This window comes from Streptomyces sp. MMBL 11-1, from assembly GCF_028622875.1.
Taxonomy (GTDB): Bacteria; Actinomycetota; Actinomycetes; order Streptomycetales; family Streptomycetaceae; genus Streptomyces.
In genome coordinates, this window is record NZ_CP117709.1 from 5,511,611 (window position 1) to 6,434,356 (window position 922,746).

750 protein-coding genes, 9 tRNA genes, 3 rRNA genes, 8 pseudogenes and 3 riboswitches (2 of these 773 only partly in view) are annotated in these 922,746 nt (G+C 71.8%); of the genes and pseudogenes, 490 read left to right on the forward strand and 280 right to left on the reverse strand.

Annotated features, from left to right (window positions below; genetic code table 11):
- The 4 genes from PSQ21_RS24750 to moeZ form a co-directional block, all read left to right on the forward strand.
- Positions 1 to 183, forward strand: the final stretch of a protein-coding gene (locus tag PSQ21_RS24750) for a hypothetical protein (protein WP_443334430.1). 1,011 nt of this gene lie to the left of the window's left edge; 183 of the gene's 1,194 nt are visible here — the last part of the coding sequence; the start codon falls outside the window, past its left edge; its stop codon occupies positions 181 to 183.
- 210 nt (positions 184 to 393) lie between these two features.
- Positions 394 to 1,359, forward strand: a complete 966-nt coding sequence (locus tag PSQ21_RS24755) for an NAD-dependent epimerase/dehydratase family protein (RefSeq protein ID WP_030580443.1) — start codon at positions 394 to 396, stop codon at positions 1,357 to 1,359.
- The gene (locus PSQ21_RS24760; protein WP_274033092.1) at positions 1,347 to 2,171 is read left to right on the forward strand and encodes a spherulation-specific family 4 protein; all 825 of its coding nucleotides are present in this window, start codon (positions 1,347 to 1,349) and stop codon (positions 2,169 to 2,171) included. The genes PSQ21_RS24755 and PSQ21_RS24760 overlap by 13 nt, the downstream gene beginning before the upstream one ends.
- A gap of 99 nt (positions 2,172 to 2,270) precedes the next feature.
- Entirely contained in the window at positions 2,271 to 3,449 is a 1,179-nt protein-coding gene (moeZ, locus tag PSQ21_RS24765; protein ID WP_274033094.1) for an adenylyltransferase/sulfurtransferase MoeZ, read from the forward strand.
- A 136-nt stretch (positions 3,450 to 3,585) separates the two neighbouring features.
- Here moeZ and PSQ21_RS24770 read toward each other — a convergent pair whose 3' ends face one another.
- The 3 genes from PSQ21_RS24770 to PSQ21_RS24780 all read right to left on the reverse strand — a co-directional run bounded on the left by PSQ21_RS24770 (position 3,586) and on the right by PSQ21_RS24780 (position 9,800).
- Positions 3,586 to 5,181 carry an alpha/beta hydrolase gene (locus PSQ21_RS24770; RefSeq protein ID WP_274033096.1) on the reverse strand — a complete coding sequence of 532 codons (1,596 nt, stop codon included), beginning with the start codon at positions 5,179 to 5,181 and terminating at the stop codon, positions 3,586 to 3,588.
- A gap of 101 nt (positions 5,182 to 5,282) precedes the next feature.
- Positions 5,283 to 6,875 carry an alpha/beta hydrolase gene (locus tag PSQ21_RS24775; protein WP_274033097.1) on the reverse strand — a complete coding sequence of 531 codons (1,593 nt, stop codon included), beginning with the start codon at positions 6,873 to 6,875 and terminating at the stop codon, positions 5,283 to 5,285.
- A gap of 90 nt (positions 6,876 to 6,965) precedes the next feature.
- The gene (locus PSQ21_RS24780; protein ID WP_274033099.1) at positions 6,966 to 9,800 is read right to left on the reverse strand and encodes a lysylphosphatidylglycerol synthase transmembrane domain-containing protein; all 2,835 of its coding nucleotides are present in this window, start codon (positions 9,798 to 9,800) and stop codon (positions 6,966 to 6,968) included.
- A gap of 221 nt (positions 9,801 to 10,021) precedes the next feature.
- On the opposite strand from PSQ21_RS24780, the gene PSQ21_RS24785 reads away from it, so the two are divergent.
- The 5 genes from PSQ21_RS24785 (at position 10,022) to nudC (ending at position 20,580) form a co-directional block, all read left to right on the forward strand.
- Positions 10,022 to 10,612 carry an MGMT family protein gene (locus PSQ21_RS24785; protein WP_274033101.1) on the forward strand — a complete coding sequence of 197 codons (591 nt, stop codon included), beginning with the start codon at positions 10,022 to 10,024 and terminating at the stop codon, positions 10,610 to 10,612.
- Positions 10,613 to 10,831: 219 nt separating this feature from the next.
- Positions 10,832 to 14,401, forward strand: coding sequence for an ATP-dependent helicase (locus PSQ21_RS24790; RefSeq protein WP_274033103.1), 3,570 nt, complete (start codon positions 10,832 to 10,834; stop codon positions 14,399 to 14,401).
- A gap of 176 nt (positions 14,402 to 14,577) precedes the next feature.
- A complete protein-coding gene (locus tag PSQ21_RS24795; RefSeq protein ID WP_274033105.1) occupies positions 14,578 to 18,111 on the forward strand; it encodes an ATP-dependent DNA helicase in 3,534 nt (1,177 codons plus the stop codon).
- 10 nt (positions 18,112 to 18,121) lie between these two features.
- The gene (locus PSQ21_RS24800; protein ID WP_274033107.1) at positions 18,122 to 19,516 is read left to right on the forward strand and encodes a dipeptidase; all 1,395 of its coding nucleotides are present in this window, start codon (positions 18,122 to 18,124) and stop codon (positions 19,514 to 19,516) included.
- 107 nt (positions 19,517 to 19,623) lie between these two features.
- Positions 19,624 to 20,580, forward strand: coding sequence for an NAD(+) diphosphatase (nudC, locus tag PSQ21_RS24805; protein ID WP_274033108.1), 957 nt, complete (start codon positions 19,624 to 19,626; stop codon positions 20,578 to 20,580).
- A gap of 79 nt (positions 20,581 to 20,659) precedes the next feature.
- Here the strand turns inward: nudC and PSQ21_RS24810 are convergent, their stop codons facing one another.
- The gene (locus PSQ21_RS24810; protein ID WP_274033109.1) at positions 20,660 to 20,914 is read right to left on the reverse strand and encodes a glutaredoxin domain-containing protein; all 255 of its coding nucleotides are present in this window, start codon (positions 20,912 to 20,914) and stop codon (positions 20,660 to 20,662) included.
- A 307-nt stretch (positions 20,915 to 21,221) separates the two neighbouring features.
- On the opposite strand from PSQ21_RS24810, the gene PSQ21_RS24815 reads away from it, so the two are divergent.
- From PSQ21_RS24815 to PSQ21_RS24835, 5 genes are all read left to right on the forward strand, one after another.
- Complete coding sequence (locus PSQ21_RS24815) at positions 21,222 to 23,441, forward strand: ATP-dependent DNA helicase UvrD2 (RefSeq protein WP_274033110.1); 2,220 nt, start codon at positions 21,222 to 21,224, stop codon at positions 23,439 to 23,441.
- Positions 23,442 to 23,608: 167 nt separating this feature from the next.
- Positions 23,609 to 23,938: a hypothetical protein gene (locus tag PSQ21_RS24820; protein ID WP_274033112.1), complete on the forward strand. Its 330-nt coding sequence runs from the start codon at positions 23,609 to 23,611 to the stop codon at positions 23,936 to 23,938.
- Positions 23,939 to 24,114: 176 nt separating this feature from the next.
- A complete protein-coding gene (locus tag PSQ21_RS24825; protein ID WP_007460056.1) occupies positions 24,115 to 24,483 on the forward strand; it encodes a WhiB family transcriptional regulator in 369 nt (122 codons plus the stop codon).
- Positions 24,480 to 24,839, forward strand: a complete 360-nt coding sequence (locus tag PSQ21_RS24830) for a hypothetical protein (RefSeq protein ID WP_274033115.1) — start codon at positions 24,480 to 24,482, stop codon at positions 24,837 to 24,839. The genes PSQ21_RS24825 and PSQ21_RS24830 overlap by 4 nt, the downstream gene beginning before the upstream one ends.
- Positions 24,840 to 24,937: 98 nt before the next feature.
- Positions 24,938 to 25,141, forward strand: a complete 204-nt coding sequence (locus tag PSQ21_RS24835; protein WP_274033116.1) for a hypothetical protein — start codon at positions 24,938 to 24,940, stop codon at positions 25,139 to 25,141.
- Between the two features lie 25 nt (positions 25,142 to 25,166).
- Here the strand turns inward: PSQ21_RS24835 and PSQ21_RS24840 are convergent, their stop codons facing one another.
- Both PSQ21_RS24840 and PSQ21_RS24845 read right to left on the reverse strand, forming a co-directional pair.
- A complete protein-coding gene (locus tag PSQ21_RS24840; RefSeq protein WP_274033117.1) occupies positions 25,167 to 26,645 on the reverse strand; it encodes an ABC1 kinase family protein in 1,479 nt (492 codons plus the stop codon).
- Positions 26,646 to 26,710: 65 nt separating this feature from the next.
- Entirely contained in the window at positions 26,711 to 27,871 is a 1,161-nt protein-coding gene (locus tag PSQ21_RS24845; protein WP_274033118.1) for a ThiF family adenylyltransferase, read from the reverse strand.
- A 259-nt stretch (positions 27,872 to 28,130) separates the two neighbouring features.
- On the opposite strand from PSQ21_RS24845, the gene PSQ21_RS24850 reads away from it, so the two are divergent.
- From PSQ21_RS24850 to PSQ21_RS24865, 4 genes are all read left to right on the forward strand, one after another.
- A complete protein-coding gene (locus PSQ21_RS24850) occupies positions 28,131 to 28,754 on the forward strand; it encodes a M48 metallopeptidase family protein (RefSeq protein WP_274033120.1) in 624 nt (207 codons plus the stop codon).
- Positions 28,755 to 28,874: 120 nt separating this feature from the next.
- Positions 28,875 to 30,554 carry a TerD family protein gene (locus PSQ21_RS24855; protein WP_274033122.1) on the forward strand — a complete coding sequence of 560 codons (1,680 nt, stop codon included), beginning with the start codon at positions 28,875 to 28,877 and terminating at the stop codon, positions 30,552 to 30,554.
- Between the two features lie 11 nt (positions 30,555 to 30,565).
- Positions 30,566 to 31,246, forward strand: coding sequence for an AIM24 family protein (locus PSQ21_RS24860; protein WP_097870404.1), 681 nt, complete (start codon positions 30,566 to 30,568; stop codon positions 31,244 to 31,246).
- A gap of 19 nt (positions 31,247 to 31,265) precedes the next feature.
- Entirely contained in the window at positions 31,266 to 32,021 is a 756-nt protein-coding gene (locus PSQ21_RS24865) for an AIM24 family protein (protein WP_097870405.1), read from the forward strand.
- 79 nt (positions 32,022 to 32,100) lie between these two features.
- Here PSQ21_RS24865 and PSQ21_RS24870 read toward each other — a convergent pair whose 3' ends face one another.
- Positions 32,101 to 32,640, reverse strand: coding sequence for an NUDIX hydrolase (locus PSQ21_RS24870; RefSeq protein ID WP_274033123.1), 540 nt, complete (start codon positions 32,638 to 32,640; stop codon positions 32,101 to 32,103).
- Complete coding sequence (locus PSQ21_RS24875; RefSeq protein ID WP_274033125.1) at positions 32,637 to 34,109, reverse strand: zinc-dependent metalloprotease; 1,473 nt, start codon at positions 34,107 to 34,109, stop codon at positions 32,637 to 32,639. Before PSQ21_RS24875 ends, PSQ21_RS24870 begins: the two co-directional genes overlap by 4 nt.
- A 190-nt stretch (positions 34,110 to 34,299) precedes the next feature.
- On the opposite strand from PSQ21_RS24875, the gene PSQ21_RS24880 reads away from it, so the two are divergent.
- The 3 genes from PSQ21_RS24880 to PSQ21_RS24890 all read left to right on the forward strand — a co-directional run bounded on the left by PSQ21_RS24880 (position 34,300) and on the right by PSQ21_RS24890 (position 37,534).
- A complete protein-coding gene (locus PSQ21_RS24880; RefSeq protein ID WP_274033127.1) occupies positions 34,300 to 35,451 on the forward strand; it encodes an SDR family oxidoreductase in 1,152 nt (383 codons plus the stop codon).
- 106 nt (positions 35,452 to 35,557) lie between these two features.
- A complete protein-coding gene (locus PSQ21_RS24885; RefSeq protein WP_047178695.1) occupies positions 35,558 to 36,019 on the forward strand; it encodes a molybdenum cofactor biosynthesis protein MoaE in 462 nt (153 codons plus the stop codon).
- 399 nt (positions 36,020 to 36,418) lie between these two features.
- Positions 36,419 to 37,534 (forward strand): YlbL family protein, encoded by a 1,116-nt coding sequence (locus PSQ21_RS24890; RefSeq protein ID WP_274033131.1) that lies wholly within the window; start codon positions 36,419 to 36,421, stop codon positions 37,532 to 37,534.
- Between the two features lie 48 nt (positions 37,535 to 37,582).
- On the opposite strand, the gene PSQ21_RS24895 is transcribed toward PSQ21_RS24890, so the two are convergent.
- Positions 37,583 to 38,143 carry a PPA1309 family protein gene (locus tag PSQ21_RS24895; protein ID WP_274033132.1) on the reverse strand — a complete coding sequence of 187 codons (561 nt, stop codon included), beginning with the start codon at positions 38,141 to 38,143 and terminating at the stop codon, positions 37,583 to 37,585.
- A gap of 135 nt (positions 38,144 to 38,278) precedes the next feature.
- On the opposite strand from PSQ21_RS24895, the gene PSQ21_RS24900 reads away from it, so the two are divergent.
- From PSQ21_RS24900 to PSQ21_RS24915, 4 genes are all read left to right on the forward strand, one after another.
- Positions 38,279 to 41,314 carry a UPF0182 family protein gene (locus PSQ21_RS24900; RefSeq protein WP_274035924.1) on the forward strand — a complete coding sequence of 1,012 codons (3,036 nt, stop codon included), beginning with the start codon at positions 38,279 to 38,281 and terminating at the stop codon, positions 41,312 to 41,314.
- Positions 41,315 to 41,356: 42 nt separating this feature from the next.
- A tRNA-Met gene (locus PSQ21_RS24905) sits at positions 41,357 to 41,430 on the forward strand.
- Between the two features lie 225 nt (positions 41,431 to 41,655).
- Positions 41,656 to 43,728: a tetratricopeptide repeat protein gene (locus PSQ21_RS24910; RefSeq protein ID WP_274033134.1), complete on the forward strand. Its 2,073-nt coding sequence runs from the start codon at positions 41,656 to 41,658 to the stop codon at positions 43,726 to 43,728.
- A 76-nt stretch (positions 43,729 to 43,804) separates the two neighbouring features.
- Positions 43,805 to 43,878, forward strand: a tRNA-Met gene (locus PSQ21_RS24915).
- Positions 43,879 to 43,979: 101 nt separating this feature from the next.
- Here the strand turns inward: PSQ21_RS24915 and PSQ21_RS24920 are convergent.
- Positions 43,980 to 44,399 (reverse strand): Fur family transcriptional regulator, encoded by a 420-nt coding sequence (locus PSQ21_RS24920; protein ID WP_097866100.1) that lies wholly within the window; start codon positions 44,397 to 44,399, stop codon positions 43,980 to 43,982.
- Positions 44,400 to 44,569: 170 nt separating this feature from the next.
- On the opposite strand from PSQ21_RS24920, the gene PSQ21_RS24925 reads away from it, so the two are divergent.
- Positions 44,570 to 46,039, forward strand: a complete 1,470-nt coding sequence (locus PSQ21_RS24925; RefSeq protein WP_274033136.1) for a catalase — start codon at positions 44,570 to 44,572, stop codon at positions 46,037 to 46,039.
- A gap of 89 nt (positions 46,040 to 46,128) precedes the next feature.
- On the opposite strand, the gene PSQ21_RS24930 is transcribed toward PSQ21_RS24925, so the two are convergent.
- On the reverse strand, positions 46,129 to 46,527 hold the full coding sequence (locus tag PSQ21_RS24930; protein WP_274033138.1) for a CBS domain-containing protein: 399 nt from the start codon (positions 46,525 to 46,527) through the stop codon (positions 46,129 to 46,131).
- Positions 46,528 to 46,729: 202 nt separating this feature from the next.
- A complete protein-coding gene (gene hisN, locus PSQ21_RS24935) occupies positions 46,730 to 47,530 on the reverse strand; it encodes a histidinol-phosphatase (RefSeq protein WP_274033139.1) in 801 nt (266 codons plus the stop codon).
- A 125-nt stretch (positions 47,531 to 47,655) separates the two neighbouring features.
- On the opposite strand from hisN, the gene PSQ21_RS24940 reads away from it, so the two are divergent.
- Complete coding sequence (locus PSQ21_RS24940) at positions 47,656 to 48,273, forward strand: TetR/AcrR family transcriptional regulator (RefSeq protein ID WP_274033141.1); 618 nt, start codon at positions 47,656 to 47,658, stop codon at positions 48,271 to 48,273.
- Here PSQ21_RS24940 and PSQ21_RS24945 read toward each other — a convergent pair.
- The 4 genes from PSQ21_RS24945 to PSQ21_RS24960 all read right to left on the reverse strand — a co-directional run bounded on the left by PSQ21_RS24945 (position 48,230) and on the right by PSQ21_RS24960 (position 51,879).
- Positions 48,230 to 48,553, reverse strand: coding sequence for a DMT family transporter (locus tag PSQ21_RS24945; RefSeq protein ID WP_097866095.1), 324 nt, complete (start codon positions 48,551 to 48,553; stop codon positions 48,230 to 48,232). The genes PSQ21_RS24940 and PSQ21_RS24945 overlap by 44 nt on opposite strands.
- A 132-nt stretch (positions 48,554 to 48,685) precedes the next feature.
- The gene (gene rsgA / locus PSQ21_RS24950) at positions 48,686 to 49,702 is read right to left on the reverse strand and encodes a ribosome small subunit-dependent GTPase A (protein WP_274033143.1); all 1,017 of its coding nucleotides are present in this window, start codon (positions 49,700 to 49,702) and stop codon (positions 48,686 to 48,688) included.
- Positions 49,703 to 49,707: 5 nt separating this feature from the next.
- The gene (gene aroA, locus PSQ21_RS24955) at positions 49,708 to 51,060 is read right to left on the reverse strand and encodes a 3-phosphoshikimate 1-carboxyvinyltransferase (protein WP_274033144.1); all 1,353 of its coding nucleotides are present in this window, start codon (positions 51,058 to 51,060) and stop codon (positions 49,708 to 49,710) included.
- Positions 51,061 to 51,165: 105 nt separating this feature from the next.
- Positions 51,166 to 51,879 (reverse strand): M50 family metallopeptidase, encoded by a 714-nt coding sequence (locus PSQ21_RS24960; protein WP_274033146.1) that lies wholly within the window; start codon positions 51,877 to 51,879, stop codon positions 51,166 to 51,168.
- A 53-nt stretch (positions 51,880 to 51,932) separates the two neighbouring features.
- On the opposite strand from PSQ21_RS24960, the gene PSQ21_RS24965 reads away from it, so the two are divergent.
- The 7 genes from PSQ21_RS24965 to PSQ21_RS24995 all read left to right on the forward strand — a co-directional run bounded on the left by PSQ21_RS24965 (position 51,933) and on the right by PSQ21_RS24995 (position 57,706).
- A complete protein-coding gene (locus PSQ21_RS24965; RefSeq protein ID WP_274033147.1) occupies positions 51,933 to 52,748 on the forward strand; it encodes an SOS response-associated peptidase in 816 nt (271 codons plus the stop codon).
- Between the two features lie 45 nt (positions 52,749 to 52,793).
- Positions 52,794 to 53,435, forward strand: coding sequence for an alpha/beta hydrolase family protein (locus PSQ21_RS24970; protein WP_274033148.1), 642 nt, complete (start codon positions 52,794 to 52,796; stop codon positions 53,433 to 53,435).
- Positions 53,436 to 53,760: 325 nt separating this feature from the next.
- Positions 53,761 to 54,417: a sigma-70 family RNA polymerase sigma factor gene (locus PSQ21_RS24975; RefSeq protein WP_274033149.1), complete on the forward strand. Its 657-nt coding sequence runs from the start codon at positions 53,761 to 53,763 to the stop codon at positions 54,415 to 54,417.
- On the forward strand, positions 54,414 to 54,734 hold the full coding sequence (rsrA, locus tag PSQ21_RS24980) for a mycothiol system anti-sigma-R factor (protein ID WP_274033150.1): 321 nt from the start codon (positions 54,414 to 54,416) through the stop codon (positions 54,732 to 54,734). Before PSQ21_RS24975 ends, rsrA begins: the two co-directional genes overlap by 4 nt.
- 297 nt (positions 54,735 to 55,031) lie before the next feature.
- Positions 55,032 to 56,027 (forward strand): tetratricopeptide repeat protein, encoded by a 996-nt coding sequence (locus tag PSQ21_RS24985; RefSeq protein ID WP_097866087.1) that lies wholly within the window; start codon positions 55,032 to 55,034, stop codon positions 56,025 to 56,027.
- Positions 56,028 to 56,147: 120 nt separating this feature from the next.
- A complete protein-coding gene (gene def, locus PSQ21_RS24990) occupies positions 56,148 to 56,786 on the forward strand; it encodes a peptide deformylase (protein WP_274033151.1) in 639 nt (212 codons plus the stop codon).
- A gap of 182 nt (positions 56,787 to 56,968) precedes the next feature.
- Entirely contained in the window at positions 56,969 to 57,706 is a 738-nt protein-coding gene (locus PSQ21_RS24995) for a D-Ala-D-Ala carboxypeptidase family metallohydrolase (protein WP_097866085.1), read from the forward strand.
- Between the two features lie 47 nt (positions 57,707 to 57,753).
- On the opposite strand, the gene PSQ21_RS25000 is transcribed toward PSQ21_RS24995, so the two are convergent.
- The gene (locus PSQ21_RS25000) at positions 57,754 to 58,734 is read right to left on the reverse strand and encodes a GlxA family transcriptional regulator (protein WP_274033152.1); all 981 of its coding nucleotides are present in this window, start codon (positions 58,732 to 58,734) and stop codon (positions 57,754 to 57,756) included.
- 81 nt (positions 58,735 to 58,815) lie between these two features.
- Here PSQ21_RS25000 and PSQ21_RS25005 point away from each other — a divergent pair, with 81 nt between their 5' ends.
- Positions 58,816 to 59,031, forward strand: a complete 216-nt coding sequence (locus PSQ21_RS25005; protein ID WP_274033154.1) for a hypothetical protein — start codon at positions 58,816 to 58,818, stop codon at positions 59,029 to 59,031.
- Between the two features lie 189 nt (positions 59,032 to 59,220).
- On the opposite strand, the gene PSQ21_RS25010 is transcribed toward PSQ21_RS25005, so the two are convergent.
- The 6 genes from PSQ21_RS25010 to PSQ21_RS25035 all read right to left on the reverse strand — a co-directional run bounded on the left by PSQ21_RS25010 (position 59,221) and on the right by PSQ21_RS25035 (position 67,701).
- Complete coding sequence (locus PSQ21_RS25010) at positions 59,221 to 60,237, reverse strand: ribonucleotide-diphosphate reductase subunit beta (RefSeq protein ID WP_274033156.1); 1,017 nt, start codon at positions 60,235 to 60,237, stop codon at positions 59,221 to 59,223.
- Positions 60,237 to 62,651 (reverse strand): ribonucleoside-diphosphate reductase subunit alpha, encoded by a 2,415-nt coding sequence (locus tag PSQ21_RS25015; RefSeq protein WP_274033157.1) that lies wholly within the window; start codon positions 62,649 to 62,651, stop codon positions 60,237 to 60,239. Before PSQ21_RS25015 ends, PSQ21_RS25010 begins: the two co-directional genes overlap by 1 nt.
- A 136-nt stretch (positions 62,652 to 62,787) precedes the next feature.
- Positions 62,788 to 62,911: riboswitch (cobalamin riboswitch) on the reverse strand.
- Between the two features lie 341 nt (positions 62,912 to 63,252).
- Complete coding sequence (locus PSQ21_RS25020; RefSeq protein ID WP_274033159.1) at positions 63,253 to 63,972, reverse strand: hypothetical protein; 720 nt, start codon at positions 63,970 to 63,972, stop codon at positions 63,253 to 63,255.
- Between the two features lie 137 nt (positions 63,973 to 64,109).
- Positions 64,110 to 64,313: a YbdD/YjiX family protein gene (locus tag PSQ21_RS25025; RefSeq protein WP_274033161.1), complete on the reverse strand. Its 204-nt coding sequence runs from the start codon at positions 64,311 to 64,313 to the stop codon at positions 64,110 to 64,112.
- Positions 64,310 to 66,535, reverse strand: a complete 2,226-nt coding sequence (locus PSQ21_RS25030; protein WP_274033163.1) for a carbon starvation CstA family protein — start codon at positions 66,533 to 66,535, stop codon at positions 64,310 to 64,312. Before PSQ21_RS25030 ends, PSQ21_RS25025 begins: the two co-directional genes overlap by 4 nt.
- A gap of 173 nt (positions 66,536 to 66,708) precedes the next feature.
- Entirely contained in the window at positions 66,709 to 67,701 is a 993-nt protein-coding gene (locus tag PSQ21_RS25035) for a helix-turn-helix transcriptional regulator (RefSeq protein ID WP_274033165.1), read from the reverse strand.
- Positions 67,702 to 68,205: 504 nt separating this feature from the next.
- Between PSQ21_RS25035 and PSQ21_RS25040 the strand changes: the two genes are divergently transcribed.
- From PSQ21_RS25040 to PSQ21_RS25090, 11 genes are all read left to right on the forward strand, one after another.
- Positions 68,206 to 68,589 (forward strand): hypothetical protein, encoded by a 384-nt coding sequence (locus PSQ21_RS25040; protein ID WP_274033167.1) that lies wholly within the window; start codon positions 68,206 to 68,208, stop codon positions 68,587 to 68,589.
- Positions 68,586 to 69,587, forward strand: a complete 1,002-nt coding sequence (locus PSQ21_RS25045) for a glycosyltransferase family 2 protein (protein ID WP_274035925.1) — start codon at positions 68,586 to 68,588, stop codon at positions 69,585 to 69,587. Before PSQ21_RS25040 ends, PSQ21_RS25045 begins: the two co-directional genes overlap by 4 nt.
- A 155-nt stretch (positions 69,588 to 69,742) precedes the next feature.
- Positions 69,743 to 70,729, forward strand: coding sequence for a lysylphosphatidylglycerol synthase domain-containing protein (locus PSQ21_RS25050; protein WP_274033169.1), 987 nt, complete (start codon positions 69,743 to 69,745; stop codon positions 70,727 to 70,729).
- Positions 70,726 to 72,174 carry an aspartate aminotransferase family protein gene (locus PSQ21_RS25055; protein ID WP_274033171.1) on the forward strand — a complete coding sequence of 483 codons (1,449 nt, stop codon included), beginning with the start codon at positions 70,726 to 70,728 and terminating at the stop codon, positions 72,172 to 72,174. Before PSQ21_RS25050 ends, PSQ21_RS25055 begins: the two co-directional genes overlap by 4 nt.
- On the forward strand, positions 72,162 to 73,208 hold the full coding sequence (locus PSQ21_RS25060; RefSeq protein WP_274033172.1) for an NAD-dependent epimerase/dehydratase family protein: 1,047 nt from the start codon (positions 72,162 to 72,164) through the stop codon (positions 73,206 to 73,208). Before PSQ21_RS25055 ends, PSQ21_RS25060 begins: the two co-directional genes overlap by 13 nt.
- Before the next feature lie 17 nt (positions 73,209 to 73,225).
- Positions 73,226 to 74,311, forward strand: a complete 1,086-nt coding sequence (locus PSQ21_RS25065; RefSeq protein ID WP_274033174.1) for a UbiA prenyltransferase family protein — start codon at positions 73,226 to 73,228, stop codon at positions 74,309 to 74,311.
- A gap of 28 nt (positions 74,312 to 74,339) precedes the next feature.
- The gene (locus PSQ21_RS25070) at positions 74,340 to 75,371 is read left to right on the forward strand and encodes a glycosyltransferase family 2 protein (protein WP_274033176.1); all 1,032 of its coding nucleotides are present in this window, start codon (positions 74,340 to 74,342) and stop codon (positions 75,369 to 75,371) included.
- Positions 75,368 to 76,516 carry an endonuclease/exonuclease/phosphatase family protein gene (locus PSQ21_RS25075; protein ID WP_274033177.1) on the forward strand — a complete coding sequence of 383 codons (1,149 nt, stop codon included), beginning with the start codon at positions 75,368 to 75,370 and terminating at the stop codon, positions 76,514 to 76,516. Before PSQ21_RS25070 ends, PSQ21_RS25075 begins: the two co-directional genes overlap by 4 nt.
- Positions 76,513 to 77,670, forward strand: coding sequence for a glycosyltransferase family 4 protein (locus PSQ21_RS25080; RefSeq protein WP_274033179.1), 1,158 nt, complete (start codon positions 76,513 to 76,515; stop codon positions 77,668 to 77,670). Before PSQ21_RS25075 ends, PSQ21_RS25080 begins: the two co-directional genes overlap by 4 nt.
- Positions 77,667 to 78,818: an endonuclease/exonuclease/phosphatase family protein gene (locus PSQ21_RS25085; RefSeq protein ID WP_274033181.1), complete on the forward strand. Its 1,152-nt coding sequence runs from the start codon at positions 77,667 to 77,669 to the stop codon at positions 78,816 to 78,818. Before PSQ21_RS25080 ends, PSQ21_RS25085 begins: the two co-directional genes overlap by 4 nt.
- Positions 78,775 to 79,785, forward strand: a complete 1,011-nt coding sequence (locus tag PSQ21_RS25090) for an aldo/keto reductase (protein WP_274033182.1) — start codon at positions 78,775 to 78,777, stop codon at positions 79,783 to 79,785. The genes PSQ21_RS25085 and PSQ21_RS25090 overlap by 44 nt, the downstream gene beginning before the upstream one ends.
- Positions 79,786 to 79,876: 91 nt before the next feature.
- Here PSQ21_RS25090 and PSQ21_RS25095 read toward each other — a convergent pair whose 3' ends face one another.
- Positions 79,877 to 80,641: a GntR family transcriptional regulator gene (locus tag PSQ21_RS25095; protein WP_097866079.1), complete on the reverse strand. Its 765-nt coding sequence runs from the start codon at positions 80,639 to 80,641 to the stop codon at positions 79,877 to 79,879.
- A gap of 279 nt (positions 80,642 to 80,920) precedes the next feature.
- On the opposite strand from PSQ21_RS25095, the gene PSQ21_RS25100 reads away from it, so the two are divergent.
- The 4 genes from PSQ21_RS25100 to PSQ21_RS25115 all read left to right on the forward strand — a co-directional run bounded on the left by PSQ21_RS25100 (position 80,921) and on the right by PSQ21_RS25115 (position 85,741).
- Positions 80,921 to 82,219: a sugar ABC transporter substrate-binding protein gene (locus PSQ21_RS25100; protein ID WP_274033183.1), complete on the forward strand. Its 1,299-nt coding sequence runs from the start codon at positions 80,921 to 80,923 to the stop codon at positions 82,217 to 82,219.
- A gap of 115 nt (positions 82,220 to 82,334) precedes the next feature.
- Entirely contained in the window at positions 82,335 to 83,342 is a 1,008-nt protein-coding gene (locus PSQ21_RS25105) for a carbohydrate ABC transporter permease (protein WP_274033185.1), read from the forward strand.
- Positions 83,339 to 84,202, forward strand: coding sequence for a carbohydrate ABC transporter permease (locus tag PSQ21_RS25110; RefSeq protein WP_274033186.1), 864 nt, complete (start codon positions 83,339 to 83,341; stop codon positions 84,200 to 84,202). The genes PSQ21_RS25105 and PSQ21_RS25110 overlap by 4 nt, the downstream gene beginning before the upstream one ends.
- 9 nt (positions 84,203 to 84,211) lie before the next feature.
- Complete coding sequence (locus PSQ21_RS25115) at positions 84,212 to 85,741, forward strand: glycoside hydrolase family 3 protein (RefSeq protein ID WP_274033187.1); 1,530 nt, start codon at positions 84,212 to 84,214, stop codon at positions 85,739 to 85,741.
- 131 nt (positions 85,742 to 85,872) lie between these two features.
- On the opposite strand, the gene nagB is transcribed toward PSQ21_RS25115, so the two are convergent.
- On the reverse strand, positions 85,873 to 86,658 hold the full coding sequence (gene nagB / locus PSQ21_RS25120; protein ID WP_274033189.1) for a glucosamine-6-phosphate deaminase: 786 nt from the start codon (positions 86,656 to 86,658) through the stop codon (positions 85,873 to 85,875).
- 221 nt (positions 86,659 to 86,879) lie between these two features.
- On the opposite strand from nagB, the gene PSQ21_RS25125 reads away from it, so the two are divergent.
- Positions 86,880 to 87,962: an SIS domain-containing protein gene (locus tag PSQ21_RS25125; RefSeq protein ID WP_097866073.1), complete on the forward strand. Its 1,083-nt coding sequence runs from the start codon at positions 86,880 to 86,882 to the stop codon at positions 87,960 to 87,962.
- Positions 87,963 to 88,340: 378 nt separating this feature from the next.
- Positions 88,341 to 89,807: a sensor histidine kinase gene (locus tag PSQ21_RS25130; RefSeq protein ID WP_274035927.1), complete on the forward strand. Its 1,467-nt coding sequence runs from the start codon at positions 88,341 to 88,343 to the stop codon at positions 89,805 to 89,807.
- A 170-nt stretch (positions 89,808 to 89,977) separates the two neighbouring features.
- Here PSQ21_RS25130 and PSQ21_RS25135 read toward each other — a convergent pair whose 3' ends face one another.
- Together PSQ21_RS25135 and PSQ21_RS25140 are read right to left on the reverse strand one after the other, a co-directional pair.
- Complete coding sequence (locus PSQ21_RS25135) at positions 89,978 to 90,235, reverse strand: WhiB family transcriptional regulator (RefSeq protein ID WP_003953983.1); 258 nt, start codon at positions 90,233 to 90,235, stop codon at positions 89,978 to 89,980.
- 319 nt (positions 90,236 to 90,554) lie between these two features.
- Positions 90,555 to 91,523, reverse strand: coding sequence for a diacylglycerol/lipid kinase family protein (locus PSQ21_RS25140; protein WP_274033205.1), 969 nt, complete (start codon positions 91,521 to 91,523; stop codon positions 90,555 to 90,557).
- A gap of 166 nt (positions 91,524 to 91,689) precedes the next feature.
- Here PSQ21_RS25140 and PSQ21_RS25145 point away from each other — a divergent pair, with 166 nt between their 5' ends.
- Positions 91,690 to 92,139, forward strand: coding sequence for a hypothetical protein (locus PSQ21_RS25145; RefSeq protein WP_274033207.1), 450 nt, complete (start codon positions 91,690 to 91,692; stop codon positions 92,137 to 92,139).
- A gap of 66 nt (positions 92,140 to 92,205) precedes the next feature.
- On the opposite strand, the gene PSQ21_RS25150 is transcribed toward PSQ21_RS25145, so the two are convergent.
- From PSQ21_RS25150 to PSQ21_RS25170, 5 genes are all read right to left on the reverse strand, one after another.
- Entirely contained in the window at positions 92,206 to 93,162 is a 957-nt protein-coding gene (locus tag PSQ21_RS25150; protein ID WP_397992456.1) for an RNA polymerase sigma factor SigF, read from the reverse strand.
- Positions 93,159 to 93,572: an anti-sigma regulatory factor gene (locus PSQ21_RS25155; RefSeq protein ID WP_003966375.1), complete on the reverse strand. Its 414-nt coding sequence runs from the start codon at positions 93,570 to 93,572 to the stop codon at positions 93,159 to 93,161. The genes PSQ21_RS25150 and PSQ21_RS25155 overlap by 4 nt, the downstream gene beginning before the upstream one ends.
- A 324-nt stretch (positions 93,573 to 93,896) precedes the next feature.
- Positions 93,897 to 94,826, reverse strand: coding sequence for a 1-aminocyclopropane-1-carboxylate deaminase/D-cysteine desulfhydrase (locus PSQ21_RS25160; protein ID WP_274033211.1), 930 nt, complete (start codon positions 94,824 to 94,826; stop codon positions 93,897 to 93,899).
- 58 nt (positions 94,827 to 94,884) lie between these two features.
- Positions 94,885 to 96,081 (reverse strand): globin domain-containing protein, encoded by a 1,197-nt coding sequence (locus tag PSQ21_RS25165; RefSeq protein ID WP_274033213.1) that lies wholly within the window; start codon positions 96,079 to 96,081, stop codon positions 94,885 to 94,887.
- Positions 96,082 to 96,284: 203 nt separating this feature from the next.
- Entirely contained in the window at positions 96,285 to 96,731 is a 447-nt protein-coding gene (locus PSQ21_RS25170) for an RrF2 family transcriptional regulator (RefSeq protein ID WP_274033214.1), read from the reverse strand.
- Between the two features lie 176 nt (positions 96,732 to 96,907).
- Between PSQ21_RS25170 and PSQ21_RS25175 the strand changes: the two genes are divergently transcribed.
- From PSQ21_RS25175 to PSQ21_RS25200, 6 genes are all read left to right on the forward strand, one after another.
- Positions 96,908 to 98,314 carry a family 2B encapsulin nanocompartment shell protein gene (locus PSQ21_RS25175; protein ID WP_274033216.1) on the forward strand — a complete coding sequence of 469 codons (1,407 nt, stop codon included), beginning with the start codon at positions 96,908 to 96,910 and terminating at the stop codon, positions 98,312 to 98,314.
- A gap of 85 nt (positions 98,315 to 98,399) precedes the next feature.
- A complete protein-coding gene (locus PSQ21_RS25180; RefSeq protein WP_274033217.1) occupies positions 98,400 to 99,443 on the forward strand; it encodes a family 2 encapsulin nanocompartment cargo protein polyprenyl transferase in 1,044 nt (347 codons plus the stop codon).
- An 89-nt stretch (positions 99,444 to 99,532) separates the two neighbouring features.
- Positions 99,533 to 100,129 carry a GNAT family N-acetyltransferase gene (locus tag PSQ21_RS25185; RefSeq protein WP_274033218.1) on the forward strand — a complete coding sequence of 199 codons (597 nt, stop codon included), beginning with the start codon at positions 99,533 to 99,535 and terminating at the stop codon, positions 100,127 to 100,129.
- A gap of 56 nt (positions 100,130 to 100,185) precedes the next feature.
- A complete protein-coding gene (locus tag PSQ21_RS25190; RefSeq protein ID WP_274033220.1) occupies positions 100,186 to 100,854 on the forward strand; it encodes a DUF6304 family protein in 669 nt (222 codons plus the stop codon).
- 263 nt (positions 100,855 to 101,117) lie between these two features.
- Entirely contained in the window at positions 101,118 to 102,086 is a 969-nt protein-coding gene (locus PSQ21_RS25195; RefSeq protein ID WP_274033221.1) for a DUF1648 domain-containing protein, read from the forward strand.
- Between the two features lie 2 nt (positions 102,087 to 102,088).
- On the forward strand, positions 102,089 to 102,445 hold the full coding sequence (locus PSQ21_RS25200; RefSeq protein WP_274033222.1) for a GntR family transcriptional regulator: 357 nt from the start codon (positions 102,089 to 102,091) through the stop codon (positions 102,443 to 102,445).
- 143 nt (positions 102,446 to 102,588) lie between these two features.
- Here the strand turns inward: PSQ21_RS25200 and snpA are convergent, their stop codons facing one another.
- Positions 102,589 to 103,251, reverse strand: a complete 663-nt coding sequence (gene snpA, locus PSQ21_RS25205) for a snapalysin (protein ID WP_274033223.1) — start codon at positions 103,249 to 103,251, stop codon at positions 102,589 to 102,591.
- A 258-nt stretch (positions 103,252 to 103,509) separates the two neighbouring features.
- On the opposite strand from snpA, the gene PSQ21_RS25210 reads away from it, so the two are divergent.
- From PSQ21_RS25210 to PSQ21_RS25225, 4 genes are all read left to right on the forward strand, one after another.
- Complete coding sequence (locus PSQ21_RS25210) at positions 103,510 to 104,463, forward strand: LysR family transcriptional regulator (protein ID WP_274033224.1); 954 nt, start codon at positions 103,510 to 103,512, stop codon at positions 104,461 to 104,463.
- A 128-nt stretch (positions 104,464 to 104,591) separates the two neighbouring features.
- A complete protein-coding gene (locus tag PSQ21_RS25215; protein WP_274033226.1) occupies positions 104,592 to 105,590 on the forward strand; it encodes an NAD-dependent epimerase/dehydratase family protein in 999 nt (332 codons plus the stop codon).
- A 114-nt stretch (positions 105,591 to 105,704) separates the two neighbouring features.
- Positions 105,705 to 107,381: a choice-of-anchor A family protein gene (locus PSQ21_RS25220; protein ID WP_274033228.1), complete on the forward strand. Its 1,677-nt coding sequence runs from the start codon at positions 105,705 to 105,707 to the stop codon at positions 107,379 to 107,381.
- A 216-nt stretch (positions 107,382 to 107,597) separates the two neighbouring features.
- Complete coding sequence (locus PSQ21_RS25225; RefSeq protein WP_274033231.1) at positions 107,598 to 108,479, forward strand: SDR family oxidoreductase; 882 nt, start codon at positions 107,598 to 107,600, stop codon at positions 108,477 to 108,479.
- Between the two features lie 15 nt (positions 108,480 to 108,494).
- Here PSQ21_RS25225 and PSQ21_RS25230 read toward each other — a convergent pair.
- The 8 genes and pseudogenes from PSQ21_RS25230 to sodN form a co-directional block, all read right to left on the reverse strand.
- Positions 108,495 to 109,411 (reverse strand): annotated as a pseudogene (locus tag PSQ21_RS25230) (DUF1266 domain-containing protein).
- Complete coding sequence (locus tag PSQ21_RS25235) at positions 109,408 to 110,679, reverse strand: DUF1266 domain-containing protein (RefSeq protein ID WP_443334403.1); 1,272 nt, start codon at positions 110,677 to 110,679, stop codon at positions 109,408 to 109,410. The pseudogene PSQ21_RS25230 and the gene PSQ21_RS25235 overlap by 4 nt, the downstream one beginning before the upstream one ends.
- Before the next feature lie 89 nt (positions 110,680 to 110,768).
- Positions 110,769 to 111,443 carry a response regulator gene (locus tag PSQ21_RS25240; RefSeq protein WP_274033233.1) on the reverse strand — a complete coding sequence of 225 codons (675 nt, stop codon included), beginning with the start codon at positions 111,441 to 111,443 and terminating at the stop codon, positions 110,769 to 110,771.
- Positions 111,440 to 112,771, reverse strand: coding sequence for a sensor histidine kinase (locus tag PSQ21_RS25245; protein WP_274035930.1), 1,332 nt, complete (start codon positions 112,769 to 112,771; stop codon positions 111,440 to 111,442). Before PSQ21_RS25245 ends, PSQ21_RS25240 begins: the two co-directional genes overlap by 4 nt.
- A 28-nt stretch (positions 112,772 to 112,799) precedes the next feature.
- Complete coding sequence (locus PSQ21_RS25250; RefSeq protein ID WP_274033235.1) at positions 112,800 to 113,984, reverse strand: acyltransferase family protein; 1,185 nt, start codon at positions 113,982 to 113,984, stop codon at positions 112,800 to 112,802.
- Positions 113,981 to 114,946 (reverse strand): alpha/beta hydrolase, encoded by a 966-nt coding sequence (locus PSQ21_RS25255; protein WP_274033237.1) that lies wholly within the window; start codon positions 114,944 to 114,946, stop codon positions 113,981 to 113,983. The genes PSQ21_RS25250 and PSQ21_RS25255 overlap by 4 nt, the downstream gene beginning before the upstream one ends.
- A gap of 258 nt (positions 114,947 to 115,204) precedes the next feature.
- On the reverse strand, positions 115,205 to 116,077 hold the full coding sequence (locus PSQ21_RS25260; RefSeq protein ID WP_274033238.1) for an alpha/beta fold hydrolase: 873 nt from the start codon (positions 116,075 to 116,077) through the stop codon (positions 115,205 to 115,207).
- Between the two features lie 179 nt (positions 116,078 to 116,256).
- A complete protein-coding gene (sodN, locus tag PSQ21_RS25265) occupies positions 116,257 to 116,652 on the reverse strand; it encodes a superoxide dismutase, Ni (RefSeq protein ID WP_032794992.1) in 396 nt (131 codons plus the stop codon).
- A 188-nt stretch (positions 116,653 to 116,840) separates the two neighbouring features.
- On the opposite strand from sodN, the gene sodX reads away from it, so the two are divergent.
- Positions 116,841 to 117,269 carry a nickel-type superoxide dismutase maturation protease gene (gene sodX / locus PSQ21_RS25270; RefSeq protein WP_003966341.1) on the forward strand — a complete coding sequence of 143 codons (429 nt, stop codon included), beginning with the start codon at positions 116,841 to 116,843 and terminating at the stop codon, positions 117,267 to 117,269.
- Here sodX and PSQ21_RS25275 read toward each other — a convergent pair.
- A complete protein-coding gene (locus tag PSQ21_RS25275; RefSeq protein WP_003966340.1) occupies positions 117,182 to 117,802 on the reverse strand; it encodes a CGNR zinc finger domain-containing protein in 621 nt (206 codons plus the stop codon). The two genes, sodX and PSQ21_RS25275, sit on opposite strands and share 88 nt — an antisense overlap.
- A 98-nt stretch (positions 117,803 to 117,900) precedes the next feature.
- Between PSQ21_RS25275 and PSQ21_RS25280 the strand changes: the two genes are divergently transcribed.
- From PSQ21_RS25280 to PSQ21_RS25290, 3 genes are all read left to right on the forward strand, one after another.
- A complete protein-coding gene (locus PSQ21_RS25280; RefSeq protein ID WP_274033242.1) occupies positions 117,901 to 118,662 on the forward strand; it encodes a class I SAM-dependent methyltransferase in 762 nt (253 codons plus the stop codon).
- A gap of 200 nt (positions 118,663 to 118,862) precedes the next feature.
- Positions 118,863 to 119,351 carry a SigE family RNA polymerase sigma factor gene (locus tag PSQ21_RS25285; protein WP_274033245.1) on the forward strand — a complete coding sequence of 163 codons (489 nt, stop codon included), beginning with the start codon at positions 118,863 to 118,865 and terminating at the stop codon, positions 119,349 to 119,351.
- On the forward strand, positions 119,348 to 120,154 hold the full coding sequence (locus tag PSQ21_RS25290; protein ID WP_274033246.1) for a hypothetical protein: 807 nt from the start codon (positions 119,348 to 119,350) through the stop codon (positions 120,152 to 120,154). Before PSQ21_RS25285 ends, PSQ21_RS25290 begins: the two co-directional genes overlap by 4 nt.
- A gap of 99 nt (positions 120,155 to 120,253) precedes the next feature.
- Here PSQ21_RS25290 and PSQ21_RS25295 read toward each other — a convergent pair whose 3' ends face one another.
- Genes PSQ21_RS25295 through PSQ21_RS25305 form a run of 3 tightly spaced genes read right to left on the reverse strand, consistent with a single transcriptional unit; the run spans position 120,254 to position 122,974 of the window.
- The gene (locus tag PSQ21_RS25295; protein WP_274033248.1) at positions 120,254 to 121,018 is read right to left on the reverse strand and encodes an amino acid ABC transporter ATP-binding protein; all 765 of its coding nucleotides are present in this window, start codon (positions 121,016 to 121,018) and stop codon (positions 120,254 to 120,256) included.
- Positions 121,015 to 121,983: an amino acid ABC transporter permease gene (locus PSQ21_RS25300; RefSeq protein ID WP_274033249.1), complete on the reverse strand. Its 969-nt coding sequence runs from the start codon at positions 121,981 to 121,983 to the stop codon at positions 121,015 to 121,017. The genes PSQ21_RS25295 and PSQ21_RS25300 overlap by 4 nt, the downstream gene beginning before the upstream one ends.
- A 28-nt stretch (positions 121,984 to 122,011) precedes the next feature.
- Positions 122,012 to 122,974, reverse strand: coding sequence for an ABC transporter substrate-binding protein (locus PSQ21_RS25305; protein ID WP_274033250.1), 963 nt, complete (start codon positions 122,972 to 122,974; stop codon positions 122,012 to 122,014).
- A 527-nt stretch (positions 122,975 to 123,501) separates the two neighbouring features.
- Here PSQ21_RS25305 and PSQ21_RS25310 point away from each other — a divergent pair.
- From PSQ21_RS25310 to PSQ21_RS25335, 6 genes are all read left to right on the forward strand, one after another.
- Positions 123,502 to 124,743 carry an NAD(P)-dependent malic enzyme gene (locus tag PSQ21_RS25310; RefSeq protein WP_274033251.1) on the forward strand — a complete coding sequence of 414 codons (1,242 nt, stop codon included), beginning with the start codon at positions 123,502 to 123,504 and terminating at the stop codon, positions 124,741 to 124,743.
- 278 nt (positions 124,744 to 125,021) lie between these two features.
- The gene (locus tag PSQ21_RS25315; RefSeq protein ID WP_274033252.1) at positions 125,022 to 125,990 is read left to right on the forward strand and encodes a zinc-binding dehydrogenase; all 969 of its coding nucleotides are present in this window, start codon (positions 125,022 to 125,024) and stop codon (positions 125,988 to 125,990) included.
- A 77-nt stretch (positions 125,991 to 126,067) separates the two neighbouring features.
- The gene (locus tag PSQ21_RS25320; protein ID WP_274033253.1) at positions 126,068 to 127,477 is read left to right on the forward strand and encodes a cellulase family glycosylhydrolase; all 1,410 of its coding nucleotides are present in this window, start codon (positions 126,068 to 126,070) and stop codon (positions 127,475 to 127,477) included.
- Positions 127,455 to 127,994, forward strand: coding sequence for a GNAT family N-acetyltransferase (locus PSQ21_RS25325; RefSeq protein WP_274033255.1), 540 nt, complete (start codon positions 127,455 to 127,457; stop codon positions 127,992 to 127,994). The genes PSQ21_RS25320 and PSQ21_RS25325 overlap by 23 nt, the downstream gene beginning before the upstream one ends.
- A 31-nt stretch (positions 127,995 to 128,025) precedes the next feature.
- Positions 128,026 to 128,235, forward strand: a complete 210-nt coding sequence (locus tag PSQ21_RS25330) for a sigma factor-like helix-turn-helix DNA-binding protein (RefSeq protein WP_006127526.1) — start codon at positions 128,026 to 128,028, stop codon at positions 128,233 to 128,235.
- Complete coding sequence (locus PSQ21_RS25335) at positions 128,235 to 128,819, forward strand: Clp protease N-terminal domain-containing protein (protein WP_274033258.1); 585 nt, start codon at positions 128,235 to 128,237, stop codon at positions 128,817 to 128,819. Before PSQ21_RS25330 ends, PSQ21_RS25335 begins: the two co-directional genes overlap by 1 nt.
- Before the next feature lie 121 nt (positions 128,820 to 128,940).
- Here PSQ21_RS25335 and PSQ21_RS25340 read toward each other — a convergent pair whose 3' ends face one another.
- The gene (locus PSQ21_RS25340) at positions 128,941 to 129,990 is read right to left on the reverse strand and encodes a PadR family transcriptional regulator (protein ID WP_274033259.1); all 1,050 of its coding nucleotides are present in this window, start codon (positions 129,988 to 129,990) and stop codon (positions 128,941 to 128,943) included.
- 1 nt (position 129,991) lies between these two features.
- Positions 129,992 to 130,849, reverse strand: coding sequence for a DUF4097 family beta strand repeat-containing protein (locus PSQ21_RS25345; protein ID WP_274033260.1), 858 nt, complete (start codon positions 130,847 to 130,849; stop codon positions 129,992 to 129,994).
- Positions 130,850 to 131,207: 358 nt separating this feature from the next.
- Between PSQ21_RS25345 and PSQ21_RS25350 the strand changes: the two genes are divergently transcribed.
- Entirely contained in the window at positions 131,208 to 132,050 is an 843-nt protein-coding gene (locus PSQ21_RS25350; RefSeq protein WP_274033262.1) for a hypothetical protein, read from the forward strand.
- Positions 132,051 to 132,058: 8 nt separating this feature from the next.
- Here the strand turns inward: PSQ21_RS25350 and PSQ21_RS25355 are convergent, their stop codons facing one another.
- From PSQ21_RS25355 to PSQ21_RS25375, 5 genes are all read right to left on the reverse strand, one after another.
- A complete protein-coding gene (locus PSQ21_RS25355; protein WP_003966321.1) occupies positions 132,059 to 132,244 on the reverse strand; it encodes a DUF6104 family protein in 186 nt (61 codons plus the stop codon).
- Positions 132,245 to 132,396: 152 nt separating this feature from the next.
- Entirely contained in the window at positions 132,397 to 136,230 is a 3,834-nt protein-coding gene (locus tag PSQ21_RS25360; RefSeq protein ID WP_274033265.1) for a multifunctional oxoglutarate decarboxylase/oxoglutarate dehydrogenase thiamine pyrophosphate-binding subunit/dihydrolipoyllysine-residue succinyltransferase subunit, read from the reverse strand.
- A gap of 282 nt (positions 136,231 to 136,512) precedes the next feature.
- The gene (locus tag PSQ21_RS25365) at positions 136,513 to 137,589 is read right to left on the reverse strand and encodes a HAMP domain-containing sensor histidine kinase (RefSeq protein ID WP_274033267.1); all 1,077 of its coding nucleotides are present in this window, start codon (positions 137,587 to 137,589) and stop codon (positions 136,513 to 136,515) included.
- A complete protein-coding gene (locus tag PSQ21_RS25370) occupies positions 137,586 to 138,323 on the reverse strand; it encodes a response regulator transcription factor (RefSeq protein WP_030079431.1) in 738 nt (245 codons plus the stop codon). The genes PSQ21_RS25365 and PSQ21_RS25370 overlap by 4 nt, the downstream gene beginning before the upstream one ends.
- 233 nt (positions 138,324 to 138,556) lie before the next feature.
- Positions 138,557 to 139,276 (reverse strand): spermidine synthase, encoded by a 720-nt coding sequence (locus PSQ21_RS25375; RefSeq protein WP_274033270.1) that lies wholly within the window; start codon positions 139,274 to 139,276, stop codon positions 138,557 to 138,559.
- Positions 139,277 to 139,613: 337 nt separating this feature from the next.
- On the opposite strand from PSQ21_RS25375, the gene lon reads away from it, so the two are divergent.
- The gene (gene lon / locus PSQ21_RS25380; protein ID WP_274033272.1) at positions 139,614 to 142,046 is read left to right on the forward strand and encodes an endopeptidase La; all 2,433 of its coding nucleotides are present in this window, start codon (positions 139,614 to 139,616) and stop codon (positions 142,044 to 142,046) included.
- Between the two features lie 123 nt (positions 142,047 to 142,169).
- On the opposite strand, the gene PSQ21_RS25385 is transcribed toward lon, so the two are convergent.
- Positions 142,170 to 142,922, reverse strand: coding sequence for a polysaccharide deacetylase family protein (locus PSQ21_RS25385; RefSeq protein WP_274035932.1), 753 nt, complete (start codon positions 142,920 to 142,922; stop codon positions 142,170 to 142,172).
- Between the two features lie 332 nt (positions 142,923 to 143,254).
- Between PSQ21_RS25385 and PSQ21_RS25390 the strand changes: the two genes are divergently transcribed.
- Positions 143,255 to 143,737: a MarR family winged helix-turn-helix transcriptional regulator gene (locus PSQ21_RS25390; protein ID WP_274033274.1), complete on the forward strand. Its 483-nt coding sequence runs from the start codon at positions 143,255 to 143,257 to the stop codon at positions 143,735 to 143,737.
- A 40-nt stretch (positions 143,738 to 143,777) separates the two neighbouring features.
- Here PSQ21_RS25390 and PSQ21_RS25395 read toward each other — a convergent pair whose 3' ends face one another.
- On the reverse strand, positions 143,778 to 144,572 hold the full coding sequence (locus PSQ21_RS25395; protein WP_274033275.1) for a protein phosphatase 2C domain-containing protein: 795 nt from the start codon (positions 144,570 to 144,572) through the stop codon (positions 143,778 to 143,780).
- Positions 144,573 to 144,935: 363 nt separating this feature from the next.
- Here PSQ21_RS25395 and PSQ21_RS25400 point away from each other — a divergent pair, with 363 nt between their 5' ends.
- Genes PSQ21_RS25400 through PSQ21_RS25420 form a run of 5 tightly spaced genes read left to right on the forward strand, consistent with a single transcriptional unit; the run spans position 144,936 to position 151,017 of the window.
- Entirely contained in the window at positions 144,936 to 148,202 is a 3,267-nt protein-coding gene (locus PSQ21_RS25400; RefSeq protein WP_274033277.1) for a sensor histidine kinase, read from the forward strand.
- Complete coding sequence (locus PSQ21_RS25405; protein WP_274033278.1) at positions 148,199 to 148,690, forward strand: roadblock/LC7 domain-containing protein; 492 nt, start codon at positions 148,199 to 148,201, stop codon at positions 148,688 to 148,690. Before PSQ21_RS25400 ends, PSQ21_RS25405 begins: the two co-directional genes overlap by 4 nt.
- On the forward strand, positions 148,687 to 149,103 hold the full coding sequence (locus tag PSQ21_RS25410) for a DUF742 domain-containing protein (protein ID WP_274033280.1): 417 nt from the start codon (positions 148,687 to 148,689) through the stop codon (positions 149,101 to 149,103). Before PSQ21_RS25405 ends, PSQ21_RS25410 begins: the two co-directional genes overlap by 4 nt.
- Positions 149,084 to 149,734: a GTP-binding protein gene (locus PSQ21_RS25415; protein WP_274033281.1), complete on the forward strand. Its 651-nt coding sequence runs from the start codon at positions 149,084 to 149,086 to the stop codon at positions 149,732 to 149,734. The genes PSQ21_RS25410 and PSQ21_RS25415 overlap by 20 nt, the downstream gene beginning before the upstream one ends.
- A 47-nt stretch (positions 149,735 to 149,781) precedes the next feature.
- Positions 149,782 to 151,017 carry a styrene monooxygenase/indole monooxygenase family protein gene (locus PSQ21_RS25420; protein ID WP_274033282.1) on the forward strand — a complete coding sequence of 412 codons (1,236 nt, stop codon included), beginning with the start codon at positions 149,782 to 149,784 and terminating at the stop codon, positions 151,015 to 151,017.
- A gap of 71 nt (positions 151,018 to 151,088) precedes the next feature.
- On the opposite strand, the gene PSQ21_RS25425 is transcribed toward PSQ21_RS25420, so the two are convergent.
- The 5 genes from PSQ21_RS25425 to PSQ21_RS25445 all read right to left on the reverse strand — a co-directional run bounded on the left by PSQ21_RS25425 (position 151,089) and on the right by PSQ21_RS25445 (position 157,587).
- Positions 151,089 to 152,396 carry a C40 family peptidase gene (locus tag PSQ21_RS25425; RefSeq protein WP_274033284.1) on the reverse strand — a complete coding sequence of 436 codons (1,308 nt, stop codon included), beginning with the start codon at positions 152,394 to 152,396 and terminating at the stop codon, positions 151,089 to 151,091.
- Between the two features lie 165 nt (positions 152,397 to 152,561).
- Positions 152,562 to 155,423 carry an outer membrane protein assembly factor BamB family protein gene (locus PSQ21_RS25430; RefSeq protein WP_274033286.1) on the reverse strand — a complete coding sequence of 954 codons (2,862 nt, stop codon included), beginning with the start codon at positions 155,421 to 155,423 and terminating at the stop codon, positions 152,562 to 152,564.
- 103 nt (positions 155,424 to 155,526) lie between these two features.
- The gene (locus tag PSQ21_RS25435; protein ID WP_274033302.1) at positions 155,527 to 155,814 is read right to left on the reverse strand and encodes a hypothetical protein; all 288 of its coding nucleotides are present in this window, start codon (positions 155,812 to 155,814) and stop codon (positions 155,527 to 155,529) included.
- Positions 155,815 to 155,818: 4 nt separating this feature from the next.
- Positions 155,819 to 156,595, reverse strand: a complete 777-nt coding sequence (locus PSQ21_RS25440; RefSeq protein ID WP_274033304.1) for a TetR/AcrR family transcriptional regulator — start codon at positions 156,593 to 156,595, stop codon at positions 155,819 to 155,821.
- A gap of 38 nt (positions 156,596 to 156,633) precedes the next feature.
- Positions 156,634 to 157,587, reverse strand: a complete 954-nt coding sequence (locus PSQ21_RS25445) for an AurF N-oxygenase family protein (protein WP_274033305.1) — start codon at positions 157,585 to 157,587, stop codon at positions 156,634 to 156,636.
- Positions 157,588 to 157,822: 235 nt separating this feature from the next.
- On the opposite strand from PSQ21_RS25445, the gene PSQ21_RS25450 reads away from it, so the two are divergent.
- Positions 157,823 to 158,935, forward strand: coding sequence for a ferritin-like domain-containing protein (locus PSQ21_RS25450; RefSeq protein ID WP_274033307.1), 1,113 nt, complete (start codon positions 157,823 to 157,825; stop codon positions 158,933 to 158,935).
- A 114-nt stretch (positions 158,936 to 159,049) separates the two neighbouring features.
- Positions 159,050 to 159,919, forward strand: a complete 870-nt coding sequence (locus PSQ21_RS25455; RefSeq protein WP_274033310.1) for a hypothetical protein — start codon at positions 159,050 to 159,052, stop codon at positions 159,917 to 159,919.
- Between the two features lie 133 nt (positions 159,920 to 160,052).
- Here the strand turns inward: PSQ21_RS25455 and PSQ21_RS25460 are convergent, their stop codons facing one another.
- The 9 genes from PSQ21_RS25460 to ligD all read right to left on the reverse strand — a co-directional run bounded on the left by PSQ21_RS25460 (position 160,053) and on the right by ligD (position 170,644).
- A complete protein-coding gene (locus PSQ21_RS25460) occupies positions 160,053 to 161,156 on the reverse strand; it encodes an amidase family protein (protein ID WP_274033312.1) in 1,104 nt (367 codons plus the stop codon).
- Between the two features lie 37 nt (positions 161,157 to 161,193).
- A complete protein-coding gene (locus PSQ21_RS25465) occupies positions 161,194 to 162,651 on the reverse strand; it encodes a penicillin-binding transpeptidase domain-containing protein (RefSeq protein WP_274033314.1) in 1,458 nt (485 codons plus the stop codon).
- Entirely contained in the window at positions 162,648 to 164,027 is a 1,380-nt protein-coding gene (locus PSQ21_RS25470) for an FtsW/RodA/SpoVE family cell cycle protein (RefSeq protein ID WP_274033316.1), read from the reverse strand. The genes PSQ21_RS25465 and PSQ21_RS25470 overlap by 4 nt, the downstream gene beginning before the upstream one ends.
- A gap of 177 nt (positions 164,028 to 164,204) precedes the next feature.
- Positions 164,205 to 164,693 (reverse strand): SH3 domain-containing protein, encoded by a 489-nt coding sequence (locus PSQ21_RS25475; protein WP_274033318.1) that lies wholly within the window; start codon positions 164,691 to 164,693, stop codon positions 164,205 to 164,207.
- Between the two features lie 92 nt (positions 164,694 to 164,785).
- Positions 164,786 to 166,156: a sensor histidine kinase gene (locus tag PSQ21_RS25480; protein WP_274033320.1), complete on the reverse strand. Its 1,371-nt coding sequence runs from the start codon at positions 166,154 to 166,156 to the stop codon at positions 164,786 to 164,788.
- Positions 166,153 to 166,878 (reverse strand): hypothetical protein, encoded by a 726-nt coding sequence (locus PSQ21_RS25485; protein WP_274033321.1) that lies wholly within the window; start codon positions 166,876 to 166,878, stop codon positions 166,153 to 166,155. Before PSQ21_RS25485 ends, PSQ21_RS25480 begins: the two co-directional genes overlap by 4 nt.
- A 156-nt stretch (positions 166,879 to 167,034) precedes the next feature.
- Positions 167,035 to 167,352: a zinc-ribbon domain-containing protein gene (locus PSQ21_RS25490; RefSeq protein ID WP_274033322.1), complete on the reverse strand. Its 318-nt coding sequence runs from the start codon at positions 167,350 to 167,352 to the stop codon at positions 167,035 to 167,037.
- Positions 167,349 to 169,532 carry a HEAT repeat domain-containing protein gene (locus PSQ21_RS25495; RefSeq protein WP_274033324.1) on the reverse strand — a complete coding sequence of 728 codons (2,184 nt, stop codon included), beginning with the start codon at positions 169,530 to 169,532 and terminating at the stop codon, positions 167,349 to 167,351. Before PSQ21_RS25495 ends, PSQ21_RS25490 begins: the two co-directional genes overlap by 4 nt.
- 221 nt (positions 169,533 to 169,753) lie before the next feature.
- Positions 169,754 to 170,644 carry a non-homologous end-joining DNA ligase gene (gene ligD, locus PSQ21_RS25500; protein WP_274033326.1) on the reverse strand — a complete coding sequence of 297 codons (891 nt, stop codon included), beginning with the start codon at positions 170,642 to 170,644 and terminating at the stop codon, positions 169,754 to 169,756.
- 78 nt (positions 170,645 to 170,722) lie between these two features.
- Here ligD and ku point away from each other — a divergent pair, with 78 nt between their 5' ends.
- Together ku and PSQ21_RS25510 are read left to right on the forward strand one after the other, a co-directional pair.
- Entirely contained in the window at positions 170,723 to 171,730 is a 1,008-nt protein-coding gene (gene ku, locus PSQ21_RS25505; protein WP_274033328.1) for a non-homologous end joining protein Ku, read from the forward strand.
- Positions 171,731 to 171,786: 56 nt separating this feature from the next.
- Positions 171,787 to 173,550, forward strand: a complete 1,764-nt coding sequence (locus PSQ21_RS25510) for a serine/threonine-protein kinase (RefSeq protein WP_274033330.1) — start codon at positions 171,787 to 171,789, stop codon at positions 173,548 to 173,550.
- Here the strand turns inward: PSQ21_RS25510 and PSQ21_RS25515 are convergent.
- Complete coding sequence (locus PSQ21_RS25515; protein WP_274033331.1) at positions 173,519 to 175,147, reverse strand: hypothetical protein; 1,629 nt, start codon at positions 175,145 to 175,147, stop codon at positions 173,519 to 173,521. The two genes, PSQ21_RS25510 and PSQ21_RS25515, sit on opposite strands and share 32 nt — an antisense overlap.
- Positions 175,148 to 175,556: 409 nt before the next feature.
- Positions 175,557 to 178,790 (reverse strand): AfsR/SARP family transcriptional regulator, encoded by a 3,234-nt coding sequence (locus PSQ21_RS25520; RefSeq protein WP_274033332.1) that lies wholly within the window; start codon positions 178,788 to 178,790, stop codon positions 175,557 to 175,559.
- A 275-nt stretch (positions 178,791 to 179,065) separates the two neighbouring features.
- Here PSQ21_RS25520 and PSQ21_RS25525 point away from each other — a divergent pair, with 275 nt between their 5' ends.
- On the forward strand, positions 179,066 to 180,316 hold the full coding sequence (locus PSQ21_RS25525) for a hypothetical protein (protein WP_274033334.1): 1,251 nt from the start codon (positions 179,066 to 179,068) through the stop codon (positions 180,314 to 180,316).
- A gap of 445 nt (positions 180,317 to 180,761) precedes the next feature.
- Here the strand turns inward: PSQ21_RS25525 and PSQ21_RS25530 are convergent, their stop codons facing one another.
- Entirely contained in the window at positions 180,762 to 183,155 is a 2,394-nt protein-coding gene (locus tag PSQ21_RS25530) for an ATP-binding protein (protein ID WP_274033335.1), read from the reverse strand.
- A gap of 287 nt (positions 183,156 to 183,442) precedes the next feature.
- Here PSQ21_RS25530 and PSQ21_RS25535 point away from each other — a divergent pair, with 287 nt between their 5' ends.
- Positions 183,443 to 183,763 carry a hypothetical protein gene (locus PSQ21_RS25535; protein WP_274033336.1) on the forward strand — a complete coding sequence of 107 codons (321 nt, stop codon included), beginning with the start codon at positions 183,443 to 183,445 and terminating at the stop codon, positions 183,761 to 183,763.
- A gap of 234 nt (positions 183,764 to 183,997) precedes the next feature.
- A complete protein-coding gene (locus tag PSQ21_RS25540) occupies positions 183,998 to 184,624 on the forward strand; it encodes a hypothetical protein (protein ID WP_274033337.1) in 627 nt (208 codons plus the stop codon).
- 143 nt (positions 184,625 to 184,767) lie between these two features.
- Here PSQ21_RS25540 and PSQ21_RS25545 read toward each other — a convergent pair.
- Positions 184,768 to 184,839 (reverse strand) — tRNA-Arg (locus tag PSQ21_RS25545).
- 188 nt (positions 184,840 to 185,027) lie between these two features.
- Between PSQ21_RS25545 and PSQ21_RS25550 the strand changes: the two genes are divergently transcribed.
- From PSQ21_RS25550 to PSQ21_RS25670, 25 genes are all read left to right on the forward strand, one after another.
- Positions 185,028 to 185,462, forward strand: coding sequence for a response regulator (locus PSQ21_RS25550; RefSeq protein WP_274033338.1), 435 nt, complete (start codon positions 185,028 to 185,030; stop codon positions 185,460 to 185,462).
- An 81-nt stretch (positions 185,463 to 185,543) separates the two neighbouring features.
- A complete protein-coding gene (nrtL, locus tag PSQ21_RS25555; protein ID WP_274033339.1) occupies positions 185,544 to 186,683 on the forward strand; it encodes an ArgS-related anticodon-binding protein NrtL in 1,140 nt (379 codons plus the stop codon).
- A gap of 32 nt (positions 186,684 to 186,715) precedes the next feature.
- On the forward strand, positions 186,716 to 188,107 hold the full coding sequence (lysA, locus tag PSQ21_RS25560; RefSeq protein ID WP_274033341.1) for a diaminopimelate decarboxylase: 1,392 nt from the start codon (positions 186,716 to 186,718) through the stop codon (positions 188,105 to 188,107).
- A gap of 99 nt (positions 188,108 to 188,206) precedes the next feature.
- The gene (locus PSQ21_RS25565; RefSeq protein WP_274035934.1) at positions 188,207 to 189,496 is read left to right on the forward strand and encodes a homoserine dehydrogenase; all 1,290 of its coding nucleotides are present in this window, start codon (positions 188,207 to 188,209) and stop codon (positions 189,494 to 189,496) included.
- 7 nt (positions 189,497 to 189,503) lie between these two features.
- Positions 189,504 to 190,574 carry a threonine synthase gene (gene thrC, locus PSQ21_RS25570; RefSeq protein WP_274033343.1) on the forward strand — a complete coding sequence of 357 codons (1,071 nt, stop codon included), beginning with the start codon at positions 189,504 to 189,506 and terminating at the stop codon, positions 190,572 to 190,574.
- A gap of 389 nt (positions 190,575 to 190,963) precedes the next feature.
- Entirely contained in the window at positions 190,964 to 191,881 is a 918-nt protein-coding gene (gene thrB, locus PSQ21_RS25575; protein ID WP_097867616.1) for a homoserine kinase, read from the forward strand.
- Positions 191,882 to 192,272: 391 nt separating this feature from the next.
- Positions 192,273 to 194,330 (forward strand): transcription termination factor Rho, encoded by a 2,058-nt coding sequence (gene rho / locus PSQ21_RS25580; protein WP_274033345.1) that lies wholly within the window; start codon positions 192,273 to 192,275, stop codon positions 194,328 to 194,330.
- A gap of 435 nt (positions 194,331 to 194,765) precedes the next feature.
- Positions 194,766 to 195,869, forward strand: a complete 1,104-nt coding sequence (locus tag PSQ21_RS25585) for an LCP family protein (protein ID WP_274033346.1) — start codon at positions 194,766 to 194,768, stop codon at positions 195,867 to 195,869.
- A 165-nt stretch (positions 195,870 to 196,034) separates the two neighbouring features.
- Positions 196,035 to 196,259 (forward strand): 50S ribosomal protein L31, encoded by a 225-nt coding sequence (gene rpmE, locus PSQ21_RS25590; RefSeq protein WP_018958997.1) that lies wholly within the window; start codon positions 196,035 to 196,037, stop codon positions 196,257 to 196,259.
- Between the two features lie 157 nt (positions 196,260 to 196,416).
- Positions 196,417 to 197,493: a peptide chain release factor 1 gene (prfA, locus tag PSQ21_RS25595; RefSeq protein WP_274033348.1), complete on the forward strand. Its 1,077-nt coding sequence runs from the start codon at positions 196,417 to 196,419 to the stop codon at positions 197,491 to 197,493.
- A gap of 46 nt (positions 197,494 to 197,539) precedes the next feature.
- Positions 197,540 to 198,385 (forward strand): peptide chain release factor N(5)-glutamine methyltransferase, encoded by an 846-nt coding sequence (prmC, locus tag PSQ21_RS25600; RefSeq protein ID WP_073878327.1) that lies wholly within the window; start codon positions 197,540 to 197,542, stop codon positions 198,383 to 198,385.
- Positions 198,386 to 198,437: 52 nt separating this feature from the next.
- Positions 198,438 to 199,085: an L-threonylcarbamoyladenylate synthase gene (locus PSQ21_RS25605; protein WP_097867620.1), complete on the forward strand. Its 648-nt coding sequence runs from the start codon at positions 198,438 to 198,440 to the stop codon at positions 199,083 to 199,085.
- A complete protein-coding gene (locus tag PSQ21_RS25610) occupies positions 199,082 to 199,723 on the forward strand; it encodes an arsenate reductase/protein-tyrosine-phosphatase family protein (RefSeq protein ID WP_274033351.1) in 642 nt (213 codons plus the stop codon). The genes PSQ21_RS25605 and PSQ21_RS25610 overlap by 4 nt, the downstream gene beginning before the upstream one ends.
- 150 nt (positions 199,724 to 199,873) lie before the next feature.
- A complete protein-coding gene (gene glyA / locus PSQ21_RS25615) occupies positions 199,874 to 201,154 on the forward strand; it encodes a serine hydroxymethyltransferase (RefSeq protein WP_274033353.1) in 1,281 nt (426 codons plus the stop codon).
- A gap of 132 nt (positions 201,155 to 201,286) precedes the next feature.
- Positions 201,287 to 202,675, forward strand: a complete 1,389-nt coding sequence (locus tag PSQ21_RS25620; RefSeq protein ID WP_274033354.1) for an MraY family glycosyltransferase — start codon at positions 201,287 to 201,289, stop codon at positions 202,673 to 202,675.
- Positions 202,676 to 202,942: 267 nt separating this feature from the next.
- Positions 202,943 to 203,383 (forward strand): hypothetical protein, encoded by a 441-nt coding sequence (locus PSQ21_RS25625; RefSeq protein ID WP_097867623.1) that lies wholly within the window; start codon positions 202,943 to 202,945, stop codon positions 203,381 to 203,383.
- A gap of 200 nt (positions 203,384 to 203,583) precedes the next feature.
- Positions 203,584 to 204,411, forward strand: coding sequence for a F0F1 ATP synthase subunit A (gene atpB, locus PSQ21_RS25630; RefSeq protein WP_003966255.1), 828 nt, complete (start codon positions 203,584 to 203,586; stop codon positions 204,409 to 204,411).
- A 94-nt stretch (positions 204,412 to 204,505) separates the two neighbouring features.
- Entirely contained in the window at positions 204,506 to 204,742 is a 237-nt protein-coding gene (atpE, locus tag PSQ21_RS25635) for an ATP synthase F0 subunit C (protein ID WP_003966254.1), read from the forward strand.
- A 37-nt stretch (positions 204,743 to 204,779) separates the two neighbouring features.
- Positions 204,780 to 205,316 (forward strand): F0F1 ATP synthase subunit B, encoded by a 537-nt coding sequence (locus tag PSQ21_RS25640; RefSeq protein ID WP_214960095.1) that lies wholly within the window; start codon positions 204,780 to 204,782, stop codon positions 205,314 to 205,316.
- Positions 205,313 to 206,128: a F0F1 ATP synthase subunit delta gene (locus PSQ21_RS25645; protein WP_274033359.1), complete on the forward strand. Its 816-nt coding sequence runs from the start codon at positions 205,313 to 205,315 to the stop codon at positions 206,126 to 206,128. The genes PSQ21_RS25640 and PSQ21_RS25645 overlap by 4 nt, the downstream gene beginning before the upstream one ends.
- A 128-nt stretch (positions 206,129 to 206,256) precedes the next feature.
- Positions 206,257 to 207,828, forward strand: coding sequence for a F0F1 ATP synthase subunit alpha (gene atpA / locus PSQ21_RS25650; protein WP_274033360.1), 1,572 nt, complete (start codon positions 206,257 to 206,259; stop codon positions 207,826 to 207,828).
- A 3-nt stretch (positions 207,829 to 207,831) separates the two neighbouring features.
- Positions 207,832 to 208,749 (forward strand): F0F1 ATP synthase subunit gamma, encoded by a 918-nt coding sequence (locus PSQ21_RS25655; RefSeq protein WP_274033361.1) that lies wholly within the window; start codon positions 207,832 to 207,834, stop codon positions 208,747 to 208,749.
- Positions 208,749 to 210,191 carry a F0F1 ATP synthase subunit beta gene (atpD, locus tag PSQ21_RS25660; protein WP_274033363.1) on the forward strand — a complete coding sequence of 481 codons (1,443 nt, stop codon included), beginning with the start codon at positions 208,749 to 208,751 and terminating at the stop codon, positions 210,189 to 210,191. Before PSQ21_RS25655 ends, atpD begins: the two co-directional genes overlap by 1 nt.
- A 109-nt stretch (positions 210,192 to 210,300) precedes the next feature.
- A complete protein-coding gene (locus PSQ21_RS25665) occupies positions 210,301 to 210,675 on the forward strand; it encodes a F0F1 ATP synthase subunit epsilon (protein ID WP_030579816.1) in 375 nt (124 codons plus the stop codon).
- A 133-nt stretch (positions 210,676 to 210,808) separates the two neighbouring features.
- Positions 210,809 to 211,255 carry a DUF2550 domain-containing protein gene (locus PSQ21_RS25670; protein WP_030580933.1) on the forward strand — a complete coding sequence of 149 codons (447 nt, stop codon included), beginning with the start codon at positions 210,809 to 210,811 and terminating at the stop codon, positions 211,253 to 211,255.
- Positions 211,256 to 211,543: 288 nt separating this feature from the next.
- On the opposite strand, the gene PSQ21_RS25675 is transcribed toward PSQ21_RS25670, so the two are convergent.
- The 3 genes from PSQ21_RS25675 to PSQ21_RS25685 form a co-directional block, all read right to left on the reverse strand.
- The gene (locus PSQ21_RS25675) at positions 211,544 to 213,418 is read right to left on the reverse strand and encodes a glycoside hydrolase family 18 chitinase (RefSeq protein WP_274033366.1); all 1,875 of its coding nucleotides are present in this window, start codon (positions 213,416 to 213,418) and stop codon (positions 211,544 to 211,546) included.
- A 165-nt stretch (positions 213,419 to 213,583) separates the two neighbouring features.
- Positions 213,584 to 214,234, reverse strand: coding sequence for a response regulator (locus tag PSQ21_RS25680; protein WP_274033368.1), 651 nt, complete (start codon positions 214,232 to 214,234; stop codon positions 213,584 to 213,586).
- On the reverse strand, positions 214,231 to 215,430 hold the full coding sequence (locus PSQ21_RS25685) for a sensor histidine kinase (RefSeq protein WP_274033369.1): 1,200 nt from the start codon (positions 215,428 to 215,430) through the stop codon (positions 214,231 to 214,233). The genes PSQ21_RS25680 and PSQ21_RS25685 overlap by 4 nt, the downstream gene beginning before the upstream one ends.
- 151 nt (positions 215,431 to 215,581) lie before the next feature.
- Between PSQ21_RS25685 and PSQ21_RS25690 the strand changes: the two genes are divergently transcribed.
- Entirely contained in the window at positions 215,582 to 216,160 is a 579-nt protein-coding gene (locus tag PSQ21_RS25690) for a hypothetical protein (RefSeq protein ID WP_274033371.1), read from the forward strand.
- Positions 216,161 to 216,162: 2 nt separating this feature from the next.
- On the opposite strand, the gene PSQ21_RS25695 is transcribed toward PSQ21_RS25690, so the two are convergent.
- On the reverse strand, positions 216,163 to 216,735 hold the full coding sequence (locus PSQ21_RS25695; protein WP_097867633.1) for a cob(I)yrinic acid a,c-diamide adenosyltransferase: 573 nt from the start codon (positions 216,733 to 216,735) through the stop codon (positions 216,163 to 216,165).
- 369 nt (positions 216,736 to 217,104) lie between these two features.
- Between PSQ21_RS25695 and PSQ21_RS25700 the strand changes: the two genes are divergently transcribed.
- The 3 genes from PSQ21_RS25700 (at position 217,105) to PSQ21_RS25710 (ending at position 221,407) form a co-directional block, all read left to right on the forward strand.
- On the forward strand, positions 217,105 to 217,953 hold the full coding sequence (locus tag PSQ21_RS25700) for a 3-hydroxyacyl-CoA dehydrogenase family protein (protein WP_274033373.1): 849 nt from the start codon (positions 217,105 to 217,107) through the stop codon (positions 217,951 to 217,953).
- A gap of 280 nt (positions 217,954 to 218,233) precedes the next feature.
- Positions 218,234 to 218,557, forward strand: coding sequence for an STAS domain-containing protein (locus PSQ21_RS25705; RefSeq protein WP_003966237.1), 324 nt, complete (start codon positions 218,234 to 218,236; stop codon positions 218,555 to 218,557).
- 336 nt (positions 218,558 to 218,893) lie between these two features.
- A complete protein-coding gene (locus PSQ21_RS25710) occupies positions 218,894 to 221,407 on the forward strand; it encodes an ATP-binding protein (RefSeq protein WP_274033376.1) in 2,514 nt (837 codons plus the stop codon).
- Between the two features lie 110 nt (positions 221,408 to 221,517).
- Here the strand turns inward: PSQ21_RS25710 and nucS are convergent, their stop codons facing one another.
- A complete protein-coding gene (gene nucS, locus PSQ21_RS25715) occupies positions 221,518 to 222,189 on the reverse strand; it encodes an endonuclease NucS (protein ID WP_097870781.1) in 672 nt (223 codons plus the stop codon).
- Between the two features lie 273 nt (positions 222,190 to 222,462).
- Here nucS and PSQ21_RS25720 point away from each other — a divergent pair, with 273 nt between their 5' ends.
- Complete coding sequence (locus tag PSQ21_RS25720) at positions 222,463 to 222,855, forward strand: SCO5389 family protein (RefSeq protein WP_003966234.1); 393 nt, start codon at positions 222,463 to 222,465, stop codon at positions 222,853 to 222,855.
- A 127-nt stretch (positions 222,856 to 222,982) separates the two neighbouring features.
- On the opposite strand, the gene PSQ21_RS25725 is transcribed toward PSQ21_RS25720, so the two are convergent.
- Positions 222,983 to 224,032, reverse strand: coding sequence for an LLM class flavin-dependent oxidoreductase (locus PSQ21_RS25725; protein ID WP_274033378.1), 1,050 nt, complete (start codon positions 224,030 to 224,032; stop codon positions 222,983 to 222,985).
- Between the two features lie 209 nt (positions 224,033 to 224,241).
- On the opposite strand from PSQ21_RS25725, the gene PSQ21_RS25730 reads away from it, so the two are divergent.
- Entirely contained in the window at positions 224,242 to 224,571 is a 330-nt protein-coding gene (locus tag PSQ21_RS25730) for an ATP/GTP-binding protein (protein ID WP_274033379.1), read from the forward strand.
- Positions 224,572 to 224,642: 71 nt separating this feature from the next.
- Here the strand turns inward: PSQ21_RS25730 and PSQ21_RS25735 are convergent, their stop codons facing one another.
- From PSQ21_RS25735 to mce, 7 genes are all read right to left on the reverse strand, one after another.
- Positions 224,643 to 225,494: an ABC transporter permease subunit gene (locus PSQ21_RS25735; RefSeq protein WP_274033381.1), complete on the reverse strand. Its 852-nt coding sequence runs from the start codon at positions 225,492 to 225,494 to the stop codon at positions 224,643 to 224,645.
- Entirely contained in the window at positions 225,491 to 226,678 is a 1,188-nt protein-coding gene (locus tag PSQ21_RS25740) for an ABC transporter ATP-binding protein (protein ID WP_274033382.1), read from the reverse strand. The genes PSQ21_RS25735 and PSQ21_RS25740 overlap by 4 nt, the downstream gene beginning before the upstream one ends.
- Before the next feature lie 149 nt (positions 226,679 to 226,827).
- A complete protein-coding gene (locus tag PSQ21_RS25745; RefSeq protein ID WP_274033384.1) occupies positions 226,828 to 227,607 on the reverse strand; it encodes an ABC transporter permease subunit in 780 nt (259 codons plus the stop codon).
- Positions 227,608 to 227,611: 4 nt separating this feature from the next.
- The gene (locus PSQ21_RS25750) at positions 227,612 to 228,607 is read right to left on the reverse strand and encodes an ABC transporter ATP-binding protein (RefSeq protein WP_274033385.1); all 996 of its coding nucleotides are present in this window, start codon (positions 228,605 to 228,607) and stop codon (positions 227,612 to 227,614) included.
- Between the two features lie 84 nt (positions 228,608 to 228,691).
- Positions 228,692 to 229,630, reverse strand: a complete 939-nt coding sequence (locus PSQ21_RS25755; protein ID WP_274033387.1) for a cellulose-binding protein — start codon at positions 229,628 to 229,630, stop codon at positions 228,692 to 228,694.
- Positions 229,631 to 229,811: 181 nt separating this feature from the next.
- Positions 229,812 to 233,705, reverse strand: coding sequence for a polarized growth protein Scy (scy, locus tag PSQ21_RS25760; RefSeq protein ID WP_274033389.1), 3,894 nt, complete (start codon positions 233,703 to 233,705; stop codon positions 229,812 to 229,814).
- A gap of 205 nt (positions 233,706 to 233,910) precedes the next feature.
- Positions 233,911 to 234,339 (reverse strand): methylmalonyl-CoA epimerase, encoded by a 429-nt coding sequence (gene mce / locus PSQ21_RS25765; RefSeq protein WP_274033391.1) that lies wholly within the window; start codon positions 234,337 to 234,339, stop codon positions 233,911 to 233,913.
- A gap of 175 nt (positions 234,340 to 234,514) precedes the next feature.
- Between mce and PSQ21_RS25770 the strand changes: the two genes are divergently transcribed.
- Both PSQ21_RS25770 and meaB read left to right on the forward strand, forming a co-directional pair.
- The gene (locus PSQ21_RS25770) at positions 234,515 to 235,690 is read left to right on the forward strand and encodes an acetyl-CoA C-acetyltransferase (RefSeq protein ID WP_274035938.1); all 1,176 of its coding nucleotides are present in this window, start codon (positions 234,515 to 234,517) and stop codon (positions 235,688 to 235,690) included.
- 56 nt (positions 235,691 to 235,746) lie between these two features.
- Positions 235,747 to 236,715 (forward strand): methylmalonyl Co-A mutase-associated GTPase MeaB, encoded by a 969-nt coding sequence (gene meaB, locus PSQ21_RS25775; protein WP_274033392.1) that lies wholly within the window; start codon positions 235,747 to 235,749, stop codon positions 236,713 to 236,715.
- A gap of 83 nt (positions 236,716 to 236,798) precedes the next feature.
- Here meaB and PSQ21_RS25780 read toward each other — a convergent pair whose 3' ends face one another.
- The gene (locus PSQ21_RS25780; protein ID WP_274033394.1) at positions 236,799 to 237,485 is read right to left on the reverse strand and encodes a PepSY domain-containing protein; all 687 of its coding nucleotides are present in this window, start codon (positions 237,483 to 237,485) and stop codon (positions 236,799 to 236,801) included.
- A 119-nt stretch (positions 237,486 to 237,604) separates the two neighbouring features.
- On the opposite strand from PSQ21_RS25780, the gene PSQ21_RS25785 reads away from it, so the two are divergent.
- Complete coding sequence (locus PSQ21_RS25785; protein WP_274033396.1) at positions 237,605 to 238,267, forward strand: response regulator transcription factor; 663 nt, start codon at positions 237,605 to 237,607, stop codon at positions 238,265 to 238,267.
- Positions 238,264 to 239,727: a sensor histidine kinase gene (locus PSQ21_RS25790; protein WP_274033398.1), complete on the forward strand. Its 1,464-nt coding sequence runs from the start codon at positions 238,264 to 238,266 to the stop codon at positions 239,725 to 239,727. Before PSQ21_RS25785 ends, PSQ21_RS25790 begins: the two co-directional genes overlap by 4 nt.
- A 6-nt stretch (positions 239,728 to 239,733) precedes the next feature.
- Here PSQ21_RS25790 and PSQ21_RS25795 read toward each other — a convergent pair whose 3' ends face one another.
- The 4 genes from PSQ21_RS25795 to PSQ21_RS25810 all read right to left on the reverse strand — a co-directional run bounded on the left by PSQ21_RS25795 (position 239,734) and on the right by PSQ21_RS25810 (position 242,398).
- On the reverse strand, positions 239,734 to 240,210 hold the full coding sequence (locus tag PSQ21_RS25795) for a MarR family winged helix-turn-helix transcriptional regulator (RefSeq protein WP_274033399.1): 477 nt from the start codon (positions 240,208 to 240,210) through the stop codon (positions 239,734 to 239,736).
- Between the two features lie 144 nt (positions 240,211 to 240,354).
- Entirely contained in the window at positions 240,355 to 241,119 is a 765-nt protein-coding gene (locus PSQ21_RS25800; protein WP_274033400.1) for an AIM24 family protein, read from the reverse strand.
- A complete protein-coding gene (locus tag PSQ21_RS25805; protein ID WP_274033402.1) occupies positions 241,116 to 241,766 on the reverse strand; it encodes an AIM24 family protein in 651 nt (216 codons plus the stop codon). The genes PSQ21_RS25800 and PSQ21_RS25805 overlap by 4 nt, the downstream gene beginning before the upstream one ends.
- Positions 241,766 to 242,398: an AIM24 family protein gene (locus PSQ21_RS25810; RefSeq protein WP_274035940.1), complete on the reverse strand. Its 633-nt coding sequence runs from the start codon at positions 242,396 to 242,398 to the stop codon at positions 241,766 to 241,768. Before PSQ21_RS25810 ends, PSQ21_RS25805 begins: the two co-directional genes overlap by 1 nt.
- 222 nt (positions 242,399 to 242,620) lie before the next feature.
- Between PSQ21_RS25810 and PSQ21_RS25815 the strand changes: the two genes are divergently transcribed.
- The 4 genes from PSQ21_RS25815 to PSQ21_RS25830 all read left to right on the forward strand — a co-directional run bounded on the left by PSQ21_RS25815 (position 242,621) and on the right by PSQ21_RS25830 (position 247,206).
- On the forward strand, positions 242,621 to 242,971 hold the full coding sequence (locus PSQ21_RS25815) for a DUF3817 domain-containing protein (RefSeq protein WP_274033404.1): 351 nt from the start codon (positions 242,621 to 242,623) through the stop codon (positions 242,969 to 242,971).
- Positions 242,968 to 243,261 (forward strand): MTH1187 family thiamine-binding protein, encoded by a 294-nt coding sequence (locus PSQ21_RS25820; RefSeq protein WP_030079249.1) that lies wholly within the window; start codon positions 242,968 to 242,970, stop codon positions 243,259 to 243,261. Before PSQ21_RS25815 ends, PSQ21_RS25820 begins: the two co-directional genes overlap by 4 nt.
- A 171-nt stretch (positions 243,262 to 243,432) precedes the next feature.
- Complete coding sequence (locus PSQ21_RS25825) at positions 243,433 to 245,247, forward strand: glycosyltransferase family 2 protein (RefSeq protein ID WP_274033406.1); 1,815 nt, start codon at positions 243,433 to 243,435, stop codon at positions 245,245 to 245,247.
- Between the two features lie 3 nt (positions 245,248 to 245,250).
- A complete protein-coding gene (locus PSQ21_RS25830) occupies positions 245,251 to 247,206 on the forward strand; it encodes a galactose oxidase-like domain-containing protein (RefSeq protein WP_274033408.1) in 1,956 nt (651 codons plus the stop codon).
- 18 nt (positions 247,207 to 247,224) lie between these two features.
- Here the strand turns inward: PSQ21_RS25830 and PSQ21_RS25835 are convergent, their stop codons facing one another.
- Positions 247,225 to 248,274, reverse strand: a complete 1,050-nt coding sequence (locus PSQ21_RS25835) for a glycoside hydrolase family 6 protein (protein ID WP_274033409.1) — start codon at positions 248,272 to 248,274, stop codon at positions 247,225 to 247,227.
- A 132-nt stretch (positions 248,275 to 248,406) separates the two neighbouring features.
- Positions 248,407 to 249,390 (reverse strand): ArsR/SmtB family transcription factor, encoded by a 984-nt coding sequence (locus PSQ21_RS25840; protein ID WP_274033410.1) that lies wholly within the window; start codon positions 249,388 to 249,390, stop codon positions 248,407 to 248,409.
- A gap of 82 nt (positions 249,391 to 249,472) precedes the next feature.
- Here PSQ21_RS25840 and PSQ21_RS25845 point away from each other — a divergent pair, with 82 nt between their 5' ends.
- The 5 genes and pseudogenes from PSQ21_RS25845 to PSQ21_RS25865 all read left to right on the forward strand — a co-directional run.
- Positions 249,473 to 250,894, forward strand: a complete 1,422-nt coding sequence (locus tag PSQ21_RS25845) for an MFS transporter (protein ID WP_274033411.1) — start codon at positions 249,473 to 249,475, stop codon at positions 250,892 to 250,894.
- A gap of 10 nt (positions 250,895 to 250,904) precedes the next feature.
- Positions 250,905 to 251,414, forward strand: coding sequence for a MarR family winged helix-turn-helix transcriptional regulator (locus tag PSQ21_RS25850; protein ID WP_274033412.1), 510 nt, complete (start codon positions 250,905 to 250,907; stop codon positions 251,412 to 251,414).
- A 66-nt stretch (positions 251,415 to 251,480) separates the two neighbouring features.
- Positions 251,481 to 251,807 carry a DUF3817 domain-containing protein gene (locus PSQ21_RS25855; RefSeq protein ID WP_026290710.1) on the forward strand — a complete coding sequence of 109 codons (327 nt, stop codon included), beginning with the start codon at positions 251,481 to 251,483 and terminating at the stop codon, positions 251,805 to 251,807.
- Between the two features lie 97 nt (positions 251,808 to 251,904).
- Entirely contained in the window at positions 251,905 to 253,605 is a 1,701-nt protein-coding gene (locus PSQ21_RS25860) for an acyl-CoA mutase large subunit family protein (protein WP_274033413.1), read from the forward strand.
- A gap of 136 nt (positions 253,606 to 253,741) precedes the next feature.
- A pseudogene (locus tag PSQ21_RS25865) lies at positions 253,742 to 254,199 on the forward strand (transposase); the annotation flags it as partial.
- 49 nt (positions 254,200 to 254,248) lie between these two features.
- Here PSQ21_RS25865 and PSQ21_RS25870 read toward each other — a convergent pair.
- Entirely contained in the window at positions 254,249 to 255,031 is a 783-nt protein-coding gene (locus tag PSQ21_RS25870) for a phosphotransferase enzyme family protein (protein ID WP_274033415.1), read from the reverse strand.
- 101 nt (positions 255,032 to 255,132) lie between these two features.
- Positions 255,133 to 255,759, reverse strand: a complete 627-nt coding sequence (locus PSQ21_RS25875) for a TetR/AcrR family transcriptional regulator (RefSeq protein WP_274033416.1) — start codon at positions 255,757 to 255,759, stop codon at positions 255,133 to 255,135.
- A gap of 453 nt (positions 255,760 to 256,212) precedes the next feature.
- Here PSQ21_RS25875 and PSQ21_RS25880 point away from each other — a divergent pair, with 453 nt between their 5' ends.
- The 4 genes from PSQ21_RS25880 to PSQ21_RS25895 all read left to right on the forward strand — a co-directional run bounded on the left by PSQ21_RS25880 (position 256,213) and on the right by PSQ21_RS25895 (position 260,460).
- Positions 256,213 to 257,184, forward strand: a complete 972-nt coding sequence (locus PSQ21_RS25880; RefSeq protein ID WP_274033417.1) for a tetratricopeptide repeat protein — start codon at positions 256,213 to 256,215, stop codon at positions 257,182 to 257,184.
- Between the two features lie 667 nt (positions 257,185 to 257,851).
- Positions 257,852 to 258,505 (forward strand): DUF6230 family protein, encoded by a 654-nt coding sequence (locus PSQ21_RS25885; protein WP_274033419.1) that lies wholly within the window; start codon positions 257,852 to 257,854, stop codon positions 258,503 to 258,505.
- Between the two features lie 97 nt (positions 258,506 to 258,602).
- The gene (locus PSQ21_RS25890; protein ID WP_274033421.1) at positions 258,603 to 259,148 is read left to right on the forward strand and encodes a DUF6114 domain-containing protein; all 546 of its coding nucleotides are present in this window, start codon (positions 258,603 to 258,605) and stop codon (positions 259,146 to 259,148) included.
- The gene (locus PSQ21_RS25895) at positions 259,138 to 260,460 is read left to right on the forward strand and encodes a hypothetical protein (RefSeq protein WP_274033423.1); all 1,323 of its coding nucleotides are present in this window, start codon (positions 259,138 to 259,140) and stop codon (positions 260,458 to 260,460) included. Before PSQ21_RS25890 ends, PSQ21_RS25895 begins: the two co-directional genes overlap by 11 nt.
- 102 nt (positions 260,461 to 260,562) lie before the next feature.
- Here the strand turns inward: PSQ21_RS25895 and pyk are convergent, their stop codons facing one another.
- The 3 genes from pyk to pta all read right to left on the reverse strand — a co-directional run bounded on the left by pyk (position 260,563) and on the right by pta (position 265,444).
- A complete protein-coding gene (pyk, locus tag PSQ21_RS25900) occupies positions 260,563 to 261,993 on the reverse strand; it encodes a pyruvate kinase (protein ID WP_274033425.1) in 1,431 nt (476 codons plus the stop codon).
- A 74-nt stretch (positions 261,994 to 262,067) separates the two neighbouring features.
- Positions 262,068 to 263,309, reverse strand: coding sequence for an acetate kinase (locus PSQ21_RS25905; RefSeq protein ID WP_274033427.1), 1,242 nt, complete (start codon positions 263,307 to 263,309; stop codon positions 262,068 to 262,070).
- Positions 263,310 to 263,362: 53 nt separating this feature from the next.
- Positions 263,363 to 265,444 carry a phosphate acetyltransferase gene (gene pta, locus PSQ21_RS25910; protein WP_274033429.1) on the reverse strand — a complete coding sequence of 694 codons (2,082 nt, stop codon included), beginning with the start codon at positions 265,442 to 265,444 and terminating at the stop codon, positions 263,363 to 263,365.
- Between the two features lie 332 nt (positions 265,445 to 265,776).
- On the opposite strand from pta, the gene PSQ21_RS25915 reads away from it, so the two are divergent.
- A complete protein-coding gene (locus PSQ21_RS25915) occupies positions 265,777 to 266,802 on the forward strand; it encodes an ATP-dependent 6-phosphofructokinase (RefSeq protein WP_274033431.1) in 1,026 nt (341 codons plus the stop codon).
- Positions 266,803 to 266,936: 134 nt separating this feature from the next.
- On the opposite strand, the gene PSQ21_RS25920 is transcribed toward PSQ21_RS25915, so the two are convergent.
- The 3 genes from PSQ21_RS25920 to PSQ21_RS25930 form a co-directional block, all read right to left on the reverse strand.
- The gene (locus PSQ21_RS25920; RefSeq protein WP_274033433.1) at positions 266,937 to 267,641 is read right to left on the reverse strand and encodes a helix-turn-helix domain-containing protein; all 705 of its coding nucleotides are present in this window, start codon (positions 267,639 to 267,641) and stop codon (positions 266,937 to 266,939) included.
- Between the two features lie 181 nt (positions 267,642 to 267,822).
- Complete coding sequence (locus PSQ21_RS25925) at positions 267,823 to 268,497, reverse strand: response regulator (RefSeq protein WP_274033434.1); 675 nt, start codon at positions 268,495 to 268,497, stop codon at positions 267,823 to 267,825.
- The gene (locus PSQ21_RS25930; protein ID WP_274033435.1) at positions 268,494 to 270,203 is read right to left on the reverse strand and encodes a sensor histidine kinase; all 1,710 of its coding nucleotides are present in this window, start codon (positions 270,201 to 270,203) and stop codon (positions 268,494 to 268,496) included. Before PSQ21_RS25930 ends, PSQ21_RS25925 begins: the two co-directional genes overlap by 4 nt.
- A gap of 159 nt (positions 270,204 to 270,362) precedes the next feature.
- On the opposite strand from PSQ21_RS25930, the gene PSQ21_RS25935 reads away from it, so the two are divergent.
- From PSQ21_RS25935 to PSQ21_RS25955, 5 genes are all read left to right on the forward strand, one after another.
- Entirely contained in the window at positions 270,363 to 271,736 is a 1,374-nt protein-coding gene (locus PSQ21_RS25935) for a cation:dicarboxylate symporter family transporter (RefSeq protein ID WP_274033436.1), read from the forward strand.
- A gap of 208 nt (positions 271,737 to 271,944) precedes the next feature.
- Positions 271,945 to 273,261 (forward strand): LAETG motif-containing sortase-dependent surface protein, encoded by a 1,317-nt coding sequence (locus PSQ21_RS25940; protein ID WP_274033437.1) that lies wholly within the window; start codon positions 271,945 to 271,947, stop codon positions 273,259 to 273,261.
- A gap of 105 nt (positions 273,262 to 273,366) precedes the next feature.
- Positions 273,367 to 273,777, forward strand: coding sequence for a MerR family transcriptional regulator (locus PSQ21_RS25945; RefSeq protein WP_274033438.1), 411 nt, complete (start codon positions 273,367 to 273,369; stop codon positions 273,775 to 273,777).
- Entirely contained in the window at positions 273,774 to 274,145 is a 372-nt protein-coding gene (trxA, locus tag PSQ21_RS25950) for a thioredoxin (protein ID WP_274033440.1), read from the forward strand. Before PSQ21_RS25945 ends, trxA begins: the two co-directional genes overlap by 4 nt.
- Before the next feature lie 132 nt (positions 274,146 to 274,277).
- Positions 274,278 to 275,207, forward strand: a complete 930-nt coding sequence (locus PSQ21_RS25955) for an NAD(P)-dependent oxidoreductase (RefSeq protein WP_337961687.1) — start codon at positions 274,278 to 274,280, stop codon at positions 275,205 to 275,207.
- A 79-nt stretch (positions 275,208 to 275,286) separates the two neighbouring features.
- Here PSQ21_RS25955 and glgB read toward each other — a convergent pair whose 3' ends face one another.
- The 4 genes from glgB to PSQ21_RS25975 all read right to left on the reverse strand — a co-directional run bounded on the left by glgB (position 275,287) and on the right by PSQ21_RS25975 (position 283,220).
- Positions 275,287 to 277,695 carry a 1,4-alpha-glucan branching enzyme gene (glgB, locus tag PSQ21_RS25960; protein ID WP_274033443.1) on the reverse strand — a complete coding sequence of 803 codons (2,409 nt, stop codon included), beginning with the start codon at positions 277,693 to 277,695 and terminating at the stop codon, positions 275,287 to 275,289.
- Between the two features lie 127 nt (positions 277,696 to 277,822).
- Entirely contained in the window at positions 277,823 to 279,244 is a 1,422-nt protein-coding gene (locus tag PSQ21_RS25965; protein WP_274033445.1) for a maltokinase N-terminal cap-like domain-containing protein, read from the reverse strand.
- Positions 279,245 to 279,498: 254 nt separating this feature from the next.
- On the reverse strand, positions 279,499 to 281,205 hold the full coding sequence (gene treS / locus PSQ21_RS25970; protein ID WP_274033446.1) for a maltose alpha-D-glucosyltransferase: 1,707 nt from the start codon (positions 281,203 to 281,205) through the stop codon (positions 279,499 to 279,501).
- Positions 281,202 to 283,220 (reverse strand): alpha-1,4-glucan--maltose-1-phosphate maltosyltransferase, encoded by a 2,019-nt coding sequence (locus tag PSQ21_RS25975; RefSeq protein ID WP_274033448.1) that lies wholly within the window; start codon positions 283,218 to 283,220, stop codon positions 281,202 to 281,204. Before PSQ21_RS25975 ends, treS begins: the two co-directional genes overlap by 4 nt.
- Positions 283,221 to 283,896: 676 nt before the next feature.
- Between PSQ21_RS25975 and glgP the strand changes: the two genes are divergently transcribed.
- Positions 283,897 to 286,569 (forward strand): alpha-glucan family phosphorylase, encoded by a 2,673-nt coding sequence (glgP, locus tag PSQ21_RS25980; protein ID WP_274033449.1) that lies wholly within the window; start codon positions 283,897 to 283,899, stop codon positions 286,567 to 286,569.
- A gap of 92 nt (positions 286,570 to 286,661) precedes the next feature.
- Here the strand turns inward: glgP and PSQ21_RS25985 are convergent, their stop codons facing one another.
- Both PSQ21_RS25985 and PSQ21_RS25990 read right to left on the reverse strand, forming a co-directional pair.
- Positions 286,662 to 288,707: a M4 family metallopeptidase gene (locus tag PSQ21_RS25985; RefSeq protein ID WP_274033451.1), complete on the reverse strand. Its 2,046-nt coding sequence runs from the start codon at positions 288,705 to 288,707 to the stop codon at positions 286,662 to 286,664.
- Positions 288,708 to 289,161: 454 nt separating this feature from the next.
- A complete protein-coding gene (locus PSQ21_RS25990) occupies positions 289,162 to 289,752 on the reverse strand; it encodes a TetR/AcrR family transcriptional regulator (RefSeq protein ID WP_274033453.1) in 591 nt (196 codons plus the stop codon).
- 138 nt (positions 289,753 to 289,890) lie between these two features.
- Here PSQ21_RS25990 and PSQ21_RS25995 point away from each other — a divergent pair, with 138 nt between their 5' ends.
- On the forward strand, positions 289,891 to 290,982 hold the full coding sequence (locus PSQ21_RS25995; protein ID WP_274033455.1) for an FAD-dependent oxidoreductase: 1,092 nt from the start codon (positions 289,891 to 289,893) through the stop codon (positions 290,980 to 290,982).
- Between the two features lie 240 nt (positions 290,983 to 291,222).
- Here the strand turns inward: PSQ21_RS25995 and PSQ21_RS26000 are convergent, their stop codons facing one another.
- Complete coding sequence (locus PSQ21_RS26000) at positions 291,223 to 291,762, reverse strand: ATP nucleotide 3'-pyrophosphokinase (RefSeq protein WP_274033457.1); 540 nt, start codon at positions 291,760 to 291,762, stop codon at positions 291,223 to 291,225.
- A gap of 585 nt (positions 291,763 to 292,347) precedes the next feature.
- Here PSQ21_RS26000 and PSQ21_RS26005 point away from each other — a divergent pair.
- Positions 292,348 to 292,443: pseudogene (locus PSQ21_RS26005) on the forward strand (cysteine hydrolase); the annotation flags it as partial.
- 160 nt (positions 292,444 to 292,603) lie between these two features.
- On the opposite strand, the gene PSQ21_RS26010 reads toward PSQ21_RS26005, so the two are convergent.
- Together PSQ21_RS26010 and PSQ21_RS26015 are read right to left on the reverse strand one after the other, a co-directional pair.
- Entirely contained in the window at positions 292,604 to 294,487 is a 1,884-nt protein-coding gene (locus tag PSQ21_RS26010) for an ABC transporter ATP-binding protein (RefSeq protein WP_274033459.1), read from the reverse strand.
- Positions 294,484 to 296,490 carry an ABC transporter transmembrane domain-containing protein gene (locus PSQ21_RS26015; protein WP_274033460.1) on the reverse strand — a complete coding sequence of 669 codons (2,007 nt, stop codon included), beginning with the start codon at positions 296,488 to 296,490 and terminating at the stop codon, positions 294,484 to 294,486. The genes PSQ21_RS26010 and PSQ21_RS26015 overlap by 4 nt, the downstream gene beginning before the upstream one ends.
- Positions 296,491 to 296,679: 189 nt before the next feature.
- Between PSQ21_RS26015 and PSQ21_RS26020 the strand changes: the two genes are divergently transcribed.
- From PSQ21_RS26020 to PSQ21_RS26035, 4 genes are read left to right on the forward strand one after another with little or no spacing between them, the layout of a single operon-like run.
- Positions 296,680 to 297,597, forward strand: coding sequence for an ABC transporter ATP-binding protein (locus tag PSQ21_RS26020; RefSeq protein WP_274033461.1), 918 nt, complete (start codon positions 296,680 to 296,682; stop codon positions 297,595 to 297,597).
- Between the two features lies 1 nt (position 297,598).
- Entirely contained in the window at positions 297,599 to 298,402 is an 804-nt protein-coding gene (locus PSQ21_RS26025; protein ID WP_274033462.1) for an ABC transporter permease, read from the forward strand.
- Between the two features lie 14 nt (positions 298,403 to 298,416).
- Complete coding sequence (locus PSQ21_RS26030) at positions 298,417 to 299,706, forward strand: sensor histidine kinase (RefSeq protein ID WP_274033463.1); 1,290 nt, start codon at positions 298,417 to 298,419, stop codon at positions 299,704 to 299,706.
- A gap of 55 nt (positions 299,707 to 299,761) precedes the next feature.
- Positions 299,762 to 300,415, forward strand: a complete 654-nt coding sequence (locus PSQ21_RS26035) for a response regulator (protein ID WP_274033464.1) — start codon at positions 299,762 to 299,764, stop codon at positions 300,413 to 300,415.
- Between the two features lie 17 nt (positions 300,416 to 300,432).
- Here the strand turns inward: PSQ21_RS26035 and glgX are convergent, their stop codons facing one another.
- Positions 300,433 to 302,730 carry a glycogen debranching protein GlgX gene (gene glgX / locus PSQ21_RS26040; protein WP_274033466.1) on the reverse strand — a complete coding sequence of 766 codons (2,298 nt, stop codon included), beginning with the start codon at positions 302,728 to 302,730 and terminating at the stop codon, positions 300,433 to 300,435.
- Between the two features lie 152 nt (positions 302,731 to 302,882).
- On the opposite strand from glgX, the gene PSQ21_RS26045 reads away from it, so the two are divergent.
- The 6 genes from PSQ21_RS26045 to PSQ21_RS26070 all read left to right on the forward strand — a co-directional run bounded on the left by PSQ21_RS26045 (position 302,883) and on the right by PSQ21_RS26070 (position 308,813).
- Positions 302,883 to 304,118, forward strand: a complete 1,236-nt coding sequence (locus PSQ21_RS26045) for a L,D-transpeptidase (protein WP_274033467.1) — start codon at positions 302,883 to 302,885, stop codon at positions 304,116 to 304,118.
- 245 nt (positions 304,119 to 304,363) lie between these two features.
- Positions 304,364 to 305,611, forward strand: coding sequence for a L,D-transpeptidase (locus PSQ21_RS26050; RefSeq protein WP_274033469.1), 1,248 nt, complete (start codon positions 304,364 to 304,366; stop codon positions 305,609 to 305,611).
- Positions 305,612 to 305,704: 93 nt separating this feature from the next.
- Complete coding sequence (locus tag PSQ21_RS26055; RefSeq protein ID WP_274033470.1) at positions 305,705 to 306,472, forward strand: enoyl-CoA hydratase/isomerase family protein; 768 nt, start codon at positions 305,705 to 305,707, stop codon at positions 306,470 to 306,472.
- 274 nt (positions 306,473 to 306,746) lie between these two features.
- A complete protein-coding gene (locus PSQ21_RS26060; RefSeq protein ID WP_274033471.1) occupies positions 306,747 to 307,262 on the forward strand; it encodes an ATP-binding protein in 516 nt (171 codons plus the stop codon).
- 402 nt (positions 307,263 to 307,664) lie between these two features.
- The gene (locus PSQ21_RS26065) at positions 307,665 to 308,558 is read left to right on the forward strand and encodes a polysaccharide deacetylase family protein (protein ID WP_274033473.1); all 894 of its coding nucleotides are present in this window, start codon (positions 307,665 to 307,667) and stop codon (positions 308,556 to 308,558) included.
- Positions 308,559 to 308,597: 39 nt separating this feature from the next.
- The gene (locus PSQ21_RS26070; protein ID WP_274033474.1) at positions 308,598 to 308,813 is read left to right on the forward strand and encodes an EF-hand domain-containing protein; all 216 of its coding nucleotides are present in this window, start codon (positions 308,598 to 308,600) and stop codon (positions 308,811 to 308,813) included.
- Between the two features lie 154 nt (positions 308,814 to 308,967).
- Here the strand turns inward: PSQ21_RS26070 and PSQ21_RS26075 are convergent, their stop codons facing one another.
- From PSQ21_RS26075 to PSQ21_RS26090, 4 genes are all read right to left on the reverse strand, one after another.
- A complete protein-coding gene (locus PSQ21_RS26075) occupies positions 308,968 to 310,461 on the reverse strand; it encodes a carboxylesterase/lipase family protein (RefSeq protein ID WP_274033475.1) in 1,494 nt (497 codons plus the stop codon).
- A gap of 41 nt (positions 310,462 to 310,502) precedes the next feature.
- Positions 310,503 to 312,797: a peptidoglycan recognition protein family protein gene (locus tag PSQ21_RS26080; protein WP_274033477.1), complete on the reverse strand. Its 2,295-nt coding sequence runs from the start codon at positions 312,795 to 312,797 to the stop codon at positions 310,503 to 310,505.
- Between the two features lie 418 nt (positions 312,798 to 313,215).
- Positions 313,216 to 314,193: a terpene synthase family protein gene (locus PSQ21_RS26085; protein ID WP_274033479.1), complete on the reverse strand. Its 978-nt coding sequence runs from the start codon at positions 314,191 to 314,193 to the stop codon at positions 313,216 to 313,218.
- Between the two features lie 445 nt (positions 314,194 to 314,638).
- Positions 314,639 to 315,433: a zinc ribbon domain-containing protein gene (locus PSQ21_RS26090; RefSeq protein ID WP_274033481.1), complete on the reverse strand. Its 795-nt coding sequence runs from the start codon at positions 315,431 to 315,433 to the stop codon at positions 314,639 to 314,641.
- 310 nt (positions 315,434 to 315,743) lie between these two features.
- On the opposite strand from PSQ21_RS26090, the gene PSQ21_RS26095 reads away from it, so the two are divergent.
- Positions 315,744 to 316,043 carry a hypothetical protein gene (locus PSQ21_RS26095; protein WP_274033482.1) on the forward strand — a complete coding sequence of 100 codons (300 nt, stop codon included), beginning with the start codon at positions 315,744 to 315,746 and terminating at the stop codon, positions 316,041 to 316,043.
- Positions 316,044 to 316,115: 72 nt separating this feature from the next.
- Here the strand turns inward: PSQ21_RS26095 and PSQ21_RS26100 are convergent, their stop codons facing one another.
- The 8 genes from PSQ21_RS26100 to PSQ21_RS26135 form a co-directional block, all read right to left on the reverse strand.
- Positions 316,116 to 316,691 (reverse strand): phage tail protein I, encoded by a 576-nt coding sequence (locus PSQ21_RS26100; RefSeq protein WP_274033483.1) that lies wholly within the window; start codon positions 316,689 to 316,691, stop codon positions 316,116 to 316,118.
- A complete protein-coding gene (locus PSQ21_RS26105; protein WP_274033484.1) occupies positions 316,688 to 318,649 on the reverse strand; it encodes a putative baseplate assembly protein in 1,962 nt (653 codons plus the stop codon). The genes PSQ21_RS26100 and PSQ21_RS26105 overlap by 4 nt, the downstream gene beginning before the upstream one ends.
- Positions 318,649 to 319,098, reverse strand: a complete 450-nt coding sequence (locus PSQ21_RS26110) for a GPW/gp25 family protein (protein WP_274033486.1) — start codon at positions 319,096 to 319,098, stop codon at positions 318,649 to 318,651. Before PSQ21_RS26110 ends, PSQ21_RS26105 begins: the two co-directional genes overlap by 1 nt.
- Positions 319,095 to 319,412, reverse strand: coding sequence for a PAAR domain-containing protein (locus tag PSQ21_RS26115; RefSeq protein WP_274033488.1), 318 nt, complete (start codon positions 319,410 to 319,412; stop codon positions 319,095 to 319,097). The genes PSQ21_RS26110 and PSQ21_RS26115 overlap by 4 nt, the downstream gene beginning before the upstream one ends.
- A gap of 165 nt (positions 319,413 to 319,577) precedes the next feature.
- Positions 319,578 to 321,359, reverse strand: coding sequence for a VgrG-related protein (locus PSQ21_RS26120; protein ID WP_274033491.1), 1,782 nt, complete (start codon positions 321,357 to 321,359; stop codon positions 319,578 to 319,580).
- Positions 321,356 to 322,078 carry a CIS tube protein gene (locus PSQ21_RS26125; protein WP_274033492.1) on the reverse strand — a complete coding sequence of 241 codons (723 nt, stop codon included), beginning with the start codon at positions 322,076 to 322,078 and terminating at the stop codon, positions 321,356 to 321,358. The genes PSQ21_RS26120 and PSQ21_RS26125 overlap by 4 nt, the downstream gene beginning before the upstream one ends.
- Positions 322,079 to 322,146: 68 nt before the next feature.
- On the reverse strand, positions 322,147 to 322,572 hold the full coding sequence (locus tag PSQ21_RS26130) for a phage tail protein (protein ID WP_274033493.1): 426 nt from the start codon (positions 322,570 to 322,572) through the stop codon (positions 322,147 to 322,149).
- 76 nt (positions 322,573 to 322,648) lie between these two features.
- Positions 322,649 to 323,062: a hypothetical protein gene (locus tag PSQ21_RS26135; RefSeq protein ID WP_274033494.1), complete on the reverse strand. Its 414-nt coding sequence runs from the start codon at positions 323,060 to 323,062 to the stop codon at positions 322,649 to 322,651.
- Between the two features lie 682 nt (positions 323,063 to 323,744).
- On the opposite strand from PSQ21_RS26135, the gene PSQ21_RS26140 reads away from it, so the two are divergent.
- On the forward strand, positions 323,745 to 324,653 hold the full coding sequence (locus tag PSQ21_RS26140) for a hypothetical protein (RefSeq protein ID WP_274033496.1): 909 nt from the start codon (positions 323,745 to 323,747) through the stop codon (positions 324,651 to 324,653).
- A gap of 1,200 nt (positions 324,654 to 325,853) precedes the next feature.
- Here PSQ21_RS26140 and PSQ21_RS26145 read toward each other — a convergent pair.
- The 5 genes from PSQ21_RS26145 to PSQ21_RS26165 form a co-directional block, all read right to left on the reverse strand.
- Positions 325,854 to 326,012, reverse strand: coding sequence for a DUF6760 family protein (locus PSQ21_RS26145; protein ID WP_003966147.1), 159 nt, complete (start codon positions 326,010 to 326,012; stop codon positions 325,854 to 325,856).
- Complete coding sequence (locus PSQ21_RS26150; protein ID WP_274033498.1) at positions 326,009 to 326,509, reverse strand: hypothetical protein; 501 nt, start codon at positions 326,507 to 326,509, stop codon at positions 326,009 to 326,011. The genes PSQ21_RS26145 and PSQ21_RS26150 overlap by 4 nt, the downstream gene beginning before the upstream one ends.
- A complete protein-coding gene (locus PSQ21_RS26155; protein WP_010060032.1) occupies positions 326,506 to 326,946 on the reverse strand; it encodes a phage tail protein in 441 nt (146 codons plus the stop codon). The genes PSQ21_RS26150 and PSQ21_RS26155 overlap by 4 nt, the downstream gene beginning before the upstream one ends.
- 62 nt (positions 326,947 to 327,008) lie before the next feature.
- Positions 327,009 to 328,550 carry a phage tail sheath family protein gene (locus PSQ21_RS26160; protein ID WP_274033500.1) on the reverse strand — a complete coding sequence of 514 codons (1,542 nt, stop codon included), beginning with the start codon at positions 328,548 to 328,550 and terminating at the stop codon, positions 327,009 to 327,011.
- A 706-nt stretch (positions 328,551 to 329,256) separates the two neighbouring features.
- A complete protein-coding gene (locus tag PSQ21_RS26165) occupies positions 329,257 to 330,558 on the reverse strand; it encodes a COG1470 family protein (RefSeq protein ID WP_274035942.1) in 1,302 nt (433 codons plus the stop codon).
- Between the two features lie 239 nt (positions 330,559 to 330,797).
- Between PSQ21_RS26165 and PSQ21_RS26170 the strand changes: the two genes are divergently transcribed.
- The 5 genes from PSQ21_RS26170 to PSQ21_RS26190 all read left to right on the forward strand — a co-directional run bounded on the left by PSQ21_RS26170 (position 330,798) and on the right by PSQ21_RS26190 (position 339,082).
- Complete coding sequence (locus PSQ21_RS26170) at positions 330,798 to 331,523, forward strand: helix-turn-helix transcriptional regulator (RefSeq protein ID WP_274033502.1); 726 nt, start codon at positions 330,798 to 330,800, stop codon at positions 331,521 to 331,523.
- A 348-nt stretch (positions 331,524 to 331,871) separates the two neighbouring features.
- Complete coding sequence (locus PSQ21_RS26175) at positions 331,872 to 335,156, forward strand: hypothetical protein (RefSeq protein ID WP_274033504.1); 3,285 nt, start codon at positions 331,872 to 331,874, stop codon at positions 335,154 to 335,156.
- Positions 335,153 to 335,857 carry a DUF4255 domain-containing protein gene (locus PSQ21_RS26180; RefSeq protein ID WP_274033506.1) on the forward strand — a complete coding sequence of 235 codons (705 nt, stop codon included), beginning with the start codon at positions 335,153 to 335,155 and terminating at the stop codon, positions 335,855 to 335,857. The genes PSQ21_RS26175 and PSQ21_RS26180 overlap by 4 nt, the downstream gene beginning before the upstream one ends.
- The gene (locus PSQ21_RS26185) at positions 335,854 to 337,977 is read left to right on the forward strand and encodes an ATP-binding protein (RefSeq protein WP_274033507.1); all 2,124 of its coding nucleotides are present in this window, start codon (positions 335,854 to 335,856) and stop codon (positions 337,975 to 337,977) included. Before PSQ21_RS26180 ends, PSQ21_RS26185 begins: the two co-directional genes overlap by 4 nt.
- A 112-nt stretch (positions 337,978 to 338,089) precedes the next feature.
- Complete coding sequence (locus tag PSQ21_RS26190; RefSeq protein WP_274033509.1) at positions 338,090 to 339,082, forward strand: DUF389 domain-containing protein; 993 nt, start codon at positions 338,090 to 338,092, stop codon at positions 339,080 to 339,082.
- Positions 339,083 to 339,132: 50 nt separating this feature from the next.
- Here PSQ21_RS26190 and PSQ21_RS26195 read toward each other — a convergent pair whose 3' ends face one another.
- Together PSQ21_RS26195 and PSQ21_RS26200 are read right to left on the reverse strand one after the other, a co-directional pair.
- Entirely contained in the window at positions 339,133 to 340,650 is a 1,518-nt protein-coding gene (locus PSQ21_RS26195) for an alpha/beta hydrolase (protein ID WP_274033511.1), read from the reverse strand.
- A 231-nt stretch (positions 340,651 to 340,881) separates the two neighbouring features.
- A complete protein-coding gene (locus tag PSQ21_RS26200) occupies positions 340,882 to 342,867 on the reverse strand; it encodes a heavy metal translocating P-type ATPase (protein ID WP_274033513.1) in 1,986 nt (661 codons plus the stop codon).
- A gap of 95 nt (positions 342,868 to 342,962) precedes the next feature.
- Between PSQ21_RS26200 and PSQ21_RS26205 the strand changes: the two genes are divergently transcribed.
- Positions 342,963 to 343,349, forward strand: coding sequence for an ArsR/SmtB family transcription factor (locus PSQ21_RS26205; protein WP_274033515.1), 387 nt, complete (start codon positions 342,963 to 342,965; stop codon positions 343,347 to 343,349).
- 183 nt (positions 343,350 to 343,532) lie between these two features.
- Positions 343,533 to 343,751 (forward strand): hypothetical protein, encoded by a 219-nt coding sequence (locus tag PSQ21_RS26210; protein ID WP_274033517.1) that lies wholly within the window; start codon positions 343,533 to 343,535, stop codon positions 343,749 to 343,751.
- A 92-nt stretch (positions 343,752 to 343,843) separates the two neighbouring features.
- On the opposite strand, the gene PSQ21_RS26215 is transcribed toward PSQ21_RS26210, so the two are convergent.
- The 5 genes from PSQ21_RS26215 to PSQ21_RS26235 all read right to left on the reverse strand — a co-directional run bounded on the left by PSQ21_RS26215 (position 343,844) and on the right by PSQ21_RS26235 (position 351,180).
- The gene (locus PSQ21_RS26215; RefSeq protein WP_274033519.1) at positions 343,844 to 346,894 is read right to left on the reverse strand and encodes a TIR-like protein FxsC; all 3,051 of its coding nucleotides are present in this window, start codon (positions 346,892 to 346,894) and stop codon (positions 343,844 to 343,846) included.
- Positions 346,887 to 347,843, reverse strand: coding sequence for an AAA family ATPase (locus tag PSQ21_RS26220; RefSeq protein WP_274033520.1), 957 nt, complete (start codon positions 347,841 to 347,843; stop codon positions 346,887 to 346,889). The genes PSQ21_RS26215 and PSQ21_RS26220 overlap by 8 nt, the downstream gene beginning before the upstream one ends.
- Positions 347,840 to 349,873, reverse strand: coding sequence for a hypothetical protein (locus PSQ21_RS26225; protein WP_274033522.1), 2,034 nt, complete (start codon positions 349,871 to 349,873; stop codon positions 347,840 to 347,842). The genes PSQ21_RS26220 and PSQ21_RS26225 overlap by 4 nt, the downstream gene beginning before the upstream one ends.
- A 26-nt stretch (positions 349,874 to 349,899) precedes the next feature.
- Positions 349,900 to 350,892 carry a hypothetical protein gene (locus PSQ21_RS26230; RefSeq protein WP_274033524.1) on the reverse strand — a complete coding sequence of 331 codons (993 nt, stop codon included), beginning with the start codon at positions 350,890 to 350,892 and terminating at the stop codon, positions 349,900 to 349,902.
- Between the two features lie 96 nt (positions 350,893 to 350,988).
- Positions 350,989 to 351,180 (reverse strand): hypothetical protein, encoded by a 192-nt coding sequence (locus tag PSQ21_RS26235; protein ID WP_274033525.1) that lies wholly within the window; start codon positions 351,178 to 351,180, stop codon positions 350,989 to 350,991.
- A 943-nt stretch (positions 351,181 to 352,123) separates the two neighbouring features.
- Between PSQ21_RS26235 and PSQ21_RS26240 the strand changes: the two genes are divergently transcribed.
- Entirely contained in the window at positions 352,124 to 352,831 is a 708-nt protein-coding gene (locus PSQ21_RS26240) for a hypothetical protein (protein WP_274033527.1), read from the forward strand.
- A gap of 292 nt (positions 352,832 to 353,123) precedes the next feature.
- Here PSQ21_RS26240 and PSQ21_RS26245 read toward each other — a convergent pair whose 3' ends face one another.
- The 6 genes from PSQ21_RS26245 to gcvT all read right to left on the reverse strand — a co-directional run bounded on the left by PSQ21_RS26245 (position 353,124) and on the right by gcvT (position 358,566).
- A complete protein-coding gene (locus PSQ21_RS26245; RefSeq protein WP_274033529.1) occupies positions 353,124 to 353,516 on the reverse strand; it encodes a type II toxin-antitoxin system VapC family toxin in 393 nt (130 codons plus the stop codon).
- Positions 353,513 to 353,785, reverse strand: coding sequence for a hypothetical protein (locus PSQ21_RS26250; RefSeq protein WP_274033530.1), 273 nt, complete (start codon positions 353,783 to 353,785; stop codon positions 353,513 to 353,515). Before PSQ21_RS26250 ends, PSQ21_RS26245 begins: the two co-directional genes overlap by 4 nt.
- Positions 353,786 to 354,065: 280 nt before the next feature.
- Positions 354,066 to 355,451, reverse strand: coding sequence for an L-serine ammonia-lyase (locus tag PSQ21_RS26255; RefSeq protein ID WP_274033531.1), 1,386 nt, complete (start codon positions 355,449 to 355,451; stop codon positions 354,066 to 354,068).
- 202 nt (positions 355,452 to 355,653) lie between these two features.
- The gene (gene glyA / locus PSQ21_RS26260) at positions 355,654 to 356,913 is read right to left on the reverse strand and encodes a serine hydroxymethyltransferase (RefSeq protein WP_274033533.1); all 1,260 of its coding nucleotides are present in this window, start codon (positions 356,911 to 356,913) and stop codon (positions 355,654 to 355,656) included.
- A 19-nt stretch (positions 356,914 to 356,932) separates the two neighbouring features.
- Positions 356,933 to 357,310 (reverse strand): glycine cleavage system protein GcvH, encoded by a 378-nt coding sequence (gene gcvH, locus PSQ21_RS26265; protein ID WP_274033534.1) that lies wholly within the window; start codon positions 357,308 to 357,310, stop codon positions 356,933 to 356,935.
- A gap of 131 nt (positions 357,311 to 357,441) precedes the next feature.
- The gene (gene gcvT, locus PSQ21_RS26270; protein ID WP_274033535.1) at positions 357,442 to 358,566 is read right to left on the reverse strand and encodes a glycine cleavage system aminomethyltransferase GcvT; all 1,125 of its coding nucleotides are present in this window, start codon (positions 358,564 to 358,566) and stop codon (positions 357,442 to 357,444) included.
- 174 nt (positions 358,567 to 358,740) lie between these two features.
- Positions 358,741 to 358,838: riboswitch (glycine riboswitch) on the reverse strand.
- Positions 358,839 to 359,013: 175 nt separating this feature from the next.
- Here gcvT and PSQ21_RS26275 point away from each other — a divergent pair.
- From PSQ21_RS26275 to PSQ21_RS26320, 10 genes are all read left to right on the forward strand, one after another.
- Positions 359,014 to 359,706, forward strand: coding sequence for an AAA family ATPase (locus PSQ21_RS26275; protein WP_274033538.1), 693 nt, complete (start codon positions 359,014 to 359,016; stop codon positions 359,704 to 359,706).
- Between the two features lie 72 nt (positions 359,707 to 359,778).
- Positions 359,779 to 360,549, forward strand: a complete 771-nt coding sequence (locus tag PSQ21_RS26280; RefSeq protein WP_274033540.1) for an enhanced serine sensitivity protein SseB — start codon at positions 359,779 to 359,781, stop codon at positions 360,547 to 360,549.
- 155 nt (positions 360,550 to 360,704) lie between these two features.
- On the forward strand, positions 360,705 to 361,532 hold the full coding sequence (locus tag PSQ21_RS26285; RefSeq protein ID WP_397990705.1) for an enhanced serine sensitivity protein SseB C-terminal domain-containing protein: 828 nt from the start codon (positions 360,705 to 360,707) through the stop codon (positions 361,530 to 361,532).
- A 413-nt stretch (positions 361,533 to 361,945) separates the two neighbouring features.
- The gene (locus PSQ21_RS26290; protein ID WP_274033541.1) at positions 361,946 to 363,616 is read left to right on the forward strand and encodes an ABC transporter substrate-binding protein; all 1,671 of its coding nucleotides are present in this window, start codon (positions 361,946 to 361,948) and stop codon (positions 363,614 to 363,616) included.
- Positions 363,617 to 363,701: 85 nt separating this feature from the next.
- A complete protein-coding gene (locus tag PSQ21_RS26295; protein ID WP_274033543.1) occupies positions 363,702 to 364,706 on the forward strand; it encodes an ABC transporter permease in 1,005 nt (334 codons plus the stop codon).
- A gap of 1 nt (position 364,707) precedes the next feature.
- Positions 364,708 to 365,670 carry an ABC transporter permease gene (locus PSQ21_RS26300; RefSeq protein WP_274033544.1) on the forward strand — a complete coding sequence of 321 codons (963 nt, stop codon included), beginning with the start codon at positions 364,708 to 364,710 and terminating at the stop codon, positions 365,668 to 365,670.
- A gap of 6 nt (positions 365,671 to 365,676) precedes the next feature.
- Positions 365,677 to 366,669, forward strand: a complete 993-nt coding sequence (locus PSQ21_RS26305) for an ABC transporter ATP-binding protein (RefSeq protein ID WP_274033546.1) — start codon at positions 365,677 to 365,679, stop codon at positions 366,667 to 366,669.
- Positions 366,666 to 367,850 (forward strand): ABC transporter ATP-binding protein, encoded by a 1,185-nt coding sequence (locus PSQ21_RS26310; RefSeq protein ID WP_274033548.1) that lies wholly within the window; start codon positions 366,666 to 366,668, stop codon positions 367,848 to 367,850. Before PSQ21_RS26305 ends, PSQ21_RS26310 begins: the two co-directional genes overlap by 4 nt.
- Before the next feature lie 29 nt (positions 367,851 to 367,879).
- Positions 367,880 to 368,551 (forward strand): trimeric intracellular cation channel family protein, encoded by a 672-nt coding sequence (locus PSQ21_RS26315; protein ID WP_097868510.1) that lies wholly within the window; start codon positions 367,880 to 367,882, stop codon positions 368,549 to 368,551.
- A 64-nt stretch (positions 368,552 to 368,615) separates the two neighbouring features.
- Positions 368,616 to 369,485, forward strand: coding sequence for a thioesterase family protein (locus PSQ21_RS26320; protein ID WP_274033551.1), 870 nt, complete (start codon positions 368,616 to 368,618; stop codon positions 369,483 to 369,485).
- Positions 369,486 to 369,706: 221 nt separating this feature from the next.
- On the opposite strand, the gene PSQ21_RS26325 is transcribed toward PSQ21_RS26320, so the two are convergent.
- Entirely contained in the window at positions 369,707 to 370,333 is a 627-nt protein-coding gene (locus PSQ21_RS26325; protein WP_274033553.1) for a TetR family transcriptional regulator, read from the reverse strand.
- Between the two features lie 139 nt (positions 370,334 to 370,472).
- Between PSQ21_RS26325 and PSQ21_RS26330 the strand changes: the two genes are divergently transcribed.
- From PSQ21_RS26330 to PSQ21_RS26340, 3 genes are all read left to right on the forward strand, one after another.
- Positions 370,473 to 370,628, forward strand: a complete 156-nt coding sequence (locus tag PSQ21_RS26330) for a hypothetical protein (RefSeq protein WP_274033554.1) — start codon at positions 370,473 to 370,475, stop codon at positions 370,626 to 370,628.
- Positions 370,629 to 370,733: 105 nt separating this feature from the next.
- Positions 370,734 to 371,129 carry a hypothetical protein gene (locus PSQ21_RS26335; RefSeq protein WP_274033555.1) on the forward strand — a complete coding sequence of 132 codons (396 nt, stop codon included), beginning with the start codon at positions 370,734 to 370,736 and terminating at the stop codon, positions 371,127 to 371,129.
- A gap of 233 nt (positions 371,130 to 371,362) precedes the next feature.
- On the forward strand, positions 371,363 to 372,532 hold the full coding sequence (locus PSQ21_RS26340; protein WP_274033557.1) for a cysteine desulfurase family protein: 1,170 nt from the start codon (positions 371,363 to 371,365) through the stop codon (positions 372,530 to 372,532).
- A 40-nt stretch (positions 372,533 to 372,572) separates the two neighbouring features.
- Here PSQ21_RS26340 and PSQ21_RS26345 read toward each other — a convergent pair whose 3' ends face one another.
- A complete protein-coding gene (locus PSQ21_RS26345; protein WP_274033559.1) occupies positions 372,573 to 373,334 on the reverse strand; it encodes an N-acetylmuramoyl-L-alanine amidase in 762 nt (253 codons plus the stop codon).
- A gap of 61 nt (positions 373,335 to 373,395) precedes the next feature.
- Here PSQ21_RS26345 and mnmA point away from each other — a divergent pair, with 61 nt between their 5' ends.
- Positions 373,396 to 374,532, forward strand: a complete 1,137-nt coding sequence (mnmA, locus tag PSQ21_RS26350; RefSeq protein WP_274033561.1) for a tRNA 2-thiouridine(34) synthase MnmA — start codon at positions 373,396 to 373,398, stop codon at positions 374,530 to 374,532.
- A 3-nt stretch (positions 374,533 to 374,535) separates the two neighbouring features.
- Here the strand turns inward: mnmA and PSQ21_RS26355 are convergent, their stop codons facing one another.
- The 4 genes and pseudogenes from PSQ21_RS26355 to PSQ21_RS37895 all read right to left on the reverse strand — a co-directional run.
- On the reverse strand, positions 374,536 to 375,339 hold the full coding sequence (locus PSQ21_RS26355; RefSeq protein ID WP_274033563.1) for an alpha/beta fold hydrolase: 804 nt from the start codon (positions 375,337 to 375,339) through the stop codon (positions 374,536 to 374,538).
- A 75-nt stretch (positions 375,340 to 375,414) separates the two neighbouring features.
- Positions 375,415 to 375,679: pseudogene (locus tag PSQ21_RS26360) on the reverse strand (DUF427 domain-containing protein); the annotation flags it as partial.
- Between the two features lie 58 nt (positions 375,680 to 375,737).
- Positions 375,738 to 376,967, reverse strand: a complete 1,230-nt coding sequence (locus PSQ21_RS26365; RefSeq protein WP_274033564.1) for an RNA-guided endonuclease InsQ/TnpB family protein — start codon at positions 376,965 to 376,967, stop codon at positions 375,738 to 375,740.
- Positions 376,968 to 377,127: 160 nt separating this feature from the next.
- A pseudogene (locus tag PSQ21_RS37895) lies at positions 377,128 to 377,262 on the reverse strand (DUF427 domain-containing protein); the annotation flags it as partial.
- Positions 377,263 to 377,381: 119 nt separating this feature from the next.
- On the opposite strand from PSQ21_RS37895, the gene PSQ21_RS26370 reads away from it, so the two are divergent.
- The 14 genes from PSQ21_RS26370 to PSQ21_RS26435 all read left to right on the forward strand — a co-directional run bounded on the left by PSQ21_RS26370 (position 377,382) and on the right by PSQ21_RS26435 (position 397,578).
- Positions 377,382 to 377,921, forward strand: a complete 540-nt coding sequence (locus PSQ21_RS26370) for a TIGR00730 family Rossman fold protein (RefSeq protein ID WP_274033566.1) — start codon at positions 377,382 to 377,384, stop codon at positions 377,919 to 377,921.
- A 60-nt stretch (positions 377,922 to 377,981) separates the two neighbouring features.
- A complete protein-coding gene (locus PSQ21_RS26375) occupies positions 377,982 to 378,671 on the forward strand; it encodes an SDR family oxidoreductase (protein WP_274033568.1) in 690 nt (229 codons plus the stop codon).
- Between the two features lie 45 nt (positions 378,672 to 378,716).
- Positions 378,717 to 379,745, forward strand: coding sequence for a methionine synthase (locus tag PSQ21_RS26380; RefSeq protein ID WP_274033569.1), 1,029 nt, complete (start codon positions 378,717 to 378,719; stop codon positions 379,743 to 379,745).
- A 32-nt stretch (positions 379,746 to 379,777) separates the two neighbouring features.
- Positions 379,778 to 382,009: an NAD-dependent DNA ligase LigA gene (gene ligA, locus PSQ21_RS26385; protein WP_274033570.1), complete on the forward strand. Its 2,232-nt coding sequence runs from the start codon at positions 379,778 to 379,780 to the stop codon at positions 382,007 to 382,009.
- A 348-nt stretch (positions 382,010 to 382,357) separates the two neighbouring features.
- Complete coding sequence (locus tag PSQ21_RS26390; protein ID WP_274033571.1) at positions 382,358 to 384,616, forward strand: putative bifunctional diguanylate cyclase/phosphodiesterase; 2,259 nt, start codon at positions 382,358 to 382,360, stop codon at positions 384,614 to 384,616.
- Between the two features lie 171 nt (positions 384,617 to 384,787).
- Positions 384,788 to 385,084: an Asp-tRNA(Asn)/Glu-tRNA(Gln) amidotransferase subunit GatC gene (gatC, locus tag PSQ21_RS26395; protein ID WP_003966094.1), complete on the forward strand. Its 297-nt coding sequence runs from the start codon at positions 384,788 to 384,790 to the stop codon at positions 385,082 to 385,084.
- Between the two features lie 5 nt (positions 385,085 to 385,089).
- Positions 385,090 to 386,592, forward strand: coding sequence for an Asp-tRNA(Asn)/Glu-tRNA(Gln) amidotransferase subunit GatA (gene gatA / locus PSQ21_RS26400; protein WP_274033576.1), 1,503 nt, complete (start codon positions 385,090 to 385,092; stop codon positions 386,590 to 386,592).
- Positions 386,593 to 386,597: 5 nt separating this feature from the next.
- The gene (locus PSQ21_RS26405) at positions 386,598 to 386,831 is read left to right on the forward strand and encodes a hypothetical protein (protein ID WP_047178948.1); all 234 of its coding nucleotides are present in this window, start codon (positions 386,598 to 386,600) and stop codon (positions 386,829 to 386,831) included.
- Positions 386,832 to 386,848: 17 nt separating this feature from the next.
- Positions 386,849 to 388,357, forward strand: coding sequence for an Asp-tRNA(Asn)/Glu-tRNA(Gln) amidotransferase subunit GatB (gene gatB / locus PSQ21_RS26410; RefSeq protein ID WP_274033578.1), 1,509 nt, complete (start codon positions 386,849 to 386,851; stop codon positions 388,355 to 388,357).
- Between the two features lie 197 nt (positions 388,358 to 388,554).
- Complete coding sequence (locus PSQ21_RS26415; protein ID WP_274033579.1) at positions 388,555 to 390,663, forward strand: phosphocholine-specific phospholipase C; 2,109 nt, start codon at positions 388,555 to 388,557, stop codon at positions 390,661 to 390,663.
- Positions 390,664 to 390,852: 189 nt separating this feature from the next.
- Positions 390,853 to 393,114 carry an MMPL family transporter gene (locus tag PSQ21_RS26420; protein ID WP_274033580.1) on the forward strand — a complete coding sequence of 754 codons (2,262 nt, stop codon included), beginning with the start codon at positions 390,853 to 390,855 and terminating at the stop codon, positions 393,112 to 393,114.
- A gap of 123 nt (positions 393,115 to 393,237) precedes the next feature.
- Positions 393,238 to 393,933: a hypothetical protein gene (locus PSQ21_RS26425; protein ID WP_274033581.1), complete on the forward strand. Its 696-nt coding sequence runs from the start codon at positions 393,238 to 393,240 to the stop codon at positions 393,931 to 393,933.
- A gap of 223 nt (positions 393,934 to 394,156) precedes the next feature.
- Complete coding sequence (locus tag PSQ21_RS26430; RefSeq protein WP_274033583.1) at positions 394,157 to 394,333, forward strand: hypothetical protein; 177 nt, start codon at positions 394,157 to 394,159, stop codon at positions 394,331 to 394,333.
- Between the two features lie 95 nt (positions 394,334 to 394,428).
- The gene (locus tag PSQ21_RS26435) at positions 394,429 to 397,578 is read left to right on the forward strand and encodes a helix-turn-helix transcriptional regulator (RefSeq protein ID WP_274035948.1); all 3,150 of its coding nucleotides are present in this window, start codon (positions 394,429 to 394,431) and stop codon (positions 397,576 to 397,578) included.
- Between the two features lie 21 nt (positions 397,579 to 397,599).
- Here PSQ21_RS26435 and PSQ21_RS26440 read toward each other — a convergent pair whose 3' ends face one another.
- From PSQ21_RS26440 to PSQ21_RS26450, 3 genes are all read right to left on the reverse strand, one after another.
- Positions 397,600 to 397,920: a DUF6191 domain-containing protein gene (locus tag PSQ21_RS26440; RefSeq protein WP_274033585.1), complete on the reverse strand. Its 321-nt coding sequence runs from the start codon at positions 397,918 to 397,920 to the stop codon at positions 397,600 to 397,602.
- 38 nt (positions 397,921 to 397,958) lie between these two features.
- On the reverse strand, positions 397,959 to 399,167 hold the full coding sequence (locus tag PSQ21_RS26445; protein ID WP_274033587.1) for a PQQ-dependent sugar dehydrogenase: 1,209 nt from the start codon (positions 399,165 to 399,167) through the stop codon (positions 397,959 to 397,961).
- A 278-nt stretch (positions 399,168 to 399,445) separates the two neighbouring features.
- Positions 399,446 to 400,402, reverse strand: coding sequence for an aldo/keto reductase (locus tag PSQ21_RS26450; protein WP_274035950.1), 957 nt, complete (start codon positions 400,400 to 400,402; stop codon positions 399,446 to 399,448).
- Positions 400,403 to 400,724: 322 nt separating this feature from the next.
- Between PSQ21_RS26450 and PSQ21_RS26455 the strand changes: the two genes are divergently transcribed.
- The 10 genes from PSQ21_RS26455 (at position 400,725) to PSQ21_RS26500 (ending at position 415,644) form a co-directional block, all read left to right on the forward strand.
- The gene (locus tag PSQ21_RS26455; protein ID WP_274033588.1) at positions 400,725 to 401,672 is read left to right on the forward strand and encodes a 2-hydroxyacid dehydrogenase; all 948 of its coding nucleotides are present in this window, start codon (positions 400,725 to 400,727) and stop codon (positions 401,670 to 401,672) included.
- A 410-nt stretch (positions 401,673 to 402,082) separates the two neighbouring features.
- Positions 402,083 to 404,905 carry a putative bifunctional diguanylate cyclase/phosphodiesterase gene (locus PSQ21_RS26460; RefSeq protein WP_274035952.1) on the forward strand — a complete coding sequence of 941 codons (2,823 nt, stop codon included), beginning with the start codon at positions 402,083 to 402,085 and terminating at the stop codon, positions 404,903 to 404,905.
- Positions 404,906 to 405,123: 218 nt separating this feature from the next.
- Positions 405,124 to 406,980 carry an acetolactate synthase large subunit gene (locus PSQ21_RS26465; protein ID WP_274033590.1) on the forward strand — a complete coding sequence of 619 codons (1,857 nt, stop codon included), beginning with the start codon at positions 405,124 to 405,126 and terminating at the stop codon, positions 406,978 to 406,980.
- A gap of 22 nt (positions 406,981 to 407,002) precedes the next feature.
- The gene (gene ilvN / locus PSQ21_RS26470; protein ID WP_274033591.1) at positions 407,003 to 407,530 is read left to right on the forward strand and encodes an acetolactate synthase small subunit; all 528 of its coding nucleotides are present in this window, start codon (positions 407,003 to 407,005) and stop codon (positions 407,528 to 407,530) included.
- A 116-nt stretch (positions 407,531 to 407,646) separates the two neighbouring features.
- Positions 407,647 to 408,648 (forward strand): ketol-acid reductoisomerase, encoded by a 1,002-nt coding sequence (ilvC, locus tag PSQ21_RS26475; protein WP_097867380.1) that lies wholly within the window; start codon positions 407,647 to 407,649, stop codon positions 408,646 to 408,648.
- Positions 408,649 to 408,989: 341 nt separating this feature from the next.
- The gene (gene serA / locus PSQ21_RS26480; protein WP_274033593.1) at positions 408,990 to 410,582 is read left to right on the forward strand and encodes a phosphoglycerate dehydrogenase; all 1,593 of its coding nucleotides are present in this window, start codon (positions 408,990 to 408,992) and stop codon (positions 410,580 to 410,582) included.
- 355 nt (positions 410,583 to 410,937) lie between these two features.
- Entirely contained in the window at positions 410,938 to 413,430 is a 2,493-nt protein-coding gene (locus PSQ21_RS26485) for a Tox-REase-5 domain-containing protein (RefSeq protein ID WP_274033595.1), read from the forward strand.
- A gap of 123 nt (positions 413,431 to 413,553) precedes the next feature.
- On the forward strand, positions 413,554 to 414,252 hold the full coding sequence (locus PSQ21_RS26490) for a hypothetical protein (protein WP_274033597.1): 699 nt from the start codon (positions 413,554 to 413,556) through the stop codon (positions 414,250 to 414,252).
- The gene (locus PSQ21_RS26495) at positions 414,249 to 414,779 is read left to right on the forward strand and encodes a hypothetical protein (protein ID WP_274033599.1); all 531 of its coding nucleotides are present in this window, start codon (positions 414,249 to 414,251) and stop codon (positions 414,777 to 414,779) included. Before PSQ21_RS26490 ends, PSQ21_RS26495 begins: the two co-directional genes overlap by 4 nt.
- A gap of 82 nt (positions 414,780 to 414,861) precedes the next feature.
- Positions 414,862 to 415,644: an isoprenyl transferase gene (locus PSQ21_RS26500; protein WP_274033601.1), complete on the forward strand. Its 783-nt coding sequence runs from the start codon at positions 414,862 to 414,864 to the stop codon at positions 415,642 to 415,644.
- 15 nt (positions 415,645 to 415,659) lie between these two features.
- On the opposite strand, the gene PSQ21_RS26505 is transcribed toward PSQ21_RS26500, so the two are convergent.
- On the reverse strand, positions 415,660 to 416,808 hold the full coding sequence (locus PSQ21_RS26505; RefSeq protein ID WP_274033603.1) for a PucR family transcriptional regulator: 1,149 nt from the start codon (positions 416,806 to 416,808) through the stop codon (positions 415,660 to 415,662).
- Between the two features lie 191 nt (positions 416,809 to 416,999).
- Here PSQ21_RS26505 and PSQ21_RS26510 point away from each other — a divergent pair, with 191 nt between their 5' ends.
- On the forward strand, positions 417,000 to 417,926 hold the full coding sequence (locus tag PSQ21_RS26510) for a proline dehydrogenase family protein (protein WP_274033604.1): 927 nt from the start codon (positions 417,000 to 417,002) through the stop codon (positions 417,924 to 417,926).
- Between the two features lie 80 nt (positions 417,927 to 418,006).
- Positions 418,007 to 419,638 (forward strand): L-glutamate gamma-semialdehyde dehydrogenase, encoded by a 1,632-nt coding sequence (gene pruA / locus PSQ21_RS26515; RefSeq protein ID WP_274033605.1) that lies wholly within the window; start codon positions 418,007 to 418,009, stop codon positions 419,636 to 419,638.
- A gap of 136 nt (positions 419,639 to 419,774) precedes the next feature.
- On the opposite strand, the gene PSQ21_RS26520 is transcribed toward pruA, so the two are convergent.
- Positions 419,775 to 420,485, reverse strand: coding sequence for a nitroreductase family protein (locus PSQ21_RS26520; RefSeq protein ID WP_274033607.1), 711 nt, complete (start codon positions 420,483 to 420,485; stop codon positions 419,775 to 419,777).
- Between the two features lie 202 nt (positions 420,486 to 420,687).
- On the opposite strand from PSQ21_RS26520, the gene PSQ21_RS26525 reads away from it, so the two are divergent.
- From PSQ21_RS26525 to PSQ21_RS26570, 10 genes are all read left to right on the forward strand, one after another.
- Positions 420,688 to 421,755, forward strand: a complete 1,068-nt coding sequence (locus tag PSQ21_RS26525) for a S1 family peptidase (RefSeq protein WP_274033609.1) — start codon at positions 420,688 to 420,690, stop codon at positions 421,753 to 421,755.
- A gap of 172 nt (positions 421,756 to 421,927) precedes the next feature.
- The gene (locus PSQ21_RS26530; RefSeq protein WP_274033611.1) at positions 421,928 to 422,479 is read left to right on the forward strand and encodes a GNAT family N-acetyltransferase; all 552 of its coding nucleotides are present in this window, start codon (positions 421,928 to 421,930) and stop codon (positions 422,477 to 422,479) included.
- Positions 422,480 to 422,854: 375 nt separating this feature from the next.
- Complete coding sequence (locus PSQ21_RS26535) at positions 422,855 to 422,983, forward strand: hypothetical protein (RefSeq protein WP_097867998.1); 129 nt, start codon at positions 422,855 to 422,857, stop codon at positions 422,981 to 422,983.
- Positions 422,984 to 423,126: 143 nt separating this feature from the next.
- Positions 423,127 to 424,173, forward strand: a complete 1,047-nt coding sequence (locus PSQ21_RS26540; RefSeq protein WP_274033613.1) for a 3-isopropylmalate dehydrogenase — start codon at positions 423,127 to 423,129, stop codon at positions 424,171 to 424,173.
- A 256-nt stretch (positions 424,174 to 424,429) separates the two neighbouring features.
- Positions 424,430 to 425,533: a branched-chain amino acid aminotransferase gene (locus tag PSQ21_RS26545; protein ID WP_274033614.1), complete on the forward strand. Its 1,104-nt coding sequence runs from the start codon at positions 424,430 to 424,432 to the stop codon at positions 425,531 to 425,533.
- A 161-nt stretch (positions 425,534 to 425,694) separates the two neighbouring features.
- The gene (locus tag PSQ21_RS26550; RefSeq protein WP_274033616.1) at positions 425,695 to 426,717 is read left to right on the forward strand and encodes an agmatine deiminase family protein; all 1,023 of its coding nucleotides are present in this window, start codon (positions 425,695 to 425,697) and stop codon (positions 426,715 to 426,717) included.
- A 75-nt stretch (positions 426,718 to 426,792) separates the two neighbouring features.
- Positions 426,793 to 427,407 carry a TetR/AcrR family transcriptional regulator gene (locus tag PSQ21_RS26555; RefSeq protein ID WP_274033618.1) on the forward strand — a complete coding sequence of 205 codons (615 nt, stop codon included), beginning with the start codon at positions 426,793 to 426,795 and terminating at the stop codon, positions 427,405 to 427,407.
- Between the two features lie 458 nt (positions 427,408 to 427,865).
- Entirely contained in the window at positions 427,866 to 429,473 is a 1,608-nt protein-coding gene (gene cimA / locus PSQ21_RS26560; RefSeq protein ID WP_274033620.1) for a citramalate synthase, read from the forward strand.
- Positions 429,474 to 429,835: 362 nt separating this feature from the next.
- Positions 429,836 to 432,412 (forward strand): glycoside hydrolase family 3 N-terminal domain-containing protein, encoded by a 2,577-nt coding sequence (locus PSQ21_RS26565; protein WP_274033621.1) that lies wholly within the window; start codon positions 429,836 to 429,838, stop codon positions 432,410 to 432,412.
- Positions 432,413 to 432,501: 89 nt separating this feature from the next.
- On the forward strand, positions 432,502 to 433,887 hold the full coding sequence (locus PSQ21_RS26570) for a hypothetical protein (RefSeq protein ID WP_274033622.1): 1,386 nt from the start codon (positions 432,502 to 432,504) through the stop codon (positions 433,885 to 433,887).
- A 117-nt stretch (positions 433,888 to 434,004) separates the two neighbouring features.
- On the opposite strand, the gene PSQ21_RS26575 is transcribed toward PSQ21_RS26570, so the two are convergent.
- Entirely contained in the window at positions 434,005 to 436,305 is a 2,301-nt protein-coding gene (locus PSQ21_RS26575; protein ID WP_274033623.1) for a FlgD immunoglobulin-like domain containing protein, read from the reverse strand.
- A 120-nt stretch (positions 436,306 to 436,425) separates the two neighbouring features.
- Entirely contained in the window at positions 436,426 to 437,436 is a 1,011-nt protein-coding gene (locus tag PSQ21_RS26580) for a YdcF family protein (protein WP_274033625.1), read from the reverse strand.
- Positions 437,437 to 437,543: 107 nt separating this feature from the next.
- On the opposite strand from PSQ21_RS26580, the gene PSQ21_RS26585 reads away from it, so the two are divergent.
- Positions 437,544 to 438,083 carry a hypothetical protein gene (locus PSQ21_RS26585; RefSeq protein ID WP_274033626.1) on the forward strand — a complete coding sequence of 180 codons (540 nt, stop codon included), beginning with the start codon at positions 437,544 to 437,546 and terminating at the stop codon, positions 438,081 to 438,083.
- A gap of 61 nt (positions 438,084 to 438,144) precedes the next feature.
- A complete protein-coding gene (locus PSQ21_RS26590; RefSeq protein WP_274033628.1) occupies positions 438,145 to 438,378 on the forward strand; it encodes a hypothetical protein in 234 nt (77 codons plus the stop codon).
- 159 nt (positions 438,379 to 438,537) lie between these two features.
- Here the strand turns inward: PSQ21_RS26590 and PSQ21_RS26595 are convergent, their stop codons facing one another.
- A complete protein-coding gene (locus PSQ21_RS26595) occupies positions 438,538 to 439,125 on the reverse strand; it encodes a TetR/AcrR family transcriptional regulator (RefSeq protein WP_274033630.1) in 588 nt (195 codons plus the stop codon).
- A gap of 139 nt (positions 439,126 to 439,264) precedes the next feature.
- On the opposite strand from PSQ21_RS26595, the gene PSQ21_RS26600 reads away from it, so the two are divergent.
- The 3 genes from PSQ21_RS26600 to PSQ21_RS26610 all read left to right on the forward strand — a co-directional run bounded on the left by PSQ21_RS26600 (position 439,265) and on the right by PSQ21_RS26610 (position 441,549).
- Positions 439,265 to 440,215, forward strand: a complete 951-nt coding sequence (locus PSQ21_RS26600; RefSeq protein ID WP_274033632.1) for an NAD(P)-dependent oxidoreductase — start codon at positions 439,265 to 439,267, stop codon at positions 440,213 to 440,215.
- A 24-nt stretch (positions 440,216 to 440,239) separates the two neighbouring features.
- Positions 440,240 to 441,112 (forward strand): AraC family transcriptional regulator, encoded by an 873-nt coding sequence (locus tag PSQ21_RS26605; protein ID WP_274033634.1) that lies wholly within the window; start codon positions 440,240 to 440,242, stop codon positions 441,110 to 441,112.
- A gap of 194 nt (positions 441,113 to 441,306) precedes the next feature.
- Positions 441,307 to 441,549: a hypothetical protein gene (locus PSQ21_RS26610; RefSeq protein ID WP_274033635.1), complete on the forward strand. Its 243-nt coding sequence runs from the start codon at positions 441,307 to 441,309 to the stop codon at positions 441,547 to 441,549.
- Positions 441,550 to 441,637: 88 nt separating this feature from the next.
- On the opposite strand, the gene PSQ21_RS26615 is transcribed toward PSQ21_RS26610, so the two are convergent.
- Entirely contained in the window at positions 441,638 to 441,901 is a 264-nt protein-coding gene (locus PSQ21_RS26615; protein WP_274033636.1) for a DUF397 domain-containing protein, read from the reverse strand.
- 41 nt (positions 441,902 to 441,942) lie between these two features.
- Positions 441,943 to 442,737 (reverse strand): annotated as a pseudogene (locus PSQ21_RS26620) (helix-turn-helix domain-containing protein); the annotation flags it as partial.
- Positions 442,738 to 442,850: 113 nt separating this feature from the next.
- Between PSQ21_RS26620 and PSQ21_RS26625 the strand changes: the two are divergent.
- Positions 442,851 to 443,264 carry an ATP-binding protein gene (locus PSQ21_RS26625; RefSeq protein ID WP_274033638.1) on the forward strand — a complete coding sequence of 138 codons (414 nt, stop codon included), beginning with the start codon at positions 442,851 to 442,853 and terminating at the stop codon, positions 443,262 to 443,264.
- Positions 443,265 to 443,340: 76 nt separating this feature from the next.
- Positions 443,341 to 444,324, forward strand: coding sequence for an NAD(P)/FAD-dependent oxidoreductase (locus tag PSQ21_RS26630; RefSeq protein ID WP_274033641.1), 984 nt, complete (start codon positions 443,341 to 443,343; stop codon positions 444,322 to 444,324).
- Positions 444,325 to 444,372: 48 nt separating this feature from the next.
- On the opposite strand, the gene PSQ21_RS26635 is transcribed toward PSQ21_RS26630, so the two are convergent.
- Positions 444,373 to 444,543 (reverse strand): hypothetical protein, encoded by a 171-nt coding sequence (locus PSQ21_RS26635; protein WP_274033642.1) that lies wholly within the window; start codon positions 444,541 to 444,543, stop codon positions 444,373 to 444,375.
- Positions 444,544 to 444,964: 421 nt separating this feature from the next.
- Between PSQ21_RS26635 and PSQ21_RS26640 the strand changes: the two genes are divergently transcribed.
- From PSQ21_RS26640 to PSQ21_RS26650, 3 genes are all read left to right on the forward strand, one after another.
- Entirely contained in the window at positions 444,965 to 445,231 is a 267-nt protein-coding gene (locus tag PSQ21_RS26640; protein WP_274033643.1) for a GlsB/YeaQ/YmgE family stress response membrane protein, read from the forward strand.
- 144 nt (positions 445,232 to 445,375) lie between these two features.
- Positions 445,376 to 446,899 (forward strand): catalase, encoded by a 1,524-nt coding sequence (locus PSQ21_RS26645; protein ID WP_274033645.1) that lies wholly within the window; start codon positions 445,376 to 445,378, stop codon positions 446,897 to 446,899.
- 201 nt (positions 446,900 to 447,100) lie between these two features.
- Positions 447,101 to 447,298 carry a hypothetical protein gene (locus PSQ21_RS26650; RefSeq protein ID WP_274033646.1) on the forward strand — a complete coding sequence of 66 codons (198 nt, stop codon included), beginning with the start codon at positions 447,101 to 447,103 and terminating at the stop codon, positions 447,296 to 447,298.
- Between the two features lie 83 nt (positions 447,299 to 447,381).
- Here PSQ21_RS26650 and PSQ21_RS26655 read toward each other — a convergent pair whose 3' ends face one another.
- Entirely contained in the window at positions 447,382 to 447,855 is a 474-nt protein-coding gene (locus PSQ21_RS26655; RefSeq protein ID WP_274033648.1) for an NUDIX hydrolase, read from the reverse strand.
- A 62-nt stretch (positions 447,856 to 447,917) separates the two neighbouring features.
- On the opposite strand from PSQ21_RS26655, the gene PSQ21_RS26660 reads away from it, so the two are divergent.
- A complete protein-coding gene (locus PSQ21_RS26660; RefSeq protein ID WP_274033650.1) occupies positions 447,918 to 448,532 on the forward strand; it encodes a GNAT family N-acetyltransferase in 615 nt (204 codons plus the stop codon).
- A 122-nt stretch (positions 448,533 to 448,654) separates the two neighbouring features.
- Here PSQ21_RS26660 and PSQ21_RS26665 read toward each other — a convergent pair whose 3' ends face one another.
- Both PSQ21_RS26665 and PSQ21_RS26670 read right to left on the reverse strand, forming a co-directional pair.
- Positions 448,655 to 449,110, reverse strand: coding sequence for a hypothetical protein (locus tag PSQ21_RS26665; protein WP_274033651.1), 456 nt, complete (start codon positions 449,108 to 449,110; stop codon positions 448,655 to 448,657).
- A 186-nt stretch (positions 449,111 to 449,296) separates the two neighbouring features.
- The gene (locus PSQ21_RS26670; RefSeq protein WP_274033653.1) at positions 449,297 to 449,854 is read right to left on the reverse strand and encodes an MSMEG_1061 family FMN-dependent PPOX-type flavoprotein; all 558 of its coding nucleotides are present in this window, start codon (positions 449,852 to 449,854) and stop codon (positions 449,297 to 449,299) included.
- A 214-nt stretch (positions 449,855 to 450,068) separates the two neighbouring features.
- Here PSQ21_RS26670 and PSQ21_RS26675 point away from each other — a divergent pair, with 214 nt between their 5' ends.
- The 4 genes from PSQ21_RS26675 (at position 450,069) to PSQ21_RS26690 (ending at position 454,192) form a co-directional block, all read left to right on the forward strand.
- Complete coding sequence (locus PSQ21_RS26675; protein ID WP_274033654.1) at positions 450,069 to 451,136, forward strand: FecCD family ABC transporter permease; 1,068 nt, start codon at positions 450,069 to 450,071, stop codon at positions 451,134 to 451,136.
- Positions 451,133 to 452,221 carry a FecCD family ABC transporter permease gene (locus tag PSQ21_RS26680; protein ID WP_274033656.1) on the forward strand — a complete coding sequence of 363 codons (1,089 nt, stop codon included), beginning with the start codon at positions 451,133 to 451,135 and terminating at the stop codon, positions 452,219 to 452,221. Before PSQ21_RS26675 ends, PSQ21_RS26680 begins: the two co-directional genes overlap by 4 nt.
- Before the next feature lie 19 nt (positions 452,222 to 452,240).
- Positions 452,241 to 453,095: an ABC transporter ATP-binding protein gene (locus PSQ21_RS26685; RefSeq protein ID WP_274033657.1), complete on the forward strand. Its 855-nt coding sequence runs from the start codon at positions 452,241 to 452,243 to the stop codon at positions 453,093 to 453,095.
- Positions 453,096 to 453,163: 68 nt separating this feature from the next.
- Positions 453,164 to 454,192, forward strand: coding sequence for an iron-siderophore ABC transporter substrate-binding protein (locus PSQ21_RS26690; RefSeq protein WP_274033659.1), 1,029 nt, complete (start codon positions 453,164 to 453,166; stop codon positions 454,190 to 454,192).
- A gap of 89 nt (positions 454,193 to 454,281) precedes the next feature.
- Here the strand turns inward: PSQ21_RS26690 and PSQ21_RS26695 are convergent, their stop codons facing one another.
- Positions 454,282 to 454,902 (reverse strand): YceI family protein, encoded by a 621-nt coding sequence (locus PSQ21_RS26695; protein WP_274033661.1) that lies wholly within the window; start codon positions 454,900 to 454,902, stop codon positions 454,282 to 454,284.
- A gap of 286 nt (positions 454,903 to 455,188) precedes the next feature.
- On the opposite strand from PSQ21_RS26695, the gene PSQ21_RS26700 reads away from it, so the two are divergent.
- A complete protein-coding gene (locus tag PSQ21_RS26700; RefSeq protein ID WP_097871475.1) occupies positions 455,189 to 455,713 on the forward strand; it encodes a hypothetical protein in 525 nt (174 codons plus the stop codon).
- 55 nt (positions 455,714 to 455,768) lie between these two features.
- On the opposite strand, the gene PSQ21_RS26705 is transcribed toward PSQ21_RS26700, so the two are convergent.
- Together PSQ21_RS26705 and PSQ21_RS26710 are read right to left on the reverse strand one after the other, a co-directional pair.
- Positions 455,769 to 456,440, reverse strand: coding sequence for a peptidoglycan-binding domain-containing protein (locus PSQ21_RS26705; protein ID WP_397990634.1), 672 nt, complete (start codon positions 456,438 to 456,440; stop codon positions 455,769 to 455,771).
- A gap of 170 nt (positions 456,441 to 456,610) precedes the next feature.
- Positions 456,611 to 457,822: a glycoside hydrolase family 64 protein gene (locus tag PSQ21_RS26710; protein ID WP_274035954.1), complete on the reverse strand. Its 1,212-nt coding sequence runs from the start codon at positions 457,820 to 457,822 to the stop codon at positions 456,611 to 456,613.
- Between the two features lie 388 nt (positions 457,823 to 458,210).
- Here PSQ21_RS26710 and PSQ21_RS26715 point away from each other — a divergent pair, with 388 nt between their 5' ends.
- The 3 genes from PSQ21_RS26715 (at position 458,211) to PSQ21_RS26725 (ending at position 464,247) form a co-directional block, all read left to right on the forward strand.
- Complete coding sequence (locus tag PSQ21_RS26715; RefSeq protein ID WP_274033667.1) at positions 458,211 to 462,080, forward strand: endo-alpha-N-acetylgalactosaminidase family protein; 3,870 nt, start codon at positions 458,211 to 458,213, stop codon at positions 462,078 to 462,080.
- Positions 462,081 to 462,388: 308 nt separating this feature from the next.
- Positions 462,389 to 463,972 carry an acyl-CoA carboxylase subunit beta gene (locus tag PSQ21_RS26720; RefSeq protein ID WP_274033669.1) on the forward strand — a complete coding sequence of 528 codons (1,584 nt, stop codon included), beginning with the start codon at positions 462,389 to 462,391 and terminating at the stop codon, positions 463,970 to 463,972.
- 71 nt (positions 463,973 to 464,043) lie between these two features.
- Entirely contained in the window at positions 464,044 to 464,247 is a 204-nt protein-coding gene (locus tag PSQ21_RS26725; protein ID WP_030076048.1) for an acyl-CoA carboxylase subunit epsilon, read from the forward strand.
- 74 nt (positions 464,248 to 464,321) lie between these two features.
- Here PSQ21_RS26725 and PSQ21_RS26730 read toward each other — a convergent pair whose 3' ends face one another.
- The 8 genes from PSQ21_RS26730 to PSQ21_RS26765 form a co-directional block, all read right to left on the reverse strand.
- Positions 464,322 to 464,903 (reverse strand): GTP-binding protein, encoded by a 582-nt coding sequence (locus PSQ21_RS26730; RefSeq protein WP_014048542.1) that lies wholly within the window; start codon positions 464,901 to 464,903, stop codon positions 464,322 to 464,324.
- A complete protein-coding gene (locus PSQ21_RS26735; protein WP_274033676.1) occupies positions 464,884 to 465,522 on the reverse strand; it encodes a DUF742 domain-containing protein in 639 nt (212 codons plus the stop codon). Before PSQ21_RS26735 ends, PSQ21_RS26730 begins: the two co-directional genes overlap by 20 nt.
- Before the next feature lie 90 nt (positions 465,523 to 465,612).
- Positions 465,613 to 466,026, reverse strand: a complete 414-nt coding sequence (locus tag PSQ21_RS26740) for a roadblock/LC7 domain-containing protein (protein WP_006127847.1) — start codon at positions 466,024 to 466,026, stop codon at positions 465,613 to 465,615.
- Positions 466,027 to 466,036: 10 nt separating this feature from the next.
- Complete coding sequence (locus PSQ21_RS26745) at positions 466,037 to 469,282, reverse strand: sensor histidine kinase (RefSeq protein ID WP_274033677.1); 3,246 nt, start codon at positions 469,280 to 469,282, stop codon at positions 466,037 to 466,039.
- Positions 469,283 to 469,643: 361 nt separating this feature from the next.
- Positions 469,644 to 470,225 carry a GTP-binding protein gene (locus tag PSQ21_RS26750; RefSeq protein WP_003966011.1) on the reverse strand — a complete coding sequence of 194 codons (582 nt, stop codon included), beginning with the start codon at positions 470,223 to 470,225 and terminating at the stop codon, positions 469,644 to 469,646.
- A complete protein-coding gene (locus tag PSQ21_RS26755) occupies positions 470,206 to 470,613 on the reverse strand; it encodes a DUF742 domain-containing protein (protein ID WP_003966010.1) in 408 nt (135 codons plus the stop codon). The genes PSQ21_RS26750 and PSQ21_RS26755 overlap by 20 nt, the downstream gene beginning before the upstream one ends.
- 135 nt (positions 470,614 to 470,748) lie before the next feature.
- Positions 470,749 to 471,162 carry a roadblock/LC7 domain-containing protein gene (locus PSQ21_RS26760; RefSeq protein WP_006127850.1) on the reverse strand — a complete coding sequence of 138 codons (414 nt, stop codon included), beginning with the start codon at positions 471,160 to 471,162 and terminating at the stop codon, positions 470,749 to 470,751.
- A 9-nt stretch (positions 471,163 to 471,171) separates the two neighbouring features.
- A complete protein-coding gene (locus PSQ21_RS26765) occupies positions 471,172 to 474,936 on the reverse strand; it encodes a sensor histidine kinase (RefSeq protein WP_274033679.1) in 3,765 nt (1,254 codons plus the stop codon).
- 586 nt (positions 474,937 to 475,522) lie between these two features.
- Here PSQ21_RS26765 and PSQ21_RS26770 point away from each other — a divergent pair.
- The 9 genes from PSQ21_RS26770 to PSQ21_RS26810 all read left to right on the forward strand — a co-directional run bounded on the left by PSQ21_RS26770 (position 475,523) and on the right by PSQ21_RS26810 (position 479,493).
- Entirely contained in the window at positions 475,523 to 475,705 is a 183-nt protein-coding gene (locus tag PSQ21_RS26770) for a hypothetical protein (RefSeq protein ID WP_274033680.1), read from the forward strand.
- A gap of 92 nt (positions 475,706 to 475,797) precedes the next feature.
- The gene (locus PSQ21_RS26775) at positions 475,798 to 476,583 is read left to right on the forward strand and encodes a fumarylacetoacetate hydrolase family protein (RefSeq protein WP_274033681.1); all 786 of its coding nucleotides are present in this window, start codon (positions 475,798 to 475,800) and stop codon (positions 476,581 to 476,583) included.
- Entirely contained in the window at positions 476,576 to 478,090 is a 1,515-nt protein-coding gene (gltX, locus tag PSQ21_RS26780; protein ID WP_274033683.1) for a glutamate--tRNA ligase, read from the forward strand. The genes PSQ21_RS26775 and gltX overlap by 8 nt, the downstream gene beginning before the upstream one ends.
- A gap of 100 nt (positions 478,091 to 478,190) precedes the next feature.
- The gene (locus PSQ21_RS26785; RefSeq protein WP_274033685.1) at positions 478,191 to 478,910 is read left to right on the forward strand and encodes an HAD family hydrolase; all 720 of its coding nucleotides are present in this window, start codon (positions 478,191 to 478,193) and stop codon (positions 478,908 to 478,910) included.
- 88 nt (positions 478,911 to 478,998) lie between these two features.
- Positions 478,999 to 479,070: transfer RNA gene (locus tag PSQ21_RS26790), tRNA-Gln, on the forward strand.
- A 38-nt stretch (positions 479,071 to 479,108) separates the two neighbouring features.
- Positions 479,109 to 479,181 (forward strand) — tRNA-Glu (locus tag PSQ21_RS26795).
- Between the two features lie 62 nt (positions 479,182 to 479,243).
- Positions 479,244 to 479,316, forward strand: a tRNA-Glu gene (locus PSQ21_RS26800).
- 12 nt (positions 479,317 to 479,328) lie between these two features.
- Positions 479,329 to 479,400, forward strand: a tRNA-Gln gene (locus PSQ21_RS26805).
- Positions 479,401 to 479,420: 20 nt separating this feature from the next.
- Positions 479,421 to 479,493: transfer RNA gene (locus PSQ21_RS26810), tRNA-Glu, on the forward strand.
- Between the two features lie 206 nt (positions 479,494 to 479,699).
- On the opposite strand, the gene ndgR is transcribed toward PSQ21_RS26810, so the two are convergent.
- Complete coding sequence (ndgR, locus tag PSQ21_RS26815; RefSeq protein WP_003966003.1) at positions 479,700 to 480,416, reverse strand: IclR family transcriptional regulator NdgR; 717 nt, start codon at positions 480,414 to 480,416, stop codon at positions 479,700 to 479,702.
- Between the two features lie 174 nt (positions 480,417 to 480,590).
- Between ndgR and leuC the strand changes: the two genes are divergently transcribed.
- The 4 genes from leuC (at position 480,591) to PSQ21_RS26835 (ending at position 483,763) form a co-directional block, all read left to right on the forward strand.
- Positions 480,591 to 482,018, forward strand: a complete 1,428-nt coding sequence (gene leuC, locus PSQ21_RS26820) for a 3-isopropylmalate dehydratase large subunit (protein ID WP_274033689.1) — start codon at positions 480,591 to 480,593, stop codon at positions 482,016 to 482,018.
- 2 nt (positions 482,019 to 482,020) lie between these two features.
- Positions 482,021 to 482,614: a 3-isopropylmalate dehydratase small subunit gene (leuD, locus tag PSQ21_RS26825; protein WP_274033690.1), complete on the forward strand. Its 594-nt coding sequence runs from the start codon at positions 482,021 to 482,023 to the stop codon at positions 482,612 to 482,614.
- Between the two features lie 104 nt (positions 482,615 to 482,718).
- Entirely contained in the window at positions 482,719 to 482,946 is a 228-nt protein-coding gene (locus PSQ21_RS26830; protein WP_032790676.1) for a hypothetical protein, read from the forward strand.
- Between the two features lie 142 nt (positions 482,947 to 483,088).
- Positions 483,089 to 483,763: an HU family DNA-binding protein gene (locus PSQ21_RS26835; RefSeq protein WP_274033693.1), complete on the forward strand. Its 675-nt coding sequence runs from the start codon at positions 483,089 to 483,091 to the stop codon at positions 483,761 to 483,763.
- 119 nt (positions 483,764 to 483,882) lie between these two features.
- Here PSQ21_RS26835 and PSQ21_RS26840 read toward each other — a convergent pair whose 3' ends face one another.
- Both PSQ21_RS26840 and cofC read right to left on the reverse strand, forming a co-directional pair.
- Complete coding sequence (locus tag PSQ21_RS26840) at positions 483,883 to 484,086, reverse strand: hypothetical protein (protein ID WP_097867893.1); 204 nt, start codon at positions 484,084 to 484,086, stop codon at positions 483,883 to 483,885.
- A gap of 10 nt (positions 484,087 to 484,096) precedes the next feature.
- Entirely contained in the window at positions 484,097 to 484,783 is a 687-nt protein-coding gene (gene cofC, locus PSQ21_RS26845; RefSeq protein ID WP_274035960.1) for a 2-phospho-L-lactate guanylyltransferase, read from the reverse strand.
- 147 nt (positions 484,784 to 484,930) lie between these two features.
- On the opposite strand from cofC, the gene PSQ21_RS26850 reads away from it, so the two are divergent.
- The 3 genes from PSQ21_RS26850 to PSQ21_RS26860 are packed head-to-tail and all read left to right on the forward strand — an operon-like array spanning position 484,931 to position 487,900.
- Complete coding sequence (locus tag PSQ21_RS26850; RefSeq protein ID WP_274033696.1) at positions 484,931 to 485,683, forward strand: lysophospholipid acyltransferase family protein; 753 nt, start codon at positions 484,931 to 484,933, stop codon at positions 485,681 to 485,683.
- Complete coding sequence (locus tag PSQ21_RS26855) at positions 485,680 to 486,690, forward strand: NAD(P)H-dependent glycerol-3-phosphate dehydrogenase (RefSeq protein ID WP_274033697.1); 1,011 nt, start codon at positions 485,680 to 485,682, stop codon at positions 486,688 to 486,690. Before PSQ21_RS26850 ends, PSQ21_RS26855 begins: the two co-directional genes overlap by 4 nt.
- Before the next feature lie 34 nt (positions 486,691 to 486,724).
- Complete coding sequence (locus PSQ21_RS26860) at positions 486,725 to 487,900, forward strand: D-alanine--D-alanine ligase family protein (protein ID WP_274033699.1); 1,176 nt, start codon at positions 486,725 to 486,727, stop codon at positions 487,898 to 487,900.
- Positions 487,901 to 487,955: 55 nt separating this feature from the next.
- Here PSQ21_RS26860 and PSQ21_RS26865 read toward each other — a convergent pair whose 3' ends face one another.
- Complete coding sequence (locus PSQ21_RS26865; protein WP_274033700.1) at positions 487,956 to 488,450, reverse strand: DUF3515 domain-containing protein; 495 nt, start codon at positions 488,448 to 488,450, stop codon at positions 487,956 to 487,958.
- A gap of 20 nt (positions 488,451 to 488,470) precedes the next feature.
- The gene (locus PSQ21_RS26870; protein WP_274033703.1) at positions 488,471 to 488,704 is read right to left on the reverse strand and encodes an Lrp/AsnC ligand binding domain-containing protein; all 234 of its coding nucleotides are present in this window, start codon (positions 488,702 to 488,704) and stop codon (positions 488,471 to 488,473) included.
- Positions 488,705 to 488,923: 219 nt separating this feature from the next.
- On the opposite strand from PSQ21_RS26870, the gene PSQ21_RS26875 reads away from it, so the two are divergent.
- Together PSQ21_RS26875 and thiD are read left to right on the forward strand one after the other, a co-directional pair.
- Positions 488,924 to 489,904, forward strand: coding sequence for a thiamine-phosphate kinase (locus PSQ21_RS26875; RefSeq protein ID WP_274033707.1), 981 nt, complete (start codon positions 488,924 to 488,926; stop codon positions 489,902 to 489,904).
- Positions 489,905 to 489,940: 36 nt separating this feature from the next.
- Positions 489,941 to 490,771, forward strand: a complete 831-nt coding sequence (gene thiD, locus PSQ21_RS26880) for a bifunctional hydroxymethylpyrimidine kinase/phosphomethylpyrimidine kinase (protein WP_274033709.1) — start codon at positions 489,941 to 489,943, stop codon at positions 490,769 to 490,771.
- Between the two features lie 86 nt (positions 490,772 to 490,857).
- On the opposite strand, the gene rpmB is transcribed toward thiD, so the two are convergent.
- Positions 490,858 to 491,043 carry a 50S ribosomal protein L28 gene (gene rpmB, locus PSQ21_RS26885; RefSeq protein ID WP_003965989.1) on the reverse strand — a complete coding sequence of 62 codons (186 nt, stop codon included), beginning with the start codon at positions 491,041 to 491,043 and terminating at the stop codon, positions 490,858 to 490,860.
- A 256-nt stretch (positions 491,044 to 491,299) separates the two neighbouring features.
- On the opposite strand from rpmB, the gene PSQ21_RS26890 reads away from it, so the two are divergent.
- From PSQ21_RS26890 to mutM, 9 genes are all read left to right on the forward strand, one after another.
- Positions 491,300 to 492,997, forward strand: coding sequence for a DAK2 domain-containing protein (locus tag PSQ21_RS26890; RefSeq protein WP_274033712.1), 1,698 nt, complete (start codon positions 491,300 to 491,302; stop codon positions 492,995 to 492,997).
- Between the two features lie 57 nt (positions 492,998 to 493,054).
- Positions 493,055 to 495,331 carry an ATP-dependent DNA helicase RecG gene (gene recG / locus PSQ21_RS26895; protein ID WP_274033714.1) on the forward strand — a complete coding sequence of 759 codons (2,277 nt, stop codon included), beginning with the start codon at positions 493,055 to 493,057 and terminating at the stop codon, positions 495,329 to 495,331.
- Positions 495,332 to 495,473: 142 nt separating this feature from the next.
- Entirely contained in the window at positions 495,474 to 496,058 is a 585-nt protein-coding gene (rsmD, locus tag PSQ21_RS26900) for a 16S rRNA (guanine(966)-N(2))-methyltransferase RsmD (protein WP_274033716.1), read from the forward strand.
- Between the two features lie 26 nt (positions 496,059 to 496,084).
- Entirely contained in the window at positions 496,085 to 496,564 is a 480-nt protein-coding gene (gene coaD, locus PSQ21_RS26905; protein ID WP_179892251.1) for a pantetheine-phosphate adenylyltransferase, read from the forward strand.
- Positions 496,565 to 496,680: 116 nt separating this feature from the next.
- Positions 496,681 to 497,781 (forward strand): ATP synthase F0 subunit B, encoded by a 1,101-nt coding sequence (locus PSQ21_RS26910; protein ID WP_274033717.1) that lies wholly within the window; start codon positions 496,681 to 496,683, stop codon positions 497,779 to 497,781.
- A gap of 216 nt (positions 497,782 to 497,997) precedes the next feature.
- Complete coding sequence (locus PSQ21_RS26915) at positions 497,998 to 498,612, forward strand: YceD family protein (protein ID WP_274033719.1); 615 nt, start codon at positions 497,998 to 498,000, stop codon at positions 498,610 to 498,612.
- Positions 498,613 to 498,614: 2 nt separating this feature from the next.
- Complete coding sequence (rpmF, locus tag PSQ21_RS26920; RefSeq protein WP_003965982.1) at positions 498,615 to 498,788, forward strand: 50S ribosomal protein L32; 174 nt, start codon at positions 498,615 to 498,617, stop codon at positions 498,786 to 498,788.
- A gap of 19 nt (positions 498,789 to 498,807) precedes the next feature.
- Positions 498,808 to 499,632 carry a ribonuclease III gene (rnc, locus tag PSQ21_RS26925; RefSeq protein ID WP_274033728.1) on the forward strand — a complete coding sequence of 275 codons (825 nt, stop codon included), beginning with the start codon at positions 498,808 to 498,810 and terminating at the stop codon, positions 499,630 to 499,632.
- A gap of 141 nt (positions 499,633 to 499,773) precedes the next feature.
- Positions 499,774 to 500,634, forward strand: a complete 861-nt coding sequence (gene mutM, locus PSQ21_RS26930; protein WP_274033730.1) for a bifunctional DNA-formamidopyrimidine glycosylase/DNA-(apurinic or apyrimidinic site) lyase — start codon at positions 499,774 to 499,776, stop codon at positions 500,632 to 500,634.
- A gap of 201 nt (positions 500,635 to 500,835) precedes the next feature.
- Here mutM and PSQ21_RS26935 read toward each other — a convergent pair whose 3' ends face one another.
- A complete protein-coding gene (locus PSQ21_RS26935) occupies positions 500,836 to 501,792 on the reverse strand; it encodes a CAP domain-containing protein (RefSeq protein ID WP_274033731.1) in 957 nt (318 codons plus the stop codon).
- 217 nt (positions 501,793 to 502,009) lie between these two features.
- Here PSQ21_RS26935 and PSQ21_RS26940 point away from each other — a divergent pair, with 217 nt between their 5' ends.
- The 5 genes from PSQ21_RS26940 to ftsY all read left to right on the forward strand — a co-directional run bounded on the left by PSQ21_RS26940 (position 502,010) and on the right by ftsY (position 510,214).
- Positions 502,010 to 502,291, forward strand: coding sequence for an acylphosphatase (locus PSQ21_RS26940; RefSeq protein ID WP_026291025.1), 282 nt, complete (start codon positions 502,010 to 502,012; stop codon positions 502,289 to 502,291).
- A 438-nt stretch (positions 502,292 to 502,729) separates the two neighbouring features.
- The gene (locus PSQ21_RS26945) at positions 502,730 to 502,942 is read left to right on the forward strand and encodes a hypothetical protein (RefSeq protein WP_003965973.1); all 213 of its coding nucleotides are present in this window, start codon (positions 502,730 to 502,732) and stop codon (positions 502,940 to 502,942) included.
- Between the two features lie 322 nt (positions 502,943 to 503,264).
- Positions 503,265 to 507,086, forward strand: coding sequence for an AAA family ATPase (locus PSQ21_RS26950; protein WP_274033734.1), 3,822 nt, complete (start codon positions 503,265 to 503,267; stop codon positions 507,084 to 507,086).
- A 216-nt stretch (positions 507,087 to 507,302) separates the two neighbouring features.
- Positions 507,303 to 508,721: a sugar porter family MFS transporter gene (locus PSQ21_RS26955; RefSeq protein ID WP_274033737.1), complete on the forward strand. Its 1,419-nt coding sequence runs from the start codon at positions 507,303 to 507,305 to the stop codon at positions 508,719 to 508,721.
- 281 nt (positions 508,722 to 509,002) lie between these two features.
- Positions 509,003 to 510,214, forward strand: a complete 1,212-nt coding sequence (gene ftsY / locus PSQ21_RS26960) for a signal recognition particle-docking protein FtsY (protein WP_097867067.1) — start codon at positions 509,003 to 509,005, stop codon at positions 510,212 to 510,214.
- 88 nt (positions 510,215 to 510,302) lie between these two features.
- On the opposite strand, the gene PSQ21_RS26965 is transcribed toward ftsY, so the two are convergent.
- Complete coding sequence (locus PSQ21_RS26965) at positions 510,303 to 510,950, reverse strand: bifunctional DNA primase/polymerase (protein WP_274033739.1); 648 nt, start codon at positions 510,948 to 510,950, stop codon at positions 510,303 to 510,305.
- Between the two features lie 457 nt (positions 510,951 to 511,407).
- Between PSQ21_RS26965 and nsdA the strand changes: the two genes are divergently transcribed.
- The 5 genes and pseudogenes from nsdA (at position 511,408) to ffh (ending at position 519,098) form a co-directional block, all read left to right on the forward strand.
- The gene (nsdA, locus tag PSQ21_RS26970) at positions 511,408 to 512,883 is read left to right on the forward strand and encodes a transcriptional repressor NsdA (protein WP_274033741.1); all 1,476 of its coding nucleotides are present in this window, start codon (positions 511,408 to 511,410) and stop codon (positions 512,881 to 512,883) included.
- A 354-nt stretch (positions 512,884 to 513,237) separates the two neighbouring features.
- Entirely contained in the window at positions 513,238 to 514,602 is a 1,365-nt protein-coding gene (locus tag PSQ21_RS26975; protein WP_274033742.1) for an ammonium transporter, read from the forward strand.
- Entirely contained in the window at positions 514,599 to 514,937 is a 339-nt protein-coding gene (locus PSQ21_RS26980) for a P-II family nitrogen regulator (RefSeq protein WP_007452846.1), read from the forward strand. Before PSQ21_RS26975 ends, PSQ21_RS26980 begins: the two co-directional genes overlap by 4 nt.
- Positions 514,938 to 514,966: 29 nt before the next feature.
- Positions 514,967 to 517,423 (forward strand): annotated as a pseudogene (locus tag PSQ21_RS26985) ([protein-PII] uridylyltransferase); the annotation flags it as partial.
- A gap of 124 nt (positions 517,424 to 517,547) precedes the next feature.
- A complete protein-coding gene (ffh, locus tag PSQ21_RS26990) occupies positions 517,548 to 519,098 on the forward strand; it encodes a signal recognition particle protein (protein ID WP_274033743.1) in 1,551 nt (516 codons plus the stop codon).
- A gap of 82 nt (positions 519,099 to 519,180) precedes the next feature.
- Here ffh and PSQ21_RS26995 read toward each other — a convergent pair whose 3' ends face one another.
- A complete protein-coding gene (locus PSQ21_RS26995) occupies positions 519,181 to 520,065 on the reverse strand; it encodes a methyltransferase domain-containing protein (RefSeq protein WP_274033745.1) in 885 nt (294 codons plus the stop codon).
- Positions 520,066 to 520,517: 452 nt separating this feature from the next.
- Between PSQ21_RS26995 and PSQ21_RS27000 the strand changes: the two genes are divergently transcribed.
- From PSQ21_RS27000 to PSQ21_RS27080, 17 genes are all read left to right on the forward strand, one after another.
- On the forward strand, positions 520,518 to 521,111 hold the full coding sequence (locus tag PSQ21_RS27000; protein WP_274033747.1) for a hypothetical protein: 594 nt from the start codon (positions 520,518 to 520,520) through the stop codon (positions 521,109 to 521,111).
- A 157-nt stretch (positions 521,112 to 521,268) separates the two neighbouring features.
- Positions 521,269 to 521,709, forward strand: a complete 441-nt coding sequence (rpsP, locus tag PSQ21_RS27005; RefSeq protein WP_274033749.1) for a 30S ribosomal protein S16 — start codon at positions 521,269 to 521,271, stop codon at positions 521,707 to 521,709.
- A gap of 2 nt (positions 521,710 to 521,711) precedes the next feature.
- On the forward strand, positions 521,712 to 521,951 hold the full coding sequence (locus tag PSQ21_RS27010) for an RNA-binding protein (RefSeq protein ID WP_003965959.1): 240 nt from the start codon (positions 521,712 to 521,714) through the stop codon (positions 521,949 to 521,951).
- Between the two features lie 124 nt (positions 521,952 to 522,075).
- Entirely contained in the window at positions 522,076 to 522,666 is a 591-nt protein-coding gene (gene rimM / locus PSQ21_RS27015; RefSeq protein WP_274033750.1) for a ribosome maturation factor RimM, read from the forward strand.
- Positions 522,666 to 523,487 carry a tRNA (guanosine(37)-N1)-methyltransferase TrmD gene (gene trmD / locus PSQ21_RS27020; RefSeq protein ID WP_274033751.1) on the forward strand — a complete coding sequence of 274 codons (822 nt, stop codon included), beginning with the start codon at positions 522,666 to 522,668 and terminating at the stop codon, positions 523,485 to 523,487. The genes rimM and trmD overlap by 1 nt, the downstream gene beginning before the upstream one ends.
- A 129-nt stretch (positions 523,488 to 523,616) precedes the next feature.
- Positions 523,617 to 523,967 carry a 50S ribosomal protein L19 gene (rplS, locus tag PSQ21_RS27025; protein ID WP_265599056.1) on the forward strand — a complete coding sequence of 117 codons (351 nt, stop codon included), beginning with the start codon at positions 523,617 to 523,619 and terminating at the stop codon, positions 523,965 to 523,967.
- A 63-nt stretch (positions 523,968 to 524,030) separates the two neighbouring features.
- Positions 524,031 to 524,801, forward strand: coding sequence for a signal peptidase I (gene lepB / locus PSQ21_RS27030; protein WP_274033755.1), 771 nt, complete (start codon positions 524,031 to 524,033; stop codon positions 524,799 to 524,801).
- Complete coding sequence (gene lepB / locus PSQ21_RS27035) at positions 524,794 to 525,870, forward strand: signal peptidase I (RefSeq protein WP_274033756.1); 1,077 nt, start codon at positions 524,794 to 524,796, stop codon at positions 525,868 to 525,870. Before lepB (PSQ21_RS27030) ends, lepB (PSQ21_RS27035) begins: the two co-directional genes overlap by 8 nt.
- Positions 525,773 to 526,672 (forward strand): signal peptidase I, encoded by a 900-nt coding sequence (gene lepB, locus PSQ21_RS27040; protein ID WP_274035962.1) that lies wholly within the window; start codon positions 525,773 to 525,775, stop codon positions 526,670 to 526,672. The genes lepB (PSQ21_RS27035) and lepB (PSQ21_RS27040) overlap by 98 nt, the downstream gene beginning before the upstream one ends.
- 50 nt (positions 526,673 to 526,722) lie before the next feature.
- Positions 526,723 to 527,478: a signal peptidase I gene (gene lepB, locus PSQ21_RS27045; RefSeq protein ID WP_274033758.1), complete on the forward strand. Its 756-nt coding sequence runs from the start codon at positions 526,723 to 526,725 to the stop codon at positions 527,476 to 527,478.
- Positions 527,475 to 527,963: an NUDIX hydrolase gene (locus PSQ21_RS27050; protein ID WP_274033760.1), complete on the forward strand. Its 489-nt coding sequence runs from the start codon at positions 527,475 to 527,477 to the stop codon at positions 527,961 to 527,963. The genes lepB (PSQ21_RS27045) and PSQ21_RS27050 overlap by 4 nt, the downstream gene beginning before the upstream one ends.
- Before the next feature lie 64 nt (positions 527,964 to 528,027).
- Positions 528,028 to 528,336 (forward strand): DUF2469 domain-containing protein, encoded by a 309-nt coding sequence (locus PSQ21_RS27055; protein WP_003965949.1) that lies wholly within the window; start codon positions 528,028 to 528,030, stop codon positions 528,334 to 528,336.
- Between the two features lie 158 nt (positions 528,337 to 528,494).
- Complete coding sequence (locus PSQ21_RS27060; RefSeq protein ID WP_274033783.1) at positions 528,495 to 528,854, forward strand: YraN family protein; 360 nt, start codon at positions 528,495 to 528,497, stop codon at positions 528,852 to 528,854.
- A complete protein-coding gene (locus PSQ21_RS27065; protein ID WP_274033786.1) occupies positions 528,854 to 530,476 on the forward strand; it encodes a YifB family Mg chelatase-like AAA ATPase in 1,623 nt (540 codons plus the stop codon). Before PSQ21_RS27060 ends, PSQ21_RS27065 begins: the two co-directional genes overlap by 1 nt.
- A gap of 140 nt (positions 530,477 to 530,616) precedes the next feature.
- Positions 530,617 to 531,729: a DNA-processing protein DprA gene (gene dprA / locus PSQ21_RS27070; RefSeq protein ID WP_443334431.1), complete on the forward strand. Its 1,113-nt coding sequence runs from the start codon at positions 530,617 to 530,619 to the stop codon at positions 531,727 to 531,729.
- 254 nt (positions 531,730 to 531,983) lie between these two features.
- Complete coding sequence (gene whiG, locus PSQ21_RS27075; protein ID WP_003965944.1) at positions 531,984 to 532,820, forward strand: RNA polymerase sigma factor WhiG; 837 nt, start codon at positions 531,984 to 531,986, stop codon at positions 532,818 to 532,820.
- Positions 532,821 to 532,925: 105 nt separating this feature from the next.
- A complete protein-coding gene (locus PSQ21_RS27080; protein WP_097867052.1) occupies positions 532,926 to 533,483 on the forward strand; it encodes a TetR/AcrR family transcriptional regulator in 558 nt (185 codons plus the stop codon).
- Here PSQ21_RS27080 and PSQ21_RS27085 read toward each other — a convergent pair.
- Complete coding sequence (locus PSQ21_RS27085) at positions 533,368 to 534,213, reverse strand: murein hydrolase activator EnvC family protein (protein ID WP_274033788.1); 846 nt, start codon at positions 534,211 to 534,213, stop codon at positions 533,368 to 533,370. The two genes, PSQ21_RS27080 and PSQ21_RS27085, sit on opposite strands and share 116 nt — an antisense overlap.
- 343 nt (positions 534,214 to 534,556) lie before the next feature.
- Here PSQ21_RS27085 and rpsB point away from each other — a divergent pair, with 343 nt between their 5' ends.
- The 9 genes from rpsB (at position 534,557) to PSQ21_RS27130 (ending at position 544,485) form a co-directional block, all read left to right on the forward strand.
- The gene (gene rpsB / locus PSQ21_RS27090) at positions 534,557 to 535,465 is read left to right on the forward strand and encodes a 30S ribosomal protein S2 (RefSeq protein ID WP_274033789.1); all 909 of its coding nucleotides are present in this window, start codon (positions 534,557 to 534,559) and stop codon (positions 535,463 to 535,465) included.
- 99 nt (positions 535,466 to 535,564) lie between these two features.
- Complete coding sequence (tsf, locus tag PSQ21_RS27095) at positions 535,565 to 536,401, forward strand: translation elongation factor Ts (RefSeq protein ID WP_274033791.1); 837 nt, start codon at positions 535,565 to 535,567, stop codon at positions 536,399 to 536,401.
- A 161-nt stretch (positions 536,402 to 536,562) separates the two neighbouring features.
- Positions 536,563 to 537,339 carry a UMP kinase gene (gene pyrH / locus PSQ21_RS27100; protein ID WP_274033793.1) on the forward strand — a complete coding sequence of 259 codons (777 nt, stop codon included), beginning with the start codon at positions 536,563 to 536,565 and terminating at the stop codon, positions 537,337 to 537,339.
- Positions 537,340 to 537,460: 121 nt separating this feature from the next.
- Complete coding sequence (frr, locus tag PSQ21_RS27105; protein WP_018960718.1) at positions 537,461 to 538,018, forward strand: ribosome recycling factor; 558 nt, start codon at positions 537,461 to 537,463, stop codon at positions 538,016 to 538,018.
- The gene (locus PSQ21_RS27110) at positions 538,018 to 539,103 is read left to right on the forward strand and encodes a phosphatidate cytidylyltransferase (protein ID WP_274033795.1); all 1,086 of its coding nucleotides are present in this window, start codon (positions 538,018 to 538,020) and stop codon (positions 539,101 to 539,103) included. The genes frr and PSQ21_RS27110 overlap by 1 nt, the downstream gene beginning before the upstream one ends.
- Positions 539,104 to 539,212: 109 nt before the next feature.
- Entirely contained in the window at positions 539,213 to 540,319 is a 1,107-nt protein-coding gene (gene rlmN, locus PSQ21_RS27115; protein ID WP_274033797.1) for a 23S rRNA (adenine(2503)-C(2))-methyltransferase RlmN, read from the forward strand.
- A 337-nt stretch (positions 540,320 to 540,656) separates the two neighbouring features.
- The gene (locus PSQ21_RS27120; RefSeq protein ID WP_274033799.1) at positions 540,657 to 541,751 is read left to right on the forward strand and encodes a thiamine ABC transporter substrate-binding protein; all 1,095 of its coding nucleotides are present in this window, start codon (positions 540,657 to 540,659) and stop codon (positions 541,749 to 541,751) included.
- An 80-nt stretch (positions 541,752 to 541,831) separates the two neighbouring features.
- Entirely contained in the window at positions 541,832 to 543,457 is a 1,626-nt protein-coding gene (locus PSQ21_RS27125; protein ID WP_274035967.1) for an ABC transporter permease, read from the forward strand.
- Between the two features lie 5 nt (positions 543,458 to 543,462).
- A complete protein-coding gene (locus PSQ21_RS27130; protein ID WP_274033800.1) occupies positions 543,463 to 544,485 on the forward strand; it encodes an ABC transporter ATP-binding protein in 1,023 nt (340 codons plus the stop codon).
- Positions 544,486 to 544,555: 70 nt separating this feature from the next.
- Here PSQ21_RS27130 and PSQ21_RS27135 read toward each other — a convergent pair whose 3' ends face one another.
- Both PSQ21_RS27135 and PSQ21_RS27140 read right to left on the reverse strand, forming a co-directional pair.
- Complete coding sequence (locus PSQ21_RS27135; RefSeq protein ID WP_274033801.1) at positions 544,556 to 545,224, reverse strand: response regulator; 669 nt, start codon at positions 545,222 to 545,224, stop codon at positions 544,556 to 544,558.
- Positions 545,218 to 546,501: a sensor histidine kinase gene (locus tag PSQ21_RS27140; RefSeq protein ID WP_274033803.1), complete on the reverse strand. Its 1,284-nt coding sequence runs from the start codon at positions 546,499 to 546,501 to the stop codon at positions 545,218 to 545,220. Before PSQ21_RS27140 ends, PSQ21_RS27135 begins: the two co-directional genes overlap by 7 nt.
- Positions 546,502 to 546,642: 141 nt before the next feature.
- Here PSQ21_RS27140 and PSQ21_RS27145 point away from each other — a divergent pair, with 141 nt between their 5' ends.
- Positions 546,643 to 547,965: a hypothetical protein gene (locus PSQ21_RS27145; RefSeq protein WP_274033805.1), complete on the forward strand. Its 1,323-nt coding sequence runs from the start codon at positions 546,643 to 546,645 to the stop codon at positions 547,963 to 547,965.
- A gap of 222 nt (positions 547,966 to 548,187) precedes the next feature.
- Positions 548,188 to 548,643, forward strand: coding sequence for an SRPBCC family protein (locus PSQ21_RS27150; protein WP_274033807.1), 456 nt, complete (start codon positions 548,188 to 548,190; stop codon positions 548,641 to 548,643).
- A 48-nt stretch (positions 548,644 to 548,691) separates the two neighbouring features.
- On the opposite strand, the gene PSQ21_RS27155 is transcribed toward PSQ21_RS27150, so the two are convergent.
- From PSQ21_RS27155 to PSQ21_RS27170, 4 genes are all read right to left on the reverse strand, one after another.
- On the reverse strand, positions 548,692 to 549,852 hold the full coding sequence (locus PSQ21_RS27155; protein WP_274033808.1) for a hypothetical protein: 1,161 nt from the start codon (positions 549,850 to 549,852) through the stop codon (positions 548,692 to 548,694).
- Entirely contained in the window at positions 549,834 to 550,571 is a 738-nt protein-coding gene (locus PSQ21_RS27160; RefSeq protein WP_274033810.1) for an ABC transporter ATP-binding protein, read from the reverse strand. Before PSQ21_RS27160 ends, PSQ21_RS27155 begins: the two co-directional genes overlap by 19 nt.
- A 216-nt stretch (positions 550,572 to 550,787) precedes the next feature.
- Positions 550,788 to 552,167 (reverse strand): aspartate aminotransferase family protein, encoded by a 1,380-nt coding sequence (locus PSQ21_RS27165; RefSeq protein WP_274033812.1) that lies wholly within the window; start codon positions 552,165 to 552,167, stop codon positions 550,788 to 550,790.
- Positions 552,152 to 552,643 carry an Lrp/AsnC family transcriptional regulator gene (locus PSQ21_RS27170; protein WP_007452460.1) on the reverse strand — a complete coding sequence of 164 codons (492 nt, stop codon included), beginning with the start codon at positions 552,641 to 552,643 and terminating at the stop codon, positions 552,152 to 552,154. The genes PSQ21_RS27165 and PSQ21_RS27170 overlap by 16 nt, the downstream gene beginning before the upstream one ends.
- A 177-nt stretch (positions 552,644 to 552,820) precedes the next feature.
- On the opposite strand from PSQ21_RS27170, the gene PSQ21_RS27175 reads away from it, so the two are divergent.
- Together PSQ21_RS27175 and PSQ21_RS27180 are read left to right on the forward strand one after the other, a co-directional pair.
- Positions 552,821 to 554,260 carry a gamma-aminobutyraldehyde dehydrogenase gene (locus tag PSQ21_RS27175; RefSeq protein WP_274033816.1) on the forward strand — a complete coding sequence of 480 codons (1,440 nt, stop codon included), beginning with the start codon at positions 552,821 to 552,823 and terminating at the stop codon, positions 554,258 to 554,260.
- Between the two features lie 191 nt (positions 554,261 to 554,451).
- Positions 554,452 to 555,612: a polyamine ABC transporter substrate-binding protein gene (locus PSQ21_RS27180; RefSeq protein ID WP_274033817.1), complete on the forward strand. Its 1,161-nt coding sequence runs from the start codon at positions 554,452 to 554,454 to the stop codon at positions 555,610 to 555,612.
- Positions 555,613 to 555,735: 123 nt separating this feature from the next.
- Here the strand turns inward: PSQ21_RS27180 and PSQ21_RS27185 are convergent, their stop codons facing one another.
- The 3 genes from PSQ21_RS27185 to PSQ21_RS27195 form a co-directional block, all read right to left on the reverse strand.
- Complete coding sequence (locus PSQ21_RS27185) at positions 555,736 to 556,533, reverse strand: SAM-dependent methyltransferase (protein WP_274033818.1); 798 nt, start codon at positions 556,531 to 556,533, stop codon at positions 555,736 to 555,738.
- An 83-nt stretch (positions 556,534 to 556,616) separates the two neighbouring features.
- Positions 556,617 to 557,330 (reverse strand): glycerophosphodiester phosphodiesterase, encoded by a 714-nt coding sequence (locus tag PSQ21_RS27190; RefSeq protein WP_274033820.1) that lies wholly within the window; start codon positions 557,328 to 557,330, stop codon positions 556,617 to 556,619.
- A gap of 22 nt (positions 557,331 to 557,352) precedes the next feature.
- Positions 557,353 to 558,387, reverse strand: coding sequence for an adenosine deaminase (locus PSQ21_RS27195; RefSeq protein ID WP_274033822.1), 1,035 nt, complete (start codon positions 558,385 to 558,387; stop codon positions 557,353 to 557,355).
- A 120-nt stretch (positions 558,388 to 558,507) separates the two neighbouring features.
- On the opposite strand from PSQ21_RS27195, the gene PSQ21_RS27200 reads away from it, so the two are divergent.
- Positions 558,508 to 559,218, forward strand: a complete 711-nt coding sequence (locus PSQ21_RS27200) for a DUF4190 domain-containing protein (RefSeq protein WP_274033824.1) — start codon at positions 558,508 to 558,510, stop codon at positions 559,216 to 559,218.
- Positions 559,219 to 559,362: 144 nt separating this feature from the next.
- Here the strand turns inward: PSQ21_RS27200 and PSQ21_RS27205 are convergent, their stop codons facing one another.
- Positions 559,363 to 559,911: an NADAR family protein gene (locus PSQ21_RS27205; protein ID WP_274033825.1), complete on the reverse strand. Its 549-nt coding sequence runs from the start codon at positions 559,909 to 559,911 to the stop codon at positions 559,363 to 559,365.
- A 206-nt stretch (positions 559,912 to 560,117) separates the two neighbouring features.
- Between PSQ21_RS27205 and PSQ21_RS27210 the strand changes: the two genes are divergently transcribed.
- The 8 genes from PSQ21_RS27210 (at position 560,118) to PSQ21_RS27245 (ending at position 569,918) form a co-directional block, all read left to right on the forward strand.
- Positions 560,118 to 561,632, forward strand: coding sequence for a gamma-aminobutyraldehyde dehydrogenase (locus PSQ21_RS27210; protein ID WP_274033826.1), 1,515 nt, complete (start codon positions 560,118 to 560,120; stop codon positions 561,630 to 561,632).
- Between the two features lie 62 nt (positions 561,633 to 561,694).
- Positions 561,695 to 562,942 carry an ABC transporter substrate-binding protein gene (locus PSQ21_RS27215; protein ID WP_274033828.1) on the forward strand — a complete coding sequence of 416 codons (1,248 nt, stop codon included), beginning with the start codon at positions 561,695 to 561,697 and terminating at the stop codon, positions 562,940 to 562,942.
- 116 nt (positions 562,943 to 563,058) lie between these two features.
- Positions 563,059 to 564,210: an ABC transporter ATP-binding protein gene (locus tag PSQ21_RS27220; protein ID WP_274033830.1), complete on the forward strand. Its 1,152-nt coding sequence runs from the start codon at positions 563,059 to 563,061 to the stop codon at positions 564,208 to 564,210.
- Entirely contained in the window at positions 564,207 to 565,139 is a 933-nt protein-coding gene (locus tag PSQ21_RS27225) for an ABC transporter permease (protein ID WP_274033832.1), read from the forward strand. Before PSQ21_RS27220 ends, PSQ21_RS27225 begins: the two co-directional genes overlap by 4 nt.
- Positions 565,139 to 565,942, forward strand: a complete 804-nt coding sequence (locus PSQ21_RS27230; RefSeq protein WP_274033834.1) for an ABC transporter permease — start codon at positions 565,139 to 565,141, stop codon at positions 565,940 to 565,942. The genes PSQ21_RS27225 and PSQ21_RS27230 overlap by 1 nt, the downstream gene beginning before the upstream one ends.
- A gap of 23 nt (positions 565,943 to 565,965) precedes the next feature.
- Complete coding sequence (locus PSQ21_RS27235) at positions 565,966 to 567,384, forward strand: NAD(P)/FAD-dependent oxidoreductase (RefSeq protein WP_274033837.1); 1,419 nt, start codon at positions 565,966 to 565,968, stop codon at positions 567,382 to 567,384.
- Positions 567,385 to 567,532: 148 nt separating this feature from the next.
- The gene (locus PSQ21_RS27240; RefSeq protein WP_274033839.1) at positions 567,533 to 568,006 is read left to right on the forward strand and encodes a hypothetical protein; all 474 of its coding nucleotides are present in this window, start codon (positions 567,533 to 567,535) and stop codon (positions 568,004 to 568,006) included.
- A gap of 88 nt (positions 568,007 to 568,094) precedes the next feature.
- Positions 568,095 to 569,918 (forward strand): chitinase, encoded by a 1,824-nt coding sequence (locus PSQ21_RS27245; RefSeq protein ID WP_274033840.1) that lies wholly within the window; start codon positions 568,095 to 568,097, stop codon positions 569,916 to 569,918.
- Here PSQ21_RS27245 and PSQ21_RS27250 read toward each other — a convergent pair.
- The gene (locus PSQ21_RS27250) at positions 569,884 to 570,723 is read right to left on the reverse strand and encodes a phosphatase PAP2 family protein (RefSeq protein WP_274033842.1); all 840 of its coding nucleotides are present in this window, start codon (positions 570,721 to 570,723) and stop codon (positions 569,884 to 569,886) included. The two genes, PSQ21_RS27245 and PSQ21_RS27250, sit on opposite strands and share 35 nt — an antisense overlap.
- 148 nt (positions 570,724 to 570,871) lie before the next feature.
- Positions 570,872 to 572,212 (reverse strand): 4-aminobutyrate--2-oxoglutarate transaminase, encoded by a 1,341-nt coding sequence (gene gabT, locus PSQ21_RS27255; RefSeq protein WP_274033844.1) that lies wholly within the window; start codon positions 572,210 to 572,212, stop codon positions 570,872 to 570,874.
- A gap of 265 nt (positions 572,213 to 572,477) precedes the next feature.
- Here gabT and PSQ21_RS27260 point away from each other — a divergent pair, with 265 nt between their 5' ends.
- From PSQ21_RS27260 to PSQ21_RS27315, 12 genes are all read left to right on the forward strand, one after another.
- On the forward strand, positions 572,478 to 574,922 hold the full coding sequence (locus PSQ21_RS27260) for an ATP/GTP-binding protein (protein WP_274033846.1): 2,445 nt from the start codon (positions 572,478 to 572,480) through the stop codon (positions 574,920 to 574,922).
- Positions 574,923 to 575,179: 257 nt separating this feature from the next.
- A complete protein-coding gene (locus PSQ21_RS27265; RefSeq protein ID WP_274033847.1) occupies positions 575,180 to 576,754 on the forward strand; it encodes a PucR family transcriptional regulator in 1,575 nt (524 codons plus the stop codon).
- A 55-nt stretch (positions 576,755 to 576,809) separates the two neighbouring features.
- Positions 576,810 to 577,406 (forward strand): TetR/AcrR family transcriptional regulator, encoded by a 597-nt coding sequence (locus PSQ21_RS27270; RefSeq protein WP_274033849.1) that lies wholly within the window; start codon positions 576,810 to 576,812, stop codon positions 577,404 to 577,406.
- 103 nt (positions 577,407 to 577,509) lie between these two features.
- Positions 577,510 to 578,745: an MFS transporter gene (locus PSQ21_RS27275; RefSeq protein WP_274033851.1), complete on the forward strand. Its 1,236-nt coding sequence runs from the start codon at positions 577,510 to 577,512 to the stop codon at positions 578,743 to 578,745.
- A 145-nt stretch (positions 578,746 to 578,890) separates the two neighbouring features.
- Positions 578,891 to 580,336, forward strand: a complete 1,446-nt coding sequence (locus PSQ21_RS27280) for an aldehyde dehydrogenase family protein (RefSeq protein ID WP_274033853.1) — start codon at positions 578,891 to 578,893, stop codon at positions 580,334 to 580,336.
- 244 nt (positions 580,337 to 580,580) lie between these two features.
- Positions 580,581 to 582,536, forward strand: coding sequence for an acyl-CoA dehydrogenase family protein (locus tag PSQ21_RS27285; protein WP_274033856.1), 1,956 nt, complete (start codon positions 580,581 to 580,583; stop codon positions 582,534 to 582,536).
- A gap of 172 nt (positions 582,537 to 582,708) precedes the next feature.
- Positions 582,709 to 583,962 carry a 1-deoxy-D-xylulose-5-phosphate reductoisomerase gene (dxr, locus tag PSQ21_RS27290; RefSeq protein ID WP_274033857.1) on the forward strand — a complete coding sequence of 418 codons (1,254 nt, stop codon included), beginning with the start codon at positions 582,709 to 582,711 and terminating at the stop codon, positions 583,960 to 583,962.
- A complete protein-coding gene (locus tag PSQ21_RS27295) occupies positions 583,959 to 585,269 on the forward strand; it encodes a M50 family metallopeptidase (protein WP_274033858.1) in 1,311 nt (436 codons plus the stop codon). The genes dxr and PSQ21_RS27295 overlap by 4 nt, the downstream gene beginning before the upstream one ends.
- 172 nt (positions 585,270 to 585,441) lie before the next feature.
- Entirely contained in the window at positions 585,442 to 586,596 is a 1,155-nt protein-coding gene (gene ispG / locus PSQ21_RS27300; RefSeq protein ID WP_097870019.1) for a flavodoxin-dependent (E)-4-hydroxy-3-methylbut-2-enyl-diphosphate synthase, read from the forward strand.
- Between the two features lie 189 nt (positions 586,597 to 586,785).
- Positions 586,786 to 587,631 carry a GNAT family N-acetyltransferase gene (locus tag PSQ21_RS27305; protein ID WP_274033859.1) on the forward strand — a complete coding sequence of 282 codons (846 nt, stop codon included), beginning with the start codon at positions 586,786 to 586,788 and terminating at the stop codon, positions 587,629 to 587,631.
- A 136-nt stretch (positions 587,632 to 587,767) separates the two neighbouring features.
- Complete coding sequence (locus PSQ21_RS27310) at positions 587,768 to 588,349, forward strand: GNAT family N-acetyltransferase (protein ID WP_274033860.1); 582 nt, start codon at positions 587,768 to 587,770, stop codon at positions 588,347 to 588,349.
- A 69-nt stretch (positions 588,350 to 588,418) separates the two neighbouring features.
- Entirely contained in the window at positions 588,419 to 590,122 is a 1,704-nt protein-coding gene (locus PSQ21_RS27315) for a proline--tRNA ligase (RefSeq protein ID WP_274033861.1), read from the forward strand.
- A 61-nt stretch (positions 590,123 to 590,183) separates the two neighbouring features.
- Here the strand turns inward: PSQ21_RS27315 and PSQ21_RS27320 are convergent, their stop codons facing one another.
- Genes PSQ21_RS27320 through PSQ21_RS27330 form a run of 3 tightly spaced genes read right to left on the reverse strand, consistent with a single transcriptional unit; the run spans position 590,184 to position 592,203 of the window.
- On the reverse strand, positions 590,184 to 591,098 hold the full coding sequence (locus tag PSQ21_RS27320) for an aminoglycoside phosphotransferase family protein (RefSeq protein WP_274033863.1): 915 nt from the start codon (positions 591,096 to 591,098) through the stop codon (positions 590,184 to 590,186).
- A 50-nt stretch (positions 591,099 to 591,148) separates the two neighbouring features.
- Positions 591,149 to 591,667, reverse strand: coding sequence for a ferritin-like domain-containing protein (locus PSQ21_RS27325; protein ID WP_274033865.1), 519 nt, complete (start codon positions 591,665 to 591,667; stop codon positions 591,149 to 591,151).
- The gene (locus PSQ21_RS27330; protein WP_274033866.1) at positions 591,664 to 592,203 is read right to left on the reverse strand and encodes a hypothetical protein; all 540 of its coding nucleotides are present in this window, start codon (positions 592,201 to 592,203) and stop codon (positions 591,664 to 591,666) included. The genes PSQ21_RS27325 and PSQ21_RS27330 overlap by 4 nt, the downstream gene beginning before the upstream one ends.
- Positions 592,204 to 592,379: 176 nt before the next feature.
- Here PSQ21_RS27330 and rimP point away from each other — a divergent pair, with 176 nt between their 5' ends.
- The 10 genes from rimP (at position 592,380) to PSQ21_RS27380 (ending at position 605,553) form a co-directional block, all read left to right on the forward strand.
- The gene (gene rimP / locus PSQ21_RS27335; protein ID WP_274033867.1) at positions 592,380 to 592,883 is read left to right on the forward strand and encodes a ribosome maturation factor RimP; all 504 of its coding nucleotides are present in this window, start codon (positions 592,380 to 592,382) and stop codon (positions 592,881 to 592,883) included.
- Between the two features lie 2 nt (positions 592,884 to 592,885).
- Positions 592,886 to 593,926, forward strand: a complete 1,041-nt coding sequence (gene nusA, locus PSQ21_RS27340; RefSeq protein ID WP_097872049.1) for a transcription termination factor NusA — start codon at positions 592,886 to 592,888, stop codon at positions 593,924 to 593,926.
- 113 nt (positions 593,927 to 594,039) lie between these two features.
- Entirely contained in the window at positions 594,040 to 594,327 is a 288-nt protein-coding gene (locus tag PSQ21_RS27345; protein WP_179892505.1) for a YlxR family protein, read from the forward strand.
- Positions 594,328 to 594,467: 140 nt separating this feature from the next.
- On the forward strand, positions 594,468 to 597,599 hold the full coding sequence (gene infB, locus PSQ21_RS27350) for a translation initiation factor IF-2 (protein ID WP_274033870.1): 3,132 nt from the start codon (positions 594,468 to 594,470) through the stop codon (positions 597,597 to 597,599).
- A 199-nt stretch (positions 597,600 to 597,798) separates the two neighbouring features.
- On the forward strand, positions 597,799 to 598,092 hold the full coding sequence (locus PSQ21_RS27355) for a DUF503 domain-containing protein (RefSeq protein WP_018960670.1): 294 nt from the start codon (positions 597,799 to 597,801) through the stop codon (positions 598,090 to 598,092).
- Between the two features lie 36 nt (positions 598,093 to 598,128).
- Positions 598,129 to 598,617 (forward strand): 30S ribosome-binding factor RbfA, encoded by a 489-nt coding sequence (gene rbfA / locus PSQ21_RS27360; protein WP_274033872.1) that lies wholly within the window; start codon positions 598,129 to 598,131, stop codon positions 598,615 to 598,617.
- A complete protein-coding gene (gene truB / locus PSQ21_RS27365) occupies positions 598,614 to 599,513 on the forward strand; it encodes a tRNA pseudouridine(55) synthase TruB (protein WP_274033874.1) in 900 nt (299 codons plus the stop codon). The genes rbfA and truB overlap by 4 nt, the downstream gene beginning before the upstream one ends.
- A 329-nt stretch (positions 599,514 to 599,842) precedes the next feature.
- Positions 599,843 to 603,394 (forward strand): trypsin-like peptidase domain-containing protein, encoded by a 3,552-nt coding sequence (locus tag PSQ21_RS27370; protein WP_274033876.1) that lies wholly within the window; start codon positions 599,843 to 599,845, stop codon positions 603,392 to 603,394.
- 43 nt (positions 603,395 to 603,437) lie between these two features.
- Positions 603,438 to 604,394 carry a bifunctional riboflavin kinase/FAD synthetase gene (locus PSQ21_RS27375; protein WP_274033878.1) on the forward strand — a complete coding sequence of 319 codons (957 nt, stop codon included), beginning with the start codon at positions 603,438 to 603,440 and terminating at the stop codon, positions 604,392 to 604,394.
- A 49-nt stretch (positions 604,395 to 604,443) separates the two neighbouring features.
- A complete protein-coding gene (locus PSQ21_RS27380) occupies positions 604,444 to 605,553 on the forward strand; it encodes an XdhC family protein (RefSeq protein ID WP_274033879.1) in 1,110 nt (369 codons plus the stop codon).
- 172 nt (positions 605,554 to 605,725) lie between these two features.
- Here the strand turns inward: PSQ21_RS27380 and PSQ21_RS27385 are convergent, their stop codons facing one another.
- The 9 genes from PSQ21_RS27385 to eccE form a co-directional block, all read right to left on the reverse strand.
- Positions 605,726 to 606,763, reverse strand: coding sequence for an oligopeptide/dipeptide ABC transporter ATP-binding protein (locus tag PSQ21_RS27385; RefSeq protein WP_274033880.1), 1,038 nt, complete (start codon positions 606,761 to 606,763; stop codon positions 605,726 to 605,728).
- Positions 606,760 to 607,887: an ABC transporter ATP-binding protein gene (locus PSQ21_RS27390; RefSeq protein ID WP_443334404.1), complete on the reverse strand. Its 1,128-nt coding sequence runs from the start codon at positions 607,885 to 607,887 to the stop codon at positions 606,760 to 606,762. Before PSQ21_RS27390 ends, PSQ21_RS27385 begins: the two co-directional genes overlap by 4 nt.
- A complete protein-coding gene (locus tag PSQ21_RS27395; protein WP_274033882.1) occupies positions 607,833 to 608,807 on the reverse strand; it encodes an ABC transporter permease in 975 nt (324 codons plus the stop codon). The genes PSQ21_RS27390 and PSQ21_RS27395 overlap by 55 nt, the downstream gene beginning before the upstream one ends.
- The gene (locus PSQ21_RS27400) at positions 608,804 to 609,895 is read right to left on the reverse strand and encodes an ABC transporter permease (protein WP_274033884.1); all 1,092 of its coding nucleotides are present in this window, start codon (positions 609,893 to 609,895) and stop codon (positions 608,804 to 608,806) included. The genes PSQ21_RS27395 and PSQ21_RS27400 overlap by 4 nt, the downstream gene beginning before the upstream one ends.
- A 3-nt stretch (positions 609,896 to 609,898) precedes the next feature.
- A complete protein-coding gene (locus PSQ21_RS27405; RefSeq protein WP_274033886.1) occupies positions 609,899 to 611,776 on the reverse strand; it encodes an ABC transporter substrate-binding protein in 1,878 nt (625 codons plus the stop codon).
- 218 nt (positions 611,777 to 611,994) lie between these two features.
- The gene (locus PSQ21_RS27410) at positions 611,995 to 615,222 is read right to left on the reverse strand and encodes an SCO5717 family growth-regulating ATPase (protein ID WP_274033888.1); all 3,228 of its coding nucleotides are present in this window, start codon (positions 615,220 to 615,222) and stop codon (positions 611,995 to 611,997) included.
- A 359-nt stretch (positions 615,223 to 615,581) separates the two neighbouring features.
- Positions 615,582 to 615,815, reverse strand: coding sequence for a DUF397 domain-containing protein (locus tag PSQ21_RS27415; RefSeq protein ID WP_032792700.1), 234 nt, complete (start codon positions 615,813 to 615,815; stop codon positions 615,582 to 615,584).
- An 86-nt stretch (positions 615,816 to 615,901) separates the two neighbouring features.
- Entirely contained in the window at positions 615,902 to 616,612 is a 711-nt protein-coding gene (locus PSQ21_RS27420; RefSeq protein ID WP_215102984.1) for a hypothetical protein, read from the reverse strand.
- Positions 616,609 to 617,964 (reverse strand): type VII secretion protein EccE, encoded by a 1,356-nt coding sequence (eccE, locus tag PSQ21_RS27425; protein WP_274033890.1) that lies wholly within the window; start codon positions 617,962 to 617,964, stop codon positions 616,609 to 616,611. Before eccE ends, PSQ21_RS27420 begins: the two co-directional genes overlap by 4 nt.
- 184 nt (positions 617,965 to 618,148) lie before the next feature.
- Between eccE and eccB the strand changes: the two genes are divergently transcribed.
- The 7 genes from eccB (at position 618,149) to PSQ21_RS27460 (ending at position 625,302) form a co-directional block, all read left to right on the forward strand.
- Positions 618,149 to 619,681 carry a type VII secretion protein EccB gene (eccB, locus tag PSQ21_RS27430; RefSeq protein ID WP_274033891.1) on the forward strand — a complete coding sequence of 511 codons (1,533 nt, stop codon included), beginning with the start codon at positions 618,149 to 618,151 and terminating at the stop codon, positions 619,679 to 619,681.
- Between the two features lie 13 nt (positions 619,682 to 619,694).
- On the forward strand, positions 619,695 to 620,957 hold the full coding sequence (gene mycP / locus PSQ21_RS27435) for a type VII secretion-associated serine protease mycosin (RefSeq protein ID WP_274033892.1): 1,263 nt from the start codon (positions 619,695 to 619,697) through the stop codon (positions 620,955 to 620,957).
- A 169-nt stretch (positions 620,958 to 621,126) separates the two neighbouring features.
- Positions 621,127 to 621,609: a hypothetical protein gene (locus PSQ21_RS27440; protein WP_274033893.1), complete on the forward strand. Its 483-nt coding sequence runs from the start codon at positions 621,127 to 621,129 to the stop codon at positions 621,607 to 621,609.
- The gene (locus PSQ21_RS27445) at positions 621,606 to 623,276 is read left to right on the forward strand and encodes a hypothetical protein (protein WP_274033894.1); all 1,671 of its coding nucleotides are present in this window, start codon (positions 621,606 to 621,608) and stop codon (positions 623,274 to 623,276) included. The genes PSQ21_RS27440 and PSQ21_RS27445 overlap by 4 nt, the downstream gene beginning before the upstream one ends.
- A 28-nt stretch (positions 623,277 to 623,304) precedes the next feature.
- The gene (locus PSQ21_RS27450) at positions 623,305 to 624,537 is read left to right on the forward strand and encodes a S8 family serine peptidase (protein ID WP_274033895.1); all 1,233 of its coding nucleotides are present in this window, start codon (positions 623,305 to 623,307) and stop codon (positions 624,535 to 624,537) included.
- A 78-nt stretch (positions 624,538 to 624,615) separates the two neighbouring features.
- Complete coding sequence (locus PSQ21_RS27455; protein ID WP_274033897.1) at positions 624,616 to 624,969, forward strand: WXG100 family type VII secretion target; 354 nt, start codon at positions 624,616 to 624,618, stop codon at positions 624,967 to 624,969.
- Between the two features lie 36 nt (positions 624,970 to 625,005).
- Complete coding sequence (locus tag PSQ21_RS27460) at positions 625,006 to 625,302, forward strand: WXG100 family type VII secretion target (RefSeq protein ID WP_274033898.1); 297 nt, start codon at positions 625,006 to 625,008, stop codon at positions 625,300 to 625,302.
- 257 nt (positions 625,303 to 625,559) lie between these two features.
- Here PSQ21_RS27460 and eccCa read toward each other — a convergent pair whose 3' ends face one another.
- Positions 625,560 to 629,528 carry a type VII secretion protein EccCa gene (gene eccCa, locus PSQ21_RS27465; RefSeq protein ID WP_274033899.1) on the reverse strand — a complete coding sequence of 1,323 codons (3,969 nt, stop codon included), beginning with the start codon at positions 629,526 to 629,528 and terminating at the stop codon, positions 625,560 to 625,562.
- Positions 629,529 to 629,804: 276 nt separating this feature from the next.
- Here eccCa and eccD point away from each other — a divergent pair, with 276 nt between their 5' ends.
- The 6 genes from eccD to PSQ21_RS27495 all read left to right on the forward strand — a co-directional run bounded on the left by eccD (position 629,805) and on the right by PSQ21_RS27495 (position 637,145).
- Positions 629,805 to 631,313, forward strand: coding sequence for a type VII secretion integral membrane protein EccD (eccD, locus tag PSQ21_RS27470; protein WP_274033900.1), 1,509 nt, complete (start codon positions 629,805 to 629,807; stop codon positions 631,311 to 631,313).
- Positions 631,314 to 631,664: 351 nt separating this feature from the next.
- Entirely contained in the window at positions 631,665 to 631,955 is a 291-nt protein-coding gene (rpsO, locus tag PSQ21_RS27475) for a 30S ribosomal protein S15 (RefSeq protein WP_003965855.1), read from the forward strand.
- A gap of 322 nt (positions 631,956 to 632,277) precedes the next feature.
- Positions 632,278 to 634,494 (forward strand): polyribonucleotide nucleotidyltransferase, encoded by a 2,217-nt coding sequence (locus PSQ21_RS27480; RefSeq protein WP_274035969.1) that lies wholly within the window; start codon positions 632,278 to 632,280, stop codon positions 634,492 to 634,494.
- Entirely contained in the window at positions 634,491 to 635,870 is a 1,380-nt protein-coding gene (locus tag PSQ21_RS27485) for a M16 family metallopeptidase (RefSeq protein WP_274033901.1), read from the forward strand. Before PSQ21_RS27480 ends, PSQ21_RS27485 begins: the two co-directional genes overlap by 4 nt.
- 17 nt (positions 635,871 to 635,887) lie before the next feature.
- Positions 635,888 to 636,640 (forward strand): 4-hydroxy-tetrahydrodipicolinate reductase, encoded by a 753-nt coding sequence (dapB, locus tag PSQ21_RS27490; protein WP_274033903.1) that lies wholly within the window; start codon positions 635,888 to 635,890, stop codon positions 636,638 to 636,640.
- 10 nt (positions 636,641 to 636,650) lie between these two features.
- Positions 636,651 to 637,145, forward strand: coding sequence for a hypothetical protein (locus tag PSQ21_RS27495; RefSeq protein WP_274033904.1), 495 nt, complete (start codon positions 636,651 to 636,653; stop codon positions 637,143 to 637,145).
- Between the two features lie 77 nt (positions 637,146 to 637,222).
- On the opposite strand, the gene PSQ21_RS27500 is transcribed toward PSQ21_RS27495, so the two are convergent.
- Entirely contained in the window at positions 637,223 to 637,774 is a 552-nt protein-coding gene (locus PSQ21_RS27500; RefSeq protein ID WP_274033905.1) for a hypothetical protein, read from the reverse strand.
- A gap of 94 nt (positions 637,775 to 637,868) precedes the next feature.
- Positions 637,869 to 638,108, reverse strand: a complete 240-nt coding sequence (locus PSQ21_RS27505; RefSeq protein WP_274033906.1) for a hypothetical protein — start codon at positions 638,106 to 638,108, stop codon at positions 637,869 to 637,871.
- A 198-nt stretch (positions 638,109 to 638,306) separates the two neighbouring features.
- Between PSQ21_RS27505 and thyX the strand changes: the two genes are divergently transcribed.
- The 7 genes from thyX (at position 638,307) to PSQ21_RS27540 (ending at position 648,069) form a co-directional block, all read left to right on the forward strand.
- Positions 638,307 to 639,044, forward strand: a complete 738-nt coding sequence (gene thyX, locus PSQ21_RS27510; protein WP_274033907.1) for an FAD-dependent thymidylate synthase — start codon at positions 638,307 to 638,309, stop codon at positions 639,042 to 639,044.
- A 152-nt stretch (positions 639,045 to 639,196) separates the two neighbouring features.
- Entirely contained in the window at positions 639,197 to 640,096 is a 900-nt protein-coding gene (dapA, locus tag PSQ21_RS27515; RefSeq protein WP_274033908.1) for a 4-hydroxy-tetrahydrodipicolinate synthase, read from the forward strand.
- A gap of 144 nt (positions 640,097 to 640,240) precedes the next feature.
- Positions 640,241 to 641,926: a ribonuclease J gene (locus tag PSQ21_RS27520; RefSeq protein ID WP_210936229.1), complete on the forward strand. Its 1,686-nt coding sequence runs from the start codon at positions 640,241 to 640,243 to the stop codon at positions 641,924 to 641,926.
- 658 nt (positions 641,927 to 642,584) lie between these two features.
- Positions 642,585 to 644,110 (forward strand): 16S ribosomal RNA (locus PSQ21_RS27525).
- Positions 644,111 to 644,415: 305 nt separating this feature from the next.
- Positions 644,416 to 647,538: ribosomal RNA gene (locus PSQ21_RS27530) — 23S ribosomal RNA — on the forward strand.
- Between the two features lie 78 nt (positions 647,539 to 647,616).
- Positions 647,617 to 647,733: ribosomal RNA gene (gene rrf, locus PSQ21_RS27535) — 5S ribosomal RNA — on the forward strand.
- The 16S, 23S and 5S rRNA genes sit together here with 1 tRNA gene alongside, the layout of an rRNA operon.
- 263 nt (positions 647,734 to 647,996) lie before the next feature.
- Positions 647,997 to 648,069, forward strand: a tRNA-Thr gene (locus PSQ21_RS27540).
- Positions 648,070 to 648,119: 50 nt separating this feature from the next.
- Here the strand turns inward: PSQ21_RS27540 and PSQ21_RS27545 are convergent.
- Positions 648,120 to 650,747, reverse strand: coding sequence for a SpoIIE family protein phosphatase (locus tag PSQ21_RS27545; protein ID WP_274033910.1), 2,628 nt, complete (start codon positions 650,745 to 650,747; stop codon positions 648,120 to 648,122).
- Positions 650,748 to 651,147: 400 nt separating this feature from the next.
- On the opposite strand from PSQ21_RS27545, the gene PSQ21_RS27550 reads away from it, so the two are divergent.
- The 11 genes from PSQ21_RS27550 to PSQ21_RS27600 all read left to right on the forward strand — a co-directional run bounded on the left by PSQ21_RS27550 (position 651,148) and on the right by PSQ21_RS27600 (position 666,577).
- A complete protein-coding gene (locus tag PSQ21_RS27550; protein WP_274033912.1) occupies positions 651,148 to 656,607 on the forward strand; it encodes a HAMP domain-containing protein in 5,460 nt (1,819 codons plus the stop codon).
- 244 nt (positions 656,608 to 656,851) lie between these two features.
- The gene (locus PSQ21_RS27555; RefSeq protein WP_097868171.1) at positions 656,852 to 657,535 is read left to right on the forward strand and encodes a response regulator; all 684 of its coding nucleotides are present in this window, start codon (positions 656,852 to 656,854) and stop codon (positions 657,533 to 657,535) included.
- A gap of 139 nt (positions 657,536 to 657,674) precedes the next feature.
- Positions 657,675 to 660,509 (forward strand): DNA translocase FtsK, encoded by a 2,835-nt coding sequence (locus PSQ21_RS27560; RefSeq protein ID WP_274033916.1) that lies wholly within the window; start codon positions 657,675 to 657,677, stop codon positions 660,507 to 660,509.
- 303 nt (positions 660,510 to 660,812) lie between these two features.
- On the forward strand, positions 660,813 to 661,613 hold the full coding sequence (locus PSQ21_RS27565; RefSeq protein ID WP_274033917.1) for a helix-turn-helix domain-containing protein: 801 nt from the start codon (positions 660,813 to 660,815) through the stop codon (positions 661,611 to 661,613).
- Positions 661,614 to 661,788: 175 nt separating this feature from the next.
- On the forward strand, positions 661,789 to 663,270 hold the full coding sequence (gene rimO / locus PSQ21_RS27570; protein ID WP_274033918.1) for a 30S ribosomal protein S12 methylthiotransferase RimO: 1,482 nt from the start codon (positions 661,789 to 661,791) through the stop codon (positions 663,268 to 663,270).
- A complete protein-coding gene (gene pgsA, locus PSQ21_RS27575) occupies positions 663,267 to 664,085 on the forward strand; it encodes a CDP-diacylglycerol--glycerol-3-phosphate 3-phosphatidyltransferase (RefSeq protein WP_274033919.1) in 819 nt (272 codons plus the stop codon). The genes rimO and pgsA overlap by 4 nt, the downstream gene beginning before the upstream one ends.
- Positions 664,082 to 664,591, forward strand: a complete 510-nt coding sequence (locus PSQ21_RS27580; RefSeq protein WP_274033920.1) for a CinA family protein — start codon at positions 664,082 to 664,084, stop codon at positions 664,589 to 664,591. The genes pgsA and PSQ21_RS27580 overlap by 4 nt, the downstream gene beginning before the upstream one ends.
- 109 nt (positions 664,592 to 664,700) lie before the next feature.
- Positions 664,701 to 665,090 (forward strand): helix-turn-helix domain-containing protein, encoded by a 390-nt coding sequence (locus tag PSQ21_RS27585; RefSeq protein WP_274033922.1) that lies wholly within the window; start codon positions 664,701 to 664,703, stop codon positions 665,088 to 665,090.
- 311 nt (positions 665,091 to 665,401) lie between these two features.
- A complete protein-coding gene (locus PSQ21_RS27590; protein WP_032794264.1) occupies positions 665,402 to 665,872 on the forward strand; it encodes a Dps family protein in 471 nt (156 codons plus the stop codon).
- A gap of 58 nt (positions 665,873 to 665,930) precedes the next feature.
- Positions 665,931 to 666,110 carry a CsbD family protein gene (locus PSQ21_RS27595; protein ID WP_274035971.1) on the forward strand — a complete coding sequence of 60 codons (180 nt, stop codon included), beginning with the start codon at positions 665,931 to 665,933 and terminating at the stop codon, positions 666,108 to 666,110.
- 170 nt (positions 666,111 to 666,280) lie between these two features.
- Positions 666,281 to 666,577, forward strand: coding sequence for a hypothetical protein (locus PSQ21_RS27600; RefSeq protein WP_274033923.1), 297 nt, complete (start codon positions 666,281 to 666,283; stop codon positions 666,575 to 666,577).
- On the opposite strand, the pseudogene PSQ21_RS27605 reads toward PSQ21_RS27600, so the two are convergent.
- The 3 genes and pseudogenes from PSQ21_RS27605 to PSQ21_RS27615 all read right to left on the reverse strand — a co-directional run.
- Positions 666,510 to 666,830 (reverse strand): annotated as a pseudogene (locus PSQ21_RS27605) (SDR family NAD(P)-dependent oxidoreductase); the annotation flags it as partial. The gene PSQ21_RS27600 and the pseudogene PSQ21_RS27605 sit on opposite strands and share 68 nt — an antisense overlap.
- A gap of 44 nt (positions 666,831 to 666,874) precedes the next feature.
- Positions 666,875 to 667,786 (reverse strand): Fpg/Nei family DNA glycosylase, encoded by a 912-nt coding sequence (locus tag PSQ21_RS27610; protein WP_274033924.1) that lies wholly within the window; start codon positions 667,784 to 667,786, stop codon positions 666,875 to 666,877.
- A gap of 229 nt (positions 667,787 to 668,015) precedes the next feature.
- On the reverse strand, positions 668,016 to 672,692 hold the full coding sequence (locus PSQ21_RS27615) for an Lhr family ATP-dependent helicase (RefSeq protein ID WP_274033925.1): 4,677 nt from the start codon (positions 672,690 to 672,692) through the stop codon (positions 668,016 to 668,018).
- Between the two features lie 102 nt (positions 672,693 to 672,794).
- Between PSQ21_RS27615 and PSQ21_RS27620 the strand changes: the two genes are divergently transcribed.
- The 3 genes from PSQ21_RS27620 to PSQ21_RS27630 all read left to right on the forward strand — a co-directional run bounded on the left by PSQ21_RS27620 (position 672,795) and on the right by PSQ21_RS27630 (position 674,962).
- Positions 672,795 to 673,643 (forward strand): AraC family transcriptional regulator, encoded by an 849-nt coding sequence (locus PSQ21_RS27620; RefSeq protein ID WP_274033926.1) that lies wholly within the window; start codon positions 672,795 to 672,797, stop codon positions 673,641 to 673,643.
- Between the two features lie 138 nt (positions 673,644 to 673,781).
- Positions 673,782 to 674,660 (forward strand): AzlC family ABC transporter permease, encoded by an 879-nt coding sequence (locus tag PSQ21_RS27625; protein ID WP_274033927.1) that lies wholly within the window; start codon positions 673,782 to 673,784, stop codon positions 674,658 to 674,660.
- Positions 674,657 to 674,962 carry an AzlD domain-containing protein gene (locus tag PSQ21_RS27630; protein ID WP_097870705.1) on the forward strand — a complete coding sequence of 102 codons (306 nt, stop codon included), beginning with the start codon at positions 674,657 to 674,659 and terminating at the stop codon, positions 674,960 to 674,962. Before PSQ21_RS27625 ends, PSQ21_RS27630 begins: the two co-directional genes overlap by 4 nt.
- Before the next feature lie 127 nt (positions 674,963 to 675,089).
- Here PSQ21_RS27630 and PSQ21_RS27635 read toward each other — a convergent pair whose 3' ends face one another.
- A complete protein-coding gene (locus PSQ21_RS27635; RefSeq protein WP_274033929.1) occupies positions 675,090 to 676,004 on the reverse strand; it encodes a hypothetical protein in 915 nt (304 codons plus the stop codon).
- A 79-nt stretch (positions 676,005 to 676,083) separates the two neighbouring features.
- Here PSQ21_RS27635 and PSQ21_RS27640 point away from each other — a divergent pair, with 79 nt between their 5' ends.
- Together PSQ21_RS27640 and PSQ21_RS27645 are read left to right on the forward strand one after the other, a co-directional pair.
- Positions 676,084 to 676,278, forward strand: coding sequence for a DUF3046 domain-containing protein (locus PSQ21_RS27640; protein ID WP_274033931.1), 195 nt, complete (start codon positions 676,084 to 676,086; stop codon positions 676,276 to 676,278).
- Positions 676,279 to 676,571: 293 nt separating this feature from the next.
- Positions 676,572 to 677,738 carry an AI-2E family transporter gene (locus PSQ21_RS27645; protein ID WP_274035973.1) on the forward strand — a complete coding sequence of 389 codons (1,167 nt, stop codon included), beginning with the start codon at positions 676,572 to 676,574 and terminating at the stop codon, positions 677,736 to 677,738.
- Positions 677,739 to 677,793: 55 nt separating this feature from the next.
- On the opposite strand, the gene PSQ21_RS27650 is transcribed toward PSQ21_RS27645, so the two are convergent.
- Positions 677,794 to 678,747, reverse strand: coding sequence for an SDR family oxidoreductase (locus PSQ21_RS27650; RefSeq protein ID WP_274033933.1), 954 nt, complete (start codon positions 678,745 to 678,747; stop codon positions 677,794 to 677,796).
- A 148-nt stretch (positions 678,748 to 678,895) separates the two neighbouring features.
- Positions 678,896 to 679,621 (reverse strand): class I SAM-dependent methyltransferase, encoded by a 726-nt coding sequence (locus PSQ21_RS27655; RefSeq protein ID WP_274033934.1) that lies wholly within the window; start codon positions 679,619 to 679,621, stop codon positions 678,896 to 678,898.
- A gap of 385 nt (positions 679,622 to 680,006) precedes the next feature.
- On the opposite strand from PSQ21_RS27655, the gene recA reads away from it, so the two are divergent.
- On the forward strand, positions 680,007 to 681,131 hold the full coding sequence (gene recA / locus PSQ21_RS27660; protein WP_274033936.1) for a recombinase RecA: 1,125 nt from the start codon (positions 680,007 to 680,009) through the stop codon (positions 681,129 to 681,131).
- 3 nt (positions 681,132 to 681,134) lie between these two features.
- Positions 681,135 to 681,860 (forward strand): recombination regulator RecX, encoded by a 726-nt coding sequence (gene recX / locus PSQ21_RS27665; protein ID WP_274033937.1) that lies wholly within the window; start codon positions 681,135 to 681,137, stop codon positions 681,858 to 681,860.
- Positions 681,861 to 682,071: 211 nt separating this feature from the next.
- Here the strand turns inward: recX and PSQ21_RS27670 are convergent, their stop codons facing one another.
- From PSQ21_RS27670 to PSQ21_RS27705, 9 genes are all read right to left on the reverse strand, one after another.
- Positions 682,072 to 682,707: a DUF6197 family protein gene (locus tag PSQ21_RS27670; protein WP_274033939.1), complete on the reverse strand. Its 636-nt coding sequence runs from the start codon at positions 682,705 to 682,707 to the stop codon at positions 682,072 to 682,074.
- Between the two features lie 193 nt (positions 682,708 to 682,900).
- Positions 682,901 to 683,335, reverse strand: coding sequence for a rhodanese-like domain-containing protein (locus PSQ21_RS27675; RefSeq protein ID WP_274033941.1), 435 nt, complete (start codon positions 683,333 to 683,335; stop codon positions 682,901 to 682,903).
- On the reverse strand, positions 683,332 to 683,934 hold the full coding sequence (locus PSQ21_RS27680) for a cysteine dioxygenase (RefSeq protein WP_274033943.1): 603 nt from the start codon (positions 683,932 to 683,934) through the stop codon (positions 683,332 to 683,334). The genes PSQ21_RS27675 and PSQ21_RS27680 overlap by 4 nt, the downstream gene beginning before the upstream one ends.
- Positions 683,935 to 684,008: 74 nt before the next feature.
- On the reverse strand, positions 684,009 to 684,218 hold the full coding sequence (locus tag PSQ21_RS37900; protein WP_443334405.1) for a putative leader peptide: 210 nt from the start codon (positions 684,216 to 684,218) through the stop codon (positions 684,009 to 684,011).
- A complete protein-coding gene (locus PSQ21_RS27685; protein WP_274033945.1) occupies positions 684,136 to 685,839 on the reverse strand; it encodes an FAD-dependent monooxygenase in 1,704 nt (567 codons plus the stop codon). The genes PSQ21_RS37900 and PSQ21_RS27685 overlap by 83 nt, the downstream gene beginning before the upstream one ends.
- A gap of 176 nt (positions 685,840 to 686,015) precedes the next feature.
- The gene (locus PSQ21_RS27690; protein ID WP_274033947.1) at positions 686,016 to 686,957 is read right to left on the reverse strand and encodes an amino acid ABC transporter permease; all 942 of its coding nucleotides are present in this window, start codon (positions 686,955 to 686,957) and stop codon (positions 686,016 to 686,018) included.
- Positions 686,954 to 687,601: an amino acid ABC transporter permease gene (locus PSQ21_RS27695; RefSeq protein WP_097870537.1), complete on the reverse strand. Its 648-nt coding sequence runs from the start codon at positions 687,599 to 687,601 to the stop codon at positions 686,954 to 686,956. The genes PSQ21_RS27690 and PSQ21_RS27695 overlap by 4 nt, the downstream gene beginning before the upstream one ends.
- A 194-nt stretch (positions 687,602 to 687,795) precedes the next feature.
- Positions 687,796 to 688,719, reverse strand: a complete 924-nt coding sequence (locus PSQ21_RS27700; protein WP_274033949.1) for a glutamate ABC transporter substrate-binding protein — start codon at positions 688,717 to 688,719, stop codon at positions 687,796 to 687,798.
- A 33-nt stretch (positions 688,720 to 688,752) separates the two neighbouring features.
- On the reverse strand, positions 688,753 to 689,538 hold the full coding sequence (locus tag PSQ21_RS27705; RefSeq protein ID WP_274033950.1) for an amino acid ABC transporter ATP-binding protein: 786 nt from the start codon (positions 689,536 to 689,538) through the stop codon (positions 688,753 to 688,755).
- A 428-nt stretch (positions 689,539 to 689,966) separates the two neighbouring features.
- Between PSQ21_RS27705 and PSQ21_RS27710 the strand changes: the two genes are divergently transcribed.
- Both PSQ21_RS27710 and PSQ21_RS27715 read left to right on the forward strand, forming a co-directional pair.
- Positions 689,967 to 690,659 (forward strand): response regulator transcription factor, encoded by a 693-nt coding sequence (locus PSQ21_RS27710; RefSeq protein WP_274033951.1) that lies wholly within the window; start codon positions 689,967 to 689,969, stop codon positions 690,657 to 690,659.
- A gap of 19 nt (positions 690,660 to 690,678) precedes the next feature.
- On the forward strand, positions 690,679 to 692,073 hold the full coding sequence (locus PSQ21_RS27715) for a sensor histidine kinase (protein ID WP_274033952.1): 1,395 nt from the start codon (positions 690,679 to 690,681) through the stop codon (positions 692,071 to 692,073).
- 119 nt (positions 692,074 to 692,192) lie between these two features.
- On the opposite strand, the gene PSQ21_RS27720 is transcribed toward PSQ21_RS27715, so the two are convergent.
- A complete protein-coding gene (locus PSQ21_RS27720; RefSeq protein ID WP_274033953.1) occupies positions 692,193 to 693,194 on the reverse strand; it encodes a TAXI family TRAP transporter solute-binding subunit in 1,002 nt (333 codons plus the stop codon).
- 133 nt (positions 693,195 to 693,327) lie between these two features.
- On the opposite strand from PSQ21_RS27720, the gene miaB reads away from it, so the two are divergent.
- Positions 693,328 to 694,848, forward strand: a complete 1,521-nt coding sequence (gene miaB, locus PSQ21_RS27725) for a tRNA (N6-isopentenyl adenosine(37)-C2)-methylthiotransferase MiaB (RefSeq protein WP_274033955.1) — start codon at positions 693,328 to 693,330, stop codon at positions 694,846 to 694,848.
- A 248-nt stretch (positions 694,849 to 695,096) separates the two neighbouring features.
- Positions 695,097 to 695,813: a class III extradiol dioxygenase subunit B-like domain-containing protein gene (locus PSQ21_RS27730; RefSeq protein WP_274033957.1), complete on the forward strand. Its 717-nt coding sequence runs from the start codon at positions 695,097 to 695,099 to the stop codon at positions 695,811 to 695,813.
- A gap of 64 nt (positions 695,814 to 695,877) precedes the next feature.
- On the opposite strand, the gene PSQ21_RS27735 is transcribed toward PSQ21_RS27730, so the two are convergent.
- Positions 695,878 to 696,180 carry an antitoxin gene (locus PSQ21_RS27735; protein ID WP_274033960.1) on the reverse strand — a complete coding sequence of 101 codons (303 nt, stop codon included), beginning with the start codon at positions 696,178 to 696,180 and terminating at the stop codon, positions 695,878 to 695,880.
- A gap of 211 nt (positions 696,181 to 696,391) precedes the next feature.
- Between PSQ21_RS27735 and miaA the strand changes: the two genes are divergently transcribed.
- From miaA to hflX, 6 genes are all read left to right on the forward strand, one after another.
- Positions 696,392 to 697,330, forward strand: coding sequence for a tRNA (adenosine(37)-N6)-dimethylallyltransferase MiaA (miaA, locus tag PSQ21_RS27740; RefSeq protein ID WP_274033962.1), 939 nt, complete (start codon positions 696,392 to 696,394; stop codon positions 697,328 to 697,330).
- A 107-nt stretch (positions 697,331 to 697,437) separates the two neighbouring features.
- Positions 697,438 to 697,890: a hypothetical protein gene (locus tag PSQ21_RS27745; RefSeq protein ID WP_274035975.1), complete on the forward strand. Its 453-nt coding sequence runs from the start codon at positions 697,438 to 697,440 to the stop codon at positions 697,888 to 697,890.
- A 100-nt stretch (positions 697,891 to 697,990) separates the two neighbouring features.
- Positions 697,991 to 698,857: a diaminopimelate epimerase gene (gene dapF / locus PSQ21_RS27750; protein ID WP_274033964.1), complete on the forward strand. Its 867-nt coding sequence runs from the start codon at positions 697,991 to 697,993 to the stop codon at positions 698,855 to 698,857.
- A 171-nt stretch (positions 698,858 to 699,028) separates the two neighbouring features.
- A complete protein-coding gene (locus PSQ21_RS27755) occupies positions 699,029 to 701,194 on the forward strand; it encodes a RelA/SpoT family protein (protein ID WP_274033966.1) in 2,166 nt (721 codons plus the stop codon).
- Between the two features lie 141 nt (positions 701,195 to 701,335).
- Positions 701,336 to 702,781 carry a M1 family metallopeptidase gene (locus PSQ21_RS27760; protein WP_274033967.1) on the forward strand — a complete coding sequence of 482 codons (1,446 nt, stop codon included), beginning with the start codon at positions 701,336 to 701,338 and terminating at the stop codon, positions 702,779 to 702,781.
- Positions 702,782 to 702,912: 131 nt separating this feature from the next.
- On the forward strand, positions 702,913 to 704,430 hold the full coding sequence (gene hflX / locus PSQ21_RS27765) for a GTPase HflX (protein ID WP_274033969.1): 1,518 nt from the start codon (positions 702,913 to 702,915) through the stop codon (positions 704,428 to 704,430).
- 91 nt (positions 704,431 to 704,521) lie between these two features.
- Here the strand turns inward: hflX and PSQ21_RS27770 are convergent, their stop codons facing one another.
- Both PSQ21_RS27770 and PSQ21_RS27775 read right to left on the reverse strand, forming a co-directional pair.
- The gene (locus PSQ21_RS27770; protein ID WP_274033971.1) at positions 704,522 to 705,694 is read right to left on the reverse strand and encodes a trypsin-like serine peptidase; all 1,173 of its coding nucleotides are present in this window, start codon (positions 705,692 to 705,694) and stop codon (positions 704,522 to 704,524) included.
- Positions 705,695 to 705,950: 256 nt separating this feature from the next.
- The gene (locus PSQ21_RS27775; protein WP_274033972.1) at positions 705,951 to 707,120 is read right to left on the reverse strand and encodes a trypsin-like serine peptidase; all 1,170 of its coding nucleotides are present in this window, start codon (positions 707,118 to 707,120) and stop codon (positions 705,951 to 705,953) included.
- A 355-nt stretch (positions 707,121 to 707,475) separates the two neighbouring features.
- Between PSQ21_RS27775 and PSQ21_RS27780 the strand changes: the two genes are divergently transcribed.
- From PSQ21_RS27780 to PSQ21_RS27800, 5 genes are all read left to right on the forward strand, one after another.
- On the forward strand, positions 707,476 to 708,870 hold the full coding sequence (locus PSQ21_RS27780) for a diaminobutyrate--2-oxoglutarate transaminase family protein (RefSeq protein ID WP_274033973.1): 1,395 nt from the start codon (positions 707,476 to 707,478) through the stop codon (positions 708,868 to 708,870).
- A gap of 28 nt (positions 708,871 to 708,898) precedes the next feature.
- Entirely contained in the window at positions 708,899 to 710,809 is a 1,911-nt protein-coding gene (locus PSQ21_RS27785; protein WP_274033974.1) for an IucA/IucC family protein, read from the forward strand.
- Between the two features lie 86 nt (positions 710,810 to 710,895).
- Positions 710,896 to 711,657, forward strand: a complete 762-nt coding sequence (locus PSQ21_RS27790) for a GNAT family N-acetyltransferase (RefSeq protein ID WP_274033976.1) — start codon at positions 710,896 to 710,898, stop codon at positions 711,655 to 711,657.
- A 60-nt stretch (positions 711,658 to 711,717) separates the two neighbouring features.
- The gene (locus PSQ21_RS27795; protein ID WP_274033977.1) at positions 711,718 to 713,622 is read left to right on the forward strand and encodes an IucA/IucC family protein; all 1,905 of its coding nucleotides are present in this window, start codon (positions 711,718 to 711,720) and stop codon (positions 713,620 to 713,622) included.
- A gap of 38 nt (positions 713,623 to 713,660) precedes the next feature.
- A complete protein-coding gene (locus PSQ21_RS27800) occupies positions 713,661 to 715,631 on the forward strand; it encodes an ATP-dependent DNA helicase (protein WP_274033978.1) in 1,971 nt (656 codons plus the stop codon).
- A gap of 143 nt (positions 715,632 to 715,774) precedes the next feature.
- Here PSQ21_RS27800 and lexA read toward each other — a convergent pair whose 3' ends face one another.
- Positions 715,775 to 716,572: a transcriptional repressor LexA gene (gene lexA, locus PSQ21_RS27805; RefSeq protein WP_274033980.1), complete on the reverse strand. Its 798-nt coding sequence runs from the start codon at positions 716,570 to 716,572 to the stop codon at positions 715,775 to 715,777.
- A gap of 489 nt (positions 716,573 to 717,061) precedes the next feature.
- On the opposite strand from lexA, the gene nrdR reads away from it, so the two are divergent.
- Both nrdR and PSQ21_RS27815 read left to right on the forward strand, forming a co-directional pair.
- Complete coding sequence (gene nrdR / locus PSQ21_RS27810; RefSeq protein WP_274033982.1) at positions 717,062 to 717,574, forward strand: transcriptional regulator NrdR; 513 nt, start codon at positions 717,062 to 717,064, stop codon at positions 717,572 to 717,574.
- 173 nt (positions 717,575 to 717,747) lie between these two features.
- Positions 717,748 to 720,645 carry a vitamin B12-dependent ribonucleotide reductase gene (locus PSQ21_RS27815; protein ID WP_274033984.1) on the forward strand — a complete coding sequence of 966 codons (2,898 nt, stop codon included), beginning with the start codon at positions 717,748 to 717,750 and terminating at the stop codon, positions 720,643 to 720,645.
- A 149-nt stretch (positions 720,646 to 720,794) separates the two neighbouring features.
- Here PSQ21_RS27815 and PSQ21_RS27820 read toward each other — a convergent pair whose 3' ends face one another.
- Positions 720,795 to 721,331, reverse strand: coding sequence for a TerD family protein (locus PSQ21_RS27820; protein ID WP_274033987.1), 537 nt, complete (start codon positions 721,329 to 721,331; stop codon positions 720,795 to 720,797).
- A gap of 286 nt (positions 721,332 to 721,617) precedes the next feature.
- Here PSQ21_RS27820 and PSQ21_RS27825 point away from each other — a divergent pair, with 286 nt between their 5' ends.
- The 6 genes from PSQ21_RS27825 (at position 721,618) to PSQ21_RS27850 (ending at position 727,533) form a co-directional block, all read left to right on the forward strand.
- Complete coding sequence (locus PSQ21_RS27825; protein WP_274033989.1) at positions 721,618 to 722,223, forward strand: YdbC family protein; 606 nt, start codon at positions 721,618 to 721,620, stop codon at positions 722,221 to 722,223.
- 66 nt (positions 722,224 to 722,289) lie between these two features.
- Complete coding sequence (locus tag PSQ21_RS27830) at positions 722,290 to 722,949, forward strand: histidine phosphatase family protein (protein ID WP_274033991.1); 660 nt, start codon at positions 722,290 to 722,292, stop codon at positions 722,947 to 722,949.
- 12 nt (positions 722,950 to 722,961) lie between these two features.
- Positions 722,962 to 723,870 carry an ADP-ribosylglycohydrolase family protein gene (locus PSQ21_RS27835; protein WP_274033992.1) on the forward strand — a complete coding sequence of 303 codons (909 nt, stop codon included), beginning with the start codon at positions 722,962 to 722,964 and terminating at the stop codon, positions 723,868 to 723,870.
- A gap of 236 nt (positions 723,871 to 724,106) precedes the next feature.
- Positions 724,107 to 725,945: a DUF4153 domain-containing protein gene (locus tag PSQ21_RS27840; RefSeq protein ID WP_274033995.1), complete on the forward strand. Its 1,839-nt coding sequence runs from the start codon at positions 724,107 to 724,109 to the stop codon at positions 725,943 to 725,945.
- Between the two features lie 188 nt (positions 725,946 to 726,133).
- Positions 726,134 to 726,844, forward strand: a complete 711-nt coding sequence (locus tag PSQ21_RS27845; protein WP_274033997.1) for a ribonuclease HII — start codon at positions 726,134 to 726,136, stop codon at positions 726,842 to 726,844.
- Positions 726,845 to 726,906: 62 nt separating this feature from the next.
- Positions 726,907 to 727,533 (forward strand): hypothetical protein, encoded by a 627-nt coding sequence (locus PSQ21_RS27850; RefSeq protein ID WP_274033998.1) that lies wholly within the window; start codon positions 726,907 to 726,909, stop codon positions 727,531 to 727,533.
- A gap of 145 nt (positions 727,534 to 727,678) precedes the next feature.
- Here PSQ21_RS27850 and PSQ21_RS27855 read toward each other — a convergent pair whose 3' ends face one another.
- Positions 727,679 to 728,320: a hypothetical protein gene (locus tag PSQ21_RS27855; RefSeq protein WP_274033999.1), complete on the reverse strand. Its 642-nt coding sequence runs from the start codon at positions 728,318 to 728,320 to the stop codon at positions 727,679 to 727,681.
- 315 nt (positions 728,321 to 728,635) lie between these two features.
- Here PSQ21_RS27855 and PSQ21_RS27860 point away from each other — a divergent pair, with 315 nt between their 5' ends.
- Entirely contained in the window at positions 728,636 to 730,795 is a 2,160-nt protein-coding gene (locus PSQ21_RS27860; RefSeq protein WP_274034001.1) for a RecQ family ATP-dependent DNA helicase, read from the forward strand.
- Positions 730,796 to 730,894: 99 nt separating this feature from the next.
- Here PSQ21_RS27860 and PSQ21_RS27865 read toward each other — a convergent pair whose 3' ends face one another.
- Positions 730,895 to 731,182, reverse strand: coding sequence for a hypothetical protein (locus PSQ21_RS27865; RefSeq protein ID WP_274034002.1), 288 nt, complete (start codon positions 731,180 to 731,182; stop codon positions 730,895 to 730,897).
- Between the two features lie 475 nt (positions 731,183 to 731,657).
- Between PSQ21_RS27865 and PSQ21_RS27870 the strand changes: the two genes are divergently transcribed.
- From PSQ21_RS27870 to PSQ21_RS27895, 6 genes are all read left to right on the forward strand, one after another.
- Positions 731,658 to 733,037, forward strand: coding sequence for a DUF4192 domain-containing protein (locus tag PSQ21_RS27870; protein ID WP_274034003.1), 1,380 nt, complete (start codon positions 731,658 to 731,660; stop codon positions 733,035 to 733,037).
- Positions 733,038 to 733,206: 169 nt separating this feature from the next.
- Positions 733,207 to 733,965, forward strand: coding sequence for an NUDIX hydrolase (locus PSQ21_RS27875; protein ID WP_274034004.1), 759 nt, complete (start codon positions 733,207 to 733,209; stop codon positions 733,963 to 733,965).
- A gap of 144 nt (positions 733,966 to 734,109) precedes the next feature.
- Positions 734,110 to 735,846, forward strand: coding sequence for an ABC transporter ATP-binding protein (locus PSQ21_RS27880; protein WP_274034006.1), 1,737 nt, complete (start codon positions 734,110 to 734,112; stop codon positions 735,844 to 735,846).
- Between the two features lie 106 nt (positions 735,847 to 735,952).
- Entirely contained in the window at positions 735,953 to 736,894 is a 942-nt protein-coding gene (locus tag PSQ21_RS27885) for a FadR/GntR family transcriptional regulator (RefSeq protein ID WP_274034008.1), read from the forward strand.
- Between the two features lie 323 nt (positions 736,895 to 737,217).
- Positions 737,218 to 738,765 (forward strand): RNA polymerase sigma factor, encoded by a 1,548-nt coding sequence (locus tag PSQ21_RS27890; protein WP_274034009.1) that lies wholly within the window; start codon positions 737,218 to 737,220, stop codon positions 738,763 to 738,765.
- Between the two features lie 134 nt (positions 738,766 to 738,899).
- The gene (locus PSQ21_RS27895; RefSeq protein ID WP_274034010.1) at positions 738,900 to 739,730 is read left to right on the forward strand and encodes a S1 family peptidase; all 831 of its coding nucleotides are present in this window, start codon (positions 738,900 to 738,902) and stop codon (positions 739,728 to 739,730) included.
- A 122-nt stretch (positions 739,731 to 739,852) separates the two neighbouring features.
- On the opposite strand, the gene PSQ21_RS27900 is transcribed toward PSQ21_RS27895, so the two are convergent.
- Complete coding sequence (locus tag PSQ21_RS27900; RefSeq protein WP_018957087.1) at positions 739,853 to 740,086, reverse strand: DUF7455 domain-containing protein; 234 nt, start codon at positions 740,084 to 740,086, stop codon at positions 739,853 to 739,855.
- Positions 740,087 to 740,533: 447 nt separating this feature from the next.
- Between PSQ21_RS27900 and PSQ21_RS27905 the strand changes: the two genes are divergently transcribed.
- A complete protein-coding gene (locus PSQ21_RS27905) occupies positions 740,534 to 742,660 on the forward strand; it encodes a DNA gyrase/topoisomerase IV subunit B (protein ID WP_274034012.1) in 2,127 nt (708 codons plus the stop codon).
- Between the two features lie 129 nt (positions 742,661 to 742,789).
- Here the strand turns inward: PSQ21_RS27905 and PSQ21_RS27910 are convergent, their stop codons facing one another.
- A complete protein-coding gene (locus PSQ21_RS27910) occupies positions 742,790 to 743,464 on the reverse strand; it encodes a response regulator (protein WP_274034013.1) in 675 nt (224 codons plus the stop codon).
- Complete coding sequence (locus PSQ21_RS27915; RefSeq protein WP_274034014.1) at positions 743,461 to 745,167, reverse strand: ATP-binding protein; 1,707 nt, start codon at positions 745,165 to 745,167, stop codon at positions 743,461 to 743,463. Before PSQ21_RS27915 ends, PSQ21_RS27910 begins: the two co-directional genes overlap by 4 nt.
- 183 nt (positions 745,168 to 745,350) lie before the next feature.
- On the opposite strand from PSQ21_RS27915, the gene PSQ21_RS27920 reads away from it, so the two are divergent.
- Entirely contained in the window at positions 745,351 to 746,370 is a 1,020-nt protein-coding gene (locus tag PSQ21_RS27920) for a LacI family DNA-binding transcriptional regulator (protein WP_274034016.1), read from the forward strand.
- Between the two features lie 35 nt (positions 746,371 to 746,405).
- On the opposite strand, the gene PSQ21_RS27925 is transcribed toward PSQ21_RS27920, so the two are convergent.
- Complete coding sequence (locus tag PSQ21_RS27925; RefSeq protein ID WP_274034018.1) at positions 746,406 to 747,677, reverse strand: citrate synthase; 1,272 nt, start codon at positions 747,675 to 747,677, stop codon at positions 746,406 to 746,408.
- A gap of 139 nt (positions 747,678 to 747,816) precedes the next feature.
- Here PSQ21_RS27925 and PSQ21_RS27930 point away from each other — a divergent pair, with 139 nt between their 5' ends.
- Both PSQ21_RS27930 and PSQ21_RS27935 read left to right on the forward strand, forming a co-directional pair.
- Complete coding sequence (locus tag PSQ21_RS27930; RefSeq protein ID WP_274034020.1) at positions 747,817 to 748,962, forward strand: citrate synthase/methylcitrate synthase; 1,146 nt, start codon at positions 747,817 to 747,819, stop codon at positions 748,960 to 748,962.
- Between the two features lie 23 nt (positions 748,963 to 748,985).
- The gene (locus PSQ21_RS27935; protein WP_274034021.1) at positions 748,986 to 750,101 is read left to right on the forward strand and encodes a CobW family GTP-binding protein; all 1,116 of its coding nucleotides are present in this window, start codon (positions 748,986 to 748,988) and stop codon (positions 750,099 to 750,101) included.
- A 40-nt stretch (positions 750,102 to 750,141) separates the two neighbouring features.
- On the opposite strand, the gene PSQ21_RS27940 is transcribed toward PSQ21_RS27935, so the two are convergent.
- Positions 750,142 to 752,595 carry a DNA gyrase/topoisomerase IV subunit A gene (locus PSQ21_RS27940; protein WP_274034022.1) on the reverse strand — a complete coding sequence of 818 codons (2,454 nt, stop codon included), beginning with the start codon at positions 752,593 to 752,595 and terminating at the stop codon, positions 750,142 to 750,144.
- A 268-nt stretch (positions 752,596 to 752,863) separates the two neighbouring features.
- Here PSQ21_RS27940 and PSQ21_RS27945 point away from each other — a divergent pair, with 268 nt between their 5' ends.
- The 4 genes from PSQ21_RS27945 to PSQ21_RS27960 all read left to right on the forward strand — a co-directional run bounded on the left by PSQ21_RS27945 (position 752,864) and on the right by PSQ21_RS27960 (position 757,747).
- Positions 752,864 to 754,246: a M16 family metallopeptidase gene (locus PSQ21_RS27945; protein WP_274034023.1), complete on the forward strand. Its 1,383-nt coding sequence runs from the start codon at positions 752,864 to 752,866 to the stop codon at positions 754,244 to 754,246.
- A gap of 26 nt (positions 754,247 to 754,272) precedes the next feature.
- On the forward strand, positions 754,273 to 755,643 hold the full coding sequence (locus PSQ21_RS27950; RefSeq protein WP_274034025.1) for a M16 family metallopeptidase: 1,371 nt from the start codon (positions 754,273 to 754,275) through the stop codon (positions 755,641 to 755,643).
- 222 nt (positions 755,644 to 755,865) lie between these two features.
- Positions 755,866 to 756,033: riboswitch (cyclic di-AMP (ydaO/yuaA leader) on the forward strand.
- A gap of 13 nt (positions 756,034 to 756,046) precedes the next feature.
- Positions 756,047 to 756,862 (forward strand): M23 family metallopeptidase, encoded by an 816-nt coding sequence (locus PSQ21_RS27955; RefSeq protein ID WP_274034027.1) that lies wholly within the window; start codon positions 756,047 to 756,049, stop codon positions 756,860 to 756,862.
- A gap of 177 nt (positions 756,863 to 757,039) precedes the next feature.
- A complete protein-coding gene (locus PSQ21_RS27960) occupies positions 757,040 to 757,747 on the forward strand; it encodes a GntR family transcriptional regulator (RefSeq protein WP_274034028.1) in 708 nt (235 codons plus the stop codon).
- A 182-nt stretch (positions 757,748 to 757,929) separates the two neighbouring features.
- Here the strand turns inward: PSQ21_RS27960 and PSQ21_RS27965 are convergent, their stop codons facing one another.
- The gene (locus PSQ21_RS27965) at positions 757,930 to 758,211 is read right to left on the reverse strand and encodes an HPr family phosphocarrier protein (RefSeq protein WP_274034029.1); all 282 of its coding nucleotides are present in this window, start codon (positions 758,209 to 758,211) and stop codon (positions 757,930 to 757,932) included.
- 199 nt (positions 758,212 to 758,410) lie between these two features.
- Here PSQ21_RS27965 and PSQ21_RS27970 point away from each other — a divergent pair, with 199 nt between their 5' ends.
- From PSQ21_RS27970 to PSQ21_RS27985, 4 genes are all read left to right on the forward strand, one after another.
- Positions 758,411 to 761,392: a bifunctional acetate--CoA ligase family protein/GNAT family N-acetyltransferase gene (locus PSQ21_RS27970; RefSeq protein ID WP_274034030.1), complete on the forward strand. Its 2,982-nt coding sequence runs from the start codon at positions 758,411 to 758,413 to the stop codon at positions 761,390 to 761,392.
- A gap of 75 nt (positions 761,393 to 761,467) precedes the next feature.
- Positions 761,468 to 762,064: a DUF5998 family protein gene (locus PSQ21_RS27975; RefSeq protein ID WP_274034031.1), complete on the forward strand. Its 597-nt coding sequence runs from the start codon at positions 761,468 to 761,470 to the stop codon at positions 762,062 to 762,064.
- Positions 762,064 to 763,251 carry an alkaline phosphatase family protein gene (locus PSQ21_RS27980; RefSeq protein ID WP_274034032.1) on the forward strand — a complete coding sequence of 396 codons (1,188 nt, stop codon included), beginning with the start codon at positions 762,064 to 762,066 and terminating at the stop codon, positions 763,249 to 763,251. The genes PSQ21_RS27975 and PSQ21_RS27980 overlap by 1 nt, the downstream gene beginning before the upstream one ends.
- A 45-nt stretch (positions 763,252 to 763,296) precedes the next feature.
- Complete coding sequence (locus PSQ21_RS27985; protein ID WP_274034033.1) at positions 763,297 to 763,947, forward strand: thymidine kinase; 651 nt, start codon at positions 763,297 to 763,299, stop codon at positions 763,945 to 763,947.
- Positions 763,948 to 764,016: 69 nt separating this feature from the next.
- Here the strand turns inward: PSQ21_RS27985 and PSQ21_RS27990 are convergent, their stop codons facing one another.
- Positions 764,017 to 764,823, reverse strand: a complete 807-nt coding sequence (locus PSQ21_RS27990) for a VOC family protein (protein WP_274034034.1) — start codon at positions 764,821 to 764,823, stop codon at positions 764,017 to 764,019.
- A gap of 233 nt (positions 764,824 to 765,056) precedes the next feature.
- Here PSQ21_RS27990 and PSQ21_RS27995 point away from each other — a divergent pair, with 233 nt between their 5' ends.
- A complete protein-coding gene (locus tag PSQ21_RS27995) occupies positions 765,057 to 765,887 on the forward strand; it encodes a sulfurtransferase (protein WP_274034035.1) in 831 nt (276 codons plus the stop codon).
- 108 nt (positions 765,888 to 765,995) lie between these two features.
- Here PSQ21_RS27995 and sepH read toward each other — a convergent pair whose 3' ends face one another.
- Complete coding sequence (sepH, locus tag PSQ21_RS28000; protein WP_274034036.1) at positions 765,996 to 767,093, reverse strand: septation protein SepH; 1,098 nt, start codon at positions 767,091 to 767,093, stop codon at positions 765,996 to 765,998.
- A gap of 577 nt (positions 767,094 to 767,670) precedes the next feature.
- On the opposite strand from sepH, the gene PSQ21_RS28005 reads away from it, so the two are divergent.
- Positions 767,671 to 768,732 (forward strand): hypothetical protein, encoded by a 1,062-nt coding sequence (locus PSQ21_RS28005; protein WP_397988820.1) that lies wholly within the window; start codon positions 767,671 to 767,673, stop codon positions 768,730 to 768,732.
- A 90-nt stretch (positions 768,733 to 768,822) separates the two neighbouring features.
- Here PSQ21_RS28005 and PSQ21_RS28010 read toward each other — a convergent pair whose 3' ends face one another.
- Both PSQ21_RS28010 and PSQ21_RS28015 read right to left on the reverse strand, forming a co-directional pair.
- On the reverse strand, positions 768,823 to 770,145 hold the full coding sequence (locus PSQ21_RS28010) for a D-arabinono-1,4-lactone oxidase (RefSeq protein ID WP_274034038.1): 1,323 nt from the start codon (positions 770,143 to 770,145) through the stop codon (positions 768,823 to 768,825).
- Complete coding sequence (locus PSQ21_RS28015) at positions 770,102 to 771,349, reverse strand: MFS transporter (protein WP_274034039.1); 1,248 nt, start codon at positions 771,347 to 771,349, stop codon at positions 770,102 to 770,104. The genes PSQ21_RS28010 and PSQ21_RS28015 overlap by 44 nt, the downstream gene beginning before the upstream one ends.
- Before the next feature lie 206 nt (positions 771,350 to 771,555).
- Between PSQ21_RS28015 and PSQ21_RS28020 the strand changes: the two genes are divergently transcribed.
- Positions 771,556 to 772,683 (forward strand): ferrochelatase, encoded by a 1,128-nt coding sequence (locus PSQ21_RS28020; RefSeq protein ID WP_274034040.1) that lies wholly within the window; start codon positions 771,556 to 771,558, stop codon positions 772,681 to 772,683.
- Between the two features lie 30 nt (positions 772,684 to 772,713).
- The gene (locus PSQ21_RS28025) at positions 772,714 to 773,514 is read left to right on the forward strand and encodes an inositol monophosphatase family protein (protein ID WP_274034041.1); all 801 of its coding nucleotides are present in this window, start codon (positions 772,714 to 772,716) and stop codon (positions 773,512 to 773,514) included.
- A gap of 110 nt (positions 773,515 to 773,624) precedes the next feature.
- Here the strand turns inward: PSQ21_RS28025 and PSQ21_RS28030 are convergent, their stop codons facing one another.
- Positions 773,625 to 773,798 carry a hypothetical protein gene (locus PSQ21_RS28030; protein ID WP_018957059.1) on the reverse strand — a complete coding sequence of 58 codons (174 nt, stop codon included), beginning with the start codon at positions 773,796 to 773,798 and terminating at the stop codon, positions 773,625 to 773,627.
- Positions 773,799 to 774,180: 382 nt separating this feature from the next.
- Here PSQ21_RS28030 and PSQ21_RS28035 point away from each other — a divergent pair, with 382 nt between their 5' ends.
- From PSQ21_RS28035 to PSQ21_RS28050, 4 genes are all read left to right on the forward strand, one after another.
- Positions 774,181 to 774,834 (forward strand): response regulator transcription factor, encoded by a 654-nt coding sequence (locus PSQ21_RS28035; protein WP_003965735.1) that lies wholly within the window; start codon positions 774,181 to 774,183, stop codon positions 774,832 to 774,834.
- 5 nt (positions 774,835 to 774,839) lie between these two features.
- Positions 774,840 to 776,084 (forward strand): sensor histidine kinase, encoded by a 1,245-nt coding sequence (locus PSQ21_RS28040; protein WP_274034044.1) that lies wholly within the window; start codon positions 774,840 to 774,842, stop codon positions 776,082 to 776,084.
- 405 nt (positions 776,085 to 776,489) lie between these two features.
- The gene (locus tag PSQ21_RS28045) at positions 776,490 to 776,786 is read left to right on the forward strand and encodes a DUF4193 domain-containing protein (protein WP_003965732.1); all 297 of its coding nucleotides are present in this window, start codon (positions 776,490 to 776,492) and stop codon (positions 776,784 to 776,786) included.
- 13 nt (positions 776,787 to 776,799) lie between these two features.
- Positions 776,800 to 777,762 carry a hypothetical protein gene (locus PSQ21_RS28050; protein ID WP_274034052.1) on the forward strand — a complete coding sequence of 321 codons (963 nt, stop codon included), beginning with the start codon at positions 776,800 to 776,802 and terminating at the stop codon, positions 777,760 to 777,762.
- Between the two features lie 58 nt (positions 777,763 to 777,820).
- Here the strand turns inward: PSQ21_RS28050 and PSQ21_RS28055 are convergent, their stop codons facing one another.
- Positions 777,821 to 778,279 (reverse strand): DUF3093 domain-containing protein, encoded by a 459-nt coding sequence (locus PSQ21_RS28055; protein WP_274034054.1) that lies wholly within the window; start codon positions 778,277 to 778,279, stop codon positions 777,821 to 777,823.
- A gap of 58 nt (positions 778,280 to 778,337) precedes the next feature.
- Between PSQ21_RS28055 and PSQ21_RS28060 the strand changes: the two genes are divergently transcribed.
- From PSQ21_RS28060 to PSQ21_RS28095, 8 genes are all read left to right on the forward strand, one after another.
- Complete coding sequence (locus tag PSQ21_RS28060; RefSeq protein ID WP_274034056.1) at positions 778,338 to 778,922, forward strand: PaaI family thioesterase; 585 nt, start codon at positions 778,338 to 778,340, stop codon at positions 778,920 to 778,922.
- Positions 778,919 to 779,449, forward strand: a complete 531-nt coding sequence (gene dut, locus PSQ21_RS28065; protein ID WP_274034058.1) for a dUTP diphosphatase — start codon at positions 778,919 to 778,921, stop codon at positions 779,447 to 779,449. The genes PSQ21_RS28060 and dut overlap by 4 nt, the downstream gene beginning before the upstream one ends.
- A 1-nt stretch (position 779,450) precedes the next feature.
- A complete protein-coding gene (locus tag PSQ21_RS28070) occupies positions 779,451 to 780,221 on the forward strand; it encodes a DUF3710 domain-containing protein (protein WP_274034059.1) in 771 nt (256 codons plus the stop codon).
- Positions 780,222 to 780,373: 152 nt separating this feature from the next.
- Complete coding sequence (locus PSQ21_RS28075) at positions 780,374 to 781,108, forward strand: ABC transporter ATP-binding protein (RefSeq protein WP_274034061.1); 735 nt, start codon at positions 780,374 to 780,376, stop codon at positions 781,106 to 781,108.
- Positions 781,109 to 781,288: 180 nt separating this feature from the next.
- The gene (locus tag PSQ21_RS28080; protein WP_274034063.1) at positions 781,289 to 783,832 is read left to right on the forward strand and encodes a sensor histidine kinase; all 2,544 of its coding nucleotides are present in this window, start codon (positions 781,289 to 781,291) and stop codon (positions 783,830 to 783,832) included.
- Between the two features lie 238 nt (positions 783,833 to 784,070).
- Complete coding sequence (locus tag PSQ21_RS28085; protein ID WP_097866189.1) at positions 784,071 to 784,766, forward strand: response regulator; 696 nt, start codon at positions 784,071 to 784,073, stop codon at positions 784,764 to 784,766.
- Between the two features lie 75 nt (positions 784,767 to 784,841).
- Positions 784,842 to 785,267 (forward strand): OB-fold nucleic acid binding domain-containing protein, encoded by a 426-nt coding sequence (locus tag PSQ21_RS28090; protein WP_170757205.1) that lies wholly within the window; start codon positions 784,842 to 784,844, stop codon positions 785,265 to 785,267.
- Positions 785,268 to 785,270: 3 nt separating this feature from the next.
- Positions 785,271 to 786,059, forward strand: coding sequence for a DUF3159 domain-containing protein (locus PSQ21_RS28095; protein ID WP_274034066.1), 789 nt, complete (start codon positions 785,271 to 785,273; stop codon positions 786,057 to 786,059).
- Between the two features lie 77 nt (positions 786,060 to 786,136).
- On the opposite strand, the gene PSQ21_RS28100 is transcribed toward PSQ21_RS28095, so the two are convergent.
- Both PSQ21_RS28100 and PSQ21_RS28105 read right to left on the reverse strand, forming a co-directional pair.
- Entirely contained in the window at positions 786,137 to 786,814 is a 678-nt protein-coding gene (locus PSQ21_RS28100) for a potassium channel family protein (RefSeq protein WP_097866186.1), read from the reverse strand.
- On the reverse strand, positions 786,814 to 787,482 hold the full coding sequence (locus tag PSQ21_RS28105; protein ID WP_164614791.1) for a potassium channel family protein: 669 nt from the start codon (positions 787,480 to 787,482) through the stop codon (positions 786,814 to 786,816). The genes PSQ21_RS28100 and PSQ21_RS28105 overlap by 1 nt, the downstream gene beginning before the upstream one ends.
- A gap of 322 nt (positions 787,483 to 787,804) precedes the next feature.
- Here PSQ21_RS28105 and PSQ21_RS28110 point away from each other — a divergent pair, with 322 nt between their 5' ends.
- Together PSQ21_RS28110 and PSQ21_RS28115 are read left to right on the forward strand one after the other, a co-directional pair.
- A complete protein-coding gene (locus PSQ21_RS28110; RefSeq protein ID WP_274034068.1) occupies positions 787,805 to 789,853 on the forward strand; it encodes an APC family permease in 2,049 nt (682 codons plus the stop codon).
- A gap of 280 nt (positions 789,854 to 790,133) precedes the next feature.
- Complete coding sequence (locus PSQ21_RS28115) at positions 790,134 to 791,462, forward strand: class I SAM-dependent RNA methyltransferase (protein WP_274034070.1); 1,329 nt, start codon at positions 790,134 to 790,136, stop codon at positions 791,460 to 791,462.
- A 293-nt stretch (positions 791,463 to 791,755) separates the two neighbouring features.
- Here PSQ21_RS28115 and PSQ21_RS28120 read toward each other — a convergent pair whose 3' ends face one another.
- Together PSQ21_RS28120 and PSQ21_RS28125 are read right to left on the reverse strand one after the other, a co-directional pair.
- On the reverse strand, positions 791,756 to 792,646 hold the full coding sequence (locus PSQ21_RS28120) for a hypothetical protein (protein WP_274034071.1): 891 nt from the start codon (positions 792,644 to 792,646) through the stop codon (positions 791,756 to 791,758).
- Positions 792,647 to 793,652: 1,006 nt separating this feature from the next.
- Positions 793,653 to 794,324, reverse strand: a complete 672-nt coding sequence (locus tag PSQ21_RS28125) for a hypothetical protein (RefSeq protein ID WP_056557577.1) — start codon at positions 794,322 to 794,324, stop codon at positions 793,653 to 793,655.
- A gap of 281 nt (positions 794,325 to 794,605) precedes the next feature.
- Here PSQ21_RS28125 and PSQ21_RS28130 point away from each other — a divergent pair, with 281 nt between their 5' ends.
- From PSQ21_RS28130 to PSQ21_RS28175, 10 genes are all read left to right on the forward strand, one after another.
- Complete coding sequence (locus PSQ21_RS28130; RefSeq protein ID WP_274034074.1) at positions 794,606 to 796,279, forward strand: SWIM zinc finger family protein; 1,674 nt, start codon at positions 794,606 to 794,608, stop codon at positions 796,277 to 796,279.
- 182 nt (positions 796,280 to 796,461) lie between these two features.
- Positions 796,462 to 802,761, forward strand: a complete 6,300-nt coding sequence (locus PSQ21_RS28135; protein WP_162638857.1) for a protein kinase domain-containing protein — start codon at positions 796,462 to 796,464, stop codon at positions 802,759 to 802,761.
- A 44-nt stretch (positions 802,762 to 802,805) separates the two neighbouring features.
- Positions 802,806 to 805,715: a DEAD/DEAH box helicase gene (locus PSQ21_RS28140; RefSeq protein WP_030770725.1), complete on the forward strand. Its 2,910-nt coding sequence runs from the start codon at positions 802,806 to 802,808 to the stop codon at positions 805,713 to 805,715.
- Positions 805,715 to 809,788, forward strand: a complete 4,074-nt coding sequence (locus PSQ21_RS28145; protein WP_274034076.1) for an Eco57I restriction-modification methylase domain-containing protein — start codon at positions 805,715 to 805,717, stop codon at positions 809,786 to 809,788. Before PSQ21_RS28140 ends, PSQ21_RS28145 begins: the two co-directional genes overlap by 1 nt.
- Positions 809,785 to 811,443, forward strand: a complete 1,659-nt coding sequence (locus PSQ21_RS28150) for a hypothetical protein (RefSeq protein ID WP_274034078.1) — start codon at positions 809,785 to 809,787, stop codon at positions 811,441 to 811,443. The genes PSQ21_RS28145 and PSQ21_RS28150 overlap by 4 nt, the downstream gene beginning before the upstream one ends.
- Before the next feature lie 197 nt (positions 811,444 to 811,640).
- Positions 811,641 to 812,087 (forward strand): hypothetical protein, encoded by a 447-nt coding sequence (locus PSQ21_RS28155; RefSeq protein ID WP_051722254.1) that lies wholly within the window; start codon positions 811,641 to 811,643, stop codon positions 812,085 to 812,087.
- A complete protein-coding gene (locus PSQ21_RS28160) occupies positions 812,084 to 814,180 on the forward strand; it encodes an Hsp70 family protein (RefSeq protein ID WP_274034080.1) in 2,097 nt (698 codons plus the stop codon). Before PSQ21_RS28155 ends, PSQ21_RS28160 begins: the two co-directional genes overlap by 4 nt.
- A 2-nt stretch (positions 814,181 to 814,182) precedes the next feature.
- The gene (locus PSQ21_RS28165; RefSeq protein ID WP_274034082.1) at positions 814,183 to 817,149 is read left to right on the forward strand and encodes a GTPase; all 2,967 of its coding nucleotides are present in this window, start codon (positions 814,183 to 814,185) and stop codon (positions 817,147 to 817,149) included.
- Positions 817,142 to 818,884, forward strand: coding sequence for a GTPase (locus tag PSQ21_RS28170; protein WP_274034084.1), 1,743 nt, complete (start codon positions 817,142 to 817,144; stop codon positions 818,882 to 818,884). Before PSQ21_RS28165 ends, PSQ21_RS28170 begins: the two co-directional genes overlap by 8 nt.
- Positions 818,885 to 819,039: 155 nt before the next feature.
- On the forward strand, positions 819,040 to 820,392 hold the full coding sequence (locus PSQ21_RS28175; protein WP_274034086.1) for an endonuclease domain-containing protein: 1,353 nt from the start codon (positions 819,040 to 819,042) through the stop codon (positions 820,390 to 820,392).
- 66 nt (positions 820,393 to 820,458) lie between these two features.
- Here PSQ21_RS28175 and PSQ21_RS28180 read toward each other — a convergent pair whose 3' ends face one another.
- Both PSQ21_RS28180 and PSQ21_RS28185 read right to left on the reverse strand, forming a co-directional pair.
- Entirely contained in the window at positions 820,459 to 820,644 is a 186-nt protein-coding gene (locus tag PSQ21_RS28180) for a DUF397 domain-containing protein (RefSeq protein ID WP_274034087.1), read from the reverse strand.
- Positions 820,641 to 821,510: a helix-turn-helix domain-containing protein gene (locus PSQ21_RS28185; RefSeq protein ID WP_274034088.1), complete on the reverse strand. Its 870-nt coding sequence runs from the start codon at positions 821,508 to 821,510 to the stop codon at positions 820,641 to 820,643. The genes PSQ21_RS28180 and PSQ21_RS28185 overlap by 4 nt, the downstream gene beginning before the upstream one ends.
- 169 nt (positions 821,511 to 821,679) lie before the next feature.
- On the opposite strand from PSQ21_RS28185, the gene PSQ21_RS28190 reads away from it, so the two are divergent.
- From PSQ21_RS28190 to PSQ21_RS28200, 3 genes are all read left to right on the forward strand, one after another.
- Positions 821,680 to 822,159: an ATP-binding protein gene (locus tag PSQ21_RS28190; RefSeq protein ID WP_112490082.1), complete on the forward strand. Its 480-nt coding sequence runs from the start codon at positions 821,680 to 821,682 to the stop codon at positions 822,157 to 822,159.
- 141 nt (positions 822,160 to 822,300) lie between these two features.
- A complete protein-coding gene (locus PSQ21_RS28195) occupies positions 822,301 to 822,957 on the forward strand; it encodes a DUF433 domain-containing protein (RefSeq protein WP_112490081.1) in 657 nt (218 codons plus the stop codon).
- Complete coding sequence (locus PSQ21_RS28200) at positions 822,947 to 823,333, forward strand: toxin PIN (RefSeq protein WP_030026459.1); 387 nt, start codon at positions 822,947 to 822,949, stop codon at positions 823,331 to 823,333. The genes PSQ21_RS28195 and PSQ21_RS28200 overlap by 11 nt, the downstream gene beginning before the upstream one ends.
- 164 nt (positions 823,334 to 823,497) lie before the next feature.
- Here the strand turns inward: PSQ21_RS28200 and PSQ21_RS28205 are convergent, their stop codons facing one another.
- Together PSQ21_RS28205 and PSQ21_RS28210 are read right to left on the reverse strand one after the other, a co-directional pair.
- Positions 823,498 to 824,127, reverse strand: coding sequence for a uracil-DNA glycosylase (locus tag PSQ21_RS28205; protein ID WP_274034090.1), 630 nt, complete (start codon positions 824,125 to 824,127; stop codon positions 823,498 to 823,500).
- 105 nt (positions 824,128 to 824,232) lie between these two features.
- Positions 824,233 to 824,847, reverse strand: a complete 615-nt coding sequence (locus PSQ21_RS28210; protein WP_274034091.1) for a hypothetical protein — start codon at positions 824,845 to 824,847, stop codon at positions 824,233 to 824,235.
- A 205-nt stretch (positions 824,848 to 825,052) separates the two neighbouring features.
- Between PSQ21_RS28210 and PSQ21_RS28215 the strand changes: the two genes are divergently transcribed.
- The 6 genes from PSQ21_RS28215 (at position 825,053) to PSQ21_RS28240 (ending at position 834,883) form a co-directional block, all read left to right on the forward strand.
- Positions 825,053 to 827,437, forward strand: a complete 2,385-nt coding sequence (locus tag PSQ21_RS28215) for an AAA family ATPase (RefSeq protein WP_274034092.1) — start codon at positions 825,053 to 825,055, stop codon at positions 827,435 to 827,437.
- Positions 827,434 to 827,826, forward strand: a complete 393-nt coding sequence (locus tag PSQ21_RS28220; RefSeq protein ID WP_112490078.1) for a hypothetical protein — start codon at positions 827,434 to 827,436, stop codon at positions 827,824 to 827,826. The genes PSQ21_RS28215 and PSQ21_RS28220 overlap by 4 nt, the downstream gene beginning before the upstream one ends.
- A 24-nt stretch (positions 827,827 to 827,850) precedes the next feature.
- Positions 827,851 to 829,500, forward strand: coding sequence for a hypothetical protein (locus PSQ21_RS28225; protein WP_274034093.1), 1,650 nt, complete (start codon positions 827,851 to 827,853; stop codon positions 829,498 to 829,500).
- A 108-nt stretch (positions 829,501 to 829,608) separates the two neighbouring features.
- Positions 829,609 to 831,471, forward strand: coding sequence for a DUF4357 domain-containing protein (locus PSQ21_RS28230; protein ID WP_112490076.1), 1,863 nt, complete (start codon positions 829,609 to 829,611; stop codon positions 831,469 to 831,471).
- Positions 831,468 to 832,682 (forward strand): McrC family protein, encoded by a 1,215-nt coding sequence (locus PSQ21_RS28235; protein ID WP_103419644.1) that lies wholly within the window; start codon positions 831,468 to 831,470, stop codon positions 832,680 to 832,682. Before PSQ21_RS28230 ends, PSQ21_RS28235 begins: the two co-directional genes overlap by 4 nt.
- A 44-nt stretch (positions 832,683 to 832,726) precedes the next feature.
- The gene (locus tag PSQ21_RS28240) at positions 832,727 to 834,883 is read left to right on the forward strand and encodes a UvrD-helicase domain-containing protein (protein WP_103419645.1); all 2,157 of its coding nucleotides are present in this window, start codon (positions 832,727 to 832,729) and stop codon (positions 834,881 to 834,883) included.
- 12 nt (positions 834,884 to 834,895) lie between these two features.
- On the opposite strand, the gene PSQ21_RS28245 is transcribed toward PSQ21_RS28240, so the two are convergent.
- From PSQ21_RS28245 to PSQ21_RS28265, 5 genes are all read right to left on the reverse strand, one after another.
- On the reverse strand, positions 834,896 to 836,641 hold the full coding sequence (locus tag PSQ21_RS28245; protein ID WP_337961688.1) for an N-6 DNA methylase: 1,746 nt from the start codon (positions 836,639 to 836,641) through the stop codon (positions 834,896 to 834,898).
- A 33-nt stretch (positions 836,642 to 836,674) separates the two neighbouring features.
- On the reverse strand, positions 836,675 to 837,034 hold the full coding sequence (locus PSQ21_RS28250; RefSeq protein WP_274034094.1) for a type II toxin-antitoxin system VapC family toxin: 360 nt from the start codon (positions 837,032 to 837,034) through the stop codon (positions 836,675 to 836,677).
- Between the two features lie 412 nt (positions 837,035 to 837,446).
- Positions 837,447 to 837,620: a hypothetical protein gene (locus tag PSQ21_RS28255; RefSeq protein ID WP_274034095.1), complete on the reverse strand. Its 174-nt coding sequence runs from the start codon at positions 837,618 to 837,620 to the stop codon at positions 837,447 to 837,449.
- A 116-nt stretch (positions 837,621 to 837,736) separates the two neighbouring features.
- Positions 837,737 to 838,657: an MBL fold metallo-hydrolase gene (locus PSQ21_RS28260; RefSeq protein ID WP_274035979.1), complete on the reverse strand. Its 921-nt coding sequence runs from the start codon at positions 838,655 to 838,657 to the stop codon at positions 837,737 to 837,739.
- A 29-nt stretch (positions 838,658 to 838,686) separates the two neighbouring features.
- Positions 838,687 to 840,021 carry an MFS transporter gene (locus tag PSQ21_RS28265; RefSeq protein ID WP_274034096.1) on the reverse strand — a complete coding sequence of 445 codons (1,335 nt, stop codon included), beginning with the start codon at positions 840,019 to 840,021 and terminating at the stop codon, positions 838,687 to 838,689.
- Positions 840,022 to 840,168: 147 nt separating this feature from the next.
- Here PSQ21_RS28265 and PSQ21_RS28270 point away from each other — a divergent pair, with 147 nt between their 5' ends.
- The 3 genes from PSQ21_RS28270 to PSQ21_RS28280 all read left to right on the forward strand — a co-directional run bounded on the left by PSQ21_RS28270 (position 840,169) and on the right by PSQ21_RS28280 (position 842,482).
- Entirely contained in the window at positions 840,169 to 840,375 is a 207-nt protein-coding gene (locus PSQ21_RS28270; RefSeq protein ID WP_274034097.1) for a hypothetical protein, read from the forward strand.
- Positions 840,362 to 841,753 (forward strand): amidase, encoded by a 1,392-nt coding sequence (locus PSQ21_RS28275; protein WP_274034098.1) that lies wholly within the window; start codon positions 840,362 to 840,364, stop codon positions 841,751 to 841,753. The genes PSQ21_RS28270 and PSQ21_RS28275 overlap by 14 nt, the downstream gene beginning before the upstream one ends.
- A 144-nt stretch (positions 841,754 to 841,897) precedes the next feature.
- Positions 841,898 to 842,482 carry a TetR/AcrR family transcriptional regulator gene (locus PSQ21_RS28280; RefSeq protein ID WP_274034099.1) on the forward strand — a complete coding sequence of 195 codons (585 nt, stop codon included), beginning with the start codon at positions 841,898 to 841,900 and terminating at the stop codon, positions 842,480 to 842,482.
- A 608-nt stretch (positions 842,483 to 843,090) separates the two neighbouring features.
- Here PSQ21_RS28280 and PSQ21_RS28285 read toward each other — a convergent pair.
- A complete protein-coding gene (locus PSQ21_RS28285) occupies positions 843,091 to 844,524 on the reverse strand; it encodes an endo-1,4-beta-xylanase (RefSeq protein ID WP_274034100.1) in 1,434 nt (477 codons plus the stop codon).
- 540 nt (positions 844,525 to 845,064) lie between these two features.
- Between PSQ21_RS28285 and PSQ21_RS28290 the strand changes: the two genes are divergently transcribed.
- Both PSQ21_RS28290 and yicI read left to right on the forward strand, forming a co-directional pair.
- A complete protein-coding gene (locus PSQ21_RS28290; RefSeq protein ID WP_274034101.1) occupies positions 845,065 to 846,531 on the forward strand; it encodes a non-reducing end alpha-L-arabinofuranosidase family hydrolase in 1,467 nt (488 codons plus the stop codon).
- A gap of 602 nt (positions 846,532 to 847,133) precedes the next feature.
- On the forward strand, positions 847,134 to 849,413 hold the full coding sequence (gene yicI / locus PSQ21_RS28295) for an alpha-xylosidase (protein ID WP_274034102.1): 2,280 nt from the start codon (positions 847,134 to 847,136) through the stop codon (positions 849,411 to 849,413).
- A 108-nt stretch (positions 849,414 to 849,521) separates the two neighbouring features.
- On the opposite strand, the gene PSQ21_RS28300 is transcribed toward yicI, so the two are convergent.
- Positions 849,522 to 852,338 carry a glycoside hydrolase family 3 C-terminal domain-containing protein gene (locus tag PSQ21_RS28300; protein ID WP_274035982.1) on the reverse strand — a complete coding sequence of 939 codons (2,817 nt, stop codon included), beginning with the start codon at positions 852,336 to 852,338 and terminating at the stop codon, positions 849,522 to 849,524.
- Between the two features lie 389 nt (positions 852,339 to 852,727).
- Here PSQ21_RS28300 and PSQ21_RS28305 point away from each other — a divergent pair, with 389 nt between their 5' ends.
- The 6 genes from PSQ21_RS28305 (at position 852,728) to PSQ21_RS28330 (ending at position 863,183) form a co-directional block, all read left to right on the forward strand.
- Positions 852,728 to 854,395, forward strand: a complete 1,668-nt coding sequence (locus tag PSQ21_RS28305) for an extracellular solute-binding protein (protein ID WP_274034103.1) — start codon at positions 852,728 to 852,730, stop codon at positions 854,393 to 854,395.
- Positions 854,396 to 854,430: 35 nt separating this feature from the next.
- Positions 854,431 to 855,486 carry an ABC transporter permease gene (locus PSQ21_RS28310; RefSeq protein ID WP_274034104.1) on the forward strand — a complete coding sequence of 352 codons (1,056 nt, stop codon included), beginning with the start codon at positions 854,431 to 854,433 and terminating at the stop codon, positions 855,484 to 855,486.
- Positions 855,483 to 856,412 (forward strand): carbohydrate ABC transporter permease, encoded by a 930-nt coding sequence (locus tag PSQ21_RS28315; protein WP_274034105.1) that lies wholly within the window; start codon positions 855,483 to 855,485, stop codon positions 856,410 to 856,412. Before PSQ21_RS28310 ends, PSQ21_RS28315 begins: the two co-directional genes overlap by 4 nt.
- Positions 856,413 to 856,639: 227 nt before the next feature.
- Positions 856,640 to 858,880, forward strand: coding sequence for a 1,4-beta-glucanase (locus PSQ21_RS28320; protein ID WP_397988800.1), 2,241 nt, complete (start codon positions 856,640 to 856,642; stop codon positions 858,878 to 858,880).
- 44 nt (positions 858,881 to 858,924) lie between these two features.
- A complete protein-coding gene (locus PSQ21_RS28325) occupies positions 858,925 to 860,904 on the forward strand; it encodes a beta-galactosidase (RefSeq protein ID WP_274034106.1) in 1,980 nt (659 codons plus the stop codon).
- Positions 860,901 to 863,183 (forward strand): glycosyl hydrolase family 95 catalytic domain-containing protein, encoded by a 2,283-nt coding sequence (locus tag PSQ21_RS28330; RefSeq protein ID WP_274034107.1) that lies wholly within the window; start codon positions 860,901 to 860,903, stop codon positions 863,181 to 863,183. Before PSQ21_RS28325 ends, PSQ21_RS28330 begins: the two co-directional genes overlap by 4 nt.
- 161 nt (positions 863,184 to 863,344) lie before the next feature.
- On the opposite strand, the gene PSQ21_RS28335 is transcribed toward PSQ21_RS28330, so the two are convergent.
- Together PSQ21_RS28335 and PSQ21_RS28340 are read right to left on the reverse strand one after the other, a co-directional pair.
- Positions 863,345 to 864,358 carry a LacI family DNA-binding transcriptional regulator gene (locus PSQ21_RS28335; protein ID WP_274034108.1) on the reverse strand — a complete coding sequence of 338 codons (1,014 nt, stop codon included), beginning with the start codon at positions 864,356 to 864,358 and terminating at the stop codon, positions 863,345 to 863,347.
- Positions 864,359 to 864,576: 218 nt separating this feature from the next.
- On the reverse strand, positions 864,577 to 865,671 hold the full coding sequence (locus PSQ21_RS28340; RefSeq protein WP_274034109.1) for a lytic polysaccharide monooxygenase: 1,095 nt from the start codon (positions 865,669 to 865,671) through the stop codon (positions 864,577 to 864,579).
- 532 nt (positions 865,672 to 866,203) lie between these two features.
- Here PSQ21_RS28340 and PSQ21_RS28345 point away from each other — a divergent pair.
- A complete protein-coding gene (locus PSQ21_RS28345; protein ID WP_443334432.1) occupies positions 866,204 to 868,795 on the forward strand; it encodes a glycoside hydrolase family 9 protein in 2,592 nt (863 codons plus the stop codon).
- 47 nt (positions 868,796 to 868,842) lie between these two features.
- Complete coding sequence (locus PSQ21_RS28350; RefSeq protein ID WP_274034110.1) at positions 868,843 to 870,225, forward strand: cellulase family glycosylhydrolase; 1,383 nt, start codon at positions 868,843 to 868,845, stop codon at positions 870,223 to 870,225.
- A 131-nt stretch (positions 870,226 to 870,356) separates the two neighbouring features.
- On the opposite strand, the gene PSQ21_RS28355 is transcribed toward PSQ21_RS28350, so the two are convergent.
- A complete protein-coding gene (locus PSQ21_RS28355; protein WP_274034111.1) occupies positions 870,357 to 871,388 on the reverse strand; it encodes a LacI family DNA-binding transcriptional regulator in 1,032 nt (343 codons plus the stop codon).
- Positions 871,389 to 871,528: 140 nt separating this feature from the next.
- On the opposite strand from PSQ21_RS28355, the gene PSQ21_RS28360 reads away from it, so the two are divergent.
- From PSQ21_RS28360 to PSQ21_RS28375, 4 genes are all read left to right on the forward strand, one after another.
- The gene (locus PSQ21_RS28360) at positions 871,529 to 872,830 is read left to right on the forward strand and encodes an ABC transporter substrate-binding protein (RefSeq protein WP_274034112.1); all 1,302 of its coding nucleotides are present in this window, start codon (positions 871,529 to 871,531) and stop codon (positions 872,828 to 872,830) included.
- A gap of 32 nt (positions 872,831 to 872,862) precedes the next feature.
- The gene (locus tag PSQ21_RS28365) at positions 872,863 to 873,798 is read left to right on the forward strand and encodes a carbohydrate ABC transporter permease (RefSeq protein ID WP_274034113.1); all 936 of its coding nucleotides are present in this window, start codon (positions 872,863 to 872,865) and stop codon (positions 873,796 to 873,798) included.
- Positions 873,795 to 874,616 (forward strand): carbohydrate ABC transporter permease, encoded by an 822-nt coding sequence (locus PSQ21_RS28370; protein WP_274034114.1) that lies wholly within the window; start codon positions 873,795 to 873,797, stop codon positions 874,614 to 874,616. The genes PSQ21_RS28365 and PSQ21_RS28370 overlap by 4 nt, the downstream gene beginning before the upstream one ends.
- Positions 874,617 to 874,687: 71 nt before the next feature.
- A complete protein-coding gene (locus PSQ21_RS28375) occupies positions 874,688 to 877,138 on the forward strand; it encodes a beta-glucosidase (protein ID WP_443334433.1) in 2,451 nt (816 codons plus the stop codon).
- A gap of 52 nt (positions 877,139 to 877,190) precedes the next feature.
- Here the strand turns inward: PSQ21_RS28375 and PSQ21_RS28380 are convergent, their stop codons facing one another.
- Positions 877,191 to 878,048, reverse strand: a complete 858-nt coding sequence (locus tag PSQ21_RS28380; RefSeq protein ID WP_274034115.1) for a helix-turn-helix transcriptional regulator — start codon at positions 878,046 to 878,048, stop codon at positions 877,191 to 877,193.
- A gap of 102 nt (positions 878,049 to 878,150) precedes the next feature.
- Between PSQ21_RS28380 and PSQ21_RS28385 the strand changes: the two genes are divergently transcribed.
- The gene (locus PSQ21_RS28385) at positions 878,151 to 879,653 is read left to right on the forward strand and encodes an MFS transporter (protein WP_274034116.1); all 1,503 of its coding nucleotides are present in this window, start codon (positions 878,151 to 878,153) and stop codon (positions 879,651 to 879,653) included.
- A gap of 183 nt (positions 879,654 to 879,836) precedes the next feature.
- Positions 879,837 to 880,325 (forward strand): nuclear transport factor 2 family protein, encoded by a 489-nt coding sequence (locus PSQ21_RS28390; RefSeq protein WP_274034117.1) that lies wholly within the window; start codon positions 879,837 to 879,839, stop codon positions 880,323 to 880,325.
- A gap of 59 nt (positions 880,326 to 880,384) precedes the next feature.
- Here PSQ21_RS28390 and PSQ21_RS28395 read toward each other — a convergent pair whose 3' ends face one another.
- Together PSQ21_RS28395 and PSQ21_RS28400 are read right to left on the reverse strand one after the other, a co-directional pair.
- The gene (locus PSQ21_RS28395) at positions 880,385 to 881,341 is read right to left on the reverse strand and encodes an MBL fold metallo-hydrolase (RefSeq protein WP_274034118.1); all 957 of its coding nucleotides are present in this window, start codon (positions 881,339 to 881,341) and stop codon (positions 880,385 to 880,387) included.
- Between the two features lie 122 nt (positions 881,342 to 881,463).
- Entirely contained in the window at positions 881,464 to 882,258 is a 795-nt protein-coding gene (locus PSQ21_RS28400) for an SDR family NAD(P)-dependent oxidoreductase (RefSeq protein WP_274034119.1), read from the reverse strand.
- A 189-nt stretch (positions 882,259 to 882,447) separates the two neighbouring features.
- Here PSQ21_RS28400 and PSQ21_RS28405 point away from each other — a divergent pair, with 189 nt between their 5' ends.
- A complete protein-coding gene (locus PSQ21_RS28405; RefSeq protein WP_274034120.1) occupies positions 882,448 to 882,918 on the forward strand; it encodes an SRPBCC family protein in 471 nt (156 codons plus the stop codon).
- 258 nt (positions 882,919 to 883,176) lie between these two features.
- Complete coding sequence (locus PSQ21_RS28410) at positions 883,177 to 884,301, forward strand: epoxide hydrolase family protein (RefSeq protein WP_274034121.1); 1,125 nt, start codon at positions 883,177 to 883,179, stop codon at positions 884,299 to 884,301.
- Positions 884,302 to 884,426: 125 nt separating this feature from the next.
- Here PSQ21_RS28410 and PSQ21_RS28415 read toward each other — a convergent pair whose 3' ends face one another.
- A complete protein-coding gene (locus tag PSQ21_RS28415; protein WP_274034123.1) occupies positions 884,427 to 885,899 on the reverse strand; it encodes an alpha/beta fold hydrolase in 1,473 nt (490 codons plus the stop codon).
- 257 nt (positions 885,900 to 886,156) lie between these two features.
- Here PSQ21_RS28415 and PSQ21_RS28420 point away from each other — a divergent pair, with 257 nt between their 5' ends.
- Together PSQ21_RS28420 and PSQ21_RS28425 are read left to right on the forward strand one after the other, a co-directional pair.
- Positions 886,157 to 886,480, forward strand: coding sequence for a 2Fe-2S iron-sulfur cluster-binding protein (locus PSQ21_RS28420; protein ID WP_274034124.1), 324 nt, complete (start codon positions 886,157 to 886,159; stop codon positions 886,478 to 886,480).
- A 48-nt stretch (positions 886,481 to 886,528) separates the two neighbouring features.
- Positions 886,529 to 887,755, forward strand: coding sequence for a cytochrome P450 (locus PSQ21_RS28425; RefSeq protein WP_274034125.1), 1,227 nt, complete (start codon positions 886,529 to 886,531; stop codon positions 887,753 to 887,755).
- 78 nt (positions 887,756 to 887,833) lie between these two features.
- Here PSQ21_RS28425 and PSQ21_RS28430 read toward each other — a convergent pair whose 3' ends face one another.
- Complete coding sequence (locus PSQ21_RS28430) at positions 887,834 to 888,322, reverse strand: hypothetical protein (protein WP_274034126.1); 489 nt, start codon at positions 888,320 to 888,322, stop codon at positions 887,834 to 887,836.
- Between the two features lie 213 nt (positions 888,323 to 888,535).
- Between PSQ21_RS28430 and PSQ21_RS28435 the strand changes: the two genes are divergently transcribed.
- The 4 genes from PSQ21_RS28435 (at position 888,536) to PSQ21_RS28450 (ending at position 893,281) form a co-directional block, all read left to right on the forward strand.
- Positions 888,536 to 889,723 carry an acyltransferase family protein gene (locus tag PSQ21_RS28435; RefSeq protein ID WP_274034127.1) on the forward strand — a complete coding sequence of 396 codons (1,188 nt, stop codon included), beginning with the start codon at positions 888,536 to 888,538 and terminating at the stop codon, positions 889,721 to 889,723.
- A gap of 88 nt (positions 889,724 to 889,811) precedes the next feature.
- Positions 889,812 to 890,318 carry a nuclear transport factor 2 family protein gene (locus tag PSQ21_RS28440; protein WP_274034128.1) on the forward strand — a complete coding sequence of 169 codons (507 nt, stop codon included), beginning with the start codon at positions 889,812 to 889,814 and terminating at the stop codon, positions 890,316 to 890,318.
- Positions 890,319 to 890,413: 95 nt separating this feature from the next.
- Positions 890,414 to 892,012 carry an MFS transporter gene (locus tag PSQ21_RS28445; protein WP_274034129.1) on the forward strand — a complete coding sequence of 533 codons (1,599 nt, stop codon included), beginning with the start codon at positions 890,414 to 890,416 and terminating at the stop codon, positions 892,010 to 892,012.
- A 48-nt stretch (positions 892,013 to 892,060) separates the two neighbouring features.
- Positions 892,061 to 893,281, forward strand: a complete 1,221-nt coding sequence (locus tag PSQ21_RS28450) for a cytochrome P450 (RefSeq protein WP_274034130.1) — start codon at positions 892,061 to 892,063, stop codon at positions 893,279 to 893,281.
- A gap of 193 nt (positions 893,282 to 893,474) precedes the next feature.
- On the opposite strand, the gene PSQ21_RS28455 is transcribed toward PSQ21_RS28450, so the two are convergent.
- Positions 893,475 to 894,740 (reverse strand): nucleotide disphospho-sugar-binding domain-containing protein, encoded by a 1,266-nt coding sequence (locus PSQ21_RS28455; RefSeq protein WP_274034131.1) that lies wholly within the window; start codon positions 894,738 to 894,740, stop codon positions 893,475 to 893,477.
- A 212-nt stretch (positions 894,741 to 894,952) separates the two neighbouring features.
- Here PSQ21_RS28455 and PSQ21_RS28460 point away from each other — a divergent pair, with 212 nt between their 5' ends.
- Entirely contained in the window at positions 894,953 to 896,128 is a 1,176-nt protein-coding gene (locus PSQ21_RS28460) for a winged helix DNA-binding domain-containing protein (protein WP_274034133.1), read from the forward strand.
- Between the two features lie 69 nt (positions 896,129 to 896,197).
- On the opposite strand, the gene PSQ21_RS28465 is transcribed toward PSQ21_RS28460, so the two are convergent.
- The 5 genes from PSQ21_RS28465 to PSQ21_RS28485 form a co-directional block, all read right to left on the reverse strand.
- Positions 896,198 to 897,181 carry an NAD-dependent epimerase/dehydratase family protein gene (locus PSQ21_RS28465; RefSeq protein ID WP_274034134.1) on the reverse strand — a complete coding sequence of 328 codons (984 nt, stop codon included), beginning with the start codon at positions 897,179 to 897,181 and terminating at the stop codon, positions 896,198 to 896,200.
- Positions 897,178 to 897,795: a dTDP-4-dehydrorhamnose 3,5-epimerase family protein gene (locus tag PSQ21_RS28470; RefSeq protein WP_274034135.1), complete on the reverse strand. Its 618-nt coding sequence runs from the start codon at positions 897,793 to 897,795 to the stop codon at positions 897,178 to 897,180. Before PSQ21_RS28470 ends, PSQ21_RS28465 begins: the two co-directional genes overlap by 4 nt.
- Before the next feature lie 10 nt (positions 897,796 to 897,805).
- The gene (locus PSQ21_RS28475; protein ID WP_274034136.1) at positions 897,806 to 898,573 is read right to left on the reverse strand and encodes a class I SAM-dependent methyltransferase; all 768 of its coding nucleotides are present in this window, start codon (positions 898,571 to 898,573) and stop codon (positions 897,806 to 897,808) included.
- Between the two features lie 120 nt (positions 898,574 to 898,693).
- On the reverse strand, positions 898,694 to 899,779 hold the full coding sequence (locus PSQ21_RS28480; protein ID WP_274034137.1) for a winged helix DNA-binding domain-containing protein: 1,086 nt from the start codon (positions 899,777 to 899,779) through the stop codon (positions 898,694 to 898,696).
- Positions 899,776 to 900,813 (reverse strand): MDR family NADP-dependent oxidoreductase, encoded by a 1,038-nt coding sequence (locus PSQ21_RS28485; RefSeq protein WP_274034138.1) that lies wholly within the window; start codon positions 900,811 to 900,813, stop codon positions 899,776 to 899,778. Before PSQ21_RS28485 ends, PSQ21_RS28480 begins: the two co-directional genes overlap by 4 nt.
- A 185-nt stretch (positions 900,814 to 900,998) precedes the next feature.
- Here PSQ21_RS28485 and PSQ21_RS28490 point away from each other — a divergent pair, with 185 nt between their 5' ends.
- Both PSQ21_RS28490 and PSQ21_RS28495 read left to right on the forward strand, forming a co-directional pair.
- Entirely contained in the window at positions 900,999 to 901,397 is a 399-nt protein-coding gene (locus PSQ21_RS28490; protein WP_274034139.1) for a hypothetical protein, read from the forward strand.
- 75 nt (positions 901,398 to 901,472) lie between these two features.
- Positions 901,473 to 902,618 carry a glycosyltransferase gene (locus PSQ21_RS28495; RefSeq protein WP_274034140.1) on the forward strand — a complete coding sequence of 382 codons (1,146 nt, stop codon included), beginning with the start codon at positions 901,473 to 901,475 and terminating at the stop codon, positions 902,616 to 902,618.
- 69 nt (positions 902,619 to 902,687) lie between these two features.
- Here PSQ21_RS28495 and PSQ21_RS28500 read toward each other — a convergent pair whose 3' ends face one another.
- The 3 genes from PSQ21_RS28500 to PSQ21_RS28510 form a co-directional block, all read right to left on the reverse strand.
- Entirely contained in the window at positions 902,688 to 903,557 is an 870-nt protein-coding gene (locus tag PSQ21_RS28500; protein ID WP_274034141.1) for an SDR family oxidoreductase, read from the reverse strand.
- A 171-nt stretch (positions 903,558 to 903,728) separates the two neighbouring features.
- Positions 903,729 to 904,490, reverse strand: a complete 762-nt coding sequence (locus PSQ21_RS28505) for an SDR family NAD(P)-dependent oxidoreductase (RefSeq protein WP_274034142.1) — start codon at positions 904,488 to 904,490, stop codon at positions 903,729 to 903,731.
- Positions 904,487 to 905,740 carry a class I SAM-dependent methyltransferase gene (locus tag PSQ21_RS28510; RefSeq protein WP_274034143.1) on the reverse strand — a complete coding sequence of 418 codons (1,254 nt, stop codon included), beginning with the start codon at positions 905,738 to 905,740 and terminating at the stop codon, positions 904,487 to 904,489. The genes PSQ21_RS28505 and PSQ21_RS28510 overlap by 4 nt, the downstream gene beginning before the upstream one ends.
- Positions 905,741 to 905,940: 200 nt before the next feature.
- Here PSQ21_RS28510 and PSQ21_RS28515 point away from each other — a divergent pair, with 200 nt between their 5' ends.
- The 9 genes from PSQ21_RS28515 to PSQ21_RS28555 all read left to right on the forward strand — a co-directional run bounded on the left by PSQ21_RS28515 (position 905,941) and on the right by PSQ21_RS28555 (position 916,757).
- Entirely contained in the window at positions 905,941 to 907,215 is a 1,275-nt protein-coding gene (locus PSQ21_RS28515) for a CaiB/BaiF CoA transferase family protein (protein ID WP_274034144.1), read from the forward strand.
- Positions 907,216 to 907,238: 23 nt separating this feature from the next.
- On the forward strand, positions 907,239 to 908,375 hold the full coding sequence (locus PSQ21_RS28520; RefSeq protein WP_274034145.1) for a DegT/DnrJ/EryC1/StrS family aminotransferase: 1,137 nt from the start codon (positions 907,239 to 907,241) through the stop codon (positions 908,373 to 908,375).
- Positions 908,372 to 909,436: a glucose-1-phosphate thymidylyltransferase gene (locus tag PSQ21_RS28525; RefSeq protein ID WP_274034146.1), complete on the forward strand. Its 1,065-nt coding sequence runs from the start codon at positions 908,372 to 908,374 to the stop codon at positions 909,434 to 909,436. Before PSQ21_RS28520 ends, PSQ21_RS28525 begins: the two co-directional genes overlap by 4 nt.
- The gene (gene rfbB, locus PSQ21_RS28530; protein WP_274034147.1) at positions 909,433 to 910,467 is read left to right on the forward strand and encodes a dTDP-glucose 4,6-dehydratase; all 1,035 of its coding nucleotides are present in this window, start codon (positions 909,433 to 909,435) and stop codon (positions 910,465 to 910,467) included. The genes PSQ21_RS28525 and rfbB overlap by 4 nt, the downstream gene beginning before the upstream one ends.
- A 7-nt stretch (positions 910,468 to 910,474) precedes the next feature.
- Positions 910,475 to 912,094, forward strand: a complete 1,620-nt coding sequence (gene cimA / locus PSQ21_RS28535) for a citramalate synthase (protein ID WP_274034148.1) — start codon at positions 910,475 to 910,477, stop codon at positions 912,092 to 912,094.
- 2 nt (positions 912,095 to 912,096) lie between these two features.
- Positions 912,097 to 913,134 carry a ketoacyl-ACP synthase III family protein gene (locus PSQ21_RS28540; RefSeq protein WP_274034149.1) on the forward strand — a complete coding sequence of 346 codons (1,038 nt, stop codon included), beginning with the start codon at positions 912,097 to 912,099 and terminating at the stop codon, positions 913,132 to 913,134.
- 106 nt (positions 913,135 to 913,240) lie between these two features.
- Positions 913,241 to 914,266 (forward strand): aromatase/cyclase, encoded by a 1,026-nt coding sequence (locus PSQ21_RS28545; protein WP_274034150.1) that lies wholly within the window; start codon positions 913,241 to 913,243, stop codon positions 914,264 to 914,266.
- Positions 914,253 to 914,903 (forward strand): antibiotic biosynthesis monooxygenase, encoded by a 651-nt coding sequence (locus PSQ21_RS28550; protein WP_274034151.1) that lies wholly within the window; start codon positions 914,253 to 914,255, stop codon positions 914,901 to 914,903. Before PSQ21_RS28545 ends, PSQ21_RS28550 begins: the two co-directional genes overlap by 14 nt.
- Positions 914,904 to 915,014: 111 nt before the next feature.
- Positions 915,015 to 916,757: a fatty acyl-AMP ligase gene (locus PSQ21_RS28555; RefSeq protein ID WP_274034152.1), complete on the forward strand. Its 1,743-nt coding sequence runs from the start codon at positions 915,015 to 915,017 to the stop codon at positions 916,755 to 916,757.
- Positions 916,758 to 916,790: 33 nt separating this feature from the next.
- On the opposite strand, the gene PSQ21_RS28560 is transcribed toward PSQ21_RS28555, so the two are convergent.
- The 4 genes from PSQ21_RS28560 to PSQ21_RS28575 all read right to left on the reverse strand — a co-directional run bounded on the left by PSQ21_RS28560 (position 916,791) and on the right by PSQ21_RS28575 (position 921,278).
- Positions 916,791 to 917,405, reverse strand: a complete 615-nt coding sequence (locus PSQ21_RS28560) for a response regulator transcription factor (RefSeq protein WP_274034153.1) — start codon at positions 917,403 to 917,405, stop codon at positions 916,791 to 916,793.
- A 45-nt stretch (positions 917,406 to 917,450) separates the two neighbouring features.
- Positions 917,451 to 918,692, reverse strand: coding sequence for a sensor histidine kinase (locus PSQ21_RS28565; RefSeq protein ID WP_274034154.1), 1,242 nt, complete (start codon positions 918,690 to 918,692; stop codon positions 917,451 to 917,453).
- 82 nt (positions 918,693 to 918,774) lie between these two features.
- The gene (locus PSQ21_RS28570) at positions 918,775 to 921,087 is read right to left on the reverse strand and encodes a TOMM precursor leader peptide-binding protein (protein WP_274034155.1); all 2,313 of its coding nucleotides are present in this window, start codon (positions 921,085 to 921,087) and stop codon (positions 918,775 to 918,777) included.
- A gap of 2 nt (positions 921,088 to 921,089) precedes the next feature.
- Positions 921,090 to 921,278, reverse strand: a complete 189-nt coding sequence (locus tag PSQ21_RS28575) for a hypothetical protein (protein WP_274034156.1) — start codon at positions 921,276 to 921,278, stop codon at positions 921,090 to 921,092.
- Between the two features lie 232 nt (positions 921,279 to 921,510).
- On the opposite strand from PSQ21_RS28575, the gene PSQ21_RS28580 reads away from it, so the two are divergent.
- Positions 921,511 to 922,305, forward strand: coding sequence for an AfsR/SARP family transcriptional regulator (locus PSQ21_RS28580; RefSeq protein WP_274034157.1), 795 nt, complete (start codon positions 921,511 to 921,513; stop codon positions 922,303 to 922,305).
- A gap of 263 nt (positions 922,306 to 922,568) precedes the next feature.
- Positions 922,569 to 922,746: the beginning of a beta-ketoacyl-[acyl-carrier-protein] synthase family protein gene (locus PSQ21_RS28585; RefSeq protein ID WP_274034158.1), read on the forward strand. It continues 1,088 nt past the right edge of the window; 178 of the gene's 1,266 nt are visible here — the first part of the coding sequence; its start codon is at positions 922,569 to 922,571; its stop codon lies beyond the right edge, outside the window.

Here is a 922,746-nt window from a genome sequence, read left to right on the forward strand (position 1 = left end):
ATGGCACTTGTCCTCTCGGCCCGGCTCCCCGGACTCGAACCCCTGGCCCAGCCTGTGGACGCCCTCGTCTCGGCAGGCGGGACCGGTGCCGTGCCCGCCCTCGCCTGTGGCGGGGCCGCCGTCGGCCTGCTGCTGCACGCGGCCTTCGCGCTCTCCCGAGCCGCCGCCCCCACCCGGACCTGAGCCGGCCCCACCGACGTACAACCGCCGCCTCACCGACCTGCCACCGCACGACCCACCCACGTTCCACCGCTTCACCGACCCACTTCCGCGGAGCCGACGCCGCGGACTCGTCCAGCACCGCACGACCGACCCGACGACCTAGGAGAAACCCGCCATGACCCCCCAGTCCCCCGCACCGGCAGTGAGCCGTCGGCACCGAGGCGGTGCGCGATGAGGGTGCTGCTGCTCGGAGCCAACGGATTCCTCGGCCGCTTCGTCGCCGACCGTCTGCTCGCGGATCCGGCCGTCCATCTCACGGCCCTCGGCCGCGGCGACGACGCCGACGTCCGCTTCGACCTCGCGGGCGGCAGTCCCGGGGCGCTCACCCGCTTCCTGGACGCCGTCCACCCCGGAGTCGTCGTCAACTGCGCGGGCGCCACGCGGGGTGGGGCCCGCGACCTGACCCGGCACAACACCGTCGCCGTCGCCACCGTCTGCGAGGCGCTGCGCCGCAGCGGCTGCGGGGCGCGGCTCGTCCAGGTCGGCTGCGCCTCGGAGTACGGGCCCTCGCAGCCCGGGTCCTCCACCGCGGAGGACGCGGTCCCGCGGCCCGGCGGCCCGTACGGCGTGAGCAAGCTCGCCGCCACCGAACTGGTCCTCGGCTCCGGCCTCGACGCCGTCGTCCTCCGGGTCTTCTCGCCCGTCGGCCCCGGCACCCCCGCCGGTTCCCCGCTCGGCCGGCTCGCCGAGGCGATGCGCCGGGCCATGCAGTCCGGCGACGGCGAGCTGAAGCTCAGCGGCCTCGGCGTACAGCGGGACTTCGTCGACGTACGGGACGTCGCGCGTGCCGTCCACGCCGCCTCGCTCTCCGCCGCCCAGGGCGTCGTCAACATCGGCACCGGGCGGGCCGTCCGCCTGCGCGACGCCGCCGCCGTCCTGGCGAGGGTCGCCGGGTACGCGGGCGCGCTCCACGAGCTGGACACGCCCCCCGCGCGCCTGCCCATCGGGGCCCCGCGCACCTCCGCCGAGTCCGTCATGGAACACCTCTCCGCCACCCCGTCCCCGTATCCCGACGGCTGCGGCGCCTGGCAGCAGGCGGACGTCCGCACCGCGCGGGACCGGCTGGGCTGGCGGCCCCGGATCAATCTGGAGGAGTCCCTGGCGGACATCTGGATGGAGGCGGCGTGCCGTATCTGACCGCGCCCACCGACGCCCGCCGCACCGCCGGTGGCGAGCCGCTCGGCTTCGGCGTCCCCGGCTACGCCCATCCGCTGCTGGCCCCCGCCGAATGGGCCGAGCTGGCCCGCCCCGGCACCCCGCTCCACTGGGCCGTCCTCAACATCGCGGACGGCCCCGGCTCCCGGCCCGACCCGCACTGCCTGGAGGCGGCGGGCAGGCTGCGCAACGCCCGCGAGCGCGCCCTGCACGGCGGCTCTCCGGACGACACGGTCCGGGCCTCCGGCGGCAGGCTGCTCGGCCACCTCGACCTGGCCTGGGGCGAGCGGCCGTTCGAGGAGCTGATCGCGGACGCCCGGTCCTTCATCGACTGGTACCGGACCGGCGGCTTCTATCTCGCCCGGTGCCCCGCCGAGCGGGCCGGACTGCCCGCCGTCCGTCGTCTCACCGGCACGCTCCACGCCCTGCTGGCGGAGAGCGACAGCGCCGACGCGGGGGGCCGCCTGGTGCTGGGCCACGGCACGCACCCGTATCCCGGGTACGCGGAGGCCGCCGACCAGCTGGTCACCTTCCAGGGCCCCTGGACCGATTACCGCTGGTCACAGGTGGCCGAGTGGACGGCCGACTACCCACCGGAGCGGTTCGCCCACTTCGTCCACGGTGTCCCGCGCACCCATCTGGAGGAGGCCATGCGGATCGCCCGCTGGCAGGGCGCCGGGACGATCTTCTTCACCGACCGGGACGGCCGGAGCGGACAAAGTGACCCATTCGCCGCGCTGCCCAGGTACTGGGACGAAATCGTCTCGCGGGTCGGACCGGGTATCTCGGAATGAGAAGGGGCGTGGCAGTGTTACGGGGAGAACAACCGTACGTAGTCGACCGTAAGAAGCCGGTCTACGTAGAATCCGACCACCTGCATTGTTGAGGTTCCTGTGTCGCTGCCACCCCTGGTCGAGCCAGCTGCTGAGCTCACCGTCGACGAGGTCCGCAGGTACTCCCGCCACCTGATCATCCCGGATGTCGGGATGGACGGACAGAAGCGTCTGAAGAACGCCAAGGTGCTGTGTGTCGGCGCCGGCGGCCTCGGCTCGCCGGCCCTGATGTATCTGGCCGCGGCCGGTGTCGGCACGCTCGGCATCGTGGAGTTCGACGAGGTCGACGAGTCGAACCTGCAGCGCCAGATCATCCACAGCCAGGCCGACATCGGCCGGTCCAAGGCGGAGTCCGCCAAGGACTCGGTGCTGGGCATCAACCCGTACGTCAACGTGGTCCTTCACGAAGAGCGGCTCGAAGCCGAGAACGTGATGGAGATCTTCGCGCAGTACGACCTGATCGTGGACGGCACGGACAACTTCGCCACCCGCTATCTCGTCAACGACGCCGCGGTGCTGCTGAACAAGCCGTACGTCTGGGGCTCGATCTACCGCTTCGACGGCCAGGCCTCCGTGTTCTGGTCCGAGCACGGGCCCTGCTACCGCTGCCTCTACCCGGAGCCCCCGCCGCCGGGCATGGTCCCCTCCTGCGCCGAGGGCGGCGTGCTGGGCGTGCTCTGCGCGTCCGTCGGCTCCATCCAGGTCACCGAGGCCATCAAGCTGCTCGCCGGCGTCGGCGACCCGCTGGTCGGCCGCCTGATGATCTACGACGCCCTGGAGATGCAGTACCGCCAGGTCAAGGTCCGCAAGGACCCCGACTGCGCGGTCTGCGGCGAGAACCCCACCGTCACCGAACTCATCGACTACGAGGCCTTCTGCGGTGTCGTGTCCGAAGAGGCGCAGGAGGCGGCGCTCGGCGCGACGATCACTCCCAAGCAGCTCAAGGAGTGGATCGACGGCGACGAGAAGATCGAGATCATCGACGTCCGCGAGAAGAACGAGTACGAGATCGTCTCGATCCCCGGCGCGAGGCTGATCCCGAAGAACGAGTTCCTCATGGGCACCGCCCTCCAGGACCTCCCGCAGGACAAGCGCATCGTCCTCCACTGCAAGACGGGCGTCCGCAGCGCCGAGGTCCTCGCGGTCCTCAAGTCCGCGGGCTTCGCCGACGCGGTGCACGTGGGCGGCGGTGTGATCGGCTGGGTCCACCAGATCGAGCCCGATAAGCCGGTGTACTAGAAGCACCCCGCACGGGGCTCTGTACGAGAACCTCCGTACGAGACCGTACGAGAAGCTCTGTACGGGAAAGGGGCCCGGTCCGCGCGCTGCGGACCGGGCCCCTTTCCCGTAGGACCGGCCTCCCGGGGGCGTCCCGCTACGAGCAGGTCCTGCCGTCCTCCGGGACCTTCCCGTCCAGGAAGTAGGCGTCGATCGTCGAGGTCACACAGTCGTTGCCGCCGTAGGCCCCGTGTCCCTCGCCCTTGTTGGTCAGCAGGATGCCGACGTCCTTGCCCAGCTCGTCCGCCATCCGCCGCGCTCCCTCGTACGGGGTCGCGGGGTCGCCGGTCGTCCCGACGACCAGGATCGGGCCCGCGCCCGGCGCGCTGGTCTCCGGCGTCTCGTGCTCCCCCTCGACCGGCCACTGGGCGCACCAGCCGGCGGTGTCCCAGGCCAGGAACGGGCCGAAGACCGGTGACAGCTTCCGGAACTCGGGCAGCAGCGCACGGGCCTCGTCCACGGTGGGACGGGAGATCGAGTCGGCGCAGGAGATCGCCCGCTGGGAGTGGCTCTGGGTGTCGTAACGCCCCTTCTCGTCCCGCCCGTTGTACGAGTCGGCGAGCCGGAGCAGACCATTGCCCGTGCCGTTGTTCTCCGCCTCGTCGAGCGCGGCCGTCAGGGCGGGCCAGCTCGACTCGGAGTACAGCGGGGTGACGATGCCGGTGATGGCGAGCGACTCGCTCAGCTCCCGGCCCGAGTCGGTCGGCAGCGGACTGCGGTCTATACGGGCCAGCAGCCGGGCGATGCGTTCGGAGCCCGCCTTCGGGTCCTGGCCGCGGTCCTTGAGGTAGTTGTCCAGGGCGCGCTGGAAGCCCAGGGTCTGGTTCCGGGCGTGCCCGGTCCCGTCGGCCGTCGGGTCGACGACCGCGTCCAGCACGGTGCGTCCCACCCTGTGCGGGAAGATGTGCGCGTACGTTCCGCCCAGCTGCGTACCGTAGGAGAAGCCGAAGTAGGACAGCTTCTCGTCGCCCAGGACCTCGCGGATCAGGTCCAGGTCGCGGGCGGCGTTGACCGTCCCGACATGCGGCAGGACCGCGCCCGAGCGGCGCTCGCAGCCGGCGCCGAAGTCCGCGGCGTCCTCGATGAACGCGGTCTCCTCGGCCGGGGTGTCCGGAGTCAGGTCGACGCTCCGGTGGGCCTGCTCCTGCTCCTTGTCGGTACGGCAGCGCACCCCGGAGCTGGCCGCGACCCCGCGCGGATCGAAACTCACCAGGTCGTAGCGGGAGTTGAGCTTCGCGTACGCGTCGGCCGAGCGCGGCAGCGTCCCGACGCCGGATCCGCCCGGCCCGCCGAAGTTGAACAGCAGCGAGCCGAGCCGCCGCTCCTGGTCACGGGCCTGCTTGCGGACCAGCGCCACGGAGAGCGTCTCCCCCGCCGGCTTCGCGTAGTCCAGTGGTACGTCCACGCTCGCGCAACGCCACACGGAGCCGGGCGCCTCGCCGCCCCGCGGGGCCTGGCAGCGCTGCCAGTCGAGGCGCTGCGAGGTGAGGGCGGAGGGCAGCTCCGGCGTCTTGGGGGAGTCCTTGAGCCCCGTCGGCGCGGGGGCGGCGGAGGCGTCGCCGGGGCGGCCGTGGGCCGGCTCGCTCACGTCCGGCTCCGTGCTCAACAGGCCGCAGCCGGCGAGCAGTCCCGCCGCGAGGAGGGCCGATCCTGTCGAGGCGACGGCCCGACGGACGCGACGATGCGCACGCATGATCCGGATTCCCTCCCCAGGGGGTGTCATGCCGGTCATGCTAACCGCCGTGCGCGGCAGGGGAGTCGGGGGCCCGTGTCACCCGCGTTCGGGGGTCGGTGTCACCCGCACACGGTGCCGGACTTCGGCACCGTACCGTTCAACAGATAGCCGTCCACCGCCCGTTGCACACAGGCGTCCTTGCTGTTGTACGCCCCGTGTCCCTCGCCCTTGTAGGTGAGCTCGACGCCGACGCCCTCCCCGAGCTTCTCCGCCATCGCCTTCGCGCCCGCGTACGGGGTCGCCGGGTCGCCGGTGTTGCCGATGACCAGGATCGGGGCGGAGCCCGGGGCGCTGACGTCCGGGGTCTTCCAGGCGCCCGCCACCGGCCAGCCGGTGCAGCTCATCAGCCCCCAGCCCAGATAGTCCCCGAACAGCGGGGACGCCTTGCGGAACGCGGGGAGTGCCGCCTTCGTCTGTTCCAGGGAGAACCGCTGCTTGCTGTCGGCGCAGTTGATGGAGATGTTGGCGGCGTTGGAGTTGTCGTACCGGCCGTCCTCCGAGCGGCCGTTGAGCGAATCGGCCAGGGCGAGGAGCAGCCCGCCGTTCCCGCCGCCCGCCTCGTCCAGGCCCTGTTCCAGCAGCGGCCAGGTCTCCTTGGAGTAGAGCGCGGAGGCGATGCCGGTGGTGGCCAGCGTCTGCGTCAGCGCCCGGTCGCCGAGCCCGTCGACGGGCTCCTTCTCCAGCTCGGCCAGCAGATCGGCGATGGCCTGCTCGACCTCCCGCTGGGTGGCCCCCGGCAGCGCGCAGTCGTCGCGTTCCGCGCAGTCCTTCGTGAAGTTGTCCAGGGCGAGCTGGAAGCCCTGGGCCTGGCCGATGGAGGACTGCTCGGCGTCCTTCGTGGGGTCGACCACCGCGTCGAAGACCGCCCGGCCGACCTTGTCCGGGAAGAGGTGGGCGTAGACGCCGCCCAGCTCCGTGCCGTACGAGATGCCGAAGTAGTGCAGCTTGTCGTCGCCCAGTACCGTGCGCATCAGGTCCATGTCGCGGGCCGCGTTCGTCGTGCCCACGAAGGGGAGTTCGGGGCCGGAGTTCTCCTCGCAGTCCGCGATGAAGTCCTTCTGACCCTGGACGAACTGCTTCTCCTCGGCCGCGTCGTCCGGGGTGGAGTCCTCCTGGTAGAACGCGTCGAGCTCGGCGTCGTCCGAGCACTGGACGCCCTCGCTGCGGCCGACCCCGCGGGGGTCGAAGCTCACCAGGTCGTACCGGGTGCGGAGCGTGTCGTACTCGGTTCCGAACGCGGGCAGCGTCGCGACGCCGGACGCGCCGGGCCCGCCGAAGTTGAACACCAGCGAGCCGATCCGCCGCTTCTGCTCCTTGGCCTTCGCCCGTACCAGCGCCAGCTCGATCGTGCGGCCGTCCGGCTCCGCGTAGTCGAGGGGGACGTCCATGAAGGAGCACTCCCACACCACGCCGCCCGGCAGCGGGGACGGCGACTCGCCGCCGCCCTGGGCCTCGTTCGGAGGCGGGCACGGGGACCAGCTGAGCTTCTGCGACGCCAGGTCGTCGGCGGTGGAGGACGGCGAGGCGGTCGACGCCCCGGTGGGCGTCGAGGACCCCTCCCCGTCGCCGTCGTCCGAACAGGCGGTCAGCGGCAGCAGCACGGTGGCGGTGGCGGCGAGGGCGGCGGCGCGCAGAGCGGGGGAAGTCCTCATGTCCCCATCGTGCGGCGGGGCACCGGGGAGCGCGGCCGGGCGCGGTCCATGCGGGTGGCGGAGCCGCTGCAGCCGCCGGGCCCCGCTCGGCTACAGCTCGCCCTTGCGGGTGAGCTGGTTGAAGCAGATCCACCCCGGCAGCACCGGCAGCCACAGCGTCATCACGCGGTACAGGACCACCGCGGGCGCCGCGACCTCCTTCGGCAGCCCGACCGCGATCAGGCCCAGCGTCAGGGCGCCCTCGACCGCGCCCACCCCGCCCGGCGTCGGGGCCGCCGAGCCGAGCGCGTTTCCGGCGAGGAAGACCACCGCGATGCTCGCGTAGCTCAGCTGGGGCACGTCCGGGCCGCTGAACGCCCGGATCGAGGCGTCCAGGCAGAGCACGAACAGGCCGGTCAGCAGCAGCATGCCGCCGATGCCGGTGAGCAGCTTCTGCGGCCGCTGCACCACGTCCAGCATGCGCGGCACCACTCCGGCGAACAGCGAGCGCACCCGCGTCACCACGAACTTGCGCAGGAAGGGGACCGCCGTCACCACCAGCACCAGCACCGCGACCGTGAGCAGGCCGGCGATCACCGTCCGGGACGGGGTCAGCGAGTCCGGGGTCCGCTCCGTGCCGGTGAGATAGCCGAACAGCGCCAGCAGCAGGATGTGCGCGCCGAGCCCGAACAGCTGCGAGGCCCCGACGCTCGCCACCGCGAGACCAGGGCGCACCCCGGCCCGCTGGAGGAAGCGGGTGTTCAGCGCCACGCCCCCGACCGCCGCGGGCGCGACGATCTTCACGAACGAGCCGGCCACCTGCGCCTTCACGGTCTTGCGGAACGGCACCCGCTCCGGTACGAAGCCCAGCAGGCTCATCGCCGCCGCCACGTAGCTCAGCGCCGAGAAGCCGAGGGCGGCCGCCACCCAGCCCCACTCCGCCTGCTCCACGACCGTCCCGAAGTCGGCCTGGGTGACCTGGGAGATCAGGTAGTACGCGGCGATGGCCCCGGCGATGAAGCTGAACAGGGTGCGGGGCTTGATGCGCTCCAGACGGACCGGTTCGACCGGGGCCTGCGGGCGGATCAGCAGCACCTGACGGCGGATCTGGGCGAGCAGATCCTCCTCGCGGGCCTCCTCCAGCGCGTCGTCGATGGCGCGCTTCTCGGCCTGCTTCTCGGTGCGCAGCGACTTGCGCTCCGCCTTCTGGTCCGCCTTGGGCACCGTCCTGGGGCCCGTCCGCCGTTCGCCCTTCCGGTCCGCGCCGTGCTCCGGGAGGGCCTCCCCGGCGGACTCCGCCGCGTCCCGCGCCTTCGCCTGCTTGGCCGCCTGCGAGGCCTCCACCACCGCCTCCCGCTCGCGCTGCGAACGTTCGCGGGCGATCCGGCGCAGCGTCGCCCGGGTGGAGCGGCTCAGCGCGATCGGCTGGAGCAGCGGCAGACAGTCCGCCACCGCGTCCGGGCCGAGTACGGCCAGCGCCCCGGCGACGGACCGCTCGGCGCCCACCCGCAGCCCCAGCGTGGTCAGCAGCTGGGCCACGTCCATCCGCAGCACCAGATCGCCCGCGGCGATCTCGCCGCCGCGCAGATCCGTTACGAACGCCCTGCCGGAACGATCCACGAGCAGCGCGTCACCGGTCAGCCTGCGGTGTGCGATCCGCCGTGACTGGAGGGCCTTCACCTGACGCCAGGTGCCGCGCACCAGCTCGTCGGTGATCTCCTCGTCCTCCATCGAGTCCAGCGTCCGGCCGCCGATGTGCTCGTAGACGAGCATCACCGCGTCGGGGCCCAGCTCCGAGGTGGCGATCAGCTTCGGCGCGTTCGCCCCGGCGGCGATGGCCGCGTACGCGAGCAGCGCCTCCTGCTCCAGCGCCTGGCGCAACGACTGGATCGAGCGCCGCTGGGTGATCCCGCGCAGCGTGAGCCGCCGCCAGGCCCGGTAGAAGAATCCCTGGGCCTGCTGTTCCCGGTCGACGACGGTGACGTCCAGCGGCGGGCCGTCCTCCAGGGTGACCAGATAGCGCCGCCCCCGGTCGTTCTGGTCGGCGTGGTCCGGGGCGTCCTCGGTGCGCATCGCCGCGACCGGGCGGAAGCCCACGTGACGCAGACCCGCCATCAGGTGCTGGCCGGTGGGGCGGACGTTCGGCGAGCCGACCGCGTACAGCGTCCCGTACGCCACGGTCCAGCCGATCAGCACGGTGAGGATGATCGAGAACGGGGTGGTGTACCCGCCGACGAGCATCGCGAACGCGTCGAGCAGCAGCACCACCCAGAGCACCACGCGCCAGCGCGGCCGCCGTGCCATCCCGACCGCCGTCATGTACGCGATGACCGGGGCGAGATAGCCGTGTACCGGGTCGGTCAGCCCGCCGGCCGTCTGGGGCTGGGTCAGCGCGTCCTGGATGGTGCCCGGAGCGGACCGCGAGACCCAGAGGTCGGTGGCGAGCGTCACCCCGTGGGCGAGCACGGCGGCGAGCACGCCGTCCGCGATGCGGAGCCCGTCGCGTTTGATGAGGCGCTCGATGGCGAAGGCGACCGGCACCAGCAGTACGGCGATGCTGGACACCAGACCGGCGATCTTGATCAACAGGTCGGGCGCCTGCTCGGTGCCCTTGGAGATGTCGTCCTCAAGACCGGTGGTGGTGCCCTGGGCGAACGCCGAGATCGAGAACAGGACCGCGATCGCCAGCACCCCGATGAGCAGCCGCACCAGGTCGGAGGGGCGGTGCACCCGGGCGGGGAGCAGCGGCTCGTCGCCGGAGACGTGGTCGGTCGAAGCGGCCTCGGCGGAGGCCAGGGTCGAGCCGGCCAGATGTCCGGTGGTGGATGTCGTGGGGCCGTCGGCACGGGGGGCCCCGGTGGCGGAGCGGGCCGCTCCGGAGGACTCGGAATCGCCCTGCGGGCGCTCCCCGGCATCGGAGGCGTCCGCCGCCTTCGGTGGCTGCACGCCCTGCTCCTTCGTCGCCTCTGGTTCGTCTTCGTGTTCTGGTATCACCGGTCACCGCTCGCATGATGGTGGCACGGCCGGTAGACAGAGGAGGGCATCAGGGTGCATTGCGCGGGCGCGGGAAGCGCAACATACGCTCCTTTCCACCCGTGTGCACGTCGGGTGCCCGGACGGTCACCGGCGCGGCCGGGCTGTCGGTGGCGTACGGCAGGATGGGACGGATGAGCCAGGACCAGACGGGCAGGGGCGGGTCCGGCACCGCCCCGGCCGGCGCCGAACTGCCGGAGTACGCGGAGCGCGTCCTCGACGTGACCGATCTCATCCCGCCCGGCCGGGTGATGACGTACGGCGACATCGCGGAGTGGCTGGGCGAGGGAGGACCCCGCCAGGTCGGCCGGGTCATGGCGCTGTACGGATCGGCCGTGCCGTGGTGGCGCGTCGTCCGCTCCGACGGGACGCTGCTCCCCGCCCACGAGCTGCGGGCGCTGGACCACTACCGCGCCGAGGGCACCCCGCTGCGCGAGGCGTCGCGCCAGACGGAGGGGCACATTCCGCGTATCGACATGCGGCGCGCCCGCTGGGACGGCGGCGCAGACGGCGGGCGGGCGGATGCCGCGCCCGATGACGGGCACGGTCCGGGGGGCGCGGTCGGTCGGGGTGGCTCGGGCAGTCCGGGCGGCCGGGGTGGTGTGCGTGGCCAGGGTGGTTCGGGCGACCGGGGTGGTCCGGGCGGTCGGGGTGGCGCGGGTGGTCCGGGCGACCGGGGTGGCGCGGGTGGTCCGGGCGGCGCGGGCGAGATAGCTCACATCTGACAGCTTCCGCCATCGGCCTCCGGCGGGTACGGCCCGGCGCGGCAGAGCACGTGACGAGGGACGCGGCACAGCCGCTGCCTCCCGCGCCGTCGCTGGCGTAGCGTCGTCATCACGCGGCACGCTCCGCCCCTCCCTCTTCCCCGGCTGCACCGACCCCGCCCTCCATCACCCGTACACCCGCGCACACCCCGCGTACACCCACCAGGACCGGCGATCCACGTGAGTTCCTCCACCACCCGGCACAGTCCGCACCGTGAGTCACGGCCGCGGACCACGGGTGCGTACCGTCTGGTGCGCACTCCGCCGGGCTCCGTGGATCCCCCCCTCCTGGACGCAGGCCAGCGCGCGGTGGTTGACCACCCCGGCGGCCCGCTGCTGGTCCTCGCCGGGCCCGGCACCGGCAAGACCACCACCCTCGTCGAATCCGTCGCCGCACGGGTGAACCGCGGCGCCGACCCGGCCCGCATCCTCGTCCTCACCTTCAGCCGCAAGGCCGCCGTCGAGCTGCGCGACCGGATGGCCGCCCGCCTCGGGGCGGCCCGGGGCCCGCAGGCCACCACGTTCCACTCGTACTGCTACGCCCTGGTCCGGGCCCACCAGGACGCCGATCTGTTCGCCGATCCACTGCGTCTGCTGTCCGGACCCGAGCAGGACGTCACCGTCCGCGAGCTGCTCGCGGGCCAGCTCGACCTGGAGAAGGAGGGCCTGGCCCACGTCCGCTGGCCGGACGAGCTGCGGTCCTGCCTGACCACCCGCGGCTTCGCCGACGAGGTGCGCGCCGTGCTGGCCCGCAGCCGTGAACTGGGTCTCGGCCCGGACGCGCTGGCCGCCTTCGCCCGCCGCACCGGCCGCCCGGACTGGACGGCGGCGGCCCAGTTCCTCGCCGAGTACCTCGACATCCTCGACGCCCAGGGAGTCCTGGACTACGCGGAGCTGGTGCACCGCGCGGTCCTCCTCGCCGAGCGCCCCGAGGTCGCGGAGCGGCTGGCCGGGAGCTACGACGCGGTGTACGTCGACGAGTACCAGGACACCGACCCGGCCCAGGTGCGCCTGCTCCACGCGCTGGCGGGCAACCGGGGGCGCGCGCCGTACGACCGGGGGCGCGGTGCGGATGCGCGCGGCGGGCGGACCCTGATCGCCTTCGGCGACCCCGACCAGTCGATCTACACGTTCCGGGGCGCCGATGTGAACGGCATCCTCGACTTCCCGGACACCTTCCGCCGGGCGGACGGGGGCCCCGCGCCCGTGGGCGTCCTCACCACCTCCCGCCGCTCCGGGGCCGGACTGCTCGCGGCGACCCGGCTGCTCACCCGCCGGATGCCCCTGACCCGGCTGCCCGCAGAAACGGTCCGCGCCCACCGCGACCCGGCTGCCGTCCGGGACGGCGGCCAGGTCGAGACGTACACCTACCCGACCGCGTCCACGGAGCTGGAGAACATCGCGGACCTGCTGCGACGCGCCCATCTGGAGGACGGGGTGCCGTGGCAGGAGATGGCCGTGCTGGTACGGGCCGGAGGCCGCTCGCTGCCCGCCGTCCGCCGCGCCCTCACCTCCGCCGGCGTCCCCCTGGAGGTCGACGGAGACGATCTGCCGCTGCGCCACGAACCGGCCGTCGCCCCCCTGCTGACGGCGCTGCGGACGGTGGCCGCGGCGGCGCTGCGCCACGGCCCCGCCGAAGCGGAAGCGGAAGCGGAGGATCAGGCCGAGGAGGGAGCCGCCGCTGAGCGGGCCGATGAGGCAGCAGACCAGAGGGCCGATGAGGGAGCTGAGGAGGCAGCCGGGAGGCGGGCCGAGGAGGCAGCGGGAGAGGGAGCCGAGAAGAGGGCCGAGCAGGGAGCGGGAGAGGGAGCCGAGAAGGGGGCCGAGGAGGGACCGGGGGCGGCAGCCGAGGAGGGCGCGGAGGAGGGTTCCGTTCCCTGGATCGACACCGAGACCGCCCTCACCCTCCTCGCCTCGCCGCTCGGCTCCATGGACGCCGCCGACCTGCGCCGCCTCGGCCGGGCCCTGCGCGACGAGGAGCGCGCCGCCGGGATCCGGGTCCCCGCCCCCTCCGACGCCCTGCTGGCCCGCGCCCTCGCCGAGCCCGAACGGCTCGTCACGCACGACCCGGCGTACGCCCGCGGAGCGCAGCGCCTCGGTGCGCTCCTGCGCAAGGCCCGCGAGCTCCTCGAAGGCGGCGGCACCGCTGAGGAGGCCCTGTGGGCCCTGTGGAACGGCACCCCCTGGCCCGGCCGGCTGGAGCGGGCCGCGCTGCGCGGCGGGGCGGGCGGGCGCAACGCCGACCGCGATCTCGACGCGGTGTGCGCCCTGTTCGACACGGCCGCCCGCGCCGAGGAGCGCACCGGCGGGCGCGGGGCCCTCAACTTCCTCGAAGAGGTCGACGCCCAGGACATCGCCGCGGACACCCTCTCGCGGCGGACCGCCCGCCCCGACGCCGTACGCCTGATGACCGCCCACCGCTCCAAGGGCCTGGAGTGGCGGCTCGTCGTCGTCGCCGGGGTCCAGGAAGGCGTCTGGCCCGACCTGCGCCGCCGGGGTTCCCTCCTGGAGGCCGACCGGATCGGCCGCGACGGACTCGCCGAACCGCTCACACCCGGGGCCCTCCTCGCCGAGGAGCGCCGGCTCTTCTACGTCGCCGCCACCCGCGCCCGCGACCGCCTCGTCGTCACCGCCGTGAAGGCCCCCGCCGACGACGGCGACCAGCCCTCCCGCTTCCTGAGCGAGCTGGGCGTCGAACCCCGCGACGTCACCGGCCGCCCCCGCCGACCCCTCGCCGTCGCCGCGCTCGTCGCCGAGCTGCGCGCCACCACGGTCGACCCGGCCGCCTCCGAAGCGCTGCGCGAGGCCGCCGCCCACCGCCTCGCCCGGCTCGCCGCGCTCACCGACGACGAGGGGCAGCCGCTGGTGCCCGCGGCCCACCCCTACCGCTGGTGGGGCCTGGAGGAGCCGACCCGCTCCGCCGTCCCGCTGCGCGACCGCGACCGGCCCGTCACCCTCTCCGGCAGCGCGCTGGACCAGCTCGCCAACACCTGCGCCCTCCAGTGGTTCCTGGGCCGCGAGGTGAAGGCCGACGCCCCGGCCACCGCCGCCCAGGGGTTCGGCAACGTCGTCCACGTACTCGCCGACGAGGTCGCCTCCAGCCGCACCCCCGCCGACCTGGACGTCCTCATGGAACGCCTGGACTCCGTGTGGAACGGCCTCGCCTTCGACGCCCCCTGGAAGTCCGAGCAGGAGAAGGAGCACGCCCGCGCCGCCCTGGAGCGCTTCCTGCACTGGCACGTCCTGGACCGGGGCGGCCGCACCCCCACCGCGAGCGAGCACGACTTCGACGTGACGCTGGAGGCGGGCGAGTACGCCGTCCGCGTCCGGGGCTCCATGGACCGGGTCGAACAGGACGCCGAGGGCCGGGCGTACGTCGTCGACTTCAAGACCGGCAAGGGCGCGCCCACCAAGGACGAGGTCGCCGCCCACCCCCAGCTCGCCGTGTACCAGCTCGCCGTCCGTGAGGGCGCGGTCGACGACCTCTTCGACGGCCGCCGCCCCGAACCGGGCGGCGCCGAACTGGTCCAGCTCCGCCAGCCCGCCCCCAAGAAGGAGGGCGGCGACGCCTTCCCCAAGGTCCAGGCCCAGGAACCCCTGGCGGGGGAGTGGGTCTCCGGCCTGCTCGCCACCGCCGCCGGAAAGGTCCTGGACGAACGCTTCACACCCACCACCGGCGCCCACTGCGCCCACTGCACCTTCCGCGCCTCGTGCAGCGCGCAGCCGGAGGGCCGTCAGGTGGTCGATTAGCCGATCACAGGCCCTTGACCGATCAGAGGCCGTCGGCCGATCAAAGGCCGTTGACCGGTCAGGGGCCCTCGACCGGTCAGAGGCCGCCGGGTGGCCAGAGGCCGTCGGTGGCCGAGCGGTCGGCCGGGCATCCGGTTCGTGCCGGGTTGTCGGTGGGGCCGGTTACCGTTGCTCGGGTGTCCTCACGCATCACCGATCCCGAGCAGCTCAAGGAGCTCCTCGGGATCCCGTTCACCCCGGAGCAGATGGCCTGCGTCACCGCGCCGCCCGCCCCGCAGGTGATCGTGGCCGGAGCCGGGTCGGGCAAGACCACCGTGATGGCCGCCCGTGTCGTCTGGCTGGTGGGCACCGGACAGGTCGCGCCGGAGCAGGTCCTCGGCCTCACCTTCACCAACAAGGCGGCGGGCGAGCTGGCCGAGCGCGTCCGCAGGGCACTGATCGCCGCCGGGGTCACCGACCCCGACGTCATCGACCCGGACAACCCCCCGGGCGAGCCCACCATCTCCACGTACCACGCCTTCGCCGGCCGCCTCCTCACCGAGCACGGCCTGCGCATCGGCCTGGAGCCCTCCACCCGCCTCCTCGCCGACGCCACCCGCTACCAGCTCGCCGCGAAGGTGCTGCGCGAGGCCCCGGGACCGTACCCGGCGCTCACCCGGTCCTTCCCCACCCTGGTCAGCGATCTCCTGGCGCTCGACGGGGAGCTGTCCGAACACCTCGTACGCCCGGGCGCTCTGCACACGTACGACACCGGGCTGCTGAGCGCCCTGGAGCACACGAAACTCAGCAACGCCGACCTGCGGAAGATCCCCGAGGCCGCCGAGGCCCGCCGCTCCCTCCTCGCCCTCACCGAGCGCTACCGGGCCGCCAAGCGCAGCCGGGACCTGGTGGACTTCGGCGACCAGATCGCCCTCTCCGCCGAGCTGGCCCTGACCCGGCCCGAGGTCGGGAGGATCCTGCGTGAGGAGTTCCGGGTGGTCCTCCTCGACGAGTACCAGGACACGTCGGTGGCCCAGCGGCTGCTGCTCTCCGCCCTGTTCGGAGCCGGTACGGACGCCGCCGCCACCGGCCACGCGGTGACCGCCGTGGGCGACCCCTGTCAGGCGATCTACGGCTGGCGCGGCGCGTCCGTCGCCAACCTCGACGACTTCCCCGAGCACTTCCCCCACGCCGACGGCGCCCCCGCCACCCGCTACAGCCTCAGTGAGAACCGGCGCAGCGGCGGCCGTCTCCTCCAGCTCGCCAACGGCCTCGCCGAACCCCTGCGGGCGATGCACGAGGGCGTCGAGGCGCTGCGCCCCGCCCCGGGGGCCGAGCGGGACGGCATGGTCCGCTGCGCCCTGCTGACCACGCACACCGAGGAGATCGACTGGCTCGCCGACTCCCTCGCCCACCTCGTGCGCACCGGCACCCCGCCGGGCGAGATCGCCGTCCTGTGCCGCACGGCCGGGGACTTCCCCGCGATCCAGGCGGCGCTGGTCGCCCGGGACGTCCCGGTCGAGGTCGTCGGCCTCGCCGGGCTGCTGCACCTGCCGGAGGTGGCGGACCTGGTCGCCGTCTGCGAGGTCCTCCAGGACCCGGGGGCCAACGCCTCCCTGGTCCGCCTCCTCACCGGACCGCGCTGGCGCATCGGCCCCCGTGACCTCGCGCTCCTGGGCCGCCGCGCCCGCCTCCTCGTGCACCGGGCGGGCCACGCGGACGACGCCGACGCGGACCAGCGGCTCGCGGAGGCGGTCGAGGGCACGGACCCGGCCGAGGTGATATCGCTCGCGGACGCGCTGGACACCTTCCTGGTCGTGGGGGACGCGGCCGACGACGGGCTGCCGTTCTCCGCCGAGGCCCGCGTCCGCTTCGCCCGCCTCGCCCGGGAGCTGCGCGACCTGCGCCGCTCCCTCGCGGACCCCCTGATGGACGTCCTGCACCGCGTCCTGGCCACCACAGGACTGGAGGTCGAGCTGTCCGCGTCCCCGCAGGCGCTGGCCGCCCGCCGCCGCGAGACCCTCGCCAACTTCCTGGACATCGCGGCCCGGTTCGCCTCCCTGGACGGCGAGGCGACTCTGCTCGCCTTCCTCGGCTTCCTGCGGACCGCCGCGCAGTACGAGAAGGGCCTCGACAACGCGCTGCCCGGCGGCGAGAACACCGTCAAGGTGCTCACCGCCCACAAGTCCAAGGGCCTGGAGTGGGACGTCGTCGCCGTGCCCGGACTGGTCACGGGCCAGTTCCCGAGCGACCGTGCCCGGGAGGCGTGGACCGCCCAGCCCCAGGTGCTCCCGCACGCCTTGCGCGGAGACGCGGAGACCCTCCCGGCCCTCGACACGCGCGACGGCCTCGACGCCAAGGGGATCAAGGCGTTCAAGGCGGAGATGAAGGAGCACCAGCACACGGAGGAACTGCGCCTCGGCTACGTCACCTTCACCCGCCCCCGCTCCCTTCTCCTCGGCTCCGGCCACTGGTGGGGTCCGTCGCAGAAGAAGACCCGCGGCCCGTCCGCCTTCCTCGACGCGCTGTACGAGCACTGCGCCGCGGGCCACGGCGAGATCGAGGCCTGGGCGGACGAGCCCGCCGACGACGAGGAGAACCCGGCCCTCGTGGAGCGGGACGCCGACCTGGCCTGGCCGCTCCCGCTCGACGTCGACGCGCTCGCCCGCCGCCGCGCCGCCCGGGACACCGTGCTGGCCCACCTGGAACGGCTGGCCACAGGCGAGCCTTCGGACGAGCCCGATGACGTACCGGTCGACGAGGCGCTGTTCGAGGAGGGACCGGTCGAGGAGGGTCCGGTCGAGGAGGGTCCGGTCGACGAGGACTGGGACTGGGACTGGGACGCACTCCCCACCGAACGGCCCCCGGGCTCACCGGGCGCACCGGGCGCGGCACCGGCCACCGCACCGCGGACCGCGCAGGACACCCCACCGGAGACCGCACCTGACACGGGACAGGTCAGCGCACCGCCCCCGCCCCCGCACATCCCGGCCGCCCGCCACCCCCAGGAGGCGGGTACCCCGCAGCGGCTCACGCCCGAGGAGGCCCGCACCCTCGCCTCCTGGGACCGGGACCTGGACTCCCTGGCCGGGGAGCTGCGCCGCGCCCGCGCCACCGTGCGCGAGGTTCTCGTGCCCGCCGCGCTCTCCGCCACCCAGCTGCTGCGCCTGGCCGAGGACCCCGACGCCTTCGCCAAGGAGCTGGCCCGGCCCATGCCCCGCCCGCCCCAGCCCGCCGCCCGCCGGGGCACCCGGTTCCACGCCTGGGTGGAATCGCGGTACGAGGAACTGCCGCTGCCCATGCTCGGCCCCGACGAACTGCCCGGGGGCGACGAGAGCGACGCGGAGATCGCCGACGAGCGGGACCTCGCCGAACTGAAGGAGGCGTTCGAGCGCACCGCCTACGCCCGGCGTACGCCGTACCGCGTGGAGACCCCGTTCCAGATCACCCTGGCGGGTCGCGTGATCCGGGGCCGGATCGACGCCGTCTACCGCACGGGCGACCGGTACGAGATCGTCGACTGGAAGACCACCCGCCACCGCACCGCCGACCCGCTCCAGCTCGCCGTCTACCGGCTGGCCTGGGCCGAGCTGCACGATCTGCCGCTCGAAGCGGTCACCGCGACCTTCCTCTACGTACGCAGCGGGGAGACCGTTCATCCGCAGGACCTGCCGGGCCGGGCCGAACTGGAGCGGATCCTGCTGGACGAGCCGGCCCCCGAGGACGGATAGGCTCAAGAGCATGAGCGAGACCCCGGACAGCGCCGTCCGTACGTACACCGAACAGCACCGCGCAGCCTTCCTCGACGACCTCGCGGAGTGGCTGCGTATCCCGTCCGTGTCCGCGCAGCCGGAGCGCGACGGGGACGTACGGCGCAGCGCGGAGTGGCTGAGCGCCAAGCTCAAGGAGACCGGCTTCCCGGTCACCGAGATCTGGGAGACCCCCGGAGCCCCGGCGGTCTTCGCCGAGTGGCCCAGCGAGGACCCGGACGCCCCGACCGTCCTGGTCTACGGCCACCACGACGTACAGCCCGCCGCCCGCGAGGACGGCTGGGCCACCGACCCGTTCGAGCCGGTGATCCGGGACGGCCGGATGTACGGACGCGGCGCGGCCGACGACAAGGGCCAGGTGTTCTTCCACACCCTGGGCGTCCGCGCGCACCTTGCCGCGACCGGCCGCACCACCCCCGCCGTGAACCTCAAGCTGCTGGTCGAGGGCGAGGAGGAGTCGGGCTCCCCGCACTTCCGCGCCCTGGCCGAGCAGCGGGCGGCCAGGCTCGCCGCCGACGCGGTGATCGTCTCGGACACCGGCATGTGGGACGAGGACACCCCGACCGTCTGCACCGGCATGCGCGGCCTCGCCGAGTGCGAGATCGAGCTGTACGGCCCCGCCCAGGACATCCACTCCGGATCGTTCGGCGGAGCCGTCCCCAACCCGGCCACCGAGATCGCCCGCCTCGTCGCCGCCCTCCACGACGAGGACGGCAAGGTCGCCGTCCCCGGCTTCTACGACGGGGTCACCGACCTCACCGACACCGAGCGGGCCCTCTTCGCGGAGCTGCCCTTCGACGAGGCCACCTGGCTGCGCACCGCGAAGTCGGGGGCCGCGGCCGGCGAGGCCGGATACTCCACGCTGGAGCGCGTCTGGGCCCGCCCCACCGCCGAGGTCAACGGCATCGGCGGCGGCTACCAGGGCGCCGGCAGCAAGACGATCATCCCCTCGTCGGCCCTGGTGAAGATCAGCTTCCGGCTGGTCGACGGCCAGGACCCCGACCACGTCCAGCAGGCCGTCCGGGCGTGGGCCGAGGCCCGGATCCCGGCGGGCGTCCGCCACCGGATCGCCTTCCAGCCGGCCACCCGCCCCTGCCTGACCCCGCTGGACCACCCCGCCCTGAAGGCGGTGGCCCGCGCGATGGGCCGGGCCTTCGGGAAGAAGATCCTCTTCACCCGCGAAGGAGGCTCCGGCCCCGCCGCCGATCTCAGGGACGTGCTCGGCGCACCCGTCCTCTTCCTCGGTATCTCCGTGCCCTCCGACGGCTGGCACGCCCCCGACGAGAAGGTCGAGCTCGACCTGCTGTTCAAGGGTGTGGAGACGACCGCCCACCTGTGGGGCGAGCTGGCCACGGCACTGCGCTGAACGCCCGGGACTGCTGAACGCCCGGAACCGGAACTCCGCTGAATCCTCTGCACACCCTCCACGTACCTGTGCACACCCGATCCACCCAGGGGGAGTAGGAAGCACCTGTGAGCACCTTCGACAACGCCACCGCAGACCGCCCGATCGGCCTCACCGCCCCGAGCGGCATCGACCGCGCGGCACACCACCGCCTCGACGAGGCGTGGCTGGCCGTGGCGTGGAGCCACCCGACGACCCGCGTCTTCGTCGTCTCCGGCGGCCAGGTGCTGATCGACGACACCCCCGACGGGGGCACGGAGATCGTCATGACCCAGGCCTTCGAGGCCCCGGTCACCGAGACCCACCGGTATTTCCTCGGCACCGACGAGGGTGGCGTCAGCTACTTCGCGCTCCAGAAGGACGCGCTGCCCGGCCGCATGGACCAGTCGGCCCGGCCCGCGGGACTCCGCGAGGCGGGTCTTCTCCTCGGCCCCCGTGACGCGGGCCTGATGGCGCACGCGGTCGCCCTGGAGAACTGGCAGCGGCTGCACCGCTTCTGCTCCCGCTGCGGCGAGCGCACCGTCATCGCGGCGGCCGGCCACATCCGCCGCTGCCAGGCCTGCGGCGCCGAGCACTACCCGCGTACCGACCCGGCGGTCATCATGCTGGTCACCGACGACCAGGACCGGGCCCTGCTGGGCCGCCAGGTGCACTGGCCGGAGGGCCGCTTCTCCACGCTCGCCGGGTTCGTCGAGCCGGGGGAGTCGATCGAGCAGTCCGTGGCCCGTGAGGTGTACGAGGAGGCCGGGATCACCGTCGGCGAGGTCGAGTACATCGCCAGCCAGCCGTGGCCGTTCCCCTCCAGCCTGATGCTCGGCTTCATGGCGCGGGCGACGTCCTTCGACATCACCGTCGACGGCGAGGAGATCGAGGAGGCCCGCTGGTTCTCCCGCGAGGACCTCACCGCCGCCTTCGAGTCCGGCGAGGTCATGCCGCCGTTCGGTATCTCGATCGCGGCGCGCCTGATCGAGCTCTGGTACGGCAAGCTGCTCCCGAGGCCCGGCAGCGTGCAGCGGAACGGCTGAGCGACCCCGGACACAGCCCTGCCCCCGGCGCCGCCGGGGGCAGTCGTGCGCGTGACGGGCGGTGCTTCCCTCGGCCGGATCAGGCGGCGAGCGCCTGCTTCACCTGGGCGAGAGACGGGTTCGTCATGACCGACTCGGTGCCCGAGGGGGCCACGATCAGCAGCGTGGGGACCGTCTGGTTTCCGCCATTCGCCTTCTCGACGAACACGGCCGACTCCGGGTCGTGCTCGATGTTGACCTCGGTGTAGGCGATGCCCTCGCGGTCCATCTGGCTCTTCAGCCGGCGGCAGTAGCCGCACCAGGTGGTGCTGTACATCGTCACAGTGCCCGCCATGTCGCTGGCGCTCCTTCGTCTCGTCCGTACGCTGCGCGGCCCGCAGCGTCACTCGTGGTCCGGCCGCTGTCCGCGGCCTTCCCCAACCTTGAGGAACGTACGGGACTCGGCCACCATTCCCATCACGCCCCCGCGCCGTCGTCACACTGCCCTCGCACCGACCCCGCGCCGCCCTCGCACCGGTCTTGCTCCGTCCTCGCACCGGTCTCCGTACCGGCCCCCCGGGCCGCAGGGGCCGGTACGACGAATACCTCACCCCTGTGGACAACCGCCGCGCCCGCCCCGTGGGACCTGGCAGCATGGCGGTGTGACAGCAGCAACGCACTCCACCCTCTTCCCACAGGTCCCCGAGACCCCGGACGCCGTGCTCGACGGGCTCGACCCCGAGCAGCGCGAGGTGGCCCTGGCCCTGCACGGACCGGTGTGCGTGCTGGCCGGGGCCGGCACGGGCAAGACCCGCGCGATCACCCACCGCATCGCCTACGGGGTGCGGGCGGGCATCCTCCAGCCGGCCACCGTGCTCGCCGTCACCTTCACCAACCGGGCCGCCGGAGAGATGCGCGGCCGCCTGCGACAGCTCGGCGCGACCGGCGTCCAGGCACGGACGTTCCACTCCGCCGCCCTCCGGCAGCTTCAGTACTTCTGGCCGAAAGCAGTCGGTGGTGAGCTGCCCCGGCTGCTGGAGCGGAAGGTGCAGCTGGTAGCCGAGGCCGCCGCCCGCTGTCAGCTCCGGCTCGACCGCAACGAGCTCCGGGACGTCACCAGCGAGATCGAGTGGGCCAAGGTCACCCAGACCGTCCCCGCCGACTATCCGGCGGCGGTCGAGAAGAACCGGCGGGACGCCCCCCGCGACCCGGCGGAGCTCTCCCAGGTCTACTCGATGTACGAGCAGCTCAAGCGCGACCGGTCGGTGATCGACTTCGAGGACGTGCTGCTGCTCACCGTCGGCATCCTCCAGGACCGCGGCGACATCGCCGAGCACGTGCGCGGCCAGTACCAGCACTTCGTCGTCGACGAGTACCAGGACGTGAGCCCGCTCCAGCAGCGGCTGCTCGACCTCTGGGTCGGCGACCGGGACGATCTCTGCGTCGTCGGCGACGCCAGCCAGACGATCTACTCCTTCACCGGGGCCACCCCCGACCACCTGCTGAACTTCCGCACCCGCCACCCGGGGGCGACCGTGGTCAAGCTGGTGCGGGACTACCGCTCCACCCCCCAGGTCGTCCACCTCGCCAACGGCCTGCTGAGCCAGGCCCACGGCAGGGCCGCCGAGCACCGGCTGGAGCTGGTCTCGCAGCGCGACAAGGGGCCCGAGCCCGTCTACACCGAGTATTCCGACGAGCCCACCGAGGCCGAGGGCACCGCCCGGCGCATCCGCGATCTCGTCGCCGCGGGCGTGCCGGCCGGTGAGATCGCCGTGCTCTACCGCGTCAACTCCCAGTCCGAGGTCTACGAGCAGGCCCTCGCGGACGCCGGGGTGCCCTACCAGCTGCGCGGCGCCGAGCGCTTCTTCGAGCGGGCCGAGGTCCGCGAGGCGGGCACCGCCCTGCGCGGCGCGGCCCGCGCCGGGCGCAACGACTCCCTGCTCGACGACGCGGAGGGGCTGCCGTCCCAGGTGCGGGCGGTGCTCTCCACCAAGGGCTGGACCAGCCGGCCGCCCGCCGGATCGGGGGCCGTGCGCGACCGCTGGGAGTCGCTGGCCGCGCTGGTGCGCCTCGCGGAGGACTTCGAGACGGCGAAGCCCGGGGCGACCCTCACCGACCTGGTCCGTGAGCTGGACGAACGGGCGGCCGCCCAGCACGCCCCGACGGTCCAGGGAGTGACCCTGGCATCGCTGCACTCGGCGAAGGGCCTGGAATGGGACGCCGTGTTCCTGGTCGGCCTGACCGAGGGCATGATGCCGATCGCCTACGCCAGGACCGACGAGCAGGTGGAGGAGGAGCGGCGCCTGATGTACGTCGGGATCACCCGCGCCCGCGTCCATCTCTCGCTCTCCTGGGCGCTGTCCCGGTCGCCTGGCGGCCGGGCGAGCCGTCGGCCGACCCGCTTCCTGAACGGGCTGCGCCCGGGCTCGGCGGCCCCGGGCGCGCGGAGCGGGGCCGGGGGCGGCGGGGGCATCGACCGGGGCACCGGCCGGGCCGCGGGGGCGAGCCGGGCTCCGGCGGTCGAGCGGAAGCACCGGGGCCCGGTGCGGTGCCGGGTCTGCGGACGCACGCTCACCGACGCGGGCGAGATGAAGCTGATGCGTTGCGAGGAGTGCCCCTCGGACATGGACGAGGGGCTGTACGGGCGGCTGTACGACTGGCGCTCCGCCCAGGCGGCCCTGCTGGGCCAGCCCGACTTCTGCGTGTTCACCGAGAAGACCCTCATGGCGATCGCCGAGGCCGTTCCGTCCACCGAGGGCGAGCTGGTCGTCATCGCCGGCGTCGGCAATCGGAAGTTGAACCGCTTCGGCGCCGACGTTCTGGCTATCTGTGCAGGTGAGACGGTTGACGGTGAGCCCGAGGAGGGTGTCGACGAGAGCTGAGGAAAACTCGTGCAGAAAATAGTTTGCGCCCGCCCCAGTCGTCACCATAGGTTCTTAACCACGGGAACAGCGACTTCTCTGAAGCCCTGATTCCGTGCTGTACTTATCCGAATACGCAGGATCGGCCCTGGCCGGTCCCCCTGAGACGCCGAGAGGAGGCGATTGAAGTGATCAGCATCATCGAAACCCAGAAAATGACCGATCTCTCGGTCGTCTCCACCTGCTCGCTCGGCCTCACCCGCTCCTCGGCTGCCTCGCTTCGCGCCACCGGTCTGTCCGGCGTCTCCGCCGTCCGTCCGCTGTCCCTGGCGAGCCTCCCCGTGACGCGGGAGCGCAATGAGCGACCGATCGAGGCACCGGCGGCAGCAGTAGCGAAGGCAGCGCAGGCTCAGGCCTATGCCTTTGCGGCAGCCGGTGCCGGAGCCAAGAAGCAGACGCAGCAGCACCACACGATGTGGGCCTTCCGTGGGCCTGAACCCTGGAGTGATCCAGCCTGATCCAGTATCAGGCCGGCGCCTTCAGGGCCGCGGAACCCCACTCGGGATCCGCGGCCCTTTTGTTTTGTCCGAACGGACGAGACGGAACGAAGGAGCCTCGGGACAAGCAGGACTTGGTACCAGCAGCCGCCAACCGGCCAACAGGCCGGCACGACCAGACGAGGACACCACCCACCGTGCACATCGAAACGCACGCCCCGTCAGTACCGCTTTCCACCCCGATCTCGCCGCCCGGCTCCACGGAGGACTCCGCCTTGACCCCGCTCACCACGCTCACCGCGCTCGACGACGCCATCGAGAACCTCGGCGTGCCCGTTCCCTGCCGTTCCTACGACCCGGAGGTCTTCTTCGCCGAGTCGCCCGCCGATGTCGAGTACGCCAAGTCCCTCTGCCGCACCTGCCCGCTCGTCGAGGCCTGCCTCGCCGGGGCGAAGGACCGCCGCGAGCCGTGGGGTGTCTGGGGCGGCGAGCTCTTCGTCCAGGGCGTCGTCGTGGCCCGCAAGCGTCCGCGTGGCCGTCCGCGCAAGAACCCGGTCGCAGCGTGACCGCGACCTGTGGGGTCCCCGCCCCCACACGCAGGCTCCGCCTCGGAACGATCGACCGTCCCCAGACCCATGACCCCCGGAATCAGGCACCGATGATCACCCCCACGAAGGAGCCCGTCGGCTCCGCAACCCCCGACGTCACCATCATCGGCGCGAACGACTCGCGCCAGAACAGGACCCGCGAAATGCAACTCATCCCAGAAGCCATGGCTCGTGCGCATATGCACGACCGCCTGCGGGAGGCCCAGGTGGACCGCCAGTCGGCCCGCCTGATCGCCGCCCGCCGGATGCAGCGCCGAGCGGAGCGCGCCTCGCTGCGCGCCCGCCGCGCGCTGGCCATGGCGGTCATGCACTGACCGAGCACCCATCACCTCACCGCGGGGCCGTCCGGACAAGGGCGGCCCCGCGGTGCGTTGTGCGGACGCCCGTCCGGTCACGGGGATATCGTCAGGAGGTGGACGAGGAGACCCATCCCCCCGGACAACCCGCTGAGCACAGCGTGGTGTGCGCCCGCTGCGGCACCGCCGCCGAAGGCGACACAGCCCCTCCGACCTGGCTCTGCTCCGTGGAGGACGGACGCCGTCTCCTCTTCTGCGAGGGCTGCGCCCGCCTCCACATCCGCGCGATCGAGAGCCGACTCGATTCGCTCTGGTGGTGACCGAGGCCTCCCGGCCCGGCCTCCCTTACGCCTGGACGGGCTCCCCTTCCGGCTCGCCCTCCTCCTCGGTGTACTCCGAGTCCGCCGCCCCCGAGCCCGCGGCCCCCGTGTCCACCGTCTCCGTGTCTTCCGTCTCCGTGCCTTCCGAGAGGAACCCCGGCAGCCACGCTTCGAGCTCGTCGCGCAGCCGGACCGTCGCGCCGAGCTGGCTCAGTACCCCGATCGTGCTGAGCGTGACCCGGTGTATGAGGACATAGGACGGGGGGAGATTCAGCTGCTTGCCGAGCTGATGGGCGGGGGAGCGCGGATCGGCTATCCGGGCCGCCTGTTCACGGATCCAGCCCCGGCTGAAGGTGAACTCCTCCACCCGCGTGGGCTCGATGATCGGGAGCAGGTAGTCGAGCACCGCGTCCGGGTCCAGTTCGATCGACTCCTTCACGAAGCCCTCTTCGCGCAGCAGCCCGTACACCCTCGCCGCGTCGCCCTCCAGCGTCAGCCGCAGGCAGTCGCCGATGTTCCGCGGCAGGCCGCCCGGCAGCCGGTCGACCGTGCCGAAGTCCAGCACTCCCAGCCGCCACGACCCGACCGGACCGCCGTCCCCCTCCGTATGCCCCGCGTCCTGCGCCGCCGGGGGCAGCAGCCGGAAGTTGCCCGGATGCGGGTCGGCGTGCAGCAGCCCGGTGCGTGCCGGGCCGGAGAAGAGGAAGCGGGCCAGCAACTGCCCCGCGCGGTCCCGCTGTTCCGTCGTCCCCTCCGCGATGACCTCGGACAGCGGGATCCCGTCGATCCACTCCGTCACCAGCACCTGGTCGGACTGGTGCACCACCTGAGGGATCACCACATCCGGGTCGTCCTCGAACTCCGCCGCGTGCTCCTGTTGGGCCCGCGCCTCCAGCTCGTAGTCCAACTCCTCCGCTACCCGGTCCCGCAACTCCTTGATCAGCGGTTTGACGTCCATCCCCGGGACCAGCGGGCCGAGCAGCCGGGCGAAACGGCTGAGTTGGGCGAGGTCGGAGAGCAATGCCTCGCCCGCGCCGGGGTACTGCACCTTCACGGCGACCTCGCGGCCGTCGTGCCACACCGCCCGGTGCACCTGCCCGATCGAGGCGGCAGCCGCCGGCGTGTCCTCGAACTCCAGGAAGAAGTCCCGCCAGTCCTCCCCGATCCGTGTTGCGAGAACCCCGTGGACCGTGCGCGCGGGCAGCGGCGGCGCGGCCTCCTGGAGCTTGGTCAGCGCGGCCCGGTAGGGTCCGGCGACCTCCTCGGGCAGAGCCGACTCGAAGACGGAGAGGGCCTGGCCCAGCTTCATGGCCCCGCCCTTCAGCTCGCCCAGGGTCTTGAACAGCTGGTCCGCCGTGCGCTGCTGCACCTCGCGGGCGACCAGCTCGGCCGACTTGCCGCCGATCCGCTTGCCCAGCCCCCATGTGGCACGGCCGGCGAAGCCGAGCGGAAGCGCGGCCAGCTTGGCCGTACGCGTAACCGCCTTCCGGGGAAGATCAGACATGTGCCCCTCCAGTTCCCAGACTGCCGTGCCGCTCGTGCCTCCGGGATTTCTCCGGCGTACGGCGGTCACCCCGCCATTGTGTCCTGCGCCGGAAGAGCACCGGAGGGCCGTTCCCTCATAGTGCTCCCGGCCGCCCCGCAGGAGCAGTCCGGGTGCGGGCCGATCGGCTCGGAACGCCAGTCCAGCAACGGGAGAGCGGCCTCCCAGCGAGCTCCGGTACTGGCAGGGAGGTCCCCGTCCAGAAACGCGAGGGCATGTGCCGCGGCGAGACCGGCGACCGCCGTCGCGAGCCCCAGATCGCAGGCGGGCACCGCTCCCCGCCGCCCGGATCGCCACTGCGCCAGCATCCGGGGCCACTGCGGATCCCGGTCCGCACGGTGCAGCTCCAGGCACCCCGCGCAGCCCGTGCCCCCGGGCAGGACGAGAGGCCCGACCACCCCGGTGGCCTCGATCACTCCGGCGTAGAGGTGAGGAGTGCCCGACGCGATCCAGGGGCCGGCCGTGTCCGCGACGGGTGCGTACACCGCGAGGCCGTCCCGGGGCGCGACGACGATCAGGGACAGGACGGGCTGTCCGGCGCTCCCCGGCAGGCCGGCCTCCGCTCCGTCCGCCGTCGCTCGCCGGGGAGCCGGTCCCGGTGCGGACCGGCGGACGAGTCGGCGGGCCGCCACGTCGCGCCGTTCCCCCACGGCTGCCGGGGGGAGCCCCGCGGGCGCCACGTCCCAGGGCTCGGCCCGGCCCCCGTCGAGCACTTCCACATGCCCCACCCCCGCACCCGAGAGCACCGAGGCGATGGACGCCCCGACCCGGCCGGCTCCCCGTACCTGGACCCGCATCGCCCGCCGGGCCGCCATCCGGCGCGTGCCGCCCCCCGGCTCGGGGCGGACGACCGACAGGGAGGCCACATCGGGGCGCTGGCGGTCCATCACCTCGGCGCGACGACACAGGACATCGGAACCCGGACCGGCCGACCTCGGGTCGTCCAGGAGCCCAGCCTCCGCCAACCGGGTCAGCAGGGTGTCCACCTGATGTTCCGACAGGTCCAGAGCGCGGGCCTCCTCGTGCAGGAGCCGCAGCCCGCGCGTGCCGTCGAGCAGTTCCAGAAAGCTCCCCGTGGCGAGGTCCACCGGTCCGAGCGCCACAGCATGTGCGGGTGTCACACCGAATTGCACGGTGTTCCGTCCGCGCCAGGCGCGACGCAGTGCGGGCTTCAGCATCGGATACATGATTTCTCCCCCGAGCGGTGTGGCGGGCACAGGTGTGCTCGCAGACCGGTTGATCCACGGGTCTTTCCGCAGGACCTCCGCCAGAATGCGGGGCCGCGCCGAACCGTGCCCGGAGTTGTCCACAGGTACCGGCCATCGATCATTCAAGCCCTTGATCGTTCAATCCTGTGGTCGTTCATATGCTGCATGCCGTGTGTGAATCGCCGCGGGAGCGTTCCCGGGCGGGACTTCCCCCACCGACAGCGGGTAACGTCGTGGCGTGCCCGCCGACCCGTCGCCCGGCTTCGCCGGGGAGCCCCCCGCGCCCAGCGCCGGAAGCCATCAGCGCAGCGCGGCAGCCCATCCGGCCCGCGCTTCGGCGACGAGCGCGGTCGAGGTCCGCCGGAGCACCCGACGCAGGAAGTCGGTCTCCGCGTACCGGGAGGGCGACCGCACGATCGTGCTCATCCCGGCCCGGATGTCGGAGGCGGAGGAGCGGCGCTGGGTGGGGGTGATGCTGGACAGGCTCGCCGCCCAGGAGAGCAAGCGCGTCCTGGGCGACACTGAACTCGCGGAGCGTGCCGGGCGCTTGTCCGCCCAGTATTTCGACGGTCGCGCCCGGCCCGTCTCGGTGCGCTGGGTGACCAACCAGAACACCCGCTGGGGCTCCTGCACGCCTGCCGAGGGCAGCATCAGGCTCTCGCACCGGCTGCAGGGCATGCCGGAGTACGTGGTCGACTACGTACTCCTCCACGAGCTGGCACATCTGCTCGTTCCCGGACACGGTCCGCGGTTCTGGCGGCTGCTGGAGGCGTACCCGCGCACCGAGCGCGCCCGTGGGTATCTGGAGGGTGTCGTGGCTGCCGACCGGCTGCCCCACCTGCCCGCCGCCCGCGAGGAGTGACCGGGGCCGGGCGCGTGCGCCGATTCTGTACCGGGTGTGTACCGGCTTGGCCCGATGTCGTCGTTTGCGGTTAGCCTGACGCGACGCATTTACCTTCGGGATGGGGGACGGTCGTTACGCATGGCCAGGGAATTCCAACGCGGCCACAAGGCCAAGATCAGTGATCTCACGCCAGGGACGGATCTGTACGTAGGTGTGCAGATCGCGGCCCCGGGGCTGACTTTCGACATCAGCTGCTTCGGCCTCGACGCCCATGAGCAGCTCTCCGACGACCGGTACTTCATCTTCTTCAACCAGCCGAAATCGCCCGAGGAGTCCATCCAGCTCCTCGGCGCCCAGTCCGGTGACACCGAGTCCTTCCGCGTCACGCTCGACCGCGTTCCGGCAGCCATCCAGAAGCTCTCCTTCACCGCGACGCTCGACGGTCCCGGCCAGATGTCCCAGATCGGCCCGGGATACATCCGCATCGTCGCGGGCGGCGAGGAAGTGGTGAGGTACTCCTTCACCGGGTCGGAGTTCACCACCGAGCGCGCCGTGATGCTCGGCGACTTCTACCTGAAGGACGTCTGGCGCTTCGCCGCCGTCGGCCAGGGCTTCGACGGTGGTCTCGACGCGCTCCTGAAGAACTTCGGCGGCGAGGTCGCCGAGGAAGAGGCGCCGGCCGCCGCCGCACCGGCCGCCGTGCCGGGCTTCGCCCCGCCGGCCCAGGCCGCCGCGCCCCCGGCCTTCGGTGCGCCGCCCGCGCCCCAGGCCCCGCAGCCCGCTCCGTCCTTCGGAGCCCCGCCCGCGCCCACGCCGCCGCCCGCACCGCAGCAGCCGGTGCACGCGGCGCCGACGATCGCGTCCCCCCTTGCTCCCCAGATGCCCCAGGCCCCCGTGGCTCCCCAGGCCCCGGTGGCTCCGCAGGCACCCCAGGCACCCCAGGCCCCTTCCCCGTACGGCCAGCCGCCGCAGCCGCAGCCGCACCCGTCCCCGTTCGGCCAGGTCCCGGGTCAGGGCGCCCCGCCCGCCGCTCCCTTCGGCCAGCAGGCCCCCGCTCCCTACGGGCAGCCCGCGCCGGCCCCGTACGGTCAGCAGCCCCCCGTCGGCATGCCGCCGGGTGTCCCGCAGGGCGTGCCCCAGGGAGCGCCGGCCACGGGCGCGGGCCTCCAGGCGGCCCTGCAGCCGTACAAGGAGACCGCCACCGGACAGCGCTGGACCCCGCAGAACCAGCAGCTCATGCGGGTCGACCTGACCATGGGGGGAGGCGGGGTCCTGGCCCGTCAGGGCAGCATGGTGATGTACCAGGGCAAGGTGGACTTCGGGTACAAGAGTGCCGGGTTCGTCGGCCGTGCTGTGGGCAACGCCACCGGCCAGGAAATGCAGCTGATGCGCTGTACCGGACGCGGCCAGGTCTTCCTCGCCGAGGAGGGTTCGTACCTGCATCCGATCGAGCTGCAGGGTGATGCCATCTGCGTCTCCGCCGAGAACGTCCTCGCCTTCGACGAGTCGCTCCAGTACGAGGTCCGCAGGGTCGAAGGGCACGGCATCCCCGGCGGCGCCCTGTTCACCATGCAGTTCCAGGGCACCGGCACCGTGATCGTGAAGACGCACGGCACCCCGGTCGTCCTGCCGGTCACGCCCACCACGTTCGCCGACTGCAACGCGGTGGTCGCCTGGTCGGCCGCCTCCCAGGTGATCGTCTCCAGCCAGGTCCGGCTGCGCCGCAACGCGTACCCCGGACACAGCGGGGAGACCGTGAACCTCCAGTTCCGGGGAGCCCCCGGCAACTTCATCGTCGTCCAGCCCTACGAGGTCTGAGGGAGCCCGTCATGAATCAGCAACTCGCGGGCTTCGCCCCGACCCCGGTCACGGCCCGTATGGAGAACCACGGCAAGACCATGCTCAAGGTCGCCATGGCCTCCGGGCAGGACCTCTTCGCGCGCACCGGCTCGATGGTGGCGTACGAGGGCTTCATCCAGTACGAGCCCAACCCGCCCGCCGCCCGTCAGATCGCCTCCCAGTGGATCACCGGCGAGGGCGCACCCGTCATGAAGTGCTCCGGCGACGGACTGCTCTACCTCGCCGACTACGGCGCCGACGTGGTCGTCGTCAACCTCAACAACGACTCGATCTCCGTCAACGGCACCAACCTCCTCGCCTTCGACGCCCACCTCACCTGGGGCGTCGAGAAGGTCAAGGGGCTCGCCAAGTTCGCCGGACAGGGCCTGTGGAACGTCGTCGTCCAGGGCACCGGGTGGGTCGCCATCACCTCGCGCGGCACCCCGATCGTCGTCGACTGCGGACGCGGCGAGGACGAGACGTACGTCGACCCGGACGCGCTCGTCGCCTGGTCCCCGAACCTCAAGGTGAAGGGCAAGCGGAGCTTCAAGGCCGGCTCGCTGATCGGCCGCGGCAGCGGCGAGGCGTACCAGATGGGCTTCTCCGGCCAGGGCATCGTCGTCGTCCAGCCGAGCGAGGACAGCACGGACCGTCTGCGGATCCGGAACTGACGGGGAGGGAGAACACATCATGCAGAGTCCGCTTTTCAGCCACACCGAGCAGCAGACCCAGGACCGCTACGCGATCCAGAACCCGCAGCTCCTGCGGGTCTCGCTGACCGGCCACGACGACGTCCTCGCCCGCAAGGGCGCGATGGTCGCCTACCAGGGCCTGATGGACTTCGACGGGGAATACCAGTCCCAGGGCCAGCGCCGCGCCCGCGCGAACACCGGCGAGGGCCTCGACCTGATGCGCGTGTCCGGCCAGGGCACCGTCTACCTCGCCAACCTCGCCCAGTACATCCACGTCGTGGACGTCGACCGCGAGGGGATGACCGTGGACAGCTCCTACGTCCTCGCGCTCGACTCCTCGCTGCACACCGAGGTCATCGCGGTGGACAGCCAGTACGGGATCTCCGGCAGCGGCAAGTACCAGCTCAACATCTCCGGCTCGGGCAAGGTCGCCCTCATGACCTCGGGCCGGCCCCTGATGATGCAGGTCACGCCCGAGAAGTACGTCAACGCCGATGCCGACGCGATCGTCGCCTGGTCCAGCTCCCTGCGTGTGCAGATGCAGGCCCAGACGCACTCCGCCGGTGTCTTCCGGCGTCGCGGCAACACCGGGGAGGGCTGGGAGCTGAGCTTCCTCGGCCAGGGCTTCGCCCTGGTCCAGCCGAGCGAGGTCATGCCTCCGCAGAGCGCCCAGATCGGTCAGGGCGCCCGAGCCCAGTTCGGCATGGGCCAGCAGGGCTCCCACGGCCAGAACCAGAACAACGCCTGGAACTGACCAGCGCCCATGGAGCACAGCGGTAAGGGGCGGCCTCCCGGAGGCCGCCCCTTACGCAACTATCCTGCGATCCCTGCCGCTACAGCCGGGACCGCGCCGCCTTCAGCAGGCGTTCGACGGAGGCGTCGGCCACACCGGGCACGTCCTCGTAGTCGAACCAGCGCAGCTCCAGGGACTCCTCGCTGATCCGCTCCGCCGCTCCGGCCGGGGCCAGCGCCGCGTACTGCACGTCGAGGTGCCAGTTGCAGGGAGCCGGAATCGGGTGCCGGTCCAGCCGGACCGGTCCACCGGGCAGCAGGGTGAGCCCCGTGATGCCGGACTCCTCCGTCGCCTCACGGAGCGCCGCCGCCTCCAGGCCGCCGTCCTGCGGTTCGCAGTGACCGCCCATCTGGAGCCACATCCGGAGCTTGCGGTGCAGGGTCAGCAGAACCTTCCCCCGCACCGGATCGATCACCAGGGCGCTGGCGGTCAGATGCCCGGCACCGCACGCCTTCCACATGCCGTCGTCGTGTTGGGCCAGGTGGTCCAGATAGGCCTGACGCAGCTCCGCCTGGTCACCGTGCTCGTCCCCGGGGGCATACCCCTTCAGTACGAGAACGGCGTCGTCGTGCAGGGTCACTGGTCGTGGCCACCCTTGCCCTCGTCCTTGCCGTCGCCCTCGTCCCCGCCGTCGTCCTTGCCCTCGACGGACTTCGGCTTCGGCTCGTCCTCCGCGGGCTTCCGCGAGTCCTTCGCCGCCTCGCCGAGCATCTTGTCCAGCTCGGAGAAGTCGGCCTGCTCGTGATGGACGAAGCCGTCCGGGTCGTCCAGGTCGTGGGCGGTCGGCAGCATGTCCGGGTGGGACCAGAGCGCGTCCCGGCCCTCCAGACCCCGGGCGTCCGTGAGCGATGCCCACAGGCGCGAGGCGTCCCGGAGCCGGCGCGGGCGCAGCTGGAGACCGATGAGCGTGGCGAACGTCTGCTCGGCCGGTCCACCGGAGGCACGGCGCCTGCGCATCGTCTCGCGCAGCGCGTCGGACGAGGTCAGCCGGGACTTCGCGGCCTCGTGGACCACCGCGTCCACCCAGCCCTCCACCAGGGCGAGAGCCGTCTCCAGACGGGCCAGGGACGCCTTCTGCTCGGGCGTGTCCTCCGGCTGGAACATGCCCTGCTGAAGGGCGTCCTGCAGCTGCTCCGGCTGCGAGGGGTCGAACTGGCCGACGACGTCCTCCAGCTTGCTGGTGTCGACCTTGATGCCGCGGGCGTACGCCTCGACGGCGCCGAACAGATGCGAACGCAGCCACGGCACGTGGGCGAAGAGCCGCTGGTGAGCGGCCTCGCGCAGGGCCAGATACAGCCGCACCTCGTCCTGCGGGACGCTGAGGTCCTTGCCGAACTTCTCCACGTTCAGCGGAAGCAGCGCGGCCTTGCCCGCCGGTCCCAGCGGCAGCCCGATGTCGGTGGAACCGACCACCTCACCGGCCAGCACGCCCACGGCCTGCCCGATCTGCTGGCCGAACATGGCGCCGCCCATCGACCGCATCATGCCGATCAGCGGGCCCGCCATGGCCTGCATCTCCTCGGGCAGCACATCGCCCATCGCCAGGCCCACCCGCTCGGCCACCGGGTCGACCAGCTGCTGCCACGCCGGCAGCGAGGCCTCGACCCACTCCGCGCGGCTCCACGCCACGGTGGAGACCGAACCGGACGGCAGCGACGTCACGCCGTCCAGCCACAGGTCCGCCAGCCGCAGCGCCTCGTCGACCGCCGTGCGCTCGGACGGGCCGACACTGGCGTCCTTGGAGCCGTCCGGGGCGCCCTGCGAGACCGTCTGGCGGGCGATCTGCTTGGCCATGTCCCAGTTCACGGGACCGCCCTCGTAGCTCAGCATCTGACCGAGCTGCTGGAAGGCGGCGCCGAGATCGTTCGGATTCATCGAGCCGAACATCGCGGCGAACGGGTTGTCCCCGCCCGCTCCCGGCCCGAATCCGAACGGGCCCCCGGGCCCGCCCGCGCTCTGCCCACCATCGGTGGGGTCCTTCTTCTTGCCCTCGTCGCCGTTCTCCGGCTCCTCCGGCGGAAGGCCGAATCCGAATGGGGTGTCACTCACGGGTTTCCTCGGCTCCTAGGGCCGCCGGCTCGAACCGACGGCGACTGCCCGACATCACCATCCAGCGTAGACACCACGCCCGCTTCGGGCCTCAGTGCTCCGCCGACTCCCGGCCTGCGGCAGGATGGACGCCACCTGGTACGTACGCGTCATTCGGGTACGTACTGAAGACAACCGCTGGAGACGCCCGGTGAGTTCCCCAGATCCGCAGGTTCGCGCAGCGCGAAACCTGACCGACCCCTCGCCCGCGAGCACACCCGAAACGAAACGCCCCAGGGCCCCCAGAAACCGGGGTCCCGTCGTCGCGGTCACCGGCGCCGCCACCGGCATCGGCGAACTGCTGACCGCCCACCTCGCCGCATCCGACGCGATCAAGCAGGTCATCGCGATCGACGAACGCCGGGGAGAGGTCTCCGAGGCGACCTGGCACATCCTGGACGTACGGGATCCGGCGATCGCCGAGAAGCTGCGCGGCGCGGACGTCGTCGTCCACCTGGCCCTCGATCTCGACCTGGAGACCGACCCCGCCGCCCGTACTGCGTACAACGTACGTGGCACCCAGACCGTGCTCACCGCCGCGGCGGCCGTCGGGGTCCACCGGGTCGTGCTCTGCACCTCGGCGATGGTCTACGGGGCGCTCGCCGACAACGATGTGCCGCTCTCCGAGGACGCCGAGCTGCGTGCCACCGCCGAGGCCACCGGCGTCGGCGACCTCCTGGAGATCGAGCGGCTCGGCCGCCGGGCCCCGCGCGCCCACCCCGGGCTCAACGTCACCGTCGTGCGCCCCACCGTCCTGGTCGGCGGCACCGACACCGCCCTGACCCGCTACTTCGAGTCCCCGCGCCTCCTGGTCGTCGCCGGATCGCGCCCCACCTGGCAGTTCTGTCACGTGGAGGACCTGGTGACGGCGCTGGAGTACGCCGCCCTGGAGAAGATCGACGGGGAGTTCGCGGTCGGCTGCGACGGCTGGCTGGAGCAGGAGGAGGTCGAGGAGCTCAGCGGCGTACGCCGGATGGAGCTGCCCTCCGCCGTCGCGCTCGGGGCCGCCGCCCGGCTGCACCGGATCGGCCTCACCCCGTCCCCGGCCGGTGACCTGGCGTACACGATGCACCCCTGGGTGGTCAGCGTCAGCAGGCTGCACGACGCGGGCTGGCGGCCGAAATGGACGAACGAGGAGGTGCTCGGAGCCCTCCTCGAAGAGGTCGAGGGCCGCCACACGCTCGCCGGACGCCGTCTCGGCCGCAAGGACGCCACCGCCGCCGGAGCCGCCGGAGCGACCGTCGCCCTGCTCGGCGCCGCCGCCGTGGTGCGCCGGGCACGCAAGGCCCGCCGCCGCATCTGACCGCCCACCGGCGCCCGAGGCCCTGTAGGAGGCTCCAAACCGGCCGGCCGGCCGCCGGAAGATCAGGCAATTCCGGGATGTCGGAGCCGTACGGCACGATGGGAGCATGGCACCCACCCACGACCATCCCGGCGAGCACGCGGCGGCCGACCCCATCCGGCTGCTGGCGATCCGGGACTCCCCGCTCTCCGTCGACGAGGTCTTCCGCGCCGTCGGCGACGACGCGGCGGGCGGTATCGCGCTCTTCGTCGGCACCGTGCGCAACCACGACGCGGGACAGGACGTCGGCGCGCTCGGCTATTCCTGTCACCCCTCGGCCGAGGACGAGCTGCGCCGAGTGGCGGAGAAGGTCGTCGCCGACTTCCCGGTCCGCGCACTGGCGGCCGTCCACCGAGTGGGTGAACTGGAGGTGGGCGACCTGGCCGTGGTCGTCGCCGTCGCCTGCCCGCACCGCGCCGAGGCCTTCGAGGCCTGCCGCAAGCTCATCGACGACCTCAAGCACGAGGTGCCGATCTGGAAGCACCAGCGTTTCTCGGACGGCACGGAGGAGTGGGTCGGAGCCTGCTGAGCGCAAACCGGACCGGGGCGCATCGGCCCCGATTTGCGTAACCGCACCCCCGCCATGAGCGTTGGTCTTCCGGATCGTTAATCTGCTGATCGGGCATCCGGTCGCTCATGGGGTAGGGAGGTCGTGATGGCGGCACTCGCTTGGCTGTTGATTCCACTTTTCGCTGCTGTCGGTGGTGCGATATGGGCGGGTTGGGCTGCCCGCAATCGCACGACCGGCGATGTCACCGAACTCGCCGGCTACGCCAGGTTCCGTGACGCGATGGAGAAGTCGCACTCCGGTTCCGGGGCTCTCTGACGACCGACGCACGCCGCGTGACCACCTTCCGCCGCGTTCCGGTCTCCTCGTACGGACCGGCCCCGGCGGTGCACTGACAGGCCCTTCCCGTACTGTCGTTCCATGCCACGCCGCACCGCGACGATGCTCGCCTCCGCCTTCGTCCTCATCGCGCTGCTCTGCGCAGGCGTGCTGATCAAAGTGCCGTATGCGGAGATGTCCCCCGGACCGACGGTGAACACGCTGGGCGAGGCGCGCGGCGAGCCCGTCCTGCAGATCTCCGGTCGCAAGACGTACCCGGCCTCCGGGCATCTCAACATGACGACGGTCCGCGTCACCGGGGCGGACTACCGGATGAACGTCTTCGGAGCCGTCTACGGCTGGCTGGCCCACGACAGCGTCGTGGTGCCGCACGAGACGCTCTACCCGAACGGCAAGACCGAGGAGCAGTCCACCCAGGAGAACGCCGAGGAGTTCAGCCAGTCCCAGGAGAGCGCCAAGGTGGCCGCCCTGAAGGAGCTGGACATCCCGGTCGCCACACAGGTCGTGGTCTCCACGGTGGTCAAGGGCAGCCCGTCCGAGGACAAGCTGCACGCGGGCGACGTGATCAAGGCCGTCGACGGCACCGTCGTCAAGGAGCCCGGAGACGTGGCGAAGCTCGTCACCGAGCACCGCCCCGGCGAGGACGTCACCTTCACCATCGTCCCGGCGAAGGCCGCCGCCGCGGCCGAGAAGGCCGGGCGCGCCCCCGAGGGCGACGAGAAGATCACCATCACGACCGCGAAGGCTCCCGCCGCCGAGGGCGACGGCGAGGAGGGCGCGAAGGACCGGGCGATCGTCGGGATCAGGGCCGGGACGGACCACACGTTCCCGTTCGATATCGACATCAAGCTCGCGGACGTCGGCGGGCCGAGCGCCGGGCTGATGTTCTCCCTCGGCATCATCGACAAGCTCACCCCGGGAGACCTGACCGGCGGCAGGTTCGTGGCGGGCACCGGCACCATCGACGAGGCGGGCAAGGTCGGCCCGATCGGCGGCATCAACATGAAGCTGGTCGGCGCCCGGAACGCCGGCGCCCGCTATTTCCTCACACCCGACGAGAACTGCGCGTCGGCCGCGGCGGACACCCCCAGCGGCCTCACCCTGGTGCGGGTCAAGACCATCGAGGACGCCACGAAGTCGCTGGAGCGGATCCGCGCGGGGAAGACCGCCGGCCTGCCGAGCTGCTCGACCGGCTGACGGCCGCGCCGCCCGGGAACCGTACGAGGGCCCCGGGCAGCGGCCGGATCAGGACTCGAACGTCGCCGCGAGCGCCTCGGCGAGGCCGGGCACCAGACCGGCTCCGGTCAGCACCTCGGTGGGGGAGTCCTTCTCGCGCAGCCGTACGGCGGACTCGCGGGCCCCGTCCCGCAGGACGGCCACGGTCATCCGCACCTCCTGCCGGTCGGCGTGCTTGGCGACCCACTGGGCCAGCTGCTTGTCGTTCAGACCGTCCGGCACGGAGGCCTCGGCGGACGGCGGCAGCATCAGCCGCTCCACCGTCATGGCGCAGCCGACCACGGCGTCGGGCCAGGCGATCGTGCCGAGGAAGTCGTCGAGCGCGGTGCCCGGGGGAAGTTCGTCCTGCTCGATCGGGGTGAGCGCGGCGACGGAGGAGCTGGGGTCCTCAAGGCCCAGCTGAGCGGCGAGAGAGGGCTCCTGGACCCGCAGCTGCGCGGTGTCGACCAGGGCGAACAGCCGGGCGGGCTGGTCCCAGCCGAGGTTGGAGGCATAGGCGTCGATTTCGAGGACGGCGACGGTGAGCGGACTCGCGGCCATCGGGGGTCCTGCGGGGGAAACGTTGGGCATGGGCAATATCCTGCCTCCTTCCACCCCGGGAACGGGAACTAGGTAAAGCCTCAGTAAGTTGCATAGGTGGGCTCTAGGATCGCTGGGCCTGTTCACACGACCGCGAACTACGAGGTGCGCACGTTGGCTTTCCAGATGCCGGACCGCGGCGGAGGCCCGACCGGGCCACGGATCAGAGTCGGCCGCCCGTCCCGGCGCGCCCGTACCCTGCTCATGACTTTGGGTGTCCTGGCGGTTCTCGCCATGGTCTTCGTCATGTTCGCCGGGTTCTGGACGGACTGGCTCTGGTACAGGTCGGTCGCGTATTCATCCGTCTTCACCACCACCCTGTGGACCAAGATCGGGCTGTTCCTCGTCTTCGGACTGCTGATGGCGATCGCCATCGGTGTGAACATCTGGCTCGCGCACCGGCTCAGGCCGCCGCTGAGCGCGATGTCGCTGGAGCAGCAGAGCCTGGACCGCTACCGGATGAGTATCGCCCCCTACAAGAAGTGGGTGCTGCTCGCCGTCACGGCGCTCGTCGCGCTGATCGGCGGAGCTTCCGCCTCCGGCCAGTGGCGCACGTGGCTGCTGTACGTCAACGGCGTGCCGTTCGGCCAGAAGGACCCCCAGTTCGGACTGGACGTCGCCTTCTTCGCCTTCGACCTGCCGTTCTACCGCTTCCTGCTGGGCTTCGGCTTCGCGGCGACCGTGCTCTCGCTGATCGCCGCCGCGCTGACCCACTACCTGTACGGCGGGCTGCGCATCACGAGCCCCGGCGCCCGCGCCACCGGGGCGGCCACCGGCCACCTCTCGGTGCTGCTCGGCATCTTCGTCTCCCTGAAGGCCGTGGCCTACTGGCTCGACCGGTACGGGCTGGCGGTGAAGTCCAGTGACTTCAAGGCCGCGGACAACTGGACGGGCCTGCGCTACGTCGACGCCAACGCCTACCTCCCGGCGAAGACCATCCTGTTCTGCATCGCGGCCATCTGCGCCGTGCTGTTCTTCGCGACGCTGTGGCGCCGTACCTGGCAGCTCCCGGTCATCGGCTTCGGCCTGATGGTGCTCTCGGCGATCCTGATCGGCGGGCTCTACCCGGCGATCGTGCAGAAGTTCCAGGTCCAGCCGAACGAGCAGGCCAAGGAAGCGGAGTTCATCCGGAAGAACATCGATGCCACACGCGACGCGTACGACATCGATGACGCCACGGTGGACGACTACGAGGGCCAGGCGACGACGGAGGACGACACCAAGCTGCGGGCGGCGGCCAGCACGGCCGCCAGCTACCGGGTGATGGACCCCAACGTCGTCTCCCCGGCCTTCCAGCAGCTTCAGCAGCGGAGGAACTACTACCAGTTCCCCAAGACGCTGGACGTCGACCGCTACAAGGACAAGGACGGCAAGGAGCAGGACACCGTCATCGGTCTGCGTGAGCTGAACATCCAGGGTCTGCCCAAGCGGAACTGGATCAACGACCACTTCACGTACACCCACGGCTACGGCGCCATCGCGGCCAAGGGCACCACCACCGGGACGAACCCGACGGGGTCTCCGGACTTCAGCGAGTCGGGGCTGCCCACCACCGGTGAGTTCGGCAAGTACGAGCAGCGGATCTACTACGGCGAGAACACCCAGCAGTACTCCATCGTCGGCGGGCCCCAGAAGGAGCTCGACTACGAGGAGGACGGCGAGAAGACCACCAGCTACAAGGGCGACAGCGGGGTCAGTCTCTCCAACACCTTCAACCGTGCCGCGTACGCGGTCTCCTTCAGCGAGCCGCAGATCATGTACTCGGGAGCCATCGGTGAGGGCTCGCGGATCCTGTACAACCGCACGCCCAAGGAGCGCGTCGAGGCGGTCGCCCCCTGGCTGACCATCGACGGCGACGCCTACCCGGCGGTGGTCGACGGCCGGATCCAGTGGATCGTCGACGCCTACACCACGAGCAACGGCTATCCGTACGCGTCCCGGACCACGCTCGGCGACACCACGGCCGACTCGCTGACCACCAACCAGCGCGCGGTCGTCGCCCAGCAGAACCAGGTCAACTACATCCGCAACTCGGTGAAGGCCACCGTCGACGCCTATGACGGCAAGGTCAAGCTCTACGAGTGGGACACCAAGGACCCGGTCCTCAAGACCTGGCGCAAGGCGTTCCCGGGGACGGTCGAGGCCCGCGGCGAGATCCCGCAGGAGCTCATGGAGCACCTGCGGTATCCGCAGGACCTCTTCAAGGTCCAGCGCGAGCTGCTGACCCGCTATCACGTCGAGGACCCCGCGCAGTTCTACAGCGGCAGTGACGCCTGGCAGGTGCCGGACGACCCGACCAACAAGGAGCCGGGCTCCGTTCCGCCGTACTACCTGAGCATGAAGATGCCGGGCCAGACCGAGCAGCAGTTCTCGCTGACCACGACGTTCACCCCCCGAGGGCGCCCCAACCTGGGAGCCTTCATGGCGGTGAACGCGGACGCGGCCAGCAAGGACTACGGCGAGAAGCGGCTGCTGCGGGTCACCTCCACGGTGAAGGGCCCGGGCCAGGTACAGAGTGAGCTCAACGGCAACGACGACGTCGCCGAGTTCGTGAGGAACCTCAAGGGCACCGACTCGGACATCGAGTACGGCAACCTGCTGACGGTTCCGCTGGAGGGCGGGTTCCTCTACATCGAGCCGGTCTACACGCGCGGTGGCAACCAGAACTACCCGCTGCTGCGCAAGGTGGCCGCCTCGTACGGTTCGAAGATCGTCTTCGAGAACAGCCTCGGGGAGGCGCTCAACGCCGTCTTCGGGGTCGAGGACGACGGGGCCACGACACCGCCCGACACCAGTGAGCCGCCGGGCGAGACCGAGGAGCCCCCGGCCACCGGCAGCGCGGCGCTCAAGAAGGCCATCGCGGACGCCCAGAAGGCGTACTCCGACGGCGAGAAGGCGCTGCAGGAGCAGGACTGGCCGGCCTACGGCAAGGCCCAGGAGGCTCTTCAGGACGCTCTGGAGCGAGCCGCCGCCGCGCAGCCCAAGACGGGCGGCGAGGGGGACAAGGCCGACAGCGCCGACAAGCCGGCGGGCGACGCCAAGCCGGACAGCTCGGCGGAGCCCGCGAGCGCCGGGAAACCGGCGGACGCGGACAAGGCGGATCCGGCGAGGAAGCCGGATGCCGCCGAAGGAGCCGAGAAGGGCTCCGACCAGGGCAGCTGAGAAAAGTCCACCCCGCGTCGTGGTACGGTTTGAACACAACGACGCGGGGTGGAGCAGCTCGGTAGCTCGCTGGGCTCATAACCCAGAGGTCGCAGGTTCAAATCCTGTCCCCGCTACGAAAAGACGAAGGCCCGGATCCCAAGGGATCCGGGCCTTCGTCGTGCCTGTTGTGCGCGCAGGCCGTGTCGGTCCCAAGCTGTGGGCGTGAAGTGCGGTTCGCTGGGCAGCAGTTGCTTCCAGACGTGTTTGACTTGTCTCTCTGTGGGCAAGTCGACAAAACGCTGTAGTGACCTCACTGTCCGCGATATACCAGGTGTACGCGGGTTACAGGTGGTGCGACGATGGTATTTATGGGGGACAGGGCAACTCTGTTGGAGACAGGGCGGTTTGTGCAGCAGCGCGGCCAAGATGTTGAAAGCGCGGTAGACGCGGCTTTCGCCGCTGCCATCGTCGGGACGGGCGCACCGGTCCAGCGGACCGGCGCCGTCGACGCGAGCACCGCCGCGAGCACGGCCGACGAGGACACCACGGACGCGGTCGACGCCGCGGACAGCGCCGAGAGCGAGGCACGCCACCGGCGCGCCGCCGAGGCGGGGGACACCGCGTCCATGAGCGTCCTGGGCGCGCTGCTGCTGCGCCGGGGGGAGCTGGACGGCGCCGAGCGGTATCTGCGCGCCGCCACCGCCGACGGGGACCGGGCCGCCGCCAACAACCTGGGCGTCCTGCTGCACCAGCGCGGCTACCCGGACGAGGCCGCCGGCTGGTGGCGCATCGCCGCCGTGGCCGGCTCCGCCGCCGCCGCGCACGCGCTCGGCCGGCATTTCCGCGAGCGCGGCGACGAGCCCGGCGCGGAGTACTGGCTGCGCCAGTCCGCCGAGCAGGGCCACGCGCTGGGCGCGTATGCGCTGGCCGACCTGCTGGAGCACCGCAGCGACGTCGGCGCCGAGCGCTGGCTGCGCGCCGCCGCCGAGCAGGGGCACCGTGAGGCCGCCTACCGGCTGGCCCGCGCCCTGGAGCGGAAGACCGTCGAGGACCCGCATGACGCCTTCGGCCTGGGCCGGGGCGTCGCTTCCGGGCGAACCGGAACGGGCCTCGGCCTCCCCGGCGACCCGCCCGCACCCGGCCATGACGTACGGGCGACGGGGTCCGCGCGTGCCGCGAGCGCGGCCGACGGCGACAGCCCCGTGGCGGGACCTGCCGCCGGCCGGGTCGGCGAGGCCGAGCAGTGGTACCGCCAGGCCGCCGCCCGGGGGCACCGGCGTGCCGCCCTGCACCTCGGCGCGATCCTGGAGCAGCGCGGCGAGCTCAAGGAGGCCGGGCGCTGGTATCTCACCTCCGCCAAGGACGGCGAGCCGCGTGCCGCCTGCGCGCTGGGCTTCCTGCTGCGCGACGCGGGCGACGAGGAGAGCGCCGCCGTGTGGTGGCTGCGCGCCGCCCAGGAAGGTGACGGCAACGCCGCCAACGCGCTCGGCGCGCTGCACGCCGCGCGCGGTGAGCAGCAGACCGCCGAGCGCTGGTACCGGGCCGCCATGGACGCGGGCGACGTCAACGGGGCGTACAACCTCGGGCTGCTCTGCGCCGCCCAGGACCGCACCCCGCAGGCCGAGCAGTGGTACCGCCGCGCCGCGTACGCCGGACACCGCGAGGCGGCCAACGCGCTCGCGGTGCTGCTGCTCCAGGCGGGCGACCACACCGGGGCCGAGCCCTGGTTCTCCAAGGCCGCCGAGGCGGGCAGCGTCGACGCGGCCTTCAACCTCGGCATCCTGCACGCCGGGCGCGACGAGGACCGTACGGCGCTGGGCTGGTACGAGCGCGCCGCGGCGGCCGGGCACACCGACGCCGCGCTCCAGGTCGGCATGGCCCTGCTGCGCGACGGCGAGGACCGGGAGGCCGAGCGGCACCTGCGCTGCGCCGCGGGCGGCGGCAGTGCCGAGGCGGCGTTCCGGCTGGCCGGGGTGCTGGACGCCCGCCAGCCACCGCCGGGAGCGCCCGCGCTGGGCGAGCCGATGCCGGAGAAGACCGAGTGCGAGGAGTGGTACGAGCGAGCCGCCCAGCAGGGCCACCGCCGTGCCCAGGTCCGGGTCGGCATGCTCGCCGCCGCCCGCGGCGACGTGGAGAGCGCCGCCCACTGGTACCGGGAGGCCGCCGAGGCGGGCAGCCGCAACGGCGCCTTCAACCTCGGGCTGCTGCTGGCCCGGGAGGGCAGTGAGCGCGAGGCCGCCCTGTGGTGGAGCCGCGCCGCCGCCGCCGGACACGGCCGAGCCGCGCTGCGCCTGGCGCTCCTCGCCGCCCGCCGGGGCGAGCTCACCGAGGGGCAGCGCTGGTGCGCGCGAGCGGTGGAGCTGGGCCCGGCCGAGGTGGCCGAGCGCGCTGCGCGGCTCCGCGAGGCGCTGCACCAGGAGCTGACCGCGTAGACCCTGTCGGGCACCCCAGGCCGGCGTGAATGGATTTGCGCCGCCCGACCCGCTGACGTAATGTTGCATTCACCGACGCGGGGTGGAGCAGCTCGGTAGCTCGCTGGGCTCATAACCCAGAGGTCGCAGGTTCAAATCCTGTCCCCGCTACTGAAGAGACGAAGGCCCGGATCCCCAGGATCCGGGCCTTCGTCATGTCCGGAGACACGGCGACTGCGGGCCCGCCCGGAGACGGGCCCGATTCGGCCGGGTCAGGCGGTGGCGGCGCAGTTCGGGCAGATGCCGCGGTACGTCACCTCGACGCCGGAGACCATGAAGCCGTAGCGCTCGTCCGTCGGCAGGTCCGCCAGCGGGTTGCCCGCGGGGTGCACGTCCCTGATGGCGCCGCACCGGGCGCACACCAGGTGGTGGTGCGGCTGGTGCGCGTTCGGGTCGTAGCGCTTGGCCCGGCGGTCGGTGGAGACCTCCAGCACCTCACCGAGGGACACCATCTCGCCGAGGGTGTTGTAGACGGTGGCGCGCGAGATCTCGGGCAGCCGGGAAACGGCCCTCGCGTGGACCTCGTCCGCCGTCAGGTGTACGTGGTCCCCGTCGAGGACCTCGGCCACGACACGCCGCTGCGCCGTCATACGCCAGCCGCGTCCACGAAGTCGTTCCAGCAGGTCGCTCATGCAGCCCAGCCTAACAGTGGAGGGATTGAGTCCCGATCGGGTGTGACTTTGGATGTTTGCTTGACTTAGACATTGTCCATTGTAGGATCGAGAACGGCATACGCCAAGGGACAGGCTGTGCGGAACATCGGACCGGCGACCGCGGCCGGCCGATCACGGAAGTGCAGGACATGACGCAGGAGGCGCACGTGACGCAGGGACCGCTCACCACGGAGGCCGGCGCGCCGGTCGCCGACAACCAGAACAGCGAGACCGCCGGCGCCGGCGGTCCGGTTCTTGTCCAGGACCAGGCGCTGCTGGAGAAGCTCGCCCACTTCAACCGCGAGCGCATTCCGGAGCGGATCGTGCACGCCCGCGGCGCCGGTGCGTACGGCACCTTCACGCTGACCCGCGATGTCTCGCAGTGGACCCGGGCGAAGTTCCTCTCCGAGGTCGGCAAGCAGACCGAGACCTTCCTGCGCTTCTCCACCGTCGCGGGCAACCTCGGCTCCGCCGACGCCGTGCGCGACCCGCGCGGCTTCGCGCTGAAGTTCTACACCGAAGAGGGCAACTACGACCTCGTCGGCAACAACACCCCGGTGTTCTTCATCAAGGACGCCATCAAGTTCCCCGACTTCATCCACACCCAGAAGCGCGACCCGTACACCGGCTCGCAGGAGGCGGACAACGTCTGGGACTTCTGGGGGCTGTCGCCCGAGTCGACGCACCAGGTGACCTGGCTCTTCGGCGACCGCGGCATCCCGGCCACGCTGCGCCACATGAACGGGTACGGCTCGCACACCTACCAGTGGAACAACGAGGCCGGCGAGGTCTTCTGGGTCAAGTACCACTTCAAGACCGACCAGGGCATCAAGAACCTCACTCAGGACGAGGCCAACAAGCTCGCCGGTGAGGACCCCGACAGCCACCAGCGCGATCTGCGCGAGTCGATCGAGCGCGGTGACTTCCCGTCCTGGACGGTGCAGGTCCAGATCATGCCCGCGGCGGAGGCGGCCGGCTACCGCTTCAACCCGTTCGACCTCACCAAGGTGTGGCCGCACGCGGACTACCCGCCGATCGAGATCGGCAAGCTGGAGCTCAACCGCAACCCGGAGAACATCTTCGCCGAGGTCGAGCAGTCGATCTTCAGCCCCGCGCACTTCGTGCCGGGCATCGGGCCGTCCCCGGACAAGATGCTCCAGGGCCGCCTCTTCGCGTACGGCGACGCCCACCGCTACCGCGTCGGCATCAACGCCGACCACCTGCCGGTGAACCGCCCGCACGCCACCGAGGCGCGGACCAACAGCCGGGACGGCTTCCTCTACGACGGCCGTCACAAGGGCGCCAAGAACTACGAGCCGAACAGCTTCGGCGGCCCGTTCCAGACGGACCGCCCGCTGTGGCAGCCGGTCCCGGTCACCGGCACCACCGGCAACACCGAGGCCCCCGTCCACGCCGAGGACAACGACTTCGTGCAGGCGGGCAACCTCTACCGGCTCTACTCGGAGGACGAGAAGACCCGGCTGATCGAGAACCTCGCCGGGTTCATCGCCAAGGTCTCGCGCGACGACATCGCCGAGCGCGCGATCAACAACTTCCGCCAGGCGGACGGAGACTTCGGCAAGCGGCTGGAAGCCGCGGTCCAGGCCCTTCGCGGCTGACCGGACGCTTGTCGTCGACGGTGGGCCGGATCCCTCGCGGGGTCCGGCCCACCGGTCGTTCCGGCGCCGGCCCGTGTGCCGGGCGGGCGTCAGCCGGCGGCCGCGACCGCACGCCGGGCGGGCGTCCAGCAACGAATGATGTCGCGCACCGACACGATGCCCACCGGGCCGTTGCCGTCCAGCACGATCAGATGCCGGAACCCGCCGTGCGTCATGGCTTCCGCGGCCTCCTCCAGGGTCCAGGCCGGGGCGGCGAACACCACGTCGGTGGTGGTGTGGGCGGACGCGGCCTCCCGGTCGGGGTCCAGCCCCGATCCGACCGCGTCGAGGATGTCGCGCTCGGTGATGATGCCGAGCCCGCAGGTGTCCGGATCGTGGACGACAGCGGCTCCGATGCGGCGGGCCGACATCAGCCGCGCCGCCTGGCGGAGCGTATGGGTGGGGCCGATGGTGAGGACCACCGTGCTCATGGCGTCACGTACGAGCATGAAACGAGCCACCTCCTCGGCGAGCCGACTCCGTGAGTCGATTCACAAATGCACAAGCGGGGGGACTCTCAGAGTCGCACCCTTGGGGCGGGCCGACAAGGGGTGGGCGAAGCGCACCGGAGGGCGTGCGTTAAACACACCGCACGCCCCCTGGGCGCCTCGCGGACCGTACGGTTTCGGACAGGCCCGGAAGGGGGGGCGGTCAGTAGCGCTGGTTGAGATAGCCCAGCAGCTCGTCGTGGAGCGGCCCGTTGGAGGCCGCCGCGTTTCCGCCGCCCGGACCGTCCACCCCGTCCAGCGAGGTGAACCGGCCGCCGGCCTCCTGCACGATGATCGCGGTCGCCGCCATGTCCCACAGCGACAGCTCCGGCTCGGCGCAGATGTCCACGGAACCCTCGGCGACCATCATGTACGGCCAGAAATCCCCGTACCCCCGCGTCCGCCAGCAGGCCCGGGTGAGGTCCAGGAGGCCGTCGAGGCGGCCCTGCTGCTCCCAGCCGGACAACGAGGAGAACGCGAACGAGGCGTCGGCGATCCGCTCCACCTTCGACACGTGCATCCGGGTCGCGGAGGTGAGGCTGCGGCCGGTGAACGCGCCCGCGCCCTTCGCCGCCCACCAGCGCCGGTTCAGCGCCGGCGCGGAGACCACGCCCATCACCGGCTGGAAACCGTTCTCCCCGGCCTCCATCAGCGAGATCAGCGTCGCCCACACCGGCACGCCGCGCACGTAGTTCTTGGTGCCGTCGATCGGGTCGATCACCCACCGTCGCGGTCCGCTGCCCTCGACCCCGTACTCCTCGCCCAGGATCGCGTCCCTCGGGCGCGCCCGATGCAGATGGCCCCGGATCAGCTCCTCGGCGGCCTTGTCGGCCTCGCTCACCGGCGTCATGTCCGGCTTGGTCTCCACCTTCAGGTCGAGAGCCTTGAACCGGTCCATCGTCGCCGCGTCGGCGGCGTCCGCCAGTACGTGGGCCAGGCGCAGATCATCGTGGTAGTCGGGCATGCCGTCACAGTATCCAGCGCCGCCGGGCGCGGGCTACAGCGCCCCCGCCGCCTGCCGGGGCCCTTGACACCCCCCGGGAGCGCGTCAACTCTGAACCGCAGGGTCCCGGGGCGGGGGAGGCGACGATGCCGACAGCGCGGCAGGCACTGCTGGACGCCGCTCACAGGGCACTGGACGACGGGCCCTGGCGCACGGTGCGCATGGTCGACGTCGCGGCCCGGGCCGGCGTCTCGCGGCAGACCCTCTACAACGAGTTCGGGACCAAGGGCGGACTGGCCGGGGCTCTGCTGCGACGGGCCGCCGACGGCTATCTCGCCGGGGTGGACCGCGCCCTGACCGCCTCCGCGCCCGACCGTCCCGTCGCCGTCGCGCTCTGGACCATGCGGGCCGCCCGCCAGGACGTGCTGGTCAGGGCGCTGCTCACGGGCCACTGGCCGGACGCACTGCCCCGCCCCGACCGCGGGCCCGGCGCCCGGGGGCGTACGGGAGGGACGCCGCCGCCTGCCCCCGCAGAGCTGCTCGCCCTGGTACGGGACCGGATGGTGGCCGTGTCGCCCGAGGCCACCGCCGGGCGCTGCGAGATCGCGTTGCGCCTCGCGCTGTCCTGTGTGACCGTGCCGGTGCCGGGCGACGACGCCGCGGACAGCCGCGCGCTCGGGCTCGTACGGGAAGGGACGCGGGCGGCGGTTCCGGCGCGCCTCAGTGGGCCGAGCCGGACAGCTGGAGGCCGATCACCCCGATGATCACCAGCGAGATCGACACCAGCTTCAGCGTGGAGACCACGTCGCCGAGGAAGACCATGCCGTAGATCGCCGTCCCGGCCGCCCCGATGCCGGTCCACACCGCGTACGCGGGGCCGACGTCGAGCTTCTTCAGCGCCAGGGTCAGCAGGCCGAAGCTGCCGAGCGCGAAGGCGGCGAACGCGATCGTCGGCCAGAGCCGGGTGAATCCGTGGGAGAGCTTCAGACACACGGCGAAGCCGGTCTCCAGCAGTCCTGCGACCACGACCAGCAGCCAGGGCATCGTCAGTTGCCTCCCACGTAGGTGACGGCTCGTCCCGCTCGGTGCGATTATGCCTTTACCAGTCGTTGAAGCCCGCAAACATGCCCGCGGACATGGCCGTGCCGTCCCGGCCGGTTCCGGCCGGACGCTCCGTCAGTCGCCCTCGCGCCGTTCCCGGGTCGCGAGCAGCCGGTGCAGGGAGTCCAGCCGGGCCGGGTCGGCGTGACCCTCCGCGACCCAGGCCCCCAGCGCGCACTCCGGCTGGTTCGCGTCGTGGGTGCAGCCGCGCGGGCAGTTCTCGGTGCCCGGCTCCAGGTCCGGGAAGGCGTGGATGACCCGCGACGGGTCGACGTGGTGCAGCCCGAAGGAGCGCACGCCCGGGGTGTCGACCACCCAGCCCCGGTCGCCGGGCAGCGGCAGCGCGAGGGCGGAGGTGGTGGTGTGCCGCCCTCGGCCGGTGACCGCGTTGACGATGCCCGTGGTCCGCCGCCGGTCCGCCGGCACCAGGGCGTTGACCAGCGTCGTCTTGCCGACCCCGGAGTGCCCGACGAACGCGGTGACGCGGTCGTTCAGGAACGCGCGCACCCGGTCCGCCGCGTCCCCGTTCTCCAGCTCATCACGGCTGGTCACGATGTACGGGACGCCGAGCGGCGTGTACGCCTCCAGCAGCTTGTCCGGGGACGCGAGGTCGGACTTGGTCAGCACCAGGAACGGGGTGAGCCCGCCGTCGTACGCCGCCACCAGACAGCGGTCGATCATGCGCGGGCGGGGTTCGGGGTCGGCCAGCGCGGTGACGATCGCCAGCTGGTCCGCGTTGGCGACGACGACGCGCTCGTACGGGTCGTCGTCGTCCGCCGTGCGGCGCAGCACCGTGCGGCGCGGGGCGATGCGCACGATCCGGGCCAGGGTGTCCTTCTCGCCGGAGAGGTCACCGACGATGGAGACGGTGTCGCCCACCACGGCGGCCTTGCGGCCCAGCTCGCGGGCCTTCATCGCCACCACGGTCCGGCCCTCGACGAGGCAGGTGAGCCTGCCCCGGTCGACGGTGAGGACCATGCCGTCCTCGGCGTCCTCGTGCTTGGGCCGGATGTGCGTACGCGGGCGGTTGCCCTTGCGGTTGGGGCGGACGCGGATGTCGTCCTCGTCGGGGTTCTTCCCGTAGCGGCGCATGATTCCTAAGCCCCGAGCATTCCGGTCCACATGTCCGGGAAGTCGGGCAGGGTCTTGGCGGTCGTGCCCACGTTCTCGATCTCCACGCCCTTCACCGCCAGGCCGATGATCGCCCCGGCGGTGGCCATGCGGTGGTCGTCGTACGTGTGGAAGACGCCGCCGCGCAGCGGGCGCGGGCGGATGTGCAGCCCGTCGGCCGTCTCGGTGACGTCGCCGCCCAGTTCGTTGATCTCCTTGGTCAGCGCGGCCAGCCGGTCCGTCTCGTGCAGCCGCAGATGGGCGACGCCGCTCAGCGTGGAGGGGGAGTCGGCCAGCGCGGCGACCGCCGCGATGCCCGGGGTCAGCTCACCGACCTCGCCGAGGTCCACGTCGATGCCGTGGATACGGCCCGTGCCGGTGAAGGTCAGCCCGTGCTCGGTCAGCTCGCAGCTGCCGCCCATCGCGGTGAAGATCTCGCGCAGCGCGTCACCCGGCTGGGTGGTGCGCTCGGGCCAGTCGGGGATCGTGACCCGGCCGCCGGTCACCAGTGCGGCGGCCAGGAACGGCTGGGCGTTGGACAGGTCCGGCTCGATCGTGAGGTCCCGGCCGAGCAGCGCGGAGGGGGAGACCCGCCACACGTTGGGCTCGCCGCCGGTCTCCGGCTCGTCGACCTGTGCCCCGACGGCGCGCAGCATGTCGACGGTCATCCGGATGTGCGGCATCGAGGGAAGGGTCGAGCCGGTGTGCCGGACCTCCACGCCCTGGTTGAAGCGCGGTCCCGACAGCAGCAGCGCCGAGACGAACTGTGAGGAGGACGAGGCGTCGATCGCCACCGGGCCCCCCTCCAGCGCCCCGCCGCCGTGCACGGTCAGCGGCAGCGCCCCGCGCCCCTCGTCGTCGATCCGCGCGCCGAGCGCCCGCAGCCCCTCGATCACGCCGGTCAGCGGGCGCTCGTAGGACCGGGGGTCGCCGTCGAAGCGGACCGGGCCGTCGGCGAGCGTGGCGACGGGCGGCAGGAAGCGCATGACCGTGCCGGCGTTGCCCACGTCGACCGTCGCCGGGCCGTGCAGCCCCGCCGGGATGACCCGCCAGGCCTCGCCCGAACTGTCCGGGGAGGCCGCGGCGGACGGGCTGGAGGCGGACGAGGAGGAGACGGTCTCCTCGATCCCGACACCCATGGCGCGCAGCGCGTCGGCCATGAGCAGGGTGTCGCGGGAGCGCAGCGGGCGGCGCAGCCAGCCCGGCTCGGCGGCCAGCGAGGCCAGCACGAGCGCGCGGTTGGTGACCGATTTGGATCCGGGCACGGTGACGGTCGCGTCGACGGCTCCACTCGCGTGGGGGGCGGGCCAGAGGGCGGGGTGCACGGAACTCTCGGTCATGGCCATTACTTTAGTGGCTCCGCGCCGACCTGGATCCTGACCAAAAGGGCGGAAACCGGCCCGTAAGGAAGGAGTGCTACGGACCGGTGCGGGCCGTCCCGGCCTCTACCGCCCCAGCAGCCATCGCCCGCCGCCGATCAGCGAGCACAGCGACACCGCGTGGAAGAGGAACAGCCACAGCACGGCCGGGGCGTGGGTCAGCCGGGCCAGCTGGTCCGCGTCGGAGTCCGGGGCGCCTCCGTGGCGCCGCTTGGACTGGAGCTCGAACGGCGGCCGCACGCCGCCCAGCAGCAGGAACCACACCACCGCGTACGCGAACGCCGACTGGACGTCCGACGAGGCCAGCCAGGACACCAGCAGGAAGGCGGTGCCGGTCAGGATGACGGTGAGGGCCCCGTACACGTTGCGGATCATCACCAGCATCACCGCGAGCAGCGCCGTCGCCACCCACAACAGCAGGGTGATCCTGCCGTCACTCAGCAGCCAGGCGCCGCCCAGGCCCAGCAGTGAGGGGGCCGTGTAGCCCGCCGCCGCCGTGAGGATCATGCCGATGCCCGTCGGCTTCCCGCGGCTCACGGTCAGTCCGCTGGTGTCCGAGTGCAGCCGGATACCCGAGAGCTGCCGCCCGGTGAGCAGGGCGACCAGGCCGTGGCCGCCCTCGTGCGCGATGGTGATGGTGTTGCGCGCGAGCCGCCATATCGGGTCGGGCACGACGGCGACGAGCGCCAGGGTGGCCGTCACCACCACCAGCCACTGCTCGGGAGCGGACTGGGTTCCGGTGACGCGATCCCACAGATCGCCCAATTCGGTGCTGTTCATCGGCCGGGCGGCTCCTTGCGGTCGGGGCGGGCGGTCGTGGCAGTCTGGCACTTATGTGCGGACGGTTTGCAGCGAGTCGGAAGCCCGAGGACCTGACCGGACTCTTCGACGTCGAGAAGTGGGAACCCACCGAGGCCCTGGAGCCGGACTGGAACGTGGCGCCGACCAAGGAGGTCTACGCGGTTCTGGAGCGTCCTGTTAAGGACGCCGACGACCAGCGTCCGGTTCGCCAGCTGCGTGCCCTGAAATGGGGACTCGTACCGTCCTGGTCGAAGACGCCCGAGGGCGCCGCCCGGATGATCAACGCCCGCGCGGAGACCGTGCACGAGAAGCCCTCCTTCCGCCGCGCCTTCGCCCAGCGCCGCTGCGTCCTCCCCGCCGACGGCTACTACGAGTGGGTCACCGGCCCGGAGGAACGGCGGCTGGAGGAGAAGAAGGGCAAGAAGCGGGCCCGCAAGCAGCCGTACTTCGTGACCCCGGCCGACGGGTCGGTCTTCGCGATGGCCGGGCTGTACGAGTTCTGGCGCGACGCGACCCTGCCCGGCGACCACGAGAACGCCTGGTGGGTGACCTGCTCGGTGATCACCACCGAGGCGGAGACCACACCGCTGGCCGTCGCCCCGGCCGAGGGGCCGGGCGCGCTCGCCGACATCCACCCCCGGATGCCGCTGATGCTCACCCCCGACCGCTGGGACACCTGGCTGGACCCCACGCACACGGACGTCGAGGAGCTGCGCGCGCTGCTCGATCCGCCGCCCGGCGGGCTGATGCGCGCCTATCCGGTCGCCACCACCGTCAGCAACGTCCGCAACAACGGGCCCGGACTGCTGGAGGAGCTGGCCGCGCCGGAGGAGTCGACCCTGTTCTGAGCGGCGTGGCCGGGATCCGGACGGCGCGCGGGAGAGGATGGGGCGGTGAGCCGTCAACCACGTACGCAGAACGTCGCCACCGACGCCGGTGAGGCCCGGATCACCTGGGTGCCCTCGCCCGCGCCCCGCCTCGTCCTGGCCGTGAGCCACGGGGCGGGCGGCGGCATCGAGGCCCGCGATCTGCGGGCCCTGGCCGCGACGCTGCCCGGGCACGGTGTCACCGTCGCCCTGGTGGAGCAGCCCTGGCGGGTGGCCGGCAAGAAGGTGGCCCCCGCCCCGAAGACCCTGGACACCGGCTGGCGCGGCCTGTGGCCCGCCCTGACGGCTCCCGGACTTCCCGTCGTCTCCGGGGGCCGCAGCGCCGGGGCCCGGGTCGCCTGCCGTACGGCGACGGAGCTGGGCGCGGCCGCCGTCCTCGCGCTCGGCTTCCCGCTGCATCCCCCGGGCAGGCCCGAGAAGTCCCGCGCCGCCGAACTGCTCGGCGCCGGAGTGCCCACCCTGGTGGTGCAGGGCGGCAACGATCCGTTCGGCCGTCCCGGCGAGTTCCCGCCCGGCTCCTACGAGCTGGCCGAAGTGCCCCACGGCGACCACGGGTTCGCGGTGCCGAAGAGGTCCGGGGTGACCGAGGAGCAGACGATGCGCGTCCTCACCGACGCGGTGGCCGGGTGGATCGCGTCACTCGGCTGACCGGGTCCGCCCCGGGGTGACCCGGGCCTCACGCGCGTGGCGCGGGCCCCGGGAATGCGCCGCCCGGGGGCGCTGTTGTTCGGGACGTCGGTACAGACATACGTGGTACCCCGAACAACGTGGAGAGGGAGTCCGTCGCATGGGTTCGACCATCTGCCCCAGCCGCTCGAACGCCGCTGACCTGGAGTGGACCGTGCTGCCCGCGGCGAGGACCAGCCACGAGCGGCCGCAGGGGGGCGCTGATCGACAGCCCGTCCCGAAGCAAGGTCGACTATTCTCCGATGCGAGCGGGTCCGGTTTCGGCTCCGCCAGATCGTTGGAGGAGGTGGGTCCGGTCACTGGGACCGACACAGGGACCGACGACGGCCGTGCACCGGAGACGTCCGCCGAGCGCAACGCGCGCTTCGAGCGGGACGCCCTCGGTTTTCTCGACCAGATGTACTCGGCCGCGCTGCGCATGACGCGTAACCCGGCCGATGCCGAGGACCTGGTCCAGGAGACCTACGCGAAGGCGTACGGCTCCTTCCACCAGTTCCGTGAGGGGACGAACCTCAAGGCGTGGATGTACCGCATTCTGACCAACACCTTCATCAACTCGTACCGCAAGAAGCAGCGGGAGCCCCAGCGCAGCGCCGCCGAGGAGATCGAGGACTGGCAGCTGGCACGGGCCGAGTCGCACATGTCGACCGGCCTGCGCTCGGCGGAGTCCCAGGCGCTCGACCATCTCCCGGACTCCGACGTGAAGTCGGCGCTCCAGGCGATCCCCGAGGAGTTCCGCATCGCCGTGTATCTCGCCGATGTCGAGGGCTTTGCCTACAAGGAGATCGCGGACATCATGGGGACTCCCATCGGTACGGTGATGTCCCGGCTGCACCGCGGCCGCCGCCAGCTGCGCGGCATGCTGGAGGACTACGCCCGTGAGCGCGGGCTCGTCGCGGCCGGCGCCGGTGGCTCGGACGATCGGAAGGGCTCGGCCTCATGAGCTGCGGAGAGCCGCACGAGACGGATTGCTCGGAGGTCCTCGACCATCTCTACGAGTTTCTCGACCGGGAGATGCCCGAGGGCGACTGCACCAAGTTCGAGGTGCACTTCGAGGAGTGCTCCCCGTGCCTGGAGAAGTACGGCCTCGAACAGGCCGTGAAGAAGCTGGTCAAGCGCTGCTGCGGGCAGGACGACGTCCCGACCGACCTGCGCTCCAAGGTGATGGGCCGGATCGACCTGATCCGGGCCGGCGAGACCGTGCCCGAGCGGGATCTGACCGCGCAGGACACCGGCCGGCCGACGACCGCCGCCGAGTAGTCACCCGCAGATGCTCCGCCGGATCCCCGAGGTCCGCGGGACGGCCGCTGTGACCCGATCGACCGGGGCACGGCGGCCCACGCATGTCCGGGGCCGCGCTGGAGCCGCTCGGGCCCGGCGCCCGGCCCGGGCACCGGCCGCCGGTGGGGGAAGCGCCGGGACGAGTCCTGGCGCGGGCGGTCTGACACCGGCCGCCGCTGGGTAACCGATGGGTAATGAGCGGGCGTCCGGCCGGGCATGGTTGGATGCGAAAGCAGAGCGGAAGACGAGGGCGTCCAGTCGGGACAGGCGGGAATCGTGAGGATCTTCGGGAAGGTACGGCATCGGCCGTCCGCCTCTTGGCGGCAGGCCACGGACCGCGCGTTCACGCTGATCGGCGACGGCCGGTACGAGGACGCGGGGGCGCTGCTGACGCGCGCGGTGGATCTGGAGCCCTGGCTCTCGGAGTCCTGGTTCAATCTGGCGCTGCTGCACAAGTTCCGGCACGACTGGGAGCAGGCGAGGGCGGCGGGGCTGCGGGCCGTCGCGCTGCTCGACCGGGAGTCGGGCGCCCCGGACTGGTGGAACGTCGGGATCGCGGCCACCGCCCTCCAGGACTGGCCGCTGGCGCGGCGGGCCTGGCAGGCGTACGGACTGAAGGTCCCCGGCGGCGGTCAGCACAGCGCGGCCACCACCGAGCCGACCGGTATGGAGCTGGGCAGCGCCGCCGTGCGGCTCTCGCCGGAGGGTGAGGCCGAGGTGGTCTGGGGCCGCCGGCTCGACCCGGCCCGGATCGAGGTGCTCTCGATCCCGCTGCCGTCCTCGGGACGGCGCTGGGGCGAGGTCGTCCTGCACGACGGGGTGCCCAACGGCGAGCGGGTCACCGCGGCCGGTCCCTCGTATCCGGTGTTCGACGAGATCGAGCTGTGGGCCCCCTCGCCGGTGCCGACCTGGGTGGTGCTGCTGGAGGCGGCGACCGAGGACGACCGGGACGCGCTGGAGAAGCTGGCCTCGGACGCCGGGTTCGCCGCCGAGGACTGGTCCTCCTCCGTCCGGCTGCTGTGCCGGGCCTGCTCGGAGAGCCGGATGGAGAGCGACGAGGGCGACGGGGAGCACCTGGACCCGCACGATCACAGTGAGCCGGGCCACCCCGGGCCGCTGGGCCACCGCACGGCGGGCGCCGGAGACCTGTGGGTCCCGGAGCGCGAATGCGGTCTCGCGGCGCCGGCCGGGCTGGTGCGCGGGCTGCTGGACGGCTGGGTCGCCGACAGCCCGGACAGCCGTGAGTGGCGGGATCTCGAAGAAGTCTGCTGATCGGTGCCCGTAGGCTGTACGCGCACCGATCGCGGTGCTGTTCCACTCGCGGTTCCCGTGCTCTGACGGGATGCGGCGGGGTCACCGAGTTCAGGTTTCGCAGGAAGGCGTACGGCGGACATGTCGCAGCAGGAGACGGACGGGCGGATCGGCGTGGACGACGAGGGGTTCCTCGTCGACACGGAGGACTGCGAGGAGCGCGAGGCGGCCTACCGCGCGCGCGGCACCTCTCGTCCGATCACGGTCGTGGGCAACCCGGTGCTGCACAAGGAGTGCAAGGACGTCACCGCCTTCGACGACGAGCTGGCGCGGCTGATCGACGACATGTTCGCCAGCCAGAAGACGGCCGAGGGCGTCGGTCTGGCCGCCAACCAGATCGGCGTGGACCTGAAGGTCTTCGTCTACGACTGCCCCGACGACGACGGGGTGCGCCACACCGGCGTCATCTGCAACCCGGTCCTGGAGGAGCTGGCGCCCGAGGCGCGGGTGCTGGACGACTCCAACGAGGGCTGTCTCTCGGTCCCGACCGCGTACGCCTCGCTCGCCCGCCCCGACTACGCGGTGGTGCGCGGTCAGGACGCGCAGGGCAACCCGGTCAAGGTGCGGGGCAGCGGCTACTTCGCGCGGTGCCTCCAGCACGAGACGGACCACCTGTACGGCTATCTGTACATCGACCGGCTCTCCAAGCGGGAGCGCAAGGACGCGCTGCGGCAGATGGACGAGGGCACTCCGCGCTACGAGGTCGTCCCGAACGACTGAGGCCGCCCGCCCGCCGGGAGGCCCCCGCAGGGACCCGGTACCGGTTCGCCGGTGCCGGGTCCCTGCCTGTTCTCGATGTATCCCTGGCAGATAACTGCAGTTTCCCCAGGGGGAGTTGACGCGCGTAGCTAACTGGGCCAGGCTCGCGTGCACATCGACCGGACGTTCAGAGGGAGGCCCCTGTGCTGAGACGCACCGCACGCGTTCTGCTCGGACTTGTCATGACCATTACCTTCGCTTTGGGCGGTGCGGTGCTGACCGCCGGCACCGCGCAGGCCGACGGCTGCTACACCTGGACCCGCACCCTGAAGGCCGGCGCCACCGGCAACGATGTCACCCAGCTCCAGATCAGGGTGGCCGGCTACCCGGGCTACAACACGGTGCTCGCCATCGACGGCTCCTACGGCCCCGCCACCACCGCCGCCGTCAAGCGGTTCCAGGCGGCCTACGGCCTGGCCGCCGACGGGATCGCCGGGCCGGCCACCCAGTCCAAGCTCTACGCGCTCCAGGACAACGACTGCACGCCGATCCACTTCACGTACCCCGAGCTGAACAAGTGCAACAGCACCTGGGCCGGCGGGAAGGTCTCGGCGGGCACGGCCAAGGCCAACGCGCTGAGCAGCATGTGGAAGCTGGAGGCGCTGCGCCACGCGCTGGGTGACCAGTCCATCCGGGTCACCAGCGGCTTCCGCTCCGTCTCCTGCAACGCGGCCGTGGGCGGAGCCTCCAACAGCCGTCATATGTACGGCGACGCGGTCGACCTCGGCGCCTCCCCGCACTCGCTGTGCACGCTGGCCAAGCAGGCCCGCTACCACGGCTTTCGGGGAATCCTCGGCCCGGGCTACAGCGGCCACAACGACCACGTGCACGTCAACGCGGGCCCCAACCGCTTCTGGTCGGCGCCCAGCTGCGGTATCTGACCTCCCCGTACCACCACCGTAGGACCCCCCTCCGTGCCCGGCGGCGCTCAGGCGACGTCGGGCACGGTGGTGGCCGACGGGCCCCGGAAGGTGCGGCGGTAGGCGTTCGGCGTGGTGCCCAGTGACCGCACGAACTGGTGTCGCAGGGTCGCCGCCGTACCGAAGCCCGTCCGCCCCGCGATCGTGTCGATCGTCAGGTCGGACGTCTCCAGCAGATGCTGGGCCACCAGCACCCGCTGCCGCAGCAGCCAGCGGTAGGGCGTGGTCCCGGTCTCCTGCTGGAACCGCCGGGCGAAGGTGCGCGGCGACATGTGCGCCAGCGCCGCCAGCTGCTCCACGGTCATCTCCTGGTCGAGGTGCGCCTCCATCCAGGCCAGGGTCGAGCCGACCGTGTCGCAGGCGCTCCGGGGCAGCGGGCGGCTGATGTACTGCGCCTGCCCGCCGTCCCGGTGCGGCGGCACCACCATGCGCCGGGCGAGGGTGTTGGCCGCCTCCTGGCCGTACTCCTGCCGGATCAGGTGCAGACACGCGTCGATCCCGGCGGCGGTGCCCGCCGAACTGATCACCTGGCCCTCGTCCACGTACAGCACGTCCGGCTCGACGATCGCCTTCGGGAAGCGCCGCGACAGCTCCGCCGCGTGCCGCCAGTGGGTGGTGCAGCGGCGGCCGTCCAGCAGCCCGGCCGCGCCGAGGACGTACGCCCCCGAGCAGACGCTCAGCACCCGCGAGCCGCGCTCCACGGCCCGGCGCAGTGCGTCGAGGACCTCCTCGGGATACTCCCGCCGCATGAAGTCGCTCCCCGCCGGCACGGCGATGAGGTCGGCCTCCTCCAGCCGCTCCAGGCCGTGCGGCGTGGTGATGGTGAATCCCGCGTGCGTGTTCAGGACGGGGCCCTCGGCGGACACGACCGCGAAATCGTGCGCCGGCAGGCTCTCGTCGCTGCGGTCCAGGCCGAAGACCTCGCACAGGACACCGAGTTCGAAGGGGTGGACCTCGTCGAGGAGGAGGGCGGCGACATTGGTCAGCATGGAGCGAGTGTGGCAGCTATTTGATGCCGCATGGCAGTCCTGCCACTGATGTTTCTCGTCCCGGCGGGCCAGAGTAGAGGCATGAACACATTCCTGAACTACCTGGTCGTAGCGGCACTTTTCGCCTTCGTCCTCGCACCTGTGGCCCTCGGCGTCGCCCGCGATCGCCGTATCGACCGCCAGCTGCGGGAGGCGGAACGAGGGCGGCGGGAAGCCGGACCCCCGGAGACGCGGAGCGCCGCGCGACCGGTGACGGCCACGCGGCGCCCCTGCCTCGGGAACGGGGCGAGGGTCTGAGGGCCCCGCGTCCTAGGGCGTGTTTCGAAAGTCTCGCCTGCTCGGCGACGCCTGGCACGCACGCTCGCCGCGTTGTCGGGATCGCCCCGATACATCCAGTATCGGGGTGACCCTCCGCCTTGCGATCGCACGCACCAGACGCCGCCGAGCCCGCCCTCCGGGCGGACGACGATACTTTCGAAACACGCCCTAGAAGTCGTCGTCGAAGCCGACCGAGCCCTCCACGGCCACCTGATAGGCGGACGGGCGGCGCTCGAAGAAGTTCGTCAGCTCCTGGACGCCCTGGAGCTCCATGAAGGAGAACGGGTTCTCCGAGCCGTACACCGTCGGGAAGCCGAGGCGGGCGAGCCGCTGGTCGGCGACGCACTCCAGGTACTGGCGCATCGACTCGGTGTTCATGCCCGGCAGGCCCTCGCCGCACAGGTCGCGGCCGAACTGCAGCTCCGCCTCCACCGCTTCCCTCAGCATGTCGGTGACCTGCTGCTGGAGCGCGTCGTCGAAGAGGTCCGGCTCCTCCTTGCGGACGGTGTCCACGACCTCGAACGCGAAGTTCATGTGCATCGTCTCGTCACGGAACACCCAGTTGGTGCCCGTGGCGAGACCGTGCAGCAGGCCCCGCGAACGGAACCAGTACACGTACGCGAAGGCGCCGTAGAAGAACAGCCCCTCGATGCACGCCGCGAAGCAGATCAGGTTCAGCAGGAAGCGGCGGCGGTCCGCCTTCGTCTCCAGCCGCTCGATCTTCTCGACCGAGTCCATCCACCTGAAGCAGAACTGCGCCTTCTCCCGGATCGAGGGGATCTCCTCGACCGCGTCGAACGCCGCCGCCCGGTCGTCCGGGTCGGGCAGGTAGGTGTCCAGCAGCGTCAGATAGAACTGGACGTGCACGGCCTCCTCGAAGAGCTGCCGCGACAGGTACAGCCGCGCCTCGGGGGAGTTGATGTGCTTGTACAGCGTCAGCACGAGGTTGTTGGAGACGATCGAGTCACCGGTCGCGAAGAACGCCACCAGCCGGCCGATCATGTGCTGCTCACCCGGCGACAGCTTGGCGAGGTCGGAGACGTCCGAGTGGAGGTCGACCTCCTCCACGGTCCAGGTGTTCTTGATCGCGTCCCGGTAGCGCTCGTAGAAGTCCGGGTAGCGCATGGGACGCAGGGTCAGCTCGAAGCCCGGGTCGAGCAGGTTCTTGTCGTCGTTGGTGCTCATTACTGGCAGGCCTCGCAGGACTCGGGGTTTTCCAGGGAGCAGGCGATGGCGTCCGCGTCGGGAGCCGACGCCTGCTGTACGGGAACGGGGGCGGCGGCCGACGCCCGGCCGGACGCGGCACGGGCGATCCGGGTCGCCGGACGCGAACGCAGGTAGTACGTCGTCTTCAGCCCCTGCTTCCAGGCGTACGCGTACATCGAGGAGAGTTTGCCGATCGTCGGCGTCTCCAGGAACAGGTTGAGCGACTGGCTCTGGTCGAGGAACGGCGTACGGGCCGCCGCCATGTCGATCAGGCCGCGCTGCGGGATCTCCCACGCGGTGCGGTACAGCGCCCGCACGTCGTCGGGGATCCAGGCGAAGCCCTGCACGGAGCCGCTCGCCTCGCGCAGCGCCTCGCGGGTGCGGGCGTCCCACACGCCGAGCCGCTTCAGCTCGTCCACCAGGTAGGCGTTGACCTGGAGGAACTCACCGCTGAGCGTCTCACGCTTGAACAGGTTGGACACCTGCGGCTCGATGCACTCGTACACCCCGGCGATCGAGGCGATCGTGGCGGTCGGCGCGATGGCCAGCAGCAGCGAGTTGCGCATCCCGGTCTTCGCGACCCGGGCGCGCAGCGCGTCCCAGCGCTCCGGCCAGTTCAGCTCGGTGTCGTAGTGGTCGGGGTGCAGCACCCCGCGCGCGGCCCGGGTCTCGGACCAGGCGGGCAGGGGGCCGGAGCGCTCGGCGAGGTCGCAGGACGCCTCGTACGCGGCCAGCATGATCCGCTCGGAGATCTTCGTGGAGAGCGCGCGGGCCCCGGGGGAGTCGAACGGCAGCCGCAGCTGGAAGAAGACGTCCTGGAGGCCCATCGCGCCCAGGCCCACCGGCCGCCAGCGGGAGTTGGAGCGCCCGGCCTGCTCGGTCGGGTAGAAGTTGATGTCGACGACCCGGTCCAGGAAGGTCACGGCGGTGCGGACCGTGGCGTCCAGGCGGTCCCAGTCGATCGAGCCGTCCGCCACGAACGCGCCGAGGTTGACCGAGCCCAGGTTGCAGACGGCCGTCTCGCCGTCGTCGGTGACTTCGAGGATCTCGGTGCACAGGTTCGAGGAGTGGACGACCCGGCCCGGCTCGGCGGTCTGGTTCGCGGTCCGGTTGGAGGCGTCCTTGAACGTCATCCAGCCCTGGCCGGTCTGCGCGAGCGTCCGCATCATCCGGCCGTACAGCTCACGCGCGGGGATCGTCCTGCGGGCCAGGCCCTTGGCCTCGGCCGCCCGGTAGGCCGCGTCGAACGCGTCGCCCCACAGGTCGACCAGCTCGGGCACGTCGGCCGGGGAGAACAGCGACCACTCGGTGTCCGCGTCGACCCGGCGCATGAACTCGTCCGGGATCCAGTGCGCCAGGTTGAGGTTGTGCGTACGCCGCTGGTCCTCGCCCGTGTTGTCGCGGAGCTCCAGGAACTCCTCGATGTCCGCGTGCCAGGTCTCCAAGTAGACCGCCGCCGCGCCCTTGCGCCGGCCGCCCTGGTTCACCGCCGCGACGGAGGCGTCCAGCGTCTTGAGGAACGGCACGATGCCGTTGGAGTGCCCGTTGGTGCCCCGGATCAGCGAACCCCGTGCGCGGATGCGGGAGTACGACAGACCGATGCCGCCCGCGTGCTTGGAGAGCCGCGCCACCTGGTGGTAGCGGTCGTAGATCGAGTCGAGCTCGTCCTTCGGCGAGTCCAGCAGATAGCAGGAGGACATCTGCGGGTGCCGGGTGCCGGAGTTGAAGAGCGTGGGGGAGGAGGGGAGGTAGTCCAGCCGGCTCATCAGCCCGTACAGCGCGGCGACCTCGTCCAGCGCCCGCGCCGAGTCGTCCTCGGCGAGACCGGCGGCCACGCGCAGCATGAAGTGCTGCGGGGTCTCGATGACCTGGCGGGTGATCGGGTGGCGCAGCAGGTAGCGGCTGTGCAGCGTCCGCAGGCCGAAGTAGCCGAAGCGGTCGTCGGCGGCGTCCGCCAGGGCCTGCTCGACCAGCCGGTCGAGGGCGGCGGAGTGGAGCGCGACGAACGCGGCGGTGCGCTCCGCGATCAGGCCCTCGCGGTGGCCCACGGCGACCGAGGCGGAGAAGGACGTCGCGCCCTGGCCCGCCGCCTCGTCCGCGATCGTGCGGGTCAGCAGCCGGGCGGCCAGCCGGGAGTACGCCGGGTCCTCGGAGATCAGCCCGGCGGCGGCCTCGGTGGCCAGCGAGCGCAGCTCGGCCTCGTCGGAACGGGCGTTGCGCCCGCGCAGCGCGGCGGCGGCGACCCGGCCGGGGTCGGTGTCGGGAAGATCGACGGTGAGGTCGGTCAGGGTCCGCAGCAGGGCGGTCCCGGGTCCGTCGTTCGTGCCTTCGCCGGACGTGGTGGAGGCAGCGGATCCGGTGGCTGAAACCGGATCGGCGGGCGCGATGGTCACTGGGCTTTCCCTCGCTCGGCAGGGGCCGGCGGAAGGCAGGGGAGCCGGGCAGCGCGAGACCCGGGGCAGGGCAGCACGGCTGACGGCGTCCACCGGCCTATCCGCGAGACCCGGACGTCTGGCGTCCGGTTCGGTCGAGCCGGACGCGCTGTCGACAGGTCTTCGGACTTGTGGGTGCGCAAAAGCACACCGATCACACCGTTGCGGGACAGTTCCGGATTCGCACCGGATTCCCCTGCGGCGACAGCGAGGTCGAGCATACATGTGGGGGCCGCCGGATGAAGCGGCCCCCACATGTTGTGTCGCGGGGATTCAGGGCGTCTCTCAGGCGGGCGCCCCCGGCTTCGGCCGGAAGGCCATGGGCCGTGGTCCCGGCACCGGTTCCCCGACCCCTTCGAGGGGCCGCGCGAACGGTCCGAGGGGCTGTGCGAACCGTCCTAGGGGCTGCGCGAAGCCGGGCCGACGGTAGATCCTATGGGCTCCGGGCACGGCCGGCCGTGTCGGCGGCGCCGGCGCCCGTACGCCGTCGGCGGACCGGGCGCACTCGACGCGCGCGTCCGCACGAGGGCATCTCCCGCGCCCGCCCTGACCGGCAGATCCGTCAGCCGCTCGCTCCCACATCGTTGTTGGGGGCGCCGTCGCCCACCGGCGGCAGGTCGCCGCGCTCGACCGGCTGCTCCCCGGGAGCCTCCCCGGCCGGCCGGTCCCCGGGGACCTCCCCGGCCGGCCGTTGACCGGGAGCCTCCCCGGCCGGCGGCAGGACCTGGTCCAGCTCGTGGTCGTCGGCGCGGTGGGCGGCCCGCGCCGCCGACCGCAGGGTCGCCCGGTCCACCTCTTCGCGCGCCCCGCTCACGGTGACCACGAGTCCGCCCTTCTCCCGGGCGTAGGCGTGGCCCGACTCCGTGGCCCGGTACCACTGTCCGCCGTCCCGCTCGCACGTCACCAGGGGCCCCTCGTCGCCGGCGGGCGCGGGGTCCTTCCTGCAGTCGGCCCCGGCGTGGGCCCGGCGTTCCACCCGCAGGTGGAGCTGCCCGCCGTCGGGCGTGGTGTAGACGCTGCCGAACCCGTCGTCGCCGATCACCCCCACCGACTGGCGGGCCAGGGTGTACCCCGGGACCTCGGTCACCCACACATGCTCAGCGACGGTCTGTACGGCCAGGGCCCGCGCCTCCAGCTCCGCCCGGTCGGGCACCGGGGCCGCCGAGGCGCTCCCCGTCGCCCGCGCGTCGGACGCCACCTCGGTGCCGCAGCCCGTCGCGGCCAGGGTGAGTGTCAGTGCCAGGGCCGTGAGCGCGGGCCGGAGCCGGGGGTGCGAGGTCATGGGCGCATCCTTTCGTACGGTGAGGTCTCCGCGCATCGGGAGACCGAGCGGGTCCCGGGCCCGCGCGTGGGCGCGAAAAGGGGCCGCCGCACCTTCTGGAAGGGGTGCGGCGGCCCGGTGCGCCGGTGGTGCGGTGTTCAGCAGCAGCGGAAGCCTTCGCGGGGGTCCGCCTCGCGGGCGTCCGTGCGGCTGCGTTCGAAGGCGCGACGGTCCATCACCGGGGCGTCCGGATCGTGGGCCCTCGCGTGCGCCACATAGCGGTCGTACGTGGACTCGCCGGTCAGCTCACGGACGTACCAACGGATCCGGGCAGCCACCCGGCGTACGTCCGCGACCGTCATGTCCGGCTCCCCGTCCCCGCCGCCTCCTTGCGGATGCCGCCCTCGGGGCCGACGCCGGCGGAGGCGAGTTCGGCCTTCTCCTCCTTGGTCGCGAAGAGCGAGGCCGGGGCGACGAGCTTGGACTCGACGTACGGCGCCTCGTGGAGCTTGACGCTCTCCGGGTCGCGGATGGCCTTGTAGCAGACCCGCCCGGCGTCCACGAGCACCACGATGATGAGGAGCGCGAAGAGCGCGCTCAGCACCCCGTCGACGGTGGAGTTGGTGACGACGGTCCGCATGTCGTCCATGCTCTTGGCGGGGGCCAGCACCTCGCCCGCGTCGATGCCCGCCTGGTACTTGTCGCGCTGGGCGAAGAAGCCGATCTTGACGTCGTCGGAGAAGATCTTCTGCCAGCTCGCGGTGAGGGTGACCGCCACGTCCCAGGCGAGCGGGACCGCGGTGACCCACGCCCACTTCAGGCGGCCGGACTTGACGAGCAGGGTGGTGCAGACGGCCAGGGCGACGGCGGCCAGCAACTGGTTGGCGATGCCGAAGAGCGGGAAGAGCTGGTTGATGCCGCCCAGCGGGTCGTGCACGCCGACCCAGAGGAAGTAGCCCCAGCCGCCGACCACGACGGCGCTGGCGAACCAGACACCCGGCTTCCAGCTCACCTCACGGAACGGCTTGTGGACGTTGCCCAGCATGTCCTGGAGCATGAAGCGTCCGACCCGGGTCCCGGCGTCCACGGTGGTGAGGATGAAGAGCGCCTCGAACATGATGGCGAAGTGGTACCAGAACGCCTTCATCGCGGTCCCGCCGACCACCGCGGAGAAGATCTCCGCCATGCCGAGCGCGAACGTGGGCGCGCCCCCGGTCCGGGAGAGCAGGCTCGCCTCCTCGACGTCCTTGGCGGCCTGGGCCAGGGCGTCCGGGGTGATGGTGAAGCCGAAGTTGGCCACGGCCTGGGAGGCGGACTGGACGCTGTCGCCGATCACGCCGGCGGGTGCGTTGATGGCGAAGTAGAGGCCGGGGTCGATGATGCAGGCGGCGATCATCGCCATGATCGCCACGAACGACTCGACCAGCATGGCGCCGTAGCCGATCATCCGGATCTGCGTCTCCTTCTGGACCATCTTCGGCGTGGTGCCGGAGGAGACCAGGGAGTGGAAGCCGGAGAGCGCGCCGCAGGCGATGGTGATGAAGACGAACGGGAACATCGAGCCGGCGAAGACCGGGCCCGAGCCGCTGGAGGCGAAGTCGGTGACCGCGGGCATCTTCAGGGTCGGCAGGGCGACGACCACACCCAGGGCCAGGAGCCCGATCGTGCCGACCTTCATGAAGGTGGAGAGGTAGTCGCGCGGAGCCAGCAGCAGCCACACGGGGAGCACGGAGGCGAAGAACCCGTACACGATCATCCAGATGACCAGCGTGCCCGGCTCCAGCGTGAAGAAGTCCGCCCACGACGACTCGGCGACCCAGCCGCCCGAGACGATCGCGAGGAGCAGCAGCGCGACGCCGATGAAGGAGACCTCGCTGACCCTGCCGGGCCGCAGAGTGCGCAGGTAGACACCCATGAAGAGGGCGATCGGGATCGTCATGCCGATGGAGAAGACGCCCCACGGCGAGTGCGCGAGCGCGTTCACGATGACCAGCGCGAGGACCGCGAGCAGGATGATCATGATGATGAAGACCGCGACCAGGGCGGCGATCCCGCCGACCGGTCCGATCTCGTCGCGCGCCATCTGCCCGAGCGAACGGCCGTTGCGACGGGTGGAGAAGAAGAGCGTCACCATGTCCTGGACGGCGCCGGCGAAGATGACGCCGACGACGAGCCAGATGGTGCCGGGCAGATAACCCATCTGCGCGGCGAGCACCGGGCCGACCAGGGGCCCCGCCCCGGCGATGGCGGCGAAGTGGTGGCCGAACAGGACCCGGCGGTCGGTGGGGTGGAAGTCGACACCGTTGTCCAGCCGTTCGGCGGGGGTCGCACGGTTCTTGTCGGCCTTCAGGACCCGGTTGGCGATGAACCGGGAGTAGAAGCGGTACGCGATGGCGTACGAGCCGAGGGCCGCCGCCAGCATCCAGGCGGCGGACACCTCCTCGCCCCGCGAGAGCGCGAGGGTGGCCCAGCCGATGGCGCCGACCAGGGCGACCAGGCTCCAGACCACGATGGACCGGGGGGAGAGGCTCCGTTTCCCCGGCGCCTGCGGTGCCGATGGTGCTGGTGCGGGTGATTCCGCCATGTGGTGACTCCGTCCCCTCGCTGATCACCGGTGCAGTGGGCAGGAAATCTAAGGGACGCGTCCGCCCAGCGTCACCCCCTGTCCGCATTGCGGTCCGGCAACGGTGATGTATCGCACGGGGGCACGGGTGGCGACGCGATTCGGTTCACCCGGGAACGCCGGCGCTCCGGCCGTCAGACCCAGCCCCGGCGCGCCGCCTCCGCGCCCGCCTGGAACCTGCTGCGGGCCTGCATCCGGGCCGTCAGCTCCGCGTTCATCCGGCGCACCGTGCGCAGGGACACCCCCAGCCTGCGGGCGGCCGTCGCGTCCGTGTGCCCCTTCGCGAGCAGGGACAGCAGCTCGTCCTCCTGCGGGGTCAGCCCGTTGCCGTCGCGGCGGGGAGCGGAACCGAGCGGGGTGGCGGCGGCCCACAGCTGCTCGAACAGGAGCCGGGCCACCGCCACGGCCCCCTTGCTCCGCAACTCCAGCGCGCCCGCCCGGCCGTCGTCGGGGTCCAGCGGCACCAGGGCCACCTCCCCGTCGACCACGACCATGACCAGCGGCAGGGTGGGCAGCGTACGGCTCTCCGCGCCGAGCAGGCTCAGCCGGTTCACATAGCGCAGGGTCGAAGGATCGTTGCGGAAGCTGTCCTGATAGATGCTGCGGAGCCGCACGCCGCGCTCCAGCGCCCGCAGGTCCAGCGGCCCGCTCGCCTCCAGCGTGTCCGGGGACTGCGCGCCGCCGGGCAGCAGCGAGAGGCACTCCGTCCGGGCCAGCTCGGCCAGTTCGGTCAGCCGCTCCCGTACCGCGTCGAGCCCCTCCAGCCGTTTGATGACGTCGAAGCCGCCGCCCGCCCGCCGCCCCCGGTCCGTCGTGAGCGCCGACATTGCGTCCCGCGCGATCTCAAGACCCCGTTGCTGCCGGGCCAGTTCGGCTTCCCGGCGGGAGAGGAGAAACGGCAGGCTGGCGGCCGGGTCCAGCGCGCGGAAGACCGGCGGGCCCTGCTCCGTACCGCGGGGGCCGTCATCCAGCAGGCACAGCTCGGCCAGTTGGTCGAGAGCCCGGCGCACATCGTCCTCGCTCCGCCCGAGCCGCGCCACGATCTCGTCCAGCCGCAGCTCCGGCTCCTCCAGAACGAGCCGGTACACCAGCTCCGTCCGTGCTTCCAGCCCCAGTACCTCTAACATCTCTGGCTCCCCCGCAGATGTCACGCCGTCCCCGCACTCCCGTACGGGACGCCACTTCAGCACCGGGCGCGAGTGTAGGGCCGACGTGTTGTGAAGGTATAGACCAGGTCCACGGGATGGATGGGTCCCGAGAGGCCGCACGTGGCCAAAAAGGCCGAGGCGGGCGACGGCCGGGGCGGGTGCCGGTTGCGCCGCGAATGGCCGCATGGTGTCTGGCAGTTGCCTGCCACCACCGCATCGTCCCAGGCAGCGGGGCCCTTCCGGCCGCCCTCGGAGCTGGCACCCTGCTGCCCCGCAACTCCCGGCCACCCGGAGACCGTGGCTTCCGGGGAGGCGATGGGGACAGGATCAGGCCGTCACAAGCCATTCACACACCGCTACATCTTCGAGGAGTTCCCGATGCGCGCGTTCCGTTCTCCGACCCGCCGCCCCTCGCCGGCCGCCCTCGCCGCCACGGGCCGGGAGGGCTTCTCCTGGGGGTGACCCCGGGAGAGGGACGCCTCCGTGTTCCTGGTGACCGCGCTCCTGGTGCGCACCGAACCCCCGCACCCCGGGCGGTGGACGGCACGGGACCTGGCCGGGCGGCTGCGCGCCCACCGCGTCGGCGCGTGCGTCCGCGGTGCCGGACCGCACCCCGGGGGCCCGGTCCATGTGTACGTCTCCGAGAGCCCGGACGGCTCGGTCCGCGCCGCGCTCTACATGGAGAGCCCCGACTCCGTGCACGCCGAACTGGCCGCGCTGGGCTTCCTCCTGGCCCTCCTGAGCGCCGCGCGCCCGGCCTCCCTCGGCTGGCGGCCCGCGGCCCTGGGAGGCCCGGACCCGCACCGACTCCCCGAACCGAAAGGACCGGACCCGCCATGCCACGGGAGCGCCCCTCCGTGTCAGTGATCATCCCCAACCACAACTACGAGAAGACCCTGCGGGCCTGCCTGGAATCCGTCTACGCCCAGACCCTGCGCCCTCGGGACGTGGTCGTCGTGGACGACGCCAGCACCGACCGCTCGCGCGACATCGCCCGCGAGTTCCCCTGTGTGCTCGTCGCCCGCCCCGACAACGCGGGGGTCTCCGCCGCCCGCAACCTCGGCGTCGCCGCCTCCGCCGGGCAGGTGCTGTTCTTCCTCGACTCCGACATCGCGCTGGCCCCCGACGCGATCGAGAACGCCGTCGACCTGCTCATGGACGACCCGGGGACCGGCTGCGTCCACGGCGTCCTGGACCCCGAACCGCTCTTCGACGACGGCCCGGTGGAGGTCTACCACTGCCTGCACGCCCACTTCTGGCGACACCGCAGTGCCGGAGTCGTCGGCACCGCCTTCTTCGCGCTGGCCGCGATCGAGCGCAGCGTGTTCGAGGCGACCGGGCCCTTCGACGAGAACCTCCGCGACTCCGAGGACGTCGAGTACAGCGACCGCCTCGCCGCCACCCACCGCATCCGTCTCAGCGAGCGGGTGACCGGCCGTCACGACGACGTGGACCGGCTGCTGCCGATGCTCGCCGAGCAGTACCGCCGCTCCCAGCTGCTCGTCCCCGTCGCCGCCGTCGAGCGCCGGCGCGGCGGTGGGCTGCGCGCCAACCGCACCGGCGGCGTCCTGGCCGCCGGTCTGGTCCCGCTCACCCTCCCGCTCGCCCTGCTCACCCCCTGGCTGCTCGCCGTACCGCTGGTCTGCGCCGTGGCCTTCGCGCTGGCGGACCCCGGGCTGTCGCGCTTCGTGGTCCGCCGCAAGGGGTGGCCCTTCCTGCTCCGCTTCACCGCGCTGCACTTCGCGGTGCACCTGGCGCTCGTCCTCGGCGCGGTGGTCGGCGGGGTGCGCTGGCTGGTCGACCCCCGCTTCGGCCCCTCCGTCCGGGGCCGCCGCGACCGGCCCGCCCCGGTGGCCGCCCCGTGAGCGCCGGGGTGGGCCAGGGGCGCGGGACCGCCGCCGGGGCGGGGGCGCCCGAGGCAGGGTCAGGAACGGGGCCGAGGGTGCCCGGGGCCGGGCCCGAGGCGCCCGGGGCCGGGCCCGCGGCGGAGGCCGCGGTGGGCCCTGAGGCCGGAGCGGGGGTGCCCGGGCCCGAGGCGCCCGGGGCCGCCGCCCGTCCCTCCCGCCGCGCCCGGCTGCTGCGCACGGCCGCCGCCCTCGTGCTCATCGCGGCGACCGCCTACGCCGTGGGCGGATCGCTGCGCGGCGCCGGTACGGAGATGGCCGAGGCCGCCGCGCGGCCCGGGGGAGTGCTCCTGCTCATCGCCGCCCTCCTCGCCAACGCGGCCGGGCTCGTCCTGTCGATGCTGTCGTGGCGCGTCCTCGTCGTGGACGGCGGCTCCACGGCCCGTACCAGCGACACCGCCCGGATCTTCTTCATCGGCGTCATCAGCAAATTCGTCCCCGGCCGCATCTGGGGCGTCCTCGCCCACATCCAGCTCGGCAAGGCCGTCGGCATCGCCCCCGAGCGGATGATCGCCGCCTTCGGCCTCGGCCTCGTCATCGGGATGACCACCGGGGCCGCCGCCGGACTCCTCGTCGCACCGGCCGTGTTCGGCACGGGCGCCTGGGTCTTCGCCCCGCTCGTCCTGCTCGCCGCCGCCGCCGTGGCCCGGCCCGGCTGGGTGGGCCGCCTCGTCGCGTGGACGATGCGGCTGGCCCGCCGCCCGGACGGAGCCGCCGAGGGCTCGCCCCGGGCCCTGCGGCTCTCCATCGGCTGGGCCTGCGCCTCCTGGGCCGTCTCCGGACTCCACCTGTGGGCGATCGTCGTCCTCCTCGGCGCCCCGCCGCTGCTCTCCCTGCCGGTCTGCGTCGGCGGCTTCGCCCTGGCCACCGTCGCCGGAAGCCTCGCCTTTGTCCTGCCCGACGGCTGGGGCGCCCGTGAACTCGTCCTCCTCGCGCCCCTCGGCGCGGTCATGCCGCTGTCCGCCGCCACCGCGGCCGTCATCGCCAGCCGGCTGGTCTGCGTGCTCAGCGAGGTGGCCGCCACCGGCGCCGCACTCGCCTGGGCCCGCGCCGCCGGCCCCCTGCCCACCCCCCGACCCGCGCTCCAGGAAGGAGCCGCATGACCTCCGCCGCAACCCCCCTGCTCACCGTGGACGACTGCGAACAACTGTCGACGAGCCAGGTGCACGAGCTGTACCGGGCCCACGTCAACAAGAGCCAGGTCTCCCTGATGACCTCCTTCGGCTTCGGCCGGGAACTCGTCGACCACGCCGAGGGATCCTGGATTTACACCCGCGACGGCCGCCGCGTCCTCGACTTCACCGGCGGCGTCGGCGTCCTCAACCACGGCCACAACCACCCGCGGATCCTCGCCGCCCGCCGCCGCTTCCAGGAACAGCGCCGGATGGAGGTCCACAAGACCTACTTCTCGCCCTACATCGCCGCCCTCGGCCACAACCTCGCCCAGCTCCTCCCCGGCGACCTGAACCTCTCGTTCTTCCCCAACTCGGGGGCCGAGGCCGTCGAGGGCGCGGTGAAACTCGCGTACAAGTACCACGGCGGCCGCCGGCAGCGGATCCTGCACGCCGACATCAGCTTCCACGGCAAGCTGCTGGGCTCCGGCAGCCTCACCGGCAGCGCCCAGAACGCGTTCGCCTTCCCCGGCATCCCCGGCGTCTCCGCCTTCCGCTACGGCGACCTCGGCTCCGTACGGGAAGCGGTCGCCGGGGCCCGGGACGCCAAGGGCCGCTGCGACGTCTACGCGATCCTCATCGAGCCCTTCTCCGCCTCCACGATGACGGAGTGCTCCGAGGAGTTCCTGCGCGGCCTGCGGGAGTTGTGCACCGAGGAGAAGATCGTGCTGATCTTCGACGAGATCTACACCGGCTGGGGCAAGACCGGCAGCCTCTTCCACTTCATGCGCTACCCCGGGCTCGTCCCGGACGTGGTGACCACCTCGAAGTCCTTCGGCGGCGGCAAGTCCTCGATCTCCGCCTTCGTCGCCCGCGAACCCGTCTTCCGCAAGGCCTACGACAGCCTCGGCGACGCCATGCTCCAGTCCACCAGCACCACCTACTACGGCTTCGGCGAGGAGACCGCCACCGCGCTGGAGGCCGTGAACATCGCGGTCGAGGACGACTATCCGGCCCGTGCCCGCGCCATCGAACGCGTCCTCGCCCCGGGCCTGGAGCGGCTGCGCAAGCAGTACCCCGACATCATCGCGGACGTCCGGGGAGCCGGGGCGCTGTACGGGATCTTCCTCGACGGCGGCCCCCGCCTCCTGGACCTCGCCGCGAAGATCGCCCCCGGCGGACTGGCCCGCGACCCGCTGCTGCGCACCAAGGTCATCACCTGCGCGGTCGTCAACGCGATGTACCACGACCACGACGTGTACATGTACTACACGCTCAACGGCCGCAGCCCCCTGGTGGCCGCACCCTGTCTGGTCGCCGGAGCCGACGAGGTGGAGATCTTCCTCGACGCCTTCGAGAAGACCCTGGCCAAGGGCATGAACCGGCTCCTCACCGCCTTCCTCAAGGACAAGGCGGTGTCCCGATGGGCGGCCTGACCATCGCCGTGACCGGAGCCGCCGGCATGCTCGGCTCCCACCTCGTGACCCGGCTCGCCGCCGACGGCCACGACGTCGTCGGCGTCGACCTGCGCGACGAACCCCACCCGGCCGCCGGCGCCCGGCACGTCGTCGCCGACATCCGCGACGCGGCGGCGCTCGCCCGCGCCTTCGACGGGGCCCACGCGCTGGTGCACTGCGCCGCCGCCCTGCCCAGCTACCCCGTCGACCAGATCCGCTCCATCACCGTCGACGGCACCCGCACCGTCCTGACCGCCGCGCACCGCGCCCGGGTCGACCGGGTCGTGCACATCTCCTCCACCGCCGTCTACGGACTGCCCAAGCGGGTCCCCACCCCGGAGGAGCACCCCCGTGAACCCGTCGACCCGTACAGCAGGGCGAAGGCGGAGGCCGAGGAGGTCTGCGAGGAGTTCCGGGCGCGCGGGATGTGCCTGCCGGTGCTGCGCCCCAAGACCTTCCTCGGGCCGGGACGCATGGGCCTGTTCTCGATGCTCTTCGAATGGGCCGAGGAGCGCCGCAACTTCCCGGTCCTCGGCCGGGGCGACGTCCGCATCCAGATGTTCGGCATGGCCGACCTCGTCGACGCCGTGGTGCTCGCCCTCGAAGCGCCGCCCGAGACCGCCAACGACGTCTACAACCTGGGGGCCGCCGAGTTCGGCACCCTGCGCGAGGACTTCCAGGCCGTGCTGGACGCGGCCGGACACGGCAAACGCGTGGTCCCGCTGCCGGCAGCACCGGCACTCGCGGTCCTGCGCCTGCTGGAGCGCACCAAGCTCTCCCCGGTCTACGGGCGGCTGCTCTTCAAGCTCCTCGACGACAGTTACGTGGACATCGGCCGGGCCACCGAACGGCTCGGCTTCCGTCCCGCGCTCTCCAACCAGGACGCCATCCTCGGCACGTACGCGTGGTGGCGGACCCAGCGGGGGGCCGGCACACCCGCTCCCGGAGCCGGCCGGACCAGCCGGGACCCGTGGCGCCAAGGGGCGCTCGGCCTGGCCAAGGTCTTCTTCTGATCCCCTGGAGCCCTGCCGTGGACATCACCCGGTCCTCACCCGCGCCCGTGCGCGTGGTGGCAGTCCCGCCCGAACCCGAACCCGCCGACCTCACCGCGCCGCCCGAACCCACCGCCGTAGAGCCGCTTCAGCCTCATCCGACCGCGACTGCCACCGCGTCCGCGAGCGCGAGCGTCGGCGTGACCGTGGCCGCGACCGCCACCGACGTACGGGGGCGTCGCCGCCGCAACCGCCCCCGCGACCTCCTCGCCCTCCTGCGCCCCGGCCAGTGGGTGAAGAACCTGGCCGTCGTCCCGCTGGCCCTGCTCGACACCTCCTGGGGGACCGAGGCCTTCCTGCGCACCGGCTGGGCCGTCCTCGGCTTCACCCTCGCCTCCGCGCTCGTCTACGTCGTCAACGACCTCGCCGACCGGGAGCGGGACCGGCTGCACCCGGACAAACGCCACCGCCCGATCGCCTCCGGCCGGGTGTCCACCGCCGCCGCCGGGGCGCTGACCTGCGTCCTCGCCCTGTCGCTGACCGGCTGGGCGGTGGCCGGGCCCGCCTGGCTGTGGTGGCCCACCGCCCTCTACCTGGCGCTGAGCCTCGCCTACTCCCAGGGGCTCAAACACATACCGCTGGTGGACGCGTTCATCGTGGCGACCGGCTTCGTGCTGCGGCTCGTCCAGGGGTCGCTGCTCATCGGCGCCCGGATGTCCGAGTGGCTGGCGCTGTGCGTCTTCTCGTTCTGCCTGATGCTGGCGCTCGGCAAACGCCGGCACGAGATGACGGCGGCGGGCCGCGCCCACCGCCCCGCCCTGCGCGGCTACACGCTCGCCTTCCTCGACCATCTCGTCGTCCTGGTCGCCGTGCTGACGGCCGTCAGTTACGTGCTCTACCTGCGCGACGACGCGGCCCTCGCCGCCGGGGCCTCCCTCGTCACCCTGCTCTCCGCCCCCTGCGCCGTCTTCGGCCTCGCCCGCTACCTCCAGCTCCTCCTCGTCGAGGAGGGCGGCGGCAACCCCGTCCACGTCCTCTTCCGGGACCGCGCCACGCTCGTCAACGCGGCGCTGTGGGCGGTGCTCGTCGCCCTCGCCCTCCTCCTCCCGCAAGCGTCCGCATGACCCACCGACCGCCCGAAGGCGCCGCCCCATGAACCGGAAGCAACCCCTCGTCTCCGTCGTCATCCCCAACTACAACTACGGCCGCGCACTGGAGCTCTGCCTGCGCGCCGCGCTCGCCCAGACCTACGAACCGCTGGAGGTGCTGCTGATCGACGACTGCTCCACCGACGACTCGGTCGCCGTCGCCGAGGCCTGCGGCGTCCGGGTGATCAGCACCGGCGTCAACAGCGGAGTGGCCACCACCCGCAACACCGGCGCGGCCCATGCCCGGGGCGAGATCATCGTGTTCGTCGACTCCGACGTGGCGATGGAACCGGACGCCGTCGCAGGCGCCGTCGCCCTGCTCGACTCCGACCCCCGCATCGGCGCGGTCTGCGGCACCTACGACGCCGAACCCCTCATCCGGGACAGCCTGATCGAGGAGTACCGCTGCCTCCACCAGTTCTACTGGCTCGCCGAGACCGAGGGCCGCATCGGCACCCTGCACACCGCGATCTGCGCCATGCCCGCCCGGGTCTTCGCCGAGATCGGCCCCTTCAACCCCCGGCTGCGGCACACCGAGGACGGCGACTACGCCGCCCGGATCTGCCGGAGCTACGAGGTCCACAGCTCCACCACCGTGCGCGGCCGGCACGACCACGACGACACCTGGCGCGTGGTGCTGCGCAAGGTCTTCCACCGCACCCGGCTGCACATCCCGCTGTACGTCCGCCGCGGCGACCTCCCCGGCGGCATCGCCACCGGGCCGCGCGCCGGGGCCAGCGTCGCGGCCCTGCTCGCCCTGCTGACCCTGCCGCTCGGCCTGATCGCCCTGCCCTGGCTGCTCGCCCCCGCCGGCCTGCTGGCGTTCACCCTGCTCGCCGACACCGCCCTCCACCGCTTCGTCCTGCGCCGCCGGGGCCCCCTGTTCGCCGCCTACTTCGCCTTCACGCACACCGTGGTCAACGCGGTCATCGCGGCGGGCGCGGGCGTCGGCGTCCTCCAGTGGCTGACCTCCCGCCGCTTCCGCCGGCTGTACGAGCCGGGGGAGCACCTCGCGCCGGTGCGGGCCGCCACATGACCGGGACCCTCGCGGCGGGCGCCGTGGCGGACCCGGCCACGCCGGCCGAGCGGGAAGGGCCGTCCCGCCGCTGGCCCGGCCGGCTGCTGCTCACCGTCGCCGTCCTGTGGGCCCTGTTCGTCGCCGCCCGCGCCCTCCTCAGCGGCCGGTGGTGGGCGTGGAACGGCCTCGGCCTCGCCCCGCCCGTCCTCCATCTGCTGTTCCCGCTCGCCCTGCTGATCCCGGCCGCCCTGATCCGGCACGGCAGGCGGGCGGCGGTGGGCGTCGTCCTGCTCTCGCTGCTGCTCGGCTCCTGGCAGACCGGGCTGCACCCCGGGGCCCTCCTGCGCGGGCAGCCCACCGTGCCCGCCGGAGCGCTGAAGGTGGTCAGCTGGAACACCTTCTTCTGGGACCAGGACAGCGACACCGACGCCTTCTACGCCTACCTGAAGTCCCGCTCCGCCGACGTCTACCTCCTCCAGGAGTACCAGAACGCCCGGGGCGACGAACCCGCGCCGATCGACGACCTGGCCAGGATCCGCAAGGAGTTCCCCGGCTTCCACATCGCCACCGAGGGCGAGTTCCTCACGCTGTCCCGCTTCCCGATCACCTCGGCGCGGGCCCTGCGCCCCGACGGGCTCGCCCCGCCCGACACCTCCTGGGCCGACTACTGGAACGTCCGTGTCCTGCGCACCGACATCGACGTCGACGGCGAGACCCTGTCCCTCTACAACACCCACCTGCCCGATCTGCTGAACGTCGACCGCAACCCGCTGACCCCCGCCTACCACCGCTCCGTACGACAACTCTCCGAGCGCCGCGACCGCCACTTCGAGGCGCTGCGCGAGGACCTCGACGCCAACGGCCACCCGGTGGTCCTCGCCGGGGACCTCAACGTGCTGCCCGGCACCGGGGACCTGCGGTGGTTCGACGGGCTGCGGGACGCCGCCGACGCGGGGGACGAGGTCTACCCGGCGACCTTCCCGGTGAGCGGCCCGGCGCTCTGGCGGCTCGACTGGGCGTTCGTCTCGCCCCGGATCGACCTGCACCGGCAGTCCGTCCAGGACCCGCCCGCCGCGCTCTCCACCCACCGGCTGATCGATCTCCGCCTCTCCCTGCCCGCCCCCGGGGCGCCCGCCCCGGCCACCGAGAAGGACCGGTCATGACCCGGCGCTCCGCGCGCTCGCCCCGCTTCGACGCGACGATCGTGCTCACCTACTACCTCCCGTACACCAGCGGCCTCACCGAAGTGGCCCGCACGGTCGCCGAGGGGCTGGCCGCGCGGGGCCGCCGCGTGGCCGTCGTCGCCTGCCGGCACGATCCGGACCGTCCCGCACGGGAGACCGTGAACGGGGTCGAGGTGTTCCGCGCCCCGGTCGCCGCCAGGATCGGACGCGGGGTGCTCAGTCCCGGGTTCGCCCCTCTCGCCGGGCGGATCGCCCGTGCCTCACGGGCCGTCAACCTCCATCTGCCGATGCTGGAGGCGGGGCTCGTCGCCCGCCTCGCCGGGGACACCCCGGTGGTCGCCACGCACCACGACGACGTCTGGCTCGCCGGGGGCGCGCTCGCCCCGCTCCAGGTGAAGGCCGTCGACGCCTCGGTGGCCGGGGCGCTGCGCCGCTCGGCCGCGGTGGTCGTCAACAACGTGGACCACGCGGAGCATTCGCGCCACTGGCCCCTGATGCGCGGACGCCGGCTGCTGGCCATCGCCCCGCCCTGCCGTGAACGCGAGCCCGCCCCGGCCGCCTTCCGCGAGACGGCGGGCCCGCACTTCGGCTTCCTCGGCCGGATCGCCCCCGAGAAGGGGCTGCACCACCTCGTCGACGCGTTCCGGACGATCCCCGACCCCGAGGCCCGGCTGCTGATCGCCGGCGACTACTCCAAGGTCGCGGGCGGCAGCGTCGTCGGCGCCCTGCGCGCCCGGGCCGGCGACGACACCCGTATCCGGTTCACCGGCTTCCTCGCCGACGACCGGGTGGCCGCCTTCTACGCCTCGCTGGACGCCTTCGCCCTGCCGTCCGTCGCCGAGGAGTCCTTCGGCATCTCCCAGGCCGAGGCGATGATGCTCGGCGTCCCCTCCGTCGCGAGCGACGCGCCGGGCATGCGCGTGCCGGTCTCGGAGACCGGTTTCGGCCGTCTCTTCCCGCCCGGCGACGCCCGCGCCCTGGCCGGGGCCCTCCTGGAGGTGGCCGCCTACGCCCCGGAACGCCGCGCAGAGGGAGGCCGGGAGGCCCGCGCCCGGTACGGGACGGACAGCTGCCTGGACGCCTACGACGCGCTGTTCCAGGAGGCCGGGGCCGTACAGGGAGCTCCCGCGTGAGAACGGCCGGAGCCCTGGCGGCGGACGGCGGGGCCAACGCCGCCTGGCCGGGCGGCGGATGGGTGCTCTGGGCCGCCGGGGCCTGGGCGGTCTTCCTGGCCGCGCACCTCGTCCTCAACGGCCGCTGGTGGTTCTGGCTGCTGCCCTCGCTGCTCCCGCCGCCCGTGTTCGTCGCCCTGCCCGCCCTGCTCCTGCCGCTCTCCTGGGCGGCGGGGGACCTCCCGGCCGCCGTCGTGGCGGGCGCGGCCCTGCTGCTCGGGGCCCGGCAGTCCGGCCTCGTGCCCGGCGCGCTCGTACGGCGCGGGCGCCGCCCGCCACCGCCGCCGGAGGGGGCGGTGCGCGTGGTGTCCTGGAACACCCAGCACTGGTGCCAGTCCACCGAACCGGAGCCCTTCTACGCCTTTCTGCGCGGGCTCGACGCCGATGTCTACCTCCTCCAGGAGTACCACCACGACGAGTTCGACGGCACGTACCGCCTGATCGACGACGAGCGGCGGCTGCGCGAGACCTTCCCCGGCCACCGGGCCGTCATCGCCCGCGGTCTGATCACGCTGTCCCGGCTGCCGGTCGCCGCGACCGTCGAGACGGCCGCCCGCCGGACCCTGCGGGTGGATCTGGAGATGCCGGGCGACGGTCGGATTCTCGCCACCTTCAACGTCCACATCCCGGTACAGCTCCGACTGATCAGCCCGTTGCGCGCAGACTTCTACCGCGCGGTCCGCACCCGGGCCGCCGACCGGGCACGGGAGTACCGGGGCCTGGCCGGGGACGTCGCGGGCTGCCCCCATCCGGCCCTGATCGCCGGGGACTTCAACACCACCGCCGCGATCGGGGACGCCCGCCGCATCGCCCGGCTGGGCTCCGACGCGGTCGCCCTCTCCGGACGCCTCTGCCCCACCTCGTGGCAGGTCCGTCCGGGCCTGCGCTGGTGGCGGCTGGACTGGGTGCTCACCACCCCGGGCGCCCGGGTCCACCGCTACCGCTTCCGCGATCCGCGCGGACTGTCCGACCACAGCGTCCAGGAGGTGTCCGTGTCGCTCGCCGAACCGGACCACCGGCCGCCGGCCGGCCTCCGCGTCCATCACCACGACGAAGGAACTCACCATGCGTTACCGCTACCTGGGAAAGACCGGCCTGCGGGTCAGTGAACTCTGCCTCGGCGCCATGACGTTCGGCCGCGAGGCCGACGAGACCACCAGCCACGCCCTGCTGGACCGCTTCACCGAGGCGGGCGGCACCTTCGTGGACACCGCCGACATCTACTCCGCCGGAGCCTCCGAGGAGATCCTCGGCCGCTGGCTGAAGAGACAGCGCCGCGACGACGTGGTGATCGCCACCAAGGTGCGGTACGGCACGGGGGAGGGCCCCAACGACCGCGGCCTGGGCCGCAATCACCTGATCGCCGGGGTCGAGTCGAGTCTGCGCCGGCTGGGCACCGACCACATCGACCTCTACCAGGTGCACGCCTGGGACCCGGGCACCCCGCTGGAGGAGACCCTCGCCACCCTGGACGCGCTGGTCACCTCCGGGAAGGTGCGCTACATCGGGGCCAGCAACTTCTCCGGCTGGCAGCTCCAGAAGGCGATCGACCTGAGCCGGGGACACGGCTGGGAGCCCTTCACGGCCCTCCAGCCGCTCTACAACCTGCTGGACCGGTCCGCCGAGTGGGAGCTGATGGAGGTCAGCCGCAACGAGGGCCTGGGCGTCATCCCGTGGAGCCCGCTGCGCGGCGGCTGGCTGAGCGGCGCGATCCGGCGCGGTGCGGAGCGGCCGCCGACGGGCACCCGGGTGGAGACCGCCGAGCGGCTCGGCTGGGGCGAGTCGTGGAGCGCGTACGAGGGGGACGAGCGCACCTGGCGGGTGCTGGACGCCCTGCACGAGACCGCCGGACGCACGGGCCTCGCGGTGCCGGTGCTGGCCCTCGCCTGGCTGCTCGGCCGGCCCGGGGTCACCGCCCCCATCGTGGGCGCCCGCACCCTGGAGCAGCTGGAGACCAACCTGGGCGCGGCGGACCTGGACCTCGACCCGGCCGACGCCGCCCTGCTGACCGCGGCGAGCGACCGGACGCTCCCGTACCCGTACAGCGTCATCGAGACCGACCCCGAACTGCGCTGACGCGCCCCGCGTGGCCGAAAACGGGCGGTGGCCCGGGGAGTTCGTCCCCGGGCCACCGCCCTGTGCGTACCGCGCCGTGCCGTGGTGGTGATCAGTCCGTCGGCCGCTTCAGGCGGGCCACGAACTTGTACCGGTCGCCCCGGTACACCGATCGCACCCACTCCACCGGTTCGCCCTGGCCGTCCACCGAATGGCGGGACAGCATGAGCATCGGCAGCCCCACGTCGGTGCCCAGCAGCCCCGCCTCGCGCGGGGTGGCGAGCGAGGTCTCGATGGTCTCCTCCGCCTCGGCGAGGCGGACGTCGTACACCTCGGCGAGCGCGGTGTAGAGCGAGGTGTACTTCACCAGCGAACGGCGCAGCGCCGGGAAGCGTTTGGCCGAAAGGTGTGTGGTCTCGATGGCCATCGGCTCCCCGCTGGCGAGCCGCAGCCGCTCGATGCGCAGCACCCGGCCGCCCGTCGAGATCTCCAGCAGACCGGCGAGCGTGTCGTCCGCCGTCACATAGCCGATGTCCAGCAGCTGGGACGTCGGCTCCAGCCCCTGGGCACGCATGTCCTCGGTGTACGAGGTGAGCTGGAGGGCCTGGGACACCTTCGGCTTGGCCACGAAGGTGCCCTTGCCCTGGATGCGTTCCAGCCGGCCCTCGACGACCAGTTCCTGGAGCGCCTGGCGCACGGTGGTGCGCGAGGTGTCGAATTCGGCCGCCAGGGTGCGTTCGGGCGGCACCGGGGTGCCGGGCGGCAGGGTGTCCGTCATGTCGAGGAGATGCCGCTTGAGCCGGTAGTACTTCGGTACGCGCGCTGTGCGCGTACCGGCACCCGTCTCGCTCCCCGTACTGCCCCCGTCGGCGCCCATGGCCCGCCTTCCCGACTGCTGCGTTGCTGCCGTCACCGGCTCCTCCGTCTGTCGCGGCTCACATGGTGGCACGGTCCGGTCACGGGTCGTCGCCCTCCCTTAGGTGTCGGTCCTATAACGGACGCGAGTGCACTTCTTATACACCCTTGACACCCCTAAAGGTCTAGGCCAAGCTCCCGGTACTGGTCTAAACCATTAAAGACCAGGTCCAGCCCCAGCAGAACTCGTCGAATGTCTTCGCGGTGGGTGGGGTTGCAGCATCCCTGAGGAGGGTTTGACGTGAAGCGCAAGCTCATCGCGGCTATCGGTGTCGCGGGCATGTTGGTTTCGGTCGCGGCGTGCGGATCGGACGACAAGAAGTCGTCGGCGGACCCGAAGGACCGTAAGGAAACCCTGACCGTCTGGCTCATGGGCGAGGCCCAGTCCACCTGGCCGGAGCTGGTCAAGGACGTCAACGCCGAGTTCAACAAGAAGTACCCGGGCGTCAAGGTCAAGGTTCAGTACCAGCAGTGGGCCGACAAGGTCAAGAAGCTGGACACCTCCCTCGGTGGCGACAAATTCCCGGACGTCGTGGAACTCGGCAATACCGAGACCATGCAGTACATCCTCAATGGTGCGCTCGGAGAAATCGACCCCAAGAAGTACGAGAACTCGGACACCTGGATCAAGGGTCTGAAGGACACGTGCACCTTCGAGGGCAAGACGTACTGCGTTCCTTACTACGCCAGCGCCCGTCTGGCCGTGTACAACAAGGACATGCTGAAGGCCGGCACCGGCAGCGACGTCCTCCCGCAGACCGAGACCGAGTTCCTCGCCGCGATGGACAAGGTCTCCGCCGAGCTGGGCAAGAAGGACAAGCGCGCCTCCTCCCTCTACTTCCCGGGCCGCTACTGGTACGCCGCGATGTCCTACGTCGCCGCCTACGGTGGCCAGATAGCCACGTACGACGAGGGCAGCAAGGAGTGGAAGGCCGCTCTGTCCACCCCGGAGGCCCAGAAGGGCATCCAGCACTTCGTCGACCTGGTCAAGAAGTACAACAAGGCCGACGTGACGAAGGACGAGCAGGACCACGCCAACGTCATGGCCAACGAGAAGGCCGCGGTCATCTACGGCCAGGCCTGGGAGGCCGGCAGCGTCACCACGGGCGAGAACGGCAACCCGAAGCTCGAGGGCAAGATCGCCACGGCCGGTATGCCCGGCCCCGAGGGCAAGGCCCTCCCGTCCTTCATCGGCGGCTCCGACCTCGCCACGATCTCCAAGTCCAAGGTCCAGGACCTCGGTGAGGAGTGGATCTCCCTCTTCACCAACGCGAAGTCCATGGAGGTCCTCGCGTCGAAGAACGTCCTCCCCAGCAACGAGAAGCAGCTTGAGCCGCTGAAGAGCAAGCCGGAGACCGCCGCTGTCGCCAACGCGGTGCCGGACGCCTGGTTCACGCCGATCGCGCCGGGCTGGGCCTCCGTGGAGAAGGAGGAGATCCTCCAGAACATGCTCCTGGAGATCGTCAAGGGCGCCTCCGTCGCCGACGCCACCAAGAAGGCCGACGAGAAGATCAACGCGCTGATCAACAAGGAATCCTGACCTTCCGATCGCCAGGCGGGGGCCCGGCGCCAGCGCCGGGCCCCCGTTCCTTTCCCGCAAGTGAACGCCGTGAATTCCGGGGTCCGCCCCGGACCCGCGATGGAAGGTCAGCCACGTGTCTGCCGCTGATACCAAGGCCGCCGGGCCGCCGGTCCCCGTACCACCCGACCCGCAGGTGACCGGGAAGTCGTCCTCCCACGACGACGCGCCCCGGGTACAGAAGAGGAAGCGGAAGAAGGGGGAGCTGCTCCCCTACCTCCTGATCCTCCCGGCGATCGTGGCGATCGCCGCCGTCTACCTCTACCCGCTCGGCAAGACGGTCGTCATGTCCTTCCAGGACATGGGCCGCCGTGAGCTGTGGTCCGGAGAGCCGGCCCCCTGGGTCGGCTTCGAGCAGTTCACCAACATCCTCGGAGACTCCGAGTTCTGGTGGGTCACCTTCCGTACCGTCGTCTTCATGGTCATCTGCGTCACGCTGACCATGGGGATCGGGCTGCTGGTCGCCCTCCTGATGCGCAAGCTCTCCACCTGGGTCCGGCTGGTGCTCACCGCCTGCCTCATCGCCGCGTGGTCGATGCCGCTGATGGTCGCCGCCTCGATCTTCCGGTTCATGGCCGACTCCGACTACGGCCTGATCAACACCCTGATCGCCAAGGTCGTCGGCGAGGACTGGCTCGGACACAACTGGTACCTCAACCCCATCCAGGGCTTCGGCATCATCACCCTGCTGGTCGTCTGGGGCGCCATCCCGTTCGTCGTCGTCACCCTGTACGCCGCCCTCACCCAGGTCCCCAAGGAGCTGGAGGAGGCCGCCGCCCTCGACGGGGCCAGCGCCTACGGCATCTACAAGTTCGTCACCTGGCCGGTCATCAAGCCGGTCTTCACCATGGTCGCCACTCTCTCGGTGATCTGGGACTTCAACGTCTTCGGCCAGATCTGGCTGCTGCGTGGCAACAAGCCCGAGCCGGAGTACGAGACCCTCGGCCTCTACTCCTACTCCAAGGCGTTCGAGTCCACCTCCTTCAGCCAGGGCACCGCGATCGCCCTGATCACGGTGCTGCTGCTGTCCGGCGTGGCCGTGTACTACCTGCGCCAGCTCATGAAGACGGGAGAGGTCGAATGAGCAGCTCGACCCAGATGACACAGGCGCTGCGGCCCGACCGCAAGAAGAGCCGGCTCCACCTCGACCTCATCGGCCTCGGCATCGCCCTGGTCATGGTCTTCCCGGTCTACTGGCTGGTCATCAGCGCCCTGCGGCCCAACCGGGAGATCCGCAGCTACGACCAGACGCTCTGGCCCACGTCGATCACCTTCGACAACTTCGTCCGGGCCACCGAGCAGCCGAACTTCGTCACCGCCATCCAGTCCAGCCTGATCGTCGCGGTCACCGCGGTGGTCGGCGGCATGATCATCGCGACCCTGGCGGCGCTGGCCATCGGCCGGTTCCGGTTCTTCGGCCGCAAGGCCCTGGTCCTGATCATGATCCTGGTCCAGATGCTGCCGCCGACGGCGATGCTCATCCCCATCTACGCCCAGCTCAACGCCATGGGCGGGATCGACGAGTACTGGGGCCTGATCGTCGTCTACCTGGTCTCCACGCTGCCCTTCGCCACCATCATGATCCGCGGCTTCGTCGTGAACATCCCGGTGGAGCTGGAGGAGTCCGCGATGGTGGACGGCTGCACCCGCTTCCAGGCCTTCCGCCGGGTGATCTTCCCGCTGCTCGCCCCCGGGCTCGCCGCCGCTTCGATCTTCGCCCTGGTGAACGCGTGGAACGAGTACCTCTTCGCGTACATCCTGATCAACGACAACTCCAAGTACACGCTGAACGTATGGCTGATGACGTTCACGACCGAGCGCGGAACGGACTACGGAGCCCTCATGGCGGCGTCGACCATGATCGCCATCCCCGTCGTCGTGTTCTTCATGATCATCCAGAAGAAGATGGCCGCAGGCCTCACTTCCGGCGCTGTGAAGGGATAGTGCGGGCCCATGACCACCCTCGTTTCCACCACGGACACCGTGACGCGCGACGCGCTCGCCGTGCTCCAGCCCGGGTTCACCGGCACCACCGCACCGGACTGGCTGCTGCGCCGAGTCGGTGAGGGCCTGGCCTCCGTCGGGCTGTTCGGCCGCAACATCACCTCGCCCGAACAGCTCACCGCCCTCACCGAGCGGCTGCGCTCCGAGCGGGAGGACGTCCTCGTCGCCATCGACGAGGAGGGCGGCGACGTGACCCGCCTGGAGGTCACGCACGGCTCCTCCTTCCCCGGCAACTTCGCCCTCGGTACGGTGGACGACGTCCACCTCACCCGGGCCGTCGCCCAGGAGCTCGGCCGCCGGCTCGCCGAGTGCGGCGTCAACCTCAACTGGGCGCCGTCCGCCGACGTCAACTCCAACCCGGGCAACCCGGTCATCGGTGTGCGCTCCTTCGGCGCCGACACCCGCCTGGCCGCCCGGCACACCGCCGCGTACATCGAGGGGCTCCAGGCCGCCGGCGTCGCCGCCTGCACCAAGCACTTCCCCGGGCACGGCGACACCGCGGTCGACTCCCACCTGGCGATGCCCCGCATCGATGTGGACCTCGACACCCTGCACGCCCGTGAGCTGGTGCCCTTCCGGGCGGCCATCGCCGCGGGTTCCAAATCGGTGATGAGCGCGCATATCCTGCTTCCCGCACTCGACCCGGACCGTCCGGCGACCCTGAGCCCGCAGATCCTCACCGGTCTGCTGCGCCAGGAGCTGGGCTACGACGGCCTGATCGTCACCGACGCGGTGGAGATGGACGCCATCGCCGGTACGTACGGCATCGAGCGCGGGTCCGTCCTCGCCCTCGCGGCGGGCGCCGACGCCATCTGTGTGGGCGGCGGCCTGGCCGACGAGGAGACGGTGCTGCGGCTGCGCGACGCCCTCGTCGCGGCCGTGCGCGCCGGGGAACTGACCGAGGAGCGGCTCGCCGACGCGGCCGCCCGTGTACGAGCCCTGGCGTCCTGGACGCAGAGGGTCCGGGGGGACATCCGGGAGTCGGGCGCGGCAGTGCAGGAGGGGACCGCGCCCGGCACCGGAGTCAGCTCCGACATCGGTCTGACCGCCGCCCGCCGCGCGGTCCGCGTGACCGGCTCCGGCGACCGGCTGACCGGGGCGGCGTACGTCGCCTCGTTCAGCGCGGTGGCGAACATCGCGGTCGGCGACGAGACCCCGTGGGGCATCGCCGCCGAGCTGGACAGGATCCTGCCCGGCACCGGCACGGACACCTACACCGACCAGGCGGCCGCCCCGGCGGACGCGATCCTGGCGGCGGCGGGGGAGCGGCGCATCGTCGCCGTCGTCCGCGACGAGCACCGGCACGCCTGGATGGGCGCCGCGCTCGACGCGCTGCTGGCGGCCCGCCCGGACACGATCGTGGTCGAGATGGGCCTGCCCCAGTCGGACCCGCGGGGCTCGCTGCACATAGCGACCCACGGCGCGGCCCGCGTCTGCGGCCTGGCGGCGGCGGAAGCGATCACGGGCACGAAGGCCTGACGCACTCCTGCCGAGCCCGTCCGGCGATCGAGGACAAGACCTCACGCCGGACGGGCGGCAACGAACACGCACGGCGAAGGGCCGGGACACCGCAAGGCGTCCCGGCCCTCAGCCGTGCGAGGGGGCGGGCCCTACAGCCCCTGCCACCCCGGCTTCGCCGCATATGTGGCCCGGAAGTAGTCCGCCAGCTTCAGCTTCGACGCCGCCGCCTCGTCCACGACCACCGTGGCGTGCGGATGCAGCTGGAGCGCCGAGGCCGGCACGATCGAGGCGACGGGCCCCTCCACCGTCTGCGCGACGGCCTCCGCCTTGCCCTCACCGGTGGCCAGCAGGATCGGGTGGCGGGAGTCCAGGATCGTCCCGATGCCCTGCGTGATCACGTGGTGCGGCACCTGCTCGATGTCGTCGTCGAAGAAGCGCGCGTTGTCGATCCGGGTCTGCTGCGTCAGCGTCTTGATCCGGGTACGGGAGGCGAGCGAGGAGCACGGCTCGTTGAAGCCGATGTGCCCGTCCGTGCCGATGCCCAGGAGCTGGAGGTCGACCCCGCCGGCCTCGGCCAGCGCCCGGTCGTACGCCTCGCAGGCCGCCTGGACGTCCTCCGCCGACCCGTCGGGGCCCATGAAGGACGCCTCGGAGAGCCCGAGCGGCTCGATGACCTCGCGCAGCACCACGGAGCGGTACGACTCCGGGTGGCCCGCGGGCAGCCCGACGTACTCGTCGAGCTGGCAGATCCGGGCGCGCGACGCGTCGACCGCACCGGAGGCGACCTTCGCCGCGAGCGCGCGGTAGATGGGCAGCGGGGTCGAGCCGGTGGCAACGCCGAGCAGGGCGTCGGGCTTGCGGCCGATCAGCGCGGCGATGGCCTCCGCGATCAGTTCGCCGCCTGCCGTGGCGTCCGGGACGATGACAACTTCCACGCTGTGCCTGCCGATCTGACTAGGGGAGGGTGTGGTATAGACCAATCAAGTTCCCAATTTAGCAGAATCGAGCAGCCGTACGGTGAACGGTCCGCCCACCGGCGCGCACGCCCCGGCCCGCTGGCGGCGCACGGCATTGCCTGGTCGACTGGTCCGCAACGGCGCGGATCGTCGTACCCGCACGCGCCGTCCCGTACGCCGACAGCGCAGGAGGCCCCCACATGTCCGCCACCCCTCCGGCCGACCCGGGCGGTCAGGGCGACGAGCCCGGCCGCATCATGTCCGGCGAGATGGCCGAGCAGCCCGCGATGCTGCGCCGCATCCTCGAACAGGGCGCGCCCCGCATCCGTGAGGTCGCCGCCGAGATCGCCGCCCGGAAGCCCCGGTTCGTGCTGCTCACCGCCCGGGGTACGTCGGACAACGCGGCGCTGTACGCCAAGTACCTGCTGGAGATCCGGCTCGGACTGCCCTGCGGACTGGCCTCGATGTCCACCACGACGGCCTACGGCGCCCGGCCGGACCTGCGGGACGTCCTGGTGGTCACCGTCAGCCAGTCGGGCGGCTCGCCGGACCTGGTGGCCTCCACGCGGGCCGCCCGGGAGGCCGGGGCCGTCACCCTCGCCGTCACCAACAACCCGGACTCCGCGCTGGCGGCGGTCTCCGAGTACCACATCGACATCCTGGCGGGCCCGGAGAAGGCGCTTCCCGCCACCAAGACGTACACCGCCTCCCTCCTCTCCCTCTACCTCTTCGTGGAGGGGCTGGGCGGCAACGACGGCACGACGGCCGCCGCGGGCCTGCCCGACCTCGCGGGCGCGATCCTCGGCCGCCGGGCCGAGGTCAAGGCGCTGGCCTCGCGCTACCGCTTCGCCGAGCGCATGGTGATCACGTCCCGCGGCTACGGCTATCCGACGGCCAAGGAAGCGGCCCTGAAGCTGATGGAGACCAGCTACATCCCCGCCCTCTCCTACTCCGGCGCGGATCTGCTGCACGGGCCGCTGGCGATGGTCGACAACATCTCCCCGGTGATCGCCGTGGTCACCGACGGCCGGGGCGGCGAGGCCCTCCAGCCGGTGCTGGACCGGCTGCGCGGACGCGGCGCGGACCTCTTCGTGGTCGGCCCCAAAGCCCAGGTGGAGGCGGCCTCGGCCGGTTTCTCGCTGCCCACGGCGGGCGTCCCGGAGGAGTTGCAGCCGATCCTGGAGATCCTGCCGCTGCAGCTGCTGGCGTACGAGGTGACGATCGCCCGGGGTCAGGACCCGGACGCGCCCCGCGCCCTGGCCAAGGTCACCGAGACCCGCTGAGTCCCGGGGCCGGACGGCCCCGGGAACACCCGCGGGCCGCGGCGCCGGGATGGGACCCTCAGCCCATCCGGCACCGCAGCCCGGAGCTACCTGGCCGGCGGTGTGCGGTGCCTCCGGCCACTGGAGGCACCGGCGCAGTCAGGGCAGAGAGTGCCGGAGCCTCGGTCCGCTCTCCTGTGCGGGGAGAGCGGAGGTCGTGATGAATATTGTGGACTAGACCAATTGCCCGTGTCCATCCATGTGCACGACATTCTCGGGCGGGTCCGCGTTCTCGGGCGGGGTCCGCGCCCGCCCGTCGTCGTACCCATGGCACGGCCCACCACGCCGATCGGTTCGAACGCCTCCGGTAACCCCAGGTACGCTCCACCCGTGCCCTCCATGAACGACCTCGTCCGCCAGCACACCGCTCTGAGCGACACCGACCTCGAGTGGCTCCATCTGCTGGTCTCGGAGTGGCAACTGCTCTCCGACCTCTCCTTCGCCGACCTCGTGCTGTGGGTCCCCACCCGCGACGGCACGCGGTACGTCTCCGTCGCCCAGATGCGCCCCAACACCGGGCCCACCTCCTACCAGGACGACATGGTCGGCCACCTGGTGCCGCGTGGCCGCCGCCCGCTGCTGGACGCGGCCCTGGACGAGGGCCGGATCGTGCGCGAGGGCGATCCGGAGTGGCGCGAGGAGGTGCCCGTACGGGTCGAGTCCATCCCCGTACGCCGTGAGGGCCGGGTGCTCGGCGTCATCGCGCGCAACACCAACCTGCTCACCGTGCGCACCCCCTCCCGGCTGGAGCTCACCTACCTCCAGTCCGCCTCCGACCTGGCGCAGATGATCGCCGCCGGGTCGTTCCCCTTCCCCGGCCAGCAGGTCGACATGGACGCCTCCCCGCGCGTGGGTGACGGCCTGATCCGCCTCGACGCCGACGGAATCGTCCAGTACGCCAGCCCCAACGGCCTCTCCGCCTACCACCGCCTCGGCCTCGCCTCCGACCTGGTCGGCCACCACCTCGGCACCACCACCGCCGAACTGGCCCCGTCCCGGGGGCCGGTGGACGAGGCTCTGGTCAAGGTGGCCAGCGGTTACGCGCCCCGCGAGTTCGAGGTCGAGTGCGCGGGCGGGGTGATCCAGCTGCGGGCCATCCCGCTCAAGCCCAAGGGCGTCCGCATCGGCTCGCTGGTCCTGCTCCGGGACGTCACCGAACTGCGCCGCCGCGAACGCGAGTTGATCACCAAGGACGCGACCATCCGGGAGATCCACCACCGGGTGAAGAACAACCTCCAGACAGTGGCGGCCCTGTTGCGCCTCCAGGCCCGCCGGATGGACTCCGAGCAGGGCCGCGAGGCGCTCAACGAGGCGGTACGGCGCGTCGGTTCGATCGCCATCGTCCATGAGACGCTGTCCCAGAATCTGGACGAGCGGGTCGAGTTCGACGAGATCGCCGACCGGGTCATCGCGATGGTCTCGGAGATCTCCCCGGGCAAGGTGACCTGTCGGCGCACCGGACGCTTCGGCATCCTCGACGCCGAGGTCGCCACCCCCCTCTCCATGGTGCTGACCGAGGTTCTGCAGAACGCCCTGGAGCACGCCTTCGCCGTGGCCGACCACGGGACGGTGGAGGTGTCCGCCGTGCGGGGCGGACCGCCCACCGGGCGGCGGCTGCTGATCACCGTCACCGACGACGGGCGCGGGCTGCCCGAGGGGTTCGACCCGAAGCGGGCCGGCAACCTCGGGCTCCAGATCGTACGGACGCTGGTCGAGGGCGAGTTGGGCGGGACGTTCGGCATGGTCCCGGCGCCCGAACGCGGCACCCAGGTGGTGCTGGACCTCCCGGTCAGCGGCGAGAAGTAGAACAGCGCGAGCACACAGCAGAGCGGGCCCGGACCGTGGTGACGGTCCGGGCCCGCTCCGTGGTGCTCACGATGCGATGCGCTTCGGGGTACTGCGCGCTGCGACTCGAAGGCGGGGCTGTGCGTACGCTCTGTACGCGCCGCCGGGCTGAGGCTTGGTGCGGTTCTCGCTCAGGCGCTTGCGTTGCGCGCCCGGTTGCGAGCGGCACGGCGCTTCATCGCGCGGCGCTCGTCCTCGCTGAGGCCACCCCAGACGCCGGAGTCCTGGCCGGACTCGAGCGCCCACTGCAGGCACTGCTCCATGACGGGGCAGCGGCGGCAGACAGCCTTGGCTTCCTCGATCTGCAGCAGCGCAGGACCGGTGTTGCCGATGGGGAAGAACAGCTCGGGGTCTTCCTCACGACAAACGGCGTTGTGACGCCAGTCCATGGCTGCTACCTCTCCTTGGTATTACACGCTGTTGCTTGTGAATGTGAACGCTTTCACGAATCCCCCCGCAGATGACGGGCCGACCCCCAGAAGGACTGGGTGTGGTCTGTGATGGTGAGGAGGGGTTCTGGCTCTCAGTGGAGGCCGGTGTTGCGGGCCGTCTCGATCGCCATGTAGAGATTCGCAAACCTCGGCGGCGGATACAACCCCTTCTGGAAAGTTTTTTTTGATTCCTCGGTGTCGACTAGGTCACAGGCGCACTTCTTAGGGGTGGGACCCAGTCCAAACGTTCGAGTTAAAGGACTTTAGGCCCTTCCACTCACACAATCACACGCAGTGCACGGCGTACGCCTGTGAACGTCACGCTCGTACGCAGTCCCAGGTGGTCGCCGTCCATCTGGAAGGGCAGCGGGACCTTTGAATGCAAGGTGAAGTCCGTGAGGTCGTGCTGTGAAACGGCGTGCTTGCCGCGCGGCCCCTTCTCGGGGCTCGAAGTGAGCAGCTGGGTGCCGTAGCGGGCCACCGCCGGGGTCGACAGACGCTTCAGTCCGAGGACGTCCAGCGCAGTGTCGAAAGAGGCCTTGGGGGAGGCGTAGACCGGACGATTGCCCAGGTAGGTCCAGGGCGCGGTGTTGCAGACTATGGAGAGCGCGAGGTCGGTCACCGGGTCCTGGCCGGGCACGTCGAGCGTGATCGTCCCGTGTCTGCGGTGGGCCTCGTTCAGGAACTGCCGCACCACCTGGCGCACATACAGGGCGTGCGTCGAACGCTTCCCGCTCTCGCGCTTCTGTTCGACCCTGCCGACGACTCCGGCGTCGAATCCGAGACCGGCGCAGAAAGTGAACCAGCGTTCGGGAACGGACTCGTCCTCGGTTCCGGGGGTGCCGGCCGCCAGGCCGAGCCCGACCGTGCGTTCGGTCCGGTTCTCCAGGGCGTCCAGGATCGCGCCGGTCGCCTCCACCGCGTCGTTCGGCAGCCCCAGGGCGCGCGCGAAGACATTGGTGGACCCGCCGGGGACCACGGCGAGCTTCGGGAGGCCGTCCACGTCCGGGCCCCGGTGCAGCAGCCCGTTCACCACCTCGTTGACCGTGCCGTCGCCGCCGAGGGCGACCACCAGGTCGATGTCGTCGCTGTCCGCGGCCCGCCGTCCCAGGTCCCGTGCGTGCCCCCGGTACTCGGTGGTCACCGCCTCCAGCTTCATCTCGCTGGCCAGCGCGTGGATGAGCACGTCACGGGTGCGGGCACTGGTGGTGGTAGCAGCTGGGTTGACCACGAGGAGTGCGCGCATGACGGCCAGCCTACCTACCGGGCGGTTCGGGGCTGTAGTCCCGGTTCGTTGCGCTCCGGACCGGTGACGGAACGTGACCGGCCTCCCCGGCCGTGCGCCCGAACGGGGGAGGCCCCTCCGTACCCCGGCTTCACTTCCGGGCCCCGGGGATGCCAACCTGAAAGGCGTGAGCACTCAAGAGACCCCCTCCACACCGTCACCCTCCGCGGCGGAGCGCCCGACCAGGATCACCGTCCTCGCCGGGGTCAACGCCCTCGAAGGCCTGGCGCTCGCCGTCGGCGGGGTCTACATGGTGGTCATGGGGGTGCTCGGGAGGCTGGAGAGCACGCAGCAGGCGGAGACGGTCGGGATCACGCTGGTCGCGCTCGGCGCGATCCCGCTGATCGCCGCCCGTGGGCTGCTGCTGCTGCGCAGCTGGAGCCGGGGGCCCGCGCTGATCACCCAGATCATGGCGCTGCCGGTGGCCTGGACGCTGCTGCGCTCGCAGGGCGCGCTGATCCCCACCGGGATCGTCCTGGCCGTGGTCGCCGTCACCGGCCTCGTGCTCGTCCTCAAGCCGGCGACCACCCAGGACCTGGGCATCCGCCGGGGAGCGAGGGCGACCCCCGAGGCCTGAGCGCGCCGGGTGACCTCGGCCCGAGGTCACCCGACAGCCTCCGGGCCGGCGGCCCGTCCTTCCCGTCTACTCCTCGACGAGCAGGCGCTCGCGCAGCTGCGCGAGCGTGCGGGCGAGCAGCCGTGAGACGTGCATCTGCGAGATGCCGACCTCCTGGGCGATCTGCGACTGGGTCATGTTCCCGAAGAAGCGCAGCAGCAGGATGCGCTTCTCGCGCGGCGGGAGGTCCTCCAGGAGCGGCTTGAGCGACTCCCGGTACTCCACGCCCTCCAGCGCCTCGTCCTCCGAGCCCAGCGTGTCCGCCACCGCCGGTGACTCGTCGTCCGTGTCCGGCACGTCCAGCGAGAGCGTGCTGTACGCGTTGGCCGACTCCAGGCCCTCCAGCACCTCCTCCTCGGAGATGCCCAGCCGCTCGGCCAGCTCGTGCACCGTCGGCGAGCGGCCGTGCTGCTGGGAGAGCTCGGCGGTGGCCGTGGTCAGCGACAGCCGCAGCTCCTGGAGGCGGCGCGGCACCCGCACCGCCCAGCCCTTGTCCCGGAAGTGGCGTTTGATCTCGCCGACCACGGTGGGGGTGGCGTACGTCGAGAACTCCACGCCCCGGTCCGGGTCGAACCGGTCCACGGACTTGATCAGCCCGATCGTGGCGACCTGGGTCAGGTCGTCCAGCGGCTCCCCGCGGTTACGGAAGCGGCGGGCCAGGTGCTCCACCAGCGGCAGGTGCATCCGCACCAGCCTGTTGCGCAGCTCGGCCTTCTCCGCCGAACCGTCGGGCAGCTCCCGCAGCTCGAAGAACAGGGCCCGGGCCCCGCTGCGGTCGTGTGGATCGTGGTGCCCGTGCTCGCTCATCTGGCCCGCCCGCTCTGCCTGCGACTGCTGCTCCACCGCGACGTCGAGGCTCTCGGCCCCGTCCGCTCCGTCCACCGGATGCGGCCGGGCCGGCTGCTCCGGGATGCCTGCTGGGCGCGCCACCCCGGATCGGATCGTCTCGTCCCGCACAGGACCGTCCCCGTTCCCGTCGCTCACGCCGGCCCGGGGCCCGCGCCGCGCTGTTTGTAGAGGCTGATGCTGACCGTACGGTCGTCGGCGACCGTGGAGTCGACCTTTCCGGCCAGTGCGGAGAGCACCGTCCAGGCGAAGGTGTCGCGCTCGGGCGCCCGGCCGTCCGTGGTGGGCGCCGACACCGTCACTTCGAGGGAGTCGTCGACGAGACGGAAGACGCAGCTGAGGACGGAGCCCGGCACGGCCTGCTGGAGCAGGATCGCGCAGGCCTCGTCGACCGCGATACGGAGATCCTCGATCTCGTCGAGAGTGAAGTCCAAACGCGCTGCGAGACCGGCCGTGGCCGTTCGCAGCACCGACAGGTAGGCACCCGCAGCGGGCAGTCGGACTTCTACGAAGTCCTGATTCCCGGGCTCGCCTGCGATCTGGGACACCCTCACCTCCAAGGTGGCACAAACTCTTTCGAGGTTCCGGGAAGGGTGGCCCGGAGCCATACGGTCCGTCGACGGTTCTTCGGCTCGGCGACGTTATCGGATCCATGATGCCGTGTCGTACGGACCCCATACCCCCATCGTCACTCATGGTAAGCCTATGCGTACACACAGTGGCTAGGGGTCTGCGGTGTCCAATTGCGAAGAACCGGCGCCGCATTGACGTACCCAGGCGTCAGGCGATCGAACCGTCCTCGAAGCACCGGCGCCGCCCCCCCCGCCCGCCGGAGGCGCCGCGTCGGGGAGTGACCGGCCGTCGGCGGGCGCCTACCGGGAGGCGGGTGACTCCTGGAGGGGTCGCGTGTCGGGGGTGCCGGTGATCACGGCGCTCACCCGCGTGCCCGGCGGGAACGCCCCCTCCCCGGTCAGCGTGGCCAGCGCGAACAGCAGCTTGGCCACGTAGACGCGTTCCACGGGCAGCCCGTGCCGGTCCTCGAAGTCCGCGGCGAAGGCCTCCAGCTCCGGGGTGGAGCGGGCGTAGCCGCCGAAGGCGAAGCGCTCGTCCAGCGACCAGTTCCCGGACGGGCCGCCGAACGCCTCGCGCTGGAGCCGCTCCACGGACGGCCCGAGGAAGCCGCCGCGCAGCACCGGGACGCCCAGGGCCCGCTGTCCGGGGGCCAGGCCGGCGGCGAGTCCGGCGAGGGTGCCGCCGGTGCCGCAGGCCACGGCCGCCACATCGCACGCCCCGGCCAGCTCGCGCCCCAGCGCCGTACAGCCCTGTGCGGCCAGCGCGTTGCTGCCGCCCTCCGGGATGACCTCCGCGTCCCCGAACAGGCTCAGCAGCCCCTTCAGGACCTCGCAGGAGGCCTTCGCCCGGTACGTCGTACGGTCCACGAAGTGCAGGCGCATGCCGTCGGCCGCGCACCGGGCGAGCGACGGGTTGAGCGGCCGGTGCGCCAGCTCGTCGCCGCGGACGACGCCGACGGTGGGAAAGCCGAGCAGCCGCCCTGCCGCCGCGGTGGCCCGGAGGTGGTTGGAGTACGCGCCGCCGAACGTGAGCACGGTGCGCCCGGCGGCGTTCTCCAGGTTGAGGGCGAGTTTGCGCCACTTGTTGCCCGGCAGGTCGGGGTGGATCAGGTCGTCCCGCTTGAGGAGCAGTCGCACCCCGTGGCGCGCGAAGCGTTCGTCGTGGACCTCCCGCAGCGGGGAGGGCACCCGGGGCCGCAGGAGGGCGTCGAGGCGGGGCGGGCTGTTCACCCGCCCATTGTCGCCTCTCCGTCGTTATCCCCGCCGTTTCCCCGTCGTCTCCGTCGCTTCAGGAGGAGGCCAGCCAGAGGTCCGGGCCGAACACCTCGTAGTGGATGTCGGCGGGCCGGACGCCCGCCTCCAGCAGCTGGGCCCTGACGGCCCGCATGAAGGGGAGCGGGCCGCACAGATAGGCGTGCGTCCCCGGCCGTACGGTGATGCCGTCCAGGTCGACGAGGCCGGTGCGGTTCGCCGGCTGCCCGGCCTCCGGGGTCTCGTACCAGAAGTGCGCCTCGGCGTCGGCCAGCTTCTCCGTCAGCCGGACGTGGTCGTTCCGCAGGGCGTGGTCGGCCGGTGAGCGGTCGCCGTGCACGACGGTGACCGGGCCGCGGTGGCCCTCCTGGGCGAGGTACTCCAGCATCGACAGCATGGGGGTGCAGCCGATGCCCGCCGAGGCCAGCAGCAGGGGCGCGTCCAGCTGGTCGAGCACCAGGTCCCCGTAGGGGACGGAGACGCGCAGCAGGTCGCCCGCGCGGGTCTGCTCGTGCAGGTGCCGGGAGACCTCGCCGTCGGGTGAGCCCTCGCCGCGCACGCGCTTCACGGTGATCGACCGCAGCCGGGAGCCGGGGGCGCTGGAGAGGCTGTACTGGCGTATCTGGCGGGCTCCGTCCGGGAGCCCGACCTGTACGGAGACGTACTGGCCGGGCCGGAAGGAGGGCGGGGGCGTGTCCCCGGCGGGGCGCAGCAGGAAGGTGGCGACGTCCTCGGTCTCCTCGACCCGGGCGGCCACCTCCCAGGTGTGCCACACCTCGCCCGCCAGGACGCCCTGCTGCGCGTAGAGGCGCTCCTCGACGGCGATGAGGGAGCCCGCCATCAGCCAGTAGACCTCATCCCAGGCGGCGGCGACCTCCGGGGTGACGGCGTCGCCCAGGACGTCGGCGATGGCCGCGAACAGATGGGTGTGCACCACCTCGTACTGCTCCGGGGTCACCCCGAGCGAGGCGTGCTTGTGGGCGATGCGGTCCAGCATCACGTCGGGCCGGGTGCCGGGGTGCTCGACCAGTGCGGTCGCGAACGCGGCGATGGACCCGGCCAGGGCCCTGCGCTGGTCGCCGGAGGCCTGGTTGCCCCGGTTGAACAGGTCCCGCAGCAGCTCGGGGTGGGCGGCGAAGAGCTTCTCGTAGAAGAGGTCGGCGATGTCCCCGATGGCCGCGCCGACGGCGGGAAGGGTGGCGCGGACGGTGGCGGTGGACCGGTCGGAGAGCATGAAGGGTGGCTCCTCTGGGGTGGGACGTGCTGCCGGACGGGCGTCGGGCAGGTAATTGGTATGGACGATGCGCATTTTCGGGCGGGCAGCGTTCCGTCGGTGCGGTGCGGTGCGGTGCGGTGCGGTGCGGTGCGGTGGCGGGCGGCCCGGCGTGGGGCCTGGGCCTGGGCCCGGGCCGGGATCGGGTCAGGGCGGGGCGGGGCTCAGTCGGGCGGCGGGCCGCTGCCGATGCCCAGGAGCAGCGGGCCGGTGGGGGAGGCGACGAGGTCGGTGACGGTGATCGGGTCCAGCGTGGCGTAGAAGGCATCCTGGGCCGCGCGCAGGGCCCCGCGCAGCCGGCAGGCGGAGCGGAGCGGGCAGGGGGTGTCGCCCTCGCACTCGACCACTTCCTCCGGCCCCTCCAGCTCCCGCACCAGTGAGCCGATCGACGCGGAGCGGCCGGCCGAGGTCAGGGTGAGTCCGCCGCCGCGGCCTCGACGGGCGTCGAGGAGGCCGAGGTGCTGGAGCCGGGCGACGACCTTCGCGGTGTGGGTGTACGGGACCCGCATGGTTTCCGCCACCTCGCGGGTGGTCGGCGGCTCCTGGCCCTCGGCGACCGCCAGCCGCATGAGGACGCGGAGCGCCACGTCGGTGAATCTCGTCAGCCGCATGGGGTCACCGTAGATAAGTTGCATCGGGGATGCAAATTAAGCGGGGCGCCGGGCGACGAGGAGCAACGTGCCCCGACCGAAGGCGGATTAGTCGCACTCTTTTGTGTAATGGCGACCCGGCCCTCCTGCTGAAAGGCTTTTGCACGCAGGTCAGCCCAAGATCGAAAGGACGTCAGATGTCCGTTGGTGAAGAGGTTCGCGACACGCAGGCGCCGCCGCAGCAGAGTCTGGGGACGGCGGCTGCGCGGAACCTCGCGACGACCACCAAATCCGCGCCGCAGATGCAGGAGATCACCTCACGGTGGCTGCTGAAGATGCTGCCGTGGGTGCAGGTACAGGGCGGTACGTACCGGGTGAACCGTCGGCTCAGCTATGCGGTCGGCGACGGCCGGGTGACCTTCGTCCAGACCGGGGAGCGGGTGGCCGTGATCCCCGCGGAGCTGGGGGAGCTGCCCGCCCTGCGGGAGTTCGGCGACGAGGAGGTGCTCGCCGAGCTCGCCCGCAGGTGCGAGCAGCGGGACGTGGCCGCGGGGGAGGTGCTCGCCGCCTCGGGGGACGCGGCGGACCGGGTCTTCCTGCTGGCGCACGGCAAGGTGGCGAAGGTCGGATCGGGCCCCTACGGGGACGAGACGGAGCTCGGGGTCCTCGCGGACGGCTCGTACTTCGGCGACCAGAGCCTGATCGACGGCGACGCCGTCTGGGAGTACACCGCCCGCGCGCTCACCCCCTGCACGCTCCTCACCCTGAGCCGTGCCGACGTGTACAACCTCGCGGAGCGCGCGGCATCCCTGCAGGACCATCTCGCGAATCTGCTCTCCATTCCGCAGCAGCGGACCAACCGCTACGGCGAGGCGGCGATCGACCTCTCCGCCGGCCATGTGGGGGAGGCGGTCGTCCCGCACACCTTCGTCGACTACGACGCGGCGCCGCGCGAGTACGAACTGAGCGTCGCCCAGACAGTGCTGAAGGTGCACAGCAGGGTCGCCGATCTCTACAACCAGCCGATGAACCAGACCGAGCAGCAGTTGCGGCTCACGGTCGAGGCGCTGCGTGAGCGCCAGGAGCACGAGCTGATCAACAACAAGGAGTTCGGACTGCTCAACAACTGCGACTACGGGCAGCGGCTCCAGCCGCACGACGGGGCGCCCAGCCCGGACGACATGGACGAACTGCTCTCGCGGCGCCGCGGATCCAAGCTCTTCCTCGCCCACCCGAAGGCCATCGCCGCCTTCGGCCGCGAGTGCAACCGGCGTGGACTCGTCCCGGAGAGCGTCGACATCGGCGGCCACCACGTGCCCGCCTGGCGCGGGGTGCCGATCTTCCCGTCCAACAAGATCCCCATCTCCGACGCCCGCACCACGTCCATCATCTGCATGAGGACGGGCGAGGCCGAGCAGGGCGTCATCGGCCTCCAGCAGACCGGTATCCCCGACGAGATCGAGCCGAGTCTCTCGGTCCGCTTCATGGGCATCGACGAGCAGGCGATCATCTCCTACCTCGTGACGGCGTACTACTCCGCCGCGATCCTGGTACCGGACGCCCTCGGAGTGCTGGAGAACGTCGAGGTCAGCCGCTGGCACTGACCTGGTTCACCCCGGGGGTCCGGGTGGCGGCCGCCACCCGGACCCCCGGCCCCGCACCCCATCGCCCCAGGGAGTCACCGTGACCATGACCAGTACGGACGCAGCGACGGAAGGGCACGAGGCCGCGGCGCTCCTGGAGCGCACCCGTGCCGTCGTCGACCCGCATCTGCGATCGGCCGTGGAGTCGCTGCCCGGCGGCATACGCCGCATCGCGATGTACCACTTCGGCTGGCAGAACGCCGACGGAACCCCTGCCACCGGCCAGGCGGGCAAGGCCATCAGACCGGCCCTCGTGCTGGCCGCCGCCAGCGCGCTGGGCGGCGATCCGGAACGCGCCGTCCGGGCCGCCGTCGCCGTCGAACTCGCCCACAACTTCACCCTGCTCCACGACGACGTCATCGACGAGGACACCACCCGCAGGCACCGGCCCACCGCCTGGGCGGTCTTCGGCGTCCCGGACGCCATCATCACCGGCGACGCCATGCTCGCCCTCGCCCAGCGGCTGCTGGCCGAGGACGGACACCCGGCCGCCGCCCGCGCCGCCGCCCGCCTCTCCTCCTGCGTCATCGAGCTGTGCGCGGGCCAGCAGGCGGACTGCGCCTTCGAGGAGCGCGGCCCCGACGAGGTCACGCTCGACGAATGCCTCGCCATGGCCACCGCCAAGACCGGCGCGCTGCTCGGCTGCGCCTGTGCGCTCGGAGCCCTCTACGCCGGGGCGGAGGACCGGGCGGTCCGAGCGATGGACGGTTTCGGGCGGGAGGCGGGCCTCTCGTTCCAGCTCATCGACGACCTGATCGGCATCTGGGGCGACCCGGACCGGACCGGCAAGCCCGTCGGGGCCGACCTCTCGGCCCACAAGAAGTCCCTGCCCGTGGTCGCCGCCCTCACCTCGGGCACCCCGGCCGCCACCGAGCTCGCCACGCTCTACCGGGGGCCCATGACCACCTTGGGCGAGGTGAACCGGGCGGCCGACGCGGTGGACAGGGCCGGCGGCCGGGACTGGGCCCAGGTCTGCGCGGCCGACCGGATGGCCCGAGCGGTCCACCACCTCTCCCGCGCGGTCCCCGACCCGAGCGCGGCCGGCGACCTGCTGGCCCTGGCCGAATTCGTCACCCGCAGGACCAGCTGATCCCTCTCACGTGACCGGCGCCGCCTCATCAACCCTAGGATCCCGGTGGTTGGTTGAGCGAAAGCGGCACGGAAGGGCGGCGGCCGGTCATGGGCATACGGATTCAGCGGGCGGAGCAGCACGACCGGGAGCTGGTCGTCTCGGTCATGGAGGAAGCGTTCCACCACGACCCGGTCAGCAGCTGGGTGTTCCCCGACGAGAGGCACCGGCGTGCGGTCCACGGCAGGTTCCTCGGCGTCTTCGTCGACGTCGCCCTCGCCGAGGGCCGTATCGACATCGCCGAGGACGGCGCCGCGGTGGCGCTCTGGCTCCCGGTGCCCGCCGGGGCGCCCGACGCGGAGGACCCCACGCCCGCCCTGATGCGACGGACCGCCGACCCCGACAACGAGCGCTGCGAGCTGGTGGGCAGGCTCACCGGGGCCGTGCACCCGCACGACCGTGCGCACGCCTATCTGCTGATGATCGGCGTCACCCCCGACCGCCAGGGGGAGGGCATCGGCGCGGAGCTGATCGGAGCGGAGCTGGAGCGCTGCGACCGGGAGGGGCTGCCGGCCTATCTGGAGGCGAGCAGCGCCCGGAGCCGGACACTGTACGAGCGGCTCGGATTCCGCTTCCTCGGCCGTGCCGTCGACCTGCCGGACGGCCCGCCGATGTACCCCATGTGGCGGGAACCGCAAGCAGGTTGACCCTCGGTGGAGGGTGGTAGGGAAGCCGTCCGGGGCAGGGGCTACAGTCCCTGCTCATGACAGATGAGTCGTGGGCCGGCTGGTACCGGGACACCAAGGGTTCCGACGCCGTCGTTCTCACCACGGACGGGCGGCAGCTCCGGATCCGCATCAGAGGGGTCGACTTCGAGGGCGAGAGCTTCGACGACCTGGGGCCGGTCGCCGGTATGCCGCCGGAGAGCGGGATGTTCGCTCTCGCGGACGGCGTCCTCACCGACTGCGTGCTGGAGTGGGACCTGCCGCTGCCCGTCGTCGTCGCGGGCGCGCTCCGCCACGCCACGCTCAGTTGCCTGCTCTCCCTGCGCCGCGCCGACCCCGACCTCCACCTCGCGCTCCATCTGGACGGCGCGGTGTACGAATCGGCGCGCGCCGAGCGCGACTTCAACGCCGCCCTGACCGCCGTCCAGCGGACCCTTCCGGACGGCGTCCGGATCCAGACCTGTATAGCCTGCGCCTTCTCCGACTACTTCCCGGCCCCCGGCCGGGGCCTCTCCGGCGGTCTCGCCTGCTTCCGGGGGGCCAAGGACGCCTATCGGGGCTCGGCGGGCGAGGACGACGTGCTGGATCTGTGGGACCAGCGGTCCGGGTTCGTCCAGGAGGTCTGGAGCTGCCGCGAGTTCGAGGTGCGCCCGGCAGACGGCGCGGGCACCGGCCACCGGGGAGCCTTCCCGCTGGAACTCGCCTGACCCGACCGGAACCACCCGCCCCCACGGAGACCCCCCGTCACCACGCGGACCCCCGCCACCACGCGGACCCCGCCGCCACGGGGTCACCCGCCACCGCCGGGGCCGCCCACCTCCGCTGAGCCGCCCGCATCCCCCCCCGTACCGCATCCATCCCGTAACGCGTCCGCCCCGTACCCATCCGGTACGGGGCGGACGCGCGTCGTCCCGTGCCCTGTTGCCCATGCCTCATTGTTCTACTAGCATGCGAACAACGGAGGTTTTCCATGACAAGTAAGAACCTTGGCCGCGCAACGCTCGCGGCCCTGCCCTTTGTGCTCGCTCTCCTCGTGGACCTCGTCCTCCACGTCACCGTCAAGGACCGTCTGCCCGCCCGGCTGGCCGTCCACTTCGACGCCGGCGGCTCCGCCGACGGATACATGGGCATCACCGCCCATCTCCTCTACACGCTCACCTCGCTGTCCGTGCTCGGCGCGGCGTGGGCCTTCATCGCGGTCAACGGCAAGCTCCACGGACGTGCCCACCGGTGGTTCACCGGCGGAGGCTTCGCCGTCGCCGCGTTCCTCGGATACCTGCTGATCGCCGTCCTGCTCGTCAACGTGGACGCTCCCGAGAACGGCCCGGCGGACGGCTTCCCGCTCCGGCACATCGCCGTGGCCCTGGGGGTGGCCGTCCTCGCCGGGGCGCTCGGTCTGCTGGCGTCCCGGCTCGTCCCCGTACCGGACGACCCCCGCGACGGGGACCCGGCGAGCAGGGAACGGATCGCGCTGGCCGACGGCGAGGTGGCCGGCTGGGCGCGCGGGATCGGCGCGTGGTGGGCGCCGATCGCCGTGCTGGTGTTCCTGGCGGCCGGTGCCACCGTCGGCCTGGAGCAGAGCTGGTTCATCGGGGCGCCGCTGCTTGCCCTCGCTCTGGTAGCGGCCACCTTCTGCCGCCCTCACGTCACCGTGGACCGCCGGGGCCTCACCGTCTCCGGCCTGCTGCCCCGGCCCCGGGTGCGGGTGCCGCTGGAACGGATGGAGGGGGCGGACAGCCGCCGCGTCAACGCGCTCGCGGAGTACGGCGGGTGGGGCTACCGCATCCGCCCCGAGCGCAGCGGTGTCATCACCCGCTCCGGCGAGGCCATTGTCGTCAGCCTGACGAGCGGCCGCGAGTTCGCCGTCACCGTCGACGACTCGGCGACCGGCGCGGCTCTGCTGAACACGCTGCTCGACCGGCGGCGGACGGGGCGCTGACCATGCTCTTCCGGGTCGATCCGACCTCCACCGTCCCTCTCGGCGACCAGGTCGCCGCCTCGGTCCGGCGCGCGGTCGCCGAGGGCGCGGTGGCCCCGGGCGAGCGACTGCCCGCCGCCCGGGTGCTCGCCGAATCCCTCGGCGTGAACGTCCACACGGTGCTGCGCGGCTACCAGCGGCTGCGCGAGGAGGGGCTCATCGAGCTGCGCCGCGGCCGGGGTGCGGCGATCACCGCCGGCGCCTCGCCGCAACGTGCCCGGCTGCTGGAGCGCGTCCGCGAAGCCGTCGCGGACGCCCGGGACCTCGGCCTGACCGAGGACGAACTGCTGGCCCTCGTCCGCAGCGAACTCGACGCCTGACCGGCGCGCACGGGCGAACCCCGTGAGGAGGGCCCTTCCGCGAGCGGAACGGCCCTCCTCCGTGGGCGCTGCCGAACTGCCGAACTGCCGAACTGCCGAACTGCCGGACCGTCGGCGTCACGTGCGTCCCGTGCGTCCCGGTGTCAGGAGGCGGAGCGGGCGAGCGCGGCCAGGCCGTTCTGCCACAGCTGGTTCACCCGGGCCCGCTCGGTGGCGTTCGGGATGGCGTTGGTGCACGACGGGCCGGGGCCACCGCCGGACATCAACTCGCTGCACGGGCCCCGGTAGTTGTCCGGAAGGCCGAGCACGTGCCCGGTCTCGTGCGTGGTGACGCGGGTCGAGTTGTACTGCTGGTTCTGCCGGTAGTCCAGGAAGATGTAGCCGCGACCGTGCCCGTCGGTGCTCGCGTAGGAGCCCCGGGAGTCGTTGCCCTCGTAGTACCGGAAGTCGGCGTTGGAGCCTTCCTGGAGGCGGACGTTGGAGACCGAGCTGTTCCAGATCTGGGTACTGCGGGCTATCTGGCTGCGGAAGGTCGGAGCGCTGGACGCGTTGTAGGTGACCGTGACCGCCAGCGTGCCCGGATTGGCGGCCCGCTTCTCGGCGACCGACTTCATGACCGCGGCGTGGAAGGCCCGGGTGGCCGCGGCGTTCTCGCCCGATCCGGTGTACGCGGCGATGGTGGCGGGGGTGGAGGCGGAGGGCGCGGCGGGGACCGGCGCGGCGGCGGCGGAGGGCGCGGCGCCCAGCGCCGCGACGAGGCCGAGCCCGGCGAGGGCGGAGGCGAAGGTGGTCCTGAGGTGTCTCATGGGGGGTCTCCTACCTGTCCGATGAACCCACGCCCTGGGGGTGCCCGAGGCAGGGGCCGGCGTGGGGGGTGGTACGGGGAGAGTGTGAGGGAGCCGGCACCCGCCGGGGATGATGCCAAACGGGGATAGGGCCGCCCTATCCCCGTCCGCCGGGGTGCACGACACGGGTCCTGCTGGCCAACTCCCGGCGAAATGAAGACGTTTGGCCGGGTTGCGACGTCTGGTGCTGTGGCGGGCGGCGGTCATAGTCTCCGCTGCATGGAGCTGGAGGTGAGACACCTCAGGGCGCTGTGCGCCATCGCCGAAGCGGGCAGCCTGCATCAGGCGGCCCGGCGCCTCGGCGTGAGCCAGCCCTCCCTGACCACCCAGCTCCGGCGGATCGAGAACGTGCTCGGCGCCGAACTGTTCAGCCGCGAACGGACCGGCTGCCGGCCGACCTCCCTGGGGCGGGCCGTCCTGAGCAGGGCCCGGCCCCTCGTGGACGGCATGAGCGACCTGGTCGCCGAGGCGCTGGCGGAGGCCGAGGCCGCCCGGCCGCGCGGATCCCGCCTGCGCATCGGCTCCACCGCGAGCCGGGTGATCGGCGGCTGGCTGCGCGGGCTGCGGGGCGCCCTGCCCGGCACCGACATCTCGCTGCGGGTCGACGTCTCCGCCCACGCGCTGCTGCGCTCCGTCGAGGCGGGCCGCCTGGACGTCGCCTTCGTGCACGAGGTGGAGGGCTCCCCGCTCGCCGTCCCGGAGGGCCTGGAGCAGCGCGTACTCGTGGACCGGGAGCCGCAGTTCATCTCGCTCTCCCGGGACCACCCCGCCGCCCGCCGCCGTGTGGTGGAGCTCGGGGACCTGGCGGGCGACCCGTGGATGGTCGATCCGACGGTGGACGGCGAGTGGGACGGGGTGCGCCGGGTGCTCGGCGCCGCCGGCCTGAACCCGCCGGTCCTGCACGGCGACTACCTCACCGCCGCCTCCCTCGTCGTGCTCGGCGAGGCCGTCGCGCCCTGCCAGCCGACGTCGGGCCCGCGCGACGACATGGTGATCCGCCCGCTGCTGGGTGACCCGCTCGCGGTGCGGCTGTTCCTGGTCTCCCGGCCGGGGACGGACATCGCGGTGGTGTACGCGCAGTTGGAGGCCGCCTACCGGGACGCGGCGCGCCGGGCGAGCGGCTACCACGAGTGGCTGCTGCGCCACCGCTCCCCGCTGGCCCGCACACCCTGATCCCGGCCGGTCCGCCCGCGCCGGTGAGCCCGCCCGGCCCGCGCACCGGCCCCGCGACGGTGAGTTCCCCGTTCTGCTGACAGCGTGCTCGTGTCCCTCGCCGTCTTCCGGTGCGGCAGAGTCGTCCCATGAGGCTTCTGATGCTGGGCGGTACGGAGTTCGTCGGACGGGCCGTCACCGACGCCGCACTGGAGCGGGGCTGGGACGTCACGGTGTTCCACCGGGGCCGGCACGCGCCCCCGCCCGGCGTGAGCGCGCTGACCGGCGACCGGACCGCGGGCGAGCGCGGACTCGCGGCGCTGGCGGAGGGCGGGCGGGAATGGGACCTGGTCGTCGACACCTGGAGCGGTGCGCCCGCCGCCGTCCGGGACGCCGCCCGGCTGCTGTCCGGCCGGGCGCGGCACTTCAGTTACGTCTCCAGCCGCTCGGTCTACGCGTACCCGGCCGCCCCGGGGCTCGACGAGGACGGCCCGCTGGTGGCCGGCGCCTCGCCCGACGACGGCGGGGACGTGCCGTACGACCGGGCCAAGCGCGGCGGTGAGCTGGCCGCCCTCGACGCCTTCGGGGACCGGGCCCTGCTGGCGAGGGCCGGGCTGATCATCGGTCCCGGGGAGAACATCGGCCGGCTGCCCTGGTGGCTGTCGCGGATCGCCCGGGGCGGACCGGTGATCGCCCCCGGCGCTCCCGAGACGGAGCTCCAGTACGTTGACGCCCGGGACCTGGCGGAGTGGATCCTGGACGCGGCGGCGGGCGGGCTGCACGGTGCGTACAACACCGTCAGCCGCCCCGGCCACACGACCATGGGCGAGCTGCTGGAGGCCTGCGTACGCGTCACCGGTTCCGACGCCGAGCTGCGCTGGACCGCTCCGGAGGTCCTGCTGGCCGCCGGGGCCGAGCCCTGGAGCGACCTGCCGATCTGGCTGCCGCCGGGCGAGCTGTACGACACGCTGTACCGGGGCGACGCCACCAGGGCGTACGCCGCGGGGCTGCGCTGCCGCCCGGCCGGGGAGACCGTCGCGGACACCTGGGCCTGGCTGCGCGCCCTCGGAGGGACGGCGCCCCAGCGCCCCGACCGTCCGGCCGTCGGTCTCGATCCCCGGCTGGAGGCGAAACTGCTGGCTCTCTGACGTACCGCTTCGTGTGCGTGTCGCGGCGAAGAAACCTCCTATAGGCCTACGTAAAGGGGCAAGCGCGGCGTGTCATACAAAGTGACTAAGTGTTAACCATGCATATTGCGCGGCATGGAACAGAAGGCGCGCAGGCGCGGCAACGCAATCCGGGCAGCAGTGACAGTGGCCACGGCCGCGGCGATGGTGGGCGTGCTGGCCCCGGCCGCGGGTGCCGATCCGCTGCCGGGCGGACTGGGACCCTGCCTCGGCAGCTCCTGCCCGTCCAGCTGGAACGACCCGAACAACGGCCCGGTCACCAACTTCGACAGCAACATCAACGTCTACGTCGGCGGGGACTTCCTGGTCCGGGAGGCGGCGGCCGAGGCGGAGGGGAAGGTCGTCACCCTCGGACAGTTCGACATGGACAAGCGGGACGGGGTCTCGCAGATCTACAACGTCGGGATCGCGGGCGTGGGTTCGCGGGTGCCGCCGCCGGACGGCTCCGACTACCTCACGGCGGGCGGCGACGTGACCATCGCCGCCGGCGAGCGCCTGCTCGCCGAGGAGGGCACGCACTCCGGCCGCGTCGCGTACGCGGGTGAGCTCACGGGCACGGTGAACCCCACCACCGCCCCCCGTTTCGACCCGGACGCGGCCGCCCCGTACACGGAGCTGCGCCCGCAGCTCACCGAGGCCAGCCGCTGCTACGCGTATGAGGGCGACGAGCACCGGGAGGCGACGGGCACCTGGGTGAAGACCGGTGACGTCATGACGTTCACCGGTGACGGCTCGTCCGCGATCCAGATCTTCGACGTGGACGCGGACCTGGAGTCGGAGGCCGGCGGCAACACGGGGTTCGTGTTCAACGGTATCCCCGAGGGCGCGACCGTCCTCGTCAACGTCTACGGCTCCACCCGCAGCGTCGCCACGTTCATGGGCTCGTTCCCCAACGAGGGCCTCCGCGAGAACCTGTTGTGGAACTTCCCGGACGCCACCGACCTCTCCTTGACCGGCCCGGCCCAGTTCGAGGGCAGCGTGCTGGTGGGCCAGCCGACGAGCACCACCGTGCTCAGCATGAGCGGCACCAACGGCCGTTTCTACACGGCGGGTTCGCTCACCCACACCTCGGCGGGGTCGTCGGGCGGCCAGGAGATCCACGCGTACCCCTTCGACGGCGACCTGCCGACCTGCTCGCCCGACCCGACGCCGACGCCGACGGACCCGACGCCGACTCCCACGGACCCGACGCCGACTCCCACGGACCCGACGCCGACTCCCACGGACCCGACGCCGACTCCCACGGACCCGACGCCGACGCCGACGGATCCGACGCCGACTCCCACGGACCCGACGCCGACCCCCACCGACCCGACGCCGACTCCCACGGATCCCACGCCGACCCCGACGGACCCGACGCCGACCCCGACGGACCCGACGCCGACCCCCACGGACCCGACGCCGACGCCGACGGATCCCACGCCGACTCCCACGGACCCCACGCCGACCCCCACCGACCCGACGCCGACGCCGACGGACCCGACGCCGACGCCGACGGACCCGACGCCGACGCCGACGGACCCGACGCCGACCCCCACCGACCCCACGCCGACCCCGACACACCCCACTCCCACTCCCACCCCCACCGGCCACACGCCGCATCCCACGCACTCGCCGAGCCATCCGGGTGAGCTGCCCGACACCGGCTCGCGGGGCGGCGAGTGGATCATCGGGTCCATCGCGGCCGCGCTGGTCGCCGCGGGCGGCACGGTGCTCGTGGCCACGCGCAGGGCTCGTCGCCGCACCTACTAGCAGGCACGGAACACCGCCCGTCGGCGTGGTTCGACGACCGGACCGTTGACGCGCCCGGGGCGTGTCCGGGGCGACGGCCGGGACCTCGTGGTCCCGGCCGTCGCCCCGCCGGGCTTCTTCGCCCCGTACGGTACGGGGCGAAGAAGCCCGGCGGCAGGGCCGGGCCCGGAGAACATCCGGCACGGTGAACGACGAGACGAGAGGAAGACGAATCCAGTGATCGGCCCCCTCATCGCGGTGACCGGAGCGACCGGAGCGGTCGGCGGCCGGGTCGCCCGGCGGCTGGCCCGGACCGGTGCGCCCGTACGGCTCCTCGGCCGCGACCCCGCCCGGCTCCCCGACCTGCCCGGCGCCGACCACGCGCCCGCCGCCCGCTACGGCGACGCGGAGGCCATGCGCCGGGCCCTCGACGGGGCCCACACGCTGTTCCTGGTCTCCGCCCACGAAAGCCTCCACCGGGTGCGCGAGCACACCACGGCGATCGACGCCGCCGTGGCGGTGGGCGTCGAGCGGATCGTGTACGTGTCCTTCCAGGGGGCCGCGCCCGACGCCACGTTCACCTTCGCCCGCGACCACTGGGACACCGAGGCCCACATCCGTACGGCGGAGATCCGCCACACCTTCCTGCGGGACAACTGGTATCTGGCGGGGCTGCCCGCGATGACCGGGACCGACGGGGTGCTGCGAGGGCCCGGCGGCGACGGACGGGTGGCGGCCGTCGCCCACGAGGACATCGCCGACGCGGCGGCTGCCGTGCTGCTGGACGAAAGCACGGACCACGACGACCGGGTCTACGACCTCACCGGCCCCGAGGCGTTCACCCTCGCCGAGGCGGCCGACGAACTGACCCGGGTCACCGGGCGCCCCGTCGTCTACGTCCCCGAGACCCGCGAGGAGGCCTACGCCTCCCGGGCCGGCTACGGGGCCGAGGACTGGGAGGTGGCCGGCTGGGTCACCTCGTACGAGGCCATCGCCGCCGGAGAGCTGGCCGCCGTCTCCGACGCGGTGCCCACGCTCACCGGGCACCCGGCCAAGAGCTTCGCGCGGTTCCTGGTGGAGAACCCGGACAGCTACCGTCACCTGCTGCCCGGCGGCTGACCGGGAGGCCCCGGTTCAGCGCCACGGGATGTGCCGCCACGGGCTGCCCCCGCTCTCCGCCAGCAGCCGGTGGGCGAGGACGTTCTTCTCGTAGAACGGCCCGTACTGCTCCTCGTCGAACCGCAGCACCCGCCCCAGCGAGTAGCCCGCCGAGAACTCCTCCCAGGAGCGGTGGGCCGACTTGCTCAGCGCCCCGGCGTAGACGATCGCCTGCTCCGCGTCGGCGGGGGCGCAGTAGCGTGCCGACAGCCCCCAGCGCGCCAGGTTCACCGCCCGCCCGTAGTCGTAGGCGACCGTCGTGCGGACCCGGCCGTCCGGCGGCAGCAGCCCGTCCGCGCGGAACCGGGCCTCGTAGCGCATGATCCGGCGCACCAGCTCCTCGATGCCCTTGACCGCGCCGGAGTCCGCCCCTGCGCCCCGCAGGCCAGCCCGTACGCCAGCGGCCCGTGCAGCGCGCCGTGGCGCAGCGCGAGCAGCCGGTTCTCCGGGAGACGGTCGTTCTCCGCGTACGCGCGCTGCCACAGCGCCAGATCCGTCGGGCCCGTCGGCAGCAGCAGCTGTCCGGGCGTCCCCACGTTCACCCCGAGGAACACGCGCGGGTCGGACCAGCCGAACTCGGCGGCCCACCGCAGCGAGACACCGTGGAAGACCCAGTCCGGATGCCAGGCGGGCAGCATGCCCCGGGTGAGCACCGGCCGGCAGACGAAGCCGGCCGGGTCGTGGTGTGCGCGCCAGGTGATGGTGTCCGGCTTCGCGTCCGCCTCGGCGCGCGGGGCCGGGATGTACAGCTGGGCCCCGGCGAGTGCCGCCAGTTGGGCCCGGGCGTCGCCGCGCAGCGCCGCCTCGTGGAGGAGCTGCTCGGTCTCGGACGGCGGGGTCCAGGGGGCGGGCGGCCAGGGGGCCGGGGGCGAGGTGGGGGGATGCGGGTTCATGACCAGGGGATGTTCCGGTAAGGGCTGGTGGGGTCCTCGGTCAGCATGCGGTGCTCGGCGAGTGACTGCAGGTACGTGGGCTCCGCGGCCTCCGGGCCGTCGTCCTCCGCCCCGTGGACCACCCGGGCCATGAGGTAGCCGAGGGAGAAGTCCGCCCACGAGGAGTAGGCGGCCCGGGCGAGTTCGCCGAGCCGCAGGACGTCCTGCCCGGCCTCGTGCGGATCGCCGTACCGGGCGCCGAGCGCGAGCCGTACGACGTTGACCGCCCGGCCGAGGTCGAAGGCGGCCAGGGTGTCGACACGGCCGTCCGGGGCGAGTACGCCGTCGGCCCGGAACTTCTCCTCGTACAGGGTGACGTGACGCAACGCCCGGTCCGCCGCCGCCCGGTCCTCCGCGTCGCGCGCGGCGAACGCCCGGGCCACCGCGTCGGACCACTCCTCGCGCGTCGGCGTGCGCCCCAACCGGTGCGCCAGGGTGTGCCGGGTGCGCAGGACGGCTTCCTGGGCGCGCCCGACCAGCTGGTTCTTCATCAGCGACGCGAGGCGGTCGCGGTACTCGGCGCGGTGCGGGATGCCCCACGGGCTGCGCAGCCGGGCCCGGTCGGCCGCGTAGTTCTCGTAGGCGGCGCCGAGCCGGTTCCAGATCAGGCCGTTGGCGACGGCCAGATGGGCGCCGAGCGCGAGTCCGTGGGCGAGCGGCCCCCGCAGCGGCCCGCCGCCGTCGGTGAGCAGGACGCCCCGCTGCGCCCCGCCGGAGTGCTCGTCGGCCCTCACCCAGGCCTTCAGGCGCCTGGGCCGGGCGTCGACCATCGCCGCGTACGGGGTGCCGTGGTTCACCGCGAGGCGGCGCACGTCGTACGGCCAGATCCGGGCCAGCTCGCCGATGCTCACCTCGCGGAAGACCCACTCCGGGTGCCAGGGCGGCAGCATCCCCTGGGTCAGGACCGGGACGCAGGTCCGCCCGGAGGCCTCGTCCCGGATCGCGGGCAGGGGGGCCGTCCAGCCGGGGATGTCCGCGTGCAGCCGGGCGACCAGCACGTACAGCCGGGTCCGCGCGAGCAGCTCCACGACCGCGTCGGCGCTGCCGCCCGCCACGGCCGCGGACAGCGCGCGCTCGATCTCCGTGGGCGGCGCGGACGGCGGAGGCGGCGGGTGGCCCGGTGGGTGCGGCGCTGGTCGCCCGTACGGCGACGGCTCCGGCCCGTACCCTCCGCGCGCGGCGGCCACTGCTCGGCCGCTCTCTGTTTCTGCCCCGTTCCCCGTTGTCACGGTGAGATCCTACGGAACGGGCCCGGCGGTGTGCCGGGGGAGGCCCCGGGGCCCGGGGACGGGCCTCGCGGACGGGGTTTCGTCGCGGGTCAGAGCCCGGCCGGGCGCACCAGCCCCGACTCGTACGCGAAGACCGCCGCCTGGGTCCGGTCGCGGACGCCCAACTTGACCAGGATCCGGCCCACATGGGTCTTCACCGTCTGCTCCGCCACGATGAGCTGCCGGGCGATCTCCGCGTTCGACAGGCCGCCCGCGATCAGCGTCAGCACCTCCGTCTCACGCTCCGTCAGATCCCCGACCCGCGCCTTGAGCGGCGGACGCGGGGCCCCGGCCGTCCGCGAGAACTCCACGATGAGCCGCTTGGTGATGTTCGGGGAGAGCAGGGCGTCACCCGCCGCCACCACCCTTACCGCGTGCGCGAGTTCGTCGGCCGAGGCGTCCTTCAGCAGGAAGCCCGAAGCGCCCGCGCGCAGCGCCTCGTAGACGTACTCGTCGAGATCGAAGGTGGTCAGCACGAGCACCTTCACCGCCGAGCCCTCCGCGGAGGTGATCCGCCGGGTGGCCTCGATACCGCCCAGCTCCGGCATCCGGATATCCATCAGGACGACGTCCGGGGCGAGTTCGGCGACCATGCCGACGGCGTCGAGCCCGTTGACGGCCTGACCGACGACCTCGATGTCCGGCTCGGCGTTCAGCAGGACCGTGAAGCCCTGGCGGACCATCATCTGGTCGTCGGCGATCACGGCGCGGATGGGCGGAGTCATGGGGCGTCCTCGGTCGTCTCGGTGCGGGTGGGCAGGATCGCGGTGACTTCCCAGCCGCCGTCGGGCGTGGGGCCGGTGGCCAGCTCACCGCCGAGCATCGCCGCGCGTTCGCGCATCCCGAGCAGGCCGTGGCGTACGCCCGGGGAGGGTGCCGCCGGGTGGTCCGGCGGCGAGTTGACGACCCGGACGGTCAGCCCGGCGGGCCGGTGGCCGATCACCACCTCGGCGCTCGCGCTGGGCGCGTGGCGCATCACGTTGCTCAGCGCCTCCTGCACGATGCGGTACGCGGACAGCTCGACGCCCGGCGGGAGGGGGCGGGGGTCGCCGGTCGTGGACCGGGTGACGGCGAGACCGGCCGAGCGCACCGTGGCGAGCAGGCCGTCGAGGCCGTCGAGGCCCGGCTGCGGGGCGTGCCGCGCACTCTGCGACGGGGCCTCCTCCGAGCGCAGGACGCCCAGCACCCTGCGCAGCTCGGTGAGGGCTTCCAGGGCGTTCTCCCGGATGCCGGTCAGATTCTCCCGCAGCTCCTCGGTGGGGTGCTCCACCAGGTGCGGGGCGACCTGCGCCTGGATGGAGATCACGGACATGTGGTGGGCGACCACGTCGTGCAGCTCGCGGGCGATCCGGTTGCGCTCCTCCAGCAGAGTGCGCCGGGCCCGCTCCTCGGCGGTCAGCTCCGCCTGCACGACGAGGTCCTTGCGGGCCAGGCGCAGGCTGCGCAGCGCGGTGCCGAGGGCCAGGGCGGTGACGAGCACGAGTACGGCCACCGCCGGGCTCACATGCGGCAGCGGCGGCGTGCGCAGGGCGACGAACAGCGCCAGAGCCAGCGAGATCGCCAGCGCGGCCGACGCGCGGCGGGGCCGGACCCGCAGCGCCAGCAGGAACAACGCACCGCCCTGGAGCGCCGCCCCCGCGAACGGGGCGGGGTACGCGGCCACGGGGCCCGGGTACACGGGGTGGTACGAGGGGAAGGAGGCCACGGTGACGAGCACGGCCACGAACGCCAGCGCGGTCGCCGCCCACCAGGCGCCCACCGGACGGATCATCCCGGCCACCAGCGCCGCGGACTGGGCAACGGCCACCAGTACCGCCAGGCCGCTCACCGAGGCGCCGTACGGGGTGAGTTCGACGGTACGGATCACCGCGACGCCGACCGCGGTGATCACCAGCAGTACCAGGAACACCGGGCGCCACACCGGCGCGCTCGGCTCTCCCATGCGGGGCACCCGGTCGACCGGCGCGGCCCACAGCTCCTCGTACAGGGCGCGCGGCAGACGGCGCACCGCCGCCCGCAGCCGTACCGCCCTCGATGACGTCACCGCCCCCACCGCCCCCTCGGCTCCACTCCTGCTCAGACTAGGCACGACGTGCGTGTCCCTTCCGCTCGGGGGAGGTCTCCCGCAGGGACTCCCGTACGACGAGGGAGCCCCCGCCGGGGGGCCGCCCGTTCTGCTCGTAACCCCGGAACGCGGCCCAGCACACCAGCAGGGCCAGCGCGAACACCGGCAGCCACAGCAACCGGGCGAGCACCCACCCGGCGCCGTCGGGCACGGTGTGCAGCCCCGCCAGCGGGGCGTCCGCGATCAGCGACGCACCCGTCGTCACGATGATCATCGCGGTCTGGTGCCACAGGAAGACGGTCATCGCCGACAGGTTCACCACCGCCACCACCGCCCAGACCGCGGGCCTCCGCAGCGCCCGGCGCAGGGGCCCGAGCAGCAGCAGCGCCGCCCCGCACTGCGCCAGGCCGAACGCCACGGCGGCCAGGCTCGGCGGATCCAGATTGGACATCCGGCCTCCCGGAACGCCGACCATGGCAGCCGGATACCCGGCCCACCGCACGAGCGCGACGGCCGCCCCCGCGCCGGCGAGCAGCAGCGCCCAGCGGCCCGCCCGGCCGCGCATCCCGCCCCGGGCCACCAGCGCCCCCAGGCAGTAGGGCACCAGCCAGCCCGCGACCACGTTGATCCACTCCAGCTCACGGGGACCGCCGAGACCCAGACGTACGAGGTCGACGTGGAGCACCACCACGAGCGGCCACAGCGGGTGGAGCCGCGCCACCAGGGGAGTCAGCGCGGTCAGCGCGGCGAAGACCAGCAGGAACCACAGCGGGGACCAGACCAGCTTGACCAGCGCGCGGACCGTCGCGTCACCCACCCCGGCCACCAGCATCGAGGCCGCCGCGAGCGCCCACACCACGAGGACCGCCGCCACCGGCCGGAACAGGCGCCCCAGCCGGCCGCGCACCCACCGCCCGTACGGCACGCCGCGCTGCCGGGCCGAGGCCCAACTCCCCGCCGCCACCTGCCCGCCCACCAGGAAGAACACCGCGAGGGTCTGGAACACCCAGGAGACCGGGTGGAGTTCGGGCAGATACGTCAGCGGGCTCGCCCCGCGCACCGTGCCGCTGTCGGTGACCAGCGCGGTCACCAGCCAGTGCCCGCCCACCACGCCGAGGATCGCCAGGGCCCGCAGGGCGTCGACGGCGCGGTCGCGGCCGGGCGGGGTGGCGGCCTCGATCCGTGCGACCAGACCGGTCATCGGGAGGCTCCCAGCGGTTCGGCGCCCGCCGCGATCCGGGCCAGGTTGGTCAAGGAGCGCGAACCGGGCAGCAGATAGTCGCTGTGGCCGCCGTCGCCCGCGTCGAACACCTCGGCCCCGAAGCGGTCCGCCACCGGATCGGTCCCGAAGCCGACCGTCGCGACGAACGGCACCCGCACCCGGACATGGGGCACCCGGGCGATCCAGTCCCCGCCGCCCCGGCCCGCCCACACCCGCGCCCCGGTGCGCAGCGCGGCGGCGTCCCGGGCTCCGACCCCGGGGCTGCCGTAGAGGACGAGGGCGTCGGCCGCCGTCCCCGGCGCGGACCGGGCGCAGATCACCGAACCGTACGAGTGGCACAGCAGGCTGATCCGGGCGGCGGGCCGCACCGCGCGCAGCCCGTCCACCAGTGTGCGCAGCCCCGGCGCGGCCCCGTCGGCCCGCCCGGTGGTCAGCGCGGCCGGGCTCACGGCCGCGGGCGTACGGTAGCCGAGCCAGGCGACGACGGCCGCGCCCTCGCCCAACTCCCGGTGCAGAGCCCTGGCATCGCGCCGCAGCCGCCAGTACGCGTCCAGCCCGACGCCCGCACCGGGCACCAGCACCGCGATCCGCCGGGCCGCGGACAACTCCCCGACGACCTCCGTGGTCCGGCCGCCGTCCCGCCCGTCGAACGCGAGGAACTGCCTCCCCGGCGCGGCCATCTCCCGCAGCGAGGCCGCCCGGCCGAGATCCCCGTGCCCCCGGGCCTCCCGCTCGGCCGCCCGGATGTCCTGCCGGCTCACCGCGTACCGCCGGGCGAGCGCCGCCTGCCCCGCGTCCCGCAGCGGCCCGTGAGCGGTCGGCGCGGGGGCGGGCACGGCGGCGGGCCGGGCCGCTCCGGACACCGGCACGGCCACCGCGAAGGTGACGAGGGCGGCGAGCAGGGCGCGGAGCCGACGAGGTCTGCGCGGGCGGTCGGGCATGGGGCGGGGTCCTTCCGTACCAGGGGCGACGTGTGCTTCCGGTACAGAAGTTATGGACGGGGGACGGTAGTCGGCGTCCCGCCGGAGAGGGCACCTGCGGGGTGGCTCTCAGGTATGACGTGGGGGACGCGGCAGGTGGCCGCCTCCGGCCGGCGAGGTGCGGCGAACGGCTTCGGTTCCGGCCGGCGAGTGCGGCGAGGTGCGGTGTCGGCCCTCGCCCCGTGAGGTGGGTCTCGGCCGGTGCGACGCGGTGTGGCGTCAGGCGCGGCCGGTGTGCTCCAGGACGGCGGCGGCGAGCGGGGCGAGAACCTCGCGGGGGAGCGCGTGGCCCATGCCCGGGATCTCGACGAGCCGCGCGCCGCGGATCGCCTGGACGAGGTGTTCGGCGTGCGGGGGCGGGAAGACGGGTTCGGCGAGGGCCGAGACGACCAGGGCGGGCACGCGGGTCCGGGCGAGCTGCTCGGTGCGGTCCATCCCGGAGTAGTCGGCGCGGGCGTGCGCGGAGCCGGCACGGTGATGCCCGGTGTGCTCGATGATCCGGCGCTCCAGGGCCCGGGCGTGGTCGGCGTCGAAGGGGATCAGGCCGCCCCCGAGCGCCCGCCAGTGCTCCACGCGCCGCTCCAACTCGGCCTCAGGACCCAGCTCCTCGACCGGCCGGGACCACAGCTCCAGCAGTGCGGGCGCGACGCCGGGGAGCTGCTCGGGCGGAACGCGGACGCCGTCCGGGGCGGTGTACGGGACGGAGCTGAGCGCTCTCGTCCCGAACACCGTCGCGCTCAGGAGCCGTTCGGGGTGGTCGGCGATCAGGAGCTGGGTGAGCATGCCGCCCAGAGACATCCCCACGACATGCGCCCGCTCCACGCCGAACGCGTCGAGCACGGCGACGGCGTCCTCGGCCAGCGTGGTGAGCGGGTAGGGCCGCTCGTCGAAGGCCCAGGTGGACCGGCCGGTGTCCCGGTGGTCGTAACGGATCACACGGTGCCGGGCGGCGAGCAGCTCCACCAGCTCGTCGGGCCAGCCGAGCCCGGACGCCTGCGCGCCCATGACCAGCAGCAGGGCGGGGGCGTCGGGAGCACCGTGTTCCTCCGCCCAGAGGCGTACGCCGGGGGCGACTTCGACGAAGCGTTCCATGGTGGACCTCGCTGTCCTGGTGAGCCGACAGATGAGACGAAACGGATAGTGAGACGGAACGGTTCGTCTCGCTTGGAGCGTAACGCATCGCCGGGCATGGGGCCAGCGGGTACGAGAACGGCCCCGGCCCGCGCGCGATGGACGCGCGGGCCGGGGCCGCCGAAGCGTTGATCCTGAGATCAAGCCTTCTTGGTCTCCCAGAAGATCCGGTCGACCTCGGCGATGAGGTCCAGGGCCTTCTGGCCCGTCTTCGGGTCGTTCGAGCCCTTGGCCGCGGAGAGCGCCTTCAGGGTGTCGTTGACCAGCTGGTGCAGCTCCGGGTACTTCTCGAAGTGCGGGGGCTTGAAGTAGTCGCTCCAGAGCACCGAGATGTGGTGCTTCGCGAGCTCGGCGCGCTGTTCCTTGATCAGGACCGCGCGGGTGCGGAAGTCCGCGTCCTCGTTGGCCTGGTACTTCTCCTGGACGGCCTTGACCGACTCGGCCTCGATGCGGGCCTGGGCCGGGTCGTACACGCCGCAGGGCAGGTCGCAGTGGGCGCTGACCTTCACCTTGGGGGCAAACAGGCGGGAAAGCATGGAGCTGTCCTCCTCGTGATCGTCTTCTCAGGTGGGACATTACTCCGTGGAGCGCCGGTTTCCGTGGCTGCCCCAGGGGCTTAGGTCAAAAGTCCGGTGTGAGAATCGGGCCGTCGGCCGAATGTACGGAGCCGTGCGGGGGCGATGTGCTGACGATGTGCTGGAGGAGGAACCGGGAGGTGCCGGAGATGCCGGAGAGGCGACAGGTGTCCGGAGGCGGGCGGGTGACGCGGCGTCCGCTGCGGGTGGTGGAGGTGACGGGTCCCTCGATGGTGCCCACGCTCTACCACGGCGACCTGCTGCTCGTGCAGTACGGGGCGCCCGTGAGCCCCGGTGACGTGGTGATCCTGCGGCACCCCTTCCAGCAGGACCTGCTGGTGGTCAAGCGGGCCACCGAGCGGCGGCCCGGCGGCTGGTGGGTGCGGGGCGACAACACCTTCGCGGGCGGGGACAGCACCGACTACGGGACCGTGCCGGAGGAGCTGGTGCTGGCCCGGGTACGGGCCCGCTACCGGCCCCTGGCGAAGGGTCAGCGGTCGGTGACGGCGGTGCTGGGCTGGGCGGTCTCCGCGCTGCGGCCGGTGCGCTCGGCCTCCTCGCGCTTGCGGGCCCGGTAGGCGGCCACGTTGGCGCGGGTCGCGCAGCGGTCCGAGCAGTAGCGCCTGGAGCGGTTGGTGGAGGTGTCCAGGTAGGCGTTGCGGCACGGCGCCGCCTCGCACAGGCCGAGGCGGTCCACGCCGTGCTCGGTGAGGTGGAAGGCCAGGCCCATCGCCGCGATGGCCGCGTAGCCGGCGGTCGCGTTCGACGGGTGGTCGGCCAGGTGCATGTGCCAGTCCGGCCTGCCGTCCTGGTCGCGTACGTCGTGCCCGGAGATCTGCGGGCTCACCGGGAACTCCAGCAGCAGCGAGTTCAGCAGGTCGACCGCGAGCGTCTCGTCGCCGCCGTCCGCCGCGTCGAAGACCGCCCGCAGCCGCGCCCGTACGGAACGGAACCGGGTCACGTCCGCGTCCGTCGTCCGCCGCGCCGCCTGCTGATTCGCTCCGAACAGCTCCCGGACCGCCTCGACGGAGGTGAGGGCGTCCTTGTTGCGGGCCGGCTCCTCGGTGTTGACCAGGCGCACGGCGTAGTCCGAGTAATAGGCCAGTTCCACTTGTAGTCCTTACGGTGTCGGTCTAAAGTCGGGGCATCGGCCAGTGTAATAGTCGATCTGGGTGAACAGGCATTACGAGGTAGAACGTGGAGGCTGACGTGACGGAGACGGCTACGGGCACCGACTGGCAGTCCTGGCAGGAGAGCTGGGACCGCCAACAGGAGTGGTACATGCCCGACCGCGAGGAGCGGTTCCGGGTGATGCTGGACATGGTCGAGGCGGTCGTCGGACCGGAACCGCGGGTGCTCGACCTCGCGTGCGGTACGGGAAGTATTACGGACCGGCTCCTCAAGCGGTTCCCGAACGCCACGAGCACCGGAGTCGATCTCGATCCCGCGCTCCTGGCGATCGCCCGCGGCACCTTCGACGGCGACGACCGGGTCTCCTTCGTCACCGCCGATCTCAAGGACCCCGACTGGACGGCGCGCCTGCCCCACACCTCGTACGACGCCGTCCTCACCGCCACCGCCCTGCACTGGCTGCACACCGGTCCGCTCGCCACGCTGTACGGGCAGATCGGCGGCCTTGTCCGGGACGGCGGGGTGTTCATGAACGCCGACCACATGATCGACCCGGCCACGCCCCGCATCAACGCCGCCGAACGCGCCCACCGGCACGCCGCGATGGACCGGGCCAAGGCCGCCGGGGCGCTGGACTGGGCCGACTGGTGGGCCGTCGCCGCGAAGGACCCCGTCCTGGCCGCGCCCACCGCCGAGCGGTTCGCGATCTACGGCGAGCACGCGGACGGCGACATGCCCTCCGCCGACTGGCACGCCCGCACCCTGCTGGCCTCCGGCTTCGGTGAGGCCCGCGCGGTCTGGGCGTCCCCCTCGGACACCCTGGTCCTCGCCGTGAAGTAGGCGCCCGCGAACGGCGGCAGCCGTACAGGGGCGAGACGAGGGGCGGTACGGGCGTCGGGCCCGTACCGCCCCCTTTTTCTTGTCGCCGCCCGCAACCTCCGCACGCCCCCGGCGCACTGGAAGGGTGAGACGGTCCGCCTCCGCGGGCCGGGAGCGGGAAGAGAAGGGGGCGGGAATGCGGATTCCGGAGAGGGGCCCGGATGCGGGCCGATGACGACGCCGCACTGCACGACTTCGTGGAGGGCAGACGTACCGCGCTGTTCCGCAGCGCCTACCTGCTCTGTGGCGACCGGCACGAGGCCGAGGACCTCGTCCAGAGCACCCTGGTCAAGGTCGTCCTCGGCGGCCGGCGGCACGGACGGCTCGACAACATCGAGGCGTACGCCCGTAAGACGCTGGTCAACACGTTCATCGCGAGCCGGCGGCGGTTCTGGCGGCGGGAGCGGGCGTACGGCGAACTGCCCGACCGCCCGGGGAGCGCGGCCGACACGGACACCGGCCTGGTCGTCAGAGAGGCGCTCGCCCGGCTCACGGTCAGGCAGCGGGCGGTGCTGGTGCTCCGCTACTGGGAGGACCTGAGCGTGGAGGCCACGGCCGAGGCGCTCGGGATGCGGACGAACACGGTCAAGAGCCACACGGCTCGGGGCCTGGCGGCGCTGCGCGCCGGGATGGCGGAGGAATTGGTATGAACGACGTCCGTGAACTGCTCGACCGGGCCGCCGAGGGAGCGGGGAAGCCCGCGTTCTCCGCCGGGGCCGTGTACGCGAAGGCCGCCCGGATCCGCAGGCGCCGCCGCGCCGCCGCCTCCGCCGCCGTCCTCGCGGTGGTCGCCGCCGGGGCGTTCGCCCTGCCCCGGACGGGCGGCGACGAGGACCCCGCGCGCACCTCGGTGGCGTCGGCCGGGCCGTCCGCCTCCCCGACGTCGTCGGCCTCGGCTTCGTCTTCCGCGTCGGCCAGGGCCGAACGGCTGGCCGCGCTCCTGCCCGCGGACGTGGGGGAGATCGAAGCGGTCTCGCTCGCCGTGCTCATCAAGAAGGCGACGCCCGAACAGGCGCGGACCACCTACCTCGGTCCGCTGGACGGGCACTACGCGTTCCGCCGGGACGGCGGTGTGGGCTACCTGGTGCTCACCCTGGAGGACCGGGAGGCGGTGGAGAAGAAGATGGGCCGCCCGGCCGATCCGGACGAGGACCTCTGCGTCCTGGTGGACCGGGAGCCGTCCCGCTCGGACTGTGAGCGGGAGGTGCTTCCCGACGGCCGGACCCTGACGACGTGGCACGACACGATGGACGTCGAGGGTGAGGACAGCGTCGGCTGGGGGCCCGAGCTGGTCGGCCGGCTCAACCAGCGGGACGGCTCGCAGCTCCTCGTACGCTCCAGCACCGGCTTCGAGGGTTCCGGCACCCAGGGACCGCTGCTGCCGGAGCCTCCGCTCTCCCGCCAGCAGGTGAAGGAGCTGCTCACCGGCACCGAGGTGCTGCCGAAGGGCTGAGGGCGCGGGGGAGCACACCGGGCGCGGCCCGGAAGCGCGGGAGGGCGGTGCGGACCGTGGTCGTCCGTACCGCCCTCCCGTGTGCGACGGGGCCCCGCCCTACAGCACCTTGGACAGGAACGACTTCGTCCGGTCGTGCTGCGGGTCGGTCAGCACGTCGCGCGGGTGGCCCGACTCGACCACCACGCCGTCGTCCATGAAGACCAGCGCGTCGCCCACCTCGCGGGCGAAGCCCATCTCGTGGGTGACGACGATCATTGTCATGCCGTCCTCGGCCAGGCCGCGCATGACGTCGAGGACGTCGCCGACCAGCTCCGGGTCGAGCGCGGACGTCGGCTCGTCGAAGAGCATCAGCTTCGGCTCCATCGCCAGCGCACGGGCGATGGCCACCCGCTGCTGCTGCCCGCCGGAGAGCTGGGTGGGATAGTTCCCCGCCTTGTCGGAGAGGCCCACCCGGTCCAGCAGCTTCTCGGCGCGGGCCCGGGCCACGGCCTTGGCCTCGCCCTTGACCTGGACCGGTGCCTCCATGACGTTCTCGATGGCCGTCATGTGCGGGAAGAGGTTGAAGCGCTGGAACACCATGCCGATGTCCCGGCGCTGGAGGGCGACCTCGCTGTCCCGCAGCTCGTAGAGCTTGTCGCCCTTCTGCCGGTAGCCGACCAGTTCGCCGTCGACCGAGAGCCGGCCGGCGTTGATCTTCTCCAGGTGGTTGATGCACCGCAGGAAGGTCGACTTGCCGGAGCCGGACGGGCCGATGAGGCAGAACACCTCACGCGGGGCGACCTCCAGGTCGATGCCCTTGAGGATGTGGGCGGCGCCGAAGGACTTGTGGACGCCCTCGGCCTTCACCATGGGGGTGGTCATGCGGAGACACCTCCGGAGGGCCGGTTGCTGAACGCGGCGAGGTTGACCTTGACGCGCTGCAACGGCGTGAGCGGCAGCGAGCGCAGCGAACCGCGGGCGAAGCGGCGCTCCAGGTAGTACTGGCCGACGCTGAACACGCTGGTCATGACGATGTACCAGATGGACGCGACGAACAGCATCTCCATCACCGCGTACGACGTGGAGCCGATCTGCGAGGTGGAGCGGAGCAGTTCGTTGTACGTGACGGCGTAGACGAGCGACGAGGTCTTCAGCATGTTGATGAACTCGTTGCCGGTCGGCGGGATGATCACGCGCAGCGCCTGCGGGAGGACCACGCGGCGCATGGTCTTGCCCTGGGTCATGCCCAGCGCGTGCGAGGCCTCGGTCTGGCCCTCGTCGACCGACTGGATGCCGGCCCGGCAGATCTCCGCCATGTAGGCGGCCTCGTTCAGCGCGAGCCCCAGCAGGGCGCACATGAACGGGGTCATGACGTCCGTCATCTCGTCCTTGTAGATGAACGGGATGTTCAGGACCGGGAAGATCAGCGCCAGGTTGAACCAGAGCAGCAGCTGTACGTAGACCGGGGTGCCGCGGAAGAACCAGATGTACAGCCAGGCCACCCAGCTGGTGACCGGGTTCTTCGACAACCGCATCACGGCCAGTACGACGCCGAGGATCACGCCGAGCACCATCGCGAGGACGCTGATCAGCAGAGTGCGACCCGCACCGGCGACGACCGTGCTGTCGAACAGCTTGTCGCCCACGGCGTGCCACTGGATGTTGCCCTGCGAGAAGGCGTACCCGAGGGCGACGAGGAGGCCGATGACCACGACGCCGCTGATCCAGCGGCCGGCGTGGCGGACCGGGATGGCCTTGATGTTCTCCGGGGCCGGGGTGGCGCCCTTGGAGACGGACACCGGGCCGGCCGGTGAACCGGCGGGTGTCTTGTCGAACTTGTCAGTCATGGTGACTGCCCTTCAGTGGAGCGTCCGGTCACTTGCCGCCGTTGATGGCGGCCTTGTCGATCGCTCCGGTGCCGGCGCCCCACTTGTCGAGCACCTTCTGGTACGAACCGTCGGCGATGATCGCGTCGACGGCCTCCTTCAGGGCGTCGCGCAGCCCGGTGTTGTCCTTCTTGACGGCGATGCCGAACGGGCCGGCGTCGATCTGCTCGCCCACGACCTCGAACGCCTTGCCGCCGTCGGCCTTGCGGGCCAGGTCGACCGCGACCGGGTAGTCGTTGACGCCGGCGACCGCACCGCCGGACTTGACCCGGGTCTGCGCCTCGGTGTCGTTCTCGAACGACTCGATCTTGATGGCCTTCTCGCCGGCCTCCGTACAGGCCTTCGACTGCGTCTTGAGGGCCTTCTCGTACGTGGTGCCGCGCTGCACGGCCGCGGCCTTCCCGCAGAGGTCCTCGATGGACTTGATGTTCTGCGGGTTGCCCTTCTTCGTGTACACGGCGGTGCCGGCGAGGAAGTAGTCGACGAAGTCGACGCCCTCGCCCAGCTTCTTGCCCGACTCGTCCAGGCCCTCCTGGCGCTGCTTGTTGTCCGTGATCGACGACATCGCGATGTCGTGACGCCCACTGTTCAGGGCGGTGATCAGGCCGTCGAAGGAACCGGAGGTGAACTCGAACTTCACCCCGAGCTGCTTGCCGAGGGCTGCGGCCAGATCGGGGTCGACCCCCACGATCTTTCCGTTCTCGACGGACTCCATCGGGGCGTATTCGGCATTCGTGCCAACCTTGATCACACCGGACTTCTGGTACTTCTCCGGCAGCTTCGAGAAGAGCGGCGCGCCGCTCTTGGTCTCCTTGCCGCTGCCCCCCTCCTGGGAGGAGCTGTCGGTCTGGTCGCCACAGGCGGTGAGCAGCAGGGAGCCGGCGACCGCGATGGCGCCGATCGCCGCAATCCGGGACTTGGCGGTCGTACGACGCGTGGTGCTTGCGGTCATGTCGGGATCCTCCGGCAGGTGAGGGTGAGGTGCTGGTGGGCGGCTTGGCACGCACCTTCGAGTGTCGCCACCTTGTGTGATGACGGCATCCTGCCATTTGGACTGGCCCATTCAGGGGTCCCGCCATGTCAAAATCGGATAACGGGCGACCCCCGAACATCAACGGCCGGTCCGCGAGGACCGGACCATCTGTGGGCATTCATTCCCTCTGCCGGAGAATCTTCGGCATGTCTCGGCCAGTGGACGGCATTTATGCCGGTTTGCCGACTTGTCCAGATATTCGACTATGAGTCACGTCACCGCGTTGTTATGGACTCGTCCGTAACACCGTTCGTCCGGTAAGAAAGACGTTTACACCCCTCATCCGGGGCTCAGGGCGCGTGTGCGGCGCGCCCGCGCGTACGTACCACCCATCCCCGCCGGGACGGGCCGACCGCCCGGTGCGGGGCGCGTACGCGGTGCCCGCCCACCTCTCCTCAACCAGGAGTGGCCACCCTCAAACGATGAAGACTTAAGGGGTCAACACCATGGCAGCGGAGATCGTCAATCCTCGCAGCGACAGCACCACCGACAGCGGCATCCAGCGCACGAGCGCAGCGGACACCGGGGCCGACGAGCCCTTCGACGCGGCCTTCGCCCTCCATCGGGGCGGGAAGATGGCCGTGCAGTCCACCGTCCCGATCCGGGACAAGGACGACCTTTCCCTGGCGTACACGCCCGGCGTGGCGAAGGTGTGCAGCGCCATCGCCGACAACCCCGAACTCGTCCACGACTACACCTGGAAGTCGCAGGTCGTGGCCGTCGTGACGGACGGCACCGCCGTGCTCGGCCTCGGCGACATCGGGCCCGAGGCGTCCCTCCCCGTCATGGAGGGCAAGGCCATTCTCTTCAAGCAGTTCGGCGGCGTCGACGCGGTGCCGATCGCGCTCGCGACCACCGACGCCGACGAGATCGTCGACACCGTCGTCCGGCTCGCCCCCTCGTTCGGCGGGGTGAACCTGGAGGACATCTCGGCGCCCCGGTGCTTCGAGATCGAGCGCAAGCTCCAGGAGCGCCTGGACATCCCGGTCTTCCACGACGACCAGCACGGCACCGCGGTCGTCACCCTCGCCGCCCTGCGCAACGCCGCGAAGCTCTCCGGGCGGACGCTCGGCGATCTGCGCGGCGTCATCTCCGGCGCCGGCGCGGCGGGCGTGGCCATCGCCAAGTTCCTGCTGGAGGCCGGGATCGGCGACATCGCCGTGGCCGACCGCAAGGGCATCGTCAGCCGCGACCGCGACGACCTCACCGAGGTCAAGCGCGAGCTGGCGGAGCTGACCAACCGGGCCGGCCTGACCGGTTCGCTGGAGCAGGCGCTCGCCGGCGCGGACGTCTTCATCGGCGTCTCCGGCGGTACGGTCCCGGAGGCGGCGGTGGCCTCGATGGCCCCCGGCGCGTACGTCTTCGCGATGGCCAACCCGAACCCGGAGGTCCACCCGGAGGTCGCGCACAAGTACGCGGCGGTCGTGGCGACCGGGCGGTCCGACTTCCCGAACCAGATCAACAACGTGCTGGCGTTCCCGGGCATCTTCGCGGGCGCGCTCCAGGTCCGGGCCTCCCGGATCACCGAGGGCATGAAGATCGCCGCGGCGACCGCGTTGGCCGACGTGGTCGGCGACGAGCTGGCGGCGGACTACGTGATCCCGTCGCCGTTCGACGAGCGGGTCGCCCCGGCGGTCACCGCGGCGGTGGCGGCGGCGGCCCGTGCGGAGGGTGTGGCCCGGCGCTGATGTCGCGTTGAGCGGTTGTGGGTGGGCGGGGCCTGCAGGTGTACGGGCCCCGCCCACCTTTGCCCCGGGGGCTCCGCCCCCAGACCCCCGCTGCTCAATCGCCGCAGGGGCTTGATCGGTGCGGCCTCCCGCTGCTCAATCGCCGCAGAGGCTTGATTGGTGCGGGCCCCGCCGGGCAAGCGCGAGAGGGGCTCGATGGCGCGCGGGTCCACCCCGGTTGGTGCGCGTCACACACGCAGGCGGTTACGCGGTCGCCCCGCCCCGCCTATCGTCGAGCCATGTTCGCCGCCTACGCAGCCCGCATCGATCCCGATCATCCCCTCGACGGTCTGGAGCTGGGTGACCGCCCGGCCCCCGAGGCGCGTCCCGGGTGGACCACCGTCACCGTCCGGGCCGCCTCCCTCAACCACCACGACCTCTGGTCCCTGCGGGGCGTGGGCCTGCCGCAGGACCGGCTGCCGATGATCCTGGGCTGCGACGCGGCCGGCGTCGACCAGGACGGCAACGAGGTCGTCCTGCACTCCGTCATCGGGCAGTCGGGGCACGGCGTCGGGCCGAAGGAGCCGCGCTCCATCCTCACCGAGCGCTACCAGGGCACCTTCGCCGAGCAGGTCACCGTACCCACCTGGAACGTCCTGCCCAAGCCGAAGGAGCTCAGCTTCGAGGAGGCCGCCTGCCTGCCGACCGCCTGGCTCACCGCGTACCGGATGCTGTTCACCAACGCCGGGGTCCGGCCCGGCGACTCCGTGCTCGTCCAGGGCGCCGGCGGCGGGGTCGCCACCGCCGCGATCGTGCTCGGGAAGGCCGCCGGGCTGCGGGTCTTCGCCACCAGCCGGGACAAGGCCAAGCGTGAGCGGGCGGTCGAACTCGGCGCGTCGGAGGCGTACGAGCCCGGCGCCCGGCTGCCCCAGCGGGTGGACGCGGTCATCGAGACCGTGGGAGCCGCCACCTGGTCCCACTCCGTGAAGTCGCTGCGGCCCGGAGGCACCCTCGTCATCTCCGGGGCCACCAGCGGCGACCGGCCCGCCCACGCCGAGCTGACCCGGATCTTCTTCCTGGAACTGAAGGTCGTCGGCTCCACCATGGGGTCCAAGGACGAGCTGGAGGACCTGCTCGCGTTCTGCGCGACCACCGGGGTGCGGCCGGTCATCGACGAGGTGCTGCCGCTGGACCGGGCCCGGGAAGGGTTCCGGCGACTGGAGTCGGGCGACCTCTTCGGGAAGATCGTGCTGAACCCCACCACCTGAGAGCGTCCGGCACCGCACCCTTGATGGATCGTCAGCTCTCCTGATGTGCTCGGCCCATGCGATTGGGCAGAGCACTCATGGCAGTCGTCGTCGCGTCCGTGCTCGCGGCGGGGGCACTCGCCCCCGCCGCCACGGCACGCCCCGCACCCGTACAAGCCTCCGGGCACGGCATCCCGCCCCTGACCGACGGTCAGGGGCGCGCCATCACCCTGCGCGGCTGGAACGTCGAGGACAAGGCGAACCGCGGCGAGGCCGCCCTCACCGCCATCACCGAACGGCACTTCCGCGACCTGCGCGGACACGGCTTCAACTTCGCCCGGCTGCTGGTCTTCTGGGACGATCTGGAGCCCCGGCGCGGCCAGTACAGCGAGCGCTACCTCCGGCGCATCGAACGCGTTCTGGACTGGGCGCGCGAGCATCGCGTCCACGTCCTCATCGACGCCCACCAGGACGTCTTCGGGCCCGCGTTCGGGCACCGGGGCATCCCCGCCTGGGCCACCAGGACCGACGGGCTGCCGTTCACCCCGAACCCCGACGACTGGTTCTCCGAGTATTTCCAGCCCGCCGTCCAGCGGGCCTTCACCCACCTCTACGAGGACCCCGACCTCCAGCGCGCCCAGGCCGCCATGTGGCAGGTCCTCGCGGCCCGGTTCCGCGACCACCCGGCCGTGATCGGCTACGACCTGATCAACGAACCGATGGGGGAGCTGCGCGAGGGCGAGGACCTGCCGACCGCCGCCCGCCGGATCGAGGCCCAGCACCTCACCCCGATGTACAACCGGCTCGCCCGCGCCGTCCGGGCGAAGGACCGCGACACCTGGCTCTTCGTCGAGCCGACGCCCATCGTCGGCGAGGGCGTCCCCACCGGGCTCGGCCGGATCGATGACCGCCGGACCGTGTACGCCCCGCACTTCTACAACACCGCCATGGAGGCGGGCGCGGACTACGATCCCTCGGCCGGCTGGATCGAGGCGTACGAGGCCGCCGTCACCGCGTACCCGGCCCGCCACCGGATGCCCGTGGTCGTCGGCGAATGGGGGCCCCTGAACAACGCCCTTCCCCACATGGGCCGCTTCTACCGCGAGGCCGTCGACTCCCTGAACCGCTACAGCTCCGGCTGGGCGGGGTACGTCTGGTGCTACGGCGGCGGCTACTGCGCGGTCGACGAGCACGGCCGCTTCCGTACGAACAAGGAGCGGACCGCCACCCCGTACGCCCCGGCCGTCGCGGGAACCGTCCGCTCGCAGACGTACGACGCGGACACCCGCTCCTACCGCCTCGCCTACCGTGCCGCCGCCCGCCCGGGGGTGACGGAGCTGTCCCTCCCGCCCTCGCCCCGGGGCTGGCGCGTCTCCGTCACCGGCCCGGCCCGCCTCCTCGGGAAGTTGCCGCGCGGAGGGTGGCCGGTGGTACGGGCGTGGCCCGGGAGCGAGGTGGTGGTGACCGTGCGGGAAGGTGGCCCGTATGGACGAACTGACCACCCCTGAAGGGTTTCTGCTGCGCCCCTGGAAGCCCGCCGACGCCTCGGCGGTGCTCCGGGCCTTCGCCCCGGCCGAGATGGGACGCCAGACGGACCGGCCGGTGTTCGACCGGTCCGGGGCGCTGGCCTGGATCGCGGACCGCACGCGCGAACGGGGAGCGCGTACCGGCTACTCCTGGGCCGTCGTGGGGGAGGCGGGCGAGGCCCTCGGCTGTGTTGCCGTCGGCGCCGTCAACCCGGCCCATGACACCGGCTGGGTCTCCTACTGGACCACCGAGGAGGCGCGCGGCCGGGGTGTCGCCCCGGCCGGGGTGCGGGCCCTGGCGCGCTGGGCGTTCGACGAACTCGGGCTGTATCGGCTGGAGCTGGGGCACCGCACCGACAACCCGGCCTCCTGCCGGGTCGCGACCCGGTCGGGCTTCGCCCCCGAGGGCATCGAGCGGGCCAAGCTGCGCTACGGCGATGTCCGGTACGACGTCGAGCGGCACGCGCGCCTGGCCGACGATGATGTCAACTTTGATTGACGGTGAGGTGATGTCAATGTAGGTTGACGCCATGACCGAAGCAACGGATCTGGCCGCACGCGCCGGTGACCGCGACCCGCGCGTCGGGTTGCGGGCGGTGGCCGCGCTGCGGCGGCTGCTGGAGCAGCTCGAAGCCGTACAAGTCAGAAGCGCCCGTGTCCAGGGCTGGTCGTGGCAGGAGATCGCCGCCGAGCTGGGCGTCAGCCGGCAGGCCGTGCACAAGAAGTACGGGAGGCGTTGATGTTCGAGCGATTCACCCGAGGGGCCCGCGCGACCGTGAAGGGCGCCGTGGCCCAGGCCGAGCGCGTCGGGGCCGACTCGGTCACCGAGGAACATCTGCTGCTCGCGCTGCTGGAGCAGGAGGGCGGCCGGGCCTCGTTCGCGGTCACCGCACTCGGTCTCCACGACCGCCGCGGCTCCCTGGACGCCGCCTTCGCCGAGGCCCGCCGTCGTGGCGGCCTGACCAAGGCCGACACCGACGCCCTCGCCGGCATCGGGATCGACATCGGCGCGATCGTCTCCCGGGTCGAAGGGGCCCATGGCGAGGGGGCCCTGGCCGCCGGCCGCGGCAGCCGCCGGTGGTGGTGGTCCGGGCACCGCCCCTTCACCCCAGGCGCGAAGACCGTCCTGGAGAACTCGCTGCGGGTCGCCCTGGGGCGCGGCGACCGCTTCATCGGCGAGGAGCATCTGCTCCTGGCCCTCACGGCGAAGCCCGGAGTCGTCGCCGACGTCCTCGCCGAGCACGGCGCGACCTACGCGAACGTGCGGCGCGCGCTGTACGGCCCCGAGGCCGACGAGGGCCAGGGACACGCCAAGGCCGGGTGAGGCGGGCGTACGGGGCGGGGTGTACGGAACGGGGGCGGGCGTACGGGGCGGGGTGTACGGAACGGGGGCGGGCGCCCGTCACTCCGGGCGCCCGCCCCCTTTCCTCCTGGGCCGCGTCGGCTCAGGCCTTCCCCTCGGCGTCCCTCGTCAGCAGCGCCTCGATCCGCGCCGTCGCCGCGCCCAGGTGGCGGCGGGCCTCCGCGAGCTGGGTCTCCGTCACTCCGTGATCGCGGGCCGCGTCCCGGATGCCGTCACGGAAATGGTCCAGCAGGCGGTCCAGGTCACGCACCGGGTCGCCCGTGGCCGGCGCGTCCTCGCCCCAGCCGAAGCCGTCGTCGGGAACCGGGGCGGCCGGGGCGGCGTCGGCGTCCGGCTCGGGCTTGCCGAACGGGGGCCAGGCGCCGGAGCGTGCGAACCCGCCGAGCTGGCCGGTGATCTCCGCGAGGCCTTCCCGTACGCCGGAGGGCCAGTCGCCCCGCGCGAAGTGCTCCTGGACCTGGCGGGCGGCGGTCTGCATCTGCTCGCGCGCCTTCTCCTGGGCCTCCTTGGCCTGACGGCGGGCCTGCTGGGCGTCCTCGCGGGCGCGCCGGGACTCGTCCTTCGCCCGGCGTGCCTGCTCCTTCCACTCCTGACCGGCCCGGCGCAGCTCCTCCTTGGCCGTGCGCCATGCCTCGCTGTCGCCGAGGTCGCCCAGGCCGCCGAAGTCGCGGAAGTCACCGAAGGGGGAGGAAGGTTCACCCTTCCCCCTGTCCTTGCCGTTTCCGGCCCCCGCCTTCGCGCCGTGCCGCGACTCCGACGCCGCCGCCCGCATGTCGCTGCGGAGCCGGCCCGCCGCGCCCCTCACGTCGTCGCGTATCTCGGCGGCCAGTTCGGAGACCGAATCGCGGATCTCCAGCTCCAGGTCGGCCAGTTCGCCGCCGCGGCCCGCCAGCTCCTCGCGCCCCGCCGCGGTGATCGAGTAGACCTTGCGGCCACCCTCGGTCGCGTGGGTGACGAGGCCCTCGGCCTCCAGCTTGGCCAGCCGCGGGTAGACCGTGCCGGCGGACGGGGCGTACAGACCCTGGAAGCGCTCCTCCAGCAGGCGGATGACCTCGTAGCCGTGGCGGGGAGCCTCGTCCAGGAGCTTGAGGAGGTACAGCCGCAGACGGCCGTGGGCGAATACGGGAGGCATGTCAGAGAACCTTTCCGGTCGGCTCGGTGGCGTACGCGTCGTCCTCGGCGGGCGGCCTGCGCAACAGGGCGATCGAACCGGACACGGTCGTCGCCCGCAGGGTCCCCGTCCCGGCGCCCAGCGTGCCGGTGATCTTCTTCGCCCCCCACTGCCCGCCGACCCGCAGGTCCTCGAAGGCGTTGGAGACGGCCCCGCTCGCGGTGTTCGCCTCGACCCTGGCGTCGGACGGGTGGGGCAGCCGGATCGCGATCTCGCCGGACACCGTGGTCAGCCGGATGTCCGTGGGCTTCCCGGACGGGTCGACGTCCAGCACCATGGCGCCGCTGACCGACTCGGCCCGGACCGAGGTCCCGGCCCCGTCGACCACCGTCAGGTCGCCGGACACGGAGTGGAAGCGCAGGTCCCCCGTGACGCTCTGGGCCTCCAGGCTGCCCGACACGGACTCCCCGCGCACCGCGCCGGTCAGCCCGACGAGCGTGGAGTCCCCGGTGATGCCGCGGACCTCGGTGCGGCCGCTGATGCCGGAGACGACGGCCCCGGCGCCGATCACGCCGACCTCGACCGAGGAAGCGGCCGGCACGACGAGCGTGACCACGGCGCTGCGGCGGCGGCCCTTGGGGTCGAACCAGCGCAGCAAGTCCTGCCAGGGCAGGTCCTCGTAGGCCACGGTGAGCCGGCCGTCCTCCTGGGTCACGATCAGCGGCGGGCCCTCGATCGCGGAGATCTCCAGCCGGGCGTCCGGCCCGTCGGTCCCGACCACGTTGACCGTGCCGTCGACGATGCGCACGTGCAGCGCCGCCACCGGATCCTCGAAGGCGAGCTTCCGCGGCTCGGCGATGGTCCATGTCGACACAGGCATGGATGTGACCTCCCGGAAAGCGTGGCAACGCAACATATCGCGTCTCGTCCAGAACACGATATATCGCGGATAGGGGAAGTCAAGGGGAGTCGGAGAAGGGTGGCGGGCTAGGGCCTTTCGTTGGGATCAGGTCGGGTCAGGGAGCGTGGTCCGGTGCGTGCAGCTGCAAGGCGGAGGACTGAGGCAACGCGGAGCGTTGGTGATGGACGACAACGCCGCAGATGTGCGTGCCGGACCACGCGAGCCCGGCATGATCCGAACGAAAGGCCCTAGGTGGGGAGACGGTGGGTGATGCCGACGGGGGGTGAACCGCGCGCAGCAACGTCAAACCGGGGCATATTGCCCTAGCGTGTGAGCCATGAACGCGACATCCACCGGGGCCCTCCTGCTGTGCCGGGCCGACCCGGAGACCGTACGGCCGCTCGCCCACCTGCTGCGCGAGCAGATGCTGCTGGCCCGGGCGGGCGAGGAATGGAGCGTGCTCGTCCCGGAGGGGAAGCCCTGGCGGAGCGGGGGCGAGGGGAGGGGCACGGAGCAGGAGGCGGAGCCGGTGGAACGGGTCGTCGGCGGCTGGGCCACCGCGCTCGCCGTCGGCTCCGCCTGGCCGGCGCTCGCCCTGTGGTGGGACGCCGACCGGGCCGGATTCACGCTCGCCGCCGGATTCCGCCGCCCCGTGGGCTACATCTGGCTGACCGACGGCACCCCGGTGGGCGAGGACGAGGCCATGCGCACCTTCGCGGTCCGGCTCGGCCTCGACCCGGTGCTGGACGTACAGGCGCTGGAGGAGCTGACCCGCCCCGATCCGGACGCCGACGCGGACGCCCGGCTGCGCGGACTGCTCGCCGTTCTCACCCGCACCGGACTGACCCTGCCCGCCGGGCTCTCACCGGGCGAGAGCGCGGACCGGCTGCGGAGCGTCGCGGCGGTGCAGCGCGGGGTGGAACGCGTGGAGTGGGCCGGCTGGCGCGATGCCGTACGCGTGGAACTGGACGCGGTCGAGAGCAGCCGGATCGGCCCGTGGGTACGCGGCCCCCGCGCCCGTGCCGTCGCCGCCGCCCAGATCGCGGCCGGGCTTCCGCTCCTGCTGTGGGGCGCCCGCCGCCGCAGCGGTGGCTGGGTGGCCGCCGGAGCCGTGCTCCTGGCCCAGGGCGCTCTGGGACTGGCGTACGAACGGGCCAGGGCGTCCGCGGACGCCCTCTAGGGCACGCTTCAGGCGTCCTCGTCGTCCTCGTCGTCCAGCCGTGCCAGCCAGGTCGCGAGGCGCTCCACCGGCACCTCGAAGTCGGGGTTGAGGTCGACGAACGTCCGCAGCTGCTCGGCGAGCCACTCGAAGGTGACCTCCTCCTCGCCGCGCCGCTTCTCCAGTTCCTCGATGCCACGGTCCGTGAAGTACATGCGCTCAGGATATCGAGGCCCGGACGCCCGCCTGAACACCGGATACGCCGGAGACACCGCGTACACCGGACACGCCGGGGGCCCGGCTTCGCGACAAGCGCGGAACCGGGCCCCGGTGGCGTACGGACAGCTCGTACGGCTGCAGCGTGGTTCTAGGCCTCGAAGACCTCGTCGACCAGCTGCGCCTGCTCCGCCTGGTGACGCTTGGCCGAGCCGACCGCCGGGGACGAGCCGTGCGGCCGCGAGATGCGGCGCAGGCGCTCGCCGTGCGGCACGTCCGAACCGACCGCGAGGTCCAGGTGGTCGATCAGGTTGAGCGCGATGAACGGCCACGCGCCCTGGTTCGCCGGCTCCTCCTGCGCCCACAGGTACTTCTCGGCGTTCGGGTACTTCGCGATCTCGGCCTGGATCTCCGCACCCGGCAGCGGGTACAGGCGCTCCAGCCGGATGATCGCCGTCTCCGTGTCGCCGCGCTTCTCCCGCTCGGCGTCCAGGTCGTAGTACAGCTTGCCCGCGCAGAAGACGACCTTGCGGACGTCCTCGGGCTTGACCGACGCGTCGCCGATCACCGGGCGGAAGCCGCCGGTGGTGAACTCCTCGATGGACGAGGCCGCGGCCTTCAGACGCAGCATCGACTTCGGGGTGAAGACGATCAGCGGCTTGTGGTGCGGGTTGTGCACCTGCCAGCGCAGCAGGTGGAAGTAGTTCGACGGCAGGGTCGGCATCGCGACCGTCATGTTGTCCTGCGCGCACATCTGGAGGAAGCGCTCGGGGCGGGCGGAGCTGTGGTCCGGGCCCTGGCCCTCGTAGCCGTGCGGCAGCAGCAGCGTGACGCCGGAGGTCTGGCCCCACTTCTGCTCGGCCGAGGAGATGAACTCGTCCACGACGGTCTGCGCGCCGTTGACGAAGTCACCGAACTGGGCCTCCCAGATGACCAGCGACTCCGGACGGGCCAGCGAGTAGCCGTACTCGAAGCCCATCGCCGCGTACTCCGAGAGCAGCGAGTCGTAGACGTTGTACCGGGCCTGGTCGTCGGCCAGGTACAGCAGCGGGGTGTAGTCCTCGCCGGTGACCTGGTCGACCAGGACCGCGTGGCGCTGGCCGAACGTGCCGCGGCGGGTGTCCTGGCCGGCGAGCCGGACCGGGGTGCCCTCCATCAGCAGCGAACCGATGGCCAGCGTCTCGCCCATGCCCCAGTCGATCGTGGCGTTGTCCACCGAGGCCGCGCGGCGCTGCATCTGCGGCATCAGGCGGGGGTGGACGGTGATCGAGTCGGGGATGTTGACCTGCGATTCGGCGATCCGCTTGACGACCTCGGCGGAGACGGCCGTCTCCACGGCCACCGGGAACGCGGCCTGCGGCTCGGGGACGTGCGGGGCGGCCGGCTGCGAGGTGGCCTCGCGGACCTCGGCGAACACCTTCTCCAGCTGACCCTGGAAGTCCTGGAGCGCCTGCTCCGCCTCTTCCAGCGTGATGTCGCCACGACCGATGAGGGACTCGGTGTAGAGCTTGCGCACCGAGCGCTTCTTGTCGATCAGGGTGTACATCTGCGGGTTGGTGAACTCCGGGTTGTCGCCCTCGTTGTGACCGCGGCGGCGGTAGCAGATGAGGTCGATCACGACGTCCTTGTTGAACGCCTGCCGGAACTCGAAGGCGAGCCGCGCGACGCGGACCACGGCCTCCGGGTCGTCGCCGTTGACGTGGATGATCGGCGCCTCGATCATGCGTGCCACGTCGGTGGCGTACATCGAGGAGCGCGAGGACTCCGGGGCGGCGGTGAAACCGACCTGGTTGTTGATCACCACGTGCACGGTGCCGCCGGTGCGGTAGCCGCGCAGCTGCGACATGTTGAGCGTCTCGGCGACGACGCCCTGGCCCGCGAAGGCCGCGTCGCCGTGGAGCGCGACGGGCAGGACCGTGAAGTCCGTGCCGCCCTTGTTGATGATGTCCTGCTTGGCGCGGGCGATGCCTTCCAGGACCGGGTCGACCGCCTCCAGGTGCGAGGGGTTGGCGGCCAGCGAGACCTTGATCTGCTCGCCGTCCAGACCGGTGAAGGTGCCCTCGGCGCCCAGGTGGTACTTGACGTCGCCGGAGCCGTGCATCGAGCGCGGGTCGAGGTTGCCCTCGAACTCGCGGAAGATCTGCGCGTACGACTTGCCGACGATGTTCGCCAGGACGTTCAGCCGGCCGCGGTGGGCCATGCCGATGACGACCTCGTCGAGGCGGGCCTCGGCGGCGGAGTCGAGAACGGCGTCGAGCAGCGGGATGACGGACTCGCCGCCCTCCAGCGAGAACCGCTTCTGGCCGACGTACTTCGTCTGCAGGAACGTCTCGAACGCCTCCGCGGCGTTCAGCCGGCGCAGGATGCGCAGCTGCTCCTCGCGCTCGGGCTTCGGGCGCGGGCGCTCCACCCGGTCCTGGAGCCACTTGCGCTGCTTCGGGTCCTGGATGTGCATGAACTCGATGCCGGTGGTGCGGCAGTACGACTCACGGAGCACGCCGAGGATGTCGCGGAGTTTCATCATCGTCTTGCCGGCGAACCCGCCGACCGCGAACTCCCGCTCCAGGTCCCACAGGGTGAGGCCGTGCTCGGTGATGTCGAGGTCGGGGTGCTTGCGCTGGTGGTACTCCAGCGGGTCGGTGTCGGCCATGACGTGGCCGCGGACCCGGTAGGAGTGGATCAGCTCGAAGACCCGTGCGGCCTTGGTGACGTCGTCGTCGTGCGAGGCGTCGATGTCCTTGAGCCAGCGGACCGGCTCGTAGGGGATCCGGAGCGCCTTGAAGATCTCGTCGTAGAACTCGTTCTCGCCGAGCAGCAGCTGGGACAGGACCCGCAGGAACTCGCCGGAGGCGGCGCCCTGGATGACCCGGTGGTCGTACGTCGAGGTCAGCGTCATGACCTTCGAGATGCCGAGCTTGTTCAGGGTGTCCTGCGAGGTGCCCTGGAACTCCGCCGGGTAGTCCATCGCGCCGACGCCCATGATGAGGCCCTGACCGGGCATCAGGCGGGGCACCGAGTGGACGGTGCCGATGCCGCCGGGGTTGGTCAGCGAGGCCGTGACGCCGGTGAAGTCGTCCATGCCGAGCTTGCCGATGCGGGCGCGCCGGACGATGTCCTCGTACGCCTGCCAGAACTCGAAGAAGTTGAGCGTCTCGGCCTTCTTGATGGCCGCGACGACCAGCTGGCGGTCACCGTTCGGCTTCACCAGGTCGATGGCCAGACCCAGGTTGATGTGCTCCGGCTTGACCAGGGTCGGCTTGCCGTCCCTCGTAGCGAAGGAGTAGTTCATCGACGGCATGGCCTTGAGGGCCTGCACCATCGCGTACCCGATGAGGTGCGTGAAGGAGATCTTCCCGCCGCGGGCGCGCTTGAGGTGGTTGTTGATGACGATGCGGTTGTCGAAGAGCAGCTTCACCGGGACCGCGCGGACGGAGGTGGCCGTCGGCAGTTCCAGCGAGGCGTTCATGTTCTTCGCGACGGCGGCCGAGGGGCCGCGCAGCGTCACGTACTCCGGGCCGGCCGGGGCCTCGGTGGAGTCGTCGGCCTTGGCCTTGGCCTTCGCCGGGGCGGGCGCGGCGGCGGGCTTCTTCTCCGCCGCGGGCTTCGCCGGGGCCGGGGCCGGTGCGGCCTTGGCCGGGGCCGGCTGCGCGGGAGCCGCCGGAGCGGCTGCGGGCGCGGCCTTCGTCGGAGCGGCCGGAGCGGCCGCCGGGGCGGGCGCTGCCGGAGCGGGCGCTGCCGGGGCGGCGGGCGCCTCGGTCACCGGTGCGACGCCGGGAACGGGCTTTTCCGCCGTGCCGGACGCACCCGGCTTGTAGTCGGCGAAGAAGTCCCACCAGGCGCGATCGACGGAACTGGGATCCTGGAGGTACTGCTGGTAGATCTCGTCGACGAGCCATTCATTGGCACCGAACGCGGCGGCCGGGTTCGTACCCGGGCCGGCTTGATCGGTCGAGATGCTCGAGTTACTGGGGGACTGAGACGACACGGCGGCAACCGCCCTCTTCCGCTTCACAAGGTGATGGACAGCGGAAATCAAGGCTACGCCCCCCGAACCGTTCCTTGCAGACCGGGCCGGTGCTTCGTTGTGCACATCACATCGGAAGGCGGGTTTCGGCGCAGGAAATGGCGGGAAACAAGCGAGGTTCCACTGCACTTCGGGTACGCGGGGCCGTGGACACGGTCGTCCGACCGGATCCCTTTGAGGCCCCTCGCAGGCAGGACACCATTGAACGTGCCCTTCCGGTTCGACCCTATGTCAACCGCGCCGTCAACTGCGCGGCTCGGAGATTCCCGGGAGGGTGACCTGGATGCGGCAGCCCTTCGCGGATTCGGCCACTCCGATCCGGCCGCCGTGCAGATCGACCGCCCACCGGGCGATGGCCAGCCCCAGTCCCGTGCCGCCGTCGCTTCCCGGGCCGTGCGGGGAGGGCGCCTGGCCCCGGTTGAAGCGCTCGAACACCCGGTGGCGCTCCGCCTCCGGGATGCCGGGCCCCTCGTCGACGACCTCCAGCTCCAGCGACTCCGGAGAGGCGCCGCGCCGCGCGAGCACCGTCACCCGGCCGTGCGGCGGGCTGTGCTTGACCGCGTTGTCGATGAGGTTGGCGACCACCTGGTGCAGTCGCTCGGCGTCCGCGTGCGCGGTGAGCTCCGGCGGCGAGACGTCCAGATGCAGATGGACATCCGTACGGGAGTGATTGCCCGACCCCGACGACAGACGTCGGTGGGAGGCGGCGAGATTGGCCTCTTTCAGTACGCCCGACAGATACGGCCACACCTCGAAGCGGCGGGCCTTGAGCTCCACCACTCCGTTGTCCAGCCGCGACAGGTCCAGCAGCGTCTCGACCAGCCGGCCGAGCCGCTCCGTCTGCTGCAGCGCCGTGCGCATCGTCTCCGGATCGGCGGCGGACACCCCGTCCACCACGTTCTCCAGCACGGCTCTCAGCGCCGCGATGGGTGTGCGCAGCTCATGGCTGACATTGGCGACCAGCTCTTTTCGATGCCGGTCCTCCGCCTCCAGATCGTCCGCCATGCGGTTGATCGTCTGCGCCAGGTCCCCCAGCTCGTCCCGCCGCCCGGCACCGCTCACCCGGCGGGTGTAGTCGCCGTGGGAGATGGACCGGGCCACCGCTCTCATCTCGTCCAGCGGCGCGGTCAGACCGTGCGCCACGAACTGGGTGATCAGCAGCGTGGCGATCACCGAGAACACGGTGATGAAGCGGAACTCCGTACGGGTCCGCAACGCGACGATCAGCAGCCCCGTGGTGATGAACACCGAGATCACGACGAGCGTGCCGAGCTTGGCCTTGATCGAGAAGGGCCGCAGTCCGGACCCTGGCCGCGTCATGGCGCGGGGGTCTCCAGGGCGTAACCCACGCCGTGCACGGTACGGATCCGCTCCGCGCCGATCTTCCGGCGCAGCGCCTTGATGTGGCTGTCGACCGTGCGCGTGCCCGAGGCGTCCGCCCAGTCCCACACCTCGGCCAGCAGCTGCTCCCGGGAGAGCACCGCGCGCGGGGTGTTGGCGAGACAGACCAGCAGGTCGAACTCGGTGGGCGTGAGGTGGACGTCCTCGGCGCGCACCCGGACCCGGCGCTGCGCGTGGTCGATCTCCAGCTCACCCAGACGCAGTATCCCGCTCCGCGGGGTGACGGCGGCCAGCGCGGCCCGCTCCACCCGGCGCAGCAGCACGTGCACCCGGGCGGCCAGCTCCCGCATGGAGAACGGCTTGGTCATGTAGTCGTCGGCGCCGACCCCGAGGCCGACCAGCATGTCGGTCTCGTCGTCCCGTGCGGTGAGCATCAGCACCGGTACCGGGCGCTGCGCCTGCACCCGGCGGCAGACCTCCAGGCCGTCGAAGCCGGGAAGCATGATGTCGAGCACCATCAGGTCGGGCTGCCAGGCCTCGGCCGCGTCCACGGCCGCGGGGCCGTCCAGCGCGGTCTGCACGAGGAAACCCTCCGCCCGCAGCCGGGCGGAGATGGCGTCGACGATCGTGGCGTCGTCCTCGACCACCAGCACCCGGCGCTGAGCCCCCGGGGTGGCCGCGACGCCGTTGTGGGTGGTGTGTGTCTGTTCCATCGCCCCGCCCCTGCCCGTTCTCGCGGGAGCCATTCTCCCGGAGGCACGGTTTTCGCTCGTGGATTTCGTGGGTGATCCCGTGTGCCGCTCAGCAGCGTAAAGGCAGCGGAGGGCTTCCGGCTACGCAGGGTGTTGCCCGGAGGGGCGCGTTCACGCCGACCGGGCGGCCGGATCGTCGGCCTTGTGCCGGTTGCCCCGGGGCGCCGCCGGTCCACGCATACCGGGAGGGGGGTTCAGGCCGCCCGAAGTGCGAGATGGACCACGTCGGGCACACCTCGGGCAACGGCCACCTCTTCCGTCCTAACCCCGCTGAACCCGGCATTCCGCAACGCCTGTTCGAAGTCCGGCGACGGCTGCGCGGACCAGACGGCGAGCACTCCGCCCGGGGTCAGCCGGTCGTGGCAGTGCGCCAGGCCGGCGGGGGAGTAGAGGCTTCCGTTGTCCTCCGTGACGGTCCAGTCCGGCCCGTTGTCGATGTCCAGGCACAGCGCGTCGTAACGCTCCGTGGTGGTACGGAGGTGGGTGACGAGGTCCGTGTGCGCGATCCCGGTCCGGGGGTCGGCCAGCGCCGGACCGGAGATCCCCTCCAGCGGCCCGGCCAGGTGCCAGTCCACGATCGCCTGCTCCCGCTCCACGACCACGATCCGGCCCCAGCGCTCCTCCTCGGCGGCCCGTACCAGCGAGAAGCCGACACCCAGGCCGCCGATCAGCACCGTGGGCGCGGTCCGCGCGGCGGGCAGGGCGGCCAGCGCGGCGTCGATCAGCAGCCGCTCGGAACGCCCGTCCGAGGTGTCCATCAGGAAGCAGCCGTTGGCGATGATCTCGAAGTGCTCCCCGCGCGCCCGCAGCACGACTTCGCCGAAGGGTCCCTCGCGGCGGTCGAGGACGACGGGGGCGGCGGCGGAACGCGTCGGCATCGGGTCGGGGGCGGGCGTCGCGGGCATGGCGGGCATCGGGTGGCTCTCGTCTCCGGTCGTGGCGGTTCGGTGTCCCTCATCCTGTCCCGCCGCCCGGGTCGAGGGCCAGCCGGTTCCCCCCCCGCCGGGGGCGGGGAACAACGGTCCGCCCCGCGGCGCTCCCGTACACGGGACCGCCCCGGCACCCACCGCCCCACCGGGAGGGAGCGGACCCCATCGGGAGGGCGCGGACCCCACCCGGAGGGAGCGGGGGACGGCCCGGAGCATCGGGTCGTCGCGTCTGATCGCTCAGAGCGAACAAGGGTTGGGGAACATTCGGCGGCTCAGGAGCATTGAGTCCACGTAGCTCAACTTGCCTGCCGAAGGGGAGATCATGACTAACGAGTCCGAGGCGTTCACACCGATCGACCTGCCCGTGCTGCCGCTCGACGACGAGGTCGTCCTGCCCGGCATGGTGGTGCCGCTCGACCTGTCCGACACCGAGGTGCGCGCCGCCGTGGAGGCCGCGCAGGCCGCCGCCCGTCCCGGCGGGGGCAAGCCCCAGGTGCTGCTGGTCCCGCGGATCGACGGTACGTACACGGGGACCGGTGTCCTCGGCACCGTCGAGCAGGTCGGACGCCTGTCGGACGGCGACCCGGGCGCACTCATCCGGGCCCGTGACCGGGTGCGCATCGGCGCGGGGACCAGTGGGCCCGGCCGGGCGCTCTGGGTCGAGGGGACCGTGCTCGAAACCGCTGCCCCCGACCCCCTGCCCGGGTCCGCCGCCGAACTCGTCCGGGAGTACAAGGCACTCGCCACCAGCTGGCTGAAGAAGCGTGGAGCCTGGCAGGTCGTGGACCGGGTCCAGCAGATCGACGACGTTTCCGCGCTCGCCGACAACTCGGGGTACTCGCCGTTCCTCAGCACCGCCCAGAAGGTCCAGCTCCTGGAGACCGCGGACCCGATCGCCCGGCTGAAGCTCGCCATCCAGTGGCTGAGCGAGCACCTCGCCGAGCAGGACGTTGCCGAATCCATCGCCAAGGACGTCCAGGACGGCGTCGACAAGCAGCAGCGCGAATTCCTGCTGCGCCGCCAGCTGGACGCCGTACGCAAGGAGCTCTCCGAGCTCAACGGCGACCCGGAGGGCGAGTCCGACGACTACCGGGCCCGCGTCGAGGCCGCCGACCTCCCCGAGCACGTCCGGGAGGCCGCGCTCAAGGAGGTCGAGAAGCTGGAGCGGTCCAGCGACCAGTCGCCCGAGGGCTCCTGGATCCGCACCTGGCTGGACACCGTCCTCGAACTGCCCTGGACCGAGCGGACCGAGGACGCCTACGACATCCGCGGCGCCCAGGAGGTCCTGGACGCCGAGCACGCCGGCCTCGCCGACGTGAAGGAACGCATCACCGAGTACCTCGCGGTGCGCAAGCGCCGTGCCGACCGGGGGCTGGGGGTGGTGGGCGGCCGCCGAGGCGGCGCGGTGCTGGCCCTCGTCGGCCCGCCCGGCGTCGGCAAGACCTCCCTCGGCGAGTCCGTCGCGCACGCCATGGGCCGTAAGTTCGTCCGTGTCGCGCTCGGCGGTGTCCGGGACGAGGCGGAGATCCGCGGCCACCGGCGTACGTACGTGGGCGCGCTCCCCGGCCGTATCGTGCGGGCCATCAAGGAGGCCGGTTCGATGAACCCGGTCGTCCTGCTCGACGAGATCGACAAGGTCGGCTCCGACTTCCGGGGCGACCCGGCCGCCGCCCTCCTCGAAGTCCTCGACCCGGCCCAGAACCACACCTTCCGCGACCACTACCTGGAGGTCGAGCTCGACCTCAGCGATGTCGTCTTCCTCGCCACCGCCAACGTGCTCGAAGCCATCCCGGAGCCCCTGCTCGACCGCATGGAGCTGGTCCGCCTCGACGGTTACACCGAGGACGAGAAGGTCGTCATCGCCCGGGACCACCTGCTCCCGCGCCAGCTGGAGCGGGCCGGACTGGAGAAGGACGAGGTCGCCCTGGAGGAGTCGGCGCTGCGCAAGCTGGCCGGCGAGTACACCCGCGAGGCGGGCGTCAGGAATCTGGAGCGGGCGGTGGCCCGCCTGCTCCGCAAGGTCGCGGCCCAGCACGAGCTGGGCGACCGCGAGCTGCCGTTCGCGGTGACCGACGCGGATCTGCGCGGCCTCATCGGCCGCCCGCACCACGTGCCCGAGTCCGCCCAGGACCCGGCCGAGCGCCGCACCGCGGTGCCGGGCGTGGCCACCGGGCTCGCGGTGACCGGGGCGGGCGGTGACGTCCTCTTCGTCGAGGCGTCGCTCGCCGACCCGGAGACCGGGGCGTCGGGACTGACCCTGACCGGTCAGCTCGGGGAGGTCATGAAGGAGTCGGCGCAGATCGCGCTGAGCTTCCTGCGGTCGCACGGCGCGGAGCTGGAGCTGCCGGTCGCGGACCTCAAGGACCGGGGTGTACACATCCACTTCCCGGCGGGCGCGGTCCCCAAGGACGGCCCGAGCGCGGGCATCACCCTGACGACCGCCCTGGCCTCGCTGCTCTCCGGTCGGCTGGTCCGTACGGATGTGGCGATGACCGGCGAGGTGTCGCTGACCGGACGGGTGCTGCCGATCGGCGGCCTCAAGCAGAAGCTGCTGGCCGCGCACCGGGCGGGCATCACCACCGTGGTGATCCCCCAGCGCAACGAGGCCGACCTGGACGACGTCCCGGCCGAGGTGCTGGAGAAGCTGGAGGTCCACCCGGTCACCGACGTCCGCCAGGTGCTGGAGATCGCCCTCGCCCCGGCCTCGGCCGGTCGCGAGGCCAGGACCGGGGAGAGGATCCCGGCCGCCGCCTGACCGCCGCGCGAGTGACGGGCGCGGCATCAGGTGCGCGACCGGTACGGACGGCCCGCTTCCCGAGTCGACGGGAGCGGGCCGTTCCATGTGCCGGCAGCCCGGCCGGTCGGGGGCGGCAGCCGGTCAGGGGCGGTAGATCGTGCCCGGCTCCGGCACGGCCGGGGCCATCAGCTCGGGGACGGTCACGAAGGTGTAGCCGTCCTTCTGGAGCGCGTCGATGATCCCGGGCACGGCGGGGACGGTGCCCTTGTAGATGTCGTGCAGCAGGATGACGCCGTCCTTGCTCGCCTGGTCCAGGATCCGCTTCTTGATCAGCGCGGAGTCGTTCGTCGAGTAGTCCTTGGCGGTGGCGCTCCACAGCACCTGGGAGAGCCCCAGGTCCTTGCTGATCTCCGAGACCGTGTCGTCGGTGCGGCCCTGCGGCGGGCGCATCAGCCGGGGCTTCTTGCCGGTGATCTTCTCGATGGCGAGCTGCGTCTTCTCCAGCTCGGCGCGTATCTTGTCCGGCCCCTGGTCGGTCAGGATCTTGTGGGTCCAGGTGTGGTTGGCGACCTCGTGGCCCTCGTCCTCGATGCGCCGCACCGTGTCGGGGTGCTTGATGACGTGGTGCTTGCCGAGCAGGAAGAACGTGGCGTGCACCTTCTTCTCCTTGAGGATGTCCAGCAGCCTCGGCGTGTCCTTGCCCGGCCCCGCGTCGAAGGTCAGGGCGATGCACTTGGCCTTGCGGCAGTCCACCGGCCCGAACGAGCCCTTGGCGTCGGACGCCGCCTCCTCGCGTGCCGAGCCCGGCGCCGTGGTGTCCATCGAGCAGCCGCTCACCGCCAGTGTGAGCGCCGTCACCAGCGCCGCGGTCAACCCCACTCTGGACAACGGCATCTTTCTGGGCACGACACATCACTCCTCTGTGCGGGAAATCCGCACAGATGTGCGGTACGCCGAGGACTATACACAGTGCGTATACATGGTGTGTATAGCGGTGGGTCCGAGGGTGCCGCGGGCCCGGGGGTCAGGCCCCGAGGGGGGCGAGGGTCCTCCGCCGGCCGGCCGCGGTGCGGGTCACGGCGTGCCGACGGCACCCGCCCGGCAGGGCCTGCGGAGGGGCGGGCTGCCGCCCTGGGCCCATTCCTGCGAAATACTGGCTGAACTGCGGCGTCGACCGGTCGCGGAAGAAACTTTCATCGGCAGGAAACCGTACGAGGGGTACTGACGTGCGCGGGATCGACAGCGAGCCGGAGCCGGGCGCGACGGACGGAAGTGGCGTGGACCACGCATTTCTGGCGCTGGAGCGTGAGTTGGCCGTGTTCCTGCGGCGGGCGCGCGCCACCTCGGGCGACATGGCCCGGGAGGTCCACCCCGAACTGGAGCCCGCCGCCTACGGCCTGCTCGTCCGCCTGGAGGCGGCGGGCCGGCAGCGGGCCACCGAACTGGCCGCCTACTTCGGCGTCGGCAAGGCCACCATGAGCCGCCAGCTGCACTCGCTGGAGAACCTCGGGCTGGTGGCCCGCGAACCCGACCCGGCCGACGGGCGGGCCTGGCTCGTCCGCCTCACCGGTGACGGCCTGGCCCGCTTCCGCAGCGTCCGGGACGCCCGCCGGGGGCGCTATGTGCGCAAACTGGCCGACTGGGACCGGGCCGAGGTCGCAGAACTGGCCAGGCTCCTGCACCAGCTGAACGCCCGCGCCGAGAGCTGAGCGCGGGGGCGGGGCGCCCGCCGGGGAGCCGCGCGGAGGCTCAGTCCAGCTCCACCAGAAGCGCGGTGGCGTCGTCGTGCGTCTTGCCACGCCGCAGCCGTACGCGCCCGGCCGCCGCGTCGGCGCCCTCCAGCTCCCGCACCCGGTCGATCAGGCCCTGCGGCCCCGCCTTCCGCAGCAGCCCCAGCGCATCCGTCCAGTCGCCCTCACCGAACACCTCCGTCCAGCGGGCCGCGCCGTCCGTGAGCGCGGCGAGGGCCCGGACGCCGGCCACCGGGGTGCTGCCCGTCACCGCGCGCGCCGCCACCGACGGATCGGCGGCGGCGGTGAAGAAACCGCCCTCCTTGTTGCGAACCGTGGAATCGGCGATCTCGTCCGAGGCGAGCGAGCCGGGCGGCAGCAGGTCCAGCCGGTCGTCGAGGACCGCCCGGACCGTGCCGTCGAGGGACTCCAGCAGCAGGACCGAGTCGGAGAGCACCAGGTGGTCGATCGCGTGTTCGTCCCAGCGCGCCAGGACCACGGTCGCCTGAGGCGTACGTACGTGAGAAAGGTCACAGGTGGATCGGTGCGTGTCGGCTGTACGGGAGATGGCCTCGGCCAGGACCTCGGTCAGGGTCAGGTCGGGGCGGGAACCGGACAGTTCCACCAGCGCGCCGCCCAGCCGTGCGGTGAACCACGGGACCGCATGCACACAACCGTCGTCCCCCCGCGGAGGGGTGACGCCATCGAGCAGGACCAGCACACCGCCCTGGCCGGACGCGGGAAGGGCCCCGGAGGCCCAGTCCTCGTTGGGGCGTTCGCGGCTGCCGGGCGCGGTGGCGAGTTCGATGCGCATGCAGCCAGTCTGCACGAGCCCTTCACTTCCTCCGCACGCGGCCGGGAATGGCCTGTACCAGCAGGTCAACGCGGGCGCACGGAACGGAAGGGGCGGCTCCGGACCGATGCGGGCGGGCATCCTGCCAAAGGCGGGGCGGAAGTTCCACCCCATGGTCCACGCATGGTCAGGGGCGCACCGGGGGAGACTTGTTCGCCAACTCAAGAGTGATGTTCACTCCTTCGAGTGGCGGAGCGGTTGATGCGCGCCCCCCTCTCAAAAGCGCTGGAATGGTCAGAAGCCGTACCAGGAGCGGGGCGCCCTTCCATGTGACCGTGCGTCACCTCTGCTTCAAGGGTGGACGAGTCAAGATTGCGAGCACCGGTGCAGATGAAGCGGCCGCGGAGCAAGGGCACGACGCGCGACGGTTCCGGGGCGACGCCTCCGGCGCCCGGCACGGACAAGCGGACCGTGCGGGTGCGCAGCCGACTGGTCGCCGGTGTCGCGGTCGTCGGCGTCATCGTCATAGCGGCGGGCGCCCCCGCCGTGCTCGGGGCCTCCGCCGATCTGACCGAGTCCCAGCGGCTGGTCACGCTCGCGGAGCTGAACCGGCAGGCGGTCACCCTCGGGCACTCCCTCGCCGACGAGCGTGACGCCATCACCGCGTACATCGCCGACGGCAGGGACGAGAAAGCCGACGACGACGGCGCGAAGAACCGCACCGCCCGCACCACCCGCGTCGACCAGCAGATCGACGAGATCCACGAGGCGGCCCCGGCGGCCCTGCGCCGCGACCTCTCGACGGTTTCCTCGCTGCGCCGTGAGGCGCTGACCGGCAAGGGCTCGGCCCTGGAGGCGCACCAGGCGTACTCCGACGTCATCGCCAAGCTGCACGGCATCGCCGCCGAACTGGCGGGGAAGACCCCGCCGCGCGCCGCCGACGCCACCCGGGCCCCGCTCACCCTCGGCGGCGCGGCCGAGCAGGCCTCCGCCACCCGCGGGCTCCTCCTCGCCGCGCTCGCCGTACCGAGCCCCGAGGCCGAGACGGATCCCTTCACCGGGCTGCCGGTGGCGACCCAGGACGAGGGCGGCACCCGGGCCGACCGCGAACGCGACGAGCTGAGCGCCGCCGCCCAGCAGGCCCGCGTCCGGGAGCTGGCCGCGCTGGCCGACTTCGACCAGGCGGCGGACCCGGAGGCCCGCGACAAGCTCTCCGCCACCGTCACCGGATCCGAGGTCAACGACGCGGAGAAGTACCTCACCCGCCTCACCGACCGCCCCGAGCTGTCGGAGGCGGAGCGCAGGATCAGCCCCAAGAAGCTGGAGGCCGCGCTCTCCGCCCGCGTCGACCGGATGCGCAGCGTCGAGTCGGCCCTGACCACCGGCCAGGTCCAGCACCTGGAAGGCCTCCGCGACGACGACGTCACCGCCCTCGAACTGAGCATCGCCCTGCTCGGCGGCTGCTTCCTCCTCGCCGTGGGCGTCTCCACCGCCGTCGCCCGCACCCTCACCCAGCCGCTCGCCGTCCTGCGCATCGGCGCCGCGCGCCTCGCCGAGGACCCCGAGAGCGCCGAACCGGTCCGCTACACCGGCCGCAACGACGAATTCGCCCAGGTCGTACGGTCGATGAACGCGCTGCACGGCAGGCTCACCACCCTGCACCAGGACCTCGGCGGACGCGTCGAGAGCCTGACCGGCGAACGGACCAAGCTGGTCGCGGGCCGCGAGACCCTCGTGGCCCAGCGCGCCGAACTCCAGACGCGGGCCGCCGAGCTGGCCACCCAGCTGGAGCAGCTGAAGAACACGGTCAACCACACCTTCGTCAACCTCTCCCTGCGCACGCTCGGACTGGTCGAGCGGCAGCTCGGGGTCATCGAGGGCCTGGAGGAGCGCGAGCAGGACGCGGAACGCCTGGCCACCCTGTTCAAGCTGGACCACATGGCCACGGTCATGCGCCGCCACAGCGAGAACATGCTCGTCCTCGCGGGCGCCGAGCACGGCCACGGCCACGCCGGGCCGATCCCGCTGGTCGACGTGGCGCGCGCGGCCGTGAGCGAGATCGAGCGGTACGAGCGGGTCACCATCCAGTCCCTGCCGCCGCACGCCCAGATCGCCGGGTTCGCCGCCGACGACCTCAGCCATCTCCTCGCCGAACTCCTGGAGAACGCGACATCCTTCTCGCCGCCCGACTCCCAGGTCGAGCTGTCCGGCTGGCTGTTGGAGAGCGGCGAGGTGATGCTCTCCGTGTCGGACGCGGGCATCGGCATGTCGACGGTCCGGATGGGCGAACTCAATGCCAGGCTGGCCGACCCGGCCTCGTTCGAGCCGGGGGAGCGGCACATCGACATGACCGGGGCCGGACTCGGCCTCCAGGTCACGTCGTTGCTGGCCGCCCGGCACGGGGTGCGGGTCCAGCTCCGCGAGCAGAAGGGGAGTGGTGTGACGGCCGTCGTCGTCCTGCCGGACGCCCTGCTGCCCAACTCCCTGCCCGCCTCCTCGCCGCCCGCCGTACAGCTTCCCGGTGACGCGCCCACGCTCAACCTCCCGGGCTCGGTGGCGGAGGCGAACTCCAACTCCCTGCCCAGCCGTTCACCGCTCCCGTCCTCGGGGCCCGAGCCCGGGACCACCACCGAAGCGGAGCCGGTGCCGGACCCGGCACCGACCTCGGAGCCCGGGGCGGCGGCGGGCCCGGAAGCGGGGAACGCCCCCGAGACGCCCGCCGAGCCCCTGCCCGCCGTCGACCCCTTGATCGTCGCCGCCGAGCGGACGATCCGCGAGAACGCGGCGGCCGAGAACGTGGCAGCCGAGGAGACGGCGGCCGAAAGCGCGGTGCCCGACGAGGGCCCGGACGCCACCGCCGTACCGCCGCGGGAGCAGGACACGCGGCAGCCGGGCGCGGCCCCCGAGGCCGAAAGCGGAAGCGGAACCGATAGCGGAAGCGGAACCGATGCCGGGGCCGGCACCGACGCCGGGCACGGGGCCGATTCCGGAGCCGAGTCGGATTCCGAGATCACCCTGCAGGTCCGGCTCCCGAAGCCTCCCCCGGCAGACCCGGTGGCCCCCGCGGCCCCCGACGCCCCGGCGGCAGTGGACTCCCCGGCCCTGCCGGGCACCGCCGGCCCGTACGCGATCGGCCCCGACCGCCATGAGCGCCCGGCCGAGACCGGCCCGGGGGGCCAGGACCCGGACGGGCCCGCATTCCGCCCCGCGCCCCACGCCGAAGCGGCCTCCGCACCCGCCCCCGCCGACACCGTCCCGGGCCCCCGCCGGCCCGAGGCCGGACGGATCACCGACAAGGGGCTGCCCAAGCGCACCCCCAAGGTGGTCCGGCCCGACTCGACCCCCGCCCCCGGGCGCACCGGCAGCCTCGACCGGGATGCCCTGCGCCGTCGGCTCGGCAGCTTCCACCAGGCGGCGAAGGAGGGCAGGCGCGACGTCGAGGCGGAGATCGCCGAGACCGGTGGCATCGCCGTCGCCGGCCCCGGGGGCGTACCCGCCGGGCGTACGGGGCACGAGAGCACCACCGCACACGCCACAGGGGCCGCACAGGACACACGGAACGCAAGGACCGCACGGACCGCCGGGACCGGCGGCCGGGCGGACGGCCGGAACGAAGAGACGGGGGACACAGTCGAGGAGGCACGCAGTTGACTGCGCCCAGCACATGCGGGCTGAGTACCGAAGCCCGGAACCTTCACTGGTTGCTGAGCAATCTCGTGGAGGAGGTGCCAGGGGTCCGCTCGGTCACCGTCGTCTCGTCCGACGGCCTGATGCTGCTCTCCTCCGACCCCGGCCATCTGACCGCGAAGGCGGCCGGACCGGCCGCCGGGAAGCCGGACGGGCCGAGGGGTTCCAGCGCCGACCTGGCCACGATCGTCTCCGGCATCGGCTCGCTGACCGTCGGAGCCGCGAAGCTGATGGACGGCGGCGGCATCAAGCAGACGATGGTCGCCATGGACGAGGGCAGCGTCTTCGTCATGTCGATCAGCGACGGCTCCCTCCTCGGCGTCCACGCCACCCCGGACTGCGACATGAGCGTCGTCGCCTACCACATGGCCCTCTTCGTCGGCCGGGCCGGACACGTACTCACCCCCGAACTCCGCAGTGAGCTGCGCACATCGATGGAGAGCGCCCTGTGACCACCGCCGCCGCGGAACCCGCCCCCCGGCTCCCCGTCCGAGGGGCGGACAAACGCCCCGCCCGGGTCCGCCCGTACTCCCTCACCGGCGGTCGCACCCGCTTCGGGCACGTCCTGCTGGTCGAGACGTTCGTCGCGGCCCTCGATCCACCCGACGAGCGCCGGGAGCTCACAGGAGGCAACCTCGCCTCGCGCGTGATGCCGGAGCTCAGGGCCATCGTCGAACTCTGCCGCCGGATGCGTACGGTCGCGGAGGTCTCGGCCCTGTTGAAGATGCCGCTCGGAGTCGTCCGGGTGCTGCTCAGCGACCTGGCCGACCAGGGAAAGATCCGCGTGTACGGAACCGGTCACGGTGCCGGCCAGCCCGACCGCGCACTGCTCGAAAGGGTGCTCAATGGACTCCGCCGTCTCTGAGGCGCCGCTCTTCGCCCCGCGCCAGCCGGGGCCCCGGGAGCAGGCCGAGGAGTCCCTCCAGGCCTGGCAGCTCGACCACACCCGCGCGCCCACCGCTACCAAGATCGTGGTGGCGGGCGGATTCGGCGTCGGCAAGACGACGTTCGTCGGCTCGGTCTCCGAGATCACGCCGTTGCAGACCGAAGCGCTGATGACCCAGGCCAGCGAGGAGACCGACGACCTCTCCGCGACACCGGAGAAGACCACGACCACCGTGGCCATGGACTTCGGCCGGCTCACGCTGGAGGACGACCTCGTCCTGTACGTCTTCGGCACCCCGGGCCAGCAGCGCTTCTGGTTCATGTGGGACGACCTGGTGCGCGGGGCGATCGGCGCGGTCGTCCTCGCCGACACCCGGCGGCTGGAGGACTGCTTCCCCGCGCTCGACTACTTCGAGAGCTGCGGGCTGCCGTACATCGTGGCCGTCAACCACTTCGAGGGGACGCCCGGTTACGAGGCGGAGGACGTCAGGGAGGCCCTGACCGTACCCCCGCAGGTCCCGGTAGTGATCATGGACGCTCGTAACAGGATCACGGTCGTCGAGTCGCTGCTCGCCCTGGTGGGCCACGCTCTCGACGTCACCCCCGTCTGAGGGCCGTCCCTCGGACCTCCTCGAAACAGAGACAACGGAGAGCCGCGATGCGGAAGATACTCATAGTCGGAGCCGGCCAGTCCGGGCTCCAGCTGGCCCTGGGACTGCAGTCCAGGGGCTACGAAGTCACCCTGATGTCCAACCGCACCGCCGACGAGATCCGCACCGGCCGGGTCATGTCGACGCAGTGCATGTTCCACACCGCGCTCCAGCACGAGCGGGACTACCAGCTGAACTTCTGGGAGTCCCAGGCCCCGAAGATCGAGGGACTCGGCGTCTCCGTCGCCGCCCCCGACTCCTCCCGCGCCATCGACTGGGTCGGCAAACTGGACGGCTTCGCCCAGTCCGTCGACCAGCGCGTGAAGATGGCCGGCTGGATGGAGACCTTCGCCCAGCGCGGCGGGCAGCTCGTCATCCACGGGGCCGCTGTCTCCGACCTGGACTACTTCTCCCGCACCTACGACCTGGTGATGGTCTCGGCCGGCAAGGGTGAGCTGGTCTCCATGTTCGGCCGGGACGCGGCCCGTTCGCCGTTCGACGCCCCGCAGCGCGCGCTGGCCGTGGCGTACGTCCACGGCATGGGACCCCGCCCCGAGCACCCGGAGTTCGACGCGGTCCGCTGCAACCTGGTGCCGGGCGTCGGCGAGCTGTTCGTGATGCCGACGCTCACCACCTCCGGCCGCGCCGACATCCTCTTCTGGGAGGGCATCCCCGGCGGCCCGCTCGATGCCTTCCAGGGCATCAAGGACCCCTCCGAGCACCTCGCGAAGACGCTGGAACTCATGGAGCGGTTCACGCCGTGGGAGTACGCCCGCGCCACCAAGGTCGAGCTGACCGACGCCAACGGCACCCTCGCCGGCCGCTACGCCCCCACGGTCCGCAAGCCGATCGGCCGGCTGCCCGGCGGCGGCCTGGTCCTCGGCGTCGCGGACGTCGTCGTCGCCAACGACCCGATCACCGGCCAGGGCTCCAACTCCGCCTCCAAGTGCGCTAACGCGTACCTCGACGCGATCATCGAGCACGGCGGGAAGGAGTTCGACGCGGCGTGGATGCAGTCCACGTTCGACCGCTACTGGGAGACAGCGCAGCACGTCACGAAGTGGACCAACGCGATGCTCGGCGTCCCGCCGGAGCACGTGCTGAACCTGATCGGCGCGGCCGGTCAGCTCCAGCCCGTCGCGGACCGCTTCGCCAACGGGTTCAACAACCCGGCGGACTTCGAGAACTTCTTCTACGAGCCGGAGAAGACCAACGCGTACCTGGCCTCGGTCTCCGGAGCCTGAGCGGCCCGCCCACCGCTTCGGCGGCCGGACCCGCACCGTCGGTCCGGCCGCCGAGGTCTGTCCGTACCGGTCTACGGGGTGGCGTCCGGAGCGGCCTCCGTGCCGTACCCGGTGTCCGCGCCGTCGCGCGCGCCCTCCGGCAGCTCCGGGAGCGTGTACGTGGACAGCGGGGTGCCGTCGGGGTCGGGCCGGACGGCGCCCAGCAGCGGGTTCGACGCCAGGGGTGAGACCTTGACCTTCGTGCCGGGGCGCGGCGCCTGCACCACCAGGCCGTCGCCGATGTACAGCGCCACGTGGGTCGCCTTCGGGAAGTAGATCACCAGGTCTCCGGGGCGCAGCGCGGAGACCGGCACCTTCGGGAGCTGCTTCCACTGCTCCTGCGAGGTGCGCGGGATCGTCCGCCCCGCCGCCGACCAGGCCTGGGAGGTGAGCCCGGAGCAGTCGAAGGAGTCGGGGCCCTCGGCCCCCCACACGTACGGCTTGCCGATCTGCCGGACCGCGTACGCGACGGCGTCGCCGCCCTGCCGGGTGGGCGGCCGGGCGGAGCTGAGCGCGCCGGAGGCCACCAGTTCGCGCTGCGCCTCGTCCACGCCCCGCTGTTCGAGACCGGCGAGCTGGGTCATCTGCTCCTCGGAGAGCGTGGCCAGCAGCCCCTCGACCTCCTTGAGCCTGTCGCGCACGGCGTCACGCTGCTTCTTCTGCCGGGCGGCCAGCTCCTTCTGCTGGTCCAGCGCCTTGCGGGAGGCGGTGGCCAGCGCGTCGGCCCGCCGGGCGTCCTCGGTCAGCCGGTCCACGGCCGCCGCGCGGTTCGCGGCCAGCCGCCGCACGACGTGCGTCTGGTCCAGGGCCCGCAGGGGATCACGGGACAGCAGCAGCCGGAGGTACGCGGAGAACTCGGTCCGCCCCTGGTACTGCTCCCGGGCCAGCCGGCCGGCGTCCCCGCGGCTGAGCTTCAGCGCGGCCCGCGCCTTCGCCAGGTCCGCGTTCACCTTCTTCACCTGAGCGGTCCGCTGCTTCAGCTTCTCCGCGGTGGCGTTGTAGGTCTCGCTCGCCTCCTCCGCCGCCTGGTAGCGGGTCTGCAGCTCGCGCAGCAGGGCGGCGACGCTCCTGGGCGCCCCGGGCGCACCGAGAGCGGTCTCGGCGTCGACCTCCGTCGCGTCGGACCCGCCGGAGTCCTCCGGCGCCTCGGAACCGCCGGGGTCCTCCGGGTCCTCTGCCGCGTCGGGCTCCTCCGCGTCCGTCGCGTCCGGATCGGCCGTTCCGGAGGGCTCCTCGGACGGTACGGGGCCGGGTGCGGCCGACGCGGCGGTGGCGGGGGAGACGGTGAGCACCGCGGCCAGCGCGGTCGTGCAGACCACGCGCAGGAGTCTGCCTGACACGACATCACCTCCGTGACGGAGACGTAGCCCGGCATCGGGCCCGTCCATACATGGGCGAATCCGATAATCCGGTCACGTGGTGTCAGGTGATGCAAGCACCGAGCGGCGCGCCGTCCGGGGAACCCCCGGACGGCGGTGGTGAGGGAAAGGGAAGGGGACCGGGTCTCAGGCCACCGGGAAGGCGTAGAAGGACCTGTCCCGCTGAACGACGACGGTCTCCCCGGCGGCGAGTACGCGGTACGGCGCGCTCACCGTCGCCCCCTTCGGGTCGGCCGACCCGATGTCCTGGAACTTCCACAGCCGCTCGCCGTCGGCCGCCGAGAACGCCGTGACCTGGACGGCGTCGGCGGCGAGCAGAGTCTTCTCGCTGCCGCTGAGCGTGAGCGACGGGGCGTCCCCGACGCCCGGCACCTCGGTGGAGCGCCGCCACCTGAGCCGGCCGCTGGCCCGGTCCACCGCGCCGACCAGCCGGCTGCGCTCGGTGGTGTGGATCAGCGGCCCGGCGACCAGCGGGGTGCCGAACACCGAGCCGTCGCTGCCCTCGACGCGCCACAGCGGCTTCGCCGTGTCCGCCTCGAAGGCCTGGAGGTCCTTGCCGACCGCCGCGTACAGCGATCCGTCCTCGTCGCCCGCGGTGGCCGCCTCGGGGGAGGCCGCGCCGTACTGCTTGATCCACAGCAGCTTGCCGTTCTCCTGGTCGAACGAGCGGATGGAGCCCTTCCCCTTGGCCGCCTTGGACTCGGCCGCCGTCAGGCTGACCGCGTCCTGCCGTACGAGGACGTCGGCGGAGCGTTCCGCGACCACCCGGTAGGCGGGGGTGCCCGGGGCGCGGCCCGCGGGCACGGGAGTCCGCCACAGCTCCTTGCGCCGCACGATGTCGTACGCGAAGAAGTAGGCCTGGACGACCTCCTTGTCCTTGCCCTTCTTCTTGCCCTTCTTCGGCTTAGGCGCCTTCACCGTGACCGTGTGCGAACCGGTGAACCGGATCACCGGCCCGGAGTTCCCGGCCAGCCGCCCGAGAGTGAGGCCCGGCAGGTCGCCGAAGGCGTCCGAGTAGCGCACGCGGTGCACGACCTTGCCGTTCTTCGGCGACAGCCACAGGAACTCCGTCGGGCTCGCCACGAAGACCAGGTCGGCGCCCGCCGCCAGCGCGGCCTGCCCCTTCGCCGCGTCCGCGCGCTGCCACAGCCGCTTGCCGGTGCGCAGGTCCACGGCGCTGGCCTGGCTCTCGCTGGTCACCACGAGGAGCTTGTCCCGCCATACGGCGGTGGTGAGCGGGGACGACTCGGAGGCCGGGTGCGTGTAGATCCAGCGCGGCTCGGGGGGCTGCCCGGGGAGCGTGCGGCGGGGCTTCGGCGCGGGCTTGTCGTCCGTCGCCACCGCGGTGTCCCCGGACCCGAGAGCGGCGACCGAACCGCCGCCCACGACCAGCCCGCCGACGGCCGCCGCCGCGATGGTCAGCAGGGTCCGGCGGCTCGCGGCGGGGTCGGGCGCCGGGGCCGGTGCGGGAGGCAGCGGCAACGACACCATCGGCCCCCCGCCGGGGCCGCCGGGACCGGCGGGACCGGCCGGGAGCGGCGCCGCGGGGTACGGGGCGGGGCCACCGTACGGAGGGGCCGGCTGCCGCGGTGCGCCGGAGCCGGAAGCGGCGGGCGGCGCGGGCGGCATCGGGTGGGCCCCCGGGGCGGGGGCGGCGCCCGAGGGTGCGGGTCGTTCGTGGGGGAGCGCGAGCTGGGCCGTCGGGTGGTCGTTCCGCGGCGGCCGGGGCCCGGTGTCGAGGAACCGGGTGGTGCCCCGGCCCTCACCCGTCTCCCCGCCGCCCCCGGCCACCGCCTGGGGGCCGGGGGCGTCCGCCGGCGGCGTGTCCACCGGTGACGCGGGCAGCTGCCGGGCGTCCTCGGGCTCCTGGGCCGTACGTGCGTCCTTCGGCTCGGGGGCGGCGCCGGAGCCCTCGGACCGGGAGTCCTCGGACCGGGCGTCCTCGGGCGTCCGGGGCGCGGGCGCGTCCGCCGACCGGGCGTCCTCGGGCGCCTCCGCCGCAGACGCGGGCGTCTTCCGCGACCCCGGCTCCGGCGTCCCCGCCGCCTCGACCGCCCCGGCCCCCTCCTCCGGCGCCTCCAGGGCCAGCACCCGCGCCTCCTGGTCCGCGACCGCCGCCGCGAGCCGTTCGGGGAGCCAGCCGCCCCGGGCGAGCCCCGCCGCGCCCTCCAGAGCCAGTTCGGCGGCGACCGTGCCGGCGGTGGGCCGCTCGGCCGGGTCCTTCGCCAGGCAGCTCGTGATCAGCTCGCGCAACGCCTCCGGTACGGCGTCGAGTTCGGGCTCGTCCCCGGCGATCCGGCGGGCCGCCTCCTCGGCCGGGCCCTCCGTGAACGGGGTCGCCCCCGTAGCCGCGTAAGCCAGCAGCAGCCCCAGCACGAACAGGTCGGAGGCGGCGGAGACCTCCTCGCCCTCGATCTGCTCGGGCGTCAGATAACCGAGCCGCACCGAGAGCTGGCCGCCCGGCCGGGCCTGGGCCGAGGCCGCCGCGCCCAGCGGGCCGAAGGCGGTGAGGCGGGGGCCGTCGGCGGCCAGCAGCACCGTACCGGGGGCCAGCCCCTGGAGCACGGCCCCGGCGGCGTGCACCCGGGAGAGGATCTCGGCGATGCCCGCGCCCAGTATCCGCAGGGCCCGCTCGTCCAGCGGCCCGGCGATCCCGATCGCCTCGGCCAGCGGCAGCGCGGGGACGTAACCCGCCGCCGTCCACAGCGGCGCCGGCCCGTCCGCCGGGGCCTCCGGCTCCTCGCCGGTGTCCAGGGGCGGGGCCACCCAGCCGCCCGCGAGGCGTTCGGCGGTGCGCGCCTCGGCCTGGAAGCGGCGGCGGTACGCCGGTACGCCGGCCAGCTCGGGCCGCGCGGCGGTGATGAGGGCCACCTCGCCGGACGCGGTGTCCCGGGCCACGTACCGCACGGCGCTCGCGCCTTCGTGGAAGCGGGCCAGCGTGGTGAAGCGGCCGAAGCGGCGTGGATCGTCCTGACGCAGCGCCTCCATGGCGCACCCCCCTTGTGACCGTCTCTCGGCGACCGGGTGACCCGTCCTCCGGCGCCTGACCGTCGATCTTAGGGCCTGTGCCCCACGGGCAGCCGCCCGCCGCTCATTCGCGGCCCGGGGAGCTCGGGGGAGTCCTGGACCAGGGCCACTTGAGGGTGCGGTGCTCGCGGCCCCCGGGGGCGTACTCGTACACCCAGCCGCGCTGGAGCCCGAGCCGCTTGGTGTAGCCGGCCGGGACCCGCTGGTAGGCGTACACGGTGGCGGGGCCGCCGTCGGGGGAGGGCACCGGGACCTCGTACCACTTCGGCGGATGGCCGGTCGGGCCGAGCAGGACCGGCAGGACCCGGCCGTCCAGGGGGCCGCCGCGGAAAGGGGTGTTCTCGCTCTTCACCCGGTCAGTCTGACGCAGCGGCGGCGGGCAGCAGGTGCGCCGCCTCCGCGACGACCGGAATAACCCGTTCCGCCAGTCGGCCGGCCGGGCCGTCGGCCCCCTCCAGGGCCAGCAGGTCGCTCACCACCGCCGCGGTCTCCGGGTCCGTGGCGGCGGTCGCGGCGAGCAGCGCGAGGAGATGGTCGACCAGCCAGCCGCGCAGCTCGGCCGCGGCCGGCCGCTTCCCGTCGTCCAGCCAGATCAGCGAGGCGGCCTCCACGGCGGCGATCCAGCTGCGCACCATCATCCGCAGCCGCGGCCCGGCGGGCTGCTCCCCGGCCCCGCCCATCCGGCCGAGGTGGCGCAGGATCTCGTCGGCCGCCGCCCGTCGCACCCCGTCCACGATCGTCGTCGTGCGGGAGGTCTCCACGACGCTGCCGCCCCGCAGCAGGGCGCTGAACCCGGTGTCGTGCTCGTCGACGAAGCGCAGATAGCGGTCCAGCACCCGGGCGACCCGCTCGGTGGGCGGCCCCACCGGCGGTTCGGTGAAGCACAGCGTCAGCTCATCGGCGGCCGAGCCGAGCGCGGCCTCGTACAACTGCTGCCGTCCGCCCGGGAAGTAGCGGTAGACCAGCGGCCGGGACACCCCGGCGGCCACCGCCACCTCGTCGAGCGAGACCTCGTCGGGCGCCCGGTGGGCGAAGAGGCCGAGCGCGGCGAGCAGCAGCTGGGCGCGGCGCTCCTCGACGCTGAGCCTGCGGTACGTCGCCCGGGGCGGCGGGACTGCGGCGGTGGAGGTCATGCCTCCGAGCCTAAGGGCTGTCCCCTTCCGCACGGCTTTCAGGCCAGCAGGCCGGAGCTTCGCCACAGTCGGCGGCCGACGCCGTTCAGCAGCCCGATGTCGTCGAAGAAGTCGGTGAGCCGTTTCGCGCCGGACTGCATGACTTCCGCACGGTGGCCGCTCGCCTTCACCTGGGCGACGGCCTCGCGGCGGTCCAGGCCGACGTTCTCGTACACCCGCGGGTTCACGAAGCAGACGGAGAAGACCCGGGCCGCCTCGCCGCAGCTGACCTTGGTCAGCTCCCGCTCCCAGCGCGGGGCGGTCACCATCTGGCGGCGCAGCTCCTCCCGGGCGTACCGGACATGCCGGGCCTCCTCGATCACATGGATCCGGGTCACGCCGCGCACCAGCGTCTGCACGCGCTCGTCCGGGAAGGTCAGGCGCTGCATCCAGTCGAGGATCTCCTCGCCGAGCAGGGTCGCGGCGAACGAACCGGGGGTGGTGGAGACGGTCTTCAGGACGCGCGCCAGATTGTGGTAGATGCGCGGCACCGGGTACGTCGGCGCGCCGCCCCAGTCGATCATGCGGCCGAACATCATCGAGTGCCGGCACTCGTCGGCTATCTCGGTGAGCGCGTAGCGGACGTGGTTGCTGGTCACCGGCTTGTCGTAGACGTGCCGGACCAGCAGCTGCATCAGGATGATCTCGAACCAGATGCCGAGCGAGGCGAGCGCGGCCGCCTCGTGCCGGGAGAGGTCCAGCCGCTGTTCCTCGGACATGCGGTCCCACATCGGGGTCCCGTACAGCGAGAGCAGCTCCGGCGGCCAGAACCACCGGCCCTCCTCGACGGCCGCGTCCCAGTCGAGTTCGGTGTCGGGGTCGAAGGAGTGCCGGGCCGAGGATTCGAGCAGCCGCAGGGCGACCTGCTCGCGGTCGCGGAGAGGGCCGAGTGCGTCGCGCAGCACGGTGACATCGGGAGCGGTGGTGACATCGCGAGCGGTGACGGGCGTCATGGCGGGAGCACCTCACACAGGGGTTACCGGAAACGGGAGTTACCGGCGGTCACCTCTTATGAGACTGCTTGTCAGTAAGGCCGTCAATCCCTTGGCGCGACTCCGTACGACTTGTTGACTGGCTGTCTACCAACGTGTGAACCTGCCGGGAGGCGGCCGACGAGCGCGTCCAACTGCCCTCGGCCTCAAGCAACTTGTCGATCACGTCGAGCCGTTCGAGGCGAAGGAGCCGCCCGTGTCCACCCATGACCTCTACACCACCCCGCCCGCGGAGCCGATCTGGCAGGTCCCCGCCGCCGGAGCCGCCCGGTTCAGCTGGGACTACGACGACGGCCGCGAACGCCTGCTCGCCCTCTACCAGAAGGGCAAGGACAAGCAGTGGGACGGCGCCAAGCGCATCGACTGGTCGCTGGAGGTCGACCCCGCCGACCCGCTCGGCACCCCCGACGAGGCGCTCACCCTGTACGGCACCCCGCACTGGGCGAAGATGACGGAGAAGGACCGGGGCGAGCTGCGCAAGCACTACACCTCCTGGCAGTTCAGCCAGTTCCTGCACGGCGAGCAGGGCGCGATGGTCTGCGCGGCGCGCATCGTGGAGTCCGTCCCCGACCTGGACGCCAAGTTCTACTCCGCCACGCAGACCATGGACGAGGCCCGGCACGCCGAGATCTACGGCCGCTTCCTGCACGAGAAGATCGGCATGCTCTACCCGGTCAACGACAGCCTCCAGGGGCTGCTGGGCGACACCCTGCGCGACTCCCGCTGGGACATGCCCTACCTCGGGATGCAGGTCCTCATAGAAGGCCTGGCGCTGGCCGCCTTCGGAATGATCCGCGACACCACGACCAAGCCACTGCCCCAGCAGATCCTGGCGTACGTCATGCAGGACGAGGCCCGGCACGTCGCCTTCGGGCGGATGGCGCTGCGCGACTACTACAAGCAGCTGAGCGACGCCGAACTCCGTGAGCGCGAGGAGTTCGTCATCGAGGGCTGCTACCTGATGCGCGACCGGCTCAGCGGCGTCGAGGTCCTGGAGAACTTCGGCATCGGCAAGCAGGAGGCGAAGGACCTCTCGGAGCACTCCGAGTTCCTCCAGCTCTTCCGCAAGCTCCTGTTCAGCCGGATCGTCCCGTGCGTCAAGGACATCGGCCTGTGGGGCCCACGGCTCCAGCGGGCGTACGTCGACATGGGCGTCCTCGAACTCGGCGACTCCAACCTCGACCTGCTGATGGCCCAGGACGAGGAGATAGCCGAGGAACTGGACCGCGAACGCTTCGCCGTCGAGGAGCGCGCCCGGGTGGCGGAGGTCGCGGAGGCGATCGGGGAGGGCGCGGCCGACGCCGCCTGAGAAAAAAACGCGGCGCGGCGACGGGCGGCGGCCACTCACGGCCGATGCTCTCGACCTGATACCGATATCGGACGCGTCGAAATTCCGTTCGCAAACGTGTCGTACGGTGAGCGCATGACCACCCCGCCGCACCCGCCGCCGGGCCCGTACGGGCCGCCGCCCCCGCAGAACCCCTACGGCCAGAACCCTTACGGCGCTCCGCCGGCCGCGCCGGGCCCCGCGCCGCAGCAGCCCTACGGCTACCCGCAGCAGCCCCCGCCGCCCCAGCAGGGTGGCTGGGGTCAGCCCGGCATACCCGGTGGAGGCGGCCCGGGCGCGCCCGGCGGCTGGCCGCCCCAGAACCAGCGGCCGCCGCGCGGTAAGCGGACCGGACTCATCGTCGGCATCGCGGTCGGCGCGGTCGTGGTGGCGGGCTCGATCGCCTTCGGCGTCACCCAGCTCGCCGACAAGGGCACCGACCTGGCGTACCCGAAGGCGGAGTACCGCCTCCTCGTGCAGCAGAAGCTGCTGGACGGCGAGTTCAGCCTGGGCCGGGACCTGTCGGAGACCGAGGGCAAGGAGATCGAGGACACTCCCGACCCCAGCATCCGGGACGGCGAGGCGGTCGTCGCGCACTACGCGTCGGACAAGGGCGGTGCCCTGGTGCTCTCGGGGATGTACGGGCGGCTGGCCAGCCCCGCATTCATGCGCGGCAAGATCATGGAGGGGGCGGCGGAGGCCGACGGCGCGAAGCTCGTCGTGCCCGCCAAGGAGTTCAGGCCCGAGGGATACGGCATCACGATCGAGTGCCAGATCGTGCAGTCGAACGAGGGCGGTGGCGTCGCGAACATCCCCATGTGCGCCTGGGGCGACGAGAACACCGCCGCGATGATCGCGCTGATCCGTCCGGAGAGCGTGCTCAAGGACGCCAAGTCCATCGACCTGGCGGCGGTCGCGGAGGAGACGGCCAAGGTCCGCGAAGAGGCCCGCGCGCCGATCGGCTGACCGGAGACCGGAGAGCAGCGGCCGGAGACCGGAGACCGGAGACCGGCGGCCGGAGGGCCCACCCGTCGGCCGGAGAGCCCACCCGCTCCCGGGAGGGCGACGGGCCGTCAGGGGGTCGTGCCCGCCCCGCCCGTCAGCGCCGCCCGGCGGTGGGCGGCATCGGTGCGGCGGGCAGGGCGTCCTCCACCGCGCGGGCCGCGGCGAGCAGCCGGACGTCCGCGCCCCGCGCCGCCGCCAACTGGAGCCCCACCGGGCAGCCGTCCCCGGTGAACCCGGCGGGCAGGCTCGCCGCAGGGTGCCCGCTCAGGTTGAACGCCCAGGTCAACGCCGTGGAGTAGAGGTCCCCCGGGCCCTCGTGGCCGTGCGGACGGTTCGGGGTGGCCGGGGTCAGCAGCAGGGCCCCGCCGGCGAGGAGCGCCTCCAGCCGCTCGTCGTTCGTCCGCCGCACCCGCACCGCCTCCGGGTCGTCGGGCGACCCGCCCCGTACAGCCGTCCAGGCCCCCACCGGGTCGAGCAGCGCGGCCTCGCGCCCCAGGAGGCGTACGGTCCCCGTCGCGACGAGCCGGTCCACCGCCGCCCGGACGACGGCCGCCACCGCCGGGTCAACCTCCGCGAAGCCGAGGTCCTCGCTGTACACGGCGGGCAGCGGCAGGACGGGAGCGGCGACCGGTTCGTACGCGTCCAGCACATGGCGCAGATACGGCTCCGCCGCCGCGGCCGACCGGGCCAGCACCCCGGCCGAGGCCAGCCCCGACCGGTCGGGGGAGGGGAGCAGTCCGTTGGTCGTCTTCAGCCCGAACACCCCGCACCAGGCGGCCGGGATACGCACCGACCCGGCCCCGTCGCTGCCCGTCGCCAGCTCCGCCATCCCCGTCGCCACCGCGACCGCCGACCCGGCCGACGATCCGCCCGGGGTACGGTCCGCCCGCCACGGGTTGACCGTACGGCCGTGCGCGCCCAGGCCCCAGGTCTGCCAGTGGGTGCCGGGGCCGGGCACCGAGGTCGCGCCGACGGGGGAGCCGCCCGCCGCGATCAGCCGACGGGCCGCGAAGGACCGGATCCCGGCGGGGCCCTTCACCGCGAACGGCAGCCCGCCCAGGGGGAGCCGGCCCGCCACGGCCTCCCGTTCCCGGGCGAGCGCCTCCTCCGGCCAGACCTCGATGAACGCGTGCAGCGCCGGGTCCAGCCGGCCGATCCGCTCCAGGGCCCGCGCCACCGCGGAGTTCGTCCGTGTCATGGGCCCAGTCTGCCGGTGCGCCCTCCCCGTGCCCCGGCTACTCCTCCAACGCCGCCTCCATCACGGCCCGGGCGATCGGGGCCGCGCTGCCGCCCCCGCTGATGTCGCCCCGGTCCGCGGCGGCGTCCTCCACGACCACCGCCACCGCGACGGCCGGGCGGCCGGAGCCGGGGTCCTGGGCCCAGGAGATGAACCAGGCGTACGGCAGCCCGGAGTTGTCGACTCCGTGCTGGGCGGTACCGGTCTTGCCGCCGACCTTCACCCCGTCGATCGCCGCGTTCGACCCGGTGCCGTTCTCCACCACGTCGACCATCATCCGCTGGAGCCGCACGGCCGTCGACGGGCTCATCGGCCGCTGTGACGGGGCGGACCTCTCCTGCCGGACGGTGTCCCCGTCGTTCGTGGTCACCCGGTCCACCAGATGGGGGCGGCGCAGATCCCCGCCGTTGGCCACCGCCGAGGCGACCATCGCCATCTGGAGCGGGGTCGCCGTCGTGTTGAACTGCCCGATCGACGAGAGCGCGAGCTGGTCGTCGCTCATGTCCGTGTCGAAGTTGCTCCTCGCCACCCCGGACGGGATGCGCAGTCCGGTGTCGTTGAAGCCGAACTTCTCCGCCGCCTCCACCATCCCCTCCAGCCCGACCTCCACCCCGAGATGGGCCATCACGGTGTTGCAGGAGACCCGGATCGCCTCCGCCAGGGACGCCTGGTCGCAGCCGCTCGCCTCGTCCGGCAGGGTCGTGCTCGTACCGGGCAGGACGTACGGCGACGGGGTGTCCGTGGGCGCGTCGGCGTCCGTCACCGCCCGGGCGTCCAGGGCCGCCGCCGCCGTCACGATCTTGAAGGTGGAGCCCGGCGGATAGGTCTGCCGGATGGCCCGGTTGAGCATCGGCAGACTCTCGGCCGCGTTCAGCCGGGCCCACGCGTCGGTCACCGCGGAACCGGTCCCGGACAGCCGCTCGGGGTCGTACGACGGGGTCGAGACCAGCGCCAGGATCGCGCCCGTCGACGGATCCAGCGCCGCGACCGCGCCCCGCCGCCCGCTCAGCCCGTCGTACGCGGCCCGCTGCATCGACGCCCTGATGGTGGTGACGACATCGCCGCCCGGCTGCCGGCCCCGCGTGAACTCGTTCCAGAAGGGCAGCGGCGCCAGCAGGGAGTCCGTACCGGACAGGACGGAGTCCTCGGCGTTCTCGATGAGCGTGGTGCCGTACGTCTGCGAGGCGTATCCGGTCACCGGCGCGTACAGCGGGCCGTGCAGATAGGTGCGCTCGAAGCTGAGCCGCTCACCGGTCTCCTTGCTGCCGGTCACGGGCCGGTCGCCGACCAGGATGTTGCCGCGCGGCTGGTCGTAACGGGCGATGGTGTTCCGGCGGTTGGCCGGGTTGCCGTCCAGCTCGTCGGCCTCGAAGACCTGGATCCGGGCCGCGTTGACGAGCAGCGCCACCAGCAGCAGCAGACAGAGGGCGGCGGCGCGCCGGATGTAGCGGATCACCGGTCCTCCTCCGTGGCCGCCGCGATGACGCCGGTCTCGGCCTGACCGGAGTGGGGTCTGCGCGAGACGTCGCTGACCCGGATCAGCAGCGCCACGATGATCCAGTTGGTGACGACGGAGGAACCACCCTGCGCGAGGAACGGCATCGCCATCCCGGTCAGCGGGATCAGCCCCATCACCCCGCCCGCGATCACGAACACCTGGAGCGCCAGGATCGACGCCAGGCCGATGGAGAGCAGCCGGCCGAACGGGTCGCGCAGGGCGAGCCCGGCCCGGTAACCGCGCGCCACGAGCAGCGCGTAAAGCAGGAAGACCGCGGTCAGCCCGCTCAGCCCCAGCTCCTCGCCCGCGGTCGCCAGGATGAAGTCCGACTTCGCGGCGAAACCGATCAGGATGGAATGGCCCGCGCCGAGCCCGGTCCCGAGCATCCCGCCCGCCGCGAAGGCGAACAGCGACTGGGCGAGCTGACTCGGCCCCTGCCCCGCGTCGATCGACGCGAACGGGTCCAGCCAGTCCTGCACCCGGCTGTGGACGTGCGGTTCGAAGGAGCCGACGACGAAGGCGCCGACGGCGGCCAGGAGCAACCCGACCGCGATCCAGCCGGTCCGGCCGGTCGCCACGTACAGCATGATGACGAAGAGCCCGAAGAACAGCAGCGAGGTGCCCAGATCGCGCTCCAGCACCAGCACCCCGACGCTCAGCAGCCAGATCGCCACGATCGGCCCGAGCACCCGGCCGGCGGGCAGCTGCAGCCTCCACACCGTGCGGCCGGTGTACGCGAGCGCGTTGCGGTTGGCGGCCAGATAGGCGGCGAAGAACACCGCGAGCAGGATCTTGGCGAACTCGCCCGGCTGGAAGGAGAGTCCGCCGACCCGGATCCAGATCTTCGCGCCGTTCACCGCCGGGAAGAAGATCGGCACGGTCATGAGGACGAGCGCCGAGGCCACCGACAGATACGCGTACCGCTGGAGCACCCGGTGGTCGCGCAGCAGCACCACCACGGCCGCGAACAGGGCGACGCCCAGGGTGGACCAGACGAGCTGGGTGGGCGCGGCCTGGTCCCTCGGGGTCTCCAGGTCGAGCCGGTAGATCAGCACCAGGCCGAGCCCGTTGAGCAGGACGGCGATCGGCAGCAGCAGCGGATCGGCGTACGGGGCCCGGAAGCGGACCGCGACATGGGCGAGCAGCGCGAGCGTGCCGAGCCCGGCGCCGTACCCGGCGACGTCGGGGGGCACGGCGCCGTCGTGGGCGAGGCCGACCGCCGCGTAGCCGAGGACGGAGATCAGGACGCCCCCGACGAGGAGGGTGAGCTCCACCCCGCGACGCTTGGGCAGGCGTAGCTCGGGCGGGGGAGCGTCCGCCGTCGTTGCGGTCATGCCCCGCAACGTAGCAAGAGGCGCGCGGTATTTCCCTTATGTCACACCTTTCGGTGCCCTTCCACGTCCCTCCGCGCCTTCGTTCATGTCGGCGCCCACCGGACAGGCGTCCGCCCGTGGAGCCGGCGGCGACACGGCCGGGCTCCACGGGCGGGCGTTCGTGCGGGTGACGCGAGGTCAGCACCACTTCGGCGCGGCGCCGATGTTCTCGATGTAGCGGGCCGAACCCCAGGCCCAGGTGCCATCGGTCAGCAGGTACCAGCGGTTGTTGCCGTCGACGTTGTCGCCCGTGGTCTTGCAGAAGATGTTGACGGTCTTTCCGTACTCGACCGAGCCGACGATGCGGCTACTGCGGGTCGGCTTGTCACGGAGCAGCAGGTACGGCTTGGCGATGACACGTCCCTTGTAGGTCCGCTTCGGCGCCTGGGGGCGCGCCTGGCCCTCCTGGCGGGCCTCGTTCTGCCGCGCCTCGTGCTCGCGCTGCAGGGCCGAGGCGGAGAGCTCGTCGGACGTCGGGTCCGGAGCGGCTGCCTCCGCGCGCTGTCCGACGGGCTGGGGGTCGGCCGCCAGTGCGGCGGGAGCGGCGGCGGTGAGCGCCGCGAGCGTGCCGGTGGCGACGCAGAGGCCGAGCCGGCGGAGCCGCGAGGGGCGGGACAGGGGGGACATGCTGCCTCCATGCGATGAGGAAGGGACCGTGGGGGACACGAGCTGGGCTCGTGCCGGTCACGCTAGATTCGCCACACACGGTCCGCAACGCGTCACGTTGCGTGAGAGGCGCTCCGGGTTGGGCCGTCCGGGTCGTCCGTTCCGCCCCGGCGCCCGTCATCACCGGGGTTCCCGCCGGAATCACCGTCGTCCAGGTGCACGTACTCCGGCAGGGTCATCCGGACGAGCGCCCCGCCGTCCGGCGGATTGCCGAAGTCCAGCCGCGCGCCGATGACCTCAGCCTGGCCCAGGGCGATGGTCAGCCCCAGACCGTGCCCCTTGCCCGCACCGTCCGTGCGGAACCGCTGCGGCCCGCCGTCCAGCAGATACGCCGGGAACCCCGGGCCGTGGTCCCGTACGGAGACCACCGTGCCGTCCACGCTCAGCACCACCGGGGGGCGCCCGTGCCGATGGGCGTTGGCCACCAGATTGCCGATCACCCGCTCCAGGCGCCGCCGGTCGGTCTCCACCCGGGCCGTGCCCGTCACGCGCACCTCGGTGTCGGTGCCCGAGGCCCGGACGACCCGCTCCGCCAGCGGCGCGAGCTCGTGGACGGCGAGGTCGACCTGCTCGGTACGGGCGTCGAGCCGGGAGATCTCCAGCAGGTCCTCCGTCAGCGCCCGCATCGCCCGTACCCGGTCGCGCACCAGCTCCGCCGGGCGGCCCGGCGGCAGCAGTTCGGCGGCGGCCGACAGACCGGTCAGCGGGGTGCGCAGCTCGTGCGCCACGTCGGCGGTGAACCGCTGCTCGGTCTGGAGCTTGCGCTGGAGGGTCGAGGCCATGGTGTCGAGCGCGCCCGCCACGATCGCCACCTCGTCCTGGGCGCGGACCGGGCGCGCGGTCCGGGGGTCGTGCACCCGGGCATCGAGATCGCCCGCGCTGATCCGGCGGGCCACCCGGGCGCTCTGGTGGAGCCTGCGGGTCACCCGGCCGACGGCGAACAGGCCGACGAGCAGGGTGGCGGCGATGGCCAGCAGCGAGGAGCCGACGATCGCCCGGTCCAGGCCGCCGATGGCGCGGGCGCTGTGGCTGTAGTCCGTCCAGGTCGCCAGCGCCCGCCCGTCCGCCGGGCCCGCCGCCCACATGGCGGGTCCGCTCCGCGCGCCCGGCCGCTTCGGTCCGTCCGCGACCACGGTGCCCCGCTCACCGCCCGAGGCCAGGGCGCGCAGCGAGGCGGGCAGGCCCGGCGGGTCGATGCCGGACCTCGGGGGCAGCGGCTCCCCGGCCTCGTACGCGTCGGTGACCACCTCCAGCCGGCTCAGCGTCTTCTCCCGGGCCTGTTCGACCGTCTGCCGGGTGAACGCGGTGTGCACCAGGAAGCCGAGGAGGGCGGCCAGGGTGCAGCACATGACGGTCAGGAAGACCGCGGACTTCCAGGTGAGGCTCGCGGTCCAGGAGAGCGAGCGGAACCGGCGCCGCCTCATCGCGTGCCCGGGGAGGACGCGGAGGATTCCGGGGAGGGCCTCGGGGCCTTCCGGTGCTCGGGCGTCCGCAGGATCTCGTCCCGGGTGGGCAGCATCGCGCGCTGCCGGTCGTCCCACGACCACGCGGTGCGGTACTCGTACCCCGGGATCACCGAGGGGGCCCGCATGATCAGGTCCCGGCCCGCCAGCTCCACGCTGATGACGGCGTCGTAGGTGGACATGATCCGGGTCAGCCGGCCCTCGTCCGGCATGTAGACGCGCAGGGCGAGCTGCCGCTCGGGCAGCCGTATGCCGAGGACCAGTTCGTCCCTGCCGTCGCCGGTCAGGTCGCGGTAGTACGGCGGGAGGACCGGGCAGTCGTCCGGGGCGGTCCGGCACGCCTCGATCTGCCGGACCGTGGCGTCCGGCAGATCGTCCAGGCCGCTGTCCCGGTCCGTCTTCGCCCTCAGTCCGGCCTGCGCCACGGTCACCGGGTCCAGCCGCCGCACATCGCCGCCGGTCACCCGGATCCCCGGGATGCGCGCGGTCTCGCCCTCGCCGTAGTCGTACGGGGCGGCGGAGGCGGGCGGCAGATCCGGCCACAGGCTCTTGGGCTCGACGGCCGACGGCGCGTCGCCCGCGCTCTCCAGCCCGCCCGCCGCGCCGCAGCCGGACAGCAGGATGAGCGCGGCGAGGGCGAGCGCGGCGGTACGGGGCGCCGCCGGGACGCGGTGCGGGCGCACGGCTCGCCTCCTCTCCGACGACGGACGACACAGCGGTCTCACCCTAATCGGACGACCGTGCGCAATGCCGACTTCGTACCCGGGGTGACGCACCTCGGCCCGGCGGCCCCGCGTTCGGCGGGGGCGGGGGCCGGGGCGGTCAGGAGGGCCGCGGGATCAGCGCTGGTACGGGTTCTGCCCCGGAGGCGTGAAACCGGGCTGCTGCGGGGCCTGGCCGTGGACGTTGCCGTCCTGACCGGCCGCGGCCTGGGCGAGCAGCCGGTCGGCCTCCTCCTGGGGTATCTGCCGCTCCCCGCCGCAGAACGTGCACTGCGTGGCGTACTTGGTCGAGAACGGGAACAGCGGCACGAAGAACAACGTGAACTTCGTGACCCGCTTGCGCAGGGTGTGCGCCGCCGGATTGCCGCACCAGCCGCACACCATCGTCAGGATGGCCAGCTGGTGGAGGTAGCCCTTGGTGCCGAAAATGATCATGCCGTGCTTCCTTTCCCCGTCCCCCGGAGTGCCCGTCGGCACAGCGCCAGGAGCTTCTCGTCCTCATGGATGTCGTGACTGCCGTACCCGCCGTCCATCGCGTTGTGACGGCGTACGGAGGCGAGTTCGCTCCGCAGGACGTGTGCTGCGGCCGACCCCTCCGGGACCGGCCCCATCCGTGCCACGCATTCTGCCACCCGGACCCGCACATGACGGCTCCGCTCCCAGTCGGCGAGCAGGGCCTCGGTGGTCTCGGACGACCGGCCGGTCACCTCCCACAGCGCGATCGCCGCGTCGACCCGCAGCCACAGCTCCTCGTGCGCGAGCAGCCCGCGCAGCCGGGGCGCGGCCACCGCGGCGCGCGGCCCGAGCGCCCCCAGCGCCACCACCGCCGCCCGCCGGTCGTGCACCTGGTGCGACTGGAGGCCCTCGATCAGCACCGGCAGCACCGCCCCGGTGTCCCCGGAGACCGCCCACAGCGCCTCGGCCGCCTCGGTCGCGGAGGCCGTCCCCGGACGGCGGATCAGCGCCCGCAGCTCCGGGACGGCCTCCCGGGCCGCGGGCCCGAACGAACCCAGCGCCCGCAGCGCCGCCGTACGCAGCCACTCGCCCCGGTACTCCGGCGCCCCGCGCAGCACCCGCAGCACCTCCGGCGTCGCCTCGCCCGCCCGCAGCCCGGTCAGCCCGGCCAGCAGCGGGCTCGCCCGGTCGTAGGCCGCCTCGTCCAGCTCCACCTCCCCGAGCCTGCGCCGCAGCGCCCCGGCGAGCGGCCGGGCCGCCGCCCCCAGGTGGCCCACCGCGAACCCCACGTCGTGCGCCACCCGCGGCAGCTCCAGCGCCGCCGCCAGCGCGGGCACCGCCCGGGCGTCGCCGAGGCGCGCCAGGGCCTTCACGGTGGAACCGAGTCCGGGCGGACCGCTGGCCCAGGCCTTCACCCAGTCCCCGGGACGGTCGGCCACCCGGGCGGCCAGGGCGTCGGCGGCGGGCGCGGCGAGACCGAACAGCTCCTCCAGCACATGGGACGCGGCCTCGGCGAGCCGGGGCTCGGGGTCGGACAGCTGCTCGCCGACGAGCGCCACCAACTCCTCGTAGGGGCCGCGCCAGGCCCGTATCAGCCCGCCGCTCATCCGCACGGCGTCGATGCGCTGGCGGCGGTCGGGGCTGCGCAACTGGTCGGCGAGGAGCGCCGTGCGGTCGCCCACCCGGTCGTCGAGGCCGACGTGCAGGGTGCGCAGCAGGTCCGCGGCCCAGGGAGCGCCGCGCCCCGCGTTCTCCTGCGCGGAGAGCGGCCGCAGCTGCCCCACGAGCGTCGGCGCCGCGACCTGCTCGCCCCGACAGGCCTCCGCGGCCACCGGCTCCGGGTCCACCGGATCCGCGTCGGGGTCCACCGGCTCCGCGTCCGGTTCCCGCTCGGGGTCCGGCTCGTCCTTCTCCGGGGCGGGCTCCTCCGGCGGGGAACGCATCTCGCGCAGCAGCCCCGCGACCACCGGCACCACATCACCGGGCAGCCCGTCGGGCGCACAGCGCGCCAGCTGGGCCAGGGCCGCGAGCCGCAGCCCCGGGGAGTGCGCCGGGGACGCCAGCCGGCCCAGCCACTCCGCGACCCGCCCCGCCAGCGGCCGGTGCCGCAGCGCGACCCGCCCGGCGGCCTCCACGAGCGCGAGCCGCACCTCCTCGTCGGGCTCCACCGGCAGCCGCTCCCGCAGCAGTGTGAGCACCCGCACGGGGTGCCGGTGCAGCGTGGCGAGCGCGAGCGGGGCCGCGAGCCGCACCCCGGGGTCCTCGTCGGCGATCAGCTCGAAGAACACCCCCGCGCCCGCGGTGACCGCCGCCGCCGCCATCGCGTAGTTCGCGGCGCCCTCGATCTCGTCCTCGTCGATCTCCGCCTCGTCGTCCTCGTCGAGGTCGAAGCCGCCGATGCTGGTGAGCAGTTCGACCACGCTGCCGCGGTCCTGCACCCCCGGGTCCACGGCCAGCTCGAACAGGAACGGGATGCACGCGAGCGTGCACGCGTACACATCGCCCTGGTGGTGCACCGCGCCGTACATGCCGTCGAGCGCCGCCTCCCGCTCCGCCGGATCGTCGGAGGCGAGCCCGCGCAGGAGCTCCGGCACATCGTCGGCAGGCCCGTAGGCATGCTCCATCGAGGCCCAGTCGACCTCGTCGATCCCCGAGAACACGCCATCCCCTCCCCACGATCACGACAGCGCCCGGACCGGCGCGCCCGTGGCGCACCCGTCCGTCACACCCCTCCCGGCGCGCCCCGGAGAAAGCGCCTGCGCAGAGTGTGCACCACGGGTCCGACAATCCACCCGCCACTTGTGGCCTTTCCTCGCGCCGTAACGAGGTCATGACCCGGTCAAGACGAACCGGCTGTGGATTCCTGTGAACCGGGAGCGTGTCAGGCGGGCAGCGGACGCGCTTGCCCCGGGTCGTTCAGCGGGGCGAGCAGGTCGCCGTGCCGGTCCAGCCGGGCGGCCATGTCCTCGGCACGGAACACCAGGGCGCCGGCCTCCTCGCACCCCGCGATCTCCTCCCAGGTGACCGGGGCCGACACGGTGGGCTCGGACCGGGCGCGCAGGGTGTAGGGCGTGGCGGTCGTCTTCGCCGCGGCGTTCTGGCTGAAGTCGACGAAGACCTTCCCCGGCCGCAGGGAGCGCTTCATCCGGTGCAGGGCCAGCCCCGGAAGCTCCGCCTCCGCCTCCACGGCGAGCCGCTTCGCGTACGCGGACGCCTCGCCGGACGGGACGGGCTCCAGCGGGACCAGCAGGTGCATCCCCTTGGACCCGGACGTCTTCGCGTACGCGGCGAGACCGTCGGCCGCGAGGCGCTCCCGCAGCCAGAGCGCCACCGCGCAGCACTCCACGACGGTCGCGGGGGAGCCGGGGTCCAGGTCGAAGACCATGCGGTCGGCGATCTCCGGCGCGTCCGCGCGCCACTGCGGGGTGTGGAACTCCACCACCAGGTTGGCCGCCCACATCAGGGAGGCCAGGTCCCGCACGACCACCTGCCGGGCACCGGGGTCCTCGCTGCGCGGAACGGAGGTGGTCTCCACCCAGGCGGGCGTACCGGGCGGCGGATTCTTGGTGAAGAAGACCTGGCCGTCCGGCCCGTCCGGGTAGCGCAGGAAGGACACGGGGCGATCGCGCAGATGGGGCAGGATCACGCTGCCCGCGGTGGCCGCGTAGTAGTGCAGCACCTCGCCCTTGGTCGTCCCGGTGGCCGGATACAGGACTTTGTCGAGATTGCTGAGCGAAACCCGTCGCCCCTCCACCTCGGTGATCGGCGTCATACGATAAGAATCACATGAAATCAGGCCAAAGCGTCTTCAATGCCTCAAGGATGCTCAACGGTCGGCAAGGGGTGAACGGTGAGGTCCATATGGAACGGCGCGATCTCCTTCGGGCTGGTCAGCATCCCGATCAAGCTGGTCAACGCCACCGAGAACCACGCGATCAGCTTCCGGCAGATCCACCTCGCCGACGGTGGCCGGATCCGGTACCGCAAGGTCTGTGAACTGGACGAGGAGGAGGTCTCCGGCGGCGAGATCGGCAAGGCCTACGAGGACGCCGACGGCACGATGATCCCGATCACCGACGAGGACCTCGCCCAGCTCCCGCTGCCCACGGCGAAGACCATCGAGATCGTCGCCTTCGTGCCCGCCGACCGGATCGACCCGCTCCAGATGGAGGCGGCGTACTACCTCTCCGCCAACGGGGTCCCGGCCGCCAAGCCGTACACCCTGCTCCGTGAGGCCCTCAAGCGCAGCAACAAGGTCGCCGTCGCCAAGTACGCCCTGCGCGGCCGTGAACGGCTCGGCATGCTCCGCGTCGTGGACGACGTGATCGCCATGCACGGACTCCTGTGGCCCGACGAGATCCGTGCGCCGGAGGAGGCCGCGCCGGACGGTGACGTCACGGTCCGGGACGCCGAACTCGACCTGGCGGACGCTCTGATGGACACCCTCGGCGAGGTGGACATGGACAGCCTCCACGACGACTACCGGGAGGCGGTGGAGGAACTCGTCGCCGCGAAGGCCGCCGGCGAGAGCGTGCTCCCGGCGGAACCCGAGGACACCGGCGGCGGCAAGGTCATCGACCTGATCGCGGCCCTGGAGAAGAGTGTCCGGGCGGCCAAGGGCTCCGGGGACGACGAGGGCGACGGCGACATGGCCGACGTCCACCCCATCGAGAAGGCGTCGTCGTCGAAGACGTCCGGGAAGACCGCGCGGACCACCGGAACCGCGAAGAAGAGCACGGCGAAGAAGAAGACCACCGCGAAGAAGGCCACGGCTAAGAAGGCCACGGCTAAGAAGGCCACGGCGAAGAAGACCGCGGCGAAGAAGACGACATCATCCCGCAAACGCACCTCGGCCTGACGGAGAGCCGCGGCCCCGCGGCCCCGCTGCCGTACGCCCCCCGTACGCTACGGCCCATGAGCGCAGAGGCCCCCTCGGGACGGGTGATCGACGGCCGTTTCACGCTGCTGGAGCGGCTCGGCAGCGGTGGCATGGGCATGGTCTGGCGGGCCCGCGACGAGGCGCTCCACCGCGAGGTCGCGCTCAAGGAGGTGCGGCCCCCGGACCCGGCGCTCGCGGAGTACGACCCCGAGGGCGCCCGCACCCTGCGCGCCCGGGTGCTGCGTGAGGCGCGTGCCCTGGCCCGGGTCGACCATCCTTGCGTGGTCACCGTCCACCACATCGTCGACCCCGGCGAGGACGGCTATCCGTGGATCGTGATGGAGCTGGTGGCCGGCCCGTCCCTGCACGACCGGCTCGCCGACGGGCCCATGGCGCCCGCCGAGGCCGCCGAACTGGGACGCGGCATCCTCTCCGCCCTCCGCGCCGCCCACGCCTCCGGCATCCAGCACCGCGACGTCAAGCCCGCCAACGTGCTGCTGCGCCCCGACGGCCGCCCCGTCCTCACGGACTTCGGCATCGCCGCCATCCGCGAGTCGACCAGCCTCACCATGACGGGCGCCCTCATCGGCTCGCCCGACTACATAGCCCCCGAGCGGATCCGGGGCACCGAGGGCGACCCGTCCTCCGACCTCTGGTCCCTCGGGATGATGCTGTACGTCGCCGTCGAGGGCCGCCACCCGCTGCGCCGGGCCACCACCCTCGCCACGCTGGCCGCCGTGCTCGACGAGGAGATCCCGCCGCCGGTACGGGCCGGGTCCCTCGCCCCGGTGCTGAAAGCGCTCCTCACCAGGGACCTCCCGGCCCGCCCGGACGCCGAGGCCCTCGACCGCCTGCTGGCCGAGGCCGCGCGCCCGGCCGGGGGCCCGGTCCCGACACCCACGGAGCCCGTACGGGAACGGCCCGCCTCCGCACCGCCCGGGTCCGTGCACGCCACGCCCACGCGGTCGGCCTCCGCGCCCCCGCCCGGTCCCGGGCCGGCCCACCCCTACCAGTCGGCCGCCCCCGCCCCCTCCCTCACCCCGCAAGAGCGCCGGAGCCGGGGCGTGCGCCGCGTCCGGATGATCAGCGTCGCCTCGTCCGTCGTCTCGGCCGCGGTGATCGCGGGCGTCGTCCTCTGGACGGTCGACCCGTTCTCCTCCCAGGGCTCCGACGGCGACGACCGCCCCCGCGACACGGCGAGCGCGCCCCGGGCCTCCGTTCCCGCACCGGACCCGGCAGCCGACGGCTCCGACCCCTCCGGTGCCTCCGACCCCACCGGGGCGTCCGGCTCTTCCGGAGCGTCCGACCCCACCGGGGCGTCCGGCGAGAAGGGCCTGCCGGAGGCCGAGGACCTGCTGACCCCGGACGGGGCGCGGGCGGCGGTCAAGGCGATGAAGCCGCTCATGGGCGGGACGAAGGTCACCGCCTTCACTCTCTACGGTGAGCACGCGTACGCCGACGCGCCGCTGAAGTCCAACGCAGCGCTGTACGACCGCTTCAGCTACCGCGACGGCCGGGCCAAGAACGACGACATGGGCGGCACCCTGACGTCCCGGACCACGACGGTCGACCTGAACTCCGTCGACTGGGACGCGCTGCCCGCCCTGCTGAGAGCGGCGGAGCGGACGCTCAACATCCCGGAGCCGGAGAGCCGTTACGTGATCGTGGATCCCTCGTCGCCCTTCCACGACGACCGCCCGGTGCTGCGCGTCTACGTCTCCGACTCGCACGGCGGCGCCCACCTCACCGCGGAACTGGACGGACGGGTCATCGAGAGGAGCCCGCGCCCCAAGGGCTGAGCACCGGCTCCACCGGATCCGGGAGCAGGGGCAGGTCCAGCCCGAGCGGATTCCGCTCGATGACGTAGGTGCAGCTGGTGTACGTGTAGCCCGGCTGGACCTTCGACCCCGAGGTGTAGCTGTCCACCCGGGCGGTCGCGCCCGTGCCGTGCTTGTAGAGGAAGTGGTACTCCCCGGCCGGAAGCCGAAGCCGTGCCTTCGGGTAGCTCCTGCCGCTCGCCTTGCAGGCCCGCCGCGCTCCGACGGAGGCGCTGTACCGCTCACAGCCCGCGCAGGCCTTCAGCGTGACGGTGCCGGTGACCGGACCGGTGTAGAGCACCTCGACCGCGTTCGGCGCGTCATTGCTGATGACCAGCTCCATCCGGGCCCCGCCGGGCCGCTTCGACGGCGGCAGCCGCTTGCCCGCCGCCGGCCGGTCGTCGGCGATCTCCGCGGCTATGGCGATGTTCCGCGCCTGCCGCACCCGCCCGTCGCTCTTGTACGTCCGCGCGAAGTCGGTCAGCGTCGTGCGCGCGTCGCCGAACCTCTCGTCCTCGAACTGGTCGACCCCGCAGGCGTACACGCCGTTCACGACACCCTTGTCGGCATCGGCGCGCAGCGCCTTCACGTCCTCGGCGGGCAGGCCGGACGCGGTGGCGCCGAGGCCCCGCAGCACCTCGGTGGCCGCACACGGCTCGGCCCCCTTCAACGCGGCGACCTGCTCCTTGATCCGCTTCCCGATCGCCGGGCCCACCTGCCGCGCGGAGGCGGAGTCGGGGAACGTGCGCAACAGCTCGCCCAGCTCCGCGCCACCCCCGCCCGGCCCGCCCAGCCGCGACACACCACACCCGTACAACGACGTGGCGAGCGGTTCGTCGGGCCAGGCGGCGAGCGCGCCCAGCAGCTTCTCGTCGACCGAGTCCGGAAGCGTCCGCAGGTAGGTCAGCGGCGCGACCGCTTCACAGAGCCGCTTCTCGGCGTACGGGGCGGAGACGGCGTCGTAGTACGTCTTCAGGCGGTCCGGGACGAGCTTCGCGGCCCGGGAGCCGGGATGGTCCTCGCCGAGCGCGCGATAGACGTCGAGCGCCCGCTCGTACTCGCCCTTCGCCGGGCCGAACGGCTGCCGCGAGGCGGCCGAGACCCGCTCGTCCCCGGCCGCCAGCCGGTCCAGCAACATCTGTTCCCGTGCCTCGTCCCGTGCGGAGCCGTACACCACCGTCCCGCCCGCCGGCACGGCCAGCAGCACCACGCCGAGACCGACCGCCAGGACGGGCCGCCACGCCCCGCCCAGCGCCGAGCGCCGGGCGATCCGCGCCCCGTCGGCGGCGGCGAGCACCAGTACGAGCAGATACCCGGCGAGGACGGCTCCGGGCACCCCGTCCGGATCGGCGGGCAACGCCGCCCACAGCAGCACCGCCGTGGCGCCCCAGCACACCCCGGCCCGCACCCAGCGCCCCAACAGGGCGTAACCGAGCCCGAGTCCGGTCAGATTGAGCAGCGCGGCACCGGTCGCACGCAGGGGAGCGCCGGGCGGCGGCGGCCCGGCCGCCGGCGCGTGGGAGGGCGGCGGCGGGACGGTCCCGTACCCCTCGAAGCCGTAACGATCACCGGACTCCATAACGGTCCCCCCACCGTCGAGCCGTAAAAGTCACCCCCAATCTGCCCAGGGACGTCCTGATTCACACACCGTCGAACGGGCGTATGCCGACCGGTCGGAGGCGAGGAAGGTGACCAGACATGATCGCCCCAATGTGCTCCCGAGGTCACGAAAAATCGTTGAACCTCACCCGAACTGATGACTAGTTCGACATGAGAGCGAAGAGCGTGCAAGATCGCTCATGTTCGCTCCCTCAGGGGAGTGGCCAACCCTCAATGCAACGGCCCGAGCCAGTAACTCGGCTTGAGAAGAAAGCAGTTACCAACCGATGAAGCTCCTGCAGTGGATGTGGGGCGCTCCCAGCGCCTGATCAGCCCTCGTCGGCAGCGCATCCTGCCGTCGATCGAACGGACCGGCACCCGGGCGAGGCTCAGGAGCCGGTCCTTCTCGTCTCCTCCCGCAACAGGTCCCACAGGCTCTCCGCCTCGGCCTCGGAGCCCAGGCTCCGGTACACCTCGACCGCCCTCTTCGCGTACACCCGGGCCAGGTCGCCCCGGTGCAGACGCAGACCCGTGCGCGCCAGGCCCGCCAGCGCCCGTGCCGCCGCGGGACGGGAGCCGGTGCGCTCGGCCAGCTCCAGGGCCTGCTCGTACACCCCCTCCGCCATCTCCGGCCGGTCTTCCGCCTCGTGCACGTCGGCCACGCCGAGCAGCGCCCGGGTGCGCTCGTAGGCGCTGTCGATCCTCCGGGCCACCTCCTCCGCGGCGGTGAAGCGGAGCAGCGCCTCACCGGTGTTGCCGTTCTCGGCGTACGCGGTGCCCATGCTGATCAGCGCGTTCGCCTCGCCCAGCGCGTCCCCCCGGGCCCGGTGGCTCTCCAGTGCCCTGCGGAAGCCGTCCAGCGCCCGTGACGTGTCCCCCATGGCCTGGTGCACCGCACCCATGTTCGTCTCCAGAATGGCCAGTTCGCGGGCACCGCTGTGCAGCCGGGCCAGCACCCGCGACTTCTCGAGGTGGTCGCGGGCCTGCCCGATGCGCCCCTGGAGGTGGTGGATCTCGCCGATGTTGTTGAGTGCGCGGATCTGTCCCAGCAGATCCCCCGTCCCCTCGTGGATGTGCAGCGTGAGCCGCGCCCGGCCGAGCGCCTCGTCGTACCGGCCCTCGTAATACAGCGCCGCCCCCTCGACGTTGAGACAGTCCGCCTCGCCGTGCAGGTCGCCCAGACCGCGGTAGAGCGCCAGCGCCCGCGCCACCATGCGCAGCGTCGGACCGGTGTGCCCGGCGGCCAGGTGCGCGCGGCTCGCCTGGAGCGAGCTGTCGGCGCACCCGGCGGGGTCCTTCAAGTCCTGGAACAGGGTCAGCGCCTCGCCCGCGCAGCTCAGCGCCTCCCCGGGCCCCGTCTGCGCCAGCACCTCCGCCGCCTCCACCAGCGTCTGCGCCAGCAGCAGCGGGTTGCCCCGGGAGCGCAGCGCCTCCACGGCCGCGCCGTACAGCTCGTTGGTCACCGCCCAGCTGCCCCAGATCCTGAGCGAGGGGGCGAGCGCGTGCGGGAAGAGCGCCGCGTGGTCCCGGTGCTCCGAGGCGGCCGTGCGGGCCGCGGCCAGCAGGTTGGCGCGCTCGGCGTCCAGCCAGGCCGCCGCCTCCTGGGCGTCGCCGAACTCGGCCGCGTACACCGACATGTGCTCGGGCTCCAGCGCCCTGCGGCGCGGGTGGGTGAGGCGGTGGGCGCGGTGCGCGGAGGTGAGGCAGTATCCGAGGAGCCGGCCGACGGCGGCGCCGCGCGCTTCCTCCGGCTCCTCGGCGGTGGCTACGCGCAGGGCGAACGCCCGGGTGAGGTCGTGCAGTTGGTAGCGGCCGAGCACCGGCTCCGCCAGCAGATGGCAGTCCAACAGCTCTTCGATGCTGCGCCGCACGCCCTCGGCCCCGCCCCCCGGCCCGAGCCCGTTGCCCCGCCCCGACAGAGCCGCCGCGGCCGCCGCCGTGATGTCGGGCCCGGGATGCAGCGCGAGCAGACGCATCAATCGGCGCGTGCCGGGCGTCAGCTCCGCGTACGAGAAGCGGAACGCCGAGACGAACACCTCCTCGTCGAGTTCGTCCAGCGGATCGCTCGACTGGGCCAGGCGCTCCAGGAGATGCCGCAGGTCCCAGATCTCCCGGTGCCGGAAGCGGCCCGCGAGCAGCGTCGTGGCCAGCGGATGCCGGCCGCAGGCGTCCACCAGCAGCCCCAGCGCCTCCGGATCGCGGGCCGTGCGGGCGGTGCCCGCGATCCGGGTGAACAGGGCCGCCGCCTCCCGCGCCGACAGCGCGTCCACCGCCAGGGACGTGGCCCCGTCCAGTGCGGAGAGCCGGTTGCGGCTCGTCACGATCGCCAGGCACCCGGCCGAACCGGGCAGCAGCGGGCGTACCTGAGCGGCGTCCCGTGCGTTGTCGAGCACCACCAGCACCCGGTTGCGCGCGGTCCACTCCCGCCACGCGGCCGCCCGCCCGTCGAGGGTGTCCGGCAACGCACCGCCCTCTCCTGCGGCATGCAGCAGGAAGGCCAGCGCCTCGGCCGGGTCCAGGGGCCGCCGCCCGCTGAACCCGTGCAGATCGACGTACAGCTGACCGGCCGGATAGTCCCCGGCCAGCCGGTGCGCGGCGTGCACCGCCAGCGCGGTCTTGCCGATGCCGGGCATCCCGTGGAGCACGGCGACCGGCAGCGCGTATCCGTCGGCGCCGGCGACCCCTTCCCGCAGCAGCGTCAACTCCCGGGCCCGGCCGGTGAAGTCCCGGGTGTCGCGGGGGAGGTTGTTGCGGGCCGCGAGGGCGGGCGGAGGGCCCGGGGCCGCGGCGGCGGGGGGCGCCGGAGGAGCGGGCGCGGGCGCGGTGGGGGCGAGGGACCTGATGGTGACCGCCTCCGCCCGGGGGCCCGTCAGCCCCAGGTCCTGTTCCAGGATCCGCTGGTGCAGCGCCCGCAGATCGGCCCCCGGCTCCATGCCGAGGCCCTCCCGCAGGCGGGTGTGCGTCGTGCGGTAGAGCTCCAGCGCCTCACTGTGCCGCCCGCTGCGGTGAAGTGCCAGCATCAGCGAGGCCACCACCCCTTCCGCCAGCGGGCTCTCCGCCGCCAACTCGCGCAGCTCACCGATGAGATCGGCGTGCCGGCCTAGCTCCAGCTCCAGCCGGATGCGCTCCTCCCGGACATGGCGGTGGTCCTCCACCAGCCGCGTACGCACCGACGCGGCCCACTCGCCGGCGCTCTCGGTCAGCGGCTCGCCCCGCCACATGCTCTCGGCGGTCCGCAGCAGCCCGATCGCCCAGTCCGTGCGGCCCTGCTCCGCCGCCACGGCCGCCTCGGCGCGGAACCGCTGGAAGCGGACCAGGTCCAGATCGTTCTGGTCGCTCATCCGGAGCCGGTACAGCCGGGGCGGCATGTGGTCCAGCCGGACGAGCGGCCCCACCGCGTCGCGCAGGTGTCTGCGCAGCTTGGAGAGGTACGTCTGGAGCGTGGCCGGGCCCTTGGGGGGAGGCTCGTCCCCCCAGACACGTTCCATCAGCGTGTCCACGGCGACGGGCTCCCCGCGCGCGTGTACCAGAACCGCGAGCACGCAGCGGTGTTTCACCGAACCGAGCATGTGCTGCTGGTCCCCGTGCCACAGTTCCAGAGGTCCCAGAGCAAGAAGGTCCACATCGCCCCCCGATGGGTGCGCCACTTCCTGCCGCCACCGGCAGCCTCCGCACGTGTGTGCGGAACCGTCCACTGTTCCCTGAGCCACCGGTCCGGACCAGAGCGCATGGGGGCGTGAGCGGGGCGCATGCCGCAGCGCTTTCCGGCGCGCAGCTGGAACGCAGGATTCCTGCAAGCCGCCTGTCCACATCCGTGGGCAGATGCGTCCCGGGCCGCCACCAGCCGCGGCCTCCGCGGGCCCCCGGGTCCGCGGCGACGGAAACGGGGACTGATCAGATGAGCCTGACCATGCCGGACGCGTACCGGCCCCTTGTACCGGTGCGCCTGGACGTCGAACGCTGGGCCACCCGGCGGACCCGCAGGAAGGTCCTGGCCGTGGTGCACACGGTCACGGCCGGACAGCGGCTGCTCGAAGCCCTGACGCTGCTGGAGGGAGACGCACGGGTGCAGGTGTTCTTCACCCAGGCGCCCGACGTGTTCAGCCACGGGGTGGAGGACTTCCTGGAACGGCTGGGCGGCCTGGTCCTGCCCTGGCACCAGGCGGTCCAGATGCCCTTCGACCTGGCGGTGGCGGCCGCCCACGGCGGACTCCAGGAACTGCACGCCCCGGTGATCGTGCTGCCGCACGGCGCCGGGCACAACAAGCTGATCCCCGCCGGGCAGCGCGGCCGCCCGGTCGCCGGGCGCGGGATCTACGGGCTCGACCGGCAGGGGCTGATCCAGGACGGCCGGCTGGTACCCGAAACGATCGTGCTGGCCCACCACGAGGACCTGACCCGCCTCGGCCGCGCATGCCCCGAGGCGCTGGCCGCCGCCGAGGTGGTCGGCGACCCCTGCTCCGACCGGATCACGGCGAGCCTGCCGCAACGGGCCCTCTACCGCGACGCCCTGGGGGCCGGAGCACGGCAGCAGCTGGTCACCGTCTGCTCCACCTGGGGGCCGGGATCCCTCCTGGGCCGCCAGTGGGAGCTGCTGGAACGGCTGGTCGACGAGCTGCCCCGGGAGGACTTCCGGGTCGCGCTCCTGCTCCACCCGCACGTCTGGAACGCCCACGGCGAATGGCAGATACGCAGCTGGCTCGCCGGACTCGTGCGCTCCGGGCTCCTGGTGATCAGCCAGCACGCCGACTGGGTCGGGGCGCTCGTCGCCGCCGACCACATCGTCGGCGACCACGGCTCCGTATCGCTGTACGGGGCGATGACCGGGGCCCCGGTCCTCATGGGCAACGTCCCCGACGGGGACCTGGACCCCGGCTCGCCCGCCGCCGAACTGGCGTCCTTCGCCCCGCGGTTGCACGCCGGCCGCCCCCTGGACCGTCAGCTCGCCCGCGCCGCCGCGGCCTACCGCGCGGAGCGGTACGCACAGGTGGCGGCCCGGATCACCTCGGAGCCCGGACGGTTCGCCGTCAGGATGCGGGCGCTGATCTACCGCAAGCTCCGGCTGCGCGCCCCCGCCGCCCGGCCGCGTACCGACCACGCGCCGCTGCCGGTGACAGTGCGCCACGACGAACGGAGGCCCGCCCGATGACCGCGACGACCGTACGACTCACCGAGGTCGCCCCGCAGCGCGGAGTCCGCCGGACCGGAGCCGCTCTCCTGCGTCCCGGCCGCCCGCCGCGGGTCGTCGACGAGCATCTGCGCGTCCGGCTCCCGGCCGCGCACCCGATGCCGCTGCTGGCGGACGTCCTGGTGGCGGAGTTCCCGTCCGAGGCACGGCCGCCGTACGAGGACCCCGCCCGGTACGCCGCCGAACTGGGCGACTGCCACCCCGGCGCCCTGGTGGTGGCCGTGTACCGGGGCCCACGCTGCTGGCTGCGGCTCGGCGGCCGGTCACGGCTGCTCGTCCGCGAGCCGGGCCGGTCGGCGCAGCCCTGGGCGGTCTGGGCCTCGGTCGCGCACGTCTGGCTGGTGGCGGGCCTGGACCCGGACGCGTTCGACCCGGTCGCCGTACGGGTCGTCAGGACCGTGCGCGACTACGCGCCGGCCTCGTCCCGGCCGTCCCCGGACGGGGCCGGCCCCGGGGGCGCGGGCGGGGATGGCGGTGCTCCCGGCGTTTGTGCCGCTTTCGGCGCTGCCGCTGCTCCCGGCGTTTCCGGCGCTCTCGGCGCGTCCGCCGCGTCCGGCGTTTCCGGTGCTTCTGCTGCGTCCGCCGCGTCCGGAGTTTCCGGTGCTCCTGGCGCTTCTGCTGCCTCCGCCGCTTCCGGCGGCTCCAGCGCGTCGAGCCGGGCCTTCGCCCCGACCGCCTCCGCCGACCCCGACCGGCCGACGGAGCCGTACAGGGACACCGCCTCCCGGTAGAACTGCCGGGCCTGCCGTGGCTGTCCGCGCCGCTCGGAGAGCTGAGCCAGGCCTCCGAGGACGTGGGCGGCCTCGAACCCGGCCGCCTCCGCCCGCAACGCGGACAGCGCCGCCGACAGCTCCGCCTCCGCCCGGTCGAGCCTGCCCAGGCCCACGCAGGCCCGCCCGGTCAGGCCGGCGGCCCGCGCGGCGTTGTACGTGTCGCCGGCCGCCTCCAGGGTGAGACGGGCGGCCTCGGCTTCGACGGCGGCACTCTCGTACCGCCCCTGGGCCAGCGCGATGGCGGCCAGATTGAACCGGGCCAGCGCACCGGCCCGGAGGTCACCGCGGGCGGGCAGCTCGGCGGCAGCGAGGGCGAAGAGGTCGGCCGCGCGGTCCGGCTGCCCGAGGCGCTGATGGGCCAGCCCCCGGTAGTTCAGCGTCCGGGCGTGCCCGAGGGCGTCGCCGCGCTCCAGGAAGGAGGCGGCGGCCCGCTCGAACATGGCCAGCCCCTCGGCGTGATCGCCCGTGGCGAGCCGTCCCAGAGCGCCGGAGGTCAGCATCCGGCAGGCCGCCTCGCCGTTCCCCGCCTCCTCGGCGGCCAGCAGCCCCTCCTGGTGCGCCTCGACCCACTCGCGGTACAGCTTGCGACGCGGGAACAGCGGCCACAACGCGTCGGTCAGTTGCCAGGCGAGCTCCGGGGCGCCCATCGGGCGCGCGCGACGGACCACCGCCATCAGGTTGGGCAGCTCCCGCTCCATCCAGTCCAGCGCCGCTTCCGCCGCCGTCTGCCCGCCGACGGGGCCGAAGTCCTCCTCCGCGACGGACCCCGGCTCGACGCCCCGCCCGAACTCCCGCTCCAGACAGGCGCGTCCGGGCTCGATGATCTCCTCGGCCCGGCCGGCGTTGGCGAGGTAGTGGTGGCCGACGCGGAACAGCGCCGCAGCCCGATCGTCGCCGCTCTCGTCCTGAGCGGCCCGTTCGGCGGCGTGCAGCCGCACCAGATCGTGGAACCGGTAGCGCTCGCCGCCCGAGGCCTCGGCGACATCGACGAGCAGATTGGCGTCGTGCAACGCGTCGAGCGCCTCGACGGCGTCCGCGCCCAGAAGCGTCCGCGCCACCGGGACGCCGAACTCCCGGCCCGGGTGGAGCCCCAGCAGCCGGTAGAGGCGCGCCGCCGTGGGCGGCAGGCCCTGGTAGGAGAGGTCCAGCGCCGCCCGCACGTCGTGATCACCCTCTATGGCCAGTGCCTCCAGCCGTTCGTGCTCCTCGGACAGGGCCCGGACCATCGAGGTGATGCCCTGCCGTGGCCGGGCCGCCAGCCGTGCCCCGGCGATGCGCACCGCGAGCGGCAGCCCCGCGCAGAGCAGGACGAGCGCCCGCGCCTCCTCGGGCTGGGCGGCGACCCGGCCGTCGGCGAGCGTCGCGTCGAGCAGCTCGACCGCCGCCTCGGGGGAGAGGGGTTCCAGATGGATCACATGGCCTCCGTCGAGGCTCAGTCCCGGCATCCGCCGGCGGCTGGTCACCGCTGTCACACACCGCCCCGCCGGTAACAGGGGTCGCACCTGGGCCGCGGTCGCCGCGTCGTCCAGCAGGACCACGAGCCGCCGGCCGGCCGTCAACGACCGGTAGAGCGCGACCCGTTCCCCCAGCGCCGAAGGCACCTGACCGCTCGGGACGCCCAGCGCGCGCAGGAACCGGGCCACCACCTCACCGGGATCGGCGGGACCGTCCGGCGCCTGCGCGCCCAGATCGGCGTACAGCTGGCCGCCGGGGAAGTGCGGACGCAGGGTGTGCAGCCAGGCCAGCGCGACCGCGGTCTTCCCCACTCCGCCCAGCCCGCTCACCGCCGCCAGCGTGGGGTGCCCGTCCTCCGAGGCCCGGTCCCGGTACGCCTCCAGGGCGCGGAGCTCGTCCGTGCGGTCGGTGATCCGGACCGAGGGCGGTAACTGCCAGGGCGGCGGCACCTCCTCCCGCGCCACGGCCCCGGACACGTGGATGCCGCCGTGCACGCTTCCCGCCTGCACCACGAAGCCGTGCACCGTGCCGCTCAGGTCGTTGGCGTTCGTGCTGTGCTCGTGCCCCCGCATGCGTCCCCCTCCGGACAGCCGAGTACCAGCTCCCGCAGACATCCTTTCCGTACAGGCGCTCGATACCCGGGCCCACGGCGATCGGCTGCGGTTGGCCGAATTCTCTCTGGGGACCAGATATCTGTCTGGCATATGCCAATCGGATATGTGGTCCGTGCGCACGACCCTACGCACCGCGCACACCAACCCGGCCTTTTCACACGTTCTCCGCCTGCGGTACCGCACGGTGTGGCACCGTGGATCAACTGACGACCCGGATGTCCGGGCGTCCGCGTAGGGGGATCCTCATGCGAATGCGCACCGCCGCGGTCTCGGCCGCCCTCGTCCTGTGTGCCATGGCGGGCGCAGCGGCCTGTTCATCCTCACCGGACGCCTCCGACGCCACCCGCCCCGCCGGCCCCGCGACGCCTGTCCCCGTGGACGGCAAGGCGGGCTACGTGGAGACGGGAGAGCGGCAGGGCGGGCCGCCCGGGACGGACGGGCGTGTCGGAGCGGGCCCCGCGGAGTGCGAGACGTCCGCCGCCGCGATCCCGGCGGAGTGCGCCCTCGGTATCCCGTTCCACGACATCGCCGAGGCGGAGCCGGCCGGGGGACATCCCGTGCGGTGACACCGGTACGCGGGAGGGGCGGGCACACGCAGGTGGAGGTGTGTCCGCCCCTCTTTCTGTGCCCGCGGCTTTCTGTGCCCGCGGCGCGCCTGCCGCGTGTGCGTCGTCCGCACCAGGGGCCCCCTGCGTCACAGAAGCCCCTTCCATCCGTCACGACGATCTCTTAGTCTCACACTCTGTTCACATATTGATATTTGACTTCGCAACAGAGGTCAGGCGCGGGGGTAGGGAAACATGCGTGGAAACTGGCGCTCGACGTTGAGCGTGGTCGCTGGTGCGTCAGCGCTCGCGCTCTCGGCGGTCACCGCGACGCCGGCGCTGGCCTACGACGCGCCGGTGGGGCCCCGGGAAGTGCGGATGCCGGCGGACGTGGCGATCGTCGAGGGCGGGGCCGCGGAGCCGGGGGCGACTGTTCCCTTCCCGGTGGAGCCGGTGGAGCCGGTGGAGCCGGTGGAACTGGTCGAGCCGGTGGAGCTGGTGGGACCGGCCGGGACCCCGGCACCGGGCGGCCAGGCGGAAGCCGTGGGAGCGGCCAAGGCCGCTCCGTCGTCGAGCACGTGCCTCGCTTCGACCGCCGCCTACGGCTCCAGCGGGTGCTTCCAGCACAGCGGCGACATCATCTGGGCGGGCGATACGAAGAAGGACGGCATGTCCGCGGCCGTCGGCGTCTACACCGACTACGGGCGCGCCGAGGAGGTCTGCGTCAACAAGCTCGGCGTGGACACCTGGGCGACCTGCGACAAGGACTACCGCGAGGACGGGAACATACGTCTCCGGGTCCTGCGCTACGACGGCGACACCGGCAAGTTCTACCAGCCCGAGACCTGGTCCGGCTGGATCCCGGTCGACGGGAAGTTCTGACCCCCACTGCACGGGGGCGAGCCGGACCACACTCCGCTCGCCCTCGCGAGGGCGCGGCGCACGTGCGGCTCACGCGGGCCGCACACCGGCACACACGAAAAAACCGGACCAGCCTCTGCTGGTCCGGTTCTTCAATCCGGAAGTGCCCCCGGCAGGATTCGAACCTGCGCACCCGGCTCCGGAGGCCGATGCTCTATCCCCTGAGCTACGGGGGCGTATCGCGGTGTTGCTCTGCGACGGGTGAAACACTACCAGCTTCCACGGGGTGCCCGTGAACAGGTACTCCGCCGTGCCTCCGCGCCCCTCCGTCCCGGCCGGAAGCCCCGCGACCGGGGGCCACCCGTCCGGGGCGGAAGTGGACAAAACCCGGACGCCGCCCCTCCGGCCGACCTACTCTCGAAGGGTGTCAGGGGCGTACGGCCGCGTGCTTGTTGTCGACGACAACAAGGTCATCCGGCAGCTGATCAGGGTCAATCTCGAGCTGGAGGGCTTCGAGGTCGTGACCGCGGCCGATGGTGTCGAGTGCCTGGACCTGGTCGAGCGGGTCCGCCCCGACGCGATCACCCTTGATGTCGTGATGCCCCGGATGGGCGGTCTGGAGACCGCGACCCGCCTGCGCTCGGACCCCCGCACCCGCCGTCTTCCCATCGTCGTCATCAGCGCCTGTACGCCCTACGAGGTCGACGCGGGCGTGGCGGCCGGGGTCGACGCGTTCCTGGCCAAGCCGTTCGAGCCGAGTGAGCTGGTGCGGATCATGCGCCGGCTGGTGACGGGGGAGGAAGAGCCCTCGGTGGACGGCCGACGCGGTGCCGGGCGGGCGGGGACCGCCACCGGCTGACCCGGCGCCGGACCGGGTCCGGCTGACCGGATGGCGAAACCGGGTCGCGAAGTGCCCCCCTTTCTCACCTACGCTTGACCCGTGACCCCCGCCGACCTCTCCCGGACCGTGCTGCGCGCCGTGCGCCGCGCGGTCGACGAGGATGCGTTGCGCGCACCCGTGCCCGCGCGCGTGCGGGTGGAGAGGACCCGGCCGGGCGGCAGCGGGGACTACGCCTGCGCCGTCGCGCTCCAGCTGGCCCGGCCCGCCGCGCTGCCCGCCCTGGAGGTCGCCCGCATCCTGCGGGAACGCGTCGCCTCCGAGCCCGGTGTCGGACGGGTCGAGATCACCGGACCGGGGTTCCTGAGCTTCACCCTCGACGCCCCGGCCGAGAGCGACCGCGCCGTGCTCGACGCCGTACGGGAACAGGGCCTCGATTACGGGCACGGGGACGCGCTCCGGGACGAGACTCTCCGGTTCCACCACGCGCGGGAGGTCCGCGCCGCCGTCACCGCCGACGTCGTCCGCCGGCTTGTCATCGCCCAGGGCGCCCGCGCCCGGGTCAGCTGCGAGGAGGCGTCCGACCCGGACTGGGCCCGCCTCGGCGTCACCGTCGACGCGCACGGGACGCCCCCCGCGCCGCTCACCGGGATCCGGCCCGTGCCCGCCGGAGCCACCGCGGGGGAGCTGCTGGAGCGGCTCGGGCCGGACGCGGCCCGCTGGGGTCTCCTGCGGCCCGCCGGGCACGACCGCGCCGTCCTCGGCCCCGAGCTGCTCGTGCAGGGCGAGGCCAACCCGCTCTTCCGGGTCCGGTACGCCCACGCCAGGGCCCGTGCCCTCACCCGCGGGGCCGCCCTCCTCGGCTTCACCGCCGAGCCCGCCGCGTACGGCGACCCCACCCCGTACGGCGAAGGCCCCGCCCCGTACGGCGACCCCACCCCGTACGGCGCAGGCCCCGTTCCCCGCGACGGCGCGGCCCGCCCCCTCCTCGACCTCATCGCCGACCACCCCGGCGCTCTGCTCTCCGCGGCCCGTCACCGTGCGCCCGACCGGGTCGCCCGGCAGCTGGAAGCCGTCGCGCACGCGTTCTTCGGCTTCCACGACTCCTGCCCGCCCCTGCCCGCCGGTGACGAGAAACCCTCGGCCGCCCACCGCGCCCGGCTGGCTCTCGCCGAAGCCGCCGGGACGGTGCTGGCAGGCGGCCTGTCCCTGCTCGGCATCCGTGCGCCCGAACACCTCTGACGCGATCAGAAGAGACCCGAGAGAACTTCACGATGAGCCGCTCCGCACACCCCGCAGGCCCCCGTCACGCCGACGTCCTCACCGAGGGGCACTACTCCGCGCCCGCCGCCGACCTCAACGCCCTCGACGAGAAGGTCTGGTCGCGCACCGTCACCCGTGACGCCGACGGCGCGCTCACCGTCGGCGGGATGAGTGTCGCCCGGCTCGCGGAGGAGTTCGGCACGCCCGCCTACTTCCTCGACGAGAGCGACTTCCGTGCCCGCTGCCGCGCCTGGGCGGACGCCTTCGGCCCGGACGCCGACGTCTTCTACGCCGGGAAGGCCTTCCTCTCCCGCGCCGTCGTGCGCTGGCTGAAGGAAGAGGGGCTGAACCTCGACGTCTGCTCCGGGGGGGAGCTGACCACCGCCCTCGAAGCCGGCATGCCCGCCGAGCGCATCGCCTTCCACGGCAACAACAAGACCGTCGCCGAGATCGAGCGGGCCGTCGGGGCGGGTGTCGGGCGGATCGTGCTCGACTCCTTCCAGGAGATCGTCCGCGTCGCCCACATCGCCCAGCGGCACGGTGTCCGCCAGCGGGTGCAGATCCGGGTCACCGTCGGCGTCGAGGCCCACACCCACGAGTTCATCGCCACCGCGCACGAGGACCAGAAGTTCGGCATCGCGCTCGCCGACGGGCAGGCCGCCGAGGCGGTGCGCCGCGCCCTGACCCTCGACGGCCTCGAACTCATCGGCGTCCACTCGCACATCGGCTCGCAGATCTTCGACATGGCCGGCTTCGAGGTGTCCGCCCGGCGCGTGGTGCAGCTGCTCGCCGAGATCCGCGACGAGCACGGAGTCGAACTGCCCGAGATCGACCTCGGCGGCGGCCTCGGCATCGCGTACACCTCCGAGGACGACCCCCGCGAACCGCACGAGATCGCCAAGGCGCTCAGCGACATCGTCACCCGCGAGTGCGAGTCGGCGAAGCTGCGCACTCCCCGGATCTCGGTCGAGCCCGGGCGCGCCATCGTCGGCCCCACCGCGTTCACGCTGTACGAGGTCGGCACGATCAAGCCCCTGGAGGGGCTGCGGACCTACGTCAGCGTCGACGGCGGCATGTCGGACAACATCCGCACCGCGCTGTACGACGCCGAGTACAGTGTCGCGCTCGTCTCCCGCACCTCCGACGCCGAACCCATGCTGGTCCGGGTCGTCGGCAAGCACTGCGAGAGTGGCGACATCGTGGTCAAGGACGCGTTCCTGCCCGCCGACCTGGCCCCCGGCGACCTGATCGCCGTCCCCGCCACCGGCGCGTACTGCCGATCCATGGCCAGCAACTACAACCACGCACTGCGCCCGCCGGTCGTCGCGGTCCGCGACGGAGAGGCACGCGCCATCGTCCGGCGCGAGACGGAGGAAGATCTCCTGAGCCTCGATGTCGGCTGATGAAATAGTTATCTCAGGATCCGGACAGGGGGGGAGGAACCCCCGTCCGGTGAGTGAGACTGGTCCCCAATGAGCATGTATGAGAAACGAGGTCGGATGATGCGTACGCGTCCGCTGAAGGTGGCGCTGCTGGGCTGTGGTGTGGTCGGCTCAGAGGTGGCGCGCATCATGACGACGCACGCCGACGACCTCGCGGCGCGCATCGGCGCGCCCGTCGAGCTCGCCGGCGTGGCCGTCCGCCGGCCCTCGAAGGTGCGTGAGGGCATCGATCCCGCACTGATCACCACCGACGCCACCGCGCTCGTGCGGCGCGGCGACATCGACGTCGTCATCGAGGTCATCGGGGGCATCGAACCGGCCCGGGCACTCATCACCACCGCCTTCGAGAACGGCGCGAGCGTCGTCTCCGCCAACAAGGCGCTGCTCGCCGAGGACGGTGCGGCCCTGCACGCCGCCGCCGAGAAGTACGGCCGCGACCTGTATTACGAGGCCGCCGTCGCCGGGGCCATCCCGCTCGTGCGGCCGCTGCGCGAGTCGCTCGCCGGGGACAAGGTCAACCGGGTGCTCGGCATCGTGAACGGCACGACCAACTTCATCCTCGACAAGATGGACACCAGCGGCGCCGGCTACTCCGAGGCGCTCGACGAGGCCACCGCACTCGGCTACGCCGAGGCCGACCCGACCGCCGACGTCGAGGGCTTCGACGCCGCCGCGAAGGCCGCGATCCTCGCCGGGATCGCCTTCCACACGCGCGTGAAGATCGGCGACGTGCACCGCGAGGGCATCACCGAGGTCACCGCCGCCGACATCGCGTCCGCCCGCCGGATGGGCTGCACGGTCAAGCTGCTGGCCATCTGCGAGCGCGCCGCCGACGGGGCCTCCGTCACCGCCCGCGTCCACCCCGCGATGATCCCGCTCAGCCACCCGCTGGCCTCGGTCCGCGAGGCGTACAACGCGGTCTTCATCGAGGCCGACGCGGCCGGGCAGCTCATGTTCTACGGGCCCGGCGCCGGCGGTTCGCCGACCGCCTCCGCGGTCCTCGGCGACCTGGTCGCGGTCTGCCGCAACAAACTGGGCGAGGCCACCGGTCCCGGTGAGTCCGCCTACACGCGCCTGCCGGTCAGCCCCATGGGCGAGGTCGTCACGCGCTACCACATCAGCCTCGACGTGGCCGACAAGCCGGGCGTGCTCGCCCAGGTCGCGACGGTCTTCGCCGAGCAGGGCGTATCGATCGATACCGTCCGCCAGCAGGGAAAGGACGGCGAGGCGTCCCTCGTCGTTGTCACCCACCGCGCGCCCGACGCCGCCCTCTCCGGGACCGTCGAAGCGCTGCGCAAGCTCGACACCGTGCGCGGTGTCGCCAGCATCATGCGTGTTGAAGGGGAGTAAAGGACCCATGACCAGCAAGGGCACCCACCAGTGGCGCGGCATCATCGAGGAGTACCGGGACCGCCTTCCGGTCACGGCTACGACGCAGGTCGTCACGCTTCGTGAGGGCGGTACGCCGCTCGTTCCGGCGCAGGTCCTCTCCGAGCGCACGGGCTGCGAGGTGCACCTCAAGGTCGAGGGCGCCAACCCCACCGGTTCGTTCAAGGACCGGGGCATGACCATGGCCATCACCCGGGCCAAGGAGGAGGGGGCGAAGGCCGTCATCTGCGCCTCCACCGGCAACACCTCGGCCTCCGCCGCGGCGTACGCCGTGCGCGCGGGGATGGTCTGCGCCGTCCTCGTACCGCAGGGCAAGATCGCGCTCGGCAAGATGGGCCAGGCGCTCGTGCACGGCGCCAAGATCCTCCAGGTCGACGGCAACTTCGACGACTGCCTGACCCTGGCCCGCTCGCTCTCGGACAACTACCCGGTGGCTCTGGTCAATTCGGTCAACCCGGTCCGTATCGAAGGCCAGAAGACCGCCGCGTTCGAGATCGTCGACGCGCTCGGCGACGCCCCCGACATCCACGTACTGCCGGTCGGCAACGCGGGCAACATCACCGCGTACTGGAAGGGGTACACCGAGTACGCCGGTGACGCCGTCTCGACCCGTTCCCCGCGCATGTGGGGCTTCCAGGCCTCCGGCTCCGCGCCCATCGTGCGCGGCGAGGTCGTCAAGGACCCGTCGACCATCGCCACCGCGATCCGCATCGGCAACCCGGCCTCCTGGGACTACGCCCTCGCCGCACGCGACGAGTCGGGCGGCTGCATCGACGAGGTGACGGACCGGCAGATCCTGTCGGCGTACCGGCTGTTGGCCTCCCAGGAGGGCGTCTTCGTGGAGCCCGCCTCGGCCGCGTCCGTCGCCGGCCTGCTCAAGGCCGCCGAAGAGGGCAAGGTCGACCCCGGTCAGCGCATCGTCTGCACGGTCACCGGCAACGGCCTCAAAGATCCCGACTGGGCCGTCGCGGGCGCGCCGCAGCCGGTCACGGTCCCGGTCGACGCGGTCGCCGCCGCCGAGAAGCTCGGACTCGTCTGACCCGGTCCCGGGCCGGCCGCGGCCGAGCGCCGCGGCCGGCCCGGGCAACCACGACAACCGGCTCAACCAGCCCCTTTCCGGGGCGGAGAGCGCATGAGAGGCAGGCGACACGCATCGTGCGCCTCCTGTGCGCCCTATGTCGCCACAGAACCTTCCTTCGATAAGCTGTACCCCATCCGCCCGGCATCCGCCCGCCGGACCGCCAGGCCTGCGGTCCCCGTCGTGGCCGTCGGGCCGGCCGCCGGACTCCCGCACCGTCTCGGAGTCCTCCGCCCGCACCGCCGCGACCCCGCCGTCCGCACCCGCCCATCACCCCCGCCCCCAACGCCCCGCCGCCGCAGAGCCACCCGCACTGCATCCCCGCCGCCTTACAAGGAGTGGTCCGACCGATGGCCGGTCCCGCGTTCCGAGCCGCCGCCGTCAGGGTGCGCGTCCCCGCAACCAGCGCCAACCTGGGCCCGGGTTTCGACGCCCTCGGCCTCTCGCTGGGGCTGTACGACGACGTCGTCGTCCGGGTCGCCGACTCCGGGCTGCACATCGACATCGCAGGTGAGGGCAGCCAGACGCTGCCCCGCGACGAGAGTCACCTGCTCGTCCGCTCCCTGCGCACCGCGTTCGACCTGCTCGGCGGCCAGCCCCGCGGGCTGGAGATCGTCTGCGCCAACCGCATCCCGCACGGCCGCGGCCTCGGTTCCTCCTCCGCGGCCATCTGCGCCGGAATCGTCGCCGCCCGCGCCGTGACGACCGGTGGCGACGCCCGCCTCGACGACGCGGCCCTGCTGGAGCTGGCGACCGAGATCGAGGGACACCCCGACAACGTCGCGGCCTGTCTGCTCGGCGGATTCACCCTCGCCTGGATGGACGGCGGCGCGGCCCGGGCGATCAGGATGGACCCCGCGGAATCCGTCGTCCCGGTGGTCTTCGTCCCCGGGCGCCCGGTGCTCACCGAGACGGCGCGCGGCCTGCTCCCGCGCACCGTCCCGCACGTCGACGCGGCCCTCAACGCCGGCCGGGCGGCCCTGCTCGTCGAGGCCCTGACCCGCCGCCCGGAGCTGCTGCTCGCCGCCACCGAGGACCGGATCCACCAGGAATACCGGGGTCCCGCCATGCCGGAGAGCGTGGAACTGGTCAACCGTCTGCGCGCCGACGGCGTGCCCGCGGTCATCTCCGGTGCGGGGCCCACGGTTCTCGCGCTGACGGAGGAAGGCTCGGCCGACAAGGTCGCCCGACTGGCGGGGGAGGGCTGGGCGGCGAACCGGCTGGCCCTCGACGCGACGGGCGCCAGTGTGCTGCCGCTGGCCGCGTAACCGCATGTGATTACCGGTGAGCGAGAGGGGGAATGTTTGTTGGAGCCGGTAGTGTTAACCTCAAGTCTGCAATCGACGTCGTTGAGGCGCGTTGCTTCGTGTCCCCCTCCGGGACCACCATTCTTCCGGGAGCCTCCCCAACTGCCTGAGCAGCCTGCCTGAGCAGTTTCGAGCACGCTCCGGAACCGGCACGACACCCCTCGCTCGTCCAGGAGTGGGCCGAGCAGGGGGATCTCGCGCCGGACCCCGCACGTTCATCTCTCCGCCGTACACCCGGCGGACCACCGCCCCGGCAAGGTCCGCGATCCAGCAAGATCAACAGACCGCTGTCGGACAGCACAACCGGTCGCCGAGCCAGAAGGCCGACGTCCGCTCCAGGGAAGGACCCTTCGTGAGCGACACCACCGATCTGATGGGCGTGACTGCCGACAAGAGCGTCGACAGCGCCGCGCCCGCCGAAGGTGCTGCCACTGGCACCACCGCACGGCGCCGCCGCTCCGGCACCGGCCTCGAGGGCATGGTCCTGGCCGAGCTGCAGCAGGTCGCGTCCGGCCTCGGCATCAGGGGCACTGCGCGGATGCGCAAGAGTCAGCTGATCGAGGTCATCAAGGAGGCGCAGGCGGGTGGCGGATCCGCCGCCCCCAAGACCTCCTCCAAGGCCGCAGAGGCCCCCGCCGAGGCGGAGAGCAAGCCGAAGCGCCGCGCGACCTCGAAGGCGCGCACCGGGGACGAGGCCGCCGCCGGCGCCGCCGAGAAGGACGCGGCCCAGCAGCAGATCGACATCCCCGGCCAGCCGGCCAGCGACGACCAGCCCGCGGGCGAGCGTCGTCGCCGTCGTGCGACCGCGCAGGCGGGCAGCCCCGACACCAAGACCGAGGCGAAGACCGAGGTCAAGGCCAAGGCGGAGCCCCAGGCCGAGCAGAAGACCGAGGAGCGGGCCGAGCCCAAGGGTGACGCCAAGGGCGACGCGAAGGGCGACGCCAAGGCCGAGGCCGCCGCCGACACGGCCGAGGGCCGTCGCGGTGACCGTCGCGACCGCGGTGAGCGGGGCGACCGGGGTGAGCGCGGCGAGCGCCGTGAGCGTCAGCGCGACCGCCGCGGCAAGGGCGACGACCAGGGCCAGCAGGGCGGCGGCGGGCAGCGCCCGCAGCGCCAGGGCCAGGGCCAGCAGAACCGTGACAACGGTCCGCAGGACGACTTCGACGACGAGGCGGGCGGCCGTCGCGGCCGTCGGGGCCGCTACCGCGACCGCCGCGGCCGTCGCGGGCGCGACGACTTCGCCAGCGATGTGCAGGTCGCCGACGACGACGTCCTGATCCCCGTCGCGGGCATCCTGGACATCCTCGACAACTACGCGTTCATCCGGACCTCCGGCTACCTGCCGGGCCCGAACGACGTGTACGTCTCGCTCGCCCAGGTCCGCAAGAACGGCCTGCGCAAGGGCGACCACGTCACCGGCGCGGTGCGCCAGCCCAAGGACGGCGAGCGGCGCGAGAAGTTCAACGCGCTGGTCCGCCTCGACTCGGTCAACGGCATGGCCCCGGAGTCGGGCCGCGGCCGCCCCGAGTTCCAGAAGCTGACGCCGCTCTACCCGCAGGACCGGCTCCGCCTGGAGACCGACTCCAACATCCTGACGACGCGGATCATCGACCTGGTGGCCCCGATCGGCAAGGGGCAGCGCGGGCTCATCGTGGCTCCGCCGAAGACCGGCAAGACCATGATCCTGCAGGCCATCGCCAACGCGATCACGGTCAACAGCCCCGAGTGCCACCTGATGGTCGTCCTGGTCGACGAGCGTCCGGAAGAGGTCACCGACATGCAGCGGTCGGTGAAGGGCGAGGTCATCTCCTCGACCTTCGACCGTCCCGCCGAGGACCACACCACCGTCGCCGAGCTGGCCATCGAGCGCGCCAAGCGCCTCGTCGAGCTGGGTCACGACGTGGTCGTCCTGCTCGACTCGATCACCCGCCTGGGCCGCGCGTACAACCTCGCGGCGCCGGCCTCCGGCCGTATCCTCTCCGGTGGTGTCGACTCGACCGCGCTCTACCCCCCGAAGCGCTTCTTCGGCGCCGCGCGCAACATCGAGGACGGCGGCTCGCTGACCATCCTGGCCACCGCGCTCGTCGAGACCGGCTCGCGCATGGACGAGGTGATCTTCGAGGAGTTCAAGGGCACCGGCAACATGGAGCTCAAGCTCGACCGGAAGCTCTCGGACAAGCGCATCTTCCCGGCGGTGGACGTCGACGCGTCCTCCACCCGTAAGGAAGAGATCCTGCTCGGCACCGACGAGCTGGCGGTCGTCTGGAAGCTGCGCCGGGTGCTGCACGCGCTCGACCAGCAGCAGGCGATCGAGCTCCTCCTGGACCGGATGAAGAAGACCCAGTCCAACGCGGAGTTCCTGCTCCAGATCCAGAAGACGACGCCGGGCAGCGGAAACGGCAACGACTGACCGGCCGGACATCGGCACAGTCCCTCTCGGAGGACTCCGTTTCGCCGTCTCCGAGTGCTCCGTCTCCGAGGGCTTCTGTCTCCGAGGACTGCGCCCCCTCACTCCGGTGAGGGGGCGCAGTCCTTTTCCGCGACCCGTCCGTCACCACGACGCACCGCCGCCGCCCCGGCCGCCGCCGGCCGGCCCGAGACCTTGACCACACCGGACCCGGCCTCCACCGCGTCGGCCGCACCGCGGCACCGAGCACGAAACCCCAGGTGAACGCCGCCTCGCGACCCGTTCGCCCGAGCGTCCTGTGGCCCCCGTCCTCCGACCGGGGCCACAGACGCGTGTGCAACCCTTCTTGCTGCTTCGGCCGTCCCTCCGGAGGAGGCCGACCGCGCGTGGAAGACCACGGCAGGGGGCACACGGGCAACAGGAGTGACGAGGAGACGCGTGAGCGAGCAGAGCAGGAGCACGGGCCGCCTGCGCGGCACCGGCAGCCGACGGAGGAAGCCGACCCGCCGGCACCGTGCCAAGGTCGTCGCGGCCTGGGCGGCGGCGGGAGTCGTGGTCGTCGGCGGGGCCGGACTCGGATACGCGTACCTGGCGCTCGACGGCAACCTCTCCAGCATCGACATCGACGCCAGGCTCGGCGCCGACCGCCCCGACGACGTGGACGACGGCTCGCAGGACATCCTGGTGCTGGGCTCCGACTCGCGCTCCGGCGACAACGGGAAGTACGGCGAGGACGAGGGCGCGGCCCGCTCCGACACGGCGATGGTCGTGCACGTCGACAAGGGCCACAAGTCCGCGAGCGTCGTCTCGATACCCCGCGACACCCTGATAGAGCGCCCCAGCTGCGCCAGTGACACGACGGGCGACCCGGTCGGCGCCGAACACCGGGCGATGTTCAACACCGCCTACGAAGTCGGTGGCCCCGCCTGCGCGGTGAAGACCGTCGAGTCGATGTCCGGCATCCGCATGGACCACTACCTGGAAGTCGACTTCACCGGCTTCAAGGAGCTCATCGACGAGCTCGGCGGCGTCGAGATCACCACGAAGACCGCGATCGACGACTCCAAGAGCCACCTCGACCTGGAGCCGGGCACCCACACGCTGAACGGCGAGGAGTCCCTCGGCCTCGTCCGTACGCGCAAGAGCGTCGGCGACGGCAGTGACCTCGGGCGCATCCAGCTCCAGCAGGCGTTCATCAAGGCGCTGATGGACCAGGCGAAGGACGTCGGGGTGTTCACCAGTCCCACCAAGCTCTACGGTCTCGCGGACGCCGCCACCAAGGCCGTCACCACCGACTCCGGACTCGGCTCCGTCAAGAAGCTCACCGGTTTCGCGGGCGGCCTCAAGGGTCTCGACGCCAAGAACGTCCACATGGTGACCCTGCCCGTGGAGTACGACCCGGCCGACCCGAACCGGGTCCTGCCGCAGGAGGAGGCCGGCCGGCAGGTCTGGGCCGCCCTCAAGCACGACCGGCCGATCCCCGCCTCCGCCACCGAGGAGTCGGCGGGCGACAAGGGCGACGCCGCGGAGATCGTCGAGTAGCCCGCCCCTCACGCTCCGTGCGCGCGCCGTAGGGGGGGAATACCTGCGCTCCGCCCCCGGTTTTGGGAGATACGGCCGGTCCTGGCAGACTGGTACGTCGGCCCCGGTTCACGGCCGCGCAATCCGCGCGGACGACCCGGCGCCCTCCCGAAACTAGGAGACACCTTGAAGCGCGACATCCACCCCGAGTACGTCGAGACGCAGGTCAGCTGCACCTGCGGTGCGTCGTTCACCACCCGGAGCACCATCGACAGCGGCAACATCCGCGCCGACGTCTGCTCCGAGTGCCACCCGTTCTACACGGGCAAGCAGAAGATCCTCGACACCGGCGGCCGCGTGGCCCGCTTCGAGGCCCGCTTCGGCAAGGCTGCCGGCTCCGCCAGCAAGTAGCGAGCCACTGCGCCGGTTCACGGCGCCCTCTTCCCGGGGGGCGTCGGAACCGGCGTTTTTTCCGGTCGGGTGCCCGGGGGAGCCCCCGCCGGACGCCCCACCGGGCAGTACGCCCTCCAGCAGGCCCGCAGACGCACACCCAACCAGGAGCCCCCGAATGTTCGAGGCGGTCGAGGAACTGATCGGTGAACACACCGGTCTTGAGAAGAAGCTCGCCGACCCGTCGGTCCACGCCGACCAGGCCAACGCGCGCAAGCTGAACAAGCGCTACGCGGAGCTGACCCCGATCGTCTCCACGTACCGGACCTGGAAGCAGACCGGCGAGGACATCGAGACCGCCCGCGAGTACGCCGCGGACGACCCCGACTTCGCCGCCGAGGTCAAGGACCTGGAGAAGCAGCGCGAAGAGCTCACCGAGAAGCTCCGCCTCCTCCTCGTCCCCCGCGACCCCAGCGACGACAAGGACGTGCTCCTGGAGATCAAGGCGGGCGCCGGAGGCGACGAGTCCGCCCTGTTCGCGGGCGACCTGCTGCGCATGTACCTGCGCTACGCCGAGCGCGTCGGCTGGAAGACCGAGATCATCGACTCCACCGAGTCCGAGCTCGGCGGCTACAAGGACGTCCAGGTCGCCGTGAAGACCAAGGGCGGCAACGGCGCCACCGAGCCCGGCCAGGGCGTCTGGGCCCGGATGAAGTACGAGGGCGGCGTGCACCGTGTGCAGCGCGTGCCCTCCACCGAGTCCCAGGGCCGCATCCACACCTCCGCCGCGGGCGTGCTCGTCACCCCCGAGGCCGAGGAGGTCGACGTCGAGATCCACGCCAACGACCTGCGCATCGACGTCTACCGCTCCTCGGGCCCCGGCGGCCAGTCCGTCAACACGACCGACTCCGCCGTCCGCATCACGCACCTGCCCACCGGCGTCGTCGCCTCCTGCCAGAACGAGAAGAGCCAGCTCCAGAACAAGGAGCAGGCCATGCGCATCCTGCGCTCCCGGCTGCTGGCCGCCGCCCAGGAGGCCGCCGAGCAGGAGGCCTCCGACGTACGCCGCAGCCAGGTCCGCACCGTCGACCGCTCCGAGAAGATCCGGACGTACAACTTCCCCGAAAACCGCATCTCGGACCACCGCGTCGGCTTCAAGGCGTACAACTTGGACCAGGTGCTCGACGGAGAGCTGGACGCCGTCATCCAGGCATGCGTCGACGCCGACTCCGCCGCCAAGCTCGCCAACGCGTAAGCGACCCGCCCGCCCCGCACACCCGTAACCCGTACGGAGAACCGCGATGAACCTGCTGCTCGCCGAGGTGGCCCAGGCCACCCAGCGGCTGGCCGACGCCGGTGTCCCCTCACCGCGATTCGACGCCGAGGAACTCGCGGCCTTCGTCCACGGGGTGAAGCGGGGCGCGCTGCACACGGTGCCCGACACGGACTTCGACGCCCGGTACTGGGAGACGATCGCCCGCCGCGAGGCCCGCGAACCGCTCCAGCACATCACCGGCCGCGCCTTCTTCCGCTACCTGGAGCTCCAGGTCGGACCCGGCGTCTTCGTGCCCCGCCCGGAGACCGAGTCCGTCGTCGGCTGGGCCATAGACGCGGTGCGCGCGATGGACGTCGTCGAACCCGTCGTCGTCGACCTGTGCACGGGGTCGGGCGCCATCGCGCTCGCCATGGCGCAGGAGGTCCCCCGCTCCCGTGTGCACGCCGTGGAGCTGTCCGAGGACGCGCTCAGGTGGACGCGGAAGAACGCCGAGGGGTCCAGGGTCACCGTGCACAAGGGAGACGCCCTGAGCGCCCTTCCCGAGCTCGACGGCCAGGTCGACCTGGTCATCTCCAACCCGCCGTACATCCCGCTCACCGAGTGGGAGTACGTCGCCCCCGAGGCCCGCGACCACGACCCGGAGATGGCCCTGTTCTCCGGCGAGGACGGCCTCGACACCATCCGCGGCATCGAACGCACCGCCCACCGTCTGCTGCGCCCCGGCGGCCTCGTCGTCATCGAGCACGCCGACACCCAGGGCGGCCAGGTGCCGTGGATCTTCACCGAGGAGCGGGGCTGGGCGGACGCCGCCGACCACCCCGACCTCAACAAGCGGCCCCGGTTCGCGACCGCCCGCAAGGCCATGCCGTGACCGGCGCCCGGCACCACCACCCGTACCCGTACCCGCTCCAGGAGGCCGGCTGATGGCTCGGCGATACGACTGCAACGACGCCACCGACCGGACCACGGGTCTGCGCGAGGCCGCATCGGCCGTCCGCCGGGGCGAACTGGTCGTGCTGCCCACCGACACCGTGTACGGGATCGGTGCGGACGCCTTCACCTCGGAGGCCGTCGCGGACCTGCTGGACGCCAAGGGCCGGGGCCGCAACATGCCCACCCCCGTCCTCATCGGCTCGCCCAACACCCTGCACGGCCTGGTCACCGACTTCTCCGAGGACGCCTGGGAGCTCGTCGACGCCTTCTGGCCCGGCGCCCTCACCCTCGTCGCCAAGCACCAGCCCTCCCTCCAGTGGGACCTCGGCGACACCCGCGGCACCGTCGCCATCCGGATGCCCCTGCACCCGGTCGCCATCGAGCTGCTGACCGAGGTCGGCCCGATGGCCGTCTCCAGCGCCAACCTCACCGGGCACCCCTCGCCCGAGGACTGCGACGCCGCCCAGGGCATGCTCGGCGACTCCGTCTCCGTCTACCTCGACGGCGGCCCGACGCCCGGCATCGTGCCGTCCTCGATCGTCGACGTCACCGGTGCCACCCCGGTCCTGCTGCGCGCCGGCGCCCTCTCCGCGGAGGAGCTGCGCAAGGTGGTCCCCGACCTCGAGGTGGCCAATTGACCGCCCCCGAGGGGCGTGGCATAGCGGGGCGGACCGACACCTTCCGCATCCTCCACGTCAGCACCGGCAACGTCTGCCGCTCACCGATCACCGAGCGGCTGACCCGCCATGCCCTGGTGGACCGGCTCGGCGACCCGCTCAGTGGCGGCCTCGTCGTGGAGAGCGCGGGCACCTGGGGCCACGAGGGCGCGCCCATGGAGGCCAACGCCGAGATCGTCCTCGCCGACTTCGGCGCGGACGCCACCGGCTTCGTCGGCCGCGAGCTGCTGGACGAGCACGTGATCCGCGCCGACCTGGTCCTCACCGCCACCCGCGACCACCGCGCCCAGGTCATCTCCATGGGCCACTCCGCGGGCCTGCGCACCTTCACGCTCAAGGAGTTCACCCGGCTGGTGCGCGCCATCGACCCGGCCACCCTGCCGGACCCGCGTGACGAGGGTGTCGTCGAGCGCGCCCGCGCCCTGGTGCGCGCCGCCGCCGCGCTGCGCGGCTGGCTGCTGGCCCCGACCGCCGACGCGGACGAGGTCTACGACCCCTACGGCGCCCCCATCACCTTCTTCCGCTCCATCGGCGACGAGATCAACCAGGCGCTCGACCCCGTCGTCACCGCGCTCACCGGCGTACGCGCCCCGCACTGACGGGGCGTGCGCACGCCCTGCCTGGCGCGGGTGCGCCGACCGGCGTACGGCGCCCCGTGACAGCGGGCACGGCGCCCGGCCCCGGCCTACATTGGAGCTGACACCGGCACCCCTCGCCGGCGCACCCACCTCCAGGCCCGGAGCCTTCCCATGCCGGTCACCTCTCCCGCCGCACCCGCAGCCGTGCCGCCCGCGCCCGACGCCCTGCCCCAGGACCCCGGCGCCCTGCTCCGCGGGGACCCGGAGGTCGCGGGGGTGCTGCTGGCGGAGACCCGCAGACAGGCCACCACCCTCCAGCTGATCGCCGCCGAGAACTTCCAGTCGCCCGCGGTCCTCGCGGCCCTGGGCTCCCCGCTCGCCAACAAGTACGCCGAGGGGTACCCGGGCGCCCGCCACCACGGCGGCTGCGAGCAGGCGGACGCCGCCGAACGCATCGCGGTCCGCCGGGCCACCGCCCTCTTCGGCGCCGAACACGCCAACGTGCAGCCGCACTCCGGCTCCTCGGCCGTCCTCGCCGCCTACGCCGCGCTGCTGCGCCCGGGCGACACGGTGCTCGCGATGGGACTCCCGTACGGGGGACACCTCACCCATGGGGCGCCGGGCAACTTCTCCGGCCGCTGGTTCGACTTCGCCGGTTACGGGGTGGACCCCGACACCGGGCTCATCGACTACACCCGGCTCCGCGCCCTGGCCCGCGCCCGCCGCCCCAAGGCGATCGTCTGCGGCTCGATCTCCTACCCCCGACACCCCGACTACGAGCTGTTCCGGGAGATCGCCGACGAGGCGGGCGCGTACCTGATCGTGGACGCCGCCCACCCGATGGGGCTGATCGCCGGAGGAGCAGCGCCGAGCCCGGTCCCGTACGCCGACGTGGTCTGCGCCACCACGCACAAGGTGCTGCGCGGGCCGCGCGGCGGCATGATCCTGTGCGGCGCGGAGTTGGCCGGGCGGATCGACCGGGCGGTGTTCCCGTTCACGCAGGGCGGTGCGCAGATGCACACGGTGGCGGCGAAGGCGGTCGCGTTCGGGGAGGCGGCCACCCCGGCGTACGCCCTCTACGCCCACCAGGTCGTCGACCGTGCCCGGGTGCTCGCCGCCGGCCTGGCGGCGGAGGGCTTCGAGGTGACCACGGGCGGCACGGACACCCACATCGTCGTCGCGGACCCGGCCCCGCTCGGCGTCGACGGCCACACCGCCCGGGAGCGGCTGGCGGCGGCCGGTATGGTCCTGGACACCTGCGCACTGCCGTACGGGGACGGCCGGGGCATCCGCCTGGGCACCGCCGCCGTCACCACGCAGGGGATGGACGACGGGGACATGGCCCGTATCGCGGCCCTGTTCGGAGCGGCCGTGCGGGAGCCGGGCGATGTGAGCCCGATCGCGGCGGAGGTCCGTGCACTGGCCGCGCGCAATCCGCCGTACCGGGGGTAGCGGAGCCCGCGGTACCCGGAGCGTCGGACTCCGCGGTATCCGGGGCACACGAACCCTGTGCAACCATCACCCGTACCGTGGAGTCCTTGTTTCAGAGACTAGGGTGTGGTTTTTGGATGGCCGGCGAGTTCTGTGGGGCAGCCCGTGCGTGATTACCTGCTGACGCTCTGTGTTACGGCGGCGGTGACCTATCTGCTGACCGGACCGGTGCGTAAGTTCGCCATCGCGGTCGGGGCGATGCCCGCGATCCGTGCGCGTGACGTCCACCGCGAGCCGACACCCCGGCTCGGTGGGATCGCCATGTTCGGCGGACTGTGCGCGGGGCTCATCGTCGCCGACCACCTCTACAACCTGAACAGCGTCTTCGAACTCTCCAACGAGCCGAGAGCCCTGCTCTCCGGCGCCGCGCTCATCTGGCTGATCGGCGTCCTGGACGACAAGTTCGAGATCGACGCCCTGATCAAGCTCGGCGGCCAGATGATCGCCGCCGCCGTCATGGTGATCCAGGGTCTGACGATCCTGTGGTTGCCGATCCCCGGCGTCGGCACGGTCGCCCTGACCCAGTGGCAGGGCACGCTGCTCACGGTGGCGCTGGTCGTCATCACGATCAACGCGGTCAACTTCGTCGACGGCCTGGACGGGCTCGCGGCGGGCATGGTGTGCATCGCGTCGGCGGCGTTCTTCCTGTACGCGTACCGCCTCTGGTACGGGTACGGGATCGAGGCGGCGGCCCCCGCGACCCTGTTCGCGGCGATCCTGATGGGCATGTGCCTCGGCTTCCTGCCGCACAACATGCACCCCGCGCGGATCTTCATGGGCGACTCGGGCTCGATGCTGATCGGCCTGGTGCTGTCGGCGGGCGCGATCTCGATCACGGGGCAGGTCGACCCGGACCTCATGAAGCTCTTCGAGGGCAGCGAGCGCGAGGCCACCCACGCCCTGCTGCCGGTCTTCATCCCGCTGGTGCTGCCGCTGACGATCATCGCGATCCCGGCCGCCGACCTGGTCCTCGCCATCGTCCGGCGCACCTGGAACGGCCAGTCGCCGTTCGCCGCCGACCGGGGCCACCTGCACCACCGGCTGCTGGAGATCGGCCACTCGCACAGCCGGGCCGTGCTGATCATGTACTTCTGGTCGGCTCTCATCGCCTTCGGCGCCGTCGGCTACTCGGTGCACTCGGCCTCGATGTGGATCGTCTTCGTCATCATGGCGTCGAGCGCGGTGGGCCTCGTCCTGCTGCTGATGCCGCGCTTCACCCCGCGCGCCCCGCACTGGGCCAACCGCTTCGTGCCGCCCCGCTACCGCCACCGGTCGGCGGAGGAGGATTCCACCCTCCCGTACGGGGAGGAGCCGGCGACCGTGACCTCCGGAGCCCAACTGGGCCCGGGGGACGCCAGGATGGACGAGGAGGCCGACGAGCGGGCTCCCGTGGCGGTCGGAGTGTCCGGCGTCAACGGCGCTACCGCGATCGGCGCTCGTTCGCGGTTCCCTGATCACCACTCGATCGACTCCTCGCGCTGAAGATTCGGAACTCAGGGCGCATTACCAGACATTGCGACCTCTTGTCGTGCTCACACGCACGGATTAGCTCTCATGTGTGACAGTTGGCACACCTTTGAGGTAAAGACCTCATCAAATAGTTTGTGATACCGTTCACGAGACCCGGTGACGGAGCCGAAGGACCCTGGTAGGACGGTCCATTGGCCCGAAAATCCGCCTCGCGGACCGGGCCTACGCTCGTCCATGACGACGCCCCATTCCTCCCCTCAGACCAGTGGAGCTGCCGCCATGCAGTCCGACATGCGCGAAGTGCTGCGCATCGCCGTCCCCACCGCCGCGGTGGGCGCCATCGCCACGCTTGTCGGCGGGCTGCTCGCCGGTGGCGAGGGGGCGATCGGTGCCGCGGTGGGCTGCGTGGTCGTGATCGTCTTCATGGCGCTCGGGCTGCTGGCGCTCAACTGGGTCGGCAAGACCATGCCTCACCTGTTCCAGGGTATGGGGCTGATGATTTACTCGGCTCAGCTCGTGCTCCTGCTCATCTTCATCCTGAGCATCAGGAACACCTCGCTCTTCGACCTTCAGGTCTTCGCCCTCTCGCTGGTCGCGGCCGTCATCACGTGGATCACCACGCAGGCCGTGCTGCACTCCCGGAGCAAGACCCTCTACGTCGACCCCGAGGCGGACGCCCGGAACCGTCCGGGCGGACCTGGGGGAGATCGTGATGAGTAGGGGCGGAATAAAGCCATGTTCGACGTGCTGCTATCGTCCGATCTCGGTTGCGGTAGTGCGAGCGCGGGCAACAAGGCGGTCGCTTGATTCATCGCGAGGCTTCGGGCCCGGCCGCCGCCTCCTCACCGTAAGAACCAGTCCGGTGCCGACCTGCGGCCACCCGCCGCTCCGACACAACGAGGTAGCCGCATCCATGCGCCATGCAGAAGGAGCTCTTGGTGACTGACGCCCAGACGCTCGCCTTCGAGACGAACTGCCACCTGTTCAAGGACTGCGGGTTCCAAGCTCCCAGTGTGTGGTCGTTCATCTTCGACCCGCTCTTCACTGTCGGGTCTGTCGAGTTCAACAAGCCCATGTTGCTCGCGATCATCGGAACCTTCGCGATCCTGGCCTTCTTCTGGGCCGGCTTCTCGAAGCCGAAGGTCGTCCCGGGCAAGCTGCAGATGGTCGCCGAGGCGCTGTACGACTTCGTCCACCGAGGTATCGCCAAGGAGGTCATCGGCAAGAAGGGCGAGCCCTTCGTTCCGCTGCTGGTCTCCCTGTTCTTCTTCGTCTGGATCCTGAACCTCTGGGCCCTCATCCCGCTCGCCCAGTTCCCGGTCAGCTCCGTCATCGCCTACCCCGTCGGCCTCGCGCTGGTGGTCTGGGTCACGTACATGACGGTGACGTTCCGGTCGAACGGATTCGTCGGAGGCATCCGCAACCTCTGCGTCCCGAGCGGTCTGCCCAAGCCGATCTACGTGCTGCTGACGCCGCTGGAGTTCATCTCCAACGTCATCGTCCGCCCGTTCACGCTTGCTGTCCGACTCTTCGCGAACATGTTCGCGGGCCACATCCTGATCCTGATCTTCACGATCGCCACCTGGTACATGCTCGGCACCGTCCTGGGCACGGTCTACGCCGGCGCGTCGTTCATCATGACGCTCGTCATCACCGTGTTCGAGATGTTCATCCAGGCCCTTCAGGCCTACGTGTTCACCGTGCTGACCGCCACGTACCTCTCCCAGGCGCTCGAAGAAGCCCACTGAGGACCTGCCGGCCCCCGGCTCCCGCCCTCAGATCCCCAGTCGCCCGGTGCGAAGACCATTTCCACCGGACCCACCAAGAGAAGGAACCACAGACATGTCTGCTGCTTTCGAGACCCTCGCGGCCGTGAACGGCAACGTCGGCACCATCGGCTACGGCCTCGCCGCGATCGGCCCCGGCATCGGCATCGGCATCATCTTCGGTAACGGTGTGCAGGCCATCGCCCGCCAGCCCGAGGCTGCCGGCCTCATCCGCCAGAACATGCTGCTCGGCTTCGCCGTCGTCGAGGCCCTGGCCCTGATCGGCTTCGTCGTTCCGTTCATCGTCAAGTGACGTTGTGGCTGTAGCCCCATTCGACGAAAGGTCCACCATGATGTACCTGGCAGCCGAGGAACCGCAGATGCCTCTGCTCCCGGTCTGGCCTGAAGTCGTCATCGGCTTGATCTGCTTCGGCATCGTCTTCTTCGTCTTCTCGAAGAAGCTGCTTCCGGTGATCAACAAGACCCTGGAAGAGCGCCGCGAGGCGATCGAGGGTGGCATCGAGAAGGCCGAAGCGGCTCAGACCGAGGCCCAGAGCGTCCTTGAGCAGTACAAGGCTCAGCTCGCCGAAGCCCGCCACGAGGCCGCCCGTCTGCGCCAGGAGGCGCAGGAGCAGGGTGCCGTCATCATCCAGGAGATGAAGGCGGAAGGTCAGCGGCAGCGCGAGGAGATCATCGCCGCCGGCCACACCCAGATCGAGGCCGACCGCAAGGCCGCTGCCTCGGCGCTGCGCCAGGACGTGGGCAAGCTCGCCACCGACCTGGCCGGCAAGCTCGTCGGCGAGTCCCTCCAGGACCACGCCCGGCAGAGTGGCACCGTCGACCGATTCCTCGACGAGCTCGAGGCGAAGGCCGAGGCCGCCCGATGAACAGCGCGAGCCGCGAAGCACTGGCTGCCGCACGCGAGCGTCTCGACGCGCTGACCGACAACACGTCGGTCGACGCGGCGAAGCTCGCCGAGGAGCTGGCATCGGTCACCGCGCTGCTCCACCGCGAAGTGTCCCTGCGCCGGGTCCTCACCGACCCGGCCCAGAGCGGCGAGAGCAAGGCCGAGCTGGCCGCGCGTCTGCTCGGCGGACAGGTCGGCGGCGAGACCATCGACCTGGTCTCCGGACTGGTGCGGTCCCGCTGGTCGCAGTCGCGTGACCTGGTGGACTCGGTCGAGGAACTGGCGAACACCGCAGACCTCACCGCGGCCCAGCGCGGCGGCCGCCTCGACGACGTCGAGGACGAGCTGTTCCGGTTCGGCCGGATCGTCGGCTCCGACAAGGAGCTGCGCTCCGCGCTCACCAGCCGTACGGCCACGGCGTCCGCCAAGGGCGAGCTGCTGCGCAGCCTGCTCGGCGGCAAGGCGCAGCCGGTCACCGAGCGGATCATCGTCCGCCTGGTCACCCAGCCCCGTGGACGTAGCCTGGAAGCAGGGCTGGACTCGCTGTCCAAGCTCGCCGCGGAGCGCCGGGACCGCATGGTCGCCGTCGTCACCTCGGCGGTGCCGCTCAGCGACCGGCAGAAGCAGCGCCTCGGCGACGCCCTGGCGAAGCTCTACGGCCGGCAGATGCACCTGAACCTGGACGTGGACCCCGCGGTCCTCGGCGGGATCTCGGTGCGCGTCGGTGACGAGATCATCAACGGCACCGTCGCGGAGCGCCTCGAAGAGGCGACCCGGCGCATGGCCGGCTGACACAGCGCAAGAACAAGCAAGACCAGCGGCCCGGTTGGGCCGTGCAGAAATTGCAGAAGATTCCTGGGGGTCGGCCCCCAGACCCCCTTAAGAAACTTCGGGCCCAACAAGGAGAGCAGGGAACCCAGATGGCGGAGCTCACGATCCGGCCGGAGGAGATCCGGGACGCACTGGATAACTTTGTCCAGTCGTACCAGCCGGACGCGGCCTCGCGCGAGGAGGTCGGTACGGTCAGCGTTGCCGGCGACGGCATCGCGAAGGTGGAGGGTCTTCCCTCCGCCATGGCGAACGAGCTGCTGAAGTTCGAGGACGGCACCCTCGGTCTCGCCCTCAACCTCGAGGAGCGCGAGATCGGTGCGATCGTCCTCGGCGAGTTCAGCGGTATCGAGGAGGGCCAGCCGGTGCAGCGCACCGGTGAGGTGCTCTCCGTCGGCGTCGGCGAGGGTTACCTCGGCCGCGTCGTCGACCCGCTCGGCAACCCGATCGACGGTCTCGGCGAGATCGAGACCGACAGCCGCCGCGCCCTCGAGCTGCAGGCCCCTGGCGTCATGGTCCGTAAGTCGGTGCACGAGCCGATGCAGACCGGCTACAAGGCCGTCGACGCCATGGTGCCGATCGGCCGCGGCCAGCGTCAGCTGATCATCGGCGACCGTCAGACGGGTAAGACCGCGCTGGCCGTCGACACGATCATCAACCAGCGCGACAACTGGCGCTCGGGCGACGTGAACAAGCAGGTGCGCTGCATCTACGTCGCCATCGGTCAGAAGGGTTCCACCATCGCCTCCGTGCGTGGTGCGCTCGAAGAGGCCGGTGCGCTGGAGTACACGACCATCGTCGCCGCCCCGGCGTCCGACCCGGCCGGCTTCAAGTACCTGGCCCCGTACACCGGTTCGGCCATCGGCCAGCACTGGATGTACGACGGCAAGCACGTCCTGATCATCTTCGACGACCTCTCGAAGCAGGCCGACGCCTACCGCGCCGTGTCCCTGCTGCTGCGCCGCCCGCCGGGCCGCGAGGCCTACCCGGGTGACGTCTTCTACCTGCACTCGCGTCTGCTGGAGCGCTGCGCCAAGCTCTCCGACGAGATGGGCGCCGGTTCGATGACGGGCCTCCCGATCGTCGAGACCAAGGCGAACGACGTGTCGGCGTTCATTCCGACCAACGTCATCTCCATCACCGACGGCCAGTGCTTCCTGGAGTCCGACCTGTTCAACGCGGGTCAGCGTCCGGCGCTCAACGTCGGTATCTCGGTCTCCCGAGTCGGTGGCTCCGCCCAGCACAAGGCCATGAAGCAGGTCTCCGGCCGGCTTCGCGTGGACCTCGCCCAGTACCGCGAGCTGGAGGCGTTCGCCGCCTTCGGTTCCGACCTGGACGCGGCCTCGAAGGCCTCGCTGGAGCGCGGTAAGCGCATGGTCGAGCTGCTGAAGCAGCCGCAGTACGCCCCGTTCCCGATGGAGGAGCAGGTCGTCTCGGTCTGGGCCGGCACCACGGGCAAGATGGACGACGTCCCGGTCGAGGACATCCGTCGCTTCGAGAGCGAGCTGCTGGAGTTCCTGCGCCGTGAGCGCAAGGACCTCCTGACCAGCATCGCCGAGGGCGGCAAGATGTCCGACGACACGCTGCAGTCGATCGCCGACGCGATCGCCGCCTTCAAGCAGCAGTTCGAGACCTCGGACGGCAAGCTCCTGGGCGAGGGCTGATCGATGGGCGCTCAGCTTCGCGTTTACAAGCGCCGCATCCAAGCCGTCACCGCGACCAAGAAGATCACCAAGGCGATGGAGATGATCGCCGCCTCGCGCATCGTCAAGGCGCAGCGCAAGGTGGCGGCGTCCCAGCCGTACGCGACCGAGCTCACCCGTGCGGTGACCGCGGTGGCGACCGGCTCCAACGCCAAGCACCCGCTCACCACCGAGGTCGAGGTCCCGACCCGGGCCGCGGTCCTGCTCGTCACGAGCGACCGCGGTCTGGCCGGCGGCTACTCCTCCAACGCCATCAAGGCCGCGGAGCGACTGCGGGAGCGCCTTGCCTCCGAGGGCAAGGAGGTCGACACCTACATCGTCGGCCGCAAGGGTGTCGCGTACTACGGCTTCCGCGAGCGCAAGGTCGAGGACTCCTGGACCGGCTTCACCGACAACCCGGCGTACTCCGATGCCAAGAGCATCGCCGCCCCGTTGATCGCGGCCATCCAGAAGGACACGGCCGAGGGCGGCGTCGACGAGCTGCACATCGTCTTCACGGAATTCGTGTCGATGATGACGCAGAACGCGGTCGACGACCGGATGCTGCCGCTTTCGCTCGACGAGGTGGCGAAGGAGAGCACCCGCAAGGGTGAGATCCTTCCGCTGTTCGACTTCGAGCCGTCGGCCGAGGACGTCCTCGACGCCCTTCTGCCGCGCTACGTCGAGAGCCGCATCTACAACGCTCTGCTGCAGGCAGCCGCTTCCGAGCACGCTGCCCGCCGCCGCGCGATGAAGTCGGCCACCGACAACGCCGGGGACCTCATCAAGAGTCTGTCCCGGCTTGCCAACGCGGCCCGACAGGCCGAAATCACCCAGGAAATCAGCGAGATCGTCGGCGGTGCCAGTGCTCTGGCCGACGCGACCGCGGGGAGTGACAAGTAATGACGACGACAGTTGAGACGGCCGCTGCCACGGGCCGCGTCGCCCGGGTCATCGGCCCGGTCGTCGACGTGGAGTTCCCCGTCGACGCGATGCCGGAGATCTACAACGCCCTCCACGTCGAGGTCGCCGACCCGGCCGAGGACGGCGCCCGCAAGACGCTGACCCTGGAAGTCGCCCAGCACCTGGGCGACGGCGTGGTCCGCGCGATCTCGATGCAGCCCACCGACGGTCTGGTCCGCCAGGCCGCGGTGACCGACACGGGCACGGGCATCACCGTCCCCGTCGGTGACGTGACCAAGGGCAAGGTGTTCAACACCCTCGGTCAGATCCTGAACGAGCCGGAGGCCGAGGCGCAGATCACCGAGCGCTGGCCGATCCACCGCAAGGCCCCGGCCTTCGACCAGCTCGAGTCGAAGACCGAGATGTTCGAGACCGGCCTGAAGGTCGTCGACCTGCTGACCCCGTACGTCAAGGGCGGCAAGATCGGTCTGTTCGGTGGTGCGGGCGTCGGCAAGACGGTCCTCATCCAGGAAATGATCATGCGTGTGGCGAAGCTGCACGACGGTGTGTCGGTGTTCGCCGGTGTCGGTGAGCGCACCCGTGAGGGCAACGACCTCATCGACGAGATGACCGAGTCGGGCGTTCTGGACAAGACCGCGCTCGTCTTCGGCCAGATGGACGAGCCGCCGGGGACGCGTCTGCGCGTGGCCCTGTCCGCCCTGACCATGGCGGAGTACTTCCGCGATGTGCAGAAGCAGGACGTGCTGCTCTTCATCGACAACATCTTCCGCTTCACGCAGGCCGGCTCCGAGGTCTCCACGCTGCTCGGCCGCATGCCGTCCGCGGTGGGTTACCAGCCGACCCTGGCCGACGAGATGGGTGTGCTCCAGGAGCGCATCACCTCGACGCGTGGTCACTCGATCACCTCGATGCAGGCGATCTACGTCCCCGCGGACGACCTGACCGACCCGGCCCCGGCCACCACGTTCGCCCACCTCGACGCGACGACGGTTCTCTCCCGTCCGATCTCCGAGAAGGGCATCTACCCGGCCGTGGACCCGCTGGACTCCACGTCCCGCATCCTGGACCCGCGCTACATCTCGCAGGACCACTACGCCGCGGCCAGCCGCGTCAAGGGGATCCTCCAGAAGTACAAGGACCTCCAGGACATCATCGCGATCCTCGGTATCGACGAGCTGGGCGAGGAGGACAAGCTCGTTGTCCACCGTGCCCGTCGCGTCGAGCGCTTCCTGTCGCAGAACACCCACGCCGCCAAGCAGTTCACCGGCCTGGACGGTTCGGACGTGCCGCTCGACGAGTCGATCGCCGCGTTCAACGCGATCTGCGACGGGGACTACGACCACTTCCCCGAGCAGGCGTTCTTCATGTGCGGTGGCCTGGACGACCTCAAGGCCAAGGCCAAGGAGCTCGGCGTCTCCTGAGCCTCCGGCTCACCGAGGGGGGTGGGTGTGTCCCGCCCCCCTCACCACGCCCCGTAGAATTGAACCGACACCCGGCCGGGCGGCCGGGTGGTGACCCGAGGAGCCACCCTTGGCTGCTGAGCTGCATGTCGAGCTGGTCGCCGCCGACCGAAGTGTCTGGTCCGGCGAGGCCACCCTGGTAGTCGCGCGCACCACGTCCGGCGACATCGGCGTCATGCCCGGTCACCAGCCGCTTCTCGGTGTGCTGGAATCGGGCCCGGTGACGATCCGCACGAGTGAGGGCGGCACCGTCGTCGCCGCTGTGCACGGTGGATTCATCTCGTTCGCGGACGACAAGCTGTCGCTGCTGGCCGAGATCGCCGAGCTGGCCGACGAGATCGATGTCGAGCGCGCCGAGCGGGCGCTGGAACTCGCGAAGTCGGACGCGGACGCCGCTGCCCAGCGGCGCGCCGACGTACGACTGCGCGCGGTGGCGGTGCGCTAGCACCCCCACTGACAGATGTCTTTACTCAGCCGCGGCCCGAGCTGGAGCGATCCAGCCGTGTCGCGGCTGAGGCGATGCAGGTGCAATACGGTTTCGGTGTTCGTTACTCGACGATGCGAGGAGGTCGGTGGAGATGGTCCTCGCGTTGTGGGTGGGCGCGTCCGTCGTCGTCACGGTCCTGTTGGGACTGTTCGTCTTCGGCCTGCGCCGGAGGCTGATCCAGCGGTCCGGAGGGACCTTCGACTGCAGCCTGCGCTGGGACGTGTCGGAGGAACCCGATGCGCTCGGCAAGGGCTGGGTGTACGGGGTCGCCCGCTACAGCGGTGACCGCGTCGACTGGTTCCGGGTCTTCTCCTACGCTCCTCGCCCCCGCCGGGGCCTGGAGCGTTCTGCGATCGAGGTGATCGCCCGCCGGCTGCCGGAGGGCGAGGAGGAGCTCGCGCTCCTGTCCGACTCCGTCGTGCTCGGCTGTCTCCACCGCGGGACGCGCCTGGAGCTGGCGATGAGCGAGGACGCCCTGACCGGCTTCCTCGCCTGGCTGGAGGCGGCACCGCCCGGCCAGCGGGTCAACGTGGCGTAGGAGTCGGCCCCGCTGGTAGGGGGTCCCCCCGGACGAAGTTCTGGGGGAGGGTCAACGTGGCCTGACGAGAAGCCCCGCTGGAGGCCGACGAGAAGCCCCGCTGGACGTTGGCCCTCCTCCGGACGGACTCCGGGGGAGGGCCAACGTCGCGCGGCCGGCGTACGCGGCCGACGGGAGAACGTACACAGCGAAAAACCGGGGAGACGGGGGGCGGACCCGTCTCCCCGGTGTTTTCCGGGGGTGGTGCTTGCCGTTCGTGCCGCTACGGCGTGGGGAGCACCGTTGTCGCTACTTGAGACCGCTGTGGATCGCGGTCACCAGCTCCCCGTTGCTGGTGTCACCGGAGAGCTCCCAGAAGAACGCGCCTCCCAGGCCCTGGTTCTTCGCCCAGGTCATCTTCGAGCCGATGGTGGCCGGGGTGTCGTAGCTCCACCAGTTGGTGCCGCAGTGGGCGTACGCGGTGCCGCCGACGGTGCCGGTGGCCGGGCAGGTGTTCTTGAGGACCTTGTAGTCCTCGAAGCCCGTCTCGTACGTGCCGGCTGCCGGGCCGGTCGCCGTGCCGCCGGGGGCGGACTGGGTGACGCCGGTCCAGCCGCGGCCGTAGAAGCCGATGCCGAGCAGCAGCTTCTTGGCCGGCACGCCCTGTGCCTTGAGCTTGGCGATGGCGTCGGCGGAGTTGAAGCCCTGCTGCGGGATGCCGGGGTAGGAGGTCAGCGGCGAGTGCGGGGCCGTCGGGCCCTGCTTCGCCCAGGCGCCGAAGAAGTCGTACGTCATCACGTTGTACCAGTCCATGGACTGGGCCGCGCCGGCGTAGTCGGTGGCGTCGATCTTGCCGCCGGCCGAGGCGTCCGCGGTGATGGCGGCGGTGACCAGGTAGTTCGGGCCGAACTTCGCCCGGGTGGCGTCGGAGATCTTCTTCAGCGCGCCCGGACCGCTGCTGTCACAGGTCAGACCACAGGCGTTGGGGTACTCCCAGTCCAGGTCGATGCCGTCGAAGACATCGGCCCAGCGGGGGTCCTCGACCAGGTCGTAGCAGGACTGCGCGAACGCGGCGGGGTTCTGCGCGGCCTGGGTGAAGCCGCCGGACCAGGTCCAGCCACCGAAGGAGTAGAGGACCTTGATGTGCGGGTACTTGGCCTTCAGCTTGCGCAGCTGGTTGAAGTTGCCGCGCAGCGGCTGGTCCCAGGTGTCGGCGACACCGTCGACGGACTGGTCGGCCGTGTACGCCTTGTCGTAGTCGGCGTAGGCGTCACCGATCGTGCACTTGCCGTTCTGCACGTTGCCGAACGCGTAGTTGATGTGCGTCATCTTCGCGGCCGAACCGGACGTCACCAGGTTCTTGACGTGGTAGTTGCGCCCGTAGACGCCCCAGTTGGTGAAGTACCCCATGTGGACCTTGTCACCGCCGGGGCCGGGCTCCTGGCCGCCGCCGGTGGTGCGCACGGAGACGGAGCCGGAGGCCGGGCCGGTCTGGTCGGCGGTGTCCCGGGCCTGTACGGCGTAGGAGTAGTCGGTGCCCGCGGTCAGACCGGTGTTGGTGTACGTCGTGCCGGTGACCGTGGCGACCTTCGCGCCGTCCCGCAGCACGTCGTAGTTCTTGACGCCCTTGTCGTCGGTCGCGGCGCTCCAGCTGAGCGTCACCGAGGTGTCGGTGACGTTGCTGGTGGTGGGGGTGCCGGGGGCCGAGGGCGGGTTGTCGCCGGGGACGGAGCCGCCGTCACAGGAGGCGCCGTTCAGCTTGCAGCCCGTGGGGGCGCCGGAGCCGGTGCCGTTGAAGCCGAAGCTGACGCTGGCGCCGGGCGCCACGGAACCGTTCCAGGAGAGGTTCTTGGCGGTGTAGTGGTTGCCGCTCTTGGTGAGGTTGGCGTCCCAGGCGGAGCCGGCCGAGGTACCCGAGGGGAAGTCCCACTCGATGGTCCAGGAGGAGAGCGCGGTGGTGCCGGTGTTCTTCACCGTCCACTGACCCTCGAAGCCGCTGCCCCAGTCCGACTTCTTGGTGTACGTGGCGGTGGCCGACGTGGCAGCCGTGGCGGGGGAGGCGAGCCCCACCATCGCGGCCAGCGGCACGACCAGCGCGGTCAGGCCCGCTATGACCTTGGACCGGCCGCTCCGGGCGGGGGCCCATCGGAATCTGGATCGGCGTTGGGGGGATTCTGTGCTCAACGGTGCTCCTCGGGTGAGGTCCAACAAACGGGGGTGATTCGTGGACTGCAAACCCTGCGCCGCCCTGAGTACGGTTGCTCCCGTACTCACCGCAGTGTGTTTCGGTGACAGTAGGAAGGTCTGGACCAATCGTCAAGAGGTCTGGACCAAAGATCGGATCGCCGCTCAGATCCCCAACTCCTGTGCCAGGACCGCCGCCTGAACCCGGCTGCGCAGCTCCAGCTTGCCCAGCACCCTGCTGACGTGCGTCTTCACCGTGGCCTCGGCCATCGAGAGACGCAGCGCGATCTCCGCGTTCGACAAGCCCCCGCCCAGGCACCCCAGCACTTCGAGCTCGCGTCGCGTGAGCGCGTCCAGCACCGCGCGATCGGCCGTCCCCCGTCCGCGTACGGGGGACGCCCCGGCGAACTCCGCGATCAGCCGACGGGTCACGGCCGGAGCGATGAGCCCCTCGCCGCGCGCCACCGTCCGTACCGCCTCCAGCAGATCGCGGGCATCGGTGTTCTTCAGCAGGAAGCCGGAGGCCCCCGCGCGCAGCGCCCCGAAGACGTACTCGTCCAGATCGAACGTGGTCAGCACCAGGACGTCCGCGAGCTCCTCCGACACCACCTGCCGGGTCGCCGACACCCCGTCGAGGCGCGGCATCTGCACATCCATCAGCACCAGGTCCGGGCGGAGTTCACGCGCCAGGCGCACCGCCGCCTCGCCGTCCGCCGCCTCCCCGACGACCTCGATGTCCGGCGCGCTGGAGAGGATCAGCACCAGCCCGGCGCGCACCGCCGCCTGGTCCTCCGCGACCAGTACCCGGATCGTCATTCCCGCACCGTCCTTTCCTCCACGGGCAGTTCGGCCCGTACCCGCCAGATCTTGGTTCCGTCGCCGTCCGGCTCGGCCCCCGCGGTGATCCTCCCGCCGAGCAGGGCCACCCGCTCCCGCATGCCCACCAGGCCAGCCTCCGATCCGGGCGCCGTGGGACCGGGGCGGCTGCCGAACACACTGGTCACCTCGATCGTCAGCACCCCGCCGGTGTGGCCGAGCCGCACGGTGACCGGGCCCGGCGCCGCGTGCTTGAGAGCGTTGGTCAGGGACTCCTGCACAATCCGGTAGGCGGCCAGCTCGACCGGCGTCGGCAGCGCTTCGGGCACCGCGTCCCCGGCGCCCTCCAGGGTGCAGACCAGCCCGCTGGACGCCCCGTTGACGTTCGTCTGCTCGACGAGCGCGTCCAGGGAAGCGAGCGTCGGGGCCGCCTCCGGGGCGTCGTCCTCGCCGCCCTCCCGCAGCAGCCCGATCAGCCGGCGCATCTCCGCCAGCCCCTCGACACTGTTCTCCCGGATCACCTTCAGGGCGTTCCGGGAGGTCTCCGGGTCGTCGATGGACAGGGCCGCCGTGGAGTGGATCGCCACGGCGGAGAGGTGGTTGGCCACCATGTCGTGCAGCTCCCGTCCCATCCGGGCGCGCTCGGCGACCACCGCCTGCGTCCGGTCCATCTCGGCCAGCCGCGCGGTCTGCGCGGCGGCCAGCCGGGCGCTGTCGGCGGCGGAGCGATGGCTGCGGACACTGACCCCGGTCAGCGCGGGGCCGAAGGAGACCAGCCCGATGACCAGGCCGATCAGCAGCGCCTCCGGCTTGTGGAACCAGGCCAGGAAGCCGATCGTGGACGCGACGGTGATCAGGAGTGTGGCCACCGGGAGGCGGCGGGCGGCGGCCGGGGTCCCGTACAGCACGGCCGCGTACATGACGTCCGTGAACATCAGGACGGTGGCGAGGTTGCCCCGGGTGAACTGGTCCGCCACCAGCGCGAGCGTGCCGGTCATCAGCGCCGTGCGCGGGGCGGCGCGGCGCAGCAGCTCGGCGGCGGCCATCGCGGTCAGCGGTACGAGGGCGACCCAGGGGGCGGCGAAGGGCCGGCCGCCCTGGGTGTGCAGGCCCAGCAGCCACAGGAGCAGCCCCCCGAGCAGCCCGGAGGCGGCCAGGGTCACCGCGTCGCGGTCGGGGCGGATCGAGGTGGGCACCCCTCCATCCAACACGCACCGCCGCCTTCGGACCTCCCTTCGTGGGCCGATCCCCGACTACATCGAACGATGCAGTCCCGTTTCGTCACTGCCGACGACGTATCCGCGCCCGGCGGCCGGGAGGCTGGGAGAGAACGGGAGGAGAGACGTCGTGATCGCTCTACTGGTCGTGGCCTGCGAGGTCGCGTTCTGGGTTCTGCTGGCCGCCGGACTCGCCCTGCGGTACGTCGCGAGGAAACCGAAGCTCGGCGCGGCCGTGCTGCTGTGCGAGCCGCTGCTGGAGGTCGTCCTGCTGGTGGTGACCGCCATCGACCTGAAGAACGGGGCCGAGCCGGACTGGAAGCACGGCCTGGCCGCCGTCTACATCGGCTTCACCGTGGGCCTGGGCCACTCCACCATCAAGTGGGTCGACGCCCGCGTCGCCCACCGCTGGTTCGGCGGCCCGCCGCCGGTGAAGCCGCCGAAGTACGGCATGGCCCGCGCCGCCCACGAGTGGCGCACCGCCGCCCGCTGGATCCTCGCCGCCGTGGTCGCGCTGGGTCTGCTCCAGGCAGCGGTCTGGTACGTCGGCCCCGGCGGGGAGACCGGTTCGCTGCGGATGTGGCAGCAGAAGATGGGCTGGGTGATCGGGATCAACCTGATCCTCGCGGCCGGCTACACGGTGTTCCCGAAGCAGGCGCCGAAGGACACGGACAAGGTGGCGGAGCGGGAGCGGGCCGACCGGCTGTAGGCCTACCGCTCGCCGCCCGGCACCCACAGCACGTCCCCGACCTCCTTGTTCGCGCTCCGCGCCAGGATGAACAGGAGGTCGGAGAGGCGGTTGAGGTAGGTGGCGGTCAGGGTGTTCATCGACTCCCCGTGCACCTCCAGCGCCGCCCAGGTGGACCGCTCGGCGCGCCGGACCACGGTGCACGCCTGGTGCAGCAGGGCCGCGCCGGGCGTACCGCCGGGGAGGATGAAGCTGCGCAGCTTCTCCAGCTCCTCCAGGAAGGTGTCGCAGTCCGCCTCCAGCTTGTCGATGTAGGACTGCTCCACCCGCAGCGGAGGGTACTTCGGGTCCTCGACCACCGGGGTGCACAGGTCCGCGCCCACGTCGAAGAGGTCGTTCTGGACCCGTACGAGGACCTTCACCAGCGCCTCGGGCAGCTGCCCCAGCGCGATGGCCGCGCCGATCGCCGCGTTGGCCTCGTTGGCGTCCGCGTACGCCGAGATCCGCAGATCGGTCTTGGCGGTGCGGCTCATGTCGCCGAGGGCCGTGGTGCCCTGGTCGCCGGTCCGGGTGTAGATGCGCGTCAGATTGACCATGGGTCCAGCGTAGTTACGCTCCGGCCCGCCGGGAGACCCGTGTGCCCACGGTCACGGCCGCGGCGGCGCGGGCCGGGGCGACGAGGGCCGGGGGCGCCCGCTCCCGCGACCCGGGCGGGTCGGCCGCCGAGGCCGTCCCGCGCGAGGCCGGCCCCCTGCCGCTTCTCGTCGGCCGCCCGGCGACCAGGTCCTCAACTCCGCGCGGCGCGGAGCCGAATGACGTGTCCCGGTGTGATGTCCGTCATCTGAGACGTGACGCGCATCTCTTCACCGCCCCAGCGCGCCCGACGGGTACTAATCTCCGCCGGAGAGCATGTGAACCGCCGTGAACAGAAGCGCACGGGCGAACAGAGACCAAGGGGTGCGAACGTGGCCAGGAAGCTTGCCGTCATCGGGGCCGGACTCATGGGATCCGGGATCGCGCAGGTCTCCGCCCAGGCGGGCTGGGACGTCGTGCTGCGGGACGTCACCGACGCCGCGCTGACCCGGGGCCGTGACGGGATCAGGGCCTCGTACGACAGGTTCGTCTCCAAGGGCAAGCTGGACGCGGCCGACGCCGAGTCCGCGCTCGCCCGCATCACCACGACCACCGACCTCGACGCCGTGGCGGACGCGGACGTGGTCGTGGAAGCCGTCTTCGAGAAGCTGGAAGTCAAGCACGAGATCTTCCGGGCCCTGGACAAGGTCGTCGGCGAGAACACCGTTCTCGCGTCCAACACCTCCGCCATCCCGATCACCAAGATCGCGGCCGTGACGGAGCGTCCGGAACGCGTCGTCGGCGTGCACTTCTTCTCGCCGGTCCCGATGATGCAGCTCTGCGAGCTGGTGCGCGGCTACAAGACCAGCGACGAAACCCTCGCCACCGCCCGGGAGTTCGCCGAGTCGGTCGGCAAGACCTGCATCGTCGTCAACCGCGATGTGGCGGGCTTCGTCACCACCCGGCTGATCTCGGCGCTCGTCGTCGAGGCCGCCAAGCTGTACGAGTCGGGCGTCGCCTCGGCCGAGGACATCGACACCGCCTGCAAGCTGGGCTTCGGCCACGCCATGGGCCCGCTCGCCACCGCGGACCTGACCGGCGTCGACATCCTGCTGCACGCCACGAGCAACATCTACACCGAGTCGCAGGACGAGAAGTTCGCCGCCCCGGAACTGATGCGCCGGATGGTCGACGCAGGTGACATCGGGCGCAAGAGCGGGCAGGGCTTCTACACGTACTGACCGGATCCATCCCCGGATCCATTCCCTCGGCCCGCCGGTCCGCCGCCGCCCGGGCCGGGGAAGTCGGGGATCCTACCGGGCAGGGGCCTGCCTTCGGCGAACCGGAGTCACTCCACCGAGTGAATTCGATGTCGGTTCGCCCACAGACGGCAACTTCCCCGTCGTCACGACAGTCAGTGGTGGCAGGGGCTGGGCCACGCGTGGCGGAGACACGGCCATGGCGGAGCCGACGGCGGACCAGACAGACCGACCTTCTACGGAGCACGACCGGGGAGCGCATATGCACATCAGGGGCGACCACGCCGAGCTGGTCGTCGGGGGCCGCCTCGACGTCCGAAGCGCGGCGGACGCCCGTACGGTCCTGCACTCGGCCGTGGACGACGGCGTCGGCGACCTCGTGCTGGACCTGACCGAGCTGGACTCCTGGGACGCCACCGGACTCGGCGTCATCATGGGAGCCCACCGCCGCGCCGGACGGGCCGGACGCCGCCTCGTGCTGCGCGGCGTGCCGCCGCAGATGCAGCGCCTCCTGGTGGCCACCCGGCTGCACCGCATCCTGGCCATCGAGGGCGGCATCGCCGCGGAGTCGCTGCCGCGCGTCTGACGGACGTGCGCGCCGCCGCCGGCCTCGCCGGGACCCGGGGCGCCGCCGGCCTCGCCGGATCCGGGCCGCCGCGCGCCTCCCGCCGGGATCCCGGCAGCCGGGGCCGAGGGCCGGAGGGACCGAACCCGGCGGCAGAAGTCACGCAATCCTCACCGGAACGTGACGTCCTGGACGGCGTGGTACCCCGGCGGTTCGTGAATACTGTGCCAAGGTCTAGGGTTCGGCCGTCCGCCGAATGACAACGAACCCATGGGCGGACACCGGACCGGAAGCGACAGCGGGCGCGTGTGAGGCCGGGAGGGGCAACCGCGCACGACGCGTCTGGGGGACTTTGCGATGGACCCGACACACCGGGAGCCCGAGGAGTACGGGCAGGGCCACGACCGCTCCGGCGGCGAGCCGGGCCACCGCCGGCCGTCCCGCGACTCCGGCGGCGCCGACTTCGGCCCGGGGACACCGCAGCAGGTCCGCGTCGTCCAGCTGACCGTCGGCGACCTGCTGCTCACGGTCAACCCCGTCGACGGCAGCGAGGTCGAGTCCTGCCCGCCCGGCTCGGGCCCCGACGCCCCGGTCCGCCGCACCTCCGCCGAACGGGCCGACCACGAACGCGCCGGCGCACCCCCGGTGCCCCCCGGCCCGCCCGCCCCGCAGCCGCCGCTCCTGGAGCGCCAGGAGGAGCGCGAGCGCCTGGTCCGCCTGCTGGCCCGCGGCCGCAGCGTCCGCCTCACCGGCCAGGCCGGTTCCGGCCGCACCGCGCTGCTGGACGCCGTCGCCGACGACTGCGCGGACCTCGCCCCCGACGGAGTCGTCCGCCTCAACGGCCGGGGCCGCACCGGCGCCGATCTCCTGCACGCCCTCTTCGACACCGTCTACAAGGCCCCGAACCACCGCCCCGACCGCGATGAACTGCTCGCGCTCGTCCGGTCCATCGGCGCCGTCGTCACCATCGACGACCTGGAGATCGGCGGAGCGGCCCTCGACGAACTGCTCGCCGCCACTCCCGAGTGCGCCTTCCTGGTCGCCGCCACCCCCGACGCCGCCACCCCTGGCGTCACCGCTCCCGGGGGCGACGCCCACCTGGAGGAGGTGCTCCTCGCAGGCCTCGGGCGCGGTGCCTCGCTGGACCTCCTGGAGAAGGTCGTCGAGCGCCCCCTCACGGAGGAGGAGCGGAACTGGGCGGGCGACCTCTGGTTCGAGTCCGAGGGCCTGCCGCTCCGCTTCGTCCAGGCCGGATCCCTCCTCGTGCAGCGCGACCGGCTGCGCGCCGGCCCCGAAGCCTTCGACGAGTACGACTACTTCGAGCCACGCGCGGGCGACGCGCCGCCGGCCCCCGCCGCGCCCGCCGCCGAAGCCCTCGACGTCCCGCTGCCGAGCCTCGGCGAGGGGGCCGCGCCCGCCGTGCTGCTCGCCTCCCGGCTCAGCGAGGCGGCCCGCGCCACCCTGCGCTTCGCCGTCGCCCTCGGCGGCGAGGTGCCCCACCAGGCCCATCTGCCGGCGCTCGTGGGCGACACCCACGCGGACGCCGCGCTCGGCGAGCTCGCGGGCTGCGGCCTGCTCTCCCCGGCCGGCCCCCGTTACCGCCTCGCCGCCGGAGTCCTCGCCCAGCTGGCGGCGGCCGGCTACGAGGACGACGCCGCCGCCCACGCCCGTACCGCCGCCCAGCACTACGCCTGGTGGGCCTCGCACCCCTCGGTCACCCCGGAACGGGCCGTCGCCGAGGCCGACGCGATCGTCGCCTCCCTGGCCCGGCTGGTCCCGGGCGACGAGGCGGGAGCGGCCAGCGCGGCCGTCCTGCTGGCCCGCAGCGCCTCCCCGGCCTTCGCCGCGGGGCTGGGCTGGGGAGCCTGGGAGCGGGCCCTCAGAATCGGCCAGGAGGCCGCCAGGATCGCCGGCGAGGTCGCCGAGGAGGCCTACTTCCACCACGAGTTGGGCGTCCTCGCGCTCTGCACCGGCAATCCGGACCGGGCCCGGACCGAGCTGGAGACCTCGATCGGGATGCGCGGCGCGCTCGCCGACAGGTCCGGGGCCGTGGCCGGACGCCGGGCGCTCGCCCTGGTCGCGGACCGCTCGGGCGACTTCGCCCCGCTCGGCCGCACCTCATCGGTCGACGAGGTGCCCATGGTGCGCCAGGACGCTCCGGGCACGCCGCCCGGCGGGTTCCCCGGTGCGCCGGTGTTCATGCGGCAGCCGGCCGAGGAGGAGCCCACGGTCGTCTCCTCGCTGCCGCCCGCCCCCGCCGCGCGCAGAAGCCCCGGCCGGGCCGTCCTGGGCGGCGCCCGGCGCAACCTGGCCGCCGCGGGCGCGGGCGCCGTGCTGATCGCGGTGCTCGGCACCGTCGTCACGCTCGGCGTCACCGCGGGCGACGGCGACGGCGACGAGCCGGGCAGCCGCAACGTCACCACCGAGCAGACGGACACCGCGGACCCGACCGACGACGGCACGGTCACGGACGGGCCCACGGGCGATTCCGCCCCGGCCGGTGAGACAGCCGGAGCCGCGACGGCCACGACCCCCGGCCCCTCGGGTTCGGCGAGCCCCAGCACGTCCGGCTCCCCGTCCCCGAGCGCCTCCACGTCGAGCGGTACGTCGCCGGGGACGGAGGAGCCGACGGACGGCGGGAGCAGCAGCTCCCCGAGCGAGCCGACGCCGACGAAGACCTCGCCCACGCCCACGGCGAGCGAGAGCGACAGCGAGAGCCCGGACCCCACGCCGTCCGGGTCGGAGAGCGGAAAGCCGACCGAGACGCCCACCGACGAGCCCTCGCCCGTCCAGGGCTCCTCCTCCGCGATCGGTCCCGTCGAGCCGGCGGGCGACCCCGAGTCCGACGCCGCCACCGAACCGGCGTTCTGAGCCCGCCCGGCGGCTGGACCGACGAGGGCCGGGCGGCTCACGCTTCTTCCGCGTGAGCCGCCCGGCCCTCGTTGACGCCGCCGCTCGGACCGGCCGCGGCCGGTCGTCGCTCAGAACAGCCGCAGCTTGTCGTCCTCGATGCCCCGCATCGCGTCGTAGTCCAGGACCAGGCAGCCGATGCCGCGGTCCGTCGCCAGCACCCGGGCCTGCGGCTTGATCTCCTGCGCGGCGAAGACGCCCCGGACCGGCGCGAGGTGCGGGTCGCGGTTCAGCAGCTCCAGATAGCGCGTCAGCTGCTCGACTCCGTCGATGTCACCGCGCCGCTTCAGCTCCACGGCCACCGTCTGGCCGTTCGCGTCCCGGCACAGGATGTCCACCGGCCCGATGGCGGTGGGGTATTCGCGGCGGATCAGGGTGTGGCCCTCGCCGAGGATCTCCATCCGGTCCGCGAGCAGCTCCTGGAGGTGCGCTTCCACGCCGTCCTTGATGAGCCCCGGGTCGACGCCCAGCTCGTACGACGAGTCGTGGAGGACTTCCTCCATCGTGATGATCAGTTTTTCGCCCGCCTTGTTCACCACGGTCCAGACGCCTTCCTCACCGTCGGCGCCCTCCTTCAGGGTGCACGGCGGGGACATCCAGTTGAGCGGTTTGTACGCCCGGTCGTCGGCGTGGATGGAGACGCTTCCGTCCGCCTTCACCAGGATCAGTCGGGGGGCGGAGGGCAGGTGGGCTGTGAGCCGGCCCGCGTAGTCCACGGAGCAACGGGCGATGACGAGACGCATGGTCGGCAACGCTACTCGACGACGGGGGCTCCGCGCGATTTCCCCACCCGTCGCCCCTGCCCCTCGGTGCACACCGCCCCGGGCCGATGCGGGCTTGCCCCTCTTTGCGACCCTTCGTTATTGGCCGGTTGTGTTCCCAATCTCCTGGTGCGGCCCCGACCGCGCGCTTACCGTGGAAGCAGGAGGTCGCCGCCCGTGCACGCTGCGTCGTCGCCGCCCCCTTCCCTGCCCGTAAGGCCCCGGCCACCGTCCGGGGTCGCGAGAGGAGAACCCATGTCGCTCGACGTCTCACCGGCGCTGTTGGAACAGGCCGAGCGAGGCGAGGTCGACGAAGCCGACTTCGTCGACTGCGTCCGGACCTCCCTGCCCTTCGCATGGGAGATGATCAGCTCGCTGGTGGCTCAGCTGAAGGTCGACGGTGGACAGTTCGCCGACAACCAGACGCCGCCGCCGGACGAGCAGGCACGTGGTCAGCTGCTGCGCGCGCTCGCGAGTGATGCGATACGCGGCGCGCTCCAGCGGCACTTCGGAGTGCGCATCGCCTTCCAGAACTGCCACCGCGTCGCGGTGTTCCCGCTGGACGCCTCGGTCGACGACCGGCTGGCCAAGTTCACCTCGGTGAGGGGCCAGTTGCTCAACCAGTCGCCCGAACTACGGGACTGCTGAACGCTTCTGCTGCCGCCCCGGGCCACGGGAGGTGCAACTGGCTCCGGGGCGGCAGCTCCTGCCCCTCCATACACACACCACAGGTTCCACAGCGGTCTCCGGGGAAACAGCGGCAGGCCGGGGCAGGTCAGGTGAGCAGCGGCAGCACATCGGCGCCCAGCCGCCGGACGTTCTCCTCGGTCGCCGCGAGATCGCCCGACCCCTCCACCAGGAGGGCGAAGCGCGTGATCCCGGTGCGCTCGGCCGTGGCCGCCAGCCGGTCGGCCGCCAGCCGCGGCGGGCCCACCGGGTGCAGCCCGCAGAGCAGTTCCGTGTACGCGACGGGGTCCCGCATCACGCGGTGCCTGCCGTCGACCGTGACATGGGCGTCGAGCCCCTGGCGCAGCCAGCCGGGCATCGACTTGACCAGCATCTCCGTGGCCTCCCCGGCGCCGTCCTCGATCTGCGCCACCCCGGCGGACACATGCGCGGCCCCCTCCACCACCTCGGGCGGATGGCCGGCCTCCCGGGCGGCCGTGCGCCACAGAGCGGTCATCTCCACCTTCTCCTCGTCCCCGCAGTGCATGCCCAGCAGCATCGGGAGCGCCTGCCGAGCCGCGAGCCGCACGCTCTTCGGCGAGGTGCACGCCACGACGACCTCGGGTCCCGTGGCACCCGGCCCCGCGTCCGCCGGGCCCTCCAGCAGCTCGTCCGCGCGCGGCACCACCGCCACCTCGCGGAAGCCGAACCGCTCGCCGCGCCCCGCGACGCGCGGCTCCCGCAGCCAGTCGAGCACCAGGCCGAGCGCCTCGGGGAAGCCGTTCTCGTACGCGTCGAGACCGCCGCCGAACACTTCCAGGTCCACCCACGGACCGCCCCGGCCCACCCCGAGCGAGAAGCGGCCGCCACTGGTCAGATGCAGCAGCGCGGCCTGCTCGGCGAGCGCGACCGGATGGTGGTTGGGCAGCACGCTGACCGCCGTGCCGACCCGGATTCTGCGGGTGCGGCCCAGCAGCAGCGCTGCCAGCGTGGTCGCGGACGGGCAGACCCCGTACGGCACGAAGTGGTGCTCGGCCAGCCAGGCCGAGTCGAGACCGCTCTCCTCCGCGACCTCGGTGGACCGGACGGCCCGGTGCAGGGCCTCACCCGGCCCCTGTCCCGGGAACTGGGCTGCCAGAACGAACGTTCCGATGCGCATCGCCTATTGCCTCCTCGCGGCCGACGCGTTCTCCCCCACCGGCAACAACGTCTGACACGTGCCAAAGGCACGGTCCAGGAGGAAGTTGTTGCGATTTTCCGCTAACTCACCCCACTGCCGAACCGGGCCGCCGGACCGTCCGACCGCTGCCCCCGGCGCCAGGCTCTAGGCTGGGGAGACCGTGTCCGATCCGCCCCGTGAGGTGTCCTGTGTCCCCGCGCCGTAACCGTCCCCGTGGCGGCGAGATGTCCGACGAACGTCCCGGCTCGGCGCCCGGCAGGTACGGCGGGGGAGGGGTCACCGAGAGCTGGCAGGGCGAGGAGTGGTCGGTGCGCCCGGTCAGCGGCGCGAGCGCCCAGGGCAAGCGGTACCGCTGCCCCGGCTGCGACCAGGAGATCCCCTCCGGGGTCCCGCACCTCGTGACCTGGCCCGAGTTCGGCGGCATCGACGACCGCAGGCACTGGCACAAGGCGTGCTGGAACGCGAGGGACCGCCGCACCACCAGGGTGCAGCGGTCCCGGAACGCTCCGCGCTACTGAGGGCGACCGGCCCTCGGACTCCGCGCGATCCCCTTGGGCCCCGCTCGGTCCCTCCAGCCCCGCTCAATCCCTCAGACGTCGCGCCGGTTCAGTAGCGCGACGGCCCCGCACAGAACCGCGGCGGCCAGGGCCAGCATCAGCAGCGGCGGCTCCCAGCCGGTCGGACCGGTACTGGTCATCGTCGTGCCGTATATCCCGCCGATCTGGTTGGGGATCGAGTAGTCGATCAGGAAGTGCCGAAGGTCCCGCAGGCTGTCGTCGAACATGAACAGCGCGAGGACCAGGGGCGCCAGCACCACGCCGATCATGATGGTGATCGCACCCGCCGAGTGCCGCACGATCGCGCCGACCCCGAGCGACAGCAGGCCGAGTGCCGCGAGATAGAGCCCGACACCGGCCGTGGCGAGCACCCAGTCGCCGCCGGACGCGGCGGGGCCGTCCAGGATCAGGCTCTGGAGCCCCGCCACGACCGCGGAGGTCACCGTCGTGACGGCGAAGGACAGCGCGGCGAAGACGATCGCCTTCGCCGCGAGCACCCGGCCCCGGCTCGGACAGGCCGTCAGCGTCGTACGGATCATGCCGGTGCTGTACTCGGACCCGATGGTCAGCACACCGAGCGTGATCACACAGATCGATCCCAGCAGCACCCCGAAGAAGCCGAGGGCCAGGACCGGCTCGTCCGGCATACCGCCGCCGCTGTCCGCCGCCAGCAGCAGCGCGGTGCCCGGCCCGACCGTCAGCATCAGCGCGACCATCACGCCGAGTGTCCAGATCGTGGCGCGCACGGAACGGATCTTGGTCCACTCCGAGGCGACCGCGTCGCCGAGGGTGGCGGCCCGGATCGGGATCGGCGACTCGTAGGAGCCCGGCGGGCCGGCGTCGGGCGCCTGCTGGTGGGCCTGGGGGGTGGCCGGCGTGGTCATCGGAGGTCCTTGCTCGTCTGCTCTCCGGCCGACGCGGCGGGAGAGGGCTCGGCCGGCGCGGCGGGAGAGGGCTCGGCCGGCGCGGCGGGAGAGGGCTCGGCCGGCGCGGGGGAGGGTACGGCGGGTACGGGGCTCCGGCCCGGCCCGGGCGGCGGCGGGGCGTACCAGCCCTCCTGCGGCACCTCCACCGGCTCGGGGTACACGAAGCCGTCGGCGCTCCCGTACGCCTCCTGGGGGAGCGGCTCCATGAGATGCGCCTTGGCGTCGTCCGTCGAGCGGTAGTCCACCAGGCCCTGCGTGAGGCGCATGTACGCCTCCTCCAGGGAGGCCTGGTGCGGCGACAGCTCCCAGAGCCGTACGTCGCACCCGTGGGCCAGGTCGCTGATCCGCGGCAGCGGCAGCCCGGTGACCCGCAGCGCCCCGCCCGGCTCCGTCATGACCCGGCCGCCCGCCTCGATGAGCGCGGCCGTCAGCTTCTGCCGCTCCTCGGGGCCGTCGTCCGGCACCCGGACCCGGGCGAAGTCGGCGGAGTTGGCGGAGATGAAGTCCGTGACGCTCATGTCGGAGAGCAGCCGGCCGCGCCCGATCACGATCAGACGGTCGGCGGTGAGGGCCATCTCGCTCATCAGGTGCGAGGAGACGAAGACCGTACGCCCTTCGGCGGCGAGCGCCTTCATCAGATTGCGGACCCAGTGGATGCCCTCCGGATCGAGACCGTTGACCGGCTCGTCGAACAGCAGCACCTGCGGATCGCCGAGCAGCGCGGCCGCGATCCCGAGCCGCTGCCCCATCCCGAGCGAGAAGCCCCGGGAGCGCTGCTTGGCGACGTCCTGGAGGCCGACGACGCCCAGCACCTCATCGACCCGGGCCGCCGGGATGCCGGCCAGCTGGGCCAGGGACAGCAGGTGGTTGCGGGCGGTGCGGCCGCCGTGCACGCCCTTGGCGTCCAGCAGCGCGCCCACCTGGCGCGGGGCGTTCGGCAGGTTGCGGTAGGGGTGGCCGCCGATCGTGACGTGACCTGCGGTGGGGCGGTCCAGGCCGAGGATCATGCGCATGGTCGTGGACTTGCCCGACCCGTTGGGACCGAGGAAGCCGGTGACGGCCCCCGGCCGCACCTGGAAGGAAAGGTCGTCCACGGCCGTCTTCGCGCCGTAGCGCTTGGTCAGGCCGACTGCCTCGATCATTCTCCAGCCCCATCGACTCACTCTGTCGTCCGGGGCCCGGGCACCCGCCACGCACCCCCGTTGGAATTAGGAGGATAACCAGGCGCTGACGGTTCCGGCCAAGTTGAGCACAGCCCGCTACCGGGCCGTCACCGGTACCGGGGCGCCTCTCACGCGTCCCGGTTCTTCAGGACCAGCACGCCGCCGACCACCGCCGCCAGCACCCAGAGTGCCATGATCCCGAGCCCCGCCCAGGGGCCGTACGGGGCCGGATCGCTGTTCAGCGCCTCCGGGACGACCTGCATGATCTTCGAACCGGCCTGGTCGGGGAAGTACCGGGCGACGCTCTTGGCGCCCGGCACCGCCGCGAGGATCTGCGAGACCAGGAAGAAGAACGGCATCAGGATGCCGAGCGACAGCATGGAACTGCGCAGCATCGCCGCCACCCCCATGGAGAAGATCGCGATCAGCCCCATGTAGAGCCCGCCGCCCACCACCGCCCGCAGCACGTTCTCCGCGCCGAGGTCGGTGCCCCGGTCGCCGAGCATGGCCTGTCCGAGGAAGAACGAGACGAAGCTGGTGAGCAGCCCCACGACGAGGGCCAGCACCCCGGCGACCGTGATCTTGCCGAGGAGGAACGTCGCGCGCTGGGGCACCGCCGCCAGCGAGGTGCGGATCATGCCGGAGCTGTACTCGGTGCCGACGACGAGGACCCCGAACACCACCATGGCGAGCTGGCCGAGAACGGTCCCGGAGAAGCTGATGAAGGTCGGGTCGAACGTGGCCTGCTCGGCCTCGGAGAGGTCGTCGAACGTGGCGTTCAGCAGGGCGGCGAGCGCCGCGCCCATCGCGACCGTGACGACGAACGCGGAGATGAGGGTCCAGATGGTCGAGGAGACCGACCGGATCTTGGTCCATTCCGAGGTGAGAACCGCGGGTACCGATGCCATGTCGTCACGCCCCCTTGCCGTCGGTGCCGTCGGGCTTGTTCCAGTTCTCGCCCCAGCCGGCCCCCACCGGTGGCGGTTCGGCCGCCGGGCCCGGCTCCCCATGGGCGTGGTACTCCACCGAACCGGCGGTCATCTGCATGAACGCCTCTTCCAGGGAGGCCCGCTGGGAGCTCAGCTCGTGCAGCACCAGGTGGTGCCGGGCGGCCAGCTCGCCCAACTCCTCGGTGGTGGCGCCGTCGATCTCCAGGACGCCGCCCGCCGTCTCCACGGCGGTGTAACCCTCCTGGTGCAGCACGTCCCGCAGCCGCTCCTGCTGCGGGGAGCGCAGCCGCGCGTAGCTGCGGGAGTTCTCGTGGATGAAGTCCGCCATCGAGGTGTCGGCGAGCAGCTTGCCCTGGCCGATCACGATCAAATGGTCGGCGGTCAGCGCCATTTCGCTCATCAGGTGGGAGGAGACGAAGATCGTCCGGCCCTCCGAGGCGAGCGCCTTCATCAGATTGCGGATCCAGTGGATGCCCTCGGGGTCCAGCCCGTTGACCGGCTCGTCGAACATCAGGATCTCGGGATCGCCCAGCAGCGCCGACGCGATGCCGAGCCGCTGGCCCATGCCGAGGGAGAAGCCCTTGGACTTCTTCCTCGCCACCGCGCTCAGGCCGACCATGTCGAGGACCTCGTCGACCCGGCTGCTGGGGATGCGGTTGCTCTGCGCCAGGCACAGCAGGTTGTTGTACGCGCTGCGGCCGCCGTGCATCGCCTTGGCGTCGAGGAGCGCCCCGATGTACTTCAGCGGTTCCTGGAGATCGCGGTAGTGCTTGCCGTCGATGCGCACCGTACCGCTGGTCGGGTTGTCGAGATCGAGCATCATCCGCATCGTGGTGGACTTACCTGCCCCGTTCGGGCCGAGGAAGCCGGTCACGATGCCCGGTCTGACCTGGCACGACAGATGATCGACGGCGACCTTGCTGCCGAATCGTTTGGTGAGTCCCTCGAGCTCGATCATGCGTTCACGCTAGAACGCCCGAGCGCCCGGCGCCACCACAAAGGCGGAACCGGGCGCACGCGGGGGCCCTACACGCGCCGGGGGTCAGCGGGTCTGCTGGGCCGGGACGCCGCGGGTGGCGGAATCGTCCTCCGCCGGGGAACCGGCCGCGGCCACGGCGGCGCCGGTCAGCGTCGCCAGCATCTCGCGGACGTTGGTGAGCTGCGCGTTGATCGAGTCGCGGCGGTTGGTGAGCGCCGCCAGCTCGCGCTCCGATTCGCTGCGGATCCGGTCGGCCTTGGCGTTGGCGTCGGCGACGATGTCCTCGGCCTGGCGCTGCGCGGTCTCCACCGTCTGGCGGGCCCGGCGCTCGGCGTCCGTGCGGAGCTTCTCGGCCTCCAGGCGGAGCTGCTCGGCACGGTGCTCGATCTCGGCGAGACGCTTCTCGGCCTTGGCCTGACGGGACGCGAGGTCGCGCTCCGACTGCTCGCGGCGCTTGGCGAGGTTGGTCTCGAAGTCGGCCGCGGCCTGGGCGGCCTTGGCGCGGGTCTCCTCGAAGAGGGCGTCGGCCTCCTCGCGCTTCTGCTGGGCGTCCTTCTGGGCGTCGGTGCGCAGCGTGTTCGCCTCGCCCTGGGCCTTCTCGACGATGCGGACGCCCTCGTCCTCGGCCTTCGCCTTGCGCTCGGCGGCGAACGACTCGGCGTCGTTGCGCACCTGCTGGGCCGCCGACTCGGCCAGCTCACGGTGCTGCTCGGCCGCGCGACGGGCCTCCTCGCGCAGGTCCTTGGCCTCCTCCTCGGCGAGGCGGAGAATCTTCTCGACACGGGCACCGAGACCGGCGTACGACGGCTCGGCGTCGTTTACCTGGGCCTGGGCGTTCTGCGTCTCGAGGTGAAGCTCCTCGATGCGCTTTTCCAGAGAGGTGATTCGGGCCAGAGCGCTGTCACGGTCGGCGACGAGCTTGCTGATGCGGTCGTCCACCTGACCGCGGTCGTAGCCACGTCGCACGAGCTCGAAGCCGAAGGGGGAGGAAGGGTCACTCATGAGGTTCCTGTCGAATGAGACCGGTGAGGTGATAGAGGGAATCCTAGGGGCCATGGCGGCGTGTCAGCGTGCAGATGCCGGTTTGATCTGGAGAATGACACCCCTTTTGAGTGGCTGACCCCCGGCGCGCTTGCCACTGAGGGTTGAATGTCCATGACGAAGCGCGGCGCACGCGGACCGGCTACCGCTCGGACGACTTACCCCCCGATCGCGTGCCCGCCGCCGCCGGAGTCTTGGCGCTCCCCGCGGCGCCGCCGGCCGGTTTCCCGCCCCCGGTCGGGGACTCGAAAGACTCCAACGCCTCCAGCACGTCCTGGACACGGGAGATCTCCGCGTTGATGTCCTCGCGCCTGCGCACCAGGACGTCCAGCTCGCGCTTGCCCTCGTCGACCGTCTGCTCGGCCTCGGCCTCGGCGTCGGCGCGCAGCTTCTCCGCCTCGCGGATCAGCCCGGCCTTCTTGGCCTCGGCCTCCTTCAGCAGCGACTCGGCCCGTTTCACCGCGGCGATACGAACCTTGCTCGCCTCCGAATTGGCCTGGGCCATCAGCTCCTTGGCCTTCGCCTCGGCCTCGTCGCGCTGCTCGGTCGCCGCCTTCATCAGGTTGTCGACGCGCTCGCCGGCGGTCTTCATCTGCTCGGACGTCTCCCGGCGAGCCCGCTCGTGCAGCTCCTCGATCTCGCTCTCCAGCCGGGCCCGCAGCTCCTCGGCCCGGTCCCGGATCGCCGTCGCGTCGCGCCGCGCGCCGACGAGCAGTTCGTCGGCGTCGGCACGGGCGCGCTCGACCAGGGTGTTGCCCTCGACGGTCGCCTCCGAGGTGATGCGCACGGCCTCCTTGCGGGCCGCGCCCACCATCGTGTCGGCCTGCCCCTCGGCCTCGGTGGCCGTACGCAGCGCCTCTTCCCGCGCCTTGTTGATGAGCTGGTCCGCCTGCTCGGCCGCGTCCGCCCGGCGCTTGGCCGCCGCCTCGCGGGCCTCGTCCAGCACCCGGTCCGCCTCCTGGCGCGCCTCCGAACGCAGCTCCTCGGCCGCCGACTCCGCCTCCGCGCGCAGCCGTTCCGTCTCCTCGCGGGTACGGGCCGCGTGTTCCTGCGCGGAGCCGAGCCGCTCGGCCGCCTCCGCGCGCAGCCGCTCGGCCTCGTCGGTCGCCTCGGCCAGCATCCGGTCCGCCTGCTCGGTGGACTCGGCCCGGCGGCGGTTGGCCTCCGTGGTGGCCTCGACGACGAGCTGCTCGGAGGCCTGGGCCGCCTCGTTGCGGATGCGTTCGCTCTCGTTGGCCGCCTCGGCCATCAGCCGGTCCGACTGGGCCGCCGCCTCCGAACGGATCCGGTTGGCGTCCTGCCGGGCCTCGGCACGGGCCTTCGACGCGTCCTGCTCCGCCGACGCCAGCGCGTCGGACGCCTCGGTGCGCATCCGCTGGCTGTACTCGGAGGTGTCCGCGCGCAGCCGCTCCGACTCGCTGATCGCCTCGGAGACCGTACGTTCGGCCAGTGCCTTCGCAGCGTCGGTCTCCTCCTCGGCCTCCCGGCGGAGACGGGCCGCCTCCTCGTTCGCCTCGCCGCGCAGCCGGACCGCGTCCTCGGAGGCACGCTCCCGCTCCGCGTGCGCGTCGGCGCGGACCCGGTCCGCCTCCTCCTGCGCCTCGCTCCGGGTGCGCTCCGCGACATGCTCCGCCGTCGAACGCAGCCCGGCGATCTCCTCCTCGGCCTGCTCCTGCAGACCCGCGACGGAGTCCCGTACCTGCTGGGCCGTCTGCTCCGCCGTCGAGACCAGCTCGGCCGCCCGGGCGTCCGCCTCCTCGACGAGCCGGTCCGCCTCGGCCTGGGCCTCCTCGACCCGCTTGCGGGCGGAGGCGAGCAGCTCCTCGCTCTGCTCGCGGGCCCGCTCGCGCTCCTGCTCCGCCTCGGTCCGGGCCGCGCCGAGGATCTCCTCGGCCTCCCGGCGGCGGCGCGTGGCCTCCTCCTGGGCGGCGGCCAGCGCCTCGGCGGCCTCGGCGGCGACCCGCTCGGCGGCGGCCGCGGCCTCCGCGCGCACCCGGTCGGCGCTCTCCTGCGCCTCGGACCTGAGCCGCTCCGCCTCGGCGGCGGCCTCGCCGCGCAGCCGGACGGCGACGCTCTCGCCCTCGGCACGGGACTGGGCGGCGTCGGCGGCGGCCTCGTCGCGCAGCCGCTCGGCCTCCGCCACGGCCTGCTCGGTCAGTGCCTGGGCCCGCTCGGCGGCCTCCGCGCGCTGCCGCTCGGACTCCTCGCTCGTCTCGCGACGGATCCGCTCGGCCTGGGTCCGGGCCTCGCCGAGCGCCTCCTCGGCGGCGGCGAGCTTCGCCTCGGCCTCGGTGTGCAGCCGGGTCAGCTCGTCGGCCGCCTCGGCCTGCCGGGCGGCGACGCCGCGCTCGGTCTCCTCGCGCAGCTCGGTCGCGGCCCGCTCGGCCGCCTCCGTGACGGCCGCCGCCTGCTCCTCGGCGTCGGCCCGCAGCTTGTCGGCCTCGGTCCGGGTGCGCTCCAGCGTCTCCTCGGCCTGCTTGCGCAGGGTCGCGGCCCGCTCGGCGGCCTCGGTGCGGATGCGCTCGCTCTCGCCGTTCGCCTTGGTGCGCAGCTCGTCCGCGTCGGAGCGGGCCTCGGTCAGCAGCTCCTCCGCGGTGCGGGCCCCCTCCTCCAGCTGCTGGACCGCCTCGCGGCGGGCCTCGCCCCGGATCCGCTCGCCCTCGGCGACCGCCTCGGAGCGCAGCGTCTCGGCCTCGCCGCGCAGCCGGCGGGCCTCCTCCTGGAGCTCGACCGTCTTGGCCCGGTACTCCTTGGTGTCGTCCTTGGCCGCGCCCTTGAGCTCGTCGGCCTGCTCGGCGGCCTCGCCGCGCAGGCGGTCCGCCTCGGCCTCCGCCTCGCGGCGGATCCGCTCGGCCTCCTCGCTCGCCGCCTTCGTGGTCGACTTCGCGTCCTCGGCGGCCTTGGTGAGCACCTCCTCGGCGCTGCGGGCCGCCTTCGCCAGCTGGGCGGCGGCGTCCTCGGCGGCGACCGTACGGGCCTTCTCGCCCGCCTCGGCGACCAGCCGCTCCGCCTCGGCGCGGGCGTCGACGAGGGCCTGTTCGGCCTCCTCCTTCAGCGCCTCGGTGCTCTTGGTGGCCTCGCCGACCAGCCGGGCGATCTCCGACTTGGCCGTACGGGTGCGCTGTTCGTTCTGCGACTCGGCGGCGGCCAGCTGCTTGGCGGCGGCGTCCTTGGCCTCGGAGAGGAGCTTCTCGGCCTCCAGACGGGACTCGCGCAGCCGGGTCTCGGCCTCCGAGAGGCGCTGCTCGGCGGACCGGTTCAGCTCGGCGGTCCGCTGGCGGGCCTGGTCGGTCTCCGCGGTCGTGCTGGAACGCAGCTGCTCCGCGTGGCTGGTGGCCTCCTGCGCCTGGGCGGTGGCGGCACCGAGGAGACGCTCGGCGTCCTTGCGGGCGCGCAGCAGGATCGCCTCGGCCTCGGCCCTGGCGGTCTCGGTCTCCGAGCCGGTACGCCGACGGGTCTCCTCGGCCAGCCGGGCGGCCTCGTCGCGGGCGGCGGCCAGCGCCTGCTCCGCCTCGGCGCGGGACTCCTCCAGCAGCCGGCGGGCCTGCGACTCGGTGCGGGCGCGCAGCTGTTCGGCCCAGGCGACGTTCTCGTTGACGTGGGACTCGACGGTCTGGCGGCGTTCCGCCAGCTCCTGGTCGAGCCGCTGTCTGCGCTGGACGGCCTCGGCGTGCAACTCGGCCTGCAGGCGCGCCTGGTGCTCGGCGTGCTCCTGCAGGATCCGCTGCGTCTGGGCGCGGGCCTCGCGCAGCTCGCGCTCGGCGTCACTGCGCATCTGCTCGGCCTGGACCTGCGCGTTCCGCAGCATCTGCTCGGCCTGGTAGCCGAGGTCAGCGCTGTCGTAGGCGGGGCGGGTGGCGAGATTGCGCCGGGCCTCGTGCAGCTTCGCACGCAAGACCTCGACCTGGTAACCGAGGTCCTCGGCGTGCTGGACGGCCTTCTCCCGGTCGGTCCTCAGCCGGTCCATCTCGGCCTCGAACCGCGAGAGATGGTCGTCTTCAGCCCGGTGGCTCTCCTGGCGTTCGTAGCCCCGCACTGCGCGGTCCCATCCTTCCCCGAGCTCTCAACTTCTTTCGAGCAGGGGAGACCCCAACCCTGGTCGCAACTCTCCGCACGCACACTGTCTCGTCGACGCGCGGTCCCCCGGGGAAATGGTGACAGACGAACGACGAGGACGCGGTACGGCCCCGACCCGGCCCCGGCCCGGAAACGCCCACTCTACCGGGCCGGGTATGCGGTGGTCAGTGCTCCGCCCTGCTCGTGACCAGTTCGGTGAGGACGCCGTGGCAGTCCTTGGGGTGCAGGAACGTGATCCGGGACCCCATCGACCCCGTCCTGGGCTCGTCGTACAGCACCCGGACGCCCTTCTCGCGGATGTCCGCCGCGTCCCCGTCCACGTCCTCCGTGCCGAAGGCGATGTGGTGCACGCCCTCCCCGTTCTTCGCCAGCCACTTGCCGACCGCCGAATCCTCCCGGGTGGGCTCCAGCAACTGGAGGTACGAAGCACCGCCGTCCGAGGTCTCGTTGATCTTGAGCATGGCCTCCCGGACCCCCTGCTCCTCGTTGGTCTCGCTGTGGAACACCTCGAATCCGTACGTGGCACGGTAGAACTCCACCGTCTTGTCCAGGTCGAAACAGGCGATACCGATGTGGTCGATGCGCGTCAGCATGGATTCAGCATGGCCGCGCTCCGACGCTCCCGCCACGGTTACCCAACGTGCGCGCCGTCACACCGGTTGCCGGATGACGGGCGCGGTACCTCTCAGTACATTCATGTAAACCCTCGTTCACATCCGATCCCAAGGGGCCGTGCCCATGCCAGCAACGACCGGTACCACCACCTCAGTGATCGTCGCGGGCGCCCGGACGCCCATGGGCCGCCTCCTCGGCTCCCTCAAGAGCTTCTCCGGCGCCGACCTCGGCGGCTTCGCCATCAAGGCCGCCCTGGACCGGGCCGGCATCGGCGGCGACCAGGTCCAGTACGTGATCATGGGTCAGGTCCTCACGGCGGGCGCGGGCCAGATTCCCGCCCGGCAGGCCGCGGTCAAGGCCGGCATCCCGATGAACGTCCCCGCGCTCACCGTCAACAAGGTGTGCCTGTCCGGGCTCGACGCCATCGCGCTGGCCGACCAGCTCATCCGCGCCGGGGAGTTCGACGTGGTGGTCGCGGGCGGCCAGGAGTCCATGACCAACGCCCCGCACCTGCTCCCCAAGTCCCGTGAGGGCCACAAGTACGGTGCGATCGGGATGCTGGACTCGATGGCGCACGACGGCCTCACCGACGCGTACGAGAACATCCCGATGGGAGAGTCCACCGAGAAGCACAACGGCCGCCTCGGACTCGGCCGCGCCGCCCAGGACGAGATCGGCGCGCAGTCCCACCAGCGGGCCGCCGCCGCCCAGAAGAACGGCCTCTTCGAGGCCGAGATCACCCCGGTCGAGATCCCGCAGCGCAAGGGCGACCCGGTCCTCTTCGCCCGGGACGAGGGCATCCGCGCCGAGACGACCGCGGAGACCCTCGGCAAGCTGCGCCCCGCCTTCGCCAAGGACGGCACGATCACCGCCGGTACCTCCTCGCAGATCTCCGACGGCGCCGCCGCGGTCGTTGTGATGAGCAAGGCCAGGGCCGAGGAGCTGGGCCTCGACTGGATCGCCGAGATCGGCGCCCACGGAAACGTCGCGGGCCCCGACAACTCCCTCCAGTCGCAGCCCTCGGGCGCCATCCGGCACGCCCTGGAGAAGGAGGGCCTCGGCGTCGAGGACCTCGACCTGATCGAGATCAACGAGGCGTTCGCGGCCGTCGCCGTCCAGTCCATGAAGGACCTCGGCGTCACCTCGGACAAGGTCAACGTCAACGGCGGCGCCATCGCGCTCGGCCACCCCATCGGCATGTCCGGCGCCCGGATCGTCCTGCACCTGGCCCTGGAGCTGAAGCGGCGCGGCGGCGGCACGGGCGCCGCGGCGCTGTGCGGCGGCGGTGGTCAGGGCGACGCGCTGATCATCCGCGTCCCGGGCAAGTAGGACCCGTCACGATTCCGGACCCGGACGGGTCCGGGCAGAGCAACGGATACGGAGCGGTGAACGTGGACGTGGACGTCCCCACGCTGGTCGAACAGGCGCGAGCAGGCAGGCCGCGTGCGGTGGCCCGGCTGATCTCGCTGGTGGAGGGGGCGTCCCCGCAGCTGCGGGAGGTGATGGCCGCGCTGGCGCCGCTGGCGGGCCACGCCTACGTCGTCGGGCTCACGGGCTCGCCGGGCGTCGGCAAGTCCACCTCCACCTCGGCCCTGGTCTCCGCCTACCGCCGGGCGGGCAAGCGGGTCGGCGTCCTCGCCGTCGACCCGTCCTCGCCGTTCTCCGGCGGGGCGCTGCTGGGCGACCGGATCCGGATGGCGGACCACGTCTCCGACCCGGGCGTCTACATCCGCTCGATGGCGACCCGGGGCCACCTGGGCGGCCTCGCCTGGTCCGCGCCGCAGGCCATCCGGGTGCTGGACGCGGCGGGCTGCGACGTGGTCCTCGTCGAGACGGTCGGCGTCGGCCAGTCCGAGGTGGAGATCGCCTCCCAGGCGGACACGTCCGTCGTGCTGCTCGCCCCGGGCATGGGCGACGGCATCCAGGCGGCCAAGGCCGGGATCCTGGAGATCGGCGATGTGTACGTGGTCAACAAGGCGGACCGGGAGGGCGCGGACGCCACCGCCCGCGAGCTGAACCACATGCTGGGCCTGGGGGAGTCCCGGGGCCCCGGCGACTGGCGCCCCCCGATCGTGAAGACGGTCGCCGCCCGGGGCCAGGGCACCGACGAGGTCGTCGAGGCCCTGGAGAAGCACCGGGCCTGGATGGAGGAGCACGGCGTCCTGGCCGCGCGCCGCACCGCCCGCGCCGCGCACGAGGTCGAGACGATCGCCGTCACCGCGCTCCGCGAGCGGATCGCCGACCTGCGCGGCGACCGCCGCCTGCAGGCGCTGGCCGAGCGCATCGTGGCGGGGACCCTGGACCCGTACGCGGCGGCGGACGAGCTGGTGGCGGGGCTGACGGGAAGCTCCTGAGCGGTGGGGCGAGGGCCCTGGGAGCGGCGTGTGCCGCTCCCAGGGCCCTCGCCCGGTTCGCCGTGTGCCCGCCCGGGCCCCGGTCAGCTGTCGTCGCCGTCCCGGTCGTCGTCCCGGTCGTCCGCGCGGTCGTCCCGGTCGTCGTCACCGTCGTCGTCGTGGTCCACGGTGACCTTGCCGGTCTTCGCGTCGACGCGCAGCTCGTGCTGCCGGCCGTCCTTGCCCGCGATGTCGATGTCCCAGCGCAGGACGCCGCCCCGGCCGCTGTCGTCGTCATCGTCGTCGTCCAGGTCGATCGACGTGACGCTGCCCGGCGCGGTCTTCAGGGCCGCGGCCGCCGCCGCGTCCAGGGTGACGGTGGAGGAGCGGGGCGCGTACCGGTCGCGGTCGTCGTTGTCGTCGTCGCGGGTCTTCAGGACCTTGCCGTTGCCGCCGTCCACCGTGACATCGTGCCACCGCTTGTCGGACCCGCGGACGTCCAGCTCCCAGACCGCCCGGCCGTCGTGGTCGTCGTCATCGTCCAGCTCGGCCTCGGTGACCGTGCCCGGGACGCTCTTCAGGGCGGCGGCGACGGCCCGGTCGAGGGTGATCCGGGTGGTCTTCGCGGCGGCCGGGGCACCGTCGTCGCGGGCGTCGTCGGCGAGGCTCACGGCGCTCGCGCTCCTGGCGGGCGTACGGTCGCCGTTGTCCGCGAAGGCGACGGTGGCGGCGGTGGTGCCGCCGATCAGAACGGCCGCGGTGATCGCCGCGATGGTGACGTTGCGCTTCATGAGGTTCCTCCCCGAGAGCTGCTGTGCTGTTCGACGTGACCCACACTGCCGGGACGATGCTGAACGCAGCCTGAAGCCACCTGAAGGCGTCTTCAGGTGGAGTTTGCGAGGCTGTGCGCATGCGCCTGTTGATCGTGGAGGACGAGAAGCGCCTCGCGGTGTCCCTGGCCAGGGGACTGACCGCCGAGGGTTTCGCCGTGGATGTCGTGCACGACGGGCTCGAAGGGCTGCACCGGGCGAGTGAGGGCGCCTACGACCTGGTGATCCTCGACATCATGCTGCCCGGCATGAACGGCTACCGCGTCTGCGCGAACCTGCGCGCCGCCGGACACGAGGTGCCGATCCTCATGCTGACCGCCAAGGACGGCGAGTACGACGAGGCCGAGGGCCTGGACACCGGCGCCGACGACTACCTGACCAAGCCCTTCAGCTACGTCGTCCTCGTCGCCCGGGTCCGCGCCCTGCTGCGCCGCCGGGGAGCCGGCACCGCCGCGCCCGTCCTGACCGTCGGGTCCCTGCGCATCGACACCGCCGCCCGCCGGGTGATCCGCGGCGAGGACGAGATCGCCCTCACCGCCAAGGAGTTCGCGGTGCTGGAGCAACTCGCCCTGCGCGCGGGCCAGGTGGTCAGCAAGGCGGAGATCCTGGAGCACGTCTGGGACTTCGCCTACGACGGCGACCCGAACATCGTCGAGGTCTACATCTCCACCCTGCGCCGCAAGCTCGGCGCGAGTGCCATCCGTACCGTGCGCGGCGCGGGCTACCGGCTGGAGGCGAGGTGAGGTCCGTACGGGCCAGGGCCGCCCTCGGGGCCACCCTGGTCGTCGCCGTCGCCCTGGTGGCGGCCGGGCTCGCCGTGCTCCTGGTGCTGCGGGCCAACCTGATCGACCAGGCGGACCTCCAGGCCGAGGTGGCGGCCCGCGAGGTGGCCGGACAGCTGGCCACGGACACCCCGTACGACGAACTGGACATGGACGACGAGGAGGACCACCCGGTCCAGGTGACCGACGAGGAGGGCCGGGTCGTCGTCGTCTCCAAGGACCTGCGGGCCGTCACCGGCACTGGCACGAGCGGGGTCACCCCGGTGCCGTCGGCCTCGGCGGGGGCCTCCCCGTCGCCCGGTGAAAGGGACGGGGAGGCGGACGACGACGACAGCGCCGACGACGACGATGACGGCAGCTCTCCCGGCCGCGGCGAGGTCTCCTCCGACGACCCGGACTTCTCCGACGGCACCGCCACCGTCGACCGCACCACCGCCGACTACCGTTTCGCCGCCGTCGAGGCGACCACCCCCGACGGAGTCACCCTGACCGTGCACGCGGGCGCGCCGCTCGCCGCCGAGCAGGAGGCGGTGAACACGGTGCGCGGGGCGATGCTCACCGGGCTGCCGCTGCTCCTGGTCGTCGTCGCCGGGGTGACCTGGCTGGTGACCCGCCGCGCCCTGCGGCCCGTCGAGGGCATCCGCCGCGAGATGGCGGCGATCACCGCCTCCGAGGACCTGGCCCGCCGGGTGCCGGAGCCCGGTTCGCGGGACGAGATCGCGGCGCTGGCCCGGACGACGAACGAGACCCTCACCGTGCTGGAGGCGTCCGTGGAGCGGCAGCGGCGGTTCGTCGCGGACGCCTCGCACGAGCTGCGCTCCCCGATCGCCTCGCTGCGCACCCAGCTGGAGGTGGCCGAGGCCCATCCGGAGCTGCTGGACCTCCCGGGGGCGGTCGCCGACACCGTACGGCTCCAGGTGCTGGCGGCGGATCTGCTGCTGCTGGCCCGGCTGGACGCGGGGGAGAAGCCCGGCAGCGCGACGGTGGAGCTGGGCGCGCTGGTGCGGGAGGAGGTGTCGCAGCGGACCGGGGACCGGATCGCGGTGGGCGTCGAGGCGCCGGAGAGCGGGGCGTTCGAGGTGAGCGGGTCGCGCGGGCAGCTGGCCCGGGTGGTCGGCAATCTGCTGGACAACGCCCAGCGGCACGCCGAGGGACGCGTCGCGGTCTCGGTGGCGGCCGACGGGCGCGGCGTGCGGGTCGAGGTCAGGGACGACGGGGCGGGCGTTCCCGAGGACGAGCGGGAGCGGATCTTCGAGCGGTTCGTCCGGCTCGACGACGCCCGCAGCCGGGACGACGGCGGTGCCGGACTGGGTCTGGCCATCGCCCGGGACGTCGCGACGCGCCACGGCGGGACGCTGACGGTGCACCGGGCGGCCGAGGGCGGTGCGGCCTTCCGGCTGTGGCTGCCCCGCCCGGCCTGACGGCTCCTACAGCTTGCCGCGCTTACCGCGCAGGTGTTCCGCGATCGGGGTCAGCGCCGCGTGCAGGTCGGCGAGCGCCTCGGGGGACAGCAGGTCCATGAAGTGCTGCCGCACCGAGGCGACGTGGTGCGGGGCGACCTTGCGCATGGTCTCCGCGCCGTGCTCGGTGAGGACCGCGAACAGTCCGCGCCGGTCCGATTCGCAGTGGGTGCGGCGGACCAGTCCGGCGGTCTCCATACGGGTGATCTGGTGCGAGAGCCGGCTCTTGGACTGGAGGGTGGCGGCGGCGAGGTCGCTCATCCGCATGCGCTGGTCGTCCGATTCGGAGAGGTTGACCAGGATCTCGTAGTCGTTCATGGTCAGGCCGAACGGCTGGAGGTCCTTCTCCAGTTGGTGCATCAGCAGCCTGCTGACGTCCAGGTGGGTGCGCCAGGCGCACTGTTCCGTGTCGTTCAGCCAGCGGGTGGCCGTCTCGGTCTCCATATATGGATTCTACCTAAGAAGTTGAAAGCCGGACGAAATTGGCGGATGTTGTGACGAGCGGCACCCCCGGACCGCGGAGGGGCCGCTCGGCAAGCACCGACGGCTGGGCGCAGGCGTTCGACGTCACACTCCGCAGACTACCGCTCACCACCCGAAGCGACGCTGGAGGTCCCCCAGCTGGCCGGGCATGCGCGGGGCGGATCCGTGGTGACCTCCGCCGCCCGGAACACCCGGTTCGCCCGGCACCACGCCGGCCGCCCGCTCCGCCATCAGCGCCTCGCTCGACTGGAGCAGCACCGTGCCCGCCCCGACGAACTCGAACTGATGCTCCTCGCCCGACGTCCCGCCGACCCCCGTGAGCGACCGGATACCGCCCATCACGCCCGTCATGTACCCGTGGTCGTAGTGGTGGCACGGGGAGGGGCAGTCGGCCCAGCCCACCAGCGCCTGCGGGTCCACCCGCAGCGGTGGCTCCATGAACACCACCGGGCCGTTCGACGCGGCCACGAACTTCCCCGTGCCGATCAGCGTCACGAACCCCGGCACGATCGACTGCTTCAGCGCCATCGTCGGCTGGTACGCCAGCAGGTTCCCGGACCGGATGGTGAGGTTGCCGTCCTCCAGGTCGAAGGAGTTCACATCGAACGCCCGGTCCGCCAGCAGCATCTTCCCGCTGCCCTCGGCCACCACCCAGTCGCTCGCGTGCAGCGGCGAGTGGAAGGCGGCGCGCACCAGCCGCTCGAACCGGCCGTGCCCGATGCCGTCGAACTGGATCTGCCCGTAGTAGGCGATCATCTTGCCCTTCTGCAGGAACCACCGGCTCCCCTTGAGGTCCACGCAGAAGGTGTAGGAGTTGACGTTGTCGTCCGACGGCAGCGTCATCGGGTCGAGGACCACGGGCGTGCTCACAGCTTCTCCTCCGATGCCTGGACGTACACCGCGCCACTGCCGCTCAGCTCCAGCTGGAACGCCTCGCCGGAGCCCCGCCCCACCATGTCCCGCCAGCCGACCGCCGTGGACAGCTTGTTGCGCACCTCGCCGTGGTGGGCGACGTACGCCTGCGGGTCGACATGAACGTCCCGGCCCGGGGTGATCGGCAGTTCGATCACCCCGCCGTGCGCCATCACCGCGACCGCGCCGTGCCCCTTCAGGGTGGTGGTGAACAGGCCCTGGCCGGTCACCTGGCCGCGCACCATGCCCATCACCCCGCCCTGCGATCCCATGAACATCGTGCCCTGCTGGAGGGTCCCGTCGAACGCGAGCAGCCGGTCCGCCTCCACGTACAGGGTGTCGCCCGCCAGGTTGATCACCTCGATGTGGTGGCCGCCGTGGCCGAACATCACCGTGCCCGAGCCCTCGACCGTCATCAGCGGCGTCGACTCGCCCGCCACCCGGCGGCCGATCATCGACGCGACGCCGCCCTGGCCGCCCTGGATGTTCGGGGTGAAGGACACCTCGCCCCGGTACGCCAGCATCGCGCCGCGCTGGCTGAACAGCTTCTGGCCCGGGGCGAGGGTGGCCTCGACCATCTTGGAGTTGATCTCCCGGAACGGCATCAGACATCGCCCCCGACGGTGTTGCGCTCGCTCGGCTGCACATAGACCAGGCCGTCGCCCTCGAAGCGGATCTGGAACGCCTCGCCGGAGCCCTCGCCCATCAGCGTCCGGAAGTTCACCCCCGCCTGGAAGTCCTGGCGCAGCCGGCCCTGGTGGGCGATGTACGCGCCGGGGTCGACCATCAGCGGATACTGCGGCGACACCCGCAGCAGCACCGCCGTACCGTCCGACATGATCGCCGCCTGCCCGGTGCCCTCCACCGTGGTGGTGAACAGGCCGTTGCCGCTCGCCCCGCCGCGCAGCCCGGTGAACGTCGTGCCCGTGCGCAGCCCGGCGTCGGTGGCCAGCAGATTGCTCGCCTCCACGTACAGGGTGTCCCCGCTCAGCGAGACCAGGTTGATCTCGCTCGCCCGGTCGGCGAAGTAGCAGGTGCCCTGCCCGGACACCTCCATCACCGTCATCTGTTCGCCGGTCAGCCGGCGGGTCACCATGCCGCGCACGCCCTCACCGCCGCCGGACATCTTCTTGAAGGTCATCCGGCCGTCGTACGCGACCATCGAACCGTTCTTCGCCTTGACTGCGTCGCCGGCCAGATCGACGGCGAGCGTCTTGCTGCCTTGGAGTCGGAACATCGCCACGCGACGACGGTAGCCGTCCGCGCCGCACCCCGGCCAGAGGCTCCGCAACCGTTACGTCCCTGATGCGTGCGGGGACCGGCCCTGATATGCGGCGCTATGCGCCCCGGCGGCGGGGCGGCCCCCGCCGCCGGGGCCATCCCGGCGCGATGCCACAATGGGGGCGGCTTGTGCGTGTCTTCACAAGCTCACGCGACCCTCCCACTCGAAGGTGCCCTCGTGGACATCAAGACCGCTTCCGCCCTGCACCGGCTGCGCCTCATCTCGCTTCCCGAGGCGCTCTCCTTCCCGGCGCTGCTCATCTTCGGCTCGCTCCTCATGCGGGTCTCGGACATCGACTTCCTGATGCCGCCGCTCGGCATGATCCACGGCGTGCTCTTCACGATCTACGTGGTGTTCCTGCTGGACGTCTGGGTCAAGGCCAAGTGGCCGCTCAAGCGTGTCGCGCTCTTCTTCGTCCTCGCGGTCATCCCCTTCGGCGGGCTCTACGGCGACAAGCTCCTGAAGAAGTACGAGGCCGACGGCGTCATCGCCGCCCGCGCCCGCCGCGAGGGCACGGTCAGCGCATGATCGTCGCGTTCTCCGTCTCCCCGCTCGGTGTCGGCGAGGACGTCGGGGAGTACGTCGCCGACGCCGTACGGGTCGTCCGCGAGTCCGGGCTCCCCAACCGCACCGACGCCATGTTCACCTCCATCGAGGGGGAGTGGGACGAGGTCATGGACGTCGTCAAGCGCGCCGTGGCCGCCGTCGAGGCCCGCGCCGGACGCGTCTCCCTGGTACTGAAGGCCGACATCCGGCCCGGCGTCACCGACGGCCTCACCTCGAAGGTCGAGACCGTGGAGCGCCATCTCGCCTCCTGACGGCCCGTCCGTACGCCCGTCCCGCGTTCACCCGAAAAGCCCCCAGCGCCACACGGCCGGGGGCTTTTCCGGCTCCGGATCCAAAACCGCTCACTCGGACCTGCCAAGTCGACACACCGTTAGCTGTCCCCTTCTGTGGGGATATCAACCCGTTCGACAGTGGGAGGCACGGTGCGGTCGGAGGGCTACGACTACGACACCTACAGCCGGCTCGCGGGTCCGCTCACGGAGCCGGAGCCGACGGGGTACCGGGTGCGGTACAAGAGCCTGCTCTCGACGGAGAAGCACCGAATAAGAGCCGTCCTGCTGATGACCCTCGCACCGGTGCTCACCGGCGTCCTGCTGCTGTACCTGGTCTGGCCCACGCACTGGACCGAGCGGGAGAACGGGGAGCGCTGGCTGGTCGTCGCCGACACCGTGATGCTGGTGTCGATCGCCCTGATCGAGCTGTTCATGCTGGTCAACGTGGTCTCCATCGCGCACGCCACGCTCGTCGCGCGGGACCCCGTCCCGGTGACCCCCGAGCCCGGCACCCGGGTCGCGTTCCTGACCACGTACGTCCCCGGCAAGGAACCGCTCTCCATGGTCCGCGCCACCCTCAAGGGCGCCGTACGCATGAGGCACTCCGGCCCGCTGGACGTCTGGCTGCTCGACGAAGGCGACGACCCCGGGGCCCGGATGCTCTGCGCCGAACTGGGCGTCCACCACTTCACCCGGCGCGGGGTCCCCGAGTGGAACCGTGACAGGGGCGTCCACAAGGCGAAGACGAAGCACGGCAACTACAACGCCTGGATCGCCCTGCACGGCGTCGACTACGACTTCTTCGCCTCCGTCGACACCGACCACGTGCCCATGCCCAACTTCCTGGAGCGGATGATGGGCTACTTCCGCGACCCGGACGTCGCCTTCGTCGTCGGACCGCAGGTCTACGGGAACTACGAGTCGGCCGTCACCAAGGCCGCCGAGTCGCAGCAGTTCCTCTTCCACGCCCTGATCCAGCGCGCGGGCAACCGCTACGGCGCCCCGATGTTCGTCGGCACCAACAACGTCGTGCGCATCGCCGCGCTGCGGCAGGTCGGCGGCCTGTACGACTCGATCACCGAGGACATGGCCACCGGCTTCGAGATCCACCGCCGCCGCAACCCGCACACCGGCCACTACTGGCGTTCCGTCTACACCCCCGACGTGCTGGCCGTGGGCGAGGGCCCCGCCTCCTGGACGGACTTCTTCACCCAGCAGCTGCGCTGGTCCCGGGGAACGTACGAGACGCTGTTCAAGCAGTACGGCAAGGCGCTGTTCCGGGTGCCGCCCGGCCGCCTCCTCAGCTACACGCTGATGCTCGTCTACTACCCGATGACCGCGGTCAACTGGCTCCTCGGTGTCCTCAGCTGCGTGCTGTTCCTCTGGTTCGGGGCGTCCGGCACCCAGGTCGCCGCCTCCATCTGGCTGATGCTCTACAGCGACGCCGCCGCCCTCCAGATCGGGCTCTACCTCTGGAACCGCCGGCACAACGTCTCCCCGCACGAGCCCGAGGGCTCCGGCGGCCTCGCCGGTATGGCCATGTCCGCGCTCTCCGCCCCGATCTACCTGAAGTCGCTGGGCTCGGCCGTGCTGCGCACCGACGGCCGGTTCGTCGTCACGCCCAAGGGCGGCCAGGCCTCCCCGGACCGGCTGCTCACCTTCCGTATCCACCTCTCCTGGGCGGCGGTCCTGCTCTCCTCGCTCGCCGCGTCGGTGTACCTGGACCACACCCACGTGGCGATGCGGACCTGGGCGGCGCTGGGCCTGGCGATCTCGCTCTCCCCGGTCGCCGCCTGGGCCTGGACCGTCCGGCAGGACAAGCGCGCCGAGAACGCGCGCGCCGTCCCCGTTCCGGCGTCCCCGCCGCCCCGGCCGGCGTACGTCACGACCACCACCACAGCCCCGCCGGCGACCACCACGGCGAGCGCGGGCACCACTGCCACCACCACAGCAGGAGGGAACTGACCCATGTCCTACCGGCCCTCGAAGCAGATGAGGAAGACGCTCCTGGGGGGCGGCGCGGTGCTGCTGCTCGCCGGGCTCAACGCTCCCGCGGCCCTGTCCTTCGCCGAGGACAGATATCACGCGTACAAGATCGACCAGCCGGAGTACAAGGCGGAGTACGGCTCCTGGGAGAAGGTGGACATCCCGAAGGAGTACCGGACCAACGCGATCCACGCGGCGCTCCTGCACACCGGGAAGGTGCTGATCGTCGCGGGCTCCGGCAACGACGAGGCGCACTTCGACGCGGGCACCTTCGACACGGTGCTGTGGGACCCGGCCGAGAACACCTTCCAGAAGATCCCCACCCCCGAGGACTTCTTCTGCGGCGGCCACGCCCAGCTCCCCGACGGCCGCCTCCTGATCGCCGGCGGCACCGCCCGCTACGAGGTGCTCGACGACAAGGTGAAGCGGGCCGGCGGCGGTATGCGGGTCAAGAACGAGAACCCGGACAAGCCGCTGAAGCTCAAGAAGGGCACGGTCTTCCGGTCGCCCTCCGGCGTCGAGTACGTGGCCAAGTTCGACGTCACCGTCCCCAAGGCCAAGCGCGAGTTCGAGGTCGACTACTTCGAGAGCGGCCAGATGAAGCCGTGGAAGACCAAGGTGACCGCCGCCGAGCAGCGGGTGTTCGTCGAGGCGGTGGAGGACGGTCCCGAGGCGGTGGCGACGGACGCCGCCCAGTACGAGATCGTCGGGCTGAAGGGCAAGGCGGCCGACAACGCCTACGGCCTCGCCGAGAAGATCACCATGGACAAGCAGGACTTCCAGGGGATCCGCGCCGCCTACGAGTTCGACCCGACGGCGGAGAAGTACATCAAGGTCGACCCGATGAAGGAGGCCCGCTGGTACCCGACGCTCGTCGGGCTGGAGGACGGCCGGGTGCTCTCCGTCTCCGGCCTCGACGACGTCGGCGCGATCCTCCCGGGCGACAACGAGGTCTACGACCCGAAGACGAAGAAGTGGTCCGAGGGCCCCTTCCAGTACTTCCCGACCTACCCGGCGCTCTTCCTGACCAAGGGAGGCAAGCTCTTCTACCCGGGCGCCAACGCCGGCTACGGCCCGGAGGACAAGGGGCGCGAGCCGGGGATCTGGGACATCAAGAAGAACACCTTCACCAAGGTCCCCGGGCTGACCGACACCGACCAGCTGGAGACGGCGGCCTCGCTGCTGCTGCCGCCCGTGCAGGACCAGAAGGTGATGGTGCTCGGCGGCGGCGGGGTCGGCGAGTCCAAGAAGTCCACCGCCCGCACGGCGGTCATCGACCTCAAGAAGGAGAACCCCGCCTTCGAGCCGGGCCCCGACCTGCCGCAGGGCACGCGCTATCTGAACAGCGTGATCATGCCCGACGACACCGTCTTCACCAGCGGCGGATCGGAGGACTACCGGGGCCGCGGGAACAGCAACATCCTGAAGGCGCAGTCCTACGACCCGAAGACCAACACCTTCAAGGAGGCGGCCGAGCCGACCGTGGGGCGCAACTACCACTCTGAGGCGCTGCTCCTGCCCGACGGGCGGGTGGCCACCTTCGGCTCCGACCCGCTCTACGGCGACAAGGACAACACCAAGCTCGGCAAGTTCGAGCAGCGTATGGAGGTCTACACCCCGCCCGCCCTGCACCGCGGCAAGGACGACCGCCCGGTGATCGGGGACGGTCCGGAGGCCACCGAGCGCGGCGCGACGGTGACGTACGAGAGCGCCGACGCGGACCGGATCGCCACCGCCCGGCTGATGCGGCCGAGCGCCGTCACCCACACCACCGACGTGGAGCAGCGCTCCATCGAGCTCGGCCTGAAGAAGGGCGACGGCGAACTGAGCGTGACCGTGCCGGACGACCCCACACTGGTGCCGCCCGGCTGGTACATGCTCTTCGTCACGGACGCCGACGGCGTTCCCTCCGAGGCGAAGTGGGTCAAGGTCGCCTGAGGGCCGGGGCGCGCGGTCTCAGGACGCCGCGCGCCTGGCCAGGCCGAGCGCGTACTCCGGCCACCAGTCGCCGGCCGGCGGGCCGCCCCGGCAGGTGCCGTCGGAGTCGCCCGGCCGTTTGATCCACAGATAGGCGTCGAGCCGGTCCTCGCCGGTGTCGGTGGTCGGCGGCGTGCCGAGCCCCCGGCCCGGCGGATTGCACCAGGCCTCCTCAGGGCCCCCCGACAGGGGGCCCTTGCCGTTGCGGCTGGTGTCGATCACGAAGTGCGAGCCGCCCACGGCGTCGGAGAGCCGGCCGGCGTACTCCTTCACGGTCTCGTTCGACTGGAAGTTGGAGACGTTCAGGGAGAAGCCGTCGGCCCGTTCGATGCCGGCCTGCCGCAGCGGCTGCGCCATCTTGGCCGGTTTGTCGATCCAGTCCGGGTTGCCCGCGTCCAGGTAGACCCGGGTCCTCGGCAGGGCCTTGAGCGTGTCCACCGCCTCGGAGAGGAGCTGGTAGCGCTCGGCGTGGTGCTCGGGCGGGGTGCAGCCGTCCACGATGTGGGGAAGGGCGTCCGGCTCCAGGATCACGGTCGCGGGGGCCTCTCCGATGGCGGCGGCGAACTCCCCGATCCAGGAACGGTAGGAGTCCGCGTCCTTCGCGCCGCCCGCGGAGTAGAGCCCGCAGTCGCGGTGCGGGATGTTGTACGCCACCAGCAGGATGGTCTTCTTCGTGCGGGCGGCGGACTTCGCGGCGGCCCGGATCCCCGGGGCCGGGTCGTCCCACGCGGGCCAGTCGGCCACCGGCCGGCCGGAGATCCGCCGCAGAATCTTCGCCTCCGCCTCGCGGCCCTCCTTCTCCCAGGTGCGCACCTGGCGGGCCGCGTCGCTGTTCGGGTCGACCCAGTACGGGGAGGCGGCGCTCGGGGCGGGCTCACCCCGGACGAGGTCGTCCGCCGCGTCGGCGGTCCGGGTGACACGCGGTTCCGGTGTCGAGCAGCCCGTGGTGAGGACGGTCGCCAGGGTGAGGGCCGCCAGGACGGGGACGGTACGGGGGAGAGCGCGGGGGACGATTCTGCGGCCGGACATCCAGACCCCTCGGACGGCGGTGACTCACGGATACGGAACACAGGGAAACGTGAGCAATCGTGACACAACGGTTACGTGGAGTGGTGACGCCACACCCTGAGTAACCGTTGTGTCGCTGTGTCCCGGCGCGCGTCAGCCGGTGGCGGCCAGCGTGATCCCCAGCGGCGTGCGCTCGTACAGCACCTGGTGCCCGTAACGCCGCGAGGTCAGCAGCCCCGCCCCGCGCAGCACGGAGAGATGGGCCGAGACGGACGAGGGGGCGAGGGCCAGCCGGTGTGCCAGCGCGGTCGTCCCGGCCGGTTCGTCCAGCGCGCACAGCACATCGGCCCGGACCCGGCCGAGCAGCCGGGCGAGGGTGTCCGAGGTCCGCTCGCCGGACTCGCTCCACAGCCCGCCGATGCCTCGCACCGGGTAGATGAGCCCGGGCCGCCACGGTTCCTCGTGGCCGCCCACCACCTCCGGCCAGACGAAGACGCTCGGCATCAGCACCAGCCCCTGCCCGCCCAGCACCCGCTCGTGGTCGCCCTGGGTCCCGGTCACGGTGAGCGTCGAGCCGTTCCAGCTCAGCCGGGGGCTCAGCTCGCCCAGCAGCTGTTCGAGCCCGCTGTCCGCGAGCCGCCGCGAGTGGTAGGTGATGTCCGCCTCCAGCAGGGCGCGCAGCCGGGGCCAGTACGGCTCGATCAGCGCCTCCCAGGCCTGCTCCAGCAGATCGGCGAGTTCCCGCACCGCCCGCACCGGATCGGCCAGCAGCCGGCGGCCCGTCGCCGACGCGGTCCCGCCGGGCCGGTCCGCCAGGGCCAGCGCCATGTCGGCGCGCGCCACCTCCGGATCGACCGCCCGGACGGCCGCGATCTCCTCCTCGAACGTCGCGAGCGGCCCGATCGGCGGAGGGCAGATGAAGTCCGGGTTGTGGCCGACGGCCGGCATCAGCAGCCACAGCGGCTCCAGGTCCAGCGCCCCGGACGCCTCCCGGATCCGGCGGAGCCACGGCAGGTGGTAGCCGTGGCGGCCCGTGCGGTGCAGGGTGCGCACCGCCTCCTGGGTCTCGAACAGGGGTGACAGCGCGAACCGGCAGCGCAGCAGATCGCTCTCGCCGAAGTGCAGCTGGAACGGCATGCGTTTCCCTCGCGTCGGCCCGGACATTCGTCTCCAGCCGAAAGTCTAGAGTCGACCGCGCCCCGGCGGCAGGCTCGTCCGCATGGAGACCGACAGCCCCGCCCCGGCGGACACACCCCGTACCCCGTCCGCCCAGGCAGTGGCCCCGTCTCCGCCCCCGGAGCGTGCGGCCCACCCCGACCCGGGCCCCGGGCCCATGCTCCGGGAGCCCGCCGTCCCCGGCCCCGACGCCCCGCCGCCCGTGCCCGCCGCGCGCGGCTACCGGGCCGTCTTCGCCGTCACCGAGTTCCGGGCCGTCTTCGCCGCGCACCTGCTCTCGCTGCTCGGCGTCGTGGTCAGTGAGCTGGCGCTCACCGTGCTCGTCTACGACCTCACCGGCTCCCCGCTGCTCAGTGCGCTGACGTGCGCGCTGGGGCTGCTTCCGTACATGATCGGCGGCACCCTGTTCGCGGGGGTCGCCGACCGCTACCCGGCCCGCCGCGTGCTGGTCGTCTGCGACCTGCTCTGCGCGGCCTGCGTCGCCGTGATGCTGGTGCCCGCCACCCCGGTCGCGGGACTCCTCGCCCTGCGCTGCCTGGTCGCCGCCGTCGCGCCCGTCTTCACCGGGACCCGGATGGCGGCGCTCACCGACATCCTCGGCGAGGGCGACCTCTATGTGCTCGGCCGTTCGCTGCTGCGGATCGTCTCGCAGAGCGCGATGCTCATCGGGTTCGGCGCCGGAGGGGTGCTGCTCACCGTGCTGTCCCCGCGCGGCGCGATCTCCGTCACCGTGGTGACCTTCCTGTGCTCGGCCGCCCTGCTCCGCTTCGGCACCCGCGACCGCCCCGCCCGTCACGCCACCGGCGACGGCGGCGGAACGCTGCTGAAGGAGTCGCTCTCCGGAGCCCGCCTGGTGCTGGGCGACCGCCGCGTCCGGGCGCTGATGCTGCTGTTCTGGCTGCCCGCGATGTTCGTGGTGGCCCCGGAGGCGCTCGCCGCCCCGTACGCCGACGCGATCGGGGCCCCGCCCGCCGCGCTCGGGCTGCTGCTCTGCGCGATGGCCGCCGGGCACATCGGGGCCGAGCTGTTCGTGGGCTCCGCGCTCAGCCCCCGTAACCGCTCCCGGATCGTCCTGCCGGTCGCCGCCGCCGGTCTGCTCCCGCTCCTCGTGTACGTGGTCCGCCCCGGGCTGCCGCTCGCCCTGGCGGCCCTCGCGCTGGCCGGCGCGGGCGCCGCGTACGTGATCGGGCTCGACCAGTGGTTCGTCGACGCCGTGCCCCGGGAGCTGCGCGGCCGGGCCATGACGCTGCTCACCGCCGGGCTGATGACCGTCCAGGGCCTCGGGATGGCGCTGGCGGGGCTCGCGGCCGAGTTCTTCCCCGTGCACCAGGTGGTCGCCGGATCCGGAATCATCGGTACCGTCCTCACGCTCCTGCTCGTCGCCGAGGTCCGCCGGACAGCCTCCGGACGGATGTCCGATACCGAAGGACGAGACGGGGCTGACCGGAATGTGACCAGTCGGTAAGGTCGTTGCCGTGCCGAAGCCGCTCCGTCTTCCCTTCGATCCGATCGCCCGCGCCGACGAACTCTGGCAGCAGCGCTGGGGACCCGTGCCCTCGATGGGGGCGATCACCTCGATCATGCGGGCCCAGCAGATCCTGCTCGCCGAGGTCGACGCCGTCGTCAAGCCGTACGGGCTGACCTTCGCCCGGTACGAGGCGCTGGTGCTGCTCGCCTTCTCCAAGGCCGGTGAGCTGCCGATGTCCAAGATCGGGGAGCGGCTGATGGTGCACCCGACCTCGGTCACCAACACCGTGGACCGGCTGGTCCGGTCGGGTCTCGTCGACAAACGGCCGAACCCGAACGACGGCCGCGGGACGCTGGCGTCCATCACCGACAAGGGCCGCGACGTCGTCGAGGCGGCCACCCGGGACCTGGTCGCGATCGACTTCGGGCTCGGGGCGTACGACTCCGAGGAATGCGCCGAGATCTTCGCCATGCTGCGTCCGCTGCGGGTGGCTGCCCAGGACTTCGAGGAGAAGTGAACTCGGGCTTCCGGTGAGGCGGGGTCGCGCGAAGATCGCCCCGGTCGTCCCGTTACGCTCGTAGCCATGAAACAGAACGTGCTCACCCGCTACCGGGTGATGGCCTACGTCACCGCCATCTGGCTGCTCGTCTTCACCGTGGCGATCATCGCGAAGTACGGCTTCGAGACCGGCGACACCATGCTGATCTCGCAGATCCACGGCGTGCTGTTCATCGTCTACGTCGTCTTCGCCTTCGATCTCGGCTCCAAGGCGAAGTGGCCCTTCGGCAAGCTCCTGTGGGTGCTGGCCGCCGGCTGCATCCCCTTCGCCTCGTTCTTCGTCGAACCGAAGGTCAGCCGCGAGGCCCGCGCCCTGGTCACCGACCCCGCACCGGTGACCGCCAAGGCCTGAGCCGAGGGGCTCCGGACCACCCCGAACCGCCCCGCGCGAAAAGCGCCGGGCGGTTTGCCATCGACATTTAGTAGGACGTCCTAGTAAATTCGAAGGTATGGACGCTGACGCGATCGAGGAAGGCCGCCTCCGCTGGCAGGCCCGTTACGACAAGGCCCGCAAGCGTGACGCGGACTTCACCACGCTCTCCGGGGACCCGGTCGAGCCCGCGTACGGGCCACGCCCCGGTGACACGTACGAGGGATTCGAGCGGATCGGCTGGCCGGGGGAGTACCCCTTCACCCGGGGGCTGCACCCCACCGGCTACCGGGGTCGCACCTGGACGATCCGCCAGTTCGCCGGCTTCGGCAACGCCCAGCAGACCAACGAGCGCTACAAGATGATCCTCGCGGCGGGCGGCGGCGGCCTCAGCGTCGCCTTCGACATGCCGACGCTGATGGGCCGCGACTCCGACGACCCGCGCTCGCTCGGCGAGGTCGGCCACTGCGGCGTCGCCATCGACTCGGCGGCCGACATGGAGGTCCTCTTCGGGGACATCCCCCTCGGCGACGTCACCACCTCGATGACGATCAGCGGCCCGGCCGTGCCCGTCTTCTGCATGTACCTGGTCGCCGCCGAGCGCCAGGGCGTCGACCCGGGCGTGCTCAACGGCACGCTCCAGACCGACATCTTCAAGGAGTACATCGCGCAGAAGGAGTGGCTCTTCCAGCCCGAGCCCCACCTGCGCCTCATCGGCGACCTGATGGAGCACTGCGCCCGCGACATCCCCGCCTACAAGCCGCTCTCCGTCTCCGGCTACCACATCCGCGAGGCCGGGGCGACGGCCGCGCAGGAGCTGGCGTACACCCTCGCGGACGGCTTCGGCTACGTGGAGCTGGGCCTCTCGCGCGGCCTGGACGTCGACGCCTTCGCCTCCGGGCTCTCCTTCTTCTTCGACGCGCACCTGGACTTCTTCGAGGAGATCGCCAAGTTCCGTGCCGCCCGCCGCATCTGGGCCCGCTGGATGAAGGAGACGTACGGCGCGAAGACCGACAAGGCGCAGTGGCTGCGCTTCCACACCCAGACCGCCGGGGTCTCCCTCACCGCGCAGCAGCCGTACAACAACGTGGTGCGGACGGCCGTGGAGGCGCTCTCCGCCGTCCTCGGCGGCACCAACTCGCTGCACACCAACGCCCTCGACGAGACCCTCGCACTCCCCTCCGAGCAGGCCGCCGAGATCGCCCTGCGCACCCAGCAGGTGCTGATGGAGGAGACCGGCGTCGCCAATGTGGCCGACCCGCTGGGCGGCTCCTGGTACGTCGAGCAGCTCACCGACCGGATCGAGGCCGAGGCCGAGAAGATCTTCGACCAGATCAAGGAGCGCGGCACCCGGGCCCACCCCGACGGGCAGCACCCCATCGGGCCGATGACCTCCGGCATCCTGCGCGGCATCGAGGACGGCTGGTTCACCGGCGAGATCGCCGAGTCCGCGTTCCAGTACCAGCGGGCCCTGGAGAAGGGCGACAAGCGGGTCGTCGGCGTCAACGTCCACCACGGCTCGGTCACCGGCGACCTGGAGATCCTCCGGGTCAGCCACGAGGTCGAGCGCGACCAGGTCAGCCAGCTCGCGGACCGCAAGGCCCACCGCGACGACGCCAAGGTGACCGCCGCCCTCGACGCGATGCTCGCCTCGGCCCGCGACGGCTCCAACATGATCGCGCCGATGCTGGACGCGGTACGGGCCGAGGCCACGCTCGGCGAGATCTGCGGAGTGCTGCGCGAGGAGTGGGGCACCTACACGGAGCCGCCGGGGTTCTGAGCTTGTTCTTTTAACCGTCTTGCCGTGCAACTGAGTTGATCGCTGCTGTTCTGCGAGGGCTGATGCGACAGCAGTGCGGCCTTGGTGTGATCATGTGTGTCGTCGAGACGCTGTTGATCATGCCAAGGCCGCGAGGGTGAGTCTGCCGCACGACGCTGTTCGTATCGAGTCCTTGACCGTGTCGCCCCGGGTCCGGACCGACTTCTACGACTGCCTGACCGCTCGCGCGGATGCGGTGCTGTGCACCGACGGGTCGGTGCGGTCGCCGGTCGACCTCGCGCTGGCGCCAGAGCACCGCCGCGGTCGCGGCGCCCTCTACGTCGGCCTCAACCGCGGACGGGTGGACATCCCCCGGCTGCGGCGGGTCCTGGCCGGGCGCCGCTGCCGAGGGCCGCGGACGGTCGGTTGGTGTTGGCGGTGGACGTCTCACCGTGGCTTCGCCCGGACGCCGGGACCGTGCCGGACCGCTCGTTCTGCCATACCTACGGTCGCGGCAGCGCCAAGCACCGGATGTTGCCCGGCTGGCCGTACTCGGTCGTCGTTGCCCTGGAGAGTGGCCGCACCTCCTGGTCGGCGTTTCTGGTCGCGGTCCGCCGGGCGCGATTCGGGGCCCGACTTCGACCTCGGACCATGAAGAACAAGCTCACCCGGCGAGCAGGGATCGCACCCAATGGTCTTCGCGTTGCTCGATGTACTCGGCGTCGTTTCGCCAGGCATCACCGTGACCTTCAGCCCACAGCCTTTCCCAGGGCTGGACACCTTGGGCTGCCTGGTCTCGCAGGAAGTCATGCATGGAACGCGTACGGCGCCCCAACATAGGGACCAACCGGCGACGTTCGGACTCGTCGAGACCGTAGGCGTCGGCGAAGACCCGCAGTCGGCTCGCCGCGTCCGGGCGCTGCCAGTCCGGATGCGCGGACAACGGGATGAACCCGTGAATGGCGTAGGCGACATCCCACAGGCACGAGCCGGGACCTGCACCGTCCCAGTCGATGAAGGCCCACCGCGCCTCGTCTGCGACCACGAGGTTCCAGGGGGCCAGGTCGTTATGGGCGATGATGTCACTGCCCTCAGCGGGGATCGGAGTCTGCCACCGCGCATCGGAAGGCGGCGTGAAGTCCCGCACGGCATCGTGGAAGCCCCGGATCAGCCGTGCGACGCGAGCCAGCTGTCGAGCGGGGTCCATCAGCGAGAACCGGTCGGGCCAGACCACGTCTCCCGGCATGAAGCTCAGGACCTCACGCCCCTGATCGTCAATGCCGAGCGGACGAGGTGCCGCGCCGAATCCCACCTCGCGCAGGTGGGCAAGCAGGTTATGCACAGCGGGAGTCCATGGTCCGGCCGGACGGCGAACGGTGTCCCCGACGCGAACGACGCCCTGACTGACGTTGCCACCGGACAAAGGCTGCTCATCATCGTGCCGCATCGAACCAGTGTGTCGAACCAGCTTGCCGTGGTCACCCCAATATGGGGGAGCGTCAGCGTAGGCGGCGCGGGGACGGACATTGAAGAACAAGCTGGGCCCGGCTATCCGGCCTGCGCGCCCGCCAGCCCCAGCAGCAGCAGTGAGGTGAAGCCGGTCGCCCAGTCGGAGTCCACCGGCTCCGCGCTCACCAGGGTGCGGTGCACCACGGCTCCGGCGATCACGTCGAAGATCAGGTCCGCGTTGCGGGCGGCCGTCGAGGCGTCGTCCTCGTACCGCAGCTCGCCGCGGGCCTGGGCGCGTTCCCGGCCCAGCAGCACCAGCCGCTTCTGCCGGTCCACGATGGCCGAGCGGATCCGCCGGCGCAGCGAGTCGTCCCGAGTGGCCTCGGCGACCACCGCCATCAGCGCCGTACGGGCCTCCGGCCGCTCCAGCAGGGCGGCGAACTGGAGCACGACGCCCCGCACATCGGCGGCCAGGCTGCCCCGGTCGGGCAGCTCCAGCTCGTCGAACAGGACGGCGACCGCGTCCACGACCAGCTCGTTCTTGCCCGCCCAGCGGCGGTAGAGGGTCGTCTTGGCGACACCGGCCCGGGTCGCCACGTCACCCATCGTCAGCTTCGACCAGCCGAGATCGACCAGGGAGGCCCGCGTCGCTTCGAGGATCGCGGCATCGGCGGCGGTGCTCCGCGGACGTCCTGTCCGGGTGGTTCTGGGGTCGCTGTCGTTCATGATGCGGCGACCATACCGGCCGGTAGGGGAAACGGTTGTGCTCCGGTGCCCGTGAGACAGATCACCGGGATCACCTGTCCGGGCGGGGGGATCGACAGTTACGCTACGGGTCGTAGCGTAAGGAAGGCGGCCGGATCGCCCCCTTAGGCCACGGAACGAACGAGCGACAGCCACCGGGGTCTCCAGGGAGATCCCAGGCGCCGGGTGGGGACCCGGGGCCGCACGGACCGGCCGGATGGGGATCCGGAAGGTCCAGCCGGGTCTTTCGGGGCCCGGTCAGTTCCAGCCAGGGTCTTTCAGGGGCCCGACCGGTCTCACCGGGGCCTTTCGAGGCTTCGGGGAGCCAGGGCCGCCTCGGTCCGTCCGCCCCCGCATGCCGGTGGGGGCGGACGGACCGGTCCGGTTCTCGCACTCGCTTTCCGGAACGGTGTGCTCAGGGGGGAGGATGTACGTATGCAGCCTAGGAACATGTCCATGAGCGGCGTTGTCGACCTCGCCGCTGTCAAGGCGGCCGGTGAGGCCAAGGCCAAGGCGGAGCAGGCCCGCGCGGAGGCCGCCCGTACCGGAGGCGCCGGCACCGTCGCGCCCGCCGCCCTGGTGATCGACGTCGATGAAGCCGGATTCGAGCGCGAGGTCCTCCAGCGCTCCGCCGAGGTCCCCGTCGTCATCGACTTCTGGGCCGAGTGGTGCCAGCCGTGCAAGCAGCTGGGCCCCCTGCTGGAGCGCCTGGCCGTCGAGTACAACGGCCGCTTCCTGCTGGCCAAGGTCGATGTCGACGCCAACCAGATGCTGATGCAGCAGTTCGGCATCCAGGGCATCCCGGCGGTCTTCGCCGTCGTCGCCGGGCAGGCCCTCCCGCTCTTCCAGGGCGCGGCCCCCGAGGCCCAGATCCGCGAGACGCTGGACCAGCTGATCCAGGTCGGCGAGGAGCGCTTCGGGCTGACCGGGATCGCCGTCGACCCGGCCGCCGCCACGGAGGACGCCGTCCCGGCCGAGGTTCCCGCAGGCCCGTACGACGCCCTGCTGGAGGCCGCCGCGTCCGCGCTCGACGCCAACGACTTCGGCGGCGCGGTCCAGGCCTACAAGAACGTCCTCGCGGACGACCCGGGCAACCCGGAGGCCAAGCTCGGCCTGGCCCAGGCGGAGCTGCTCGGCCGCGTCCAGAACGTGGACCCGCAGGCGGTCCGCAAGGAAGCCGCGGAGAACCCGGGCGATGTGAACGCCCAGCTCGCCGCCGCCGATCTCGACCTGGTCGGCGGACACGTCGAGGACGCCTTCGGCCGGCTCGTCGAGGCGGTCCGCCGCACCGCGGGAGACGACCGCGACGCCGCCCGGCTGCGGCTCCTGGAGCTGTTCGAGGTGATCGGTCCGGAGGACCCCAGGGTCACCGCCGCGCGCACCGCGCTGGCCCGCGTCCTGTTCTGATCCGAACGAGAGGCCCGAGGACCGCCGTCCGCTCCGGACGAGCCCGATTGTGCCGATGTGACAAGACGGCCGCACCGCCCTCCGGGCGGCGCGGCCGTTTTTCCGTCCCGATGCGAAAGACGAGCGCGAGAAGCCTTCGCTTTACCAAATCTTGACAAAGATGCGAGCTGTTACTCGCAGTAAGGCGGGTCGGTGGTTCTGCCCCGTTTCCATGGCGTTTCCCGTCATTTCGATGTCCCTTTCGTGCCACCCTGTGTCGCCGCGTGATGCCGCCCTGTCGCCCTCCGGTCATCGATCCGCTACTAGCCAGTAACGATCCCCCTTGTGTCACGGCCGTGAATGCACCACGATCGGCCACGCTCGGTCCCCTGCCTTCGGCCCGGTCTCCAGCCGGTGCCCGAGGGTCTGTTGGGTCCCCACCGAGTGGTCGGCGGCAGTGGCGCCGACCGCGGACAGGGGGGTTCCCGCCCATGGGCGGGGCCTGTCCGACCGGCCGCGCGGAAAGCGCGGCCAGTGGTTGTCGCTCGGGGGTGAACGCCGGTGGATCGGATGCGGGACACGTCTCCGAGCGCGGGCGCTCTCCTTCCCGAGGACGTAGCACTTCTCCCATCCCAGGACGGGCACGACGCCCGGACCGGAGATGTACGTCCGAGAAGAAGGAGCAAGTATGAGTTCCCAGGTTCGCGGTGGGACGAGATGGAAGCGGTTCGCTCTGGTCATGGTGCCGAGCGTCGCCGCGACGGCCGCGGTGGGCATCGGTCTGGCACAGGGTGCGCTGGCCGCGTCGTTCAGCGTTTCCGGCCAGAGCTTCAAGGTCAGCACCGACAAGCTGGACGGCCACGACTTCGTCCAGTACGGCAGTGTCGCGGTCGGCAAGGACCTCAAGGGCAGGAAAGCCGCGCACCCCGTCGCGGTGTCGGGCTTCAGCAGCGCCACGATCACCAACATGTGCCAGTCGGTGGTCACGCCGAAGGTCCCCTTCATCGGCAAGAGCGTCAGTCTTGAGCTGACGGCGGGCACCGACCCGGACCGGCCGGTCGAGGCCACCAACCTCTACCTGGACGTCGCACAGCTGGACGCCGACGCCGACTTCGAGAACATCGACATCGGTGTCGCGGCCGGATCGCTGAAGAAGGAGCACAGGCCGAACGGGATAGGCATCCAGCCCGGTACCGAGGCCAACAAGGCGGGCTTCGCGCAGCGAGCCGACAGGGCCATCCTGACCAACGTGAAGCAGACGGCGTGGGCGACCACCGCCGGCACCTTCAAGCTCAGCGACCTGAAGCTGAAGCTGCACACGGGCGTCAAGGAGTGCTTCTAGCCTCCGGCTCGGGTGGCCGGAACGTCCCCTCGGGTTCTCTTCCGGCCACCCACCCTCCCCATCTCACGGCAGTACCGGTTCCAGGGAGCTGTTTTCCATGAGCCCCGAGTCCACAGGGCAGAACGAGCACTACATCCGCGTCCTTCGGCGACGCTTCCGCGCCTGGCGGGGTACCCGGCCGTTCTGGGCCGGACTGCTCACCATGGCCGGTGGGGTCCCCATCGCCTACTTCCCGTACGCCAGCATGACGCTCGGCAATATGACGCTGGCCATGTCCACCACGGCCGGCGCCGGGTCCCTGATCATCGGGGTCCTGCTGATCACGCTCGGCCTGACGATGTGGTACCACAGCATCGTGCGGGTCTTCGCCGGTGTCGCAGCCATCCTGCTCGCACTGATCTCCATCCCCGTCGCCAACATCGGCGGCTTCGTCGTCGGATTCCTCCTCTCCCTTGTCGGCGGAGCCCTGTCCATTTCCTGGGCCCCGGGTGATCCGAAGGGCGCCGACGAGGCCCCGCTCGCCGGGCACCCGGACGAGCAGCGCTCCGAGGGTGAGATCCACGCCGCGGCCGTCCCGCAGCAGCAGGGCGCCGGGTACGACCTGGCAGCCGACGCAGACGGCGGGAGGCGCAGTGCGGGGTGACGACGGACAGCGGATCAACTCCTACCCCGGCGACGACCTCCGCGAGCGCAAGGGCCCCCGCCACGCGGCCCCCAGGAAGTCGCTGCTGACCAAACTCCACCTGCCCAGCGGCAAGAAGGCGCTGGCGCTCGCCGCGATGCCGACGGCGGTCTTCGTGGGCATGGGGCTGACGCCCAAGCTGGCCCTGGCCGACGACCGTGCCGACATCCCGTTCGCGCCCGGACCGTGCGTCACCCGGTCCGACGAGCCGAGCGAGTCCGAGTCGCCGAAGGCCACTCCGTCCCCGTCGGCCACGGCGAAGGACGAGAAGGGCGACGCGTCCGGCAAGGACGACGCCGCGACCCCGAAGCCCTCAGCGAGCGGTTCTGCCTCCGACACCGACAAGGACGACCCCGCGCCCGGCACGGACGCGGACAAGTCGACGCGGACCGCCGGGGAGACACCCGCCGGGGAGACGCCCGCCGAGTCGCCCTCCGCGACCCCGACGCCCACGAAGTCGAAGAACCCGCTCGACCCGCTCGGGGTCGGCGACGCGCTCAAGGACCTCTTCGGGGGACCCGGCCAGAAGACCGAGCAGCCGGCGAGCCCGTCCCCGAGCCCCACGGCCGAGGCCCCGAAGCCGTCCGGCGGGCCCTCCGACGAGCCGAAGGACCCGGCCGGGAGCGCGGCGGACCAGGCGAAGGAGACGTCGGACAGGACGGCCGAGGCCATCCGCGAGGCGGCCGAGAAGGCGGGCAGGGACGTCGAGGAACTCGACGAGGACGTCAAGGGACTCGACCCCAGGAAGGACGAGGACATCCCGGACGGCGCCAAGCCCCGCTTCCCGTGCCCCGAGCCCGACCCGGACGCGCTCGCCGCGGCCGAACTGGAGCCCGGCCTCCCGCTGCTCCCGTCCGACCCGTGGATCCTGAAGTCGACGCTGCTCACCCTCAACGGCCTGGATTACCACGGCATCGTCGAGGTGAAGAAGGGGGACGGCAGCATCAAGAAGGTCCTGAAGTTCACCGCCGGCTCCATCGACATCAAGGACCTGCACCAGCTGACCGTCGGCCCCGCGGGGACGACCGGACATGTGAAGTCGCGGCCCGGATCCACGTCGACGATCCGCGACGGCGAGGTGACGATGTACACGGAGGAGCTGAAGGGCAACCTCTTCGGCATCATCCCGATCACCTTCAGCCCCGAGACCCCGCCTCCGCTGAACGTCCCCTTCGCCTTCTTCACCAAGGTGACGGTGGTCCAGGCCGGCCAGTTCGGCGGCACGCTCACCATCCCGGGACTGAAGAACTACCTCGACGCCGGCACGAGCTAGCGACAGCCGCCGCCCCGGACCCGTCCGGGAGCCGCACAGCACCGTGGGCCGTACTCCTCACCAGGAGTACGGCCCACGGTCATGCGGTGGTGCGGGTGCGGGTCAGTCCCGCTCGCCGCCGCCCAGGTGGTGCACCCGGACCATGTTGGTGGTGCCGGGGATGCCGGGGGGCGACCCGGCGGTGATGATCATCGTGTCGCCGTCGCTGTAGCGGTTCAGCTTCAGCAGCTCCGCGTCGACCAGGTCGACCATCGCGTCGGTGTTGTCCACGTGCGGCACGACATGGGCCTCGACGCCCCAGCTCAGCGCGAGCTGGTTGCGGGTGGCCTCGTCCGTGGTGAAGGCCAGGATCGGCTGGGCCGTGCGGTAGCGGGAGAGGCGGCGCGCGGTGTCGCCGGACTTGGTGAAGGCGACCAGGGCCTTGCCGTCCAGGAAGTCCGCGATCTCGCAGGCGGCGCGGGCCACCGAACCGCCCTGCGTACGGGGCTTCTTGCCGGGGACCAGCGGCTGGAGGCCCTTGGAGAGCAGCTCCTCCTCCGCGGCGACGACGATCTTCGCCATCGTCTTGACCGTCTCGATCGGGTACGCGCCCACCGAGGACTCGGCGGACAGCATGACCGCGTCCGCGCCGTCCAGGATCGCGTTGGCGACGTCGGACGCCTCGGCGCGGGTCGGCCGCGAGTTGGTGATCATCGACTCCATCATCTGGGTCGCCACGATCACCGGCTTGGCGTTGCGCCGGCACAGCTCCACCAGGCGCTTCTGCACCATCGGGACCTTCTCCAGCGGATACTCGACGGCCAGGTCGCCGCGGGCCACCATCACACCGTCGAACGCCGCGACGACGCCCTCCATGTGCTCGACGGCCTGCGGCTTCTCCACCTTGGCGATGACGGGGACCCGGCGGCCCTCCTCGTCCATCACCTTGTGGACGTCCTTGACGTCCTCGGCGTCCCGGACGAAGGAGAGGGCGACCAGGTCGCAGCCCATCCGCAGCGCGAAGCGCAGGTCCTCGACGTCCTTCCCGGACAGGGCGGGGACGTTGACCGCCGCGCCGGGCAGGTTGATGCCCTTGTGGTCGGAGATGACACCGCCCTCGATGACGATGGTCCTCACCCGGGGGCCCTCGACCGCGACGACCTTCAGTTCGACGTTGCCGTCGTTGATCAGGATCGGGTCGCCCTTGGTGACGTCGCCGGGCAGACCCTTGTAGGTCGTGCCGCAGATCGACTTGTCGCCCGGGACGTCCTCGGAGGTGATGGTGAACTCGTCCCCGCGGACCAGCTCGACCGGGCCCTCGGCGAACTTCGCCAGCCGGATCTTCGGGCCCTGGAGGTCGGCGAGCACGCCCACCGCGCGGCCGGTCTCGGCGGCCGCCTTGCGGACACGGTCGTAACGGCCCTGGTGTTCCTCGTGGGAGCCGTGGCTGAAGTTGAAACGGGCCACGCTCATGCCGGCCTCGATCAGAGCGACGAGCTGCTCATGGGAGTCGACGGCGGGACCGAGGGTGCAGACGATTTTGGAACGGCGCATGAGGCGGATCCTATCGGTTTGTTTCGCTGCGGAATATTCCGTCTGGTGGAAGGTACAAAGGGGCGCGGGGGCGCTCAGTTGTCGACCTCTCCGATCCCCGCGGGTCCCGGTCGGCCGACGAGGGCGAACGTCTGGTCGGCGATCTCCAGCTCCTCGTCCGTCGGCACCACGGCCACCGCTACCCGCGCGTACTCCGGCGAGATCAGCCGCGGCTCTCCGGACCGTACGGCGTTGAGCGAGGCGTCCACCGCCATGCCCAGCTCCTCCAGGCCCGCGATGGCAGCTTCCCGCACCGGGGCCGCGTTCTCCCCGACCCCCGCCGTGAACGCCACCGCGTCCACCCGGCCGAGCACCGCCGTATAGGCGCCGATGTACTTCTTCAGCCGGTGGATGTAGATGTCGAAGGCCAGCGCGGCCCGCTCGTCGCCCTCGTCGATCCGGCGGCGGATCACCCGCATGTCGTTGTCGCCGCACAGGCCGACCAGCCCGCTCTTCTTGTTGAGCAGGACGTCGATGGCGTCGGCCGACATGCCCGCCACCCGCTTCAGGTGGAAGGTGACCGCCGGATCGATGTCCCCGGAGCGCGTACCCATCACGAGCCCTTCCAAGGGCGTCAGCCCCATGGAGGTGTCCACGCACCGCCCGCCCGCGACCGCCGAGGCCGACGCCCCGTTGCCCAGGTGCAGCACGATGACGTTCACGTCCTCGGGGGCCCGGCCCAGCAGCTCGGCCGTCTTCCGGGAGACGTACGCGTGCGAGGTGCCGTGGAAGCCGTAGCGGCGGATGCGGTGCGCGTCGGCGGTCTCCACGTCGATCGCGTACCGCGCGGCCGCCTCCGGCATCGTCGTGTGGAACGCCGTGTCGAAGACCGCGACCTGCGGCAGGTCCGGCCGCAGCGCCCGCGCCGTGACGATGCCCGTGATGTTCGCCGGGTTGTGCAGCGGGGCGACCGGGACGAGGCGCTCGATCTCCTTCAGCACCTCGTCGGTGATCACGGTCGGCGCGCTGAACCTCAGCCCGCCGTGCACCACCCGGTGCCCGATCGCGGCCAGTTCGGGGGAGTCGAGGCCGAGGCCGTCCGCCGCCAGCTCCTCGGCCGCCGCCTTGAGCGCCGCTTCGTGGTCCGCGATCCGGCCCGTACGCTCACGGGGCTCGGCACCGTCGCCGGTCAGCGGCGTGTGCACCAGGCGCGAGGTCTCCTCGCCGATCCGCTCGACCAGGCCCGAGGCGAGCCGGGAGCGGTCGCTCATGTCGAGGAGCTGGTACTTCACCGACGAGGAGCCGGAGTTGAGGACGAGTACGCGATGCGGTTCCACAGGGGCTGCCGTGCTTTCGTTTCCGGGGTCAGGGGCCGGGGGAGTGGGTGTCGTCACGCGGGGCGCTCCTCGCCCTGCGCCTGGATCGCCGTGATCGCCACGGTGTTGACGATGTCCTGGACGAGCGCGCCGCGCGACAGGTCGTTGACCGGCTTGCGGAGACCCTGGAGCACCGGGCCGACCGCCACCGCGCCCGCCGAGCGCTGCACCGCCTTGTAGGTGTTGTTGCCGGTGTTCAGGTCCGGGAAGATCAGCACGGTCGCCTGGCCCGCCACCTCGGAGCCGGGCAGCTTCGTCGCCGCGACGGACGGCTCGACCGCCGCGTCGTACTGGATCGGCCCCTCCACCCGCAGCTCGGGCCGCTCCGCCCGCACCCGCTCGGTGGCCTCGCGCACCTTGTCGACGTCAGCGCCGGAGCCGGAGGTCCCGGTGGAGTACGACAGCATCGCGATCCGGGGCTCCACGCCGAACCGGGCCGCCGTCACCGCCGACTGCACCGCGATGTCCGCGAGCTGCGCCGCGTCCGGGTCCGGGTTGACCGCGCAGTCGCCGTACACGAGGACCTTGTCGGCCAGGCACATGAAGAAGACGGACGACACGATCCTGGCGTCGGGCTTCGTCTTGATGATCTCGAAGGCGGGGCGGATCGTGGCCGCCGTGGAGTGCACCGACCCGGACACCATCCCGTCGGCGAGACCCTCCCGCACCATCAGCGTCCCGAAGTAGTTCACGTCCGCCACCACGTCGACGGCCAGCTCCACCGTCACCCCGCGGTGGGCGCGCAGTTCGGCGTACCGCTCGGCGAAGACGCCCCGCAGCTCCGAGGTGTGCGGGTCGATCAGCTGGGTGTCCGCGAGGTCGATGCCGAGGTCGGCGGCCTTCTTGCGGATCACGTCCACGTCGCCGAGCAGCGTGAGGTCGCAGACGTCCCGGCGCAGCAGTACGTCGGCGGCGCGCAGCACCCGCTCCTCGGTGCCCTCCGGCAGCACCACGCGCTTGCGGTCGGAGCGGGCCTGCTCCAGCAGCTCGTGCTCGAACATCATCGGCGTGACCCGCCCGCTGCGGGCCACCGAGATCCGGTCGAGGAGGGCGGCGGTGTCGACGTGGCGCTCGAACAGACCGAGGGCGGTCTCCGCCTTGCGGGGCGTCGCCGCGTTCAACTTCCCCTCAAGGGCGAAGAGTTCCCCGGCGGTGGGGAAGGAGCCGCCGGCCACCGACACGACCGGGGTCCCCGGTGCGAGCCGGGCCGCCAGCGTGAGTATCTCCTCGCCGGGGCGCTCGTTCAGGGTCAGCAGCACGCCCGCGATGGGCGGGGTGCCCGCGCTGTGCGCGGCCAGCGAACCCACCACCAGATCCGCCCGGTCCCCGGGGGTGACCACCAGACAGCCGGGCGTCAGCGCGTTGAGCAGGTTCGGCAGCATGGCCCCGCCGAACACGAAGTCCAGAGCGTCGCGCGCGAGCCCCGAGTCGTCGCCGAGCAGCACCGTGCCGTCCAGCGCCGCGGTGATCTGGGCGACCGTGGGCGCCGAGAGCGCCGGGTCGTCCGGCAGGACGGAGACGGGCACCGGCAGCCGTGCCGCGAGCCGCTCCGCGATCGTCGCGCGGTCCTCGGCGGCGACCCGGTTCACCACCATGGCCAGCACATCGCAGCCGAGGCCCGCGTAGGCGCGGTAGGCGTTACGGGTCTCGGCGCGGACGGACTCCGCGTTCTGCCCCTTGCCGCCGACCACCGCGATCACCGAGGCCCCGAACTCGTTGGCCAGCCGGGCGTTCAGCGCCAGCTCGTCGGGGAGCTGGGTGGCGGCGAAGTCGCTGCCCAGGACCAGGACCACCTCGTACTCACGGGCCACCTGGTGGAAGCGTTCGACGAGCCGGGAGACCAGCTCGTCCGTGCCCTTCTCCGCCTGCACGGCGGAGGCCTCGTGGTAGTCCAGGCCGTAGACGGAGGCCGGGCTCTGCGAGAGCCGGTAGCGGGCCCGGAGCAGCTCGTAGAGCCGGTCGGGTCCGTCATGGACCAGCGGACGGAAGACGCCGACCCGGTCCACCTGACGCGTCAGAAGCTCCATGACTCCCAGCTCGACGACCTGGCGGCCGTCCCCCCGGTCGATCCCGGTCACGTACACGCTGCGCGCCACGCGTGCTCTCCCGTCCTTGTGTTCGGTGCCGCGACCCGTCGGGCGTCCGGACGTGCGGTGATGCCCCCGTGCCCGCCCGGTGATCCGCCGGGTGCGGTATTGGCCTGCATTGCCTCTTGACGATACCTGCGGGGGTCGCTATGCCGCCCGCCGGAGAGCCCGCCCCGGCGGGGGCCCGGGCTCCCCGCCCGAAGGGGCCTCCTACCCCCTGCGCCCGGCCGAAAGCGCGGGTCCCGTGCCGGGCGTGGGACAATCGTCCTGGTTCAGGGCACGGGGGCCGCCACGGTCGGCCCCCCGGAAAAGCGCGACTAACGAGCAGGAGACATACCTCGATGCGCATCGGAATTCTCACCGCGGGCGGCGACTGCCCCGGCCTGAACGCAGTGATCCGGTCGGTCGTCCACCGGGCCGTGGTCGGCCACGGCGACGAGGTCATCGGCTTCGAGGACGGCTTCAAGGGGCTGCTCGACGGCCACTTCCGCCCCCTCGACCTCAACGCGGTCAGCGGCATCCTCGCCCGCGGCGGCACCATCCTCGGCTCGGCCCGTCTGGAGCGCGACCGGCTGCGCGAGGCCGCCGAGAACTGCGAGGAACTGTCCCGCCGCTACGGCATCGACGCGCTCATCCCGATCGGCGGCGAGGGCACGCTCACCGCGGCCCGCATGCTCGCCGACGCGGGCATGCCGGTCGTCGGCGTCCCGAAGACCATCGACAACGACATCTCCTCCACCGACCGGACCTTCGGGTTCGACACGGCGGTGGGCGTCGCGACCGAGGCCATAGACCGTCTGAAGACCACCGCGGAGTCCCATCAGCGCGTGATGGTCGTCGAGGTCATGGGCCGGCACGCGGGCTGGATCGCGCTGGAGTCCGGGATGGCCGGCGGCGCCCACGGCATCTGCCTGCCCGAGCGCCCCTTCGAGGTCGACGACCTGGTCAGGATGGTCGAGGAGCGGTTCGCGCGCGGCAAGAAGTTCGCCGTCATCTGCGTCGCCGAGGGCGCGCACCCGGCGGAGGGCTCCATGCCGTACGCCAAGGGCGCGATCGACCAGTACGGCCACGAGCGCTTCCAGGGCATCGGCAACCGCCTGGCCATCGAGCTGGAGACCCGGCTCGGCAAGGAGGCCCGGCCGGTCATCCTCGGCCACGTCCAGCGCGGCGGCACGCCGACCGCGTACGACCGGGTGCTCGCCACCCGCTTCGGCTGGAACGCCGTGGAGGCCGTGCACCGCGGCGACTTCGGCCGGATGACCGCCCTGCGCGGCAACGACATCGCCATGGTCCCGCTCGCCGACGCCGTCACCCAGCTGAAAAGGGTGCCCGCCGAGCGGATGTACGAGGCCGAGTCCGTCTTCTAGAACCTTCCGGCAGGGCCGCACGGACCTGGGGAACCGCACGGGCCTGGGAACCCGCACGGGCACGGGCCCGGGGAACCGCACGGGCCGCACGGACCTGGGGAACCGCACGGGCCGCACGGGCGGCCCGTGCGGGGTCACGCCCCGGCGGTCCGCCAGAACTGCTCCACCACCCGGGCCAGGAACGCCCGGCCCGCGTCGCCCGTCGACCCGGCGCGTTCCTGACCGGTGCTGCTCCAGCTCAGCGTGGAGACCATCAGGGCCTGGTAGTCGGCGTGCAGCTGTTCCAGCACGTCCTGGACCCGCGCCCGGTCCAGCGGGACGATCTTGGCCACCGGGCGGACGTACGCCTGCCAGCGTGTGGTGACCGCGCTGCTCAGCAGCTCCGCCAGCTCCGCGTCACGGCCCGTCGCCGTCAGGAACTGCGCGGCCGTCAGCCCCAGCGCCCGGCACAGGGCCGCCGACTGCTTCTCGTTGCCCCGCCAGCGCCCCGACTCCTCCATCCGCAGGTACGAGGCGCCGCTCATCCCCAGCAGGCGGGCCAGGTCGTCCACGGTCAGTTCCCGCGTCATCCGGTGCTCGCGCAGCGTGGCGGCGGCCGCCAGCAGCTCCCCGGGGGCGCACCAGAGGACGCCGGCGAGGGCGGTCAGCTCACGCTCCCCGGGCGTCGCGAGGCCGCGCTCCCAGGCGATGACGGTCTCTGCGCTGATCCGGAGTCCGTACTGGGCGGCGAGCCCGTAGGCGACATGGCCGGGAGCCATCCCCAGAGCCTCGCGGAGACGGCGCGCGGCGGGGGCGTTGAATGGCGGGGAGGGGTGCACGGGCCCACCGTAGAAGTCCATTTCCGCCCTGGCTACGGTACGTTCCCCACAGATCACGCTTCGTAGGAACCTCCAGCCACGAACCGGGCGGGCGGTACGCGAACACCATCCCACCAGCGCTTTCTTTTGCCGCTCCGAAGGGGCCCGCCCCGGGCGTGAAACCGACCGGCAAGCGCTTGTCGGCCTCTTCCGCGTTGACCGGTCAGCGCCCCGAGGCCAGCCAGCGGTAGTGCAGCTCCGGTCGGCCGACCTGCCCATAATGCGGACGCCTCGTGGCGCTGCCGACGGTCACGAGGTGCTCCAGATACCGCCGGGCCGTGATCCGCGACATGCCCAGCCGCTCTCCGGCCGCGGCCGCCGTCACCCCTTCCGGCGACTCCTTCAGCACCCGGGTCACGGACTCCAGCGTCGGGCCGCTGAGCCCCTTGGGGAGCGCGGCCGGATGCGCGACCCGCAGCGCGCCCAGCGCCCGGTCCACCTCCTCCTGCCCGCTCGCCTCCCCGGCGACGCCCCGGAACTCCGCGTACCGCACCAGCCGGTCCCGCAGCGTGGGGTACGTGAACGGCTTCAGCACGTACTGCACGACGCCGAGCGACACCCCCTCCCGGACCACCGCGAGATCCCGCGCCGAGGTCACCGCGATCACGTCCGCCCCGTGGCCGGAGGCCCGCAGCGAGCGCAGCAGCCCGAGCCCGTGCCCGTCGGGCAGATAGAGGTCGAGCAGCAGCAGATCCACCGGCGTCCGCTCCAGCGCCCGCACCGCCGCCGCCCGGGTGTGCGCCACCGCCGTCACCGTGAAGCCCTCCACCCGCTCCACGTACATCTGGTGGGCGTCGGCGGCCACCGGATCGTCCTCCACCACCAGGACCCGGATCATGCGGAGACCTCCTCGTGCGCGGACCCGGGCTCGGACCCGGGTGCGGGTCGCGAACCCGCCGTACGGGCCGGCAGCGGCAACCGCACGGTGAACCGCGCGCCGCCGTCCGGGCCCGTGTCCAGCTCCACCGTGCCCCCGTTGCGGTACGCCGCCTGCCGCACCAGCGCCAGCCCGAGCCCGCGGCCCGCCCCGTGCGTGGACCAGCCGCGCCGGAACACCTCGTCCGCCTCCTCCGGGCCGATGCCCGCCCCGTTGTCCGCGACCCGCAGCAGCAGCTCCCGCTCGTCCGCGAGCGCGGTCACGGTGACCCGGGCCCGCCCCGCCGGGCCCCCGGGCCCCCGGGGCGCGGGCACCGCCCCGGAGCCGTCGTCGGCGCCGTCCGAAGCCGCTTCCACCGCGTTGTCGATCAGATTCCCCAGGATCGTCACCAGATCACGCTGGGCCAGCGAGGGCGGCAGCGCCCCGTCGTCGATCAGGCTGTCCTCCGCGAGCACCAGCTCCACGCCGCGCTCGTGCCCCTGGGCCGCCTTCCCCAGCAGCAGCGCCGCCAGCACCGGCTCCTCCACCGCCCCCACCACCCGGTCGGTCAGCGCCTGGGCCAGCTCCAGCTCCGCCGTCGCGAAGTCCACCGCCTCCTCCACCCGGTCCAGCTCGATCAGCGACACCACGGTGTGCAGCCGGTTCGCCGCCTCGTGGGCCTGGGAGCGCAGCGCCTGCGTGAAACCGCGCTCGGAGTCCAGCTCACCGGTCAGCGCCTGCAACTCGGTGTGGTCCCGCAGGGTCACCACCGTGCCGCGCCGCTCACCGCCCACCACCGGACGGGTGTTCACCACCACGACCCGCTCCGCCGTCAGGTGCAGCTCGTCCACCCGCGCCTCCGACGCCAGCAGAGCCCCGGTCAGCGGCGCGGGCAGGGCCAGCTCGTCGACCGTACGGCCGACCGCCTCCGCGTCCGGACCCAGGCCCAGCAGCTCCCGCCCGGCGTCGTTGATCAGCGCGATCCGCCGCTGCCCGTCCAGCATCAGCAGCCCCTCGCGCACCGCGTGCAGGGTGGCCTGGTGGTAGTCGTGCAGCCGGCTCAGCTCGGCCGCGTTCATCCCGTGGGTGTGCCGCCGCAGCCGGGCGTTGATCACGTACGTGCCGATCCCGCCGAGCGCCAGCGCCCCGCCGGCCGCCAGCGCGAGCGCGCCGAGCTGTTCCCGTACCTGCGAGGAGACCCGGTCCACGGTGATGCCCGCGCTGACCAGGCCGACGATCCGCCCGTCGTCGCGGATCGGGGTCACCACCCGTATCGAGGGGCCCAGCGTGCCGGTGTACGTCTCGGTGAAGGTCTGCCCGCGCAGGGCCTTCGCGGTGTTCCCGAGGAAGACGTCCCCGATCTGCTCCGTGTCCGGATGCGTCCAGCGCACCCGCCCGGGGTCCATGATCGTGATGAAGGTGATCCCGGTGTCCTCGCGCACCCGCTCCGCGTACGGCTGGAGTGCGGCGGACGGGTCCGGGGTACGGATGGCCTCCCGTACGGAAGGGGAGTCGGCCACCGCCAGCGCGGCCACCCGCACCTGCCGGGCGGCCGTCTCCTCGGCCTGCGCGCTGCCCGAGACGTACGCGAAGACGGCGCACCCCGCCACCACCGCGGCGATGAGCACGACCTGCATGGCGAACAGCTGGCCCGCCAGGGACCGGGGGCGGGTACGGGGGAGGCGCATACCCCACAGTCTGCCTCGCGGCCGCCGGGCCTTCCCGGGGCGGCCGGAAGCGACCGTGAACGATATGAACGCAAGGGTGACCGGGGTCACAGGGAGGTGGATAGTCACCGAAGCCCCCAGGGACGGGGGCGCGAGCCCACCGAGCCCAGGAGCCCCACCATGGCTGTGGCAGCCAAACAACGGGACCGAACCCACTACCTGTACATCGCCGTGATCGCCGCCGTGGCGCTCGGCATCCTGGTGGGCTTCGCCGCCCCCGGGGTGGCCGTCGAGCTGAAGCCCATCGGCGCCGGCTTCGTGAACCTGATCAAGATGATGATCTCGCCGATCATCTTCTGCACGATCGTCCTGGGCGTCGGCTCGGTGCGCAAGGCCGCCAAGGTCGGCGCGGTCGGCGGCCTGGCGCTGGGCTACTTCCTGGTCATGTCGACCGTGGCCCTCGCCATCGGCCTGCTCGTCGGCAACGTCCTGGAGCCCGGCTCCACCCTCCACATCACCGAGCAGGCGCGGGCCGCGGGCGAGGCGCAGGCATCGGGCGCGAGCGAGTCCACCGTGGACTTCCTGCTCGGCATCATCCCGACCACCATCGTCTCCGCCTTCACCGCGGGCGAGGTCCTCCAGACCCTGCTCGTCGCGCTGCTCGCGGGCTTCGCACTCCAGGCGATGGGCTCGACGGGCGAGCCGATCATCCGGGGCATCACCCACATCCAGCGCCTCGTCTTCCGCATCCTCGCCATGATCATGTGGGCCGCCCCGGTCGGCGCGTTCGGCGCGATCGCCGCGGTGGTCGGCGAGACCGGCCTCGACGCCCTGAAGTCCCTGGCGATCATCATGATCGGGTTCTACGTCACCTGCGCGCTGTTCGTCTTCGTGGTGCTCGGCGTGATCCTGCGCCTGGTCGCGGGGGTCAACCTGTTCTCGCTGCTGAAGTACCTGGGCCGTGAGTTCCTGCTCATCCTGTCCACCTCCTCCTCCGAGTCGGCCCTGCCGCGGCTGATCGCGAAGATGGAGCACCTGGGCGTCAGCAAGCCCGTGGTCGGCATCACCGTGCCGACCGGCTACTCCTTCAACCTCGACGGCACCGCGATCTACCTCACGATGTCCTCGTTGTTCATCGCCAACGCGATGGGGGACCCGCTGACCGCGAGCGAGCAGATCTCGCTTCTGATCTTCATGATCATCGCCTCGAAGGGCGCGGCGGGCGTGACCGGCGCGGGTCTGGCGACCCTGGCCGGCGGGCTCCAGTCCCACCGCCCCGAACTCGTCGACGGCGTCGGCCTGATCGTCGGCATCGACCGCTTCATGAGCGAGGCCCGCGCGCTGACGAACTTCGCGGGCAACGCGGTCGCCACGGTGCTGGTCGGCCACTGGACCAAGGAGATCGACAAGGACCGGGTGGGCGAGGTGCTGGCCGGCCGGGTCCCGTTCGACGAGAAGACCCTCGTCGACGACCATGCCCCGGCAGGCGGCTCCGGCGACTCCGGCGAGGTCCCCGGGCAGCGGGACGCCGCGGAGCAGCCCGCGAAGGTCTGACCCGACTGCCCCGGCACCGCGCCCTCACCACCCTCACAGCCACCGCGGCGCCCCCACACGAGGACACCCGTACCGCCCCGGTGCGGGTGTCCTCGCTTCCCGCTCGCGTCACGGTCCGGCCGAACGGTGCAACCCTCCTTGCCCCGCACGGGTCTTGAGAGGTGAAGGACCGCAGTCCGCCAGCGAGCCCCACGACCGAAGGACTTCCATGCGCATCACCCCTGCCCGCCGCCGTACCCTGCGTGGCGGGACCGCCGCCATGGCCGCCACCGCGCTGGTGGCGCTGGGCGCCTCGCCGGCGGCCGCGGAGCCGGAGCCGGACCTCGGCGTCGGAACGATCGCACCGATCAAGGGGGTTCAGGCCGGAAGCGCGTTCTCCACCCCCCTGACCTTCCTCAACAAGGGGACGGCGGAGGTGCCCGTCTCCTACGTGACGTACGTCGTGTCGCCCGGTCTCCGGGCGGACGAGATGTACAAGAACTGCAGCTACTACACGATCCCCTCCCACGACGAGATGCCCGACTCCCACGTCGCCGCCTGCAGGATCGACCAGCCGCTGAAGCCGGGCGTCGTCTACGGGACGGAGAAGCCGCTCTCCCTCAAGGCGCTCGACTCCGCGCTCAACGACGACCTGCGGGTGAGGATCGGCGTCGTCGAGCCGGACCCGGACGAGGGCGACAGCGGCTCCACCGACCCCGTACAGGGCACCGGTGACCCGCTCACGCTGGTCGAGAAGGGCCCGGCCACCGACGCGGACCGGGAGAACCACCCCGAACCGGCCGCTTCGGCCGACGTCACCGCGGCGAACACCGCCGACTTCGGCCTGACCGGAGCGGAGCTGGAGGGCGAGGCCGGCGACGAGGTCACCGCGACGGTGGAGTTCGCCAACAAGGGCCCCGCCCGGGTGCAGGGGGAGATGGGCCGGAGCGTGGCCACCGTCGACATCCGGATCCCGAAGGGCACGTCCGTCGTCAAGGCGCACGGATACTGCGACGCGGTCACCAAGACGCACTACCGCTGCGGGACCTCGCAGTCCTGGGTGGACGCGGGCGGCGGCGAGAGCTACCCGTTTGTCCTGCGCATCGACAAGGCGGTCGGCCGCACCACCGGCGAGGTCTCCTTCAGCGGGCAGGAGCGCCCCTTCGACCGGAACGCGGCCAATGACACCGCACAGATCGTGATCGACACCGGCAAGGCCCCGGGCACCTCCGGCTCCTCCGGTTCCACGGGCGGTACCGGCGGTACGGGGGGTACGGGCGGCTCCTCGTCCACCGGAGGCTCCGGTTCCGCCGGCTCCACGAGCGGTACCGGAGGTACCGGAGGGACCGGCACCACCGGCGGCTCCGCCGACGCGGGCGGTTCGGCGACCGGTGGCGCGACCCCGCAGACGGCCGGCGGCGGCAACCTCGCCGCAACCGGCTCGGACTCCACCGTGCCGCTCGCCGGCATGGCGGCCGCGGCGGTCGCGGCGGGCGGCGGCATCGTCTGGGCCGTGCGCCGGCGGTCGGCGGCCCACGCCAACTGACGGCCTTCCCCTCCCAGCCCTTCCCCTCCGAGCCCTCCCCTCCCGGCCCGACGCCGACGCCGACGCCCTTGCGTTGACCTCGGCGTCAAGGAATACGTTCGTCCCATGCGAATCGGGGAGCTGGCGAGACGGGCCGGGACGACGACGCGGACACTCCGCTACTACGAGTCGCGCGGACTGCTGCCCGCGCGGCGCGCGGAGAACGGCTACCGCAACTACGACGAGGGCGACCTGCGTCTCCTCCTCCAGATCCGGACCCTGCAGGACTTCGGGTTCGACCTGGAGGAGACCAGGCCCTTCGTCGACTGCCTGCGCGCCGGTCACCCGGCCGGGGACTCCTGTCCCGCCTCGCTCGCCGGCTACCGGCGCAAGCTCGACGAGCTGGACGCCCTGATCGGCCAGCTCACGTCGGTGCGCGCCGAGGTCGGCACACAGCTCGCCCGAGCCGAACTGGAGGCGTCGGCCGCCCTGCCCGGTGGACCGGAGCCCCGCTGCGAACTGGGAGGACACCCATGATCCGGACCGAAGACGTCACCGATGTCACCGACGTCACCGACGTCACCGAGGAGACCTTCGAGGCGGAGGTGCTGGAGTCGGCGCTGCCCGTCCTGGTCCAGTTCACCGCCGACTGGTGCGGACCCTGCCGCCAACTCGCGCCCGTGCTGCGAGAGATCGCCCGCGAGGAGGCCGGCCGGATCAGGATCGTCCAGCTCGACGTCGACCGCGAACCCGGGATCACCATCCGGTACGGCGTGCTGGCGACACCCACTCTGATGGTCTTCAGGGCGGGCGAGCCCGTGAAGTCGATCGTCGGCGCCCGGCCGAAGCGGAGGCTTCTCCAGGAGGTGGAGGACGTCCTCGCCCCGATCGCCCCGCCGACCTGAACCGTCCCTGACCGCACCGCACCGAACCGCACCGGGCTGAACCGCACTGACCTGGACGCTTTCCCGGAAGTGCGTATCTGACAGTCAAGTGGGTTCTGGTCAGACGCTGTTCGCCCGCCCAGCATGATCCCCATGACGCGAGCGAACACGACCACCGGCACGACCACCAGCCCGACCTCCGCCCCCACGCCCGGCCCCACCGCCGTCACCGTCCTCGGCCTCGGCGACATGGGCCGCTCCCTGGCCCGCGCCTTCGTGGCCGCCGGCCACCCCACCACCGTCTGGAACCGTTCCCCCGGGAAGGGCGAGGACGTCGTCTCCCTGGGGGCGGTGAGGGCCGCGTCCGCCGAGGAGGCCGTTCGGGCGAGTGGGCTCGTCGTGGTCTGTCTCGTCGACTACGACGCCTCCGACGCGGTCCTGGAACCGCTGGCCGGGGCGCTGGAGGGGCGCGTCCTGGTCAACCTCACCTCGGACACCCCGGCCCGTTCGCGGCAGACCGCCGCGTGGGCCGAGAAGCACTCCCTGGCCTACCTCGACGGGGCGATCATGGTGCCGGTCGACGTGGTCGGCTCGGCGGCGGCGCTGGTGTTCCACTCCGGCGACCGGGCCGCGTTCGAGGCGCACGAGGCGACCCTCAAGGCGCTCGGCGAGCCCGCCACCTTCCTCGGCGAGGACCACGGGCTCGCCGCCGCCTACGACATGGCGATGCTGGACTTCTTCTACGGGGCCATGGGCGGTCTCGTCCACGCCTTCGCGCTGGCCCGTGCGGAGGGCATCGACGGCGCGTCGCTCGCCCCGTACCTCAACACGATCGCGGGCATCCTGCCGCCGATCGCCGCGTACACGGCGACCGACATCGACACGCGTACGTACGCGGGCGAGGGCGCGAACCTCGCCATGATGGCGGCCAGTGTCGACCACATCCTGCACACCGCGGAGGACCGCGGCCTGGACGTCTCGCAGCTGGCCGCCCTCAAGGGGCTCACCGACCGGGCCATCGCCCAGGGCCACGGCCCCGAATCCTGGTCGAGCATCGTCGAGGTGATGGCCGCCGGCCGCTGACCCGCCGCACACGGGGGAGGGGCCCGTACCGCGTCCACCACCGATGCGGTACGGGCCCCGGTCCTGCACGCCGGGCGGACTACGCCGGGCGGAACCACATCGTCGCCAGCGGCGGCAGCGTCAGCGAGACGCTGCGCGGGCGGCCGTGCGCGGGCACCGCCTCCGCCTTCAGCGGCTCCTCGTTGCGCACGTCGCCGCCGCCGTAACGGCCCGCGTCGGTGTTCAGGACCTCCACCCAGCCCTCCGCGCCGGTCTCCGGCACCCCGAGGCGGTAGTCGTGCCGGACCGCCGGGGAGAAGTGGGAGACCGCGAGCAGCGGAGAGCCGTCCGCGTCGTACCGCAGGAACGCGAACACGTTGTCCTCGGCCGCGCCGCCGTCCACCCAGCTGAACCCCTCCGGCACCGTGTCGCGCTGCCACAGCGCGGGCACCGCCCCGTACACCGCGTTCAGGTCGCCGACCAGGGTCCGCACCCCGCGGTGGTCGCCGGACGCCCCGTACGAGGGGTCCAGCAGCCACCAGTCCGGGCCGTGACCCTCGGACCACTCGGCACCCTGGGCGAACTCCTGGCCCATGAACAGCAGTTGCTTGCCGGGGTGGGCCCACATGAAGCCCAGATAGGCGCGGTGGTTGGCGCGCTGCTGCCACCAGTCGCCGGGCATCTTCGCCACCAGCGCCTGCTTGCCGTGCACCACCTCGTCGTGCGAGATCGGCAGCACGTAGTTCTCGCTGTACGCGTACACCATCGAGAACGTCATCTCGTTGTGGTGGTACTTGCGGTGGACCGGCTCCTTGGCCATGTACTGGAGCGAGTCGTGCATCCAGCCCATGTTCCACTTCAGCCCGAAGCCCAGGCCCCCGCCGTCGGTGGGCCGGGTGACGCCGTCCCAGGCGGTGGACTCCTCGGCGATGGTGACGACACCGGGGTTGCGGCGGTAGACCGTCGCGTTCATCTCCTGGAGGAAGGCGACCGCGTCCAGGTTCTCCCGGCCGCCGAACTCGTTGGGCGACCACTGGCCGTCCTCGCGGGAGTAGTCGAGGTAGAGCATCGAGGCCACCGCGTCGACCCGGAGCCCGTCGATGTGGAACTCCTCGCACCAGTACGTGGCGTTGGCGACCAGGAAGTTGCGGACCTCGGTACGGCCGTAGTCGAACTCCAGCGTCCCCCAGTCCGGATGCGCCGCGCGCCTCGGGTCGGCGTGCTCGTACAGCGGGCGTCCGTCGAACTCGGCCAGCGCCCAGTCGTCGCGCGGGAAGTGCGCCGGAACCCAGTCCATGATCACGCCGATGCCCGCCCGGTGCAGCGCGTCCACCAGGAAGCGGAAGTCGTCCGGGGTCCCCATCCGCGAGGTCGGCGCATAGAACCCGGTGACCTGATAGCCCCAGGAGCCGCCGAAGGGATGCTCGGAGACCGGCATCAGCTCCACGTGCGTGAAGCCCAGGTCCTTGACGTACGCCGGGAGCTGCTCGGCGAGCTGCCGGTACGTCAGTCCGGGTCGCCAGGACGCGAGATGGACCTCGTACACCGAGAACGGGGCTTCGTGGACCGGCCGGTCGCCCCGGTGCTCCATCCAGTCCGCGTCCTGCCACACATGGTGCGACGCGGTGACGATCGAGGCGGTCGCGGGCGGCACCTCGGTGCGCCGGGCCATCGGGTCGGCCCGCACCGTGTGCGAACCGTCCGGGCGGCAGATGTCGTACTTGTACAGCGTGCCCTCGCCGACCCCGGGCAGGAACAGCTCCCACACCCCGGTCGAGCCGAGGGAACGCATCGGGAAGCCGGTGCCGTCCCAGAAGTTGAAGTCACCCTTGATCCGTACGCCGCGCGCGTTCGGCGCCCACAGGGTGAACCGGGTCCCGGTCACCCCCTGGTGGACCATCGGCTGCGCGCCGAGCGCCCGCCACAGTTCCTCGTGGCGGCCCTCGCCGATCAGGTGCAGATCGAGTTCGCCGATCGCGGGCCAGAAGCGGTACGGGTCCTCCACCTCGATGGTGGTGTCGTCGTACGCCACTTCGAGCCGGTACGCGGGGGCCTCCGGCACCGGCAGCACCCCGGAGAAGAAGCCGTCGCCGTCGTCGTGCAGCTCGGCCCGCAGGCCGGGCGCCAGCACCGTGACGGACCGCGCGAACGGCCGCAGCGCCCGTACCAGCACCCCGCCGGGGACCGGGTGCGCGCCGAGCACGTCGTGCGGAGCGTGGTGGTCGCCGGCGAGCAGCCGGCCCCGGTCCGCGCCGTCCAGGGCCGGTGCGGGGCGGGCGCCCTGGGCGTCCCCGGCCTGCCGCGGGCGCGGCGGGCCCGCGTCGGCGCGCCGGGGCCGGGCGCGCTTGGCGGTCGCGACGCCGGTGGCGGGCGCGGGCGGCGGCGCGGACGCCACGTCGACGGCGGCCTCGGTTTCGGCCGCGGCTTCGACGGGGGCCTCGGCCGCGACCTCGACGGGGACTTCGACGGTCTTGCGGGATGCCTTGCGGGATGGCTTGCGGGCGGTCACGGGGACTGCCTCCTCGAAGGGTGAAGGGGAGAACGCGAGAGGGAAGAGGGAGAAGCGGGGAGGGAGGGAGGGCAGGGCGGTGACGGAAGCGGGGAGAGGGCGGTGACGGGGGCGGGAAGAGGTCGGTTCACGCCGCCGCCGACCGGGCCAGCCGCTGGATGGCCGCCATCGGAACCGGCAGCCAGTCGGGGCGGTGCCGGGCCTCGTACAGCACCTCGTACACGGCCTTGTCGGTCTCATGGGCGCGCAGCAGCTCCGGTTCGCCGCGCGGGTCGCTGCCCGACGTCTGCGCGTAGCCCTCGCAGTAGGCGGCACGGCAGCGGGCCGCCCACTCCGGGTTCCACGGGCGGTGCGAGCGGGCCGCGTAGTCGAAGGACCGCAGCATGCCCGCGACGTCGCGGACCGGGGGCGCGGGCATACGGCGCTCGGGCAGGGGGCGGGCCGGTTCGCCCTCGAAGTCGATCAGCGACCAGAAGCCGTCGGCGGCCCGCAGCGTCTGTCCGAGGTGGAGGTCGCCGTGCACCCGCTGCTGGGCCCAGCCGCTGCCCCGGACCCCGAGGTCCGTCACCGCCTCGAACGCGGCGCGCAGTCCGGGGACGTACGGGACGAGCGCCGGGACCGCTTGGGCGGCGGCCTCAAGACGCTGGGTCATCCGGGAGACGAGCTGCCGGGTCTGGGTGCCTCGCAGCGCCGGGGTCGGCAGCGCGGCGGCGAGCGCGGTGTGGACCTCGGCGGTGGCCCGGCCCAGCGCCCGCGCCTCCGGCAGGAAGTCGCGGCCCGCGGCGAGCGCCGCCAGCGCGAGCTGCCAGCCGTCGCGCGCGCCGTGCAGGAAGGGCTGGAGGACGCCGAGGGTGAGCGGCTCGGGGCCGGGCGCCTCGAACCAGGCGACCGGGACCGGCACCCGGTCGCACCCCTCGCCGCCGAGGGCGAGCGGCAGTTCCAGGTCCGGGTTGGTGCCCGGGAAGACGCGCCGGAAGATCTTGAGGATGAACGCGTCCCCGTAGACGAGCGAGGAGTTGGACTGTTCGGCGTCCAGTACCCGGGGCGCGAGACCGGCCGGGATCACGGCGGTCCGCTCGAAGCGCAGCGGGCCGAGGCTCCCGGGGCGGCGGAAGCGTTCCAGCAGCAGACTGGCCAGCCGGGGGTCGCACAGCGCGTCGTAGACGGTCCGGCCGGCGAGCGGGCCCCGTTCCACCCGGCCGATCAGGGCGCCCGCGAGGAGCGGTGGCAGTGACGTATCTGCACCGAGGAGCAGTTGGTAGCAGTCCTCGGCGGGGCGGTTCTGCCGCGAGGGCTGTTCGACCCGCAGCAGCAGGTGCAGCAGCCCCGGTCCCGCCGTGCCGTCCAGCGGCAGCATCTCGGTGGCCGAGACCAGGGAGAAGCCGGTGACCGGCCGGCCCTTGCCGGCGAACCACCGTTGCCGGGGCAGCCAGGCGTGGAGCAGCGGGGCGAGGGAGGGGAGCAGGGTCCCGTCCGCCGTGCTGCTGGGCGTTGCGCTGTTCCTCGTGCTCTTCGCCAGGGCGACGTGAGTGGATGCAGCCTCCGACATGGCATCGCGTCCTTTCCCCGGGCACACCACAGGATGCGAAGAGTGTCCCGGATTGCGGCAATGGCTGTCCGGCTGTGCGGGACGTGTCGGGAGAGGAGAGCCCTTACGGACTCGAACGGCGGAACGGTGAAGGCCGAAGGCGCCGGAGAGGTAAGGCCCAAGGCCCCGGAGAGGTAAAGGCCCAAGGCCCTTCCATGGCGTCAGGGTGCCCCGTGCGGGCCGGTGGAAACCGGCCCGCACGGGCGGGACCGGCATCAGGCCGGCGGCGCGTCCTTGCGCAGCCGGAACCAGTAGAAGCCGTGCCCCGCAAGGGTCAGCAGGTAGGGCCACTGGCCGATGGCCGGGAAGCGTACCCCGCCGATCAGTTCCACCGGATGGCGTCCGTTGAACGATCGCAGGTCCAACTCCGTCGGCTGGGCGAACCGCGAGAAGTTGTGCACGCACAGGACGAGATCGTCCCCGTACTCGCGGGTGAACGCCAGGACCGCCGGGTTGGACGAGGGCAGTTCGGTGTACTCGCCGAGACCGAAGGCCGGATTCTGCTTACGGATCTCGATCATCCGCCGGGTCCAGTGCAGCAGCGAGGACGGCGAGGCCATCGACGCCTCGACGTTGGTGACCTGGTAGCCGTAGACCGGGTCCATGATCGTGGGGAGGTAGAGCCGCCCCGGGTCGCTGGAGGAGAACCCGGCGTTGCGGTCGGGCGTCCACTGCATCGGGGTGCGCACCGCGTCCCGGTCGCCCAGCCAGATGTTGTCGCCCATCCCGATCTCGTCCCCGTAGTAGAGGATCGGGGAGCCGGGCAGCGACAGCAGCAGGGCGGTGAACAGCTCGATCTGGTTGCGGTCGTTGTCCAGCAGCGGGGCCAGCCGCCGGCGGATGCCGATGTTGGCGCGCATCCGCGGGTCCTTGGCGTACTCCGCGTACATGTAGTCGCGCTCTTCGTCCGTGACCATTTCGAGGGTCAGCTCGTCGTGGTTGCGCAGGAAGATGCCCCACTGGCAGTTCTTCGGGATCGCCGGGGTCTTGGCCAGGATCTCGGAGACCGGGTAGCGGCTCTCGCGGCGCACCGCCATGAAGATCCGCGGCATCACGGGGAAGTGGAACGCCATGTGGCACTCGTCGCCGCCCTGCTCGTAGTCGCCGAAGTAGTCGACGACGTCCTCCGGCCACTGGTTGGCCTCGGCGAGGAGCACGGTGTCCGGGTAGTTGGCGTCGATCTCCTTGCGGACCCGCTTGAGGAAGTGGTGGGTCTCGGGGAGGTTCTCGCAGTTGGTGCCCTCGCGCTGGTAGAGGTAGGGCACCGCGTCGACCCGGAAGCCGTCGATGCCCAGGTCCAGCCAGAAGCGCAGGGCCGCCAGGATCTCCTCCTGCACCGCCGGGTTCTCGTAGTTGAGGTCCGGCTGGTGCGAGAAGAAGCGGTGCCAGTAGTACTGCTTGCGCACCGGGTCGAAGGTCCAGTTGGACGTCTCGGTGTCGACGAAGATGATCCGGGCGTCCTGGAACTGCTTGTCGTCGTCCGCCCAGACGTAGTAGTCGCCGTACGGCCCGTCCGGGTCGGTGCGGGACTGCTGGAACCAATCGTGCTGATCGCTCGTGTGGTTCATGACGAAGTCGATGATGACGCGCATGCCCCGCTGGTGCGAGGCGTCCACGAACTCCACGAAGTCGGCGAGGTCGCCGAACTCCGGCAGTACGGCGGTGTAGTCGGAGACGTCGTAGCCCCCGTCGCGCAGCGGCGACTTGAAGAACGGCGGCAGCCAGAGGCAGTCGACACCGAGCCACTGGAGATAGTCCAGCTTGGCGGTGATGCCCTTGAGGTCGCCGATTCCGTCGCCGTTGGAGTCCTGGAAGGACCGGACGAGCACCTCGTAGAAGACGGCGCGCTTGAACCAGTCGGGATCGCGGTCCTTGGCGGGAGTGTCCTCGAACGTGTCGGGGACAGGCTCATTGACGATCATGGTGTGGGTGACCCTCCGGTCGGCGGGGACGGTCGCAGGACGGCGATGTGCGCGGGCGTGACGCCTGGCTCCAGACGCACATAGAAGGCCCTGCCCCAGTGGTAGGTATCGCCGGTGAGCTCGTCGCGCACCGGTACGCGCTCGTGCCATGACAGGCCGAGCCGCTCCATGTCCAACGAGACCGTGGCCTCCTGGGTGTGGTGCGGGTCGAGGTTCACGACCACCAGAACGGTGTTCGTTCCGGAGCGCTTGCTGTAGGCGATCAGCGCTTCGTTGTCGGTGTGGTGGAAGTGGACGTCGCGCAGCTGCCGCAGAGCGGGGTTACGCCGGCGGATCCGGTTCAGCGAGGTGATCAGGGGGGTCAGCGTGCGGCCTTCGCGTTCCGCCGACTCCCAGTCCCTCGGGCGCAGTTCGTACTTCTCCGAGTGCAGGTACTCCTCGCTCCCCGGCGCGGCCGGGGTGTTCTCGCACAGCTCGAATCCCGCGTACACGCCCCAGGACGGGGAGAGTGTCGCGGCCAGGACCGCCCGTGCCTCGAAGGCCGGGCGGCCGCCCTCCTGGAGGTAGCCGGGAAGGATGTCGGGGGTGTTCACGAAGAAGTTGGGCCGCATGTGGGAAGCGGCGTCACCGGCCAGCTCCGTGACGTAGTCGGTCAGCTCCTGCTTGGTGTTGCGCCAGGTGAAGTACGTGTACGACTGCTGGAAGCCGACCGCGCCCAGGGTGTGCATCATCGCCGGGCGGGTGAACGCCTCCGCCAGGAAGATGACATCGGGGTCGGCGCCGTTGATCTCCTCGATCACCTTCTCCCAGAAGACCACCGGCTTGGTGTGCGGGTTGTCGACCCGGAAGATCCGCACCCCGCGGTCCATCCAGAAGCGCAGGACGCGCACCGTCTCCGCCACGAGACCGCGCATGTCCTTGTCGAAGGCGATCGGATAGATGTCCTGGTACTTCTTCGGCGGGTTCTCGGCGTACGCGATCGAACCGTCGGGGCGGTGGTGGAACCAGTCCGGGTGCTCCTTGACCCACGGGTGGTCCGGCGAGCACTGGAGCGCGAAGTCCAGCGCGATCTCCATCCGCAGAGTGCGGGCCACCGAGACGAAGTGGTCGAAGTCCTCCAGCGTGCCCAGCTCCGGGTGGACCGCGTCGTGCCCGCCGTCCGGCGAACCGATCGCCCACGGCACGCCCGGGTCGTGCTCCCCGGGCGTCAGGCTGTTGTCCGGGCCCTTGCGGTGCGTCGTCCCGATCGGGTGGACCGGCGGCAGATACACCACGTCGAACCCCATCGCGGCGACCGCCGGAAGCCGCTCGGCGGCCGTCCGGAAGGTGCCGCTGACCAGCCGCGTCTCCGCGTCCGGCGAGGTGTCCGCCGGGTCCACCGGCACCCGCTTCGCGCCCTCCGAGCGGGGGAACAGCTCGTACCACGACCCGAACAGCGCCCGCTCGCGCTCCACCCGCAGCGCCAGCGGCTTGGAGCGGGTGACCAGTTCGCGCAGCGGGTACCGGGCCAGGACCGTCTCGGCGGCCGGGGTCAGGGCGGCGGCCAGCCGGGCGGCCGGCGGGTGGGCCGTGTCGCGCAGCGCGTCCACCGCGGCCAGCACCGCCTCGCGGCCGTGCTTCTTCGGGACACCCGCCGCGGCCCGCTCCAGCAGAGCCGCGCCCTCCGCCAGCACCAGGTCCGTGTCGATGCCCGCCGGGATCTTGATCGCGGCGTGGTGCCGCCAGGTGGTGACCGGATCGCTCCAGGCCTCCACCGTGTATGTCCAGCGGCCCTCGGAGGTCGGAGTGACATCGGCCCCCCACCGGTCCGTGCCCTGCGCCAGCTCGCGCATCGGGGTCCACGGCCCGACCCGTCCGCCCGGATCGCGCAGCACGACGTTGGCGGCCACCGCGTCATGGCCTTCGCGGAAGACGGTGGCACTGACCTGGAAGGTCTCACCGATGACGGCCTTCGCCGCCCGTCTGCCGCAGTCGACGAGAGGACGGACGTCCAGGACGGGGATACGACCGATCATGGAATCACCTGGGGGCTGGAGGAGCTCGGCGTGCACGGGGGACGGCACGGGCGCGGAGGACCGACCGCGTGTGCCGCGAAGACGGGGATCTGTCCTTTGTAGCTGCTCGGCTGCCTGCTGACGGGCTGTGGGCATGGCCGCTCCTGTCCGCGTTCACTCGAATGGCACTCGAATGGGTGGGTCGCGGGGGTTTCGTGCATGTTTCCGGAGGCACGGAGAAGGTCTGCCGGCCGGGTCGTGCCGCGTGCCGGGAAGCCTCCCCCGCGTCCGCGGGTGGGAAATCCGGCGCTGTGTCGACTACGCGGCCGCAGCCGACCGGCTCGGGCCCCGCCGGGAATCGCGGGACAGTCCTCGGGGGAGCCCGAAGCGCCCCACGGGTTCCGGATACCCGCTCTGCGGCGCCACACGGCAGCCTTCCCTGTGGCAGGGCGGCCCACAAGGCTGCGTACGGGGTGAAATCGGCCAAACCCCCAGGTGAGCGAAGTGACGGGGGATCACGGGCGGGGCGGGAGGTGCCCCTGGGGGAAGGTGCGCGACGCCGTGCCCGGGCCTCGCGCGCCGTCCGCGCGCCGTGGCGGGGCCGCCACGGACGGCCGCTGCCTCCAGGGGTGACGGAAGGGACGCACACCGTGGTGCGTCCGCCCGGATGCGCACGTCCCCTGTAAAGGTGGAGCACGTGAAGGCCATCCGTCGATTCACCGTGCGCCCTGTCCTCCCCGAACCCCTCCGACCCCTCCACCACCTCGCGCACAACCTGCGCTGGTCGTGGCACACCGAGACCCGCGAGCTCTTCCGGTCCGCCGACCCCGAGGGCTGGCGTCCCGCGGACGCCGACCCCGTACGCCTGCTCGGCTCGCTGTCCGCCGGGCGGCTGGCCGAACTGGCCGGGGACGAGGAATACCTCGCCCGCCTCGCCGCGGTCTCCGCCGACCTGGCCGAGTACCTCGACGGTCCCCGCTGGTACCAGCAACAGCGGGCCGCCGGAGCCGAACTCCCTTCCGCCGTCGCGTACTTCTCACCCGAATTCGGCGTCACCGCGGCGCTGCCCCAGTACAGCGGCGGCCTGGGCATCCTGGCCGGCGACCACCTCAAGGCGGCCAGCGACCTCGGCGTCCCGCTCATCGGCGTCGGCCTGCTCTACCGGCACGGCTACTTCCGCCAGACCCTCTCGCGCGAGGGCTGGCAGCAGGAGCACTATCCCGTCCTCGACCCCAACGAACTCCCGCTCGACCTGGTCCGCGAGGCCGACGGCACCCCCGCCCGGGTGGTACTCGCCCTGCCCGGCGGACGCTCGCTGCACGCCTGCGTCTGGCTGGCCCGGGTCGGCCGGGTGCCGCTGCTCCTGCTCGACTCCGACGTCGAGGAGAACGCCCCGGGCGAACGGGACGTCACCGACCGGCTGTACGGCGGCGGCAGCGACCACCGGCTGCTCCAGGAGATGCTGCTCGGCATCGGCGGGGTGCGCGCGGTGCGCACCTGGTGCCGGCTGACCGGCACGCCGGAGCCGGAGGTGTTCCACACCAACGAGGGCCACGCCGGCTTCCTCGGCCTGGAGCGCATCCGTGAACTGATCCCCACCGGGCTCGACTTCGACGCCGCCCTCGAAGTGGTCCGGGCCGGGACCGTCTTCACCACCCACACCCCGGTGCCCGCCGGGATGGACCGTTTCGACCGGGGGCTCGTCGCCCGCCACTTCGGTGAGGACGGCGAGCTGCCCGGCGTGGGCGTCGAGAAGATCCTTAGGCTCGGCACCGAGACCTACCCCGGCGGTGAGCCGGAGCTGTTCAACATGGCGGTGATGGGTCTGAGGCTCGCCCAGCGCGCCAACGGCGTCTCCACCCTGCACGGTGCCGTCAGCCGGGAGATGTTCTCCGGGCTCTGGCCGGGCTTCGACCCGGCCGAGGTGCCGATCACCTCCGTCACCAACGGGGTCCACGCACCGACCTGGGTCGCCCCCGAGGTGTTCCGGCTCGGCGCGAGCCAGGTCGGCGAGGGCCGCGCCCACCAGGTGCTGGCGGGCGGCGCGGTGGACGACGAGGCCGCCTCGCGGAGTGGCACCCCACGCCGCTGGGACGCGGTGACCGGCATCGGCGACCAGGAGATCTGGGACCTGCGCCGGGACCTGCGCGGCCAGCTGGTCACCGAGGTCCGTCGCAGGCTCTACGCCTCGTGGCGCCGGCGCGGCGCGGGCACCGCCGAGCTGGGCTGGATCGACGGCGTCCTCGACCCGGACGTCCTGACGATCGGCTTCGCCCGGCGCGTCCCCTCGTACAAGCGGCTCACGCTGATGCTCCGCGACCGCGACCGGCTGCGGGCGCTGCTGCTGCACCCGACCCGCCCGATCCAGATCGTCGTCGCGGGCAAGGCCCATCCCGCCGACGACGGCGGCAAGCGGCTGGTGCAGGAACTGGTGCGGTTCGCGGACGACGCGGGGGTCCGCCACCGCATCGTCTTCCTCCCGGACTACGGGATGGGCATGGCCCAGAAGCTCTACCCGGGCTGTGACGTCTGGCTCAACAACCCGCTGCGCCCGCTGGAGGCGTGCGGCACCAGCGGGATGAAGGCGGCGCTGAACGGCTGCCTCAACCTGTCCGTGCGCGACGGCTGGTGGGACGAGTGGTTCGACCCGGACTTCGGCTGGGAGATCCCCACCGCCGACGGCTCGGCGACCGACGAGGACCGCCGCGACGAGCTGGAGGCGAACGCCCTGTACGCCCTGATCGAGGACCGGGTCGCCCCGCTCTTCTACGACCGGGGGACCGGCGGTCTGCCCGACCGCTGGATCGAGATGGTCCGCTCCACCCTGGTCAACCTGGGACCGCGGGTGCTCGCGGGCCGGATGGTGCGCGAGTACGTGGAGCGCCTGTACACCCCCGCCGCGCAGTCCCGGCGGGCCCTGGACCCGGCGGCCGCGCGGGATCTCGCCCGGTGGAAGGCCAGGGTCCGGGAGGCCTGGCGCGGGGTCTCCGTCGACCATGTGGAGTCGGTGACCGGCACCGCGGCGGGCGGCTCGGCGGAGCTCGGCGCCACCCTGGCGCTGCGGGTGCGGGTCGCGCTCGGCGGCCTGGACCCGGACGACGTGGAGGTCCAGGTCGTCGCGGGCCGGGTCGATTCGGGCGACGCCATCGCGGACGCCCAGGTCTTCCCGCTGAAGCCGGCGGGCGGCCAGGACATGGAGGACCGCTGGCTGTACGAGGGGCCGCTCGCGCTGGACCGGACGGGACCGTACGGATACACCGTGCGCGTTTTGCCCGCCCACCCGTTGCTGGCCGGCGGCGCCGAACTGGGCCTGGTCGCGCTGCCGGCCGAGGCGGCGGCGGGGGAGGGCGCGGGCGTGCTGCTGCGCTGAGCGCGCCCCGGCGGAAGGGAGGGACCCGGCACCGGTGCGGTGCCGGGTCCCTGTGCTTCCCGGGGGCGTCGGGCCCGGTGGGCCCGGTGGGATCAGAAGGTGAGCTTGAAGCTGTTGATCCGCCCGGTGTCCTGGCGTGCGACATCCTGGACCTTCAGCTTCCAGACCCCGTTGGCCACCTCGGACGAGGCGTTGACCGTGTAGGTCGCCACCACGTTGTCCGCGGAGTCGCCGGAGGAGGAGTTCTTCAGCCGGTAGGCGGTGCCGTCCGGGGCCACCAGGTCGATGACCAGGTCACCACGCCAGGTGTGCGTGATGTTCACGTCCGCCTTGAGGGTGCTCGGCGCGTTGCCGGCCACACCGGAGACGGTGACCGAGCTGGTGACGGCCGCACCGGCGTCCGGGATGTTCACCGGGGTGGTGTTCTCGAACACCTTGCCGCCCGGGTCGGGGTCGCCGCCGCCGGGGCGGGCGCCCACGTTGATACCGGCCCAGGCGTGGGCCACGGCCGCGTACTCGGGGCTGGTGGCCCCGTACAGCTCACTGGCGACCGCGAGCGTGCCGGTGCGGGCAGCCGCGTAGTTGGTCGTCGAGGTGAACTTCGTGGTCAGCGCCTTGAACCAGATCTGCAGCGCCTTGTCCCGGCCGATGCCGGTCACCGGGAGGCCGTCGGAGGTCGGCGAGTCGTAGTTGACGCCGTTGACGGTCTTGGCGCCGCTGCCCTCGGAGAGCAGGTAGAACCAGTGGTTCGCCGGGCCCGAGGAGTAGTGGACGTCGACGTTGCCGATGCCCGAGTACCAGTAGTCCTTGGACGAGCCGTCCTTGGAGGGCTTGTCCATGTAGCGCAGCGGGGTGCCGTTGCCGCGGATGTCGATCTTCTCGCCGACCAGGTAGTCACCCGGGTCCGCGCTGGTGTTGGAGTAGAACTCCACGCCCGCGGCGAAGATGTCGGAGGTGGCCTCGTTCAGGCCGCCGGACTCGCCGCTGTAGACCAGCCTGGCCGTGACCGAGGTCAGACCGTGCGTCATCTCGTGGGCGGCCACGTCCAGGGAGGTCAGCGGCTTGACGTTGCCGTCGCCGTCGCCGTACGTCATGCAGAAGCAGCTGTCCTGCCAGAACGCGTTGACGTAGTTGTTGCCGTAGTGGACGCGGGAGTACGCGCCGACGCCGTCACCGCGGATGCCGGAACGGCCGTGCACGTTCTTGTAGTAGTCCCACGTCTCGGCCGCGCCGTAGTGGGCGTCCGCGCCGGCCGTCTCGGCGTTCTGCGGCGTGCCGTCGCCCCAGATGTCGTCCGGGCCGGAGAACAGCGTGCCGGTGCCGGAGCTGCCCCGGTTCAGGTTGTACGTCTTGTGGTTGCCGCGCGTCGTGTCGGTCAGGGTGTACGAGGGCGCGGTGCCCAGGGTGACCTGGCCGTTGTACTGCGTGTTGCCCGTGCCGTTGTGGACGGCCTGCCACTCGTAGAGCTTCTCGCCGGAGGCGGCGTCCGTGAGGACGTGCAGCTCGTTCGGGGTGCCGTCGTGCTGGAGTCCGCCAACGACGGTCTCGTACGCGAGCTGCGGGGATCCGCTGCCCAGCCACACCACCTTGCGCGGGGCCTCGCTGGCCTTCTTCGCCTTCGAGCCCTCGGCCTTCGCCGCGGCGAGCGCCTGCTGCTCGGCCGCTGCCGGGGCCACGTCGGCGGTGAGGCCGACGGCCTTCAGCTGCGCGCTGGTCGCCTTCGACGCCTTGCTGACGCCCTCGGTCGTCCCGGCCGCGGACTCCTTGACCACGAGGTCGCCGCCGAGGACGGGAAGCCCGTTCAGGGTGCGCTCGTAGCGGGTGTGCGTCGTGCCGTCGCGGTCCTGGACGACATCGCGGACCACGAGCTTCTCCGTGGACCCGAGGCCGAGCTCCTTGGCGGTGGCCGCCCTGGTGGCGTTCGCCTCGCTGAGCAGCTCGGCGCGCTGGGCGGGGGAGAGCTTGGCGGGCAGGGCGCCCGGGTCGGCCTTCGTGCCGACGGTGATGCCGCCGAGCGGGGCCGAGGCGGGAGCGGGGGTGGCGGTCGCGGCGCCGGACGGGACGGCGACGGCGATGAGGGCCGCTGCGGCTATCAGAGCGCCGGTCGCGGTGGCGCGGCGGTTGGGCGTGGATCTCACGCGGACTCCTTCTGCGAGGGGGGTACCGGCGGCGCTGGACGGGCCGTCCGGACGGTGCAGGCGGTGCGCGGAACGGGGTGAAGAGTGTCAGCAGATGACCGCACCTGTCAGGACCGCGTCAACAAGTTGGCCGGTTTTCGTTCGTTGCCGGAAAGGTCATGTTCGTTAAGCGGACGTTTCACCGATCATTGCCACGGTGTTACCGGGCGTTGCGGAGCCCGGTATTCACAGGGTGGCCACAGGTTTCGCGCGCGACGCGCACCGTGGTCTCGCGGGCGGGAAGGGCCGCGATGACCGCCTGATGAGACAGCGTCGGGTTCTGGCCAGATTCGCGCACTGGAATGCGCCGGTCCGCCAGGAGGCGGTGCGGGGGCGGACGGACGGTCGTGCGGTTGTGGCGCTCGGGCGGCCGGGGCGGCCGGGGCGGCGGGGGCGGCGGGGGCAGTCGTGGTGCTCAGCCGCTCGCGTCCGTCGGATACACCGCGTCCAGGAGGTCGCGCACGAAGCGGTCCACGTCGTCCAGCCCCGCCGCCGCGAGCGTGGCCGGGCCGTTCGTCAGCAGATGCGGGATCGCCGCGTGCAGCGCGAGGGTGACGACGGCGGCGCGCTCCGGGGTGACGGGCAGTCCGGCGGAGCGCTGGGCCAGCTCCATGCCCAGGAAATCGCCGCTCGCCATCGGGTCGAGGATGCCGGACAGCCAGGGGCGCCGGGTCGCCTCGGCCTGCAGCTCCAGCACCGCCAGCAGCCGGGAGCGGCCGGGCCCCGCGACGTTCTCCAGGAGGGAGCGGAAGAGGATCACCAGGCCCTCGCGGTCCGCCGGGCCGGGGCCGGCCGCCAGCTGCCCGGTGAGCGCGAGGTACTGCTCCAGGCATCGTTCCGCCGCCGCGCGGAGCACCGCGTCCCGGGTCGGGAAGTAGTTCTTGGTGGTGCCCGGAGGCACCTCGGCCGCCCGGTCCACGGCCCGGTGGGTCAGCCCGCGCCCGCCTTCCCCGGCCAGCACCTCGACGGCCGCGTCCCGCAGTCGGTCCCGCCGGTCCGGATTCACGCGCGCTCCCTCGCTCCCGTACGGCTGCCGCCCCCTCGGCCTGTCCTTGTCGATGCTACCCCAGCCGTGGTACCACAGATGTGGTGGTTGCCTGTACGGTGCTCCTCCGTACGGTCCGAACGAGCTCGGGAGTGCGACATGACAGGAACGGCGACCGTGGTGGGCGCGGGCATCGGCGGTCTGGCGACCGCGATCGGACTCCGCCGCGCGGGCTGGACGGTCACGGTGCTGGAGCGGCGCGCCGAACTGGAGCGGCACGGCGGGGCCTTCGGCATCCACCCCACCGCACAGTCCGCGCTCGACCGGCTCGGCGTGGGCGACGTGCTGCGCGACCACGCCGTGCCCTACCGCGACGCGCACATCCGCACCCCGGACGGGACGTCGATCGCCCGCCTCCCGCTGGAGCGCATCGAGCGCAAGGCGGGCCGCCCCGAACTCCTCATCCCCCGCTTCCGCCTGCTCGACGCCCTGGTCGCCGCCCTCGACACCTTCGGCGACGTCCCGCTCAACCTGGGTGAGAGGGTCACCGACGTGGACGCCGTCGCCGCCGGACAGGACCTGGTGGTCGGCGCCGACGGCATCCGCAGCGCCGTGCGCACCGCCCGCTTCGGCGACCGCAGCGGCCCGCGCGGCATCGGCACCGTCGCGTGGATCGGCACCGCCGGCCTCGAGAGCCCGGTGTACGGCGAGACCTGGGGCAGCGGCCGGTTCTTCGGGATGACCCCGGTCGAACCGGGCCGCACCAACTGGTACGCCACCGTGCCCGAGGCCACCACCGCCGAGGAGCTGCGCGCCGCCTTCGCCGGCTGGCACGACCCGGTCCCGCGCATCCTGGACACCACCGACCCGGCCACCTGGATCCGCTACGACATGCTCCACCTGTACCCGGCGCTGCCCGCCTTCGTCTCCACCGGCGGCCGGCCCGCCTCCCGTGCCGCCGCCGTCGTCCGGCCCGCACCCGTCGCCCTGGTCGGCGACGCGGCCCACGCCATGACGCCCAACCTCGGCCAGGGTGCCTGCACCGCGATCCTGGACGCGGACGCCCTGACCCGCGCGCTCGCCGCGGCGCCCCCCGGCCCCGCGGGCGTCGCCGGGGCCCTGCGCGCCTACGACGCCGAACGCCGCCGCAGCGCCCAGCGGACCGCCCTCGCCTCCCGGACCCTGCACCGCTTCATGAGCACGGAGCGCACCCGGCTGCGGGACGCGGCGGTGCGCCTGCTGCCCGGGTGAGCTTCACGGGCCTGGCCCGCGCCTGCCCCGTCCGCGGGTTCGCGCCCGTCGGCAGGGGCGGTCGTGGCGCGGACGCCCGGGGCCGGCCTCGACACGTGCCCGGAGAGGCTGCCGCGCGGGGGCCGACCGCCAGGCCGTGCCGGGGCCGACCCCGGGCGCGTGCCGGGGCCGGCCGCCGGGCCGTGCCGGGGCTGACCCCGGGCCGTGCCGATGGTGCCGCCGTGCTGCCGCTGTGGTCCGCTACCCCAGCGGTACGGGGACCCGGGCCGGGAGAGGCGCGGTCAGCCGGTCCGCGCCCGCCGGGACGGGAACGGCGGCGAAGAGAGCGTTCTGCTGTTCCTGGAGCTGCTTCTTCCGCTCCGGGCCGGTGCCGGGGAGGCGCTGTTCCTCGTACAGCTTGTGGGTGGCTTCCTGGGCCTGCTTGCTGGCGGGGGTGTGGAACTGGACCTCGAAGAGCTGCGCCGAACGGGGGGCGCGCCAGACGGTGTTGAGCCCCTTGTGCCCCTGGGAGCGGCCCCATGTGTTGGACCACTTGGTGCTGTCGTTGCCCCATGCGGAGAGCGTCCGCGCGGCGGTCGTGACGCCGTCCGTGTACTGGTCGTCGCGCAACTGGAGGGTGTAGCGGACCGCGTCGCTGAGCGTGGCGAGCGCGTCCTCGGCGCTCTGTCCGGGGTGCTCCTTCAGCGAGGTGGCGACCTTCCGCTTGAGGGAGTCCGGGGACTTCAGCCGGTTCTCGAAGCCGATCACCTCGGCGCCGGCGATCCAGGCCGCGGCCCGCACCTGGGGGCTGATGTCCCGCTCGGCGCGCCGGGCCGCCTCGATGTAGTCGTCGACCCGCTGGTTGTCGGCCGGGCCGAGGGAGAGCCCGCCCTCCCCGGTCCACCCGTCCCCCGGCTGCTGGGCGACAGCCGTCCCCGCCGGCCCTGTCCGGTCCGGCGGGGACGGCCACGGCGGTGGAGGTGATGCCGAGGGAGAGCGCGGTGGCCAGTGCGGCCGTGATCGCGCCCCGGGTGACGGTACGGGTGGTGGTCATCCGAGTGATTCCTGCCTTCGCGTAGGGGGCGTTACGCGCGGCACAACTGGCACACCGGGACGGAGGTGTCGTCCGGAGGGCCAACGAGGTGATCTTCGGCCGGATCGGCTCACGGCAGGTGTCCGGCCGGTGCGACGCCGGGTGACGGGCAGGTGGTCACGGCGGGGCGTCGGGTTCCCCTGTTTCGGCATGTCGGCCGTCGGGTTCCCCGTTCCGGCATGCCGGCCGTCGGAAGATACGCGTTCGCTTCCGGCTCGGTCGATCCATCAGACGTGCGCGTGTTTCCCGACGCGGAAGGGGTGGCGAGCACGGTGAACAGCGCACTTCTGGTGATGGACGTCCAACGGGACGTCGTGGCCATCGCCGACGACGGTTCCGGATATCTGCCGCGCCTGCGCGGGGCGATCGACGGCGCCAGGGCTGCCGGCGGGGTTCCATCCGGGCTGTGAGGCCGCGGATCCCCACGAGACCTCGGGGCGGAGGACGCCGACGGGCCGACGATCGCGCGGTGCTCGCCGCGCGCATCTTCGTCAGCATGTCACAGCGCCCCCGGCGGTAGCCGCCGCCGGCCCGAGCAGCATCCCCGGCTCAGGCCAGACTGTCCTTCCACGTCCGGTGCAGCCCCGCGAACCGGCCCGTACCGCCGATCAGTTCGGCGGGTGCGCCGTCCTCCACGATGCGGCCGTGCTCCATCACCAGCACCCGGTCAGCGATCTCCACCGTGGAGAGCCGGTGGGCGATCACCACCGCCGTGCGGCCGTGCAGCACCGTGTCCATGGCCCGCTGCACCGCCCGCTCGCCGGGGACGTCCAGGGAACTGGTCGCCTCGTCCAGGATCAGCACCGCCGGGTTCGCCAGCAGGGCCCGGGCGAACGCCACCAACTGCCGCTGGCCCGCCGAGATACGCCCGCCCCGCTTGCGTACGTCCGTGTCGTAGCCGTCCGGGAGGGCGGCGATGAAGTCGTGCGCGCCGATCGCCTTCGCGGCCTGCTCGATCTCCTCGCGGGTGGCGTCCGGGCGGCCGATCGCGATGTTCTCCGCGACCGTCCCGGAGAACAGGAACGCCTCCTGCGTCACCATCACCACGCCCCGTCGCAGCTCGGCGGTGTCCAGGTCGCGCAGGTCGGTGCCGTCCAGCAGGACCCGGCCCCCGGTCGGGTCGTAGAAGCGGGCCAGCAGCCTGGCCAGCGTCGACTTGCCCGCGCCCGTCGACCCGACGACCGCCACCGTCAGGCCGGCCGGGATGTGCAGGTCGAAGGTGGGCAGCACCTCGCCGCCCGTACGGTAGGCGAACCGCACACCGTCGAACGTGACCTCCCGGCCCGGGAGCCCGCCCGAGCGCGGTGGCAGTTCCTTCGGCCGGTCGGTCTCCGGGACGCTCGGGGTCTGGGCCAGCAGCCCGGCGATCTTCGTCAGCGAGGCCGCCGCCGACTCGTAGGAGTTGAGGAACATCCCCAGCCGGTCGATCGGGTCGTACAGCCGCCGTATGTACAGCACCGCCGCCGCCAGCACGCCGAGTGCCAGCGTGCCGTCCGCCACCCGGTAGGCGCCCCACAGCACCATTCCGGCCACCGCCGTGTTCGCGATCAGCCGCGAACCGATGACATAGCGGGCCATTTCCAGTATCGCGTCGCCGTTCGCCCGCTCGTGGCGGGTGTTCAGCGCGGTGAAGACCGTGTCGTTGCTCCGCTCGCGGCGGAACGCCTGGACCGGACGGATGCCGTTCATCGTCTCCGCGAACTTCACGATCACCGCCGCGATCGCCGTCGACCGCGCCGTGAACGCGACGGACGCCCGCCGCCGGTACACGCGGACCAGCAGGTACAGCGGTACGAAGGAGAGCGTGGCGATCGAGCCGATCCCCAGGTCCAGCCAGAGCAGCACCAACGCGATCGACACGAACGACAGGACCACGCCGATCAGTTCCTGGAGCCCCTCGCTCAGCAGTTCCCGCAGCGATTCCACATCCGTCGTGGAGCGCGAGATGAGCCGGCCCGAGGTGTAGCGCTCGTGGAAGTCGACGCTGAGGGCCTGCGCGTGGCGGAAGATCCGGCCGCGCAGATCGAGCAGCACGTCCTGGTTGATCCGCGCGGCGGCCCGGACGAAGCCGTACTGGAGGACACCCGCGCCGACGGAACAGAGCGCGTAGGCGATCGCGACCGCGACCAGCGGCCCGTAGTCGTGCTCGCGGAACGCCGGAACCCCGCTGTCGATCGCGTACGCCACGAGCAGCGGGCCCGCCTGCATCGCGACCTGCTGGACCAGCAGGAGCAGGGCCGACACCGCGACCCGGCCGCGCATCGGTGCCAGCAGCGAGAACAGCAGCGCCTTGGTCGCCCCGGGCGGCGCGGGCAGGTCGTCCCGGTCGAACGGGTCGTCGGCGGGCCCGCGCGCGGGCGCGACCCGGTTCCTCGGCGTGCTGTCGTCGTCGTCGGCGGCCGGGAGCGACGCGTCGTCGGTGGTCGTGGTCATCGGGCACTGCCCTCCTCGGCGGGGACCTGCTGGGCGGGGGCGCTCACCGAAGTCGCGGAGAGCTGTGCGGCGGGCGCGTCCACCGGGCCGCTGGGCTTGTCCACCGGTGCGGCGGGCTTTTCCACCAGGCCGGCGGGCGCGTCCACCGCGCCGCTGGGCTTGTCCACCGGGCCGCTGGGCTTGTCCACCGGGCCGCCGGGGCTGTCCACCGGGCCGGCGGGAGGCCGTGCGGCGGGCTCGTTCCCGGCGCCCGACATCAGCCAGGCGTACTCCGCGTTGTCGCGCAGCAGCTCCTGATGGGTGCCGACCGCGGCGATCCGCCCCCCGGACAGCAGCGCCACCCGGTCGGCCAGCATCACGGTGGAGGGGCGGTGCGCCACCACCACCGCGGTCGTCCGCTCCAGGACCCGCCGCAGCGCGGCCTCCACCAGCGCCTCCGTGTGCACGTCCAGCGCTGAGAGCGGGTCGTCCAGCACCAGGAAGCGCGGCTCCCCGACCACGGCCCGGGCCAGCGCGAGGCGCTGGCGCTGGCCGCCGGACAGGCTCAGGCCCTGCTCGCCGACCTCGGTGTCCAGCCCCTGCGGCAGCTCGTGCACGAAATCGGCCTGGGCGACCGACAGCGCCCGGCGCACCTGCTTCTCGTCGGCGTCCGCCGCGCCCATCGTCACGTTCTCGCCGACCGTCGCGGAGAACAGCGTCGGCTCCTCGAACGCCACCGAGACCAGCTCCCGCAGCCGCGAACGCTCCATCGTGGCGATGTCCTCGCCGTCCAGCGTGATCCGGCCGCCGGTCACCTCGTGCAGCCGGGGCACCAGAGCGGTGAGCGTCGTCTTGCCCGACCCCGTCCCCCCGACGAGGGCCAGCGTCTCACCGGGCCGGATGTGCAGATCGATCCCGGCGAGGACCGGCGGCGATCCCGGATCCGCGTCCGGGTAGCGGAACTCGACGCCCTCGAACACCATCCCCGGGGCGGTGTCCGGCGCGCCCTCGCGGACCGGCGCGGCCCCGGGCTCCTCCGCCGCGTCCATCACCTCGAAGTACCGGTCGGTCGCGGTCGCCGACTCCTGGCTCATCGCCAGCAGGAAGCCGATCGACTCCACCGGCCAGCGCAGGGCGAGCGCCGTGGACAGGAACGCCACCAGCGTGCCCGCGGACAGCGTCCCGTCCGCCACCTGGATCGTGCCGAGCACCAGCGCCGCGCCGATCGCCAGCTCCGGGAGGGCGGTGATCAGCCCCCAGATCCCGGCGAGCAGCCGGGCCTTGCCCAGCTCCGTGGTGCGCAGCCGGTGCGACAGCGTCCGGAACGCCCGCGCCTGGCTGCGGTGCCGGCCGAAGCCCTTGACGACGCGGATGCCCAGCACACTCTCCTCGACGACCGTGGTGAGGTCGCCGACCTGGTCCTGGGCCCGGCGCGTGACCACCGAATACTTCGTCTCGAACAGCGAGCACAGGACCATCAGCGGCACCGCGGGCGCCAGCAGCACCAGTCCCAGCGTCCAGTCCTGGGCGAACAGGAGGACGAACCCGACCAGGATCGTGGTCGCGTTGACGACCAGGAAGGTCAGCGGGAACGCCAGGAACATCCGCAGGAGCATCAGATCCGTCGTCCCGCGCGACAGCAGCTGACCCGAGGCCCAGCGGTCGTGGAACGCGACCGGCAGCCGCTGCAGATGGCGGTAGAGATCCGCCCGCATCGCCGCCTCGACCCCGGCCAGCGGACGCGCCACCAGCCACCGCCGGAACCCGAACAGCAGCGCCTCCGCGATACCGAGCAGCAGCAGATACAGCGCCCCCAGCCACACCCCGCCCGGATCACGGTCGGCGACCGGACCGTCCACCATCCACTTCAGGACCAGCGGGATCACCAGGCCCAGACAGGACGCCAGGATCGCCACGAAGGCGGCCGTGAACAGGCGCACCCGCACGGGTCGGACATAGGGCCACAGGCGCAGGAGGGAGCGCACGGCGGACCGGTCCGTGTGCTCTGCAGGCTTTTTGGGCATCAGGGGCGACCTTACGTTTCACCACTGACATCGGTCCTGCCAATTTCCTGCCCTGCCCTGCCCTGCCCTGCCTTGCCCTGCCGGGCCGGCCGGCAGCGACAGTCGTACCCCGGGTCAACCGATCGGCTGATGCGCCGTCGAGCGGGACGGCGGATACCGCCCGGGCCCGCCCGCCGGAACCCTGGGGGCATGGCAATCATCGAAGTCAACGGGGTGCGCAAGAGCTACGCCGGCCGGGCCGTGGTCGACGGCGTCTCCTTCTCCGTCGACGAGGGGGAGATCTTCGGCATCCTCGGCCCCAACGGGGCGGGCAAGACCACCACCGTCGAATGCGTGGAGGGCCTGCGCGTCCCCGACGCGGGCACCATCAGGGTCGCCGGGCTCGACCCCGTCGCCGACCACGACCGGGTGACGCGGCTGCTCGGCGCCCAGCTCCAGGAGAGCGAGCTCCAGGCCAAGCTGACCGTACGGGAGGCGCTGGAGCTGTACACCGCCTTCTACCCGGCCCCCGCCGACTGGCGGCCGCTCGCCGACCGGCTCGGTCTGGCTGACCGGCTCACCACCCGCTTCGCCAAGCTCTCCGGAGGCCAGAAGCAGCGCCTGTTCATCGCCCTCGCCCTGATCGGCAACCCGAAGGTCGTCGTGCTCGACGAGCTGACCACCGGCCTCGACCCGCGAGCCCGCCGCGACACCTGGAAGCTCATCGAGGAGATCCGCGACGGCGGGGTGACCGTCCTGCTCGTCACCCACTTCATGGAGGAGGCCCAGCGCCTCTGCGACCGGATCGCCGTCATCGACCGGGGCAGGGTCGTCGCCCTGGACACCCCGGCCGGGCTGATCCGGCGGACCACCGGCTCCACCGTGGTCTCCTTCGTCCCCTCCCGCACCCCGACCGGACCCGAACTCGACCGGCTCGCCGCGCTTCCGGGGGTCGCCTCGGTGACCCCGCCCGACGCCACCGGCGTCCTCGTCCTGGCCGCCACCGACGACACCATCACCCCGCTCATCTCCCTGCTCGCCGAACTCGGCGTCACCGCCCAGCGGCTGCGGATCACCGAGACCAGCCTCGACGAAGCCTTCCTCGACCTCACCGGACAGGACGTCTGACATGACCCCCGACACCGCCGCCCCCCAGGCCGCCGCCCCCGCCACCTCGGCGCCCGCCCGCCGGCGGGGCCCCATGGGGGCCGTGCTGCTCACCGAGACCCGGCTCTTCCTCCGCGAACCCGGCAGCCTCTTCTGGATCCTCGTCTTCCCGACCGTCCTCCTGGTGATCCTCGGCTTCGTCCCGGCGTTCAAGGAGCCCGACGACACCTTCGGCGGACGCCGGGTCATCGACCTGTACGTCCCCGTCTCGGTCCTGCTCGCCATGATCATGGCCGGGCTCCAGGCGATGCCGCCGGTCCTCACCGCCTACCGGGAACGCGGCATCCTGCGCCGCATGTCCACCACCCCGGTGCGTCCCTCGGCCCTCCTCACCGCCCAGATCACCCTGCACGGCGCCGCCGCCCTCGGCTCGGCGCTCCTGGTCGTCACCGTCGGACGCGTCGTCTACGCGGTCGCGCTGCCCGGTCACCTGCTCGGCTACGCCCTGGCGTTGCTGCTCGCGGTCGGCGCCGTGCTCGCCCTGGGCGCGACGATCTGCGCCCTGTCCCGTACGACGAAGGCGGCCACCGCGGTCGGCTCCGTCGCCTACCTCACGATGATGTTCACCGCCGGCGTCTGGGTACCCGTCCAGGCGATGCCCGACACCCTGCGCCGCATCGTGCAGGTCACCCCGTTCGGCGCCGTGTCCCAGGCCCTGGACCAGGCCGCCTCCGGCCACTGGCCGAGCTGGGCGTACCTCGGGGTCGTCACACTGTGGACCGCGCTGCTCGGCCTCGCCGCCGCTCGACTCTTCCGCTGGCAGTGACGGAGACTGCCCGTATGACGCAGCCGCTCCGCCCCCCGGGCCTGTCCGGTGCGGCGGGTCCGCGCACGATCGAACAGCGCTGGGAGCAGTTCTACCGGTACGGGCCCTACGCCGTCCTCACCCTCTCCGTCCTCGTCGGGGGCGTCGCCGCCGACCTGATCATGACCCGTACCGAGATGTACGTGGCCGGGGCCCTGGCCGTCGCGGCGTACGGGCTCCAGCTCTGGTGGGGCCGGGCCCGCCCGCGTACCGCCCGGGGCGGCCCGGCCGGGGTGGCCTACTACGCCGCCCGGACCGTCCTCGCCTTCGCCCTGTCGTGGCTCAACCCGTTCTTCTCGATCTACGCGGCCCTCGGCTACTTCGACGTCGAACCGCTGCTGCCCAAGCGGGCCGTGCGGATCGGGCTGCTCTGCACCGCCGTCACCCTGGCCGGTTCGCAGAGCGGGGGACTGCCGCCCGCCTCGCTGATGAACTGGGTCGCCTTCGGCGCGCTGTACCTCATCAACTCCGCCCTCGCCCTCTTCTTCTGGTACGTCGGGATGCGGGAGGAGGAGAAGGCCCGCGTCCAGGTCGAGACCATCGCCGAGCTGGAGCGCACCAACCTCCGGCTGGAGGAGGCCATGGCGGAGAACGCGGCCCTGCACGCCCAACTCCTCGTACAGGCGCGGGAGGCGGGGGTCGACGACGAGCGGCGCCGGCTCGCCGCCGAGATCCACGACACCCTCGCCCAGGGGCTCACCGGGATCATCGCCCAGCTCCAGGTCGTCACCTCCCTGACGGACCGCGATCCGGAGACCGCCCGCGTCCACCTGGAGCGGGCCGCCGCGCTCGCCCGCCACAGCCTCGGCGAGGCCCGCCGCTCCGTGCACAACCTCGCCCCCGCCGCCCTGGAGCACGACGAGCTGGCCGGAGCGCTGAAGAAGACCGTCGCCGACTGGGCCGAACAGCACCGCGTCCGGGCCGACTTCACCGTCACCGGCACCGTCGAACCGGTCCACGACGAGATCGCCGCCACCCTGCTGCGCATCGCGGGCGAGGCCCTCGCCAACGCCGGGCGGCACTCCGGGGCCTCCCGGGTCGGGGTGACGCTGTCGTTCATGGACGACGAACTGACCCTGGACGTACGGGACGACGGGCGCGGCTTCGACCCCGCGGCCGCCGCCCCGGCCGGCCGCACCGGCGGCTTCGGCCTCGGCGGGATGCGGGCCCGCGCGGAGCGCATCGCGGGCGCGGTCGAGGTGGAGTCGGAACCGGGCGGCGGCACGGCGGTGTCGGCCAGGGTCCCCCTGGTCAGGCACCCCTGAGCAGCACTGCGGTCGCCCCTGGTCAGGTACCCGCGAGTCCCCGTACGGTGCCGTCATGACCGAGACCACCGCCCGCGCCATCAGTCTCGTCGTCGTCGACGACCACCCGGTCGTCCGGGACGGGCTGCGGGGCATGTTCGCCGCCGCCCCCGGATTCGAGGTCCTCGGCGAGGCGGCGAACGGCAGGGACGCCCTTGCGGTCGTCGAGGACCTCGACCCGGACGTCGTCCTGATGGACCTGCGGATGCCCGGAGGCGGGGGAGTGGCGGCCATCGCCGAGCTGACCCGGCGCGGTTCCCGCTCGAAGGTCCTGGTGCTGACCACGTACGACACCGACTCCGACACCCTGCCCGCGATCGAGGCGGGCGCGACCGGATACCTCCTCAAGGACGCCCCGCGCGAGGAACTGTTCGCGGCCGTCCGGGCCGCCGCCGACGGGCGCGGCGTCCTGTCGCCCGCCGTCGCCTCCCGGCTGATGACCCGGGTCCGCACCCCCGCCGCCGACCCCGCCGGGGCCGCCCTGTCGGCGCGCGAGCGCGAGGTGCTCGTCCTGGTGGCGCGGGGCACCACCAACCGGGAGATCGCCGCCGAGCTGTTCATCAGCGAGGCGACCGTGAAGACCCACCTCACCCATGTCTTCGCCAAGCTGGGCGCCAAGGACCGGGCCGCGGCCGTCGCCGTGGGCTACGACCGGGGCATCCTCGGCTGAAGCCGCGCCCCGCCCGGTCAGGCCGTCACCCGCAGCAGTAGCACCGAGCGGGCCGGCACCGTCATCTCCGTACCGCCGTGCAGGACCGTGCCGGGAGCCTCGGCCTGCTCCTCCCGCGAGGTGTCCAGGACCAGTGCGTAGCGGGTCGCCCACGGCGCTCCCGGCAGGGCGAAGGACGTCGGCTCCGCGCCCGCGTGCAGGACCGTCAGGAAGCTGTCGTCGGTGACCGGCTCGCCCCGCGCGTCCCGCCCGGGGATGTCCCGGCCCGAGAGGTAGAGGCCGAGCGTGGCGGCGGGTGCGTACCAGTCGCCCTCCGTCATCTCCCGGCCGTCCCGGGCGAACCAGGCCAGGTCCCGCAGTCCGTCCGGGGCCTGCGCCCGGCCGGAGAAGAACGCGCGCCGCCGCAGCACCGGATGGGTGCGGCGCAGCGTCAGCAACCGGGCCGTCAGCTCGGTCAGCTCCCGCCACTCCGGCTGCTCCAGCAGCGACCAATCCACCCAGCCGGTCTCGTTGTCCTGGCAGTAGGCGTTGTTGTTGCCGCCCTGCGTCCGGCCCATCTCGTCACCCGCCACCAGCATCGGCACCCCGGTGGACAGCAGCAGGGTGGTCAGCAGGTTACGGAGCTGACGGCGGCGCAGCGCGTTGATCTCCGGGTCGTCGCTCTCGCCCTCCGCCCCGCAGTTCCACGCCCGGTTGTCGCTCGTCCCGTCCCGGTTGCCCTCCCCGTTGGCCTCGTTGTGCTTCTGCTCGTAGCTCACCAGGTCGCGCAGGGTGAAGCCGTCGTGCGCGGTGACGAAGTTGACCGAGGCGTAGGGGCGGCGGCCGCCCCAGGCGTACAGGTCGCTGGAGCCGGTCAGCCGGTAGCCGAGATCCCGTACGTCGGGGAGCGCGCCGCGCCAGAAGTCGCGCACCGCGTCGCGGTAGCGGTCGTTCCACTCGGTCCACAGGGGAGGGAACGCCCCGACCTGGTAGCCGCCGTTGCCGACGTCCCACGGCTCGGCGATGAGCTTGACCCGGCGCAGCACCGGGTCCTGGGCGATCACCGCGAGGAACGGGGAGAGCATGTCGACGTCGTGCATCGAGCGGGCCAGTGCCGCCGCCAGGTCGAAGCGGAAGCCGTCGACGCCCATCTCGGTGACCCAGTAGCGCAGCGAGTCGGTGATGAGCCGCAGCACCTGGGGCTGCACCACGTGCAGGGTGTTGCCGCAGCCGGTGTAGTCGGCGTAGCGGCGCGGGTCGTCCCTCAGCCGGTAGTAGCCCCGGTTGTCGATGCCGCGCAGCGACAGCATGGGGCCCAGTTCGCCCGCCTCCGCGGTGTGGTTGTAGACGACGTCGAGGATCACCTCGATCCCGGCCTCGTGCAGCGCGTGGACCATGCGCTTGAACTCGCCGACCTGCTGGCCCGCCGTCCCGGAGGCGGAGTAACCGGCGTGCGGGGCGAAGTAGCCGATGGAGTTGTAGCCCCAGTGGTTGCGCAGCCCCCGCCGCAGCAGGTGGTCCTCGTGGGCGAACTGGTGCACCGGGAGCAGTTCGACGGCGCTCACCCCGAGCCGGGTCAGGTGCTCGACCGCGGCCGGGTGCGCGAGACCCGCGTACGTGCCGCGCAGCTCGGGCGGGATGTCCGGGTGCAGCTTGGTGAAGCCCCGCACATGCAGTTCGTAGATGACGGAGTCGGCCCACGGGGTCTTGGGGCGCCGGTCCTCCACCCAGTCGTCGTCGTCGCGCACGACCACGCCCTTGGGCACGGAGGGCGCCGAGTCCCTGTCGTCCCGCACGGTGTCGGCCACCTGCTGGTCCGGCCAGTCCCGTACGTGCCCGTAGACCTCGGGCGGCAGGGTGAAGGTCCCGTCGACCGCACGGGCGTACGGGTCCAGCAGCAGCTTCGCCGCGTTCCAGCGGGCCCCCGTCCACGGGTCCCAGCGGCCGTGCACGCGGTAGCCGTAACGCTGACCGGGGCGCACCCCGGGGACGAAGCCGTGCCAGATCTCATGGGTCAGCTCGGTCAGCGGACAGCGGGTCTCCGTGCCCCGCTCGTCGAACAGACACAGCTCGACCGCCTCGGCCCCGCCCGCCCACAGCGCGAAATTGGTCCCCGCCACCCCGTCCGGGCCGACCCGGAAGCGGGCCCCCAGCGGCATCGGGGCCCCGGGCCAGACGGCGGGGGCCGCCGCCCGCGCCCGCGCGCCCCCGGCGCGGTGGGATTCCACGGCCTCCGTCCGGGCGCTCGCGGCGCGGTCGGGTTCCGCGGTCTCCGTCCCGGCGCCGGCCACCGCGTCGGGATCCTGTACTGCCTCCTGCTCGGCTGCGCTGGACACCGTGTCGCCTCCCGCGGCTCGTGGGACGGGCACCTACGAGCGGCGCGCGGCGTCCCGGCCGCGGCCCTGTTCAGGTAGTCCTCCCCTCTGTTCTGCCCACCGGACGGCCCGCATTCACGTTTCCCCCGACCGGCCCTGGTCGTTGGGGGAGCGTGAACCAGACAGCGAAGAGCGCACGGGCCGGCTCGGCCGCCGTGCTGACATGGGCAGGACTGCTGACCGTGCTGGCCCTTCTGACCGGCTGCACCGACGCCCGGGAGGCCGTGTTCAACGGGAAGGGGCGATCCTCCGGCGACACGATCAGCGTCTTCCCCGAGGACGGCGCGAAGGACGTCGACGAGAAGACCCGCGTCGCGGTGAAGGTCCCCGACGGGCGGCTGGAGAGCGTGAAGGTCAGGCGGATCGAGGACGCGCGGCAGCAGACGGTGGCCGGGCGCCTCTCCGACGACGGGAGGTCCTGGAAGCCCGCCGCGGGGCGGCTCGCCCTCGCCGCGAAGTACAGCATCGACGCGGTGGCCGTGGACGGGGCCGGACGCCGCTCCGCCCGGCACACCACGTTCACCACACTCGTCCCCGAGCACCGCTTCATCGGGTACTTCAAACCGGAGAACCGGTCCACGGTGGGCACCGGCATGATCGTCTCCTTCTCCTTCAACCGCCCGATCGCCGACCGGGCCGCGGTGGAGAAGGCCATCCGGGTGACGTCCGATCCGGTGGTGGAGGTGTCCGGCCACTGGTTCGGCAAGGACCGGCTCGACTTCCGCCCGAAGGCGTACTGGAAGCCCGGTACGGAGGTCACCGTCGACATCGGGCTGCGCGACGTCGAGGGCGCCCCGGGGGTCTACGGCGGCCAGGACAAGACCGTCGTCTTCACGGTCGGCCGCTCCCAGGTCTCCCGGGTCGACGCCGAGGACAAGACCATGGAGGTGCGCCGGGACGGAGAGCTCGTGGACACGATCCCGATCACCGCGGGGGCCCCGAAGACGACCACGTACAACGGGAAGATGGTGGTCTCCGAGATGCACGAGGTGACCCGGATGAACGGCGCCACGGTCGGCTTCACGGACAAGAAGGGCAAGGGCGAGTACGACATCAAGGATGTGCCGCACGCGATCCGGCTCACCGAGTCCGGCACCTTCCTGCACGGCAACTACTGGGCCGACGAGTCCGTCTTCGGCGAGGAGAACGTCAGCCACGGCTGCGTCGGACTGCGCGACGCCAAGGGCGGCAGCGGCTCCACGCCCGGCGGCTGGTTCTTCGACCGGACCCTGATCGGCGACGTGGTCGAGGTGGTCAACTCCCGGGACAAGAAGGTCGCGCCGGACAACGGACTCAGCGGCTGGAACCTCGGCTGGAAGAAGTGGAAGGCCGGGTCCGCCCTGCGGTGAGGCCCCGGGCCCGGACCGCGGACCCCGGGCCCGTGTCCCCGCCCCTCCTTCCCCCGGGCCCCGCCCCTCCTCCCGGCCCCCCGCGCCACCTGCGCGGCTCCCCGGACCACTGGTACGGAACGGTGACATTCCGGAGGGAGTTCACCCCGCTCGCGATGTGATTATCTTGCGGCGGGCGCGCATGTTCGGCGCGCGGGGGTGCGGGCCATGGCGGGAGCCGGGCCCTGCGAGGGGAGACGACCACAGTGAACGGGCAGCCGATATCGGGGGCATCGGCCGGGGCGAGCGGGAAGCGGCGCGGCGGAACGGGGCTCCTGGCCCTGGTTCTGGGCGCATTGCTGTTGCTGGTGACGGCGTGCGGCGGCGGCGACGCCGGCGCGGGGGACGAGAAGGGGCCGGCGGGCAGCGCGAAGAGTGAGGACACGACCGCTTCGCAGGCGGTGGTGACCATCGCGCCCGAGGACGGCGCGGAGTCCGTGGCGACCAGCGGTGCGCTGAAGATCGGCGCCACGCAGGGCAAGCTGACCACGGTGAAGGTCTCCGACCCCAAGGGCAACGAGGTCGAGGGGGAGATCGCGGCCGACGGCGCGAGCTGGACGCCCGAACGGCACCTCGCCGCCGCCACGAAGTACGCGGTGCACGCGGTGGCGAAGGACGCGGAGGGACGTGAGTCGGCGAAGGACACCACCTTCACCACGCTCGTCCCGGCGAACACCTTCATCGGCCACTACACGCCCGAGGACGGTTCCACCGTCGGGGTCGGCATGCCGGTCTCCATCAACTTCACCCGGGGCATCACCGACCCCGACGCGGTGGAGCGGGCGATCAAGGTGACGGCCGAGCCGGCCGTCGAGATCGAGGGCCACTGGTTCGGGAACGACCGTCTCGACTTCCGCCCGGAGAAGTACTGGGCGGCGGGCACCAAGGTGACCGTCGACCTCAACCTCGACGGCGTCGAGGGCCGGCCGGGCGTCTACGGCAAGCAGGCCAAGAAGGTGTCGTTCACCATCGGCCGCAGCCAGATCTCGACCGTCGACGCGAGCGCGAAGCGGATGAAGGTGGTCCGCGACGGCAAGCAGATCAAGGACATCCCGATCTCCGCGGGCGCACCGGCGACGACCACGTACAACGGTCAGATGGTCATCAGCGAGAAGCTGAAGGTGACCCGGATGAACGGCGACACCGTGGGCTTCGGCGGCGAGTACGACATCAAGGACGTGCCGCACGCCATGCGGCTGTCGACGTCGGGCACCTTCCTGCACGGCAACTACTGGGGCGCGTCCTCCATCTTCGGCAACTCCAACACCAGCCACGGCTGTGTCGGTCTGCGGGATGTGCGCGGCGGCTACGACAACCAGACGCCGGCGGCCTGGTTCTACAACAAGTCGCTGATCGGCGACGTGGTCATCGTGAAGAACTCGAAGGACAAGCAGATCGCCCCGGACAACGGCCTCAACGGCTGGAACATGGACTGGGAGGAGTGGAAGAAGTAGGGCTTCCTTCCGCTCCCCGATCGACCGGGCGGGCCCGGTGCTGTGACCAACGGCACCGGGCCCGTCGGCGTTAGCGGTGGTTAACCTCTTGGCATGACTGTGACTCTCGAAGTACGCGACGGTGTCGGCACGATCCTCCTGGACCGGCCGCCCATGAACGCCCTGGACGTGGCGATCCAGGACCGGCTGCGGGAACTGGCCGAGGAGGCGACCCGGCGCGAGGACGTGCGGTCGGTGATCCTCTACGGCGGCGAGAAGGTGTTCGCGGCGGGCGCGGACATCAAGGAGATGCAGGCGATGGACCACACGGCGATGGTTCTGAGGTCCAAGGGCCTCCAGGACGCCTTCACCGCCGTCGCCCGCATCCCCAAGCCGGTCGTCGCCGCCGTCACCGGTTACGCGCTCGGCGGCGGCTGCGAACTGGCGCTCTGCGCCGACTTCCGGATCGCCGCGGACAACGCCAAGCTCGGCCAGCCGGAGATCCTCCTCGGACTCATCCCGGGCGCGGGCGGCACCCAGCGGCTCGCCCGGCTGATCGGCCCCTCCCGCGCCAAGGACCTCATCTTCACCGGCCGCATGGTCAAGGCGGAGGAAGCCCTCACGCTCGGGCTCGTCGACCGGGTGGTCCCGGCCGCCGAGGTCTACGAGCAGGCGCACGCCTGGGCCGCCGCGCTGGCCAAGGGGCCGGCGCTGGCACTGCGCGCGGCCAAGGAGTCGATCGACGCCGGACTGGAGACGGACCTCGACACCGGGCTCACCATCGAGCGGAACTGGTTCTCCGGCCTGTTCGCGACCGAGGACCGCGAGCGGGGGATGCGCAGCTTCGTGGAGGAGGGGCCGGGCAAGGCCACATTCGGCTGACGGGTAGTCGGAACGGGTGGCCCGGTAGTCGGGTCGGATGGTCCTGCGCGGGGAGTTCATCCGTCAGAGCGGATTATCCGGGCCTTAAGGCAACCTTAAGGCCCGGTAGCGTCTCCGGCCGGGTCGTCCTCCCGAGGTAGGGCATCGTCGCAGCTCAGCAGGGCCGTCCGAGGTGTTGCCCTGCCAGAGGCATATGCCAAAAGCCTTCCGTGGGGCGGGTCGTCCCGGGGTGCGGATTCCCCCGGAACGGCCCCGGGGGGCGATCCGTGCGGCCATGATGGTGGGCATGGCGGGCTTGGAGGGTGTGGATCAGCCGCGACCGCGCAGCAGCGCGACCGCGGCACGCTGGACATCGACCATGGATGACGAACAGGCGTTCAAGGCGCTGGAGTTGTTCGGAAATCCGACGGAGGGGGAGGTCCGGCTGCCGTCCCGTCCGGAGTCGGCGGCGACGGCACGGCGCATCACCTCCTGCGTCGTCCTCCGCCAGTGGGCGCTCTCGCCCCAGACCGCCGAGTACGCGGTGCTCCTCGTCTCCGAACTCGTGGGCAACGCGGTGCGCCACACCGGGGCCCGGGTCTTCGGGTTACGGATGGTCCGCCGCCGGGGCTGGATCCGCGTCGAGGTGCGCGACCCCTCGCGCGGACTGCCGTGTCTGATGCCGGTGCGGGAGATGGACATCAGCGGGCGGGGGCTCATGCTCGTCGACAAGCTCTCCGACCGCTGGGGTGTGGATCTGCTGCCGCGCGGCAAGACCACCTGGTTCGAGATGCGCATCTCCGACCGCTGACCGGCCACCCCGCCCCCCTGCTCCGGATGCGCAGAAGCCCCCGGTCGGCCGTGGTGCGGCGCTGCGGGGGGCTTCTGTCGGGGGCCGCGGAATGGGGGGTGTGTCCACGGCCGCTCATGACGACCGGTGCCCGGGTCAATGGGGGTCGTGGCTCCGACTATGGCAGACGGGCGACCCCGGTGCCAAAGCGACTTGTCGGGATATACATGGAACAAGCGGGCATTCGCCGGTTGAATCGCAGGTGTGCTCGGTCACTCGCCTGGCATTCAATGCATTCTTATGGCACCGCTTGAATGATTCATTGATCATCTGCTGAAGTGCCCAATCACCCCAATTCGCTCGGCGCGCCCCTACTGTGTCCCCGGAAACCGGTGGAACCCGTGGAACGCGAGGTGGTCGGGCATGGACGGACACAGGGCCCCGATGGGCCGCCGAAACGCGCTGGGAGCCGGGGCCGGGGCGCTGGCCGCCGCCCTCGCCGCAGGGTGCGCCCGGAGCGACGGGGCGGGCGGAGCCGGCGGGCCCGCGGCCGTCACCCGCCCACCCGGCACATCGTCCGCCACCACCGCCTCCGGCACCCCGGGCCCGACCGTCACCGCCGCCGTGACTCCGTCCCCCGCCGCCTCCCGGGCCGCCGCCCCCGCTCCCCGCGCCTTCCCCGGGCTGCCCTTCCGGATCGCGCACGGCCCCCGGGACCGGCCCCGCGTCGCCCTCACCTTCGACGGGCGGGGCGATCCGGACCTCGCCCGCGCCGCACTCGCCCGGTGCGAACAGGCCGGGGCGCACGTCACGGTGCTCGTGGTCGGCGCCTGGCTCGCCGACCACCCCGGCCTGGCCCGCCGGATCCTCGACGGGGGCCACGAGATCGGCAACCACACCGAGCACCACCTCGACCTCGCCTCCCTGGACGAGCGCGCGGCGTACGAGGAGATCGCCGCGTGCGCCCGGCGGCTGCGCCGGCTCACCGGGTCCATCGGTGCCTGGTTCCGCCCGTCGCCCACCGCGTACGCCTCCCCGCTCCTCCAGCGCCTCGCCCAGCGGGCCGGCTACCCCCATGTCCTCGGCTGCGACGTGGAGTCGCTCGACCACGCGGCCACCCGCGTCGCCACGGTCACCCGGAAGGTCGCGGGGGAGCTGCGCAACGGTTCGGTGGTGGAGCTGAGTCTCGGCCGCCCGGTCACCGTCGACGCGCTGCCGCTGCTTCTCGCCGAGATCGGCCGCCGCGGGCTGCGCGCGGTGACGGCCACGGAGCTGCTGGGCCGACCGGCCGCCGATGTCACCCGGACGGCCCGATAATCTGACCCCTGACATTCGGCATCACGAAGGGGCGGAACAGTGGCGGACATCGAGTCGGCGCGGACGGCATTCGAGCGGTTCGACAGGGACGGCGACGGGCTCATCACGGCCAACGAGTACAAGAGCGCGATGGCCCAGTTGGGCGACCCCTTCGTCACCGAGACGGTGGCGCAGGCGATCATCAACTCCCACGACGGCAACGGTGACGGCATGCTCACCTTCGACGAGTTCTGGGCCTCGCAGAACAAGGCCTGAGCCGGCGGGCAAGGCCTGAGCCCCCGGGCAAGGCCTGATCCGCCTCGGCGGCCGGTCCCGTGCCTTCGGGGTCCGGCCGCCGCCATGTCGTGTCCGTGTCCACCGGCGAGGACCGGGCCGTGACGTTCACCGGCCCCCTCCCGGCCCGACCGCGCTATCGGGCCTCGCGGCGGCCTGTGCGGTACGGCTTCCAGCCGCGCAACTCGTCGTCGCGCGGGGCCAGGACCAGCTCCGGCGCCCCCGGGCCGAAGACCGTCACGGGCCGCCGCGCGTCCCAGGACGGCCACCCGGGGTCCCCGTCGGTCACGAAATCGACCCACGCCCGGTGCATCGCGTCCGCCAGTTCCTGCGGGGCGTCGGGGCCGGTCAGGGCCATCGTGTCGGGGTGGGCGAGCGTGTCGAAGACGAAGCCCAGCTCCAGCGCGTGACAGGCGCCGAGGCGCTGTACGGGGGTGGGCCAGCCGAACTCGTACACGTACGTGGCACCCGGCGCGTGCGTCCGGGCATCGGCCAGCCGGTTGAGCGGGACCCGCAGCAGCAGGTCCGTCGCGAGCGCGCCGAGGAGCTCGCCGGGGGTGGCGTCCGGGCGGTTGGCGCGGTAGGTGCGGGCCGTGGCGCCCGGCACCCTGAACCTCAGCAGGGCGAGGCGGAGCCGCGGCTCGCTGATCTTCTCGGTGAGGCCGCCGGGTACGAACCAGAGCCGGTACTCCTCGGTGTTCGAGCCCAGCAGCAGATCGATCCCGGCGGACGCGCCCGCGTGCAGCGCCTCCACGGGGTCGTGGGGCAGCAGTTCGCCGTCCACGACCACCTGGAAGGAGCTGCGGCCGGTCAGCGGGTTCCCGCCGCTGGTGACCTCTGTCTGCGCGGTCAGCAGCGCCTCGGGGTCCACGGCGGCCAGCGCGGCGGCTGTCGCGGGCACCCCGAGCCGCTTCGCGATCAGCTCGGTCGTCCCGCGCGCACCGTCGGCCGGCAGCGCGGCGGGCGCCCCGCTCTGGAGCACCGCCCGCCGCAGCAGCCCCGCCGAACGGGGCGAGGCCAGCAGGGCGGCGACGCCGACCGCCCCCGCCGACTCCCCGGCCACCGTCACCCGGCCCGGGTCGCCGCCGAACGCCGCGATGTTGTCGCGCACCCACTCCAGGGCGGCCAGCTGGTCCAGGAGCCCCCGGTTGGCGGGCGCGTCCGGGAGGACCCCGAAGCCCTCGACGCCCAGGCGGTAGTTGACCGAGACGAGGACCACCCCGTCCCGGGCGAACGCGGACCCGTCGTACACCGGCACCGCCGAGGAGCCGTGTATCAGCGAGCCGCCGTGGATCCAGACGAGCACCGGCAGCCCGGCCGTGCTCCGCTCCGGCGACGGCGTCCACACATTGAGGTTCAGGCAGCCGTCGCCCGGCACCGCCGGATCCGGCAGCAGCCGGTCCAGCGGCGGGGCGTAGGGCCGCTTCGGGGCGGTCGGACCGAACGCCACGGCCTCGCGCACCCCCGTCCACGGCTCGGGGGGAGCGGGCGCGCGGAACCTGCGCGCGCCCACCGGCGGAGCCGCGTACGGGATGCCGCGGAAGACCGCGACGCCCCGCTCCACCGCACCGCGCACGGTGCCGTGCACGGTCCGCACCAACGGGGGAGTCCCCGCCACGATGTCGGACATGACGCGTGCCCACCCCTCTCGCGGTGCGGTGGCCCGGGCGGCTACTTCAGGTAGACCAGCCCGTCCGTGGTCAGCGCCGGGCGGCCCTTGGTTCCGACGACCACGATCTTGACCGTGTGCTTGGCGCTGGAGGACCAGGACTTCGTCCAGATCGCCTGCCGGTACTTCGTGGCGGAGGACTTCAGGTCCACCGTGGCGGCCTTCTTCCCGTCGACGTAGACGTATGCCTGCCCCGAGGTGGCGGCCCGCGACACCACCCACGCGGCTGACCGCCCGGTGAACGTCCAGGTCAGACTGGCGCCCTTGGTGCTGCTGGAGTACGACTTGCCGCCCAGGTAGCTGCCGGAGGACTTCGTGGTCCACTTACCGCTCTTCTTGGCGGCGGACTCCTGGAGGATCACCGGGGTGCGGGTGACCGAGGCGGCGGCCGTGTTGCCCGCGCGGTCGTACGCCGTCATCTTCCAGGCGGTCGCCTTGGCGGACTTCGCGGTGTGCGAGGCGCTGCTCGTGGTCGGGCCGTAGGTCTTCCCGACGGGGGCGGTGAGCCGGACCTCCTTGAGGGAGGCGGCGTCGGTGGCCTTCCACTTCAGGGTGAGCGGGACCGCGCTGGTGTTCACCGTGCCGGTGCGCAGGGTGAGGGCCGGCTTGGTGGAGAAGACCGGCGCCGCGATGTCGGCGACCACGGTCGCCGCCGGCGACAGGGTGGTCTTCCCCGACTGGTGGGTGGCCCGGACCTGCACGGAGTGCTTGCCGGCGGCGAGGGTGGCCGGGGCGGAGGTGACGTTGCCCTTGACCGAGGCCACCGGCTTTCCGCCGACGAGCAGCTCGTATCCCTTGACGAAGGAGGACGGCGTGGCCGCCTTCCAGCCGACGGTGATCTTCGACCGGGTGTAGTACGTGGAACCGGAGGCGTTCGCGCCGGTCACCGAGGTGATGCTGAGCCCGGTGACGGGGCCGGCGGCCAGGGAGCGGATGGCGGGGAGCTGCTGGTAGAGGGAGAGGCCGGGGCACTCGGTGGCGAACCCGTCCCGGTGCCCGGAGATCCGGGGGAAGGCGTACTGCTGTCCGGCGACGAACGCCTTGTGGGCCAGGTTCTTGCCGTTCGCCCCGGCGGTGAGCTGGACGGTACCGGCCGGGTCACCCTTGTACTGGCCGAGCTTCCACGCGGCGACACGGGCGACCGAGGTGGTCGCGGCGGTCGCGGCCTTGGTGTCGGTGTACATGCCGATCACGGCGATGCCGGTGGTGTCCCGGTTGAACCCGTAGGTGTGCGCTCCCATCACGGGCCGGTCCACACCGCCCTTGCGGCCCTCGAAGACCGTGCCGCACTTGTCGACGATGAAGTTGTAGCCGAGGTCCTTCCAGCCGTTCGACTTCACGTGGTACGTGTGCAGACCGCGCACGATGGCCGCGGAGTCGGCGCAGGAGTACGCGTTCGTCTGCGCCGTGTGGTGGACGAAGACGGCCTTGACCTGGGCCAGGTAGTCGGGCGCCTCGGTGCTGAGCGACTCGTCCGCCTTCCAGGCCGCCCGGGAGACGATCGGCGGCTGCGGAGCGGTGGACGGCGGCGCGGGCGGGAGCGTCGGCGACGGTGAGCCGGTGGGCGTCGTCGGCGAAGCGGACGGCGCCGGGCTTTCGGTGCTCGGGCTCGGTGTGGGGCTCGGCGGCGCCGGGGTCTCGGTGGTCGGGGTGGGCGACGGCTCGTCCGTGGGCTCCTCGACCGGCTCCTCCGTGGGCGGGGTGGCCGACGGCTCCTGGCCGGGCGTGGGTTCCCCGGAGGGGGTCTCCTCCACGGCGAACGCGGCCGGTTCGGCGGCGAGCGGGGCGGGGTCGCCGCCCGGGTCGACGGTGTCGAGCCGCAGCCCCTCGGGCAGCCCGGCCCGGACGCCGTCACCGGCCCGGACGCGGACCTCGACGCCGTTGGAGGGGCCGACCCAGCGGGGTTCGGTGGTGCCGCGGACGCCGGACCGGCCGGTCTCGGTGCGCCCGTCGATCTCGGTGTCCAGGGGCAGCCAGCCGGTCCATTCGCCGGTGGCGGCGGACCGGGTACGGGCCTCGACGCTCCCCGTCACCCGGGCGGCGGGATCGGTCCAGGTGACGCCGAGCAGACTGAACGGCTCGGTGTCGCGCCGCGCGAGCGACGCGGAGCCGCCGTCGGCCGAGGTCTTCAGCGCGGTCCGGTGCACATCGGCCTTCACCGGGGCGGACTTGGCGTCCGCCGCCCGCCCGTCGCGGTCGGAGTCGGAGGTGCCGGTCACGCCCTGGAACACCAGGACACCTGCCACGGCCGCCGTGGTGACGGCGGCCGTGGTCCACATTCTTCGTTGTGCTCTCACGTGTGATTCCCCGGGGACGACGCTGACTGGAGGGCAGGGCATTCCGACCGGTCAGTCGCTGACCGGGGGCACGGCGTTTCCGTCGGCCCGGTCGGTGGGGCGACCCGGGACATGCTTGCGGGCCTCAGTCTTCCATGCGACCGGACCGGACATCACCCCACCCGCCCGGTCCGGCGCGAACGTTCGGGACCGGTCGGGGACCGGTTGGGGACCGGTTCGGGGCTGGTTAGGGACCGGTTGAGGGACGTTCGGGAACGGTTGGGGAAGCGTTCGGGGCCGGGCCGGGAACGTTCGACCGGTCACGACGGCCCGGGGGACCGGCTCTCCCGTGCCCCCGTGCCCCCGTGCCCCCGGGCCGGGAGAGCCGATCCCCGGGCCGTTGGAGCCGCGCGGGGGCGGTCCTCGCCGGGCGGGTCGTTCAGGCGGCGAAGTACTGGGACAGCGAGTCCCGTTCGTCCAGCTCCACCAGATCCGGGCGGGTGTAGCGCTCGGCGCGCGCGTGGTAGTCGAAGTCGCCCCGTACGAGTCCCCGGTAGTCCTTCATGCACCGCTCCAGAGCTGCCCGGGTCGGGCCGTCGATGCCCGCCGCCTCGATTTCCTCGACCAGTTCCTTTTCCGCCCGTTGCACCCGCTCGGCAATCCGTGCCAGTTGAATACCGGCCTCGTCGACGGCCTCCTGCAGGGCGCAGCCCCGGTCGCGCTGAATCAGCCGTACGGCGTTGTGCTCGTAGCCGAGAGCGGCTTCCTTCTCGAAGGAGCAGATGTCGTTGCAGAGCCCGGAATGATCGGTGACCGCGTTCCGCAGGGCGATATAGGCGGGGAGGCTCCGGGCGGAATCCGGGAGGTCGATTCCGGCGGCGATCTCGTGCAGGCAGAGAAAGGGCTGCATGGCGACCGAATCCCGCCGGTGCTTGGCGAATTCGGCCCGGCTCGGCACCTGCCCGGCGGCGCGCTCGACGGCCTCGGCGTAGTAGGTCCACAGCCAGGCGGCGGTGTCCCGCCGGAACTGCCGGTTCCACTGCGGCGACCGCCCGCGGCAGGTGCGGTCCCGCAGCCCGGCGAGCGACCGCTCCATCGGCCCGTGCGGTGCGGCGCCGTCGAGGACGTCCACCAGACGGGTGATCGCCCTCTCGCACATCAGCGGATCGCGTCCGGCCGGGCCGTCGTCGAACTCGTCGTCCACCAGGAAGGCCCAGAAGAGCCATTGACAGAACAGGTCGAGATGTTCCTGCGTGGCCTGCGGGAAGATGAGGGAGATCCATAGTTCCGGGCGGGTCCGGATCATTTTCTTACGGGCCGGTACGGAGAGGTCGAGCCCTTCGGCTTCGGCCCATTCCCAGGCGGCCGCACGGGTTTCCGCCAGGCCTGGATTGCATCCAGCGCTCTGGAACGGCATGTGAAACGCAGGTAACGTGATCTGGCTCATTGCTGCCCCTCGTCTGATGAATACGGGCGGACGATATGAACGACGCGTTCCGGGTGACCGGGCAGGGGACGGGCCCGTCGGCCGGCGTCGACCGAAAGCCCGGAGACCGGGCGACGGACGACGTACGAGGTGGGAGGGCCATCGCTGTCCTCCTTCCTCCGCCGGGAGCCGGGGCGCCGGGGCAGGGTCGGCGAGCCGGTGGGTGGGCGCGTCACCTTGGGTGATGCCCAGTCAACCCCGGGTGGGGGTGCGGAGGGAAGCCATATGTGACCGAAAATGTTTGATCGTCAATAACTCTCCGGTCGCTGAAGGGTAGTTGGTGAACTCGCGGGGCCCTCGGCGTGGCGGCGGCCGAACGGGGCCGGGCGTGTCGAGTGAAGGGCGGAATGACGGCTTCCGGCTCGGGCGCGCCTGCTCACGTGCGCTTGAAGAACTCGATCTCGCCGACCGCGATCGGCCGCCCCTCGCCCTGCCCGACCGCCTCCCGCAGCACCAGCCGGACGGAGACGACGTCGCTGATGCCCAACCGTGTCTCCTGCTTGCCGGGCTTGTCGTTGAAGGTCACCGTCTTCTTGTGGACCTTGTCGTCCTTCGTGGTGACGATCAGCTCCGCCCGGGTCGGCCGCGCGCCCCGCCGGAACTCCTGGGGCTCCTTCGACACACCGGTGTGCACCACGACGCCGACCAGCCGGAACGGCGTCCCGAACGAGGAGGTCAGCGACGCGCCGAGTGCGGGGGCGCCCCAGTACTTGTTCGTCAGGCTGTCGAACGCCGCGCTCGCCGGGTGACCGGGGGCCGAGGCGCTGGCGGTCACCCCGGTGGGGCTGATCTCCCGCGTGCCGCCGAGCTTGTCCCGGACGTCCTCGTAGACGTAGCGCCCCAGGGGGAAGAACAGGAAGCCCGCGACCAGCAGTCCGGCCACGACCAGGACCAGGAGCGTCCGCCGCAGCGCCCGGCCCGAGCCCCCGCGCACCCGGCGGCGGAACGGCCACACGGTGCGCCACCACGGCAGGGCGGCGGGCTGTTCCCGGGTCCGGAGCGGAGCGGCGCACCGCCGGCAGAACTGCCGCCCCGGGAGGTTCGGCGTGCCGCAGGCCGGGCAGGGCGGACCGTCCGGCGTCTCGTCCGCCTCCACCGGCCGCACGACGGGCCGCCGGGCCACGGGCTTGGCCGGCCGGACCGCCCCGACCGGTTCGTTCTCCTCGTCCACCTCGGGCGTACTCCGGGAAGCCGGTGCGGAAAGCGGGACTCCGGGGCGTACGGGAGCGGGAGCGGGCCGCACCGGAGGCACGGGCGGCGTCGCCGGTACGGGGGCGGGAGCGGCGGGCCGCGCGGGCGCGGGAGTCGGCCGGGGCGGCGTCGGCGGCTGCTCGGGGCGTGCGGGAGGTTCGGGGCGTTCCGGGGACGCCGGTCCGGGGCGCGGCGGCTGTTCGCGCTGGTCCGGGGCGTCGGGGGCGGGGCGCGCCGGTGGGCCGGACCGCTGCGAAGGCGGAGCCGACGGCGCGGGTGCCGGAGTGGGCGTGGGTGAGGACGTGGGCGCGGGCGCGGGAGTGGGGCGCGCCGGCCGTGCGGGCGGGCCCGGGTCCGGTGCGGGCGTCGTCGTCGGTGACGGCGACGGTCCGGCCGGTTCCGGCTGCGGCACGGGCCCGCCCTCCGCGACCGGTGCCTCCGCCTCCACCGGCCCGGGGACCGGCTTCGGGACCGGCCCAGCCTTCGGCTCCGGCTCCGGCTCCGGGACCGGGACCGGTCCAGCCTCCGGCTCCGGCTCCGGAGCAGCCGTTCGCGTCGGCCGCGCGGGCTGGGAGGACCAGCCCAGGTAGCCGCCGCAGTTGCCGCAGAAGTCGTCACTCTCGCCGTTGGCCGTACCGCACGCCGGGCACGAACGCATCACGTCAGCTTCCTGTCTGTTCGGGCTCTCCGGGCGGGCCCGGCAGGACCTCCACCCGGCAGGTGAGGTGGACGGGGCACGAAGCGGCTGCGACGTCCAGGACGCGCCGGGCGTCCACCGCGACGCCCTCGCGCACCGGCCAGACCCGGACGAGCAGTTCACCGGTGGGCGGCGGCGGGAGCGTCGTGCCCGGCTCGGCCGACCAGGTGGCGCCCCCGCCGTCCCGGACGTCCGCGTGCACACCGCAGCAGAGCCGCAGCCGCTCGATCAGACCCCGCCGCGTGCCGCGCCACCGGTGCAGCTCCACGGCGCGCGCGACGACGGCCCGGCGCAGCTCGACCGGCCACGCCGGATCGGCCTCGACGCCCACCCAGGACGCCAGCCAGGGCAGGAAGTCGGCCGGGGCCAGCGACGGGTCGAAGTACGCGGGCAGGTTGTCCAGGGTGGACAGGACCGGGGCCAGCACCGTGTCCAGGCCCGCCGTGAACCGCTGGGCCAGGTCGTCGTCCGCGTAGAGGGCGGGCAGCAGCTCGCCGATCGGGTACCGGCTGGGCAGCCCGGGTATCGCGGCCCGCGTCATACGCCCTCACCGGCCCCGTTCGCGGTGACCACCACCTGGTGCTGGTGCGAGAAGACCAGGGCTCCGGGCGCCACGTCGATACGGTCCACCGCCGCCCCGCGCCGTCCGGTGATCGGGTCGGCCGGGAACAGCCGGACGTCCTCGACCAGACCGGCTCCCTCCACACTCTGGAGCACGGCGAAGACCTCCCCGTACTGCACGGGCCTGCCGAACGGCCACCCCCGGCCGTCCGCCCCGCCCCGCAACGGGTCGATGTGCCGGAACAGCGCCTCCAGCGCCTGGGTCCGGACCCGGTCCACGTCGCCGGGCGCGGCCACCAGCCGGGCGACGACGGTGACGCCCTGGTAGGCGGGCGGTTCCACGACCAGCCGGGTGCCGACCAGCCGCCGTTCGTCGAGCCGTTCGGTGACCGCCGCGAGCACCGGGTCCGAGGGGATCAGCTGCTCGAACCGCAGCTGCCCGTCCTCGTCGGCGACCGCGTCGGGCACCACCAGCACCCGTACCGCACCGGCCTCGCCCGCCACGGCCGGCAGGCACCGCACCCGGCGCAGCGACGGCGCGGCCTCCCGGGCGATGACCTCGTAGTCCTCGGCCGTCACGGCCCGCTCCTGCACCCGCAGGATGTTGGGCGCGCGCACCTTCGCGTTCTCCACGGTCTCCCCGTCGACCCCGCCGGTCGCCGCCTCACGGTTGTTGACGCCCGCGACGTACGGCACCGAACTGCGCAGCACGGAGATCGCGCCCCGCGCGACGTTGCCCGCCGCGCCGCCGCCCGTCCGGTAGCGCGGGACGCGGAGCTGGGCGCCCTTCTCCGGCACCGCGCCGTACGCGCGCATCGTGCCGTCCGGCTCCCGCACCTCCGGCGGGAACGCGAACTCCCCGGCCACGGCGTCGATCCGCACGTGCCGGTCACCGGGGCCGGACGCGCCGAAGTGCTCGACCGGGGTCCACACCTGCCAGCCCTCGTCGGTCGAGACCTGGACGACCGGCGGCTCCCCGTCCAGCAGCAGCGGCGCCCGGCTCACCGAGAACCGCTGCCCGGCGACGCCCTCGGACACCCCGAGGGGCACGTCGAGGACGGTCTCCGCGTGCTCCGCCGCCGCCGTGCCGCCGACCGTGAACACCTCGGCCTCCCGGATCGTCGGCGACTCCGAGTAGAACGGCTGGCCCGGCTCCGGAGCGGTGACCCGGCAGCGCAGCCACCCCGCCCGGGTCCCCGCCACGACGGAGGGCGTGTGCCCGGCCGGGACGAACACGACGACCTCACCGGGCCTGTTCAGCCCGCCGGTGCTGTCGGTGCCGGTCGCACACGTCACCCAGCGGGCCCCGTCCCACGCCTCCCACACCAGCGGCGGCTGACGCGGGTCGACGCCCACGCCCTCCACCCGGCTGTCGAGGCGGACGGCGACGATGCACCGGGGCACGGCCGTCGGCAGCCCGAACAGCAGGGCGTCGCCGGGCTCCGGCCGGGCCTGGAAGCACGGGATGTCCTTGCCCGCGCCGAGCGGCCCGGTCCGGTCCGTCTGGTCGCCCGACACCGGCGCGGTCACCAGCCGGACCAGCGAACTCGGCACGATCGGCAGATCCTCGGAGGTGGAGAACACCACCGGCTCCTCGGCCTCCCCACGGGCGGTGGCGACCTCGGTGCCCGCGAGGAGGTGCACGGTCTCCGGCTGCGGCGCGGACAGCCAGAAGTCGATCTCGGCCCGCGCCACGGCAGGCGGGAACAGGGTCACGCCCAGCAGGTCGAGGAAGGCCGCGTAGTTCTTGTCCGGCACCCGGTTCAGCCGGTACAGCAACTGGTCGACCAAGTACGCGAACGTCTCGATCAGCGTGACCCCGGGGTCCGACACATTGTGGTCGGTCCACTCGGGGGAGCGCTGCTGGACGTACCGCTTGGCCTCGTCGACGAGCTGCTGGAAACGCCGGTCGTCCAGGTTGGGCGAAGGCAGGGCCATCAGCGCACTCCCGCTTCCCGGGCGGCCCCGGAGGAGCCCTCGGACGAGCCCTCCGACGACGGGATCGTGTAGAAGGGAAAGACGAGGTTGCGCAGGTCGTTGGTGGCCCGCACGGTGTAGTGCACGTCGATGTAGAGCGTGCCCTCCTCGATGGCGTCGAACGCGATCGCCACGTCCGTCACCTCGATGCGCGGCTCCCACCGCTCCAGCGAGGTGCGGACCTCCTGGGCGATCCGCCCGGCCGTCGCTCCGTCGCCGGGCGCGAAGACGTAGTCGTGGATGCCGCAGCCGAACTCCGGACGCATCGGCCGCTCGCCCGGCGCGGTGCCGAGGATCAGGCCGATCGCCTCCTCGATCTCCCGGTCCCGCTCGACCAGGGCGATCCCGCCCGTCGGACCGACCCGCAGCGGGAAGCCCCAGCCGCGCCCGATGAATCCGCCGCCGCTCACATCGGGCCCCCGATCAGGACGTTCGGCGCACCGCTGATGATGGGCGCGCCGCAGCTCGTCCTGTCCGTCATCCGGGCGGCGGGCAGCCCGCCGATGAGCACCTGACCGGTGAGCGCGCCGGCCGGGTTGGGCATGATCACGTTGCCCGGCCCGAGCAGGGCGTGCGGAGGGATGACGCACACATGGAGGCTCCCGGTGACGGCCGCAGGCCGGCCGCCGATGAACACGGTGGCCACGGCCACCGCACCCGGGGGCGGGGTGCCGATGAGGCCGCCGTGGGCGGTGCTGTCGCCCGTGCGGGCTGCGGGGGGCATGGCCGGGGTTCTCCTTGCTGTGAAAGGGACTTCGGGGCAATCGGACGTCGGGACGGTCGGGCTTCGGCGCCATCGGTCGTCGGGGCGGTCAGGGTCCGGGGGATCGGACGGTGAGACGGTCGGGATTCGGGGTGATCGGGCCGCGGGCGGGCGACGGGCGGGCGGTCAGTTGATCCTGATGAGCTTGGCCTTGAGGACCGCGAGCAGCCCGCCGTCGACCGTGACCCCCGTCTTGCCGTTGACGGTCACCGAGCGGCCCTTGATGTTCACGTCGCCCGTGGCTCCCGCGTCGAGCGTGATACCCGAGGCGGACAGTGTCACCGAGCTGAGTTCCCGGGTGCCGCCCCGGGCCTTCACCGTCAGTGTGATCTCGCCCTTCTTCTCGTCGAGCATCACGTCGAGCCGTTTGTCACCGCTGGCGATGCGCACCCCGGACGGGCCGCGCGGGGCGTCGAGCAGCTCCAGCCGGTTGCCCGAACGGGAGACCAGGGAGCGGCGGTTGACCTTCCCGCTCGTCGGGTCGACCAGCGGGACATCGTGCGGCGAGGGCTTGTCGACCCCGTTGTAGAGACCGCCGAGCACATACGGGCTGTCCAGCAGTCCCTGCTCGAACCCGACCAGCACCTCGTCGTTGACCTCGGGGCTGAACACCCCGCCGCCGCCCTGGCCGCCCCACTGCACCGTACGGACCCAGTCGGTGACGTACGTGTCGTCGAGCCACGGGAACTTCAGCCGCACCCAGCCGCGTTGGCCCCGGCCCTCCTCGCGGATGTCGGTGACCACCCCGATCGCCAGGCCCGGCATGCGCGGGCCGCGCGAGGGGGCGTTGCCGCCGGAGGCCAGGCCGGAGAGCGACCGGTCCGGTGAGGCGCTGACGATCACCGTCGTGCGGTAGCCGGTGTCCGGTTCGAGGACGTGGTGCGCGGCGGTCGCGGTGTAGCGGCCGGAGAAGGCGGGCCCCACGTTGCCGAGGGCCACCGGCATGCCCGCCCGCAGCTGCGGGTTCCCGTAGGCGACCGCCTCGACCTCCCCGAAGCCGGCGCTGACCGAGGCGGCCAGCGCACCGGCCACGGCCCGGGTCTCCGCCTGGGTGCGGTACGGGGTGTCGGCGATCGTCGTCCGGGAGCCCGAGCCGAACATCCTGGCCGCCGTCGACGGACTCATCCCCGGGGTGACGGTGTCGCTGCGGACGGACTGCTGCCGGGCCACCAGCCGGGTCTTGGTCTCGACGTTCCAGCCGCGCACCTCGACGCTGTCCGCCCCGTCCGCACCCGTCAGCACCGCACGCAGGGCCAGCAGGTTGTTCCCGTACTCCAGGACCATCGGGTCGCGCGTGGCGGAGGTCGTGGGCGAAGGGGCCGAGGAGGCGGGATCCGGCTTGGTGAACTGCAGCCGGCCCTTGTCGTCCACCCGCACGGTGGCCCCGCTCTCGGCCGCGAGGTGCTGGAGGAACTCCCAGTCCGACACGTTCGGCTGGGTCACCTGCTTGTACGTGACCGGCGGGGCCTCGATCCGCCCGCAGGCCAGACCGGCGCCGGCGGCGACCTTGCGGACGATGTCCGCCGTCTTCATGTTCCGGTACGCCATGACCTTCCGGCCGCGCTGGAGCCGGTGGGCCTTGGAGAACGCCCGCACGACGGTGAACGATCCGGTGGTGTCGGTGTCCAGCTCGACCGCGGTGACCTCCCCGGTGAACAGCCGCTCGCGCGCCCGGTCCTGGACGGTGACCACCGAGATCTTCAGCGGGGTGCCCATGCCGATGCCGGTCTTGGCGAGGAAGGTGTGGTCGGGGTCCCGGTACATCAGTACGGCCGTGTCGGGCAGGCCCACGTTCTCGTCGACCACACAGCTCACCAGCTGGGTGGCCCAGGCGGCGGGCAGCTCGGCGGGCGCCTCGACGATCGGATCGGCGGCGAAGGAGCGCCCGGGGGATTCCGTCCCGCTCACCGGCTCTCCTCCGCCAGATGGTCTTCCCGCCCGGGCACGAGGAGCTCCCTGCCGGGGGTCAACTGCATCGGGTCGTCGATGTCGTTGGCGTGCGCGATGGTCCGCCAGGCGGTGGCGTCGCCGTACTCCCGCCAGGCCAGCAGCGGCAGGCTGTCCCCGGCCACGACCCGGTGGGTGCGCCGCGCGTCCTTCGAACCCGAGGTGGGGTTCTGGCCGGCCGGGTCGACGCTCGCCTCCTCGATCGACAGGGAGCAGGTGGCGCGCAGCGGCTTCCCGTCGACGTCGAACAGGGTGTACGAGACCGAGAGGTTGGAGAGCACCCCGTCGAACGAGGTCGTCTTGGACGTCCCCCAGTCGAAGCGCACCCAGGGGCTGGCGGGCGTCTTGCGGGCCAGGCTCTGGGGGGTGGGGACACACGCGGACATCAACTGCTCCACCGCCTTCTCCACGGAGTTGTCGTGCGTGGCGGTGGCGTCCAGGAAGACCTCCAGCGACAGGGCCCGGGGCCCGCTGCCGACGAACTCGGGCAGCGCGGACTGCCCGGCCATCCGGGACGGAGTGCGCCGCCACTCGGTGCTCTTGCTCAGCGACAGCTTCGCGGGGTTGAACTGCAACGTGAGACGGGCGAGTGCTCCGCCGGGCTTCGCGCCGACCGTCGACGGCGGTTCCATGATGGTCAGCTGGGCGCGAGCGCGGCTCGCGCGGAGAGCGGGTGACATTGCGTTCCTCCTTCCTTCGTCGTGGTCCTGGTGTCCGGTCGTCCCGTTTCCGGCTGCGTTGTCTCAGGTCAGGAGGGCTCCAGACCCTCGTGCGCGATCTCCAGCGTCTCGATCGCCGCCTGGGAACTGGCCGGATCGAAGGACGGCCCCTGCCAGCGCACCGGCACGATGCCGTGCACCTGCCAGCTGACGATCCGGCTGAGGTCGGGACGCAGCGCGACGATCTCGCCGTCCTTGGGCTCGACCCGCTGGATCGTCTCGTTCAGCCAGCGCGCGATCTTGAGGGTGTCGGCGGTCACCGGGCGGGTCAGTGTGATGTTCGTCCAGGTGATCCGCCCCGGGAGCTGCCAGGTGAATCCGTTGTTGCCGCCCTCGGCGTACGTCTCCATCTCCACCTCGGCGCCCATGCCGGAGCAGGTGTGGAACGCGCCCAGGTCGCTGCCGCCGATCGCGAGCTTGAAGAACACGCTCGTCGCGAAGATGTTGTCCGTCATGCGTCTCTCGTCTTCTCTGCTGTCTCTCGTGCGGGTCGTACGGGTCGTGCGGGGGCAGACCGGGGCGATCGTGTCGTCAGCGGCGGCCGTCGTGCAGCCGCCCGCTGCGTTCCCGGCCCCGGCGCAGATCGGCACGGATGAGCCGGCTCACCGGGTCGAGGAGCCGGCGGGCCAGCTCCTCGATCTCCGTTCCGCTCAGCCGGTTCGCCGGAGGAGCGTCGGAAGCGTCGTCGGAACGGGTGGCCGCCCCTGCCGCCCCCGCCGCGGGCTTCGGCGGGGCGGCCTGCACGGGAACCCCGGTGATCCCGGCGTTCGCCGCCGCCCGTTGGACCGCCTGCGCCCTGCTCTCCGGGCGACCCGCCCCGGTGGCCTGCGCGGGCGCGCGGGGCGGCACCCGTACGGAGAGACCCGGCGGCCCGCCGGGAGCGGCGCCGTCCGCCGGGGCCGGTCCGGCGGCCGGAGGACCGGCGCTGTCCGGCACCACCGGCATCGCCAGCCGCTGTACGGGTACGGCGGCTTCCGGACGCGCCGCCGCGGGCGGATGCGGGCGGACGACGGGAACGGGGCGCGTGCCGGGGGCGGCTGCGGACGCCGGAAGCGCGGAAGCGGCCGACGGCATCCCCGGCCGGGAGGGCGGAGCGTGCGGGAGGGGCACGGCGCGTTGAACAAAAGGAGAAGGAGCAGGAACAGAGGCAGGAGCAGGGGCTGCGGGCCGGCCGGAGGCCTGGGAGGCGTGCGGTGCGGAACCCTGCTGCGGAGCCCGGCGGGCCGTCGGCCCGGAAGTCGGGAACGGCGGCGGCGTCCCGGGCGACACGGGCGACAGGGGAGGCGAGGGCTTCGTGGCGCGCCCGGGCCGCCGTACGAGTCGCTGGAGCACCCCACCGGCGGACGGACCGTCTCCGGCGAGGGAGGCTGTGGTCCCCGGGGCGTGGCCCGGTTCGTTTCCGCCGCGCCGGCCCGTGGGTCCGGCGCTTCGGGGCGCGGCACCCGGGGCCGGGTCCGTGAGGGCGGCGCCGCCCCGGGGTGCGGGGGCCGAGCGCTGGACCACGGCCCCCGGAGCCGTACCGGAGGACGCCGGCTGCCGGGGACCGGCGCTCGGTCCGCCACCGGTCCGCCCGGCAGGGCCCGGTGACGGGGTGCCGGTGCCCGGCGGAGGCACATCACGCCGCCAGGTGGCCGCAACGACCGGGCGTGCGGTGCTGCCACCCGCCGCCGTCGTCGTCGGAGGCGCCGAGAACCCCTCGGCGGAACCGGTGTTCACGGTCAGGGCGCGGCCGGAGAGCAGAGTCCGTGACCGCTGGACGGTGGGCGACGGCGTCGCACTGCTCAAGCCCTGCGACGCTGTACGGCCCCGAGCGATCGGCCGGACGCGCACGGGCGGCAGGGGGGCGGCGGAGGACGGACCGGCCGGGGTACGGGCGGGGCCCGCCGCACGCTGCACGGCAGCGGTTCCGGGCGACGACGCGGAGGCCGTCGTGGGTACGGCGGGCGCTCCGGGCGCGGCGGAAGCCGACCGTACCGGCATCGCGGGGTGCGCCCCCGGCGACGGGGAAGTTTGGGCCGGAACAGCCGGAACAGCCGGAACAGCCGGAACAGCCGGGTGCGCGGGCCCGGGGCCCTGCGCCCGGCCCGGAGTCGGCCGCGTCCCGGCGGACGCCCGGTCACCGAGCAGCGGTGCGTCGCCGCCGGGCCGGGCGGTGGGCGGCAGCGAGGGAAGCGGCGCGCCGATCCCGCCCCGCACACGGGCCCGTGAGCTGCCGGAAGCGTCGGACCGCGGTGCGGGCTGTACGGAGGGGGAGGGCCCCGATGGCGTCGAGGAACCGGGCGGCCGGGTGGGCTGGTGCTGCTGGGGCGACTGGGGCGTACGAGACCGGGCATCCGGCGACGGGGACGGCGGCTGCTGCTGCCGAGCAGGCGCAGGCGCAGGGGGCGGAGCAGACGCGGGCACCGACGCCTTCGGCGAGCCGGTCGAGCCGGTCGAACGGGTCGTGGGCGTCGCGGGAGTCGTGGCCGTAAGGCCCGGAGTGCCCGGCGGGTCGGATGCCTGGCGCTGGAGCACCGGCATGTCCGCCGCCGGGTGAGCCGTCGCCGGGGCGGACGGTACGACGCCCGCCCGCCCGTCGGCCCCGGCCGGCCTGGCTCCGGCGGGCATCTCGCGCAGAGGCTTGCCCAGGGCCGGGCGGACCACATCGGCGGCGGGGCGGCCGGAGACATGGTCGGGCGACGGGGCGGTGCGCTCCGGAACCGTACGGTCCGGACCGCTCCGCCGCTCGGTCACGGCCCGCTGAACGGCGGCGGCAGCATCCGGTGCGGACGGCGCGGCCGACGAAGAAGGGGAGGAGGAGACGGAAGGGGTGGCGGGGGAGGCGGGCACGAGCCCGGCGATCTGCCGCAGCGGCATCGCCGGACGCCGGGCGACGATCAGCGGCGGGGCGATCCGCTGCGGACGTACGGCGGCGGGGGTGGGCGCACTGGAGGACGCGGACGTCCGGGACGGGGACGTGGAGTGGGACGGGCTGGATGATCCCGACGCACCCGACGCACCCGACGCACCCGACGCACCCGACGCACCCGACGCACCCGACGCACCCGACGCACCCGACGCACCCGACCTACCCGATCCGCCCGACGTAGCCGAGGCACCCGACGCACCCGATCCGCCCGAAGGCGACCGGTTCGTGGTGGACGGGGCCGGACCACGTGCCGCGCCCGACCGCTGGACCGGCGGCGATCCAGGGTCCGGCTTCGCCGTTCCCGTAACGCCGTTCGTCCCGCTGCCCCTGGCCGCGGCCCGGTTCACCGAGGCGGGCGGCAGGTCGGTCGTGGGAGTGGCGGGGTCGTCGGCGCCCGGGGGCCGGACCGCGCGCAGCAGCAGCGGCCCCCCGGGGGACGTGGTCCTCGCGCCGCCCGGGCGCGCGACGCCGTGGATGAGGCCGACCGGGGCCGACGGCAGGACGGAGTGGCCGAGTTCCCCGCCGAGGGCCGGGTTCTGCCAGGAGGCCAGCCGCGAACGGAACCGCAGCCCGTCGCTCACTCCGATCGAGGACCGGGCGACGGTCACCGTCGGCGGGGCCACCCGCCGCCAGCCGCCGTCCCAGCCCCCGCCCTCTCCGCCGGAAGCCGCCGAGGAACCGGACGCCGAACCGGATGCGGATGCGGGGCCGGAATCCGGGCCGGGTGTGGGTGCGGCCGACACGTCGGCGTGCCCGCCGCCCTCTCGCGAAGGCGCGCCGGAGCGCTGCCGGTCCGCCCGGCGCAGCCAGTCCCCGAGCCCCACACGATCACCCGCCTTCGTTGACGCGGGTGTTGATCCGCGCTATCTCCCTCACCCACTGCTGACGTTCGCCGTGGGTGAGGTCGAGAATGTCCTCACGCTGCCAATGGAAGTGGTAGGCGACGTACGCGATCTCCTCCCGCAGCCGGGGAAGCGCGTACGTCACGATTCCCCCAGGCGCCCACCCGAGAGGTCCACCTCGAACGACCCGTGGCACAGCGGGCAGGTCACCGCGGCATGCGTGTGGCCCTCGCTGTTGATCCGGCGGTAGAAGTCCTGGAGGAACGCCACATCGGTCGCGTACATCCGCTCGACGATCCCGGCGTGCACATCGGTGACCGTGCCGAGCTGGGTGATCACCTGGCTCAGCAGGACCACGGACAGATACGCCGGGTTCTCCTTCACCCGCAGGTCGATCTGCGGGCGCAGCTCGTCCCGGGCCGTCGCGAGCCGCATGGTGCCGCTGCGGTGCACACGGCCCTCGTCGTCGACGTACCCGCGCGGCAGTTCGAAGGCGAACTCCGTCTGGAGCGTGTCCCGTTCCCGTTCCCGGGGGCGGGCGGGCGCGGGAGCGGCGGCCTCCTCGCGTGCGGCGGGCGCCGTCGCGAGGTTGTCCAGGACCTCTTCGAGGCCGCTGCCCGGCGTAACGGTCCGGCGCCTCATTCGACCACGATCTCCTCGAAGGTGATGGTCACCGTCTCGGTCGCCGCGCTGGACTCGCCGGCCTTGAGGGAGGGGCCCTCCCACTTGGAGGCCCAGCCCTGCATCAGCTGGATGCGGCGGACGGTCTCACCGGTCGAGTCCTTGATCTCGATCGTGAGGTTCTGCCGCGCCGTGTCGACGGCCCCGTTGTTGAGGGTCTCCTTGATCCAGGTGGTGAACTCGCTGCTCTTGTCGAGCCCGCGGGTGATCGTCACCTCGCCCGCCTGCCGGGCGCCCGGCTGCTTGCGGATGATCTGTTTGCCGTCGGCCGTCACCTGACGGACCTCGACGACTTCTTCCTCGACGGTCATGCCGCTGATCTCCTGGATGGACTCCACGAGATAGCCACCGAGCTGTACGCCGAAGATATGGGTGGAAAGAGCGTCGCCCTCTGCCATGACTCTGTGTCACCTGTTCTGATCGATGGAGAAAGTGAAGGGGTGGGGGAGGACCGCGCGGGTCACTCGTCGACGAGGCTGGTGCTGTCGGAGAACTGCGAGAGACGGAAGATCACGAACTCCGCGGGCTTCACCGGGGCCACCCCGATCTCGCAGACGACCTGACCGAGATCGATCGACTCCTGCGGGTTGTTGCTCCGGTCGCACCGGACGTAGAACGCCTCCTCGGCGGTGCGGCCGAACAGCGCCCCGCGCCGCCACTCCTCGGTGAGGAACGCGGTGACGTTGCGCCGGATGCTCGACCAGAGGCGGTCGTCGTTCGGCTCGAACACCACCCACTGGGTGCCCAGGAGGATGGACTCCTCCAGGTAGTTGAAGAGGCGGCGCACGTTGAGGTAGCGCCAGGCCGGGTCGGACGAGAGGGTCCGCGCGCCCCAGATGCGGATGCCACGGCCCGGGAAGGCACGTACGCAGTTCACGCCGATCGGGTTGAGGAGGTCCTGCTCGCCCTTGCTGAGGCGGATCTCCAGGTCCACCGCGCCCCGGATGACCTCGTTGGCGGGGGCCTTGTGGACACCGCGCTCGTTGTCGCTGCGCGCCCAGACGCCGGCCACGTGACCGCTCGGCGGGACCAGGGAGTTGCGGCCGCTCGCCGGGTCGAAGACCTTGACCCACGGGTAGTACAGGGTCGCGTAACGCGAGTCGTAGCCGGCGTCCTCGTTGCGCCAGGTGCGCACACGCTGGGCGTTCATGCCCGGCGGGGTGTCCAGGACGGCGACCCGGTCGCCCATCTGCTCGCAGTGCGAGATGACCGCCAGCTGCACGGTCTTGACGCCCTCGGCGTCGATGTCGCCGCGCTGGAAGGCGCTCATCAGGTCCGGGACAGCGACCATCGTGATCTCGTCGATCGCTTCGAGGCCGGAGAAACCGGTACGCGCGGAGGCGTCGCCCACGTACTCCGAGGCGTCGAGCCGTGCCACACCGGAACCGGGGGCGCCCGCCGCGGCGGGGGCGAGGGCGACGGTCTGCTTCTCGGGGCGGCTCTGCGCCGTGCCCGGCTGCTCGGTGACCTGGACGAACTTGGAGTCGCGGGCCTGGGTGACCAGGTAGCCCTTGACGTTCTTGCGGGTGGAGACGTCGTACGTCTCCACGGCCTTGCCGGCCTGGCGCACCAGCAGCCGGAAGCGGTCCTCCGGGGGGTTGTCGCCCTCGGCGTCGGCGATCTCCACGGAGAGGTCGGCGCCCGTGCCGGGCTTCGCGGCGACCAGGAACCCGCCGAGCGCGACCGGGGCGGGGGCCTGGGCGACCGCGCCCTGCGCCGCGCTCTCCGCGCCCTGCGCGGGGCCGCCGATGCGCACGATGTAGGCCGCGCCCCCGCCGTTGGCGAAGAAGCCGTAGACGGCGTGCGCCAGATAGGTGTCGGCGGTGAAGGTGCCGAACGTCTGTACGTACTGGTCCCAGTTGGTCACCAGCGTCGGCTGGTGGAAGGGGCCCGTCCCGGCGAAGCCGACGAAGGCTGCGACCGCGGTGCCGACACCTTCGATGGGCCGCGCTCCGGACTGCACCTCCTCCACGTATACACCGGGGGTGAGGTACGACGGCATGCTCGCTCCTTCTGGACGGTCACTCGATCACTGTCCAGTCTTGACCGTCCGGCCGGGCGGGGAGTAGGCCCCAGAGTCCTGGACGCGGGGCAACGAGACTGCCTTTCCGGGCCCCCGTACGCCGGGTAACCCTGCCCTTGGCGGGCCGGGCGGAACGGCCGGCGCATTCGCGGGGAGCCGGCCCGCATTCCCCGGTCGGCATGAAGAGAACGAGAACAACGTGTTACGGCACAGCCCGACATCGCCGCCCCTGCCGGGGGATTGGGCGAAAGGGCGGACATCGGCACCGCGACCCGATGTGTTTGGTATCTCTTTTTCCCGGTAAACCCCGGCAGTCCGATCGCCGTCCGCGGTCACGGGGGCAAGCGCTCCGAGGCGACGCGATTCGGCCAGAATGAGCCGAGAAGGCAGGCGGAATCGGTCACCTTCGGAAGGGTGAAGCGGTCGCGAGGACGTTCCGAACGGGCACCCGTCGACCGGCATCATGCCGTCAGGACCGTTCCTGAGCAGGCCTGTTAGTGCCCGCGGCCATCGGAAGCGGATATTCTTCCGAAGCTGTCGTTGCCGCGGGCGACCGAACCGGCGGAGACGTCCGGTGTTCCGGGAGGGCGAATCCGCCACTGCCCGGCACGCCGGGTTTCCTCTCGACCGGGTTTCTGCTGTTGTCTCGTCGGCAGGCGAAGCAGAACGCTCGGCGTCGCTGTTTCTATCGTGCGAGATCGCTCAGCACGCCGCTGACATTCAGAACCTGATGGCACCCGGAAGCCTGCCTACCGGTGGCCGGAGTGCCGGGCTTGGCACAGGTGACGGAAGCGGTGACGGTGGCGTTCTCCGGAACCTGAATGGGGGTGACCCAGTGATAGTCCTGGTTGCGGAAGGTTTCCAGAGCGATCGTCGTGATCTTGCGCTCACCGAAGGAGATCGTCACGACGCCCTCGTCGCCCTGGAAGTTCGCCACCACGATGTCGGTGACGCCGAACACCTTCCCGGCCGGAACCTTGTAGGCCCTTTCCTCGGTGGTACCCGCCCGGGCCTGCACATCGATGGTCTCGGACGTCTGCTGGCCGCCCCCGCCCCCGCCCCCGCCGCTGCCGTTGCCCCCGCCTCCGCCGGAACCGCTCGGGCCGGAGCCGCCCGTACCGGGCCCCGATCCGTCCGGGCCGGTTCCCTCTCCCTGACCGCCCGCCGGGTTGTCCGCACCGCCGGGCGGCGTCGACCTCTGCTCCTTGCCGCGCTGGGTCTCCTCCTGCGCCGCCTTCGTCCCCGCCTGCTCGGCCGTGCTCTTCACCGCGGGCCGCACCAGGGCGAACCACGCGAGCAGCAGCGCCAGCAGCGCCGCCAGCACGATCAGCAGCCACTTGGGCAGCACGGGCATCTGGGCGAACTCCCCGGGCAGCGGCTCGGGTCCGCCGGGGTGCTCGTCCTCGGCCTCCCCCTCGCCGCTCTCGGTCGCCCGGACCTCGAACGGCCAGGTGACGGGCTCGCCGAACCAGATCAGCGCCCGGGCCCGGACCTTCAGCCGGGCCTCCGCCGACTCGCCCGGCTCCAGCCGCTTCTTGTCCGGCGTGAAGACCAGTCGCAGATCCTCCCCCGCCTGCTGGCCCGCGAGGACCACGTCGACCGGGGTGTTCCCCTTGTTCTGCACCGCGGTGCGGAAGCTGGCGCCCAGCCAGCCACGACGGCGGCGTGGTTCCAGCTCCGTGCGGAGCTCGTGGAAGGGCTCCACGGTCACCGTGCCCTCGGGGACCACCACCGACTCGGGCCGCTCCGCCGGCAGGACCCGTACGGCCAGGGGGGTCTCGCCCGCCCGGACCTCGTGGGAGCGGGGCGGGGCGAAGGTCAGGGTCACCGTCTCGGAGGTGCCCGGGTACAGAGACACACGCGCCGGCTCGACGGTGCTCCAGGCGGCGCAGTCGCCGGCCACCTCAAGTGTGTAGGCCTCGACGATGTCGCCGTCGTTGCGCACGGTCAGGGTGGTCGTCGCGGTACCGCCGGGCGACACCGTCACCGTGGGGTTCTCGAGTTCGGCAGATGTGGTCACTCTGCGACGTTAGGCCGCCCGCACCGCCCGGCAGCAGAGACGCGAGGGCAACGAGCGGGCAGGGGTGGTGCCCCGCGGGCCCCCCGGCACGGTGCCCCCGTGCCCCCTCCGCGGGCACGCGCGCCATGCCCCCGGCCGGCGGGGGGCGACATGAGGACCAGCAGGCAAATCGGGCTGAAGCAGCTGAGGAAGACAGGCACGCAACGATGACGACGATCACGGACACGACGAACAGCGCGGCGGCGCGGGGGCACTACCGCAGGCCGGACGCGGCGCAGCGCCGCACGGCCGGATCCGGGCGGGCGCCCGGGGGCAGGGTCTCCGTGGCGGTGTACGCGGAGGACCTGATCCTGCAGACCGGCATGATCCACCAACTGCGGGTGCGGCCCGAGATAGAACTGCTCCCGGAGGACGAGGCGGACCGGGCACAGGTCTCCCTGGTGGTGGTGGACATGGTGGACGAGCCCACCATCCAGCTCCTGCACCGTCTTCAGCGCAACACCTCCACCCGCACCGGACTGGTCGTCGGATTCTTCGAGTCGGGCGCCCTCCAGACCATGATCGAGTGCGGGGTCGCCGCCGTCCTCCGGCGCGGCGAGGCCGACCAGGACCGGCTCGTCCACCTGGTCCGGGCGATGGCCAACGGCGAAGGCGTCCTGCCGGGCGACCTGCTCGGCAAGCTCCTCGACCACGTCAGCTCCCTCCAGCGGACGGTCCTCGACCCCCGGGGGCTCACGCTCTCCACCCTCACCGCGCGCGAGGCGGAGATGATCCGGCTGGTGTCGGAGGGCTGCGACACCGCGGAGATCGCGCAGAAGACCTCGTACTCCGAACGCACCGTCAAGAACGTGCTGCACGAGGTCGCGACCCGGCTCGAACTGCGCAACCGGGCCCACGCGGTGGGGTACGCGATGCGGCACGGGTTGATCTGAGGAACCGTCACCCCGGAGCCAAGCCAAGCCGGGCCGGGCCGGGCCAAGCCGGGCCAAGCCAAGCCAAGCCAAGCCGGAGACCTGGCCCGGTTCCGGGAGACCCGGCCCCGGATTGGCTCCGGGAGACCCGGCCCCCGGCCGTCGTCAGCCCCGGTCGGCCCGTACGGCGCGCCTGCCTCCGGCCCGAGTCCGGCTTCCCACCGGTGCGGTGCCCCCGGCACGGTGCGCCCGCCGCCGCAAAGGGCAGCGATCCCTTCCCTCGTCCCGGGTACTCGCGGCCTGTCCTTCGCCCCCGCGCGGGGGCGAAGCTGGCCGGTGGAGAGTCATCGACAGACTGTGAGGTGGGCCGTGACCGGCACCGCTGGCCCGGCAAAGCATTCCCGTCTGGGCCGACTGACCGGTGCGGTGGTGCTGTTGGCGCCGCTGCTGCTGGTCGGATCGGCCACCGCCCCGCACGGAGCCGCCGAGGCCGTCGCCGCCCCGGCGGACGCGGAACCGCTCCAGGCGGGACGCGTCGCCTTCGCCGGCACCGAACACCGCAGCCTTGGGGTGGCCAACGACAAGGACACCACCGACCCGCTGTTCGGCGACGGCCCCACCCACTACGACCAGGACCCCTCCGCCCGGGGAGACGTCCTGGTCTTCACCAGCCTGCGTGACAGCGCCCGGCCCCAGGTGTACGTGCGCGACCCGGACGGATCGGTGCGCCGCCTCACCACCGACAAGGACGCGGCCCACCCCGAACTCTCCCCGGACGGAAGGACCGTGGTCTTCGACTCCGCGGAGACCGAACCCGACGGCACGGTCCAGCGCGACCTGTGGACGATCGGCGTCGACGGCAAGGACCTGCGCCGGATCAGCGACACCCGGGACAACGAGGAGTCCCCGACCTGGTCCCCGGACGGCACGAGGATCGCGTACGCCTGCGACGGCGACGCCCTGCGGGGGTGGCAGATATTCGAGCAGGCCGTCGCCGGCGGCCCGCGCACCCGGATCAGCGACGGACCGGCCGGAGACGCCACCGAGCCGTCCTGGAACCCGGTGGAGGACGACGCCCGCCGGGGCCTCGTCGCGTACACCCTCACCACGAACCCCGACCCGGCCGTCGACGACGGCACCGAACTGCGGGCCACCCAGGGCCTCGGGACCGACCGGCCGCTGCTGGCCGGCACCCACGCCGAGTGGGGCACCCGCTCTGCCTCCTGGCTGCCCGACGGCAAGGACATCGTCTTCCTCAGCCCGTACCACACCTGCGGCTGCGACGACTTCGACCACGCCTACCGGGTGACCGCGTTCCAGGGCGACGTGCCGCCGGACCAACTGGTCAACGAGAACCGCGAGTTGGGGCCGCCCACCTGGTTCGCCCCGGCCGGGACCGTCATCGTGCCCCGGATCACCCCGGAACCGGATACCGTCAAGAAGCCGGACGCGCCGGACGAGCCGCTGGCCGCCGCGCAGATCGTGACGCTCCAGGACGTCCGCCAGGACGGCTCCGACCCCCGCGACCTGGGCCTCACCATCCTCAAGGAGGACCCGGCGGCCCGCACGAACACGGACCACACCAAGAACCCCCTGTTCCGGCCGGCCGACGGCTACGACCCGTGGCACGAGCGGCAGAACTACACGCCCGACGGCCGGCGCATCGTCGTCACCCGCTTCGAGGACGGCGCCGAAGGGCGGATCGAGCGGATCTGGATGGCCGACGCCGACGGCAGGAACGCGGAGGTGCTGGAGCTCGACGGGCGCGGCCCCAAGGACTGGGACACCGACCCCACCTTCTCGCCCGACGGCACCAAGCTCGCCTTCACCCGGACCTCGCCCGGCGGGGTCGGTGACAAGGGGGGCCGGAGCCGCATCTTCATCGCGGACGTCGCCACCGGTGCGATCCTCGACGAGATCCCGTCGCCCCAGGGCCAGGAGGCGAGCGACGTCGCCCAGCCGACCTGGTCCTCCGACGGCGTCAACCTCGCCTTCACCCGCAGGCAGGTCATCAACGACAACGGCGGCAACAAGCACATCTGGGTCGCACCGGTGGCGGACCTCGACCGTCAGCGGGATCTGAGCGCCACCATCTGCCCCGGCGACTGCGAGGTCATCGACGACAGCCCGGCGTTCTCCCCGGACGGCAAGAAGGTGGCCTTCAACCGCAAGGACGGCGGAGGCAGGGTCAACCAGCGGGCCGGGGTCCTCATCAAGCCCCTGCGCGGCGGCGGCTGCCGGGTCGTGCTCCCCTCCGCCCAGAAGGACAACCCCGACGGCTGCGACCTGCCGGTCCCCGACACCTCCGTGACCGGCCCCCACCAGCCCCGTGACGTGGCCTGGTCCCCCGACGGCAGCAAGCTTCTCTTCACCTCGCGCCGTGAGCTCCCGGCCAACTCCATGGAGCAGCTCTCCGTACTCGACATCGCGTCCGGCGACGTGGCACCCCTCGACAACACGCACAACGGACGGCAGAAGGAGCCCGCCTTCCAGCAGTCGGTCGACCTGTCGCTGACCGCACCGCCCACCGGAGACCCGGTGGAGGTCGGCGCGTCCACCGAGGTGGCGATCACCGTCACCAACCGGGGCCCCTCACCCTCGCCCGGCACCCTCCTCACCGTCGACGCCCCGCCCGGCATACGGCTGGAGGAACTGACCACCGACACCGGGACCTGCGCCGCCGGTTCACCCCAGTGCGACCTCGGCATCCTCCCGCCCGGGGCCCGCGTGACGGTCACGGCACGGCTGACCGGCGTGACCACCGGCGACCAGCGGATCAACTGGTCCGTCACCGGGGCCGTCCTCGACCCGAACCCCACGGACAACGCCACCGGAACGACCGTCCCGGTCGAGGACGTGCCGCCGCCGACCCCGACCCCCACTCCGACCCCGACCCCCACTCCCACTCCCACGACGCCGTCCCCGACTCCGACGACGCCCACGCCCGCCCCGCCGCCGACGACCACGCCACCCCCGCCCCCAGCCCCCGCACCGCCGCCCCCCGCGCCCGAGGCCGGCCCCGGCGTCACCGTGCGGGCCCAGCCCAGCCCCGGCTACGTCGGCGGCAAGGTCGTGGTGACGTACACCGTGCGCAACGGCCGGAACGCGCTCGCCACCGGGCTCCGGCTGAAGCTCGGACTGCCCGGAAACATCCCCGCCGGACCGCTCCCCGCGGGCTGCGCCGGCGGCACGTGCATGCTCCCCGACCTCGCACCCGGCGCGTCCACGGTCCTCAGCGTCGTCCTGTCGCCCGACAAGGCCCTGCGTACGACGATCACGGCGTCGCTCACCACCACGGGCACCGACGCCAACCTCCGCGACAACGTCTCCCGGATCCCGCTGCGCATCCTCCAGCCCCGCATCATCGCGGTGCCCGCCGTCGGCAAGCCCGGCTTCGTCACCTCCGTACGTGGCAAGGACTTCCCGCCCGGCGCACCCGTCACCCTCAGCTGGAAGCCCGGGATCACGGCTGCCGCGGCCCCGACCCGGCCGCTGGGCGACGGCACGTTCATCGCACAGCTGCTCATCCTCGCCAAGGACCGGACCGGGCCGCGCACGATCACCGCGAAGGGCCCCGGCTTCAGCCCCGTGAAGACCGACTTCCTCGTGGTGCTCGGCACCATCACCCCGCCGGACGAGGTGATCCGCCGATGATCCACGAGGTCGACGAGGGGCTGCGGCTGCTGCTGGTCGACGCCGGGCTGGAGGACAGCGGCGTCGACCTGGTCTTCGACGCCCCGACGAAGGACTGGTCCGCCCGCCGCAACGCCCCGACCATCAGCGTCTTCCTGCACGGCATCCGCGAGGACGCGGGCAGGCGGCGCTCCGGCACGGCCGAGACGCACGACGAGGACGGCGTGGTCACCGGCTGGCAGGCCCTGCCGCGCTGGTTCGAGCTGACCTATCTGGTTACCGCCTGGACCAACCGCCCGCAGGACGAACACCGGCTGCTCTCCGAGGTGTTGCGCGCCTTCGTCCGCTCCGACGTGCTGCCCGCCCGGATGCACACCGGAAGCCTCGCCGAACTCGGCCTGACCGTGGAGCTGGAGGCGGCGGGGCCGGGAGCCGGCGGACCGTCCGCCTCGGACGTCTGGTCCGCGCTCGGCGGCGAGCTGAAGGCCGCGATCGACCTGCGGGTCCTCGCGCCCCTGGCCGGCGAGCGCACCCCCGCAGGCCCGCCCGTCACCGAAGGACTCGTCATGAAGGCCGCGCCCCACCTGGACGGCGACGACGGCGGCCCCGGCCGGCGCCTGCGCTACGACGGAGCGTCCGACCCGGGCGGGCAGGGCTTCGCCGCGCCTCGCGAGCGGCAGTTGCCGCCCGGCCGGCGCAAGCGGGGGAACGCCGCACGATGACCCTGGCACCCCAACAGCTCGACGGTCACCTGCCCCTGTCCGGCGTCGAGGAACTCTGGGAGCGGCTCGGCCGCGTCGAACAGCGGGTCCGGGAGGCCGTCGCGGCACGCCGGGCCGTCGACCCGGACCCCGACGACCCCTACCGGGGGCAGTACCTCACCCCCGAGGGCGCGGCACGCATTCTGGAGGCCCGCGACGCGTTCACGCCCGTACCGGAGTACGGGGACGGAGCCCCGCCGGAAGCCCCGGCCGGGAGCCGGCTCGGCCGGCTGGCCGAGCGCTTCGGTCTCGCCCCGCCGGACGTCGAACTCCTGCTGGTCGCCCTGGCCCCGGACATCGACCCCCGGTTCGAGCGGCTCTACGGCTACCTCAACGACGACCTCACCCGCCGCCGGCCCACCATCGGCCTCGCCCTGGAACTCTGCGGGCTGCCCGCCGCCGGCTCCGGGCGCTTCCGGTTCTCGCCGTCCGCCCCGCTCGTCGCGGGCGGGCTGCTGGATATCGTGGACGGCGAGCGACCGCTGCTCTCCCGGACCCTGCGCGTACCGGACCGGGTCACCGCGCATCTCCTCGGCGACGACGGGACCGACGGCCGGCTGCGCGGGATCGTCCAGGAGGCCGCGCGGCCCCGCGAGCCCGACGAGCGCCCCGAGGTCTCCCGGATCGCGGCGGCCCTCGGCACGGGCAGCGGCCTGGTGCACCTCCTCGACCGGGGCGGCGACCCGTGCGGGCTCGCGATCGGGGCACTGGCCGCCGCCGGCCGGCGCCCGCTGGTCGTCGACATCGCGGCACTCGCCACCGCCCCCGAACAGGCCTCGCTCGTACGGGCCCTGGCGACCGAGGCCCGCCTCGGCCGCGCCGGGGTGGTCCTCGGCCCGCTCGAAGCGCTCGCCCCCGAACGCCCCGAAGGGGCCCGGGTGCTCGGTTCCCTGTGCGCGGCCCTCGGCTCCACCCCTCTGATCGCGTACGGGAAGAAGAACTGGGACCCGCTGTGGACGGCGGAGAGCCCGGTGCCCGTCACCGTCCTGCCCCCCGGCCCCGACGACGCCGGGCGCCAGTGGCGGCGCGCGCTCGCCGACGCGGGCCGGTCGGTCGGCCTGTCCGCCGCGCACGCCTCGCCCGACGACGCCCTCATCGAGTCCGCCGCCGCCTACCGGCTCGACTCCGGCCAACTGCGCCGGGCGGCGACCGTCGCGTCCCGGCTGGCCCTCCTCGGGCAGCGGCCGGTGACCCCGGAGGACCTGCGTGCGGCGGTCCGCGCCCAGAACGGCGCGGGCCTGGAACGGCTCGCCCGCCGCATCGATCCCGCGGTCGGCTGGGACGACCTGGTGCTGCCCCCGGCGACCCGCACCCAGCTCGCCGAACTCGCCCTGCGCGCCCGCCACCGCGAGACGGTGCTCGGACAGTGGCGGATGCGGCCGGGCGGCGGCCGGGGGAGGGGCGTCATCGCCCTGTTCGCCGGGGAGTCCGGCACCGGCAAGACCATGTCCGCCGAGGTGATCGCCGCCGAACTGGGCATGGAGCTCTACGTCGTGGACCTGTCCACGGTGGTGGACAAGTACATCGGGGAGACCGAGAAGAACCTGGAGCGGATCTTCGTCGAGGCGTCCGACGTCAACGGCATCCTCCTGTTCGACGAGGCCGACGCGATCTTCGGCAAGCGGTCCCAGGTCAAGGACGCGCACGACAAGCACGCCAACGTGGAGTCGGCCTACCTCCTCCAGCGCATGGAGTCCTTCGACGGCATCGCCGTGCTCACCACCAATCTGCGGGCCAACCTCGACGAGGCGTTCACCCGCCGCATCGACGTGATCGCCGAGTTCCCGATGCCCGACGCCCGGCAGCGCCTGGCCCTGTGGGACCGCTGTCTGGGCCCGGCGATCCCGCGCGACGCGGCGCTCGACCTGGAGTTCTGCGCGGACCGGTTCGAGCTGGCCGGCGGTTCGATCCGGGCCTGCGCGGTGACCGCCGCCTACTTCGCCGCCGAGTCGGGGAAGCCGCTGGACATGGACCAGCTCGTCACGGCGGTGCTCCAGGAGTACCGCAAGCTCGGACGGCTGGTGCTGGAGAGCGAGTTCGGGCCGTGGCTGGCGAAGGAGCGGGGGCGCGGCCTGCGGTAGTGGCCCGGCCGTGACCGGCGGGACGGTCGGAGAGGTGCCGCGCTGAGCCGATCGGATGACGCCACGCGGGTGGCTACGGGCCCCGCCGACGCCCGGCTCCGATACTGATCCGATGATCACAGGGCTGCGTGCGTGGGTGCTTCCGGAGCGTCAACGGAGGTCCCAGGCCGAACTCGCCGAGGACCTGGACCTCACGTGCGGGGACGCCCGCGCCAAGCAGTCGGCCTTCTGGACCATGCTGTTCTTCTCCGCGGTGATCGCGGCCGGCGGTGTCCTGACCGATTCCACGGCCACCGTGATCGGCGCGATGATCATCGCGCCGCTGTCCACCCCGATCATGGGCATCGCCATCGGCGCCGTACAGGGCCGGCGCGGCTCGGCGGGCCGCTTCGTGCTCGCCGGGGTGCTCCTCGTGGTGGCGGTCGGCGCCGTGGGTTCGCTGGCCGTGCCGTCCCACTACGACCTGCTGTCGGACAGTCAGATCGCCGGCCGGACCTCGCCCGGCCTGCTGGACCTGGTGGCCGCCCTGGCGACCGGCTTCGCCGGGGCGCTCGCGCTGTCCCGCAAGGACGTCGCCGCGGTGCTGCCCGGCGTGGCCATCGCCATCTCGCTGGTGCCGCCCTTGGTCGTGGTCGGCGTCTGCGCCGGGCAGGGCGCCTGGTGGCCGGCGCTCGGCGCGCTGGTGCTCTTCGTCTCCAACCTGCTCGCCCTGGTCTTCGCCGGCATGGTGGTCTTCGCCGCGCTCGACCACGCCGAGGCACGCCCGGCCCGCGCGTCGCGCCGGGCCTACGCGGCGCTCGGTCTGCTGTTCGCCGCGGTGGGCCTGGTCCTCGCGGCCAGCACCACGGTGACCGTACTGCTCCACGTATGGACCACACGCACTTCCGCCGCCGCGGCCGCCTGGCTCTCCGGCACGCCCGGCGCGCAGGTCATCGACGTACAGACACACTCCCGGACGCTGTACATCGCCGTGCGCACACCGGCCGACCTGCCCCCGCTGGACCGGCTCCTCGCCGACCTCGGCGGAAAGGTGCCGGACGGGGTGCCGGTCGCGGTGGTGACGACCCAGGGCCGGCAGCTCCAGGTCGGCCGGGTCGGGGACTGACCCGGCCGGCCGCGTCGGCGGAGCGCCCCCGCCGGCGCGGCCGGACCGGTTCAGCCCCTCAGGCCGCTCAGATAGGCGTCGATCGCCTGCCTCGGTTCCTTCAGGCCGTACATCCCGTGGCCCACGGTGTCCACCGTGAGCAGGGACGCCCTGGGGAAGGCGCCCGCCATGCGCCGCGCACCCGCGAGCGGGGTCGCCACGTCGTGCAGGGCGTTCACCACGAGCACCGGCGGCAGGACCCCTTTCGCCCGGTCGGACGGGCGCTTGGGCGGCGTCCAGCCCTGGCAGCCCAGCACCATGTCCAGGGCCTGGGAGTTGTAGCGGACGTGCGGGGCGGCCTTCGCGACGCGCCCCCGGAGGGCCCGGTACGCGGAGTAGTCGCGGATCCTGAAGTCGTTGTCCCGGCAGAGCACGAGTCGCCAGGCGAGTTCGGGGCCCGAGTCGTCCAGGTACACATCGCCCCGACCGCTGTGCAGCGCGGTGAGTTGCTCCGTGGCCTGCGCGGGCGAGTAGCGGCTGAGGGCGAAGTAGAGGAAGCCCACGAGCCGGTCGGCGCCGACCTTCCGCCGGGTGGGTCCGTCCGGGCCCGGCTCGCGGAGCGTGCCCGCGTCGGCCCGGGCGAACAGCTCCTCGGTGACGGAGATCAGCTTCCGCCCCTTCAGGACACAGGAAGTGTCCTTCTCGCAGACGGCCACGAGCCGCTCGAAGATGTCGTCGACGGCCACGCTGCCGTCGGTGAGATAGCGCTCGGCGCTCGGCCCGGCCGGGTCCATCGCGCTGTCGAGCGCGAGCGCCCGGAGGCGTTGGGGGAAGAGCCGGGCGTAGCGCTCGCCGACGGAGGTTCCGTAGGAGACCCCCATGAAGCTGATCTTCCGCTCTCCGACGGCGGCGCGGATCGCGTCCATGTCGCGGGCGACGCTCTCGGTGTCCATATGGGTGGCGAGCGGGCCCGCCTGCCGCAGGCAGCTCTTGGCCAGCTCACCGTTCAAGGTGCGCAGCCGTTCGAACTCCGCGGCGTCGCGCGGCCGGTGCGGGATCTTCGCGGCGATGGTCTCGTCGCAGTGGACGCCCTCGCTGCGGCCGATGCCGCGCGGGTCGAAGGAGATCACGTCGAAGCGCTTCAGCAGATACGGTGAGAACTCCCGGTCCGCGTACATCGCGCTGTCGGCCCCCGGGTTCCCCGGCCCGCCCGGGTTGGTCATCAGGACCCCGATCCGCTTCGCGGGATCGGCGCCCCGGTACCGGGCGACGAACACACTCGTCCGCGGGCCCTGCGGCTTCGACCAGTCCACCGGCACTTCGATCGTCCCGCACCGCACCCGCGGACCCGGTGCGGGCATGGGGTCGGCGGGCGGGCAGGCGCCCCAGCGGATCGCCGGAGCGACGGCAGCGGCACCGGCGCCCGTCTGCCGGGCGCCCGTGGTCGCGGCGGCCGAGGGCGCGACCGGCACCGCGGAGACGGAGAGCGCGAGCAGGACGGAGAAGGCCCGGCCGCCCGCCCTCGGGCGGCGTCGCGGTATCCCGCCGGGCTTTCCGCGCGGCTGTGTGATCGGGTTGCTCGTTTCCATGGGCGACACCGTGCCCGCCCCGTGTGATGACGCCTCTATCGATAGTTGACCGGCGCGTAACAGAGCGCCAGGTCGCACCCCGGTCCGAGGTGCTGCACGGAGCCGACGGCACCGGGCGGGTGCGGAGGTGTCGACAGCGGCACGGTCGAGGCCGCCTCGGCGGGCGCCGCGGCGGACGGCGGGAGGGGGCCGTGCCGCCCCGCGTCGGGGTGGCACGGCGGTCGCGTCCGCTCAGGCGGTGTCCTCGGCGGGCCGGGGCCAGGCGGCCTCCCGCAGGAGACGCAGGCCGTTGAGGCCGACGATGACGGTGGAGCCCTCGTGTCCGGCGACGCCGAGCGGCAGGGGCAGCGTGCCGATCAGGTCCCAGGCGACCAGGGCGGCGATGAAGGTCCCGGCGATGACCAGGTTCTGGACGACCAGGCGGCGGGCGGTGCGGGAGAGGGCCACGACGGCGGGGACCGTGGCGAGTTCGTCGCGGACGACGACGGCGTCGGCGGTTTCCAGCGCGAGGTCGGATCCGGCCCGGCCCATCGCGATGCCGGTGTGCGCGGCGGCCAGCGCGGGCGCGTCGTTGACCCCGTCGCCGACCACCAGGACCCGCAGGCCCTCGGCCTCCCAGGCCCGCACCGCGGCGACCTTGTCCTGCGGGAGCAGCCCGGCACGCACGTCGCTGATCCCGACCTCGGCGGCCAGCCGGCGGGCGGCGCGTTCGTTGTCCCCGGTGAGCAACACCGGGGTACGGCCGGTCAGTCCGGTGAGCGCGGCCACGGTCGCCCTCGCGTCCGGACGCAGCCGGTCCGCGATCCCCAGCACGCCGACCGGGGCGTCGTCACGGAGTACGAGGACCGCGGTACGGCCTCCGTCCTCCAGCGACCGGACCGCCTCGTCGAGGCCGGGTCCGGAGCCGGGGCCGCCGGCGGCGAGGCGGTCCGGGGACCCCACCCGGACGGTGCGGCCGTCGACGGTGGCGGTGACACCGGTCCCGGGGGAGGAGGCGAAGCCGGTCGCCTCGGCGAGGACGAGGCCGCGCTCGCGGGCGGCCCGTACGACGGCCCGGGCGAGGGGGTGCTCGCTGGGGTGCTCGGCCGCCCCCGCCAGGGCCAGCAGCCCCTCTTCGTCCAGGTCCGACCCGGGCAGGGGGAGGACGTCGGTGACCCGTGGGGTGCCCTCGGTCAGGGTGCCGGTCTTGTCCAGGGCCACCGCGTCGACCTGGCCCAGGCGCTCCATCACGACGGCGGACTTCGCGAGTACGCCGTGGCGGCCCGCGTTGGCGATCGCGGACAGCAGCGGCGGCATGGTCGACAGCACCACCGCGCACGGCGAGGCCACGATCATGAACGTCATCGCGCGCAGCAACGCCGACCGGAGGTCGTCGCCGAAGGCGAGCGGGATGCCGAAGACGGCCAGGGTGGCGATGACCATGCCGATCGAGTACCGCTGCTCGATCTTCTCGATGAAGAGCTGGGTCGGCGCCCTGGTCTCGGACGCCTCCTCGACCATCTTCACGATCCGGGCGATCACCGAGTCCGCCGGATCCCGTTCGACGCGCACCCGCAGAGCGCCGGTGCCGTTCACCGTGCCGGCGAACACCTCGTCCCCCGCCTGCTTGGCGACCGGCAACGGCTCACCGGTGATCGTGGCCTGGTCGACGTCGCTCGCCCCGTCCAGGACGTGCCCGTCCGCGCCGACCCGCTCACCGGGGCGCACCAGAATGACGTCCCCCACCGCCAGATCTCCGGCGTCCACCGTCTCCTCGGCACCGTCCGCACGGAGCCGGGTCGCGACGTCGGGGGCGAGATCGAGGAGGCCGCGCACGGAGTCGGCGGTGCGGGCGGTCGCGACCGCCTCCAGGGCGCCGGAGGTGGCGAAGATGACGATCAGCAGCGCGCCGTCCAGGACCTGCCCGATCGCGGCGGCGCCGAGCGCGGCGACGACCATCAGCAGGTCCACGTCCAGCGTCCTGTCCCGCAGCGCCTTGAGCCCCTCCCACCCGGGCTCCCAGCCGCCGGTGACATAGCTGGCGGCGAACAGCGGGCCCCACACCCACGCCGGAGTCTCCAGCAGATACACGGGGAGCGCCAGCAGGAACAGCACCAGGGAGGCCAGCGCCCACCGGGCCTCCGGCAACGCCAGGAGGCGCGTTCGCCGCCTCGGCGGCACCGGGCGCGGAGCGTCGGCGGTCGCCGGCCCGGGCCGTTGATCCACGACAGAAGACATGACAGAGCGCCCCTTCACGGGTGGACGACGGGCAACACGCTCACCATACAGGAATACATGAACAGGTCTTCATGTGTCACGCGTATGATGACGGTATGGGCCACGGAGCAGACGCCAGGAGCAGCGCCACCACGCGCGAACGTCTCGACGCGGTCGGCGCCGCCGACGTCGCCGCCACCCTCCAGGCCCTCGCGACCCCCTCGCGGCTGCACATCCTCGCCCGCCTCCAGGAGGGCCCCTGCTCGGTGAGCGACCTCGCCGGCGCCGTGGGGATGGAGGCGTCCGCCTGCTCCCACCAGCTGCGCCTGCTGCGCAATCTCGGCCTGGTCTCCGGCGAACGCCACGGCCGCTCGATCATCTACGCCCTCTACGACAACCACGTCGCCGAACTCCTCGACCAGGCCCTCTACCACGTCGAACACCTGCGTCTGGGCGTCCGCGACCTCCCGGCCGAGGTCCCCGAGCCCGCCGCCGTCGACTGATCCCGCCACGGGCGATGCGTGGGCTTTCGGACAATCTCGGCCGATGCCCTGTCCCTGCCCGCCGGGCCCGCCCTCCTCTCCTATGCTCTACATGTCTGTAGAGAATGACGGGGCGCGCGGAAGTCCGCACGGCTCCGTCATACGCGCGCGCTTCGTGGGGAGCGCGGAACGAGGAGGACGAGCGTGGCTTCGATCGATCTGGACAAGGTGCTGGACAAGGCGTGGGTGGACAAGAGCGTGCCGGAGGTGCTGGCGGCCCCGGTGTCGGCGCTCAAGGGTGTCTCGGACCGGCAGGGCGACCTCCTCAAGGAGGCGTTCGGTATCAAGACCGTGGCCGACCTCGCGGACCTGAAGTACGTCGGCTGGGCACAGGCCCTGGCCGCGCTGGACGCGGCGAAGTAGGAGCCCGACGGGCGAACGGCGCCGCCGACGGCGCGGGCTCCTGTGGCGCGGCGCTCACACGGCCGGCTTCGGCAGCCGCCGTCTGCCGGTGATCACGAAGTGTTGTGGTCCCAGGCGCGATAGGTGAGGCCGCGCCGGTCGGCCGCGGGCAGGGCGGTCGGCGCGTGTCGCAGGAACTGCCGGGCGGCCACCTCGACCACCTGGGGCAGGAAATGCTCGTACGCCTCCAGGGTGGGCACCCCTTTGGCCGCCGGGCGCAGGGAGGCCCGTCCTCGCCGCAGCGTGGCCGGCATGGTCGCTTCGAGCAGCTCGGTGAGCTCGGCCTCCGCCGCTCTGTTCTGGTGGTCGTCGCGGCTCCACGGCACGACCACGGTCACCCAGGGCCGGTCCTCGGCGTCGAAGGCGGCGAGCCTGCGGCGGTGGTCCTCGTCCATGAGGGCCCAGCGGTCGACGAGCAGGATCTCGGGGGTGCCGGGCGGGTTGTTGTCGTCGTTCCGGTCCTCGCCGAACGAGACGATGACGGGCTGGTAGTTGAGGGAGCGCACCAGATCCTCGGTGACACGGGCCAGCGGCCTGGCGGCGTCCGGATGATAGGGGTTCCACTCCTGCGGACTGTCGCCGTAGTAATCCGGGCTCCGGCCTCCCGGCAGATCGTCGCGGGTGGGCGCCGCGATGGTGATCCGCATCGGCCGGGGAGAGCCCGCTTCGACGCCGGGGGAGCCGAAAGCGCTGGGCGCGACGCGGTGGTCGACGGGCCGACCGGTGTCGATGTGGACCGAGTCGGCGACGCTGACGATGCGTCTGGCCAGCTCGTAGACGGCCTGTTCGTACTGCTCGGCGAAGAGTCTGAGCTTGATCAGTCCGTAGAGTCCGTCGCTGGCGTACCGTTCGCCGAAATCGCGGTCGTCGTGCCGCAACCGCTGCGCCACGGGAGGCAGCTGGCTCGGTGGCACCGGTATCCAGAGTGCCGGGACGATGGCCTCGGCGGGCTGGTTGGAGCGGGCGCGGTGGTGGATGGCGCGCTGTTCGAAGGCGTACCACTCCTTGCCGCACATCTCGCTGGCGAAGTAGCGCGGCGAGAACAGCGGGACGAAGACCCGGCAGGTGGCGAGGACGTCGCCGAGCCGCTCGGACCAGCCCTCCCCGGAACGTATCTCCCGGTCCATGAAGCCCGCGGGCGCGCCCGCGGGCAAGTCGGTCATGGCCGTCACATGGCCGCAGAGGTCCTGGAAGAGCCGTTCGACCCACATATCGGGGTCCGTGCCGCCGCCGTACCCCGGCGTGTGGGCGTAACTGAGAAAGAAATACGGCCGACCGTCCTCCCCCTTCTTCTGCGCACGCTTGTGCACGGGAACGTTCTGAGGCCAGCTCGCGGGCGCGGTGGGGGCGAAGCCCTGCGGATCATCCGCCGCAGGAGCAGGAGCAGGAGCAGGAGCAGGAGCAGGAGCAGGGGCAGGGGCGGGAGCGGGAGCGGGTGCAGGAGCGGCAGCCGCAGCGGGATCGGCCACGGGTTCCTGCGGGGCTTCGACAGCGGAGGCCGCCTCGCGGCCGACCGGTTCGCGTGTTCCGGCGGGGAGGCCCAACGCGTGCAGGACACCCGCCGACACCTCGCCGAAGGGCTCGGGGTCCACCGGAATCCCCGTGGCGGCCCCGGAATCCGACACGGCGGCCGAAAAGCGGTTCAGCGAGCCCGAGTTGCCCTGGAAGAACCGGTCCACGGCGCTGTTCAGCCGACGGGCGTCCCGGGCGCCGAGCCTGGGCATGAGCTGCTCGCGCGTACCGTCCCTGAACCGCAGTACGGGATGACCGCCCGCCTGCGCGGCCTCGGTGACGGTGACCAGTCCTCCGACCACGAACTCGGCCAGGTCGGCGGGGGTCGCCTCCGGCACCATGCTCTGCTGTACGACCCGGAGCATGTCGACGCTCACCTGCGGATACAGCGAGCACAGCACCGCCAGACGGACCGCACCCGGAGAGGCGCGGTACAGGTAGGCGTCCGTGAGCGACCGGCCACTGACCGGGCCGCCCCCGCCCCCGCCCTCGGTCCCGTCCTCTTCCACCATCCGCTCGACGAGCCCCGGCGCGGGCAGCAGCAGTGCCTCGCAGCCCTCGGGATCCGCGAGCATGAGGGTGCGGGCCCAGCGGCCGACCGCGTGGGGTGACAGGGAACTCACGGGGACGGGCAGCCAGTCGCGGTCGGTGGTCCCCGGAAACGCGTGGTCCATCAGAAGTGTTCTGACGAACCGCAGTTGTACGTTGGTCACGCCGGGCGTCCCGGGTGAGACCACGCGTACGGCGGGAAGCCCCATGCCCGTCTGCCGCCAGATCTTCGACGGCAGCGGGTTGAGGAGGACGGTGGGCACGGAGCCCGCCCACGTACGGAGCTGGTTCCACTGCGATCCGTCGCGCCACACGGCCGACGCCCAGTCGGAGAAGACGAACATGAGCCGTCGGGGCCGCGCGGATCTCCCGCCGCCCTCCTGGACGCGCCGGCCCCCGGGGTCGTGCAGCGTCGGTGTGCCCTCCGTGAGCGGGTCCGCGTAGAGCTCGCGGACCCGGAGGGTGCGGAACACACCGGTGCGGGCCAGGAGGCGCACCAGGTCGTCGGCCGTCCCGGCCCACACCGCCATGGTCGGTGACCGGTCGATGACCACCGTCGCGTCGAACCAGCGCTCCGGTTCGTCGGTGAACACGGGGGCGAGTTCACCGACGCGCGCGTAGTCGGCCACGGTCGCCGCGACATCCAGCCGCTGCCCGCGCCCGCGTGGCCATGGGCGCTTCAACGGTTTCAGCGCCCGTGCCAGCTCCCTGCCGCGCGGCAGGGAACCGGCACGGGGCAGGGACACACCGGCCGTTCCCGGGCCGGGCGCACCGCCCCTCCAGGGAGTGTGCAGTGAGCTCCTCCGCGCGGCCCGGTCCGGCTCCGTCGCCTGGCTGTCGGCCGCCGGTGGCACATCGGCCGTCACCGGGGCGTGCGGATCCTCCCGCGCGGCCTCGTCGCTCCCCGCGCCGCCTCCCGGTACGGGGCCCGCGCCCTGGGCCGCGAGCCAGAGGACCTCGGCGATCCGCACCGCGTCGAGGTCTCTGTCCAGACCGCGCAGTGCGGCGACGACGGCGCGCAGCCCTTCCGCCCGGTCATGCACCGGACAGGTTCTTCATCAGCAGGCCGATGAGTGCGCCGCGCTCCGCCGCGTCCATCTCCGCAGGTCCGTCCAGCAGGTGGATGGTGCTGAGCAGCTGATCGATCGCGAGAGGTTCTCTGTCGCCCACCCTGCGGACGAAGTCGTCGACGAGATCCGCGAGCGGGCCCGATTCGGGTACGTCGAGCCGCAGGTGTCGGCGCACGACTTCCCGGACGAGTTCAGGTGTGGGGCGGGGCATCGTGTAGCGCAGGCATCGCCGCAGGAACGGCGCGGGCAGCTCCTGCTCGCCGTTGCTGGTCATCACGATGAAGGGGAACTCGGTGCACTGCACATGACCACCGCGCACGGGGTACGTGGCATCCTCGCCGGACATCCGCAGGTGCGCGAGGTCCTGCCCCTCACGGCGCAGCTCCTCGATGCGGAACTCACCGCGCTCCAGGACGTCGAGCAGATCCCCGGGAAGGTCCAGATCCGCCTTGTCGATCTCGTCGATGAGGAGCGCACGAGGACGGTCCGAGGGCAGCAGCGCCGTGCCCAGCGGCCCCAGGGTCATGAACGCCGCGATGTCGTCGGCGCCGGCGTCAGCCGCACCGGCGCGCGTCCTCTCCTGCCCCAGCCGGTGCGCGTGGATGCGCCCGAGGGCGTCGTAGTGGTACAGAGCGTCCCCGAGCGTGCTGCGCGAGGTCACATGCCAGCGCAGTACGGGGCCGAGCGCCAGCTCCGCCGCGACCTGCTCGATCACGGTGGACTTGCCCGTGCCCGGACTGCCCGTGATCAGCAGGGGCCGGCGCAGGGCGAGGGCCGCGTTGACCGCGGCGACCAGCCCTTCCGGCGGCTCGAACAGCCCGGCGGACGACGCGCGGGGGAAGGTCCTCCACGGCGGTGGGTCGGGCAGACGGGTCTCCTGCCTTACCACGCCGTCGCCCCGGTAGTACGGACTCCACGTCATGAGGCTTCCTTGATCGTATTCTGGACAGGGGGAACGGTGGCCCTCACGTGCCGGCAGAACCTCAGCCACTCGCGGTCGTCCCAGACCGCCCGGAGATCGGCGAGGTGACCGGCGTGCTCGCCGCGCCACTGTCGCCGGTAGGCGTGGCCGAGCCCTTCCGGCATGGTCAGCCACCGAAGCTCCAGACAGCCGCGCCGGTCGGCGGGGAACCCTTCCGCCCCCTGGGGCCAGAGCAGCACCGGGGTGTAGGAGAGGAGGATCTCCATCAGCTGGTCGTCGAGGCCGGTGTGGTGCGTCAGGCCGATGCCCTGCCGGTAGTGCCCGTTGCGCAGCCGCTCCTGCAACGGCGGGCGGTCGACCGTGTCGGTGTCGTCCAGCCAGTCGACCGGTACACCGCCGGTACAGGCGGCGATCTCCTCCCACCGCTCGCTCACCGCGCCCTGGATGCGCCTCAGCAGGGGATCGGGGGTGAGCCGTCTGCTCCAGTGCAGTACGACGTCGTACTGCACCCCGAAGCGCAGGGCCTGGCCGGCCTCCTCCGGTCGCCATTCCAGCAGCACGGCACTCGGCACGGCGACGTCGAGCCGGCGCAGTCGCCGCCCCAGGGCCTCCGCGTGCGCCTCGGCCCAGTCGGCAGCTTCCTCGATCGCCGCCTCCGCCCCTCCTCGGTCCACGGTGGGGCAGCTGAAGTCCCGCCGGTCCAGCAGGTCCCCGTTCTGGAGCAGCCACGCGCTCACCGTCTCCGGCCAGCCGCCGGTCAGCGAGGAGTCGAGGCTGACGGCGAGCCGCAGCTGGTGGTCCTCCCGGTCGTCGAGGGCCTTGGTCACGGCGTCGTTGAGTTCCTGCTGGGCGTCCACGGACCGTGCCCAGGCGAGCAGTTCGGGGGAGTTCAGGTCCTTGTCGGAGGCGAGGCCGAGGCGCACCACGAAAGCGGCGACCGACGGTTTGCCGTCCCTCCGGGTCACCGGATGGTCGAAGACCAGTTGGTCCAGGATCGCGACGTCGGTGAACTCGGGCAGAACGGAGGGCAGGGCGCGGCGCTCCGACGCGAGCAGGAGGCGCAGGGCGTGGCGCAGGCGGGCCGTCGTCAGCTCGCCGCCGAGCCAGTCACGGAGGAACCCGACGGTCCGCACCGCGATGAGCAGGAAGCGGATGGCCTCCTCGGCCCGGTCACGGGCCGGGGACGGGCGGAGCCCTTCGAGTAACTCCAGAGCCGCGAGCGCGGACTTCACGTCGTGCGGTACGACCGGGGACGGCAGGTCGGCGGCGAGTGCGCCGAAGGCCTCGGCGAGGTCCTCGCGCGCCATCGGCCCGACGAGCCCGCCGGCGGCGTGGCGGACCCGCGTGTTGTGAGTGACCCAGACACGTTCCCCCGCGAGTGGCTCACCGTCGTGCTGGGAGACCGTCACGTCCTGTCCGACGACGGAACCGCGCAGCGCCCCCTGCACGTCGTCCACCCCCAGCCGGGGGCCCGCGCCGGGAACACCGTCACGTATCAGGCGGGCGAGCTTCCTGGAGAACGACAGGTCGAACGCCTGCTGGCTGACCGACGACGCCATGAGCACGGCGAGCCGGGTGCGCCCGTTGCCGGCACCGCCGGTGAGGTCCTGCCCCGGGGGTGTCGCGCCGGCGGCGTGACAGGTGTCGACGATCCCGAGCACACTCGGGATGTCGGGCTTGTTCGCGGCGGCCGCGAGGAGTTCGCCCACGTTGACCGCCCGCTCGGTCGCGTCCTCGGTGGAGTCGTCCCCCATCAGGTACAGCGTGTTCGTGCTTCCGGGCACGAACCCGTGCCCCAGCAGCGCGAGGACGAGGGCCGCCCGCCTGTCCTCGGCGTACCGGATCGCCTCGGCGATCACCTTCCGGATCTCCGTACTCGTCAGCCCGTCGCCGGCGATCAGGGCGCTACGGTCGCCGGGGAGGCCCGGAGCACAGCCGCCCAGGTCCGGGTGGGCCAGCGCGTCGTACAACGAGGAAGCCGCCTCACCGAGGCGGGTGAGCTTCTGCATCGATGAGCACTGGGGTGCCACGACGAGAAGATGGCGGGGCCCCTCACTCATGTGGCGGGCCGGCGCTCTGCGGCCATGAGGGCCTCGGCGACGGGACCGGCGACGGCAGCCTGGGCCAGGTACTTCTCGGCGGAGTGGACCCAGATCCCGTCCGAGTCGATGCGGCTGCTGCGGGGAAGCACCCCGGACGCGTTGGGCAGCACATCGCGTTCGAGCAGGGGGCGGACGGCGATGATGTCGTCCTTGTCCCAGAAGTTCAGCCATCGTTCGACCCGCTCGGGTGTGCGCGGCGGCTGCGGAAGGAGCCTGGGCCGGACGACCGTACGCATCGAGATCGGGGACCCGAGGGTGACGAGGAGGGGGACTGTCCCCCGGTGCTCGTGCAAGGCCTCCAGTGCGACAACGGTCCCGAGAGAGTGCGCGACCACGACGGTGGGGGCGTCCCCGAGCGCCTCGTGCACCCGGTTCCGTACGCGGCTGTCGAGGGTCAGCCCCGAAGCGTCCTGCTCCCCGCGCGCCAGGTAGCGCGACACCTGAGTGAGGCCCTTGACCATCAGCTTGGGCGTCAGCCGATACGCGACCCCGCCCCACGGCTTGAGCGACAGGAGAGTGGTCGTCACGTTCAGCGCCCTGCGCAGCACGGCCAGGCTGCCCTGGGCCTGGCCGCCCGTGTCGGCCTCGGCGCGCGCGTGGGCCAGAACTCCCGCCCGGTGCTGCCGGTCGGTGTCGTGCGGGCCCTCACGCGTGGTGTGCGCGGACGTGTGTCCGGCGACCAGTTCGACGAGAAGCTCGGCGAGGAGTTCGCTCGCCTCGCCCTCGGCACGCGCCCCGCCGCCGCCCTGGGCCTCGGGGGGTGCGTACAGGTCGGCGTAGTTGACGAAGGAACAGAGCCCCGCGTCCGCGCCGGTCAGCCGCCCGGCGACCGCCGAGTGACCGGCCGCGCGCATCCCGCGGGCCAACGCGTCGATCCACGCGGCCCGTTCACGTTCCGTGTCCCGAAGTGGGCCGATTCCGTGGACGAACACCAACCGCGGCACCATGCGCACCTCCCCCGGGCGTCGTTCGCCCGAGCGTACCAATCGGCAGGTCGGGAAGTCGGCGGACGCGGAAGGTTGGGGCGCCGCCCGTGATCCCGATCAGCCGTCGCCCCGGCGGGCCGCGGCGACGGCGACCCCGCCTGCCGCGATGAGAACGCCGGCCACGGTCGCGCCGGCGGTGACGGGGCCCGTGATGCCGGGGTGCTGCCAACACAGGTACACACTGCCTGCCGTCAACATCAACAGGACGAGGCCGCAGAGCAGCGCGACGAGCACGGTGTGCAGAGTCATCAATGGTTTCCGATCTTCGTGTGCGGCGGGCGGACGTGCGCGCCCCGGGCGGCTCGGCCCGGCCCGACCGGGGCTGCCGTGCGGCAATCCCAGCAGGAGAACCCATCCGCACGGTGCACCGCCGGGACGGATTCGGACGCGATGGGACGCCATGACCCGTGTCCGGGAAGGGCTGGGACGTCCCAGCACCGTCCTGCGACGTCCCATCTCGGCCAGCGGACTGGGGCCGTCCCGCAGCGGTTGCCTAAGGGCTGTCCCGTAATTCCCGGTGGATAAGCGCGCGGCGTCAGATGCGGTGCATCGCAAGGCGGAGGGACGTCCGCATACTGGATGTATGTGGACGTTCCGACAACGCGGCGAGGTGCCGTAGCTGTCGTCGCGCGCCCGCCGGGAATTGCGGGACAGCCCTTAGCCTGGCCACCTGCCCCTCCCGTGCGAAAGGCCCGACGTGCAAACAGAAGCGGATCTCCTCCATGCCTTCGCGGCCCAGCTTCGGTATTTCAAGATCGAATGTGGAGACCCCAGCCTGGCGAAGATCGTCCGGCTCTCCGCGAAGCACAAGCCCGAACTCTCCAAGTCCACCGTCGGCGACGTGCTGAACGGCAAGAGGATGCCGGGGGTCGACGCCACCATGTCGCTCATCCGCTCGCTGATCTCGAACGACGACTCATCCGCACCGGTATCGCGTGACGACCCTCGCCTCAAGGAGTGGCGCACGCGCTGGAGTACCACGAAAGGCCAACTGGACGAGATCCGTAGAGCGGCCCGCACGCGCTCCACGCTCCCGCCTCCCGGAGCGGCGGCGCAACCGCCCCTCGCGTCGACGGAAGGAGCAGGGGCCTCAACCCCGGCACCCACAACCCCGGCAGCCTCGACCCCGGCAGCTGAGGGGCGCCGAGCTCCCCTGGCTTCCGAGACGCCGTTCCGCCCCACGATCGGAGAGTTGCCTGTACAGAGGGTCCAACGCCTCCGGGCCATGCTGAAGGAGGCGCTCAACGAGAAGGACGCGCAGGGGCGGAAATGGGCTGACGCCCGCTGCGGCTGCTACGCCTTCTTCGACTACGACGGCGAACCCCTCTGGGTGGGTCAGACAAGTGAGCGACTCGGGACGCGCGTGCGGCGACACCTGGTGACCCAACGGTCGGACGCGGTTACCACAGGCCTCCTCGATGTCCAGGAAGTGGCGGAGATGGAGCTGTGGCCTCTGTGGGACGTGGACGGGAGGGACAGGAGGGCTGCGGCGGGGCCGCTGCGCCGGCTGGAGAGGGAGGTGTACCTCCGAGCCGTGGAGACAAGTCGCTTCGGCGCGCTGTTGAACGAGGAGGTCCCGGCCGCGGCGGAGCGCACGGCACTCCCGCCCTCCAGGCGATTCGCCCTCGTGGACGAGCAGACACGGTCGGAGCAGGGGCACGCGGACCTGCGTATCGCCCGTCGGGCGGCGACGGTCGCCCGCCTCTCCTCCCTGTTCGTGGAGCGCGGATCCGTATCGGACGGAGCCCGTCGTGCGCTGGTCCTGCAAGCGGCGCGGCTGACCCACCTGACAGCGGCCCACCTGGCCTATGTGCAGGGCCGCCCCGACCCCGCCGCCGGGCTCATCAACCTCCCCGAGCTGCTGGGCGACGGCCAAGGCCCTGACAGCACGGAAAGATAGAGAAGCGCTGTTCGGGGCCTACGGGGTCAGCACTCGATGATGTTCACCACGAGCCCGCCCCGGACCGTCTCCTCAGGAAGCTCGCGGCGGCCAGGCCGTTGCTGACGAACATGGTGATGGTCTCGCCCGCGTCCATGCCGCCAGAAGCCTCAGAGGTCTGTGTCAGGTCGGCCTTCGCGTGGCGGCAGCGCGGTCGAGCCGGCGTCCGGTCGGCTGGGGAGGGCTACCCCAGAGGCCTTCCGCGCAGCGCTCTGATTCGACACAGGCGGTGGGTCGGGTCGCGGCCTCGCGGTCAGACCTTGATGACGCGGATACGGGGGCCGCAGAGCATCAGGAGGTCTTCGGGGTCCGATGTCAGGACGGTCGCCGGGGCTGGCGAGGTGAGTGCGGTGGCGGCCACGATGGCGTCGAGGGCGTACTTGTGGCCGTGCAGCCCGGCCGCGGCCAGGAGCTTGCTCGCACGGCGGGCGATGGCTTCGGTGGGCGGGATGATGTTCACGCGGGAGACCGCGTAGTCGAAGCGGGCCTGGTCGACCCTGGGGTCGCGTGCTTCGACGAGGGTGACGGAGCTGGTGACGACGCGGATGTCTTCGGCTTCGGCCGCGACCAGCCACTCGGTGATCTCCGGCGTGCGTCGCACCAGTTGGGACAGGCCTTCGCAGTCCAGGACGAGCGTGCCACTCACGAGGCGTCCGCCGAGCCCGCGGCGTCGCCGCGGAGAATGGCGCGTTTGGCGTCGACCGCCGCCTGATCGACCGGGCCGTGTTCGGTTTCCGCGTTTTCGATGAGCTCGCGCAGCCGGTCCCGTTCCAGTTGGCGCTGGATGAGGGTCTCGACGTAGGCGGACATGCCTCGTTTGCCCGTACGTGCCTTGAGGGCAGCGATGGTGCCTTCGTGGAGGGAGACCGACACGGGCCGGACGGGTCCTTCGCCGGGCGCCTGGGAGGTAGCCATGAGACCGAGTTTAACAAAACTCTTGTTATTGGATGAGGGCGATTCTCCGAGCGGGTGTGTCGAAGGGACATCCATCGGTGCGCGGGTGTCGCGCACTTCCCGGTCGAGCGCCCATCGGCGAGGGACCTGTCAGGGACTCCGCGGGGACTCTCACGTCTGTCCCAGGGAGGTCCCAGGGAGGTCCCAGCGAGATTCCAGGGACTTTCCGCCGCGTGAGCAGGGAAGGGAAGGCCCCGACAGCGCTGAAGGATACAAAAGCGCTGGTCAGGGCCCTATCCGCCTAGCATTCGATGATGTTCACCGCGAGCCCGCCCCGCGCCGTCTCCTTGTACTTGACGCTCATGTCGGCCCCGGTCTCCTTCATGGTCTTGATGACCTTGTCGAGGGAGACCTTGTGGCTGCCGTCGCCCCGCAGCGCCATCCGCGCCGCGGTGACCGCCTTCACCGCCGCCATGCCGTTGCGCTCGATGCAGGGGATCTGGACGAGGCCGCCGACCGGGTCGCAGGTCAGGCCCAGGTTGTGCTCCATGCCGATCTCGGCGGCGTTCTCCACCTGCTCGGGGGAGCCGCCGAGGACCTCGGCCAGGGCTCCGGCCGCCATCGAGCAGGCGGAGCCGACCTCGCCCTGGCAGCCGACCTCGGCGCCGGAGATCGAGGCGTTCTCCTTGAACAGGAGGCCGATCGCACCGGCCGCGAGGAGGAAGCGCACGACGCTGTCCTCCTTCTCGGTCTCGGTGCAGCCGCCGGCCGCGAAGTTCATGTAGTAGTGCAGAACGGCGGGGATGATGCCCGCCGCGCCGTTGGTGGGGGCGGTGACGACACGACCGCCCGCCGCGTTCTCCTCGTTCACCGCCATCGCGTACAGGGTGATCCACTCCATCGCGTGGGCCTGCGGGTCGCCCTCGGCGCGCAGCTGGCGGGCCGAGTTCGCGGCGCGGCGGCGGACCTTGAGGCCGCCGGGGAGGATGCCCTCGCGCGACATGCCGCGCGAGACGCAGGCCTGCATGACGCGCCAGATGTCCAGCAGCCCGGAACGGATCTCCGCCTCGGTGCGCCAGGCGAGCTCGTTCTCCAGCATCATCGAGGAGATCGAGAGACCCGTCTCCCGCGAGAGCCGCAACAGTTCGTCGCCGGTACGGAACGGGTGCTTGAGGGCCGTGTCGTCCGGGACGATCGGGTTCTCCCCGGCCACGGCGTCCTCGTCGACGACGAAGCCGCCGCCGACCGAGTAGTACGTCTTCTCCAGGACCGGGGCGCCCTCGGCGTCGTACGCGAAGATCGTCATGCCGTTGGCGTGGTACGGGAGCGCCTTGCGGCGGTGCAGGACCAGGTCCTCGTCGAAGTCGAACGGGATCTCGTGCATGCCCAGCAGGTTGATCCTGCCGCTGCCGCGGATCTCCTCGACCCGGCCGTCGGCGGACTCCACGTCCACGGTCTGGGGCGACTCGCCCTCCAGGCCGAGCAGGACCGCCTTGGGCGTGCCGTGCCCGTGGCCGGTCGCGCCGAGGGAGCCGTACAGCTCCGCCCGTATCGAGGCGGTGTGCGCGAGCAGACCCTCGTTCTTCAGTCGGCGCGCGAACATCCGGGCGGCGCGCATCGGGCCCACCGTGTGGGAGCTGGACGGGCCGATGCCGACCGAGAAGAGGTCGAAGACCGAGATGGCCACGGGAGAACTCCTTGGGGTTGGAAGACGCCGTTGTCTGCCTGGGTGGTGCGAGAACGGGCCGGGTGGTGCGGAACGGGCCGGGGTGGGGCCCGAGGGGGCAAGCGGGACGAAAACGGAAGGGGGACACGGACCGGGGCACCACGCTCACTCTGTTCAGTGTGCGCGGTGCCCCGCCGGAACACGCAGAACCGCAGGCCAGGTACTACTTCAGGCCGGGGTACAGCGGGAACTTCTCGGCCAGCGCCGCCACGCGGGCCTTGAGGTCGTCCGCGTCGTAGGACGGCTTGAGGGCGGCGGCGATGATCTCCGCGACCTCGGTGAAGTCCTCGGTGCCGAAGCCGCGGGTGGCCAGCGCCGGGGTGCCGATCCGCAGGCCCGAGGTGACCATCGGGGGACGCGGGTCGTTCGGGATGGCGTTCCGGTTGACCGTGATGCCCAGCTCGTGGAGCCGGTCCTCGGCCTGCTGGCCGTCCAGCTCCGAGTTGCGCAGGTCGACCAGGACCAGGTGCACGTCGGTGCCGCCGGAGAGGACGGAGACGCCCACCTCGGTGACGTCCGGCTGGACCAGGCGCTCGGCCAGGATCCGCGCGCCGTCCAGGGTGCGCTGCTGGCGCTCCTTGAACTCCTCGCCCGCCGCGATCTTGAACGAGACCGCCTTGGCCGCGATCACGTGCTCCAGCGGGCCGCCCTGCTGACCCGGGAAGACCGCGGAGTTGATCTTCTTGGCGAGCTCCTGGGTGGAGAGGATCACGCCACCGCGCGGACCGCCGAGGGTCTTGTGCGTGGTGGTGGTGACGACGTGGGCGTGCGGCACCGGGTTGGGGTGCAGACCGGCCGCGACCAGGCCCGCGAAGTGCGCCATGTCGACCATCAGGTACGCGCCGACCTCGTCCGCGATGCGGCGGAAGGCGGCGAAGTCCAGCTGGCGCGGGTAGGCGGACCAGCCGGCCACGATCAGCTTCGGCTGGGACTCCTTGGCGAGGCGCTCGACCTCCTCCATGTCCACGACGCCGCTCTCGTCGACGTGGTACGGGACCACGTTGTAGAGCTTGCCGGAGAAGTTGATCTTCATGCCGTGGGTCAGGTGACCGCCGTGGGCCAGGTTCAGGCCCATGATCGTGTCGCCCGGCTTCAGCAGCGCGAACATCGCGGCGGCGTTCGCCTGGGCGCCGGAGTGCGGCTGCACGTTCGCGGCCTCGGCGCCGAACAGGGCCTTGATCCGGTCGATCGCGATCTGCTCGACGACGTCGACGTGCTCACAGCCGCCGTAGTAGCGGCGGCCCGGGTAGCCCTCGGCGTACTTGTTGGTGAGGACGGAGCCCTGTGCCTCCATGACGGCGACCGGAGCGAAGTTCTCCGAGGCGATCATTTCGAGGGTGGACTGCTGACGGTGGAGCTCGGCGTCGACGGCGGCGGCGACGTCCGGGTCCAGCTCGTGGAGGGAGGAGTTCAGAAGCGACATCAGGGGGTCCCTTAAGGTCTCAGTTGCCGGAGAACGCGGTGTACTCGTCGGCGGAGAGCAGGTCGGCCGGCTCCTCCGCGACGCGCACCTTGAACAGCCAGCCGCCCTCGAAGGGAGCGGAGTTCACCAGCGAGGGGTCGTTCACGACGTCCTGGTTGGCCGCCGTCACCTCACCGGTCACCGGCGAGTACAGGTCGCTGACGGACTTGGTCGACTCCAGTTCGCCGCAGGTCTCGCCCGCGGTCACCGTGTCACCGACCTCCGGGAGCTGGGCGTAGACGACGTCACCGAGCGCGTTGGCCGCGTACTCCGTGATGCCGATGGTGGCCACGCCGTCCTCGAGGGCCGACAGCCACTCGTGCTCCTTGCTGTACCGCAGCTGCTGGGGGTTGCTCATGACCTGAATTCTCCTGTACGCGGGGGAGTGCTGATGAACGGTGGTCTTACGGTGTGAGATGGAGGTACGTCACTTCCGTGACGTCTGCGCGCGGCCGGAAGGGCCCGGGGAGTCCCGGTCCTTCCGGAACATCACTTCTGGCGCTTGTAGAACGGCAGCGCGACGACCTCGTACGGCTCGTGCGTGCCGCGGATGTCGACGCCCACGCCCTCGGTGCCCGGGGCGGCGAAGGCCGCGTCCACGTAGGCCATGGCGATCGGCTTGCCCAGGGTCGGGGAGGGGGCGCCGGAGGTGACCTCGCCGATCACCTTGCCGTCGGCGACGACGGGGAAGCCCGCGCGCGGGACCCGGCGGCCCTCGGCGATCAGGCCCACCAGCTTGCGCGGCGGGGCGGTCTCGGCGCGCTCGGCGGCGGCCGTCAGAGCCTCGCGCCCGACGAAGTCGCCCTCCTTCTCGAACTTCACGACCCGGCCCAGGCCCGCGTCGAACGGGGTGAGCGCGGTCGTCAGCTCGTGTCCGTACAGCGGCATGCCCGCCTCCAGGCGCAGCGTGTCCCGGCAGGAGAGCCCGCAGGGGATCAGGCCGTGCGGGGAGCCGGCCTCGGTCAGCGCCCGCCACAGCCGCTCGGCGTGCTCGGGCGCGACGAACAGCTCGAAGCCGTCCTCACCGGTGTAGCCGGTGCGGGCGATGAGCGCCGGGACCCCGGCGACCGTGCCCGGCAGGCCCGCGTAGTACTTCAGCCCGTCCAGGTCGGCGTCGGTGACGGCCTTCATGATGGCGGGCGACTCGGGGCCCTGGACCGCGAGCAGCGCGTACGCGTCCCGGTCGTCGCGCACCTCGGCGTCGAAGCCCCCGACGCGGGCGGTCAGCGCGTCCAGCACGATCTGCGCGTTGCCCGCGTTGGCGACGACCATGTACTCGGGGGCCTCCGTCTCGCCCAGGCGGTAGACGATCAGGTCGTCCACGATCCCGCCGTCCTCCTGGACGATCATCGTGTAGCGGGCCCGGCCGTTGCCGACGGTGGCGATGTTGCCGACCAGCGCGTAGCTCAGGAAGGCGGCGGCCTCGGGCCCGGTGACGGTGATCTCGCCCATGTGCGACAGGTCGAAGAGACCGGCGTGGGTGCGTACGGCGTTGTGCTCGTCGCGCTCGCTGGCGTACCGCAGGGGCATGTCCCAGCCGGCGAAGTCGGTCATGGTGGCGCCGAGCGAGCGGTGCAGCGTGTCGAGGGCGGTGAGACGGGGGGCAGTGCTCATGGATACGGCTCCAGGGCATGACGACGTCAGGACGAATCCCCCCCATCTGTCATCGGAACCTGAGAGGTTCGCCGATAGCCCCCGACGGGGTATGCCCCTGGAGGGCACCCCGGATCAGGGGGCTCGGCTTGCACCTTGGGTGGAGCCGCGGAACGGCTCGCTTTTCAGATCTGCCTCATCCACGCGGTACGGGGCCTGAGAGATTCAAGGGAGGATCTTGCTCCTTCGGCGCCCGGCTCACACTGTGGCCGGAACTCTCCCGCGCGGATTCGAACGGCCGGTATGCAGTTGGCGGGGTCATCATCGCATGCATGGGGGGAGAGTGGGGGGTCAGGCCCCCCTGCAGGTGAAGACGGCCGCAACAGGCCCGGAGCCGGTTGTGCCGCATTGCCTTTTCTTTACACTTCAGGGGCAGGCGTGGGGGACACGACGGCAGGGGGATGGGCGATGACGTTGCAGCGGTCGGCACCGACCGCGGGGGTCGCGCGCGGCGCGATGCCCGCACAGCCCGCGGCTCCCGTACGGGAGCTGCTGACGGAGGGCGCGCCGGTGGTACGTGACCTGCGCGGGCGCACCGACTGTGGGCCGTACGGCCTCGATTTCACCGCCGGTGACGTCGTCGTGGTCTCCGGACTGCCCGGCAGCGGGAAGTCGACGCTCATCCGGCGGACCGTGCGGGGCCGCGCCATCGACTCCCAGAACACCCGCGACAGCTGGGCCGCCGCCCTGCCCCGCTTACTTCCCTACGCCCTCTACCGCCCCCTGGTCCGCGCCGCGCACTACCTCGGCCTCTGGAGCGCCCTGCGCTCCGGTGAATCCGTCGTGGTGCACGACTGCGGCACCCAGACCTGGGTACGCCGCTGGCTCGCCCGGCACGCCGTGAGCCGGGGCCGCACCCTCCATCTGATCCTGCTCGACGTGACGCCCGAGGTGGCCCGGCAGGGGCAGCGCGAGCGTGGGCGCGGGGTCTCCGGCTACGCCTTCGCCCGCCACCGGCACGCGGTCGCCCGGCTGCTCCGCGACACCGAACAGGGCCTGCTGCCCGCCGGCTGCACCTCCGCGGTGCTGCTGGACCGCGGGGCCGCGGGGGCGCTCGGCCGTATCTCCTTCACCGCCGCCGAGGCTTCCACCGTCCAGTGACGGTTAAGGTGCTGGCCGGAGCAGAGGGCCGCCGAGGCGCGGCCGAGGCGGTGGAGAGAGGGCACAGAGGCAGTGGACATTCCGGCACCCGCACCGGCGCACCCCCAGCAGGGGTGGCCCGCCAACGAGCTCGAAGAGGTACTGACGGCCTCGCTCGGCGTCCCCGACGCGGGCGGCCGCCTCGTCGAGGTGCTCGGCCGCAGCTCCGTCTGGGTGCCGCTGCCGAACGGCGGCAGCCCCGCGAGCGCCGACCTCGACCTGCCGATGATGGAGATCGACGGCGCGGCCTTCGTCCCCGTCTTCAGCTCCGAGGCCCAGTTCCTCAACTGCGTCGGGGGCCACATGTCCTTCACCGTCGCGCCCGCCCGCGACTTCGCCCGGGGCCTGCCCCCGCAGGTCGGCATCGCCGTGAACCCGGGCGGCGCGGTCGGCGTACCACTTCCGCCGCCCGCCGTCGCCGAGCTCTGCCGGGCCGGCCGCACCGCGCTGGACGGGCCCGCCACCGGCGGCCGGGTCCGGCTGTTCGAGCCGGACTGGCAGCACGACCCGGTGGACTTCCTCACCGCCGTGTCCGAGGAGTTCGAGGCCGCCGGAGTGGTGAGCACCGCCCGCCGGGCCCTGGCCAGCATCGAGGGCGGCGACCCGGTCCTCTTCGTCGGCGTCGAGTTCGCCACCCGGGACGGCGCGGGACAGAGCGCGCCCATGGACGCCATCGGCCGCGCGCTCGGCCGGGTCGAGGTGCCCTGGCCGGTCAATCTGGTCCTGCTCGACGTGGCGGAGGACCTCGTCGGCGACTGGATGCGGGAGAAAGTGCGCCCGTTCTACCGGCGCGAGGGCCACTGACGGCAGCGGAGGGCGGCCGGGTGACAGCGCCGCCGGACCGTGGCGTCAAGTCGGTGTCAGAAGTGGCGCATAAGCTGGTTTGATGGCGTGGTCGCTCCCGTGTGCCCGGGAGCGGTGGCGCGAACGCGACGGATCGACGAGGGGCGGAACCCAGAGTGAGTGCGTCAGGCACCGCGGCGGCCAGTGGGGCCTTCCCCGATCGAGCGGTGCCGGGTTCCCCGGGGACGGTCGAGCACCTGCTGCGCCAGGTGACCCCCGGGCGTTACGACGCCTACGAGGCGCTGCTCGCCGCGGTCGCCGAGGGCCGGATCTGGATGCTGCTCTGGCACGGCACGGCCGGCTCACCGGACGCCCAGTACGGGAACATGGAGATCGACGGCCTGGGTTACGCCCCCTGCGTCACCTCCGCCCAGGAGCTGTCCGCCAGTGGCTGGAACCGGGCCCACGAGCTGGTCACCGGACGCGACATCGCCCGCTCCCTGTTCCCCGACCGCTGGGGCATCTGGCTCAACCCGCACGCCCCCGGCGGCGGCGTCGGCATCCCCTGGCTCGACCTGCGGCGCATCGCCACCGGCCTGGACCGGCTGCCCGCCGGACCGCTCCGGCTGAGCGAACCCGCCATCGAACTCCCGCAGTTCTACGCCCTGCTCAGCCAGAACGCCCACCGCACCCCCGCGATCCGCTCCCTGCGCCGCGCCTGGGTGCACCCCGCGGTCGGCGTCCCGTATCTCGCGATCGGCCTCGACCTCTACGACACCGGCCGCGCCTCCGTCGAATCGGTGCGCGAGATGATGCGGCAGTCGGTCGGCGCGGTCCCCGAGGGGCTCCCCGTCTCCACCGTCGCCCTGTCCGACGAGTACGACCCGGTCGGCATGTGGCTGCGCGCGAACGCCCGTCCGTTCTACGACCGCGAGGCGCACGCCCCCGCCGGCCCGCCGCCCATCGCCGCCCCCGGATACGGATACCCGCCCCAGCCCCGCTGAGCCCCGAAGAGACGGCCGGCCGGGCACCGCGGTCGGCCCCGTTCAGGGCTCCTCGGTGGCGTTCGGGCGGGCGACCTCCGCGCGCCCGGGGCGGAGCCCCGGTCGCTCCCGCCGGCCCTCGCCTCGCACGTGACCTCCGCGCGCCCGGGGCCAAGCCGACGCGGGCCGGTTCACCCCGACGACCGGCGCGGTGCCGTCGGCGCGCCTCGCCGCCTCCGGTCACCCTCCGTCGAACACCCCTTCATGTCCGGCTTGTTAACTTCCCGCGCGAGGATGTCCCGGAACTGGACGGTTTGTTAACTGTCCGGGTCTCGACTAGGTCTCACCGCTATCCGGACTGTTCTCTTGCGGTGGGCACCGTCTGTAGTGTGCGGCCATCAAACCTCACCACATGGCGAACCAGGGGTGGACCCATGCGAATATTCAAGTCCCGGGCTGTCCGGGCGATCACGACAGCGGTCGCTGTCGGTCTGATCGCCACGGGCTGTTCCAGCGAGCGGGACGAAGGCGGCTCCAAGGGGGGCGACAAGGACACCTTCGTCTTCGCCGGAGCCGGTGACCCCGGTTCCCTCGACCCGGCCCTCGCGAGCGACGGTGAGACGTTCCGCGTCACCAGTCAGGCCTTCGAGGCGCTCCTGGAGCACGAGTCCGGTGGGAGCAAGCTCGTCGGCGGCCTCGCCGAGAAGTGGTCGAGCGACCCGGCCGGCAAGGTCTGGACGTTCAACCTGCGCCAGGGCGTGAAGTTCCACGACGGCGAGGCGTTCAACGCCGCCGCGGTCTGCGCGAACTACGACCACTGGTTCAACTGGAAGGGCACGTACCAGTCCAGCGCGGTCTCCTACTACTGGCAGACCGTCATGGGCGGGTTCGCGAAGAACGAGGACGCCGAGGCGCCCAAGCCCAACTACAAGTCCTGCACCGCCAAGGACGACAACACGGCCGTCATCGAGGTGAACGAGCCCTCGGCGAACCTGCCGGGCGGGTTCTCCCTCCAGGCGCTGGCGATCCACTCGCCGAAGGCCATCAAGGAGTACGAGAAGCAGGACGCGACCGCCAAGGGCGACGCGATCACGTACCCCAAGTACAGCCAGGAGGCCGGCACGGTCGCCGGCACCGGCCCGTACAAGATCACGAAGTGGAACAAGGGGAACAAGGAAGTCTCCCTCACGCGCTTCGACGGCTACTGGGGCGACAAGGCCAAGGTGAAGAACCTGGTCTTCCGCACCATCTCCACCGAGGAGACCCGCCGCCAGGCGCTCCAGGCGGGTGACATCGACGGCTACGACCTGGTCGCGCCGGCCGATGTGACGACGCTGGAGAAGGAGGGTTACGAGGTCCCGACCCGTGACGTCTTCAACATCTTCTACCTCGGCATGAGCCAGTCGGCGAACCCGGCGCTGAAGAAGCCCGAGGTCCGTCAGGCGATCACGCACGCCATCGACCGCGAGAACCTCGTCAACACCCAGCTGCCCGAGGGCGGCAAGGTCGCGACCCAGTTCATGCCCGACACGGTCGCCGGCTACTCGGACAAGGTGAAGACGTACCCGTTCGACACCGCCAAGGCGAAGGACCTCCTCAAGCAGGCCGGTGAGGAGAAGCTCACCATCGACTTCTGCTACCCGACCGAGGTCACCCGCCCGTACATGCCTGCCCCGCAGGACATGTTCGAGCTGATGAAGGCCGACCTGGAGAAGGCCGGCATCACCATCAAGCCGAAGGCCATGAAGTGGGCCCCGGACTACCTGGACGCCACCGAGGCGGGCTCCTGCGCCCTGCACATGCTCGGCTGGACCGGTGACTTCAACGACGGCTACAACTTCATCGGCACCTGGTTCGCCGGACCGGACAAGCAGTGGGGCTTCAAGGACCAGAAGGTCTTCGACGCCGTGAACGCCGCCTCCAAGGTCACCGACCCGGCCGCCCGCACCGCCGCGTACCAGAAGGCCAACGAGGCGATCGCGGAGTACGTCCCGGGCGTGCCGATCTCGTCCTCGCCGCCGGCCATCGCGTTCGCCAAGAACGTCAACCCGCCGAAGGTCTCCCCGCTGACGCTGGAGAACTTCGCCGAGGTCTCCTTCAAGTAATCGCACACCAGCGGGTCCGCCCGGCCACAGCAACCAGGTGGCCGGGCGGACCCGCATCGACGCACGTGAGAAAGGGGCATGCGGGGTGCTGCGACTCGTCGTAAGAAGACTTCTCCAGCTCATTCCCACCCTGCTCGGCCTGTCGGTCCTGCTGTTCCTCTGGCTGAACCGACTGCCCGGCGGACCCGCCTCAGCGATCCTGGGCGAGCGGGCCACCGAAGCCGAAGTAGCGAGGATCAACAGGGCACTCGGGCTCGACGAGCCGGTCCACGTCCAGTACTGGCGGTTCCTCAAGCGCATCTTCGAGCTCGACCTCGGAACCTCCACCCAGACCGGCCAGCCGGTGTGGGACGAATTCACCCTGCGCTTCCCGGCCACCGTGGAACTCAGCGTCGCCGCGATCCTGATCGCCGTGGTCGTGGGCATCCCGATGGGTTACCTGGCGGCCAAGCACCGCGGCGGCTGGCTGGACGTCGCCTCCGTCTCCGGATCGCTGCTCGGCATCTGCATCCCGGTCTTCTTCCTGGCCATGCTGCTGCGCGGGATCTTCTCCGTGGAGCTGGGCTGGTTCCCGAGCCAGGGCCGGCTCACCACCGGGCTCAACGCCACCGACGTCACCGGATTCGCCGTCCTGGACGGCTTGTTGACGGGGGAGTTCGACGCGAGCTGGGACGCGATCATGCACTTGATCCTGCCCGCCGTCGCCCTGGCCTCGATCCCGCTCGCCGTCATCGTCCGGATGACCCGCGCCAGCGTCCTGGAGGTGCTCGGCGAGGACTACATCCGTACCGCCGAGTCCAAGGGCCTGGACAAGCGGACCGTGCGCGGCCGCCACGTGCTGCGCAACGCCCTGCTGCCCGTGATCACCGCGGTCGGCCTGCTGACCGGCAGCCTGCTCTCCGGTGCGGTGCTCACCGAGTCCGTCTTCGACTTCGGCGGCATCGGCTCCTTCATCCGTACCGCGATCGACGGCCGCGACTACCCGGTCCTCGTCGGGTTCATTCTCTTCATCGCGATGGTGTACGTGCTGATCAACCTGCTGGTCGACCTCGCGTACAGCATCATCGACCCGAGAGTGCGGGTGCACTGACGTGACGATCCTGACCAACAAAGCAGACAAGATCGACCGTCTCGCCGAGCTGACGCAGAGCTCCGAGACCGTCACCGGCACCAGCCTGTGGCGCGAGGCGTTCCGCCGGATGCGGTCCAGCAAGATGGCGATCATCGGCGCGGGCATCATCACCACGTTCGTCCTCGTCGCGATCCTCGGCCCGATGCTGGCCCCGCACGGGCCCACCGCGCAGATCTGGCGCAGCGAGGTCTTCCCCAACCAGGGCAAGTTCATCGGCATGCGCGGCGAGAACTGGTTCGGCCTGGACCACCTGGGCCGCGACATGTTCTCCCGCTGGCTCGTCGGGGCCCGGCAGACACTGCTCGTCGGCGTCGTCTCCATGCTCATCGGACTGATCGTCGGCGCGCTCGTCGGTGTGCTCTCCGGAGCCGCCGCCACCCTCGGCGGCAAGGTCGGCCAGCGCGTCGACACCGTGATCATGCGCTTCACCGACATCATGCTGTCGCTGCCCTCGCTGCTGCTCGCGGTCTCCATCGCCGCGGTCCTCGGCCAGTCGCTGACCACCGTGATGATCGCCGTGGGTGTCGTCCAGATCCCCATCTTCGCCCGCCTGCTGCGCGGTTCGATGCTGGTCCAGGGCGGTGCGGACTACGTGCTCGCCGCGAAGGCGGTCGGCATCCGGCGCAAGCGGATCGTGCTCACGCAGATCCTGCCCAACTCGCTGAGTCCGGTGATCGTCCAGGCCACACTGAGCCTGGCCACCGCGATCATCGAGGCCGCGGCCCTGTCCTACCTGGGCCTCGGCAACCCCGACCCGGCCGTACCCGAGTGGGGCGTGATGCTCTCCCAGGCGCAGCGCTTCTTCGACAACGATCCGATGATGGCCGCCTATCCAGCCGTCGGGATCATCATCACCGCCCTCGGCTTCACCCTGCTCGGCGAGGCCATGCGCGAAGCCCTCGACCCGAAGTTGCGAGGCTGAAGTCCCATGTCACTGCTCTCCGTTGAGGAACTCAGCGTCACCTTCACCGCCCGCGGCCGCAAGGACGCCACGGCCGTGGACGGTGTCTCCTTCGAGGTCGACCAGGGCCAGGTCGTGGGCCTGGTCGGCGAGTCCGGCTGCGGCAAGTCCGTCACCTCGCTCGCCCTGATGGGCCTGCTGCCCAACAAGGGTGTGCGCGTCGGCGGCCGTGCCGAGTTCGACGGCCAGAACCTCCTGACCATGAACGAGCGGAAGCTGCGCGATCTGCGCGGCAGCCAGCTCGCGATGATCTTCCAGGACCCGCTCTCCTCGCTGAACCCGGTCGTCCCCATCGGGATCCAGGTCACCGAGATCCTCCAGCGCCACCGCGGGCTGAAGGGCGAGAAGGCCCGCAAGGAAGCCGCGTCGCTGCTGGACCGGGTCGGCATCCCCGACCCGGACCGGCGGCTCAAGGAGTACCCGCACCAGCTCTCCGGCGGTATGCGCCAGCGGGCGCTGATCGCCATGGCGGTCGCCTGCGCGCCCCGGCTGCTGATCGCCGACGAGCCGACGACGGCACTCGATGTGACCATCCAGGCGCAGATCCTGGAGCTCCTGAAGGAACTGGTCGACCAGGAGGGCACCGCCCTGCTGATGATCACGCACGACCTCGGCGTCGTCGCCGGCCTCTGCGACGAGGTCAACGTCCTGTACGCCGGACGGGCGGTGGAATCGGCGGGCCGCCGCGAGCTGTTCGCCCATCCCACCCACCCGTACGCGCACGGGCTGCTCGGCTCCATCCCGCGCCTCGACGCGCCGCGCGGCGAGCCGCTGCACCCGATCCGCGGGTCCATCAACGACAAGATCGCCTGGGCCGACGGCTGCGCGTTCGCACCCCGGTGCGACCACTACACGATGGAGTGCCTCACCGGCACTCCCGAACTGACCGAACCACGCACGGCCGGACACCAGGTGCGCTGCGTCAACCCGGTCCTGCCCAAGGCGGAGGTCCCGGCATGAGCCTTCTCGAACTGGACGGCGTCAAAGTCCACTTCCCGGTCAAGAAGGGCCTCCTCTTCGACCGTACGGTGGGCCACGTCTACGCGGTCGACGGCGTCTCGCTGAGCGTCGAGGCCGGTCAGACGTACGGGCTGGTCGGCGAGTCGGGCTGCGGCAAGACGACGCTCGGCCGCGCGGTCCTGCGGCTGAACGACATCACCGACGGCGCGGTCGTCTTCGACGGCACCGACCTGGCGAAGCTGCCCTCCGAGGAGATGCGGACCTACCGCCGCCGGCTCCAGATGGTCTTCCAGGACCCGCTGGGCAGCCTCAACCCCCGGCAGAACATCGAGTCCATCCTCGCCGAGGGCATGGCCGCCCACGGGATCGGGAAGGACGCGGCGGAGCGCCAGGAGAAGATCGAGTCCATCCTCGCCAGGGTCGGCCTGCCGGCCAACGCGATGTCCCGCTACCCGCACGAGTTCTCCGGCGGCCAGCGCCAGCGCATCGGTATCGCCCGCGCGCTGGTGCTGGAGCCGGACGTGATCATCTGCGACGAGCCGGTGTCCGCGCTGGACGTCTCGGTCCAGGCACAGGTGATCAACCTGCTGGAGGAGCTCCAGGAGTCCCTCGGCCTGACCTACCTGGTCATCGCGCACGACCTCGCCGTGGTCCGGCACATCTCGGACGTCATCGGGGTGATGTACCTCGGCGGGCTCGTCGAGGAGGCCCCGAGCGACGCGCTGTACGCGGGGCCCCGGCACCCGTACACCAAGGCGCTGATGTCGGCGGTCCCGGTGCCCGACCCCGAGGTCGAGGACCGTCGCGAGCGCATCCTGCTCCACGGCGACCTGCCCTCCCCGGCGAACCCGCCGACCGGCTGCCGGTTCCACACCCGCTGCCCGTGGGTGCAGGAGACCAAGTGCGCCACGGAGCGCCCGCCGCTGCTGGACACCGGCGACGGGCACAAGGTGGCCTGTCACTTCACCGCCGAGATCGAGGCCGGGACGGTGAAGCAGACCCTGGCCACGGGGATCGGCGCGGTGACCGGCACGGAGACGGTGGCGGCCGAAGCGGTGAACACGGCGGAGGCCGAGGACGCCGCGAAGAAGCCCGCGACCGTACCGGCCCAGGCCGACGCGGACGCCACGGAGAAGGCGGAGGACGCCACGGAGAAGGCGGGGGGCAGCCCCAAGGCCTAGGGAGCGTCCGACACCGGCACAATTGCCCGGTGCTCACCGAACTGTTCACGCCCTCCGTCCAGCATGCGCTCGACCTCGTCGGGATCTTCGTCTTCGCGATCTCGGGTGCCCTGCTCGCCGTCCGCAAGAACTTCGATGTCTTCGGCATCGCGGTCCTCGCGGAGGTGACAGCGCTGGGCGGAGGGCTGTTCCGTGACGTGATGATCGGCGCGATCCCGCCCGCCGCCTTCACCGACCTCGGCTACTTCACCACCCCGCTGTTCGCCGCCGGCCTGGTCTTCTTCCTCCACCCGCACGTGGAGCGCATCCAGGCCGGCGTCAACGTCTTCGACGCGGCGGGGCTCGGCCTGTTCTGCGTGACCGGCACCGTCAAGGCGTACGAGTACGGCCTCGGGCTCACCGCCTCGGCGGCGCTGGGCCTGGCCACCGCGGTCGGTGGCGGTGTGCTGCGCGACGTGCTGGCCAACGAGGTGCCCTCCCTGCTGCGCTGGGACCGCGACCTGTACGCGGTGCCCGCGATCGTCGGCGCGACCATGGTCGTCCTGTGCATCCGCTTCGACACCCTCAACGCCCTGACCAGTGGGATGGCGGTGATCGTCGCGTTCGCCCTGCGACTGCTGGCGCTGCGCTTCCACTGGCGTGCGCCCCGCGCGTACAACCGCTCCTCCGCACGCGCCGAGAAGGGCTCGGCGGCCACGTAGCGCGAGCCGATCCGGCTCTCAAAAAGCTACCGCTCAGTAGGGATGTCGATGTACCGTGCATGCCATGGCACAGGCAGCGACTGAGGCGGCGCAGACCGCACGGGCAACCATCGGCGACAGCGAGTTCGACCGGGACACCGCGGTCACCCCGCGCGAGGAGGGCGTCTACGACGCCGAGCTCTCCGCGGGCTGGACCATCCTCCGGGCCGTCAACGGCGGCTACCTGCTGGCCCTGCTCGGCCGGGCCCTGGGCGACGCCCTGCCGCACTCCGACCCGTTCTCCGTCACGGCGCACTACCTCACCGCCTCCGTGCCCGGACCCGCCGTCGTACGCACCCAGACCGTCCGTACCGGCCGCACCCTCTCCACGGGCCAGGCCTCCCTCTTCCAGTACACCGAGGACGGCGGCGAGATCGAGCGCATCCGGGTCCTGGCCACCTACGGCGACCTGGACGCGCTCCCCGACGACGTCCGCACGACGGCCCGTCCGCCCGCCATGCCCGACCGGGACCACTGCCTCGGCCCGAGCGACGGCGCGCCGAAGATCCCCGGCAGCTCCGCCATCACCGACCGCCTGGACATCAAGCTGGACCCGGCGACCGTCGGCTGGGCCGTCGGGGCTCCGTCCGGCAAGGGCGAGATGCGCGGCTGGTTCGGCCTGGCCGACGGCCGCGACCCGGACCCGTTGTCGCTGCTGCTCACCGTGGACGCCCTGCCGCCGACCTCGTTCGAGCTGGGCCTGCCCGGCTGGACCCCCACCGTCGAGCTGACCACCCACATCCGCTGCCGCCCCGCCCCGGGCCCGCTGCGTGTCGCCATCACCACCCGCAACCTCGCGGGCGGCTTCCTGGAGGAGGACGCGGAGGTCTGGGACAGCGCCGACCGCCTCGTCGCCCAGTCCCGCCAGCTGGCCAAGGCCCCGCGCACGGTCTGAGGCGCGCTTCATTCCCGGACCGCGGACTCCGGACCGACGCCGTGTGCCCCGGCGTTCGCGGCGACCACCTCGCACAGCCGGCGGCGGCGTGGCCGGCGTTCAGGGCGCCTTGACGGACGCCGCCACGAACGCCTCGGCCGGCCCTTCGGCCACGGCCTGCTCGCCGACCGGTCGCCGGGCACCGGATCCACGTGCACGGCGCCGGCCCGGCGCGCGCCCCGTCACTCCTCGTCCAGCCAGTGCTCGCGGCCGACCGAGACCAGCCGCAGCCGACGCCGGGCCACCCGGACGACCTCCCGCTCACCCGCAGGGCCGGCCTCCAGCAGGGCCGACGCGGTGATCACCATGTGGTCCACATAGAGGCCGCCCAGCATCAGCAGGTCCTCCGTGCTCCACCCGGCCGACCCCGGCTCCTCACGCAGTGCGAGCGCCACCTCCTCCGCGAACCGCAGCAGTTGGGCGGCGATGGCCACCCGCACCGGGCCCACACCGCCGTGCTGCTCGCGGGCGATGAACCGGAAGTGGGCCGGCTGCGCGCCGACATGACGTGCTATCACCTCCACGCTGCGGTCCAGCCGTTCCTCGCTGTCGCCCGTCTCCGCGAGCACCGCGCCGATCAGTCCATGCAGGCTGCCCAGGGTCTCCTCGACCAGGGCGACGCCGAGCGCGGCGATGTCCTCGAAGTGCCGGTAGAAGGCGGTCGGGGTGACCCCGGCGGCCCGGGTGACCTCGCGGAGGCCCAGGCTGCTCAGGCTCTGGTGTTCCAGCAGGGCGAGCGCCGCGTCCAGGAGGGCCTGGCGCGTCCTGAGTTTCCGGGTCTGGCGGACTCCGGCGGGCATGTGACTCATGCCATTCAGTAAACAACCGTTCTCCGAGTCGAGGAAGGGGCTCGGGGTTTAGACTTTTGAGTCAGTGAACACTCGTACTCCGAATGGTTTCCCCACGGCTGTTCGAACGGTACTCGTCGCCGCACAGAGAGGTCCCGCCGTGCTCGCCCTCGTCGCCGCGCTGCTCCTGCTGGGCATCGTCCTCGGAGCGGTCGCCCACCTCCCGCTCCCGCTGTCCCTGGCGGCCGCGGCCCTGATCGGCTGCTGGCTGCTGATCTTCGCCGTACGCGAGCGCGCGTCGCGCCGCACCCGTTGACCACCACCGCCGCGCCCGTACCGAAGGCCCGCGCCCGTACCGAAAGCCCCGCGCCCGCGCCCGTCGAGCCTGCCGTTCCCGGATCGATCCGAAGGAGCTCGCACTATGACCCTCACCGACTTCGCCCGCCGCGTGACCGACTCCGGCACCGAAGCCGTTACGGGAGCCGAGGCTGCCGGTCCCGACACCGGCGCCGCACCGGAAGCGACCGGGCGGGCCCCCGCCCCTGACGCGGGCACGGATACCGCGGCCTCCCGGGCCGTGGGCCGGGAGGCGGACGGTCTGGCCGTCGCCTCGTTCGTCCTCGGCCTCGTCGGGCTGCTGGTCTTCAACATCCTGCTCGGGCCCACCGCGATCGTGATGGCCCTGCTGGCCCTCGCCCGCCGCACCCGCCGCCGGGGACGCGCCCGGCTGGGCCTCGCCCTGGGCATCGCCGACCTCGTCGTGCTCGCCGTCCTCGTCACCGGCAACGGCGCGGTCGCCTGGGACTTCGGCGGCTGACACGCCCCCCGCGCGACTCCATGAGGCGTGCCCGCCCCCGCGCCCCCACGAGACACGCCCCCCCCACGCGACCCCATGAGTCGCTCCCGACGCCACCCCATGAGTGGCCCCGACGCGACCCCACGAGACGCCCTCCCCGTTCCGGACCGGGCCCCTCCGCGGGCGTGCGCGGGGACCGGGCCGTGACGCGCCCGGCATGCGCCCCACCCCGGGCTCGTAGAATCGGCCCCACCATGGCTTACCTCGACCACGCCGCGACCACCCCGATGCTTCCCGAAGCGATCGAGGCGATGACCGCCCAGCTCTCCGCCACCGGCAACGCGTCCTCACTGCACACCGCCGGACGCCGGGCCCGCCGTACCGTCGAGGAGTCCAGAGAAGCTCTCGCCGACGCCCTCGGCGCACGCCCCAGCGAGGTGGTCCTCACCTCCGGAGGCACGGAGGCCGACAACCTCGCGGTGAAGGGCCTCTACTGGTCCCGGCGTGACGCCGACCCCCGCCGCACCCGGGTCCTGGCCGGCCCCGTCGAACACCACGCCGTCCTGGACGCCGTCGACTGGCTGGCGGAGCACGAGGGCGCGACCGTCGACTATCTCCCGGTCGACCGCCACGGCCGGGTCCACCCCGAAGACCTCCGCGAGGCGATCCTCCGCGACCCCGACGACATCGCGATGATCACCGTGATGTGGGCCAACAACGAGATCGGCACCATCATGCCGGTCCGGGAACTGGCCGCGGTGGCGGCCGAGTTCTCCATCCCCATGCACGCCGACGCGGTCCAGGCCTTCGGCCAGCTGGAAGTCGACTTCGCCCGCTCCGGACTGGCCGCCATGACGGTCAGCGGGCACAAGATCGGCGGCCCGTTCGGCATCGGCGCGCTGCTGCTGGGGCGCGACCACACCCCCGTACCCGTCCTGCACGGCGGCGGCCAGGAGCGCCACGTGCGCTCCGGCACCCTGGACGTGCCCGCCGTCGCCTCCTTCGCGGTCGCCGGACGGCTGGCGGCCGAGCGGCGCGAGGAGTTCGCCCGGCGCGTGGGCGCCCTGCGCGACGAGCTGGTGACCGCCGTACGCCTGGCCGTGCCGGACGCCGTGCTCGGCGGCGACCCGGACCCGGCCGGACGCCTGCCCGCCAACGCCCACTTCAGCTTCCCCGGCTGCGAGGGCGACTCCCTGCTCCTGCTGCTGGACGCGCAGGGCATCGAATGCTCCACCGGCTCCGCCTGCACCGCCGGGATCGCCCAGCCCAGCCACGTACTCCTGGCCACCGGGACCGATCCGGACCTGGCCCGGGGCACCCTGCGCTTCTCGCTCGGCCACACCTCGACCGAGGACGACGTGAAGGCGCTGGCCGAGGCGATCGGCCCGGCGGTGGAGCGGGCGAGGACGGCCGGGCTCAGCTGACGGCGGCGCTCGGAGCGGGGCCCAGCCGTCACAGGCGCCGCTACGCCGTCGCCGACGGCGTGGGGGAGGGGCTGGGCGGCGCCGTCGCGGCCCGGCGCACCAGCTCCAGGTACCGGTCCCAGTCCCAGTGCGGGCCCGGGTCCGTGTGGTCGGTGCCCGGCACCTCCACGTGCCCGATGATGTGCTCCCGGTCGACGGGTATGCCGTGCCGCGCGCAGATCGACGCCGTGAGCCGCGCCGAGGACGCGTACATCGCCTTCGTGAGGTCCTTCGGCCGGTCCACGAACCCCTCGTGCTCGATGCCGATGCCCCGCTCGTTGTACGCGCGGTTGCCCGCCTGGTACGCCACGTCCAGCTCGCGGATCATCTGCACCACCCGCCCGTCCTGCCCCACGATGTAGTGCGTCGCGGCCTGGTGGGCGGGGTCCTGGAACACCCTCACCGCGCTGGCGAAACTGCCCTGGGTGACATGGATGATCACCCGGTCGATGGGGAAGTCGTCGGGGCGGTCCGCACGCCGCCAGTTCGCCTCCGACGCGGCCACCCAGGTCGCCCCCGCGTAGTCCAGCTCGCCCGGCTTCCTCGGCTTCTCGACCCCGGGCACCTGCCACCACAGGCGCTTCACCCGGTCGCGCACGAGCACGGCGGCGGTGCCGGCGGCCACCACCGCACCGCCGCCGATCAGCAGCGCGCGCCGGCCGACGCCGTCCGCCGGCTTCTTCCGCGAGGACGAGCCCGAGGACGAGCCCGAAGACTTTCGTGAAGGCTCGCGCGCACCCCGGGTGCTTCCGTTGTTCCCCATGTGACCGTCAACGCATATCCGCGAGCGTTCGGTTCCCGGCGACCCGTACCCTGGAGGGGCTATGACTCAGACTTCCCAGCGCCCCCTGCGTGTCCTCGCCGCGATGTCGGGCGGCGTGGACTCCGCCGTCGCCGCGGCCCGTGCCGTCGAGGCGGGCCACGACGTGACCGGTGTCCACCTCGCCCTCTCCGCGAATCCCCAGTCCTTCCGGACCGGGGCGCGCGGGTGTTGCACCATCGAGGACTCCCGGGACGCCCGCCGTGCGGCCGACGTCATCGGTATCCCCTTCTACGTCTGGGACCTGGCGGAACGCTTCCGCGAGGACGTCGTCGAGGACTTCGTCGCGGAGTACGAGGCCGGGCGCACGCCCAACCCCTGCCTGCGCTGCAACGAGAAGATCAAGTTCGCCGCGCTGCTCGACAAGGCCCTCGCCCTCGGCTTCGATGCCGTGTGCACCGGCCACTACGCGACCGTCGTGCTCACCGAGGACGGCAGCCGTGAGCTGCACCGCGCCTCCGACATGGCCAAGGACCAGAGCTATGTGCTCGGCGTCCTGGACGAGAAGCAGCTCGCCCACGCCATGTTCCCGCTCGGCGACACCCTCACCACCAAGGACGAGATCCGCGCCGAGGCCGAGCGCCGGGGCCTGGCCGTCGCCAAGAAGCCCGACAGCCACGACATCTGCTTCATCGCCGACGGCGACACCCAGGGGTTCCTGGCGAACCGCCTCGGCGGCCCGGCCGAGGGCGACATCCTCGACGAGTCCGGTACGAAGCTGGGCACCCACGAGGGAGCTTTCGGCTTCACCATCGGCCAGCGCAAGGGCCTGAAGATCGGCCACCCGGCCCCCGACGGCAAGCCGCGCTACGTGCTCGACATTTCCCCGGTGAACAACACCGTCACCGTCGGCCCCGTCGAGGCCCTCGACGTGACCGCGCTGACCGCCATCAAGCCCCGCTGGTGCGGAACACCCCCGTCCGGCCCGGGCACGTACACCGCCCAGCTCCGCGCCCACGGCGGCGAGACTGAAGTCACCGCCGAGCTGGTCGACGGCTCCGAGCTGCACGTCACCTTCACCGAGCCGGTCCGGGGCGTGGCCCCCGGCCAGGCGGTCGTCCTGTACGACGGCACCCGCGTGGTCGGCTCGGCCACCATCGCCACGACGGCCCGCCGCGAGCGGGTGGCGACGGGCGGCTGAGGCTCACGACGCCTGCCGGTACGCGTACACGTCCCTGGCGAAGAACTCCGCCAGCACCGGCGCGATCACCTGGGGCGCCACCTCGCGCATCTGGCCCGTCAGCGTGCGGTGCCGGCCGCGCGGCAGGGCATCGGCCAGGGTCCGGGTCGCCGCGCGCGCCGGGGCGCTGCTGAAGCCGCCGCAGATCACCAGCGTCCGGGCGGCGACGGCGGCGAACCGCTCGACCGGGACCGCCCCGTCGCCCAGCAGGGCGTCGTCGTACGCCAGCGTGTGCGCCATCGCCTCCAGCTCCGCCCACAGCGGGGTGCGCCGCATCCGGGCGGCCGTCTCCTCCGCGACGCCCGTCATCGACAGGAACAGCTCCACCGCCCCGCCCCGGTCCCCGGCCGCCAGCAGCCGGTTCAGCCGGGCTGTGCAGCGGGCCTTGAACAGCAGCCCCGACGCGCCCGGTGTGTAGGGCGGCTCGTACACGGCGAGCAGCTCCACCGACAGCCCGGCGGCCACCGCCTCCAGGGCCAGCGCCCCGCCGGACGACATCCCGAAGACCGACGCGCCGGGTCCGGCCGCCCCGACGACGGCGGTCAGATCCTCGACCTCCCGTGCCACGGAACAGCGCCCGGTCTCACCGCTGGCGCCCCGGCCCCGGCGGTCGTAGGTGAGCACCGTGAAACGCGGCGCGAGCAGGGCGGCCAGCGGCGCGTCGGCCGCCGAGGTGCTCAGCGCCCCGCCGACGAGCACCAGAGGCGGGCCGTCGCCCTGGCGTCGGTAGGCGATCGGCGTGCCGTCGGCGGAGAGAATCCTGTCCATGGAAGAGGAGACCGGGGCGGTCCGGAAAACTCATCGTTCCGGCGGAAGGAAATTTCGGGGAAGGTGAACCGGCGGTCAGCCGACCGGTGTTCCCGGTGCCGTTTCCGGGGAGGTTTCCGGTTCGGCCGGGTCGGCCGGCACCGTCTCCGTGGCGTAGAAGCAGAAGTGGTCCTTGATGGCGCCGACTTCGGGATTCGGGATTCGGGTCCGGGTAGGCCCAGACGAGATCGGCGGCCCCGGGCAGTGACCAGTAGGAGGCGTCCCCCTTGAACGGGCAGTGGGTGCCGGTGTCCGACGGGTCGAGCAGATCGGTGCGGACGTCCTCGGGCGGCAGGTATTGACATGCTCCTCGGGCTGAAACCCGAGGATTCTGGCCGTCCCTACCTGTGGCTGTGCCGCTACGCGGTACGGCTGTGGGTGGGGGTTCCGTGGCTTCCTGCTTCTTCGTGCTGTGCCCGAACGGGTTCGGGTCTTACCGGCGCTCCGCAGGCTGGTACCGCCAGTCCGGCGGCCGTTTTCACGTTGACTGAGGCGTTGTGGTCGCGGTCGTGGACTGCCCCGCAGGCGGGGCAGGTCCATTCCCGTACGTGGAGGGGTTTGGGTCCGTCGCGGTGGCCGCAGGCGGAGCAGATCTGGCTGGTCGGCTCGAACCTGCCGATCTTCACGAACACCCGCCCGTACCGTTGCGCCTTGTATTCGAGCATGCTCACGAACTGTGACCAGCCCGCGTCGTGGACACTCTTGGCCAGTCGGGTGCGTGCGAATCCCGATACCGCCAGGTCTTCCACCGCGATCGCTTGGTTCTCGCGAATCAGCTTCGTGGAGAGCTGGTGGTGGAACTCTTTGCGCGCGTCGGCGACCTTGGCGTGGGCGCGGGCGGCTTTCAGGCGGGCCTTCTCCCGGTTCTTCGAGCCTTTGTGTTTGCGGGACAGGTTGCGTTGGGCCTTCTTGAGCTTCTTCTCCGCGCGGCGCAGGAACCGGGGTGAGTCGATCTTCGTGCCGTCCGAGAGGACCGCGAAGTGGGTGAGTCCGAGGTCGATGCCGATCGCGCTGTCCGGGTCGGGGGTCTCCCAGCGGGCCTGGTCGGTGCCGGGGTCGGTGTCGATGACGAACGAGGCGAAGTACCGCCCCGCCGAGTCCAGGATCACCGTCACACTGGACGGCACGGCCGGCAGGGCCCGCGACCACTTGACCCTCACGTCGCCGATCTTCGGCAGGGACAGCCGCCCGCCCCCGGTGATCTTCCAGCGGGCGTTCGCGGTGAACCGGATCGACTGCCGGGCATCCTTACGCGACTTGAAACGCGGCGCACCCACCCGCTTCCCCCTGCGCTCTCCCTTCAACGAGGCGAAGAAGTTCTTGTACGCGGCCTCCACATCCCGCAAAGACTGTTGCAGCACCACCGAGGAGACCTCGCCCAGCCAGCAGCGCTCTACCGTGTGCCGGGCCTGGGTGATCAGCCGTTTCGACAGCTCGGCCGCGTTCGGGAACGGCAGGTCGGCGGTGCGGGCGTCCTCACGGGCGCGTACCGCGTCGTTGAACACCACCCGGGCGCACCCGAACGCCCTGGCCAACGCAGTGCGTTGACCGGGCTCCGGATACAGGCGGAAGGCGTACCGAAGCTGCATTCGGTGATCGTACGAACACACACCACCCCCTGTCGCCGGGAACACCCGTTCCCCGCCTCACCCTCGTGGCCGCACCGTCCGGCTCCGCCGGAACGACACCGCGACCACGAGATTCGCCTCACCACCGGGCCGAAGCCCGATGCACTGCGACTGAAACTCGGTAGCGGACCGGGCAGCCGGTCTCGCGGAGCACGAGCGGGCGGCGGCTCTCGGCCAGAAGCTGTCCGTCGTGCATCACCCGGACGTGCTCGGTCCCCGGCTCGACGGTGATGCGGTGTCCTCGCGTGGCGGTCATGCCGGTTCCAGCGGTGTACGCGCCCGTAAGCTTCCCCGCTCCTTCGCTGTGGCCGGAATTCTCCCCGGAACGAGGGAGCGGGACGGGGGAGTGTCCGAGGCGGGTCGTACGGTTGGCCCATGAACATCTGCGTCTTCCTCTCCGCCGCCGACCTCGACGACCGCTACACCGTGCCCGCCCGCGAGTTCGCCGAGTTGCTCGGCAGGGGCGGACACACCCTCGTCTGGGGCGGATCGGAGAGCGGGCTGATGAAGGTCGTCGCGGACGGCGTGCAGGCGGCGGGCGGACGGCTCGTGGGCGTCTCGGTCGACTTCCTCGCGGCGAAGGCCCGGACGAACGCCGACGAGATGGTGATCGCCCGCGATCTCGCCGAGCGCAAGGCGCTCCTCCTGGCGAAGGCCGACGCCGTCGTGATCATGGTCGGTGGGACCGGGACGCTCGACGAGGCCACCGAGATCCTGGAGCTGAAGAAGCACGGCAAGCACACCAAGCCGGTCGTCCTGCTGAACACGGCGGGCTTCTACGACGGGCTGCGCCAGCAGTTCCAGCGCATGGAGGACGAGGGATTCCTGCCTCTTCCCCTGACCGACCTGGTCTTCTTCGCCAAGGACGGCGTCGGCGCGCTCGCCTACCTGGAGGAGTCCGCCGGTCACCAGTGAGGAGCAGCGGCGAGGGGTCCACCGGTCACCGGTAAGGAGCAGCGGTCCTAGGATCGCCCCATGTCTACCCACCTCATCACCGGCGCCGGCTCCGGCATCGGGGCCGCTGTCGCCCGCCGTCTCCTGGAGCGCGGCGACGACCTCGTCCTGCTCGCCCGCGACGCCGGCCGCGCCAAGGAGCTCGCCGACCGCTACCCGGGCGCGCGGACCCTCGTCGGCGACCTCGGCAACCCCGACCGGCTGTCCTGGGCGTTCGGCCAGCAGCCCATGCCCGAGCGGATCGACACCCTGCTGCACATCGCGGGCGTCGTCGAGCTCGGCGAAGTCGGCGAGCTCACCCCCAAGGCCTGGCACTTCCAGCTCAACGCCAACCTGGTCGCCCCCGCCGAGATCACCCGCCTCCTGCTCCCGCACCTCCGCGTCTCCCAGGGCCAGGTCCTGTTCGTGAACTCCGGAGCAGGGCTGGCCGCCCACGCCGGGTGGAGCGCCTACGCCGCGAGCAAGCACGGCCTCAAGGCGCTCGCCGACTCCCTGCGCCACGAGGAGCACGGCAACGGGGTGCGCGTCACCACCGTCTACCCGGGCCGCACCGCCAGCCCCATGCAGGCCAAGGTGCACCAGCAGGAGGGCAAGGAGTACGACGCTGCCCGCTGGATCGACCCCGAGTCGGTGGCCACCACGATCCTGATGGCGATCGACCTGCCGCGCGACGCCGAGATCAACGACCTCACCGTCCGCCCCGGCCGCTGACATCCCGGGGAGCAGGTTTCCCGCCCCGGACCGTAGGCTTCCCGCGTGAGCGAGAAGAGCAAGTTCAGCGGGTGTCCGGCGACCGGCATCGGGTCGATGCCCGGAGGAGACGCGAGGGAGGCGGCGAAGACCGTCACGGGGTCCTTCGCCGACGGCCAGGGCATGCCGTACCTGGCGGAACTGCCCGCGCGCGGACCGGGCGCCGACATGATCGGCCGGACCATCGGCATGCTCGCCGAGATGTACGGGCACGTCGAGCCGAGCGGCTGGCGGATCAGCGACCGGCCCGGCCGCGACACCCGCCGGGCCCGCTCCTGGCTGGGGGAGGACCTGGACGCCCTGGAGGAGTTCACCCAGGGGTACGAGGGCCTGCTCAAGGTCCAGGCCGTCGGCCCCTGGACGCTGGCCGGAGCGCTGGAACTGCGCGGCGGCGAAGCCATGCTCGCCGACCCCGGCGCCTGCCGCGACCTGGCCGGATCGCTGGCCGAGGGGCTCCGCGCCCACCTCGCGGAGGTCCGCCGCCGGATGCCCGGGGCCGAGGTGGTGCTCCAGCTGGACGAACCCTCCCTGACCACCGTCCTGCTGGGCCGGGTCCGCTCCGCCAGCGGTTACCGCACCTACCGGGCCGTGGACCGGCAGGTCGTCGAGAGCGCCCTGCGCGACGTGCTCGCCGCGGCGGGCGAGGACGGGACGACGCTCGTCCACTCCTGCGCCCCCGAGGTGCCGTTCGCGCTGCTGCGCCGGGCCGGGGCCGACGGGATCTCGTTCGATTTCTCCCTGCTCACCGAGCGTGAGGAGGAGGCGATCGGGGAAGCCGTCGAGGGCGGCACCCACCTCTTCCTCGGCGTGCTGCCCTCCACGGACGCGGCTTCGGAGGGATTGTCAGACCCGGGCGGTAGCGTCATGGGAGTCAGGACGCTGTGGCGCAGGCTGGGGCTGAATCCGGGGACTCTCGCCGAGTCCGTCGCGATCACCCCGTCGTGCGGTCTCGCGGGCGCGTCGCCCGCGTACGCCCGCACCGCGCTCGCCCACAGCGCCCGGGCGGCGAGGTCGCTCGCGGACAACCCTGAGTGACGGGGACGACGGGTATACAGGAGGACGGGACGATGGCGGGCGAACAGCGGGTGGAGCAGGACAGCTCGGTTCCGGCGGACGTGCGGGAGGAGCACGCGCTGCTGGCCGAGCAGATCGAGGAGCACCGCTTCCGCTACTACGTGAAGGACCAGCCGGTCGTCAGCGACGGCGAGTTCGACCGGCTGATGCGCGCGCTGGAGGCGCTGGAGGAGGAGCACCCGGCGCTGCGCACCCCGGACTCCCCGAGCCAGAAGGTCGCGGGCCCCTACCGCACGGAGTTCACCTCCGTGACCCACCGCGAACGCATGCTCTCCCTGGACAACGCCTTCGACGACGAGGAGCTGGCCGCCTGGGCGGACCGGGTGGCCAAGGACGTCGGCACCCCCGACCACCACTTCCTGTGCGAGCTGAAGGTCGACGGTCTCGCGGTCAACCTCACCTACGAGCACGGCCGCCTGACCCGGGCGGCGACCCGCGGCGACGGCCGCACCGGCGAGGACATCACCCCCAACGTCCGGACGATCGCGGAGATCCCGCACCGGCTGCGGGGCGAGAACATCCCCGCGCTCGTCGAGATCCGCGGCGAGGTCTTCTTCCCCATGGAGGACTTCGAGGAGCTGAACGCCCGGCTGGTCGCCGCCGACGACAAGCCCTTCGCCAACCCGCGCAACGCGGCGGCCGGATCACTGCGCCAGAAGGACCCCAAGGTCACCGCCGCCCGCCCGCTGCACATGGTGGTGCACGGCATCGGCGCCCACGAGGGACTGAGCATCGACCGCCTCTCCGCGGCCTACGAACTGCTCCACGGCTGGGGCCTGCCCACGGCCCGGCACAACAAGGTCGTCGACTCCCTCGCCGGCGTACGGGAGTTCATCGCGTACTACGGCGAGCACCGGCACTCCGTGGAGCACGAGATCGACGGCGTCGTCGTCAAGCTCGACGAGATCCCGCTCCAGGGACGCCTCGGCTCCACCTCGCGCGCCCCCCGCTGGGCCATCGCCTGGAAGTACGCCCCCGAAGAGGTCAACACCAAGCTGGTCAACATCCGCGTCGGCGTCGGCCGCACCGGCCGCGTCACCCCGTACGCCCAGGTCGAGCCGGTCGAAGTAGCCGGTTCCGAGGTCGAGTTCGCGACCCTGCACAACCAGAACGTGGTGAAGGCCAAGGGCGTCCTCATCGGCGACACCGTGGTCATCCGCAAGGCGGGCGAGGTCATCCCCGAGATCCTCGGCCCCGTCGTCGACCTGCGCGACGGCACCGAGAAGGCCTTCGAGATGCCGACGCACTGTCCCGAGTGCGGGACCGGGCTGCGCCCGATGAAGGAGGCCGACATCGACCTCCGCTGCCCCAACGCACGTACCTGCCCGGCCCAGTTGCGCGAACGGGTCTTCTACCTCGCCGGGCGCAAGAGCCTGGACATCGACCACTTCGGCTATGTGGCCGCCGCCGCCCTGACCCGGCCCCTGGAGCCCGCCGAGCCCGTCCTGCGCGACGAGAGCGATCTGTTCTCCCTCACCGTCGACCAACTGCTGCCGATCCGGGCGTACGTCCTGGACCAGGACAGCGGGCTGCCCAAGCGCGACCCGAAGACCGGCGAGGAGAAGATCGCGACGGTCTTCGCCAACCAGCAGGGCGAACCGAAGAAGAACGCGTTGGCCATGCTGGAAGGCATCGCCGCCGCCAAGGAAGCCCCGCTCGCCCGGATCCTCACCGGGCTCTCCATCCGGCACGTGGGGCCGGTCGCCGCCCAGGAGCTGGCCCGTCAGTTCCGTTCCATCGACCGGATCGACGAGGCGAGCGAGGAGGAGCTCGCCGCCGCCGACGGCGTCGGGCCGACCATCGCGGCCTCGGTCAAGCAGTGGTTCGCCGAGGACTGGCACCGCGAGATCGTGCGCAAGTGGCGCGAGGCCGGGGTGCGCATGGCGGACGAGGGCTCCGAGGCGGACGAGGGCCCCCGCCCCCTCGAAGGACTCACCGTCGTCGTCACCGGCACCCTCACGGGGCACACCCGCGACGGTGCGAAGGAGGCGCTCCAGGCCCTGGGCGCGAAGGTCGCCGGATCGGTGTCGAAGAAGACCGCGTTCGTGGTCGTCGGCGACAACCCCGGCTCCAAGTACGACAAGGCGATGCAGCTGAAGGTGCCCGTGCTGGACGAGGACGGATTCGCGGTCCTGCTCGAACAGGGGCCCGAACGTGCGAAGGAGGCGGCCCTGCCCGCCCCGGAAGCCGCGCCCGGAGCCGACCCGGAGAACAGCGGGGAGTAACCGCCCGCCGGGCCCCCGTTCGCCCACTGTTCTCCGGATCGAGACGCCTTCGAGACGCTGCCCCGGCATGGCACGGCCCGTACGGGGAAGGAAACGGGGCAGAGGGGTGAAGAAGGGGCCGCCGTTCCCCGAATGGCCCTGCCGCACCACCCGTTCGGATCAATAGCAGATGGTGACGGGTCGTCGGTTCGCATTCGGGCAAGAGCTGTAGAGCGCTGCCCCTGGAAGCCTTTCGCGGCCTACTGTTGAGAGGTGCGCCCGCCGTGCACGGCCGCTCGACCGGCCGTGGTGCCACGGGAGCGGGCGCCACCGAGAGACATCGGCACCGCCGGCTGTGAGAGGGACGGAATGAAACCGACCGAGAGCGCCGCCCCGGTGTCGCGGCTGCAAGGTTTCGTCGGCCTCACGCCCCCCGTGGGCGCCGTCGTCGTGGGCATCGCCGCGGTGTTGCTGGCGGTCGGGTCCTACCGGACCGTTCAGCAGGGACAGGCCCTCTTCCCGGACGGTGCGGTGGGCTGGTCCCTCGCGGTGCTCACCGGGATCATCGTTGGCCATCTGGTGGCGCTCGGCCGCGACCGGTGGTGGGGCGGCACCGGCTCGGGGGCCGCCCTCACCCTCGCCGTGCTGCTGCTGTTCGGCTGGCTGCCGGCCGTGCTGGTCAGCCTCGCCGTTGTGGTGCTCGTCGGGACCGCCCGCCGGCACCGCTGGTGGCAGGGGCTGCTGCACGGCGGGGTGGACATGCTGGGCATCGGCGCGGCGGCCCTCGTGCTGGCCGCGTTCGGCGAGGTGCCCACCGTCGAGGAGCCCTGGCGGCCACTCGACTGGGGCATCGCCGCCGTCCCGGAACTGCTCCTGACGGCATCGACGTATCTGCTCGTCACCCGGGTCCTGCTGTGGTACTCCCAGGCCCCCCACAACGGCGGGCTGCCCACCATCGCCCGTACCGCGATGCTGCGGCAGGGGCTCGTCGCCGTCGCGCTCCTCGGGCTCGCCCCGCTGATCTGCGCCGTCGCGATGTCCATGCCCGTCCTGCTGCCGCTCTTCGCGGTACCGCTGATCGCCCTCGACTCCACGCTCTGGATCGCCCGCGCCCGCGCCGAGGAGCAGCTGCGCGACCCGCTGACCGGGCTGCCCAACCGCCAGTGGCTGCTGGAGCGGACCTGGTCGGCGCTGGAGGACGCGGAGTCCATCGGCACCCGCTCCGCCCTGGTCCTCATCGACCTGGACCGCTTCCGCGCGGTCAACGACACCCTGGGGCACCTGGCCGGCGACCGGCTCCTGTTGCAGATAGCGGAGCGCCTGCGGCTCGCCCTGCCGCGCGGTGCGGAGGCGGCCCGGCTCGGCGGCGACGAGTTCGCCGTCCTGCTGCCGCACACCGACTCGACCACCAGCGCCCAGCAGGTCGCCCGCCATCTGGTGGCCGAGCTGTCCTCGCCGCTCGACCTCGACGGGCTGACCCTCGTCCTGGAGGCCAGCGCCGGGGTCGCCGTCTACCCGGACCACGCCCTGGACGCCGAGGGCCTGCTGCGACGGGCGGACGTCGCGATGTACCAGGCCAAGCGGGACCGCACCGGCGTGGAGGTCTACGAGTCCAAGCGGGACAGCAACACCCCCGACCGGCTCGGGCTCCTCGGCGACCTGCGCCGGGCACTGGACGCGGGCGAGGTCGAGCTGCACTACCAGCCCAAGGTCCGCTTCGACGGGCAGGTCGCCGGCCTGGAGGCGCTGGTGCGCTGGGCGCACCCGGAGCGCGGCCGGGTCCCCCCGGACGAGTTCATCGCCATCGCCGAGTCCTCCGGTCTGATGCCGCACCTCACGGAGTACGTCCTGGAGACGGCGCTCGCCCAGGTCGCCCGCTGGCGGGCGCAGGGCCTGTTCGTGCCCGTCGCGGTCAACGTCTCCCCGCGCGACGTGCACACCCCCGGCTTCGCGGGAGGCGTCGCGGCCCGTCTCGCCCGCCACGGTGTGCCCGCGGGAGCGCTCCAACTGGAGATCACCGAGCATGTGCTGCTGGAGGACCCGCAGCGCGCCGCCGACACCCTGGCCGGGCTCACCGCGCACGGCGTGAAGATGTCCCTCGACGACTTCGGCACCGGCTACTCCTCCCTGGTCCACCTGCGCAGACTGCCGGTCAGCGAGCTGAAGATCGACCGGTCCTTCGTGGCCCGGCTGGCGGTCGACCACGAGGACGCGGAGATCGTCCGCTGCACCATCGACCTGGCCCACTCGCTCGGCCTGGTCGTCGTCGCCGAGGGCGTCGAGGACGACGAGACCTGGGAGCGGCTGCGGGGCCTCAGATGCGACGCGGTGCAGGGCTGGCTGGTGGCGGCCGCGATGCCGCCGCAGGAGACCACGGCCTGGCTGCGGGCGCGCGGCGAGCACGGCTGGCGCAGGCCCGCCGAGCTGAAGGCCCAGGCGGCGGCGGCCGCCGCCACCGGGTCGGCCACCGGCCCGATGAACGCGTCGCTGAACGGCGCGGTGAACGGAACGGCGAACGGCGCGGTGAACGGCGTGGTGAAAGGGACGGTCAACGGGACGGTCAACGGGACGGCGAACGGCGTGGTGAACGGCGTGGTGAAAGGGACGGCGGAGACCGAGAGCCCCTGAGGGCGCCCCGGCGAACGCTCTCCTTCGAGCCCCGGGCCCCGGCCCGGGGCCCACCTCTTTCCGGGCCCCGCCGCCCGGAAGGGCGTAGCCCGATCGGGGTGGGGCACCCGGCATCGAGGGACCCCATAGGATTGGGTCACAAACCACACACCAACCCCTGAGGATCGCCGCATGCCTGGCATCACGCGCGAGGAGGTCGCCCACCTCGCCCGGCTGGCGCGTCTGGAGCTGAAGGGCGAAGAGCTCGATCACTTCGCCGGTCAGCTCGACGACATCATCGGCGCGGTCGCCCGCGTCTCCGAGGTCGCCGACCAAGACGTACCGCCGACCTCCCACCCGCTGCCGCTGACCAACGTCATGCGCGCGGACGAGGTCCGTCCGTCGCTCACCCCCGCGCAGGCGCTCTCCGGCGCCCCGGCCCAGGAGCAGCAGCGTTTCAAGGTGCCGCAGATCCTGGGGGAGGACTAACCGCCATGACGGACATCAGCACCATCATCAAGCTCACCGCGGCCGAGATCGCCGGGAAAATCGCCTCCGGCGAGCTGACCGCCGTCGAGGTCACCGAGGCCCACCTGGCCCGGATCGACGCGGTCGACGAGAAGGTCCACGCCTTCCTGCACCTCGACCGCGAGGGCGCGCTCGCCCAGGCCCGCGCCGTGGACGCGAAGCGGGAGGCGGGCGAGAAGCTCGGCCCGCTGGCCGGCGTCCCGCTCGCGCTGAAGGACATCTTCACCACCAAGGACATGCCGACCACCGTCGGTTCCAAGATCCTTGAGGGCTGGGTCCCGCCGTACGACGCGACGCTCACGCGGAAGCTGCGCGCCGCCGACGTCGTCATCCTCGGCAAGACCAACATGGACGAGTTCGCCATGGGGTCCTCCACCGAGAACAGCGCCTACGGCCCCACCGGCAACCCGTGGGACCTCACGCGCATCCCCGGCGGCTCCGGCGGCGGCTCCTCCGCCGCCCTCGCCTCCTACGAGGCCCCCCTCGCCATCGGCACGGACACCGGCGGCTCGATCCGCCAGCCCGCCGCCGTCACCGGCACGGTCGGCGTCAAGCCCACCTACGGCGGTGTCTCCCGCTACGGCATGGTCGCCTTCTCGTCCTCCCTCGACCAGGGCGGGCCCTGTGCCCGTACGGTCCTGGACGCGGCGCTGCTGCACGAGGCCATCGCCGGGCACGACCCGCTGGACTCGACCTCCATCGACGCGCCGGTCCCGCCGGTCGTCGAGGCCGCCCGCAACGGCTCCGTACAGGGCATGCGCGTCGGCGTCGTCAAGCAGTTCCGCGGCGAGGGCTACCAGGCCGGTGTCCTCCAGCGGTTCGACGAGTCGGTCGAGCTGCTGAAGTCGCTGGGCGCGGACGTCGTCGAGCTGGACTGCCCGTCCTTCGACCTGGCGCTCTCCGCGTACTACCTGATCGCACCGTCCGAGTGCTCCTCCAACCTGGCCCGCTTCGACGCCATGCGTTACGGCCTGCGGGTCGGCGACGACGGTACGAAGTCGGCCGAGGACGTCACCGCGCTCACCCGTGAGGCGGGCTTCGGCGACGAGGTCAAGCGCCGCATCATCCTGGGGACGTACGCGCTCAGCTCCGGCTACTACGACGCGTACTACGGCTCAGCCCAGAAGGTCCGCACCCTGATCACCCAGGACTTCGAGAAGGCCTTCGAGCAGGTCGACGTGATCGTCTCCCCGACGACGCCGACCACCGCCTTCCCGATCGGCGAGCGCGCCGACGATCCGATGGCCATGTACCTCGCGGACCTGTGCACCATCCCCACCAACCTGGCCGGCAACTCCGCCATGTCGCTGCCCTGCGGCCTGGCCCCGGAGGACGGTCTGCCGGTCGGACTGCAGATCATCGCCCCCGCCATGAAGGACGACCGGCTCTACAAGGTCGGAGCGGCCGTCGAGGCCGCCTTCGTGGAAAAGTGGGGGCACCCGCTGCTTGAGGAGGCTCCGTCGCTGTGAGTGCCATGGCAAAGAAGGCCAGTAACTTCAAGAAGTCCAAGACCGGGCTGTACGTCTCGCTCGGCAGTACCGCGTTCGGCGCGATCAGCATCGTCAAGCAGGCGAAGCTCGCGCGCGAGGACAACGACGTGCTGCGGCTCGTCGACGCGGCGGTCTCCGCGGCCGCCATCGTCACCGGACTCGCGATCCTCTATCGCGAACTGAAGCGTCTCGGCGACGACGACGTTCTGCTGGGCTGAGAGGGATAAGTTTCACCGTGACTGTCACTGACCTGGTGTCGTACGAGGACGCGCTCGCGTCCTACGACCCCGTCATGGGCCTCGAAGTCCATGTCGAGCTCGGCACCAAGACGAAGATGTTCTGCGGCTGCTCCACGGAGCTGAAGCAGGACGCCAACTCGCAGACCTGCCCGGTCTGTCTCGGACTGCCCGGCGCCCTGCCGGTCGTCAACGAGATCGGCGTGGAGTCGGCCATCAAGATCGGTCTCGCGCTCCACTGCGAGATCGCCGAGTGGTGCCGATTCGCCCGGAAGAACTACTTCTATCCGGACATGCCGAAGAACTTCCAGACCTCCCAGTACGACGAGCCGATCGCCTTCGACGGCTATCTGGACGTCCAGCTGGAGGACGGCGAGATCTTCCGGGTGCAGATCGAGCGCGCCCACATGGAGGAGGACACCGGCAAGTCGACGCACGTCGGCGGCGCCACCGGCCGTATCCACGGCGCGTCCCACTCCCTGCTCGACTACAACCGGGCCGGCATCCCGCTCATCGAGATCGTCACGAAGCCGATCGAGGGAGCCGGCGCGCGTGCCCCCGAGGTCGCCAAGGCGTACGTCGCCGAGCTCCGCGAGCTGATCAAGGCCCTCGGGGTCTCCGAGGCCCGCATGGAGATGGGCCAGATGCGCTGCGACGTCAACCTGTCGCTGCGCCCGCACGGCCGCGAGGCGTTCGGTACCCGCTCCGAGACGAAGAACGTGAACTCGCTGCGTTCCGTCGAGAGGGCCGCGCGCTTCGAGATCCAGCGGCACGCCGCCGTGCTGTCCTCGGGCGGCACCATCGTGCAGGAGACCCGGCACTTCCACGAGGAGGACGGCTCCACCACGGCCGGCCGCATCAAGGACAACGCCGAGGACTACCGCTACTTCCCCGAGCCGGACCTGGTGCCCGTCGCGCCCGCGCGCGACTGGGTCGAGGAGCTGCGCAAGGGCCTCCCCGAGCTTCCCCGGCTGCGCCGGGCGCGGCTCAAGGAGGAGTGGGGCGTCAGCGAGCACGACATGCAGTCCATCCTCAACGCGGGCGCGGTCGACCTGATCGTCGCCACGACCGAGGCGGGCGCACCCTCGGACCAGGCCCGCAAGTGGTGGATGGGCGAGCTGGCCCGTAACGCCAACGAGACCGGCCGCGGTCTGGACGAGCTGCCGATCACCCCGGCGCAGGTCGCCCGGGTGGCCGCGCTCGTCGCCGCGGGCGACCTCAACGACAAGCTGGCCCGCCAGGTCATCGAGGGTGTCCTCGCGGGCGAGGGCGACCCGGACACCGTCGTCGAGAAGCGCGGCCTGAAGGTCGTCTCCGACGAGGGCGCGCTGTCCACGGCCGTGGACGAGGCCATCGCGGGCAACGCGGCCATCGCGGACAAGATCCGCGGCGGCAAGGTCGCGGCGGCGGGCGCGCTCGTCGGCGCGGTCATGAAGGCCACCCGTGGCCAGGCGGACGCGGCACGCGTGCGCGAGCTGATCCTGGAGAAGCTCGGCGTCGAGGGCTGACACCCGCGGTCCCGTCCACCGAGCACGTCCCGCGAAGGGGCGGTGCGCCCGCGCAGTGCGGGCGCACCGCCCCTTCGCGGGCTTGGACTTCCGGTACGGACTCTTGGACGTTCACCGCCGGTCCGTACGCAGTCCTTCCCGGCGCCACCCGGGCTGACTAGCTTCCCGGCTGTAACCACCGGAACCGGGAGGCTCTTTTGACCACGGACATGTCACGGCGACGGCTCTTCGCGCTGGGCGGCGGCGCACTCGGCGCCGCTGCGGCCGGATCGTTCCTGCCGCCCTCGCTCCAGGCCGCCATCGCCGCGCAGCCCGCCCACGCGGGGTCCGGCGGGGGAGGCCTCGGCTCCATCAAGCACGTGGTGATCCTGATGCAGGAGAACCGTTCCTTCGACCACTACTTCGGCACCCTGCGCGGCGTACGCGGCTTCGGCGACCGCAACGCCATCGAGCTGCCCACCGGCGGGACGGTGTTCGAGCAGCCCGCCGCGGCCGGCTCCACCGTGCTGCCCTTCCCGGTGCGCGGAGCGGCCGAGGAGCAGAAGAAGGACCTCCAGTACATCGGCGCCCTCGACCACTCCTGGAACGGCGGCGCGAAGGCCTGGGGCGGCGGCTGGATGAACGGCTGGATCAGCGCGAAGACCGCGGCCACGATGGCGTACTACGACCGCCGCGACATCCCGCTCCACTACGAGCTGGCCGACACCTTCACCGTCTGCGACGCCTACCACTCCTCCGTCCACACCTCCACCAGCCCCAACCGCAACCACCTCTGGAGCGGGAAGACCGGCTTCGAGCCGAACGGGAAGCGGGCCGTCGGCAACGACGCGTACAACGAGGGCACCCACCCCGGCTACGACTGGTCCACCTACGCCGAGCGGCTGGAGAAGGCCGGGCGCAGCTGGCGGACGTACACCGAGTGGGAGAACTTCACCGACAACCAGATCGAGTTCTACGCCACCTTCAAGGCGATCGCCCGCAAGGCGCTCGCCAGGACCGGCGGGCACACCTACATGGAGGCCTTCTACGCGAAGGTCCGGGGCGCGTCCGAGACCGAGCGCGTCCGGCTCCTCGGGCTGCTGGAGGAGGGCGTCGCCACCCTCACCCGGAGCGAGCGCAGCCTGTTCGAGCGGGGGCTGCGCCGGGTGCCGACGGGGACGCTGGCGGACGAGTTCGCCAAGGACGTCGCGGCCGGAACGCTCCCCGAGGTCTCCTACCTGGTCCCCTCGGCGATCGACTCCGAGCACCCGAGCGTCTCCTCACCGGTGCACAGTGCCACCGTCGTCTACAAGATCCTCGACGCGCTCGGCAACCACCCCGACGTGTGGCGGCACACCGCCGTACTGATCAACTACGACGAGAACGACGGCTTCTTCGACCACGTCCCGCCGCCCGTCGCACCCCCCGAGGTCACCGACGAACAGTGGGAGGGCCGGCCCACCGGGCTCGGGATCCGGGTGCCGCTGCTGGTCGTCTCGCCGTGGACCGTCGGCGGGTACGTCTGCTCCGAGGTCTTCGACCACACCTCCGTCATCCGCTTCCTGGAGCGCTGGACCGGTGTGCGGGAACCCAACATCAGCGACTGGCGGCGGCGCGTCACCGGCGATCTCACCTCCGCCTTCGACTTCACCCGGGCCCGGCGGCAGCCCGCCGTCGAGCGGCCGGGGGCGATCCCGCCGCTGAGCGGACGCTGGCAGCCGAAGCCGCCCGCCGTCCAGCATCTCCCCGCGCAGGAGCCCGGCGCACGCCCGGCGCGCCCGCTGCCGTACCAGCCGGACGCCCGGGCGAGGCGGTCCGGCGACACGCTGCGGGTGGAGCTCACCAACACCGGCAGGTCCTCGGCGCACTTCACCCTCTACCCGTACGCGGGCGAGTTCCCGGCCCCGCAGCACAAGGACGTCCCCGACACCGCGCACTGGACCGTCCCGCTGACGCGGGAGGCGTACCGCTTCACGGTCACCGGGCCCAACGGCTTCCGGCGCGAGTTCGCCGGACCGGCCGACGGAGGGGCGGAGGTCGCCACCCGTATCGACCACCGCGACCGCGACCTGCACCTCACCCTGCGCAACACCGGCCGCCGGACCCTGACCTTCCTGGTGCGGCCGCTCGGCTATGTCGACGAGGACGACGTACGGGACTGGACCCGCCGCGTCACGGTCAAGCCGGGCCGCAGCCGGGCGCTCGCGCACTCGGCGGCCGACGCCCACGGCTGGTACGACCTCGCCGTCACCGTCGACGGGGAGGACGGCTTCCGGCGGCGGCTCATGGGCCACATCGAGAACGGCCGGGCGAGCGTCTCGGGCTGACCGACAGCAGCGGCCGCCGGGCCTGGTCTGTCCCGTACAAGGGGCAGATCAGGCCCTGTGACCATGGCCACGAAACGGACAAAGGATCACGTTCTGCTGACAGAGTGGCGGTCTCAGGTCATGAGACGTTTGCGGGCAGATCACGTTATCTGCGGGTAAAGGTCCACGAACCCGCAGGGAGCTCATCCGTTGGCTGCCATCGCCCGCTGGTGCATCAGGCACCGCCTCGTCGCCGTCCTCATCTGGCTCGCCGCCCTCGGCGGGACCGCCGCCGCGGCAGGCTTCGCGGGTTCGGCGTACTCCAACGACTACGAGGTCCCCGGCACCGAGTCCGGCCGGGCCACCGAACTCCTCTCCCGCGGCTTCACCGACCTCGGCGGCGACACCGACACCGTCGTCTGGCACACCACCGGCTCCACGGTCCGGGCCGCCGACGTCGAGCAGACCATGACCCGGACGCTCCACGCGATCGAGGAGCTGCCGGGCGTCGGCGCGGTCACCGGCCCGTACGGGGGCACCGGCCCCGGCCAGATCAGCGAGGACGGCCACACCGCCTACGCCACGGTCACCTTCGACCGCCCCGCCGACGAGATCCCCGCCTCCCAGGCCCGCGCCCTCGTCGACACCGCGAAGGGAGCCGAGGCCGACGGGCTCCGGGTCGAGCTGGGCGGCACCGCCGTCGCCCTCACCGAAGCGCCCTCCGTCCACCTCGCCGAGGGCATCGGCGTCGTCGTCGCGGCCGTCGTGCTCTTCCTCGCCTTCGGCTCGCTCGCCGCCAGCCTGCTGCCCATCGCCACCGCCCTGGTCTCCGTGGGCACCGCCTACGCGGGCACCGTGCTGCTCGGCCACCTGATGACCGTGGCGGACTTCGCCCCGATGCTCGGCATGCTCATCGGGCTCGGCGTGGGCATCGACTACGCCCTGTTCATCGTCACCCGGCACCGCAGAGGGCTGCGGCGCGGGATGTCCGTCGACGAGGCCGCGCAGAACGCCGTCACGACCACCGGCCGCGCCGTCGTCTTCGCCGGGGCCACCGTCTGCATCGCCCTGCTCGGCATGCTGATCCTGCGGCTCGGCTTCCTCAACGGCGTCGCCATCGCCGCCTCGCTCACCGTCGTCCTCACCGTGCTGGCCTCGGTGACCCTGCTGCCCGCGCTGCTCTCCCTCATCGGGACGCGGGCGCTCAGCCGCCGCGAGCGGCGACAGCTCGCCGAACACGGGCCGCGGCCCGAGCTGCCCACCGGCTTCGCCGCCCGCTGGTCCGCGTTCGTGGAGCGGCACCCCAAGCTGCTCGGGGGCATCGCGGCCGTCGTCATGGTGGTGCTCGCCCTGCCCGCCCTCGGCCTCCACCTGGGCACCTCCGACCAGGGCAACAACCCGGCCACCGCCACCACCCGGCAGGCATACGACCTGATCGCCGACGGCTTCGGGCCCGGTGTCAACGGCCCCCTCACGATCGCCGCCGAGCTCGACGGCGCGGACGACCGGCTCGCCCTGGACTCGCTGCCCGGCAAGCTGCGCACCACCGAAGGCGTCGCGTCCGTCGGCCCGGTCACGTACAACAGCGCCGGCGACACCGCGTTCCTCACCGTGGTCCCCGACTCGTCGCCCCAGTCGCAGGACACCAGCGAGCTGGTCGACCGGATCCGGGACGACGTGCTGCCGCCGGTCCGGGACGCCACCTCGCTTCAGGCCCACGTCGGCGGGGTGACGGCGAGCTACGACGACTTCGCCGAGATCATCGTCGGGAAACTGCCGCTCTTCGTCGGGGTCGTCATCTCACTCGGCTGTCTGCTCCTCCTCCTGGCGTTCCGCTCCATCGGCATCCCGCTCAAGGCCGCCGTGATGAACGTGGCCGCCGTCGCCTCGTCCTTCGGCGTCGTCGTGGCCGTCTTCCAGTGGGGCTGGGGGAGCGAGCTGCTCGGCCTCGGCAGCGCGGGGCCCATCGAACCCTTCCTCCCCGTGATCATGGTCTCGGTCCTCTTCGGCCTCTCCATGGACTACCAGGTCTTCCTGGTCGGCCGGATGTACGAGGAGTGGCTGGAGACCGGCGACAACCGGCGGGCCGTACGGGTCGGCCTCGCCGAGACCGGCCGGGTCATCAACTCCGCCGCCGTGATCATGATCTCCGTCTTCCTCGCCTTCGTGCTCAGCGGCGACCGGGTCATCGCCATGTTCGGCATCGCGCTGGCCACCGCCGTCGCCCTGGACGCCTTCGTGCTGCGCACCCTGCTCGTGCCCGCCCTGATGCACATGCTCGGCGGGGCGAACTGGTGGCTGCCGGGCTGGCTGGACAAGCGGCTGCCCAGGATCAGCATCGAGCCGCCCGACTGCGTGCCGCTCGGTGCCCGGATCCCGGAGCCACGCGGTACGGGTGCCGGAGAGGGCGCCGGACCGGTGACGGCCCGGCCATCCGGGGAGGAGCGCGATGTTCGCCGTGTCGCCGGGTGACGACCGGGCTCCGAGATCTGGTCCGTCCTCGCCCCGGAATGGCGGGCCCGGCCCGGGCGCTGAGCCCCGGCGCGGTCCGCGGCGTTAAGGGGGCTCTCATCCGGGCCGCCTAGCGTGCGGCGCATGAACACCACCCCCTCCAAGACGACGACCCCGACCCCGACCACCCCGCCCGCCGGGACGACCGACCCCGCCGAGGGCACCGCCGACGCCGTCACGGAGGAGGCGACCGCGCAGGACTCCCTGGTGAAGGACCCGGCGGAGGACTCCGCGGCCAAGGACACCACCGGCACACCGTCAGACGCGACGGACCCCGGAACGGCCCCCGACGACCTCGCCGGGCAGGCCGAGGGCGAGGCCGGGGACGACGACGACGTCCTGGAGCCCGACCCCTTCGAGGAAGCCCGCCACGGCGTCGGCGCGGGCGCGGCGGCCGTCGTCTCCGCCGCCCTCGGCATCGTCGCCCTGACCGGCGCGTGGTCCGGCCGGGTCGCCGCCGAGCGCGAGACGCTCATCGGCCAGATCCAGACCTCCGGCGGCGGCAGCGCGGCCCAGCAGATCTCCGAGATCTACGGGGACGCCTGGCACACCACCGCCCTGGTCAACGGCGTCTTCGCCGTCCTGGCCCTGCTCGTCGGCGTCTTCGTCCTGGTCCGCCCCGCCTTCGGCACCCCCTCCGGGCGCCCGCAGCCCACCTGGGTCCGCGCGGTCGCCCTGGCCGGAGTCGCCCTCGGCGTCCTCGGTGTGCTGATCTCCGCGGGCATGTACCTCGACCTCTTCGTCCCCCTGCCCACCGCGGGCACCCCGGCCGGCGGCTGAGCCGGGGCGCACCCCCGTACGGCACGGTCTAAGGCCCCCGCCCACCCCTCGGACACCCGAGGCCCGGCCCTAAGGCCCCCACCACCGCGAAGATGCGGAACTCGCCCGATGCGGCACCCCCTCCTGGCCGACGACAGTGGACCCACAGCGGACACAGGGACCCGGCCGACCCGGCCCGGCACCCCTCAGGTCCGCTGCCACGACCAGGAACCAGGGGCCCACCATGTACGAGTACGAGCTCTACCGCTCCACCTCCGCCGAGCTGATCCGCCGGGCCGACGCCGAGCGGGAGATCGGCCGGGCCCGCCTCGCCCGCCGGGCCGCCCGCCGCTCCGGACGCGGTGATCCCGAAGGGAAGGTGGTGGAGGGCGACCGCGCCCGCTTCGCCCCGGCCGCCTGACGGTGTCCGGGACCGGGCGCACCACGGCACCGGTCGCCGGTCCCGCCGACGCCCCCGCGGCATCGGGCGCGGCGGGCCCGGACCGCGCCGGGATCATGATCACCGTCCGCGAAAAGCCTCCCGCCGGCTCGTACGCGTATGCGATGCTCGGCGGCGTGGAGACCAGGTCAGTCAGCCCCGTGTTCATCGGGCGCGCCGAGGAGTTCGCCGCGCTCACCGAGGCGCTCGCGCGGGCCGCGTCCGGCGACCCGCAGGCACTGCTGATCGGCGGCGAGGCAGGCGTCGGCAAGACCCGCCTGGTCGAGCGGTTCGTCACGGCGGCCGAACGGCGCGGCGCCGTCGTCGCCGTCGGGTCCTGCGTCGAGATCGGGGCCGACGGACTGCCGTTCGCCCCCTTCCCCACCGCCCTGCGCGCCCTGCGCCGGGACCTGCCCGAGGAGATGGCCGCCGCCTGCGCCGGCCAGGAGGGCGAGCTGGCCCGGCTCCTGCCCGAACTGGGCGAGGTCCACCGGGACACGACCGACGAGCACAGCATCGCCCGCCTCTTCGAACTCACCGTAAGGCTGCTGGAACGGATCTCCGCCGAACGCGTGGTCGTCCTCGTCCTGGAGGACCTGCACTGGGCGGACGCCTCCACCCGGCACCTGCTCGCCTACCTCTTCCGCACCCTGGGCAGCGGCCGCCTCATGGTCGTCGGCACCTACCGCGCCGACGACATCCACCGCCGCCACCCCCTGCGGCCGCTCCTCGCCGAGCTGGACCGGCTGCGCACCGTCACCCGCGTCGAGCTCGACCGGTTCAGCCACGACGAGGTCGGCCGCCAGCTCGCCGGCATCCTGGCCGAGACCCCCGAGGCCGCACTCGTCGACGAGATCTTCGAACGCTCCGACGGCAACGCCTTCTTCGTCGAGGAGCTGGCCCGCTCCCTGGAGTGCTGCGGCGACAGCTCCGGCCTGACCGAATCGCTCCGCGACCTCCTGCTCGTCCGCGTGGAGGCGCTCCCCGAGCACGCCCAGCGGATCGCCAGGCTGGTCGCCGAGGGCGGCTCCTTCGTCGAACACGAACTGCTGGCCACCGTCGCCGGACTGGGCGAGGACGACCTCGACGAGGCCCTGCGCGCGGCCGTCGGCGCCAACCTGCTGCAACCGGCTCCCGACAACGACGGCTACCGCTTCCGGCACTCCCTGGTCCGCGAGGCCGTCAGCGACGATCTGCTGCCCGGTGAACGCACCCGCGTCAACCGCCGGTACGCCGAAGCGCTGGAAGCCGATCCCTCGCTCGTCCGGGACGACGAACGCGCCACCCGCCTCGCCAGCTACTGGTACGCCGCCCACGACGCCGCCAAGGCCCTGCCCGCCGTGCTCCGGGCCGCCGTCGAGGCCCGCCGCCGCTACGCCTACTCCGAGCAACTGAGACTGCTGGAACGGGCGATGGAGCTCTGGGACGACGTCCCCGACGCGGTGCTCGCCACCCTGCGCCCCTTCGACTACGCCGAGGTCTACCCGGCGTCCGGCTGCGACCCGGAGAACACCCCGCTGCGCTACCTGGACGTCATGGCCGAGGCCACCGTCGCCGCCCACTTCGGCGGTGACCGCAAACGCGCCCTGGCCATCTCGAAGAAGGCGATGCGGGTCCTGGCGTCCGAGGCCGACCCGCTGCGCGAGGCCTGGTTCTGGGTCCAGCGCAGCCGGCTGATGCAGGGGCTCGACAAGGGGGACGGCTGGGAGGAGCTGGCCACCGCGCAGGAACTGGTGCGCGGACTGCCGCCGTCCCCGGTGCAGGCCGACGTCCTGACCAACGTGGCCAGTTGGCGGGCGCTGCACCAGCCGGGCCCGCAGGCGCTCGCCGACAGCGACCGCGCGGTGGAGTACGCCCGGCTCGTCGGCGACGAGTACATCGAGCTGCACGCCCGCCTCACCCGGGGCTGGCTCACCGCGGACGCGGGCGGCGTCGAGGACGGCCTCGCCGAGATGTACGCGGTCCGGGACCGTGCCGAGAAGCTGCACCTGATGAACCTGCTGGGCCGGGTCAGCGTCAACCTGCCCTCCTCGCTCGAAGCGATGGGCCGCTCGCTGGAGGCCGTCGCCGCCGCCGACCACGGCATCGAGATCTGCCACAGCCACGGACTGGCCGACTCCGGGGCCTGGGTGTACGCCAACCAGGCGCAATCCCTGTTCTCCCTGGGACACTGGGCCCAGAGCGAGGCCGCCGCCGCGTCCGCCGGCCGTCTCGCCCTGGCCTCCAAGGCGAAGGGGCTCGCCGCCCTGCGTCGTACCGAACTGGCCGTCGCCCGCGGAGACTTCGCCGAGGCGGAGGAACTGCTCGCCCTGGCCCGCAAGCACTTCGGCCAGCGCGACCCGCAGCCCCAGCACCTGATCGCCCCCGTCCGGCACACCATGCTGCTGGCCGCATCGCAGGGCCGGCTCGCCGAGGCGCGGGCCGTGTTCGAGGAACTGGCCCGGCACGGCTTCCCGCCCGGCACCCAGCGCTACGCCCTGCCGCTGCTCCAGACCGCCGCCATGATCGAGGCGGACGCCCGGGGGCTGCCCGCCGCCGAACCGGACCGCCCGGAGCTGCTCGCGCTGATCCGCCGGTGCGTGAAGAGCCTGCCGATGCTCGTCCCCGTGTGGGCGGCCCACGGCGTCCTCATCGACGCGGAGCTGGCCCGCGCGGAGGGCACGGACACCCCCGGTCACTGGGCGCGCGCCGCCGAGGCCTTCGGTCCGCTGAGCCGCCCCTACGAACTGGCCCAGATCCACCGCCGCTGGGCGGAGTCCCTGCTCATCGCCCCCGGCGACCGGTCCACCGCCACGGTCCTGCTGCACCGCGCCCGGGAGGCCGCGCACCGGCTCGGCGCGCGCCCGCTCGCCGAGGCGGTCGAACAGCTGGCGGCCCGCGCCCGCATCCCCCTGGACGGCCCCGGCGCTCCATCCGGCCCCGACGCCGAGATCCACCCGGCCGTCCTGACCGCCGTGTCCGCCGCAGGGAGCCCCGAGGGGAGGTCGGCCGACGAACAGGACCCCGCCATCGCCGCCGTGGCGTCCTTCGGGCTCACCCCGCGCGAGCAGGACGTTCACCGGCTGGTCGCGGCCGGGCACACCAACCGCAGGATCGCCGAGGAGCTGTTCATCTCGCCGAAGACCGCGAGCGTGCACGTCTCCAACATCCTGGCCAAGCTCGGCGTCTCCAGCCGCGGCGAGGCGGCCGCCCTCGCCCACCGCCTCCGCCTCTACCCGGCCGCGTAGGCCTCGGTCACGCCCCTGCGTCTACGTCCCGGGCTCCTCCTCCGCGCGCCGCTCGGGCCCGCTCACCGGCTTCCCGGCTCTCGGCCGGTCCAGGACGGCGTCCTGCTCGGGCGCGGCCGGAAGCATGCGGCCGTTCGGGGGCCCGGCGGCGGCGTCCGAGGGCATACGGGGAGCGGTTTCCGCGGCCGGGGCGCGGACGGTCACCTTCCCCGAGGTCAGGTCTATCGGCCCCCGGTCCGGATCGCCGACGCCGAGATCCACCCGGCTCAGCTCCAGCCGCCGCCGCTCGTCCGAGGTGTGCTTGCGCCCCGGGGCGAACAGCTCCTCGAAGAAATTGAACACGGGCCGTGCTCCCTCCGACATGCCGCACGGGCGGTCGGCTACTCCACCTCCACCTCAAGGACCCTGTCGTCCCCGGGCTTCGGCGTGCCCCGTCCGTCCGTGTTGCTGGTGACCAGCCACAGACGGTCGCTCCCCGCACTCACCACGGTGCGCAGGCGGCCGTGCTTCTCCTCCAGGAACGACTGGGGGTCCGCATAAGGTTCCTCCGCCTTCTCGCCGGACAGCGGAATGCGCCAGAGCCGCTCGCCGCGCAGCCCGGCCATCCAGATCGAGCCCTTCGCGTAGGCGATTCCGCTGGGGGAGGCCTCGGAGGTCTTCCACTGGGCCACCGGGTCGATGAACCCGTCCTCGCCCTCCCGGCCCTCGACCTCGGGCCAGCCGTAGTTCCCGCCGGGCTCGATCAGATTCAGCTCGTCCCAGGTGTTCTGGCCGAACTCGGCGGCCCACAGCCGCTTCTCCTTGTCCCAGGCGAGTCCCTGAACATTGCGGTGGCCGTACGAATACACCACCGAGTCCGCCTCCGGATTGCCGTGCACCGGCTCGCCGTCGGGGGTCATCCGCAGGATCTTGCCCGCCAGCGACTCCTTGTCCTGGGCCAGCCCGGTGTCCCCGGTCTCGCCCGTGCCCGCGTACAGCATCTTGTCCGGGCCGAACGCGATCCGGCCGCCGTTGTGGATGCTGCCCTTGGGGATGCCGCGCAGGACGGTGTCCGGGGCCCCCAGCTGCTGTCCCGCCGGGCGCTTCTCGTCGTAACTCATGCGGACGATCCGGTTGTCGGACGTGGTGGTGAAGTAGGCGTACACCAGCTGGTCCGCGCCGAACGTGGAGGAGACGGCGAGCCCGAGCAGCCCGCCCTCGCCGGCCGGGGCCACCCCGGGCACCGAGCCGAGCAGCGTCCGCTTCCCGCTCCCGCCGTCGATCCGGTGGACCGTGCCCTCGTCGCGCGAGGACACCAGCAGGTCACCGCCCGGCAGCGCGGCCAGGCCCCAGGGCGACTTCAGCCCCTCGGTCAGCGTCGAGACCACCTTCGCCGAGCCCTTCGCGGGCGGCAGATCCGCCGACCGGCTCGGCGAGGCCGGAGGAGCGGAGTCCCCGGAAGCGCTCGGGGAACCCGCGGGCCGCCCGGACGAACCACCGTCCCCGCCGGAACACGCGGCGGACAGCAGCAGGGCGGCCGACGCCAGCAGGGCCACCACCCCCCTGCGCGTCGCCGGGGACTGCACAGGTCCGAACAGAGCACCACGCACGGAACCGATCCTTTCGACGGTTGCCTGACTACCTGTTCCTACACCGCGGCCGGCCCAGGAGTTCCCGATGCGCCCATTCTCCCGCCGCGCGGCGGGAGACGCCCGACCCGTCGGCGCCCGGCCTGTCGACGCCCGGCCTGTCGACGCCCGACCCGTCGGCGCCCGGCCCGGTCGGCTCCCGGCCCACCGACGCCCGGCCCGGTCGCCCCTCGCCTCCGTCGCCCTTCCCCGCCGGCGGCCTCAGCCCCGTGACGCTCGGCCCTCAGCCCCGAGGCGGCTCAGTCCCACGACTCGCGGGCGGCGGGCAGGCCGTCGATCTCCGCCAGGTCCCGGTCGTCCAGGACCACCCGCGCCGCCCCGGCGTTCTCCACCGCCCACTGCTCCCGCTTCGCCCCCGGCACCGGCACCACGTGCGGCCCCTGGCGCAGCACCCACGCCAGCGCCACCTGGGCGACCGTCGCCCCGCGCCGCTCCGCGACCCGCCGCAGCCCGGCCACCACCGGCTGGTTCGCCGCCATCACCTCCGCCGTGAACCGCGGATGCCTGGCCCGCAGATCCTCCGGCTCGAACCCCTGGCCCGGCTTCAGCGTCCCGGTCAGATAGCCGCTGCCCAGCGGCATCGCCGCCAGCAGCCCGACCCCGCGCGCCGCACACCACGGCAGCAGCTCCGCCAGCGCCTCGCGCGACCACACCGACAGCTCCGCCTCGACGGCGCTGACCGGGAAGACCTGCTGGATCCGCTCCAACTGCCGGATCGTTCCCTCATGCGGTCCCGCACCCGACCGGCGCGGGGCCCGCGCTCCCACCGCGCACAGCCCGAGCGAGCGCACCTTGCCCGCGGTGACCAGCTCCGCCATCGCACCCCAGGTCTCCTCCACCGGCACCTCGGGGTCGGCCCGGTGCAGCTGGTACAGGTCGATCACCTCGGTCTGGAGCCGCCGCAGCGAGGCGTCACAGGCCCGCCGCACGTACCCCGGCCGGCCGTTGGCGACGATGTGCTGATCGCCCACCAGCAGCCCGCACTTGGTGGAGACGAACGCCTCCTGGCGGCGGCCCTTCAGCGCGCGCCCCACCAGCAGCTCATTGGTGAACGGGCCGTACATGTCGGCGGTGTCGAGCAGCCGGACGCCCGCGTCCAGCGCCGCGTGCACCGTCCGCACCGAACGGTCGCCGAGCTGCTGCGAGGCGCTGTAACCCCAGCTCATCGGCATGCAGCCCAGCCCGACCGCACCCACGGCGAGCCCCGCCGCCCCGATTGTCCTGCTCTCCAACTCCACGAACCCTTTCCTGGACGAGCCATTCCGCCTTCCCGTCCGCCGCGGTCCGCGGGCGGCTCTTCCGGGAACGGCGCGGGAGCACGGTCCCGGACCCGGACGGTCACGCCCGTCCGATCCACGACACGGGTCCCTGTCGGGGGAGTTCGGTGAGTGATGGACGGAAGTGTTTGGGCGATGTGACGATACGCGGCCGTCCGGCCCGCACGCACGGATGGCCGCTCGCGGCCGCGCATGATCGAACTCTGGAGCGCTCGCACATCCGTCGCATAGCCTCCTGACCATGACTGCGACGACTGCCGATGTGTGGCTGCCCTACCGGGCCGACGAGATCGACGGGCTGCCCGAGGGCCTCAACTACCTCTTCTGGGACGGTGAACCCGACTTCCCCGGGGACCCGGCCGACTGCGCCTACTACGTTGTTCCCTACATGAAGGGCCCCGAGGTCGCGGTGCGCCCGCTCGCCTCGATGAGCTCCGTCCAGGTGGTGCAGACGCTCTCCGCGGGCATCGACCACGTGGAGCCCGGCCTGGGCCTGCTTCCCGCCGGCGTACGCCTCTGCAACGCCCAGGGGGTGCACGAGGCGTCCACCGCCGAACTGACGCTCGCCCTGATCCTCGCCTCCCTGCGCGGGCTCCCCGGGTTCGTCCACGGCCAGGACAACGAGGAGTGGCGTGCCGGCTTCTACCCGTCGCTCGCCGACAAGTCCGTCCTCATCGTGGGCTACGGATCCATCGGCTCGGCCATCGAGGACCGGCTCGCCCCCTTCGAGTGCGCGCGGGTGGCGCGCGTCGCGCGCTCCGCACGGACCACCGCGCGCGGTCCCGTACACACGCTCGACGACCTGCCCGCCCTGCTGCCCGAAGCCGACGTCGTGGTCCTCTCCACTCCGCTGAACCCGTCCACGCAGGGCCTGGTGGGCGCCGACTTCCTCGCCGCGATGCCCGACGGGGCCCTCCTCGTGAACGTCGCCCGCGGCGGAGTCGTCGACACCAAGGCCCTGTTGTCCGAACTCGAGTCCGGACGGCTTCGGGCCGCACTCGATGTGACCGACCCGGAACCCCTGCCCGCGGGCCATCCTCTCTGGCATGCTCCGAATGTCTTGATCACGCCTCATGTGGGCGGCAGCACCTCGGCGTTCGAACCGCGCGCCAAGCGGCTGCTGGCCGCACAGCTCACCCGGTTCGCCGACGGCGAGGCGGTGCGCAACGTGGTGACCACCACCGGCTGACCCCGCCCGCAGCGGCCACGCTACGGGGCGGTCCGGATGCACGCAGTGCCCCTCACCTCGTCTTTCGTCACGGAGCGTAGAGGGGCTATGGCCCTGAGTGACGGATCTGGTGTATCGTCCGATCCGGGGGGCTGCGCCGTGGAAGGGGCGGCGCGGGGGGAGCACCGGAACGCGAGGGGGCGACGGGCGATGTGCTGGCCATGGAGAGACGATCCGACGCGGATGAGCGGACGGCTGCGACCGCCCGCGCCGACGGAGCACAGCACCCGCCGATGGCCGGATCCCTGCCCCGGACCGGCATCGGCGAGGCGGCCCCGGCCGGGCCGGAGCGAGCGGTGCCCCGGACGCCCCGCGAGGAGCCGGGCGCCGGGGGGCACGTTCCCGGCGGGCCCGGGGCGGGGAGCCCTCCGGTGAGCGCGCTGGGGGCCCTGCTCTCCCCGCGGTCCACCGCCGGCTCCACGGGGATGCGGTCCCGGATCCTGCTCGGCGTCGTCTGCGCGGGATATTCGGTCGGCGCCGCCGTCGGCTGGGGATCGCCGCAGGTGGCCGTCTTCATGGGGGACTTCGGTCTCGCCGCGGCGGCCCTGGTCGCCGCGGTCTCCTGCTTCCTCTACGCACGGGTGGTCGCGGGCCGGCTCCGGCCCGCCTGGATGCTGTTCTCGCTCTCCTCCCTCATGGCGGCCTGCGGAAACGCCGTCTGGGGCTGGTACGAGGTCGTCCTCGGCCTCCCCGTGCCCACGCCCTCCCTCGCCGACGTCTTCTTCCTCTGCTTCGCGCCGCCCGCCGTCGTCGGGCTGCTCGTGCTCGCCAAACGGCCCGTCACCCGGGCCGGCTGGGTGTGCCTGGCCCTGGACGCCTGGCTGATCGGCGGCTCCCTGCTGACGCTCGCCTGGAGCCTCGCCCTCGCGCACACCACGCACCTGGCGGGGGGCCAGGACACCAGCGTCGCGCCCGCGGCCCTCTCGCTGGCCTATCCGCTGCTCGACATCGTGCTCGTCTCGATGGTGCTCGCCCTGCACTTCCGCCGGGCCGGGGTGAACCGCTCCGCGGTGAACACCGCCATCGCCGCCCTGGCGCTCACCGTGCTGAGCGACGCGGTGTTCACCTCGCCGCTGCTGCGCTCCACGTACCACTCGGGTCAGCTCCTGGACGCCGGCTGGTTCGCCGGATCGCTGCTCCTCGCCTACGCCCCCTGGGGCGCCCGGGGCGAGGCCCGCCCGTCCGCCCGCCCGGGGCCCCCGCGAGCCGTCGTCAGCCGCCCGATCGCCGGCTCGCTGGCCGCGCTGACCCCGTATCTCGCCGCCGCCGTCTGCACCCTGGGCATCCTGTACAACGTGGTCGACGGCCGCCGCGTGGACCGGGTCGTCATCTTCACCGGCTGCACCGTCGTCCTGGCGCTGGTCGTCCGGCAGGGCATCATGCTCCTCGACAACATCTCCCTCACCCAGGAGCTGGCCCAGAAGGAGAACCACTTCCGCTCCCTGGTGCAGGGTTCCAGCGACGTCATCATGATCGCCGCGCCCAGCGGCACCCTGCGCTACGTCAGCCCCGCCGCCGCCGGGGTCTACGGGCGCGAGGCGGAGGATCTCGTCGGCTCCGAGCTGTCCTCGATCATCCACCCCGAGGATCTCGGCCGGTTCGTCCACGAGGTGCGGCGCTTCCTGGCCGCACCGCCGCACGAGGAGCCCACCACCCGCATCGAATGCCGCTTCCGCTCGGGAACGGGCGACTGGCTCCACGTCGAGTCCACCGTCAACCGCCACCAGGGCGGCCTCCTCCTCAACAGCCGGGACGTCACCGAACGGGTCAGGCTCCAGGCTCAGTTGCAGCACAACGCCGAGCACGACCCGCTCACCGACCTGCCCAACCGGGCCCTGTTCACCGCCCGGGTCCGCCAGGCGCTCGGCGGCCGCCGCTCGGGCGACCCCGGCACCGCCGTCCTCTTCATTGACCTCGACGGCTTCAAGGCGGTCAACGACACCATCGGCCACCAGGCGGGCGACGAGCTGCTCGTCCAGGCCGGCCGCCGCCTCCAGGACTCCGTCCGGGCCGGCGACACCGCCGCCCGGCTCGGCGGCGACGAGTTCGCCGCCCTCATCATCGGCGACGGCACCCGCGACCAGGGCGCCCGGGAGTACCAGGTCCACGAGATCGCCGACCGGCTGCGCCTCACCCTCTCCCAGCCCTACCGGATCGGCCCCAGCGAGGTCCGGGTGGCCGCCTCCATCGGCGTGGCCTTCGCCGAGCCCGCCATCAGCCCCACCGACCTCATGCGCAACGCGGACCTCGCGATGTACCGCGCCAAGGCCGGCGGCAAGGACCGGGTCGAGCTGTACGCCCCGCAGATGCAGGCCGACGTCGTACGCCGCTCCGAGCTGGCCACGCGGCTGCGCACCGCCCTGCGCGAGGGCGAGTTCGCCCTGCTCCACCAGCCCGTCGTCCACCTCGCCAGCGGGTCCATCGCGGCCGTCGCCGCCCAGGCCCGCTGGCGCTCCGCCCAGGGCATCCTGTTCACCCCCGCCGAGTTCCTCCGGGTCTCCGGTGACGACGACCGCGCGGCCGAGCTCGGCCGCTGGCTCCTGGAAGAGGCGGTGGCCCAGGCCGCGGACCGGGCCAGGGCCGGGCATCCGGTCTCCGTCTCCGTCCGGCTCTCCGCCGCCCGGCTGCTGGAGGCGGCCTCGCCCCCCGGCTCCATCGAGGCGCTGCTGACCCGCCACGGCCTGCCCTCGGGCGCCCTGATGATCGAGGTCGCCGACAGCGACCCGCGCGTCTCCTTCGACGCCCTGGAGCAGCGCCTCGTGGCCCTGCGCCGACTCGGCGTACGGATCGCGCTCGACGGTTTCGGCAGCGGCTTCGCGGCGATCAACGCGCTGCGCCGGCTCCCCATCGACGTACTCAAGCTCGACCGGAATCTGGTCGAGGGAGTGGTCGAATCGGCCAGGCTGCACAAGATCACCAGCGGCCTCCTGCGGATCGCCTCCGACCTCGGCCTCCAGTCCGTCGCCGACGGGGTCGACGTCCCCGAGCAGGTGCTCGCCCTGCGCGCCATGGGGTGCACCCACGGCCAGGGGATGGCCTTCTCCGGCCCGCTCGACGAGTACCGGCTGCGACGCGCCCTGGTCCGCGGTGAGTTCCCCGTACCGGGCATTCCGGCCCCCCGGCCGGCGATGGCGGGCGGCTCGATCCCCCTGCTCGCCGGATCACATGCTGAGACGCCTGTCCCACCCACTTGACACGTCATGCGTGCCGGAGAGAGGGTCAATGCCATGCGCACCCGAATTCTCGTACTTGGAAAGCGCGTCGGCTGAAGCAGAGTCACTCCACGACACTCTGCGGACCGCACCCGGCGCGCTCCCCTCGCTTGCCTCCTGGCACGAGGGGTTTTTTGTTGCACTGGCACCGTTCAAACCGCTGCAAAACACCCGCGTAAACCCTCAGCTTCGAGAAGAGAATGCCGATGACCGAGCAGGCCACCGGGGCCCACCACCCGCAGCCGCGCGCCCGTAACGGCGGACAGCCGTCCGTCACCGTTGAGCACGTCACGGGCGCGCAGTCCCTCATCCGTTCTCTCGAGGAAGTCGGCGCCGACACGGTATTCGGCATTCCCGGCGGCGCGATCCTCCCCGCCTACGACCCGATGATGGACTCCACCCGGGTCCGTCACGTCCTGGTCCGCCACGAGCAGGGCGCCGGCCACGCCGCCACCGGTTACGCGCAGGCCACCGGCAAGGTCGGCGTCTGCATGGCCACCTCGGGCCCCGGCGCCACCAACCTGGTCACGCCGATCGCCGACGCGCACATGGACTCCGTGCCGCTCGTCGCGATCACCGGCCAGGTCGCCTCCAAGGCGATCGGCACCGACGCCTTCCAGGAAGCCGACATCTGCGGCATCACGATGCCGATCACCAAGCACAACTTCCTGGTCACCAAGGCCGAGGACATCCCGCACACCATCGCCGAGGCCTTCCACATCGCCTCCACCGGCCGACCCGGACCGGTCCTCGTCGACATCGCCAAGGACGCCCTCCAGGCGAAGACCACCTTCAGCTGGCCGCCTGTCCAGGACCTGCCCGGCTACCGGCCGGTGACCAAGCCGCACGCCAAGCAGATCCGCGAGGCCGCGAAGCTGATCACCCAGGCCAAGCGCCCCGTGCTGTACGTCGGCGGCGGCGTCCTGAAAGCCGGGGCCACCGCAGAGCTGAAGGTCCTCGCGGAGCTGACCGGAGCGCCCGTCACCACCACCCTGATGGCGCTCGGCGCCTTCCCCGACAGCCACCCGCTGCACGTGGGAATGCCGGGCATGCACGGTGCGGTCACCGCCGTCACCGCGCTGCAGAAGGCCGACCTGATCGTCGCCCTCGGAGCCCGCTTCGACGACCGCGTCACCGGCAAGCTGGACAGCTTCGCCCCGTACGCCAAGATCGTCCACGCCGACATCGACCCGGCCGAGATCGGCAAGAACCGCACCGCCGACGTCCCCATCGTCGGCGACGCCCGCGAGGTCCTGGCCGACCTGGTCCAGGCGGTCCAGGCCGAGCACACCGAGGGCAACACCGGTGACTACACCGCGTGGTGGAAGGACCTCAACCGCTGGCGCGAGACCTACCCGCTCGGCTACGACCTGCCCGAGGACGGCAGCCTCTCCCCGCAGCAGGTCATCCAGCGCATCGGCAAGCTCGCCCCCGAAGGCACGATCTTCGCGGCGGGCGTCGGCCAGCACCAGATGTGGGCCTCGCACTTCATCGACTACGAGCAGCCCGCCACCTGGCTCAACAGCGGCGGCGCCGGAACGATGGGCTACGCCGTCCCGGCCGCGATGGGCGCGAAGGCCGGCATGCCCGACCGCACGGTCTGGGCCATCGACGGCGACGGCTGCTTCCAGATGACCAACCAGGAACTGACCACCTGCGCGCTCAACAACATCCCGATCAAGGTCGCCGTCATCAACAACGGCGCGCTCGGGATGGTCCGCCAGTGGCAGACCCTCTTCTACAACCAGCGCTACTCCAACACCGTGCTGCACTCCGGCGCGGACACGGACGGCGTCCCGGCCAAGGGCACCCGCGTCCCGGACTTCGTCAAGCTGTCCGAGGCCATGGGCTGCTACGCCATCCGCTGTGAGGACCCGGCCGACCTCGACAAGGTCATCGAGGAGGCCAACTCCATCAACGACCGTCCCGTCGTGGTCGACTTCATCGTCCACGAGGACGCCATGGTCTGGCCGATGGTCGCGGCCGGCACCTCCAACGACGAGGTCCAGGCCGCCCGCGGCGTCCGCCCCGACTTCGGCGACAACGAAGACGACTGAGAGACAGAGAGAGACCGACTCCATGTCCGAAAAGCACACGCTCTCCGTCCTGGTCGAGAACAAGCCCGGTGTCCTCGCCCGGATCACGGCCCTGTTCTCCCGACGCGGCTTCAACATCGACTCGCTCGCGGTCGGTACCACCGAGCACCCCGACATCTCCCGCATCACCATCGTCGTGGATGTCGAGGGCCTGCCCCTGGAGCAGGTGACCAAGCAGCTCAACAAGCTGGTCAACGTCCTGAAGATCGTCGAACTCGAGCCCGCCGCCGCGATCCAGCGGGAGCTCGTCCTGGTGAAGGTCCGCGCCGACAACGAGACCCGCTCCCAGATCGTCGAGATCGTCCAGCTGTTCCGCGCCAAGACCGTCGACGTCTCCCCGGAGGCCGTCACGATCGAGGCGACCGGAGGGGCCGACAAGCTGGAGGCGATGCTCAAGATGCTGGAGCAGTACGGCATCAAGGAGCTCGTCCAGTCCGGCACCATCGCCATAGGGCGCGGCGCGCGCTCGATCACCGACCGGTCGCTGCGCGCCCTCGACCGCTCGGCCTGAGCGGACAAGCCCGGGCGGAGCTTCCCGCACCGCTCGCATGGCGAGACCCGACAACCCATACGACGCACCCCGCCGTACGGTGGGACGCAACACCTGCACACCAAGGAGAAAACCCAGTGGCCGAGCTGTTCTACGACGACGATGCCGACCTGTCCATCATCCAGGGCCGCAAGGTCGCGGTTCTCGGATACGGCAGCCAGGGCCACGCCCACGCGCTGTCGCTCCGTGACTCCGGCGTCGACGTCCGCGTCGGTCTGCACGAGGGCTCGAAGTCCAAGGCCAAGGCCGAGGAGCAGGGCCTGCGCGTGGTGACCCCCGCCGAGGCCGCCGCCGAGGCCGACGTCATCATGATCCTCGTCCCGGACCCGATCCAGGCCCAGGTCTACGAGGAGTCCGTCAAGGACAACCTCAAGGACGGCGACGCGCTGTTCTTCGGCCACGGCCTGAACATCCGCTTCGGCTTCATCAAGCCGCCTGCCGGCGTCGACGTCTGCATGGTCGCCCCCAAGGGCCCCGGCCACCTGGTCCGCCGCCAGTACGAGGAGGGCCGCGGCGTTCCCTGCATCGTGGCCGTCGAGCAGGACGCCTCGGGCAAGGGCCTCGCGCTCGCCCTCTCGTACGCCAAGGGCATCGGCGGCACCCGCGCCGGCGTCATCAAGACGACCTTCACCGAGGAGACCGAGACCGACCTGTTCGGTGAGCAGGCCGTCCTCTGCGGTGGCACCGCCGCCCTGGTCAAGGCCGGTTTCGAGACCCTGACCGAGGCCGGCTACCAGCCCGAGATCGCGTACTTCGAGTGCCTGCACGAGCTGAAGCTCATCGTCGACCTCATGTACGAGGGCGGCCTGGAGAAGATGCGCTGGTCCATCTCGGAGACCGCCGAGTGGGGCGACTACGTCACCGGCCCGCGCATCATCACGGCCGACACCAAGGCCGAGATGAAGAAGGTCCTCACCGAGATCCAGGACGGCACCTTCGCCAAGGCCTGGATGGCGGAGTACCACAACGGTCTGCCCAAGTACAACGAGTACAAGAAGGCCGACAGCGACCACCTGCTGGAGACCACGGGCCGTGAGCTGCGCAAGCTCATGAGCTGGGTGAACGACGAAGAGGCCTAGGCCTCGGGGGAGCGGGGCGGACCCTTCACGGGCCCGCCCCGCTCAGGGCCTGTCGTCAAACTGCCGCCTGCCGGGCGGCAGTTTGACGACAGGCCCTGGTACCGGAGAAGCCGCTCCGTACGGGGGTACCGGAGGGGCGGTTCCGTACGGGTGTGCACGACGTCCACCCTCGTGCGGGTGATCCTTCCACCGGAGCGCAGTACGAGGCGCGTCGCGGGACTACACTTCTCCACAGATACACGCGTCAGGGCCCACAGTGTCGTGCGTCTTCCACGCGGCTAGCCCCTCCACCGCCTGCGGCCGTCGGGACGGCCGTCCGCACTGGACTTGTGAGGACTCACGTGAGCTCGAAACCTGTCGTACTCATCGCTGAAGAGCTGTCGCCCGCCACGGTCGACGCCCTGGGTCCGGATTTCGAGATCCGGCACTGCAACGGCGCGGACCGCGCCGAGCTTCTCCCCGCGATCGCCGACGTCGACGCCATCCTGGTGCGCTCCGCCACCAAGGTCGACGCCGAGGCCATCGCCGCCGCCAAGAAGCTCCGGGTCGTGGCCCGCGCGGGCGTCGGTCTGGACAACGTCGACGTCTCCTCGGCCACCAAGGCCGGCGTGATGGTCGTCAACGCCCCGACCTCCAACATCGTCACCGCGGCCGAGCTGGCCTGCGGTCTGCTGGTGGCCACCGCGCGCAACATCCCGCAGGCCAACACCGCGCTCAAGAACGGTGAGTGGAAGCGCTCCAAGTACACCGGCGTCGAGCTCAGCGAGAAGGTCCTCGGCGTCGTCGGCCTCGGCCGCATCGGCGTCCTGGTGGCCCAGCGCATGTCGGCCTTCGGCATGAAGATCGTCGCCTACGACCCCTACGTCCAGCCGGCCCGCGCCGCGCAGATGGGCGTCAAGCTCCTCAGCCTGGACGAGCTGCTGGAGGTCGCCGACTTCATCACGGTGCACCTGCCCAAGACCCCCGAGACCCTCGGTCTCATCGGTGACGAGGCGCTGCACAAGGTGAAGCCCTCGGTGCGCATCGTCAACGCCGCGCGTGGCGGGATCGTCGACGAGGAGGCCCTGGCCTCCGCGCTCAAGGAGGGCCGCGTCGCGGGCGCCGGCCTCGATGTGTACGCGAAGGAGCCCTGCACGGACTCCCCGCTGTTCCAGTTCGACCAGGTCGTCTGCACCCCGCACCTCGGCGCCTCCACCGACGAGGCGCAGGAGAAGGCGGGCATCGCGGTGGCCAAGTCCGTCCGCCTCGCGCTGGCCGGCGAGCTGGTCCCGGACGCGGTCAACGTCCAGGGCGGCGTCATCGCCGAGGACGTACGCCCCGGCCTGCCGCTCGCCGAGAAGCTCGGCCGGATCTTCACCGCGCTCGCGGGCGAGGTCGCGGCCCGGCTCGACGTCGAGGTGTACGGCGAGATCACCCAGCACGACGTCAAGGTGCTGGAGCTCTCCGCGCTCAAGGGCGTCTTCGAGGACGTCGTCGACGAGACCGTCAGCTACGTCAACGCCCCGCTGTTCGCGCAGGAGCGCGGTGTCGAGGTCCGCCTCACCACCAGCTCCGAGTCGCCCGACCACCGCAACGTGGTCACCGTGCGCGGCACGCTCTCCGACGGCCAGGAGGTCGCGGTCTCCGGCACGCTGGCCGGCCCGAAGAACCTCCAGAAGATCGTCGCCATCGGTGAGCACGACGTGGATCTGGCGCTCGCCGACCACATGGTCGTCCTGCGCTACCAGGACCGTCCCGGTGTGGTGGGCGCGGTCGGCAAGATCCTCGGCGAGGCCGGGCTGAACATCGCGGGCATGCAGGTGTCCCGGGCCGCCGTGGGCGGCGAGGCGCTCGTCGTCCTCACGGTCGACGACACCGTCCCGCAGCCGGTGCTGACCGAGATCGCCCAGGAGATCGGCGCGTCCTCGGCCCGCTCGGTGAACCTCACCGACTGACGCCGACACGTCGGTGAACCTCATCGGCTGACGCGGAAGCACAGCGATACGACCTCGCTCCGTACCCGGTAGTGGGCCCGCTCGTCCCGTACGAGTGGTCCCGCCGCCGGGTACGTCGCGTTTCCGGACGCGGGACGGCGATGAGTTTCCGGGAACGGGACGGCGGCGCGTTTCCGGGGCCGGGACGATGATGGGCTGCCGGGCGCGGGACGGCGACGGGCTGCCGGGCGCCGGCTGATCAACCCGCGGGGGTGGGCCCGGGGTTGGGTCCTGGGGCCCACGACGTGAGCGGGGGCCCGACCCTAGGGTGACCGGTTGTCATGTCACTCATGGGTGCCCGGGGGTCGGATCACGTATGTCTGCTGTCGGTGGCATACCCGTAGCGGGAGGCCCGGCCCCGGCCGTCGCCCACCGGCGTGAACTCCCGCGTCCGCTCGTCCTGGTCCGCGTGCTGCTCCTCGTGCTGTTCGGGGCGACGGTGCTGGGCGCGGTCGGCCTGTCCGGCTCGGCCCTCGCCGCGGACGCGATGGGCGCCGAGGTGCTCGGCATCCTGCTGTACGCCTCCGCGCCCGGGGTGCTCGCGGCGCTGCTGGCCCGGCACGTTCGGACCGGCGGCGCGCGCGTGCGGTGGGGCATCGTCGCCGTCCAGGCGTGGCTGATCCTCGGCGGCCTCGCCAACCTCGGGGACGGGTCGCCGGACGGACTGACCCAGCTGGTCCTGCCGGTGCTGATCATCGTCCTGGTCAGCCGCGCGGGGAGCCGGGCGTGGTTCCGGCTGCCGCCCGGAGAACGGGGGCAGCCGCCGAAGTTCTCGCTCCCGCACATGATCACCTGGAAGCGGGACCGGGGGCAGACCGCCCTGGAGTACCTGGGCCTGGTCCTGATCGTCGTCGCGCTGATCGGGGCCCTGACCGTGGGCGGCCTCGGTGGCCGGATCACCGAGGGCCTCCAGTCCGCGATCTGCTCGCTGACCGGCCACTCCTGTCCGGTCTCCCCGGGCAGCGGCTCCGTCGATGCGGGCGAGCGCCCTGGCGGCGGCACGGACGGGGACGGGGGCGCCGACGGCGGTACGTCGGGGAGCGCGGACGGCGGGGCGGACGGGGGGACTGACGGCGGCTCGACGACCACGGGGGGTGCCACCGGCGGCTCCACGGGCGGCACCGAGGGCTCCGGCGGTACGGGAGGCTCCGGCGGCACGGGAGGACCCGGCGGCACGGGAGGACCCGGCGGCACCGAGGGCTCCGGCGGTACGGCCGGGACCGGCGGCGGTGACAGCTCCGGCTCCACCACGGCCGGCGGCGGCACGGGAGGCCCCGACGACACCGGCCGCCCCGGCACCGGCGAGGACACCTTCCCCGACGGCAACGAGGAGCCCGAGGCCGCCCACGACGTACAGGCGTCCGACGACGGTGAGGGCGAGGGCGGCGGCGAGCAGGCCGAGGAGCAGGAGGACTGCGGCGGCTGGGGCTTCTTCGGCTGCGCCTGGGACCGTACGACACAGGTCGTCAAGGGCGTCGTGGTCGACGGACTCTGGGGCGACATCACGGGGATCATCGACCTGTTCAAGCCGGAGACCTGGTCGGGCCTCGCCGACTACGGCAAGCAGCTCGGCGAGCAGTGGGTGAAGGACTCCTCGGGCGCGGGCGACAAGTGGGCGGACGGCGACTACCTGGGCGCGATCCTGGACTGGGGCAAGGCCTCCGTCGACACCGTGGTCACGGTCGGCGACGACGTCTTCGTCGGGGACGAGGTCCGCGAGCGCTGGGAGAACGGCGAGAAGACCCGCGCCGTCACCGATGTGATCTGGAACGTCGGCTCGATCTTCATCCCCGGCTACAACGTCGGGAAGGTCGTCGGGAAGGTCGGCAAGCTCGGTGCGCTCGGCAAGGTCGCCGGAGCCGTGGCGAGCGCCGCGGACGACGCGGGGGCGGCGGCCCGCCGGGCCCGCAAGGCGGCCGAGGCCGGCGACCTCGACGGCGTACGGAAGGCGGCGAAGGAGGCCGACGAAGCGGCGGACACCGCCGAGGACGCGGCCCGCCGCACCGGCTGCGCCATCGCCTCGGGCCCCCCGCGCGCGCGGTACGGCGAGGGCGGGGCCACCGGTGTCCCGGGCTCGGGCACCGGAGTGCTGGCGGGCGGCTCCCCGGGCCGGATCGTCCTCGCGAACGGCGGGTGCGACGAGGCGGCCAAGGCAGCCGCCGCCCGGGCGCGAGCAGCCGAGCGGGCCGCCCATCTGGAGCGGAAGAGGCTGGAGGAGCCCGAGCGGGCGCGCCAGGCGGAGGCGGACAAGAAGAAGTACCCGCAGGCGCAGCGCAACGACACCTCCGACCCGCGCAACTACAACCCGCCGTCCTGGGCCGACGACCTCAAGGACCGTACGCTCGGGGACGCCGACGGAGGCGACGGCTACTGGGCGAGCCGGGACCGCAACCCCGCGCCCAACTGGAAGAACGAGTCCTGGCTGCGCTACCAGGAGCAGGTGACCGGTACCAACCGGGGCCAGGAGTACGTCGTGCCGCACCCCCGGGAGGGCAAGCCGGCGGTGGAGTACGACGGCTGGGACTCCTCCCGGCAGACGTTCCTGGAGGCCAAGAACGGTTACGGCAGCTATCTGTCCAAGTCCGACAGCGGCACCCTCACCCCTTCGGGCAAGGACAAGTTCGTCACCGAGGCCCGCGCCCAGGTGGAGGCGTCCGGCGGCCGGAGCGTGGAGTGGCACTTCTCCGACCCGCAGGTGGCCAAGGCCGCCCGCAAGGCCTTCCGTGACGAAGGGCTGCCGGTCAAGGTGGTCCACAGCCCGACGAAGCCCAACGACAGCACCAGGAAACCGGGGGCGTTCGACGAGTAGGCCACGCCCGGACGGAACCCCCCGCGCTCCCGGGCGCCTTGTAGCCTGCACGCGTGGTGACCCCGGCCGCCGTCCGGCCGGGGGACCGTGCGCAGTGGGCGGGCCGACGGAGGAGAGACGAGCATGCGACGTGTAGTGCGGGGCTTCTGGGGCCCCCGGCCGGAGTCGGCCGAGGCGCTGGCCGACCGGTGGCGGCGGACCCTGGACGGGCTCGCCGAGCTGGTCCCGCAGGCGGCCGACGTCTGGAGCCAGGTCCACGGGAACGGACCCGCGACCGCCTTCACTCCCGACGGGGACGCCCTGCTCGGCGCGCTCCGCACTGCCCAGAGCGCGGCCGACTGGTCGGACCTCACCGGCACCGGGCTGCGGCTCGTCGGCACCGGGGCGCCCGGATGGGAGGCCGAGGTCAGCGGGCTGGCCGGCGGGGCACCGGAGTTCCTCCTCCAGTCGCTCGCGGTCATCCTGCACGCCCCGGAAGGGGCCGTGGTCCCCGAGGAGGCGCTCCTGTCGCTCGTCGCCCGGGTGTGGGAGCCGGACTTCGGCGATGTGAGCGACGACGACGTGCTGGACGCGCTGGAGGACGACGCCGGGTACTCCGTGGGCGACCCGGTCGTCGGCCGGACCGGCTATCTCTCCCCGGCCCGCGCGGCCCTGGTCCCCGACGGCCTGGAGGTGGTCCGCGAACCCCTCCCCGGCGGCGGGGAGTTGCTGAGCATCGCGGCCCCGGGCGACAGCGCGGGCGTGGTGCGGGTGTACCAGCGGCTGCGGGAGGCGGGGGCGCTGGCACCGCTGCCCCGCCCGATGGACCGGGCGGTTCTGTGACCTGCCGGGCGGGCGAGGAGTTCGACGCGGAGCGTGCGGTGGCCGAGGTGACCGGGCTCCTCGCCGCCCCCGTACCGGCCACCGGCCCCACCGCCGCCGAGGGCGACCCGGACACCGGCGAGTGGACGGCCACCGTCGGGGCGGGCTTCCGGATCGTGCCGCTCTGGGAGGGCCGCTCCCTCACCGGGGTGTACGCCCCCGAGTGGAACGAAGCCGTGGAGGCCGCCGAGGGCCATTTGGCGGTGCTGGCAGGGGCGTTGGGCGGCCACTGGGGCCCGCACCGGCCGGTGCGGCTGCACGCGGCGCTGCTGCGGTGGGAGGCCGGGGCGCCCGTGGAGCCGCTGTACGAGGCGCTGTTCGCCGAGGATCTGTACGGAGACCTGGTGGTCTGGGAGCCCCTCGCCCCCGGCGGCCGGTGGGTCGCCCTGACCGTGGGGCACAGCGACGGGGACGCGCCGCTGGTGCTGGCCGCCCTGGTCAGCGACCGTCCGGTCGTCGAACCGGAGGACGGGGACGGGCCGTTGTGAGGACCGGCCGGGCCCGGCCGGAGGCCTTCGGGGCCTCGGACGAGGTGCTCCGGCACCGGCGGTCCTGTGATGGAGTGGGTCCATGAAGCTGCTTCCCCTGTTCCTCCGACGGCCGATCGAAGCGGTGTACGAGCGTCGGCTCGCCGCCACACTGGTGGGCCTGCCGCGCCCCCAGCACGTAGGGATCATGGTCGACGGCAACCGCCGCTGGGCCCGGAAGGCCGGGCACACGGACGTCCGGGAGGGCTACCGGGCGGGTGGCGCCAAGGTGACCACGTTCCTGGGCTGGTGCACGGCCGCCGGGATCGAGCACGTGACCCTCTTCATGCTCTCCGACGACAACCTGGGCCGCCCCGCCGAAGAGCTCGGACCCCTGATCGAGGTCATCGAGGAGACCGTCCGGGACATCACCGCCGAGGGCCGGGACTGGGAGGTCCGGGCGATCGGCTCGCTCGACATGCTGCCCGGCGCCAGCGCCCGGTTCTTCAAGGAGGCCACCGCCGCCACGGCCGGGCGCGGCGGCCTCAAGGTGGACGTGGCGGTCGGCTACGGCGGTCGGCGCGAGATCGTCGACGCCGTGAAGAGCGCCTTCGAGGAGCACATCGCGGCCGGCGGCGACCCGGCCGAACTGGTCGCCCGGTTCGGGATCGACGACATCTCCCGGCACCTCTACTCACCCGTGGCCGACCACACCGACTTCATCATCCGCACCTCCGGGGAGCAGCGGCTGTCCGGCTTCCTCCTCTGGCAGTCCGCCTACGCCGAGATGCACTGGGTGGACTGCTACTGGCCGGCCTTCCGGCACGTGGACTTCCTGCGCGCGCTGCGCTCGTACGCGAACCGGGAGCGCCGCTTCGGCAAGTGAGCGCTGCTGGACCTCCTACAGCCGGGCCCGCTTCACCGCCATGTGCAGCAGCAGCCGGTCCTCGCCGTCGTTCAGGTCGAGGCCGGTGATCTGCTGGATCCGGGAGAGCCGGTAGTACAGCGTCTGGCGGTGGATGCCCAGCGCGGCGGCCGTCCGGCCCGCCTGGCCCGCGTGGTCCAGGAACATCTCGGCGGTGTGCGCCAGCTCCCGGTGCGGCGGGGTCAGCAGCGGGGCGACCGCCGGATCCCCGGGTCCGTCGTCGGCGCCCGGGAGGGCGGTCAGCAGGCGGTACGGGCCGATCCCCGACCACCGGGCGACCGGCCCGAGGCGGGTCTCGGCCCGTGCCGCGCGGGCCGACGCCGTGGCCTCGCGCCAGGAGACCGTCAGTTCGTCCAGGCCCCGGCGCGGCGTGGCGATCCCCCCGGTGGCGGCCGGGCCGGCGCCGGTGCGCAGCCGGTCCGCGGCGCTCAGGGCCGGGTCGAGGCGGTCCGGCGCGCGCAGCCGGACGAGCGCGGCCAGCGACAGCGGCCCGGCTCCCCCCGGCGCGGCCACGGTCGCCAGGGCGGCCGCCGATGCCACCCCCCGTACGGAGGGCGTGTCATCCGCCCACGGGGTCACGCACACCACCGTGTGCAGCCCGTCCGCGTCCGGCCCCAGGGCCTCGCCCAGCGCGGCGACGGCGGTGTCGCGCTGCCGGCCGGGGCCCGCCGTGAGCACCGCGCCGAACTCCCTCGACAGGCCGGCGCCCGCCCGCGCCTCGTCGGAGAGCAGCGCCCCGATCCGGGCGGTGACCTCCATCGCGGCGGCCAGCTGCTCTTCGGTCGGGCCGGGGTCGGCGTCGAGCAGCCAGACGTAGCCGAGAACGACGCCCCGATGGCGTACGGGAAGGCAGATGCGGTCCCGGAACACCCCGGCCTCGGGGGCGGCGGGGATCCGGACGGGACCGGTCGCCCGGGTGATGCCGAACTCCTCGAACCAGGCGCGCACGGCGGGCGTGGAGCGCCGGGTCAGGATCGAGCGGGTGCGGACCGGGTCCATCGCGGAGTCGTCGTCGCTGTCGTGGGCTCCGAAGGCGACCAGGCCGAAATCCCGGTTCTCCAGGGTGGCCGGGGCGTCGAGGAGGGCCGAGATCTCGTCGACCAGTTCCTGGTAATCGCCTGTCACTCCACCATTCTGCACCCCTTCCCGCCCTTCTTCAGACAGATGTCTGAGATGGCGGCCACGGATGCGTGACAGGTGTCGATGGCACAAGATCGGAGCGGACCCTAGATTTCACAGTGGTTATCCGTGCCGTACCGGTCCGTTCACGTTCATACCGTTACGGCCCTTCGTCCGTATATTCGTGGAGGTGCCCTGTGCTGGGTCCCGTGATTCTCGCCGCGTCGCGCAGCGACAAGATGCGCCGGTTCGTCTCGGCCGCGCCCGGCACCAGGCAGGTCGTCGACCGCTTCATCGCCGGGGAGACCGTCGACCAGGTCGTGCCGATCGTCGAGGACGCCGCGGACAAGGGCCTGGAGGTCACCCTCGACGTCGTCGGCGAGGACATCACCACCCCCGCGCAGGCCGAGGCCGCCCGCGACGCGTACCTGGAGCTCGTCGAGCGTCTGAAGGACCTCGGCCTGGGCACCCGCGCCGAGATGTCCGTCAAGCTGTCCATGTTCGGCCAGTCGCTGGAGAACGGCCACGAGCTGGCCCTCGCCAACGTGCGCCCGGTCGTCGAGGCCGCTGCCGCCATCGGCACCACCGTCACCCTGGACGCCGAGGACCACACCACCCTCGACTCGATGTTCGCCATCCACGAGGAGCTCCGGAAGGACTTCCCGGAGACCGGCTGCGTCATCCAGTCCTACCTGTTCCGCACCGAGGACGACGCCCGCAGGCTCGCCGCCGCGGGCAGCCGCGTACGCATCGTGAAGGGCGCCTACAAGGAGCCCGCCTCCGTCGCGTACCAGGACAAGGCCGAGATCGACAAGGCGTACGTCCGCATCACCCGGATCCTGATGGAGGGCGAGGGTTACCCGATGATCGGGTCCCACGATCCCCGTCTCGTCGCCATCGCCCAGGAGCTGGGCCGCCAGGCCGGGCGCAAACTGGATGAGTACGAGTTCCAGATGCTGTACGGCATCCGCAGCGACGAGCACATCCGGCTCGCGGCCGAGGGCCACCGGATGCGCGTCTACACGGCGTACGGCACCGACTGGTACGGATACTTCATGCGCCGCCTCGCGGAGAAGCCGGCCAACCTGCTGTTCTTCGGCCGCTCGATCCTCACCAAGGGCTGAGCACCCGGCCCCGACCCGGGGCCGAACCGGCCACGGCCGACACACCCATCCCCGCCGACACCAAAGGAGACAAGGCAACCATGGACGCCGTCACCCAGGTCCCCGCGCCGGTCAACGAGCCGGTTCACTCCTACGCCCCGGGCTCCCCGGAGCGCGCCCGCCTGGAGGTGAAGCTCAAGGAGCTCAGCCAGAACCCGATCGACCTGCCGATGACCATCGGCGGCGAGAAGCGGATGGGCGGCGGTGAGCGGGTGAACGTCGTGCAGCCGCACAACCACCGGGCCGTCATCGGCACCTTCGCCGGCGCCACCGAGCAGGACGCCCAGGACGCCATCGACGCGGCCCTCGCCGCCGCTCCGGCCTGGCGCGCGATGGCCTTCGACGACCGCGCGGCGATCATCCTGCGCGCCGCGGAGCTGCTGGCGGGCCCCTGGCGCGAGACGCTGGCCGCCTCCACCATGCTGGGGCAGTCCAAGACCGCCCAGCAGGCCGAGATCGACACGCCCTGCGAGCTGATCGACTTCTGGCGCTTCAACGTGCACTACGCGCGCCAGATCCTCGCCGAGCAGCCCCCGGCGAACTCCCCGGGCGTGTGGAACCGCATGGACCACCGCCCGCTGGAGGGCTTCGTCTACGCGATCACGCCGTTCAACTTCACGGCCATCGCGGGCAACCTCCCCACCGCCCCCGCCCTCATGGGCAACGTCGTGGTGTGGAAGCCGTCCCCGACCCAGACCCACGCCGCCGTGCTGCTGATGCAGCTCCTGGAGGAGGCCGGGCTGCCCAAGGGCGTCATCAACCTGGTCACCGGCGACGGCATCGCCGTCTCCGAGGTGGCGCTGAACCACCGCGACCTGGCCGGCATCCACTTCACCGGCTCGACCCCCACCTTCCAGCACCTGTGGAAGACGGTCGGCAACAACATCGCCAAGTACCGCACCTACCCGCGGCTCGTCGGCGAGACCGGCGGCAAGGACTTCGTCGTCGCGCACCCCAGCGCCGACCGCGCCGTCCTGAAGACCGCGCTGACCCGTGGCTCCTTCGAGTTCCAGGGCCAGAAGTGCTCGGCCTCCTCGCGGGCGTACGTCCCGGCCTCCATCTGGAACTCCGGTTTCAAGGAGGAGTTCGCGGCCGAGGTCGACGCGATCACGATGGGTGACGTCACCGACCTGACGAACTTCATCGGAGCCGTCATCGACGAGCGCTCGTTCGCCAAGAACAAGGCCGCGATCGACCGCGCGAAGTCCGACCCGACCTGCACCGTCGTCGCCGGCGGCACCTACGACGACTCGGTGGGCTACTTCGTCCGTCCGACCGTCATCGAGTGCTCCGACGCCGAGAACGAGGTCTTCACGACCGAGTACTTCGGCCCGATCCTCGCGGTCCACGTCTACGAGGACGAGAACTACGACGCCATGCTGGAGCAGATGGAGTCGGTCTCCGACTACGCGCTGACCGGCTCGGTCATCGCGGGCGACCGCGCGGCCGCCGCGTACACCATGGACAAGCTCCGCTACGCCGCGGGCAACTTCTACATCAACGACAAGTCGACCGGCGCCGTCGTCGGCCAGCAGCCCTTCGGCGGCGGCCGTGCCTCCGGCACCTGCGACAAGGCGGGCGCCCCGCAGAACCTCCAGCGCTGGACCCTGACCCGGGCCATCAAGGAGACGCTGGTCCCGCCGACCGACTACACCTACCCCCACCAGGGCTGAGGCCCTTCCGGGGCGCCGCAGCACGACGCCCCGGACCCGGGCCTCCCCAGGCCCCTGAGCACCGCCCCCCGACCGGCCCCCCAGCCGGCCGGGGGGCGGTTTCCATGGGCGCGGCGCTCTTTCGCGGGGCGGCGTCTCAGACCTCCACGAACACCTGGTCCAGCGACTTGCGCACCAGGTCGGGGACCTCGCAGTCGTCGGCGGGATAGCCGACGGGGATCACGGCGAACGCCTTCTCGTTCTCGGGCCGGTTCAGGACCTCGCCGAGGAAGCGCATCGGGCTCGGCGTGTGGATCAGCGCGGCGAGACCGGACAGGTGCAGGGCGGTGAGCAGCATGCCCACCGCGATCCCGACCGACTCGTCCACGTAGTAGTGCTTGCGCTTCGTGCCGTCCTCGCCGAGCCAGTAGCGCTGCTGGAACACCACGATCAGGGCGGGGGCGTCCGTCATGTGGGCCTTCACCGCGTCGGTGCCCAGCGGGCGCAGCGCGGCGAGCCACTCCTCGCCGAGCCGCCCGTCGTAACTCACCTTCTCCTCGTGCTCGGCGGCCTCCCGGATCCGGCGGCGTACCTCGGGGTCCTTGACCAGGACGAAGGTCCACGGCTGCTGATGGGCGCCGGAGGGGGCGGTGGCCGCGCACGCGACGGCGTCGCGCAGCACCTGCTCGGGGACCGGATCGGGGGAGAAGGAGCGGACGGTCCTGCGTTCGTCCATCCGCAGCCGCAGCCGGGCGGCACGGTCCAGGGAGACCTCGGCGGCCATCCGGTCGGGGCGGTAGGGCGCGGGACGGTACGGGTCGCCATGGGTGGGCGACCACTGCCGGTGTGTGGGCGTCGTGTCGGACATGGCCGCAGTGTGCGCGGTGGGGGAGGCCCGGGGGAAGCGGTGGTTCGGACAGGCGCGGGATGCGGTCCCGGTCAGTGTCCGCTGACCGGGACCGGCTGTCCGCCCTCCGGTGCCCCGGGTACGCGGTCTTGTGGACTAGGTAATGAGCATGTCAAATTCCTTCTCGGTACGTCCCCACACGTCACCCCAGAAGGAGCCCCCCATGAGACGCAACTCCCGTGCGCGCCTCGGCGTTTCCCTCCTGCTCGTCGCCGGCGCCCTCGGCCTCGGAGCGGCCCCCTCCACCGCCGCCGGAGCCCCGGAGCCCGCACCCTCGGCGATCCCCACCCCGTCCGCGTACGCGCTCGACGCCGCCGTCGAACGACAGCTCGGCGACGCCACCGCCGGAACCTACCTCGACGCGAAGACCGGCGACCTGGTCGTCACGGTCACCACCGACCGGGCCGAGGAGCAGGCCCGCGCCGCCGGGGCCACCGTCCGCCGGGTGGCCCGCAGCGCCGCCCAGCTGGACGCCGCCATGGAGACCCTGGAGGCCGAGGCGAAGATCACCGGCACCTCCTGGGGCATCGACCCGCGCACCAACCGGGTCGCCGTCGAGGCCGACTCCTCCGTCTCCGCACGGGAGATGGCCCGCCTCGAAGCCGTCGCCGAACGGCTCGACGGCGCGGTCGACATCAAGCGCGTACCGGGCGTCTTCCACCGCGAGGTGCTGGGCGGCGGAGCGATCTACGGCGGAGGCAGCCGCTGCTCGGCGGCCTTCAACGTCACCAAGGGCGGCGCGCGTTACTTCGTGACCGCCGGGCACTGCACCAACATCTCCGCCAACTGGTCGGCCAGCTCCGGTGGTTCGGTCATCGGTGTCCGGGAGGGCACCAGCTTCCCGACCAACGACTACGGCATCGTCCGCTACACGGACGGCTCGTCGCCCGCCGGGGCCGTCAGCCTCCACAACGGCTCCACCCAGGACATCAGCTCCGCCGCCAACGCCGTCGTCGGCCAGGCGATCAAGAAGAGCGGATCCACCACGAAGGTGACCTCCGGTACGGTCACCGCCGTCAACGTCACCGTCAACTACAGCGACGGACCCGTCTACAACATGGTCCGCACCACCGCCTGCTCGGCCGGCGGCGACAGCGGCGGCGCGCACTACGCCGGATCCGTCGCCCTCGGCATCCACTCCGGCAGCTCCGGCTGCTCGGGCACCTCGGGTTCGGCCATCCACCAGCCGGTCACCGAGGCGCTCTCCGCGTACGGCGTGACGGTGTACTGAGCCCACCGCACCCCACCGCACCACCAGCGTCACCGCACCACCAGCGCCACCGTCACGGCACCGGAACTGCCGGACCCCGCCCGCCCGGACCCCCGCACCACGGTCCGGGCGGGCCTGTGCGCGGCGGCGAAATCCGGTGTCGGGCCGGAGGGGCGCCTGACAGGCTGGGGCCATGGACCGCTCTCCCGCACTGCGCGTCGCCCACACCTCAGAGCTCACCACCTCCGAACGGGGCCGGATCCGCGGCCTGCTCGACACCGCCTTCGACGGCGACTTCGCCGACGAGGACTGGGAGCACTCGCTCGGCGGCATCCACGCCCTGGTGTGCGACACCGACGGCGATCCGATCGCCCACGGCAGCGTCGTCCAGCGCCGGGTCCTGCACGCGGACCGCTCCTACCGCGCCGGATACGTCGAGGCCGTCGCCGTCCGCGCCGACCGCCGCCGCGAAGGCCTCGGGCACCGGGTGATGGCCGCGCTGGAGCACGTCATCGACACGGCCCACGACTTCGGGGCCCTGTCCGCCTCCGACGCCGGCGCGGCGCTCTACGCGGCGCGCGGCTGGCAGGTGTGGCCGGGCCGGCTCGCCGCCCTCGGCCCGGCCGGCCCCGTCCCGCTGCCCGAGGAGGAGGGCACCACCTACGTCCGTCCCGCGGCCGGACGCCCCCTGCCGACGCCGGGCCATCCGCTGCAGTTCGACTGGCGCGAGGGCGACCTGCTGTGAGCCGGCGGCCCGCTCCGCCCCGGTAGCCGTTCCAGCCCGGTGATCCACTCCGGGCGGTGGCCGTCTCAGATAGTAGGAAGTCCGAGTAACTGTGGAGACAGGACGGCTCGGCTGTCCTAACTTGGTAGGAGCCGAACGAATCGCTCGATCGAGCGACCGGCGGATGCGAGCGCACGCCCCGAAGCAGGCAACCCCTGCGGCGTACGCCTCCCCGCCCCTTCCGGCACCCCGGTATCCGATCCCGACCGCTCGATGCCGTGCTGCCCGGCCGGTGCCGCGACCGCTCGCCGGTCCGCGGGTTCTCCGGCCCGCATCCCGGTCTCGACGTCCACGCGAGTCCAGACGTCCACGCGATCTCAGAGGAGTCGATCCACCATGGCCGAGACCACCGTCCGCCGCGTCCGTCACACCTCCCGCCAGGCCGACGCCGAGCGCAGGAACGCCGCCGCCGCCCTCCAGCGCGCCCTGGACCGCCGTGACAACGGCGGCTCGACCGGCCACTGAGCCGGGGTCCGCCACCCGCGTACCGCCCGCCATTGCGTCACCCACCCGCACCCCGCCCTCCGCACGCACCGAACACCCTTGCGTCGTGTCCACATGGTGGACGTCGGGTGTCATGGGGTGGGACGCACCGTTAGGCTTCCGGCATGTCTCGCAGCATCGATCTCGCAGTGATCCCCGGTGACGGAATCGGCCAGGAAGTCGTGGCCCAGGGCCTCAAGGTCCTCAACGCGGTCCTCCCGCAGGACGTGAAGCTGGAGACCAAGGAGTACGACCTCGGCGCCCAGCGCTGGCACCGCACCGGCGACACCCTCCCGGACGCGGAGCTGGAGGCCCTCAAGAACCACGACGCCATCCTCCTCGGCGCGATCGGCGACCCGTCCGTGCCGTCCGGCGTCCTGGAGCGCGGGCTGCTGCTGAAGCTGCGTTTCGCGTTCGACCACTTCATCAACCTGCGGCCCTCCAAGCTCTTCCCGAACACCGCGACCCCGCTCGCCGGCCGCCCCGACATCGACTTCGTCGTCGTCCGCGAGGGCACCGAGGGCCCGTACACCGGCAACGGCGGCTCGCTGCGCACCGGCACCCCCGCCGAGGTCGCCACCGAGGTCAGCCTCAACACGGCCTACGGTGTCGAGCGCGTGGTCCGGGACGCCTTCGAGCGTGCGGCGGCCCGCCCGCGCAAGAAGCTGACGCTGGTCCACAAGAACAACGTCCTCGTCTACGCCGGCCACCTGTGGAAGAACACCTTCGACCGGGTCGCCGCCGAGTACCCGCAGGTCAGCACCGACTACCTGCACGTCGACGCCGCGACGATCTTCTTCGTCACCCAGCCGGAGCGCTTCGACGTCATCGTCACCGACAACCTCTTCGGCGACATCCTCACCGACCTGGCCGCCGCCGTCTCCGGCGGCATCGGCCTGGCCGCCTCCGGCAACATCAACCCGACGGGCGCGTTCCCGTCGATGTTCGAGCCGGTCCACGGCTCGGCCCCCGACATCGCGGGGCAGGGCAAGGCCGACCCGACCGCCACCGTCCTCTCCGTCGCCCTCCTGCTGCGCCACCTCGGCTACGAGGCCGAGGCCGCGCGCATCGAGGACGCCGTCTCCGCCGACCTCGCGGAGCGCGACGGGGCTGCTGCCACGCGTACGACCGACCAGATCGGCGACGCCCTCGCGGTACGCGTAGCGGGCTGATCCGACGACTCCACTCGAAGCCGCCGGGTCAGCGAAAGCACCCGGCGGCTTCACCTGTGCGGCCCCCGGGTGCCACCATCGACCCCTGGACCGCATTCACACCGTTTCGTGCACGGCTCCCCGCAAGTGATAATCGAACGCGGGGCCGCGGCTCGCGGTAAAGCTCGGACGTCCTAGGACCTGACCGAAAAGCGTCGGGCAGAGACGGGCGTGGGCGCGGTCCATCACACACAAGACCGGTGAAGGACACGCACTCATGACGACGCCCACGATCGAGCTCAAGCCCTCCTCGAACCCGCTGTCCGACGCGGAGCGCGAAGCGATCCTGGCCAGCCCGGGATTCGGCCGGCACTTCACCGACCACATGGTGACCATCCGCTGGACCGAGGGCCGGGGCTGGCACGACGCCCAGCTGGTCCCGTACGGCCCGCTGTCGCTGGACCCGGCCAATATGACCCTGCACTACGCGCAGGAGATCTTCGAGGGACTCAAGGCCTACCGCCAGCCCGACGGCACGGTCGCCTCCTTCCGCCCCGACGCCAACGCCCGCCGCTTCCAGCGCTCGGCAGCGCGCCTGGCCATGCCCGAGCTGCCCGTCGAGACGTTTATCGAGGCGTGCGACGCGCTGGTGCAGCAGGACAAGGCGTGGGTCCCGGCCCACGGCGGCGAGGAGTCCCTCTACCTGCGCCCCTTCATGATCGCCACGGAGGTCGGCCTCGGTGTGAAGCCGGCCAACGAGTACCTCTTCCTGGTCATCGCCTCGCCCGCCGGCGCCTACTTCCCCGGCGGTGTGAAGCCGGTCTCCATCTGGCTCTCGGAGAACCGCGTGCGCGCCGTCCCCGGCGGCATGGGCGACGCCAAGACCGGCGGCAACTACGCCGCCTCCCTCCTCGCCCAGGCCGAGGCGGCCGCACACGGCTGCGCCCAGGTCGCCTACCTCGACGCGGTCGAGCACAAGTGGGTCGAGGAGCTCGGCGGCATGAACCTCTACTTCGTGTACGCCCAGGAGGACGGCTCGAAGAAGATCGTCACCCCGTCCCTCACGGGCTCGCTGCTCGCCGGCGTCACCCGTGACTCCCTCCTCAAGGTCGCCCGCGACCTGGGCTACGGCTCCGAGGAGGGCCGGATCTCCATCGACCAGTGGCGCGAGGACACCGCGAAGGGCACCCTCGTCGAGGTCTTCGCCTGCGGCACGGCCGCCGTCATCACCCCCGTCGGCCTGGTGAAGTCCGAGAGCGGCGAGTGGACCCAGAGTGACGGCGAGCCCGGCGAGGTCACCATGAAGCTCCGGGAGCGCCTTCTCGACATCCAGCGCGGTGTCGTCGAGGACACCCACGGCTGGATGCACCCGCTCGGCTAGGGCCTTTCGTTTGGATCAGGCCGCACCCGGCTTCCCGGCCGGTGCGGCCTTTTCCGTGTCCGGTGAATCGAGCACCGCTCAAACCAGGCCTGCCGCGAGCTTCCCCGCCGCAGGTCTCCTGGTTAGAGTGGCGCTCTAACCACCTCGTCCCAGGAGTCCTCATGCCCGCCCCCTTCCGCATGCCCCCCGAGTGGGCCCCGCACGAACGCACCTGGATGGCCTGGCCGGGGCCCAACCCCACCTTCGCCTCCGACGCGGACTTGGAGGAGGCCCGCCGCGCGTGGGCCGGTGTCGCCCGTGCCGTGCGGCGCTTCGAGCCGGTGACCATGGTCGTCGGACCAGGCCAGGAGGAGGGGGCGGCGGCGCTGCTCGGGCCGGACGTGGAGCTGGTCGTCCGGCCGCTCGACGACGCCTGGATGCGGGACATCGGCCCCACTTTCGTCACGGACGGGCGGTCGCTCGCCGCCGTCGACTGGACGTTCAACGGCTGGGGCGCCCAGGGGTGGGCCCGCTGGGAGCACGACCAGCACATCGCCCGGGCCGTCGCCGAGCTGGCCGGCGTCCCCGCCCACCGCTCCCCGCTCGTCAACGAGGGCGGCGCGATCCACGTCGACGGCGAAGGCACCGTCCTGCTCACCGAGACCGTCCAGCTCGGCGAGGAGCGCAACCCCGGCTGGACCCGGGAGCAGGTCGAGGCTGAGGTGCACGCCCGCCTCGGCACCGAGAAGGCCATCTGGCTGCCCCGGGGGCTGACCGGCGACTACCGGACGTACGGCACGCTCGGCCACGTCGACATCGTCGCCGCCTTCGCCCGCCCGGGCACCGTCGTCGCCCACGTCCAGCCGGACCCGGCCCACCCCGACCACGAGGTCACCCGGGAGAACCTGGCCCTCCTGCGGGCCGCCACCGACGCCAGGGGCCGCCGCCTGGAAGTCGTCGAGGTGCCCGCGCCCACCGTCCTCCGCGACGAGGACGGCGAATGGGTCGACCACTCCTACGTCAACCACTACCTCTGCAACGACGCCGTGATCCTCTGCGCCTTCGACGACCCGCGCGACGAAGAGGCCGCCGCGATCTTCCGAGGCCTCTTCCCGGACCGTACGGTGACCCTCGTCGACGCCCGTACGATCTTCGCCGGCGGGGGCGGCATCCACTGCATCACCCAGCAGCAGCCGAAGATCTGACCCCGCCGCGTCCCGTACCCGAATCCCGCCGCCCGCCGCGTTCCGTAGCCCGAACCCCGCCGAAAGTCCGGTCCCATGGCCTCCGTCCCCCGTCGCACCCACCACGCCGCCCCGCCCCGCGAGGACGTCCTCGCCGCCGCCATGGCCACCGTCGCCGAGCGCGGGCTCGACGGGCTGACCATGGCGGGGCTCGGGCGGGAGGTGGGCATGAGCAGCGGGCACCTCCTCTACTACTTCCGCACCAAGGACGAACTGCTCCTCCAGACCCTGGAGTGGAGCGAGCGGCGCCTCGGGGCCGAGCGCGGCGCCCTCCTCACCCGGCCGGGGACGGCCCGCGAGCGGCTGGAGGCGTACATCGACCTCTACCTGCCCGCCGGTCACCGGGACCCCCACTGGACGCTCTGGCTGGAGGTCTGGGGCCGCTCGCAGAACGCCGACGACGACGCCCGCTCCCGGCAGGCCGCCATCGAGGGGGCCTGGCACCGCGACCTGGTGGCGCTGCTCGTCGAGGGGGTGTCGCGCGGCGAGTTCCGGCCGGTGGCCGCCGACCGGTTCGCCGCCCGGCTGCGGGCACTGCTCGACGGGTTCAGCATCCACGTGACGGTCGGGATCCCCGGGACGGGGCGCGAACAGGTGCTGGGGCAGGCGGCGGAGTTCCTCGACGAGACGCTGACACCGGGCCCGGAGTGACCCGCCCCGCCGCGCGGCAGCCGCGTGACGTACCGCACCCGGACCCCCACCCGCGGCACCCGCGTGACGTACCGCGCCTGGTTTCCCACCGCGTGACCCGCGTGACGTACCGCACCCGGATCCGTACCCGCGTGACCCACCGTGCCGCACGGATGCGACCAGTGTCACGACCGCATCCTGAGACACCGGCGTCACAGGGGCGACGCTGTGCCAGACTGCTGCCGTGTCCTCGTTCGTCATGATTATTGGCAGCAGGCGCGCCGGTCCGCAGTGACCGCCCCGTACCACCATGTACGGCGCGGCCATCGTGCCCCAGACCCGCGCGCAGACCTCTCGCACCCGCGAGGGGTCTTTTCGTTTTCCGGCCCGTACCCGGGCCAGGGCGGCGCGCGCGGGATGATGGGGGCAAGTGGAGCCCGATCGTCCGGATCCACTCATCCGACAGGAGTCAGATCAGCATGACCACCAAGGCCACGGCCACCGACGACAGTTTCCATGTCTTCGACACCACACTGCGCGACGGTGCTCAGCGTGAGGGCATCAACCTGACGGTCGCCGACAAGCTGACCATCGCCCGTCATCTGGACACCTTCGGCGTGGGGTACATCGAAGGCGGCTGGCCGGGGGCCAACCCGCGCGACACGGAGTTCTTCGCCCGCGCCCAGCAGGAGATCACGTTCGAGAACGCCCAGCTCGTGGCGTTCGGCGCGACCCGCAGGGCCGGCGGCAGCGCGGCCGAGGACCCCCAGGTGAAAGCGCTCCTGAACTCCGGCGCCCCGGTGATCACCCTGGTGGCCAAGGCGCACGACCGGCATGTGGAGCTGGCCCTGCGCACCACTCTGGAGGAGAACCTGGAGATGGTCCGCGACACCGTCTCCCACCTCCGCGAGCAGGGCCGCCGGGTCTTCGTGGACTGCGAGCACTTCTTCGACGGCTACCGCGCCAACGCCGAGTACGCCAAGTCCGTGGTCCGCACCGCGTACGAGGCGGGCGCCGAGGTCGTCATCCTCTGCGACACCAACGGCGGCATGCTCCCCGCCCAGGTCCAGGCCGTCGTCTCCACCGTCGTCGCCGACACCGGGGCCCGGCTCGGCATCCACGCCCAGGACGACACCGGCTGCGCCGTCGCCAACACCCTGGCCGCCGTGGACGCCGGCGCTACCCACGTCCAGTGCACGGCCAACGGTTACGGAGAGCGGGTCGGCAACGCCAACCTCTTCCCGGTCGTCGCCGCACTGGAACTCAAGTACGGCATGAAGGTGCTGCCCGAGGGCGCGCTCGCCGAGATGACCCGGATCTCGCACGCCATCGCCGAGGTCGTCAACCTCACCCCCTCCACCCACCAGCCGTACGTAGGCGTCTCGGCCTTCGCCCACAAGGCCGGGCTGCACGCCTCCGCGATCAAGGTCGATCCCGACCTCTACCAGCACATCGACCCCGAGCTGGTCGGCAACACCATGCGGATGCTGGTCTCCGACATGGCGGGCCGCGCCTCCATCGAGCTGAAGGGCAAGGAGCTCGGCATCGACCTCGGCGACGACCGTGCCCTGGTCGGCCGGGTCGTGGAGCGGGTCAAGGAGCGCGAACTCCAGGGCTACACCTACGAAGCGGCCGACGCCTCCTTCGAGCTGCTGCTGCGCGGCGAGGTCGAGGGCCGGGCCCGGCGCTACTTCCGTACGGAGTCCTGGCGGGCGATCGTCGAGAACCGCCCCGACGGCACCCACGCCAACGAGGCGACCGTGAAGCTCTGGGCCGAGGGCGAGCGGATCGTCGCCACCGCCGAGGGCAACGGCCCGGTCAACGCACTGGACCGGGCCCTGCGCGTCGCCCTGGAGCGGATCTACCCGCAGCTCGCCAAGCTGGAGCTGGTCGACTACAAGGTCCGCATCCTGGAGGGCCGCACAGGCACCGAGTCCACCACCCGTGTGCTCATCACCACGGGCGACGGCACGGGCGACTGGGCGACCGTGGGGGTCGCCGAGAACGTCATCGCCGCCTCCTGGCAGGCGCTGGAGGACGCGTACACCTACGGACTGCTGCGCGCGGGTGTCGAGCCCACGGAATAGCCCGACCGGACCGCATCGCATGGCTTGTGGGAGCCGCCGCCCGTCGCCGGGCGGCGGCTCCCACGCGTTCGGGACGGAACGCTCAAAGCCTTCTGCCCGATGGGCAGATGGAACCGGCAGATCCCTCTGTGCAGTCGGGACGTGAAGCGTTGGCGGCCCGGCGCTCCATGTCGTCACGCGGCGGCAGACTCCGCGATGACTCGTCCGGTTGAGGGAACAGCCGGACTTCTCGGTCGTGTTCATCACGCACGCCGTCCCGCTCCTGATCGAATTCCCGGACCGGATCGCGACCATGCACGGGGGCCGACCTCGACCGCAGGACACGGGGGCCGACCTCGACCGCAGGAAGAGAGAGCGCCCGCATGCCCCGCACACCGCACCCCCGCTCCCGCCCCCGCCCTCAGCTCCGGCCCCGGAAGAGCGGAGCCGGACTCGTGGCGGCCGCCCTCGCCGCCGCGGCCGTGCTGGCCACCCTGCCCGGCGGCGGCCCCGGCGCGTTCGCCCTGGACGCCGTCGAGCCGTACGGCAAGGCGGGCCCGGCCCCCGCCCAGCGTGTCGTCACCGACACGGTGGTCCACCCGGTGAAGAACGGCGACAGCGCGGAGATCGGCCTCTCCGTCGCCACCGCCGGCTCCGTTCCCACCGAGGAGCCCGTGACCGTCACGTACGCCACACAGGGCGGAACAGCCGGGGCCGGGGAGGACTACACCCCGGTCTCCGGCAGCCACACCTTCCCCGCGGGCACCGCCTCCGGAACCACCCACCGGGTCACCGTCCCCACGGCGGAGGCGTCGAAGCCCGCCGAGGCGAAGACGGTCCTCCTGGAGGTGACGGTCGCCGGTGCGACGGCTCCCCCGGAGAATCCGCAGATCGTCATCGACGCCCACGGACTCCCGTACCAGAACCCGGAGCTGCCCGTGAGGCAGCGGGTGGCGGACCTGCTGGGGCGCATGTCGCCCGCCGAGAAGGCCGGCCAGATGACCCAGGCCGAGCGCGGCGCGCTCCGCGCCCCCGGCGACATCGCCGCCTACGGCCTCGGCTCACTGCTCTCCGGCGGCGGCTCGGCCCCCACCCCCAACACGCCGGCCGCCTGGGCCCGGATGACCGACGCCTACCAGCTGCGCACCCGGGCCACCCGCTTGCAGATCCCGCTGATCTACGGCGTGGACGCGGTCCACGGGCACAACAACGCCGTCGGCGCGACGATCATGCCGCACAACATCGGCATCGGCGCGGGCCGCGACCCGGAGAGCGCGGAGCGGACCGGAGCGATCACCGCGAAGGAGGTCCGCGCCACCGGCGTCCCGTGGAACTTCGCGCCCTGCGTCTGCGTCACCCGCGACGAACGGTGGGGCCGCTCCTACGAAGCGTTCGGCGAGGACCCGGCTCTGGTCGAGGCCATGCAGACGGTCATCCAGGGCATGCAGGGCAGCCCGTCCGGCAAGGACCTGCACCGCGCCGACAAGGTGCTCGCCAGCGCCAAGCACTTCGTCGGCGACGGCGGTACCGCGTACGGCTCCTCCACCACCGGCTCGTACACGGTCGACCAGGGCGTCACCGAGGTCACCCGCGAGGAGCTGGAGGCCGTGCACCTCTCCCCGTTCGAGGAGTCGGTGAAGCGGGGCATCGGCACGGTCATGCCCTCGTACTCCTCGCTGGACGTCCTGGGCGACGGCAAGGGCCCGGTGAAGATGCACGCCAACGCCGAGATGATCAACGGCGTCCTCAAGGACCGGATGGGCTTCGAGGGCTTCGTCGTCAGCGACTGGCAGGCCATCGACCAGCTCCCCGGCGACTACGCCAGTGACGTCGTCACGGCGGTCAACGCCGGACTCGACATGATCATGGTCCCGACCGCGTACCAGGACTTCACGGAGACCCTCAAGGACGCGGTGGTCGCGGGCCGCGTCCCCGAGGCCCGGATCGACGACGCGGTCGCCCGCATCCTCACCCAGAAGTTCCGCCTCGGCCTCTTCGAGAAGCCCTACGCGGACACCACACACCTGGACATGGTCGGCTCGGCCGAGCACCGCGCCGTGGCCCGTGAGGCGGTGGCCAAGTCCCAGGTGCTGCTGAAGAACGACGGAGCCGTCCTCCCGATCGGGCCCGGCCAGAAGGTGTACGTCGCCGGCTCCAACGCCGATGACATCGGCAACCAGACCGGCGGCTGGACCACCAGCTGGCAGGGCGCCTCCGGGCGGACCACCACCGGCACCACGATCCTGGAGGGCATGCGAAAGGCGGCGCGGACCCCCGAAACCGTGACGTTCTCCCAGGACGCCTCCGCCGCCACGGACGGTTACGACGTGGGCGTGGTGGTCGTCGGCGAGACCCCGTACGCCGAAGGCATCGGTGACGTCGGCAACGGGCACGACCTGGAACTGACGGCCGCCGACCGGGCAGCGGTCGACACGGTCTGCGCCGCCATGGAGTGCGCGGTCCTGATCGTCTCCGGCCGCCCCCAGCTCATCGGCGACCGGCTCGGGAAGATCGACGCACTGGTGGCCTCCTGGCTGCCGGGCTCCGAGGGCGACGGTGTGGCCGACGTCCTCTACGGCAGGCGCGCCTTCACCGGACAGTCCCCGGTGAGCTGGCCGAAGTCGCAGGCCCAGCTCCCGATCAACGTCGGGGACACCGTCTACGACCCGCAGTTTCCCTACGGCTGGGGCCTGACCACCCTGCAGGAGCCCCCGGCCGGCGGCGAGAACGCCCTCGCGGCCCTCGCCGTCGCCGCCCACGACGCCGAGAAGGCGCGTCTCGGGAAGACCCCGGCGGGCAGGGCGATCGTGGACCGGGCCAGGCTGCTGGTCCAGCGGAAGATCGACGGAAGGTTCACCCAGGAGGTGTCCAAGCCGTTCGCGGAGGCGGACCACCTGCTGCTCACCGGCGACCTGACCGGGGCGGTGGACAGGCTGCGCACGGCGTACCGAGCGGCGTAGGAGCCGCGCTCCCGGACGGGCACGCGGCGTAGGAGCCGCGCTCCCGGACGGGCGACGGCGTTCGCCGCCCGTCTGGAGTAGCGTGAAGTATGAGGAAAAGGCTCTTCCCCGCACTGCTGGCGGGCCTGCTGCTCATCATCGCAGCGGCGGCTCTCGCCCTGACCTCTCCCGCGTCGGCAGCTCCCGCCGCTCCTGGCGCGACCATCCAGGACGCCGCCCAGGCCCTGCGCGACGACCCGGTCTACGTGGACCCGGGAGCCCGCGATCAGCTCTCCGTCGCTGACGAGAAGGCCCTGGAGGACAAGATCACGGGCGCCGACAAGCCGGTGTTCGTGGCGGTCCTCCCCGATACCCCGGCCTTCCCCGAGGAAGGCCTCCTCCCGACCCTGCGCAGTGACACCGGCATCACCGGCGTCTACGCGGTCCGCCTCGGCGACGGCTTCGACGCGGGCGCCGACCCGCAGGTCATGCCCACCCGAGCGGTCGACAACCTCACCGCAGCCGTGGAGAACCCCACCACCGCCGGCAACGCCGAGGCCCAGCTCAACGCCTTCGTCGACCGCGCCGTCGAACAGGCCCGGGGCTCCGCCCCCGCCTCCTGGTCCGGCGGAGGCGCGGCGGACGGGTCCGGAGCACCGGTCGCCGGGCTGATCACGCTCGGCGCACTGGTCGCGGCGGGCGGCGCGGGCGCCTACGCCATCTCCCGCCGCAACAAGCGCCGCGAGGAGGAAGAGGAGCGCGCCGCGCTCGACAAGCTCCGGGTCGTCGTCGACGAGGACATCACCGCGTACGGCGAAACCCTGGAACGCCTGGACTTCCACCCCGCCGAACCGGGCGCGGACGACACCATGCGCGCCGACTACGAACGGGCCCTGGACTCCTACGAGAGCGCCAAGTCGAAGATGGACAAGGCCGGACACCCCTCGGACGTCCGCGAAGTCACCCGGTCCCTGGAGGACGGCCGCTACTCCCTCGCGGTCCTGGAGGCCCGCCGCACCGGCGCACAGATCCCGGCCCGCCGCCCGCCGTGCTTCTTCGACCCGCGCCACGGCACGGCGGTCACGGAGGTTCTGTGGACCCCGCCCGGCGGCGCGTCCCGGGAAGTCCCGGTCTGCGGCGCGGACGAGGCCCGGCTCAGCCGGGGCGAGGACCCCATGAGCCGCACGGTCGACACCGGCGACGGCAACCGCCGCCCGTACTGGGAAGCGGGCCCGGCCTACGGCCCCTGGGCCGGCGGCTACTTCGGCGGCGGGCTGCTCCCCGGCCTCCTGGTCGGCACCATGCTCGGCTCGATGCTCGCCACTCCGGCGTACGCCTCCGAGTACGGCGGCGGTGACTTCGGCGGCGGCGCGGGCGGCGACTGGGGCGGCGGCGACTTCTCCGGCTCCGACTTCGACGCCTCGGGCTTCGGCGGGGGCGGCTTCGGCGACGGCGGAGGCTTCGGGGGCGGTGGGTTCGACGGCGGCGGGTTCTGAGCGTCCGGACCGTCCCGCGACGCCCCGGGTCCCGGCGGATCCCCTCAGCCGGGGCCCGGGGTCGGGCTGACGGTCCGGGGCGGCGGCGGGCCGCCCCGGACCGCGCGGGCCCCACGCTCAGCCGGTGGTGACCCGCAAGGTGCCCGAGGCCGTGGCGACCGGGCCCGAGCCGTCCGCCGGCGCGGCGGTCAGCCGCCAGGTGTAGCCGCCGGCCGGGGCGGGGCCGCCGGAGGCGGACGTACCGTCCCAGCTGACCTTCACCGTTCCGCGCGTGTCCTCGCCCGTCCAGGTGCGGACGGTCTCGCCGGTCGAGCGACGGGTGAGGGTGAGCTGCCAGGACGCCGCCGGCTTGGAGAGCCACCACGCGGCGCTCCACGCGCCCGCCGAGGTGGCGGGCACGGTGCTGTGGGTGACGCCCAGGGGGGAGACGGCCTGCTGCGGGGCGGTGACGTGGACGGTGTCGTCGGACCCGACCCAGGCGAGCTTGCCCGCGTCCGCGTCCAGGGTCCAGGTGGTGCCCCGTCCGTCGCCGGCCGCGGGCTGCTTCACCCCCGTGACGGTGCCCAGGTCCGCGGTGGAGCCGTCCTCGCGCAGAGCGGTGAGGCGCAGCTCCCCCGACCCGTCGCGCGCGGCCAGGAAACGGTCGCCCAGCAGGACCCCGGAGACCGGCGCGGGGTAGTCCCGGTGGGTCGCCGTGTCGTACACGCCCGCCGCGTTCTCGGAGGCGCAGCTCCAGTACAACAGGGTGCCGCTGCGCTGGAGTTCGCTCGGCACGCAGTCGACGCCGAGATCGTGGTTCGCGGTCGCCCGCCCGGAGCGCGGGTCGACCACGTTCACCGTGCCGGGGTTGCCCGGTGCCGACTTGATCAGCCGGTCCCCGTCGAGCACCGCGCCCTGCACCGGCTGGTCGCGGACGACGAGGTCGCGGGCGGTGTCGACGACGTACTGCCGGCCGCCCGCCTCGTACAGGACGAACTCCGGTGCGGCGTCGAGGATGCGCCCGCCGGTGCCGGGCAGCGCCACGCCCTGGGACTGCTGTCCTGGGTCGTCGCCGGTCACCAGGGTGTCCTTGCCGGTGGCCGGGTCGGTGACCAGCCGGGCGAGCCCCTCGTCCGTGCCGTCGGCGAAGCGGCCCGCCGCGAGTCCGGGGAACTCCGCGAGCCGCGCGCCCTCCGCCGGGTCGAGGCCGGTCCCGACAGCCCTGCCGTGCAACGTGTCCTTGCCGAGCAGCGAGTTGACGTACCGCAGCCGCCCCCGGTCGAGGCCCAGCGCCCCGATCTCGCCGTCCGCCGTCTTCACCCCGGGCACCTCCCGCATCACCAGGTCGGAGATGATCCCGATGCCGTTCTGGTGGAACACGTGGATGGCCCGCTTGCCGTCGGCGTCCTTGCCCAGCACCAGCACGTCCCCGTAGCCCTCGGCCCGGAGCTGGGTGAACTCCACCGTGGGCAGGAGCGTGCGCTCGGTGTCCGCGCCGGTGTGGGGCGTGAGCCGCAGCGGCCCGCCGGTGCCCTCGTGCCACACGACGCTGTCCTCCACGACGAACGAGGTGACCTCGCTCTCCGTGGACTCCGTGGCCAGCGGGACGACCTTCGGCGTGCCCGTGCCGCTGCGCGGCAGGATCCGGACCCCCTGGCCTCCGGCGCCGTTCCGCGAGAACCAGCTGACGGTCATCTGGGTGAGGCGGAAGCTGCTCGCGTCCCCGGTCACGGGCAGCGGCTTCACCCGGCCGTCGTACGCGGTCAGGATGCCGTAGCCCGGGGAGCCGTCCGCGAGGCGGTAGCCGATGAGGACCTCGCTGCCCTGCCCGCCGAGCACCACCGGCCGGGCGTCCGTGGTGGCTCCGGCGGGCAGCCGCACGACGGGGTCCGCCGACGCCGCCCCGCCCCGGGCCACCCGCATCTCGTACGTCCCGTCGCCCTTGTCGACGGTCGCCAGCACCCAGCCGCCCGCATAGCTCAGATGGAGGTATCCGGCGGGCACCTGGAGGGTGCTGTTGAAGGCGGGGTCCTCGATGCCGACCCGTACGACGTTCGTCCCGCCGTCCGCGCGCTGCTGGGTGTAGATGGCCCGGTTGTGCTCGTCGTGGCCGCCGACGAGCAGATGCTCCGGCACCGAAGCGATCTCCGTGACCACCCTGGTCCGGCTGTTGTACGAGTTGGTCCAGAGGTAGTCGTCGCCCTCGCGGTGCAGTACGCCGTACCTGCCGGTCGCCAGGATCTTCTCGGGCCCGTCGCCGAAGGCGTCGGGCGCGGGTATCAGGACCTCGGCGGACGCTGCTGTTCTGGCGGCGTGCGCGGTGGCCGGCAGCGCCGTGGCGAGCCCTGCGGCCAGCACCACCGCGACGGCCGCCGCTCCCGTGGTCCGCCCGGTACGGCGGCTGCGGGCGCGGCTGTTCGTGTACAGGTGTCGGGACACCTGACCCCCCTTGTCAGTTGACCGATGGTGCGCATCTGCGATGCGAACACGATCAACCTTATTCATATGTGGGGGAGTTGTGACCAAAACCTGTGTGAGCAGTGGTACGGGGCTTGCTCGCTACCGCCAGTTCACCCACCAGGCGGCCACGCCGCCGAGGACGATCAGCCCGCACATCACCGTGTTGCTCCGCCGGTAGTCCACCAGGAGCGCGGTGAACTCGCGGAGCGTCGCGTTGGGCCAGAAGTACGCGGCCGTCGGCGAGCCCACCACCTGTCCCCGGATGCGGACCCGCCGGGCGGTGAGAGCGGCGCGGAAGGCGTGGTAGTTGTTCGTGACGACGACGCACCGGTAGCCGGGCTTGGCCTTTTCCATGATCGCCTTGCTGAACCGCAGGTTCTCCTCGGTGTTCGTCGACCGGTCCTCCCGCTCGATGAGGTGTGCCGGGAAGCCCTCGGCCACCAGGTGGTCGGCCATCGCGTGGGATTCCGGCAGGTCCTCGTCGGGCCCGCGCCCGCCCGACGTGATGAGCACGGGGGACCCGCCGCGCCGGGAGAGCCGTGCGTGCACCTCCCGCCCGCGCTTCAGCCGGCTCGCCAGCAGCGGCGGCACGGTGGAGCCGCCGACGAGCCCCGAGCCCAGCACCACCACGAAGTCGGCCCTGCGGCGCACCCGCAGCCGCCCGTAGAGGAACGCGTAACAGACGAAGCACAGGAACAGGAACGAGAAGTAGAGCGCCAGCCCGCCGGCCGCAGTCGCCGCGCCGATCAGTATCGGTGTCCGCAGGGCGGCGGCGGTGGCGAGCAGGGCGACCACGGCGAGGATGGCCAGGGCGGCCCCCAGGGAGAGCAGATTCGACGGGCTCCTGCCCTCCTTGCGCAGCATGCGTACACCGTTGAGGAAGAGAAAGCAGGTCAGCACCGCCACCGCCACGGCCCCCAGGCCCAGCAGCGACCACACCACGACGTGCGCGGAGACGGAGCCGGAGTCGACCACCCGGTAGAGCAGGCCGGCCGCCGCACAGAGCACGGCGAGCCCCAGGAAGACGGCGTTGCTGAACTTGCGGCGCTCGCGCAGCACGCTCACACAGAAGACGAGGAAGAGGAGCGCCGCCGGGGCGAAGACCACCATGCGCCCAGACTAGGCAGCGCTCAGGGAGTGGTTGACGGCGAGGTGGGGGTGGGGTTGGAGGGGAGCCGGGGCGATCGGTGGCCGGACGCTGTGCCAGGCTCCGGCCCATGAGATGGAGCTTCAAGCTGCACGGCTGCGCGGCGGCCGCGCTGAGCGCGGCCGCCCTGGTACTGGCCGCGCTCACCTGGCTGCCCGGCGCGCTGCCGTTGTTCGAGCCGGTCTGGCCGATGGTGGCGGTCTTCTGCCTGGCCCTCTTGCTGCTCCTGGCGGCTGTGGTACGCCACTTCGCGGCCGGCGCGGACCGGAGCGCGATGTGGCTCGCCTTTCGCTGCCTGCCCGGCAGGGTGCAGGCGGGGCTCGGGTTCCTGGCCCTGGCCGGTGCGGTCGTCGTCGGACTCGATGCGGCGGGGGGCCGGCGGTTGCAGGACGCGGAGGTGCGCGAGGGCCGGTACGTCGCCTACGACACGTCGGTGACCAGGGACCGGGCGGTCGAGCTGACGCGGGACGAGTACCTCGCCCTGCTGCCGGGCAGCCGGCGCTGGATGTTCGCGGTCGCGGGCCTCATGGCCACCGGGGCCGCCGCCGGCGTGCTGGCGGTGGGAGAGCTGCGCCGCGCGGACTCCGCCTCCCTCACGCGGGTGCCGTGATGGAGACGGTGATCCTCGATCGGGGCGTGCCCTTTGCGGGGGTCGAGCCGTTGAACCCGGCATGAAGAAGCGAAGCGTACTCGCCGCCGTCACCCTCGCCACCGGAGCGGTCATCGCCGCCATCTCCCCGCCCCCGGGAGGCGGGGACACCGCGCACGCCGCCGAGCCGCCCGTCAGCCTGGGCGCGCTGGACAACGTCGGCGAGCTCGGGACGTTGGTCGACGGCGCGGCGGGGGCCACCACCTCCACCGCCGGCACGGTCACCAGCACCGTGGAAGGCGCCCAGCTCAGCTGAGTGGGCCGGGGACGGGGGTGGGGGCGACCGAGGGGTCGCCCCCACCCCCTTTTCTGTTCCCGGCGCCCGGCCGAGGGGCCCGGCCATCCGCCAGGCCCTCTGGCCCGGCCATCCGTCAGGCCCGACGGGCCCGCCCGACCGCGCGGCCCCCGGTCGGACTCAGTGGCCCGGCGTGCCGACCCCGTAGGACCTGACGAGGCGGGCCAACTGGCGGCCCGCAGCCAGAAGGGGCTCCTCGCTCCGGTTGACCTGGGCGGTGACCTCGGCGCCCTCCATGGCGCTGATGGCTGTGGTCGCCAGCTCGCGCGCTGCCTCCGCCGGGAATCCGCAGCCCAGCAACTTGTCCCGGACGAGCCGCTCCCAGCCGTTCAGCGCGTCGGCGCAGGCCTGCTGGAGCTCCGAGTCGGTCCCGAGCGTCTCCAGGGCCGCAGCCGTCACCGGGCAGCCGTCGATCCAGCCCGACTCCTTGAGTCCGGCGGCCAGCTGGCGGGCACAGGAGAGCACCGCCTCCGCCGGGTCGGTCTCGCTGTCCAGGGCTTCCTTCAGGAGTGTCGCGAACTCCTGCGCGCTGTACCGGATCGCGGCGACCGCGACGGCCTCCTTGCCGCCCGGGAAGAAGTGGTAGATCGACCCGAGCGTGGCCTGCGACTCCGCGGCGATCTGCTTGATGCCGGTGCCGACATAGCCCTGCCGCTGGAGAAGGCGCGCGGTCGCCACGACGATCCGGTCCCGGGTGCTGGTCTGCATGCCGCCACTGTAGCGGGCAGTGGGTAGAGCGTTCGTTCTAGAGCTGTGCTAGCTTTCCGGCATGCTCTAAATAGATCGATCGTTTTAGTCGGGGCGAGCGATCTGGCTCTCCGTCCTGACCGACCTGTTGGAGGTAGGCATGAACAGCGCACAGAACTCGGTCACGGTCATCGGACTGGGCCCCATGGGCCGGGCCATGGCCACGGCCCTGCTCGACCGCGGATACGCGATCACCGTCTGGAACCGCACCGCTTCCCGCGCGGACGACCTGGTGGCCCGGGGAGCCGTCCTCGCGCAGAGCCCCGCCGACGCCGTCGCGGCGAACGAGGTGGTCATCATCAGCCTCACGGACCACGCGGCGGTCCAGGCTGTACTGGAGCCCGCCGCACGGGCCCTGGGCGGCCGGGTCCTGCTCAACCTCACCTCCGCCACGCCCGGGGAGGCCCGCGCCGGAGCCCGCTGGGCGGCCGGGCACGGTGCCGTGCAGCTCACCGGCGGCGTCAGCTCGTCGCCCTCGGGGATCGGGCAGCCCGATTCGTACACCTTCTACAGCGGGCCGCGCGAGGCGTTCGACCGGCACCGGCCGGTGCTCGAAGCGCTGACCGGCCGGGTCGACCACCAGGGCGAGGACCCGGGGCTCGCCGCGCTCCACTACCAGATCGGCATGGTCATGTTCTGGACCTCGCTGTTGAGCTACTGGCAGGCGATCGCCCTTGCCCGCGCCAACGGCCTGACGGCGGCCGACATCCTGCCAGGCGCCGCCGAAACGGCGAACTCGCTCTCGGAGACCTTCGCCTTCTACACCGAGCGCATCGACGCCGGGATGCACCTGGGTGACGTGGACCGCCTGGCCATGGGACTGGCAAGCGCCGAGCACGTACTGCACACCAACGCCGACGCGGGCGTCGACACGGTCCTCCCGGCCGCCGTCGTCGACCTGTTCCGCCGGGGCGTGGAGGCGGGGCGGGGCGCGGACAGCTGCTCTGCTCTGGTGGAGCTGATGGCGAAGCCCGGGAAGCAGCCGTTCGCCGGCCCGACCGATCCGGGCACGGACGGTCGGGTCCGGCAGGATGGCCCCTTCCTACGGTGAACGAGCAAGGGAAGGAGTCAGCGGTTGCTGGAACGGCTGAACGACGCGATGGAGCACGTCGAGGCGCATCTCGGTGAGCGCATCGAGGTGGCGGAGCTCGCGCGCATCGCGATGACGTCGGAGTACCACTTCCGCCGGATGTTCTCCGCGCTCGCGGGCCTCCCGCTGTCGGAGTACATCCGTCGCCGCCGCATGACGGTCGCGGGGGCCGAGGTGCTGGGCGCCCCCGACCGGACGCTGCTGGACGTGGCGGTGCGGTACGGCTACGACACGGGGGAGGGCTTCGCCCGCGCCTTCCGGGCCGTGCACGGCGTCGGCCCCGGCGAAGCCCGGCGTGGCGGCGGCGTTCTGCGGTCCCAGCAACGGCTGACCTTCCGACTCGTCGTCGAAGGGAGTAGTGACATGCGGTACAGGCTGGTGGAGAAGGACGCCTTCCAGGTGGTCGGAAGGAGGGCGCGGGTCCCCCTGATCCACGAGGGGCCGAATCCGGCCATCGCGCAGTTCATCCGGGGGATCGGCCGGGAGGAGCTGGACCGCATCGCGGCCCTCTCGGACCAGGACCCTGCCGGGATCGTCGGGGTGAGCGACCAGCTCGACCCGAGCCGCGCGGAGGGCACCGAACTCGACTACTACCACGGGGCGGTGACGAGCACGGAGGCTCCGGAGGACCTGGACGTCCTCCCCGTGCCGGCGGGGAGCTGGGCGGTCTTCGAGAACGAGGGTGAGTTCCCGGCAGCCCTCCAGCACCTCTGGCGGGACGTCTTCACCCAGTGGTTCCCGTCGAACCCGTACGCCTCCCGGCCCGGCCCGGAGATCCTGCGGGTGCGGCTGACGGAGGAGGGGAAGCGGGCGGAGGCGGAGCTGTGGATCCCGGTGGAGCGCTCGGCCGGTTCGTGAGCCGCTGGAACGAAATATGCGGCACGACAGAGGTTTACGGCCATGGGGCATATGCGACGCCTTAATGGTCCAGACCTATTGTGCGGCGGGGCTCCGCTCGCTAGCTTTTCCCTGGCGGCGCGCGCTGATCGGCTCGGCTCTACCCATTCGCTGACGCACAGTCATGTGCGTCGACTGGAAACGGAGTTACCGACATGCGTCGACGTATCACCACCATCGCGGTCACTGCTGTGGCGGCGGCAGCGATGGCTCTCGGCACGGCCTCCACCGCCTCGGCGGTGGGCTCGGGCTACATGATCCGTGGCCACTACGAGTCGCAGGCGGCCTGCCAGGCCGCCGGGGCGGCCGGCGCCGCCAACCACATCTGGAGCCCTCTGTTCATCTGCAAGCCGTTCGCGGCCAAGCCGAGCGTCTACGAGCTGTGGGTGCGCTACTGATCCCGCCGCGCACAGACGGGAACCGCCCCGCTTCCGGCCGCGTTGGCGGCCGGGGGCGGGGCGGGGCCTTTTCGTGTACGGGGGTGGCTCAGACGGCCGCGCTGCCGTGGACGAAGGCGCTCCAGGCGGCGGGCTCGACGGTGAGGACGGGGCCGCCGGTCACCTTGGAGTCGCGGATGTGGACGGCGGCGGGGTGGGCGGCGACTTCGACGCAGGCTCCGCCGTCACCGTCGCTGTAGCTGGACTTGCGCCAGTGGTAGGCGACCTCAATGCAGGCACCCCCGTCGCCGTTGCTGTAGCTGGACTTGAACCAGTGGAGGGCTGTGGGGTCGGGGTGTGCTGCGCGGGGCATGTCTCTCCAAGCAGTGCGTCAAGCAGTGCGTCCAGTAGTCGGGTGCTCTCCGCGACGGTGAGCGCCTGGGAACGCAGCATCCCATACCTCTGCATAAGTGCGCTGACGTCGGAGGGTTCGTCGTACAGCTCGCCGCGCAACTGGCCGTCGACGTAGGCGAGCCCGTCGTGGTCAGGCGTCTCCAGCAGGATGAGCGGCCCCGAGAGCCCGGCGTGCCGAGGGGTGTCGCGCGGCATGATCTGGATGGTAACGAATGGCAGGTCCATGCAGCGCCGCAGGTGGAGAAGCTGCTCACGCATCACTTCGGGGTCGCCCAGCTGGGAGTGCAGGATGCTCTCCTCCAGAATGAAGTGGAGGAGCGGACGGGGTTTGCGCTCCAGGATCTTCTGGCGGTCGAGACGGTCCGCCACCCGCTTCTCGATCTCCTCCTCTTCGAGTGGCGGGTAGTTGCAGCCGAAGACGAAGCGCGCGTACGACTCCGTCTGGAGCAGTCCCGGAACGAGCTGGGACTCGTACCAGAGCAGGCTCACCGCATTCTGCTCGTACTGCACGAAGTCCTTCACCAGCGCCTGGTAGCGCTCCTTCCGCGGGATCTTCTCCACCGCGACACGCAAGACGCCCTTGGTATCCAATAGTTCGTCGAGCTGAATGGCCAGGTCCGTCTGAAGCGCCCGCCTTCCCTGCTCGATCGAGGCGATGGTGTCCTTGCCCACCCCCACCTGCTCGGCGAGGGCGGCCTGTGTCAGCCCGGCGAGTTTGCGGAAGTGGCGCAACTGCGCCCCGACCAGCTGCCATGAGGTAACTCGCCTGATGCCACTCTGCTTTCCCGGTTGCATGACCTGGCTCTCCCCCTTCTCGTCCCGCTGTCAACCCGTCAGAACCCGTACAAAAGCGTTTGTACGTCTCTGAGCTCTGCTGAAGCCTAGTTACTCCGTGTGAGCGTGGAAGCATGAACGAGACAACTCAACTCCCCTACTTCCGCGCCGCCTTCTACTGCCGTGAGCGCAGGTCGATCCCGGTCGTACGCAAGTTCGCCCGCAAGGCGCTGGTCGAGTGGGAGTGCGAGAAGCGCATGGACGATGTGCTGCTCTGCGTAACCGAGCTGGCGACCAACGCCCTGCGTCACGGCGTCCCGCCGGGGCGCGGCTTCAAGGTCCACATCTACCTGGAACGGATCGAGAACGCGCTCCGCGTCGAGCTGCACGACAGCGGCGACGGCGAGGTGTGCCCGGCGGACGAGCTGCCGGGGGCCGAGGACGAGGGCGGGCGCGGGCTGCTGCTGGTCGCGGCGGTCGCGGACAAATGGGGGGTGGGGGAGCGGAACCCCGGCAAGATCGTGTGGTGCGAGTTCGATCTCTCCTGACTTGCTGATTCGGCAAGGTCGCTTGTCGTTTCGGCCTCATTGCGCGCACCATTTCCATCGACCGGAGGTGATCCGCATGGAGAGCAGGAGTGACGACATGAAGCAGCAGCGGTACGACGCGGTGATCGTGGGCGGCGGGGCGGCCGGCCTGAGCGGGGCGCTGGCCCTGGCGCGGGCCCGGCGTTCGGTCCTGGTGATCGACGCGGGCGAGCCCCGTAACGCGCCCGCGTCCCATGTGCACAACTACCTGGGCCGCGAGTCGACCCCGCCCGGCGAGCTGCTGGCCATCGGCCGGGGCGAGGCCGCCGGGTACGGGGCGGAGATCGTCGAGGGCCGGGTGGCCTCGGCCGAGCGGCTGCCGGGGGAGCAGGGCTTCCGGGTGGTCACGGAGGACGGCCGGAGCGTCGAGGCGCGCAGGCTGCTGGTGACGACGGGGCTCGTCGACGAGCTGCCGCCCGTGCCCGGTCTGGCGGAGCGCTGGGGGCGCGAGGTGCTGCACTGCCCGTACTGCCACGGCCACGAGGTGGCGGACCGCCCGATCGGTGTACTCGCCACCGGGCCCCTCGCCGTGCACCAGGCGCTGATGTGGCGGCAGTGGAGCCAGGACGTCACCCTCTTCCGCCACACCGGCCCGGAGCCCTCGGACGAGGAGTACGAGCAGCTCGCCGCCAGGGGTGTGGCCGTGGTGGACGGCGAGGTGACGGGCCTGGAGGTCGCGGACGACCGGTTCACCGGCGTACGGCTGGCCGGCGGCCGGGTGATCCCGCGCGAGGCGCTGGTGGTCCAGGCGCGCTTCGTCGCACGTTCGGCCGTACTGGAGTCGCTGGGGCTGGTTCCGGTCGACCAGGAGATGGGCGGCGAGGTGATCGGCACGTACATCCCCACCGACCCGACCGGCGCGACGGAGGTCCCCGGAGTCTGGGCGGCGGGCAACGTCACCCGCCTCACCGAACAGGTCATCGGCGCCGCCGCGGCCGGCCTCATGGCGGCATCGGCGATCAACAGCGCTCTGATCACCGAGGACACCAGTGACGCGGTGGAGGCGCGGCGGCGCGCCTGAGCGGGCGCGGCTGCGAGGACGGGACGCCGTGGCGCGGGCGGGGCGCGGTTACGGGAACACGGCCCCGAGGAGGTCCCGCGCCCACCCGAAGAACGCATGCGCCAGCACCGCCAGCAGCACCAGAATCCCGAGGATCACGACGGTGCCCCAGGAGCAGCTGCCCCCGGGCCCCGTCGAGGGCTCGTCCCGCCCGCCCAGCTCCGCATCGAACAGATCCATGACACGTACCCGCCCCGCCCCGTCACCATCACCCGAGACCGGGTGACCCGAGCCCCCCGGCTCCGTGGGGTGCAGCCTCGCACGGTCCGGACGGGCCCGTGGAGCCGGCGCCGTACTCAGGGAGAGGGGCGAACGTACTCAGTCCGTCGGCTCGGCCTTCCCGGTGCGGGAGGCCGGCCCGTGCCGGTGCGACCCGTGCTGGTCCCGCCCGTGCCGGTCCGGCCCGTGCCGGTGCGACCCGTGCTGGTCCCGCCCGTGCCGGTCCACCCTTGCCCGTCCGGCGTAACGCAGGCAGGCCAATGACGGAGCTCCCGGGTGACGGGCGGGGCCGGTGGATGTGTGAGTTCCGGTTGAGGGGATACGCGGAGTGTCCCGGCACCACGAGGGTGCGGGGGCGTCGGCAACGTAAAGGGAGATTTCCGTGGGCATCATCGCCTGGATCCTCATCGGCCTGTTCGCGGGGCTCATCGCCAAGGCGCTGATGCCCGGCAAGGACCCCGGGGGCTGCCTCATCACGATCGTCATCGGCATCGTGGGCGGGCTGCTCGGCGGCTGGCTGGGCAAGGTGATCTTCGGCGTCGACTCGATCGACGGATTCTTCAGCCTGTCGACGTGGATCGCCGCAGTCGTCGGCTCGGTGATCGTCCTGCTCGTCTACCGCATGGTCGCGGGACAGCGATCGCGGTGACGCGGCGCGGAAAACCGTCGGAGGCGATTGCTCAACAAGTCAATTCGTCCATGTTTGCCTACATTGGCAGAGGATCAGCAGGGCAGCCGTAGCAGGAGCCATCGCCGACACGTCTGCGGAAGACGAACAAGAGGGAACGACGACATGACCGACACCTCTCGCAAACCGACCACCTCCGACTCCGGCGCCCCGGTGGAGAGCGACGAGCATTCGCTCACCGTCGGGCCCGGCGGGCCGATCCTGCTCCAGGACTCCTACCTGATTGAGCAGATGGCCCAGTTCAACCGCGAACGCATCCCCGAACGCCAGCCGCACGCCAAGGGAAGCGGTGCCTTCGGCACGTTCGAGGTGACCGCGGACGTCTCCCGGTACACGAAGGCCGCACTCTTCCAGCCCGGCGCCACGACCGACCTGGTCATCAGGTTCTCCACCGTCGCGGGGGAGCGGGGCAGCCCGGACACCTGGCGGGACCCGCGCGGCTTCGCGGTGAAGTTCTACACCAGCGAAGGCAACTACGACATGGTGGGCAACAACACCCCCGTGTTCTTCGTGAAGGACCCGATGAAGTTCCAGCACTTCATCCGGTCGCAGAAGCGCCGTGCGGACAACAACCTCCGCGACCACGACATGCAGTGGGACTTCTGGACCCTCTCGCCGGAGTCGGCCCACCAGGTCACGTGGCTGATGGGCGACCGGGGCATCCCGCGGACCTGGCGCCACATGAACGGCTACACCTCGCACACGTACATGTGGATCAACGCCGAGGGCAAGCGGTTCTGGGTGAAGTACCACTTCAAGACCGACCAGGGCATCGAGACGTTCACGCAGCACGAGGCCGACCAGATGGCCGCCGCGGACACGGACTACCACACGCGTGATCTCTTCGAGCACATCCGCGACGGGGAGTACCCGAGCTGGACGCTGAAGGTCCAGATCATGCCGTACGAGGACGCGAAGGACTACCGGTTCAACCCGTTCGACCTGACCAAGGTGTGGCCGCACGGCGACTACCCGCTGATCGAGGTCGGCCGGATGACGCTGGACCGCAACCCCACGGACAACCACGCCGAGATCGAGCAGGCGGCCTTCCAGCCGAACAACTTCGTCCCCGGCATCGGCCCGAGCCCGGACCGCATGCTGCTGGCCCGGCTGTTCAGCTACGCGGACTCGCACCGCTACCGCATCGGCGGCAACTACCAGCAGCTCCCCGTCAACGCCCCCGTCGTCCCGGTGCACACGTACTCCAAGGACGGGGCGATGGCGTACCGGAAGACCACCGACCCGGTCTACGCCCCGAACTCCAAGGGCGGCCCGGCGGCCGACACGGAGCGCTACGGCACCCCGCCGAGCTGGTACGCCGACGGTGACATCACCCGGGCGGCCTACGTCGACCATGCCGAGGACGACGACTGGGGGCAGGCGGGCACCATGGTCCGTGAGGTCCTGGACGACGCCGCGCGGGACCGGCTGGTGGACAACATCGTCGGCCATCTGCTGAACGGTGTGACCGAGCCGGTGCTGAAGCGGGCGTTCCAGTACTGGTCGAACGTCGACAGCACGCTCGGCAAGCGCGTCGAGCAGGGCGTCCGCGCGAAGGCGGACGAGAAGGACCCCAAGGCGGCGGAGCAGGGCAACCCCGCGCGCTCGTCGATGCAGCGCAAGGCCTGAAGCCTCAGCCTCTGGGCCGCGCCCCCGCTCGGGACGGCGCGGGCCCGGGGCCCCAGCAGGCCCGCATCCCGTCCACGGCGGGGTGCGGGCCTGCTCACCCATGTGCCGGGGCCACGCACTCGGTCGTCCTGGGGCCCTGGGACCCCAGGAGAGCCGCGCTCGTCCCTGGTTCTATGCTGGCCGCGATCGCAGGGGGCGACGATGCGGCGATACGACTGGTACGGCGGCGAGGAGTCCGAGCGGAACCCGGACGCCGAGGCCGAGGCGCTCAGGGCGAAGGTGCACGCCGGTCTCGCGGGGAGCTGCGGGCTGTTGGTGCTGTTGGCCGTCGCCGCGGTGGTGGCTCTGGTGGTCGTGGTCGTGGGGCCGGTCTGGGCTTTCCTGTCCGGGCGTGCGTGATCCGGCCGAGGTGGATTGCCCGGCAGCCGCCACGGCGGCCCGCCCCCTCGGTACGGAATCACTCCGTACCGGTACGGGATCGCTCAGTGCTGGATCAGGCCGCCGACCGGGACGGGCGCCACGTGCCCGGAGGGCGGCAGGGTCCGCGCCAGGGCGAGCCCGACGTCCACCAGTGACGACCGGCGCAGGCGGGCGACCTCGGGCAGCGGGGTCCACACCGGCTCGACGGTGTCGCCGTTCGGCTCCGGCCGCAGCCGGCCGCCGGTGACGCGTACGTGATAGAAGACCCCGACGTTCTGCAGCTCGGGCGCACCGGGCCGGCGGCGCTCGCCCTCCGGAACCACCCGTGAGTCCAGGCCGAGCAGCCGCTCGACCACCGCCTCCAGGCCGGTCTCCTCGGCGACCTCCCGGATCACCGCGTCGTACGGGTCCTCCGCGTGCTCGACCCCACCGCCCGGGAGGGTCCACGCCCTCTCACCGCCCGGACCCACGGCAAGCGCGAGCAGTACCCGCCCGTCCTCGATGCACACCGCGTACGCGGCCAGTCGCCGATCCATGCGGGGAGGTTGTCCCCGGCCTGCGGGACCCCCTCCACCGCTCAAGATCATCGCCATGCAGAATGACCCGTATGTCGATAACGAACACTCCCCGGGCGGCCACGCTCGATGACGCCCCGGAGATCAGCCGCACCCTGGCCCGCGCCTTCGCCGACGACCCGATGATGGGGTGGTTCTTCCCTGGAGGCGCCTCGCGCGAGCCCGACCTGGTCCGTTACTTCACCACGATCTTCACCCGGCAGTACGGCCTTCACGGGGTGTGCGAGCGCACCGCGTCGGCGGCCGCGTTCTGGGTGGCGCCGGAGGGGCAGGAGAAGGCCGTTCCGGACGCGGAGACCGTCGCGGAGCTGGAGGAGATCCTGGGCGACCGGGCGCCCCTGTTCCGGGAGGCCGTCGAGGCCGCCGCCCAGCAGGGGCCCAAGGAACCGCACTGGTACCTCGCGGTCGTCGGCGCGGACCCGGCCGCCCGGGGCCAGGGGCACGGGGCGGCGCTGCTGCGCTCCGGGCTCGCCAAGGCGGACGCGGCGGGCCTGCCGGTCTACCTGGAGTCCTCCAAGCCCGACAACCTGCCGTTCTACGAGCACTTCGGCTTCACCGTGCTCGGCGAGGCCCGGCTGCCGGGCGACGGCCCGCTGCTGTGGGTGATGCGGCGCGAACCCGTCTCCTCCGGCCGGTAGCCGGACGACGGCGGCGAGGAGCCCCGGGACGCGTCCCGGGGCTCCTCGCCGCGTGGTGCTGGACCGGGGGACGGTGATCTCGGCCGGGTCCCCGCCCGCCAGGAGCTACGTCGCCCTCTCCGTCAGGCGCGAGCGCTGTACCAGGACGTGCATCCGTAGCTCTTCTTGCCCTTCATGACGCATCCCCGGACCTTGAGCTTCGAGTTCTCCTTGAGGTTCTTCGTCTTCTGCTTCTTGGCGGGAGCCGTCTTCCCCGCCGTGCTGATGTCGATGACGATCTTGCCGGTGGATACCTGCTTCACCTGGCCGCGAATGGCATACCCGTCCCTGACGAAATCGTTCAGGTACAGCGTGTCGCCGAGGTGGCTGCCCGGCGCGAGGTCGTTGGACCAGAACACGGTTCCGATGTCCTCGACGCCGTGATAGAGCCTGAGGAGCCGGTCGTTCTTGTCCTTGAGGTCTGCGCTCTTCCACGTGAGCCTGGGAGCCGCGTGGGCGGTGGGGGCGGTGAGGGCGAAACCCGACAGTGCTGCGACGACCACGGCGGTCACGGCGGTGGCACGTCGGGTGGCCTTCATTTTCCGCATGCTGTTCCTCTCGTGCTCCAGGGAAATTCACCCCCGCGCCGAGGCGCTCAAGTCCCGTTCTCGCGCAGGGGTGTTGGGCGTAAGTTTGCCAAGACTTTACGTACGGGGCAACGGCGACATGCCGCACCGGCCCACCCGGCCGCGACCGCGGCCCTCACTCTCCGTCGAGAGGCGCGCTCAGCTCGCCGCCCACGTCTCCGGCGCCCACACCCCCGACCGCTTCAGCGACGCCGGGCAGTGGCGGAAGATCTCGTCGATCTCGACGACCAGGGCGAGCTTCGGGCGCTGGCCCTTCACCGTCATCGCGTCGAAGAACGGGGCGTCCGTGACGAGGTGGGCCCGGCCGTTGACGCGCAGGACGTCCATCGCACCGGGTATCAGGTAGAGCAGGCCCACGCGCGGGTTCGCCAGGATGTTGTGGAAGCTGTCCGCACGGCGGTTGCCCGGGCGGTCGGGGAGGGCGATGGTGCCCGGGTCCAGGACGTGGGTGAAACCGGGGGCGCCGCCGCGCGGGATGGCGTCGCAGTTCCCGGCCGCGTCCGACGTGGCCATGGTGCAGAGCGGCGAGCGGGCCAGCAGGTCCAGGTCGTCCTCGGTGAGCCGGTCGTGGACCTTGTCGATGACGATCGGGTGCGGGGTGCCCAGGAGCTCGCGCAGTTCGTCCGCCGAGCCCAGGGGCACGGCCCCGGCCAGCGGACCGGTGGCGGGGGTGACGGGGGCGGCGGCGTACGACAAGGAAGTGCTCCGGAGCTCGTGGGGTGCGGCAGCGCGTGGTCGAACAGGCGCTGTTAGGGTGACCTTACTTTGGGACCCCTTGTGTTCCCCGTCCGGGGTGGACCGGCCGACGAGGGCGTCACCCGTGCCCTGGGGGAAGCCCCCGGCGCCGACGAGCAAGGGTTGAGGAACGAACAGTGCACCACCGCATTCCCGCCGCCCCGGTGACCGGGTCGTGAGCGGCCCGGCCCTCCTGGCGAAGGAGAAGCCGTCGGGCGGCGGCAAGGAGACGCGGCGCAAGCGCAGCCGGCCCGTACTCGCGCTCGGGCTGCTCGCCGCCCTCGCCGTGCTCTTCCTCACCGTCGTCGCCAGCCTCGCCGTCGGCTCCGGCGACGTGCCCTTCCGGGACGTCGTCGACGGGGTCCTCGACCCGGACACCTCGGTCAAGGGCCAGCTCATCGTCCAGGAGGTCCGCATCCCGCGCACCGTCGCCGGCCTGCTCGCGGGCGCCGCCCTCGGCCTCGCGGGCACGGTGATGCAGGGCGTCGCCCGTAACCCCCTCGCCGACCCCCAGCTCCTCGGCATCAACGCGGGCGCGTCCGTGGCCGTGGTGTGCTCGATCACCCTGCTCGGGTTCACCGCCGCCACCCAGTTCATCTGGTTCGGCTTCCTCGGCGCGCTGCTCGCCGCCCTCCTCGTGTACGGGGTCGGCTCGCTCGGCCGGGAAGGCGCCACCCCGGTCAAGCTGGCGCTGGCGGGGGCCGCGACCGCCGCCGTCCTCACCTCGGTCACCAGCGCGATCCTGCTCCAGGACCGGGGGAGCTACGACCAGTTCCGGTTCTGGCAGCTCGGGGCGCTGAACGCCCGGTCCTCCGAGGTGCTGTGGCAGGTCTCGCCGTTCATCGCGGCCGGTGTCGTCCTCGCGCTGGCCCTCGGTCCGCAGCTCAACGCCCTCTCCCTCGGCGACGACCTGGCCCGCGGCCTCGGCCAGCGGGTCGGGACCATCCGGATGGTGTCCGCCCTCGCCGTGGTGATCCTCTGCGGCGCGGCCACCGTCGTCGCCGGGCCCGTCGGCTTCGTCGGGCTCGCCGTACCGCACGCCGCCCGGCTCATCACCGGCCCCGACTACCGCTGGGTGCTCCCGTACAGCATGGTGCTCGCCCCGGTCATGCTGCTCGTCGCCGACATCGTCGGCCGGGTCATCGCCCGCCCGGGAGAGGTCCAGGTCGGCGTGATCACGGCCGCCATCGGCTGCATCCCGTTCATCTGGCTGGTCCGGCGCAGGAAGCTGGTGGAACTGTGAGCCGGCCGACCCCCGTCGCCGAGGACGCCGCCCGCGCGGACAAGGAGCGGCTCGCCGACGCCGTACGCCAGGTGTCCGCCGTACGCGGCCGGAGCCTGCGGCGCTCCGTCGTCGTCGGCGCCGCCCTGCTGGCCGCCGTCATCGTCATGCTCGGCGTCTCGCTGAGCTTCGGCGACATGGTGATGCCGGTCGGGAAGGTCGTCGCCACCCTGTTCGGCGGCGGCGACGGCGGATCGCGGTTCGTCGTCCTGGAACTGCGGCTGCCCCGCGCCCTCCTCGCGATCCTCGTCGGCGCGGGATTCGGCCTCTCCGGAGCCGTCTTCCAGACCGTCCTGCGCAACCCCCTCGCCAGCCCCGACCTCATCGGCATCAGCGCCGGGGCCAGCGCGGTCGCCGTCACCGCCGCCCTGCTCTTCCAGGTCAGCGGACTCGTCCTCTCCGCGAGCGCCCTCACCGGTTCCCTGGTCGCCGGTGCGGCCATCTACCTGCTCGCCTGGCGGCAGGGCATCGCCGGCCAGCGTCTGGTCCTCGTCGGGATCGGCGTCGGCATGGGTCTCTCCAGCATCGTCTGGTACGTGATGGCCCGCTCCGAGGTCACCGACGCGCAGGAGGCGTTCCGCTGGCTCGCGGGCAGCCTCAACGGCCGTTCCTGGAGCCAGGTGTGGCCGCTGCTCATCGCCCTCGGCGTCCTCGTCCCGCTCACCGTCCTCGCCGCCCACGCGCTGCGCCCTCTCCAGCTCGGGGACGACGCCGCCGCCGGGCTCGGCGCGAAGGTCGAGGGCGGGCGGCTCGCCCTGCTGGGCTGCGCGACCGCGCTCGCCGGGGTCGCGACCGCCGCCGCCGGACCCGTCGGGTTCGTGGCGTTCGTCGCCGCCCCGATCGCCCGCCGCCTGGTCCCGGGCCGGGGCGCGGCCCTGCCGCAGGCGGCCCTGACCGGGGCCCTGCTGGTCCTGGTCGCCGACTTCGCGGCGCAGCACGCGCTGCCCTCCGTACAGCTGCCGGTGGGCGTGGTCACCAGCATCATCGGCGCCCCGTACCTGCTCCTGCTCCTGGCCCGCGCCAACCGCGTGGGCGGCGGGGGCTGAGATGAAGAAGGCCCCGTCCATGGCGACGTATCGAGAAGACGACGACGAAAGGCGTGGCCCCCTCGTGGCCGATCACACCCTGGAAGCCCGGGACGTCCGGCTCGGTTACGGCGACCGCGAGATCGTCCCCGGCCTGAGCGTGGCGGTGCCGCCCGGGAGGATCACCGTCATCGTCGGCCCCAACGCCTGTGGCAAGTCGACGCTGTTGCGGGCGATGGCCCGGCTGCTGGCACCCTCCGCCGGGGCGGTGCTCCTGAACGGCCGGTCCATCCAGGAGACGCCGACCAAGGAGGTCGCGGCCGTGCTCGGAATCCTGCCGCAGAGCCCCACCGCCCCCGAGGGCATCACCGTCTCCGACCTGGTCGGGCGCGGCCGCTACCCGCACCAGGGCTGGTTCCGCCGCTGGAGCGCCGAGGACGACGAGGCGGTCGCGGCGGCCCTGCTGTCGACGGACGTCCTCGAACTCGCCGACCGTTCCGTGGACGAGCTGTCGGGCGGTCAGCGCCAGCGGGTGTGGATCGCGATGGCGCTGGCCCAGCGCACCGACATCCTGCTGCTCGACGAGCCGACGACCTTCCTGGACGCCAGCCACCAGCTGGACGTCCTGGACCTGCTCACCGACCTCAACCGCGAGCAGGGCGTCACCATGGTGGCCGTGCTGCACGACCTCAACCTGGCCTGCCGGTACGCGGACCACATGATCGCCATGAAGGCGGGCCGGATCGTCGCGGAGGGCCGGCCGGTCGACATCGTCACGGAGGAGCTGGTCGGCGAGGTCTTCGGCATGCGCTGTTCGGTGATCGAGGACCCGGCGTCGGCCACCCCGATGGTCGTGCCGCTGGGCCGCCACCACGTGAAGGACCCGGCCGCCTGAGTCGCGTACGGAACCGGGGGACCCACCCGATGGCACCGTTGTCATTAGGTGAGGCTAACCTAAAGGGCATGAACGCTTCCGCTTCCCGCGCCCGGCGCCCCCGCCGCACCCCCCTCCTCGCGGCCGGTGCTGTCGCCGCCCTGCTCGTCGGCCTCTCGGCCTGCGGTTCGTCGGACGGTTCCGACAGCTCCGCCTCCTCCGCCTCCGAAGGGGCCTCCGCGGGCGCCTTCCCCGCGAAGGTGGCGACGAAGTTCGGCGAGGTCTCCGTCGACAAGCAGCCCAAGCGCATCGTCGCGCTCGGCTGGGGCGACGCCGAGACCGTGCTCGCGCTCGGCGGCCAGCCGGTCGGGGCCAGCGACTGGCTGCCGTTCGGCGGCGAGGGCGTCGGCCCGTGGGCCAAGGGCATGTACGACAAGAAGCCGGAGCTGATCGGCACGATGGAGCCGGAGTTCGAGAAGATCGCCTCCCTCCAGCCGGACCTGATCCTGGACACCAAGTCCAGCGGCGACCGGACCCGCTACGACACCCTGAAGAAGATCGCCCCGACCGTGGGCGTGCCCAAGGGCGGCGACCAGTACAAGATCTCGTGGGAGCAGCAGACCACGATGATCGCCGCCGCCATGGGCGTACCGGAGAAGGGTGAGGAGCTGATCGCGGAGACCGGGAAGAAGTTCGAGGCCGCCGCGAAGGCCCACCCCGAGTTCCAGGGCAGGACCATCACCGTCGGTTCGCGTACCTCCGAGGGCTTCGGCGTCTACGTCGGTGGCACCGGGCGCATCGACTTCGTCGAGCGGCTCGGCTTCAAGAACAACCCGAAGGCCGAGGCCCAGGCCGGCGAGGGCTTCTCCGTGTCCGTCTCCAAGGAGAACTTGGACATGCTCGACGCGGATCTGACGGTCATGACCCCGATCGGCATCCCGGCCACCGACATCAGCGGCGACCCGCTGTACCGGGCGGTCCCGTCGGTGAAGGCGGGCAACGACATCGTCTTCGACGACAAGGACATCTCGCAGGCGTTCGCCACGGACTCGGTCCTGTCCGTCTCGTACGCGCTGGAGAAGGTCGTGCCGCTCTTCGCGGAGAAGGTGGCGAAGTAGTACCGGACGCCCCGCGCGCCCCGTCCCCGGGAGAACCGGGTGCGGGGCGCTGCTGTGTGACGGGCGGACGCGCTCGGCGGCCGGGGGCGTCAGGCCGCCGGGGCCGCGGCCTTGATCGCGGAGATGTCGAAGGTCAGCTTCACCTTGTCGCTGACCATCACGCCGCCCGTCTCCAGTGCGGCGTTCCAAGTCAGGCCCCAGTCGGAGCGCAGGATGTCGGCGCTGCCCTCGAAGCCGACGCGCTCGTTGCCGTACACGTCGGTGGCGGAGCCGTGGAACTCCAGGTCGATGGCGAGCGGCCGGGTGACGTCCTTGATGGTCAGGTCGCCGGTGATCCGGTACGCCTCGCCGCCCAGCTGCTCGGCCTTCGTCGAGCGGAACGTCATCAGGGGGAACTTCTCGGCGTCGAAGAAGTCGCCGCTGACCAGGTGGCCGTCACGGTCGGCGATGCCGGTGTCGACGCTGGCGATCTTCACGTCGATGGATGCGGAGGAGTTCGCCGGGTCCGTGCCGTCCAGCACCAGGGTGCCCTCGTGCTCGCCGAAGGAACCCCGCACGTTCGTGACCATCGCGTGACGCACGGTGAAACCGATGCTGCTGTGCGAGGGGTCGATGGTGTACGTGCCGGTCAGGGCGGCCAGCGCCGGGTCCACCGCGGGAGCCTCGGTGACGGTGGGGGCGGCGGTCGACTTACGGGTGAACAGAGCCATGGCTCCTCCTCGGGGATGCGCTACGGGGGACGGATCGAGCGGCGCCGAAGGTTTTGTTCAACCTTCAACGAGTTCGACTGTAACCCCATCTAGTTCAAAGTTCAACATCTGGCGCTTCCCGGCAGGGCCGCGCCTCTCCGGCCGGGTGTGCGGAGGGAGGGGGTGGCGGGGCGCCCCCGTGTCGCCCTCTGGCGGACGCGCGTAGAACTCGGGCACTATCACCCTGACCGGCGTGCGCGGCCCGCCCGTGCGGCCCTTGATTTGTCATGAACAGGAGGAATTCTCCATGGTGACCCGTCCCCGACTCCGCTCCGCCCTCACCGCCCTGGCTCTCGTCCTCGGCGCCCTCTTCGTGCCCGGCATCGGCGCGTTCGGCGGCGGCGCCACCGAGGCGCACGCCGTGACCAAGCTGACCCACGCGCAGGCGACCTCCCGGTTCAGCTCGTCCGGGATCACCTGGTCGTCCTCCGGTGGCTGTTCCGACCGGTCCAACCCGACCTGCACGTCCTTCGACCAGCTCAACCTGGCGAGCGCCCAGGGGGCGCAGACCCTCAAGAGCGCCACCGGCTGCGCGCTCAGGATCACCGGCGGCACGGAGACCGGGCACGCCGGCGGTACGTACTCCCACTGGAACGGCTACAAGCTCGACTTCGCCAAGAGCACCTGCCTGAACAACTACGTCACCGGCGTCTTCACCTACATCGGCGTACGGGGCGACGGCGCGCGCCAGTACCGGTCCGGCTCCGGCAACATCTACGCGGACGAGGGCAACCACTGGGACGTCACGTACTACAACTGCGGCGGCTGCTGACCCGGCCGACGGCCCGGGGTCGTCCCGCACCGGGGCGGCCCCGGGCCCTCCGCGCCTACGGGATCGGGTCGGCGTCCGGGCCCTCCTGCTCCAGCAGGTCCCGGGCGAAGGCCTCCCACTGCGCGTACCGGTCAGGGTGCGCTGACCGCTGGACCGCCTGGCACACGTCGCCGGGCTCCATCGACTCCCAGCCGCCGATCTGGAGCAGCCCCGGATTGGCGCTGGGCGAGGGCAGCCCGTAGAAGGACTTCGACGCCGTCGGTACGTGGGTGATCTGCGCCGGCGTGCCCCAGCCCATGCTGGGGCGCTGCTGGAAGACCCCGAGCGAATCGTGGTCGACCGGAGACGTGTAGTTGACGAACTTCGACTCCTGCATGGCCGTCATCAGCGCGATGACCTGGGCCTCCTCGGGCAGCTCCGCACCCTTGCCGACGCCGATGACCGTCCGGGCGTGGGCGAGCTGCTCCGGGCCGAGGTCGGTGGGGGCGGCGAAGAACACCCGCAGCTCGCTGTCCGGGGCCGCCCTGAGCAGCTGCGCGGTGGCGGTGTCCACCCGGCCGGTCGGGGGCAGGCCGTAGCTCTGCTGGAAGGCGCGCAGGCCGTGCGCGCCGGGCGCCTGCGGGGCGGGGGACGGCGGTGGGGCGGGGTCGGCGTGCGCCGGAGCCGCTGCGGTGAGCAGGAATCCGGCGGCGGCCGCCGCGAGCACGCGGCGGGGGAGTCGGTTCATTCGCATACGGAACCGTCCCGGGGCGCCGGAGCGAAGTCAAGAACGCCACACAGCATGTCAATTGATGAGGTATCGGATGGACCCGCACGTGTCGTCCCGGGCATGCGCCCCCGCCCCCGCCCGAGGCGACAGGGGCGGGGGCGCGGGCGTACATGCCTACCGGGCAGGCGTCAGGAGCCCACGCTCACCGTGAAGCGACGCGGGTTCCCGTCGTGCGCCGCGCCCGACACGTCCGGCTCACCGTCCGGGCGGACGTCGTCGTACGGGAACGCGTAACCGATCGGGCTGTTCGCGTGGACCACCCGGGACCAGTGGTTGGTGACCGGCCCCTTGTAGTAGTCCGCCGCTGACGTGCCGTTCGGCTGGCTCGGGTGGCTCAGCATGATCGAGCGGTTGAAGCCCGCCGCCAGCCGGGCCAGGATCGCCTTCTTGTCGTCGGAGTCGCCCGGGTTGTTGGTGAACGGGCCGTGGTTGCAGGTGAAGATGTCCTTCGTCTCCGGCTTGACGAAGGTGTGGCCGCCCTCGAAGGTCAGCGTGTCGCCGCTGACCCGGCCGGCCAGCGTGCCCCGGCCGCCCTGGAGGTCGATGCGCAGGTCCTCGGAGCGGTACTTCTCCCAGACCTCGTCGATCTGCGCGGTGAACAGGTCCCGGAACGGCATCTCGGCGGGCCGGTCGAAGTACGGGGCCATGACGTTCTGCGGCGAGACGACCCGCAGGACGCTGCCGTCGCCGCTCCGGGTGATCAGCTTGTCCCACGGCTGCCCGTCGGCGGCGGCCTGGGCGGTAAGGTCGTCCGCGATCCGCCGCACCGCGTCCTCCGGGTGCGGCGCGACGACGTGCGTCCCGTCGCCCTCCAGCGTGATCCCGATCGGCAGGGCGGTGATCAGGTCCACGTAGCTGATGTTGGAGTACAGCTGCTGCGTGTTGAAGGTGAACTCGCAGAACGACCAGGTGCGCCCGTAGTTGGGATCCGTGGGCGTCGCGAACGCGGGCTCCACCAGTGAGGGGCCCGGGTTGAGGTAGAAGTCCAGCTTGTCGTCGCGGACGAAGTAGGCCCGCGCCCCGTACATCTGCGGCAGGGTCAGCACGACCGGACCCGCGCCCGCGGCCTTGAGCGGGATCGCGCAGTCGACGGGCAGCGGGGTCTGCGGGGCGCCGGGCGAATCCGGGCGGTAGACGCCGCCGTCCGGCTTGAGCAGCACCCAGCGGTCGGTGCCCAGCTCGCGGCCGGTCACATACGCGTACACCGTGCCCGGCAACGACTTGTTCTCCAGGGCCAGTTCACAGGTCGCGGGGGCCGCCGAGGCGCGAGGGCTCAGTGCGGTGCCCCAGGCGGGGTACGTGAGCGCCGCGGCCGAGGCGGCGGCGCCGGTCAGAAACATTCGGCGTGAGATCACGGAGGTACTCCCGAGGTGGTGGGGGGCCGCAGGCGGGTGGTGGGGGGGTGGCGTGGGGAGGGTCTTGACCGTGGGGGTGCCTGCGGTGCGCACCACTCTCGCGAGGCGCGGAACGAGCGTCAAGACATGTGACTGAGAGCGCTCTCAAAAATGCGGAGTCTTCACAACTCGACGTCTCGAAGCGGTACTTGCCGGAACCGAGCGGGTGCGAACCGTGACCGCCCGGGGACGCCGGCGGCCAAGAGGTGAAGACGGCCCCGGCCGGCCCCGCACCGTCCTGACTTGGACTAACGCACCGGGGTTGTTGGACGGAGTCGGCCCCCGGGCCCGAAGTTCGTTGACGGTGTCCGGACACGGCGACTACTCAGGGGCCATGTCGCCAAGATTCCCTCGCCCCGGCCTGGTCGCCGCGGCCTCAGCAGCCGTGCTGGCGCTCAGCGGGACCGCGCTCCCTGCCGCAGCCGCCGATCCGTCCCCCTCCCCGGCCGGGGCGGCGGAGTCCGGTGGATCCGCCGTCATCGGATCCGGCCCGCTCGCCGTCGCCGTCGCCGACGACTTCCCGCGCGTCCTGTCGTACACCGACCGGACGAGCGGCGAACGGCTGCTCGGCAGCGTCCGGCCGGTCACCGCCGTCACCCTCAACGGGACCGCCCGCCCGGTGAAGCTCAAGGGCAAGCCGAAGGTCACCCGCTCCGCCGCCCGCTACACCCTCGCCTTCGACTCCCTGCCGGGGGTCGAGATCGACGCCTCGCTCACCGTCTCCGGACGGGCCACCACGTTCAAGGTGACCGCGGTCCGCGACACCGCCGCGTTCCGGGTCGGGACCATCGACATCCCCGGGCACGACCTGATCTCGGTCGGGTCCGCCGAGGCCGGGGCCGCCACCGCGTTCACGAGGCTCGACCCGGACTCCACCCGCACCGCCGACGTCTTCGCGGAGGTCACCGGGGAGACCAAGCCCGACACCGCGCCCGTCGGGGCCAGTTACGCGATCCTCAACAACGGCGCACTCGCCGCGGCGATCGAGTCCAACTCCTCGTACGACAAGCCCGCCGGGGCCACCGGCGGCGACGACGCCCGCTTCTGGCACCAGGCGCGCGCCGAGCAGGGCGGCGGCGTCCGGGTCGGCGTCTGGTCCGGCCAGTGGACCTACCGGGGCGAGGGCGCGCCGAAGCCCGAGAGCGGCGAGAACCTGCCGTGGGCCAAGGTCGTCGTCACCCCCGACGCCAACGGCGACAAGGCCGTCGACTGGCAGGACGGGGCCGTCGCCTTCCGTGCCATCGGCATCACCGCGCCCGGCAGCGAGGACACCGCGAAGCGGGTCGTCACCCACATCCCGTTCAACTTCGCCAGCCAGGCCACCCACCCGTTCCTGCGCACCCTGGACGACGTCAAGCGGATCTCGAAGGCCACCGACGGCCTCGGCCAGCTCGCCGTCCTCAAGGGGTACGGCTCCGAGGGCCACGACTCCGCCCACCCGGACTACGGCGGCAACTACAACAAGCGCGCCGGCGGGCTGAAGGACCTCAACACCCTGCTGAAGCAGGGGAAGAAGTGGGGTGCCGACTTCGGGGTCCACGTCAACGCCACCGAGTCCTATCCGGAGGCCAACGCCTTCTCCGAGCAGCTCGTCGACAAGACCAGGCCCGGCTGGAACTGGCTCAACCAGAGCTACTACATCGACCAGCGCCGCGACATCAACAGCGGCGACCTGGCGAAGCGCTTCCAGCAACTGCGCGACGAGACCGACGAGAACCTCGACTTCCTCTACATCGACGTCTACTACAGCCACGGCTGGATCGCCGACAAGACGATCCAGGCCGTGCAGAAGCAGGGCTGGACCGTCGGCACCGAGTGGGCCGACAAGTTCGAGCGCGCCTCCCTCTGGTCGCACTGGGCCAACGACCTCAACTACGGCGGGGCCACCAACAAGGGCCTGAACTCGCAGATCATCCGGTTCATCCGCAACGGCGAGAAGGACATCTGGAACAACCACCCGGTCCTCGGCCAGAGTGCTCTGGAGGACTTCGAGGGCTGGACCGGCGAGACCGACTGGAACGCGTTCACCGCCAACATCTGGCAGAAGAACCTGCCCGCGAAGTACCTCCAGCAGCAGCGGATCACCCGCTGGGACGGCAACGACATCACCTTCACCGGCGGGGTGCGCGGCACGGTCGAGGACGGCAAGCGGACCTTCTACGACCAGGGCCGCAAGGTGCTCAGCGGCACCGACTACCTGCTGCCGTGGGACGGCGGCAAGAAGCATTACCACTACAGCGAGACCGGCGGCTCCAGCACCTGGGAGGTGCCCGGCAAGGGCGCGTACACCCTCTACAAGCTGACCGACAACGGCCGCGAGAAGGTCACCACCGTCCGCCCCGAGGCCGGGCGGATCACGCTGACCGCCGCCGCCGGACAGGCCTACGTCCTCTACCCCGACCGTGCGCCGAAGGACGCGCCGGCCGCCTGGGGGAAGGGGACCGGGCTCAAGGACCCCGGCTTCAACGACCGTGACCTGAAGGGCTGGAAGAAGACCGGCACCGCCGTCCGCGACACCGACGAGCAGGGCCGCAACAGCGCCGGACTCTCCGGCCCGGACCCGGCCGCGCTCTCCCAGACCGTCACCGGACTCAAGCCCGGCAAGCGCTACACCGCCTCCGCCCTGATCGAGGTCGAGCCCGGCGAGAGCCGCCGTACGGTGCTGAGCGCCGGGGGTGCGTCGGTGGCCGTCGAACGCTCCACGGCCGAGGACTTCGTCGCCGCGTCCGACTGGCACGGCACGTCCTTCCAGCGCGCCAAGGTCAACTTCACCGCCCCGGCGGGCGGCCGCACCACCCTCCGTATCGAGGCTGCGGGCGGCAGCACGGCGAAGGTCCGCGCCGACGACGTACGGATCGTCGAGAACGCCCCCGCGACCCGCGCCGGCACGGTGGCGTACGAGGACTTCGAGGCCGTCGACCAGGGCTGGGGCCCCTTCCTCAAGGGCGACGCGGGCGGCTCCACCGACCCCCGCACCAGCATCTCGCAGCTCCACGCCCCGTACACCCAGTCGGGCTGGAACGGGAAGCTCGTCGACGACGTGCTCGGCGGGAAGGAGTCGCTGAAGTCCCACGAGGAGAACACCGGCCTCGTCTACCGCACCGCCCCCTGGACCGTCCCGATGAAGGACGGCCACCGGTACGAGGTCGCGTTCGACTACCAGTCCAGCCACGCCGGGGCCTACAGCTGGGTGGAGGGCTACGACCGGGTCGCCGACGGCAGGGCCTCCTCGACCGAGACCCGGGCCACCCCGGTCGGGCAGCAGCGCACCACCGGGCGGTTCAGCCGGACGCTCACCGCGGGCTGCGGCGACACCTGGACCGGGCTGCGGAAGCTGCCCGGAGCGCCCAAGGGCGCGGACTTCGTGCTCGACGGCTTCACCGTGACCGACCTCGGACCGGCCCCCGCAGGGCAGGAGGCCGTCTGCGGCACGCTCGACGTGGCCGCCGACGCCGAGACCCTGGAGCCGGGGGCCCCGAACACGGTGAAGGCGACCTTCGGCAACGACGAGGCGAGCGCCGCCACCGGCGTGAAGCTGGCGCTCACCGTGCCCGAGGGCTGGAAGGCCGAGCCCGTGGGCCCGGTCGCCTTCGACTCGGTCGCCCCGGGCGCGAAGGCCACCGGCAGCTGGCGGGTCACCCCGCCGGTCGACGCCCCCTACGACACGTACCCGCTGGACGCGGAGGCCACGTACACCGTCGGGGGAGCGGCCAGGGCGCTCGGCGCGGGAACCTCCGTCCGCACGCTCCCGCCGCCGCCCACCGTGGACAGCTGGGCCGGCGACCTCGACTGGACCGCCGCGCAGAACGGCTGGGGCCCGGTCGAGCGCGACCGCTCCAACGGGGAGTCAGGGGCCGGTGACGGTGGCCCCCTGAAGATCGGCGGTGTCGTCTACGCCAAGGGCCTGGGCACGCACGCCCCGGCGAGGATCCGCTACTACCTGGGCGGGAAGTGCACCTCCTTCACCGCCGAGGTGGGCGTGGACGACGCCCAGGCCACCCGGGGCACCGTGCGGTTCTCGGTCACCGCCGACTCCACGGAGAAGGTGGTGTCACCCGTGCTGGGGGCGGCCGACCCGGCCTGGAAGCTCACGGCCGACGTCTCCGGCGCGAAGTACGTCGAGCTGGTCGTCCAGGACGGCGGGGACGGCAACGGCAACGACCACGCCGACTGGGGCGATGCCCGCTTCCACTGCGGGAGTTGACCCCCGAAGCCGATACGGGGGAGGGGCGGCGCCGGGGGACCGGGGCCGCCCCTCCGGCGTGGGGCGCGGGCCCTGCGGCATACTGCGGGGAGAGCGGGGCCCGGCGCACGGGCTTCACGTACCGTTCCCCCGCCTGTGGTTCAGCGCACATCCTCGTCTTTGTTGAGTTCATACAGCGCGGCGCGGCGTTTCGCTGGTGGATCGGGTGCTCGGTGCCGCGGTTCTGTTCATTCCCACCACGAAACCGGGCAGGAGACTGTACGGAGTCGACGGCACGAATTCTGGGTCGGTGTTCGTAGGGTCAGTACATGACCGTTGTGGACGAAACCCAGGGTGAGCCGAACGACACCCGAGGCCGGGTGGCCGAACTGCTGGCCCTGCGCGAGCAGGCGCGGCGCGGACCGAGCGAGCGGGCGACCGAGGCGCAGCACGCCAAGGGGAAGCTGACCGCGCGCGAGCGGATCGAGCTGCTGCTGGACCCGGGTTCGTTCCAGGAGGTCGAGCAGCTGCGCCGGCACCGTGCGACGGGCTTCGGCCTGGAGGCGAAGAAGCCGTACACCGACGGTGTCATCACGGGCTGGGGCACGGTCGAGGGCCGCACGGTCTTCGTCTACGCGCACGACTTCCGGATCTTCGGCGGGGCGCTGGGCGAGGCCCACGCCACGAAGATCCACAAGATCATGGACATGGCCATCTCGGCGGGGGCCCCGCTGGTCTCCCTGAACGACGGTGCCGGGGCCCGTATCCAGGAGGGCGTCTCGGCGCTCGCGGGCTACGGCGGCATCTTCCAGCGCAACACCCGGGCGTCCGGGGTGATCCCGCAGATCAGCGTGATGCTCGGCCCGTGCGCGGGCGGCGCGGCCTACAGCCCGGCGCTCACCGACTTCGTGTTCATGGTCCGTGAGACCTCGCAGATGTTCATCACCGGACCGGACGTCGTGAAGGCGGTCACCGGCGAGGAGATCACGCAGAACGGCCTCGGTGGCGCGGATGTGCACGCCGAGACCTCGGGCGTCGCGCACTTCGCGTACGACGACGAGGAGACCTGCATCGCCGAGGTCCGCTACCTCATCGGGATGCTGCCCTCCAACAACCGCGAGAACCCGCCGACGGCCCCGAGCGACGACCCCGCCGACCGGCGCGGCGACGTCCTGCTGGACCTGGTCCCGGCCGACGGCAACCGCCCGTACGACATGCACAAGGTGATCGAGGAGCTCGTCGACGACGGCGACTACCTGGAGATCCACGAGCGCTGGGCCCGCAACATCATCTGCGCGATGGCCCGCCTGGACGGCCAGGTCGTCGGCATCGTCGCCAACCAGCCGCAGGCGCTGGCGGGCGTGCTGGACATCGAGGCCTCCGAGAAGGCCGCACGCTTCGTCCAGATGTGCGACGCCTTCAACATCCCGATCATCACCCTTCTGGACGTCCCCGGCTTCCTGCCGGGCGTGGACCAGGAGCACGGTGGGATCATCCGCCACGGAGCGAAGCTGCTCTACGCCTACTGCAACGCCACCGTGCCGCGGATCTCGCTGATCCTGCGGAAGGCCTACGGAGGCGCGTACATCGTCATGGACTCCCAGTCCATCGGGGCCGACCTCACCTACGCCTGGCCCACCAACGAGATCGCGGTGATGGGCGCCGAGGGCGCGGCCAACGTCATCTTCCGCCGGCAGATCGCCGACGCCGAGGACCCCGAAGCCATGCGCACCCGCATGGTCAAGGAGTACAAGGCCGAGCTGATGCACCCCTACTACGCGGCCGAGCGCGGCCTCGTCGACGACGTCATCGACCCCGCCGAGACCCGCGAGGTGCTCATCGCCTCGCTCGCCATGCTCCGCAACAAGCACGCCGACCTGCCGTCCCGCAAGCACGGCAACCCCCCGCAGTAGTCATTCCTCGCCGCGGCGCGATCCGCCGCACGGTCCTTGACATCCTGCCGAGAAGACGGAGACACCCCACCATGAGCCTGACGTCCGCCGAGTCCGTCCTGCGCGTCGAGAAGGGTCACGCCGACCCCGAGGAGCTGGCGGCCATCACCGCCGTCCTGATGGCCCGCGCCGCCGCCCAGCCCGCCGCCCCCGCCCACCGTGGCCGCGACACCGCCGGATGGCGCCGCCTGGAGCGCACGCCGGGCTTCCGCGCACCGCACAGCTGGCAGGGCTGACCGCCCGCGAGCCCGACGTGGAAGGGCCCCGCACTCCTGGAGTGCGGGGCCCTTCCACGTCGTGTGCCGGAGCCTCAGCGCAGCCGCGCCATCAGGGCGTGCTCGACCAGCGTGATGAGCGCGCTCTTGGCGTCCGCGCGGTGGCGGGCGTCCGTCGTCAGGATCGGGGTGTCGGGCCCGATCTGGAGTGCCTCGCGTACTTCGTCGGGGGTGTAGGGCTGGTGTCCGTCGAAGCCGTTGAGGGCGATGACGAAGGGCAGTCCGCTGTTCTCGAAGTAGTCGACGGCGGGGAAGCAGTCGGCGAGGCGGCGGGTGTCGACGAGGACGACGGCGCCGATGGCGCCGCGGACCAGGTCGTCCCACATGAACCAGAAACGGTCCTGACCCGGTGTACCGAAGAGGTACAGGATCAGGTCCTGGTCCAGGGTGATGCGTCCGAAGTCCATGGCCACCGTCGTGGTGGTCTTGTCCCCGGTGTGGGTCAGATCGTCGATGCCCGCCGAGGCGGACGTCATCACGGCTTCGGTGCGCAGCGGATTGATCTCCGAAACGGCACCGACAAACGTGGTCTTACCCACGCCGAAGCCCCCTGCCACCACGATCTTCGCCGAGGTAGTGGAGCGGGCCGCTCCGCCGCTAGAGCTTGCGAAGTCCACTGAGCACCCTTTCGAGCAGTGTCACATCTGGCTGGCCGCCGGCGGCCTCGTCGCCGCCGGGCTGATGGATAGCGACGAGTCCGGCCTCGGCCAGGTCGGCGACGAGGATCCGGGCAACGCCGAGGGGGATCGAGAGAAGGGCCGAGATCTCGGCGACCGACTTGATCTCGATGCAGAGCCGGCAGATCCGCTGGTGCTCGGGCAACTGCCCTTGCAGCCGGGACAGATCGGCCGTGGTGCTGACCAGCGCCTCGATGGCGAGCTGGTAACGCGGTCGGGTCCGGCCGCCGGTCATGGCGTACGGACGGACCAGCGGGTTGTGCGCGGCGGGCTCGGGAGCCCGCCGCTGCTGCACCGGCTGAACGCGCGGCTGGTGGGGCGCGTCGTACCGCTGGGGCTGCTGCGGCCACCCCGCCCCCGGCTGCTGCGGGGACCACTCGGACCCCTGGGCGCCGTGAGCACCGTGCTGCTGCTGTGGGTGCTGCGGCTCCTGGTATGGCTGGTACTGGCCGGAGCCCTGCCCGCCAGGTGCGGCACGGAAGCCGAAACGGTTGTCACCGTGCTCACCCGGAATCCTCTGGTCACCGCTGTAAGGGTGCCCGCCTGTGGGTGCTGCCACGTTTCCTCCTCCGACTGCCGGTCACCGGTCCCCGTGGGGCCGCGCCACCGCACTTTATGGCGCGGTGGCGAGAAACGCACTGTCTGTCTGCTAGTTAAGAAGACTTCCCTGGAGCTCGGCGCGGAGATCCGGCGTCAGAACACTTCCCGCGCGGTCCACCAGAAGGGCCATTTCGTACCCAACCAGACCGATATCGGCGTCCGGGTGAGCCAGAACAGCGAGTGAGGATCCATCGGAAATGGACATGATGAAGAGGAATCCACGCTCCATCTCCACAACCGTCTGATTCACGGCGCCGCCCTCGAAGATCCGGGAGGCGCCCGCGGTCAGCGACGTCAGACCGGACGCGACGGCCGCCAGCTGGTCGGCGCGGTCGCGCGGGAAACCCTCGGACATCGCCAGCAGGAGGCCGTCGGCGGAGACCACCACCGTGTGCGACACCCCTGGGGTGTTGTCCACGAAGTTGGTGATCAACCAGTTGAGATTCTGCGCCGCCTGGCTCATCGGGCTCACACTAACGCTCCTGGTTGTAGGTGGTACTGGTGTCCGTACCCTCGCTGCGTCCCCGCTGGACCCCTCGCCGCAGGTTGCTCAACCTGCCGCGGACGTCCTCGGGCGCGCGGGAGACCTGGGGGCCGCCCTGCTGGGTCTGCTCCGCCGTGCCCTCGACCAAGTTGGCCTTGGGTACGCGCCGGGGGAGGCCGGAGGGGGTGATTCCGCCCGCCTTCGGCTCACGGAGCTTCTCGGCCCGCTCCCAGCGCTCGTCGTTCGTCGAACGCCAGTCGTCGGTGCCGTCCCCGTCCGTCTGCGGGTCCTGCCGCTGTTCCTGCCGCGGCTGGGGCCCCGGGGCCGGATCGGGCTGGTCGTTGCCGCGGCCACCGGGGCCGGGCTGCCAGTGCTGCTGACCGCCTCGGCGCGGCAGACCGGCTTCGGTCAGCTCGTGGCCGACGTTCGGGGTGGGTCCCGGACGTTCGAAGCCTACGCGTTCCGAAGGCTCCGCGGGCGCGCTCGGAACAGATTCCGATTCGGCGGGAGCAATCGGCTCATATGCGTGTCCGAATCCGCTCTGAACAGGCCAGTCATCCTGGTGGGACGGGTCCGGCGAGTCCGCGTACGGGGCGGCGTACTGGCCCTGCTGGGCATGCTGATCGGCATATGCCGATTCCGGGAAACCGTCTCCCGGGTGCTGCTGACCCTGCTGCGGCTGCTGATCCTGCTGCGCGTAACCGCCCTCGGCGCCGTACTGCTGCTGCTCGTACGTTCCCTGGTACGGCTGCTGCGGCTGCTGCTGCCCGTACTGGCCCTGGCCGTAGCCATCGTCGGCGTAACCCTCCTGCCGCTGCCCCTCGTACGGGTCGCCCTGGTACGACTCCGGCGCGTAGCCCTGCTGGTCCGGGGAGGTGCCCCCGAACGGGCCGCCCGGGCCCGTCTGGGCCTCCAGGGCCGCCCTGCGCTCCTCGCGCATCAGCGAGCGGTTGACCGGGTCCAGCTGACCAGGGTCCGCCGGGGCCTCGTAGCGCGAGTCGTCGAAGCCGAGCTCCGCCGCCGTCCGCATCGGGGCCTGCCGCGGCGTCGGCTCGAAGGCCTGCTGCTGCTCGGGAATGATCGAGGAGACGGTGAAGTCGTCCTGGCCGCCGCCCGGTTCGCCACCGCCACCGTGGGTGATGGCGTCCGGCAGCATGACCAGCGAGGTGGTCCCGGCCTGCTCGCCCGAGGGGCGCAGCTGGACCCGGATCCCGTGCCGGTCGGCGAGCCGGCCGACCACGAACAGGCCCATGCGCTGCGACACCGCGGCGTCCACGGTCGGCGGGTTGGCCAGCTTGTGGTTGATGTCGGCGAAGTCCTCGGCGGTGAGGCCGATGCCCTTGTCGTGGATCTCGACCATGACGCGGCCGTCGGGCAGCCGGGTCGCGGTGACCTTGACCTTGGTCTGCGGCGAGGAGAACGTGGTGGCGTTCTCCAGCAGCTCGGCCAGCAGGTGCACGAGGTCGGTGACGGCCTGGCCGTGGATCTCGCTCTCCGGCACACCGGTCAGCTGGATGCGCTCGTAGGACTCCACCTCGGAGGAGGCGGCCCGCAGGACGTCCACCAGCGGAACCGGCTGGTTCCAGCGGCGGCCGGGCTCCTCGCCCGCGAGGACGAGGAGGTTCTCGCCGTTGCGGCGCATACGGGTGGCCAGGTGGTCCAGCTTGAAGAGGCTCTCCAGCTGGTCCGGGTCGGCCTCGTTGTTCTCCAGGTCGGTGATGAGGGTCAGCTGGCCCTCGATGAGCGACTGGTTGCGGCGCGAGAGGTTCGTGAAGATCGCGTTGACGTTGCCCCGCAGCATGGCCTGCTCGGCGGCGAGCCGGACGGCCTCACGGTGCACCTGGTCGAAGGCGCGGGCGACCTCGCCGATCTCGTCCTGCGTGGTGATCGGGATCGGCTGCACCCGGGTGTCGACCCGGCCCGGGTCGGTGCGGGAGAGCTGGTCGACGAGGGAGGGCAGCCGCTGCTCGGCGATGGAGAAGGCGGCGGTACGCAGCTGACGCATGGAGCGGCTCATCTGGCGGGCCATGAGCCCGGCCAGGATGAAGGCGGCCAGCAGCGCGATGACGACGATGAGCCCGTTGACGATGGCGTCGGTCTTGGCGTCGGCGGAAATGCTCGCGGCCTCGTCCACCGCCTTGGTGACCAGCTCCTCCTCGACGGTGGCGTACCCCTCGAACTTCGCGGTCGCCGCCGCCATCCAGCTCGCGGGCGTGATGCCCTTGGCCGCCAGCTCCTCGGGGTCCTGGCCCTTGCCGATCTCGCGGGCCATGCCGTCGAAGACCGAGCCGTCGATGCTCGGAGGCGCCACGAAGGGCTCGCCCGCGGCTTCGGCCTGCTCCTTGGCCGCCTTGAGCTGCTTGGCGCCCTCGGCGGCCTGGCCGGCCATCACCTGCTTGAGACGGTTGACGTCGGCCTGGGTGCCGCCGGAGTTGAACTCGCCCAGCGCGATCTGCTCCAGGTAGTTGTACGAGCCGAAGGCCTTGACCTGTTCGTCGTACGTGCCCGGCTTCTTGCTCGGGCGCACCAGCAGGTGCGTGCCGATCGAGCGCTGAAGCGATTCTGCAGCCTTGGACAGCTCGATCGCGTAGACGGTACGGCCGTAACTGGTGATGTTGCCGGTGCCGAGGCCGAGCTCGTTGGCGAACTGCATCAGGGAGTGCTGGACCTGGGTGTAACCCTCTTCGGTCTTCACCGGGTCCAGGGCCCCCGCGTAGGCGGCCTTGCGCAGCTCGGGAAGTTTGGGCTCCTCGGCCTTGAAGAGCTTCAGACGGCGCTCCAGGCCGGGCTTCGCCGGCATGCCCTCCACCGCGGCGTCGAACTTCCGCGCGGCCTCGTCGGTGGTGGCCCGGGTCTGCTCGACCACATCGGCGTCACGGTCGCCCGAGAGCAGCGGTTCCGCGGTGAGGTCCCGCTCGTTCAGGAGCGCCTGTCCGTAGTCGGACGCGGCGCGCACGACGACCGCGATCCTCTCCGCGTCCTGCGCCTCGCTCCAGGTGTCGATGGAGCCCTTCACCTGGAAGCCGCCCATGACGAGGCCGACCAGCACCGGGATCAGGAGGATCGCGTTCAGCCGGGTGGCCACACGCCAGTTGCGCGGGGACATCCGGCTGGTGCTGCCAGCACCGGCGCGCTCCGTCCCGGACGCGTCCGCAGGGGACGCCACAGCGCGCGACGGCGGGGTGAAGTTGCCCCGCTCAGGCTGCGCCGCGGAGCCCTCGTTGCTTCGCCTCACTCGACCAACAACCTCTCGGCGTCGGCACCTACGCTGTGCCGGATTATTCGTTCAGGGCCGTACTACTGGGGAGTTCGTCGAATTGCAGCACGGGGACCGGTCCCGTTCCAAACAGTCGGAACGGGCGATTCCGAGTGGCCCAGACCTCAGATAAAACGGGCATAAAGAGCGAGCCCCGTCAAAAGACGGGGCTCATGTGAGCGCAGTGGCACCGAATGGATGCGTCGGGTGGCGACGTGGAGTCAATTCTCTGTCGAAACGTTATGAACACGGGGGCGGATCGTGTCGGACGACACAGGCCGCCCCCGTGTGACTACGGCAACTTCCGTATGCCGATATCGACTTACGCCGGGGGGAAGAACTACTTCAGGCGTGCCATCAGCGCGTGCTCGACCAGCGTGATCAGGCCGCTCTTGGCGTCCGCGCGGTGGCGGGCGTCGGTCGTGATGATGGGCGCGTCGGGCCCGATCTGGAGTGCTTCGCGTACTTCGTCGGGGGTGTAGGGCTGGTGTCCGTCGAAGCCGTTGAGGGCGATGACGAAGGGCAGTCCGCTGTTCTCGAAGTAGTCGACGGCGGGGAAGCAGTCGGCGAGGCGGCGGGTGTCGACGAGGACGACGGCGCCGATGGCGCCGCGGACCAGGTCGTCCCACATGAACCAGAAACGGTCCTGGCCCGGTGTACCGAAGAGGTACAGGATCAGGTCCTGGTCGAGCGTGATGCGTCCGAAGTCCATGGCCACCGTCGTGGTGGTCTTGTCCCCGGTGTGGGTCAGGTCGTCGATGCCCGCCGAGGCGGACGTCATGACGGCTTCGGTGCGCAGCGGATTGATCTCCGAGACGGCACCGACGAACGTGGTCTTGCCCACGCCGAAGCCGCCCGCCACCACGATCTTCGCCGAGGTGGTGGCGCGGCCCGTACCGCCGCTAGAGCTTGCGAAGTCCACTGAGCACCCTTTCGAGCAGTGTCACATCCGGCGCGCCGCCGGCCTCTCCGTTGCCCGGCTGGTGGATGGCCACCATGCCGGCTTCCGCCAGGTCCGCCACCAGGATCCGGGCGACGCCGAGCGGCATCGACAGCAGCGCCGACACCTCCGCCACCGACTTGACCTCACGGCAGAGGTGGCAGATCCGCTGGTGCTCGGGGAGCAGCGTCCCCAGATGCGCGGGGTCTGCCGTCGTGCTGACCAGTGCCTCTATCGCGAGCTGGTAGCGCGGCCGGGTCCGGCCGCCGGTCATGGCGTAAGGACGAACCAGCGGCTGGTCGCCTTCCCCGTCGTACGACGCGTGGTGCAGTGCTCCGTACGGATCGGGTGAGGCGGGTGGCGGGGTCATGAATCCTCCGGGCGTGACAGCAGGTTCTCGGCTTGCCGTCTGCAAGGGGCCGGTGAGGGGACTAAAGCGGCCTGACGGGTGAGGGTTGTGGGCATTACCTGGGGGGATCGTGTCGTGAATCCGCTGGATGGCCGCCTAGTGGAGCAGACTTCCTTGGAGTTCGGCGCGGAGGTCGGGCGTGAGGACGGTGCCCGCACGGTCGACCAGGAGGGCCATTTCGTACCCGACCAGACCGATGTCGGCGTCCGGGTGGGCCAGAACGGCCAGTGAGGATCCGTCGGAGATGGACATGAGGAAGAGAAATCCCCGCTCCATCTCCACAACCGTCTGACTGACGGCACCGCCCTCGAAGATGCGGGACGCGCCCGCGGTCAGCGAGGTGAGGCCGGACGCGACGGCGGCGAGCTGGTCGGCGCGGTCGCGCGGGAAACCTTCGGACATCGCCAGCAGCAGGCCATCCGCGGAGACCACCACCGTGTGGGACACCCCTGGGGTGTTGTCCACGAAGTTGGTGATCAGCCAGTTCAGATTCTGCGCGGCCTGACTCATGGGGCTCAACTAACGCTCCTGCTGGTGAGTGGGGCCGAGATGGATACTGCCGGTCTGCGGGCCGTTGTTGGCCTGCCGACCCTGCTGGATGCCCCGGCGGAGATTGGTCAGACGACCGCGCACGTCATCGGGCGCGCGCGAAACCTGTGGTCCGGACTGGTGATTCTGCTGCTGTGCGGTCCCCGGAACCAAATTGGCGCGGGGAACACGGCGGGGCAGTCCGGAAGTGGTGACCCCGCCGGCGGCGGGCTTCTTGACCCGTTCGGCCTGGCGTACGAGTTCGTCGTTGGGCGATGCCCGCCAGGAACTGGTGACCGAGGGGTCGGCCGCACCACGCTGAGGCATGGGCGGGACCGGCACACCGGAGGGCTCCGGGGCGGCCGGCGCCTGCGGTTCGGCGGGCGGCTGCTGGCCGCCCTGGCCCGGACCGTGGAACCAGTTCGTCTCCAGGGTGTCGTACAACGGCGTGCGGCCGTCCCCGGGACCGGCCGGCGGCAGGGCCTCCGGCTGCTGCGGCAGCGCCGGACGGTACGGAGCCTCGCCCGCCGGGGAGGCGGGCGGACGCGGCGCGCCGAAGTCGGGACCCTCCGGGCCGCGGTGACGCGGCGCGGGCAGCTGCTCGCCCTGGTCCGGCCGCCCCTGGCCCTGCTGGGGCTGGTGCGGGACACCGAAGTCGGGCCGGGCGAACTGGGCGGTGCTCGCCGGGTCCTGGCCCTGCGGAGCACCCTGCTGGTACGACCCGTCCTGGGGAGCCCCCGGCGCCGAGAAGTCGGGCCGGGCGAACTCGGAGGTCGCGCCGGGGCCCTGGCGGTCGTCCGACGGCCGCCGGCTCAGCGGGGCCTTGAACGACTGGTCCTGGCCGAGGTCCGCGGGGCGGGCGAACTGCCCGGTCGCGTCGTGCTCCTCGTGACCGCGCGGTGTGTCGGCGCCCCAGCTGGGGGTCGTCGGCCGCTGCGGCTGCGGGTTGCCCCCCGGCAGCTCGGCCCGCGGTCCACCGGGCGGCGGCAGCTGACGGCCGGGGCCGCCGGACTGCTGGAAGCCGCCCTGGGCGGGGCCGTTCTGCTCCTGACGGTCCTGGGGCTGCTGCGCTCCGGGATCCTGCTGGTTCTGCCAGCCGGACGGGTTCTGCTGGTTCTGCGGTGCGAACTGCCCCGGGCGCCCGTTCTGCCCGGGGGAGGGCGGAGCGCCGTGCCCGAACAGGTTGGTCGCGTCACCGCGGCCCGGGCCCTCGCCCTGCGGGCCGCCCTGGCCGCCGCGGGCGCCGAGCCGGGCGCTGTTGCCGAAGGCGCCGGAGAGGCCGCCGCCCTGGCGCTGGGGCGCCGGACCCTGGCCGGGGAAGTCCTGGCCCGGCCCGCCGTTGTTCGGCCGACCGCCGTCCTGGGGGCCCTGCGGACGGCCGGTCCCGGTGTCCCGGGCCGGCAGTGCCGCCCGGGGGCCCGCGCCCGCGCCGACCTGGCCGCGTTGGGCGCCCGGCCCACCGCCGAGGCTCTTGGCGCCCGGACCGGCCGGACCGCCGCCCAGGCCCGCGCGCTGACCGTTGCCGGCGCCGTTCCCGTTGCCCGCGAGCAGACCGCCCGGGGCGCCGGGCTGCTGACCGGGGCCCTGCTTGGACGGCGGCTGCTTGCCGCCGTGCGCGACATCGACGGGCAGCATGACCAGCGCGGTCGTACCGCCGGAGTCGGAGGGGCGCAGCTGGATCCGGATGCCGTGGCGCAGCGACAGCCGGCCGACCACGAACAGACCCATGCGGCGGGAGACGGAGACGTCCACGGTGGGCGGCTGCGCGAGCCGCTCGTTGATCGCGGCGAGGTCCTCGGGGGAGAGGCCGATGCCGGTGTCGTGGATCTCGACGAGTACGCGTCCGTCGGGCAGCGCGTGACCGGTGACCTTGACCTTCGTCTGCGGCGAGGAGAACGACGTCGCGTTCTCCAGCAGCTCGGCGAGCAGGTGCACGAGGTCGTTGACGACCCGGCCGGCGACCTCGGTGGCGGGCACCGCGGACAGCTCGATGCGCTCGTACTGCTCCACCTCGGAGGCGGCGGCACGGAGCACGTCGACCAGCGGGACGGGCCGGGTCCACCGGCGTCCCGGCTCCTCGCCCGCGAGGACGAGGAGGTTCTCGCCGTTACGGCGCATACGGGTCGCGAGGTGGTCGAGCTTGAAGAGCGAGGACAGCTGGTCCGGGTCGGCCTCGCGGGACTCCAGCTCGGAGATGAGCGAGAGCTGGCGCTGGATGAGGCCCTGGGAGCGGCGCGAGAGGTTGGTGAACATCGCGTTGACGTTGCCCCGGAGGAGGGCCTGCTCGGCGGCGAGGCGGACGGCCTCGCGGTGCACGTCGTCGAAGGCCGCGGCTACCTGGCCGATCTCGTCCCGGGAGTGCACGCCGACGGACTCCACGGAGGTGTCGACGTCCTGCGGGTCGGTCTCCGAGAGCTGCTTGACGAGCTCGGGCAGCCGGTCCTGGGCGACCCGGGTGGCGGTGTCCTGCAGACGACGCAGCGAACGGATCATGGAGCGGGCCACCACGAAGGCGCCGACGAGCGAGACGCCGAGCACGATGAGGATGACCGCACCGTTGATGATCGCCTCGCGCTGGGAGGCCTGGCGCAGCTCGCGGGCCTTGGCCTCCATGTCGCTGAGGAGGGTGGCCTCGATCGTCTCCATGGCCTTGATCTTGATGGTGCTCTGGTCGTACCAGTCCAGGTACGACCGGACCTGCTTGCCCTCGATCCCGTTCGTGGTGTCCAGGATCCGCTTGGCGTACATGTTCCCGGCGTTGATCTCCGGGTTGCCGTTGTCCAGGGGAGCCATGAGCTCCTCGGCGCTCTCCCCGGTCGTCCCGTAGATCGTCTTGAACGAGGTGAGGGCCCGGGACTCCTTGGCGAGCGCGTTGGAGCCGAACTGCCGGTCGTTCGGGTTGAGGTGCGGCTCCTTCACCGAACCGCCCGGCAGCGCCGCGGCGATGACCGCACGCTGGACCGAGGCGTACTCCTTGGCGGAGGAGAACGCCGCCAGGGCCCGGGTCCGCTTGATCATGTCCGGGTTGCTGGTCGCCTGCGCCATGTCCTGCGAGAGGCTCAGCAGCGAGGTGATCAGCTGGTTGTACTGGTCGATGGTGTTGAGGCTCGGCGCGCCCTCTTCGTACGCCGTCTTGCGGATCGTACGGATGGTGCCGAGCTGGGAGGCGATCTGCGAGATGCTCGCGTGGATGCTGTCGAGCGCCTCGTCGCCCTCGGAGTCACCGATCGAGTCGGTCTCGTCGAGGAAGGCGTCCTTGGCCCGGTCGGTCTTGTCCCGGGGCCCGGTGACCTTGTAGTCGGTGGGCTTGGACTTGTTCGACAGCGGGCCGGCCGACTGGTCGCGCTCCACCTGCAGCGCCTGGGCGAGCGAGGTCGCCTGCTTGGTCATCTTCGTCAGCAGCTGCATGTGCTCCAGCTGCTGCTTGTCGGTCATGGACTCGTTGATCCTCAGACCGCCCAGGCTGGTCGCGACGACCACCGGGAGAGCGAGGAGCGAGACCAGACGCGTGCTGATGCTCCAGTTACGCAGCGCTACGCGCGAACCCGTGTCGACCGGGCCGCGCGGCTCCGCGGGCGGGTTCGGCTCCGCGCCGCCGCTCGTCGTGGAGCCCGAGCGCTGCGCACGGTCGCTGTTGTCGCCGGCACCGGCCGGCCCGGGGTTCTGGGCGTGCTGGGGCGAGGAACCGCGGTCGGTCCCGCCGCGCGGCTCCTGTTCCGCCGGAGCGCTGCCATCCCTCTTGAAACGTCCCTGCACTAGCGTCGCAACCTCTGGACCAGGCGTCCCGCCCGCGTGTGCGGACAAGAACGGTGTCGGCGTCGTGGGGCACTGGACGTGCCCCATGGGTGGTCGTGTGAGTGACCGGCGTGCTTCCCCCTCCCGCCGCCACTCGGCGCCGCGTTGCGCCCCTGCGCGCCGGATCCTGAAACCCGCGGCGGTGCGTGGAATTCCAGCACAGTGCAGGATCTCCAACAAGGCCCATGTACCGGGCTGTGACCTGGGTGACACGTTGTGATGAACGGGTAACAAGCAGTGGAGAGTGATCATGGGCAAAGCGGACCATTGAGGAGGAGTCGCATGGGGGTGGGGGGTGTCCCAGTCGCGACGATCAGGAGCGGAATGGGGGATTCAGTGGTGCAATGTCCGTTTTCTGGATCAAGGTCGACTGTCCAAAATGGGTCGATTGTCTATTAGTTCGTGAGCAAACTCACATGATGATCGTCGCCTCATCCCGGCTCCGGCGGGGAATCGGATGTTTAGCCTGACGCTTTACAGGGATGGCGAATCCGACAAGCCGGCGCCGCGACCAGCGACGCCCTCACCGACAGGGTCCTGACGGCAGATGAAGACGACGACGATGTTCCGCAACATTGCCAACCCCCGGCGCACCACGCTGGCGCACCTCAAGGACGCCGAAGCGCTGGCGACGCCCCCCCAGCCGGAGCACGCCGCCGACCTGCCGACCGTGACGGCCAACCCGCGCCGCACCATCCTGATGGAGGCCCCGGCCACGGCCGCCCAGTAGGGCGCCGCCATGCGCGCGGCTGTCCCCCTCATCGGCGTTAGCCTGGAGCGTCAGTCTTCAGTCAGCCAGCAAGTGAGGGGCGACAGCATCCCGTGCGCATCGCCAGGTTCTCCATCGACGGCAATGTCGCCTTCGGCGCCGTCGAGGGGCAGGGCACCGTGGAATCCGGTGACCTCGTCCTCGACATCATCAAGGGCATTCCGTACGCCGACTTCGAACTCTCGGGCACCAAGGTCCCGCTGAACAAGGTCCGGCTGCTGCCCCCCGTGCTCCCCAACAAGGTCGTGGCCATCGGCCGCAACTACGCCGAGCACGCCGCCGAACTCGGCCACGAGGTCCCCGACGCGCCGATCACCTTCTTCAAGCCCACCACCTCGGTGATCGGCTCCGGCGACGCGATCGAGTACCCCTCCTTCTCCGAAGAGCTGCACCACGAGGCCGAGCTGGCCGTCGTCATCGGCCGCATGTGCCGCGAGGTCCCCCGCGAGCGGGTCAAGGACGTCATCCTCGGCTACACCTGCGCCAACGACGTCACCGCCCGCGACGTGCAGCGGCGCGAGAAGCAGTGGGCCCGCGCCAAGGGCTTCGACACCTCCTGCCCGCTGGGCCCCTGGGTGGAGACCGACGTGGACCCCCACGACCTCACCATCCAGGCGACGGTCAACGGCGAGCAGCGACAGCTCGGCCGCACCAGCGACATGGTCCGCTCCATCGAGGACCTGGTCGTCCACATCACGGAGGCCATGACCCTCCTCCCGGGCGACGTCATCCTCACGGGCACCCCCGCAGGGGTCGGACCCCTGCACGTCGGCGACGAGGTCGCCGTCACCATCGAAGGCATCGGCACTCTCACCAACAAGGTGATCAAGCGTGGCTAACGCACCTTTCCCCAAGCTCTCGGCTCCGCTCGACCAGGGGAGGCCCCATCGCGTCCGTTTCTGTCCCTCCCCGACCGGGAACCCCCACGTGGGCCTGGTCCGGACGGCGCTCTTCAACTGGGCCTTCGCCCGGCACCACCAGGGCACCCTGGTCTTCCGGATCGAGGACACCGACGCGGCGCGCGACTCCGAGGAGTCCTACCAGCAGCTGCTCGACTCGATGCGCTGGCTGGGCCTGGACTGGGACGAGGGCCCCGAGATCGGCGGCCCGCACGCCCCCTACCGCCAGTCGCAGCGGATGGACCTGTACAAGGACGTCGCCGAGAAGCTCCTCGCCGCCGGGTACGCCTACCCCTGCTACTGCACCACCGAGGAGCTGGACACCCGCCGCGACGCCGCCCGCGCCGCCGGGAAGCCCTCCGGTTACGACGGCCACTGCCGCGACCTCACCGCCGAGCAGAAGGCCGCGTACGAGTCCGAGGGCCGCAGCTCGATCGTCCGCTTCCGGATGCCCGACGAGGCCATCACCTTCACCGACCTGGTCCGCGGCGAGATCACCGTCCAGCCGGAGAACGTCCCCGACTACGGCATCGTCCGCGCCAACGGGGCACCGCTCTACACCCTGGTCAACCCGGTCGACGACGCCCTGATGGAGATCACCCACGTCCTGCGCGGCGAGGACCTGCTCTCCTCCACCCCGCGCCAGATCGCCCTGTACCGGGCGCTCATCGAGCTGGGCATCGCCAAGGACACCCCCGCCTTCGGCCACCTGCCGTACGTCATGGGCGAGGGCAACAAGAAGCTCTCCAAGCGCGACCCGCAGGCTTCCCTCAACCTCTACCGGGAGCGCGGGTTCCTCCCCGAGGGCCTGCTGAACTACCTCTCGCTGCTCGGCTGGTCGATCGCCGAGGACCGGGACATCTTCTCGATGGACGAACTGGTCGCCGTGTTCGACATCGGGGACGTCAACGCCAACCCGGCCCGCTTCGACCTCAAGAAGTGCGAGCACATCAACGCCGAGCACATCCGCATGCTCGACGTGAAGACCTTCACCGAGGCCTGCGGCCCCTGGCTGAAGGCGCCCTTCGCACCCTGGGCCCCGGAGGCCTTCGACGCGGAGAAGTGGACGCGGATCGCCCCCTACGCCCAGACCCGGGTCACGGTGCTCTCCGACATCACCGACAACGTCGACTTCCTCTTCCTCGACGAGCCGGTGGAGGACGAGGCGTCCTGGACCAAGGCGATGAAGGGCGACCCGGCCGCGCTCCTGACGACGGCCCGCGCCAACCTGGAAGCGGCCGACTGGAGCGACCCGGAGTCCCTGAAGAACGCCGTCCTCACCGCCGGCGAGGCCCACGGCCTCAAGCTCGGCAAGGCGCAGGCCCCGGTCCGCGTCGCCGTCACCGGCCGCACCGTCGGCCTCCCGCTCTTCGAGTCCCTGGAGATCCTGGGCCGCGACAGGAGTCTGGCCCGCGTGGACGCCGCACTGGCGAAGCTGACCGCGTAGGCGACGAGCACGCCACCCCGAGGAGGGCCCCAGCCGACCGGCTGCGGCCCTCCTCGGCTTTCGCCTCCGGCGGCACCTCCCGGCGGCTACCGTGAGGCCCATGCCGATCCGAGCCGTGCTCTGGGACATCGACGACACGATCTTCGACTACTCGGGCGCCGACCGCACCGGGATGCGGCGCCACCTGGAGCGCGAGGGCCTGCCCGAGGCGTATGCCTCGGTGGACGTGGCCCTGGACGCCTGGCGCGCGCTGAGCGTCCGGCACTGGGCGCGCATGACCGCCGGAGAGACGGACTTCCGAGGGCAGCGGCGGGACCGGGTACGGGAGTTCCTGTCGCGGGACCTGAAGGACACCGAGGCCGAGGCGTGGTTCGGACGGCACGCCGCTCATTACGAGGCCGCCTGGGCGCTCTTCCCGGACGTACTGCCCGTACTGGACCTGCTGGCCCGCGACTACCGGCACGGGATCCTGTCCAACGCCAACACCCACCACCAGCACCACAAGCTCACCGCGCTCGGCGTCCGCGACCGGTTCGAGTCGATGGTCTGCGCCGTGGAGCTGGGGATCGCCAAGCCGGAGGCCGGCGCCTTCCACGCGGCCTGCGAGGCGCTCGCGCTGGAGCCGCACGAGGTGGTGTACGTGGGCAACGAGCCCGACATCGACGCCGGCGGGGCCGTGGCCGCCGGTCTGAGGGGCATCTGGCTCGACCGGCTGGGCACGGGCGGGAGGCCGGATCTCGTGACGGTCACCGGGCTCGACCAGCTCCCCGGTCTGCTGGCGGGCGATACCCGTTTTGGAGCGCCGGACACCTTCGGGTAATGTTCTTTCTGCGCCGCCCGAGCGGGCCGAAAAGATCCGGCCGGGAGCGCAGACAGAAATAAGACCCCCACCAGGGGTTGCATTTCAGTGGGCTATGGTGTAATTGGCAACACTACGGTTTCTGGTACCGTCATTCTAGGTTCGAGTCCTGGTAGCCCAGCGCAAGACCAAGCAGTACGAGCAAGACCAGCAGGACAAGCCCCCGTTGTGTAGCGGCCTAGCACGCTGCCCTCTCACGGCAGTAGCGCCGGTTCGAATCCGGTCGGGGGTACAGATCCTTCCCGCGAGAGCATCATGGGTCGCACCCATCGCTCTCGATGCAGGATCGCTAGGGCCCCCGTTGTGTAGCGGCCTAGCACGCTGCCCTCTCACGGCAGTAGCGCCGGTTCGAATCCGGTCGGGGGTACTTGTCACACCATGGGCTATGGTGTAATTGGCAACACTACGGTTTCTGGTACCGTCATTCTAGGTTCGAGTCCTGGTAGCCCAGCGCAAGTCAGCAGTAACCACGCCCCCGTTGTGTAGCGGCCTAGCACGCTGCCCTCTCACGGCAGTAGCGCCGGTTCGAATCCGGTCGGGGGTACAACAGAGCGGTACGGGAAGGCCCTCCACTTCGGTGGGGGGCCTTCCCGCTTGTCCGGAGCGTCGCGCTCCGCGCCAAGTCGCCCGCCCCGCACCGTGGTTGTGCCCGGCGGTCGCGCCCGGCGGGGAGGCCGGAAAGAGAAAAGGGCCGCCACGACGCTGGGGCGGCCTTCCGGGATTTCGGTCGGGAGGAAGTGGTGTACGGCGTCAGCCCGTGCGGCGCAGGGCCTCGCTCAGCCGTGCCGCGGAGTCGATGACCGCCTGGGCGTGCATCCGGCCCGGGTGGCGGGTCAGCCGCTCGATCGGCCCGGAGACCGAGACCGCCGCGACCACCCGGTTCGAGGGGCCGCGCACCGGAGCGGAGACCGAGGCGACGCCCGGCTCCCGCTCGCCGATCGACTGGGCCCAGCCCCGCCGCCGTACGCCGGAGAGCGCCGTCGCCGTGAACCTGGCGCCCTGGAGACCCCGGTGCAGGCGCTCCGGCTCCTCCCAGGCCATCAGGATCTGGGCGGAGGAGCCCGCCTTCATCGTGAGGGTCGAGCCGACCGGCACCGTGTCCCGGAGGCCCGACAGCCGTTCCGCCGCCGCCACGCAGATGCGCATGTCGCCCTGCCGGCGGTAGAGCTGCGCGCTCTCGCCGGTGATGTCGCGCAGGTGGGTGAGCACCGGTCCGGCCGTGGCCAGCAGGCGGTCCTCGCCCGCCGCGGCTGCCAGTTCCGACAGCCGGGGGCCGAGAATGAACCGGCCCTGCATATCCCTCGCCACCATCCGGTGGTGTTCCAGTGCCACGGCCAGTCGATGGGCCGTGGGCCGTGCGAGCCCGGTCGCCGCGACCAGCCCGGCGAGGGTGGCCGGACCGGACTCCAGGGCGCTCAATACCAGAGCTGCCTTGTCGAGAACGCCGACGCCGCTAGAGTTGTCCATACGACGATACTCCCGTCTCACTCTGTGAAACGCAAGTTCAATTTCCGGTAGAAGTTGCGAACCTGTGGAGGCGGCCGCACAACGGCTCGTAGCCACCGCCCCGCACGGGGGTCCGGACGGAGGCACACCGAATCTCTAGTTGGGCCGGCGAAGAAGCCGGTCGGAGGGAAAGCGATGGGTAGGACACTCGCGGAGAAGGTCTGGGACGACCATGTCGTCCGACGCGCGGAGGGCGAACCCGACCTCCTCTTCATCGATCTGCACCTGCTGCACGAGGTGACCAGCCCGCAGGCCTTCGACGGGCTGCGTCAGGCCGGACGCCCGGTACGACGCCTCGACCTCACCATCGCCACCGAGGACCACAACACCCCGACCCTCGACATCGACAAGCCGATCGCCGACCCGGTCTCCCGCGTCCAGCTGGAGACCCTGCGCAAGAACTGCGCGGACTTCGGCGTCCGGCTGCACCCGCTGGGCGATGTCGAGCAGGGCGTCGTGCACGTGGTCGGCCCGCAGCTGGGGCTGACCCAGCCCGGCACCACCGTGGTCTGCGGCGACTCCCACACCTCCACGCACGGCGCGTTCGGCGCGCTGGCGTTCGGCATCGGCACCAGCCAGGTGGAGCACGTCCTCGCCACCCAGACGCTGCCGCTGGCCCGCCCGAAGACCATGGCCATCACCGTCGAGGGCGAACTGCCCGACGAGGTCACCGCGAAGGACCTGATCCTGGCGGTCATCGCCCGGATCGGCACCGGCGGCGGCCAGGGATACATCCTCGAATACCGCGGCTCCGCCATCGAGAAGCTCTCGATGGAGGCCCGGATGACCATCTGCAACATGTCGATCGAGGCCGGTGCCCGCGCGGGCATGATCGCCCCCGACGCCACCACCTTCGACTACCTCAAGGGCCGCGACCACGCCCCCGAGGGCGAGGACTGGGACGCCGCCGTCGCGTACTGGAAGACCCTGCGCTCCGACGACGACGCGGTGTTCGACGCCGAGGTTGTCATCGACGCCACCGAACTGGCCCCGTTCGTCACCTGGGGCACCAACCCCGGCCAGGGCGCGCCCCTGTCGGCCCACGTCCCCGACCCGGCTTCGTACGAGGACGCCTCGGAGCGTTTCGCCGCCGAAAAGGCCCTGGAGTACATGGGGTTGACCGCCGGGCAGCCGCTGCGCGACATCAGCGTCGATACCGTCTTCGTAGGTTCGTGCACCAACGGCCGCATCGAGGACCTGCGTAACGCCGCCTCGGTCCTGGACGGCCGCAAAATCGCCGACGGCGTAAGGATGCTGGTCGTCCCCGGCTCGGTCCGGGTCGCGCTCCAGGCCGTCTCCGAGGGCCTGGACAAGGTCTTCATCGAGGCCGGCGCCGAATGGCGGCACGCGGGCTGCTCGATGTGCCTGGGGATGAACCCCGACCAGCTGGCTCCCGGCGAGCGCTCCGCCTCCACCTCGAACCGCAACTTCGAGGGGCGGCAGGGCAAGGGCGGCCGCACCCACCTGGTCTCGCCCCAGGTCGCCGCCGCCACCGCGGTGCTGGGCCACCTGGCCTCGCCCGCCGACCTGTCCGACGCCCGTACCCCCGCCGGAGTCCGATAGCCATGGAAGCATTCACCACACACACCGGCCGGGCCGTTCCGCTGCGCCGCAGCAACGTCGACACCGACCAGATCATCCCCGCGCACTGGCTGAAGAAGGTCACCCGCGACGGGTTCGAGGACGGGCTCTTCGAAGCCTGGCGCAAGGACGAGAACTTCGTCCTCAACCGGCCCGAGCACCAGGGCGCCTCGGTCCTGGTCGCCGGCCCCGACTTCGGAACGGGCTCCTCCCGCGAACACGCGGTCTGGGCCCTGCAGAACTACGGCTTCAAGGCCGTCGTCTCCTCCCGCTTCGCCGACATCTTCCGCGGCAACTCGCTGAAGAACGGGCTGCTCACCGTGGTCCTGGAGCAGAAGGTCGTCGACACCCTCTGGGAGCTGACGGAGGCCGACCCGGCCGCCGAGGTGACCGTCGACCTGGAGGCGCGCCAGGTGCGCGCCGGGGGCATCACCGCCGACTTCGAGCTCGACGAGAACGCCCGTTGGCGACTGCTCAACGGCCTCGACGACATCAGCCTCACCCTTCAGAACGAAGCGGACATCGCCGCGTACGAGGCGGCCAGGCCCGCCTTCAAGCCGCGTACCATTGCCGCCTGAGCAGCGCTTTTCCAGGACTGCGCCCCCTGCCTCCCGGCAGGGGGCGCAGTCGCTTGTTGAGACCCCGTCGGGCGACAACTCGCCCCAGATGGCACAATCGGTGCATGGAACGCGACAGCCAACTCAAGCTCTACGGCCAAGTCGCCGACCGATTGAAGGAAGCGCACGCGAAGGTGCGTGCACTGCAAGTCCCGGAGAGCGTACGGATGGCGCTGACCCGGAAGCTGCTGGTCGTCACGGCCGCGGCGAAGCACGATCTCCCGGACGCGGCAAGGCGTCTGGACCGGTTGATGAAGGACCTCGATGAGGGCCGATTCCCCGAAGGTGACTGACACGTGGAACTGCGCATCGGTCGACTTCGTTGCGGCACTAGGGTGATTAGCCCGTTTCGTGTTTGATTTGCGGTATATATCTGCCTAACGTGCGAAAAAGCTTGAACACTTTCGTTCTGGCAATGTCTCCGAAGGGGAAGACGTGAACAAGGCGCAGCTCGTAGAAGCGATTGCCGACAAGGTCGGCGGCCGTCAGCAGGCCGCAGACGCTGTCGACGCGGTACTCGACGCGATCGTCCGTGCCGTTGTGGCCGGAGACCGTGTCTCGGTCACCGGCTTCGGCTCGTTCGAAAAGGTCGACCGCCCCGCCCGGTACGCCCGCAACCCGCAGACGGGTGAGCGCGTCCGGGTCAAGAAGACCTCGGTGCCCCGCTTCCGCGCGGGCCAGGGTTTCAAGGACCTGGTGAGCGGCTCGAAGAAGCTCCCCAAGAACGACGTGGCCGTCAAGAAGGCCCCCAAGGGCAGCCTCTCGGGCGGATCTTCCGCCGCCCGTACGACGGTGAAGGCCGCCGCCGCCAAGAAGTCGGCCGCCAAGAAGGCCACCGCGAAGAAGACCACCGCCAAGAAGGCGACTCCGGCGAAGAAGACCACCGCCGCGGCCAAGAAGGCCACCACGAAGAAGACCACCGCGACGGCCAAGAAGGCGTCCGCGGCCGCCAAGAAGGCGACTCCGGCGAAGAAGGCCGCGACGACCGCCAAGAAGGCCTCTCCCAGCAAGACCGCGCCCGCCAAGAAGACCACGGCGAAGAAGGCGCCCGCGAAGAAGACCACGGCGCGCACCACCACGGCCAAGAAGGCCACCGCACGCAAGAAGTGAGACCGGGCACCCGCTCGCTCATCACCACGCGCCGGGCCGGGCTCCCCTCCGGGGGAGCCCGGCCCGCGGGCTGTCCGGGCCCCGTTCGGCCCAGCGGCGTCGTCCGGCCGTGAGCCGGGTCAGAACGTCTGCAGGGTCACCAGGGTGATCCGCAGGGCCGCTCCCTCACCCTCGCCCTCGATCCGCACCCGCTGCCCCGGACGCAACAGCAGCAGGCCGCCCGCGTCGAAGGCCGGCGCGCCGAAGTCCACCGGGGTGCCGTCGTCCAGCAGCACGCTGCCGCTGCGGGTCTCGGGGTCGTACGTGTACGAGGTCGCCTGCATGGGCGGCAGCCTATCGGTCGCCGGAGGGGGCGGGTACGGCCGCTATCCGCGCCGTGTGCGCCCCCACCCCCAGGGCGAGAGCGACCCGCAGATCCTCGCCCGTATCCACGTCCCGGCGCACCGAGTCGACGCCGGGCAGCGCGATTTCCACGGCCCCCGACGCCAGGTGCCGGGCCCCGGACGGACCGCCGAAAGCCGGACGGAATTCCGCACCGCTCGCGGCGGCCAGAAATGTCGTTCCGATTCCCGCCGCGTCCCGCAGAAAAGCGTTGGGAAAGGCGGAAGCGAAATCGAGCACCCGCGCCAATTCGCCGGTGCGCAGTGCCGGCAGATCGGCGTTGAGCGCGGCCACCGCGGCGGCGGGCCGCAGGGTCCGCGCGGAGCGTGCGCCGTGCGCGAGCGCCGCGTTGAGCCCGGCCCCCGGAGCGTCCGGCACGACGCGCGCCCCGAGCGTCGAGAGAGCCGCCGCGGCCACGACGTCGTCCGTGACGACCACCACATCCCGCACCAGGGAACAGGCCAGCGCGGCGACCACCGTGTCCTGGGCGAACGCCAGGGCCAGCCGGGGCCGCGCATCCTCGCCGGCCGCCCGTCCCAGGCGGCTCTTGGCCCGTGCGAGCGGCTTCAGCGGAACGACCAGGGACCAGAGCCCGGCCGGATCGGTGTTCGTGGCGATCTCCCCCTCCGTACGTGTCAGGACTTATTCTCGCCCGTCGGTAGGACAGCCTGGAGGACCCCTGCCGAACGTGAGGCGTACGGTGTTCTCGACAGAGCAGGGGTCTGGGGCGAGACTTGACCGTCAGTAGCCAGGCTGCAGGTCGAAGTCCTTAAGGAAGGTGTCCGAGTGTCCCGCCGCAGAATCGGCTTCTGGTACCGCCTGGCGGCGGTCATCGCCAAGCCGCCATTGGTGGTTCTGTTCAAGCGCGACTGGCGGGGGATGGAACACATTCCGGCCGACGGCGGATTCATCACCGCCGTCAATCACAACTCCTACCTGGACCCGCTCTCCTACGGCCACTTCCAGTACAACACCGGGCGCGTGCCGAGGCTCCTGGCGAAGGCCGGCCTCTTCCGCACCCCGTTCGTCGGCATGATGCTGCGCGGCACCGGCCAGATCCCCGTCTACCGCGAGACCACCAACGCACTGGACGCCTTCCGGGCCGCCGTCGACGCCATCGAACGGGGCGAGTGCGTCGCCTTCTACCCCGAAGGCACCCTCACCCGGGACCCCGACATGTGGCCGATGGCCGGCAAGACCGGGGCCGCCCGGGTCGCCCTGATGACCAAGGTGCCCGTCATCCCGGTCGCCCAGTGGGGCGCCAACCTCGCGATGCCGCCCTACGCCAAGGAGAACAAGTTCCGGCTGTTCCCCCGCAAGACGCTCCAGGTGCAGGCCGGACCGCCCGTCGACCTCAGCCGCTTCCACGGTCTGGAGCCGACCCCCGAGGTGCTGCGCGAGGCGACCGAGGCCATCATGGCGGCGATCACCCGCGAGCTGGAGGACCTGCGCGGCGAGAAGGCGCCCGCCGAGCTCTACGATCACCGCAAAGCCCGTGCTGAACAACGGCGCAGGGCCCAGGGAAAGGGACCCACGTGACGCACCCCGCAAAAGCAGCCGTCTTCGGAACCGGCTCATGGGGTACGGCCTTCGCCGTGATCCTCGCCGACGCCGGCTGCGAGGTCACCCTCTGGGGCCGCCGCGCCGAGGTCGCCGAGACCATCAACACCACCCGTACCAACCCGGACTACCTCCCGGGCATCGTGCTCCCCGACTCCGTCCGCGCCACCACCGACGCCGCCGAGGCCCTGCGCGGGGCGGAGTTCGCCTTCCTCGTCGTGCCCTCCCAGACGCTGCGCGCCAACCTCGCCGACTGGGCCCCGCACCTGGAGCCGGACACCGTCCTGGTCTCCCTGATGAAGGGCGTCGAGCTGGGCTCCGCCGAGCTGATGAGCGAGGTGATCGCGGACGTCACCAAGGTCTCCGCCGACCGCATCGCCGTCGTCTCGGGACCCAACCTCGCCAAGGAGATCGCCGAACGGCGCCCCGCCGCGGCCGTCGTCGCCTGCGCCGACGAGTCCGTCGCCCAGCGCCTCCAGGCCGCCTGCCACACCTCGTACTTCCGGCCGTACACCAACACCGACGTGGTCGGCTGCGAGCTGGGCGGCGCCGTGAAGAACGTCATCGGCCTCGCCGTCGGCATCGCGGACGGCATGGGCCTCGGCGACAACACCAAGGGCTCCCTCATCACCCGGGGCCTGGCCGAGACCACCCGACTGGGTCTGGCCATGGGCGCGGACCCGTTGACGTTCTCCGGACTCGCGGGCCTGGGCGACCTGGTGGCCACCTGCTCCTCGCCGCTCTCGCGCAACCACACCTTCGGCACCAACCTCGGCCGCGGCATGACGCTCCAGGAGACGATCGCCGTCACCAAGCAGACCGCCGAAGGCGTCAAGTCCTGCGAATCGGTCCTCGACCTGGCCCGCAGGCACGGGGTCGACATGCCCATCACCGAGACCGTCGTCTCCATCGTCCACGAGGGCAAGTCCCCGGTCGTCGCCGTCAAGGAGCTGATGTCGCGCAGCGCCAAGGCCGAGCGACGCTGACGTCACCCCTACCAGCAGGTACGCTCATCGCGATATGAGCAGCGAGAACCTCCCCCAGAGCCCTGAGCGCGCCGAGAGCCCTGTGCCGCAGCGCCGCAAGCCCCGCGTGGCTGTCGTGTTCGGCGGCCGCAGCTCCGAACACGGCATCTCGGTCGTCACGGCCGGCGCCGTCATGAGGGCCATCGACCGGACCAAGTACGACGTCCTGCCGATCGGCATCACGACGGACGGCCGCTGGGCGCTCACCGCCGACGATCCCGAACGCATGGCCATCACCGACCGCAAGGTCCCCGACGTGGACCGGCTCACCGAGTCCGCCGAGGGCAGCGTCGTGCTCTCCGTGGACCCCGGTAGCCGTGAGGTCCTCTACAGCGAACCCGGCGCCGTGCCCAAGGCGCTGGGCGAGGTCGACGTCGTCTTCCCCGTGCTGCACGGCCCGTACGGGGAGGACGGCACCCTCCAGGGTCTCCTGGAACTCTCCGGCGTGCCCTACGTCGGCGCGGGTGTTCTCGCCTCCGCCGTCGGCCAGGACAAGGAGTACATGAAGCGCGTCTTCCTCTCCTTCGGGCTGCCGGTCGGACCGTACGAGGTCGTCCGCCCCCGCGAGTGGGACAACGACCCCGCCGCCGCCCGCGAGCGGATCGTGGACTTCGCCGGGGAGCACGGCTGGCCGCTGTTCATCAAGCCCGCCCGCGGCGGCTCCTCGATGGGCATCACCAAGGTCGACTCCGTCGAAGGGCTCGACGAGGCGATCGAGGAGGCCCGCCGCCACGACCCGAAGTTCCTCGTCGAGTCGCTGCTGCGCGGCCGTGAGATCGAGTGCGGGGTGCTGGAGTTCGAGGACGGCCCGCGCGCCAGCGTGCCCGCCGAGATCCCGCCGGTCACCGCGCACGACTTCTACGACTTCGAGGCCAAGTACATCGACTCGGCCGCCGGTCTCGTGCCCGCACCGCTCACCGAGGAGCAGACCGCCGAGGTGCGGCGGCTCGCCGTCGCCGCCTTCGACGCCGTCTCCTGCGAGGGCCTGGTGCGCGCCGACTTCTTCCTCACCGAGGACGGCTCCTTCGTCATCAACGAGATCAACACCCTGCCGGGCTTCACCCCGATCTCCATGTACCCGCGCATGTGGCAGGAGAGCGGCGTCAGCTACCCGGAGCTGGTCGACCGGCTGATCCAGGCCGCGTTGACCCGCTCCACCGGACTGCGCTGACCCAGGGTGTGGCCGGCCGCTCGGGGCCGGACACGCCCTGGCCGGCGGCCGGCCTTCAGAACTTGCTCGGGACCGTCTTCGAGACCGGGCCGGCGAACGAGGCCAGCGGCGTGATGTCGTGGGCGTACGTCGAATCCAGCGTGACCTCGACGTACGCCTCGCGGTACGTGCTGGTGAACCGCGGTCCGGAGCCCTCGGGCTCCTCCAGCATCCACTGCACCCCGTCCGCCTCGACGCCCTGCGACTGGGGGTCGTCCATCTTGGCGGGCCGGGGGACCCCGCAGCGCAGTACGATCGCCCCGTCCCCCCAGCCGGCGGTCAGCTCCGAAGCCGGGGAGGGGTCGCTGCGTTCCAGTTCGAGTACGGTCTTCGGCAGTTCCTCGTGCAGGGCCTCGCAGTACGCGGCGGCCTTCGAGGACGGTGTGGGAACCGTGACCGAGGGCTGCGCGTCGCTGAGGGAACAGCCCGCCGCGGCCAGGACGAGCACGAGCACGGCAGCGGACGGACCGAGGAACATCGAGCGGGCGGAACGGCGGGCGGATGACGTCACCGGCCCAGCCTAGACGGGGGTCAGAGGTGGACGACCGGGCAGGTCAGGGTTCGTGTGATGCCGTCCACCTGCTGGACTCTGGCGACCACCATGCGGCCGAGTTCATCGACCGTGTCGGCTTGGGCCCGCACGATCACGTCGTAGGGACCGGTGACGTCCTCTGCCTGGATGACTCCCGGGATCTGGGAAATGGTCTCGGCGACGATCGACGCCTTGCCCACTTCGGTCTGGATGAGGATGTACGCCTGTACCACGGAACCTCCAGGGCGGCCACGAGGATCATGTGGGGGAAAGGGACGCCACGTTATCGCGTTGCCGCGGGCCGCGGGGAGACCTACGGGCCGGATGACGTCCACAGCGTGGCGTACGGAGCGCAGAAGTTGACGTATCTCTTGACGGTACCGACAGCACAGACGGCTCGCGACCGGGGGCCCGGACGGGTGTCCGGGGCGATAAAGGAGAGGTGAGACTCGGTGAAGGGAACCGTGGGCGAGTTGGGGGAGTTCGGGCTCATCAGAGAGCTCACGTCCCGGCTCACCACCACTCCGGCGGTACGGCTGGGGCCCGGCGACGACGCCGCCGTCGTGGCCGCCCCCGACCGCAGGGTCGTGGCCAGTACGGACATCCTGCTGGAAGGCCGGCACTTCCGGCGTGACTGGTCGACGGCGTACGACGTCGGCCGCAAGGCCGCGGCCCAGAACCTCGCCGACATCGCGGCCATGGGCGCCGTGCCCACCGCGCTGCTCCTCGGCCTCGTCGTCCCCGCCGACCTCCCCGTCACCTGGGCCGCCGAACTGATGGACGGGCTGCGCGACGAGTGCCAGGTGGCGGGCGCCGCCGTGGTCGGCGGCGATGTGGTCGGCGGCGACACGATCACCGTCGCGATCACCGCCCTCGGAGACCTGCGCAACCACGAACCGGTCACCCGGGCCGGGGCCCGCCCCGGCGACGTCGTCGCCGTCACCGGCTGGCTCGGCTGGTCCGCCGCTGGTTACGCCGTGCTCTCCCGCGGCTTCCGCTCGCCCCGCGCCTTCGTCGAGGCCCACCGCCGCCCCGAACCGCCGTACCACGCGGGCCCCGCGGCCGCCGGACTCGGCGCCACCGCGATGACCGACGTCAGTGACGGCCTCGTCGCGGACCTCGGACACATCGCGGAGTCCAGCAAGGTCCGCATCGACCTGCGCTCCGGCCTCATCGACATCCCCTCGCAGATGTCCGACATCGGGCAGGCCGTCGGTGTCGACCCGCTCCAGTGGGTGCTGACCGGGGGAGAGGACCACGCGATCGTGGCGACCTTCCCGCCGGACGTGAAGCTGCCCGCCCGCTGGAAGGTGATCGGCGAGGTCCTCAACCCCTCCGCCCTGCCCCAGGTCACCGTCGACGGCGCGCCCTGGACCAGCAAGGGCGGCTGGGACCACTTCGGCTCCATCGAGGACACCCAGCCGCACGCGTGAGCGGGGGACGCCCGCGCGAGCATTAGATTGCTGCGTATGCCCCTAGTGCCCATACGTACCGCTGTCCCGCCCCGCGTGCTCACCGTCGCCGGATCCGACTCCGGCGGCGGTGCGGGGATCCAGGCCGATCTGAAGACGATGCTCGCACTCGGCGTGCACGGCATGAGCGTGCTCACCGCCGTCACCGCGCAGAACTCCCTCGGCGTCCAGGGCGCGTGGGAGCTTCCGGTGGACGCCGTACGCGCCCAGTACCGCAGCGTCGTGGACGACATCGGCGTCCAGGCCGTGAAGACCGGGATGCTCGCCTCCGCCGCCCTCGTGGAGACCGTCGCCGAACTCCTCGCCCCGACCGACGCCCCCGTCGTCGTCGACCCGGTCGGCGTCTCCAAGCACGGCGACGCGCTGCTCGCCGCCGAAGCCCTCGACTCCGTACGGACGAAGCTGCTGCCCGTGGCCACCGTCGCCACCCCGAACCTCGACGAAGTGGCCCAGCTCACCGGGGTCACGGTCACCGACGAGAGCGGGATGCGCCGGGCCGCCGAGGAGATCCTCGCCTTCGGACCGCGCTGGGTCGTGATCAAGGGCGGTCACCTGCCCGGCGAGGCGGTGGACCTGCTCACCGACGGGAGCGCGGAACACTGGCTGCGCGCCCCCCGGCACGACAACCGCCACACCCACGGCACCGGCTGCACCCTCGCCTCGGCCATCGCCTCCGGGCTCGCGCTCGGGAAGGACGTGCCCACGGCGGTACGGGACGCGAAGACGTACGTCACCGGCGCGATCAGGGCCGGCTTCCCGCTCGGCGGCGGCATCGGCCCCGTCGACCACGGCTGGCTGACCCGCCCGGCCGCCGGTCCAGGGGCCTGAGCAGCGCCTGAGCACAGCAAAAAGCCGGTCCACCGAGGTGGACCGGCTTTTCTGGGCAACCGGAAGGCTGCGCTACGACGGGGACGTCAGCGCGCGACCTTGCCGGCCTTGATGCACGAGGTGCAGACGTTGAGCCGCTTCGGCGTCCGACCGACCACTGCACGCACGCGCTGGATGTTGGGATTCCAGCGACGGGACGTACGGCGGTGCGAGTGCGAAATGCTGTTGCCGAAGCTCGGCCCCTTGCCGCAAACGTCGCAGTTGGCAGCCACGGGTCACTCCAAAGACTTCAGATGCACTTACAGTGAATTCCGGCGCGCCGGAATCATTTGACTGAAGTGGCGGCACCGGAGGAATGGCCCGACTCTCATCGGGCAACCGGAGCAGCATACAACGCCTGCTTCGGAGATACGAAACTACCACGGGTCGGCCCCCCGCCCCGCCCGCCCCCTGTCCGGACCGGAACCCCGCCAGGCGGGCTAACCTGCGGTGCAGTCCGTTGCCACGGCCGATCGAGGAGGACCATCGGTGCCGCAGCCCCCCGACGAACTGGACGCCGTCGCGGTGCGCACGTGGTGCTCACTGGCCCTGGAGGCCCTGGGCCGGGAGCGCGCGGAGATCGACGCGATCAACGTGTATCCCGTCGCCGACGGGGACACCGGCACCAACCTCTATCTGACCGTCGAGTCCGCCGCCGCGGCCGTCGAAGCGGTGTTCGCCGCGCATGAGACGGGAGCCACCGCGCCCGCCACCGCCGACGCCGTACGCGCCATGGCGCACGGCGCCCTGATCGGCGCTCGCGGGAACTCCGGCACGATCCTGGCCCAGCTGCTGCGCGGCATGGCCGGAGTGCTGGCCGACGGCGGCGACGCGGCTCACCTGCGGCTCGCCCTGGCCCGGGCCGCCGACGTCGCCCGGCAGGCCGTCGCCCACCCCGTCGAGGGCACCGTGCTCACCGTCGCCGCCGCTGCCGCCGAGGCCGCTGCGGGCGAGGAACGGGACCTGTCCACCGTCGTGCGGGCCGCGTACGACGGAGCGCTCGAGGCCCTCGCGAGGACGCCCGAGCAGCTCGCCGTCCTCGGCCGGGCGGGCGTGGTCGACGCCGGGGGCCGGGGACTGGTCACGGTCCTGGGCGCGCTGGTGGAGGCGGTGACCGGGCAGGCTCCGGTACGGGGGCCCCGCACCGGGCCGGGCAGGGCGCCCGTGCCCGTGGACGGCGGCTCCGTGGTGGGCCTGCCGGTGGGCGGCACCCCGGTGGGGAGCGTTCCGGTGGGGGAGGGGCCGCTCGACTGTCCCGAGGACGGGGGCGCCGGGCCCGCGTTCGAGGTGATCTACCTCCTGGAGGCCCGTGACGAGCAGGTGGCACGGCTGCGCGCCCGGCTCGACGCGCTGGGCGACTCCCTGGTCGTGGTGGGCGGCGACGGCCTCTGGCACGTCCATGTGCACGTCGACGACGCCGGGGCCGCCGTGGAGGCGGGCGTCGAGGCCGGGCGGCCGCACCGCATCCGGATCACCCACTTCGCCACCGAGAGCGGCCATGACCTCCGCGTCCAGGCCGAACCCGCGCAGCGCGCCGTCGTCGTCCTGGTACCCGGCGACGGACTGGCCGGCCTCTGCACCGAGGCCGGCGCCACCACCGTGCTCGCCCGCCCCGGCGAACCCCCCGCCAGCGGCGAACTGGTCGACGCCATCCGCCGCGCCCACGCCCGCGAGGTGGTGCTGCTGCCCAACGACGCCGCCCTGCGCCACACCGCGGCCGCCGCCGCCGAGCAGGCCAGGAGCGAGGGGGTCCGGGTCGCCGTCGTCCCCACCCGAGCCGCCGTCCAGGGCATCGCGGCCCTCGCCGTCCACGAGCCCGACCGGGGCTTCGACGAGGACGTGGTCGCCATGACCGCCGCCGCCGGCGCCACCCGCTACGCCGAACTGGCCGTGGCGGAGCGCCAGTCGTGGACCATGGCCGGGATCTGCCAGGCCGGGGACATCCTCGGCCTCATCGACGGCGACGTGGCCGTGATCGGCGACGACGTCCCGGCCACCGCCCGCACCGTGCTCGACCGGATGCTCGCCGCCGGCGGCGAGCTGGTCACCCTCGTCCTCGGCGAGGACGTCCCCGACGCGCTGGCCGAAACGCTGGAGGAGCACGTGCGCGAGGGCCACCTCGCCGTGGACACCGTGGTCTACCGGGGCGGGCGCCAGCGCGCACCCCTGCTGATCGGCGTCGAGTAGCCGGAAATCCGCGGCACGGTCGCGCCCGGCGGACAGCTGTCAGTGCCGTGGTGTGCAATGGATCGCGTGTCCTCGTTCGATGAACCCCTCAAGAAGCTGCTCGGCGGAGCCACCGCGAAGGTGATGGCCGAACACCTCGACCTGCACACGGTCGGTGATCTGCTGCACCACTACCCGCGGCGGTACGAGGAGCGCGGCAAGCTGACCGCGCTGGCCGACCTCCCGCTGGACGAGCACGTCACGGTCGTCGCCCAGGTCGCCGACGCCCGCGTCCTGACGTTCAACAACGGCCGGGGCAAACGCCTGGAGGTCACCCTGACCGACGGCAGCGGCCGCCTCCAGCTGGTCTTCTTCGGCCACGGCGTCCACAAGCCGCACAAGGAGCTGCTCCCGGGCCGTCAGGCGATGTTCGCGGGCAAGGTCTCCGTCTTCAACCGCAAGATGCAGCTGGCCCACCCCACGTACCAACTGCTCGACGCCTCCGACGCCGACGAGGCGACCGAGGCCGTGGACGCCTTCGCCGGACGGCTGCTGCCGATCTACCCCGCCTGCAAGCAGCTCGACTCCTGGCGGATCGCCAAGGCCGTCGACGCCGTACTGCCCAGCGCGCGGGACGCGGTGGACCCGCTGCCCGCCTCCCTGCGCGAGGGCCGGGGCTTCACCCCGCTGCCCGAGGCCCTGCTGAAGGCGCACCGCCCGCAGACGAAGGCGGACGTCGAGGACGCCCGGGCCCGGCTCAAGTGGGACGAGGCGTTCGTCCTCCAGGTCGCCCTGGCCCGCCGCCGCTACGCCGACACCCAGCTCCCCGCCGTCGCCCGCCGCCCCGCCGCGGATGGCCTGCTCGACGCCTTCGACGCCAAGCTGCCCTTCACCCTCACCGAGGGCCAGGAGAAGGTCAGCAAGGAGATCTTCGACGACCTGGCCACCGAGCACCCCATGCACCGCCTCCTCCAGGGAGAGGTGGGTTCGGGCAAGACGATGGTGGCCCTGCGCGCCATGCTCACCGTGGTCGACGCCGGCGGCCAGGCCGCGATGCTCGCCCCCACCGAGGTCCTCGCCCAGCAGCACCACCGATCGATCACCGAGATGATGGGCGAGCTGGCCGACAACTGGGGGCTGTGGCGCGAAGCGCCTCTCGACGAGGGGCGGCGGTCGGGCGACGGGCGGGCGCTGGGGGGCTCCGACCGCGGGACGAAAGTCGTCCTGCTCACCGGCTCCATGGGGATGGCGGCCCGCCGACAGGCCCTGCTCGACCTCGTCACCGGCGAGGCGGGCATCGTCATCGGCACCCACGCCCTCATCGAGGACAAGGTCCAGTTCCACGACCTCGGCCTCGTCGTGGTCGACGAACAGCACCGCTTCGGCGTGGAACAGCGCGACGCCCTCCGTTCGAAGGGCAAGCAGCCGCCCCACCTCCTCGTCATGACCGCCACCCCCATCCCCCGTACGGTCGCGATGACGGTCTTCGGCGACCTGGAGACCTCCGTCCTGGACCAGCTCCCGGCCGGCCGCTCCCCGATCGCCAGCCATGTCGTTCCCGCCAAGGACAAGCCGCACTTCCTCGCCCGCGCCTGGGAACGCGTCCGCGAGGAGGTCGAGAACGGCCACCAGGCGTACGTGGTCTGCCCCCGCATCGGCGACGACGCGGAAGAGGCGGAGGGGAAGGGCGGGAAGAAGGCGAAGACCAAGAAACAGGCCGCCGACGAGGACGCGGAGAAGCGCCCCCCGCTCGCCGTGCTGGAGATCGCCGACGAACTGCGCAAGGGCGCGCTGGCCGGCCTGGTCGTCGAGGTGCTGCACGGGCGGATGCACCCCGACGAGAAGGACGACGTCATGCGCCGGTTCGCCGCCGGGGACGTCGACGTCCTGGTCGCCACCACCGTCATCGAGGTCGGGGTCAACGTCCCCAACGCCACCGCCATGGTGATCATGGACGCCGACCGCTTCGGCGTCTCCCAGCTCCACCAGCTCCGCGGCCGGGTCGGCCGGGGCTCCGCCCCCGGGCTCTGCCTGCTGGTCAGCGAGGCCCACGAGGCGAGCCCCGCCCGCGCCCGGCTCTCCGCCGTCGCCGCCACCCTGGACGGCTTCGAGCTCTCCCGCATCGACCTGGAGCAGCGCCGCGAGGGCGATGTGCTGGGCCAGGCCCAGTCCGGAGTCCGCTCCTCGCTGAGAATGCTCACCGTCATCGACGACGAGGAGGTGATCGCCGCCGCCCGCGAGGAAGCCGTCGCGGTCGTCGCCGCCGACCCCGAGCTGGAACACCTGCCGGAACTGCGCACGGTGCTGGCCGCCCTCCTGGACAAGGACCGCGAGGAGTATCTCGACAAGGGGTGAGGGCCCACGGGCGGGGGGAGAGGCGGACGGGCCGGTGGAAGCGGTACGCCATATCGTGGAAGCACGGCACACGCACAGCGCGTGTACCGACCGCCGACGGCCCCCTGCGCCGTACGCCCCCGACCCCGAGGACCCCACACCCATGACCCGCGTGATCGCCGGCTCGGCCGGCGGACGCCGCCTGGCCGTCCCGCCCGGCACCGGCACCCGCCCCACCTCCGACCGTGCGCGGGAGGGCCTCTTCTCCACCTGGGAAGCGCTGCTCGGCACCCTGGACGGGGCCAGGGTCGCCGATCTGTACGCCGGATCCGGCGCCGTCGGCCTCGAAGCGCTCTCCCGCGGCGCGGCCCACGCCCTGCTCGTCGAGGCCGACCCGAAGGCGGTCCGCACCGTCCGCGACAACGTCCGCACCCTCGGCCTCCCCGGTGCCGAGGTCCGCACCGGCAAAGCCGAGCAGATCGTGACAGGCCCGGCGCCCGCCGACCCGTACGACGTCGTCTTCCTGGACCCGCCGTACGCGGTCACCGACGACGATCTTCGGGAGATCCTGCTCACACTCCGTACTCAGGGGTGGCTCACGGCCGATGTCCTCGTCACGGTGGAACGCAGCACCCGGGGCGGAGAATTCGGCTGGCCCGCCGGATTCGAGCCACTGCGGTCCCGTCGGTACGGCGAGGGAACGCTTTGGTACGGTCGCGCCGCCGCTACGTGCGAAGACGCACGATGACCGGACCGGAGAGCGAGGGAATCACAGTGCGCCGCGCCGTCTGTCCGGGGTCGTTCGACCCCATCACCAACGGACATCTCGACATCATCGGACGAGCCTCGAAGCTGTACGACGTGGTGCACGTGGCGGTGATGATCAACCAGTCCAAGAAGGGGCTGTTCACCGTGGACGAGCGGATCGAGCTGATCCGCGAGGTCACCGCCGACTTCGGCAACGTCGAGGTGGAGTCCTTCCACGGCCTGCTGGTCGACTTCTGCAAGCAGCGGGAGATCCCGGCGATCGTGAAGGGCCTGCGGGCCGTCAGCGACTTCGACTACGAGCTGCAGATGGCCCAGATGAACAACGGCCTCTCCGGCGTCGAGACGCTCTTCGTGCCGACCAATCCGACGTACAGCTTCCTGTCGTCCTCGCTGGTCAAGGAGGTGGCGACCTGGGGCGGCGATGTCTCCCACCTGCTGCCGCCGACCGTCCACGAGGCACTCGTGGAGCGCCTGGGCCAACGCTGAGGCGCTGACGGCCCGTCACCAGGTGTCGGGCGGCGGCCGACTGGCCTTACAGTCGTGCCGTCCGTCTCCAACGGAGCAGCAGCTTCAACAGAGCAGCAGAGAGTGGCGAGCACACGGTGGACGTGCAGAAGAAGCTCGACGAGATCGTCGAAGCGGTCGGGAGCGCCCGATCCATGCCCATGTCGGCCTCGTGCGTGGTCAACCGCGCCGAGCTGCTCGCCATGCTCGAAGAGGTGCGCCAGGCACTGCCCGGCTCCCTCGCCCAGGCGCAGGAGCTGATCGGCGGGCAGGAGCAGCTCGCCGTGCAGGCTCGGCAGGAGGCCGAGCGGATCATCGAGTCCGCCCACGCCCAGCGCGCCTCGCTGATCTCCGAGACCGAGATCGCCCGCCAGTCGCAGAGCGAGGCCGACCGGATCCTGTCCGAGGCCCGCCGCGAGGCCGAGGAGGTCCGGGCCGAGGCCGACGACTACGTCGACAGCAAGCTCGCCAACTTCGAGGTGGTCCTCACCAAGACCATCGGTTCCGTGGACCGGGGGCGCGAGAAGCTCCTCGGCCGTGGCCAGGGCCTGGACGAGCAGGGCTATCAGGACCCCGACTTCGCCGAGGCACCCGAGCGCAGCGCCGACCCGGAGACCCTGCGGCAGCGGGCCGACGCCTACGTCGACGCCAAGTTCGGCGCCTTCGAGGCCGTTCTCGCGGGGACCCTGGAGGCGGTCGGCCGGGGCCGCCAGAAGCTGCACGGCCGGGTCGCCAGCGACGACCTCGGCGCGCACATGGCCGCCCAGGACGCCGCGGGCGGCCAGGGGCACACCAGCGACGCCGACTACCTCGCCGGCCTCGCCGAGCTGGCCCCGGAACCGCGGCAGGCGTCCCAGCCGCCCCAGCCGTCCCAGTACCCCGCGCCGCCGCAGGGCGAGCCGAGCTACGCGCAGGCGGCGTACGGCTACCAGGAGCAGCCGCACCAGCAGGGCGCCCAGGACGCGTACGGCTACCAGCAGCAGCCCGACCCGTACGCGGCGTACCAGCAGCAGGGGGGCTACGACCCGAACGGGTACCCGCCCCAGCCGGGGGCCCAGCCGGACTACGGCTGGCCGCAGCAGGCCCAGCAGGTCCAGGCGCCCGACCAGCAGGGCGGGGGCGCGCTGGACGAGACCAGCCTCTTCGACACCAGCATGATCGACCTGGAGCAGCTGCGCCGGTACGAGCAGGGCCGCTGAGTCGGGGCGGACCGCCCCGATTGGGTGCTGAGCGGTCCGTCAAGTATCCTGAATCCTCGGTCGCACATAGGTCCGCGGTCTCGGCTGCCCGTTTCGTCCGCGGAACGGAGACGGTTCGTCCCCGGACCGTAGACGACCCTCCCTTCGCAGTACGACACCCATGATTCGAAAGCAGGAAAAGCCCTGAACGGCCACCTCGACCACCGCAATCCTCTCGTGTTCGATACGCACGAGCTGGGTCGGCGTCCCGGTGCCCTGAAGCGGCTGACCCGCTCGGTGGAGGCACCCGGTTCACCGGTCCTGGGTATCGACGGCGTCATCGGCGTGCCGGAAGGCGCGCCCGTGGAGCTGGACCTCCGTCTCGAATCGGTCATGGAAGGGGTGCTTGTCACAGGCACCGCCCGTGCAACCGCCGAGGGGGAGTGCGTAAGGTGTCTGGAGCCGCTGACCGTAGAGGTCGACGCGGATTTCCAGGAAATGTTCTCGTACCCTGACGCCGATGACCGGGGCCGCAGCAGTGCGGCGGAACCGGCCGACGACGCCGAGGACGACGAGGACAGGTTCTTCCTCGAGGACGGCTTGTTCGACCTCGAGTCAATGCTGCGTGACGCGGTAGTGCTCGCACTGCCCATGCAGCCGGTGTGCAAGGAGACCTGCGCCGGTCTGTGTTCCGAATGCGGAATCAGGCTGGACGAGAATCCGGACCACCACCACGACGCCGTCGACATTCGTTGGGCGGCACTGCAAGGACTCGCCGAGACCGTTCAGGACGGCGAGAAGGACAACATGGGCGGCGCCGAACCGGGCGTCGACGAGAAGCAGGAGAAGTAGCCGTGGCTGTTCCGAAGCGGAAGATGTCGCGCAGCAACACGCGCCACCGCCGGTCGCAGTGGAAGGCTGCGGTCCCCACCCTGGTTTCGTGCGAGCGTTGCCAGGAGCCCAAGCTCCAGCACATTGCGTGCCCGAGCTGCGGCACCTACAACAAGCGCCAGGTCCTCGAGGTCTGAGCGGCTGGTGAGAGGCCCGATGTCTGAGTTGTCCAGCGCCAAGAAGCAGGCAGACAACGTCAACACAGCCTCGTCCCACACGCTTCTGGAAGGGCGGCTCGGGTATCACCTCGAGTCCGCCCTTCTGGTGCGTGCGCTGACCCACCGTTCGTACGCATACGAGAACGGCGGTCTGCCCACCAACGAGCGGCTCGAATTCCTCGGGGATTCGGTGCTCGGCCTGGTGGTCACGGACACGCTGTACCGCACCCACCCCGACCTGCCCGAAGGCCAGCTGGCCAAGTTGCGGGCCGCGGTGGTCAACTCGCGTGCACTTGCGGAAGTGGGCCGCGGCCTCGAACTCGGCTCCTTCATCCGGCTCGGCCGCGGTGAAGAGGGCACGGGGGGCCGGGACAAGGCTTCCATCCTCGCCGACACACTGGAAGCAGTGATCGGCGCGGTCTATCTCGACCAGGGCCTCAGCGCGGCCTCGGAGCTGGTCCACCGGCTCTTCGACCCGCTGATCGACAGGTCCTCGAACCTCGGTGCCGGCCTGGACTGGAAGACCAGTCTCCAGGAACTCACCGCGAGCGAGAGTCTCGGAGTGCCCGAGTACCTCGTCACGGAGACCGGCCCGGATCACGAGAAGACCTTCACTGCTGCCGCTCGCGTCGGTGGTGTCTCGTACGGCACCGGCACCGGCCGTAGCAAGAAGGAAGCGGAGCAGCAGGCGGCCGAGTCCGCCTGGCGCGAGATCAGCGCCGCCGCTGAGGCACGGCTGGCCGCGGAGAAGTCCGCTGCCGACGGAGGGGCCGCCGACACCCCTGCCGAGCCGTCGCCGAGCACGGACGCCGCTCCGGCCTGAAGCGAAACGGGAACCCCTCGGTGCCATCCGCACCGGGGGGTTTTCCCTGTCCCGGGGGGCCCGCGCCCGGTTTCCCCGTACGTCCCGGGGAGCCGGTCCCGCGCTCCCGTACTACCGTCGTCGTGTCTGGAGTAGTGCATCGTGCCTGAGCTGCCCGAGGTCGAAGTCGTCCGCCGGGGCCTCGAACGCTGGGTCAGCGGCCGGACCGTCAGCGAGGTCGAGGTCCTGCACCCGCGCTCGGTCCGTCGGCACCTCGCGGGCGGCCTCGACTTCGCCGCTCGGCTGCGGGGCGTCCGCTTCGGGGCGGCGATGCGCCGCGGCAAGTACCTCTGGGTGCCGATCGACGAGGCTTCCGCCTCGCTGCTGGGACACCTCGGCATGAGCGGACAACTGCTGGTGCGGCCGGCGGACGCGCCCGACGAGAAGCACCTGCGGATCCGGATGCGGTTCGACGACGGGCTCGGCACCGAGCTGCGCTTCGTCGACCAGCGCACCTTCGGCGGGCTCTCGCTGCACGACAACACCCCCGACGGCCTGCCGGACACCATCGCGCACATCGCCCGGGACCCCCTCGACCCGCTCTTCGACGACGCCGCGTTCCACACAGCCCTGCGGCTGCGCCGTACGACGGTCAAGCGCGCCCTGCTCGACCAGTCGCTGATCAGCGGGGTCGGCAACATCTACGCGGACGAGGCGCTCTGGCGCGCCAAGCTGCACTACGACCGGCCGACCGCGACCCTGACCCGCCCCAGGTCCGCCGAGTTGCTCGGCCACGCCCGCGACGTCATGAACGCGGCGCTCGCCCAGGGCGGCACCAGCTTCGACAGCCTGTACGTCAACGTGAACGGGGAGTCGGGCTACTTCGACCGGTCGCTCGACGCGTACGGCCGGGAGGGCGAGCCCTGCCACCGGTGCTCCACCCCGATGCGCCGCCGCGCCTGGATGAACCGCTCCAGCTACTACTGCCCGCGCTGCCAGCGGCCACCGCGCGCCTCGTCGTAACGCGCACGGGCGGCCGGCACGTCGCCTATCCGCCCAGCGCCCGGTGGTGTGCTCCGGCGTGGAGCGCGAGGGGCACGCCCGGGAGGAGGCGTCGAACGCGTGACGGTCCGGATCACCGGCCATGCCGAAAACTCGCTCCCGCACAGCGCTCACCCCGAGGGAGCGCTGTGGAGGGAGCGAGTGGACCGCGGAGATATGGCGTCAGAAGCCGAAGTTCTGGACCCACCAGGGGCCGCCGGAGCCCTCGTGGACACCGATGCCGATGGTCTTGTAGTCGCAGTTGAGAATGTTCGCCCGGTGGCCCTCGCTGTTCATCCAGGCCTCCATCACGGCCTGGGCGTCCCCCTGGCCGCGGGCGATGTTCTCCGCGCCGAGCCCCTGCACGCCGGCCTGCGCGGCCCGGTCCCAGGGCGTGTCGCCGTCCGGGTCCGTGTGGTCGAAGAAGCCGCGGGCCGCCATGTCCTCGCCGAAGTTCTGGGCGAGCGTGGTCAGTGGGGCGCTCGTGGTCAGCGGGGAGCAGCCGACCTTCGCGCGCTCCTGGTTCACCAGCGCCAGAACCTCGGTGCGTGCGGAGGCGTCGGTGGGGGAGGGGCTCGGCTTCTTGCTGGGCGGCGGGGCGGAGGAGGTCTTCGGCGGGCCCGGGGGCTTGCTCGCCGGGGCGGTGCTCTTCTCCGGGGCCTTCGGAGCCGGGGCGGGCGCCTTCGACTTCTCGGGCGGGGTGGCGGCCGGCTTCTTCGACGTGGCGGGCGCGGACGACTTCGACGGAGTCTTCGAGGGCGAGGCCGAGGGCGTCTTGGAGGGGGTCTTCGACGGCGCCCTGCTCGGTGCCTCCGGGCGCTCGGAGCCCCGGCTGGTCGGAGAGGCGGACCGGTCGGCCGGCGCGGTGGAGCTGCCGCCCTGCGTCAGCAGGTCCGGAACGCCGCCGGAGCGCACCTGATCGGCGGCGGTGGTGTTGCCGGAGGTGTAGGTGTCCCCGCCGGGAATCAGACCCGAGGCGACGGCGACCGCGCCGACGGCCACGGCCGCCGAGACGCCGAGGAGCCCGGTGCGGACCGGCACGGCGGACTTCTTGCGGCGCGTGCCCCGGCCCCGGGAAGCGGCCCCGGCCGCGGGTTCTTCAGCGGCGGGGCCTGCGGCGGATCGTCGGTGGCGTCCCATGCGCTGTGCCTTCCTGCTACTCCGGACGCCGTTGCGACGTCGCTCGACTGCCCCGTGATCGAATTCGGTGGCGCGGAACGAATGCCGTTTGATCGACTTTCGGTCGCCACCCGTCCGATACTCACCCGATCGAGTGAGGCTGTTCCGACGGGACTGTAGCCCATGGGCGAAAGGGGGCGACGTGCTTCACGAACAACGGGCCGGTTAGCGTTCGGGCATGAACGAAGAAGCGCGCCTCGTCGTCTGGGTACGCGGCCGAGTACAGCAAGTAGGCTTCCGCTGGTTCACCAGGGCAAATGCATTGGAGATCGGCGGTCTCATCGGGTTCGCCCTCAATCTCGACGACGGCAGGGTGCAGATCGTGGCCGAAGGGCCGCGTGAGAATTGCCACCGCCTGCTGGACTGGCTGCGGTCCGACGACACACCCGGGCGCGTGGACGGAGTCACTGAGATCTGGGACACCCCGCGCGGTGGATACGACGGATTCGCCATCCGCTGATCCCGTCCCGCGCGGACCGGTCGGACCCGATCGGTGAATGCCGTGCGCCGAACGGTCACCGGAACACCCGCTCGGGCCCCGCACCTGAAATGACCTGCGACGGGACCGGGCGGCGGCCGATGGTTGCCAGATGCGCGATGTCGTGCAAGGCTGCGGAATTGACGAAGATCCGCACACCCCTCGGGGTCCCGCAGGAGAGCCGCTCCGGATGATCGTCCGGCAGCACGCCCCCGGGACGCCCGGGTACACAGGGTGTGATCGTGTTGACCGTCAAACTTTTTGGTGAGACGCTGAAAACCCCGCGCACCTTAGCTGTTCGGCAGAGCTGATTAGCAGCAGAACCGCAGTGGTGAGAGAGCCCTGCCGAGCACCGCGGGTGCGATCCCCTGACGACCCACACCGCATCGGTCGGTCACTCATTGTGGAGGACCATCCATCATGGCAAAGGCGCTTCTCGGTTACGTCGGCGGTTCCGACCCGCGACTTCTCGCCGAGATGCGACGGCTCCAGCAGCGCGTCCAGGACCTGGAATCCGAGCTCAACCGGATCCAGGACGAGAACGACGCGCTCAACGCCGCCGCTCAGCACCAGGAGTCGCTGCTCGACAGCATCGACATCGACGTACCCCAGGGCGAGCCTGCGCTGACCTGACCACCAGGGCCCCCTCGGGCCGGTCGGGCCGGGCACGCTCAGTAGCCTCGGAACATCTCTGATTCGTCCTGCGTCACGGATCGCCGTCCCCGAACACCGGGGTCCCCGCATCGGTGGGGATGTCGTTGTCCGGTCGTTCTGCGATGCTCGGCGCCGGGCCGCAGCTGGATGCACAGAAGCACCGGCAAGATTCACAGGGACGCTTCGGCGTCCCTTTTTCTTTGCCCGGCCCCCACCCCGGACGTACCGGCCTGCGCTTACCGTCTGATGTGCCCTGCACCTTCATCAGCGAAACCGAGAGCGAAAGGTAGAGTCCGGCGGCGTGCACCTCAAGGCCCTGACCCTGCGTGGTTTCAAATCGTTCGCGTCCGCCACCACCCTGCGGTTCGAACCGGGGATCACCTGCGTCGTCGGTCCCAATGGGTCCGGCAAATCCAATGTGGTGGACGCGCTCTCCTGGGTCATGGGGGAACAGGGCGCCAAATCCCTGCGCGGCGGCAAGATGGAAGACGTGATCTTCGCCGGGACGACCGGGCGGCCCCCGCTCGGACGCGCCGAAGTGTCGCTGACCATCGACAATTCCGATGGCGCATTGCCCATCGAGTACGCCGAAGTGACGATCACTCGGATCATGTTCCGCAATGGCGGCAGCGAATACCAGATCAACGGCGACACCTGCCGGCTGCTCGACATCCAGGAACTCCTCTCCGACTCCGGCATCGGCCGCGAGATGCACGTCATCGTCGGGCAGGGCCAGTTGGACTCCGTGCTGCACGCCGACCCGATGGGCCGCCGGGCCTTCATCGAGGAGGCCGCGGGCGTACTCAAGCACCGCAAGCGGAAAGAGAAGGCGCTGCGGAAACTGGACGCGATGGGCGCCAACCTGGCCCGGGTCCAGGACCTCACCGACGAACTGCGCCGCCAGCTCAAGCCGCTCGGCCGACAGGCCGCCGTCGCCCGCCGGGCCGCCGTCATCCAGGCCGACCTGCGCGACGCCCGGCTCAGGCTCCTCGCGGACGACCTGGTGACCCTGCGGGACGCGCTGCGCGACGAGATCGCCGACGAGGCGGAGCTGAAGAAGCGCAAGGACGCGGCCGAGGCCGAGCTGAGCGCGGCGCTCGCCCGCGAGGCCGAGCTGGAGGGCGAGGTGCGCCGGCTGGCGCCCAGGCTCCAGCGCGCCCAGCAGACCTGGTACGAGCTGTCGCAGCTGGCCGAGCGGGTCCGCGGCACGATCTCGCTGGCCGACGCCCGGGTGCGCAGCGCCTCCGACGCGCCCGACGAGGAGCGCCGGGGCCGTGACCCCGAGGACCTGGAGCGGGAGGCCGCCCGCATCCGCGAGCAGGAGGCGGAGCTGACGGCGGCCCTGGAGGCGGCCGAACACGCGCTGGAGGACACCGTCGCCCACCGCGCCGAACTGGAACGCGAGCTGGCCGCCGAGGAACGCCGGCTCAAGGACGCGGCGCGCGCCATCGCGGACCGGCGCGAAGGGCTCGCCCGGCTGAACGGTCAGGTGAACGCGGCCCGCGGCCGGGCCGGTTCGGCGCAGGCCGAGATCGACCGGCTGGCCGCCGCGCGCGACGAGGCGCGGGAGCGCGCGGTGAGCGCCCAGGAGGAGTACGAGCAGCTCAAGGCCGAGGTCGAGGGAGTGGACGGCGCCGGCGAGGAGCTGGCCGCCCGCCACGAGGAGGCCGAGCAGGCGCTCGCCGAGGCCCGGGCCGCCCACAGCGCGGCGCGCGACGAGGCGACCGCCGCCGAGCGCAGGCGGGCGGCGGTCGCGGCCCGGCACGAGGCGCTGTCCCTGGGGCTGCGCCGCAAGGACGGGACGGGCGCGCTGCTCGGGGCCCGGGACCGGCTGGCCGGGCTCCTCGGCCCGGCCGCCGAACTGCTGACCGTCGAGCCCGGGTACGAGATCGCGGTGGCCGCCGCCCTCGGCACGGCGGCGGACGCCGTGGCCGTCACGGACCCGGCCACGGCCGCCGACGCGATCCGCCTGCTGCGCGAGCGGGACGCGGGGCGCGCGGCGATGCTGCTGGGCGCGGCCACCGAGGCCACCGCGCCCACCGCGACCGGCGGGCCCCACCACGTACCGGAACAGTCCGGTGAACAGGAACGTGGGCGGGAGGAAGCCCCCGTAAGGGAGGAGCCCGCCGTACGCGCGGAGGCTCCCGTACGCGCGGAGGCTCCCGTACACGAGGAGCCCGTACGCGAGGAGGCCCCGCGCCCCGCGGCTGCCGTGCTGCCCGGACAGGGCGGAGCGCCCGGAGGCACGGAGTCCGCATCCGCCGCGCAGTACGTCGGAGCGGACGCCGTGGCGCTCCCGGCGCGTCGTGCCGGGACGACCACCGCCCCCGCCGTGGCCGACCTGGTGCGCGGGCCCGCCGCGCTGCTCGGGGCCGTACGCCGGCTCGTACAGGACATGGTGGTCGTCGGGACGCTGGAGGACGCCGAGGAACTGGTGGCCGCGCGCCCCGGGATCACCGCGGTGACCGGTGAAGGGGACGTGCTCTCCGCCCACTTCGCCCACGGCGGGTCCGCCGGGGCGCCCAGCCTCCTGGAGGTGCGGGCCTCCGTCGACGAGGCCGCCGCCGAACTGGCCGGTCTCGCCGTGCGGTGCGAGGAGCTCGCCGAGGCCCAGCGCCTGGCGGGGGAGCGCCGCACGGAGCAGGCCGCGCTCGTCGAGGAGCTGGGGGAGCGTCGTCGGCGGGCCGAGCGGGAGAAGTCCGGCTTCGCCCAGCAGCTCGGGCGGCTCGCCGGGCAGGCCCGGGGCGCGGCCGGCGAGGCCGAGCGCATGACCGCGTCCGTCGCCCGCGCCCAGGAGGCCCTGGAGCGGGCGACGGAGGAGGCCGAGGAGCTGGCCGAACGGCTGCTGGTCGCCGAGGAGGCCCCGGCGGAGGAGGAGCCCGACACGTCCCGGCGGGACCGGCTCGCCGCCGACGGGGCCAACGCCCGCCAGACCGAGATGGAGGCCCGGCTCCAGGCCCGTACGCACGAGGAGCGGGTCAAGGCGCTGGCCGGCCGCGCCGACGCGCTGGACCGGGCCGCCCGCGCCGAACGGGAGGCGCGCACCCGTGCCGAACAGCGCCGGGCCCGGCTGCGGTACGAGGCCGAGGTCGCCTCCGCCGTGGCCTCCGGGGCTCGTCAGCTGCTGGCGCACGTCGAGGTCTCCCTCGCGAGGGCCGACCAGGAGCGGACGTCGGCCGAGGCGGCGAAGGGCGAGCGGGAGCGTGAGCTGGCCGTCGAACGCGACCGGGGCCGGGGGCTGAAGGGCGAGCTGGACAAGCTCACCGACTCGGTCCACCGGGGCGAGGTGCTGGGCGCGGAGAAGCGGCTGCGGATCGAACAGCTGGAGACGAAGGCCCTGGAGGAGCTGGGAGTGGAGCCCGCGGGACTGGTCTCCGAGTACGGGCCGGACCAGCTCGTGCCCCCGTCGCCCGCCGCCGAGGGCGAGGAACTGCCGGAGGACCCGGAGCATCCCCGTAACCGGCCGAAGAGGTATCTGCGGGCCGAGCAGGAGAAGCGGCTGCGGTCGGCCGAACGGGCGTACCAACAACTCGGAAAGGTGAATCCGCTCGCTCTGGAGGAGTTCTCGGCACTGGAGGAACGGCACAAGTTCCTGTCCGAGCAGCTTGAAGACCTGAAGAAGACCCGAGCCGATCTGCTCCAGGTGATCAAGGAGGTCGACGAGCGGGTCGAGCAGGTCTTCACGGAGGCCTACCGGGACACCGCCCGCGAGTTCGAGGGGGTCTTCTCGCGGCTCTTCCCCGGCGGCGAGGGGCGGCTCGTCCTGACCGACCCGGACAACATGCTCGCCACCGGGGTGGACGTCGAGGCGCGTCCGCCGGGCAAGAAGGTGAAGCGGCTCTCCCTGTTGTCGGGCGGCGAGCGGTCCCTGACGGCGGTGGCGCTGCTGGTCGCGATCTTCAAGGCCCGGCCCAGCCCGTTCTATGTGATGGACGAGGTCGAGGCCGCGCTCGACGACACCAACCTGCAGCGGCTGATCCGGATCATGGCGGAGCTCCAGGAGAGCTCCCAGCTGATCGTGATCACCCACCAGAAGCGGACGATGGAGGTCGCCGACGCGCTGTACGGCGTGTCCATGCAGGGCGACGGGGTCTCGAAGGTCATCAGCCAGCGGCTGCGCTGACTTTTTACCGAATCATCAGAAGTTCAACGCACGTTTGGCGCACTCCTGGGTACACGCGGATCGAGATCGGATCGACCCGCTGTTTGACTTCGTTTCTTGAACACATACCCTCTCCCAAGTTGATTTTGTCTTCAAGTGGTGGCGGACCGGATGTTGTGCCCCACTGGGAAGGCTCACCCCCCACGTCTGACTTGCGGCCAGGCATCAGGAGTTCACGTGACCAGCACTGCGAACGGACCCGAGTCCGGGGCCCGGGCGGCCCATCCGGACCACCTCGGCCATGTCATCTTCATCACCGCGGCCGCGGCGATGGGTGGCTTCCTCTTCGGCTACGACAGCTCCGTCATCAACGGGGCCGTCGAGGCGATCCGCGACCGGTACGACATCGGATCCGGCACGCTCGCCCAGGTCATCGCCATCGCGCTGATCGGCTGTGCGATCGGCGCCGCCACCGCCGGCCGGATCGCGGACCGGATCGGCCGCATTCGCTGCATGCAGATCGCCTCGGTGCTCTTCACGGCCAGCGCGATCGGCTCCGCGCTGCCGTTCGCGCTCTGGGACCTGGCGATGTGGCGCATCATCGGCGGCTTCGCCATCGGCATGGCCTCCGTGATCGGCCCGGCCTACATCGCCGAGGTCTCCCCGCCCGCCTACCGCGGCCGGCTCGGCTCCTTCCAGCAGGCCGCGATCGTCATCGGCATCGCCATCTCCCAGCTGGTGAACTACGCCGTCCTCCAGATCGCCGACGGCGACCAGCGCGGCGAGATCCTCGGCCTGGAGGCCTGGCAGTGGATGCTCGGTGTGATGGTCGTCCCGGCCATCCTGTACGGGCTGCTCTCCTTCGCCATCCCCGAGTCCCCGCGCTTCCTGATCTCGGTCGGCAAGAAGGCGGAAGCCCGCAAGATCCTCGAAGAGGTCGAGGGGAAGAACGTCGACCTCGACGCCCGGGTGGCCGAGATCGAGACCGCCATGCACCGCGAGCACAAGTCCTCCTTCAAGGACCTGCTCGGCAACCGCTTCTTCTTCCTGCCCATCGTCTGGATCGGCATCGGCCTGTCGATGTTCCAGCAGCTCGTCGGCATCAACGTCGCGTTCTACTACTCGGCGACGCTGTGGCAGTCCGTCGGCATCGACCCGACCGACTCGTTCTTCTACTCGTTCACCACGTCGATCATCAACATCATCGGCACGGTGATCGCGATGGTGCTGGTGGACCGGGTGGGCCGCAGGCCGCTCGCCCTCGTCGGTTCGGTCGGCATGGCCGTCGCGCTCGCCGTCGAGGCCTGGGCCTTCTCCGCCGACCTGGTCGACGGCAAGCTGCCCGAGACGCAGGGTGTGGTGGCTCTGATCGCCGCTCACACCTTCGTGCTCTTCTTCGCCCTGTCGTGGGGTGTCGTCGTCTGGGTCTTCCTGGGCGAGATGTTCCCGAACCGCCTGCGCGCGGCCGCCCTCGGCGTCGCCGTGTTCGCGCAGTGGATGGCCAACTGGGCGATCACCGCCAGCTTCCCGAGCCTCTCCGACTGGAACCTCTCGGGGACGTACATCATCTACGCCTGCTTCGCCGTGCTCTCGATCCCCTTCGTGCTCAAGTTCGTGAAGGAGACCAAGGGCAAGACGCTGGAGGAGATGGGCTAGGGGTGCCCCCGCTGCCCCTCTCCTCCTGTCACCGCCCCGGCTCACCCGAGCCGGGGCGGTGCTGTGTCAGGCGGTCGCTCCGCGAAACAGCCGCAGGCTGCGGCAGACAGACAGACAGACAGACAAGCAGACAGGCGACGGTACCGTAGCTGACGTAGCGTCAGAAGCGTAAGGATCGACGTTCGCATTACCGCCAAAAGGTGCATATGACCCCCGTGGATCGGCTGGGGGGCAGCCGGGGCAGCGCCCGCGCCACGGCCGTGGCCGATACTGGACGGGTTATGGAACTCGTCGAAATCGTCATCCTCGCTGTAGTCATCGCCCTGGTCGCTGTCGGCCTGGTCGGCGGGCTCGTGGTCGGCAGCCGCAAGAAGAAGAAGCTGCCGCCCCCGCCGCCGAGCGCGCCGACCATCACTCCTCCCGCCGAACCGCAGGTCGGCGAGGAGGCCGAGACGCCGCGCGACGAAGCGCGGCGCACCATCGACGAAGTCGGCCTCCCGGACGCCACCGCGCCCGCTGAGGAGGCCCCGGTCGCCGAGGCTCCCGCGCCGCCCGCGCTGGAGGTCCCCGAGCCCACCGCCGGCCGGCTCGTCCGTCTGCGGGCCCGGCTAGCCCGCTCGCAGAACTCGCTGGGCAAGGGGCTCCTCACCCTGCTCTCCCGCGACAACCTCGACGAGGACACCTGGGAGGAGATCGAGGACACCCTCCTCACCGCCGACGTCGGCGTCGCCCCCACCCAGGAACTGGTCGAGCGGCTCCGCGAGCGCGTCCGGGTGCTCGGTACCCGCACCCCGGAGGACCTGCGCACCCTGCTCCGCGAAGAGCTGATCACCCTGCTCGGCCCGGACTTCGACCGCGAGGTCAAGACCGAGGGCGGCGCCGAGACCCCCGGCGTCGTCATGGTCGTCGGCGTCAACGGCACCGGCAAGACCACCACCACCGGCAAGCTGGCCCGGGTGCTCGTCGCCGACGGCCGCAGTGTGGTGCTCGGGGCGGCCGACACCTTCCGCGCCGCCGCCGCCGACCAGCTCCAGACCTGGGGCGAGCGCGTCGGAGCCCGTACGGTCCGGGGCCCCGAGGGCGGCGACCCGGCGTCGATCGCCTACGACGCGGTCAAGGAGGGCATCGCCGAGGGCGCGGACGTCGTCCTCATCGACACCGCCGGCCGGCTGCACACCAAGACCGGCCTCATGGACGAGCTGGGCAAGGTCAAGCGCGTCGTGGAGAAGCATGGCCCGCTGGACGAGATCCTGCTCGTCCTCGACGCCACCACCGGACAGAACGGCCTCGTCCAGGCCCGGGTGTTCGCGGAGGTCGTGGACATCACCGGCATCGTCCTCACCAAGCTCGACGGCACCGCCAAGGGCGGCATCGTCATCGCGGTCCAGCGCGAGCTGGGCGTACCGGTGAAGCTGATCGGCCTCGGGGAAGGGGCGGACGACCTCGCCCCGTTCGAGCCGGGCGCCTTCGTGGACGCCCTGATCGGCGACTGACCCCCTCACACCCCGGTACGGCGGACGGGCGGCGGCTCCTGGGAGGAGCCTGCCGCCCGTCCGCCGCTCCCAGTGCCCGCCGCGAGCGCTACGAGCGGTGGCAGACGTACGCCAGGGTCCCCAGCAGCAGTCGTGCCTGCGGGGGAGCGGCCGCGGTGTCCAGCAGCGGGGGCCGAAGCCAGTGGACAGGGCCGAGGCCGCCGAGGTCGGAGGGCGGGGCGGTGATGTACGTCCCCGGGCCGAGGCCGCGCAGATCGAGGCCCGCGTCGTCCCAGCCCATCCGGTAGAGCAGCTCGGGCAGTTCGGCGGCGGCCCCGGGCGCGACGAGGAACTGCGCCCGGCCGGTCGGAGTCACGGCGACCGGCCCCGACGGGAGCCCCATCCGCTCCATCCGCACCAGGGCGTGCCGCCCGGCCTGCTCCGCGACCTCCAGGACGTCGAAGGCGCGGCCCACGGCCAGCAGCATCGCCGCTCCCGGTGTCTCGGCCCAGGCGTCCGACGCGCGGTCGAGGCCGGTGCCCGCCGGGACCTCCCGGGCGAAGCCCAGCGGATGGGCTCCCGGCGCCGGACAGGCCGTCTCGCCGCACGAGCAGGACCCCGCCTCGGCCCGCGCCCCGGGCGTCACGGCCCAGCCCCACAGCCCGGTGTACTCGGCCACCGCCGTGCCCTCGGCGCCTCGGTGGCGTCGCCGCGCACCGGATCGCATGTCCCGGATGCCGCCGATCGTGAAGCCCATGCCCCCTCCAACGGGTCCGCCTCGTCGGTGGTTACGACCCGCGTCGCTCGGGTAACCCTCCGTCGCTGAAACTCGATCGAGTGGCGTGCGCGGTAGTGCGAAAGGGAGTGCGTCACGGAGTGCGCGCCCCCGAGTGCTGCCATCCGCTCGCCCTCGGTCCTGGTTGCTCAAGTCAAGCGCGCCCGGCGGCGGTCGGGTTCATTCGAAGGGGTGGCGAATGGTGGCGTTTCCTCAATCCCCCTCGCCGGAGAGGTGATCGTAGGATTACCGTCGGTACACGAACCCTGGGAGTATGTGCACTCACGGGTGTGCCGAGGGCAACCCGATTTCCTGTTCGATGACGTCAGAGATGTCGGTGACGTCGACGGGGTTTTCAACTCCCGTACGGACAGCACCGACGCACGGCATTCTGATAATGGTTCGCGCGATGAGGTTTCGGCGGGATGGGGGCGTTCCAGTGAGTGGCAGCGGCGCAGGCGACACGGATGCCGGGAAGCGTCCCAACGGGCAGTTGGGGTCGTGGTTCGTGCGCAGTGGCTGGTCCAAGGGCGAGCTGGCACGCCAGGTGAACCGGCGGGCGCGGCAGATGGGCGCCCTCCACATCAGCACCGACACCTCGCGGGTGCGGCGCTGGCTCGACGGGGAACAGCCGCGCGAGCCGATCCCGCGCATCCTCTCCGAGTTGTTCTCGGAGCGCTTCGGCTCCGTCGTCGCCATCGAGCAGCTCGGGCTGCGCACCGCCCACCAGTCACCCTCGGTGGCCGGAGTCGACCTGCCCTGGGCCGGCCCCCAGACCGTCGCCCTGCTCAGCGAGTTCTCCCGCAGCGACCTGATGCTCGCCCGGCGCGGCTTCCTCGGCAGCTCGCTGGCGCTGGCCGCGGGGCCGGCCCTCATCGAGCCGATGCAGCGCTGGCTGGTGCCCGTCCCCGCCCAGAGCCCCGGCGAGCCCGAGACCCCGGCCGCCGCCCACCGCCCCTCCCGGCTCTCCCGGCCCGAGCTGGACCTGCTGGAGTCGACCACCGCGATGTTCCGGCAGTGGGACGCCCAGTGCGGCGGCGGACTGCGCCGCAAGGCCGTCGTCGGGCAGCTGCACGAGGTCACCGACCTGCTCCAGGAGCCCCAGCCGGGGCCCACCGCCCAACGCCTCTTCCGCTGCGCCGCCGAACTGGCCGAGCTGGCGGGCTGGATGAGCTACGACGTCGGCCTCCAGCCCACCGCCCAGAAGTACTTCGTGCTCGCCCTGCACGCCGCCAAGGAAGCCGGCGACAAGCCGCTCGGCAGCTACATCCTGTCCAGCATGAGCCGCCAGATGATCCACCTGGGCCGCCCCGACGACGCCCTGGAGCTGATCCACCTCGCGCAGTACGGCAGCCGCGACTGCGCCACCTCCCGTACGCAGGCGATGCTGTACGCGATGGAGGCCCGCGCCTACGCCAACATGGGCCAGCCCAGCAAGTGCAAGCGGGCCGTCCGGATGGCCGAGGACACCTTCCTGGACGCCGGTCTCGACGGCGAGCCGGAGCCCGACTGGATCCGCTTCTTCTCCGAGGCCGAGCTGAACGGGGAGAACGCCCACTCCTACCGGGACCTGGCCTATGTCGCCGGCCGCAGCCCCACGTACGCCTCGCTCGCCCAACCCGTCATGGACAAGGCCGTCGAGCTGTTCGGCGAGGACGACGAGCACCAGCGCTCCTACGCGCTCAACCTCATCGGCATGGCCACCGTCCATCTCCTCCAGCGCGAGCCCGAGCAGTCCACCGTGCTCGCCGCCCGCGCCCTGAAGATCGCCAAGAAGGTCCGCTCCGAGCGGGTGAACACCCGCCTGCGCAAGACCGTCGACACCGCTGCCCGGGACTTCGGTGACGTGGCCGACGTCGCCCGGCTCACCGAGCTGCTCCACGAACAGCTGCCGGAGACCGCCGAAGCGGTCTGACCGGCCACCCCGGCCCCGGCCGCGGCGCCCCTTCCGTACAGCCCGACTCGGCTCCCCCATTGCCTGGTCACGCGGAGGGCGCCGTGGCCGGTTTCGTGTTCTTCCGGCCCCCGGGCGTTTCCACCGCGCCGTATGCGGTGTGCGCCGCGGGGCAGGCAGCGCACCGGACACGCCGCCCCGGATTCATGGGGCCGTAACACGTGGTCCCTCTTCGTCACGCCGGCGAAACATCGTGCGGCATCCCCGGAAACGGCCCTCAGCCAACCTCATGGCTCATAACCGGCCCGCACCTTCCCAGTGGTCCCGCAGCACTTCCCCGCACGCCGCGGCCGCACCGACGACGAGGAGACGCCGATGCCCCCAGGCATCACGACGCTTGCCGCAGACGCCCCCGGGCTGTCCGCCGCCAACACCGGGTTCATGCTCATCTGCTCGGCCCTGGTGATGCTCATGACCCCCGGCCTGGCCTTCTTCTACGGAGGCATGGTCCGCGTCAAGAGCACCCTCAACATGCTGATGATGAGCTTCATCAGTCTCGGGATCGTCACGGTCCTGTGGGTGCTCTACGGATTCAGCCTCGCCTTCGGCTCCGACATCGGCTCGGTCATCGGCTGGAGCTCCGGCTACGTCGGCCTCAGCGACATCGGCGTCACCGAACTCTGGGACGGCTACACCATCCCGGTGTACGTCTTCGCCGTCTTCCAGCTGATGTTCGCCGTCCTCACTCCGGCCCTGATCAGCGGCGCCCTGGCCGACCGGGTGAAGTTCACGGCCTGGGCGGTGTTCATCGCCCTGTGGGTCAGCGTCGTCTACTTCCCCGTCGCCCACTGGGTCTGGGGCTCCGGCGGCTGGCTCTTCGAGATGGGCGTCATCGACTTCGCCGGCGGCACGGCCGTCCACATCAACGCCGGTGCCGCCGCCTTCGGCGTCATCCTGGTCATCGGCAAGCGCGTCGGCTTCAAGAAGGACCCGATGCGGCCGCACAGTCTGCCGCTCGTCATGCTCGGCGCGGCTCTCCTGTGGTTCGGCTGGTTCGGCTTCAACGCCGGATCCTGGCTCGGCAACGACGACGGCGTCGGCGCGGTCATGTTCCTGAACACCCAGGTCGCCACCGCCGCGGCCGTCCTCGGCTGGCTCGGCTACGAGAAGCTGCGCCACGGCACCTTCACCACCCTGGGCGCCGCCTCCGGCGCGGTCGCCGGACTCGTCGCCATCACCCCGGCGGGCGGCTCCGTCAGCCCGCTCGGAGCCATCGCGATCGGCGCCGTCGCCGGTGTCCTGTGCGCCATGGCGGTCGGCCTGAAGTACAGGTTCGGCTACGACGACTCCCTCGACGTCATCGGCGTCCACCTCGTCGGCGGCATCATCGGCTCCCTCCTGGTCGGCTTCTTCGCCACCGGCGGCGTCCAGTCCGACGTCAAGGGCCTCTTCTACGGCGGCGGCCTCGAACAGCTCGGCAAGCAGGCCATCGGCGTCGTCGCCGTCCTCGCGTACTCTCTGGTCGTCTCCGCCCTCATCGCCCTCCTGCTCGACAGGACGATCGGGATGCGGGTCTCCGAGGACGCCGAGATTTCCGGCATCGACCAGGTCGAGCACGCGGAGACGGCGTACGACTTCAGCGGCGCCGGCGGCGGCACGGTCTCCCGCACCACCGCCCCCGCGACCGACCCGACGGCAGCACCGACGGCAGCACCGAAGGCAAAGAAGGTGGACGCATGAAGCTCATCACCGCGGTCGTGAAGCCCCACCGGCTGGACGAGATCAAGGAGGCCCTCCAGGCCTTCGGAGTCCAGGGGCTCACCGTCACCGAAGCCAGCGGTTACGGGCGGCAGCGCGGCCACACCGAGGTCTACCGGGGCGCCGAGTACACCGTCGACCTGGTTCCCAAGATCCGCATCGAGGTCCTCGTCGAGGACGAGGACTCCGAACAGCTTATCGAGGTCGTCGTCAAGGCCGCCCGCACCGGCAAGATCGGTGACGGGAAGGTCTGGAGCGTCCCGGTCGAGACCGCCGTCCGCGTCCGGACCGGCGAGCGCGGCCCGGACGCCCTCTGACCGACCGCCCGCGAACGGAAGGCAGCCGGGTGACGCGTACCGAAGTGACCACCGGAACCGAAGGCCCGGGACCCAGCGGCTACGCGGCGGCCCGGCTGCGCCTCCTCCAGCAGGAGGCGCGGCCCGGGCCACCACGCCGCGCGGCCCTCGCCCGCCTCACCGACGACTGGCTCACCGGCCTGTTCACCGCCGCCGCGACACGCGCCGGGGTGCGGGGCGCCGCCCTCGTCGCCGTCGGCGGCTACGGCCGGGGCGAGCTCTCCCCGCGCAGCGACCTCGACCTGCTCCTCCTGCACGACGGGAGCGCCGACGCGGCGGCCCTCGCCGCCCTCGCCGACGCCGTCTGGTACCCGGTCTGGGACCTGGGCCTGGCCCTCGACCACTCCGTACGCACCCCCGCCGAGGCCAGGAGGACCGCGGGCGAGGACCTCAAGGTCCACCTCGGCCTGCTGGACGCCCGCCCCGTCACCGGCGACCTCGGCCTGGTCGCCTCCCTGCGCACCGCGATCCTCGCCGACTGGCGCGACCAGGCCCCCAAACGCCTCCCCGCCCTCCACGAGCTCTGCCGGGAACGCGCCGAGCGGATGGGCGAGCTCCAGTTCCTCCTGGAACCCGACCTCAAGGAGGCCCGCGGCGGCCTCCGCGACGCCACCGCCCTGCGCGCCGTGGCCGCCTCCTGGGTCGCCGACGCCCCCCGCGAAGGACTCGACGAGGCCCGCCGCACCCTCCTGGACGCCCGCGACGCCCTGCACCTCACCACCGGGCGCGCCACCGACCGCCTCGCCCTCCAGGACCAGGACCAGGTGGCCCGGGCCCTCGGCCTCCTCGACGCCGACACCCTGCTCCGCACGGTCTACGAGGCCGCCCGCACCGTCTCGTACGCCACCGACGTCACCTGGCGCGAGGTCGACCGGGTCCTGCGCGCCCGCACCGTCCGCCCGAAGCTCCGGGCCCTGCTCAGCGGCGGTCGCGGCTCCAAGGCCGCCCCCGGACGCGTCCCGCTCGCCGACGGCGTGGTGGACGCGGACGGCGAAGTGGTCCTCGCCCGCGCCGCCCGACCCGAACGCGACCCGGTCCTCCCCCTGCGCGCCGCCGCTGCCGCCGCCGAGGCCGGCCTCCCGCTCTCCCGCCACCTCGTCCGCCACCTGGCGGCCACCGCCCAGCCGTTGCCGGTCCCCTGGCCCCCCGAGGCCCGCGAGGAACTCGTCACCCTGCTCGGCGCGGGAGAGGCCACCGTCGGCGTCTGGGAGGCGCTCGAAGCGGAAGGGATGATCACCCGACTGCTGCCCGACTGGGAACACGTCCACTGCCGTCCCCAGCGCAACGCCGTCCACACCTGGACCGTCGACCGGCACCTCGTGGAGACCGCCGTCCGCGCCGCCTCCCTCACCCGCCGCGTCCACCGCCCCGACCTCCTCCTGGTCGCCGCCCTCCTGCACGACATCGGCAAGGGCCGGCCCGGCGACCACTCCGTGGCCGGCGAGGCCATCGCCCGGGACCTGGCCACCCGGATCGGCTTCGACAAGCACGACGTCGGCGTCATCGCCACCCTCGTACGCCACCATCTGCTGCTCGTCGAGACCGCCACCCGGCGCGACCTCGACGACCCCGCCACCGTGCGGACCGTGACCGAAGCCGTCTCCAGCGCCTCCACCCTGGAACTGCTGCACGCCCTCACCGAGGCCGACGCGCTCGCCACCGGCCCCGCCGCCTGGAGCTCCTGGCGCGCCTCCCTCGTCGCCGACCTGGTCAAACGCGGCGCCGCCGTCCTCGCGGGGGAGTCCCCCGAGGGCCCCGGGGAGGCCGCGCCCGGCGCCGAGCACGAACGGCTCGCCATCGAGGCCCTGAGCACCGGCGAACCCGTCCTCGCGCTGCACACCCAGTCCGAGGAGCCCGCCGGGGACGGCCGAACGGAACCGGTCGGCGTCGAGCTCCTCATCGCCCTGCCCGACCGCCCGGGAGTCCTGCCCGCCGCCGCCGGAGTCCTCGCCCTGCACCGCCTCACCGTGCGCGCCGCCGACCTGCGCGCGGTGGAGCTCCCCGACGAGCTGGGGGAGCGGGCGGACCTGCTGCTGCTCAGCTGGCGGGTCGCCGCCGAGTACGGGTCCCTCCCGCAGGCCGCCCGCCTCCGCGCCGACCTCGTACGCGCCCTGGAGGGCTCCCTGGACATCCGGGCCCGCCTCGCCGAGCGGGAGGCCGCCCACCCGCGTCGGCGCGGCGTGAAGGCCCCGCCGCCCCGGGTGACCGTGGCCGCCGCCGGCTCCCGCCGCGCCACCGTCATCGAGGTCCGCGCCCAGGACGCCCCGGGCCTGCTGCACCGGATCGGCCGGGCCCTGGAACAGAGCGCGGTACGGGTGCACAGCGCCCATGTCTCCACGCTCGGCGCCAACGCCGTGGACGCCTTCTACGTGACCGGGACCGACGACGAACCACTGTCCCCGGCCCGCGCCGCCGAGGTCGCCCGGGAGGTCGAGAGGGCCCTCGGCCGGCCGCCCACGACAAGCCCTCGTCCGGCTGGTTCCGGGCGCGGGCTTGGCGTTCTCCGGCGGACGGATACCCTGGAGGGCGACTGACCTGCCCCGCCCCCGACCCTGAGGACCGACGAGCGCCGTGTTCGATACTCTCTCCGACCGCCTTAGCGCGACTTTCAAGAACCTCAGGGGCAAGGGCCGCTTGTCCGAGGCGGACATCGACGCCACGGCACGCGAGATCCGTATCGCCCTGCTGGAAGCCGACGTCGCCCTGCCCGTGGTCCGGGCCTTCATCGCCAACGTGAAGGAGCGGGCGCGCGGCGTCGAGGTCTCCCAGGCGCTGAACCCCGCCCAGCAGGTCGTCAAGATCGTCAACGAGGAGCTCGTCTCCATCCTCGGCGGCGAGACCCGACGGCTGCGGTTCGCCAAGACCGCGCCCACCGTGATCATGCTCGCAGGCCTCCAGGGTGCCGGTAAGACGACGCTGGCCGGAAAGCTCGGCCTCTGGCTCAAGGGCCAGGGCCACTCCCCGCTGCTCGTCGCCTGTGACCTCCAGCGCCCCAACGCCGTCAACCAGCTGAGCGTCGTCGCCGAACGCGCCGGCGTCGCGGTCTACGCCCCCGAGCCGGGCAACGGCGTCGGCGACCCGGTCCAGGTCGCCAAGGACTCCCTCGAGTTCGCCAAGGCCAAGGTCCACGACATCGTCATCGTCGACACCGCTGGCCGCCTGGGCATCGACCAGGAGCTGATGCGCCAGGCCGCGGACATCCGCGACGCCGTCAGCCCCGACGAGATCCTCTTCGTCGTCGACGCGATGATCGGTCAGGACGCGGTCAACACCGCGGAGGCCTTCCGTGACGGCGTCGGCTTCGACGGCGTGGTGCTCTCCAAGCTCGACGGCGACGCGCGCGGTGGTGCGGCCCTGTCTATCGCCCACGTCACGGGCAAGCAGATCATGTTCGCGTCGAACGGCGAGAAGCTGGAGGACTTCGACGCGTTCCACCCGGACCGGATGGCCTCCCGCATCCTCGACATGGGTGACCTGCTCACCCTGATCGAGCAGGCGGAGAAGACGTTCAGCCAGGAAGAGGCCGCCAAAATGGCCTCGAAGCTGCAGTCGAGCAAGGGTGGCAAGGACTTCACCCTCGACGACTTCCTGGCCCAGATGGAGCAGGTCCGCAAGATGGGCTCCATCTCCAAGCTGCTCGGGATGCTGCCCGGCATGGGGCAGATCAAGGACCAGATCAACAACATCGACGAGCGTGACATCGACCGCACCGCCGCGATCATCAAGTCGATGACCCCCAAGGAGCGCGCCGAGCCGACGCTCATCAACGGCTCGCGCCGCGCCCGTATCGCCAAGGGCTCGGGCGTCGAGGTCTCCGCGGTCAAGAGCCTCGTGGAGCGCTTCTTCGAGGCCCGCAAGATGATGTCGAAGATGGCCCAGGGCGGCGGCATGCCCGGGATGCCGGGCATGCCCGGCATGGGCGGCGGTCCCGGCCGCCAGAAGAAGCAGGTCAAGCAGGCCAAGGGCAAGCGCAAGAGCGGCAACCCCATGAAGCGCAAGGCCGAGGAGGCCGCCGCCGCCGAGCGTCGCGAGCAGGCGGCCCAGGGCGGTGGCGCGTTCGGTCTGCCCGCCCAGGAGGGCAAGAACTTCGAGCTGCCGGACGAGTTCAAGAAGTTCATGTAGGCGGCACAGCACGTGTAAGGGGCGCCCTTGAGAGAGGGCGCCCCTTACGTACGTCCTGTGCGCACGCCCTGGAGCGGGCGGCTCAGGTCACGCAGACCAGATAGCGGAAAACGTTCGGCATCCACACCGTGCCGTCCTGCCGCCGGTGCGGACGCAGGGCCTCCGCGACCTCCTTCTCCACCTGAGAGCGGTCCGTGGCCCGTACGGCGGCGTCGAAGAGCCCGGTGGACAGCAGGCCGCGCACCGCGCTGTTCACGTCCGCGTAGCCGAACGGGCAGGAGACCCGCCCCGAACCGTCCGGCTTCAGCCCCGCCCGCGCCGCCACGTCCTCCAGATCGTCCCGGAGTGTGGGCCGCCATCTGCCCGGGTCGGTGCGCGGCCCACGCGCGGACTCCGCCAGCCGTGCGGCCACCCGCAGCACCGCCGCCGTGGCGCAGCGCTCCGGCGGCCCCCATCCGGTCAGCACCACCGAGGCGCCCCGGACCGCCAACGGCACGGCCGACCGCAGCGCCGGCACCAGCCCCTCGGAGTCCCCGGCCGCACAGCCGATCGGCTCGAAGACGGTGATCAGGTCGTACGGAGCGCCGTCCGCGTCGGCGGGAGCGGGCCGCCCGTCCTCCAGCAGCCGGGCCCGACGGCGGGCCGGGTGCGGGGAGTGCGCGGGCATGTCGTCCCAGTCGGCGTCGGGCAGCAACCGCGCGCGGGCCAGCGCCAGGCGCTCCCGGTCGGAGTCCACACCCGTGACGTGCGCCCCCCGGGCCGCCGCGACGAGCATCGCGAGCCCCGAGCCGCAGCCGAGGGACAGCATCCGGGTGGCGGCCCCGACCTCCATCCGGTCGTACACCGCCTCGAACAGCGGCGCGAGCATGCGTTCCTGGATCTCGGCCCAGTCGCGTGCGCGGGTACCGGCGTCCGCCGGCGCGGAGGCGTCCGCGGCCGGCTGGTTCCGGACGAGCGTTGGTGTCATGGAAAGTGCCCCAATCCGCCAGGAGGTCGGTCGTGCCCGAGTGGACGTCCCCCGTGTGCGTGTGTTCCGCACCCCGTAGCCAGAGAACTGCGCATCCGCCGTTCCGTCCAGAGGGTGTGGAGCGGTGCTCGCGTGCCCCGTTCGTGTGCCCCCGTGCCACGTCTGTTCTCCGACCAGTCTCACCCGACACCCCGCGCCGGGCACGTCGAACCAGGGGGCGGGTAGTCTTTCGGGCGGATTCGTCAGGAGCGCGGGCCGCCCGCGCTCCTCACCACCGAAGCGCCGGGCGTACCGCACGCTGTGCACCACCTTGGTGTGAGCTGTGCGTCTTCTCCGCAGTTCTGCGCACCCGCCCTCGTCCGGACGCATCAAGGGCAACTGACTGGTACGTGCAAATTATTTGGGATGCCCCGGAATAGGAACACCGGGGCCCTCGGGCTCGTTGTCACGACGTGAGCACGACACCACCTGTACTTGCCGCAGAGCTGGCACAGGCGTGGGCCGACATTCAGCGGTACCACCCCGAGCTGCCCGATCTTGCCGCGCCCGAGTCCCTGATCGGAGAGTCCTCGTCCGCCTGTGGCGCCGAGCTCTCCTTCGAGCGACTGCTCCATGAGGCAGTCCACGGCATCGCCGCCGCGAGAGGAGTGCGAGACACCTCCCGCGCCGGCCGCTACCACAACCGACGCTTCCTCGCGATCGCCGAGGAGCTGGGCCTCGATCATGCCGAGGAACCCCACCCCAGCAGCGGATTCTCGCTGGTCACGCTGGTTCCGGAAGCCAAGCGCCGGTACCGCCCGACCATGGAACGGCTGCAGCGCGCCCTCAAGGCGCACACCGTCGCCACCGCAGCCGACACCAAGCGCTCCTTCCGCGGACCCGCCGCCCGGCACGGTTCCTCCGGGGGCGGTGTGCGGGTCAAGGCCGTCTGCGACTGCGGACGCAACGTCCGCGTCGTCCCGTCGGTCCTGGCGCAGGCGCCGATCGTCTGCGGTGGCTGCGGCAAGCCGTTCCGGATCCCGGAAGCGGCGGTCGCGGTGGGGTGAGCCGACGTGGTGTGGCACAATGGCTAGCTGTACTCGACAGTCGCACAGGACCCCTCTCTCCTCCGGCTGACGCGTCCATCGGGCACTCCGAGTACCGCAACCCCACGTGGCATCTAGTTGTGCCCAACCACGTCATAGACCAGGAGACACCACTTCCGTGGCAGTCAAGATCAAGCTGAAGCGTCTGGGCAAGATCCGTTCGCCTCACTACCGCATCGTCGTCGCCGACTCCCGTACCCGCCGTGACGGCCGGGCCATCGAGGAGATCGGCCTGTACCACCCGGTGCAGAACCCCTCGCGCATCGAGGTCAACGCAGAGCGCGCGCAGTACTGGCTGTCCGTCGGCGCCCAGCCGACCGAGCCGGTCCTCGCGATCCTGAAGCTCACCGGTGACTGGCAGGCCCACAAGGGTCTCCCGGCCCCCGCGCCGCTGCTGCAGCCGGAGCCCAAGGCTGACAAGCGCGCGCTGTTCGAGGCGCTGACCTCGGACGGCGACGAGGCCAAGGGTGAGGCCATCACCCCCAAGGCCAAGAAGTCCGACAAGAAGGCGGACGAGGCGGCTGAGGCCTCCGCGTCCACCGAGTCGACCGAGGCCTGAGCATGCTCGAGGAGGCTCTCGAGCACCTCGTGAAGGGCATCGTCGACAACCCCGACGACGTACAGGTTGCCGAGCGCACCCTGCGTCGCGGGCGCGTGCTGGAGGTCCGGGTCCACCCCGACGACCTCGGCAAGGTGATCGGCCGCAACGGCCGCACCGCCCGCGCCCTGCGTACGGTCGTGGGTGCCATCGGCGGCCGTGGGATCCGCGTCGACCTCGTCGATGTGGACCAGGTTCGCTGATAAGCGAGTTGAACACCGGCCAGGGCCGGGGAGGGCCTTCGGGCCGTCCCCGGCCTTTGTCGTCGGCCACCCGGACGTTTCCGACAGGTCGTCGACGTCCCCACCCCACCAATCGGAGAACAGCGTGCAGTTGGTAGTCGCGCGGATCGGCCGCGCCCACGGCATCAAGGGCGAGGTCACCGTCGAGGTACGAACGGACGAGCCGGAGCTGCGGCTCGGCCCCGGCGCCGTCCTGGCCACCGAACCGGCGGCGACCGGTCCGCTGACGATCGAGACGGGCCGGGTCCACAGCGGCAGGCTCCTGCTGCGCTTCGAGGGTGTGCACGACCGCACCGGCGCCGAGGCGCTGCGCAACACCCTGCTGATCGCCGAGGTGGACCCGGAGGAACTCCCCGAGGACGAGGACGAGTTCTACGACCACCAGCTGATCGACCTCGACGTGGTGCTCGCCGACGGCACCGGGATCGGCCGGATCACCGAGATCTCCCACCTGCCCTCGCAGGACCTGTTCATCGTGGAGCGCCCCGACGGCAGCGAGGTGATGATCCCCTTCGTGGAGGAAATCGTCACCGAGATCGACCTGGAGGAGCAGCGCGCGGTGATCACCCCGCCGCCCGGCCTGATCGACGAGAGCGAGGCCGTGATCGCCTCCTCCCGCGAAGAAGAGGAAGAGGCCGCCGGGGACGCGGACGAGGCGCCGAAGGGCGACAGCTGATGCGGCTCGACGTCGTCACGATCTTCCCGGAGTACCTGGAACCGCTGAACGTCTCCCTCGTCGGCAAGGCCCGCGCCCGCGGCGTGCTGGACGTCCACGTCCACGATCTGCGGGAGTGGACGTACGACCGGCACAACACGGTCGACGACACCCCCTACGGCGGCGGCCCGGGCATGGTCATGAAGACCGAACCCTGGGGCGAGGCGCTCGACGAGGCCCTGGCCGACGGTTACGAGGCCGGGGCGCACTCCCCGGTGCTCGTCGTGCCCACGCCCAGCGGCCGGCCGTTCACCCAGGAGCTGGCCGTAGGGCTCTCCGCCGAGCCCTGGCTCGTCTTCACGCCGGCGCGATACGAGGGCATCGACCGCCGGGTGATCGACGAGTACGCCACCCGGCTGCGGGTCGTCGAGGTCTCCATCGGCGACTATGTGCTGGCCGGCGGGGAAGCGGCCGTCCTGGTGATCACGGAGGCCGTGGCCCGGCTGCTGCCGGGCGTCCTCGGCAACGCCGAGTCCCACCGGGACGACTCCTTCGCCCCGGGCGCGATGGCCGACCTCCTGGAGGGCCCGGTGTTCACCAAGCCGCCCGAGTGGCGCGGCCGTACCATCCCGGACGTACTGCTCAGCGGCCACCACGGCAGGATCGCCCGCTGGCGGCGGGACCAGGCCTTCGCCCGTACGGCACTCAACCGGCCCGACCTGATCGAGCGGTGCGAGGCGAGCGCCTTCGACAAGAAGGACCGCGAGATCCTCTCCATCCTCGGTTTCGCACCGGAGCCCGGCGGCCGATTTTGGCGCAGGCCCACCGCCGTGGAAGAATAGGCCGCTGCTGTACGTCCGGTGTGCGCCCCTGCCACAGGGGGAAAGACGCCCGCCCGACGCGATCAGCACTCCGAACTCTCAACGACATCCCGTCGATGACCTGTGGCATCGGCGAAGAAAGCAGAAACCATGGCTTCCCTGCTCGATGGCGTCAACGCCGCCACCCTCCGTTCGGACCTCCCGGCGTTCCGCCCCGGTGACACCGTCAACGTCCACGTGCGCGTGATCGAGGGCAACCGCTCCCGTATCCAGCAGTTCAAGGGCATCGTCATCCGCCGCCAGGGCTCGGGCGTCAGCGAGACCTTCACGGTCCGCAAGGTCTCCTTCAGCGTCGGCGTCGAGCGTACCTTCCCGGTGCACAGCCCGATCTTCGAGAAGATCGAGCTCGTCACCCGCGGTGACGTCCGTCGCGCCAAGCTGTACTTCCTCCGTGAGCTGCGCGGCAAGGCCGCGAAGATCAAGGAGAAGCGCGACCGCTGAGCCGCCGGGCCATCCCCCTGGGGGTGCCCCGTCCACAGCATGGCCGGATAAGCTTCGGCCGCGATGGACACGCAAGCACAGCACTCGGAGCGCGACCGCTCCTCGGAACCCGACACGGGGCCCGGGGAGAGGTCGCGCTTTTCGCGTATACGGGACCGTGCCGCCTCCGTCCTGTCCTGGCGGCGGGTGCTCGCCGGGGCGGTCCTGGCCACCGTCGCCCTGCTGCTGTTCAGCTCCTACGTGGTCCAGCCCTTCCTGATCCCCAGCCGCTCGATGGAGCCCACGCTGAAGGTCGGTGACCGGGTCCTCGTCAACAAGCTGGCGTACCGTTTCGACGCCGGGCCCGAGCGCGGCGACGTGGTGGTCTTCGACGGCACCGGCTCCTTCGTACGGGAGGACCTCGACGCGAACCCCCTGACCGGGCTGGTGCGCGGGGCGGCGTCCACGCTGGGGCTCACGGAACCCGCCGACACCGACTTCGTGAAGCGCGTGGTCGGCGTGGGCGGCGACCACGTCGTCTGCTGCGACGCGCGGGGAAGGCTCGCGGTCAACGACGTAACGGTGGACGAGCCGTACCTGTACCCCGGTGACACCGCCTCCCGGGTGCCCTTCGACATCGAGGTGCCCGCCGGTGCCCTGTGGGTGATGGGCGACCACCGCAGCCGCTCCAGCGACTCCCGGGACCATCTCGGATCTCCCGGGGGCGGGATGGTCCCCGTCGAGCGGGTGACCGGCCGGGTGGACTGGCTGGGGTGGCCGCCCGGCCGGGCGGGTTCGCTGGAGCGGACCGGTGCCTTTCGCGGCGTACGGACGCCCGGCGCGGCGCATGGGTAACCGCGGACGTCCGCGCGGCGCCCCCGGCCCCGACGCCTCCCCGCCGACCGGGGCCGGGCCCGCCGGGCCGCGCTCGCTGCCCACCCGGGCGGAACGCCGCCGGCTCGCCCGGAAGGTCCGGCGCAAGCGCCGCGGGTCCGCGGTGAGGGAGATACCGGTTCTCGTCGTCGTGGCGCTGCTGATCGCGCTTCTCCTGAAGACGTTCCTGGTCCAGGCGTTCGTGATCCCGTCCGGATCGATGGAACAGACCATCCGGATCGGCGACCGGGTGCTCGTGGACAAGCTGACCCCGTGGTTCGGATCGACGCCCCAGCGCGGCGACGTCGTGGTGTTCAAGGACCCCGGCGGCTGGCTCCAGCAGGAGAGTCCCGAGGAGAAGAAGGACCCGCCGATCGGTGTCAAGCAGGTCACCGAGGTGCTGTCCTTCATCGGGCTGTTGCCGTCCGACGACGAGCAGGACCTGATCAAGCGGGTCATCGCGGTCGGCGGCGACACCGTGAAGTGCTGCGGCGAGGACGGCCGGGTCACCGTCAACGGCGTACCGCTGGCCGAGACCTACCTCCACCCCGACGACCGGCCCTCGACCATCTCGTTCGAGGTGAAGGTTCCCCGGGGACGGCTGTTCATGATGGGGGACCACCGGTCCGATTCCGCCGACTCCCGCTTCCACCTCGACGGACCCGACCGGGGCACGGTCTCCGAGGAAGAGGTCGTGGGGCGGGCCGTCGTGATCGCCTGGCCGTTCGGCCACTGGAGCACCCTGGAACAGCGCGACGCCTTCACCGCGGTCCCGGACGCGCGCGCATCGGAGGCAGCGGCTCCGGCCCCGTCGAATAGTGTGGCACCTCCGGATCCCTATGGAATGGTCCGGCTCCCGACCCCTGCGGAACTCCCGCTCGTTATGGGAGTGGTGGGCCTGCACCGGATCGGGCGCGGGCAGTGGCACGTATTGAGGAGTGGATGTGGGGGATTTGGCGGTCGGCGCACGATCCGGACACGACGAACCCGAGGACCGGCCGGAGCGCGACGAGTCTCCCGCGGGCGGGGCGGCGGTCCCGCCGGAGGGTGAGGGCGGCGCCCCGGACGACGACGGCGGTGGCAGGCCTGCCAGGAAGCAACGTTCCTTCTGGCTGGAGCTTCCGCTGCTCATCGGTATCGCGCTGGTTCTGGCGCTGCTGATCAAGACGTTCCTGGTCCAGGCGTTCTCGATCCCCTCGGACTCCATGCAGAACACGCTGCAGCGGGGCGACCGGGTGCTGGTCGACAAGCTGACCCCGTGGTTCGGCGCCGAGCCCGAGCGCGGCGAGGTCGTGGTCTTCCACGACCCGGGCGGCTGGCTGGAGGACACCGTGACCCCGGAGCCCAACGCGGTGCAGAAGTTCCTGAGCTTCATCGGCCTGATGCCGTCCTCCGAGGAGAAGGACCTGATCAAGCGGGTCGTCGCGGTCGGCGGCGACACCGTGGAGTGCAAGGAGAACGGGCCGGTCACGGTCAACGGGAAGAGCCTGGACGAGAAGTCGTTCATCTTCCCGGGGAACACTCCGTGCAACGACAAGCCCTTCGGCCCGATCAAGGTGCCGGACGGCCGGATCTTCGTCATGGGCGACCACCGGCAGAACTCCCTGGACTCGCGCTACCACCAGGAGCTCCCGGGGCAGGGCACGGTCTCCACGGACGAGGTCGTCGGCCGTGCCGTCGGCATCGCCTGGCCGCTGGACCGCTGGGCGACCCTTCCGGTCCCGGGCACCTTCGACCAGCCCGGTCTGAACGCTGCCGCCGCGATGGCGCCGGCGGCACTGGGCGTAGCCGGAGCGCTGCCCCTCGTGCTGTGGCGCCGCCGGAGGCTGACCGCCGGGCGTACCGCCGGGTAGGGTGCCGACTCGGATCAGCGATTGTCGATCTCCGACGGGGGAGCGCTGGGATGAGCGGTACAGGACGCAAGGAAGACGGCCGCGGCCGGGCCGGCGCCATAGTGTCGGGTCTGGCCGTGGCCGTCGGCTGTGTGCTCTTCCTCGGAGGTTTCGTCTGGGCGGCGGTGGTCTACCAGCCGTACACGGTCCCGACCGACTCGATGTCCCCCACGGTGCAGCCCGGCGACCGGGTGCTCGCCGAACGGATCGACGGCGCCGACGTCCGACGCGGTGACGTGGTGGTCTTCATCGACCAGGTCTGGGGCGCCACGCCGATGTTGAAGCGCGTCGTCGGGATCGGCGGCGACAAGGTGGCCTGCTGCGACCGGGAGGGGCGGCTCACCGTCGACGGAACCCCCGTCGACGAGCCCTACCTCGACCGGGGCCCGGCCGCCCCGGGCACGCAGGCGCCCGCCTCGCCCCAGGACTTCTCCGCCACCGTGCCCAGGGGCCGCGTCTTCCTGCTCGGCGACGAACGGGCCACCTCCCTGGACTCCCGGGTCCATCTCCAGGACGCCGGCGGGGGCTCCGTCCCGCTGAGCGCCGTGCGGGCCCGGGTGGACGCGGTGGCCTGGCCGATGGACGGCATGATCGACCGGCCCGCCTCGTTCGCCGCGCTGCCCGGCGGGGTGTCCGACGCCGGGCCGCTGCGGTTCCAGCTGGGCGCGATCGTGGCCGGCGTCCTGCTGATCCTCGTCGGCGCGGTGTACGGGCCGGTGGCGGCGCGCCTGGCCCGCCAAAGGACGCCCGCCGGAGTGGCCCGGTGACCTCCGGGGCCCGCAGGGTCGCCCGGGTGGTCCTCCTGGACCCCGACGACCGCGTCCTGCTGCTGCACGGCCATGAGCCGGAGGACCGGGACGACGCCTGGTGGTTCACCCCGGGCGGGGGCCTGGAGGGCGACGAGAGCCGGGAAGAGGCGGCCCGCCGGGAGCTGGTGGAGGAGACCGGGATCACGGACATCGAGCTGGGCCCGCTGCTCTGGACCCGGTTCTGTTCCTTCCCGTTCGACGGGCGCCGCTGGCACCAGGACGAGTGGTATTTCCTGGCCCGTACGACGCGGACCGCCACCGCCCCGCAGGGCCTCACCGGCCTGGAACGGCGCAGCGTGGCCGGTCTGAGGTGGTGGACCTCCGCCGAACTGCTCGCGACGCGTGAGACGGTGTACCCGACCAGACTCGCCGAGCTGCTCCGCACGCTCCTCGACGAGGGCCCCCCGTGCGAACCGCTTGTTCTGGCCCCTGAAATCGTCTAATCGTCCAAGGGCGTCGGAGGCTGACGCACAATGGGGGCACGCACGGCTGAAGGGGAAACATGCCATGAGCGCCGAGGACCTCGAGAAGTACGAGACCGAGATGGAGCTGAAGCTCTACCGGGAGTACCGCGATGTCGTCGGTCTGTTCAAATATGTGATCGAGACCGAACGGCGCTTCTACCTCACCAACGACTACGAGATGCAGGTGCACTCCGTCCAGGGTGAGGTTTTCTTCGAGGTGTCCATGGCGGACGCCTGGGTCTGGGACATGTACCGGCCCGCGAGGTTCGTCAAGCAGGTCCGCGTGCTGACCTTCAAGGACGTCAACATCGAAGAGCTCAACAAGAGCGATCTGGAACTTCCGGGAGGCTGACCCCGCGCTGCCCGCGGCCGGGCCGCCGATACACGCGTCGCAGGAATGACCCGGTCACCCATGTGGGTGGCCGGGTTTTCCACATCCGCGGAGTTGTCCACCAAGATCCACATCTTGCGGCGGGGCGGGGCACAGTCGGTGCCGGAGGTGGTGCCGACATGGACGCACGGGGGGCACTCGGGCGGTACGGCGAGGAGCTGGCGGCGCGGCTGCTGGCCGAGTCCGGGATGGCGGTGATCGAGCGCAACTGGCGCTGTCGCGCCGGAGAGATCGACATCGTGGCCAGGGACGGTGACGCCCTGGTCTTCTGCGAGGTGAAGACGCGCAGGTCACACGGGTTCGAACACCCCATGGCGGCGGTCGGCCCGGTCAAGGCGGACCGGCTCCGACGACTTGCCGAGATCTGGCTCGACCGGCATGGGGGGCCACCTCCCGGCGGGGTCCGCATCGACCTGATCGGGGTGATCGTGCCCCGGCGCGGAGCCCCGGTCACGGAGCACGCCCGGGGGGTGTCCTGATGGGTTTCGCGCGAGCGTGTTCCGTGGCGCTGGTCGGCGTCGAGGGCGTGGTGGTGGAGGTCCAGGCGGACCTGGAGCCGGGGGTGGCGGCCTTCACCCTGGTCGGACTGCCGGACAAGAGCCTGGTGGAGAGCCGGGACCGGGTGCGGGCCGCCGTGGTCAACTCCGGTGCCGAGTGGCCGCAGAAGAAGCTCACGGTCGGGCTCTCCCCGGCCTCCGTGCCGAAAGGTGGTTCGGGGTTCGACCTCGCCGTCGCGTGTGCGGTCCTCGGGGCGGCGGAGCGGATCGACCCGGCCACGATCGCGGACGTGGTGATGATCGGCGAGCTGGGCCTGGACGGCCGGGTGCGTCCGGTACGGGGCGTACTGCCCGCCGTCCTCGCGGCGGCCGAAGCGGGGTACGAGCAGGTCGTCGTCCCCGAACAGACGGCCGGAGAGGCGGCCCTGGTGCCGGGGGTCTCGGTCCTCGGCGTCCGGAGCCTGCGCCAGCTCATCGCCGTCCTCTGCGACGAACCGGTGCCCGAGGAGCCGGTCGACGGCCAGGGACGCCCCGACGCCATGCTGGCCGGGCTCATGATCCCCGGCACCGGACTCGGTACGGGGCTGGCCCCGGCCGCCGGGCGGGGTGACGGGCACCGGCCGGATCTGGCGGACGTCGCGGGGCAGCCGCGCCCGCGCCAGGCCCTGGAGGTGGCCGCGGCCGGCGGGCACCATCTGCTGTTCTCGGGCCCGCCCGGCGCCGGCAAGACCATGCTGGCCGAGCGGCTGTCGTCGGTCCTGCCGCCGTTGACCCGGCAGGAATCCCTCGAAGTGACGGCGGTGCACTCCGTGGCGGGCATCCTCCCCCCGGGTGAACCACTCGTCTCCCGGGCGCCCTACTGCGCCCCGCACCACTCGGCGACCATGCAGTCCCTGATCGGTGGGGGCAACGGGATGCCGAGGCCCGGGGCGGTGTCCCTCGCCCACCGCGGGGTGCTCTTTCTGGACGAGGCCCCCGAGTTCTCGGCCAAGGCCCTCGACGCGCTGCGGCAGCCGCTGGAGTCGGGCCATGTGGTGGTCGCGCGGGCCGCTGGGGTGGTGCGGCTGCCGGCCCGCTTCCTGATGGTGCTGGCAGCCAATCCGTGCCCCTGTGGCCGGCACACCCTCACCGGCGCGGGCTGCGAGTGCCCGCCCTCGGTCGTCCGCCGCTATCAGGGGCGCCTGTCCGGGCCGCTCCTCGACCGGGTGGACCTGCGGGTCGAGGTGGGGCCGGTCGACCGCGCCGACCTCCTGGGGCAGGGCGGCCGCGGCGAGTCGACGGCCGTCGTCGCCGCGCGGGTACGGGACGCCAGGGCGCGGGCGGCCGAGCGGCTGGCCGGCACCCCGTGGACCACGAACAGCGAGGTGCCGGGCCATGAGCTGCGGACCCGGCTGCTCGTGGCCCCGGGAGCGCTGGCGGCCGCGGAGCGGGACCTGGAGCGCGGGATGCTCACGGCCCGGGGGCTGGACCGGGTGCTGAGGGTGGCGTGGACCGTGGCGGATCTGCGGGGCGCCGACCGCCCGGACGCCTCCGACGTGGCGGTCGCCCTGGAGCTGCGGACGGGCATCCAGCGCGGGGTGCCGATGGGGACGGGACAGCGGTGACCGGGCTGACGGGGGAGCGGTGGCAGGGGGCGGGCCACGTCCCCGACGACGGTCGCGACCGCGTCCCCGGACAGGAGGCAGGCCGGGACCCGGGCCGGGGCAGGGAGGCGGAGCGGCTGGCCAGGGCCGCGCTGACCCGGGTGCTGGAGCCGGGGGACGAGCGAGCGGGGCGCTGGCTCCGGCTGACCGGTCCCATCGAGCTGATGCGCAGGCTCACCGTCGAGGACGGCTCCGCCGAGAGGCTTCCCGGCATGACCGCCGCACGGCTCGGGGGCTACCGGCTGCGTGCCGCCGCCGTGGAGCCGGGGAGGGACCTGGCCGCGGTCGCCGCGGTGGGCGGACGCTTCGTCTGCCCGGGTGACCGGGAGTGGCCGAGCCAGCTGGACGACCTGGGCGACGCGCGGCCCGTCGGGCTCTGGGTGCGGGGGCGGCCCGATCTGCGCCTGTGGTCCCTGCGCTCGGTCGCGGTGGTCGGAGCGAGGGCCTGCACCCCGTACGGGGCGCACATGGCGGCGACCCTCGGCTCCGGGCTCGCCGAGCGGGGCTGGGTGGTGGTCTCGGGCGCGGCGTTCGGGGTGGACGGGGCCGCCCACCGCGGCGCTCTGGCCGCGGGCGGAGCGACGACGGCGGTACTGGCCTGCGGGGTCGACGTCCCCTACCCGCGCGGGCACGCCGAACTGCTCGGGCGGCTGGCGCAACAAGGGCTCATCGTCGCCGAGTTGCCCCCGTCCTCCCATCCCACCCGAAGCCGCTTCGTCCTGCGCAACCGCGTCATCGCCGCGCTGACCAGGGGGACGGTCGTCGTCGAGGCCGAGTACCGCAGCGGTTCGCTGGTCACCGCCCGCCAGGCGCAACGGCTCGGCCGCTTCGCGATGGGAGTCCCCGGCCCCGCCACCAGCGGTCTGTCGGCAGGGGTCCACGAGCTGTTGCGCGGTGAGGGCGTGCTCGTCACCGACGCGGACGAAGTCGTCGAGATGATCGGGGACATCGGCGAGCTACCGCCGGTCCGCCGCGGCCCGGTGCTGCCCAGGGACCACCTGGACGCGGTCACCGCGCGGGTCCTCGACGCGCTCCCCTACCACGGTGTCACCCACCCCCGTGACCTCGCCCGCACCGCGGGGACGTCCGCCGACGAGACGCTCGGCCGACTGTACGAACTGCACTCACTGGGGTTCGTCGAACGAGAAGGCGAGGGGTGGCGGTTGACGCTTCCGTCGGCAGGCAACGACGACGCGCGGCGAGGCGGTACTTGACCTGGAGCATTCGGGTGAAAAGGTAAGGCCGATGACCTCGCACGATCGATCGGTGACCTGTTCAGGGCCCGCGCCCACGGCGGCGGCCCCGGCTCCCGGCGGTCGCGGACGGCGTGAACGGCGGAACGCGATCAGGCGGCTGGGATCTCCCGTCCTGCGCGGAACGCGACGCCACAGTCACGCTACGCTCACAAGGATTCCGGCCCAGACAAAAGTCCCCCAGCACTTCACGGCAGAACGGCTCAAGGCACCACATGCCCCAGCACACCTCCGGGTCTGACCGCGCGGCAGTACCACCGGTTGCGCGTGGCACTGTGCGCCCTCCCGCCCCCTCCTCGCTCGACGAGTTGTGGCGTTCGTACAAGACCACGGGCGACGAGCGGCTGCGGGAGCAGCTGATCCTGCACTACTCGCCGCTCGTGAAGTACGTCGCGGGCCGGGTGAGCGTGGGGCTGCCGTCCAACGTCGAGCAGGCCGACTTCGTCTCCTCCGGCGTCTTCGGGCTGATCGACGCCATCGAGAAGTTCGACATCGAACGGGCCATCAAGTTCGAGACGTACGCCATCACCAGGATTCGCGGCGCGATGATCGACGAACTCCGGGCCCTGGACTGGATCCCGCGGTCCGTCCGGCAGAAGGCACGGAACGTGGAGCGCGCGTACGCCACGCTGGAGGCGCAGTTCCGGCGTACGCCGTCGGAAGCCGAGGTCGCCTCGGAGATGGGCATCGCGCTGGAGGAACTGCACGCTGTTTTCAGCCAGTTGTCGCTGGCGAATGTGGTCGCCCTGGAGGAGCTGCTGCACGTCGGCGGCGAGGGCGGCGACCGGCTGAGCCTGATGGACACCCTGGAGGACACCGCCGCCGACAATCCGGTGGAGGTCGCCGAGGACCGCGAGCTGAGAAGACTGCTCGCGCGGGCCATCAACACCCTCCCCGACCGGGAGAAGACCGTGGTGACCCTCTACTACTACGAGGGCCTCACCCTCGCGGAGATCGGCAACGTCCTCGGGGTGACCGAGAGCCGGGTCAGCCAGATCCATACCAAGTCCGTGCTCCAGCTCCGGGCGAAGCTGGCCGACGCGGGCCGCTGACGCCCTCTCTCCGGCACTCTCCGGCCATCCGATCGGCGGCTGTGCCCTTCCCCCGTCCGCCTGCCGCCGTAGAGTGGAGGCGTGCCCAGGATTCGAGCGGCCTCCGTGGCCGAGCACCGGACCATGCAGCGCGGCGCCCTCCTGGACGCCGCGCGCTCCCTGCTGTCCGAGGGCGGTACGGAGGCGCTGACCTTCCCCGCGCTCGCCGAGCGCACGGGCCTGGCCCGGTCCTCCGTGTACGAGTACTTCCGCTCCCGTGCCGCCGTCGTCGAGGAGCTGTGCGCCGTCGACTTCCCCGTCTGGGCGGCCGAGGTCGAGAACGCCATGCAGGGCGCCGAGACGCCCGAGGCGAAGGTCGAGGCGTATGTGCGCCGGCAGCTCGACCTGGTCGGTGACCGTCGCCACCGCGCGGTCGTCGCGATCTCCGCGAGCGAGCTGGACGCGGGCGCCCGGGAGAAGATCCGGGCCGCCCACGGCGGACTGATCGCCATGATCGTCGAAGCGCTCGGCGACCTGGGCCACACCCAGCCGAGGCTGGCCGCCATGCTCATGCAGGGTTCGGTCGATGCCGCCGTGCGCCGCATCGAACTGGGTGTCGCGGAGGAACCCGGCGTGATCGCGGACACCGTCGTCGCGATGGTCCTGCGCGGCGTGAGCGGCTGACCCGGACGGCGTCCGGCTCCGGCACCCCGACCACCGGCAGCAGCCGCGAGGGGCCCCTCCGCAGCAGCGGGGGCGGCAGCAGGGAGAGCGGGTCCAGGTAGGCCTCCCCGCGCCGCAGTCCCCAGTGCAGACAGCCTTCCGCGCAGTGGAACGGCCCCTCTTCCAGCACCCCGACCGGCTGCCCGGCCCGGGCGCTCGCGCCCTTCTCGACCAGGGCCCGCACCGGTTCGTACGTGGTGCGCAGGGGCGGCGAACCGCTGCCGGCCACCTCGATGGCGACCACCCCGCGTCCTGCCACCCGCCCCGCGAACGACACCCGCCCGTCAGCGGCCGCCAGCACCCGCGCGCCCGGCCCCGCCGCGAGATCCACGCCGCGGTGGCCGGGCCCGTACGGACCGGCGGGCGGCTCCCACCCCCGTACCACCGAGGGCCTCCCCGCCAGCGGCCAGCTCCGGCCGCCGCCGCCGTCCGCGTCGCCGTCCGTGTCACGGTCCACCGCGCCGCCGTTCATGCCGGCGTCGGCGTCGGCGTCGGCGTCGGCTTTCGCTTCGGCGCCCGCTCCCGGCGAGGACGCCAGTGCCCCGGCCGGCACGGCGGACCTGCCCGGAAGCGAGCCGCCGGCCGGGAGCATCGCGTACAGCAGGAACACCAGGAACACCAGGAACACCAGGTGCGGCAGGAACGGGGTGCGGCGGGCGGGGGAGCGGCGTGGGCCGGGCTGATGGCGCATGCCGCCACGATGGCCCGGAGGCCGGGATTCCGGGGATCGCGGACCGTTCCTGTGGACTACTCGCCGGTTGTGGACATCGCGGCCACCCGACCGTGGATGTCACCACCACCCGGCCGTGGCCGTCGCCGCCCTCCGGCCATGGGCATCGCCGTCACCAGGTACCCAACCGGTCCCGTACACTTCTTACGGCGATCCGGGTCACCGGGTCGACTTCGCACGCCCCGCCACCTCCCTTCTCGGAGGTGGCCGCGCTCCTCGGTCCCTCGTGGCACGGCGCGTCGGGGCGTCAGGCGCGAGCGCAAACCTGCGGTCGCGATAACCGAGCACCTCAAGGAGTACGGCCATGGCCGTCGTCACGATGCGGGAGCTGCTGGAAAGCGGCGTCCACTTCGGTCACCAGACCCGTCGCTGGAACCCGAAGATGAAGCGCTTCATCTTCACCGAGCGCAACGGCATCTACATCATCGACCTGCTCCAGTCGCTGTCGTACATCGACCGCGCCTACGAGTTCGTCAAGGAGACCGTCGCCCACGGCGGCTCCATCATGTTCGTGGGTACGAAGAAGCAGGCCCAGGAGGCCATCGCCGAGCAGGCGACGCGCGTCGGCATGCCGTACGTCAACCAGCGTTGGCTCGGTGGCATGCTCACCAACTTCTCCACCGTCTACAAGCGCCTTCAGCGTCTGAAGGAGCTTGAGCTCATCGACTTCGAGGACGTGGCCGCCTCCGGCCTCACCAAGAAGGAGCTCCTGGTCCTCTCGCGCGAGAAGGCCAAGCTGGAGAAGACCCTCGGTGGTATCCGCGAGATGCAGAAGGTGCCCAGCGCCGTCTGGATCGTCGACACCAAGAAGGAGCACATCGCCGTCGGTGAGGCGCGCAAGCTCCACATCCCGGTCGTCGCGATCCTCGACACCAACTGCGACCCCGACGAGGTCGACTACAAGATCCCGGGCAACGACGACGCGATCCGCTCCGTCACCCTGCTCACCCGCGTGATCGCCGACGCCGTCGCCGAGGGCCTCATCGCCCGCTCCGGTGCCGCCACCGGTGACTCGAAGCCGGGCGAGAAGGCCGCCGGCGAGCCCCTCGCCGAGTGGGAGCGCGACCTGCTCGAGGGCGACAAGAAGGACGAGACCGCGGCCGCCGCCGAGGTCCAGACCTCCGCCGAGACCGAGAAGGCCGCCGACGCCGAGAAGCCGGCCGAGGCCGCTGCCGAGGCCCCGGCCGCCGACGCGGACGCCGAGCAGGCCTGACACCCGTCACGGCTGCTGACGGCGGGGGCCGACGCCACAAGCGTCGCCCCCGCCGTTCACCCGTAGATCTTTCAGACTTCGAGAGAGACATACAGACTCATGGCGAACTACACCGCCGCTGACGTCAAGAAGCTCCGCGAGCTCACCGGCGCCGGCATGATGGACTGCAAGAAGGCGCTCGACGAGGCCGACGGCAACGTCGACAAGGCCGTCGAGGCGCTCCGCATCAAGGGCCAGAAGGGCGTCGCCAAGCGCGAGGGCCGCTCTGCCGAGAACGGTGCCGTCGTCTCCCTCATCTCCGAGGACCAGACGTCCGGCGTCCTCCTCGAGCTGAAGTGCGAGACGGACTTCGTCGCCAAGGGCGACAAGTTCCAGGCCGTCGCCAACGCCCTCGCCGCGCACGTCGCCGCGACCTCCCCGGCCGACATCGAGGCGCTCCTCGCCTCCGAGATCGAGGCCGGCAAGACCGTCCAGGCGTACGTCGACGAGGCCAACGCCAACCTCGGTGAGAAGATCGTCCTGGACCGCTTCGCGCAGTTCACCGGCGCCTACGTCGGTGTGTACATGCACCGCACCATGCCCGACCTGCCCCCGCAGATCGGTGTCCTGGTCGAGCTGGACAAGGCCGACGCCGAGCTGGCCAAGGGCCTCGCGCAGCACATCGCCGCCTTCGCCCCGAAGTACCTGTCCCGCGAGGACGTCCCGGCCGAGGTCGTCGAGGCCGAGCGCCGCGTCGCCGAGGAGACCACCCGCGCCGAGGGCAAGCCCGAGGCCGCGCTCCCGAAGATCGTCGAGGGTCGGGTCAACGGCTTCTTCAAGGAGGCCACCCTCCTGGGTCAGCCGTACGCGCTGGACGCCAAGAAGTCGGTCCAGAAGGTCCTGGACGAGGCCGGTGTCACCCTGAAGCGCTTCTCGCGCATCAAGGTCGGCATCTGAGTCCGTCCGGGCGAACAGCACCGAACCCGATAAGGTCTGGTGCAGTCGACGGCCGCACCCACGCCGGACGACCGCAGATCTGACGAGGAGGCCATTGCCGCTGTAGGGACACCAGACCCACCGGCAATGGCCTTCTTCGTATGTGCACGAGGAGAATTTCCATGGACAACGGCGCGGACCCCATGCGGGCCGACGACCAGGGCGACGACGACAAGGGTTCCGGGCGCTTCATGCTGAAGCTCTCCGGCGAGGCCTTCGCCGGTGGCGGCGGCCTCGGCGTCGACCCCGACGTCGTGCACACCATCGCCCGCGAGATCGCCGCCGTCGTACGCGACGGCGCCCAGATCGCGGTGGTCATCGGGGGAGGCAACTTCTTCCGTGGCGCCGAGCTCCAGCAGCGCGGCATGGACCGGGCCCGGTCCGACTACATGGGCATGCTCGGCACCGTCATGAACTGCCTGGCGCTCCAGGACTTCCTGGAGAAGGAGGGCATCGACTCGCGCGTGCAGACCGCCATCACCATGGGCCAGGTCGCCGAGCCGTACATCCCGCTCCGCGCCGTACGGCACCTGGAGAAGGGGCGTGTGGTGATCTTCGGCGCCGGTATGGGCATGCCGTACTTCTCCACCGACACCACCGCCGCCCAGCGTGCCCTGGAGATCGACGCCGAGGCGCTGCTCATGGGGAAGAACGGCGTGGACGGGGTCTACGACTCCGACCCGAAGACCAACCCCGACGCGGTGAAGTTCGACGCGCTGGAGTACGGCGAGGTGATCACTCGCAACCTGAAGATCGCCGACGCCACCGCCATCACGCTCTGCCGTGACAACCAGCTGCCGATCCTCGTCTTCGAGCTGACGACCGAGGGCAATATCGCTCGCGCGGTCAAGGGTGAGAAGATCGGCACGCTCGTGAGCGACGAGAGCACCCGGGCCTGACGGCCCCCAGGATGGACAACGGCCTGCCGGTCGGACACCGTGCAGGTGAGGATGCGACGCACGACCCGCAGGGTCAGGCGATGACGACGCCGGGCCCACCCAAGACACGCAGGAGCACGTGGTGATCGAAGAAATCCTCCTCGAGGCCGAGGAGAAGATGGAGAAGGCCGTTGTCGTCGCGAAAGAGGACTTCGCCGCGATCCGTACCGGCCGCGCGCACCCGGCGATGTTCAACAAGATCGTCGCCGACTACTACGGCGCGCTGACCCCGATCAACCAGCTGGCCTCGTTCTCGGTTCCCGAGGCGCGGATGGCCGTCGTGACGCCGTTCGACAAGACCGCGCTGCGCAACATCGAGCAGGCGATCCGCGACTCCGACCTCGGCGTCAACCCGAGCAACGACGGCAATATCATCCGGGTGACCTTCCCCGAGCTCACGCAGGACCGCCGCAAGGAGTACATCAAGGTCGCCAAGACCAAGGCCGAGGACTCCAAGATCTCGATCCGCTCCATCCGCCGCAAGGCCAAGGAGACCCTCGACAAGCTCGTCAAGGACAAGGAGTCCGGCGAGGACGAGGTGCGCCGCGCCGAGAAGGAGCTCGACGACACCACCGCGAAGTACGTCGCGCAGGTGGACGAGCTGCTCAAGCACAAGGAAGCCGAGCTGCTCGAAGTCTGATGAACGACTCTTCCCGGGGTGCCCCGCAAGGAGCCGGTTACTGGGGCACGCCCGAGATGAGGGCTGCCCCGGCGGGTCCTGCCCACGATGTGCACGGCGCCCAGCAGACTCGGCCCATGCCCAACGTGCCGGACGTGCCCGACGCAGGTAGAGACGCAGTAAGCCGCGACGACCGGGACAGGGATGCCGCTCACGTCAGCGGCCCCCTGTTCCGTGACGAGATGCCGCAGGAGCCCATGTCCACCCCGCTGCCGCCCCCGCCGCAGAAGAAGCGCGCGGGGCGTGATCTGCGCGCCGCCATAGGGGTGGGCGTGGGTCTCGGCGCCGTCATCGGCGTCTCGCTGTTCATCGTGAAGGCCGCTTTCATCGGCGTGATAGTGGCCGCCGTCGTCGTCGGCCTCTGGGAGCTCACCTCCCGCCTCCAGGAGCGCAAGGGCATCAGGGCGCCCCTGGTGCCGCTGGCCGTCGGCGGAGCCGCGATGGTCATCGCGGGTTACGCGCGGGGGCCCGAGGGCGCCTGGATCGCGATGGCCCTGACCGCCCTGGCGGTGCTGGTCCGGCGGATGACCGAACCGCCGGACGGCTATCTCAAGGACGTCACGGCCGGGGTCTTCGCGGCGTTCTACGTACCCTTCCTGGCCACCTTCGTCGCCCTGATGCTGAGGGCGGACGACGGGTCGTGGCGGGTTCTGACGTTCCTCGTCCTCACCGTGGTCAGCGATACGGGGGCGTACGCCGTCGGCTGGCGCTTCGGCACGCACAAGCTCGCCCCGCGCATCAGCCCCGGCAAGACCCGCGAGGGCCTGCTCGGCGCGGTCGCCTTCGCGATGGTCGCCGGCGCGTTGTGCATGGAGTTCCTGATCGACGGCGGTGCCTGGTGGCAGGGCCTGCTGCTCGGCCTCGCGGTCGCGGCCAGCGCCACCCTCGGCGACCTGGGCGAGTCCATGATCAAGCGGGACCTCGGGATCAAGGACATGGGCACCCTGCTCCCCGGCCACGGCGGCATCATGGACCGGTTGGACTCGCTCCTGCCGACCGCGCCGGTCGTGTGGCTGCTGCTGGTGCTGTTCGTCGGCTCCGGCTGACCGCCGCGGCCTCACGGCACACTGTCCCACCTGCACGTTTCACGAGTGAGGGTCCGTCGTCCACAGGGCGGCGGGCCCTCACCCGTATGTCTGCGACACTGGATGAACCATGCCTAAGCCCGGAGAACTCACTTTCGTCGCGCCCCGCGGAGCCAAGAAGCCCCCGCGGCACATCGCCGACCTCACGCCCGCCGAGCGCAAGGAAGCGGTCGCCGCGACCGGTGAGAAGCCGTTCCGCGCCCAGCAGCTCTCGCAGCACTACTTCGCGCGGTACGCGCACGACCCGGCCGAGTGGACGAACATCCCGGCCGGATCGCGGGAGAAGCTCGCCGAGGCGCTGTTCCCCGACCTGATGTCCGTGATGCGGCACATCAGCTGCGACGACGACACCACGCGCAAGACCCTGTGGAAGCTGCACGACGGGACGCTCGTCGAGTCCGTCCTGATGCGCTACCCCGACCGCGTCACGATGTGCATCTCCTCGCAGGCCGGCTGCGGTATGAACTGCCCCTTCTGCGCCACCGGGCAGGCCGGCCTCGACCGCAACCTGTCGACCGCCGAGATCGTGCACCAGATCGTGGACGGCATGCGCGCCCTGCGCGACGGCGAGGTGCCCGGAGGCCCCGCGCGGCTGTCCAACATCGTCTTCATGGGCATGGGCGAGCCGCTCGCCAACTACAACCGGGTGGTCGGCGCGATCCGCCGCCTCACCGACCCGGAGCCGGACGGTCTCGGTCTCTCGCAGCGCGGGATCACCGTCTCCACCGTGGGCCTCGTCCCGGCCATGCTGCGCTTCGCCGACGAGGGCTTCAAGTGCCGGCTCGCCGTCTCGCTGCACGCCCCGGACGACGAGCTGCGCGACACCCTGGTTCCCGTCAACACCCGGTGGAACGTCCGCGAGGTGCTGGACGCCGCCTGGGAGTACGCCGACAAGTCCGGCCGCCGGATCTCCATCGAGTACGCCCTGATCCGGGACATCAACGACCAGGCCTGGCGCGGCGACCTGCTCGGCCGGCTGCTGAAGGGCAAGCGGGTGCACGTCAACCTGATCCCGCTGAACCCCACCCCGGGCTCGAAGTGGACCGCCTCGCGGCCCGAGGACGAGAAGGCGTTCGTCGAGGCCATCGCGGCCCACGGCGTGCCCGTCACCGTCCGGGACACCCGCGGTCAGGAGATCGACGGGGCCTGCGGTCAGCTGGCGGCCTCCGAGCGCTGAGCCCTGGCGGCCCGGCAGCCCGGTCGAGGGCCCGGCAGCCCGGTCGAGGGCCCGGCGGCGGACAGCGGCTCCGCGACGAGCCCCGACCGCACGGCCCGGCCGGAAACCGCCGGTGTAGCCTGGGCCCGAAATCAACTTCATATTCCGACAGGGGAGCGCCACAGCGCTGAGAGTGCGGCACCGAGTACAGGTCGGCCGCAGACCCTCTGAACCTCGCCCGGGTCATTCCGGGTAGGAAGTTCGGACCTTACTCAAGCTGTTGCGCCCTGCCCGCTTCCGGTTCGCCGGACAGCGGGCAGGGCCGCGTCTCTTCCTGGTCACCTCCAGGAGGAATCAGATGAACACCACCACGAAGTACGCGGCGACCGCGCTCGCCGCCGCCCTCGGCGTCACCGTGCTCGCGGGCTGCGGCGACGACGGATCCGCCGGCTCCGGGGAGTCCAAGGGGCCGGCCTCCAAGACCGTGACCCTGGTCAGCCACGACTCCTTCAACGTCTCGGACAAGGTCCTGAAGGCGTTCACGAAGGAGACCGGCTACAAGGTCGAGATCCTCAAGAGCGGCGACGCCGGAGCCGCGCTCAACCAGGAGATCCTGACCAAGGGCTCCCCGCGCGGCGACGTCTTCTTCGGCGTCGACAACACCCTGCTCTCCCGCGCCCTCGACAACGGCCTGTTCACCGCGTACGAGGCCAAGGGGCTGGACACGGTCGCGGCGGAGACGCAGACGGACGAGAAGCGGCGGGTCACACCCGTCGACACCGGCGACATCTGCGTCAACTACGACAAGAAGTTCTTCGCCGACAAGAAGCTCGCGCCGCCGAAGACCTTCGAGGACCTGCTGAAGCCCGCGTACAAGAACCTCCTCGTCACCGAGAACGCCGCCAGCTCTTCGCCCGGTCTCGGATTCCTCCTCGGCACCATCGCCACCCAGGGCGAGGACGGCTACGAGGCGTACTGGAAGAAGCTGAAGGCCAACGGTGTCAAGGTCGTCGACGGCTGGGAGCAGGCGTACAACGAGGAGTTCTCCGGCTCCGCGGGCGGCAAGAAGGCCAAGGCCGACCGGCCGCTCGTCGTCTCCTACGCCTCCAGCCCGCCCGTCGAGGTGCTCTACGCCGACCCGCAGCCGAAGGAGGCACCCACCGGCGTCGCCACCGGCACCTGCTTCCGGCAGACCGAGTACGCCGGGCTGCTGACCGGGGCGAAGAACGAGGCGGGCGGCAAGGCGCTGCTGGACTTCATGATCAGCAAGACGTTCCAGGAGGACATGCCGCTGAACATGTTCGTGAACCCGGTCGTGAAGGACGCGACCCTTCCCGAGCTGTTCATGAAGTTCGGCGAGAAGGTCGACACGCCTCCCACCGTCGCGCCCGAGAAGATCAGCGCCAACCGTGAGCAGTGGATCCAGTCGTGGCAGTCGCTGGTCCTGAAGTAGACCCCGGGGCGAAGCCCGCCGAGGCCGCCCGGGCCCGGCGCGGGCCGGGGCGGCGCGGGGCCGCGGTGCGGCTCGGCCTGATGGTCGTGCCCGTCGCGTTCTTCGCGGTGTTCTTCGCCTATCCCGTGACCGCGATCGTCGGCCGCGGGCTCAAGGCGGGAGGCGACTGGCAGTTCGGGCGGCTCGGTGAGGTGCTGGCCCGCCCGGACATTCTCGACGTCCTCTGGTTCACCACCTGGCAGGCCCTCGCCTCGACCGCGCTCACGCTGCTGATCGCCCTCCCCGGGGCGTATGTCTTCGCCCGGTTCGACTTCCCCGGCAAGCAGCTGCTGCGGGCGGTCGTCACGGTGCCGTTCGTGCTGCCCACCGTCGTCGTCGGCACCGCGTTCCTGGCGCTGCTCGGGCGCGGCGGGCTCCTCGACGAGGCGTGGGGCGTCCGCCTCGACACCACCGTGTGGGCGATACTGCTGGCCCACGTCTTCTTCAACTACGCGGTGGTCGTGCGGACGGTCGGCGGGCTCTGGTCCCAGCTGGACCCCCGGCAGGAGGAGGCCGCCCGGGTCCTCGGCGCCGGACGGTTCGCCGCCTTCCGCCGGGTGACGCTCCCCGCGCTCGCCCCGGCGGTCGCCGCCGCCGCGCTGATGGTGTTCCTCTTCACCTTCACCTCCTTCGGCGTCGTACAGATCCTCGGCGGACCCGCGTACGCCACCCTGGAGGTGGAGGTCTACCGGCAGACCGCGCAGCTGCTGGACCTGCCGACGGCCGCCGTGCTGACCCTGGTGCAGTTCGCCGCGGTCGGCGGAATCCTCGCCGTGCACGCCGTGACCGTACGCCGCCGGGAGCGCGCGCTGAAGCTGGTCGACCCGGCCCGGACCTCCCGCCGCCCGCGCGGCGCCGGGCAGTGGACGCTGCTCGGCGGTGTCCTGCTCACCGCGCTGCTGCTGATCCTGCTGCCGCTCGGGGTCCTGGTGGAACGATCCTTCGATGGAGCCGACGGGACCGGTGGGTACGGCTTCGGCTACTACCGGGCCCTCCAGTCGGCCGGGTCCGGCGGCTCCTCCACCTTCCTGGTCCCGCCGCTGGAGGCCGTCGGCAACTCCCTGCGGTACGCGCTCGTCGCGACGCTCATCGCGCTCGTCGTCGGCGGGCTCGCGGCGGCCGCCCTGACCCGGCGGGCCGGGCCGCTGGTCCGCGGCTTCGACGCGCTGCTGATGCTGCCGCTCGGGGTGTCCGCCGTCACCGTCGGCTTCGGCTTCCTGATCACCCTGGACGAGCCGCCGCTCGATCTGCGGACCTCCTGGATCCTGGTCCCGCTGGCCCAGGCGCTGGTCGGCGTCCCCTTCGTCGTACGGACCATGCTGCCCGTACTGCGTGCGGTCGACGACCGGCTGCGGGAGGCCGCCGCCGTGCTGGGAGCCTCCCCGCTGCGGGCCTGGCGGGAGGTCGATCTGCCGCTGGTGCGTCGGGCGGTGCTGGTCGCGGCGGGCTTCGCGTTCGCCGTCTCGCTCGGGGAGTTCGGCGCGACGGTGTTCATCGCGCGGCCCGACAACCCGACCCTGCCGGTCGCCGTCGCCCGCCTGCTGGGCCGGTCGGGGGAGCTCAACTACGGGCAGGCGATGGCCCTCAGCACGGTTCTGATGCTGGTGTGCGCGGCGTCGCTGCTGCTCCTCGAACGTATCCGCACCGACCGATCCGGGGAGTTCTGAACACCATGCTGAGCTTGCAGTCAGCCACCGTACGGTTCGGGAAGCGGGCGGCGCTGGACGCGGTGGACCTGGAGGTCGCCGACCACCGGATCGTCTGTCTGCTCGGTCCCAGCGGCAGCGGGAAGTCCACCCTGCTCCGGGCCGTGGCCGGGCTCCAGCCGATGGACGGCGGCCGGGTCCTGCTGGCCGGCCGGGACCAGAGCGGCGTCCCGGTGCACCGGCGCGGCCTCGGCCTGATGTTCCAGGACCACCAGCTCTTCCCGCACCGGGACGTCGGCGCCAACGTCGCCTTCGGGCTCCGGATGCACGGTGTCGGGAGGGCCGAGGCCGGGCACCGGGTGCGGGAGCTGCTGGAGCTGGTCGGTCTGCCCGGGGCCGAACGCCGCGCGGTCGCCGCGCTGTCCGGCGGTGAGCAGCAGCGCGTCGCCCTGGCCCGCGCGCTGGCCCCGCGCCCGAAGCTCCTGATGCTGGACGAGCCGCTCGGCCAGCTCGACCGCAGCCTCCGCGAACGCCTCGTCGTCGAACTGCGCACCCTCTTCCAGGAGTTGGGCACCACCGTGCTGGCCGTCACGCACGACCAGGGCGAGGCGTTCGCGCTCGCCGACCGGGTCGTCGTGATGCGGGACGGCCGGATCGCGCAGGAAGGCAGCCCGCTGGACGTCTGGCAGCGCCCCGCCTCGGCGTTCGTCGCCCGGTTCCTCGGCTTCGACAACGTCACCCCGGCGACCGTGACCGGCCCGGCCGCCGCCACCGCCTGGGGCAAGGTCCCGGTGCCCGAGGGTTCCCCGCAGGGCGAGGTGGATCTGCTGGTCCGGCCCGCCGGGGTCCTGATCGGCGCTCCCGAGGACGGCCTGCGCTGCACGGTCGGCGTCCGCACCTTCCGGGGGAACCACGTGACCGTACGCCTGACGCCCGGGAACGCGCCGGTGCTGGAGGCCGAATGCGCCCTGCGGGACACCCCCGACGAGGGCGCGGTCGTGGGCGTCCGCTTCGACGCCGCGGAGACGGTGGTGCTGGCGGCGGAGTGAGGGGGGGGCGAGCGGTTGGTGCCGCCGCGTCACGGCTGAGGCGGGGCGAGCGGTCGCCGCCGCCTCCGCGTCACGGCTGCGGCGTTCCCGCCACCACCAGCCCCCGTTCGTACGCCAGGATCACCGCCTGCGCCCGGTCCCGCAGCCCCATCTTCGCGAACAGCCGGTTGATGTGGGTCTTCACCGTGTGGTCGGTGATGGTCAGCCGGTCGGCGATGTCCGCGTTGGACAGGCCCCGCGCGATCAGGACGAGCACCTCCGCCTCGCGCGCGGTCAGCCCGTCGACCGAGCGCGGCGGGGGAGCGCTGACCCGCTGCCGGGTGAACTCCGCGATGAGCCGGCCGGTGATCTCGGGAGCCAGCAGGGCGTGACCGTCCGCCACCACCCGTACCGCGTGCAGCAGTTCGGGGAAGGTCGCGTCCTTGAGCAGGAAGCCGCTGGCTCCCGCGGTCAGGGCGTCGTACACGTACGCGTCCAGACCGAACGTCGTCAGCATCAGCGCCCTGGTCGCGCCGTTCGACGCCTCGACGATGCCGCGTGCCGCGTCGATGCCGCTGAGCTTGGGCATCCGTATGTCCAACAGGGCCACGTCGGGCCGTAGTTCGGCCGCCCTGAGTACGGCCTGCTCGCCGTCCTCCGCCTCTCCGACCACCTCGATGTCCTCCTGGGTGTTCAGCAGACCGGAGAAAGCCGTCCGCACGACCGCCTGGTCGTCGGCCACCAGCCCCCGGATCACCACGGCAGCTCCGCCTCCACGAGAAAGCCGCCGGCCGGGCCCCGGCCGGTGGTGAGGCCCCCGCCGAGCAGGGCGGCCCGTTCGGCCATGCCCGCCAGCCCGTGCCCCGGCCGCCCGGAGCCGCCGGAGGGACCGGGCCCCGGCCCGTCGTCGCTCGCGCGGACCGTCAACAGGCCCGGACGGTAGTGGAGTTCCACCACCGTGTGCGCGCCCGGGGCGTGCCGCCGGGCGTTCGTCAGCGCCTCCTGGACGATGCGGTACGCCGACAGCTCCCAGGAGGCGGGCAGCGGCGTCCGCTCGCCGGTGACGTGCAGTTCGGCCGCGCCGCCCACCGCCCGGTGCTGATCGAGGAGGTCGTCGAGACCCGCCAGCGAAGGCTGCGGGGCGGTGAGCGGGGCCGTCGCGGTGTCGTCGCCCGTCCGCAGCACCCCGAGCAGCCGCCGCAGCTCCGCCATCGAGGACCTCGCGGTGCCCGCGATCTCCTGGAAGGCGTCCCGTGCCGGGGGCGAGAGGTCCGGGGTCGTGTACGTGGCGCTCTCGGCACGCACCGCGATCACCGATACCGAGTGCGCGATCACATCGTGCAACTCCCGGGCGATCGCGGCCCGTTCCGTTTCGGCGGCCTGCCGCCGCTCCATCGCCAGCAGCCGGGACTGCGCGGCGGCCCGGGTGTGCCGGGCCTCCTCGCGCGCCCGCACCGCGTCGCCCGTGCTCACCGCGCCCAGGATCATCACCGTCAGCACCAGCGTCTCGGCGTACAGCCCCAGGCTGAACCGGTCGGTGCCCTGGAGCGCGGGCAGCCCGGGGGAGCCGTCCCGGGCCCACCGGTCGATGTGCACCAGATTGACGGCCAGCGCGGCCAGCGAACCGGCCAGGACGAGCACGGCCGGATGCTGCACCCGGTGCCGCCCGAGCGTGTAGCAGCCGATCAGGGCGCCGGCGATGGTGGCGTACGCCATGTTGCCGTCGGTCGCGAAGCTGAGGAGGGCCGCGCCCACGGTCAGGAACCCCACGGCGGGCCGCGTCGCCCGCAGCGCCAGCGAGGCCGTGCAGACCAGCACCCCGAAGGCGGTGATCGACGAACCCGGTACGACGGCCAGCTCCACGACCGCGAAGAGCGTCAGCCCGGCTCCGGTCAGCCAGGCGTACGCGGGCTCCGCCGTCCAGTGCCGCAGCCGTCGCCGGATGCCCCGGCCCGACGGCAGGACGCCGACGCCGGTAGTGGCGGTGGCGTGGGCGGTGGCTGTGGCGGGGCGGTCCGGCGGGACGGTACGCGTCATACGCAGATTCTTTGTCACCGGTGGGGCCGACGCATCGGAGCAGGGGTGGAATGCGCGGTGCCGTCTCATGCCACGGGTTGACCTCAAGGACCGGACGGTGGTGTGACGTTCCGTGAACGGCCCGTTCCTAGCCTCGGACGCATGGCCACTTTCGCGCTCCCCACCCCTTCCGACCTGCACCGGGACCGTCCCGCGCTGCCCGGTGACGCGGCCTGGTGGGCGTTCTGCGCGGCCACCGCTCTGGCGCTCGCGGCCTTTTCCTCGCTCGGCCCGCACCGGGTCTGGGGAGCCGCCGCCGCTCTTGGCTATGTGGCCGCCGCGGTGCTCGCGGCTCGCGGGCGGAGCCCTCGTACGGCCGGAGCGGTCGCCGTCACCGGCGCGGTACTGCTGCCCCTGCTGGTGCTTCTCGCCGTGGACCGGGCGCAGTTGGAGGTCGACGTCGTCGCCCGCTCGGCCGGGCTCCTGCTCTCGGAGGGGACGCCCTACCTCGAACGGCCCTTCACGCCCGAGGACTTCAACCCGTACCTCCCGGGCATGGCGGCCTTCGGGATCCCGGAGGCGGTGGCCGGGCCCGGGTCGCTCACCGACCCGCGGCTGTGGATGGGCGCCGCCTTCCTCGGCGCGTTCGCCCTCGCCCTGCCGGCGGGGGCCCGCCGCGAGGCGGCTCGGTGGCTCGCCGCGTGCCCGCTGGTGGCGCTCCCGCTCGCGGTCGGCGGTGTCGATCTGCCGGTGGCGGGGCTGATGTGCCTGGGGCTGGCCGGGGCGGGGCAGGGGCGGCCGGGCCGGGCCGGGCTGGCGCTCGGTCTGGCCGCCGCGCTCAAGTGGACCGCGTGGCCGGCGGTGCCGGTGGCCCTCGCCCTGCTCGCCACGGGCTGTGGAGGCGAGGGCCGGCGGGAGAGCCGGGCCGCCCGCGGAGACGCCGGCCGGAGGGGGAGCCGCGAAGCCCTCGAAGACGCCGGCCGGCGGGGGAGGCGGGCCGCCGCCCTGTGCTGCGGGCTCGTCGCCCTGCTCACCGCCGCCGCGCTCGTCCTGCCCGCCGCACTGCGCGACCCGGGAGCCTTCCGGAGCCATGTCGTCGACTTCCCCCTCGGGCTCACGGGAGCGGTCTCGTCCGCCGCGAGCCCGCTCCCCGGCCATCTGCTCGCCACCCACGTCCCCGGCGGCCGGACCCTGGCCCTGCTGCTGCTCGGGGTGAGCGCCCTGCTCCTCGCCGTCTCCCTGCTCGTGCGGCCCCCGGGGAAGCCGTCGGCCGCCGCCGCGCGGCTCGCGCTCGGACTGCTCCTGGCCATCGCGTTCATGCCCGCGAGCCGGTTCGGCTATCTGGTGCACCCGCTGGTCCTCGCGGCCTGGGCCCTCGCCCGGCAGCCGCCCGCCCACCCCCACCGCATACGAGAACGGGTGCGCGTCCTCGTCATCGACCCCGTACGCGCACGCGTACGCCGACGGAAGCAGGTCTCCCGATGACGTGACGTGCCTCCGCACCCTCGTGGTGCCCAACGACTTCCCGCCACGCCCAGTCGGCATCGAGACCGAGGGTGGGAGGGGGGCGTACGACACCCTCGCGGGACCGCCGGGCCCCTGACCGGCGTGGCACGGGGGCGGCGAGCCGGGCAAGCTGGAGGCGGACAATCCCGCGGCCTCCGATCCGGCCCCGCGGGACGGCCGGATCGGACAAGGACCGTGATCATGACCGGTGGCACCCGCGAGGGCATCGACCTCACCCGCGTCCTGCACGCTCCTCAGCAGCGGGTCTTCGCCGCGTGGACCTCACCGGAGGACTTCGCCGCCTGGTACGGGGGCGAGGCGGACGTCCCCCTGGACCGGGTGGCCATGGACGTGCGGCCCGGCGGCACGTGGAGTCTGGTCATCATGATGCCGGGCGTGGAGATGCCCTTCCACGGGGTCTACCGCGAGGTGAGCGAGCCCGACGGGCTGGTCTTCACGCTTCTGGACGGCTCCGCGCCCGAGGACGCCGAGGGCGAGATCGTCACCGTCACCTTCAGCGACCTCGGAGACGGGACCACCGAGCTGGCCTTCCAGCAGCGCGGCGGCAACCTGACCCCCGAGCAGTACGCGGCGGCGGAGGACGGCTGGGAGGCCTTCTTCGACGCCTTGGCCGCCCGGCTCGCCACCCATCCCTGAGCCCGCCCAGGGCGCCGTCTCCCTGCCTCCGCGCAGCACTCCCGGGGTTCACTTCGTCAGCGGAAGCGCCGCCAACTGCGCGATCACCCAGGTCAGCGGGGCGAACAGGGCCAGCAGCGCGCCAGCCCGCAGCGCCGTCGCCCGGCGCAGCGTGGCGGCCGGAGCGCCCATCCTGAGCAGCGCCTCGACCGTGTGGGCGCGGGCGTGCTTGGCCTCCAGCGCCGAGGTCAGCAGCGTCGCCGTGGTACAGCCGAGGACCAGCGCCGCGCCGAGCGCGGTGAGCGGGCCGTACGGGCGCTCGTCGCCCCCGTACAGCGCCGAAGCGGCGATCGCCGCTGACAGCACCGCGCAGACGACCCCGAGCGGGCGGCCGATCCGGCGCGCCTCGTCCATCAGGACCCGCCCCGCCAGCAGCCGTACGGCCCCGGGGCGCACCGCCTGCAGCGCCCGCCCGCACAGATGGGTCAGGCTCGGTCCTGCCATCGCCAGGCCGGCCGCGGTCAGCGTCCACCCGATCAGCACCGCCACCGGGGTGGAGTCGTACCGTCCGGGCAGCGGGAACGCGCTCCCGGTCGCACCCCGGGAGGCGACCGCCTCGACGGCGAGCCCGGCGGCCACCAGCGCGACGCCCCAGGGAAGCCCGGCCGGGGCCGGGGCGGGCTCGGGCAGCTCCTCGGAGCCGAAGGAGTCCCGGGCCGGGTCGGGCCGCGTCCGCAGCGCCAGCGCGCTCGCCGTCGACGCGGCCACCGGTACGAGCGCCAGCAGCATCAGCGCGGCGGCCAGGGGCAGCGGGCTGCCCGCGCCGAGGAACTCCGCGGCGCCCCCGTCGAACGGCATTCCGGTGAGATCGCCGCGCAGGTGCAGGAAGAAGAGCAGAGCCACCACGGAGCCGAGCGTGGTGGAGACGGCTGTGGAAACCGCGGCCAGCGCGGACAGCCGGACCGGGCCGAGACCGAGGGAGGAGAGGCCCGGCCGGGGCCGGGTGCTCGGGTCGGTCCGGGCCACCGCCACGGCGAGCTGCACGGTCGCGGCCAGCGGGACGAAGCACCACAGCAGCCGCAGCACCGAACCGGCGGACGCGGGGTGCGCGGCGGCGTACCCGAGGGCGCACAGGAGGAGGAATCCGACGCCGGCCGACGCGGCGGCCACCAGCAGCCGCCGGACCAGGACGAGGGGATGCGAACCGCGGGCTAGACGGAGAGCGAGCACGCCGCGCGGCCCTCCGCTTCCGGTTCCGCGGGCAGGGCGCCGGTGGCGACGCGGCGGCCGTCCAGCAGCGCCACGGCCCGGTCGGCGAGCGCGGCGACCTCGGCGTCGTGCGTGGCCACCACCACGGTGATGCCGTGCGAGCGGGCCGCCGTGGTCAGGGTGCGCAGCACCTGGGTGCGGTCCGCGCGGTGCAGGGTCGCGGTGGGCTCGTCGGCGAAGATCACGGTCGGCTGTGCGGCGAGGGCCCGGGCCACGGAGATCCGCTGCCGCTGCGCCTGGAGCAGGGCGTGCGGCCGCGTCCTGGCGAAGGCGGCGATGTCCAGGCGCTCCAGCCACTCGGTGGCGGCCTTCCTGGCGGCCCGGTGCGAGACGCCGCGCAGCAGCAGGGGCAGCGCCGCGTTCTCCCAGACGGTCAGCTCCGGTACCAGCTCCGGATCCGACGCGATCCAGCCGAAGCGCTCCCGGCGCAGCTGTTCGCGGACCCGGGGGGCCATGGTGTGGACGGGGACGCTGTTGAACCACACCTCGCCCTGCTGGGGCACCAGCCGGCCCGAGAGGCAGTGCAGCAGCGTGGTCTTCCCGCTGCCGCGCGGCCCGGTCACAGCGAGGATCTCGGCGTCCCGGACACCGAGGGAGACACCGCCGAGACCGGGCGATCCGTTGTGGGAGTGGTGCAGGGAACGCGCCCAGATCACGTCGTTGTCCGGCGGGGCCACCATGGCGTACACCTCGGTTCAGGTCAGATTTCCTGTTCCCCCGTACGGGGGAACGAAGACGCGGCCGATCGGTCACTCGGCACCGTAGAGAGGCGGACCGGTGTGGGCGCACAGCACGCGGCCCGGATACGCCCCTTCTCACTCGAAGGGGCGTATCCGGGCCGGAGAACCGTATGAAATGACCGCTGGTGGGCGATCAGCCGGAGGGCCTGGTGCCGGTCAGAGCTTCGTCCAGGCCTCCGTGAGCACGGCCCGCAGGATGCCCTCGATCTCGTCGAACGTCGACTGGTCGGAGATCAGCGGCGGGGCGAGCTGGATGACCGGGTCGCCGCGGTCGTCGGCCCGGCAGTACAGGCCGTTGTCGTACAGCGCCTTGGAGAGGAAGCCGTACAGGACGCGCTCGGTCTCCTCGTCGGTGAACGTCTCCTTGGTGGCCTTGTCCTTCACCAGCTCGATGCCGTAGAAGAACCCGTTGCCGCGGACGTCGCCGACGATCGGCAGGTCGTGCAGCTTCTGCAGCGTCGTCAGGAAGGCGTTCTCGTTGTCCAGGACGTGCTGGGTGAGGTTCTCGCGCTCGAAGATGTCGAGGTTGGCGAGGCCCACCGCGGCGGAGACCGGGTGGCCGCCGAAGGTGTAGCCGTGCAGGAAGGTGTTGCCGCCCTCGTAGAACGGCTCCGCGATCCGGTCCGAGACGATGCAGGCGCCGATCGGGGAGTAGCCCGAGGTCATGCCCTTCGCGCAGGTGATCATGTCCGGCACGTAGCCGAACTTGTCGCACGCGAAGATGGTGCCGAGCCGGCCGAAGGCGCAGATGACCTCGTCGGAGACGAGCAGCACGTCGTACTTGTCGCAGATCTCGCGGACCCGCTGGAAGTAGCCGGGCGGCGGCGGGAAGCAGCCGCCCGCGTTCTGCACGGGTTCCAGGAAGACGGCCGCGACGGTCTCGGGGCCCTCGAAGAGGATCTCCTGCTCGATCTGGTCGGCGGCCCAGCGGCCGAAGGCCACCGGGTCGTCGCCGAACAGCGGGGCGCGGTAGATGTTGGTGTTCGGCACCTTGTGCGCGCCGGGGACCAGCGGCTCGAAGGGGGCCTTCAGGGCCGGGAGACCGGTGATGGACAGCGCGCCCTGCGGGGTGCCGTGGTAGGCGACGGCACGCGAGATGACCTTGTACTTGGTCGGCCGGCCCTTGAGCTTGAAGTACTGCTTGGCCAGCTTCCAGGCGGTCTCGACGGCCTCGCCGCCACCGGTGGTGAAGAAGACCTTGTTGAGGTCGCCCGGGGCGTGGCCGGCGAGACGCTCTGCCAGCTCCACGGCCTTCGGGTGGGCGTAGGACCACACCGGGAAGAAGGCCAGCTCCTGGGCCTGCTTGTACGCCGTCTCGGCGAGCTCGTGACGACCGTGACCGGCGTTGACCACGAACAGGCCGGAGAGACCGTCCAGGTAGCGCTTGCCCTTGTCGTCGAAGATGTACGTTCCCTCGCCACGGACGATGGTCGGAACGGGCGCGTTCTCGTAGTCCGACATGCGGGTGAAGTGCATCCACAGGTGGTCGTACGCGGTTCGGCTGAGGTCCTTGCTCACGGCTATCGGGTTCCCCACATATAGGTCTGCTTCTTGAGCTTGAGGTAGACGAAGCTCTCGGTGGAGCGCACTCCGGGAAGGGTCCGGATGCGTTTGTTGATCATCTCCAGCAGGTGGTCGTCGTCCTCGCAGACGATCTCCACCATCAGGTCGAAGGAGCCCGCGGTCATTACCACGTACTCGCACTCGGCCATGGCCGACAGGGCTTCGGCCACCGGGTCGAGGTCGCCCTCGACATTGATGCCGACCATCGCCTGGCGCCGGAACCCCACGGTGAGCGGGTCCGTGACGGCGACGATCTGCATCACGCCCTGGTCGAGCAGCTTCTGGACGCGCTGGCGCACAGCCGCTTCGGAGAGGCCGACGGCCTTGCCGATCGCGGCGTACGGACGCCGTCCGTCCTCCTGGAGCTGCTCGATGATTGCGAGGGAGACGGCATCGACCGCTGGCGGTGATCCGTTCCCGGTCCTGGAGTCTGCGCTGCGACTGGCCACGCCCCCACCATGCACCGCTCCTCGTCTGTCTCGCAACCCCAGATCGATGAAATTCGTTGTCTGGGCATCCGGATCTCACTGAATCCGAAGTTGAGGGCGAGTGGGTATGTCGAAAGCGTCACCGGAACGATTAGGGTGGTCATCTCACCCATCGGACAGCCGACAGGAGGGGTGGTTGTGACCACCGAGGTGCGCCGTCTGCGCAACTACATCAACGGAGAGTTCCGGGACGCCGCGGACGGGCGGACCATCGATGTGGTCAGCCCCGTGACGGAAGAGGTCTACGCAACCTCGCCGCTCTCGGGCCAGGCCGACGTCGATGCCGCCATGGAGGCCGCCGCGGCGGCCTTCCCCGCCTGGCGTGACACCACGCCCGCCGAGCGCCAGAAGGCCCTGCTGAAGATCGCGGACGCCTTCGAGGAGCGGGCCGAGGACCTGATCGCCGCCGAGTCGGAGAACACCGGCAAGCCGCTGGGCCTCACTCGCAGCGAAGAGATCCCGCCGATGGTGGACCAGATCCGCTTCTTCGCTGGGGCCGCCCGGCTGCTGGAGGGCCGCTCGGCCGGCGAGTACATGGAGGGCCTGACCTCCATCGTCCGCCGCGAGCCGGTCGGCGTCTGCGCCCAGGTCGCCCCGTGGAACTACCCGATGATGATGGCCGTCTGGAAGTTCGCCCCGGCGCTCGCCGCGGGCAACACGGTCGTCATCAAGCCGTCCGACACCACCCCGGCGTCGACCGTCCTGATGGCCGAGATCATGGGTCAGATCCTGCCCAAGGGCGTCTTCAACGTCCTGTGCGGAGACCGGGACACCGGCCGTGCCATGGTCGAGCACCCGACCCCGGCGATGGCCTCCATCACCGGTTCGGTACGGGCGGGCACGCAGGTCGCCGAGTCCGCGGCCAAGGACGTCAAGCGGGTCCACCTGGAGCTCGGCGGCAAGGCGCCCGTCGTGGTCTTCGACGACGCCGACATCGCCAAGACCGTCGCCGGCGTCTCCGAGGCCGGCTTCTTCAACGCGGGCCAGGACTGCACGGCCGCCACCCGCGTCCTGGTCCACGAGTCGATCCACGACGAGTTCGTCACGGCGCTCGCCCGGGCCGCGGCCGACACGAAGACCGGGCAGCCGGACGACGAGGACGTGGCGTACGGCCCGCTCAACAACGCCAACCAGCTCAAGCAGGTCAGCGGCTTCATCGAGCGGCTCCCCGCCCACGCCAAGGTCGAGGCGGGCGGCCACCGGGTCGGCGACAAGGGCTACTTCTACGCCCCGACCGTCGTCTCCGGCCTGAAGCAGGACGACGAGATCATCCAGAACGAGGTCTTCGGACCCGTCATCACCGTCCAGTCCTTCACCGACGAGGAGCAGGCCGTCGCGTACGCCAACGGCGTCGACTACGCGCTCGCCTCCTCGGTGTGGACGACGAACCACTCCCGCGCCATGCGCATGTCCAAGAACCTCGACTTCGGCTGCGTGTGGATCAACACCCACATCCCGCTGGTCGCCGAGATGCCGCACGGCGGGTTCAAGAAGTCCGGCTACGGCAAGGACCTCTCCGCCTACGGCTTCGAGGACTACACCCGTATCAAGCACGTCATGACGTCCATCGAGGACTGACCCTCCCGTCGGCTCCGCGCACGGCCCCGGGCTTCGGCCCGGGGCCGTTTCCGTGCCGCCCCTGTACGAGTTTCCGTGCCGCCTCTGTACAAGGTGTGCGGGGCGGGCCCGCCCCGCTGGACGCTTGGTCCATTGTCCGCGCGAGCGCCGACCGGCATTCTGCGCGGGTGCGAGCGATCAGGAAGAACCCCATGTCCCGCCGTTCCCTGCTGCGCGCCCTCGGGGCGGGAGCGGCCGGCGCCACGCTGGTCGGCTGCGGGGTGCCCGCGGCCTACGTCGAGCCCGGGGACCGGGCCGGACGCGACAGCTCCGCCACCGATCGCACCCTGCACTTCGCCAACTGGCCGCTCTACATCGACACCGACGACGACGAGTCGAAGCGGCCCACCCTGGACGCCTTCTCGGAGCGGACCGGGATCTCCGTCACGTACACCGAGGAGATCAACGACAACGACGAGTTCTTCGGGAAGATCAGCCCCGCGCTGATGAACCACCAGGAGACCGGCCGGGACCTGATCGTCATCAGCGACTGGATGGCCGCCCGCTTCGTCCGGCTCGGCTGGGTCCAGGAGATGGACCGCGCCAGGCAGCCCAACGTCGCCACGTACCTCGACCCGCTGCTGCGTGACCCCGCCTTCGACGAGGGACGGCTCCACAGCGTCCCCTGGCAGTCCGGGATCACCGGCATCGCCTACAACCGCACGAAGCTCGGCCGCGAGATCCGGTCCACCGCCGACCTGTGGGCGGACGACCTGCGCGGCCGGGTCACCCTGCTCTCCGGGCTCGACGAGGCGTTCGCGCTGCTGATGCAGGGCAACGGCGTCGACATCACCCGCTGGACGGCCGACGACTTCCACGAGATCTGCGAGCAGACGCGGAAGCGGGTCCGCTCGCAGCACATCCGCCGTTTCACCGGCAACGACTACATCAAGGACCTCGCCACCGGCGACGTGCTCGCCTGCCAGGCGTACTCCGGCGACGTCATCCAGCTCCAGGCCGACAACCCCGGCATCGAGTTCGTCGTGCCCGAGGAGGGCGCGGAACTGTGGTCGGAGTCCCTGATGATTCCCAACCTGGCCCGGCACAAGCGCAACGCCGAGCGGCTGATCGACCACTACTACGACCCCGAGGTCGCCGCCGAACTCGCCACCTGGGTCAACTACGTCTGCCCCGTGCCCGCCGCCCGGGACGTCCTGGCCTCCGCCAAGGACGAGGAGACGGCCGCTCTCGCCGAGGACCCGCTGATCTTCCCCGACGGCGCGATGCGCGAACGGCTCGCCATCGCGCGCGACATCACCTCCGGGGAACGGATGGACTTCGCCAAGAAGTGGAACTCCATCGTCGGCCTGTGAGACGCGAGAACGCCGGAGGCGCGGGGGCAGGCGGCCACCGCGAACCCGGTGCCCGTCCCGGCGGGCGCCGGACGCCCCCCGCCCGCGGCCCGCACAGCCGTGCCGACCCGTCCGGGAAGCGCGTCAGGGCTTCCGGGCCACCGCCCCGAACTGGGCGACCTCCGGCTCCCGCGGGTTCGTACGCCAGCGGGAGCAGGAGACGATTCCCGGCTCCAGGATCTCCAGACCGTCCAGGAACGACGCGAACTCCTCCCGGTCGCGCGCGGTGATGGGCGGGGTGGCGTTCTCGTTCCAGAAGCGCATCGCCGCCTCGTTGCCCTCGCCGCCCAGCTCCAGCGTCGGGTGGGTCAGCACCAGATGGCTGCCCGACGGCACGGCCGCCATCAGCGTCCGTACGACGGACCGCGCCTCGTCCGTGTCCAGCACGAAGTTCAGGATGCCGAGCATCATCACCGCGACCGGCCGCCCCAGGTCCAGGGTGGGCCGGGCGGCCCGCAGGATCTGCTCCGGGCGGTGCGCGTCCGCCTCGACGTACTCGGTCGCGCCCTCCAGCGAGCTGGTCAGCAGGGCACGGGCGTGGGCCAGCACGATGGGATCGTTGTCCACGTACACGATGCGCGCGTGCGGCGCGGTGTGCTGGGCGATCTCGTGGGTGTTGTTCCCGGTCGGCAGCCCGGTGCCGATGTCGAGGAACTGGTCGATGCCCACGTCGCCGGCCAGATGGCGCACCACCCGGCCGAGGAACGCCCGGTCCGCGCGCGCCACTTCACCGATGCTCGGGTACATCCCCGTCACGCGGTCGCCCACCGCCCGGTCCACCGGGTAGTTGTCCTTGCCGCCCAGCCAGTAGTTCCACACACGGGCGTTGTGCGCCACGTCGGAACGTATCCGGGCGGTGGCCGCCTGCGGTCGGGGGTCCATCACATCTGCTCCTCGATGCCCAAGGGCCCGGCGCCACGGTGCGGCGGCGGGCGGTGCGGGGGCTCCCCATCATGCCGGACCGATCAAGAACCGCCTCGGCCGGGCGAGTTGGCCAGCAGCCGGTGCAGCGTGTCGATCCGGTTGGTGGTGATCGAGTCGACGCCCCGCTCGATCAGGCGGCGCATCGTGTGCTTCGTGTCGGCCGTCCACGCCGAGACGAGCAGCCCGTCCCGGTGCGCCCGGCCCGTCAGCTCCCGGCTCACCAGGCCGAAGCGGTAGTTCAGCCAGCGCGGCCGCACCGCGGCCAGCAACTCCGGACGCGGCGGCGCCAGCGTGGTCCAGGTCAGAGCGATCTCGGCGGACGGATCGGCGGCGCGCACCCGCAGCATCGCGTCCGCGCTCGCGCAGTAGTACGCCCGGTCGCCCGCCCCGCACTCCCGGACCGTCCCGACGATCTTCTTCACCGAGGCGTCCGTGGAGCCGGGCAGGTCCACCATCACCCGGTGCGCCCCGACGGCGAGCAGCGCCTCGCGGAGCGTGGGCACCCCGCCGCGGGTCAGCTCCTCCAGCTCCGCGAGGTCCAGCCGGTCCAGTCGCCGGTCGTGGCCCCACAGCCGCTCCAGCGTCGCGTCGTGCAGCAGTACGGGCACCCCGTCGCGGGTCACCCGCACATCGATCTCGACCGCGTCCGCCCCCCGTGCGAGGGCGGAGCGGATCGAGGGCAGGGTGTTCTCGCGCGCGAGATACGGATCGCCGCGATGTCCCACGGCGGTGACGCTGGTGACGGTGTTGGCCATGGGGCCATTGTCGACGACCGGTTCAGCGGCCCGGCGCCCGGAGCCAGTTCGTCATGTAGGTGTCGATCTCCTCGGCCAGCTTCCGCTTGCCCGCCGGGTCGAGGAACGAGGCCTCCACGGCGTTCTTCGCGAGCTCCGCGATGCCACGCTCGTCGAGCTCCAGCAGCCGGGCGGCCACCGCGTACTCGTTGTTGAGGTCGGTGCCGAACATCGGCGGGTCGTCGCTGTTGACGGTCACCAGCACGCCCGCCGCCACCATCTCCCGGATCGGGTGCAGCTCGATGTCCGTGACCGCGCGGGTGGCGATGTTCGACGTCGGGCAGACCTCCAGCGCGATGCGGTGCTCGGCGAGGTGCTCCAGCAGCCTGGGGTCCTGGACGGAGGTGGTTCCGTGGCCGATGCGCTCGGCGCGCAGCGCGGTCAGGGCGTCCCAGACCGTCTGCGGCCCCGTGGTCTCCCCGGCGTGCGGCACCGAGTGCAGGCCCGCCGCGATGGCCCGGTCGAAGTAGGGCTTGAACTGGGGGCGGTCCACCCCGATCTCCGGCCCGCCGAGGCCGAAGGAGACCAGTCCCTCGGGCCGGTGCTCCAGCGCGAGCCGGAGGGTCTCCTCGGCCGACCGGAGCCCGGCCTCGCCCGGAATGTCGAAGCACCAGCGCAGGACGACGCCCAGCTCGGCCTCGGCCGCCCGGCGGGCGTCCTCTATGGCCTCCATGAACGCCGCCTCGGGAATGCCCCGGCGGGTCGAGCTGTACGGGGTCACGGTCAGCTCCGCGTACCGGATGTTCTGCCGGGCCATGTCCCGCGCCACCTCGAAGGTGAGCAGCCGGACGTCCTCGGGGGTGCGGATCAGGTCCACCACCGAGAGGTAGACCTCGATGAAGTGCGCGAAGTCGGTGAAGGTGAAGTAGTCGGCCAGCGCCTCCGGGTCCGTGGGGACCTTGGAGTCCGGGTGGTGGGCGGCCAGCTCCGCGACGATCCGGGGCGAGGCCGACCCGACGTGGTGGACATGGAGTTCGGCCTTGGGCAGCCCGGCGATGAAGGGATGCGGATCGGACATCAGAAATCTCCCGTTCGGCGTGACGTCGGCCGGGCGTACCGGCCCCACCGATCATCGCAGGCGGGGTCCGGGGCCGTCGGGCCTGGCCGTAGCATGACGGGACCACGATGGGGGAGGCCCATGTCAGACAACACAGAGCAGCCCGGGGGCGGGGCCGCGCCGCGCGATCCGTGGGCACCGCCGGACAGCAGGGTGGAACTGGGCAAGCCGGGTGCGCACACGCCGCCGCCCGCCCCGGTCCACAGCCAGCCGACCGTGACGTCGATGCCGGGCGCCGGGCCGGCCGCGGGGGACGGCACCGGGCCGATACCCCAGGCCGGAGGCTTCGGTCCCGCGCCCTCGGACGTACCGCCGCCGCCGATCGGCCCGAACGGCCCCGGCCACGCGGCCCCGCCGCAGGCCGCCGCGCACTACGGCTATCCGGTTCCGCCTCCGCAGCCGTACGGCGGCTACCCCGGCTACGGCGCCTACGGAGCAGGCCCGGTCGGCTGGGCCCCCGCGCCCAACAACGGTCTGGGCACGGCCGCGATGGTGATCGGCATCATCTCGGTGGTCGGCTTCTGCATGTACGGCGTCAGCATCATCCTCGGCATCCTCGCGCTGATCTTCGGCATCATCGGCCTCGGTCGTGCCAAGCGGGGCGAGGCCACCAACCGGGGCATGGCGCTCGCCGGGGTCATCCTCGGCTCCGTCGGCATCGTCGTCGGCGCCGCGATCCTCGGCCTGATCATCTGGGCCGCGACGAGCTCCGACAGCGACAGCGACAGCGACTACAACGACAGCTACGACGACCCGTTCGCCACGTCGCTGGTCGTGGAGAACCGCCGCTAGAGCGGACAGCCCAGGGACCTCGTGTCGATCCCGGCCGGGCGGGGAAGCACTCCCGGCCCGGCCGGACGTCGTAGCGGCGGCCCGCAGGGGAGGCGTCGTGAGCGGGGCCCGTACGCAAAGGCTCGGCCCCGCGCCGCAGAGCGCTCAGCCCGCCCGCAGCCTCTCCCGCGCCTCCATCAGCGCGAAGCCCAGCAGATTCAGCCCCCGCCACTGCCCCGGCCGCTCCACCCGCTCGTCGTCCGCCGCGAGCCCGACGCCCCAGATCCGGTCCAGCGGGGACGCCTCCACCAGCACCCGGTCCCCGGTGCCCAGGAGGAAGCCGCCCAACTCCGGGTCCTGCCCGAACTTGTGCGTGCTGCCCTCCACCACCAGGGCGAACCGCTCCCGTATCCACACGTCCTCGTCGAAGCCGCGCACCAGGCGTCCCGCCTTCTTCGCCGCCGCCGGGCTCTTCGCCGAGACGGCCGCCCGCTCCGCCTCCGGATCGCCGAAGAGCCGCGCCTTGCCGGCCATCATCCAGTGCTCGGCGCTCGCGTACGTCACCCCGTCCACCGCGAACGGCGACGGCCACCACTGGCTCAGGCAACTGGCTCCCAGCCGCCCGTCCGGGCGCGGGCGGTGCCCCCAGAACGGCAGGTACTTCACCCGCCTGCCCCGCGCCACGTCCGCCAGAAGATCATCGATCGGTCCCATGGCATGTGAGTGTGGCATCCGCCACTGACACTCCGTACGGGGATTTCCGCACCGACACGACACATGGTCGACAGATTCCGTCGCGTAACCAAAAGGCAACAACGGAATCACTTGTTGGGCTTGAGTCGCTCTGTCAGGATCGGCACTCAATTCACGAAGAGGCTACGCCGACCCCGCCCAGCGGGACAGCGGCGGAGGAGAGCGTCATGAGCAACGGCTTCCAGGTTCAGGACCGCTTCGCGGAAGGTGCGCAGTACATCGGCGGCAAGCTGCTCCCCGGTACGTCCGGCCACCACCACGAGGTGGTGAACCCCGCGACCGGAGAGACCGTGTTCCGCTACGAGCTGGCGGGCGCCGACGACGTGGACGCGGCCGTCGCCGCCGCCCGCGCCGCCTTCCCCGGCTGGTCCGGCGCCACCCCCGGCGAACGCTCCGACGCCCTGCACCGCTTCGCCGCCGTCCTCGCCGAGCAGGCGGACGACTTCGCGTACGCCGAGTCCCTCCAGTGCGGCAAGCCGATCAAGCTCTCCACCGAGTTCGACGTCCCCGGCACCGTCGACAACGCCGCCTTCTTCGCGGGCGCGGCACGCCACCTGGAGGGCAAGGCCGCCGCCGAGTACGACGGCGACCACACCTCCTACGTACGCCGCGAGGCGATCGGCGTCGTCGGCTCCATCGCCCCCTGGAACTACCCCCTCCAGATGGCCGCCTGGAAGATCCTCCCGGCCGTCGCCGCGGGCAACACCATCGTCCTCAAGCCCGCCGAGCTGACCCCGCTCACCTCGCTGATGTTCGCGCAGGCCGCCACCGAGGCGGGCATCCCCGACGGCGTCATCAACATCGTCACCGGCGCGGGCAAGGACGCCGGCGAGCACCTCGTCGGCCACCCCGACGTCGTGATGACCTCCTTCACCGGCTCCACCGCCGTCGGCAAGCGGGTCGCCGAGATCGCCACCGCCACCGTCAAGCGCCTCCACCTGGAGCTCGGCGGCAAGGCCCCCTTCGTGGTCTTCGACGACGCCGACCTGGAGGCCGCCGTCCACGGCGCGGTCGCCGGCTCCCTCATCAACACCGGCCAGGACTGCACCGCCGCCACCCGCGCCTACGTCCAGCGCCCCCTCTACGACGCCTTCGTCCGGGACGTCGCCGCGCTCATGGAGACCGTCCGGCTCGGCGCCCCCTTCGACGCCGCCACCGACCTCGGCCCGCTGATCAGCCACGCCCAGCGCGACCGCGTCGCCGCCTTCGTCGAGCGGGCCCGCGGCTACGCCCGGGTCGTCACCGGCGGCGAGGCCCCCGGCGGCGACCTCGCCGACGGCGCGTACTACCGGCCCACCCTCGTCGCGGACGCCGCCCAGGACAGCGAGATCGTCCAGTCGGAGATCTTCGGCCCCGTCCTCGTGGTGCTGCCCTTCGACACCGACGACGAGGGCATCGCCCTCGCCAACGACACCCCGTACGGACTGGCCGCCTCCGCCTGGACCCGCGACCTGTACCGCGCGAACCGCGCCACCCGCGAGATCCAGGCGGGCTGTGTGTGGGTGAACGACCACATTCCGATCCTGTCCGAGATGCCGCACGGCGGATACAAGGCCAGCGGTTTCGGCAAGGACATGTCGGCGTACTCCTTCGAGGAGTACACGCAGGTCAAGCACGTCATGTACGACAACACCGCGGTCGCCCGCAAGGACTGGCACCGCACGATCTTCGGGGACCGATAACAGCTGCCGCACGACCGGGGCCCACGGGCCCCAGCGGCCTCCCACCCGAAAGGGCAACGCGTATGGAGAGTTACGAGTCCGAGCGCCTCTCGTCCGCCCAACTGGCGGCCATGAGGCGCTCCCTGACCAGCGGCAGGGGCGCCCTCACCCGCCGCTCCCTGCTGCGCGCCTCCGGCATGGGCGCGCTCGCGCTGGGCGGCATGGCCACCCTCGGCGCCTGCGGCATCCCGCCCGCCAAGCGCGCCGACGCGGGTACGGCCGTCGACGACCACTCGGCGAAGGAGAAGGAAGTCACCTTCTCCAACTGGACCGAGTACATGGACGTCAGCGAGGACGAGAAGGGCCGCCCCACCCTGGAGGCCTTCACCCGGCGCACCGGGATCAGGGTCAAGTACACCGAGGACATCAACGACAACGTCGAGTTCTTCGGGAAGATCAAACCGCAGCTGGCGGCCGGCCAGAACACCGGACGCGACCTCATATGCGTCACCGACTGGCTCGCCGCCCGCATCATCCGGCTCGGCTGGGCGCAGAAGCTCGACCCCTCGAACCTCCCGCACGCCTTCGCGAACGTCTCCGCCCAGTTCCGCACCCCCGACTGGGACCCGGGCCGCGCCTACTCCTATCCCTGGACCGGCATCCCGACCGTCATCGCGTACAACGTGAAGGCGACCGGCGGCCGCAAGGTCGACTCCGTCACCCAGCTGCTCGACGACCCGAAGCTCAAGGGCCGCGTCTCCTTCCTCTCCGAGATGCGCGACACGATCGGCATGACCCTCCTCGACCAGGGCAAGGACCCGGGGAAGTTCACCGACGCCGAGTTCGACGGTGCGATCGGCCGCCTCCAGAAGGCCGTCGACAGGAAGCAGATCCGCCGCTTCACCGGCAACGACTACACGGCCGACCTCAGCAAGGGCGACATCGCCGCCTGCGTCGGCTGGGCCGGGGACATCATCCAGCTGCAGGCCGACAACCCGGACATCAGGTTCGCCATCCCGGCCGCCGGATACATCACCTCCAGCGACAACCTCCTGGTCCCCGCGCAGGCCCGGCACAAGACCAACGCCGAGAAGCTCATCGACTACTACTACGAGCCGCCGGTCGCCGCCCAGCTCGCCGCGTACATCAACTACGTCTGCCCGGTCGACGGCGTACGCGACGAACTCGCCAAGATCGACGCGTCGATGGCCTCCAACACGCTGATCCTCCCCGACCGGGAGATGGCGGCGAAGTCCCGCTCCTTCCGCTCCCTCAGCACGAAGGAAGAGACGGCGTACGAGGAGAAGTTCGCCAAGCTCATCGGCGCCTGACCACCGGACCCGCCGCCGGCCGCGTCGTTCGCGACGACCCGCCCGGCCCGGCACCTCCGAGGACACCGGTCACCCCTTTCCCCGAACTCCCCCCGAACACACTGGGACTGCGACCCATGACACAGCAGCAGACCGCGGGCGGCGATGTCCGCCTCGCCGGGATCAGCAAGACCTACGGCTCCTTCACCGCCGTGCAGCCGCTCGACCTGACCGTGCCCCAGGGCTCCTTCTTCGCCCTGCTCGGCGCGTCCGGCTGCGGCAAGACCACCACCCTGCGGATGATCGCGGGCCTGGAGGAGGCCACCACCGGCACGGTGTTCCTCGGGGAGAAGGACATCACCGACCTGCCCCCGTACAAGCGGCCCGTCAACACCGTCTTCCAGAGCTACGCGCTCTTCCCGCACCTGGACATCACCGAGAATGTCGCCTTCGGGCTGCGCCGCCGCGGCATCAAGTCGGTGAAGAAGCAGGTCGACGCCATGCTGGAGCTCGTCCAGCTCGGCGACTTCGCCCGCCGCAAACCGCACCAGCTCTCCGGTGGCCAGCAGCAGCGCGTCGCCGTCGCCCGCGCGCTCATCAACCACCCGCAGGTCCTGCTGCTCGACGAACCGCTCGGCGCCCTCGACCTCAAGCTCAGGCGTCAGATGCAGCTGGAGCTGAAGCGGATCCAGACCGAGGTCGGCATCACCTTCGTGCACGTCACCCACGACCAGGAGGAGGCCATGACCATGGCCGACACCGTCGCGGTGATGAACGGGGGCCGCGTCGAGCAGCTCGGCGCGCCCGCCGACCTCTACGAGAACCCGCGCACCACCTTCGTCGCCAACTTCCTCGGCACGTCCAACCTCATCGAGGGCGAGGTCGTCTCCACCGGCGGCGACCTGGTGGTGGCCGCGGGCGGCGGCAAGCTCACCCTGCCCCGCGAGCGGTGTTCCGCCCCCACCACCACCGGCGGCCGGCTCCTCCTCGGCATCCGGCCCGAGAAGATATCCCTGGCCCACGCGGACGACGCGGACTCCATAGCCGCCGGCCGCAACCGCGTCACCGGCCGCGTCGTCGACTCCAGCTTCATCGGCGTCTCCACCCAGTACGTGGTCGAGAGCCCGGCGGGCAAGGCGCTCCAGGTGTACGAGCAGAACGTCGACAGGCGCACGGGACTCCTGCCCGGCGCCGAGGTGATCCTGCACTGGAACCCCGCCCACACCTTCGGACTCGACGCCGCCCAGGACATCGACGCCGGCGTGGAGAGCGTGGAGGACGCGGCGTGAGCCTCACCGAGGCGCCGCCCGCGCCCCCTGCCGAGCCCCGGGAGCCGGTGCTCCGCAAGCCCTCCGCCCGCAAACGGCTCGTCCCCTACTGGCTGCTGCTCCCCGGCATCCTCTGGCTGGTCGTCTTCTTCGCCCTGCCGCTCGTCTACCAGGCCTCCACCTCCGTACAGACCGGCTCGCTGGAGCAGGGCTTCGAGGTCACCTGGCACTTCCAGACGTACGTGGACGCGCTGCGCGAGTACTACCCGCAGTTCATCCGGTCCCTGCTGTACGCGGGCACCGCCACGATCCTGTGCCTGCTGCTGGGCTACCCGCTCGCCTACCTCATCGCCTTCAAGGCGGGCCGCTGGCGCAACCTGGTGCTCGTCCTGGTCATCGCCCCGTTCTTCACCAGCTTCCTCATCCGTACGCTGGCGTGGAAGACGATCCTCGCCGACGGCGGCGCGGTCGTGGACGTGCTGAACACCCTGCACGTCCTGGACGTCACCAGCTGGCTCGGCTGGACCGAGTCCAACCGGGTCCTCGCCACCCCGATGGCCGTCGTCTGCGGTCTGACCTACAACTTCCTGCCGTTCATGATCCTGCCGCTCTACACCTCGCTGGAGCGGATCGACGGCCGGCTGCACGAGGCGGCGGGCGACCTCTACGCCACCCCCGCCACCACCTTCCGCAAGGTGACGTTCCCGCTCTCCATGCCCGGCGTCGTCTCCGGCACCCTGCTGACGTTCATCCCGGCCAGCGGCGACTACGTCAACGCCGAGCTGCTGGGCTCCACGGACACCAAGATGGTCGGCAGCGTCATCCAGAGCCAGTTCCTGCGGGTCCTGGACTATCCGACGGCCGCCGCGCTCTCGTTCATCCTCATGGCGATCGTCCTGCTGGCGGTCACCTTCTACATCCGCCGCTCCGGTACGGAGGACCTGGTCTGATGCCCGTACTGCGCTGGATACGCCGGAACCTGGTCGTCATCGCTGGTCTGCTGACCCTCGCGTACATGATCGTTCCGAACATCGTCGTGATGGTGTTCTCGTTCAACAAGCCCAACGGGCGCTTCAACTACGCCTGGCAGCGGTTCTCGCTGGACGCCTGGAAGGACCCGTGCGGCGTCGCCGACCTGTGCGGCTCGCTCTCCCTCTCGCTCCAGATCGCCTTCTGGGCGACGCTCGGGGCGACCGCGCTCGGCACGATGATCGCGTTCGCGCTGGTCCGCTACCGCTTCCGGGCGCGCGGCGCGATCAACTCGCTGATCTTCCTGCCGATGGCGATGCCCGAGGTCGTCATGGCCGCGTCCCTGCTCACCCTGTTCCTCAACATGGGCGCACAGCTCGGCTTCTGGACCGTGCTCATCGCCCACATCATGTTCTGCCTCAGCTTCGTGGTCACGGCCGTCAAGGCGCGCGTCATGTCGATGGACCCGCGACTGGAGGAAGCCGCCCGCGACCTCTACGCGGGCCCCGTGCAGACCTTCGTGCGGGTGACCCTCCCCATCGCGGCCCCGGGAATCGCGGCGGGAGCGCTGCTCGCCTTCGCGCTTTCGTTCGACGATTTCATCATCACGAATTTCAACGCGGGCTCCACCGTCACGTTCCCCATGTTCGTCTGGGGATCGGCGCAGCGCGGCACGCCCGTGCAGATCAACGTCATCGGCACCGCCATGTTCATCATGGCGATATCGGTGGTTCTCGTCGGCCAGGTCATAGCCGCCCGACGGAAGAACAACGCTCGACCCTGAAATTCCTGAAGGAGTTGGAAACCATGGCCCCAGCTGCCATGCGTACTGCTGCCGCACGATCGATCGCCGGCGCCAAGCCGGTCGCGTTCTGGCTGGACGACCCGGCGAAGCCCGATCCGCTGCCCGCCCTCACCGGCGACGCGCACACCGACCTGCTGGTCGTCGGCGGCGGCTACAGCGGTCTGTGGACCGCGCTCATCGCCAAGGAGCGCGACCCGGACCGGGACGTCGTCCTCATCGAGGGGCACGAGGTGGGCTGGGCCGCCTCGGGCCGCAACGGCGGCTTCTGCGCCGCCTCCCTCACCCACGGCCTGGCCAACGGCGTGGAGCGCTGGCCCGACGAGATCGCGAAGCTGGAGGAGCTGGGGGAGCGCAACCTCGACGCCATCGAGGCCGCGGTGGCCCGGTACGGCATCGACTGCGAGTTCGAGCGCACTGGCGAGATCGACGTCGCCACCGAACCCCACCAGCTTCAGGAGCTGCGGGAATGGCACGAGGAGATCGTGGGCCTCGGCATCACGGGCGTGGACTTCCTGGACCGTGACGCCCTGCGCGCCGAGGTCGACTCGCCCACCTTCCTCGGCGGGCTCTGGGACCGGCGGGGCGTCGCGATGCTGCACCCGGCGAAGCTCGCCTGGGGCCTGAAGCGCGTCTGCCTGGAGCTGGGCGTACGGATCCACGAGCACACCCGGGGCCTGGACCTGGTCCGCTCCGGATCCGGAATGGCGGTCCGCACCCCGTACGGTCGGATCTTCGCGCGCCGCGTCGCCCTCGGCACCAACATCTTCCCGTCGCTCGTCAAACGGATCCGCCCGTACACCGTGCCCGTCTACGACTACGCGCTGATGACCGAACCGCTCACCCCGGAGCAGCTCGACTCCATCGGCTGGAAGGGGCGCCAGGGACTGGGCGACAGCGCCAATCAGTTCCACTACTTCCGGCTTTCCGCCGACAACCGGATCCTGTGGGGCGGATACGACGCGATCTATCCGTACGGAGGCCGGCTCAGCGCCGATCTCGATCAGCGGCCGGAGACGTTCCTGAAACTCGCGGAGCAGTTCTTCACCTGTTTTCCGCAGCTTTCCGGACTGAATTTCTCGCACGCCTGGGGCGGTGCGATCGACACCTGCTCCCGGTTCACCGCGTTCTTCGGAACGGCCCATCAGGGGCGGGTCGCCTACGCCTCCGGATACACCGGTCTCGGAGTCGGATCGACCCGCTTCGGGGCCGAGGTGATGCTCGATCTGCTCTCCGGGGAGGAGACGGCACGGACCCGCCTGGAAATGGTCCGCTCCAAGCCGCTGCCGTTCCCGCCGGAGCCCTTCGCCTGGGCCGGGATCGAGATCACCAAGCGGTCCCTGGCCCGGGCCGACAGCAACGGCGGGCACCGCAATCTCTGGCTGAGGACGATGGACCGACTGGGTCTCGGCTTCGACAGCTGACCCGCGCCGATCCGGGACCCGGCGCTGTGACCCACCTCACTACCGATCAGTAGCCCCCATCCGCGTCATAGTCGGCGCCGAACGCTCTCTCGCATGTGTAACGCACCGGCGGAACCCCGCCGGTGCTCACGTCAACGGGAGGCTGGTCATGACTGGCTCGGAAACGAAAGCCGCGGTCGAGTGGCTCACATCGGCGGCACCGGACCCGGCCGCCTGCCGGTGGGAGTGGGAGCGCAATCCGCAGGGGATCGCGCTCCTCCCGGCCGGCAGGCGCTGGGACGTGCTGATCCTCCCGGGCGGACTGGGCTACCCGACGCTCGACGTCCTCACCCGCCTCGTCGACCGTCCGGGCCCCGTTCTCGCCGACTCCGCGGAGTCGCGCGTGGGCTTCTTCGTCCCGCCGGGCACTGTCTCCCGCTGGATCGGCACCGGGATCAGGGGCTGCGGCCAGGGCACCTGGCTGGTCGTCCCGTACCCGGGGCGGGTCACCGGGGGAGTGCGCTGGCTGGTCCCGCCGGACGGTTCGGGGACCCTCACGGACGCCGGACTCCTCGAACGCGCGATGCACGAGGCGGCGGGCGCGGCCGCCCGGGACGCCCGCGGGGAACGTCCGGAGGGCTGAGGCGGCCGCCAGAGGTCTTGACAACCTGATTGGTCTGGACCATGTTGTGCGCACGCCAACCCGAATTTCCCCCCGCGCGGAGGCTGTTGTGGAACGCACCGGACCAACCGTCAGATTCTCCAGACTCCTGGCCGTCTGCTCGGCCGCCCTGCTCGCCGCCGGAGCCCTCGTCGCCACGGCGCCGGCGGCAGGCGCCGCCGATGTGGACCTGGCACGCAACGGCGGCTTCGAGGCGGGCCTGGACGGCTGGACCTGCGCGGCCTCCAGCGGCGCGGCCGTCTCCACGCCCACCCGCAGCGGCACCTCCGCGCTCAAGGCGACCCCGGCCGGCAGCGACCACGCCAAGTGCTCGCAGAGCATCACGGTCAAGCCCGACTCCACGTACACGCTGAGCGCCTGGGTGCAGGGCAGCTACGTCTACCTCGGCGCGTCCGGCACCGGCACCACCGACGTCTCCACCTGGACCCAGTCCCCCGGTGCGTGGAAGCAGCTCACCACCACCTTCAGGACCGGGCCCTCCACCACCTCCGTGAGCGTCTACACCCACGGCTGGTACGGCACCCCGGCCTACTACGCCGACGACCTCACCCTCGTCGGCCCCGGCGGCGACCCCGTCGTGGTCCCGGCCGTCCCCGCGGGCCTCAAGACCACGGCGATCACCTCCTCCTCGGTCGCGCTCTCCTGGAACGCCGTCTCCGGCGCGAGCGGCTACCACGTCTACCGCGGCGGTACGAAGGTCGCCACGGCCACCGGCCCCTCGGCCACCGTGACGGGCCTGACGCCGTCCACCGCGTACAGCTTCCAGGTCACCGCCGCCAACGCGGCCGGCGAGTCCGCGAAGTCGGCCGCCATCACCGCGACCACCACGGCGGGCGGCGGGGGCGGCGACACCAAGCTCCCGCCCCGCGCCCTCGTCGGCTACCTGCACACCAGCTTCGCCAACGGCTCCGGCTACACCCGGATGGCGGACCTGCCCGACTCCTGGGACGTCATCAACCTCGCCTTCGGCGAGCCCACCTCCGTCACCTCCGGCGACATCCGCTTCGCGCTCTGCCCGGTCGCCGAGTGCCCGAACGTCGAGTCCGAGGCGGAGTTCAAGGCCGCGATCAAGGCCAAGCAGGCCGCGGGCAAGAAGGTGCTGATCTCGATCGGCGGCCAGAACGGACAGGTGCAGCTCAGCTCCACCGCGGCCCGGGACGCCTTCGTCACCTCCGTCTCGAAGATCATCGACACCTACGGCCTGGACGGCCTGGACATCGACTTCGAGGGCCACTCCCTCTCCCTCAACACCGGCGACACCGACTTCCGCAGCCCCACCTCACCGGTGATCGTCAACCTGATCTCCGCGGTGAAGTCCCTCAAGGCGAAGTACGGCCCGGACTTCGTCCTCACCATGGCGCCCGAGACCTTCTTCGTGCAGCTCGGCTACCAGTTCTACGGCTCCGGCCCCTGGGGCGGCCAGGACCCGCGCGCCGGCTCCTACCTGCCGGTCATCCACGCGCTGCGCGACGACCTGACCCTGCTGCACGTCCAGGACTACAACTCGGGTCCGATCATGGGCCTGGACAACCAGTACCACTCGATGGGCGGCGCGGACTTCCACATCGCGATGACCGACATGCTGCTCGCGGGCTTCCCGGTGGCGGGCGACACCAGCAAGGTCTTCCCCGGCCTGCGCCCCGACCAGGTCGCCATCGGTCTCCCGGCCTCCACCCAGGCGGGCAACGGCCACACCTCGCCGGCCGAGGTCAACAAGGCGCTCAACTGCCTGACCAAGAAGACCGACTGCGGCTCCTACCGGACCCACGGGACCTGGTCCGACCTGCGCGGCCTGATGACCTGGTCGATCAACTGGGACCGCTTCAACAACTGGGAGTTCAGCCGGAACTTCGACGCCTACTTCGGCAACTGACCCACCCCAGGGGCGCCAGCACCAACGGCCCCAGGCACCAACTGGCCAGCACGTCCAGCGGCCAGTGGTAGCCGTGCAGCACCAGACCGATGCCCGTCGCCGTGGTCAGCAGGATCGCGGCGACGGGCATCATCCACGCCCGCGGCCAGGAAGCGTCCCGGAGCCACGACGGACGGGGGAGCGCCAGCAGGACCAGGGCCGACGCCCCGTACGCCACGGCGGCCGTCGCCGTATGACCGGACGGGTAGTAGTTGACCGCCTCGGTCAGCGGCCCCTGCCGGGCGGTGGCCGCCTTCAGCGGGATCACCAGCGCGGGCACCGCCGCCATGGTGAGGGCCGCGTACAGGGCGAGCCGCCGGGCGCCGCGCCACAGCGCGTACCCGGCCGCGCAGGTCAGCACCGGGAGCGCCACCGGCATCCCGCCGAGATCCGAGAGCACCTGCGTCAGCGGAGCCGGGCCGAGGCCGAACAGTTCCCCGCCCACGCGCTCGTCGAGCCGCAGCAGCGGACCCTCGACGGCGACCTGCCAGGTGATCAGCGCGAAGAGGACCGCGAGCGGACCGAGGCCGAGGAGGCGGAGAACGAGAGGGGCCGGCCACCCGGGAACAGGGGGGGTTGTTCCGGGATGGCCGGCGGGATCGGTTCGCCGCGCGCCCCGGGGGGTGTGGGGCGGGCGGCCGTCCGATCGGTGAGGAGTCCCGGAGCCGGAGGCTCCGGAGTGCGCGAACGCACGCCCGGGACGGCGCGGGGGAAGCCCCGGCCCGGCACCGGTCGCGGTTTCCCGCGACCGAGGTGTTTCTCTCATCTGCAGAAACCGTACGGCAGTGGAGCGGCGGCCGACAGCCGCCCCTCCCTCCCGCCATCGCCCCCGCACACGTTCTTCACAGGCCCTCACCCGGATGGCGGACGGAAGCGGCGAAAGGTCGCCCCTGTCCGCTCCCGGGTTCGAAGGATCAGAGCGTGCCGAACGCCTGCTCGATCACGTCGAGGCCCTCGTTCAGCAGCTCCTCGCCGATCACCAGCGGCGGCAGGAAGCGCAGGACGTTGCCGTACGTACCGCAGGTCAGGACCATGACGCCCTCGGCGTGACAGGCCTTCGCGAGCGCGCCGGCCGCCTCCGGGTTCGGGTCCTTCGTGCCGGACTTCACCAGCTCGATCGCGATCATCGCGCCGCGGCCCCGGATGTCACCGATGATGTCGCCGTTGGGCAGCTTCGCGCGCATCTCGGCGAGGCGGCCCTTCATGACCTCCTCGATCCGCTTGGCCTTCCCGTTCAGGTCCAGTTCGCGCATCGTCTCGATGGCCCCGAGCGCACCGGCGCAGGCCACCGGGTTACCGCCGTACGTACCGCCCAGGCCACCCGCGTGCGCGGCGTCCATGATCTCGGCGCGCCCCGTCACGGCGGACAGCGGCAGACCGCCGGCGATGCCCTTGGCGGTGGTGATCAGGTCCGGGACGATGCCCTCGTCCTCGCAGGCGAACCACTGGCCGGTACGGCAGAAGCCGGACTGGATCTCGTCCGCGACGAACACGATGCCGTTGTCCTTCGCGAACCGCGCGATCGCCGGGAGGAAGCCCTTGGCCGGCTCGATGAAGCCGCCCTCGCCGAGCACCGGCTCGATGATGATCGCGGCGACGTTCTCCGCGCCGATCTGCTTGGTGATCTCGTCGATGGCCTGCGCGGACGCCTCGGCGCCGGCGTTCTCGGCGCCGGTCGGCCATCGGTAGCCGTAGGCGACCGGGACGCGGTAGACCTCGGGCGCGAACGGGCCGAAGCCCTGCTTGTACGGCATGTTCTTCGCCGTCATGCCCATCGTGAGGTTGGTGCGGCCGTGGTAGCCGTGGTCGAAGACGACGACAGCGGTGCGCTTGGTGTGGGCGCGGGCGATCTTCACCGCGTTCTCGACGGCCTCGGCGCCCGAGTTGAACAGCGCGGACTTCTTCGCGTGGTCGCCCGGCGTCAGCGCGGCGAGCTGCTCGCAGACCTCGACGTACCCCTCGTACGGCGTGACCATGAAACAGGTGTGGGTGAAGTCCGCGAGCTGCGCGGACGCCCGCCGCACGACGGCCTCGGCGGACGCGCCCACGGAGGTCACGGCGATCCCGGACCCGAAGTCGATCAGCCGGTTGCCGTCCACGTCCTCGATGATCCCGCCGCCCGCCCGGGCGGTGAACACCGGCAGGGTGGAGCCCACACCTGCGGCGACGGCGGCGAGGCGGCGGGCCTGCAGCTCCACCGACTTCGGGCCGGGGATGGCAGTGACGACGCGGCGCTCCTGCGGAATTGCGGTCATGAGGGGCTCCTGGGGGTGTTTCGGACGCTCTTCTCCTCGCAGGCTAGGGGCCGGGGAGGGGCGCGGGCATGCTCCGATCGGGAGTGGTGGGGGTGTGTCCTTGTCCTCTGCGGACAGGTGGCGGGGCCTGCCCGCCACGTCGGCGTGGTCCGCGTCCATGGCACCCCGACGGTCACCATCCGGGCGCGTTGCTGAACTCACCGTGTGCGCGCACTAGATTGACCGGGGCAGCGGACGGACCGGCAGGTCAAGGGGGCAGTGGTTCATGGACGACGACGGCACGCGGGGCGTACGGGGATCGAGCGCGGACAGGGTCCCGGGACCGGCCCTCCCGCCACCGCCACCGCCACCGCCCACGACCCCGCCGCGGGTGCCCCCGCCCGCCGCCGGCCCCCGCCCGGCGGCCCCGCCCGCCGGACAGCGCCCCACCGGGCCCGCGCCGACCCCGTCGGCCGAGCAGCCGCCCCCCGGGGCCCCGCTCGACGCCTGGCTGCGCACACCCCGCCCGCCGCAGGAACCGGGCGTCTGGCGGTACGGGTACACCCCGCCGCCGCCCGAGGAGCCCGAGGGCGTCTCGGACCGGTCGCTCCTGGTCGGCGCGCTGATCTCGCTGCTCTCCGCGCTGCTGCTGTGGTCGCTGTGGCGCAACGGCTACCTTCCCTACCGCCTCGTCCCGCTGAAACTCTTCACCCCGGGGGAGTGGTGGAACCCGGGAACGTCCGGTGGCCCCCGCACCATCGAGGGCAGCGACGCCCTCACGGTGTACGAGGCGGTCCTCTTCGGCCTGCTGGCCTACGGCTGCGGCCGGATCGGCAACTTCTCCGAACTGTTCCGCCGCCATGTCGCCGACCGGGGGCAGCCCTTCCTCGCGCTCGCGGCCGCCGCGGCGGCGGGCCTGACCCAGCTGCTCGTCTGGAAGGAGGCGCTTCCGGTCGTCCGCCCGGTCCTGGTCCTGGTCGCCTCCGTCGCGGGGGGCGAGATCTACCAGAGCCAGACCGTTGTCAACGTGATCTACGGGGTGATCGCCGCCGCGGTCCTCTGGCCCTTCGCCCGGCTCGGCCGCTGGCGCGAACTCGTCGCCGCCCGCCGGGGGGCCGGCGCCCCGGCACCGGACGCCGACGCGGCGGCCCCCGCCACCAGCGGCTCCGCCGACCGATGGCCCGAGCTGCGCGCCGCGGGCTGGGCCGACGCCGCGGAGACCCTCACCGCCGAGGTCCGCACCGGCCGCATGAACGACGTGGACGTGGCCCGGCTCCGCCACGCGTGGGCGCTCGCCACCCGGCGGCCCGACCGGCTCGCCCCCCTCGCGGAGGCCGTCCTGCGGAACGGGGGCGCCGCCGCCCTGCACCCCTCCGGCCACCGCGACCTGCCCCACCGCGTGGCCCGCCACGACACGCTCACCGGCCAGGTCAGGATCGGCCGGTGCGCGGACGACCCGCACAACCCCTATGTCCGCCGGGGCACGGGCCTCGCCCTGGAACCCGCGCTGCTCGGCACCTCCCTGCTCGCGGTCGGACCGCCCGGCGCCGGGAAGACCGCCCGGCTGATCCGGCCGGTCGTCGAGGCCCTCGCGCTGCGGGCGCTGGCCGGACAGGCCGCGGTCCTCGCCGTCGGAGGGGCGGGGGCGCCGCTCGGGCCGGATGACGCCTTCGACGTCGTCGTCCGGCTCGGCCATCCCGGTTCCGCCCACGACATCGACCTGTACGGCGGTACCACCGACCCCGACGAGGCGGCGGCCGTCCTCGCCGAAGGGCTCGTCGGCGACGTCGGCAGCCTCGACAGCCGCCGCGCCGCCACCGTCCTCGCCCAGTTGCTCGGCCCCTACCGCGCCGCCCACGGCCACTTCCCCTCCGTGCCCGAACTGCGCGAGCTGCTCGACGGCGCCCCGGCCGCACTCGCCGGGCTCCGCGCCCCCCTCGAAGCCGCCGGCCACCACGCGATGCTCCGTGAGCTGGACGCGCGGTCCCGGCAGGCGGGCGGCCCCGGCGACCCCGCACCGGCCCTCGCCGACCGGGTCGCCCTGCTGGACCGGCCCGCCTTCGCCGGGTTCTTCGCCACCGGCCCGGACGCCCGCCCGTTCTCCCTGCGGGCGCTCGGCCAGCACCCGCTGCGGGTCCGCGTCGACCTGCCGGAGCGCGGCCACGCGGAGGCGTCCCGGCTGCTCACCCGGCTGGTCCTGGCCCAGTTCACCGCGATCACCGCGGCCCGCACCGACACCACGCTCTTCGCCTGCCTCGTCCTGGACGACGCCACCCACGCCGTGACCGCCGAGACCGTCCGCGGCATCCGGCGGCTGCGCTCGGTCAACGCCGGGGCGGTGCTCGCCCTGCGGACCGTCGACGATGTCCCCGAGAACCTGCACACTCCGCTGCTCGGCGCGGTCGGCTGCACCGCCGCCTTCTCCGGCATCACCACCTGGGACGGCAAACGCTTCGCCGAGGCCTGGGGCAAGGAGTGGGTCGAGACCCGCGAGGTCGCCCAGCACACCGTCTTCGCCGACCAGCCGTTCACCCGCGCCCTGCACGCGCTGCGCAAACTCGTCACCGGCAAGGCCGTGACCACGGACGCGGTGACCGTACGGCAGGTCGAGCGGGAGCGCTGGTCGGCCTCGGAGCTGGCGTACGCGGTCCCGGCAGGCCATGCCGTCGTCCGGCTGGCCACGGTCGAGGGAGAACACGCACCCCCCCTCCTCGTCCACCTCGACGGCTGAGACACCACCGGGAAGCGGGGCGAGGGACGGCGGCAGACAGGGCGAAGGGCGAAGGGCGGAGGGAAGCACGGCGAAGGGCGGTGGCAGGCAGGGCGAAGGGTGGCCGAGAGCGGCTCCAGGCACTCTGCCGCCCTGGCAGAATCGGAGACGGCCGTTCATACGCGACGGCGAAATGCGGTGTCACCCGTCCGGCCGGCGTCCCGGCGTCCGTACGGCGGCGCCGCGCCCCCGTCCCCGACCCAGAGGGTTCCCGGCCCATGCCCCCCACGCTCGCCTCGCTCGTCCAGCACTCGGCGCTCAAGCTCACCGTGCGCGCGGGCGCGGACCGGCTCGGCACCCCCGTGCGCTGGGCCCACGCAAGCGAGCTGGCCGACCCCGTCCCGTACATGGACGGCGGCGAACTCCTCCTCGTGACCGCCACCAATCTCGACGCCGACGACCCCGAGTCCATGCGGCGCTACGTGCGGCGGCTGGCCGGGGCCGGGGTCGCCGGAGTGGGGTTCGCGGTCGGGGTGAACTACGAGGACATCCCGGCCGCCCTCGTGGAGGCCGCCGAGGAGGCCGGGCTGCCGCTCCTCGAGGTCCCGCGCCGCACCCCGTTCCTCGCCATCAGCAAGGCCGTCTCCGCCGCCATCGCCGCCGACCAGTACCGCGCGGTCACCGCCGGATTCGAGGCCCAGCGCGAGCTGACAAAGGCCGCGCTCGCCGGGGACGGGCCCGCCGACCTCCTCGCCCGGCTCGCCGCCCACATCGACGGCTGGGCCGCCCTGTACGACACCTCCGGCGCGGTGCTCGCCGCCGCCCCCGACTGGGCCGCCCGCCGCGCCGCCCGCCTCACCCCCGACGTCGAACGCCTCCGGGACCGCCCCGCCCCCGCCAGCGTCGTCGTCGGCGACAGCGAGGACCGGGTGGAGCTCCAGTCGCTGGGCACCGGCCGCCGGGCCCGCGGCGCGCTGGCCGTCGGCACCGGTGCCGCGCTGGGCACCGCCGAGCGGTACGCCGTGCACTCCGCCGTCGCCCTGCTCACCCTGACCACCGCCCGCTCCCGGGCCCTCCAGGGCGCCGAACAACGCCTGGGCGCCGCCGTCCTGCGCATGCTGCTCGCCGGCCAGCCCGACCACGCGCGGGCGGTCGCCGGAGACCTCTACGGCGGACTGCTCGACGCCCCGTTCCGGCTGCTCATCGCCGAGGCCTCCGCACCCGCCGGGCCCGAGCTGCTCACCGAGACGATGGAGGCCGCCGCCGCCCGCTCCGGCGAGGCGCTGCTCCTGGTCCCCGAGGGGGAGCGGGTCGTCGTCCTCGCCGCGGACGGCGGTTTTGCCGTCGCCGCCTGCGCCGCCTACGCCGAGGCCCAGGACGACCGCGCCCCGCGCGAGGGCGGTGCCGAGGACAGCGACGTCGTGGTCGGCCTCTCCGCCCCCTCCGGCCCGATCGCCGTCTCCGCCGCGTACAAGCAGGCCGAACAGGCCCTCTCCGTCGCCCGCCGCCGCGGCAGGGCGCTGGTGGAGCACGAGGAGCTGGCCGCCGGATCGGTGCTGCCGCTGCTCGCCGACGACGCGGTACGGGCCTTCGCCGACGGCATGCTCCGCGCGCTGTACGAGCACGACGCCAAGGGCCGGGGCGACCTCGTGGCCTCCCTGCGCGCCTGGCTCTCCCGCCACGGCCAGTGGGACGCCGCCGCCGCCGACCTGGGCGTGCACCGGCACACACTGCGCTACCGGATGCGCCGGGTGGAGGAGATCCTGGGCCGCTCGCTGGACGACCCGGACGTCCGCATGGAGCTGTGGCTCGCCCTCAAGACGACCGAGGCGGCGACGCCCGCCGAGGGGTGAGCGCCGGACACGACCCCGTATTGCATCGAGCGGTACAAAACCCTAGAGTGCTCACATGGCCCGACCGAGACAGTTCGACGAGGAGCGGGCCCTGGACGCCGCGATGCGCACCTTCTGGGAGTACGGCTACGAGGCCACCTCCACCCAGGACCTGTGCGACGTCACGGGGCTGGGGCGCAGCAGCATCTACAACACCTTCCAGAGCAAGCGCGAGCTGTTCGCGCGCTCGCTGGCGCGCTATCTGGACGCCATGGCCGACGCCCAGGAGGCCGTACTCGAGGACGAGTCCCTCACGCCCGGCGAGCGGGTGCGCGCCCTGCTCGACAAGGTCGTGGCCGACGAGTTCGACCACCGCCCCGACGGCCGCAGCCTGGGCTGTCTGGGGGTCAACTCCACGGTCGAGCTGGCGTCCCGGGACCCGGAGGCCGCCCGGCTCCTGGAGCGGGACGCCGCCCGCAGGCTGCGGGGCCTGTCCGGCGTCATCGCCGCCGGGCAGCGCGACGGCTCCATCGCCTCCGCGCGTGGCTCCGACGCCCTCGCCCGCTACGTCAACGCCGTCATCGGCGGCATGCGCGTCACCGCCCAGGGCGGAGCCGACCGCGCGGCCGTCCAGGCCGTCGCCGACACCGCGCTGGACGCCTTGATCCGCTGAACGCCCCCACCTCGCCGCGCACTCGGTTGCGGCTGCCTCCTCATGCCCAAGTTTTGAACTGCTCGATACAAAACATCATCTCACCCACCAGGGGGACCCCACCGTGCCTCGTGCCGTCCACGTACTGGCCTTCGGCATCTTCGCCATGGTCACCAGTGAATTCGTCGTCGCGGGACTGATGCCGCAGATGGCCGAGGGGCTGGGCGTCACCGTCCCGCAGATCGGCTACCTGATCACCGTCTTCGCCCTGTCGATGGCGCTCGGCGGACCACTGCTCTCCGTCGCCCTGCTGCGCCTTCCGCCCAAGACCGCGCTCATGGTCCTCTTCCCGGTCTTCCTGGCCGGCAACGTGCTGGCCGCCACCGCGTCCGGCTATCCGGCCATGGTGGTCGCACGGGTCATCACCGGGGTCGCCTCGCAGGCCTTCTTCGGCGTCGCGATCTCGCTCGGCTCCCAGCTCACCCGCCCCGAGATACGCGGCCGGGCCGTGGCGGTCCTCCTCAACGGGCTGATGCTCGGCACCCTGCTCGGGCTGCCGCTGGCCACCCTGACCGGCGAACGGTACGGCTGGCGCGCCGCGTTCTGGGTCATCTCCGCGCTGACGGCCGCCGCCGCCCTGTGCACGCTGACCGGCGTGGAACGGGCGGACCGGCCGGAGGGCAGCGGCACGTTCCGCTCCGAACTGACGGTCTTCCGCGCCCCTCGGCTCTGGCTCACGCTGCTCACCAGCACCATGGTCATCGGGGCCACCTTCTCCGCCTTCAGCTACCTCAACCCGATCCTCACCGAGGTCACCGGGTTCTCCTCGGGCACGGTCCCGCTGCTGCTCCTGGCGTACGGCGCCGCCACGGTGATCGGCAACACCGTCGTCGGCCGCCTCGCCGACCGGTACGCCCTCCCGGTCCTGCTCGGCGGCCTGTCCCTGAACGTCGTGTTCCTGGCCGGGTTCGCCCTGCTGGCCGGATCCGGGATCTGGGCGGTGCTCTGCATGCTGGGCATCGGCCTCGTCGGGGTCACCATGAACCCGGCCCTGGTCACGCGGGTGCAGCGCAGGGGCAACGCCCGGCCGCTCGTCAACACCGTGCACAGCTCCTTCATCACCCTCGGCGTGGTCCTCGGCTCGGCACTGGGCGGCGTGGGCGTCGACCGGTTCGGCCTGCGGGCTCCCCTCTGGCTGGGCGCGGGACTCGCGGTGGCCGGGCTGCTCACCCTCGTACCGGATCTCGTCCGGCGTACGGGGAGGCCCGGAGCGTCCCCGCCCGAGCGGTCGGGCGACACCGCCTGCGCCAATTCGGAGCACCCGGCGCCCGCTCCGCTCCACGCCGGACAAACGCCCTGAGCGCCTCCCCGCCCTACCGTGGGACCCGGGAGGGGAGCCTTCCGGGCGCCACGACCTCCACCACGACCTCCGTCGCGACCCCCGTCACGACCTCGTCGCGACTTCCTCGCGACCTCCTCACGACCTCCGAAGGGCCGGAACCTCCATGACTTCGCCCCACGCCTTCTGGGTGGCCGGCCGCCAGGCCACCGGTGCCGACAGCTTCGACGTCACCAACCCGTACGACGGACGCCTCGTCGGCACCGTCAGCGTGCCGACCGACGCCCAGGTCGAGGAGGCCGTCGCCGCCGCCCACGCGGCGCGCGACGCGTTCGCCGCCACCCCGGCACACGTACGGGCCGCCGCGCTCGACCACGTCGTGCGGCGGCTGACGGAGCGCACCGAGGAGATCGCCCAGCTGATCTCGGCGGAGAACGGCAAGCCGATCAAGTGGGCGCGCGGCGAGGTCGGCCGGGCCGTGTCCGTGTTCCGGTTCGCCGCCGAGGAGGCCCGCCGCTTCAACGGCGGCGAGGCCCAGCGGCTCGACACCGACCTCGGCGGCACCGGCCGCCTCGGCCTGACCCGGCGCTTCCCGCGCGGCGCCGTCCTCGGTATCGCGCCCTTCAACTTCCCGCTGAACCTCAGCGCCCACAAGGTCGCCCCGGCCATCGCCGTCGGCGCCCCGATCATCCTCAAGCCGGCCCCCGCCACCCCGATCTCCTCGCTGATCCTGGGCGAGCTGCTCGCCGAGACGGACCTCCCGGCCGGCTCCTGGTCCGTCCTGACGGTCCCGAACGACAGGATGCCCGCCCTCGTCCGGGACGAGCGGCTGCCGGTCATCTCCTTCACCGGCTCCGGCCCGGTCGGCTACGCGATCATGGAGTCGGTGCCCCGCAAGCACTGCACCCTGGAGCTCGGCGGCAACGGCGCGGCGGTCGTCCTCGGCGACTACGCGTCGGAGGCGGACCTCGACTGGGCCGCCACCCGGATCGCCACCTTCTCCAACTACCAGGGCGGCCAGTCCTGCATCTCCGTGCAGCGCGTCATCGCCGACGCCGCCGTCTACGACCGGCTCGTCCCCAAGATCGTCGCCGCCGTCGAGGCCCTGGTCACCGGTGACCCGGCGGACGCCGCCACCGATGTCGGCCCCCTCGTCAGCGAGGACGCCGCGAAGCGCGTCGAGTCCTGGGTCGACGAGGCCGTCCAGGGCGGCGCCGAGCTGCTCACCGGCGGCAAGCGCGACGGGGCCACCTACGCCCCGACCGTCCTCGCCGGCCTCCCCGACGACGTGAAGCTCTCCTGTGAAGAGGTCTTCGGCCCGGTCATGTCCCTCCAGAAGGTGGACGGCGAGGCCGAGGCGTTCGCCGCCGTCAACTCCTCCAAGTACGGCCTCCAGGCAGGCGTCTTCACCCACGACCTCCAGACCGCCTTCCGCGCCCACCGCGCCCTGGAGGTCGGCGGCGTGATCATCGGCGACGTCCCCTCGTACCGCGCCGACCAGATGCCGTACGGCGGCGCCAAGCAGTCCGGCGTCGGCCGCGAGGGCGTGCGCTACGCCATGGACGACTACACCTACGAGCGCGTCCTGGTCCTCACCGGCCTCGCCCTGTAACACCCCGGACGACCCCGCCCGCCTTCCGCCCGGACAGCGAGCGCGGGCGGGGTCGCGAAACGGACGGCCCGAACCCACTGTGCGGGGGTTCGGGCCGTCCGCGTGTCCGCGCGCGGCCCCCGGTGCGGGTGCCGAACCACGGGTACCGGGGTTACATACGGACCAGAAAGCAGCGACTAGCAGTCCGTGCGTCCGGGTCCGGGTGCCCATCCGTCCGGTGGCGCGCGGCGAGGTGAGGTCCCTCATGTCCGCACCACACAACACCCCTCGGGCCCCCGGGGCGCCCAAGGTCACCGAACGCGAGGCGCGTCGGGTCGCCGAGGCCGCCCGGGAGCAGGACTGGCGCAAGCCCAGCTTCGCCAAGGAGCTGTTCCTGGGGCGCTTCCGCCTCGACCTGATCCATCCGCACCCCCTGCCGCCGCCCGACGACATCCGGCGCGGCGAGGAGTTCCTGGCGCGGCTGCGCACCTTCTGCGAGACGCACGTGGACAGCGCGCGGATCGAACGCGAGGCGAAGATCCCCGACGAGGTGATCGCCGGTCTCAAGGAGCTCGGCGCCCTCGGCATGAAGATCGAGACCAGGTACGGCGGGCTCGGCCTCACCCAGGTGTACTACAACAAGGCGCTCGCCCTGGCCGGCTCGGCCAGCCCCGCGATCGGCGCGCTGCTCTCCGCGCATCAGTCGATCGGCGTACCACAGCCCCTGAAGATCTTCGGCACCCAGGAGCAGAAGGACGTCTACCTGCCCCGGCTGGCCACCACCGACATCTCCGCCTTCCTGCTGACCGAGCCGGACGTCGGCTCCGACCCGGCCCGCCTCGCCACCTCCGCGGTGCCCGACGGGCCGGACTACGTCCTCGACGGTGTGAAGCTCTGGACCACCAACGGCGTCGTCGCCGACCTCCTCGTCGTCATGGCCAGGGTCCCCGCCTCCGAGGGCCACCCCGGCGGCATCACCGCGTTCGTCGTCGAGGCCGACGCCCCCGGCGTGACCGTGGAGCACCGCAACGCCTTCATGGGCCTGCGCGGCATCGAGAACGGCGTCACCCGTTTCCACCAGGTGCGGGTGCCCGGAGCCTGCCGGATCGGGCCGGAGGGGGCCGGTCTGAAGATCGCCCTGACCACGCTCAACACCGGCCGCCTCTCGCTGCCCGCGATGTGCGTGGGCGTGGGCAAGTGGTCGCTGAAGATCGCCCGCGAATGGTCCGCCGTACGTGAGCAGTGGGGCCGGCCCGTCGCCCGGCACGAGGCGGTCGGCGCGAAGGTCTCGTTCATCGCGGCCACCACCTTCGCCCTGGAAGCCATCGTCGACCTCTCCTCGCAGATGGCCGACGAGGACCGCAACGACATCCGCATCGAGGCCGCCCTCGCCAAGCTCTACGGCTCCGAGATGGGCTGGCTGATCGCCGACGAACTGGTCCAGATCCGCGGCGGCCGGGGCTTCGAGACCGCCGCGTCGCTGGCCGCCCGCGGCGAACGGGCCGTGCCCGCCGAGCAGATGCTCCGGGACATGCGGATCAACCGGATCTTCGAGGGCTCCACCGAGATCATGCACCTGCTGATCGCCCGCGAGGCCGTCGACGCCCACCTCAAGGTCGCGGGGGACATCATCGACCCCGACAAGCCGCTCTCCGCCAAGGCCAGGGCGGGTGCGAACGCCGCCGGGTTCTACGCCCGCTGGCTGCCCCAGCTGGTCACGGGAGCCGGGCAGCTCCCGGGTACGTACGCCGAGTTCCATCCCGTTGGCCACCGCGATCTCTCCGGGCACCTACGGTACGTCGAGCGGTCGTCGCGCAAACTCGCCCGGTCCACGTTCTACGCCATGTCCCGCTGGCAGGGGCGGATGGAGACGAAGCAGGGCTTCCTCGGCCGGATCGTCGACATCGGGGCGGAACTCTTCGCGATGAGCGCCGCCTGCGTCCGCGCCGAGCACCTGCGTGGGACGGAAGAGCACGGCCGCGAGGCCTACCAGCTCGCGGACGCCTTCTGCCGGCAGGCCCGCATCCGGGTCGAGGAGCTGTTCGCCCGTCTGTGGTCCAACACCGACGACCTCGACCGCCGCGTCGTCGACGGCGTCCTGTCGGGGACGTACACCTGGCTGGAGGAGGGCGTCGTCGACCCCAGTGGTGAGGGCCCCTGGATCGCGGACGCCACCCCCGGGCCCTCCGTCCGGGAGAACCAGTACCGCCCGGTGCGCTGAGCCGCGCCGGGCCGGGATCCCGCGGCACGCCGACGTACCGGCTCACGGCCCGCCGACGTACCACCGCGCGGCGCGGTGACACGCGAGCCCGAAGAGCACCGGGGAAGCCGCCAACGCGCCCCACCGGGACGCGCTGTCCCCGTACACAGCCGGAGCGGCAACAATGGGGGGCATGAGCGACAGCCCCGCCCCCCTCGCCGATCCGCATCTCGTCTTCGACGCCGCGGACGGCCGCCGGGATCTCGTGATCCTCGGCTCCACCGGGTCCATCGGTACCCAGGCCATCGACCTGGTCCTGCGCAACCCCGACCGCTTCCGGGTCACGGCGCTCTCGGCCGCCGGCGGCCGGGTCGCCCTGCTGGCCGAGCAGGCCCGCCGGCTGCGGGTCGACACGGTCGCCGTCGCCGCCGAGGACGCGGTCCCCGCCCTGCGCGCGGCGCTGCGGGAACGGTACGGGGCCGGCGAGCCGCTCCCCGAGATCCTGGCCGGGCCCGACGCGGCCACCACCCTCGCCGCGAGCGCCTGCCACACCGTGCTCAACGGCATCACCGGGTCCATCGGGCTCGCCCCGACCCTGGCCGCGCTGAAGGCGGGCCGCACGCTCGCCCTCGCCAACAAGGAGTCGCTGATCGTCGGCGGCCCGCTGGTGAAGGCGATCGCCGCCCCCGGCCAGATCATCCCCGTCGACTCCGAGCACGCCGCGCTCTTCCAGGCGCTGGCCGCGGGCACCCGCGCCGACGTCCGCAGGCTCGTCGTCACCGCCTCCGGCGGACCCTTCCGGGGCCGTACGCGCGAGGAGCTGGCCGACGTCACCCGGGAGCAGGCGCTCGCCCACCCGACCTGGGCGATGGGTCCGGTCATCACCATCAACTCCGCGACCCTGGTCAACAAGGGCCTGGAGGTCATCGAGGCGCACCTCCTCTACGACATCCCGTTCGACCGGATCGAAGTGGTGGTCCACCCGCAGTCCTACGTGCACTCCATGGTCGAGTTCAGCGACGGCTCCACGCTCGCCCAGGCCACCCCGCCGGACATGGGCGGCCCCATCGCGATCGGGCTCGGCTGGCCCCAGCGCGTCCCGGACGCCGCCCCCGCCTTCGACTGGACGAAGGCCTCCAGCTGGGAGTTCTTCCCGCTGGACACCGAGGCCTTCCCCTCGGTCGGCCTCGCCCGCCACGTCGGCGAGCTCGGAGGCACCGCGCCGGCCGTCTTCAACGCGGCGAACGAGGAGTGCGTGGACGCTTTCCTCGCCGGACAGCTGCCCTTCAACGGAATCATGGATACGGTCACCGCTGTGGTGTCCGAACACGGCGCCCCCGCCCCGGGAACCCCGCTCAGCGTCGCGGACGTCCTCGAAGCGGAAACGTGGGCCCGCGCACGGGCCCGGGAACTCTCGGCGGAAGTGACAGCGGAGGCGCGCGCATGAGTCTGACCTCGGTCCTGCTGACGGTCGTGGGGATCGCCGTCTTCGTCGTGGGCCTGCTCTTCTCCATCGCCTGGCACGAGCTGGGCCACCTCTCCACGGCCAAGATGTTCGGCATCCGGGTCCCGCAGTACATGGTCGGCTTCGGCCCGACGATCTGGTCGAAGAAGAAGGGCGAAACGGAGTACGGCATCAAGGCCATCCCGGCCGGCGGCTACATCCGCATGATCGGGATGTTCCCGCCAGGACCCGACGGCCGCCTCGAAGCCCGCTCCACCTCACCGTGGCGGGGCATGATCGAGGACGCCCGCTCCGCCGCCTTCGAGGAGCTGGAGCCGGGCGACGAGAAGCGGCTCTTCTACACGCGCAAGCCGTGGAAGCGCGTCATCGTGATGTTCGCGGGCCCCTTCATGAACCTGATTCTCGCGGTCGCCATCTTCATGGGCGTCGCGATGACCTTCGGCTTCCAGACGCAGACCACGGAGGTCGCCGGCGTCCAGCAGTGCGTCATCTCGCAGAGCGACAAGCGCGAGACCTGCAAGGACGGCGACCCGGTCTCGCCCGCCAAGGCCGCCGGACTCCAGGAGGGCGACAGGATCGTCGCCTTCGACGGGAAGAAGGTCGACGACTGGGCGACGCTCTCGGACCGCATCCGGCAGACCATCGGCCCCGCCACCCTCGTCGTCGAGCGCGACGGCAAGGAAGTGACCCTCGACGCCGTCCTGCGCGAGAACGCCGTCGCGAAGAAGGACGGCAACGGCCAGGTCGTCCCGGACCAGTTCGTCAAGGCGGGCTACCTGGGCTTCGCCGCGCGCACCGAGATCGTGCCGCTCTCCTTCGTCGACTCCACCGTCCGCATGGGCGACATGATCGAGAACGGCGTCGACTCGATCATCGCCCTGCCGTCCAAGATCCCGGCCCTCTGGGACGCCGCCTTCAGCGACGGCCAACGGGCCGACGACTCGCCGGTCGGCGTCGTGGGCGCGGCCCGGATCGGCGGCGAGGTGATGAACCTCGACATCCCGGCGCAGAACCAGGTCGCGATGATGCTGTTCCTGCTCGCGGGCTTCAACCTCTCGCTGTTCCTGTTCAACATGCTGCCGCTGCTCCCGCTGGACGGCGGGCACATCGCGGGCGCGCTCTGGGAGTCCCTCCGGCGCAATGTGGCCAAGGTCTTCCGCCGCCCCGACCCGGGCCCCTTCGACGTGGCCCGGCTGATGCCGGTCGCCTACGTGGTCGCCGGACTCTTCATCTGCTTCACGCTGCTGGTCCTGGTGGCCGACATCGTGAACCCCGTCAAGATCTCCTGACCGCTCCTCCCGCCGCACAGGTGTCGGCCGGGCACACCCTCCGTGTCCGGCCGCCCACCACGGGGTGGACTTGTCGACACGGTGCTTCCGTCCCGCGTCCCGTGCCGTAACCTCGAAGGCTGGAGCCCGCCGATCTCGGGACCTTGATCCACACCTTGGGGATGCACAGCGCATGACTGCGATTTCTCTCGGAATGCCGGCCGTTCCGACCAAGCTCGCCGACCGACGGGTCAGCCGACAGATCCAGGTCGGCTCGGTCGCGGTCGGCGGCGACGCGCCCGTCTCCGTGCAGTCGATGACGACGACACGCACGTCCGACATCGGCGCCACGCTCCAGCAGATCGCCGAGCTGACGGCGTCCGGCTGCCAGATCGTCCGTGTCGCGTGCCCGACGCAGGACGACGCCGACGCGCTCGCCACGATCGCCCGGAAGTCGCAGATCCCGGTGATCGCCGACATCCACTTCCAGCCGAAGTACGTCTTCGCCGCGATCGACGCCGGCTGCGCCGCGGTCCGGGTCAACCCGGGCAACATCAAGCAGTTCGACGACAAGGTCAAGGAGATCGCGAAGGCGGCCGCCGAGACCCGCACCCCGATCCGGATCGGCGTCAACGCCGGCTCCCTGGACGCGCGGCTCCTGAAGAAGTACGGCAAGGCCACCCCCGAGGCCCTCGTCGAGTCCGCGCTGTGGGAGGCGTCCCTCTTCGAGGAGCACGGCTTCGGCGACATCAAGATCTCGGTCAAGCACAACGACCCGGTCGTGATGGTCAACGCCTACCGCCAGCTCGCCGCCCAGAGCGACTACCCGCTGCACCTCGGCGTCACCGAGGCCGGACCGGCGTTCCAGGGGACCATCAAGTCGGCCGTCGCGTTCGGCGCGCTCCTCTCCGAGGGCATCGGCGACACCATCCGCGTCTCCCTCTCGGCCCCGCCGGCCGAGGAGGTCAAGGTCGGCCTGCAGATCCTGGAGGCGCTCAACCTCAAGCAGCGCCGTCTGGAGATCGTCTCCTGCCCGTCCTGCGGCCGCGCCCAGGTCGACGTCTACAAGCTCGCCGACCAGGTCAGCGCCGGTCTGGAGGGCATGGAGGTCCCGCTCCGCGTCGCGGTCATGGGCTGCGTCGTCAACGGCCCCGGCGAGGCCCGCGAAGCCGACCTCGGCGTCGCCTCCGGCAACGGCAAGGGCCAGATCTTCGTGAAGGGCGAGGTCATCAAGACCGTCCCCGAGTCGAAGATCGTCGAGACCCTCATCGAAGAGGCCATGAAGATCGCCGAACAGATGGAGAAGGACGGCATCACGTCCGGCGAACCCGAGGTCTCCATCAGCTGACCCGGGCCCTCCCCGCTCACCGCCGCCCCGCCGGGCCCCCGCGCCCGGTGGGGCGGCGGCGTGTCCGGGCACCGGCTCCCGCCCGCGCCCCCGGCCCTGTCCGGAGGCCGTCTTCCGGACTCGAGCGGCGTTCGACAGGCTCGTCGGTTAAAGTGCGGAAATCAGCAGACCGCATGGTGAGGCCCCCTCGTGTTGACGCAGACCACCACCCGGGTCCTCGAACCCAGCGACCTCCAGGCAGCGCTCGCCATCCTGGAGAGCCAGCCCGTGGCCAACGCCTTCGTGACGTCCCGCGTGCAGGTCGCGGGGCTCGACCCCTGGCGCCTCGGCGGCGAGATGTGGGGCTGGTACGCCGACGGCATGCTCCGCTCCCTGTGCTACTCCGGCGCCAACCTCGTCCCCATCTGCGCCGGACCCGAGGCCGTCCGTGCCTTCGCCGACCGGGCCCGCAGGGCCGGCCGCCGCTGCTCCTCCATCGTCGGCCCCGCCGAACCCACCACCCAGCTCTGGCGGCTCCTCGAACCCAGCTGGGGGCCCGCCCGGGAGGTCCGCGCCAACCAGCCCCTCATGGTCACCGAGAGCCTCTCCGCCGACGTCACGCCCGACCCGCTCGTCCGCCGCATCCGCAAGGACGAGACCGAGGTGCTGATGCCGGCCTGCGTGGCGATGTTCACCGAGGAGGTCGGCATCTCCCCGCTCGCCGGCGACGGCGGACTGCTCTACCAGGCCCGCGTCGCCGAACTCATCGGCGCCGGCCGCTCCTTCGCCCGCATCGACGACGGCAAGGTCGTCTTCAAGGCGGAGATCGGCGCGGCCACCCCGCAGGCCTGCCAGATCCAGGGCGTCTGGGTCGCCCCCGAACACCGGGGCAAGGGCCTCTCCGAATCGGGCATGGCCGCCGTCCTGCGCTACGCCCTGGCCGACGTCGCCCCCGTCGTCAGCCTGTACGTGAACGACTACAACACCCCCGCCCGCAAGGCCTACCGCCGTGTCGGCTTCCGCGAGGTCGGCGCGTTCATGAGCGTCCTGTTCTGACCGCCACGCGCGCCCAGCTCCGAACCACCCCACACGTCCAGCTCCGAACCACCCGCGTCCTGCTCCGAACCGCCACGTGCGCGTGCCCCCGGAACTCGCGGTGCTGACCGCCCTCCCCGGCCAGTAGGGTTCCCGCATGGCAGCAGCAGTCCCCGAAGAAGGTTCCGCGGCCCCCGACGCCGAGATCGGCCCCGTCGACCTGGCCGCCCGCGTCGACGAAGCCCTGCTCGTCCAGGCGGCGGCCTTCGGACTGAGCCAGGACGAGATCGACGTACGCCGTCACATCGTCCTCAGACACCTGGAACACCCCCACGCCCGCGCCCTCGGCGCCATCGCCCCCGACGGACGGCTCGTCGGCTTCGTCTACGGGCTGCCCAACGACCGCGCCCAGTGGTGGTCAACCGTCGTCGAGCCCTGTCTGCGGGCCACCGGCTCCGACGGCTGGCTCGACGACTCCTTCGTCATCACCGAACTCCACGTCCACCCGGACCACCAGCAGCGCGGCATCGGCCGCACCCTGATCACCGCCATCACGGACGCCGCCGGCCTTCCCCGGTCGATCCTCTCGGCGATCGACAAGGACAGCCCGGCCCGCACCCTGTACCGCTCCCTCGGCTACCGCGATCTGGCCCGCCAGGTCGTCTTCCCGAGCGCCCCGCAGCCGTACGCGGTCATGGGCGCGAGCCTGCCGCTGCTGCGCGCGAGGCCCGGGGTCTGAATCGATTTCCGCCAGCCCGCACCGCCCGGTTAACCTCGGGCTCACCACCCTTGCGAGCAGGAGTTCACCATGGCCCAGGTCCAGCGCATGTCCCGATTGATGGTCAAGACACTGCGCGACGACCCGGCGGACGCCGAGACGCTCAGCCACAAGCTGCTGGTCCGCGCCGGGTACGTCCGCCGCAACGCGGCCGGCATCTGGTCCTGGCTGCCGCTCGGCAAGAAGGTCCTGGACAACATCTCGAACGTGGTCCGCGAGGAGATGGACGCCATCGGCGCCCAGGAGGTCCTGCTGCCCGCCCTGCTGCCCAAGGAGCCCTACGAGGCGTCCGGCCGCTGGGAGGAGTACGGCGACCTGCTCTTCCGCCTCAAGGACCGCAAGGGCGGCGACTACCTCCTCGGCCCGACCCACGAGGAGATCTTCACCCAGACCGTCAAGGACCAGTGCACGTCCTACAAGGACCTGCCGGTGATGCTCTACCAGATCCAGACGAAGTACCGCGACGAGGCCCGCCCCCGCTCCGGCGTGCTCCGCGGCCGCGAGTTCCAGATGAAGGACTCGTACAGCTTCGACACCACCGACGAGGGCCTCGCGCACTCCTACGCCCTGCACCGGGCCGCGTACATCAAGATCTTCGAGCGTCTCGGCCTGGACCACCGCGTCGTCTCCGCCGTCTCCGGCGCGATGGGCGGCTCCGCCTCCGAGGAGTTCCTCGCCCCCGCCGCCGCCGGCGAGGACACCTTCGCGGACTGCCCGAACTGCGACTACGCCGCCAACACCGAGGCCGTGACCTTCGCCCTCGCCCCGGTCGGCGGCGCGGCGCACGGCGCGGTCGAGGAGCTGGACACCCCCGACACCCCGACCATCGAGACGCTCGCCGCGCACCTGGGCGTCCCCGCCTCCGCCACCCTGAAGAACCTGCTGGTCAAGGTGGACGGCGAGATCGTGGCCGTCGGCGTCCCCGGCCACCGCGAGGTCGACCTCGGCAAGCTCGGCGAGCAGCTCGCCCCCGCCGTCGTCGAGCTGGTCACCGCCGAGGACTTCGTCGGCCGCGACGACCTCGTACGCGGCTACGTCGGCCCCCAGGGCCTGGAGAAGGTCCGCTACCTCGCCGACCCCCGCGTCGCCCCCGGCACCTCCTGGATCACCGGCGCCAACCAGGAGGGCAAGCACGCGAGGAACGTCGTCGCGGGCCGCGACTTCGAGGTCGACCAGTACCTCGACGTCGTCGTGGTCGAGGAGGGCGACCCCTGCCCGAAGTGCGGCACCGGCCTCACCCTGGACCGCGCCATCGAGATCGGCCACATCTTCCAGCTCGGCCGCAAGTACGCCGACACCTTCCAGCTCGACGTGCTCGGCCAGCAGGGCAAGCCCGTCCGGGTCACCATGGGCTCGTACGGCATCGGCGTCTCCCGCGCCGTGGCGGCCCTCGCCGAGCAGTCCGCCGACGACAAGGGCCTGTGCTGGCCCCGCGAGGTCGCCCCGGCCGACGTCCACGTCGTGGCCGCGGGCAAGGCCCTCCAGACGGAGCTGGCCCTCGATGTCTCGGAGAAGCTCAACGCGGCGGGCCTGCGGGTCCTGGTCGACGACCGCCCCGGCGTCTCGCCCGGGGTGAAGTTCACCGACTCCGAGCTGATCGGCGTGCCCAAGATCCTGGTCGCCGGCCGCCGCTCCGCCGACGGCGTCCTGGAGCTGAAGGACCGCCGCACCGGCGAGCGCGAGGAGCTGACCGTCGACGAGGCGATCGCCCGCCTGACGGCCGACCTGGCCTGATCAGCCGTCGAGAAGGCCCCCGCGCGGGATCGCGCGGGGGGCCTTCGTCGTACGGGAAGGACTACAGCCAGCCCGCGAACTCCAGGTTGACCTCGCCCATCTGCCGCCGCCCCTCGGCCAGCGCGCGGGTGCCCGACTCCACCGCCCGGAACAGCGTCCACCCGTGCAGCCGCGCCTGCTCCACCTCCAGCGACTCCGCCAGCTTCTTGACCCGCCGCCGGGCCGTCACCGGGCCGCCGGGGGAGGCGATCAGATCCTCCACCCGGTCCCGCACCAGCCGCGCCAGGTCATAGGCGCGCTCGCCCACCAGCGGTTCCGGCCCCACCGTCAGCCACGGGGCCCGCTCCCCGGAGAACACCTTGCTCTGCCGGAAGTTGCCGTGCAGCAGCAGCTGTTCGGGCGATCCCGCCACCAGCTCCGCCCGCGCCGCGAGCGCCGCCTCCACCAGCGGCGCCAGCTCCGGATCGGCCTCGGCGGCCGCCCGCATCCCGGCGCTCTGCCGATCGGTCCGCCCTGCCACGCTCTCGAAGGCGTGCCCGGCCGGCGGGTCCACCCACAGCCGCCGCAGCGTGCCCGCCGCCTCCAGCAGCGCCTTCGCCTCCGGCAGCGAGCGCAGCGACACCTCGTGGTGCAGCCGCTCCAGCAGCAGCGCGCCGGACGCGTCGAGTTCCGGCGCGTCCAGGGCCTTCACCGCGCCCCACCCGTTCCAGTGCTCCAGCGCCGCCCGTTCCAGCCCGGGCCCGGCGACCGGCGGGGCGATCTTCAACGCCGCGGGGGTCCCGTCGGACCGCCGCACCAGGACCACCAGGGAGCTGCGCCCGCCGGGGGCGGCCACCCGCTCCACGGTGAGGCCGTCCCCGGCGGTGAGCGCTTGTTCGGTCAGCGCGGGGAGCGCGTCCAGCCAGTCGGCCGCCGCGGCGTCCCCGTACATCTCACCGAGCGCGCGCACCAGGCGTTGCGGCGGTTCGAAACCCATACGTCGTGTGTTCCCTTTCCGGTTCTTCGTCTCGGCGCGCGTTCTCCGTGTCAGCGCGCGCCGTCCGCGCCGGCGGCCTCCACCGGGCCCGTCGCGGCCGGATCCGCACCGGCGGCCCGCTCCGCGAGCCCCGGAAAGGCTACGTTGCCGCCCCGCCAGCGGGCCGACCGCACCGCGGCCTCCCGCAGCGCACCCGCGGCCTCCTTGCGGCGAGCGCCCTCGGTGGCCCGTACGAGGTCGGCGTAGACGCCCGCGATCCGGTCCTCCAGCACCGCGGCCAGCCGCACCGCCGACGGGGAGTCCGCCACGGCGAACGGCAGAGCGTACGCGGCGTCCGAGGCCACCGGCCTCCCGCCCAGGTCCCGCACGGTGCGCGCCAGGGCGTCCCGGCGGGCCCGGTGCCCGTCGTACGCCGCGCGGGCCTCGGTGCCCCGCTTCCCGTCGAGGCGGCCGCCCAGCACCCCGTAGCCGTACACGGCGGCGTGCTCGGCGGCCAGGGCCGCCTGGGCGGCGGTCAGCTCGGAGGAGTCGGCGTCCTCCTCGGACGGCCGGTCGGAACGCGTGCTCATGCGGCTGTCTCCTCGGCCAGTTCGGTCAGCAGATACGCGTGCGCCGCCGCGGCCGCCGCCACCGAGGCCAGCAGCCGGGCCAGCTCCGGTCCAGCGGTCAGGAGCGCCTCGGCGTACGCGTCGGTCCGGCGGCGCTCGGCGGCGGCCAGCTCCTTCACCGCGGCCTTCGGGTCGGTGGACACCGGGCCGGGCGCGGCCGGAGGGGCGTCGGCTTTCGGGGCGCCCTTCGCGCCCGGCGGCGCCAGCGCCTTCCCGTGCTCCCGTACGGCCGCCCGCAGGGGCGCGAGGCCCGCCGCCGTCGCCGGGTGCGCCCCGGCCACCAGGTCGTACCGGGCGAGCAGGAGGGCGCCGTCGCGCACCGCCTTCTCGCGCAGGGTCCTCTCGGTCTTCGCGGCGGCGGCCCGCGCGCCGGAGTGCGCGGGTTTCCCGCCGTCCGCGGCCCCGTCACCGCCCCCGCAGCCGGTCAGCACCGCGCCCAGGGCGAGGGCTCCCGTAGCGGTGAGCGCCCCCCTGCGCGTCGTCCCCGTACGCCGCACGTTTCTCCTTCGAGCCTGGACCGGTCCTGACAGGATCTGTCCTGATGTGATCACCGCAGGCGAGCGTACCCGCGGCCGGGCGGCAGGCGGACGGCAACACCCCTGGCGACCGGATACCCTTTGACCTGACGCACGACGATCCCCACAACAGCACACGCGGCCGAGGAGTCACCCGGATGAGCACCACCCAGAGCGAGAGGCTGCGCGGGTTGCTGGAACCGCTCGTCAGCGCGCAGCAGCTGGACCTCGAGGAGATCGAGGTGTCCCGGGCCGGCCGCCGAGGAGTGCTGCGGATCATCGTGGACTCCGACGAGGGCGTGGAGCTGGACGCCTGCGCGGAGCTGAGCCGCGCGATCTCCGAGAAGCTGGACGAGACCGACGCGATGGGCGAGGGCGAGTACGTCCTCGAAGTCAGCTCCCCCGGCGCGGACCGCCCGCTGACCGAGCACCGCCACTACGTACGCGCCATCGGCCGGCTGGCCAGGTTCCACCTGTCCGGCGACGGCTCCGGTGAGCTGGTCGCCCGCATCCTCGCCGTCGACGAGGACGGGCTCGACCTCGAAGTACCCGGCGTCAAGGGCCGCAAGCCCACCGCCCGCCGCCTGGCCTTCGACGAGATCGCCAAGGCGCGCGTGGAGATCGAATTCAACCGCAAGGACAAGAAGGAAGAGGAGGCGTAGCCGTGGACATCGATGTGAAGCTTCTGAAGGGCTTGGCGCAGGACAAGGAGATCCCCTTCGACGTGCTCGTCGGGGCGATCGAGTCGGCCCTCCTCATCGCGTACCACCGCACCGACGGCAGCCACCGCCGGGCGCGCGTGGAGCTCGATGCGAACGGTCACGTCACGGTGTGGGCCAAGGAGGACCCGGCCGACCTCGAAGAGGGCCAGGAGCCCAAGGAGTTCGACGACACCCCGTCCGGATTCGGCCGGATCGCCGCGACCACCGCCAAGCAGGTCATCCTGCAGCGGCTGCGCGACGCCGAGGACGACCGCACCTTCGGGGAGTACGCGGGCCACGAGGGCGATGTCGTCACGGGCATCGTCCAGCAGGGCAAGGACCCCAAGAACGTCCTGGTCGACATCGGCAAGATGGAAGCCATGCTGCCGGTCCAGGAGCAGGTCCCGGGCGAGGAGTACGTGCACGGCCTGCGTCTTCGTACGTACGTCGTACGGGTCGCCAAGGGCGTCCGCGGCCCGTCGGTGACGCTCTCGCGCACCCACCCGAACCTGGTGAAGAAGCTCTTCGCGCTGGAGGTCCCTGAGATCGCGGACGGCTCGGTGGTCATCGAGGCCATCGCCCGCGAGGCCGGCCACCGCACCAAGATCGCCGTGCGCTCCACCCGCGCCGGCCTGAACCCCAAGGGCGCCTGCATCGGCCCGATGGGCAGCCGTGTGCGCAATGTCATGGCCGAGCTGCACGGCGAGAAGATCGACATCGTGGACTGGTCCGACGACCCGGCCGAGATGGTCGCCAACGCCCTGTCGCCCGCCCGGGTGAGCGAGGTCGAGGTCGTCGACCTCGGCGCCCGCTCCGCCCGCGTCACCGTGCCCGACTACCAGCTGTCGCTGGCGATCGGCAAGGAGGGCCAGAACGCCCGCCTCGCCGCCCGCCTCACCGGCTGGCGCATCGACATCCGCCCGGACACCGAGACGGACGAGGAGCGCGTGAGCGCCGACCGCGAGCGGGCCGAGCGGGCCCGGGAGCGCTCGGAAAGGCGTTGACCCGGAGCGGCTCCAGGGAATAGACCTGGGCGGTACGCCGCTGAGATCACGACAACATCCGTTCGATTTTTGCCCCAAAGCGGCGAGGTCGGTACGGGGAGGTAGACTTAAACGTGTCTGGCCGGACGCAAGCCCGTGCTTGCCCTGAGCGAACCTGTGTGGGGTGCCGGGAGCGAGCGGCCAAGAGCGAGCTGTTGCGCATCGTGGTGGACGAGGGCGCTTGCGCCCCTGATCCACGCGGTACGCTGCCCGGCCGGGGTGCTTACGTGCACCCCGTCTCTGTCTGTCTCGCCCTGGCGGTCCGCCGCCGGGCGTTCCCCCGGGCCTTCAAGGCCAAGGGGCCGTTCGACACCGCGGCTCTGACGCGGTTCGTCGAGCGGGCTGCACCGCAAGAAAAGTGAACGGCACGGGTCCCCGTGCGGTCAGGTACCTCGCGAGTTGGAAGTAGGTCGAGATTGCGATGAGCACTCGATGAGTACGCGATGAGTACGCCCATGAAGTAGCGACGGTCCGGCGGTAACCCGGACCTAAAAGGAGCGAAGTGGCTAAGGTCCGGGTATATGAACTCGCCAAGGAGTTCGGCGTGGAGAGCAAGGTCGTCATGGCCAAGCTCCAAGAACTCGGTGAGTTCGTCCGTTCGGCGTCCTCGACGATCGAGGCGCCGGTTGTACGTAAGTTGACCGACGCACTGCAGGGGCCCGGCGGCAACGCCGGCAAGTCCGCTGCCAAGCCCGGTGCGCCCCGCAAGGCGGCGCCCGTGAAGCCCGCAGCGCCCTCCCCGGCCGCTGCGGCACGTCCCGCTGCCCCGAAGCCCGGCGCACCGGCTCCCAAGCCGGCCGAGGCCCCGAGCAGCACCCCGGCGGCGCCCTCCGCGCCGTCGGCGGGCCCCCGTCCGGGCCCGAAGCCCGCGCCGAAGGCGGCCCCGGTGACCCCGGTCCCGGCCGCCGAGTTCTCGGCTCCGGCTCCGGCCCAGCCGGCTGCCCCGCAGCAGCCCCAGGCCCCGCGTCCCGCGGCTGCCACCCCGGGCCCCCGCCCCGCGCCCGCCCGTCCGGCTCCGGCCGGCGGTCAGCGCGACGGTGGCCAGCGCGACGGTGGCCAGCGTGACGGCGGCCGTGGCGGCGAGCGTGGCGGCGACCGCCCCGCACGTCCCGCGGGCCAGGGCGCCCCGCGCCCCGGTGGCGCCCGTCCGGCCGGTCCCCGTCCGGGCAACAACCCCTTCACCTCCGGCGGTTCCACCGGCATGGCGCGCCCCGGCGCGCCTCGTCCCGGCGGTGCCCCGCGCCCCGGTGGCGGCTCGGAGCGCCCCGGCGCCCCGCGTCCCCAGGGCAGTGGCCCCGGCGGCGCCCCGCGTCCGCAGGGCGGTCAGGGTCAGGGCGGTGCCCGTCCCACTCCGGGCGGCATGCCCCGCCCGCAGGCTCCGCGTCCCGGCGGCGGCCCCGCCGGTAACCGTCCGAACCCGGGCATGATGCCGCAGCGTCCCGCCGCGGGCCCGCGTCCCGGCGGTGGCCCCGGCGCGGGCCGTGGTCCCGGTGGCGGTGGCGGTCGTCCCGGCGGTGCCGGTGGCGGCGGTCGTCCCGGTGGCGGCGGCTTCGCGGGTCGTCCCGGTGGCGGCGGCGGTGGCGGCTTCGCCGGCCGTCCGGCCGGTCCCGGTGGCGGCGGCGGTGCCGGTCGTCCCGGTGGCGGCGGCGGCTTCGGCGGTCGTCCCGGCTTCGGTGGCCGTCCCGGCGGCCCCGGTGCCCGCGGTGGCACCCAGGGTGCGTTCGGCCGTCCCGGCGGTCCCGCGCGTCGTGGTCGCAAGTCGAAGCGGCAGAGGCGCCAGGAGTACGAGTCCATGCAGGCCCCGTCGGTGGGCGGCGTCATGCTGCCCCGCGGCAACGGGCAGGCTGTGCGGCTGTCCCGCGGTGCTTCCCTCACGGACTTCGCGGAGAAGATCAACGCGAACCCGGCGTCGCTCGTCGGCGTGATGATGAACCTCGGCGAGATGGTCACCGCGACGCAGTCCGTCCCCGACGAGACGCTGCGGCTGCTCGCGGAGGAGATGAACTTCGTCCTCGAGATCGTCAGCCCCGAGGAGGAGGACCGCGAGCTGCTCGAGTCCTTCGACATCGAGTTCGGCGAGGACGAGGGCGGCGAAGAGGCCCTGGTCTCGCGTCCGCCGGTCGTGACCGTCATGGGTCACGTCGACCACGGTAAGACCCGACTGCTGGACGCGATCCGCAAGACGAACGTCGTCGCGGGCGAGGCCGGCGGCATCACGCAGCACATCGGTGCCTACCAGGTCGGTGCCGAGGTCAACGGCGAGGACCGCCGTATCACCTTCATCGACACCCCGGGTCACGAGGCGTTCACCGCCATGCGTGCGCGTGGTGCGAAGTCCACCGACATCGCGATCCTCGTGGTGGCGGCGAACGACGGTGTGATGCCCCAGACCATCGAGGCGCTGAACCACGCCAAGGCGGCCGAGGTGCCGATCGTGGTCGCGGTCAACAAGATCGACGTCGAGGGTGCCGACCCGACCAAGGTGCGCGGTCAGCTCACCGAGTTCGGTCTGGTGGCCGAGGAGTACGGCGGCGACACGATGTTCGTCGACATCTCCGCCAAGCAGGGCCTCAACATCGAGGCTCTTCTGGAGGCCGTCGTCCTCACCGCCGACGCCTCGCTCGACCTGCGGGCCAACCCGGAGCAGGACGCGCAGGGTATTGCGATCGAGTCCCACCTCGACCGCGGTCGCGGTGCGGTCTCGACCGTCCTGGTCCAGCGCGGAACGCTGCGCATCGGTGACACGGTGGTCGTCGGCGACGCGTACGGCCGTGTCCGGGCGATGCTCGACGACAACGGTCAGAACGTCCAGGAGGCGGGTCCCTCGACCCCCGTCCTGGTGCTCGGTCTCACCAACGTCCCGGGCGCCGGCGACAACCTCCTGGTCGTCGACGAGGACCGTACGGCCCGGCAGATCGCCGAGAAGCGTGCCGCCCGTGAGCGCAACGCCAACTTCGCCCGCAAGGGTGTCCGGTTCTCCCTGGAGAACCTGGACGAGGCGCTCAAGGCCGGCCTGGTCCAGGAGCTCAACCTCATCATCAAGGGCGACGCGTCCGGTTCGGTGGAGGCTCTCGAGTCCTCGCTGCTCCAGCTCGACGTCGGCGAAGAGGTCGACATCCGGATCCTGCACCGCGGTGTGGGTGCGGTCACCGAGTCGGACATCAACCTGGCGACCGGCTCCGACGCTATCGTGATCGGCTTCAACGTGCGCGCCGCAGGGCGCGCCGAGCAGATGGCCGAGCGCGAGGGCGTGGACGTCCGGTACTACTCGGTCATCTACCAGGCGATCGAAGAGATCGAAGCGGCCCTCAAGGGCATGCTCAAGCCGGAGTACGAAGAGGTCGAGCTCGGCACGGCGGAGATCCGCGAGATCTTCCGCTCGTCCAAGCTGGGCAACATCGCCGGTGTGCTGGTCCGCTCCGGCGAGGTCAAGCGCAACACCAAGGCGCGCCTGCTGCGCGATGGCAAGGTCATCGCGGAGAGCCTCAACATCTCCGGTCTGCGCCGCTTCAAGGACGACGTCACCGAGATCCGCGAAGGCTTCGAGGGCGGTATCAACCTCGGAAACTTCAACGACATCAAGATCGACGACGTCATCGCGACGTACGAGATGCGCGAGAAGCCGCGAGGCTGATCAACTCTCGGGTCCGCGAGGACCCGGAGGGATTCGGAAAGGGTCCGGGAGTTCGCTCCCGGCCCCCCTCCACCACGGTCGGGGCCGGTCGACGGGTCGTATTTCCGTCGATCGGCTCCGGCCGTTCCGGTACGGTTTGGATGTCCCCGGCAAGCTCTGGCGGGGCACGAACCCGAACCGGCGGGACATCCGGACACACATGTATGTGGGGACCCTGTCCTTCGATCTGCTCCTCGGCGACGTACGGTCGTTGAAGGAGAAGCGTTCCGTCGTCCGCCCGATCGTCGCCGAGCTCCAGCGCAAGTACGCGGTGAGCGCGGCCGAGACCGGCGGACAGAATCTCCACCGCAGGGCCGAGATCGGCCTTGCCGTGGTCTCCGGTGACACCGGACACCTCACGGACGTACTGGACCGCTGCGAACGGCTGGTCGCAGGACGCCCCGAGGTGGAGCTGCTGTCGGTGAGACGGCGGCTGCACAGTGACGAAGACTGACAGTCGAGCGAAATCAGAAGGAAGAGTGACGGACCGGTGACCGACAACGCGCGGGCCCGCAAGCTGGCCGATCGCATCCAGGTCGTGGTCGCGGAGACCCTGGACCGGCGAATCAAGGATCCGCGGCTGGGATTCGTGACGATCACGGACGCCCGGGTCACCGGCGACCTGCGGGAGGCCACGGTCTTCTACACGGTCTACGGCGACGACGAGGAGCGCGCGGCCTCCGCCGCGGCGCTGGAGAGCGCCAAGGGCGTCCTCCGTACCGAGGTCGGCCGGCAGACCGGGGTCAGGTTCACGCCGAGCCTGGCCTTTGTCCCGGATGCCCTCCCGGACAACGCCCGCACCATCGAGGACCTCCTCGACAAGGCGCGGGCCAAGGACGCGGAGGTGCGCCAGGTGTCCACGGGCGCGCAGTACGCCGGCGACGCCGACCCGTACCGCAAGCCCGAGGACGAGGACGAGGAGACCGGGACCGGGACCGACGGATCCTCCGGGAAGAACGAGGGCCCGGCCTCCGCATGACCGAGCAGACCACCACGCCGGACGGTCTTGTCATCGTCGACAAGCCGTCCGGCTTCACTTCGCACGACGTCGTCGCCAAGATGCGCGGCATCGCCCGGACCCGGCGGGTCGGCCACGCCGGCACGCTGGACCCCATGGCGACCGGCGTCCTCGTGCTCGGGGTCCAGCGGGCCACCAAGCTGCTGGGCCACCTCGCCCTGACCGAGAAGGAGTACCTCGGCACGATCCGGCTCGGCCAGGACACCGTCACCGACGACGCCGAGGGCGAGATCACCTCGTCCACCGACGCCTCCGGTGTGACCCGGGAGTCCATCGACGCCGGGGTGGCCGCACTGACCGGACGGATCATGCAGGTCCCGTCCAAGGTCAGCGCCATCAAGATCAACGGCAAGCGGTCCTACGCGCGGGTGCGCGGCGGCGAGGAGTTCGAGATCCCGGCCCGTCCGGTGACCGTCTCCTCCTTCCGCGTCTACGACGTCCGTGAGGCCGTCGCCGAGGACGGCACCCCCGTCCTCGACCTGGTCGTCTCCGTCGTCTGCTCCTCGGGGACGTACATCCGCGCCATCGCCCGCGACCTCGGCGCCGGGCTCGGCGTCGGCGGCCACCTGACCGCGCTGCGCCGCACCCGGGTCGGCCCCTACGGGCTGGACAGGGCACGGACGCTCGACCAGCACCAGCAGGAGCTGACCGTGATGCCGGTCGCCGAGGCGGCGGCCTCCGCGTTCCCCCGCTGGGACGTGGACGACAAGCGCGCCAAGCTGCTCCTCAACGGCGTACGGCTGGACATGCCCGCGTACCCGCCGGGGCCGGTCGCGGTCTTCGGGCCCGACGGCGCGTTCCTCGTGCTCGTCGAGGAGGAGAAGGGCAAGGCCAAGAGCCTCGCCGTCTTCGCCTGAGCCGGTACGCCCGGCGCCTCGCGTCCGAGCCCTGCGCCCCGCGTCCGAGCCCGGGCCCCGGGCCCGCCGTGCCCCGGGCCCGCCGTGCCGCGCACCGGTGGCGTTCCCGCGTCCGGACCGCGCCCGCTACGGCGGGTCATGCGTGGGGCGGGCACCCATGCCCCGCCCGGTGCCCGCCCCACGTTCCCCTCCCCGGGACCATCCCTGCTCCCCGGGGGACACGCCTATTCACCCCATTGGACGGGCGCTCGGAGTGAATACCGGGGGCGTGGGGGGCGCTTTCCCCGTCCGCGCGCTCCCGGAGATCTCCGGCGGCCTAACGTCGCACCATGGGCAGTGGGGACCGGTCGAAACTGGTAAGAATCTGTGATCAGGCCGGCCGGCCGCGAGGGACGGGATTCGTCGCGGACGACCGCGGCACGGTCATCACCGCCCATCAGGCCGTGACCGCCCCGGGCCCGCTTCTCCTGCACGGCACCGGCGGCCGCACCTGTACCGTCGCCCCCGACGACATCACCGCGCTGCCCGCCCTCGGCCTCGCCCTCCTGCGCACCGGCGACCCCGACGTCCTCGACGCGGAGCCCCTGCCCATCGCCGCCCGCGACCTCGCGGAGCCCGGCGGTTACGTGGACATCGCCGCCCACGGGCGGCGCGAGGCCCGGGTGCTCGGCACCACCCCCGCCACCTACACCACGGCGGACGGCGTCGGACACCCGGTCCCCGCCGCCCTGGAGCTGGCCCTCGGCACCGACGGCCGGGACGCCCTGCGCTCCGGGGGCGCGGCCATCGGCGGACCCGTTTTCGACCCGGCCACCGGCGCGGTCGTCGGGATCCTCTGCACCGCCCTCACGGCCCCGCACGAGGCGGCGGGCCTCGCGCTCCCGATCGTCCGGGGCGCGGAGGGGGCGCTGGACGCCCTGCTGCGCCGCAACGCCACCGCCGCCCCCGCCTACGGCCCCGACCTCAACCTCGCCGGGGCCCTCCAGCTCACCGCCACCTCCGTAGGTTCGGCGGACGGCCCGCGAGCCCGCACCGCCCCCGTCGAGCGCGCCGACGTCCACGCCGAGCTCGCCGCCTTCGCCGCCGGCACGGGCCTGGTCCTCGGCCTCGTCGGAGCACCCGGCACCGGCCGCACCACCGAGCTGGCCGCCCTCGCGGAGCGCCGCGCGAACGGCGCCGCGCCCGCCCCCACGCTCTGGCTGCGCGGCGCCGACCTGCTGGCCGACGACACCTCGATCGCGGACGCCGCGAGCCGGGCGCTCACCCGCGCCGCCCGGATCGTCGCCGCCGCCGGGGCGCGCGGCGACATGAGCATCGTCACCCCGGAGCGCGTCGCCGGGCTCGCCGCGGACGCCGGGCATCCGCTCCTGGTGGTCCTCGACGGCCCCGAGGAGATGGAGCCGCTCCTGGCCCACCGGCTCGCCGACTGGACGGCCGGCACCGCCGTCTGGCTGCGCGAGCAGGGCGTCCGGCTCGTCGTGGCCTGCCGTCCCGAGCACTGGGAGACCGCGGGCGCCCTCTACCCGCCGGGCGCCCTGCACCGCCCGCACCGCCCCGCCCGCCGGCTGCCGCCCGCCCTGCGCCTGGGCGACCTCACCCCCGAGCAGGCCGAGCGGGCCAAGGAGGCCTACGGCATCCCGCCCGCCGCCCTCGCCCCCGGCCACGACCGGCACCCGCTCACGCTGAGGCTCCTCGCCGAGGTCCGCGCCGCACTGCCGCCCGGCGTACCCGGCTGCCCGGACACCGAGGACGTCTTCGGCGCCCACCTCGACCTGCTCTGCGTGCGCGTCGCCGTCCGGATCGCCGCCGCCGCCGACGAACAGCCCCGCGGCGCCGCCGTACGCCGGCTCGCCGCCGGGGTGGCGGGCCAGGTCCACGAGGCGGCCCGCCGCTGCCTGGGTCCCGGCCAGGGCGAGCTGGACCGGGCGGCGTTCGAGGAGATCTTCCCCTGGCGCACCGGCTGGGCCTCCGCCGTCCTCACCGAGGGCCTCCTCGTCCCCGCCGGGGCGGGCTACCGCTTCGCCCACGAGGAGCTCGGCGACTGGGTGCAGGGCGCCCACCTCGACCTGGACGCTGCCCTGCGCTCCCTGGTGCACCGCTGGCACCGGGGGAGCGGCGGCCCGGACCGGGCGCCGCACCCCCCTGCCGTCGGTGAACCCCGCAGTCTGCCGGTGCCCCGGCACCGCATCGGACCGGTGATCCAGGCCATGGTGCTCCTCGGCCGCCGCCAGGGCACGGCCGCGCTCGCGCACCGGATGGCCGACCTGATCGAGGCGCTGGACCGGCTGCGGACCGACGAGGGCCCGCGCGACGGGGACGCCGCCTGGTGGGCGGCCCACCTGCTGGGCGGCAGCCTGCTGCGGGTGCCCGACGCCCGCCCGTACCTCGGCGTCCTGCGCGTTCTCGCCGGCCGCATCACCCGCCACTCCGCCGCCCCCGACGGACCCGGGGGCCTCGGGGCGTACGGGGAGTTCGGTCCCTGGTTCTGGCGGCGACTGCGCCTCCCCGAGGAGGACCGGATCGACCTGCTCCGGCGTCTCGTGCCCGCCGACGGGCTGCCCCGCACCGACGGCGACGAACGCTATCTGGACGCGGTCGCCCGCCGCCTCGCCCTCGACGCCCCGGCCGTGCAGCCGCTGCTGTGCCGCTGGTTCACCGACGAACGTCCGCTGCTCGTGGGCCCCGACGCCCCGGACGTCCCGCTGCGCCCCACGGTCGCCGCCGCCGCGCAGGCCCTGCTGTACGCCCGCCGCGACCTCGCCCCCGACGACCTGGCCGACGCGCTGATCGCCACCCCGCACCAGCGCGCCGGGGAGCTGCTGCTCGCCCTCGCCGAGGACGAGCCCACCGCGCTCTGCCGGGCCGTGGAGCGCTGGGCCCGCGACGAGGACCGCCCGGCCCGCCGCGCCGCCGCCGCCCACTACGCCGGACTCCTCCAGCCGCGGGTCACCGCCGAGGGCGACCGGGCCCTGCTGCGCTCCGCCGCTCTCGTGCTGCTGGACCGCCCCGACGACGCCGCCCTGCACGCCGCCGCCCTCACCCTCCTCGTCCGCGACCCGGTGGCCGGGGAGCGCCATCTCCCGGCTGCCCTGCGCGCGTTCGCCGCCGGAGACCCCCGGCTGTCCGTCGAGCTGCTCGCCGAGGTGTTCCCCGCCCACCAGGAGCCGGTCCTCGCCGCTCTCCGCGCCCGTCTCGCCCGCCCCGGGGACGGTGGGGGCGCGGTGCTGCGGGCGCTGGCCGGACTCGACACGCCCGCGCTCGCGCTGCACGTCGCCGGTCTCGTACGGGAGTACATCGACGCCCATCCCCAGGACGGCACGCACGCCGCCGAGTACGTCGACCTCCGCCTGGAGCACGGTCCCGCGGCCCGGGCACTGCTCCTGCCCCTGGTGACCGGGCTGCTGCGGGACCGCCCCGCACCGCCGCCGGTGCGCGCCGCGCTCGCCCGGGTCCTCGCCGGAGCCGGGAGCGCCGCGTCCCGGCCGCTGCGGGCGGAGCTGCTGGAGGTCCTGCTGGAGTTCGAGCAGGTCACCGGCCGGGACCCGGATGTGCTGGAAGCCCTCCTGCGGGCCGCGGCCGAGGGCTCGGAACGCCGCCCGGAGATCCGTACGCGCGCGCTCGTGCACCGCACCGGGATGCTGCTGGTCCGCACCCCCGAAGGCGCCGCCCGCTTTGACCGGGGCCTGGTCGAACTCGCCCGGGACGTGCCCGGATTCGCCGCCCTCGTCACCCGCTGGCTGGCCGACGCCCCCCAGGAGTGGGCGGCGGTCGTGGGCCCGAGCGCCCGGCGCACGGTCGAGGCGTTGGAGACATCACGTCAGCCGATGCCGATGCCGATGCAGGCGGCGGGACGTGAGCATGGCAGTCTTAGACCTGCGTAATCGACATACACACGTACACAGGTTCGGGCGAGGAGCGGTCACAGTGCAGTGCTGGCGTGGCTTGGAGGACATCCCCCAGGACTGGGGGCGCAGCGTCGTCACCATCGGCTCCTACGACGGCGTGCACCGCGGACACCAGCTGATCATCGGCCGGGCCGTCGAGCGCGCCCGTGAGCTGGGCGTTCCCTCCGTCGTCGTCACCTTCGACCCGCACCCCAGCGAGGTCGTCCGCCCCGGCAGCCACCCGCCGCTGCTCGCCCCGCACCACCGCCGCGCCGAGCTGATGGCGCAGCTGGGCGTGGACGCCCTGCTGATCCTGCCGTTCACCGCCGAGTTCTCCAAGCTGTCGCCCGCCGACTTCATCGCGAAGGTCCTCGTCGACCGGCTGCACGCCAAGGCCGTCATCGAGGGTCCCAACTTCCGCTTCGGCCACAAGGCCGCGGGGAACGTCGCGCTGCTGACCGAGCTGGGCGCCACCTACGACTACACCGTCGAGGTCATCGACCTGTACGTCACCGGCGAGGCGGGCGGCGGACAGCCGTTCTCCTCCACGCTCACCCGCCGGCTCGTCGCCGAGGGTGACGTCGCCGGCGCCGCCGAGATCCTCGGCCGCCCGCACCGGGTCGAGGGCATCGTGGTGCGTGGCGCGCAGCGCGGCCGGGAGCTGGGCTTCCCGACGGCCAACGTCGAGACCCTGCCGCACACCGCGATCCCCGCCGACGGCGTCTACGCAGGCTGGCTGGAGGTGGCCGGCGAGTCGATGCCCGCCGCGATCTCCGTGGGGACGAACCCGCAGTTCGACGCCGTCGACCGGACCGTCGAGGCGTACGCCATCGACCGCGTCGACCTCGACCTGTACGGGCTGCACGTGGCCGTCGACTTCCTCGCGTACGTCCGGGGCATGCTGAAGTTCGACTCCATCGACGACCTCCTGGTCGCCATGGCCGCCGATGTGAAGCGCGCCGCCGAGCTGACCGCCGCGTACGACGGCACCCACTGACGTACCCCTCGGCCGTGCGCCGCGCCCGGGGACGACGGATGCTGACAGGGTGCGCGACATCCTGCCCGACCTCCGTGCCCGGTGCTCCGAGGGCGTCCCCTTCGCCCTGGCGACCGTCGTCGCCGTGCACGGCAGCGCGCCCCGTGACCCCGGCGCCGTGCTGGCCGTGGACGCGGCGGGGGCGGTGGTCGGCAGCGTCTCCGGGGGCTGTGTCGAGAGCGATGTGTACGAGGTCGCCCGCGAGGTGCTCGCCGGGGCGGGGCCGCGCGTGGTGTCGTACGGGATCAGCGACGACGAGGCGTTCGGTGTCGGCCTGACCTGCGGCGGCACGATCGAGGTCCTGGTGCGCGCCTGTGCGACCGCCGCCGAGCGCGAGGACCTCGCGGCCGTCCTGGACCTGATCGCCGCCGGCCTGCCGGTGGCCGAGGCCACGGTCCTGTCCGGCGCGGAGACCGGGGCCCGCCTGGTCGTCCGGCCCGACGACACCCTCGGCAGCCGTGGCACGCTCGGTTCCGAAGGGCTGGACGCCGCCGCCACCGACGACGCCCGGGGGCTGCTGGCCCAGGGGCGCACCGGGATCCAGTGGTACGGGGCGCGGGGCCAGCGCCGGATGCAGGAGGTCGCCGTCTTCTTCCGGACGTACGCCCCGCCGCCCCGCATGCTCGTCTTCGGCGCGATCGACCACGCGGCGGCCACCGCCCGCATCGGCTCGTTCCTCGGCTACCGGGTCACCGTCTGCGACGCCCGCCCCGCCTTCGCCACCCGGGAGCGCTTCCCCACGGCGGACGAGGTCGTCCGTGCCTGGCCGCACACCTACCTGGAGTCCACCGAGGTCGACGCCCGCACCGCGATCTGCGTGCTCACCCACGATCCCAGGTTCGACGTGCCCCTGCTCGTCGCGGCCCTGCGCACGCCCGCCGCGTACATCGGGGTGATGGGCAGCCGCCGCACGCACCGCGACCGGCTGGCCCGGCTGCGCGAGGCCGGGGTGGACGAGGCGCACCTCGCGCGCCTCGCCTCACCCGTGGGCCTCGACCTCGGAGCCCGTACGCCGGAGGAGACGGCCGTCTCCATCGCCGCCGAGATCATCCAGCACCGCTGGGGCGGCACGGGCCGGCCGCTCGGCGAGCTGACGGGGGCGATCCACCGGGACCGATGAGCTCGGGGGAGACCGCGCACACGGAGCCCGACCAGCCACCGCACATCCCGCGGCGGCAAGCGGTTCTTTCCCGACGGCGCGCTCCTCGACCCGGAACCGGTCGAGGAGCGCGCCCGCTCCGGTGAACTGATCAGCGCCCGCCACCGGATCCGCTGAACAGCACCTGCTCTCGTCAGGCGGGCGCCTCGGCGGTGGGCACGCCCCGGTCCTCCCCGCCGCACGCCGCCGCCCAGTGGCACGCCACCTGGGTGTCCCCGCCGCCGCTCAGCACCGGCAGATCCACCGTGCGGCACGCCTCCGCCACCCCCGCCCGCTCCGCCTCGCCCGAGGCCAGGACCTGGCAGCGCACGTGGAACCGGCAGCCGGGGGGCACCTTCGAGGGGTCCGGCGGCTCCCCGGCCAGCACGACCGGTTCGCCCTCCGCCTCCGGGAGCACGGACAGCAGGGCCCGCGTGTACGGGTGCCGGGGGGCGGTGAGCAGCTGCTCGACCGGGCCCGTCTCGACGATCCGGCCCAGATACATCACCGCCACCCGGTCCGCGATGTTCCAGGCCAGCCCCAGATCATGGGTGACCACCAGTGCCGACAGCCCCAGCTCGTCGCGGAGCCGCAGCAGCAGCGCCAGGATCTCGCCCCGCACCGACGCGTCCAGCGACGCAACGGGCTCGTCGGCCACGATCAGCTCCGGCTCCAGCACCAGGGCCCCTGCGATCACGACGCGCTGGCGCTGACCGCCCGACAGCTCGTGCGGGAAGCGCAGGAAGAACCGCTCCGGCGGCCGCAGCCCGGCCCGGGACAGGGCCCCGGAGACGGCGGCCCGCTCGTCCCCGGCGTACCCGTGGATGCGCAGCCCCTCGGCCACCGCGTCGTACACCGTGTGCCGGGGGTTGAGCGAGCCGCTCGGGTCCTGGAGGACCAACTGCACGCGTTTCCGGTACGCCTTGAGCGCCCGGCCCGTATAGACGAGCGGTGCGCCGCCGAACGTGACCCGTCCCGAGGTGGGCGGGACCAGGCCGAGCAACGACCGGGCGAGCGTCGTCTTGCCGCAGCCGGACTCGCCCACCAGTGCGACGATCTCGCCGGGCCGGATGTCGAGGTCGACGCCGTCGACGGCACGGGCGGTGGCGGCCCCGCGCCGGCCGGGGAACGCGACCTTCAGCTCCTCGGCGCTGAGGAGGGGCGCGGTGCCGACCGGAGGGACGGTGCTCATGTCGTGCTCCTCGTGTCGTCGGCCCCCGGGGAGGCCGGTTCGTCCACCAGGACGCAGGCCGCCCGGCGCTCGGGTCCGGCCTCCCGCAGCTCCTGGTCCTCGGTGGCGCAGACGTCCAGCGCCACAGGGCACCGCGGATGGAACGTACAGCCGCCCGGCAGCGCGGCCGGATCCGGCGGGTCTCCCGGCAGCCCGCGCGGGGCGTGCCGCGAGGACAGGTCCCCGATCCTCGGGAACGCGGCGGAGAGCGCCTTGCCGTACGGGTGGCGGGCGTCCGTGTACACCTGCCGGGCGGGCCCCTCCTCGACGACCCGGCCCGCGTACATCACCGAGAGCCGGTCGCAGGTGTCGGCGAGCACCGCGAGGTCGTGGCTGATCATGATCAGCCCGACGTTCTGGTCGGACACCAACTGCTCGATCAGGCGCAGGATCTGCGCCTGGATCATCACGTCCAGCGCGGTCGTCGGTTCGTCCGCGACGATCAGCCGCGGATCGCAGGCCAGCGCCATGGCGATCATCACGCGCTGGCGCTGCCCGCCGGACAGCTCGTGCGGATACGCCTGTGCGCGAGCAGCGGGCAGGCCCACCTGTTCCAGCAGCTCGCCGGCGCGCTTGCGGGCGGCCGCCGGGGTGGCCTTGCTGTGCAGCAGGATCGGTTCGGCGATCTGGTCCCCGACCCGGTGCACGGCGTTCAGCGAGTGCATCGCCCCCTGGAAGACGATCGACGCGCCCGCCCAGCGGACGGCTCGCAGCCGCCCCCACTTCATGGTCAGGACGTCCTCGCCGTCGAGGAGGATCTCGCCGGTGAGCGTGGCCGTCGCGGGCAGCAGCCGCAGCAGGGCGAGGGCCAGCGTCGACTTGCCGCAGCCGGACTCCCCGGCGATGCCGAGCTTCTGCCCGGCCTCGACCCGCAGATCGACACCCCGTACGGCGGGGACGGCGTCGGCCCCGCCGCCGTAGGTGACGGTCAGGTTCCGCACCTCCAGAAGCGGCGGATCGCCGGTGGGCCTCGTCGGGCCGGGGGAGCCGGACGGGTCCGGGTTCGGCGTGGTGGTCGTGGTCGTGGCGGTCAACGGGACACCCCCAGCTTGGGGTTGAGCACGGACTCGATGGCGCGGCCGCACAGCGTGAAGGCGAGGGCGACCACGGCGATGGCGAGTCCGGGCGGAGCGAGGTACCACCAGTTGCCGGAGCTGACCGCGCCGGCCTCGCGGGCGTCCTGGAGCAGACCGCCCCAGGAGACGATCGTGGGATCGCTGAGCCCGAGGAAGGCGAGCGTCGCCTCGGTGAGGATGGCGGTGGAGATCACGAGCGTCGTCTGGGCCAGCACCAGCGGCATCACGTTGGGCAGGACGTGACGGGACATGATGTGGCCGTGCCCGCCGCCGAGCGCCCGGGAGCGTTCGATGTACGGGCGGGACTCCACCGACAGCGTCTGGGCGCGGACCAGGCGGGCGGTCGTCGGCCAGGTCGTCACGCCGATCGCCAGGATCGTCGTCCACACCGACCGGGACAGGACCGTGGCCAGGGCGATGGCCAGCACCAGGGTCGGCATCACCAGGAACCAGTCGGTGACCCGCATGATGACGGTGGCGTACCAGCCCTTGAAGTGGCCCGCGGTGATCCCGATGAGGGTGCCGATCGCCACGGACAGGAAGGCGGCGAGCAGGCCGACCGTCAGCGAGACCCGGGTGCCCCAGAGCATCAGGGCCAGCAGACTGCGGCCGAACTGGTCGGTCCCGAGCGGGAATTCACCGCTCGGGGCCTCCATCGGGCCGCCCGGGGCGTTGGTCACGCTCTGCGAGTCGGCCCCGACCAGCAGCGGGGCGGTCAGCGCGAGCAGGGCGATCACCGCGAGCACGGCGAGTCCGACGAGACCGGCGCGGTGCGTGCGGTACTGCCGCCAGAAGCGGAGCACCGCCTGCCGCCGCCGGGCCCGGGTGAGGGCGCGCGGGCTCTGCGCCGGGACCGCCTTCTCCGGCTGCCCGGAGGGCTTCGGGGCGTCCGGCTCCAGTGGCTCGGGCTTCTGCATCGACGTCGTCATCGGCCCACCCGGGGATCCAGCAGCGGATAGATCACATCGGCCAGCGTGTTCATCAGGATCACCGCGGCGGCGAACACGAAGAACAACGCCTGCACCAACGGCAGATCGGGCACGCTCAGCGCCTGGTAGAACAGGCCGCCGAGCCCCGGCCAGGAGAACACCGTCTCCACCAGGATCGCCCCGGCGACGGTCGTGCCGAGGTTCACGAAGAGCAGCGTCACGGTCGGCAGCATCGCGTTCGGCACGGCGTGCTTGCGGCGTACGAGGTCGTCGCGCAGCCCCTTGGCGCGGGCGGTCGTCAGATAGTCGCTGCCCATCTCGTCCAGCAGCGAGGAGCGCATCACCAGCAGGGTGCGCGCGTACTCCACGGCGACGAGCGTGATGACGGGCAGCACCATGTGGTGGGCGATGTCCAGCACCCGGTCGAAGCCCTCGGTGTCGCCGGACTCCATGCCGCCGGTCGGGAAGAGCCCCGGGATCGGGCCGATGCCCACCGACAGGGTGATGATGAGGAGCAGGCCGAGCCAGAACGAGGGCACCGAGTACAGCGTCAGCGCGAACGCGGTGTTGGCGCGGTCCCCGGCACTGCCGTTGCGCCACGCGGAGCGCGCGCCCAGCCAGATGCCGAGCAGCGTGTAGATCACGAAGGCGGTACCGGTCAGCAGCAGGGTGGCGGGCAGCGCCTCGGCGATCTTGTCGAGCACCGGGGCGCGGAACTGGTACGACGTACCGAAGTCGCCGGTCAGCGCCTTGCCGCAGTACTGGGTGAACTGCTGCCACAGCGGCAGGTCGAGGCCGAACTCGCGGCGCATCGCCGCGATCTGCTCGGTCGACACCTGACGGCCGCCGGTCATCTGTTTGACCGGGTCGCCGGGGATCAGCCGGAAGAGGAAGAAGCTGGTGACGAGGACGGCGAAGAGGGAGACGGCCGCCCCGGCGAGCTTGCCCGCCGCGTAGCGGGCGTAGGCGGCCGTGGAGCGGGAGCGTGGGGAGCGGGCCGACGGCCCGGCCGGAGCCGGGCCGTCGGATCCGGTGCTCTCCACGCCCGCCGAGCCCTTCAGCAGGGCGGGAGTGGTTTCTGAGCTCATGGACTATTCACGGTCTTCCGCGGTGGAGCGGCGACGCATGGCGAACAGGAGTCCGCCACCGGCGAGGACGACGACGGCGATCCCGACCCCGATGAGCACCCCGGTGGAGGAGCCACCGGAGTCGGAGGAGCCGGACGAGGAGGCCCCGGCGGCCGGGACCGCCGACCACCAGCTCCAGTAGCCGTCCTGGCCGTAGATGTTGCCGGCGGCCGACGGCATGGTGGTGATGGACTCGATGTGGTCGGTGCGGTAGGCCTCGACGGCATTCGGGTACGCCATGACGTTCATGTACCCGGTGTCGTACAGCCGCGACTCCAGTTGCTTGACCAGATCCGCCCGCTTGGCGGGGTCGTACTCGGCCAGTTGCTTCTTGTAGAGCTCGTCGTACTGCTTGTCGCAGATGAAGTTGTCGGTCGCGGCCGTCTCCTTCGCCTTGGCCGGCAGGGCGGCGCAGGTGTGGATCGACAGGACGAAGTCGGGGTCGGGGTTGACGGACCAGCCGTCGAAGGCGAGGTCGTACTCACCGGCGTACCAGGGGTCGGAGACGTTGTCGAGGCAGTCGACCTTCAGTCCGATGCCCAGCTCGCCCCACCACTCCTGGAGGTACTTGCCGATCGCCTTGTCGTTGGGGTCGGTGGCGTGGCAGAGGATGCGGAAGTCGAGCGGCTTGCCGTCCTTGCCGACGCGCTTGCCCGAGCCGTTCTTCTTGTACCCGGCCTCGTCCAGCAGGGCCGCGGCCTTCGCCGGGTCGTGGGCGAGCTTCTGGTCGGCCGACGGCTTCCAGAAGTAGTCGCCGAAGCGCGGCGGGATGTAGCCCTCGCCCTCGACGGCGTGGCCCTGGAAGACCTTGTCGATGATGGTCTTGCGGTCGACCGCCATGAACAGCGCGTGCCGCACCTTCTGGTCCAGCAGTGCCGGGTGCCCGTCACCGAACTTCTGCCCGTCCTTGGTACGGGCTCCGGGGTTGACGGCGAGCGCGAAGAAGCGCCGGCCCGGGGCGTCGTTCACCTTGATGTCCGGGGCCTTCTCCAGCGAGGCGGACTGGGCCGGGGTCAGGCTGGGACTGCCCGCGACGAACGACACCTCGCCCTTGCGCAGGGCGGCCACGGCCGCGTCCTGGTCCTTGTAGTAGCGGAAGACCAGTTCGTCGAACTTGGGCGACCCGCGCCAGAAGTCCTTGTTGGCCTTCAGCTTCACATAGCTGTCGACCTTGTAGTCCGTCAGGATGAACGGCCCGTTCCCCACGATGGGGAACTGCTTGTCGTTGTTGAACTTCGAGAAGTCGCCGACCTTCTCCCAGACGTGCTTCGGGACGATCGGCACGTCGAGTGCGGCCATCGTGGCCTGCGGCTCCTTCAACGTGATGACCAGCTGGTCCTTGCTCGGCGCGGTCACCTTCTCGAAGTTGCCGACGAAGCTGCCGTTGGAGGTCGCGGCGCCCTCGTCCGTCATCATCTTGTTGAACGTCCAGGCGGCGTCCTCGGCGGTGGCCTGCTGCCCGTCGGACCACTTCGAGTCGGAGCGGATCGTGTACGTCCACGTCAGCTTGTCCGCGGAGGGCTCCCACGCGGTGGCGAGTCCCGGGATCGCCTTGTTGTCCTTGGGGTCGTAGTTGGTCAGGTAGTCGTACATCAGCCGGTGGATACTCGTGCTGAGCAACCGCTGCGCCAGGAACGGGCTGAGCGAGTCGACGCTCTGCGCGACGGCGACCGTGAGCGTCGTCTTCCCGTCGTCCGCGCGCGCCTCGGAGGGGGCGGGTGCGAGCAGGTTTCCGGGTACGACGGATCCGGCGGTGAGTGCCAGGGCGGCCACGCCGGAGGCCAGCAGGAGGCGCAGGCGTCGGCGTGGCCGGGTGGAGTGGTGGGGAACTCTAGTGACCATGGACGGGGACCTCGCGTCATCACTCGCTGAAGAAGGCGGGTAGATCTCTGGTTCGCCAGTTGGTGAAGCGAAGGTTTATCAGCGGTTGTCGAGGCTCGTCAACGGTCAGTCAAACAGCGTGTGGGCTGCGGGAATAGCGGAAGGGCCCGCACCGCGCGAGCGGTGCGGGCCCTTCGTCGGCCCTACGCTTACCCCCATTGGTCTACACCACTTCGGCCCTACTGCTGAGGCGCCGGCGGCGGTTGCGGAGGCGTCTGCTGCCAGCCGGCGGGAGGCACCGGGCCCTGCGACTCGGGCCGGCCTGCCGGGGCGGCCTGCCCGCCCTGCTGCTCCTGCTGCTCCGGCTGCGGCGTACCGGCCCCGGGTGCGCCCGGCCCGGCCTGCGGGGGAGGCGCCTGGAGCCACCCGTTCTGCGGTCCGCCCTGCGGCGCCTGCGGAGGATGGGGGCCGCCCGGCTGACCGGCCGCCTGATATCCCCCGTACGGCGGCTGCCCGCCGTAGGGCTGCTGCTGGGCGTACGGCTGCTGCTGCCCCTGCTGAGGCTGCCCGGGGTGCTGCGGCTGCGGCTGCGGCTGCGGCTGGTGCTGCGGGAAGGGCTGGCCGGGGCCGGGCTGCTGCGGTGCGTACGGCTGCTGGCCCGGGACCTGCTGGCCGGGAGCGTGCTGGCCCGGGACCTGTTGGCCGGGAGCGTGCTGACCGGGGCCGCCCTGCTGGCCGGGGCCACCCTGTTGGCCGGGCATCGGCTGTCCCGGCATCGGCATCGGCTGGGCGGGTGCCGGGTAGCCCTGCTGACCGGGCATCGGCGGGGCGAACTGCGGCGGCGGGTTCTGGCCGTCCCCCGTCCACAGCCCCTGCTGCTGCTGCGCCCGCGCGAAGTCCTCGGCCACCAGCGCCGAGAGGTTGAAGTACGCCTCACGGGTCTTGGGCCGCATCATGTCGAGGTCGACCTCGGCGCCCGCCGCCAGGTGCTCGTCGAACGGCACGACGACGACTCCGCGGCAGCGCGTCTCGAAGTGCTGGACGATGTCGTCCACCTTGATCATCTTGCCGGTCTCGCGAACGCCGGAGATGACGGTGAGCGAACGCTGCACCAGGTCGGCGTAGCCGTGGGCCGAGAGCCAGTCCAGCGTCGTGGAGGCGCTGGACGCGCCGTCGACCGAGGGCGTCGAGATGATGATCAGCTGGTCGGCGAGGTCGAGCACCCCGCGCATCGCGCTGTACAGCAGTCCGGTGCCGGAGTCGGTGAGGATGATCGGGTACTGCTTGCCGAGCACCTCGATCGCGCGCCGGTAGTCCTCGTCGTTGAACGTCGTGGAGACCGCCGGGTCCACGTCGTTGGCGATGATCTCCAGACCGGAGGGCGCCTGCGAGGTGAACCGGCGGATGTCCATGTACGAGTTGAGGTACGGGATCGCCTGGACCAGGTCGCGGATGGTCGCCCCGGTCTCGCGGCGCACCCGTCGGCCCAGCGTTCCGGCGTCCGGGTTGGCGTCGATGGCGAGGATCTTGTCCTGCCGCTCGGTGGCCAGCGTCGAACCGAGGGCGGTGGTCGTGGTGGTCTTGCCGACACCGCCCTTGAGGCTGATGACGGCGATGCGGTAGCAGGACAGCACTGGGGTGCGGATCAGCTCCAGCTTGCGCAGCCGCTCGGCCTCCTCCTTCTTGCCGCCCAGCTTGAACCGGGAGGCGGCCGAGGGGTTACGGCTGCTCTTGGCCTTCTGCTTGCCCCGCACCAGCCGGTCGGAGGAGAGCTCGACGGCCGCCGTGTACCCGAGCGGGGCGCCGGGCACCGACCGCTCGCGCTGGTCGTGGGCGACGGGGGTGGGCCAGGCTCCGCCCGTACGCGGGTCGACGGGCGGTTGCTGCTGCTGGTGCGGCGGCTGGGCCTGGGCGGCCTGGGGGTGCTGTCCGTACGCCTCCGGCTGCTGCGGGGCGGGAGGGAGGTTCGGGGTGCCCTGGGCCGGGAAGGGGGCGTGCTGCTGCGGCGCGTTGGGCGGCTGTCCGGGCTGCCCGGGCTGTCCCGGCTGGCCGGTCTGTCCGGGCTGGCCGGTCTGAGGGAAGCCGTACCCGCCCTGCGGCGGGAAGCCGTAGCCGCCCGCGCCCTGCGGGGCCTGCGGGGCCTGCGGGTGAGCCTGAGGTGGCAGCGGTGCGCCGGTTCCGGACTGACCGGGCTGACCGGGGAAAGGCTGCTGCTGGTGCGGTTGCTGGGGAACCTGGGGCGCGTGAGGGGGCTGAAGCGCCTGGGGTGCCTGGGGCGGCTGTCCCGTCTGCGGGAAGCCGTAGCCGCCGGGCGCCTCGTTCGCCGGGGCGGAACCGGGCCACTGCGCCGCGGGCTGCGGCGCGGAGGGCCCCGGAGCCGCCGGCTGGAAGGCGGGCGGCAGCGGCGGCAGCGCGCCGCCCTGGGCGGGAGGCGACCACGGCACCGGTGCGGCGGCGGCATGCGGGGCGTCGGCGGCGGGGGGCGGCGCGTCCTGGGGCGCGGCGTTCTGGAGATCCGTGCTCCGCGCTACGACGTCCTGCTCGCCCGCGCCCGTGCCCGTGACGGCGTCGGGGGTGGGGGCGTCACCGGGGCCCCCGGCCTCGTCGGTGCCCGCTCCGGTCGCGGCTCCGCCCTCGGAATCCGCGGAGCCCGTATCCGTACGGGAGGCGGATTCGGAGTCCGTGGCGGCGAGCGCGGGAAGGGAGGTGGCCGGCTCGGATGACGTACCGGAGGGGGCCGCGTCCTCGGAGTCCGTACCGGAGTCCGTACCGGAGTCCGTACCGGAGGCGAGGGCGTCGGCCTTCTTGTCGTCCGCTTCTCCGGCACCGGACAGACCTTCCGCGGCGGACCCGGAATCCGCCCCGCCGGCCGATCCGGCTGCGGCTTCCGCCTCGCGCTCCGCGATCTCCCGCTTGAGCGCGGCGGGCGAGAACCGCATCGTCGCGCCGCTCTCCACATCGCCGCCGCCGAAAGGACCGGCGTCCTGGCTGTCGGCCACCGGAGCGGTCGGAGCGTCCGGAGTCCGCGTGGGCGTCGACGGAGCAGGAGCGTCCGGAACCTGCGGGTGCGAAGTCTGCGGGTGCGAAGTCTGCGGGTGCGGAGTCTGCACGTGCGGAGCCTGTGCGTGCGGCGTCTCCGGCACGGGGGTGGGGGAGGCCGGGGCCTCCGGAGCCGCGGGGACGGCCGGCTCGGCGGGCGCCGGAGGGGCGGGCGCCCAGTTGGGGTCGAAGCCGCCGGGTGTGGCCGACAGGTCGGGTGAGGACAGGGGCGCCCCCACCGGCGGCGGAGGGGGCGCCAGGTGCGAGCCCGCTCCTCCCGACGAGTCCCCCGCCGCGTTCTGCGTGTACCAGGCGGGAGGGGTGTAGTCGATGGTGAACTCACCCGTCATCTCGGCGGGATCCGCGTCGGACGACTCGTCGACGGGCATGTCCCATCCGCCGCGGATCTCGTCCCGATCGCCGTTCACTTTGCCTCCTGGTGTGGTCGAGCACCCTTGTGCCGTGGTGGGTGGGGGCGACCGTTCCCGATGTGCCGGTCCGCCCGGCTCTCCCCCTTGCGACGCGCATCACCTGCTCGCAGGTTTCTTCTGCCGCGCCCCACCCACCCTAATCGCCATCCGGTGAACTCAGGCAGGGCGTAGGGCAGGGCAAGCGCCGCCCCACCGGCCACGTGTCACACCCCGGTGAACGACGTGCGAAGGAAAGGGGGCGACGAGACGGTCAATCCACGCCATACCCGTACAGGGCGAAGGGTGGCGGCCCACTCGGCGGCCACCCTTCGCGGGGCTGTGCGCCTCCGCGGGACCGAACCCGCGTGACGCCGCATCTACGTGAGGTCGAACTCGCCGTCGCGAGCGCCCAGGACGAACGCCGTCCACTCCGCCTCCGTGTACCGCAGGACGGTGTCCGGGTCCAGCGAGGAGCGCATGGCGACCGCGCCGTCCGGCAGATGCGCGATCTCGACCCGCTCCTCGGCCTCCTCCGTGCCGGGCGCGCTGAGCCACGTCACATCCGAGATGTCGAGAGCGTAGAGCTCATCCTTTTCCTGCTGGGTGCCCATGACGGCGTCCCTTCGATCGAACGGATTCGGTGCGTGGTCCATGTTCCCCGGAGGGAGGGGTGTCCGTGGGTCGAACGGTGCAGGAATCAGTCCATCCGGCGAGCTGTGCCCAGCAGTCCGGTCTCGGCGTCCGTCGCGTTCGTCATCACCCAATGGTGTTCGCGCCCCGCCACCCAGAGGGTGACACCGTCCGCCAGTGTGGGCAGCGCCTCGTACTCGGCGCGCGCCAGCCCCAGGATCCGGCCGATCTGCTCGGCCTCGCCGGGCGAGACCCGCTGGATGCCCACCAGCGCGGACGACCGCATCAACCGTGGTGCGACCGGGCTCAGATAGGGAAGCAGCGTCAGCACGGACTGCCACGGCGAGGACACCACCCGGCCGCGCGGCGGGCGCATGCCGCAGTCCCGCACCACCACCACGGGGCTGCCCACCGTCGCTCCCGTCGGCGGAACACGGCCCACGTCGTACAGGGACACGCACTCCAGCCCGGCGCCCGCCGCCTGGGCGAGCGTGGTCCAGGCCTGGACGCGACCGGTCTCGACCGCCACCCGGGCACCGGTGCCCGCCGCCCGCAGCGCCAGGACCTGCGCCGTCCACAGCCCGCCGATCAGCGTGACGTCGTACGGCACGGGGCGGTGGAAGCCGATCAGCTGCGGCTTGTTGTTCGCGTCGTTGCCGATGATCACCCCGTCGTCGCCGACCGGCAGTGACAACGCCCCCAGGTGGTCCGCGGCCACGGTGTGACCCGCGTGACGGGGGCCGCGCAGCCCACGCCGGGGCTCGGTCCGGTTGCTCACTGTGCGCCTCCCAGCGGGAGCGTGGCCAGGACGCCCGGCAACTGCTCGCGGTCCAGTCGTGCCAGCCCCACCTTGGCGTGCCGGGCTGCTTGCTCCAACGTCCTTCTCACGCCGATCAGTTCGGTGTCCGAGCCGCCGGTGACCCGCACATGACCGGCCACACTCGTCGAGCCCTGACGCACCCCGCGGCGCACGGTGAGGCTGAACGTCGTCGCGTACGCGGGCACCGAGGTCAGCAACGCGACCAACTGCGGCAGCGGCGTCGCGCCCCGGCCCAGCTCGGGCCAGCGGTCCACCGCGTACGTGGTGTGCCAGCGGTCGTCGCACCGCCAGACCCGGGACGTCTCCGTCGTACGGCGCTGCGGTGCGGCGTCCGGCCGGCCCGCCCGCCCCGACAGGATGGGGTTGGCGCACGCGGAGGTGGCCACAGCGGAGTTCAACTCGTCCTGATCCAGCACCACTGCCTGGAAACCGGCGCCCGTGACCCGGCTCGCCACATGATCCGCGACCCGCACCAGGCAGCGCTGCGCACCCTCCATCCCGCCGCCGCGCGCCTCGATGGCCTCCCGGCACAGCTCGGGATCCAGCTTCACCGCCACCCACGTCATCCGCAGCGCGGGCGCACCGGTCTGGTCCTGCAACGGGGCGTAACTGAGCCGGGCCACCGACTGCTGCGGCAGATGAGGGGCCGGTGCGCACCGCACCTGCTGCACCAACTGCGCCGACTCCAGCACGATGTCGTCCACCTGGAGGGCGTCGCCCAGCAGCGACAGCGGGAGCGACCGGGCGCCGAACGCGGGCCTCAGCGACTCGCCGCTCGCCTCCACCCGCACCACGGCCGTCAGGAACGTGCCGTCGCCGAGCATGCCCACCGTCCGGTGGGCCCGGTCCACGTACACCTGCGGGCCGAAGCCGGGCACGTTCTCGGCGACCGGCGCCAGCATCGGCTCCGCGTCCGAGGGCGGTGTGCCGGCGGACCGGCGCCGGGCCCGGAGCCCGAGGGCGCTCGACATCCAGTCCTGGAGCGCGCGGCCCCGTCGGCGTACCACCGCGAGGGCGACCAGCAGACCGAGGACCACGAGCGACGGGATCAGCCAGGCGCCCCCGAGCGCCGCGCCCACGGCGGCGACCACGAGGCCCACCTCGACGATCACCAGTTGCCGCAGCACGGGGCGCACCCGGTCGGTCCGGGAGATCGAACGCAGCGTCGTCGCGGCGGGAGCGTTCGGCCCGGGGGTGCCGGAGGGCTGGGCGGGAGGCGTCGCGGGCGACTCGTTGCTACGTTGCCTCCGGGAAGTCCCGGAGGCTCGACGACCCGCCCGCCCGGTACGCTCGCGCGTAGCTGCACCCATCGCCGCGTTGCCCCCTCGTGTCCGTATTCACCGCTTTTTACACGGGTGATGATCGGGTCGTCACCCTACCTGAGCACGGGGAGCGGAACCCCAGCAGGCATAGTTAGGGGCGCGGTACGGCAGCGGGGGCCGACGGTGCGTGTGGGACCCTGTTCGATCACTGGGGAGAAGGGGCAGCGGACACATGGCATCACGGCGGGATGAGCTCAACGCCTATACCTTTGCGAAGCGGAGGTTGATCGCACAGTTTCTGCAGCCCAACCCCACAGGTTCCGAGGAAGGCGCCCCCAAACCGCTGCGCGCGGTACTGCCCGGGGCCATCATCGCCGTCGTGGTCCTCGCCGTCTTCGGCGCCTGGGGCATGTTCAAGCCGGTCGCCCCGCAGAAGTGGGACGCCGCCAAGGAACACGTCATCATCGCCAGCAAATCCACCACCCGCTACGTGGTGCTGGAGACCGACGGCAAGAAGCAGTTGCACCCCGTCCTGAACATGGCCTCGGCCAAGCTCCTGCTCGCCCCGGACAAGGGCACCGTCGTCAACGTCAGCGAATCGGTCCTGGACAGCGGCAAGATTCCGCACGGCGCGACGCTCGGCATCCCGTACGCCCCCGACCGGCTGCCCGACTCCAAGGAGGCGGGGGCGGCCAAACGCTGGGCGGTCTGCGAACGGCCCGGCGAGGGCGGCAGGGCCATCCAGAAGGCGACCTTCATCTTCGCCGAGCGCGAGGAGAAGAAGACCGAGGGCAAGAACGCCCTGAGCGGCGGTGAGCTGATGTACGTCGAGGGACCCGGACCGGACCGGACCCGCTACATCGTGGACGCCGCCGGCAAGGCCTACCCCGTCAAGAAGGACGAACTGCTCCTGCGGACCCTGGTCGACCACGGTGCCGAGCCCCAACGGGTCTCGGCCGCCTGGCTGGCGACGCTGCACACCGGGGCCCCGATCACCTTCCCGACCGTGGACGGCACCCCCGGGGCCCCGGCGGGCGCCCCCGGCACGCTCGACGAGGAGTCGAACAGGGTCGGCATGGTCCTGACCGCCACGGCGGGAACCAAGACCCAGAGCTACGTCGTCCTGCCGGGCAGGGTCGCCCCCGTCTCGGACTTCACCGCCAAACTCCTGCTCAGCAGCCGACAGCTGGTGGACCTGGAGCAGGCGGGCAACGCCAAGCCGGTCAGCGCCGCCGAACTCGAACCGGGCGCACCCTTCAACCAGAAGAAGGACTGGCCGGTCAGCAAGCCCGAGGCCGTCAACTCCCCGGACGTCACGAAGGGCAGCCGGAACACCGTGTGCAACGTACTGCGCGGCGTCGACGCGGACAGCGGCACCACCACGCTGAGCACGTGGGTGGGAACGAGCTTCCCCGCGACGCTCCCCACCGGCTCCAGCAGCGCCTATGTCACGCCGGGATCGGGCGAGTTCTTCCGCCAGTTCAAGGGCTCCACGACCAGCGCCGGCTTCCTGTTCCTGGTCACCGACACCGGCCTGCGCTACGCGATGCAGTCCAACAGCGACAGCGGCCAGGACGACTCCGGCATCGGCGAATCCGGCTCGAAGAAGGAGCGGGAGTCCCAGCAGGAGGAGGCGCGGCAGGCGCAGAACCGGCTCGGCTACAAGGACGTCGACCCCAACCCCGTACCGGCGGCCTGGTCCGCCCTCCTGCCGACCGGCCCCCGGCTCTCCACCGGCGCGGCCAGCCAGCCGCAGGGCTCGTGAGCGAGGCACGGACATGGCGACCCACGACCACGACCACCACGGCACGACCCGCCGCCTGCTCACCGCCGCGGCGGCCACGGCCGTCCTCGTCGTCACCCTGCCGGCGCTGCCGGCGGCCGCGGCCGACTCGACCCAGTGCACGTTCCCCTCGAAGAACTACCCGGGCCGCCCCTGGGCGTTGCAACGCGTCCTGCTGGACGAGGTGTGGAAGCAGTCCACCGGCAAGGGCGTACGCGTAGCCGTCATCGACACCGGCGTCGACGTCAGGAACAAACAGCTCAAACCCGCCGTGGACACCGGGGCGGGCCGCAACTTCCTGCCGAAGAACCTCAAGGCCGACGACGGGACGAAGATCGAGCGCGGCAAGGAGAACGGCACCACGGACACCGTGGGCCACGGCACCAAAGTCGCCGGCATCATCGCCGCGCGCGAGATGAAGGGCACGGGCTTCAGCGGCCTGGCCCCCGACGCGACGATCATCCCACTCCAGCAGAACGACGCCGAGGGCCACGGAACGGCCGAGACCCTCGCCCTCGCCATCCGCTACGCCACCGAGAAGGCCGACGCGGACATCATCAACATCTCCCAGGACACCGCCGACGCCGTGAAGCCGTCCCCGGCCCTGAGACAGGCTGTGGACGACGCTCTCGCCCGGGAGATCGTGGTCGTCGCCTCGGCCGGCAACGACGGACTCGGCGGCAACGTCAAGGAGACCTACCCGGCCTCCTTCAAGGGCGTCCTCGCGGTCGCCTCCTCGGACCGGAACAACGAACGAGCGGCCTTCTCCCAGTCCGGCGACTTCGTCGGCATCGCCGCCCCCGGCGTGGACATGATCTCCACGGTCCCCGGCGGCGGACACTGCGCCGACAACGGAACCAGCTTCTCCGCCCCGTACGTCGCCGGCGTCGCCGCCCTGATCAAGGCGAAGCACCCCGAGTGGACGCAGGAGCAGATCGTCGCGCAGATGCAGCAGACGGCGGAACGCTCGGTCGCGGGCCACGACCGCCTGGTCGGCTGGGGCGTGGTGGACCCGGTACGCGCCCTCACCGAGGACGACAAACCGATCGACCGCCCGGTCGCGGGCGAGGGGATGAGCAAGGGCAAAGCCCCTACCCCCGCCGAACTGCACCTGGGCGAGACGGCCGACGAGCGGAACGCACGCCTGGCGACGTACGTCATGGTCGGCGGCGGCGTCCTGGTGGCGGCCATCGCGGGTACGGCCGTGGCGGTACGGGACAAGCGGAGACGCGCGGGGCGCTTGGCGGGCGAGGCGTAGCGGCGGGACAGCCGAAAGCGGTGAGGAGTCGTCGAGTCGCCCATGAGACAAGTCACGTGGTGCTCAAGTCGATTGGCGCTGTCGTACACAGTGACTAGAGTTGTCGGGATGAGATCGGATCGGACCGCGTCGGTGCGATAGCAACGCGGAACGATCCGAGCAAACGGGGATGCGGAACGGGGAGGACGGCATTGTGACCGATCCAGGTGGCGGTGGCGGTACGGGGGACCTCAGGCGCGGAGTGGGTGCGCTGGAGAAGTTCAAGAGTCGTGTCGATGCGCTGCTGGCGGACTTCGAGGGCTCGGCGGCCAGCAGGACGAAGGTCGCCGACCAGAAGGTCTCGCGAGCCTCACTGAGCGGCCCGAACGCACGCTTCGCGGAGGCGGACGGCCTCTACACCCAGTACAACCGGGTCCACTCCTCCCTCGTCTCGCTCTCCAAGTCCCTCGGCGACCAGATCGAGTACCTGAGCCTGGGCGTGCACGCGGCGGCCGTCGGCTTCGACAACGTCGAGGACGACATCAGGCGACGGTTCTACGAGATCCAGGCGCGCATGGACGAGGAACGCGAGAAGCACGCGAAGTCCGAGCAGACGAAGCCTGAACAGACCAACAACGAGACGCAGTCGGACTCCGGGTGGGCAGCGGAATGAGCGACGAGAAGCAGCCGAACCTGACTCCGGCCGAACAGCACAAGCAGGACGAGGGACGGGTCCAGACCCAGATCGTCGTCACGGACATGACCGAGACGGCCGGCCGGGTCATGGAATCCTTCGGCTTCGGAAACCCCCGCGCCGGGGGCCGTACCTCCTTCGAGGGACACGAGCTCAACGCCATCATCGACCTGGTGGAGAACTCCAACCCGGAACACCTGGAGAGCGCGGGCGAGGCCCTCTGGAAGGCCAGGGACGCCATCCGGCGCGCGGCGAAGGAACTGAAGGACCACCTCAAGGGGGTCGACTGGGAGGGCGAGTCCGGCACGGCCTTCCGAGCCTTCGGTACGGGCCTGGTCGCCCACGCCGAGAAGCTGGGCGACTTCGCGGACGCGGCCGGCACCCAGATCACGGTCGCGGGCACCGGCCTGGCGTCGGTGAAGAGCGCCATGCCGCCGCGCGACAGCAGGCTGGTCCGGAAGATGCCGGACGACATCGGGTTCCCGGGCCGGATCGAGGCCAACCCGGAGTACGAGGCCGCTGTCAAGGTGGAGAAGAACCGGCAGGAGGCGATCAACCAAATCAACCGGTTGGCGTCGTACTACTCGGTCTCCGAGGAGGTGCTGGCGGGGCAGGAGCCGCCGCGGTTCGAGAAGAGCCTCGGTATCAGTATGCCGCAGCCGATCAAGGTTGGCCCGGCCCCTCTCCCCGTCTCCTCCGGCTCTACGGGCTCCCAGGCTCTGGGCAGCAGCAGTGCAGGCCCAGGCTCTTCAGGCCGCTCCGCAACGGGGGACTCTGGTTCGGTGGCTCCAGCCCCCCGTTCCCAAGTTGAGGATCTCGGCTCAGTGCTCTTGCCGGAAAGGGGAACAGGGACGGAGATCAACAGTGTCGCTCCTCCCAAGACTCCGCCGACGGTCCTCAGCCCGCCACCGCTGCCGTCTCCCACGCCAGCGACGGGTCCGCCCGGGATGCCGCCGACGCCAGTGCCGCCGCCCCCCATCATGACCACAAAGCAGGGGAACCCGCCGCGTACGACGGGACCTTTGACGCAGCGGACGGTGAACCAGCCCGGCCCTGTCCTGGGCAAGGCACAGCCCACAGGGTCAGGACCCGTAGCCAAGAACCCTGGTGGGCCTTCGATCGGTCGTCCCGGCCCCATGGGCGACGGAGGATCGTCCACCGGCCGCTCGCCGGCCGGCCCGCAGTCGCCGGTCACCGGCCGTCCTACTTCTACGACCGGACGCCCGATCACCGGCCAGGGGGGTACGTCCACAGTTGGCGGACCTCGTTCGGGTGGTAGAACCGGCATCGTCGGAGGAACACCCCAGAGTGCGCTTCAGGGCAGAGCTTCCGCCGGGGCTACCGGCGAGCGGGGAGTGATCGGAGGACGCGGAGCAGCATCTTCCACCTCCCGACCCGGTGGTCGACCCGGTCAGCCTTCGGGTACGAACGGAGTCGTGGGCGCTCCTCGCAAGACTGCCGGTGCCGGCTCGAACGCCAAGGGCTTCACCGCTGGCGGGGCAGGTCTCGTACGTGGTCCTGCCGGTCGGCAGAACGCCGGCCGGGAGGACGATGACAACGGTTCGCCCCGCCCCGACTACCTGACGGAAGACGAAGAGACGTGGAATGCCGGGCGGCGCGGGGCCGTGCCGCCGGTGGTCGAGTAGCAGCCCCAGGGAAGGTACGGAAGCCGGGATGACAGCAGGAATGGGCCGGGCTCATGGGCGCGTGCTCAGCGCGCTGGCTGTAGCCGCTTCGTGGAGCGTGGTGTTTGTCGGCGTGGCGCAGCCTGCCGCAGCTGACACGCAGGCGAAGCAGTGGTATCTCAGCGCGATGCAGGCTGAGGAAATGTGGAAGGTCACGACCGGCGAAGGCATCAAAGTTGCTGTTGTCGACACGGGAGTGAACTCCTCGACGCCGTCGCTGCGAGGGCAGGTCCTCAAGGGGGTTGACGTTACTGGTGCGCCCGGCGACGAAACCGACGACTACCGCGGGCACGGTACGACGATGGCCGAGTTGATCGCCGGGACGGGCAAGGGAGGCGCTCTGAAGGGACTTGCCCCAGGAGCCGAAATCATTCCTGTGCGCATGAGCGACGTCGGCTTTATGACGAAACGCAACACTGTTATCGGCGACATGAAGAAAGCCATCCGAGCCGCAGCCGACAGTGATGCACAGATCATCAGCGTTTCTATGGCTGACGACTTCTCCGATCGCGAGGAGCATGAAGCCGTCAAATATGCTGAAAGTAAGGGAAAGCTGGTCATCGCCGGCGTCGGCAATGAGGGGGACAAGGAGAACCGGAAGCAGTATCCGGCCTCGTACCCCGAGGTAGTGGGTGTTGCCTCGGCGGATCGCAGTGGGAAGGTCTCGTACTACTCGCAGCACTCGGGTTCCGTAGACGTCGCGTCCCCCGGGAGCGACGTTCCCGGATGGTGCGACAACTCCTTCAAGAGCTACTGCGACGGCGACGGCGGCACCAGCGCCGCCACCGCCATCGCCTCCGCCTCCGCCGCCCTCGTCTGGTCCCTCCACCCCGACTGGACCGCCAACCAGGTACTCAACGTCCTCTTCGACACGGCGAGCCGTGACTGGAAGAAGGGCGAGACCAGCACGTACCTCGGTCACGGTCTCATCCGCCCCTCGATGAACGTCCTCAAGGGCAAGGGCGACCCCGGCGACCCGGACATCAGCCCGCTCACCAAGAAGAAGACCACCGGCCCCGCCGACGCGTCCGAGAAGCCCGCCACCTCAGCCTCGCCGCAGCCCGCCAAGAACGGCGCGGAAGGTGACAAGCCCGTGGCGGCGGAAGAATCCAAGTCCTCGGGGGACGAAAGCCAGTTGGGCCTGATCCTCGGAGTGGCCGCAGTTGTGGTCGTGCTCGGAGGAGTGGCCTACGCCGTGGTCCGCAGGCGTAAGGCCGCTTGACCGCACGCCCATGTACCGCAGGTACCGGTCGGCGACCCATGCCGGCCTGGCAGAACCAACCGAAAGGGAAAGAGAACCATGGCAGACCAGAAGGTCTCAGATGCCGCGCTCCTGAAGCTCGAGGGTGACCTCGGCATCAAGTTCGACTCGGTGAAGGGGCAGCTCCGGCAGCTCCACGCGACGATCGACAACCTCGAAGGCAAGTGGCAGGGCATCGGTGCCAACCACTTCAACCAGAAGCAGACCGAGATCAACAACCGCATGGTCAGCCTGGCCAAGCAGCTCGTCCGCTTCCAGGAGTCCATCAAGGCCGCCCGTACCATCTCGGGCGACAACGAGGACGAGATCCGCCAGGCCCTCGCGGGTGTGGATGTTGTGGAGGGCCACAACACCAGCGCGAAGGAACAGTCCTCCAGCCTGAACAGCTTCTGACCCTTATCCCGTAACTCGAAAGCAGCGGAGGAACGCATGGGAACCAACGACGGTACGACGGTCGTCACTTACGCGAGCCTTGATCTCGCGGCCGGTGAGATCAAGAAGCAGGCGAAGCAGCTCGACATGGACCTCAAAGAGATCCAGGCCATGATCGCGAAGGTTTCGGAAGTGTGGGAGGGCGAGGCGAAGCAGGCCTACACCGCCGCCCAGAACAGGTGGAGGACGGACGCCGACGCCATCCGCGCCAACCTCGAGGAAATCGCCAACAAGGTCAGCGAGGCGTCGCCCATCTACCGCAGTGGTGACAAGCGGGCGGCAGCGAACTTCTAACGGAGTTCGGGCACAGCTCCACTGCACAGCACCAAGAGCACAGCACAGCACAGCACCAAAAGCACCACAGCACAGCACAGCAGGGTGGACACGCGCGGGAGGTGTCCACCCTGAGCTGTTTCCCGAGGTCGGGGCCGAGGTCAAGTTCGAGTCCGCTCAAGAGCATCGGACCGGAGGGGAAGGGGGGGCGCACGCAACATCCGCCCCCCCGCACCCCCTGGGCCGATGCCCGGCGCCCCCCGGGCCCCGGCCCGCCGCTATCCCTCCACCAGCCCCGTCTGCACCAGCGGGTTCCCCCGGCGTCGGGTGACGAAGATGCCCCGGCCCGGGGGCATCGGGCGCGGTCGTACGTTGCCGAGGATGTCGCCCTCGTTCGGGTCGCCCGACAGCATGACGCCCTGGGCGCCCAGCTCGATCATGCGCTGGAGGAAGGGCTCGTACAGGGCCCGGCTGGCCCCCGCCGTGTTGCGGGCGATGATGAAGCGGACGCCCACGTCGCGGGCGAACGGCAGGAGCTCCGTGATCGCCGACAGCGGGTTGCCGCTCGACGTGGAGACCAGGTCGAAGTCGTCGATGACGACGTACACCGTGGGCCCCTGCCACCAGCTCTGGTCGCGCAGTTCCTGCGCCGTGACGTCGGCGGACGGGGTGCGGCGCTTCATCAGGTCGTGCAGCGCCGCCATGTGATGTTCCATGTTGTTGGACATCGGGATGTACTCCGCCAGGTGTGACCGCGGGGTCACGTCAAGCAGCGAACGACGGTTGTCGATGACGAAGAGCTTGCAGGTGTCGCCGTCGTACCGCTCGGTCAGCTGCTTGATGAGCAACCGCAGCAGGTTGGACTTCCCCGACTCGCTCTCACCGAACGCCAGGAAGAACGGGTCCTGTTCGAAGTTCAGGAACACCGGCTCCAGGTTGTTCTCGTCGATACCGAAGGCGACGCCGCGCTCCGGTACCGCGTAACCGGGCGGGAGATCGCTCGCCGGCAGCGCGCGCGGCAGCAGACGCACCGCCGGGGCGGGCGCGGCCGTCCAGTGGCGGGCGACCTCCTGGTTCATCGCCGCGGTGGCCTCCGACAGGTCGCTGTCGGAGTTGATGCTGTCGATCCGCGGCACCGCCGCCATGAAGTGCAGCTTCTCCGGGGTCAGGCCGCGGCCCGGCACCCCGGCGGGCACGTTGGCCGCCACCTTGCGGTCCAGTTCGGAGTCCATCACGTCGCCGAGCCGCAGCTCCAGGCGGTTCATGAGGTGGTCCTTCAGGCTGGCCCGCACCTCCATGGAACGTGACGCCGTGACGATCAGGTGGATGCCGTAGCCCAGCCCGCGGGCCGCGATGTCCGTGGCCGCCGTCTCCAGCCCCTCGTAGTCCGTCCGGAAGCTGCCCCACCCGTCGATGACCAGGAACACGTCACCCCACGGCTGGTCCGTCACCGAGATCTCACCCCGCGCCCGCAGCCTGCGGAACGTGGCGATGGAGTCGATCCCGGCGCTGCGGAAGTACTCCTCGCGCCGCGCCATGATGCCGTACACCTCGGCGACCGTACGGCGTACCCGCTCGGGGTCGAGGCGGGACGCGATGCCGCCGACGTGCGGCAGACCCGAGATCGAGGACATGCCGCCGCCACCGAAGTCGAGGCCGTAGAACTGGACCTCCTCCGGTGTGTGGGTGAGCGCGAAGCCGGCGATGAGGGTCCGCAGCAGCGTCGACTTCCCCGACTGCGGCCCTCCGGTGATCTGCATATGACCGGCGGCGCCGGAGAAGTCCCGGTAGAGGGTGTCGCGCCGCTGCTCGAACGGCTTGTCGATGACGCCCAGGGGCACGACCAGCCGGCCGGCCCCCTCGAAGCCGGGCTGCGTCAGCCCCCGGCCCTGCACCGGGGAGAGCCCCGGGAGCAGCTCGTCCAGCGACGGCGGATTGTCCAGCGGCGGAAGCCACACCTGGTGGGCGGAGGCCCCCCGGCCCTCCAGACGGCGCACGATCACATCGAGCACCGTGTCCGCCAGCGCGTCGTCCTGCGTCGCACGCTGATCCGGTACGCCTCCGGGCTGCGCCGCGGGCTGGACGTACCGCACCGGAACCGGCGCGGCCGTGAACGGAACGGGCCTGCGGTCCACCGGAAGCGGCGCACCCGGCGCGGCGGCCCGGTGCGCGCCCGAGCGGTACACCCCGGAGACGTACGCGGCCTTGAACCGCACCATCTCCTCCGTACCGAACTTGAGCAGCCCGGAACCGGGCACGTTGGGCAGGTGGTACGCGTCGGGCACCCCGATCGCGGCCCGGGACTCGGCCGCCGAGAACGTCCGCAGACCCACCCGGTACGACAGATACGTCTCCAGACCGCGCAGCCGCCCCTCCTCCAGACGCTGCGAGGCCAGCAGCAGATGCACACCCAGGGAACGGCCGATACGGCCGATCTGGACGAACATCTCGATGAAGTCGGGTTTGGCGGTGAGGAGTTCGCTGAACTCGTCGATGACCAGGACGAGCGAGGGGATCGGCTGCAGCGGCGCGCCGGCCGCGCGTGCCTTCTCGTAGTCGTGGATGTTGGCGTAGTTGCCCGCGTCGCGCAGCATCTCCTGCCGGCGGTTGAGCTCACCGCTGATGGAGTCACCCATGCGGTCGACCAGCGTCAGGTCGTCCGCGAGGTTGGTGATCACGGCCGCGACGTGGGGCATCTGCGCCATACCGGCGAAGGTCGCGCCGCCCTTGAAGTCGGCGAGAACGAAGTTCAGCGTCTCCGAGGTGTGGGTGACGGCGAGGCCGAGCACCAGCGTGCGCAGCAGCTCGGACTTGCCGGAGCCGGTGGCGCCGACGCAGAGACCGTGCGGACCCATGCCCTCCTGGGCAGCCTCCTTGAGGTCCAGCATCACGGGCGCGCCGTCCTCGCCCACACCGATCGGCACCCGCAGCCGCTCCGCCTGCGATCGTGGCCGCCAGGTCCGGCTGACCTCGATCGAGGCGGCGTCCCCCAGGTTCAGCAGATCGGTGAACTCCAGGTTGGCCAGCAGCGGCTCGTCGTCGTCACCGCCGGTGGCCATGTGCAGCGGGGCCAGCTGGCGGGCGAGCGCCTCGGCGGCCTCGTAACTCAGCAGGTCCGGAACTCCGTCGTAGACGAGCCCCTGGCCCGATTCCAGCTGCAGCGACGTCGGCTGCACCACGATGGAGAGGCCTCCGCGGGAACCGGTGACCTCACCCGCCACCACCTCGATGACCGTCACGCCCTGCAGGCCCTCCGCCGAGGCGAGCACCGACATGGGGGGCACCGACTCGCCGTCCAGGACCACCACGACGTGCGGCTGTTCCATGAGCGGCTGACCGCCGGGCTGGAAGCGGGGCCTGCCCTCCAGGCGACCGGCCAGCAGCTCCTCCAGGGCCAGGGCGCTGGTGGTGATGAGGCGCCGGCTCCCCGCTCCGTCCACGGGCCCGGAGGTCTGGGCGTGCGGGAGCCACTTCGCCCACTCCCACTGCGGCGCGGCCTCCGCACCGGTCGCGACCGCGATCACCAGGTCCTGGGGGGAGTGCAGCGAGGCCAGCCCGCCGACCACGGCCCGCGCCGCGGAACGCGCGGAATCCGCGTGGCCGCTGATCGTCAGGTGGTAGAACGCCCGCAACGAGACGGCCATGGGCAGCCCGTCCAGCGTGGAGTGCGTCGCCAGGAACTGCTGCATCGCCCCGGCCGCCAGCGGCTCCAGCTCGTCCACCGGCGCAGTCTCGGGCGCGATGAGCGGAGTGGCCAGCTCCTGACTGCCCAGCCCGATGCGCACCTGCGCGAAGTCCGCGTCCCCGGCACGCCGCTCCCACACCCGGCTGCCCTCGGCGACGAGCGCCCACAGCTGCTCGGGGGAGGGGTGGAGGTAGAACTGCGCGTCCCGCTGCTTGCGGGCCGTCTTCAGCACCGTGCGCCGGGTCTGCGTCAGGTACTTCAGGTAGTCGCGGCGCATGTCCGCCAGCTCGCCCTGCGTGCCCCGCCGGTACCGCACGAGCATCGCGATGGCCATGGCCAGCGTCGAGGCGATCATGATCATGCCCATGATCCGCATGATCGGGTTCGGCGTCATGAAGAAGAAGACGACGGAACCACCCATGCCCAGCATCGGCAGGAGCTGCATCAGCGCCCCCTCCTGCTGGCCTCGGGGGAGTTCCGGCGGAGGTTGCAACTGCACCTGCTCGACCGGCACTTCGGTGGGCAGGGCCCGCGGTGGGCGCTTGACGACGATCTGGCTCACAGCTCACCAATTCCCTTGCCGGACGGAAGTGTTCCTATCGGCGCCCCCGTGGCGACGGGCTCCATCCGCGGGAAGGATCCTACTGGCGTGGCGGCGGCCCCATGGCGGTAGGGTGTCGCGACGCGTGTACGCATCCGCTAACTGATCCGCGATGACGGGCATTCGGGACGTGCGGTGCGATCCGTGGTCCGGGCGGTGTGTTTCCGGCGGAAGCGGACGCGGCCCGGCGGAAGCGGCGCAGACGGCAGCAGGACAAGTCAGTAGGGGGAGCACCACGTGACCACGACGGCCCAAGCGGCAGCCACCGGATCCGGTCGGCAAAGTCACGGGACCCCGTCCGGCAGCGGCACCGGATTCTGCCGGGTCACGGTCGTCGCGCCCGACAGCCGTGTCGACGTCGCCCTGCCCGAGGACATCCCCGTAGCCGATCTGTATCCCGAGATCCTCCGGCTCTCGGGGCAGAGCCCCGCCCCCGGCGCACCGGTCGGCTACCACCTGGTGCGCCGCGACGGCACCGTCCTGGACAGCGCGCGTACGCTCGCCGGCCACCGCATCCTCGACGGCGAGCTGCTGTCGATGCGGCCCTTCTCCGAATCGCTTCCCCCCGCCGTCTTCGACGACGTCTCGGACGCCGTCGCCACCGCCGTGGCCAAGGACCGCACGCTCTGGGGTGACGCCCTCATGCGCGGCGCCGGCCTCTTCGGCGGCTCCGTCCTGCTGGCCCTGCTCGGCTTCGTACTGTGGACGGCCGACCCGCTCCACGACATGCACGGCCTGCCGGGAATCCTGGCGGCCGTCGTCGCCCTGCTCCTGCTCGCCTTCGCCTGCGTACGCGCACGGGTGTACGACGACCGGGCCTCGTCGATCGCGCTCGGCACCGGCGCCCTGGTGAACGCCGCGGTGGCGGGCTCCGGCCTGCTGCCTCCGGGCGCCGGGCAGGGCATCGGACGGCTGCAGTTCCTGCTCGCCTGCGCGGCGGTCCTGGTCGTGGCGGTCATTCTGATGATCGTCGCGCCCGGCGGGGACGGGCCGTTCGTCGCGTTCGTCTTCGCGAGCGCCGTCGGCCTCCTGGTCACCTTCATCGCGATCCTCAGCGACATGAGGCCGATCGAGGCCGCCGCCGTGTGCTCCCCGCTCGCCGTGGGGGCCCTCGCCTTCCTGCCGGGGCTCTCGACCCGCTTCGCCCGGCTGCCCATCGGATTCGAGCCGCCCCGCACCACGGTCGGCGACTACGGAACCTCCGAGCCCGCGCCCTCGGGCCCGGTGGACGCCGTACGCCTCGCCGCCCAGGCGCGGCGCGGCCACGAACTGCTCCTCGGCCTGGTCGGCGGCTGCGCCCTGGTCGTCGTCGCGGCCGCCGCGGTGCTCGGGTTCTCGGACAACGTCTGGGGTCAGCTGCTCGCCCTGGCCACCGGGGTCGCCATGCTGATGCGTGCCCATCTGTTCCGCTACACGGCCCAGGTCGGCTGCACGCTCGCCGCCGGCCTCGGCTCCCTCGTCCTGCTGGGCCTGGGGCTGTCCCTCAACCCGCCGGCCGCCCTGGTGCGCGACGCGCTGCGGGGGGACGGCGCCGCACTCGACATCCGTACGGTGTGGCTCGCCGCCGCGGTCGCCGGCGTCGCCGTCCTGATCACCGCCATCGGCCTGATCGTGCCGCGCAAGGGGGTGACCCCGTTCTGGGGACGCTTCCTGGAGATCGCCGAGACGGTCGTCCTGCTGACCCTGCTCCCGCTCTGCCTCGCGGTCTTCGACGTCTACCACTCGATCCGCGCCCTCACCAGCTGATCGTCGAAGGGGCACCGGCAGATCACCGAAGGGGCACCGGCTGATCGTCGAAGGGGCACCGGCAGATCACCGAAGGGGCACCGGCTGATCGTCGAAGCGGCGCCGGTCGATCGGCAGAGGGGCACCGGTCGATCATCGGCGGGCACCTCCTGATCAGAGGTGGGCGCCGGTGGAGCGGCTGCGGGGCGTGACCCGAATGGCTGGTACTCTGTCCAGTGGCCGTTTGTGTACGCGTCCTCGGATCATCCTGGGGGCTGCGCTCATCGGACCTTCGCCTCCGAGTCACGGAAGCTCCCCTGAGATCAAGACCAGGGGCACTCGTGGGCGCTTCGAACATCAAGAGGAGTACGCGTGCCGCTCGACGCCGCTACGAAGAAGCAGATCATGTCCGAGTTCGCCCAGAAGGAGGGTGACACCGGATCCCCCGAGGTCCAGGTCGCCATGCTCTCCCGCCGGATCTCGGACCTGACGGAGCACCTCAAGACGCACAAGCACGACCACCACTCCCGTCGTGGTCTGCTGATCCTGGTCGGCCAGCGTCGCCGCCTCCTGCAGTACCTGGCCAAGAAGGACATCCAGCGCTTCCGTGCGCTCGTCGACCGCCTCGGCATCCGCCGTGGCGCGGCCGGCGGCGCCAAGTAAGGACGCTGTGGAAAGGGAGCGGTTCCCGCGTTTGAGGGGACCGCTCCCTTTGCCGTACGTGCACGACCGGTGTCAAGCTCAGTAACCTGGGTGCGCTGACACCCGCACGAGCGAGAACGCGTCACGCGGGAACGCACGGGCAACAACGCAACAACGAGGGAGAGGCGCGACGACGCCGCCGCCGGTCCTCGGTAGTGGCCCCCGGGAACATGCCCGGGAGCTTCGATCGAAGACCGGCCCGCATCCACGGTGCGCCTCTCCCGCACCGTCCCCCGCCACACGGGCGTGAGGACGAAAGACGACGAGTATGGAGAAATCACTAGTGGAGAACGAGACCCACTACGCCGAGGCCGTTATCGACAACGGAACCTTCGGCACCCGCACCATCCGCTTCGAGACGGGCCGCCTGGCCAAGCAGGCCGCCGGCTCCGCCGTCGCGTATCTGGACGACGACACCATGGTGCTGTCGGCCACCACCGCTTCCAAGCGGCCCAAGGACAACCTCGACTTCTTCCCCCTCACGGTGGACGTCGAGGAGCGGCAGTACGCGGCCGGCAAGATCCCCGGCTCCTTCTTCCGCCGCGAGGGCCGGCCCTCCGAGGACGCGATCCTCACCTGCCGCCTGATCGACCGGCCGCTGCGCCCCTCCTTCAAGAAGGGCCTGCGCAACGAGATCCAGATCGTCGAGACGATCATGGCCCTCAACCCCGACCACCTGTACGACGTGGTCGCGATCAACGCCGCCTCCTGCTCCACCATCCTGGCGGGCCTGCCCTTCTCCGGCCCGATCGGCGCCACCCGCGTCGCCCTGATCAAGGGCCAGTGGGTCGCGTTCCCGACGCACACCGAGCTCGAGGACGCCGTCTTCGACATGGTCGTCGCCGGTCGCGTCCTGGAGGACGGCGACGTCGCGATCATGATGGTCGAGGCCGAGGCCACCGAGAAGACCATCCAGCTCGTCAAGGACGGCGCCGAGGCTCCCACCGAGGAGATCGTCGCCGCCGGCCTGGACGCCGCGAAGCCCTTCATCAAGGCGCTCTGCAAGGCCCAGTCGGACCTGGCCTCCAAGGCCGCCAAGCCGGTCGGCGAGTTCCCGGTCTTCCTGGACTACCAGGACGACGTCTTCGAGGCGCTCTCCAAGGCCGTCACCTCCGACCTGACGCGGGCGCTCACCATCGTCGGCAAGCAGGACCGCGAGGCCGAGCTGGACCGCGTCAAGGAGATCGCCGCAGAGAAGCTCCTCCCGGCCTTCGAAGGCCGCGAGAAGGAGATCTCCGCCGCGTACCGCTCGCTGACCAAGAAGCTGGTCCGCGAGCGCGTCATCAAGGACAAGGTCCGCATCGACGGCCGCGGCGTGACGGACATCCGTACGCTCGCCGCCGAGGTCGAGGCCATCCCGCGCGTGCACGGCTCGGCGCTGTTCGAGCGTGGCGAGACCCAGATCCTGGGCGTCACCACCCTCAACATGCTCCGTATGGAGCAGCAGCTGGACACCCTCTCCCCGGTGACCCGCAAGCGCTACATGCACAACTACAACTTCCCGCCGTACTCCGTCGGCGAGACCGGCCGCGTGGGCTCGCCCAAGCGCCGCGAGATCGGCCACGGAGCGCTCGCCGAGCGCGCCATCGTGCCGGTCCTCCCGACGCGCGAGGAGTTCCCCTACGCGATCCGCCAGGTCTCCGAGGCGCTGGGCTCCAACGGCTCGACGTCCATGGGCTCGGTCTGCGCCTCCACCATGTCGCTGCTGAACGCCGGTGTGCCCCTCAAGGCCGCCGTCGCCGGTATCGCCATGGGCCTGATCTCGCAGGAGATCGACGGCAAGACCCACTACGTCGCCCTCACCGACATCCTCGGTGCGGAGGACGCCTTCGGTGACATGGACTTCAAGGTCGCCGGCACGAAGCAGTTCGTGACCGCGCTCCAGCTCGACACCAAGCTCGACGGCATCCCCGCCTCGGTCCTGGCCGCCGCGCTGAAGCAGGCCCGTGACGCGCGTCTGCACATCCTGGACGTCATGAACGAGGCCATCGACGTCCCGGACGAGATGTCCCCGAACGCCCCCCGGATCATCACCGTCAAGATCCCGGTGGACAAGATCGGTGAGGTCATCGGCCCCAAGGGCAAGATGATCAACCAGATCCAGGAGGACACCGGCGCCGACATCACGATCGAGGACGACGGCACCATCTACATCGGTGCCCAGCAGGGCTCGCAGGCCGAGGCCGCCCGCGCCACGATCAACGCGATCGCCAACCCGACCATGCCGGAGGTCGGCGAGCGCTACCTGGGTACGGTCGTCAAGACCACCACCTTCGGTGCGTTCGTCTCGCTCATGCCGGGCAAGGACGGCCTGCTGCACATCTCGCAGATCCGCAAGCTCGCCGGTGGCAAGCGCGTGGAGAACGTTGAGGACGTGCTCGCCGTCGGCGCCAAGGTCCAGGTCGAGATCGCCGAGATCGACTCCCGCGGCAAGCTCTCGCTGATCCCGGTCGTCGAGGGTGAAGACGAGGACGAGAAGAAGGACGACACCGACAAGTGACGTCCCGTAGTTCCGCGACGACGGCCCGCGCCTCCTCCGAGGCGCGGGCCGTCGCCCGTACCCAAACGCTTCTCCAGGGCAAGGACGGCATCGGAACCGTCCGCCGGACCGTCCTCCCGGGCGGCCTGCGGATCGTCACCGAGACCCTGCCCTCCGTCCGGTCCGCCACCTTCGGCATCTGGGCCAACGTCGGTTCCCGCGACGAGACGCCCACCCTGAACGGCGCGACCCACTACCTCGAACACCTCCTCTTCAAGGGCACCGCCAAGCGCTCCGCCCTCGACATCTCCTCCGCGATCGACGCGGTCGGCGGCGAGATGAACGCCTTCACGGCGAAGGAGTACACCTGCTACTACGCGCGGGTCCTGGACACCGACCTGCCACTGGCCATCGATGTGGTCTGCGACATGCTGACCGGCTCGCTGATCGCCCCCGAGGACGTCGACGCCGAGCGCGGCGTCATCCTCGAGGAGATCGCGATGACCGAGGACGACCCGGGCGACTGTGTGCACGACCTGTTCGCGCACACCATGCTCGGCGGCACCCCCCTCGGCCGCCCCGTCCTCGGCACCGTCGACACGATCAATGCCTTGAGCCGGGCCCAGATCGCCCGCTTCTACAAGAAGCACTACGACCCCACGCACCTCGTCGTCGCCGCCGCGGGGAACGTCGACCACGCCACGGTCGTACGTCAGGTCCGACGCGCCTTCGAGCGCGCCGGGGCGCTCTCCCGCCACGACGCCGTCCCGATGGCGCCCCGCGAGGGATCCCGGGCGCTGCGCACCGCCGGCAAGGTCGAGCTGCTGAACCGCAAGACCGAGCAGGCCCACGTGGTCCTCGGCATGCCCGGCCTCGCCCGCACCGACGAGCGCCGCTGGGCGCTCGGCGTCCTCAACACCGCCCTCGGCGGCGGCATGAGCTCCCGCCTCTTCCAGGAGGTACGGGAGAAGCGCGGCCTGGCCTACAGCGTGTACTCGTACACCTCAGGGTTCGCCGACTGCGGCCTTTTCGGGGTGTACGCGGGCTGCCGGCCCAGCCAGGTCCACGACGTCCTCAAGATCTGCCGCGACGAACTGGACCGGGTGGCCACGCACGGTCTGGACGACGACGAGGTCGCCCGCGCCATCGGGCAGCTCTCCGGGTCCACCGTCCTCGGCCTGGAGGACACCGGAGCCCTCATGAACCGCATCGGCAAGAGCGAGCTGTGCTGGGGCGAGCAGATGTCCGTCGACGACATGCTCGCGCGCATCGCGGAGGTCACCCCCGACGACGTACGGGAGGTGGCGGGCGAACTCCTCACCCACCGCCCCTCGCTCTCGGTCATCGGCCCGCTCAAGGACAAGCAGGCGGACCGTCTCGACGAAGCGGTCTCCTAATCCCCTAAGGAATCAAGATGAGCAAGCTGCGCGTAGCCGTTCTCGGCGCGAAGGGCCGCATCGGCTCCGAGGCCGTCACCGCGATCGAGGCCGCCGACGACCTGGAGCTGGTGGCGGCCCTGGGCCGGGGCGACAAGCTGGAGACCCTCGCCGACGCCGGCGCCCAGGCCGTCGTCGAGCTCACCACCCCCGCGTCGGTGATGGGCAACCTCGACTTCTGCGTCCGGCACGGCATCCACGCCGTCGTCGGCACCACGGGCTGGACCGACGAACGGCTCGCGCAGCTGACCACCTGGCTGGACAACGCCCCGGGGACGGGCGTCCTGATCGCCCCGAACTTCTCCATCGGCGCTGTCCTGACCATGAAGTTCGCGGAGCAGGCCGCCCGCTGGTTCGAGTCCGTCGAGGTCGTCGAACTGCACCACCCCAACAAGGCCGACGCCCCGTCCGGCACCGCCACCCGTACCGCACAGCTCATCGCGGCGGCCCGCGCCAAGGCGGGCAGCGCACCCCAGCCGGACGCCACCGCCACCGCCCTGGACGGCGCGCGCGGCGCGGACGTCGACGGCGTCCCGGTCCACGCGATCCGGCTCCGCGGCCTGCTGGCCCACCAGGAAGTGCTCCTCGGCGGGGAGGGCGAGACCCTCACCATCCGCCACGACTCCCTCCACCACAGCAGCTTCATGCCGGGCATCCTGCTCGGCGTCCGCCGCGTGGTGGCCACTCCCGGCCTCACGTTCGGCCTGGAACACTTCCTCGACCTGAACTGACTGAGCACCCATGCGCGCAAAGATCACCTACATCGTCACGGCCGCCGTCCTGGTCTTCTACTTCGTCCTGGTCGGCAGCCGTGGCCTGATGCTCATCCGGCACGGCACGCTGGTCACGATCACGTTCGGCGTCGCCGTGCTGATCCTGCCGGTGATCGGTGTCTGGTTCCTCTGGAAGAACACCCAGTTCGTCCGCCGCGCCAACGCCCTGGCCGCCGAACTGGACGCCGAGGGCGGCCTGCCGGTCGACGACCTGGCCCGGACACCGTCCGGCCGCATCGACCGGGACGCCGCCGACGCGGTCTTCACCCGGCGCCGCGAGGAGACCGAGGACGCCCCGGACGACTGGCGGACCTGGTTCAGGCTGGCGGTCGCCTACCAGGACGCGAGGGACACGCCGAGAGCCCGCAAGGCGATGCAACGGGCGATCGCCCTGCACGCGAACGCACCGGCACCTTCCCACCCGTCCGCCGAAGCCGCGCCCTCCGGCCCGTCCGGCGCCTGAGGGGCATCGTCCACGCCGTACGCAGATGAGCCCGGGACCCATCGGGGCCCCGGGCTCATCCACGTACAGGCGACGGTTCACACCTGTCGGTACTCGTCCGCCCACGCCTCCACCGTGTCCGTGGCCCGCTCGAACGCTTCCTCACGCCCGAGGAAGTCCGCGTTGTGGTCGGTGGCCAGCGGCGGCAGCGTCTCCCCTGAACCCCGGACCACGACAAGCGCCTGGCCCTGGACCGTACGGGGAAGGCCCATCCACTTCACGGGCTGCTGGACCGTACGAACCGCGGACGTGCCGCTCCAGGCCACCGTGGTGGTCCGGAAGAACGCGACACGCCGTACACCGTGACGGCTGACCCACGCGCCGACCCGCAGCAGTCGCAGGGCGGCGGCGATCAGCACTCCGGCCAGGGCCAGACACACGGTGGCACCCGAAGGCGCTCCGGCCACGCCGATGATCATGGCCGCGAGCAGAACGAACGAGGCCAGCAACAACAGGGTGGCCGCCGCCGCGACCCGCCACGGGCCGGGGCGGTAGGGCCGCCGCCAACTGTCGTGGTCGTCGAACGGCAGCGCGACGTCCTCCGCGCTCGCGTCGAATGCGCGGTCGGCCGTCAGAAAGGGCAGGGGCACGACTCATCCTCACTCACAAGCACGCTCGATTGCTGTGCCCGGTGAGGCTACCGAGCGTGCCACCGGACCGACCACCCCAGGGGGTCCGTACGAGTCAGCGGCCCTGTGACGCTTCGGACTGCTTGCCCTGCGCGGGGGACTGTTCGGGGTCGAGAGCCGGGAGCCCCAGCAGCAGAGAGCCCACGAGACCGGCGACCACGGTAAGCCCGACGAGCGACCGCCCCAGCAGCTCGGGAACGGAGGCGCGGGCCGGGGGAGGAGGAGTGACATTGCTGCGGAATCGGTCGGACTCGGCGACGAACGAGAACGGGACGGCTTCACGCCGGCGGAACATGAGGAAACTCTCCTTGATCTCAGTGACGGGTGCTGCTAATGAGTCAGACGTACGAGAGACCGGATCGGTGCCCGAATCGCCGTACTTGTTGGGGGAACTCCACGAACGGCTGCCCGAGACCGCCGCGTACATGCGGCGGTCCGCCCGGCCCGTAAAGTGGTCGCCGCCAGAGCGACGCCATTGGAAGGACCCCTGTCGGTGACCGACACCCCCGAACCCGCAAAGCCCCACTTCCGCAGCGATGTCACCGTCGAGCTGGTGAAGAGCGACGCGCGCGACGCGGACGTGCTGTTCGCCGCGCGGGTCTCCACCGCCGGCGAACAGTCGCTCGAAGAGGTCACCAAGGACCCCGAGCGTTCCAAGGGGCTCATCAACTACCTCATGCGGGACCGGCACGGCAGCCCGTTCGAGCACAACTCGATGACGTTCTTCGTCAGTGCCCCGATCTTCGTCTTCCGCGAGTTCATGCGGCACCGCGTCGGCTGGTCCTACAACGAGGAATCGGGCCGCTACAGGGAGCTGGACCCGGTCTTCTACGTCCCCGGAACCTCCCGCAAGCTGGTCCAGCAGGGCCGCCCCGGCAAGTACGAGTTCGTCGAGGGCACCGAGGAGCAGTACGACCTGACAACCCGCGCCATGGAGGACTCCTACCGGGCCTCCTACGAGGCGTACCAGGAGATGCTGGCCGCGGGCGTGGCCCGCGAGGTCGCCCGCGCGGTCCTCCCGGTCGGCCTCTTCTCCACGATGTACGCCACCTGCAACGCACGCTCCCTGATGCACTTCCTCGGCCTGCGCACCCAGCACGAGCTGGCGAAGGTGCCGTCCTTCCCGCAGCGCGAGATTGAGATGGTCGGCGAGCAGATGGAGGCCCACTGGGAGCAGCTCATGCCGCTCACTCATGCGGCCTTCAACAAAAATGGACGGGTAGCCCCGTAGGCGGTGTCCGTATTGCGGCGTTTCGAGAAGTTCATCTAGGCTGAACAAACGGACCCGGCACTGCTTGAACCCCCGAGCAGGCAGTGCCGGGCTCCTCCTCCCCGTCCCCCCGAGGGGACCCCGCGCGCTGAGCAGCGAGTAGCGTGTTACCCATGGCTCCGATCTCCACTCCGCAGACCCCCTTCGGGCGGGTCCTCACCGCTATGGTCACGCCCTTCACGGCGGACGGTGCTCTCGACCTCGACGGCGCCCAGCGGCTCGCCGCCCACCTGGTGGACGCAGGCAATGACGGCCTGATCGTCAACGGCACCACCGGTGAGTCCCCGACCACCAGTGACACGGAGAAGGACCAGCTCGTACGAGCGGTGCTCGAAGCGGTCGGCGACCGGGCGCACGTCATCGCCGGCATCGGTACCAACGACACCCGGCACAGCGTCGACCTCGCCCGGACGGCCGAGCGCACCGGCGCCCACGGCCTGCTCGCCGTGACGCCGTACTACAACAAGCCGCCGCAGGAGGGTCTGCTCCGGCACTTCACCGCCATCGCCGACTCCACCGGCCTGCCGGTGATGCTGTACGACATCCCCGGCCGCAGCGGAGTGCCGATCGACACGGAGACCCTCGTCCGGCTGGCCGACCACCCGCGGATCGTCGCGAACAAGGACGCCAAGGGCGACCTGGGCCGCGCCAGCTGGGCCATCGCCGAATCCGGACTCGCCTGGTACTCCGGTGACGACATGCTCAACCTGCCGCTCCTCTCGGTCGGCGCGGTCGGCTTCGTCTCCGTGGTCGGCCACGTGGTCACCCCCGAGCTGCGGGCCCTGATCGACGCGCACCTGAGCGGCGACGTCCAGAAGGCCACCGAGATCCATCAGAAGCTGCTCCCGGTCTTCACCGGGATGTTCCGCACCCAGGGCGTCATCACCACGAAGGCCGCCCTGACCCTTCAGGGACTCCCGGCCGGACCACTGCGCCTGCCGCTGGTGGAGCTCAGCGCCCAGGAGACGTCCCAGCTCAAGATCGACCTCGCGGCCGGCGGGGTACAGCTGTAGTCACCGACCGCTGAACACAGACTTCACAACTGAACAGGCGAGGCGACTCGCATCGAGCACCACCCCAAGACAACAGCAAGTGCACGAATGACATGCGCGCCACGTGCCTCAGCGGTACGTGGCGTGCGTGGTAAGGAGAGTCTTTTGAGTCATCCGCATCCTGAACTCGGTACCCCGCCGAAGCTCCCGAAGGGCGCCCTGCGGGTCACCCCGCTCGGCGGCCTGGGCGAGATCGGCCGCAACATGACGGTCTTCGAGTACGGCGGCCGCCTGCTCATCGTCGACTGCGGCGTCCTCTTCCCCGAGGAGGAGCAGCCGGGCATCGACCTGATCCTGCCGGACTTCACCACGATCCGGGACCGCCTGGACGACATCGAGGGCATCGTCCTCACGCACGGCCACGAGGACCACATCGGTGGTGTCCCGTATCTGCTGCGCCTGAAGCCGGACATCCCCCTCATCGGCTCGAAGCTGACCCTCGCGCTCATCGAGGCGAAGCTCCAGGAGCACCGGATCCGCCCGTACACCCTTGAGGTCACCGAGGGTCAGCGCGAGCGCATCGGCGTCTTCGACTGCGAGTTCATCGCGGTCAACCACTCGATCCCGGACGCCCTCGCCGTCGCCATCCGCACCCCTGCGGGCATGGCCGTGGCCACCGGTGACTTCAAGATGGACCAGCTTCCGCTGGACGGCCGTCTCACCGACCTGCACGCGTTCGCCCGGCTGAGCGAGGAAGGCATCGACCTTCTTCTCTCCGACTCCACGAACGCCGAGGTTCCCGGCTTCGTGCCGCCGGAACGGGACATCTCCAACGTCCTGCGCACGGTCTTCGCGAACGCCCAGAAGCGCATCATCGTGGCGAGCTTCGCCAGCCATGTGCACCGCATCCAGCAGATTCTGGACGCCGCCCACGAGTACGGCCGCAGGGTCGCCTTCGTCGGCCGCTCGATGGTCCGCAACATGGGTATCGCCCGCGACCTGGGCTATCTGAAGGTCCCCGCCGGACTGGTCGTCGACGTCAAGACCCTCGACGACCTCCCGGACGACGAGGTCGTGCTGGTCTGCACGGGTTCGCAGGGCGAGCCGATGGCGGCCCTCTCCCGGATGGCCAACCGCGACCACCAGATCCGGATCGTTCCCGGCGACACGGTGATCCTGGCGTCGTCCCTCATCCCCGGCAACGAGAACGCGGTCTACCGCGTGATCAACGGCCTGACCCGCTGGGGCGCCAACGTCGTCCACAAGGGCAACGCCAAGGTCCACGTCTCGGGCCACGCCTCGGCCGGCGAGTTGCTGTACTTCTACAACATCTGCAAGCCGAAGAACCTGATGCCGGTCCACGGCGAATGGCGCCACCTGCGCGCCAACGCCGAGCTGGGCGCCCTCACCGGCGTGCCGAAGGACCACATCGTCATCGCCGAGGACGGCGTGGTCGTCGACCTCATCGACGGCAAGGCGAAGATCGTCGGCAAGGTCCAGGCCGGCTACGTCTACGTCGACGGGCTCTCCGTCGGAGACGTCACCGAGACCTCCCTCAAGGACCGCCGCATCCTCGGCGACGAGGGCATCATCTCGGTGTTCATCGTGGTCGACAGCTCCTCCGGCAAGATCGTGGGCGGCCCCCACATCCAGGCCCGGGGCTCCGGCATCGACGACGGTGCCTTCGTGGCTGTCACGCCGAAGATCCAGGAAGCCCTGGACAAGTCGGCGCAGGACGGTGTGATGGAGCCCCACCAGCTCCAGCAGATGGTCCGCCGGGTCGTCGGCAAGTGGGTGTCCGACACCTACCGCCGACGCCCGATGATCCTTCCGGTCGTCGTCGAGGTCTGACCCTCACGCTCGCCTGACCTGGAGCGGGGCCCCCGATTTGCATCGGGGAGCCCCGCTCCAGTACGTTTACGTCTCCGCCTGAACGGGAAGCACCGCGCGCACTCGTGCGCTCGGAGAACCCTGAGCAGGGCGGGAATTCCGACTCAGAATCTCTGATAAAGTCGGATCCGCCGAAAGGCAAGGCCACTCGACAGGCCACCGGAAATCGAATTCGGACCGGAAACGGAACGAAAAAGAGTCTGGTAAAGTCGGACTCGCCGAAAGGGAAAACGCGAAAGCGAAGAACCGGAAGGCGAGATGCGAAACGCAGGGCCCGCTTCGACCGGGAATCGGACACGAAAGAGTCTGATAGAGTCGGAAACGCAAGACAGCAAGACAAAGCAGTAAACGAAGGGAAGCGCCCGGAGGGCCCCGGTGATACGGGACCGAAGGAAGCGTCCGTTCCTTGAGAACTCAACAGCGTGCCAAAAGTCAACGCCAGATATGTTGATACCCCGGCCTGCTACGGCAGGTTGGTGGTTCCTTTGAAAGCCCTGTCGTTCCACCCCGTTTGTGGGTGGCGGCAGGCAAGAACACAGCGAGGACGCTGAGAACAACGGGTCTTATTCCGACCGGTTGTTCCGCTCTCGTGATGTGTGCACCCGATCACGGGTAAACATTCACGGAGAGTTTGATCCTGGCTCAGGACGAACGCTGGCGGCGTGCTTAACACATGCAAGTCGAACGATGAAGCCCTTCGGGGTGGATTAGTGGCGAACGGGTGAGTAACACGTGGGCAATCTGCCCTTCACTCTGGGACAAGCCCTGGAAACGGGGTCTAATACCGGATAACACTCTGTCCCGCATGGGACGGGGTTAAAAGCTCCGGCGGTGAAGGATGAGCCCGCGGCCTATCAGCTTGTTGGTGGGGTAATGGCCTACCAAGGCGACGACGGGTAGCCGGCCTGAGAGGGCGACCGGCCACACTGGGACTGAGACACGGCCCAGACTCCTACGGGAGGCAGCAGTGGGGAATATTGCACAATGGGCGAAAGCCTGATGCAGCGACGCCGCGTGAGGGATGACGGCCTTCGGGTTGTAAACCTCTTTCAGCAGGGAAGAAGCGAAAGTGACGGTACCTGCAGAAGAAGCGCCGGCTAACTACGTGCCAGCAGCCGCGGTAATACGTAGGGCGCAAGCGTTGTCCGGAATTATTGGGCGTAAAGAGCTCGTAGGCGGCTTGTCACGTCGGATGTGAAAGCCCGGGGCTTAACCCCGGGTCTGCATTCGATACGGGCTAGCTAGAGTGTGGTAGGGGAGATCGGAATTCCTGGTGTAGCGGTGAAATGCGCAGATATCAGGAGGAACACCGGTGGCGAAGGCGGATCTCTGGGCCATTACTGACGCTGAGGAGCGAAAGCGTGGGGAGCGAACAGGATTAGATACCCTGGTAGTCCACGCCGTAAACGTTGGGAACTAGGTGTTGGCGACATTCCACGTCGTCGGTGCCGCAGCTAACGCATTAAGTTCCCCGCCTGGGGAGTACGGCCGCAAGGCTAAAACTCAAAGGAATTGACGGGGGCCCGCACAAGCAGCGGAGCATGTGGCTTAATTCGACGCAACGCGAAGAACCTTACCAAGGCTTGACATATACCGGAAAGCATCAGAGATGGTGCCCCCCTTGTGGTCGGTATACAGGTGGTGCATGGCTGTCGTCAGCTCGTGTCGTGAGATGTTGGGTTAAGTCCCGCAACGAGCGCAACCCTTGTTCTGTGTTGCCAGCATGCCCTTCGGGGTGATGGGGACTCACAGGAGACTGCCGGGGTCAACTCGGAGGAAGGTGGGGACGACGTCAAGTCATCATGCCCCTTATGTCTTGGGCTGCACACGTGCTACAATGGCCGGTACAATGAGCTGCGATGCCGCGAGGCGGAGCGAATCTCAAAAAGCCGGTCTCAGTTCGGATTGGGGTCTGCAACTCGACCCCATGAAGTCGGAGTTGCTAGTAATCGCAGATCAGCATTGCTGCGGTGAATACGTTCCCGGGCCTTGTACACACCGCCCGTCACGTCACGAAAGTCGGTAACACCCGAAGCCGGTGGCCCAACCCCTTGTGGGAGGGAGCTGTCGAAGGTGGGACTGGCGATTGGGACGAAGTCGTAACAAGGTAGCCGTACCGGAAGGTGCGGCTGGATCACCTCCTTTCTAAGGAGCACTTCTTACCAGGCTTCGGTTTGGTCAGAGGCCAGTACACCGGCGAATGTTCGGTGCTGGTTGCTCATGGGTGGAACGTTGACTATTCGGCACGACAGGTTGATCACAGCTAGTACTGCTCTTCGGGGCGTGGAACGTGGTGAGAGATCGGTTGTGCCGGGCACGTTGTTGGGTATCTGAGGGTATGGCCGTAAAGGCTGCCTTCGGTTGCCGGCCCCAGTGAACTCGCCCTGTTGGGTGGGGTGATGGGTGGCTGGTCGTTGTTTGAGAACTGCACAGTGGACGCGAGCATCTGTGGCCAAGTTTTTAAGGGCGCACGGTGGATGCCTTGGCACCAGGAACCGATGAAGGACGTGGGAGGCCACGATAGTCCCCGGGGAGCTGTCAACCAAGCTTTGATCCGGGGGTTTCCGAATGGGGAAACCCGGCAGTCGTCATGGGCTGTCACCCGCTGCTGAACACATAGGCAGTGTGGAGGGAACGAGGGGAAGTGAAACATCTCAGTACCCTCAGGAAGAGAAAACAACCGTGATTCCGGGAGTAGTGGCGAGCGAAACTGGATGAGGCCAAACCGTATGCGTGTGATACCCGGCAGGGGTTGCGCATGCGGGGTTGTGGGATCTCTCTTTCATAGTCTGCCGGCTGTGAGACGAGTCAGAAACCGTTGGTGTAGGCGAAGGACATGCGAAAGGTCCGGCGTAGAGGGTAAGACCCCCGTAGCTGAAACATCAACGGCTCGTTTGAGAGACACCCAAGTAGCACGGGGCCCGAGAAATCCCGTGTGAATCTGGCGGGACCACCCGCTAAGCCTAAATATTCCCTGGTGACCGATAGCGGATAGTACCGTGAGGGAATGGTGAAAAGTACCGCGGGAGCGGAGTGAAATAGTACCTGAAACCGTGTGCCTACAAGCCGTGGGAGCGTCGCACAAGGACTTGTCCTTGTGTCGTGACTGCGTGCCTTTTGAAGAATGAGCCTGCGAGTTAGCGGTGTGTAGCGAGGTTAACCCGTGTGGGGAAGCCGTAGCGAAAGCGAGTCCGAACAGGGCGTTTGAGTTGCACGCTCTAGACCCGAAGCGGAGTGATCTAGCCATGGGCAGGTTGAAGCGGAGGTAAGACTTCGTGGAGGACCGAACCCACCAGGGTTGAAAACCTGGGGGATGACCTGTGGTTAGGGGTGAAAGGCCAATCAAACTCCGTGATAGCTGGTTCTCCCCGAAATGCATTTAGGTGCAGCGTCGTGTGTTTCTTGCCGGAGGTAGAGCACTGGATAGGCGATGGGCCCTACCGGGTTACTGACCTTAGCCAAACTCCGAATGCCGGTAAGTGAGAGCACGGCAGTGAGACTGTGGGGGATAAGCTCCATGGTCGAGAGGGAAACAGCCCAGAGCATCGACTAAGGCCCCTAAGCGTACGCTAAGTGGGAAAGGATGTGGAGTCGCAGAGACAACCAGGAGGTTGGCTTAGAAGCAGCCACCCTTGAAAGAGTGCGTAATAGCTCACTGGTCAAGTGATTCCGCGCCGACAATGTAGCGGGGCTCAAGCGTACCGCCGAAGTCGTGTCATTCATACACATAGGGTCAACGCCCGTATGGATGGGTAGGGGAGCGTCGTGTGCCGGGTGAAGCAGCCGCGGAAGCGAGTTGTGGACGGTTCACGAGTGAGAATGCAGGCATGAGTAGCGATACACACGTGAGAAACGTGTGCGCCGATTGACTAAGGGTTCCTGGGTCAAGCTGATCTGCCCAGGGTAAGTCGGGACCTAAGGCGAGGCCGACAGGCGTAGTCGATGGACAACCGGTTGATATTCCGGTACCCGCTTTGAAACGCCCAGTACTGAATCAGGCGATGCTAAGTCCGTGAAGCCGGCCCGATCTCTTCGGAGTTGAGGGTAGTGGTGGAGCCGATGAACCAGACTTGTAGTAGGTAAGCGATGGGGTGACGCAGGAAGGTAGTCCAGCCCGGGCGGTGGTTGTCCCGGGGTAAGGGTGTAGCCCGTGTGGTAGGTAAATCCGTCACACGTTAAGGGTGAGACCTGATGCCGAGCCGATTGTGGTGAAGTGGATGATCCTATGCTGTCGAGAAAAGCCTCTAGCGAGTTTCATGGCGGCCCGTACCCTAAACCGACTCAGGTGGTCAGGTAGAGAATACCGAGGCGTTCGGGTGAACTATGGTTAAGGAACTCGGCAAAATGCCCCCGTAACTTCGGGAGAAGGGGGGCCATCACTGGTGATAGCACTTGCTGCTTGAGCTGGGGGTGGCCGCAGAGACCAGCGAGAAGCGACTGTTTACTAAAAACACAGGTCCGTGCGAAGCCGTAAGGCGATGTATACGGACTGACGCCTGCCCGGTGCTGGAACGTTAAGGGGACCGGTTAGCTGCTTTTCGGAGCGGCGAAGCTGAGAACTTAAGCGCCAGTAAACGGCGGTGGTAACTATAACCATCCTAAGGTAGCGAAATTCCTTGTCGGGTAAGTTCCGACCTGCACGAATGGCGTAACGACTTCTCGACTGTCTCAACCATAGGCCCGGTGAAATTGCACTACGAGTAAAGATGCTCGTTTCGCGCAGCAGGACGGAAAGACCCCGGGACCTTTACTATAGTTTGATATTGGTGTTCGGTTCGGCTTGTGTAGGATAGGTGGGAGACTGTGAAGCGGCCACGCCAGTGGTTGTGGAGTCGTCGTTGAAATACCACTCTGGTCGTGCTGGATGTCTAACCTGGGTCCGTGATCCGGATCAGGGACAGTGTCTGATGGGTAGTTTAACTGGGGCGGTTGCCTCCTAAAGAGTAACGGAGGCGCCCAAAGGTTCCCTCAGCCTGGTTGGCAATCAGGTGTTGAGTGTAAGTGCACAAGGGAGCTTGACTGTGAGACCGACGGGTCGAGCAGGGACGAAAGTCGGGACTAGTGATCCGGCAGTGGCTTGTGGAAGCGCTGTCGCTCAACGGATAAAAGGTACCCCGGGGATAACAGGCTGATCTTCCCCAAGAGTCCATATCGACGGGATGGTTTGGCACCTCGATGTCGGCTCGTCGCATCCTGGGGCTGGAGTCGGTCCCAAGGGTTGGGCTGTTCGCCCATTAAAGCGGTACGCGAGCTGGGTTTAGAACGTCGTGAGACAGTTCGGTCCCTATCCGCTGCGCGCGTAGGAATATTGAGAAGGGCTGTCCCTAGTACGAGAGGACCGGGACGGACGAACCTCTGGTGTGCCAGTTGTCCTGCCAAGGGCATGGCTGGTTGGCTACGTTCGGAAAGGATAACCGCTGAAAGCATCTAAGCGGGAAGCCTGCTTCGAGATGAGTATTCCCACCCTCTTGAAGGGTTAAGGCTCCCAGTAGACGACTGGGTTGATAGGCCAGATGTGGAAGCCCGGTAACGGGTGGAGCTGACTGGTACTAATAGGCCGAGGGCTTGTCCTCAGTTGCTCGCGTCCACTGTGTTAGTTCTGAAATAACGAACGGCCGTGTTTTCTCCGGTGTTGGTTAATTTCATAGTGTTTCGGTGGTCATTGCGTTAGGGAAACGCCCGGTTACATTCCGAACCCGGAAGCTAAGCCTTTCAGCGCCGATGGTACTGCAGGGGGGACCCTGTGGGAGAGTAGGACGCCGCCGAACAATTTTTCCGGGAAAGCCCCGCACCATTTGGTGCGGGGCTTTCCTGCGTTTCAGGCTCGATCGGCGAGCCGAGCGGGTCGTGCGAGCCGTGGGACGCGCGCGCCCTACCCCCCCTTGCCCGCCTGCGTCGCCAGGGGGAGGTCGGGTGGCTCGCGGAAGCCTGTTGGGAGAGACCGGCCGAGAGCGGCTGCCCCAGGTCGGCCGGGATTTTGGGCATCCCCGGATCCCGTGTATGGTTTACCTCGTTGCCACAGCGCAGCGAGGCCCCAATAGCTCAGTCGGTAGAGCGTCTCCATGGTAAGGAGAAGGTCTGCGGTTCGATTCCGCATTGGGGCTCAGAGAAAAGCGAAAGGCCCCCGCCACGGCGGGGGCCTTTCACGTTGAGGTCAGACGAGGGGCGGTTCCGGGACGCGCATGGCCAGAATCGCCATGTCGTCCGAGGCGGGCTCGGCCGCGAAGCGTTCCACGGCCCGCAGAATGCGTGAGGCGACCGCTCCGGCCGTCAGACCCGTACAGGTCGACAGGACGTCCGCGAGGCCGTCGTCGCCCAGCATGCGGCTTCCCTCGCGGCGTTCGGTGACGCCGTCCGTGACACACAGGAGGACATCGCCCGGGTTGAGGACGACCTCCTGTTCGTACAGGTCGAGGTCCTCGATGACACCCAGCAGGGGCTGGGGTTCCGCGGCGGACTCGACGGAGCCGTCCTGCCACAGGCGCAGCGGCAGGGGGTGGCCGGCGCAGACGACCTTCAGGAGGGCGCTGCCGTCCTCCTGGGGCCACAGCTCGCCGTACAGGAGGGTCAGGAAGCGGCTGCGGGCGCCCTCGTCGAGGATCGCCGCGTTGAGGCGCTCCAGGACCGCCGGACCGCCGAAGCCCTCGCGGGCGAGCAGGCGCAGCGCGTGGCGGGCCAGGCCCGTGACGGCGGCGGCCTCCGGGCCCGTACCGCACACGTCGCCGATGGCGAAGCCGTACGCGCCGTCGCTGATCGGGAAGACGTCGTAGAAGTCGCCGCCGACCTCGTTGCCCTCGCCCGCGGCGCGGTAGATGACCTCGATCTCGACGTTCGGCACGTCGGGGAGGCCCGGGGGCAGCAGGCTGCGCTGGAGGGACTGGCTGATCGCCATGCGCTCCGAGTACAGGCGGGCGTTGTCCAGGGCCAGAGCGGCCCTGCGGGAAAGGTCCTCGGCCAGTTCCAGGATCTCCTGGCGGAAGTGGTCGTCCGAGGGCTTCCCGAGCGTCAGCATGCCGATCACGCGGTTGCGGGCGACCAGCGGGAGAACCACCGTCTCGCCGCCGACCGCCTGGGCCGTGGCGAGGATGGTGCGGGTGGCCGTGCTCATGCTCAGCGGTGCGTCGCGTTGCAGGCTGCGGGTCGAGGTGCTCAGCGCCGCGCGGTGGCCGGCCTCCGAGGGGGCGGCCCAGACACGGGCGCCCGGAGTCGGTACCGGATCCGGCGGGGCGATCCTGGAGAGCAGGGCCTTGAGCCCGTCGATGAGGTCCTCGTCCTCGTGGAGCACGTACGAGAGGTACGGGTCGGAGGACTGGTCCGCGATCGTGTAGACAGCGCACCAGGTGGCCAGGGTCGGGACCGTCATCTGGGCCATGAGGGCCAGGGTCTGGTCCCGGTCGAGCGTGCCGGCCAGCAGGTCGGAGGCCTCGACGAGGAAGGACAGGGAGCCGCGGCGCAGCCGTTCCAGCTCGCCGAGGCGGGCGGACTCCACGGCCAGCGCGATGCGGTCCGCCGCGAACTGGAGGCGCAGGGCCTCCTCGTTGGTGTAGCGGCCCGCGCCTTCCGCCGCGACGCCGAGGGAACCGGTGAGGCGGCCCTCGACCTTCAGCGGGACCGTGACGACCGAGCGCATCCCGGTGTCGGTGAGCAGGGGCACGGCGCCGGGAACGGCCGTGAGGTCCTCGTGAACGGCCGGCATCCGGGCGGAGCCGTAGCGTCCCGTCCCGGCTTCGACGGGGACGCGGGCGAAGCGCTGGCGGGCCGAGGGGAGGCCTGTGGTGGCGCGGACCTCCAGCTCCGTCTCGTCGTCCGTGGCGAGCAGGAGGAACGCCGCGTCGGCATCGAGCATGTCGCGTGCCCGCTCGACCGTCCGCTGGAGGAGGCCGTCGAGGTCGTCGGGGGCCGGGGAGCCGATGAAGACCTCGAACGGGTCCGCGGTGCGGTGGTCGGACGAGGTGTCGGAGACCGGGGTGCGGACGGGGGACTGGAGCACGGCGCGCTCGTCGTCGCGGACCAGGAGGCAGACCGTGGACGGTTCGCCGTCGGTGTCGCGGACCCGCAGGTGCGAGGAGTAGACGGCGATGGTCCGGCCGTCGGCACCGCGGATTCCGTAGCTGCCCTCCCAGCGCGAGAGCTGGAGGGCGTCGGCGATGCCGGTGTTGGTCCCGGGGGTGTGCGGCCAGGCCACGAAGTCGGTGAACTGCTTGCCGGTGACCTGCTCCGCGGTGTGCCCGAAGACGTACGTGGCGTCGTCGTTCCACGCGCTGATCGCGCCGGTGCTGTCGATCTGGACGACGGCGACCCGGACCCGCTGGTCGGTGACGGGGAGCAGCGAGGTGGGCAGGACGGGGCCCGCCGAGCGGATGCCCACCGGCCGGTCGGGCAGGTCCAGCTGGAACCAGACGTGCTTACGGGTGGGGGAGTACTCGACGCCCCAGCGGGAGGCCAGGGCGGCGCAGAGCAGCAGACCGCGGCCGTTCTCGCGGTCGGGGCTGCCGAAGTCGAGGCCGTTGCTCTGGAGCGGGACCTCGCGTTCCGGATAGTGGTCGGCGACCTCGATGCGGACGCCGTCCCCGCTGCGCAGGCACAGCACGTCGGCCGCCGTCCCCGCGTGCACGACGGCGTTGGTCACGAGTTCACTGGTGAGGACGACGGCGTCGTCGACGACATCGTTGTAGCCCCACCCCTGGAGCGTGTCCCGGACGAAGGCGCGGGCGGTCGCGACGGAGCGCCCGACCGGTTCGAAGGTGGCGGCCGCGCGCGCGGTGATCACAGCACTCCCCATATGGTGTCTCGTCGCTTTCCCGAGTCCTGTGCCCGTTTATCGCCGCTTCGATTCGCTTGCCAGGCTAGACGTTCGTCAAGGGTGCCGGTTACACGAGGGCCGAGTTCGGGACAGGACGTTCCGGCAGTGGTGCGCGGGCGCACAAGTATGGACTCCCGGTACAGGGGATGGGGGGCAACCGGGACAGGTTGCTCGCCGACCTGTCCCGGCCTGGTACGTTGCAACGATTTGACGTCCGCCCGGTCGCCCGTTGACGGTGTGCTGTGGCGGTGAGCCAAAGTGGAACTGGGCAAGCTTCCTGATAGGCCCGAGTGAAACGGTCAACCCCTGCGGGAGGGACACGGTGGAGTCTGGCGTGGCGGCGCAGGGTTCGAAGGCGCGTACAAAAGGCGGACAGTCCGTGAAAAAGCAGCGCAATGGCACCGTCGAAGTGGACGCGGCAGCTCTGAACAGGCTGCTCGCCGGCCTCGTGGCGATGCGCGACGGCAACTTCCGCCGGCGGCTCACCGTCTCCGGCGACGGTGTGATGACGGAGATCTCCGCGGTCTTCAACGAGGTCGCGGACCGCAACCTCCACCTCACCGGTGAGCTGGCCCGGGTGCGGCGCGTGGTCGGCCGGGAGGGAAAGCTCACGGAGCGGCTGGAGACGGGCGCCTGCGAGGGTTCCTGGGCCGCCGCGATCGACGCCTCCAACGAGCTCGTCGACGATCTCGCGCGACCGGTCTCCGAAGTGGGCCGGGTGCTGTCGGCGGTCGCCGACGGTGATCTGGAGCAGCGGATGGAGCTGCGGTCGCACACGACGGACGAGACGGTCCGGCCGCTGCGCGGCGAGTTCCTGAAGGTCGCCCGTACGGTCAACAACCTGGTCGACCAGCTGTCGGTCTTCACCGAGCAGGTGACCCGGGTCGCCGTCGAGGTGGGTACCGAGGGCAAGCTCGGCGGGCAGGCGCAGGTGCGCGGGATGTCCGGGTCCTGGAAGGACCTCACGGACTCCGTCAACACCATGGCGTACCGGCTGACGGCCCAGGTGCGGGACATCGCGCTGGTGACGACGGCGGTCGCCAAGGGTGATCTGTCGCGGAAGGTCACCGTCCACGTGGCCGGCGAGATGCTCCAGCTGAAGAACACCGTCAACACGATGGTCGATCAGTTGTCCTCGTTCTCCTCAGAGGTGACACGCGTCGCCCGTGAGGTGGGTACGGAGGGCGAGCTGGGCGGCCAGGCGACCGTGCCGGGTGTGGCGGGCGTGTGGAAGGACCTCACCGACTCCGTCAACACGATGGCGGGCAACCTCACCTCCCAGGTGCGCGGGATCGCGGAGGTGACGACGGCGGTCGCCAGCGGTGACCTGACGCAGAAGGTCACGGTGAGCGCGCGCGGCGAGGTCGCGCAGCTCGCCGAGACGATCAACCAGATGACCGAGACGCTGCGCACCTTCGCCGACGAGGTGACCCGGGTGGCGAGCGAGGTCGGCGGCGAGGGGCTGCTCGGCGGGCAGGCGCAGGTGCCGGGTGCGGCCGGGACCTGGAAGGACCTCACCGACTCGGTGAACACGGTCTTCAGGAATCTGACGACCCAGGTGCGCGACATCGCGCAGGTGACGACGGCGGTGGCCAGCGGCGACATGTCGCAGAAGGTCACGGTCGACGTGGCCGGGGAGATGCTGGAGCTGAAGAACACCGTCAACACGATGGTGGACCAGCTTCAGTCGTTCGGTTCCGAGGTGACCCGCGTGGCCCGGGAGGTCGGCGTCGAGGGCCGGCTCGGGGGCCAGGCCGAGGTGCCGGGGGCAGCGGGGACGTGGAAGGACCTCACCGACTCGGTGAACACCGCGTTCCGCAACCTGACCGGCCAGGTCCGGGACATCGCGCAGGTCACCACCGCGGTCGCGAACGGTGACCTGTCGCAGAAGGTCACCGTGGACGTGGCCGGGGAGATGCTGGAGCTGAAGAACACCGTCAACACGATGGTGGCGCAGCTGTCCAGCTTCGCCGACCAGGTGACGCGGATGGCCCGGGACGTGGGCACCGAGGGCCGCCTCGGCGGGCAGGCGCGCGTGGACGGTGTGTCGGGTACGTGGAAGGAACTCACGGACTCCGTCAACTTCATGGCCGGCAATCTCACCTCTCAGGTGAGGCAGATCGCCCAGGTGACGACGGCGGTGGCGCGGGGCGACCTGTCGCAGAAGATCGACGTGGACGCCCGGGGCGAGATCCTGGAGCTCAAGAACACCATCAACACGATGGTCGACCAGCTCTCCGCCTTCGCCGACCAGGTCACCCGGGTCGCGCGCGAGGTGGGCACGGACGGGCGTCTCGGCGGTCAGGCGCAGGTGCCCGGTGTGGCCGGGGTGTGGCGTGATCTCACCGATTCGGTGAACGGTATGGCCGGGAACCTCACCGCTCAGGTCCGTAACATCGCGCAGGTCGCCACGGCGGTGGCGCGCGGTGACCTGTCGCAGAAGATCGACGTGGACGCCCGGGGCGAGATCCTGGAGCTCAAGAACACCCTCAACACGATGGTGGACCAGCTGTCCAACTTCGCGGAGCAGGTGACCCGGGTCGCCCGCGAAGTGGGCACGGAGGGCATCCTCGGCGGTCAGGCCGAGGTTCAGGGGGTCTCCGGTACGTGGAAGGACCTCACCCAGTCCGTCAACGGCATGGCGAACAACCTGACCCTCCAGGTCCGCAACATCGCCGAGGTCACCACCGCGGTCGCCAAGGGTGATCTCTCCAAGAAGATCACCGTCGACGCCAAGGGCGAGATCCTCGAACTGGTCACGACCGTCAACACCATGGTCGACCAGCTGCTGAACTTCGCGGACGAGGTCTCGCGCGTGGCCCGCGAGGTGGGTACCGAGGGCATTCTCGGCGGTCAGGCACGGGTGCGCGGGGCGACCGGCATCTGGAAGGACCTCAGCGAGAACGTCAACCTGATGGCCAACAACCTGACCAGCCAGGTGCGCAACATCTCCCGGGTCTCCTCGGCGGTCGCCAACGGTGATCTGACGAAGAAGGTCACGGTGGAGGCGCGCGGCGAGGTCGCTGAGCTGGCCGACACCGTCAACACGATGGTGACGACGCTGTCCTCGTTCGCCGACGAGGTCACGCGCGTGGCCCGTGAGGTGGGCACGGAAGGTGAACTGGGCGGCCAGGCGCGGGTGCCGGGAGTCGCCGGTACGTGGAAGGACCTCACGGAGTCCGTGAACTCGATGGCCTCCAATCTGACCGGTCAGGTGCGGCAGATCGCCACGGTCACGACCGCCATCGCCAAGGGCGACCTGACCAAGAAGATCGACATCGACGCGCGCGGTGAGATCCAGGAGCTGAAGAACACCATCAACACGATGGTCGATCAGCTGTCCTCGTTCGCGGAGCAGGTGACCCGGGTGGCCCGTGAGGTGGGCACCGAGGGGCAGCTGGGCGGTCAGGCGCGAGTACGGGACGTCGACGGGACCTGGCGCGACCTCACCGAGTCGGTGAACGAGATGGCCGGGAACCTGACCCGTCAGGTCCGCGCCATCGCGGCCGTCGCCACCGCGGTGACCCGCGGCGATCTGAATCTGAAGATCGACGTGGACGCGGCCGGCGAGATCCAGGTCCTCCAGGACAACATCAACACGATGATCGCGAACCTGCGCGACACCACCCTCGCCAACAAGGAGCAGGACTGGCTGAAGGGCAACCTGGCCCGGATCTCCGGTCTGATGCAGGGCCGCCGCGATCTGGACGACGTGGCCTCGCTGATCATGAGCGAGCTGACGCCGGTGGTCTCGGCGCAGCACGGCGCGTTCTTCCTGGCGATGGCCACGGGCGACTCGGACGAGGTGGGTCCGGACGACGGTGCGGCCGACGCCTACGAGCTGCGGATGCGGGGGAGTTACGGCTACTCGGCGGGTTCGATGCCGACCTCGTTCCGGCCCGGTGAGACGCTCATCGGGACGGCGGCCGAGGAGAAGCGGACGATCCAGGTGGACAACGTGCCGCCGGGCTATCTGAAGATCTCCTCCGGGCTGGGCGAGGCCCCTCCGGCGCATGTGATCGTGTTGCCGGTGCTCTTCGAGGGCAAGGTCCTCGGCGTGATCGAACTGGCCTCCTTCCAGCCGTTCACGCATATCCAGCGGGACTTCCTCAACCAGCTCGCCGAGATGATCGCGACGAGCGTCAACACGATCAGCGTCAACACCAAGACCGAGAAACTCCTGGAGCAGTCGCAGGAGCTGACCGAACAGCTGCGGGACCGCTCGCAGGAGTTGGAGAACCGGCAGAAGGCCCTCCAGGCGTCCAACGCCGAACTGGAGGAGAAGGCCGAGCTGCTGGCCCAGCAGAACCGCGACATCGAGGTGAAGAACACCGAGATCGAGGAGGCACGGCAGGTGCTGGAGGAGCGGGCCGAGCAGCTCGCGGTCTCGATGCGCTACAAGTCCGAGTTCCTGGCGAACATGTCGCACGAGCTGCGCACGCCGCTCAACTCGCTGCTGATCCTCGCCAAGTTGCTGGCGGACAACGCCGAGGGCAACCTCTCGCCGAAGCAGGTGGAGTTCGCCGAGACGATTCACGGGGCCGGTTCCGACCTGCTCCAGCTGATCAACGACATCCTCGACCTGTCGAAGGTCGAGGCGGGCAAGATGGACGTCAGCCCGACCAGGATCGCGCTGGTCCAGCTGGTCGACTACGTGGAGGCCACCTTCCGACCGCTCACGGCGGAGAAGGGGCTCGACTTCTCCGTACGGGTGTCGCCGGAGCTTCCCGCGACGCTGCACACCGACGAGCAGCGGCTGCTCCAGGTGCTGCGCAACCTGCTCTCCAACGCGGTGAAGTTCACCGACAGCGGTGCGGTGGAGCTGGTGATCCGGCCGGCCGGCGCCGATGTGCCGAACGCGATCCGGGAGCACCTGCTGGAAGCCGGTTCGCTGCGGGACGCGGACGCCGATCTGATCGCCTTCTCGGTCACCGACACCGGGATCGGGATCGCGTCCAGCAAGATGCTGGTGATCTTCGAGGCGTTCAAGCAGGCGGACGGCACGACGAGCCGGAAGTACGGCGGCACCGGCCTCGGTCTCTCCATCAGCCGGGAGATCGCGCGGCTGCTCGGCGGCGAGATCCACGCCGCGAGCGAGCCGGGACGCGGTTCCACCTTCACCCTGTACCTGCCGCTGCACCGCGCCGAACTGCCGCCCCAGGGCTTCCCCCCGGTGGGTTCCGGTTCGGCCGAGGTGCTGGGCGGTGCGGGAGAGATGGGGCACGCGCAGTCCCCGCAGGGCCAGTCGGCTCCGTACGGCGACCCGGCCAACTCCGCGGGGATGTTCCGGCGGCGCCGCAAGGCCCTGGGGGACGCGGCCCGTAGGGCCGCGCTGCCGGCCGGCCGGACCACGTCCGAAAGCTCCCCGCAGCAGGAGGAGTGGGTGCAGGGGAGCCAGGACGAGAGCCAGGTCCAGGGCGAGGCCGCGGCGCAGGACCGGGAACCCCGGCGGACGTTCCGCTTCCGCGGTGAGAAGGTCCTCATCGTCGACGACGACATCCGTAACGTCTTCGCGCTCACCAGCGTGCTGGAGCAGCACGGGCTGGCGGTGCTGTACGCGGAGAACGGCCGTGAGGGCATCGAAGTCCTGGAGCAGCACGACGATGTGACGGTCGTGCTGATGGACATCATGATGCCCGAGATGGACGGTTACGCGACGACGACCGCGATCCGTCGGATGCCGCAGTTCGCCGGGCTGCCGATCGTCGCGCTCACCGCGAAGGCGATGAAGGGCGACCGGGAGAAGGCCATCGAATGCGGGGCTTCCGACTATGTGACGAAGCCGGTCGATCCTGATCACTTGCTTGCGGTGATGGAGCAGTGGATGCACGGAGAGTGATGGAGTGTGGAACGAATGAGCGTGAATTGTTGACCGACTGTGCTCATGCGGGTGTGAACGCGCTGTATTCGGGGAACCTTCTGGTCTCCCACCGCGTTTGCGGTATGTGCACAGTGACATCGCGGTGACAGGGTGTGGTGACGGGCGGGGTGCGGCTACCATGACCGGCACAAGGACGGACGGCGTAAGGGAGTCGTCCCCTGGGGCGGCACCCGGTGCATTTCCGGGGCGAGGAGGGCGGGCCATGGTACAGAAGGCCAAGATCCTCCTGGTCGATGACCGGCCGGAGAATCTGCTGGCGCTGGAGGCCATCCTCTCTGCGCTCGATCAGACACTGGTCCGGGCATCGTCAGGGGAGGAGGCGCTCAAAGCGCTGCTCACGGACGACTTCGCGGTCATTCTGCTGGACGTCCAGATGCCGGGCATGGACGGTTTCGAGACCGCCGCGCACATCAAGCGGCGGGAGCGGACCCGGGACATCCCGATCATCTTCCTCACCGCGATCAACCACGGTCCGCATCACACCTTCCGCGGTTACGCGGCCGGCGCGGTGGACTACATCTCGAAGCCGTTCGACCCGTGGGTGCTGCGGGCCAAGGTCTCGGTCTTCGTCGAGCTCTACATGAAGAACTGCAAGCTTCGCGAGCAGGCCGCTCTGCTGCGCCTCCAGTTGGAGGGCGACGGCCACGCGGGTGGCGAGCACGAGAAGGAGCCGACCGGTCTGCTGGCCGAACTCTCCGCGCGGCTCGCGGCGGTCGAGGAACAGGCGGAAGCGCTCTCCAAGCAGCTCGACGACGAATCCGCGGACGCCGCGGCGGTGGCCACCGCCGCCCACCTCGAACGCAAGCTGACCGGCCTGCGCCGCGCGCTCGACGCGCTGGAGCCGGGCACCGGCGGGGGTACGGGCGTACTGCCCGCACAGAGCTGACGATTCCCGCCCCTCCCGTCGGCGCGCGCCCGCCGCCGCCGTGAGGCGACGTCAGTTCCCTGCCGCCCGGAGGCGACACGGTCGGGTGAACCAGTAGGCGAACGTGTTCACGGGCGACGACAGCGGTAACCTCGGCACCATGGCCTCACGTACGTCCGGCAAGGGTTCCCAGGGCACGGCGGGCACCGCGAAGCGCGTCGGCCGTACCTCGGGCCCGGCGAAGAAAGCCGCGCCCGCCAAGAAGACCGCGCCCAAGAAGTCGGCCGCGCCCCCGAAGAAGGCGCCCCCGAAGAAGACGGCGGCCAAGAAGCCCGCGCCCAAACCCGCGCCGTCGCCCACCGGGGGCGTCTACCGGCTGGTGCGGGCGGTCTGGCTCGGGGCGGCGCACGGCATCGGCGCGCTGTTCCGCTCGATAGGGCGCGGGGCCAAGGGACTTGACCCCGCGCACCGCAAGGACGGGCTCGCTCTGCTGCTGCTCGGTCTGGCGCTGATCGTCGCCGCGGGCACCTGGTCCAATCTCCAGGGACCGGTCGGCGACCTGGTGGAGATGCTGGTGACCGGGGCCTTCGGCCGGCTCGACCTGCTCGCGCCGATACTGCTGGGCGCGATGGCGGTGCGGCTGATCCTGTACCCCGAGCGGCCCGACGCCAACGGCCGTATCGTCATCGGGCTGTCCGCCCTGGTCATCGGAGTGCTCGGCCAGGTCCACATCGCCTGCGGTTCGCCGGGCCGGGACGCGGGCACCGAGGCGATGCAGGACGCGGGCGGGCTGATCGGCTGGGCCACCTCCAAGCCGCTGATCTTCATGATGGGCGAGGTCCTCGCCGTACCGCTGCTGGTGCTGCTGACCGTGTTCGGGCTCCTCGTCGTCACCGCCACCCCGGTCAACGCCATTCCGCAGCGGCTGCGTCAGCTCGGGGTCCGCCTCGGCATCGTGGAACCGGCGCCCGAGGCCGCCGAGGGATACGAGGACGACGACGAGCGTTACGACGAACAGTGGCGCGAGGCGCTGCCCGAGCGGACGCGTCGGCGTGGCACGCGGCGCCCGGACGCGGACCCCGTCCACGATCACGACCAGGCCGAGGCGGAAGCGCTCACCAAGCGCAGGAGGTCCCGCAGGCCCTCCGCGCAGCCCGCGATGAACCGGCCGCTGGACGCGGTGGACGTCGCCGCTGCCGCTGCCGCCGCCCTCGACGGAGCCGTGCTCAACGGCATGCCGCCCTCACCGATCGTCGCCGACCTGACCCAGGGCGTCTCCACGGACCGGGAGCGCACCGGGACGCCCGTCCCCGGGGCCCGGGAGGCCGAGCGGGACGGCACGGGGAGGACCGGGGCCGGGCGTGGGCAGGGCCGGTCCGGGGCCGCCGACGACGCGGCCGGCGGTGACCGTTCCGGTGACGTCTCCGGCCGGTCCGGCGCCGTTCCCGACCTGACGAAGCCCGCGCCGGAGCGCGCCGAGGGCCTGCCCGCCCGCGCCGAGCAGCTCCAGCTCTCCGGCGACATCACGTACTCGCTGCCCTCGCTCGACCTGCTGGAGCGCGGCGGACCGGGCAAGACCCGCAGCGCCGCCAACGACGCGGTCGTCGCCTCGCTGACCAACGTCTTCACCGAGTTCAAGGTCGACGCCGCGGTCACCGGGTTCACCCGGGGCCCGACCGTCACCCGCTACGAGATCGAGCTCGGCCCCGCCGTGAAGGTCGAGAAGATCACGGCACTGGCCAAGAACATCGCCTACGCCGTGGCCAGCCCGGACGTGCGGATCATCTCGCCGATCCCCGGCAAGTCCGCCGTCGGCATCGAGATCCCCAACTCCGACCGCGAGATGGTCAACCTCGGCGATGTGCTGCGCCTCGCGGACGCGGCCGAGGACGACCACCCGATGCTCGTGGCGCTCGGCAAGAACGTCGAGGGCGGCTACGAGATGGCCAACCTCGCCAAGATGCCGCACGTCCTGGTCGCCGGCGCCACCGGTTCCGGCAAGTCCTCCTGCATCAACTGCCTGATCACCTCGATCATGGTGCGGGCCACCCCCGACGACGTACGGATGGTCCTCGTCGACCCCAAGCGCGTCGAGCTCACCGCGTACGAGGGCATTCCCCACCTCATCACTCCGATCATCACCAACCCGAAGAAGGCCGCCGAGGCGCTCCAGTGGGTCGTGCGGGAGATGGACCTGCGCTACGACGACCTCGCCAACTTCGGGTACCGGCACATCGACGACTTCAACCACGCGGTCCGCAACGGCAAGTGCAAGGCGCCCGAGGGCAGCGAGCGGGAGTTGTCCCCGTACCCGTACCTGCTGGTGATCGTCGACGAGCTGGCCGACCTGATGATGGTGGCCCCGCGCGACGTCGAGGACTCGATCGTCCGTATCACCCAGCTGGCCCGCGCGGCCGGCATCCACCTGGTGCTCGCCACCCAGCGGCCCTCGGTCGACGTGGTGACCGGCCTGATCAAGGCCAACGTCCCCTCCCGGCTCGCCTTCGCCACCTCCTCCCTCGCCGACAGCCGGGTCATCCTCGACCAGCCCGGCGCCGAGAAGCTCATCGGCAAGGGTGACGGGCTCTTCCTCCCGATGGGCGCCAACAAACCCACCCGTATGCAGGGCGCCTTCGTCACCGAGGACGAGGTCGCCGCCGTCGTCCAGCACTGCAAGGACCAGATGGCCCCGGTCTTCCGGGACGACGTCGTGGTGGGCACGAAACAGAAGAAGGAGATCGACGAGGACATCGGCGACGACCTGGACCTGCTCTGCCAGGCCGCCGAACTGGTCGTCTCCACCCAGTTCGGATCGACCTCGATGCTCCAGCGCAAGCTCCGGGTCGGCTTCGCGAAGGCAGGCCGGCTGATGGACCTGATGGAGTCCCGCAACATCGTCGGCCCCAGCGAGGGCTCCAAGGCGCGCGACGTCATGGTGAAACCCGACGAGCTCGACGGGGTGTTGGCCGTCATCCGCGGGGAAGCCGCTCCGTAAAGGTTTCGTGGGCAACCGTTTCGTACGGTCGTACGTCCAGTTGAAGGGAGGGACGAAGCCGTGCTCCTCCCCGCAGCTCGCTCCGTCGTCACCCCACCCGTACTTCCACCCCGTTCGGCCCACTACAGGTTGCCCAGTCCTCGATCGGGGCCGTGCTCCGTCCCCGCTCCGCCCCGGAGCCGGCGGCGGGGCCGTCCGGCGAACCCGATGGCGTACAAAGTCGTCCCTCCCGGTTGCCCCTCCCTTTCGTACCCCCCCTAGACTGAACATCCAGCAGGTGGCTCACGCTCGAAAGGCGCCCCCGTGTCCATCGGCAACTCCCCCGAAGACGACCGGCCTTCGATCGGTCGTGCCCTTCAGCAGGCTCGTATCGCCGCGGCTCTGACGGTCGAGGAAGTCAGCAGCTCCACCCGGGTGCGCATCCCCATCGTGCACGCGATCGAGCAGGACGACTTCTCCCGCTGCGGCGGCGACGTCTACGCCCGCGGCCACATCCGCACGCTCGCCCGCGCCGTCGGCCTCGATCCGGAACCGCTGGTCGAGGAGTACGACGCCGATCACGGCGGCCGCCCCGCACCGACCCCGGCGGCACCGCTGTTCGAAGCCGAACGCATCCGTTCCGAACCCCGGCGGCCCAACTGGACCGCCGCCATGGTCGCGGCCATCGTCGCCGTCATCGGGTTCGTCGGCTTCACCCTCTTCAGCGGCGAGGACGAACCCTCGAACACCGCGCAGGTCGCGGAGGGCGCCGAGCCCGACAAGACCGTGGCGAAGCCCACCGCCACCAAGCCCTCCGACCCCAAGCCCGTGCCCTCCGAGAGCGCCATCGCCGCCGCCCCCCGGGACAAGGTGACGGTCAAGCTCAGCGCGACCCGCGACGAGAGCTGGATCTCCGCGAAGGACCACAACGGGCGGCGGCTCTTCGACGGGCTGCTGCTCAAGGGCGAGTCCAAGACCTTCCAGGACAAGGAGCGCATCGACCTCGTCCTCGGCAACGCCGGAGCGATCGAGCTCTTCGTCAACGGCAAGCAGGTCGAGGACCGCTTCGGTCCGGGCCAGGTCGAACGGCTTTCCTACACCAAGGGCGACCCCGAGGCGGGCTGATCCGCCGCCTTCCGCTTCCGTACACGTCCCGACGGGCGTCCGGCCTCGTGCCGGACGCCCGTCGGCGTTCCCCGACCCGGCCTCTGTCACTCCCCGTAGCGGGGAAACGGGCGGCGGCAGGGGCCGGTAACCCTGCACGGCAGGGGGGCCGCCGGAACGAAGTAGTCTTGAGTCCATGCCCGAACGCCGTACCGTCGCCCTTGTCACTCTTGGATGCGCCCGTAACGAGGTGGACTCGGAGGAGCTTGCAGGCCGCTTGGCAGCGGACGGCTGGGACCTCGTCGAGGATGCCTCCGACGCGGATGTCGCAGTCGTCAACACCTGTGGGTTCGTCGAAGCCGCCAAGAAGGACTCCGTCGACGCCCTGCTCGAAGCCAACGATCTGAAGGATCACGGCCGCACCCAGGCCGTCGTCGCCGTCGGCTGCATGGCCGAGCGCTACGGGAAGGACCTCGCCGAGGCCCTGCCGGAGGCGGACGGCGTCCTCGGATTCGACGACTACGCCGACATCTCCGACCGGCTCCAGACCATCCTCAACGGCGGCATCCACGCCTCGCACACCCCGCGCGACCGCCGCAAGCTGCTGCCGATCAGCCCGGCCGAGCGGCAGGACGCCGCCGTGGCGCTGCCCGGCCACGCCCAGGAGACGCCCGCCCCCGCCCCCGCGGACCTTCCCGAGGGGGTCGCGCCGGTCTCCGGACCGCGGGCGCCGCTGCGCCGCAGGCTCGGCACCAGCCCCGTCGCCTCGGTGAAGCTCGCCTCCGGCTGCGACCGTCGCTGCTCCTTCTGCGCCATCCCCTCCTTCCGCGGCTCGTTCATCTCGCGGCGTCCCTCGGACGTGCTCCAGGAGACCCGCTGGCTGGCCGAACAGGGCGTCAAGGAGGTCATGCTCGTCTCCGAGAACAACACCTCCTACGGGAAGGACCTCGGCGACATCCGCCTCCTGGAGACCCTGCTGCCCGAGCTGGCCGACGTGGACGGCATCGAGCGGATCCGGGTCAGCTACCTCCAGCCGGCCGAGATGCGCCCGGGCCTCATCGACGTCCTCACCTCGACGCCGAAGGTCGCCCCGTACTTCGACCTCTCCTTCCAGCACTCCGCCCCCGGCGTGCTGCGCGCGATGCGCCGCTTCGGCGACACCGACCGCTTCCTGGAGCTCCTGGACACCATCCGGAGCAAGGCCCCCCAGGCCGGCGCCCGCTCCAACTTCATCGTCGGCTTCCCCGGCGAGACCGAGGCGGACCTCGCCGAGCTGGAACGCTTCCTCACCGGTGCACGCCTCGACGCGATCGGTGTCTTCGGGTACTCGGACGAGGAGGGCACCGAGGCGGTCGGTTACGAGAACAAGCTCGACGCCGACACCATCGCGGAGCGCCTCGCCCACATCTCCCAGCTGGCCGAGGAGCTGACCTCGCAGCGGGCCGAGGAGCGCGTCGGCGAGACCCTCCAGGTGCTGGTGGAGTCCGTGGAGTCGGAGGAGGACGGCGAGGTCGCGATCGGGCGCGCGGCGCATCAGGCCCCCGAAACCGATGGCCAGGTGGTCTTCACCACACGCGAGGGACTCGTGCCGGGCCGTATGGTCGAGGCAAAGGCAGTGGGCACCGAGGGCGTCGACCTGGTGGCCGAACACCACGAGCTTGCGGAGGCAGCCAGATGACCGGAGTCCCGGCATCCGCGGCAGGCGGTTCCGGCGCGAAGCCGGTCCGCGGCGGAAAGCTGGGCACTGCGGCCGTCAGCCAGGCCGGCCTGTGGAACATCGCCAACATCCTGACCATGGTGCGGCTGCTGCTCGTGCCCGGGTTCGTCCTGCTGCTGTTCCACGACGGCGGATCCGATCCGGCCTGGCGCGCGTTCGCCTGGGCGGCCTTCGCCGTCGCGATGATCACCGACCTGTTCGACGGTCATCTGGCACGGGCCTACAACCTGGTCACGGACTTCGGGAAGATCGCCGACCCCATCGCCGACAAAGCGATCATGGGCGCGGCGCTGGTCTCCCTCTCGGTCCTGGGCGATCTGCCGTGGTGGATCACCGGTGTGATCCTCGCCCGTGAGCTGGGCATCACGCTGATGCGGTTCTGGGTCATCCGGCACGCGGTGATCCCGGCCAGCAGAGGCGGCAAGCTGAAGACGCTCGCGCAGGGGACGGCGGCCGGGATGTACGTCCTGGTGCTCACCGGGCCCCTGGCGACCTTGCGTTTCTGGGTGATGATGGTCGCCGTCGTGCTGACGGTCGTCACCGGACTCGATTACGTACGCCAGGCCGTCGTCCTGCGCCGCCAGGGCCTCGCCGCCGAGCGAGTCGCCGCGGCCGAGCGGGCGGCAGAGGCCGAGCGGACCACAGAGGCCACGGAGACCCGCTCGGCCGGTGCCGGCCGAGCCGCCGACGCCGGCCAGGCCGCCGGAGCCGTGGCCGGCGCGAAGGACGTACGCGGTGCCGCCGGGGCGCGCGACGCCGCGGAGGCCGAGCGGTGACAGCCGCTGCCCGGGTGCTCCGACTTCTCGGAGCGCGGGGCGAGACGCTCGCCGTCGCCGAATCGTTGACGGGCGGCCTGGTGGCCGCCGACCTGACCGCCGTACCCGGCGCCTCCCGGTCCTTCCGTGGATCGGTGACGGCATACGCCACCCCTGTGAAACGGGATGTCCTGGGCGTCGACGGGAGCCTTCTGGCGGAGCGCGGCGCCGTGGACCCCGACGTCGCGCTGCGGATGGCGGTCGGTGTGCGCCGGGTCCTCGAAGCGGACTGGGGCGTCTCCACCACGGGGGTCGCGGGACCGGAACCGCAGGACGGGCAGCCGGTCGGCACGGTCTACGTAGCCGTGGCCGGACCCTCCGGCGTCGAGAAAGTGACGGCTCTGCGGTTGAATGGTGAGAGGGCGGATATCCGTAGTGAGAGTGTGCGAGGGGCCCTCGAACTGCTCGCGGGCGAACTCGGTGAGAATGAGCGGGCACAGGATACGGAACAGAACGGGGGGAATTGATGTTTGCAGCCCTGAGTGAACACGACATCGCTCCCCGCACGGCCGCAGCACAAGGCGGTACGGTAGGGCGTGAAGGATGCGGCTACGCGGTCCGAGGAGGGAGCCACCGATGATTCTGCTCCGTCGCCTGCTGGGTGACGTGCTGCGTCGGCAGCGCCAGCGCCAAGGCCGTACTCTGCGCGAAGTCTCCTCGTCCGCCCGGGTCTCGCTCGGTTATCTGTCCGAGGTGGAGCGGGGGCAGAAGGAGGCATCCTCCGAGCTGCTCTCCGCGATTTGCGACGCGCTTGACGTACGGATGTCCGAGCTCATGCGTGAAGTGAGCGACGAGCTCTCGCTCGCTGAGCTGGCCGAGTCGGCAGCTGCCGGTGATCCGGTCCCGGTCCCGGTGCCGGTTCGTCCCATGCTCAACTCCGTCTCCGTCTCGTCGGTCGCAGGTGTGCCGTCGGGCCGGGTGACCATCAAGGCGCCCGCGGAAGCGGTGGACGTCGTCGCCGCCTGATCCACGCGGCACAGTTTGCTCGACCGGTGTCCCGGTCGACCCCTGTCGGGGTCGGCCGGGACTTTCGCGTGGGAAGCCGGAGTCGACGTGCCGGCCGAACCTTCCGTGTGGGGCGTGTGACCTGTAGGACCCGTGTGGCCTGTATGGCCCGTGTGGTCCCGTGAGTCGCGTCTGCCTCACAGGAGGTGTGAGCCCTCGGCGGATGGGCACACGCAGGACAAGGCTTACATGACCGTTTTGCTTCATATGTGCCATCGTGGGTGATGCACCAAGACGGTCAGCGAAACGGCTGACGGATGGGAGTAGCGCATATGTCTGTGGTCAAGAGCACGTTGTCCGAGAGTGACCTCAAGGTCGTGGGAACGGCGCTGCAGGGCGCTCTGGTCGACCTCGTCGACCTCTCCCTGGTGGCCAAGCAGGTCCATTGGAACGTGGTCGGTCCGCGCTTCCGCTCCGTGCACCTTCAGCTCGACGACGTCGTCGTCACGGCCCGGCAGCACTCCGACACGGTCGCCGAGCGCGCCTCGGCCGTCGGGGTCAACCCGGACGGGCGCTCCGGCACGGTGGCCAAGGAGACCGCGATCGCCTCCGTGCCCGAGGGCTGGATCAAGGACACCGACGCCGTGCGGATCCTGGTGGACGCGCTGGGCGTGGTCATCGGCCGGATGCGGGAGCGCATCGAGGCGACCGACGAGCCGGACCCGATCACCCAGGACCTGCTGATCGGGCTGACAGCGGAGCTCGAGAAGCACGCCTGGATGTTCCAGGCGGAAAGCGCCTGACCGGCGCGCGACATACGTCCGAGCGAAAGGGAGCGACATCGTGAGTGGTGACAGCGCCATGGACAAGCTCAAGGGCAAGGGCAAGGAAGCGGTCGGCAAGCTGACCGGCGACCGCCGCAAGGAGTCCGAAGGCAAGGCCGACCAGGCCAAGGGCCGGGCCAAGGGTGCGGTGGACGAGGCCGGCGACCGCGCGAAGGGCGTCAAGGACTCCCTCCGCAGGGACGACGACGACAGGTAGTTCCCCGCAGCATCAGGGCCCCGTTGGGGGCCGTCAGAGCCTCGTGAGTGCCCCCGCCGTTCCGGTGGGGGCACTCCTGTGTGGGTGACTCCTCGGCCGGGCGTTCTGGATGCACCGCCGCCGCTGCCAGGGGAAACTGCCGGAAAGGACGTCGGCCGCGGGAGGCAGCGATGAAACGGCGATGGGTGCCGGCGCTGGTCTTCGGCGGGCTGTGGTGGTGGGCGGTGCTCCGGCTGGTGCTGCGGCCGGAACAGGCGGGGCTGGTGGAGGGGGCGGTGGCGGCGGGTGGCTGGGGGCTGAGTCTGTTGCCGGTCCACGTCGCGTCGGTCGTGCCGGTGAACCCGTTGGGGCGGCTTGGCCGGTCGGGTCTGCTCGGCCCGTCGGGTGCGTTGAGGTCGTTCACGGGACGGCGGTCCACCAGGCCGTGGCGACGCCGCCGTTCGACTGGAGAATCTGACCGGTCATGAAGGCCGAGGTGTCGGAGGCCAGGTGCGGCGCGGTGTGTGCCACGTCCTCCGGTTCGCCTACCCGGCCCAGCGGTGAGATCCGGGCCGCCGTCGCCTCTGTCCGGCGCCGGTCCGCGGCGTCGTGCCGGTCGGTCATGGGCGTACGGATCCAGCCGGGCGCGGCGGCGTTCACCCGTATGGCGTGGGGCCCCAGCTCCGGGGCGAGCGTCTCGGTGAGCTGCACCACGGCGGCCTTCGCGACGCTGTAGCGGAGAGAGGCACGACGGGACGATGCGACCGGAGCTGACGGGGCGTCAACTACGGGGTCGGGCCTGATTGGCAGCCGGGGCACCAGTAGGTGGGCCGGTCGTCCTGGTCGGCGAGACGGATCGGGGTCCCGCAGCGCAGACAGGGGCGACGGGCCCGCCCGTAGACGTACAGCCGCTCCTGTACGCGAACGGGTGGCCGGGCCGGGCCGGCTGCCCGGGCGCGCGGGCGCTCAGCCCCGGCTCCGGCCTCGGCCTCGGCCTCGGCTCCGGTTCTCGCCTTCGGGCCGGGTGGCGGTGGGGTGCGGAGTTCGGAGGTGATCGTCGTGGTGCGGGTGGGGCGGTCGCGGTTGGCCTGCAGCAGCCGCTCGGCGAGAGCGACGAGCCGGGGGAGCACGCCGTCGGGGAGGGCGCCCACGGGGAGCCAAGGCGTGACGCGGGCCAGGAAGCACAGCTCACATTTGTAGACATTGCCGATGCCCGCCAGGTTGCGCTGGTCCAGGAGTGCCTCGCCGAGAGGGCGCCCCGGCGCGGCGAGCAGCCGCTCCAGGGCCAGGCCGGGATCCCAGTCGGGGCCCAGCAGATCCGGACCCAGGTGGCCCACGGCCCGGTCCTCCTCGCTGGTGCGCAGCAGTTCGAGCACCGGAAGCCGGTAGCCGACCGCGGTGTGCTCCGCGTTGGCGAGGATCGCGCGGATCTGGTGGCCCGGGCCGCCCCGCCAGCGTTCGTCCGGGGCGTACACCCGCCAGGCGCCGTCCATCCGGAGGTGGCTGTGCAGGGTCAGGCCGCCCTCGACGCGGGTCAGCAGGTGCTTGCCGCGCGCGGTGACGTCCAGGACGGTCCGGCCGGAGAGGTCGGCCGTGGCGAAACGGGGGACGCGCAGGTCCGACCGGGTCAGCACCCGCCCGGCCAGAGCCTCGTGGAGCCGGGCGGCGGTCTGGAGGACGGTGTCTCCTTCGGGCATGCCCCCATGATGGGCGTTCAGAGGCATGCGTGCGTGCGCCGGTCTCTCCCGAGCCGCCATCGGTCCGGCACCGCAGCCGGTCCGGGCGGCCGTCGGCCGATGCCGCAGCCGGTCCGGGCGGCCTCGGCCGAGGGCAGGGTGGCGTGCGCCGGGCCCGGGGCGGCCGGGGCGGCCTCCCGGGTCATCCGCTCCTCGGATCGTCGGTCTCCCGGTTCATCGGCCCCTCGGATCAGGCGCGCAGGCGCAGACCTCTCGGGGTGGCGAGGAACCCGGCGGCTTCCAGCGTCCGGCCCAGCGGCGAGGTGAGGGAGGAGACACCGTTCGTCCGCTCCACCGTCACCGTGCCCAGGGCGCCGCCGCGGGCCGAGGCGGCCAGGGCCTCGGCCGCCGCTCGCAGGGCCGGGGCCTCGGGGTCGGACGGCCAGGCCAGGAGGGTCTTCCCGCCCCGTTCCATGTAGAGCGTCAGCTCGCCGTCGACGAGGACCACCAGCGCACCCGCCTTGCGGCCAGGCTTGTGTCCGGCGCCGTCCGGGGGCTCGGGCCACGGCAGGGCCGCGCCGTACGCGTTGGCCGGGTCGGCCGCGGCGAGTACCAGAGCCTGGGGTTCGGTGCCCGGGTCCCGCCGGTCGCGGGCCGTGGAGGCCGCCCGCAGGCGGTCCACCGCGCCGTCCATCGCGAACTGGGCGGCCCCGAGCCCCTCGACCACATAGCCGCGCCGCGCCTGCCCGTTGTCCTCGAAGGCGGCCAGGACGCGGTACGTCGCGGAGAAGCCGCCCTCCACCCCTTCGGCCTGCACCGCGCCACGGGTCACCACGCCGTGCCGGTCGAGGAGGGTCCGGGCCAGGGCGTGGGCGCGGTGGGTCGGTTCCGGTTCGACCGGGGGCAGCAGGGACCAGCGGCCCGACACGGTCGGCGGGCCCGTTCGGGACGCGGGGCGGGCGGCGGCGGTGAGCGAGCCGTAGCGCCCGCGCGGGACGCTGCGCCGGGAGCGGTGGGCGGTGGAGCCCGCCGTCCGCCCCGACCCCAGGAGCGAACGCAGCGGGGCCAGGGTGTCGTTGGTGAGCCGCCCTGACCAGGCCAGGTCCCACAGGGCGTCGGCCAGTTGCTGGTCCGTGCAGTCCGGGTGAGTGGTGGCCCGGACCTGATCGGCGATCTGGCGGAAGAAGAGGCCGTACCCGCCGGAGAGCGTGGTGAGCGCGGACTCGTGGAGTGCCGCCAGCTCCAGCGGGTGCGGAGGGGGCAGGAGGAGTGGTGCGCTGTCGGCCAGATAGAGGGAGACCCAGCCGTCCTTGCCGGGCAGCGCGCCCGCCCCGGCCCAGACGATCTCCCCCGTGGTCGTCAGCTCGTCGAGCATCGCCGGGGCGTAGCCCATGACCCGGCTCGGCAGGATCAGCTTCTCCAGTGCCGACGCGGGAACGGGCGCGCCCTGCAGCTGCTCCACGGCACGGGCCAGCCCGTCGATGCCCCGCAGGCCGCTGGAGCCGAAGTGCTGCCACTGGGGGAGGAAGGAGGCGAGGGCCGCGGGCGGCACCGGCTCCAGCTCCTGGCGGAGCGCCGCCAGCGAGCGGCGGCGCAGCCGGCGCAGCACCGTGGCGTCGCACCACTCCTGGCCGATGCCCGCCGGATGGAATTCACCCTGGACGGTCCTGCCCGAGGCCGACAGCCGTTGCAGCGCGCCGTCGGTGACGGCGGTGCCGAGCCCGAAACGTTCGGCGGCCCTGGCGGCGGTGAACGGGCCGTGCGTCCGCGCGAAACGGGCGAGGAGGTCGCCGAGCGGGTCCCTCACCGGCTCGGTGAACGCCTCGGGAACGCCGACCGGGAGCGCGGTGCCCAGGGCGTCACGCAGCCGGCCCGCGTCCTCGATCGCCGCCCAGTGATCGGCTCCGGCGATCCGGACCTGGATCGCCCGGCGGGCCGACGCCAGCTCCGGCGCCCAGGACGGCTCGGCGCCCCGCTCGGCGAGCTCGGCGCCGGTGAGCGGGCCCAGCACGCGGAGCAGGTCGGCGACCCCCTCGACGTCCTTGATCCGCCGGTCCTCGGTGAGCCACTGCAGCTCCCGCTCCAGCTCGGTGAGGACCTCCGGGTCGAGCAGCTCGCGCAGCTCCGCCCGGCCCAGCAGCTCGGCGAGGAGGTGGGAGTCCAGGGAGAGAGCGGCGGCGCGCCGTTCGGCGAGCGGTGAGTCGCCCTCGTACAGGAACTGGGCCACATAACCGAAGAGGAGCGAGCGGGCGAAGGGTGAGGGCTCCTGGGTGGTCACCTCGACCAGCCGGACGCGGCGCGCCTCCAGGTCGCCCATCAGTTCCGTGAGCCCGGGGACGTCGAACACGTCCTGGAGGCATTCGCGGACGGCCTCCAGGACGATCGGGAACGAGCCGAACTCCGAGGCGACCTGGAGCAGCTGGGAGGCCCGCTGGCGCTGCTGCCAGAGCGGGGTGCGCTTGCCGGGGGAGCGCCGGGGCAGCAGCAGTGCGCGCGCGGCGCACTCCCGGAACCGGGCGGCGAACAGGGCTGATCCGCCCACCTGGTCGGTGACGATCTGCTGGACCTCGCCCGGGTCGAAGACGACGTCGGCGGCCGCCACCGGCGGCTGGTCGCTGTCGTACGCCACGGCTCCGGGCGCCGGCCCGCCCTCCCCGGCGTCCGGAGCGTCGAAGTCGAGCAGGTCCAGGCCCATCATGTCCGCGTCGGGCAGCCGCAGCACGATCCCGTCGTCGGCGTGCATGACCTGGGCGTCCATCCCGTAGCGCTCACCGAGGCGGGCGGACAGGGCGAGGGCCCAGGGGGCGTGCACCTGGGCACCGAAGGGGGAGTGCACGACGACCCGCCAGTCGCCCAGCTCGTCCCGGAACCGTTCGACCAGGATCGTCCGGTCGTCCGGGACGTGGCCGCAGGCCCGGCGCTGCTCGTCCAGGTAGGCCAGGATGTTGTCCGCCGCCCAGGCGTCGAGCCCGGCGGCCAGCAGGCGCAGCCGGGCGTCCTCGTCGGAGAGCCCGCCGATCTCACGGAGGAACGCTCCCAGGGCACGCCCGAGCTCCAGGGGGCGGCCCAGCTGGTCGCCCTTCCAGAACGGCAGCCGGCCGGGAACGCCCGGGGCGGGCGAGACGAGGACCCGGTCCCGGGTGATGTCCTCGATCCGCCAGGACGTGGTGCCCAGGGTGAAGACGTCGCCGACCCGGGACTCGTAGACCATCTCCTCGTCCAGCTCGCCGACCCGGCCGCCGCCCTTCTTCGGGTCGGCCCCGGCGAGGAAGACCCCGAAGAGCCCCCGGTCGGGGATGGTGCCGCCCGAGGTGACGGCGAGCCGCTGCGCGCCGGGGCGGCCCGTGACCGTGCCCCCGACGCGGTCCCACACGACCCGGGGACGCAGCTCCGCGAAGGCGTCGGAGGGATAGCGTCCGGCGAGCATGTCGAGGACGGCGGTGAACGCCGACTCGGGAAGCGAGGCGAACGGGGCGGCCCGCCGCACCAGGGCCAGCAGGTCGTCGGCCTGCCAGCTGTCCAGGGCCACCATGGCGACCAGCTGCTGCGCCAGGACGTCCAGCGGATTGGACGGGATGCGCAGCGCCTCGATGGCTCCTTGGCGCATCCGCTCGGTGACGACGGCGGCCTGCACCAGATCGCCGCGGTACTTCGGGAAGACCACCCCGGTGGAGACCGCGCCCACCTGGTGTCCGGCGCGGCCCACCCGCTGGAGGCCGGAGGCGACGGAGGGCGGGGACTCCACCTGGATCACCAGGTCGACCGCGCCCATGTCGATGCCCAGCTCCAGGCTGGAGGTGGCCACCACGGCGGGCAGCCGGCCCGCCTTGAGGTCCTCCTCGACCTGGGTCCGCTGCTCCTTGGAGACCGAACCGTGGTGGGCGCGGGCCAGCAGGGCCGGTGCGCCCCTGCCCGCGCCCGACTGGGCCATGATCTCGGCGGGCGCGTGCGCCTCCGGGAGGTCGGGGGCCGGGTTGTCGGGGTCGAACGCGGTGCCGGTCGCCCGCTCGTAAGCGATCTCGTTCAGCCGGTTGCACAGCCGCTCCGCCAGCCGTCGGGAGTTGGCGAAGACGATGGTGGAACGGTGCGACTGCACGAGATCGGCGATGCGCTCCTCGACATGCGGCCAGATCGAGGGCTTGTCCGCCTGGCCGGAGTCGCCGTCCGTGGCGGGGGAGCCGCCCAGCTCGCCCAGATCCTCGACCGGGACGACGACCGAGAGGTCGAACTCCTTGGTCGACCGGGGCTGGACGATCTCCACCTTGCGCTGAGGCGACAGGAAGCGGGCCACCTCGTCGACCGGCCGGACCGTCGCGGACAGGCCGATGCGCCGGGCGGGACGGGGCAGCAGCTCGTCGAGACGCTCCAGGGACAGGGCGAGATGGGCGCCCCGCTTCGTCCCGGCGACCGCGTGCACCTCGTCGAGGATCACCGTCTCGACGCCGGCCAGCGCGTCCCGGGCGGAGGACGTCAGCATCAGGAACAGCGACTCCGGCGTGGTGATCAGGATGTCCGGGGGCCTGGTCACCATGGAGCGCCGCTCGGCGGGCGGGGTGTCTCCGGACCGGATGCCGACCCGCACCTCCGGCTCCGGCAGGCCCAGGCGCACCGACTCCTGGCGGATGCCGGTCAGCGGCGAGCGGAGATTGCGCTCGACGTCGACCGCGAGGGCCTTGAGCGGGGACACGTACAGCACGCGGCAGCGCTTCTTCGCGTCGGCGGGCGGCGGCTCGGCAGCCAGCCGGTCCAGCGAGGCGAGGAACGCGGCCAGCGTCTTGCCGGAACCGGTCGGCGCGACGACCAGGACGTCGCTGCCCTCGCTGATGGCCCGCCAGGCGCCCTCCTGCGCGGCGGTGGGCGCGCTGAAAGCCCCGGCGAACCAACTGCGGGTCGCGGGCGAGAACGCGTCGAGCGCGGATCCGGTCATGCTCCCCATCGTGCACCCCGGCACTGACAACGGGCCGGTGACACCACCCGCAGCACCCCGCTCAGCCGGTGGCGCACGACCAGGACCTGCGAGAATGGCCCCATGACGGGAGCGGACGGCACGGAGGAATGGGCCCGGCACTGGCAGTACGCCGCGCTGCCCGACCTCGATCTGCTGCGGGCCCGGTACGTCCGTCACACCTTCCCCCGGCACAGCCACGAGGGCTACGTCTTCGGTGCGGTCACCGGCGGGGTGGAGGACGTGGGGCTGCCGGGAGGCACGGTCCACGCGGTCCCCGGAACCGTCGTCATGATCAACCCGGAGGTGCCGCACACCGCCCGCTCCGGGGCGCCCGAGGGCTGGGCGTACGCCACGCTCTACCCGTCGGCCCGGGTCGTCAACGACATCGCGGCCGAGGTGACGTCCCTGCGCGGCACGGTCGGCTTCGCCGAGACCCGGGTGACCGACCCCCACGCCTCCCGCCTGATCACGGAGGTGCACCGGGCGGCGGAGGAGGGCAACGCGCTGGCGGCCGACAGCCTGCTGCGGGTCCTGGTCACCCGGCTCCTCAGCAGGCACGGCAGCCCGTTGCCCGGACTGGCCACCCACACCGGGGGCGCGCGGAACGCCGTGCGCGCCCGCGCCGCGCTGGAGGAGCGCATGGCCGCCCCGCCCACGCTGGAGAGGCTCGCCGCGGAGCTCGGCACCGGCTCGTTCGCCCTGCTGAGAGCCTTCAAGAAGGAGTACGGGATGCCGCCGCACACGTGGCTCACCGATGCCCGGGTGCGCAGGGCCCGACGCATGCTCGACGCCGGTGTCGCTCCCGCCGAGGCCGCGACCGCCGTCGGCTTCACCGACCAGCCGCACCTCAATCGCCACTTCACCCGGATCGTGGGTGTGCCGCCCGGCGCCTACCAGCGCGAGCGCGGTGTGTCACGGCCCGGCCGGTGAGGGTTCGGGATCGTGCGGAAGAGGACGCGAGAACGTACCGGTGGTGGCGCAGAACCGCCAGCAGGTGGGCAGAACACATCGCCGAGTGTGCAAGAACGTACAAGACCCGGACCGAACGATCCCCGTAGCGTTCCGGGCGTGGCAGAACAGACAGCACCCCCAGAGCGCACCGGCCCGGCCGGTGCCCTGTCCGCCGGTCCGCCCGGTCCGCCCGGCCCGGCGGCCGAGGCCGGACCGGACAAGCCGGACGCGGCCGTCGTCCGGGACGCGCTCGGCGTCGGCATAGCGGTCGGGCTCTCCGGCTTCGCCTTCGGCGTCACCTCCGCCGGCTCCGGCCTCAGCCTGCTTCAGACCTGTGTTCTGAGTCTTCTCGTCTTCACCGGCGCCTCGCAGTTCGCCCTGGTCGGCGCGCTGGCCGCGGGCGGCAACCCCTACACCGCCGCGGCCGGGGCGTTCTTCCTGGGCGTCCGGAACGCGTTCTACGGTCTGCGGCTCTCCCAGCTGCTTGCCCTTCCCCGTGCGGTGCGGCCCTTCGCCGCCCACTGGGTCATCGACGAGACGACCGCGGTCACCCTGCCGCAGCCCACCCGGCGGGCCGCGCGCATCGGCTTCACGGTCACCGGACTCACCCTGTACGTGCTGTGGAACCTCACCACCCTGGTGGGCGCCCTGGGCGCCGAGGCGCTGGGCGACACCGACGCGTGGGGCCTGGACGCGGCCAGCCCCGCGGTGTTCCTCGCGCTGCTCGCGCCGATGCTCAAGAGCACCACCGAACGCGTCACGGCGGGGTTGGCGGTCCTGCTGGCTCTGACCCTGCTGCCCGTTCTGCCGGCGGGCGTTCCCGTCCTGCTGTCGGCGCTCGCGGCGCCCGTCGTCCTCTTCCTCATGGGACGGACGAAGCGGGGACAGGCCGCCCAGGGCGGTTCAAAAGCCCCGGACGGTTCGGAAGCCCCGGACGGTTCTGACGCCTCGGACGGTCCGGGGACCCGGCGGAAGAAGGGGGAGCGGCACTCATGAACGTCTGGATCGCCATCGGACTGACCGTGGTGGGCTGCTACCTCGCCAAACTCCTGGGCCTGCTGGTGCCCGCGGGCGTGCTGGAGCGACCGCTCGTCCAGCGGATGGCCGCCCTGCTGCCCGTGGCGCTGCTGGCGGCGCTGACCGCGCAGCAGACCTTCGGCGACGGCCAGCAGCTCGTCCTCGACGCCCGTGCCGCCGGCCTCGGAGCGGCGGCACTCGCCCTGGTCCTTCGTGCGCCCTTCCTGGTCGTCGTCGGCGCGGGCGTTCTGGTCACGGCGGGCGTACGCGCGCTGGCCTGAGCGGGGCGAGCGCCAGGGAAGCGGGGCGAGCGCCCGGACGGCGGGGCGAGCACCCGGGCGGCAGGGCGAGGAGGCACTCGTCCCGCCTCGCCCGGCATCCTGCCCGCCCTCCCCGCCGGAGGTGTGGTCAGCCGAGCGGACGACCGTACGAGCGGAGCGTTTCCAAGGCTCTGAGCGTCACCAGGGGACGCCCTTCCAGCGCGGTTCCCGGGGCCCACTGACGCCAGCTCACGGGCCATCCGCCGTCGTCCTGCTGCTCGGCGGCCAGGTGGTCGAGGGAGCGCTCCAGCTCCTCGTCGGTGAACCAGCGGCGGGCCAGGGAGCCGGGCGTACGGGCGTAGTCGTGCGGGAAGTGGTGCTCGCCCGGCGCGTAGCCCGCCGCCACCGGGTACTCCGCCCGCCGGGAGGGATCGAGCACCGCGAGGCGTTGTTCGCGCACCAGACGGCCGAGCCGGTCGGCCGCCGCCCCGGCGCGGGCCCGGTCAGGGGCGCCGTCCAGGAAGGCGACCGCGGCCTCGGCCTCGTAGGGATGGGTCTCCGCCAGAGCCTCGACGGCGCTCCAGCAGAAGTCCGTCGCCCGGAACAGCCAGGCGTGCCACACCTGATTGCGGTGCAGCAGCCCCACGACCGGGCCGGTCGCGAGCAGCTCCGCCGGCGGGTTGTCCACGATCGGGATGAACGGTGCCGCGGGATAACCGCGCTGCGTGGGAAGCAGAGCGGGCAAGGCGCCTTCTTTGGTCGACACATCGGTCAGATAGCGACAGATCCGTTCCACGCGCTGCCCGTCGCAGCGGTCGATCGAATCAAGAACGCTCAGCGCGTGGGCGGTGTGCAACGGCTGGCTGACCGGACCCCGGAGATCGGGTTCCAGCGCGTGACCGTAGCCGCCGTCCTCGTTCAGATAGGCGGAGAGGGCCGTTTCGACGGCGTCGGGATCTCCGCCCAGGAAGCCATGGGCGAACCTCCGCTGTTCGAGGACACGGGCCGTGAGCCAGATGAACTGCTCGGCTCGGGCGAGGGTGCTTGCTCCGGTTCCAGCCATGGACCGACCGTAGAGGGGAAAGGCGCCCGGCAGGTGCCCGGCGGACCGGCTGCACTCTCAGGAGCGGGATACTGGTGGCATGCGGTTGACGATTTTCTGGGAGCGGATGGCCTCCCACTTCGGTGCGGCGTACGCGGACTCCTTCGCCCGTGACCATGTGATGGCCGAACTCGGCGGCCGCACGGTGCGCCAGGCCCTGGACGCGGGCTGGGACGCCAAGGACGTCTGGCGCGGGGTCTGCACGGCCATGGACGTCCCGGCGGACAAGCGCTGAAGTCCGTGGCTGCCCCGGCGGGCGAGTCCTGGAGGCCAGGCACGTCGCGGCGTACGAGCGCGGAACTCCTCGTGCGGCTGGTGGACACGGGCCGAACGCGGCTGAACCCCGTCGGGACGGGAACGCCGACCCGGAACGGTCGACTCGGGGCGGGGGACCGGCGGCCGGCGGCATAGGCCAGACTTAACCCCGTGTCATCGACAGGCGAGACCGCCCCCGCCCAGCCGTCCGCACCCCCGCCCGCCCCGCCGGCCGCGCCACCCGCGCCGCCCTCCGGCCCCGGTGGTGTCCGCATGCCCGGCTGGCTGCCGCGTGCGATGGCGCTGGCCTTGGCGCTCTACGCCTGCTTCCTGCTCGGCAGCTGGGCGTTCGACCAGCTCATCGGGCTGCTGACGAACGTGCTGATCGCGTTCTTCCTGGCGCTCGCCATCGAACCCGCGGTCAGCCGGATGGCGGAGCGCGGCATGCGCCGCGGGCTGGCCACGTTCCTCGTCTTCCTCGGCCTGATGATCTTCGGCGTCGGATTCGTGGTGCTGCTGGGATCGATGCTCGCGGGCCAGATCGTCGACATGGTCGACGAGTTCCCCAAGTACATCGACTCGGTGATCAACTGGGTCAACCAGACCTTCCGCACCGAACTCTCCCGGGTCGAGGTCCAGGACAGCCTGCTGCATTCCGACTGGCTGCAGAAGTACGTCCAGAACAGCGCCACCGGAGTGCTCGACGTCTCCACGACGGTCCTCGGCGGGCTGTTCCGGGTATTGACGATCTTCCTGTTCTCCTTCTACTTCGCGGCCGACGGCCCCCGCCTCCGGCGGGCTCTGTGCTCCGTCCTGCCACCGGCCCGGCAGACCGAGGTGCTGCGCGCCTGGGAGATCGCGGTCGACAAGACCGGCGGATACATCTACTCGCGCGGTCTGATGGCGTTGATCTCCGGCGTCGCGCACTATGTCCTGCTGGTGATCCTCGGGGTGCCCTACGCCCCGGCACTCGCCGTCTGGGTCGGACTCGTCTCGCAGTTCATCCCTACCATCGGCACGTATCTCGCGGGCGCCCTGCCCATGCTGATCGCCTTCACGGTCGACCCCTGGTACGCGCTGTGGGTGCTCGGGTTCGTCGTTATCTACCAGCAGTTCGAGAACTACGTGCTCCAGCCCAAGCTGACCGCGAAGACCGTCGACATCCACCCGGCGGTCGCCTTCGGATCGGTCATCGCCGGCACGGCGCTGCTCGGTGCGGTCGGCGCGCTGATCGCCATCCCCGCGATCGCCACGCTCCAGGCGTTCCTCGGCGCCTATGTGAAGCGGTACGACGTCACCGACGACCCACGTGTGCACGGGGGCAGCAGCCGCGCGCCCAGGAGGCCGTTGCCGTCACGGATCCGCCGTCTGGTGGGCGGCCCCCGGCCCGCCGGGCGCGGAGACGCGGAGGACATACCGAACGGGCCGTCTCAGCGGTAGCAGCCGGTCGCGGCGGGCGGCCTCAGTGGTGGCGGCGGGTCGCGGCGGGGTGGTCTCAGCGGTAGCCCGTCACATCGGCCGGCAGGCCCGGGTCCTGGACCTCGGTCAGATATCGCCAGGCATCGGGCCGGCTTCCGTCCGCGTCCGTGAAGCCGTACACCTGGGCGAGCTGCCCGCTGGAGAGCGACCTGCCGTTCCAGCGGGCCACCTCGGGGTCGCCGGCGAGGGCGCGGACAGCCCGGCCGACGTACGCGGGGGACTCGGAGATCGCGAAGTGGGGCGCGTGCGCGACGGCGTCCCGCCAGGTGGTCTCGGTCACCCCGTGGGCCTGGAGCATGGCCTCGGACCGGAGCCAGCCCGGGGTGAGCGCCACGGCCGTGGCGTGGTGCGGCGCGAGTTCGTGGCCGAGGGCGAAGGCCATCCGGTTCACCGCGGCCTTGGCCAGGTCGTAGAAGAACGAGACGCGGTAGTGCGACGCGTTGTACTCGTCCGTCCCGTCGGTCATCTCGACGACCAGGCCGCCCGGTGTCTCGATCAGCAGCGGCAGCGCGAAGTGACTGGTGATGGCGTGGGTGTCGACGGCCAGCCGCAGGGTGTGCAGCCCGGTGTCGAGCGACGACTCCCACACCGGCTTGTCCCACTCGATCTCGGCGCCCCAGATGTCGTTCACCAGAATGTGCAGCGCACCCTGCTCGCTCGCGATCCGGGCCACGAGCGCCCTGACCCGGTCGGGAACCAGGTGGTCGACCTGGACGGCGATGCCCCGTCCGCCCGCCGCGTCGACGAGGGCCGCGGTCTCCTCGATCGTTTCGGGCCGGTCCATCTCGGAGCGCTCGGACCTGCTTGTACGGCCGGTCACGTAGACGGTCGCCCCGGCGGCGCCGAGCTGGACGGCGATCCCTCTCCCCGCCCCCCGGGTGCCTCCGGCGACGAGCGCCACACGGCCGGTCAGATCGCATCCGGGGGCCTGCCCTCCGTCAGGTGTTCCGGGCCCCGCATTCGCTCTCATATTGGTGAAATATAGGGTGAAGTGCTCAGGTGTGCAGCCTCGGCTGTATGCGGCGAGAGGCCGATGAGAGGCCTGCGGTGTTCGGCTGCCCTGTGCCGTCGAACCTTGAACGTGTGCCGTCGGAGTTCGAGTGGCGTGGATCACTGTGTCAGGGGCGTTGGGCGAGGAAGACGAACTCTCTGCCTGGCCGGTCAGGGGCATCGCGCACGTCGTGCACCACGTAGCCGTGGGCGACCAGATCCGCTACGACCTCGTCGCGCTCCCGGAAGCGCAGCGTCGAGTCCGAGGTCAGCACCTGTCCGTCCGCGGCGAAGGCGTAGGTCCAGCGGAAGGCCACCAGGGGCCAGCTCAGGTCGATCAGCTGGACCCAGCTCTCCACGGAGCCGGTGCCCGGGATCTCCGTCACGCGGTAGGAGTGCTCGCGGGTCCACTCCCTCCAGGCACGTCTGGCCGGATCGCGGGTCTCGAAAACCAGGTGCCCGCCGGGCCGCAGCGCTTCGTGGGCTCCCCGCAGCGTCTTCTGCCAGGCGCCCGGATCAACGATCTCCTGGGCGACGTTCGCTGTCATCGTCGCGAGGTCGACCTGCGACGGCGGGAGGGCTGTCACGTCACCACAGATCCAGCGCACTCGCTCACTGCCGGGTTTGGCCCGGGCGACGTCAACGGATGCCCGGGCGGGATCGACGCCGACGACGTCGACCCCGCGGTCGGCCAGGAGCAGTGCGAACACCCCGGTGCCGCAGCCGATGTCCAGAACCTGGCGCGCCCCGAGTTCTTGTGCCATCCGGAGGTAGGTATCGAGATCACTGCGGTCGGGGTCGAGCGGGTCGTGGATCGCGGCCAGTCGTGGATGCCCGAAGCAGTCGTCAGCCATGCGGCCGAACGTATGCGGAGTCGGGTGCGAAGGGCTACGGGGTTTCGCCGGCCTCTGCTGGTCGGGGCTTGCGGGCGAAGGCTTCCGGTCACCCTGACCACCCTGCACTGATCAAACGTCAATGGCACGAACTCGCAGATGATCAAGCTTCGATAGTGAAGATCAAACTTCGGTGGCCCCGGACGGCCGGGCGGCAGCCGCGGGGTCCGCGTGGTGCGCTTGACACAGAAATCGAACATCCATTCTGATGGGATTCCGGCCGGGTTTTCCCGGGCTCGGCCATGGAGTTGTCCACAGGCCGGGAGGACGTCGAGGCCCATTGTCAGTGGCAGGGGTTAGCGTCTGAGACGTGAAGCGATCGACTCAAGCAAATCGGGTGGAACCCATGGCAGGTAACGACCGCGAGAAGGCGCTGGACGCCGCACTCGCACAGATTGAACGGCAATTCGGCAAGGGTGCGGTGATGCGTCTGGGCGAGCGGCCGAACGAGCCGGTCGAGGTGATCCCCACCGGGTCGACCGCCCTGGACGTGGCGCTCGGTGTGGGTGGCCTGCCGCGCGGCCGTGTGGTGGAGGTGTACGGGCCGGAGTCCTCCGGTAAGACGACGCTGACGCTGCACGCGGTGGCGAACGCGCAGAAGCTCGGTGGCTCGGTGGCGTTCATCGACGCCGAGCACGCGCTGGACCCGGAGTACGCGAAGAAGCTCGGCGTCGACATCGACAACCTCATCCTGTCCCAGCCGGACAACGGTGAGCAGGCGCTGGAGATCGTCGACATGCTGGTGCGCTCCGGCGCGCTGGATCTGATCGTCATCGACTCCGTGGCGGCCCTGGTGCCCCGTGCGGAAATCGAGGGCGAGATGGGTGACTCGCACGTGGGCCTCCAGGCCCGTCTGATGAGCCAGGCCCTCCGCAAGATCACCAGCGCGCTCAACCAGTCCAAGACCACCGCGATCTTCATCAACCAGCTCCGCGAGAAGATCGGCGTGATGTTCGGCTCCCCGGAGACCACCACCGGTGGCCGGGCGCTGAAGTTCTACGCCTCGGTGCGCCTGGACATCCGCCGGATCGAGACGCTGAAGGACGGCACCGACGCCGTCGGTAACCGGACCCGCGTCAAGGTCGTCAAGAACAAGGTCGCCCCGCCGTTCAAGCAGGCCGAGTTCGACATCCTCTACGGCCAGGGCATCAGCCGCGAGGGCGGCCTGATCGACATGGGCGTGGACCACGGCTTCGTCCGCAAGGCCGGTGCCTGGTACACGTACGAGGGCGATCAGCTCGGCCAGGGCAAGGAGAACGCCCGCAACTTCCTCAAGGACAACCCCGACCTCGCCAACGAGATCGAGAAGAAGATCCTGGAGAAGCTGGGTATCGGTGTCCGTCCGGACGCGGCTTCGGGTGAACCCGCTGCGGACGCCGCCGCGGCACCGGCGGCCGACGGGGCGGCGAAGCCGGCGGCCACCACGGCTGCCAAGGCCAAGCCGGCCAAGACCGCGGCGGCCAAGAGCTAGGCCGTGACACGTCGTACGGAGTGGCCGGGCAGCCCCGCCGAGCTCGGCGACGCCCCTGAACCCGACTACGGGCCCGCTGAGCCGGAGGCGGGTGCCGGGCGGCCCGGGCGCCGCTCACGCGGTGGAGCGGGTGCCGGGAGCGGGTTCGGCGAAGGGGCGGGCCGCCGTGCCCGCTCCGGCACCAGAAGCAGCGGCTCCCCTTCCTCGTCGAGGGCCGAGAAGGGGGAGCCGCGTGACCCGGTCGAGCAGGCGCGCAACATCTGCCTGCGGCTGCTCACCGGGACGCCGCGAACGCGTAAACAGCTCGCGGACGCCCTGCGCAAGCGGGAGATCCCGGACGAGGCGGCCGAGGAAGTGCTCGCGCGATTCGAGGACGTCGGGCTGATCGACGATGCGGCGTTCGCCGGGGCATGGGTGGAGTCCCGGCACCACGGGCGAGGGCTCGCGCGCCGTGCCCTCGTCCGTGAGCTGCGGACGAAGGGCGTGGACTCCGCCGTGATCGACGAGGCGGTCGGCCGGCTCGACCCGGACCAGGAGGAGGAGACGGCGCGCGAGCTCGTGGCCCGCAAGCTTCGCTCCACGCGGGGCCTGGACCGGGACAAGCGGCTGCGCCGCCTCGCGGGGATGCTCGCACGCAAGGGATATGGGGAGGGCTTGGCCCTGCGGGTGGTGCGTCAGGCGCTGGAGGAGGAGGGCGAGGACACGGAAGGTCTGGACGAGCCTTTCTGACCTCTCTGGCCTCTCTGACCTTTCTGATCTTTCTGACGACGAGCCTTTCCGACGTCGGGGCCCGAAGGTCTTGGGTGGCGCCCGGCGCGGTGCGGGGGACGCTCGGTGTCCCGCGGAGCGGTTCGGGAGGGCGGCCGGTACTCGGCGGCCAGCGGCCAGCGGCCAGCAGTCGGTGGCCGCCGGCCGGTGGTACATGGTCAGCGGTCCATGGTCACTGCCCGGCCAGGGAAGCACGGCGGATGGTGGCGTCGACGAGGGCCAGGGCGTCCGCGGCGGTGCGGCCGGGACGGCGGTTCCAGGGGCCGATCAGTCCTGGCCAGCCCTGCGCGCGCAGCTCCGTGATCAGCCAGGCGCCCGCCCGGTCCACGGTGTCGAGGGAGCCGTAGCCGAGGCGGTGCGCGGAGATCAGAGCGCCGCAGACGCAGCGAGCCCCACGGGCGTTCCGCAGCCGGTACGGGGTGTTCTGCCAGCCCCACTCGGCCAGGATCTGCCGTGCGTAGCCGAGATGGGTCGACGGGCGCAGGTCGCCCTGCCCGATCCGCCGCCAGAGGTGGACACGGTCGGGCAGCATCGCGCCCAGCCGTCCGGGCAACGGGCGCTCGTGCGGGGGCGGTGCGGGCAGCGACCGCAGGGTGTCGTCGACGAGCCCGTCCACGGGTACGGACAGCAGGTCCCGCCAGTCGAAGGGCCCTGCGGACGGCGGCTCCGCCGGGGCGGGTACGGGCTCGAAGGGGGGCTCGGGGGCGGTGTGCTCCCAGCCGGTGACGATCTGCTGCCACGCCTGGGTGTCGTGCAGTCGGGAGGCCTGGCCGTCGAGCTGGTCGGGGGTGAGGAGAGCGGTCGCCATGAGTGCGTCATCTCCGTACATTTCGGTCCTCTGTGTGAGGCGAATGTCGGTTACGCGCGGCGATCGCTCCAGTGGAACGTGGCGTTCGGGTGCGTGACGTCCTCCCGGGAGCTGACGCCTGACACCTGGATCCAGGTGCCAGGCGTGTCAGGAGTCAGCTCCCGGGGCCGTTCCCGGCGTCAGCTCCCGGTTGTCAGGTGAAGGTGACCGGGAGTCCTGCGCCGCGCCATGCCTGGAAGCCGCCGATCAGGTCGGTGGCCCGGTGCAGTCCCAGTTGCCGCAGTGAGGCGACCGCGAGGCTGGAGGCGTACCCCTCGTCGCAGATGACGACGACCCGGAGGTCGTGGCCGACCGCTTCGGCGGCGCGGTGGCTGCCCCGGGGGTCGAGCCGCCATTCCAGTTCGTTGCGTTCGACGACCAGGGCGCCCGGGATCAGTCCGTCCCGGTCGCGGAGCGCCGCGTACCGGATGTCCACCAGCAGGGCTCCGGCCTCCGCCGCCGAGGCAGCCTCGGCCGGGCCGATCCGCTCGTAGCCGGCCCTGACCCGCTCCAGCAGTTCGTCGATGCCCACAGGCGGCGGGGAGTCCGGCACGGACTCGTCCCGGTTCGTGTTCCGGTCCTCGCTCACTGCCAGTCCTCCGGGCGCTCGGTCTGCTCCAGGCGGAGCACCGCGCCGGTGCGGCTGAACCGGCGGATCCGCGGCAGGGGCGGGTAGTAGGCGTGGACGGAGACCGCGTGCGCGATCCCGGACTCGTTGAGGACCTCATGGACGTGGTTCTGCCCGAAGGCCCGGCCCTGACCGGTCGCCAACCTTCTCGACCGGTCCACCCCGTCCGTCAGTTCCAGCGTCTTCCAGCCGTCGGTGGGCAGCCGCACGGCCAGCGAGTGCTCCTTGAGGGTGCCGGCCGCGGTGGTGAACGCACCGAACGAGTCGGCGTGATCGTGCCAGCCCGTGCCGGTGCCCGGCGGCCAGCCGATCAGCCACGCCTCGCTGCCGCCCGGCCCGTCGAGCCGGAGCCAGGTGCGGCCCTCCGGATCGAGGGGGAGCGAGGCGATGAGCGCCTGGTCCCGGGCGGTGCTGCGGACGAAGTCCATCAGCTCCGCGACCGTCGGCGCGGCGGAGGAGGAGGCGAAGGCGGAGGCGGCGGAGGAGGAGCCCCCGGCCATGGGGGCGGAAGGGGAGGGAACAGCGGCAGCCGTGGGCACGGCGGAGCGAGGGGAAGACACGAGGACCGTCCTGGGGAGTTCGCGCGAGGTCCGGCCGTGCGGAAAAGCGGCACGCACCGGCAGAGGGAGGCGATTCAGCAGGACGGGCGACACACGCAGCCCGCGTAACGGACGAGGTCCATATGGACCCTCCGCCACAGGCGCACATCGGTGTCGGTCATGATCTGGAGTACACCACGCGCGCCCGTGACGGTCAATCGATCACTTGAGCCCGGCGGAACCGTCGGCGTGGACCCGCGCCCGGGGCCGCTGCTCGCGCCCGGCATCTCGTTCGTCGGCGCCATCCCCCGGCTCCACGGGCTCCTGTGCCGCGCCGGGTGCACCGCCCAGAGCGGCCCGCGCCGCGGTGAGCAGCTCCGTGGGCCGTACGCCGCCGAAGGCCGCCACCAGGTGTCCGTCCGGCCTGACCAGCAGGACGGTGTGGGCCGATGCCCCCGGGTAGCTCTCGGTGACGAGCAGCTCCGTCGACCCGGGGAGCGCCGCCACGGCGTCCGTGAGGCGGGGCATGACGCCCGCGGTCTGCCAGTGCCGCCGGTCCCAGACGCCGGTTCCGGGCGCGACCAGGACCACCAGCGGATGGCCCTGCCCGAGCCGCTCCCGCAGACGCGCCGTCGTTCCGTCCGGCGCCGTCACCGTCACGTCGGCGACCGGCGCACCGGGGGGCGTACCGACGACGGTGTGCGCCTCGGTGTGCGGAGGCGAAAGGGGGGAGTGGGAGTACGAAGGGGGCGCACCCAGGGCTCCACAGCCGAGATGGCCGTCGGCGAGCAGGATGTCGTGGCCGCGTGCGGCGCCCGGGACCAGGGTCCGCAGGCCGCCACCGCCGCGCAGTATCGGCAGCGACTGGTCCGCGGCGCGCAGCCGCGCGGCCACCGCCGCCCGGCGCTCCGCCTGGTAGCTGTCGAGCAGATGCTCGGCCGGGCCGTCGTGCCAGGCGTGGGCCAGCTTCCAGGCCAGGTTCTCGGCGTCCCGGATCCCCTCGTCCACTCCCTGCGTGCCCACGGCGCCCAGCAGGTGCGCCGCGTCCCCCGCCAGGAAGGCGCGCTGCTTGCGCCAGCGCCGGGCGAGCCGGTGGTGCAGCGTGTGGACGCCGGTGTCCAGCAGTTCGTACGCCGGTGTCTCACCGCACCAGCCGGCCAGGGTGTCCCGGACGCGGGTGATCAGAGCTTCGGGGGTGACCAGTTCACCGCGCGGCGGCAGAAGCCAGTCCAGCCGCCAGACGCCGTCCGGCAGTGGCCGGGCGGAGACCTCGGCGCCCCCGGTCCGCCAGGGCGGCTGCCGGTGCAGGACGGCGTGGTCGGGCCAGGGCAGGTCGGCCCGGAGTGCGGCGACGGCATGCCGCTCCACCGCCGTACGGCCGGGGAACCGGATGTCCAGCAGCTTGCGCACGGTCGAGCGGGCGCCGTCGCAGCCGACCAGATAGCTCCCGCGCCACCAGGTCGAGCCCGGCTCTCTCGTGTGCACCGTGATGCCGTCGGGGTCCTGCTCCAGGGTGTCGATCCGGCTCATCGGCACCCGTTGGACCAGCGGAGCCTTGTCCGCCGCCGCACGGAGCGCGGCGCTCAGCGCATGCTGCGGAACATGGAGCGGCGCGGGAAGGAGCCCGGTGAGCGGAGTCTCGTCGTCGTCCCGCCGCCCCCCGCTCAGCGGCACGTTCCGGACCAGCTGCTTCCGGCGCATCGAACGCCACCCGGACCAGCGCAGACCGACCCGGTCCAGCTCCCGGCAGCCGAGGCGGCCCATCAGGCAGGCGGTGTCCTCGCGCAGTACGACCGTGCGGGCGGGGCGGGGCTCCTCCGTGCCGGGGCCCTCGTCGAGAACGACCGAGGGGACGCCCTGGGCGGCGAGGGCCAGCGACAGCGTCAGGCCGACGGGGCCGGCGCCGACGACGATCACCGGGTCCACGGCTCGTACTCTCCGGCCCGTACGGTCATGCGGAACGTGGCATAGGAAGCCGGGTGCGTGATCACAGAACGTATGCAACCCACTGGGGGTGCTTGCGTCAAGTGACCGAGGCAGCGACGCGTGCGCCGCTGCCTCGAATGCTTCTGCTCGTCAGGGCCGGGAAGGGCCCGGGACGGTCAGTCCTTCGTCACACCGGTCCCACCGGCACCGTCGGCCGTCGGGTCTGCGCCCCCTGCGCCCCCCGCGTCCGGACCGGGAACGGTCTCCACCGCGGGGATGCCGGCGGCCGGGGCGCCGGGCGCCACCTTGATGCCGGTCCTGGCGCGGCGGCCGCGCTTCTCGATCCACGTCGCCAGCGCCGAGAGCAGCAGGCACATCGCGATGTAGAGCGTGCCGATGACGACGATCGTCGAGACGTACGGGTACTGGCCGTTCACCTGCGTGTTGGAGGCGATCAGACGCGCGGTCTGGAGCAGCTCCGGGTACAGGATGATGAAGCCGAGCGAGGTGTCCTTGAGGGTCACCACGAGCTGACCGATGATCGTCGGCAGCATCGACCGGACGGCCTGCGGCATCAGGACGCTGACCATGACCTGCGTCTTGCTCATGCCGAGCGCGTACGCCGCCTCGCTCTGGCCCTTGGGCACCGAGTTGATGCCGGCCCGCAGCACCTCGGCCTGGACGCAGCCGTTGTAGACGGACAGACCCGCGGCCAGCGCCCACATCGAGTAGTCGGTGAGGAAGCCGACCCAGATGGCGTAGATGGTGATCAGCAGGGGGAGCGAGCGGAACAGCTCGATGAAGGTGGTCGCGGCCCAGCGGACCGGCTTGTGGTCGGAGAGGCGGCCCACCACCAGCACCACGCCGAGAACCAGCGAGCCGATCGCGGCGAGACCGAACGCCTTGAGCGTGGCGAGCAGGGCGTCGGCGATGTTCTGCCGGATGCCCGTGTAGTTGAAGATGTCCCACATCGCGGGGGCGAGGTGCCCCTTGTCGGCGAGCCGCATGATGCTGATCGCGATCAGCGCCGCGATGGCGAGGCTGCCGACGACCGCGTAGATCCGGTTGCGGACGACGGCCTTGGGGCCCGGGGCGTCGTAGAGAACGCTGGCGCTCATCGGGCGACCTCCATGCGACGCTCCAGCAGCCGGAAGAGGCCGCTGATGGTAAACGTGACGATCAGGTAGCCGATGGCCACCCAGATGAAGACGGGGACGATGTCGTAACCCCGGTCGCTCATCAGCTTCTGCCAGCCGAACAGCTCGGCGACACTGAAGGCGCCGGCGATCGCGGAGTTCTTCGTCAGCGCGATGAAGATGCTGCTCAGCGGCGGGATCACGGTCCGGGTCGCCTGGGGGAGCACCACGATCTGCAGCGTCTGGGCGAACGTCATGCCGATGGAGCGCGCGGCCTCGGCCTGGCCCAGCGGCACGGTGTTGATGCCGGAGCGGACCGCCTCGCACACGAACGAGGAGGTGTAGAAGCCGAGCGCCAGCGAGCCGAGTACGAACGGGCTCATCCCGGGGAAGAGGATCTCCGGCACGACGAAGAAGAAGATCAGGAAGAGCAGGGTCAGCGGGGTGTTGCGCATCAGCGTCACCCAGGCGGTGCCGAAGTACCGCAGCGGCGGCACCGGCGAGACCCGGAATCCGGCGATGAGCACACCGAGGACCAGGGCGATAACCGAGCTGACGGCGGTGATCGACACGGTTCCTATGAAGCCGTCGCGGAACTCTGGGAAATTGTCGAGCAGTACGTTCATGAGGTCTCCGCGTCGGCGGTCAGCGGCATCAGGGCAGGGGAAGGGGCGCCCCGTACGCCCGCGACGCCCGGAAGAACCGGGACGGCGGCGGTGGCGTACGGGACGCCTGGGTCACTCGCGGTGCGTCGTGACGGGTGACGGGGTGCCGGCCGTCGGACGGCGGGCCGGAGCCCGCGGTCCGACGGCCGACGGCGTCAGTAGCGCTCGATGGCCGGCGGCTCGACGTAGTCCGAACCGGACAGACCCAGCGTGGCCTCGTAGATCTTCTTGTACGTGCCGTCCTTGACGCGCTCCTCCAGCGACTTGCTGATGGCCTCGCGGAGCACCTTGTCGTCCTTGTTCAGGCCGACGCCGTAGGGCTCGTCGGTGAACGGGTCGCCGACGACCTTGAGCTTGCCGGAGTTGGCGGCCGCGTAGCCCTTGAGGATCGAGTCGTCCGTGGTGACGGCGTCGACCTGCTTGGTCAGCAACTGCTGGACGCAGTCGGAGTACTTGGCCAGCTCGACGACGCTCGCGCCGTACTCCGGCTTCTTGATCTCCTGGAGCGGCGTGGAGCCGACGATCGAGCAGACCTTCTTGCCCTTCACCGCGTCCTTGCCGGTGATCGACTTCTCGTCCGCGCGCACCAGGAGGTCCGCGCCGGCCTTGTAGTACGGCCCGGCGAAGCCGACCTGCTTCTTGCGCTCGTCGTTGATGGTGTACGTGCCGACGTAGTAGTCGACCTGGCCCTTGGAGATGGCCGTCTCACGGACGCCGGAGTCGACGGTCTTCCACTCGATCTGCTTGTCGGAGAAGCCGAGGTCGGCCGCGATCATCTTGGCGATCTCGATGTCGAAGCCCGAGCGCTCCTTGGTCGACTGGTCCTCGAAGCCGAGGTACGGCTGGTCGGCCTTGGCGCCGATGACCAGCTTGCCGCGCTCCTTGGCCTTCTTGAAGACCGGGGAGTCCAGGGCGACGTCCTTGGCCGCGGTGTACGTGGGCAGCGCGGGCGCCTCGGAGGAACCGGGCTTCGTGCCACCCGGCTTGTCACCGGCGGAGCCCTCCTTGCCACCACAGGCGGTCGCGGTCAGCGCGAGGACGGCGATGGCCGCGACGGCGGCGGACTGACGGAGCTTCATGTGAACAATCCTTTGGGTCGTAGGTCGTTGTCGTCAGTGGTGAAGGATCTTCGACAGGAAGTCCTTGGCCCGGTCGCTGCGCGGGTTGCTGAAGAACTGGTCGGGGGTCGCCTCTTCGACGATCTTCCCGTCGGCCATGAACACGACGCGGTTGGCGGCGGAACGGGCGAAGCCCATCTCGTGGGTGACGACGATCATCGTCATCCCGTCCCGGGCCAGTTGCTGCATGACCTCCAGGACCTCGTTGATCATCTCCGGGTCGAGCGCCGACGTGGGCTCGTCGAAGAGCATGACCTTCGGGTCCATCGCCAACGCCCGTGCGATCGCGACGCGTTGCTGCTGGCCACCGGAGAGCTGTGCCGGGTACTTGTCGGCCTGTACGCCGACGCCCACCCGGTCGAGCAGGGCCCGGGCCTTCTCCTCCGCGGCCTTCTTGTCGGCCTTGCGGACCTTGACCTGGCCCAGCATGACGTTCTCCAGCACCGTCTTGTGTGCGAAGAGATTGAACGACTGGAAGACCATGCCCACGTCGGCACGCAGCCTGGCCAGCTCCTTGCCCTCCTGGGGCAGGGGCTTGCCGTCGATCGAGATCGCTCCCGAATCGACCGTCTCCAAGCGGTTGATCGTGCGGCACAGCGTGGACTTGCCGGACCCGGAAGGCCCGATGACGACCACGACCTCGCCACGGGCGATGGTCAGGTCGATGTCCTGGAGCACATGCAGCGCGCCGAAGTGCTTGTTGACGTTGCTCAGTACGACCAGGTCGTTCGCCGCGGGCGCGGCACCCTCGGCGTCCTTGGTCACTGAAACTCCGCTCATCGGCTTCTTGCTCCGTCCTCCTCGGTTGAACAAGGACAGTAATGACGCAGTGCTACCAACGTCATTACATCTGAGCGGAAATTGAGCATAACGATCCGGCGGCAACCGGACACTCCGCGTGAACGGGACGCCCCGGCCGCCCCGGGGGCGTACCGGGTGCATAACGGAAACCCTGCTGTAACCGGCAGGCTCTTGACTGGTGTGCCCTTCATCGGCGTGGATGCCTTGAGCGGGCAAGACGTGAAACGTCGCGGAACGGGAAGTCCCATCGGGGCTCTCGGGGGCTCTCGGGGGCTCTCGGGGGCTCTCGGGGGATCTCGCGGATGAAGCGCGGGTTAATGTCGGGCTCTACCCGGTGACGCCGTGCGACGGTGAGACGCGAACGGAAGCGGCGACGCGAACGATTCCGGGACACGGAGAGGAGGGCCATGAGACTGCTGCTCGTCGAGGACGACGACCATGTCGCGGCGGCCCTGTCCGCCGTGCTCGCCCGGCACGGGTTCCAGGTCGTGCACGCCCGTAACGGCGAGGAGGCCCTGCGCGCCCTTCTGCCCGCCGAGAAGGAGCCCTTCGGGGTGATCCTCCTCGATCTCGGCCTGCCCGACCAGGACGGCTACGAGGTCTGCGGGAAGATCCGCAGACGCACCGCGACCCCCGTGATCATGGTCACCGCCCGCGCCGATGTGCGCTCCCGCATCCACGGCCTCAACCTCGGCGCCGACGACTACGTCACCAAGCCGTACGACACCGGCGAGCTGCTCGCCCGTATCCACGCGGTCGCCCGGCGCGCCACCAGCGGCGAGGACACCGCCCCGACCCCCGCCGCCGCCCTGCGCCTCGGGCCGGTCGCCATCGAGCTGCCGACCCGCCGGGTCAGCGTCGACGGCGCGGAAGTCCAGCTCACCCGCAAGGAGTTCGACCTGCTGGCCCTCCTCGCCCAGCGCCCCGGCGTCGTCTTCCGCCGCGAGCAGATCATCAGCGAGGTCTGGCGCACCAGCTGGGAGGGGACCGGGCGCACCCTGGAGGTCCACGTCGCCTCCCTGCGCTCCAAGCTGCGGCTGCCCGCCCTGATCGAGACCGTGCGGGGCGTCGGCTACCGGCTCGTCGCGCCGTCCGCGTAACCGGCGGGTACGTCTCCCGGTGCGCTCCCGTCTGCTCCCGCTGCTCATCGTCCTGATGGCCGCCATGCTGCTCACCCTCGGCTTTCCGCTCGCGATCAGCGTGGCCGCCGCCGAGCAGCAGCGCCTGGTGATCGACCGGATCGACGACACCGCACGGTTCGCCGCCCTGGCGCAGTCCATCGCCGACACCTCCCCGGACAGCGAGGAGCGTCGCCGTACCCTCCAGACCGACCTGGAGCTCTACGCCTCGGTGTACGACATCCGCGCCGGCGTCTTCTTCCAGGACGGCCGGGCCCTGGCCAAGGCCCCCGGCTCCTGGGCCCTGCCCGCCGAGGGGGAGGGTCGTACGGCGTTCAACGAGGCGCTGCTCGGCCGCCGCTCGCACGACCCCCCGCAGATCTGGCCCTGGCGCGACGGCCGCGTCGTCGTCGCCTCGCCCGTCGTGCGCGACGGCGATGTGGTCGCGGTGGTCGTCCTCGACTCGCCCACCGGCGAGATGCGGTCCCGGATCCTGCGGACGTGGCTGTTCATCGGCCTCGGCGAGGCGCTGGCGCTGCTGGTGGCGGTCGGCGCCGCGGTACGGCTCACCGGCTGGGTCCTGCTGCCCGTACGGACCCTGGACGCGGCCACCCACGACATCGCCGGCGGCCGGATGCGCTCCCGGGTCGCCGCCTCCGCCGGACCGCCGGAACTCAGACGCCTGGCTCGCTCCTTCAACGAGATGGCGGACAACGTCGAGGACGTGCTGGAGCAGCAGCGCGCCTTCGTCGCCGACGCCTCGCACCAGCTGCGCAACCCGCTCGCCGCCCTGCTGCTGCGCATCGAGCTGCTCGCCCTGGAGCTGCCCGAGGACAGCGAGGAGATCGCGGCCGTGCGCACCGAGGGCAAGCGGCTGGCCCGGGTTCTCGACGACCTCCTGGACCTCGCGCTGGCCGAGCACGCCGAGGCGGACCTCCAGCTGACCGACATCGTTCCGCTCGCCGCCGAACGGGTCGCCTCCTGGCGACCGATGGCGGAGCGCGAGGGCGTGCACCTCACCCTGGACGGGGCCCCGGCCGCCACCGCCTGGGCCGACCCCGTCGCGCTCTCCAGCGCCCTGGACGCGGTGATCGACAACGCCCTGAAGTTCACCCCCGCCGGAGAGGACGTCACCGTCACCGTCGCCGCCGGAGCCCTCGTGACGACCGTCGTGGTCGCCGACCGGGGCCCCGGCCTCACCGAAGCGGAGCTGGAGCGGGTCGGGGACCGCTTCTGGCGCAGCACCCGCCACCAGAACGTCAGCGGATCGGGCCTGGGACTCTCCATCTCCCGGGTGCTGCTCGCGGCGGGCGGTGGCTCGATCGCGTACGAGCACCACGAACCGCACGGCCTGCGGGTGACCGTCTCGGTCCCCCGCGACCTGCCGGGGAGCTGAACAGCGGGGCCGCTGAACTCCTACGGCCACTGGCCCCTACGGCCGCGCGGCCCCGGGCCGCGCACCGCACCGCCCGGGCCGCACCCCTTCCAGGCCCCCGGGCCCCCGGGCAGCGCTGCCTACGGCTTCACCGAGCGGTAGTAAGCCTTGGCCCCGTCATGGACGTCCAGCGGATCCGTGTAGATCGCGGTCCGCAGATCCACCAACTGCGCCGCGTGGACCTCGCGGCCGATCCGGTCCCGGCTGTTGATCACCGTCCGGGTGAAGGCCTCGGTCATGGCCGCGTCCGTACGGTCGGTCGTGACGAGCAGGTTGGCGACGGCGACCGTGGGCACCGCCTGACCCTGCTGGGCCTGCGGATACACATCGGCGGGCATCATGGCGGACCGGTAGAAGCGGGTGGGACCGGTCGCCGACTGGAGCTTCGCGACCAGCTCGGCCTCCAGCGGCACCAGCCGGATGTCGAAGCGCCGCGACAGCTCCTGCACGGCCGCGGTCGGGAGCCCGCCCGACCAGAAGAACGCGTCGAGCCGGCCCTGGGTCAGCCGGACGGGCATGGTGTCGATGCCCACCGGCACCGGTGTGATGTCGTCGGCCGGATCGAGCCCCGCCGCAGCCAGCAGCCGGTCCGCGACCAGCCGTACCCCGGAGCCCTCCTGGCCGACGCCCACCCGCTTGCCCCGCAGACCGGAGACCGTCCGGACGTCGGAGTCGCGGGGGACGACCAGCTGGACGTAGTCGTCGTACAGCCGGACACAGCCGCGCAGCCGCTGGGCCCCCGGCCTGCCGTCGCGCAGATAGGTGGCGACGGCGTCGGCGGTGGCGATGGTGAAGTCCGCGTCGCCCGTCGCCACCCGGGCGAGGTTCTGCTGCGATCCCTCGCTGGTCCGCATCCGTATGGACACCTCCGGCATGTCCTTGGCGAGCGCGACCTCCAGCCGTTCCCCGTACCGCTGGTAGACGCCACTGGGCACTCCGGTGGAGAAGGTGAGCGACCCACGGGGGTCCCCCTCGCTCCCCTGGGGCAGCAACCACCACGCGAGCAGCCCGAGCACGACCGCGAGGACGGCGCCCGTCCGCAGAGTGCGCCGGCGGCCGGATCGGGACAGAGCGCGGAACATGCGCGCGATCCTGCCAGCTCGACCGCCCCCCTGACCAGGCTTCCCCGTGAGGCCCGGCCCACAGCGGACGGGGAGGGCGGGGGAGGGGAGCCGCGAGGAAGGGGGTTGTCCGGCAACCGCCTACCCTTGTCCCATGAGCAGCGGCAACCGGAGCGAAGCAGTGGACGTCCAGAAGAGCTACGAGGTGCGCACCTACGGGTGCCAGATGAACGTCCATGACTCCGAACGGCTGTCGGGTCTCCTGGAGGGCGCCGGTTACGTCCGGGCCCCCGAAGGTTCCGACGGCGACGCCGACGTCGTCGTCTTCAACACCTGCGCGGTGCGGGAGAACGCCGACAACAAGCTGTACGGGAACCTCGGCCGCCTCGCGCCCATGAAGACCAAGCGCCCCGGCATGCAGATCGCCGTCGGCGGCTGTCTCGCGCAGAAGGACCGCGACACCATCGTCAAGCGGGCCCCCTGGGTCGACGTCGTCTTCGGCACCCACAACATCGGCAAGCTGCCGGTCCTCCTGGAGCGCGCCCGCGTCCAGGAGGAGGCGCAGATCGAGATCGCCGAGTCCCTGGAAGCCTTCCCCTCCACGCTCCCCACCCGCCGCGAGTCCGCCTACGCCGCGTGGGTCTCCATCTCGGTCGGGTGCAACAACACCTGCACCTTCTGCATCGTCCCGGCGCTGCGCGGCAAGGAGAAGGACCGTCGCACCGGCGACATCCTGGCCGAGATCGAGGCCCTGGTCGCCGAGGGAGTCTCCGAGATCACCCTCCTCGGCCAGAACGTGAACGCGTACGGCTCCGACATCGGCGACCGCGAGGCCTTCTCCAAGCTGCTGCGTGCCTGCGGGGCCATCGAGGGCCTGGAGCGCGTCCGCTTCACCTCGCCGCACCCCCGCGACTTCACCGACGACGTCATCGCCGCCATGGCCGAGACGCCCAACGTGATGCCGCAGCTGCACATGCCGATGCAGTCCGGATCGGACAGCATCCTGAAGGCGATGCGCCGCTCCTACCGCCAGGAGCGCTTCCTGGGGATCATCGAGAAGGTGCGCGCCGCGATGCCCGACGCCGCCATCTCCACCGACATCATCGTGGGCTTCCCCGGCGAGACGGAGGAGGACTTCGAGCAGACGATGCACGCCGTCCGCGAGGCGCGGTTCGCCAACGCGTTCACCTTCCAGTACTCCAAGCGTCCCGGGACCCCCGCCGCCGACATGGACGGCCAGATCCCCAAGGAGGTCGTCCAGGAGCGGTACATGCGCCTGTCCGCCCTTCAGGAGCAGATCTCCTGGGACGAGAACAAGAAGCAGGTCGGCCGCACCCTGGACGTCATGGTCGCGGAGGGCGAGGGCCGCAAGGACGGCGCCACCCGGCGACTCTCCGGCCGCGCCCCCGACAACCGGCTGGTGCACTTCACGCAGCCCGAGAAGGCCGTGCGCCCCGGCGACGTGGTGACCGTCGAGATCACCTACGCCGCCCCGCACCACCTGCTCGCCGAGGGCACGCCGCTCGCCGTACGGTCCACCCGCTCGGGCGACGCCTGGGAGAAGCGCACCACCGAGGCCGCCGCCAAGCCCGCCGGAGTGATGCTCGGCCTCCCCGGCATCGGCGCCCCGGACCCGCTCCCGGCCGCCACGGCCCCGGCCTGCGGCATCGGCTGACGGATCGCGTCCGGTCGGCGGAGCCCGAACGCCGACCGGCCCCGACGGCCGAAGCCGGCCGACGCCCCGGGACCCTCGGCCGTCGGCTCCGGCCCTCGGGGCCTGTGCGGCCGATCGGCTCCGGCCCTCGGGTTCCGCGCGCCCGACCGGCCCGGTCCTCGGGTCCCGCGCGGCCGTCGGCCCCCGCCCACGGGTCCCGCGCGGTAGGCCGGCCCCGGCCCCGGCCTCATGCAAGTACGCTGACCGGCATGCTTGTCGCCGCCGCCGTGTGTCCCTGCCCGCCGCTCCTGGTGCCCGAGGTCGCCGCCGGTGCCGCCCCCGAGCTCGACGCCGCGCGTGACGCGTGCCTCGACGCCGTGGGAGTGCTCGCCGCCTCGCGCCCGGACCTGCTCGTCGTCGTGGGGCCGGGCGACGACCTGTCCGCAGGGCCCCACCCGGCCGGGGCGCACGGGACCTTCCGTGGCGTCGGCGTGGACCTCGACGTGACGCTCGGCAACGCACCGCGGTCCGCCGCCCCGGACCGGCCGCTGCCGCAGTCCCTCACCGTGGGCGCCTGGCTGCTGGGCCGGGCCCGTTGGACAGGCGCTCCCGCCGAAGGGTTCGCCGTGGCGGAGAGCGAGGCCGCCCCGGAGTGCGCGGAGGCCGGCCGCACCCTCGCCCGGCGGGCCGAGCGGGTCGCGCTCCTGGTGATGGGCGACGGCAGCGCCTGCCGCACCCTCAAGGCCCCCGGCTACCTGGACGAGCGGGCCGCCGCCTTCGACGCCCGCGCCACCGCTGCGCTCGGCTCCGCGGACCTCGACGCCCTCGCGTCGCTCGACGCGTCGCTCGCCCGAGAGCTCAAGGCCGCCGGACGGGCCCCCTGGCAGCTGCTCGGCGGTGCCGCGCGGGACGCCGGGCTCGTCGGCCGGCTGCTGTACGAGGACGCCCCGTACGGCGTGGGCTACACCGTCGCCGCCTGGTCCTGAACGCGACGGCGGCGGGTACGGAGCACTCGGCCCCGTACCCGCCGCCGTTCCGCGGTCACCCGGGTCAGGGGGCGGGCGGCGGCGGAGGAGGAGTGCTGCCGGGATTCCCCGGAGTATCGGGGCTCCCCGGGGCGCCGGGGGTACCGGGAGTGCCCCCGTCCTTGTGCCCCAGCTTGTCCACGGCCTCCTTGGCCTTGCGCGTACCCGAATCGATCTTGTCGCTGTATTTGCCCTTGGTCTTCTGGTCGACCGTGCGCGCGGCCTTGTCGAGGCCCTGCTCGATCTTGCCCCCGTGCTGCTGCGCGAGGTCGCCGACCTTGTCCTTGGCCGGTCCCAGCTTGGCCTTCAGGTTGTCCAGGAACCCCATTGGGTCACCTTCCGTGCAGTGAGGACTGTTGAGGACTGTGCGTGGGAGTGTTCTCCCGCCCCCATTGTCCGTTACCTGTCCGTTCCTGCCGTTTTTACTCGCCTTATCGCGCTTCCGCGGCGCGTCCTTGACCTGGCTCTCCGCGCTCGCCCGCGTCCTCATGGACACCCGGCGTGTTCGGGAGGGCCCGGATATTTGGGAGACTGTCCGGGTGACCCCTCCCGCTTCCGCCCCTCGCGTCATCACCGTCGTAGGCCCCACCGCAGCCGGAAAGTCGGATCTGGGGGTCTTCCTCGCCCAGCGGCTCGGCGGTGAGGTGATCAACGCCGACTCCATGCAGCTCTACCGGGGAATGGACATCGGCACCGCGAAGCTGACGCTCCCCGAACGCGACGGCGTGCCGCACCGGCTGCTGGACATCTGGGACGTCACCGAGACCGCCAGCGTCGCCGAGTACCAGCGGCTGGCCCGTCTGGAGATCGACCGGCTGCTCTCCGAAGGGCGCACGCCGATCCTGGTCGGCGGGTCCGGGCTGTACGTGAAGGGCGCCATCGACGCCCTGGAGTTCCCCGGTACGGACCCCGAAGTGCGCGCCCGGCTCGAAGCGGAGCTGGCCGAGCGCGGCTCGGGCGCCCTGCACGAACGCCTCGCCGCCGCCGACCCGGATGCCGCCCGGTCCATCCTGGCGAGCAACGGCCGCCGCATCGTCCGCGCCCTCGAGGTCATCGAGATCACCGGCAAGCCCTTCACCGCCAATCTCCCCGGCGAGGAGCCCGTCTACGACGCCGTGCAGATCGGCGTCGACGTGGACCGCCCCGAACTGGACGAGCGCATCGCCCTGCGCGTCGACCGGATGTGGGAGGCGGGGCTCGTGGACGAGGTGCGCGCCCTGGAGGCGTCAGGGCTGCGCGAGGGCCTCACGGCCTCCCGGGCCCTCGGCTACCAGCAGATCCTCGCGGTGCTCGCGGGGGAGTGCACCGAGGACGACGCGCGGGCCGAGACCGTGCGCGCCACCAAGCGCTTCGCCCGCCGCCAGGACTCGTGGTTCCGGCGTGACCCGCGTGTCGTGTGGCTCGGCGGCGGACAGCGTGACCGGGGGGAACTCCCGCACCGCGCGCTGATGTTGGTCGAACGGGCGGTCACAGCCTGATCACGTGATGGCATCGGGAAGCTCCGCCCGTCAATGCGGCACCCGTGAGCGTGCCATCATCGAGCATCGATCCACCAGTGAAGTCCGAGTTGGGAGGGCGCGTGGCGATGGAGGCCGGCCCTCGCGACACGGAGCAGCGCGACACCGAGCACGACGTGCCGTCACCGCGGGAGACCGCGGGACGGCTGAGCCCTGACGGGCCCGAGGAGCAGGACGTGACCCCCGAGGTCGAGGTCGAGCTGCGGCCCACCCGCAAGCTACGGATCTGGCAGCTCGCGCCCATCGTCGTGCTGGCCGCGGTCGGCTCGCTGATGTTCGCCTTCCCCCTCGCCTTCGAGTTCGGCGACGGCGGAGCCATCGTCGCCATGCTGGGGCTCCTGATCAGCTGCTGCGCGGCCGGCTGGGGCATGATGGCGGCCCGCCGCGTCGGTCACACCTGGCCGGGACTGCCCGCCCGTGGCTCCGGCGACCGCCCCGACTGGCGGGTGATCGCGCTGTACGTGGCGACCGGCGTCGCCCTGGTCGCCCTCGCCGTCTGGCGCGTGGACCGGCTGCGCTGACGCCCGCCTGCCCGCCCGCCGGGCCCGCTCGCGCGGGACAACGGGCCGGACGCGGGGTCCGCGCGCGCGGGGTGTCGGTGCCTCCTCGTACAGTTGGCGTGTGAGCACTCCGCAGATCGCCTTCCTCAAGGGTCACGGCACCGAGAACGACTTCGTGATCGTCCCGGACCCGGACAACGCCCTCACGCTGCCCGCCGCCGTCGTCGCCCGGCTCTGCGACCGCCGGGCCGGCATCGGCGGGGACGGCCTGCTGCACGTCGTGCGGTCCGCCGCCCACCCCGAGGCGCGGGACATGGCGGACGCGGCCGAGTGGTTCATGGACTACCGCAACGCGGACGGCTCGATCGCCGAGATGTGCGGCAACGGCGTGCGCGTCTTCGCCCACTACCTCCAGCGCGCCGGCCTCGTCGAGGAGGGCGACCTGACCGTCGCCACCCGGGGCGGCCCCAAGCGCGTGCACCTCGCCAAGAACGGCGACATCACCGTCTCCATGGGGCGCGCCCTGCTGCCCGAGAAGAGCGTCACGGTCACCGTCGGCGACCGCAGCTGGCCCGCCCGCAACGTCAACATGGGCAACCCGCACGCGGTCGCCTTCGTCGACGACCTGGACCACGCCGGCGACCTGTTCACCGCTCCGCCCATCAGCCCCGAGGCCGTCTACCCCGAAGGCGTCAACGTCGAGTTCGTCGTCGACCGGGGCCCGCGCCACGTGGGCATGCGCGTCCACGAGCGGGGCTCCGGCGAGACCCGTTCCTGCGGCACCGGTGCCTGCGCGGTCGCCGTCGCCACCGCCCGCCGGGACGGCGCCGACCCCGCCGGGACAGGCCTCCCCGTCACCTACCGGGTGGATCTCCCCGGCGGCACCCTCGCCATCACCGAGCACCCCGACGGCACGATCGACATGACCGGGCCCGCGGTGATCGTCGCCGAGGGCGTCATCGACCCGGACTGGCTCGAAACCTCTTGAGGAATGGCTCACTCGAAACGATGACCGGCCCGAGCTTCGCTCGAATGGGTGATCCGTTTCACGCTGGGCGAGAGCTGGACTGCGCCACGTGGTGGGGTCGATAGCATCAAGCACCGGCCCCGAGGGGCATCCGCCCCTCCTCAGCGCCGGTCGACGTCGCCGGAGGTGCCCATGAGTGCAGAGGCCGCCGATCCGGGCGCTCCCCTTCGCAGGCGGAGCCGCCCCCGGATCGACCTGCGCAGACTGGGCCGGGTGGCACTGCGCGGCCCGGTCTCCCGCGACCGGCTGTCCGACGCCATCGGGCATGTCGCCGAGGCGCACCGCGCCCACCACCCCGACGCCGACCTGACCATCCTGCACCGGGCCTACGTCCTCGCGGAGTCCTCGCACCGCGGGCAGACGCGCAAGAGCGGCGAGCCGTACATCACGCATCCGCTGGCCGTCACCCTGATCCTCGCGGAGCTCGGCGCCGAGACCACCACCCTCACCGCCTCCCTGCTCCACGACACCGTCGAGGACACGGAGGTGACGCTCGACCAGGTGCGCGAGCAGTTCGGCGACGAGGTCTGCTATCTCGTCGACGGCGTCACCAAGCTGGAGAAGGTCGACTACGGCGCCGCCGCCGAACCGGAGACCTTCCGCAAGATGCTCGTCGCCACCGGCAACGACGTCCGGGTCATGTCGATCAAGCTCGCGGACCGGCTGCACAACATGCGCACGCTCGGCGTGATGCGCCCCGAGAAGCAGGCCAGGATCGCCAAGGTCACCCGCGACGTCCTCATCCCGCTCGCCGAACGGCTCGGCGTGCAGGCGCTCAAGACCGAGCTGGAGGACCTGGTCTTCGCGATCCTGCACCCCGAGGAGTACGAGCACACCCGCGCGCTGATCGCCGCCGAGGCAGGTCCGGACGCCCCCCTCGACACCATCGCCGGCCACGTACGGGGCACCCTGCGCGACGCCGGCATCAGCGCCGAAGTCCTCATCAGGCCACGCCACTTCGTCTCCGTGCACCGGGTCCGCAGGAAACGGGGCGAGCTGCGCGGCACCGACTTCGGCCGGCTGCTCGTCCTCGTCGGGGAGGACGCCGACTGCTACGCCGTCCTCGGTGAGCTGCACACCTGTTTCACCCCGGTGATCTCCGAGTTCAAGGACTTCATCGCCGCCCCCAAGTTCAACCTGTACCAGTCGCTGCACACCGCGGTCGTCGGCCCCGGGGGCGCCGTCGCCGAAGTCCTCATCCGTACGCACCGGATGCACAAGGTCGCCGAGGCGGGCGTCGTCGCGCTGGGCAACCCGTACGCCCCGGACCCCGCCGCCCCGCAGACCGAGCCGTCCGACGAGCGCGCCGACCCGACCCGGCCCGGCTGGCTCTCCCGGCTGCTGGACTGGCAGGAGTCCGCCACCGACCCCGACACCTTCTGGACCACGCTGCGCGACGACCTCGCGCAGGACCGCGAGATCACCGTGTTCCGCACCGACGGAGGCACCCTCGGGCTGCCCGCCGGGGCCAGCTGCGTCGACGCCGCCTACGCGCAGTACGGCGACCGGGCGCACACCTCCATCGGAGCCCGGGTCAACGGCCGCCTCGCCACCCTGAGCACCGTCCTCGGCGACGGCGACACCGTGCAGCTGCTGCTCGCCCAGGACACCGCATCCGGCCCCTCGCCCGACTGGCTCGACCACGCGCGCACCCCCACCGCCCGGATCGCGATCACGAGCTGGCTCACCGACCACCCCGACGAGGCGAAGCCCACCTCCTCGACGATGACGTCCGTGGACCCGGGCGGGCCCGGCCCGGCCGACCACGCCGCCCCGGAGCGCGACGCCCAGGCCGTCGCGCCGCCGCGCACCCGGTCCGGCCCCCGTGCCACCGGCGTCGTCGTCGACGGCCCGGACGCGCCGGTGCGCCTCGCCGGCTGCTGTACGCCGGTGCCCCCCGACGAGCTGACGGGCTTCGTCGTCCGGGGCGGCGCCGTCACCGTGCACCGCCGCGAGTGCCCCGCCGTGGCCGCCATGCAGGAGATCGGCCGCGCTCCGGTCGGGGCCCGCTGGGCCGACGCGGAGAGCCGGGAGTCCGACGCGGGCTGCCGGGTCACCCTGGTCGCCGAGTCCTTCGGCCGCCCCCGGCTCCTCGCCGACCTCACCGAGGCCATCGCCACCGCCGAGGCGGCGATCGTCTCCGCCACCGTGGAGCCGCCGAGCGAGCAGCGCGTCCGCCACACCTACACCCTCCAGCTTCCCGACGCGGCGGGCCTTCCCGCCCTGATGCGCGCCATGCGCGAGGTCGCCGGGGTCTACGACGTCAGCCGCGCCCAGCATCCGGCCCCGGCCGGCTGAGCCGCCCCGGGGACGCGGCCCGGCGCGCAGCGGTGCCTCCCAGCCGGCCGAACCGTTCCTCCCGCGGATGACGCGTCCTCGTTCGAGTGGTGCGGCGCGCGGCTCCCCGGCCGGGCGGCGACGCGCTGATAGCGGTAGTCCATGCCGCTCCTCACCCGCCGCCTGCGCGCCGCCCTGCTGGCGACCGCCTCGGCCACCCTCGTCGCCGCCGGCCTCCCCGCCCCCGAGCCCCTGGGCATCGGCGACCGGCTCTTCCCCGAGCTGGGCAACCCCGGATACGACGTGCTCGCGTACGACATCGCCTTCGCGTACCACGGCAGCAACACCGAGCCCCTGGACACGGTCACGAAGATCAGGGCCCGCACCACCGCCCCGCTGGACCGGATCAACCTCGACTTCGCCCGCGGCGCCGTCCACGGGGTCGAGGTCAACGGACTGGCCGCCGACTTCGGCACCGCACACGAGGACCTGGTCGTCCAGTCCCCCCACCGCCTCCCCGCGGGCGTACCGCTGAACATCACCGTCCGGCACACCAGCGACCCGAGCGGATCCGCGGCCGACGGCGGCTGGGTCCGTACCGCCGACGGCCTCGCCATGGCCAACCAGGCCGACGCCGCCCACCGCGTCTTCCCCGGCAACGACCACCCCTCCGACAAGGCTTACTTCACCTTCCGGATCACCGCCCCCGAGAAGCTGACGGCGGTCGCGGCCGGCCTGCCCGCGGGGAAGACCCGGCGCGGGGCCACGACCACCTGGACCTACCGCACCGAGCACCCCATGGCGACCGAGCTGGCCCAGGTCTCCATCGGCAGCTCCGCCGTGCTGCACCGCACCGGCCCGCACGGACTGCCGGTGCGCGACGTTGTCCCGGCCGCCGACCGCGAGAAGCTGGAGCCCTGGCTGAAGAAGACCCCGTCCCAGCTGGCCTGGATGGAGGAACAGGTCGGCCGCTACCCCTTCGAGACGTACGGTGTGCTCGTCGCCGACAGCCCCATCGGCTTCGCCCTGGAGACCCAGACGCTGTCGCTCTTCGGGAAGTCCTTCTTCACGGAGCCCGGCTACCCGGAGTGGTACGTCGACTCGGTGATGATCCACGAGCTGGCCCACCAGTGGTTCGGCAACAGCGTCTCGCCCGCGAGCTGGTCCGATCTGTGGCTCAACGAAGGCCACGCCAGCTGGTACGAGGCCCGGTACGCCGAGGAGAGGGGCGGCGGGACCCTGGAGCGGCGGATGCGTGAGGCGTACAGGCTCTCCGACGGCTGGCGCGCGGACGGCGGCCCTCCGGCGCATCCGGACGGCCCCGCCCCGGGGCAGAAGCTGAGCCTGTTCCGGCCGGTCATGTACGACGGCAGCGCGCTGGTGCTCTACGCCCTGAACCAGGAGATCGGCGAGGCCGCCTTCGACCGGCTGGAGCGCGCCTGGGTCCGGGTGCACCGGGACTCCACGGCGACCACGGCGGACTTCACGCGCCTGGCGTCCGGCATCGCGGGACGGGACCTGACCGCCTTCTTCGACGGCTGGCTCTACGGCGAGAAGACCCCGCCGATGCCCGGCCACCCCGACTGGAGCAGCGCGAAACCCGCGTGACGGGCCCGGCGGGGCCGTGCCACTATCGACGCGTCGGCGCGGCGGACCGCACCGGAGTTCCCCGCAGGGAATCATCCGGGAAGATCACACGTTGTGACTGACGTAAAGACTTCTATCGACGTAAGGATCCAATGACCTCCTCTTCTTCCCTTCCCCAGGACGCGCAGGACGCGCAGAGTGCCACGGAGAACACCGAGAGCCTCACCGAGAGCCTTCGGGCCGACGCCCTGATGGAAGAGGACGTCGCCTGGAGCCAGGAGATCGACGGGGCGCGGGACGGCGATCAGCTGGACCGCTCCGAGCGCGCCGCGCTACGACGCGTGGCCGGTCTCTCCACGGAGCTCGAGGACGTCACCGAGGTCGAGTACCGCCAGCTGCGCCTGGAGCGCGTGGTGCTGGTGGGCGTCTGGACCTCGGGGACGGTGCACGACGCGGAGATCTCCCTCGCGGAGCTCGCCGCACTCGCCGAGACAGCGGGCGCCCAGGTGCTGGACGCGGTGTACCAGCGGCGCGACAAGCCGGACCCGGCCACCTACATCGGCTCGGGCAAGGCGCTGGAGCTGCGGGACATCGTGCTCGAATCCGGTGCCGACACCGTCGTCTGCGACGGTGAGCTGAGCCCCGGCCAGCTGATCCACCTGGAAGACGTCGTCAAGGTGAAGGTGGTCGACCGGACCGCCCTCATCCTCGACATCTTCGCCCAGCACGCCAAGTCCCGTGAGGGCAAGGCGCAGGTCTCGCTGGCCCAGATGCAGTACATGCTGCCGAGGCTGCGCGGCTGGGGTCAGTCGCTCTCCCGTCAGATGGGCGGCGGCGGTTCCAGCGGCGGTGGCGGCATGGCCACCCGTGGTCCCGGTGAGACCAAGATCGAGACGGACCGGCGACGGATCCGCGAGAAGATGGCGAAGATGCGCCGGGAGATCGCGGAGATGAAGACCGGCCGCGAGATCAAGCGGCAGGAGCGCAAGCGCAACAAGGTGCCCTCCGTCGCCATCGCCGGATACACCAACGCGGGCAAGTCCTCGCTGCTCAACCGTCTGACCGGGGCCGGCGTCCTGGTGGAGAACGCGCTGTTCGCCACCCTGGACCCGACCGTCCGCCGGGCCGAGACGCCGAGCGGCCGTATCTACACCCTGGCCGACACCGTCGGGTTCGTCCGGCATCTGCCGCACCACCTCGTCGAGGCGTTCCGCTCCACCATGGAGGAGGTCGGCGAGTCCGATCTCATCCTCCACGTGGTGGACGGCTCCCACCCGGTGCCGGAGGAACAGCTCGCCGCGGTGCGCGAGGTGATCCGGGACGTCGGCGCGGTGAACGTGCGCGAGATCGTCGTGATCAACAAGGCGGACGCGGCGGACCCCCTGGTCCTCCAGCGGCTGCTGCGCAACGAGAAGTACGCGATCGCGGTCTCGGCCAGGACCGGCGCCGGGATCGACGAGCTGCTCACGCTCATCGACGCCGAGCTGCCCCGGCCGTCCGTCGAGATCGAGGTGCTCGTGCCGTACATCCAGGGGGCCCTGGTCTCCCGGGTGCACGCCGAGGGCGAGGTGCTCTTCGAGGAGCACACCGCCGAGGGCACCCTGCTCAAGGCCCAGGTCCACGAGGAGCTGGCCGCGGAGCTCGGGACCTTCGTCCCCGCCGCGCACTGACGGCCGCGGGACCGCGTGACAGCCGAAGGCCCGGCCCCTCTCTTCTTCAGGGAGAGGGGCCGGGCCTTCGCCGTACGGTCGCCGGCCGGGGCTACCGCCCGGCGAACCTGTCGCTCATCATCGTGAAGGTGCGCCGGGCGTCGTCGTCGAGCCGGGGACCGGCCAGCCAGCCCGAGGTGACCGGACCGATCGAGGTGTTGGACACCAGCATCGACTTCCCGTCCGGCCCGGCGACGAACCAGCCGCCGCCGGAGGAACCGCCGGTCATCGTGCAGCCGATGCGGTACATCGTCGGCGTGCCGGGGGCGATCGAGAGCCGGCCGGGACGGTCGACGCACTGGTGCATCAGCAGTCCGTCGTACGGCGGACCGGCCGGGTAGCCCCAGGCGCCCATGCCGCTGATCTGCTGGATCTCCGGAGCGTCGAAGGAGACCGGCAGCGCGTTGCCCACCGTCTCCTCCAGCGACTTCGTACCCTTCTCCGGCTTCACATGCAGGATCGCGTAGTCGTACGGCGCGCCCGCTCCGCCGGTCGGGCCGCCGCCGGAGATCCACTCTCCGGAGGAGGCGGCCCAGTCCGCCCAGTAGGTGCCGTAGGGGGCGATCTCCTGGGGCCGCGCGGTCCGCAGCTGTGCCGCGTTCTTGCCCTGGTCGTTGTACGAGGGCACGAAGACGATGTTGCGGTACCAGCCGCCGCCCGCGCCCGCGTGCACGCAGTGCCCGGCGGTCCACACGAGGTTCGAGCGCCCGGGGTTCCCCGGGTCCTTCACGACCGTGCCCGAGCAGACCATGGATCCCTCGGGAGAGTCGAAGAAGACCTTGCCGACCGGGGCGGCGTGCCGGTGGTAGGGCACCTTCTCCGGCTTGGCCGGGACCGGGGCCGGCTCCGGATCGCTGACGTCCTGCCCGGCGGTGAGGTCACCGGCCGCCATCGTCTTGGCGGGCTCGTCGGCGGAGGCCATCCGGTCCGGCTTCCACAGGCCGTCGATGACCGGGTTGACGAAGTCCTCGGCCTTGCGGAGCCACGTGTCCTTGTCCCAGTTCTTCCACTCCCCGTCCTTCCACTTCTCCGGGTCCACCCCGTGCTTCTCCAGGGCGTCGCCCAGATCGCCGGGAAGGCCGGCGGCAGGGTCCTTCTGGGCCGCCGGGCCGGTGGCGGACGGCTTGGCGGCGGCGGAGTCCTCGTCCGGGCCGCAGGCCGTGGCCGTGAGTGTGAGCGCCGCGACGAGGCCGGTAGCGGCCAGCAGCGGACGTATCGATCGCATGGAAGAAATCCCCCTGAACACCTGAGTCGTGCGATGGTGCGCCTACGCGGACGCGGCCGCGTGCGTGGACGTGTGGTTGTCCGCGTGCGCGGTCGTGCATTCTGTCATGCGCTTGTCATGCGTGATGCCGGGGTCGCCCGCAGATCGCCCGCGGCCCCCGGCCGGCTACTGCCGTACCGGGGGCCGCGGACGCTATCGGTGATCTCGTGATCTCGTGATCTCGTGCGGAGGGTTCCGTTGCCGGAGCCCGACCGGCCTACTGGCCCGCGTACTTCTCGCTCACCGCGCGGTAGACGCCCTCGGCCTCCTTGCCGAGCCGGGGCCCGGCCAGCCAGCCCGCGGTGACCGGGCCGATCGAGGTGTTCGAGACCAGGGCGGGCTTGCCGTCCTGCCCCGCCGCGACCCAGCCGCCGCCCGAGGAACCGCCGGTCATCGTGCAGCCGATGCGGTACATGGTGGGCTGGTCCTGGAAGACGGAGAGCCGGCCCGGCTTGTCCTGGCACTGGAGCAGCTTCTGACCGTCGAACGGCGGCGCGGCCGGGTACCCCGTGGCCGTCATGCCGGTGATCTTCGGCACCGCGGGAGCGTTGAACTCGACCGGCAGCGCCGAACCGACCGTCTCCTCCAGCGACTTGCCGCCCGCACCCTTCTCCGGCGTCACATGCAGCACCGCGAAGTCGTACGGGGCGCCCTGGCCGCCGACGGTCGCGCCCTGCGCGATCCACTGCTCGGAGGTCTGGGCCCACTTGCCCCACCACACGCCGTAGGGAGCGATCTTCTCCTTGGGTGCGGTCTCCAGCTCGGTCAGCGACAGACCGTCATTGTTGTAGGCCGGGACGAAGGCGATGTTGCGGTACCAACCGCCCTTCTTGCCCGCGTGCACGCAGTGCCCGGCGGTCCACACCATGTTGGATTTGCCGGGGTTCGCCGGGTCCTTCACCACGGTCGCGGAACAGACCATCGAGCCCTGCGGGCCGTCGAAGAGCAGCTTCCCGGACTCGGGGGCGTTGTCGTGGTACGGCGTCGCGACCCCGGCGGCCCGGACCGGGGCCGGCGTCGGGTCCGTCACGCCGTCGTCGCCGGAGATGTCGTTGTCGACCGGGTTCTCCGGGGGCTTGTCGGCTTCCCGCATCCGGTCCGGGTCCCACAGGCCGTCGATGATCGGGTTGACGAAGTCCTTGGCCTCACGCAGCCACTTGTCCTTGTCCCAGTTCTTCCACTCCCCGTCCCGCCACTTGTCGGGGTCGATACCGTGCTCCTTGAGCCGGTCCTTGAGGTCGTCCGGAATGGCGACCTTGCCGTCGGCCGACGAGTCGGCCGAGGCGCTGGGCGCCCCGCCGGCGTTGTCCTCCTCCGGGCCGCACGCGGTGGCGGTCAGCGCCAGCACGGCGGCGACGGCGGTCGCGGCGAGCGCGGTGGAGGGCATGCGCCGTACGCGCCTCCCGCGCCGGGCCGTATCGATCGGGCGAATGGGTCGCATCTCGTGATCCCCCTGGGACTTCGTCACTCGGTACTCGTGCTGTCTCGCGGACACGTCGGGCGCCGGAACAGGTGCTTCTGCGCCGCCGTGCGGCCCCCACTATGCCGGTGCCGATGGTGACGGTACGCGGCAGGTCCGCGGTTCCGTCGCCGCGAGGATGTTCCGATTTACCCGTGATCCATCGCGGACGGCGTCGTTGGTACGTAGGGGGGACACCAGGGCAGCGTTCACGCCCTCGGTCCGTCCGCGCGAAAACGTACCGAGGTGCAACGCAACCGTTACCGCAGGAGGATCAAGAGCCGTGTCCGTGACCGAACCCGCGCCGGTGGCGTCGCCCTCCGCACACGAGGGCATTCTCCGTCGCCAGACCCTGCGCGAATCGGCGGCCCGCACGTACGCGCGGTCCCTGCCGATCGTCCCGGTGCGCGCCCGCGGGCTCACCATCGAGGGCGCGGACGGACGCCGCTACCTCGACTGCCTGTCGGGCGCCGGCACGCTGGCGCTCGGGCACAACCACCCCGTCGTGCTCGAAGCCGTCCGGAAGGTCATCGACTCCGGCGCGCCCCTGCACGTGCTGGACCTCGCCACCCCGGTCAAGGACGCCTTCACCACCGAGCTGTTCGCCACCCTGCCGCGGGAGCTCGCCGACAACGCCCGCATCCAGTTCTGCGGCCCCGCCGGTACGGACGCCGTCGAGGCCGCGTTCAAACTGGTCCGCGCCGCGACCGGGCGCACCGGCCTGCTGGCCTTCACCGGCGCGTACCACGGTATGACCGCAGGGGCTCTGGAGGCATCCGGCGGCGCGACCGACGTACGGGTGACCCGGCTGCCCTTCCCGCAGGACTACCGCTGCCCGTTCGGGACCGGCGGCGAGCGCGGCGCGGCGCTCGCCGCCCGCTGGACCGAACACCTGCTGGACGACCGCAAGGGCGGGGTCCAGCCCCCCGCAGGAATGATCGTGGAGCCGGTCCAGGGCGAGGGCGGCGTCAACCCCGCCCCCGACTCCTGGCTGCGCCGCATGCGGGGGATCACCGAGGACCGCTCCATCCCCCTCATCGCCGACGAGGTGCAGACGGGGGTCGGCAGGACCGGCGCCTTCTGGGCCGTCGAGCACAGCGGCATCGTTCCCGACGTCATGGTCCTCTCCAAGGCGATCGGCGGTTCCCTGCCCCTGGCCGTGATCGTCTACCGCGCCGAACTGGATCTCTGGCAGCCGGGTGCGCACGCGGGTACGTTCCGTGGCAACCAGCTCGCCATGGCGGCGGGCGCGGCCACGCTCGCGTACGTCAGGGACAATCAACTGGCGGACCGCGCTGCGGTCCTGGGGGCCCGGATGCTCGCCCGTCTGACGGAGCTGCGGGCACACCATCCGGAAATCGGTGACGTGCGGGGGCGTGGACTGATGATCGGCATGGAGCTGGTGGATCCCGAGAGCGCACCCCTGCCCGCCGAAACCGGCGACGCCCACCCGGCCCCGCCGCCCGACCCGGCCCTCGCCCTCGCCGTCCAGCGGGAATGTCTGCGGCGCGGCCTCATCGTCGAACTGGGCGGCCGCCACGACGCCGTGGTCCGCCTTCTGCCGCCCCTCACCCTCACCGACGAACAGGCGAGTGCCGTCGTCGACCGTCTCGCCGACGCGCTGGCAGCCGCGACACGCTCCCCGCACCGTCGGACCACCGCCGGGCCGACCACCTGAACCCGGAATCCCCACAAGGAAGAACGCCGTGAACCCCACCCCCGCTTCCGAGGCCGACAGCCACGGAACCCCCCAGCACCGAGGGCAGGACGGACCGGCCGCCCCCGGCACGGTCGAGGCGACGACCGTGCCCCGTCAGAAATCCGTGCACCACACCGACCCGAACCCCCCTGCGTACGGGGCTGGTCCGGGATCCGAAGCGGCGACGGACCAGGACCGCAGGCCCGATGCACTGGACGACCCGGACCCGCTGAGGGCCGCCGACGCGGCGGGCACGGAGAGCCTCCTGCGGTGCTGGACCCGCGAGAACGGCCTGCCCCGCCCCGCCGGCGACACCCTGCGCATCGCCTTCCCCGCCAGCGGCACCGCCCTGCTCGCCCCCGTGCACTACTGGTCCGCCACCGGAGCCCACCGCTTCGGCGCCCCCGCCCTGGAGAACGCCCCCGCCGGCGCCCCGCACGCCGACGCCGCCACCGTCGCCGTCCTCATCAGCCGTGAGGGCGGCGCGAGCGGCGCGGGCGATCTGGTCGCCCGGGTCGCCGACTCCGTACGCCACACCGCCGGCTTCATCGACCGGCGGCGGCGCGACCCGGCGGACCCCGCCGAGGCCGACCTCTTCCTCACCGCCGAACAGTCCCTGCTGCTCGGCCACCCCCTCCACCCCACGCCCAAGAGCCGCGAGGGCCTCTCCGAATCGGAGTCCCGCCGCTATTCGCCCGAGCTGCACGGGTCCTTCCCGCTCCACTGGTTCGCCGTCGACCGGTCGCTGATCGCCACCGACTCCGCCTGGACCGAGGACGGCCCGGCCACCGCCGACGAACTGCTCGCCCCGCACGCCGCAGGCCTCAGCCTGCCCTCCGGCACCGTGGCCGTCCCCGTGCACCCCTGGCAGGCCGCCGATCTGCTCCACCGCCCCCAGGTCCGGGCCCTCGCCGCCGCCGGCCTGCTCCGCGACCTCGGCCCGCACGGCGAACCCTGGCACCCCACCTCCTCCATCCGCACCGTGCACCGGCCCGGGGCACAGGTGATGCTCAAGCTCTCCCTCGGCGTACGCATCACCAACTCCCGCCGGGAGAACCTCCGCAAGGAGCTGCACCGGGGCGTCGAGGTCCACCGCCTCCTGTCGACCGGACTCGCCGAACGCTGGCAGCGGGAACACCCCGGCTTCGACATCGTCCGGGACCCCGCCTGGCTCGCCGTCGACGACCCCGAGGGCGTACCCGTCACGGGGCTCGACGTGATGCTCCGCCACAACCCCTTCGGCCCGGGCGACGACGCCGCCTGCATCGCGGGACTCACCGCACAGCGCCCCCGGCCCGGCCGGCCCGGCATGCGCTCCCGGCTCGCCGAGGTCATCACCGGACTGGCCGCCCGCACCGGCCGCACCGCCGACGCCGTCTCCGTCGCATGGTTCTGCCGCTATCTGCACCACGTCGTGCGCCCCGTCCTCTGGCTCGACGCCCACGGCGGAGTCGCCCTCGAAGCCCACCAGCAGAACACCCTCGTCCTCCTCGACCCGGACGGCTGGCCCGTCGGCGGCCGCTACCGGGACAACCAGGGCTACTACTTCCGGGACTCCCGCCGCGCCGAGCTGGAACAACGGCTCCCCGGCATCGGCGTCGTCAGTGACACCTTCGTCTCCGACCAGGTCACCGACGAGCGGTTCGCCTACTACCTCGGCATCAACAACATCCTGGGCCTGATCGGCGCGTTCGGGGCCCAGCGCCTGGCCGACGAGCAGGAACTCCTCACCGCCCTGCGCCGATTCCTCACCGAGACCGCGGAACTGGGCTCACCCCTGCCCGCGTATCTCCTGGACCACCGCCAACTGCGCTGCAAGGCCAACCTGCTGACCCGGCTCCACGGCCTCGACGAGCTGGTCGGGCCGGTCGACACCCAGTCCGTGTACGTCACCATCGCCAACCCGCTGCACAGCTGAGCACCACCGCCCCCGGGCGGACTCCGACCGCACCCGCTCCGGAGACGCCCACCGACCGCACCCGGTCCAGAGAGGAGAGCGCCACCGTGCCTCCCGCCGAACCCTCAGCGGAACCCGACGCCGCACCGGCCGACCACGGCTCCGCCGAACGGTCCGGCAGCGGCGCGGGTGAGCGCAACGCCGTCGAGGACACCCTGGACCTGCAGCTCACCGAGGAGCTCCTCGCGCTGATCGCCGAGGAGCGGAACACCGAGGCGGACCGGGCCCGGGCCTCCCACGAGCTGCTGGGCGACCCCGGGGCCTGGCCGCCCGCGACCACGGCCGCGGGAGAGTTCGCCCTCCTCCCCGTCCGGCCGGAGCGCGATCTCGCCGTCCTCAGCCGCTGGATGAACGACCCTGCCGTGGCGGCCTTCTGGGAGCTCGCCGGACCCGAGTCCGTCACCGCGGACCATCTCAGGCCCCAGCTCGAAGGGGACGGACGCAGCATCCCGTGCCTGGGCGTGCTCGACTCCACGCCCATGAGCTACTGGGAGATCTACCGCGCCGACCTCGACCCGCTGGCCCGCCACTACCCCGCCCGCCCCCACGACACCGGCCTCCATCTCCTCATCGGCGGCGTGAACAACCGGGGCCGGGGCGTGGGCACCACCCTGCTCCGCGCCGTCGCCGACCTCGTCCTGGACAACCTTCCGCGGTGCGGGCGGGTCGTCGCCGAGCCGGACCTGCGCAACACCCCCTCCGTATCCGCGTTCCTCAGCGCCGGTTTCCGCTTCTCCGCCGAAGTGGAGCTCCCCGGCAAACGCGCCGCGCTGATGATCCGCGACCGAACGTACCGAGCCCAGCTGTGACTTACTCGCCGCACTTTCCACACCGCTCGAACCTCATAGGTTCCATCCGGAGGAGTCCCCGTGCCGATATACCCCGCGAGCCGTGAATCAGCCGAGTCCCCGCGGCTGTTCAGCCCTCCGGAGCTGAACCGACAGATCTGGGACCGGGCCGCCGCACGGCTCCTCGCCAAGATGCTCGGCGAGTTCGCCTACGAGGAGATCATCGAGCCGGTCCCGGAGCCCGGGACCGACGGACGCCACCGGCTGACCCTCGACGACGGGGGAGTGCTCGCCTTCACGGCCCGGCGCGGTGTCTACGGCAGCTGGCGCGTCGACCCCGACTCGGTCGAGGTCACCGCGGGCCGCCCGGCCGCCCACGCCAACGGCTCATCCGCCGCGGGCGCCGGGGCCCGGTCCGACGGCCCGGCCGCCGGCTCCCGGCCGTTCCGTGACCCGCTGACGTTCCTCACCCGGGCCCGAGGCCTCCTCGGGCTCGACGGCACGACGCTGGGCCACCTCATCCGCGAGCTGACCCGGACCCTGTCCGCCGACGCCCGGCTCGACCACACCGCGCTCACCGCGGACCGGCTCGCCGCCCTGGACCACGCGGAGCTGGAGGGCCATCAGACCGGCCACCCCTGGCTGGTGGCGAGCAAGGGGCGGCTCGGCTTCTCCGCCGCCGACGCCGCCCGCTTCAGCCCCGAGTGCCGCAGCCCGCTCCGGCTGCCGTGGATCGCGGTCAGCACCCGCATCGCGCGGTACCGTGGCGTGGGCCGCGTCACCACTCCCGACCAGCTGTACGCGGGAGAACTCGACCCGAGCGTCCGGGACGCCTTCGGCGAGGTGCTGAGGGCCCGCGGCCACGACCCGCGGGACTACCTCTACCTTCCCGTACACCCCTGGCAGTGGGACGAGTGGATCGTGCCGATCTTCGCCCCGGCCATCGCCGACGGCGACATCGTGGCCCTGCACACCGACGGGGACGCCCGCCTCCCGCAACAGTCGATCCGCACGTTCACGAACCTGGAACGTCCCGAGCGGCACACCGTGAAGCTCCCGCTCTCCATCCTCAACACCCTGGTCTGGCGCGGCCTGCCGACCGAGCGGACCCTCGCCGCTCCCGCGGTCACCGCCTGGGTCCAGGGACTGTGCGAGAACGACCCGTTCCTGCGCGACACGTGCCGGGTCGTCCTGCTCGGCGAGGTCGCCTCCGTCGCCGTCGAGCACCCGCTGTACGACCACCTCCCCGAGGCGCCCTACCAGTACAAGGAGGTCCTCGGCGCGATCTGGCGCGAGCCGCTGCCGCCCCGCCTCGCGCCGGGCGAACGCGCCCGCACACTCGCCTCACTGCTGCACACGGATCCGGCGGGCCGCGCGTTCACCGCGGAGCTGGTCGAGCGCTCCGGCCTGTCCCCGGACGTCTGGCTGAAACGGCTCTTCGGGGCCTTGCTGCCGCCCCTGCTGCACTTCCTCTACCGCTACGGCACCGTCTTCTCCCCGCACGGCGAGAACGCCATCGTCGTGTTCGACGAGAACGACGTGCCCGTACGCCTCGCCATCAAGGACTTCGTCGACGACATCAACGTCAGCGCCCACCCCCTGCCGGAGCACGCCGGCATGCCCGACGAGGTGCGCGCCGTCCTCCTCACCGAGGAGCCGTCCTTCCTCACCCAGTTCATCCACTCCGGCCTCTTCGTGGGCGTCTTCCGTTATCTGTCCCCCCTCTGCGAGGAACAGCTCGGCGTCTCCGAGGACGTGTTCTGGTCACTCGTCCGGGCGGAGATAATCCGCCACCACGCCCGTTTCCCGGAGCAGCGGGAGCGGTTCGAGCTCTTCGACATGCTGACCCCCGAGATCGAGCGCCTCTGCCTCAACCGCAACCGCCTGCTCGTCGACGGCTACCGGGACCGGGCCGGCCGGCCGCACGCGGCGATCCACGGCACCGTCCCCAACCCGTTGCACCCCTCCGCCCGCGTCCGGGAGTGATCGCTGTTGTCAGTGGCGCGCCGTAGGGTGGTCGGGCTATGACGAAGCCATCCCTCCCCGAGCTCCTGCACGCCGCCGTCACCGCCGTCGGCGGTACGGAAAGGCCCGGCCAGGTCACCATGGCCGAAGCCGTCGCCGAGGCCGTCGACGACCAATCCCACCTGCTCGTCCAGGCCGGCACCGGTACGGGCAAGTCGCTCGGCTATCTGGTGCCGGCCCTGGCGCACGGGGAGCGGGTCGTCGTGGCCACGGCCACCCTCGCCCTCCAGCGACAGCTGGTGGAGCGGGACCTGCCGCGTACGGTCGAGTCCCTGCATCCGCTGCTGCGGCGACGCCCGCAGTTCGCCATGCTCAAGGGCCGGTCGAACTACCTCTGCCTGCACCGGCTCCACGAGGGGGTTCCGCAGGACGAGGAGGAGGGGCTGTTCGACCAGTTCGAGGCGGCGGCCCCGTCCAGCAAGCTCGGCCAGGACCTGCTGCGGCTGCGGGACTGGTCGGACGAGACGGAGACGGGTGACCGCGACGATCTGACCCCTGGCGTCTCGGACCGGGCCTGGGCGCAGATCTCGGTCTCCTCGCGCGAGTGCCTGGGCGCGACGAAGTGCGCGTACGGCGCGGAGTGCTTCGCGGAGGCGGCCCGTGAGCGCGCGAAGCTCGCGGACGTGGTCGTCACCAACCACGCGCTGCTCGCGATCGACGCCATCGAGGGCGCGCCGGTGCTGCCGTCGCACGAGGTGCTGATCGTCGACGAGGCCCATGAGCTGGTCTCCCGGGTCACCGGCGTCGCCACCGGCGAGCTCACCCCAGCCCAGGTCAACCGCGCGGTCCGCCGGGCGGCGAAGCTGGTCAACGAGAAGGCCGCCGACGCCCTCCAGACCGCCGCCGAGGGCTTCGAGCGGGTCATGGAGCTGGCGCTACCGGGGCGTCTGGAGGAGGTGCCCGAGGATCTCGGGTACGCGCTGATGGCGCTGCGCGACGCGGCACGCACCGTGATCTCCGCCATCGGCGCCACCCGGGACAAGTCGGTCGAGGACGAGAACGCCGTCCGCAAGCAGGCCCTGGCCTCGGTCGAGTCGATCCACGCCGTCGCCGAGCGCATCGCCCAGGGCTCCGAGTACGACGTCGTCTGGTACGAACAGCACGACCGGTTCGGGGCCTCGGTCCGGGTCGCCCCGCTCTCCGTCTCCGGGCTGCTGCGCGAGAAGCTCTTCGCCGAGCGGTCCGTGGTGCTGACCTCGGCCACCCTCAAGCTCGGCGGAGACTTCAACGGGGTGGGCGCCTCCCTCGGGCTGGCCCCCGAGGGCACGGCGGGTGAGGACGTCCCCCAGTGGAAGGGGCTGGACGTCGGCTCCCCGTTCGACTACCCGAAGCAGGGCATCCTCTACGTCGCGCGGCATCTGAACACCCCGGGGCGGGAGGGCTCCCGTACGGACATGCTGGACGAGCTCGCCGAGCTGGTGGAGGCCGCCGGCGGTCGCACGCTGGGGCTGTTCTCCTCCATGCGGGGAGCCAAGGCGGCGGCCGAGGAGCTGCGGGGGCGGATGGACAGGCCGATCCTGCTCCAGGGCGAGGAGACGCTCGGCGAGCTGATCAAGAACTTCGCCGCCGACCCGGAGACCTGCCTCTTCGGCACCCTGTCGCTCTGGCAGGGCGTGGACGTCCCGGGGCCGAGCTGTCAGCTGGTGGTCATGGACCGGATTCCGTTCCCCCGGCCGGACGATCCGCTGATGAGCGCTCGGCAGAAGGCGGTCGAGGAGGCGGGCGGCAACGGCTTCATGGCGGTGGCGGCGACGCACGCCGCTCTGCTGATGGCCCAGGGCGCGGGCCGACTGGTCCGGGCCACGGGCGACAAGGGAGTCGTCGCCGTGCTGGACCCGAGGCTCGCGAACGCGCGGTACGGCAGCTATCTGCGCGCCTCGCTGCCGGACTTCTGGTACACCACCGACCGGAACCAGGCGCGCCGCTCGCTGGCCGCCATCGACGCACGGGCCAAGGAGGACGAGGCCTGAGCCGGCCGCAGCCGCCCACCCGCCCGGTTCCGCGCGGGTGGACAGGCATGGCAAAGCCCCGGGACCGACGCCATGATCGACGTCCTAGGCAGGGATCCCGGGGCAGACAGCCGTGACCGACGTTTCTCTCGGATCTGACGTGCTCAGACCCGGCGCAGCACCGCCACCACCTTGCCCAGGATGGTCGCCTCGTCGCCGGGAATCGGCTGGTACGCGGCGTTGTGAGGGAGCAGCCATACGTGACCGTCCTCCCGGCGGAAGCGCTTGACCGTCGCCTCGCCGTCGAGCATGGCGGCGACGATGTCTCCGTTCTCCGCGACGGGCTGGCGGCGGACGGTGACCCAGTCGCCGTCACAGATCGCGGCCTCGATCATCGAGTCGCCGACGACCTTCAGGACGAACAGCTCACCGTCGCCGACGAGCTGGCGGGGGAGCGGGAAGACGTCCTCGACGGACTCCTCGGCGAGGATCGGACCACCGGCGGCGATCCGGCCGACCAGCGGCACATAGGACGCGGCGGGCTTGCCCGTCGTGTCGGTCGGCTGGGTGCTGGGCTGGTCCGATCCGCGCACCTCGTAGGCGCGGGGACGGTGCGGGTCCCGGCGGAGGAAGCCCTTGCGCTCCAGGGCCATCAGCTGATGGGCGACGGACGAGGTGCTGGACAGGCCCACCGCCTGGCCGATCTCCCGCATGGAGGGCGGGTACCCCCGCCGCTGCACGGAGTCGCGGATGACCTCGATGACCCGCCGTTGCCGGTCGGTGAGCCCCGAGCTGTCCGCCCGGATGCCGGGGGGCCTGCCGGGCATGGAACGTCCCGGGCGCGCGGGCTCGGACCCGTCCGTGTTCGTGACTGAGTCATTCATGGCATGCACCGGCTCAAGTCGGCTCTGGGAGCGATGGTCCCGGGCGGTGATGGTGGCACTGTCTGCGGTGGTGGTCACGTCGGCCCCTCTCGAATGGTCTCCCTAGCTGGACAACGGTAGTAGCTTTCGAAAGGTTGCGCCAAACACACGTTCGAGTGAAAAACGAATAAAGGGGTGCCGCAGTGCTACCGACAGGTGTATGAGCAACAGAATAGAGGCCGCGTGAACGCTCGGCCGAGGCCCCTGGCGGCCCCCGCCCGAGTCTTTCATCCGGACCTGTGCGCCGGAGCCCCGGCGGCTCAAAGGCCCGGCCTCTCCCGTACTCTCTTCTCTGGCCCACGCTCCCCCCGGGCGGCCTCCGAGCGAGGTCCGGCGCGCGACACGCGATGGGGCCGGAAACGCGACTCAACCCTAGATCTAGTGGTTGGATTGCTCCAGTCACCCAGAAGTTGTGGTCGCGGTTCAATCGCGCTGTGGCCATCGCCTATGCTGGGGACTGCTTCCAAGGGCCCGGACAAGGCCCTGAAGAGGCTATTCAGTCGTGCGTGTGAAGGAGGGTTGGGAGCCATGCACTGCCCCTTCTGCAGGCACCCCGACAGCAGAGTCGTCGACAGTCGCACCACCGACGACGGGACGTCGATCCGTCGCCGTCGGCAGTGCCCCGACTGTTCCCGCCGTTTCACCACGGTGGAGACCTGCTCGCTGATGGTCGTCAAGCGCAGCGGCGTCACCGAGCCCTTCAGCCGTACCAAGGTCATCTCCGGCGTCCGCAAGGCATGCCAGGGGCGGCCCGTCACGGAGGACGCCCTCGCCAAACTCGGCCAGCGGGTCGAGGAGGCGGTGCGCGCCACCGGCAGCGCCGAGCTGACCACCCACGACGTGGGGCTGGCCATCCTCGGCCCGCTGCAGGAGCTCGACCTCGTCGCGTACCTGCGCTTCGCGTCCGTGTACCGGGCGTTCGACTCCCTGGAAGACTTCGAGGCCGCCATCGTGGAACTGCGTGAGCGGCAGCCTTCCGCGGAGGACCGCGGGAGCGGAGAGACCCTTGAGGTCCCCGCGCCCGCCATTGCCGCCGACTGAGCGGTACCCGCCCGGGACGCCCGTGCCCGCAGAGGTGACTCTGCGGACCGGCGGCAGGGCGACATGAGATGTGCTTCCGGCTGCCGAGTGCGGCTTCCGGAGCATCGGACACACATTGTGCCTGGGAAGATCTGGGCACTTCAGGGCGTTTTCGCCCACATATGGGAGGCGGCATGACAGAGACGGCGAGCGGCCCGGCACGAGGTTCCCGCACCAAGGGCGCCAAGGCGAGCAAGGGTCTGCGTATCGAGCGCATCCACACCAACCCCGGCGTGCACCCGTACGACGAGGTGGCGTGGGAGCGCCGTGACGTCGTCATGACCAATTGGCGCGACGGCTCGATCAACTTCGAGCAGCGTGGCGTCGAGTTCCCCGACTTCTGGTCGGTGAACGCGGTCAACATCGTCACCAGCAAGTACTTCCGCGGAGCTGTCGGCACGCCGCAGCGCGAGACCGGTCTCAAGCAGCTGATCGACCGGATCGTGAAGACGTACCGCAAGGCCGGTGAGGAGAACAGCTACTTCGCCTCTCCCGCGGACGCCGAGATCTTCGAGCACGAGCTGGCCTACGCCCTCCTGCACCAGGTCTTCAGCTTCAACTCCCCGGTCTGGTTCAACGTCGGCACGCCCCAGCCGCAGCAGGTATCCGCCTGCTTCATCCTGGCCGTCGACGACTCCATGGAGTCGATCCTCGACTGGTACAAGGAAGAGGGCATGATCTTCAAGGGCGGCTCGGGCGCCGGCCTGAACCTCTCCCGTATCCGCTCCTCCAAGGAGCTCCTCTCCTCCGGCGGCAACGCCTCGGGACCGGTCTCGTTCATGCGCGGCGCCGACGCGTCCGCCGGAACGATCAAGTCGGGCGGTGCCACCCGCCGCGCCGCCAAGATGGTCATCCTCGACGTCGACCACCCCGACATCGAGAACTTCATCGAGACCAAGGTCAAGGAGGAGGAGAAGATCCGCGCCCTGCGCGACGCGGGCTTCGACATGGACCTGGGCGGCGACGACATCACGTCCGTCCAGTACCAGAACGCCAACAACTCGGTCCGCGTGAACGACGAGTTCATGAAGGCCGTCGAGTCGGGCGGCAAGTTCGGGCTGCGCGCCCGTATGACCGGCGACGTCATCGAAGAGGTCGAGGCCAAGTCCCTCTTCCGCAAGATGGCCGAGGCCGCCTGGGCGTGCGCCGACCCGGGCATCCAGTACGACGACACCATCAACGCCTGGCACACCTGCCCGGAGTCCGGCCGGATCAACGGCTCGAACCCGTGCAGCGAGTACATGCACCTGGACAACACCTCGTGCAACCTCGCCTCGCTGAACCTGATGAAGTTCCTCAAGGACGACGGCCTGGGCAACCAGTCCTTCGAGTCCGAGCGCTTCGCCAAGGTCGTCGAGCTGGTCATCACCGCGATGGACATCTCGATCTGCTTCGCGGACTTCCCCACGCAGAAGATCGGCGAGAACACCCGCGCCTACCGTCAGCTGGGCATCGGCTACGCGAACCTCGGCGCCCTGCTGATGGCGACCGGTCACGCGTACGACAGCGACGGCGGCCGCGCGCTGGCCGGTGCCATCACCTCGCTGATGACCGGCACCTCCTACCGTCGCTCCGCCGAGCTGGCCGCGGTCGTCGGCCCGTACGACGGCTACGCCCGTAACGCCGAGCCGCACCAGCGCGTCATGAGGCAGCACTCCGACGCCAACGCCAAGGCCGTCCACGTCGACGACCTCGACTCTCCGGTCTGGGCCGCCGCGACGGAGGCCTGGCAGGACGTGATCCGGCTCGGAGCGAAGAACGGCTTCCGCAACGCCCAGGCCTCGGTCATCGCGCCCACCGGCACCATCGGTCTCGCGATGTCCTGCGACACCACCGGTCTGGAGCCCGACCTCGCCCTGGTCAAGTTCAAGAAGCTGGTCGGCGGCGGCTCGATGCAGATCGTCAACGGCACGGTGCCGCAGGCGCTGCGCCGCCTCGGCTACCAGCCGGAGCAGATCGAGGCGATCGTCGCCCACATCGCCGAGCACGGCAACGTGGTCGACGCCCCCGGTCTGAAGACCGAGCACTACAGCGTCTTCGACTGTGCGATGGGCGAGCGCTCCATCTCCGCGATGGGCCACGTCCGGATGATGGCGGCCATCCAGCCGTGGATCTCCGGCGCGCTCTCCAAGACGGTGAACCTCCCCGAGACGGCCACCGTCGAGGATGTCGAGGAGGTCTACTTCGAGGCGTGGAAGCTGGGCGTCAAGGCGCTCGCGATCTACCGCGACAACTGCAAGGTCGGCCAGCCCCTCTCCGCCAAGACCAAGGACAAGGAGAAGGAAGAGGTCACCGCGAAGGCCGAGGAGACCATCCGTACGGCGGTCGAGAAGGTCGTCGAGTACCGTCCGGTCCGCAAGCGTCTCCCCAAGGGCCGTCCCGGCATCACCACCTCCTTCACGGTGGGCGGCGCCGAGGGCTACATGACCGCCAACTCCTACCCGGACGACGGTCTCGGCGAGGTCTTCCTGAAGATGTCCAAGCAGGGCTCGACCCTCGCGGGCATGATGGACGCCTTCTCCATCGCCGTCTCGGTGGGTCTGCAGTACGGCGTCCCGCTGGAGACGTACGTCTCGAAGTTCACCAACATGCGCTTCGAGCCGGCCGGTATGACGGACGACCCGGACGTGCGGATGGCGCAGTCGATCGTTGACTACATCTTCCGTCGCCTGGCGCTCGACTTCCTGCCCTTCGAGACCCGCTCGGCCCTCGGCATCCACTCCGCCGAGGAGCGTCAGCGCCACCTGGACACCGGCAGCTATGAGCCGTCGTTCGAGGCGGACGGCCTGGACGCGGACAGTCTGACGGAATCGTCCCCGGTCCGCGCCGAGCCCCTGAAGGTGGTGGCGGCTCCCGAGGAGTCCGCCGTGAAGCCCGCGCCGAAGACGGCGCACACCTCGGCCGAACTGGTCGAGATGCAGCTCGGCATCAGCGCCGACGCCCCGCTCTGCTTCTCCTGCGGTACGAAGATGCAGCGCGCCGGCTCCTGCTACATCTGCGAGGGCTGCGGCTCGACGAGCGGTTGCAGCTGACCGGACGCGGAACCGCGCTGACGCGCGGCTGACCCGTGGTTCACGAAGGGGACCGGCCATCGGCCGGTCCCCTTCGGCATGTCCCCGGCCTCGTTCCGGATTCCAGCAGGTCGCCGTCTCCCCGACGGGTTGGCCGGAACTGGCCGCCGTCACCCTTCGGCGGCCCGGCTTCCCATCACCGTGGCGAACGTGTCGGGGTCGCCGTCGAAGCCGCGTACGGCCGACCGGAAGCCCCAGAGCCCGGAGCCGTCCCGGGTGAACTCCCCGACGACCGCCGCGGTCGCCCACGCCACGTCGGAGAAGTCGTTCTCGGCCAGGATCGTGTAGCCCTCTCGGATCTCCATCGCCGTGTTCCCTATGTCGCCGAAGGCCTTCCGACCGTCGCGCTGCTGGATGGCCACACCGACCACCACCCGCCCGTACGTCTCCGCCAGCCGGTTCAGCTCGATGGTCATGACCTCGTCGAAACCGAAGCCCTGGCCGGTCCGGCTGTCCCGGTTCAGCGTGATGGTGCCGTCCGGCGAACGGCTGTCGAAGTGCACCAGATAGGCGGGGGCGCCGTACGGCTCGCCCGCGGGGTAGGTCGCCGCGATGATGTCGAGGTCGTTGGCCGCCGCTCCGTGCGGGCTGGGGTCCCATTTGACCCGCACCTCGACCTTTTCGATGTCCTTGTTAGGAGTGCTCAAGGGACTTCCCTCCCGGCCGACGGCCCACGGACCGTATCCATCACCTGATACACGATTCACCCGATCATGTACGGAACCGGCCGCGGAACCAACTGCTCCGGCCACGGGCGGCGGATTCGGGCCACCCTCGGGCCGCCCTCGCCCCAGAGCCGGCTCCGCTTGCCGCGCGAGGTGAGCCGAGCGCGGGCCGGCATGACGATCGTTGTGCGAGGGGAACGACCGCTCGGGGCACACTCCCCGGCTCCGACCGTGACGCGCGCCACGCTCCGCGCCGTACGATGGCGCGGTGCTGGTGAAGTGGATTCGCTGTTCCGTGGTGGACCGTCATGGTTTCGAACGGGGACAGCGGAAGTGGGCGGGGCTGCTCGGCGAGCCGGGGTTCAGGGGACAGAGCGGCGGGTGGAGCCGAACGCGCCCCGACGTCGCCCACGTCTTCGCGTTCTGGGAGAACCGCGTCTTCTACGACTCCTTCATGGCCCGCGGGCACGACCGGCTGGCGGCCGGGCAGTCGGGCATGTTCCGCGACATGCAGGTCACGCTCTTCGAGCGCCGCTTCGACGTGAAGACGGGCTTCGAGCCCCACTTCGCGGAGGCGGACGTCGTCAGGGTCGCGCACAGCCGGGTGCACGAGGACCGCGCCGAGCACTTCGTCCTGATGCAGCAGCAGGTGTGGAACCCCGCCATGGCCGGATCGCCCGGCATGCTGCGCGGCGTGTTCGGCGAGGCGCCCGGCAACGAGTTCCTCGCGCTGTCCCTGTGGAAGTCGAGCGCCGAGCGCGGCAAGTACCGTGAGGCGGGGGCCGAACGGCTGGCGGCCCGCGCGCAGACCGAGACGGACGTGATCGCGCTGACGGGAGACGTCGTGGAGCTGGAACCCTCCTGGACGGTGTGACGGTGTGACCCGGGCCCCACGCCCGTGGAGAGCCCCGACCCCTCGTACAAGCCCTAGGCTCGGAGCATGGCACGACCGCAGCGCATTGTCCTCGTCCGGCACGGCGAGTCCGAGGGCAACGCCGACGACACGGTGTACGAGCGGGAGCCCGACCACGCGCTCCGGCTCACCGACACGGGTCTGCGGCAGGCCCGGGAGGCCGGGGAGGGGCTGCGCGAGCAGTTCGGCGAGGAACGGGTAAGTGTCTACATCTCGCCGTACCGCCGCACCCATGAGACGTTCCGGGCCTTCGGCCTCGACCCCGCACGCGTCCGCGTACGCGAGGAGCCCCGGCTGCGCGAGCAGGACTGGGGCAACTGGCAGGACCGGGAGGACGTACGGCTGCAGAAGGCCTACCGCGACGCCTACGGGCACTTCTTCTACCGCTTCGCCCAGGGCGAGTCCGGCGCCGACGTCTACGACCGGGTCGGGGCGTTCCTGGAGAGCCTGCACCGGAGCTTCGAGGAGCCGGACCACCCGGAGAACGTCCTGCTGGTCACCCATGGGCTGACGATGCGGCTGTTCTGCATGCGCTGGTTCCACTGGTCGGTCGCGGAGTTCGAGTCGCTGTCCAACCCGGGCAACGGCGAGACGCGGACCCTGCTGCTGGGCGAGAACGGCCGCTACACCCTCGACCGGCCCTTTCAGAGCTGGCGGACCCCTGAGCCGTACGGCCGCACCGGATAGAGTGGCAGGGCGATGACCGCTGATTCTGCTTCCGAGCGGCGCTTCGAACGCGCCCTGGCCAGCCTGCGTGGGCTGTCCGTGGGAGACGCCCTGGGCTCCCAGTTCTTCGTCCCCGTCAACTACCCCCTGCTGAAACAGCGGGCCCTGCCGCCCGCGCCCTGGCAGTGGACCGACGACACCGAGATGGCCTGCTCGGTCCTTGCCGTGCTCACCGCGCACGGCCGCGTCGACCAGGATGCCCTCGCCCGCTCCTTCGCCGAGCACCACGACTTCGACCGGGGCTACGGCCCCGCCGTCAACCGGCTTCTCAGGCTCGTACGGGAGGGCGGCGACTGGCGGGAACTGTCCTCGGCGCTGTTCCAGGGCCAGGGTTCCTGGGGCAACGGTTCGGCGATGCGCATCGCCCCGCTCGGCGCCTGGTACGCGGACGATCCGGAGCAGGCCACACACCAGGCGGAGATCTCCTCGTACACCACGCATCAGCACCGCGAGGCGGTCGTCGGCGCCATGGCCGTGGCCGCCGCCGCGTCGCTCGCAGCCGCCCCCGGCGGGCCGCCGACCCCCGAGGACTTCCTCGACGGCGTCATCGCCCTCGTACCCCGCAGCGCCGTCGGCGCGGGGCTGCGCCGGGCCCGCGACATGCTGGACTACGGGGACTCCGGTACGGTCGCCGCGGTTCTCGGCAACGGCCGCCGCACCAGCGCCCACGACACCGTGCCGTTCGCGCTCTGGTCGGCCGCCAGGAGCCTCGGGGACTACGAGCAGGCGTTCTGGGTCACGGCCCAGGCGGGTGGTGACGTCGACACGACCTGCGCCATCGTCGGCGGTGTCGTCGCCTCGGGCGAGACCGGAGCGCCGCCGGCCGACTGGCTGGCACGGACGGAGGAGCCGCCGGCGTGGCTGACGGCGGTGCCGCGCTGACGGCGTTCCCGTGCTGACGGCGCTTCCGCGCCCCTGAGCCGACCGCGCCCGGACCGGGGAGCCGGTTGTCTGTCACGGTCCTGCCACAGGATCACTCTGTGTGTCTGCGAACGCGAGTTCGGGATTATTCTTTCGGCCACGCCGCCTCTATTGATCTTGAGGGCGCGCGCCGAATGAGACGCCGGGGCAGGCGTACGGCCCAGGGCCGCGCGTGGACCCGGTGGGGGAGGGGTCCCATGTCCGATCAGCCGTCCGAGGAGTCCGGACCGCCGGAGAAGCCGAAGGAAGCAGACGCGCCCCGGCCACCGGAACCGTCGGCGGCCTCCGAGGCCGCCGCCCCACCGGCGTCGAACGAACCGGGTCCGTCCGAGGCACCGCCGTCCGAGGTGCGGACCGCCGGTGCGCCGGCGGCCGGTCCGTCGAGTCCGTCCGCGGCCGGGGACCCTGCCCCGGCGCAGGCATCCGACGACCGGCGCCCCCAGGCCAGGGCGGCTCGACAAACCGGGCAGCCGGGCAGCCCCTGGCAGCACGGCGCCGGGGCGCCCGCCGCCAAGGGCGACGGCGCGACGGCACGGATCCGTCCACCCGCACCGCCCTTGATCCGCCCCGCCGTGCTCTGGTCGGTCCTGGCCACCGCCGTCCTGAGCGCGCTCTTCCTGGGCGACGGACTCGGGGTGAACCTGCTGATCGTGGCCCTGCCCGCCGCGCTGGCCGCGTTCTTCGCCGCGCGGGCTGCGGGCCGCAGACTACGGCCCTGGACGGCGACCTGGGCGCTGGGAGGGCTCGCGCTGCTCGCGGTGCCGGCGCTCCGGGACGCGGGCTGGCCCACCTTCCTCGCCGTGGTGTCCGCTTTCGCGCTCGGTTCGCTGGCGCTGCACGGCAGCCGCAGCTGGCTGGGGGTGCTGATCGGCTCGCTGGGGCTGTTCGACTCGGTCGTCCCCGGCATCATCTGGGGCGTGCGGGGGGTCCGCGCGCGAGGTGAAGGTTCCCGGGCGCGCTGGGGCGCCGCCCTGCGCACCACGGTGGTGGCCCTCGTGCTGCTGGTGGTGTTCGGAACCCTCTTCGCCAGCGCGGACGCCGCGTTCGCCGAACTGCTGGGCAGCCTCATGCCCGACGCCTCGGTCGGCGAGGGACCCTGGAGGATCTTCCTCTTCGCCCTCGGGCTGGCCGGCGCGCTCGCCGCCGCACACGCCGCGGCCGCACCGGTGCGCTGGGACGGGATCACCGTACGGCCCGGCACACCCCGGGGGCGGGCCGAATGGGCCCTTCCGCTGATCGTCCTCGACCTGCTCTTCGCCGCGTTCATCACGCTCCAGCTCGTCGTGCTCTTCGGCGGGTACGACAAGGTGCGGGACGTGACCGGGCTCAGCCACGCCGAGTACGCCCGCCAGGGCTTCTGGCAGCTGCTGTGGGCCACGCTGCTCACCCTTCTCGTCATCGCCCTGGCCCTGCGCTGGGCGCCGCGCGGCGGCGCCGGGGACCGCACCCTGGTGCGAGCCGTCCTCGGCCCCCTCTGCGTCCTCACCCTCGTCGTGGTCGCCTCCGCACTGCGCCGCATGGACCTGTACGTCGACGAGTACGGCCTGACCAGGCTCCGGATATCCGTGGCCGCGATGGAGCTCTGGCTCGGGGTGGTGCTGATCCTGATCCTGGCGGCCGGGGTCTTCGGGGCCCGGTTCCTGCCCCGGGCCATCGCGGTGAGCGCGGCGGCCGGCGTCCTGGCCTTCGGGCTGCTCTCACCGGACGGGCTGATCGCGGAACAGAACGTCCAGCGCTTCGAGGACAGCGAGTCGACCGCCATCGACATCGACTACGTCCAGGACCTGTCCGCCGACGCCGTACCGGCCCTGGACCGCCTGCCCGAACCGGAACGCTCCTGTGCGCTGCGGATCATCCAGAACGAGGTCCTTCACGCAGACACCCCCTGGTACGCGACCAGCTGGGGAGAGGCGCGCGCCAAGGAGATCCTGGAGAAGCGCCCGGTGAAGGGCGACGCGAGTGACTGCTACAACGCGGGCAGGGAAGGGACCCGGGACGGATACGAGCCGGACGGCGACGGCTACGACCCGTACTGAGCCGACGGGCTCCCCGGCCCGGCCGGCACCCTCCGAGCCAACGGGCCATCCGAGCCGACGAGCCCCCTGGACCCACGGGTTCAGGGGGCCCGCGCGCCCCGCGAACCCGTCTCCGCCGGCTGATTCGCGGGACGCACGGCGCCCCGGGGTGTTGCTGCCGTGGCTCTCGGCGTACGCTGGCTGGCGCCATGCCGTACGAACCACCCACGCACACCGTCGAGCGCTCACTTCGCGCTACCACCGGTGCCAGGACCGTCGCCGGTGTCGATGAGGTCGGACGCGGTGCGTGGGCCGGACCCGTCACCGTGTGCGCGGCGGTTACCGGTCTGCGCCGACCGCCCGAAGGCCTCACCGATTCCAAGTTGTTGACCCCCCGGCGGCGCGCCGAGCTCGCTCCCGTGCTGCGGAGCTGGGTCACCGCCTACGCGCTGGGCGACGCCTCGCCGCAGGAGATCGACGACCTCGGAATGACCGCCGCCCTCCGGCTCGCCGCCGTGCGGGCCCTGGAAGGGCTGCCGGTGCGGCCCGACGCGGTGATACTCGACGGCAAGCACGACTATCTGGGCGTTCCCTGGAAGGTCCGCACCGTGATCAAGGGCGATCAGTCCTGTATCGCGGTCGCGGCGGCTTCGGTGATCGCCAAGGTGCACCGGGACCGGATGATGGCCGAGCTGGGCGCCGCGTCCGAGGACTGCGCCGGCTTCGCCTTCGATGCCAACGCGGGGTATCCCTCGCCGGTGCACCGGGCCGCGCTGGAGGAGCGGGGGCCCACGGCCCATCACCGTCTCTCCTGGGCGTATCTGGACGCGCTGCCCCGGTGGCAGCACCTGAAGAAGGTCCGTTTCTCCGCCGAGGCGGCCGCACTCGAAAGCGGGGGCCAGCTCGGCTTCGAATTCTGAACGCGCACACGCGCCCCTCTTACCGACGCCGACGACATCGGCGTTCGCCCCAGACCACCTTCATGCCTCTGATCTCCGAGGAGCCTCAGATTCCCGAGAGCGCCCAGGGTCCCCGCGTCACTCCGGCCGCCGGCCGCACCGCGCCGACCCCTCGTCCCGTACCCGGTCCGCGTTCCGCGACCACTCCGCGTCCCGGCCCCGCGCGCCCCGCGCCCCCGGTGCAGCGCGCCCGCCCCGCCCCCGCGGCACCCGCGGCTCCGGCGGCCCCCGCCCGCCCGGAGCCGCAGGAGAATCGTTCCGCGCCGCAGATCCAGCTGATCCCGGCCCCGGCGGCCGGCGCGCTCGACGCGGCCGAGGAAGCCGTCGACCTGCTGCTGGAGTCCGGTCGCGCACCGGGCGACATCCTGGTGCTCACCACCGGCGAACAGCACCCGTGGGCCGCCCACGAGCTGTCCTTCGGTGAAGCGGCCTACTGGGCCCAGCACGACGCGGGCGACGACGTCTTCTTCGCCGACGCCTCGGTGGTGGACCGGGCCGCGTCCAGGCCCGTGGTCGTCGTCGCCGTCAACGACGACGCCGACCGGGACGTGGCGCGTACGCTGCCCGTCGCACGTGACCGCGCCGCCGCGCTGCTGATCGTCTGCGGAGACCCGCAGACGATCAACTCCGCACTCGGCGCAGGGGTCTGAACACACCCCACCGGTCCTCCCGGCCGCCCGCACGGACGGCCGGGAGGACCTTCGCCGATCTTCCGGCCACGACTGCCACGACCGGGCAACGACGGTGACGGACCGGTGGCCGACCGGCGCCCGCTCGACAGGTGAGCAGGGCCGCTCAGCGGGCCGCGGTGCGACGCAGCGCCTCCGCGGATCCGCCGCCCGACCGCGTCGGGGCGGTCCGGTGCTCGGCGACGGTGTCGGCCAGGAGCGCCGGCTCCGACAGCGAACTGGGCCGCCGCCCGCCCCTGCCCTCGCCGAGCACCTGCCAGCCCCCGCGGGTGAGCGTGATGTACGCGCCGCAGCGCAGACCGTGCAGCGTGCAGGCGTCCCGGAGGCCCCACATCCACGCACCGTCCTCCTCGGTCCAGCGTTCGTCGCCGTCACGGCAGTACAGGAGCACAGCCGTACGGACCGGAGTGCGGCGTCGCAGATCGTGCGGGACGACGCGCCGAAGCTGCGCCAGCAGGGCGTTGCGGAATTCCCAGCCGTCCGCGGCCACCGTCGCCCGGCGGGCGAATGAGGCGCTCGCCGTGAGCCGTTCCTCATGGTCGAGGACCGCGACCACGGCGGTGGCCGGCGTCGGCCGGTGCCGGGAGTGCAGTCCGCTGACGACCTCCCGGGGACTTCGGAGCAGGGGTATGCCCGCCGACGCCCACTCCGCTGGTTCGAGTATCCGGGCAAGGCGGTTGACGGAGTCTGCGGAAACCGAGGACGCCGCTGTCGAAGTGGCTGTGGACGGGGCGAATCCGAAGGTCACGGTCCTCCCTTCGCTACGCGCCCACGATGCGGGCAGGGTCGGGTGAGGGCGCGCCGCGGCACAGCCCTTCCGGGCCCGATGAGGAACTGTGCGGGGGCAGCTCCAATTCTCCCTGGCCCACCGGCAGGCGGCAACGAGCAATTGCTGCGGCTGACGGGAATCATCCGGAATGACACTGATATCCCTGCCCATCCCCGCCCGTCGTGACTCCTCCCGTCCCCCCTGAATCGCGAGGACCAGCGGAAACACCCCCTGAGCGCGCCGTCGCCATGGGTGGATTCGCTGATTGTCAGTCCCATCGGGTTGCATGGAGGCATGGACACCCTGGAGCTCCGCACCGAAGCCGACGCCATCCTCGCTGAGCTGGTCGGTGCGCCCGGAGGGTCGGCGCGGCTGCGGGAGGATCAGTGGCAGGCGGTGGCGGCCCTGGTGGAGGAGCGCCGTCGAGCGCTGGTGGTCCAGCGCACGGGGTGGGGGAAGTCCGCGGTGTATTTCGTGGCCACCGCGCTGTTGCGGCGGCGCGGAGCAGGCCCGACGGTGATCATCTCGCCGCTCCTGGCGTTGATGCGCAACCAGGTCGAGTCGGCGGCGCGGGCGGGCATCCGGGCTCGCACCATCAACTCGGCCAACCCGGAGGAATGGGAAACGATCTACGGCGAGGTGGAGCGCGGGGAGACCGATGTTCTCCTGGTGAGCCCGGAGCGCCTCAACTCCGTGGACTTCCGTGATCAGGTGCTGCCGAAGCTCGCGGCGACGACCGGTCTACTGGTGGTCGACGAGGCGCACTGCATTTCCGACTGGGGTCATGATTTCCGGCCCGACTACCGTCGGCTGCGCACGATGCTCGCGGAGCTGCCGGCGGGAGTGCCGGTGCTCGCCACCACGGCCACCGCCAACGCGCGGGTGACCGCGGATGTGGCCGAGCAATTGGGCACGGGCGGCGGCGACGCGCTGGTTCTGCGGGGGCCCCTGGACCGCGAGAGCCTGCGGCTGGGTGTGCTGGAGTTGCCGAACGCGGCGCACCGGCTCGCATGGCTGGGGGAGCGGCTCGGGGACCTGCAGGGTTCGGGGATCATCTACACGCTGACGGTCGCGGCGGCGGAGGAGGTCGCCGCGTTTCTGCGGCAGCGCGGATATCCGGTGGCCTCGTACACGGGGAAGACGGAGAACGCCGACCGGTTGCAGGCGGAGGAGGATCTGCTGGCGAACCGGGTGAAGGCTCTGGTGGCGACCTCTGCGCTGGGGATGGGTTTCGACAAGCCGGACCTCGGCTTCGTGGTGCACCTGGGGTCGCCCTCGTCGCCGATCGCCTATTACCAGCAGGTGGGGCGTGCGGGGCGCGGCGTCGACCATGCCGACGTCCTGCTGCTTCCGGGCAAGGAGGACGAGGCGATCTGGGCGTATTTCGCCTCGGTGGGGTTCCCGCCCGAGGAGCAGGTGCGGCGCACCCTGGACGTGCTGGAGCAGGCGGGCCGTCCGTTGTCGCTGCCGGCGCTGGAGCCGTTGGTGGAGCTTCGGCGCTCGCGTCTGGAGACGATGCTGAAGGTCCTGGACGTGGACGGTGCGGTCAAGCGCGTGAAGGGCGGCTGGACCGCGACGGGGCGGCCGTGGGCGTACGACGCGGAGCGCTACGCGTGGGTCGCCAAGCAGCGGGCGGCGGAGCAGCAGGCGATGCGGGACTACGTGGCGGCCACGGGGTGCCGCATGGAGTTCCTGCAGCGGCAGCTCGACGACGAGAAGGCGGTGCCGTGCGGCCGCTGCGACAACTGCGCCGGCCCCTGGCTCGATCCGGCCGTCTCCTCCGCGGCCCTGTCGACGGCGACCGGTGAGCTCGACCGGCCGGGCGTCGAGGTCGACCCCCGCAAGATGTGGCCGACCGGCCTGGCCTCGGTCGGCATGGACCTCAAGGGCCGTATCCCCGCGGGGCAGCAGGCGATGACGGGGCGTGCGCTGGGGAGGCTGTCCGACATCGGCTGGGGCAACCGCCTGCGCCCGCTCCTGTTGGCGCAGGCGGCCGACGGGCCGGTCCCGGACGATGTGCTGAACGCCGTGGTGACGGTGCTCGCGGACTGGGCCCGCTCGTCGGGCGGCTGGGCCGGCGGGTCTCCCGACGCGGTGGCGCGGCCCGTGGGGGTCGTGCTCGTGCCGTCACGCGCCCGCCCTCAGCTGGTCACCTCCCTGGCCGAGGGTGTGGCCCGGGTCGGGAGACTCCCGCTCCTGGGCAGCCTGGCCCACACCTCGTATGCCGACGAGCACGCCGGGCACCGCAGCAACTCCGCCCAGCGGCTGCGTGCCCTGGCCGACTCGTTCACCGTGCCGGAAGAGCTCGCCGCCGCGCTGGCCGACGTCCACGGTCCGGTTCTGCTCGTCGACGACTACACCGACTCCGGCTGGACCCTCGCTGTGGGCGCACGCCTGCTCCGCCAGGCCGGTGCCGATCAGGTGCTCCCGCTTGTCCTGGCCGTGGCGGGATAGGCCGCGACGGCGTTCCGGCCGGTGAGGGCAGCTCGACCGTCCGGAATCCGGGTCGACTGCCGCCGCGACACGTCGAGCGGAAAGCTTTCTCCTGGCTGGTCAGTCGAAGAAGGTATCCCGGTGGGGCGGACGGGCCGGGTTCCGACGGCCGCTCGCACGGTCAGTCGGCGAAGTGCTGCGCGAGGTCCAGATGGCCTCCAGTCCGAAGGGACGGTAGCCGTCCTCCGGTGTCCAGACCGACGAACCGGAACGCTCCTGGGCACGGGAGTGCGCCGTGGGACCCGACAGCACCGTGCGTTCGATGCCTCCGAGGCGTCGCTCGAAGTCGGCCTGCAGCCGGTTCAAGGTATCGAGGAAGTCCTCGAGCGGAACGCTTCCTTCGTACATCTGCTCCTCGTTCTCTGCATCGTTCCCGGCTCCCTGTGCCGGAGCCGGAACGTACGGGTGGTCGCCGAAGCCGCGTCAGCCGTGCACAGGCGGCCTCGAAGTCGTCAAAATTTGAAACGAAACGTGCTTTCCACTGCTGCACTCACTCCGCACAACGAGCCCTTTGGCCGGAGGGAGTGCGGCATTCGGGTGGCGCGGTGCCGAGGTGCCGCTTCCGCGCCGGATCGTTCGGTAGCACCTCGGCCCTCGGGTACGCATGGCGGGAGACGGTGCCGTCGGTGACCTGGCGGCGGACGAACGAGGCTCAGGGGGGCGCGCCCGCACAGCCACGTCGCGTCCGAGGGCGGCAACCATTCCGACGCCGCACGGGCCGACGTGCTGGTCAACCGGGCGTCGGCCTGTTCGACCGCGACCCCTGTGGATAACGTTATCCACAGGGGTCGCGGAACGTGGCGGGCTGAGGGACCGTCAAGGCATGAACAAGCACCACGAATCCACCGGCCCGGCCGGGGAGCAGCAGATCACCCTGCGTGGGCCCGCCGAGCTCGCCGACGCCCTCCCGTATCTCATGGGCTTCTATCCCAACGACAGCGTCGTGATGGTCGCCCTGCACGGCGGGCGGGGCCGGTTCGGCGGCCGGCTTCGCATGGGAATTCCGCAGGCGCCCGGCGAATGGGGGCCGGTCGCCGACCAGTTGGCGGACTGCCTGGTGTCGGGGAGCGAGCGCCGTGAAGGGCGGCCCGACGCGATCGTGATCTTCCTCTGCCAGGACTCTCCGGACGGGTCGGGCGGCCGGCCGACCATGGAGCGGCTCAGGCCTTTCGCGCAACGCCTGCGCACGGCGTGCGGAGCACTGGACGTTCCCGTCCTCGAAGCGCTCTGCATCTCCGACGGCCGCTACTGGTCCTACTGCTGTCCCGACACCCGGTGCTGCCCCGATCAGGGGAGCCCCCTGGCCATGCCCGGCACCACGGTGATGGCCGCGGCCGCCGCCTACGCGGGCGTCCATGTGCGGGGCACGCTGCGCGACATGGAGGCGCGGCTCCAGCCCTGGCAGGCCCCGGCGGCCGTGACCACGCAGGAGGAGGCCCTGGACCGGGCGGGACCGGCGCTGATCCCGAGGCTCCTCGACGAGCGGGTCAGGGGAGAGGTCGCGGCGGAGACCCTTCGGCTCGCGCGCACGCTCATGGACCGCATCGAGGAGGCGCAGCCCGCTCCCCCCGCGCTCTCGGACGCCGGGGACGACCAGTTGATCGGCTCCGACGAGGCCGCGGCCGTCATTCTCGGGCTCCAGGACCGGGAGACCCGGGACAAGGCTGCCGCCTGGATGGAGGGTGCGGAAGCGCAGGCGGCCCTGCGTCTGTGGCGGACGCTGGCACGGCGTTGCGTCGGAGCGTACGGGGAGCACGCCGCCGCGCCGCTCACCCTGGCGGGCTGGGTCTCCTGGTCCACGGGCGACGAGCCGGGCGCGCGGGTCGCCCTGGCCCTGGCGCTGCGCGCCGATCCCGGCTATACGTTCGCCCAGCTGCTGCATCGGGCCTGCAACGAAGGGCTCGATCCGGAGGCCCTGCGCCGTTGCCTGCGCGAGGCCGCGGACGAGGGGGCGGGCTCCGACGCCCGGGCCGTGGAGGCGGCGATGGATCCCGCCGCCGACCGGGCCGCCACCTCGCTGCGCGTCCGGAAGGTCCGCCCGTTGCCCGACGGGGGTCGGCGGCGGGGGCGCGCTCACCGGCCCCCGGGTGCCGAGCGGGCGAAGGCGGCACCCCGTTCCGCCGCTCCCCGGACCACCGTGGGCGGGCGGCGGTCGCGCGAGGCTCGGAGGTACGGCCGTCGCTCCAGCAGGACGCGACGATGACCCGGGTGCGAGCCGAGCCGGCGGGGGACGTCCGTCCGGCCCGCCGACCAACCGGAACGCGGGCCACCGAGCCGACTGCTCGCCGCGCGTCCGCAGACGTGGCGCCCCGACTGATCACCAGCATGCCGAAGGGAGTGTTTATCGTCAGGCAGACGACTATGATCGCGGCATGCCGCCCTACGACCCTTCGGCCTTCCCGCCCTTCGCTGTCACCGTCGACCTGGTCGTGCTCACGGTGCGCGGTCACGCGCTCTGCGCGCTGGTCGTCCGCCGCGGAGAGACCCCGTTCCAGGGCAGATGGGCGTTGCCTGGCGGATTCGTCAGGATGGACGAGGACCTGGGGTCCGCCGCGGCGCGTGAACTCGTCGAGGAGACCGGTCTCTGCGCGCACGACCCGGCGAAACCAGCCGTGGGCAACGGGGCGCATCTGGAGCAGTTGGCCACGTACGGAGATCCGCGGCGCGACCCCCGGATGCGGGTGGTCAGCGTCGCCCACCTCGCCCTCGCGCCGGACCTGCCCGCGCCCCGGGCGGGCGGCGACGCCAACAGTGCGCGCTGGGCGCCGGTGGAGGATCTGCTGCACCCCGGCGCCGGGCGGGAGGGTGTGCAGGCGGAGCCGCTGGCCTTCGACCACGCGCGGATCCTGGCCGACGGCGTGGAGCGCGCCCGCTCCAAGATCGAGTATTCCTCGCTGGCCACCGCGTTCTGCCCGCCGGAGTTCACGGTCGGCGAGCTGCGCCGGGTGTACGAAGCGGTGTGGGGCGTGGTCCTCGACCCCCGGAACTTCCACCGCAAGGTCACCGGGACGCCCGGGTTCCTGGTGCCTTCCGGCGGGACGACCACGCGGCAGGGCGGCCGGCCCGCGCAGTTGTTCCGGGCAGGGGCGGCCACGGTGCTCAATCCGCCGATGCTGCGACCCGAGGTCTGAGCCACCGGGCGTTCCGCTGCGATGGCTCCGCGGAACGCCTGTCGGTCCACCCCTGCACCAAAAGTCTGAAATGTCGCGTTATGTTGCTGCGGTACCCCCTGCCGCCGAGCGGTCTCACCTTCCGCGAGAGACGCGAGAGAAGCGATGCTCCAGGCCATCGGACTCACCAGCACCCCCCGTCGCGACGCTCCGCCCGCCGTGAACGATCTGACCTTCGAGGCTCCCCCCGGCCGTGTCACGGCCCTGCTGGGCGCCCCCGGCTCGGGCAAGACCACGGCCCTGCGGCTGATGCTCGAACTGGACGCGGGGCGGGGCGTCGCCTACTTCAAGGGGCGGCCGCTGCACCGCATCGCCCACCCGGCGCGGGAAGTGGGCGTGCTGCTCGGCGACGTACCGGGTCATCCCTCCCGGACCGCCCGGGGGCAGCTCCGTATGCTCTGCGCGGCCGCGGGCGTGCCCGCCTCCCGGGCCGACGAGGTGCTCGAGGTCGTCGGGCTCGCCGGGCTGGGGGACCAGCGCCTGGGCGCCCTCTCGGTGGGGATGGACCGTCGGCTCGGCCTGGCCTCCGCGCTGCTCGGCGACCCCCACACCCTGATCCTGGACGAGCCGGCGGAAGGGCTGTCCCCACGCGAGAACAGTTGGCTCCACGGGCTGTTGCGTGCGCACGCGGCCCAGGGGGGCACGGTCCTCTACACCACGGGCGATCCCAAGGAGGCGGCCCGCACGGCTGAGCACGTCGTCACCATCGGCGGCGGGCGCCTCGTCGCCGACCAGGACGTCTCCGACTTCGCCCGCACCCGGCTCCGGGCCCGGGTCGCCGTCCGCACCCCCCACGCGGCCCGGCTGGCGGCCGTGGTCAGCCGCGAGGCCCGGGCCGCGCGGCGCTCCGTCGAAGTCGTCGAGGAGGCGAGCGGCCGGCTGACGGTGTACGGCAGTAGCTGCGCGGAGATCGGCGACACCGCGTACCGGCACGGTGTGCCCGTGCACCGGCTCGCCGACGAGATCGGCGACACCGGACCTGCCGCGCCGGCGGAGGCCGGGAGAGGGGAGCGGGGCGACTCGGCCGTCACTCTTTCCGAGCTGCCGCCCCCGATCCGGGTGCGCCCCGCGCGCGGCCCCCTGCGTCCCCTCCGGTACGAACTGCGACGCTCCCTGGGTGTCCGGACAACGGCCATGATCATGGCGGCCGTTCTGGTGGTGTCGGCCGCGGTGTCGGTGCTGCTGGCCCGCACGGACGGCACCGGGCTGCCCCGCGTGCTCGCCGCGTGGCCGGCCCTGCTGCCGCTCCCTCCCGCCGCGCTCGGCGCGGGCCTGCTCGGGGCACTGTCCTTCGGGGACGAGTTCCGCTATCCGGCACTCGCCGCCGCGCGCGGCACCGTGCCCCGGCGGCTCGGTCTGCTGCTGGCCAAGCTCACCGTGACCGCGAGCTTCGCTCTGCTGCTCGCGGGCCTCGCCGTGGTGTGCGGAGCGCAGAGCCTCCGGCTCATGTACGGACCGGACTTGATCGAGATTCCTTCGAACGCCCTCGCGCTCGGAGCGAGTTGGGCCGGCCTGACGGTCGGCTGTGCCTGGGCGGGGCTGTTGGCCGCCGGCGTCTTCCGGGTGGCCGGAGCGGGGGTCGCCGCCGTGCTCGCCGTTCCCGTGCTCGTCGTTCCGCTGGTGCAGAAGCTCTTCGCGGCGCCGTCCGCGCGTTCGGTCGCCGGGCTCCCGGGCCGCCTGCGTGAACTGGCCGGGTGGCAGCTGCCCCAGCAGGTGGACCACTGGGTCCTGGCCGTCGCGCGGGTGGTGGCGCAGCCCGTCGGCACCGCGCTCGCCCTGTCGTTGTCAGCCCTGATCTGCGCGTATCTGTTCACCAGCCTTCGAGGGAGGGCGCGTTGGTGATCGCCGTCGCGCCGTAGCGAGGACAAGGTCCCACAACTCCCGGAGAAATGACTATTTTGTAGGGATATGGCGTCAATTGCGGAGCGAGCGCCGATCACCCTTTCGTGTGCTTTTCACCAAAGACCTCAAGGGGTGGGCGAGCCACGCCGACAAAGGATGCGTGAGTACCCTTGCGCACACCACGATGACCGCCGCCCGCACCGTCGACTCCGGCCTGACCGGCTCGGGCGAACTCGACCGCTATCCCTATACGGAGGCGCCGGCCGGCGAGCGTGCCGCTTCCCGGGCCTGGGGCGGTTCCGATTCGGAGCTGGGACGGGCGAGCCGACGGGGATCGGCCAGCCGGGGGCGCGGTCTCCACGGCCAACTCGTCCAGCAGCTCGGCCAGATGATCGTTTCCGGTGACCTCGGTGCGGACCGCCCCCTCGTTCCCGAGGAGATCGGCCAGCGGTTCGAGGTGTCCCGCACCGTCGTCCGCGAATCCCTGCGCGTCCTCGAAGCCAAGGGGCTGGTCAGCGCGCGCCCCAATGTCGGTACGAGGGTCCGGCCGGTAAGCGACTGGAACCTGCTGGATCCCGACATCATCGAATGGCGGGCCTTCGGTCCGCAGCGTGACGACCAGCGCCGCGAGCTGGCCGAGCTCCGCTGGACCATCGAACCGCTCGCCGCCCGCCTCGCGGCAGGGCACGGCCGGGACGACATTCAGCAGCGGCTCGGCGACATGGTGGAGATCATGGGGCACGCGATGGGGCAGGGGGACGCGATCACCTTCTCCCGCGCCGACGCGGAGTTCCATGCCCTGCTCATCCAGGCGGCGGGCAACCGGATGCTCGAACACCTTTCCGGCATCGTCTCGGCCGCCCTTCATGTCTCCGGCGGCCCGGTCACCGGCTGCGACCGTCCGGGCGAGACCTCGCTCGCCCACCACGCGCGCATCGCCGACGCCCTGGCCTCCGGCGACGCCGGGGCCGCCGAGACGGCCATGCGCCAACTGCTCGTCGTCCACCCCGACGTCGAGCGTGTGGTTCCCGCGCCGCGCGAGCACTGACCGGGGCGCGGACGGGTGTGTGGGCCCGGTGCCGCCGGACCGCACGGGTCCGGCGGCATAATTGTGGGGGGATGGCACCCTTGGCCCATTTCGTCGCGTATGAGGTGTGACTCGGGCCACGCGGATTGGCCGTAACACTCCTCGAAGCAGCGCGATGACTTAAGAGGTGAGCGTCGCGGAAGGAATACAGCAACCCTCGGGTGCGCTGTGCAGTTCTGAGGCCAAACCCGCGCCGTCGGCGACATCCCCAGTCGACGGTCGTCGGTTCCAGCCCTCTCCAGGGCGGGGCCGGAAGCCGTTTCCATCGTTCCGAGAGGTTGTTCGTGTCGGCCAGCACATCCCGTACGCTCCCGCCGGAGATCGCCGAGTCCGAGTCTGTGATGGCGCTCATCGAGCGGGGAAAGGCTGATGGGCAGATCGCCGGCGATGACGTGCGTCGGGCCTTCGAGGCTGACCAGATTCCGCCAACCCAGTGGAAGAACGTTCTGCGCAGCCTCAACCAGATCCTCGAGGAAGAGGGTGTGACGCTGATGGTCAGTGCCGCGGAGTCGCCGAAGCGCGCCCGCAAGAGCGTCGCAGCGAAGAGCCCGGTCAAGCGCACCGCCACCAAGACCGTCGCGGCGAAGACCACCGTGACCAGGACCGTCGCGGCCCCCGCCGCCCCGGCGGCCGAGAGCGCGGACGCGGTGGCCGACGACGCCGTCGCGGCCGCTCCCGCCAAGAAGACGGCAGCCAAGAAGACGGCGGCCAAGAAGACCGCCGTGAAGAAGACGGCGGCCAAGAAGACAGCGGCGAAGAAGTCCGGCAAGCAGGACGACGAGCTCCTCGACGGCGACGAGCCGGTCGAGGAAGTCAAGGCCGCCAAGGGCGAGGAAGAGGAGGGCGAGGGCGAGAACAAGGGCTTCGTCCTCTCCGACGACGACGAGGACGACGCGCCTGCGCAGCAGGTCGCCGTCGCCGGCGCCACCGCCGACCCGGTCAAGGACTATCTGAAGCAGATCGGCAAGGTTCCCCTCCTCAACGCCGAGCAGGAGGTCGAGCTCGCCAAGCGCATCGAGGCCGGTCTCTTCGCCGAGGACAAGCTGGCCAACGCCGACAAGCTCGCACCGAAGCTCAAGCGCGAGCTGGAGATCATCGCCGAGGACGGCCGACGGGCCAAGAACCACCTCCTGGAGGCCAACCTCCGTCTGGTGGTCTCCCTGGCCAAGCGCTACACCGGTCGCGGCATGCTCTTCCTGGACCTGATCCAGGAGGGCAACCTCGGTCTGATCCGCGCGGTCGAGAAGTTCGACTACACCAAGGGCTACAAGTTCTCCACGTACGCCACCTGGTGGATCCGTCAGGCGATCACCCGCGCGATGGCCGACCAGGCCCGCACCATCCGTATTCCGGTGCACATGGTCGAGGTCATCAACAAGCTCGCGCGCGTGCAGCGCCAGATGCTCCAGGACCTGGGCCGCGAGCCCACCCCGGAGGAGCTGGCCAAGGAACTCGACATGACCCCCGAGAAGGTCATCGAGGTCCAGAAGTACGGTCGCGAGCCGATCTCGCTGCACACCCCGCTCGGCGAGGACGGCGACAGCGAGTTCGGTGACCTGATCGAGGACTCCGAGGCCGTCGTCCCGGCGGACGCGGTCAGCTTCACGCTCCTCCAGGAGCAGCTCCACTCCGTGCTCGACACGCTCTCCGAGCGTGAGGCCGGTGTGGTCTCGATGCGCTTCGGCCTCACCGACGGTCAGCCGAAGACGCTCGACGAGATCGGCAAGGTCTACGGGGTGACGCGTGAGCGCATCCGTCAGATCGAGTCGAAGACGATGTCGAAACTCCGTCACCCGTCGCGCTCGCAGGTGCTGCGCGACTACCTCGACTAGGTCGCGGAAGATTCACCGGCCGAGGGCCCGGAACCCCCAGGGGATCCGGGCCCTCCGGCGTGTCCTCGGGTGCGGACGGTGACCGGCTGGATCACGCTGGGTGGACCGTTACCGCCTCAGCGTCAGGAGCCTCCATGCCCCGTTCCGTCGTCCGTGCGTTGACCGGGGTGCTCGCCCTGACCGCCGCCGCGACCGTGATGCCGCTCGCCTCGCCCTCCGCGGCGCTCGCGGACAGCATCATCGTCGGCGGACAGCCCGCCCCGGTGGCGGACAGCCCCTGGGCCGTGGCGCTGTCGAGCCGGGACCGGTTCGGAGGGGCGCGCGCGGGCCAGTTCTGCGGCGGCGTCGCCGTGGCGCCCACGAAGATCCTGACGGCCGCCCACTGTCTGAGTGACGAGGCGCTCGGCGGACCGGTGGAGCGGGTGAAGGACCTGTTGGTCATCGCCGGCCGCGAGCGGCTGAGCGACTCCGGCGGCCAGGAGATCCCGGTCCGGTCCATCTGGGTGAACCCGGCGTACGACCCCGCCTCCAACACCGGCGACCTCGCGGTGCTGACGCTGTCCCGCGCGATGCCGAAGGGCGGCGTCATTCCGACGGCCAAGGACGGGGACACCGCCTACCGGGCAGGGACCTCGGCGGCCGTCTACGGGTGGGGCGACACGACGGGGAGCGGCGCGTACGCCTCGGTGCTGCGCTCCGCGCGGGTCCAGGTCCTGCCGGACAGCGACTGCGCGCGGGCCTACCCGGGCGGCCAGGAGGGCACGTACAAGGCCGCGGCGATGCTCTGTGCGGGCGATCCGGCGGGCGGGCGGGACGCGTGCCAGGGAGACAGCGGCGGGCCGCTGGTGGCCCGTGGGCGGCTCATCGGCCTGGTGTCCTGGGGCAGCGGTTGCGGGCGCGCGGGCAGCCCCGGGGTGTACACACGCGTCTCCGCTGCCCTGGAATGGGCCGCAGGCCGCCTCTGAGCCGGAGCGGAGTCGCCTAGCGCGGCCTGGCCGTCACGACGAGAACGGGCGGCTCCCCCGGTGGGGGAGCCGCCCGTCGGCCGGTCCTGGACCGGCCCCTGGCTCGTCGTGGATGCGAGGTATCAGTGTTGTTCCTCGTCGGCAGCGGCCGTCTGCACGGCGGTGAGCCGATCCGTCTCATCCTGTATTTCCGCGGCGATCTTCTTGAGTTCCGGCTCGAACTTGCGCCCGTGGTGGGCACAGAAGAGCAGTTCACCGCCGCTGATCAGGACGACGCGCAGATATGCCTGGGCGCCGCAACGGTCACAGCGGTCTGCTGCGGTCAGCGGGCTCGCGGGGGTCAGAACAGTAGTCACGTCGCCTCTTCTCTAGCTCGACGAGCTGTCGTACCAGGGTCAACATCCAACCAGGCCGAAAACGTTCCCGCTCGTGGCTTTTCTTCGAAACTTCTTCTCGGTGTGGCTGTCTGTTGCCGGTTGGCGGCGAATGTGCCGTATGCGGAGCGCTACGGTTTCGCATTGCTTGTCTTGGGGGTGGGTCCCACCGGCCGGCTTGCCGGTTTGTTCATGAGGACGTGCCCGGAGCCTAAATGGTTCATGCGTCGAAGGGAACGTGATGTGCACGTCACTCCAACGAATGATCGAACATCCATGCGAGCCTGGAGGAGGCTCGTCTAGCATGAGGATTCCCCGAGGGTGGCGTTACAACCGCTCTACCAGGCCTCTGTAGGCTCTCAGCGGCAACCGAAGCCCAGCCCGATCCCCACGGGGGCCCCAGATGAAATTCAGCGAGGAGCGAACCGCGTGACCGCCGAAACGTCCGTGCCGTCCACCGCGATGCTGACCGGAGCAGGCGGCGACCGGGACAGCTCCAACTACACCGCGCGGCACCTTCTCGTCCTCGAAGGGCTGGAGGCGGTCCGCAAGCGCCCCGGCATGTACATCGGGTCCACCGACAGCCGTGGCCTGATGCACTGCCTCTGGGAGATCATCGACAACTCCGTCGATGAAGCCCTGGGCGGCTACTGCGACCAGATCGAGGTCATCCTCCACGACGACGCCTCCGTCGAGGTCCGGGACAACGGCCGTGGCATCCCGGTCGACGTCGAGCCCAAGACAGGCCTCTCCGGCATCGAGGTCGTCATGACCAAGCTGCACGCCGGAGGCAAGTTCGGCGGCGGCTCCTACGCGGCCTCGGGCGGTCTCCACGGCGTCGGCGCCTCCGTGGTCAACGCCCTCTCCGCCCGCCTGGACGTCGAGGTCGACCGCAACAGCGCGACCCACTCCATCAGCTTCCGGCGCGGTGTCCCCGGCATGTTCACCGAGCAGGGGCCGGACAGCCCGTTCGACCCGGCCAACGGCCTCCGCAAGGGCAAGCGCGTCCCCAAGACCCGTACCGGTACCCGGGTGCGGTACTGGGCGGACCGCCAGATCTTCCTCAAGGACGCCAAGCTCGACCTGGAGACGCTCTACCAGCGCGCCCGCCAGACGGCCTTCCTCGTCCCCGGTCTCACGATCATCGTCCGTGACGAACGAGGGCTGGGCGGCGAGGGCAAGACGGAAGAGACATTCCGCTTCGACGGCGGCATCAGCGAGTTCTGCGAGTACCTGGCCCGGGACAAGGCCGTCTGCGACGTCCAGCGCCTCAGCGGCACCGGCACCTTCAAGGAGACCGTGCCCGTCCTCGACGACCGCGGCCACATGACCGCCACCGAGGTCACCCGCGAGCTGGCCGTCGACATCGCCCTGCGGTGGGGCACCGGCTACGACGCGACCGTACGGTCCTTCGTGAACATCATCGCCACCCCCAAGGGCGGCACCCATGTCACGGGCTTCGAGCGCTCCCTGACCCGGACGGTGAACGAGGCGCTCCGCTCCGCCAAGATGCTGCGGGTCGCCGAGGACGACGTCGTCAAGGACGACGCCCTCGAAGGGCTCACCGCCGTCGTCACCGTACGGCTCGCCGAGCCGCAGTTCGAGGGGCAGACCAAGGAGGTGCTCGGCACCTCCGCGGCCAACCGGATCGTGGCAGCCGTGGTCGCCAAGGAGCTCAAGGCCTTCCTGACCTCGACGAAGCGGGACGCCAAGGCGCAGGCCAGAGCGGTGCTGGAGAAGGCCGTGGCCGCCGCCCGCACCCGGATCGCCGCACGGCAGCACAAGGACGCCCAGCGCCGCAAGACCGCGCTGGAGTCGTCCTCGCTGCCCGCCAAGCTCGCCGACTGCCGCAGCGACGACGTGGAGCGCAGTGAGCTGTTCATCGTCGAGGGCGACTCGGCGCTCGGCACGGCCAAGCTGGCGCGGAACAGTGAGTTCCAGGCACTGCTGCCGATCCGCGGAAAGATCCTCAACGTACAGAAGTCGTCCGTCTCGGACATGCTGAAGAACGCCGAGTGCGGCGCGATCATCCAGGTCATAGGAGCCGGGTCCGGGCGCACCTTCGACATCGACGCCGCGCGCTACGGGAAGATCGTCCTGCTGGTGGACGCCGACGTCGACGGCGCCCACATCCGCTGCCTGCTACTGACCCTCTTCCAGCGCTACATGCGCCCGATGGTCGAGGCGGGGCGGGTCTTCGCGGCCGTCCCGCCGCTGCACCGGATCGAGCTGGTCCAGCCCAAGAAGGGCCAGGACAAGTACATCTACACCTACTCCGACAACGAGCTGCGCCAGACCCTCCTGGAGCTCCGGCGCAAGAACGTCCGGATCAAGGAATCGATCCAGCGCTACAAGGGCCTGGGCGAGATGGACGCCGACCAGTTGGCGGAGACGACGATGGACCCGCGCCACCGCACGCTGCGGCGCATCAACATCGGCGACCTGGAATCCTCCGAGCAGGTCTTCGACCTGCTGATGGGGAACGAGGTCGCGCCCCGCAAGGAGTTCATCACCAGCTCCGCGGCCACTCTGGACCGCTCGCGCATCGACGCCTGATCCTGAGCTCCCGCCGGCCCCCGCTTCCGTACCACCGGAGCGGGGGCCGCGTACGTTTCCGGGGCGGCGTGGAGCGTGCTCCGGGGAGCGTGGGTCCCCGGCAGAGCGCCGTACGGGCTCCTGGGCGGCTCAGCCGGCCGCCCAGGCGTACCGGTGTTCCGGCCGGCCCGTCTCCCCGTAGCGCAGCGTCAGTCTGACCTTGCCGGTGCGCTCCAGCAGCTTGAGATAGCGCTGGGCCGTCTGGCGGCTCATCCCCGCGCTGTCCGCGATCTCCTGGGCGGAGAGCGGGCCGTCGGCGCCGCGCAGGGCGCCCCGGACGAGCTCGGCGGTGGTGGGGGAGTGGCCCTTGGGGAGAGCGGGCTCCTCCGCCGCCCACAGTGCGCCGAAGAGCCGGTCCACCTGCGCCTGCTCGGCCTCCCCGCCCCCGTCGAGGGCCTGCCGCAGGGCCGCGTACGCCTCCAGCTTCGAGCGCAGCCCCGCGTACGTGAACGGCTTCACCAGGTACTGGAGGGCGCCGTGCCGCATCGCGTCCTGCACGGTCGCGACGTCCCGGGCGGCCGTCACCATGATCACGTCGGCCTGGCGGCCGAGGCGGCGCAGTTCCCGTACGACGGCGAGGCCGTTGCGGTCGGGCAGATAGTGGTCCAGCAGGATCAGGTCCACCGGGACCTTCTCGACCGCCTCCAGTGCCGCGGCCGCCGAGTGGGCCCGCGCGGCCACCCGGTAGCCGGGGACCTTGGCGACGTACGCGGCGTTGATCTGCGCCACCCGGACGTCGTCGTCCACGATCAGGACCTGGATCACCGGCGGCCTCCCCTCGTGGCCGGATACGTGGGGGGCGGCGGACCGTCGGGGGAGCCCGGGGCCGGCTCGGCCGGGGCCTCGGGCCCGGGCTCGGCCAGCGCCTCCGGCAGGACCACCGTGAACACGGCACCGCCTCCGTCCGCCCCGGACACCGACACACTGCCTCCCTGACGCTCCGCGAGCCTCCGCACGAGGGCGAGTCCGAGACCGCGCTTGCCGTGGGCCGGGACCTCCTTGGTGGACCAGCCCTCCGTGAAGATCGACGCGTGCTGCTCCTGGGGGACGCCGGGGCCGTTGTCGCGCACATCCAGGACCACCGTACGTCCCTCCGCGCACAGCCCGACCTCGATCCGGGCCCCGTCCGATCCGGCCGCCGCGTCCGTGGCGTTGTCGACGAGGTTGCCCATGACGGTGACCAGACCCCGGGGATCGACCACCCGGTCCGGCAGCAGGGTGCCGGGGGCCAGCCGCAGCGATACACCGCGCTCGGCGGCGACCGTCGCCTTGCCCACCAGGAGGGCGGCCAGCAGGGGGTCCTGGACCTTCTCGGTGACCTGCTCGGCCGTCGCCCGGTGCACGCCGACCACCTCCGTGACGAACTCCATCGCGTCCTCGTGCATCTCCAGCTCCAGCAGCCCCAGCAGGGTGTGCAGCCGGTTCGCGTGCTCGTGGTCCTGGGCGCGCAGGGCGTCGATCAGCCCCGTGGTGGAGTCGAGTTCGCGGCCCAGGTGCTCCAGCTCGGTCCGATCGCGCAGGGTCACCACGGCCCCGCCGTCGTCCGTGGGCATCCGGTTGGCCAGCAGCACCCGGCTGCCCCGTACCGCCAGCAGGTCGTCGCCGACCACCCGCCCGGCCAGCACGTCCGTGGTCCTGCCGTCGCCCAGCACCTCCTCCAGGGTCCGGCCCGCCGCTTCCGGGCCCACGCCCAGCAGCCGTTGCGCCTCGTCGTTCAGCAGCCGGACGCGGCCGGCCCCGTCCAGGGCGACGACCCCTTCGCGGATGCCGTGCAGCATGGCCTCGCGTTCCGTCAGGAGCGCGGAGATATCGGAGAACGCCAGATCATGGGTCTGCCGCTGCAACCGGCGGGAGATCAGGTACGCGGCGAGCGCCCCCACGGCCAGGGCCCCGCCCGCGTACGCCAGCAGCCCCGGGATCGCCCCGAGGAGCCGGGCGCGGACGCTGTCGTAGGCGATGCCCACCGACACCGCGCCGACCACGTCGCCGGACGGGCCGAGCAGCGGCACCTTGCCGCGCGCCGAGCGGCCGAGTGTTCCGCTGTCGATCTCCATCACCTCGCGGCCGCGCAGCGCCTCACCGGGGTCGGTGGAGACGATCGCGCCGATCCGGTGGGTGTCGGGGTGCGACCAGCGCACCCCGCGCTGGTTCATGACGACGACGTACTCCGCTCCGGTCGCCCGCCTGACCCGCTCGGCGGCCGACTGGACGGGGCCCCGCTCCGACGGGTCCGTGCTGGTCAGGTCCTGCACGATCCCCGGCTGGGCGGCGGTGCTCTGGGCGATGGCGAGGGCGCGGCGCATCGCCTGGTCGTCCAGCTGGTCGCTGAGGGGGGCCAGGAACAGACCGGTGACCAGGATCGTCACGCCGGTGATGACGGTCAGCTGCATCAGCAGGACCTGGGAGAAAACCCGCTGGGGCCAGCCGAACCGGCGCGGTCCCCTGCCGGGGGTCGGTGGGGCGTTCATCGTAGAGACGGTAAGGGGCGGGAGGGCCGGGCGGAAATTCGGCCGTGGTTCGGTGTCCGTCCGGGAGTTGGCCGTAGGCACCTCTTGTTTCGCGGCGCTGTGTCTGTGAGCGTTCCTGGAGCACTCCCGAGGAGTTCGCCCTCAACGCAATCCGCTTGCACTTCTTGCGCTAATCTTGCGCGCATGACGCGACGACTTGCTCAGGTGGCCCAGAAGGTGGGAGTCAGCGAGGCGACGGTCAGCCGGGTGCTGAACGGCAAGCCGGGCGTTTCCGACGCCACCCGGCAGGCCGTCCTCTCCGCGCTGGACGTCCTCGGGTACGAGCGCCCGACCCAGCTGCGGGGCGAACGGGCCCGGCTGGTCGGGCTGGTCCTGCCCGAGCTGCAGAACCCGATCTTCCCGGCGTTCGCCGAAGTGGTCGGCGGCGCGCTCGCCCAGCAGGGGCTGACCCCGGTGCTCTGCACCCAGACCAAGGGCGGCGTCTCCGAGGCCGACTACGTCGAGCTGCTCCTCCAGCAACAGGTCTCCGGGGTGGTCTTCGCCGGGGGCCTCTACCACCAGGCCGACGCCCCGCACGACCACTACAAGGTGCTCGCCGACCGCAAGATCCCCGTGGTGCTGATCAACGCGGCCATCGCCCACCTCGGCTTCCCCGGCGTCTCCTGCGACGACTCCGTCGCCGTCGAGCAGGCCTGGCGGCACCTCGTCTCGCTCGGGCACGAGCGCATCGGGTTCGTCCTCGGCCCGTCCGACCACGTGCCCTCGCAGCGCAAGCTCGCCGCCGCCCGGTCGCTCGCCGAGGCGGCGGGAAGGACCGTGCCCGACGAGTGGGTGGCCCGCGCGATGTTCTCGCTGGAGGGCGGGCAGGCCGCCGCGATGCGGCTGCTGGACCGGGGCGTCACCGGCATCATCTGCGCGAGCGACCCGCTCGCGCTGGGCGCCGTGCGCGCCGCCCGCCGCCGCGGTCTCTCGGTGCCCGGCGAGGTGTCGGTCGTCGGCTACGACGACTCGGCCTTCATGAACTGCACCGAGCCGCCCCTGACCACCGTCCGCCAGCCCATCGAGGCCATGGGGCGCGCGGCCGTGGAGCTGCTCTCGGTGCAGATCGGCGGACGGGCCGTGCCCTCGGACGAACTGCTCTTCGAGCCGGAGCTGGTGGTGCGCGCGTCCACCGCCCAGCCGCCGCGCGAGAATTCCCTGTGATCCGTAGCTAATTTGCGTTGTCCGAGCCCTCTGGTTCAGGCCTGAGAGGGAGTCCGGGGGCCGGGCAGCGGCTGGGGAGGCCGGGGGCCCGTGTACTGCCCGCTGGGGCGGATGCGGAGCGGGCGCTCCCCGTACTCCTCCAGCGCGTGGGCGATCCAGCCCGCGGTGCGGGACACCGCGAACACGGTCTCGCCCGCGTCCGCCGCCATCCCCCGGGAGACGGACAGGACGGCCAGCGCCAGGTCGATGTTGGCGTGCAGCGGAGCGTGCCGCGCCGTCGTCTCCACCACCTCGCGGGCCGCCGCCAGCGCCCCGGCGGCCTGCGGTACCTCCTCCAGCAGCGCCAACAGGGCCGTCGCCCGGGGGTCCTCGCCCCGGTACAGCCGGTGCCCCAGGCCCGGCACCCGCCGCCCGGTCCGCAGGTGATCGGCGACAACGGGGACCGCGCTGCCCCGGTCCACCGCCTCCCGGAGCATCCGGTGCGCCAGCCCGCTCGCCGCCCCGTGCAGCGGCCCCTCCAGCACGCCGAGGCCCGCCGACACCACGGCGTACGGGTGGGCCCGCGCGGAGGCGGCGACCCGGGCGGCCAGGGTGGAGGCGGCCAGGTCGTGGTCGATCAGGAGGACCAGGGCCGCGTCCAGCACGGCGAGGGACGGGGCGTCCGCCGGCTCCGCGGTGAGCCGTGACCACAGCGCCCGCGCCAGGGAGCCTCCGTCGTCCTCCGGGCCACCGAGCGCCGGCAGCGCGCCCACCAGTGTCGGGATCAGACTCCGGGCGCTGCTCAGCACCGCCTCGGGCGACAGGTCGAACCGCAGCGGATCCGTGGCCGCCGCGGCGGTCACCGCCACCCGCAGCCGGTCCGTCGACCCGCTGTGCGCGGGCAGCGCGCCGACCGTCCGGCGCGCCGCCGCGAGGGTACCGGCGGTCGCGGTGAACCGGGCGCCGGGACGCACCTCGCCCGTCCACAGCCACTCGGCGACCTCCTCGTAGCCGTAGCGCCCGGCCAGCTCCGTCGCGTCGACCCCGCGGAAGAAGCAGCGGTCGCCCTCGATGAGCGTGATACCGGTGCGGAAGGCCAGGTCGCCCCCGGCCGGGGAGGCGTCCCGGCGCCCCGAGCGCCGGGCCAGCGCCCGGACCTCGTCGGCGTCGAACGTGCTGCCCCGCCCTCCGGCGGCCCGCGCGCTGTTCAGCTGGCCCCGGCTGACGTAGGCGTACACCGTCTCCGGCTTCACGCCCAGCAGTTCGGCGGCCTCCCGGGTGGTGAGCCGGGGTGCTTCCCGCTCGTCGGGCGCTGGTTGATCCGTCATGCCGACCACCGTATCCATCCTGAATCCATGAGGGAGTCCAAGGATCTCGGCCCCTATGTTGATTCAATCAACGTTGACAGAAATCGAGTCAATCATAGACAGTCGAATCAATGTTCCGAGCGTCGAAAAGAGAACAGCCATGACCACCACCCCTGCCGTCCCCCGTGGCCTCGCCGGCGTCGTCGTCACCGATACCGCCCTCGGCGACGTACGCGGGCGCGAGGGCTTCTACCACTACCGCCAGTACTCGGCGATCGAGCTCGCGCGGACCCGCGGCTTCGAGGACGTCTGGTACCTGATGGTCCACGGAGAACTGCCGGACCGGGCAGCCGCCGCCGACTTCGCCACCCGCACGGCCGCCCTGCGCACCCTGCCCGCCGAGGTGCGCGAGGCGCTGCCCGCCATCGCCCGCGCCGGCGCCGTCTCCGGCCCCCTCGCCGGACTGCGCACGGCGCTGTCCCTGCTCGGAGCCTCGGCCGGATTCCGCCCGGTGTACGACATCGGGGCCGGGCGGCGCCGGGAGGACGCGCTCGCCGCCTGCGCGGCCGTCCCCACGATCCTCACCGCACTCCATCGCCTGGGCCAGGGCCTCTCGCCGGTCGAGCCCCGCGAGGACCTGCCGCACGCCGCGAACTACCTGTACATGCTGACCGGGACGGAGCCGGAGCCGGAGCACGCCAGGGCCGTCGAGCAGTACCTCATCTCGACCGTCGACCACGGCTTCAACGCCTCCACCTTCACCGCCCGGGTCGTCGCCTCCACCGGAGCCGACCTGGCCGCCTGTCTGGTCGCGGCGGTGGGCGCGCTCTCCGGACCGCTGCACGGCGGAGCCCCCAGCCGGGCCCTGGACACCCTGGACGCCATCGGCACCCCGGACCGCATCGACGGCTGGATCCGCGAGCAGGTCCTTTCCGGCCACCGCATCATGGGCTTCGGCCACCCCGTCTACCGCACCGAGGACCCGCGTTCCCGGATGCTCAAGTCCCTCGCGCAGGGTTTCGGCGGGCCGCTCGTCGACTTCGCCGTGGAGGTGGAACGCCAGGTCGAGGCCATCCTCGCCGAGCTCAAGCCGGGCCGGGAACTGCACACCAATGTGGAGTTCTACGCCGGAGTGGTCATGGAGCTGTGCGGGCTGCCGCGTGCGATGTTCACCCCCACCTTCTGTGCGGCACGGGTGATCGGCTGGAGCGCCAATATCCTGGAGCAGGCGGAGGACTCGAAGATCATCCGCCCGGCGGCCCGCTACGTCGGCGCACCCCCGCCGCAGCCGGTCCCGGCACGCTGACAACGCCCCCAGAAAGGCCCCCGTTGACCCCGCCCCGCACCCCGCAGATCCCGGTCGTCGTCCTGGCGGGCTTCCTCGGCTCCGGCAAGACCACACTCCTGAACCATCTGCTCCGCAACCGCGCGGGCACCCGGATCGGCGTGATCGTCAACGACTTCGGGGCCATCGAGATCGACGCCATGACCGTTTCGGGGCAGGTGGGATCGACGGTCTCGCTGGGCAACGGCTGCCTGTGCTGCGCCGTCGACGCGAGCGAACTCGACACCTTCCTGGAGACGCTGACCCGGCCGTCCGCCCGGCTGGACGTGATCGTCATCGAGGCGAGCGGTCTGGCCGAACCCCAGGAACTCGTCCGCATGCTGCTGGCCAGCGACAACCCGCACATTCTGTACGGGGGCCTCGTCGAGGTCGTCGACGCGGCGGAATTCGACCGCACCCGTCAGCGGCACCCGGAGATCGACCGTCATCTCGCCGTCGCCGACCTCGTCGTCCTGAACAAGACCGACCGGGTGGGGGAGGCCGAACGGGAGCGGCTGCGGGCGACGGTCACGGAGCTGAGCGGCCCGGCCGCCGTGATCTCCGCCGCGCACGGCCGGATCGACCCCGAGCTCCTCTTCGACCCGGCCCTGCGGCCGGACCACGAGGACACGGTCCGCCAGCTCACCTTCGAGGACCTGCTGCGGGAGGAGGAGGGCGAGGGGCACGGCGACCACCTCCACGCCTCGTACGAGAGCGTCGACTTCACCTCGGACATCCCCATGGACCCGCGCCGCTTCATGGAGTTCCTCGACTCCCGGCCCGACGGGCTCTACCGGATCAAGGGGTTCGCGGACTTCGGCGCGGGGGACCGGCACAACACGTACGCGCTGCACGCGGTGGGCCGCTTCCTGCGCTTCGCCCCCCGCCCGTGGGCGCGCGGCGAACAGCGGCTCACCCAGCTCGTCATGATCGGCGCGGGCATCGACGCCGAAGCGCTGCTCGCCCGACTCGCCGCCTGCCGTGCGGACGAACCCGTGCGTGCGGACGAACCCGTGCGTGCGGACGCCGCTGACGTCGAGCGCGCCATGTGGGGCGTGCTCCGCTACGTACACCAGGAGACGGACCCCGTGGACGTACGGGAAGCGGCCACGGAGGTGTGACCGCCCCCGGCCGCTCCCCGCCGAACGGGGAGGATCCCGCCTACAGCGGCGGTCCCGCGATCACGGCCACCGTCTCCAGCAGCGGCGTGCCCGAGCCGTCCCGCCTCGGGTCCGGCTCCGGCAGCTTCGCCGGGGTGCCGTTCTTCTGCGCGGCCCGTGCCGGGGCGGGGCCCGCCCACGCGAACACCAGAACGTCCTCGCCCTTCAGGAACCGCTGACAGCGCACTCCGCCGGTCGCCCGGCCCTTGCGCGGATACTGGTCGAACGGGGTGAGCTTGGACGTCATCACCGAGTCGTCCAGCGTGCCGTGGGAGCCGGCCACCGTGAACACGATCGCCTCGGCCGCCGGATCCACCGCCGTGAACGACAGCACCTCGGCCCCGGCCGCCAGCTTGACGCCCGCCATCCCTCCGGCGGCCCGCCCCTGCGGACGTACCGACGCCGCCGGGTAACGGAGCAACTGGGCGTCGGAGGTGATGAACACCAGGTCCTCCTCGCCCGTGCGCAGCTCGGTCGCGCCCACGACGCGGTCACCGTCCTTGAGGGAGATGACCTCCAACTCGTCCTTGTTGGGCGGGTAGTCCGGCACGACGCGTTTCACCACGCCCTGGAGGGTGCCGATCGCGAGGCCGGGCGAGGACTCCTCCAGGGTGGTCAGGCAGATCAGCTCCTCGTCCGCCTCCAGGCTGAGGAACTCGGAGATCTGCGCCCCGCCCGAGAGATTCGGCTCCGCGTGCGTGTCCGGCAACTGCGGCAGATCGATCACCGAGAGCCGCAGCATCCGGCCGGTGGAGGTCACCGCCCCGACGTCACCGCGCGCCGTCGCCGCCACCGCCGACACGATCACGTCGTGCTTGGTCCGACGGGCGTCCTCGGAGATCTCGACCGGCTCCGCGTTCGCCGTGCGGGCCAGCAGGCCCGTCGAGGAGAGCAGCACCCGGCACGGGTCGTCCGCCACCTCCAGCGGCACGGACGCGATCTGCGCACCGGCCGACTCCAGCAGCACCGTGCGCCGGTCCGTGCCGAACTTCTTCGCCACGGCGGCGAGCTCCGAGGAGACCAGCTTGCGCAGCTCCGCGTCCGACTCCAGGATCGCGGTCAGCGCGTCGATCTCGCCGGTGAGCTTGTCCCGCTCGCTCTCCAGCTCGATCCGGTCGAAACGGGTGAGCCGGCGCAGCGGGGTGTCCAGGATGTACTGCGTCTGGATCTCGCTCAGCGAGAAGTGCGCCATCAGGCGCTCCTTCGCCTGCGAGGAGTTGTCGCTGTCCCGGATGATCCGGATGACCTCGTCGATGTCGAGGAGGGCGACGATCAGGCCCTCGACCAGGTGCAGCCGGTCGCGGCGCTTGGTGCGGCGGAACTCGCTGCGCCGGCGCACCACCTCGAAGCGGTGGTCCAGATAGACCTCCAGCAGCTCCTTGAGGCCCAGGGTGAGCGGCTGGCCGTCGACCAGCGCCACGTTGTTGATGCCGAAGGACTCCTCCATCGGCGTCAGCTTGTAGAGCTGCTCCAGCACCGCTTCCGGCACGAAGCCGTTCTTCACCTCGATGACCAGACGCAGTCCGTGCGCCCGGTCGGTGAGGTCCTTGACATCGGCGATGCCTTGGAGCTTCTTCGCCGAGACCAGGTCCTTGATCTTGGCGATCACCTTCTCCGGGCCGACGGTGAAGGGCAGTTCGGTGACGACGAGGCCCTTGCGGCGGGCTGTCACGTTCTCCACGGCGGCGGTGGCACGGATCTTGAACGTGCCGCGGCCCGCCGTGTACGCGTCCTTGATGCCGTTCAGTCCGACGATGCGGCCGCCGGTCGGCAGGTCGGGTCCCGGCACGAAGCGCATCAGCGTCTCGACGTCGGCGCCCGGGTGCTTGATCAGATGCCGGGCGGCGGCGATGACTTCGCCCAGGTTGTGCGGAGGCATGTTGGTGGCCATGCCCACGGCGATTCCGGACACCCCGTTGACCAGGAGGTTGGGGTAGGCGGCGGGGAGGACGACCGGCTCGCGCTCCTGGCCGTCGTAGTTCGACTGGAAGTCGACGGTGTCCTCGTCGATCGCCTCGGTCATCAACGACGTGGCGTCGGCCATCCGGCACTCGGTGTACCGCATGGCGGCCGGCGGGTCGTCGTTGCCGAGGGAACCGAAGTTGCCGTGGCCGTCGACGAGGGGAAGGCGCATCGAGAACGGCTGCGCCATGCGCACCAGGGCGTCGTAGATCGAGGCGTCGCCGTGCGGGTGCAGCTTGCCCATCACCTCGCCGACGACGCGGGCGCACTTCACATAGCCGCGGTCGGGGCGCAGCCCCATCTCGTTCATCTGGGACACGATGCGGCGGTGCACCGGCTTCATGCCGTCGCGGGCGTCGGGCAGGGCCCTGGAGTAGATCACCGAGTACGCGTACTCGAGGAAGGAGCCCTGCATTTCGTCGACGACGTCGATGTCGAGGATCTTCTCCTCGAAGTCGTCCGGCGGCGGGGTCTTCGTGCTACGGCGGGCCATCGCGGCTGCGACTCCTTCACAGATTCTGTTCGGACAACCTGAGCTTGTTCGGTACGACACGAGCTACTGACGCGGTCCATTGTGGACCGCCGGACTGACAACGCCGACCTCGACCCGTCCGAAGCGGGCCGAGGGGACCCGCCCGGACAGCGTCCGCGACACCATCGACGGAAACATCCGAGGAACGGGAACTTCGCCAGGTGCCGGTGCGCTTGCTTAGAGTGGCAGGTCTGGCAGGAAGTCCAGTATCGCGATCGAAGGGACGTACATGCCCATGGGTCACACGGCCACCGCACAGGCCGGCTCCGGCGGCTTGACAGCGACCGAGCACCGCCTGGCCAACGGCCTGCGTGTGGTGCTCTCCGAGGACCATCTGACCCCGGTCGCCGCGGTCTGCCTCTGGTACGACGTCGGCTCGCGCCACGAGGTCAAGGGACGCACCGGTCTGGCTCACCTCTTCGAGCACCTGATGTTCCAGGGCTCGGGTCAGGTGAAGGGGAACGGCCACTTCGAGCTCGTCCAGGGAGCCGGCGGCTCGCTCAACGGGACGACCAGCTTCGAGCGGACCAATTACTTCGAGACCATGCCCACCCACCAGGTGGAGCTGGCGCTCTGGCTCGAAGCCGACCGGATGGGCTCCCTCCTCGCCGCACTCGACGAGGAGTCCATGGAGAACCAGCGCGACGTCGTCAAGAACGAACGCCGCCAGCGTTACGACAACGTGCCCTACGGCACCGCGTTCGAGAAGCTGACCGCCCTCTCCTACCCCGAGGGCCACCCGTACCACCACACCCCGATCGGCTCCATGGCCGACCTGGACGCGGCCACGCTGGAGGACGCCCGCGCGTTCTTCCGTACGTACTACGCGCCCAACAACGCGGTGATCTCGGTCGTCGGCGACATCGACCCCGAGCAGACCCTCGCCTGGATCGAGAAGTACTTCGGCTCCATCCCCTCCCACGACGGCAAGCAGCCGCCGCGCGACGGGACGCTGCCCGGCATCATCGGCGAGCAGCTGCGCGAAGTGGTCCACGAGGAGGTCCCGGCGCGCGCCCTGATGGCCGCCTACCGGCTCCCCCACGACGGCACCCGCGCCTGTGACGCCGCCGACCTGGCGCTCACCGTGCTGGGCGGCGGCGAGTCCTCCCGGCTGCACAACCGCCTGGTCCGCCGCGACCGTACGGCGGTGGCGGCCGGTTTCGGGCTGCTGCGGCTCGCCGGGGCGCCCTCGCTGGGCTGGCTGGACGTGAAGACGTCCGGCGGTGTCGAGGTGGAGACGGTCGAGGCCGCGGTCGACGAGGAGCTCGCCCGGTTCGCCGCCGAGGGGCCCACGCCCGAGGAAATGGAGCGGGCGCAGGCGCAGTTGGAGCGCGAGTGGCTGGACCGGCTGGGGACGGTCGCCGGCCGCGCCGACGAACTGTGCCGCTACGCGGTCCTGTTCGGTGACCCGCAGCTCGCCCTGAGCGCCGTGGGCCGCGTCCTGGACATCACCGCGGAGGAGGTGCGCGCGGCGGCCGAGGCCGCCCTGCGGCCCGACAACCGGGCGGTGCTGGTGTACGAACCCATCGAGCCGGCCGACGAGGCCGACGGGTCCGACGAGGGCACGGCAGCCACCGAGGGCACCGACGCGCACGAGGGGGCGGACAAGTGAGCGACGCCGCCGCGACTGGAGTAGCCATGGAGTACCACCCGCAGCCCAGGCCCGGCACGGCCCGCCCCTGGGCCTTCCCGGCGCCCGAGCGCGGCGCCCTGCCCAACGGGCTGACCGTGCTGCGCTGCCACCGCCCCGGCCAGCAGGTCGTCGCGGTGGAGATCTTCCTGGACGCGCCCCTGGAGGCGGAGCCCGAGGGCCTGGACGGCGTGGCCACGATCATGTCGCGGGCGCTCTCCGAGGGCACCGACAAGCACAGCGCCGAGGAGTTCGCCGCCGAGCTGGAGCGCTGCGGCGCCACGCTCGACGCGCACGCCGACCACCCCGGCGTCCGGGTGTCCCTGGAGGTTCCGGCCTCCCGGCTGGCCAAGGCCCTCGGGCTGGTCGCCGAGGCGCTGCGGGCCCCCGCCTTCGACGGGAGCGAGATCGAGCGCCTCGTCGGCAACCGCCTCGACGAGATCCCCCACGAGCAGGCCAACCCGTCCCGGCGCGCCGCCAAGCAGCTCTCCAAGGAGCTGTTCCCGGCCGGCGCCCGGATGTCCCGCCCGCGCCTGGGCACCGAGGAGACGGTCCGGCGGATCGACGAGAGGGCCGTGCGCGCCTTCTTCGACGCCCACGTCCGTCCGTCCACCGCGACGGCCGTGATCGTCGGCGACCTGACCGGCATCGACCTGGACGCGCTGTTGGCGGAGACCCTCGGTGACTGGTCGGGCGACGCCGGGCAGGCCCGCCCGGTGCCGCCCATCACCGCGGACGACACCGGCCGCGTGGTCATCGTGGACCGGCCCGGCGCGGTCCAGACCCAGCTGCTGATCGGCCGCATCGGCGCCGACCGGCACGAGCGCGTCTGGCCCGCCCAGGTGCTCGGTACGTACTGCCTGGGCGGCACCCTGACCTCCCGGCTGGACCGGGTGCTGCGCGAGGAGAAGGGGTACACCTACGGGGTGCGCGCCTTCGCCCAGGTGCTGCGTTCCAGCGGCCCCGACTCGGGCGGCGCGGCCATGCTCGCGATCAGCGGCTCGGTGGACACGGAGTCCACCGGACCGGCGCTGGACGACCTCTGGAAGGTCCTGCGGACGCTGGCCGCCGAGGGGCTGACCGACGCCGAGCGCGAGACGGCCGTGCAGAACCTGGTGGGGGTCGCCCCGCTGAAGTTCGAGACCGCCGCCTCCGTCGCGAGCACGCTGGCCGACCAGGTCGAGCAGCACCTCCCCGACGACTACCAGGCCCACCTCTACGCCCGGCTCGCCGAGACGGGCACCGTGGAGGCGACCGCCGCCGTGGTCAGCGCCTTCCCGGTCGACCGGCTGGTCACGGTCCTCGTGGGGGACGCCGCGCGGATCGAGGAGCCGGTGAGGGCCCTCGGCATCGGAGAGGTGTCCGTCGTCACCGGCTGACGCACCTGCGGCACACCGCTGCGAACAGGACCCCGACGAGCGGAAGTTCGTCGGGGTCCTTGCTGTTTGCCCTCTTTGTTCGTTCTATCCCTTTTGGTGAACATTCAGCCTGTCTGCCCTGTGGGATGTGCGACAAATCCCCTGGCCCGTTTGGTGATGGGAAGCCGCCCCGCCTAGCGTCGGCTCGGCTGTCCGCCACCCGTATGCCGCAGCCGCGGCGCCGGGCAGTCATCGCCGAGTCCCCGTCAGGCGCGAGCCTGGGGAGCCGGGGACCCACGCAGTCCCTGGGGTGAATCGGAGGCCAGTGCCGCGAAACCGGCGCGGGCATCCGTAGGAGACCTTCCTGCTCCGAACCCGTCAGCTAACCCGGTAGGCGAGAAGGAAGGAAAGGATCAGCCCCTCCATGGCGTTCACCCGTGCCACCGGGAAGCACCGTGCCCCGAGCCGCCTCACGCGCCGGAGCGCCCGGGCCGTCGGTATCGCGGCTCTGGCCACCGCCGGAGTCCTCGGCTCGCAGGCCTCCCCGGCCCTCGCCGCGGACACCGAGGCCACCGAGGTCGCCGACACCGGCCTCACCCAGACCGTCGCGCTCGACGCCACCCTCGCCGACCAGATCGACGCGCAGGCCCACGCCCAGAAGCAGCAGGCCGAGGCGATCGCGAAGGCGAAGGCCAAGGCCGCCGCGGAGGCCCGCGAGAAGGCGGCCAAGGCGAAGGCGAAGGCGGAGGCCGAGCGGAAGGCCGAGGCCCGCGCCAAGGAGGTCCGCGAGGAGAAGGCCCGTGCCGCCCGCGCCGCCGAGCGCGCCCGGCTGAACGCCTTCCACCTCCCGGTCGCCGGCTCCCACGTCACCACCGGCTACAACGCCGGCGGTTCGCTCTGGTCCTCCGGCAGCCACTCCGGCGTGGACTTCCGGGCCGCCTCCGGCAGCTCCGTCGTCGCGGTCGGCGCCGGCACGGTCGTGGAGGCCGGCTGGGGAGGCGCGTACGGCAACAACATCGTGCTCCGGATGACGGACGGCACGTACACCCAGTACGGCCACCTCTCCTCGATCGGCGTCTCCGTCGGCCAGAGCGTCTCCTCCGGCCAGCAGATCGGCCTCTCCGGCTCCACCGGCAACTCCACCGGCCCGCACCTGCACTTCGAGGCCCGCACCAGCCCCGACTACGGCTCCGACATGGACCCCGTCGGCTACCTGCGCTCCCACGGTCTGAACGTCTGACCCGCCCCGCGCGATACCGCCCGAAGGCCCCGGCACCCGTCGGGGCCTTCGGCGATTTTGGGCCGAGGATATTCATGGATTCCGGTCTGCCATCGGAAATTCCGGCAGATTGCCATAGAGTCACGGAACAGGCGTCGGGCGGCCGCGTTTCGCGGGGATCAAGGCGGAGGTTCGGACATGCGCATTCCCGCGCATTCGGTATGCACGGCAATTCGTGACGACATCGTCTCCGGTGTCCACGAGCGCGGCAGCCGCCTCACCGAGGAGTTGCTGGCCCGCCGCTACGGGGTTTCCCGCGTCCCGGTCCGCGAGGCCCTGCGCACGCTGGAGTCCGAGGGCTTCGTGGTCACCCGCAGGCATGCCGGCGCCTGTGTCGCCGAGCCCACCGCGCAGGAGGCGGCCGACCTCCTGGAGGTGCGGACGCTCCTGGAGCCACTGGGTGCGGAGCGCGCCGCCCAACGCCGCACGGAAGCCCACCTGAAGGTGCTCCGGGGACTGGTCAGGCTGGGCCAGGAGCGGGCCCGCCGGGGCGAGGACGAGGATCTGCGCTCGCTGGGCGGCTGGTTCCACGAGACCCTCGCCCAGGCCTCCGGCAGCCCCGGACTCATCGCGCTTCTTACCCAGCTCCGCCACAAGATCGCCTGGATGTACGCGGTCGAGCAGCCGGCCCGCCCGGTCGACTCCTGGGCCGAGCGCGGCGCGATCGTGGACGCGGTGGCGCGCGGCGACGCGGCGCGGGCGAGGGCGCTGACCGCCCGGCTCGCGGAACGCGCCACCGGGGCCCACCGGCTGCGCCACCCGTACCCGCCGGGGCGGCGCACCGCGCCCGCTCCCCGCGTGAGCACTTCGCAACATGACGTCAACACCGCGCGTGTTCGCCATTAACAAAAGAGCCGTATGGAGAGAGAAGTCCGGCGGGGAATTGTCTGCGCTGCCCGGATCATCGATGCGCGGATCTTTCCCGTCATGACTGTTCGGCTCTTTCCCGAAAGCGAAAGAGCCGTGATCCCTCAAAGGGGTTCACGGCTCTCGCACCTGTCGAATCCGGCAGGGCCGGTTCGCGTGGGTCAGACGGTCTCGGGGAGTTCTTCCAGGCCCTCGGCGACCAGCTTCGCGAGCCGGTCCAGAGCGGCCTCGGCGTCATCCGCGTCGGACGCGAGCACGATCTCCTCGCCGCCCTGCGCGCCCAGACCGAGCACGGCGAGCATGGAGGCGGCGTTCACCGGATCGCCGTCGGCCTTGGCGATCGTCACGGGGACGCCGGAAGCCGTGGCGGCACGGACGAAGATGGAAGCGGGGCGGGCGTGCAGGCCCTCGGCCCAACCGACGTTTACGCGGCGCTCAGCCATGGTTCTGCCCTTCACATATCAACGGTTGTCTAGACCAGTCTCTCATGCAGTGCGTGGTGCTGTGCCCGGCCTCCTGTCCGGCTCGTGCGCCCGGCCTCCTGTCCGCAGCGCTGTACTCCGGTGGCCCGGGTCGGGGCCACCCCAGACTGCCCGGGCGCCGGTCTCTCCGCGACCGGGGCCCCCGCCGTAGGCTTTGCCCATGGAGCCCACGCCGGAGCAGAGTCCGCATCACGCGTACCCCGATCACTGGGAAGCGGACGTGGTGCTCCGCGACGGAGGCACCGCGCGCATCAGGCCGATCACGACGGACGACGCCGAGCGACTGGTCAGCTTCTACGAGCAGGTGTCCGACGAGTCGAAGTACTACCGGTTCTTCGCCCCGTATCCGCGGCTATCCGACCGGGACGTGCACCGCTTCACCCATCACGACTACGTCGACCGGGTGGGACTGGCCGTCACGATCGGCGGCGAGTTCATCGGAACGGTCCGCTACGACCGCATCAACGACCAGGGCCGCCCCGCCTCCGCCCCCGCCGACGAGGCCGAGGTCGCCTTCCTCGTCCAGGACGCCCACCAGGGCCGCGGCGTCGCCTCGGCGCTCCTCGAACACATCGCCGCGGTCGCCCGCGAGCGCGGCATCCGGCGCTTCGCCGCCGAGGTGCTCCCCGCCAACAACAAAATGATCAAGGTGTTCCGGGACGGCGGCTACACCCAGCGCCGCAGCTTCGAGGACGGCTCCGTCCACCTCACCCTCGACCTCGAACCCACCGAGAAGTCCCTCGCCGTCCAGCGCGGCCGCGAACAGCGCGCCGAGGCCCGCTCCGTGCAGCGCCTGCTCGCCCCCGGCTCCGTCGCGGTCATCGGCACCGGCCGCACCCCCGGCGGAGTGGGCCGCACCGTCCTGCGCAACCTCCTCGCCTCCGGCTACACCGGCCGTACGTACGCGGTGAACCGCGCCTTCGACGAGGGAGTGACCACCCTCGACGGCGTCCCCGCCCACCGCTCGCTCGGCGAGATCGACGAGCAGGTCGACCTCGCGGTCATCGCCGTCCCCGCCCACCGGGTCCCCGAGGCCGTCGCCGACTGCGGCGAGCACGGAGTCCAGGGCCTGGTCGTCCTCTCCGCCGGATACGCCGAGCGGGGCGCCGACGGCCGCGAACTCCAGCGCGAGCTGGTCCGCCAGGCCCGCTCGTACGGCATGCGGATCATCGGCCCGAACGCCTTCGGCATCATCAACACCGCCGAGTCCGTCCGGCTGAACGCCTCGCTCGCCCCCGAGTCGCCCGCCCGCGGCCGGATCGGCCTGTTCACCCAGTCCGGCGCGATCGGCATCGCCCTGCTCTCCGGCCTCCACCGGCGCGGCGCGGGCCTGTCCTCGTTCATCTCGGCGGGCAACCGGGCCGACGTCTCCGGCAACGACTTCCTCCAGTACTCCTTCGAGGACCCGGACACCGACGTCGCCCTGCTCTACCTCGAATCGCTCGGCAACCCGCGCAAGTTCACGCGCCTCGCCCGCCGCACCGCCGCCGTGAAGCCCGTCGTCGTGGTCAAGGGCGCCCGGCACAGCGGATCCACCCCGCCCGGCCACGCCGTCCCGGTCAGCCGCATCCCCGACGCCACGGTCTCCGCGCTGATGCGCCAGGCCGGTGTCATCCGGGTCGACACGGTGACCGAGATGGTCGACGCCGGGCTCCTGCTGGCGGGCCAGCCGCTCCCGGCCGGCCCCCGGGTCGCGATCCTCGGCAACTCCGAATCCCTCGGCCTGTTGACGTACGACGCCTGCCTCGCCGAGGGGCTGCGTCCGCGCCCGCCGATCGACCTCACCACCGCCGCCTCCCCGCAGGACTTCCGGGACGCGCTGGCCGAGGCGCTGGCGGACGGGACCTGCGACGCCGTGATCGTCACCGCCATCCCGTGGGTGGGGGAGAACGGGGAGGCCGAGACCGGTGACGGCCACGTGCTTGCCGCCGCCCTGCACAGGGCCGTGGCCGGGGGCTCGGCCAAGCCGGTGGCCGTCGTCCACGTCGAGATCGGCGGCCTCGCCGAGGCGCTGGCCGCCGCGTCCAGCACCGCCGCGCCCCGCCCCCGCACGGTGACGCCCGCCGCCGACCGGACCCGGGCAGCCACCACCACTCCCTCGGCCGGCCCGGCCCGGAGCACCGCCCCGGCCGCACCCGCCACCCCGGAAGCGGGCACCGCCCCGGCCACGCCGACCGCCCCCCGGGCAAGCACCGTCCCGGCCCCGGGCCCCGGCCCCGACGCGTCCGCGGCCCCGAGCACCGCCCCGGAAACCGCCCCGGGCCCCGGCCGCATCCCCGCCTACCCCGCCGCCGAACGCGCCGTGCGAGCCCTCGCCGAGGCCGTGAAATACGCCCAGTGGCGGCGCCAGGCGGCCGTGCCCGGCAAGATCCCCGAGTTCCTCGACGACACCATCGACGAGCCCGGGGCCGCCGCCCTGATCGAGGCGCAGCTCGCCACCGCCCCCGACCCGCGCGGACGCCCGCTCACCCACGACGAGGCCCGCGAACTGCTCGGCCGCTACGGCATCGCCGTCCGCCCCACCCTGCCCGCCCCGGACCCCGAGGCGGCCGTCGCCGCGGCGGCCCGGCTCGGCTACCCGGTCGCCCTCAAGACCACCGCCCCCCACCTGCGCCACCGGGCCGACCTCGGCGGGGTCCGCCTCGACGTCGCCGACGAGGAGGCGCTGCGCCGGGCGTACGGGGAGCTGACCGATCTCCTCGGCAAGCCCGCCGAACTGCTCCCCGTCGTCCAGGCGATGGCCCCGCGCGGCGTGGACACCGTCGTACGGGCCTCCATCGACGCGGCGGCCGGGGCCGTCCTCTCCTTCGGCCTCGCGGGCGCGCCCTCCGAACTGCTCGGCGACACCGCGCACCGGCTGGTCCCCGCCACCGACCGCGACGCCGCCGAACTGATCCGGTCCATCAGGGCGGCCCCGGTGCTGTTCGGCTGGCGGGGATCGGCCCCGGTCGACACGGCCGCACTCGAAGAGCTGCTGTTGCGGCTGTCCCGGCTGGTCGACGACCACCCCGAAGTGGTCTCCGTCGCCCTCGAACCGGTCGTCGTCGCCCCGCACGGGCTGAGCGTGCTCGGCGCGAGCGTCCGGCTCGCCCCGCCGCCCGCCCGGAACGACCTGGGCCCGCGCCGCCTTCCGAACTACTGAGCCCCACCGGCGACCCGCCGCCGGTGCGCACCGGGGCGTCCCCGGCAGCCACCGGTCCGCCGTAGGATGGTGCTCATGGCAAAGACCGGTACGACGACCCAGGGGCTGCGCGCGGCGATCGAGCGCAGCGGCTACTACCCGGCCCTCGTGGCCGAGGCGGTGGAGGCCGCCGTCGGCGGGGAACCGGTCGCTTCGTACCTGGTGCACCAGGAGACCACGTTCGACTCCAACGAGGTGCGCCGCCATGTGACGGTCCTCGTCCTGACCGAGCACCGGTTCATCGTCAGCCACACCGACGAGCAGGCCGCCGACACCAGCTCCCCGACGCCGTACGCCACCACCTCCACCGAATCGGTGAAGGTGGAGCGGATCTCCTCCGTCGTGGTCAGCCGCGTCGTGGCCAACCCGGAGAAGTACGTTCCGGGCACCCTGCCCCGCGAGGTCGTCCTCACCATCGGCTGGGGCGCGGTCTCCCGGATCGACCTGGAGCCCGCCGCCTGCGGCGACGCCAACTGCGAGGCGGACCACGGCTACACCGGCAGCACCACCGCCGACGACCTGAGCCTGCGGGTCAGCGAGGCCGGTGACGGCCCCGACGCCGTGCGCCAGACCCTCGCCTTCGCCCAGTCGCTCTCCGAGGCCACGGCCGCCACCGCGGCGACCGGCCGCTGATGGCCCAGCCCGCCTGGCAGGATCCCGTCCTGCTGCCCCTCGACACCGCGCCCGTGCCCGAGTACGGCAGCGGCTCGCTCGCCGACCTGCTCCCGACGCTCGCCGCCGGACAGGAAGTGCCCGGCTTCACCGCCGCGATCCCCGAGCTGACCCCGGCCGACCGCAACTGCGTCTTCCTGATCGACGGCCTCGGCTGGGAGCAGATCAAGGCCCACCCGGACGAGGCCCCCTTCCTGCACTCCCTCCTCCCCACCTCGCGCGGGGGCACGGGCCGTCCGCTCACCGCGGGTTTCCCCTCCACCACCGCCACCTCGCTCGCCTCGGTCGGCACGGGACTGCCGCCCGGCGAGCACGGCCTGCCCGGCTACACCGCCCGCAACCCGGAGACCGGGGAGCTGATGAACCAGCTCCGCTGGAAGCCGTGGACCGCGCCGAAGGTCTGGCAGCCGTACCCCACGGTCTTCCAGCTCGCCGACGCCGCGGGCGTGCACACCGCGCAGGTCTCCGCGCCGACGTTCGAGCAGACCCCGCTCACCAAGGTCGCCCTCAGCGGCGGCTCCTTCCTCGGCCGGCTCTCCGGCGAGGACCGGATGGACGTCGCCGCCCAGCGCCTGGCCGCCGGCGACCGCTCGCTCGTCTACACGTACTACAGCGAGGTCGACGGCAAGGGACACCGCTTCGGCACCGACTCCGACGCCTGGCGCGGTCAGCTGATGTACGTCGACGGGCTCGCCCGACGCCTCGCCGAACAGCTTCCGCAGCGTTCCGCGCTCTACATCACCGCCGACCACGGCATGATCGACATCCCGTTCGACGAACAGTCCCGGATCGACTTCGACGAGGACTGGGAGCTGCGCGCCGGCGTCGCCCTCCTCGGCGGCGAGGGCCGCGCCCGCCACGTCTACGCGGTACCGGGTGCGGAGTCCGACGTCCTGACCGTCTGGCGCGAGGTGCTCGGCGAGCAGTTCTGGGTCGCGAGCCGGGACGAGGCCATCGCGGCCGGCTGGTTCGGTCCGACGATCGACGAGCGGGTGTACGGCCGGATCGGCGACGTGGTCGCCGCCGCCCACGACGACGTGATCATCACGGCCTCCGTCAACGAGCCGCACGAGTCGGCGATGGCGGGCGTGCACGGCTCCCTGACCCCGGTGGAACAGCTCGTCCCCCTCCTCGAAGTACGCTCGTAACCCCCTCCCGCCGTGCCCCCCCCTCCGAAAGGTGCTCGACCCCTCATGCCCGAGCTGGTGTTCTTCTCCGGAACCATGGACTGCGGAAAGAGCACGCTGGCCCTGCAGATCGGTCACAACCGCTCGGCGCGCGGGCTCCAGGGCGTGATCTTCACCCGGGACGACCGCGCGGGGGAGGGCAAGCTCTCCTCCCGGCTCGGCCTGGTGACGGACGCCGTCGAGGCCGAGGAGGGCATGGACCTGTACGCGCACATCGTCGAGCGGGTCAGCCGGGGCGGCCGGGTCGACTACGTGATCGTGGACGAGGCGCAGTTCCTCGCCCCGGACCAGATCGACCAACTGGCCCGCGTCGTCGACGACCTGGGGCTCGACGTCTTCGCCTTCGGCATCACCACGGACTTCCGCACCAAGCTGTTCCCCGGCTCCCAGCGGCTGATCGAGCTGGCCGACCGCATAGAGGCCCTCCAGGTCGAGGCGCTCTGCTGGTGCGGCGCCCGAGCCACGCACAACGCCCGCACGGTGGACGGCGAGATGGTCGTCGAGGGCGCCCAGGTCGTCGTCGGCGACGTCAACCGGCAGGCCGGCGAGGTCGGTTACGAGGTGCTGTGCCGCCGCCACCACTGCCGCCGCATGACGAGCCGTTCCGTCCACGCCGGGGTGCTCTCGCCGGACGTCCTGCCGGTGTCGTCGGACTGAGCCGTCCGGGCCGCCGCCCCCCGGGCTTCAGCCAACCTGTCCGGCTGTTCCCGGGCGCCCGGTCCGGCGTCAGCCGGCCTTCGCCCCGCCTTCCGCGATCCCGCCCCCGGCGGACCGGATGACCGTGAACACGGCCCCCTCCAAATCCGCGACCGTCGCCAGCCGCCCGCCCGACCCCTCGCGCGGGGGCTGCAGGACGCGCCCGCCCAGCTCCACCACCCGGGCCGCGGCCCGGTCGGTGTCGGCGACCTCGAAGTACGTCATCCAGTGCGGCCCCCGGTCGCGCGGCAGCGCCTGGCCGACCCCGTGCAGCGACGCCACCGGAACGTCGTCCAGGATCAGGGTCTGGTAGTCGAAGTCGGCCGAGACGACCGCCTCCGTCCCGTAGCCGAAGACCGTCTGGTAGAACTTCGCGACCATCGAGGTCTCCTGGGTCACCAGCTCGTTCCAGACAGGGGTGCCGGGCATGCCCGCCGTCATCGTGCCGAGGTGTTCGGAGCCCTGCCAGATGCCGAAGACCGCCCCGCTCGGGTCCGAGGCGATGGCGAGCCGCCCTGCCTCGCCCGCGTCCAGCGGGCCGACCGCGACGGTCCCGCCGCAGGAGCGGATGGCCTCCGCGGTGACGTCGGCGTCGTCCGTGGCGAGGTAGGTGGTCCAGGCGATCGGGAGATGGCGGTCGGGCGGCAGCTGGCCGATGCCCGCGACCTCCTTCCCGTGCAGCAGCCCGCGGACATAGGGGCCCAGTTGTTCGGGACCCGGCCGGAACTCCCAGTCGAACAGAGCCCCGTAGAACTCCTGGGTCGTGGTCAGGCCGTGCACGATCAGACTCACCCAGCAAGGTGTTCCGGGCGTGCGCCGGGCGTGGGCCTCGGTCATGGTCTTCTCTCCTCGGACCGTATGGGTGGCCGTGCGGGGGACGGGACAGGTACGCCGTCCCGGGTCGGGAAGCGGTCCGCGTACCCCGTGCAGATGCTCGCACCCCCCGGCGCGCCAGACGCGCCGGCCGCGCCGCGTCGCCCGGGTTCTCGACGAAGGACGGCCGGATACCCGCCGTCCGTTCCCGCCGATGCTGAGACGGGCGCCGCCGCCGCTGCGCGAGGATGGCACCCATGAAGCCCATCATTACCGCATCCGAATACGTGAGCGAGTCGGCCGGGTCGCGACCGCCGGTGCTCCTGGACGTCCGCTGGCAGCTCGGCGGTCCGCACGGCCGCCCCGACTACGAGGCCGGTCACCTGCCCGGCGCGGTCTTCGTCGACCTGGATACGGAACTGGCCGGTCCGGCGGGCGACGGCGGCCGCCACCCCCTCCCGGACCCGGAGGCCTTCGGGGCGGCGATGCGCAGGGCCGGGGTCTCCCAGGACACCCCCGTCGTGGTGTACGACGGCGGCCTGGGCTGGGCCGCGGCGCGCGCCTGGTGGCTGCTGCGCTGGACGGGGCACCGGGACGTACGGGTCCTGGACGGCGGCCTCGCCGCCTGGACGGGCGACCTCTCCACCGAGATCCCGCACCCCACCGAGGGCGATTTTCGGCCGAAACCGGGGGCCCTGCCCACACTGGACGCGGAAAGCGCGGCGGCTTTCGCCCGGTCGGGTCTGCTGCTGGACGCTCGTGCGGCGGAGCGCTACCGGGGCGATGTGGAGCCGATCGACCGCGTCGGCGGCCACATTCCCGGGGCCGTCTCCGCGCCGACCACCCAGAACGTCGACGAGGAGGGGCGCTACCTGCCGGCCGAGCGGCTCGCCGCGCGGTTCGCCGGGCTGGGGGCGGAGGAAAGCTCCGAAGGCGTGGGCGTCTACTGCGGATCCGGGGTCTCCGGCGCGCACGAGGTGCTGGCCCTGGAGATCGCGGGCTTCACCGGCGTCCTGTATCCCGGCTCCTGGTCCGAGTGGTCCTCGGACCCCTCCCGGCCGGTCGCCACGGGGCCCGAGCCCCAGTAGTCCCGCCGCTTCGGCCACGCGTGGCGGCCGGGGGCGGGGGGACGGTAAGGCAGCGGGGTCCGTACGCGACCGCGTACGGACCCCGCTCCCACCGGTGGTCATTCCCGGTCAGTCCTGCTTCTTGCGCCGGGTGCCGAAGACGATCTCGTCCCAGCTCGGCACCGCGGCACGGCGGCCCGGCCGGACTCCGTCCGCCTCGGCCTGACGGTCCGTCGTCCCGGTCAGCCGGTCGCGGTGTCCGGCCACCGCCCGGGGCATCAGCACATCCGCGTACGCGGATCCCGCGCCGGCCGAGGCGGCGGCGGGCGGCGCGTCCGCCTCCGTCTCCTCCGCCGGTTCGAGCGCGGGCGGCTCGGGCTGGGTGGGCCGCTCGGGGACGACCATGTCGCCGCGGAAGCTCGGCACCGCCTCCAGCAGGCTGGTCAGCGAGTCGCGCTCGCCGGCCGAGGCGCTGCTCACGTACTCCTCGGGCTCGGCGGCGGCCGGGGCGGGCCGCTCGATCTGCCGGTCCAGGGCGCGGTCGAGCGGTCGGTCGCGGTCGGTCTGCCGGTCCAGGCTCCGGTCCAGCGGCCGGTCGCGCGGCAGCCGGGCGATCCGGGGCACGAACGGGAAACTGGGTTCGGGCGCGGCGACGTCGTCGGTCTCGCCGATCAGCGAGCGCGCCTCGTCGTCCACGGCCTGGACCAGCCGCCTGGGCGGGTCGTACGTCCAGCTCGCCGAGTGCGGCTCACCCGCGACCCGGTAGACGAGCAGGACTTCCCAGGTGCCGTCGTCGCGGCGCCACGAGTCCCACTGGACGGTTTCCTTGTCGGCGCCGCGCAGCAGGAGACGCTCCTGCACCGCCTCGCCGAGTTGAGGGCCGGTGTTCTCGCCGGGACGGCGCACAGGAGTCTTCCGGGCCCGCTCGGCCATGAAGGCGCGCTCCGCGAGCACGGGGCCCTCGAAGCGGCGTACACGGTCGACGGGGATGCCCGCGAACTGGGCGACCTCCTCCGCGGAGGCACCGGCCCGTATGCGGGCCTGGATGTCGCGGGGACGGAGGTGGCTCTCCACCTCGATCTCGATCTGGCCGAGCCGGGCGCGGTCGTTGCGCACGGCGGCGCGCAGCCGCTCATCGATCGGAAGCGTGTACTCCGTGCTGTCCGCAGCCTTGAGCACCAGTCGTGTGCCGTCGTTGGAGACGGCCACGACACGCAGTTCGGGCATGGGGACCTCCCGGGTGGTGCCTGCCGACGTCACGTGCGTCGCTGCTTCCGCTAGTCGAGTGTGACCTGCCCGGGTGCAGCCTGCCACAACCTTGCCAAGTTGCCCGGCGTGTCGGGCGCTCGTCCTGGTGCACCACCATGACACGGTTGCCCATTGCGACCCAAAGTGGCCGATTTGGCCGCTCTGTGCAGCAGGCATCCGTGTGATGCCTTGACGCGCCGCCGGTTCGAGTGCCGCCGCCGGCCCCTCCGGTAGCTGCGGAATCCCACGTCGGAGTCCGCCCCAGGGCTCGTCACAGTACTCCATTCGGGCCACCGGGGTGGACCGGCGCGCCGCCGAAGTTCTCGCGGGGCGCGGGAGTTGGGTTACCCAGTTCTCCGCGAAATGCCCCCGATGCGTGTTGTGCTTCACACAATCTCCGGAAACGGAACTATCCACTTCGCTCATTTGTCCCTTCTTGTTGCATGGTGGGAGAGATGTCAAGCAGGGGCTGGTAATGGTTCAGAAGCCGGAAAGCGACACAGAACCCAAGGAAAGGCGCATAGATCTGAGTCTTCCGCAGGTTGCCGGGAGTGCCGTGGCAGCCGTCGCGGCGGCCGTGCTGGCCTCGCAGTTGGGCGTGTACGGCACGATCGCGGGAGCGGGCGTGATGAGTATCGTCGCCACCTGCGGCGGCTCGGTCTTCCAGCACTTCTTCCGCCGCACCGGCGAGCAGATCCGCGAGGTGACGGTGCAGGTGACCCACCCGGAGGGCAGACGGGTGACGGTGCACACCAAGGAGACGACGCCCGCCGGGCGGGCGGGCGCCGCCCTGCGGTCCGAGCCCGAACCCGCCGACGACGCCACCACGGTGCTGGCCACCGTCGACCCGGGCACGGCCCCGGAGGTGCTCCCGGGCGCGGAGAGCACGCGGGTGCTGAAGCCCGTCGACCCGGACCGGACCCAGCTGCTGGACCTCGGCGACGCGCGGACCCGGATGCTCCGGGTCCCGCCGGGCCCGGGCCCCGGAGCGGAGGGCGGGGCTGATGACCGTACGCAGCTGCTGCCGCGGGTCGGCGACCGTACGCGGACGTCCGCGGGGGGCACGGCCGTCGCCGACGACGCGTTCGGCGAGGGCGTCACCCACGGCACCCGGCTGCGCGGCTGGAAGCGCCCCGCGCTCGCCGCCGCCGCGGTCTTCGCCGTCTCCATGGCGGGGATCACCGCGTTCGAGATGATCTCGGGCAGCGACCTCAGCGGCGGCCGGGGCACCACGCTCAGCTCCGTCGTGCGCGGCGGTGGCGACGACCGGGATTCCGGACCCGCCGACCCCACGCCCTCCGGGGACACCGACCGGGACAGGGAGGGGGAGGAGCAGCGGCCGTCCCCCGACGGTGGCACCGGCTCCGCCCCGGCCACGGACCCCGGCGACGGCAACAGCGCGAGTCCCGATCCCGGTACGGGCACGGACGGCGAGAACCCCGGCACCGGGTCCACCCCCACGCCGACGCCCTCGGAGTCCGACGGCGGGACCGCGCCCGACCCGGCGCAGCCCACCCCGACGCCCTCCGGCGACGCCGGAACCGGCGCGCCCCCGACCGGCGCGGAGGGCGCCCCCGGGCAGGGGGAGCAGGACCCGTCCGGCGCCGGCGCCGAGTGACCCACCGGCGAACCGCGCACAGCACATCGGCCCCGGCCCCCTCCGCGAGGAGAGGACCGGGGCCGACGGCGTACCGGAAGCCTCCGGGACTCAGTCGCCGAGCACGCGCCGCAGGTAGTCGTTGCCGAACATACGGTCAGGGTCCAGCCGGTCGCGCAGCGCGGTGAACTCGCCGAAGCGCGGGTAGACCTCCGACAGATAGGCCGCGTCACGCGTGTGGATCTTGCCCCAGTGCGGCCGGCCGGCGTGCGCGGTCATGATCCGCTCGACCGCGGTGAAGTACGACCGGTGGGGCGTGCCCTTGTAGAGGTGCACGGCGATGTAGGCGCTGTCCCGGCCCGAGGCGGTTGACAGCGTCATGTCGTCGGCGGGAGCGGTGCGCACCTCGACAGGGAAGCTGATCTTCAGCGGTGACCGCTCGACCATGGCCTTCAGCTCCCGCAGCGCCGCCACGGCCCGCTCGCGCGGAACGGCGTACTCCATCTCCACGAACCGCACGCGGCGAGGGCTGGTGAAGACCTTGTACGGGATGTCGGTGTACGTACGCGCCGACAGCGCCCGGCTGGAGAGCCGGGCGATCGGGGGGATCGTCGCCGGGACCGCGCGGCCGAGCGCACAGGCGGCCCGGAAGACCCCGTTGGACAGCAGCTCGTCATCGATCCAGCCGCTCACCCTGCCGGGCGGGGCGGCCGGTCCGGCGCTGCGGTTGTTGCGTTTGGTGGTGCAGTTCCCGGTGTGCGGGAACCAGTAGAACTCGAAGTGCTCGTTCTCGGCGACCAGGGAGTCGAAGTCCGCGGTGACCCGGTCGAAGGTCATCGGCTCCTCACGGGCCGTCAGCAGGAAGATCGGCTCCACGGCCAGGGTGACGGCGGTGATCACCCCGAGGGCGCCGAGCCCGATCCGGGCCGCCGCGAAGATCTCCGGGTTCTCCCGCTCCGAGCAGACCAGGACGGTGCCGTCGGCGGTGACCAGCTCCAGCGCGCGGATCTGCGCCGCTATCGAGGCCGAGTCCCGGCCCGTGCCGTGCGTACCGGTGGAGGTCGCCCCGGCGATCGTCTGCTCCATGATGTCGCCCATGTTCGTGAGCGACAGACCCTCGCGGGCGAGCGCGATGTTGAGCCGCTTGAGCGGAGTGCCCGCCTCCACCGTCACGGTCATCGCCCTGCGGTCGATGTCCCGGATCCCGGCGAGGAGGTCCGGGCGTATCAGCACCCCGTCCGTGGCTGCCGCCGCCGTGAAGGAGTGGCCCGCGCCGACCGGCTTCACCCGCAGGCCCTCCGCGCCCGCCCGGCGCAGCACGTCCGCGAGCTCGTCCACGGACGCGGGTGCCTCGGTGCGGGCGGGCCGGGCGGTGACGGTGCCCGCCCAGTTACGCCACGCGCTCGTCGTCGTCCGTGCGTAGGTGTCGGTCATCTTCCCCGCGCCCTCCCGTCGCAGCCGGCCCGGCCAGCCGGCGATACCCCAGGAACGCCACCGCCGCCGCGAGAGCTCCCGCCACGGCGGGCACCGCGTACCCCGCCTCCGCCCCGGCGGCGTCGACCACCCAGCCGGCGGCCGAGGAGCCGAGCGCCACCCCGACAGCGAGCCCGGTACTGGTCCAGGTCATGCCCTCGGTCAGCTTGGTGCGCGGTACGTGCGCTTCGACGAGGGCCATGGTGGTGACCATCGTCGGTGCGATGGCGAGGCCCGCGACAAAGAGCGCTACGGCCAGCAACGGAAGGTTCCCGGCCAGTTGGAGGGGGATCATACTCACGGCCATCGCGCAGACACCCACCAGCCACCTCGTCCCGGGGTTCCCCTTGAGGTGCAGCAGCCCGAACACGGCCCCCGCGAGACACGAACCGAGCGCGTAGACGGCCAGCACCAGGGAGGCCGCCGCCTTGTGGCCGCGCTCCTCGGCGAAGGCCACGGTCACCACGTCCACGCCCCCGAAGATCGCGCCCGTCGCCACGAACGTGGCCACCAGGACCTGGAGCCCCCGCGAGCGCAGCGCCGAGCCCCCGGTGTGCTGCGACTTCGGGTGCGGCACCGGCTCGGTCGCACGCTGCGCGGTCAGCCAGAAGACGCCGACCAGCAGGAAGGCGGCGGCGATCAGCGGACCCGCCTCCGGGAACCAGGCGGTGGAGAGGCCGATGGAGATGATCGGGCCGAAGATGAAGCACACCTCGTCGACGATCGACTCCCACGCGTAGGCGGTGTGCAGGTCCCGGCTGGAGCCCCGGTAGATCGCCGCCCAGCGGGACCGGACCATCGACCCCACGCTCGGCACACAGCCCGCACCCACCGCGAAGACGAACAGCGTCCACTCCGGCGCCCCCTGCTGGGCACAGACCAGAAGACCCGCCACCGCCGCCACCGCGACCAGCGTGACCGGGCGCAGCACCCGGCGCTGCCCGTAGCGGTCGACCAGCCGGGAGACCTGGGGGCCGCAGACCGCCGCCGACATCGCCAGGGTCGCGGAGAGCGCCCCGGCCAGGCCGTAGCGGCCGGTGAGCTGGGAGATCATCGTCACGACACCGATGCCCATCATGGACAACGGCATCCGGCCGAAGAAGCCCGCCGCGGAGAATTCCCGGGAACCGGGGGCGGAGAAGATGACGCGGTAGGGGCTGGGCAAGGGGGACTCCGGTCGTGCCTGTCAGGCGTATAGCTGGCCGATACAGCTTACGGCCGGGCGGACCCGCCGGACACCGGATTCCGGGACGGTACGGGGGAGCGGCAAGGGTACGCGTCCGCCCGGGAGATCCGGCCTCCACGGTCTTCCCGACGGGGCGTCGGATGTCGGTTGCCGCCCTGTCACAGGAGGGTGGCAGGATCGATGCCATGTCCGATCTGCGCGATCCCGCACCCTACGACGCCCTGCTGCTGCTCTCCTTCGGCGGCCCCGAGGGCCCGGACGACGTGGTCCCGTTCCTGGCGAACGTGACCCGCGGCCGCGGCATCCCCGAGGAACGCCTCAAGGAGGTCGGCAAGCACTACTTCCTGTTCGGCGGGGTCAGCCCGATCAACGCGCAGAACCGCGCACTGCTCGACGCACTGCGCGCGGACTTCGCGGAGCACGGCCTGGACCTCCCGGTCTACTGGGGCAACCGCAACTGGGCCCCGTATCTGACCGACGTCCTGCGCGAGATGACCGCCGACGGACACCGCCGGATCGCCGTCCTCGCCACCAGCGCCTACGCCTCCTACTCCGGCTGCCGGCAGTACCGCGAGAACCTCGCCGAGTCGCTGGCCGCCCTGGAGGCCGAGGGGCTGCCCGTGCCCCGGGTCGACAAGCTGCGGCATTACTTCAACCACCCCGGCTTCGTGACGCCCATGGCCGACGGCGTCCTCGCCTCGCTCGCCGACCTCCCCGAGGACGTCCGCGCGGGCGCGCACATCGCGTTCACCACCCACTCCATCCCGACCTCCGCCGCCGACGCCTCGGGCCCGGCCGACGCGCACGGCGGGGGCGGCGCGTACGTCGCCGAGCATCTCGACGTGGCCCGGCTGATCATCGAGGCGGTGCGCGAGGAGACCGGCGTCGCGTACCCGTGGCAGCTCGTCTACCAGTCCCGCAGCGGCGCCCCGCACATCCCGTGGCTGGAACCCGACATCTGCGACCACCTGGAGACCCTGGGCGCCGACGGCGTCCCCGCGGTCGTGATGGCGCCCATCGGCTTCGTCTCGGACCACATGGAGGTCCTGTACGACCTCGACACCGAGGCCACCGCGAAGGCCGCCGAGATCGGCCTGCCGGTCCGGCGGTCCGCCACGGTGGGCGACGACCCGCGCTTCGCCGCCGCCGTACGGGACCTGCTCCTGGAGCGGGCCGCGACCGAGCGGGGCCGGGTGGTGGAGCGCTGCGCCCTGGGGGCCCTGGGAGCCTCCCACGATCTCTGTCCGGTCGGCTGCTGCCCCGCCAGGTCCCCGAAGCCGGCCGCCGCGGGCGCGGACAGCCCGTACGCGTAACCCGTACGCACCGACACCCTTGGGAGCACCGTGACCGACCCCGACCTGTCCGAACTGCTCGACCTCGCCCTGGAGGCCGCCCGCCGCGCCGGCGCCCTGCTGCGCGACGGCCGCCCCGCCGACCTGGGGGTGGCCGCGACCAAGTCCAGCCCCATCGACGTGGTCACCGAGATGGACATCGCCGCCGAGAAGCTGATCACCGGCTACCTCTCCGACTTCCGCCCCGACGACGGCTTCCTCGGCGAGGAGGGGGCCGGCTCCCCGGGCCGCACCGGCATCCGCTGGGTCATCGACCCGCTCGACGGCACGGTGAACTACCTCTACAACCTGCCGACCTGGGCGGTCTCCATCGCCGCCGAGCGCGACGGCGAGCGGGTCGTGGGCGTCGTCGAGGCCCCGATGCGCCGCGAGACCTACCGGGCGGTCCTCGGCGGCGGTGCGTTCGCGAACGGCGAAGCCCTGCGCTGCCGGCCCGCCCCGCCGCTGGACCAGGCCCTCGTCTCGACCGGCTTCAACTACGTCGCCCACGTCCGCGCCCACCAGGCGGACGTCGCCCAGCAGCTGATCCCCCGGCTCCGGGACATCCGGCGCGGCGGCTCGGCGGCCGTCGACCTCTGCGATGTGGCGGCCGGCCGGCTGGACGGCTACTACGAGCGCGGGCTCCACCCCTGGGACCTGGCGGCGGGCGACCTCATCGCCCGGGAGGCGGGCGCGCTGACCGGCGGCCGCCCGGGGCTGCCCGCCGACGGCGACCTGACGGTGGCCGCCACCCCCGGCGTCTTCGAGCCGCTGCAGGCCGCACTCGACGAACTGGGCGCCTGGCACGACTGACGGGCCCGGGGCCCGCCCCGAGGAAGGCCCTGACGAGGGGCCTGAGCCCGCCGCACACGCCACAGGGCCCCGGACACCATGCCGGTGTCCGGGGCCCCGTGGCGTACGGCTCAGACGCTGGTGGCGCCGATCTCCACGCCGTGCTCGGCGGCGAGACGGCGCAGATCGTCCAGCTCGCCCTGCTCGACGTCCGCGAGGAAGTCGTCGCCGTCCTCGCGCGCCCGCGTGAGGACGGTCTCGGTCGTCTTGATGCGTTGCAGCAGACCTGCGGTGAAAGCGTCCATGATGCGCCCCCTCATCGTGGGTCGGTGGCACGGGGGTGTGCCCAGGATCCCCCCGGCCGGGGGCCGGAGGAGCGGGTGATCGCGCCGCCGCTCCGGGGAAATGGAGTGGGTTGTGGCATGCCACGTGACAGGCGTGATCGCGGGTGTGAACCCCTCTTCCCCGCGCCATGGCTCAGAGAAACCTCAACTGGCCCGGAAATCCGCCGCCTTCCCGGCGGGCCGCCGCCGGGAGGCCCGGCCCACCGCCGCCTTACCGCCGGTTTATGCGTGTTGCGGGCAGGATGGAGGCGCACAGTCGGCCATCGCTGCCCGTGTCCGGGCGGGCCCCGCGGGGGCCGCCGGCTCTGTGAACCCATCGAAGGACCGAAGGAAGGACTGCGCCGTGCGCGTACTCGTCGTCGAGGACGAGCAGCTGCTCGCCGATGCGGTGGCCACCGGACTGCGCCGGGAGGCCATGGCCGTCGACGTCGTCTACGACGGTGCCGCGGCCCTGGAGCGCATCGGGGTCAACGACTACGACGTCGTCGTGCTGGACCGGGACCTCCCGGTGGTGCACGGGGACGACGTCTGCCGCCGGATCGTCGAACTCGGCATGCCCACCAGGGTGCTCATGCTCACCGCGTCGGGCGACGTCAGCGACCGGGTCGAGGGCCTGGAGCTGGGTGCGGACGACTATCTGCCCAAGCCCTTCGCGTTCAGCGAGCTGACCGCCCGGGTGCGCGCGCTGGGCCGCCGTACGACGGTGGCTCTGCCGCCCGTCCTGGAACGCGCCGGCATCAAGCTCGACCCGAACCGCCGCGAGGTCTTCCGTGACGAGGTGGAGATCCAGCTCGCCCCGAAGGAGTTCGCGGTGCTGGAGGTCCTCATGCGCAGCGAGGGCGCGGTCGTCTCGGCGGAACAGTTGCTGGAGAAGGCCTGGGACGAGAACACCGACCCCTTCACCAACGTGGTGCGCGTCACGGTCATGACACTCCGCCGCAAGCTCGGCGAACCGCCCGTCATCGTCACCGTGCCGGGCTCCGGATACCGGATCTGAGGACCATGGCCACCACCCCGGGGCCCCCCGTGGCGCCTCCGAAGCCCACCTGGGAGCCCAAGCAGCAGGAGCCCCCGTACCCCTGGCTGCGTCCGACCATCCGGATACGGCTCACGCTGCTGTACGGCGGGATGTTCCTGATCGCGGGCATCGTGCTGCTGTCGATCATCTACATGCTGGCGGCGCAGGCTCTGCACGTGGGCACGGACCTGCCGTTCAAGCTGCTGCCCGACAGCAAGATCCAGCTCATCAACAACGTCTGCCCCGCTCTCACGCCGGGCCTCTCGGCGGACGAGGCGAACGCCGCGCTCAAGGCGTGCAACGAGTCACAGCGCAAGCACGCGCTGGACACCCTGCTCAACCGCTCGCTCCTCGCCCTGGTCGGCCTCAGCGTGATCGCCTTCGCCTTCGGCTACGCCATGGCCGGACGCGTGCTGTCCCCGCTCGGCCGGATCACCCGGACCGCGCGCCGGGTGGCCGGGACGGACCTCACCCGGCGGATCGAGCTGGACGGCCCGGACGACGAGCTGAAGGAGCTGGCGGACACCTTCGACGACATGCTGGACCGGCTGGAGCGGGCCTTCACCGCGCAGCAGCGGTTCGTCGGCAACGCCTCGCACGAGCTGCGCACCCCGCTGGCGATCAACCGCACGCTGCTGGAGGTCCATCTCTCCGACCCGGAGGCCCCGCCGGAGCTCCAGCAGCTCGGCAAGACCCTCCTGGCCACCAACGAACGCAGTGAGCAGCTCGTCGAGGGCCTGCTGCTGCTGGCCCGCAGCGACAACCAGATCGTCGAGCGCAAGCCGGTCGACCTCGCCGAGGTCGCCGAACGCGCCATCGACCAGGCCCGGGCGGAGGCGGTGGAGAAGAAGGCCGAGATCCGCGGCGAGCGGGCCACGGCGGTGGTCCAGGGCAACGGCGTCCTGCTGGAGCGGATCGCCCTGAACCTCGTGCAGAACGCCGTGCGCTACAACGTGCCCGAGGACGGCTGGGTGGAGGTCACCACCGAGGTGCGCGACGGGCAGGCCCTGCTCGTCGTCTCGAACACCGGCCCGGTGGTCCCGGCCTACGAGATCGACAACCTCTTCGAGCCCTTCAGACGGCTGCGTACGGAGCGCACGGGCAGCGACAAGGGGGTCGGGCTCGGCCTGTCGATCGCCCGGTCCGTCGCGCGGGCCCACGGGGGCCGTATCATCGCGGAGCCCCGCGAGGGTGGCGGTCTCGTGATGCGCGTCACCCTGCCGGTCTGAGAGGCTGCGCGATATGACTCTGCACCAAATCTCCATGTTCGCTTTGGGCGGAATTTTCAGGACCCGTTCCCGGGCGGGTCATGTGTGATCGATCACAGGGCCGATTTTCCGACCATCTACTCTCCGTGATCGCGACTCTGCCGGAAAGCCGGTAATCGTCCGGGTTTTCGGGGATCGTTATCACGGGAAGTACACGGGGTGGCACCTGTGAACTGCGCAGTCGGGACCGTGTACGGTCCCCATCGCCACCCAAGCCGAGCCTCGCCGAGGTGCCCGGTTGGGTGTCGATTGAGTAACAGACCTTGATGTGAGGCAAAATCTCCGCCTCAGGTCGGGCACAAGTCCGGCCTCTCACGCGTTACGTGCGCTGAGACACCCGTAGACACCCAAGAGGGGGAGAGCGACATGGCAACGGATTACGACACCCCACGCAAGACCGACGACGACGTGGACCAGGACAGCCTCGAAGAGCTCAAGGCGCGTCGGAGCGACAAGACGGCATCCGCCGTCGACGTCGACGAGTTCGACGCGGCCGAGGGACTCGAGCTGCCCGGCGCGGACCTCTCCAACGAGGAGCTGGCCGTCCGGGTGCTGCCCAAGCAGGCCGATGAGTTCACCTGCATGAGCTGCTTCCTGGTGCACCACCGCAGCCAGCTGGCCCGCGAGAAGAACGGTCAGCCCATCTGCCGCGACTGCGACTGAGGTCGAGTCGGCCGTGGCAGGCGAGACACCGTTCCGGAAGCGGCGCCCCTGGCGCCGGCACGGACCGGAGACGAACCAGGACGGTACAGGCGGCACAGGCCCGGCAGAAGGCGGTAACGCGTCTGCCGAGCGGTCCGCCGCCCCGCCGGATCACTCCGGCGGTTTCGACGACGAGCGAGGCCGTTCGGCCTCGCTCGAGGTGGCCGGGGCGGCAGCGTCGCCGGACCGGCCCCGGGAGCAGGACTGGGCGGATCCCACGACCGGGGGCCGCCTGCACGCGGTGAAACGGGGTGTACGCAAGGGCCGGGAGGGCACGAAGGCACTGGCCGCACAGCTGGCCGACCGCATCATCGACACGGCCCCGCGCGTGCCGGTGCGCGACCTCGCCACCCTGCGGAAGCAGTTCCCCGGGCTGGAGCCCGAGGAGCTGGCCGACAAGCTGGTCACGGGAGCCTGCCGGGCCACCGCGACCGTCGGCGCAGGCATCGGCGCCGCCGCCATGATGCCCGTTCCGCCCGCCATGATCGCCGAGCTCGCGGCGGAGGTGACCGGCGTCGCCGCGATCGAGATGAAGCTCGTCGCCGAGCTCCACGAGGTCTACGGCCGCCGACCCCCGGGCAATCTCGGTCAGCGCAGCACCGCGTATCTGACGTCGTGGACGGAGGAGCGCGGCATCGACCTCATCCGACCCACCACGCTCAACACCGCGCTGGGCGGCCAGATGAAGCGCGAGCTGCGCCAGCAGATCACGAAGCGCATGGCGCGCAATCTGCCCAACCTGATCCCGTTCATGATCGGCGCCGCCGTAGGCGCCACGATGAACCGCCGTGACACCCGCAAGCTCGCCGACCGGGTCAGGAACGACCTGCGCAAGGACCGGATCCCCTGGGACCGGCTGCCCGCGCTGCCTCCGCTGGAGCAGCCCTCGAACCCGGCCGAGCTGCCCAGGGAGCCCAAGGAGATCGAGGGCCCCTGAGCGGCGAAGGGCCCCTGAACCCGCACCGGGTCCGGAACCCCACCCCCTCGACGCCCGCTCAGGCGGCCGGGACGGTGCTCAGCGCCGCCGCCAGGCCCCGCGGGTCCCGCGTGGAGAGGTAGACGTACGGAGTCGGGTCGTCCGGATCCGTGACCTCCACCCGCACCGCCGTCTCCACATAGCCGCGCAGCAGCATGAACGCACGGGCGTCGGCCTTGTGCGTGCGCCAGGCCCGCGCCTCCTCGGCGTCCAGCACCTCGGGCTCGCCGAGCGCCGACAGCGGGATCCGGGCGTCGCCGGCGACCAGCGCCCCCGCCACGACCCTGATCCGGGCGGAGCCGTAGCTGCTCACCAGGAGCGCGGCGGCGACCGTGCCGCCGGCCAGACCGGCGAGCAGCGGCAGGGTGCCCAGCGGCAGAAGCATCAGAGCGCAGGCGATACCGACCCCGAAGGCGATGAACCACCAGGAGCGGGGCGCGGTGAGACGTTCGTCGAAGGCCGGTGCGGAAGGCTGCATGGAACCAAGCTTGGCACGGCGCGACCGGCGGACTGCCGCGCGGGTAAGGTCTGCGCCTGTGAGTGGAACATCAGCAGCTCTGACACCCCCGGCCGACGCCGTCGCGCCGGTCCGGCACCCCGACGCGCCCGCGCCCGGCGAACTCCTCGGAGCGCACTACGAACACTGTTTCGGCTGTGGCGGGGGACAACCGCACGGACTGCACCTGATGGCGCGGGCCGGCGAAGGCGTGAGCGTCACCGCGGAGTTCACCGTGCAGCCCGCCCACCAGGGCGCCCCAGGCCTCGCCCATGGCGGCGTGCTCGCCACGGCGCTGGACGAGACGCTCGGCTCGCTGAACTGGCTGCTGCGCACGATCGCGGTGACCGGACGGCTGGAGACCGACTTCGTCAGCCCCGTCCCCGTGGACACCGTGCTGCACCTCGACGCCCGGATCACCGCCGTGCACGGCCGGAAGATCTACTCCACCGCCACCGGCCGGATCGGCGGCCCCGACGGGCCCGTCGCGGTCCGGGCCGACGCCCTCTTCATCGAGGTCAAGGTCGACCACTTCATCGACAACGGCAGGCCCGCCGAGATCCAGGCGGCCATGTCCGACCCGGACCAGGTCAGGCGCGCCCGCGCCTTCGAGGTGAACCCGTGACGCGCGGCCCCGTCGACGTACTGATCCGCCTCCTCGACCCGGACGTGCCGATTCCGGCGTACGGACACCCGGGCGACGCCGGGGCCGACCTGGTGACCACCGAGGCCGCCGAACTCGCGCCCGGCGAGCGCGCGGTGCTCCCCACCGGGGTCTCCATCGCCCTGCCCGACGGGTACGCCGCGTTCGTCCACCCGCGCTCCGGCCTCGCGGCCCGCTGCGGAGTGGCCCTCGTGAATGCCCCAGGGACCGTGGATGCCGGGTACCGTGGGGAGATCAAGGTGATCGTGGTCAACCTCGATCCACGCGAGAGCGTGCGATTCGAACGGTTCGACCGGATTGCCCAACTGGTTGTCCAGCAGGTCGAGAAGGTGCGCTTCCACGAGGTGGCGGAACTTCCCGGCTCGGCGCGGGCCGAAGGGGGCTTCGGGTCCACCGGCGGCCACGCGTCGGCGGACGGCGCCGAGGGCCAGATCACCCACGGTGGGAACAGCTACGCTTCGGTCGTATCCGACCGGGAAGGACAGTGACGTGTTCGGACGTCGCAAGAAGAGTGGTTCCGCCGAGGACGCGGCGGACGAGGTGCGCGAGGCCGAGCAGGTCGCCGACGAGCCCGAGGGCGGCGACGCCGCCAAGGGCACCCGTCGGATGAATCTCCCGCCCGCCCCCAGGCCGGACGGCCCCTGGGACAGCACCGAGGTCACCCAGCCGGGCGAGGGCCGGGTCGATCTGGGCGGCATCTTCGTCCCCGGCGTCGAGGGCATGGAACTGCGCGTCGAGGTGGCCGGGGACGCGATCGTCGCCGCCACCGTGGTGCTGCGCGACAGCGCGGTCCAGCTGCAGGCCTTCGCCGCCCCCAAGAAAGAGGGCATCTGGGGCGAGGTCCGCGACGAGATCGCCTCGGGCATCACCCAGCAGGGCGGCATCATCGACGAGGTCGAGGGCCCGCTGGGCTGGGAGCTGCGCGCGCAGGTCCCCGTACAGCTCCCGGACGGCACGGGCGGTGTGCAGCTCGTGCGCTTCGTCGGCGTCGACGGGCCGCGCTGGTTCCTGCGCGGAGTGATCTCCGGCCAGGGCGCCGTCCAGCCGGAGGCCGCCGGTCTGCTGGAGACGGTCTTCCGGGACACCGTGGTCGTCCGCGGCGACGGCCCGATGGCCCCCCGCGACCCGATCGTCCTCAAGCTCCCCAACGACGCCCAGATGGTTCCCGAGGGCGTGCAGCAGGAGGAGCAGGAGGGCTCGAAGTTCTCCGGCGGCATGGGCCAGCTCCAGCGCGGTCCCGAGATCACCGAGGTCCGCTAGCGGTACGCGGCGGGACTTCGCGGTAGTCGCGGTACAGGCCGGTGGGCCGCACCCCTTTCCGCGGGTGCGGCCCACCGGCCATTGCCCGGTCGTGTGCCGGACGCACATACTGGCGGGCGACGGCGCAGGCCACGTGATGACGGGGGAGCAGCATGACCGAGAGCACCAGCGGGCAGTCCGGTACGGCCCTCGCCGAGGACCCGGCCCGTACGGCCATGGTCACGGTCGAGGACCTGCACCGCTCGTACGGGAGCGGAGCGGCGGCCGTGCACGCCCTGCGCGGGGTGTCGTTCGAGATCCCGCGCGGTGAGCTGGTCGCGCTCAAGGGCCGCTCCGGCTCCGGCAAGACCACTTTGCTCAACCTGGTCGGCGGCCTGGACACCCCGGACGGCGGCCGGATCACCGTCGACGGCACCGAGCTGGCGGGGCTCGGCGAGAAGGGGCTCCTGGAGCTGCGCAGGGACCGGGTCGGCTTCATCTTCCAGTCCTTCGGGCTCATCCCGATCCTGACCGCCGCCGAGAACGTCGGCGTACCTCTGCGGCTGCGCAGGGCCGACCCTGCCGAGCGCGACGAGCGGGTCGCCCTGCTGCTCTCCCTCGTCGGCCTCGCCGACCACGCCGAGCAGCGCCCCGGCGAGCTCTCCGGCGGCCAGCAGCAGCGCGTCGCCATCGCCCGCGCCCTCGCCAACCGGCCCGCCCTCCTGATCGCCGACGAGCCCACCGGGCAGCTCGACGCCGAGACCGGCCTCGCCGTGATGGAACTGCTCCGCGCGGTCGTCCGCAGCGAGAACGTCACCGCCCTCGTCGCCACCCACGACCCCCAGCTGCTGGGCCTCGCCGACCGGGTCCTGGAGCTGAGCGACGGCCACATCGTCGAACACGGCTGACGTTCCCGGAGCACCCCCGCGCCCGCCCCGGCGCGCATCAGAGTTCCGTCAATACGCCCCCCACCTGCACTCCCGGGACCGAACCACGGTCCCCGGCGGAGTAGCGTCGAGGACGGCAGCCGCACCGGGCGCCACCGGCCCTCCACACGACAGGGCCGGACGGAAGAAGACAATGGGGCCATGGGACGCGGCACACTCCGGATCTACCTGGGCGCGGCACCGGGCGTCGGCAAGACGTACGCGATGCTCTCCGAGGCGCATCGCAGGGTCGAACGCGGAACCGACTGCGTGGTGGCCTTCGTGGAGCACCACGACCGGCCGCGGACCGAGGTCATGCTGCACGGACTGGAGCTCCTGCCGCGCCGGGCGCTGGAGTACCGGGGCGCCGTCTTCACCGAGATGAACGTGGACGCGGTCCTGGAGCGCGCCCCGGCGGTGGCCCTGGTGGACGAGCTGGCCCACACCAACGTCCCCGGCTCCCGCAACGCCAAGCGCTGGCAGGACGTCGAGGAGCTTCTCAGGGCCGGGATCGACGTCATATCCACGGTCAACATCCAGCACCTGGAGTCCCTGGGCGACGTCGTCGAGTCGATCACCGGTGTCCGGCAGCGGGAGACGGTGCCCGACGAGGTGGTGCGCCGGGCCGATCAGATCGAGCTGGTCGACATGTCGCCCCAGGCGCTGCGCCGCCGGATGGCGCACGGCAACATCTACCAGCCCGACAAGATGGACGCGGCCCTCTCGAACTACTTCCGCCCCGGGAACCTCACCGCCCTGCGCGAGCTGGCCCTGCTCTGGGTCGCCGACCGGGTCGACGAGTACCTCCAGCAGTACCGGGGCGAGCACAACATCCGCACCACCTGGCAGGCCCGCGAACGCATCGTCGTCGGACTGACCGGCGGGCCCGAGGGCCGCACCCTCATCCGCCGCGCGTCCCGGATGGCGGCCAAGGGCTCCGGCAGCGAGATCCTCGCCGTCTACATCGCCCGCAGCGACGGCCTGACCTCCGCGTCCCCGAAGGAACTGGCCGTACAGCGCACCCTGGTCGAGGACCTCGGAGGCAGCTTCCACCACGTCATCGGCGACGACATACCGGCCGCCCTGCTGGAGTTCGCCCGTGGCGTCAACTCCACCCAGATCGTGCTGGGCTCCAGCCGTCGCAAGACCTGGCAGTACATCTACGGGCCCGGGGTCGGCGCGACCGTCGCCCGCGAGTCGGGCCCCGACCTCGACGTCCACATCGTGACCCACGAGGAGGTCGCCAAGGGCCGCGGCCTGCCCATGGCCCGCGGCGCCCGGCTCGGCCGCGCCCGGATCATCTGGGGCTGGCTCGTCGGCGTCCTCGGCCCCGTCCTGCTCGCGGTGGTGCTGCGCTCCATGGAGGACGCCCCCGGCCTGGCCAACGACGTCCTGCTCTTCCTCTTCCTGACGGTGGCGGCCGCCCTGCTCGGCGGAGTGCGGCCCGCGCTCGCCTCGGCGGCCGTCGGCTGCATGGTGCTGAACTACTGGTTCACCCCGCCCACCCACACCCTGACCGTCCAGGACCCGGAGAACCTCGTCGCCATCGCGATCTTCTTCGCGGTGGCGGTGGCGGTCTCCTCCGTGGTCGACCTCGCCGCCCGGCGCACCCACCAGGCCGCCCGGCTGCGCGCCGAATCGGAGATCCTCTCCTTCCTCGCGGGCAGCGTGCTGCGCGGCGAGACCGCCCTGGACGCACTGCTGGAACGGGTCCGCGAGACCTTCGCCATGGAGTCCGTCGCCCTGCTGGAACGCGACAGCGACATCGAACCCTGGACCTGCGCCGGATCCGTCGGGCCGGCCCCGGCCGCCCGCCCCGACGACGCCGACGTGGACATGCCCGTCGGCGACAACATGGCCCTCGCGCTGTCCGGCCGGGTGCTGCCCGCCGAGGACCGCCGGGTGCTCGGCGCCTTCGCCGCCCAGGCCGCCGTCGTCCTGGACCGCCAGCGCCTGGTCGGGGAGGCCGAGCAGGCCCGCAGGCTCGCCGAGGGCAACCGGATCAGGACCGCGCTGCTCGCCGCCGTCAGCCACGATCTGCGTACCCCGCTGGCCTCCATCAAGGCCGCCGTCAGCTCGCTGCGCTCCGACGACGTGGCCTGGTCCGAGGAGGACGAGGCGGAGCTCCTGGAAGGCATCGAGGACGGCGCCGACCGGTTGGACCACCTCGTCGGCAACCTGCTGGACATGTCCCGCCTCCAGACCGGCACCGTGACCCCGCTGATCCGTGAGATCGACCTCGACGAGGTGGTCCCGATGGCGCTCGGCGGCGTCCCGGAGGGGAGCGTCGACCTCGACATCCCCGAGACGCTGCCGATGGTCGCCGTCGACCCGGGACTCCTGGAGCGGGTCGTCGCCAACATCGTGGAGAACGCCGTCAAGTACCACCCCGGCCAGGAGCCCGTCGCCGTGGCCGCCAGCGCTCTGGGCGGCCGGGTCGAGCTGCGGGTCGTGGACCGCGGCCGGGGCGTCCCCGACGAGGCCAAGGAACGCATCTTCGAGCCCTTCCAGCGGTACGGGGACGCCCCGCGCGGCGCCGGAGTGGGTCTCGGCCTCGCCGTCTCCCGGGGTTTCGCCGAGGCCATGGGCGGCACCCTCGACGCCGAGGACACCCCGGGGGGCGGGCTGACGATGGTCCTGACCCTCACCGCGGCGCCGGGCGGCGTCCGGGCCGACGCCGAGCTGCCGGCCCGGGCGACCTCATGACGCGCTTCCGCGGGCCGGGCGGCCGCGTGACGCGCCCTGGTGGCCCGGGGCGCCTCGTGACGCGCTCCCGGGGCCCGGGCGGCCTCACGACGCGCCCTCGCGGCTCGGGCGGCCCCCGGGCGTACGCCGCCCGCCCCCGCGCGCTTCCGCCCTCCTCCCCGCGCAGCGGAGTTCTTCCCTCCTCCCCGTACAGCAGAGTTCTTCCCACCTCCCCGTGCAGCAGAAAGGCAGGTCCGCGATGACCAGGGTGCTTGTGGTCGACGACGAGCCGCAGATCGTCCGCGCCCTCGTGATCAACCTGAAGGCGCGCCAGTACGAGGTCGACGCCGCGCCCGACGGGGCGACCGCCCTCCAGCTCGCCGCCGCCCGCCACCCCGACGTCGTCCTCCTCGACCTCGGGCTGCCCGACATGGACGGGGTCGAGGTGATCAAGGGCCTGCGCGGCTGGACCCGGGTGCCCATCCTCGTACTCTCCGCGCGCCACACCTCCGACGAGAAGGTGGAGGCCCTGGACGCGGGGGCGGACGACTACGTCACCAAGCCGTTCGGCATGGACGAGCTGCTGGCCCGGCTGCGCGCCTCGGTACGCCGGGCGGAGCCGGTCGGCCAGGACGGCGGAGCCGAGGCCGTCGCACTCGTCGAGACGGCCGGTTTCACCGTCGACCTGGCGGCGAAGAAGGTGCACCGGGGCGGCCGCGACGTACGCCTCACCCCCACCGAGTGGCATCTGCTGGAGGTCCTCGTCCGCAACGGCGGCCGCCTGGTCAGCCAGAAGCAGCTCCTCCAGGAGGTCTGGGGCCCCTCCTACGGCACCGAGACCAACTATCTGCGGGTCTACATGGCCCAGCTGCGCCGCAAGCTGGAGGCGGACCCCTCGCACCCCCGGCACTTCGTCACCGAGCCGGGCATGGGCTACCGCTTCGAGCGCGGTTGACCCGCGCCGGGCCACCCTTTCGAGTGGTCGCCCGCGGCCTCCGTGCACGGCCCGCTGGACCGGTACCCTTCGGGTATGAGTGCTGTTCCCCGATCCGAGAAAGCCGGGAAGGCCGGGAAGGCGGCGAGACCTTCCGGGCGCTTCCGCCGCATGCTCGACCGGCTCTCCAGTTCCCAGGAGGACCTGGAGTCCGAGGAGCTGCGGGAGGACGCGCAGGCCACCGGATGCACCCGGATCTCCGAGTGCTCCGACCGGCAGATCGTGAAGGTGGCTGGTACGTTGCGGACCGTCACCCTCCGTCCCCGGGCCGGAGTGCCCGCCCTGGAGGCGGAGCTCTTCGACGGCACCGAGCCGCTGGACGTGGTCTGGCTCGGCCGTCGGTCCATCGTCGGCATCGAGCCCGGCCGCAGGATCATCGCCTCGGGGCGGGTCGCCATGAGCCACGGCCGCCGGGTGCTGTTCAACCCCACATACGAACTCCGACCGCTCGGCAAGGAGTAGCCGGTGACGTCTCTCGACAAGCCGACGTCCGAAACGGACCAGCCCCACACGGACCCGCGGCACGCCGGCGGGAGGCACGCCGCCCAGCAGGACGACGAGACGAAGGCCGTCACCGAGGCCGCTCTCTTCGAGGCCTTCGGCGGTGTGCGCGGCATGGTGGAGACAGTCCTGCCCGGGCTGCTCTTCGTCACGATCTTCACCATCAACAAGAACCTGAACCTCTCGGCCATCTCGGCCCTGGCGGTGTCCCTGGCCCTCGTCGCCGTCCGGCTGATCCGCCGGGACACCGTCAAGCACGCCTTCAGCGGCGTCTTCGGCGTGGCCTTCGGCGTCGTCTTCGCGAAGATGACGGGCAACGCCAAGGACTTCTACCTGCCGGGCATGCTCTACACCCTGGGCCTCGCGGTCGCCTACATCGGCACCGCGGTGGCCGGGGTGCCGCTGATCGGACTGATCCTCGGCCCGGTCTTCAAGGAGAACCTCTCCTGGCGGACCCGTAACCCGGGGCGGAAGAAGGCGTACACCAAGGCCAGTTACGCCTGGGGCTTCATCCTGCTGGCCAAGTGCGCGATCCTCTTCCCGCTCTACTGGTGGGCCGACACCACCGAGTTCGGCTGGGTGCTCATCGCGCTGAAGATCCCGCCGTTCCTGCTCGCGGTCTACCTGACCTGGGTCTTCCTCGCGAAGGCGCCGGCGCCCATCGACGTCTTCGCCGAGATGGAGGCCGAGGAACAGGCCGAGAAGGAGCGCAAGTCGCGGGCCGCCGCGGCGCTCCGCGACCCGGACGCCTGACCCGTACACCCGGCGTAGCAGGGGAAGGGGCCCGGAACCGCTCAGCGGTTCCGGGCCCCTTCCCCATGCTCTGCCGGTCAGTCCTCCGACGGATCGTGGCGGACCGACAACAGGTCCTCCAGCTGCTCCTCACGCGCCTGGGCGGCCACGAACAGCAGCTCGTCACCTGCCTCCAGGGATTCCTCGGGGCTCGGCGTCAGCACCCGCGTACCCCGGATGATCGTCACCAGCGAGGTGTCCTCGGGCCAGGCCACGTCCCCGACCCGGGTACCGGCCAGCGCCGACTCCGGCGGCAGCGTCAGCTCCACCAGGTTGGCGTCACCGTGGCTGAAGCGCAGCAGCCGGACCAGATCGCCGACGCTCACCGCCTCCTCGACCAGGGCCGACATCAGACGCGGCGTCGAGACGGCGACATCCACGCCCCAGGACTCGTTGAACAGCCACTCGTTCTTCGGGTTGTTCACCCGGGCCACCACGCGCGGCACGCCGTACTCGGTCTTGGCGAGCAGCGAGACGACCAGGTTGACCTTGTCGTCCCCGGTCGCGGCGATCACCACGTTGCACCGCTGCAGCGCCGCCTCGTCCAGCGACGTGATCTCACAGGCGTCCGCGAGCAGCCACTCGGCCATCGGGACCCGCTCCACCGAGATGGCGGTCGGCGCCTTGTCGATCAGCAGCACCTCGTGCCCGTTCTCCAGCAGCTCGGCGGCGATGGAACGGCCCACCGCGCCCGCCCCGGCAATCGACACACGCATCAGTGACCGTCCTCCTCGGGACCCTGGGCGAAGGCCTCTTCGACCTTGGCGATCTCGTCCGTACGCATCATCACGTGGACCAGGTCGCCCTCCTGGAGGACGGTCTGCGAGGTCGGCAGTATGGCTTCGCCCAACCGGGTGAGGAAGGCGACCCGGACCCCCGTCTCCTCCTGGAGCGTGCTGATCTTGTGGCCGATCCAGGACGGCGTCGTGTGCACCTCGGCGAGCTGCACACCCCCGCTCGGATCGCGCCACAGCGGCTCGGCGCCCGAAGGCAGCAGCCGCCGCAGCATCTGGTCCGCCGTCCAGCGGACCGTCGCCACGGTGGGGATGCCGAGGCGCTGGTAGACCTCGGCGCGCCGGGGGTCGTAGATCCGCGCCGCGACGTTCTCGATGGAGAACATCTCGCGGGCCACCCGGGCCGCGATGATGTTCGAGTTGTCGCCGCTGCTGACCGCGGCGAACGCGCCGGCGTCCTCGATCCCCGCCTCGCGGAGGGTGTCCTGGTCGAAGCCGACCCCGGTGACCCGGCGACCGCCGAATCCGGACCCGAGGCGACGGAACGCCGTGGGGTCCTGGTCGATCACCGCGACGGTGTGCCCCTGCTGCTCCAGGGTCTGTGCGAGAGCGGCCCCGACGCGCCCGCAGCCCATGATGACGATGTGCACTGTGCGCCTACCCCGCCGTCCTGGTCATCCGGCTGACCTGCGAAAACACGCTGCTCACACTTCTCTCTCAGCTTGCTGGGCCAACAACGGTGCGCGCACCCTCGGTGCGGCCCGGAGTCGAGCTTAAGCGCCGGGGAAGTCAATCCCTCATCCGAGTGTCCGCATCCTCGCGCACTCCGGCAAAGGGAAAGCAAAATAGGCCGAACGAGCGCAAGGATCGCGTTAAGGAATGGCGAGGCGTTCTCCGCCGACCGCAGGAGATTGCGGTGCCACGTCGAAAGGGCGTCCGTTTCGGCCACGGGCTCCGCTTACGATCCTCAGCGTGTCCAAACTGACCGACCTGCCCAAACGGATCCTGATCGGCCGGGCGCTGCGCAGCGACAAGCTCGGGGAGACCCTCCTTCCCAAGCGCATCGCGCTCCCCGTCTTCGCGTCCGACCCGTTGTCCTCGGTGGCGTACGCGCCGGGAGAAGTCCTCCTCGTGCTCTCCATCGCGGGGGTGTCGGCGTACCATTTCAGCCCCTGGATCGCCGTCGCGGTCGTCGTCCTCATGTTCACCGTCGTCGCCTCCTACCGGCAGAACGTCCGTGCCTACCCGAGCGGCGGCGGCGACTACGAGGTCGCGACCACCAATCTCGGCCCCAAGTCCGGACTGACCGTCGCCAGTGCCCTGCTCGTCGACTACGTCCTCACCGTGGCCGTGTCGATCTCCTCCGGCGTCGAGAACCTCGGCTCCGCGATCCCGTTCGTCATCGAGCACAAGACGTTCTGCGCCATCGGCGCCATCGTCCTGCTCACCCTGATGAACCTGCGCGGCGTCAAGGAGTCCGGGAAGCTCTTCGCCGTTCCCACCTACCTCTTCGTGGCCGGCGTCTTCCTCATGCTCCTCTGGGGCGCTTTCCGGGGAGTGGTCCTCGGCGACACCATGCACGCCCCCACCTCCGAACTGGAGATCAAGCCCGAACACGAGGGGCTGGCCGGCTTCGCGCTCGTCTTCCTCCTCCTGCGGGCCTTCTCCTCCGGCTGCGCCGCCCTCACCGGGGTCGAGGCGATCAGCAACGGGGTGCCCGCCTTCCGGAAGCCGAAGAGCAGGAACGCCGCGACCACGCTCGCCATGATGGGCCTGCTCGCCGTCACCATGTTCTGCGGCATCATCGGCCTGGCCCTTGCCACCGACGTCAAGATGGCAGAGAACCCGGCGGCCGACCTGATCCGCGACGGCGTCCCGGTCGGCGCGGACTACACCCAGGACCCGGTCATCGCCCAGGTCGCCGAGGCGGTCTTCGGCCACGGGTCCTTCCTCTTCATGGTCCTCGCCGCCGCCACCGCACTGGTCCTCTTCCTCGCCGCCAACACCGCGTACAACGGCTTCCCGCTGCTCGGCTCGATCCTCGCCCAGGACCGCTACCTGCCGCGCCAGCTCCACACCCGCGGCGACCGCCTGGCCTTCTCCAACGGCATCGTGCTGCTGGCCGGCGCGGCGATCCTGCTCGTCTGGATCTACGGGGCCGACTCCACGAAGCTGATCCAGCTCTACATCGTCGGGGTCTTCGTCTCCTTCACCCTCAGCCAGACCGGCATGGTGCGGCACTGGAACCGCCTGCTGACCGACGAACGGGATCAGGCCAAACGCCGCCACATGGTCCGCTCCCGCGCCATCAACGCCTTCGGCGCCTTCTTCTGCGGTGTGGTCCTGGTGATCGTCCTCGCCACCAAGTTCACCCACGGCGCCTGGGTGGCTCTGCTCGGCATGGTCATCTTCTACGGCACGATGACCGCGATCCGGAAGCACTACGACCGGGTCGCCGCCGAGATCGCCGCCGACGAGACCCCCGCGGACGAGAGCGTGCGCCCCTCCCGCGTCCACGCCATCGTCCTCGTGTCCAAGCTCCACCGCCCCACGCTGCGCGCCCTCGCCTACGCCAAACTGATCCGCGCCGACCACCTGGAGGCGCTCTCGATCAGCGTCGACCCGGACGAGACGAAGGCGCTGCGCGAGGACTGGGAACGGCGCGCCGTCAACGTCCCCCTCAAGATCCTCGACTCGCCCTACCGCGAGGTGACCCGCCCGGTCATCGATTACGTGAAGGGCCTGCGCCGCGAGAGTCCGCGCGACGTGATCAGCGTCTACATCCCCGAGTACGTGGTCGGCCACTGGTACGAGCACCTCCTGCACAACCAGAGCGCCCTGCGCCTGAAGGGCCGTCTGCTCTTCACCCCGGGCGTCATGGTGACCTCCGTCCCGTACCAGCTCCAGTCCTCCGAGGCGGCGAAGAGGCGGGCGCGCAGGCGCGCGGACTGGAACGCCCCGGGTTCGGTCCGCCGGGGCCCGGTGGAGCGGAGGCACAAGGAGCCGAACCGCAAGAGGTGAGAGGCCCGTGCGGGACGAGTCGGATCGTGGTGATTCGGCTTGTGGTGACTCGGCTCGTGGCGAGGCCGCTGCGGTGTGTCGGCTCGGGGCGTTTCGGCTCGTGGTGAGGCCGTGCCTGGTGAGGCCGCTCGCCGCACGGACGACGGACCGGGGCCAGGGAGACCTGCGGGCGCCGGGGCCGGTCGTGGTCAGCACCCTGACCGCGTCCGCGTAGACTGGTGGGCTGTCGTCCGGCCGCAGGCCCGACCGTTTGCCCCCTTTCTCCCTGGAGCCTCCCCTCATGCAGAACGAACCCACGTCGTCGCTGGTCGGGGAGGAGTACGAGGTCGAGGTCGGGCCCGTCGCGCACGGCGGTCACTGCATCGCCCGCACCGCCGAGAACCAGGTGCTCTTCGTACGCCACACGCTCCCCGGCGAGAAGATCATCGCCAAGGTCACCGACGGCGACACGGACTCCCGTTTCCTGCGGGCCGACGCGGTACGGATCATCGAGCCGTCCAAGGACCGCGTCGAGGCGCCCTGCCCGTACGCCGGCCCCGGCATGTGCGGCGGCTGCGACTGGCAGCACGCCAAGCCGGGCGCGCAGCGCCGCCTCAAGGGCGAGGTCATCGCCGAGCAGCTCCTGCGGCTGGCGGGCCTGACCCCCGAGGAGGCCGGCTGGGACGGCACGGTCATGCCGGCCGAGGGCGACAAGCTCCCCGCCGGCGAGGTGCCCGCCTGGCGCACCCGCGTCCAGTACGCCGTCGACGCCGAGGGCCGCGCCGGCCTGCGCAAGCACCGCTCGCACGAGGTCCAGCCGATCGACCGCTGCCTGATCGCCGCGCCGGGCGTCTCGGAGCTCGGCGTCGAGAAGCGCGAGTGGCCCCAGATCGCCGCGGTGGAGGCCATCACCGCCACCGGCTCGAACGACCGCCAGGTCATCCTCACCCCGAAGCCCGGCGGCCGGCTCCCCCTGGTCGAACTCGACAAGCCGGTCTCCGTGCTCCGCGTCGACGAGAAGGACGGCGGCGTCCACCGTGTCCACGGCCGCGCCTTCGTCCGCGAGCGCGCCGACGACCGCACCTACCGCGTGGGCTCCGGCGGCTTCTGGCAGGTCCACCCGCAGGCGGCCAACACCCTGGTCCGCGCGGTCATGCAGGGCCTGCTGCCCCGGAAGAACGACACGGCGCTCGACCTCTACTGCGGCGTCGGCCTGTTCGCCGGCGCCATCGGCCAGCGCCTCGGCGAGAAGGGCGCGGTCCTCGGCATCGAGTCCGGCAAGCGAGCGGTCGAGGACGCCCGCCACAACCTGAAGGACCTGGACCGGGTCCGCATCGAACACGGCAAGGTCGACCAGGTCCTGCCCCGCACCGGCATCACGGAGTGCGACCTGATCGTCCTGGACCCGCCGCGCGCGGGCGCGGGCAAGCAGGTCGTCAAGCACCTGTCGGGGCTGGGCGCACGCAAGATCGCGTACGTGGCCTGCGACCCGGCGGCGCTGGCACGGGACCTGGCGTACTTCCGGGACGGGGGGTACAAGGTGCGGACGCTGCGGGCGTTCGACCTGTTCCCGATGACCCACCACGTGGAGTGCGTGGCGATCCTGGAGCCCGCCTCAAAGGGCTCCTGACCTGCTGTTTCTCCGAGTGTGCGTTATGGGCGTTACGTGCGTTAGGTGCGATATCTTGACGCATATCTGACGCATATCTGACGCACGTGACGCACGTTTGACGCACGGACGGCACGGTTTCTGATGGGTCGTCATGCAGGCTTGCCGACCATCGAGTGGAGCCCTCAGCTGTCTGCTCTCAGGCACGCTGAGGTGGCCGGGGCGCTGGCTGCTGAGCTGTTGGCCGCCCCTGCCCATCCCTTCTCGGTAGTGACGTTCTGTGACGCTAGATGAGGTGTCCGGTCCGTGTCGTGTCAGGGGCCGTATGGGCTCCAGTGCCCGAGAAAGGGCCTGAGATCGTCGGCTCGTGGTTCGGGGATGTCGGGCAGTCGGGGCGGTGTGTTCAGAGGGTCGAGGCGCTCCACGCGTGTTGCTGCCCAGTCGATCCACGTTTCGGCTTCGGTCCTGGTCTGGCCTGGGGGCATGGCGTCGACTCGGGTGCGTACGGCGCTGACGTACTCCGCGAGTCCGGTGGCGTGACGCCATGCCGCTTCCTGCGCCTCGAAATGCCTGACCCGATACGCCTCTGCGTACTGGACGCGCGCTTCGTCCATGGCGGCTTCCCAGCGGATGCGCTTCTGGCGCGCTGCTTCGATCTCGTCGAGACGTCTGCGTTCAGCGGCTTCGCCGCGAAGCGTGACCTCCTGCACGATCTCGGCGAGCTGGTTCTCTAGGGAGCGCCCTGGGGTGTCGGACCATTCGCTCGCCCGGTGCGGCTGGCCGCCGCTGAGGACGAAGCGGAGACGTTCGGACGGGGTGTAGTCGAAGCGGGGGATCCTGATCCAGGACTTCTTCTTGGCCTCGGCGAGTTCCTTCTCGGTGGCGACGTGCTCAGTCCGGTCCTGTTCCTGGAGGACGAGGAACTCCACGGTCTGGCCCTGCGCGGTGATGGTGAAGTGGGGAGACGCCCTGTGGCGGCGATGGGGCGGGGGCGCGAAGCCGGTCTGCCCTGCCGCACTGGAGTGTCCTGCGTTCTCGGTGGCGATGATCAGCGCCTGGATAAGCCTGAGGGCGCGTCCTTGGACGGACTTGGTGAGGCCCAGCGGCTGGGGTTCGTTCTGCATGGCCCGGACCACGCTGTGCGGCCGCGCGAGCCGCGAGGGCACAGGGACGGGTTCGAGGGGCGCGAGGCGCCAGGCTGGCATGTTGACGAGCTTGATTTCGTACCCGCCACGGCACCAACCTCCATAGAGCTCCTTCGTCTCCGGGATCCTTCCGGATCTGCGCGCCGTAGCTACACGCGACGGCCACTTCTCCAACTCCGGACCGCTGCCGCTCTTGATGAGTCGGCCGCCCGCCTCCGCGAGCTCCTGTAACAACTGCTCCGTGAAGGTCACGCGAGGCCGTGGAGGAGGGCTGGGCTTTCGCCCAGCTGCCGGAATTTCCTGCGCTCGGGTGGGCGGCGGTTGCGGAGTGGCGGCCTGGGCCTTCCGTGGGCGAGGCCTGCGGGGAGGGTACGTGCCGTGTGCCAGGTAGTGCCGACCGGCGCTCGTCAGAGCGACGCTCCACTGCCCACCCTTGCGGGAGACCGTGACCAGGCCCCGGTTCTGCAGTGCCTGACAGGTGGTTTTGTAGGAGCTGGTCTCCCATACGCTGGCAGGACACCCGGCTTCCACCCACTCAAGAACCGCAAGCTGACGTTCATTGACCGGCCGTTCCAATGGTCTGCCCTCGGATTATGGCTGCGTGACGGGCGGATGCTGTCAGTGATCGTGGTGCAGGGTGGGTGCTGCGTGGAGGGTTCGCCTGAAGAGGTAGCCAGTGTCGCCTTTTCCGCCGGCGGGATTCGAAACCGCGCACATGACTCCGGGGGCCGTCGTTTTCCGATGTTTTACCAGGTCATCAGAGCATCTGATTCTATGTTAGTGGCCCAGCCTCACGCATTCCGCGAAAACGAAACGTTCTGCTTGGTTGCCATTGCATGCTTTCCGGCTTGTTTTGAAAGTCTGGTGCAACGTGGCGGATGCCGTGGGGCGTTGTAGGGGTGCGTGCACCGGCCCTCGATTCGAACGAGTGGGTGGTCGCGTGCATGGATGGCCGAGTGTGCCTGACCGCAGGGAATGCGGCGGCTCCCGGTAACCGCAAGGTCGTATGCCGGTCGAGTGTCGAGTGCGCCTGAGGGCGTACGCGGTCTGTCCGTGGCAGGGGGCGTCACTTCCGGCCGGGGGTCCATTTCATGCCGAGCCGGTAGGCGCGGGAGATCACGTCCTGGACGCCGGGGCCGTCCTGCGGAGTGAACCAGCGCACCTCGCGGCCGATGACGAGTTCGCCCTTCTGCCGCTTGATGAGGGCGATGGCGCAGGCGTGTGCCTGCGGCGGGCACTCGTCCAGAACCACCCGGAAGCGGTCACCGCGGTCGGAGGTCAGCGTCACCACGGCGTCGAGGCCGCGGAAGTCGCCGGACCCTTCGTAGATGTAGACGAAGAGCAGGAGCTTCTGGAACTCGGCCTGGTGGTCCAAGTTGATGACGAGGTTCTCTCCCGTCTCCCGGGCGCCGGTCCGGTCGTCCGCGTCGAGGGCGACGTACGGGAAGCGGTCCACCGTGCCGAACGCGTTGCCCAGTGCCTGCACCACGGTCTTGGAGCCGTCGGTGCAGCGGATCATGCAGCCGAGGTCGAGATCCACATGCCTGGCCGCGGCCGACCGCAGCGATGCCCGTATCCGGCCGAACAGGCCATGGGCCTCGCCGGCCGCCCGCTGGGCGGCGGCCTGCGGTGAGGTCCAGTTGAGGTTGACCTTGATCAGTCCCGAGGTCACGCCGTGCTTGTCCAGGGAGACCGTGGGCGAGGCCTTCGTCAGGTTCACAGTGGCGGGCTGGGTCATGCGGCGCCTTTCGGGGAAGGCCCGGGGAGCCGGGGTGGTCGACGACCATACAGGCGGGGCGTGAGGCGCCGCAGGGAATCAGTTGTTGACGGTCTGGTGCGAGGAGGATCCGTCGGCCGGGCGGCGGAGCCGGCGGGACTTGGAGGGCGTGCGAGTTGCTGAAAGCAGCAGTGACGCGCGGAGGTGGCGCCGTACTGATCCCTGGGGTTGTTCGATCCGGCGGCCGTTAGTGTGAGCGCAGTTGGTGGGGGAGTCCGAGCCGGAGCGGAGCGCGGAGAGTTTTGGGCGGTCTTACGGAGGCGAAGCTGAGGGTGCTGGCCGGCGAGCGTTCGTTCGGGCGCGGGCTCGGTTACGTCGACGAGGTGTCCGGTGTGGAGTTCGGTGACGGCTGGATCAGGGCGTCGGTGCACGGAACGGAACGGTACGAGACGGAGCTCGTCCTGGGTGGGCACAAGGGGAAGGGGCCGGCGGGCACGTGTGACTGTCCGTACGGCCAGGAGGGCAACTTCTGCAAGCACCTGGTCGCACTCGGCCTGACCGTGATCGCCCAGGAGGCGGACCTCCCGCGTCTGCGGGAGTCGGCCCTGGACCGGGCGCGCGGCCTCGATACCTGGCTGTCCGCCCTGTCGCGGGAGGAACTGCTTACTCTCGTACGAGACGAGATCGCCGTGGACCGGCAGCTTGGGCGCCGCCTGGAGCTGCGTGCGGCGAGTGCTCGCGGAGACCTGGCCGGGATCCGGGCCCGCATCCGTGAGCTGCTCGACATCGGCCCGTTCGCCCAGTACGGCTACGTCGAGTACGCCGACGCCCGCGCCTACGCCGACCAGGCCGGGCAGGCGGTGTCCGCGATCCGCTCGCTGACCGGCTCCGGCCGGGCCTCCGACGCGATAGCGCTGTCGCGGGAGGCGATCGGGCTGCTGGCCGGGGTGGCCGAGAGCATCGACGACTCCGACGGCTGGCTCGGCCAGATCGGCGCCGGCCTCGCCGACGCCCATCGCGACGCCTGCTATGAAGCCACGCCCGAGCCCGAGGAACTCGCGCACTGGCTGGTGACCCACGCGCTCGACGAAGCGGCCGACCTGACGGACATCGACCCGCTCGACTACGAAGACCTGCTCGGCGAGCAGGGACTGATCGCCCTGCGCCGGTACGCGACGGAAGCATGGACGGCCAACCGCACCGGCTGGGCCGAGAGGCACCTGCTGCAGCGCCTGGCGAAGTCGGGCCGGGACGTCGACACGGTGATCGCCGTGCACGCCGCCGACCTCGCGCCGAATGGTCACACCCACCTGCTCATCGCCCGCGAACTGGACACCGCCGGTCGCCCCGCCGAAGCCCTGGAGTGGGCCGAGCGCGGCATCCGCGACGCTGAGGACCTCGCCACTGTCGACACCGCCCTGGTCGACCACCTCACCGACCGCTACACCCGAACCGGCCGGCTCGCCGACGCCGTCACCCTGCGCCGTGACCACTTCGCCGCCCGCCGCAGCCTGCTTGCCTACCAGCAGCTGCGCGCCGTAGCCAGGGCCGCCGCATGTTGGCCGCCCGAGCGCGAGAAGGCTCTGGCCTTGTTGCGCACCGACGCGGAACGGGCGAAAGGCTGCGGTGGGCGTGTCCTCGTCGACGTCTTCCTGGACGACAAGGACACGGATGCCGCTTGGTGCGCGGCCACGGAGCACGGCGCCCACGACGGCCAGTGGCTCACCCTCGCCGACCGATCTCGCGCCACCCGCCCCGCCGGTGCCCTCGCCGTCTACCACCGCCTGGCCGCCCCGCTCACCTGCCAGACCGGCAACCACGCTTACGAACAGCTCGTCAGCCTGCTCCTGAGCATCCGCGACTGCCACCGTCACCTCGGCACGCCGGACGACTTCACCACGTACGTCACCGACCTGCGCGCCTCCCAGAAGCGCAAACGGAACCTGATGCGCCTGATGGACGAACACGACCTGTGACCCACCAGCATGCGTGTTGACGCCGTCAACGCATTGAAGTGTTGTTTACGATGGAAGCATCGTGTACGCTGCCTGTGGGGCTGGGAGTCTGTCCGTGTCGCATTCCACGGCATTCTCCCGTGGGGAGTCGTGTGCTCGCAGGGCCACGCGAAGATGCAAGGGAATGGGCTGTGGCGACGGAGATGATCGCAGGGCGGTTCCGGCTTCTGGGGGCTGTGGACTCGGGCAACATGGGTGAGGTCCACAGAGCCGAGGATCTTGATGCCGCCCCGGGCGACGCCGACCGCGTCGTGGCGGTCAAGCTGATCCTCCGGCGCCGGTCCGGTCTGCGGATCGACACGCACGGCGACACCAAGACGGTGGAGCGGTTCGCCCGCGAGGTGCGGATCATGCAGACCTTCGGCCGGCACCCCAACCTCCCGCGTACGATCGCCGGCGGCGTGGACGACACGAACGGCGGCCTGCCCTACCTCGCGATGGAATTCCTCGACGGCCATCCTCTGGCCGACCTGGTCGCCGACGAGCCGCAGCTGCCGATCTCCTGGGCGGGGGCCATCGCCGCGCAGATGGCGGAGGGACTCAAGGCCGCTCACGTCGAGGGTGTCGTGCACCGCGACCTCAAGCCCCGCAATGTCATGCTCACCCGCGGTGGCCTCGTGAAAGTCCTCGACTTCGGCATGGGGCGGATCGTCGACGACCCGGACGGCGCCAAGCTCACCAGCACGGGCGTCACCGTCGGCACCGCCCGCTACATGGCCCCCGAGCAGTTCCAGGGTGGAGCCGTGACCCCGGCGGCGGACCTCTACGCCCTCGGCTGCGTCCTGTACGAGATGCTCCTCGGCGTGCCGCCGTTCGTCGGCACCTCCGCGTACGAGCTCGGCGAGAAGCACGTCCATCAGGCGCCGAACCCGGTCCGGTTGGTCCGGCATGACGTCCCCGAGGCGCTCGCCCGCCTCGTCGACCGCCTGCTCGCCAAGAATCCGGCGGACCGCCCCGAGAGCGCCGCCGCGGTACGGGACACCCTGCTGCCGTTCGTCGCGCCCGCCGAACCGCTGCCCGCCTGGCGCGAGTTCGACCCGGTGGGCCGCCTCCTCCAGGACCGGTCCGCGCTCTCCACGCCCACGGCGCGGCAGGCTCCGGCCGACCAGCCGCCCGCCCAGACCCGCCCACACACGTCCGGCATGGACGTCTTCGGCGTCCACCGGGACCTGATCGACGAGTACCGCGCCTTCACCCAGGGCGGCACGATCATCCGTGACGAACGCGTCGCCGACTTCGTCCGGCGCGACCTCGACGCCAAGTCCCAGTGGCCCAACCCGTGGATCTCCCTCAACCCCTTCTTCGACTCCGCCGGCACCGTTGCCGAGCTCGCTTCCCAGGGCGTCCTCCACCCCGAGTGCGCGCGGATCTTCCAGGCGAAGAAGGCCAGGGGCGGCACCGTCTGCGACGGCCGCCCGCTCACCCTCCACCAGCACCAGCGCGAAGCCGTCGACGCCGCCCGGTCCGGGGCGTCCTACGTCCTCACCACCGGCACCGGCTCGGGCAAGTCCCTCTCCTACATCGTGCCCATCGTCGACAAGGTCCTCAGGGACCGGGAGACGGAGCCGCGAGGGACGGCCAAGAGAGTCCGCGCGATCATCGTCTACCCCATGAACGCCCTGGCCAACAGCCAGCTCAAGGAGCTGGAGAAGTACCTGAGGGACGGCTACGGCGCAGGACGCGAGCCCGTCACCTTCGCCCGCTACACCGGCCAGGAGGACGACGCCGCCCGCAGGGAGATCCGTGACAACCCGCCGGACATCCTGCTCACCAACTACGTGATGCTGGAGCTGATGCTCACCCGTCCCGACGACCGAGACAGCCTCGTCCGGATGGCCAAGGGCCTCGAATTCCTCGTCTTCGACGAACTCCACACCTACCGAGGCCGCCAGGGCGCCGACGTCGCCCTGCTCATCCGCCGCGTCCGCGAGGCGTGCCAGGCCGACCGTCTCCAGTGCGTCGGAACCTCCGCCACCATGTCCACCGAGGGCACGATCGACGAGCAGAAGAGCGTGGTCGCGGGCGTCGCCTCCAAGCTCTTCGGCACGAGGATCCGCACCGAGCACGTCATCGGCGAGACCCTGGTCCGAGCCACCGACCCGGCCCCCGACACCGTCCCTGCCGAGCGGCTGCGCACCACCGACGCGCCCCGTGCGTACGCGGACCTGGTCCGCGACCCGCTTGCCCGCTGGATCGAGACCCGCTTCGGCCTGGCCACCGACACCCTCACCGACCGCCTCGTCCGCCAGAAGCCCGCCAAGATCGAGGACGCGGCCGAGGACCTCGCCCGGGAGAGCGGCGTGTCCGTCGAGGACTGCGCCGCGGCCCTGCGCGCCACCCTGGAGGCCGGCTCGCAGGCCCGTCACCCCGTCACGGAGCGCCCCCTCTTCGCCTTCCGCCTCCACCAGTTCCTCTCCAAGGGCGACACCGTCTACGTCACCCTGGACGACCCGGCCAGCCGACACCTCACCCGTGACTACCAGCAGGTGCAGCCCGGCACCGACGGCAAGCTCCTCATCCCGCTCGCCTTCTGCCGGGAGTGCGGCCAGGAGTACCTGACGGTGTGGCGCACCGAGAAGGACGGAGAGGTCCGCTACGAGTCCCGCCGCGACACCTCCGCCACGGGCGGCAGGGCCGGCGACGGCTACCTCTACGTCGGCCGCCCGTGGCCCCGCTCGCTCGATGAGGCCGTCGCCGAGCGCAAGCTGCCGGAGTCGTGGCTGGAGCTCGACGACCGTGGTCAGGAAGTCGTCAGGAAGTCGTACCGCGAGCGCGCGCCCCGCGCCGTGACCGTCGATCCCTACGGGTACGAGGGACGGGGCGACCTGGACGCCGCCTTCATCCCGGCCCCGTTCCGCTTCTGCATCCAGTGCTCGGTGTCCTACGAGCAGCCGCGTGGCAAGGACTTCGCGAAGCTCGCGACCCTCGACCAGGAAGGCCGGTCCTCCGCCACCTCCCTGGTGTCGGCGGCCGTCGTCCGCTCCCTCAAGGCCGTTCCCGAGGAAGCCCTCGACAAGGAGGCGCGCAAGCTCCTCACCTTCGTCGACAACCGCCAGGACGCCTCCCTCCAGGCCGGCCACTTCAACGACTTCGTCCAGATCACCCAACTGCGCGGCGCGCTCTACCGGGCCGCCCTGGACGCCGGGGAAGAGGGCATCCACCACGAGGAGCTGGCCACCCGCGTGGCGAACGCCCTCGCCCTGGACCCCGTCGAGTACACCGGCCAGTCGGACCTGCCGCCCGCCCTCGCCCGCAACGCGGCCAAGACCCTGCGTGACGTCATCGCCTTCCGTCTCTACCTCGACCTGGAGAGCGGCTGGCGCATCACCATGCCGAACCTGGAGCGGACCGGTCTGCTGACGATCGACTACGCGGACCTCCAGTGGGTCGCCGAGCGTGACGAGCGCTGGCAGGACACGCATGCGGCGCTCCGCGACGCCGACCCCGCCCTGCGCGCCGAGATCACGCGGACGCTCCTGGACGACATGCGCCGCGAACTCGCCATTGACGTCCAGTACTTCCGCGACGACTTCGACGCCCTCCAGCGTGCCAGCGAGGAACGCCTCATCGACCCGTGGGTCCTCGGCAGGTCCGACGCGCCCAGGGTCAAGACCGCCTACCCGCAGCCCTCCAGCCCTGGCATGGACCGGTCCGGGCACTTCCTCTCGGCCCGCGGCAAGTTCGGCAAGTACCTGCGCCGCACCGCACCCACGGTCTTCGACGTGCGCGACGGCGTGAAGCTGGACAACACCGACCTCCAGAAGATCATCGAGGACCTGCTGAAGGTGCTCGCGAAGGCCGGCCTGGTCACCGAGGTCAGCGCCGCCCCCCAGCGTGCCGGCCGCTTCCGCGCGCCGACCGGTCCCGCCGCCACCGGCTACCGGATCTCCGCCGCCTCCCTCATCTGGCGGGCCGGCCCCGGCGAGTCCGGCGCCCACGACCCGCTGACCCGCACGTACGCCAGTGGCGACGGACCGCGCGTCAACACCTTCTTCCGTGACCTCTACCGCAACGCCGCCGTCGAACTGTCCGGCCTGTTCGCCCGCGAGCACACCGCCCAGGTCGACCCGGCCGAGCGCGAGCGCCGCGAAGAGGCGTTCAGCAAGGCCGAACTGAAGCTCCTCTACTGCTCCCCGACCATGGAGCTGGGAGTCGACATCTCGTCCCTCAACGCGGTCATGATGCGCAACGTGCCGCCGACCCCGGCCAACTACGCACAGCGCAGCGGACGCGCCGGCCGGAGCGGCCAGCCCGCCCTCGTCACCACGTACTGCGCCACCGGCAACAGCCACGACCAGTACTACTTCCGCCACTCCGAGCGCATGGTGGCGGGTGCAGTCGCCCCGCCCCGCCTCGACCTCGCCAACGAGGACCTCGTCCTCTCCCACCTCCAGGGCATCTGGCTCGCCGAGGTGGGGCTGAAGCTGGGCCGCGCCATCCCGCAGATCATCGACATCGCGTACGACGAGAGCCTGGGCCGCCCGAACCCGGCGCTCCACCTCCACGACGACCTGTACGCCGCCTCCCGCGACGCCGACGCGCAGGCCCGCACGGTGGCGGCGGCCCACCGGGTCCTCGGCCCGCTGCTTCCCGACTTCGCCACGACCGTCTGGTGGGACGAACGCTGGATCGAGGACCGCGTCCGCACCGCCCCCGACCGCTTCGACCGCGCCTTCGACCGCTGGCGCGACCTCTTCCGGGCCGCCCTCGTCGACCAGTACGTCCAGAACAAGCGGGTCCTCGACCACACCCTCACGGAAGGGGACCGGCGGCGTGCGACAGGCCGCCGCAAGGAGGCCGAGACCCAGCTCAACCTCCTCAAGAACGAGACCCCGGACAGCCGGTCCGTCCTCTCCGACTTCAACCCCTACCGCTACCTCGCCTCCGAGGGCTTCCTGCCCGGCTACTCCTTCCCCCGCCTGCCGCTGGCCGCCTACATCCCGACCACCGGCCGCCGCCACGGCGACGGCGACTACCTCCAGCGCCCCCGTTTCCTCGCCATCCGCGAGTTCGGCCCCGGCGCGCTGATCTACCACGAGGGCGCCCGCTACCAGGTGACCCGCGTCCAGCTGCCCCCGGACTCCTCCGGTGACATCGCCACCACCGCGGCCACCCGCTGCAAGCACTGCGGCTACCACCACGATCCCGAGCAGCGCGCCGACGTCTGCGACATGTGCAAGGAGCCGCTCGGCGCCGCCGCCTACAACCTGCTGCACCTGCACACCGTCTACACCCAGCGCCGGGAGCGGATCTCCTCCGACGAGGAGGAGCGCCGCAGGGCCGGATTCCGGCTGGAGATCTCGTACCGCTTCCAGGACCACGGCATCCGCAAGGGCCGCCAGGACGCCCACGTCTCGGACCCGGCGGGTAGTCTCGCCACGATCTCGTACGGCGACTCGGCCACCGTCCGCATCACCAACAAGGGACGGCTGCGCGCCAAGGAGAACGAGCAGGACGGCTACTGGCTCGACCCCGCAAGCGGCCACTGGATGAACGAACGCGATGCCGCCGAGGCGTCCGGCGACTCCAGCGAGATGCCGGTCATCGACCCGGACGGCAACGAGAAGCGCCGCAAGAAGCGAGTCGTCCCCTTCGTCGAGGACCGCCGCAACATCCTCGTCGTCACCCTCGACGAGCCGCTGCCCGAACCCATCGCCCTCACTCTCATGTACGCCCTGGAGCGGGGCGTCGAGGCTGCGTTCGAGCTGGAGGACTCCGAGCTCACCAGCGAACTGCTCCCGCCCGACGACGGTCCCCGCAACCGCTTCCTGCTCACCGAGGCCGCGGAGGGCGGCGCCGGAGTCCTGCGCCGCCTCCAGGCCGAGCCCGGAGCGCTCGCCGCCGCCGCCCTCCGCGCCCTGGAGATCTGCCACTTCGACGAGCACGGAGTGGACCAGGCCAAGCAGCACTGCGCCCGCGGCTGCTACGACTGCCTGCTCACCTACGGCAACCAGCTCGACCACGCGGCCATCGACCGCCACACCGTCGTCCACCTGCTGCGCCGCCTCGCCTCCGCCGTGTCCGAGCCCGAAGGGCGGGGCGAGTCCCCGACGGAGCAGCACCGGCGGCTCGTCGAGGAGCTGGGGCGAACGGCCCCGAAGCTCGCCGACACGCCGGCCGACGACGCCGACGACATGGCGAACACTCCCCTGGAGCAGACCCTCGTCAACTGGCTCAGGGACCACGGCCTGCGCCTGCCCGACGAGGGCCAGACCCTCGTCGGCACCGCCCTCCCCGACTTCGTCTACCACCTGCCCGGAGTCAACCTCGCCGTCTTCGTCGACGGGCCGGACAGGGAGGAGGACGCCACCCGGGACGAGGACGCCGAGGAGCGCCTCTACGACGCCGGCTGGGGCGTCGTCCGCTTCCCGGCCGACCCCGCCGACTGGGACGCCGTCGTCGCCCGCCACGCCCGCTACTTCGGCGGCCCCGCCGCCTCCTGACCACGGAACCGACCGACCACCCGAGGACCCCGAGGACTCACCCGATGACGCTCACCTACTCCGCCGGTTCCCTGGTCACCGCCCGAGGCCGCGAATGGGTCGTGCTCCCCGAGAGCGCCCCCGACATGCTCGTCCTGCGCCCGCTCGGCGGTTCCGACGACGACATCGCCGCCGTCTTCCCCGCCTTCGAGGACGTCAGAGGCGCCGAGTTCGCCCCGCCGTCCGCCGCCGACCTCGGCGACCACCGCGCCGCCGGACTGCTGCGCTCCGCCCTCCGCATCGGCTTCCGCTCCGGAGCCGGCCCCTTCCGTTCCCTCGCCGGCATCGCCGTCGAACCCCGCGCCTACCAGCTCGTCCCGCTCCTCATGGCGCTGCGGCAGAGCACCGTACGGCTCCTCATCTCCGACGACGTCGGCATCGGCAAGACCGTCGAGGCCGGCCTCATCGCGAGCGAACTCCTCGCCCAGGGCGAGGCACGCGGCCTTGCCGTCCTCTGCTCACCGGCCCTCGCCGAGCAGTGGCAGGAGGAGCTGCGCACCAAGTTCGGCCTCGACGCCGAACTCGTCCTCGCCTCCACCGTCTCCCGCCTGGAGCGCGGCCTGGACCTGGGCCAGTCGCTCTTCGACAAGTACCCCCACGTCATCGTCTCCACCGACTTCATCAAGTCCACCCGCCACCGCGACGACTTCGTCAAGCACTGCCCCGACCTGGTGATCGTCGACGAGGCCCACACCTGCGTCGCCGCCGACGACACCACCTCCACACAGAACCAGCTCCGCTACGAGCTGCTGCGCCGGATCGCCGAGGACGCCGAGCGTCACCTGCTCCTCGTGACCGCCACCCCGCACAGCGGCAAGGAGTCCGCCTTCCGCAACCTTCTGGGCCTGGTCAGGCCCGAACTGGCAGGCACGGACCTGGACTCCGACCAGGGCCGACGACTCCTCGCCCAGCACTTCGTCCAGCGCAAGCGCGCCGACGTGCGCCAGTACCTGACGACCGAGGACGGCCTCGGCGACGACAGCCTGGCCGAGCGGACCGCGTTCCCGTCCGACCGCTTCTTCAAGGACGAGACCTACAAGCTGTCCCCGGCCTACCGCGCCCTCCTCGACGACGCCATCGCCTACGCGAGCGAGCGTGTCGAGGCCGCCGACAGCCAGGGCAAGCGCGAGGCCCGTATCGCCTGGTGGTCCGCGATCGCCCTGCTCCGCTCCCTCGTCTCCTCCCCGCGCGCCGCCGCCCAGACCCTCCGTACGCGCTCCGCCGCCGCCGCTGCCGTCAGCGCCGAGGAAGCCGACCGCTTCGGCGCGCCCCTCACCCGCGACGCGGCCGACAGCGACAGCCTGGAGGGCATGGACGTGGCCCCCGGCGCCGAGACCGACGACGCCGGCGCCCGCCTCGCCGAACTCGCCGACCGGGCCGCCGCCCTGGAGGGCCCGGACGGCGACCTCAAGCTGAAGGCCCTGGTCAAACATCTCAAGGCGCTGCTCGCTGACGGCTATCACCCGATCGTCTTCTGCCGCTACATCCCCACCGCCGAGTACGTCGCCGAGCACCTGGACGGCAAGCTCGGCAAGAAGACCGTCGTCCGCGCCGTGACGGGCACGATCTCGCCCCAGCAGCGCATCGAGCGCATCGAAGAACTGGCCGAGGAGGCCGGCCAGGAGGCCGCCGCCCGCCGTGTCCTCGTCGCCACCGACTGCCTGTCCGAGGGCGTCAACCTCCAGCACCACTTCGACGCCGTCGTCCACTACGACCTCGCCTGGAACCCCACCCGCCACGACCAGCGCGAGGGCCGCGTCGACCGCTACGGACAGCACCGCGACGAGGTCCGGGTCATCACCCTGTACGGCAGCGACAACGGCATCGACGGCAAGGTCCTCGATGTCCTCATCAAGAAGCACCGCCAGATCAAGAAGGACCTCGGCATCTCCGTCTCCGTCCCCGACGAGACCTCCTCCGGCGTCACCGACGCCATCGTGGAGTGGCTGCTGCTGCGCGGCCGGGAGGGGGAGCAGGGCACCCTCTTCGAGGCAGACTCCTTCCAGCAGAGCTTCGCCGACCTGGAGGCCGACTGGAAGTCCGCCGCCGAACGCGAGACCCGCTCCCGCTCCCGGTTCGCCCAGCGGTCCATCCACCCGGAGGAGGTCGCCCGCGAGGTCCTCGCCATCCGCGACACCCTCGGCCGCGCCGACGAGGTGAATGACTTCGTACGGACCTCCCTCGCGGCCCTGGAAGCCCACCTGGTGGAGGCGGGCGACGGCTCCGGCGACTTCACCGCCGAGGTCAGCGGCACCTCCGCCGGCCTGCGCGACGCCCTCGCCCCCGTCGTCGGCTCCGCCGCCGTCGAAGGCGCCCGCCCCATCCCGTTCCGTACGACCTCGGCGGTGGCCCGGGGCGAGGCCGCCCTCGTCCGCACCGACCCCGTCGTCGGTGCCATCGCCGCCCACGTCCTGAACTCCGCCCTCGACAGCCAGGCCGACGGCCGCCGCCCCGCCCGCCGCTGTGGTGTCGTCTCCACCCGCGCCGTCGAGACCCGCACGACCCTGCTCCTCGTCCGCTACCGCTTCCACCTCACGCTGCCCTCCCGGCAGGGGGAGAAGCAGCTCGTCGCCGAGGACGCCCGCCTCCTCGCCTTCCAGGGCTCCCCGAAGAACGCCGTGTGGCTGCCCGAGGACCAGGCCCACGCCCTCCTCGCCGCCCAGGCCGCCAACAGCGTCGACCCCGACCACGGTGAGCACATGATGACCCGGGTCCTCGGCCAGCTCCCGGCCGTCACCGACCACCTGGAGCAGTACGGCGACGCCCTCTCCGCCGAACTCCACGAGTCCCACCGCCGCGTCCGCCGCGCCTCCGACGAGATCGTCCGCGGCCTGCGGGTCACCGCCCAGAAGCCGGCCGACGTCCTCGGCGTCTACGTCTACCTGCCCGCCGCGTCCGGAGAGGCCGCCGTCTGATGTCCGCCACCACCCGCAACCAGGTCTTCTCCGCCGTCCACACCGTCGGCGGCCTGCTCCCCGCCGACATGCTGATCCGCATCGCCGACGGCAAGGACGTCAAGGGCTCCGCTCCCGCCGACTACCAGGTCATCGGCGCCCGTTCCGTACGCGACGAGGCCGAACGCCACTGGGACTACCTGAAGTCCGTCTGGCGCGAACTGCGCGAGAAACTGCCGGTCGCCCCGGACGCCGAGACCCCGGCCGACCCGACCGGCCTGGCCGTCTCCCAGTGGCTGGAACCGCTCTTCGCCGAGCTGGGCTTCGGCCGCCTGACCCCGATCGGCGCCACCGGCATCCCGGCGGACAGCGACCCCGACCGCGTCTTCCCCATCAGCCACCGCTGGAACCACGCCCTCCTCCACATGACGGCCTGGAACGCCGACCTGGACAAGCGCACCGGCGGAGCGGGCACGGTCCCGCCCCAGTCCCTCGTCCAGGAGTGCCTGAACCGCACCGAGGCCCACCTGTGGGGCGTCCTCACCAACGGCCGCCGGCTCCGGATCCTGCGCGACTCCAGCGCGCTCGCCACCGCCTCGTACGTCGAGTTCGACCTCGAAGCCATCTTCGACGGCGAACTCTTCAGCGAGTTCGTGCTCCTGTACCGCCTGCTGCACGTCTCCCGCTTCGCGGTGGCGGAGGGCGCGGCCCCGTCCGCCTGCTGGCTGGAGAAGTGGCGTACGGAGGCGATCGCGTCCGGCACGCGGGCCCTGGACCAGCTCCGCAAGGGCGTCCAGGAGGCCATCACCACCCTGGGCACGGGCTTCCTGCGCCACCCGGCGAACACGGCCCTGCGCGAGGACACGGACGTCAAGGCCCTGCACGGCGCGCTGCTGCGGCTCGTCTACCGCCTGCTGTTCGTCTTCGTGGCGGAGGACCGCGATGTCCTGCACGGCAAGGAGGCGACGGAGCAGGCGCGGGAGCGTTATGCGTCGTACTTCTCCTCGGCTCGCCTGCGCGCCCACGCCCGCCGCCGCAGAGGCACGGCCCACGGCGACCTCTACCAGGCCCTTCGGATCGTCCTGGACGCCCTCGGCGACGAGAACGGCCGCCCGGAACTGGGCCTGCCGGGCCTCGGCGGCATCTTCGACGAGACGGACGTGGACGCCCCGCTGAAGGGCCTGTCCCTCTCGAACGAGTACCTCCTCACGGCTGTACGCCACCTTTCCCAGGTCCGGGACGCTGGTTCGCGGCGCTGGCGCACCGTCGACTACCGCCACCTGGACGCCGAGGAACTGGGCTCGATCTACGAGTCCCTGCTCGAACTGGTCCCGCAGCACAGCGCGGCCGACCGGACCTTCGAGCTGGTGGAGCTGGCCGGCAACACGAGGAAGACGACGGGCTCGTACTACACCCCGTCCTCGCTCATCGAATGCCTCCTTGACTCCGCCCTGGACCCGGTCCTGGACGACGCGGTCAAGCGCGGCGAGCAGACGGCGAGCGCGGCGGGCGACCCGGACCCGTCGGACGCGATCGTCCGCGAACTCCTTTCCCTGACGGTCTGCGACCCGGCCTGCGGTTCGGGCCACTTCCTGGTGGCGGCGTCGCGCCGCATCGCGAAGCGGGTCGCGGCGGTACGGGAGCGCAACCCGGAGCCCACCCTTGAGTCCGTGCGCCATGCGTTGCACGAGGTCGTGGCGCGGTGCGTCTACGGCGTGGACCTCAACCCGATGGCCGTCGAACTGGCCAAGGTGTCGCTGTGGCTGGAGGCCCTGGAACCGGGCAAGCCGCTCGGCTTCCTGGACGCTCACGTGAAGCACGGCAACGCGCTCATCGGGGCGACGCCGAAGCTGCTGCGGGGCGGGATTCCGGACGAGGCGTTCATCGCGACGGAGGGCGACGACAAGAAGCACGCCAAGTCTTTGGGGAAGCTGAACGCCGAGGAGCGGAAGGGCCAGTTCACCCTCTTCGACATGGAGGACGAAGGCGTGAAGGTCGCGAACACGACCCTCGCGGCCGGCATGCGCCGGATCACCCATGCCCCCTCGGACAACCTGCGTGAGGTACGGGGCCAGGCGGCGGCATACAAACAGTGGGAGAAGTCCTCCGACTACCTCAACGCCCTCCACCTCGCCGACGCCTGGTGCGCGGCCTTCATGTGGCTGAAGACCCCGGAGGCTCCGAGGGCGGTCACCCACGGTCTCTTCCGCTCCCTGGAGGACCCGGACGCGTCCAGCACCTCGAAGGCCACCCACGACGAGATCGTGCGCCTGCGGGAGCAGTACCACTTCTTCCACTGGCACCTGGAGTTCCCGGAGGTGTTCTCCGTTCCGGACGGGGTTGTCACGGGGACGGTGGACGAGGCGACGGGCTGGGCGGGCGGCTTCGACTGCGTGCTCGGGAATCCGCCGTGGGACAGCGTGGAGCTGAAGGAACAGGAGTTCTTCGCGCAGCGCGCCCCGGAGATCGCTGCCATCTCGAACGCGAGCGCCCGCAAGAAGCAGATCGCCAAGCTCCAGGACGACCCGGACACGCTGGAGCTGTACGGCGAGTACGCGGCGGCGAAGCGTGCCGTCTACGCGGAGAGCCACTTCCTGCGCCGGTCGAAGCGGGTGCCGCTGACGGGCCAGGGCAACCTGAACCTGTACGCGGTGTTCGCGGAGACGGACCGGATACTGATGGGGGAGCGGGGCCGCGTCGGCGTCATCGTGCCGACGGGCATCGCGACGGACGCGCGGACGCAGTACTTCTTCAAGAACCTGGTGCAGAAGGGCTCGATTGCGGCGCTGTACGACTTCGAGAACAGGGCCGGCCTGTTCCCGGACGTGGACTCCCGTATGAAGTTCAGCATCCTGTCCCTGACGGGCCGGGCACTGCGCGAGCCTGCCGCTCGGTTCGCCTTCTTCCTCCACGACCCGGCGGAGTTGGACGAGGCGGACAAGGCGTTCACGCTCACACCGGAGGAGATCACCCTTCTCAACCCGAACACGGGCACGTGCCCGGTGTTCCGCTCCCGCCGCGACGCCGAGATCACCTTGGGTATCTACCGCCGTGTCCCGATCCTGATCAAGGGAGACGACCCGAAGGGTAACCCGTGGGGCGTGTCGTTCCTGAGGATGTTCGACATGTCCCACGACTCGCACCTCTTCCACACCCGCGAGGACCTGGAGTCTGAGGAGTGGCACCTCAGCGGCAACGTCTTCGCCAAGAGGGAAGCCAGGATGCTGCCCCTGTACGAAGCCAAGATGGTTGACTTCTACAACCATCGCGCGGCAGACGTCGTGAAAAGCGAAACGGCTGCCCAGCGCCAGAACCAGCCGGAGTACTTGAACGAGGAAGCGTGGAAGGATCGCAGGCGCTCCGTCATTCCCAACAACTGGGTTGCCGAGCCTGAGGTTCGAGACAAGCTTGACAACAGGGGATGGCGCCAGAAGTGGCATCTGGGGTGGAGAGACGTGACGAGCTCCACTAACGAGCGCACTGTCATTGTGAGCGTTATCCCTGATTCGGCCGCTGCCAATAGCCTTCCCGTGTCCATCGTCAGTGAGGGGCTGACGAGTCGAGTGGCGGAACTTCTCGCCTGCCTCAGTTCGTATGTTCTGGACTACGCGGCTCGACTCAAGGTCGGCGGTGTCCACCTGAACTTCTTCATCTGTAACCAGTTCCCCGTCCTTGCTCCAGGGGATCTGGTTGAGCACGCGGAGTTCATCAGGCAGCGAGTGGCTGAGCTCACCTGCACCGCCGACGACCTGACTCCTTTCGCCCGCGACCTCGGCGACATCGGCGCCCCCTTCATCTGGAACGAAGACCGCCGCACCGTCATCCGTGCCGAGCTCGACGCCCTCTTCTTCCACCTCTACGGGATCAACCGGGACGACGTCGACTACATCCTCGACACCTTCCCCATCGTCAAGCGGAAGGACGAGGCCAAGTACGGCACCTACCGCACCAAGGACCTCATCCTCGCCGAGTACGACCGTATGGCGGCGGCCGGCGTCAGCCTGACCACGCCCCTCGTGGACGGCGAGAACTACACCTCCACCCTCACCCCGCCCCCGGGCCATGGCCCCCGCCACGAAGGAACCGGAGAGTGACGAGTCCGCCGCCGGCCGGCGGCGCAGGGCAGTCGGTGCCCAGGTCGCGGACCGCGGCGGTCGCACGGGAGCGGGAGCGGCTGAGGGCGCTCAGGGAGCGCAGAGATGCCCAGAGCGCGGACTCGGGGATCGACGGGTTCACCGTACGCAGATGGCGGAAGGTGGGGGTGCTCGGAGCCCAGGCGGTGACGCGAGCCCACACCATGCTCCGGCAACTCGCCGACCTCGCCCACGAAGCCGCGCACGACGCACTCGCCGACGCGCTGCGCGACGAGCCGGACGACCGGCTGCTGCCCGCTGTCCGGGCCGTCCTTGAACGGGCCGACCCGGCCGCGGTCGCCGCGACGCTCACGGAGGTTCACGCGGGCGGCTTCCTCTGGCTGTCCGAAGTCGGGGAGCAACGGCTCACCGCGCTGACGGCTGGCGATGACAGGCTCACTGTCCCCGGGAGCGAGGACCCCTCCGGGGCGTTCGCTCTCCTCGCCGCGTTCGCGGCGGAGAGTACGGCCGCCTTCCCGTCCCGGATGCTGCCGCGGGTGCTCCCCTGGATACCGCTGAGCGTCCTCGACGACCTGATCGACGCCGGAGTGGTCGGTCCCGAGCACCAGCCCTGGCAGTACCGGGCCGAGGAGACGGATCACGCGTACCTCAAGGCCCGGCTGGTCCCCGACCAGGTGACCGCCGAGCAGGCGACCACGCTGGAATGGACGGCCCGGGAGCGGCGGAACGCGTTCCTCGCCGGGGGCGAGCCGCTGCCCTCGGCCGGTGACGTCTACGACCTCCTGGAGCGGGTCGCCGACGGCGACGCCTCGGTCGTGAAGGAGCTGGAACGGGAGCTGCCCCGTGACCTGGTGCTCCGACTGCGCCGGCTCCTGGACGGGGTCGCGGTCGGCAACTGGGACCGGGACATATGGGAGGACCGGGGGTTGTGGCGGCTCATTTTCGCCCTGTGGGAGCCCAAGGCGGCCGTCAACCCGTCGCGCTCGCCGCTGCACGCGCTGATGGCCCTGCGCCAGGCCTACGACCTGCTGTGCATGAACGACCTCGCACGTGCCTCCGCCCAGATCGACAAGCTGGTGTCGTACGAGGCCGCTGACCCGGCCTGTCGGGCCGAGGCCCTCAACTTCCACGCGTACACGCTGCTGCTCCAAGAGCAACTCGATGCGGCGGCCCTGGTCCTGGAGGGCATCCACGACGCGCACGAGAGGGCCGAGTCCAACCTTCGTATGCTCCGCCGACGTCAAGCGGTTCAGCGCAACGACAGACCGGCGGCCTCCAACCCCTATCTCGACCTCGGGCTGCCGCACGGCGCACCGAGCTGGACGACCCGGTACCGGGACCTCCGCCGGGAGCATGTGCGTGATCTGGACACGAGCGCGCGGCTCAACAACGCGATGAAGCGCATCAGGGACGCCGAGCGTGACGAGGACTGGTCCGGCTTCTTCGTGCTGCCGCTCGACCTGGACGTGTTCGAGCTTCCGGACGAGGTGCCGGTCACGTTGGTTCCGCCCCTGGCCCCCCTGACCAGGCGAACGGCATCTCACTCTCCCGAAGGCCTGGGGCTCGTGCGGCAGCGGGCGGTGGCGGACCTGCTGCCCCACCTGCTCAACGCGCCCCGGCGCCCCGATCGCAACGCAAGGACGCACACACCGTGAAAAAGGTGCCCCGCAGCCAGCGGAAGACCCTGGTGAGCCCCAAGCGGGTTCCTCCCAAGGGAAACAACGGCCTCAAGCATCGTAAAGAGAAGCGGCGAGCGGAGGCGGACGCCCCTGTCGCTTCTCCCCGGGCTTCCCAGCAACATTCCGCGGACTCCCCGCGCACCTACCGCCCCGAGGAACTGCTCAGCCCTCACATGCTGCTCGCACGTTTCACCGAGCGGGCGACCGAGCTCCTGGCCGCTGTCCCGGAAGAGGAGAGGCCGACGCAGACCGCTGTGGCGGCTGCCCTGCGCCAGGCCGTTCTGGAGGCGTTCCGCTCCCGGGAGGAGTACGTGGCCCGGATGGTCGAGGTCGATCTGCTCGCCGGCGCGCCCAAGCAGAATGCCACCTCGCTTCGCAAGGGCATCCGTGCCGCCCTGCTGGACCAGGGAGTGCGGTGCGTGGACGCCCCCGACGGCGAGCACGAGCTCTTCGTGGTGGTGGAAGGCGACGGTGAGGCGTTCGAGGTGCTGCGCCCGGCTTACGTGGACCAGGCCACCGGCAAACTGGTGCTCGCCGGGCAACTACGCCGCCTGCCGGGGGCGGGTGGAGCGGACCACTCTGCCGGAGGCGACGACGCCGCGAACGGGGAGGGCGTGTGACCGCGACCGGAATCGATTTCGGGACCACCAACTCCGTGGTGGCCCAGTGGCTGGGCGATGACGTCGACGTGCTGTCGCTGGACGCCCATCACATCGACGCCGACTGGCGTCATCCCGGCTTCGAGTACCTCTTCCCGTCGGTGGTGGGCATGAGCTCACTGCGCCGGGGAGCGTTGTTCGGCTGGGAGGCCAAGCTCCGCTCCGAGGAGGCGGCCGAGGCCTGCAAGCGTCTGCTCAAGAGCGACGAGTACGTCACGATCCACGGCCGCAGGTTCGCGGCCACGACGGTGGCGGCCGGTGTCTTCCAGGCCATGCGCAAGGGAGCGGAGCACAACCTCACCACCATCGACCAGGCCGTGATCACCGTGCCCGCCAACGCCACGGGTGCCGCCCGCTACCGCACGCGCGCCGCCGCGCGGTTCGCCGGCATCGAAGTCCTGGCACTGCTCAACGAGCCGACGGCGGCGGCGATCTCGTACGTGCACGAGCTGCGAGAGGCTCGAACCATCCTGGTCTTCGACTGGGGTGGCGGCACCATCGACGTCACCGTGCTCGACTACCAGGACGGGTTCTTCGAGGAGCTCGCTTCACGGGGTGTGACCGAGTTGGGGGGTCTGGAGATCGATCGCCGCCTGCGTGACCTCGTCCTCGAACGGGCTCCGGCCCGCTCGGCGTGGACGCGCGCGCAGGAGCGGCAGTTCGGGCTGGACGTGGAGCGCAGCAAGATCCGCCTGTCCTCCGAGGAGTCCGTCACCATCAGGACTCCGGACGGCGACACCGTCGAGGTGTGGCAGGGGGAGTTGGAGGACGCCGTCACCGACCTCGTGGACCGTGCTCTCGCGCCGGTTCAGCAGTGCCTCAGCGACCTTCACATGGCGCCCCTGGATGTGGACGCGGTGCTGATGATCGGTGGCACGAGCCAGATCCCGAGTGTCCGGGCCGCGGTTGCCGAGGTCATGCAGCAGCAGCCCGTCGAGGTCGATCTGTGCGATCCCATGACTGCGGTCGCCCGCGGCGCCTCCATCGCGGCAGCCGTACTGTCGGGGGAGGCTGACGGCGTGATCCAGGTGGCGACGAGTCACGCCCTGGGCACGGTCGTCACGGACGACTCCGGACAGCGGGCGTTCAGCCAGATCATCCCGCGCAACTCACCCCTGCCGTGGAAGGAGCGCAAGAGCTACACGCCTCGCCGGGACAACGCACGCAGCCTTGCCGTGGAGATCTGGGAAGGAGACCCCGACCGTCCCCTCGACCACGCTGACAACGTGCAGCTGACGGACCTCCGCCTCACCTACCAAAATCCCCGGGCCCGCGAGGACTCCCGCTTCCTGCTGGAGTACACGTACGACACCAATGGGCTCCTGCACGTCAAGGCGACCCTTGAGCGCACCGGCGAGGAAGTGCTGAACGAGGAGATCAAGAGCTTCAGCTCCGGTGGTCCGACGCCGGCGGTGCGCAGGGAACTCGATGATCTGCTCGCGGGCAACACGGTCACCACGCTCCTGCCGACGCAGACGCGGAGGCGATCCGCGGGCTCGGCTTCCAAGGCGCTCGTGGTCGACGGCTCCAACCTGGCGTGGATCGGCAGGTCGCCCCGACGACCCGGTGTATACGGCAGGGACGACCGGCCGTCCTACGCCCAACTGCTGTCCGCGCGCGACGCCCTGGCATCGCGGTATCCCGATGCCGTGCTCCACGTGGTCGTCGACGCCACCTTCCGGCACAAGGTCGCGGAGGAGGAACGCGCCGCGGTGGACTCGGCGCTCGCTACAGGGAACCTGATCCAGCCCCCGGCCGGAACCGAGGGCAAGGGCGACGCGCTGGTCACGGCGATCGCGCAGGACACGGACGGAATCGTCGTCACCAACGACAACTACGCCGAACTGCAAGGCAGGTACCCCTGGTTGCGGGACAAGGAGCGGGTGCTCGGGGCCACCCTGACCCAGGGCATGTGGGTCTTCACGCCGCGCACCTGCGTACCACCCCGTCATCGGATCGTACGAGCGGAGGCGTTCCAGAAGTCGCGGGCCCTGATTCCTCCGAGCCCAGATCCACTGCCCGAGTTCAGGTACCACCGCCCTCACGAGGAGTAGCGATGCACGGCAGGGCGGTGAACGACAGGACGAGCCTCAGAGCCGAGGTGCTGGCGCTCCTGCTCGAACCGTTGGGGGTGGATGCCATGGTCGGACCGGCCGCACTCCAGCGATTCGCCAAGGAGGTGGACGCGGTCGCCCAGGCGCGCGGGTGTGCCGGCCTGCCGCCGTCCGGGAGCACGCTTCCGTGGGTGTCCGACGCGGTGGCGGCGTGCGTCGAGGAACACGAGCTGGCCCGCCTGACAAGGGCTGGGGGCCGGGCTCCGGCGCCGGACGGGGGCAGGTCTCTCCGGGAACTGAAGCGGCTGGAAGGGTTGCGGACTCATCTCCAGGCGCTGGAAGGCGTGCCGGTGGAAGCGCTTCGGGCGGACGCCGCAGCGGTGGCGGCCGCGGAGCGGCTGCTGCCCGAAGTCCTGGAGCCGTGTCGTCGTGCGGACCGGGAATGGCCCGAGGAGATCTGGCGCTCGATCCGTGAGATCGACATCGAACCCGCGCTGGCCGACCTCGGTCGTCGACGAGGAGGCCGGAAGGCGGCGGAGGCGCGCGAGCTCGTGCTCAGGCACAGTGCTGCGGCGGCCTGGAATCTGCGGAACCGGGAGCTGGTGTCGCTGCTGGAGAAGGTGCGGGACTTCGTCGCCGCGGAGGAATCGTACGAGGCGGTCCTGTCCGAGCGGCCGCAGTGGTGGCGCTGGCTCGCACCGGACGCGCGGTTCGGGTTCAGGTCGGATCGACGTGACGCTCTGCTCTGGGCGATCGAGGTCCGTGACACCGGTGCCGTGTCCGGAAGTACGGTGGACATGCTCGCGGACGACAGCGTGCGGGCGGTGATCGAGCACGGGCTCGCGACGGCGCCCGTGAACACGGCCGTGTCGCCGGCCGCGCCCGCCGCGAGCTCGGCCGCACGGCTCACGGCGGGGCTGCTGGCGGTCGCCTCCCGGACCGACGTCAACGAGCTGCGGGCGTTCGAGTCCTGGTACACGAAGAACGTCGAGTCGTTCGACCGCGTGGCGGCGGCCATGGACCTGTGGCGAACCGAACCGGATCTGCGCGAGGCCCTCGGGGCCCTGGTCGGCGAGCTCGCGCCCGGGACGGTGGACACGAGCCGATCGGCCTACCGCGACATCCAGACCGCTCTCCGGGAGGAGGCCGAGGCTCATCCTTCGCGGGCGCCGTACTCCGCGCACGCGATCGAGAGCGAGGACCTCGTCGGGGTCATCCGCCGCATCGGAGCGCTCGAACGCGAACTGCGCGATGCCGTACGGGTCATGCCCACGGCGCGAGGCAGGCTGCGCGTGGCCATCGCGGGAAGGACCAAGTCCGGGAAGACCACGCTGCGCAAAGCGCTGACCCGTGAGGCGGACCGGACCGGGATCGGGCGAGGGGCGCATCGCACCACGCGGGAGACCTCCGCGTTCCACGTCGGCTCCGTGACGTACCTCGACACGCCCGGCGTCGCCGCGAAGGACGACGACCTCGACGCCACGCGTGCTCGGGCCGCGTGCGACGGCGCCGACGCGGTGATATGGAACTACGCCGACACGCTGCGTGAGGAGGAGTCCGCCGAGCTCCAGCGACTCCTCCTCACGGGGAAACCTCTGCTCGCTGTCGTCAATGTGAAGGGAAAGGTCGACGAACCGCACCGTCTTGAACGCTTCGCAAAGGATCCGGAGAGAGAGTTCGCGTCGGCGACGGGTCACATGGTTCGGATCGAGCAGGTCTCCGCAGCGGTCGGCGTCACGTTGCCCGTTGTCCTCCCGGTCCACTCCGGTGCCGCGCACGAAGCGTTGTCCACGGCGGACCGCGAGCTGGGGGACAGGGCCCTTCGGGCGAGCAGGTTGCCCGAGCTGGAGCAGTCCCTCACCCGGCTCCTGGCCGAGCGTGCGATTCCGCTTCGTGCGGTTCACCTGGCCGAGGACGTGCGGGCGCCGCTCGCGGCGTTCCACGACCGGCTGATCGAGGAACTCCCCGGGATCGGTCTCGCGCTTGCCGAACTCGCATGCTCGACGCCGCGTGACCGGGCAGAGTCGCTGGAAGCCTTCCGGACAGCGGGCCGGGACACGCGTGACCTACTCGAAGCCGAGCGCCACCGCGCCAAGGAGCGGGTGTCGGAGGTGGTTCGGGACCTGGGCGGCGTGGCTGACGCGCAGCGGTGGAGCGACTTCGTCACCGGTTTGGACCTGGAGGGACTTCTCTCCGGTCTCGGGGACGCGTTCGAGCAGGAGGCGCGGAAGCGGGGGGTGCTTCTGCGCGTACGGGCGAACGCCCCGGACCATCAGGACGACGCGCAGCCGCGTGTACGGCCGCGTCCTGACCTGAAGGAGAAGGCCGTGAGCCTGGGCACGGCGGCAGCCAAGGGGGCGGCGACGGCCCTTCTGAGCTCCGTCGCGGCCAAGGGGATCCTCAAGAAGCTTGCGGTCCCCCCTCCCGCGGCGACGTTGGTCTACGCGGTGGAGGGCCTGGCCGGAGCGGCGAAAGCGGTGAGCGGTGAGGTTGCCCGCACGCGGCGGGCGAAGGACGGGTGGACCAGCACGACCACGACCGAGGCTGAGGCCTGCCTCGATGACCTGTTCGACGGACTTGTGGCATGGTCGGCTCGTATCACCGATGACGCGACGGCTCAGATCGATGCCCGGTTCGAGGCGCGGTCCGCGGACATCAGGGTCACGCGGGAGCGGTTCGAGCGACTCTGCGGGCTGCGGACGGCCGTGCGGTCCGCCCTCGACGCGATCGACCTCGTCCTGGCGCGCCGGCTCCTGGCTCTCGCGGGAGGGGACCCGGCGGCGATCCGTCGGGCACGTCGGACGCCGGGAGTCGAATTTCGTGCCTGGGTCGACGCGTCCCGCGTCGCGGACGTGCGGTCGTGTCTGCGGGGCCAGTTCGTGGACGTCCTCACTGAACGGATCGAGATCCGCGCGGATCTCGGATGGCTCGGCACCCTCGAAGGAACCGAAGGGAACACAGATGGCTGACGGTGGTCCGGTCGACGCGCCCACGATCGACGGGGGCCGAAGCGCTCTCGTACTCGCGCTGGCCGCACGTGCCGAAGAGGTCCTGGGCGCTCACCCTCGCACTCGCGCCCTGACCACGAGCCTGCCTCGTGCGGACACGAGCCCGCTGCGGATCGCACTGCTGGGCCCGTACAGCGCGGGGAAGTCCACGCTCGTCGCGGCACTGCTCCGGCTCCCGTCGGCCGACATCGTCGATCTCGTCGACGCGGCGCCCAAGACGCACGAGGCGACGTCGTACGAGTGGAACGGAGCGACGCTGGTCGACCTGCCCGGGACGCTGTCGGGTGTCTACGGGCACGCCGATGCGGCGCGGGGCGGTGTACGTGGTGCGGACGCGCTGATGATCGTGACAACGAGCGAACTGCCGGGCGAAGCAGAGACCAGGACGATTCTGCGGGCTCTCGACGCTGACGGGTTCGCTGACCGGAGTGTGGTCGTCGTCAACAAGATGAACGCCGAGAACAGCGATCGCGATGTCGTCCTCGACGAGATCCGCGGGCGCCTCGGGCCTTTCGCCGACCGCGTCCCGATCGTCCCCACCGACGCACGCGACTACATCGACGCGCTCCATGACCCCACTCTCCCGCCCGATCAGCGACAGTGGCTTGTCGCGGAGAGCGGTATCGACGCTCTGGCGGCCGAGTTGCGGAGAATGACCGCGCCCGGTGTCAGCGGTGTCCGGCCCAAGGCTCAGGCCTTCGAACTCCTTCGAGTGCTGGCGGACGCCGAGCGGCAGTGGGTTCTGGACGGCGAGGAACTCGATGCCGCGGAGAGCGCGAAGAAGGTCGAGGAGTCGATCTCGCGGGCGAAGGAGCGTGTGCTGAGCGCCCTGTTGAGAGGGAGTGAAGTCGTCGCTTCCAGGATCACGACGGCCGGAGACAGGGCCGCTGCCGGCGTCTCGGAGAAGGACGGGGTCGTCCCCGACCGCGTCACTCGTGCCGTCCAGGAGCAACTGGAGCGTGCGAGCAATGAGTTCGACGCGAGTTTCTCTTCGTCGGTGAGGACGGCCTTCGACGCGCTGGTCGCCGAGTACGGAACCGGTGTGCCCGAGCCTGAATCCTGGGGGAACGACCTCGAAGCACGCGAGACGACGTTCGACGGGTCCCCGGATGGCACGCCACCGTTGACGCAGGGGGTCAAGGAAGCGGCGAAGAAGGCCGCGAAGGTGGGTACCGAGAAGGCGGGCGAGTGGATCGGGAAGATCGCGGACGGCGGTAACGGGCCGGGAAGCGCGGCCTCCGCGGTCGTGGAAAAGCTCAGCAAGAACCGGGTGGGCCGGAAGATCCTCGACGCCGGAGGGAAAGTCACCAACGGCGCGGAGAAGTTCAAACCGTGGGGCAAGACCAAGGCGGCCGGCAAGGTAGCCGGTACGGCCCGCAAGGTGCAGTGGGTGCTGGCAGTCACAGGGCCGTTGATGGACCTGACGAGCGTCGCGCAGGACCAGAGCAAGTGGATGGCGCTCAACAAACGGCGGAAGCAGATCAAGGATCACTTCGACGAGGAAGCGCGCGAACAGCGGACCGCTCTCACCGATGCCGGTGAGCGGTACCTGAGCGAGTGGATCACCGAGGTGGAACGGTCGCTCAGCGGTCTCACGAAGCGGGGCTCGGACATCAAAGCCGAGCGTGAAGCGGCCCTGACGGCGATCAAGGGCCTCCGCGAAGAGGCCGAGAAGCTGGTCGGGCCGACCCGCTGACCTGACGGACCGTGGTCCCGGCGGTGAACGCGCCCCGTGATCACGGCCGCCGGGACAGGCGCTCAGGTTCCGATGCGAACCCCGCTGACCGCGACCAGGTGTCCCGGCCGGGGCGCTCGGACCCGTCGGCGTGTCGGCGCCGTTAGCCTGTCGGCATGACGGAGCGTGTCGTGCCCGGCCGTGCGGGCGGCCTGATCACCCTGGAGGCCGCGGACGCGCTGTGGGTCGGGCTGACGGCCGGCGGCGCCGTGCCGACGGCTTCCGGGGTGTTCACCCGCTCGCCCGCCACCCGTGCCCGGACGGGGTACGTCCTGCTCGGGAGCCGCGTGGTCGCGACGGCCAGGGCGGGCGGCGGTCGGTGGGGCGTCGCGGAGCGCGAGGTGCGCCGGGCGGCCGTGGAACTGGGCGCGGTGGTCATGGACCGGCGGGACCTGGTCCGCGTCGGCCCGTTCCGCGGAGCGCCGGAGCCTGAGCCGGAGCGCGACGAGGAGACGCCGCTGCGCTGGCGGTGGCGCGTCGCGGGGGAACTGGGGGAGCCGGGCGGCCCCGGGCGCGGGACACGGCACGAGGACGGCCGGCCGTGTCATCTGGTGGGGATCGACTGGCGACGGCTACTCGTGGAGCACAGCTCCGACGGGACCCGGCGGACGTGGTGGCTGCCGCGCGCGGTGGTGAGGCTGCTAGACGCGGCCGAGCACGCCGAGAGGCGGTGGCTGCGAGCCGCGTGGATCAGTGAGACGGGCACGGCCGTGGCCGAGCCGTCCTCCCACCCCCGGCGGGCCGAGGACGCCGACGGGCGGCGCGCGACGAGCGCCGAGAGCCCCGCCGCCTCATCGCGCCCGTATGGCAGGGAGCTCGAAGGCCAGCTGTACTCGGTGTTCAGCAGAAAGCCCGGCATCTCCCAGAAGGTGGCCGGGTGGGTGTGTGCCGTCTGTGGCGGCGAGCCCGCCACGGTCCTCGATCACTGCCACGAGCACGGCTACGTCCGCGCCCCCGTCTGCCAGTCCTGCAACACGCGGGAACGTCCCGACCATCTGTACGCCAACGACGTCCGGGTCGCGAACCGCTACACCCGCCTCTTCCATACCGACGCCGACGACTGGCTTCGCCACTGGCATCGCTGCACCGGCTGCCGCGCGCGCACCACCCTGCCGCTGCCGCACCTCGCCGCGTGGACCGCCTTCATAGCCTGCTGGTCACTGCGCCCGACCCACCGGGCCCCGCGCGGGCGCGAGCCCTGCGGCACCCTGCGCGTGTCCTGGGCGGGTAGTCAGAACGCGCCTCGGTCCTGCCTGTTCACGGTCACGGTCGATTTCTGCCCCGCCGGCGAGCACCGTGTCCTGGCGCGGGTCTCCTACCGTGAGGCCGCCGAGCGGTTCCGTGGCTGGCTCGCCGAGACGGCCCCCGCCGTGGCCGCCGCGTCCGGCCCCGACCGCCTGGACGGCCTCCCCGCCCAGCCCCGGCCGGTCGTCGTGGATCCCGGCGGCGAGGGCCTGGGACTGTTCTGAGCCGAAGAGCCGCCCGCCGCGTACGGCGACGGGCGGCTCCCGCGTAACACAGGACGGGTGTGCCGCTCAGTCCTCCGCCGCGTACCGCACGAACCGCGTCCAGCCCTCGCGGTCGACCGCAAAGGGCCGGCGCTCCACGTCCTTGGAGTCCCGGACGTGGACGGCCTGCGGGGTGACGGCGACCTCGACGCAGCTGTCGCCCTGGCTGCCGCTGTAGCTGGACTTGAACCAGGCGAGTCCGGTCGTACTCATAGCTCTCCTCGCAGTTGCTCCAACAGACCCCGGGACTCCCTGGGGTTGAGGGCCTGTGAGCGCAGTGTGTCATAGCGCTGGTGGAGCAGACTCACCTCTTTCGGGTCGGAGATCAGCCGCCCGTTCTGCTGCCCCTCGGAGTACCCGAGCCGCCGCCCGTCTGGGGTCTCCAGGAGTTGCAAAGGCCCGTCCAGGCACGCGTGCAAACCCGCGTCCAGGGGGATGACCTGCAACGTCACGTTGCGCGGCGCGCTCGCCTCCAACACGTGATCCAGAAGCTCCCGCATCTCCTCCGTGTCGCCGAACCGGCGCCGGAAGACGTGCTCTTCCACGATGAAACTGAACGGCACAGTCGGCCGCTCCCGCAACATCCTCTGGCGTTTCTGCCGCGCGGCGAGCTGTACGTCCAGCTTTTGATCGGTCAGCAATGGAATGGTGCCCTCGAACACCGCCCGGGCGTACGCCTCCGACTGCAGCAGCCCCGGCACGAGCCGACACTCGTACGTGTACAGGCTGACCGCCACCTTCTCAAGGCGTGCCCACCGCCGGAACCACACCGCGAGACCCGCCTCGGCGCGGGTGAGGAACGGGGCGGACCTCCGCAGCGCCCCCGTGTTCCCCAGGGCCCCTTCCCCTCGCTCGACGAACGCCTCGTCCGGCATCCGCCGCCCCAACTCCACCGATTCCACCGTGTGCTTGGAGAAGCGGACGATCTCCGCGAACTCGGCCCTGCTGAGCCCCGCGTGCTCCCGCAGGGCCTGTACGACGGCCCCGAAGGTCCGCAGGCTGTCCGACGGATCGGGCTCCCGGCCCTGCTCGTCCGTCTCGCCCGCCCCGTCCGTCACGATCTCGACGTCCTCAGCCACCCGCGGCCACCTCCCGACGCACCCGTACCTCGACCGCCGTCCCGGCGATCGACAGCACTCAGCGTGACGCGTACGCCCCCGTACCGTCTACCGCATGTGCCCGTACGCTGACGCAGCGTACGGGTCTCGCTCCTGGCGCGTGCTCCCGCGCCCCCGCCACGCTGGCCTCATGTACGCGACCGGACCCCACCAGCACTCCACCGTATGGACGTTCGCCCAGCGGCTGTCCTCGACCCGTCGCGGTGCCCGCCTCGCCCGCCTGCTCGTCGCCGAGCGGCTGACGGCCTGGGAGGTGTCACCCAGCGTGGCCGAACGGGCGGTACAGATCACCGCCGAACTCGCGGCCAACGCCGTCCTGCACGGCCGTGTCCAGGGCCGTGACTTCCGGGTCGCCCTCACCTGCGCGGCGGCGTCCGGCGGTGTCCGCATCGAGGTCACCGACCCGCGCGGCGAACGGCTTCCCACCCCATCGCCAGGCCCCGGAGGCATCCCCTCCGACACCGAGTCGGGCCGAGGGCTCCTCCTGGTCGCCGCCCTCGCCGACCGCTGGGGCGTGGAGCCGTACCCACCGAGTGGCAAGACGGCGTGGGTCGAGATCGGGCCGGGCGGTGCCGCCCGAAGTCACGAACCCGGACCCCCAACCCGTTGATCGCCTCGACGGTGGCCGCCCGGTGTACTCCGACAGCCGACCACCGACGAGCAGCCCGGGGGAGGGTGCGCACAGAGCCGCGCGGGCAGGCTTGGTGTGGAAGGATTCGAGTATCCGAGGACGGCCGGGAGGAGGGCAGCCATGATCGACAGGTTCACGGACGGGCTTCTCACACCGGCCGAGACGTCGTCCTACCTCCAGATTCCCTCCTCCACCCTGCACAGCTGGCTCCAGGGGAGGGCGGCCGGAGCGCCGCTCGTCCACAGTGTCGACCCCGTGCGGCGAGGACAGCCCTCGGTGCCGTTCGTGGCGGTGGCCGAGGCGTACGTCCTGCGGTCGCTGCGGGACCTCGGGCTCAGGATGAGCGAGATCAGGGAGGCTGCCGGGGCGGTGCGGGCGGCCTTCGACACGCCGTATGGCCTTGTCTCCCGGCGCATCGCCACGGACGGCGTGGACATCTTCATCGAGCACGCCCCCGACGACCTGCGCAGGGCCCGTGACGGGCAGGCGCCGATCCGGGAGGTCGTCGCGGACTACCTGCGCTACCTGTCCTGGGACGCGGGGGACGATTTCCCGTCCAGTCTCCGGCTGCGACAGTACCCGGCCTCCGTGCCGGTCGTGATCGACCCCCGGTTCGGGCACGGCCTGCCGGTGATCGAGGCCAACCGGGTGCCGGTGAAGGCGCTGACCGACCTGTGGGAAGCCGGCGAGTCCGTCGAGGACATCGCGTACGAGTACGACATGGAGCCGGAGCAGGTGGACGCGGTCCGCCAGGCTGTGGTGCGCCTTGCCGCCTGAGTTCTTCCTCGACCGCAACCTCGGACGGCGCGTCGCCGAGGAACTGCGTGCCCGTGGATGGACCGTGCACAGGATCGGCGAGGTCTTCGCGGGCGACGCCCAGGACGTACCGGACGAGGAGTGGATCCTCCACGGGCTCGCCCAGGGGTGGGTGCCTCTGTCGAAAGACGGGCGGATCAAGACACGCGACCGCGAGATCCGGCCGGTCCACGAGCACGCGGCCGTACTCTTCTATCTGGATAACCAACAGCTCCGCAGCCTGGAGATGGTCGAGCGTCTCCACATCTGCCGCGAGGCGATCCACCGGGCGGTCGAAAGGGGCGGCCCCGCCGCCTATGCCGTCCGAGCGGACCGCATCGAGCGCACCTGGCCTTGACTCTCGCACCGCCCCCGCCACCCCCTCCGGGTGGCCGCCCCCCCGCCGGGCGGTGCGCCGCGCGTCCATGCCGACTCACAGCCGATGGCGTCGTCCCCGTCGTGGTCCAGCTGGTGCGGGTCGCGAGCCGACCGAGGCGGACGGGAGGCCGTCTTCCGGCGCTGTCAGGCCCGGAGTATGTCGGCCACTTGGTGGAGCGCGTCCTCGCGGTGCCGCTCGCGCGCCGCGCGGACCTGGGGGTCGGGCGACCACAGTGCCTGCCGGCCCGGGTGGTACGTACGCACCACCTGGAAGTGTTCCTGGCCGGCGAGGGCCGGGTGCGCCTTCTCCAGCCGCCGCCAGGTGGCCTGCGCGTCGCCGCCCTGGAGCAGGACGACGCGGAGGTCCGGCATCAGTCCGAGGAGGCGCACGAGGGCCTGGGCGCCGGCCTTCTGTTCGGAGGCGTCGGGCTTTCGGTTGATGTACCAGGGATAGGCGTTCCAGGGCGTGACGTCGCGGGCGTCGATGCCGGCCTGCTCGAAGGCCCGGCACTGACGCTCGGCGGTCGGGTCGTCGTTCTCCGTGCACAGGAAGCCCGAGCCGGTGCCGTCCTGGGTCTTGGGCCCCGGATCGCGCAGCATGGACAGCACGCGCGCCTCGGTTCCACCGTGCCAAGGAGCGACGTACGGCATCCAGCCCCTGCCGTCCTGGTCCCGCAGGCCGTCGACCAGCTCGTTGATCGCGCGGACGTGTGCCGCGTACCGGTTCCGCTCCTGGTCGGTACGGAACGTCTCGTTCGCCATCTGTCGCGCCATGTCGTCCTCCCCTGCCGTCTCCACCCGAGTGCACGTCGACAGGGGCGGTGCTCGGACTCCTACGCTAGAGGGTGGCACTGACATGTGGGGGCGAGGCCCGAGACGTCAGAAGACGGGTAAGGGCGGCAGCCAGCCCACCGCGCGGAGTGTCGGCATGACCCGGGTGATGACGTACGCCATGACCGGGGTCTCGTCGTCGTCCACGGGGAAGTACAGCGCGTGCTGGAGGGGCTTCACGTCCTGAGGGTGCTCCAGATCGACCAGGGGGAGGTCTTCCTGGTCGAAGGCGGGTTCCAGCGTGACGCCGGGACGGCTCGTCAGAGTCCGCAGGAGCGAGAGCCCGCACTGCGTGGCGAGTTGCGCCGTGGTGAGGGACTTCTTGAAGCTGGCCCGGTCCGAGCCGGTCCTCGGTATGACGGTCCAGGCCATGAGGCGCAGGCGACCCCTTCCGGCGGGCACGGCCTCGATGCCTGCGCGGCGGCGGCCGTGCAGATTGGCCAGGAGGGCGGGCATCTCGGGAACCACCGACGGCTGGTGGAGGACCAGGTCCCGCTCACCGTTGTCCCAGCGGGTGTCGTGCAGGGTGAGTTCAGGGCGACCGGGCAGGACGAGACGCCATTTCACGGCGGTCCCGTTCTCCGTTGATCCGGAGCAGGTGGCTCCGTGGCGCGTCGCGCGGGTGCCTGACCGCCGCAGGGTCAGCTGGTCCGTAAGTCTCATGACGGTTGAGCTTCTCCTCAAGAAGTGTGGCCGTGCGGCCGTCTGGCGGTCACTCATGCCGCCCGGATTCGCGATCGTACACAAATTCGCATGAAGTGTGGCAGGAAATATCTGTTGACGACGTCAACGTCTCTACGTCACCCTGGGGCTCCCGGCTGCGGACTTCGCCGTCGCACCCGCCGTCTCCCGTGCATGGAGCCACACCGTGAGCGACCAGCCCCACCCCTCCCTCCGCGACCTCGTCCTCCAGCGCCTGGCCGCCGCCGGCCTGGAGCCGGAGACGGCGGATCTGCTGCGCGACCTCTTCCCCGGGACTCGGGCCGGAAGCGCCTCCCGAACCGGTCCTCTCTTCCTCCGCTCCATCACGGCCGCCGGGTGGCGAGGCATCGGCCCGGAGACCACGCTCGGCCTCACCCCCGCACCGGGCCTCACCGTGGTCGCCGGACGCAACGGCTCCGGTAAGTCCAGCTTCGCCGAGGCCGCCGAGATGGCACTGACGGGCGACAACTTCCGCTGGCAGGACCGTACTCAGATCTGGCGGCAGGGGTGGCGGAATCTGCACGATCCGGCGGCTCCCCGCGTGGAGGTGGAGTGCCGCCGTGACGGTGCCGACACGCCCGTCACCGTCCGCAGGAGCTGGCACGGCGACGGGCTGGGCGACGCACGGGTGGCGGTCCACCGGCCAGGCCTGCCCGGCGGAGAGCTGGGCGAGGTCGTCGGCGCGGAGGAGCTCGCGCTGTACCGGCCGTTCCTCTCGTACAGCGAACTCGGCGCCGTGATCAACGGCCCCATGACCGCCCTCCATGACGGACTCGCCCAGATCCTCGGCCTGGAGCAGCTCTCCGAGGCCTACAAGGAGGCGGGAGCCCGCCTCAAGGTGATCAAGGACGGCGAGAAGAAGGCCACCGACCTGGCAGCCGCGGTCCTCGCCGAACTGCGGGGCTCCGGCGACCCGAGGGCCGTCGCGGCCGTGGAGGTTCTCTCCGCACGCCGCCCGGACCGCGAACGCGTTCGCACCCTCCTTGCCGCACGGCCCGAGGGCGACACCGCCGAACTCGAAAGGCTGCGCGGGCTGTCCACCCTCGAAGGGCCTGATCTGAGCGACATCAGCGGTGCCGTGACGCGGCTGCGGGAAGCCGCGGCCCGGGCCGATGACGCGCGGTCCGGCTCCGCCGAGGACGCCCGCCGTCTCTCCGACCTCCTGGAGCGGGCGCTCGACCACCGGCGGCGGGCGCGGACCGCCGACTGCCCCGTCTGCGACACGCCCGGACTGCTCGACGACGACTGGGCGGTGCGCGCCCGGGAGCAGGTCGAACGGCTCCAGCGCGAAGCCGCGGAAGCGCAGTCCGCGCGCGACGACCTGCGCGGCGCCATCCGCGCCGTCCACGATCTCGTCCAGCCCGTCCCCGTATGGCTCCGGCCGGAGGACTCGCCGCTCGCCGCCCTCTGGCGGGAATGGTCCCTGTGCCGGAGCGCGACCGACCCCCGCCCGCTGGCGGATCAGGTCGAGCGCCTTTCGGCCGCCCTCGCCGACGCCTGCCGGCAGGAGAGCGAGAAGGCGGCCCGCCTGCTCGCTGATCAGGACGCTGGCTGGCGGCCGCTCGGGGTGCGCCTCGCCGAATGGCTGGCCGTCGCCGACCGGGCCGCCGAGGCCGCATCGCTCGGCAAGCGACTCAAGGACGCGCAGACCTGGCTCAAGAAGGTCACCGACGAACTCCGCGAGGAGCGGCTGCGCCCGTTCGCCGACCAGTCGCAGACCATCTGGAAGCTGCTCTGCGAGCGCAGCAGCGTCACGCTCGGCTCGATCGGCCTGACGGGGACGGCCAACCAGCGCAAGGTGAAGCTTGACGTGTCCGTGGACGACATGGACGCGCCCGCCTTCGGCGTGATGAGCCAGGGTGAACTGCACTCGCTCGCCCTCTCGCTGTTCCTCCCTCGCGCCACCCACCCCGACAGCCCCTTCGGGTTCCTGGTGATCGACGACCCGGTGCAGTCCATGGACCCGGAGAAGGTCGAGGGGCTCGCGCGGGTCCTCCATGCCTGTGCCCAGCGCCGCCAGGTGATCGTCTTCACTCACGACACCCGCCTCCAGCAGGCCATCCGCCACCTGCGCATCCCCGCGACGATCATGCAGGTCTCCCGGCAGACCGACTCCGTCGTCAAGGTCACCCGCACCGACGACCCGGTCTCCCTCGCGCTGAGCGAGGCCCGGGCCGTCGCCAAGGACCCGAACGTGCCGCAGGACGTCGCCGACCGGGTCCTACCCCAGATGTGCCGAGGCGCCCTGGAGGCCGCCTGCCTGGAACCCGCACGGCGCCGCCTGCGGGCCGAAGGCCACGGCCACGCCGACGTCGAGGCCAGGATCGGCAAGGCCCACAAGCTCACCGATCTCGCCGCGCTCGCCTTCTACGACAGCAGCATGGAACCCGCCCAGGTCCTCGCGGCCGTCGCGCAGGACCACGGCCCCTGGGCCCGCGCGCTCATCGAACGGTGCAACGCCGGCGCCCACCAGTTCCTCACCCCGATCGGCGACCGCATGGACCTGGTCCGGGACACCGAGCGCCTCGCGAAGGCGGTGCGCGGCCGATGACCCGTACCCCCGACGAACTGGCCGCGGCCGCCCGTCATCTGCTCCTCCCTCCCCCCGGTATTCCCCACACCCTCGCGCCGGGACTCCGCGCCCGAGCCGCCGCCGCCCTGCTCCGGCTGGCCCTGGACGAGGCCATGGACGGCTTCTGGCGGCGGGTCAGTCCCGCCATGGCGCACAGCCGTGGCCGTACCAAGGCGCTCTGTCTGGAGTGGTACGCCCCGTGCTCCGTGGCCCGTCAGTGGTACGCCGTGTGGTCCGCGCTCAGCGCGGCCTGCCACCACCACACGTATGAACTCCCGCCCACCCCGGGCGAGGTCAGGGCCTGGCACGACGACGTCGTCGAACTGCTCGCCGCCCTCCGCCAAGGACCCGAGCGGACCGAAGCCTGACCGGTGCACCGAAAGGACCACGGCATGGACACACGCCGCTACCGCATGGTCGTCACCAGCGGCCTCGACTACGTCAGCACCGGCGCGCAGGTCGACGCCCGGCTCCGGGACTGGCTGCGTGAACCGCCCAAGAACTACGACATCCAGGCGTTCGCGGAGGGACGCAACGAGATAGCCCGGGGAGTCACGCTCGACCACGACTCGGCGACCGGCACCGGCGGGGCGTACGGGCGTTGGCGCCTCCGGGAGACCGCCCCGGACGGCACCTGGCAGACGACCCTGGTGATCAGGCAGACGGAGAGTCGGCCGACCCGCGTACAGCTGGACGTAGAGCACCTTCCCGACGATCCGGACACGTTGCCGACGCCCGCAAAGACCCCCCGCCTCGCGGCAAGCCTGCTGGACGTCCTCCAGGCCCGCGACGGGCTCGCGGACGTGACCCGGATGCCACAGGTCGTCGAGGCGGCCGACATCGACTCCGTCATCGACGAGTTGTGCGACGCGGAGCGCCGTCTGCCGATCGTCATGGCCACCGCCCCGAACGGGGCCGACTTCGATGTCTGGCTGGAGCGGACCCTGGACCCGCTGGTCCGTCCCCTGGCCGGCCTCGCTATCCTCTACGCCCTCGCGCCCGGGGCGGACAACCGCTTCAACCGGCTCATGGAGTACCACCGGGTGTACGGCGGAGGCACCCGGACCTTCCTTCCAGGTGTGGACCCGGCCTGGGCGGCCGACGGCCAGCGCCACCGCGTCATGTCGCACCGGGTCGTCGCCGAGAACCCGGCCCGGGCCCGCCGCCTGCTCGCCCAGCTTCCCCAGGGCCTCGCCACCCGGGCGCCACTGCCGCCCGAGCTGGACGCGGTACCCGTGTTGCGCGCGCGTACCAAGGAGAGCTCGGGCAGCTCCGAGCTGGAGCGGCTGAGGGACGAGAACCACGCCCTCTTCGAGATCCTCGAGGAAGCCGGGCGCGAGCAGCGGGTACGGGCCGACGAGATCAGGGACCTGAAGAACGAACTCCAGCGCGCCAGGAGCGACGAGATCACGCTGATCGCCGAGTACGACGAGCAGTACCGGGAACTGCATGAGACCCGGGTCCAGCTCGTCACCGTGCAGAAGCGCCTGCTCGCCCTCGGCGCCGCCGAAGCCGCGTACGCCCCGGACGACGGCGGTCCCGCTGTCCCCGAGTCCTTCGCGGAGATCCTGGAACGGATCGAGGAGATGCCTCGCGTGCACTTCACCGGAGCCAGGAAGATCACCCTGGAACTGGACGACCAGGCGTACGGTTCCTCCTGGGTCCGTATGGCCTGGGACGCACTGCTGGCGCTTCGGGACTACGCCGACGTCTCGGTCGACGCCCCCGCCGACGGCGCGGCCTTCCGTGACTTCAAGCAGTGGTGCGAGGACGCTCCGGGCGGCAGGCACGCGATATCGCCCCGTAAGGTCGTGCGCGACGAGTCCAGGACAGTGAAGACGAACACCGTCTGGCGCAAGGAACGGACCTTCCCCGTCCCGGAAAACGTGGATCCCGCCTGCCGGCTGTTCGTGGGCGCGCACGTGAGGATCGGCGGCGGCAACACCGTCGCTCCACGCCTGCACTACCACGACGCCGCCCGCGCCGAGCACGGGATCTTCATCGGATACATCGGGCCGCACCTCACCAACACCCTCACCTGAGGTACGGAGCGGGGCTAAGGTCCTTCTCGGCACCGGCCTTCGGGCATATGCCCTGCCCGTGTCCAAGGACTCACGGGAACGAGGAACGTACGTGAACCAGGAGTGTGCGTGAACGAGGACAGCGGCAACCCCGCCGAGTACCCGGAGTTCCGGCTGCGGCTGCCCGGCGGGGACGGCATCGGGCGGGCGGTCGGCGTCCTCCTCGACGCCGTCGGCACCAACGGGAGCCGCAAGTTCCTGGTCCGGGCCGGTTCGCCGGCCCGGGAGCACGTCATGCCGTCGTTCCCCAAGCACTTCAGCGGCACGTTCAAGCGGCGCGAGGAGCTGAGAGCCGCCGGAGTCCTCGCGCCGTCCGACCGCTGGCCCGGATGGCTGGAGCTGACCGCTGACGTCGAGTGCGGATCGCCGTCCGCCGCCGCCGAGATACTCGTCGGCGCCCCGCGCAACGGCTGGGAGGAGTGGCGCACCGAGGCGGGCACACCGCTGTCCGACTTCATGGAGGGCATGCGTTCCGGGCCCAACCGGGCCTGGCTCGTGCGCGGCTCGAACGTGGCGGGCAGTGACCTCGTCCACCGGCTCTGGCTTCCCGAGGGCAGGGTCACGCTGTCGGCCTCGCGGCTGCGCCAGGGAGTGGCGCAGGGGGCGAGCAAGGAGCGGCTGAGAGCGTTCGTCGAGGAGGACTACGGGACGACGGCGACCTACAACCAGAAGCTGGAGCTCGTCGACGAGCTGTACGCGTTCCTCTCCTGGATGAAGCCGGGCGACACGGTGTGCGGCATCTCCGGGGGCCGCCTGTACGTGGGTGAGATCACCGGAACGGTCGAGCAGACCGCCTCCGAAGGCGGCCGCTCCAACCTGCGCCGCCCCGTCGACTGGCAGAGCAGCGGGTACGCCTACGACGAGCTTCCCGAGGAACTCCAGCAGAAGCTCTCGGCGCAGCACGACGTCGTCGACCTCACCTCCGTGCAGGCCCTCATCGACGGACTCGGCCGTACCGACGAGGAGCTCGCCGACGAGGCCGTGTCCCGGGAACGCGACCCGAGCGAGACCGTCCCGGCCCTCGCGGCCCGGCGTGAGCTGGAGCTTCCCGAGCCGGGCCAGGCCCTCGCCGACGAACTGCTCGTCCACGACGTGGAGTGGCTGCGCGAGGTGAAGGACCTCCTCTGGGACGAACGGCAGCTGGTGCTGTACGGACCGCCGGGCACGGGCAAGACCCACCTGGCCCTCAAACTCGCCGAGTTCCTCGGAGGCGGGCCCGAACGGGTCAAGCTGGTGCAGTTCCATCCGTCGTACGCGTACGAGGACTTCTTCGAAGGCTTCCGGCCGAAGGAGGACCCCGACACCCGGGAGGTCGCCTTCCGGCTGACGGCGGGCCCGCTGCGGGAGCTCGCCGACCTCGCCTCCCGCGAAGGAAACCGCCACATCCCGCACTTCCTGATCATCGACGAGATCAATCGTGCGAATCTGGCCAAGGTCTTCGGAGAGCTCTACTTCCTCCTGGAGTACCGGAACAAGTCGGTCCGCCTGACTTACTCGGGCGACGACTTCGCCCTCCCGTCCAATCTCTTCGTCATCGGCACGATGAACACCGCCGACCGCTCCATCGCCCTTGTCGACGCGGCCATGCGACGGCGCTTCGCCTTCGTGGAGCTCTCGCCGCGTACCGAGCCCACCCAGGGGCTGCTGCGCCGCTGGCTCGCCGCCCAGGACCGCGGCCCCGAGCCGGCGGACCTGCTGGACGCGCTCAACTCCCGCATCGACGACCCCGATTTCCGTATCGGCCCCTCGTACCTGATGAAGAAGGCGGTCTACCGGGAAGGCGGCCTCGACCGCACCTGGCGCACCAAGATCCTTCCGCTCCTGGAGGAGCATCACTACGGAGAGGGAATCGACATTGCCAAGACCTACGGTCTCGAAGCCCTTCGCGCGAACATTGCACCGGCTGCCGGCCCGGGTGAGACCGACGCGTGACTGGCATCCAGCTCGTCGAACACGCCCCGCACACCACCCATGACCTGCCGGCGGCCATCGGCCGGGCACTCGCCGCCTCCCGGATCGTGGACGCGGCGCCCGACCCGTACCGGACCGGGGGATGGCGGCTGCGCGCGGGGAGCAAGGTCGGAGCCTTAGTGGTCAGGGCCCCGGGGGAGGACCCCGTCACCCTGAGGATCACCCCGAAGGTGCCGATCGCCCATCTGTTCTTCCTCCTGGGGTACGCCCTGAACCCGCGGATCCACCAAGAGGGCACGGTGGAGGTGTCGGCGCACACGGAACTGGTTCCCTTCTTCGCCCAGACCTACGAGAGGGCGCAGGAGCGAGCCCTGAGGCAAGGAGTGCTGCAGGGGTACCGGCACACGCAAGAGGCGTCCCCTGTCCTTCGCGGTCGGCTCAGGGAGACCGACCAGGTGCGCCGTCACCACGGACGGCTCTTTCCCCTGGAAGTGGCCTATGACGAGTACACCACCGACATACCCGAGAACCGGCTGCTGCGGGCGGCGACCGAGCGGCTGCTGAGCCTGCCCCGCGTCCCGGCCGGAGTACGGCGGTCCCTCCAGCACCAACGGGCCCGGCTCATCGACGCCGAGCCCCTGCTGCGCGGCGCCGCTCCGCCCCGGTGGCGGCCGAGCCGACTGAACCTCCGCTACCAGCCCGCGCTGCGGCTGGCGGAGACCGTCCTGCGCCGCGAGTCGCCCGAGCACCTGCCGGGTGACGTCACCGTCGACGGATTCCTGCTCGACATGAACAAACTCTTCGAGGACTTCGTCTGCGTGGCCCTGCGTGAGGCCCTCACAGCGCATGGCGGACACTGCGCGCTCCAGGCCAAGGGAGTGCATCTCGACGCGGACGGGACCATCCGCATGAGGCCGGATCTCCTCCGGTACGGGGACGACGGCCGCCCGCTGAACGTGGCCGACGCCAAGTACAAGGCGCAGAAGCCCGACGGTTTTCCCGACGCCGACCTCTACCAGATGCTCGCCTACTGCACAGCGCTGGGTCTTCCCGAGGGGCATCTGATCTACGCCAGGGGCGGCGCGCTTCACGCTTCCCACCGAGTCCGGAACGCGGGGATCGTCATCCACCAGCACGTCCTGGACCTGGAAGGGCCGCCGGCGGAACTGCTCGGGACGGTCCGGGACCTCGCCCGCCTGATGGCCGAGGGCGCGGGCCTCGCATCCCCCTAAGATCGTTTCGGCCGCGCCGCACGCCACGAGGTAAGGAGCCCACCGTGCCCCAGCTCGCCTTCGCGAACAGCTTCTGGGAGAGCTACGACGTGCTGGAGAAGCCCGTCAAAGCCGGAGTGCGCAAGGCGATGACCAAGTTCCAACAGCTCACCGTCGCGGAACTGCACGCCGACAAGGGGCTTCACCTGGAGTCGGTGGACAAGGCGCGCGATCCACGGATGAGGACCATCCGGATCAACGACTTCTGGCGCGGAGTGGTCCTCGCCCCGAACGACGGCAGCGATGTCTTCCTCCTCATCAACGTCGTGCCGCACGACGACGCCTACAGCTGGGCGGCCAAGCGGCTCTACACGGTCAACACCGCCACCCGCGGCCTGGAGGTCCGCAACGTCGTCGCCATCGAGCAACTGACGCCGGCCCTGGAGAAGGCGGCGGCAGTGGCCCCCACTCTGCTCTTCGCCTCCCATTCGGACACCGTGCTGCGGGAACTCGGCATCGACGCGCAGGTGTTGCGGGCGGTGCGCACCATCACGGACCAGGCCCAGCTGGACGCGTTCGGCACCCTGCTTCCCGAGGACCAGTTCGAAGTCCTCCAGTACCTCGCGGAGGGCTTCAGCCCCGAAGAGGTCTACCGCGACCTCGTCACCGCACGGCGGCCCGCCGACGCTCCTGGGGACCCCGCGGACGACCTCGCGTCGGCGATCCTCCACACCAGAAGCCGCATCACACTCGTGACCGGGCCGGACGAGCTGGCCGAGATCCTGGAGAAGCCCTTCGCGGCCTGGCGGGTCTTCCTCCACCCCTCCCAGCGGCGCGTCGCCTACCGCGTGTCCTACGGCGGACCGGCGCAGGTGACCGGAGGCCCAGGCACGGGCAAGACTGTCGTCGCCCTGCATCGCGTCAAGCACCTGTTGTCCCGCTCCGAGGACAGCCGGGTCCTGCTCACCACGTACACCAACGCTCTCGCGGCGAGCCTGCGCGAGAACCTCGCCCTGCTGCTCGACGGCGATGAGGCGCTGCTTCGCAGGGTCGACGTGACGACAGTGAACGCCTACGCGCACCGAGCCCTTCAGGCAGCCGGCGGCCGGACTCTGTCCCTCGTCGGAGACCGTGAGGAGCAGCAGATCTGGCAGCGGGTCGGCAAACGCCTCGGCCTTCCGTGGCCGGAGCAGTTCCTCGCTCAGGAATATCGCCACGTCGTACTCGCCCAGGACATCGGCACGCTCGACGCCTACCGGGGCGCGGTGCGCAGAGGACGCGGCTCGGCGCTGCCCGTAGCCCAGCGAGAGCGGGTCTGGGAGGCGGTCGAGTTCTTCCGGGCCGAACTTGCTGCCCGAGGCGGCCGCACCCACCTCGATGTCTGCGCCCAGGCGGCACGGCTGCTGGAAGGGAAGGTCGCTTCGGACGGCCACGACTACGACCACGTGGTCGTCGATGAGGCGCAGGACCTGCATCCAGCCCAATGGCGGGTGCTGCGGGCAGCTGTGGGCCGTGGACCCGACGACCTCTTCATCACCGGTGACCCCCATCAGCGGATCTACGATTCCAGGGTCTCCCTGGCCTCACTGGGCATCACGGTGACCGGCCGGAGCGGTCGGCTGCGGATCAACTACCGCAGTACGGAGGAGATCCTCGGCTGGTCCACCGGCATTCTGAAGGAGATGGACGTCGAGGATCTCGGGGGCGACGGTGCGGACAGCCTCCTCGGTTACCGCTCACTGCTCCACGGAGGACGCCCTCACGTCAGAGGTCATGCTTCCGAGCAGGTCGAAGTGGACGCGATCGTCGAGCGGATCGAGGAGTGGATCGGCCAAGGCATGCGCCCCGAGGAGATCGGGGTGTGCGCCCGCTTCCACCTGCTCCTGGACAAGGTGTACGACAGGCTCGCGGCTCGGGGCATTCCCGTGGTCCGGGTCAAGGAGGGACCGGGGGCGGGAACGGCAGGGGTGCGCCTCGCGACGATGCACGCGATGAAGGGGCTGGAGTTTCGTGGCGTCGGTGTACTCGGGGTTTCGGACGGCGCACTCCCGTTCGCCCGTGAGGTCACCGCGGCCGCGACGGACAGGCTGCAGAACGAGGCCGATCTGCTGCGTGAGCGGTGCCTGCTCTTCGTCGCCTGCACACGGGCCAGGGAAGCACTGCACGTGTCCTGGAGCGGAAAGCCCAGCCCGTTCGTGCCCCTGCCTTCCGAACTCCCCTGACCGGCCGACGGGTCACTCGCCGGAATCGTCCGCAGGAGGTGCAAGGGCTCCGTTGGTCAGCCCCTCCCGGGCCAGAGCGGCTGCCTCCTTCCCCAGTTCGGCCAGACTCGCGACGCGTTCCTCGAACTCTTGGAGAGAACGGAAGACGGCTCCGTAGCGACGCTGGTCGGCGACCGCCATCTGCGGGATGCGGGCCGCCCGCGCGTCCACACGGTGCGTTCCGCTGGTACTGGTCGAGCGGCGGACGTTGGACGCGCTCTGAAGAAAGCCGCGCAGGTAGTCCGTATCGAGTTGAGGACTCAGGGATTGGGGGCCGCCGGCGCCCGCCTCGATCAGTCCCGCTCGGGACAGATCCGCGAGGCTGACCGTGGCTGTGTCCAGAGAGTCTTCTCCCGCCGTTTCCCGCAAGGCCGGCAGGAGTGCGCCCAGCGCTTGGAGCTGCTGCTCGATCTCTTCGCGCAGGGACCAGTACTCCGCCCGGAAGTCCTGGGTGGAACGGTGGATGTGAAGGTTCGGCGTGAGGTCCACGGTCTCGTCGAGGAGGTCGATGAGGGGGATGTCGGCGACCTGGTCGCTGGTGGGTTCTAGGGGTCCGTCCGGATCGTTGCCCGTCAGGTCGACCATGCGGACGTGTGACGGAGTCGTGTCGTCCGGTTTCGGGCGGCGGAGGATCCAGAGCAGTACGGGGACGGAGTGCGAGGAGGCGACTCCACCCGGTAGCGCGATGACGTGGGCGAGGATTCCCCGCCGTACGAGTTCCGCCCGGATCCGGCGTCCAGCCTTGCGGTAGGCCACGGATGACGGCATGACGATCACCGTGCGGCCGCCAGGGGCGGTGTGGGCGTAACAGTGCTGGAGCCAGGCGAGCTCCCCCTCCGCCTTGGAGGGGGTGCCAAGCTCCCATCGTGCGTCGAGGAGCAGTTCCTCGCGCCCCCAGTCCGGGCCGACGGCGGGAGGCTCGCACACGACGAGGTCGGCGCGGAGCGAGGGCCAGGCATCCGCCCGCAGCGAGTCACCCGCTTGGATCACCGCATCGGCTCGGCCGCTCAACTTGGCTCGGAGTTCCGCGAACCGTGCTGCTGCGGGGTCGATCTCCTGCCCGCGAATGACCGTACTGCCGTCGTCCCCCGCAACCATGAGAAGGACCCCGATCCCGCAGGCGGGATCGAAGACGGTGGTGCCCTTGGGCAAAGGGCCCACAAAGTGAGCGACCGCCCGGGCGATCCTCGCCGAGGTCACCTGATCCGAGCCGCTGCGACGCGCCGAATCCTGAAAGCGTTCGACGAGTCCGTCGGCCACGTCGGTTGGTGTGGCGCTCTGTGCTGACGAGGCGACGATCGCAGCCGCTGCGGAGTCGAGACCAGACGGATTTCCCGTCGAAAGGAATGCTGCGACCGAAGACAGGCCGCTGATCATGTCATCGCCGAACGACGCGCGGAGCGCCTGCCAGAGCCGGACTTCGTCGGACACGTCATGGCTCTTCCGCTGGTTCGCGAGCCATGCCCGTACATCGGTAAGGGAAAACAGAGGTGTGCCTGAACTGCCTCCCGCCGGGGCGGGGAAGTCCTTGTGGCGGCGTCTCCAGTTCGACACAGCGGCTCGTGTCACGCCCGCGATGCGAGCGATCTCGGCCCCGGTGATCAAAGGGTCTACTGCACCCGCGTCATCCCTCATACGGAAACCGTACACGCCATTGCAGACACGCGGTAAGTGTTGGGCGTTGACGTCGTCAACGTGTTCATCTGGGACGGAAGTCATCCGCTTGTGCAGGAACGTGAGCGGCGGTGGGATTCAGACCTTCATGACGGTGGCGTGCCCGCGGCAAAGCGCTGTGAGGTCCTCAGGATCGGAAGCAGGGATCGTGGCCGGCCCTGGTGAGGCCAGTGCGGTGGCGGCGAGTATGGCGTCGATGGCGTACTTGTGGCCGTGCGGGCCGGCGTCGGCGAGCAGGATGGCGGCGTGGCGGGCGATCGGCTCGGTGATCGGTTCCACGACCAGGCGGGAGAGTGTCCACTCCAGGGCAGGGCGGTTGATGCGGGAGTGGGCCACTTCGGCCAAGGCGACTGCCGAGGTGATCACACGGAGGTCGTCGGTGCGGGCCAGGGCGAGCCGGGCGTGACCGTTTGGCGGGCAGGCGGCCGAGGTGATCACTTGAAGGCCGGCGTCACAAGCGACTGCGAGCGGCTTGCGGACCTCGTGGTCGCGTTGTGCAGTCTCGGCGAGCCTTCGCCGGCGGCGAAAAGATCACGCTCGCGAGCTCGCCCCGCTTGGTGGCGGCATCCGGGCCGTCGAGGGGCAGTACGCGTGCGTCGAAAGGCCGCGCGTAGCGCCCATGGCGCACGTAGTGCACATGGATCTTGAGTCCGTTTTGCGCACCACGTGTCTCTGACCTGCGGTTTTCATTAACCTGTTCTTGGCTCTACATGTTTTCGATGACGCATCATGTGGAGTGTGTGGCGATTCTGGAGCCTGCTGCAAAGGGCGCCTGACCTGCAGTTTTTCCGGGGTTCTCAGGCGCGGCGGGATGTTCCGCTGGTCACGCAGGCGCTGCGCCATCTGCTCGTCAGTCTTTCCGACGTGTCAGCTTGCCGGTGTAGTGGATCAGTACCGTCTGGACGTCGAACGACAGGACCAGGCCGGCGCCGCTGCCGGGGAGAGGCGTGGCGGCGCCGAGCGCGCTCTTCAGGTCTTTGGGCTTGGCCAAGTCCTCGATGATCTCCTTGGCGGCCTTCCACATGGCCCGGTCGAGCTCCTGGCCGCTCCCGGGCTGTCCGGTCGCGGACGCTCAGGACGTCACCCGCACGGACTCGGTGGGACTCGGTGCGTGGCACGTCCCGGGTGCTCCCATCCGCTTCAGCCGCCGGTGGGCGCGACCTCCCTTGAGGGAGCCGGAACCAGACGGTACCCGCCGTCCTCGCGGAGCACGTGTCCGGCGGTCGGTTGCGGGAAGTGGCTCCCGAGCAGGAGCGTTGACGTACCGGCCAGCGAGCCGAGCAGCTTGTTCCGGGTCCTGGCCGCGAGTTCGGGAGCGACGTCCACACAGCTGCAGAGCTCCGGATGCGCCATCTGGACCGGGTGGTGGATGCTGTCGCCGGTGACCAGTGCGGTCTCGCCACGGCTGCTCAGTTCCACCGCTACCTGCCCCGGTGTGTGGCCGGGAACGGGCAGCAGACGGATGCCCGGCGCGACGTCCGTGCCCTCGTCCGCTACATCGATGAGGTCGAACAGCCCTGCTTCCCGGACGGGATGGACCGAGTCCCGGAACATCTGCCGGCGAGCCTCCTCCATGTCGACACCCGCCCAGTAGTCCCACTCGGTGCGTGAGGTGAGATAGCGCGCGTTCGGGAAGGTGGGCACCCAGGCGTCGCCCTCGGCGCGTGTGTTCCACCCCACGTGGTCGGCGTGGAGGTGGGTCAGGACCACGATGTCAATGGCCTCCGGCGCGAAGCCCGCCGCCCGTAGCCGTGCTTCGTAGTCGCTGTTCAGGTTGTGCCAGGCGGGGTTGGCGCGCCGCTTCCCGTTTCCGATGCCGGTGTCCACCAGCACGTGCATGCCGTCCACCTCGATGGCGAAGCTGTGACTTGCCAGGCGCAGGACGCCTTGTGCGTCGGCGAATTCGGGGCTCAGCCAGGGCGTCCGGCTCACGAGGTCGGTGGTTGCCCCGGGCAGCAGCCACGGACCGGTCCGGGCGGGCAGGCCGACTTCGTCGATGCGTCGTACGGTGTGGTCGCCCACCGTCCAGGAAGAGGCGGGGGCAGTGATGGACTTGGTCATCTGCGATGAGGTGAACACGGCGGCTTCCCTTACCTGTTGTCGGTCGCGAGGACGGAGATCTCTGGAGCGGGTGTGTCGGGTGTGTGGGGTGAGGCGGATGTGCAGTGGCTCGTTGCCGGACGGGAGTGGGTGCCCGGGGAGGGTGACCGGCGCCGACTGCGCAGCGACGCGGTCAGCGTCGCGACCGCGACGGACGCCAGTACGGCCACGCCGCCGGCATAGGCCACTGCTGCCGCGCGTAGCCCGAGGCCGGCGGTGAGGGCACCGGCTCCGATGGCGGGCAGACTCATCGCCAGGTAGCTGAGTACGTAATAGGAGGCGAGCGTGCCGCCCTTCTCCCGGGCCGGGACCGAGTCGACGACCGCCCGCAGCGCACCCTGGGAGACGGCCCCGAAGCCGAACCCGGCCAGCGCCACCCCGGCGAAGAGAAGTACGGGGGCGGCGAGATGGAGGGCGGCCAGGGTCAGGACCGCCGCCGGAATCACCGCCCAGCTCCCGAGAAGAGCGGAGACGTCGGCACGCATCCTGCGTGTGAAGTACACCGTCGGGACGGCGACGGCCGTCAGCGTGAAGAAGACCGTGCCGCCGGCGTATTCGGGTCCGCCGGGGGAGATGAGCCGTGTGAAGCCCGGTCCCAGGGACGAGTAGAAGCCACCGAGTGCCCAGACGGCGACGACGCCGGAGCCGTTGAGCAGGAGAGCGTGGGCGGCCGCCGACGGCAGTGCCAGGTGGGGGCGCATCGACCGCAGTGCTCCGGGACGGCGGCGGACGGTCTCGGGCGTCGAGACAAGGGCGATGGCCTGCGCGGCGAATACGGCCATCAGGACCGCGTACACCGTGATCGTCGGAACGGGGGCGAAGAGCACCATGAGGGTGGCTGCCAGGACGCCGGCCGACATGCCCGCCAGGGGCGCGATGCTGTTGGCCAGAGCGGAGCGGCCGGGCCGGGCGGGGTCTTCCAGGTCGAGGAGAGCCGCACCTGCCGCGCTGGTCGCCGCGCCCGTCGCGATGCCCTGCAGGACGCGGGTGCCGATCAGCGTGGTCAGGTCGCCGGCCGTCGCGAACAGTGCCATGGAAGCGAACTGGACCGCGAGCGCGCCCAGGAGCACGGGACGGCGTCCGACATGGTCGGAAAGGGTTCCGGTCGTCAGCAGCGCGACCAGGAGCGCCAGGGCGTAGGCGCTGAAGACCACGGTGATGTCGAGGGACGACAGCTGCCACTGAGCCTGGTAGTGGGGGTACAGCGGGATCGGCGCGCTGGATGCGGCGAGCAGCGCTATCAGGATCGAGCCGTGCAAGGCGAACGGCAGCCGTCCGGATGGGGAGGTGCGGGGAGGCGCGAGGCCCGCGGGGGCGCTCTGCATGAGGGTCCTTCCCGTGCTAAAAGCGATTGGTTTGCGTTAAGTCACCGTAGGTCCTACGATCGACTAAAGCAAATGATTCGCTTTACGGGGGTCGAGGGTTCTGTACCGGCCCCGGCCCGTCGCGCCGCACAGATCCGGAAGGAAGCCATGACCAGCGAACTCACCCCCCAAGAGGCAGCCCGAGGGGCGCTGCGGGCGGGGCTCTCCCTCGGGGACGGCCGGCACGAGGGAGTGGCCATGACGGCCAACTACATCCACTCCGTGATCAGCACGTTGCGCGAGCTCGATTTCGGCGAGATCCCTCCCGCGTCTTCCTACCGAGCCGGACAGGGGAACGCCGATGCAACCGTTTGAGCTGTCGCTGACCGAAGCCTCCCGAGCGGTGCGCGCACGGGAGCTGTCCCCCGTCGAACTCACCGAATCGGTGCTCGCCCGTATCGCCGCCGTCGAAGGACGGCTGGGCGCCTACGTCACCGTCGCCGCCGACGCGGCCCTGGCCGCAGCGGTCCGCGCCGAACGGGAGATCTCCGTGAGCGGCCCGCGTGGGCCGTTGCATGGGATCCCCATGGCGCTCAAGGATCTGATCGACGCAGAGGGGGTGCCCACCACGGCGAGCTCGCACGTCCGGGCGGGGCACGTGGCGGAACACGACAGCCGGGTGGCCGAACGGCTCGGCGCCGCCGGGGCCGTCCTCCTGGGCAAGACGCACACGCACGAGTTCGCCTACGGCCTGACCACTCCGCAGACGAACAACGCGTGGGACCACAGCCGGGTCGCCGGCGGGTCGAGCGGCGGCTCGGCGGTAGCGGTCGCCGCCGGCGGGGCGACGTTCGCCATGGGCACGGACACGGGCGGTTCCATCCGGGTCCCCGCTGCCCTGAACGGCGTGGTGGGCCTCAAGCCGACCTACGGCCTGGTCCCCCGCACTGGCGTGACCGCGTTGTCCTGGTCCCTGGACCACGTGGGTCCTCTCACCCGCACCGTCCAGGACGCCGCGCTGGTGCTGTCGGCGACCGCCGGCCACGACCCGCGCGACCCGGCGAGCGTGGCAGGCCCCACGCTGGACGGCTTCCCGGGAGGCGACCTGCGAGGGCTGAAGGTCGGCGTACCGCGGAATCACTACTTCGACCGGGTCGCGCCCGAGGTCGAGGAGTCCGTACGCGGCGCGATCGAGCGGCTGGCGGAGCTGGGGGCAGAGCTCGTCGACGTCGAGATCCCGATGGCGCGCTACATCCAGGCCGTTCAGTGGGGGCTTATGGTTCCCGAGGCCACCGCCTACCACGAACGGTCGCTGCGGGCCGCCCCCGACCTGTACGCGGCGGACGTTCGCATCCTGCTGGAGGCCGGCGAACTCACCTCTGCGGGCGACTACCTTCGCGCCCAGCGGGCCCGCACCATGATGCGAGACGCCTGGGCTCGCATGTTCGACGGGATCGACGTCCTCGCCGCACCCACGGTGCCGATGACCGCCGCCGAGGCGGGGCAGGAAGCCGTCGAGTGGGCCGATGGCACGACCGAGGCCGTGTCGGACAGCTACGTCCGCCTCTGTGCCCCGGCCAACATCACCGGCATCCCGGCCCTCAGTCTGCCGGTCGGCCACGACCGCGCCGGGCTGCCGATCGGTATGCAGCTGATGGCGCGCGCCTTCCGCTACGCGACGGTGCTCCGTGTGGGCCGGGTCTACGAGGAGTCGGCGGCCGGTGCGGGGCGGCTTGCTCCCCTGGCCGCCTGAGAGAAGGCGGACGTTCCGGCCGGCCGGCGCGGTCGCGTCGCCGCAGAGGTGTCCGTCGTGCTCGGGCACCCGGACACGCCACCCCGCGGGTCGCCGAGGCCGGCCACCGCCTAGAAGCAACAAAATCGCATTAAGGTGGATCGCATGAGTCCCAAGCCCATGGCCCGCCCCGGCGGGCGCAGCGCACGCGTACAGGAGTCCGTCCATGGGGCGGTACGTGAACTCGTAGGGGAGGTGGGCCGCGACGCGCTCACGGTCCCGATGGTGGCCACGCGGGCGGGCGTGACCCCCTCCACGATCTACCGTCGTTGGGGCGACCTGCAGGAACTCCTGTCCGACGTGGCCGTCGAACGACTGCGTCCGGAAACGGATCCGGCCGACCTCGGAAGCCTGCGGGCGGATCTCGACGCGTGGGCGGAACAGTTCGTCGACGAGATGGCCTCGCCGCCCGGGCGCGCCTACATCCGGGACGCGCTGCTCGGCGACCCCGACGGAACCAATGCCGGTTTGTGTTCGGCGTATGCCGCAGAGCAGATCGACGTCGTGCTGGCCCGTGCGGTGCGGCGGGGGGAGCCGGTGCCCGAGACGGAACTGCTGATCGACCGTGTCGTGGCCCCGATCATGTACCGCATCCTCTTCCGCCCTGGCCGCCTGGACGCCGCATACGCGCGCGAACTCGTGACGAGCGCCGTGTACGCCCAGCGACCAGGACACGGCCCTCGGGCGTGACGCCCGTTCGACGCCCCGGGCGCCGAAGGGTCCTCGGGGGAGCAGAGATGCCCCCTGACCTGGTGTTGTGCGAGATCCGCCCTGCCGGGTCAACTTCCCGATGACGCATTACGGGGAGTGCGCAACTCTCCTTGAGCATCACGGAAAGGCCGTTGACCTGCAGGTTCGGAGGGTGTGCATGGCGTGTGCCATTTCCGAAAGCTGCCAGAGCCGACGGCTACGCGATGCAGCTTTCCGGCGTCGTCTCCTCAGAGTCGACCGAGGAAACGCGAACCTGCTCACCTCGGGATTCTGCCTGCCCGGCCTCGCATGTCCTGCACCGGCCCGAACCGATCGCGCCATACCCAAGCCGGTGGATCCGCGCTGAACTGAGCCGGAACAGGGCCGGCCGTGCCATCCTTTCGGCCTGGCCAGGGCCACGCGGGCGGAGGTGCTGATCAGCCGCATCACCGGCGGGGACCGTAGGTCGAGCGTCCTGGCTGCCGCCGCCTCGGCGGACCCCGGATGCACTGCGGCGCCCCGGGTCCGTCAACGAGGTCTTCCTGGAGGGCGGGAGTGCCGCCCTCCAGGCCGTCGTCGGATCGTCCCTTCGTCTGTGGCAGGTCCCGTCAGGTGAGGGTCCAGCGCTGGTTACTGCCGTTGGAGCACGAGTAGAGCTGGATCAGGGTGCCGTTGGCGGTGCCGGTCCCGACGGCGTCGAGGCAGAGGCCGGACTGGACGCCGACGATGGATCCGTCGGAGTTCACGCGCCACTTCTGGTTGTCGCCGCCCCAGCAGCTGTAGATCTGGACCTTGCTGCCGTTGCTCGTGCCGGCGGCGTCCAGGCATTTGTCGCCGTAGACCCGGAACTCACCCGAGTCGGTGGCCACCCACTGCTGGTTGCTGCTGCCGGCGCAGTCCCACAGGTGGAGCTGGGTGCCGTCGTCGGTGCTGGCGTTGGGTACATCCAGGCAGCGGTTCGAACCGACGCCCTTGATCTGTCCGGCACCCGCCGGGGGCTCAGTGGTGTCGCCGGCGTTGAGTGCGTTGAGGACGGCCGAGTAGGCGGCCTTCTTGCTGCCGTCGTTGTTGAACAGCAGCGGTGTGTGCTCCGGTCGCCAGGAGTCGCTGTCGCGCACACCCCAGACGGTGATGCCGAGGCAGCGCTCGACGGCCAGGCAGTCGTTGGTCACGTTGGCGTAGGTCGTGGGCGAGGCGCCCTGGATGTCCAGCTCGGTGACGGCGACGTCGACGCCGAGGGCGGCGAAGTTCTGCAGTGTGGTACGGAAGTTGCTGTTGTAGGGGCTGCCGCTGTTGAAGTGCGCCTGGAAGCCGACGCAGTCGATCGGCACGCCGCGCTGCTTGAAGTCCCGGACCATGGAGTACATGGCCTGCGTCTTGGCCCAGGTCCAGTTCTCGACGTTGTAGTCGTTGTAGCAGAGCTTGGCGGACGGGTCGGCGGCGCGCGCGGTGCGGAAGGCGACCTCGATCCAGTCGTTGCCGCTGCGCTGCAGGTTGGAGTCGCGTCGGGCGCCCGAACTGCCGTCCGCGAAGGCCTCGTTCACGACGTCCCACTGGACGATCTTGCCCCTGTAGTGGGCCATCACGCCGTTGATGTGGCCGATCATCGCCTGGCGCAGATCGCTGCCGCTGAGGCTCTGCATCCAGCCGGGCTGCTGGGAGTGCCAGGCCAGGGTGTGGCCACGCACCTCCTTGCCGTTCTGCACCGCCCAGTTGTAGACGCGGTCGGCGGAGCTGAAGTTGAACTGGCCCCGCTGCGGTTCGGTGGCGTCGATCTTCATCTCGTTCTCGGCCGTCACCATGGTGAACTCACGGTTCGCGATCGACGTGTACGTCGAGTCGCCGAGTCTGCCCGAGGCGATGGCGGTGCCGAAATAGCGGCCGCTCTGCGCCGCCGCGGCGCCCAGCGTGCTCTCGGCGGCGTGCGCTTCCGGTGGCGCGACCAGCGCGGCGGACACGCCGAGGACGCCGACGACCAGCGCCAGCAGCAGGCTGCGGGTTTTCCGGCGGATGACGGGTCCGGGAGGGGCGTAGGAGCCCATGACTGTGCCTCCAAGGTGGACATCACGGAAGGACTGAGGCGGTGCGCGGATCTGCCGCGCGGGGCGGGAGGCCGAGACCGGCGTTCGGTGTCCCGGCCCACGGTCGGTTCCTCAGACAGGGATGATTGAGGCATCGGTGATGGGCCGTCAATACTCTCCGCAAGAGAAGTTTCGATTGGTGATCCGAAACTTTCCGGCGCGTCGGCGCGTGGGAGTGCGGCCCCGGCGCCGTCGTCGGCGAACGTCGTGGGGCCGCGGTCGGGGCACCTGCGCGGACGCTGTTTGCCCGGCGTTTCTCACCCGCGCATACGCCTTGGGCCGGCGAACCGCATGCGCGAACCCGGGAGAGGTCAGGCCCGGAGGGCGTGTTGTTTACGGACAGATCCGTGGCAAGCCTTGACCGGAGAACCCCGCATCCCTAACTTGTGGCGACAAAGTATCGGGGCGTTCTCGAAACTTTCGAAACCGTTCCGGACTCACGGCACTTCCGCTCCGCTGTTCATCAGGGTCACCTCAGCCCAGCCCCAGGAGGCGCAGCTCATGTGGTATCGCCCCTCGTCCCCGCCCCGGTCCAGACGCCTGCTCGCGGTCCTCGCGCCCTTGTTGCTCGTCGCCGCCTTCCTCGGTGCCCAGCCCGCCGGGGCGGCGACCGTGGACCCCGACGCCTCGTACGTGCTGGTCAATCGCAACAGCGGCAAGGCCCTGGACGTCTACAACAGGGCGACCGCCGACGGCGCCCGCATCACTCAGTGGACCAGGAACGACCAGAGCCAGCAGCAGTGGCAGTTCGTCGATTCCGGGGGCGGCTTCTACCGCATCAAGTCCCGCCACTCGGGCAAGGTGCTCGACGTCCACAACTGGTCCACCGCGAACGGCGGATCGATCGTCCAGTGGGCCGACCTGAACGCCGCCAACCAGCAATGGCGCCTGGCCGACAGCTCGGACGGCTACGTACGGTTCGTCTCGCGCCACAGCGGCAAGGCCCTCGAGATACAAGGCGCCTCCACCGTCGACAACGCGAACACCGTCCAGTACGACGACTGGGGCGGCACCCATCAGCAGTGGCAGCTCGTCAAGGTCGGCGGCGGCAACACCGGCCCGTGCGATCTTCCGGTCACCTACCGCTGGGCGTCATCGGGCCCGTTGGCGCAGCCCAGGCCGGGGTGGGTCTCGTTGAAGGACTTCACCGTCGTCCCCTACGAGGGCAGACAGCTCGTCTACGCGACGACGCACGACACGGGGACGCGCTGGGCTTCGATGAACTTCGGCCTGTTCTCCGACTGGCCGGAGATGGCCTCGGCCGACCAGAACGCGATGTCGGCTTCCACCGTCGCGCCTACGCTCTTCTACTTCGCGCCGAAGAGCATCTGGGTGCTCGCCTACCAGTGGGGCGGGTCCGCCTTCTCCTACCGGACGTCGAGCGATCCCACCGACCCGAACGGCTGGTCATCCCCGCAGGTGCTCTTCTCCGGAAGCATCCCCGACTCCGGGACAGGTCCCATCGACCAGACGCTCATCGGTGACGGGACGAACATGTACCTGTTCTTCGCCGGCGACAACGGCAAGATCTACCGTGCCAGTATGCCGATCGGGAACTTCCCGGGCAGCTTCGGTGCGACCTCGACAGTGATCATGAGCGATACGACGAACAACCTGTTCGAAGCCCCGCAGGTCTACAAGCTGGAGGGCCAGAACCGCTACCTCATGATCGTCGAGGCGATCGGCTCGCAGGGCCGCTACTTCCGCTCGTTCACGGCGACCAGTTTGAACGGCGCGTGGACACCCCAGGCGGCGACCGAGGGCAACCCCTTCGCCGGCAAGGCCAACAGCGGCGCCACCTGGACCGACGACATCAGTCACGGCGAACTGATCCGCTCAAGCCCCGACCAGACCATGACCGTCGATCCCTGCCACCTGCAGTTCCTCTACCAGGGGCGCAGCCCCGCCTCCGGTGGCGACTACGGTCTCCTGCCCTACCGTCCTGGAGTGCTGACGCTGCGGCGCTGACGACGTGACACCTGTACGGCCGGCTCCGGTACGGGGCCGTTGCGGCGGGCTCGGCGGAAGGCCGGGCCCGCTTCGCTCTGCCCACGGTGTCAGCGTTCGTACGGGGACGGCGCGCGGAGGTGGCCGGCGTCCGCACTCTGCCTGCCTGCCCGACCGATTCGCCGACGCTGTCCGATTCCCTTGCGCGGCTCCGTGAGGCCGCCTGCCCCGACAGGGTCATCGAAACGACCGGCACGCGCAACCTCTTGAAGCGCTTCGACAAAGTGTGGGGCGAATCGAGTCATACGGGGAGTCAGTACATCTGCGAGGTGCCTGGACGTATGCGCATCTCTTGACCCCAGGGGCGTTTGTTGGAACGGTGTCGGACGGCAGTGCAGCCGTAGCTCGTCGAAGCGATTCGATGCCGGGAGTTCAGATGCGGGTCGTCGGTGCCCACGCCCCTTGTGGGACCCCTCCCCCGAGGGGGAGGCGGCGCGTACGGATCCGTGCGCGCCGTCGGTCTGCGGGACGCGTCGGTCCCGGTCCCCCCACCGCTTCGGCCCGCCCGTGGGGCCCCGTACTCCTCGCCCGATCACGCCATCCCTCACACCAAGGAACACCGGATGAAGTTCAGCGACGGCTTCTGGCTGATGCGCGAGGGCGTCCGCGCCTCGTACGCCACCGAAGTACGCGATCTCCATGTCAGCGCCGACCACATCACGGCGTACGCGGCCGTCACGCCCGTGCGCCATCGTGGGGACACCCTCAACTCGGCGCTCATCACCACCGAGTTCTTCTCTCCGGCCGAGGGGGTCATCGGCGTCCGCGTCACCCATCACGCGGGCAAGCGGCACCCCGGGCCCGACTTCGCGCTGCCGGGCGAGGGGGCGCGGGCCGACGCGGGACGCACCCGGCGTGAGGGCGATCTCGTCGAGCTGCGCAGCGGACCGCTCACGCTGCGCCTCGACACCGGGAAGCCGTGGAGGCTCGACTTCCTGGACGGGAGCGGCCACCGGCTGACCGCCGCCGAGCGCAGGGGCACCGCCTTCGCGACCACCCCCGAGGGCGCGCACCACATGGCCGTCCAGCTCGCCCTCGGCGTCGGTGAGCAGGTCTACGGTCTCGGCGAGCGCTTCACGCCCTTCGTCAAGAACGGCCAGACCGTCGACATCTGGCAGGCCGACGGCGGCACCAGCAGCGAGCTGGCGTACAAGAACATCCCGTTCTACCTCTCCTCGCGCGGCTACGGCGTCTTCGTCAACCACCCCGGCAAGGTGTCCTTCGAGGTCGGATCGGAGTCGGTCGGCCAGGTCCAGTTCAGCGTCGAGGACCAGACCCTGGAGTACTACGTCGTCGCGGGGCCGACTCCCAAGGAGGTGCTGGCCCGCTACACCGCCCTCACCGGCCGCCCCGCCCTGCCGCCCGCCTGGTCGTTCGGCCTGTGGCTCACCACGTCCTTCTGCACCGCCTACGACGAGGCCACCGTCACGTCGTTCGTCGAGGGCATGGAGAAGCGGAACATCCCGCTCTCCGTCTTCCACTTCGACTGCTTCTGGATGCGCGCGTACCAGTGGTCGGATTTCCAGTGGGACCCCCGGACCTTCCCCGACCCGGAGGGCATGCTCGCCCGGCTGAAGGCCCGCGGGCTGAAGATCAGCATGTGGATCAACCCGTACATCGCGCAGAAGTCGACGCTGTTCGCCGAGGGCGCCGCGCGTGGGTACCTGGTCCGCCGGCCGAACGGCGACATCTGGCAGTGGGACCTCTGGCAGCCCGGCATGGCCCTGGTCGACTTCACCAACCCCGGGGCCCGGGCCTGGTTCCAGGACAGGCTGAGGCCACTGCTCGACCAGGGCGTCGACTGCTTCAAGACGGACTTCGGCGAGCGCGTGCCGACGGACGTCGTCTGGCACGACGGCTCCGACCCCGAGCGGATGCACAACTACTACGCCCACCTCTACAACAAGACCGTCTTCGAGCTTCTGGAGGAGGAGCGCGGCACCGGTGAGGCCGTCCTCTTCGCCCGTTCGGCGACCGCCGGCGGGCAGCAGTTCCCCGTTCACTGGGGTGGCGACTGCTTCGCCTCCTTCGAGGCCATGGCCGAGTCGCTGCGCGGCGGGCTTTCGCTGTCCCTGAGCGGCTTCGGCTTCTGGAGCCACGACATCGGCGGCTTCGAGGGCACCCCGGACCCGGACGTGTTCAAGCGATGGCTCGCCTTCGGCCTGCTCTCCTCGCACAGCCGGCTGCACGGCAACGTGTCCTACCGGGTGCCGTGGGAGTTCGGTGAGGAGGCCGTCGACGTCGCGCGGCAGTTCACCCTGCTCAAGCACCGGCTGATGCCCTACCTCTACGGGGTGGCCGTCGAGGCCCACGCCACCGGCGTCCCCGTCATGCGCCCGATGCTCCTCGAATTCCCCGAGGACCCCGCCTGCCGCACCGTGGACCGGCAGTACATGCTCGGCCCGGACCTCCTGGTCGCCCCCGTCTTCACCGCGAACGGCGAGGTGGAGTACTACCTGCCGAGAGGGGCCTGGACTCATCTGCTGACCGGTGAGACGGTGGCCGGCCCGGTGTGGCGGCGGGAACGGCACGGCTTCGACAGCCTGCCGCTCTTCGTACGGGAGGGAGCGGTACTGCCCCTCGGCGCGGACGACCAGAAGCCGGACTCCGACTGGCTGGACGAGCTGACCTTGCGCGTCCATCCGGTGTCGGACGGCACGCCCTTGCGCCGTTCGGTCACGGTGCCCGACCTGACGGGCCGGGCGGCGGCGGTCTTCCACCTCGCACAGGACCACGACGGCCTGCGCGTGCGTGCCGTGGGGACCGACCGTCCCTACCGGGTGGAGGTGGCCGGTGGCGGCTGTGCCCGGGGCGCCGGTGATGTGGTCGTGTCCATGCCCTGACGAGCGGTTCCCGGGCCGGCCGTGCCCCGGCCCGACGCCGTGGACGAGGACGGACACGGCGCGGCCCGGCACCTGGGGGAGAGGTGCCGGGCCGCCGCGGCCGTGGTCTCAGCCGGAGAAGGAGAGCCTCGCGAGCCGTACCGGGCCGCGCAGCCGGACGTGCAGATCGTGGACGCCGGACAGCGGGAGAGCGGCGGTGGTGGTGGCATAGGCGTACGGTCCGTTGGCGACGGGCGCGCAGGACGCGAGGAACGTCCCGTCGGACAGCCGCAGTTCCACCGCGGCAGGACCGGTCGCGGCCATCTCGGCCGACACCGTCGCGACCCCGTCTCCGAAGTCGCAGCCCCTGAAGACCAGTTCGCCGGTGCGACCGTCCGTGGCCGTCACCGCGTCGCCGCTCACCCTGGTCCGGTCCACGATCACGGTGCCGCGCTGTTCGTCGTAGTCCGCGGCATCGAGGCCGCCGGCCCGCAGGGGACGCGGAGCGGATTCCTCCCCCTCGACGCGCAGGCCGGAGGTGAGCCGGATGTCCGCGCTGGAGGCGCCGACGAGGAGGACGCGCCGGCCCGGGTCGACCGTCCAGCGGCCACGGGAGACATCCCAGAAGCCGAGTGCCTCGACGGGCACCTCGAACTCCAGCCGCTGGGCCGCCCCGGCGGCGAGGCGCAGCCTGCGGTGGGCGAGGAGCTGCCGCCGCGGCCTGGGGACGGCCGAATCCGGCGCCCGGACGTAGACCTGGGCGACCTCGTCCGCGTCACGCGTACCGCTGTTGGTCACGGTGAAGGACACCCGGAGGGTGTCGTCGGCACACGCGGCCGACAGATGGTCGTAGGCGAAGGAGCTGTAGGAGAGGCCGTGGCCGAACGGATAGAGGGGGGCGCCCTCGTAGTACAGGTAGGTCTGGCGGCTGCCGATGATGTCGTAGTCCAGCAGGTCGGGCAGCTCGGCGTCGGAGGTGTACCAGGTCTGCGGGAGCCGTCCCGCGGGCGACACGTCGCCGGCCAGCACCCGGGCGAGCGCGGTGCCCGCGGCCTGTCCCGCGTGGGCGGTCCAGAGCAGGGCGGGAAGGGCGGCATCCGCGTCGGTCAGCGCGTACGGATACGACGAGACGACGGCGAGCACCGTACGGGGGTTCGCGGCGTGGGCCGCGCGCCACAGCCGGGTCTGGTGGTCGGGCAGGCGCAGCGTGGTGCGGTCCTCGGTCTCGCGGCCGTTGATGTGCGGGTCGTTGCCGACGGCGACGACGACCACGTCGGCGGCGGCGGCCGCCGCGGCCACGTCGTCCACACCGCGGCTCACGGTCACGATGTCGAACACATCGCCCTCCTCGGCGACCTTCAGGCCTTCGGCGGTCACGGACACGTACCGGCCCGTGCCGACATGCCGGAGGAGGTGGCCCGCACCGTGTTCCTCCGGACGGAACGTCTCCCGCACCACCCAGCCCCCGGGCTGGTCGGCCGACGCGCGCAGGAGGCCGTCCTCGGCGACCGACACGTAGGCACCGTCCGGGGCCCGGAAGGTCAGCAGCCCGTGCCCCCAGTCCACCGCGGAGAACGTCGTCGGGTCGCCGCCGACCGTCAGGGGCGCGAGATCGGTGCGACCGCTCAGCAGCGCCGGGTCGAGCGCTCCTTCGGCTCCTCGCACCGTTGCCGTCGTAGAGGGGGACGGGACGCGCACCCAGCCCGCCGCTGTGCGCAGCCGCACCCGGTCGGCGCCCTCGGCGAAGGAGACGCGGTCTGTGCCGAAGCGCTCGCGCAGCCCGTCCAGGGGTGTGGAGCGGTGGATCAGCGTGCCGCTGTACCAGTCCAGCTTGCACGCGTCGGCGAGCGGCCCGACCAGGGCGACGCGGGTGCCTTCGGCCAGCGGCAGCAGGCCGTCGTTCCTGAGCAGTACGACGGCCTGCTCCGCGGCCTCCCGCGCGAGCGACCGGTGCTCCGGAGTGTCGAACGCCGCGGCCTTCGCGTACGGGTCCAGTCCGGGATCGAACTCCCCGAGGCAGAAGCGCATCCTCAGCAGCCGGCGTACGGCCTCGTCGACGGTCTCGTCGTCGAGCAGCCCTCGGTCGAGTGCCCCGTGAACGCGCCCGAGGGTGACGGAGGAGTCCTGGCCGTGGTCCGTGAAGCTGTCCACACCGGCGCGCAGGGCGGCGGCCACGGCTTCCTCATGGGTGTCGTAGTAGTGCTCGGAGTCGACCAGATTGGAGGGCGCGCCGGCGTCGGAGCAGACCACCAGGGGCTGGTCGGTCCAGGTCCGCAGCTCTGTCGCGAGCAGGGGGGAGAGATGGTTCGGCCTGCCGTTGACGAGGTTGTACGAGGGCATCACCCCGGCGACGGCCCCCGCCTCCACCGCGGGGCGGAAGGCCCGGAGGTCGTACTCGTGCAGGACCCGGGGGCGGATCGAGGAGGAGCTGGTGTCCCGGTCGGTCTCGTTGTTGTGGGCCAGCCAGTGCTTGAGCACCGGTGCGGTGCGCCAGTAGACGGGGTGGTCGCCGCGCAGCCCGCGGGTGTAGGCGACGGCGATGGCGGACGTCAGCCGGGGGTCTTCGGAGTACCCCTCTTCGTTGCGGCCCCACCACGGGTGTCGCAGCAGATTGACCGTGGGGGCCCACACGTTGAGCCCGACCCTCGGATCCTTCGCGCGCATGGCACGGACCTCCTCGCCGACGGCCTCACCGACCTGGCGGACGAGTCCCTCGTTCCACGTGGCGCCCAGCCCCACGGCCTGCGGGAAGACGGTGGCGGGTCCCATCCACGCCACGCCGTGCAGGGCCTCCTGCCCGGTACGGAACGCCTCGACGCCCAGGCGTTCGACGGCGGGCGCGAACTGGTGCAGCATCGCGATCCGCTCGTCGCGCGTGAGCCGCCCGAGCAGGTCGTCGACGCGCTCGTCGAGGGAGAGGGTGGCGTCACGGAAGGACGGCCGCATGTCGGTCACAGAGTTCCCCAAGGGTGAGCGATCTGAACAGTGACGCCGGACTCGAAGCGCTTCGATGCTGAAGGCGCCCGTGGGGGAGTGTCAAGACGCCATCGCCGCCGCCACGTGTTCACCGGAGATGCCGCCAGGTGCTTACCGGAGACGGGGGAGCGCTGTCGCAGGGGCAGCGACAGAAGCGAAACGAAAGAATTCCGGGGCGACTCTTGAACGGCCTGTCTTCCTCACTTAACCTCGCTGCAACATCGAAGCGCTTCGACGAGCAGGTCGGTCGACCCCTCCTCGTTTCGCCTGTCCCTCAGCTCGCCTCATCCGCCGACCCGCATGCGTACGGCCGCTCTCGAACGCCCGCCGGCCGCCCGCGTGACGAAAGGGGCTCTGCCATGCCCGACACCAAGGCTCCCAGCCGGAGAACGTTCCTCGGCTCCACCGCGGTCGCCGCGATCGCCGTCGCCGGCGGTGTGCCACTGCTCGGCGCGTGCAGCGGTTCGTCCGGCGGCAGCCGCGCCGAGGGGGCCACCACGGGGAAGAAGCTTCGGAGCGTCCTCCCGGCCTTCGTCGGGTCCGACGTCGTGAAGCCGGACGTGCCGAGCGCGAACGGGTCGGCCGTGGCCTTCACCTCCGCGCTGCCGGCCTCGAAGCTGGCCGTCTCCGTGCCCGAGAAGCTCGGCAAGGGCGGCACCGTCACGATCATGGCTCCGCTCTGGGGGACCTCCCCCAAGGACGACAACCCGTACTGGTCGGCGATGGACGAGGCCATCGGTGTGAAGGTGAACTGGCAGAACCAGGACGGCAACACCTACGGGCAGAAGCTCGGAGCCGTCCTCGCCTCCAGCGGCGTCCCGGACGTGGTCGTGGTACCCGCCTGGGAGTTGGGCGGCAAGATACCCAGCGCCATCAACCACAAGTTCGCCGACCTCGGCCCGTACCTGTCGGGCGACAAGGTCAAGGACTACCCGAACCTGGCGGCGATCCCCACCAACGCCTGGCAGCGGGCCGTCTTCGGCGGCAAGCTCCGCGGCCTGCCCATGCCGGCCAGCGACATCCCCAATATCGCGCCCTTCTACCGGTCCGACCTCTTCGAGGCCAAGGGGTACGAGCCGCCCACCACCACCCAGGAGTTCTCCGACCTCGCCAAGGAGATCACCTCCGCCAGGAACGGGGTCTGGGCCTGCGGCGACATGACCTGGGCGGCGTACAAGTTCTTCGGCGTCCTCGACGAGAAACCCGTCTGCTGGAAGCTCGTCGGTGACAAGCTGGTCCACCGGATCGAGACCCCCGAGTACCTCGAAGCCCTCGCATGGTCCCGCTCCCTCTACTCCGCCGGATTCGTGCACCCGGACGCCAAGGCCGAGAGCGGGGACATCGGCAACCTCTTCACCGCCGGCCGGGTGTGGATGTACAACGCGGACATCTCCGACTGGTACGGCAAGACCGTCGTCCAGCGGGGCGACAGCCCGGGCTTCTCCATGGCCGCCATGGACTACTTCCACCACGACGGCGGCGAGCCCCGTCTCTACGCCGGTTCGCCCTCCAACATCTGGGCGTTCGTCAACAAGAACGCCGACGAGAAGACGGTCCGGGACGTCCTCGCCATCGCCAACTACACGGCGGCCCCGTACGGCACCAGGGAGCAGCGCCTCAAGGCGTACGGCGTGGAAGGGCTCCACCACACGCTCAAGGGCGACGAGATCACCAAGACCGAGGCAGGCAACAACGAGGTCTTCGCGACCTACGAGTACGTCGCGAGCCCTCAGCAGTTCTTCGCCTACCCCAACCACCCCGACGTGGCCGAAGGGATGGTCCGCTGGCAGCAGCGCATGGGGGCGTTCGTCACCCGGCCCCTCTTCTACGGCATGCAGGTCCAGGAGCCGAACCGCTGGGCCGAGCTCAGCAGCCAGTTCGAGGACCTGGAGAAGGACATCGTGCGCGGCCGGAAGAAGATCAGCGACATGCAGCAGGCCGTGTCGGACTGGCGCTCCCGCGGTGGTGACCAACTGCGCGACTGGTACCACAAGCTCCTGGACGACGCCGGCGACCAGGCGTCCTGACCGCACCGGACCGAGGGGGAACAAGGAGAGAGAACGTGCCGCAGAGCAAGGTGGCGGGCCCGGAACGCGCCGCTGACCCCAGCAGGAAGGCGCCGGCTCGCTCCGGCCCGGCCGAGGACCCGGACACAGCGGGGCGGCCGGACATCCCCTCCCGCGCCTCCCGGGGCGTCGGCTGGAGAATCCGGCTGCGTCGCGACCGGACGCTGATCCTGATGACCCTGCCCGCGGTCCTGCTCGTCCTGGTCTTCAACTACGTGCCTCTGCTCGGCAACGTGGTGGCGTTCCAGGACTACGACCCCTACCTCGGGGGCGACGCCCTGCAGGCGATCCGCGAGAGTCCCTGGGTGGGCGTCGAGCACTTCGGCCGCATGCTGGAGGACCGGCTCTTCTGGCAGGCGCTGGAGAACACCCTGACGATCTTCCTGGTGCAGCTCACCCTGTTCTTCCCCGTGCCGATCCTGCTCGCGCTGCTCATCAACAGCTTCGTCCGGCCCCGGGTCCGCGCCGTCGCGCAGGCGGTGCTGTACCTGCCCCACTTCTTCTCCTGGGTGCTGGTCGTCACCATCTTCCAGCAGATGTTCGGCGGTGCCGGCATGCTGGCCCAGACCCTGCGCGAGCACGGCCACGAGGGCATCGACCTGATGACCGATCCCGGCCTGTTCACGTTCCTGGTCACCTTCGAGATGGTCTGGAAGGACGCGGGCTGGGGCGTCATCGTCTTCCTCGCCGCGCTCTCCGTCATCAGCCCCGACCTGTACGAGGCGGCGGCGATGGACGGCGCCTCGCGGTGGCGGCGGATGTGGCACGTGACGCTGCCGGCCCTGCGTCCCGTGGTCGCCCTGCTGCTGGTGCTGCAGGTGGGCAATGCCCTGACCGTCGGGTTCGAGCAGATCCTTCTCCAGCGCACCGCGGTCGGCCCGGCCGCCGCCGAGGTCCTCGACACCTACGTCTGGAACGTCGGCATCCAGTACGGGGACTTCAGCTACGCGGCAGCGGTCGGGATCGTCAAGGGAATCATCGGCCTCGGTCTCGTACTGGCGGCCAACAAGGTCGCCCACCTGATGGGCGAGCAGGGGGTGTACAAGCGATGAGCACCGTGGAGGGTTCCACGCGTCCCGGGGCGACCCGCGGCAGGCTGAGGCCGGTGTGGGAGGAGGAGCCGCGCCGGGCAGGTCTGGCGGCGAAGGGCACGGTCCTCGTACTCGCCTGCGCGGCGATCCTCTTTCCCCTGTGGATCGTGATCGTCACCAGCATGTCCTCGGTGAGGACCATCACGGAGGCCGGCGGGCTCGTCGTCGTCCCCCGAGGGATCACCCTCGTGGCCTACCAGGAACTGCTCGGCGGAGGCCAGGTCACCCGAGCGGCGCTGGTGAGCGTGGGGGTCACCGTCATCGGCACGGCCTTCAGCATGACCGTGTCCGTCCTGTGCGCCTACGGCCTCTCGCGCAGCGGGTCCCTGCTGCACCGGCCCCTGCTGGTGACCCTTCTCGCCACCCTGTTCTTCGGCGCGGGTCTCATCCCCACCTACCTGCTGGTCCAGGGGCTCGGGCTGACCGACACCTACTTGTCCCTGATCCTTCCCAGCGCGGTGAGCGTCTTCAACATCCTCGTCCTGCGGTCCTTCTTCATGAGCGTCGCACCCGAGCTCCTCGACAGTGCCCGTATCGACGGCGCCGGCGACGTCCGCATCCTGTGGACGATCATCATGCCGCTGTCCCGCGCGGTCCTCGCCGTGATCGCGCTCTTCTACGCCGTCGGCTACTGGAGCGCCTGGTTCAACGCGTCGATCTATCTGAGCGACCAGAACATGATGCCGCTGCAGAACGTGATGATGCAGCTGGTTCTCAAGCAGGAACGCCCCACGGGCCTGGCGCAGGCCATCAACACCGGCCAGCTCTCGCCCCTGTCCATCCAGATGGCGGTCATGGTGCTCGCGCTGCTGCCGGTGGCCGTGCTGTCGCCGTTCGTCCAGAGGCACTTCAAGAAGGGCATGCTGACGGGCGCGGTCAAGGGCTGACACCCGCGACGCCCCCGGGCCACGACGCCGTCGCCCGCCGGACCGGCGGCTTCCTCCGCCCAAGCCGCCGTCCGCCGCGCGGCCCCTCACCTCCGCCGGGTCCGCCCGCACCCGAACGTCCGCCCCCGACCGCCCGCACCCGACCGTCCGCCCCGACCGTTCGCCCCCGACCACGGGGGGACCCACCGCTCCGCACCGCAACGGCTCCACGAAGAGAGGGTTTCGTCATGTCCATACGCGAACACCGGCCCGGCAGGCGCACGGTCCTCACCGCCGGTGTGCTCACGGGTCTGACCTCCTGGTCCGCGCTGTCCGCGAGCGGCGCCGTCGCCGCACCGATGACCCCCGCCGCCCCGGAGTCCTCCGACGCGGCCGGTGCCACCCAGCGGCACCGCTGGCGTACCGCGGTCATCGGCGGCACCGGTTTCGTCACCGGCGTCCTCTTCCACCCCCGCGTCGAGGGACTCGCCTACGCCCGGACCGACATCGGCGGCGCGTACCGGTGGGACAGCCGCACGCGGGCGTGGGTCCCCCTCACCGACCATCTCGGCTGGGACGACTGGAACCTGCTGGGCGTCGAGGCCATGGCCGTCGATCCCCACCATCCCGACCGCCTCTACCTCGCCGTCGGGACGTACGCGCAGAGCTGGTCGGAGAACGGGGCCGTGCTGCGTTCGGAAGACCGGGGGGCCACCTGGGCGCGCACCGATCTGCCGGTGAAGCTCGGGGCCAACGAGGACGGGCGCGGCACCGGCGAGCGACTCCTCGTCGACCCCGCCGACAGCGACACCCTCTGGCTCGGCACCCGCCACGACGGCCTGTGGAAGTCCGCCGACCGCGGCGCCACCTGGGCGCGGGCCGGGTTCGGACCCGAGCCGGTGGCGGACGGCCAGGGAATCACCCTCCTCGTCGCCGCGGGACGGACGCTGTACGCGGGATGGGCCGACGGCGGATCCGCCTTGTACCGCCGCCGTTCCGACGCCACCTGGGAGCCCGTCCCGGGGCAGCCGGAAGGCGTACCGGCCCGCGTGCCCGTCCGCGCCGCGTACGACACCGCGCTCCGCACGCTCCACGTCACCTACGCCGACGCCCCCGGGCCCAACGGGCAGAGCGACGGCAGCGTGCACGCCCTGAACACCGTCACGGGCGCCTGGAGCGATATCACCCCGGTCCGGCCCGGCGGCACCACCTCCGACGGAGCCCCCGACACGTTCGGATACGGAGGCGTCGCGGTCGACCCCCAGCGGCCCGGCACCCTGGTGGTCACCACCAACAACCGCTGGGCGGACGTCGACACGGTCTTCCGCTCCACGAACGGCGGACGCACCTGGGAATCCCTGAAGGACCGTGCCGTCCTGGACGTCTCCGCGACCCCCTACCTGCGATGGGGCGAGCCCCGGCCCAAGTTCGGCTGGTGGATCCAGGCGGTCGCCATCGACCCCTTCGACTCCCGCCACATCGTCTACGGCACCGGCGCCACCCTCTACGGCACCCGTGACCTGGTCCACTGGGCTCCCGAGATCCGCGGCCTGGAGGAAAGCGCCGTACGGCAGCTGATCTCCCCTCCCGAAGGCGGAGCGCATCTGCTCAGCGGCCTGGCCGACATCGGCGTCATGTACCACGACTCCCTCACCGCCTCGCCTCCCCGCGGCATGGCCACCAACCCGCTCTTCGGCACCTCCACCGGTCTGGCGATGGCGGACCGCCGGCCCTCCTACGTCGTGCGGACGGGATGGTCGTCGAGCGGCAACGGCGCCTGGTCCGGCGACGGCGGCCGGACCTGGCAGCCCTTCGCGAGCCAGCCGGACATCGCGAGCACGGCTCCCGGCCCCATCGCGACCAGCGCGGACGGCAGCACCCTGCTGTGGTCGTTCGTCCACTGGGACGGCTCCACGCACGCCACTCACCGCTCGACCGACAACGGCGCCACCTGGGCGGAAGTGCCCACCTTCCCCCGGGGCGGCACACCGGTCGCCGACCCCTGGGACCCGCGCCGCTTCTACGCCTACGACACGGTGAACGGCACCGTCGTACGCTCGGTCGACGGCGGACGGACCTTCACCGCCGCCGCCACCGGCCTGCCGGCGGGCGACAGCCAGTTCCGGCTGGCCGCCACCCCCGGCCGAAGCGGCCACCTCTGGCTCTCCGCCAAGTGGAACGGCCTGCACCGGTCCGTCGACGGCGGCGCCACCTTCACCAAGGTCGACAGCTGCTGGGCCTCCTACACCCTGGGCTTCGGCAAGGCGGCGGCCGGCGCGGCCCATCCGACGATCTTCCAGGTCGGCGCCACCGACCAGGTCACCGCCGTCCTGCGTTCCGACGACGAGGGCGCCTCCTGGACCCGTATCAACGACGACGCCCACCAATGGGGCTGGATCGGCGAGACGATCACCGGCGATCCGCGCGTTCACGGCCGCGTCTACCTCGGCACGAACGGCCGCGGCGTCCAGTACGCCGACCCCGTCTGACCTCTCCGACCCACTCCGACCTCCGCGACGAAGCGAGTCCTCGCATGCCTACTCTCAACGACGCCACCCGATCCCGCATCCTCCTCGGCGGCGACTACAACCCGGAGCAGTGGCCCGAGGAGATGTGGGCGGAGGACATGCGACTGATGAAGGAGGCCGAGGTCACCTCCGCCACCATCGGGGTGTTCTCCTGGGCGAAGATCGAACCCCGCCCGGGAGAACGCCACTTCGGCTGGCTCGACCGGATCGTGGACCTGCTGCACCAGCACGGCATAGGGGCCGTCCTCGCCACCCCCACCGCCGCACCGCCGGCGTGGATGGGATCCCTCCACCCCGAAACACTGCCGCGCGGCGAGGACGGATCCACCGTCTGGTACGGATCACGCCAGCACTTCTGCCCCAGCTCACCCGTCTACCGGGCCTACGCGACGGCCATCACGAAGGACCTCGCCGAGCGTTACGGCGACCACCCGGCCCTGCGCATGTGGCACATCAACAACGAGTACTGCACCTTCTGCTGGTGCGACGAGACCGCACGGCACTTCCGCCGCTGGCTGCGCCGCGTGTACACCACGACCGACGCCCTGAACGAGGCCTGGGGCACCGCCTTCTGGAGCCAGCGCTACGACACGTGGGAGCAGGTCATCCCGCCGCGCAGGGCCCAGTACCTGCGCAACCCCGCCTGCACGCTCGACTTCAGACGGTTCACCTCCGACGCCCTCCTGGAGTGCTACACCGCCGAGCGCGACATCGTTGCCGCGCGCACCCCCCACATCCCCGTCACCACCAACTTCATGCCGTTCTGGACCGGCCAGGACGCATGGAGGTGGGCCCAGGAGGAGGACGTCGTCTCCGTCGACATCTACCCGGACCCCACCGACCCGCACGCCGGCCAGTACGGAGCCATGATCCAGGACATGACCCGCTCCCAGGCCCGCGGACCGTGGATGGTGATGGAGCAGGCGGCGGGCGCGGTGAACTTCCGCGACGTCAACGTGCCCAAGCCCCGTGGACTGGGCCGGCTCTGGTCCCTCCAGGCCGTCGCCCGCGGCGCGGACGCCGTCTGCCACTTCCAGTGGAGGCAGTCGCGACAGGGAGCGGAGAAGTTCCACTCGGCCATGGTCTCCCACGCCGGTGAACACGGCCGCGCCTACCAGGAGATCAAACAGATCGGTGCCGAACTGTCCCGGCTGGGAGAGCGCGTCGCCGGCACCCACGTCACCGCGGAGGTGGCGGTCCTCCACGACTGGAACTCCTGGTGGGCCGACGAACAGGAGGGCCGCCCCTCCTCCGAGGTGCACTACCCCACCGTCGTACGCGCCTGGCACCGCGCCCTGTGGGAGGCCGGGATCACCACCGACTTCGCCCACCCCGAACACGACCTGGACGCCTACCGCCTCATCGTCGTTCCGCACCTGTATCTGCTCACCGACGCCGCGGTGGACAACCTCGTCGCCCACGTACGCGGCGGCTCCACCCTCGTCTGCGGGTTCATGACCGGGGCCGCGGACCAGGACGACCGTATCCGCCCCGGCGGCATGGACGAACGCCTGCGCGATCTGTTCGGTATCCGCCTCGTCCACGAATGGTGGCCGCTGCCGGCGGGCGAGAAGGTGGCATGCGAGGGCCGCGAGGGCCTGAACCCCTTCGAGGGAACCCTCTGGGCGGAGGAACTGGAACGGTCCGCGGCCGAGACCGTCGCCACCTACCGAAGTGGTGAGCTCGTCGGCATGCCCGCCGTGCTGCGCCACGGGCGTGCCTGGTACGTCTCCACGCTGCCCGAGCCGACCGCCCTGCGCGAACTGCTCGCCCACGTGGCGTGCGGGGCGGGTGTCCGCCCCGTCCTGGAGAACCGGCCACCCGGCCTCGAAGCGATCCGCCGCGGTGACGTGCTCTTCCTGCTCAACCACGCCCCCGGGCCGATCGACGTCGACGTACCGGGCCCGTGCCGGGACCTGATCACGGGCGACCGGGTGGACGGTTCCGTGCGCCTGGAGCGCCACGGCGTGGCGGTCCTGGCGTGAGACACGGGACGTGGGAGCCGCGGCCCGCCGGACGGTGGGAGGACGCCTTCCTCAGCGGCAACGGCCGGCACGGCGCCATGGTGTTCGGAGACCCGGCCGACGAACGCGTCGTCGTGAACCACCACACCCTGGTCCGCCCCAACGGCAGCGAAGCGCTCGGCCCCCCGGCGCTCGCCGCCGGACTCCCCGCTCTGCGGGCAGCCCTGCTGGCAGGCGACACCCGAGCGGCGGAGGAGTTCGGCGCCGGACACCCGCACGTGTGGGTGCAGCCCTTCCACCCCGCCTTCCAGGTCCGCGTACGAGGCGGGGGCGCGGCGGGGGGACCGGGATACCGCAGGCAGGTGGACTTCACCAGCGGGCAGGTGAGCGCCAGCGACGACGGCTGGCGCAGTGACCTCTTCGTCTCACGCACCGACGACGTGATCGTCCACCGGGTGTCCGGCGGGCCCGGCGCGCTGAGTGCCGAGGTCCGCCTCGACGAGCGCCTGCCCGGGCTGCCCGACGGGCTGCGCTTCTCCCGCTCGGTCGTGTGCGAGAAGAACGGGCACCCGGCCACCAGGGCGGTACTGAGCCTGCGCACCGAGTACGGGAACGGACGGACCGCCTTCACGGGGACCACCCTGGTGGTCGTCCCCGACGGCCGGGCGGACGCGGCCGGTGACCTGCTGCGGGTCACCGGAGCCTCCGCGATCCTGCTGCTGACCCGGGTGGAGCGGCACCCTGCCGACAGCGACCCCGGCCCCGCGCACCGCCGCGCGCTGGACGCCCTGCTCGAAGCCGACCAGGTCAGCGTGGCCGAGGGCGTCCCACCCCGCCCGGACGCGCGCGATGCCGTCGACCTGGCGTACGCACGGCTCCTGGCCGGACACCTGCCCGCTCACCGTGGTGCCTACCTCCGTGCCGGACTCACCCTCACGACGGACCCGGCGGAGAGAGAACTGCCGGGCACCGCGCTGCTGCGCCGTCCGGACAGCCCGGCACTTCTCGAACGCCTCTTCGCGGCGGGCCGCTACCACCTCCTGTCGTCCAGCGGCATGCTGCCGCCGCGCCTCACCGGCCTCTGGACGGGCGACTGGAACACCGCCTGGTCCGGCGCCTTCACCACCAACGCCAACCTCAACCTGCAGGTGGCGTCCGCCGCCGCCGGGGCGCTGCCCGAGGTGTCCCGGGCCCACGCGGAACTCGTACGCGGTCAACTGGCCGACTGGCGCGACAACGCCCGTGAAATCTTCGGCGCACGCGGCGTCGTCGCGCCCTCCCACACCGACGGGGAGAGCGGCCACACCCGGCACTTCGAACGCGCCTACCCCCTGCACCTGTGGACCGCGGGCGCCGACTGGCTGCTCCACCCCCTGGTCGACGAAGCCCTCACCGGCGGCCGGCCGCCCGACCCCTGGCTCCCTTCCGCGCTGGTCGAAGTTGCCGAGTTCTACGATGACTTCCTGGTCAGCCGCGGCCCCGACGCCCCCGTGGCGGTGGTCCCCTCGTACTCGCCCGAGAACCGCCCCGCCAACGCGAGCTGGGGCACCGTCGACGCCACGATGGACATCGCCGCCGCCCGCCACGCCCTGACCACCGCCGCCGACTTCCGGCCCGGCCATCCCCGCGCCCCGCACTGGCGAGCCCTCGCCGCCAGGCTTGCTCCGTACCGGGTCAACGAGGACGGAGCGCTGGCCGAATGGGCCGGTCCCGAGCTGGCGGACACCTACGACCACCGGCACATCAGCCACCTCTACCCGGTGTGGCCGCTCGACGAGATCAACCCCCACGACACGCCCGCCCTGGCGGCGGCCGCCCACCGCGCTCTCGAACTGCGCGGCACCGAGAACGACTCGGCGCACGGCCGCCTGCACACCGCCCTCGTCGCCGCTCGGCTGCGCGACGGGGAACTGGCGGGCCGAGCACTCCGCCACGTGCTGCACGGCGACTACTTCCACGACTCACTCATGAGCGCCCACTACCCGGGGCGGGACGTGTACAACGCGGACGCCGCGCACGCCCTGCCCGCGGTGCTCATCGAGTGCCTGGTCCAGTCGTCCCCCGGCCGGCTGGTGCTGCTGCCCGCCGTGCCGCGCGCGTGCGCCGAGGGCACCTTGCGGGGCATCCGAACGCGCTTCGGGGCCCGACTCGACCTGCGGTGGTCCGAAGGGCACGCCACCGCCGTGCTGTGGCCGTCGAGCGACTGCACGATCGAGGTGGTCGCGGGAGGCGGAGCCCCCTTCCCACTGACCCTCGTCGCCGGCGAGAGGCACACGCTCTCCCTCCCCGGCGGGAGATGACCCCGCCCCGGGGGAGCAGCCCCACGCACCCCACCGCGTACCGGTTCGGCGAGCACCGTCCCCGGCACCCTCGCGACGGTGCCCACCCCGTCGGCCGCCGTCGCTCCGACGCCGTCCCCGCCACCCGCCGCCGCACCCCGGCCACCGGGCGACCGCGCCCGTCATCCCCTGACGGGCGCCGCCCCGCTGCTCGCGCGGACCACGAGTTCCGGCTCGAGAAGGACGACCTCGTCGTCGGCCTCCCCCTCGATCTTGGCGATGAGGCGGTCGACGGCCTGACGTGCCATCTCCCGCGCGGGGATGGTGACGGAGGTCAGCCGGACCGAGCCCTGGAGGGCGACCTGCTCGGGGCAGACGGCGACGACCGAGATGTCCTCGGGCACCGCCCGCCTGTTCTGGCGCAACAGGCTGAGCAGCGGCTCCACCGCCTGCTCGTTGTGCACGACGAAGCCCGTGACCTCGGGGCGTTCGGTGAAGATCTGCCCGACGGCGCTCGCCATCGAGGCGTACGTGCCCTCGCACGGACGGTGCAGCACACGCAGCCCGAGCCGGTGCGCGCGGGCGCGCAGGCCGTCGATCGTACGCTCCGCGAAGCCGGCCTTCCGCTCGTACACGGCCGGAGCCTCGCCGATCACCGCGATCTCCCGGTGCCCCAACTCGGCCAGGTGCTCCACACACAGGGCGCCGGCCTCGGTGAAGTCCAGGTCGACGCAGGTGAAACCGGTGGTCTGGGAGGGCAGACCGATGAGCACCGCGGGCCGTCCGCTCTCACGCAGCACGGGGAGCCGGGCGTCGTCCAGTTCCACGTCCATCAGGATGATGGCGTCCACCAGGCCGCTGGCGACCACGCGGCGCACGGCGGTGGGCCCCTCTTCGCCGGTGAGCATCAGAACGTCGAAGCCGTGCTCCCGGGCGTTGGTGGCGACGGCGATGGCGATCTCCATCATCACCGGGACGTACATGTCCGTGCGCAACGGCATCATCAGCGCGATGATGTTGGACCTGCTGCTCGCCAGTGCTCTGGCTCCCGCGTTGGGGTGGTAGCCCAGTTCCGTGATGCTGCGTTCCACCCGGCGCTTGGTGACCTCGGAGATGGTTCGCTTGCCACTGAGGACATAGCTGACCGTGCTGGCGGAAACTCCGGCATGCTGCGCCACGTCGGCAAGGGTGACCATCGGGATCTCCAGGATTGGGAAGCGCTTCGACCGTGCACTTGTCGCTTAAAGTGCAGGTTGTCAGAACAGTAATCCGGCCCGAGGGGTGCTGTCCAGAGCATGGAGTCGAAGCGCTTCGACGCTGCTGGAGCCTTTCGGCGCTGACGCGTGCGGATGCCCACGCACAACAGCGCCGGCTCCCGCGCGATGCGGGAACCGGCGCTGTCGTGCGGGGGCGGCTACGGGGTGACGCAGCCGATCGAACCGACCGGGAAGTCGTTGCCGGTCGAGGTCGCGGTGAAGCCGAAGGTGGTGCTGCCCTCCGGTGCGATGGTGCGGTTGTGGTCGAGGTTCCTGACCGTCAGCGTCCCGTCGGGCGCCGTGGTCAGCGCACCGTTCCACACGCTGCTGACCCTGGAGCCGACGCCGGGCATCCACCGCACGGCCCAGCCCTCACGCGGTGTCGTGCCGTGGTTCATGACTTCGACGGAACCCTGGAAGCCGCCGTTCCAGGAGTTGGTCACGTTGTAGACGGCCATGCACCCGGTGTGCGGGTCGGTGGGGGTCGGAGTGGGTGTCGGGGTCGGAGTGGGCGTCGGCTGGGGAGTGCCGCCCGAGCCGCGGATGCCGGTCACCTCGCCGTTGCCGCCGTCGAAGACGATGTCGGAGCAGGAGAAGAAGTTCTCCTGGCTGTCCGAGCGCACCCACTGGATGAACATGACGGCGTCACCCGAGCGGCCCGAGGGCAGGTCCAGGTCCCAGTAGTAGTGACCGCCGTCCGTGCCCGCCCCGCCCGTCTGCGGCGGATCGGTGACCGTCCCGATCAGCTCCAGGTCGTCCCAGCCCAGCGCGGTGCTGGGCGAGTAGCCGGGCTTGGACAGGTAGACCCGGAAGGAGCCCGGGTGTGCCGCCCAGTTGCTGTGCTTGACCTGGATGGTCGCCCCGGACGTCAGATGCGTCCGGGGCCAGTCGGAGCGAGGGGCGTTGTAACCGGTGAAGTTGTACGGCGACCGGTCGCCGGCACTGCACAGCTTCCCGTCCGGGACGTACCCCTCCCCCCGTCCGCCCGCGTTGGAGTCGAGCACGGCGAACCAGTTGTACAGCGCGGTCGCGCCGCTCTCGGCGAGCGCGGCCTTGCACGCCGGGTTGGTCGGGTCCAGGGCGCCGGTGCCGGTCCTGGCGTCCAGCATGCAGAGGTAGGTACGCGATCCCGGTGTCATCGTGACGCCGTGCGCCTCCGCGTCGGTCTGGCCCATCAAGGTCAGGCCGATTCCGCCGAGCAGCGTCGCGAGCACCGCCGCCAGGGAGGTGAACAGCTTCTTGCGTCGGGCCATGAGGTCTCCTGTGCCTGTGTGGGGATGGTCTTCCGGTCGTGTTCTCTCCTGCCGCCGCCGTCGGGCGAGGAGTGTGGGGGGCGCCTGCATCAGGAGGGCGCCGACAGGGGGACGAGCGGGCTGCGCGTGCTGCTGGGGGTGCGGTGACGCTCGCATGCGGGGCCTCTCCGGGAGGGGGACCGGATGGGGCGATCACGGGATCGGGAGCGCCCGGCCATGCCGTGCCGTGCCCGGCCATGTGGGCTGGGAGCGCTCCCATCCGTTGGTCCTACGGACTGTAAGAGTGTTGCTGTGTTCCTGACAACCCATCGCGACGAATCCTGTCCAACCGCTTGACGGCGCGCCTCGCGACCCCGATTTTGGGAGCGCTCCCACTCTTGCCCGCACTCTGCCGGACGTCATCCGGTGCCCCCGTCCCCGTGTGCCCTTCCCCCCCTCCCGTAAGGACTTCGGTGTGCCGCGACATCAGCCACTCGTCACCCGCCCGTCCCGTACGCCCCGCCGACCGGGCCGCTCCAGACGCGTCAGCGTGCTGGCGGGCGCCGCAGCCGCCGTCGGACTGCTGGCCGGCACTCTCGCCGCACCCGCCGGCGCGGCCCAACCCGTCAACGAGCCGTCCGAGCCCCCCGAGATCATCGTCAACGGGGACTTCTCCGCGGGCACCGCTCCCTGGTGGTCGACGGACAACAGTCCCGTCGCCGTCTCGGACGGACGGCTCTGTGCCGACGTCCCCGGGGGCACGGCCAACGCGTGGGACGCCATCGTCGGGCAGAACGGGCTCGCCCTCACCGCCGGCGAGGGATACACCCTGAGCTACACGGCGACGTCCACCGTGCCGGTCACCATCCGCACCAACGTGCAGATGGCGACCGAACCGTGGACCACGGAACTCGCCACAGCGCAGCCGGTCGGGGCGACCGCCGAACGCGTCACGGAGACCTTCACGGCCGGAGCCGACCACGACGCGGCGCAGCTCGCCTTCCAGATCGGGGGCAGCGCCGAGGCCCTCACCTTCTGCGTCGACGACGTGTCGCTGCGCGGCGGGACCGCGCCGCCGCCGTACGAACCGGACACCGGCTCCCCGGTCCGGGTCAACCAGGTCGGGTACCTCACCCACGGACCCAAGGCCGGCACCGTCGTCACCGACGGGACCGACCCGCTGCCCTGGACACTCGAATCGGCCGACGGGACACGCGTGGCCGGCGGCACCACCACTCCGGCGGGCGTGGACACCGCCTCGCGGCACAACGTCCACACCTTCGACTTCAGCGCCGTGACGACCGCGGGGGAGGGGTACACGGTCACGGTCGCGGGCGAGAGGAGCGAGCCGTTCGCCATCGGCGACGACCTCTACGCGTCGCTGCGCACCGACGCGCTCGCGTACTTCTACCACAACCGCAGCGGCATCGAGATCGACGCGGACATCGTGGGCGAGCAGTACGCGCGACCGGCCGGCCATGTGGGCGTGAGCCCCAACCAGGGCGACAACGACGTGCCCTGCCAGCCGGGCGTGTGCGACTACCGTCTCGACGCGGCCGGGGGCTGGTACGACGCCGGCGACCACGGCAAGTACGTGGTCAACGGGGGTATATCGGTGGCCCAGTTGATGTCCACGTTCGAACGGACCCTGTACGAGGAGACCGCCGACGCCGCGCCGCTCGGCGACGGCGAGCTGCGGCTGCCCGAGCACGGGAACGCCACCCCCGACATCCTCGACGAGGCCCGCTGGGAGCTGGAGTTCCTCATGCGGATGCAGGTGCCCGCGGGGGAGCCGCTCGCCGGCATGGCCCACCACAAGCTGCACGACAAGGCGTGGACCGGACTGCCGCTCCGGCCGGACCGTGACCCCCAGCCCCGGGAACTGCATCCGCCGACCACGGCGGCCACCCTCAACCTGGCGGCCACCGCCGCCCAGTGCGCCCGTCTCTTCCAGGTCTACGACGCGGACTTCGCGGCGCGGTGCCGGTCGGCCGCGCGGTCCGCGTGGACAGCGGCCAAGGCCCACCCGGACATCCTCGCCGATCCGCAGGACGCCACGGGCGGCGGCGCCTACAACGACGACGACGTGCGGGACGAGTTCTACTGGGCGGCGGCGGAACTGTTCCTCACCACCGGTGAGGACGGCTACCGCCAGGAAGTCCTCCGCTCCCCGCTGCACGGTGACACCGACGCGGTCTTCCCCCGCGGCGGCTTGTCCTGGGGCTCGGTCGCCGGGCTCGGCGCCCTGAACCTCGCGCGGGTGCCGGGCAAGCTGTCCGCCGATCAGCTCGCCGTCGTGCGCGGCATGGTGACCGAAGCCGCCGACGGATACGCGGCCGACTCGGCGGCGGCCGCGTACGGCCTTCCGTACGCCCCCGACGACGGACACTACGTATGGGGCTCGAACAGCCAGGTCGCCAACAACATGGTCGTCCTGGGCTCCGCCCACGACCTGACCGGCAGGGCCGTCTACCGTGACGCCGTCCTGCGCGGACTCGACTACCTGCTGGGCCGCAACGCGCTGAACCAGTCCTACGTCACCGGGTACGGCGAGCGGGACTCGCGCAACCAGCACCACCGGTTCTGGGCCAACCAGCTCGACCCGGCCCTGCCGAACCCCGCACCGGGATCCCTGGCCGGCGGTCCGAACGCCTCCATCGAGGACCCCGTCGCGCAGGCCAAGCTGAAGGGCTGCGCACCGGCGATGTGCTACATCGACGACATCGAGTCCTGGGCCACGAACGAGATCACCATCAACTGGAACGCCCCGCTCGCCTGGGTCGCGTCCTACGTGGACGATCTGGGCGGCGGTGAGCCCGTGCCGACGCGGTGCGAGGTGACGTACACCTCGCAGCGCTGGAGCGACGGCTTCACCACCCACGTCGCGCTGAAGAACACCGGCGACCGCCCCGTCCAGCCCTGGCGGCTCGACTGGACGTTCGCCGACCGGCAGCAGGTGACCGACGCCTGGGGCGCCGACATCGGGCAGGACGGGCCCCGGGTCACCGCAGGGGCCCTGGACTGGAACGCCACTCTCGCGCCCGGCGGCACCGTGCGGTTCGGCTTCAACGGCCGGCCCACCGGCCTCGTGCACGACCCCCGGGTCTTCCGGCTGAACGGCCAGGCCTGCGGGACGACATCGTGACGACGAGCGGCCGGCCCGTCCTGCCGCGTCATAGGAGGAGAAACGCTGTGAAACGCTTTCTGGCTCTCCTGGCCACCTGCGCCATGGCCCTGGGCCTCACCGTCCTGGCCGGCCCCCAGGCGGTGGCCGCCACCGGATGCGCGGTCGACTACACGGTCACCACACGGTGGGAGGGGGGTTTCCAGGCCGGGGTGAAGGTCACCAACCTGGGTGACCCCGTCACCGGATGGACCCTGAAGTTCACGATGCCCGACGCGGGCCAGAGGCTCGTCCAGGGCTGGAACGCCACCTGGTCGCAGTCCGGTTCCGCGGTCTCCGCGGTGGGCGTCGACTGGAACCGCACCCTGTCCACCGGTGCCTCGGCCGACCTCGGGATGGTGGGTTCCTTCACGGGCGCCAACCCGGAGCCGACGGCGTTCACCCTCAACGGTGTCGCCTGTACGGGTTCCGTGGAGGAGCCCCCGCCCGTCGACCCGCCCGTCCCGGGCACCGGCACCCCCGTCGACGTCAACGGCAAGCTCCACGTCTGCGGCGTGCACCTGTGCAACCAGTACGACCGTCCCGTACAGCTGCGGGGCATGAGCACCCACGGCATCCAGTGGTTCAGCAAGTGCTACAACACCGCGTCCGTGGACGCGCTGGCGGAGGACTGGAAGTCGGATCTGCTGCGGGTGGCCATGTACGTCCAGGAAGGCGGCTACGAGACCGATCCGGCGGGCTTCACCAGCCGGGTGAACGGCCTCGTCGACATGGCCGAGGCACGTGGCATGTACGCCATGATCGATTTCCACACGCTGACGCCGGGCGACCCGAACCACAACCTCGACCGGGCCAAGACGTTCTTCGCGTCCGTGGCGGCCCGCAACGCCGACAAGAAGCACGTGATCTACGAGATCGCCAACGAGCCCAACGGAGTGAGCTGGACGGCCATCAAGAACTACGCCGAGCAGGTCATCCCGGTGATCCGGGCCGCCGACCCGGACGCCGTCATCATCGTCGGCACCCGTGGCTGGTCCTCACTGGGCGTCTCCGACGGCTCCGACGAGAGCGAGGTCGTCAACAACCCCGTCCGGGCGGACAACATCATGTACGCCTTCCACTTCTACGCCGCCAGTCACCGTGACTCCTACCGCGCCACGCTGAGCCGCGCGGCCTCCCGGCTGCCGCTCTTCGTCACCGAGTTCGGCACGGTGAGCGCCACCGGCGGGGGAGCGATGGACCGGGCGAGCACGGTGGCCTGGCTGGACCTGCTCGACCAGCTGAAGATCGGCTACGCGAACTGGACCTACTCCGACGCGAACGAGAGCAGCGCGGCCTTCAGGCCGGGCACCTGCGACGGCGGTGACTACAGCAGCAGCGGTGTGCTGACCGAATCGGGGGCGCTGCTCAAGAACCGCATCAGCACCCCGGACTCCTTCCCCACGGGCTGACCGGCGGACGGCGGGCGGGGCTCCGGACGACCGGAGCCCCGCCCGCCACCGGTCGTCGCCGAACCGGGCGGGCGGCATGCGGGGCGCCCGGACCGCGCACGTCACCGCGTCCTCGGAGCTTCCCACGCTGCTCAGTTGCCGGGCGGCGGCGCGGTGCTCTTGCGTACGACCAGGCTCGTGGCCAGCTCCAGCCGCGTGGACACCGGTTCCTGGGCCCGTAGTCGCATCAGCATCTGCGCGGCCTCCTCCGCCATCCGGCGCAGCGGCTGGTGGACCGTGGTCAGGGCCGGGCTGGCCCACCGGGCGATGGGCACGTCGTCGTAGCCGACCACCGAGAGGTCGTGGGGGACGCGCAGGCCCCGCACCCGGGCGGCCTCCAGTACGCCGAGCGCCTGGAGATCGCTGCCCGCGAAGATCGCGGTGGGCCGCCGGGGGTGGGACAACATCTCGGCGGCGCGGTCGTACCCGCCCTCCACGTGGAAGTCGCCGAACAGGATGAGGCCGGGGTCCACCTCCAGTCCTGCCATGGTCATCGCCGACCGGTAGCCGTCGAGCCGCGCGCGGGAGCAGAGCATGTCCTCGGGGCCGGTGATGACGCCGATGCGCCGGTGCCCGCACTCGATGAGGTGCCGGGTGGCGGCCAGTCCGCCGCTCCAGTTGGCCGAGCCGACCGAGGGCACGTCGGGGTCGGGGTCGCCGGCCGGGTCGATGATGACGCAGGGGATCGAGCGTGCCCTGAGCTGCTGTTTCACCTCGTCGGGCAGGGTCGAGAAGACCAGGACGACACCGAGCGGCCGACGCTGGAGCATCGCCTCCATCCAGTCGGGGCCGGGCGAGTGGCGGGTTCCGCTCTCGGTGAGGACCACCCCGGCGCCGTGGGCCTTGGCGACGTTCTCCACCCCCCGGATCAGCTCCATCGCCCAGATGCTCTCCAGCTCGTGGAACACGATCTCGATGAGCGGCGTCTCGCTGGCCGACCGCGTGGTGCGCCGGTAGGCATGCGCCTCCAGCAGGCGCTCCACCTTGACCCGGGTGGGGGTCGCCACATCCTGCCGCCCGTTGAGGACCTTCGAAACTGTCGAAATGGAGACGCCGGCCCGCTCGGCCACCTGAGCCAGGGTGATGCGGCCCGTTCTCTCGTCATCGCGCATGGCCAGGAGCATAAAGCACCGGACGGCTGACGCCCAGACGTAACGCTTCGATAACGCCGTGACCGAGGGTTGACCCCCCAGGTGAGGGGTTCTAGCGTCCGGTCTCAGGAAGTTTCGGTAATCGGATCGAAAAAGTTTCGGAAGGTGTGCCGATGAAACAACGCGCACGGTTCTCGCGGACCGTTGTCGTCGGTGGTGCCGCACTGGCCCTGGTGCTGTCCCTGTCCGGATGCGGAGGGGCCTCGGACGCGGCCGGTGACGACACCCTCCGCGTGCTGGTCTACGGGGACGCGGCGAACAAGGTGGAGAAGGAGATCGTCGCCACCTTCAACAAGACGTCGGAGGTGAAGGCCGTCCTGGACACGATCCCGGGCGCCGACTACCAGGCCAAGCTGCAGACGATCATCAACAGCAAGCAGGCGCCGGACGTCTTCTTCAACTGGGGCGGCGGCAGCATCAAGCCCTTCGTCGACGCCGGCCTGCTCCTCCCGCTGGACCCCTTCATCGCCGAGAACCCCGACCTCAAGGCGAAGTTCCTGCCGTCCGTGTTCAACAGCGCGGTGGTCGACGGCACGTCCTACGGGGTCCCCATGCGCGGCACGCAGCCCGTCCTGCTGTTCAGCAACGGCGAGGTCCTCAAGAAGGCGGGCGTCGAACCCCCGAAGACCTGGGACGACCTGCTGGCGGCGGTCAAGGCGCTGAAGGCCGACGGCGTCACCCCGATCGCCCTGGGCGGCGGCGACCGGTGGCCGACGCTGATGTGGTTCGAGTACCTGTACGACCGTATCGCCGGCCCGGAGCTCTTCCAGAAGGCCCTCGACGGCGACCGGGACGCCTGGGCGAGCCCGGACAGCCGGAAGGCTCTGAGCAGGATCAGGGAACTGGTGGACGCCGGCGCGTTCGGCACCAACTACGACTCGGTGAAGTTCACCGACCAGGGTTCCCCCACGCTCCTGGCGACCGGCCGGGCCGGCTTCGAGCTGATGGGCTCCTGGGAGTACTCCACGCAGCAGGACGCGCACCCCGAGTTCGCGAGGAGCGACCTCGGATACAGCGCCTTCCCCTCCGTCGAAGGCGGCAAGGGCGACCAGGCGAACGTCGTCGGCAACACCAACAACTTCTACTCCGTGCTGAAGAAGACGAAGCACCCGCGCGCCGCCGCCGAGTTCCTGAAGCTCATGTACTCGGACCGGTTCGTCAAGGCGCAGCTCGCCATCGGCAACCTGCCGACCACGACGAACACCGAAGGCTTCCTGGACACGGCCGCCAGCCCGGAGTTCGCGAAGTTCCAGTACGACATGGTCAAGGCGGCCCCGGCGTTCCAGCTCTCCTGGGACCAGGCGTACCCGCAGTCGGCGGCCACCGCGATGTACCAGGCCCTCCAGCAGTTCTTCAACGGCTCGATGGACGAGGACGCCTTCATCGAGGCCATGCAGGCGCTGCCGACCTCGTGAGCCCACGGAGATCCGGACCCGGAACACACGACATGACCCGAACCGCAGCCCTCTCCCCGGACGGTCAGAAGGTCAGGAAGGACGGCCCGTCCGCCATCGGAGCGGGCCGCCCGGGATTTCTCTGGGCGGTCCCCGCCGCCGTCTTCTTCGGCCTCTTCGCCCTCGTCCCGCTCATCATGGTCGCCGTACTCTCCTTCGCCAGCTGGGACGGCCTGAGCGACCCGGAATTCGCGGGCCTGGACAACTGGCGGAAGCTCCTCGACGACCCCGTCATGATCAAGAGCCTCTGGCTGAGCGTCCTGCTCACCGTGCTCGGGGTCGCCGTCCAGACACCGCTGAGCATTCTGCTCGGGGTCTGGGCGGCGGGACACCAGCGCAACCGGGCCGTTCTGTCCGCCATCTACTTCGTCCCGATGCTGCTGTCCGTCGCGGCCGTGTCCGTGCTGTGGCGCGCCGTCCTCGACCCCAACATGGGCGTCCCCGCACAGGCCACCTGGCTCTTCGGCGACGGCAACCTGTTCGGGAAGCAGGCCACCGCGATCGGCGTCCTGGTCTTCGTCAGCACCTGGCAGTTCACCCCCCTGCACACGCTGATCTACCAGGGCGCGGCGCGCGCGGTGCCGCAGGTCCTCTACCAGGCGGCGCAGATCGACGGCGCGGGCACGGTGCGGCAGTTCTTCCACATCACGCTGCCGCAACTGCGCAACGCGATCATCACCTCGATGATCCTGATGGTGGTCGGCGGACTCACGACCTTCGACACCGTGCTCATCCTGACCCAGGGCGGACCGGGGAGCGACACCACCATCAGCGCGTACTACATGTACCAGAAGGCGTTCAAGAGCTTCGACTACGGAGGGGCTTCCGCCATCGCCCTCCTCCTGGTCCTCGTCTCCACCATCATCTCGCTGATCGTGGTGCGGCTCTCGGGCTACGACAAGATGCGCAGCACCATGGAGGGACTGTGAGGAAGAGCCGTCCCAACTACCTCGCCGGCTTCGGCTCCCTGGTCTGGCTCCTCGTGGTGGGGCTGCCGCTGTACGTGATGCTCGTCGCCACGTTCCAGACGCGCCCCGACCACGCGGCGAACGGCCCGCTGTCCTTTCCCGAGCACTTCACGCTCGACAACTACATCGACGACCTCAACAGCGGCTTCGCGCAGTACTTCCTCAACACCGTCATCGTCACCGTGTGCGTGGTGGGCATCGTGCTGCTCCTCGTCCCGCCGCTGGCGTACACCATCGTCAGGAGCCGGGGGCGCGCCACCACCACGGTCTTCCGGCTGTTCCTCCTGGGCCTGGCGATCCCCTCGCAGGCGGTCATCGTCCCGATGTTCTTCGTCATCAGCGAGGCCGGTCTCTACGACAACCTCATCGGCGTCATCCTGCCGACGGCGGCCTTCGCCATGCCGGTGTGCGCCCTGATCCTGACAGGGGTGATGCGGGACATCACCCCCGATCTGTACGAGGCGATGACGATGGACGGCGCCTCACCCCGACGGGTCTTCTTCCAGCTGGTGCTGCCGTTGTCCAGGAGCGGGATCTCGACCATCGTCGTCTTCTCCGCCCTCCAGGCGTGGAACGGCTTCCTGTTCCCCCTCGTCCTGACGCAGTCGGCGGAGACCAAGGTGATCACCTTGGGGCTCTACGACTTCCAGACGGAGCACGGAGTCAACACCCCTGGCCTGCTCGCCGCGGTCGTCCTGTCCATGCTCCCCATCCTGATCGTCTATCTGTTCGCTCGCCGCGCCCTGGTACAGGGGCTGATGGGAGTGGGAGGAAAGTGACCGCCAACACCGCCGGCACCGGCAACACCGGTGTCCGGACACCCGCCGGGGCCACCGGATCCCGGACACCGGTGTCCGCTGCCCCGGGCCACCGCACCGGGGCCTGGCACGATCCCGCCCTCGCACCCGAGGCCAGGGCCGACGCTCTGATCGCCGCCATGACCCTCCGGGAGAAGGTGGCCCAGCTCTTCGGCGTCTGGGTGGGCGCTTCCGACGAGGGCGCCGAAGTCGCGCCGTTCCAGCACGACATGGAGGAGGCCGTCAGCCTCGACGACCTTCTTCCTCACGGGCTGGGCCAGCTGACCCGCCCGTTCGGAACGGCCCCCGTCGACCCGGCCGTGGGTGCCCTCTCGCTGGCGCGCACCCAGGCGCGCGTCGCCGGAGCGAACCGCTTCGGCATACCGGCGCTCGCCCACGAGGAGTGCCTCGCCGGCTTCGCCACCTGGGGCGCGACCGCCTACCCGGTGCCGCTGTCCTGGGGCGCCACCTTCCATCCGGCGCTGGTCCGCGAGATGGCCGCCGCGATCGGCCGCGACCTGCGCTCCGTCGGCGTGCACCAGGGCCTCGCGCCCGTTCTCGACGTCGTACGCGACGCACGCTGGGGCCGTGTCGAGGAGGCGATCGGCGAGGACCCGTACCTGGTGGGAACGGTCGCCACCGCCTATGTGCGGGGACTGGAGTCGGCCGGGGTCGTCGCCACGCTCAAGCACTTCGCCGGTTACTCCGCCTCACGCGCGGGCCGCAACCTCGCCCCCGTCGGCATGGGCACGCGCGAGCGGGCCGACATCATCCTGCCCCCGTTCGAGATGGCCGTACGCGAAAGCGGCGTACGGTCCGTCATGCACGCCTACACGGACACCGACGGAGTCCCCTCCGCGGCCGACGGGCCTCTGCTGACCGGCCTGCTCCGCGACACCTGGGGCTTCGACGGAACCGTGGTCGCGGACTACTTCGGCGTCGCTTTCCTGAAGACGCTGCACGGAGTGGCGGAAACCTTCGGGGAAGCGGCCGGCGCCGCGCTCGACGCCGGTGTGGACGTGGAACTGCCGACCGTGAAGACGTTCGGCAGTCCTCTGACCGACGCCATCGCCGAGGGCCTCGTACCGGAGGCGCTGGTGGATCGTGCGGTACGCCGAGTGCTGGCCCAGAAAGCCCGGTTGGGGCTGCTGGACGCGGACTGGAGGCCGGTGCCGCCGGTGCTCGCGGGAGCCGCGGGTGGGGACGGTGACGGGGACGGGGACGGGGACGGTGCCGGAGGTGCGGACTCGGAGGCGCTGCGGGGGACCGTCCGTCTCGACACCGACGAGAACCGCGCGCTCGCCCGCCGCGTTGCCGAACAGGCCGTCGTGCTCCTGCGCAACGATGGCACCCTGCCCCTGGCGGCGGACGCGGCCGCCGGGGCCCCCGCCCGCATCGCGCTCATCGGGCCCAACGCCGACACCCCGACGGCCGTCCTCGGCTGCTACGCCTTTCCCGTCCACGTCGGAGGCCAGTTTCCCGAGACCCCGCTCGGCATCGAACTGCCCACCCTGCGCGAGGCGTGTGCCGCGGAGTTCCCCGACAGCGAGATCCTCTCCGCGCAGGGTGCGGACATCGACGGCCCGGACTCCGGCGGCTTCGACGAGGCCGTCGAACTGGCCAGGAGTGCCGACCTCGTGATCGTCGCACTCGGCGACCGGGCCGGTCTCTTCGGGCGCGGGACGAGCGGGGAGGGCTGCGACGCGGAGAGTCTGGCGCTCCCCGGTGTCCAGCAGCGGCTGCTCGACACCCTCCTCGACGCGGGCACCCCCGTCGTCGTCACGCTGCTCGCCGGACGTCCCTACGCCCTCGGGCGTGCGGCGGACGAGGCAGCCGCGGTCGTCCAGTCGTTCTTCCCCGGCGAGGAGGGAACGAGGGCCATCGCCTCGGTGCTCAGCGGCCGCACCGAACCGTCCGGCCGACTGCCCGTCAGCGTGCCGCGCCGTCCGGGCTCCCAGCCCTCCACCTACCTGGCGGCGCGGCTGGGCCACTCCAGCGATGTGTCCAGTGTCGACCCGACCCCGGCGTTCGGGTTCGGCCACGGTCTGACGTACACCGCCTTCGAGTGGAGCGACCTCGCCGTGGAGCGCGGACGGGCCTCCACGGACGGGGAGTTCACCCTTGCCTGCACCGTCCGCAACACCGGTGCGCGGGAGGGGACCGAAGTGGTCCAGGTGTATCTGCACGACCCGGTCGCCTCCGTGGTCCAGCCGGTGCGGCGCCTCATCGGGTACGTACGCCTCCGCCTGGATCCCGGGCGGGCGGCCAGGGTGCGGATGACGGTCCCGGCGGACCTCGCGTCCTTCACCGGCCGCGACGGCCACCGGATCGTCGAGCCCGGCGATCTCGACCTGCTGCTGAGCGCGTCGAGCACCGACGCGCGCCTCGTGGCCCGGGTCACGCTGACCGGGCCCGTACGAACGGTCGACCACACCCGTCGGCTGCACATGAGCTTCGCGACGGAGACCCTCACGGGGGCGCCGCGGTCCGGTGCGCCGCGGTGAGGGCCTCAAGCCCCGCGCTCCCCGGCCGGCCCGTCCGGGGTTCGAGGCGGTGTTACGCGCGCTCAGGCGTGACGGTCAGCCCTGCCATCCGGGTCAGGCGGAGGGAGGTGGACTCGTCCGCCGGCGTCATCACGGTCATCCGGTGCGCCGTCTCCGCCACACTGGTGACGACGAAGTTCAGCTGGAGCTGCCCGACGAGAGGGCTGTCCAGACGCTTCGTCTCGTACTGCTGGGGCAGGACGTCATGACGAGCCCACAGCCGGGCGAACTCCTCCGATCGTTCCCGGAGGTCGTCCACGATTCCGGCGGCGGCGGGCGCGCCGATGTCGGCGCCCGCCTCGGCGCGCAGTCTCGCGACCATCCGGGCGGCCACCAGGTCGACGTCGACATAGCGGCTGCGCCAGTCGGGGTCGGTGAAGAACTGCACCGCGCAGTTGCGTTCGCCGGGAGGGACGCGGTCCAGGTCGGTGAAGAGGAACCGGTAGGCACGGTTGTACGCCACCACATCGAACAGCGGCGTCTGCAGACACGCGGGAAACGGGTCGAGCTTGTCCAGCACAGGCTGAAAGGCCTCGACGAGCCCCGGGGCGCACGAGGAGGGCTCGGCCTTCGGCGTATGTGACCCGGCGAGCCGGTGCAGGTGCCGCGTCTCGGCGTCATCCAGTCGCAGGGCTCGGGCGACCGCCCGCAGGACCTGTGCGCTGACGTTGATGGGCCTGCCTTGTTCGAGCCAGGTGTACCAGGTGACGCCGACCCCCGCGAGGACGGCGACCTCTTCGCGCCGTAGCCCGGGTGTCCGCCGCCGCCCCGTGGCCGGGAGACCTACCTGCTGCGGCGTTACCCGTTCGCGCCGACTGCGGAGGAAGTCACCGACCTCCCGCCGGATCGCGGCGGGCCCGGTCTCTGTCATGTCTTCATCCTCCTGTACGGAGAGCCGGGTATCCAGGTAGTGGCAGTACCCCCATGAACGGACTCCTGGTTCCAGGATAAGCGGCGCTCGATGATCGTCGGCATGACCACATCTTCCGCACCGCACGACCGTCCACTTCCGCGTCCGGGCGGACCCGGCGGCGAGGACGACCGTGCCGCGCCGCCGCCCGCCCGGGGCCTGCCCGAGCCTCCGGGGCTGGGGACGGCCCGGCTCCTGACGACCCTGTCGGCGCTGCTGCTGTCGGTGGTCGGTTTCGCGGCGACGGGCATCGCCGTGCCCGACATCGGCGCCTCTCTGGGCGCCACGGCGGCCGAGCAGTCGTTGGTGGTGTCGGTGTACGCGTCGGGGTTCGCCATCCCGATGGTCCTCGGGGGCAGGCTCGGGGACCTGTACGGGCGACGCCGGCTCTTCCTGCTCGGTATGGCCGGGTTCACCCTCTTCTCCCTGGTCGCGACCCTGGCCCCGGGCATCACCGTGCTGATCGCCGCGCGGGCCCTCACCGGGGTCTCCGCGGCGGCCATGGTTCCGCAGGTGCTGGCGACGATCACCGCGTCCACCCAGGGACCCGAACGGGCCCGGGCTGTCGCGCTGTTCGGTGCGACGGCGGGCGGGGCCACGGCGATCGGCCAGGTCCTCGGCGGCGTGCTGCTGTCCGTCCCCCTGCTCGGCGCTCCCTGGCGCACGGTCTTCGCGATGAGCACGCTCATGGGCGTGCTCGCGTTCGGCGCCGCGCTGCGCTGGCTCCCCGACACCCGTGCACCCGGCCACCGGTCGCTCGACCTGATCGGGACGGCCCTGCTCGGACTCGCCCTGCTGGCACTCATGATCCCGGTCTCCCAGGGCGGCGCCCTGGGCCGGCCGGTCTGGTGCTGGGCGCTGCTGGGTTCGACGCCCGTCCTGTTCGCGGCGTTCTGGCGGCGACAGTCGCGGCTGCACCGCAGTGACCGTGTCCCGCTCGTCCCGCCGCCCCTGTTCCGGCTCGGTTCCTACCGGATCGGACTGGTGATGGCATTGATGCTCCAGTCGGCGTTCGGCGGGTTCACGTTCCTCTACGCGGTCTCCACGCAGACGGGGCTCGGATGGTCCCCCCTGCACGCGGCCCTCGTGCTGCTGCCGTTCTCCCTGTGCTTCCTCACCGTGTCGATCTGGTCGGGCAGACTCGCGCCCCGCTTCGGGTTCCGCAGGCTCCTCGCCGTCGGCGGACTCACGCAAGCCGCACTCCTGGGCGTCACCGCCGTCGCCGTATGGGTCCAGGGCGCCGGTCTGAACCCGTGGGCGTTCGCCGCGCTCCTCGTCGGCGTCGGTGTCGGTCAGGCCCTCATGTTCGGGCCGCTCGTCGGAGCGATGATCGCCGACGTCCCTCCGGCATCGGCGGGAGCAGCGTCCGGAGTGCTTCAGACCACGCAGCAAGCCGCGATGGGCCTCGGCGTCGCCGTCGCCGGAGGTCTCCTCGGGACGGCCCTGGCCGGTTCCCCAGCCCCGGCAGGCCAGGCCTACACGAGCGCGCTGGCGATCGGCATGCTCGTACAGGCGGCGTTCGCCATCGCCTTCGCCCTGTGCGCGCTCGCCCTGCCCCGGCGCTGACAGCGGCGGACCGTTCGGCCGCCGCCCGGTCCGTCGGGTGAACCGCTCGGCGGCCTCCCCCTTCGCGCGGCCCGGCCCCGTACCGCGGCGGTCGAGCGGCCCCCCAGCGCTGCTGAAGCGCTCCCCGCCAGGCTCGGGCACGGGACGGGCCCACAGGTGAGGTCTGCCCGGAGGGAAGTTGCCATGGCACAGGTGAGCGGTACGGAGCACGCGGCGGTCGGCACGGGCGGGGCCGGAGGTGCTCCGGGACCCGTCTCCGGGGACCTCTACGCCGAGGTCATGACCTTCTACGCGTGGCAGATGCGACGCGTCGACGCCCTCGACATCGAGGGCTTCGCGGCCACCTTCACCGACGACGGCGAGATCGCGCACTCGGACGGGCAGCGGCAGCGGGGCAAGGCGGAGATGCTCGCGGGCATGCGGGCCGCGCTGCCGCGCTACCGGGACGTCACCGTACGGCACTGGTTCGGGCATGTGCTGGTCGAGCCCGACGCGGGAGACCCGGACACGCTGCGCGTCTCGTACTACTCCCTGGTCGCGCTGACCGATCGCGAGGGGAACGTGAGGTTCCAGCCGACCTTCACCGTCGACGACGTACTCGTCCGGCGTGGCGGACGGCTGCTCACCCGGTCCCGTCTCATCCGGCGCGACACCCCGGCCGGGCCGGCCTGACACCGCGGCGCCGGGCGGACCCCGGTCGGGGGCCCGCCCGGTGTACCCGCGGCGAGGGATCAGGCGTGGCAGGCGGGCAGGCCGCCGTGGAAGGCCACCATCTCCCGGAACGACGCGCCCACGTCGAGCCGCGCCCCGGGCGCCAGGCCGCCCAGTTCGGCGTCGGCCCGGTGCAGATTGCCGACGAGCCGCTCCGGGTCGACCAGCGCCGCGAACGGGCCGAGATCGGCGGCCCGCGCCGTCTCCAGGGGCGTACGCCCGGCGCGTCGCCCCTCCCGCGCGAGCTGCAGGAGGCGGCGCAGATACGCCTCGGTCTCGTCGATGAGTTCGGGGCCGCCGACCGGCCCGTGTCCGGGCACCACGGTCGTCGGCCGCAGCGCCCGCAGCCGCTCCAGCGCCAGCAGCGAGCCCGAGACGGAGCCCATCAGCACGTACGGGGTCACCCGCGACCACACCACGTCGCCGGTGAACAGCACGGACCGCTCCGGGACCCACGCCACCACGTCGTTCGGGGTGTGCGCCGGGCCGACGTGCAGCAGCTCGACCCTCAGATCCTCGGCGTGCACCGTCAGCGTGTCGCGGAACGTGACGGTGGGCAGGGTCAGCGGGGTCGCGCCCCACTCCACGTCGGGCCACAGCTGCCGCAGCCCGAGGCCGGCCTCGCCGCTGTCCGCGCGGGTGCCCTCGTGGGAGACGATGACCGCCCCGTCGGAGAACTGCCCGTTGCCGAAGGTGTGGTCGCCGTGGAAGTGGGTGTTCACCACGAGGTCCGGTCCGCCGGGGACGATCCGTTCGACCTCCTCGCGCAGCCGCCGGGCGCGGGCCTCCGTCGCGGCGGTGTCGACGAGGACGGACCGGCCCCGGCCCGCGACGAGGCCCGCGTTGTTGAGGCACCAGCCGCCGTCCGGCTGGACGAAGGCGTACACGCCCTCGGCGACGGAACGCAGCACGCCCTCCCCTCCGGGCACCGGTGGGGGCGTCGCGGCCTGGGGGAGGGGGGCGGTCGGTCCGGTCATGCTCGTGCACCTTCTTCCTGGGTCGGTTCCGGCCGTTCACCGGGATGCGGCATCCAGGAGGACCGGGGTGCGGTTCTCGGCGATTCCCGGTCGGCCGGGGCCCGGCCCGGGAGGCTCGGCCGTCAGTGGCTCCCGAGGCCGCCGCAGACGTTCAGAGCCTGGGCGGTCACCGCGGCGGCGTGCTCGGAGGCCAGGTAGTCGACGAGGGAGGCGACCTCCTGGGCCGTCGCGTACCGGCCGAGCGGGATCTTCGCCGTGAACCGGCGCATGATCTCCTCCTCCGGGACCCCGTAGTGCCCGGCGTAGCCGCGCCGGACGTTTTGCGCCATGCGGGTCTCGACGTAACCGGGGCACACGGCGTTGACGGTGATCCCCGTCCCGGCCAGCTCCTTGCCGACCGCCTTGGTGAAACCGATGACCCCCGCCTTGGACGCGGAGTAGGGGGCGGCCAGCTCCACTCCCTGCTTGCCGCCGGTCGAGGCGATGTTGATGACGCGGCCCCAGCCGCCGTCGCGCATCCGGCCGCTGCCGAGCACCTCCCGGGTGACCCGGAAGGTGCCGTTCAGATTGGTCTCGATGACGTCGTCCCACAGCGTGTCCGGGATCTCGGCGGTGACGCCCCCGCCCCCGCGTCCCGCGTTGTTGACGAGGATGTCGATACGGCCGAACTCCTCCACCGCCGTTCGCACCGCCGCGCGGATCTGCTCCGGTGACGTCACGTCGCAGACACTGCCGGCGACCTCCCGGCCTTCGCCGCGCAGCCGCTTCACCAGGGCGCGTACGTCCTCCTCGCCGCGCGCGACGCCGAACACGGCGCAGCCGCGCGCCGCCAGGGTCTCGGTCACGGCCAGCCCGATCCCGCTGGTCGCCCCGGTCACGAAGGCGACATGCCGCTCCGGCTGTCGTTGCTCTGTCATCGCTGGCTCCCTGCCCGTCTCGACCTGCGGTGCGCCGATGCTGGCCGCACCGCCTTGCGGGCCGCTCGGACGGCACCGGAGCACCGCTGGTGCCGGCTTTCCTCCACCCGTCCTCCACGCCGGGTCCAGAGTGCCCGGAGACCCTCCCGTTCTACCGCCCCCACCCGATGGACCGACAGAGGAGGACGCGTGAGTGAGCAGAGGGCCATACCCGATGTACGGAAGTCGGTGACCGTCGCGGCGACGCCCGGACACTGCTTCGCGGTGTTCACCGAGCGGCCCGCGGACTGGTGGCCGCCGAGCCATGTGCTCCTGGCGGGGGAGCGGGTGGGGCTCGCCTTCGAGCCCGGTGCCGGCGGTCACTACTACGAGTGGGACGGGGCCGGGAACCGGATCGACTGGGGCCGGATCCTGGAGTGGGAGCCGGGCCGCCGCCTCGTCATGACCTGGCGGGTCGACGGCAACTGGCGGTCCGTCCCGGACGACGAGCGGGCCAGCCGCATCGAGGTCGACTTCGTGCCCGTCGGGGACGGCCGCACCCGCGTCGAGCTGGCGCACGTCGACCTCCACCGCCACGGCGACGGCGCCGAGCGCATCTTCCAGGCACTCGACGGCCCCAGCCCCGGCGAGACGCTCGAACGCTTCGCCCGGGTGGTGTGAGCCGTCGGCTCCTGAGCCGCCCGGCGGCGCGCCCCCTCACGCCGCCGGCGGCACGGTGGTGCCCCGCCCGGCTCCCGCCCGGGCCGACCCGCCGGCCGGGCACGGGGCCGCATCCGCGCTCGCCGCGCGGGCCCTTCCCCTCAGCCCGCCGTCCGGGCCGGCCACACCGCCCCACGCCACGAGGGCGCGGCCGCCCCGTCACGGGGGATCCACGAGATGCACGAGCCGAAAACTCCACGTGGAAGGAAACGCACGTCCATGTCAGAGCACGAACGGTTCCACGTCGACATCCCCGACGAGCAACTCGACGACCTGCGGGAACGTCTAGCGCGGACCCGCTGGCCGGAGGCGGAGACCGTGTCCGACTGGTCGCAGGGCCTGCCGTCGGCCTACGCCCGAGAGCTGTGCGAGCACTGGCACACGGCCTACGACTGGCGGGCGACCGAGACCCGGCTCAACGCGCTGCCCCAGTTCACCGCGGAGATCGACGGAACGTCCATCCACTATCTGCACGCCCGCTCTCCGCACCCCGGGGCCCGGCCGCTGCTGGTCAGCCACGGCTGGCCCGGCTCCGTCGTGGAGTTCCTCGAACTCGTCCCGCTCCTGACCGACCCCCCCGACCCCGCCGACGCCTTCCACGTCGTGTGCCCCTCGCTGCCCGGATTCGGCTTCAGCGCCAAGCCCGCCCGCGCCGGCTGGACCGCGGAGCGGATCGCCCGCGCCTGGGCCACGCTCATGACGGAGCTGGGCTACACCCGCTATGTCGCGCACGGCGTCGACTGGGGTTCGTTCGTGACCGCCGCGATGGCGGAGGACCCGGACCCGGCGCCGGGGCTCGCCGCCATCCATCTGACGATGCCCTTCGCCCGGCCGCCCCGCAAGGAGGTCGCCCTGTCCGAGGCGGATCTGGCAGGCCTCGCCGCGATGAAGCGGTTCCAGCAGGAGGAGGGCGGCTACTCGGTGGTGCAGAGCACCCGCCCCCAGACCCTCGGCTACGGTCTGACCGACTCGCCGGCCGGCCAACTGGCCTGGATGGTCGAGAAGTACCGGGCGTGGAGCGACCACGACGGAGACCTGGAGAAGGTGATCCCCCGGGACCGGCTGCTGGACATGGTGAGCGTCAGCTGGTTCGCCGCCACCGCCGCGTCCTCGGCCCGGATCTACTGGGAGAGCCAGAACCGTCTGGCGCTGGGGCAGGTGAGCCTGCCCACGGCCGTGTCCAACTTCCCCAAGGACGGGCGGATGCCGCGCCCGTGGATCGAGGACCGCTTCACGGACCTGCGGGTGTGGAAGGACCACGAGCGGGGCGGGCACTTCCCCGCGCTGGAGCAGCCGGAACTCCTCGCGGACGAACTGCGCTCCTTCTTCCGCGCCTTCCGCTGACGCGGTGACCGGCCCGGCCCGGCTCCGTCGTGGCCCGCCGCCGGCCCGCCCGCGCCCGGCCGCCCGTCGCGAGGCCCGTCGCCCCGCGCCCCGCCCGGGCGCGGCGCGACGGGCCTCGCGGGGCTTCAGCCCCGGCCCGGGTCGGCCGGGATGTCCGGACGGGGCGTGGCACCCGCGCACCGGGTCCCCTCCGGCGGCAGCTCCCCGTCCGTCAGATACCGGTGGACGAGCGCGTCCACCTCCGCGTTGCCGGCCAGTACGAAGATCTCGTGGTCGCCCGAGTCCGTCACCGTGATCAGACGGTGGCCGAGCCGCTCCGCCATGGCCACGCCGCCGTCGTGGTGATCCATGATGTCCCCGTCCGCCTGGACCACCACTCCCGTGGGAAAACCGTTCCGCACGATCTTCGTCGGCGGCTCCGGCGGGGTGAACGACCGGAAGGTGCCCACCCAGGGCTGGGCACGCAGCACGCCGTAGCCGTAGGGGTGGCGGACCCGGAAGTCGCGCATGGCCGTGAAGTACTCGGCGAGGGAGGTCGGCCAGTCGTGCTCCAGGGTCACGGCGTCCAGTACGCCGCTGCGCGACTCGCCCTCGTGGTCCGTGGGACGCCAGCCCCGCTGGTCGGCCAGCAGGCTCCGCGCCAGGGCCGCGCCGGCCTCGCCCCCGGGCACGTCCCCCAGCCGCGCGATCATCCGGCCCAGCCGCTCCCAGGCTCCGCGGTCCGCCGTGCGGTAACCCATCGCCCCGTCCAGCAGGGTGCGCAGGTCGACGCCTTCCGGCAGCTCCTCCAGCCGCCGCACGGCCCGTTCCACCGACGCGAGTACGGCCTCGGCGCCGACACCGAGCCCGAAGACGCTGTCGCGGTCGCCGGCCCACCGCGCCCACTGCCGCACATTGCGCAGGATCGCGTCGCCCTGGGAGACGAACTGCTCGTACCAGGTCCAGCCGGGGTGGACGCAGGAGTCCAGGACGCTGCGGTCCAGCCGCTCGGGGAACATCGTGCCGTAGACGGCGCCGACGTACGATCCGTAGGCGTAACCGACGAAGCTGAGTCGCTCCTCGTCGAGGACCGCGCGGATCAGGTCCATGTCGCGGGCCGTGTTGCGGGTGCTCACATGCGGGCGCAGGGTGCCGCCCGCCCGCGCGCAGCCGTCCTCCCGCAACCGCATGTCCTCGGCGATCCGCGCGAAGTGCGCGTCGGGCGGGCGGGAGTCGAACGGCGCCTTCGGCACGACCACTTCGGCGTACAGCCGGGTGGAGTCGCCGGTGCCGCGCGGGTCGAAGCCGATCAGGTCGTACACCTCGTGCGTCGGAGTGCCGCGGAGGGCCGCCACCAGCGCCCGGCCCCGCCCCCAGTCGCCGCCGGGGCCGCCGTTGACGGCCAGGAGGATGCCCCGTCGGCGCCGCGGGTCCCGGGCCCGGCTCCGGCTCAGCGCGAGCGTGAGCCGCTCGCCGCCGGGGTGCGCGTAGTCCTGCGGCACCTCGATCTCCGCGTGGTCGAGATCCGGGTCGTCCGGCGACGGGCGCCAGACGGGGCGCTGGGCGCGGTACGCGTCCAGCGCGGGGGCGGCCGTCGAGGCGGATTGCTCGGGAAACACCGCTGTACCTCCGATCCCTGGGGGCGGTCAGCATGGCGACGGCTCCTTGAGGCCCTCTGGAAGGCCCCCGGACCAAGGGCGCCCGCCCGGCCGTCGCGCGCCCCGTCCCCCGAGGGGCCCTCCAGTACGCCGCTAGCGCCCGTGTCCACAGTGCGCACGGTGCCGCCCGGCCCCGCCGCGTCCGGGGCCCGCGCGGCCCTGGAGGCCACGGCGCGCACGTGGAGGCCACGACGCCGCCCAGCGACGAAGGGAACGCGATGGCCAAGATCACTTACAAGCAGCCGGACGGCACCGCGACCGTGGTGGACGTCCACCCCCCGGACACGGTCATGCGCGGCGCCAGGCTCAACGGCGTCGACGGCATCGAGGCCCAGTGCGGCGGAGCCGCCCAGTGCGGCACCTGCCATGTCTACGTCGACGCGAACAACAGCCGTCCGCTGCCCGGGATGGACGAGATCGAGGACGACGTCCTGTACACCACCGCGTCGCCCCGCACCGAGCACAGCCGACTGAGCTGCCAACTGCCCGTGTCCGAGGAGATGGACGGCCTCGTGGTGCACCTGCCGGAGAGCCAGGTCTGACACCCCGCCGCCCCGGCTCGGCCGCCGCCGACCAGAAGGGACCCCTCCATGAGCAACGCCGCACCCGAACTGCCCACCGAGGAGCACGAGACCTTCCCGTACGCGCGCCAGTGCCCGTTCTCGCAGCCCGCCGCGTACGGGGCGATGGCCGAGGAGGACGTCTCACAGGTGACACTGACCGGGTCCGGCCTGCGGATCTGGACCGTCACCGGCTACACGACGATCCGGACACTGCTGACCGATCCGCGCGTCAGCGCCTCCCGCAAGCACGCCAACTTCCCCTTCTACTTCATCGCCCCGCCGGAGTTCCGCACCGAGACCTCGTTCATCGGCTACGACGGCGAGGAGCACACCCGTACCCGGCGCAAGGCCGCGCTCACCTTCACGCACCGCCAGGTGCAGCGGCTCCGGCCCCGCATCGAGGAGATCGTCGACGACTACCTGGACCGCATGCTCGCCATGGGCCCGCCCGTCGACATGCACCGGGTGTTCTCGCTCGCCGTGCCCATGACGGTGATCTGCGAACTGCTGGGCATCCCGCAGGACCAGCACGACTTCTTCATCCGGCACGGTACCGCGCTGCTGGGCGGCCACAGCTCCCCCGAGGAACGGCAGGCCGCGATCGTCGAGGTCAACGCCTATGTGAGCGAGCTGATCCAGCGGAAGAAGAAGGAGCCGGGCGACGACCTGCTCAGCCGTGCGATGGCCGACTACGAGGCGTCGGGCGAGGAGTACACGGACCGCGACCTGTTCAACATGGTGCGGCTGCTGATGAACGGCGGGCACGAGACCACCGCCAGCCAGATCTCCCTGGGTACCGCGTGCCTGCTGGAGAACCCCGACCAGCTGGCGCAGCTGCTGGCCGACCCGTCGCTGATCAGGCCCGCGGTGGAGGAGCTGGTGCGGATCGCGACGATCGGTGACACCGCCGTGCCCCGTGTCGCGCTGGAGGACATCGAGATCGGCGGCCGGACCATCCGGGCCGGCGACGGGATCCTCTGCCTCGGCCTCGCCGGAAACCGCGATCCCGAGGTGTTCCCCGAGCCGGAGAAGCTGATCATCAGCCGCGGCAGCCGCAAGCACCTCGGGTTCGGTCACGGCGTGCACCACTGCATCGGCGCCGACCTGGCCCGGCTGGAGCTGGAGATCGTCTGGAGCAAGCTCTTCCAGCGGGTGCCCGGCCTGCGGCTGGCCAGGCCGCTCGCCGACCTCCCGCGCAAGGAGGGCGCCGTCATCTACGGCCTGTGGGAGCTCCCCGTCACTTGGGACGTGTGAGGCCCCGGCCCGCCGCCGGGCCGGGGCCCCGCGGCCGCAACCGCGGCCCGCGGGACCCCGGCGGGGCCGGCGGTGCGCTCAGGAGCCCACGGGCGCCACGTCGCAGGGCGGCACGGGCCGGGTGACGCGGGAGAACGTGATGGTCTCGGTGCCCGAGGACACCACCGTGCCGCTCGCGTCGTACACCGTGGAGGAGTGCAGCGAGTTGAACTGCGAGCCCATGAGGATCGCGGAGCCGCGCATCTCCGCCCGGCCGTGCACCTGGCCCTGCTCGTCGAGGAACAGCTCCGTCAGCGCGTAGCCGAAGGCTCCCGGGCCCTTCTTCTTCCAGGTGCCCTCCGACATGCCGTGGGGCACGCCCGGCGCCTCGACCTCGTGGCACAGCAGCCCGCCCGCCTTGTACTGCTGGCGCACGTGGACGGTCTGCCCGCCGAAGTCCAGCTCGGCGGCCCACACCCCGACGGGCGTGGGCGCGCGGTGGTGTGCGGCGGCGCTCGGGGCCCAGGCGCCGAGGACCAGGGACGACACCGCCGCCACGGTCACAAGAGGCTTCTTCGGTATCCGCATGTTCGTATCCTTCTGCTCGCCGGAACGTGGGCCCGCGAGCATGGCGGCGCGTTCTCGACTCCCGGTCGAGCCGGGGCGCGTCCCCCGCGGCCCCCGGCTGTCGAGCCGGATTCCGGGCCGCCTCGAGCCCCACCGCCGACGCTGGCGTAGCCGCCGCCCCGCCCGGCGCGTGGTCAGGACAGCGCCCACCACCCCGGGAACGCAGGAGTAGCCATGGAAAGATCCGACGCCCCGGTACGGCCGGGTCCCGCGGACAGCCGACTGCCCTCACTGACAGGGCTCCGGTTCGTCGCCGCGATGACCGTGCTGTGCGCGCACACCGGATACCTGTTCTTCATGGGCGCGAGCCCCACGCACGATCCGACGGACTACATCTTCGCCGTCGGCGGTGTCGGACTGACCTTCTTCTTCGTCCTGAGCGGCTTCATCCTGACCTATGTGGCCCGGGACGACGACACCAGGACGGCCTTCCTGCGCCGCCGGCTGGTGAAGATCTTCCCCAACCACCTCGTCACCCTCGCGGCGACCGTCGTGCTGATGCTGACGGCGGGCGTCACCGTCACCGTCACCAACACGGCCCCCTCCGTCCTGCTGCTCCAGAGCTGGCTGCCGGACCAGGACGCGATCATGGGCCACGGCACCAACTCGCCCAGCTGGTCACTCACCTGCGAATTGCTCTTCTACGTGTGCTTCCCGTGGCTGCTGACGCTGGTGCGGCGCATCAGGCCGGAGCGGCTGTGGGGGTGGACCGGCGCGGTCACCGCGGCCATCCTCGCCGTGCCCTTCATCGCCCAACTGCTCCCCGACCGGCCCACGATGTGGTGGGGCGGAGACATGTCCTGGTGGCAGTACTGGTTCGTCTACCACTTCCCGCCGGTGCGGATGCTGGAGTTCGTCCTCGGCATCCTCGTCGCCCGCGCCGTGCTGAGCGGACGCTGGATCAGGATCGGCCTCCTTCCCGCGGGTCTGCTGGCGGTGGCCTCGTACGCCGTACTGGCCCAGCTGCCCGGGGTCTTCGCCTGGATGTCGCTGTCGGCCCTGCCGCTCGCCCTGGTCATCGGCGCGGCCGCCACCCGGGACATCGAGGGCCGGCGCACCGGGTTCGGCAACCGGGCGATGGTGTGGCTGGGGGAGATCTCCTTCGCGCTCTACATCGTGCACTACCCGGTCATCTACTACGGCCCGATGCGGGCGGTCGATCCCGAACACGCCTTCCAGATACGCAGTTTCGCCGAGGCCCTGCGCGACGTCTCGCTCACCTTCGCCATCAGCCTCGCGCTGGCCTGGCTGCTGTACGTGACGGTCGAGCGGCCCGCCATGCGTCGCTGGAGCCGCCGACGGCCGCCGCCGCCACCGGCGGGCGTGCCCGGGGAGAGCCGGGACGCCGCCAGGGCCCTCTGACCGAGCCGGGTCGAGAGCGGCTCAAGTGCCCCACCAGCCTTGATCGTTACTGTCAGCCGTGCCGCGAGGCACGGAAGAAGGAGGAACCATGGAGCGGGCCGACGCGGAACTGTACGTGGAGGTACAGCAGTTCTACGCGGAACAGATGCCGCTGCTCGAAGAGCGCCGGCTGGAGGAGTTCCTGGAGACGTTCACCGAGGACTGCGTGCTGGAGCACATACCGTTCGGCTGGCGCTTCGACGGCCGGGAGGACCTCCTCAAGGAGATGTCCGCCCGGCGCGGGGACGCGTCGGCGCCCCGCGTCGAGGAGACGTCGGCGCGGCAGGCCCGCGACGAGAACATCCCCTACTACAACGGGCTGGTCTACCGGTACTGGTTCGACCGGCTGCGCGTCGTCCCGGACGGCGACGACACCCTGCGCACCCGCTACCAGGCGATGGTCAGCATGACCGACTCCGACGGCAGGGTCAGCTTCGAACCCACGACCGTCGTCGAGGACGAACTCGTGCGCCGCGACGGCCGCCTGCTGACGCGTTCGCGCACCGTCACCCACGACTCCGCCCGCTGGGCGGACAAGATCCACAACCCCTCCTGACCGGTCGCCACCCCCGAGCGCACCGGTCCACCCTCCCGGGTGGGCTCCGGCCCACCCGGGAGGACTGCGAGAAGAACGGACTGAGGACGAACGACATGACCGAAGAGCACCCCGGACCAAGCGCCCCCGTGAAGGCGGGGCGGCGTGAGTGGCTCGGACTCACCGCGCTCGCGCTGCCGTGCATGCTCATCTCGATGGACAGCACGGTGCTGTACCTGGCGGTGCCGCAGCTCACCGAGGACCTGCGCCCCAGCAGCACGCAGCTGCTGTGGATCCTCGACATCTACGGCTTCCTCGTCGCCGGCTTCCTCATCACCATGGGCACGCTCGGCGACCGCATCGGCCGCCGCAGACTGCTCATGACGGGAGCGACCGCCTTCGGCCTGGCCTCACTCGTCGCGGCCTGGGCGAGCAGCGCGGAACTGCTCATCGCGGCCCGCGCCCTGCTCGGCGTCGCCGGGGCCACGCTGATGCCCTCGACCCTGGCCCTGATCCGCAACATGTTCCACGATCCCGCGCAGCGTGCCTCGGCCATCGCCGTGTGGATGACCTCGTTCGTCGTCGGCATGGCCATCGGCCCGCTGGTCGGCGGAGTGCTGCTGGAGCACTTCTGGTGGGGATCGGTCTTCCTCATCGCCGTGCCCGTCATGGTCCTGCTGCTGGTCGTCGGCCCCTTCCTGCTGCCCGAGTACCGGGCGGCGGACACCGGCCGGATCGACCCCCTCAGCGTGGTGCTGTCCGTCGCCGCCCTGCTGCTGGCGATCTACGGCATCAAGGAGCTGGCCGCGCACGGACCGGGCGGCACGGCGCTCGTCACGACGGCCGGGGGCATCGCCCTCGGCACGGCGTTCGTGCTGCGCCAGCGGCGGCTGACCGATCCGCTGCTGGACATCAGCCTGTTCGCCAACCGCCGGTTCAGCGCCTCGCTCGGCACCCTCACCCTGACGCTCTTCGCGATGTCGGGCATGTTCCTGTTCCTCGCCCAGTACCTGCAACTGGTCCTGGGGCTCTCCCCGTTGAGCGCGGGCCTGTGGACGCTTCCCGAGGCGTTCGCGATGATCGCGGCCGGCTTCCTCACCCCGGTGCTGGCCCGCCGCTTCCGCCCCGCGTACGTCATGGCGAGCGGGCTGGTGATCGCGGCGTGCGGCTGCGCGATGTACCTGTTCCTCGACGGGACCGGCGGCCTCGCGATCCTCGTCACCGCCACCGTCGTCTTCGCCCTGGGCATGGGACCGATGACCATCCTGGGGACGGACATGATCCTCAGCGCCGTGCCGCCGGAGCGCGCGGGTGGGGCCTCCGCCATGTCCGAGACCAACCAGGAGTTCGGCATGGCCATCGGCGTCGCCGGCCTCGGCAGCGTCGGCACCGCCCTCTACAGTTCCCGGCTGGCCGAGACCATGCCCGCGGGGGTTCCCGCCGAGACAGCCGAGGCGGCCGGCGAGACGCTGGCGGCCGCCCTCTCCGCCGCCGCGGCGCTGCCGGGCGAGACCGGCGAACAGCTCTCCGCCGCCGCCCGTGCCGCCTTCAGCCACGGACTGCACGTGAACGCCGTGCTGAGTAGCTCCCTCGTCCTGTGCGCCGCCGTCCTCGTCGCCGTGCTGCTGCGGCACGTGCGGCCCCCCGCCGGGGACGAGGAGACGGGCACCGGTGTTCCGCTGGACGCCGGCAAGGAGGCGGCCGACCGGGCCTGAACCGTCGGGGCAGGCCCTCGTTCCCACCCACCACCACGGAGGTTCACCATGCCTGGACAGCGACCGGCCGACGTCTTCCCGCTCCCCGGCTCCTCGTACCGCGGACCCGCGCCGCGCTACCGGGAGCTGCGCGAAGGGGAACCGGTCGTCAAGGTCCGCACCGAGGGCGGAGCGGACGCCTGGCTCATCACCCGGTACGAGGACGTGCGCGCCGCCCAGGCCGACCCCCGGCTGAGCCGGGCGGCGGCCTGCGGCCCCGGCTCCGTGCGGGTGGGCGGCACCATGCACACCACCCCGGAGATGATCATTTCGCTGGACGGCGAGGAGCACGCCCGGCTGCGGCGCCTGGTCGCCGGCGCCTTCACCACCCGCAAGGTGGAGCTGATGCGCCCGCGTGTCCAGGAGGTCTCCGACCAGCTGCTGGACGCCATGGCGGCCAAGGGCGGCACCGGCGACCTGGTGGAGGACTTCGCCGTACCGCTGCCGCTCATCGTGATCGGCGAGCTGCTCGGCGTGCCCCCACAGGACCTGCGGACCTTCGAGAAGTGGGCCCGTGCCTTCGCCACCGTCGACGAACGGGCCGGCGGGGAGGCGTCGCTGGAGGGCCTGGCCCGGCTGAACGAGTACATCGTGGGCCTGATCGCGCAGAAGCGGGCCAGCCCCACCGACGACATGCTGTCGGACCTCGTCGCCGCGCGCGACAACGACGACCGGCTCAGCGAACAGGAGCTGGTGACCTTCGGGTTCACCCTGATCGGCGCGGGCTTCGACACCACCGCCAACCAGCTCGCCAACTCCGTGCTCGCCCTGCTCGTCCACCACCGCGAGATGTGGGACCGGCTGGTCCGGGAGCCGCAGTCCATCCCCGCCACCGTCGAGGAGCTGCTGCGGCACGTCAACCTCTTCGCCACCGACACCACCGGCTTCCCCCGTATCGCCGTCGAGGACATGGAGGTGGCCGGGGTCCGTATCGCCGCGGGCGACCCGGTGCTGCTGTCGCTCGCCTCCGCCAACCGCGACGAGTCGGTCTTCCCCGACGCCGACGCCTTCGACCCGGACCGGCCGCGCAACCCCCACCTCTCCTTCGGCCACGGGATCCACTACTGCCTCGGCAAGCAACTCGGCAGGATGGAGATGGCCGTGGCGCTGGAGGGTCTCACGCGGCGCTTCCCCGATCTGCGGCTCGCCGTCCCCGAGGCCGAACTCCCCTGGCACCGCGGGGAGATCAACCACACGCTCAACAGTCTGCCGGTGACCTGGACGGCGTGACCCCGGCCGCCGGGCGGGCGGCCGTCCCTGAGCACGATGCCCCTCCGCGGACCTCCGGGGCCCGCGGAGGGGCATCGTGCTCACGGCGGGTCGCCCCGGCGGCGGGCCCGGCAGGGGACCCGGCGGCCGGCGGACCGGCCATGGCGAGCGGGCCCCGCCGCGTTCCGGCGGGGCCCGCCCGGGCGGACGCCCGTCAGCTCCGCGCGCGGTGCAGCGCGGTGAGCTTCTCCAGCATGGGGACCACGTCGTTGGGCGCGGGCAGCGCCAGCCAGTCGGCGTGCAGCTTCCGCGCCCCGGCCGTGAACCCCGGCTCCGCCAGCAGCCGGGCCAGCCGCTCCCGGATGCCGTCCGTGCCGTCCTTCTCGTGGTGCACGGCGAGTCCCGCCCCGGCGTCCAGGAGGGAGCGCGCGAACTCGGGGGACTCGATGCCCGCGCCCATCTCGATCAGCTGCGGCACCTCGTGCGCCACCGCCGTCGCGAAGCTGCCGAACCCGCCGTGGTGGATGAGCGCCGCGCAGGTCGGCAGCAACTGCCCCAGCGGGATGTAGTCGACGACGCGGACGTTGTCCGGCACGTCCAGGTCCGCCAGCTGACCCGGCGTGAGCGTCGCGACCACCTCGATGTCCATCCCGGCCACCGCGTCCATCATCGCCCTCAGCATCGCGCCGTTGGCGTAGTCGAACATTTGGGCCGTCGTCCCCAGCGTCAACGCCACCCGGGGCCGCTCCGGCACCGGGTACAGCCACCCGGGCTGCACCGCGCCCCGGGTGTACGGCACCCAGCGCATCTGCACCCGCCGCGCCGGCACCGGCAGATGCAGCTCCGGCGGTGTGGGGTCCACGGTCCACTGGCCCAGCAGCAGCTCGTCGTCCGGCGAGAAGCCGTACCGCTCCGCGACCGGCCGGACCACCTCCCGGAGCGGGTTGGCCGACGGTGTGCCGGCCCGGGCGAACCTCTCCAGCGCCCACCCGGTGACATCGGCGCCCCACAGCAGCCGCGCATGGGCCGCCCCGCAGGCGCGGGCCGCGACCGCCGCCGCCGGCCAGGTGTCCCAGAGCACCAGGTCGGGCCGCCACGCGCGGGCGTGCGCAACCAGGTCGTCGATCAGCGGGGCGGGCGCCCCGCGCTCCGCCGGGACCTGGTGGAACATCTCCACGGCCGTCACCAGGAACACGCTGAACATCTCCCACTCGTGGGCGTCCTGCGGGTCCAGGTCCAGTTCCCGTGCCAGCCGGTCCCGCTCCTGTGGGGGCAGCGTCACGTACTCGCCGGAGAACTCGGGCGTGCTCTCCTCGTCCCCGAGCGGCACCGCGGTCAGCCCCGCCGCGGTGATGTCCTTCCACAGCTTCGGCGGGGAGGCGACATGGACCTCGTGCCCGGCACCCTGGAGGGCCCACGCCAGGGGGATGGCGGGGAACAGGTGGGACGCCGTGGGCCACACGGTGATCAGGACGCGCATGAAGTCTCCTCACGGACCTCGGGACGGCCGGCCACGACGGCTGCGGCCGTGCGGCCGAATGTGCACGATCCCGGTGGAAGGGGTCTGGAGGCACGGTGCAGCCGGTCCCGGCGCCCCGGACACCGTTGCGGCTCCAGCCGGAATCGAGCGGAACTCCAGGCGGATGCGGGATCATTGGGCACTCATGCGCACGTTGAAGGAGAGCACGTCCCATGCCCGAGTCCCAGGCCGCCGTTCCCCGCTTCACCTGGGCCCAGGTGTCAGCCCGCCGGCTCGCGCGCAGCGGCCTCTCCCGCCCGCTCGACGGCGCCGACCCCCAGGACGTGGTGTCCGCCCTGTGCGGGGCGCACGCCCAGGTGCTGTCGGCCGGTGAACAGTCCGTCGCCATGCGGATTCCCGGAGCCACCCGGGCCACGGTCCGTGACGCGCTGTGGACGGAGCGGACCGTGGTGAAGTCCCGGGGCGCCCGCGGCACCGTGCATCTGCTCGCCGCCCGCGACCTGCCGATGTGGACCGGCGCGCTGTCCTCGATGCCCAACACCCGCAACATGCACCGCGGCGACGGGATGCTGACGAGCGAGCAGACCGAGCAGGTCATCGAGGGGCTCCGCGTCGTGCTCACCGACGCGGAGATGACCGCCGACGAGCTGACCGACGCCCTCGCCGACCACGTCGGCTCCTGGGCCGGCGACCGGGTCATGGAGGCGTTCCAGGGGATGTGGCCCCGCTGGTTCGAGGCCATGGACCTGGCGACGAACCGGGGTGTGATGTGCTTCGGCCCGCAGCGCGGCCGGAAGGTGACGTACACCAGCCCCGCCCGGTGGCTGCCCGGCTTCACCCCCGCGCCCGCCGAGGTCGCCGTGCCCTGGCTGGTGACCAGCTATCTGCGTGCCTACGGTCCGGCCACTCCGCAGCACCTCGCCCGCTGGCTCGCCATGCCGCGCCGCTGGGCCGCGGACACGTTCGCCGCCCTCGGCGACGCCCTCCAGGAGGTCGAACTGGAGGGCACCCGTTGCTGGGTCGTGGCGGGCGACACCGACATGCCGGAGAGCGAACCGCCCGAGGGCGTACGGCTGCTGCCCTACTTCGACGCCTACGGTGTCGCCAGCCACCCGCGTGAGCTGCTGTTCCCCGGCCGCGCCTTCGAACGGGCGCTGGCGGGCGGCCAGGCGGGCAACTACCCGGTGCTGCTGATCGACGGACTCGCCGCGGGCGTCTGGCACCAACGCCGCTCGGGCCGCCGGATCCACATCACCGTGGAACCGCTGTCGCCCCTCACCGACCGGCAGCGGCGGCTGCTGGAGGACGAGGTGGAGCGCGTCGGCGTGATCATGGAGGGCAAGCCGGAACTCACCGTCGGCACCGTGTCCGTGGGGCCGCACGCCTGAGCCGCCCCCATGGACCCGCCCGGCCCCGCGGCCGCCCGGCTCGGGGCGGGGCGGCCGAGGCGCCTGCGCTCAGGCCTGGCCGCCGGCGGCCAGCCAGGTGTCCCGCAGCGAGCGGTCGAGGCCGATGCGGGGACGCCAGTCCAGCAGGCGTTCCGCCTCCCTGACGTCGGTGCGCACCCAGTCCCCGCCGAGACCCACCCCGGCCCCCGGGCCCGGGGCCCGCTCCGCCACCGCGCCGGGCGGCAGCCCCGCCGCGCGCCGGAACGCGGTGACCAGCTCGGCCACGGGCGTGGCGACCCCGCTGCCGATCGTGACCGCGTGCCCGCGCACCTGCCTGCGCGGTGACGCGGCCGCCACGACGGCGTCGGCCACATCCCGTACGTCCACGAAGTCGCGGGCGGCGTCCGCGACGACGATCCGCGCGGGCGCGCCGGTGTCCGCGTACCGCCGGAACGCGGACAGCAGGTGTCCCACGAAGCTGGCGGGGGACGGGCGGGGGCCGCACACGCTGGCCACCCGCAGGACCACCGCGTCCACCTGGCCGGTGGCGGCCGCGGCATCGAGCACGGCCCGGGAGCCGTCGAGCTTGCTGCGCCCGTACGCTTCCGTCGGACGCGGTTCGACCCCGCCGCCCAGCAGCGTCCCGCGCGGCACGGGACCGAACTCGTGGACCGTGCCGATGTGGACGAGACGCACCGGCCGGGGGAGCAGCGCGACGGCGTCCAGCAGCCGGTGCACGGCCGTCACGTTCGTCCACCGCAGCGCCTCCTCCGAGCGGTCCCAGCCGTCGCTGGCGTTGGCCCCGTCGGTGGCGTTGACCACCGTACGCACTCCTTCGTCGCGCAGCAGCCGGGCCAGTTCCCGCACCGGCACCGAGGTCAGGTCCACCGTGCGGAACGCGTCCGGCGCCAGTCGCGGCGCCGGATGCCGGGCGAGGGACAGGACCCGCCGGGCGCCCCGCGCGAACGCCGCGTGGACATGGCCGCCGACCCACCCGGTGCCGCCCAGCACGGCCACCGTGTCCCCGGGGCCCGGCCGGCCCACCGCGCTCACCGCCGGGCCCCGGCAGCGGCGAGGAGGCCGTCCTGCTCGCGGCAGACCGCGTAGTCGGGCAGCAGACCGCGCTCCCGGGCCTCGGCGAGCGTCGGGGCCACCCGGTCGCGCTCGGAGAGCACCAGGGCCTCCCGGTCGTCCAGCGGGAGCGCCAGGTCCCGGTCGAGAGGGGAGACGGCCCGTTCGCGGGAGGGTTCGTAGCTCCGCGACAGGGTGTAGTGCATCGTGGCGTGGTCCCGCAGGGCCACGAAGAGATGGCCCACGCCCACGGGGAGGTACAGCGCGCGGCACTCCTCCGCGTCCAGCACCACGGTGTCCCAGGAGCCGAAGGTGGGCGACCCCACGCGCAGATCCACCACCACGTCCAGGACCTGCCCGCGCGAGCAGAAGACGTACTTGGCGCAGCCCGCCGGGGTGGCCGTGTAGTGCACGCCCCGGACGACTCCGCGGCGCGAGACGCTGTAGCTGATCTGTTCGACGGGGAACAGCGGGTGGCCGCGGGCCTCCGCGAAGGCGGGCTGCTGGAACGGGGAGAGGAACCGCCCCCGTTCGTCGGGGAAGACCTCGGGCGTGAACTCCAGGGCGCCGCCGACGGCGAGTTCGCGTACGCGCATACCCGCCCCCTCAGCGATCCGCTGTCCGGACACCGACGAAGAGCCCCACGCCCCGCCCGCCGGGCGGCGGCAGGTACTCCACGGTGCAGCCGGCCCGGGTGAAGGCGGTCTCGTACTCGTCCCGGCGGAACAGCGTGAGGTCGTGGACGTCCGTGAAGTGCCGCACTCCCGTGTCGGCGTCCGCGACGAGGTAGTGGGCCTCGATCCGGCAGCCCCGGCCCTCCCGGACCAGGGTCGCGTGCGACATCCTGGCGATGCCCGTCCCGTCCACGGTGGCGAGGTCGCTCATGACCTGACGCGGGGTGAACAGTTCCGGGAAGCACCACGGCTCCACCACCAGGACGCCGCCCGGTTCGAGGTGCCGTGCGAAGCAGGCCACGGCCGACTCCAGCGCCTCCCCCGTCGGCAGATAGCCGATCGAGGAGAACATGCAGGTGACGGCGGAGAAGCGGCGATCCAGCAGGAACTCCGTCATGTCGGCCTCGTGGAAGGGCGTCCCGGGGAGCGCCGTCCGGGCCTCGGCCAGCATGGAGGGCGCCAGGTCCAGCCCCTCCACATGGGCGAACTCCGCTGCCAGGTACCGCAGATGGGAGCCGGTCCCACAGGCGGCGTCCAGCAGCGACCGCGCCTGGGGGAACCGCTCGCGGACGATGCCGGTGATCTTCGCCGCGTCGGCGGCGTAGTCCTTGCCCCGGCCCCGGTAGACCGCCTCGTACAGCGCGCCCCGGCTGTAGATCGCGGACAGCGGGCTTTCCGGGGCCAGTCCGGTGCTGTTCATGGGCCTCCTCGTCAGTGCCGGGCCCGTTGCGGGTCCGGGCGGGTCCGGGGGCGCCCGCGGGTGTCCGGGCGCCCCCGGACGACGGTGCTCCAGCCGCCCGGAGCGCGGCTGGAGCACCACTCAGGCGAACGCGACAGTTCCCCCGCCCTCCGGCGAGACGAACGCGAGGACGCGTTCGGCCTCCTCCCGCACCGCCGTGCGCCGCGCCGCCGACAGCTCCCGGAACGGTTCGACCCGCAGCCCCTCCTCGGTGAGGGACCAGCTGCCGTGCGCGAATCCGTCGACCAGGAACAGCGGGACGCCCATCGACGAACGGGGCGCGATGCGTTTGCGATCCTCGTCGGCGATGACGCGGCGGCGGTCGCGGTGGCCGAGAGCCGCGTTGTCGTAGGCCGGGAGGAACCGCACCGGAGCGGGTTCGGCCGGGTCCGCCGGGGCCAGGTCCGGCAGGTCGAACAGCTCGGTGCCGTGTTCGTCGCGGTAGGTGCGCAGCTCGGGCCGCAGCGGCTCGATCACCTCCCGCAGCCGGGTCAGACCGGACCACGCCTGTACGTCCATGACGCCGGCCGGGCCGAACGCCGCGAGATACCGCAGGACCATCGTCCGGGGGTCGGCCGGCGCCATGGGGACGCCGGTGAACTCCTCGGCGAGGGCCACCGGGGTCTCCCTGCGGTGTCCCCAGGCGCCCCACACGCTGTTGGGCGGCGGATGCACCAGCGGCTCCAGCAGTTCCAGCGCCTGGGCGAGCCGGGTGGCGCCGCGGCCGGGGAAGTCCGGTGCCAGGAGCTGCCCCAGCCCGCGCCGGGTCAGCGTGTCGCCGCCCAGCGCCTTCCGCCCGGCCTCCGCGAGGAGGCCGAGGTCGACGCCCTCGACCTCCCGCGCGTAGTACGGGTGAGTGAGCGCGACGCCCACCACCGGTTGCACGGTGGGCCGCAGCCAGGCGAAGTCGGACGCCGCCAGGATGTGCTGGGTGCGGCGCAGGACGGTCGAGCGCACCACCTCCCGTCCGGTGAGCAGTTCGGTGAGCGCGCCGTGCCGGAAGTCCGCGATCCTGGTCCACAGCCCCACGTAGGGCCAGTTGGGTTCCTGGCCCTGGACCGCCACCAGCCGGCGCACCACGTCCAGGGCCGGCAGGTCGGTGCGGTGGAGCAGGAACTGCCGTTGCAGGAGCGTGCGGTTGAGCGTCCGCCGGTCGAGGACGCTCACGCGGAGGTCTGCACGGCGACGTTGCCGCGGTGCTCCCCGGCGAGCAGCGCGAGGAGCGCGGGCGCCGCCTGCGCGATGCCGCCCCCGACGACGGTCTGCGGGAAGGTGAACCGGCCCTCGGCCAGCCAGCCGGCGAACGCCTCGGTCCACGCCTGGACCTGCTCGCCGGTGTGATAGGTGGCGAAGGGCTTGAGGTCGAGGTGCTTGGTGATGGCGGTCAGCAGGTCCAGCCGCGGTGCCCCGCCGCTGCCGCCGATCTGCCCGGCCAGCGCACCGCACAGCGCGAACCGGGCGTGCGGGGCCGCCGCGTGGACCGCGGCCTCGAACTGCTCCCCGCCCACGTTGTCGAAGAACACGGTGACGCCGTCCGGCGCCAGGTCCCGCAGCCGGTCCAGGACCGGTCCGTCGTGGTAGTCGAACGCCGCGTCGAAGCCCAGCTCCTCCACCAGGTACCGGACCTTCTCCGGGCTCCCCGCGCTGCCGATCACCCGGGCGGCGCCCCGGCAGCGGGCGATCTGCCCGGCCAGCGAGCCGACCCCGCCCGCCGCCCCGGAGACGAACACCACGTCGTCGGGTCCGGCCTGGGCGAGCGTCGCCATGCCGTAGTAGGCCGTCGTCCCCTGGCTGAGGTAGTACGACGGACTCGGGAAGAGGTCCCGGTCGAGGCGGTGGAAGGACGCGGCCGGACCGACGTGGTACTCGGCCCACCCCTGCATCGTCTGGACGAGGTCGCCCACCGCCAGCTCCGGGCTCCGCGAGTGCACGACGGTGCCGATCTCGCCGCCCCCGATCCGGCCGCCGACGGTGTAGGGCGGCACCGGCAGCGGGCAGTCGGGGCGCATCAGATCCTGGTACGCGGCGGCCACACCGACGTAGTCGGTACGCACCACCACGTCACCGGGGCCGGGCCGCTCCACCTTCACCTCGGCCAGTTCGAAGTGCGCGGGGGTCGCGGCCTCGTCGGGGCCCAGGTGGCGGGTCAGCCGGACCTCCCGTGCCGTGTCCGGGACGGCTGTCTCCGTGGGCGTGCTCATCGCTCTCCTCGTGGTCGTGACGGGGTCGTCCGTCCATGGTGCGCGACCTGCCTCGACCAGCCGTCGAACCCGGGTGGAGGCGCCCCGCCGGGCCGACTTCGAGCGGGCTTCGAGGAGCGGCACGTACGGTGCGCGTCCCCGGCACGGGAGATTCGGCCCGGGCCACGACGCAGGGGAGGAACCGCGTGGAGCAGCAGCGGGAGACCGGGGACGCCGCCGTGGGCACGAGGCCCGCGCACGGGGGCCCCGTCGGCACGTGGCAGGAGCGATTCCGCCTGCCCGACGGCGAGTTCGTCAGTACGGTCCATCTGACGCCGGGCGGGCGGGCCTTCATCCTGCGCGGCCCCGCCCCCGGCGGCAACGGCGCCGGCACCTGGGAGCCGCACGGCGAGAGCGGCTTCGCCTACCGCATCGCCGAGCGCCTCGTCGACGAGGACGGCGCCTACGCGGGGTGGGTGGACATCGACCACCGCGCGGAACTTGACGGCGACACCTTCACCAGCAGCGGCACGTCCACCGTCTACGACGCCGAGGACAACCTCACCGTCCGGGTGCGGGTCGAGGCGAGCGGCTCCCGGGTGTGAGGCCGGCCCCGCGCCGGCCCCCCGGCGCCCGTCCCACCGTACTTCGTCCCACCAACCGAGCTTGAGGAGAGAGCTGTGCGCATCCTGTTCTTCACCGGCGGCGGCCGTGCGACCGTGCACGCCCTCGTGCCGCTGGCCTCGGCCTGCCGCACCGAGGGGCACAGTGTCGTCGTCGCCGTACCGGACGAGGACATCCAGGCCATCACGGAGCTGGGGCTCCCCGCCATCGCCGTATCCGCCAAGGGCGTCTTCCAGGCCATGTTCTGGGACCGCGAGGGCCGCAAGCTCGACCGGCCGCGCGGCGAGGTGGCCGAACTGGAGTTCGCCAGCCGCGGGTTCGCGCGGATGGCGGCCGACAGCTTCGGCGCCCTGGTGGAGCTGACCGACCACTGGAAGCCCGATCTCGTCGTCGGCGGCACCCGCAACTACGGCGCGGCGCTCATCGCCCACCACCTGGGCGTCCCGTACGCCGTCCAGGCCTGGGACGGCCTCGAACGCGAGCCCAGCGACCGGGAGTTCGCCAGCGACGAGCTGCGGCCCGAACTGGACGCGCTCGGGCTGGACCGGGTCCCCGTCGAGGACCTGTACATCCACATCACCCCGCCCAGCGTCCGTCCGGCCGACGCCGAGCCCGCCGAGCACATGCGGTGGAGCCCCGGCGGCACCCAGACACCGCTGGAGCCGTGGATGTTCCGGAGGGACGGCCGCCCGCGGGTGCTCGTCACCTCCGGTTCGCGCGCCGCGATGATCGACACGCTGGGGGTGGCCTTCTTCCGGCCGCTGCTGGACAGCCCCACCCTGCGCGGGACGGACCTGCTCGTCGCCACCAAGGACGAGGTGGCGGAGCAGCTGCGCGCGGAATGGCCCGACGTCCGGGCCGGCTTCCTGCCCCTGGACGCCGTGATGCCCGCCTGCGACCTGCTGATCCACCACGGCGGCGGGCAGACCTGCATGACAGCGGTCAACGCGGGGGTGCCGCAGTTGGTCTTCGCCGACATGCTGGCGTCGGCCATCCCGATGAAACGCATCGACGCCTACGGGGCCTCCATCACGCTCAATCTGAACGAGCCGCCGGAGCGCATCGAGAAGGCGCTGGGGGAGCTGCTGAACACTCCCTCCTACCGGGAGCGCGCCGCGGACCTGGCACGTGAGAACGCGGCACAGAAACGCCCCTCCGAGATCGTCGCGATCCTGGAGGGGCTGGTGGAGAAGGCCCGCTGACGGCCGGATACCGCGGGACCGGACGCCGGGCGCCTCAAGGGCGGCCGGCGTCGCGGTCCCGCGTCCCGGTCAGCGGAAGTCGTCGGCGTGGTCCCGCGCCCACTGGGCGAAGTCCAGCGGCGCGCGGCCGGTGGCCTGCTCGACGCCGGGCCACGGCTTCAGCAGCTCCGACCAGTCCTCCTCGGAGTAGCCGTCCTCGCCGCTCGCCTCGGCCCCGTCGTAGTCGGCGAACCCGAGGAAGAGATCGGCGTGCTCGGCGGCGAAACCGCCCTGGGCCTTCATCAGTTCGCGGGCCCGGTCACGGGTGACCTCCTCGAACCGCACCTCCTCGCCGAGGGCCGCGCCGATCGCCGCCACCTGCTCCCGCACGGTCTGCGCCGCGGGCCCGGTCAGCGTGTAGGACTGGCCGACGTGCCGGTCCTCCAGCAGCCCGGCCACGATCACCGCGGCCACGTCGTCCTCGTGCACCGGTACGCCCAGCTCGTCCGGGAAGGGGTAGCGCACGACGCGCTCGGCCCGCACCGACGGCGCCCACAGATGCAGCTTGTTGGTCATGAACTCGCCCGGCCGCACATGGATCCACTCCATGCCGGACTCCTCGACGACCTGCTCGACCGGGTTCACGCTGTGCCCGGTCGTCACCGCCGCCGCGGACAGTACCGTCGCCCGGCCCACGCCAGCGGCCCGTGCCAGGGCGACCGTCTCGGCCGCCGTGTCCTCGACCGGGAACAGGTGCATCCGGTCCACGCCGTCGAAGACGCCCCGCAGGGAGGACGGCTTCTCCAGGTCGCCCTGGACCACCTCCACCCCGTCCGGCAGGCCGGCCCGGGAGGGGTCGCGCGTCAGTGCCCGCACCTGGATGCCGTCGCCCGCTTCGAGCAGCCGCTGAACCACCCGCCTGCCGACCCCGCCGGTGGCACCGGTCACCAGAATCCTCATAGCGTCTTCCTCTTTCCGCATTGCTCTTGCTGTCTTCATATTCTGTTCTTCCGCTGTCGCGGTAAGGCCGCTGTCGCGGTAAGGCCGCTGTCGCGGTAAGGCCGCTGTCGCGGCAAGGCCGCGCCGTGCCCCCGGGGGACACGGCGCGGACAGTCGTGCGGGGCCGGGGCCTCACGTCGTGGAGATGTCGAGCCCTCCGTCCACGGTGATGATCTGCCCTGTCACCAAGGCGTGTTCCTCCGAGGCCAGGGTGGTGATCCAGGCCGCGATCTCCTCCGGTTCGGCGACCCGGCCGAGCGGCACGGTGCCGGCGACACCGGCGAACAGGCCCTCCGCCTCCGCCGGGCTCAGCCCGTTCGCCTCGTACGCCTCGGTGCGCACGAAGCCGGGCGCCACCGCGTTGACCCGGATCCCCCGCTCGCTCAGCTCCGCCGCCCAGCTCCGGGTGAAGCTGTGCACGGCCGCCTTGGACGCCGAGTACAGCGAGCTGCCCGGCCCGGGGTTGTGGCCGCCGCGGCTGGAGACCAGCACGATGCTGCCGCCCGGCGAGCGGAGCAGGGGCAGCAGCCGCGCGGTGAGCAGCAGCGGGCCGACGACGTTCGTCTCCAGCACCTCCGAGGCGGTGCGCGTGTCCAGCGCCCCCAGGGGGGTGAAGCGGAAGATCCCGGCGTTGTGGACGAGCACGTCCAGCGTCCCGCCCCGGGCCCGCACCGCGGCGGCGGCCGCCTCGGCGCCCTCCTCCGTCGTGACGTCGGCGGGCACCGGGACGATGGCCGGATGACCGGCCGCGGTCGCGTCGAGGCGGTCCTTGCGGCGGCCGGTGACCAGGACGGCGGCCGCGCCCCGCTGGGCGAAGCCGAGCGCTGCGGCGCGTCCGATGCCGGTGCCGCCGCCGGTGACGAGGACCGTACGGCCCGTGAAGGGGAGCGTCATACGACACGCACCTCGGGAACGTAGAGGATCCACCGGCCGCCCTCGCGCGCGAAGTCCTCCTCCTTGCGCATGATCTCCTCCGCGTGGTTCCAGGCGAACAGCAGCGCGTAGTCGGGCTTGGCCTTGGCGAAGACCTCGGGCGGGACGACGGGCAGATGCATGCCCGGCGACAGCCGGTCCTGCTTGGCGGGCGTCGAATCGCTGACGAAGGACACCGACTCGGTGCCGATTCCGCAGTAGTTGGTGACCGTGGCGCTCTTCGCCGTGGCTCCGTACGCGGCGACCGTGTGGCCCTCCGCACGCAGCCGCCGCAGCAGCGCGACCAGCTCGTCGCGGTGGCGTGCCACCCGCCCGGCGAACGCGTCGAGCGTCCGCGGGTCCGCGAGGCCGCGCGCCTCCTCCTCGGCGAGCAGCTCGGCCACGGCCGGTGAGGGCTGCCGGGATCCGGTCCGCGCGAGCGTGTAGCGCACCTCGCCGCCGTGCACCGGGAGCCGCTCCACGTCGACCAGTTCGAGCCCCGCCCGGCGGGCCATCGCCCGGACCGAACGGGCGGTGAAGAAGAAGAAGTGCTCGTCGTAGATCTGGTCGAACGAGGTCCGTTCCACGATGTCGCCTAGGTACGGGTCCTCGAACACGAACACCCCGTCCGCGGCGAGCAGCGCGTCCACGCCCCGCAGCACGGAGTCCATGTACGGGATGTGGCAGAGGGTGTTGGCCGCGTAGATCACATCGGCGGCGCCCTCCTGGCGCCGGAGCTCGGAGGCGGTGCTCTCCTCGAAGAAGGCCTCCCGCACCCGCACGCCGCTCTCCGCCGCCAGCCGGCCGACGCCGCCCGAGGGCTCGAAGCCCAGGTGCCGCACCCCGGCCTCGTGCACGGTCCTCAGCATGATCCCGTCGTTGCACCCGAGCTCGACGACGAACGGGTCCTCGGTACCGGCGAGTTCGGTGTCCAGGAACCGGCGGGCGGTCGCGGCGAAGTGCTCCCGCATCACGGACGAGCCGGACGAGTGGTACGGGTACTCCGCGTGGAACATGCGCTCGCGGGGCACCTCCTCCATCAGCTGCACCATGGTGCAGTCGGTGCAACGGCCCACCGCGAGGCGGTAGAAGAACTCGTGGCCGATGTCCTTCGGGGTGAGGAACGCGTCGGACAAGGGCTGTGCGCCGAGGTCGAGGAACTCCACGACATCGGCGCCGCAGACGCGGCAACGGCCGGGCCTGGGATCGCTCATGGACACCGGTTGGCTCATGGACGCTCTCCTTCGCGCTGTCGGACATCTTGGCGCGGGCAGCGTGCTCCCACGATGTCAGGTGCGACTCGACTCCCGCTTGAGCCCGCGGGCCGTGTTCCCCCCTGCCTCGCGCGCCCGTGCGAGGCAGGAGCCCGGTCCGCGTACGGACGCCCGGGCGACGCGAGGCCGCGTCGAGCGGTGGGGCCTAGCTTCCGCGCATGCTGAAGAGCGATCACGACGACTCCGGCGCGCGCGGCGGCCCCCTGCACGGCCTCACCGTCCTGGAACTCGGCGGAATAGGACCCGCGCCGTTCGCCTGTATGAACCTCGCCGACCTCGGGGCCGAGGTGCTCCGCGTGGACCGCCCCGGCGTGCCCCGCCCGTTCGCCGACTGGCATCGCGTCCTGCACCGGGGCCGGCGCTCCGTCGCCCTCGACCTCAAACACCCCGCGGCGGCCCCGGTGGCGCTGCGCCTCGTCGAGCACTGCGACGTCCTGGTCGAGGGCTACCGGCCCGGCGTCGCGGAACGGCTCGGCCTCGGCCCCGACGAGTGCCGCGCCCGCAACCCGCGGCTGGTGTACGCCCGGATGACCGGCTGGGGCGCCGGCGGACCGCTGGCCACCACGGCCGGCCACGACATCAACTACCTGGCCCTCAGCGGCGCCCTGGACCTCCTGGGGCCGCCCGGCGGCCCGCCGACGCCCCCGGCGAACCTGCTGGGCGACTTCGCCGGCGGCGGCCTCGGCCTGGTCTGCGGCATCCTCGCCGCCCTCCACGAGCGCGGCAGCTCCGGCACCGGACAGGTCGTCGAGGCGGCCATCGTCGACGGCACGGCCTCCCTGCTCGGGATGGCCCTCGCCATGCGGGAGAGCGGTGCCTGGCCCGGCGGCCGGGGCGAGAACCTGCTCGACGGCGGGGCGCCCTTCTACACGGTCTACCCGTGCTCCGACGGCGGGCACATCGCGGTGGGCGCCCTGGAGGACCCGTTCTACGCGGCGCTGCTGCACGGTCTCGGCCTGCGGCCGGCGGAGCTCCCCGACCGCTGGGACCGCGCGCACTGGCCGCGGCTGCGCGAGGTCATCGGCGCGTGCTTCGCCCGCCGCCCCCGGGACCGGTGGGCGGAGGACTTCGCCGGCACCGACGCCTGCGTCACCCCGGTGCTCTCCCTCTCCGAGGCCCCGCACCACCCCCAGCACCGGGCCCGGGGCACGTACGTGGCGGACGGGACGGGCACGGCCCCCGCCCCCACCCCGCGCTTCGCCCGCACCCCGGGCCGGCTGCCGCACCCGGCCCCGGCCCCCGGCGCCGACACCAGGGAGGTGCTGGCCCGCGCGGGCCTGGACGAGGCAGAGATCGCCGCACTCCTGGACGCGGGAGCCGCCGGGCTCGACCGCCCCGAGGACCGGCCCGGCGGTGCCCAGCGGTCCTCAAGCAGTCCGCGACCGGAGCGCCGCACGCTGCGCCGAGCAGCCGGGCCCGCCGGGAACCCGTGACGCCCTTGGAGGGTGACGCTCTCATGACCATGCACGTGTGGGACTACCTGCCCGAGTACGAACACGAGCGCAAGGACATCATCGACGCGGTGGAGACGGTCTTCGGCTCGGGCCGCCTCGTTCTCGGGCCCTCCGTCCAGGGCTTCGAGGCGGAGTTCGCCGCCTACCACGGACTCGCGCACTGCGTCGGCGTCGACAACGGCACCAACGCGGTGAAACTCGCGCTCCAGGCCGCCGGGGTCGGTCCCGGCGACGAGGTGATCACCGTGTCCAACACGGCGGCCCCCACGGTCGTCGCCATCGACGGCACCGGCGCGACCCCCGTCTTCGTGGACGTCCGCGAGAGCGACTACCTCATGGACACCGCGCAGGTCGAGGCCGCCGTCACACCGCGGACCAAGGCGCTGCTGCCGGTGCACCTGTACGGACAGTGCGTGGACATGGCCCCGCTGCGGGAGATCGCCGACGCGCACGGCCTGGTCGTCGTCGAGGACTGCGCCCAGGCCCACGGCGCCCGCCACCACGGGCGGCCCGCCGGGACCTTCGGGACCGCCGCGGCCTTCTCCTTCTACCCGACCAAGGTGCTGGGGGCCTACGGCGACGGCGGCGCGGTGCTCACCGCCGACGCGGCCGTGGACAAGGCGCTGCGCCGGTTGCGGTACTACGGCATGGAGGAGACGTACTACGTCGTCGACAGGCCCGCCCACAACAGCCGGCTCGACGAGGTGCAGGCGGAGATCCTGCGCCGCAAGCTGCGCCGGCTCGACGACTACGTGGACCGCCGCCGCGCCGTCGCCGCCCGCTACGCGCGAGGCCTCGGCGACCTGGCCCGCGAGGGAGGACTGGTGCTGCCGGCCACCGCGCCCGGCAACGAGCACGTCCACTACGTGTACGTCGTCCGGCACCCCCGCCGCGACGAGATCATCGCCGCCCTCAAGAAGCGGCGGATCGTGCTCAACATCAGCTACCCGTGGCCCGTCCACACCATGAGCGGCTTCCGGCACCTGGGCTACGCACCGGGGTCGCTGCCCGTCACCGAGCGGCTCGCCACGCAGATCTTCTCCCTGCCGATGTACCCCTCGCTGGCGCCCGAGGCCCAGGACCGGGTCATCGGCGCTCTGCGCGAGGTGCTGGCCGGGTTCGAGGAGGGAAGCCGGTGAAGGGCCTCGTAGCGGCGGGCGGCCTGGGCAGCCGCCTGCGCCCGCTCACCCACACCCTGCCCAAGCAGCTCCTCCCGGTGGCGGGCGTGCCGGTCGTCGTGCACGCCCTCAACCGGCTGCGGGACATCGGCATCACCGAGATCGCCCTCGTCGTGGGGGAGTTCGGAGCACAGACGGAACGGGCGCTCGGCGACGGGTCCGGTCTCGGCCTGCGTCTCACCTACCTGCCCCAGGACCGGCCCCGCGGCATCGCGCACTGCGTGTCGCTGGCCCGGGACTTCCTCGGCGGCGACGACTTCGTCCTCTTCCTCGGCGACAACGTGTTCCCCGGCGGCCTCGCCGACTACGCGACGGCGTTCCGCGCCAAGCGCCCGGCGGCCCAGATCGTGGTGCACAAGGTGTCCGATCCGCGCGCCTTCGGCGTCGCCGAACTCGACCCCGACGGCCGGGTGACCCGGATCGTGGAGAAGCCGGCCGAGCCGCGCAGCGACCTCGCCGTCATCGGCGCGTACTTCTGCACGCCCGCGCTGCACGAGGCGGTGGCCGCGATCAGCCCGAGCGCCCGCGGCGAACTGGAGATCACCGATGCCCTCCAGTGGCTCGTCTCCCGCGGTGACGAGGTGCACGCCCAGGTGCACACGGGCTACTGGAAGGACACCGGGACCATCGAGGACCTCCTCGACTGCAACCGCGAGCTGCTCGACCACCTGGAGCCCGGGGTGGACGGCGAGGTCGACGCGGCGAGCGAGCTGACCGGACCGGTCCGCGTCGCGCCGGGCGCCCGCGTCGTCCGCTCGCGTATCCAGGGGCCCGTGACCATCGGCGCGGGCACGACGGTCCTGGACAGCCGCATCGGTCCGCACACCGCCATCGGCCGGCAGTGCTCCGTCACCGCGTCCGGCGTCGGGGCCTCCATCCTGCTCGACGGCGCCCACGTCCACGGCGTTCCCGACGTCCGCGCCTCCGTCATCGGGCAGCACGCCCGGGTGGACCGGCGCAGCGGACCGCCCGGCCAACGGCTGGTGCTCGGGGACCATGCCAGGGCGGAGATCGCGGGATGAGGCTCCTCGTCACCGGCGCGGCGGGCTTCATCGGCTCCCACTACGTCCGCACCCTGCTCGACGGGGACCGTCCCGGCTTCACGGACACCCACGTCACGGTCCTGGACGCCCTCACCTACGCGGGCGACCGCACCAACCTGCCCGAACGGCATCCGCGGCTGACGTTCGTGCACGGCGACATCTGCGACCTGCCGTTGCTGCTGGACCTGCTGCCCGGCCATGACGCCGTGGTGCACTTCGCCGCCGAGTCGCACGTCGACCGCTCCCTGGTGGACGCCTCGGCGTTCATCCGCGCCAACGTCACCGGCACCGAGGCCCTGCTGCACGCCTGCCTCCGCACCGGGGTGCAGCGCGTCGTGCACGTCTCCACCGACGAGGTGTACGGCTCCATCGAGCACGGCTCCTGGACCGAGGAGTGGCCGCTCGTGCCCAACTCCCCGTACGCCGCGTCGAAGGCGGCGAGCGACCTGGTCGCCCTCTCCTACGTACGCAGCCACGGACTCGACCTGTCCGTCACCCGCTGCTCCAACAACTACGGGCCCTACCAGCACGTCGAGAAGCTCATCCCGGCCTTCACCACACGGCTGCTGGAACGGCAGCCCGTACCGCTCTACGGCGACGGCTCGCACACCCGCGAGTGGGTGCACGTCAGCGACCACTGCGACGGGGTGCACCTGGTGCTCACCCGGGGCCGCCCCGGCGAGGTCTACAACATCGGCGGAGGGGACGAACGCACCAACCGGGACGTCGCCGGGGCGCTGCTGGACCTGTGCGGCGCGCCGCCGACCCTCCTCGGGTACGTCGCGGACCGCAAGGGCCACGACCAGCGCTACTCCCTCGACGACACGAAGATCCGGGAACAGCTCGGCTACGCCCCGCGCATCGCGTTCGCGGACGGGCTGGCGCAGACCGTCGCCTGGTACCGCGAGCACCCCGAGCGGTGGCGGCACACCCCGCGCACGCGCCCGGTCGGCGCCGCGGTGTCCACCGCCGAGCAGGGCCGGACATTCGACAACACGGGGACGAGGTAGCGGGACGATGGCCACCCAGCGGTTCCAGCTGTACGACACGACCCTGCGCGACGGCACGCAGAAGAAGGGCCTCACCCTCACGGTCGACGAGAAACTCGCCGTCGCCCGCAGCCTGGACGGCCTCGGCGTCGGCTACCTGGAGGGCGGCTGGCCCGGCGCGGTGCCCCGTGACACCGAGTTCTTCCGCCGAGCGCGCACCGAACTCGACCTGCAACACGCCAGGTTGGCCGCGTTCGGGGCCACCCGGCGGCCAGGTGTGCTGGTCTCCGTCGACCCCCAGGTCCGGGCGCTGCTGGAGGCCGGCACCCCGGTGGTGACCCTCGTCGCCAAGGCCGACCGGCGGCATGTGGAGCGGGCGCTGCGCACCACCCTGGCCGAGAACCTCGCCATGATCGGCAGCACCGTACGGCACCTCGTGCACGCCGGGCGCCAGGTGTTCGTCGACGCCGAGCACTACTTCGAGGGGTACCGCACCGCGCCCGCGTACGCGCTGGAGACCGTCCGCGCCGCCGCCGAGGCCGGGGCGGACGCCGTGGTCCTCTGCGACACCAACGGCGGCACCCTGCCCGACGAGGTGCGCGCGACCGTCGCCGCCACCCTGGAGGCGACCGGGGTCCGGCTCGGCATCCACTGCCACGACGACTCCGGATGCGCCGTGGCCGCCACCCTCGCCGCCGTCGACGCCGGGGCGGTGCACGCGCAGGGCACCGCCCACGGCTACGGAGAACGCTGCGGCAACGCCGACCTGTTCTCCGTCGCCGCCAACCTCGTCCTCAAGCGGGGCATACCCTGCCTGCCGCCCGGCGCCCTCGCGGACATGTCCCGGATCGCCCGTGAGGTGGCGGTGATCACCCGCGTCCCGGAACGCTCCTCCGCCCCGTACGTCGGCGAGGACGCCTTCACGCACAAGGCCGGACTGCACGCCTCCGCGCTCCGTGTCGACCCCGGGCTCTACCAGCACACGGACCCCGCCGAGGTCGGCAACCGGATGCGGACCGTGGTGTCCGACCTGGGCGGGCGCTCCTCCGTCGCGCTGAAGGCCGCGGAGCTGGGCTACGCCCTGGAGGCCGGCTCCGAACCCGTCGCGCGGATCGCCGCCCGGGTCAAGGCGCTGGAGGCCGCCGGCCACAGCTTCGACACCGCCGACGCGTCCTTCGAGCTCCTGCTGCGCGAGGAGCTGTACGGCGACGCCGTCGAGACCCACTTCACCATCGACTCGTGGCGCGTCACCGTCCGCGGAGGCGGCCCCGCCGGGACCGAGGCCCGGGTGCGGCTCCGGGTCCGGGACGTGTCGCTGAGCGGTACGGGCCACGCCGGCGCCCCGCTGCACGCGCTGGACCGGGCGCTGCACGACGCCCTCGACCCGTTCTTCCCCGCCTTCCGCACCGTCGTCCTGTCCGGCGAACGGGAGCGCCCGCTCGGGCCCGACGGCGCGGGGGAGGCCTCCTGCCAGGTGCTGCTCACCCATCGCGCCGACGAGCGCGAGTGGGGCACCGTCGGCGTCGGCGGCAACGCCGTCGCGGCGGGGTGGCACGCGCTGCTCGACATGGCACGCCACGCCCTGCTGGACCGGCCGCGGCCCCGGGCCGCCGGCCGGCTCCTCGCGGTCCCGTCGGCGGAGAGGTGACCATGCGCGCAGCGGACCTGTACGTGCGGGCCACCGCCGTCCGGCTGCCCGGCACCCTCCGGGTGGCCGACGCCGTCGCGGCCGGCGACTGCCCGCCACGCATCGCCGACGCCGCGGGCATGGAGTCCGTGGCCGTCTCGGCGGACGAGTCCGCCGCCGAGATGGCCGTCGCGGCGGCCACGACCGCGCTGGCACGGGCCGGTTCCGGCCCCGGGGACATCGGCCTCCTGCTGCACGCCGACACCTACCACCAGGGCCAGGACCTGTGGCCCGTCGCCTCCTACATCCAGCGCGAGACGGTCGGCAACTGCTGCCAGGCCGTCGAGATCCGGCAGATGTCCAACGGCGGCCTCGCCGCCATGGACCTGGCCGCCGCCTACCTCCGGGCCGGCCACGGCACGGGGGACGCCCTGCTCACCTCCGCCGACCGGTTCTGCGCCCCCGGCATCGACCGCTGGCGCACCGATCCCGGAACGCCCTACGCGGACGGCGCCGCCGCCCTGGTCCTCTCCCGCCGGGGCGGCTTCGCCGCCGTGCGCGGGCTGGCCCTGCACGCGGACCCGGAGCTGGAGCCGCTGCACCGCGGGGACGAGCCGTTCGGACCCGCTCCCTTCAGCCACGGCATGCCCGTCGACTTCGCCCGGGCCAAGAGGGCGTTCGTCTCGCGGGTGGGGATGTCCGCCGTGATGGGCCGCGCCCACGAGGGGCAGCAGACCGCGGTGAAACGGGCGCTCTTCGAGGCGGGCCTCGACCTGGCCGACGCCGACTGGGTGGTCCTGCCGCACTTCGGGCGGCGCCGCCTGGAGTCCATCTACTACGGCCCGTTCGGCATCGACCCGGACCGCACCCCCTGGGAGTGGAGCCGCACGGTCGGCCACCTCGGGGCGGGCGACCAGTTCGCCGGGCTCGACCACCTCATGGTGTCCGGCCGGGCCTCCCCGGGCGACATCGTCGTCCTCGTCAGCGTCGGCGCCGGGTACAGCTGGGGGTGCGCGGTGCTGGAGATCCTCCGCCGCCCCGAGGGGTACGGCCCCCGCTGAACGGCCGCCGGGGCCGTTCCACCCCGGCTCGACCGGCACCCGAGTCGAATCGACTAGTTACCTGCTGTGAGCGCACCGTCGACGATCTACGAAGGGAAGGTCCCCCATGGGACCCAGGACTTCCGCCCAGGCACCGGGCGACACGGTCCGCGTCACCGAGCACTCCGTCACCGTGGCAGCGCCGCCCGACACGGTGCACCGCCTCGTGGCCGACGTGTCCGGCTGGCCCGAGCTGTTCGGCCCGACCGTACACGTCGACGTGCTCGCGGACGCGCCCCCGGAGGGCGGCGAGCAGCGGCTGCACCTGTGGGCCACCGCCCACGGGGCCGTCCGCAACTGGACGTCCGTGCGCACCCTGGACCCGGTGGCCCGCACGGTGGAGTTCCGCCAGCTGGTGCCCGCGCCGCCGGTGGCGTCGATGGGCGGCACCTGGCGGGTCGAGCCGCTCGACGACGGCCGGAGCCGGGTCGTCCTGCTCCACGACTTCCGGGCGGTCGCCGACGACCCGGAGGCGGAGCGCCTCATCACCGCGGCCGTGGACCGCAACAGCGCCGCTGAGCTCGACGCCCTCAAGCGCGCCGCGGAACAGGGCTCCCTCCGGGAGGAGTTGCGGTTCTCCTTCCACGACACGCACACCGTCCGCGCCGAGGCCGACGAGGTGTACGCCTTCCTGGAGCGGGCCGACCGCTGGCCCGAGCGGCTGCCGCACGTCGCCCGCCTCGATCTGGGGGAGGAGGCCGCGTCCGACCCGGCCGCCGAGGGCGCGCGGACCGCCGCGACCGTCCAGCGGATGGAGATGGCCACGCTCGCCCCGGACGGTTCGGAGCACATCACGGAGTCCGTGCGCCTGTGCTTCCCCGGCCGGCGCACCATCGTCTACAAACAGCTGCGCACCCCTCCGGCGCTGGCCTGCCACACCGGCCGCTGGACCGTCGAGCCGGCCGCGGACGGCACCGTCGCGGTCACCTCCGCCCACACCGTCGTCCTGGACCCGGAGGGTGTGCGGGCCCTGCTCGGCCCGGACGCCACACCGGCCGACGCCCGGGCACGGGTCCGCGAGGCGCTCGGGGCCAACAGCACCACCACCCTGCGGCACGCCGGGCGGTTTGCGGAGCGCCGTGGACAATCGTGACCCGGCCGCCGCTCTGACCATCGTCAACCGGCTCACCGTCCGGGGCGACCACACCGCCTTCGAAGCGGCGTGCGACGTGCACGCCGAATTCCTCGCCTCCCGGCCGCACTTCGGGTACCTGGTGGTGCTGCGCACCGCCGCCCAGCCGCGGGTCTACACGCAGTTCGCGCACTGGGAGCGGCTGGACGGGTTCCTCGACACCGTACGCGAGCCCGCGTTCCGGGCCCATGTCGAGCGCATCGGGCCGCTGGTCGAGGCCAGTGCCGACCAGGTGAACAGCGTCTTCCGCACCCTGCGGCACACCGCCGCGGAGGGCGGTCTGAACGTTCTGCTCACCTGGGCGCGGCTGATGTCCGAGGACGACCGGTACGCCTTCGAGGCCAGATTCGCCGCGCTGAGCGAACACAGCGCGAAGGAGGAGGAGTTCGGCGGCTCCGACCTGCTGTGCTCCTCGGTCAACCCGCTCAACTACGTCGGGCTCCAGTGGTGGCGCGAGGCCGAGGACTGCGACCGGGCCCTGTCCGACCCGGAGTACCGGCGGCTCCGCCGGTCGCTCGCGTGCCTGGCCACGCTCGACGGCGAACGGGTCGTGCACGTCCGCTACCGCGAACCACCCCGGACGGCCCCCGAAGGCTGAGGCGGCGCCCACCCCGGGGTGCTCCGCCCCCACCCGTCCCGCGTGCGAGGTCCGTTCGAGCCGCCCGGCGCAAGCTGGTGTCCGTACCGGCGGAGCGGCGGAGAGGGCACCATGGACGGCGACGGGAACCGGACGTTCACCGAGGTCTTCGCGCACCGGGCCCGTACCCACCCGGAGCGGGACGCCCTCCTCGTGCTCCCCGACGGGCCCGGGGGCGCCGGGGAGCGGCGGTACACCTACGGCGCCCTCGACGCGGCGGCCCGGGCGCTGGCGCCCGTGGTGCGCGGCCACACCCGGCCGGGCGGGCGGGTCCTGGTGGCCCACAGCGACCGGATGCTCTTCGCCACGAGCCTGCTGGCCTGTCTGTTCGCCGGAGCGGTGCCGGTGCCGGTGGTGCCCCCGGGCGGCAGCAGGCACCACGACGCCCGGCTGTCCGGCATCGCCCGGGACGCGGCGGTCGACTGCGCCCTCACCTCCCGCGCCCTGGCCCCCGCGCTCTCGCAGGTGCTCGCGCGCACCGGCCACCAGGACGTCGTCTGCGTCCCGGCCGACGCCGCCCCCGCCGGCGGCCCGGACGCCGGCCCGGCCGAGGTGCCACCCGGCACGGCGGCCGGCCCCGACAGCGTGGCCGTCCTCCAGTACACCTCCGGCTCCACGCGCGCCCCGCGCGGAGTGCCCGTCAGCCATCGCGCGCTGCTCGCCCACCTCCGCGCCCTGTCGGCGGCCCTCGACATCCGGGAGGGCGAACGGGTCGGCGGCTGGCTCCCGTTCCACCACGACATGGGCCTCATCGGCCTGCTGATCCACCCGCTGTGGCAGGGCGCCACGTCCGTGCTGCTCTCCCCGCAGTCCTTCGCGCGCCGCCCGCTGCGCTGGCTGGAAGCGGTGTCCGACCACGGCATCGTCGTCAGCGCCGCTCCCGACTCGGCGTACGCGCGCTGTGCGCGGGAGGACGAGGCCCTGCCGGCGGGCCGCCTCGACCTGTCCCACTGGCGTACGGCGGTGAGCGGCGGCGAGTCCGTCCGCGCCTCCACGGTCCGGGACTTCACCGCGCGCTTCGCCCCCGCCGGGCTGCGCCCCGGCGCGCTCACCCCCTGCTACGGACTGGCCGAGGCGACCCTGCTGGTGACCGGAGCCGCACGCACCGGGCGGCCCCGGCTGCGGACCTTCGCCGACGACGGGCACCCGGGCGGCGGACGGTCGCTGGTCTCGTGCGGCCCGCCGGCCCCCGGCACCGAGGTGCTCATCGTCGACCCGGCCGGGCGCACACCGCTCGACGAGGGCGTCACCGGCGAGATCTGGGTGCGCGGCCCCGGTACGGCCGAGGGGTACTGGCGCCGCCCGGCGGAGAGCGAGGAGCTGTTCCGGGCCCGTACGGCCCGGGGCGAGGGCGGCTTCCTGCGGACCGGCGACCTCGGTGCGATGGTGGACGGCGAGCTGTACGTCACCGGCCGTTCCAAGGACCTCGTCGTCCTGGCGGGCAACGCCTTCCACCCGGAGGACCTGGAGGAGTCGGTACGCCGGACCAGCACGGTCCTCGGCCCCGGCATCGCCTTCGGTGTGCACGGCGAACGCGAACACCTGGTGGTGGTGCAGGAGTTGCGCGCGCGCACCCGCTACGGCACGGACCTGCCGGCCCTCACCGAGGTGATCCAGGACTCCCTGGTGGCGGAACACGGGGTGCGCGCGGACGGTGTGCTGATCGTGCGGCCCGGCACGGTGCGGCACACCACCAGCGGAAAGGTGGAACGGGCCGCCATGCGCGGGCTGTTCCTCGGCGGATCCCTCGTGCCGCTGCACGCCAGCCTGGTGCCGGAGGTCCGGCTCCTCGTGGCCGGCCGGAGCCGCCGGTGAGGGGCGGCCGCCTCCCGCCGGGCGCGGCCGGACTCAGGGGATCCAGCCGGCGTTCCTCGCGACCCGGACGGCGTCGACGCGGTTGCGGGCGCTGAGCTTGCCCACGATGGCCGTCAGGTAGTTGCTCACCGTGCCCTTCGACAGGTACAGGCACCCGGCGATCTCCGCGGTGTCCGCGCCGCGGGCCGCGAGCCGCAGCACCTGGAGCTCGCGGGGGGAGAGCGGATTGTCCACGAAGTCCCACGCCGACATCGCCAGATGCGGGTCCATGACGCGCTGCCCGGACGCCACCAGGCGTACCGCCTTGGCGAGTTCCTCCGGCTCGGAGTCCTTGAGCAGGAAGCCGCCCACCTGGGTGCTCAGCGCTCGGCGCAGGGTGCCCGGCCGCCCCATGCCGGTCAGGATGAGCGTGCGGCAGGTGGGCACCCGCTTGTGCAACTCGGCCGTGGCCGTCAGGCCGTCGGTGCCCGGCAGGTCGATGTCGATGACCGCCACGTCCGGCTTCTTCTCCAGCGCGGTCGGCACGATGGCGTCGCCCCGGTCCACGGCCGCGACGACCCGCAGATCGGGTTCCAGGTGGAGCAGTGCGACGAGAGCCCCCCGCACCATGTGGACATCCTCCGCCAGCAGGATTTTGAGGGTGAGCATCCCCTTGCCTTCCCTTCCTGACCCCCTCGTGCCGTTCCGGGGCCCCTACGCCGCCGACCGTACCGGGGCACGGACCTCCAGTTCGAAGAGCCCGTTCTCACGGACGACAGCCTTCAGCCTGCCGCCCACCGCAACGCACCGTTCGTGAAGGTTGTCCAGTCCGTTCCCCCGCCGCTCCCCGCCGAGCGGCGACCCCCCGCCCTCCTGCTCACGTCCGTCCCCGTGGACTCCGTCGTTCACCACGGACAGCAGAATGGTTTCCCCGTCACGGGTTGCCGTTATCGTACAGTGACGCACTGCGCTGTGCCGCAGCATATTGGTGACCCCTTCCCGCACCACGGTGGCGAGGAAGGTGTCGATCTCCGGGGGCAGCGGGCCGCAGGCGACATCGACTTCGCTCCGTACGCCGGAGGCGCGCAGCACCGAGACCGCGGAGCGGGCCTCGGCGGTGAGGGAGAGCGCGCGGTAGCTGCTGGCGACCAGCCGCACGTCGGAGAGGGCCTGGCGGGCCACGTCCACGAGTTCACGGGTCTCCTCGCGCGCCCGTTCCGGCTGGGTCAGGCCGATGCGGTGGGCCAGCGTTCCCTTGAGGACGATCGCGGAGAGGCTGTAGCCCAGCAGGTCGTGCAGGTCCCGGGCGAAGCGCAGCCGCTCCTGCCCGACGGCCATGCGGGCCAGTTCGTCACGCGTGGCGTGCAGTTCGCTCACCAGCTCGGTCAGGCGCGCCAGCCCGTAGATGACGAGCCCGGACAGCAGGGCGGAGACCGTGTAGTAGGAGGCCGCGTCCGGGGTGGCGCCGGCGGCGAGCGCGTGCAGCGGGGTGACGATCAGCACCACGCCGAACAGCGACCAGCCGAAGCGGGACGGGAGCAGCACGAGGAACGAGGCGCCCAACGGGCCCTCCATGCTGCCCCAGTTGAGGCCGAACCAGAGGAGTGGCAGATAGGTGAGCAGGGTCTGTGCCAGCAGGGCGGCGGTCTTCCGGCGCAGCGTCCAGAGCTGGGCCCGGGGGGCGGACACGAGCATCTGCACGGTGAACACGGCCAGCACGCAGGCGACGCAGACCAGCAGCCGGGTGACTCCGGGGCGGGTCCCCACCAGGTTCAGCACGGTCACTCCGCCGTAGCAGAGCAGGGCCACGATGGTGATCGTACGGGCCAGTTGGGGCGCCGGTATGTCCTGACTTCGGCGAGGGCCGGGGCTCTCCCGCGACCCGGCCGCCGGGGCGTCGCCCCCGGCCCCGGGGCCTTCCGCTGCGGCCGACTGTCTGCCCCTCGATGATGTCATGACGAAGTCATATCCCATGTCCCGTTCATCGGGCACGCGCAGGCCGACGGCACGGGGCCCCGGCCGGCCGGGGCCCCGCGGGTCACACGAAGAGCGGCACCGGATTGAGCTCCTCGACGGTGGGCTTCCGCGCGACCCGTCCCAGCTCGACGGGGACGTCGAAGAGCCGGCCCGGCGCGAACCGCGCCCAGAAGTGCCGCATGCCCGGCACGACGACCTTCACCACCGGCAGCCCGATGTCCGGCCGGGTCTGGTCCAGCACCAGCGTCTCCAGACCGCGCGCCGCGAGCAGGCGCTCCACCGTCCGCACCTCCTCCCGGAGGTCATCGTGGGCGACGACGTCCCAGGCCGCGGCGGTGCGAGCCCGTTCGGCCGGGTCCGGGGCCAGGTACGGCTGCTCGGCGAGCGTCGCGCCGGTCCACCACGCGCACAGGTCCGCGTCGCCTTCCGCGCAGGCCCGCAGCCCCGCGGCGGTGTCCGGCGGCAGCAGCTGGCCCAGCTCGGTGACCGCCCTGCGCACCGCGACCCGGGGGTCGGTGTGCGCGCCGAAGCCGAGGGCGAGCCCCTCGCCCAGCTCGTCCGCCGGACGCCCGGTTCTGCGGGAGACCGCCGCGACCACCGGTACGCCCAGGTCGGCGGTGAGGTCCAGCGCCCACACCTCGCGCCCCGAACGGGCGTACGCCGCACGGGCGTCGGCGAGCCACGGCTCGTCGAAGGCGTCGAGGTCGACGCCCGGCTGCCGCGTGCGGTGGTACCACCACAGGGCCACCGCGTCCCGTTCGACCACCTCCAGCAGACCCTGCAGCACGGCGTCCTCCAGGCTGCTGCCGGCCGCGTTCCCGTTGGAGTCCGCCCACGGCGCGCGGGTCCGCCCGTCGGGACCGGGCCCGAAGTACAGCATCGAGGTCGGCAGATAGCGCGTGCGACGCGAGCCGAGCGACCACAGCGGCGTCCACTCCGCGACCGAGCGCGGGTCGAAGGGCGGCGGCACCAGCTGGAAGGGGGCGCCCGCGTGCCGTGCGTTCCAGGCCTCACGCTCCCGGAACTGCCGGTCGGCGTACAGCTGGGACGCGTTGGGGTGCAGCGCCGCGTCGCCCAGCCCGCGCAGGGTCTCCCGTACCACGGCCTCGTCGCCCTGCCGGGTCGCCGAGTAGCGCTCCACCGCCTCGCACAGCGCCCCCAGCCGTGCTTCCTCCGGCGTGGTGCCCTTGCCCCCGCTGTGACTGCGCAGCCCGGCCCGCACGTTCGCCAGGTCGTGCCCGGCGAGGGCGAGGTTGCGCCCGGACACGTAGTGGTGCAGCCCGTCCGGTGTGCCCGGCGCCTCGCGCACCTCGGCGACGACGCCGGTGACCGGCCCGACGAGCCCCCGGTGACGGGCCCACACGACGGCCGGGGCGACGGCCCGGTGACCGCCCCCCTCCGCGCGGCACCTGGGGCGGGACTCCAGCACCACCGGCCGCAGCGCACGGGCGGCGACCAGCCCCGGGACGCCGCACCCGGGGCACTGCGGCCTGCGGGTCACCGGGTGCAGGCCGGTGGCCAGGGTGCGGGTGTCCAGGCGCCACACCGCCGGGCTCGTGCGCAGCCCGGCCGCCCATTTCGCGGCCTCCACCGCGGCGGTGTGGAATCCGATCGCCCGTGTCGCGGGAAGTGCGGACGGCGGCAGCGGTATCCCGCCGGGCAGTCGCAGCGCCCGCCGCACGGGCTCCTGGGAGGTGCGGTGGCCGCGCAGCCGGTGGGCCAGGCAGTGCCAGCACGGCCGGTCCGCCTCGGCGGGCGCGAACACCGGGCCCACCCAGACCTCGCCGCCCGCCACCCTGACCGGCAGCCAGGGGAGCCCCGTCCGCGCGTGCCGTTCCGACGCGTCGGTGAGGCCCGGGTCCAGGTAGTCCCCGCACACGACCAGGGTGATGTCCGCGTCCCCGGGGGAGTCGCAGAGACCGGTGCCCGCCTGCAGGCAGGCCGCCCGGGCCGCGTCGGCGTCGGCCCGGCCGGCCGCCTCCACGTACACCCGGGCGGCGGTCACCCGGGCCGCGGCGACCGGTCCGTCGAGCCCCGCCGCGTCCCAGTAGGCGTGCGCCTCGGCCGGTGGGACGGCCGGGTCGCGCAAGCCGACGAGCCCCGCCTCACCCAGCTCGGCCAGCGCCTCACCCGCCTCGACGGGGTCCATGCGGTCGGCCGCCGAGGCCAGCAGCTCCGGCAGCGAGCGGCTGCCGTCCAGGAGCGGCGCCAGGACCTGCGCGGCGGTGCCGTGCAGCACAGTGGTGCCGCCCTCCGAGAGAAGATAGACGGCCTCGCCGGGCACGGCCTCGACACGCAGGTGCCGCTTGAAGCCGACCCGGGCCGCCTCCGGCCGGGGCCGGTCCGGGGACGTCTCCCGGGCTGCGGGCGGCACGCTCACTCCTGCGGCCGGCCCGAGAAGCACCGCCAGGTCGGGCGCACGACACCGGCCGTGGTCTCGTCGAGTCTCTCTATCCATGCCGCACCCGCTCCGGCCGCCGGGCCGCCTCCCGCGGCGCGACCCCGTTCCAGCCCGGCCATGGCGATCGACAGCGCGCGTTCGTGGTTCGGGGAATCAACACTCATGCTGGGGTCTTCTCCTCCCGTCCGACGACGCGGTGAAGGGAGCAGCCCCCACCGCCTTGTGGCCGAATTCTGTGGCACCGGGGCGGAGCCCACCTAGTGTCGTTTTCATCAGTTGCACATGACATATTCACCATCCCGGGCGTGAGCGGCTCACTGGGCCCGCGACATCCGTGCTGGAAGAGTCGATCCGGTCCCGGTGCGACCCACGCCCGGCGAAAGGGGACTCCTCGCCATGGATATTCGGGTACTTGGACCACTCACCGCTCAGGAACAGGGCGTCTCGGTCGTGCCGACCGCCGCCAAGCCGCGTCAGATACTCGCTCTGCTCGCTCTGCAGTCCGACCGTGTCGTCACCGTGCCCACCCTGATGGAAGAGATCTGGGGCGAGGGCATTCCGCGCAGCGCCGCCACCACCCTGCAGACCTATGTGCTGCAACTGCGCAGGAAGATCGCCGCCGCCCTCGTGGACGATCCCGCCAGGGAGCCCAAGAGCGTCCTCGTCACCCGGCACGGCGGCTATCTGCTCCAGGTCCAGCCCGGCCAGGTCGACGTGCAGGAGTTCGAGGAACTCATCGTCGGGGGCCGGGCCGCGCACCAGGCCGAGGACCACCGCACCGCGTCCGACCTCCTGGGCCGCGCCCTGGCCCTGTGGCAGGGGCCCGCCCTGGTGGACGTCCGCGTCGGTACCGTACTGGAGCTGGAGGTGCTGCGCCTGGAGGGCGAGCGCATGGCCGCCCTGGAGATGCGGCTGGAGTCCGACCTGGCCCTCGGACGCCATCTGGAGGTCGTGCCCGAACTGCGGGTCCTCATGGCCAGGCATCCCATGCACGAGAACTTCTGCGCCCAGCTGATGATCGCACTGCACCGCTCGGGTGCCGCCTGGCGCGCGCTGGAGGCCTACCAGAAGCTGCGGGACACCCTGGTGGAGGAGCTGGGCCTGGAGCCCTCGCCCCGGCTGCGCCGGCTGCACCAGAGCGTGCTGAGCGCCGACCCCGCGCTGGACGCGGGCGTCCCGGTCGGCCGCTGACCCCGGCCGCCGCCGGTCCACGTGGGCTTGAGTGTCCGTCGAGGTCGCCGTCGTTCCATGACGCCACCGCAGGGCCACACCCGAACGAGACGGGCCACGAGCGCACCGTCACCGGCGGCGCCCGGCAGGACGGACCCCGGACCGGCCCCTGGCGCACCACCGACCACGACGGAGGGATCGATACGTGTCCGGCACTGTTTCACCCGCCCCGTGCCACCGCCCCCGGCCGCGCAGGCCGCGACAGACGATGAGAGGTCACCGCGATGCGTAGGGCCGTCATCACCGGACTCGGGGTCGTCGCTCCCGGCGGAATCGGGGTGAAGAGCTACTGGAGCCTGCTCACCGCAGGCCGCTCCGCCACCCGGACCATCACCGCCTACGATCCCACCCCGTTCCGCTCCCGGACCGCGGCCGAGTGCGACTTCGACCCCGTCGCGGCCG

Coding starts and splice junctions, on each gene's coding strand:
- PSQ21_RS26365 (WP_274033564.1), bottom strand. CDS start 376,967: ATGCAGCTTCGGTACGCCTTCCGCCTGTATCCGGAGCCCGGTCAACGC.
- PSQ21_RS26085 (WP_274033479.1), bottom strand. CDS start 314,193: ATGCCGTTCCAGAGCGCTGGATGCAATCCAGGCCTGGCGGAAACCCGT.
- PSQ21_RS25365 (WP_274033267.1), bottom strand. CDS start 137,589: ATGACGCGGCCAGGGTCCGGACTGCGGCCCTTCTCGATCAAGGCCAAG.
- PSQ21_RS28420 (WP_274034124.1), top strand. CDS start 886,157: ATGGCCAAGATCACTTACAAGCAGCCGGACGGCACCGCGACCGTGGTG.
- PSQ21_RS27085 (WP_274033788.1), bottom strand. CDS start 534,213: ATGCGCCATCAGCCCGGCCCACGCCGCTCCCCCGCCCGCCGCACCCCG.
- PSQ21_RS26565 (WP_274033621.1), top strand. CDS start 429,836: ATGCCCCGCACACCGCACCCCCGCTCCCGCCCCCGCCCTCAGCTCCGG.
- PSQ21_RS27615 (WP_274033925.1), bottom strand. CDS start 672,692: ATGACCGGATCCGCGCTCGACGCGTTCTCGCCCGCGACCCGCAGTTGG.
- PSQ21_RS27670 (WP_274033939.1), bottom strand. CDS start 682,707: ATGGCGACCGCTCTCCTCACCCCCGACCAGCTCGACGGCCAGGCCTCC.
- PSQ21_RS28265 (WP_274034096.1), bottom strand. CDS start 840,021: ATGCAGAGCGCCCCCGCGGGCCTCGCGCCTCCCCGCACCTCCCCATCC.
- PSQ21_RS25220 (WP_274033228.1), top strand. CDS start 105,705: ATGGAACAGAAGGCGCGCAGGCGCGGCAACGCAATCCGGGCAGCAGTG.
- PSQ21_RS28195 (WP_112490081.1), top strand. CDS start 822,301: ATGATCGACAGGTTCACGGACGGGCTTCTCACACCGGCCGAGACGTCG.
- PSQ21_RS25645 (WP_274033359.1), top strand. CDS start 205,313: ATGAACAGCGCGAGCCGCGAAGCACTGGCTGCCGCACGCGAGCGTCTC.
- PSQ21_RS28045 (WP_003965732.1), top strand. CDS start 776,490: ATGGCAACGGATTACGACACCCCACGCAAGACCGACGACGACGTGGAC.
- PSQ21_RS25735 (WP_274033381.1), bottom strand. CDS start 225,494: ATGACCACGCCGGCCACCCCCCAGGCCCACCAGCAGGCGCCCGACGCC.
- PSQ21_RS25835 (WP_274033409.1), bottom strand. CDS start 248,274: ATGTCCGGCCGCAGAATCGTCCCCCGCGCTCTCCCCCGTACCGTCCCC.
- PSQ21_RS27585 (WP_274033922.1), top strand. CDS start 664,701: ATGATTCTGCTCCGTCGCCTGCTGGGTGACGTGCTGCGTCGGCAGCGC.
- PSQ21_RS26525 (WP_274033609.1), top strand. CDS start 420,688: ATGAGACGCAACTCCCGTGCGCGCCTCGGCGTTTCCCTCCTGCTCGTC.
- PSQ21_RS27010 (WP_003965959.1), top strand. CDS start 521,712: ATGCTCGAGGAGGCTCTCGAGCACCTCGTGAAGGGCATCGTCGACAAC.
- PSQ21_RS27995 (WP_274034035.1), top strand. CDS start 765,057: ATGAAGCCCATCATTACCGCATCCGAATACGTGAGCGAGTCGGCCGGG.
- PSQ21_RS24925 (WP_274033136.1), top strand. CDS start 44,570: ATGACGCAGGAGGCGCACGTGACGCAGGGACCGCTCACCACGGAGGCC.
- PSQ21_RS25480 (WP_274033320.1), bottom strand. CDS start 166,156: ATGAGGCGGCGCCGGTTCCGCTCGCTCTCCTGGACCGCGAGCCTCACC.
- PSQ21_RS27770 (WP_274033971.1), bottom strand. CDS start 705,694: ATGCGATCGATACGTCCGCTGCTGGCCGCTACCGGCCTCGTCGCGGCG.
- PSQ21_RS25820 (WP_030079249.1), top strand. CDS start 242,968: ATGATCGTCGCGTTCTCCGTCTCCCCGCTCGGTGTCGGCGAGGACGTC.
- PSQ21_RS25625 (WP_097867623.1), top strand. CDS start 202,943: ATGCAGTCCGACATGCGCGAAGTGCTGCGCATCGCCGTCCCCACCGCC.
- PSQ21_RS27130 (WP_274033800.1), top strand. CDS start 543,463: ATGCTGAGCTTGCAGTCAGCCACCGTACGGTTCGGGAAGCGGGCGGCG.
- PSQ21_RS27845 (WP_274033997.1), top strand. CDS start 726,134: ATGCCGTACGAACCACCCACGCACACCGTCGAGCGCTCACTTCGCGCT.
- glyA (WP_274033533.1), bottom strand. CDS start 356,913: ATGTCGCTTCTGAACTCCTCCCTCCACGAGCTGGACCCGGACGTCGCC.
- PSQ21_RS26530 (WP_274033611.1), top strand. CDS start 421,928: ATGGACCGCTCTCCCGCACTGCGCGTCGCCCACACCTCAGAGCTCACC.
- PSQ21_RS27230 (WP_274033834.1), top strand. CDS start 565,139: ATGCCCGTACTGCGCTGGATACGCCGGAACCTGGTCGTCATCGCTGGT.
- PSQ21_RS28470 (WP_274034135.1), bottom strand. CDS start 897,795: ATGCGCGTACGCGAACTCGCCGTCGGCGGCGCCCTGGAGTTCACGCCC.
- PSQ21_RS27495 (WP_274033904.1), top strand. CDS start 636,651: ATGCGCGCAAAGATCACCTACATCGTCACGGCCGCCGTCCTGGTCTTC.
- PSQ21_RS26370 (WP_274033566.1), top strand. CDS start 377,382: ATGAACATCTGCGTCTTCCTCTCCGCCGCCGACCTCGACGACCGCTAC.
- PSQ21_RS27405 (WP_274033886.1), bottom strand. CDS start 611,776: ATGGTCACTAGAGTTCCCCACCACTCCACCCGGCCACGCCGACGCCTG.
- rsgA (WP_274033143.1), bottom strand. CDS start 49,702: ATGCGCCGCTACGGGAAGAACCCCGACGAGGACGACATCCGCGTCCGC.
- lepB (WP_274033755.1), top strand. CDS start 524,031: ATGGACACGCAAGCACAGCACTCGGAGCGCGACCGCTCCTCGGAACCC.
- PSQ21_RS27145 (WP_274033805.1), top strand. CDS start 546,643: ATGGCCACTTTCGCGCTCCCCACCCCTTCCGACCTGCACCGGGACCGT.
- yicI (WP_274034102.1), top strand. CDS start 847,134: ATGAAGTTCAGCGACGGCTTCTGGCTGATGCGCGAGGGCGTCCGCGCC.
- PSQ21_RS28145 (WP_274034076.1), top strand. CDS start 805,715: ATGTCCGCCACCACCCGCAACCAGGTCTTCTCCGCCGTCCACACCGTC.
- ispG (WP_097870019.1), top strand. CDS start 585,442: ATGACTGCGATTTCTCTCGGAATGCCGGCCGTTCCGACCAAGCTCGCC.
- PSQ21_RS25535 (WP_274033336.1), top strand. CDS start 183,443: ATGCGAATGCGCACCGCCGCGGTCTCGGCCGCCCTCGTCCTGTGTGCC.
- PSQ21_RS25455 (WP_274033310.1), top strand. CDS start 159,050: ATGACCACCCCGCCGCACCCGCCGCCGGGCCCGTACGGGCCGCCGCCC.
- PSQ21_RS26390 (WP_274033571.1), top strand. CDS start 382,358: ATGAAACCGACCGAGAGCGCCGCCCCGGTGTCGCGGCTGCAAGGTTTC.
- rsrA (WP_274033150.1), top strand. CDS start 54,414: ATGAGCTGCGGAGAGCCGCACGAGACGGATTGCTCGGAGGTCCTCGAC.
- PSQ21_RS26035 (WP_274033464.1), top strand. CDS start 299,762: ATGACCGAGACCACCGCCCGCGCCATCAGTCTCGTCGTCGTCGACGAC.
- PSQ21_RS27630 (WP_097870705.1), top strand. CDS start 674,657: ATGAACGTCTGGATCGCCATCGGACTGACCGTGGTGGGCTGCTACCTC.
- truB (WP_274033874.1), top strand. CDS start 598,614: ATGACCGAGCAGACCACCACGCCGGACGGTCTTGTCATCGTCGACAAG.
- ftsY (WP_097867067.1), top strand. CDS start 509,003: ATGGAACTCGTCGAAATCGTCATCCTCGCTGTAGTCATCGCCCTGGTC.
- PSQ21_RS26615 (WP_274033636.1), bottom strand. CDS start 441,901: ATGCCCCGCGCAGCACACCCCGACCCCACAGCCCTCCACTGGTTCAAG.
- PSQ21_RS28510 (WP_274034143.1), bottom strand. CDS start 905,740: ATGAGCCAACCGGTGTCCATGAGCGATCCCAGGCCCGGCCGTTGCCGC.
- PSQ21_RS25185 (WP_274033218.1), top strand. CDS start 99,533: ATGGGCATACGGATTCAGCGGGCGGAGCAGCACGACCGGGAGCTGGTC.
- PSQ21_RS28225 (WP_274034093.1), top strand. CDS start 827,851: ATGGACACACGCCGCTACCGCATGGTCGTCACCAGCGGCCTCGACTAC.
- PSQ21_RS27560 (WP_274033916.1), top strand. CDS start 657,675: ATGGCCTCACGTACGTCCGGCAAGGGTTCCCAGGGCACGGCGGGCACC.
- PSQ21_RS28205 (WP_274034090.1), bottom strand. CDS start 824,127: ATGGCGCGACAGATGGCGAACGAGACGTTCCGTACCGACCAGGAGCGG.
- PSQ21_RS28520 (WP_274034145.1), top strand. CDS start 907,239: ATGACCATGCACGTGTGGGACTACCTGCCCGAGTACGAACACGAGCGC.
- PSQ21_RS26230 (WP_274033524.1), bottom strand. CDS start 350,892: ATGGTGCCGCGGTTGGTGTTCGTCCACGGAATCGGCCCACTTCGGGAC.
- rfbB (WP_274034147.1), top strand. CDS start 909,433: ATGAGGCTCCTCGTCACCGGCGCGGCGGGCTTCATCGGCTCCCACTAC.
- PSQ21_RS25325 (WP_274033255.1), top strand. CDS start 127,455: ATGGACGAACTGACCACCCCTGAAGGGTTTCTGCTGCGCCCCTGGAAG.
- PSQ21_RS28055 (WP_274034054.1), bottom strand. CDS start 778,279: ATGCAGCCTTCCGCACCGGCCTTCGACGAACGTCTCACCGCGCCCCGC.
- PSQ21_RS28275 (WP_274034098.1), top strand. CDS start 840,362: ATGCAACCGTTTGAGCTGTCGCTGACCGAAGCCTCCCGAGCGGTGCGC.
- PSQ21_RS27235 (WP_274033837.1), top strand. CDS start 565,966: ATGGCCCCAGCTGCCATGCGTACTGCTGCCGCACGATCGATCGCCGGC.
- PSQ21_RS26455 (WP_274033588.1), top strand. CDS start 400,725: ATGACTGCGACGACTGCCGATGTGTGGCTGCCCTACCGGGCCGACGAG.
- PSQ21_RS25780 (WP_274033394.1), bottom strand. CDS start 237,485: ATGAAGCGCAACGTCACCATCGCGGCGATCACCGCGGCCGTTCTGATC.
- PSQ21_RS25240 (WP_274033233.1), bottom strand. CDS start 111,443: ATGACTCCGCCCATCCGCGCCGTGATCGCCGACGACCAGATGATGGTC.
- PSQ21_RS26025 (WP_274033462.1), top strand. CDS start 297,599: ATGACCCCCGACACCGCCGCCCCCCAGGCCGCCGCCCCCGCCACCTCG.
- PSQ21_RS25000 (WP_274033152.1), bottom strand. CDS start 58,734: ATGCTGACCAATGTCGCCGCCCTCCTCCTCGACGAGGTCCACCCCTTC.
- PSQ21_RS28335 (WP_274034108.1), bottom strand. CDS start 864,358: ATGGTCACCCTTGCCGACGTGGCGCAGCATGCCGGAGTTTCCGCCAGC.
- PSQ21_RS26595 (WP_274033630.1), bottom strand. CDS start 439,125: ATGCAGACCAGCACCCGGGACCGGATCGTCGTGGCGACCGCGCGCCTT.
- PSQ21_RS28305 (WP_274034103.1), top strand. CDS start 852,728: ATGCCCGACACCAAGGCTCCCAGCCGGAGAACGTTCCTCGGCTCCACC.
- PSQ21_RS27315 (WP_274033861.1), top strand. CDS start 588,419: ATGGCCCAGGTCCAGCGCATGTCCCGATTGATGGTCAAGACACTGCGC.
- PSQ21_RS28100 (WP_097866186.1), bottom strand. CDS start 786,814: ATGCGTGTGTCGATTGCCGGGGCGGGCGCGGTGGGCCGTTCCATCGCC.
- PSQ21_RS25705 (WP_003966237.1), top strand. CDS start 218,234: ATGCACATCAGGGGCGACCACGCCGAGCTGGTCGTCGGGGGCCGCCTC.
- tsf (WP_274033791.1), top strand. CDS start 535,565: ATGGCGAACTACACCGCCGCTGACGTCAAGAAGCTCCGCGAGCTCACC.
- dapB (WP_274033903.1), top strand. CDS start 635,888: ATGAGCAAGCTGCGCGTAGCCGTTCTCGGCGCGAAGGGCCGCATCGGC.
- PSQ21_RS28270 (WP_274034097.1), top strand. CDS start 840,169: ATGACCAGCGAACTCACCCCCCAAGAGGCAGCCCGAGGGGCGCTGCGG.
- PSQ21_RS25530 (WP_274033335.1), bottom strand. CDS start 183,155: ATGCGGGGGCACGAGCACAGCACGAACGCCAACGACCTGAGCGGCACG.
- PSQ21_RS27595 (WP_274035971.1), top strand. CDS start 665,931: ATGGACAAGCTCAAGGGCAAGGGCAAGGAAGCGGTCGGCAAGCTGACC.
- PSQ21_RS26770 (WP_274033680.1), top strand. CDS start 475,523: ATGAAGACGACGACGATGTTCCGCAACATTGCCAACCCCCGGCGCACC.
- PSQ21_RS27970 (WP_274034030.1), top strand. CDS start 758,411: ATGGAGCCCACGCCGGAGCAGAGTCCGCATCACGCGTACCCCGATCAC.
- PSQ21_RS25915 (WP_274033431.1), top strand. CDS start 265,777: ATGCGCATCGGAATTCTCACCGCGGGCGGCGACTGCCCCGGCCTGAAC.
- PSQ21_RS26485 (WP_274033595.1), top strand. CDS start 410,938: ATGTCTGCTGTCGGTGGCATACCCGTAGCGGGAGGCCCGGCCCCGGCC.
- PSQ21_RS28300 (WP_274035982.1), bottom strand. CDS start 852,338: ATGCGGCCGTCCTTCCGTGACGCCACCCTCTCCCTCGACGAGCGCGTC.
- PSQ21_RS27455 (WP_274033897.1), top strand. CDS start 624,616: ATGGCAGACCAGAAGGTCTCAGATGCCGCGCTCCTGAAGCTCGAGGGT.
- PSQ21_RS26180 (WP_274033506.1), top strand. CDS start 335,153: ATGATCCACGAGGTCGACGAGGGGCTGCGGCTGCTGCTGGTCGACGCC.
- PSQ21_RS26155 (WP_010060032.1), bottom strand. CDS start 326,946: ATGGCAGAGGGCGACGCTCTTTCCACCCATATCTTCGGCGTACAGCTC.
- PSQ21_RS25395 (WP_274033275.1), bottom strand. CDS start 144,572: ATGCGCATCGAACTCGCCACCGCGCCCGGCAGCCGCGAACGCCCCAAC.
- PSQ21_RS28290 (WP_274034101.1), top strand. CDS start 845,065: ATGTGGTATCGCCCCTCGTCCCCGCCCCGGTCCAGACGCCTGCTCGCG.
- PSQ21_RS28260 (WP_274035979.1), bottom strand. CDS start 838,657: ATGACCAAGTCCATCACTGCCCCCGCCTCTTCCTGGACGGTGGGCGAC.
- PSQ21_RS25190 (WP_274033220.1), top strand. CDS start 100,186: ATGACAGATGAGTCGTGGGCCGGCTGGTACCGGGACACCAAGGGTTCC.
- PSQ21_RS27830 (WP_274033991.1), top strand. CDS start 722,290: ATGGCACGACCGCAGCGCATTGTCCTCGTCCGGCACGGCGAGTCCGAG.
- PSQ21_RS27930 (WP_274034020.1), top strand. CDS start 747,817: ATGACCACCACCCCTGCCGTCCCCCGTGGCCTCGCCGGCGTCGTCGTC.
- PSQ21_RS28545 (WP_274034150.1), top strand. CDS start 913,241: ATGGGACCCAGGACTTCCGCCCAGGCACCGGGCGACACGGTCCGCGTC.
- thrB (WP_097867616.1), top strand. CDS start 190,964: ATGGCCGGTCCCGCGTTCCGAGCCGCCGCCGTCAGGGTGCGCGTCCCC.
- PSQ21_RS27960 (WP_274034028.1), top strand. CDS start 757,040: ATGCGCATTCCCGCGCATTCGGTATGCACGGCAATTCGTGACGACATC.
- PSQ21_RS28320 (WP_397988800.1), top strand. CDS start 856,640: ATGTCCATACGCGAACACCGGCCCGGCAGGCGCACGGTCCTCACCGCC.
- PSQ21_RS26740 (WP_006127847.1), bottom strand. CDS start 466,026: ATGAGCCAGGCGGCGCAGAATCTCAACTGGTTGATCACCAACTTCGTG.
- PSQ21_RS25940 (WP_274033437.1), top strand. CDS start 271,945: ATGCGCATCACCCCTGCCCGCCGCCGTACCCTGCGTGGCGGGACCGCC.
- PSQ21_RS27865 (WP_274034002.1), bottom strand. CDS start 731,182: ATGTACGAAGGAAGCGTTCCGCTCGAGGACTTCCTCGATACCTTGAAC.
- PSQ21_RS27955 (WP_274034027.1), top strand. CDS start 756,047: ATGGCGTTCACCCGTGCCACCGGGAAGCACCGTGCCCCGAGCCGCCTC.
- PSQ21_RS25340 (WP_274033259.1), bottom strand. CDS start 129,990: ATGCCTCCCGTATTCGCCCACGGCCGTCTGCGGCTGTACCTCCTCAAG.
- PSQ21_RS26190 (WP_274033509.1), top strand. CDS start 338,090: ATGATCACAGGGCTGCGTGCGTGGGTGCTTCCGGAGCGTCAACGGAGG.
- PSQ21_RS26555 (WP_274033618.1), top strand. CDS start 426,793: ATGGCCTCCGTCCCCCGTCGCACCCACCACGCCGCCCCGCCCCGCGAG.
- sodX (WP_003966341.1), top strand. CDS start 116,841: ATGCCGGAGAGGCGACAGGTGTCCGGAGGCGGGCGGGTGACGCGGCGT.
- PSQ21_RS28010 (WP_274034038.1), bottom strand. CDS start 770,145: ATGACCGACACCTACGCACGGACGACGACGAGCGCGTGGCGTAACTGG.
- PSQ21_RS28020 (WP_274034040.1), top strand. CDS start 771,556: ATGTCCGATCTGCGCGATCCCGCACCCTACGACGCCCTGCTGCTGCTC.
- PSQ21_RS25785 (WP_274033396.1), top strand. CDS start 237,605: ATGCGCCTGTTGATCGTGGAGGACGAGAAGCGCCTCGCGGTGTCCCTG.
- PSQ21_RS27505 (WP_274033906.1), bottom strand. CDS start 638,108: ATGTTCCGCCGGCGTGAAGCCGTCCCGTTCTCGTTCGTCGCCGAGTCC.
- PSQ21_RS26940 (WP_026291025.1), top strand. CDS start 502,010: ATGAACGAAGAAGCGCGCCTCGTCGTCTGGGTACGCGGCCGAGTACAG.
- PSQ21_RS25250 (WP_274033235.1), bottom strand. CDS start 113,984: ATGACCGGTCTGGTCGCACGGATCGAGGCCGCCACCCCGCCCGGCCGC.
- PSQ21_RS25750 (WP_274033385.1), bottom strand. CDS start 228,607: ATGATCGAGCTCGAGGGACTCACCAAACGATTCGGCAGCAAGGTCGCC.
- PSQ21_RS27895 (WP_274034010.1), top strand. CDS start 738,900: ATGCCCCGTTCCGTCGTCCGTGCGTTGACCGGGGTGCTCGCCCTGACC.
- PSQ21_RS25290 (WP_274033246.1), top strand. CDS start 119,348: ATGAACGACGTCCGTGAACTGCTCGACCGGGCCGCCGAGGGAGCGGGG.
- mce (WP_274033391.1), bottom strand. CDS start 234,339: ATGCTGACGCGCATCGACCACATCGGTATCGCCTGTTTCGACCTGGAC.
- PSQ21_RS25195 (WP_274033221.1), top strand. CDS start 101,118: ATGACAAGTAAGAACCTTGGCCGCGCAACGCTCGCGGCCCTGCCCTTT.
- PSQ21_RS28365 (WP_274034113.1), top strand. CDS start 872,863: ATGACCCGAACCGCAGCCCTCTCCCCGGACGGTCAGAAGGTCAGGAAG.
- PSQ21_RS25720 (WP_003966234.1), top strand. CDS start 222,463: ATGTCGCTCGACGTCTCACCGGCGCTGTTGGAACAGGCCGAGCGAGGC.
- PSQ21_RS26405 (WP_047178948.1), top strand. CDS start 386,598: ATGGCAAAGAAGGCCAGTAACTTCAAGAAGTCCAAGACCGGGCTGTAC.
- PSQ21_RS25810 (WP_274035940.1), bottom strand. CDS start 242,398: ATGTTCCGACTCCAAGGCAGCAAGACGCTCGCCGTCGATCTGGCCGGC.
- PSQ21_RS24920 (WP_097866100.1), bottom strand. CDS start 44,399: ATGAGCGACCTGCTGGAACGACTTCGTGGACGCGGCTGGCGTATGACG.
- PSQ21_RS25445 (WP_274033305.1), bottom strand. CDS start 157,587: ATGACGCCCGTCACCGCTCGCGATGTCACCACCGCTCCCGATGTCACC.
- PSQ21_RS25055 (WP_274033171.1), top strand. CDS start 70,726: ATGACCTCCGCCGCAACCCCCCTGCTCACCGTGGACGACTGCGAACAA.
- PSQ21_RS26550 (WP_274033616.1), top strand. CDS start 425,695: ATGCCCGCCCCCTTCCGCATGCCCCCCGAGTGGGCCCCGCACGAACGC.
- PSQ21_RS25670 (WP_030580933.1), top strand. CDS start 210,809: ATGGTCCTCGCGTTGTGGGTGGGCGCGTCCGTCGTCGTCACGGTCCTG.
- PSQ21_RS25080 (WP_274033179.1), top strand. CDS start 76,513: ATGACCCGGCGCTCCGCGCGCTCGCCCCGCTTCGACGCGACGATCGTG.
- PSQ21_RS27415 (WP_032792700.1), bottom strand. CDS start 615,815: ATGGGCACCCAGCAGGAAAAGGATGAGCTCTACGCTCTCGACATCTCG.
- PSQ21_RS27755 (WP_274033966.1), top strand. CDS start 699,029: ATGAGTGCAGAGGCCGCCGATCCGGGCGCTCCCCTTCGCAGGCGGAGC.
- PSQ21_RS26695 (WP_274033661.1), bottom strand. CDS start 454,902: ATGGCTCTGTTCACCCGTAAGTCGACCGCCGCCCCCACCGTCACCGAG.
- PSQ21_RS26645 (WP_274033645.1), top strand. CDS start 445,376: ATGACCGACACCTCTCGCAAACCGACCACCTCCGACTCCGGCGCCCCG.
- pyk (WP_274033425.1), bottom strand. CDS start 261,993: ATGCGCCGTTCCAAAATCGTCTGCACCCTCGGTCCCGCCGTCGACTCC.
- PSQ21_RS28400 (WP_274034119.1), bottom strand. CDS start 882,258: ATGACAGAGCAACGACAGCCGGAGCGGCATGTCGCCTTCGTGACCGGG.
- atpA (WP_274033360.1), top strand. CDS start 206,257: ATGGCGGAGCTCACGATCCGGCCGGAGGAGATCCGGGACGCACTGGAT.
- PSQ21_RS27440 (WP_274033893.1), top strand. CDS start 621,127: ATGCGGAACGGGGAGGACGGCATTGTGACCGATCCAGGTGGCGGTGGC.
- PSQ21_RS25315 (WP_274033252.1), top strand. CDS start 125,022: ATGTTCGCCGCCTACGCAGCCCGCATCGATCCCGATCATCCCCTCGAC.
- PSQ21_RS25075 (WP_274033177.1), top strand. CDS start 75,368: ATGACCGGGACCCTCGCGGCGGGCGCCGTGGCGGACCCGGCCACGCCG.
- PSQ21_RS25710 (WP_274033376.1), top strand. CDS start 218,894: ATGGACCCGACACACCGGGAGCCCGAGGAGTACGGGCAGGGCCACGAC.
- PSQ21_RS25945 (WP_274033438.1), top strand. CDS start 273,367: ATGCGAATCGGGGAGCTGGCGAGACGGGCCGGGACGACGACGCGGACA.
- PSQ21_RS26755 (WP_003966010.1), bottom strand. CDS start 470,613: ATGACCCCGCCACCCGCCTCACCCGATCCGTACGGAGCACTGCACCAC.
- PSQ21_RS26375 (WP_274033568.1), top strand. CDS start 377,982: ATGTCTACCCACCTCATCACCGGCGCCGGCTCCGGCATCGGGGCCGCT.
- PSQ21_RS24960 (WP_274033146.1), bottom strand. CDS start 51,879: ATGAACAGCACCGAATTGGGCGATCTGTGGGATCGCGTCACCGGAACC.
- PSQ21_RS25975 (WP_274033448.1), bottom strand. CDS start 283,220: ATGATCGGTCGTATCCCCGTCCTGGACGTCCGTCCTCTCGTCGACTGC.
- PSQ21_RS26975 (WP_274033742.1), top strand. CDS start 513,238: ATGCCCCCAGGCATCACGACGCTTGCCGCAGACGCCCCCGGGCTGTCC.
- rimP (WP_274033867.1), top strand. CDS start 592,380: ATGAGCACCACCCAGAGCGAGAGGCTGCGCGGGTTGCTGGAACCGCTC.
- PSQ21_RS25130 (WP_274035927.1), top strand. CDS start 88,341: ATGAACGACCTCGTCCGCCAGCACACCGCTCTGAGCGACACCGACCTC.
- PSQ21_RS26840 (WP_097867893.1), bottom strand. CDS start 484,086: ATGCAGGCGACCTCGTACACGTACGACCCCGAGACCCGCAGCGGCAGC.
- PSQ21_RS27110 (WP_274033795.1), top strand. CDS start 538,018: ATGAACGACTCTTCCCGGGGTGCCCCGCAAGGAGCCGGTTACTGGGGC.
- PSQ21_RS26720 (WP_274033669.1), top strand. CDS start 462,389: ATGACCGTTGTGGACGAAACCCAGGGTGAGCCGAACGACACCCGAGGC.
- PSQ21_RS28485 (WP_274034138.1), bottom strand. CDS start 900,813: ATGAGCACGCCCACGGAGACAGCCGTCCCGGACACGGCACGGGAGGTC.
- PSQ21_RS26830 (WP_032790676.1), top strand. CDS start 482,719: ATGGAACGCGACAGCCAACTCAAGCTCTACGGCCAAGTCGCCGACCGA.
- PSQ21_RS27180 (WP_274033817.1), top strand. CDS start 554,452: ATGTCCCGCCGTTCCCTGCTGCGCGCCCTCGGGGCGGGAGCGGCCGGC.
- PSQ21_RS26465 (WP_274033590.1), top strand. CDS start 405,124: ATGCCGATGACCGAGCAGGCCACCGGGGCCCACCACCCGCAGCCGCGC.
- PSQ21_RS28455 (WP_274034131.1), bottom strand. CDS start 894,740: ATGCGCGTCCTGATCACCGTGTGGCCCACGGCGTCCCACCTGTTCCCC.
- PSQ21_RS25255 (WP_274033237.1), bottom strand. CDS start 114,946: ATGCCCGACCGCCCGCGCAGACCTCGTCGGCTCCGCGCCCTGCTCGCC.
- PSQ21_RS25415 (WP_274033281.1), top strand. CDS start 149,084: ATGGACTCCGCCGTCTCTGAGGCGCCGCTCTTCGCCCCGCGCCAGCCG.
- PSQ21_RS24800 (WP_274033107.1), top strand. CDS start 18,122: ATGAGCGAGACCCCGGACAGCGCCGTCCGTACGTACACCGAACAGCAC.
- PSQ21_RS25310 (WP_274033251.1), top strand. CDS start 123,502: ATGGCAGCGGAGATCGTCAATCCTCGCAGCGACAGCACCACCGACAGC.
- PSQ21_RS27850 (WP_274033998.1), top strand. CDS start 726,907: ATGCCTCTGATCTCCGAGGAGCCTCAGATTCCCGAGAGCGCCCAGGGT.
- atpD (WP_274033363.1), top strand. CDS start 208,749: ATGACGACGACAGTTGAGACGGCCGCTGCCACGGGCCGCGTCGCCCGG.
- PSQ21_RS27555 (WP_097868171.1), top strand. CDS start 656,852: ATGGTACAGAAGGCCAAGATCCTCCTGGTCGATGACCGGCCGGAGAAT.
- PSQ21_RS27195 (WP_274033822.1), bottom strand. CDS start 558,387: ATGTCCGATCCGCATCCCTTCATCGCCGGGCTGCCCAAGGCCGAACTC.
- PSQ21_RS26430 (WP_274033583.1), top strand. CDS start 394,157: ATGTACGAGTACGAGCTCTACCGCTCCACCTCCGCCGAGCTGATCCGC.
- PSQ21_RS28340 (WP_274034109.1), bottom strand. CDS start 865,671: ATGGCCCGACGCAAGAAGCTGTTCACCTCCCTGGCGGCGGTGCTCGCG.
- PSQ21_RS24845 (WP_274033118.1), bottom strand. CDS start 27,871: ATGTATCCGATGCTGAAGCCCGCACTGCGTCGCGCCTGGCGCGGACGG.
- PSQ21_RS27450 (WP_274033895.1), top strand. CDS start 623,305: ATGACAGCAGGAATGGGCCGGGCTCATGGGCGCGTGCTCAGCGCGCTG.
- eccB (WP_274033891.1), top strand. CDS start 618,149: ATGGCATCACGGCGGGATGAGCTCAACGCCTATACCTTTGCGAAGCGG.
- PSQ21_RS27160 (WP_274033810.1), bottom strand. CDS start 550,571: ATGGTGGCCCCGCCGGACAACGACGTGATCTGGGCGCGTTCCCTGCAC.
- PSQ21_RS27400 (WP_274033884.1), bottom strand. CDS start 609,895: ATGAGCTCAGAAACCACTCCCGCCCTGCTGAAGGGCTCGGCGGGCGTG.
- PSQ21_RS26490 (WP_274033597.1), top strand. CDS start 413,554: ATGCGACGTGTAGTGCGGGGCTTCTGGGGCCCCCGGCCGGAGTCGGCC.
- PSQ21_RS26075 (WP_274033475.1), bottom strand. CDS start 310,461: ATGTCCGACATCGTGGCGGGGACTCCCCCGTTGGTGCGGACCGTGCAC.
- PSQ21_RS24785 (WP_274033101.1), top strand. CDS start 10,022: ATGAGCCAGGACCAGACGGGCAGGGGCGGGTCCGGCACCGCCCCGGCC.
- PSQ21_RS26290 (WP_274033541.1), top strand. CDS start 361,946: ATGCGAATATTCAAGTCCCGGGCTGTCCGGGCGATCACGACAGCGGTC.
- PSQ21_RS26055 (WP_274033470.1), top strand. CDS start 305,705: ATGACTGTGACTCTCGAAGTACGCGACGGTGTCGGCACGATCCTCCTG.
- prfA (WP_274033348.1), top strand. CDS start 196,417: ATGTTCGAGGCGGTCGAGGAACTGATCGGTGAACACACCGGTCTTGAG.
- PSQ21_RS28155 (WP_051722254.1), top strand. CDS start 811,641: ATGCTGCTCGCACGTTTCACCGAGCGGGCGACCGAGCTCCTGGCCGCT.
- PSQ21_RS25470 (WP_274033316.1), bottom strand. CDS start 164,027: ATGACCGCAACGACGGCGGACGCTCCCCCGCCCGAGCTACGCCTGCCC.
- PSQ21_RS25795 (WP_274033399.1), bottom strand. CDS start 240,210: ATGGAGACCGAGACGGCCACCCGCTGGCTGAACGACACGGAACAGTGC.
- PSQ21_RS25200 (WP_274033222.1), top strand. CDS start 102,089: ATGCTCTTCCGGGTCGATCCGACCTCCACCGTCCCTCTCGGCGACCAG.
- PSQ21_RS25860 (WP_274033413.1), top strand. CDS start 251,905: ATGGACGCTGACGCGATCGAGGAAGGCCGCCTCCGCTGGCAGGCCCGT.
- PSQ21_RS26320 (WP_274033551.1), top strand. CDS start 368,616: ATGGCACAGGCAGCGACTGAGGCGGCGCAGACCGCACGGGCAACCATC.
- PSQ21_RS25210 (WP_274033224.1), top strand. CDS start 103,510: ATGGAGCTGGAGGTGAGACACCTCAGGGCGCTGTGCGCCATCGCCGAA.
- PSQ21_RS27840 (WP_274033995.1), top strand. CDS start 724,107: ATGTCCGATCAGCCGTCCGAGGAGTCCGGACCGCCGGAGAAGCCGAAG.
- PSQ21_RS26610 (WP_274033635.1), top strand. CDS start 441,307: ATGCGTCGACGTATCACCACCATCGCGGTCACTGCTGTGGCGGCGGCA.
- rlmN (WP_274033797.1), top strand. CDS start 539,213: ATGCCTAAGCCCGGAGAACTCACTTTCGTCGCGCCCCGCGGAGCCAAG.
- PSQ21_RS28475 (WP_274034136.1), bottom strand. CDS start 898,573: ATGAACAGCACCGGACTGGCCCCGGAAAGCCCGCTGTCCGCGATCTAC.
- PSQ21_RS26010 (WP_274033459.1), bottom strand. CDS start 294,487: ATGACCACGACCACCGACGACGCGTCGCTCCCGGCCGCCGACGACGAC.
- PSQ21_RS24890 (WP_274033131.1), top strand. CDS start 36,419: ATGCCACGCCGCACCGCGACGATGCTCGCCTCCGCCTTCGTCCTCATC.
- PSQ21_RS28080 (WP_274034063.1), top strand. CDS start 781,289: ATGGGACGCGGCACACTCCGGATCTACCTGGGCGCGGCACCGGGCGTC.
- PSQ21_RS26690 (WP_274033659.1), top strand. CDS start 453,164: ATGAACGCTTCCGCTTCCCGCGCCCGGCGCCCCCGCCGCACCCCCCTC.
- PSQ21_RS27205 (WP_274033825.1), bottom strand. CDS start 559,911: ATGGGACCGATCGATGATCTTCTGGCGGACGTGGCGCGGGGCAGGCGG.
- nucS (WP_097870781.1), bottom strand. CDS start 222,189: ATGCGTCTCGTCATCGCCCGTTGCTCCGTGGACTACGCGGGCCGGCTC.
- PSQ21_RS27835 (WP_274033992.1), top strand. CDS start 722,962: ATGACCGCTGATTCTGCTTCCGAGCGGCGCTTCGAACGCGCCCTGGCC.
- PSQ21_RS25295 (WP_274033248.1), bottom strand. CDS start 121,018: ATGACCACCCCCATGGTGAAGGCCGAGGGCGTCCACAAGTCCTTCGGC.
- PSQ21_RS25420 (WP_274033282.1), top strand. CDS start 149,782: ATGCGGAAGATACTCATAGTCGGAGCCGGCCAGTCCGGGCTCCAGCTG.
- PSQ21_RS25300 (WP_274033249.1), bottom strand. CDS start 121,983: ATGACTGACAAGTTCGACAAGACACCCGCCGGTTCACCGGCCGGCCCG.
- PSQ21_RS27815 (WP_274033984.1), top strand. CDS start 717,748: ATGACAGAGACGGCGAGCGGCCCGGCACGAGGTTCCCGCACCAAGGGC.
- PSQ21_RS27985 (WP_274034033.1), top strand. CDS start 763,297: ATGCCCGAGCTGGTGTTCTTCTCCGGAACCATGGACTGCGGAAAGAGC.
- PSQ21_RS28165 (WP_274034082.1), top strand. CDS start 814,183: ATGCACGGCAGGGCGGTGAACGACAGGACGAGCCTCAGAGCCGAGGTG.
- PSQ21_RS27320 (WP_274033863.1), bottom strand. CDS start 591,098: ATGGGTTTCGAACCGCCGCAACGCCTGGTGCGCGCGCTCGGTGAGATG.
- PSQ21_RS26220 (WP_274033520.1), bottom strand. CDS start 347,843: ATGACGTGGAGTCCGTACTACCGGGGCGACGGCGTGGTAAGGCAGGAG.
- cimA (WP_274034148.1), top strand. CDS start 910,475: ATGGCCACCCAGCGGTTCCAGCTGTACGACACGACCCTGCGCGACGGC.
- PSQ21_RS28190 (WP_112490082.1), top strand. CDS start 821,680: ATGTACGCGACCGGACCCCACCAGCACTCCACCGTATGGACGTTCGCC.
- PSQ21_RS24900 (WP_274035924.1), top strand. CDS start 38,279: ATGCCGGACCGCGGCGGAGGCCCGACCGGGCCACGGATCAGAGTCGGC.
- PSQ21_RS28030 (WP_018957059.1), bottom strand. CDS start 773,798: ATGGACGCTTTCACCGCAGGTCTGCTGCAACGCATCAAGACGACCGAG.
- PSQ21_RS25805 (WP_274033402.1), bottom strand. CDS start 241,766: ATGCCGTTCCGGGAGATCAACTCCAAGATGGTCGAGGCCACCCTCGCC.
- PSQ21_RS27545 (WP_274033910.1), bottom strand. CDS start 650,747: ATGGGGAGTGCTGTGATCACCGCGCGCGCGGCCGCCACCTTCGAACCG.
- PSQ21_RS27055 (WP_003965949.1), top strand. CDS start 528,028: ATGAGCGCCGAGGACCTCGAGAAGTACGAGACCGAGATGGAGCTGAAG.
- PSQ21_RS28245 (WP_337961688.1), bottom strand. CDS start 836,641: ATGACTTCCGTCCCAGATGAACACGTTGACGACGTCAACGCCCAACAC.
- PSQ21_RS25640 (WP_214960095.1), top strand. CDS start 204,780: ATGATGTACCTGGCAGCCGAGGAACCGCAGATGCCTCTGCTCCCGGTC.
- dapA (WP_274033908.1), top strand. CDS start 639,197: ATGGCTCCGATCTCCACTCCGCAGACCCCCTTCGGGCGGGTCCTCACC.
- PSQ21_RS27650 (WP_274033933.1), bottom strand. CDS start 678,747: ATGAGAGCGAATGCGGGGCCCGGAACACCTGACGGAGGGCAGGCCCCC.
- PSQ21_RS27215 (WP_274033828.1), top strand. CDS start 561,695: ATGGAGAGTTACGAGTCCGAGCGCCTCTCGTCCGCCCAACTGGCGGCC.
- PSQ21_RS25440 (WP_274033304.1), bottom strand. CDS start 156,595: ATGACCTCCACCGCCGCAGTCCCGCCGCCCCGGGCGACGTACCGCAGG.
- PSQ21_RS27730 (WP_274033957.1), top strand. CDS start 695,097: ATGCTTGTCGCCGCCGCCGTGTGTCCCTGCCCGCCGCTCCTGGTGCCC.
- PSQ21_RS25095 (WP_097866079.1), bottom strand. CDS start 80,641: ATGGGCGCCGACGGGGGCAGTACGGGGAGCGAGACGGGTGCCGGTACG.
- PSQ21_RS25695 (WP_097867633.1), bottom strand. CDS start 216,735: ATGGTCAATCTGACGCGCATCTACACCCGGACCGGCGACCAGGGCACC.
- PSQ21_RS27875 (WP_274034004.1), top strand. CDS start 733,207: ATGCCGCCCTACGACCCTTCGGCCTTCCCGCCCTTCGCTGTCACCGTC.
- PSQ21_RS25680 (WP_274033368.1), bottom strand. CDS start 214,234: ATGACGATCCGGGTACTGGTCGCGGAGGACCAGGCGGCGGTGCGCGCC.
- PSQ21_RS24965 (WP_274033147.1), top strand. CDS start 51,933: ATGTGCGGACGGTTTGCAGCGAGTCGGAAGCCCGAGGACCTGACCGGA.
- PSQ21_RS26630 (WP_274033641.1), top strand. CDS start 443,341: ATGGAGAGCAGGAGTGACGACATGAAGCAGCAGCGGTACGACGCGGTG.
- atpB (WP_003966255.1), top strand. CDS start 203,584: ATGCAGAAGGAGCTCTTGGTGACTGACGCCCAGACGCTCGCCTTCGAG.
- PSQ21_RS27200 (WP_274033824.1), top strand. CDS start 558,508: ATGTCAGACAACACAGAGCAGCCCGGGGGCGGGGCCGCGCCGCGCGAT.
- PSQ21_RS25740 (WP_274033382.1), bottom strand. CDS start 226,678: ATGATCGAGGCAGTCGGCCTGACCAAGCGCTACGGCGCGAAGACGGCC.
- PSQ21_RS24895 (WP_274033132.1), bottom strand. CDS start 38,143: ATGCCCAACGTTTCCCCCGCAGGACCCCCGATGGCCGCGAGTCCGCTC.
- PSQ21_RS27310 (WP_274033860.1), top strand. CDS start 587,768: ATGGCAGCAGCAGTCCCCGAAGAAGGTTCCGCGGCCCCCGACGCCGAG.
- PSQ21_RS28140 (WP_030770725.1), top strand. CDS start 802,806: ATGACGCTCACCTACTCCGCCGGTTCCCTGGTCACCGCCCGAGGCCGC.
- cimA (WP_274033620.1), top strand. CDS start 427,866: ATGACCACCAAGGCCACGGCCACCGACGACAGTTTCCATGTCTTCGAC.
- rsmD (WP_274033716.1), top strand. CDS start 495,474: ATGACCCGCGTGATCGCCGGCTCGGCCGGCGGACGCCGCCTGGCCGTC.
- ligD (WP_274033326.1), bottom strand. CDS start 170,644: ATGACGCCGATCACCGAGGTGGAGGGGCGACGGGTTTCGCTCAGCAAT.
- PSQ21_RS27250 (WP_274033842.1), bottom strand. CDS start 570,723: ATGAGAGAAACACCTCGGTCGCGGGAAACCGCGACCGGTGCCGGGCCG.
- PSQ21_RS25305 (WP_274033250.1), bottom strand. CDS start 122,974: ATGACCGCAAGCACCACGCGTCGTACGACCGCCAAGTCCCGGATTGCG.
- sepH (WP_274034036.1), bottom strand. CDS start 767,093: ATGCCCGAACTGCGTGTCGTGGCCGTCTCCAACGACGGCACACGACTG.
- PSQ21_RS27285 (WP_274033856.1), top strand. CDS start 580,581: ATGTCCGCACCACACAACACCCCTCGGGCCCCCGGGGCGCCCAAGGTC.
- PSQ21_RS27760 (WP_274033967.1), top strand. CDS start 701,336: ATGCCGCTCCTCACCCGCCGCCTGCGCGCCGCCCTGCTGGCGACCGCC.
- PSQ21_RS28315 (WP_274034105.1), top strand. CDS start 855,483: ATGAGCACCGTGGAGGGTTCCACGCGTCCCGGGGCGACCCGCGGCAGG.
- PSQ21_RS25890 (WP_274033421.1), top strand. CDS start 258,603: ATGAGCCCCGAGTCCACAGGGCAGAACGAGCACTACATCCGCGTCCTT.
- PSQ21_RS25920 (WP_274033433.1), bottom strand. CDS start 267,641: ATGGACTTCTACGGTGGGCCCGTGCACCCCTCCCCGCCATTCAACGCC.
- PSQ21_RS28580 (WP_274034157.1), top strand. CDS start 921,511: ATGGATATTCGGGTACTTGGACCACTCACCGCTCAGGAACAGGGCGTC.
- PSQ21_RS27590 (WP_032794264.1), top strand. CDS start 665,402: ATGTCTGTGGTCAAGAGCACGTTGTCCGAGAGTGACCTCAAGGTCGTG.
- PSQ21_RS26500 (WP_274033601.1), top strand. CDS start 414,862: ATGAAGCTGCTTCCCCTGTTCCTCCGACGGCCGATCGAAGCGGTGTAC.
- PSQ21_RS27690 (WP_274033947.1), bottom strand. CDS start 686,957: ATGAGCGCCAGCGTTCTCTACGACGCCCCGGGCCCCAAGGCCGTCGTC.
- PSQ21_RS27620 (WP_274033926.1), top strand. CDS start 672,795: ATGACGGGAGCGGACGGCACGGAGGAATGGGCCCGGCACTGGCAGTAC.
- thrC (WP_274033343.1), top strand. CDS start 189,504: ATGACCAGCAAGGGCACCCACCAGTGGCGCGGCATCATCGAGGAGTAC.
- PSQ21_RS27950 (WP_274034025.1), top strand. CDS start 754,273: ATGGAGTACCACCCGCAGCCCAGGCCCGGCACGGCCCGCCCCTGGGCC.
- PSQ21_RS25875 (WP_274033416.1), bottom strand. CDS start 255,759: ATGAACGACAGCGACCCCAGAACCACCCGGACAGGACGTCCGCGGAGC.
- PSQ21_RS26665 (WP_274033651.1), bottom strand. CDS start 449,110: ATGAAGGCCACCCGACGTGCCACCGCCGTGACCGCCGTGGTCGTCGCA.
- PSQ21_RS27325 (WP_274033865.1), bottom strand. CDS start 591,667: ATGAGCACGCGTTCCGACCGGCCGTCCGAGGAGGACGCCGACTCCTCC.
- PSQ21_RS26335 (WP_274033555.1), top strand. CDS start 370,734: ATGACCCTCACCGACTTCGCCCGCCGCGTGACCGACTCCGGCACCGAA.
- PSQ21_RS28505 (WP_274034142.1), bottom strand. CDS start 904,490: ATGACGCTCCCCTTCACGGGCCGTACGGTCCTCGTCACCGGCGGCGGC.
- PSQ21_RS25605 (WP_097867620.1), top strand. CDS start 198,438: ATGGCTCGGCGATACGACTGCAACGACGCCACCGACCGGACCACGGGT.
- PSQ21_RS24855 (WP_274033122.1), top strand. CDS start 28,875: ATGGCCAGGGAATTCCAACGCGGCCACAAGGCCAAGATCAGTGATCTC.
- PSQ21_RS26130 (WP_274033493.1), bottom strand. CDS start 322,572: ATGACGGACAACATCTTCGCGACGAGCGTGTTCTTCAAGCTCGCGATC.
- PSQ21_RS26705 (WP_397990634.1), bottom strand. CDS start 456,440: ATGAACCGACTCCCCCGCCGCGTGCTCGCGGCGGCCGCCGCCGGATTC.
- PSQ21_RS27270 (WP_274033849.1), top strand. CDS start 576,810: ATGGCCCGACCGAGACAGTTCGACGAGGAGCGGGCCCTGGACGCCGCG.
- PSQ21_RS25745 (WP_274033384.1), bottom strand. CDS start 227,607: ATGGCATCGGTACCCGCGGTTCTCACCTCGGAATGGACCAAGATCCGG.
- PSQ21_RS25330 (WP_006127526.1), top strand. CDS start 128,026: ATGACCGAAGCAACGGATCTGGCCGCACGCGCCGGTGACCGCGACCCG.
- PSQ21_RS28450 (WP_274034130.1), top strand. CDS start 892,061: ATGCCTGGACAGCGACCGGCCGACGTCTTCCCGCTCCCCGGCTCCTCG.
- PSQ21_RS26355 (WP_274033563.1), bottom strand. CDS start 375,339: ATGGACAGGATTCTCTCCGCCGACGGCACGCCGATCGCCTACCGACGC.
- PSQ21_RS27355 (WP_018960670.1), top strand. CDS start 597,799: ATGTATGTGGGGACCCTGTCCTTCGATCTGCTCCTCGGCGACGTACGG.
- PSQ21_RS26590 (WP_274033628.1), top strand. CDS start 438,145: ATGAAGAAGCGAAGCGTACTCGCCGCCGTCACCCTCGCCACCGGAGCG.
- aroA (WP_274033144.1), bottom strand. CDS start 51,060: ATGACCGAGAGTTCCGTGCACCCCGCCCTCTGGCCCGCCCCCCACGCG.
- PSQ21_RS24910 (WP_274033134.1), top strand. CDS start 41,656: ATGGTATTTATGGGGGACAGGGCAACTCTGTTGGAGACAGGGCGGTTT.
- PSQ21_RS25345 (WP_274033260.1), bottom strand. CDS start 130,849: ATGCCTGTGTCGACATGGACCATCGCCGAGCCGCGGAAGCTCGCCTTC.
- PSQ21_RS26235 (WP_274033525.1), bottom strand. CDS start 351,180: ATGACTCTGCACACCGTGCTCGTCGCGCTGCTCTGCGGCCTCGTCCTG.
- PSQ21_RS25320 (WP_274033253.1), top strand. CDS start 126,068: ATGGCAGTCGTCGTCGCGTCCGTGCTCGCGGCGGGGGCACTCGCCCCC.
- PSQ21_RS26305 (WP_274033546.1), top strand. CDS start 365,677: ATGTCACTGCTCTCCGTTGAGGAACTCAGCGTCACCTTCACCGCCCGC.
- trxA (WP_274033440.1), top strand. CDS start 273,774: ATGATCCGGACCGAAGACGTCACCGATGTCACCGACGTCACCGACGTC.
- PSQ21_RS25725 (WP_274033378.1), bottom strand. CDS start 224,032: ATGCGCATCGGAACGTTCGTTCTGGCAGCCCAGTTCCCGGGACAGGGG.
- PSQ21_RS26150 (WP_274033498.1), bottom strand. CDS start 326,509: ATGAGGCGCCGGACCGTTACGCCGGGCAGCGGCCTCGAAGAGGTCCTG.
- PSQ21_RS26785 (WP_274033685.1), top strand. CDS start 478,191: ATGCCGATCCGAGCCGTGCTCTGGGACATCGACGACACGATCTTCGAC.
- PSQ21_RS28175 (WP_274034086.1), top strand. CDS start 819,040: ATGACGGAGCGTGTCGTGCCCGGCCGTGCGGGCGGCCTGATCACCCTG.
- PSQ21_RS27140 (WP_274033803.1), bottom strand. CDS start 546,501: ATGACGCGTACCGTCCCGCCGGACCGCCCCGCCACAGCCACCGCCCAC.
- PSQ21_RS28090 (WP_170757205.1), top strand. CDS start 784,842: ATGAGTGCTGTTCCCCGATCCGAGAAAGCCGGGAAGGCCGGGAAGGCG.
- PSQ21_RS26275 (WP_274033538.1), top strand. CDS start 359,014: ATGACGTTGCAGCGGTCGGCACCGACCGCGGGGGTCGCGCGCGGCGCG.
- PSQ21_RS26015 (WP_274033460.1), bottom strand. CDS start 296,490: ATGCCCAAAAAGCCTGCAGAGCACACGGACCGGTCCGCCGTGCGCTCC.
- PSQ21_RS28220 (WP_112490078.1), top strand. CDS start 827,434: ATGACCCGTACCCCCGACGAACTGGCCGCGGCCGCCCGTCATCTGCTC.
- PSQ21_RS25030 (WP_274033163.1), bottom strand. CDS start 66,535: ATGGCGGAATCACCCGCACCAGCACCATCGGCACCGCAGGCGCCGGGG.
- PSQ21_RS25490 (WP_274033322.1), bottom strand. CDS start 167,352: ATGATCATTTTCGGCACCAAGGGCTACCTCCACCAGCTGGCCATCCTG.
- PSQ21_RS26635 (WP_274033642.1), bottom strand. CDS start 444,543: ATGGATCTGTTCGATGCGGAGCTGGGCGGGCGGGACGAGCCCTCGACG.
- PSQ21_RS26310 (WP_274033548.1), top strand. CDS start 366,666: ATGAGCCTTCTCGAACTGGACGGCGTCAAAGTCCACTTCCCGGTCAAG.
- PSQ21_RS24810 (WP_274033109.1), bottom strand. CDS start 20,914: ATGGCGGGCACTGTGACGATGTACAGCACCACCTGGTGCGGCTACTGC.
- ndgR (WP_003966003.1), bottom strand. CDS start 480,416: ATGGACAACTCTAGCGGCGTCGGCGTTCTCGACAAGGCAGCTCTGGTA.
- PSQ21_RS27920 (WP_274034016.1), top strand. CDS start 745,351: ATGACGCGACGACTTGCTCAGGTGGCCCAGAAGGTGGGAGTCAGCGAG.
- PSQ21_RS25375 (WP_274033270.1), bottom strand. CDS start 139,276: ATGCCCGCCATGCCCGCGACGCCCGCCCCCGACCCGATGCCGACGCGT.
- gcvH (WP_274033534.1), bottom strand. CDS start 357,310: ATGAGCAACCCCCAGCAGCTGCGGTACAGCAAGGAGCACGAGTGGCTG.
- PSQ21_RS27735 (WP_274033960.1), bottom strand. CDS start 696,180: ATGGGGTTCCTGGACAACCTGAAGGCCAAGCTGGGACCGGCCAAGGAC.
- PSQ21_RS25140 (WP_274033205.1), bottom strand. CDS start 91,523: ATGCGCGCACTCCTCGTGGTCAACCCAGCTGCTACCACCACCAGTGCC.
- rnc (WP_274033728.1), top strand. CDS start 498,808: ATGTCTGAGTTGTCCAGCGCCAAGAAGCAGGCAGACAACGTCAACACA.
- PSQ21_RS25925 (WP_274033434.1), bottom strand. CDS start 268,497: ATGATCCGGGTCCTGGTGGTGGAGGACGATCCGGTGGCCGCCGACGCC.
- eccE (WP_274033890.1), bottom strand. CDS start 617,964: ATGGGTGCAGCTACGCGCGAGCGTACCGGGCGGGCGGGTCGTCGAGCC.
- PSQ21_RS28425 (WP_274034125.1), top strand. CDS start 886,529: ATGAGCAACGCCGCACCCGAACTGCCCACCGAGGAGCACGAGACCTTC.
- PSQ21_RS25460 (WP_274033312.1), bottom strand. CDS start 161,156: ATGACACGGACGAACTCCGCGGTGGCGCGGGCCCTGGAGCGGATCGGC.
- PSQ21_RS27150 (WP_274033807.1), top strand. CDS start 548,188: ATGACCGGTGGCACCCGCGAGGGCATCGACCTCACCCGCGTCCTGCAC.
- PSQ21_RS25385 (WP_274035932.1), bottom strand. CDS start 142,922: ATGCCGTTGTCCAGAGTGGGGTTGACCGCGGCGCTGGTGACGGCGCTC.
- PSQ21_RS24885 (WP_047178695.1), top strand. CDS start 35,558: ATGGCACCCACCCACGACCATCCCGGCGAGCACGCGGCGGCCGACCCC.
- PSQ21_RS26860 (WP_274033699.1), top strand. CDS start 486,725: ATGAGCAGCGAGAACCTCCCCCAGAGCCCTGAGCGCGCCGAGAGCCCT.
- PSQ21_RS26435 (WP_274035948.1), top strand. CDS start 394,429: ATGATCACCGTCCGCGAAAAGCCTCCCGCCGGCTCGTACGCGTATGCG.
- PSQ21_RS26760 (WP_006127850.1), bottom strand. CDS start 471,162: ATGAGTCAGGCCGCGCAGAATCTGAACTGGCTGATCACCAACTTCGTG.
- PSQ21_RS26030 (WP_274033463.1), top strand. CDS start 298,417: ATGACGCAGCCGCTCCGCCCCCCGGGCCTGTCCGGTGCGGCGGGTCCG.
- PSQ21_RS25565 (WP_274035934.1), top strand. CDS start 188,207: ATGCGTACGCGTCCGCTGAAGGTGGCGCTGCTGGGCTGTGGTGTGGTC.
- PSQ21_RS28115 (WP_274034070.1), top strand. CDS start 790,134: ATGCAGAACGAACCCACGTCGTCGCTGGTCGGGGAGGAGTACGAGGTC.
- PSQ21_RS28085 (WP_097866189.1), top strand. CDS start 784,071: ATGACCAGGGTGCTTGTGGTCGACGACGAGCCGCAGATCGTCCGCGCC.
- PSQ21_RS25515 (WP_274033331.1), bottom strand. CDS start 175,147: ATGGAGTCCGGTGATCGTTACGGCTTCGAGGGGTACGGGACCGTCCCG.
- PSQ21_RS25355 (WP_003966321.1), bottom strand. CDS start 132,244: ATGTACTTCACGGACCGTGGCATCGAGGAACTGGAGAAGCGGCGCGGC.
- PSQ21_RS27610 (WP_274033924.1), bottom strand. CDS start 667,786: ATGCCCGAAGGAGACACCGTCCTCCAGACCGCCGCCCGGCTCCACGAG.
- PSQ21_RS28380 (WP_274034115.1), bottom strand. CDS start 878,048: ATGACAGAGACCGGGCCCGCCGCGATCCGGCGGGAGGTCGGTGACTTC.
- PSQ21_RS25010 (WP_274033156.1), bottom strand. CDS start 60,237: ATGAGCACCAACGACGACAAGAACCTGCTCGACCCGGGCTTCGAGCTG.
- PSQ21_RS28120 (WP_274034071.1), bottom strand. CDS start 792,646: ATGCCAGCCTGGCGCCTCGCGCCCCTCGAACCCGTCCCTGTGCCCTCG.
- leuC (WP_274033689.1), top strand. CDS start 480,591: ATGGGTAGGACACTCGCGGAGAAGGTCTGGGACGACCATGTCGTCCGA.
- PSQ21_RS25995 (WP_274033455.1), top strand. CDS start 289,891: ATGACAGGAACGGCGACCGTGGTGGGCGCGGGCATCGGCGGTCTGGCG.
- thiD (WP_274033709.1), top strand. CDS start 489,941: ATGCCCCTAGTGCCCATACGTACCGCTGTCCCGCCCCGCGTGCTCACC.
- PSQ21_RS25175 (WP_274033216.1), top strand. CDS start 96,908: ATGTCCGTTGGTGAAGAGGTTCGCGACACGCAGGCGCCGCCGCAGCAG.
- PSQ21_RS25020 (WP_274033159.1), bottom strand. CDS start 63,972: ATGACCTCGCACCCCCGGCTCCGGCCCGCGCTCACGGCCCTGGCACTG.
- PSQ21_RS26935 (WP_274033731.1), bottom strand. CDS start 501,792: ATGGGACGCCACCGACGATCCGCCGCAGGCCCCGCCGCTGAAGAACCC.
- PSQ21_RS28180 (WP_274034087.1), bottom strand. CDS start 820,644: ATGAGTACGACCGGACTCGCCTGGTTCAAGTCCAGCTACAGCGGCAGC.
- PSQ21_RS28565 (WP_274034154.1), bottom strand. CDS start 918,692: ATGACATCATCGAGGGGCAGACAGTCGGCCGCAGCGGAAGGCCCCGGG.
- def (WP_274033151.1), top strand. CDS start 56,148: ATGTCGCAGCAGGAGACGGACGGGCGGATCGGCGTGGACGACGAGGGG.
- whiG (WP_003965944.1), top strand. CDS start 531,984: ATGCCCCAGCACACCTCCGGGTCTGACCGCGCGGCAGTACCACCGGTT.
- gcvT (WP_274033535.1), bottom strand. CDS start 358,566: ATGAGCACTGCCCCCCGTCTCACCGCCCTCGACACGCTGCACCGCTCG.
- PSQ21_RS27600 (WP_274033923.1), top strand. CDS start 666,281: ATGAAACGGCGATGGGTGCCGGCGCTGGTCTTCGGCGGGCTGTGGTGG.
- PSQ21_RS25755 (WP_274033387.1), bottom strand. CDS start 229,630: ATGAGTGACCCTTCCTCCCCCTTCGGCTTCGAGCTCGTGCGACGTGGC.
- PSQ21_RS27210 (WP_274033826.1), top strand. CDS start 560,118: ATGAGCAACGGCTTCCAGGTTCAGGACCGCTTCGCGGAAGGTGCGCAG.
- PSQ21_RS27940 (WP_274034022.1), bottom strand. CDS start 752,595: ATGGCCCGCCGTAGCACGAAGACCCCGCCGCCGGACGACTTCGAGGAG.
- PSQ21_RS28575 (WP_274034156.1), bottom strand. CDS start 921,278: ATGAGTGTTGATTCCCCGAACCACGAACGCGCGCTGTCGATCGCCATG.
- PSQ21_RS26600 (WP_274033632.1), top strand. CDS start 439,265: ATGAACAGCGCACAGAACTCGGTCACGGTCATCGGACTGGGCCCCATG.
- PSQ21_RS26625 (WP_274033638.1), top strand. CDS start 442,851: ATGAACGAGACAACTCAACTCCCCTACTTCCGCGCCGCCTTCTACTGC.
- PSQ21_RS27965 (WP_274034029.1), bottom strand. CDS start 758,211: ATGGCTGAGCGCCGCGTAAACGTCGGTTGGGCCGAGGGCCTGCACGCC.
- PSQ21_RS27260 (WP_274033846.1), top strand. CDS start 572,478: ATGGACGACGACGGCACGCGGGGCGTACGGGGATCGAGCGCGGACAGG.
- PSQ21_RS25035 (WP_274033165.1), bottom strand. CDS start 67,701: ATGTTAGAGGTACTGGGGCTGGAAGCACGGACGGAGCTGGTGTACCGG.
- PSQ21_RS28395 (WP_274034118.1), bottom strand. CDS start 881,341: ATGACCGGACCGACCGCCCCCCTCCCCCAGGCCGCGACGCCCCCACCG.
- PSQ21_RS27870 (WP_274034003.1), top strand. CDS start 731,658: ATGAACAAGCACCACGAATCCACCGGCCCGGCCGGGGAGCAGCAGATC.
- pgsA (WP_274033919.1), top strand. CDS start 663,267: ATGACCGGAGTCCCGGCATCCGCGGCAGGCGGTTCCGGCGCGAAGCCG.
- PSQ21_RS25855 (WP_026290710.1), top strand. CDS start 251,481: ATGAAACAGAACGTGCTCACCCGCTACCGGGTGATGGCCTACGTCACC.
- PSQ21_RS26425 (WP_274033581.1), top strand. CDS start 393,238: ATGAACACCACCCCCTCCAAGACGACGACCCCGACCCCGACCACCCCG.
- PSQ21_RS27775 (WP_274033972.1), bottom strand. CDS start 707,120: ATGCCCTCCACCGCGCTCGCCGCGACCGCCGTCGCCGCCGTGCTGGCG.
- PSQ21_RS27915 (WP_274034014.1), bottom strand. CDS start 745,167: ATGAACGCCCCACCGACCCCCGGCAGGGGACCGCGCCGGTTCGGCTGG.
- gatC (WP_003966094.1), top strand. CDS start 384,788: ATGCCTGGCATCACGCGCGAGGAGGTCGCCCACCTCGCCCGGCTGGCG.
- PSQ21_RS26710 (WP_274035954.1), bottom strand. CDS start 457,822: ATGTTTCTGACCGGCGCCGCCGCCTCGGCCGCGGCGCTCACGTACCCC.
- PSQ21_RS27980 (WP_274034032.1), top strand. CDS start 762,064: ATGGCCCAGCCCGCCTGGCAGGATCCCGTCCTGCTGCCCCTCGACACC.
- PSQ21_RS28135 (WP_162638857.1), top strand. CDS start 796,462: ATGATCGCAGGGCGGTTCCGGCTTCTGGGGGCTGTGGACTCGGGCAAC.
- pruA (WP_274033605.1), top strand. CDS start 418,007: ATGGACGCCGTCACCCAGGTCCCCGCGCCGGTCAACGAGCCGGTTCAC.
- PSQ21_RS25845 (WP_274033411.1), top strand. CDS start 249,473: ATGGAGACCGACAGCCCCGCCCCGGCGGACACACCCCGTACCCCGTCC.
- PSQ21_RS27655 (WP_274033934.1), bottom strand. CDS start 679,621: ATGGCTGACGACTGCTTCGGGCATCCACGACTGGCCGCGATCCACGAC.
- PSQ21_RS26135 (WP_274033494.1), bottom strand. CDS start 323,062: ATGCCGGTGGTGCCGGACAGCGCCGGTCCTCCGGCCGCCGGACCGGCC.
- PSQ21_RS27190 (WP_274033820.1), bottom strand. CDS start 557,330: ATGGCCAACACCGTCACCAGCGTCACCGCCGTGGGACATCGCGGCGAT.
- PSQ21_RS25510 (WP_274033330.1), top strand. CDS start 171,787: ATGAGCGCAGAGGCCCCCTCGGGACGGGTGATCGACGGCCGTTTCACG.
- PSQ21_RS25955 (WP_337961687.1), top strand. CDS start 274,278: ATGACGCGAGCGAACACGACCACCGGCACGACCACCAGCCCGACCTCC.
- PSQ21_RS24860 (WP_097870404.1), top strand. CDS start 30,566: ATGAATCAGCAACTCGCGGGCTTCGCCCCGACCCCGGTCACGGCCCGT.
- PSQ21_RS25840 (WP_274033410.1), bottom strand. CDS start 249,390: ATGCCGTTCCAGCTGCACTTCGGCGAGAGCGATCTGCTGCGCTGCCGG.
- PSQ21_RS27395 (WP_274033882.1), bottom strand. CDS start 608,807: ATGACGACGTCGATGCAGAAGCCCGAGCCACTGGAGCCGGACGCCCCG.
- PSQ21_RS27635 (WP_274033929.1), bottom strand. CDS start 676,004: ATGGCTGGAACCGGAGCAAGCACCCTCGCCCGAGCCGAGCAGTTCATC.
- PSQ21_RS26125 (WP_274033492.1), bottom strand. CDS start 322,078: ATGTCACCCGCTCTCCGCGCGAGCCGCGCTCGCGCCCAGCTGACCATC.
- PSQ21_RS26105 (WP_274033484.1), bottom strand. CDS start 318,649: ATGGCCCTGCCTTCGCCCAACCTGGACGACCGGCGTTTCCAGCAGCTC.
- PSQ21_RS28440 (WP_274034128.1), top strand. CDS start 889,812: ATGGAGCGGGCCGACGCGGAACTGTACGTGGAGGTACAGCAGTTCTAC.
- recG (WP_274033714.1), top strand. CDS start 493,055: ATGGATCGCGTGTCCTCGTTCGATGAACCCCTCAAGAAGCTGCTCGGC.
- PSQ21_RS27745 (WP_274035975.1), top strand. CDS start 697,438: ATGGAGGCCGGCCCTCGCGACACGGAGCAGCGCGACACCGAGCACGAC.
- PSQ21_RS26540 (WP_274033613.1), top strand. CDS start 423,127: ATGTCTCGCAGCATCGATCTCGCAGTGATCCCCGGTGACGGAATCGGC.
- PSQ21_RS25540 (WP_274033337.1), top strand. CDS start 183,998: ATGCGTGGAAACTGGCGCTCGACGTTGAGCGTGGTCGCTGGTGCGTCA.
- PSQ21_RS26545 (WP_274033614.1), top strand. CDS start 424,430: ATGACGACGCCCACGATCGAGCTCAAGCCCTCCTCGAACCCGCTGTCC.
- mycP (WP_274033892.1), top strand. CDS start 619,695: ATGGCGACCCACGACCACGACCACCACGGCACGACCCGCCGCCTGCTC.
- PSQ21_RS28280 (WP_274034099.1), top strand. CDS start 841,898: ATGAGTCCCAAGCCCATGGCCCGCCCCGGCGGGCGCAGCGCACGCGTA.
- PSQ21_RS25335 (WP_274033258.1), top strand. CDS start 128,235: ATGTTCGAGCGATTCACCCGAGGGGCCCGCGCGACCGTGAAGGGCGCC.
- PSQ21_RS25350 (WP_274033262.1), top strand. CDS start 131,208: ATGAACGCGACATCCACCGGGGCCCTCCTGCTGTGCCGGGCCGACCCG.
- gabT (WP_274033844.1), bottom strand. CDS start 572,212: ATGACCGCAATTCCGCAGGAGCGCCGCGTCGTCACTGCCATCCCCGGC.
- PSQ21_RS26185 (WP_274033507.1), top strand. CDS start 335,854: ATGACCCTGGCACCCCAACAGCTCGACGGTCACCTGCCCCTGTCCGGC.
- PSQ21_RS28040 (WP_274034044.1), top strand. CDS start 774,840: ATGGCCACCACCCCGGGGCCCCCCGTGGCGCCTCCGAAGCCCACCTGG.
- PSQ21_RS26535 (WP_097867998.1), top strand. CDS start 422,855: ATGGCCGAGACCACCGTCCGCCGCGTCCGTCACACCTCCCGCCAGGCC.
- PSQ21_RS25475 (WP_274033318.1), bottom strand. CDS start 164,693: ATGTCCCCCCTGTCCCGCCCCTCGCGGCTCCGCCGGCTCGGCCTCTGC.
- PSQ21_RS26700 (WP_097871475.1), top strand. CDS start 455,189: ATGGTGACCCGTCCCCGACTCCGCTCCGCCCTCACCGCCCTGGCTCTC.
- rimO (WP_274033918.1), top strand. CDS start 661,789: ATGCCCGAACGCCGTACCGTCGCCCTTGTCACTCTTGGATGCGCCCGT.
- PSQ21_RS27385 (WP_274033880.1), bottom strand. CDS start 606,763: ATGAGCACCGTCCCTCCGGTCGGCACCGCGCCCCTCCTCAGCGCCGAG.
- PSQ21_RS27120 (WP_274033799.1), top strand. CDS start 540,657: ATGAACACCACCACGAAGTACGCGGCGACCGCGCTCGCCGCCGCCCTC.
- PSQ21_RS26520 (WP_274033607.1), bottom strand. CDS start 420,485: ATGTCCGACACGACGCCCACACACCGGCAGTGGTCGCCCACCCATGGC.
- ligA (WP_274033570.1), top strand. CDS start 379,778: ATGGCGGGCGAACAGCGGGTGGAGCAGGACAGCTCGGTTCCGGCGGAC.
- PSQ21_RS24755 (WP_030580443.1), top strand. CDS start 394: ATGAGGGTGCTGCTGCTCGGAGCCAACGGATTCCTCGGCCGCTTCGTC.
- PSQ21_RS26100 (WP_274033483.1), bottom strand. CDS start 316,691: ATGACGCGGGCCGCGATACCCGGGCTGCCCAGCCGGTACCCGATCGGC.
- PSQ21_RS28355 (WP_274034111.1), bottom strand. CDS start 871,388: ATGCTCCTGGCCATGCGCGATGACGAGAGAACGGGCCGCATCACCCTG.
- lysA (WP_274033341.1), top strand. CDS start 186,716: ATGAGCCGCTCCGCACACCCCGCAGGCCCCCGTCACGCCGACGTCCTC.
- PSQ21_RS26655 (WP_274033648.1), bottom strand. CDS start 447,855: ATGGATCGGCGACTGGCCGCGTACGCGGTGTGCATCGAGGACGGGCGG.
- PSQ21_RS27460 (WP_274033898.1), top strand. CDS start 625,006: ATGGGAACCAACGACGGTACGACGGTCGTCACTTACGCGAGCCTTGAT.
- PSQ21_RS26020 (WP_274033461.1), top strand. CDS start 296,680: ATGGCAATCATCGAAGTCAACGGGGTGCGCAAGAGCTACGCCGGCCGG.
- PSQ21_RS27720 (WP_274033953.1), bottom strand. CDS start 693,194: ATGTTCCGCGCTCTGTCCCGATCCGGCCGCCGGCGCACTCTGCGGACG.
- PSQ21_RS26685 (WP_274033657.1), top strand. CDS start 452,241: ATGGCGACGTATCGAGAAGACGACGACGAAAGGCGTGGCCCCCTCGTG.
- PSQ21_RS27695 (WP_097870537.1), bottom strand. CDS start 687,601: ATGAACGTACTGCTCGACAATTTCCCAGAGTTCCGCGACGGCTTCATA.
- PSQ21_RS28385 (WP_274034116.1), top strand. CDS start 878,151: ATGACCACATCTTCCGCACCGCACGACCGTCCACTTCCGCGTCCGGGC.
- gatA (WP_274033576.1), top strand. CDS start 385,090: ATGACGGACATCAGCACCATCATCAAGCTCACCGCGGCCGAGATCGCC.
- PSQ21_RS25870 (WP_274033415.1), bottom strand. CDS start 255,031: ATGCGGCACGATGATGAGCAGCCTTTGTCCGGTGGCAACGTCAGTCAG.
- PSQ21_RS27060 (WP_274033783.1), top strand. CDS start 528,495: ATGGACGCACGGGGGGCACTCGGGCGGTACGGCGAGGAGCTGGCGGCG.
- PSQ21_RS27065 (WP_274033786.1), top strand. CDS start 528,854: ATGGGTTTCGCGCGAGCGTGTTCCGTGGCGCTGGTCGGCGTCGAGGGC.
- PSQ21_RS28435 (WP_274034127.1), top strand. CDS start 888,536: ATGGAAAGATCCGACGCCCCGGTACGGCCGGGTCCCGCGGACAGCCGA.
- leuD (WP_274033690.1), top strand. CDS start 482,021: ATGGAAGCATTCACCACACACACCGGCCGGGCCGTTCCGCTGCGCCGC.
- PSQ21_RS25025 (WP_274033161.1), bottom strand. CDS start 64,313: ATGACGGTCGCGGACGTACGCCGGGTGGCTGCCCGGATCCGTTGGTAC.
- glyA (WP_274033353.1), top strand. CDS start 199,874: ATGCCGGTCACCTCTCCCGCCGCACCCGCAGCCGTGCCGCCCGCGCCC.
- PSQ21_RS25090 (WP_274033182.1), top strand. CDS start 78,775: ATGCGTTACCGCTACCTGGGAAAGACCGGCCTGCGGGTCAGTGAACTC.
- dxr (WP_274033857.1), top strand. CDS start 582,709: ATGAGCGACAGCCCCGCCCCCCTCGCCGATCCGCATCTCGTCTTCGAC.
- PSQ21_RS26205 (WP_274033515.1), top strand. CDS start 342,963: ATGGGCCACGGAGCAGACGCCAGGAGCAGCGCCACCACGCGCGAACGT.
- PSQ21_RS26250 (WP_274033530.1), bottom strand. CDS start 353,785: ATGGCTACCTCCCAGGCGCCCGGCGAAGGACCCGTCCGGCCCGTGTCG.
- PSQ21_RS28560 (WP_274034153.1), bottom strand. CDS start 917,405: ATGCTCACCCTCAAAATCCTGCTGGCGGAGGATGTCCACATGGTGCGG.
- PSQ21_RS27800 (WP_274033978.1), top strand. CDS start 713,661: ATGACGAAGCCATCCCTCCCCGAGCTCCTGCACGCCGCCGTCACCGCC.
- PSQ21_RS26065 (WP_274033473.1), top strand. CDS start 307,665: ATGGACGGACACAGGGCCCCGATGGGCCGCCGAAACGCGCTGGGAGCC.
- PSQ21_RS25110 (WP_274033186.1), top strand. CDS start 83,339: ATGAGCAGCTCGACCCAGATGACACAGGCGCTGCGGCCCGACCGCAAG.
- PSQ21_RS26715 (WP_274033667.1), top strand. CDS start 458,211: ATGTCGCCAAGATTCCCTCGCCCCGGCCTGGTCGCCGCGGCCTCAGCA.
- PSQ21_RS24775 (WP_274033097.1), bottom strand. CDS start 6,875: ATGAGGACTTCCCCCGCTCTGCGCGCCGCCGCCCTCGCCGCCACCGCC.
- PSQ21_RS25115 (WP_274033187.1), top strand. CDS start 84,212: ATGACCACCCTCGTTTCCACCACGGACACCGTGACGCGCGACGCGCTC.
- prmC (WP_073878327.1), top strand. CDS start 197,540: ATGAACCTGCTGCTCGCCGAGGTGGCCCAGGCCACCCAGCGGCTGGCC.
- PSQ21_RS26585 (WP_274033626.1), top strand. CDS start 437,544: ATGAGATGGAGCTTCAAGCTGCACGGCTGCGCGGCGGCCGCGCTGAGC.
- PSQ21_RS25935 (WP_274033436.1), top strand. CDS start 270,363: ATGGCTGTGGCAGCCAAACAACGGGACCGAACCCACTACCTGTACATC.
- lon (WP_274033272.1), top strand. CDS start 139,614: ATGACTAACGAGTCCGAGGCGTTCACACCGATCGACCTGCCCGTGCTG.
- PSQ21_RS28360 (WP_274034112.1), top strand. CDS start 871,529: ATGAAACAACGCGCACGGTTCTCGCGGACCGTTGTCGTCGGTGGTGCC.
- PSQ21_RS25170 (WP_274033214.1), bottom strand. CDS start 96,731: ATGCGGCTGACGAGATTCACCGACGTGGCGCTCCGCGTCCTCATGCGG.
- PSQ21_RS28170 (WP_274034084.1), top strand. CDS start 817,142: ATGGCTGACGGTGGTCCGGTCGACGCGCCCACGATCGACGGGGGCCGA.
- PSQ21_RS27880 (WP_274034006.1), top strand. CDS start 734,110: ATGCTCCAGGCCATCGGACTCACCAGCACCCCCCGTCGCGACGCTCCG.
- PSQ21_RS24930 (WP_274033138.1), bottom strand. CDS start 46,527: ATGCTCGTACGTGACGCCATGAGCACGGTGGTCCTCACCATCGGCCCC.
- PSQ21_RS26340 (WP_274033557.1), top strand. CDS start 371,363: ATGGCTTACCTCGACCACGCCGCGACCACCCCGATGCTTCCCGAAGCG.
- PSQ21_RS27705 (WP_274033950.1), bottom strand. CDS start 689,538: ATGAGCGGAGTTTCAGTGACCAAGGACGCCGAGGGTGCCGCGCCCGCG.
- ilvN (WP_274033591.1), top strand. CDS start 407,003: ATGTCCGAAAAGCACACGCTCTCCGTCCTGGTCGAGAACAAGCCCGGT.
- PSQ21_RS27945 (WP_274034023.1), top strand. CDS start 752,864: ATGCCCATGGGTCACACGGCCACCGCACAGGCCGGCTCCGGCGGCTTG.
- PSQ21_RS27640 (WP_274033931.1), top strand. CDS start 676,084: ATGCGGTTGACGATTTTCTGGGAGCGGATGGCCTCCCACTTCGGTGCG.
- sodN (WP_032794992.1), bottom strand. CDS start 116,652: ATGCTTTCCCGCCTGTTTGCCCCCAAGGTGAAGGTCAGCGCCCACTGC.
- PSQ21_RS26170 (WP_274033502.1), top strand. CDS start 330,798: ATGACGACGATCACGGACACGACGAACAGCGCGGCGGCGCGGGGGCAC.
- PSQ21_RS26995 (WP_274033745.1), bottom strand. CDS start 520,065: ATGACACCAACGCTCGTCCGGAACCAGCCGGCCGCGGACGCCTCCGCG.
- PSQ21_RS28500 (WP_274034141.1), bottom strand. CDS start 903,557: ATGAGGATTCTGGTGACCGGTGCCACCGGCGGGGTCGGCAGGCGGGTG.
- pyrH (WP_274033793.1), top strand. CDS start 536,563: ATGGACAACGGCGCGGACCCCATGCGGGCCGACGACCAGGGCGACGAC.
- PSQ21_RS26660 (WP_274033650.1), top strand. CDS start 447,918: ATGACCCGTATGTCGATAACGAACACTCCCCGGGCGGCCACGCTCGAT.
- PSQ21_RS25005 (WP_274033154.1), top strand. CDS start 58,816: ATGAACACATTCCTGAACTACCTGGTCGTAGCGGCACTTTTCGCCTTC.
- PSQ21_RS27445 (WP_274033894.1), top strand. CDS start 621,606: ATGAGCGACGAGAAGCAGCCGAACCTGACTCCGGCCGAACAGCACAAG.
- PSQ21_RS27240 (WP_274033839.1), top strand. CDS start 567,533: ATGACTGGCTCGGAAACGAAAGCCGCGGTCGAGTGGCTCACATCGGCG.
- lepB (WP_274033756.1), top strand. CDS start 524,794: ATGGGTAACCGCGGACGTCCGCGCGGCGCCCCCGGCCCCGACGCCTCC.
- PSQ21_RS27860 (WP_274034001.1), top strand. CDS start 728,636: ATGGACACCCTGGAGCTCCGCACCGAAGCCGACGCCATCCTCGCTGAG.
- PSQ21_RS26945 (WP_003965973.1), top strand. CDS start 502,730: ATGGCAAAGGCGCTTCTCGGTTACGTCGGCGGTTCCGACCCGCGACTT.
- PSQ21_RS25965 (WP_274033445.1), bottom strand. CDS start 279,244: ATGTCGGAGGCTGCATCCACTCACGTCGCCCTGGCGAAGAGCACGAGG.
- PSQ21_RS27220 (WP_274033830.1), top strand. CDS start 563,059: ATGACACAGCAGCAGACCGCGGGCGGCGATGTCCGCCTCGCCGGGATC.
- trmD (WP_274033751.1), top strand. CDS start 522,666: ATGCGGCTCGACGTCGTCACGATCTTCCCGGAGTACCTGGAACCGCTG.
- hisN (WP_274033139.1), bottom strand. CDS start 47,530: ATGCCCGACTACCACGATGATCTGCGCCTGGCCCACGTACTGGCGGAC.
- PSQ21_RS28555 (WP_274034152.1), top strand. CDS start 915,015: ATGGACGGCGACGGGAACCGGACGTTCACCGAGGTCTTCGCGCACCGG.
- PSQ21_RS26060 (WP_274033471.1), top strand. CDS start 306,747: ATGATGGTGGGCATGGCGGGCTTGGAGGGTGTGGATCAGCCGCGACCG.
- PSQ21_RS24840 (WP_274033117.1), bottom strand. CDS start 26,645: ATGTCTGATCTTCCCCGGAAGGCGGTTACGCGTACGGCCAAGCTGGCC.
- PSQ21_RS25885 (WP_274033419.1), top strand. CDS start 257,852: ATGAGTTCCCAGGTTCGCGGTGGGACGAGATGGAAGCGGTTCGCTCTG.
- PSQ21_RS28460 (WP_274034133.1), top strand. CDS start 894,953: ATGCCCGAGTCCCAGGCCGCCGTTCCCCGCTTCACCTGGGCCCAGGTG.
- PSQ21_RS25430 (WP_274033286.1), bottom strand. CDS start 155,423: ATGGAGGCGCTGCGTCAGGACGATCCACGCCGCTTCGGCCGCTTCACC.
- treS (WP_274033446.1), bottom strand. CDS start 281,205: ATGATCGTCAATGAGCCTGTCCCCGACACGTTCGAGGACACTCCCGCC.
- rplS (WP_265599056.1), top strand. CDS start 523,617: ATGGCTTCCCTGCTCGATGGCGTCAACGCCGCCACCCTCCGTTCGGAC.
- PSQ21_RS25165 (WP_274033213.1), bottom strand. CDS start 96,081: ATGCTCTCCGACCGGTCCACCGCCACCGTCCGCGCCACCCTTCCCGCC.
- PSQ21_RS24940 (WP_274033141.1), top strand. CDS start 47,656: ATGCCGACAGCGCGGCAGGCACTGCTGGACGCCGCTCACAGGGCACTG.
- PSQ21_RS28125 (WP_056557577.1), bottom strand. CDS start 794,324: ATGACCCAGCCCGCCACTGTGAACCTGACGAAGGCCTCGCCCACGGTC.
- lepB (WP_274033758.1), top strand. CDS start 526,723: ATGAGCGGTACAGGACGCAAGGAAGACGGCCGCGGCCGGGCCGGCGCC.
- PSQ21_RS26115 (WP_274033488.1), bottom strand. CDS start 319,412: ATGCCCCCCGCAGCCCGCACGGGCGACAGCACCGCCCACGGCGGCCTC.
- PSQ21_RS28445 (WP_274034129.1), top strand. CDS start 890,414: ATGACCGAAGAGCACCCCGGACCAAGCGCCCCCGTGAAGGCGGGGCGG.
- PSQ21_RS26725 (WP_030076048.1), top strand. CDS start 464,044: ATGAGCCTGACGTCCGCCGAGTCCGTCCTGCGCGTCGAGAAGGGTCAC.
- PSQ21_RS25655 (WP_274033361.1), top strand. CDS start 207,832: ATGGGCGCTCAGCTTCGCGTTTACAAGCGCCGCATCCAAGCCGTCACC.
- snpA (WP_274033223.1), bottom strand. CDS start 103,251: ATGAGACACCTCAGGACCACCTTCGCCTCCGCCCTCGCCGGGCTCGGC.
- PSQ21_RS26160 (WP_274033500.1), bottom strand. CDS start 328,550: ATGCCGTCGTACCTCACCCCCGGTGTATACGTGGAGGAGGTGCAGTCC.
- PSQ21_RS28410 (WP_274034121.1), top strand. CDS start 883,177: ATGTCAGAGCACGAACGGTTCCACGTCGACATCCCCGACGAGCAACTC.
- PSQ21_RS25060 (WP_274033172.1), top strand. CDS start 72,162: ATGGGCGGCCTGACCATCGCCGTGACCGGAGCCGCCGGCATGCTCGGC.
- PSQ21_RS26650 (WP_274033646.1), top strand. CDS start 447,101: ATGCGGCGATACGACTGGTACGGCGGCGAGGAGTCCGAGCGGAACCCG.
- PSQ21_RS27125 (WP_274035967.1), top strand. CDS start 541,832: ATGGTCGTGCCCGTCGCGTTCTTCGCGGTGTTCTTCGCCTATCCCGTG.
- hflX (WP_274033969.1), top strand. CDS start 702,913: ATGACCTCCTCTTCTTCCCTTCCCCAGGACGCGCAGGACGCGCAGAGT.
- PSQ21_RS27280 (WP_274033853.1), top strand. CDS start 578,891: ATGACTTCGCCCCACGCCTTCTGGGTGGCCGGCCGCCAGGCCACCGGT.
- PSQ21_RS26200 (WP_274033513.1), bottom strand. CDS start 342,867: ATGTCTTCTGTCGTGGATCAACGGCCCGGGCCGGCGACCGCCGACGCT.
- PSQ21_RS25180 (WP_274033217.1), top strand. CDS start 98,400: ATGACCAGTACGGACGCAGCGACGGAAGGGCACGAGGCCGCGGCGCTC.
- PSQ21_RS25125 (WP_097866073.1), top strand. CDS start 86,880: ATGTCCGCCACCCCTCCGGCCGACCCGGGCGGTCAGGGCGACGAGCCC.
- PSQ21_RS28210 (WP_274034091.1), bottom strand. CDS start 824,847: ATGAGACTTACGGACCAGCTGACCCTGCGGCGGTCAGGCACCCGCGCG.
- PSQ21_RS25525 (WP_274033334.1), top strand. CDS start 179,066: ATGAGCCTGACCATGCCGGACGCGTACCGGCCCCTTGTACCGGTGCGC.
- PSQ21_RS27710 (WP_274033951.1), top strand. CDS start 689,967: ATGAGACTGCTGCTCGTCGAGGACGACGACCATGTCGCGGCGGCCCTG.
- PSQ21_RS28285 (WP_274034100.1), bottom strand. CDS start 844,524: ATGGGCTCCTACGCCCCTCCCGGACCCGTCATCCGCCGGAAAACCCGC.
- PSQ21_RS24770 (WP_274033096.1), bottom strand. CDS start 5,181: ATGCGTGCGCATCGTCGCGTCCGTCGGGCCGTCGCCTCGACAGGATCG.
- PSQ21_RS26965 (WP_274033739.1), bottom strand. CDS start 510,950: ATGGGCTTCACGATCGGCGGCATCCGGGACATGCGATCCGGTGCGCGG.
- PSQ21_RS27370 (WP_274033876.1), top strand. CDS start 599,843: ATGGGCAGTGGGGACCGGTCGAAACTGGTAAGAATCTGTGATCAGGCC.
- PSQ21_RS27265 (WP_274033847.1), top strand. CDS start 575,180: ATGCCCCCCACGCTCGCCTCGCTCGTCCAGCACTCGGCGCTCAAGCTC.
- PSQ21_RS27925 (WP_274034018.1), bottom strand. CDS start 747,677: ATGACGGATCAACCAGCGCCCGACGAGCGGGAAGCACCCCGGCTCACC.
- PSQ21_RS25215 (WP_274033226.1), top strand. CDS start 104,592: ATGAGGCTTCTGATGCTGGGCGGTACGGAGTTCGTCGGACGGGCCGTC.
- nrdR (WP_274033982.1), top strand. CDS start 717,062: ATGCACTGCCCCTTCTGCAGGCACCCCGACAGCAGAGTCGTCGACAGT.
- PSQ21_RS26580 (WP_274033625.1), bottom strand. CDS start 437,436: ATGGTGGTCTTCGCCCCGGCGGCGCTCCTCTTCCTCGTCTTCTGTGTG.
- PSQ21_RS25370 (WP_030079431.1), bottom strand. CDS start 138,323: ATGGAACAGACACACACCACCCACAACGGCGTCGCGGCCACCCCGGGG.
- PSQ21_RS24865 (WP_097870405.1), top strand. CDS start 31,266: ATGCAGAGTCCGCTTTTCAGCCACACCGAGCAGCAGACCCAGGACCGC.
- PSQ21_RS26570 (WP_274033622.1), top strand. CDS start 432,502: ATGAGGAAAAGGCTCTTCCCCGCACTGCTGGCGGGCCTGCTGCTCATC.
- PSQ21_RS25260 (WP_274033238.1), bottom strand. CDS start 116,077: ATGGAACGCTTCGTCGAAGTCGCCCCCGGCGTACGCCTCTGGGCGGAG.
- PSQ21_RS28430 (WP_274034126.1), bottom strand. CDS start 888,322: ATGCGGATACCGAAGAAGCCTCTTGTGACCGTGGCGGCGGTGTCGTCC.
- recA (WP_274033936.1), top strand. CDS start 680,007: ATGGCAGGTAACGACCGCGAGAAGGCGCTGGACGCCGCACTCGCACAG.
- PSQ21_RS28540 (WP_274034149.1), top strand. CDS start 912,097: ATGCGCGCAGCGGACCTGTACGTGCGGGCCACCGCCGTCCGGCTGCCC.
- PSQ21_RS26325 (WP_274033553.1), bottom strand. CDS start 370,333: ATGAGTCACATGCCCGCCGGAGTCCGCCAGACCCGGAAACTCAGGACG.
- PSQ21_RS28075 (WP_274034061.1), top strand. CDS start 780,374: ATGACCGAGAGCACCAGCGGGCAGTCCGGTACGGCCCTCGCCGAGGAC.
- PSQ21_RS27645 (WP_274035973.1), top strand. CDS start 676,572: ATGCCCGGCTGGCTGCCGCGTGCGATGGCGCTGGCCTTGGCGCTCTAC.
- PSQ21_RS25830 (WP_274033408.1), top strand. CDS start 245,251: ATGTCCTACCGGCCCTCGAAGCAGATGAGGAAGACGCTCCTGGGGGGC.
- atpE (WP_003966254.1), top strand. CDS start 204,506: ATGTCTGCTGCTTTCGAGACCCTCGCGGCCGTGAACGGCAACGTCGGC.
- PSQ21_RS27295 (WP_274033858.1), top strand. CDS start 583,959: ATGAGTCTGACCTCGGTCCTGCTGACGGTCGTGGGGATCGCCGTCTTC.
- PSQ21_RS28515 (WP_274034144.1), top strand. CDS start 905,941: ATGCTGAAGAGCGATCACGACGACTCCGGCGCGCGCGGCGGCCCCCTG.
- miaB (WP_274033955.1), top strand. CDS start 693,328: ATGAGCAGCGGCAACCGGAGCGAAGCAGTGGACGTCCAGAAGAGCTAC.
- PSQ21_RS26980 (WP_007452846.1), top strand. CDS start 514,599: ATGAAGCTCATCACCGCGGTCGTGAAGCCCCACCGGCTGGACGAGATC.
- PSQ21_RS26345 (WP_274033559.1), bottom strand. CDS start 373,334: ATGGGGAACAACGGAAGCACCCGGGGTGCGCGCGAGCCTTCACGAAAG.
- PSQ21_RS25070 (WP_274033176.1), top strand. CDS start 74,340: ATGAACCGGAAGCAACCCCTCGTCTCCGTCGTCATCCCCAACTACAAC.
- PSQ21_RS25135 (WP_003953983.1), bottom strand. CDS start 90,235: ATGGACTGGCGTCACAACGCCGTTTGTCGTGAGGAAGACCCCGAGCTG.
- rpsB (WP_274033789.1), top strand. CDS start 534,557: ATGGCCGTCGTCACGATGCGGGAGCTGCTGGAAAGCGGCGTCCACTTC.
- PSQ21_RS25285 (WP_274033245.1), top strand. CDS start 118,863: ATGCGGGCCGATGACGACGCCGCACTGCACGACTTCGTGGAGGGCAGA.
- PSQ21_RS25930 (WP_274033435.1), bottom strand. CDS start 270,203: ATGCGCCTCCCCCGTACCCGCCCCCGGTCCCTGGCGGGCCAGCTGTTC.
- PSQ21_RS26195 (WP_274033511.1), bottom strand. CDS start 340,650: ATGGAAACGAGCAACCCGATCACACAGCCGCGCGGAAAGCCCGGCGGG.
- PSQ21_RS28390 (WP_274034117.1), top strand. CDS start 879,837: ATGGCACAGGTGAGCGGTACGGAGCACGCGGCGGTCGGCACGGGCGGG.
- PSQ21_RS27700 (WP_274033949.1), bottom strand. CDS start 688,719: ATGAAGCTCCGTCAGTCCGCCGCCGTCGCGGCCATCGCCGTCCTCGCG.
- PSQ21_RS27990 (WP_274034034.1), bottom strand. CDS start 764,823: ATGACCGAGGCCCACGCCCGGCGCACGCCCGGAACACCTTGCTGGGTG.
- mnmA (WP_274033561.1), top strand. CDS start 373,396: ATGACTCAGACTTCCCAGCGCCCCCTGCGTGTCCTCGCCGCGATGTCG.
- PSQ21_RS37900 (WP_443334405.1), bottom strand. CDS start 684,218: ATGGCGCCGACGAACGAGATGCCGGGCGCGAGCAGCGGCCCCGGGCGC.
- PSQ21_RS25880 (WP_274033417.1), top strand. CDS start 256,213: ATGCAGCCTAGGAACATGTCCATGAGCGGCGTTGTCGACCTCGCCGCT.
- PSQ21_RS28325 (WP_274034106.1), top strand. CDS start 858,925: ATGCCTACTCTCAACGACGCCACCCGATCCCGCATCCTCCTCGGCGGC.
- PSQ21_RS24945 (WP_097866095.1), bottom strand. CDS start 48,553: ATGCCCTGGCTGCTGGTCGTGGTCGCAGGACTGCTGGAGACCGGCTTC.
- PSQ21_RS27185 (WP_274033818.1), bottom strand. CDS start 556,533: ATGGACCCCCGACCGCAGGCGGCCACCGCCCGGATACGTTCCGACGTG.
- PSQ21_RS28255 (WP_274034095.1), bottom strand. CDS start 837,620: ATGTGGAAGGCCGCCAAGGAGATCATCGAGGACTTGGCCAAGCCCAAA.
- PSQ21_RS27975 (WP_274034031.1), top strand. CDS start 761,468: ATGGCAAAGACCGGTACGACGACCCAGGGGCTGCGCGCGGCGATCGAG.